Raw genomic sequence first — 922,746 nt, 5'->3', positions numbered from 1 at the left:
CGCGATCAATTCTCGTAGCAGGGGGATAGTTATGTCGCGTTGGTGACGTGCAAGAAGTAGTTCCAAGGCCTTGATGAGGATGGCCGATTTAGCCTGCTCGTTAGCGGAGTCGCCTAGCTTCATCATCTTGCTGAGGGCAGCGGCTGTAAATCGTACTAAGCTCTCTCGGTCAAGAGAATTGTCTGTCGAGTGACCGAAGGGCACGAGAGGTAAAGCTAGATGGCAGCCGTTGATATCACCGGGGGTATAAAGGGTGATTTGCAAGCGTTGCCGCAAATCCTCTCGCATTCTCGCATCACTGCTGTTCTCTAGCGGCTCTTGCCACGCTTGGGGGTCAGCATAGCGACTCAGGTCCCCCTTGCGATCGACCAGAATCGCCGGGATACCGCGAGCCAACAATTGCTCGATCAAATTCAGAGCGGCGGTGGTTTTCCCGCTTCCCGTGCCTCCGAGGAAGGCTGTATGTTGGGTGAGAACCTCGATGGGGAGCGTAACGTCCGATGCAGAAACAGCGGGGATTCGTGTGCCTAAGGTCAGGGTGTTGGAGGAGGGCGGAGGGGGAGGCGGTGGTGGTGGAGGAGGGGGAGGGGGTGGAATCATACCTTCGAGGTTGAGTAATTCCTGGAAAAAAGAGAGTTGGGTTAAGGGACGAAATTGCCGCCGCCAACGCGCGAAGGCTGGGTGTTGGCAAGATTGTGTGGCAAACTGTTCAAAGGCTAACATGTGACGCAGTTCGCTGTCGTGCAAACGTAGGCGGCGGCCATTTTGCCTGAGCAAGGTCGCCATGAGCTTGAGCGATTCACCTGATTTTGGGAACTCTAAGGTTCGCACAATGGCGACGGGTCTTCCATTCGCCCGCTGCTGCACATGTTCTAATTGCCGGAGCAAGCCACCACCTTGCGCTCTTGCGTTACACACAGCGACTAAGAGTTGATCCTTCCGATTGGCGAATTGGACTTCTAGCTCAATACAGTTGTGATCGGCTTTAGGCTGGCTGAAGTGGACGCCATTCGGCATTTCCGCCGAACAAAGGGCTATCATGCGGGCGAGCAACTGCGCGAGTTCTCTTTCGTTATCCGGTATTCCTTGCTCCGGGCTGAAATTTGCTAGGAAGTTGTTCCAATTTTCTTGGGGAACGGCTGTTCCATTTCCATTATCTGGAGGACCATTTTTGTCGATAACTTGCACCAGTGAGACGAATTGTCCGGTCCTGCGGCATTCCTCCTGATGTCTACGCAGAAGATCGAGGATGTCGCGAGTCCTCATCTGAGCCAAGCGTTCCAATTCGTCTGACCTAAGTGGGTACAAACAATCAGGCGGAGTAGACAAATCTCTCTCCTGATAAAGATATTCCAAGCGACGTTCAATGATTTTGCGGATTTCCTCGATACTACGTAAGCTTATTAAACGCATAGGAGGGTATGGGTTCTCTAGGCGATCGATTTTTGATCTTATGAGATGTTGTTTATTAGCATGATAATAGTCTTCTAAGCAAGCTAGAACTATGATTAAGTTAGAGGCTTGGTCAGTGAGAGCTGCAACTGTGTCCACCAATCGGCGAAATTGTTCGACTGGTTGTTCAAGATTTTGCAAATCTTCCAGTTGATCAATCAAGAAAATGAGGGGCACATCTTGGATCGCTCCAATCAATTGAGCCACGGCGCAGAGCATCCGCATAGGGTCAGCTTCATCGGTACGTGGGACAGCCTGACCTATCCAATGACGGTCAAAGTCGGTGAGGTTTTGGCAACGCAACCACATTACGGCACGCTTGTGAATTCGGTGATCCTCTCGGTACAGATGCAGAAAGATACGGATAAGTTCCAAATCGCAAGTGTGGAAGCGGTCTAAAGCTGTGAGACGATCCGCATATTGATTAATCGTTTGGGACAGATCTCCCTCTTCCTCACAAAGTTTGCGGCGATCATCTTCTGTAATACTAGGAATTTGTGCTACCAAGCGTCTGCTGAGATAATCTAAGGATGTGGTAGAATCTTCACCAGTGGGATTGTATGCCCTATCTAGGCTATCAATAAGAGAGTTAAGTAAATATCTGGCGTAGTTGCTAATTTGGGATGCCATTTGCATATAAGCACAATAACCAATTTGCCGGGTATGGACGTAGTTGCGGAAGGCACGCATGAGGTGGGTCTTACCACTGCCAGACTCGCCGAGTAATACGAGAATGCCTCCGCGACTTAGGTTGCTCCGGCGCTGTATTACGCGGTCCACAAGTTGAGCAAATCGTTCTCGTGCCTCTTGGTGGATGGCTTCCACATCGAAGGGATCATATCTCCAGACTTCTACGGGAGTTGTTATAGAACCGAAGATTTCTGGAGCAGACGGGTCACAATATGCCTGCAACCAAGGGTCTGATTTTTGCGGAGGTGTCATAAGTGCCACTGACATAATTTATCTCCTCCGTGTGTGCAACTCCTGCAAAAGCACGAAGTGGAATTGAGCATTGAGGTAATGCGTCTCGGATTGAGACAGCAGTACAGGGTTCATAGCCTGAACCAAGTCAGCTCGACTCAATTGCAAGAAACCTCGGAGATTAGATTCAACCAGATGTTGCTTGAATGTCTCCAAACTCATGCGGGGAAAAGTGGGGTCCGCTTGAGTGGATTCCCAAACACAAGAGATGTAGGCTTTGTTAGGGCCGAAGCGTTTCTCGTGGGGTAAAGAAGCGGCGTGGCGGAGGACGGCCTGAGCAAACTGTTGCATGTCGATGGATGTCATCTTGGCATCGGCCTGTGAACTCGAAGGTGGAGTATGTTGCAGCGCATTGAAAACGAAGGGTCTTGCGGGGCTTGACCAGTTCTTTTGGCTAACGCGATCTTGCTCCCAATGGCGAATGAGGGCTGGCAGGAGGTATTTGCTCATTAGTCGGGTCCAATTGCAGCGCGGAGGTAGGGCTTTGAGACCGAGGAATTTCAGGGCCCGTCGCCGGCCTGTATCCGTCAAACGGTATGCCATACGAGGCGTACGAAGCAGATCGCCGCCTTTGACGAGCTGGTCCCGGATGGGGTTCAATGTATTCTCGCTTACCGTCCAACCCAAAAGGGTGCTGAGCGATTCGCGCACCTCTTTGGGAGTTGGCGGTTTCCCAACTGGCAGGAGCATACGAACGAGAAGCAATTCAGCCACTAGCCACTGCCGGAATTCATCGCATTGTACTTCCATTGTGTTTCAACTCCTGGTTGAAAGTGCTGCCAAGCGTCCAAAATTCTATCACGAACTTGTTCCAATTGACAGAGTACATCCTCTGCCAAAAATCGCAAAACAACATACCCATGTTTCTGGAGCAAATAATCTTTGCTGCGATCGCGGCGATAGGCGTCCGGATCACGGAAGTGATAGTATCCATCGATTTCGATCACGAGACGTCGGGAGCGCGCAAGCAAATCGACTTCCATAGGACGATGACCAAACGAGAAATCCAGGGTGGCGTTAAGCTCCCAGCGTCCAGCCGTTTCAGGTACAAGCTGCAAGAAGTCAAAAAGGAACCGTTCGGCCGCGCTACGTGCTAATTCGGGAGCGGTATTAGTTCGCGTAGCATGAACCAATTGAGCGGCGGCTTCCAGGACGCCTTCATCTGCCCCGTGCTCTGCCAAAACTTGGGCGACAGGGTGAGGCGCGTTACTCCATCCTGCTGCGATGAGTCTTTGGAGAATCTCATGAGATGAAAAATGGGGACATTCAACGGCTCCTTCCCGCAACAGGGCCTTGGACCGGCTCTCTGGGGTATGCATCAGGTAACTTTGCCATACAGGTGGTGGCACGATGACTGCCAAGGCAATTTGTGGTACTTGGAAGGCCCATTGGGTAAGGCCAGGGGCTATATTGACAAGCCAAGCTACATCCACGGCCACATCGGGTTGGAGTAAAAGCACAGGCCCAGATTCAGCCGGGTATAGGGGGCGCAGAATGGAATCTAGATCCGCTAGAGCGGCGAGAGGATCGGCATAGGATTCGAGAAGCCTTACGGCTAAGTCATGAGGGGATAGGGTATCTCCACTGGCAGCGAGGTCGCACAAGGTCCGTAATGCAGGTGTCACCGGTTGCTTATAGACGGATTGCCAGAATTGCTCCCGTTCACCCTGGGTCTTGCGGAACCATTCGCAACGGAATGCGTTTGCATCTTGACCCAATTCATGAGCCAGGCGTGTCACCGCAAGCCGGGTTAAATCCTCCTGGGAGCATAGAGTTGCTAGCCAGCGTTGCTCCGCCCCGCAGAGGGTGGAGACGGACACGACCTGCCGGTTTTTACCTTGCGCCCAGCGGTGCCAGAGCTGCCCGCCCTTGCCGATTGGTGCTATCAGCACGGACACCGTAGGCGTGCCGTAACGCCGGCGTATATCATGCCGATCTAGAGCCTGATCTACAGACACGGCTGTGTCACCCCATCGGCGGGGTATGTCGAAACTTCCATCCGCCAGACAGCATACTTCCATCCATTATTGTGCTCTTGTAGTTCTGGCGTTGTGAAGCTCCATAGGGCGGGGAACGAAGAAGAGTAGGGGAGGGCAACAGGCGGGGTCTGTTTTGCTTTAGTGATCAGGGACCGGAGGAGGTTGTGGGTGTGGGGGCAGAGGTGGAGGTGGATGAGGCGCTGAGTCCGGGGGTGTTGGTGTGTTGGGTCGATGAGGCCATCGGGACATATCGCCAGAGAATGGCCAGAAGAATGAGTCCGCCGCCGAAAAGCATGGGGAGGGTGGGAGTGTCCGTTTCCGGTGTGAGCAGGTAAGCCCAGAGTGGGCTGAAGACGGGTTCCAACAATCCGATGAGGGCGGCCTCCGCAGCAGGAATGGTTCGCAGGCCGCGCGTGAACAGATAGTAAGGTAAAGCCATTTGCAGTAGGCCGAAGGCAATGAGTACGCGCAATTGAGGGGGCGTAGGAGTCGTGACCCAGGTGTAAAATCCGGCAACCCCATCGCGGAGAAGGACAAAGGCAGCTAGCATGCCAGCAGTTCCCAGGAGGTTGAGGGTGACCAACCAGGTGGTGGCATATCCTCGCAGAGCGCGCAGGAACAGGATGACTCCGGCATAAGCGCAGCCACTGCCCAGACCCATCAGGAGAACGCTGGCGGAATGTTGGCTTTGTTCCGGGGGAAGGTCGCTAGGCCAGCCTCCGGCCACGATGATCCCTGCACCCACAGCACTCAAGCAAACCGCCTGCCACCCCCGCCGGCTGGGCCGTTCCCCCAACAGCCAAATGGAACAGACATAAACCCACATCGGAGCGGTATTTTGCAGAAAAATGGCGTTGGCGGCTGCCCCCAGACCCAAGGCGGATAGATACAAGCCGCTCATGATGGTAAACGTGGCCACCATGCCCAGCATAGCCGGATGGAAGCGCATTTGTTCCCGGCGAAGCAAAAGGAGCATGAGCAGACCGCCGAAAAACCCCCGGAAGAAAGCGATTTGCAGAGGGGTGAGTCGCGGCTCTTCTAGGCCGAGTCCGAGCGGAGCGCTGAGCAGCCGCATGAACAGGCTGCTAATACTCCAAAGGAGAGCAGCCGCAATCAGACAGACACGGGCGACCCAAACCGACGGTTCCGTGGACACGAACCGCTTCCTTTCTCGTACCCCTGCGGCGCAATGGGATTCCTTCCACCGCTCCCAAACCGGACGCGGCTGGAGTAACGTTATCGGAAAAAGTATTCTCCTCGGCTATGCAGAACGTCTCTCTCGTCTCACTAAGCTGGGCGTCTCTTGCGGATCATCAGGGATTGCCTTCCGTGCGGCTCCTCCCTTACACTGCCTGAGTGGCTCTACTGCTTAGGCGGCGCCCGATTCAGGAGTGCTGGGACATGTTGACCCCTTCCCAGACGTTGCGGGATTACATGATGATACCTCCCGGCACCGGTGAGCCGGCTGTGGTTCATGTTATTGTGGAAATCCCTAAAGGACGGCGCAACAAGTATGAACTGGACAAACACACCGGCCTGATCAAATTGGACCGCTACCTTTACAGCTCCGCGGTTTACCCCGGCGACTACGGCTTCATTCCGCAAACCCTGGCCGAGGATGGCGATCCACTCGACATTCTCGTGATGGTCAATGAACCCACTTTTTCCGGCTGCTTGATCGAGGCTCGTGTGGTGGGCATTTTTCGTATGCGTGACAAAGGCCAAAATGATTACAAAATCCTCGGCGTTCCCCACAAAGACCCGCTCTTCAGCCACATCCGCAAGCTAGAGCACGTTCCGCCGCATTTCATTCGGGAAGTCGAGTTCTTCTTCACGACTTATAAGCAACTGGAAGGAGTGACGACGGAACCACTAGGCTGGGCTTCCCACGAGGAGGGGACGGCGGAAGTCCGGGCTTCGGTCGAACGGTTCCGCGCTTCCTTGGGGAGCGTCAAAGACTGAGCCATTGGTTCCATTGGTTGTGGGACCTGTCTAAAGAAAAGGCATGTTACGGGATTTCGCCCGCGAGATGTGGCAGCGGGCTGGATCGAGGAGGAGCGTTACTCCCAATCTGCGGAGCTGACGAGTCCCTCCGCTGGAATGGCCAACGTTGAGGCTGTTTACGCGTTATTTCTGATTGCCAGAGACAACACCGAGTGGCATACTGGAAGGATGAAATTACGCACGGGCAGAACCGCCTCGGCCCCGGTGTATGGATTTATCTTCTCCGCGGAGAGCCGGGCAGGCTAGAGGCGGGGGGGAAGGTGATTCTAAAGGGGACAGCACCACCCAGGAGAGAAGACGCCATGATGCAGGACCGAACCCCAACACGGCGTACCGTTCGGCTGGAAGTGGAACAATTGGAGAGTCGGACGGTTTTGACGAGTTTCACAGGGACTTTGGGTTGGAGTATCGCTGCCGCGGATGTGGTGCCGGACAGTTTCGGCGTCGAATACATTACCGGGAATGGTCCGGGCGCTCCGGGTTTGGTCCAGGTGTGGGACAGTACTAAGGGCAACCTTATCTCCGCCTTCTATCCCTTTGGCCGGAACTACCGTGGCGGGGTCTATGTCGCCACTGGCAATATCGATGGAGATCCAGCGCAGATCAAGGAATTGATCGTTTCAACTGCGGGAAACACCGTTGGTCGGGTCAAGGTATATAGTTATGGTAGTGGTGGCTTGCAACAATTGGCGGTGCTGGCACCGTTTGGCCCCACGTACACAGGCGGGGTGCAAATTGCTTCGGCTAACGTTACGGGAGGACCGGAAGCGGAATTGATCGTGGGGCGGGAACGGGGACGCTCCACAGTTCAAGTCTATGCATTTGATCCGATCGTGACTGCCTTTAATCTCGTTCGGCAGTTCAATGCTTACGGTGCGTTGAATACCGGTGTGACACTGGCCGCTGCCAATATCCACACCACGAAGAACTCGCCTACTGATCCTTACGATTACAACTATGCGGAGGTCATTACGGGCCGTTCGGTGGGCTTGCCACAAATCCGCGTTTTCGACGTTCAGACGCCGGCGGTACGCATGTTGGCCAGTTACATGGCTTTTGATCCGAACAATCCCGCGAATCTTCAAGGAATCCATCTCGCGGCTGGGAGTACCGATGCTCAACGGGGTGCGGAAATTTACGTCGCCTTGCGAAACTCCGGCACCATCCGCGTCTTTCGGGGACAAACGGGTACTCTCATCGGCCAGATTCGGTCCGTTTATCCTTACACTGTTTTCCCGCCCGGTTATACCCGCGCTGTCAATTTTGCCATCGCCACGACGGATGACGACTTCAACGACATTTACAACACAGCCGACCTGGTGGTCGTCGCGGCGGATAGCCGGCTCAATCAATTCCCTATCGCTTTCTTTGGTCAGAAAGGCTCACCCGCTGGCTTCAACGGTTCCCGCCGCTTGCCGTAAAGGGGTGTTACTTCACTCCACCATTTGTTCATGTGTTACTCCACACTCCCATGTGCTCAACGGATGGGCTTGGCCCGTTCTGTTTGACTGGGTGGAAACGAATGCCCGTCGGAGTGCTCTCCCGGAGTCGCTCATACGGAGCGCTGTTTGAGCAACGGTCGGCCCAGGACCGGGTCGCGTTCCGTGAAAGGGCCATCAGTACTGTCTGTGGTCAGGCAGCGGATGTACATTTCCAGCTTGGCGTCCAAATCGTCGGCATGATGCAAAATCAGCACTTCGGGAATACAGGGAAGTCGGGTGGATCCCCATTCCGGCAGTCGCAGGTGGGCGAGCACGATATGCAACAACAGCTCGAGCATCTCGGCGGAAAGGTCCGTGACTTCTGCCGCAGCGGAACGAATCATGTCATGGGCCAGTATCAGGTGTCCGAATAATTCGCCGGCGATGCTTACGCGTGGAGGCAAGCCTCCGCTCAGGTCCAGTTCACGGACCCGGCCGATGTCATGAAGCACAGCCGCAGCGGCGATGAGGTCCCGATTGATCGGCGGTTGCAATTCGGGATAAAGCTGGATGTAGCGATCCGCGAGCCAAACGCTATGCCGGGCTACGGTCAGGGTATGTTCGAGCCAGCCGCCCGCGAAGGGATAATATCGGCGGTCCGAGGCCGGCAGCGGCTTCAACTCCGCTTCATATTTGTGCAATAACCGCAAAACCAATACCCGCAGGGGGGCTGTCTGGATTTCCTGTTCCACCCACTGCACGAGTTGCTGGTACATCTGCTCGGGATCGTGCCGGGAAGTCTGAATGAAATCCCGTTCCTGGAAACCGTCCTCCCGGTCCCGTTCCTCCACGGGGCGGATGGCTTCCACTTCGAGTTGTGGCCCGTAACGCTCATGTTCTACGAACGTACCGCGGAGCTTGAAAAACTGCCCCACCTGCCATTGCAACTGACAAGCCTCGAACAGCTCACTGTCTTGCCAGATCATGACGACAACTGTCCGGCGGGCATCACGAAAGCGGAGTTGGTAATACGGCTTGCCGCTTTGGGTCAGACCGCGCCGCTTCTCCACAAGTTGGGCAAAACAGTCGGCAAACTGTCCCGGTTGAATCTCGGCGAGTTTGAGCAAGGGCGGGCGGCGAGACTTGGACATCGTTCGACTCCAGGGCTGGACGATTCGTGGAGGAAACTTATGGGGATGGCTCCTTCACCCTAAAAAAGGTCCATTCGTCGTGCCACTGTGTTGGCCGCTTCGGCTCGACGGGTTTCCTCCCTGTCCCTTGCAGCAGGGGGAGTGGTTCCACGATGCCCGGCAGGCGGGGAAGGTGGCCATCTCATTATCTCTCGTTTTCACATTTCTCCAAGCAGAAAGTGTTCAGGGGGGACGACGGCAGTGGGAAATACCCGGAGCATCCGGTTGGGATACCAGGCGGCGAGTCGGGTTTTCTCGCTACCAACAAGGGTTCAGGTTTTCTCGATGCGGAGCAGGACAGTCGGATTGACAGCCTCGAAGCGCAAGGACTCCAATTGTTCCACACCGCGGGCCAGATTCATCAAGACCACTTCGACCCGTCCGCCGAGGCGCTTGAGGACCTGATAGGTTGCCGAAATCATTTCCAGGGTGCCTACGTTGGTAACGAGTCGGCCTCCGGGTCGTAGGGCGGCATAGCAAGCTTCCAGCAAGCGAGCGACTTCCCCTCCATTACCTCCGACGAAGATGGCATCGGGCGGCGGCAGCTTGGCAAACACCTCAGGAGCTGTGCCGAAAACGGGACGGACATTCGTCACGCCGAACGTCTCTGCATTGGCGACGATCAAGTGGTAATCTGCGGCATCCTGCTCGATGGCGTAACTAGGACCAGGAAAGACTAGCCCGGCGGCCTCGATGGCCACACTGCCGCTGCCTGCCCCCACATCCCAGAACACATCCCCGGAATGCAAGTCGAGTTGAGACAAAGCCACGGCGCGCACTTCCGCTTGAGTGATCAGACCACTCTTGGGAAGAGTTTGGGCAAACACGTCATCCGGATTGCCGAAACGACGGAGGCGGACTCCCTTGCGCGGCTTGTCAGGCCGGCCAGGGTGTCGCTTGAGAATCATGATGTTGAGTGGATGGAAAGAGAGATCGCGAATTTCCGCCAGCTCGCCATGCGTGATCCGTTCATCCTTGCCGCCGAGATTTTCGCAGACCCAAACGGTGAAATAGTCGATACCGCGAGCTAGCAATTCCCGAGCAATGCGGCTGGGAGAAATCTCCTCGCTGGTGAACAGACCCACTGTCTCTGCCGTGCGAATCTTGTCGATGATCTCCTCCAAGGGGCGGGTCGATACGTCGGTCAGATAAGCTTCCTCCCAGGATTGCTTGATGCGGGCGAAAGCCAGTTGCATGGAGGAAACATGCGGGATCACCTCAAAAGTGTCTGGGCCGAGTTTCTCGCAAAAATAGCGAGCGGTGCCATAGAAAAGCGGATCGCCGTGGGCCACGATGGCCATGTTTCGGCGGCCCAAGAAGCTGCGCATCCTCTCGACTACTCCCGGCAGATCGCTGCCAATGACTACCCGTTCCGCCTCCAGCTCTGGCAACAGACGCAATGCCCCCTCGGAACCGAAAACCACCTCCGCTTGTTGCAGCAGTTCTCGGCTCCGGGGGGAAATGCCCGCCAGGCCGTCCGGACCGATGCCGATGATGGGAATGCGTGTGACCATTGGTTTCCCACTCTCAGAAACGGCCACGTTGCCGCCTCCCGGAACCTGACTTGCCATACGTTGGCCCTCCACCCGCGCCGGATGTTAGCGGAACCTTTCGGGGTTGACCTCTGGTTGGCATAGACACGGTGATTCGCTTTGTCCCCCTCTCAAGGGTGAAGGGGAGGAGGTGGGGCAAGATTGATACAAAGGGGCATGGCGGAAAGAAAGCTGCTCGGCTACAATCGCATCAGAGCTATTCCAGGAAACGTCAGCGACATGAGGGGGTCGGTACTTATGTTTGCGCGAAATCCATTCTTCAAAATGTTTTGGACCGTTACGGCGATAGCCGGGGTTTTGATCATGGCTGCACCGGCGCGTGCCAGCCGGATCACGGCGGCGCAGGACAGCGGGGACAAAGCCCTCTTGGCGGAGCTACTCAAGCTCAATCAAGCCACCACCGACGAGCTGCAAAAGGTCAAATTACGTCAACTCCGCCAGGACAAAGCGAAGGCCAAAGCCCTGGTTGAGTTGGCCGTGAAAATCCTCGACTCCGAAAACGGTCGGAAACTGAACTATAACGCCATTGCCATCTTGGGTCGGACAGCCCACTCTCTCAAGAACCATGACGCCGCCGAACGGCTCTACGAACGCCAGCTCGAACTTGCTCAAAAGGTCAAGAAAAGTGCGGAAAGCATCATCGACGCCTATGAAAATCTCATCATCCTCTACTTCGACATGAAACGCTACGATCAGGTCATCGATACCTGCGAACGATTCCTGGATTTGAAAGGACCGGAAGAACTGGAGCGCGTCAAACCGTTCATCATCGAGCGGCTGGTTCAGGCCAAAGCCAAAAAGGGGGATTTCGACGAAGCCATGCGGATCACCCGCGGCCTGTTGGAACTGACCAACAATTCCTGGTATTTCCTCCGCCTCAAGGGTTGGGTGGAACGCGAGGCGGAGAAATACAAGGATGCCATCAAGACCTTCGAGCAGGTCCTCGACAAGCTTGATACGGACGAAGACCTCAAAGCTGAAATCAAGGATCGGGAAAAGGATCGGACCCGCTACATCCTCAGCGCCTTGTATCTCGATGCGGGAGATGTGGACTCGGCGACCAAGCAGTTGCAAATCCTCGTCAAAAAGAACCCCGACAATGCCACCTACAAAAATGATCTCGGCTATATCTGGGCGGATCACGACCGAAATTTAGACGAGGCCGAAAAACTCATCCGCGAAGCTCTGGAACTTGATCGCAAGGAGAAAGAGAAGCTCAAGGCCAAGGGAGAGATCGACGAAGTCCGCGAGAACGCCGCCTACCTCGACAGCATGGGTTGGGTCCTCTTCAAAAAGAAGAAGTACAAGGAAGCTTTGGAATATCTAAAGAAGGCAGTCGAGGACGAAGAGGAAGGGCAGCACCTGGAAATCTGGGATCACCTCGGGGATTGTTACATGGCCCTAGGAATGGTTCAGGAGGCCATCGCAGCGTGGGAAAAAGGGCTGAAAACCGAGGATATCAGCAAGCGAGATGGAGAGCGGCGGCGGAAGGTCAGCGAGAAGTTGAAGAAAGCACGAGAAGGCCAATCCAGTAGCGGCAGGAAAAAAGATTAGCCTGTCCTAAGGGGAATGCGGCGAGGTGGGATGTGGCCTTATGCAATGGCACGAGGTGGTGATCGGAGGCAAGCCCGCACTCTGCGCCGAACCATCTTTCTTCTCTGCATCTCCCGCCATTTTGTTTCTCCACGATGCCCGCGCCACTCCTCCGGATGCGATCTCTGGCTGGACGGAGATGCTGGCCCGGCGTCGCTGGCGTTGCCTGGCTCCCGCCTCAGGATGTTCTTGGTGGCTCCAGCATCCCATCCCGCTCTTCGACCCCACGATCAGCCCGGAAGAGCATCTCCTCAACACTGTCCTTCCCTGGATGCAAGAGAGATGGCAGGTCACTCCCCAACGGCTGGCCGTCGTGGGATTCGGCATGGGGGGGCAGGGAGCGATTCGGTTGGCACTCCGGCATCCCGCTGTCTTCCCCGTGGCGGCTAGCATTGACGGAGCGATGGACTTACAAGATGCCTGGGGATGGGGCACTCCTTTGGATGACATCTACCCCAGCCGGGAGGCAGCCCGCCGGGACTCCGCCTTGATGCACCTAAAAAGCACCGCTTGGCCTGAATTCCTCTTCCTGGCTTGTTCACCCGACAGTTATTGGCACCGCGGTAATGACCGGCTCCAAGAAAAACTGCTCGCTCATGGCGTTCCTCATCAGGCTCTCCTCGACCAGCAGCGATCTCCGGAAAGTTTCCTTCCTGATCTTTTCGCCTTCCTGGACCGCGCGTTCGCTCAACTGTCCCGCCGTTTAATCTGAAGGGGGTATTCCCCGTGAAAGCCATGGTAGTAACCGAAACGCTCGCTGAGGGTTGGTTACGATCTTCGTTTCCTGGCGCAGCAGCCTTGTTTTTGCGGGAAAACAAGAGTTTGGTGTCCGGCCAGGATACGCTCTTATAAAGTCAACTGTGTTAGTGGGTAGTTGGGAAGGTCTTTTCCAGGGGTGAACATATGGCCTTGTACATACCACTCATGCGTATGGGTGCTGGGGTGTTGCTGGTCGCGGGCCTGTTGCACATGGCCGCGGTGTTCTCCGCGCCGGCACTATTGGCTCAGGGGGGAGTGTTGCGTTGGGAAGGGAATTATCGCCTTTTGGAGGGTAAAATCCAAGGCAAACCTCTCGATGAGGCTGCCCGAAAGGCGGAATATCACATCGACGCCAAGTCTATCACTATCAAGGGCAAGGGAGCGGCATTTGTCATCCAATACCAACTCGACACGAGCATGGAGCCGATCGGCATCGACATGATCATCGTTCAAGGGCCGGAAGGGACCAAGGGCAGCAAGGCGGTCGGCATCGTGGCCTTCGACGGCAAACAGGTCAAGCTGGCCTATGCTATGAGCGACAAGCGGCCCGTGGATTTCAGTGGCAAGGAGGGCATGTACTTTCTGCTGGAAAAGCTCAAGTGACCGAGCGACCTGTCGAGGCACTATCGGGCTAGAGGTGTGATCTGATCTAGAAAGTCGAGCGACTCAATTGTGGAGAGGCCGGTAGTTCCGCGAGGTCGTCCCGTGGGGTCGACCAGTGCGCCTCACTGGCGAGGGGAATTGCAAGAGAATCCAAATCAAGCGCTTTTGCGGTTGGTGTGTAAGCATTGAGGCTTTTGCAAGCCGCGAACGACATCGACCGTGATGATGTGCTTGCCTTTGGTTTCCATGTCGGGCAGTTCGAACATCAAGTCCAGCATGATCTCCTCGACGATGGCGCGCAGTCCTCGGGCGCCGGTATCTCGTGCCTTGGCCAAGCGGGCGATCTCACGCAGGGCCGCCGGTTCAAATTCCACTTCCGCTCCTTCCATCTCGAAGAGTTTCTGATACTGGCGAACCAGGGCGTTTTTCGGCTCGGTCAGGATGCGGACCATCGCCTCTTCGTCAAGGGGGTCAAGCGGAGCGATGACCGGCAGCCGCCCGACAAACTCCGGAATCATGCCGTATTCGATCAGGTCATCCGCCGTGACTTGGTTGAGCAGTTCGCCCAAAGTGCGTTCCTGATGCAGATCGCCGACAGCTCCGAAGCCGATGGTCTTGCGACCGAGTCGGCGGCTGATAATCTCCTCGATCCCAACGAATGTACCCCCGCAGATGAAGAGAATGTTGGTGGTATCCACCTGGATGTATTGCTGCTCCGGATGTTTACGTCCGCCTTGAGGCGGGACATTGGAGATGGTGCCTTCCAGCATTTTCAGCAAGGCTTGTTGGACGCCTTCTCCGGAGACGTCGCGAGTGATGGAGACATTGTGGCTGGTTTTGGCGATCTTGTCGATTTCGTCGATGTAAACTATGCCTCGCTGGGCCGCTTCGATATCGAAGTCCGCAGCGTGCAGGAGTTTGAGAAGGAGATTTTCGACATCCTCCCCGACATAGCCGGCTTCGGTCAAGGTGGTGGCATCGCCGATGGCAAAGGGAACATCGAGGATGCGGGCCAAAGTGCGTGCCAAGAGAGTTTTGCCGCTGCCGGTCGGACCGATGAGCAGGATATTGCTCTTTTCAATTTCCACATCCCGGACATCCGTGCCGAGACTAAGCCGCTTGTAATGGTTGTGGACGGCAACCGCCAGGACTTTTTTGGCCCGCTGCTGGCCGATGACGTAGGCATCCAATTTCTCTTTGATGGCGCGCGGCGAGGGAATTTGGTGAATCGGCCCGCGGTTTCCCCCACGGCGCTTACGCTCCTGGTCGAGAATCGATTGGCACAATTCGATGCATTCGCCGCAGATGTACACTTCCCCTGGTCCTTCCACAAGCGGTCCCACGTCGCGGTGGGAGCGGCGGCAGAAGGAACAGAAGGCGTTACGGTTACGCCCCGTGGTACTGGGAGGGCGCCGTCCGCCGGTATCGGAACTGCGATCCGAAGGCATAGAACTCCTATCGTCACTCGGGTTTGGGGTCGATGCTCGGTCCAGCCGTAAGATCTCTAGGGCGCGTCACAGAGACCTCGATCCTCCCTCTGCCACATCTTACCGTTTTCGACCTGTCTTTGGGGAGATTTTCTGGAAAAAAGGTTCCTGCCGTTCCAAAGGCCTTCATTTCATGACGATTGTCCCTTTGGTGCCGTTGAGCAAAGGGACTGTCAGGGAGGGGCGGCGGAATTTGGGTCGTCAGTGGGCCGTTGGGGCGGCGTGGAGGATGGCGCTGCCGTTGGGGAGGAAACACCCGCATTCGGTAAGGATTGAAGCCCGGAATGGATGCGCCGGGACACTTTGGCCCGCAAGCGCTGATATTCCTCTTCGGTAATCTCGCCGTTTTCCAGCATCTGGCGATACTCCGTCAGTTCGTCAAAGGCGGCCTGTTGTTGTCCCAGGCGTTTACGCCAGCGGTCCACGAGCCAGATGATGAAAGCCCCGGCAAAGAGGGCCACGGCCAAAGCCACTGTCCCCCAGATCACCTCCGGTTGACGGAGCGGGTCCTTATCGGGCCGTCCCACTTGGGCCAGAAGCAATCCCCACCAACTCATGACGCACCCAGTTTGCTGAAAAAATGTCCGCCCTGTAACTGTTGGTTCCTTTGCCCCCAATCTAACCTTCTGAGAGGCATCTGGAAAGCCTACCTTATCTCTTTCCTCGGCAGGGTGAGTTGCGCTAGGCCGGAATCTCCAGCAGATTTGGAAGCGATTTGTGCTCCGAATCTTGCAGGTGCGTCGGCTGAGCTAAAAAGCCGGTACTCACGGAGGCGGGGGTAGATGGCGGAGGAAGAATTGTTGCAAACGGCGCCGGCCGTAGGGGCCGCCATCCGAATGCCCCATGCCGGGAATGACTAGCAACTCGAAATCCTTGTTGGCTTTGATCAGGGCGTCTACGACTCGATAGGTGTTCTCCGGGGGAACATTGGTATCCATCTCGCCAACGATCAACAGGAGCTTGCCCTGGAGCCGGTGAGCATTGTCCACATTAGAGCAAGCGGCATAGTGCGGGCCGACGGGATACCCCATCCATTGTTCGTTCCAACTGGCCTTGTCCAGGCGGTTATCATGGCAGCCGCAGGCAGCGACGGCAGCGGTGTAAAAGTCGCCATGAAAGAGCAGAGCGGCGAGGGCATTCTGTCCGCCAGCGGAAGTGCCATAGATGCCGACACCGCGGGAGATGTCGTACCAGGGGTATCGAGCGGCCACGGCCTTGTGCCAGAGGATACGATCGGGGAAGCCGGCATCCTTGAGGTTCTTCCAGCACACATCGTGGAACGCCTTGGAGCGGAAGGCAGTACCCATACCGTCGATCTGAACCACAACATAGCCGAGTTCGGTCAGGAAGCGGTAGCGGGAAACGGGGCTGAAGGCTTTGGGTACGAACGCCCCCTGCGGTCCGGCATAGATGGATTCGATCACCGGATACTTTTTGCGGGGGTCGAAGTTGCGGGGACGAGCGATGACGCCCCAGATGTCGGTCCGCCCGTCGCGTCCCTTGGCAGCAAACGGTTCTAGAGGTTGCCAGCCGTTCGCTTGCAATTCTGAGATGTCCGCCTCCTCCAACCGGCACACCAGGGTGCCATCGCTGCCACGGCGTAGCTCAGTGATGGGGGGGTGATCCACTCGGCTGTAAGTGTCGATCAGATAGCGGCGAGAGGGAGAGAATTGTACCGTGTGCGTACCGTTGCCATCAGTCAGAGGTGTCAAAGCACTGCCATCGAACTTGACGCGGTAGTAGTGGATGAAGTAGGGGTCTTGGTCCTGGCGGCGTCCGCTCGCGCGGAAGTAGATTTCCCGGCGCTCTTCGTCGATGAAGTCGATTCCGCGGACGACGTATTCGCCGTGAGTGATGGCGTTCTTTTCCTGGCCTGTGTCGGCGTCGATGAGATATAGATGCCGCCAGCCGCTTTTTTCGGAGGCGTAAATCAACTCATTGGTTTTGTTCAACCAGGTGATGAGCGGGACCCCCATGCTTTCGGTGTGGGCTGTCCAAAGGAAAGTTTGGCTGCGCTCGTCGATGAGGTGGCGGACAGCGCCTTGACGGACGTCGACTTCGACCAGTCGGAACCGCTGGTGTCCCCGGTCTACCTGTTGGTAAGTGAAGCGCTGGCCGTCACGGCCCCAGCGGAGGCGGGGGAAGCCGAAATCGATGGGGTCGGCGCGGACCGGAATCTCGCGGAGTTGGTCCACATCGAACAGGTGCAGTTCGTAACGCGGGTATTTATCGCCAGGAAGCATGTAGGGGCGGGTGTGCAGCCGGGCCCGTCCTCCTCCAGGAGGCGAGGATTCGATGAGGTAAACTTCCTTGCGGTCGCCCGGTTCGATGCGAAAGGCTACCAGACGGCGGCTGTCGGGCGACCACTGCAAGAGGCCGTAGGAATTGCCTTCCTTGCCGTCACGGGTAAGGACTATTTCCTTCCCCTGCGCATCTCGCAGGATGATGTTGGCATTACGGATGGCGGCTGTCCACTGGCCGTTCGGGGAACGCACGGGCCGCTCGTCGAGTCGCGGAGGTTGCTGGAGTGAGGACAAGACCTCTGGGACCGAACGCACACTGACGGCGAGTGGATCGAAGAACGGATTGTCAGGATCCGCTGGATCCAGCAAGGGATCGTCTGAAGCTGGCTGTTGCAAAATAATAGGACTTTCCGGTAAGGGACTCGCAGGAGTGGGACTTTCCGGGGCAGGGGAGCGGCGTGCTGGACCCAGATCTTGGCAGCGGTAATCTTTCAGATCGCAGGACCAGCGGCGGCCCAAAGCGGTGAAACGGAGCGTGCCCAAGTCCTCGCTGAATTCCAGGGTATCGATGGGCAAGCGATCGGCTGTCACGGTTTGCCGGGCGGCGCGACTCAGAGCTGCCGCCAGGCGCCCGTGGTCGAAGGCTGGCTGTTTCTCCCCCCGCTGGGCATCCACCAGCCAGTATTCCCTTTTACCCTGGGGTAGATCGTTGCGATACCAGAACTTGCTCTCATTGGCAAACCAATGCGGCTCCACGCGTGCCTTATAAACTCGTGGGATGCCTTGCTTCCCTTTTTGCATGCTTGTGACTGACGCAGGGAGGAGGCGATCCTCCTGTCCGCTTGCGAGTAAGCCCCAGAAACACCCCAGGGCTAGCAGCCACCCGCGCCAAGGATACACCATTGACATGAGTATCTCCCTCCCTACGGAATGCTGCCGCTGTTATAAAGACTAGCTAGGACACATCATATCGACCTCCCAGCGGAGAAGAAGTTGAGATTTCCGGGGCAGAGACTGAAGGAGAAAGGCACGAAAACGCTCTTGGTTCTGATTGCGACAGAGGGAGACGAGCAGAGAGGGACTTCATTCCATGCGAATGGCGTATGGTCTTACTCTGCCGGTTCGATGATAGCCCGCATGGAACTTTTGCAGCGAGGAATGCGTGGATCGGGACCGTAGGCGTGAATTTGATCTCGTTTCAATTCCGCTCGTTCTAGAGTGGTTGTACAGACGATGGCTCGCCCCCGGGTGTCCACTTCTTTGGCCAATTGGTACCCCTTTTCCAGGGGGTAGCCGAACAGGTCCTTCAACATGATGATGACGTATTCGTAGGTATGGTCATCGTCATTGAGCAAGATAACATGGTACGGCGGCTGGCGTCGTGTTTGTTGCTGGGTGTCCACATCGGTTTCCGGTAAGGTCACCGTACTCATAAGCTCCACACCTCCTGAAACGGATTTTCCGGGGAATGCTATCCGCTTCGCTGAGTTCAGGCAGTTCAAATATAGCTGGCACTCGGAGGTTCATAGTGGTCCGGCAGGCGCCCGAAGCAAACGATGGCAATGTCATCATTCTGGGGCCGGCCGGCAGAGTGGGTTTGGACGGCATCCACCAGTTGGCGGCCGCGGAATTGGGCGGTGAAGGTTTGCGGGCCATCGTCCACATCCGGGCGGAGAACATAATCAACACGCCCCATTCCGAAAAACTCTCCCTCTCGGTCCAAAGCATCGGTGACTCCGTCCGTGAAGAGGGTGATTGTATCCCCTGCGTCGAGGTGATAGGTCTCAGCGACGTAGAGGAAATCCGGAAGTACTCCGAGGGGTAAACCCTGGTTTTCCGGCTGGCCCAAGTCGCATAAGTCCCGCCGAGAGGCTTGCGACCACTTGGGACTGAGATGACCGGCATTCACCAGCGTCAACTGGTGCGTATTGGGGTCTAGAACGATGACCACCATAGTAATGAACCGATCCTGCAAACCAGCCTGAATGAGGTGATTGTTGAGTTTCGCGACAGCTTGGGCGACGTCGGTATGCGTCAACAGGTGGTAGCGAACTTCCGATGAGAGTTTGGCAACCAGGAGAGCCGCTGGCACACCTTTACCAGCCACATCACCGAGGACAATGGCCCACCGGCCGTCGGACAACGGGATGAAGTCATAGTAATCCCCGCCAATCATCCGGGCCGGGCTGTAGTAGGAGTAGAAGTCATATCCCGGAATGCTCGGCGGCTTATGGGGCAGCAGGCCCAATTGCACTTTTCGCGCCAGCTCAATTTCCCTCTCTTCTCGCTGGCGTTGGAGATTCTGTTCATAGAGATGGGCTTTTTGCACCGCGACACCCGCTAAATTGCCGACGATGGTGAGCAGGTGCAGATCATCCTGGGTGAACTTGCGCCCGCGATCCAACGTGTCTACCTGAATGGCACCGAGGGGTTGGCCATCCATTCCAATCATGGGGACGCACATAGCGGAACGGATGCGGAGTTCCGCGATACTGGCCGCGCTGCCCAGCGAGGTGTCTAAGGAGGCGTCCTCCGTAAGAAAAGATTGTCCCGTTTCGAAGGCCCTGCGGACAACCGTACGGCTGTAACGAGGAGTCTCATCTGTGGGCCGCCGGGATTTGACGACCTTGGGAATCAGGTGATTGTCTTCCTTGAGCAGAATGAAGCAGCGGTCGGCCTGGCGGAAGACCTGGAAGAGAACATCAGCGATCTGTGTCAGCAACGGTTCCAGTTCCAGGGTCAGGGAAAGGGAACGGCTGATGTCGAGCAAGGCGCGCAGGCGTTCGGAGGGGGCCACTTGCAGGAAGTCGCGGACGCTGTCCTGGTTGCCGCTGGCTTCTATCGTGCTGATTTCCTGGACCGCCTCTTCCCCAGCCTCGGTACCTTTGACCTTACGCATGTAGTCCGGCAAAGGACTGGGACGATCTTGTGTGTCCGCTTGGAAGACGAAAAGGTAATCGCAGATGCGGATGCGGTCATCCGGCTGGAGAGGAGTGCGCTCCGTGATCTGCCGACTATTGACGAAAGTGTGATTGCGGCTTTTCAGGTCTTCGATGTAAAAGACGCCGTTCTCTTGGGTAATCCGGGCGTGTTCCCGGCTGACAGAAGCATGGGGAATAACGATTTGGCAACGGTCGGCATCACGGCCGATCGTTTGCGGCTCACCAGTCAATAGGATGTGGCGGTGCGGTGCGGGACCATCCGGTGCTTTGAGCAGGACAAGCTTGGGCATGGTGGCGAATCCCACGGAATCGGTCAATCCGGTCACACGCCCCACAACACCGGCGTGACCTCCCTTTTTGGATGTTATAGCCTCAGCAACGGCTTCGCAAGTTGTTGCTGCGGGCAATGGAGGCAGAAGCAGAACCGGATACCCCGGACCAACTCGCCAAAATCAGTAGAAGCAGGAGTGAGAAAATGTACTATGTAAGCAGAGACCCAAAGAAGTTGGTGCGGCAGGCGAATGCCTCCAGTAGCAGAGCTTTTTCTTCCCCGTGCAGCGAATCATTGGGTGAAACTCCGGGGTGAGAAGCAGGGTATAGTGCAGTAGATGAGGCCGACGTGAGTAACGAAGGCGGCTTGGTTCGTCGCTGTCTCCACGGTGATACGGCGGCTTATCGCGAGCTAATAGAGCGGTACCACACGCTCGTGTACCGTCTCTGTTGCCGCCTGTTGCGTTGTCGGCATGACGCAGAGGATGTGACCCAAGAGGTTTTTGTCCGGGTCTTCCGCAGTCTGCGGAGCTGGGATCAGCAGCGGCCCCTGCAGCCTTGGATCATCGGCATTGCGATCAACCGTTGCCGCACATGGCTCAGGCGCCGCTCGCTTCGGCCCCATCCCGTGGAGTATTTGGCGGACCGGGCTGACCCGCGGAAACAGGATCAGACCGCCGAGTTGCGGGCGGCCATCCTGCAGGCTTTGGAACGACTGCGTCCCGAGCATCGCACAGTGTTCGTCTTGTTTCATGAGCAGCGGTGTTCATACGAGGAGATCGCCGCGGCTTTGGCCCGCCCTGTCGGTACGATCAAAACCTGGCTACATCGCGCCCGCTTGGAAATCCTGGATCAGTTACGGGCTGGGGGCTGGGTGGAGGGGGCGGGTCCGCCTCTTCCGCCGGAGGGTTTGGCATGATCAGCCAATGGGAAGACCGAGAGCCTCTGCCGGAAAGCGGTCCCTGTGAAGCCGTGATCGCTCTATTGCAAGAGTGCCTGGATGGTGAATTCCCTTGGGAAAGAGCCGAAGTGCTCAGCCTGCCGCATCGACAATGCTGCTCCCATTGCCGGGAACGTTGGCTGGCGGGCCGTTTACTTCTGACGGCGCTGCACCATCCTCTGACAGACTTTGTCTCCCAAACCGATTCACCTGCTGCCGCGCAGATTGTTCTCAGGGCACGCGCAGTCCCCCACTACCGCCGCCGATTCCGCCGCTGGCTGGCCGCTACCGCCGCCGCTCTGGCCGCCGCCGTACTCCTGAGCATCGGGATGAGGATGCAGTTGAACAATTCCACACATTCCTCGCCCTCACCTTGGGCTAAGACTTCGGTATCAGCGTCGGAGGAAAATACCCACGTTGAACCTGCCAAGCCGACCTTGCGTGTCCATGAGACTTTGTCCCAGGCGGCTGGCACAGTCCTGGAGAGCATCACGGATTGGGCAGAACCAACCTGGCCCCGCTGGCCTGATCCCCTCCCGGCCACCCCGCCTTCCGAACCGCCGCCGTGGGGAGGCTTGTTGCTAACTTCCGTGCGCACCGGCTTGGAACCGGTCAAGGATACCACCCAAAAAGCCGTCGATTGCTTCCTCCGGGACTTGGCTGCTTGGCAACCACCTTCCCCGAAATCCTGAAGGGGAATGGCTGGGGGAGGGATTCCCGCGCAACCACACTCCTTCCCCACATTTTGCCATGGAACCATAATCCTCAGCGAGGGACCGCACAAGCGGTGCAACCCCGAAATCGCTTCGCCCCGCTGTGGCATGCTGAGATAGATGCCCTCTCCAAGAGAGGGTGGAATGGAGGAGTGCTCCGGTGAAGCGGAAGGGATTGTTTGTCAGAGCCGCGGCGTTGGTGCTCCTGATCGGTTTTTCGCCATCAGCCCTGGCTCTGGAGGAACCGCCAGCTCTGGCAGCTTCGCGCGAGAAGGTCTTGCGCTGCCTTCCGCCTCAGGCAGCGCTGGTTCTCTATGTCCAGGACCTCCACACGCACTGGCAGCAGCTTCGCAGCTCCCCGTTCCTGAAGGTGTTTCCTCAGACCGAATTCGGGCGGGAATTGCAAGCTGCCATACCTTTCCACCAGGTGGAGCAAACCGTGGAACTCGTTCTGCGAGAGCTAAAAACCACACCGGAGGAATTATTGGAAGATGTGTTTGGACGCGTCGTGGCATTTGCTTACACGCCGGCCGGAGAACAGCCAGCCGGCCCTCAGAGCAGCTTGTTGGTCATCGCTCCGCGGCGCCCGGCTCGCTTGCAAGCTCTCGTCCAGCGACTCAACGAGTTGCAAATTCAATCCAGAGAAGTATCCGCAGTCGAACAACGTCAGCAAGGCCCATGGACGTACTTCGTGCGGAAAAAAGGCCCAGGCGAGGCGGAGTATTACGCCTTTTCCCACGGCTTGTTCCTCTTTTCCCCTTGGGAGAGCGAGTTGCAAGCGGCTTTGCGGCGCTTAGATGCTTCTGAAACTGCCACGCCCTGGAGGAAGCGTTGGCAGCGCTGGGGTTGGAACGACATGACAGCCATCGTAGCGGTGGAGCCGCGGAGTTGGGACGCCCAATGGACGCGCCGCATGGAACAAGCCCAAGGCCAAGAGAAAGCCCTCCTGCTGCGTTGGTCTCAGGTATGGTCAGGCATTGAGGCGGTGGCTCTCGGCCTGCATCTCCATCGGGGTGTGGATTTGCACCTCCTGCTGGAAGTGACACCGCAACGTTTGCCTCAACCGTGGCAAAAGTGGTGGTCTGCACCCGTTCAGCCAGCCTCGCTGCATCTCCTGCCACCAGATGCTTGGCTCGCCGTGCAAGGCTATGGCCGGTTGGCCGATTGGCTGGACCGCTTGGATGTGCTCCTGCCCCACGAGGATCAGCGACCACTTTCCCAATGGCTGGAGCAAGCGGTCGGGCCGCTTGTGGGCCGGGATCATTTCCCCGCTGTGCGTGAATGTTTGGGACCCCATTGGGCGGTGTGGCTGGAGCCACCTGCGGTGGAAAATGATTTACCGATTTTGGCGGCGGTGGTTTCTTTGCAAGGCGAGAAGGGGCAACGTCAGCGAGCAGCCCGCGCTCTCTGTCAGGCCCTCACCTTTGCCTTCCACGCTTGGCGCGTCCAGTACAATGCCACCCATGCCGACCAAATCACTTGGATGGAACCAAAGGTTGGCGAAGCGGGACTATCTGGCATGCTAGTCAACGAGCGCGGTTTTCCGCCAGGAGTGGCCCCCTGCTTTGCCGTGATTGAGGATCATCTCATCCTGGCCAGTTCGCCCGTGGCTTTGCAACGTCTGGCTCAACGGTTACAGCAAACTGCAAAAGGCCCAACCGTGGCGAATTCCTCCGCATCGCAAGCTTGGCCCGTCGCTACTTTCGATGTCCGCCGTGTGCAAGCATATCTCCAGCAGCGGTCGGAGCATTTGGCGCGTTCTCTGGCCCCGCTTTTCGGAATGGACCAGAAGGAGTTGAATGAACACTTCCGGCGGTTGGCAGTGCTACTGGAACCCGTCGACTCCGTGCACCTGTTGTATGAACGCAAGGAACAGCGAATGTGCTGGACCCTCCGTTGCCAAATGCGCTGGTCCTTGCAACCGGAAAAGTGACCCCGCTGTCCTGTCTTACCGCCTTTCGGGTCTTCCAAGTCGTGGTCCGAAACGCTCTTCACTTTTTCCAAACCATGAGCCGGGGGGCTGTTATCTTGTGTCTGTCATCTTGTGCCAACGGGGGGACTGCCATTACGGGCCAGCCGTATCGTCACAACTGCTTCAGGGGAAAACGTGTGGAGGATGGCGGAGACTCTGGCGGTTCCACAGTAGCCGAGCAAGAGTGGCAGCGGGAGGCGCAGCCGGCTTTTCCCCGCCAGGAACGCCACAGGCTCCATGCTACATAGAGGGCAGCACCTGCCACGAGTAGATCGACCAGAAGCCATTGGACATCGAGCGTTAGGGGAAGGAGTGCCGGAGGGGTCGCGCCGAGTAGGGGAGGCAGGGACAGGTCCATCGAATCACCCTCTGGGGAGCAGGGTGGACACAGGGGTCAAAAGCGTCACGTCAACCAATCGGTCAAGACAGCTCCCACTTGGAATGTGAGCAGCGCAGCAGCGTAGGCCAACATCGTCATGTATACGAAGGTGAAAGCCGGCCAGAACCAACTGTGAGTCTCTCTCCGGATGACAGCGAGGGTGGATGCACACTGACAGCAGAGAGCGAAGAAGACCATCAGAGAAAGGGCGACGGCGATCGGGTATCGCCCGCGCACAGGATCACTGGCCCATTCCTGCCGGAGGGCATGCAGCAGGCTGGCCGTTTGTTCCGTCTCTTCATTACCTTCCTCCGCGATTGCTCCCGGATCGACATCCCCGACTTCATAGATCAGTCCTAAGGTGCCGACCACCACTTCGCGCGCGGGAAAGCTTGCCAGGACGGCCATTCCGAGTTTCCAATCCCAACCCAAGGGGCGGAAGACCGGTTCCAACGCCAGACCCATGCGGCCCAGCCAGCTCTGGCGTTTCCATTCGGCCATCAGACGCTTGGGTTCCGTGAGAATCTGGTGAGTAACGGCATCCTGCGGCGGGTGGCCGGCGGAGTCGGGACCTGCTGCTTCGTGGGAAGTTTGTTTCTGGAGTTCCTCTACGGCGGCTTCGGCTTCAGCAATCCGTTGCGGATAGGAGCGGCCTTGAGCATCGGCGTCCGGGAAATAAAGCAGTGCCCAGACCAGAATCATTGCGGCCAGGATAATCGTTCCGGCACGGACCACGAAAGCCCGACCGGCGTCGTACATCCGGCGGAAGATCAGGCCGAGGTGAGGACGGCGATATGGCGGCAATTCCAGGACGAAACTCGGTGTGTCGCCACGCAACAGGGTGCGTTTGAGGGTCCAAGCGACCAGCGGTGCTACCGTGAAACCGACCAGGTACATCGCAAAGAGAACCACGCCGGGAAGCCAGGAAGGATAACCTTCCCGCAGGAAGGCTCCGATGAGCAAAACGTAAACGGGCAGGCGGGCCGAGCAGCTCATCAGGGGGGCGATCAGGATGGTGGCCAGACGATCGCGGGTATTCTCGATCACACGGGTGGCGAGAATCCCTGGTACGGCACAAGCTAAGCTGGAAAGCAGGGGGATAAATGACTTACCACTCAAGCCGCATCGGCTCATCAAGCGGTCCATCAGGAAGGCGGCGCGGGCCATGTAGCCGCAATCCTCAAGGACGGCGATGAACCCAAAGAGGATTACAATTTGCGGCAGGAAAATCAGCACAGCCCCGACACCTTTGATTACCCCATCCACGAGCAAACTGCGGAGCGGACCTTCCGGCATCCCATTTTGCAGAGCGGCACTGACGGCCTCACGTCCAGAGTCGATCAGGTCCATCGCCGGTCTAGCCCAGCGGAAGATCGACTGGAACATGAGGAACATAAGAGCTAAGAAAATGAGGGTACCCCAGAGGCGGTGGGTCAGAATCTGATCGATGCGGTCGGTCCAAGTGCGGACTCGCTGAGGAGGTGCAGCGACCACCCCGTGCAATAGGGAGCGGATATAAGCGTAACGTGTGCGTGCTTCGATAGCGGGGATAGGACACTGAGCTGCTGCCAAGCGTTCCCGCGCAGCGTGCAACTGTTGCCGGACGGCCTCCCCGCCCCGGGCGATGAGGTCGCTTTCGACACTTCCCCCAACATCTAGCAAAGCTCTCCGAAGGAGGAACGGGGGTACTGCTTCGCCCACGAGGGGTCGCAATTGAGCCACTTCCTGCTCGAAAGGTTCCGGAAAAGGGACTGGTGGGGGCGGTTGGTTCTTCTCTGCGGCGGCTTCCACGGCCCGTTGCAATTCGTCCAGACCGACCCCTTTGTTCGCTTGGATTGGCACTACGGGGACACCCAAACGCTGGCTCAGTGCGGCGTAGTCAATCTGCAAGCCTTGGGCTGCCGCCATGTCGATCATGTTCACAGCGAGCACAACAGGCCGGCCCAAATCGAACAATTGGGTCGTCAGATACAGGTGTCGCTCCAGATTGGTAGCATCCACCAGCGAGATGATCACGTCCGGGGCGGGTTCGTGGGAATGCCGGCCCAGTAGCAAATCCACGGCCACCATTTCGTCCGGACTGCGCGGTGCCAGGCTGTAGGTCCCTGGAAGATCGATCAATTCCCAAACACGTTCGCCGTGCCGGACCGTCCCTTTTTTGAGTTCGACAGTCACACCGGGATAGTTACCGACACGCTGGCGCAGTCCAGAAAGAGCATTGAATAAGGTCGATTTCCCCGTATTCGGATTGCCGACCAGTGCAACGGTAAGCGTAGGTGCTTTGGTAGTCATGGGAGTGGATCGACGTCGCAAAGGGCGGAGGGAAGAGAGTTTGTTACGACGGATGTAGAGGTTGGGGCTTTCTGTTCCTGGTTTATCTGAGCCTCAAGAGCTTGTGAGGGCCTGCGGGTTGGAACACAGTTCCGCCAATATCCCTGCCGCCTCCGCCTTGCGGATACTGAGGCGGGTCTGACCGACGCGGATTTCCATGGGGTCTCCCAGGGGTGCGAAGCCTAGAATCTCTACGATTTGACCTTCGAGTAAGCCAAATTCATAAAGTCGTTGGACCACGCCAGGCGGGCCGCTGATTTGGCAGATTCGGGCATACTCGCCACGCTGGAAAGCACTCAACGGTTGCATGGAGAAACCACCCGTACGTAAATGTGGGAACAATCGTCTGCCCGTAGGCACAGCTTGCACCCACCGAGGTCCAGAAGACACGGCGTACCCGGTTGGACCATGCGTATCCGGCAACCCGTCCGCAAGCCCATTTCGGCCAAGCGTTGCAGCAAGGGGGATTGGCCCGCGATTTCGGCCACCTCGCCCCATTCCCCGGCTTGTAGCATGTCCAAGGGTAGCACCATCAATTTGGCTCCCGCATTCAAGTTGACTGCCCGGTCGGCCACCCGGAAATCCAGCTTGTTGCGATCCTGTCTCATCTAGTATTCGGCCTTTGAGTCTGTTTCGTCAAGGGGAAAACCGGGACTTGGTGTATTTTTTTCGCTCGGAGATTCCGCCCTAAGCATTCGGCTGATCAGAGTGGGAGCGAGCTTATCGGTTCGCAGTGGCATAACCGATCTCTGTCAAGTAGGCGGCGAGTGCCTCTGACCAAGGGCGTAGGGGGGGCAGACCGAGTTGCTGCATTTTCGCCGTGGACAGGACGCTGTAATGGGGGCGGCGCGCCGCGGCTCCGTAATCCGCGCTACGGATCGCCTCGAGGCGGGGGGAAAGACCCGTGAGCCGGAAGATCGCTTGGGCAAACTCGTACCAAGAGCAGGAGCCGCTGTTGACCACATGGTAAATGCCGCCAGCACGCCGCTCCACCAAGCGGATGAGAGCCTCTGCAACATCCGCAGTATAACTGGGGGTGCAGATTTGATCGTCTACGACCCGGAGGGTTTGCTTTTGCTGAGCCAATCGCAACATCGTCTCAACAAAATGCCGCCCTTTTCCTCCGGAACCTCGGTGGCCGTACAGGCCACAGGTGCGGATGATCAGAACCTGCTCACCCAGCACTTGGCGGGCCAGATATTCCCCCGCTAGTTTGCTCAGTCCGTAGATATTGACGGGTCCAGGAGCAGCCTCCTCGCCGATGGGACTAGTGTAATGGTCCAAGCCGAAGACGTAATCCGTACTGATATGTACCAAACGCATCTGGAGTTTCTGGCAGGCGGCGGCCAGTTTTTGGACGCCCCAGGCATTGACAGCGAAAGCCGCGGATACCTCCCATTCCGCTCGATCCACGAAGTTGTAAGCCGCACAATTGATGCAAATTTCGCCTTGATGGAGTTGGAGGGCTTGCAGGATCTCCGATTCCTCACGCGATAGATCGCACTGGTTTTTACTGAGCGGGATCACCTCGCCAGGCCAATGGCGGCACACTTCCTGTCCTAACTGACCGCCAGCGCCTACCACCACAGCACGCATGTTCCTTCTCCCCCTCGGTCCAATCAAAGGGATGTTCCATGCGTGGTATGAGACATCGGCAGGGCTACGGCAAGGCTTGGCCGTCGGTGAGAGCGGTAGCAGGGATGGCGATGCGTTCCTGTCCAGTGATGGGAGACCATTCGGTGGCAGAGGATCGACGATAACGGAGAATCTGAATGTAGCGGCCATCGCCCCGATGGAGTTGCACGGCCACACGTACTGCTTTGCCGTTTTCCGCCAGGTACATGACCGGTTCATCCTGAATCCTTGCAATCGCCGCCGATGGAACGGACCAATGGGGGGGCAATTCCACAGGGATACGAGCGGAAACGTACATACCGGGCCGCACCTGGCCATCCGCATTGGGCAGATCGAGTTCGACCCGCAGGGTGCGTGACGGTGTTTGCAACGACCAAGCTGTGCGAATCACAGGGGCAGTGCGCAGGGAAGTGCTATCCCCCGGCAGCGTTACTTGGACCATTTGTCCTTCACGGATCCAACCGGCGTCAGCTTCGGGCACTTGCAGCACCACACGGACAGGGTCGATGCGAGACAGGGTAAACAGGGGTTGCTGCTGGTTTGGGGTCACAAAATCGCCGGGGTGCACCGAGCGCCGGGTGATGACCCCGTCGTAGGGAGCCACCAGGCGGCAGTAGCTGCACAGGGCCGCGAGGCGGCGCTCTTCGGCACGGGCTACCTCCCGCCGGGCTTGAACAGCAGCGATATCGGCAGCGGCTTTATCCCGCTCCGCGATGGCACGCGCCACTGCTGCCTCAGCGGACTGGACCTGGGCGTTCGCTTCCTGCCGGGTCGCTTCTGCTGCCTGGAATTGATGCAGCGTCTCATCCCGCGTTTGCGTATCGATCAGTCCGCTGGCGACCAAGCGATTGATCCGTTCCATTTCGGCGTGCCAGCGGTCATAGAGAGCTTGGGCACGGGTGGCGGCAGCGCGCGCTTGGACAACTTGGGCTTTGGCGGCAGCGACGGCAGCCTCAGCCACTGCTAACGCTTTCTGCGCTTGTAAGATTTCCGCTTCCACTTGCCGGACTAATGCCGCTTTCTGCTTCTGTTCCTCCTCCAGTTCGGGGGCAGCCAGCTCGGCGAGAACCTGCCCGGCTTTGACCCGACTTCCGATATCAATACCTCGGTCGTAGGAGGGATGGTTACGTTTGTCCGGGTCTTCCGCAATGGACCGTACATAAGCAGGGATGCGGGCGCAGAGGGCTGTTTCCTCAAATGCTTGGGTGGTTCCAGGCACAACGATGGTCCAGGTGATCGAGCGCTGTTGGGGCGTTATCACCGTGATGTCAGGGGCAACGGTGGTGGGGTTCGGAGGAGGGGCGGGTGTCGAGCGGCTGCAACCCAGCCCAAGCAGGTTCAACAGAGCAACCAGCGGGATGAAGCAGCGGTTAGGCGGCATGGGAACTCTCCTGGGCAGAGGAGTCATAATACCGGCTCTCCGGATGGAAAGGGCTAAGGGAAGGGGAACGGGCCGGAGAGTGACCCATCACAGCGGCGAAGATGGCTGGTAGCACAAGCAGGGTCGTGGCTGTGCCCGCGACCAATCCCCCAATCACCGCCCGTCCCAAGGGTGCAGTTTGGTCACCTCCTTCTCCCAAACCCCACGCCATGGGCAGCATGCCGGCGATCATGGCGGTGCTGGTCATCAGAATGGCACGCATCCGCTCACGCAGGGCAGTCAGGCCGGCTTCAGGAGCGGATTGACCCGCTTGCCGGGCGCGCTCCGCGAATGTCACCAACAGGATCGCATTAGCCGTAACCACTCCGACAGCCATGATGGCCCCCATGAACGACTGCACATTGAGTGTCGTGCCCGTGATGAGCAGAACTCCTGTCACGCCGACCAAACTTGCGGCGATGGGTACGACAGCCGCAACCGCTAGACGCAGCGACTGATAATAGGCCACGAGCATCAAAACAATTACCACCACCGCCACAGCTAAGCCCAAGGTCAGGTTCCGGAACAATTCCTGAAAGGGCGTGATTTGCCCGCGGATGTCTACACTGATGCCACGTGGGGGGTGATCGGGAGGTTCAGCGGATGCTTTCACTTCCTGACTGATCCGATTTTTCCACAGCCGTTGGCCAGGAGGTGCGAAACCGTCCACAGGGGACCAGAGGCTGGCATTGGCCGCAGTGATAGCTTGAGTGAGTTGCCGGCGGACTCTACCCAAGTCGCTTCCCTGGATGTTGGCCATCAAACTGACTACGCGCTTCATGTTGTACCGGTCGATCTGGCCAGGCATGACCCCTTCGCTCACCTGGGCCACATCCCGCAGGTAGACTGTGTTTGTACCACTTGCCGATACGGGGATTAGCTCCAGGTCGCGAGCCTGCTGCACCAGGGCATAGGGGACTTCCACCTGGACTTGGTACCCGATGCCGGAGGAGGGATCTCGCCAGTAGTTTGGCACCGTGAAGCGGCTCGAGGAAGTAAAGGGGACCATAGCTCGTGCAGCTTCCGCCGTCGTTACTCCGCTGAATGCGAGCTTTTCCCGGTCGAACTGAACTTGAATTGTGGGATAATCCAGCGTCTGGACAAATTGCAAATCCTGTAAAGCTGTCAGCGAACGGAGCTGGTTCAGCAAATGTTCCGCATAAAGACGGTTGCTGGGAAGGGAGGCTCCGGCGATTTGAATCTCGACCGGCGTCGGAGCACCGAAACTCATAATCTCGTTGACAATGTCGGCAGGCTCGAACGAGACTTGCACTTCCCGCGCGCGCTGCTCTGCAACGGCATCGGGCAAGACGTAGCGAGGCTGTTTCCAGCGGGCGGCTAGCCAGCTCTGCAAGTGGCCCGGCAGCTTTTCTCGCAAATGCGACTGCAATTCGGAAAGAGAGACTGATCCTGGCCGCAATTGAATGCGTATGGCTGATTCATGCGGCCCACCCATCCACAGATAAATGGCGTTGATCGGATAGCTGGAACCGACCACCCCTACGTATCCCAAGGAAATGGCGACTTCGCCTCCCAATTTGTGCACCTCCTGTTGAATAAAGCGGAGAGCTTCCTGAGTGAGGGCTTCGGTTTCTTCGATCCGGGTTCCGGTAGGAGCGCGCAGGCGCAATTGGAAAGTTCCTGTATCAACCTGCGGGAAAATATCCATGCCCAAGCGGGGTCCAAGGAGGAGCATGGCGCTACTTGTGGCGAGGAGATAGAACGGAAGAACCGCATACCGCCAGCGGACCAGAAAGGCGGCCGGAGCAAGCACCGCCCGGCGCCAGCGGGTAGGGCGATCTGATATGGTCAGGGTGGAAGAGGTGTGTGTGGGGGGGGTCAGAAGCCACACACACAGAATCGGAACGAAGGTGCTGGAAAGAATGTAGCTGGCGACCATGGCGAATCCAACGGCCAAGGTCAAGGGGAGGAATAGCGCACCAGCCGCTCCGGGCATCAGCAAAGAAGGAATAAAAACTGCCAGGATGCAGAGCATGGCCAGAAGTCGCGGCACCGCTGTTTCTGCCACCCCTCGCCAGACGGCCAAGGCCAACGATGGCGTCCGCGCCCGATGGACGTGAACATTCTCCACGGCCACCGTAGCTTCATCGACCAGGATACCAACCGCCAGGGCTAGTCCACCCAGCGTCATCAGGTTGATCGTCTGCCCACTGAGCCATAAGGCCACCAAGGCGGCAATTAGAGCCAGCGGAATGTTCAGGACCACAACGATCACGCTCCGCCAGTCGCGGAGGAAGAGTAACACCATGAGGCCGACCAAGAGAGCCGCCATCAGGCCTTCCAGGGCGACGTTCTGCATCGCGCGGGTGACGAACGGCGATTGATCCAACTCGAAACTGACGTGGATGTCGTCCGGTAATTCGGCCTGCATTTTGGGCAGATTGGCACGGACATTCTTCACGACTTCCAAAGTGCTGGCCTGCGCCCGCTTGGTAACTGGTATGTACACCGCCCGTTTGCCGTTGACCAGAGCGTAGCCTGTGGGAATGTCACTGGCATCGTCGATCATGGGTCGATGGGTCACCGGGTCCTGTTGGACAACATCGCGCAGGAAGATACCCGGCCGCATTTCGATAGCTCCTAGCTCCTCCGGCCGCACTACCATCGCGTTGCTGGGTACCAAAGGCATTCGCATGGCTTCCCGAATCTGACCCGATGGCGCGATGGTGTTTCCGTCGCTGAGCTTTTGCACCACGTCGTCAGCTGACAATCCATGGGCTTTCAACCGCTGGGGATCGAGCCGGACCACAATCGTCCGCTGACTCCCGCCAAATGGTGGGGGAGCGCTCACTCCTTCAATGGCCGCGAACATGGGCCGGACTCGAAAGAGAGCTTTATCCTGAATCTCATCGATCGTGCGTGTCTCACTGGAAAGGACCAGATAGCCTACCGGAACGCTGCCCGTGTCAAAACGCATGATGAATGGATTGACTGTGCCCGGCGGCATGAACGCTCGCGCCCGGTTGACGTATCCCACCGTCTCACTCATGGCCTGGGCCATATCCGTGCCCGGATGGAAAAACAGCTTCATCAACGACATGCCCTGCACATTGCGGGATTCCACATGGTGAATCCCGTTGATGTACAGGAAGTGGTACTCATAGTAGTTGGCAATGAGGCCCTCCATCTGCTGCGGGTCCATTCCGCCATAAGGCTGGCACACATAGATCACCGGCAAATTGAGAGGCGGAAAAATGTCCACCCGCATCCGGCTGTAAGCTAGCCCCCCGGCGAATACAACACCCACTGCTGCGACCAAAACGGTGATCGGCCGGTGCAGTGCCGCAGTTATGGGATTCATCGCTTTCGCCACTCGGATGATAAGAACCGCTGCTGATTATTATTCCAGCATCCTATGACGTGAGCAATCCAAGCGGTAGGATTTTGCTACTGGAAGTGCGAGAGGCATCTCATTGGCCGTCCCCAGACGATTCACTCGGAACACGCTCGAGAGATTGAGGCTTTTGAGGTGCAGTCAGCGGCGGAAACACTGATACGGGCTGGGGCGCTGTGATAGGCAATTGCGGCACCGTGGTCCCCGGCAAAGTCACACCGGAGTGCTCGGGTTGGATTAACGCTTGGGCAGGATAACCGAGGGCACGATATAAACGGAATTGGGCGCGATTGTAGTCGGCTACTGCCTGATAAAGATTGCGATAGGCTTGCTCTATGGCGATCACTGCCGCTACCGCTTCTTGTGGACGAAAGACCAGCACCTGTTGTCCGCCCACTTGGCGGGTCTGGCCCAATCCTTGCAAGATTTTTTCCACAGTGGCCTGCGCCTGGCGCACACCCTCCTGAGCAGCTTGGAGCCGTCGGATGGATCGCTCCATTTGAGCATGGGCTTGGACGACATCGGCCGCCACGATGTCCCGACTCCGTTGCAATTCCAGAAGTGCCTTGCGATACTCGGCTTGCCGTTCGCGAATGCGTGCCCGATTACCCAGCCCCAACCCTTCTAGCTCCCAGATGGCTTGCAGATCCACGCTGAAACGGGCGTTGAAATTCTGGAGGTCGTCATTGATTCCACCGCCGAAGTATCCGCCTGCCAACCCTGCTGTGTAGGAACCGACACCCCGGATGACTACCGTCGGATAGAACGGCCGGCGTTGTTCCTGTTGCAGCCGAACCAGAGCCGCTTGCACCGCTGCCTGATAAGACGCAAGTTCGGGCCGATGAGACAAACTCAGAGCGATCAATTCTTGGAGCGGCGTTTGAGGGACGATCAGGTCTATCGTCAGGGCGGGGTCTTCGATGGGAGTCAGCAAGGTGCCTGGGGGAAGGCGGAGCAGGCGGCTCAGTTCCGCGCTTGCGGTCTGCCAGCGTTCATAGGCACTTTCCACCACTTGCCGCAGTCGAGCGGCTTCCGCCTTGGCCCGATGGACTTCCAGCTCTGGAGCCAAATCGGGAGCCAGTTTTTGTGTGCGTTTGGCCAGTTCTTCTGCTCGCCGCCAAGTATCCAAGGCACCGGCGACCTCTCCGCGCGCTTGCTGCACCTGAAAATAAGCCAATGCCACAGCCAAGGTGGTATCATTGCGCGTCGCCTGAGCGTCGGCTTGTGCCACACGTTCAACTTGTCGAGCAGCCAAAGGAGCATACACGGCGTCGGTCAGGGATACCGTTGCTTGAGGTCCTGCACCTAGTAACAATGAGGAGCGGCTGGTCGTGAAAACGTGGCCGATCACGTCTTGAATCTGACCATCATGTCGGAAATAGTCTACCCCCAGATTGATGCTCGGTAGCCACAATACCTGGGCCCGTGCTAACTGAGCCGACGCTATCCGCACCCGTTCGTCCGCGATCTGAATATCCAGGGCATTCGCTCCCGTGAGACGCAGAGCCGCCCCCAAAGTGATCGGCAGGGGATTATCCACCTCAGCCGGCGGCGAAGGTAAGGACAATGGAGGATCCGGCTTGGTGTTCTGGGCTAAAACCCATTCCTCAAGCGGGGGCATCTCACGCAAGGACTCCGAGGACAACCCTCCTTCGGGGATACTTTGAGAATCAGGGATCTGCTGAATTGTCTTCGTCGTTGCTGAAAGCTCCGTAGGGATGGCAAGGCGGCTCGATTCCAGGCTTGTGCAGGCCGGTAAAAGCCCTAACATCACGGCTGTCAGCCTTCCAATCACACCGCACCTGAGGCTGACATAAACCATCGTGCCTCCTACTTCGCTTAGTTGTTCCTTACATCAAGTTGTTATCGACACCAGCATGCTGTCTCCTCCACTCAATCGTCTGCCTGATCTATATCATCGGAATAACCCATTTTTTCAGCCCATATACCTAATCACAGAGATAGGGTTTTCGGACGGAATTCACATACTCTGCTGTCGTATTATTGTCAGTATAGTCCGATTGTATTTCCTTTCCGTGATGTCGGAACTGTTTGGAAGCAAGTGTGAGCATTGCTCGGAGATGCCAGCGGGGGATGTCCCTCGTTTCTTATTCCTCGTGGAGTCGAGTAGGTTGGTACTGAGGGCGATTTGAGGTTTTGGACAACTTGTTTACAGGGTGGTAGGATAGGAGCAAGTTGTACCAGCCGACGATGCAAGCGGTGTATGCTAAACCACCGGATGATGATGACGTAGTAAAAGGAGGTGTGGCCATGTCAGACTTAACACGACGGCAATTTCATCGCACCAGTGCAGCCGCTGCTGTGGGTTTGTCGGCTCTGAGTGCCCGCCGGGTCTACGGAGCCAATGAACGCGTGCGGGTGGGGTTTATTGGAGTGGGGAATCGCGGAGATCAGGTCCTATCAGCGTTTTTGGCTCATAAGGATTGCGAAGTCGCCGCCGTCTGTGACATCTACCCGCCTTACCGGGAATTTGCCGCGAAAAAAATTGGTACTCAGCCGGCTCTCTATCATGATTATCGCCAAATGCTCGATGACAAAACGCTTGATGCCGTGGTCATTTGCACCCCGGATCACTGGCATGCTTTGCAAACTATACACGCCTGCCAAGCCAATAAAGACGTCTATGTAGAAAAGCCGCTCTCTTTGACGGTCGTGGAAGGACGCAAAATGGTCGAAGCGGCCCGCAAGCACCGCCGGGTGGTCCAAGTCGGTATTCAGCGCCTCTCTTCGGCTTTGGGTCGGGAGGTGGCAGAGTTCATTCGCGGCGGAGGAATTGGGCGGGTGACGGTCGCCCGCGCTTTCCACATTCAGAACGAATGGCCCCAAGGAATCGGCTCGCCGCCGGATAGCGATCCGTCCCCTGGCTTTGACTGGGATGCTTGGCTCGGACCTGCACCCCGCAAACCCTACAACAAAAATCGTACCTTTTACCGCTTCCGCTGGTTTTACGACTACTCCGGCGGACAACTCACCAACTTTGGCGTCCATTATCTGGCGTCCATCCACTGGGCCTTGAACCTGCAAGCACCACGGGCTGTGGTCGCCATGGGGGGCAAATTCGCCAATTATGACAACCGCGAGGTGCCCGACACTCTGGAGGTCCTCTGGCACTATCCCGGTGACATCTTGGTGACATTCTCACAGTACAACGCCAACGGCGCCCCGGCGGCTGCCCGGCCCTGCGAAATCGAGTTCCGCGGCACCTTAGGCACGCTTTATCTGAGCACCAGCGGTTATGAAGTCGTGCCGGAAGTTCTCACACCCAATGAGTTTCCCGCTCGCACACCTTTGGATCGCAGCTTAGAGCGTAACTATCGGATGGGTGCCAAACCTAAGATTGAACCGCGCAAAGTCACCGCTCGCATCCTTGACACGGATCATGCTCGCAATTTCCTCGATTGTGTCAAAACTCGCCAGCAACCCAGTTGTCCGATCGAATTGGGACATGCTGTCACAACGGCAGCTTTGATCGCAAATATCGCCCATCGCACCCGCAGCTACCTTGAATGGGATGCCACAGCCGAACGCTTTACCAATAACACCCAGGCTAACCAATTCTTGCATTACGAATATCGCAAGCCCTATCGCTTGCCGGACTGAACGCATCTGGCTCGTTCGCGCACGATACTCATACTGACGGACTTGCCGCGTGCCGATTCCGCTTGGGGTCGCCAAGACATGCAACCACACGGCGAAGCGCCTTTGATCAAGGAGGGCTGACGAGGAACCGGCCGCCTTTCACTGGCTCCACGACGGGGGATAGGTGAGCGTTGGTCCCCCCTACTCGATCAGACAGGCTGCGATATAATACTAACATCATTCCCCTCATTGTGAGGGAAACCCTTGCTCACGATGGTTGCAGCAAAGGTGTTAGTTGATCGAGGGCGGTTAACTCAGCGGCTAGAGTGCCATCTTCACACGGTGGAAGTCACAGGTTCGAATCCTGTACCGCCCACTTGATACTGCTCAAGGGATCATACCCCACCGGAGCAGACTCATCAGTTCGTCTATCACCGCAATTTTCCCACAATTGAAATTGCAACCCCCTCCGTGTCAGTAGCAACGCTCTGTGGGAATGTTGCTTTTGTTGTTCGTCAGACACACATGCCAAGCAGCCTTGTGTAGGGCCTTGTCTAGGTCCTCCGCTCGACCAAGGTGCGTTGAGTCCATGCAACTTCGGGCGGCTTTAGCCTTTCCTCGGTTTGGAAAGGCCGTCCGAGCGAACCCGGTGGATGGCAAGGTTGAACTTTGATGGGATGTGGGCGGCGATCACTTGAGGGACTTGATCATGATGTCCTTGAAGTGGATTTCTGCGCCTTCGGACTGTAAGGCGATTTTGCCTTTGGTGAGGTTGCCATTCTTGCCTTCATTGACCTTCATGCCGTTGACGACCAGAGTGATGTCGCCGCCTTTGCAGGTGATTTCGTATTCGTTCCACTCGCCGAAGGGTTTTTCGATAGGCTTGTCCGCTTCGATCCGGAAGTAATGGCGTGCCTGTTTGGGGTCCTGGCGTTTAGGATCTACCTCCAGTTTGACTTTGGGGGGATAAATGAGCCAGAAGTCACCGGCGCGTCCGGACTGGAGCTGGGCTTCCACAGAGGTGGGCCAGATTTCATCGTCTTGCACATGGAGGAGAACGCCGCTATTGCCTCCTTTGCTCCCGGCAGGGAAGCGCCATTTCAGTTTGAGGACATAGTCGCTGTATTCCTTTTGTGTAACCATGCAGCCGTTGGGTTTGCCGGTGCAGCGGATGTAACCCTCCACGATGGACCAAGTCAGTTTGGGATCCGGTTTGGACCCATCTTTGTTGGCCCGCAGGGTGAAGTACCAGCCCTCGAAGGACTTGCCGTCAAACAGGGGTGTGAAACCTTCATTTTGGGCCGCAGGTAGTGGCGGCGTCGCAGTTAGGGTAGCTAAGCATCCGGCAATCCAACCGGCTGTGGCAAACATCAGGTAGCGCATGACAACCTCCTGGAATAGGGGGAGCGTGAGGACGTCAACGGAACCAACGAAGGACGGGTTGTCCCGTCGTGATGGGGAAACTTCGTCCCACAGGGTCGGTGTAGTGGGTGTGCGGAGGGATGCCTAGAGCATGGAAGAGTGTGGCTACCAAATCGGCAGGGGAAACGGGGGGTGTGGTGGGGTAGGCGGCATGGCGATCCGAGACACCGTCGGCACCTCCGGCTGCGATGCCCGCGCCGGCCAGGACAACGGAGTAACAAGCGGCCCAGTGTTTGCGTCCGGGTGTGGAGCCGGCAAAACGGCTTTCTTTAGCCACGAGGGGGGCACGTCCAAATTCACCCATGATGACCACCAGAGTGGTGTCCAGTAAACCGCGTTGCTGCAAGTCTTCGAGAAATGTCGAGACGCTTAGATCGAAACGGGGCAGAAGGTGATCCCGCAAGGCTTCAAAAATATCGTTGTGGGTATCCCAACCATATTCATCGGTAACGTTTGGGTGGGCATCTTGCCCGCGGATATTGTGGTTGAAGAACACGGTGATCCACGGGACGCCGATTTCGACGAGCCGGCGGGCGAGGAGGCAAGCTTGCCCTGATCGATACAATCCGTAGCGTTCTCGGAGGGATAGGGGTTCTCGCCGCAAGTCCATCGCTGTGGCGACTTGGGGGCTGCGGAGCAGTTCCAAAGCCTGTTGGGTGAGGGGATGGGCGGCTTGCTGAGGGTCCAAGCGGCGTAGCAATTCGCAGCGTTGGGCCAAGCGCTGAGGCGTGATGTCCGGAGAGAGGCGGAGGACTGGGAGGAAGCGATTCTCTTCCAGAGGATTGCCTAGCTCAGGGGGTTGGTAAGCTTGTCCCAAAAAGCCGGCGAATTGCCCCGGTGCGGGTTCCCGCGGCGCCAACAGTGGGCCGTTGATATGGAGGGCTGTGTAGGGCAGTTGAGGATGGGGCCGCAAACGTGTGAGTACAGCACCGAGGGCAGGGTAATCATCCGGTCGTGGCGGAGGATTCGAAGATTTGCGCGGGTGGAACTGCCCAGTGAGCGCCAGGTAGCAGGCCGAGCCATGATCCAGATCATCATGGGACATAGTCCGCACGATGAGGTAGCGATGGGCTAGGCGAGCCAGGCGAGGCAGATGTTCGCATAGGCGGATTCCCGGCACGGTTGTGGCAATAGTGCGGAAGGCACCGCGGACTTGTTCCGGCGCTTGGGGCTTGGGGTCCCAGGTGTCCAGTTGGCTTTGTCCCCCGCTGGTGAAGATAATGACCACAGATTTGGCGCGGCCTAAACCCGGCAGGGAAGCGGAGGCGGAGGTGAAACGCTCAGGCCGTGCGGTAACTCCCTTGCCAGCGTGAAGCAACAGGGGCGAGAGAGCCGCGGTGCTTAGGCGGAGCCATTCGCGCCGGGAGGGTGGGTAACCAGGGTGGCTTATCAGTCGAGGAATACGGAGCATACGGACTGTTATGCCGTTGGACTTATCCGGTGGGGAAACTGCTACTATCATGCCGCAAACATCGCTCCCTGACAAGTGGGGAGCCGTCACAATTGTGGGAGTGGGGCTGATCGGAGGTTCGGTGGGGAAGGCGTTATGCCAGCGGCAGTTGGCGGAGCGCGTCATCGGTGTGGGACGTCAACAAGAGGAACTGGAACTGGCACAACAACAGGGTGTCATTCACGAGTGGACCTGTTCCCTAGCCCAAGGTGTCAGCCGGGCCGACCTGGTGGTGGTCTGCGTTCCTGTGGATCAGATCGCTCCCTGCATCAGTGAAGCTGCCAAACATATGCCATTAGGGAGCTTGATCACCGATGTCGGCAGCACCAAACGTAACATCATCTCTGCTCTGGAAGGCAAGCTGCCGCGGCATGTGGAGTATGTGCCTGGGCATCCTTTGGCCGGGTCAGAGAAAAGCGGGGCACGCCACGCCCAAGCCGATCTGTTCCACCAGCGTCGGGTCATTCTCACTCCTACGGCGCAAAATACTCCGCGTGGGCTAGCGCGCGCCCGGGCCTTCTGGACCGCATTAGGCGCTGAGGTGCTGGAAATGTCGGCGGAGGAACATGACCGGATGGCTGCCGCCATCAGTCATCTGCCCCATGTTCTGGCGGCCTCCTTGGTGCTGGCCACGCCAGCTCAATGGCTGGTGTTTGCCGCCTCCGGCTTTCGAGACACGACCCGCGTAGCGGCAGGTGATGCCCAGCTCTGGGCCGCGATCCTGCAAGCCAACTGTGACGCCGTCCAGCAATCGCTTCATGAATGGGAACGAGAATTACTTCGGTTCCGCCGCTTGCTGGAGACCGGCGATGGCCGAGGTCTCCGCGAATGGCTGGCTCAAGCCCAACAGGTGCGCCATGCTTTGGGAAGTGGAAATCCGTCCGATCGGACGTGATGCGGAGCGGGAACGCGTCTGCCAAGAGTTCGATCTGCTTGTCCATGCCCGGCGGGCAGAGGAGTTGATCCAATCGACCGCACGGGGTTACTGGCTGGAAGGGAATATCAGTTCGGAGGCCCTCTCCCGCTTGGTCCGGGAAGTGCTCGTGGATCCCATTGTGGAAGAAGGAATCGTTGGACCTGCCGGGACAGATGCTGGCAATGCATTGACAATTACCTACAAGCCCGGCGTGATGGACCCGGTCGCGCAAACCGTGCTGGAAACAGCCCGGAGGCTCGGCTGGGCCATCGAGGCAGTGCGGACCTTCCGCCGATATTATCTCCGGGGTGCACTCAACGCAGAGGATCGCACCCGCCTCATCGGCAAGGTACTAGCCAACGAGGCCATCGAGCAGGTCTTGGAAGGCCCTTTGCCTGTCCGTCATCTGAGCTTGGGCGCCAATTACCGCTTTCACTTAGTCTCAGTGCCATTGCGGGACCTAGACCCGGAAGGCCTGCTTCGCGTCAGCCGGGAAGGGATGCTGGCCCTTTCCTTAGAAGAGATGCAAGCCATCCAGGACCACTTCCGCCAATTGGGTCGTGAACCCACCGATTGCGAACTGGAAACCATTGCCCAAACTTGGTCCGAACACTGTTCCCACAAGACGCTCAAAGGGACCATCACATTGCGGGACGGAACCCTCGGCAGCAGCCGAACGTACCGTCACCTGCTCCGCGAAACGATCTTTGCAGCCACAACCGAGATCCGCCGGAGATTGGGAGCGGAGGATTGGTGCGTGAGCGTCTTCGAGGACAATGCCGGGGTGGTGCAGTGGGAGCCGCGCTACCATCTCTGCTTCAAGGTGGAGACACACAATCATCCGTCCGCCCTGGAGCCTTACGGGGGTGCCAACACCGGCGTGGGCGGGGTGATCCGCGATGTGTTAGGAACAGGATGTGGTGCCAAACCGATCGCCAACACGGATGTCTTTTGCTTTGCCCCCCCTGATTATCCCCCCGAACAGTTGCCGGAAGGTGTGTTGCATCCCCGCCGCGTCTTGCAAGGGGTGGTGGCCGGCGTTCGGGACTACGGCAATCGTATGGGAATTCCCACTGTCAATGGCGCAATCATTTTTGATGAGCGTTATCTAGCGAATCCACTCGTATATTGCGGCACCTTAGGCTTGCTGCCAGTCGATCGAGCCAGCAAATCCGTAGCCGCGGGAGACTGGATTGTAGTGGTCGGCGGTCGGACAGGTCGGGATGGTATCCACGGTGCGACCTTCTCCAGTCTGGAACTGACTCATGAGTCTGAGGCGGTCAGCGGCGGCGCGGTACAGATCGGTAACGCCATTACGGAAAAGAAACTGCTAGATGTCCTGCTGCAAGCGCGAGACCGCAATCTGTTTCGCGCAGTCACGGATTGTGGAGCAGGAGGATTCAGCTCCGCAATTGGTGAGATGGCTGCGGGATTGGGGGCCACGGTTCGGTTGGAGGCGGCCCCGCTTAAATATACGGGGCTGAGTTACACGGAAATCTGGATCAGCGAATCCCAGGAGCGCATGATCTTAGCTGTGCCTCCGGAGAAATGGCCGGAGCTGCAGGCCTTGTGTGCGTCCGAAGATGTGGAAGCCGCGGTGCTGGGACAATTCGAGGCTAGCGGCCGACTGAAACTAACCTATGAAGGCCACGTTGTGGCCGACCTGGATATTCACTTCCTCCATGAAGGCCGGCCTGCCGTCGTGCGCGAAGCCGCATGGCCTCCACCAACACCGCGCTCCGATGGCGCTCTCTACGCTGGGCCTGCTTCCGCCTCCACTCCACCCCTGGAGTTGAGTGAACAGGAAGCGTTGCTGCGATTACTAGGGCATTACACCGTAGCCTCTAAGGAATGGGTGATCCGGCAATATGACCACGAGGTGCAGGGAGGGAGTGTCATCAAGCCGCTGGTCGGGGCCGAGAATGACGGGCCGTCCGATGCGGCCGTGCTGCGACCTTTAGCGGATAGCTGGCTCGGAGTGGCCGTGGGATGTGGTATCAATCCGCTCTACGGTGAATGGGACCCTTACGCGATGGCCGCTCTGGCTATTGATGAAGCGGTGCGCAACGTGGTGGCCGTGGGTGCTGATCCCCGTCGCATCGCCCTACTTGACAATTTCTGCTGGGGAAATGTCCAGGACCCTGTGGTTCTCGGAGCATTGGTGCGGGCGGCGGAAGCCTGCCGGGATGTAGCCATCGCCTACATGACCCCTTTCATCAGCGGCAAGGATAGCCTGCACAACACCTATCGCGGTCCTGACGGCTCTCGCCGGGACATTCCCCACACCCTATTGATTTCTGCCCTGGGACGCATCCCGGATGTACGCCGCTGCGTGACTATGGATTTGAAAGGTCCTGGCCATCATCTCATTCTCGTTGGCGAGAGTCGAGCTGAGATGGGCGGCTCGCTCTATTCCCAAATCACCCGTCGAGTCGGAGGACGCATCCCTCAGGTGGATGCTCAGCAGGCCCCCCGCATCTTCTCTGCCGTACATGAGGCCATCATGCACGGGTGGGTACGGGCTTGCCATGACCTGAGCGAAGGAGGATTGGCCGTAGCCATTGCGGAAATGGCTTTTGCTGGCCAGGTGGGTGCCGATGTGCAGCGGCTCCCCGGAGAGGGTAGCAAGGCGGAGCGGCTCTTCAGCGAATCCCCCTCGCGATTCCTCCTGGAGGTGGCCCCAGAACATCGCGATGCTCTGGCGGCTGTGTTAGGCGACCTTCCCTGGTTCGAAATCGGCATCACGGTTAGCGAACCTCGCCTTCGCATCGCTGATCAGAATGGCCAGTGGTGCATCTGGGCGTCGCTTCGAGAATTGAAGCAGGCCTGGCAGAGGCCCTTATCTCAGAGTCTCCAGATCGCTTAATTCCGGTACAATGGAGACAGAGCAGGGGTGCGGGACAGTTTATGCATCTCGCGCAAATGTTGTGCTGCTCAATCGGGAGACGAGGGGCCGGCACATCACTGCTCGCTGAACATACCACCTGTTTCCCTCACGAAGTCTATGCCAGGGGGAACGGTGAGGATGGAGAGAAACATCATGAGCCGCCGGCTTGGAACCAGCTCACTGCTATGCAGGGGAGGAATGGCAAGTGTGATCGGAGGGATACTGATAGCGGTGAGTTTGCCTCTGCCAGCTCAACCCCCTCGGCCAACACCTCCCAATGCCAAGGCGGCCGGCTCACGCGCTCCCGTCATCAAGGCTGAAGAGGAACTCGTCGATAAGGTGCGTAAAGCGATCGAACTGGGCGTCAAATATCTCAAGAGCCAGCAGCGGGATGGGAATTGGGAAGGGGTGGTACTGAATGTGCTCGCAGATATGGAGGGTGGAGTTACTGCCTTGGCGACTTTGGCGCTGCTAACCAGTGGCGTTCCCCCGGATGATCCCGCGGTCGCCAAAGCCCTGGATTATCTCCGTTCCTTGCCCCCCCGCAAAACCTACGTGGTCGGCTTGCAGACGATGGTCTTCGCCGAAGCCCGCCAGAAACGGGACCTGCCTTTGATCCAACGCAACGCGGACTGGCTTATCCGCCAAGGAGTCGGCTGGCAAATCGACGAGCGAGGGCGAGTGGTCGGCGGGCAGTTGCGCGGATGGAGTTACCCTGCCGGACCTTCTAACATGGCAGATAATTCCAACACCCAGTATGCCTTGCTGGGTCTCTATGCCGCCAAGCAAGCCGGTGCCATGATTGATCCGACCGTCTGGCGTGAGATCCGTGCCTTCTACACCCGCACCCAGCGAGTCGAAGGACCTATGAGTGGCTCGTGGAGTTATGCCACGCTCGCCAACATCGGAGGGATGCAACCCAGCTTGAGCATGACGGTGGCAGGGGTCTGTGGCTTGTACATCGCCAGTATGGGACTCGATGAGAGTGAACAGCAACTCGATCCGCAAACCGGCGTAGCCGCTAACTGCGGCGTCTATAGCGAAAACCAAGCCCTCACCCGCGGCCTGAACTGGGTGGCTTCCCACTTCAATTTTGATTCGCCCAAGTCCAGTTTCTACAACGTTTATGGCATCGAGCGGTTGGGCCGCCTCTCCGGGGAGCGTTTCATCGGTCGGCATGATTGGTATCGGGAAGGCTGCCAGTGGTTGATCACACGCCAGGAACCCAGCGGAGCGATTGTCGGCAAGGGTGGCATCGATGCGGCTCCGATCATTTCTACCTCATTTGCTCTGCTGTTTTTGGCCAAGGGTCGGACACCCGTGCTCATCAGTAAATGGGCTTGGGGGGATTTCCAATTCCGCAATGGTGTGCTCATCGAGTTGTCCCTGGGAGACAGCGGCCAGGTCAACTGGAATCGCAAGCACAATGATGTGCGAAACATCGTGGAGTTTTGTAGCCGGGAGTTGTTTGACGGTGTCCCTCTCAGTTGGCAAGTGTACGACGCGCGCCGCTTGAGCTTTGACAACGACTTGGCACCAGGAGGGCGTTCCAGCAAGGACAAAATCCTGGAGGAAGTCGGGGTGCTACTCCAATCCCCGTTGCTTTACATTAACGGTCATGGGCGGATCGTCGGGGGGCGCGGCAGCCTGAGTGCGGCCCAGAAGGAAATACTCAAAACTTACATCGAGGAGGGGGGATTCGTTCTGGCTGAAGCCTGCTGTGGTGATCCAGAATTCGCTGCCTCTTTCAAGGAGCTAATGCAGGAGCTGTTTCCCGATAACACATTCCGTCGTCTGCCTCCGGAGCACGCCATTTGGTCGATCCTACCGGGGATCACGCCGCTCGATTTTCCCGATCTGGAGGTACTGGAGCGGGGATGCCGCACGGTCTGTGTTTTTTCTCCCAAACCATTGGCTGGTTATTGGGAAGAGGCCAAATACATGCCCAAGGATTCCCGCCGGCCCACCCAGCGCGGCGAAAAGGCCTTTTGCTTAGCCCGCAATATCGTCGCTTATGCCACAGGGCTGGAATTGCCCAAACCTAAACTGACGCGGACTCAGGTGGTGGCCAAGGGGGCAGAGACAGGCGTAACCCGCAGTCATTTCCGAGCGGCGCAACTCGATGTCGGCGATCGACCTGCCCCGGACGCATTGAAAAACCTCATGGCGTTCCTGCGGGATCAGGCGCGCTTGGATGTGGCGCAAACCAGCGTGGTGCTCCCGCCAGGGGACGAACAACTGTTCCTCTTCAAGTTCATGTATCTGCATGGACGCAAGCCTTTGCAACTCTCCGATCTCGAAATCGAAACCCTCCAGGCCAATCTCAATTCCGGGGGACTGCTTTTTGTCGATGCTGCGTGCAATGGAATGGAAGCCTGGAAGGCGTTTGACCGGTCCTTCCGGGACCTCTGTAACCGGCTTTACCCGAACCATAAACTCGTGGTCATCGAGAGCCAATTGCCCGATGGCCGAGAGGAACCATTGTTCCGCATGGCACGCGAGGCAGGAATCGATCTGCGGACCGTGCGCTGCCGCCGGGAAAAGGCCGATGGGAGTGGACCGGAGATAGAAATGCGCACCTATCCTGTGCTGCTGGAGGGAATCCAAGTCGATGGCCGATGGGTGGTCATCTACAGCAAATATGACGTGGGATGTGCGATCGAAGGCCACAAGGCCGCCGATTGCCTCGGTCACGACAAGGAGAGTGCCTTGCGCATCGCTGCTGCCGTCGTGCTTTACTCCCTCAAGCGCTGAGCTTTCCCGGAAAGCTCTCGCTTGCCTTGAACTGCCGGCATTTCATGATACTGCCGGCACCTCACGGAGTTGGATGTTGAAGCAAGAGACCTATCAGAATCCTGCACGGGGTATTACAGTCAGTTCCAAGCGTTGGCCCTTCCTGAGCACCACTGCCACGACCTTCTGCCCCGGCTTGATGGCTTCAGCGGCGGTGTAGGTATCCGCTACGGAGTCGGTCCACCGGCCGTCCAGAATCAGTAGCCGATCGCCGGGCCGTAACCCCGCCTGAGCCGCCGGACTATCAGGCAGGACGCGGATGACTGTTACTCCCTCTTGCGTGTCGTCGTTCGCTTTATCCACTTGGAAACCCCACAAAGCGGCGGGGGCGAGGATGCGCGGTTCCGGCTTTCCTTTGGGGGGGTTCATCAGTTTTTCCATCAATCCCTGCATCACATCTTTCGGTTCGTATCCGTTAGGTACCAAGGTTATCTCACGCTTCTGATAATCCACTGTCGTCTTGTACCTAGCGAAAAAAGGGAAGCCGATGATCCCCTCGATGGGACCGAGCACTTTCGCCATCGCACCGACGGTTGGATGGTCCATGACGATGGCGGGCACATTCTGCAACTTGATTTGGCCGATTTCCAGCGTTTGGATCGTCTTCGGTCCGCCCATGCCGAAGAGGGGCAGCACCGGTCGCTCACCCTTTTTGAGCAACCCTGCTTCTCGTGCCAGCTTATTGCTGACCAGATTCATCGGTGCCCCGGTGTCGAAGACAAGTCGATAGGGACCGGTTCCATTCACTTTGACTTGCACGGCCATGTGCCGGGAGCGGAGCAGTTCAAAAGGAATGACGATCGGCTCGGTTTGGCCCTTCGATTCTGGAGCCGTGGTGGGATCGCCTGCTTGTGCTGGCTTAGGAGTGTCGGCTGGCCGCGGAGGATTCGCTGGGTCCGAAACCGCCCCGGCGGCTGACCCAAGCATCGCAGCCAACACTGCGAACAGCGGCATGCTTCGCCGAAAAACTCTTCCAGCAATTCCCCATCGCATGCTTACAATCCTCGGCCGAGTTCCAGGCGGATTTCTAGGGTTTTCCCCTGTCGTTCGATGGTCAAAACCAGCGGGCTGCCGACCCCAGCACGCCGCAAAGCACGATGAAGGTCAGCGGGAACATCGATACTCTGGTTCCGGACAGAGGCGATGATATCGCCAGGTTGCAAACCAGCTTGAGCTGCGGCAGTACCGGGATAGACGCGTTGAATCACTACCTTGCCATCTCTTTGTGCGACTTCGATTCCGAGGAAGCCGCGAGGCGCTACGGCGAAGTTCGCCTTGATCCCGGTTAGGGCCGCGATCATCTTGATGAACGGTCCCATCATTTGGATGTCATCGGGGCCTTCCGCGCGCAAACGCTCTGGGTCCGGTGGTTCGAAATGCGGCAGGTACTCAAAGCCCAACTTGTCCGCTGTGAAGTCGTATTCGATGCGGAAGCGGGCCAGCACGTTATAACCGATGACACCGTGCAGCTCAACCCCTGCCAGCCCCAAGGTGTTCATCCCGTCGAGTTGCACCAGGTCTTCGATCCGGCCTTTCACCTTGCCTAGGCGGACACCGCCTTCAATCTCGAAACTGTCGAAGACAGCCCAACCTTGCCTGTCCGCCGTCACCCCGACTTTCTTCGCCACACTTTTGGTGAGGAAGACCGCAGGTGCTCCCGTGTCGAGTATGAAGTGGAACGGTCCTTTGCCATTCAGTTTGACGCGGACCAACACATGCTGGCTATCTGTCAAGCGGTAAGGTACCTTGTACCGATGGGTTCCTGGAGGGGTGGGGTTGGCGAACGCAGGCTGTGCGACGTCTGCTGCTATGCTCCCCGCGAGCAGGAAAAGAGCGGCGGCAATGTACCAACACTGCCGGCGATTCCCCGTGTCCAGAATGGTAATGGGAGCCATCGTAATTTTCTGAAAACGGGAGCGCATAACTGACATCCGTTACGGGTTGGAATCTGGCCCAGGATCGTTTGATGCTAGTATGATAGCACATCCCCTCCGCAAGGTTCAGGGATGGCTGTTACCACAGATTCTTCGATAACAACCAGGCCGGACAGGGCAGGGGCTAAGACTTCAGAGCCAGGATAGGCAGCGACCGAGCAAATCGGCAACGGGGGACAGTGCTGTGGATGTGCAGGAACTGGAAGCGAAACTCCAGCGTGTAGAGCCGGCTGTGCGCTTGATCAGCGAGCGGCATTTGCTGCAAGTGCTCTACTACTTGACGGATTGGGGCTATCCCTATCCGCTGCATCCGGCCTTACCTTATTGGGTCTCCCGCACCGACCTGGAGGCGATGGGTACGCTGCCGGAGTCGGTTTTTCGAGGAAAGGAATCGTCACTCCTGTTGGTCACCACCCCGGATGACCGTTTATTGGATCATCTTCCCGCTGCGGCAGTACTGCGGGCGTATTGGCGGGTGCTGTTTCAAGCGGCTATAGCACACCAATGGGAGCAGCGATTTCAACAGGAAGGTATGAAGCCGCAGGACTGCTGGCACCTTCTGGAGCGGTGGGGACCTGCGACCGCACGCGAAATCCTGCACGTTTTAACGGAAGAACATCTTTTGCCGGAAAACGCCTCGGCGTCCATCGTCTACCGTACTTTCTCTGCTGTGTACCTCGACCTAGCTTTTTTCGACCCCGAGCGCGTCTCGGACTTTTTCCCCTCGCTTCCGGCTGTTGAGCAGGTCCGGGCAGAGCTGGCCCGAGAAATTGGAGCAGAAGAGATATTGTTTCGGACACGTCCGGAAGGGGCTGCTGAGGCCTACGAACCTCCTCCCATCGAGGAGCATTGGTGGGAATTGCCCACTGTCTCAGATTCTCGCGCCATGACGGTATTGTCGGGATCGGAGCGTCTCTCCGGTGCCAGTAGGAGGCATTCCGCTGACCTCGAAACTCTGAAACGGCAAACCGCGGAAGCTCTCGCGCAAAGGAATTGGATTCGGGCTGCTATCCTCCAGATGCGCCGAGCGGGGTTGGAAACGGCGGAGGAGGAACAACGGCGTGCCTACACAGAAGCAGAAGATGCTTTGCGGCAAGTGGTCGCCGGTTTGGGGCAGTTGTGGCAATGGGATGAGGCCATGCAAAACGAATGGCAACAAGCCTTGCGCCCCCTCCTGCCCCTGGCGGCTTGTGGAGGTTGGCCTCGTGCCGCCCGTTGCCTTTACGAGTTGCAGAAGTTGCAAAGCACCCTCCAGCGGGATGTTTATACCGTTGATCTGGTCGAGTTTCTCGCCACCTTGGGGCGCCGTCCGATTGTCCGGTCCCTGCCTCATGCGCGCTGGGTGCGCCAACTGATCAGCCTTCAGAAAGCCCGGCGACAGATGCAACGCAGCGGTTTATCCCCCGCGGCGCGGTTGCGACTCGACCAGCTCTTCGCTCATCAGATTCAGCAGTTGGAACATTCCGTGCGAGAGCGGTTGGCGCCGTTGATCCGGGACTGCTTGCAGCAGGCCGGTTTGGTTCCTACCTCGGTGGTCGAGGAGGTGGGCCGAGAAAAACTGATTGCCGAGTTGCTCGACCAGATTTGCACTAGCGGTTATGCACGCTTTGGCCACCTGCGGGATGCCGTGGCACGCAACACCTTGAAATTGCCGGACCTCCAAGGCTTGGGCGAATGGTTTCGGGGAGATGGACTGCTTCGGGCCGATGCCTTGCTTGCGGAAACCTTGGATGGCATCTATCATCGGGGGGAAATCTATCTTCGGGGCTTGCAGCGCTTCAGCGCTCTATTCTTCGGAACAGTGTTCGGTCGTTGGCTGACATTGTACCTGGCACTGCCCTTCGGCGGTGCGTTTTTGATCTTGATGTTTCTCGAAGAGGTACGCCACTTAGGGGAGAAGGCGATCCACTTATTCGTACCAGGCATCACGGCTCCAGCGCTCCCAACTGTACCGCTTCCCGATGCTATCTCCTCTGAAATGGGCGTCGATTCCGAAACGGGACTGGCGGTTGCTCCACCCCCTCGTGCCATCTCTGTGCCACCCGATGACGAATGGACGGAGGAATGGGACGTGGAGGACCCTGCGGGTGAAACTGCGGCTCCCGCCTCATCCTCATCACCTACTTCGCCAGATGGGACCATCTTGTGGTACGGAAGTGAGCCAGGTTCCGCCCTGGTGACTGGAGTGTTAACGTCATCTGCAGCAGTGACGACGCCGGAGAAACACCAGCCGTCATGGCTCGTGGCTCCGCCGACCATCATAGCGGTAGGGATATTTTTGCTTCTCCTTCTTCATGTGGCACCATTCCGCCGCTTCGTGGTACAGTTTCTCTGGCGGGCCGGCGTGCTGCTGCGGTTGGCGCTCTGGGATGGGCCGCGCGCTCTTTGGCGAGCACCCCTATTCCGCTCCCTGCGCCAGAGCCGGCCAATCCGTTTCCTCTTCCATCATTTCTGGACTCCCACCATCCTCACCCTGCTCTGCTATCTGGTCCTCATTCTGCTGGGTGTCAGTCCGGTATTCCTGTTCGACTGGCTCTGGATGGTTATCTGGGCGGGCCTGACGATCGCCTACAACACTCCTTGGGGATGGGTGATCCAAGATCGCATTGCCGAAGCTCTCGCCGATTGGTGGAGGCAAGTGCGGGTCAATCTCCTTCCCGGATTGATCAGCGTCTTTATCGACTGGTTTCACCGGCTGGTGAATTGGGTGGAGCGCGGTCTGTACGCCGTGGATGAATGGCTGCGTTATCGCCGGGGAGATTCTCGCGGTCGCGTGGCGCTCAAGGCTGTGCTCGGATTGCTCTGGTTTCCCGTCGCCTATACCTTCCGCTTTGTCTTCTACTTGTTAGTTGAGCCGCAGGTCAACCCGATCAAACATTTCCCGGTCGTGACAGTTTCGCACAAAGTGATTTGGCCTTTGGTCCCGCAAATCGCGGATTGGACTGGTATTTCCGTTTGGACCGTCAGCATGATCATCAATGGGATTCCGGGCATATTCGGTTTTATTGCCTGGGAGTTGAAGGAGAATTGGCGGCTGTACGCCGCCAACCGCCCGCGGCGCTTGTCTCCCGTGGTTATTGGCAGCCACGGAGAAACGATGCGCGGACTTTTGCGGCCAGGGTTTCATTCGGGAACCTTGCCGCGCTGCTATCGCAAACTGCGCCGCGCCCAAACACGGGATAAACAGCACTTCTGGCGGCAGAGGCTCCATCACGTAGTGGACGAACTCCAGCACTTTGTCGAGCGGGAGTGCCTTGCGCTGCTCCATCGTGTGGCCAAGGACAGCTTGCCGCTGCACCTCGATCACATTCAGACTGGATGCCGGCGCGTAACGGTTAGCTTCCACCATCCCCACCTCGGGCCTGTTCCGCTGCAACTGGCTTTTGAAGAGATGGAAGGCCGTATCCACGCCGAAATTGTCGAGTGGGGCTGGACCCGACGGCTCAGCGATGAACAACGTTCGATCTTGATCCTGGCGTTTCGGGGCTTGCTCGATAAGGCGGCGGTCGAAGTTTATGCGACACGCCAGAGACTGGAATTAGACGTTCCTTTGGCTAAAGATTTCGACGATTTGCGCCGCCATGTTGCTTGGAAGGAATGGCAGGAAGAATGGGACCGAGCGTTGCAAGCGAAACCTTTGGCTGCATCGGCTTGAGAATGGTCCCACGCCGTTGACTCCGGGCGGCATTTTCCCTCAGATGCGAGAAGATTTCTCCGGTTGACGACACGGCTCAACGGGGTACACCACACTCGGAGCTTACCATGCTCTCCGGAGAAAGTTTACGGAGGGGATTGGCCGGAGGTAATTGATCGCGAACTCTGTGAATTAGGAGGTGCTGACATGAGAGGCTCGCGCCGCGATTTCCTCGCTGTTGTGGGCGGAATGCTGACGGTTGGAACGGGGGCTTTAGCTCGATCTTCCAACTCACTGGTGGTACCAGCTCCGGCATCGGCCGGCATCGGGCAAACAAACGCCGGTCGTATTCCGGAAGCGATTGATCCTGTCCCGCGGCCCGGAAACAAACCGCTCCTCAAGTTGAGTTTAGCTGCCTATAGCTACCGGCAATATCTGGATTTGAAAAAGCCGTCTCTCACCTTGTTCGACTTCATCGACATCGCGGCTTGGGGACCCCTGGAGGCAGTGGAACTGACCTCCTACTATTTTGCCGAAACCAGTGATGCTTATCTGAAGAAACTTAAGGATCGGTGCCGCCAGCATGGTTTGGCTATTTCCGGAGTTCCGGTGGGGAACAATTTCTGCCGGCGCGATCCGGAGCGTCTTAAGTCCGAGATCGATACGGTGAAAGCCTGGCTGGAGCGAGCGGCGAAGCTGGAGGCTGAAACGGTTCGCATTTTTGCGGGAAGCCTGGAGCGCGGCGACACCCTCGAAGATGCCCAACGGCGCGTCGTGGCTGCCATCGAAGAGTGTTGCGCTCATGCCGAAAAAGTCGGCGTCAAAGTGGCATTGGAGAATCACGGCGGCATTACGGCGACCCCGGAATTGCTTCTGACACTCGTTAAACAAGTCCGCAGCAAAGCCTTTGGAGTCAATGTGGATACTGGCAATTTCCACACTGCTGACCCCTACGCCGACATCGCCAAAATAGTGCCCTATGGTATTGTGGCCCAAGTGAAAACGGAGATCATCCGGGCGGACAAGAAACGGGAAGAAGCCGACTTACCTCGCATTATCCGCATCCTCAAAGAGGCCAACTTCCAGGGATACGTCGCCCTGGAGTATGAAGCGGCCGAGGAGCCGAAAGTGGCAGTCCCCCGCTATCTCAAACAGCTCCGTCAACTAGTCGGCTAGTCGCTCTTCTCCGTGATTCGGAAGGCAGACCTGTTACGCTGCTCCTGGGACTGCCCAAACCATTCCTATTCCTTTAGGTTGGGGGGATGAGTAGAGTCACAAGTGGAAGTGAATATACGATGTAGCCCAACGCTTGGCTTGGGGCATTGTATTTGCCAGGGTGGCATTGCGGGCAGCATCTACGGTTGCAAGTTGCATAATGAAGGCGGGTCAATCGGCCTCCTGCCGTGGGGGAGGAAGGAAGAAGGAAGCGAGCAACGCGATGGCATAAACCGCCGTGCCAATGACCGCCGCGGCGATGGCCACTCGGTGAGGATTCTCTCCGGAAAAGAGAGGGGCTAGCAGTTCCGTGTTGATGACGGCTGCCATGGTCCCAATCATGCGTCCCCCGATGTTGGTAGCAAAGCTGCTGCCCGTTCCTCGCAGATGCACCGGAAATACCTTGGGTAGGTATTCGCTCACGTAACTGAACTGTGCCACAGTGACTAACCCGCAGAGGAAAAGTGCGGCGCAGAAAAGGGCAAAGTCGCTGTGGTAGAGCACGAGATAGGTCACGGGGAACAGGACCAAGCCGGGTAGGAGAAACATGCGGATGAGGAGTTGACTGGATACATAGACGACCAGTAAGGCAAAGAGAATACGCCCGGTCAGACCTCCGATTTCCTGCCAGCGTTGCATCTGGCCGCGCTTGGCATCGATCAGCCGCGGTACCGCAGCCTGGGCCTGCTGGAGCTGTTCTTGTGCCTGTTGGCGTTCCTCGGCGGAGGGGCTTTTCAACGCCGCTTGCAAAGCGGATACTTTCTCTTTGCTTTCCTGCCTCGCTTGATGGACATCGGGCAGTCCCGCGACCATAACAGATGGCCCTAATTGCAAAGCGCCAAACGCAGCGCCGTAACTGCAAGCCGAGAGGATGGTCGTAACCAGTGTGGTTCGCCGGAGCTGGGGTGAAAACAACTCGGCAATGCGGGGCCGCTGCAAGGTGCCAGCTAGCTTTTTCTCCCGCCAAATACGGCTTTCTGGAACAAACGGCATCAATAGGAGGATCAATACTCCTGGTATCAGACCGGTCAGCAAAGTATAGCGCCACGGTGTCGGGGAGATGCCCACGTGGCTGAGCCAGCTCAGTCCCTGGGGCTGGTGGTGAAGCCAGGCAACAATACCGTTGAAAACCTCGGTCACCAGGATGCCACCAAGGGAAGCAAAGGCAAGGGTCCAACCGATGGCCCGTTCCCGCTGGCGTTTGTCCAGGAACAACTCAGCCAGCCAAGTGACCGCTGCAACTAACTCAACGCATACACCGATGAACGTGGTACACCGAAAGAGCACGAAGTGCCATAACGCCGTGCTCCCCGCTGCTGCCACAGGAGAGAGGGAATACAACAGAATGCTGCCGATCATAACCGTTTTGCGCCCGAATCGATCGACCAGCACGCCTCCGAAAAGCCCGAAAATGCCGCCGGAGAGAGCCGCCATCCACAACATGCGTCCAGCCCACAGTCTCACCTCGGTCGAATTCTGCTCCACTTGGAGTAGTTCCGACAACGCCTGGGCACCAATGACGGGAAACATGAGCAGTTCGTAAGTGTCAAATAGGAAGCCGATGGCTGCGGCAATCAGCACCAGACTGCGAACCAATGGGGAAAGAGGGGCGGCTACGGAAGGGGGGGTTGTGGTCACGCGGTGGCCTCCTGGATACAGCAAAGCTCAGATCAGCTATGGCTCGGCAGGATGATAATGAGCTTAGCAAACCAGCCGCGCTTTGCCAGCGGAGACGGAATGGGGAAAGTTCCCCAACCCGACCTAATGAGCGAAAAAATGCAATACACTATTGCCGCAGGAACGCTCCGTGCGGATGATGGTGAGCGTCTGAAGCGATTGACCCTACGTTCACGGTGTCCTTACACTCGGAAGAGGTAAGGCGAGCCACACCTGATTTCTGCCTCAGAGGAGGAAACCACAATGTTCCGCCGCCTGCTGGTCCTGACCGGCTTAGTTGTGCTAGCCTTTCTGCCCCGGGTTCAGGCCGATGACACCGACGCTTTCCTGGATCCGGCCAATTGGGAAGGGTTACCCCAGTATTGGAAGCTGGACCCCAAGAGCCGAACGATCATTGGCCACGCGGACAAGGATCCCGGTTTCAACACCTTCTTCTGCTCCCGGAAACAGTATGGTGACTTTGAGCTGGCATTTGAGGTAGAGCTAAAAAATGCCAAGGGAAACAGCGGAGTACAAATCCGCAGCCGCTTGCTGGATGGCCCGAAGGAAAAAGGAAAGTTCATCGTCGCTGGTCCGCAAGCCGACATTGGCCAGCAGTACTGGGGGAGCTTATATGGGGAACGTTTCGGCGGTATGATGAAGCAGGCCCCAGCGGATCGGGTCAAAAAGTTCGTCAAGCCGGATGGTTTCAACGAATACCGCATTCGAGCCGTCGGCCAACGGGTAACTATCACCATCAACGGCGAAACTTTTATCGACGAAGTGTTCGAGAAATTGCCACCGGCGGGAATCATTGCCTTCCAGATCCACGCGGGCGGGCCTATGACGGTGACATTCCGCAACATCCGCTTTACACAATTGTCGTCGAAATGAGCCAGCGGATCGCGGAATCCGATCGTGACCGTTGAAGAATCTGATCCGAAAGGAATAATCCCGCCACGGAGGGGTCGCAAAGGCATCCTGGGCATTGCCGGGAGGATTGCGATGATACACCGCCGTCATTTTCTGCAATCCACTGTCCTACTCGCGGGCTGGGGAGGACTTGAGGCAGCCAAACCTCAGCAAGCAAGCGGGACAGAAAGCGACCGTCAAGATTCTCCTTCCGTCAGTCAGGCCCAATCTCAAGTCCAATCTAAGGATGCGAGTTTGACGCCCGCAGGGCCGACTCGCTTCCAAATCGCTTGCATGACCCTGCCGTACGCCCGCTTTCCGTTGGTCCGTGCCCTCAAGGGTATTCAGGCTGCCGGATTCAAATACGTCGCGTGGGGGACCACCCATCGGGAAGACAGCGGACAAAACATCCCAGTGCTTGCCAGGGATGACCCTCCGGCGAAAGCCAAAGAACTGGCGGGCCGGTGTCGCGACTTGGGACTCGAACCCGTGATGATGTTCAGTATGGTTTACCCCGAAGCCCCGGATGGACTGGAAGTCCTCACCCAGCGGATCAAGCAAGCCGGAGCGGCGGGCATCGGACAAGTGTTAACCTTTGGTCATACCAAGGGAGGCAACCGTCAGCTCTGGGTGGAACGTTTCAAAGCGCTGGCTCCCATCGCCAAAGATCACAATGTCATCCTGGTCATCAAGCAGCATGGGGGTGAAACGGGGACGGGTCAAGCGTGTGCTGCGATCACTCAGGAGGTCAACCACCCCCATATCAAAGTCAACTATGACGCAGGGAACGTCCTGGATTATCTGGAAAAAGACCCAATTGCAGACGTACGCACCTGTGTCTCCGAAATCCGCAGCTTTTGCATCAAAGATCATCGCCTCTGGCCTAAGAAGGAAGACTGCGGCCCCGGCTTTGGAGAAATCGATCACTATCGTCTGTTGCAACCCGTGGCATTTACAGGGCTGACCATGCCCTTAGCCTGTGAGAATATCTTCGCCCCCCTGTTGCCACGTCCTGAAAAAGCGGAAGACGTGGACAAGCTGGCCCGGCATGCCCGCGAATTCCTGGAGTGGGTGGTTCAAGGTTTGCAAAGCGCTCCATCAGTCTCCAAGCCGATGGGGAAATGAGTTGCCTTCCTCCGGTCCCGTGAGATGGGGGAAAAGTCGGCTGCATTGAGGTATTCGGCCGGCACGGAATAGTTGCTAAAGTTGCTAAAATTGCTGACCGCTCAGAGTGTCGAAAAGATACACAGTGACTATCGTACCAGCAGGATAGAGAGTTACTTCCTCCGGAACCAAGAAGAAGCCGTCGGCGGCGACCAGGGAAGAAATCGAGGATGCTCCCCGTTGCCGAAGTGGAACCGCCTGATTCTGCTCGATGCAGACGCGAACCCATTCCAGGCGTCCCGGGGGTGAAGACCAGCTCTCGCGCAACGGTGCGGTCCGCTGGCAATGGGGCAAGTCGAGGGAGCGGCCAGCCAAGTGGCGAATGATTCGGCCCGCGAGCAACTCGTAAGCCACGAGACAAGCTACGGGGTTGCCCGGCAAGAGCACGACAGGGAGCAGGGTTCCAGCTCGGTTCAGCCAGCCGAAGCCCGTCGGTGCTGCCGGTCGGATGGCCAGTCCTTGGGCGACCAATTCTCCCATTTCCGCGAGCACGCAGGGACAGAAGTCTTCATCTCCGGTTGACGAGCCGCCGCTCACGAGCACAACGTCGATGTCCTTTGTCAGAGCCTGACGGAAGGCTTGGCGAAGAAGGACTGGGTCGTCAGGGACTCGCAGCACCTCTACTACTTGACCGCCATCACGGGGAATCAATGCTTGCAACAGGGGAGTATTGCTGTCCACAATCTCTCCAACTTTCGGGATAACTCCCGGTGGAACCAGTTCCGAGCCGCTCACGAGTAACATCACCCGCGGCTGCCGCACCACAGGGCATGATGTTAGCCCCAGAGCCACGAGTAAGGCCACATCTTGAGGACGGAGCACGCGGCCTGCGGGGAGCACGACCTGACCGGCGCGAACATCTTCGCCGACAGCGATGACATGCCGGCCGGGTGGGGATGGCCGTCGGAAACTCACAAACTGCCCATCCGCGGATACCTCACTGTCCTCAAGCATCGCCACGGTATCCGCACCTTCTGGGATGGCAGCACCAGTCATGATCCGTACCGCAGTGCCGACTGAAACCGTGCCCGGCCAAGGGCGGGCGGGATACGCCACTCCGCGGACCTGTAACTGGCATGGTTGCTCGGGAGAGGCTGCCTCCAGATCGCTGGAGCGCACAGCAAAACCGTCCATGGCGGCACGGGGGAATGAGGGCAAGGAGACAGGCGCTGTAATGGCTTGTGCTAAGACCCGACCGGCCGCCTGGTCCCATAACACCTCTTGGGATTCCAATGGCCGGAGTCGCTGTTTGATCTGGATCATCACATCGCACAGCAATGCTGGTGCCGTTGTTCTCTTATCTGTCATACTTTTGTGCCAGCAGCCCTTAAGATTTCACCTTCAGGAACAATCGGGATTTCCCCTTGACTTCGCCCTTTCTCCCTAGTCTATCCCTTCGCTATTTCCAGAACTGCATGCGTTCAAAAGTTGGCGATTTTTTTCAAGTGAGTCCCCTCGACTTGAAAGGATGGCTTCTAGGCTAAATTAGGTTGATTCCCAGCGCTGAGCTCAAAGTCGAAAACATGCCGGTGGCCAAACCTTTCACAAAACGGCTTGGGGAGAGATAAGGATGAAGGATAAAACAAAACGATGGCTTCTCGCGGGACTGATTCTTCTGGTGACGAGTACAGGTTGCGGTTGGAGGAGGAATTGTTTGGTTTCCGGCAGTGCTGCTCCACCTTGCGGCAGTTTGCCGCCTCCTCCAACAGTGGGCAGTCTGCCACCCCCGCCGCCGCCACTCCCGCCCACGACCTATGTGCCCCAATGACACTTTACCGCTTTCATGGCGGTAACTCGGAAGACAACCTGGCGCTGGCCTGTCCGACTTGAAATTGTCCTTGCAGGACATGGCCAATCCCGTTTTTCTCTTGCCACGGGAGGAGAACGTCAGGCGGAGCAGCTTGGACCGCTTTTTGTGCGGGAAAAGTTTCAATTGCCAGATCATTCCTTAGGTCCCATTTGTCCGGCATGGGTAGCTATCTTTTCCGCCTCCCACGGGTTCCTGCCGTAGGTAACAAACACAGTTCCGGCACACTTACCGTGGAAGGTAAACCTGTCGCCGTCTGCCTCGGAATCGTCTGCTCTGGCGATGATCCTTCTTTGACTTGAGGCTAGCGTGGCGCATGATCGTAAGGAAGACGGTCATGGAACAGCCGCAGAATGATTAGGCCAAAGCACCGGCGTGCTGAGGAAAGGATTCCGTTGGCCTCCGTAGGATGCGGACGAGGGCTGCTCCTTGCCCTTGATCTCCGAGGAATTTGGAGGAAATGGTCATGAAGCTGCGCTGGGCTTATCTGGTATGGTTAGGAGTGATGGTAGCGAACACGGGATGCTATTGCCATCATCCCTGTTGGGGTTTCCGGTTGCATCCCTGTGCAACACCAGCATGCTACTATCCTCCGCGTAAGCCGTTGTTGCACCACAAGTATTACAAATTTGGTTATCCACTTCCCCCCACTGCCTGTGATGCCTGCCTCGTCCCCCCAGGCATCGCCACACTACCTGCCACCCCCCCTGTGATGACATTCCCCACAGGGGCATATCCTCCCATCGTCGGGCAGCCAACTCCTCTTCCTAACGCGGGTCCGCAGGGAACGCCCTCGGGTTCTGAGTTGCCCCATCCCATGCCTATGAAAAAGGATGCCCACTGAGAGGGGAAGTACTCTGCGGTTGCAATCACCGCCTAATGCGGGGGTGGCGAGACTAGCCACTCCTATTTGTGTGCTGCTCTTCACTAGGAATAGCACGCTTACTAACAGGAGCATCGCTCCCTGGAGGATTATTGGCAGCGTCCCGCTCATACCGGTAACCCCTGTGTAAGTATCTGCGGCTCCCATCACGGATCCTCGCAGCTTTCACTTTGGCCATGGTTTTATCGCTAATGCAGGACTTGGATTCGATATAAAAACATTTTTTCACTTCCGAAGTGACGCTTCCTCGTGACTCCACAGGATTTCCCCACATTTTGGCGCAAGCCTTTGTGCTCGTAAGCGTTCATAATCGAGAGAGTTTCAGGCGCTTGCTTAGTTGGCTAAGAGACGGGAAGCTCAAAGGTTGAGAAACCATATCCGAGTGCCGAAGCCATGGGAGCATTTTTCCCTCCAGACAGGGAGTTCGAGGCATGGGATACACCTTGAGACGTGGCCTGTTGGGAGGTTGCTTCCTGCTGTTGTTTGCGGAAGTTGCCCTAGCAGGGTGGGTTACCATCAAGAACCAAACGGGGCAAACCCTGATCATCCAAGAGACATTTATCGTCGCGGGTCAAGCCCGGCGGGGCAAACCTATCCAGTTAGTCGCTGGAGAAACAGTTCGAGAGTTTCTCCCCCTTCCCACGATCAAGAATGTGGAAATTTACGACCCCAAGAATCCCACCCGTCCCCTCTGGACTGGTAAACTGCCATGCAAAAACGACAATCAGACTTATGTCCTCTCCTCAGCTAACGGTCAAATCACCGTTCAAGCCATCCCCACCGCCAAGTAGCAAGCAATTCTAGAAAAGACCTAAGTCTCGGCTTCTGAAAGCCTCAGCACAGCTTTGCCCTCTCTCTGACCTCGGCCTCGCCATTCCAGGAACAGGCAATAAACTGGCAGGGGTTTCGTGCCTGGGTAGAGGCTTGGTGTGGAATTGATCCACGAGCCACATGGCCAAGAGGAATCAGGCAAGACCGGACAACACGCCGAGATTCTGCGGGAGTGGCAGATATGCACCCATTGGTGATCCTAGTGGTGGGAATTGTCACCATTATCGGTCTGATTGTCGTGTTTCGGGTGCATGCCTTTGTGGCTCTGATCAGTTCGGCGTTTGTGGTGGGTCTGTTGGCTACCACACTTCCTGCATCCGAAACTGGTCCAGCTACGATGAGGTTGGGGAATGCGGTTAGCACGGTGGCTATCGAGTTTGGAAATGCGACGGGAAAATTCGGGATAGTGATTGCTCTCGCCTCGATCATCGGAACCTGCATGATGGAAAGTGGCGCTGCGGATCGTATTGTCCGAGCACTTCTGCGGTGTTTGGGAGAGAGGCGTGCGCCAGCGGCTCTAACAGCGAGTGGGTATATTCTGGCGATTCCGGTCTTCTTCGATACAGTGTTTTACCTTCTCGTCCCTCTTGCGCGTTCGCTCTACCAAAGAACTCAGCGCCGCTATCTGCTGTCTATCATGGCGATCGCAGCAGGGGGAGCGATCACCCACACATTGGTGCCTCCGACACCAGGGCCGTTGGTGATTGCAGCCCAATTGCAAGTCGATTTGGGTGTGATGATCCTCATGGGAATTTTAGTAGCTGTCCCCGCAGCGGCAGTAGGCTTGCTTTTTTCCGCTTGGGTGGACCGCCGCATGCCCGTTCCCATGCGAGAAGTGCCGGGACTGAAGGTCATGGAATCCCTGCCAGAGGAGCGCTTGCCTCCTCTGCTTTTGTCCTTACTACCGATTCTTCTTCCCGTGCTCCTCATCAGTGCCAATACAGCCGTCGAAGCTGGAATGAAACAGTCTACTTCGAACGTGCAGCTCGAGTACATTCAGCCGGTATTTCAGCTCTTGGGAGACCCCAATTTTGCCTTGTTTTTAGCCATGATCATTGCTGTCGCAATCTATCGCAAACAGAAACGAGCTACACGAGAGCAAACCTTAGGAATGGTTGAGACTTCATTGTTGAGCGCAGGAGTGATCATTCTCATCACTGCGGCGGGGGGAGCTTTCGGAGCTATGCTCAAAGCCGCGCAAATTGGGCCTGCTATCGAAGCTCACTTTGCACAACTTGGAGGTGGCGGCTTAGCTTATCTTTTCCTCGGTTTCGGCATCTCCATGGTTTTGAAAATCGCCCAAGGCTCAAGTACAGTGGCCATGATTACCACCGCCTCCATGCTCGGCGCTATGTTGACCTCTCCGACCTCCCTTGGCTGTCATCCCGTCTATTTGGCACTGGCTATTGGTTCCGGATCGCTTGTCGGCTCGTGGATGAATGACTCTGGTTTCTGGATCTTTGCCAAGATGGGGGGCTTGACCGAAGTGGAAACCCTGCGATCTTGGACCCCACTGTTGGCTGTGTTAGGATGTACGGGGATGATTGTGACCTTGATTCTCGCTACTCTGTTCCCGCTTGTGTCTATCCCCTCTTGATCACAATCGCTTCATATGAAAAAACGATGAAAATGACACTTTCCCCCTGAGGAATTCTGAGTTCCGCTCCATTTTCCCTCCGTATTTTTTGAGCTTTTTCATCTCAACATCAGAAATATCAATAATTTACGTCAAACTTGAGACAGGTGAAGAGAACGATGGGGAGGTGTCGAAAATTTTGACAAGCCAAACTCTTTTTCTGCGATAGTCCGGAAGAATTTTTTTGCTTTTTCCCAGATCGGGTGCTACGATTCCATTGTCCCGCAAAGGATGGTTGCTGTGAATGGGCGACGCAGCAACAATCTGGAGCGGGACACTTCTTTTAACCCCTTGTTTTTCCCTGCCACCTATCCACTTCGGTGCTAAGTTTTGGCATTTTTCGTGTGTCTATGGACAGATAGGATGAGCGATAGGCTCGCCGGAGCTAGCGCTTCAGCGCGCGTACAATCCTGATAGTGCGGTCAAGAGATTCTTCGTTCGGTGTGGAATCCTTCGTAGATTCTGGGATTGGAGAGAGGTGATGGCCGTCGGGGCGATCAGGCAGCCGTATGAATGGTGGCCAGCGGATCGATGGCGTGAAGAGCGGCAACGGGATCTATCGCTCCTTCGTCCCTGGGTCGAGGCGCGATTGCAGCGATCCAGCCGGGGCCAGCGCCATCCGGTGTATGATTTTTTGTTTGAGTATTACTCATATCGTCCCAGTCATCTTTTGCGTTGGTCGCCGGGGTGGGGCATCGTGTTGCAAGGCGCCCGCATTGAAGACGTAGGCTGGCGGGAATTTATCGAGATCACAGAGGGAGTGGTATTGCCTGTGGAGGCGTTTCCGGCCCACCGCGTGGATTATTTGCGTTGGGCAGTGGAGTATTTGGAGGCTGTGGAAGCTCGCGAGCCGGCGTGGAGTTGTTTCGGTCTGCACGAATGGGCGATGGTATATCAGGAGTCTTGCATCCGTCATCCCTATGTGCCACTGCGACTTCAGAGCGAGAGAATCGACGCCTTCGTGCGGCAACAGTCGTTGCGATGTACCCATTACGACGCGTACCGGTTTTTCACGCCGTCGGCTCGTCCGCTCAACCGCTGGGAGTTGACACGGTCGGATGCGATCCGCTTCGATCAACCGGCTTGTGTTCACGTCAACATGGACCTGTATCGGTTCGCCTATAAAATCGCGCCGTTTTGTCCGGGATCCCTAGTGGCAGCTACCTTTGATCTCGCCCGGCGCGCCCGCGAGTTGGACATGCGTGCTAGCCCCTACGATCTCCGCGTTTATGGCCTCGAACCGATCTGCATCGAAACCACCGAAGGGCGCGCTGAATACATCGAAGCCCAACGCCAGCTCTTCGTCCAAGCTCAGCCGCTGCGGCGACAACTGCGCGCGCTGTATCAGCGTTTGCTCAACGATCGCTTGTCCGTTCCTGATCCACCTCCGAGGCAAGATGGAGCCGCTCATCCTGAACGGTCGATGTGGCGGTGACTCGATAGGATTAGGCAGCTTAGGCGTGCCGTTTACGCCGGGGTGGATGAGGAACGCCACTCTACGGTTGCGCTCTGCCCCGGTGCTTCCTCCACTTCCACACGCAAGATATCGGGTGTGAACCCCTCGCGCTGTTGCAGGGATTGCCACAAGCGGCCGGCAATATAGTGGGCTAGCAGCTCGGCGGTGGTGTTTTCGATGGGCAATAGGACGCAGTCATCGCGGGGAAAGAGCCATTGCCGTTCCGCATAACGCACAGCCACCACTGAGCCGCGTTCCTCCACCTGGATCACCGGATTGCGCGTGGGCAGGAGCATGTGGTGATCCAATTCATCGGTGATTTCTCGCGTCAGATGCTTCAAAGCGATGAAATCCACCACATAAAAATCCGCTTGCAACGGGCCTTCGACCTCCACCGCAGCACGGTAATTGTGTCCGTGGAGTCGTTCGCACTGGTGTCCGCGGTAGCTGATAAAGTGCCCGCAGCAGAATACGAGATGATCTTTGGTGACGCGCACCTTGTAGCGTTCAGTCGGCATGATATTTTATCAGAGGCTAGGGGAATTCCGGGCAGTTGTTCTCAAAGAGGTCCTCCCCGGCGAGACTTCAGGACCCTTGGGTGCCTTCTTGATCCTCCGATCCATGTTATAGCGATGCCAACTCGACTCCGAGGGATTGTGCCCAAACAAAGGGGGAATCCGGGCGCAATACCTGAGTTCGTAGGGCTACGAATAAACAGGCGGTAATGAGATCGGCGGTGGTGCCAGGATTGAAGCGATTATCTGGCAGCCGCAGACGACGATCCAGTTGGGCGGCAGCGCGCCGCCCCGCGGCACTGCTCAACCCCCCCAAGTTTAGCACCTCTTGGGCTTGCTGTTGTACCCACTGCGCCGCTGCCGGACCATTTTTTCGGGCGATTGCTGAGTCGCCGTATTGGGCAAGCCAATGAAGTTGGCATTCGAGAACAGCCGCTTCGACACAGCCCCAGCGTTCCCAAGCCTCGATCAACACGGGCAGTCCAAACTGCCGCACGTCAGCATAATCTGTGACGTATTGACGGGCGATAAGATCGTAATCTGCTGCCAAGGCCATGACCTGTTGCAAGCGCAACGTAGGTTCTCCCCGCACGTCTTCACGGGGGACTTGACCCAAGCCCGACGGTTGAGCCAAGCGAATCGCGGCATAGACATCCCGCGCATCGGCCAGGTCTGCGGCTTGGAGAACTTTTCCCAACTCGTTTTCCCACCGCGACGAGTAATCCAGTCCTGTCAGGGGGGCTAATAGAAGGATGATGCCGAGGTTAGTATTCACCCTGACAATCCTCCGCGTTGCGGCCACCGCTTGATAGATTCGCTGGCCCAATGGGAGGGTCGACTGACTCAGCGGTCCGGCACAAGCGGCGGCACTCAAGAGAAAATCGGCCAGTGTCGTATCGGCGAAATCCTGGTAACGGTGGACATTACCGAGCTTTCGGGAAAGAACTTCCCAAATGCAAGCCGTCTGCACATGCAGGGCCACGGAGGATGCCTCCGCAGCAGCAATAAGCGGTGTGTGATCCAGCCTCGTAAACAGTTGCATCGCCGGTCTCCTTGACATTTCCTCCTTCTGTCTCCGTGTCTGAGGGCTTCTTGATCCTATCCAGCCACCTACACCTCCCGCTGATTGAGAGACTACGGTGCCTACACCTCTCTCACACTTCGAGCCAATCGGGTAACATAGCGCCAGATTTCCTGGGCAACATCGATTTGGCATGTCGCAGCCAGGGCTTTCCACCCTGGGACAGCATTGACTTCGAGCACCCACCAGCGATCCTGGCGGTCCTGGAGTAGATCGACGCCAGCGATGAGGCAATCTACGGCCTGAGCTGCCCGGCGGGCCAAATCGGCGATCGTACCACACACCGGGCGAGCCACGGCTATCCCTCCTTGGGCGACGTTGGTCCGCCAGTCGCCTGCACGGGCATGCCGCTGCATGGCGGCCAATACCTTGTTCCCCAGCACAAAGGCGCGGACATCATACCCCTGATGAGGGAGGTACTGTTGCAAATAGATCACTTGTCCGCTGGTTTCCAGGACGCGGAAGGTCCGCCAAGCGAGTTCGGGATCAGAGATTCGTTGCAAGCCGCGACCCTCAGCTCCAAACAATGGTTTGACGACGACATCACCTCCGAGGACATCGAAGCCTTGCATGGCTTCCTCGGTTCTCTGGGCAACGAAAGTCAGCGGTGTCGGTAAACCGGCCTGACTCAACCGGACCGAGGTCAGATACTTGTCCACGCAGACTTCCACCGCTTTCGGCGCATTCACAATGGTGAGACCTCGGAGGACTGCCGCATGGAGACAATCCATGCGAAAAATGATTTGTTCCAGCGATCCGGCGGGTATCGTGCGGACCAAAGCAGCCTGATACCCCGCCAGCGGTCCACCCCCTGGATTCCAACCCTGGCCCGTTCCCGCACTCAGATGGCGAAAGTCCAGCACATCGGCTTGCAAGCGTAACCCTTCTGCCGCGCGAAGCAAATCTTGGACATGCCAGCCGCGACCTCCGGATAATATGGCGACACGCATCGGGCTTCCTCGATTCTGGCTTTACCTTAGCTCCGTCCGAACGATCGGATCAGCAAGTCGGGAGAGAGCTGGCCATATCGGTGGCAACGGCCTGTCCGTAAATTTCGGAATTCCACGACTGCGGGTGCAAAGAGCAGGGGATCGATCTGATAGAAGTCTCCATTGTATCGGCGGAACAACTCGGCAAACGGTGAGCCATAATCTCGCGAGGCACAGGCGGGAACCTGGGGGCCGATGCTGGTGAGCAGGTCGTCATCGCAGTGGACCCAGAGGATCACTTCCGCTCCGTACAGGATGGCGTCGTTCGTGCGTCCGATCGCTTCGATGGTATTGCGGGCCACAGGAGGCAAGGGAGCCAAACCCCACCCACTGACCACTTGCCGCACATCGAAATGCAGCTCATGCAGTTTGTGCAAGGCCGTTTCGACCGAGCGTGCCACGACCTGCAACGTGCCGGCGAGACTTGTCGTTGGAGCCACTAGCAAGGTCAGATGTTCCGTATCCTCGGGCAGTTTGGCCACGATGGCAGCAATCACTTCGGGAGTGGGATGCTGGTGGGTTTCGAGCACTCCGACAGCGACCGGTGCTCGCTCCTGGCCGGGAATGTGCTGGAACAGCTCCTCACGCGCCGCCAAGGCCCGCATGGGGCCGGATGCCATCGCAAAATACTCGCCGACCTGAAGGCGCCATCCGGCGTACTGGGAGGCCAGACAGGCTCGCACCGGTTCGTCCGTCACCACTTGCACCGCTAGCCCCCCGACATTGCCGAGGGGATAAGGGACCAGGCTGACTTGCCCCAAATCGGCCAGACACGTCCGAGCCATCAGAATGCCAGCGGCCAAGCTCCCATCCACCGCCCCGCCACAATCAATGACATGAGCACCAGCCACACGCGTAACCGCCACGCGATAACGTCCAGGATCCCGCACCAGTTCTTCCGCCACGCGCTGAGCCATCTCGTTCAGGGTCATGAATTCTCCTCCCAAGAGGTCGTCGAGACAACGGGGAGATTATCGCTCCTCCTTGGTTTCTTCCCTCAAGGATGTATCGTCGCCTAGACTTTGATTGGCCGGCTGGCACATTGTCATGTCTGTGACAAACTGGTCTGTTGGGGGAGACCCTGGCGCAGAAACAGCAGCCTCCGACGCCTCGGCAAAAAGGTGATCAAGCTGGGCCGCCAGTCGTTGCAGGTGCGCGATGCAACTGGTCAGAGTGTGACCTCGTGCCAAGAGAGTCAGTACAGGCCGATTCTTAGGAATAAAAGTGCCGGGCGGGGGAATGTCGGCGTAAGTTGGCCAGCGCCACGGGTCCAAAACAGCTTGCACATCGACAAGCCAAGGACCACCGTCCGGGAAACACAAATCATGGGGAGCGTAATAAATGGCCTTGGCCACGAACCAGCGGGGTGAAATGTCGGGTGATACTTCCCCCAGCAGGACGGCCTTTGCATACGCATGCTCCAGCACCTCCACCGAAGCGGGATAGCGGGGATTAATCTCGACTACACTGATCCCGCCCCGATGGCGAATGAAGTCGAAGCCCCAAATCCCTTGCAAGCCGTAGTTCTGCTGGAACCTCTGGCACCAGTGCTGGCAAAGAGAAAGCACCTCCGAATCGTCGATCCAGGGGCCTACATTCCCGCACCAGCAAAAGCTTCGGGCATGCAACCAGGACTGGCCGAGAAGTTGCTGGGTGACGCCTAAGCAACGATCATCCAAGCAGATGGCTGAGGCAGGCAGGCCGGTTTGGTATTGCTGCAAATAGTGATGATTATCGGGGCATTCTCCGGGGCGAGCGAAGCGTATGCCTATCCCTCCACCGGAACGTAGCGGTTTGCATAGCCATTGTCCCGTGGCGGGGCACGCTTGGTGTCGCGCAATCACTGGTGGAATCACTTCCGGAAAGCATTGGGCCAGTTGCCAGGGATCGCGTACAGCACGCACCGTTTCCGGGCAATTCCCCCACAGCTCATGAATCGCCATCAGATTCGCAATCACTTCCGGGTAATTTTCCAGACCCCCGGTGTAAAGGAAGGGCGAGGCGGGAAATTGGGCAGCCAGTTGGGACAGGGCATGGGGATAAGCCTGAGGCAAGCACCTTTGCACTTTAGCCCAGCGCTGCAAATCCACGTCAGCAAATAGGTCCACAGCCCAAGCAGAACAACCGGCTCTGGCGAGCGATTGCACGGCGGCACGAGCGGATACGCCCACCACCCCCATTGTGAACCAGCCTCTGCGCCTCATGGTTACCCTGCGGAGTGGAGTATCGCCCTTGAGCCTCCTGCCTGGCACATGGAGTCAGCGTGGAATCCGTCAATACGCGGGAGTTTCTAAGGAGATCAGTCCTCATCCCGGTAAGTTGGCAAGCCGAACAATTTCCGCAGGCGCCGCACTTCGTCTAACATCATGACCCGCAACACATCGGCATAATCATCCGTCCAGGCTTCCATGTTTTTCAGAGAATGGAGGGGCCGGAAATCGGTTCCGTACTTCTGTTGTTCCTCTGGCGGTAAGGCGAGGGTACCGAGCGTTTGGCGGTTGCGGGCTAGCACCACCCAGCTCGAAGCTGTCTTGCCGATGTGGCGTTCCGAGGAATCGTTCCAGATACGGGCTTCCAGACCCAAGTCCTGAGCAATGGCTGCGACGACCGGCTCCAGAGCCACATACTTGTTGGAAATATGCAGAGCCAAAATGCCATCCTCCGTGAGGCGGTCCATATACAGTTGCACGGCCTCACGCGTGATCAGGTGAACTGGGATAGCATCGGAACTGAAGGCGTCCACAAAGAGCAGGGCATAGCGAGCATCGACATCTTCTTTGAGTTTGAGGCGGGCGTCGCCCATGCGAATAACAACCTCGGCCCCCCGGTTGCGGGCATCCCGCACATAGGTGAAAAAGCGGTCCGAATCGGCAACAAGAGCCTTGACTGCCGGATCAATTTCGTAAAAAACCAGCTTTTGACCGGGAAGCGCGTAACAGGAAACACTGCCGGTGCCTAAGCCAACCATAGCGACCGGCGCTTTGGCATCCGCTCCTCCTTTCCGCGTGCGCAATTCGCGGAATGCAGCCCCGACCGGACCTGTGCGGTGATAGTATGTCAGCGGTTCCTGGCGCACATCATAATGCCAGTTTGCTCCCGCGATGACTACCACATCCCAGGGAGAATTCGGAATCATAAACTGCAAGTCGTCCCGCCAGTGCCGCACGAATTCCTCGTTGAATTGTGTTCCGTGCAGCGTGGTCCCGTGGATCAAGCGATTGAAGGTACCCCGTTTCTCCACCTTCAAAATACCAAAGAAACTCCGATCCACGTGAATGTAACCCATCACGGAGTCTTGATACTTTATGGGCATCAGGATCGCCGCGACAGACAATGCAAACCGCAAGGGACGATCCACGAAAAAGAAACACACCATGACTGGGACCGCAAATACCAGGATGGCAATGATCGTCTGAGGTGCCAAATTCAAGTTATCTGACAATGAAATGACAATGCGACAAAAAGTATCAGATCCTCCACTTTCACTTCCATTGAGGATTTCTGCCGCATACCAATCGCTACCAGGAAGTTTATGAATAAAGTCGAAGGCGAAGTAAACCAGCACGGGAATGATGAGGTCCCGGGACCATACTAGCCACTTTGACCAAGATCGCCTGGGACGACAATCAGTATTCCCGGATGTATTCCCGGAAGCAGTTCGATCGCTGCTCGAAGTTTTTGCCGCTGTCATTTGAGCCAGCGATGGGACCAATAGACAGGCCATGATCAACACCAATGGGTACTCAAATGCATGCTTGAAAACTAGGGGAGCGACGATGGCGTTGAATATACCTCCGAGCATTCCGCCCACGGACATCAGCAAATAGAACTCCGTCAAGTATTTTGTACTGGGACGATCATAAGCCAACTCATAGTGGCACATCAAAGCCACGGCAAAAAATGTGAGGATATGTAAGAGTATTTCCAAGCCCATATGTCCACTTACGACTTTGGAGATCATGGTGAATACCAAGAGTAGAATCATAACCGGGGCGAGATTGCCGATCACAATCCGGAACCAAGCTGGCAACCGGCCAAAAGCGATGATGAATGTCAGCAAGTACAGGGAAAGGGGAATGACCCACATTAGCGGGATGCTGGCAATATCCGTGCTCATATGGAAGGTCACGCCCAGCATCAGACTGGATGGGACAAATGCCAGGGCGATCCACCGGAGCTTTTGCCACAGAGTAGGGGGTGGCTCTGCCTCCGCCTCGGCAAGCGATGTGGCAGTTTCTCCTGTCCCGGCCGAACGGCTATCGAAGCTGTTTTTGCGTTTTCCGCTGCCATAGGTCGTCAGATTCTTCGGCGGCGGGACACTCACCGGATGGGTAGCGGCGTGACCGCAGAGATACACCAGCGAGGCCAGCAAGGCGAAACCGATGGCAAACAGCCATGCTTGGCCGACGATGCTCAGGTTCGGTTCGATCAGTAAGGGGTAACCGAGGAGCGAAATCATGCTCCCCGCATTACTCGCGGAGTAAAGAAAGTAGGGGTCTCGTGCGGAAGGGTGGCCAGTGTATGCAAACCACCGTTGCAGCAGAGGAGCACTCGTCGAAATTACGAAAAAGGGGATGCCGATTGCCACGGCGAGCAAGGCCAGAACGTGGAGGACGGGGTTGGCATCACCTGTCGGGGCTAAACTTTCCACAATGGCGATCGGTGTGTGGCGGGAGCCGAAAATAATGGCCAACAGAAAACTCAGAAACGGCAGGGCCACTACCACGAGATGGAGAATCCACTGGTTCCACGGCGTCATGCGTTGGGTGATCCGGTGCGCGTAAAGATAGCCCAACAGGAGTAACGCCTGGAAAAACACCATGCAAGCGTTCCACACCGCGGGGCTTCCTCCCAACAGCGGAAGGATCATCTTCGCCACCATCGGTTGAACCATGAACAATAGGGAAGCACTTACGAACAGCGTGATCGCAAAGAGGATTGGCACGGGTGGATCCCTCAGTTCCGACTTCAGGTCAGAATGCCAGCAAGACAGTTCCGGCTTCTACCCTCGAAATTCACAGAGGTTACAGCGAAGTTTAGGAACTCCCTAGCGTGGGGGGGAGTGCTTTCCAAAACCGCCTGGCATGAAAAGACGATGAGAGAACCCAGGGCATCCTAGCATGAGGCTAGCGCGGTTCAATCTTCTAAGCCGGCGCGGAATTCAGCCTCCTCGTCGATTCCGAGGTCTTGCTGAGGAGGTGGAGGACCATACTGCCCTAAGGGAGCGATTGTTCCACCGGAAGGAGCAGGCGCTTTCGCCACCGGAGGGCTTTCGACCGAGCCAGGTGAAGCAGGGGCGTGGGGGGCGGTTAGGTCGGAGGAAGGGCTGGAACGACGGGTGGCAGAGGCAGAGGAACCCCCGTTGCGGGAACCACCGGACCGGCCAGTGGAGACAGGACTGCCACTCCCGCGTTTTTCTCCTCGCGGAGTCGCTTTGCGGGAAGAGCTAGAAGGCGGCGCAGAACTGCTACGGGTGCTATGGGACGGCGTTGCACTCCGGGCGCTGCGCGGCGCTGCGGGCAGGGAAACGCCCCCCTTGCTTGGAGAAGCCTCTGCTTGACCCGAGGATTTCGGGGAGACCGGAGACGAAGGTATGGCTTTCCCCATCGGCGATGACTTGGACCGGGGCGGTGCCAAGGGGGACGGCGTGCTGCCGTAACTGGGCACTTGATCCAAATCATCGTCTTCCCACTCCGCTTCCTCCACTAAAGCACGGCCCAAAGGCCGATCGATGGGCGAGAGCGGCTCGTCCAACTCAGCATGTTTTGGCCGAGGAGAAGGTAAAGAGGTACCACGGGGGGGAGAAGTAGAACGCCCGCTATCTTCTCCGGAAAACGACTCCCGGGGAAGAAGACCAGATCGTTCCTCGACGCCGCCCTTGAGGTCGGCAGCGCGGCCCATTGCGGAGGCGGCATCGCCCATCCCTGGTCCCCTGGAGCTGCTGGCGGCTGCTGGAGCGGAGCGTCCAGGCGACTCCTCTACCGGACCGCTAGACTTGGCCATTTCCAAACCGAAGCGGGTCACGATGTACATGCCGCTTGGTTTATGCTTTTCCAACTCCAGTAAGCCCAGCCGTTGGGCATCCTCCAGGAATTCGCTGAAGGTCCGGTAGCCGTAGTATTCCTCGTTAAATGAAGGCTTCTTCCGCTTCATCGTATCTTTGATCATCGAGGAGTAGATGATTTCCTTGTTTTCCCGCCGCAGGGCCAACAGCGATTCGAGCAGCAAAGCGAAGGCTTTACGCTTGCGTTCCGGTATGTTTTCATTCATGCTGACCGGAATAATGGGTGCCCGGTCCAGATCTTCGTAGTAGATGAACTCATCGCAATTGTCCCGCAACAAGTCCGAAGTGGCATCCGCCAACCCCATCCCGATCACGTGCTTGCCCAATTCCTTGAGCTTGGACACTAAAGGAGAGAAATCACTGTCTCCCGAAACGATCACGAAGGTGTCGATGTGGTCTTTGGAATAGGCTAAGTCGATGGCATCCACGACCAAGCGGATATCCGCCGAGTTCTTGCCACTGACGCCGCGCCGGGGAATTTCGACCAGTTCAATGGCTGCCTCATGGAGGGCCGTGGTATAACTGCTGAAGCGGCTCCAGTCAGCATAGGCCTTCTTAGCGACGATTTTTCCCTTTTCCACCAACCGCTCCAGCACTTTGTGGATGTCGAAACGATCTCGGCGATTCTGGAAGCCCAGCCCCAGGTTTTCAAAGTCGATGAAGACGGCTAAGGCCCGTTCTCCGTCACCGCTGCGTACCGATTTCATGGAGCGTTGTTATCCGTGAGGAGTTGGGGTTACTAGTTCAAACAGCAGCCGACAGCAGCGTCTGCCGGCCAGTATGGTCATAATACCACGGCCTAGACGCCAAACGTATTGTGGCATCACGACACAGACTATGACAATACATTTTGACCCAGCACCGGCGGAGTGACCAGAGTGGATCCAACTGTCTTGTGTGGGGTTTCAAGGTTCGGCATCTTATCCCAATGGTTACATCGAGCTGCCTGAACCGGAAAGTGGAAGGAGCGGAGATGCTGAGGGTGGGCGGTATTCCGCAGCGTTGGCCGTTCATCTGAAGGATTCTTAACCTATTTCTCATGCCACGGATTCGCGTGGCAGAGGTTCCGAAAGTGGACTGGCGGAGCGGAAAGATGAGCCGAGAGTTTTATCGCTTGGATGGACAGGTGGCGGTTGTCACCGGCGGCGGTCAGGGGATCGGGGCAGCGATCTGTCGGCGATTGGCCGCGGCGGGAGCCAAGGTTGGAGTCTTCGACATTCAACGAGATAACGCCCATGCCGTCGCGGAGGCCATTGGCGGCGTGCCGCTGGTCGGCGATTTGACCCGCGAAGCGGATGTCGAGCGAGTCTTCCGAGAGGTGGCGGAGAAAGCCGGTCCAGTATCTATCCTGGTCAATAACGCCGGCGTGGCTAGCCGTAAAGGACGGGATGTCCCCATTTGGGAAAGTGTCCGCGAAGACTGGGAGTATGTTTTCAACATCAACGTGATCGGCCTGGTCTTGTGTTGCAAGGCGGTATTGCCAGGAATGATCGAGCGGCGCTACGGCCGCATTGTCAACATCGCCAGTATTGCGGGCAAGGAAGGGAACCCGAAGATGGCTCCTTACTCGGCAAGCAAGGCCGCGGTGATCGCACTGACGAAATCTTTGGCCAAGGAACTGATCGGCAAGGGCGATATTTGTGTCAATAGCATCGCACCAGCGGTGATTCGCACTCCCATCTTGGAACAATTGGATCAGGCGCAGATCGACATGATGCTATCGAAGATTCCGTTAGGGCGTCCGGGAACGCCCGAAGAGGTTGCTGCCCTGGTGCACTTTGCTGTGAGTCCCGAATGCAGCTTCACCACAGGCTTCTGCTTTGACATCAGCGGCGGCCGAGCGACTTACTGAGGTTCGAGATGCAGAGAACCTTATCGTGTCGTGGTCGGCCCGTATGCCAACGAGAGACGCTGGAGGATCGCCAGAGAGTGAATTTTGAGTGTATTAACCCCAGGTCACCAACCCAGGTTCGTAGCTATGGGGCAGAAAGGGGTTTTTGGGCAAGACGCGAACGCTGAAGCCGAATTGCCCGCTGGCGGAGCAGGGGACGCTCCCCGTAAATAGCACATCTCCATCGGCTGTGGCGCCATTAGGCTGAAGGGGCGCCACTCGCGCATCGACTATTTCCCCGACGGCATCCAAAGCCCCATAGTAAAGCTGGACATCGACATCATCGGGTCGGAAAGGGCCGAGATGAACCCGGACTTTGACGGGAAACTCGGCTCCGACCCGGAGGGTTTCGTGGGTGGGGGCATCGACGTGTACGATGCGGATCTGGTTCCAATCTTTGCGGAGACGGCGGCGCCATTCGGCGAGGGCGCGGGCCTGTTGCACCTGGTCAGCCGTGAGTTGCAACGAACGACGATGGCTAGGGAGATAACACTTTTCCGTGTACTCCTCCACCATGCGATTGGTGTTGAAAAAAGGAACCAATGTTAGGATGCTCCGTTTCATTCGCCGGATCCACTCGCGGGGCAGGCCATCCGCGCCGCGGCGGTAGAAGACGGGTACAATGTCATTTTCGATGATTTCCAAAAGCGCCCGGCTTTCAACTTCATCCTGGTAGGTGAGGTCCGTATATTCTTCACCCGCGCCAATAGCCCAGCCATTGTCGCCATCGTACCCTTCGCACCACCAGCCGTCGAGGATTGACAGATTCAATCCGCCATTGGCGGCCGCTTTCATGCCGCTGGTTCCAGAGGCTTCCAGGGGCCTGCGGGGATTGTTCAACCACACATCCACACCTTGGATGAGATGGCGGGCCACATTCATGTCATAATCTTCGATAAAGACCACGCGGCGGCGAAACTCCGGCCGACGGGAGAAGTGGACCACCCGTTGAATCAACTCCTTGCCGCCCTGATCGCGAGGATGGGCTTTACCAGAAAAAATGAACTGCACCGGCCTGTCCTTGTTATTGACTAATTGAGCCAGGCGTTCGGGATTGCGAAAAACCAGATCGCCCCGCTTGTAGGTGGCAAAACGCCGCGCGAAACCGATCGTCAAAGCGTCAGGGTCCAAGACTTCATCTGCCGCGGCGATTTCGCTCGGAGGAGACCCCCGGCGTTTCAATTGGGCTTTGACTCGTTGGCGGGCAAAGGCGACGAGCCGTTCCCGCGCCCGTTCGTGCGTGCGCCACAGCTCCGCATCAGGAATCTGCTCGACGCGCCGCCAGATGGCAAAATCCGTCGGTTTTTCCACCCATTGGATGCCCAAATAACGATCGTAAAGGGTGGCGATTTCCGGAGAAAGCCAGCTTTGGGTATGAACGCCGTTGGTGATGTGGATGATGGGCACCTCTTGGGGCGGCAATCCCGGCCACAAATCCTTCCACATCTTGCGGGTCACTACACCATGCAGTTTGCTTACCGCGTTGCTTACATTGGCCATCTTTAAGGCCAGCACGGTCATCCCGAATGGTTCCTGCTCATTTTGGGGATGGACCCGTCCCAACTCCGCCCAACGCTGGCGGTCCATGCCCATCGACCGCAGGTAATCCCCCAGGTAGTGCTCAACCATATCTAGGGGAAAGACATCATTACCTGCGGGCACCGGTGTATGGGTCGTGAAGCAACTGCCCGCCTTGACGGCTTCCCAAGCTGTATCCACGTCTACGTGCTGCTCTTCCATAAGAATGCGAATGCGTTCCAAGGCCGTAAAGGCCGCGTGCCCCTCGTTCATATGGCACACGGTCGGCATTTTGCCCATGGCTCGCAAGGCACGAATGCCGCCGATGCCCAACACAATCTCCTGCTGAATGCGCATGTGTTGATCCCCGCCATACAATTGAGCGGTGATTGCCCGATCCTCCGCAGAATTCTCCGGAATGTTGGCATCCAGTAAATAAAGGGGTACTCGTCCCACCTGAACTCGCCAGATGCGCAATTTCACTTGCCGATTCGAGATAGGAACGGTCACCAGAAGAGGTTTTCCCTGTTCATCCTGGACGGGAAGCAGGGGCAAAGTGAAGAAATCGTTTTCCGGATAGCGCTCCTGCTGCCATCCTTCGGCGTTGAGATATTGACGGAAGTACCCTTCTCGATACATCAAGCTCACGCCACAGAGGGGGATACCCAGGTCGCTGGCGCTTTTGAGGTGATCACCCGCCAACACGCCCAAACCGCCGGAATAGACGGGAATACTCTCGTGGATGCCGAATTCTGCTGAGAAGTAGGCCACCCACAGCGTCCGATCCTGAGGAAAATTGGCCGAATACCAGGTCGGAGCATTCAAGTAGTGTTCCAGGGCACTGGCCACACGGTCCATGTGGGCCAGAAAGGCATCATCAGCGGCTAATTCCTCCAGACGTGACTGAGGGGTTGCTCCGAGCAATCGGATAGGGCTGTGGTCCAAGGCCTCAAATAGATCGGGATTGATGCGGCGAAATAACGCCACGGCATCGGCATTCCAGGACCACCACATGTTGTAAGCCAGAGTCTGCAACGGACGGAGGCGTTCAGGTAACTTGGGTAGGACGGTATAGGTACGGATCGGTCCGATCATGCTCTCCCCTTGCGGAATACGAAAATGCCACACCGAAATCTTAGGCAGAGCCTGCTATCCTGGCGATGGAAGCTTGGAAGACACGTGGGAGAGTTTGACATATAGTCTTCCCGCATAATGTATTTTATTCTGCTCCAATACCCAACCGCGGCCTCCTCTCGCGACTGCTCCTTGTATGAGTGCGCGTTACAAGTGCCATGGGGCGTCCTGTTTTCCGTTGTCGTTAGCCCTGGGGACGTTGGTTCCTGGAATTGGGGAAAGGGGGAATGGGGTACGGGGCGAGAATCGGGCAAAAGTGAAAAATGACGATCAGGACGAAATGAGCAGGCATGCTGTAGGGATTATGCCCGATAATGGAAGAAGGTGGGTCAGCAGATGATAACAGTCCTAGGAAACGAGGTCGAAATTACGGTTGGCGCAGTGCTAAGCTAAACTATGATTCCGCTAAGAGCGTCCGGAGAGTAGCGGAACCGCAACAGGCAACAATCTCCTCCAGTGCCGGAAATATGGACGTCCCACCCGTGATTGAAGATAGCCGGTCTTCCTCCCGCCGGATTCTGTTTGTGGCGGATGATCCCCATCTGCACCGCTTTTTGCGACAGTTGATGGAACCATTGGAGGAGGAATGGCGGCCTCATTACAGCCGTGGCGGTCCGGAAGCCCTCCGGCAACTGGAAGATGGCCCTTATGCCATCATCATGGCGGATGTACGCTTAGCAGCCGGATTTTGTCAGGAATTGTTGCTCCAGGCGCGGCAGCAAACCCCTCAAACGGTTCGTATCGTCTTGGCTGGTCCTGGCGATCAGGACCTCTTACTCCGCGTCCTTCCCTTAGTTCAGAGAATTTTATCCAAACCCTGTGATCCTGCGGAATTGTATGCCACCCTCCAGCGGACACAATCCCTGCGAGAGCTTCTACGCAGCCCTTCTGTTATGACGGTCGTAGGGCGGCTCGGTCAGATACCGACGCTGTCCACTTTGTACAGCCGGATCGCGGATGAGTTGATGAAACCGGACTACTCCCTGGCCAAAGTGGGGGAGTTGGTTTCCCAGGACCCAGGAATTGCAGCGAAACTGCTTCAAGTAGCCAACTCCGCCTTGATCGGCTTACGCCGGCCGGCCACTACGCCGGCTCAGGCTGTCCGCGTTCTAGGCGGGGAATTGACACGCACCTTGGTCTTGGCAGCCGATCTGTTCTCGCGCTACAGCCCGGCTCAGCTCAAACCGTTTTGCATCGATCAGCTTTGGGAACACAGCCAATCCGTGGCCACACTTGCGGGCCGGATCGCCCAACATGAGCGCTTGGATGAACGGAATACGCGAGATTCGACGTTGGCAGGTTTGTTCCACGACATTGGCCAGTTGCTGTTAGCCAGTCAGTTGCCGGAAACCTACCGCGAGGTTTTCCACCTCGTGCGCCGCGAGAATATGTCACTGGCTAAGGCGGAACACCAGGTCTTCGGGGCGACTCATGCGGAAGTCGGTGCGTACTTGCTTGGCTTGTGGGGACTCCCGGATCCTCTCGTCGAGGCCGTCGCTTGGCATCACATCCCGGAACAGTGTCCGGGAACGACCGTGTCACCGCTTACAACGGTCCATGCCGCCGAAGCGCTCTTAAGCGAACGGGAAGGAGAACGACCCCATATTGATTATTTGGAGCGCTTGGGTCTGGATGACCATTGGGAGCGCTGGCAGGAGTTGTCTCGTAAAGCCGAAGCTGTCAGTCGGGAAGTGCCCATCAAATAGTCCGGATCCCATGACACAATCTGTTACAGGTCGATGCGGCAGGGCTTCCTGTCTTCTCCCTATTTTCGATCCTGGCACATCAAGAGAATCCTCAAGTCAGTTCGGCAGTTCCTGGTTCGGAGCACGCGGGGTTGCCTCCTATAATGCTTTTGACTCCGAGGTGCATCGGGAAAGGACCGCGGAGACATTGGCTATTGAGAAGGAGAGGAGAGGCTCAATCCAGTCGTATGGCATTTTTCCTGGCTATCGAAACAAGTTGTGATGAGACGGCGGCAGCGGTATTTACGGATCAATATGAAGTGCGCTCCAACGTCGTCGCCTCTCAGACCCGCTGGCATGCGCCCTTCACGGGGGTGGTCCCGGAGATAGCAGCTCGCGCCCACTTGCGTCAGTTGCTACCCGTAGTGGACTCTGCTTTGACAGAAGCCGGCATCACTCTGAAAGACCTTTCCGCTGTGGCTGTCCACCATACACCAGGTTTGGTCGGTTCATTGCTGGTGGGAGTGGCAGCCGCCAAGATGCTTGCGGCAGTTTTGCATATCCCTTTATTGGCGGTGAATCATGTGGTCAGTCATGTTTTCGCCTGTCGCTTGGCAGCAGGGCGGGACATTTTCCCCTGTGTGGGTCTGGTGGTTAGCGGTGGGCATACGGTACTCCTGCACTGCAACAGTGCCCAGGAAATGAAGGTTCTGGGAGGGACACGGGACGACGCTGCTGGTGAGGCCTTCGACAAAGTCGCTGCTCTGTTGGGACTGGGGTTTCCTGGTGGACCTGCCGTCGAGCGTGAAGCGGCTCTAGGTGATCCGACAGCCTACGATTTCCCACGGGCCTTTGCTGACGACGGGCGTTTAGCATTCAGTTTCAGCGGGCTGAAGACTGCTGTCTTGTATGCCTGCTTTGGCCAGAATGCCCGCCGCATGGACCCTCCGCCTCCCGGTCCCAAACGGGCCAATTTGGCGGCTAGCTTCCAGAAAGCGGTGATTGACGTCTTAGTTCTCAAAGCCAAGCAGGCCCTGCGCCAAACGGGTCAACGCCGCTTGGCAGTTGGGGGAGGTGTGGCCGCCAATCAGGCTTTCCGCCAGGCCCTAGAGGCGATGTGTGCGCGGGAAGGAGTGGAGTTGTTTGTCCCACCCCGGCATCTTTGTACCGACAATGCCGCTATGGCCGCTGGAGCCGTGGAACTCTGGAAACAAAAATTGTTTGCCCCGTTAGACTTGGATGCCCAGCCCACCTGGCTATAGCAGTCCCAGAGGAACCTTACGAGCTGCCGTGACCCTTCCAGGCTTTTTTCGGGGCTTTTTCCTGGTTTCACCGGGTTTTCCGTGTCTTGAAGTTAGAAATCGAAGACCAAATCTAGCTCGCCCCGCAGACGGATTGGCATCGTATTCCAGAATCATTTGGCTTCCGGTGTGCGATCCGAGGGTGGTGGGTCGGACTTATGTTCTTGCTGCCATTTCTCCCGGAGTGCCTTGGGGAGATAGGCACCAGGACCTAGTCGTTGCTCGTACCGCTTCCTTCGCTTCAACCGCTGCTTGCGTCGTACACCTGCGGGATTACCCATAGCTGCTCCTTTCTAGCTAGTTGAAATATACGATCACGCGTTTCCGTTACGTTTCACTGGGAGGGGGAATCGACACTCGGCTCCTTCATCGCGTGGTTCAGGGATATGATCATAGGTTAGAAACGGCTAGGCCGCTGACGAGGGGGGATGGGACATACCGGCCCAAAAACTACTCCTATTGTGTTCCCCGGATCACGAGCTAGGACGAAGCCCTTTACCGTACCTTTGGGGAATGACCGAGGACGACAGGTTCTCCCCTTGAGGAGGCATAATGGAAATCGGCTGGTGTATTCATAATGGACCTGAAGACATTTCAGGCGCTGCTGCAAACTGAGGGTCAAGCTGCTCTTGCGGACGCCGAAGCACTGGAACCGACGCGGTTGTCCCTCCTCCGGTGTTTAGCGACACTACAGAAGCGCTATCGGCCGGATTTAGCCAAGGCGGCGTTGGAAACGGCATGCCTCCGGCAACAAGCCCGGCAGAAATTTCCCACCTGGTGGAAACGTCTTTATGCGACACGTGAAGCTCTGGAACAAGCCAGTGGCGAGAAAATCGCTCTTTATCGTGCCAGCCGATACACCGGATATCCGATGGTAGCGGATTTGACCTGTGGCTTGGGAGCTGATGCATTAGCTCTGGCTATGACTGGCCGCTTCGTCGAGGCTATCGATCAAGACCCTCTGCGAGTTGCTCTGACCCAAGCCAACGCAGCCGCTTGGAACATGGATTCCCGCGTCAGGGCTAAGCTCGCCGATTGCTTGTCCTGGTCTCAACGGGCGTCGGAGTCGGTGGCCCTTTGGATCGACCCCGATCGTCGGAGAAACCACCAGCGTCACCTCCATCCTGACGATTATCAACCGCCCTTATCCGTTCTGATGTCCCGCTGGGGAACATCGCGTCCGTGGGGAATCAAGTTGGCTCCTGGTCTTCCGCTTTCTGCGGTCGAAGCATATCGTTCCGAGGCGGAAATCGAATTTATTGCTGCGGGAGGGGAGCTAAAGGAATGTGTCCTGTGGTTTGGACCATTGCGAAGCTGTGAACGTCGTGCTACCCTTGTGCTGCCCGATCCGGAAGTGGCACACACGCCGGTTGCTGATGCCAGGGAAACGGAGGCACCTAAGCCCCCTCGACCTCTTATAGCCTCTTTATCCGCGAGCGGCCCCTTGCCGTCACCGGTCTATGGTCCCCTGGCGAACTATGTTTATCATCCTTCGCCTGCTGTAGTTCGCGCTGGACTTCTCGATTTGCTCCGCGAGCGCTTGGGTGCCGCCCGCCTCCATCCTCGGACCACTCTCCTGACCGCTGACCGTCCAGTGACAACACCGTTTGCTGACACTTATCAGGTTCTCGAACGGTTGCCGGCGGACCTGCGCCACCTGCGCCGCACGCTGAAACAATCTGCCTTCACCTCCGTGACGGTCGTACAGTGTGGTTCCCCTCTCGATGCCGCATTGTGGGACAAGCACTGCCAACAGATTCTGCGGAGCTTCCGACTGTCAGTCGCAACCTCGGAGGGCGTTTTCCTGCTCCTGACCGAGGATACACAAAAGCCATGCCTGCTGATCGCACGGAAGGTGCTGGAGTCGCCTTTTCCTCAGCCAAACTTTTGACCGTCGTCTCTTAATGTCCCCTTTCCTTGGAAGCTTTGCAGCATGCAACTGCAAGCCGAGGGGTAGGGATGGACTGCACTAACTTAGCAGCGGGAGAAGGGCCATTGGTCACTGCGCGCCGAGATGGAAAGAATCCGGTGCAGGAAATGGAAAATTGCCGTGCCAAGGTCCAGGGGGCTTAGATAAAACCAAACCTTAAAAACATCGGTTGGCTGTCAATCCGCCTTCTTCTTTTCCTTGCGGATTACACTGGCTGAGCGGTAAATCCATTGTTCTGCCGGACCAGTCATTTCATCGGGTATGATGTCGCCGGTGCGTTGGCGTTGGTCATCGGTGGGCCTGACAAAGTTGATTTGCAGGGTCTTCCGTTTGATGATCCGCTCCCCCGTTGGCGACTCTTCTACAGCAAGGCCATTCGACAAACCGGAGATATACACACTGAAGCGGTTGGTTCCCGGTGCCCGTCGTTGCATGTTCGTCCAAACGGCAACTCCAGTTACTGTGATCGGAATCGCATCCGGCTTGCTCGGCGGGATCGGACGTTTTGAGATTTCGATGCTCGAATGGACCCTGAGCCGGGGTTCCCGCGTGGGGTTCTCGATCCGATCGATTTGGGCAACCAAATAGGGATGGATTTCATCGAGATGGGAAGTGTTCAAGTCTTTGGTAACCAGCTCAAACTCTGGAAAGAAAACCTGCGGTTCCCCACTCATGTTGTACACTTGGTACCAGAGGTACCAAACAGTCGCTTGGGTCAATCGTCCGCCGGCTTCGAAGATTTCCAGATTCGCAATGCGGATCGGCTTATACCGGAAATGCAATGTCCAAACGCCCGGCTTGTCCAAAGGGAGTTCAATGGGATCGATCCTTCTTTCATTACGATTGATCTTTCTTTCATCCAGGATCTGAGCCGTGCAGGTGGATTTCGTGCTCGCCAGGCCCCACAGGGCCAGACCGCTACACACCGCATCCTGCAAGAACTCCCGCCGGCTTCGAGACTTTCGCTTCATGAGGCTCGCTCCAGATCAAGGGGGGACTCGCCCCTATATTGACCTTAGTCGTGAAGGCAAAATGCTGCAAGCGGAATGCTATAGCAAAACCACTTGGCGATGACAGGCATCCCTGATACCGTCTGCATGATCCGCTGAACCGTCCCTGCTGTTGTTACTGAGCATCTTTCCCGAGCGCCGGCGATTCCTGGACGGGGCAGCCGGGAACGTAACAGCGGAGCCAAGCACCCGATTCGTGCCACTCGCCGACGAGGTGAGCTGTGCCTTCGGCCAAGGTGCGGATCACCGCTTCTTCTTCCGAGCGGTAATGACTTGCAAGGACCCAAAGACGAGCGCTGGTACGCAGTCTCTGCCATTGTTCCCATGCCTGACCACCGATGAAGCGTTCAGAATTAGCCCAGACGACACCGGGTGGAAACGGTGTCTCATGGGTGTAGAAGAGAAAGGCGGGCAACGCCGACCGCAGGACCAAAACCTTGTCCCCGTTGCGCCATTGCTGGCGTACAACTTCCAGCAGGGGACGTATCTCCTCGGAGCGGCTCGGACGGCGGCACTCGCGAAAACTCTGGCTTGCTGCTGAGAGCAGTACTGTTACAAGCAAAAAGGCGGCGATGAGGCTCGCCTGCGGAGTGCACATCCTCCAGATACTCCATCCTCCTGCCGCCATCAGGAGAATGAGGAGCGGGGTCAGAAATAGGACCATTCGCCCTGCTAAAGGATATCGATGGCCAGCGGCTGCCACAAGGGCCGCTCCCACGACTCCCACAACCAGAATCGTCCATTCCCGTCGCGTTCGCCCCAGCACGATGGCACCCCAAATCGCCAAACCCCCACCTACAAGCGCACCGCTGCTTCCCACAGTGACCGCACACCAACCTAGTCCATGATCCCATAACCAGTTGACAGTTCCCAATCCTGTTAGAGGCAAAAAATGTTCCTGCCAGTATCGTTGCAGATAATCGTTGTGGGCGAGATAGCGAAGATGGAGGAAGTACAACACGCTGAAGCTCATCATCCAGCTCAGGCCCATAAGTGCGAGAGATAAAAACCGGCGGACTTGTTTCTGATGCACTGTCTGAATCAAAAATGAAACGCCGATGCCGGCCAATACGAATGCCGCCGGGTGTGAGAACCATAGGGCCGCCATCCCTCCCAAGGCCATACCCAGCATGGCGTGCCAAGACCCGTGGCGTTGGAGTCGCTCCGCCAGTAGCAGTAATCCTACTGTCACGACGGTGTCACATGCATATTGCTTGCATTCTCCTGCATAGCTCACCAGGCCAGGACTAATGGAGTACAAGGCGATCGCTCCCACTGCCGCCCATGGGGGTAACAATCGCCAGGACAACACCGCAAAACCGGCCAGGCTTGCTAACGAACAGAGAAAGGACACGCTCCGCAGCGATCCTTCCGATATCCCTGCCCATTGCGTGATGCCTTTCACGAGAAGCAAGTACCCTAGAGGTGCCCCCTGATTCCACTCCAAGGGTTCTAGTAGGCCGGACCAAGAACGCGTGGCAATGTTCAGTGCGAGCATACACTCATCAATCCATAAACATCGATCCGATAGATACATTAGAGTGCGCAGTATTGCACCTATACATAAAGATACAATAATCCAGAATATAGGTTGTTGCAGTATCATTGCATACCATAGTCGCGGACTCTTGGAGTTCCGCCATGTCAACAAATTTGACTTGCCCTGATCGATATTGTGCATCACCCTTGGCTCCGATCCCAGCAATATAAGTGGATAAAGCATTCTCCTCAGTGGATCAAACAACCTCTCGCGAGCTTGGCACATTACCAGCAACGGTTACTCGGCTGCAAGGGGAAACTGTCAATTCCAGCGGCGAGGGGTGTACCTAGATTCTCTGGGGGTGGGGGCTGAACCCGCGAGGTGTTTCCCCACACTAGCGAAGCTGCCCGGCAGGGAACCCCCAGAGAATTTGGTTGCACCCAGCGGCGAGTTGCTAGTATTTGGAGACCCCGCTGGCCGGAACGTTCCATTGGAGAGCGACCGCCAAGCGACTGGAAACGCCCATAGAGTCTGACATGGCCCTGCCTCCCGCCGCACATTTCAGGCTTCGAGAGGCCTATGATGGTTTGCGAGTCAGATCCATGCTTGCATTTGCCTGACGGGGGTAGGTACAATCACCGTGTGGGTATCCCCGTGCTTAGGCGAAGTCTCACAGCGGAAAATTATTTGTTCTAAGTTGGGTTTTATGACGACAGAGCGAGAAAACGTCTAATTTTGTCAATAACATACGCCGAGTTTGCGGTAATGAACCTGATCCAGTAACCGCAAATAGTACTGTAAGGGGTCAGAGAATTTGATGGTGTAAGAAACGCAATCCCAATGGGAATGTAAGGGCTTTTGTGCTTTTGGAGGACAAACAATGCGTGAGGAGATTTACGAGACAGCATATATTTTGAAATTCGCATTGACTAGTGGATCACAAATAGGGCAAAGGTTATTGGAAGAAAAAATTATTACTTTCCCTCTCAATGTTTTGATTGATTTGGTAGTGCGAACGGAAGATGTAGAGCTTGGGAATCTGCTAGGTAAGTATATAGCCGATGAAATTAGCAAACGCATTCAAGCTCGAAGGGCGGGAAGCTCCATGACCTCTTCATCCGAGGACGATTCGTCAAAATCAACCTCAGATGCGAAATTCGATTCCGAGAAGTCGGCGGAAGCTTCGTCTAATTCCCCCTCATCTTCCCAGCGAAGCCGAAGTCGTCGGGGTCAGAGTAGCAACACGACCCGTCGCCGGAAGAAAAAGAACGAGTAGTCCGCTACCGCTCCGGGGTATCAACTGCGAGAAGTTCGAGGCATCAACAGATTGGTGCTCTTTTGGTGCCATGGCTGTGAATGTGGGAGTGGGACATCGGGCAGTCCAAAGTGCAAAACAGCAGCGTCGATCGCTTAGGAAGGTCTCCGTCGCAGGTTCCTTGCATCTTTTTGAGTAATTTTCCCATTGCGGGGTCCAAGTTGCGCCATAGAATACGTAGTGATTGAGAGTAATTTTTCCCGCCTCACTGATGGATTCCCGCCGAAAATCTCCACCTGGAGGAATCCCACGCTGCCAATTAGGAGAATGGGGAATTCCGGTAGCTTCGTAAGCCACAACTGTCGTTTCGGGTGTGGTATGTAGGGTGTGTGTAAGGTCGTAAAGTTTGGGTGTGCGACTACCCGCGATGTTGAACCCACACAGCGAGGTATTCCAGCGATGAACCGGCGTCTATCCAGGTTGTTGATAGGAGTGGGAGGTATTGCGGGAGCAGGGGTGTTAGGATGCTTCCTGCTAGTCGCAAGTGAAGCTAGCGGACGATCTCCCACTGAGGCATCTGCTGCCTCGGCTGTGGTTCCCTTTGTGGCGAGCACCTGGGTTCAAGCCGGAGCTTCAGCCCGAACCGCCGCGGCGCCATCTCCTGCATCTTTGGGTCCGCCGGCCTCGGGGCCAGCAGTGGCTGCACCCGCGCAGGGACTCAATGCTTTCACACCAGGCCGATTGCAATACAACCGGGATATTCGTCCCATTTTGGCCGAGAATTGCTTTGCTTGTCACGGTCCGGATAGTGCGGCACGCAAGGCGGATTTGCGTCTTGACCGGCGGGAGGATGCCATCGCGGGGGGAGCGATCGTTCCCGGCAAGCCAGATCAAAGTGAGTTGATCCATCGCATCTACGCCTCGGATGGCGAAGGCTTGATGCCACCGGCCAATTCCAAGAAGAAGCTCACGGAAGAACAGAAGGCGCTGTTGAAGCGGTGGATAGCTGAGGGGGCGGAGTATCAACCGCATTGGTCCTTGATTCCGCCGCAACGCCCGCCGCTCCCGGCTGTCCAGGATAAGAGTTGGCCGAAAAATCCGATCGATTACTTCATTTTGGCGGAGCTGGAAAAACGCGGTCTCAAACCCGCGCCGGAAGCCGACCGGCGGACACTCGCACGCCGATTAGCCTTAGACTTGACCGGCCTGCCGCCTGATCCTGCCGAGGTCGAGGCTTTTGTGCAGGACCGCGACCCGAACTACTACGAGAAATACGTAGATAAACTGCTCGCTTCGCCCCATTGGGGCGAACACCGCGCCCGCTATTGGCTGGACTATGCCCGATACGCTGATACCCATGGCATCCACTTCGACAACTACCGGGAAATCTGGGCCTACCGGGATTGGGTTATTGATGCCTTCAACGCCAACATGCCTTTCGACCAGTTTACCATCGAACAACTCGCGGGAGACCTGTTGCCCAATCCGACGCTGGATCAACTGATAGCGACCGGCTTTCAACGCAATAACATTACTACCAACGAAGGGGGAGTGATTCCCGAAGAGTATATCGTGCTTTACGCGCGGGACCGCACCGAAACCTTTGCAACGGTTTGGATGGGAATGACGCTCAACTGCGCCGTTTGTCACGATCACAAGTACGATCCATTCACGATGCGGGATTTTTACTCCCTCTCCGCGTTTTTCAACAACACCACGCAGGGGGCGATGGACGGCAACATTCCGGACACGCCGCCGGTGGTACCTGTCCCCCGGCGTGAGGATCGCCCGCGTTACTTCCAACTTCAGAGGGAAATCGCGGCAGTCAAGCAACAGATGGAGCAGCGCCGGGCTGCGGTGAAGCCGGAATTTGATAAGTGGTGGCAAACAGCGACGCCGGAAGGAGTGCTCAACCGCAATCCTTTGGAAGGGCTGCACTGGCATGCCCCGCTCAATGAAGGAGCGGGAACTAAGGCGGCGTTTGCCGTCAGTGGACAGGTCCGGCATCTAACTTTGGGAGACGGCTACGTGTGGGGCGCTGGTTCCCGCGGAGGCAAAGCGTTGACCTTTCGCGCAAGCGGCAGTGTGGCCAGTATCCCAGATGTTGGCGACTTTGGCCGCACGCAACCGTTCACCGTTTCTCTATGGATCAAGGTGTCCCGCCGAAATGTCACGGGGGCAGTGCTGGCGCGGATGGATCCCTCCCAACAGCATCGAGGTTGGGACGTTTGGCTGGAAGGGGAACGGCCGGGCATCCACATTATTCACAACTGGCCAGATGATGCTATCAAGATCGTGGCTAACAATCCGCTGCCGTACAACAAATGGAATCACCTGACGATTACCTATGACGGCACGGGCCGGGCAGAAGGCGTGACCATCTCCGTCAACGGCGCGGTGGTTCCGGTAAGCGTCGTAACCCCGACAAAAGTCGTGCAAGGCGAGATCCGTACCCCCGTGCCCCTCACACTCAACGGACGGCATGGAGGGCAGAGCCGCTTAGACAATGTCAGTTTGGAAGATGTCCGCATCTACACGCGCCCGCTACATGCGGCGGAGGTGATGCAACTGTCCCGCACTGGAGTCATCGCGGATGTGCTGGGCAAACCGCTACCCCAACGGACCACCCAGGAAATGCAGGAGGCGTTCACTTGGTGGCTCCAGACCTTCGATGCTCCTTCCCGGCAGATGCAGGAGCAATTGGCCCGTTTGCAACAGGAAGAGGCCGCCATCCGCGCACGGGGAACCGTCGCCCACATTATGCAAGAACGTCCGAATAGCGAACCGATGGCCTACATCCTCTTCCGCGGCGAGTACGACAAACGGCGAGACCCGGTGAAGGCCGATGTTCCCCGCGTGCTGCCGCCAATGCCCCCTGATTTACCTCGCAATCGTTTGGGTTTGGCCCGATGGCTTTGCCGACCGGAGCATCCGCTGATGGCCCGCGTCACCGTGAATCGCTTCTGGCAAGAGGTGTTTGGTACAGGTCTGGTGAAAACCACCGGCGACTTCGGAGTCTCCGGCGAGTTGCCCAGCCACCCGGAATTGCTCGATTGGCTGGCCGTTGAGTTTCGAGAAAGCGGCTGGGATGTCAAGAAGCTCTTCCGCCTCATCGTAACGAGCGCTACCTACCGCCAAGCCGCTGTCCTGACTCCGGAGAAAGTGGAGAAAGACCGGGACAATCGCCTGCTTTCCCGTGGTCCGCGCTTCCGGATGGATGCGGAAATGATCCGGGACTATGCCCTGGCCGCCAGCGGACTACTCGTGCGCAAGATCGGCGGACCCAGTGTCAAGCCGTATCAGCCCGATGGCGTTTGGGAAGCCGTGGCCATGATCGGTTCCAACACCCGCAACTACAAGCGCGACAGCGGCGAGAATCTCTACCGTCGGAGTATGTACACCTTCTGGAAGCGAGCTGCTCCTCCTGCTTCTATGGAAATCCTGAACGCTCCGAACCGGGAAACCTGTTGCGTGCGTCGGGAACGCACTAACACCCCGTTGCAGGCCCTGGTCACTCTCAACGATGTCCAGTTTGTCGAAGCCGCCCGTGTCCTAGCGGAAAAAGCGCTCCTGTACAATCCGGCGGACGAGGCACGCCTCGACTTCATCGCTCGGCGTGTCCTCTGCCGTCCGCTCGAAGCCCGCGAAGTGCAGGTGCTCCGGGAGAGCCTCCAGGACTTGCGGTCCTACTACACCCAGAATCCGCAGGAGGCCAAAAAGCTGATCACTTATGGAGAATATAAGTCTGATCCCCGGCTTGAAGCCGCTGAACTAGCTGCCTGGACTTTGATTGCTAACCAATTGCTCAACCTCGATGAAGTGCTTAACAAATGAATGGGGATAATCCAAGGATCAGTCCGTGTAAGAAGATTGCGGGGAAACACCCGGCCTTGAACATGTGAGGGGTATCCATGAGCCACCTGTTTGAACATCCTTATGCCTTGGCGATGACGCGGCGGTATTTCTTCCAATCGGCCAGTTTCACTTTGGGTACCGCCGCCTTGGCGACTTTACTGCAAGAGGAGGGGCGCGCCGCGGGCAATGGCAGCCCGACCGGTTTCGGAGCCGCTCTCAAACAGACCCATCACCCGGCCAAGGCCCGCCATGTCATCTATCTGCATATGGTCGGCGGCCCCTCACAAATGGACCTGTACGACTACAAGCCGAAGATGCTGGACTATTTCGACAAGGACCTGCCCGACAGCGTCCGCATGGGGCAACGACTGACCACCATGACCAGCGGCCAAGCTCGTTTTCCGATCGCCCCGAGCAAGTTCAAGTTCCGGCAGCATGGCCAGTGCGGCATGTGGGTCTGTGAATTGCTGCCCTACACCGCCCGTATGGTGGATGACATGGTGTTCATCCGCTCGATGCACACCGAAGCCATCAATCACGAACCGGCTATCACCTACATTCAGACAGGGAACCAAGTCACCGGCCGGCCCTGTTTGGGGGCTTGGACCAGCTACGGCTTGGGAAGCCTCAACCGGGACTTGCCCACCTTTGTGGTTATGGTGGCCACGCCCAGCAATCAGGAGCAGGTACAAGCCATCTCGGCTCGCTTGTGGCAGTCCGGTTACCTCCCGGGCGAGCATGCCGCTGTCTCCTTCCGCAGTAGTGGCGACCCGATCCTGTTTATCAATGATCCTCCCGGTGTCTCGTCCCAGGTTCGCCGGAAAACCCTCGATGGGATCAAGCGGCTCAACGAGTTCACCTATGAACGGCTGGGCGATCCCGAAACCAACACCCGTATTGCCCAGTACGAGATGGCTTATCGCATGCAAACAAGCGTGCCGGAGTTGACTGATCTATCCAGAGAGCCGCAGAAAGTCCTGGAAATGTATGGGCCGGATGTCCATAAGCCGGGAACCTTTGCCTACACCGCCTTGATGGCGCGTCGCCTCGTCGAGCGGGGCGTCCGCTTCGTCCAGATTTACCACAACAACTGGGATCATCACAGCAATGTGGCCGGACGAATGCCCGACCAGTGCCGCGATGTCGACCAACCCTGTTGGGCGCTGATTCAGGACCTTAAACGTAAGGGATTACTCGATTCCACTCTGGTGATTTGGGGCGGTGAATTCGGCCGAACCATATATAGCCAAGGCGGCTTGTCCAAGACGAACTATGGCCGGGATCATCATCCCCGCTGCTTCACCATGTGGATGGCAGGCGGCGGTGTCAAAGGCGGAACAATCTACGGTGAGACGGACGATTTCAGTTACAACATCGTCAAAGACCCCGTCCATATTCGGGACTTCCATGCCACGGTCCTTTACCTACTCGGTATCGACCACGAGCGACTCACCTACCGTTACCAGGGTTTGGATCAACGCTTGACCGGAGTCGATGCCAAGGCGAATGTCATCAAGGCGATCATCGCCTGAACGCCATGTAGGTCCGACTGTTTTCAGGCCCCTCGTTTGCGGAACCCACGGGGGGTGTTTCCTGATTCCAAGACTTGCAGGCGTGTCTCGCCTCCTGTCTCCCCAAGGCCCAAAAGCTCCGCTTTCCATTCCTCCCCGAAAGACGAGTAGATTTGAGGCAAGTGAAGAGGCAATCCCTATGCTAAACTCCGCGAGCATGGAGCATGGGGAGTGGATTTATGGATTACGAGCGATTGCTAGCGGAGCGCAGCCGGCGCGTCGAGGCTTCGGGAATCCGGTCCATTTTTGAACTAGCGAAATCGCTAGCCGACCCCATCGATCTCAGCATCGGCCAGCCAGATTTCGATGTGCCCGAACCCATCAAAACAGCTGCTCAAGATGCCATCGCCGCAGGCCGCAACGGCTACACTTTGACTCAAGGCATTCCGGAGTTGCGAGACCGATTGCTCGCCCAGGTGCGGCGCCGATTTCCCGGCCAGCAGCGTGAGGTCCTAGTCACGAGCGGAACCAGCGGCGGGTTGTTCCTCGCCATGTTAGCATTGGTGGATCCAGGGGATGAGGTTATCACCACGGATCCCTACTTTGTCGCATATCCCAACCATGTCGCCCTCACAGGGGGGCGGTTGGTTCTCGTGGATACTTATCCCGATTTCCGCTTGGACCCTGAGAAGGTCGCCGCCGCCATCACCGCGCGCACAAAGGCCGTGGTGCTCAGCACTCCGGCCAATCCGACGGGTGTAGCCCTCGATGCCGAAGCAGCCCGTGGACTGGTCGAAGTAACACAGCGACGGGGAGTGATCGTCATTAGTGACGAAATCTATCGCGACTTCTTCTACGAAGGAAAAGCGGTCAGCCCAGCTCAATACGGCGACAATGTCCTCGTGATCGAAGGCTTCGGGAAAACTTACGGGATGACTGGCTGGCGCTTGGGTTGGGCTCACGGCCCCGCGCGATTGATCCAAGAAATGGCGAAACTCCAGCAGTTTACCTATGTGTGTGCCCCTAGCATGGTCCAATGGGCGGGCCTGACAGCCTTGGACACAGATATGTCTGCAATACGCGAGGCCTATCGGCGAAAGCGGGATCTCATGGTCGAAGGTTTGCGCGATTGTTACGAGTTGGTAGTTCCCCACGGAGCGTTTTATCTGTTCCCCAAAGTTCCAGGAGGCGATGCGACGGCGTTTGTCACTGAGGCGATCCGCCAGAAACTCCTCCTGATTCCCGGCAAAGTCTTCAGCCGCCGCGACACCCACTTTCGGCTATCCTACGCCGCACCGGATGAGGTCCTCCTGCGAGGAATTGAGGTGTTACGCCGTTTAGCCGATCGAGGAAGATAAGGAGAAGGGGATTAGGAGAAGCTAAAGGGAGCTATTGCGGGGATCGGGAACGAACCCACGGTGCCAACCTAGCTGCCAGGCCACTTGATAACATAAGTATCTTCCCACCTGCTGATCCGCATTTTCCTACCGTTCTTCCCCAGCGTCGTTCGGTATCCTCCTTGGTGAAACAGAGAGCAATTTCTGCGCTTTCTGCTTGCATGCGTGGATTCATGGGGTAAGGTTAGATAATGGGGTATGAGTTGGCCGGCTACTTCGCCCCGCTTGGAGCGAATGTTTAGCTCGTCCCTCTTTTTTACTTTTGGAGGTAATCTTGCTATGGCCGATTGGAAGAAACTTGCCAAGGAGGCACTCCTGGCCGATGGAAAAATCGACACTCGCGAAGTGGAAATTCTGCGGCGGTCATTGTTCGCGGACGCCCGTATCGACAAATCGGAGTTGGAGTTTCTGGCAGACCTACGCAAATCTGCCAAATCCACGGTCAAGGAGTTCATGAAGCTGTTCATCGAGGCGGTGAAGAACCACATGCTCGCGGACGGTGTAATTACGGACACCGAGGCAGCTTGGCTGCGGAAAACGATATTCGCGGATAAAAAGGTCGATGCGGATGAGATCGAGTTGCTTAAAGAGTTGAAGCGGTCGGCCAAGAAGACCTCGCCAGAATTTGACAAACTTTACAACGAATGCGTTAAATGAGACCTTGCGGCGGCCGAGCATTCAGAAGCCGTAACTATCTATCCGGTGGGGGTGCTGGAGTCCGCCGGGGGACAATTGGGTGAGTCCTGGCGCAGCGGGACCACTGGGCAGATAACATTGCTGATGGCCCCGCATGAGGCGTAAGCGTTAGCCAAGTATTGCATCATCATCCGCTGGGCGTTGTAGTACGAACCGTTGAGGGCGATCGCGGAGCGTTGGACTTCCGCAAAGGCCATCGGCCGTTTGTAGAAAAGCGGAGCGATGACATATTCGAGCTTGTCGTAGAGCGAAGCAGCCTCGCGCGCGGGATCGCTGGGCCGCTGACCGTCCTCGCCGATGGCCCAGCCGGTCACCCCTTCGATACACCCTTCGACCCACCAGCCGTCCAGAACGCTGAGACTCGGCACTCCGTTGAGGGCGGCTTTCATCCCGCTCGTGCCGGAGGCTTCCTGAGGTTTGAGCGGCGTATTCAGCCAAACGTCGCTTCCCGCACACAGAAGGCGGGCTAAGGTCATGTCGTAATCTTCGAGATAAAGGACGGTCACATCCGGCCGAAGGGCTTGGGCGGCGGCAAACACCTTGCGAATGATGGCTTTGCCTCCCTCATCCTGAGGGTGAGCCTTGCCCGCAAACAGCACTTGCAAAGGTCCCACATGCCGGACGATCCGCCGGAGGCGGTCCAAATCGCTGAAGAGCAGATCGGCTCGCTTGTATGCCGTGGCACGCCGGGCGAAGCCGAGGGTCAGGACAGCCGGATCCAGCCTCTGTCCCGTGCGCCGTTCCACTTCTTGAAGGAGTTGCTGTTTGCTGCGGGAGTGGGCCGCCAGGATTTCCGCAGGCGGTAAATTGATGGCATAGCGCAGATACAGGTTATCCCGCCGCCATTCCGGAAAATGGTGGTCGTAGAGTTCCTGGAATGGCTCGCTGGTCCAGGTGACCGCATGGACGCCGTTGGTGATGGAATTGATGGGGTAACCGGGAAACATGTCGCGGGAAACCTCGCCATGCCGCAGAGCGACTCCGTTTACGTATCGCGAGCAGCTCAAAGCCAGTCCGGTCATGTTGAGGATGTTGTCCGGCTGACCATCGAGATGGAGCACCAAGGAAGCCGCCGGTTCTCCCAGCACGCGGCGCACCAGGTCCGCCGCGAACTTGTCGTGACCCGCAGGGACAGGTGTATGGGTGGTGAAGACGCAGCGTTGCCGCACCTGCTCGTGCAATTCGGCGGTCCATTGCGAGGGCAGCTCTCCCTGGCACAACTGGCGCAACAATCCCAGAACCAGGAAGGCAGAGTGCCCTTCGTTCATGTGGTAAGTCACAATCGTATCGTGTCCCAACGCCTGGAGAATCAAGGCTCCCCCCACTCCGAGGATCACTTCTTGACACAAGCGGTAGTACGCATCGCCGCCATAGAGTTGATCCGTCAAGTGCCGATCCCAAGCGTTGTTTTCTTCCAGGTTCGTATCCAGCAAATAGACCGGGATTTTCCAGCCGCTGATCCCCTGGACCCAATACCGCCAGACCCGCACACTTACTTGTCGTTCCTCCAAGGGTACTCGGATGCTGGGGGGCAGGGCTTCCAAGTGTTGTTCCGGGTTCCAGGTAGCCGGTTCTTCGTACTGCTGGCCTTGAGCATCCAGACGTTGCCGGAAGTAACCGAGTCGATGCACCAGGCTGACTCCGACCATAGGAATTCCCAGGTCGGCGGCAGCGCGCAAGGTGTCCCCTGCCAGAATACCCAGCCCTCCGCTGTAAGTGGGAATCGCAGGGTCCAGGCCAATTTCCATCGAAAAGTAGGCGATCGTCGCTGGAAAAGTCTGCATGCCCGCACCCGGTCCTCCGCATCCCAGACTTTCTCGGTCAGAAGGATCGGCTACGCCTTCGTATATGTCTTATTGACTGGGGCATGCGAGTTCACTCTTCACATGTTCCCCCTTGCCGCTCGCCGAAGCGTTCATCATCGATATGGGCCAGGACCTGGAGCAGGTCATCGGCACTTACGATTCCCAGGAGTGAGCCTGAGTCATCCGTAACTAGCAAGCGATGGACGCCCTCTTCGAGCATCTGGCGAGCTAACTGCGGCACAGTCGTGTCCGGTGATACTGACCGCACCAGGGTGGTCATCACGTCCCGCACCAGGAGGGGGCGGCTTTCGGTTTCGACGATTTGCCAGTCTGTCGGGATTCCATGAGGATCGCCGCAGAGCAACACTGGCTGGCCGTCGGGGCGCACATGCAGTCGCTGGAAGGGGCACGAGCCTGAGGGCAAGAGGCATCGGATTTCTTCCTTGCCGCCCGGATGCCGTTCGACTTGTTGGAAGGCACAGGCCTGCGGTTTGCCTCCGGCTTGCTGATTGCGCCAGGCCACCCAACGGGCCAGGTCCGCTACCGAGAGCATGCCGACCACGCGCCGATTCGATTCCACCACCGGCATGCCGCGTAAACCCAGCCGGGACAGCTCATGCGCCGCTTCCTTCAGAGTCATGTCGGCGGATAGGGTCTTGACTTCGCGGTTCATCAAGTCTCCCGCGGTGAGGTGTAACAAGTGGCGGAGGACCTCGGCCATGGTGTCTTCTCCCGAACAGACGGACGCCGGCTGTCATCCCCTAGGCTATTGGACTCGTCCTGGCGGATGACCTCTGCAATTTGGGTACCTTGTCGTGCCCCGCGGCTAACTGCACGTCTCAGGCATCCAATCTTTTGGGAAAAGATTCGGTAGTATCACTCTGGTAGCGTCTCGGTTATCGTGTATGGTAGTCAGCAATCGCTGAGTCTACTCCGCTCGATGAATCGCTAAGCTGTGCGAGATTGTGCCAGAGGTGCTCCAGCGCTGTGCAGCTTTGGCATGGAACAATCAATCCTGTGGTGCGGACCATGGCCCCTCGAATGCATCCCTCGCTGGCGACCTTCACCGACCTTTATGAGTTGACGATGGCTCAGGCGTACTGGCAGGAGGGGATGGCGGAGACAGCGACGTTCAGTTTCTTCTTCCGGAGTCTGCCGCCGCACAGGGGTTACTTGGTTGCTGCGGGGATCGAACCTCTTTTGGCCGAGTTGGATGGTTTCCATTTCACAGAAGAAGACATCGCCGCCCTACGGCAACTGAGGCGCTTCCACGAGGATTTCCTGAGTTATCTAGCCGGTGTGCGTTTTACCGGTTCGGTGCGTGCGGTGGCAGAAGGGACCGTGGTATTTGCGAATGAGCCGCTGCTGGAAGTGACCGCTCCCATACTGCAAGCTCAGCTTGTGGAAACGCTGGTGGTGAATCGCCTGCATGTTTACACGTTGTTGGCGAGCAAAGCGGCACGGGTCCGTTGGGCTGCGGGTCCGCAGCGCCAGGTGGTGGACTTCGGGGCGCGCCGGTGCCACGGTCTGGAAGCGGCGGATATGGCAGCCTATAGCGGCTGGCTGGTGGGCTTCGAGGGAACCAGTAACGTCCACGCCGGCCTGCGGTACGGCATTCCTCTTTACGGCACAATGGCGCACTCTTTCGTGACGGCCTTTCCCCACGAACTCGATGCCTTCCGGGCTTACGCACGGACCTTTCCTGATAGCACAACTCTACTGGTCGATACTTATGACACCGTGGCGGGCATCAAGCATGCCTTGCGGATCGCTGGGGAATTGCAACAGCAGGGCCATCAGCTCCGAGGCATCCGGCTTGATAGCGGTGATCTCGCATCCCTGTCCCGCATCGCGCGCCAATTGGCGGACGCCGCAGGCTTTCCCCATCTCCAAATTTTCGCAAGCGGCGGGATTGATGAATACACCATCGAGCAGTTGGTAGCCCAGCGTGCGCCCATCGATGCGTTTGGTGTCGGAACCAAATATGGGGTCTCGCAAGATGCTCCTTATGGGGACTGCGCATACAAGCTGGTGAGCTATGCCGGACGCGCCACGCTCAAACTGAGCGAGCACAAACAAACTTTACCGGGATCGAAACAGGTGTATCGCTTCTACGATCCCACAGGACAGATGCTTTACGATCAAATTGCTTTGGCTGAAGAACCGCCCCCTTTGGGAGGTCAGCCGCTTTTGCACGAGGTGATCCGCGAAGGGCGGCGGGTACATCCCCCAGTTTCCTTGGATGCCTCCCGGCAGTACTTCCGCCAGCAATGGGCAAGTCTTCCCGAACCTTGCAAGGATTTGCACAATCCCGTGCCCTACGATGTCCAGCTCAGTGTCCGACTACACCAGCTCACGAAACAATTGACGGAGCAACTCCGGGCGGAACTTCATCCTCCGGATCACACGCCGGCTGGCTGAGCGAGAGGCAGGGCAGGCAGCGAATGCAGGGCAGCCGGTGCTTAGGAAAGCGTCCTCAGAACTGGCAGGGGGTTAGGACTGTGGTACGATGGGAGGCGGAACATGAAACAAACGGTACCTTTGAAGAGGTGGGTTATGTCTGCTCGGGCGATGGCGGGGTTGGCGATCATGGCCGGGTTATGTACGGGGGTCTCTTGGGCGGAGCGGCCAGTGATCCGAGCGGGTCAAGCCGGCCGTTCGGTGACACTGGCCCAACAAGGGATGGTGGCCACGAGTCATCCTTTGGCCGCCCAGATCGGTTTGAACGTGCTTCAGCGTGGCGGGAATGCGGTGGATGCGGCGATTGCGACTAGTGCCGCCCTGGGAGTTCTGGAACCGACCAATTGCGGCATTGGGGGCGATCTGTATGCCCTGGTTTGGGATGCGCGGACCCAGAAGTTGTACGGTCTCAATGCTAGCGGCCGGTCGCCTTTGCGAGCGACGCGGGCGTATTTCCTGGAGAGAGGATACAAGCAAATTCCGAGCTCGGGTCCGCTCTCCTGGTCGATTCCGGGATGCGTCGATGGCTGGGATCAGTTGCGCCGGCGTTTTGGAAGCTGGTCCTGGCGGGAACTGCTGGAGCCGAGTATCACCTATGCGGAAAAAGGGGCGCCGGTGCCGGAAGTGATCGCCACCTACTGGCGTTCGGTCGAACGGATGCGTGATCCGGGCATGCGGGCGACCTTCTTGATTGACGATGGTCAGGGCGGGCGGCGGGCACCCCGTGCCGGCGATCTGTTCCGCAATCCCGAGTTGGCTCGATCCTACCGCCTGATTGCGGAGCAAGGCCGAGATGCCTTTTACAAAGGGGACATCGCCCGAAGGCTGGTCGAATTTGCCCAACAAGTGGGTGGCCTGTGGACCGCAGAGGATTTCGAGCGGCATCAGTCGGAGTGGGTCGAACCGGTCGCGACAACTTACCGGGGCTACGAAGTCTGGCAGATTCCCCCTCCCGGACAAGGAATCGCTGTCCTGCAAATGCTCAACCTCCTCGAACACTTCGACCTGGCTCGCCTAGGTCCTACCTCGGCGGATTACTGGCATCTATTTGTCGAGGCTAAGAAACTGGCCTTTGCTGATCGTGCCCGCTACTACGCGGATCCGCAATTCTCCCAGGTCCCGGTGCAGGAGTTGATCTCCCGGAAGTATGCGGCGGAGCGAGTCAAGGGAATTGACATGCAAAAAGCCCGCACGGATGTGCCCCCTGGTGACCCGCGCTTAGGAGGTGCGGAAACCGTCTATCTTTGCGTGGTGGATAAGGATCGCAACTGCGTGTCTTTGATTCAGAGCAATTACAGCGGCTTCGGTTCCGGCTTGGCCGCACCGGGTACGGGATTCGGCATCCAGAATCGCGGCTGCTTGTTTGCCTTGGAGGAAAAACACCCCAACCGGCTGGAACCCGGCAAGCGTCCCTTCCATACAATCATCCCGGCCATGGTCACACAGAAGGGCAAGCCTGTGTTCGTCTTCGGGGTCATGGGCGGGGATATGCAGCCGCAAGGCCAAGTCCAGGTGTTGGTCAACTTGCTGGATTTTGGGATGAATGTCCAGGCAGCCGGCGAAGCGCCCCGGATTGAGCATGTCGGCCATCCGACACCCACAGGCCTGCCTGGGGACCCTCGTGGGGGCATTGTGCGAGCCGAGCCAGGTATACCTGATGAAGTGCTGCGAGAACTGGAACGTCGCGGCCACCGCGTCGAACGTGTGCGCGTCAATGGCGGCGGCTATCAAGGAATCTGGATCCATCCCCAGAGCAATGTGCTCTACGGAGGAAGCGAAGCCCGCAAAGATGGTATGGCAGTGGGATACTGATCCGAGAGCCTCCAAGGCATTTCGGGAAGGCCCCACCTAGATTCCGCGGCATTGGAGTCCGCCCTGCAGAAGATGAAGACATTCTCTTGGGTTTGACCCGGCTATTGATTTGCTCGCAGTGGAGGGAGAGAGCCGGTTTCGGATGCTCTGCTCCTTCGCTGGGAGTGCAACCAAATCCTCTGGGGGTTCTCTGCCGGGCAGCTCTGCTAGTCTGGGGAAACACCTCGCGGGTTCAGCCACCACCCCCAGAGAATCTAGTTGCACCCCTTTACGGGGGGTGATGAGATTGAGCTTGACTTTTGCTGTCGGTTCCATCACCTTGGGTAGGCCGATTTTTCAGGCGAAGCAGCAATGGACCGACAGGAGACGACGGACGTGGCCATTTTTTGGCGAACGGAGGGCAGGGTTGGCAGAGGAGCACCTCAGCGGCGTCCCTGGACTGTTCAGGATTTGGTTCCTATGTCTGAGGGGCTGGTACCCGGCGAGCAACCAGGCCATTGGGAAGCCCGGACCACACCGGTGCGCTTTGTCGTCTCGGAACGTTTGGAGCCGGGGTGGTATCAGGTCCGCTTAGCCATTCGTTCCTTCCAGCGATTCACGGTTCAGAAGCGCTGTGAACTGGTTTTCGGAAAAGCAGAGGGGGGCGAAAGGCTGCCGGTGCGCGAAACGTTCAGTTGGAATCGGAATTTCTCAGAAGAATTCGTGGTGAAACTTTCGCGTCCTGCGGAGGGAATCCGCCTAGAATTCCACAACGTGGAGGGAACTTTTGCCATAGAGTCCTTCACTGTGATGAGCTTGTCTCCGCTGCGTGTCACGGCCCTGGCATTAAGAGAGAAGATGCGGTTGATCCGGGCTTACCGCTGCACGGGTCCGGTGTTATGGCGTGGCGCGAAGATGCTGGTACGAGGTCAATGGCGCGAGTTTGGAGCGAAGGTTCTCAAAGGGCTGATCGATGGACGGCAGATCCGCACGGGGAGCGGCCATGCGGACGAGGTAGATGCCGCTTGGTGGCGCCGGCATACGCTGACACGTGATGAAGCGGAACGCATCGCTCGCGAATGCGACTCCTGGAAGGACATCATTCCTGTGGCGGTGATCGTGCCAGTGCATCCTGGCCGACTCGAGTTGGCCCAATGGGCCGCGCATTCGGTACGCCGGCAGATTTACCCCCACTGGGAGCTGTATTTGGTTACGGCGGGTCCGAGTGGTGTGACACCCCATGTGCAAAACCTGCTGCCGAAAGACCCACGCGTCCACGTCATCCGTGTGTCCCCCTGGATGGGTTTGGGTTTTGCGATGGGCAAAGCCCTCGCCGCGACCGAGTGCCGCTGGGCGGTGGTGCTTCCTCCCGGTGTCGAATTGGCGGAACACGCCCTATATCACTGGGTGAAATGTCTGCGAGAGAATCCCTCCGAAGAGGTGGTTGGCGCCCGGCTCGACACGGGGGTTGCTGAAGGTATCCTGGAGGAGAAGTCTTCCACAGCGTCATCTTCCCTGCGTCTATCGGGTCCAAGAGACCAGAAAGAAAACGCCGGTGCGGTTAGAGAACCCCCACCTCCTGCGGCAAACTTTGCGGACCGGGATTCACCGCTAGCCTTACGTGGAGGCCGTGGAGAGTCAGCGATTTCCCTTGATCTTTCCCACAAGCGGCACGTGGGTGTTGCTTCTCTCGGAGCCGATTCTTCTTTCCGATCATATGGCGAGAGTACAAGTGCCGCTTCCCACGCCGGGGACGGAACTGAGACAGGCTTTCGCTATCCCTCGGCAGTGTGGGCCGTTTCCACACGCCGCCTGGCCCAGCAAACCCCCTGGGGCTTATCTGTGGAGAAGGTGGCGGAATGGTCGGAATCCTGGAAAGCTGCTCCGCATCGGTTTTTGGAAACCATACTGGCTTACCCTGTGGAAGAGCGGCCCTTGATGGATCACGCCCGTGTGGGACGCAAACCAGCCGCCCCGCAGAACCCCTTGTTTTTGTCTACTGATCTCAAGGGAATATCGGGTTACGATCATCTCTCCTATGCGGTGCTGAAAGGACTGCCCAGCACGGGAGTGGCCCTACGCTGGCATCAGGTCAGTGCGGTGACTGCGGAATTGATGCCGCGCGGAGTGCGTCTGCCGGCGGGCGGCTGGAAGCCGGGGGAGAAGCAACTGATCATCTCGCCGCCGTTTTTGTTCCAACGCTTTCAGCCGGATGAGGCCACGGCTTTATACACCATGTGGGAAACCGACTATCTGGAACCCGGTTGGGTGGAACTGATGAATCGCTGCCGGGTGGTGATCGTGCCCAGCCACTGGGGGGCCGAATGTTTTCGCAACTGCGGCGTGCGCGTGCCGATCGAAGTTGTTCCCCTGGGGTATGACCCCGTGGTGTTTCATCCGGATGAAGGCAGTTTTCCCTCCGTGTGCACGTTCGGAACGGCAGGGGCGCTCTCCGCGGGGGGATTGCGCAAGAATGCCCAATTGGTGATCGATCTGTTCCGCCGGGCCTTTCCCCGCCAACAAGATGTGCGCTTGCGGGTCAAGATTACGCCGCAGTCGCCATCATTGGAGACCTATGACGACCCGCGCATTGATGTGATTCGCGCTATACTTCCCGTGACTCAGGTGGCGCGGTGGTACCAGTCTCTGACGGCTTATGTGAATGCTTCCGCTGGGGAAGGTTTCGGCTTGCATCTGCTCGAAGCGATGGCCTGCGGGCGTCCCTTGATCTCCGCTCCTTACAGCGGCTTGACCATGTTCTTCGACGAGACGGTGGGTTATACCGTGCCCTACCGATTGGTCCCTGTTTGCAATGCCATCTATTCCGGCCACTGGGCGGAACCGGATGAGGAGGGGCTGATCGAGCAAATGCGGCGGGTCTATGCCGATCAGAGTCAGGCTCGACAATTGGGGATGCAGGCGGCATGCCGCGCGACACGCTTCACGTGGAGGTCGATGGGACGACTGTTGCGGGCCGTCCTGATGAAACATGGATTCATCCGTTGAAAAAGGGATTGCTCATCGAGCTGATCGGAGAAATCTCCGCCGGCACCGCCGCAAAACGTGTCCAGATCAAACACCATAACACCAAACGAGGGGTGCGCGAGAATGCGTGTTGGGATCGCCTTACCGACCTTGGCCAGTGGCGACGCTGTTGGCAATGATGCGCTAGGAATGGGGCGGCATCTCCGTGAGCGCGGTTGGGATGTCACCTTTTTCGCCTCGACGGTCAGCGGCGTTGCCGAACCTGTCCGGCGGCTGGAAGAGATCGGCCGGGTTCTTTGTTCTCCGGAGGATGTGCTGATCTACCATCACTCGATTGGCTGCGAAACGGCTGTGCGGGCGATGGAGCGCTTGCCCCTCCGGCGGAAGGCAGTCAAGTACCACAATGTTACTCCTCCCCGGTTTTTCTCCCAGGTGAAACGGCAGGTGGCCGACGGTTGCCGGGAAGGGATGGAGCAGGTGCCCCGCTTGGCGCGCTGCGGCGCCCACCTGTGGGCTGATTCCGAATTCAATGCTCAGGACATCCGCCAGTGCAATCCCCAACTCGCGGTGACAGCCTTGCCGCCGTTCCACCAAGTGGAAGAACTTTTTCATCAGGAACCAGACGGGCGCGCCGTGATCGGCTTCGACGATTGGACGAACACCTTCCTCCTGGTCGGGCGCCTGGTGCCCAATAAGAACGTACCCTTGGCTATCGAGACCTTGAAAATCTTCCGGCAGCGGTACGATGATCATGCCCGCTTGATTGTCGCGGGGCCGTGGCCGCTGCCCGACTATGTCCGCCAGGTGTTTCAGTACGTCCACGATCAAGGCCAGGAAGGCCATGTATTTGTCACTGGTAGCCTGACGGTCGCGCAGCTCAAGTCCCTTTACCTGATCTCCGATGCTCTCTTAGTGACCAGCGAACATGAGGGATTTTGTGTTCCCTTGGTCGAGGCGATGGCCTTACGAGTGCCGGCGATCGCGGTCCCGAATGCGGCGGTGCCGTTCACTGGCGGAGACGCGGTCCGATATGCCCCGGCGGACCCGGAGCTTCTGGCAGCGGAACTGGCGCGGGTCGTTTTGCATGACCCTCTGGAACGGGAAGAGCAAATCTGGCGCGGCTGGCAACGGTTCACGACTCACTTCTCGACTGAAGCCATCTCCCGGAAATTCGACGAGCTGTTCGACCGCCTGTTGGCCAGTTGATCTGCCGGGGAACAGGGAACGACGACCACGTCCACTTCCGCCTGAATCTCTGCATCTCTTCCTGTAGAGGGGCATATGCCCTTCTGTCTGTTCCCCCCACTTTTTCCTTCAGGCTTTTCGCTAAATTACCTCTGGATCAGACAAACGTGGAGAATGATCGCAGTCGTCCGCAGCGGGTGGCCATGCCCGGAACATCCCAAGGGAGACGCCAGTTATGATCACGTCACTGTTCGATTTAACCGGCCGTGTGGCTTTGGTGACAGGTGGGAATAAGGGGCTGGGTAAGGCGATGGCTCGCGGCTTGGCTGAAGCCGGTGCCGATGTGATCATTGCCAGCCGGCATGAAGACCAACTCCGGGAGGCGATCCAAGAGATCACGGCAGGGACGGGCCGCCGTGGAGCTTACCACGTGGCCGACGTAGGCAAACGGGAAGATTTGCTCCGTCTGGCGCGCTTCGCCCTCGATACCTTCGGCCATGTGGACATTCTCATCAATAATGCCGGGATGAACATTCCCCAACCAATCGATGCTATCACCGACGACGTCTGGGATCGCATGCTCGCCGTCAATCTCACCTCCGCTATGGTCCTGAGCCGAGAATTGGTTCCTCAGATGAAAGCGAGGCGGTGGGGACGGATTGTGCACATCTCCTCTATCCTCGGCCAGGTGTCCAAGGAGAAACGCAACGCATACTCGGCTACCAAGGCGGCGTTAATGGGGCTGGCACGGGCCAGCGCCATTGATCTGGGGCCATACAACATCACCGTCAACTGCATCGCTCCCGGTCCGTTCCTGACAGATATGCCAATGTCATTGCTCTCGGAAGCGGAGAAGCAGGCATTCGCACAACGGACCGCCTTGGGACGCTGGGCGGAACCCCGCGAACTGGTCGGACCCGTCCTACTTTTGTGCAGCGAAGCCGGCAGCTATATCACCGGCCAGACCCTGTTCGTGGATGGCGGCTGGTTGGCCCGATAGGGTGATCAATGGCGATGGACTAGCGTGTTAGCCTCGATTTTGGAGTGACTTGGCACGTTCAGTCACTTTGTGTGCTACAGTATTTTCAAACGGCACCTGAAGAATTGGGACCGCCAAGTGACACATTCCGCCCAATGTTGGCGGACCGAGGATTCGTATTGCTCGCCGGTGTCCAGTTTCAGTACAATGGACTATCTCCGAGGGATAACGGACAGAAAGGATGTTGCCGTGTTTCCCGCAGTGGGTTGGCCGCCATGAACGCCAGTTCATTAGTTCAGGACAGTGTGTCCCGGACGGGGCAGAAACCTCCACCGGGGGGAACGGCTCCAGGAAACGGAGTTCCTGGTGTCGTTGCCAAAAGCGTCTTCAGCGACAGTATCGAAGAGGCCAATCGCCATAAGTGGATCGAAAGTCAAAAAGCGGGATATGATCTGGGCGAATCCTGCATTCGAGAATGGGTTGCGAAACACTGGCAAGGATATCTCCGCGCACGCTGGGTCGAACACCTCCAAGGAAAATGTTTCTGGGTCGAGTTAGATCGGGGAGACTTTGGACTTCTGCAACGCGAATTTCACGACTGTAAGCCCCTCCTCGATGCTATTCTCGATCAACTCGCCGCCGGTAAGGAAAACCTCCACGTCATCCTCTGGGCTATGGACACCGGCCAACCTATCGAGCAGGTTTTGCGAATCCTCGAAGCCTTGGACATCAATAGCATCCGCCTGCGACATCAATTCGAGACACGTGAGTAAGTATCAAGACGGCTGCATGCTTGAAAGAAGCCGGAGTTGACGGCAAGAGCGTGGATATTCCCTTGCGGAATTGCAAAGACTCATCAACAAGTGTGCCGGCCGTGGTAAGTCGTCTAACAAAGTTGGGGCTGTGGCCAACAACAAGAAGCTAACTGCGTTATGCCCAGTGAGGTCTCCCGTCGGAAGATGAGTTCTCGGATCCAACTGTGCGGAAAGGGACCAAGGTACGACCTCAGCTCCAGGAGAAAAGCACATGAACAGACAATTGGTATTTGGAGGGGTGTTTGTGCTATTGGCCGGTGTGTGGGGCGCCAACCGATTCATGGCAGCACCGGTTCCCGCGGACCCGCCGGCGGCCAGTACACCGATCGAATCCTGGCGGAAAACTCTAGATCAAACATGCGATCTCGTCTTCCAGAACCGCTCTCTCAAGGAAGTTGTGGATGAACTCAAGGAGCGGACGAAAATCCCGATTCACCTGGACCCTAACGTGATGAATTTCGGCATCAACCCCCATGATCCATCGGTCAATATCGAGTTGAAGCAAGTCAAGCTGCAAGATGCCCTGCGGCGCATTCTGGCCCCTTACAACTTGCAATATGCGTTGACTCGCGAAGGGATCGTCATCTCCAGCGAGGATTTGGTGGTGGCTCGGCAATTGCGGCAGCGGGTGAAGGTCGATTGGGAGGGGACCCCCTTTGCGGAGGTTATTCGGCGACTTGCGGCAGAGACCGGGGCGAATCTCGTGGTGGATCCGCGGCTGAAAGACAAGGCCCAAGTTGCAATCACCTTGAAATTGGACGATGTTCCCCTGGAGAGTGCAGTGCGATTATTGGCTGAAGTGGCGGATTTGCGTGCCCTGCGAATGAACAACATCTTGTTCATCACTTCTGCGGAGCGGGCCGAACGACTACGTGCGGATGCGGATGGTCCTGTTCCCAGCGGTCCACCCACGCCGGGAACTATCCCCAACCTGCCCATCGGTGGCCCAGGGATCGGTTTTGGCGGATTTGGAGGAGGAGGGGGTATAGTCGTCCCTGGTTTCCCTGGAATTGAACCCGGCGTCCCTCCAGTCCCAGAAGCGGAGCGAAAAGAAACCCCGGCCCGGCCTGCCCCGGAAAAGGGGCCGGAAAAAGCCCCTGAGAAGAGGAAGAGCGGGGACAAAGAACCCGTGCCTTCGGAGCCGGCCCGCGATAAGTAACAGTCTTGCCGGCTCCAGTCGGCTTTAGACCACGCTTGGGCTTGATCCTCAATCCAGAATGCCTGCTTGGAACTCTTCGATCTCCGCTGCATAATCGATCGCCGGTTCCAAGGTGTTCGGTCCGGAAGGCAATTCGAGCACGGTCGCGGCCGGTTGAGCTTCCCCTTCCACCAGGTCTGCGGCGTGGGCCTTGGTAATGGCCTGCTGGGTGCTGGTGGGATCGACGGCATGGCAAATCCCTGTCAACTGCCGGGCAATGTCGCGCAATTCCCCGCGCCACTCCTCTGCTGCCATTCCGGGGGGAGTCAATTGGGCGAATTCCTCCAGCAGGAGGATCATGCGCAACAGGTGCCGGAAGATCAGCCCCTCCTGCTTGATGAGGTCACGGGTCGTGACGTATTTGTTGAAATCGCCATAGCGGAGGACCTCGCCAGCGACCCAGACGGCTTGGGTTTCCAAATCCGTCACGTCGGGATGCAATTCGTCGAAAAGGCAGCGGGCTTTCTCGGCCAGAACGAGGGGGCGCCCCTCCTCGTTGACAAGCCGTCCCTCTTCCTCACCGGTTTCGCTCTCGTCGTCCTGGGCTGCATGGGCAGGGTCGGAATCAGAGTCATCAGGATCATCCGCCGGGCCTGGCCGCTGCCGTTGAGGAAGCTGGACAGTGAGTAAGCCACGCTGGATCAGTTCCGGGTCCAGGCGGTTCCGCTCTAGCGGTCCGCCGCTCAGATCAAAAGGAACCCGCACCGAGCGGAGCAGAGGCCGGGGAAGGTCGAGCAGACTTTCGAGAAGTTGGATGCGTTCCTCCCGGTTGGCTTCGGCCATCCAATCCAGCAAGTAAACGCCATAGAGCGGATGGCAGCCGCGGAAGGCCAACAGCTTGGGCAACTCTGGGGTGGGTCGGGCGAGCGCCGGCTGGTAGTCGGAGAGCAGTCGGACGATCGCCTGGGGTTGGGTCAGTTCCGGGGGCGGTGGGGGGTCCAGTTCGACGAATCCCTTGCGATGCAGGGTAAGGAGCATCTGTCGGAGCTGTTTGAGTCCGGCTTCCACCCGCGGGCCATCGAGAAGTCTCTTGCGAACGAAGGAGCGAATGGCATCTACGTCGGGCGAGACGCTCAGGAGATAGGCCAGCAGCCGCCAAGGCAACGGGCCTTTGCTGTAGAGACGAGCCGGGGGTGCCCGCCGCAGCTTTTCAAATTCCGCCTCGTTCCAGTATTTCTTCTGAGTGTTGCGTGTGGGCTTCTTCCGCAAGAGTTCCTTCTTTTTTTTGAGCAGGGCAGGGTCCTTGGTGGTGTCGGGAATCTGCTCGTATTGCTGTTTCCAGCGGAGGATGCGCACATCGTCCTCATCCGCCAGTACGAAGACGAAGCCTTCTTTGTCATATTGAGGGCGCCCTGCACGCCCGAAAATCTGATGAGCGGTGCTGGCATCGATCAGCCGTTCCTTTCCGAATGGCCCTTTGACGAGCGAGGTCAGCACCACAGAACGTGCTGGCAGGTTGATCCCCGCAGCCAAAGTCTCGGTACACAACGCGACGGAAAGCAGTTTGCGCTCGAACAAGTCCTCCACCACGCGGCGGTATTTAGGCAGAACGCCGGCGTGATGGACGCCGATGCCGCGCCGCAACATTTGCTTGAGCTTGGGTCCGGCGCCGTGGGACCAATCGAGTTGGTCGCACACGCGGTTGACCGCTGCCTTCTGCCGTGGGGTCATCAAATCCAAACCCTTGAGCTGTTCCGCGACAGTCCAACATTCGTCCCGATTGAATACGAAGACCAGGGCAGGTAACTTACGGCTGTCCTCATCCCCTTGAGCCATCTCCATGAGCAATTCGTTGAGAAATTTGTCCGGTACCCAGCGATAGGTCAGGGGGACCTTCCGCTCGGTGCTCTCGACCAATTCCAGTTGCCGTCCGTGGACATTGGCCAGCCAGTGGAGAAACTCGAAGGAGTTGCCCACGGTAGCCGAAAGTAATAGCAAGCGCACATGCCGGGGCAGCAAATTGAGGGTCAGTTCCCAAACAATTCCTCGTTCCGGGTCCGCGAAACTATGGAATTCATCCATGACCACGGACGACACATTTTCAAAATGGAATCCTTCCGGGTGCAACAGCCGGTTGAGGAGAATCTCAGCGACGACGACCAACACGCGAGCCTGGGGGTTGACCCGGCGGTTTCCCGTCACCAGTCCCACATCGTCCGGAGTGAATCCCCAGCGTACTGCGGCGGCCTGCATCTCGGCGAACTTTTGCTCCGTCAGCGCAATGAGCGGCGTGGTGTAATAGGCCACCTTGCCGGTGTGCAAGGCCTCGTACATCGCGGCTTGGGCGATGAGCGTCTTGCCAGTTCCCGTCGGAGCGCAAACCATGACCCCCTGCTCGGAGGTGAACCAGGCCAAGAGGGCCTCCTCCTGCACCGGATATGGAGGGTAGGGTAACTGCTCGATGTAGCGCATCGCCAGTTCCGAGCGCGAAAGCGATGCGGTAGCCTCGTGTTGAGCGTGTAGATTCATGGTTTTTCCCAAAGCTTTTTCGCCATTGTACCCGAAGAGAGCCTTCCGCAGTAACGCTTGGCTTGCTTTGTTTCCAATGAGAACTGGCAAGGCAGCCTCCGTTGCGGCAAAACCTGGACCAGGGGTCGGGTTGGAATCGACCCACGGCCAGCAAGTCGACTAAGGCCATGAAGAGAAAAGAGAAGGAATCCGAGTTCGTCCTCTTACGCACTCGGTGGACATGAGGGGGTCAGATCCGACAAACGAAGTCGGAAACTCAGAGCGGCAGGATTTTTTTCGTGCATCGGGAGCGGCTATCGTGCAAAATAAAGGTACGTAACCAGCTTTGACGGGAGAAGGGGGGCAATGAAGCCTCCCACTCTCAGGACCAAGGATAAGGTTCAAGGTGTGATGAGGGACACGATAGTGCCGGCTGTGGCTCGCGGAATCCGACTATCTATTGGAGGACATAACGATGGCCAAGACTATGAGTCGGCGTGTGTTTCTGGGCACTGGTTTGGCTGTGGCGGCTCAGGTGACGATTGCGGGGACCAAATCGTCTGGCAAAGTTCTGGGAGCCAATGAACGCATTCGCGTCGCAGTCGCGGGCTTGAATGGCCGGGGCGGCGCTCACGTAGCCGAGTTTGCTCGCATCCCGGATGTCGAGATTGCTTATCTGGTGGACCCGGATCGCCGGACCTATCGCAAGCATCTGTCCACTCTGTCCAGCAAGAACCTGCCCGCTCCCAAAACGGAAACCGATATCCGGCGCGTGCTGGATGACAAAAGTGTGCATGTGGTAGCGATCGCAACGCCGAACCATTGGCACAGCCTGATGACGATATGGGCCTGCCAAGCGGGCAAGGACGTTTATGTGGAAAAGCCGTGCTCGCACAACATCCATGAGGGCCGTATAGCGGTGGAGGCCGCGAAGAAGTACGGTCGAATTGTCCAGCACGGAACGCAGAGCCGCAGTAGCCAGAGCTGGCTGGATCTGCAGGCTTTAGTCCAATCCGGAAAATACGGCAAGCTGCTCGTTTCCCGCGGCTTGTGCTACAAACCTCGCGGAAGTATCGGCTTCAAGGCACCTTCGCCGCCGCCTGCGGAAGTCGATTTCAACTTGTGGTTAGGGCCAGCACCGGAGCAGCCCCATCATGCCAACCTCGTCCATTACAATTGGCATTGGTTCTGGGACTTTGGCAATGGTGACATCGGCAACCAGGGAGTGCATCAGATGGACATCGCCCGTTGGCTGATTCCGGGTGCTACTTGGCCGGATTGGGTCATCAGCTTTGGAGGCCGGTTGGGCTATCGCGATCAAGGAGAGACGCCCAATACGCAAATTGCCATCATGGGTTACGGTTCGGTGTTACTGATGTTCGAGGTCCGGGGTCTCAAGACTCCCCCCTACTACGGCCAAGGCATCGGTAACGTCTTGCATTTTGAAGAAGGCGTGGTTGCCGGTGGCAAGTTCTACCCCAAGGGTCGAGGAGAAGGGGAACCATTAGCCAAGGTGACCAGCCCCACGCGCCGCAAGGGTGGTGGCATCTTCCAGAACTTCATCGAATGCGTGCGCAGTCGAAAAGCCGAGGAGTTGCACGCTCCGATTGAAGAGGGGCACATTTCCAGTGGTCTATGCCATTTGGCCAATATCTCCTACCGCTTGGGCAAGGAGGAGCCGTTCGATGCCAAACGGCAGATCATCGCGGGCAATGAGTTTGCCTCGGAAGCCTTGCAACGTGTGGCCGAGCACCTGAGCCAAAACGGGGTCAAACTCGAAGGGACCACCTGGAGAATCGGCCGCAAACTGGAGTTCGACGGAAAGCTCGAACAATTCCGCAACGATCCGGAGGCCAATGCTCTGCTGACCCGCAAGTACCGCCCGCCGTTCGTCGTTCCCGACAAGATTTGAACCCAGGATCTGAACCGGCCCTGTCCACGCAGGCTTGCCCTTACCACGAAGTCCAAAACGAAAGCTATTCGTAATTCCTTCGCCCTGTCTGCTTCCCAGAGTTTCTCTTGGCGAGCAGGCAGGATTTCTTATGCTGAGAGCGTATCGGATATCTCCTATGGAGTGTGTCAAGAAGTGTGTTGAAAGAGGGAACGACTTTTTTGGAGTTTGCCATGATGACAGAGCGTAGCGGCGGCCAGAAGTGTCATGAGGCAGGCCCAAGTAGTATACACCGTCGTCAATTTCTGACCCAAGCAACGGTTGGGACCGGGTTGGTATTTTGCTCCGGCCCGATCCTGTTGGGAATGAGCCGCCGGGGGATCGACCTGCAACCTGTCATTGGCAGTGGGGAGCACACCTACCGCTGCATTCACAATTGGGGCCAACTACCTGGGGATTACACCTGGCAAACCACGCACAACGTGGCGATCGACGGCGAGGGCTTGGTGTACATCACCCATCAAGGGATTGGTAAACAGATGGACACCGTGCTGGTCTTCGACGGGAGCGGCAAGTTTGTGCGTTCTTTCGGCAGAGCCTGGCATGGAGGCGGACATGGCATCGAAATCCGCAAAGAGGGACGCGAAGAGTTTATCTATCTGTGCAACACCTGGACTCCGGAATTGAAAGTGGTGAAGTGTACCCTAAAGGGGGAGATCGTTTGGACCCTCAAGCGGCCTCCCTGTGCCGAATATGAGGACCCCAAGAAACCGTTCCACCCAACCAACCTCTCTTGGCGGCCAGACGGAGGATTTACGGTAGGAGATGGGTACGGTAGCAACTACCTGCTCGATTTTGATAAGGATGGGCGATTGCTCCGGGTTTATGGGGGAAGCGGGGAGAAGATCGGGCAATTGCGTACGCCTCATGGCCATTGGTTGGACATGCGCCAGCCGCAGCATCCTGTGCTTGTCGTATGCGATCGCGCAAATGCCCGCCTGCAGTGGTTTGACCTTCAGGGCAAGGCTTTGGAGGCCTCCAAGCCGCGGGAGTTAGTGCTCTTCCCAGCCCATGCGAAAACACGGGGAGATGTCCTCCTCATCGCTGATTTGCATGCTCGGCTCACTCTGCTGGATCGGAACAACCGGCCGATCGTCCACTTGGGCGAAGATAAACCCTGGCGCGAGAAAGTGGTCGCGAGCTTGGGCAAAGGAATGAAGCCGATCCGCACTCAGCCCCATGAATGGCCGGCCGGTAAGTTCATCCATCCCCACGATGCCACGTTTGATCACCAAGGCAACATCTTCGTCGTGGAATGGGTGTCCACGGGTCGGATCACCCTTTTGCAGAAAGTGAATTGATCGCTGCTGCGGCGGGCAAACCGAGGCTGTTGCGGCTTTGGCCGAGCCGATTCTGGCCCGGAGAACTTCGCCTTCCATGACGGGCTGGCGCTTCGGCTCCCTTGACGAACGGCAGACCCCCTGGTACAATGTCATTAGCCTGCCGTAAGCGACTTTTCTCCAAGCGTGTGCTGGAAATCTCTTATGTCTTTTCGACCGCAATTCCGCAACCTTCCTAATGAGTTTCCTCTGCAAATCCTGAGGGTGTACCCCCAAGCCGCCGTGGTTCTAGTCACCCTCTTGATGTTCGGGCTGAATAGCTGTGGCCCCACGGATGAAATCCGCACTTACAATGCTCCTAGAGAGAAGGAAAGCGACAAGGTAGCTGCTCCGGGAGGAGGCATCCAGGGGAAAGGGATGCGCTTACTGGGGTTGATAATTCCCAAATCCCCAGGAGAGAGTTGGTTTGTGAAGTTCAGCGGTCCGGTGGAGCAAATCGAGCCTCACGTGGGGGCCTTTGATGCGTTTGTACAATCGATACGAGTGTCACCAGACTCGGCCAGCCTGACTTACACGCCACCGTCTGGTTGGAAAGCAGCTCCTCCGCGAGCGATGCGCCTTGTGACCTTTCTGCCGCCGGGAGAGGGCAAACAACCGGAGTTGTATCTGTCCCAGCCCTTCGGTGGCTCGCTTCTAGACAATGTCAATCGCTGGCGGGGAGAGGTCGGCTTGCCTCCGGTGAAAGAGGCGGATCTCTCAAGCGTAGTGACCGAGGTTAAGTTGGGCGATGTGAAAGCCTACCGGGTCGATTTTTCTGGACCCGGTGGGAAAAACCGCATGCCACCCTTCGCCCAATAACTTTTCGCCTTGATAGTCATGATGGGCTTGGCAATCGCGCGGGTGGCCAGAGCTGTTCAAGCCGATATTGTCAGGAACCGGATTTGAGGTTCAGGAGTCGATCATGAGTGCTCCCGCGGCGGAATATATGGAACCTGAGAGCATTCGGCCTCCCTACACTGTGCCTTTGTGGCGTCGCTGTCTGCGTCCGTTGGCTTCCCTCCAACTGACAGTGGTCCTCTTTGTCTTTTCTCTGGGACTGGTATTTTTCGGCACATTGGCGCAGAAGTCAGCAGGCATCTGGACAGTAGTGGATCAGTATTTCTGGTCCTGGATTGTTATCGTCGATGGACAGCACCTGATCGAGTTCGGCAAGGTGTTTCTGGGTTTGGACCCTAAGGTCCAAGCTCCTTCCTGGTTCCGCTTTCCGTATCCTGCCGGTAAACTTCTGGGTGGCTTGCTCTTCCTCAACTTGCTGGCTGCCCACCTGGTCCGCTTCCGCTGGACTTGGAAGCGCCTGGGGATCCTCATCCTTCACTTTGGCCTGCTCCTGCTTTTTGTCGGGGAGGCGATCACCCGCGAATTCCAGATCGAACAGCAGATGGTGCTGTCCCAACCGGGCGAGACAGCCAATTACGCCTTTGACAGCCGCAACTACGAATTGGCTTTCTTGCGTCCGCTCGACGACGGCACGGATCAAGTCACAGTCGTACCTGCCCGCCTACTCCGCCAAGCGGCTCGCCAGGGAACGAAGATTTCCCATCCCGATCTACCCGTGGACCTGATGGTCTTGCGCTACATGCCGAATAGTGATTTGCTGCCGTGGAAAGGGCCGGAAAGCGGGGTGGCCAATCCGGCGACCATAGGTTTTGGCCAAGATCATGTGGTGGTTCCACGGCCCGAAGTGGCGGGAGTCGATAACTCACAAAGCATCGATTTTCCCGCCGCCTACGTGCGACTACTAAAGAAAGGAAGTGAAGAAGAGCTTGGTGTGTGTTTGGTCACTCTCTGGCAGCGCCAAGCGCAAATCATCCCGATAGATGGGATTCCCTATGGCCTGATCCTCCGCCATGCCCGCTATTACAAGCCCTTCACTCTTACACTCTTGGAGTTCCGCTTTGACCGGTATTTGGGAACCGATATTCCAAAAAATTATTCCAGCCGGCTACTGCTCCATGATCCCGAACACAACCAGCAGCGCGAGGTGGTGATCCGTATGAATGAACCGCTCCGTTACCGGGGCGAAGCATTCTACCAATCCGGTTATACGCCGGACGAGCGAGGTACGATCCTCCAAGTGGTGCGCAATCCCGGTTGGCTGCTGCCATATATCTCCTGCGTTCTCGTGGCCGTGGGCATGATCTTCCACTTTGGCCTTTATCTTTTCCAGTTCTTGAATCGGGCCTTTTCTCGCTCGGATTCCAGAGTCAGTCTGAAGACCTCAAGGCCGGGGTTGGATAGTCCCGTGGCCTCGTCAGAAAGTCCTACGAAGAGGGGGGACTTCCGCTCCCCCAAAGGGCGGTTGCCGAAAGCGGTGGCAGCACCAGCGGTGTATGGGATTCATTCCAGGGCCATCTCCTCGGCGGCAGTCGTGGGAGCCGGGATGGCGCTGCTCTATCTCGCCAGCTCTATCTTTCCCCAGCGTTCAACGTCGGCCTTGGAGTTGCGAGATGCTGGGCGGTTGCCGGTCGTGGATGGCGGGCGACTGAAGCCGTTGGACACTTTTGCCCGCGTGCATCTGCGCCTGATCACCCATGCTGAGGAGTTCACCGACACGGACGGCAAGAAGAAGCCAGCAATTCATTGGTTCTTTGAGGTGGCGGCCCACGAGCCGGGATTGACCTCACCGGCGGCCAATGTCCCCGTGTTCCGCATTGAGAATGACCAAGTGCGAGACCTGTTGCGACTGCCCGCCCGCGAGGGTCTCCGCTACTCCCTGCGCGAGATGCTCGGCAACCGCGAGCAGTTACAACAGTTCATGGAAGCCGTAGCCCGCGCGCGGGAACGTGCCCCCAAAGATCGAGACCTGTTTGAGACTAAGGTGCTCGAACTGGATCACCAAATTCAGAAAGGGTTCCTGGCAATTGCCCACGGCCGGGCACCTCTGCTGATCCCCATCCACGGCGAGGCCGAGTGGGCAACACCTGCGGAGCTAGCCGATCGGATCGCTTTAGAAGAATTGAACGCCAAGCATGGCAGTTCGCTCCCTTTCCGGAGTCTGGAGGAATATCGCCGCTCTGTCCTGCAAATTGTTTCCGCCCAGGATCAGGAGAAGTGGAATCAGTTTCTCGATGAGCTAGCCCTGCAAGCGCGGCGGAAGGCGGCGGAGCGCTACCCGGCTTTAGCTGCATGGGAGGAGGTGTTGCGCGCTTATCGGTTCGGCAAGCCGGAAGAATGGCGGGTTGCAGTGAGCCGATATAACGAACTAGTGCAGTCGCATCTGACCCCAGCTCAGCGGCGCCGCGTGGCTTTCGAGGCTTTCCTCAACGACACGGCACTCTTCTACCACTGCATGATTATGTACCTTTTGGCGGCTATGGCGTGCTTGTCCGCTTGGGTGTTGGTGCCCCTCAATCCCGACAAGGGCGACTTCCTCCGCCGGTGTGTCTGGTGGTGGTTGGTGGTAGTGTTTGCCGTACATAGCTTCACCCTGCTGTCACGCATGTACCTGATGGATCGCCCCCTGGTCTTCGTCACCAATCTTTATTCCTCCGCGGTGTTTATCGGTTGGGCCGTTCTGGGATTGTGCTTGCTTTTGGAACGCATCTATCCGATCAGCGTTGCCAACATGGTCGGGGCTGTGTTGGGATTCCTGACCACTCTGATTGCGCATCAACTGGCTACCAGCGGAGACACCCTGGAGATGATGCAGGCGGTGTTGGATACCAATTTCTGGCTGGCCACCCACGTGACGACCATCACCTTGGGTTATGCTGCCACCTATGTTGCTGGAACAATCGGGCTGGTTTACGTGTTGCTTTCGATCTTACCCCGCGAAAAAGTGCTGGATGTGTCTGTAAGTTGGGGAGAAGGCTCTGCACGCCGGTCGATGGAAGTCGGGCGTATGCTCGGCCAGATGATCTATGCAGTTGTGTGCTTTGCGACGCTCCTGAGCTTCACCGGTACAGTTCTCGGCGGCATCTGGGCGGATCAGTCCTGGGGGCGATTCTGGGGCTGGGATCCCAAAGAGAACGGCGCGGTGATGATTGTCATCTGGAATGCGCTTATTCTCCATGCCCGCTGGGCGGGGCTAGTCAAAGAGCGCGGGATGGCCCTGCTGGCGGTGATCGGAAACATCATCACCACTTGGAGTTGGTTCGGCACCAATCAACTCGGCGTGGGCCTGCATGCTTATGGATTCAACAACAAATTGGCCCTGGGCTGCACGATCACCTGGGCTTTGCACGGCGCCGTGCTCATCGTTGGATTGGTACCTTGGAACCGCTTGTGGTCTCGGGCCAATTGGCAGCAGGCGTTGACAAGCTACCCCCTCCAGCCGTCACGCACCTGAAAACCTCTTCCACCTTTTCTCTGGGGCCATCACTGTGAGGAGGTGCAGGCCAGGGCTAAAGTGTGCTCGCTAAGGCGCTCGCAACCCGTTTCCGTGATGCGATATACATGTTCAAAACGCATTCCACAGTCGTCGCAGTATAGTCCGGGTTCAAGGGTAACGACGTCGCCGACTTGTAGCACCTCCGTGGAGTGAGGAACGAAGAAGGGCGGCTCCGGATGCATAAGTCCTAAGCCATGGCCGGCATGCGTTGTAAAGAATGCCTCTAAACCCCGGCGGCGGAAGGCATCGCGGACGGCATGATACACGTGTTGGCCTGTGGCACCAGGGCGAAGGGCAGATTCGCCGGCACGGATCGCTTCGAGACAAGCCTCGTAAAGCTCTTGCTGTCGTGGTGGTACTGAACCGACACAGAGAGTGTTCGTGCAATCGCTGCGATAACCGCCGAGGACGACGGAGTAATCCAGAATGAAAGTATCTCCCCGTTGCAGGCGGTAGTTAGTCGGCGGGCCGCCCCGTTTCTTCCCCTTGGCAGCCACAAAATCACCGTACACCACAGCCCAATGGCCTAAAAACTGATACACCGCTTGAGTGACGCCGCTGTAAACCTCCAATTCTGTCATACCCGCTTGGAGATGCTGGCGTGCCCAGGCATGCCCTGCTTCCGTGGCGCGCAGGCAACGCCGGATCATTTCCAGTTCGTCTTCGTCCTTCGCGCGGCGGAGCTGGGAGATGGCGGTGTGGATCTCGCGAGCTTGAGGGTCTGTCAGTGCATCATGAATGCGACCTCCATACTGGTTCAAGATCGGCTCGAATATCAACCGCCGGGGACCGCGGCCAGGTGATTGGCCGTCGTACCAAACTAAGGCCTCATGCTGTTCCACCTGTGCGCTGGCACCCGGCAGTCGGCTGTCGTAATAAAGGCGGCCGTCTCCGTTGGGGAAGAGAACCAAGATAGCTCCGAAATCAGCATGCTGGTGGATGGCTTCGACGTGGAAACCGGCCAAATACCGCAAGTGGATGGGATCCGCAAGCACCACGGGAGTTTTCCATCCCAGATGGTTCACCAGTCGCTCGCGGCGGCGGCGGCAGCCCTCCGGTGTCAACATGACGGCACTCCTGACAAAGTCCTGGGCGTATTCCTGCCAATGTTGTTATGGAGTTGCAGCACCGCTGTCGCCAACAGGAGCATTTTTATGAAGGGTTCGTCATCCAACTCAGATGGAATCCGCACCGTGACACAATCCCTTGGGGAAAGATTATCCCCACCACTCAGTGCGGTGACGGTCAGTTTCCTCTGCGGTTCCTGCGGCCAGACGATCTCCATTTCCCAACCGCTGGAGCTGGTTTGGACGATCCAGGGAGCCGGTTGCGAGTGAGGGAAGGTCAGCCAGACACTCGGAGGTCTGCGCAGGCTGATGTGGCCAATGGGGCAGTGCAAGGCATCGCGGACGATCCCTCGGCGCCAGCCCCACCTCAGGCTGAACGTGAAGACCAAGGATTCATCGGGGGTTTCACAAAAATGCCAAGTGGTCGGGCAGCGATGAAGCCTCAACCAACGCCGTAAGCTAGTTGCCACGGGACCCAAATGTTCGGTCACCACGCCGCGCAGACTCTGGTCCTGAGCGTCCCAGATATGCCAGCGTTTAGGTTGAGAGGACGAGCAAGGCAGGGAGGCTGGAGCGGACGAGAGCACGGCTGGTCCGATCCTCCACGCGCGGCATTCCAGCATCATCAATATCCCTAGGAGTTTCTCGACTTGCCCGTGGAGCCTTTGGCCTCATGCAGAAAAAGCATCGTTGGCCTTAGGTGAGTCCGGGTAGCGGTTGCTATTATCACTATAGGACTAGACGGGAGAAATCGTGAACACAACTTCGACTTGGATCGACAAGCGAGAAGAGCGCATCCGCAACATGTTCAGCGAGATTGCGCCCTGGTATGATTTTCTCAATCACTTCCTGAGCCTCAATATCGACCGATCCTGGCGGCGGAGAGTCGTGGCCTTAGTGCCTCCTCCTGCTGCGGCGGAGGGTCCGATTCTTGATGTGTGCACGGGCAGCGGCGATTTGGCTTTGGCCTATGCGCAGGTCGCTCCTTCGAGCACACAGATCGTTGGAGCCGATTTCTGCCATGAGTTGCTCCAGCAAGCTCGACGCAAGGCGCACCTGAAGCCATGCCCAGCTTCCCTCACTTTCGTGGAAGCGGATGCTCAATACCTGCCATTTCCCGACAATAGTTTCGCCCTGGTGTGTGTGGCATTCGGACTGCGGAATATCACAGATATGCACCGTGGTCTTTGGGAGATGATCCGCGTACTGCGTCCCGGCGGCCGCTTGGCGATCCTGGAGTTTTCCCGCCCGCGCCGCAAAATCCTGGGGAGCCTATATACGCTTTACTTCCGCTATCTGCTGCCCCTGATAGGCCAGTTGTTATGTCGCAATCGCTATTCCGCCTACCGCTATTTGCCGGAGAGTGTGTTGCAATTCCCGGACTACGAAAAATTGGCCGCGATCTTACAATCTCATGGATTGAGGGATGTTGCGTTCGTCCCCTTCACGGGAGGGATTGCGACACTGTACACGGGACGCAAGCCAGCAGAGATGCGTTGAAATTTGATCGACAAAATGCACAAGCCGTGAGGCAAGGCAATCATGGGGTCCTCGGAGACTGCGAGCCAGTTGGAACAGCGGGCAATAACTGCAAGTCGCCAGAAGGCACCAGAACATTTGCTCTTGCGGGCAATCCGCGGAGAACAAGTGGAACGGCCGCCTGTCTGGGCCATGCGCCAAGCAGGACGATGGGACCCGGAGTTTCGGCGGATTCGCGCCGACCGGCCATTCTTTGATTTTACCGAGGATGTGGACAGTGCTGTCCAGGCGACTCTCTGCCCTCGCCGCTTTGGCGTGGATGCCATCATCCTTTTCTACGACATTACGACCTTGCCTGTCGCAATGGGTTTGCCTTTCACCTTGCAAAGTGGAGCCGGGCCAGTGCCGGAAAAACCCGTGCGGACTTTGGCCGATGTCGAACGACTGGACCCCGAACCTTCGCCCTCCCACTATGCCCACGTCCTGGAGTTGTTACGCCGCGTGAAAACCGAACTAGCAGGCCAATTACCCGTTATCGCTTTTGCCGGTGCTCCTTTCACTGTGGCGACCTACTGTATTGCGACGGGCAAAGACCTGCCGCAAACCCGGCGATTCGTCGGCGAACAGCCGAGAGCCTGGGAAGAATTACTCCAACGATTGCAGCATGCCACGATTCGCTTTCTGCGCACCCTGATTGAGGCCGGGGCCGATGTCTATCAGGTGTTCGATTCCTGGGCGGGGATGTTGAATCCGTTGGAATACGATATCTGGGCACAACCGCACCACCAGGCTATCTTTGCCGCGGTTCGCCAAGCACCCGGTATCCTCTTTGTCAAAGAATGTTCGTATCTCGATCTGATGTGTGCTAGCGGGGCGAATGTGATCAGTTTAGGGACTCGTCACGATTTGCAAGCCGCTTTGCGTCGCTATCCTCACCTGGTTTTTCAGGGGAATATCGACTTCCGCATCCTTCGGGAGGGCACGCCGGAAGATGTACGCCGGGCAGTGTGGCGCTGCTTGGACGCGAGCGGCGGGCAACGGCATATCGTCAATTTGAATCACGGATTGGACAAGGATACACCGGTTGCCAATTTTGCGGCCTACGTGCAAGCTGTTCAGGAGTGGCGCCGCACTCGTGAGATTCTCTAAATAGGCAGGAAAGTTGCATCCTTCTTCAGGCTGCGGAAGCTCGAGATATGAAAAAATGTGTATTAATCATAGCATTCATCCATCTCGGCCTGGGTGTAAGTTTGGCTCCCGCAGGATTCCTTCAAACGCGGGAAGTGGACCGGCGCGAATTGCTGGAAGCCTTTCAGAGGCAACTGCAAAACGTGGTTAAGACAGCAGGGCCAGGAGTGGTGGCCATTGTTGTTTCGCGCAGTGAGTTTTATCCGCCACGGCCGCCCGATGCACCGGCAGGTCAATTGGGAGCGTTCGATCCGCGGGAGTTCATCAAAGGGGATGCTTCGCCGTCCCGTATCCGCTTGGCGAAACATTTGGACTTGAGCGATCCCCAAGCGATCGCCGAACACGGCTGCGCCGGTGGAGTGGTACTCGATACATCAGGGTTGATCCTAACTTTGTATCACGTCATCGAGGGAGCCAGGAAAATTTACGTTCACACGGCGCAGGGCGGCTCTTACGCCGATATTCATGCGGCAGATGCCCGATCGGATTTGGCTGTTCTCAAGCTCATTCGGCCTCCCGATGGGTTGGTTCCCATCCGCTTCGCCGATGTGCTACTTTACGATCTGCCGCAGCGCAAGGCGACGGTGGCGCCCGGCCGCCTAGTGGTATTGCTAGCTTACTCTGGACGGGGCGAACTGCGATTGGAAAAACCCAGTGCGGCCTTCGGCAGCCTAACCAACGTTCGTCATCGTTTAAGTCTGCTCCGGGGTGATGGGGATGTGCCCCTAGACAAACAGTCCAGTTACTACAAATCCGGGGTGCTTCTGGAACATGATGTGCGTCCCTTTTCCGATATCAGCGGCGCCGCCTTGGTCAATCTCGACGGGGAATTGTTGGGATTGGTGACAGCCGGTGCGGTGGTCTACGACCGCTCGATCGGCCCCGGCTATGCCCTGCCTGCCGATGAGAACTTTCGCCGCATCTTGGAAGTGTTGCGCCGAGGGGAAGAGGTAGAATATGGCTTTCTCGGTGTCACCTTAGCCGAGAGCCGAGGACGGCGCGAACAGGGAGTGGAAATCGGAGCCGTCAATCCAGGGGGACCCGCCGATCAAGCCGGTCTTCGCCCTGGCGACCTCATCATCCGCATCAACGGTTATCCGATTGAATCGTATGACGATCTGCTGATTCACATTGGAGCGGCTCTAGCCGGGTCGAAAGTGGAATTGACGGTGCTGCCCCGCTTGGGACCACCGCGCACCGTAACGGCTACCTTGGCCAAATTCAACAATCCCCAGCCGTTTATCGCTTCGGTACGTCCTTCTCCTGTGTTCGGCCTGCGCGTCGATTATTCCAGCATTCTGACCTTGCGCCTGCGAACTCAACCATTGGCGTTAGCATCGCCGATTTTGCCCGGAGTGTGCATTCGTGAAATTATCCCAGGATCGCCGATGGAGAGGAAACTCAAAACCTTGGGGGAATCAACGGATCGTTGGCTGATCACACACGTCAATCACAAGCCTGTGGCGAGTCCTGCGGCTTTCTACTCTGCCTGTAAAGATCAGAAAACTCTGACACTCACTCTCATCGACATCACGGAAACTCCACCGCGACCTCGGGAGCTTATTGTTCCCTAAAGGGAAAAAACAAAAAGGAGAGACAGGCATGAGGAAATATGCCATTTGCAATGAGACATTCGAGGGTTGGGAACACGCCCGCATATGTGCCCGAATCGCCGAGTTGGGTTACACCGGTTTGGAAGTGGCTCCCTTCACTTTGGCACCCCGCATTACCGAGGTCACAGCCGTTCAGCGTGCGGAATTGCGACGCCAGGCTCAAGCAGCGGGGGTCCAAATCCTGGGACTGCATTGGTTACTGGCTCGCACCGAGGGGTTTCATCTCACCAGTCCCGATCCCGCCGTGCGGCAGCGCACCGGAGAGTACCTGGCGGAATTAGCCCATGCCGCTGCGGATTTGGGCGGGAATATCCTCGTGTTGGGTTCGCCCGCTCAACGAACCTATCCCGCTGAATGGTCACGACAGAAGGCTGAGGATTTTGCCCTGGATACCCTCAGTTATTGCCTGAAAGCGTTGGAACAACGCCAGGTGTATTTATGCCTGGAACCGCTCTCTCCTACAGAAACCAATTTTCTCAACACTGCAACGGAAGCGGTCGCCCTAGCCCAGCGGTTGAATCACCCCTACGTCCGCTTGCATCTCGATGTCAAGGCGATGTCCTCGGAAGCTCTTCCCATCCCGGAAATCATCCGTACACATGCCGCATGGCTCACTCACTTCCATGCCAACGATCCGAATAAACGGGGTCCTGGCTTCGGCTCAACGGACTTCTGCCCCATCTTGCAGGCACTCTGGGATATCCACTACACCGGCTGGATTTCCGTCGAGGTTTTTGACTACAGCCCTGATCCGGAGACTATTGCACGGGAAAGCATCCGTTATTTGAAGGAATGTGCCGAAAAAGTTACGCCCTTTTCCAAGCGTTGAGGACCTGATCGATCTTTCTCTTGGTAGACGCCTGAGATGTTTCTCCTTGCAATTTCCGAGGTGTACCATGAATCGAGTCGGCCTGTGGGCCTTATGCCTCGTGCTGTTTTGGGTCTCTGAAGGGACAGCTCAGGAGCTATCCTTCGGGTATGCCCACAAGGATATTACCCCGGAACTCGGCAAGAAACCAGTTTATCTGGCGGGATTCGGCCACAATCGGCGAGCCACGAAAGTCCATGATTCGATCATGGCCCGTGCCGTGGTGCTCGCATCGAAGAATGAGAAAATTGCTTTGGTCAGTGTGGATGTGATTGGCATTTTTTTGCCAACGGTGGAGCGGATCCGGTCTCGTTGTCCCCACTTTTCTTACATCCTGGTATCCTCAACGCATAATCACGAGGGACCCGATACGCTCGGTCTGTGGGGTCCGAGTCCGATTCAAAGCGGTGTGGACCCTGAGTACATGAAAAAGTTGGAAGACGGTTGCGTGGAAGCCATCCGGACAGCCGAAGCGGCACTCCAGCCGGCCAAGGCGCACATCGGACGGGTCAATGCCCCGGAGTTGCTCCGGGATAGCCGGCAACCCATCGTATTGCACGATGAGTTGGTCGCCCTTCGCTTCACCGAGGCTGCCACCGAACGATCGCTGGGGCTGCTCGTTCAATGGAATAACCACCCCGAAGTGCTGGACTCCAAGAATACGGAGTTGACGGCGGACTTCCCGTACTATGTCATCGAGGCTTTGCGAGCGAAATATCAATGCCCCGTGATCTACTTCACCGGCACCGTTGGGGGTTTGATGACACCCCTGGGGTTAGCGGTCCGAGACGAGAAAGGCCAAGAGCTGACAGATGGCACGTTCGCCAAGGCAGAGCGTTATGGCCGCTTGGTCGCTGATGCGGTCCAGAAAGCCTTGCAAAAGAGCGAACCACTGCGGCTAACACCCTTTACCATTCGCCGTAAATCTATCTTGGTTCCAGTGGACAACAAGTTGTACCGCTTGGGCTGGCAAGTGGGGACCCTGCAACGGCCGTTGTATGTTTGGGACAACAATCCTTCACCCGCCAAGTTTGTTGAAACCCAAGATGTCTCCCGGCGGGTTGCGATCAAGACCGAAGTCGGCTATCTCCAGCTTGGAGATTTGGAAGTTGCCGTCATACCGGGCGAAATCTATCCGGAGTTGGTGCTGGGAAAGGTCCAAGACCCTGTGGACTCCGGGGCGGACTTTCCCGATGCGCCTATTGAACCGGCCATCTATCCCCACATGAAGAAGGGGAGACATCGCATGATCATCGGCCTGGGTAATGATGAGATTGGTTACATCATTCCGAAGCGGCAATGGGATGAAAAGCCGCCTTACTGTTACGGACTTAGGAAGGCTCAATACGGCGAAATCAACAGCGTCGGGCCAGAGGCGGCTCCCCTCATTTGCGAGGCGTTCCGGGAGTTGACACGCCAGCCATGAGGCGCTTGACCAACATCGTGGCGTAGCAACCGCGGGGTAACTCGAACTCCAGCACGAGTTTGACCTGCCCGCATTGCAATTCATCGTCTGCTATATTCCAGCGCAACTGGGTAGGCCGGACGGATACAGCCCGTTCCCCTTTCGGAAAGAAGGGGCGGTCTAAACCGGGTATTTTCAAGCGTTCCAGGGTCAATCCCTCATGGTGTAGCACCTGTTGGAGGAGGGGAAGCCACCATTCGTGGCCGTGAGGTTTCAGCCGGGAACAGGGCAGAGGTAGACGTCCCGCCGTCCAATGCGAGAGCAGAGAATCCGGCACGCGGCGAGGCGCAGGCCAATCGCCATGCTTGGTCCTTAGGGTCACAAGGTCGCTTGCGGCTACACTCTGCTTCAGCCAAACTGCCAGGGTCTGGTTCCAAAGCCAGCTCTGGTAGGCGGCGACATATAATCCCTTCAGTTCCGGGCGCAAGCGGGCCACAGCCCCTTTGTAATCCTGGGGATGATCCGCCAGGTAACAGACCAAACTCCGCGCGTGACTCCGGGGTAACAACTCCCGCAAGCTGGTCCATTGACCCCAGTGGGTCCGCAATAATTGCTTGAGTCGTTTATCGGCCGCACGATCATACTCATAAGGCGCAGCCAGTGCTTGCCAGAGGGCGCCTTCCCAATTGGCTTGGAGCATGTATTTGGCGATGAACGCGGATTCCTCCCCCACCGAACCGAAGCGCTGATCGTCGAAGTAGTTCGGGTAGCCGATGGCCGCCACCTCGCTGTCCGCTACCTGGGCGGCAGCCTCTGCCTCTCGCAAGGACATATCCCGCATGACGACTGTGAACCGATTGGACCGAATGTTCGTGGACGTGTACGGTTCCACAAGCTGGCCGAGATATTTCACCTGGAACCGCAGGTGTTCCAAGTCCTGTGGCGGACCGCGGAAAATGCTGAAGTATTGCGACGTGATGGCGTGGCGGTCTTTCAGCCCGCCGTAGCTAATCCGCCGATGATGAATGTTCCACTTCCGGCGAATGATAGCTAGCGCATCAGGAGTCGTCCAACCTGTTTTGACGAGCTTGTAGAAAGCAAACTCACCCGTGTTGCCGGGTACGACATCGGTTATTTCTTCTACCTGGAAATCTTCAGGCTTTTGGCGGAGCTTCATACGGCATATTCTATGCTGCTCTGTCTCGTCTATTCCGCAGTCATTGGCCGGGGAGCAGCGGCGCAGTCCGGATGCGATCCGTGGAGGTGGACGATGGGGTATCCGATAGCGACTTCCCTAAAGACGACGGCGAGTTCGTGAAGGGCCGGTCGTCGAACAAAAATGACCATTGCGGGAAGCGCTGAGGGTCGCTCGCAGGGCGAGGGGGAGGAGCGAAAGGATAATGCCACGAGGTAGATATCTGACGAGGCCCCTTGGCTACACGTTCGCGAGCCAAGGCGTCGAGGAGTGCAATCAGGTGAGCGTGACCTTGAGGAGTGTCGTCGATCACGAGAAGATCAGAGGAGTTTTCCGGATCGCCAGGCGATGTTTTTTCATCCTCCAGCACCACGACCTGAGCAATAGGCAGTCCCTCGTTTTGACACTCCTGAATCCAACGCTCGGCAGAGGAACGAGCCGAGGGATGCAGCACGACGACAAAAACAGCGTCGGTATCTTCAGACCGAATCTCCCGCATCTGGTGCTTCATCCATCCGAGATGGAAGGGGACTTGGCCAGTGGCAATTTTGGTATAGCCAGCTTCTTGCCATTGGTTTTGCCATCGGGAAACTTGTTGCACATGCAGCGGATTCAGACCGCTTAGGGCAAAGATGTAGACGCGGTTGCGTTGCACTAAGGGGAGGGAGTGGTATAAATCCACCTCTTGAGAGAGCGCTAACCCCCCGTAGTTATGGCTGATGCACCCTGTGGAGCTGAGGAGCAGAAGACCGAGCCAAGTGCAGAGTTTTCGCGCCGTGCTTAAGCAAACTTTATACCCTATGTCTTTCTTCATCTTTTCCAATCCCTGCACTTTGTTCTGATTGCCCTTATTGGAGAAATCGGCAGAATCGGATTCTTCCGCACTGCTGTTCTGATCAGATTGGGGAAGGAGACAGGAAAAATGGGAGAGCCTTTACGGTTTGGAAAACCTGTAGGAGGAAAAAAGGGATAGTTTGACCTGATCGGATTCAGCCATGCTTCGTCTTAGAAGGGAGTTGCTTGAAGTGATTTGTGCCTCCATAAGGTAAGGTGGATTCACTAGATCAGTTCTGCGATCAGCTCTTGAAGGGAATGATTTGTCCCGAGCGAACGGAGTCGCATTCCCGGTGGCAAAGGACGAGAGCATCGCGGGCCAATTGTCCGGAAAGAACATCTGGTTCTTGCCCGCTAAGGACGCTATTCGCAGCCGTTTGCAATTCTTCGGCGAAAGCAGACAAGGGGTCACCCCCGCCGGCAAGTTGGGGATGCTCCGTCCGTCCATCGGCGGTCAGAACCGTGAGGGGTATGCCATTGGAAGAATAAACCAAAGTGGCTTGTTCGAGATAGATTTCGTAGCCGTGAACGAAGGGACGTCCTTTCATGCAAATGGCTCCACTGGAGCAAGTCACTGCGGGTCCCTTGGGACCGTACAGATACGAAGTGGTCAGGTAGGTGACGGCTTCCCCTTCTTGGGTGCCGATAGCGAAGACGGCCTGAGGAACCCCGCAGGTCCAAGCAATGAAGTGGGTGTCGTGAATGTGCAGATCCACAGCCGGGCCACCGGTTTTGCTCGCATCGGCGATCTCTGCGGACCAATCCGGCTTGGAGATCACCCGCTGGAAGTGAGCGGCGAGAATCCGGCCATAACGTCCGGAACGGATTGCTTCCGCAGCGAAGCGGAATTCCGGGAAAAACGGCAATACATGCGCCACCATCAGAAGTTTGCCGGCTTGTCGGGCGGCGGCGACCATCGTGTCGGCTTGTTGGGGGGTCAGGGCGATAGCTTTTTCAACGAGCACATGTTTGCCGGCTTGGAGCGCCGCCAGCGCCATAGGAGCGTGCTGGTCGGTCACGGTACAGATGTCGACAAGGTCGATTTCCGGGTCCGCCAGCATCTCAGGGAATTGGGCGTAAGTTTTGACGCCGCTGAGGTCCACGAAGCCAGGCTCCGGCCCGAAATTTCCGCGTGTAGAGCGCCAATCGCCGGCGCGTTTGGCAGGGTCGCGGCTGCAAATGGCTGCCACTCGCGCTCCATGCAACCGTTGAGCCGCAAGATAATGGATCCGCCCCATGAAACCAATGCCCACAATCCCAATCCGCACCATAGTTCCATCTCCTAGGCGAGGGTGCAAGACATTCGCTGATGACTACAGCCCTGTTACCACTATCGACGGGACTTGAGATCGCCAGTCTTTCCCGCTCCCTAATAATGGGAATTTTCCTGTCATTCCTTCTGTTTGCCGAGGGAGGCTACCACTTTGTTCCCTGCAGGTGTTGCGCATTCCTTATACCGGGCATTTGGCAAATAGCGGTTTGCAGTGTATGATGTTATCGATGCCTCTGCGGTGTTCGTGCTTGAGCGCCCTACTATACGGCGAACCGACACAACCTGCCGAGGGAGCCTTCATTGAAGTCGGATGACGCTTGCAAGCCCGTCCACGTCTCCTGGACGTGATTGTAGCGGGATCCAAAACTCATCCGAGAGGTTCCCACTCTGATTTGGCGGGTTCCCGAAGTACGGCTCACACGGCACAGGTGGAGGCATCTTTTCTTTTTTCATTTTTTTCTTCTCGATTTCTTCTCGATGGGATCATTTTTCCACAACTTCCTGAATTATCAAGAGTTAGGTAGCATTTGTCAGTCTATTTTCTCACGCTAGTGACGGTAGAATGACAGTGGAATGCCAGGACATTGTCAGAAATGCGTCGTTCTAACTTGCTAAAGTCGTAGAATCTCGGAACACTGGGGATTGACAACCTCTCGCCAGCTTTTTCTCTGTTGACATCTTCGCCACAAACGGTATTTTTCTCCCCACATGCTTCATTGTTCCTGATCGAGGAAGTTCCCATGATGCCAGGCCATGCTCTCTTCGTCGGGACCATATCCCCTCTGCATGTGCCCATTGTGTTGCCCGCATGATGGCGGATCGCCCACTGCCGTGATTTTGGCGAGATGTCTGATGTCAGGTTTCGCCGCACGGAAGAAGGGTAAGGAACAGGATGTCTCAGGATAGTCCACCAGCAAGGTTGGTTCAGTCGCAATGGCTCCGGCATGGCGAGGCTATGCGGGAGATGAGCGGCTGAGGAATGGAAACACAAGGCGGACGGTGGAACAGGCCCCGTTATTTCCGCGCAAGGAGGCGACGGAAGGGGCGTCAGGATGACACCAGAGGCGGATAGCGCTTCCTCTGCCTCGCCACGGGTAGCCCCCCACTGTCGCCTGTGTCGGCCTGAGGCAGGATGCCAGAATAAACAGGCCCGGACTGGTCGGCCCGTCCACGGATGAGACGGGCCGACTGGTTTTTCTCCTCTCCTCATCTTTTGCGACTTCCTTTCCGCACGAGCGATGGCAGCTCGTGTTCTCTGTCCTTTGGCTGCAAAGCGGTAGAATGGCTATGAATTGCCCAGCGCCACAGCTTGAGCGCGGTCTCCTAACATAATCGTTGGTCTAGCCGGCGGATTGGTCGGCTCGGCCATCGCGGGGGACCGAGGTGGTGGAGCGTCTTGGGTGTTGAGGTTTGGCATTGTTTCCCCGCTTAGGACCGCACCGAGAAACCTATGAGTCACGATCACGATCAGCATCCTTTATTGCAGTTGGCGCAGCAGCGTGTCGTGATCTTGGACGGGGGGATGGGCACTAGCCTCCATCGTTACAAGCCAAAAGATGAAGATTGGGGCTGGTCGCCCAGCGGCAAGCATTTGATGAACCTGTCAGATGCCCTGGTTTACACCCACCCGGAATGGATTCGGGAAATCCACCGCGGCTTTCTGGCTGTGGGTTGCGACGGGATTGAGACGAATACCTTCAACTCCTCCCGGCTAGTTCTCGAAGAGTTCGGCATGGGCGAGAAACTGGAGGAGATCAATCGCCTCAACATCCGCTTGGCTAAGGAAGTGGCTGCGGAGTTCAGCACCCCGGACCGCCCGCGTTTTGTCATCGGTTCTGTCGGTCCTGGGACGCGGATGCCTTCGCTCATCGATCCGGCGATCCACGTGGACTTCGACACACTGGCCGATTCCTACCGACGGCAGTTGCAGATCATGATTGAGGAACGGGTCGATGCCATTCTCATCGAGACCTGTTTCGACATATTGCAGGCCAAATGCGTGGCAATCACGGCTTTAGAGGAGATGGAGAAAGCCGGGGTGCGCCTACCGCTGATGGTGCAGATCACGATTATTGACGAGCGGCAGAAGATGTTGCCCGGCACAGATGTACCCGCCGCTTTGGTGGCCTTGGAAGCGATTGAGGGAATCGATGTCATCGGCATGAATTGCGGCGTCGGTCCGGACTTGATGCATGACGGGATTCGCCATCTTAGCCGCCACTGCCGCAAGTTACTCAGCGTCTTGCCTAACGCAGGTTTGCCGGAGACCTGCGGGGGAGAAACCCATTTTCCCCTCCGCCCTGAACCGCTCGCCGAGTGGCTGGAACGCTTTGTGCGCGAGTATGGGGTCAACATTGTCGGCGGGTGTTGCGGTACGACCCATGAGCATTTGCGCGTCGTCGTGCAGCGCCTCGCCGGCTTGAAACCTCCGCCGCGACAGCCCGTTCCCATCGCTGCGGTTTCGAGTCTCCAGGGTGCCCAGGAATTGATGGTCGAGCCGCGCCCCCTCTATGTCGGCGAACGCACGAATACCAACGGCTCCCGCAAGTTCCGCGAACTCTTGGAAAAAGAGGACTGGAATGGCCTGGTCGAAATGGCCCGCGAACAGGAACGCGAAGGGGTGCATGTGCTCGATGTCTGTGTCGATTATGTCGGACGCGATGGCGTGCGGGACATGCGTGAAGTTATCCGGCGTTTCAATGCGGTGCTCAGCAAGCCGATCATGCTCGATAGCACGGAGCCGGATGTCATCGAGGCCGGTTTGAAATGCTGTTCGGGCAAGGCCATTATCAACTCCATCAATTTGGAGGATGGTCGTAAGTCGCTCGACCCAAAGGTCCGCCTGGCGAAGAAGTACGGGGCGGCCTTGGTGGCACTGACGATCGATGAGCGGGGCCAAGCGGACACGGCCCAATGGAAGTTGGACGTTGCTTCCCGCATCTATGACATTTGTGTCCGGGAATATGGCATCCCGCCGTCCGATCTGCTTTTCGATCCGCTCGTTTTTCCCGTGTCCACAGGTCAGGAACAGACGCGCAAGAGTGCGATCCACACTTTTGAAGCCATCCGCCTGATCAAGCAGAACCTCCCAGGGGCGCTCACCCACATCGGTTTGTCCAACTGTTCCTTTGGCTTAAGTCCCTACGCGCGGCAGGTACTCAACAGCGTCTATCTGCACTATGCGATCGAGTACGGTCTAGACTCGGCTATTTTGCATGCCGCCAAGATTCTCCCGCTCTCGGCGATCGATGAGCGCGGGCGGGAGTTGTGCCGCCGGCTCCTCTTTGACGAACGTGTCTTTGATGCGGCAGGCAACTGCATCGAAGACCCCTTGCAACTCCTCATCGAGCATTACGCGGGCAAGAAAGGGGAAGGGAAAAAGCAAGTTTCCCTCGGTGAAACGGTAGAAGAACGGTTGCGGCAAGCGATCATCCAAGGCCGGCGAGACACTTTGCAGGCGGACTTGGACGCCGCTATGCAGCGGTATTCGCCTTTGGACATCATCAACAACATTCTGCTAGAGGGCATGAAGGTAGTGGGCGATCTCTTCGGCAGCGGAAAGATGCAGTTGCCTTTTGTGCTGCAATCGGCCGAAGTCATGAAAGCCGCCGTGGCTTACCTGGAACCGTTCATGGAAAAAGTGACCGGGGCAGAGAAAGGGTCCATAGTTCTAGCCACGGTCAAAGGGGATGTCCACGACATTGGCAAGAATCTGGTCGATATCATCCTGAGCAATAACGGTTACAAGGTTTATAACCTGGGGATTAAGCAGCCGATCGATGCGATCATTGCTGCGTACCAGAATCACCGAGCGGATGCGATCGGCTTGAGCGGCTTGTTGGTCAAATCGACACTCGTCATGAAAGAGGACTTGCTCACGCTCAACGAGCGCGGTCTGACTCCGCCGGTGATCCTGGGCGGGGCGGCGCTAACACGCAAGTACGTGGAAGAGGACTTGCGATCTTTGTACAAAGGACCACTCTACTATGGGGAGGACGCCTTTGAAGGCTTGCGCATCATGGATGAGATCGTGGCGCGTAAGAAACTGGCTCGCGTGGGCAGTGTGGTGGTTCGGAGTGTAGCTGAAGCCGCGCAGACAGCCCAGCGGGACACAGCCCACTTTCACGCCGCTACGGGGGAAGAAGACCCATATTACATCTACGATCAACGTCTAGAGGAAGACACGGACCAACGATCCCTGGCCATTCGTCCCGCTCCCGATATCCCAGTGCCGCCGTTTTTGGGATCGCGGATTATCACGGATTTCAACCTGGGGCAGGTCTTTCAATATCTCAATGAGCTGACGTTATTCAGCACCCAATGGCAGTTTCGCAAAGGAGGAGTGCCACCAGCCGAGTACGCACGTATGATCGAGGAAGTCGCCCGTCCCAAACTCCGGCAGTTGCAGGCGTTGTGCATCGAAAAGGGTATCTTGCGACCCGCCGCCGTTTACGGCTATTTCCCAGCAGCGGGGGAAGGGAACCGCCTCATTATCTTCCGGGAGGATCAGACAACACCCTGGGTTCGCTTTACCTTCCCCCGCCAAAGGAAGGGGGACCGGATTTGCCTGAGCGATTATGTGGCGCCTACAGAGAACGGCCGGAGCGTCGATTATGTCGCCTTCATGGCGGTCACGATGGGATCGGAAGTCAGCCGGGTGGCCCAGCAATGGTACCAGCAAGGCCAGTATCAGGATTATCTTTATTTGCACGGACTGAGTGTGGAGGCGACCGAGGCCCTAGCTGAGTATGTCCACCGCAGGATCCGTCAGGAGTGGGGAATCGCTGGGCAGGATGCGAATGAAATCCGAAAGATCTTCAAAAAGCATTACCGGGGTTGCCGTTACTCCTTCGGTTATCCAGCCTGCCCGCGCTTGGACGATCAGGCCCTGTTGTTTGAACTGATTGATCCAACTCGCATCGGCATCACCCTGAGCGAGCAATTTCAACTCCACCCGGAGCAGAGCACAACAGCTCTAATCCTACATCATCCCCAAGCCAAGTATTTCAACGTCTGATCTTCTTCGGAACCGCTTCCATCCTGGAAGAGTGAATTGCTGCTTTCCCCTGTTATGGGAAGCGGGGGAATCACACCGGAGTAGCCCCGCCCCAAGAGCCATGTCATGTTGCGATCCGGGATGTTGGAATTGGGGCTGCGAGCGGGCTATAGATGGTGTACCATAGGACGCCTGCCGTCAAGGTCTTGGAAGAGTGACGGCGGAGAACAGGGCTGTATCCGCAGACATGAGGCCCACCGATGTCGCTTGCCAGAGTGTGCATGCCCCAGGGTTCAGGGTCGGGATCGCGTCAATCCACGGGTACGAGGGTGGTCATCATCGGCGCAGGGCCAGGAGGGTTAGCTGCCGCCCTACTTTTGGCCCGGGCTGGTGTTCAAGTCGATGTAGTAGAGCGGTTGCCGCGGGTAGGGGGGCGTTGCTCCTCAATTGAAATTGCGGGCTTTCGTTTCGATCTTGGCCCCACCTTCTTTCTATATCCCGGCGTGCTAGCCCGCATCTTCCGCCACATCGGAAGGGATTTATACGCCGAGGTTCCGATGGTCCGCTTGGACCCACAATACCGTATCTCCTTCGGAGCTGGCGGATACATCGACGCGACTCCCGACCTCGCCCGCCTGGAAGCGGAGTTGGCTCGTATCAGTTCTCAAGACGTGCCGCAAGTTCGGCGCTTCCTGGAGGACAATCGCCCCAAGTTCGCTGCTTTCCGGCCCTGCTTGGAAATGCCCTTCTTGAGTTGGCGGGATGTTTTCCGCTGGCGTATGGCCCGCCTCTTGCCCCAACTTCAACCCTGGAAGTCGCTCGATAAACTCCTCCAGGATTACTTCGTCGATCCCCGCTTGCGCCTGGCCTTTTCCTTTCAGTCCAAGTATCTGGGAATGTCGCCGTTCCAGTGTCCTAGTTTGTTCTCCATATTATCGTTTCTGGAGTACGAATACGGGGTGTGGCATCCATTGGGCGGCTGCTCGGCGGTAAGCGAGACGATGGCGCGTATTGCCCAAGAGATGGGGGTTCGTTTCCACCTGGGCGAGGCGGTAGAGGAGTTGATCCTGGACGGGCGTCGGGTGCGGGGCGTGCGCACGAAAGTGCGAGACATTGCGGCAGACGCTGTAGTCCTTAACGCTGATTTTGCTCATGCGATTACCCGCTTGGTGCCGGACCGATTGCGTCGGCGCTGGAGCAACCGGCGTATCGAACGCAAGAAATTCTCTTGTTCCACCTTTATGCTCTATCTGGGAGTCCAAGGCTGTTATACCCACTTGCCGCACCATACGATTCACTGCGCAGCAGACTATGGGCGCAATTTGGCTGACATCGAACAGCGACATGCTCTTTCAGACGAACCGTCCTTTTACGTGCAAAATGCGTGTGTCACGGATCCTTCTTTAGCGCCGCCGGGTTATAGTACACTTTACGTCCTGGTTCCTGTCTCCCACCAGCATCCCAACATCGATTGGTCCCGTGAAGCTCTGCCATTCCGCGCGCGAGTGTTGCAGCAGTTGGCCCGCATCGGGTTGGAAGGACTGGAGCGGCGGATTGTCGTCGAAAAAATGGTGACTCCCGCGGACTGGGAGCAGCATTACGCTATCTATCGCGGGGCGACCTTCAATTTGGCTCACACCTGGTCTCAGATGTTGCACCTGCGACCCCGCAATCGCTTTGAAGAGCTGGATGGGTTGTACCTGGTCGGCGGAGGCACTCATCCGGGCAGCGGCTTACCGGTGATTTATGAGTCGGCCCGTATCAGCACGCGCCTGTTGCTGGAGGACTTGGGATTGGAGAGCGGCTGGTTGGGTCTTCCTGGTGCCGATGACGAAACGAATGATCCTCTTTTGCAAACGCCGCCGTTAGGCTTTCGCCCAGGTGGTTTTTGTTCCCCCCAAAGGGATAAAACCGGCGCCATCGAACTCTCCCCCACAGCGGATTCCCCTACCGTAGCGATACCCCAGTGATTACACTTGAACGTTACTCCAGGGATGGCACGTGGGTGTGACCCCAGGGATTGACCGGTACGCCCACCGTTTGAACAACGTCGAGTCCGGTCCAGGGTCTGGGTAGAAAGGAGGCCGAAAGTGAATGCGAATGGGACGGGACAGGTCGGGGTGATCGGCGGCGGTTTGGGAGGCTTGGCGGCGGCCTGCACGCTGGCAGCACGAGGTTATCGTGTGATTCTGTTCGAGAAGAGCACTTGGCTAGGAGGCAAGGCAGCGGTTCTGCAAGCTCAAGGCTTCCGCTTCGATATGGGGCCGACCATACTGACCCTGCCCGGCGTACTGCGGCGGATCTTCCAAGAAGCAGGACGTTCGGTGGAAGATTACTTATCCCTCATTCGGCTGGATCCGCAATGGCGCTGCTTTTTTGCGGACGGTAGTATGCTGGACTTGTGGGAAAACGTCGACGAAATGGCGGGAGCTTTGGAGCGATTCGCTGCCAATCGTCAAGCAGCCAGCGGATATCGCGCGTTTCTTCAATTTGCGGAAAGACTGCATCGTATCTCGGAGCGTTACTACTTCTGGCGGCCTATTGGCGGGATGCGCGACATGCTGGACCTCAAATTCGGAGGTTCTCCAGCGATCCTCTGGGATGTGTTGCGTATGCGGATGGGTTACTCCGTAGCCTCCACGGTGCGCCACTACAATCAGGACCCGCGAGTCGCCCAGATGTTCGACCATTTCACGCAATATGTAGGTTCCAATCCCGAAGCCTCCCCCGCGGTGTTGTGCGGAATTGCGAGCATGCAAGTTCAGGAAGGGGTCTGGTATCCCCGCGGTGGGATTCGGGCGGTGGCGGAAGCATTGATCCGTTTGGCCCAAGAACTGGGCGTGGAGCTGCGCACCTCGACGGGGGTTCGCCGCATCTTGGTGGAGAATCGGAGCCGCCGCGTTCAAGGAATAGAAACGGAAAGTGGGGAACAGGTCGCGTTGTCCGCCGTTGTTTCCAACGCTGACAGTGTGCGGACGCATCGGGAATTGCTGGCCTCGACGGCCCCGGAAGCGGTGCGGCGCTTCGAGCGGCGGCGCCCGTATGAACCAGCATGTTCCGGTGTGGTTCTGTTCTTAGGTTTGCGGCAGGCATACGATCACCTTCAGCACCACAACTTCGTTTTTTCCCGTGATCCTCACGAGGAGTTCGAGGCGATTTACAAGCGCGGCGAACCGGCCCCGGACCCCACATGCTATTTGGCAGCTCCGGCACGGACCGATGCCACAGTGGCTCCTCCCGGCGGAGAAGCATTGTATGTGCTAGTCCACACCCCATACCTACGCCCCCATCACGATTGGAAGCGGATGTTCCCGGACTATCGGCGCGCTATCCTTCAGAAACTCAAGACGACGGGGCAAATGCCGGATATCGAAGAGCGTATCGTCTGGGAATCCCACTTAACCCCCCAAGATATTCACGAACGGTATCATGTACTTCAAGGGGCGATCTACGGCCTGGCTAGCCATGGTCTGTGGGGTGGAGCCTTCAAGCCATCCAATCGCTCGCCGGATATTCGTGGCTTGTATCTGGCGGGTGGGGCCGCTCATCCCGGTCCGGGTATGCCCATGGTCCTGATGTCCGGCTGGATCGCTGCCGATGCCCTCGATCATGATGGGGTGGCACGGAAAGCTATGGTGCGTCCCGCTGCAACATCCCCAACTTTTGCCGCGTCGTAAGCCATGACTGTCGGGTCCGCTGCCATCCGCGATCAAGCTCCATCCCGCCTCCGGGAACCTCCCCGGCGCTGGCAGTGGCTGATCCGAGGCTTCCGCCGTTATGTCCGCCGCTACCTCGCCCGACATTTTCACGCGGTTCGGCTATCCCGCTCCGGCAGCCCTCTTCCCATGGATAGCTCGTTACCCCTGCTTGTGGTGTTGAATCATCCCTCCTGGTGGGACCCTCTGATCGGGGTGTTTTTGAGCGGCTTGCTTCCCCAATACGAACATTTTGCCTTCATCGATGCCAAGGCCTTAGGACGATACCGCTTCCTGAGCCGATTGGGTTTTCTCGGCATTGAGTTAGACACATATCGCGGGGCAGCAGACTTTTTGCGTTATGGAATTAGCCTCCTCTCGCGGCCCGGACATGCGGTGTGGGTGACAGCCCAAGGGCGATTCGCCGATGTTCGGACACGCCCCTTGACGTTGGAGCCTGGTGTAGGCCATTTGGCGGCGCGACTGAATCAGGGGCTGATTCTACCCGTGGCTCTGGAATATCCCTTTTGGACAGAACGCACGCCGGAAGCACTGATCCGCATCGGGACACCTTTAGCCATCGAGTCGGCCCCTTCTGGCCGTTCTGCCCAAGAGTGGACGGAGATCATCACGAAAGCCTTGGAGCAGACGATGGACGCTTTAGCGGCGGAAGCCATCCGCCAGCAAGCGGAGCGCTTTGCGACCCTTCTGAGCGGGCGGACGGGGGTGGGTGGTTGGTACGAATCCTGGCAAAGGGTGCGGGCTTTCTTCAAGGGGGAGACTTATAGACCGGAACATGCCTCAATCATGCATCGAGAAGATTCTGGCTCAGTATCTTGATCGGGTTGGTATCGGGGATGGAAAGGTGTCTTGGTCCACCGTGATTACAGGCACGGCGGTCACAGGAACAGACAGCCCGGTGGACCTCCGAGGTTCTCATTCCTAGGCCACTCCTCTCTTCTGAACTGAAGCGCATGACGATCGTTGCCATTTTCTGTCTCGCTTGTGCTCTCCTACCTACCGTGATGTATTTGCTCAATCGGCCTCAGTTTCACCCCCCACCTGAAGGAGAGGTCGGAGAGAGTAACGCCGCCGCCCCTGCGGTTTCCGTCCTGATCCCTGCACGTAATGAAGAGCATAACATCGTGGAATGTGTCCGCAGCGTCCTAGCGTCCCGCGGTGTGATTCTCGAGGTGGTGGTTCTCGATGATCAGTCAAGTGATGGCACGGCTGACCTCGTGGAGAAACTAGCTCAAGAGGATGAGCGGGTGCGGTTGATCCAGGGTATGCCCTTGCCGGAGGGGTGGTGTGGAAAGCAGCATGCCTGTTATCAATTGGCCCAGCAAGGCCGGTATGAATATCTGGCCTTTCTCGATGCCGATGTCCGCCTTCACCCGGATGCGCTTCTGCGGATGATCCGGTTTCTCGAAACTCGTGGTGCAGCTTTGGTGAGCGGCTTCCCGCGGCAAATCACGGTGACCTGGTTGGAAAAGCTGCTTCTGCCCTTGATCCACTTCATTCTTCTTGGATTTCTCCCCCTGGGGATGATGCGGCGCCGGCGTTGGGTGGGGCTGGGAGCAGGATGCGGCCAATGGTTTGTCACAACGCAAAAGGCTTATCACGTTGTCGGCGGCCATGCAAGCATTCGCCAGTCACGCCATGACGGCCTGACCTTACCCCGTGCCTATCGGCGCCATGGTTTTCTTACGGATATTGCCGACGCAACCGCTCTGGCCTGGTGCCGCATGTATCGCTCTGCTCGGGAAGTCTGGAATGGGCTGGCAAAAAACGCCCGCGAAGGTATGGCTAGCTCCTCTCAGATCGGCTTCTGGACGATAGTGCTCTTTTGTGGCCAGGTCGTGCCATTTCTGGCTTTGCTTGTGTGGCCATTGCTCTACAGCTTCCCGCTCGCTGAGGACACCGCCAGCCAAGAGTCGGCTGCTCTGTCTTTTTTACTCTGGGGAATCGCCGCTGTGGCCGCGCTAGGAGTCCGAGGGGATAGTGCAATCCGATTCCGCCACAGCTGGGAAAGTGTGGTGTTTCATCCTTTGGCCATCACTCTTTTATTGGCCATCCAGTGGTATGCCTTTTTACTGGCTTTGATTGGCCGTCCCATCGGTTGGAAAGGCCGCACCTCCGCATAAAAACCTCCGCCCGCAAAGGAGAGAGAACAAGTATCGCCCCCAACTAGAGCCATTGCTATCTGCTGCTTCTGGACGGGACGCAAGCTGAGGCGGATGTGGGACCGTGGCTTCATTACGAACACCTTAGGTGGCAGTTGAGCTGCATTCTCAGATTGGTCCAAGCGGTAGAATGGGACTGTCCGAAGTCAAATCCTGTGGCGCCGCGAGAGGTCACACACATGGTAGAATTGGATGGTTCGGTTGGCGAAGGGGGTGGTCAAATTGTCCGCTCAGCGTTGACCTTGGCGTTGATGACGGGCCAACCTTTCAAATTGGTCAACATCCGTTCAGGACGAAGTCGGCCGGGGTTGCAACCGCAGCATGTGACTTGTGTCAAGGCCGCCGCCGAAGTGGGGCGCGCGCGTTTCAAAGGGGGTGAGGTTGGTTCAACTACACTTTATTTTGAACCGCATCAGGTCCAAGCGGGTCAATATCGCTGGGATATCCGCACTGCAGGGGCGGTCTCGCTGGTCTTGCAAACGATCTATTTACCTTTGCTGTTGCGAACGACCCAGCCCAGTGAAGTGGTGATCACTGGAGGGACCCACGTTCCCAATGCACCCTGCGTGCATTTTTTGCAGCTCACTTGGTCGGCATATCTCCTACGCATGGGATTGAAGGTGGCTGTGGAATTGGTGCGTCCCGGTTTCTATCCCCGTGGCGGCGGCCAAATACGCGTCCTCTTGGAGCCGGCTCCCGCCGTCCTTCCCCTGCAGTTGCTGGATTGTCCGCATCTCGACACAGCCACCGTTTGGAGTGCTTGTGCTGGACTGCCTCGTTCCGTTGCCGAACGTCAGGCTCAACGGCTCAAAGAGCGGTTGCATGCCGAAAGTCTGAAAACAGTGGTGCAAGTGGAACAGTGGCAAGCATTATCTCCCGGTACAATGGCCGCTGTCGTTTTCCGGCAGACGCCCGTGCCCACCCTCTTCTTTGCCCTCGGCGAGCGAGGGAAACCTGCGGAAGCCGTCGCGGACGAGGCGGCGGAAGAGGCCCTTGCCTTCCTTCATTCCCAAGCCCCAGTGGATCCGCATTCCGCCGATCAATTACTGCTTCCGCTCGCCTTCAGCCAGCAATCCAGCGCCTTTCGCACCTCCACGATCACCCGGCATCTCGTAACCAATGCGCATGTTGTGCGTACTTTCTTGCCCATCTCCATAAATCTCCAGGGTGAGGAAGGGACTTCCGGTATTGTGCACATAGGCAGCGTGCTATAATGCCGTAAATACCGGGTTAGCCATCCTGCTCTCTCGGACAAAAATTTATGGATCCGCCGAAGGAATTACATCAGTTGGAAAGGCCGGAACGCCGGGTCGAGTCCTTATTGACCTCTACGGAGATTGTAGCTCAGATTGCCCAGATTGTACCCTGTACGGAGGCGGAGGGACCGGGGCGGCGGTTTGCCGTTTGGTTTCAGGGATGCCCCCTGCGTTGCCCCGGTTGTTGTAACCCGGATTTTTTGCCGTTCGCTGGTGGAAAACCAATGACCGTGACGGAAATCCTCGAACTGTTGGACAGCAGCCGCCTGCAACACCAGTTGGAAGGAATTACATTATTGGGGGGCGAACCTACGGCCCAACCTCTCGCGGCAGCCGCAATTGCACGAGGAGCTTGGGAACGAGGGCTAACGGTCTTGCTCTTCAGCGGCTTTACCTTGGAACAATTGCGGGAAAAACAAGACCCAGCCATCCACAACTTGCTTGCCCACACCGATATTTTGGTCGATGGTCCCTATGATCGTGATCAGCCGGAGACGCAGCGCCGCTGGATAGGTTCCGCGAACCAACGGGTCCATTTTTTGACCTCGCGCTGCGCATGGGATGAACGCTGGTTCCAGAAGAACACCCTGGAAATTCGCGTACGTGGCCGGGAAATTATCGTCAATGGGTATCCCGCCGCCAGTACGCGGATCATCCGAAGATGGCAAAAGAATCGCAACTAGGTTTTCTAGCCCTTGATACAGTGAGAGACGGTATTGTGTTATGAATATGATGGATGTACCACGAAAAAACCTGCGCGTGGGGGTCACACCCTTCGAGAATGAATTGCTGTGCAATGCCAAAAAGCTTTTCCTAATCAGTAAGGCCTCGTCGCCCCACACACAGAATTGGGATTATCATTCCTCGCCGCAGCAAGAGTTGTCCGCAAACGCCGACCGATTACTCAAGACAATCCTGGCCAAAGGCACTGTCGAGTTTCTGGTGAAAGCGAGCGAAGGTTGGCACGAATCCTTTCTCCAACACGGCCAAGAAAAGTCCGGTCGATTGTGGGAACGCCATCCTCTCGCTGAACGGACCCTTCACTTCTCCCACAATACGCTCCGTCTTCTCATTTGGTGGACTTCGACGGATCCGAAGATTGCGCAAGCCATGAGGGAACCGCCCGTCGATGTCAAGTCCCTAACCCCCGCGGACGAGTTTGTTGTCTGGCGCATTGCCGATTGTGTCCAAACTGCCCACAGCCACCGATCCGAGTCGTTTAAAAAGCTATGCTCCTTCCGGGCCTTTCATTCCAATCCATGGATCTGGCTTTCCATGCCGCATATGTTGAGGACTGAAATCTCTAAGCATTCCCTATCCCAATTGGATGACATGCCTTGGTATGCTAAGGCGAATCTGGTGGACAGCCCATCATTTGCTCGTTGTTTTCAAGGATTACGCTCTGTTTTCCTCGAAGCATTGCAGAACCACCTTTTTCAGCGTCTCGTGAAGGACTTTCCTCTAAACACAGAAGACGTGGAAGAGTTGGTACAACGGAACGTAGCCACCTACTTGATCTATCGCCAATTCCTGCTCGATGCGGAGCAAGCCGGTCGCCCCGATCTCGCCTTGTTTCTGTTGCGAGCCGTGGCGAGGCTGACTCCCGCTTTTACCCAACTTCAGGACAGGCGGCAAAACAACGTAAAGATAGATGAACAAATCGGTAGATTACGTACTGTACAGGAACGTATGAAAGCCCGACAGGCCTTGATAGCTCCACTCACTTTGATCAATATCCTTCACCGCTGGACGCTACACTACCGTAATATTGGATATTGGGATGAAGACTACCGCATAGCACAATGGTGGTTGCGGCAATGGGAAGAACATCGGGGAGATGAACTGGTCGGGCGTGTGCATGTATCCAGAGCCAACCTAACTTGCTCGACCCCGCTAGCCGAATCGGACCGGACTAGCGAGTGCGAGTGAATTGTGGAGGAGACTCTGCGTCCGCGGAGACAAATCTCTAAGTTGCAGGGAGGAGCAAACCATGAGCCTCAGGTACCACATTGAAGTGTCAAAAGTCTAACACCCTTATTCGCGAAGTTACGAGGAATCAAAGCACTTCAATTCAACGGAGCATGGAGAACTAGAGTCCCTCGATCCCCCTAGGGAGAAGAAAAATGAGTTTGGCTTATCGTCTCAGACTGCGGCAATCCGAAACACGGGTCCTTGAAGCCCGAGATGGCATCAGCACGCGCTTGGAACTTTTGGAAGTGCTACCTGCCGTCGAGATGGCCCGACTGCTGCGGCAAGCTCTCCAGCAACGCGGCTTCGTTGAACAGCCTGATGGAACCATGCGACGCCGGCAAGGTCAAGGGGTGATCACAGTCGACCCCTCTGACGGAACAGTCACCGTGACGGTGCAAGAGGAGCAGGAGGTTACACACACTCAAGAGAAGAATGTGCCTGTGTATGCGGATGCATCTCCCCAAAAAGTGCGGAAGGCAGAAATGGAATTGTTGCGAGAGCAGCTTGCGAAACGATTCGCCGAAACCCAAGAGGACCTGCAGAGAAGCGTCGCCGATGAATGTGAACGCATCCTGCAGAAAATCGAAAGCGAATTGGACGCTGTTGTCAATCAAGTGATGCGGGAGGCGATCAAAATCAAAGCCCGTCAAATGGGCGAGATTCGCGAAATCCACGAAGATACGACTACGGGCGAGTTGACGATTAAACTGGAAGTGTGAATTTGCGCTTAGCAGATTGCATCACTTGATTCTCTCTCGCGGGAGGCGGAAAGCGGAACCCTAACGTGAGTGTACTTGAGGAAAACAGAAGAGGATATTCCAGTACGGATTATGAGCACCTTTATCCCGGAAAGCGAATTACCCAAACAACTGACCGTCGAGCAGGCGGTAGAAGCGGCTTACGTCCGCGAGCTAGCTCAAGCCGAGGATCGACTCAAGCGTGGCCTCCCGGTTCTCATTGAATGCGACAAGGAGGTCACGCCCTATCTCTTCATGTGCCTACGCGATCGCCTCCGTCAGGTCCGATTGCCCTGCTTGTATTTGGATGGACGACCGGGAAGAGCCGGCGGTGAACAGAGCGGAGGGATGCAACCCTCGAGCTTGACCGCCCTGATGATCCAACAACTCCGCGAGGCGGTCCGAGGTGCCGTCGAGCGCCGGGTCATTGTTTTGCCTCACCTCGATTTGCTCACCACCACCCAAGGAGGGCTTACCAACGATGCCCGTGAAGTGATCCCTTTGCTCTATGAAAACCCAGAGATCGTCTGGCTCGGATTCAAAGACCCGTCCTTTCCCATTCCGAAAGTGATCGAAAATCTCTTCCCCGTGCACATTACCATATTGGGGGTGCCGCGGGATCGTTTACGGTATTTGGTGACCCAAGCAGAAAGCCGCAAATTCGGCCGCCAGTTTTCCCAATGGCTGCTGTACAAGTACGTATCGGGCGTCAATGCGGTACGATTGCGGAAACTTCTCTCCACCTTGCAGGGCCAAGATTATCCTTCCGATCCCCGACCGGTGTTGGCACAATTGCGGCAGGCCACACTCGGACCGAGCATGGAAATCCCTGACGTCGATTTGGACCGTGATATCGGGGGCTACGAACGAGTCAAACGCCGCCTGAAAGCGGAGATCCTCGATATTCTTGCCCGGAGAGATCAGACGCACGACCCCACGGAAATCGCCCGCCTTGAAGAGCTGATCCCCCGCGGCATGATCTTTTGGGGACCGCCAGGAACGGGCAAAACCTTCTTTGCAAAGGCGATCGCCGCCAGCATCGGTGCTGCCATCATCATCGTCTCTGGACCCGAATTGAAGTCCAAATGGGTCGGGGAAAGTGAGGAAAACCTCCGCCGCATCTTCCGCCAGGCCCGCCAATCTGCCCCGGCGATCATCGTCTTCGATGAGATCGACTCATTCGCCACAGCACGCGGAACCTACACGGGCAGCGGCGTCGAACACTCGATGGTCAATCAACTCCTCACGGAAATGGACGGCTTTCACAAAGACGAACTCGTCTTCGTCGTGGGAACGACCAACTTCGTAGAGTCCTTGGACCCCGCTTTGCTTCGGCCCGGACGTTTCGAGTATCACCTGCACATACCCTATCCCGACGAACAAGATCGGCGAGCGATCCTAGCTATTTATAACTCCAAAATGCAACTCGCGATGACCGAGGAAGCCCTGGATTATGCGGTGCGGAGAACCGGTGAAAATTACATGACGGCTACAGGAACCCCCTTCAGCGGGGACCACCTGAACGCCCTGTGTCGGGCCGTGGCGCGCCTGCGTCTCAGGGAAAACATCACTGGACCTACGACACCCCAACTCATCGAACGCGGATTGACGGAGTTTGAAGATCGCCTGACTCTCCGCGAACAGGATGCCATCGTCGTCGCCACCCATGAAGCCGGCCACTTCCTGGTGGCTATTTTCTGCCCTCACCATCCGCCCCCCGAAAAGGTAACCATCCAAAGCGATGTCCCTTGGGCGCCGTTTTTCACCCAATACAAACAAGACAAGCACAAAATCGGACACATGCGCTCGGAATTGCTCGATATCCTGTGCGTCCTTTACGGCGGCATTGAGGCGGAGCGGCTCCTCCTCGGCGATGTCTCGACCGGTGCTAGCGGCTTCGGCGATCCCCGCTCAGACCTGGCCCGCGCCACCGAACTCGCGACCACCCTGGTCGAAGCCTGCGGAATGAGCGAATTACCCGCACCTCTACGGACCTTCCGGGATCAGCAAGGACGCAGAAACATTCTCTCCGGTACTATGGCCGAAGCCATTGACCGCCAGATCAACAATCTCTTGGCTCAAGCGCAAGCGCGAGCGGCAGCCATTCTCACGCAATACAAAGACGAATTGTTGGCAATCCGGGCCGAATTGCTGGAGAAAAAAACCATCGAAGGAGAACGTGTGCGGCAAATTATCGAAGAACTCCGGAAACGCTATCCGGGAGAAGGGAAAGCCCAACCTCATTTGGCGGCAGAGTCCTGTGAGCCTCTGCCAGAGATGCGGGAGATCTCGGTTTCCTACTCCCCCTAAACTATCCCAGCCTGTTTCCCCGTGGACTGAGGAGTCTGCCCAATGGCTCAGTTGATCATCCAACTCCGCCGCAATCCCCAAACCGGCAAACACGACATCCTCGTCAAATTGCATTCCGATCCGGACGCTTTGCCGCTGGAACACGAACGTTTGCATCGGGAGCAAGTGGCGAAATTGTTAGGGCGCGATCCCACAGACCTTGGAGAGTTGATCATCACCCGCGAGAGTGAACAGGTATCTGCGCCGACATCTGTTCCAGAACCACTCCCACGCCAACCGATAGCTCAGAAGCACTAGCTCATACTCATCATACATAGGCTGGATTGGCCCCTGAGGCGGCGTATCTTCTTATGGTGCAAAGGATCCATTACAACTTAACTATAAATCTGTTCTTCCATGTGCCCATAAGGATGGAGTATCAATTTGAGATTGATTAGTCAATGAAGATCTGCATTTTTGAGGTGTCTCTATGATCTTGGATTTTCCTCATATAAGTGTGCTGCAGCTAGTATTACAAGGCGGTATAGTGCCTCTGGAAATCATGACAAGACCCGCGCGTTTTTCCTACGGGGAAGATGGCCATGTGTTTCTAGAGTGTGACCAAGATTTGCCGAATGAGACGGTCGAGCTGCTCGACACTTTGGGGATATACCGGAGTTCTCGACACCCTACGGGACAGGTATTTTCTGCCCACTGTTGGTATCAGGCTATACCATTGGATAAAAATACAAATCCGGGTGGACAGGGAGCTGAGAGAATCGGCAATGTGATATTTGAGATCAAAGACGAAGAAAACCTGAGAGTGGTAGTTGAGGAAATACTACGTCTCGAAAATGACCGCATGGCATTGCTCTGCTATCGTCAAGTATTTAGCGATGAATTTATTGCTCTACTTCATGTCAATCAGCCGCCATATTACACACTGTTGAAAGCTTTAGAGTCAGACATCATTTCCCAAAGGAAATCCATTTTTGCATACTATGAACAAACTCCTCGTTGTTGGGTGGAATTTGGTTGGAAGTATCCCTTAGCGCAACGCATTTCCGTTCCAGAAAATCGCCGCCTGTTCATCCGCGCACCGCACCATTGGGAATTCTATGACGATGCTCCATTCCAAAATATCTATCAATCTTTGGATATCCTGATTCCCTTAGAACGCTGCCTATGGCAAGCGCAAGATCAAGTGTCCAAAATCCCTATCCCGTTACGGCTTATCCCAAGTGATCCCTCTCGTGTTGAACCTTCCTTATGGTTGATACCGGCGCAGCATCAACACGACTTTGAGAAGTGGCTGCGCGGGGCGAAAGAAGATATCCTCAATCGTTTGAGCTTCGCTGTTGCTGAGACGCCAGGCAAGGAAAAAGTGAAATGGATTATTCTGTATGCGGAGACACATGGAGATACCCAGCCGCCACCAATATTGGACCTCGATATGGCTTACCCCTATGTAACCCATCCTTTGGTCCGGAACATATATTTGCCGCGAGGTTATGCCTTACACCCTCCTCTGCGCAGTGAAACCCTCCAGCGATTGCTTGTGGCAGATGCTGAACAAATTGTTTGGCTCCGCCCCTTAGACAATCATGCATTTCAACCCTGTGTATTGTCGCTCGGTGCATTCCGGCGTCTTAGCGAATGGATCGATTACATCATAACCCAACACCGTGTCGCTCTGGAAGAATGGGTGGATGCCACCGTATTTGATTGGCCCTCGGATATACAGCAGGCAGGGGTCACGCCGGGACCTGATGATGGAGGATCCCCTTCCGCTTCTCCTTCACCCTCTGCTTCCTCAGATGAAGAAGCTCGTCCGTACGATCAACACGTCGGGAATAAACCGACAACCGGGGATAGCCAGAGAAAGACATCATCATCTTCACCGGAAAGTAGCAAAACGCCAACAGCCCCAAAAACCGAGGCGCAACAACCGGCTGATATGGCATTGCCGCACAATACATCGTTCAGGGAGTTAGAACAGCGTTTTTTACAGGTGCCGGGAAGCCGACTGGACGATCCGGAGCGTGTTCGGCTGTGGCCAGAGTTGGCTCGGGCATACATTCAAGCTTCTTGTTTGGACCAATCGACTCTGTGTTGGCTCCATGCTCTCTGGCATTGTGAACCGGCAAATATGTTTCCCCTTGTCGAAGGATGGTTTAAATCCGAATGGCAAGGCCAGCCTATACCTTCTGTGAAAGAATGGAAGAAGGTACTCAACAATCGCTTATTCACCCGCCGTGTTGTTCAGCGTCTCCTCGCCAGCTTCATGTATTGGACTTTACGGTATCCGGAACATTCTACGGCAGATTTCTTACAAGCGTTTCAGCGATTTTTGGAGGAAAATCAGGAGTTGATGCCGTTACGGGGACAGTGGTTGGCTTATCGCCTTTTGAGTCAAAAGCTTAATAATCCTCTCCTGTTATCTCGGTGTGCGGATCATATGCTAAAGAGACTCTATAATGATCCGTCGGTTGCACTCTGCGATTTGCCACAGTTCCTCCTTTGTGGGAGTTTGCAGTATCAACAAGCGCTACAAGGATTCAAAGAGATATTAAATAATTTACTCAATGATGTAATTCAGTGGATCAGTTCATCATCTTCTGGTGGTGAGAGCAGATATCTCCCATATGCTTACTATTTGTTTGCGTATCTTGCGGCTCGACTTGGAATGTCTTCTGAATGTAACACATGGTTAGAAACGGCAGGAAAAGAGTTGAGGCAAGTATTTACAAATAAAGAAGCGATTAGTTATGACATAGGACAATTATATGTTTCTATAATTGATAAATCTTATAAACATCGCATCAATGAGGCAATTAGTAAATTGCCACCTACATCGAAATTACCTCCCGACATACGTCAAATTATTGATGAACTTAGATCAGAATGTGAGCAACTGCCAACAGAATTGGTTGTCTCTCGCATGGCATATTACGTTGTGAATCGCTTGCTGCAAAAATCGGAGTTACTCGAGCCGCTGATACAAGAGGACGCAATCTTAGTTTACTTGAGGGAAACATATGATGACTCAAGTATGATGGGATATTTGTATTCGCTTCGGCAAACTCTCGCCCATATATATTCGGCGGAGTCATCGGATTTATTGTGGTTGTGGTCAGATTTCATCGATAAACTCGGGAAGTTATTTAACGAATTCTCTGTAAGCAAGAACTCTACGGATTATCGGCAAGAAGTCAGTGAACTGGGAAGCATATATACCCGTGCCTTTCACTTTGTCGGATTGTATGGTCAGCAAAGGTGGATTGATGATCTGTTAAACGTATTGTGTAAGCATGTAGATATTCTACGCCACTGTGATGAAGATGGTGTGCCATTGGCTCTCATGTTACTCAGCGAATTAGTACCTGTTGCCCTATACTTGGAGCGTATCTGTCATAATTCGGAAGTCATCATGTATATTCGTCACGAGTTACGACCTTGGAGTTATTGGCATGACGAGAAGCCAGAATCTCCTCGACTCACCGAAGCGCTAATACGAGTGCGCATCAGCGCTTCAGTAGCATGCATGACGGGAGATGTGCAGCGGCGTGAGACAGAGTTGGAAAGATTGCATAAATATATTCTGAATTTAAAACCAGGTATTCAAGGTAATATCGAGAAAAATAGTTATGTGAGAGTGGTGGTAAATTATATTAAGAGCATAAGCTGTCTAGGAGACAATTTGGCAATAAGTTATATACATCGCTACTTCAAGGATTGTACGCGTGGGAACATTCACATTTCAGATAGTTTTAGCTCGGATGAATACATATCTCTGGATTACATACAGATTACAGAGTCTATTAAATATGCTTTAGATGTTATATTAGGTGGTAATTCGATATTGATAAATGATAGAGGTAAATTGATGACTGATTGGCAAATTGAAAATGAATATCTTCTGCGGAGACGAATCATTAATGATATCAAAGAGGTCTGCACCAGTGTGACCCAATAATGCGCAAAACAGCAATCATCTTACAGTAGGCAGCGATTGGCTGACTGTCTCATTATTTGGCGGTTTGCGGTGACAAGGGAGAAGTCTTGTTGGAAGGCGGCCTAGGATGTTCCCTTCAAGAGTCCTATGTTTTCTCTATTTTTCAGATCGATGATCGCCAATTCAGCTGATGCGTGAGATGAACAATTCTATCGGCAGGGGTGGATAATTCGAGCTAGACTGACAGTATGGGAATTCTCTGTTTTCCGCACCTTGGAATCGTGCAGTTCGCCGTAGACCGCGGCCTTGTCCCTCCCGAATGGTCCAAGCGGGCCGTGGAGTGGGCTGTGGATCAGGAAGGCCGGGTGTGGTTGCTGTTCCCTGTACTGCCTTCCCATAAGGTGTTGGAAGACTTAGCCTCTTTTGGGGTGTCATGGCAAAAGGAGATACCACCCCTGCGGTTTTCCCGGAGTCTATGTTGGGCGGCAATTCTCCCTTTGGAACGATGCCACGAAGCATGTGGTACTCAGACGGTCCTTATCTGCATTCCGGCAGCAAGGATGGCGGAGTTGGCCCGAAGCCGCTTTTTCTTGGAAAGCTACTTGCAGATTATCCACGTTGATTCCATTTCGCGGCTCGTGTGGGGGTTGCTTTCTCCGGTATCTCCTCATCTTCTCGAATTGTGGCAATGCAGGACGGGGTTACGCGCCTACCGCGAACAAGCGCCGAAGCGGTGGGTGGAATGGGGATATCGGCATCCCTTGATCGATCACATTCCAGTTCCTCGGCAAGGCCTGTGTGTCATTGACTCCTCCCGAAAAGTTCGCCATCTGGAAATTGTAGCGCCACTCCCTGTTCTAGAGCCAACCATTTCTCAGGAGTTGAAAGGCGAGGTGACGATCCTTCAGGCTGTTTCCCGTGTTCAGAGCTTCCATCATGTCGTTCCCTTACGCTTGCGTTGGTCGGAAACAAAGGACGAGAGGCATGATCCAACGTTGTGGTATATCCCGGCAGATGTGGTGACACAATTCTGGCAGCAGTGTCAGCACATGGATCAGGGAACGTTGAGTCAAATCAAGGTGGCTTGCGTTCAAAGAGGCCATGCTCATGGATGGCTGATTTGGGATAACTCGGGAACAATGGGCGTCGTTACACGGTTGCCGGAAGGTACGGAGGCCTACGTCGCCGATCCAGAAATCCCGTTGCTTTTTTGGCCCGTGGGTTGGCAGTGGCGGCCGGTGCTCGGAGTGGCTGAACGGAGGCGGCGAGCGGGGGTTTGCGACAATGCCATGACTTGGGTGGAAAGGTGCTCTGATGGGACCTCCCGCTGCCACCAAGTGCCAGTTGGGGACTTTCAGCCGATTTCTTCATGGGTGGAGTATGTTGTTCCCCCCTCCATCCATATGAGAGTGATCCATGAGGAAGAGAATGAAGAGACACCTACGTGGACCGTTACTAACTCTGACTCCAAGGTGTCACCTGAGAGGAAGGAAGCAACTTCTCTTCTACCACTGCCTCGCTTGTTACCTTCAACTCACCGATGGGCGCCTTTGCCCGCTCAGTCAGCGCCAGGAGGCTTGACATTCTGGCGGCGAATGTGGGCCCAGATTGGACGATATTTGCGGGAGCTTTTGAAAGCAAGCTGGAAGAAACGGCGACGTCGTGTCCAAGATGCGGGTGATCAATGGGCGTCCTCTGCTAACCCCGGAAGCGAATCTGCCTCTCAGGAGGGAAGGGGAGTTGCTCCTGCCCCGATACCACGTCAGGAGGCGCGAGCGTCCGACGTGGCGAGCTGGCGGGCAGGGGGGACGTTGCGGCGGTTAGAGTTGTGCCAATGGTTGCTGACCGCCGAGGAAGCGGGATCGACGATGCGCCTGGCAGAAGGCTGGGCGGAACTAGCTCGGTGGCAGCAATCCTCCGGCCACCTTCAGGATGCAGCATTGTGCTGGCTGATGGCAGTGTGGGAAGGCCGGACTGGTAACCTCCTGCGGTGGTGCGAGTCATGGTGGCTCGTAGAGCTGCGTATGGCTCGTGCTTCTGTGGAGGCTGTGTTCCATCCGACATTCTGGCAGGTAAGACCGGAGGATACCTCATCAGGCAGGTTAGCGGCGGCTTTTCTGGTACGCTTGGCTGTGGAGGGAAAGACGGGGGAAGATGTGCGCCGTCTGTTGCCCTGTCTGATTCGACTCGTGGAAAGGCATGCGGGAGAGATGCCTATGCGTGCCGTTTGGTTGGCCGCATGTGCAGCTTCTCAGTTATGTGAAGGGGATATCCTCCTTCTAGCGCGGTGGTTGGATCAGTTGATGCAGCGCCTGACTCAACAGGGTCACGCTTTAGACGTCGATGTTCCCTCGTTTTTGCGTTTTGTGGGGAACCATGATCCCGAATACCTGAACACCGCGTGTACATGGCTGATCCGCCAAAGGTACCAGATGCTGGACTGGGTAATGCGGCATCCGGCAGGTCCGCTACGTGTGGAGGGACTGGATGGCGAGACGGCAGCAACCGGCCAGATCGCATACCAGATGTGGGCGTGGGGGCTGGCGGCGGTGGGGGAACGGCGTCGTGCCGAGGTATGGGTTACCAACACACGGGGAAGTTGTGAGGGACTGGACAATGAGATGGTGGCGGCTTTGCAATGCGTGGCTGCTGCTTTCCGTTGGCGTATGCAAGAAGTCTGGGAGGGAGGGCCGCCTCAGCCCCTCTTGCCGGCGGATTGGTGGGCACAGCGGCAAAGCCTTTCCCCCATCGCGCGCTACGCGGTGGATCGACTCTGCGAGCATTCCCGCATCCTGGACCCCTTCCGGCTCTCACGACCGCTGCGCTCTTGGGAGCTGGCTCCCTTGCGTGGTGATGATCCGATAGGGGAACGCTTGGCTGTGCTCCTAGAGCGAACGAACGCCGGGGGAGTGACATCTGAGGCAGAAGAACTGTTGCGCATGTGCGAGCAGTCCAGCGATAGCCTGCGAACTTGCCGCATCCTCATTGCGCTCTGCGAATTGGCAGCACTATTTCCCGCCGCCATTTTAGAACGGATGCTGAGACTGGTGCCAAAGGCCTGGGAAACTTTGCCCGCTGCTTGGCCGGATGCCGGCGAAAGCCGGATCGTTCGCCTGACCTATCTACGCCGGGATGAAGTGCAATGTCGGATGATAGAGAATCTGGCACGAGCTATGGTACGCTGGCCGGAAGGCATGGCGGGGCCTTTCCTAGCGGAACTGTGGCGGCAAGCGCAACCTTATCTGCTGGATGTGGTTCCCGTAATGGGCAGTGTCATTTTTCTGTTGGCCGATGTGTTCCGGCGATTCCGTTTACAAAGGGAACTGGAAGAGTTGGCCGAAAGGTGCGAGCATTTCCAACCGCCGGAGACTTCCTCCACTTGGGAACACCGCTTAGCCACGGCCACGGTGTGGGCAGCATTGGAGGAGACAGACAGGAGCGATCCTCTTCTCGATGCCGCGAGGGACTATCTATTTTTGCCGGCAAATGATGACTCAGAATTGAGGGCGCGGGAGTATATGCAGGCTGCCTATAGCTATGCGACGGCTCTGGCGTTCCTATCCACCCGCCGCCTCGGACGGTATGAGGAACTCTTCCAGCGCTTGCGACCCTTGCCTGTGCACGGTTCCACCAATCGCTTCTGGACTCTGCAACCTCTTCGTCTCGTGGATATCGTGGTGCGAGGTGTTCTTGGCGATGGGTATCGGCTGACTCCCCAGGTCCAGCGATGGCTCGGCGCCCAGGACATGCGCTTCCGTCAGCGAGTGGTTCAGGATTTACAGCACTATCTGCATGCCGAAAAGGAACGCAAGGTCTCCTTGGATCCATGAAGGGGTATTACCGCGACGCTGAGTCGTAACGAGCCGCGGTAGGGAAGCCAACGCGTCGGCGGCGTTGCTGTTGCTTATCGATGTCCATGACAGACGAGGAAACCAGTCGGGGTAGAGTTCACGGAACAAGCCGGGAAACGAGAGCCGGCCGCAGAAGTTAGTGGTGTGGGATTATGGGGCGTGAAGAGGGTAGCGTGGCGGTAGGCTGCCGCGATTTGTAAGATAAAGTTGATTGTCGGGATGAATGACCTGCCTTATGTGAGCGGATCGCAGTCCCACTCCCTGAGAATCCGCGCTCCCACTTGCTGCCTGAATGTTCTTCAACGGCAGTTTTCGGATTGGACGCTGTCGAGCTAAGGTAAGGGATTCCGGTCATGAGCATTGAGCATCCATCGGGTCGGGCTAGTCGAGTCATGGCGGCCTTGGTCCTCCTGGTCGGGGGGTTAGGGTTCCTTGTGGCTGGGAAGGTTCAAGCCGTCATCACGCGCCTGACTCCGCTCGCGGAAGTTCTGGAGACGGAACGCTACATCTTTGTCGCCAAGGTGACTCGTGTGGATGCTGGTAAACCTGCGGTAGTGTTTCAAGTGGTACGGCTCCTGAAGGGCGAGCCGCCCTTCCAACAGTTGGCAGTAAATATGAGCGGGGATGAGGAAGCGAAGAAAGCCAACGATACGCAAACGATCTTGGACCGTTTGGATGCTCGCCGGCAGGTAGTGTTTTTCGCTAGCAAGCGCGGCAAGCGGTATCAGGCCATGGCGTTTGTGGAGGGAAGCTGGTTTTCACTCCAGGGGTTTGAAGACGAATCCGGCAAAACGGTTCGCTGGGCTTTTCTGCACGGGGAGCCTTATCTCCGCCGAACTTTTGCCGGCAGTAGTGCCGAATTGATCCGTATCATCGAGGACGGGTTGGCGCGGCGTGCCGTCCCCCCTAAGCCGGATGAGAAAGCAAAACCTGGCTATGGGCCTCCTGCATCGGAGGATAAGCCGCCTCAGTCACCGGCTGATGGTAATTCGCCGAAACCGAAGATGTCCCGCCACTACAGTCGGGGAAAGACACTATGGGGTGTTATTCCCTCGTTTGTGTTGGTCGGCCCGTTGGCAATCATCGCCGCGGTTTTCCCGGGGGTATTCGCTCGCCTGGCTATTGCTTGGAAGCGCTGGCGTGCCTTTTTGACCGTGGCTAGTCTCAATAGCACCTTGGCTCTAGTCCATTATTTCTTGCAAAACTATCTGCCGCAGGGATGGTGGTGGGGCTTGCAGGCGTTGACAGTGTATTTGTTGGGGATCACCCTACTGGGCTTAATCTGGGCGGGTATTCGCTATCGCCGATTGGCCAATGCCGATCCTTCGGTCACGGCGCCGCCATCGCGCGCTGAAGTGCTAAGTCTTGTTGGTGTGAGCGTTTTCGCGGGAATATGTGTCGCGCTGACGATGGGGTGGGCTGATTTACGCACAGCAGTGACACCCCCGATGCGGGAATTCACCTGCATTGGGCTTGCCGTCGTTGCGGCGTTGCTTTACGCCCTCTACCGGCGAGGAACTGCGTGGTGGGAGGGCAACAGTGGCTTAGGGACAGAGCGGAGGCTCAGCTTATCGGGGGAGTCCGTGGCCATGGGAACTCTGGCGGCCTGCCTGCTCGTGGCGTTGGTCTGGCAATCATCCTCGGTTCCGGGCCAATGGACGGTTGTGACAGAAAGTGGCGGTGGCACAACGGTGGTAGGCCCACGTTTCATTCAGGCCGAGGCCTTAGAAGCCTACGAACAGGACGGTGATCAACGGCTGGCTCTACGCGGGCAAGTGCTAAGCCGAGTGGTGGTCGATCAGGGACGGCTCTACTTCGGGATCATGGAAGCAGGGCTGAGCGGTGGGGGACGTATTGTTTGCATGGATAGTGCAGATGGAAAAGTGCTTTGGAGTTACGACGGAGAGGACAAACCCCTTTTGCCGGTATACTGCACTCCCGTGGTGGCTAACGGTGTGGTGTATTGCGGGGAAGGGCTGCATGAGCATAGCGGCTGCCGCCTCTTTGCTTTGGATGCGCTCACGGGTCAACCCCGGTGGGCGCAACCTTTCCGCACCACCAGTCACACGGAGGGTACGCCGGTGGTAAGCCAGGACATGGTTATTTTCCCAGCGGGCGATGACGGAGTTTACGCCGTCACTGCTGTGGATGGCCGCGTTCGTTGGCACGTCGCGGGCGGATTGGAAAACGGCTTGCATGTTGATGGTGCTCCCGCTGTTTCGGGCGGCCGGCTATACCTGGGGAGCGGATTGTACTCCACGGCGGCGATTTGCCTCGATGTGGCCACAGGAAAACAACTCTGGCGCACCGATCTGAAGCTCCGCTCCTTCGCCGCGCCGTTGGTTTTGGATCAGCGAGTGTACTACGGGGTGGGGACGGGGAATCTGGGAGCCGATACTCACGAGTACCCGGAGGAGAAAGGCCAACGTCGGGAAGAAAAGCCAAGTGGAGCGGTGGTCTGTCTGGATGCTGCCAGTGGTGCTGAGGTTTGGCGCACGGAATTGCCACGAGGGGTTCATACGGCCTTGGCTGGAGACGCTTTCCATGTCTACGCTGCGTGCCGGGATGGCTCGATCTATGCTATCGATCGGCACAGCGGTGAGCAGAAGTGGCGAGTAAGTATTGGAGGGTCTGTGACCAGTCAGCCCGCAGTGGCCAAGCTGGGCGGCCTTCCCCTGGCGGTGTATGCAGTCAGCCGAGAGGGATTGGCCGTCTGCCTTCATCCGCAGACCGGGCAGGTCATCTGGCAAAAACCCTTGCCAGGGTTTCTATGGGATGGCCAGGAAACTTCGGGAGTCCTAGGGGGACCCACCATTGTGCAAGAATTGTTGCCTCAAGGAAGCCGGCGCACAATTTACATCGGTGCCATGACCGTGGACCCAAATAATCCTAATCGGCGTCAGGTGGCGGTATTTCGGCTGATTGATGAAATCTTGGACCCGTGAGGCTTCAAAATGGCCAAGGTCCTGGATGCCCCCCATTGCTGAGGAAGGTGACACATCCGAGCATCAGTAGCAGAACGATAAAAATCACCAAGAGGAAAGTCCCGGTCAGTCGCAGCAAGTCCCAGACAAACTCTCGTTCGCTCCCCTCCGATGGCAGAGTCGTGGGCCGCACTACCGGCGAAGCCGGAGGAGAATTCCATTCTTCCTCTTGAAGCAACTGTTCCTGGATCACATTGCGAAAGCGGCGCCGGATGGCGGGTGGCAAATCATCCCACCAATGTTGCTGGGCGTTGCCCGAATCCCGACCGTTGCGCATAACCATGTGGGGGAACCTCGTGTGGGTCGCTCGGCACCTGATGTTTCTGTAGCGGGTCTGCCGAACATCACTCTATAGGCAGTATATCACTCTGCTGCCGATCCTTCCGCGCTAATTTCCGGGTGAGACGTTCCTAAGGTTATCTCAGGGATTTCGGCATCTCGTACCTCGATCCAGCAAGGCAATTTCCGGTCCCTCTCCTGGCCTTTTCACTTACGATTGGGGATAGGAGGAGGGAAGGGCGGGAATTTGAGGCCGGGAGGAGCACCCGGCCCAGGTAATCTCGCCCCGTAGAGGGTTTCCCAATGCCGCGGAGAGCCTGGCAGCATGATACCTGGCAAACTCACATCGTGAAGTGCTGCCCATTTACGCAATTCCCGGCAGTAATCGGGCCATTTCCCTTCGACAGCAGTCAAGGCCTCCCGTTCCCGAGGCCGCAATTTCGGCCAAAGTTCCTGTTCAATGACGCGCCGGAGCGGTTCACGCAATTCCTCCAGCCGAGCAGGCCCCAGCGGCGGCAGTTTCGGGCGTTCTGTCGGGGGTAGTGAGTTGGAGTAATCGAGGACCGCCAGGGCGAATTCCGGCCACTTTCCGCGGAACGGGGCGGTCACGGCTTGGGCTCGGCCTTTCTCGAAGAAGCGAGCCGCCGGGCCGAGATCGGTGTGGTCCAACACGGGTTGACTCCGAGGCGGAGGAAGCAAAAAGCGCTCATATTTGCGCGAGAGATTGTAAACCTCCCGACCATAACTGAACCACGCTGAACCACCGGCCTGTTCCGCAGTATGGAGGGCAGCCACATAACGCTGCCTTTCGTTGGCGGTCAACCGTTCCTTGCCCGGTTCGTCGAGTTGGAACGCCTGCCGGGCGAACTCCACAACGACTTTGCGGAGTGCCTCATCATGAAAGGGCCACGGGATACGATTGGCGGCAATCTCCTCGGCATGACGGCGGATAAAAGACCAGGACTCACGCCGGTCTGTTTCATGGCGTTTGAGTCGGCGGATCGTCTCGATGCGCTCTTGTGTGGAGAGACTGCGAATGCGTTTCTGCTGCTCCACTGGCAGGGCTTCTAGCCATTGCTGCTCCCGAATCTCGCGGACTCGCTGCAATCGTTGGGCGGTATCGCCCGCTGAAAGAATAAATCGGCGCTGGTCGGGGGCTAAACGGGAGAGCCATAGAGCGTAGGCTTCCAAAATGCGGAGCAGGTATTCTCGTTCTGCAGGATCCTGGGCAAACAACTCGCGGTCCAATTCTCGCAAGGCCGCTTGTCGGTTGGGGGCTAAACGACGGAATTCTTCCACCAGTTGGGCGAATGTAGTGGAGGAAGGTGGCTCGAAGCCCTCCATTTGAGCTGGCGGCCGGCTAATCCCGTGTTCTACCAAGGGATCATCGCCGAAATATTCTGGTTCCGCCAAGCGGAGGAGGAAGGACAGATCATCGACACCAATGTAGTAGGGGAGCATCTCGATGAGCCGGTGATCGGTCAACGATGGCTCGTCGGATGCAGACGGACGAGGAGATGGGGATGGAGCGGATAGCACCCAAGTGAGCAAGCCATAACCGCCCAGCGAACCAAGAGTCAAGCAGAGTGCCGCAATCCAGAGTTGTTTCCACGCAGCAAGCCAACGGGTCGAGGGGAGCAGCAAGGGGCCGGTCGCTGCCATCACGACAGGCTGCGACGTGGAAGGTATGGCTTGACGCACCGCCGCCGCGTCCGATCGAGAAGAAGGGGCAGCAGAACGCAGCGCAGGAACTTTCTCCAGGGTGCGCGTGGTGAAGTCCGGCGAGGCTTCTGGCAGCGGAAGATAGTCCAACAAGTCGTAAGTCTTTTTCAACAGCAAGGCCCGGCGGCGCAATTCGGGATCGGCAGCCAAGCGTTGCTCCATCTGGCGTGCCTCATCCTCGGGCAGCTCGCCATCCAAATAAGCGACCAATTCCTCCTCAAGGGGGTCCTGAGGAGGCTGATCGGAAGGTTGCGGGGGAGGGTGGGGGGATTCCGGCATAACCACCTCAGGGACTCGATGCGGTGTGGGGTGGACCATCCTCGCAAGAGGAGGCCGAGGAACTATCCCCATCTATTTCAATATAACCCTGCAGACACTCCCGTAGCTTCGCTCGTGCCCGGCTCAAAAGGGACTTGACAGCTTTGGTAGTCAGACCCATGACTTGGGCGATGTCGGCATAGTTCATGTCCTCGTATTTGTTGAGGATAATCGCTAGCCTTTGACGTTCGTTGAGAGTGTCCAGTGCCCGGCGGATGACAAGAGCAAGTTCTTCCTGATGCAGGCGGCGTGCGGGAAAGGAAGTCGAGGAGTGGGCATCGGCCAGCGGTTGCTGCGGCTCGTGGCAGAGGGAGCCGGATTCGCTGATCTCCAAGGGCTGGACCGGTCGGCGCTTGCGATCCCGAAGGGCATTGAGAGCCAGATTATTTGCAATCGTGAATAACCAAGTGGAAAACTTGGCCTTTGGAGTATAACGTTTGCGATGGCGATACACGCGGAGGAAGACCTCCTGGGCTAAGTCTTCTGCTTCATCACGGTCTCCCAACAGATGATGCAAAATGGCCACGAGGCGGTGTTGGAAACGTTGGACAAGCTCCGCGAAGGCGGCGGGATCATCATCCCGGACCCGCAGCATGAGGCGAATGTCCGGGTCGCGCAGTGCCATCAGGTTGCTGGTGTGACCTGCAGGCATAGTTACTGTTACCACTTGGCTGTCCGTAGGTCCTCCCGTTCGGAGTATCCTTCACGCCTCGTCGGGTGGGTGGGGGCAGCCTTGAGGGAGTACCACTGTCGGGGGGATGGCAGATACGTCGAGGGATGAAGCGGAAAAGGGAGGGTGATCCCCCGCCGTTGTAGCTACTTGGGGCGCCGGAAAGGTTTGCCGTCGCAACTGCCCGCAGGCGGCGTCGATGTCGGCCCCTCGGCGCTTGCGCACTTTGACACTGATTCCGGCCTGGCGTAAAGTTCGAACCATCTGGCGGATGGCTTCGGGACGGGGCGGACGATAGGGCAAACCTGGAACTTCGTTCCATGGGATGAGGTTGACGTGGGCCTTACGGCCCGCCAAAAGCTGGGTTAGCTCCCGCGCACATCCTGCGGTATCGTTCACCTCTCCTAGCAAAACGTATTCGTAGGTTACTTGCCGGCCCGTCCGCGCGAAGAAGTAGTCGGCTGCCTCCACGATAGCCGCAATCCCCGTTTTCCGATTCGTGGGGACAATCTGATTGCGCAAAGCATCATTGGGCGCATGTAAAGAAACGGCGAGGTGATAGTGCCGTCCGCTATCTGCCAGCCGCCGAATCTTGCTGGGTAATCCTACGGTAGAAATCGTGACATGCCGTTGACTCAAGCCCAGCCCCTGGCGTGGATCACAAGCTATTTCTAATGCTTTCAGCAAATTGTCTAGATTGGCCAGCGGTTCTCCCATTCCCATGACCACAATATGTGTGAGACGCTGACCCGCGCAGGAGTTCAGTCGGAGGAGTTGTTCCAGCATCTCTCCCGTGCTAAGATTGCGTTCCAAGCCGTTAAGCCCGCTAGCACAAAAGACGCAGCCCATACCGCAGCCGACTTGGGTGCTGACGCAAGCAGTGACGCGGTTCTGATCAGGAATCAGTACGCACTCGATCGAACGCTGATCTTTCAATTGCAACAGGAGCTTGTGAGTGCCATCGCTGGAACGGAGATGGAGCAGGGGAATTGCCGTAAACAAGGGGAGATGCTCGTGCAACATCTGGCGTAATCCAGCGGGCAAGTCGGTCATTTCCGCATAGGTTGTCACCCCTCGATGGAACAGATGATGGCGGATCTGCCGGGCACGCCAAGGGGGTTGGCCTCGCTCAACCAACCATTGCTGCAACTCTTCGGGGGACATTTCCACAACAGCCGGACGAGTTTCAGCCGCCGCTTGGCGGGTCGGACGATCATTGTCCAATGATAGACGGTCGCTCTCGAACCATCCCAATGGGGTGGACATAGTCGATTCTCACTCTTTGCCTTGTTCGAGAAAGCTGGATGCCATCCTCGTAAAGGCCAATCGGCAGGTGCAACCCCATCTTCACACTTGGAGAAAATGTGAGTCGTGGGGCGTTGGGTGTGTACCTTGCTCGATTGATGGGCTGGAGATTGCACAACCTACGCTTTCCTGGCTTATTTGACCACTCGCTTCAGGGTAGGACCAGCCCCTCTGCTATCACTATACCGTTTCTTGCTCGATCTGAGCATGTTCAGCAGTCAAGTCCGGTGAGTTCTCCTTTGGGATTCCGGCAGGAAGGCTTGCCCGTTGCGGTGTCTGTGCAATGGTTTTTCCGTGTCCAACAAGTCCCCTCAACTTTCTTCAGAACCAGCCAAAGAGGAGGCGTTGGATGTCGAGGGCGATCACGAAGATCATCAATCCCAAAATGATGGCTAAGCCGATGTACATCGCAATGTGGAAGAGGCGTTCCGGTACAGGACGTCCCAGGATTTTTTCCAAAATGAGGAACACCATGTGTCCTCCGTCGAGGACGGGGATTGGAAGGAAGTTGACCACTGCCAAGTTGACCGAGATCATACCGATGAAGAGGAGGAATTGCCAAAAGTCTTCGCCTGCCACCCGGTAGGAAACATTGGCGATGGTCAGCGGCCCGCTCATCGTTTTCGGGCTGATTCTGCCGGAGGGGGAAATCATACCGTAAAGGCTCATGTACACATACTTGATGAAACGGATGACCCGCCAAGTGCCTAAGCTCAACGCCTCGGCTAGCCCCTCAGCTTTCTGGATGCGATAGTCGCGGGCTAGCAGCAGGCCGCGATCTTCCAGCGGATGTTGCGTATCTGGTCGGGCTTCCAAGCTGACTTCCAGGATGGATTCACCCCGCTGGACGCGCAAGTCGAGGCGGTGGGGCGGCTGGCGCTGGAGGGCGGCATCCACGTAAGCCCACTGATGCGGCTTGAGTTTGTCGAACCACTCCCCAGGACGCAGGTTGCCGTGGTCGTCTAGGGAGTAAAGGCGGGCGGCTAAAATCACATCGTTGGGTTGCAGCACACCACTGGCCGGGGAATCGGGCAGCACCTGGTCCACCATGGTTTCCACCCAATACGCCAGCCCCAGACCTGCCAGAGGGATGGGACTATTGGGCAGACTGATGGTTACCCGGTCGTTGTGATAGGCGGCATCGTAATACAGGGTCAGCTCGACGGGTTTCGCTTCCTGGTGTCCCACGGTGCGCAGGACGGTCAGTCGGACCTGGAGTTTGGCCTCGGCGCCGCGGGCGAGTTGCCGGTCAGCCCATTGCCGCAGCTCATAGGGCAGAAGCAAGGGGTCGAGTTTGCGGACGGTGACGGTGGAATCGGGCGCTTTTTCGTCTCCCGTGGTGAGCCAGGTAGTGGTGCCATCCACTTCAGGCAATTGGATGTGGCGGATGCGGTCGCCGGGTCGTGGGGGCTGATCCTGATGGGCGAGAACTCCCGCTTGGGCTGCGGGTCCTCCTTCGCGCACCGCAGCAATTTCGCCAAAGCGCATGCGCAGTCCTAAATCCGCACGAAAAGCGGGGGGAACGGTAATATCGACCGGCTTCTCTTGGCCATCCGGCTGGGAACGCAAGACGCGGACGACTATGGTTTGTCCTGCCAGAGCCTGCAAGCGGGCGTAGTAGTCTGCAATGTCTGGGCCGCGATCCGGCTCGCGCGTGTCAGGGCGTAAAGGTGTGACTTGGCGGGGGTTTTGGGGATCGCTCATGGCGATGATGCGATCGCCTGGCTCGAAGGGAGGAGTGGCCCGTGCGGCGGCACTGCCCGCGATGACGGGGGGCACGGGGGCTTTACGGAACGACAGCAACTCCGGACGGAAGGGGGGAACGATCCCCAGTTGGGGGAAGCGCGCGCCTTCATCCCGCCGCGGTTCCACCTGATAGGTTTGCTGAGTTCCATCTGGTCGGCGCACAACGAGCTCCACGACTTCGCCAGCCGCGGTGCTCATGACGATGGGCCGCAGATCGTCGAAGAAGGGCCGGTCCCGGCTGGCGATGCGCACGATGTCGTCGTCGGCACGCAAGCCGGCGCGCCAAGCCGCACTACCACTTTCCACCGCTCCTATGGCAGCGGGGATTTCCTTGACTCCATGCAGATAAGCTCCGACAAAACACACCATGCCCAGAAGGACGTTCATGATCACCCCCGCGGAAATGATCAGCATCCGCTGCCCCACACTTTTGTTGCGATAGCTCCGCGGATCGTTGTCTGTTTCTTCGCCGTCCGTAGCCTCCCCTTCACCGACCATTTGCACATACCCTCCCAGAGGAATCATGCCCACTTTGTAAGTGGTCTCTCCCCATTGGAAGGAACAGAAAGGTAGGGCTGGGCCAAAGCCAATGCTGAAGGTGGTGACATGGACATCGCACCATTTGGCCGCCAGGAAATGCCCTAGCTCGTGGATGAATATGACCAACCCCAAGCCGATCACCACTTTGAGCGTGTCGATGGGATCAAGGTAGAGGAAAACGACCGCGATCAGGGCTGCGGTGATCAGGAGCGAGACGGCATGGCGGCGCAACCAAGCAATCGGTCCTTCAGGTGGGGGAGGGGACGCCTCCTGTGGCTGGGGAGAAGAAGCCATAGCCCCCTGGCTTACTTCTTGCAGGGGAGGGCCGGAAGGGTTCAAGGGATCGGGTGCAGGTGAGCGTGTGTCCAACGGCTAACCTCCTGCCGCGCCCAGCGATCGAGGGCCAAGAGCCGATCCAGCGAGGGGCGCGGTTCATACGGGTGGACTTCCAGCACCGCACGGCAGCAGCGCGGGATGTCCAGAAACGCCAGATCACCAGCCAGGAAACGTTCCACAGCGGCTTCATTGGCCGCATTGAGGACGGCTCCGCATGTCCCTCCCCGCTGCGCGGCCTCGTAACCTAACGTCAAGGCGGGGAAAGTTTCCACGTCCGGTGGCTCAAAGTGCAATGGTCCCAACTTCTGCCAGTTGACCCGGCGGGCCGGTCCTGGGGGACGTTCTGGATACAGCAAAGCCGCCTGAATGGGCAAGCGCATATCCGGGGGCGACAGGTGCGCCAGGACCGATCCATCTGCCCATTCTACCAGAGCATGTACCATGGACTCCGGATGAATCAACACCTCAAGACGATCCGCTGGAATGTCGAACAACCAGCGGGCTTCGATAACCTCCAGGGCCTTGTTCATGAGGGTCGCGGAGTCGATGGTGATCTTCGGTCCCATTTGCCACGTGGGATGTTGGAGGGCCTGTTCCGGGGTCACGGCGCGCAACTCCGAGGCCCGCTTGCCGCGAAAGGGGCCGCCGCTGGCCGTCAGAATCAGACGCGCCACATCGCGGCGATCCCGGCCCTCCAGCAGGTGGAATAAGGCGGAATGTTCGCTATCCACTGGCAGCAATCGCGCACCTCGGTTCCGTGCGAGTTCCAAGATCAATGGGCCGGCGACCACGAGGGTTTCCTTGTTTGCCAGAGCCAGCGTTTTCCCGGCTTCCAGAGCGGCCCAGGCGCTGTGCAATCCCGCAGATCCCACAATAGACGCCACAACCATGTCAACGCCAGGGGCACAGGCCAGCTCCACGAGAGCATCAGGGCCGACCCGCAGTTCGGTAGTCGGGGGGAAAGCCTGCCGGTCTACCTGCGGCAACACGGAAGCGTCCGCCAGGACTGCCCAAGTTGGGCGGAATTCCCGGCATTGTTCCGCCAACAACGGCCAGTTACGGTGGGCCGCTAGACCCACCACACGTAACCGGTCGGGAAAATGGCGGACTACCTCCAGCGTGCTGCGGCCTATGGAACCCGTCGAACCCAGCACGACCAGATGGCGGCACCGGGCAGCTTCCGCTGCGGATGTTGGCATACCTTCACCTGAGAGCATAGGCAATCGCAGGAATTGTATGACTCACTCCCGCACTCCAACAAGCCGAAGATGGCAGACGCCCCTGCCACAAACTGCTAAAAAATCGTACAAGTGATCGCGTCCCCTTGATTCACGATGGGTATTGTCCAAATGCAATTCTCCCAGCCACTAGGGACAGGAGTCTCAACCATGAATCCCCAGCAGAGTCATCCTCGAACGTGGCGTTATGGTTTCCTCGTGCGGTCGTATGATCGGCGGTCGTTCTTGCATGCTAGTGTGGCGCTGGGTGGAACTGTGCTACTGGGCAATAGCAGGAGCGGAGCCGAGTCCCAGCCTCCTACACCGGGTTTTGCCTCGCCCCAGCAAGCTATCCAAGCACCGCGGGAGAAAGTCCTCTTTGTGGCCTGTACCTATGCCAATACCGGCATAGACCAGCCGGATTATCTTGCTGTGGTCGATGTCGACCCATCGTCTCGCAATTACGGCCAAGTGGTTCACCGTCTCTCCATGCCTCAACGAGGAGATGAATTGCACCATTATGGCTGGAATATCTGCTCCTCTTGCCACGGTAAACCCGGCGATCGGCGATACCTGATTGTTCCAGGGTTCCGCTCCAGTCGCATCCACGTCATTGATGCCAAGGATCCTTACCAACTCCGGCTGCACAAAGTCATCGAACCGGAGGAGGTTGCAAAGGCGGCCAATCTGTCCGCACCTCACACAGTGCATTGCCTGCCCAGCGGCGAAATCATGATCTCCATGCTGGGGGACGCTCAGGGGAATGGCCCCGGAGGTTTTCTCCTGTTGGATGATCAATTCCGCATCAAAGGCCGTTGGGAGAAAGAAGCAGCGGGGATGCAGTTCAACTACGATTTCTGGTATCAACCGCGGCAGAATGTCATGGTTTCGACTGAATGGGCGGCGCCGAAAACCTTCGCACCGGGACCGCGTTTGGAAGATGTCGCAGCCGGAAAATACGGTCGCCGCATCCACTTCTGGGATTGGAAACAACGCCGCCTGATCCAGTCGGTAGACTTAGGGGAAGGCTCCATACCCCTGGAAGTCCGTTTCGCTCACGAGCCGGACAAGGACTACGGTTATGTGGGGGCGGCTTTGAGCAGCGTGGTCTGGCATTTTGCTCGTGGTGCGAAGGGTACCTGGCAAGCCCGTCCTGTGATCCGCCTTGATCCCGTGAAAAAAGCGGATTTTCCAGGCGGCCAAGTACCAGCCTTGATTAGCGACATCCTCATATCGATGGACGATAAATACCTCTACGTTTCCACTTGGCTGCACGGTCGGGTCCTGCAATATGACATCCGCGAACCGGCCCAGCCGAAACTGGTGGGGACCGTCACACTCGGCGGTTTGATTGAGCCGCCTCGGCGCCTGCGCGGCAAGGAATTGACCGGCGGACCCCAAATGTTACAGCTCAGCCTGGATGGACGGCGGCTCTACGTCACCAACTCGCTCTATAGCACCTGGGACAATGCCTTCTACCCCCAAATGGCGAAGCAAGGGTCCTGGTTGGTCCAAATCGATTGCGATACGGAACGAGGAGGTATGCGATTGAATGAGAACTTTCTCGTTGATTTTGGCAAGGAACCGGCCGGACCGGTCCGCGCCCATGAAATTCGCTATCCGGGGGGCGATTGCAGCAGCGACATTTTCTCGTGACGGCCCCGGCTGCGTGGCGGAGGAAGAAGCGAAAATATGCCTGGATCATAGGCTCCGGAGAGCCAGAAATTACATCGGAGAAAGGACCAGATTCTCCACGATCATAGCCACCGCATTGCCTCCGCCTAGGCACAGCGCGGCCAAACCATAACGTTTGCGATATCGCTGGAGGGCATATAGCAGGGTCGTCAGGATGCGCGCCCCGCTGGCGCCGATCGGGTGGCCCAAAGCAATGGCTCCGCCGTGAACATTCACCCGGCTTTCATCCCAACCGTCGGATTGCAGGTGCTGCCCGCAGGCAAGCATCTGAGCGGCAAAGGCCTCATTGAGTTCAATCAAATCGATGTCCTGTAAGGCTAACCCTGCTTTGGCACAGACACGACGGATAGCTGCCACAGGAGCCAGAAACAATTCGCGCGGCGGTGTGCCGCTCATGGCTTGAGCGACGATCCGGGCCAGCGGTCGGACGGAAGAGTGAACGCGGACATACTCTTCTGAAGCTACCACCACAGCAGCCGCCCCATCGGACAATTGCGAAGCATTCCCCGCGGTGACACTGCCATCGGCGCGGAAAACCGGCCGCAAGCGGGCCAGATTCTCCAACGATGCATCCGGACGGATGCCTTCGTCCTGTCGCACGGGTTCCTGGCGATTCCCACTAATAGGCACCGGCACCACTTCTGCTTCAAAGTAACCCTTGGCCCAAGCCTGGGCCGCACGCTGATGGCTCTGCACGGCGAAGCGGTCCTGTTCAGCACGACTGATCTGGCAGAGTTGAGCGACGTGCTCGGCGGCGGCGCCCATCGGCCAGTTTTCAAACGGGCACCACAGGCCATCATGAAGCAGGGCATCGACAAGTTGCTGATGGCCGTACTTGTATCCCCGTCGAACTTGAGGCAGTAGAAAGGGGGCCTGGCTCATGCTTTCCATGCCGCCAGCGACAATGAGGTGAGCTTCCCCCGCTCGAATGCTTTGGGCCGCCAACATGACCGCCTTCAGTCCCGAACCGCATACCATATTCGTCGTGTGGGCTGGGACAGTCTCGGCAAGGCCAGCACGAAGTGCCGCCTGACGAGCAGGGGCCTGCCCACTGCCGGCCTGCACCACCTGCCCCATAATGACCTCGTCCACATCGGCGGCTGCTACATTGGCTCTGCGCAAGGCCTCGGCAATGACCAATGCGCCAAGCTGGGGAGCGCTATGGTCGGCCAAACTGCCCAGGAACTTGCCAATAGGCGTCCGCACCGCAGAAAGCAGATAGACTTCCATTGCGGAAACCTTTCAGAGCGTCCCATTATGATCGCCGTTGCTGGCTTGCCATCGCCGTGGACAGAGTTCAACGGGCTTTTTCCGCCGCTGCCAACAACTCCCGGCAATGCTCTTCCAAGTCCCGGTTCTGGCTCTGGTGGGCGAGACGCAAGCCCCGGTCCGCAAAGTATCGCGCCTTATCCGCGGATTTCAACCGGAGCATCTCCTCCGCCGCTGTGGTGTAAAGTTTCCCCTCCTGAGGGTATTGGGCAATCAAGCGCTCGAACGCCTCGACGGCATGATCTACGTCTTTCATGCGGACGTACACGTTGGCCCGTTTCAGTGCGTAATCGATGGCCCGCGCCCCCCTGTTGTGCTCGCTGTCGTATTGCTCCCCTCGCTGGATGAGATCGAGTGCCTCGGAATAATTCCCTTGAACCAGGGCACCTGTGATGGCCGCGGCGAAGAGGGGATAGCGGTCCGGCTTGCTAGGATCGAAGGGTTTGTCCACGCCGGCTCGTGCAAAAGCGACCGCCAATTCACGTGCTTCTAATCGCAAGGCAGCACGCATGGCTTGTTCGATCTCATCAACGGACATAACTTGGCGGTCTAGAGCGGCCAATTCGGCGATATTCATGGCGCTGATGTCTCGCGGCGGGACTGAAGCTGGTGTTGCACGGCTTGTGCTATGACCTGCTATTTCTCCTGTCGAAGCTTGTTGGGAGGACACAGCGGCGGGAACTGCCGCCTGCGCCGCCTCTGCTTCAGGCTCTGGAGTGGCGACATTGGTGTACTCCAGACCCAGTTTGTGCCGCAAGCGCTGGAAATCGTAGTAATGTTGCTCCGCTTCTGCCTTCGTCTCCTCCGACGGTTGATCCGGCAAACCCCTGACGGCACGATAGCATTCCTCCATGAAGCGCACAGCGCCAAAGAGCCGTTTCCGTAGTCGAGGACTGCCCATCGCATCCAGAGGTGAGTTCCCCTCCAGGGACTTGAGCGGTTGATGAAGCCAAGTGCCCTCAAAGTAGTCTGCTACGTACTGCAACCGCCGACGTTGCACTTCCGGGTCACTCTCGTAGCCCGGACGGACCAGCGTACCATAGAGAAGCGGCAATTCCCGGGGATCGGGGGTTCGGGTCCACACCCGCGGTGGTTCCAAGGCCATTTGGGATTGCTCGTACAATTCCTGGGCCAAAGATTGAGCCTGATTCTGATCGAGCGAGATGAGATGCAACTCCGGTGGGATAATCATGAAGCGGGCGCGAATGCGATACACGGGGGTATGCTCGCTCATGGCTAAGGTTGGGATTTCCTCCATGAAGAAACCACGGAGCACCCCCTCCTCTTCATGGAATTGCATCTGAGCGATAGCACCCAATCGATACTTTTCTTCGAAGAGTTGGAGCAGCCGTTGGAAATCGCGGATGGTCATGCTGCAAAAGTGGTACAGATAATTGGCTACGGACTCCATGCCTAAAGCGGTAAGCAGAACTTCGACCAAAGTGCCAGTCTGTTCGGCCAAGCGGTCGTCTACTTCGGCATCTAGAGAGCGGTACAAGGCCTCAACAGCACGAAGACTTTCCCCCTGCCAAGCGTAGATGAGGCCGAGATTGAACCAGGCCGCCGGATCGTCAGGGGTCTGTTGCACCAGTTGCTCATATCCCTGGCGGGCGTCGCTGAGTCGGCCAGTGATAAAACTTTCCGGGATGCTTCGACGCGTTCGACGCAGTGCGTGCCGCTGGCGGGCCGTTGGGGGCAGTCGGCTGTTCGGTCCAAACAGATCTTCATGGTAGCGATGCAACTCTGGCAGATCGGGCCGTAGTTGCAAAGCTCGATCCACGGCATAAATGGTCGCTAAGAATTGGCGGCACTGATGACTTAAGTCTGCAATTTTGGCATAGACATTCAGAAGCTGATCCTTGGCTTCGGGGGCTATTAGTTCTGCTGCTTTGTGGTAGAGCATCAGCGCGCCCTGTATCTCCCCTTCTTGCTGGCGTAACTGGCCGCGCATGTAAAATGCCATGCCTAACTTGGGGTCACGTTGCAACGCCTGATCGAGAGCCGCATCTGCCTGTTCCCACTGTCCGCTATGAGTTAGAAATTCGGCGTAGTAGAGCCACAAAGCCGCACGGTTGTCATGCTGCTGGAGCAACTCCTGGAAGAGTTTGTGGGCGGACTCATGTTGTCCTTCCTGAAGCAGCTCAAAAGCACGGTTCACTTGGGTCAGAAACGGGGCGCAGCACCACTTCACTTTCTTACCGCTCCCACAGGGACAGAAAGCATAAGGGTCGATACTCATGGGTTTCCTCGACTCGTTAGACTGCCCGGAATGGGATGTCCACTCGGCATTCCGCCGGGGTGCTTACTCCACATTCCGTGGGGATGAATGCATAGTAGGCTGGAATCTGTATTCCGGGAATAGGGCGTCGGGGAAAACTTCCGCGATCGGTTTGACTTGCGGCCAGACCGTTCTATCTTTCTGTGACCGAACCTTGTGTCAGGGAAGATGGTACACCCTGCACGCCGGATGTGGTATTGGCTGACTTTTTCACGTTCGGTGCAACGATGCAGGCCGGGATCAGAACTCGCAAGAAAATTGTGGATTCAGCTTTAGTTTTCTGCCTGAGAGGTGAGCACATCCATGGTCGGCAATGAACTGGGTGCCTGTGAATGGTTTGTCTGGGACCTCCGCCGCAGCGGCTTGATTGAACGCAGCACGCTCGATCAACTGGTGAGCGATTATCTAAAAGCTCATCCGCGAGCGGAAGCGCCTGCCTTGGCAGAATACCTCATCGGGCAAGGATTGCTGACGCCCTTCCAAGCGGAACGAATCCTCAACGGCAAGTCGCAGGGTTTGGTTCTGGGGCCATATGTGCTGCTCGACGCCATCGGATCGGGGAGTATGGGGCAAGTTTACAAGGCCGCTTCCCGCAATGATGATCGACTCTATGCCGTCAAGGTTCTGCCGCGGCGGAGCATGTGGAATGTGCGGCTTGCCCGCCGACAGGTGCGTGCCTTCCAAGGTTTCCAGCATCCGGCGGTCGTTCCTTTCCTGGATGTCGGCACCGCAGGCGGATTGCATTATCTCGTCTGGCCGCTCGTCGAGGGAACCCCGCTGGATCGGCTAGTTCAGGAGCGTGGCCCCTTGCCCGTCAATCGTACCGCACTCATCGGCGTACAGATTGCTCAGGGACTGAACGTCTGCCATCAAAACAATGTCTTCCACGGTCTCATCAAGCCCTCCAACATTATGATTGGTGCCCACAATCAAGTGCATATCCTGGACTTCGGCATCGGTTCACTCTTGGTCGAGAACGAAGGGGAAAGCCTGGTGGACACAATGTCCACGGCCAACACCCTGACGAGCGGCCTGGATTGCTGCAGCCCGGAAAGTATTTTGGAACCAAGTAATCGGACGCCGGCGGGGGATCAATACAGTCTGGGCTGTGTGCTGTACTTCTGCCTGACGGGTCGCGTGCCCTTCCCAGAAGGAAGTGCAGTGGAAAAGATGATGGCCCACCAAATGAAACAGCCCACGCCCATCCGGCAATTAGCACCCGATGTGCCGCCGGAGATAGAAGCCGTTATCATGCGCCTCATGGCCAAAAAACCGGAGGAGCGCTATGGCACCTGCGAGGAAGTGGCCGATGCCCTGGAACCGTTTGTCGGGGACGTTCGGCAGATACCGGATGGAGCACCCATGTTGACGGCCCCTCCTAAGCTCTCACAATCCAGCGGACGCATGCCAGGTTTGTCAAGCCGTTCCAGCGGTCAAAGGCCTGGCTTGTCAGCCGAGCGTTCCCTCTCCACGACCGCTCCTCTGGCGCGAACGCCGACTCCGCCGTCTCAGCCCGGTCTGCCTTCCTCCGCTGTGGGCACTGCTGGATCGGTTCCGCCGTCTGTACCTCGGACTCCTGCGCCTTCGGCCGAGCGCCGCTTAGGATCGCTTCCTCCGCCATCCTCACCGCCGGCAGCTCCAGCCCCTGCCTCAGCCGCTCCACGTGCCTCGGCCCAGTTTTCCCCTCCCCTGATCCCCCGCTCTCCCTTGCCTCCGCCTCCGGCCCGGTCCGCACCGCTTTTGCCTAGTCGCTCTGCCGTCGGTTTGTCTGTCTCCTCTTCGGCTGTAGCTGATGTTTCACACAACGAGGAAGCTGGCGCGCCCGCCTGGGCTGTCGAGGAGGAAGGGACACCCTCCAATCGTTTTGGTCCGCTCGGTGTCGTCGCCACCGCAGTGCTCTTGACCATCCTCGCCTATCTGGGAACGATCATGCTCCTACGCCAGTGATTGTCCCATGACATCAATACATGCCGGGCCGACTCCATTAAGATGAGTCAGTGGGAGCCAAGTAGCTTCCTGTTGACAGGGTGATGTGGCCTGGCTACATTGCTCGCTCTGAAGAGGATAACGGCACGGGATGGAACACTGGCAGCAGCGTTGGGAAAACGCGTGGAGGGAAATCGTTCTCAGACGCAGGACGGGACTGCAGGCGCGTCTGGGTCGCGCTCTGTTGCGGATCGCCAGTTGGCCGTATGGCGGGACTATCCGGCTGCGGAATTGGCTTTATGATCACCGCTGGCTTTCCATTCACGCGGCTGCAGTGCCTGTCATCAGTGTGGGTAACCTGAGCATGGGCGGTACGGGAAAAACTCCCTGCATCGAATACATTGCCCGCTACTATCGCCAGCGGGACATACGGGTGGCCGTTCTGAGCCGGGGTTATGGCGGCCTGGATTCCCGTAATGATGAAGCTCTACTGTTGGAAGAAAGCCTCCCAGACGTGCCGCATCTCCAGAATCCCGATCGAGTTGCCGCTGCGGAATGTGCTGTCCACGAGCTAGAAAGCCAGCTCCTTCTGCTCGACGACGGTTTTCAACACCGCCGCCTCCATCGCGACTTGGATATCGTGTTGCTCGATGCCACACAACCGCCAGAGAGGGATGCCCTTTTCCCGCGCGGTATGCTGCGCGAGCCGTTCACCGCTTTGGCCCGCGCCGGCCACCTCGTCATCACGCGAACAGATCAGGTTTCTCCCGCAGAACTGGACGCCCTGTACCGAAATATAACTCGGCGTTTCCCCTCCCTTCCCATCGCCCAGGCCATCCATGAACCCGAATCTCTCCGTTGGGGTGACAAAGTATTACCGCCGCAATCCTTGGCCGAACGCTCGGTCGTTGCGTTCTGTGGCTTGGGTCGACCGGATGCTTTCCGCCGCACGCTGGAGCAACTGGGGGCTAGGCTCCTCGACTTTCGCGTCTATCCGGACCACTACCCTTATACCTCGGCGGATGTCGCAGAACTCCACCGTTGGGCTGCTACGACGCCCCCGGACACCTGGATCGTGACCACACGCAAAGATTGGGTCAAACTTCGGCTGGACGAATTGGGCGGGCGGCCCCTGGGAACGCTGACTATCACCTGGCGTCTGACGACGGGTGCCGAAACCTTCCATGCTGCTCTGGATCGTATAAGCACCCTCATTCTCCAAGAGAGTACGCTGGAGGCAGAGCCGGGTAGCGTTTCCGGCAAGGAGTTCCCCGCTTCTCCCTGCGAAACGGCGATCACGGATGGCTCGCTGAATTCCACGAGGCAAGGATGCAACCCTTCGACCTAACCCGATTGCGAACTTACTCGCTCCACGATAGGCCCAGCAAAGTCTCAATCCAGGACTTGGGCACGCCGTGTGATCCTGCGCGGCCCATGACCGATTGGCTGGAAACCTTGCCCCGGCAACTCGCGGCAGTCGAACTGCGTAAAGTCCGGGATTACGTCCTGCAACGTCATCGTGATGGCAAATGTATTGCGGTTGCTCTCGGCGGGCATGTCATCAAAACCGGTTGTGCTCCCTATCTCATCGATCTGATCCGCAGAGGTGTCATCCGCGCCGTCGCCATGAACGGCTCAGCGGCCATCCATGACTTTGAATTGGCATACGCAGGAAAAACCAGCGAAGATGTGGCGGCTCAGCTCCCTCGCGGCGACTTCGGTATGGCCCGCGAGACCGCAGAAATCTTCGCTCAAGCTGTGGATTATGCCGCAACTCACCACTGCGGTTTGGGCTATGCTCTTGGTTGGCTCATCCAGCATCGCTGGAACTGCCCCCATGCAGATATCAGCCTCGTCGCTGCAGCGTGGCGTTACCGCATACCCTGCACCATCCACGTTGCCATCGGTACGGATATCGTTCACATGCATCCGCAACTCGATGGGGCCGCCCTTGGCACTGCTACCTTGCTCGACTTCCGCATCCTCTGCTCGGTGGTGTCCCAACTGCAGCACGGTCTTTGGTTCAATCTTGGTTCCGCAGTGATCATGCCGGAAGTCTTTCTCAAAGCTGTCTCAGTCGCGCGCAATTGCGGCTACGACCTCGAAGGACTTGTAACTGTGAACTTCGACAAAGAAGTGAAATATCGCACCGCCATGAATGTTCTTCGACGACCGGGAACTGAAGGGATCGAGATCATTGGCCATCACGAGCTACTAATTCCCTTGTGGCATGCCGCCATTGTTGCAGGTTTGCAAGAGTACAGACAGAATGTCTATGAAAACGATACGAAAGATATTATAAGAGATAATGAATATCAGCGGAGATCTGTAGCATAAGATTTGGCGTAGAAAAATAATTAATAAGTTGATAAACTATGAATGATATTATTCAATTATTACAGAGTGCAAAACAACCCCAGGTTGTGGTGGTGGGTGATATCATGCTCGACCGCTACATTTGGGGCAATGCGGAGCGGATCAGCCAAGAAGCCCCCGTGATCTTACTGCGTGCCGATCACCGCGAGGAAAGGTTAGGAGGGGCAGGCAGTGTCGCAATGATGCTCCGACATCTGGAGTGCAACGTTGCTGTTGTTGGGGTTGTCGGCCACGATGAAAACGCCGAGCGCGTTTTGACAATGATGCGTCAACTCGGAATCGACACATCCACGGTGGTCCCGGACTCATCACGCCCCACCACCGTGAAAGAACGGTACATCGGCCGAGCACAAACACGCCATCCCCAACAAATGATACGTGTTGATTATGAAGAGCGCCATACTATTAGTCAGAATATCGAATATGTGATTATACAAAGAGCGCTATCTCTAATAGATTCTGCAGATATTATATTAGTTAGCGACTATGATAAAGGTGTATGTACACCCACATTATTACAATTTCTGATATCTACTACTAAAAAGCGGGCCATTCCCTTGCTTGCAGATCCTATCCGCGGGGGAGATTATTCCAAATACCGTGGTTGTACGGCTCTGACCCCCAATCGCTTGGAAGCTGGATTGGCAGTAGGACGTACTCTCCACACGGTCGAAGATGCCCTCGAGGCTGCTGCTGAATTGCAGCATCGATTGGAATTGGAAGCAGGTATCGTCACTTTGGACAAGGATGGCATGGCTTTAGCCCACCGCGATGGGCGACGACAGCATTTTCCCACACGTCCCCGCCATGTCTATGACATCACCGGTGCCGGTGACATGGTGATGGCAGCGCTTGCCTTAGCCTTGGCAGCCAAAGCCGACTACGAAACTGCCGCTCGTCTCGCCAATATCGCCGGTGGCCTGGAAGTGGAACGTATTGGAGTATCTCCGGTCACGCGGGCGGATATCCTCGCTGACATCTTACACACGCCGACAAGTAACACTATTTTCCAATCTACGGACAAGATCGTAACACTACCGCGCCTCCTTCCCTTATTACAAATGCGGCGATCCTTGGGACAACGTATTGCTTTTACCAATGGATGCTTTGACGTTTTACATGCTGGTCATGTTCGTTATTTATCAGAAGCTCGACAGCAAGCTGATTGCTTAATTGTAGGACTAAACAGTGATACGAGTGTACGAAGTTTAAAAGGACCAACTCGACCTGTTAATCCTCACACAGAACGTGCTACAATCCTCGCAGCATTGCAAGATGTCGATTACGTCGTGCTGTTCGATGAACCGACTCCCCTCGCGCTGATCCAAGCGTTGCGTCCTGATGTCCTTGTCAAAGGTGGAGATTATCGCAAGGATCAGATCGTCGGCGCAGATTTTGTCGAAAGTTACGGAGGTAAGGTATATATCGCGCAATTTCATCGCGGATATTCAACAACATCATTGATTGAAAGGATAAAAGCTGCATGATTAAAAAAAATTCGGAAAATAGTCTGCCCTCAAATATCCCACGTACAATAGCTCTAATCCTTCCCAATTGGGTAGGTGATGCTGTGATGGCAACACCCGCCATTCGTGCCATCCGCCAAACCTATCCCGGAAGTGTCATCATCGGCGTCGGCCGTCCTCATATTGTAACCGACTTACTAGAAGGAGTGCCGTGGTTTGATCAAATTATTCCATGGGAGCGCAGACTAAACGGACCTAAAGGATTGTTGGCAACCAGTAAGATATTGAGACAATTCCGCCCGGATTGGGCCATCTTGTTTCCCAATTCATTTCGCGCCGCTGTATTAGCACGACTTGGTCGTTGCCAACAGATTATCGGTTTTGCCCGATATGGACGTTTCTGGTTGCTTCACCGTCCCGTTAACTATCCGCGCCAATTTCGTAAATCTACGCCTCATCCGATTATCGACGATTACAATCATTTGGCCCAAGCCGTCGGTACGCCACACCCTGGATATCGTATGGAGTTGTATGTTACACCTCAACATATAGATAACGCTGATTTATTCTGGAGGTCTTGCAAACTTGACACTTATAGTCAAGTGATAATGTTCCACTGTGGTGCTGCCTATGGATCATCCAAACTTTGGCCGATCGATCATTTCGCCCAACTGGCTCGATGGGTCACTCAGTGTTTACACGCCGCCGTTGTCATCCTCCACGGTCCCCAAGAAGAGTCGCTGGCAGCAGGGATAGTGCGTGCCAGTCGTAGTCCACATGTGTTTCATGTGGGCAGTGTAGCGCCACCCTCCTTGGGACTTACCAAAGCTCTCTTACGGCGTGCTGCGGCATTGGTTACGACCGACAGCGGACCGCGACATATTGCTGCTGCTTTAGGACGCCCCGTGGTCACACTCTTTGGACCTACACACATTGCCTGGACAGAAACATATTACGAATATGCTTTACACTTACAAAAAAAGGTTTCATGCGGTCCATGCCAAAAGCGTCAATGTCCCGAAAAACACCATCTCTGCATGAAAGCACTTAGACCGGAAGAAGTATTTGATGCATTGATACAAATTCTAGGTATTTATAACAGCAAAATTGTATCATGTAATAATTTGAAAAGATTATATGAGACTCGCCATGCAGCATAATACTTTAATATTTGGAAGTCGTAGGAGACATTTACGTGGGTATTATGACTTCCGTTCGAATGCTTCCTCATCGGGTTGGATAGTGGTGCATCCCTTAGTCGCTCAACGGATGCAGGAGTGTGGTCTATGGACAGCCGATGATTATCTTCAACTTCCTGGCGTGATCGTCAGTGGCCATCCTGATCGTCATGTTCGGCGTGTTTATCTCCCAAGAATCGGGCAAGCCTACTTGAAGAGGCAACACTATGTCACCCTTAAAGAGCGGTTTCGGAACTGGCGGCAGGGGCACGGCTGGGTTTCCCGTAGCGTTCGCGAAGGTCGAATGCTGCAACTAATATCTCAATTTACACAGAATGTACCGCAATGGCTTGCTTTTGGAGAAAATAATCGTAATCAAGCATTCTTATTAGTTGCCTCCTTGGATGATGCGGTGGATTTGCATCATTGGATCAAACGAAATGAGGGCCTAAATCCTCGGGATTTAGCCCGGCAGATCGGCGAGGTTATCGCACGATTTCACGATTATGGGTTCACCCTGCCAGACTTGACAGCCAAGCATATATTTGTCAATACAAAATCCCACCGGATCGTTGTTGTGGATTGGGCGTCCAGTAACCGCTGCTTGTTCGTACCCCTGCGAGATCGCATTAATGATCTAGCTCATTTGCATGCTTCAATCTCCCACGAGTCCGTCGGCGTGCGCGAACGTTTGGCTCTTCTCTCATCCGCCTTGGCGACATACCGTCAACAGTCTGCCTGCCGTTGGAACTTGCCAGAACTTGCCCGATGGATCGATCGGCTCAGTCAACATCGCTCTGCTCGGAGTTCCTTGCGAGAGCAACGGCAGAGTCAGGATGAAGCTCCCGAATTCATTTGGCTGGCTCAGGAAGCGGTATGTGTGACGCCTGAGGCAGCGCGTTGGTGGCCTCATCCGCCCATGGCTCCGCCTTTTTACGATGAAAACCATGATGATATGACATGGGTACTCCCCACCGGTGAGACCGGTTACTTAATACGCGGCTGTTCACGACTGACACTGAAGGGTCTGTGGAATAGTTGGCGTGGTTATCCCTTGTCAACGCCTGCCCAATACTGGGCACGGCTCTTGGTCCATCTCCAAAGACGAGGAGTGCCCGCAATACGTTTGCTAGCATTCGGACATCGTCTTCGCTCCTGGCATTCCGTAGAGTGGTTCGTGCTTTGTGCTCCCTACTCATTCCCTTGCAGCTTCGAGGATGACCGCCTGCTAATCGATTTAGGGCGCTTGCTCCGCCGGTTGCATGAGGCTAGTTGTTTATTGGCTCCCACGGCTATACACAATGCTTTTAGCGTTTATAATGATCAATTATATATTTGTCAAATAAAATATATAATTTATAGGAAAAGAATTAGCAAATGTAAAGCCATAAATAACTTATATAGTATATTAAAATATTTACCTTTTCATGTACATAAATTAATAAAATATGGATATGAGAAATAAAAGAATTGAATAAATTATTAAGTTAGTTATTAGTTTTATTATATCAATTAGGAGATGTTATGAGTCTTATCACTAAGATAGATGCCCTATTGAGCTGTTGGAGGTTTCATTGGAAATGCTGGCAGCGCAGAAGGTGCATCATAAGGTATAGTCCGGAATGGCCGGTTTTTGCCGGGCCGCGATGGGAAGAGCGGATTCTGAGCGAACCCGTAACGGATCGATTACACATTAAACAGGGACGTTCAATAGGTCGTCGTATATTTTTTTATGATGATTATGTATTAAGTGTATATTTAAAGCGTCATTATCATTTGCCGTGGTATTTGCGGTTGCTGGCTTTGCTCTGGCCAAGTCGAGCTTGGTCGCCGGGTTTGCAAGAATGGGAGAAGTTACGTTGGGCAGCCCAACAGGGTTGGCCAGTTCCTCGCGCGGTGGCGGCTGGGCAGTGGGTGGGGCCAGGCTGTAAGTTGCAAAGTTTCATTGCCATAGAAGAGTTAGGCGACATGCTCCCCTTACACGAGGCAATCCCAATCGCTGCGAAGTCGCTATCACCGGAGGCCTTCGCCGCTTGGAAACGTGCCTTATTTGCGGAATTGGCACGTTTGGTGGCCACCCTGCATCAGAATTGCATTTTTCATAAAGATTTATATCTATGTCATTTTTATATATATGAAACTCATATACTCGATACTAATAATGATATGAATAATAACGTATATTTCATTGACTTACACCGTCTCCAACGCCATCGATGGAGTGCCATCTGGTGGCAGGTCAAGGATCTTGCTCAGTTTTTCTTTTCTTGTGAGATTGACGAGGTGACTTCCTTTGATCGGCGGTTTTTTTGGCTTAGCTATTGTAAGCATATGAATATCCGAGGTATCAGAGAAAAGTTTTTATATAATTTTATTTTTTTCAAGATTAATTTGTATAAAAGACATGAACGTAGACGGAGGAAGCAATTATGCGGATCGCTCTCTGTTACGAGCGTGTGATTCCAGCTCGTGGTGGTGCGGAAACCTATGTTTGCGATCTAGCTCGAAGATTGGTACGAGATGGTCATACAGTTCATCTATTGGCTTCGGAGTGGGATGAGCAGGCGTTACCTTTAGCCCTGCACTATCATCGAATTCCCCCGGCAAAGGGGCCGCGATTTCTGCGCCCTTGGCGGTTTGGCCATGCATGTATCGCTGCTCTTTCTCAATGTGATTATGATGTCAGCATTGGTTTCGACAAGACATGGGGGCAAGACATTTTGTATCCACAAGGCGGATTACATGTTGCCTGTGCTGAGCATAATCTGTTCAAATATCGCCAGCCGTGGGTTCGTTTTCTGGCTTATTGCCTCAAGCGACTCGACCCGGCTTATTGGTCGTATCGTTTTTTGGAGAAGCGGCAGTATTGCGCGCCACCATTGCCCTGGATTGTCGTCAATAGCAGGATGGTCCAACGTCATTTCGAGATACACTATGGGATTTCCCCAGATAGAATCCAGGTTATTCCCAGTGCCATCGATTCCCAGCGTTTTGCAGCGGAGGATCGTTTCAAACGCCGATATGAGGAACGCCAGCGTTGGGGCGTGTCCGACGATGCCGTCGTTGCTCTTTTTGTTGCCATGAATTATCGTCTCAAGGGATTGGAACCATTGCTGCGTGCCCTGGCGAGTGTCACAAAGCCGTCATTGTATCTCGTGGTGGTGGGAAATCCTCGGTATCGCCGCTATGAGCGGCAAGCGCGCCGTTGGGGGATAGGAGATCGGCTTCGTTTTCTGGGACCGCGGCAGGATCCGCGGGATTGTTTTTTTGCGGCGGATTTTCTGGTGCATCCCACCTTTTACGATCCATGTTCGCTTGTGGTGCTGGAGGCTTTAGCGTGCGGCCTGCCCGTGGTGACGAGCTGCTATAACGGGGCGGCAGAATTGCTTCATCCGCCGTTAGAAGGCCTGGTGGTGGAAGATCCCCACGATACACCAGCCCTAGCTCGTGCCTTAGAGCGAATGTGTGATGCGGCTTATCGCCGGGAAGCCGCTGCCGCGGCCCGTGCTAGTGGACTGGCTTGGCGATTTGAGCACCACTATCAAGCGTTAATGGCTGTGCTGGAAAAGGTGCGGAGGAGCAAGTCCGCAGCTTGACGGCTTGGTGTCACATCTAAGAATGCATTCTGGCCGCTGACGTATTTCACGTCGGTCTCTTAAGATATCCATATGGAAATTGCAGGGGTGATTATAGGATTGTTGCTGGGAAGTTACCTGCTCGGCGCTCTGCCTTTCGGGTACTGGGTGGGGCGGTGGCGGGGTGTTAATCTGTTTACAGTAGGAAGTGGCAACATCGGTGCTACCAATGCAGGACGGGTGTTGGGCTGGCCGTATGGATTGCTCGTGTTTGTCTTGGACTGCGCGAAAGGTGCAATACCACCATTAGTTGTCGTTTCTTTGTATCAGGCAGGGTTGAACCAGGCGGTGGAGCCATTGATGGCTTCCCTGTTGCAAGTCGGGGCGGCAGCCTCGGCATTTCTCGGTCACCTCTATCCGGTCTATTTGAATTTTCGCGGAGGGAAGGGGATTGCAACGGGGGCAGGGACGGTGCTGGTGCTCGCCCCCTTGGCTGCCGCCGGCGCACTTTGCGTCTGGGGAATGACTGTGCTCGTCAGCCGGTATGTCTCGGTGGCCTCCTTGCTCGCGGCAGTTACATTATTGACAATTCACCTTAGTCTGGCACCCGAGCCGTGGTCGTCTTCGCAATGGCCACTCAATCTGTATTTGTTGTTCGGGGTGATTTTGGTGTTTGTCAAACATAGAAAGAACTTGCTGCGGCTGTGGCAAGGGCAAGAGAATCGATTGGGGGACTGGCCTATGCGACACGTATTGTTACGAGTTTTCCATCTCGTTGCCGTCGGGATGTGGTTTGGGGGAGCGTTTTTTTTCAATTTCTTGGCAGCACCAGCGATCTTTCGTTCTTTTGAGGAAGTCGTTCGTAGTGCGCCGTCGGACCGAACTGCCTACATGCCTCTGGTGCCACCAGAAGCTCCGGAGGAGCAGAAGAAGGCGTTGGCTAGTGCGCTGGCGGGAAGTGCGGTCGGGCCAATTTTCCCGCTCTATTTTGCCTTGCAAATGGGTTGTGCAGCTTTGGCTTTGTTGACGGCGCTGAGCTGGTGGAATGGCGGAGGCATCCACCGCTGGCGTGTGATCGTCATCGGGATCGCAGCGGCGGGAGTGTTGATCGGCTGGCCGCTCTCCGAATACGTTAGCGAATTACGTTTGGCGCGTTTCTCGGACGATCCGCTGACAGCACAAGCGGCGCAGTCTGCCTTCGGTGTCTGGCATGGCTACAGTTTGTTCTTGAGTCTGATCACGACGGTACTGGCTGGCGTGTGCCTCATACTGGCTGCTTGGTTGCCCTACGAAACAAGCAAGTCAAAATTTGACGTTTTTGATTCTATGAAAAATCAGTGAGTGAGATCGCAGATATGAACGGATGATAGTGTATTGTATATTCTCGATCATCATGGATTATCAGGAGGAGTCCCATTACGCGTAGCACGAGGTTCTTGTTGGGTCATACAGTGCAGGGTGCCCAGTCCCCAGACCAAATCGACGCAATGAATACCGACGATTTCGCGCTCTGGAAACAGGTCGGCCAGGATTCCAAGGGCATGGCGGTCGGCGGGATCGTTGAAGGTGGGCACCAAGACCAAACCGTTGGCGATGTAGAAGTTGGCATAGCTCGCGGGGAGGCGTACCCCCTCATAGTAGAGGGGTTGCGGCATGGGTAAGGAAACGACTTCGAGTTTCTCTCCTGTAGGCCCGCGCCAGTTCCGGAGGATATCCAGGTTTTCCTGAAGTGTCAGATAGTTGTCATCACCCGGGTTATTCTCTACGACGGTGACGACGGTCTGCGGGGCGACAAAGCGGGCGAGGTCATCTACATGGCCATGAGTATCGTCCCCGACTATGCCGCGCTTCAGCCAGATGACTTGCGAGCAGCCGAGATAGTCAGCGAAGAGTCGCTCGTAGTCCTTGGGGCCGAGGTGGGGATTACGCTGCTGGGTTGTGCTCAGGAGGCATTCCTCGGTGGTGAGCAGCCAGCCTTCTCCGTTGACGTCGATCGCTCCGCCTTCGAGCACCACGCGTTGGCCATGGACAACGGGTTGCCAATAGGGCAATTGTTGCAGATGAGCGATGGCGGAAGGCAGGGCGTCATCCGCATGCCAGTCGGGGTATTTTGCCCAAGCGTTGAAGTGCCAATCGAGAATGGCCTTCTGCCCCTGGGTATTGAGCAGGTACATCGGGCCAGAATCCCGGAGCCAAGAGCGATCGGTCGGGAGCAGCCAAAATTGCACGGCGTTCAGATTTACCCCGGACTTCTGGAGCAGGTTTTTGACCGTGACCTCGGTTGCCGCATCAGGCACGATCAGATGGACGCGTTCGAAGCGTGTCAGGTGGCGGAGGATTTCGGCGTAAACGAAAGGAATGAGGGGGAACTTTCCAGGCCAGTCGGACTCTCGGACCGGCCAAGCGAGCCAAGTAGCATCATGGGGTTCCCACTCCGCTGGCATACGAAAGCCGCGGGCGGCAGGGGGAGGCGTGCCAGGTTGCAGGAGGCGTGGTTCAATCATTGGCGTACTCCTGGGGCCACGGCTTTAGGTCTCTCAATCCTACCGTTACGAGCGGCCATTCGGATGGGACTAGTTGTAAGGAAAGGTTTGTCCTGTTGGCCAGCGAGTCAGCGTAATCCTTAGGACAAACCCACGGTCCAGGTTGCCTTATGATGCGAGGGTTGGTAGTCGATCGGGATGTCCGCAGATTGACGGCATACTGTCTGGTCGGGCTGCCGGATTCTCATGTCAATCGATTGACCGACTGGAAGAGATGTGTTAGGTTTTTTACAAATAAAAATGTTCACAGTCGTCCGAAGTCGGTGGGGTGATGATGGCAGCGCGTGACTTGCCGATAGGACCAAATGAGGATGCGCTGTTGGAAAGCTGCCAGCAGCAGATGGGTTATCGATTCCGCCAGACCGAGTTGCTCCGGGCGGCGTTGACGCACACTTCTTGTGCCAACACGCGGGCGATGTCCAATGAACGGTTGGAATTTTTGGGCGATAGCATTATCGGCTTAGTCGTTTGCGAGCAGTTATACCACAGGTTTCCAGAGTACCAGGAAGGAGATTTGACGAAGATCAAGTCGGTAGTCGTGAGCCGCCAATCGTGTGCTGCGGTAACCCGGCGTTTGCGATTGGATCGCTATTTGTTTTTGGGGAAAGGTTTGTCCCAGCAGCGTGAGATTCCGGAGAATGTCCTGGCGGATGTGTTCGAGGCCCTGGTGGCGGCCGTGTATCTGGATGGGGGATGGGAGGTGGCCCGGCAGTGGGTTCTACAGTGTCTGGAGCCGATCATGGAACAGGCGGTCCAGGAGAAGGTCTGGCATGCCAATGCCAAGTCGGAGTTGCAAACGCTGGCTCAACGGGAACATGGAATCACGCCGAAATATCAGGTCCTCGATGAGCAAGGGCCGGATCACTGTAAGTGCTTCAAGGTTTCGGCCCAGATAGGTAGCCAGATGTTTGCTCCGGCGTGGGGACGGACGAAGAAAGAGGCGGAAATCCGGGCAGCGTGTAACGCCTTGGCGCAATTACGCGGGGAAAAACCCCCCTATGCCCACGACTGACGCCTCCTCACTCGCTTGGGGAGTGAAGCCCGACAGCTAACAGTGGACGCATCGTGACAATGCCGTGGCAAGGATATGTTGTCTACTGCCAGACGCCGGGATGTGGCGCCCGAGCGAAGTACAAAGTTGCGGCGGAATGGAGCGATGGGGTGACCACCGAGTTGAAGACGTATGCTTTATGCTGTTCCGCCTGCTTGCCGGCCTGGTATGCTCAAGCGTGCCGGAAACGTGCGGAGTGCCGGTTGGCGCCGGGAGAGACGTTGGGCATGCCGGGTATTTATGAGCTGCAAGCGGGGAAACGCGATCGGGAACTCCGGCGGCGGACTGACCTGGAAGTAAACGGCGGCAATCCCTGAATTCCTTCCGCGGCGATCCATGCCAATCGATATAACTGGCCGGTAAACTGAAGGAGCGTTGACTCCGCCCGTTGATAGCTTTTCGACCAGTAAACTGTTCCCGGAGGTGACCAGGTTCGCACACCATGTGGGGCTGGCACATCCTGCTGTGCCTTCACGCACAGTGGAAAGGGCACTAGGATTCTCGTCGGCGGGTATAGGGAAGCGGGCGATGCTGCACATTTCACAGGCACAGGGTTTGCAAAGCTTGTAGTCCGCGAGTTGATGGTCGTCGAGCAAGGGTTTCTGATCCTCGTAATCCGGGAGATGTTCTATGGTGTTCCGCCGTGTTGCGCGTTACGCTGCGTTGCCTCTATTGGCCGCTATCCCCTTTCTGCCTGGGTTGTGCCGGACGGTCTTGCAGGCGGATGAGCCGGCTCCTTTGCCCATCGCTTTGCCAAGCGCGGAGGCCCAGCCTCCGCAGCTTCCAAGCGAGGCTCAAGTCATGCGTGTTAAGTTGCAGCGTGCCCAAGTGCTGCTCCAAGCATTGACGATGGAGGACTTCAAAACCTTGCAGGAGAATGCCGAGTCCTTGGTGCGGATCAGTAAGGCCACGGAGTTCCTACGTGCTTATAAAACCGAGGAGTATGAATTCCAGGCCCGTGTCTTCCAGAAAGCGGCCGAGGCGTTAGCCGCCAAGGCCAAGGAAAAGAACATCGACGGAGCCACTTTGGCTTACATGGACATGACGGTAAGCTGCGTCGCTTGCCACAATCATTTCCGCGGTCGCAAACGGGAATGAACAGGGTCGGCTGTCTTTGTGGCCAAGAGAGGCGTTGAGGACCGCTTAATGGAGAGGTTGATTGCTCGTTCCATTTTTTCCCCTGCCACGGGGTTCCTCCGCCGCAGCGGTTATGATTGGACGTGCAATCCTTACGTCGGCTGCACCTTTGCCTGCACGTACTGTTATGCCATGTTTTTGCCTCAGAACCGGCGCCCTAAGGAAGAGTGGGGCCGCTGGCTCATCGCTAAAACCAACGCCGTTGCCCTGGCCCAACGCTTCGCCCCGAAACTGGCTGGCCAAGCCCTTTATCTTGCGAGTGTCACTGATCCGTATCTACCGGCGGAACGTTCCCTTCATCTGACGCGCGGGATCCTGGAAACCCTGGTACCGTATCAACCGCGCCTGACGGTACAGACGCGCAGTCCGCTGGTGACTCGTGACTTAGATCTGTTGCAACAATTCCGCCATGTGGGGGTCAACCTGTCCATCACGACGGATTGCGAGGAGATACGCCGGTGTTTCGAGCCGAAAGCTCCACCGTTGGCGGATCGTTGGCAGGCAGCTATCACACTTCGCAGTGCGGGTATTCCCGTTATTCTTTGCATCACCCCGACCTTGCCATTACGGCAACCTGCGGAATTCGCCCGGCGAGTCGCGGAATTTCGTCCCGACGTGGTCGTGGTTCAAGAGTTTGAAGAGGCTCATGGCTGCTTCGGCGCTGATACGGGACCGCAAGCCCGCCAGCTCTTACAGCGGTTCGATTGGAGCAGCGCGGACTATCTCCGTTTCCGGGACCTGCTTCGCCAATCCCTGCCGGTTTACGAAGGAGAGGCAGGTTTTTTTCCTCCGGGATCACCGCCAGCACAAGTTCCTTCGGTTTCCCCCGTAGCCGCCCGCCGCCATCCTCTCACGCTGCTCTCTTGAGCGTTCTCTCTTGCAGGTGCAGGTTGTCATCATGTGGCGGATGAGAGCAAAGATTTTCGTAAAAGTCCTCGAAGCGTCGGAGCATAGCCGTGCGGCTGTACGTGCTCTCGACCCGTTTACGGGCGGAGGCTCCATAGCCGGCCGCACGCAGGGGAAAGCGTAACAGTTCTTCAATCGCCGAGGCCATCGCCGCAAGGTCGCCGGCAGGAACGATCAGGCCGTCTTTGCGGTGACGGAGTACAGTCGCATTGGCACCGACATCGGTGGCCACGATGGCGCGCCCGGCGGCCATGTATTCCAGCAGGGCGTTGGACATTCCCTCAGAATGCGAGGGCAAGACGGCAATTTCTACCCCTTGGAGAAAACCGGCCACGTCTTCGACCCGCCCGCGGAGCACAAAACGTTCGCCCAATTCCAACTCGGCGTGCAGGCGTTCCAACTCCGCTCTTTGTTCCCCTTCGCCGGCGACCTCGAAGACGAGTTGGGGATAACGGTCCGTCAGTTTCCGCGCCACACGCATGAGGCCGTCGATATTTTTGACTGCCCGCAGATTGGCAACACAGCCGACGCGCACGCGGCGCTTCGTGGTATCGGGCAGCAGAAAACCGCGAAAGCGCTCCGTATCGACGCCGTTTTCCATTACCTGGACCTGCTCTGGCCGGTAACCGTCTTGAATGAGGGCATCCCGCCCCGCTTGGGAGTTCGTGATCACCACATCGACGCCGCGTCGGATAAAGCGATCCCACCACAGGACGCGCCAATCCCGCTGTTCCCGCCGCCAGTATCCCAGATTGTTCTGCACGCGCACGATCCGGCGGATGCCGCTCCACCGTGCCAGCGGAATGCCAAAATGGGCCGCATCCAGGAAATAAAACTGCACGATATCAGGCCGCTGCTCTTGCCAGAATGTCCGTAACAAGCGTGCAGCTCGCAATGCCTGTCGGCTCCACAACCGCGGCAAACCTAATCGCAGAACCGTACAATCCTCTGGCTCCAACGCACGCGAGAGGTCATCAGCACCGTCCAACAGCACCAGCGAAGGCTGCACGCGACGCCGATCCAATCCGCGGATCAAAGCCAGCAATTGCATCTCGGTTCCAGCCCGACTGAGACGATCAATCATGAAGCTGACCCGCACCGGAGCGCGCTGTTCTGTTACCCCGTGGTGCTTTACACTTCTTTCTCCACGATGCTGGAAATATGCCACTTTCTCACCCGTCATCCGTGCCCTCCTTGGCAGAGAATCCTTGGGATTCCTTCCTACTCTTGACGGAACGATCGAGCGGGATGGCACTCCTGACTGTCCGACCGCGCCATCCTTATCTCCTCGCCTGTCCCCGATGGGTCCGCCACCATGCGTTCACATCGCTAGGCTGGTTGCTGCTTCTCGCTCATCCGATTGCTCTGCCGCACAGGACCGCTTTCCGGGAACGGTTCACGCACTTGCTTGCTTGGCTTGGTGGAAATGGTCCGCACAAACGCTCAAGGAGACGCCGATAGGCTTGCGCTTGGGCCGCGAAGCTGAAACACTCCTGCATCCGCTGGCGGGCCAGGCTTCCCATCTGTTCGCGCAGATGAGTATTTTGGAGAAGTTCCAAAACACGCTGGGCGATTGCCGTGGCATCACCTGCGGCTACCAAATAGCCGGTTTCACCGTCGGCAACTACTTCCGGCGTCCCCCCCACTGCCGTGGCTACCACCGGTACTCCCGCCGCGCTGGCTTCGAGCGCCACATTAGGCATCCCTTCCGTAAACGATGGTAATACCACCACGTCCGCTCCGGGTAACAAGCGGTCCAAGTCGGTGCGGAATCCTGCCAATACGACGTAGCCGGTCAGTCCACAACTCCGGATTTGATCTTGCAACGCGGCGCGCAAGCGGCCATCGCCAAAGATGACCACCCCAAAATCCCTCCTGCCGGCTTGCACCAGTTTCTCCGCGGCGGCAATCAGTACGGCAAACCCTTTCTCCGGACTCAAGCGACCCGCGCCGATCACCAGGTATGACGGTGGCCTATCACTTGGGAATAGTTCCTGCAGGCACGCCCGCGCCACGGTTCGGTCCACCCCAGAGAACGATTCCCAACGGGCACTGTTGTAAATGACGCTAATGCGCTCCGGTGGAACCCCGCACCACCGCCGGACGCGCTCCGCCTGCCCTTGGGATACGCAAACGACGTGGTTCATGAAGCGCAGATGGCGCCGGTCCAGCCATTCGTAGAACCGCACGCGCCACGACTCCCAAGTCCAGCCCCGCGACACTGCCACGGCAGGTATTCCCGCACGCCGCGCCGCCCACCGGCCTAGGAGGTTGGCCTTGTAGCCGTGGCAAAGAAGGGCCGAGGCTTTCCAGCTCCGCAAGAGTGACTCTAACTCCGCGATCGCAGCTCTCACCCGCGGAAAATCCTGCTCTAACGCCTGAACCACAAACTGGCGCCGACGGGCTTCCTCCACGAAGGCCGAACACTTTCCATCTTCCGGAAAGCTCAGATAACGGCACTCAAAGGCCGGGCGTAAGCTCTCTCCCAAACCCAACATCTGCCGTTCCGGACCACCGAAAAATGTGCTCGCCGTCAGATGCACTATAAGCATACTAGCTCCGTGGTCGTTTCCGTGATGCCCAAGGTCCTCGCGCGGCTATCCCGGCCTGCCTCTGTTGGCGCTAGCGTTCTTCAAAAGCCTTTCTGTCTGAGCGCTGGAAGCCGCTCCTCCAGAATCCCAGAAGAATCTCAAGCTCCAGAATCCCAGAAGAATCTAGAGGTCCCCCAGTCTAGTGCTCTCTCTTTTCTTTTGTAAAGAGTGATCCGAAAAGCCGGCGTTCCCCTCGGTTCATGTTTCAAAAGCGGAGACTTTTCCTCTCACCGGCTTTCGGTCGTCCGCGGAGGTGCTGCTCAGGCACAGGCCCGGCTGGAAGAGACTGTCATAAGAATAACATCCGGCGGTGAGAGTTTTCCGAAGTCTGATTCCTGAAGTGGTGGGCGTTCGAAGGATCCATGCGACACACCGGCAGTAAAAGCATACCGCTGCGCCGGGAACGGCGGAGTGAAGGAATCACCCGCTTTTCCGGAGCTGAGGCTGATTCAGTTGAACTCGCTCTTGCGTTTGGCCAGTTGAGCTTGAAGGCGGGCGACAATGCTCGAATGCATCTGACTGACGCGCGATTCGCTCAGATTGAGGGTGGCCCCGATTTCTTTCATCGTCATTTCTTCGTAATAGTAAAGAATGATGATGAGCCGTTCGTTGCGGTTCAAGCCGCGGGTCACCAGTTTCATTAGATCGCGGTTTTGCAGCCGTCCCGTGGGGTCCTCGGCTTTTTTATCTTCGAGGATGTCGATTTCCCGGACGTCTTTGTAGCCGTCGGTCTCATACCACTTCTTGTTGAGGGAGACTAGATTCACAGCCGTTGCCTCGCCAAGGTAAGCATCAAGTTCCTCGACGGGAATGCCGAGTTTCTCGGCCAATTCTTCGGGTCGGGGCGGGCGTCCCAAAGTAGCTTCCAGTTCCTTGCGCGCCGCCTGAACCTTGCTCGCTTTGCTGCGGACCAGCCGGGGTACCCAATCCATCGTCCGCAGTTCGTCAAGCATCGCGCCGCGGATACGGGGTACGCAGTATGTCTCGAATTTGACACCGCGGTCCTGATCGAAGGCTTCAATGGCATCCATCAAACCGAAGATACCAGCGCTGATGAGATCATCCAGTTCGACTCCCTCCGGCAATCTCGCCCAGACACGCTCCGCATTGTATTTGACCAGAGGCAAGTAGTGTTCCACCAGTTTATTGCGGATTTCGACGCTGCGATTAACGCGATACTCCTGCCACAGCGCCTGGATGTCGGTGTCCACTTCCGTCACGATCCATCCTCCCTGAATCGTTCGGCTGATCGGGTGCACTTAGGACCAAGAGCTATCCCTGGCTCTTTGCGGGTGCGCCGCGTGGAAGCCTCGTGGCAGATGCGGACCGCCGGATTGGGATGGACCGATTGTGCGGCTTTTCCGCAGCAAAAGGCCCTTACCATCCATCGGCGGCTTCTTCCCACACTTTTGGCCCGCTTCCACAAGACTCGCCATCAGCCGATGTCCCCCGAATGTGCTGGTGCGCGATCCACCAACACTTCTTTGTCTCTATCGGTTACTGTGGGCGCGGGTGATCAACCAAATCAGAGGTCACCCCAGCACCGACCCCCGCAGCATCCCCCCGTTTGGCATGGATGGCACATCCAGCCGTTCCCCTCCGGCAAGGTGTGTGCTGCCATGCCCGTTGGCTGCGGCGTTCGAGCAGCGGATATATGCCGAGACTGGCTTGCGGCGCAAAGAGCAACATTTACAATTCTTCCCGTTTTTCTTCCTATCTGTCGCACAAGAGGTCGGACGCCGGTAAGATGTAGAAAAAGGCAGGAAACCTGCGCAAAGTTCCGCCTGGCACGGAACGAGGTATCCCCTGAGTCTGCCAAGGGTCGCCTGGCGAAGGGGGGTCAAAGGAAACGGTTGCCCCTTTCCGAGCCTAGAAAAAGGGTCATGCCTACCAGCAAGGGTCTCCGAGCCGTCAATCGCCGGAGGTCCGAGGGTGGGGTGAAGAGCGTATCAAAAGGCGAGGGAAATCTTTTGGCACCAAAGGAGGAGTGCCGTGAAGTCAGGGAAAACAATGGCTAGCAGCAGATGGTTTGCTTGGGGGCTGATGTCCCTCATCGTCTCAAACAGTTTAGCTTGCCATGACACTACTGAGGGGCAGCTTCCTCGCCTGGAAGCCACGTTGGCTGGCGACGGGAACGAACCACCCGCTACCAAGAGCGACTTCGCCACAGCACGCGATCCTGTTCCGGAGATTCGCCCTGTGCCATTCGATAAACAACGTGCCAAGAAATACCTTCAGGAGTTATGCGATCTTGGACCGCGCATCAGCGGTACGGAGGGGATGAAGAAACAGCAGAAGATATTGGAGACTCATTTTCGTAACCTGGGGGCCAGCGTGCAACGCCAGGAGTTCCAAGTACGCCAGTGGAGCCGAAAAGAACAGACCCCCATGGTCAATCTGATTGTCTCATGGCATCCACAGCGGCAACGGCGGATCTTGATTGCGAGTCACTACGACACGCGCCCGATTGCCGATCAGGAACCCAACCGCGCCCATTGGACCAAGCCATTTCTGAGTGCCAACGATGGCACCAGCGGGGTGGCATTCCTGATGGAACTGGGGCATCATATGAAGGACCTCAAAACCGAGTTTGGTATTGATTTTGTATTCTTTGATGGTGAAGAATATGTGTTTGAAACATCTCCATTTGGCGGGAGGGATAAGTATTTTTTCGGTTCAGAACATTTTGCTGCGGAATATGTCAAGAGCCGAGCCACGCGCACCTATCGTTATGATGCCGGCGTGTTGCTCGATCTGTTTGCTGGGCAGGATGCGCAGTTGAAAATCGAGTTGTATTCCTGGGATGCGGCTCGGCCGTTAGTCGAGCAAATCTGGGGGGTGGCCAAAACTCTTGGCGCGAAATCCTTCGTCTTCCAAAAGGGTTATGAGGTCCTCGACGACCACATTGCCCTGATCCGCGCCGGGATACCGACTGTGGACATTATCGACTTCGACTATCCCCATTGGCATCGCCTGTCGGATACACCCGATAAAGTGTCTGCGGAACAGATGAGAGAAGTCAGCGATGTGCTCACCGTCTGGCTGCAAAAGATTCGTTAGCGATCCGTGTTTATTATCGAGCTGCAATCTCTTGGATGGTGGCATATATTGGATGGCGTCATATATATTGGAAAGAAAACGATAGTCATACGGTTGGCCGGAATCAGCTTAGTCCCAACGGAAGAGCGAAATATGGGGAAAGTGCGTTTAGATTGTGCGGTGTGTGGTGAAGGTTGGCTGGTCGAGCGATGGAAGTTGGGCCGGTCGCTTTCGTGTCCACACTGCGGCAGCACTTACCAGAGGGCGGAAGTTGTCTCGACATTGGGACCTGCCGGGGTTTCGCCAGCTCATGCTTCCAACGCAGGTTCTGATTCCCTTCCCCCTAATGACCTGGACTTCCCAGAGGCGGAAGTGTCTCCCGCCGGCGGCCTGCCCGCTACGGTGATCATCGGCCTAGCCCTGCTGCCGTATGGGGTGCCGATTTTCTGGTTCCTCGGTCCGATCCTGACGGGAACCGTACCGCCGGTGTCCATCGCCACACCCCTCGCTTTGGCCGTCTCCACTTCCATTCTTTGCCTATCGGTGATTTACACGGTGGATTGGAGTGCCGAGACACGGCTGAAAGGGGTGTTCATCCTGATCCTATTGTCCTACTTCGGCGGTATCACCTTATTCTTCACGGAAAAGGCGACCCTGGAACGCCTCTACCGTTTGGGGAAGAAGACCGAATGGCAGGAGTTCCAGCCGGACAAAGGACCGGTGTATCGGCTCAAAGTTCCCGCTTCTCCTGAAGAAATTGTCGACCAGCCGTTGAAACTGGCCGAGATGCATTGCTATCAGGTGCGCGTGCCTCAGGACTTGCTTGGCTGGCAGATTTACGTCATGGGTGCAGGGACACCGAAGCCTCATCCGGAGGTTCCGGGCACGCCAGGCTGGTTTGAGGCCGCCCAGAAAACGCTGCTGGAAGATGGCCAGAAGATTCTCAAACGGCATTTCCAGGCCAATAACGGTTTCCTGAAAGGATACGAATGGGAAATCGAATTGGTGGACACGGGTCGGATGCGTGTCATCCTGGTGTATGTCGGCCAAGGGAAAGTATATTACCTCGCCGTGGAGGGCGAACGGATCGACGCCCAGCATCCCGATGTGCTGCGGTTCTTTCGTTCATTCTTCATTCCTCAGCAGCCATGACAGTTTGGATCGGTTGCAGTCTGAGCGTCCTTCCATAACTGCCGTGTGAGTGGTTTCTATGGGTCATCCTGTCCGCTCGTTGCCGGTGGTGCAGAATTGGGATTGTGGCGGCGGCTGTACGGAATGCTGCCGCCAGTATGTCGTCTATGTGACCGAGGAAGAGCGCCAGCGGATTCTACAACAGGGCTGGGACCAGGACCCGGAGCTGAAAGGTGTGGAACTGTTCGAGCGGGTGGGAGGGCGCCAGGGAAGCTGGCGCTTGTGCCACCGTCCCGACGGAGCTTGCGTGTTTCTCGAGGCGGACAATCGCTGCCGGATTCATGCCCGCTTCGGCTTGGAAGCCAAACCGTTTGCTTGCCGCCTTTACCCATTTATCCTGGTGCCCTCCGGCGATCACTGGAAGTTGGGCCTGCGTTTCTCCTGCCCGCCGGCGGCGAAAAATCATGGCCGGCCTCTGAGCGACCACCTGTCGGAAGCAAACGCGCTGGCAAACTTGTTGGAGACAACCCGCGGCAGCCTCCCAGACCTTCGACTTCCGCCGGTGGGTGATCAACTTCTCGACTGGCCAGACCTCGATCGCCTCCTCCGAGCGCTGGATCGACTGCTGGCGGAGGAGACCATTCCTTTAGAGCGGCGTTGGAGGCAGGTGCTATTTCTGGCGGACCTCCTGCGCACCGCCCGCTTCGATGGCGGAGGCGATCCTCGCAAAGCTGTAACGGGCAAACGGCTTGCCGAATTGCTGCGGATTCTCTCCGCCGCTGCGGTGGACGAGGTGCCCGCGGCTGCCACTGCCTTGCCTCCGCCGGGCCGACGGGGACGCGTGCTCTTTCGCTCCTTGCTCGCCGCGTATGTGAGGAAAGACACAGGACCGCAGCAAGGAACCGCCCAGCGAACGATTGTTGGCCGTTTGTGGTCCGCCTGGCGCTTCGCCCGCGGACGCGGACAGGTTCCCCGCCTCCATGCCGTGATTCCGGAATCCGCGACGTTTCAGCAGGCGGAGCAGGACTGGCCTGCTTGGACACCGGAAGCGACGGCCATCTTGCAACGCTGGAGCCGCGTAAAAATTTCCTCCGGTCAATTCTGCGGACCATGCAACTTTGATCTCGATGTTTGGGATGGAATCGACTCCCTCGCTGTCGCCTTCGCCGCCATTTTGTGGCTGGGCCGGTTGTTACAAGTCCACGGCATCCCTCTTGTCGAGGCCATCGTTCAGGCCGTGCGGATCGTCGATGACAACTTCGGATTTAATCCCCTGCTCCAGGGGGCGCGCCAGCGCCAGGTTCTACGCCTGCTGCGCCGCACCGGCGATTTGCCCCGATTGATCGCCTGGTACAGTCGTGTTCGAGAAGATGCAACGATCCCCACAACAACCTCATCCTGAATCCTTCGCCAGGGTTGATGCCAGGCTGCCTTTTCCCCATGACGACTCTTCCCACATCACCGCCAACGCGGATCGGAACAGCCGCTTGGGCTTGGAAAATAAACTGACCCGTTGAGGTAGCACCAGTTGCCTTAGCCTCGTACTTCAAAGAAAGCAAAGCTCGCAGTGTAAACGCACTGCACAGAGTTGTTCCAACTGGGAAACCTACAGGTTGGCGGTCCCGTTCCAATCATCCCTCCTGCTGCAATTCCGGGAAAACTTCGGCGGGCAGGCGAGCCGCTATGAGACGATCTTGCAACCGGCTTTTGCTCTGGAAGCGCCAGTTGGCAATGTCTTGTTCGCTGACGTGAAGGAAAGCCGCGACATCCTGGTTGCGCCAACCTTTAACGTAGATCAATTCGATGGCCTTGAGGCGCAAATAATCGCCGCGTTGACGCAATTCACTGACATAAGACTGGAGCGCTTTGGCGAGAACGTCCGCTTCCAATTCTCGCCGTTCGGCACTACGGGCAATGCTCGAGGGCAAGCGTTGCTTCTGATCGAGTAGTTGTTCGCCATAGCTGTCTCCGTCTTCCTCGTTGCAAGGAAGAAAGAGTTTGGGCCGCCGTCCATGGCGACGCAGGTAGTCCGTGACCTTGTAGTTGGCTATGGTGAAAAGCCAGGTTTCCAGATCCCGTTGTTCGTCGAAGTTAGGCAGGCTGGTATGAAAGCCTAGGAAAATTTCCTGGACGATATCTTCTATGGCATCCTGCTGGTTGAGGCGGCGGCGGACAAAGGCTCGGAGGCGGCCGCGATAACGCCGATCCAATTCTGACCACGCCTTCGGGTCGTTCTTCCTGATGCGCTGGATCAGCAGTAGGTCCGATTCCTGTTTCATACAACCTCCACACTGCCGTGAGCAACTTGGATTGCCCTGCGATCATCAACTTATGGTAGCCAGCGGTACAAAGAAAACCAATCGGATTTGATTTTCCATACTTCAGGAAAAGTACCAGAATCCTAACGCCCCTGATACGAGGGCCGTCAAGGCCATAGCCAACCAGCGGGAGAAGTATCCGTGGCTCCATTCATCGAGACGAAGCCAGACCGAGATGCCGAGAAGGATCAGCATCGCTAACAGGAGAATGGGCACGGTAGTTTCCAGGCGTTTACGGCTCCGCAGGTAGCGGATTTGTTCGCTGGTGACTTCGATATCAAACTCGACATCGACCAGATGTTCGATCTCTGTTGAGTTGTAGATTTGCTCAAGGCTAGATTGCTTTTCCTCATAGCGAGCGTCCTTTTGGCGGAGGTGCAGGCGGTAAGGAACGACCTCCCAGCTCTCGCGGCGCATGTATTCTTGCCGGATTTCCTCCCAGGTGGGGTAATAATGGAGGGGCGGGTCCAATCCCGCGAACCGTTCCGCCAACATCTCGGCGGCCACGGTAAGGGCATCTTCCTCGGCCTCAACCACGCTACGTCGCGGGATCTCGCTGACCACGCGTTCGCGGATCACGACGGGAGGTCCGGGTCGGGGTAGGGATTTGGGCCGCGGGCTAGCCTCGCGTGTCGCAGGTTGGAGGATCAGAGGCGGTTCGACAGGAGCCGGGAGCAGTTCGCGAGGAAGTGGAGGAGCTTCCTGTTTGCTAAGACCCAAGTTCTGACGTATGTGCCGCCACCAGCGTTCCAGCCGTCCCCCGGATTCGGTTTGCGGGTGGGAGCGGGCATAGGCTATCGCCGCGCCGTAAACAGCGTTTTCAGCGAGTTGTTCCGCTTGCCGCCGGGCTTTTTCCGCTTTCGGCGAGTTGGATCCTCCAGGGGGCGGCAGGCGCTGACAACCGCCGGCCACTCCCAAAGCACCGGCCAGAAGAAGGAGCCAAACCAAGGGCTGCCGTACTCGGTAGAGCGGCAGTTTTGCACCGGCAGAATGGGAAGCGTCAGGTGTCTTCATGGCATTCGACTGTCCATCCCAAGCCGACATCCAGGCACGTTCCTGTCTAGGACGCATTTTGGGGTAAGCGCAAGCGTATCGGTTGCAAGGGTGCGGGGGAAGGCAACTGAGGTTTCCAAGGAGCGCTCCATTGCAGGGCAATGGCAGCGATGACAATCGGGGCAGCGAAGGTGAGGATGCCAGCCAGTTCTCCGAGCGAGAGCAGCAGAAACGCACAGGCCCAAAGGGTAGCAGTCAGCACGCCCCAAATGCGAAAACGTTTTTTACGCTGGGGATTGGTCAAGCGCCACCAGCGGATCGCTCCCATGGTCAGGCCAAAGTAAAGGGCATAACGCAATCCAACTCCGATGAGTTCCGGGCTGAGGCGGTGGCCAGTCGGCAAGACCAAATCGCGGCTCGTTCCCCCCTGGGATGCCTGAGGAATACTCCAACCCTCCAGCCAAGCGCCGAGGAGTCCGACGGCTAAGCCCAAAAGCACTTGCACGCCCCGTCGGCCCCACTCGCGCTGGGCGGAGGGAGGGGTTCTCCCCACCAGAAGGATGCCCCAACTGAGAAGGGTGGACAGCACGAACATTTCCGCCACCACGGTCCAAGGTAGGACGGTGTGGATGAGAGCGGCCGGCAGACTGCACAACAGGCAGATTCCACCGGCCCAGACCATGCTGGTGGATAATTCCCCCAAGCGTTCCCGGAAAATGCCTCGTTTGGATCCTGCCTGCGGTTTCTCCGGCGAAGGCGGGGGCAGCGATTTTTCCCCTGCGGCGGGCTTGATCTCAGGAACCGGCGGAGGGGACGGGATTACTTGCGCTGTCGGCACGGTGGTCTTAGGCGTGGCGATGACCGTGGCGACGGGGACGCGGAGGGGGGGCAGCGGCGTGTCCGTGGACACTTGTTGGCTCTCGAAGACCTTTTCCACCGCCCGCGCAAAGTCGAGCATTGTCTGGTAACGCTTATTTGGGTCCTTATCTAAGGCCCGTGCGATGAGGGGGCGGAGGGGTTCGGGGATCGGAGACAAGTCTGCCGCTTCCATCTGGTGTTTCATGAGGATGTCCACAGGGCTATCGCCATCGAACGGCGGCCGGCCCGCAAGCATCTCATAAAGAATGATGCCGCAGGCGTAGATATCCACGGATCGGCCATAAGTGCCACGGCGAATTTCCGGAGCCATGTAATGAGGTGTGCCGACACCGCTGGTCATGCGTTCGAGTTCCCCGGTGCTGAAACGGCGAGCCAAGCCGTAGTCCCCGATCTTAGGGTGCCCATCTTCGATGAAGATATTGGCGGGTTTCAGGTCCCGATGAACGACCCCCTTATCATGCAGGTAGGCCACCGCTCGGGCGATCGCTTGGAACCATTCCCGCACGAGGCGCCGGGGCAAACCTTGCGGGTATTTCTCAATGAATTGGGCCAAGGATTCGCCAAAAACATATTCCATGATGATCCAGACTTCGCCGTGATTCGTCTCCCGCACATCGTAGAGATGGACCAGATTGGGGTGCTTGTAATTGAGGCAATCCCGGATGCCGCGCCGCTCGCTTTCGGTGGAATGACGGAGGAGTTTGAGGGCGACTTCCTTGCCGCCATCGCTGATGGCGTAATAGACCTCGCCGAAGCCGCCCCGGCCGATACCCCGCTTGATCGTGTAACCTTCGAGAGGTCGATCACCACTGTTGTAGGTGAAACCTGCTGCCATAGATTGGCCTCATCCTTCTGTTCGCCACCCAACACCCCCATTCTCGCAATCAAGATTAACACTCTCAATGGAAGTTATTCGCGGCATCAGGGAAAATCTTCGAGCAAGTCGTCGCTCGCTCAGGAACCTGGGCCAGGTTCCTGGTAGCAACCGTTAGCCGCTCGATTGGGAGGCTTGCTAGAGTCGAGCACGGTGTTCGCCGTTCCAAGAGCTGAGGGTGCGGCTGTGCGCCTGGTTCCCTTTCTATTCACGCGGTCCCCCCCTCGGGGAACACCGAGCTTATTCTGGCTCTCCAGGGGTTCCGCGGCGCAACTACCCACGGTCATTTGTCCATGATACACGGGCTTAGGGAAATCACAACGCCTCAGGTCTCCAGATCACAACCGCTGGAAATTGGCCAGGAGGAATCGATCTTTGCGTGGGGGATCGGGTCGGATTCCCCGGATCAGGATGGTTTGCTCCATTGTTCCCGAAGCTTGTGCCAGGCCGTGTCGATCAGGCGCCGGACTTGCTGGCCGACCTTGGACCAGCGTTCCGTCTCCACTTCGGAGTATACCTGGCGGAGCAGGGCGGCGGCGTGGGCGGCATCGAGGTGGCGGAGTACCGCGGGCCAGAGCTGCTCCCAGATGCCCCACACTTGGCCCGGACGCAAGCCGACGGGGATCACCGCTGCCTCGTCGATGCCCAACTGCCGGGCGACAAGCTGAAGGCATTCGCGGATGGCAGACTCTTTCCGGGTAGGGGTAGACCCCTCGGCAGAGGGCGGCCATTCGGAGGCGGGCGGCAGGAGGTCCACATGGGTTACCACGACGAGTAGCGGCGGGCGGCGGAGGTGTGGCCGGCAAGCAAAGAATTCCTGGTATTTCTGCAACCACTGCGTCTCCCACTGGCGGCCTGGTACCAACGCGGAGGTGACCAGCAACACCAAGTCCGCTTGGGCGATACGGTCCACGGCTTCCTGTAAATCTACGGCGGTGGGGTCTGCCCCGAATCCCGGGGCCTCCACGAGATGCAGGACCTCGCCGGCACGAAGCGCGATCGCCTTTCGCTGTCGATCGGCCGCCGTGAGTTGGCCCGCAGGAAGGGAATCAGCGGCGTCCGGATTCGCTTCTCCTTTTTGTTCCATCGCCTCGGTCCAGGCTGTGATCAAGCGGCTCTTGCCCGCTCCTTGCGGGCCGGTGATGACCACCGTCAGCGCGGCGGGCGCGGGGCTGGCTGCTTCGGCGGCTGCCTCAGCCGTCAAGGGAGTGGAAACAGCGTCTGATGGCGGAGTCGATTTCCCCTCTCGTGGAGCGGCCGGTACAAACTCTGCACCCGGCGTGGCTCCTAACTGCACGCTCGGCCGATCGTGTTGTGCCCTCAGTTCCCGATAGCGCCTGCTCCCCACCTTCAGACGGCCGCTTTGCAACTCAATCAGATAATACCCCAGGCGGTGAATAAACAGCGTATGGAACCAGAGGATCAGATTTTTGCGGGTTTTCTCGAAGAGGGGACTGAGCAGTCCGCGGGCCACTGTGTAGCGGGCGGCGGTGGAGATGGGATCGAATAGAGCGGCTAGCAACCAGTAGGCGTTTTGCCCACGTTGGTACCAATCCCAGACCCTCCGCGCGCGGCGGATGTCCCCAATTCGGATCAGATGGGATGCTGGCACATACTTTTGAACCCAGTCCTGGAGGTCCGAGGCGGCCAGTTCTAGGCAAGTCAATACCTCCGGCAAGGTCAACGGGTCGAATGGATCATCGATCTGCGGGTGATAAACTTGGGCCACCTCACGGGCTACATCCAGGGCCAAGGCCGTGTAATGTTGCGTCGTGCCGAGGGCTTCCCAACTGACGTTTTCGTATTGCTGAGCCTTCGCGAGAACTTTCGCCCACGCTTGTTGATCTTGTTCCGTCCAATAGGACGGCACGGAGCTTGTCGGAAGGGGGAGCTGGCGAGGGCGGCGCGTCCAGCGCCAAGCGAGGAGGTAACCCAGTCCCAATAAACCGAGGAGCACCCACCAGAGCCAGGTTTGCCCGCTGGCCCAGATATGGTATGCCCCTAGCCCGATCAAGATGATCGCGGGGGCGAGGATGAGCAGAATGATTCCGTAAAGTTGCCAGCGGTTCATACTCGTGTTGTAGGCGGTGGGACTTTTCTGTCGCCGGTATTCGGCATTTTTGCTACAACGCTGCTGTCCACCGGGGAGAGGGCTACACATTCCCCAGGACGAACATGTGCGTTGAGAAACCCAGGCCATCACATTGTATTTTTCTCATGGGTGCATTTGCGGAACGGTTGGCGGAAACGGTGCGACAATATGGCCCTCTGTGCGTCGGTTTGGACCCGCGCTGGGAGTGTTTGCCTGCGGATTTGCGCCGCTTCTCGACTGATGGTCCGCTTTTGTTCCAAGCGAGCCAGCAGGTCCGGCAATTTTGCCTGCGCGTCCTGGAATTGACGCGACCGTACAGCGGCGTCGTGAAGTTTCAGTCTGCGTTTTTTGAGCTGCTCGGTCCGGCAGGGATGCAGGTGATGCAAGAGCTGATCCAAACGGCCCGACAGCAAGGATGGTTGATCATCTGGGATGCCAAGCGCGGCGATGTTGCTAGCACAGCCGAGGCTTACGCTGCCGCTGCCTTGACGGGATGGACCCTGAACGGGCAAACTCTGCCGGTATGGGATGCCGATGCCCTGACAGTCAATCCCTATCTGGGGGCTGACGCTCTGGAGCCATTCCTGGCGGCAGCCCGACGCGTCGGACGCGGGGTGTTTGTCCTCGTACGCACAAGCAATCCTGGCGCTGGCCTGTTCCAGGATTTGATATGTGAAGGGCGGCCGCTGTACTCTCATGTCGCGGAGGCGGTGGCTCGATGGAACGCTCCGACCGTGAGCGCCTCCGGTTTGGGGGATGTCGGTGCCGTGGCGGGGGCGACTCATCCGCGCCAATTGGCCGAATTACGGCAGTCGTACCCGCACCTCTGGCTGTTGGTGCCAGGCTACGGAGCGCAAGGAGGCACCGCTGAGGAAATTCGGCAAGCTGCCTTCCGGGACGACGGATTGGGTGCAATCGTCAACAGTTCCCGTGGCGTCGTCTTTCCCTTTCACCCCCACGATCCTGATTGGGAGAGGGCAATCCGCACCGCGGCGGAACAGGCTCAACGGGAGCTAACCGGCCGCTAAGTCCGGCCCTACCTAATCCTCCGCGTGGTTGCAAAAGTGTGGCTTGCCACCCCCGTGTCGGGAACCGCCGGGGTGGGTAAGAGTAAGTATCGATTGAGAGCCAAGTGAGGAGTTGTCCTGAAGGTGCATTACTCCTCGTAGCAATCGCGGTTTGGATCAGAGCATACATCCGGTCCCAAAGGCCCCATGTCCGGACCAATGCTGCGGGCGGACTTGACGCACCAGTAATCGGTGAGGCCGTCCTGGTAATCTGGATCGTTGGCGAATGCTTCCCCGTGGACGGCCATCGCTTTCGATTGCAAGTGCAGGCATCGGGGAGCTAGTACAGGCAGCTTGGGGGTCTGAGATTGGGATTCCATCATGGCTCTGCCTCCGCCTCACAAGGTTCTGATGGACCGGAAAGGCAGCCTTCCTGGCCAGCGCTTTCGTCTTTCCTCAACCCATTGCGGGATGCTTTCCCTGCACCGCTTTGAGAAGTGACCGTACCTGCTCCAGGCGCGGGAATGGGCCGGGCTGTAGTTTTAGTCTGGAGAGCGCCGGTGGCGAGCTGGCGCTGTTACCAGTAGGGTTTGAAACCTGCGGCGAGCAGGATAGCACGTTTGACCGCGGCTTTGAGCATGGGGATTTTGTAAGCATTCTGGCTCAGAGGCCGGGCGCCAGCTACGGCAGCTTCGGCTGCGGCGGTCGCAGTCTTTTCGTTGACTTCCTTGCCTTCGAGTTCCTGGGCGGCTTCGGGGCTGAGCAACGGCACCGGCGCTACGTGGCCCAGGACAATGCGGACCTTGCTCGCCCGATTCCCTGGACCGAGGTGGACGAAGGCGACCGAGGCTTGGACGAGCGGCCAATCCGAAGTTTCCTTCTGTTTGACTTCGTAGCTGGCGTTGGCCAGGCGCGAGCCGCTCGGCAGGGGGACGCCGCCGAACGTGACACTCAGAAGGATTTCATTCGGGGCGAGGGTATGTTCGCGCTGCTCCGGTTTACTTGGAGCCTGGAACATTTTTTCCAAGGGTAGCTCCCGCGTCCCCTTGGGGCCGGCAATCTGGGCCACTGCACCTAAGGCGATGAGAGGCGGGGCCAATGTGGACGGATGAACCATGACGCAGGGGTGCCCCTGCGTGAAGATGGCGTGGAATTGGTTTTCCCCTTCCTGGGCATAGCATTTGCGGCCGCCTTTGAGGAGACACTGGATGTGTTCATCGCGGAAGTACCAGCAGCGGTTGCGTTGGCAGAGGCTGCCGCCGAGGGTGCCCATGTTGCGGATTTGCGGTCCAGCGATCTGGGCTGCCGCGGTGGTGAGCGCGGGGTAATCCCGCAGGAGTTTGCTTTCGGCGATGTCGGCCAATTTCACCCCCGCTCCGACCGTCACCTGGGGCGGGCCGCCGCTGGGGTTGGGAATTGCGCTGATTTCTCGAAAGGGGCCTTGGATAGCGGTCAGGCTGATGACCTTCTGCGGGCTGGAGACATAATCTTTGAGGCGGTCGAGCAGGTCAGTGCCTCCCGCCAAAAGCTCTGCAACGCCCCAGCGTTCCTCCAGCAACGGTAGGGCTTGCTGCACGTGGGTCGGCTGGTAATAGATGAAGTTGTTCATCGAACCTTCCCTCCTTGCGCGAGTGCTTGCAGGACACGCCAGGGAGTCAGCGGCAGGAAGGGAACACGGACACCCAGAGCGTTGAACACCGCATTACCAACGGCAGCCGCGGTCGAGATGACCGGCGGCTCGCCGATACCAATCACTCCCCGTTCGGGCATATCTTGCAGGTGCACGGTGATTTTCGGCATGTCGCCCAAGCCGCCGAGTTTGTAGAACTCCATGTCGGCGTTGAGCTGCCGTCCCGTGGCTCGATCCCGGATGCATTCTTCAAACAGGGCATAGTTGAGGCCCATGATCACGCCGCCGGCCACTTGTGACTCACAGGTGAGGCGGTTGACCACCAAGCCGCAATCCTGCACGGCCACGATGTGGTGGACACGGACCAAGCCAGTTTCCACATCCACGCTCACTTCGGCGACTTGGACGCCGCCGACTTGGCCGCTGGAGATGGTCTCATTGCCGGGTTCGTTGGCGATCCCCAGGCTCCACTCGCCGCGACCGCGGGCTTCTTCCATGCCCAAGCGGGCGCAGAACTCTTTCCAGGGCCACTCCCGGCCGGTCTTGCGATCGACGACCTTCCCCGGTGCGATGGCCAGGTCTGCAGGATTGGCCTGGACCTTCGGCGCGACCTTTTGGAAGAGGTCATCACGGGCTGCCTGAGCGGCCCGCAGGGCCGCCGGCGCTTGGGACGGGCAGGTGGTGCTGCCGCCGCTGCCGGAGGAAAGGCCGAAGCGGCTCTCGCCGATTTCCGTGATGATACTGGCGGGGTCCTGGCCGAGGATTTCTGCAACCACCACGGCGGTGACAGTACGCTGGCCGGTGCCCAAATCCTGGGTCGAGGTGCGCGCCACGATGCTGCCATCGCGGCCAATGATCACGAAGCATTCGTTCGGCTGGCCTGCGGCGAAGCCGCCCCAGGTGTGCAAAGCCATACCGATGCCGTGGCGGTACGGCCCCGTTTGCTTGCCTTGACCGGGCGGATGCCACTTCTCTTTCCAGCCGGAGAGTTGCACGGCAATGTCGATTTGCTCGTTGTAGATGGTGTTGCGCCGGGCGGCCCAGGAATTGGGCGGAGCTTTGGGATTGTTGGGCGGCAGATTCTTCCGCCGGATGATAAGCGGGTCGATACCCAAGCGGGCGGCGAGATCATCGATAGCGAACTCGGTGAGCACGCAGTTTTGCGGATGGCCCGGCGCCCGCATCGCTCGCGCCGCTCCGGCATTGATGTACACCACCGCGTGGGAACGCTTCCAGTTCGGAATGGCGTCCGTGTACACATAAGGCAGAAGATTGAGATTGACCGTGGCGCCGCCGGTGTAGCCGGGCGTGCCGTAGCAATCCACGGCATAGGCGGTGATGGTGCCATCTTTTTTGCCGCCGATTTTGACGGTGCCGATAGCGCTGGGGCGATTGCCCGCTGTGGTGATCTCGGCTTCGCGGTCGAGCATGATTTTCACGGGTGCACCGGCCCGGCGAGCCAGTTCTGCCGCTGCGAATCCTTGCACATCAGGCCCGAATTTACTGCCGAAGCCCCCGCCCATGTAGTGGGTGATGCAATTGACACGGGCGGCTGGCAGGCCGAAGCGGGCGGCAAGCTGTTGGGCCGTTGCTACGGTCGCCTGGGTGGAAGCCCAGACAGTCAGACCGCCATCCGCTGTCCACTCCGCCACGAGGCCATGAGATTCGAGGCATTGGTGCGAGATCACCGGCACGCCGTAGGTGGCCTCCACCACCGCGTCCGCTTCCCGGAAGCCCGCTTCCACATCTCCCTGCGTCGCGGCCTTCCCCTCGCTGTAGTTGCTCGGAGCTGGAACAGTCCGCTTCTTGCGGTCCTTGAGCACCTCGTCTTCGTGCACGACGTGTTCGAGGACCTCATACTCGACCCGCAGGGCGCGGGCGGCATCGCGTGCATGCTCCTCGGTATCGGCGGCGACGGCGGCAATCTCCTCCCCGGCAAAAAACAACTCCCGCCCCACTGCGTCCTGCTCGGCCTCGATGGTCACCCGGTCCCCGACTTGCACTTCCCGCAGCGGGACTAACTTGTTGTTCTTGATGATGACGACTCGGTCGTCCACGGTGACCGTGAAGCGCTCCTCCTTGACCTTTTTCTTGCCGGCGGGGGTGCAGGTGACCTTGTTCCCGTCCACCGCTACCACGATGCCGTCGCGGCTGACTCCGATGATGGTCAAGGCCCGGAAACCCGGAGACTTGCGAGTAGCGCTGCTGTCAATGGCCTTGATGCGAGCGTGGGCGTAAGGACAGCGGACAATCACCCCATGCAGCATGCCGGGGCGGTTGATGTCATAGGTGTACTTGGCTAGTCCAGTGGCTTTGGCCGGTCCGTCGAGTCGGCTTACCTTGCTTCCCAGGACGCGTCGTTGCTTTGGCCAACCTTCTACCATGGCTCAGCCCCCTTTCCGCACCAATTGGACGATGGCTTGACGCATCTGCTCATAGGTGCCGCAACGGCAGATGTTCCCGGCGACGGCGGCTTCGAGTTCCGCTTCCGTCGCTTGCGGGTTCTTGTCCAAGGCGGCTCGCAGGGCCACCACAAACCCCGGCGTGCAGAAACCGCACTGCTGCGCATCGCAGCGGACGAAGGCTTGGGGCACGGGATCGAGGCGGTTCCCCACGATCAAACTCTCCGCCGTTCGGATATCTTTGCCTCGAGCTTCGAGTGCCAACAGGGTGCAGGAATAAACCGGCCGGCCATCCACCATGACTGTGCAGGCCCCGCAGGTGCCCCGATCGCACACCCGCTTGCAGCCGGTCACATCCAGATAGTTCCGCAGCGCATCCAGGAGAGTGACCCGCGGTTCGACCTGAGCAGTCAGCTTCCGGCCGTTGACCAGCAGTTCGATCCGCACCGGACCCGGACCAAAGGCCACGGCTGCGTCCCGTGCCGCTGGAGCCTGCTCCGCCGCCAAGTCGGCTGTCAATCGGCTGGCCGCTGCTGCTGCCAAACCGCTGCCTGTGAGGAACCCCCGACGGGTGATCCCGCCTCGACCGGAACCTGTTGCTTCGCTCATGATCCACCACCCCATGAATGCCGCAGGATTCCCAAAACCGTTTTCTCCCTCTGCGGCGAAGGCCGATTGTAACCGCTCGGTCCGCCTCGTGCAAGGACCTGTTCCAAATTTTTTCCGGATTCGCGATCATGGTTTTCCCTCCGTTCTCTGATGCAATCCAGGCCGGGATGCCGCCTGCAAGGTTGCGACTGGGTGCTCAGATACCTGGTCTCAAACCTTGGAGCTGGAGAGGTACTCGACGCTGCGGCGGTATCCGGGCGGACCGCCAAGCGTCCTGGGGGAGATCGCTCCCCCGAAGCCCTCCGCTCTCTTGACTGAAAATATGTACCATAAATCTGGAAAAGTCAAATCGAAGTGTTCAATTTTTCATATTTTTCTCATTTGTCAAGGAAGCGAGGACTTCGGGCTTGAGCGGCTGACGGTGGACAAGGCGGAGCTAAACCGCGGCAGAAGGGGTTCGGAGGATAATGACGGGAGGGTCGGGCAACGTGGGCAGGAGCGCCGGACGCAGCCGTGGGACAGGGGGGTGAGGCCGGAGCGGCCAGAGTTGGGACAAAGGGCATCGTGACTTCCTGGCGGTGCTTACTTCCGCGTCTTTTGCCCGGCGAGGAAGTAGGCGGCCAGGGCGCGGTGCAGGGCGAGGTAGGCTGGTTCACTGCCAGTAGGTGCGGCGTCGAAGCGGAGTTGATGCTTGAGCATGTGCTGGGTCAAATCAGCGACATTAGCGCCGAGGGTGTTCCAATTCGGGTTCCAGAGGCGGGAAAGGTTTTCGCTTTTGAGGGTCCGCAAGGCATTATGGAATTGATTGAGGAAGCGACGGGCGGCGGCGGCCTCGTCGAAGGAAAGATTGCGGATGAAGGGAGCGGCTGCCTGTTCCAAACGGAGCAAAGTGTTTTCCAATTGGGCGATGGCGGCGCGATCGGGGGATTTGCCAGCGAGCAGCGGGAGGGCCACAGCGGCGAAGTCACGCTCCAGGGTCTCCTTGAGAGGCCGGAGCGGCTCCTGTTCGAACACCTCCGGGAAGGGGAGCCGCCCAGATAGCCGGGCCAAATTCAGCAGCTCCCCTTTGGGCGTGGCGAAGCGGATCTCTTGCAGCAATTGAGGGGGAAGGAAAGCGTTGGCCGGCTCCGCCGCACGGGTGTCGATGGTGGGTAGAGCTTGCAGGAGGGTGTTGAGGGCTTGTCCCGAAGTGATGAGTTGATCGTCTTCCGGGGTCAGGGCCTGGATCAGGGCTTGAGCAGGCGGGGGTGGCGGAAGGCCGGGACGCGGAGACGGAGCTGCCTTTTCGTAACTGGCCTGAGCGGCGATGATCCGCTGGGCGGCCTCGGGATCGTCCCGCACGCGCAGGGCCTCCGCTTGGGCCGCCTGGAACGCCCGTTGCGTGGCCAAGGCCGCGGCGGAACTTGCGGAACCGCTCATGTAGCCACTCGGGGTTGGCACACCAGGCGCCACGGACCACCAACTGTATGGCACGGGCCGGCCCATGTTCGGCGAAAAAAGTTGCGGCGCGCGGGTGTACGGCACCGTCACCCCCACAAAAGTCCGACCATACACCGTGGGAACGGTGGTGCCCAGATAAAACTGATACCGGTAGGCCGGATGCTGATAAAGCGGGTTCGGCGGGATGAGCGCGGGGGTGGGATACTGAGCCGAGACCGGAGCCAGCAGGATCAAAGCCCCACCCAAAGCGGCCAAAGATAAGCGGGCGGACATGGAACACCCTCCGCAGAGATCAGGACTGAGGGAGTACGGCGCTGTGTCCAGAACTAGTCAGGGCGGTACCCCATAACTAATGGCATTCTACCGCTCTTTTCCTGGTGACGGAAGTGATGGCGGAGGGAGAAGTTGTTTCCACTGGTCACGCACACGGAGGGCGTCCTCCCGGCTGCCAGCGGGTTTGTAGGGGAAGCGCTGGGCTTCCGGCAGCAGGCGCAGCAGATGCCAGGCCGCGAGATTCCGCAGGGTCGCCTTTTCGTGGGTGAGATAGTCGAGGAGGACCTGGTAGGTTTCCGTTTGACGCAGGTCATCTTCCGAAAAGCCGAGCAGCAGTTGGAGGAAGATACGTCCTTCCGCGGGGGCGTATTGCTGCCGGGTGAGCAGGAAGTCGTAGAGGAACTGGTCGTGATTCGGCTGGCGGGCGATCCAGTGCCGCAGGAGAGTGACGCAGAGGTCCCACTCGTCTTTGGTCGCGGGGGCGTTGAGGGTTTGTTCCAAATGCTCTAAGACATCGAGGGCTTGAGCCACATGCAGGGCGACGAGGCGCGGGAGCAGTTCCTTAGCTGTGGCGAAGCGGGTGAGGGCCTGGTCCGGCTCGCGGGCAAAGAGCTGTCGGAAGCGGTCGAAGGTCTCGGCCAGGGCGCGGGCGGGGGGAGTCAGGGGACGCTGAGGGTCCGCCCAGGGGGGTAGTTGTTCCAGCTTACGGGCGACACGGGGCGGATCGTGGAGGCTATCCCAGCGGAGTTCCGCGGGACCCGGAGGCGCGGTGAGGGCCAGTGCGACCCCTCCCACATCCACCGTGGCCTGACCTTTGAGGACGACCAGCAGAGCCGTAGCGACCGGGGTGGCGGAACCGGGTCGGTTCATTTTCCGCGGTTGGAAGCGAGTGCCGGCGGGCCAGCGGCTGCTCAGGTCCAGCAGGAGCCGGGTTTCCGGGGTTTCCAACGCGATGGTCCAGGTCTGGTTCCAGAAACGCAGGCGACAGGTGGCGGCCCCTTCCGCGGCGGTGTTTCCTACAACTAAGCGGCCGGATTCCAGCGTCACGTCCAGGTCCACCTCCTCCGCCGGGTGCAGAACGCAGACCGTGTCGTAGATGGGGGCGGGAGCATCCCCGAATAGATCGCCGGGAAAAGCAAGGGCAATGCGGCCGTTTTTACTGACCAGGCTGGCACCGGGGAAAGCCACAAGGCGGTCGGTGGAGTGAATGTCGGCTTCCGCGGGGAGCGGCCGGTATTCTGTGCCGGTGGCCAAGCGGGAGGCGAAGCTACCCGCTGCGGATAGGACGCGGGCCACCGCCAGGCGACGCGGCTGGGATGAGGGCGGCTGGGCGGCTGCGCTGGCACCGCCCGGCGGGGACGGAGTGAGAACTAGCCCACACCCCATGACCACAAGGGCAGCGGCGATCAATCCTGGTTGCGACATGGCCATCTCCAGAAGGGATGATGGGCAGTGAAACTCCCTCGGTGAAACTTCCGCTCCTGAGTGCTGGTGCTGGCGCAGCTCGCAGGGATTCAGGAATCGATCACGATGACGATTTTACCCGTGAGCGTCCCGCTTTTGCCGAGGGTGTTTTCCTCCTGCAGACGGTGGGCAGCGGCGGTTTCCTGCAGGGGGAAGCGGCGGCCAATGATCGCCCGGAGCTGCCCGTTGGCCAGCCAGCGGTTGATGTCCTCGGCACAGACACGCTGCTCATCCGCTGTCATATTGAACATGGCGAAGCCGAAGAGCGAAAGATTTTTGACGTAGAACGGTCCGTTGGGGAAGACAGGGCGGGCTTGCCGGCCCGCCATGACAATGATGCGCCCGCGCGGAGCGGTCAGCTCCACCGTGCGGTCCAGGTCCGTCGGAGGTTGAGTTTCGTACCAGACATGGACGCCTCGGCCTCCCGTTGCTTCGCGGATGATGTTGGCGACGTCCTCTTGTTTGTAAAGGGCCACCACATCGGCTCCCAGCTCGCGCGCCAAGGCGGCCTTTTCCGGACTGCCTGCCGTGGTGATGACCCGCGCCCCCACCGCTTTGGCCATCTGCACGACCATCGAACCCACTCCGCCCGTACCGCCATTGACGAAGACCCACTCCCCGGCTTGCAAGTGGGCGCGGTGAAACAACCCCAGATGCGCGGTGATGCCCACCAAAGCGGCGGCGGCTGCCTGCTCCTCGCTGACACCCTCCGGGATCGGATAGGCCCAATCCTGATCCACGCAGACGTACTCCGCGCAGGTTCCCTGCCGGCCCAGCAAGCCTTGATTGGACCCCCACACCCGATCCCCCACGCGGAAGCGGGACACATCCGGTCCGACTGCTTCCACCACGCCGGCAAAATCGGTGCCGGTGATCGCCACGGGCTGTGGCAGGGGCATCGGCGCTGTTCCCCGCCGGATGTACGTATCGATCGGATTGATCGCCGCCACACGCACCCGCACCAATATTTGGCCGCTTTGAGGTTGGGGCGTGGGCACTTCGCCCACTTCGATCACTTCCGGTTCGCCGGTCTGGCGGAAATAGGCGGCTCGCATCTCGGAAACCTCCTCCTTGTCTCCCGCTTCGCTTCGGGTGGTCCGCAGGACGTTTCAACTTTCTCGCACTTCCTTCCCGCGGAGGAACCGGTGTCCCTCATCTCCCCAGCTTCTCCCTGGAATCGGGGAAGAGGGTGCAGAGTGCTGCGGTTATGATAGTCTGGCATAGGGACCCTTGCGACGCTTTCTGGAGTCAAGACGGGCAGTCTCCGAGGTCAAAGTGGTCCGGTGGTAGGGCAGCCCCGGTATCGGCAAGCGGAGCGATTAGGCAGGCATTGGTATCGGTGGGCTGGGTACCGATGGATCAAAGTCGGTGGCCCAATCGAAGCACGGGGGAGGGAGGATGGGGCTTAGTGATGTGTGATGCGAAACCGGAATCCACCAGCCGTCGCCTATCCGGGCGGGGGTATTGTTACAATCTGATCCCAAGAGCGGTCGAAAATCGGATAAAATAGTATGAGATCACCCCATCTCTCTTTCGGGAGGTCCTCTCCATGCAAGCAGGCGGAACGCTCATCGAGTACGGTCAGCCGATCGATCCGGAGGTGATGGTCAAGCCGCCGGATATGGCGGAGTTTGCCTTGGACCCCGGCCATCCGGGAGAGCATGACAGCGCCTATGTGGAGCGGCGGCGCGAGTTGTTCTACTTGTGCCGCAAGCACCGGCTGGAGAATCTCGGCCCGCCGTGGATCGAGTACACGGAGGAAGAGACGCGCATCTGGCGCGAGGTGGCGCCGCGGCTCGACGAGTTGCACCGCAAGTACGCCTGCTCCATTTACCTTAAGGCCAAGGATGCTTTGGCGATCACCCAGGATGAGATTCCGCAACTGCGGCCCATCAGCGAGCGGCTCCAACGCGAGACGCGGATGCATTTGGTGCCTGCGGAGGGAGCGCTGCCCTACCGGACCTTCTACGAGTACATCGCCCGCCGGGGCTTTCCGGTCACGCAGTTCATCCGCCACGGCTCGCATCCTGAGTTTACGCCCGAACCGGATATGATCCACGATTGCCTGGGCCACGTCCCGCCGCTGATGAATCAAGATTACGCGGAGCTGCTGGTGCTCATTGGCCGGGCTGCCGCCACCGCGGAGAAGGGGGAACACGTCCTGGCCTTGAAACGCTTCAGTTGGTTCAGCATCGAGTTTGGCCTGATGGAAGAGCAGGGGGAGGTCAAAATCTTTGGCGCCGGCATCCTGTCGAGCTTTGGCGAAATCCCCCATGCGATGTTCTCGCGGGAGGTGACCCGCCGTCCCTTCGTCACCGACATGGTGATCGAGACGGACTACGACCCCACGCAAATGCAGAAAGATTTCTTCATCGCCCCGTCGTTTGCCTTCCTGCGCGAGGAATTGACGCAGTTGATCCGCCGGTTGAACATCCCCGTCCTGCCCGACTGAGTGACTCCGTGGAAGTGCTGGAGGAGGAGGAGGCGGTATGAGGACGGCGGGACTGTGGCGTCCCAAGAGTGCTAACTGGCGGTGTCTCACGGGTGGCTATGGTGGACGAGGCTGAAGTCGCTCGGCGGCAAAAGTTCGAGCTGGGCCAAGGATTGGTCGAAGGAACGAGGCCAAAAGGGGTTGAGCCATAATGGAGAAGGAAGATCAAGGCCGGAAAAATCGATGGGAACGGCCAATTCGGAAAAGAACAGTGCCCATCCGTGGGAGGAGGTCCGATGAGTGACATTGTGCTCCGCCGGATTGACCATGTCCGCTTTTTCGTCGGCAATGCCCGGCAATCGGCCTTTTTCTACCGGAACGCCTTCGGGTTTGATGTGGTTGCTTATGCCGGTCTGGAGACGAAGGTGCGCCATGAAGCCGGGTATGTCCTCCGACAGGGGGAAATTACTTTCGTGCTGACCTCGCCGCTTTCCGCCCAGCATCCGGAGAGCTACCGTCTGGTGCAGCATGGCGACGGGGTCATGGACATCGCCTTCGAGGTGCCGGATGTGCGGCAGGCGTTTGCTGAAGCGGTGCGCCGCGGGGCCAAGCCAGTCCAGGAACCGCAGGCGCTGGAGGATGAATTCGGCGTCTTCGAGATCGCCACGATCGCCACCTATGGAGACACCCGGCACAGCTTCGTCAATCGGGACCGCTATCGCGGGGTGTTCGCTCCCGGTTTCCGCCCGATCGATCCGGAACGCTACCAGCCGTCTACGCGTCGGCCCGTGGGCTTGGTCGCCATCGACCACATTGTCGGCAATGTCGAAGAAGGCAAGATGAACGAATGGGTGGCCTGGTATCGGGACGTGCTGGGATTCACCCAGTTGATCTCCTTCGACGACAAAGACATTTCCACGGAGTATTCCGCGCTTATGTCCAAGGTCATGCAGAACGGCAGTGGGCGGATCAAGTTCCCGATCAACGAGCCGGCGAAGGGAAAGCGGCGGAGCCAGATTGAGGAGTATTTGCAATTCTACGGTGGTCCTGGTGTGCAACATATCGCCCTGTTGACCGGGGACATTATCCAGACAGTACGGGCCATGCGAGCCAATGATGTCTCCTTCCTACGGGTGCCGAAAACCTACTACGAAGCCTTGCCGCAGCGGGTCGGTGCGATTCAGGAAAACATCGCCGAGCTAGCCGAATTGGGCATCCTGGTGGATCGGGACGACGAAGGGTACATGTTGCAGATTTTCACCAAGCCGGTCTGCGACCGCCCAACGTTGTTTTTCGAGGTGATCCAGCGGCGGGGCGCTCGGAGCTTCGGCAAGGGCAACTTCAAGGCCCTCTTCGAGGCCATCGAGCGGGAACAAGCCCTGCGGGGAACCTTGTGAGCGTTTCCGGCGCGGTTTGAGGCGGTGGGGGCCGGATGGTGGTGGCGGATAGTGGGGCACAGGTCCCATCGAGCGGTTGGAACACGAGGGGCGTCTATGCCCGCACCTTTTACCGTAGCATCGATTCGGGATTTCTACGCATTTGAGGAGCACGTGCGGACCTGCCGGGCACACCGGGGTTTGGACATGGTGCCGCAGTGGTACCAGGTGCCGGTGTTTTACTTTTCCAATCCGGCCGCTGTGATCGGAGATGGAGACCCGGTTTGGGCACCGCGGGGAAGCCAGGAGCTGGATTACGAGCTGGAATTGGCCGCAGTGGTGGCCCGGCCCGCCCGGGATCTGCCCGCGGATGACACCGCTTTGGAGTGCCTCGCCGGTTTCACCATCATGAACGACTGGAGTGCCCGCGATCTGCAACGGGTGGAAATGGCTGTGGGCTTGGGGCCAAGCAAAAGCAAGGACTTTGCCACCAGTCTGGGGCCGCGCATCGTGCCGCTCGAAGAGTTGCGGGACCGCTATCGGGAGGGCCGGCTGCATTTGGAGATGGCGGCATGGGTTAACGGGCGGCGCTATTCCCACGGCAATGCCGGAAGTATGTACTGGACCTGGCCGCAACTTCTGGCGCATGCGAGCCGCGATACCGAATTGCGGCCCGGCGATGTCCTCGGCTCCGGCACAGTGGGCAGCGGCTGTATCCTGGAGTTGACCCCCCAAGCCGTCGGCGGTTGGCTCCGGCCGGGCGATGTGGTCGAACTCACCATCGAACGACTCGGTTGCTTGCGCAATGTCGTGGTGGAGCATCCCTGAAGTTGGGATAGTGCGGCTAAGCATCGGTTCCCACGCCGAGGCCGCTTGACTGCTGCAGGAAGCATGCGAAGCCGGGGGCAGAGGAGAATTGCCGCGTCGACTTCGAGGGGGGAAGAGACGATGCCTTACTATCGCAGATTGGGGCAGATTCCCAAGAAGCGGCACATCGCCCATCGCACGCAACCCGGATTCCGCCAGGAGGGGATTTTTTACGAAGAAGTCCTGACGCGTGCCGGTTTCAGTCGGGCCTATACGATCCTTTACCACCGTCGGCCGCCGACACGGGTGCGGGAAGTCGCCGCGGCCGGGCGCTGTGCGGTGGAGCGAGTCGCGGAGGCAGTGCTGCGTCACCACCACCTGCGCACCGGCCATTTACCCCGCCAGGGAGACCCCATTTCCGGGCGCGTCCCCCTGCTGACCAACGACGACGTGACCCTGTGGCGTTGCCGCCCCGCTTTGCCCCAAACGGAATGGTTCCGCAACGCCGCCGCCGATGAGATTCTCTTCGTCCATCAGGGCCAAGGCGTGCTGCAATCTACCCTGGGACTTTTGCCGTTCCGGGACTGCGATTACATTGTCATTCCCCGCGGCCTCCTCTGGCGGCTGGAAGTGGCCCATCCGGCCTCCCTCGATCTGCTCGTCATAGAGTCCCGCGGCTTGGTCGATTTCCCGGTGCGCTATCGCAACGCGGACGGCCAGTTCAAGCTCGGAGCGCCCTTTTGCGAGCGGGATGTGCATGGGCCGGAGGCGCTCTTGGATCACGGCGACGCCGGGGCGGAACAGGCAACAACGGTCCTGATCAAAGACGGAGAGCGGCTCACCCGCTACACCCTCGCCGATGACCCCTGCGATGTCGTCGGCTGGGATGGCTACGTGTATCCCTTCACCTTCAATGCCGAAGATTTTGAACCGATCACAGGCACCGTCCATCAACCGCCGCCGGTCCATCAGACCTTTGAAGGGGAGGGTTTCGTCGTGTGCACTTTCGCGCCACGGCTGCTCGATACCCATCCCGAAGCGATCAAGGTGCCCTATGCCCACAGCAATGTGGAGAGCGATGAGGTGCTTTATTATGTGCGGGGCCGGTTCAGCAGCCGCCGGGGAATCGAGGAAGGCTCGATCACTTTGCATCCTCACGGCATTCCGCATGGCCCGCATCCGGGCACTATCGCGGCCAGCCGGGATCTCCACCGCACCGACGAACTCGCCGTGATGGTCGATACCTTCCGCCCGCTCTTCCTCACCCCCCAGGCCCTCCAGTACGACGATCCCCAGTATCCGTACTCTTGGTTGGACTAAGCCTTGTCCGTACTCTTGGTTGGACTAAGCCTTGTCCGTACTCTTGGTTGGACTAGGCCTTGGAGGAGCTGCCGGCGGGCCGACTGCCGGGGTCTAGTGCTGGGGCGTCCAGGGGGCCATGAGCGGTGGTTGAGGCAGGGTTGGCGCTCGAAGTTGAGCCAGCTCCAGAGGCGGCGAGGGGGGCTGAGGGGGTGGAAGGCACCATCTGTGGGGTCCGCGGAGGTGCTGCGGCTGGGGTTTCGCCCGGCGATTCCGCCTTCTCCGGAGGTGACCAGAAAAAGGCGTGGAAAAAGAGCAAGGTCGCTCCGCAGACCAGGCAGCAGTCCGCGACATTGAACACCGGCCAGTTGATCTTGTAGAAGTAGAGGAAATCCCGCACGCCGCCGAAGACGAGGCGATCGTAAAAATTGCCGAGCGTTCCGGCGAGGATCAAGCCCAGGGCCACGGAAAGCCAACGGTCCGAAGCGACGGAACGTAGGCAGCCCCAGACGAGAATAACCAGAGCCGCCGCCCCGCTGATCGCCAGGAAAATGAGGTTGGCCCGCTCCCGGTGGGACTGTCCCATCCCAAACAGGGCACCATGATTGACCCGCGGCATGACGGGGGCATTCCACCGCTGCAAAGGTTCGCGCCAGTCCGTAGCAAATGGTTCTGTGGGATCAAACTGGGCGATGAATTGGAACCAGCCAGGGACGAGGTCGTAGCTATTCCCCAATCCGTCGGCCCAGACCCCCTCGCCATAAAGCCAGCGGAAGACGGCATATTTGCTGGCCTGATCTGCCGCCAGACCCAGGCACGCCAAGCTCAGGAATAACCAGCGAAAACTGGAAGAACCCATAGGTGGGCCATCTCCGCCGCCAAGGGATAAGGGTTCCAACGCTTCCCATTCGCCCTCCTGGTGGACACCCGCCAGTCGGAATCAGCTCAGAACAAGCGTCGGACACTCCAGGAAAGCACGGGCCGCTGCCTGTCACGTTAGACAGATTTTCCACTTTGGTCAAGCAAGACTGGGCGGCGGGACGGGGTGTGCGGAATGGACCGTTTCCTATGAGCTTGCGGAATCGATCGATCGGTCGGGGTTTGAACAGTTTTCAGGGAAAAAGGTTTAGGGAAAGTTGGAAAGCAGCACCGGCGAGAAGACTTTGGAGGGTTGGAGATGGCTCAGGCTAGCGAGATTAGGCAGAGGGATGGCGGGTTCTGCTGGGGAATCCGGGAATGCTGAAAGCAGAAAGTTTGCGGTGCAAGGCGGGGACTAACCGATGAGGGAAAAGGGAAAGGTCTACCTTCCTTGCGAGAAGGTCTGGAAAAGAGGTTGCAGCCGAGCGGAGCTGGAACATGGCGGAGGTATGGACGAAGCGGCAGCGGGGGAAGCACTGGGGGAAGAGGTGGTTCACCTGGGCGGGGGGTTGGGGGCTGATGGGAGTTGTGATCGCCTCCGTTCAGGGAGCCGAAGAGCCGCTTTGGCGACCGGCCACGGGTCAAAAGGGGAAAGTAGCCCCGGCGGACGCTGCCCCGCCTCCCGCCGCGAACGTGCCGCTGCCTCTGGGACGCGTGCCTGACCTACCGCCTCCCCCGCTGCCTGCGCTTCCCCCAATGGAGCAGATTCCTCGTCTCCCCACGGCACCGGCTGATCCGCCGCCGTTGAGTTCCCTGGCGCCTTCGCCTCCTCCGCCCTCGCTTCCTCCTCCAGCTCTGCTGCCTGGGACGGCCGACGAGCCGACGTGGCGGCCGGCCTCACCGCGGCGTCCGCTGCCAACGGTCCCGGAGGCGGAAAGCGGGCCGGCTCGGACCTTCCCCCCGGAGAAAGCCGCGGATGAGTCAAAAAAGCGCTACCCCCCTCCGCCCTCCGCACCTGGAGCGCCAAGTGCAGCTTCACCCCTGACCCCTTCCCCAATGAATGGTGATCGCCCCCCTGGGGTTGGACCGTCCAAAGCGGGTGATCAGTCCGCTGCGCCGGGTTCGGGTTCCTCCCTCAGCTCGCCGCCAATCCCCCCGCGGATTCCACCTGCGGACAGTCCGCCGGACGGGACAGGTTCCCCGCCGTCCTCTTTGCCCCCGCCGCGCCGCTTACCCGCCGTTTCCCCCGCGACTGGCGAGTGGCCGGTGGCCCCGCCGGAACTGTTGGTGCCAGAACATCAGCCAGTCCCGACGCGGACGTTCGGTTCGCCCCCCCTGCGGCTGTCGCGCGATTATCCGTCTCTGGCGGAATTGTGTGAAAGCGCACTGGCTTGGCCCCAGGGACTGTGGGGCAGGCTCCGCACTCGTGATGAGGTGGATTGGCCCTTCGCCTACGTCCAGGCCGAGTATCTCCTCTGGTGGATGTCGCCGCTCAACATTCCCATCCTGGCCACGACGAATCCCGATCCCAACCGCTTCGGCTACCTCAATGAACCGGGGACAGTGCCAATCGTGGGACCGGGTGCTCTGATTGGTCCCTTCCGGGATGGTATGCGGGTGCGCGCCGGTCTGTGGGATGCCTCGCGGAGTTGTGCCTTGGATGGCAGCTTTTTCTTTCTGGGCCGCCGGACCGCTTCCGTGGTGGTGGATTCCCAGCAGTTTCCGATCATCACGCGTCCGGTATTCAGTCCCAATCCGCGTCCAGGTAGCGGCGGGGTGATTGGCGAAACGGGTGAAGCCGTGGCGGTGCCGAACATCCTCCGGGGACAGTTCCGGGTGGACGCTTCGAGCCTGCTCTGGGGCATGGACGCCAACTTGCGCTGCTGCCTGCGGACGACGGAGGAAGGCCAACTCACCGGGCTAGTCGGCTACCGCTACCTGAACCTGTCCGAAGCCCTGGAGATGAAGGAAAACATCGTGGTGATCGGTCCGGGAGGAAGCCGCCTCAATCTGCCCGATCCGCCGGGGACGGTCGTCTTCGTCCGGGATCGGTTCGCTACGGAAAACCGCTTCCACGGGGGACAGGTGGGATTTACCTGGGAGCGGCGTTGGGGAGCGTGGACGCTCTGGGGCCGGGCCACGGTCGCCTTCGGCATCACCGAACAGGAGCTGGAGATATACGGCATCCAGACGCGCATCCGGCCGAATCAGCCGCCGGTGTCCTATCCGGGAGGGTTGCTGGCGGCGGCCTCGAACCTGGGCACATTCCACCGGGACCGCTTCAGCGTCGTACCGGAAGTGACCGTGCAAGTGGGTTACCGCCTCAGCCCAGCCTGGCAAATCTACCTGGGATATAACTTCCTTTACTGGACGAATGTCCTGAGGCCCGGAGAACAAATCGACCGCGTGGTGGACCTCACCCAAGTGCCCAACGCCCCCTCGGTTCCCTTTTCCGGCCAGTTCCGCCCGCGCCCGCTCTTCCGCCAAAGCGATCTATTGGTAACCGGCCTGCAATTCGGCCTGGAGTGGCGCTGGTAGAAAGCAAAGCGATGGGGAGAGATGTTGATGGGAAGTCGAGGGTCAGGGCCGATTCCGCTTTATGAGGACCGCAAGGATGAGGTAGGATTCCCTGGACCATGAGGTTAGGATAGTTTACGAGCGCAAGGCGGGCGGAGCGCCGCGTTCCTTGTCTGCAAGCCATCCTTTTCCGCAAGCAGCGTCGTTTGGACCCCTTGTGAGGAATCCGTCATGTCTGCCGTTCTCCCCCGTTGGTTGGCGTGGGTCAGTTTGAGCGTGTTGGTGATCTTGCTCGCCAGTGTGCCGCAGGAGGCATGGTCCTCGGCGGCAGTGGCGGAGGCGTTCCAAGAGCCGGTCGAGGAGGAACTGCCCGAAGGGCTTGAGGTGCGAGCCAAGGGACCGGTGCACGAAGCCTATGCCACTCCCGCGGAGGACACTCGGCCTTCTCCGGTGGTGCCCCAGCAGCCGCCGGAACCGATCGAGGAGTTGCCGCCGGATCAGAAGCCGGAGGGGGACAACGTCGTCTGGATTCCCGGCTATTGGCACTGGGATGAAGAGGAGCAGCAGTTTCTCTGGGTGAGCGGCTTTTGGCGGGTGGTGCCTCCGGGACGGGTGTGGGTGCCTGGCTGGTGGCGGGCGGTGGATGGCGGCTGGCAGTGGGTGCCCGGATTCTGGCAGACGACCGCGACGGTGGAAGCAGCGGGCGGGGCGGTGACCGCCGCGGCAGAAGTGGAATATCTCCCGGAGCCGCCCGCGAGCATTGAGGTGGGGCCGAGCATTCCCGCACCCGGTGCTGCTTACTTTTACGTGCCGGGTTACTGGGTTTGGCGAGGACGGTACGTCTGGCGGCCTGGCTTTTGGTGGGAATACCGCCCCGGCTGGGTCTGGGTGCCAGCGCATTACCGCTGGACCCCCTTGGGCTGGGTCTTTGTGCCGGGGTATTGGGATTATCCCTTGGCCGCGCGCGGCGTGCTCTTTGCTCCGGTGCTGATCCGGCCCATTCTGTGGCGCCGCCCCGCCTTCGTGTATACGCCGGTCTATGTTGTCAGTGAACCGGCCTTGTTCGGTGCTCTCTTCGTTCGCCGGGGGTGGGGCTGCTACTTCTTCGGGGATTACTTCGGCCCCCGCTACATGGACGCTGGGTTCTACGCGTGGTGCGGGCGCTTTGGCCCCCGTGGCGGCTTCGCCCTCGGCTTCGGCATCGGGCGCACCTGGGGTTACGACCCTCTCTGGAGTTACTACTCCCTGGCCTATCGGGATCAGCCGGCCTGGCTCAACGGCCTGAGCACACTCTACGTCGGTCGTTTCCGAGGAGATGTGCCGCGCCCGCCCGTCAACCTCGTCCAACAGAATACCATCATCAACAACATCACGAAGACCAACATTCGCAACGTCACGAACAACATCACGGTGGTCAATCGCAGCGTGGTGGTGAACAAGACCGACGTAACGCCGCTAGCGATGGTGGCCCCCCTCAAGACAGCGGCGCTGTTGCAACCGGAGGTCGGCCTACGCCCGCTGACAGCGGAAGTCCGCAAGCGGGAAGCCCAGCAGGTGCGGCAGTTCCGAGAATTGGCGGCGCAACGGGCCAAGCTGGAAGTCAAAACCCCGCTTGGTGGCAAGGGCGGCCAGCAAACCCCGCCCGCTGCTGTCCGTAGCGTCAAGCTGCAACTGCCCCCGGACCTCGCCCGCCCCGCGCTCAAACAGCCCGTCCAAAAGCAACCGCCCCCGCCGCCTCCCGGCTCCGCACGCCCCACGCCCGGCATCGACCCCAAAGTCGATCCCAAGAGCAAGATCGATCCCAAGGGGAAGACGGACCCCAAAGTCGATCCCAAAGGAAAGGTCGAACCCAAGATTGATCCCAAGGGGAAGGGGGAACCGAAGGTTGATCCCAAAGGGAAAATCGAGCCAAAAGTCGATCCGAAGGGCAAGGTCGATCCGAAAGGGAAGATTGATCCCAAGGTCGATCCCAAGGGTAAAGTCGATCCGAAGGGGAAGGTGGATCCGAAGGGAGTACCATTCCCTCCGATTGATCCCAGGGGGAAGATTGATCCGAAGGGTCTGCCGCCTCTCCCAATTGATCCGAAGGGGAAGGTGGATCCCAAGGGAGTGCCGCTTCCGCCGCCAAATCCCAAGGGGAAGATTGATCCGAAGGGTTTACCATTGCCACCGGTAGAACCGAAGGGGAAGGTGGATCCGAAGGGAGTACCATTCCCTCCGATTGATCCCAGGGGGAAGATTGATCCGAAGGGTCTGCCGCCTCTCCCAATTGATCCGAAGGGGAAGGTGGATCCCAAGGGAGTGCCGCTTCCGCCGCCAAATCCCAAGGGGAAGGTGGATCCGAAGATCGAACCGAAGGGTGTGCCTTCGCCCGGCGGGTTAACACCTCCGCCGTTTTCCGGGCGCCCTACACCGGTTCCCGATAGTGTTCGTCGGCTAACGGATCCCCCTCCGGCAGCGCGTGTCCCGTGGCAAACGCCTTCCCCTCTTCCACCGGTGTCGCGGCGGGAGCTTGCCAGGCCGAGCGGTCAGCCGGGGATGCCGCCGAACGTGCAGGGTGCCAAGGGATACGTACCGTTGCCGCCGAGGAACCATTTCCCGCCTCAGACGGTGCTGAAGGGATCCGGCAGTTCGATTCCGCCGCCGTTGAGCAAAGCTCCGGTGACGCGTGTTCCGCTTCCGCCGTCGGGTACTCCCGCCCGGCCCCAAGAGGGCACCGCACCCGCCACACGCCGCCCGCCCCGCCGCCGACAATGACGATTCCCCCGGTCCCACGGCCTGCTTTTTCCTTCTCGTGTCGACTCCTGGCCCGCTCCTGCGGATTCGTGTTGTGGGTCCGCCGTTGGGGAAACCGCTGAGGATGCCCTGACGAGTGTGGTCGCTTTTTGCTGCCAGAGTTCCTTGTTTCCCGATTTCCTTATGGTGGAACCCGGTATCTATTGGCCGCTGAGGGCGTTTGGGGCAAGCCGTCGGATTCCCCTTGCCAAGGGCGTTGCTTTCTGCCGACAATAGTCCACCCGCTGCGTCAAGGCGGTGGGGGAGCCGAGGGAATGGGGATTCCGGCGGGGGGAGGACAGCGATGATTGTCGGCGTGCCCAAGGAAATCAAGGCGGATGAGTATCGCGTGGCGCTGGTGCCGGCGGGGGTGGAAGAGCTGACCCGATCCGGCCACCGCGTGCTGATCCAGAGCGGTGCGGGTTTGGGCAGCGGCATCAGCGACGAGCAGTACGCCCAGCATGGGGCGGAGATTGTGCCGAGTGCGGCGGAGGTGTGGCGGCGGGCTGAGTTGGTGGTCAAGGTCAAGGAACCGCTGCCGCAGGAGTGGCCGCTGTTGCAGGCAGGTCAAACGGTGTTCACCTTTTTCCACTTCGCTGCCGATGCGGAACTGACTCAAGCGGTGCTGCGCTCGGGGATCACAGCGATCGCCTATGAGACGATCCAGGACGAACGCGGGCGGTTGCCGTTGCTCACCCCGATGAGCGAAGTCGCTGGGCGGATGAGCATCCAGGAAGGGGCGAAATATCTGGAGCGGCCGTTCGAGGGTCGGGGCATTCTGCTGGCCGGTGTTCCGGGTGTGCCGCCGGCGACGGTGACTATCCTGGGGGCTGGCGTGGTCGGTTCCAATGCCGCCCGCGTGGCCGCTGGGCTGGGAGCCAATGTCTTCATTCTCGATATCAACCTGGACCGCCTGCGTTACATCGATGACACCATGCCGAATAATGTCACGACGGTCTTCAGCAATCGGCACAACATTTTGGAATGCCTGCGGCTGTCGGACCTGATTATCGGTGCTGTGCTGATTCCCGGGGCGAAGGCTCCGCATTTGGTGCGGCGAGAGGACCTCAAGCTGATGCCGCCTCGTGCCGTGGTCGTGGATGTGGCCATCGATCAAGGAGGCTGCTTCGAAACAAGCCGCCCGACCACTCATGCCCAACCCACTTACATTGTGGACGATATAGTGCACTACTGCGTGACGAACATGCCCGGTGCCGTGGGCCGAACCAGCACCTACGCCCTGACCAACGTGACGCTGCCGTACATTTTGCACCTGGCCAATCGCGGAGTGATGCAGGCCATACGGGAGCATCCAGGTTTACGAGCCGGAGTGAACATCCACGCCGGTCAGATCACCAATGCCGCGGTGGCGGAGAGTTTCGGTTTGAAGCACGTCCCGCTCGCGTGAGGGTGACCGCGATAGAGGGGGATACACTCCCCAGGGCTTCCCCAGGCAATTCGCCAAAAGAGCCAGTGCCAGATCGCCAGGGCAGGGGAGAGGGGTCCGAGAGTTACTCGCAGGGCAGAGTGGGCAAGGAGGCCAGGAGGATGCGCGAGGCGTGGAGGCTACGGATCGGCCCGCTCAGAGCATGGCGGTTCCCCGTTTGCCTACCCCCCTGGGGAGTGAGGACAGGGTTGATTGTCGGGCTGATCGCCTGGGGCGGCTTCTTCACCCTCTACGGCATCGACACTGGACCCTTGTACCGGACCGAAGCTCTCCGGGCTGTCGTGGCTCGCTGCTGCTGGCAGGAGGGCTGCTGGCTGTATCCCGTCCTTTATGGCGAGCCGTTTCTGACCAAGCCGCCGGGGCATTACTTAGCGATTGTCCTCTGTTCGCTACCGTGGGGAGAGGTCACGGAAGTATCCGCCCGCTTGCCCTCCGTTGTAGCGGCTTGGTCCGTCCTGGCGGCGTGTTTCCTCCTTTGGCATCGGGAGGGGTTCACCGCTTGGGGAGTGGGAGGGGTGCTCGCCCTGCCGCTGTCCCTGCTCTGGCTGGACAAGGTTCCCAGTGCGGAAATCGATATGACACTCACCGCCTGGGTGACGCTGGCACTGGCGGCCTGGTATCGCGCCCAGCCCAGGACCTCGGAAAGTCAGGCGGCAGCTCCGAACTCGAAGGAACCCGTAGCCTCCACAATCGGGAAAACCGCCAGTCGACCCGCTTGGCATCGAGGCTATCTGGCACTTTCTGCCTTCTGCCTGGCAGCGGGGACGCTGACGAAATGGACGGCGCCCGCCTTCTTCCTCCTCACCATAACCAGTTTCGCCTGGGGGAGTGGGCAGTGGAGGCTTTGGCGCTGTTGGGCGCCGTGGTTCGCCTTGGTCCTGGCCGCGGGCTTGTGTCTGCTCTGGGCCGGGGCGGTCATGCAAGCCGTGGGGCCGGAAACGTTCCTGCAAACTCTGCGTCAGGAGGCGGCGTACCGTCTGCTCCCCCAGGGCAGCCGTTCGGGGAGGTCCCTCCTGGAAGGGCTGGCCTTTCCCCTGCGGGTGGGGGCAGCCCTGCTGCCGTTGTCGCTCCCCGCTCTCCTGATGCTGTCTCCGCGCTATCACCGCCGCCTTCCGCCGTCCGCCCGGCGTCTGGCTTTGTTCCTCCATTGCTGGGTCTGGCCGAATTTGCTCTTCTGGACGCTTGTGCCCAATCACAATGTTCGCTACGTCCTTCCCATTTTGCCTGCGATGGCGGGGTTGGGCGTGCTGGGCGGATACTTGCTGCTGCGGGACGTAGTACGGCGCCAGGCAGCACAACTACGGCAGTGCGCAAAGGTCAGCGGTATGTCCGGCCGATGTGTGCCGTGGGGATGGCGCGCCAACACCCAGTGGCTCCACCGTGGGTGGCTCGCCCTGCTTTTGGGCGGCGTACTGGCCAAGGTGGTCTTCGTCGAGATCGTCCTACCGCAGCGGGCCGCCCGGCGCAACCCGGTTCCCATCGCCGCCGAGTTGCAAACAATTGTTCCCGAACATGAAACTTTGTATATAGACAAACTGAAGGACGATGGCGTCTTGTTCTACTATGCCCGGCCTGTGCGGCGCTGGCGCGGGAACTTCCCCTTAGCGGAAGGTGCCTATGTGGCTTTGATCGCCGCGGAGTGGGAGCAGTGGCAGCAGCGCGGTCAGGGCCGCCTGCTCGCCCGATTGCACGACCAGCAAGGCGATCCGCTGATCCTCGTGCAGTACCAGCCGCGATTGGAAACGTTGAGGGGAGCGGAAACCAGCCAGCGTGGGGACCATACCCCGTAAGATACGCTAGGGAGTGAGGGAACCGGGACGTTACGCCCCCTTCCAAATGTTGTTGCAGAGAATGCCCATGCCTGACCAAGTCCCAAGGCCGGAATCGTGGCCTGAACTGCTTTCGGTCTCCGAGCTAGTGGGGGAATTGTGCGGCCTGCTGGAAGGGACGTATCCGAAAGTCTGGGTGCAAGGGGAAATCAGTAACTTCACGGAGCACAAGGCTAGTGGGCATTGGTACTTCACACTCAAGGATGACGAGGCGCAGATTCGAGCAGTAATGTTCCGTGGGAGCAATTTGCGCTGTCATTTCACGCCCCAGAATGGGATGGCGGTGGTGGCCTGCGCGCGAGTCAGTGTCTTTGAGCGACGCGGTGAGATGCAATTGCAGGTGCTGCGGCTGGAGAAAGCCGGGCTAGGGACCACGGCGCAGCGGAAGCGAGAGCTGATCGAGCAATTGCGGAAACGGGGTTACTTCGCCGCCGAGCGGAAGCGGCCTCTCCCCCCGTATTCGCGGCGGGTGGCTCTGGTGACGAGCGTATATGGAGCGGCGGTACGGGACATGCTGGAGCTGTTCTCCCAGCGCTGGCCGCTCACAGAATTGATCGTCCGCCACAGTACGGTGCAAGGAGACGGGGCGGCGCAGGAGCTAGCCGAGGCCCTCACCGAGTTGAATCAACTGCATCGTTCTGGCCATTTACCTCTCGATGTCATTATTCTGGCACGCGGGGGCGGCAGCAGCGAGGACCTCTCCGCCTTCGACACTCTGGAAGTGGCCGAGGCCATTTACCAGTCTCAGGTGCCGATCGTGTCTGCCGTCGGGCATGAGATCGATGTAACCATCGCGGACTTGGTCGCCGATGAGCGGGCCGAGACCCCCAGCGCAGCGGTGATGCGCGTGGTTCCCCACCGCTCCGAGAAACTCCGCGAGCTGGAAGACCTGGCCCAGCGCTTGCACCAGGCCATCATCGACCGCATGAAGTCTTGCACCCAGGAATTGAAACGGCTGGCACGCCACCCCGGCTGGCGCCAACCCCGACGTGCCCTCCGCCAGCTTGAGCAGCGGCTCGATGAGTTATCCGACCGCTTGCCCGCCGCCATAAGGCGCCAGTGGCAGCAAGCCCGGCAGCACTGCGACCACCTTGCCGCACGCCTGGAAGCCCTTTCCCCCTGGCGCGTGCTGCAACGCGGCTACAGCCTCACCGTCACTGCCGAAGGGCAAATCCTCCGCCACGCCCGGCAACTCCAGCCCGGACAAACCGTACGCACCTGGCTGGCCCAAGGGGCTTTTACCAGTACCGTCACGGACGTGCGAGCCGACGCCGCCCCCCTTTCGCTGGCTGAGAACGGAGAAACCAGTCCTGTGCAGAAGGGAGAAAGCGATCCTGCGTCCCCCGCTGCCCCAACGTCCGCGAGACCACCTTCGCCGGAATCCAGCGTGACTGTCCCCGCGGTTCAAACCCAGGAGGAACCATGAGTCAACGGCCATCGGAGGCGGACCGTTCCCCGCAAACATCTCCTGCCCCGGAGGCGTCCTGTTCCCCGGAAGTATCCCTCCACTTTGAAGACGCCCTGGCTCAACTGGAGGCGGTGCTCCGCCGCTTGGAACAAGGACAGGACCGCCTCGAAGACGCCCTGCGCGACTATGAACGGGGTCTGGCCCTATTACGCCACTGCCGCCAACTGCTCCAGCAAGCGGAACGGAAAGTCCAGCAATTGGCCGGCGTCGATGAACACGGCGAACCCCGCCTGGAGCCTTTCGACCATACCTCACGCTTAGTCCAAACACGCCAGGAATGGCGAGTGACCGACCCTCAGCAGGACAACCGAACGGAGTCGGAGTAGGTAGGAGTCGGAGTCGGAGTCATGGGGCGGAGGTTGCCAGGGATGGAGGGATTGGGCAATCGACGACAGCCGGAAGGTCGGGCAGATGCGTTGGGCAATCGACGACAGCCGGAAGGCGGGGGGACAGAGGGGAGGCAGTGGGACGGCCGGAAGCGGGGGTGGTAATGCAGTAACTCCTGGTTCCGTTGAGACGTAACGGAGACCAAGGCGGCGGAGAAGAGGGAAAATCGCCGCGTCTGCTATTCCTTGCTCGCCGTCTGGCTATCAATGACTCTGAAAGCGATGGCTCCAGTGCGGACGCACCAAAGCAAAGCCCAAACGGCCGTAAGCGAGTGGAATTGCTAGGGCACGACGCGCCGGCATAAGGCGGACCGAGCCTTGGACGCCAGGAGAATGCCTGAGGCCAGGCCAACACATCCGGGAAACTGGAGTCGGACAGCCTAGAGGGAGCAGAGGGAGAGAGAAGACGCAAGGAACGGGGAGATAGCGTGGTCGATTTCTGGATGCGGATGGAACCGCGGCTGAAGCGGATCGAGTCAGCCCTGCGCGAACACTGGGGACGGGTCAGTGCTGCGGCCCCGCCGATTCTGCGCGAGGCCGGGGCGTACAGTCTTTTGGCTCCGGGGAAACGCCTGCGCCCACTGCTTGCATTGCTGGTGCACGAGGCCGCGGGGGGAAGCGGGGAGAACGTTTGGCCCGCTGCCTGCGCCGTGGAGATGGTGCACACCTACTCCCTCATCCACGATGATCTGCCGGCGATGGATAACGACGATCTGCGGCGGGGCCGGCCGACGTGCCACAAGGTCTTCGGGGAAGCCTTGGCGATCCTGGCAGGGGACGCGCTCTTGACCGGCGCTTTTGAAGTGCTGGCCGCCGGTTATGCGCCGTCGTTGGCTGCGGTTTGCACCTTGGAGTTGGCCCAGGCCGCGGGAGCTGCCGGGATGGTCGGCGGGCAGACCCTTGACCTGCAAGCGGAAGGGCGCCTCTTGAACTGTGAACCGCAGCCGCCCACACAAGCCGCCCTGGAAGAGCTGCACCGGCGTAAGACGGGCGCCCTGATCCGTGCTGCCGTCCGTCTGGGATGGCTTAGCGCTCTGCCGCCAGAGGGACCGTTCCGCGTACCGGATAGTGCGGACACCTTCGCGGATGCCTTGGGCCTGCTCTTCCAGATCACGGATGACCTGCTGGATGTCCAGGGATCGGAAGAAAAAACCGGCAAGCGTCTCGGCAAAGACGCGGTGCGCGGTAAACTGACCTATCCCGGCCTGGTGGGAGTGGAGCTGTCCCGCCGCCGGGTGATAGAATTGGGCCAGATAGCGCAACAGGCTGCGGCTGCATTGGGCAGCCCGGAACTGGAGCAACTGGTCCAGCACGTAATCGTTCGGGAACGTTGAGGCCCCAAGGACGGTTGCGACGGCGTAGGACCGCTGCGGTTCTGCCGTCACCCGCCCACGTTGCCGCGAGGTGCTCCTATGGCCAGGCTTCTGCCGCAGATTCACTCCCCTGCCGACCTGCAACGCCTGAGCGATGAGGAATTGCAGGAATTGGCCTACGAAATCCGCCAGGAACTGATCAAGGTCCTGACCACCCGGCCCGCCCACTTCGCCTCCAACTTGGGCGTGGTCGAGCTGTGCTTGGCACTCCATCTGACCTTTGACTTCTCCAAAGATCGCCTGATTTGGGACACCGGCCACCAGATTTACCCGCACAAGCTCATCACCGGCCGCTACGACCGCTTCCACACCATCCGCACCAAAGGCGGCCTCATGGGCTTCCCTAACCCTGCGGAGTCGCCCTACGACCTGTTCATGACCGGCCATGCGGGGTGCAGCGTCTCGTGCATTTCCGGCCTGAAAGCCGCGGATGATCACTTGGGGCACAAGGATCGCAAGGCGGTGGCTGTCATCGGCGATGGCGCTTTGCCCAGCGGCATTGTGTTTGAAGCCTTCAACAACATCGGTGGCATGGGCCAGGATGTGCTGGTCATCCTCAATGACAACAAGATGTCGATCTGCCCGCGGACAGGGGGGCTAGCCCGCTATTTGGACCAGTGTCGCATGACCGAGTTCTACCAGGGCAGTAAGCGGCGGCTTAACCAATTCCTGCACGCCATCCCGGTGCTCGGCCCGATGGCGCAGAGCGCTCTGGAACAGCTCCGCGACGGCGTCAAAGCCATGCTCAAACATGGCATGCTCTTCGAGGAGCTGGGCTTCCGTTACTTCGGGCCAGTGGATGGGCATGATCTGCCCGGCTTACGCAAAATCCTGCGCGACCTCAAGACCCAGAAAGGGCCGATCCTTCTCCATGTGTTCACGGTGAAAGGTTACGGCGTGGAACAGGCTGCCGCCGATCCGGTGACCTACCATGCCCCGCCGGTGTTCGAGAAACTCGATCCCCAATCCGGTCGCGTGGTGGCCTTCAAGAAGGGAGGCGGCAAGACCTACACGGATGCCGTCAGTGCCGCCATCTACGCGGCGATGCAACGGGACCCGCACGTGGTGGTGCTGACCGCGGCCATGTGCCAGGGGAACAAGCTGGAGAAAATTCGCGAGCAGTTCCCGGACCGGTTTTACGATGTGGGGATTTGCGAATCCCACGCCGTGGCCTTCGCCGCCGGCTTGGCTAAGGGCGGCCTCAAACCGATCGTGGATATCTACAGCACCTTCCTCCAGCGGGCCTTTGACCAGATTTTCCAGGAAGTCTGCTTGCAAAATCTGCCGGTGGTCTTTTGCATGGATCGCGCGGGACTCTCCGGCCCAGATGGTCCGACCCATCACGGAGCCTTCGACATCCCCTATCTGCGCCTCTTCCCCAACATGACGCTCATGGCACCGGGGGATGAGGCCGATGTTCAGCCGATGCTCGACTTTGCCCTCCAGCACAATGGCCCGATCGCCCTACGCTATCCCAAGGCGAATCTGGAGCGTGTCGAGCGGGACGGTCCGCCGCCGCCCATCGAATGGGGCAAGGCCGAGGTGATCCGCTGGGGCAGCGATGGCTGTTTCGTCGCCTACGGCGCTTTACTGAGCCAATGCGTGGCTGCCGCCCGACGCCTGCGAGACTATGGCCTTGACATCGGCGTCATCAACGCCCGCTTCGCCAAGCCCCTGGACAAGGACCTCCTCCTGCGGGTCGTCGAAACTGTGCCGCTGGTCATCACCGTGGAAGAAGGAACCCTGGAGGGCGGCTTCGGCTCGGCCCTTCTGGAAGCAGCGAACGCCGCGGGACTCGATACTCGTAACATCGTCCGCGCTGGCTTGCCCGATCGCTTCATCGAACATGGTGAACGCGGCGAATTGCTGGCCGACTGTGGCTTGAGTGTGGAGCATCTCGTCGCTCTGGTCCGTGCCCGGCACTGCGATCTGGGGCGTGATGACCCCTGCCTGCTCGCACAGCACTGACACAGCGCTTCCTCTGCTTGCTGACACCACGATCTGGGGCGTATCGGCCCTAGCCTGCTCGCGCAGCACTAGTAGGGGCGCAGCATCACCGCTCTCAGCGGCGGCGCGCTTTCCCGCTTTCCGGCCACGCTTTCGTTCCCTGGAGGCCCGGATGGCCAATGTTCTGCCAGCGCCGCCTTCCCGCCTGTGAGCTGGCATCGACGTTCCTGTCTGGAGCCAGATATGATGGCATAGGTGAACCATCCCCTCGGAACCTCGCAGCCGTGGAAGCCGCCCATGCCGTCGCGTATTGCCGTCCTGGGGATTACCTGTGCCTGGCTGGTCGTGACCGGTTATTCCCTCTGGCGGGATTGGGAGCCGTATGTTCGGGGCCAGGGACCGCCGGTGGTGGCCATCGATTTGGCTGACGAAGCCGCTCAGGCCATCCCTGCACGCTGGACGATCTGGCGGGGCGACCAACCCATCGGCCGGCTCAGCACGCACATCAGCTACCAGGAGGCGGACGACACCTTTCTCTTTGAGCATCTCTATCGCCAGGTGCAGCTTTCGACCGTGGGGGTCCAGGTGGAAGTGCCGCAATTGGACCTGCACATGCGCCTGACGCGGAACGGTGATCTGGTGGAACAGAAGATGCGCGGCCAAATGGAGGTACACGTCGTGGGGCTGCGGCTGAAAGTGTCGGTGCAGTTGGCGGGGCAGGTGGTGAACGGCCAGCTTGAGCCGGTGGTGTCCTGGGAGTCGCCGTGGGGATCAGGGACGCGCCGCTTGCCTACCACACCGGTGGCGCGGGGCCAACCGCTCAATCCACTTTTGCCGGTCAATCGCTTAGCCAATCTGCGTCCGGGCCGGCGCTGGCAGGTGCACGAAGACAACCCCCTGCAAACGGCGTTGCACGAGTGGCTGCGTTCCGCGGCAGCCGAGTATGGTTTATCCCTTCCCTCGGCCGTGGCCCCGGCGCCCCTCGTGGGAGAGGTGCTCTCCGAACCACGGACCCTCACGTGGGACCGCCGCGAGATCCTCTGCTGGGTCATTGAGTACCGCCGGGAGGAAACCTTAGCCGCCCGCACCTGGGTCCGCTGCCAGGATGGCAAGGTCCTGCTCCAGGAGGCCTTCGGGCAGGGGGAACATCTCCGACTGGTGCGGGAACCATAGTGCCAATTCCCACTTCAACAAGGCCGGAAGGTTAGCAACAGGGGGCGGAGGATTAGCAATAGGAAACGGAAGGTCAGCAACAGGGGACGGAAAGGCAGAAAGCCCCATTCCAGCGAAAACTCTAGGGCCAACGATGATCGAGTTACTCCGGGTCAGCAAGCGCTATGGGGACAAATGGGCGGTGCAGGATTTGTCGTTAACCGTGCCGCGGGGGGAATTGTTCGCCTTTCTGGGGCCGAACGGAGCCGGGAAAACGACGACGATCAAGATTCTCTGCGGCCTTTTGCTCCCCACCGCTGGCAGTGTACGGATTGGGGGCTACGATCTGGCCACGCAAGGGGAAGAGGCCCGCCGCCTCATCAGTTACGTGCCGGATCAACCCTTCCTTTACGACAAGCTAACCGGCCGAGAGTTTCTGCAATTCATCGCGGACCTTTACGGTCTGCCGGCGGACCATGCCCGCGATCGCATGGCGGAAGTCATCCAACTCTTCCGGCTCGAAGATTTCGTGGATGACCTCGCCGAGCGCTACTCCCACGGCATGCGGCAGCGGACGGTTTTTGCCGCCGCCTTGCTCCATCAGCCGCAGGTCCTCGTCGCCGACGAACCGACGGTGGGATTGGACCCGAAGAGCATCCGCGAACTCAAAACCCTCCTGCGCCGCTTGGCCCGCGAGGGCATGACCATCTTCCTGAGCACGCACACCCTGGACATCGCCGAGGAGCTGGCGGATCGGATCGGGATCATCGATCACGGGCGGCTCCTGGGGCTGGGTAATCTGGACGAGCTGAGGCGGCAGGCGGCTAGCGACGGCGATCTGGAGGATGTTTTCCTCAAGATCACCGCGGAGGCGGCGGAAGAAGCGAGCGGAGTGCAAGGGGCGATCATGGCGGATGGAACGCTCAGCAGCGAGCGGACTCAGAAAGCCGAGCGAGCCGGGGGAGCGTGAGTCAGGAGGCCGGGGCATCTGTCCCCACGCTCCGACGCGTCAGCTTTTCAAGCTCCGACGGAGTGGTCTTTCTCCTGCGAGGCGTCTCTCCGCAAGCTCCGCGGAGTCAGGCCCCAGGCGGCGGTGGCTGGGAACGAACGATCCAGGCGAGTGGGAGGAACGAACGTCGCGATCCCCACGGCACAAGCCATAGGCGGATGAATGATCATGGGCACGCTACAGACGGAAGTCGATCAGGCTGGGGTGTTTCGCCGCTTGCGCTGGCGCCTGTGGCGTAACGGGCTGTGGGTGGCCTGGCGGCAAGGGCGCACGCGCTTAATCACCGTGCTGGTGACCAGCAGTTTCACGGCGGCTTTCACCGCCTCTTTGAGTTATTTCCTCTTCCGCCAACTAACGATCCACAACATCCCGGTGAAAGGGGCGATTGCCGAGGCCTTGTTCGACTTGCTCTTTTTCAGTTTGGGCACGATGTTGCTTTTCTCCACGGGTTTGATCCTCTATGCCAGCCTATTCACCAGTGCCGAGGCACGTTTTCTCCTGACGACGCCCGCGCGGCCGGACCGCATCTTTGCCACCAAGTTTTTCAGCGCAGCGACGTACAGCTCCTGGGGTTTCGTGGTGCTCGGCATTCCGATCTTTCTGGCCTACGGCGCAGTGGCAACGGTTCCGTGGTACTATTTCGCGCTCATCCCCTTGTATCTGATGGGGTACGTGCTCATCCCGGCGTCGCTGGCTTCGCTGGTGTGCCTGGTGGTGATCCGTTTCGGCTTGCACCGCCGGCGCTGGGTGCTCACTGGCTTGGCGCTCCTGGCCGCTGCGGTGTTGCTGTGGTGGCTGTACCGGGTGGGTTTAGGCTTACGCCGCACTCTGACCACAAGCGGGCGGGAGGTGCAGGAACTGCTCGATCAGTTCGCCTGGGTGCGGAGCAATCTGGTACCGAGCCGGTGGATGACGCGCGGGGTGCTGGCGGCAGCACGGGGGGACGTGTGGGGCGCTCTTTGGCCTTTAGCCCAGGTTTGGAGCAATGGGGCGATGCTGTATGTGGCGGCTGCCTGGGCCGCTGCACGCCTGTACCGCCGGGCTTATGATAGCTGGGCGAGCAACCAGCGGGGGCGCAAAATTTACCGTTCCAGCCGCGCCGACCGCCTGATGGCGCTTTTCGTGGGGTATCTGCCCCCTGGGGAACAGGCCCTCGTCGTCAAGGACTTCCGCACCTTCCGCCGGGACCCCTCCCAATGGGGCGTGCTGGTGATCTTTACCCTGCTCATGCTTCTGGGGGCAGGGAATTTCCGCCGCGCTCAATTGGCCGATTTGGGACGGCTCGACCAGTATCTCATCAGCCTGATGAATTTCTTCGGTGTGGCGGTGCTATTGTGCGCGGCCTTGAGCCGCTTCATCTTCCCTCTGATCAGCCTGGAAGGAAAGAAGTTCTGGGTGCTCGGATTGGCGCCCATGCCGCGACAGGCGATCCTGCGGAGCAAGTTTGCGTTTGCTCTCACCGGTTCTTTGCTCTTCGGCGGCTCTCTCATTCTCGTCGCCGATCTGCTCATTGGCTTGCCGCTGCTGGTGGCGGCCGTTCATCTGGCGGCGATGGGATTGATCGCCCTGGGGCTGAGTGCGTTGAACGTGGGTCTGGGTGCTGCCCTGGCCAATTACCAGGAAACCGACCCCTCGAAGATCGTCGTCGGCTTTGGCGGCACAGTGAACATGGTCTTGGGTCTGGGTTATGTGGTGGCGATTATGGGCTTGACGCTGCTGCCGTTGCATCTGGTGCAGATGGGGCGGGGGAACGAATGGCCGCCGCCGCTGTGGGTCTTTGTTGGGTGGCTGCCCGCCCTGTTGTTGGGCGGCTTGGCCGTCCGAACGCCGCTGCGTCGAGGAAGTGCGGTCCTGCAAGCCAGTGAGTTTTGAACTCGCTTCCGGCAATCGAGAAATGGCTTCGCCAACTCCCGCTGCACCCTGGAGTTTGTGGCATTGGCCTGACATCGGCGCGAATGCCAGGCGGCTGAGGCGAGACGAAAAACACATCCCCCCTCTTGCAACGTCGGCGCGAATCTTGTGCCTTCCCAAAAAATCCTAACATCTTGGTGATGGAGGGGGTGAGTAAAACGGAGAGCGAGCACGGGTATAATTCCGAAGAGTCCCACAGCCTCGCCGTGGTACTGCTCCGGGTACGGGCCAGCGTCCTCTTGGGGGAACTCCAGGGGCTTCGATGGCACGTGTGGGGACCGATATATCCAAGGGTACGGGCCGATGTATCCCTGGACGCGGCGATCCGAGACGCAGGTTTATGTGAGAGAGAGGTCTGCCGTGAGACGCGAATCCGAGAGGTCGGCCGTTTGAGGTGAACAGGGGGCGTACTGGGAGCTACGATGGGGACGAGATGGTAGCAGCGTATGAGCAGTGAAGTGTCGGCGGCGCGCTTTGTGGAGCTGATCGGCCGTAGCGGCGTCGTGCCAGCGGAACGGCTGCCGAGGATTTTGGCCGAGTTGGGTTACGAGGCCTCTTCTTCCTCCCATTGGTCGGCGCGGGCGCTGGCAGATCGGCTGATCGAACGGGGACTATTGACGCATTTTCAGGCGGCCAAGTTGCTCCGGGGCCGGTGGATCGGACTGGTCGTCGGAAGCTATCGCGTGCTCGCTCCGCTGGGCCGAGGCGGGATGGGGATGGTGTTTCTGGCCCAGGATCAGCGGACTGCGTCCGACTCAGCCGCCGCGGGGGAAGTTGGCGGAGTTCCTCCTGTTTGGGAAGGGCTGGTCGCTCTGAAGATTCTGCCGCCCCATCTGGCCCGCAAAGAACCCCGGATGCAGGAACGCTTCGAGCGGGAACAGCGGTACTATCAGCGGGTGCAGCACCCTCGTGTGGTGCGGATGCTGGAAGCTGGCGAGGGACAAGGCATCCGTTACATCGCTCTGGAGTTTGTGCCGGGGCGATCGTTGCAAGAGCTAGTGAGCCGCTGGGGCCGCCTGGAGGCGGAGCGGGCCATCCCCCTGTTCGCGGAAGTGGCCGAGGGATTGCAGCACCTGCACGAGCAAAACCTGATCCACCGGGATGTCAAGCCGGCGAACATCATGGTGACCCCTCAAGGGTCGGCGAAACTTCTAGACCTGGGACTGGCCTTAGCGACGGATGAACCCCCGCCGCAGGACATCCGCATCGCCGGGGGCAAAGGGTACATCGTGGGGACGATGGACTACATCGCGCCGGAACAAGCCCGGCATGCCACGGCGATTGATCACCGGGCCGACCTGTACGCCTTGGGTTGCACGCTCTATTTCGCCTTGACGGGCACACCGCCGTTTCCCGGCGGCAGCAAGCGGGACAAAATCCGCTGGCAGCGGCAAGCGGAACCGATCTTCATCCGAGAACTCAACCCGGTTGTGCCGCCCGCTTTGGCCGAGCTGGTCCATCGCTTGCTGGCGAAGGACCCGGCGCAACGTCCTGCTTCGGCTTGGCAGGTGCGGGAGGAATTGCTTGCCCTGACTCAGAGCATGCCTTCCGCTGTAGCCCTCCCCGCGTGGTCTGCCCAGGAAACCGTCGAGCTGTTCGACACGGACACCGTCGGGACCGACTGGTGGGAGGACGCTAGTGAGCCGGTGTCCCCGACTCATCCCGCTTCTACTCCCAACACCGGGGAATGGAACGGTGCTCCCGCCATTCAGCCCCCGCCCTTGCCGCCCCATGCCAGGCAGCCCTCCATGCCGCAGAGCCAATCTCCGCTCGTTTGGACGCTGCTCGTCAGCCTCGGCTTGCTCCTGTTGGCCGCCGTGGTGATCCTTCTCCGCTCCCTGTAAATCCTTCTCCGCTTCCTGGGAATCGCTCTCTGCAAATGGCTCCCTACCCGTCGCTCCTTGGGAATCCTGCAGCTGCGGTTTCCTCGACGTATCGGTGAGGCTCCGTGACTTGGTCCCTTGCGTCCGGGGATTCAGAGGTGCTTGTGCGGGGGCTGTTTGTTGAAGCCGCGGGGCAGGGAAGATGACGCGGGTTCCTGAAGCCGAGGGCGGATGGCGATGTTCCTGGGAGCACCGGGAGGTGATTTTTTTCGGAGCGGCGTTGCCGGGGTGTGGTTTCAGTATCCGTAGCGTTGGATGACAGCGGCGCAGCGCTGTTCGATGATCGCCCGTTGCTCCGGGGTCAGGACGTATTTGTTCGTTTCGTAGCCATCGGTCTGCTGGAGGTAACGTTGGACGTGGGGCAAAGCGTTCGCGAAGCCCGGCAATTCCAGGGCGTCGTAGAGGCGGCGCAACTGGCCGAGCGGATCGCGGACCAAGTCCTCATAGCGGAGTTCGTGAACTTGACCGGGGCGGAGCAAAGGCCGGGCTTCTTCCCAGCGGCGATAGAGCAGCTCGAAGTTGGCCAGCACGCGCTCCCAAAGGTCCTCCGCGGGCGGCCGTTGCAGGCAGTGGCTACGCGTCATCGACTGAACCATGCGGACGGTTGAGGGAATGACGATCCGCGGGTCGCGCACGATGTGGGCAAAGCGGGCCTTGGGGAACAACTCCAGCAGAACAGGCACGCGGGCCGTATGGGGCGGGGATTTGAGCACCAAAGGCCGAGGATCGCGGTAGGTCAGCAGTTGCAGATAACGGACAAAGGTACGCTTCCACTGCCGGAGTTGCTGCGGAGTCAGACCCGATAGGTCGAGCGAGCCGGGCGCCAAGGGTGCAGCACGGGGAAAAGCTAGGTCCGCATACGGACTGGGTAAGCCGAGCAGGCAGAGGGCGAACTCATCCTCCTGGGGTTTGTCCCAGCCGACGGTCATGTTGTCCATCGGACGCTGCTCCGGGGCCAGAATGCGCGCATAGTTGCGGAAAAATCCTTCCGTCAGTAGCAATTGATTCGGATTGAAACAGGCGAAAAAGTCGGGATACGCCAATTGCGGGTCGCACGCAAGCAGATCGTGCAGCAAGGTGGTGCCGGTCCGCCAATGACCCACCACAAACAGCGGCGGCTCTTGCAGCGGTGTCTGGCGGATGCGGTCCCCGTGCCACCCCTCGCGCAGATAGCGCAGCATCAGGTTGAACGTCGAGGAAAGGGTGATAATCCCGGCAATGTACCAGTAGGGGGGATCAATTTGGCCGCGCACGCGGTAGAGATAGCGCAGCCAGGTGAAGATGTCGGTGCCCTCGAAGAAGCGGGGCGACCAGCGTCGGCGCGGGCGGGCAGCGGCTGGCCTAGTTCCCGGTGCGTTGGATTCCCCCTTTGCAAGTCGAGCGGCGGAGTCGGAGCAGGCGGCGGCTGGCTTGCCATCCGAGGGAGCGGGAGCCAAGGGGGAAATGGTATCACCGCTCGCGGGATTGCGATTCACAGACGGCGAAGATAACGGCAGCGTCTGGGCCATACGGGTCCTCACAAGTCGGCGCTCGATGACGCCTTCACTTCAACATCAGCCATCGAGTCCTGATGAACCGATGAGGACATGTTACGACCTCCGCCCTCCCGGCGACATGATCGGCAGGTTCTGATCGCTCAGTGGCATGCTTGATCCCCAGCGGTTTAGTAGCAGATTCGGGCATTTCCGCCCGTGAGCCGAGCGAAGGGCACAGACAGCATGAAGAGTGGATTCGGACGGAGGAATCAACGGGGCAGAGGAGGAGAACGAAGGGGAGATCAGATCGAGGGGAAGCGACGGCGAGGAAGAATCGGCGGAGAAGGGAATCCGTAAGATAAAAGCAGAGGCGCGGGCAGGTTCTGAGTTGTCAGAGCGGGGGGCGAGCCGTTAGCATGGCAGCGGTCGAGTGGCCGAGGGTGCTCTAAGTGTAGGGACGCTGAACATAGGGACACTGAATGATCGACTCGTGTGAGCCGGGGTAGGGGAGTGACGCCTGGTCTCAGGTCGGAGTCAAGAGGGGACGGAGGGATCGTTAGGGTCAGGGATGTTCAGGAATGTTCTGGTGAAGGGACCACGTTATGGGCAGGAAAGCCAGCGGTCGTTCCAGTAAGGGTGAACCCTCTCCTTCCAAGTCTCAGGGGTTACTGGGAGATGCGGCCGGAATGCAGTCCGCATCGTCGGCAGGCGGGGAAGCACCACCGCCGCAGCGGCCAGCCTCCCCGCGCACGGAGGAATCGGCGGCGGTGCCGGTTCCAGCAGAGCCGGCACGGGTGACTTCGACTGCGGACTCCGCGGCGGCGAGAACCGGGCAGGGTGAGCCAGCGGTAACCGCACCGGCCCCCTATCCCGCCCCCTCGGCACCGGGGCATTACACGGTCATGGCCCGCCGCTACCGCCCCCAGCAGTTCGCCGACCTCATCGGTCAGGAACATGTGGCGCAGGCTCTGGTGCAAGCCCTGGAGAGCGGCCGAGTCGCGCATGCCTACCTCTTCACCGGCGCTCGCGGCGTCGGCAAAACCAGCACAGCCCGGATTCTCGCCAAGGCGCTCAATTGCGTCCACGGACCGACCCCCTATCCCTGCGACACCTGTGATATTTGCCAGGCGATTGCCACGGGCGAAGATGTCGATGTCGTGGAGATCGACGGAGCCAGCAATCGCGGCATCGAGGATGCGCGGGACTTGCGGCAAAGTGTCGGCTTCCGCCCGGTTCGCTCCCGCTTCAAAATCTTCATCATCGACGAAGTCCACATGCTCACCCGCGAGGCGTTCAACGCTTTGCTCAAGACGCTGGAAGAACCGCCGCCACACGTCAAGTTCATCTTCGCCACCACCGAGGTCCAGAAAATACCCATCACGATCCTGTCCCGCTGCCAGCGCTTTGACTTTGCCCATGTCCGCCCGGCGCAGATCGCCCAGCATTTGCAGCGGATCGTCCAGAAAGAAGGCCGGGAGGCGGAGCCGGAAGCCTTGCGGCTCGTCGCCCGTAAAGCCGCCGGGTCGATGCGCGATGCCCAGTCCCTACTTGATCAACTGCTGGCGGCGGAAAGTGGCTGCCTGACCGTGCAGCGCGTGCGGCAAGTGCTGGGCCTATCGAGCGAGGAGCAGGTGCTGCAATTGGCCGAGGCAGTTTTTCGCCGGGATGCTGCCGGCGCCCTGCAACTGCTTCAGCAGTGGTACGATCAAGGGTTGCAAGCGGGGGAACTCATCGATCAACTCATCGCCCACTGGCGGAACCTGATGCTGCTCAAGTGTGGCGGGTTCGAGGTGCGCGAGTTGCCCGTGGATACGGGAGCGATCGATGCGCTCCGCCAGCAGGTGGAGCAAGTTTCGCTGGATACCATTCTGGCCGGGCTGGATGTGTGGACGGCGGTCAAGGCCCGCTTGCGGGATGCTTATCAGGCTCAGATTCTTCTGGAAATGGCGGTGGTGCGCTTGGCCCGTATGGAGGAGCTGCTCTCCGTGGGGGCGCTTTGGCAGCAGTTGATGCAGGGCGGGGGTTCACTGGGGGGGCCAGCCGGGGGATCGTCTCCGGCGTCGAATCCGGCGGCTTCACGCAGCAGTAGCGGCCCGCGTACCGGGACGATGCCTCCTGCGGGGACCGCGCCGCCAACACGGAGCGCTCCTTCGGCCAGTTCCGGCAGCAGCATCGGGGCCAAAAGAATGGAGGGGCTAGCGGCATCCGAGCCGTCCGGCCCCATCCCCTTGACCCCGGAGACGGTCGCAGAGGTGTGGTCGGAATGCCTGCGCCGCCTGACGGACAGATTTCCTATCCTCGCTAATCATCTCAAGCAGGCCTTGCCGCCAGCAATTTCCGGGCCAAATACGGTAGTGATCCGCTTCCCGGCGCCATACAATTTGGCATACGAGGCGTGCAGTCAAAACGAGCACTTTGCTCGCCGCCTCGAAGAGACGCTCCTAGCAGTCACGGGGCAGCCGGTGGCCGTCCGTTACGAGCGGGTTCCGACGCTAGGCGGTAGCGGCTCCGCTGGCGAGGCAAGCTCAGGATTGGCCGGTCTTCCGGCTTCGGGAATGGTTCCGCCGGGACCAGGGTCAGCCAGCGGGAGCGATCCCCGCCGCCCTTGGCTCGATTGGCCCTTGTTCCGCAAAGCCATCGAGACGCTCGACGCCCAGATCATCCGTGTCGATGAGGGTTTCCAGCCGCGGCCCCCGGCGACGACCCACGAGCCGCCCCGCCCTAGCGACAACGGGGAGCAACCGCCGGAGACTAACTCCGAACCGGACGACGAGGGATAAGAATGTTCAAAGAATTCGGCCAATTGATGAGCCTGCTCCGCAATTCCGGCAAACTTCAGGAGCAGTTGCAGCAGTTCCAGCAGCAGTTGGGCCAGATTGTGGTGGAAGCCTCCGCCGGCGGCGGCTATGTCACCGCCCGCATGAATGGCCGCCTGGAACTGGTCGATCTCCGGCTGTCGGAAGACCTGCTGGCTCTCCAGGACCGGGAAATGATGGAGGATTTGATCGTGGCGGCGGTGAATCAGGCCTTGCAGCAGGTGCGGCAGCGGATCGCCGAGGAAGGGGCGAAGATCGCCGCTCAATTGGGTTTGCCCGCCGGCCTGGGCGGCTTGCCAGGATTTGGACCTCCGTCTGGTTCGTAACTGCCGGATCGCGGGCGGCCTGTCGCAGGCGGCTTGACGGCGGGAAGTCCACTGGAGGGCCGGAAGTACAGAGGACTGCAGGGGGGAGGAAGCACGGCGTGGGAACAGGTCGGACGTTTGCAGGAGCGGCTCCGGTGACGCAGGCGGAAAAAGGTGTCTTGGGAGAGGTGTTGCAGGAATTGACGAAGCTGCCGGGGATCGGCCCCAAGAGTGCGGAGCGGATCGCCTTTTATCTGCTGGCGGGGGATCGCAGCCGGGCCAAAGCGCTGGTGGAAGTGTTGCAGCGGGCCATTGAACGCCTGCGTCCTTGCCGCGAGTGCTTTTATCTGAGTGATGAGGAATTGTGCCCCATCTGCCAGGACCCCAAGCGGGATGGCAGCGTGCTATGCGTGGTAGAGACGCCGCGCGATGTCGGTGTGATCGAACGCGTGGGGACTTTCCGTGGGCGGTATCATGTGCTGGGAGGCCGTTTGGCCCCGTTGGAGGGAGTGGGACCAGAACGGCTGACCTTTTCCGCCCTAGTGGAACGGGTGCGGCGCGGCGGTGTTCGTGAGGTCATCCTGGCCACCAGCCCCACCGTAGAGGGAGATGGCACCGCCCTGTTCGCCGCGGACCTGCTCGCCCCCACCGGGGTAACAATCACCCGCTTGGCCCGGGGCTTGCCCAGCGGCGGGTCGCTAGAATTGGCCAATCCCCAAATGCTGGCCGACGCCCTAGAAGGACGCCGGGCTTTTACCTGACCTAACCTGGTACAGGCCATGACCTGCCCCCTCTGGTCCGACTCCCCGGAGGGCGCGTAATTCTGGACGGGAGGAAAGAGTACGCATGAGTTCGCTGCGCCTCGGAATGGACATGCAGTTGATCCAAGGTCAGAAGATGATTCTGGCCCCGCGCATGATCCAGTCCATGGAAATCCTCCAGTTGCCCCTGGCGGACTTGCAGGCGCGCATCGAGCGGGAGTTGCAAGAAAACCCCTTCCTGGAGCTACGCGAGCGGCTTGGCGAAGCCGCAAGCTCCCGCGCCAAAGAGGAGTCCTCCGCCGAACCCCTGCACTACGATGAGAGCGGCGCCAGCGAATACGAGCGGCTCGAACAACTCAACCGCGAATGGGAGGGGGTGTTCGATGACGAGCCGCGCTTGAGCCGCTCCGCCGTCGAGGAAGCCGGCGAACGCAAACTGGAAGTCATGGCCAACGTGCCGGACCGGGCGCCTTCCTTGCAAGAGCACCTGGCGGCCCAAATCGCCGAATGGGACCTCGACGACCGCACGCGCCGCTTGGCTTTGCACATCTGCTCCTACATCGACCGCACCGGCTATCTCGGTACACGGGTGAGCATCCGCACGCGCCGGGGCCAGCGCGACGAGCATGAAGAGGAAATTTTCCGCCCGGTGCCACTGTCAGAAATCGCCGCCACTTTCGACGAGCAACCGACCACTGCGGAGGAAGTCGAACAGGTCCTCCTCAACGTCGTGCAGAAACTCGATCCCCCCGGCGTCGGCGCCCGCAACATGGCCGAATGCCTCTTGCTCCAAATCACTGAAGAGACCCCTCACGCCGACATGCTCCGCGTCTTGATTCGCGATCATCTCGAAGACATTGCCCACAACCGCTTGCCTGTTATTCAACGGGCCACCCACTGGGATATTCCCGCCATCCAGGCGGCGATCGAGACGCTGCGGCATCAACTCGATCCCAAACCCGGCCTGCGCTTCGGGGAAAGCGAAGCTCGCTATGTCCTCCCTGATGTCATTGTGGAACGGACCGACGATGGGAATTACACCGTTCGGCTGGTGGAAGACTGGGTCCCACCGATTCGGATCAGTCGGCGCACTGTCGAGCTGCTGCGCCGCACGGACCTGGATGAGCCGACCCGGCAAATGCTGCGCAAGAAGTTGCAAGCCGCCGATTGGCTGGTTAAGGCGGTGGAACAGCGGCGGCAGACCATCCTGAAGGTGACCCAAGCCATTATCGAGCATCAGCGTCCGTTCCTCGACCTGGGACCGGAACACATCCAGCCGCTCAAGATGCAGCAGATTGCTGAGCAGGTCGGTGTCCACGTCACGACGGTCAGCCGGGCCGTGGATGAAAAATGGGTGCAAACCCCCCGCGGCCTCTTTCCCCTCAAGCGCTTCTTTGGCGGCGGTAAAGCTAACGAGCAGACCGGCGAAGATGTCGCTTACGAAGTCATCAAGCAGAAGCTGCTGGAACTTGTCGCCCAGGAGGACAAAGCCAATCCCCTCTCGGATGAGGAATTGGTCGCCCGCCTCAATGCCGCCGGTTATCCGGTGAAACGGCGGACAGTGACCAAATACCGCAAGCTGCTCAACATCCCCTCCAGTCGGCAGCGGAAGGACTGGTCCCGTGTGGAAGCTCGTGCGGATCCCACGGCTCAGGTCGAGGTCTCCTCGGCTTATCCGCCTCCGCATCCCGCAGGTCGTCCGGACGCCCCGGAAGCGGGGCCGGCCTTTCCCTCCCCCTCCCTTGGTCCCGCCGCCGAGCAGCCACCTGCGGACATGGAGGAAGCATCCCGGCCATGATCCCTGACTTTCGAGCCGAGGAGGAGCGCCTGCGTCAAGGCGGTGGTCCGGCCGCCATAGCTCGCCAGCATGAGAAAGGACGCCTGACGGCCCGCGAACGGATCGCCCGCCTTTTGGACGACCCGCCCGCCTGGCTGGAGTTGGGCTTGTGGGCGGCGTGGAATATGTACAGCGAATGGGGCGGGGCGCCGGCAGCGGGAGTTATCACCGGCATTGGCCGCGTCGCTCAGCGCCACGTCATGATCATCGCCAACGACGCCACGGTCAAAGCCGGCGCCTTCTTCCCCATGACGGTCAAAAAGGTCCTTCGCGCCCAAAGGATTGCCCGCGAGCAGCGTCTGCCGCTCCTGTACCTGGTGGATTCCGCTGGCGTCTTCCTGCCGCTGCAAGATGAAGTCTTCCCCGATGAGGACGATTTTGGCCGTATCTTTCGCAACAACGCCGTGCTCTCCGCGGAAGGGATTCCCCAATTGGCGGCGATCATGGGCAACTGCGTGGCCGGAGGAGCCTATCTGCCTGTCCTGTGCGACACTGTGCTCATGACCGAGGGGAGCGGTTTGTATTTGGCCGGCCCGGCCCTGGTCAAGGCGGCCATCGGCCAAGTCGTGGACTCGGAGGCGCTCGGCGGCGCCCGCATGCATGCGGCCATCAGCGGCACAATCGACTTCCGGGAGCCTAACGATCCCGCTTGCCTCGACCGCCTCCGCCGCCTCGTTGCCGCCCTGCCAGCGGACCCCCCGTTTGTCCCCGTCGAGGATCGGCCCTTCGATCCCCTGCCGTTTACCCAAGCCGAATATGACGTCCGGGACTTGCTGCGCCACGTCCTCGACGAAGCTCCTTTTGACGAGTACAAGGCCGAATATGGTCAGACGCTAGTCTGTGGCTTCGGGCGGCTGGCCGGTCAGGCAGTCGGGGTCGTGGCCAATCAGCGTAAGCGGGTCCGGCCGGCGGAAGGACCGCTGCAATTCGGCGGCGTTCTCTACGTCGATTCCGCAGACAAGGCGGCCCGCTTCGTCATGGATTGCAACCAGATGCGCATTCCCATCCTCTTTTTCCAGAATGTCAACGGCTTCATGGTGGGCAAGGAGTCCGAGCAAGCGGGGATCATCCGCGCCGGCGCTAAGTTGGTCAACGTCATTGCCAACAGCGTTGTTCCCAAGATTACCCTGATCACCGGGGGTTCGTTCGGTGCGGGGAATTACGCCCTCTGCGGCAAGGCCTTCGATCCGCGGCTGATTGTGGCCTGGCCCACGGCCCAATACGCCGTCATGGGGGGCGAACAAGCCGCTGACACCCTGCTGGACATTCAGGTGCAAGCTCTGCGGCGCGCGGGCCGGGCGCCGGATGCTGCCGAGCTGGAACAACTCCGCCAGCAGGTCCAGCAAGCATATGCCCAGCAGATGGATATCCGCTACGCTGCCGCCCGGCTTTGGGTGGATGCTATCATCCGCCCGGAACAGACCCGTTCTGTCCTGGGTTGGGCCGTGCAACTAGCCCTGCGGCCTCAGCGCCTGCCGCCCCTGGAGCCGCCCTTCCGCACTGGCGTGCTCCAAGTCTGACGGCCTGAGTACACCGCGAGCTTGGGATTTGGCTGATAACCAGGTCGGCGGCCTTGCCCAGACTTCTCATTCCCCCTGCCGAATCCCGGCGTGTCTGCGGAGGCCTCACCCCTGAGCTTGCCCCAGGCTGATGCCGCCGCATCCCTTGACGTCTCACACTTGAGCGTTAGGATATTTACGCAGTCTTTCGGAGCCGCGGTGGCGGAATTGGCAGACGCGCCAGATTCAGGTTCTGGTGACCGAAAGGTCGTGGAGGTTCAACTCCTCTCCGCGGCATTCAAAATGGTCCCTTCCTCCCAAGCATCTCCCGTCACCGAATCATTCCCTTCGTTCCCTTGTGTCCTGTGATTCCACGTTCAGAGACTGCCGTTTCGCTTTGGGGGGCAAACCTGAGCGCAAAGACTGTTTGGGGGAGGCATGGGCTTTTTTCAGCTCCAGCCGGCACCGCTGCGGAGCTAAGAGAGTGGCTCAAGCCCTGTGGGAAAAGCCAAGAGGAAAGGCGCGGTGAGAGACGCGATAAGAGAAGAAGAGAGCTGGAGCGGGAAGAAAGCCAGGCAAATGTTGGCGGAGCGGACTGACGCTGTCTTAGCGTACCAGCGCTTGCCGTTCCAGATATTGCCAGAGGCGTTCATAGCGATGGGCCACGAGCCGCCGCTCCACGATACGCCAGGCATGAATTACACCGGGAACGTACAGGAGCAAAGTCAGTGCGAGATTCACGAGAGTCGGCCCGCTCCGCTTCTCGCTGCTCCAGACAGCCAACGGGGGACAAGCTAAAGCCAGGAGCGTCAACATCCGTCATCACCTCCTTGGGCGAAGGTTTGGGGTGGGAGTCATTCTCATGAGCAGGTCGGTTTCACTTGGGTGTTCCAGGGGCGGCTTGGGGCCGCGCCTCACTCGTATTATGGCCAGGCACCCGTGAAGCGCTGCTGAGCAAATGCTGAGCGGGGAATGAGAATAACGCGGTCATTGCTGGTGGGTTGACACATCCGGCGGGTTTACACGCTCGTGGCGGGTACCGAGGCACGCATCGGTGTCTTGGCACTCCAGGAACGCGGCGGAGAGGCAGACTTGCGCTCCGGGCAAGCGGCAGTCCGGGTGGTTCCCTCGAGGCTAGCGAGAACACGTTGCTTCCTGAAGGCCAGCGCGGGCAAAGGCCAGGGAGCTGGGCAAGAGAACGGAGGCGTATTCCGGCGGGGCAGGGAGGGGGCGTTAGCCCAAACAAAGGGATCGGGAGATCGGCGCGGGGGCGGCCTTAACGGCGGTGGCGAGGCCAGAAACACGCGGCAGCGACGGTTCCCAAACCGACCAAAGCGGCGAAAGCACTCGATGGCTCCGGCACGACGGACCCCGGCGGTTCCGAGATCGGCGGGGGATTCGGCGGGCCGTCACTGGGCGGGCCATCGGGGGGATTGCCCGGCGGGTTGTCGTGCGGTGGAGGCAAGGTACCCCCAGGCGGTCGGCCCTTCGGCCAAGGTTGCCAGTAAAAGGCTGGTCCGCTTTGAGCCGTGGCCAGCACAAAAGCCACACTGCTGATCCACGCCCCGACCACCGTGAGCCATCTGGTCATCATCGGTCCCTGCTCCGGAGGACTCCAGCGAAGAGTCACTGAGAAAGAAACGCTCCGTGACTGACCCATCCTTCATTCCCTTTTTCACCCGGCATGTCAAGGCGGATTGCCTGAAGCGATCTTTTCCGCTTTTGGAGAAAGGGATGCGGCGGGAGGGGTGGGCAGGAATTGCCCTTCGCAGCGGTGGGGTGACGGAGTAAAGTAGAGGGCAAGCTTGGAAGGAAGCGATGGGATCAGGAGAAGGGCAATGGTGTACGCACTTCTAGCGCTTTTGGCTTCCATGGCGGCGGTAGCGGGAAGTCTGTATTTGAGCCTGGGCATGGACTTGCAAGCCTGTACCCTCTGCTTCTATCAGCGGGCGTTGGCTTTGGCCCTGGTGGGGGTGTTGCTCCCCGGCGTTTTGGCCTTGCGGGATCGCGGCGGGCGCTTGTGCTTGGCAGCCCTGCCTGTGGCCATTGGCGGTTGGGGGGTGGCGTTGTTCCACGTCTGGCTCGGCTGGACCTATTGGCCCCGCAGTCAGGCAGCCTGGTACCTGGCTTGCCCGGAAGGCATTTATGGCCTGGGAACTGCCCCGCAACAGAGCCTGGCCATTTTCACCTTGATCATGATGTTCCTCCTCATCGGCGGCCTGCGAGAGGTGCGCAAGACGCATCAAGAGCATGCTACCTTGCTCTTGGCTGTGATCCTGGGGGCGGGGATCGCCGCGGGGTGCCTGCTCGCCAACCCGAAGATGCCCGATCCTAAACCGCTGCCGCCGGGGAAACTCAGCACTTGCCAGCCCACGCCGCGCTCCGCCTCCTGATCCGCGGGGGGAAGTAGAGAACTCAAACCGTATGACCGGCGAAAACGTATCCGCTCGACGATCTGTTCAAGGAAAGACGATCGCTAAAAAAGTGGAAGAGGAAACATTGCTTGGTTGGGGGAATGAAGTGCATCTTGGTCCTGCGGTCCCTGGCTCGCGGCCGGCTTCGTCGGATTCCGATCCCAATCGATTAGGATTGTAAGCTTAGCCGCTGCCAGGCGGTATGTGCTGATACAAGATGTGCAGATACTGGCGGATTGAGGCAGCGGAAGGGAAGACTTTTCGCCGACCGCTGCGAAAATGCAGTCATCCGAGGAGTGGCAAGTCATGCTGCGGTTGTTGAGCGTACTGGTACTAGCGAGTGGTGCGGTCTGGACGGCGGCTTGGGGTGCTGATTGGCCTCAGTGGATGGGACCGCAGCGCGATGCCGTCTGGCCGGAAGAGGGGGTCGTCCGCCAGTTCCCCAAAGACGGCCCGCGGATTCTCTGGCGCAAGCCGATCCACGGCGGTTACGCCGGCCCGGCGGTGGCGGAGGGACGAGTCTATGTCACTGATCGGGTGCTGACTCCGGGCGCCCGAGTTCCCGATGATCCCTTCTCCACGGCTCGTGTGGCGGGGAAGGAACGCCTGATCTGCCTGGATGCCCGCACCGGCGAGCAACTCTGGCTCCACGAGTACGATTGCCCCTACGAGATCAGTTATCCCGCCGGGCCGCGCTGCACTCCGGCCGTGGCCCAGGACAAAGTCTATTTCCTCGGTGCGATGGGGGACCTGTACTGCCTCGATGCCCGCAGCGGTCGGGTCCACTGGTCGAAAAACCTACCACGGGAATATGGGGCCAAGGTGCCGACCTGGGGTTACTGCGGCCATCCCTTGGTCCATGATGGCCTGCTCTATTGCATCGCCGGGGGGAAAGGCAGCCTGGCCGTCGCCCTGGATAAAGACAGCGGGAAGGAAGTGTGGAAGGCTTTATCGGCCAAAGAGCCGGGGTACAGCCCCCCGACCTTGGTGCGGCTGCACGGGAAGGAGCGGCTCCTCATTTGGCATGCCCAAGCCCTCAACGCCTTGGAACCGAAAACCGGCAAGCTCCTCTGGAGTGTTCCCCTGGCCCCGAAATACGGCATGGCCATCATGGCGCCGCGGGTCGAAGGCGACCTCATTTACGCGGGGGGAATCGGCGGAGCCGCCGTCGTGCTTCAGGCTCTGCCAAATGATCAAGTCAAAGTGCTCTGGAAAGAAGTGGTGGGCGAGACGGAATCCCGCGAACGCGGCTTGTATCCTGTGAACATGACCCCCTTCGTCCATCAAGGCGTCATCTACGGGGTGGATCAGGAAGGGATGCTGCGCGCCGTCGAACTCAAAAGCGGCAAGCGCCTCTGGTTCACGTTTCTGCCCGTCATCGGCAAGGAAGAGGATGAGGACTATAAAGGGGCCGGTTCCGGTACGGCGTTCCTCGTCAAAAACGGCGACCGCTTCATCCTCTTCGCGGAGACCGGCCACCTCATCCTCGCGGAACTGACTCCCCAAGGCTACAAGGAGATCAGCCGGGCCAAGGTGATCGAGCCGAGCAATGCCGCTTTTGGCCGCAAGGTCGTCTGGAGTCATCCCGCCTTTGCCAACAAATGCGCCTACATCCGCAACGATAAGGAGATCATCTGCGTCTCGCTTGCCGAGTGAGGGGTTCTGCCGCGCCTTTCTGCTTGACAATGGGAATCATTTGCCATTCGCGTCCAGAGGGATTGTGGGATTGTAGCGGAGGTGCGGAGCTAGTCTAATCAGCTCCCCTTGGCGTTGCTGGCGTGCTCTGTTCTCCTGACTCCTTCCTCCCCGTCGCGATTGTAGTTCCCGGCGGCGAGGTGGAAAAAACCAAAATCTGGCGTGACGGGGACGGGCGGAGAGGGTATGATACAGGTGCCCGCCTGAAAAAGGCTTGTCTTTGGATCGTCCCTTTCCCTTCCTCAGGAGACTTGGCGATGCGTCCTTCCACACCCGAAGTTGTGAGCTGCCCGGAGTGCGAGTTGGGCTGGGAAAGCGTAGCGAATTGGGACCGGCGGGAGTTTCTCCGCGTCACGGGGGCAACTGCTGCCGCGGCCACGGTGGGTCTGGCACTGACCCCTCTGGAGCGTGCCCGTGCAGCCCGGATGGCACGGCAGGCGGAGGCGGAAGCACTCGTCTTCGAGCTGTATCGCTCCCTGGATAGCGAGCAGAAGAAGTATCTGGTGCAACCCTGGGACTTGAAGCGCCCGAATCAGCCGCTGCCTGCTCGCTTGATGACCGCCAACGCCGCCGTCGGCAAATCGGTCATTGGCCTGGAATACAAGCGGCCTCAAATCGAGCTGCTCCGAAGGATCTTCCGAGCCATCAGTAATGGGGACGAAGGGTACCGGCAACTGAGCCGTAACGGCAAGTTTGACAACAGCGGCGACTTCGAGAACATCGGCGCAGTTCTTTATGGCGAGGCGGTGGAGGGGAAGAAGTTCTCCCTGGTCTTCTCCGGCCACCACCTGACCGTACGCTGCGATGGCAACTCGGAGGAACAGACGGCCTTCGGCGGTCCGCTTTACTACGGCCACAGCCCCAGCGGCTACTCCCGCACCAACGTGTTCTACAATCAGACCCAAGCCGTCACAGCCATCTACGAAGCCCTCACGGCGGAACAACGCCAGCAAGCCGTCTTTCCCGGCAAATGGCGCGATGGCGTGGAAACCGTCCGCCTGCCCCAAAAGCAGGCCAAGCTGCCCGGCATTGCCTATGCCGACATGACCGCCGAGCAGAAAACGCTCGTGCAAAAGGCCATGCAGGAGCTGATCTCCCCTTACCGCAAGGAAGACGGCGAAGAGGTCATGGAGATCATCAAAGCCAACGGAGGTTTGGAGAAAATCCACCTGGCCTTCTATCAGGAAGGGCAGACCAGCGCCAAAGAGCCGTGGACCTACTGGCGGCTGGAAGGACCGGGCTTCGTCTGGAGCTATCGGGCCTTGCCGCACATCCACTGCTTCGTCAACATCAGCGCGCGGATCAGTTGAGCAGGGTCCAGGACTGAGCGGGGCGCGGGATAGCTTGTGGTTCCCCTTCGGGCCTACTCCGCAAAAGGGTTGCCCCCTGGGGATCCCAGCACCCCCCGCCGCTGAGCTGGCCATGCTGGCGGCCCAATGACAAGGACGCGCGCGGAGTCAGGCTGCTGCCGCCTGTCCTTCGGGTCTCCTGGGATTGTCCCCTGATGTCACCCAGGAGACGCTGTTTTTTCTGAAGCGTCGTTTTTTCCTGGAGACGGCTCAGGAACCTTGATTGTTTCCGGGCGGAACCGATGTCCGAGGTCCAATCGCAAGTGGCGCAGGGTGGCGGCCCCACTTTTGCCCGGCGGAGTCCGTGGACGGCGCTGAGCGATGAGCAGCTCCTGGCTCAGTGCTCGGTTGATACCTACCGTGCGAGCGGGCCGGGAGGTCAGAAGCGGAATAAGACAAGTTCGGCGGTCCGCCTGCGTCATCATCCGAGCGGATTGATCGTCATCGCCGAAGAGAGCCGGTCGCAGCATGAGAACAAGGCCAGGGCTTTACAACGTTTGCGGCAGGGCTTTTACCTCCACATCCGGGAAGCTATCCCTGCTGCTGCGGACGGGAAAGTCGTGATCGAGCCGGTCGTGTGGCAGCAGCTTGGACTCCAGCCCGGCGAGTTCCCGCGCTCGGTGAAACATCCGGCGTTCTGGCCCTTGGCTGGCTTGGCCCTGGACGTGCTGGCGGCTTTGCAGGGACGGGTCGCACCCGCTGCTGAGGCGTTGGGTGTCTCCACGGCCCAACTCGTCCACTTCCTGCAACGGCATCCTCAGGTCTGGCAACAGGTCAATCGCCTGCGGCAGCACTTCGGCCACGCCCCACTCCACTGAACGAAACTTTGAACAGGCTCCGCCCCGCTGAGACAAAATCGTGGCCACAGTGCTTTCTCCGACGCCAGGAGAAGCCTCGCTTGCCAGAGGAAGCCTGGCAGTCTCGGAAGGCTTTGCGATGCCAGGATTCGATCACGGGGTTGGAGAGCACCTTGATGGCTCGGTTCTTTGGATGTTTCTGGCATTTCTGGCCGAAGTCCCGCGTGTAGGCTTTGGAAACAAGTGAGCCGGGGATTGAGGTTGCCGCTAGGGTGAGGAGTGAGAAAGATGAATACGGAACCAGACCTGGGGAGAGAAGGTCCGCATTATGCCGCCGCCACGATTCACCTGGATCATACCCGGCCAATTGGCCGCTCTGGCTCAGCCCGAAGCGGTGGAGGACCTTCTGTGGCTGCGGCGTGAAGGAGTCGAGGTGCTCATCAGTTTGACGGAGGTTCCCCCGCCGCGCGCTGGGATTAACGAAGCCGGCCTGATGTTGGTCCATGTCCCGGTCGAGGATATGACCGCGCCGGCGCTGGAACAACTGGAGCAAGTGGTGGAGACCATCCGCCGGGCGAATGCCGCGGGGCTAGGCGTGGCGGTCCACTGCACGGCAGGCCTGGGACGCACGGGGACAGCCCTGGCGGCGTATCTGGTCAGTCAGGGCTACTCGCCGCAGGACGCGATTGCGACGGTGCGCAGCCTGCGGCCAGGGTCGATCGAAACGGCGGAGCAGGAACGCGCTATCGAGGAGTTTGCCCGGCATTGGGCCGCCCGGAAGAAGGACGCGCCGGGCCATCCGTCTTCCTGAAGCGGCGTCAGCCGCCCTGGACTTCTTCATTGCCTCTTCCTGGAAAATTCGGCGACAAGGGTGGGGCTGCGTCGCTAGGACAGCCTTTAGCAGGATGCTGAGGTGTGGGGCGGGATGTTCCAGGAGGAGCGGGGCAGCGGCGTTCGAGGCGGCATGAAGCGGGGCATTCCAGCAAGAGGAGGGGAGCAGATGCGCGCGCACGTAGCTTTGGCGGGTTTACTGGCGATCCTGGCGGGACTGTGGCAGTTGACCCCGACGGCGGGCATCTCGGTCGCCGGGGAGATAAGCCAGACGGTCGGAGGGTCTTCTGGGTCAGCGGTCGCGAATCCGAAAGTGCGCTTAGCGGTGCTGCTGGTTTTCGATCAACTCCGCGGAGATTTCCTGGAGCGCTGGGAACCGCTTTGGGGACCGGATGGTTTCCGCCGCTTGCAACAGGAGGGCGCGTGGTTCATCCACTGCCATTACCCCTACGGCGTGACGACTACTGGTCCCGGCCATGCCTCGATCCTAACTGGTACCTGTCCCGATCGTCACGGCATCGTCAACAATAACTGGTACGAGGACGGCGAGGAGGTGTATTGCGCCACGTCATCGCGCTATCGGCTGGTGCCTGCGGTTCCCAAGGATAGCAAAGGGAACGAGGCGGAAACGCCGTCCCCTGCTGCCAAGCCGCGTGTGCCTCAGGCGGGGACCCCGGACCGGCTCCTGGCGGAAACGGTGGCGGACGTTTTACGCAGTGCCCATCCCGCGGCCAAAATCTTTGGCCTGTCGCTCAAGGATCGCTCGGCGATTCTCCCCGTCGGACGCCGTCCCGATGGCGCCTACTGGTTCACTCAGCGCTTCGTCACCTCGACTTACTACGCTGAACGGCTCCCGGAGTGGGTCGAGGCCTTTGAACGCCACCAGGTGGTGCAGCGGTGGTTTGGCCAGTCCTGGGAACGCTACCGCAAGGACATCGATTACACGCGCTGGAGCGGGCCAGATGATCAGGAGGGCGAAGGCATCGGCGCGCGGGTGACCGCTGCGAAGGACCCAGCGCGGGGCTGGTCCCAGGGGCGGACCTTCCCCCATCCGCTCCATCCGCCGCAACGGCGCGCACCGGGACGGGAATACTACGAAGCTCTGGCCAACTCCCCCTTCGGCAATGAGCTGCTCGCGGAGTTCGCCAAGGCTTGCATCACTGCGGAAAAGCTCGGCAGCGATGACATCCCCGATCTGTTGGTCATCAGCTTTTCGTCCAACGACCTGGTGGGCCACACGTGGGGGCCGGATTCGCAAGAGGTGCTGGACATCACCCTGCGCAGCGATCGGATCGTGGCGGACTTGCTCCAGTTCCTGGATGCCCAGGTGGGGCGGGGGAAGTATCTGCTCGCCTTGACGGCGGATCATGGCATCTGCCCGCTGCCGGAGGTCTCGCGCCAGCGCCAGATTTACGCTCAGAGGGTTGAGGTCCGCCGCCTGTTGGAGCAGACTCAGGAGCATCTCAACCGCGTTTACGCCCTGAAGACGGAGGAAGGCAGCGCCCTGGGCCGGCGGGCAAGTTGGTTCGAGGCGGTCTCGCTGCCGTGGCTGTATTTGAATCCGCGTGTGGTAGCAGCAGTGGGGAAAAGCCGTGAGGAAGTGGCCCAGGAAACGGCTCGCTTTCTGAACGAGCAGGCCGAGGTGTACCGCGCCTGGACTCGTAAGGAGCTGGTTCAAGGCTTCCCGGCCACGGAGACCGTGGGGCGGCGCATGGCGCGCTCTTTCCATCCTCACCGCTGCGGCGATGTCGTGATCGTGCTCAAACCCTATTGCCTGCCCCGCTCGTCCAATCCGGCCACCCCCAGCACGGGCACGACGCACGGCGCGCCTTTCAGTTATGACACCCATGTACCGCTTTTGGTTTACGGTCCGGGCATCGCCGGCGGTGTGCGCCACGAAGCCACGACGCCGCAAGCGATCGCCGCCATCTTCGCTCACTATTTGGGGTTGCGCCCGCCCCAGCAGGCGGAGTTTCCCGTGCCGAAAACCCTGGCGGCCAAACCGGGCGGGTCTGCACCCCGGCATTCACGTTAGGAAGAAGAATGCTGAGCCTACGGAGAAGAATGCCGGGCCTACACCCAATCCTCCACCTTGGGGATGTCGTCAGGCGGCGGTGGAGAAGGGGAAAGCAAGTAGCGGAGGAACCAATCGCGGGCCAGTTCGGCGACTTGCTCCAACGCGCCAGGTTCCTCGAACAGGTGGGTCGCTCCTGGTATGACCACCAACTCTTTGGGGCAGGTCAGCAGGTCGAAGGCCTGGCGGTTCCAGGTGAGGACTGGTTCATCATTTTCGCCGACGATCAGCAGGGTGGGGGCGCGGACGAAGGGGAGGTCCTGACTCGCCAGGTCGGGCCGCCCGCCGCGGGAGACGATGGCCGCCACGAGCGACGGATGGCTTGCAGCCGCCAGCAAAGCCGCCGCACTGCCCGTGCTCGCCCCAAAGAGGCCACACGGCAAGCCGGTGATCCGCGGTTGCTGCACCGCCCATGTCGCTGCTTGCACCAAACGGTCCGCTAAAAGTTCGATGTCAAAAACCTTGCGGCGATCGCTTGCTTCAAGACCGGTCAGCAAGTCAAAGAGCAAAGCCGCAAACCCCGCCTCGACCAGCACCGAGGCCACGTAGCGATTCCGCGGGCTGTGGCGGCTGCTGCCGCTGCCGTGGGCGAAGACCACGATTCCCCGCGGCTTGTGCGGCAGCCACAACGTACCGGGCAGGCTCAAACCGGGACGCAGGGGAATCTCCACTTCGTCTTGGGAGTTTCCGCTCGGCAGACTACCACTGCTGGGCGGCTCCGGCGGAAAGGGCGCCATCGACGAGTCGGATAGCTCCGTCCTGCCCAGCCCACTCTCGAAAAGCGACATAGCGGCATAACTCCTGTTTCTTTGCGGATGCTGCCGGAAAACGTGTTTGGCCTCACCGTATGCGCTCTGAACCCGCTTGGCTGTTCGCCCAACTTGAGCGTTCGTTCAGGGGATTGGTCCAAAAAACGGCGAGGCGAGGGTCGGCGTTTACTGCCGGGGCCTCCTCGCCTCGGGATTTTCTCTGCCCTGTACCTTCCTTGACACTGCGTGTTCTGTGTTATACTCCCGCCTCATGAGTGAGGCATGAGAGTTAGGAGGGGAAAAGGTCACCTCTCACAGAGCCGCCGGAAGGCGTCACGCAGTCGTGCCCACCATCCTGGCGCCGTCATTTTGGGGTGACGACGATTTTCTTGGGCTGCGCTTCTGGTTTCTTGGGGACGGTGATGGTGACCACGCCTTGGGAGCTGGTGGCTGTGACCTTATCCGCATCAACGCCCGGAGGCAGCGGGATCGCGCGATAGAAGGTGCCCATGAAGCGCTCGACGCGGTGATAGTTCTTCTTCTTCTCTTCCCGTTCCTCCTTGCGTTCGCCGCGGATGGTCAGCACCCCGTTTTCAATGGCAATTTCCACATTCTTGGGGTCCACGCCCGGCAGGTCTGCCTTGACGAGGATTTCCTTCTCCGTCTCCTCCACGTCCACACGGGGTGCCCAAGTGGTCAACGCCTCGCCGTTCCCCTCTTCTCCGAAGAAGCGCGCCATCAAATCGTCCATTTCGCGCCGGAAGGATTCCAGCAATCCCCATGTCGTGGGACGCCACCGAGTCAAAGCCGTTGCCATGGTGCTACCCTCCTTTCCAGTACCTCCAACCTCTCCTGGGAAGGCCATCGGGACCGCTTCGATGGCCCATCGGCACCGGTTTAGATTGCAGATGGAGTGCCGAAGTTTCCGGCGGCGATCACACCGAGGCCTAACTATTTCCCACGTGATGAGTTGAGGAGTTGGGCTTCTTATGCCAGGGCCAGGAGCAGGAAGCGCACACTTGCCATAGGGGCGTGCGGCTCTGACATGCGTCTGTCGGCCCAGTGTGCCTGAGAGGCACAAGCGCCGGACCGAAGCGGTGCGAGGCTCCTCGCTGCTATCGAGCCATCGCAGTTAGGCAGCGGTGTTATTTTTCCGCAGGCAGCAGCTCACCCAACCCGAGGTCGATGTATTGCCCCCCGCGGGTTTGGCGGCAATGGACGGCGACGATGTTTTTGCCTGGCCGGAGCGCTTGCCGGGCGGATTCCGGGAGGGGAATTTCCACGTAGTCGGTGGTGTAACCGGTCAGGCGGGCGGCGAGGATGCCGTTGAGGTACACCTCCGCGTCTTCATCGTGATGGATGCGGAGCCACAGCTCCCCGCGGGGCTGTTCCTGGAGTTCCCAGACGCCGCGCAGCCAAATGTCCGCGGTTTTCCACTCCGTGCGCACGACAGCGCCCGGCGTCCCTTTCGTGCCGAAACCGCCGCTGCCTTCGGTCCATGTGCGGTCGTCGAAGTCGGGCTTTTCCCAGCCCTCGGCGGGCGGACGCAGAGTGTAGCGCCAGGGACGGCCCGCCTGCTCGGAGGTGGGAATCCATTCCCGGTAGCGGGGAATAGGTCCGAAGAGGGCGCGGTGCCAGCGGCGGGTCTGTTCCGGGTCGAGTTTGAGCACCGCCCGGTCGTAGGTGAGCAGACCGTTGACTTCGACTTCCACATCGGTGGTTTGAGTATAGACCGCGGCGGCGAGTCCCTTAGCGATGAGCGGGTGCAAACGCCGGATGAGAGCGGCGTAGTGCTGGCGCAACTCCTCGGTGGTGCGATAGGTGCGGTAGCCCCAGTTGTCGGTGTTTTTCCAGAGATGGCCGGGGATGGGCAGTCCCAGGCCGCCGAACTCGCCGAGCACGCTGACGCGATCGGGCAGGGGCGGGAACATCGCCGGTCCCGGATAGCTGTGCAGGTCCTTGAGGTCGCCGAAGCCGCGGTCGGCCCAGCCGCTGGGGCCATCGACCAGCCGGGTCGGATCATAAGTTTTGACGAATCGGAGAATGTCGTTGGTGTCGTGCTGCCCCCAGCCCTCGTTGAAGGGCACCCAGACCACGATGCAGGGGAAGAAGCGCAGGTGATCGATCATGGCCTGCAGTTCGCCGCGGAATTGACGCTTTTCCTCCTCGGTCAGCCGGGCGTCCTGCGGGGCTTGCGGCGGCAGGAAGTGGCCGCGTTCCGGGACGCCCCCGCTGGGCATATCTTGCCAGACGAGCAAGCCGAGCCGATCGCAGTGATAGTAATACCGCGCCGGTTCCACCTTGATGTGCTTGCGGAGCATGTTGAAGCCGAGTTGCTTCAGCACCTCCAGGTCATAGCGCATGGCCTCATCCGAAGGCGGGGTGAGCAGTCCGTCTGGCCACCAGCCTTGATCCAGAGTGCCCAATTGGAACAGCGGCTGGCCGTTGAGCAGAATGCGGAGGAAACCCTGGCGGTCCTTGCCCACCGACACGCTGCGGAAAGCAAAATAGCTCTCAACCTGATCGCTCACCTCCTCTCCCCGGAGCACTTCCAGGGTGACGTCGTAAAGGGCAGGCGTATCGGGGGTCCAGAGGCGCGGTTGCTCCAGGCGAAAAGTGAGGGGGCGAGAATCTGCGGAGGTTTGCTGGAGGAGGGTTTGCGAGCCGAGGCGCACGCTGACACGGTAGCGGTCCTTATCCTGCAAGCCGTGGGGATGGACCGTAACCTCTCCGCGCGTGATGTCTGTGGTGAAGTGCAGACCTTGGATTCCGCCAGGGGGAACCGGTTCCAGCCAGACGGTCTGCCAGATGCCGGTGACGGCGGTGTACCAGATGCCATGCGGTTTGCGGACTTGCTTGCCACGGGGTTGGGCGGCGGTGTCGGTCGGGTCCCAGACGCGCACGATCAGCTCATTGCTGCCGGGCTGGAGGGCCTCGGTGATGTCGAAGCCGAAGGGGTCGGACATGCCGCGGTGAGTGCCGAGCTTGCGGCCATTGAGCCAGACTGTGGCTTCCCAATCGACCGCCTGGAAGCGGAGCCAAATGCGCTGTCCTTTCCACGCGGCGGGCACCTCAAAGTGGCGGCGGTACCACAGATGCTGGTCCGGCGCGACGCTCTTTCCGACTCCCGACAGGGCCGATTCGACTGGGTAGGGGACGAGGATTTTCCCCTGCCACTCGCGCGGGAACATTTCCTGGCGCGGCGTGATGGCATAGTCCCACAAGCCGTTGAGATTGAGCCAATGGCGGCGCACCAGTTGCGGGCGGGGATACTCCGGCCAAGGGTTCTCCGGCGTGACTTGCCGGCCCCAGCGGGTCATCAGCGGAGCGGGGGCGGGTTTCCAGACCGTTTGCCCGGTTGTCTGTCCCGCGGGTGGGTCCGCCTCTGCGGCCAAGCCGGGCTGCGGTGTATTGCACAAGCCCCAGAAGCCGAGCCAGCCCCAAACAGGGGAAGCCGCCAGCACTGCAAGCATGGCGAATCGTATGGCTCGGAGAGATAGGGGCAGCCGATGGCTCGGAAGGTAGTATGGCATCGTTGTAGCTCCAGGAATGACGGGCAGCTAGTTCTTCACACGTTCGGTACACTTCGCAAGGGTCCGCGACGAAAGACAAGGTCGGGATGGCCCCGCTAGGTCAAGGCCCGGCGGGTGAGGTCGGCGTAGGCATCGATGCGGCGGTCGCGCAGGAAGGGCCAATGGCGGCGGACGTCTTCGAGCAGACGGCGGTCGCAGGAGGCCAAAAGGATTTCCTCCCGGTCGTGGCTGGCTTTGGCGAGAATGCGCCCGAAGGGGTCGCAGAGGAACGAGCCGCCCCAGAACTCCAGCCCTTCTCCGGCCAGGACTTCGTGCCCGACGCGATTGACTGCACAGACATAGACGCCGTTGGCGATGGCATGCGCCCGCATGATGGTCTCCCAGGCGTCGTGCTGGGCGGTGCCGAAGGCGGCCTTTTCCCGCGGATGCCAGCCGATGGCCGTGGGATAGCAGAGGATGTCTGCCCCGCGCAGGGCGGCGAGCCGAGCCGCTTCCGGGAACCACTGATCCCAGCAGACCAGCGGACCCACCGCTGCCACAGCGGTGTCAAACACACGGAAGCCGGTATCGCCCGGCGTGAAGTAATACTTCTCGAAGTAAAGCGGGTCTTCGGGTATGTGCATCTTGCGGTAGATGCCCACGAGTTGGCCATTCCTATCGTGAACAGTCGCCGTGTTGTGGTAGATGCCGGGCAGGCGCTTCTCGAAGAGGGAACCGATGAGGACGACGCGGTGCTTCTGGGCAGCGCGGGCCAGGCGGGCTTCGCTGGGGCCGGGGATCGGTTCGGCCAGATCGAAATAAGCCGGGTCCTCCACCTGGCAGAAGTAATAACTGGTGAACAATTCCGGCAGGCAGACGATTTGGGCGCCGCGGCGGGCCGCCTCCGCGATTGCCTCCTCGGCCCTGGCGAGGTTCTCTTCCTTCTCCGCTGCCATGCGCATCTGGATTGCCGCTACCGTCCACTGCTCACCCATAGCTTCCTCCCGCCTGATTCCTCGCCGTGCTTGTTGTAGGGCGAACGCCTGATATGGTAAAGCAAAACAGCGACGCTATCGGATGTTGTGAAAGGAGGACCTGGACTTATGACCTCTCCCGCAGCGACGATCGAAAGCGTGTTGAAAGAGACGCGGCTGTTTCCTCCGCCGGAGGAATTCGTCCGCCAGGCGCGGATCAACCCCCAGGAATACCAGCGCTTGCACGAGTGGGCGGAACGCGACCCGGACGGCTTCTGGGCTGAGCAGGCGAAAATCCTGGACTGGTTCGCCCCCTGGACCCAGGTGCTCGATTGGTCGAATGCCCCGCACGCCCGCTGGTTTGTCGGCGGCAAGCTCAATGCATCCTACAACTGCCTGGACCGGCATTTGGCCAACCGGGGCGACAAGATCGCCCTTCTGTGGGAAGGGGAACCGGGCGACAGCCAGGCGTGGACTTACCGCCAGTTGCATGCGGAAGTCTGCCGCTTGGCCAACGTCCTCAAAAAGCTGGGAATCCGCACGGGCGACCGGGTGACGATCTACATGCCCCTCGTACCGGAAGCGGTGGCGGCCATGCTGGCTTGCGCCCGCATCGGCGCGACGCACTCGGTGGTCTTTGGCGGCTTCTCCGCCGAAGCAGTCGCCGACCGGAACAACGACGCCGGTTCCAAACTCATCATCACGGCTGACGGCGGCTGGCGGCGCGGCAAAATCGTCCCCCTCAAAGACAACGTCGATATTGCCCTGAGTAAATCCCCGACGGTGAAGACCTGCCTGGTGCTGCGCCGCACCGGCCAGCCGGTCCAAATGGTTCCCGGCCGCGATTTCTGGTGGCATGAACTGATGGCGGACGCCTCCCCCGATTGCCCGCCGGAAGTGCTCGATAGCGAACACCCCCTGTTCATCCTCTATACTTCCGGCTCGACGGGCAAACCGAAAGGCGTACTGCACACCACCGGCGGCTATCTCCTGGGTACCGCCTTGACCCACCGCTGGGTCTTCGACATCCGCGATGAGGATGTGTACTGGTGCAGCGCCGATGTCGGTTGGGTCACCGGCCACAGTTACGTGGTCTACGGCCCGCTCGCCAATGGCGCCACCGTGGTCCTCTACGAAGGGGCGCCCAATCATCCCCAGGAGGACCGCTTCTGGCAGATCATCGAAAAGTACAAGGTGACGATCTTTTACACCGCTCCGACCGCGATTCGCTCGTTCATCAAATGGGGAGAGGAGCATCCGCGGAAGCACAATCTTAGCTCCTTGCGCCTGTTGGGTTCCGTGGGCGAACCGATCAATCCGGAAGCGTGGATGTGGTATCACACGGTCATCGGCGGGGGGCGTTGCCCCATCGTGGACACATGGTGGCAGACGGAAACCGGGGCGATCCTCATCGCGCCGATACCGGGGGCGGTGCCGACCAAGCCGGGCAGTGCCACGCGGCCCTTGCCGGGGATTCGCGCTGCCGTCGTGGACAAAGCCGGCCGACCTGTGCCGCCCAACACCGGCGGCTACTTGGTTATTCAGCGGCCCTGGCCGAGCATGCTGCGGACCATCTACGGCGATGATGAACGCTATCGCCAGGCATACTGGGGCCAGATTCCCGGCGTCTATTTCACCGCGGATGGCGCCCGCCAAGATGAAGACGGCTACTTCTGGATCATGGGCCGGGTCGATGATGTCCTCAATGTCTCCGGCCATCGCCTCAGCACGATGGAGATCGAAAGCGCTCTGGTCCATCACCCCAAGGTGGCAGAAGCGGCGGTCGTCGGACGGCCGGATGAAATCAAGGGAGAAGGCATAGTCTGCTTCGTCACGCTCAAGCAGGGCGTCACACCCTCGGCGGAGCTGAAGGAAGAGTTGAAAGCCCATGTGGTCAAGGACATCGGCGCCCTCGCCCGGCCGGATGACATCCGCTTCACCGACGCTCTGCCCAAGACCCGCAGCGGCAAAATCATGCGCCGTTTGCTGCGGGACATCGCCGCCGGCCGCTCCACCACCGGTGACGTGACCACCCTGGAGGACTTCAGCATCCTGGCCCGACTCCGCGAAGAGGAGGAAGGCTAACGTGGGGACAGGAGGAAAATGGACGCGGTGACAGGAGGAAGACTGACGGGAAGACAGGAGAAAAACTGACGCGCAGAAAAGGAATGCTTCTGCGCAGATAGCCAATCATCCTGAACGCTTGGCTCGGAATGCCAAGCCGCGGCATCGTGCCGGTCGAGGGACTTGTGGAGCTCAAAAATCAGTCCGGTTCGGCATTGAGGGCCAAGCCCGCAGCCTTCCTACTGCCGGGACATCAGGTAGGCCATCAGATCGCGGATTTCCTGATCCGTGAGCAGGTCGAGCAGTCCCTCTGGCATGATCGATTGGGGCACGGCCCGCATGGAGACGATGTCGGTGCTGCGGAGCATATAGCGCTGCCCATTTTCGTCGATGAATTCGACCTGGTCGTAGTGGGTGCCCGCGAGCACGCCCAGGCGGGTCCGTTCATCGGCGGTGATGAGTTGCCAGGTCTGGTAGCGCGGAGCGACCACGGCACTGGGCTGGAGGAGCGCTTCCCAAAGCGCGCGCGGTTCCACGCGGCCGATGAGGCTCAAGTCCGGCCCGATGGTGTTGCCGCGGCCTTCGACCCGGTGGCATTTGAAGCAACCGGCCAGTCGGGGCGACTCGAAGACGCGCCGGCCCGCTTGCGGGTCCCCAGGACCGAGCCGCCAGAAGCGCATCCAGCCGTCTATGTCTTGCGGGGCAGGGCGCCGCCGCTCGGATAAATCCTTCTCCCCCAACACCCGCCGGACGAATGGTTCCAATTCCAGCTTTTCCTGGGCCAGTTTTTGGAGCTGCTGGCGTTCCTCGGCACTTAGCCGGGCACCCGTCAGAGCACGCAAAGCCTCTTGAGCAACTTCCGGCCGGCTGTCACCCACGAGGCTGAGGAAGTACTTGGACTGGGTCGTCAGAGCGGATAAAGTCAGGATGGCTTGGCAGCGGACGGAGGGACTCTGTCGCGGGTCGGCGGCCAAGGCGTACACGGCCTTGATGGCTTGTTTGTCGCCGCGTTCCTTGAGCAAGCGGAGCACTTCGATCTGCCAACGCTCATCTGGTTCGGATAGCCATGGGAGCAATTGCTGGGTGGTCAGGGGTTTGTACGAAGCGGGAAGGGCTTGGAGGGCGGCCCGGCGGAGATTCGGGGGTGTGGCGGAGTTTTTGACGCTCTGGAAGAAGGCGTCCGCGAGGGCCTTTTCATCGACCGCTTTGCCATCGAGGCGGGCTAGGGCCGTGTGCAAAGCTGTAAATAGGCGCAGGTTCACCTCCTCGCCCCGGTACGAGCGGCTGTCCATGCTGCTGTACGGGATCAACTCTAGAATGTGCGACCGGTAGGCGATGAGCTTTTCGTCGCTGACCCATTTGACGGCCAGGAATTGCACCTGGGGGTCGCGGTCGCGGAGATACTCCGGCAGGCGCTGGAGGCGGTCCGCTGCCGTCGAGGCCCGGTCCGCCAGTAACAAGGCGACGCGCTCTTCGGGAAGCCGCGGCTTCAACTGGTGCCATTCCTTCCGCAGCCGCTCCTCACGGGCCAAGCGCAGGATGGCGGCGTGGCGCAGGAAGGGGTCCGGACCGCCAACCCAGGACCGCAGCATGTCCAGGGACACGGGAACCTGAGGGTCCGCAATGGCTAGGGCCAGCACGGCGGGGGGCTGCTCTTCGAGCACTTCGGCCCATTTGTCCGCGGGCAGGGGTGGTGACAGTTTCAGCAGGCGGCGCATCGCCAGTTCCCGCAGGTTCTCGCTGGGGTTATGGACGAGCGGCACGAGAAGGTCCGCGCCTTCCCCCGCCTGGCACAGGGCTGTCAGTGCGGTGGCCTGGACGTGCACATCCTCCGCCTGGAGTTGTTGTCGCAGGAGTCGGTGTCCTTCGGGGGTTTGGCGGAGTTGGCGGGCGGCTTGCTCGCGTGTCCGGCGGTCCTTGCTGAGGATGGCGTGTTCGGGGCGGGCCGGCCGAATGGGAGCGGAGGCGCCCTTGCGGCGGATGTGCCAGATCGCCCCTTGCCCGTGCAACTCGTAGCTACGGGAACCCCAGTCGCTCAGGTACACTGAGCCATCCGGTGCGATCGTGAGACCGGCGGGGAAGAAGTTGTTGCCCCCTTGGACCAGCACACGCCGCTCGGCAGAAAAGCTGGCCCCACGCCGCTGAAGCAGATAGCACTCCAGACGGTGCTCGGCCCAAATGGGCACTAGCCAGGTGCCGCGGTATTCCTCCGGCAAGCCGTCGGAATCGTAGAAAAGCACCTCGCACGGCGATTCGCCCGTACCGCTGATGTACGGCAGCGTGCCAGGCAGCTCGCCGTTCCAGGCTTGAAACGGATGCCGGCCGCTCCGGCCGTAGCAAAATTGGTAACCGTAATCCCCCCCTTCGACAAGGTGGAGGAGTCGGCAGGGCGGGGAAGCATCCGGGTCGTTATCCACGACGAGAAGGCGGTCGAAGACATCGCGGCCGATGCCGAAGGGATTCCAGAACCCCGTGGCCACGCGGCGCAGGTTTTTGCCCTCCGCTGTGCAGTGATAGATGTTGCCCCCTTCGCCGCCGCCTTTGAGAGTGAGGCCGTCCGCCCCGCGCAGCGTGTAGGGTTCCCCCAGGTTCTCCCCCAGGCCGAAGTACAGGTCCCCCTGCGCGTCGAAGCACAAGCCGCATAGTCCGTTATGCGGGTAGTTTCCGGGCGTGTCGAGGAACACGAGGCGGACCTTCTCGTCGGCTTGTCCGTCCCCGTCGCGATCCCGTAGGCGGAGGATTTCGTTGCGCGTCGCCACGTAAACCGAACCGTCGGGATGTACGGCCAGGTCCATCGTGGCCGTGGTCCCCTCGAAGAAGGTGGTAATGCGATCGATTTGGCCGTCGCCGTTGGTATCCTGCAAGCGGCGAACCCGATCGAATTGCGGTCCGCGGTAGTTGCTGGGCCGGAAATGCGTATGGCTCTCGATGACCAGCAGGTGTCCCTGGGCGTCGCAGTCGATAGCGATGGGATGCACAATTTCCGGAGCTGCTATCACCCGCCGGATTTCCAAGCGTTCATCGAGCACCCGCGGCCATTCCGCCTTGGGAGCCGAAGCGGCTTTGCTTGAACGGCCTTCGCCTTCCGTTTGGTTTCCGCCGGTGCCTGGATGTGCGTACCCAAGAACTGCGCAGACGGCGCCAATCAGTACGACGATGGGCGGTAGTGCACGCATGGTTCCTTGGCCTCGCTCAGGAGAAAGGGGTAAGCGGGTCGCTCGCCCGGTCCTCCCAGGACATTATGCCCCTGTTGTATCCTTTGACGAGACGGCCAGCGGGTGCTGTTCCCGGAAGCATCTAGAGGGACCGCCGCCGGGAAGGGCCTCGGAGTGCAGCATGAAGCTAGGGTGGGGAACAATTCCGAAACTTCCAGTCAACGGCGCGGCGCGGTCCGCCGGGGTTGCGCTTGCTTAGCCCAAGGCCGCCCGTGTCCGGCGAACGACGGGGGAGTCCGCGGCATCCGCCCCTTTGAGCCAGAACAGACTGGCTGCCAGGAAGCGTTCCCGCACGCCGGGAGACATTAGCTCGGTGTCTTCGAGCACGGCGGAGCTGAACTTGTAATCGTGAGCATCGTTCCCTTTGAGGAAAATCCAGCGGCGGGCCTCATCGCTGAGGTCGCGGATGCCGGTGGGGTTGTTTTGGAGGAAGGCCAATGCCTGCTGGGCGGCGCGGAGCTTGTCCCTGGAAAGGGCAGCAAAGATGGCCTCCGGAGCCGTTGCGGAGGACGCCTCCGCAGGAGCGAGGGTATCGATCCGGGCCTCCCCCAGCGGACCGCGGTTTTTCATCGACTCGCGGAACAGCGGCAGGAAGCTCGCCGCCTGGAGTAAGAGCCAAGCGCGGTTGTTCCACCGATCGTGACTGGTCCGGAAGGCATAGTGGAAGGCGTTGAGCGAGGTGAGCGTATGCAAACTGACGATACCCGGCTGACGCATGAGCAGCTCGGCGGCTCCGAGATGTAACGCCTCCCAGAGCACCGCAGGCGCGACTCGCCGCTGGAACAAAGCGTCCCAGACGAGGGCGAACAGGTCGGCATCGCTGCCCCGCCGCAAGGCTTCGAGCACTTCCTGACGCACCGCCGCCCCCTCCGCTGGGGAAGCCTTCGCTCCCTCTGCCAGGCTCGCCTTCTGCTTCTGGAGCGCTTCCTGGGTCCGCCGTCCAGGCCGGTCCGCGGGCAGATCATGCTGCGCCGGATTCTTTCCTTCGTGGCGGAGCAGGGCAAAGGCCAGGGACCGATAGATCGGTTCGGCGTGCTGATGGCCGATCACTTCCAGCGTGCGGAAAGCATTGGCGACGTAGATGATCTTGTGGCCAATGTCCCGGAAATCGCGGGCCGCAAAGTGGGCGAATAGCTCGAAGGCTTCGTGAACGGGCACGTGGCGGGCCAGAGCTGCTGCCGCTCCATCCGCCGCCTCTTCATCCCAACGGGTCATCGCTTCGCGGAAGGCGGCCTGAGCCTGTTCCGCCGTCGGTACGCGTCCCTCCGCCACCGGCTTCATCCGCCAGCCCCCTTCGCGGATGGCCTGTCCCTGCGCGCGCTTGAAGTAATCCAGGCACCAGAATAGCGGCAGCCAGCGATCCCGATCGGGGCCGGCCAGTGCCGCCTGGTGTGCCGAATGGATGACCAGCACTGCGTGAAACTTGAACCCGACATTCGGCCGCGGCGGAATGTTCCGCACCCCGGCCAGAAACAGCGCCGCCAAAAGCTGACGGTAGGACATCCCTTTTTTGATCCGCCCGGCCACCTCTTCCAGCAGGCGATCCGCGGGCGTCTCCTCAATCAGCCGCACGAGCGGTTCGATGCTCTCCTCGAAGCGGACAAGTTGAGGCTGCAGCCGGGCCTCCTGCGCCGCCACGGCGGGCAGTTGGCCTAAAAACGGCAACGCCGGCACCATCGCCGAGGAGGCCAAAAAATCACGCCGATCCATACCCTCTGCCATGGCTTTTTCCCCCTGATCAGATCGAATTGGGGCGAAGTGTGGGCATCCGTACTTTTACATTACCCGATGAATCTGCCGCTTCCTAGGGAAAAATACCGGCCCCCCAAACGGGGCCGTCCACCTTCCACGCCTCCCATACAACCCCCTGCTTCCCTGGGAAAACCCGCTGCTTCCCTGGGAAAAAATGCCAGTCCACCTTGGGAAGAAACGCCTTCCCTTCTGGGGATCGACATAGCTCGGACTGCAAGACTGAATCGGCAGCGGACTGAACCGGATGGCTGGCGGTGGAGTACGTGGCAATAAGTCCGAGCGGCATTGGACTCGACTCGGAGGGACGGGGGCGCAAAAGAAGGTGGCCGGGGAACCAGCCACCTTTGGGACTGTGGAATGTCAGTGTCAGCGGCCGTGCGGCCAGGGCCACAGGATCAGGCCAACACGCCCGATCAGGCCAGCACGCCCGTCACCACTTCCCCTTTGACCAACTCGCGGGGCTGATTGAGGTGGTTGTAAACGATGGTGTCCGGCTTGATGCCGACGGAGTGATAGATCGTGGCCAACAGCTCGGTGGGATGAACGGGATTTTCGACCGGGGCGCTGGCAGTCTTGTCGCTCTTGCCGTGGACATAGCCGCGCTTGACTCCGGCTCCGGCGATCAGGGCGGTGTAGCAATACGGCCAGTGGTCCCGCCCGTCGTCGGCGTTCTGATTGCCAGAGGTGCTCACGCCACGCTGCGGGCTGCGGCCAAACTCTCCCACGACCACCACCAGGGTTTCGCTCAACAGGCCGCGTTGATCCAGGTCCTCGATCAAGGCGGAGACTCCCGCGTCCAGCATCGGTGCTGACTCGTTCTTCATCCGCTGGGACAAGCCCACATGCACGTCCCAAGAGTGCCGGTCGCTGTTGGCGACTTTGGGCCAAATGACCTCGACGAAGCGAGTGCCGGCTTCCACCAGGCGCCGGGCCAGCAGGCAGCACTGGCCGAAGGTGTTCTTCCCGTACCGCTCCCGCACCGCTGCCGGCTCCGAGGCCAGATCGAACGCCTTCTTGGCACGACCGCTGACAATCAAGCTCAACGCCTTACCGTAATACTCGTCCAAATCATACTTGGAAACCGCCTCCTCTAACTGCGGCATTCCCTTGATGATGGTCTCCCGCAGGGTCGCCCGACGCTGCATCCGCAGCGGCGTCAGCTCTTCCCGCAGCTTCAAATCATCCACCCGGATGCGGTCCATCTTGTTCATGTCCATATCGTCGCCGGGAGGATAGAGCAGATACGGATCATAAGCCTTGCCGAGGAATCCCGCCGTCCCGCCTTTGCCCACCACGTTGGATTCCTGAAGCGGGCGCGGCATCATGACGAACGGCAGCATCGGCACCGTGGGTGGCTTGAACTTGATGATGTTCGACCCCAACGTCGGGAAGTCCTTCGGACTCGGCGGCTCCAATTGCCCCGACGGGCTAACCTTGTCCGTCGTATAACCCGTGTGCATCTGATAAATCGCTGCCGTGTGATTGAACAAGCCCACCGGCGTATAGCTCATCGTCCGAATCAGCGTCGTCTTGTCCAAAATCTTGGCGATCCGCGGCAACAACTCCGTGACATACACGCCGGGCAGCACCGTCTGCTGATGCTTGAAAACGCTCTTGACCTTCTCCGGCACGTTATCCTTCGGGTCCCACAAATCCAAATGGCTGGGTCCGCCTTGCAGATAAATGAAGATCACCGATTGCGCCTTGCCGAATCCCCGCCCTCCGCCGGCCAATGCCGGATTCGTCGCGGTTGCCTTGGCCGCACTCGCCTTCTGCAAAGCGAAAATCTGCGGCAGGGTGATCCCCAACACCCCGGAGCCGCCGATCCGCAGCAAATCCCGGCGGGTGATGCCATCACAATCACTCTTTGCTGCTGCACCCGGAATCACCAACATGGCCGTTTCTCCCCTTTCTCCTCAGACCGGAATGGAATGCGTTAGGTAGGAACAACCTTCGGGAGCGAACACCTCAACGAACAGACTAACCCCCATGGGGTGGCAGGATTCATCCTTACTATAACCATTCCTAATAGAGAGTGCAAATGTTTTTTGCAAAAATTTCCGCAGGAAATGCTAACCACCCGGCAGCTTAATCCCCAGGGGGATAGCCGTGGCCTCACTCAGGGGGTCAGCTTCTCCCTTGCTCGGAAGGACCTCCTCCCTCTGGCTCTAGCCAAAACAGCAAAAGAGACGGAAACTCACAGTCTTTATTAAAGAGACGGAAACTCACAGTCTTTATTACGGTATAGCTAAGACGCTTTATTACGGAATGGCCAGGATGGTCAGGTTGGGAGGGGTGGTCCAACCGCTGGGCAGCAGGTCTACCCCGGCGCCACCGTGGAGCTTCGACCCCGCACCCACTGTCACCCCGCTGCCACCCCAGTTGTTCAACACCTGATCGTTCCCATCCCCCAACAAGGCGATCAGCAAGTTGAAGATCGCATTGCGAATGAACAACGCATCGTCCCCACTGCCCATCTCCAACCGCGTCTGATCCGCAAAGTTCACACTCGGACCGCTGCCCGCACCGGTGCCGAAGCGGACGAGGTCATTCCCCGCTTGCAGACGGATCAGGGCGTTGACCTGGCCATCGGGGCCATCGACGCTCAGGGTGGCCGGGTCGGCGGCGTTGGCCGCGGCGGCCACCAAGAGGCGGTCATTCCCCACCCCCAGGTCGATGTTGAGCTTGTTGAGCACCTCTGTACGACCGCTGAAGCTCAACAGGTCATGCCCACCACCCCCCACCACCGTCAAACCGCCGTCCCAAGTGCTCCCAAACAAGCGTCCAAACTTGTTATTGCCGGTGAAGTTGGCCTGATCATTCCCACTGCCCAAGTCCGCGGAAAATGGGCCTGAGCGGCAGCTATTCACCAGGAGGGTGTCATTCCCCGCACCCAACGAAGTGGAGATAGCAACCCCACAATCATTGAGGTAGACGGTATCATTCCCCTCCCCGGTGGAAACGGTGCCACCCGAAAGGGCGGTTTTGTACACATAGACCAAGTCGTCCCCACTGTCGGAATCCAGGGAGAAGGAATTGACAAAATTGATATTCGGAGCGGTGGACGAAGACCCCAGGAGGAGGAAGGAGTCGTTGCCGCTGCCCAAATTGACCCCAAAGTTGCCGAAGGAATGATTGCCAATGGCGCTGACCCGCACGGCATCATGGCCGCCGCCCATGGTGATCGAAATGTCCCGGATGCCTCCTGAAGCATCAAAGGTGATCTGGGTATAGGTGGGGGTGACACTGACCCCAGGGTTCGAGGACAGGTTGTAGTGGAGCACGGTTGTCCCTTGGGCGATGATTTTGACCTGGCCGGATTCCCGGACGATGTCCACCTGATTGTCCAAGTCATCGCCGGTGATGACGAGGTTGACAGTACCCGCGAAACTGCCCTGTGAGGCGAAGACGCTGACGATGCCGGCGGGAACGTCACGCTCTTCGAGGCGTTCGAGGGTCAGGCGTCGAGAGGCGGCGGCCTGGGCTGGGGTGGAAGTCCCACGGCGGCGTGAGAAGGTCTTGGCCGAGAACATTGCAGCTACTCCAGGTTAGAGTGAGGTGGTGCCGACCGGTCGAGGTGAACCGCCCACCCGCCACCCGGCACAGGGACAGTTTATGGAACCCTAATGCGAAAAACCGGGAAAGTCAAACAATCATATGCTCGAAAAAGACGGGCCAACTGCGAGAACGCTGCTAAAAGTGAGATTTCGAGACTTTCATATTTGGAGAGGGTCAGATGTTGAGGACACACCAGACAACGAGAAGGAAATAGGGAGGTAGTAGGGTCTTTTACGTCTTCTTTTTACGAGACGAAGTTTTGGGAGATGACGGCTTGGGTTTTTGGACAGGCGTAGGTGATGGCGGGGGAGTTGGGGATGGTACAGGGCGCGGCGGAGTCTGTGTCAAGCCGGCGGGTGGCGGGCCGACGATGTAGCCGTGCTGGAGAAGGAGGGGAGCGAGTTTGTCCGCCTCGGCGACGGCAGCGGGAGAATCGATCTGAGCGTGGGCAATGACCGTATACCAGAAGCGGTCGCGATCGCGGATATTCAAGGTGTCGGGGTCCAAGTTCACCTCACGGGCGAGTTGAGGCTCAAAGCGAAGCAGGCGGAGATAGGACGCGGTTTGCCGCCAAGTTAGGCCCGTGGAGACGACCGTGCCATCGGGGCGGGTGATCTTGCGGCCCACAAGGATGTGCAACAGGGCGCGCAGGTTTCCTGGGACGAGATTCGCCTGGCGGACGGTGGTGAGAAAGTCACGTATAGCGTCCATTCTCTCGCTCCGAGCCAAGACCTCTTGCGGAGAATCTGCTGTCGCCTGACGAGCTACGGAGGCCACTATCCCTGCGCGGGGTGCTTGGGCTTGGATTACTTTATGCATTTGTCCCATTTTACCAAGTGCCTGAGTTTACCATAAATCATCTATCCTGCCAATAGTTCAAATCGGCACCGTGAGGATGGCGGTAAAATGGCGAAAGAGGAGATTTTTGTAAAGAGCAAGTGGCGAGGGAGAATTGGAACAATTCCACGCTTTTTACGGAGAGGATGTGTCGATTTGGCAGTGGAAGGATTTAAGGCGCCGGGACGGGGGCGGGCCCACTTGAGTCCACGGAATTGACACCTGGTAGCGCATAGGAGTCGAGGAGGGCGCGGAGTTGGGCGGCGATGGAAGCGGGATCGCTGGCCTGAGACAGGCAAGCCGAGACCGCAATGCGGCGGGCACCCGCGGCCAGCACGTGGAGGAGATTCTCCGGTGTGATCCCTCCTAACGCGAAGGCCGGACGCACCGACACCGCCGTCGCTTGCCGCACAAACTCCAGGCCGGGGAAATGATCGAATGCCTTAGTTTGTGACGGAAATACCGGACCGATGCCGATGTAGTCCGCCCCTTGTTGCCACGCTTGATGGACCTGCTCGATCGTGTGGGTACTGACCCCGATGAGAGCTTCCCTGCCCAACAGATGGCGGGCCTGAGCGATTGGCAGATCGTCCTGCCCCAAATGGACGCCATCGGCTTCCGACCACAAAGCCAGGTCCGGTCGATCGTTGACGAGGAACAATACGCGGGCCTGGTGGCAACGCCGCCGCAGAGCTTGGGCCAGTTGCAGGCAAGCTCGATCAGCCAGGTGTTTTTCCCGTAATTGGACGACCTGCACTCCGCCGCTTAAGGCCTGTTCCAGCCGCCATTCCCAACGTTCTCCTGCCGCCGAAGGGGTGAAGAGCCAGTAGAGGCGGGCTTGAGCCAAGAGTTGCTGCCGCCGGGAAGAATGGAGCAAGCGCCCTTCCAAGTGATAGGTGCGGTAGCGGAATTGCTCGGCGTGTTTCGCCCAGGAGGGATCAAGGAGCTTGCCGTACTCTTCCAGGCTGCGCAGCGCTTCCTGCAAGCGCTTCAGATTGATTTGGCAGACATGTTCTAAGGACGCGCGCTGATATTCGCCAGCAGCGGTGAGAGTCGTTCCGACATCCGCGGGGGTATCGCGGGCGGAAAGGCGAAGCGACAGGGGCAGTCGCTGTTCCCAGCGGGCGAAGTCGTGCCGCAGCGTTTTGACCTCTTCGGTTGAAGAGGGATCGTTACGGACAAAGCGGCAAAAGTCCTCCAGGACCCGCAGGGCTTCGCGTGCCCGGTTGCAGTTGGTATCCAGCACCCGCAGCAAGGGCAAGGGTGGAGCAACGGCGTCGAACACGGCGGGCGCGGCAGAAGCTGGAGAGATCAGGACAGAGGTTGAGGAAACCGAGGACGCATCCGGCGGGGGATACGAAGGCGCATTTTGGATTGGTTCCAGGGTGAGTTGGGGGGCAGGCGGCGGGGCCGATTCTGCTGTCGGGCTGGTCGTCGTAGCACGAGGGGAAGTCTCGGAGGGTGGCGGGGGCAGCGGCGACGGCCAAGCCTGCGAGAGAGGGTATGGGGTGGATTCCGCGGCGGATTCCGGGGCAGGGGAAGCGGGGAGCACAGCGGCCTGGAGACGAGGCAAATCCAGGCCCAAGGGGGCAACGGCAGCGGCGTATTGAGGGTCCATTTGGAGCACCGCCAGCAATAGGGCATCGGTCAGCACTTGGGGGTCTTGTCGGCAAGAGAGGGACCAGTCCCGTGCCAGGGCCAGCAAGGTTTCCGGGGAGGGAACGGGGGGAGCGGGGGGCAGAGCGAGGAGTTGTTCCCGCAGCCGATCGGGGGACAGGCCAAGGCGGTGAAGCAATTGGGCAACCCGCCCTTCCTCTTCGTCGAGCAGGGCTAAGATAAAGTGGGTAAGCTGTACAATTTCCGAACCGAGGCGTGCCGCCCAGCTTTGGGCAGCGGTCATAGCCCGTTCGGCGCCGGGGCTGAGCAAGTACTCCATGGCCGGTGATTCCGGGTTGGGTCACGGGTGCGGACGGTGCAGGCCGCAGGATCGGTACGCCTGTATTCGGATTGTACGGTTTTTGCCTACTTCGCCGTCCAGAAGCCGGTGCGGACCGGCCGATGCTAAGCCTCGACGCACGGGACGGCTGCGCGAGGAGGGAATCTGCGGGAGACGCACATGCCACGGAGTTGTACGCGCCGCTTCCTCGGAATGACTGCTCTGGGAATGATGGCGGGCTGTCTGTTGGCCCCGGTGAGCTGGAGCCAGCCACCGGCTCGTCAAGGGACCGCCGCCCACTCCCTCACGCCATCACGAACTGCCGCCCGACCGGATTGGCCCCATTTGCAACGCTGGCAGCAACTCCTGCCGGTCGCCGCGGAGTCAGCCCCACTGGAAACCCTTCAGCAACCAGTGGTCGAGGAAGCCGAAACTGGCCCCGAACTGTCCCTGGGAGAGTGCATTGCTCTGGTGATCGAGCGACATCCCCACCTCAAGGCCGTCAAGGCCAGCATTGCTGCCAGCGAAGGAGGCTACCGGGCGTTGCTCCGCTTCGGGACCGTGGGAACCCTGCTCAGCCCGGATTTGGAAGTCCGCAAGCAGCAAGCCCAGCGCGGCCTCGAAGGAGCGGCCGGAGAGTATCAGCGAGTGCACAATGAACTCGTGGAAGACACTATCCGCTTGTATTACACGGCCGTTTATGCCCAGCAGCAAAAGGCCATCGCCGACGAAGTCGTGGAACAACTCCAAGATTTGATCGAAATTTTGGAAAACATCATCAAAAAGGCGACTACGCCGGATGAATTGGGCGGCTTGACCACGGAAAAAGTGCTGACGGTCAAGATCGGCCTGCGTGAAGCCAAGCAGTTACAAGCGACGGCGATCGTGGGGCGCAAGCGGGCCAAGGCAGCCCTGCGGCAACTGATGCACGTCGAGCCAGACTTCGCTTTCCGCCTGAAAGATAAGGAATTGCCAGTCATGGCTCAAATGGCGGAGGTCACGCGGGAGAAGGTGGTGCAACTCGCCTTGGCCCGCCGCCCAGAGCTAGCTTTAGCCGCGGCTGGGGTTGATATTTTCCGCCTGGAAGTGTATGCCCAAAGCCGCATCCCGTTCCGGCGGGTTGTGCCCACCTTCGCCTCCGGGGCTGACCTCCACTCCCGCGACGTACCCCAGGCCCAACGCGGCAAGGAATACCGGCCCGGCGGAATTATCCCGGAGATGCCCACCCAATTAGTCGGAAGCAAATACGATCGGGTCGCCCGTGCGCTGGACTTCAGTCAAAAAGCCGAGGCGATGTATGACAATGTCCGCAGCCTCATCACTCTGGAGGCGGAAAACGGCTACCTGGAATTTGAACTGGCGAGTGAAAAAGTCCGGTTGGCCAAAGAAAAGAACGACCTGGCTATCGAGCTGCTCAAACTGGCCCGGAAAAATATTCCCCTGGCCAAAACGGGACGGGAGCAGATTTACCAGGTGGAAGTGCTGGCAGCCAAGGCCCAAGCCGACTATGTGGAAGCGGTCTATCAACACTTGCTGGCACTGGCCGCTTTGGAACGCATCACCGCGGGAGGAATTACGCCGGCCTTCCCCGGACGGGCACTCCCTTCGTCGAGTCCAACAGTCCCGAAGCCGTAGGGCCAAGCCCAGCGGATCCGCTTGGCCTGGTAGCCGCACCCCCTCCCTTCGCCCCCTATGCCTTAGCACCTGCACCCCCGGAAAAACAGAAAAAATGCCCCGGTGCCATACACTTGGCACTTCCTCCTGCGAACAATGGGGTAAGCGGAGACAAAAGGCGGTGGGCGGGACCCTTCAGCAGCCGATGACAACGTCTGTCTCCTCGTCCCTTAGGAACAAAACGGGATAGGCGAAGCGGCGGCGCCCGCAGCGGGGCGGGTGCTAAGCCAAAGGCGGCCAGTCCATCCCAGCAGGGCGCGATAACCGGGAGCAGGTGTACCGTGATCCGTGGCAGAATGTACGTTTGGGCAGGCTCCAGTGGAGCGACACTCCTCTTTCTTTCCTCACTTCTTTCCACGCCGGCGGCGGATACTAACGCCGCACCGGCCCCAGCAGCAACCCCGGCAACGGTATCGAGCACCGTTGCCTCCCCCGCGGCCCGAACACCGGCCCAGCCGGCTCAGTTCATCCGCGTGGGCTTTCCCGCTGGTCTATTCCGGGATGTGCCCGAAGTCCTCATTCAGGCGGCGGCCACCCCCTTCAAAAAGACCCTCCATAAGGAACTCGGCCTGCATGGGGACATGGTGGTCGTCCCCGACTATAAGGCCCTGGCGGAACAACTCCGCGACGGTAAATTGGAAATCGGCGTCTTCCACGGTTTCGAGTATGCGTGGATCAAGGACACGCCCGGCATCGTTCCTCTGGTGGTGACCCATCCCACCTGCGGGCGCGTGCAAGCTTGCCTGGTGGTCCACACTGACTGCCCCGCTCAGGGGCCGCAGCAGCTCAAGGGAGCCTGCATTGCCATTCCCCGCGGTTGCAAGGCCCACTGCCTCCTGTTCCTCGAACGCCTCCGCAACGATCCGGCCATTCCTACGGGCGATTGCTGCCCGATGAAACCAGCCGGTCAGTCCGCCGAGGAAGTTCTCGATGCGGTGGTGGCGGGTACCTGTGTGGCCGCCCTGGTGGACATCGGCACCCTACAAGCCTATCGGGAACTCAAACCCGGCTTGGCCCAGAAACTCAAGGTGCTGGCTCAATCGCCCCCGTTGCCTCCTGCGGTCATCGTCTGGCGGCAAGGCTCCCTGACCCCGGAACAAATTGCCAAAATCCGGGAGGGGCTGCTCTCCTGCCACAAAACCCCCATCGGGCGCACCTTCACCCACTTCTGGCAACTAGAATGCTTCAAGGAGGTCACCCCGGAATACCTGACCTTGGTAGAAGATTGCCTCAAGCACTACCCGCCAGCCAAGTAATGCTTCCTCACGTTGGTACCGGCTCACGGATGTGGGTCCTCCCTCAGCATACCGACGAGGAATGGGACGGGATGAGTCCCAGCCTTGGATGAAGGCGGGATGCCAGCCACTCTTGCACTTCCAGCGGCCAAACATTACTTCCAATAAGACCTCCGCAAGGGATGTTCCTCTGCATTCCGGGACGGAAAATGCGGGAACTGCTGACGGGAGCAGCTATGCCCTCCCGTGCTGATGGGGCTGGTATCTCCTGGGCCATGCGCTGACCCTTTGATAGAGAGGGTGAAGGTGCTTTTCGGGGTCGAGAAGGGGAAGTGTCCCCCTTCGGATTCGGTTTGCGGGGAAAGGGACCCCGAAAGTCGGTATTTGTGCGGAAAGCGCCGGTTTTCCGGCTCGGTTTTTCGGCAGAGAAAAGCCTACGCCCCTTGCCAAGGGCTGTTTTTAGTGTACAAATGATACAATAAAACAGGGGAGGCGGGCGGAAAAAAGCCCCGCATTGAGCCTGCTGTTGGGGCGGCTATCCGCTAGCTTCCCGGTTCGTGACTTTGGAGGAATCTGGTCCGTGGCAGACATTCAGACCGTATCCATCGCGACGGAAGGCCGTTCTCGGTTTCTGCGTTATGCCCTATCCGTGGTGACCGGACGAGCCTTGCCGGATGTGCGCGACGGCCTCAAACCGGTCCAGCGCCGCATCCTGTATGCGATGTATCAGGACATGAACCTGACTTTCGACCGCAAGGCCGTCAAGTCGGCCCAGATCATCGGTAAGGTGATGGGCGATTACCATCCGCACGGGGATCAGGCAATTTACGAGGCGATGGTGCGGCTGGCCCAGGATTGGGTGATGCGCGTGCCCCTCGTCCACGGGGAGGGGAACTTCGGCTCGGTCGATGGCGATCCGCCTGCGGCCTATCGTTACACCGAAGCGAAGCTGACCGCTGCCGCGGAAGCTCTTCTGAGCGAACTGGCCCAGCAGACGGTGCCGATGCGGGACAATTACACCGGTTCCAAGCAGGAGCCGGTCGTGCTGCCGGCCCAATTCCCGAACCTGCTAGTCAACGGGACGCAGGGGATCGCCGTCGGTATGGCCACCAATATCCCGCCGCACAATTTGGCGGAGGTCCTGCGCGCCTGCATCTATCTGATCGACCATCCCGACGCTACCGTGGCCCAACTGTTGGATAAGATCAAGGGGCCGGACTTTCCCCTGGGAGGCAAAATCCTCACCGATCGAGCCACTTTGCGGAAAATCTACGAGACAGGTACGGGAACCATCAAAGTCCAGGCCGAGTGGAAGGAAGAGCCGCTCCCGCGGGGGAAGAAGCAGATTGTGGTCACCTCGATTCCCTACGGTGTGGACAAAGGGGAGTTGGAACGCGCGATCGGCGCGATTATCGAGGAGCGCAAGCTGCCCCAATTGGTCGGCCTGTCCAACGAATCGAACGACAAGGACGGCTTGCGCCTGGTCCTGGAGATCAAGAGCGACGCCGATCCACAATTGGTAATGGCCTATCTCTTCAAACACACGGAGTTGCAGAAAAATTTTTCCTACAACATGACGGCCCTGGTGCCTTCGGAAGACGGGCAAACCCTCGTCCCCCGCGATGGCCTCAGTCTCAAAGATTTGCTCCGCTACTTTTTGGATTTCCGCTTGGCCACTGTGCGGAGGCGCTACGAATTCCAACTGGCGGTCTTGCGCCGGCGGATTCACATCCTCGAAGGGTTCCGCATCATCTTCAATGCCCTGGACAAGGCCATCAAACTGATCCGGGAGTCCCAAGGGAAGGCGGATGCTGCCGAGAAGCTCCAGCGGACCTTTGGACTCGATGACGAGCAGACCGCCGCTATCCTGGATGTGCAACTTTACAAGATCGCCCAGATGGAAATCCGCAAGATTCTGGACGAGCTGAAGGAGAAGCAAGCGGAGGCGGCCCGGATCGAAGCCCTGCTCGCTTCCGAACGTAAACTCTGGGGGGTCATTCAGAAGGAGATGGAAGCCCTCATCGAGAAGTTCGGCCAGCGGCGCAAGACCCGCATGGCTTCCGACGAAGATGTGCTCACCTTCGACGAGGAAGCTTACATCGTTCGGGAGAACACGCAGGTGGTACTGACGCGGGACGGCTGGATCAAACGGGTGGCCCGGCTCAGCTCGGTGGAATCGACCCGCGTGCGGGAGGGGGACCAGGTCCTCGCCGTGGTTCCCGGATCCACCTTGGACTATGTCATCTTTTTCACGGATGAGGGGACGGCTTTCACCCTGCGGATTCACGATGTGCCCGCTAGTTCCGGCTATGGCGAACCGATCACGAAGTATTTCCGCCTGGCGGACGGCGCACGGGTGATCGCCGCTCTGACGACGGACAGCCGCTTTGTTCCGGAGACGGCCCCGGTGGCGAACGGAGAACCCGCTGGCCCCCATCTGTTCATCGCCACCAGCGCCGGACAGGTCCTGCGCTTGCCGTTGGCCCCTTTCCGCACCGCTTCCACCCGTGCGGGCCGCCGCTATGTCAAACTCGATGCTGGGCAGCGCGTCGTCGCCGTCCACTTGGTTCGCCCGGAGGACCGAAGCGTGCTCTTGGCCACACGCTGGGGCTACCTCATCCACTTTCCTCTGGAGGAAGTGCCCGTACTTTCCGGAGTCGGCAAGGGAGTGCGCGGGATCAAGCTGGGGTTGGGGGATGAGTGCTTAGGCGGTGCAGTCTTGCCTCCTGGCCGGAGGGAGCGCCTGGCAGTCCTGACCGAAAGCGGCAAGACCCAGGAGTTCAGCCCGGAGTCCGTCCCACAACAGCATCGCGGCGGCTTGGGGATCAAACCCGGCCTGCGGACCCGCTTCACCGCCCTCGTGCCGCCGGAAATTACCCTGGTCAATTGGGACGAACTGGAAGGGCGCAGCCGGGATAGCCGGGCGAGTAAGGAGGCCAAGGAATCCAAGGAAAGCCAGGAACCCACGGGGGCGAACGGCAAACCGGGCGCGACGCAAGCACGGGACAGGCCTTCCTCCAATGGCCGGACTCATCCCCCCGAAGACTCCCATTGGTTCGGCGAGGTGTGACCCCAACATCCCGCGACATGGGGCATCGGCGGCCTGCAAGTTCGCCACTTTGGATAGCGGCGGCCATAGACATTGCCAGCCAATTCAAGTGCTCGTCGCGGCGCTGGGGTCTCGCAGAGGGTGATTTTCCCGACAACGTTGTATGAGGAAGCAGAGGATCATGACCGCTTTACCTGCGAATCGAAGTGCTGCCTATCGTAGCGAGGATATTCAGGTTCTGGAGGGTTTGGAGCCGGTCCGCAAACGCCCGGCCATGTACATCGGCGGCGTGGATAGCAAAGGCTTGCATCACCTGGCTTGGGAGATTCTGGACAACGCCGTCGATGAATACATCAACGGTTACGCCGACCACATCATTGTCACCTTGCACAAATCCGGGCATGCCTTGACCATCAGCGACAATGGCCGGGGCATTCCGGTGGACATTCACCCGCGCTACAAAAAAAGCGGGTTGGAGTTGGTGCTGACCGTGCTGCATGCGGGGGGGAAGTTCGGCGATACGGACAGCGGCTATTTCCACTCCGGCGGCTTGCACGGGGTGGGGGCTTCGGTGGTCAATGCCTTGTCCCGCAAGCTGGTCGCCACCGTCCGGCGCGATGGTTTTGAGTACCGCCAGAGCTTTGCCCGGGGAGTGCCGACCACTAAGCTGGAAAAGGTCGGCCCAGCCCGCGGCCACGGCACCACCATCTACTTCGAGCCGGATGAAGCTATCTTCAAGACTACGCGCTTTGACGCCGACATCATCAAGGCCCGGCTGGAGGATATGTCTTACATCCACAGCGGCCTGCGCTTGACCTTCATTGACGAACACGCCGGGCAAACTTACGAGTTCAGCAATCCCGGCGGCTTACCGGCCTTCCTGGCGCGCCTGGTGGCCGATGGGCAAAAGCCCGCCGTCACCGATATCGCCTTCACCGCTGCCCGCTCCGGCGAGCAGAAAATGGAAGTCGCCTTGCAATGGACCGAGTCCACCGAGGAGACTTACCGCTCCTACGTCAACGGCATCCGCACGCCCAACGGCGGTACCCACGAAAACGGCCTCAAAAGCGCCATCCGCAAAGCGGTCCAGAATTACATCGAAACCCACGACATCAAAGTCAAAGGGTTGAAAATCACCGCGGAGGACATCCGCGAGGGGATTGTGGCGGTGCTGTCGGTGTTTGTCCGCGAGCCGCAATTCGAGGGCCAAACCAAGCAGCGGTTGAACAACCCGGAGATGGAAAACGCGGTGGACAACTTCGTCCGCCCAGCCCTGGAAGCCTGGTTGAACAGTAACAAGTCGGCGGCGGATGCCATCATCGGCCGGATCATTCTGGCGGCCAAGGCACGAGAAGCGAGCCGGGCGGCAGCGGCGGAAGTGACTCGCCGAACCCCCGGCAGCCGGCGCCTCAGCCTACCGGGCAAACTGGCCGATTGCAAATCCACAGACCGCGACAGCACCGAGCTATTCATCGTGGAAGGCGACTCGGCCGGCGGCTCGGCCAAACAGGGGCGCAACAACCTCACCCAAGCCATCCTGCCCCTGCGCGGCAAAATCCTCAACAGCGAAGACCTGCCCACGGCCAAAGTGCTGGCCAATCAGGAACTGGCCGATCTCGTCCAGGCCATCGGCACCGGGGCGGGAGATAAGTTCCGCTATGAAGGCCTCCGCTATGGAAAAATCATCCTCCTGATGGATGCCGACGCCGACGGCTGCCACATCTGCACCTTGCTGCTCGACTTCTTCCTCCGCCACATGCCGGAGTTGATCCGCAAGGGGCACATTTACATTGCCCAGCCGCCGCTTTATCGCATCGATGTCGGCAAGGAGACCTACTGGGCGAGGGATGACGAGCACAAGGAAGAAATTCTCGCTTCCCTGAAGGGCAATGCCCGCCCGGAGATCACCCGCTTCAAGGGACTGGGGGAAATGAATGCCGAGGTGCTCTGGCGCACCACACTCGACCCGCGGACCCGCACCTTGCTGCGCGTGGAAATCGACAATCCCCGTGAAGCTCATGAAGCCTTCCAGGAACTGCTCGGCAAGGACCCCGCCCCGCGCTACCGCTTCATCATGGAAAAGGCCGATCAGGCCATTGTCGAGGAACTTGATGTATGACAGTCCGCGGGAGCCGTCTATTGTCGAGGAAACAACGCATTACTGTTCTCAGAGGCGGATGCTGAAGGGCGGAATGTGTGGCGGAAAACCTGGGACGCAGCTTGCCTTCGCAGCGCGGGGTTCGGCTGTCGGCACACACCCCATCTTCTCAAATATCCAGGATTCCGCTAGAGCCCCCACGCGACGGGCACTTTTTATTGGGGGGTCTCTTTCGCCTCGAACAATTCCGGGGGAAACTCCTGGGGGAACTCCCAGCGCTCCACCGTCCAATCCATCTTGACTTCCCGAACGGGCGGACTGTCCAAGCGTTCCGCATAGATCATTCGCGTCGGCAGGAGGAGTCCCTCGAAGGGTTGATGCTGGTCGAAGGTCCACTCCCGTGTGATGGGCCGGCCGGTGCCCAGGGGTTGATAGCGATACTCCACTTGTCGCAGCAAGCGGGATTGTGCATCGAAGCTGAGGTAGTAGATGGGCCGATCGGGAATCTTGACCCGGAGGCGATCGCGGGGCGGCTGGCCCTGGGCGGGGCGCAGGTCAAAGGCGACCACTCCCGGTTCCTGAATCACGAACAGCAGCGGGAGCCAATGCTGGGCCAGGGTGTCGGTCGGCGCTTCGTCGATCATCGCCGCTTCCGTCGCGGCCTGGGTGATCTGGTTGCGAGTGAGCCAGAGCCGTCCCTTGACGTAGAGGAAGGTCAGTTGCAAGGACAGCGGCGGTTGAGCTTGGTAATGGAGGCGGATGCGGTCGGGCCACTGGGCAGCCATGTCTCGCTCGGCATTTTGCCGGACAAGCTGGCCGTTGTCATCGGGCAAGAGCATGGTTCCCTTGGCCCGGACGCGGCTGCGGCGTGCCCGCTCCAAAAGCGCCGGCTGGTTTTGCGTCATGGCGGCGAGGGCCTGCTCCAGGTAGCTGCGCACGGCAGCCGGCGTGCTGGCGGGAACCTCCGCCTCCTCCTGGGACGGCGGACGCTGCCGGTCCACCTCCACCTTGGTCGGCAGCACCTTGCGGGCTTCCGGGGGCTGGCAGCCTGCCGTTCCCCACAGGGCCAAAATGACTGCCACGCCGCTTCTCAAAAGCACCCCCGCTGAGACCTGAGCCAATCGCATAGGCAGGAACCCTCCGCCTTCCGTTGTACTGCAAGAACGATGACCAGGGCAAGGGGAATGTGGACTTCAATCTCCTATTCCACCCTCCCGTGATAAACACGCACTGTTCCCCGACCATAAGGGTGCAGGTCGGAAAGGTTCGGTTCTGGCCCTGCAATCTCAGGCCCCCAGGAGTATCGGACCCATTCCAAAGCTCATGCTTTCACCCTCGCCACGCTGCTGAGTAACGAAGCGACACACAGGGCATGGGCGGGAGTGGAACAGGTACGATTGCCGGATAAGGCTCTAGAGGTATAATTGGCCGCACATCCACGACCGCCGTGGGCAGGGAGCGCCCGCCTCGGAGCAAGGCCTGATGACTGAGGCCGGCGACCCGGAGAACCAGCGAGTCCCAACCAAGGAGCAGGCATGGCCGACGGTCGCAATTCCCCGACAGCGCCGCAGTCCACGCCCTTATGGCGTGAAATTTTTCGTGGCTTTCAGATCGCCCTCGACCCCCGCAAACTGCTGCTGGCCGCCGGCGGCATCGTTGCCATGACCGCCGTCTGGTGGCTGCTTTCCCTCATCTTCTTCAATCTCTCTCCCCAGCCCAAACGCGAGGATCCGACTTACAGCAATGCTCGCATACAGGAAGAACTCGGCAGCCAGACCAAGCCGGGAACGAATGAACCCTACCGGGAAGAGGACCTCAGGCAAATCGGCGATGAGCGCTTCCAAGCCGATCTGGCGCGTTGGCGGGTCCTGGACGAGCTGGCCGGACCCGGCGGACGCCTCCGCACCATGCCCTGGTACGAATTCCGGGGGGAAAACCCCTTCACCTTTCTGACCCGGTTGCTCGGTTCTCCCCCGGCCACCTGGGGCGGGCAACTGGCGCAATACATCCAGACGGCTGTGCCCGTGCTTCTGGAACCGCTGGCCAAAATCCTCTTACCGATCGGTTACCTGGCTCGGCCCAACCTCACCCCCCTTACCCGCCTCTATCTGATTTTGGTGCTGGTCAGCAGCATCCTGATCTGGGCTTTCTTCGCCGGGGTGATCACGCGCATTGCCGCCATCCAGTACACACGCAAAGGGCCGATTAGCCTCAAACAGGCCCTCCTCTTCGTTGCCAAGCGCTACGTCGGTTACGCCGGCGGGCCGCTCATTCCGCTGGGTTTGATTGCTTTGTCGGTCCTGGGCCTGATCGTGTATGGCTTGTTGGGCCTGATTCCGCTCTTCGGCGATCTGATCATCTTTGGCATCGGACTGCCGCTGATCCTCATCGCTGGGGCGGTGATGACCTTTTTTGCGATCGGGCTGGTGGCTTATCCCTTGATGTTCGTGACACTGAGCGTGGAGGGGGATCAGAGCGACGCCCTCGATGCTGTCAGCCGGGCCATGAATTACCTTTACTCGACACCGTGGCGCTACATCGGGTACTGGGCATTGGCCCTGCTGTACGGAGCGGCGGTGACCTTTTTCGTCCTGTTCTTCGTGTCTTTGGCGGTGTACTTGGGGAAATGGGCCGTCAGTCAGACCGCAGCGGGCATTTATAGCAGCCGCCAGCCGGATTACCTCTTCATCTACGCGCCGCAGTCCTTCGGGTGGCGCGAATTGCTGACGCTTGGTTCTCCCTACGCCATCCGTCTGCAAGAGCGGCAGGTGGAAGGAAGCCAGCGGGTGGTCTTTGAATACGTCCCGGCCAATCCCACCTCCTACAACGAAGCGATGGCTAGCTTTTACTTCTACAACACCTGGGGAGCGGGCCTGATCGGTTTGTGGCTGCATCTGATCTTTCTGTGCATGGTCGGCTTCAGCTACAGCTTTTTCTGGTCCGCTTCCACGATCATTTACTTCCTCCTCCGCAAGATCAACGACGAAGCGGAACTCGATGAGGTGTATGAGGAGGAATTGGAGGAGCCGATCGGCATGGCGCCGCCATCTTCCCCCAGTCCGCCCACATCGGGGGGCACCATTTCTCTGCCGATGACGACTCCGGGACCAGCGCCGGCATCACCGGCGGGGAGCGCAGCAGGTGGTGAGACTCCGACAAAGCCCGCTTCAGGAAGCGGCACATTTTCCGGCTCTCCTGCTTCGCCGCCTCCTGCTTCGCCGTCGGATTCGGCCACAACGACACCCCCCGCTGGGCCACCGCCGCCCGCTCCTTCCGCGTCGGTCCCCGGTGGTCCGCCGCCATTTCCTGGGCCAGCCGAAGGTGCTGTTGGTGCGGCGGGGTGGGGACTGAGCAGTTCCCAGACCCCCGCCAGCCGCGAGGCTTCTGGGGCAGCACCCGCTGCGCCGGCTCCCCCCCCTCCGCCGCAAGATCATGAGCCGGTGTTGGGTTCGGCTTCCCCGGACAATGCCGCGCCTTCTGCCGAGAGCAGTTCCGCGAGCCGTACGACAGCGGCAGACTCTTCGGGAAATCCGCCGTCCTCCGGTGCAAACAGTCTTGGCGTTCCGGAGTCTCCAGCGTCGGGTCAGTAAACCTGCCGCCCATGGGGAGGGAGAAGCAGCGATCGACGAGCGAGATGGTGGAGACCCGCTGATCGCCAGCAAGGATGCTGCCCATGGCCCGACCCATCGTGTTATTCACCGGTCCTTGGGCCGACCTGCCGCTGGCCACCCTGGTGGTTCAAGCGGCGGGGTGGGGCTACACCGGCCTGGAATTATGCTGCTGGGGAGACCATCTGGAGGTGCAGCGGGGTCTCAGGGACGAAGACTATTGCGCCCGTCTGCTTGACTTGCTGGCCCGGCATGAACTGCACCTGGCAGCGATTGCCAATCACAAGGTCGGCCAAGCCGTCTGTGACGCGATTGAAGAGCGGCATCAAGCCCTGTTGCCAGATCATGTGTGGGGAGATGGCCAACCGCCAGGCGTCCGCCAGCGTGCCGCCGAAGAGATGATGGCCACCTTCCGCCTGGCAGAACGGCTCGGCGTCACCGTCGTCACCGGCTTTACCGGTTCCCCCATCTGGCGGTACGTCGCTGGCTATCCGGCGCTTACCCCGCAGCTTCTGGAGCAAGCCCTCCAGCAATTCGCCCAAAGCTGGCATCCGATCCTCGATGTGGCCCGCGATTGCGGCGTCCGCTTCGCCTGCGAAGTCCATCCCGGACAATTGGCCTTCGACCTCTACTCCGCGGAACTAGTGCTGGAAGCCCTGGATAACCGGGAGGAGTTCGGCTTCACCCTCGATCCGAGCCATTTGCACTGGCAGGGAGTGGACCCGATCGAGTTCGTCCGCCGCTTTGCCGACCGGATTTATCATGTTCACGTCAAGGACGCTGTGCTGACACTCGATGGCCGTGCTGGCATCCTGAGCGGTTACTGGCCGAGCGGGGATCGCCGCGCCGGCTGGCAATTCCGCTCTCCCGGACATGGCGGCATCGACTGGCCGAACCTGCTCCGCGCCCTGAACGAGATCGGCTATGACGGCCCCCTGTCCGTGGATTGGCATGATCCAGGGATGGATCGGGATTATGGAGCCGCGGATGCCGTCCGCTTTCTGCAATCGATCGAAATCGAACCGCCGCCTCGTTCCCCGCGCCTCTTTCGTCCCTAGCGCACTCTTCGAGGGGGAGTTGTACAATAGTCTGAGGATGGAATTGGCAGCCGGGCAACGGCGAGCCGAGCCCAGGAGGGGAACGGCGAGCCAAGGAGGGGGACGGGCCAGAAGGCCGCCTTGGGAAGAAGGCTATAAGGCTGCTACCAAAGTATAGGAAGGCCACGAACAGCAAAAGCCACGAGGTTGCAAGCGGGAAATGAGGGGTGGCTATGGCAAGTCCGGAACGGATCGGCGAATTGCGACGTCACTGGACGGACCGTTTCGTGCGGATTCGAGGCGATTGGCCGCAATACCAGCGCTTCGCTGGCCGGATTGGCCGGGTGGTGACTGTCAACTGGAATGGCAAAGCCCTAGTCGATTTCTGCGATGGCGCCTGGTATGACATTCCCGCCTCGGAAGAATATCTGGAAATTGTGCCGCCGGAACAGGCCCAGGGGAAGTACGATCCGACGGTCAATAGCGCTCAGCGCTTCCCGGCGCGGCAATCCTAACGGCAGGTTTCCCAAAGGCGAAGCAGAGGCCGGACGATGATCCTGCTCATCGATAACTACGACTCGTTCACTTACAACTTGGTCCAGCGGCTGGGAGAGATCGACCCGACCCTCTCGATGCACGTCGTCCGCAACGACCAAATCACGGTGGAGGAAATCGCGCGCCTGGAGCCATCGCACATTATTCTGTCTCCTGGTCCGTGCACCCCTAAGGAAGCGGGGGTATGCAACGACGTCCTGCGTCGTTTCGCGGCAGACATTCCCATCCTGGGAGTGTGTTTGGGGCATCAGTGCATCGGCCACGTGTTCGGTGGAGAAGTCGTCCGCAACTGGCGAATCATGCACGGCAAGACCTCGCTGATCTATCACGATGGGCAGGGGGTCTTCCGCGGCCTGTCCAATCCCTTCGAAGCAACCCGCTATCACTCGCTCGTCATCCGCCGCGAGACTTGGCAGCATCCCGACTTCGTCATCAGTGCCTGGACAGAAGAGGGGGAAATCATGGGCCTGCGACATAAACAGTGGCCCTTGCATGGCGTCCAATTCCATCCGGAAAGCTTCCTGACCGTGGAAGGTCCCCAACTGCTCCGCAACTTCCTTCAGGAAAAGTCCCCGCGCACCCGCCTCCGCAACTCGGCCATAGCCGCCTCCTGACCGACTATCCCGAAAAGGGGGAGGCAAGCGGAGCCACATTCCGCGGTGTCTCTGCGCCAGGGCCGATTGGCACCCCAGGTTGTGGTGGGAGTCGTGAACCCGAAGGCTACCCCATCCGGCGGGACAGCTCAGCGACACGGCTCGCTGCGGCGAGGCTCTGGTGTTGGGGTTTGTTGCCGAGAGGGGATGCTGAGAAGGGAATCACGGTTCGCTGCTGAGGGTCTTTTCAAAGATGATCAGGTTGTCTCCCAACCCAGAGTCCCAGCGGATGCCGACGATGTCGTACTGAAAGTTCAGGGCCAGGTGCATGAGGGAGCGGTGGGCATTCTGGCATTCAAAGCGGACGTATTCATACTCCTGTTGCCGTGCCCAGGCGTGGACTGCTTCCAAAAGCTGTTGGCCGATTCCCAGACGGCGATACTCCGGCAGCACACCATAGTACCAGGCGAAGAAGGTGTCCGGCTTCAATTCGAAGCCGAGGAAAAAGCCGACCGGTTGATCCTGGAGCCGGGCGACCATTTGCAGGATGTTGTGGCGGCCCTGGTAGCGCCGGCGGAAGGCAGAAATATCTTTGATCGGCCGGAAAATGCGGTTGTACAACTCGACGATTACGGGCAATTCGTTCAGCCCGACGATTTCGATGACGGCATCAGCCATGGGAAGCCCCCCCTCCGGCCCGCTGCGAGCCGAATGGCGGGAACCGCGCCAGCCGGTCTGCGTGGGCGCCGCTCAGCGTTCAGGACGGTACAAGCCGGCGACGATCTCATCCCAGGAGGGCACGTTCCAATGCGCGAGGATGTCGCGCAGGACTTCGGCAGCCTGATCGGGGTCGGTTGTATCGCTCCAATCTGGGACGCCAGCCGATGGGGCGGCGCCAGCCGGGGATGCGCCGCCGGGCAGCTCTTCGGCTTCCCCCGTCTCAGGAACTTCCGCAGAGGCGGCCGCCGTGCTGTTACTGGAGGCGGATTCCTGGGCCGACTCACTCCCCCCCTTGCGCCGCCGGCGCCGCCGCCTTCGCCGTTTGCGCCCGCCTCCGTCCTCTTCGTCCTCTTCCGCTTCCGGACTCGCCTCCGGTGCCCTTCCGCCGTGGCCGGCCGATTCATCCGCCGCCTCCTCTTGCTCCAGGACTTGGCGGGAAACCCCAGCCGCCGCGGCGTCCTCGCTCGCCTCCCAATCCGGCAGCTCCTCGGCAAGCGCGGACGCCTCAGTTTCTGCGGGCAGATGGGGCGGCTGTTCCGGTGCGGAAGGAGAACTCGCAGCAGCACCTGCGGATGGCGGCGGCGAATGCTCCCGCGTCTTCGGCGGCAGGGCACCCAGTTCCTCGGCGAGCTTCTGCCATTCGTCCTCTTCCGCCCAGGGGTCCGCTTCGACAGGATCAGGTGGGGGTGTCATGGTGATTCGATCGCCTGATTTCGGTCCATCGCGGGGCGTCGGCGGCACCGCTGTGCCCAAGGGATGCCTGCCCCTCCCGGACCGCCTCTTACCCTCATTGTAGGGCTTGCTGCACGGCCAGAGCAGAGGGGGCGGTCAAGGTCCAGGAGCGCGGCAGACCGTTGTGCAAGGGGACTTCGACGATTTGGTCCCCCGGTTCGGCCCCAAAGGCGGCGATGAGCGCCTCGCTGAGGGGTTCTTCCTCCGGCAGATCATCCCGCGGAACCAGGAAGACATCGGCAGGCCAATGGGCGGCCGTAGCGAGGCGGTCCACGACCAATTCCCAGCCCTCCTCCGGCAAGGGCAGGCCGGGAAGAAAACGGTGCAGCAGTTGAGCCAGGGCCTCTTCCAGACAGGCTCGCGGCGGTAGCAGATAAAAGGTAGCCATGCCCGTCGTCACTTCCCCGATGTGTCTCCAGGTCCCCATCTCGCGGTGCCATCCCATGGAGCATGTCCACGAGCCGGGGGCGATCTCGCCATGATCTATCGGTGATCAGACCCGTGCGGGATGCCCTCCCTTGTTCTGCCCCAGTGAAAAAAATGCTCCCCTCCCTCTCGCAATCGTTACGGCCGTGCAAACCGTTCCGATCCGGCTAACACCGCCGTTCTCTTCTTCCCGAACAGTGTTCCGCGGCCTTCTCCCCCGACATTCGTCTGCGGCAGCCACGGCCAGACGGGAAAAAGTTTTTCCTCTCCTGAACGGAGAAAGCCAACAGAATCCGGAGAGGGCAGGGGCAACAGAAGCTGTGACGGAAGAAGAGCCAAGACGGGAGAAGGGCAACAGAAAGTTCCACCGAGGAGAGAAAAAGCGGGAGGAGAGGACAGACCCGGCTGCCTCAGCGCTTGAGGGTTTGATCTTCGACGACGACTTCCGGCATGCCGCCGCGGAAGGTGACCCGGAAGATCGTCTCCTCGATATCCTCCGGTCGGCGATTGCGGTAGTTCCGCTCCAATCGGGCTAGCTCTTCTTCCAGAGATTTCGGGAAAAAGGCCCAGAAAGTCGCCGGTTTGAAATCGAGTTGCAGAGTGCCGGCGACCTGCCAGACGGCATCGCGCCGTGTGTCGCAGAACTTGATTTGGTTGGCCAATTGCCGCAGATCGTCATCCGTGGCGATGCGGTGGCGGGACAAGTCGTTGAGGTCGGGGAAGAAGAGGGCCTTGTCACTGTTGGGGATCGGCACCAGGAGTTTCGCCTGCATGGCGCGGAGTTGCTCCAGGTAGTCCCGGCCGCTGGAGACGCGGAAGCGCAAGACCCAGCGCAGGTTTCGCCCCAGGGTGGAGTCCGCTCCGCTTCCCCCTGGTCCTTTGCCGGCGGAGCCATCGAAGCCGGACCCTGGCCCATCGCCGGCCCCTTGACGCGCCCCCAACAGTTTTTTGCGGATGCTCTCTTCCAGACTGGCATAGGCCGCCGCGTTGGAATCCGAAATCGGCAGCCGCCCCTGTTCGTCAAAGTAGCGGATCGTCTGGCGAATCTCGTCGCGAATCTCCGGCAGTTGATTCGGGTTCGGCAGCGAGTTGATGATGGCCCGATCCGGCTCGGCATCTGCCTGGACGAAGGGGTCCTCCACCCCACCCGAACCTGACGAACCTAAACCGCCCCCATCGTCCAAGCCCAACACCTGCACCAATTGGACGGGCACCGGCGAGGTGTCCTCCCGATTCATGAGCCGCACCAGGATGAAAATGAGCAACGCGGCAATCCCGATGTGCAACAGGACGGCGGTGACCGTTGCCAGGGGAAACTCTAGCCGCTTGTTGTACTTCTCCCAAAACTCCTCCTCTGGCAATTGGGGAACGGCCAAGTCAGCGAACGGGTCCTTGGCGGAAGCCGAGCGTGGCGAGGTTCCAAGGCCAGCCGGAGCCGGTGGACTGCTGCGCGACGGCAGCGGTGAGGGAACAGGATTCATCCCGGCGCTCCCGTACAGTTTATTGGAGTCGGGGCCTCTGCCATTTGCTTTTTACTTTACCCCAATCTGTGCCGGAGGGAAAGAAAAAACGCCGCCAGCGCTGGGGGTGGCGAGGAGAGGCGGCGGTGCGATAGTCCCACGGGAACAAGTTGCAAGGAAAGCAACGGGGGCAGCCGAACCGAGCCGGTTCGCTGCCCCTAGGAGACGACGGGAGCGGGAACGGAAGGGTTTCCCTACAGCGGCGGAGTGACGATGGCTGCCCTCAAGCGATCCTCAGAGCAGGGCCGCTCAAAGGGGAGCCGCTCAAAGGGAGAGAGGATCACTTCTTCACCTCATATTCAGCATCGACGACATCATCACCGCCGCCTTTCTTGCCCGAAGGCGTTGCACCGCTGGTCCCGCTGCTGGTCTGAGCGCCAGCAGAGGCGTAGAGGTGTTGGGCCATTGCGGTGGACGCCTGCTCCAGCTCGTGGAGGGCGGACTTGAGGGCGGCCAAGTCTTGCCGCTGCTCCGCGTCGCGGACCTTCTGGATGGCGGCATGGACCGCGGCTTTGTCGCTTTCGGAGAGCTTGTCCCCGACTTCCTTGAGCGTCCGCTCCAGATCGTAGATGCGGGTTTCGGCCTGGTTCTTGGTCTCGGCGAACTCCCGCTTGCGCTTGTCCTCCTCGGCATGGAGTTCGGCTTCGCGGCGCATCCGCTCCACTTCTTCCTTGCTTAGGCCGGAGGAACCTTCGATGCGGATGGATTGCTGCTTGCCAGTGGCCAGGTCCTTGGCGGTAACGCTAAGCACGCCGTTGGCGTCCAACTCGAAGGTGACCTCGATCTTGGGGACGCGGGCAGGGGCCGGCGGGATGCCGTCCAGGTGGAAGCTGCCGATCTTTTTGTTGTCATCGGCCATGGGCCGCTCCCCTTGATACACCTCGACCTCGACCGACGTCTGATTGTCCGCCGCGGTGGTGAAAATTTCGCTTTTGCGGTACGGAATCGTGGTGTTGCGGGGAATCATGGGGGTCATGACGCCGCCGAGGGTCTTGATGCCCAGGGTCAACGGCGTCACGTCGAGCAGTTGGATGTCGGCGGCTGCCCCCAAGAGCAGTTGGGCGCCCTGGATGGCCGCTCCGACCGCCACCACCTCGTCCGGGTTGACTCCCTTATGCCCTTCCTTGCCGAAGATTTCCTTGACCAGTTGCTGGATGCGCGGCATGCGGGTCATCCCGCCGACCAGCACCACCTCGTCGATCTGGTCGGGCCGGAGTTTGGCATCAGCCAGAGCTTGCATGACGGGTTTCTTGCAGCGCTCGACCAGGTGCTCCACCAGCCGCTCGAATTGGCTGCGGGTGATGGTCATCATCAGGTGCTTCGGCCCGCTGGCATCCGCCGTGATGAACGGCAGGTTGATGTCCGTCTGCACCTGCTGGCTCAAGTCCTTCTTGGCCCGCTCGCAGGCTTCCTTGAGCCGTTGCATAGCCATCGGGTCTTTCCGCAGGTCGATGCCGTGCTCCTTCTGGAACTCCCCGGCGACGTAATCCATCAGGGCTTGGTCGAAGTCATCGCCGCCCAGGTGGGTGTCGCCGTTGGTGGAGAGCACCTGGAAGACACCGTCCTCTCCCACGTCGAGGATGGAAATGTCGAACGTCCCGCCGCCCAGATCGAAGACGGCGATCTTTTGGTCCTTACGCTTGTCGAAGGCGTAAGCGATGCAGGCTGCGGTCGGTTCGTTGATGATCCGCATGCGCTGCTTGATGATTTTGCCGTCTTTGCCGCGGATTTCGTATTCGGTGTCGAAGCCGGCAATGGCCGCTGCGTCGATGGTCGCCTGCCGCTGGGCGTCATTGAAGTAAGCCGGCACGGTGATGACCGCCTTGCGCACCGTGTGCCCCAGGTAAGCCTCGGCGGCCTCCTTGAGCTTGCGCAGGACCATCGCCGAGATTTCCGGCGGCGTGTACCGTTTGCCGTCCACTTCGACCTTGACCAGATCGTTGGGGCCGTCCGCCACGACCTTGTACGGCACGCGCCGCACCTCGTCCTCCACTTCATACAAGCGCCGGCCCATAAACCGCTTGATGGAATAAATCGTCCGCTTCGGGTTGGTAATAGCCTGGCGCTTGGCCGGGTCGCCTACCAGGCGCTCCCCTTTGTCCGTGAAGGCCACGACGCTCGGCGTCAGGCGGTTCCCTTCCTGATTGGGGATCACCTTGACTTCGCTCCCCTCCATGACCGCCACCACGGAGTTGGTCGTCCCCAGGTCGATTCCGATGATCTTCTCTTCTGCCATGGGATTTAGCTCCCTCGTATTTGTAACGTTTCCCTCGATCCGTTCCTGTTGAGGAGGGCTGGCATTTTGCTCCAGCTCGCCCCCCTTCCACCGCTGGCCCGTCGAACAGCCTCCCGGCCAACGGTCTACGTCAACTCTTTCGATACTGGGGAAGGAGAAAAAGATTCAGCCGCCAATGCCGGGGGGACCGAGAGGGGAGGGTTTCGGTTGGTGGGACCGGAATGGGGCGGATCATGGAGAATTGGGGGTTGATTGGGGTGGAAACATGGATAGCAGGAGGATTTGGGTCCGGCGGCACGACGATGCCCCAAGAGGCTTCCGAGGTGGTGGGAAAAGTTGACGGCTTTTTTCCTGCCCGGTAAATTGTGAACGTATTCACACGCCCTCCCTCATCCATCGGCAAGGGAGTAACCTGAGAAACAACGAGTCCTCTATGGCGCGGAAAGTCGAAACGCACACGACAGGCGAAGAGTCGGAGGCCCACCTCCAGGCATTACGCGCTCAGATCGACAAGCTGGACCTGCAAATCCTGGAGCTACTGAACAAACGAGCGAGCATTGCCACGCAGATCGGCAAGGTCAAGCTGAATCAGGGCGGGGAAGTCTTCTCCGCGGCCCGCGAGGAGGAAGTGTTGGCCAATGTGCTGGCTGCGCACAAAGGCCCCCTACCGGAAGTGACCATTAAGGCGATCTTCCGGGAGCTGATCTCTGGCTCGCGCGCGGTCCAGAAGGTGACTCGCATTGCATTCTTAGGGCCGGAGTACAGTTACAGCCACCTGGCCGCTTTGCAACGCTTCGGGGAGGCGGTGGCTTACAACCGCACGGGCAGCATCGCCGCCGTCTTCGAGGAAGTGGCCCGCAAGCATGCCGACTACGGCGTCGTCCCCCTGGAAAACTCCACGGACGGCCGCATCGCCGACACCCTGGACATGTTCATCCGCATGCCGCAGATCAAAATCTGCGCGGAAATCCGCCTGCGGGTGCACCACCACCTTCTGGCGAATTGCCAACAGACGGAAATCCGCCGCGTCTACAGCAAAGCCCAAGCCCTCAGCCAATGCCGCAATTGGCTCAGCAAGAACCTGCCGCATGCGACGCTCCATGAGGTGTCTAGCACCGCCGATGCCGCACGCCTGGTGCTGAGCGAGCCGAATGTCGCCGCCGTCGCTAGCCGCCAAGCCGCCGTCCGGTATGGCATCAACATTCTTTACCACAACATCGAGGACTCGCCGTTCAACGAGACGCGCTTCGCCGTCATCGGCCTGACGGACAGTGCCCGCACCGGCCACGACAAAACCGCCATGATGTTCCAGATCAGCCACACTCCCGGCGCCCTGGCCGATGTCTTGGTCATCTTCAAGGCCCAAAAGATCAACCTGACCTGGATTGAATCATTCCCCTATCGGGAAGCCAAGGGGGAATACGTCTTCTTTATCGACTTTGACGGCCATCGCGAGGACCCGAAGGTCAAACGTGCCCTAGCGGCGATGGAGGAAGTCTGCGATTCGGTCCACGTGCTCGGCTCCTTCCCCCAAGCCCGGGCGGATGACGAATGATCCACAGTGGAACGATCTGGAAAGGAAGTGGTGGGAAAAGACAGGGCCCCATCTTGAGTCGAAACCTAAATCTGGATTCTGCCGCCTTCGGACGCTGACGCTAGCGATCAGACGCTGACGCAAGTGAACCACGCAAGCGAGTTAAGCGGTTAGCTTTGCTGCTTCAGGTCAGATCGGCGTGCTGTCGAAATAGCCACGTCCATAAGGGGGGTATCCCTGTCGCAATGGGAAGGCGTGGGTCCATGCGGGAGTCCCCCTGTCGCACAGGGGAGGCATTTTGTAACATACCTAGCGGAACCTAAAGGTGCTGGTCCGGCGGGGGGTGCCGCGGTTGGTGCCGTTCCGCCGCGTAATCCCCTTTGCCGTAGGGCTGCTGTACGGAACAGTAGTCCGAGCTTGCCGTCCTCGGTTTTTGGGGTCATGCCCGGAAACATAACGGATACCCACCCAGAAACTCTTCAATCCACGAAGCAGCAATGATCCTGGTGATACGTCCTGATGCCACGCTGGAGCAGCTGGAGCACATCATCGAGCGGGTCCGGGAGCTGGGCTTTACGCCGCACGTCAGCCGCGGGGAATCGCGGACGATCGTGGGAGTGATCGGGGATGAGAACCGCCCCGGTGCCGAGAACCTCTCCGCCATTCCCGGAGTGGAGCAGGTGCTGCGGATCATGAAGCCGTTCAAGCTGGCTAGCCGGGAGTTCCACGCGGCGGATAGCGTGGTCTATGTCGGCAAGGTGCGGATCGGCGGGGGCAGCCTGGCCATGATCGCCGGGCCGTGTGCGGTGGAAAGCTATGAACAGATGGACATCATCGCCCGCTATGTCAAGGCCGGAGGCGCGAACATCCTTCGCGGCGGCGCCTTCAAACCCCGGACCAGCCCCTATGCCTTCCAGGGCTTGGGCGAAGAGGGCCTGAAAATCCTCCGCGATGTCGGCCAGAAGTACGACTTGCCCATCGTCACGGAAGTCATGGACCCGCGGCAGGTGGAGCTGGTCTGCCGCTATGCCGACATGCTCCAGATCGGCGCCCGCAACATGCAGAACTTCGACCTGCTCAAGGAATGCGGTCGGACACGCAAACCCATCTTGCTCAAACGAGGCATGAGTGCCACGGTCAAGGACCTGCTCATGTCTGCCGAGTATATCCTGGCCGAGGGGAACCATGATGTGGTGCTCTGCGAGCGCGGCGTGCGCAGCTTCGAGGACAGTACGCGTAACATGCTGGACATGAGCGCGGTGCCGAACGTCAAGGTGCAGAGCCATCTGCCGATCATTGTCGATCCAAGTCACGCGACGGGCCGACCGGATTTGATTCCGAGCATGTGCCGGGCGGCGGTGGCGGCGGGAGCCGATGGCGTCCATGTCGAAGTCCATCACTGCCCGGAGAAGGCTTTGTCGGACGGGCCACAGGCCCTATTGCCCCACCAATTCCTCGACCTGATGGGAGACCTGCGCCGCTTGGCCGCCGCCTTGGGACGCGAGTTCTGGAGCCGCCCGGAAGCGGAGCTGGTCCCCTGAATCGCCCCAAGGGTAGGCAAGCGTTATCGCCCCAAGGGTAGGCAAGCGTTCCCTGGCTTTCCGCAGTTGGCCGCCACGGTTATTCCGCCGGCACCGATTGCGGAATAGGCCCCAGCGAACGGCCAGAGACAAAACGCGGAACAGTTCGCCCACCGCGCTGAGGATAGAACCGCGGAGCGGAATAAACGCCAGTGAACTGACACGCAGTGGCGAGTGAGTGAGATTTGCCCGCAGGAGGTGTTATGCCCAGGCAGAAGTTCATCGCCGGCAATTGGAAGATGTACACGACTCTGGAGCAAGCGCGGGAGCTAGCCCGGAGCGTGGCAGCGGGGGTCGATGCGGAAACGGCTCGCCGGCTGCGCGTCGCGGTCTGTCCTCCTTTTCCCTGGCTGCTGCCCGTGGGGGAAGTGCTCCGCAACACTCCCGTGGCGCTCGGCGCCCAGGACTGCCATTACGAGCGCGAGGGAGCCTTTACCGGGCAGGTCTCGCCGTACATGCTGCGGGAGGCGGGCTGCCAATACGTCATCATCGGGCATAGCGAACGGCGGCATGGACTCCAGGAAAGCGATGAGTTTCTCAACAAAAAGCTCCACGGAGCGCTGCGGGCAGGGCTGCACGTCATCTTCTGCATCGGCGAGTTGCTGAGCGAACGCGAAGCAGGCCAGACGGAAAGCGTCCTTTTGCGCCAGCTTCAGAACGGCCTGGCCGGCCTGACGGCGGAACAAGCTGCCGCGCTGACCATTGCTTACGAGCCGGTTTGGGCCATCGGCACAGGCCGGGTCGCTACGGAAGAGCAAGCCCAGCAGGCCCACGCCTTCATTCGCGCTCAGATCGCAGAGCGCTTCGGCTCGACAGCGGCGGACTCCATCACCATCCAATACGGCGGCAGCGTCAAGCCGGAGAATGCCGCGGGACTGCTCCGCCAACCGGACGTGGACGGTTGCCTCGTCGGCGGGGCCAGCCTCAAGGCCGATTCCTTCCTGGCGATCGTCCGAGCCGCCCTCTGACCGCAAACCGATCTCGCCTGCGCTTCTGCCATGACTTTCCTCGGCATCGCTCCTCCCTTTGCCGTTCCCTGGACTGTCCCCATTCCCGCGAGGTGCTGCCGTTCTCTCGCTGCTTTCCTGAAGCATCCTTAATTCTCACAACATTCTCGACAAAACCCTGTCGCTTTCCTCGGCCCTGCCCCGCCTCAATTTGCAGCTCGCCGTTCTTTCGCCCCTCTCGCTAGAATCCTCGTCCTCCCTGTTTTCCCTGCGGGACTCAGATTTTCCCTGACTCTCCGTTTTGTTCCCGCACGTGAGGCTGGCAAGATCCGCCGTTTCCTCCGGATCGTTTCGGGAGGCGGTGGGGCGAGCGTGGCCAGCTGCCGCCACGCGGAGGTGGCCTTGACCGTAACCCTGCCGTGCGGAATGATGCCCCTGAAGGATGCTGTCCTAGTCCAGCCGACGGGTTGCGATCACCGCCGGTGAAGGAAGCTGCCCCCTCGAAAGCCAGAGGGGCGCATCCGCCGCCAGAGATGCGGTGGCAAACGGGAGGCCAGCGGACGATGTGGGGTCGTGGCGCCGTCAACGTGCTGCTTTTGCTGCTGTTGGCGGTTAGCGGTTGCAAGACGAGCGAGCGGAGCCGGGAGGGAAGAGAACCTGCCGCCATGCCCGCAGCGCGCGGCAAGCAACCGGCTTGGTTGGACCCGTCCGCCCAACTCCCCGGCGCCAAAACGGGCGTGCCCAAAGGCGGCCCTTGGAGCCGTACAACGGCGGCGGCCTCCGATGCCTTGGGCGGCCGAGTCGTCGATGCTCTAGGCCGTCCCGCCAAAAATGTCTTCATTCGCATCGAACCTTTGCCGTCCTCCCCCGGTGGAGCGATGGGCATCTACAGCGATGATCAAGGCTACTTTTTGACCCGTGGTCTCAAACCGGGCCAGAGCTATCAACTGACGGCTGAAGCCCAGCAACAAGGACGGCGCTGGCGCGGCACGGTTCAAACCAAAGTGCCGAATACGACTTTGACTCTCGTCCTGCGCGAGGACCCCGCCAGCGGAGCAGACGCCGGTAGCGTCGGGACAGGCGATCCGCTATTACCGCCGCCGGAAGGAGTGCCGCGTTCCCGCACTCCACGGGCCAGCTCGGATGGCGCCTTCCAGCCGGATGGCGGGTCTGGCCAGCCGGTGCCGCCGTCGTTGCCGCCCAGCGGTCGCCTACCCAGCGGTGGTGCAGGAGGAACGGGCGGGGGAACGCCGGCAGCGCCAGCTATCCCGCCGCCTCAAAATCTCGCTCCGCCGCTGCGGCCAGAAAACACAGCCGATGGACCGCGCCCGCCCTACACGCCGCCGCCGGTGAGTATTCCCGGCCCTCCCTCCTTACCGCCGCCGCCACCCCCGCCGCCAGTGCCGAAGCTCCCCGTGCCGCCTTCGGGGAACCCTCCCTCATCGCAAAACTCTTCGCCATCCCAGATCGGGAAGCCCTTCACGGTGGTTCTGGTCGATTCCTTGCAGCGCCCCTGGAGCTTCCCTGGAGACAGTTCCGCCCGCCTCGTGGTCCTGGAGTTTGTTACCAGCGACTGCCCCCACTGCCGCCCGGTGGTGCCCATTCTCAAAGACTTGCAAGCCCGCTATGGTGCCGCAGGACTCCAAATCGTGGCCGTGCTCTGCGACGAGTTGCCGCTGGAGCAGCGGTTGCAAGCCGCCCAGCAGTACGCCGCTCGCCACACTGTGAATTACCCCGTCTACGTGGAACCGGGAGCCGGGCCAGGACGTGTCCGCGATCTCTTCGCCGTGGAAGGTTACCCCACCGCGGTGGTACTCGATCGGCATGGCCAACTCCTCTGGAAAGGACACCCCGGCCAAAAGACCGAGTTGGAAGCCGCCCTCCGCCGCCACCTGTCACCGTGAATACCCGCATCGCCCTTGTCCCCCTCGCATTCGCTTGGTTCGGGTGCGCGACGCCTCGATTCCTCCTCGGCTGAGTCGTTTCGTTTGTCACGATTCCTCTGTCTCGGCCTTCCGACAAAATTGCAGATTTCGTGTGGACTCACCCGGCTTGCTTTCCCCCCTCCATCGCGGAGAAGGGAAGATGAGGTAGTAGCGTGGGAGAACGCAACGGGAACCTGAAAGAGTTGAAGCATCGCTTCGCAGGATCGGCCCATGTTAGAGCGTGTGCTCCTCAAAGGGTACAAATCTATCCGGGAAGCCGAGATCACGCTGCGCCCTATCAACGTCCTGATTGGTGCCAATGGAGCCGGCAAGTCGAACTTCATCAGCCTGTTTCAGTTCATGAACCGCTTAGCCGCCCAGGGAATGCAAACTTATGTAGCTCAGGCAGGCGGGGCGGATCAGATTCTTCACTACGGCCGCAAAACCACCGAACGCCTGGACATCGAGCTTTGGTTCACACGGGGAAGCCATTTGGCCAACGGCTACACCTGCACGCTTATCCCGACAGCAGACGACCTGTTCGTGTTTGATTCCGAGATCATCTACTTTCATGACCGCCAACTATATCAGGCACCTTACTCCGAAGTTTTACGTTCCCCCCGTGTGCATCATGAAACGCTCCTGAATGAGTGGGATCAGGCAGGGAATGCAGTGGCCCATTATGTTCTGGCTGCTCTGAACTCGTGGCGGCTTTATCACTTTCACGACACGAGTGCGTCCGCCGGGGTCAAACAAACCGGAGACATTCACGACAACCTCTTTCTCCGCCCGGACGCCTCAAATCTCGCGGCTTACTTGTACCTGCTCCGGGAAAACAGGAAGCCCACTACCGGAACATCGTGGAGACCATTCGGCTGGCAGCCCCCTTTTTCGGCGATTTCGTACTGCGGCCCTCGCCCTTCAATCCGGAGAAGATCCGCCTGGAATGGCGCGAGCACGGCTCGGATACCCTCTTCGGCCCGCACGCCCTCTCGGATGGCACCCTCCGTTTCATCTGCTTGACCACCCTCTTCTTGCAGCCGCCAAAACTATTGCCCAAAACCATCGTACTGGATGAACCTGAACTCGGACTCCACCCCTACGCCATTTCCCTACTGGCCGATATGGTGCGCAGCGCCGCCCGCCATACTCAGGTCATCTTGGCAACACAATCCGTGACCTTGGTCAATCAATTCCAACCGGAGGACATCCTGGTCGTAGATCGTCAGGAAGGCCAGTCGGTATTCCGGCGTTTGAACTCCGAGGAAATGACATCCTGGCTGGAGGATTACGGATTGGGTGATCCGTGGGAGAAAAACCTGCTCGGAGGACGGCCCACACGATGAGACGGAGGTTTATCTCCGTCGAAGGACAAACTGAAGAGACTTTTGTTCGCGATGTGCTCGCCCCCCCCATCTGGAGTCGAGATTAGAGCTGACGCCGGTGCTGGCCAAAACCAAACGCACCAAGGCAGGAGCCACTTTCAAGGGCGGCATCAGCTCTTATTCGCAAGTCAAAAAAGAGATTCGTCAACTTCTACGTGATAGTAATGTGGTATTGGTCACAACGATGATCGACTATTACGGCCTCCCGAATGACTTTCCGGGCCAAGACACCCTTCCGGCGGGCACACCCTATGAGCGTGTGCGACACTTGGAGGACGCATTCCAGAACGACATCGGGGACCCGCGTTTTCTGCCATTTTTGGTTCTGCATGAATTTGAAGCCTTGGTCTTCGCCGGACTGCACCATCTGCCTTCCGTCTTGCCCGGGTGTGAGAAGCAAGTGTCCCACCTGACTCAGGCCATCAGCGGCTTGTCTCCCAAAGAGATCAACGAAGGCCATACCACCCACCCGTCCGCACGGATTTGCCAACATCTCCCTGATTATCAGAAACGTTTGCATGGTCCACGAGTCGTACAAAGGACTGGACTGGATACCCTACGCCAGAAATGCCCCCATTTTGCCGATTGGATGCACCGACTCGAGTCTGTGTGACTGCGATCCGATGGGGCAGTATCAAGGAAGGCCACGGGGCAGTTTCGACGGAAGCAGGAAAATTGATTTGTTGTCAAAAAGCCAGTGTCACGTCTGTCGAAAAATCCCACGCTGTCCCTTTGTGTGCTAAGTTTCAAGCAAGATTCTGAGGAATTGGGGAGCGTGCCCCTGCGCGGTTCCTAGCGAGATAGAATCCGCCATATTGAGATCATCCCATGTCCTTGCGTATCGCTGCACAGGCCGAGCCGCTGCCCGGGTACGTGCTGGTGGAGCGGTTGGGAGCGGGAGGGTTCGGCGAAGTCTGGAAGGCGGTGGCTCCAGGAGGGATCGCCAAAGCCATCAAGATCATTCACGGAGACCTGCGCAGCGGAGTAGATGCCTGCTTCGCCTTGCAGGAACTCAAGGCCCTGGCGCGTGTCAAGCAGGTGCGCCACCCTTATCTTTTAGCCCTGGACCGCTTCGATGTGGTGGAAGGCCGGCTCCTGATTGTCATGGAGCTAGCCGACTGCAATCTGTGGGACCGGTTCGTGCAGTGCCGCGAAGCTGGTCTTCCCGGCATCCCGCGGCACGAGCTGCTCACCTACATGCTGGAGACCGCCGAGGTTCTCGATCTGTTCAACGACCAGTTCCAGTTGCAGCATCTGGACATCAAGCCGCAGAATCTCTTTCTCCTGCACAATCACATCAAGGTGGCGGACTTTGGCCAAGTGAAGGACTTGCAGGGGCTGGTCGCAGCGGTGACCGGGGGAATCACGCCCGTTTATGCGGCGCCAGAGACCTTTGACGGAGTGATCACCCGCTACTGCGATCAATACAGCTTGGCCTGCGTGTATCAGGAATTACTGACCGGGCGGCGTCCCTTTGATGGAACGACCCCCGCCCAGCTCTTGCGGCAACATTTGTTCCAGGCGCCGCATTTGGAGCCGCTTCCGCCGTCGGATCGGCCGATTGTGGCCCGCGCCTTGGCCAAGAAGCCGGAGGAACGCTGGCCCACCGTCACCGCCTTCGTGCAGCATCTGATCGGTTCCACACCGTCCGGCGTGGTGCGCTTTCCCGCATTGCGTCGTCCTGCGGAAGGATCGGGGGTGCAGAGTAGCCCGCTGCTGCCAGCCACGCCCGCGGAGCAGGATCGCGAGACGCCGCGGGGAGCGGAACCAGCGGCGGCAGCGGCATTGTCGCCGGCTCTGGTCATCGGGGTGGGCGGGTCCGCCTTGCCGATCCTGCAACGCTTGCGCTGGGAATGGCTGCAACTGGCGGAAGGCGTACCGGCCGGCGCTCCACCCCCTCCCCCTCTGGAGTTCCTCTTCATTGACACGGATGAAGACACGATTCGCCAGGCTAGTGAGGAATCGGCCTCCGAGGGATGGGCCGCCTTGCCCCAGGAGGATGTCATCCACACGCCGCTACAACGCATGGCCTATTACATGCGTCCCCGGCCCAGCGGCCGACTTATCACCGAGGATTGGTTCGACCCTCCCCTGCTTCATGTGCTTCCCCGTCAGCCCCGGACGGAAGGCGTCCGCATGCTCGGCCGACTCGCCTTTTGTGATCACCACCGCTTGATCCTCCAGCGCCTGGAGTCGGCTTTGCGCTCGCTGACCCTCGCCGGCTGGAACACGCCCCCACCGCCAAATGACGCGGCCGCGGCGGATGTGCCTCTGGGGCTGACTGTCATGATTCTGGCGAGTCTAGGAGGCGGAACAGGCAGCGGGATGTTTCTCGACCTAGCCTATGCTGTGCGCAGCCGCTTGCAACAGTTGGACATGCCCCGCGTGACGGTCCAAGCTTTGTTGCTGTTGCCTCCCGTCGCTGGGGATGCTTCCGCCTTGCAGCCTGCGCTGGCCAACACCTACGCCGCCTTGCGGGAACTGGCTCACTACAGCCGCCCGGATACTCTTTACACCGTCGAATACGAAGAGTTGCACGGACGCATCCAGACCCGGCAGCCGCCCTTCGACCGCTGTTTTGTCGTCCAGCAAGCAGTGCGCGACACGGAAGCCCCACCGCCGCGGCGGGATTCCGCCGTTTTACGCCTGCGAACACGGCGCGAACCGGGACCCGCGGGTTCCCGCATCCTGACGCGTCCCGCGAGCCGGGATGAGCGGCTTACGCCCATGCCGCAACGCACTCTGCGCCTCTCCCTGACCCCTTCGGACCTTCTCGCCGCGGAAATCCTCCGCCTCCACCTGCTGACACCTGTGGGACAGCGCCTGCGCCTGGCCTACGCCCGTTCCCGCGGACCGGGAGTAGCTCAGCTTCCCCTGAGTTGGCCCGCCTTGAGCCACTGGCGCTGGCCGCGGCGCGAATTGCTCCATCGCTTGGCCCTGGCCTGCGCCCAACAGTGCGTGCAACGCTGGACCGACTTGCCCGCCGCCGCCGAACCTTCCCAACAGTTCCTGACACTCGCCCATCACCTCTGGTCGGAATTGAAACTGACGCCGGCTCAGATGCGGGAGGAACTGGAGCAAGCAGCGGCGGCAGCCCTGGGGCGGCCGGCCAGCGACACCTGGGCGGAACTCGTCGCCCCGCACATCCCGCGGAGCTGGTTCGCCCGTTGGCCCCAAGCGGCCCGCCTCGAAGAAACCGTCGAACAACTTATTCTGCTCCTGGGACCGCCGCGCCCCCTGGGATCGCCCGCCGTGGGAGTCATTGAGCAGCACTTCAGCACCACGGTCGAGAATCACCTCCACCGGCTACGCAAGCAGTTGCCTAAAAGCCTGGAGACCTGGTGCCGGGATCGCCGCCTGTACCTGGGCGGTACGGAAATGCTCCTGATGCAGTGGATCGCGGTGGCCGAGCGATTCTGGAATCGCTTCACCCAGGAAGCGGAACAACAGGCCCAAAAGGCCCGCGAGCATTACGAAGTGCTCATGAACGCCGTCCATGCCTCCCGCGGCCTGCGCCGCCCCGGCAGCGGCGAGCTACGCGAAGCCCTCCGCGGCTTCCCCGAACTCCAGTATGCCACGCTCCTCCACCGCGGCTTGCTCCGCTTTTACCACCAACTCCGGGACTTGCTCCTGGAACCGCTCGGCCAAGTACGCCGGGCCCGTGAGCAATTCCGTAACTTGGCCGAGGAAGTTCCCACTCGCAGCGCCCATGAACGCCGCCCGCCCCCCGATTGGCTCTTGCCCCCCGATTGCCCGAATCTGGACGAGTTAGCCCAACGCCTTCTCCGCTCCCTCTCGCCGCAGCAAATCGAGGTGATCGACACGGCCGCCTTAGAAGCTCTCCAGGAATCGTCCGAAGGCCCGCTGCTTTCGCTGCTGCTCGAAGAGCGCGGGCGGCACCACTGCTGGCAGCGCCTGGTGCACACCCTGGCGGGCTTGCTGCCCCCTTGCTTGCAACAGATCGATTTCTTCCACGTCCTGCGGCAGCATTATCCCTCGTCCGCAGACATCCAGGAGGCCCTGCGCAGGATGTTCCACGCCGCCGAGCCGCCGCCCGGACTTTCCGCCTCCGAGGCGATGACGGAGCTGCTCCTGGTCGCTTGCCCCGGCGGATCGACCGGCGCTGCCCTCCGCGACCTCACCCTTCAAACCATACCCCTGGAAGGACTGCTTCTAGCCGATCTGGAGGATGAGTGGGTGCTCTACCGCGAATGGGCTTTTTTCCCCTGGGAATCCTTGCCACAGGCGGGGACGCAAGCCGCGCTGGCCTACCAGCACTGGCTGGAACAGTGCGAAACTTCGCCTCACTGTCGCATCGATGTCAGCGAGTGGAAAGCCTTCTGAATCCCCCGCCGCAGAGCTTGATGCAGACAGGCAAGCAGTCCCCGGCAGGTGAGCCACCAATGGCCCCCCTGCTGCCAGGCCCGCCAGTACCACCGCGCCGCTTCCCGCGCCGAGCTTTGCCGCAAAACGTATCCCAGCGTCCGGCAGGTCGAAGCCGCTGCTTCCTGCAACGACCGCGCTGAAACCTTCTCTCCCAAACCGTATTGCTCCACCGCCCGGCTCAGAATCGCTAATGCTGTTTCCCCTCGTTCCACCACCCGACGCGACAAATTGGCATGGCCCGTCCGATACCACACCAACGCTTCCGGCACCGCATAAAACGCATAATGCATCCCCACCCGCAGCCACAGATCGTAGTCAATCGCTAACTCCAGCCGCTCATCGAACATCCCCACGTGGGACAGAACCTCGCGGCGCACCATCGCCGAAGAGAAGCAGACCCAATTCTGCACCACCAACTCTTCCAGAATCCACCCCGACGGCAACTCGCGTTCCGCAGAAGGCGATGCAATTTCCCGCCCCTGCGCATCCATCAGCCGACGGCGGCTGTAGATCACACCGGCCTGGGGATATTCCGCTGCCAAGGCCAATTGGCGGCGCAGCTTGTCCGCTTCCCAGCGGTCATCGGCATCCAAAAATGCCACCCATTGGCCCCGGCTCAGGCGAATCCCCAGGTTCTTGGCTCGTGCTTGTCCCAACCGTTCCGCATAAACGTAGTGAATGCGAGCATCCTCCCGCCAGCGCTCCGCCACCGCAAACGTCTCATCCGTGGAACCATCATCGATGATCCACAGCTCCCAATGGGGATAGGTCTGTGCCCGCACCGACTCCACCGCTTCCGCCAGATACTGGCCGTAATTCCGCGTGGCCATGACGACGGATACCAGGGGATGGCACTGCGGCATGACCGCCTCGCTTTCTCCCGCCTTGGACCTTCCGATTCATTCCGCCGCCGGCTTCACGCCGCGGGTGCCTCCGCCGCCAACTCCCCCCACACCCGTGAGATGCAGAAACGATACTTCCCGCTGGCTTCCTGGGGAATCTGCTCGACCAGTTCCACCTCATGCTGCACCTGCGGCCCGAATAACTTCTCCACCAAGGCGGCGATCTTCTGTCGGCTCGGCCCTCCGAACTCCGCATCAGGGACCAAACGGATGCGCAGTGCATGCAGACTTTCCTGAATGATCTGGACCTGAGCGGCACCGGGAATGTGCAGGGCGAAGTTCTCTGTAAGCGAAATGCCCGAAATCAATTGTCCCTGGGGTGTCACCACGTAGTCCGCCTCCCGCCCTTCCACTCGTTCGATCAAGGGTAAACCCCGCCCGCAAGGACAGCGGCGGCTGCTAGGAACCACCACATCGCCGATCTGGTACCGGATCAAAGGCATGGCCCGATTGCACAAATCGGTCACGAGGAGCCGGCCCGCGGCTTCTCCATCCTGGCCCGTCGGGCGGAGGTCCACAACTTCCGTGTACACGCTATCCGCATTCAGGTGCAGCCCCCGGTGTTCCTCACACTCGCAAGCAATCAGGCTGACTTCCTCGCAGCCATAGCGGTCGGTCACCGCCACGCCAAAGACTTCCTCGATGACACGCCGTTGCCAGCGGTGCAGAATCATCGCTGTGGCGATGATGCCATTGGGGCGCACGCCGTACCACCCTTCCCGGCGCATCATGTCCGCCAGCAAATACAGGGAATGGGCATGCCCGAAGAGCAATCCCGGCGGCTTGCGATGCAACTGACGGATGAACTCCCGCATCCGTTGCCGGTCCATGCCCAGAGTGTCCAGGTAGTAGGCCCGCTCCAGCAGAGAGTTGCGCAGCCACCCTCGCCACCCTTGCTGCCGGTACTCCGGATTGCCCCACACCTTGGCCACCCGCTCCCCCAGCCGCCACCCGCTCCACTGATCACTCCGCAGCGTGCACGCCGTCTTCCATTGCACCGCTTCCTCATCAATCCAGATCGTCAGCGGCACGCCTGTCGAACCCGAAGTGCGCTTGATCCGCCACCGCTGTCGGTCCCTTCCCTCCGCGCACAATTCCGCCCCGTGACGCCGAATCTCCGCTTTCGTCAGCACCGGCAACTGCTGCAAATCCCCCGGCTGCCGAATGTCCGACGGATGAATCCCCAACTCCCGCCACCTCCGCCGGTAGTAGGGAACGTGCTCATAGGCGAAGTGCAATTGCTTCTGCACCGCGGACCACTGGCGAGCCGCTATCACCTCCGGAGAATCCCACTGCCGCCGCTCCAGTTCTTTCAAATATCGCAAGTGTCGGCTGCCGTTCTTCCAAGCCGCCAACGGTTGCAACACCTGACGGTTCCACCACGCCCACATGCGCTCCCTCGCTTTCCCTCCGCTTGCGACTTTTCCGCTTCATCGATAAGGAGAGGACTCAGTCTACCATGACGCAAAAAACGAGGGCAAGACCGGCTGAATCACCAATTCTCGTTTCCCCCACCGCGCGCAAAAAAGCGAAGCAATCCGGACTTGCAAATGCGAAGCGACCCGGTTTTTCCGGGTCGCTCCGAGGACAGCCGCTGCTGTCAGGATGCTATCCGACACGGCCATCAGCGAGCCGGAGTGTCAGTCGGAGAGGTTGGCCAGGTAGTCCTCGTAACGCTTGCGTGCCGCAAACTCCTTCGCCATCAACTCCTTCTGCTTCGCCGTCAAACCGTCGATCTCCTTCTCCTGATCGTTGAGCTTCTTCAAGTACGTCTTGTACACCTCCGCCTCCGGCGGCGTCTCCCGCAGGTTCTTGCGAATCCGATCCTGGTCCGCATTGAGTCGCTGCAAGTCCGCCACCACCTGCTGCAACTCCCGCCGCACCGCATCCCACTGACCCTTGAGCGTCAACGCCTCGTGCAGCTTCTGCTTCAGGGCCGGACTCGACTGCGACAGACTGATGAAATAGCGGATCTGATCATCGCTCGAATTCGACAACTGCACCGTCGTGCGGACATCCCGCTCTTCCTTGACCGTGAAGGTCTTCGTCTCGCCGCTCTTGAGCGAGGTCTGGAAGCGGTAGAACTCCGGCGTCTCCTCCACCGGTTTGTCCGTCTCCACCAGCCGGAACTGCTGATTGCTCCGGTTCGGATGCTCGATCAATAGCACCCGGTCCTGCTCGCTCCGGTTGATGATCCGGTAGCGCTTCTCCTCCGTGAACTTCGTCGTGGTGGTGATGATCCCCTTGACCGCCCGCACACTGGTGATCTGTTGTGTACCAGGACCCACCTGCGGATCCACCTCCATCCCCAGATCAATCGCATAGGACAAGAGGCGTTCTTCATTCTTGTTGACATCCAGAATCCGTGTGTCACCGGCATAGGTGCTCCCTTCAAAGACCGTGATCGGTCCTTGATTGAGATACGCCTCGCTGGTATTCTTGAATTTCAGACCACGGAGGGGGTGTGTTTTTTGCACATTTTGGTTGTAGATGGAGACGCGTTGTCCCTGGATGTGTTTGGTGACGATGGGGAACATGCCGCTCTTTTGACGGGCGAGTGTCACCGGGTGCTGGATGATGTACTGGTAGTAGTCGCCGAGATTGGCAGCCGTGGCGGCACTGCCGACCGCGCCCGTGGCCAAACGGCGGCCCAGCTCGTCGCCCACTTCGCGAGCAAATCGTTCATCCCGCTTAGCCTCCACCGCGTTCTTCAGAGCACGATCCGCCGCAGGCATCCCCGGAGGTGCAGGAGCTGCCGCACGAGGTGCACCCGCTCCACCGCCGAATCCGCCTCCCTGAAGTCCGAAGTCCATTTCCTTGTCGCGGTTAGCTCCCTGAGCGACTTGACCATCCTGCTGCCGGAATCCCCCGCGGTAGGTCACCGGACGCAGCGAGGTGAACAGCTCCAAACGCTCCGTCGGACGATCGACATACAGAGGATTGTACAAATCCATCTTGAAAGATATCGGACGCCCCGATACCAACACCATACGAACATTCTCCCAATCGTCATCCGTGGGATTCTCCACTAAGGCCCAACCTTGAAGATAAGGAGCCTCCTTATCATCCTTATCCAAAATCAACCGATAACTGGTCTTCCAAATGGGAGCCTCCACCACATAACCCACTTGCACCTTCCGCTTCCCCTGACCGGAAAAATACAACGACACCGCCTTCTTCTGCGTGTCATGCGACAGTGACAACACCTCCAACGCCCGACGGAACTCGCTCTCAATCACGGGATTGAGAAACTTCAACTGCTGAATCTCCGTCAGTTTCACCGAGCGCAGCCCCTCCGCGCACCAGAGATTGAGCACCTCCACGTCAATCGTCGTGTTGCCCGCCGGAGCCTTCTGCTTCTCCACCCCGACAATCACCCCGTTGAGCTTGCCCGGCTGATTGACCGCCGTCGGCGTGAGCGTCACTTCCACCCGCTCGCCCCGCATCTGGGTCAAAATCCCGGAAAAGGTGGGGTTGCCGTTGAGATTGATGGCAAAACTGGCCAGGGTGCGGGCGATCGGCTCGCGGGAGTCGTAGCTGACTGCGTCGATGCGGCCGTTGCCGAAGTCTTCCAGGGTCATGCTTTTGAGCAGGTCGTTGATGTCCTCTTCGCGGAAGGTGAGGTCGACGCGGGCATCATCGGTGACTTCGCCGGAGCGGGCGAAGTAGCCGACGCCGCTGTTGAAGAGGACGACGCGGGTGATGGGGAGATGGACGGCGGGTTTGAGGTCCTGGGCGGCAGCCGGGGCCGCGGCGGTAGTGGCGGTGAGGCGGTCGAGTCCCGCGCCGGAGGCGATCCCCACGGCGGCAATCCCCGCGGCTAAAGCCCACTTCTTCCAGCGTGTCATGAGGCGGTCTCCACAAAAGGTTCCAGGGTCCAGTAGTGAATACGGCGATCCGGTAGACGCTGTATCCGAACACCAGCGATGGCTGGTGCCGTCGCTATTCCGACGAAACAGGCAGGGAGAAAGTTTGCCCCACCGCGCTGGAATTATGCCTGGCTCATTGTGTACAATTGAACAAGATCGCTCGGATGGTGTCAGGCGGAGAGCCGCCATTGTCCCTGGTGGACACCGGCGGGCTGGGATTGCTCGGCGATGAATTGGACCAGCTTGTGCCAGACTTCTTCGGAACAGGGGAAGCGGGAGGCGAGGCGGTGCAGGTCGGCGAGCAGCTCGGCGGCGCTGGCGTAGGGCACGTGAGCCGGAGGCATGTCGGCCATCGGAGGCATGGGGTCGGCTTCCAGGCGACGTAAAACCTGGAGCAACTCTTCGGGGAATGTCCGAGGCCGTTGCCGCTTGCTGGACGGCGACTGGTACCAGAGCGTCCACGTGGCGGCGATCTGTCCCAAGGCCCGCAGATCGGCCGAGGGAGAAGGTTCCACCGAAGGGGTGGGTCCCGGCCAGAGCCAGGGGGGTTCGCCCAAGCCGACGATTTTCACGACTCCATCGGGAGTCAGCAGAAGCGAGTCGGCAGTGAGATGGCCATGAACCAGACCATGCTGATGGGCGGCTGTCAGTCCGCTGGCAGCTTGGGTGAGCAGGCGGAGCCAGCAGCCGGGGTCGCCCGCCGAAGCCGGCCAATCCGGGGAGAACAAGCCCGTGGGCCAATCCAGCAGCGCCGCGGGCCGGCCCTGAATTTCCAGTACTTCCCGGACCGCCGCCACATGGGGATGCTGCAACGCCTGGACAGCCGTGAAGCGCTGGCGGAACTCGTCGGGATGCACCGCATCCTCCATCTCGGCTTCCGACAGATGCCGCAGGAGGAAGACATTCCCGCCCGGTTCCGGCACCTGGGGGTCGCAGACCCGATAGAGAGTTTCCCGCGGTGTGGTCCGCAATCGATCCAGCACGCGGAAGCGTCCCAGGATCAGGCCGTCCAACTGGCCGGCTTCGATCAGAGCAAGCTGATAAAGCGTCAGCACGCCGCTTTGGAGCAAGACTTGCCGCAAGGTCCGCCGCTGCCGGGCCGCCTGATCCCAAAGCATGCGGATCGTTTCCGGGTCCACCAGTTGGTGCTGCAAGAGCAGCTCGCCGAGTTGGCGATCGCCCGGTTCGACCTCCTCGGTGGGAAGCAGCGATGGTGACGGGCTGATGACACTGGAGGAAGAAGGGGATGTTTCCGCCGGGAGAATGCGAAGTCTGTCCGTCTCCGAGAAGGCTGCCGCCGAGTTGGGCCGGGAGTTGGCCGCCAGTTCCCGCAGTTTGTGGCGGTACCATTCCCGCATATCGTTCAGGTGGCGTTCGAGTTCGGCGCGTTTCTGGGCGACCGCCTGGCGTTCCTGCCGCAACTGTTCCTGCTGCTCGGCGAGCTGGCGGGTGGCCGCGTCCAGTTCCTCGGCGGCGCGGCGCACCTGGGCTTCCTGGGCTTCCAGGCGGGAGGCATCGCCGCTCAGCAGCCGCTTCATCTCCGCGATCTGCGCCTGCCAGTCCAGCAGTTGCTGGCGGAAGGCTGTCACTGCCAGGCGGTGTTCGGCGCGGGCCTGCTGCAATTCCTGCTCCTGCCGCTGGAGCCGTTCCGCTTCCAGGCGCAGGGCCGTCCGCAGGGCTTCCAGGTCCTGCCGGTGCTGCGCTGCGAAGCTGTGGAAGCTGCCCAGATGCTGCCGGACAACTTCGCGGGCCTGCTCCAATTGCTCCTGGGCCGAGAGCATCTGCCGGGCGATCTCCGGTGCCTGCTGTTGTAAGCCGGTCCACTCGTGGGAGAGATGCTCCTGAAGCTGGAGGAGCTGCTGCCGCTGCTCTTCGATCTGGGCGAGGGTCTGCTGGCGTTCGGCTTCCCAGGCTGCGCGATTCCGGGCGAAGTTCTTGCGGGCTGCCGCCAAATTGGCTCCCGCTTCCCGCAGGCGGGCGAAGCGCTGCTGCAAGCTCTGCTCCCGTTGTTCCCACTCGCGCTGCTGCTTCTGCCAGAGCTGCTCCCGCTCGCTCCATTCCTGCTCCCGCAGCGCCCAGTGCTGCTGCTGCTCCTGCTGGAGGCGATGCAGTTCCTCCTGCTGCTGGGCCAGTTGCTGGCGTTCCGCTGTCAGTTTCTGGGCCAGCTCGTCGAGTTCCTGGGAGCGGCGGTGGAGTTCCTCGGCCCGGCGGCGGAGTTGTTCCTGAAGGGCGAGGCGGCTTTGTTCGGCGGCGGCCAGGGCGGCTTCCCGTTCCCGCAGGGTCTGACGGTCCATCTCCAGCCGCTCGTGCAGGGCCAGGGCCTGGAGCAGCCGACCCTTCAACGCCCCGGCTTGCTCGGCGATCTCGGCGGAGCGGCTGTCCAGCTCCGCTTGACGCTGACGTAACTGCTCCGCTTGGGCTTGCAGCTCCTGCCGCTGCCGGTCGACTTCCTGCCACGCCGCTGCCAGCAGGGCGTCCTGCTCCGCCATCTGCTGCTTCTGCTGGGTCGTGGACGCCTGGAGCTGAGCCAATTCCTGCCGCTGCCGTTCCAGTTCCTCCCAGCGCTGCTGCCACTGGGCTGACAGTTCCGCTTGCCGAGCTTGCAGGGCGACCAGTTGGGCTGCCTCCCGTTCCAGTTGCCGCCGGGACTCTTCGATCTGCAAGCGTTCCGCCGTCAGGGCCGCCTGTTGGGCTTCCAGTTGCTCCTGGAGTTGGGCCAGCGCGGCCGTCCGCTGTTCCAGTTCCTGGTGCCAGCGTTGGAGGCGTTCCGATTCCTGCTGAAGGCGCTGCTGTTCCTCGGCGGCCAGGCGGACTGTTTCCGCCCATTCCTCGGCTTCCTGCCGCAACTGCTGACGCCAGAGTGTCAGTTCCGTCTGCTGGTGCTGTACTTTCGCTTCGCGCTGTTCGACCGCGGCGGCCCGCCGCTCCAGCAGAAGCAGGTCCTCGTGAAACTGTTGCCGTGTCCGCTCCCAGTCCCGCTGCTGCTGTTCCCAGGCCTGCTGCATCCGGTCCAGGTCGGCGGCGCGCTGCCGCAGGCGTTCCTCCCAGTCCTGCAACCGCTGACGTTCCGCCGTCAGTTCCGCCTGGGCCGCCTCCCGTTCCTGCTCCCACGCCTGCTGTTCCTCGGTATAGCGCCGCCGCAGCCGCTCCCATTCCTCGAAGGCGATCCGCAGCCGCTCCCGCTCCTGCCGCAGGCTTTCCAGCGTGGCGATCCGTTCCGCCCACTCCTGCTGCCAGCGCTGCTCCCGTTCGTCGAGTTCCCGCTGCCGCTGCTGCCAGAGCTGCTCCTGGTACTGCCGCTGCGCCTCCAGCCGCTGACGTTCCTGTGTCAAAATCTCCCGCTGTCGGTTCAGTTCCCGTTCGCGCTGATCCAGGTCCCCCTTGTGCACCCCGAGCAGCCCGATGAGCCGACGCTGCTCCTCCAGTTCCTTCTGGATCTGCTCCCGCCGCTGGTACCACAGCACCCGGTCCGCTTCGAGTTCCTCCGCCTGTCGGTCCAGCTCCCGTGCCCGCCGGATCAATTCCTCCTCGGTCGGAACGCGGACGGGGGAAGCCGCTTCCTCCGGTGACACTCCTGTGCCATTCGCTGTCAACGAGTTGTCCGAAGCGGGTGTCGGGCTGTTCTGCTCCGGCTCGTTCCAGGGGATGAAGCGCGGAGCGACCACGGCGGCGGGGAACACCACGTCGATCGCCACGTCCCCCACCAGCAGGCGGTCCCCCGGTTGCAGCGGGTGCAGCTCCTGAGCGGCCAAAGGGCGGCCATTGAGCCACAGCCGCGCCGACGGATTGAGCCGCCGTAGATATGCCCCGTCCGAACGGCGGAGAATCTGCGCTGCCACCGGCGGCAGGTCCAACGCCGGCACCCGCAGGTCGCACCCCTCCGCCGAACCCAGCAGGAACTCGCTCCCGCCGACCTCGTAGGTCAGCATGCGGCCCGACGGCGAACGGACTACCAGCCGCAACGGCGGTCCGGCGACCGCGTCGTCCTGCGCTTCGACCCTCGGCGGGGGCGCCATCATGGCCGCTATCCCATCGCGTCTCGCTTCCCCAATCCTCCGGCGTGCACAACTCCCGGAGCGCACCATTGGAACCAATTTCCCCGACCGTGGCAAGAGGAACTGCCAAAGCCGCCTCCATCCCTTCCACCGCCGCGAAAATGTCCGACTGTTCCACGCAAAGGCGGAGCAAATCCTTCCCAGCCCACACCTCACCGCCGCCCTCATTCCGTGGGCCGATGTCCAGGATGCCGAAGCGGAAATACTGCGACGGATCGAATTTTTGACCACCTTTGGACGGGCCGCTGTCACTGCGAGAAGAACCGCCGCCACCCCTCGCACCCGGACCGCCCCGACCGCCACGGGGACCGCCCCGACCACCCCGCGGGGAACCGCCTGGACCACCCCCACTCCCCGGACCGCCCGGCCCCTCCTCGTCATCCTCGCCGTAGCCTTCGTCCCAATCGCCGCCCTCGCCGTCCTCCTCGTTCCAGTCGCCATTGTCCAGCTCGTCCTCGTCCCGCTCCTCCGCCGTCTCCCCTTCAGGACCGAACTTGACAGTCCCCGGTTTTTCCTCGGTCTCGGTATTCGGCGAAGCCGTCCCATGCGGCGGAGCACCTGCCGACCCATTCCCGTCATCCGGTGTCAAATCAAGATAAGTATCTTTTGGATAATGACGGACAAACTCCTCCAAGCTCACCTTCGGCGGCGCAGGCGGGGAACCAGCGGCGGAAGAAGCCGAGGCCGTGGAAGGACGGCTCGAAGTGCTCGCACTCGCAGAATTGCCTGGATTTTGGCCGGTTTTTGCTTCCTCATGACCATTCGCTGTCACCGTCTGGCCGCCGTTGGCTCCCCCCGCTGCCCCGGAGGAAGCGGGAGAGACGCCGTTTGTCAAATCCGATCCATTAGCACTCATTCCATCGGCGGAACCGTTGGCCGGACGCGGGCCGCGACCCACACCCTGGCCCCAGTTCGTGTTCAGCAACATTCTGCATTTCTCTCGCAAGTCATAGACGTTTGCAGCATCGGCTCCGCAAATCTCAGCAATCTTATGCCGAATCGTATGATAATCGACCACTCCCTGACGGCGAAGCTGGAGATAGACTTGAAAGACCGGATCGTTTTTGTCCCACCCGATGGCATCGTCCCCGTCGTACCCCTCTTTGAGCCAGTATTCCTCAAACTCGACGCCGGGGATGGGGATGCGGCGCTTGAAGCATTCGCGGCGGAACATGTCCTCCCATTTGGCGGCCATCTGGTCGTAGGTCATGGTGTGGGCCTGGAGGTAGAGGCTGCGGGCGATGCGACCGCGGGCCGTGTTCGGGAAGCACTGGAGGACGGGATCGGCGATGCGTTTTTTGCGTGGGGTCGGGGGTTTGTCCCGGGGGACTGGGGGCGGCGGAGCTTTGCGCGGCGGCGGGGCGGCGGCGGCACGGGAAGCGGAGCGGGACCCCGAAGCGGGAGCCGAGGCGGCACGGCTGGCCCGGCAGCAGGCGGCACAGCGGCAAGGCCGGGGCCGATGACGGTAGCGGTTCATCTCCAGGCGGACGATCAGGTCGGCGGCCTTGGCCATCTGCGTCGGTTTGTTGGTGCGTAAAAGCTGGCGCAAGATCATGCAGGCTTCACGGCAGGCATGACGTATGTTCTCACGTTCGTAATAACGGACTTCCTTACGGAAGAAGTGGTGATACATTTCGATGCGATCGAGAAGGACATCTTCGGACACTTGGAGTTGTTCGGCGATGGCTTTCCAGTCGTGGGCGTGGGCGCGGAGGTAGGCGGCGCGGCGGACCCAGGCACGCTCTTCAGGGGTGAAGTGGCCGTCCCAGAGGGGTCCGCGCGGTGGGCTGGACGGATTGTGTTCCGCGGTGGCGGTCATGTCCAGGTCCTCCGCTGGGTTAGTGTGAACTCTTGTTTACTGGCCTTCTACTGTACTTATGAACCATGAAATGGAAAAAGTCAAATGGGAAGGGAAAAAATTTTTGGGCGAGCGGCGAGCGGCGAGCAGCGAGCGGTGGAAAACAGCGAATAGCGAATGGCGAATGGCGAATGGTGGGAAAACAGCGAATGGCGAATAGCGAATGGCGAATGGTGGGGACGGCGAGCGGCGAGCAGCGAGCGGTGGAAAACAGCGAATAGCGAATGGCGAATGGCGAATGGCGAATGGGGGAAGCGGCGAATGGCGAAGGGCGAATGGGGGGGAAAGCGAATGGGGGAAGCGGTGGGTGGTGGGCGGCGAGCGGTGGGGCGAAGGGGGAGAGGGAGAGGGGCGAGGGGAGCGGGGGGTTAGTAGACGGCGTGGGGGTCGGGGGCGGTGGCGGAGCGGCTGGGGGAGGCGAGGCCGTCGGCGTAGCGGGCGTGCCAGCCTTCGGTGGCGCGGATGGAGTGGAGGTCTTCCAGGGTCAGGCCGTAGCGGCGGAACCAGGGGGTGCCGGTTTGGACGATGGCGTGGATTTCGCGGAGGCGGCGGACGCATTCGGTTTCGACGAATTTTTGGCGTTCGGCGGGGGTGGGGAAGGTGAAGAACTCTTTCCAGAAGGCGCGGCCGCCGAGGACGCCGCTGGCGCCAGCGGCGATGGCCATTTCCACCTGCTTTTTGTACTGGTCGTAGTCGACGCCGGCGGAGAGGAGGACCCAGGGACGCTCGCAGGCGTCATTGAGGCGTTTGAGGTTGTCCCGGAGTTGGGCGTCGGATTCGTAGCCGAGGGTGCCGGGGAACTCGGCTTTGTAGATGTCGCAGTAGCGGCTGAGGTAGCGGGCGGTGTCGATGACGGTGCGGGCTTTGCGGGCGAGGACGGCTTCTTTGGATTCCTCCTGTCCGGCGACTTTGTAGGGGAAGTGGATCGGTTCGAGGAGGAAGAGGATGTCCAGCTCCTGGCACTGGTCGTGGATGTGGCGGACGAGGGCGAAGTTTTTCTCGGCGGAGTCGAATTCACCGGGTTCGAATTGGGCGAGGAGTTTGACGGCATCGGCGCCGCAGCGTTTGATTTTGGCGGCACTCCAGCCGGGTTCGATTTCGCCACAGGGGGCGCCGGCGGCATTTTTCGGGGCGCCGGATTTTTCGACGCGGATGAGGATGCCGGTGGAAGGGGGGATGGCAAAGGCGGCCATGGTGGAGGCGTAGCCGTAGTAGGCATCGACGAGGATGCCGGAGCAGTGGGGTGCCAAGGCGCGGGAGAGCATGACCTTGGCATCGACGATTTCGTCGTAGGTGGGTTCGCGTTTGAGGGCCTCCTTCATCATTTTGATCATGGAGGAGTTTTGGTCGGTGGCGACCATGGTGAGGGTGCCGTTGGGGTTGCTGATGCGTTGGAGGCCACGGAGTTTGCCGGGGGTCAGGCCCAGGCCGTAGAGTCGGGTGATGGAGAGCGCCGCCATTTTCGGTCCTCGCGAAGGTTGCAGGATCAGTGGTTTCAGAGGGGATATCTTAGGGGGCGGGCGGTGTTCGGACAGAGTGGCGGCGGGGTGTCAGCGGCGCGGGGGAAACGGCGGGGGCTTGGCGGCGGGGGGAGGCCTTGAGGGTCAGGGCAGCTCCTTGATGTAGATGTTACGGAACCAGAGGGGCGTGCCGTGGATTTGGAGTTCGATGGGTCCCTTGTCCGGGACGGGTTTGTTTTTGAACCAGTAGTTATAGAGTTTGCCTTTGTCGACGACGGTTTGGCCGTTGAGTTTGACGGTGACCTGGTCGCCGATGACGGTGATGTGGAAGGTGTTCCATTCGCCGACGGGTTTATCGGCTTTGGTGCGGGGCTGTTTGGCGGGGTCGCCGGGGGGATTGTTCCAGAGACCGCCGGAGCCTTTGCCGCGATCGGCCTGGAGGTTGTCCGGGAGGTTGTCTGAGTCCCAGATTTGGACCTGGGGCTGGCCGCGGAGATAGATACCGCTATCGCCTTTGGGGGTGATTTTCCAGTCGATGAGGAGTTCAAAGTTGCCGAAGTCTTTGGTGGTTTGCAGGCTGGCGTTGCCCTGGCCGTCGCAATAGATGACGCCGTCTTTGACGGTCCAATGCTGGAAGGCGGTGTCGGTGCGTTTTTTGATGAGGTCCTGGAGTTGTTTGGGGTCGGTGATTTTTTCGCGTTCAGCCATGGTGACATGGCCTTGCCAGCCGGTGAGGTCTTTGCCGTTGAAGAGGGGGACGAAGCCGGGGGGCGGTTCCGCTTGGGCGGTGCGGGAGAGGGTCGGCAGGGTGCAGGGGAGCGTCAGGGCAGCGCAGAGGAGGAGGCGTGACATCGCGGGCGTCTCCGAGGGTTGGGTGAAGCGGAAACAGGTGGGGCCGCCGCGGAAGGCGGCTTGGAGGAGAAGATAGGCTCTGCGGGGGGAAGCGGGAAGGGCGCGGGATCAGGCGGCGGCGAGGCGGAGCTGCGCGACGGCGGCGTAGAGCTGGGCGAGGGGCTGCCAGGGGTGGTCCGGCCCCCAAAGGGCGGCGGCCTGGCGTAGGAACGGCAGGGCCTCGCGGGGCTGGTCGAAGAAGAGGCGGGCCATGCCGCGGTTGAAGAGGATGTGGGGCCGTTCCGGGATCTGGTCCCAGAGTTCGAGGGCGCGCTGGTGCTGGCCGCGGAGCCAGTGGAGGGCGGCGAGTTCGTTCCCTTCTCCCGGCGGCAGGAGTTGCTCCGCGGCGGTCCAATCGTGGAGGAGGCGGGCGCAGGCGGCGGGCAACGGGGCCGGGGCGGCGTGCTGGGCGATCCAGCGACGCAGGGCGGCGAAGCCGGGCAAGGCGGGCGGCTCCGAGGCGGGAAGCAAGCGCTGGAGCGGAGCGGCGGCCAGCAACGGGGGAAGCTGCTGCAAGCGCTGCGGGAACAGGCCCCAGGCACAGGGGATGGCCCAGAGCGCGACGGGAAGCTGAACCAGGGCGGGCCATTCCGGCGGCGGGGCGAGGTCCGGGGCAGCGGGCAACAGGCAGGTGGCAGCCTGCCAGGCAGCGCGCGGATCGATGCGATACCCCGTGGCCAATTCGTATGGCTCCACCTCCCAGCCGTTCAGCTCGACTGCCGCGCTGGCGGCGTCTGAGCGTTGAGCGAGGAAGCGGACCATCAGGTCCGTCAGGGCAGGCGGGCCATCGTGCGAGGCGGGCCGAGTCATGGCCGAGTTGCTCCGTGGGAAGGTCCGATCCTTGCTATTAGCCATCGGGGTCCGACCAGGGAACGTCCAGGGGCGCCCAACTTGCGCCGAAAAATCCCGCCCGTGGCACAACCGGCTACAATGCCAACGCAAGGGGGGACCCGCCCGGCATGACTCCCGATTACCGCTTGCTACGGCAATGGCTGCAATTGGAACCGGAGGGACCGTGGCCTCCGCCCGCTGGCGAACTGCTCGGCTTGCCCCCCAAAACTTCACCAGCCGCTTCAGTCCCTCTCGAACCCGGCGAGATCGAAGCCCGCGTCCTGCAACGCCTGAATTGGCTGCGCCCCTACCAGTTGAAGTATCCTGAATTGGTCACGGAAGGGATGAACCGGCTGGCTCAGGCGTTCCTGGAACTGACGCAACGATCGAGAAACGTCACGCCGGCGCAACCGGCATCCGTGGAAAAACCGGCATTCCCTTCGGGGAGCGAAGCGGAGTCTGGGCAGCCCGAAGCGGTGGCGGACACCCCCTTGGAGGTCCCAGAGTCCGCGTCTTCCTCGGCGGCGCCCTTCCCCCCGTCGGAAGCCGGGCCGGTCCCCTCCGCTGAGCCAGCGTCCCTGGCTTCGCATCCCGCGCGCGCCGCTGCGGAGTCCTTCCCGTCTCCCCTTCCGGTGGCAGAAGGCCCAGCCGGAACTGCTCCAGCGACACCGGGTCGTCAGGACATGCCGCTGTCCGCGGAGAGCACAGGCGGACTGCCCACCCCGCCGCCGTTGCCGACCCCGCCTCATCCGGTCGCCCCGGTTCCGCCGCCGTTGCCGACTCCGACCTATCCCCTGGCCCCCCTTCCGCCGCCGTCGCCGGCTTTACCGCTGTCCAGGGAAGCTGGGCCATTCGCCGAGCGGCAGCGTCGCCGGGCGCTCTCCCGCCGCCTGGTCCAGCTCCGCCGCCTCCACCGCGCTTGGGAAGAAGTCGGGGAAATCCTGGCCAACGCCCCCTTGCTGGACAATCCCCTGTCACTTTTGCGTTTCCATGCAGTCCATCGCCGCTTGCGGGACAGCCTGCACCATCTGCCAGACCTCTGGCCGCTGGCAGGAACGGCGAACGGCGCTCAAGCGGCCGCTCTTTTGCGCCAGGAACAGGCGGTGCCGATCCTGCGGGAGCTGGAGCCGGAACAGCGTCTCCGTTTTCTGCTGGATTGGCGGCGGGGGGAGCAGTATCTGGCGGGGTTGTATCAGCAGCTCCGGGAGCAGTTGCAGGCGGAGCGCCAGGCGCGGCAGCGCCGCCGACGGTGGACCCGCCTCCTGGGCCGCTTCCTCCGGTGCGTCACCTCGCCCGAAACGGTCCTGCTGCTGCTTCTGCTTTCGGCCCTCCTCATCCTCCGCCTGCGCGGGGAGTGAGTCACCCGGTCCCAGTGAAGGTCGCATCGTGCGGTGTCAGGGGCATCCTCTCCACGGGTGGAGATGCGGAATAAACGGCCGGGAACGTGCCGTGCCGCTCACTGTGGCAGTTGCAGGGTCAGGTTGTTGTCACCGGGCTGGATGGTGACTGGCTTGGGCAGCTCGATCGGTCCAGCGCGGTCTGGGGTGGCCTGGGTTTGGTCCGTAACGGCGGGCATGTAAATGACACGGTACTGTCCCGGTGGTGCGCCGGTCTTTTTCTCTCCACTGCGGTCCGTGGTGCGGATCGTGCTCAAGGTGAAGCTGCCGTCCTCGGCCACGGTACCGGTGATGACGAAGGCGTTGCTCTGCTCACCTGCGTTGTGGGGAAGAAACTGCAATCCACCCCCCTTGACGGGAGTGTTCCCCCGCTGCACCACCCCCTTGACCGTGGCCAGCTCAGGAAACGGCGGTTGGCTTTCCCCGGACCGGCAACCGATCAGGCTGCCTAGCACAAGTAACACCCCTGCCCCCGCCAGCGGCCTGGAGATCCGATGAAGATCTCGCATAGACGTGTACTCCCCTGGACCAGCGGTGTCATCCTTCGCGGTAAGCCATCTCCTCCTGGGGTCCTTCCCCTGCGACAGCGTCGCTTACCAATCATTCCCCAAGGGGACGCGGTCGCGAGGATCGTTGGCCCTGGCCCAAGTCGTGGGAGAGATCGAGCCGGACAGGAAACGGACGCTGCCATCCCCCAAGGCCACCATGATGCCGCTCGTGTGTATGCCTTGGACAGTCCACGGAGTGCAGTTGATCAGGTACTGCGGTTGCACTTGGAACATGGGCGAGGGGGGATAATTGGTGACATCATTACCTGCTTTGTACCGCCCTAGGTTGTAACCGGGCCGCCAGATGCTATTGGCATCGGCCCACAAGCTCCCCCAAACAAGGCCATTGGGAGCCAAGGAACCTCCGGTGCCGCAGGTGGCGTAAATCTCCGCCAAAAAGATGGTGTTGCTCAGCCCATCGGGAACGCTCGCGGCCATCTCCCGCTTGCCCAACGGATAGGTGCGCCCATTGGGTGGATCACCGAAGACGTAGTTGTTCGCCGCATAGTTGCTAGCTGCCCAATTATTCGCCCCGCCGTACTGGGTCATGCACATGCCCCCACTGTTGCTCGAATCCGCGGGACAAATGAAGAGCTTGATCACCCGGTTGTACGGTCCGCCAGCGTAAGCGTTCAGATTCAAACTGTTGTAGATGGCTGTTTGCTCGATGTACGGCAGCAGAAAATGGAAGGCGGTGTAAATGTGCCGACCCATCGAAGAATTGTCCGGTGTAAAGCAGCCAGAAACCCTATAGTCCGCACACGGAGCCGACATCGGCGGCAGTGTACTGTGATTGTCATTGAGATTGTGTACCGCCAGGACCAATTGCTTCATGTTGTTCTGGCAACTGATCCGGGCGGCAGCATCCCGCACCTTCTGCACGGCTGGCAGCAACAAACCAATCAGAATGGCGATAATAGCGATCACCACCAACAACTCAATGAGAGTGAACCCCCGCAGCCGTTGGCTTGTGCGACAGAACATGACGTGATCCTCCCACAAAGATGACAGAATCAAGACAGCCACAACAATAATAACCCGAAATACATCGCTCCATCGAGCGAGCACTTAGGGACCATGCTTGTAACGAGCGTGTGAGACCATATAAGTCTCGGTTTCCTGGTTTTGTTCAGTCTCAATGTCCCCAGCGAGGGGAGGGAGATGCACCGGGAACCCGTTGAACTTACCGAATTATAACTCCTCCACGACCTCTGTCAATTGCTGCGCTGCTGAATTTCGCGTTGCGCAACTCTTTTGCGTCAGCACTTCGCCACACGTCGATATTCTGCAATTACCAGGTCGATGTCGCTCTGGCATTTTGTGGGTGACAGGCTGCGATTAGCAAGGTGTGAGAGGGCAGAACCACTTGTGGACCCAAGTGTGGCACCAGGGATGATCCTCAGCATGACCCGCGGGGGGCGGCTAGCGTGGGAAAGGGCTTTTGATCCACGCCGTGGTCGGCGGACAGACCCGGCGGTTTTTCCCCGTCCGCGGAGTCTGCTCAAAATCGGGCGGCGGTCCGCGTCGGGGCGCTTGACGCCAAAAGCGACAGCGGGGCAAAGGATGCCGCCCGGAAAGGATGCTTTATTTTCTTGACTCCCTTCTCCAGTTCACTTAGACTGAAATTGTGTTGTGAGCGGAATCGGCCCCGATGAAGGGCACCAACCCACGAGGACGACACTCGTGACCAAGAAAGACATTGTGCGGTTGATTTGCGAGCGGGCCAATCGCCAGAGGCTGGTCAAGGACAAACTGAGCCAGCAGGCGGTCAAAGAGATCGTGCAGTGGACCTTGGATTCCATCATCGACGCCTTGGTGCAAGAGGGGCGGATCGAACTGCGCAAGTTTGGCATCTTTGAGGTCAAGCAACGCAAGCCGCGCATCGCCCGCAATCCTCGCACCAACGAAAAGGTCGAGGTGGGTCCCCGCTGCGTCGTGGTGTTCCAGGCGGGCAAGGAGATGGAGGAACGGGTGCGCCGCGAAGGCCGGCCCGCTCCCCGGCGGACGCGCGCCCCGCGTAACGCTGCCGCCGCCCCCTCTAGCGAGACTGCGGAGGATGCCGAAGCGCTCGCCGTCGGCGGCTCCGCCACTTGACCGCCTTCGACTCCCTTCACCGCAGCGTACCCCCTTCGCTTTTCCGCCGAGGATGCAACCTTCCGCCCATCGGCTTGGCTGCCCCGATGCTCGTTATTCCCGGACGAATCCTCACGCTGCCGTCTTTCCTCCGTTCCCCAGCTTGCGTCTTTCCTGCCGTTCCCGCCCGCTTGCATGGGGCCATTCCTCCGTGGCCCTCAGCCCCTGCCCGACTCCTGGTTCGCCGCGGCTCGGCCCCGCGGTTTTTTCCGCAAAATCGGTTTAAGAGTCACCACCGGCCTGCCGATAAAGAAGGACAGAGAACGGGCGCCGGGGGCGGCGGTGGCGGGGGAAACCGCCGTCTCCCGCCCGGCGTGCTAAAAGCGGCCGTGGGCCGGAGCCGACGCACGGAGGGGATATGGTCCGCAAGCTTTTGTTCATCCTCGGCGCTGTCGTGACCTTGACACTGCCCACAGGATGCATCCTCAATCAGTATTCCAGTGATCCCAACACCCGCATGCAGCAACTGTTGCATCAATCGGAGGACCTGCGGCAGATCGAAGGAGAATGGCGCCGCTTCTGGTTCAATGATCAGCCCAGCCACCTGACGCCAGAGCGGGTCCACGGCGGCATCATCTGAATGGCCGCTGAGGAGAAAGGCGGGGCTATAGCCAAATCATCAGGCGGCATTCACCCCCGTGGGCCGCAGACACAAGCCAGGGAAGGGAGCAGAAACCACCCAGGCGGCACGCGGCGTGCGACGGGGGAGCACTCGCGCGGGTCGCCACGGGGTTTTTTTACAACTTGCTCCGCTTTTTTGACGTTGCCGCTGTTGGGAATCACTTGTTCACATCTTCCCATCCCATATCCTCCATTCTGCTCCCTATTCCACACACGCCTCACGGATGGCTTCCGCCTGTACGGCAGATGAAACCCTTCATTTTCCGGCCATTCCATAATTTTGACAGAAGTTGTCAATAGTGTATTAAGTAACACTTAGATGCAGGGTTCGTCCCAATCCCAGCGGCGGTGGCTGAGGAGGGGGCGCATCCCCTCGCAAGGGGTCTATGCCAGGCGTGTCTAGGGAAAAGGCGATTGTGCCGCCCCAAATCCCATTATCCTGGGCTATCGAGGCAAGCGGGGGATGAGAACGACAACTACGTCATTGACTGCCCTGGTGGGGCGTAGTAAAGTTGAGGCCGTTCTCAGGGGAGACAACAAAGGCAGACCATTCTGTCGCATAACCCCAAGGCGCCGGAAGGAAAAGAGCGGAAAACTGCGGGAAAAAATCGTAGAGGCACTGAGGTTAGGTCCATCATGGCACGCTTTTTGGTGGTGATCGATACGCCGGGGATCAAGTCGTTTGTCTTCGGCACCGATGCGCTGGCTGAGGTCCGCGGGGCGAGCGCCCTGCTGGACCGGCTGAACCGGTTTGACACGGCGGAGATTCTGGAGCAAGCCCCGCATCTGCGGATTCAGACCGTCTTCGCCAACGGCGGCACCGGGCAGTTTATCGTGGAAGCGCCGGATCGTGCTCATGTCCAGGAAGCGCTCGATCGCCTCGCGGCTTACTACCGGCAGGAGACGGGGGGCGAGATGTGGCCCTTGGCCGGGGTGGCGGAATGGCCAGAGACCGCGGATTATCGTACCGCCGTGCGGATGGCCTACGAACACCTGCATCTCCTGCGGAATTGGGGTTCGTGCCGGCTATCGATCCCCACGTTTCCCCTGGTGCTGGAGTGTCAATCGACCTCGCACTTGCCGGCGGTGGGTGTGTACCGCTGGAGTGGGGAACAACTGCTCCTGTCCCAGGCCAGTCAATGCAAACGCAATGAAAGCCGGCGAGCGCGCCGCGGCATCCTCTGGTCCGGGTGGATGGCATTCCTCGATGAATCCCTCGGTTCTCAAGGGCAGTTTTACGAGAGTGCCGACGATCTGCGCCCGAGCACGACCGTGGACATCGGGGACTACGCTCAGCGGCGAGGTTATATCGGCCTGATCTATGCCGACGGCAATGCGATGGGCCGGCTCGTGCAGGAGTTGAATAGTCCTGAGGTGTGCCAGGCCTTCAGCGAGTTGGTCGATAGCAGCGTGCGGGATGCCTGCTACGAAGCCTTGAGCGTGGTGTGCGAGCTGGAGATTCGAGAGGTCCGAAACGCACTCCAAACCGGGGACCACCCTCGGCCTTTGCCGGCGGACATCCTCCTTTTGGGTGGGGATGACCTGCTCGTGTTGCTGCCCGCGGAGCGTGCCCTGGACTTTGCTCTGAACGCCACCGCCGCCTTCGAGCGTCTCACGCGCGAACGGCAAGCGCAGTTGCCGGAGGCCGCCCGAAGGTTCTTCGCGGAGCGGGGACTGGCCGACCGCGGCTTGACAATCTCCTGCGGCGTGGCCCTCGGACCGGCGAACTACCCCTTCTACTTGCTTCGGGACCTGGCGGAAGAGCTGCTCCAGAGTGCCAAACGCGGCGGCAGTGTAGACCCGCAGAGAACGGACTACTGGGCGCCGAGTTACATCGACTTCCACCAATTGGCCGGCTCTGTTAGCCAGGATTTGTCGCTCATTCGTCAAGAGGATTACCGGACAGACAGCGATCATCCGCGGACCCTGCGGCCGTATCGGCGGGATCATCTGGAACAACTGCGGCAGGCGGCCTTGCGACTCCAGCAGGCAAGGATTCCCCGAAGCAAGCTGCACGATCTGTTCGAGGCGGCGCTGGAACCCCGCTGGTTTTTGGCCCAAACCCGTTGTCGGGAGCTGTTCGGCCGGCTGCGTGAGGACAACAGCCACCACGAACGCCGCGGCCTGTGGGAGGCGCTCCGCACGGTTCGCCAACCGATCGATTTGTTCTCCTATCCGTGGCTGAAGAATGGGCAGAGGTCGCCGACCGCGCTGGCGGACCTGGTGGAAGCCCATGACCTGTTCAGTGACACAAACCGGTCAAACTGGTGTGCTGGGGAGGACGCATGAATCGGCAGCCCCAACGATTGGACGTGACGTTCACGATCACCTGGGAATCGGACTGGCATGTGGGCAGCGGCCGGGGAACGGTCCAAGTGGATCGGCTGTTGCGGCAGCGGGCATGGGGAGCGCGGGGGGAACGGGTCCCCTTCGTCCCGGGTTCCCAGATCAAGGGGGTATTGCGGCATCAGTGCGAGCGGCTGGCGGCGCTGCTGGGCGGGGAAGTGGTCTCGCCGCACGTCGTGGGTGCGGAAACGGACCCCGCCTTGCTGGAGGCTTTTCGCCCGCTGGCTCAGTCGCGGCTTTTGATCGACCGCCTCTTCGGCAGCCGGTTCCAAGGGGAGTGCCTGTTTGTCGAGGATGCCCTGCCGGCGCCGGGCGACCGCCGGGGAACCACCCGCACCCACAGCCGCACTGCCATCGATCGGCTCACGGGAACCGCCCGCGAACAGACCCTGTTTGTCACCGAGGTAGTTCAAGGCCGAGCGACCCGGTTGCACAGCCGCCTGCAGGCACGCCATCCCGCGGGGAGCTTGACCCAGGACGGCGACAGCTTCCCCTTCGAGTATTCCCTGCTGCTGGCCGGCCTGCTCAGCCTCGATCGTCTGGGCGGCGATAAAAGCGCGGGCTTTGGCCGTTGCCGCATCGAAATCGAGAACAACACAGTCCGCTGGAATGACCAGTCCTCTTTTCCTCTGGGGCAGGCGCTCAAGAGCTTTGAAGACCTGGGCGAGGACTGGTTCGCGTTTCTGAAAGACTTTCGGGGGGAGGGTTAGGCGTGAAGCGTTATCGCGTGGAAGCCGAGTTGGCATCGCCGCTGGTCATCCGCCGCGAGCGGCAGTCTCAGCGTTCCGAAGGGGCGCAGTCGATCACCGGGACGCTGTTGCGGGGTGCTTTCGCCCAGGCGTGGCTGCAACGGCATGGCGCTCCCGATGCGAGCTTTAGGCGGCTGTTCCTCGATGAACACGCCTGCCGCTTTGGACCGCTTGACCCGGCGGTGCGCGTCATTCCGCGGACCGCTTTCTCCTGCAAACGCGTGCCTGGATTCCGGGAGGATGGCAAGCACGGCGTCGTCGATCAGCTTGTGCCACTGTTGCGTTCGCGGTTGGGCCAAACGTCCGCCGAGCCGGAACGCTGCCGAGTATGCGGCCAGGACCTGAAAGCCTTCAGCGGCTTCTGGCAGCTCAAGAGCAACGGGGAACCGACCGAGCCAAAGGGACTCTGGCGGCGGACCGTGGCGGTCCACGTCGGCATCGATCGGCTCACGCACACAGCAGCGGAAAAGGTCCTGTTCAACCTGCCGGTCCTGGAACCGCAAGCTCCTCCGGCGGGTGAAGCATCCCGGCTCCACGGCTGGATCGCAGCGGCGGACGATGTCCTCCCGGCATTGCAGGAGTTGCTCCGAGATCAGGAGCAGATTCTGCGCATCGGCCATGCACGCACGCGGGGCTATGGCCGGGTGCGAGTGACGATCGGCGAGGAGGTGCCTGCCGCAGCCGTGGATTGGTCCGCCTGGAGTCGGGAGATGCTTCGACATTCAGCCCCCCAGCTCGCGGCGGAGGAGCGGTACTTCCTCTTCTCTCTGTCCCTGCCCACGGGTGCGATTCTGGTCGATGCCCTGTTGCGCTACACGCTCGATCCCGCGGGGATGGTGCCCTGGCTGCCGCCGTTGCCGCCGCCGAATCCCACGCTGCGGGTATTCGACCTGCCGGGGAAGGAATTCGCGGGGGGCCGGCTGTGGTGCGTGACCGCTGTGACAAGCCACGATCGGCTGCGCGGCTGGAATGTCGCCCACGGCTTGCCCCGGCAGGATGAATGGCTGGTCACGCGCGGCTCGGTCTACGTGTATCTCTATGAGGGGGACAAAAGCGGCCAGGCCGAACTGCACGCAAAACTCCGCGAGCTGGAAGCCGACGGCCTCGGTGCCCGCCGCAACGAAGGCTTCGGCCAGGTCCTCATCTGCGATGACTTCCACCGCCGCTTCTCGCCACAACTATCAGTAGTGACGCCATGATTCGAGTCCTGCACGGTTAGGAGCTTCGCCATGAACCCACAACTGACACCGGAACTCATCCAAAAAGCAGATAGCTTCCTGGATACAGACCGCCAGCACCAGGCGGCGATCCGACTCGGCGAACGGATGTATGACACGTTCAGGTCCGACAAAGGTGGGCGCGTCAGTTCTCAGATTCGGAACCTCCAGCAGATCGCAGTCTCCGCCACGCGCTTCGCGGATATCGAGGATTTCGTCAAAAACCAGATGGGACGCAATGCCGGAGCTTACAAGGAATGGCGGCAGGTCGGCGATGAGGTTCTCAAGCAGTTGGAGGCCTTGCGCCGGGCGGCCAATGATATGACCCAGGATGAGGGGCAGCGCTTGCTCTTGCGGCTGCATTTGGCCCGCGGCTGGGTCCGGGCAGTTGTCGGAGCCTACCTGTACGTCAAAGCCCAGAGAGAGATGGAGCCAAGCCATGCTTGAGATCGACATCGCTGCGGATACGGAACTGGGCCAGCAGGCAAAGGTAGCAGTCGAGCAGTATCTGCGCCAGCACGGGGAGGAATCGTACAGAAGTTCCGACGACTGGCCCATCGCCCGTTCCCAGATCTCCGGCTTGCGTCAAATTGCGATGAATGAGCCACGCCAAGTGGCTGCGTTCGCCGAACATCAGCGCAAGAAAGCCGAGGCCAAGCTGGAGACCACCACGAAGGAGGAACGGCGGTCCGAGCTGGAAGCGGAAATCGCCTTTTGGGATTTGATCAAAGGGCTGTGTGACGGCAAGCAACCGAGGGTTCCCTGGTCGCTGACTCAGGCGCGGGATCAGGCCCTGCCTGCCGAACTTCAGGAGGAAAAACAACCTCCCGGAGCGAAGCTGACCAAGGAGCAACAGGAAGCGCGGAAGCAGAAGCGCGAAGAACGCGAGCGCTGGCTCCGCCAATGGGAATCAGAGCACTACCCCGTCTTCTTCCAACGATTTTGTGCCCATTACCTCTACGAGATGGCCAGGCGAACCCAGTCCGAAAAGAGTGACAAGGGAGACTGACATGGCAACGTCCACGATGGCTCAACAATTTCGGTTGCGTTCGAGGCTCCAGGTCCGCGGGCACCTCGTCTTCGATACGGGCTGGCGGATCGGGACGGGGCGGGAGGGGCAAACGTCCGACTTAGGCGTGCTCCTCGATGCCGCGGGCCAGCCGATGCTTCCCGGCTCGTCGATCAAAGGGAAGCTCCGCAGCACTTGCGAGGCGTTGGCTCCGGCCTTGAATCTGCGGGCCTGCCTGCTCAACGTCGAAGCCAGCGGCGTGGGGTGTGCCAGTGATGTGCGCTGGTACAGCCGCCAGCGCGAGAGTTATCGGCAAGCCTTGGAAGCGGGGATTGAGGAGCGGCTGGCCTGGATTCGGAAAAACACCTGCGATGTGTGCCAGCTTTTCGGCTCGCCGGTGCAAGCCGCCCGCTTGCGCTGTAGCGATGGGACACTCGTCAATCCAGGGGCCGCGGTCGTGCGCGTGCGGGATGGCGTGGTACTGGACCGGGACAGTCACACCGCCGCCGACGTTTTGAAGTACGACTACGAAACCGTGGCCGCCGGCACTCGCTTTGAGATCGTCTTCGACCTGGACAATCCGACGCCTGCCGACGAGGCCCTCTTGGGCGCCGCCCTCTTCGAGTGGGCTTCCGGCAGCAGCCTCGGCGGCTTCACCAGCCGGGGATTGGGCCGCTTCCACCTGGAAAACATCACCCTCCGCGGCGTGGACCTCGACAACCCCCAGGAGCGGCTGCGCTACCTGACCCGCCCCCGACCGGAGGACAAACTCAACGACCGGGGCGACTGGCAGACGTACTTCCAGAGGAGGATTGAAAACCACCTACAAACCAGCACGAGGGGGAACTGAGCGATGCTACGCAAATGGCTGTGTCAGGCTGATGTCACTCTCCGGCTGACTCCAATCGATCCGATCCTGATCAAGAGCGGTTACGCCACGCTCAGCGGTCCGGACATGGTGCCGGTGGAGACCCTGCGCGACGGCAAGCGCGTTTTTTACTTTCCCGGTTCGTCGTTGAAAGGGGTGCTGCGGAGCCACTTCGAGCGGATCGCCCGGACTCTGCGGCCCGGCAGCGTCTGCCTGCCGTATTACGACCCCGACCCCAAAAAGCGGGAACAATTCAATGTTCCTGTCGCTGAGGAGCAGAGGAGTTTCGGCTGCGGCTTCCGCGAAGCCGGGAATGGGCGGCCCGACACCTCGGCGACGGCCTATTACGAGTCGTGTGCGGCATGCCGCTTGTTCGGCTCGCTGCGCTTCGCGGGCCGGTTCAGCATCGGGGATGCCTATCCGCTGCCGGAGCACCAACCCAAGCCGGGCCAGCGTAACGGCGTCGGCATCGACCGCTTCACCGGCGGCACAGTCAGAGGCGTCCTGTTTGAATTGGTGGTCGTCGAAGGGGGCGTCTTTGAAACCACCATCCGGGTCACCAATTTCGAGCTGTGGCAACTGGCGGCGGTCAACTTCCTCCTGCAAGACCTCCAGGACGAGATGATCACCCTCGGATCGGGGCGAAGCCGGGGACTGGGGCGAGTCCGAGGCGAGGTGACGCGTTACGTCCTCAGCTACATCCGGCCGCAAACGGCAGTCGTCGGCCTAGCCGAGCTGGCTACCGAGGAAGAACGCCGGGACTACCGCCTGTTCTCCTGGTCGCCGTCAGAGCCGATTCCCCTCTCCAACGGCCAGCCCCGCGGACTGCGGCACGAATATGATCTTTCGCCGAACTGGTCCTCCGTGCTCCAACCCCTGGCGGGAAGTCTGGAAGCCTTCCTCCAATGGCATCAGCCCCTGGGAGTGCCCAGCAGGTGACAAACAGGTGACACGCCATGAGCACACTGCGAGCCGGTGATCTGACCCCGACGGACTTGCTGCAACTGCTGCAAGAGCTGGCGTTTCCTTCCGGCGAGAAAGTCTACTGCTGGTTGGAGGCCTTCGACGGCTGGGCCCTGGACCATTGGCCCGGCTTCCAGGGAAATATCCACTGGAATGGCGCCGGGCGCGATCCCCGTGATGAACCGTTGGCGGAGGTGCTTCCTCGCGTGACCGAGGGCCGCCTCTTTTCTCCGTCCGGCGAGCTGAAATGGCGCGTGCTGCCCGCGTTGGGCGAACGGTGCTGCCGGGTCGTCTTCCTCGGCAGTTGGGCGTGTCCGTCCTTAGAGTGGCTGCCGCTGCGCGAGGAACTCGCAAACCTGAGGTCGGAGAAGACGGCATACCCTCTCTGGGGCCAGATGACAAGGCACACACCGGGAGAATGGATCGACCTGCGTATCCCCCACCGCCTCCGCTACCCGGTGCAGGCCCAAACGCCGGCACAAGGCCGAGTGATCGTCCAGATGCAGGTGGAACTCTGGAAAGACCGTCGCGGTGAAGTGCACTTCCTCCGCTTCTGCGACCTCAAGACCCGTTGGGAGAGCCAGCCATGCCCCAAGGCGAAGACTTCTGGAATCCCTACCGCTGGGTGCCTGTATCGAAGGAGAAATTGACTCATGAGAAACCCGCGTATCGCCACCGCTGGCAGGGGCTATCCGGCCGGCTCGATTGCACCCTGGAAGCGCTCACGCCGTTCCTCATCGGCAGCAGCAAAGAGCCGGGCCGATTCATCCGTAGTGGTTTGACCAATCAGCCGTTCATTCCCGGCACGTCGCTCAAGGGACTGATCCGTTCCCTGGCGGAGTTGATCGGCAACGCCGCCATTCCCTTCCCCAATGGCCGGGCGGACCCAGGACACACTCTCAACAACGCGGCCACAGGCAGTGGCACCGAGTGGCGCTTGGACATCGCCGCGAGGATGTTCGGCTATCATAATCGCGGTCAGGTCTTCGCCGGTTTGGTCCGCTTCACGGATGGCGTGCTTCAAGACAATAAGGTCAAGGAAATCGGGCCGTTCACGGTTGTCGTCGGTCAGCCTCGGCCGGATAGCCACAAGCCTTTTTATCCCGACGAGTGGCGGCGAAAGTTTTACCACCACCACGTCGGTGCCCAAAAATTAGTGCCAGCACCCTCCAGGATCACGCAAACACGCACCGTGCGCCCCTTGCCGCCTGGCACGCGTTTCACCTTCCAGGTCCATTTCGAGAACCTTCGGGAGGAGGAACTCGACCTGCTGCTCTACTGCCTGGTGCTGGAGGAAAATGTCACCGTCACGTTGAGCACGGCGGCGTTGGGACCGGACGCGCAAGAGCCGGTTACCCTCACTGGACCTCTGCGGCACAAGTTCGGCGGTTGCAAGCCCCAAGGCGGCGGCAGCGTCCAGATCACGATCGACAGGATGACGCTGTACGCGGACCGAGCCGACCGCTACCGGGGTCAGGCCACCCCACCCCGCATCGTGGAAGGGGAAGAGCTGAAGAGCGAGCTGCAACGGCGGACGCAGGCCATCGCTGCCCGCCAAGACGACACCATGCGGCACCTGCGCGCCATGCTGATTGACAGCCCCGACGATCCCCGCCGCCCCATCGAATATCCAAGCTACGATTGGTTCAATGATGCCACAAAAAGCAGCAAACCCCTCAAACCCACGCTGTGATGAAGCTCAGCGGGGGGAGCGCAATTGCTGACAGAATGCAGTCACCGATCAAGGCGGTGCAACGGAAAGAGGAGGGGAAGTCGCGGGAAAGCGGTCGGGGGAAAAAATCACTCCACCTCGAAGATGCATTCGATTTCGACGGCGATGTTGCCGGGGAGGGCGTTGTGGCCGACGGCGCTGCGGGTGCCCACACCGGCATCTTCTCCGAACACGTCCCGCATCAGCTCGGAAAAGCCGTTGATCACCTGGGGCTGATCCCGGAAGTCCGCCGTGCAGTTCACCATGCCGAAGGTCTTGATCAGGCGCTTGACTTTGTTGAGCGAACCGAGGGCTTCGCGGACGGTGGCCAGGATGGCTAACCCGGTCTGCCGGGCGGCTTCCTTGCCTTGCTCCAACGTCAGGTCTTGACCGACGCGGCCGGTGATCATGGTTTTGTCCGGCTTGAGGGGTCCGTGGCCGGAAACGAACAGCAGGTTCCCCCACCGCAGGGCCGTCTTGTACACCGCCACGGGCTTGGGCGCCGGCGGCAGGATCAGATGCAGCTCTTGCAGGCGTTGTTCCGGTGTGCTGGGCATCGCGTCGATCTCCCTGAGTCAGCGATAGACCGGAGGCCAAGCCGAAGCAGCGGGCCGCCAGTGTCCTCCGAGAAAACACCTTCCTTCCCGAGGCTGCCTCCCGTCCGAGCGTTTGCCGCTGTGGGGAACAGGATACACAGCCGGCGTGCGGAGAGCAAGCGGGGAAGCGCTTCGCCGCGGAGCGGCAGTGCGCGAAGAGCATCCCGCGCCACGGCGGAAGGCGATGGCGGAGCGGAACACGTGCCGCTTGCGATGACAGTGCGGAGTCCCTGCGGGGTCATTCGCCAAGGTAGGCAGCGCGGACACGGGGGTCGTGGAGGAGTTCCTCGCCGGTGCCGGTGAGCGTAACTCGGCCGGTTTCCAGGACGTAGCCGCGGTGGGCATGTTTGAGGGCCATGCGGGCATTCTGTTCGACGAGGAGCACGGAGACGCCCTGGCGGTTCAGCTCGCGGATGACCTGGAAGATTTGGACGACGACCTGCGGGGCCAGTCCCAGGGAGGGTTCATCGAGCAACAGCAGGCGGGGCCGGGCCATCAGGGCGCGGGCGATGGCCAGCATTTGCTGTTCGCCGCCGGAGAGGAGGCCGCCGAGCTGGTGCTGGCGCTGGCGGAGAATCGGGAAAAGGGTGAAGACTTTCTCCAGGTCCTCGGCGACGCCTTGGGGATCGCGGCGGGTGAAGGCGCCGAGGTCAAGGTTCTCGCGGACGGTGAGACGGGGGAAGATTTTGCGGCCTTCCGGGGCGTGAGCTAGTCCGAGACGGACGATGTCATGGGCGGGGATTTTCTCGGCCACGAGGTCGCGCCCCTGGAAGAGGATGCGTCCTGTGCGGGCCTTGACAATGCCGGAGATCGTCATGAGCGTGGTCGTTTTACCAGCGCCGTTGGCACCGATGATGGCCACGATCTCGCCGGGATAGACGGTCAGGTGCAAGCGGTGGAGGACGTTGATGGGGCCATAGCCAGCTTCGAGGTCCTCGACCTGGAGCAAGGGGGCAGTGGCGGCGGAGGAAGCCGCCGGTGCCGACGCAGGGAACGGGGCGGCCGAGTGCCCAGCAGTCATGACACCTCCTCCTTGCCCAAATAGGCTTCGATGACCTTGGGATCGTGCGCGACTTCCGCCGGCGTCCCTTCGGCAATTTTGACGCCATGATCCAGCACAGCGATGCGGTCGGAAATGTTCATAACCAGTTGCATGTGATGCTCGATGAGCAGGACGGTGATGCCGCGATCGCGGATGCGGCGGATGAGTTCCATGAGTTCCGCGGTTTCGTTGGGGTTCATACCGGCGGCGGGTTCATCGAGCAGCAGCAGGCGGGGCTGGGTGGCCAGGGCACGGGCGATTTCCAGGCGGCGTTGATCGCCATAGGGGAGGTTGCGGGCCAGTTCGTTCTGTCGGCCGATCAGTCCGACGAAGGCGAGGAGTTCGGCGGCTTGCTGGAGGGCCTGGCGTTCCTCCTGGCGGTGGCGCTTGAGGCCCAAAGCGGCCAGCAGGGGATGGACCGTCAGCGAGCGGCTCAGGCCGACGAGGACGTTTTCCAGCACGGTCATGCCCTGGAAGAGGCGGATGTTCTGGAAGGTGCGGGCGATGCCGCGATGAGCGATGGCATCCGGGGCGCGTTGGGCCCGCCGCCAGCTCACGAACATGCCAGCCCCGCCCAGAACCAACCCCAAGGCGAAGATCACCCCCACCCGCTCCTGCCGCTCCCGCAGATACTGCCAGGCGTCCGCCGCGGCTTGGCCCCAGGGAAAGGGAGCATCACGCTGCGTGGGCATATTCTCCCGGATCACCACTTGCCAGAGGTTCTCGATGTTGCTGCCCAAAAGAGCGAGCAGAAGGCCAGTGCACACACCGACCAGCAGGGACAGCAAAATCGCCCGGCGGGAAACGGGGGGGTCGAGCGGTTGATCTGCAAAAAAGATGCGTCCTTCGCTCGGTTCGTAAATGCCGGTGATGGCGTTGAAGACAGTTGTCTTGCCCGCCCCGTTGGGACCGATGAGCGAGAAAATCTGCCCCGCGGGGACTTCCAGGTCCAGTTGGGAGACCGCCGTCAAGCCGCCGAAGCGTAAAGTCAGGCGTTCGATTTTGAGCAAAGGCATGAGCGTGGATTCCTCCAAGGCCGCATCCGCTTTCCCGTTGGGGTTGCATCCGCTTTCCCGTTGGGGTTGCATCCGCTTTCCCGTTGGGGCCGCATCCGCTTTCCCGTTGGGGCCGCATCCGCTTTCCCGCTGGGGTCACATCCGCTTTCCCGTTGGGGTCACATCCGCTTTCCCACAGAGGCCGGGGTCCTGCCAGTGACTGCGGACGCCCACCTCCACCCGGACCGCTCAGGAGGCGGGTCCCGGCGGTCGAAGCGGGGCTGGTGACACTGGCACGCTGCTGTCCTTTTGCGCCACTTCCGCTTCCGCCGCCGCCTGGCCCAGCGCCTCCCCGATCTCCGGGTGCAGCTCCACCTGAATCCGCTTGGCAGGGAGCAACCCTTCCGGCCGGAAGCGCATCATCAGGATCAGGACCAGGCCGAAGATGATCAGCCGCCAGCCGCTGAGCTTGAGATACGGCGAGGCGCTGCCCACCAGGGCTTGGATCTGATTATCCAGGATGCCGGTCAAAATGCGGTCAAAACCGATGAGCAGGAAGGTGCCCAACAGCACGCCGTTGCGGTTCCCCATGCCGCCGAGAATGACGCAGCAGATCATGAGCATAGAGAGGGTGAAGTCATAGGTCTGGGGGTTGCCGGTGGTGCGCAGGGCCATGGCGTAAAGGGCGCCGGCCAAGCCGCCCAATCCCGCGCCGACGGCGATCGCCGCCAGTTTCAGCCGGGCCGGATTCAGACCCATGCAGGTGGCCGCCAGCTCATCTTCCCGCAAGGCGACCCACGCCCGCCCCAGCCGCGAATGCTCCAGGTTCCGCACCAGAAGCAGCACGCCGCCCAACAGCAGCAGGCAGAGGTAATAGAAGTACGGGTAGTTGTACCAGTGCAGGCCCCAATCGCTCTTGAGCCGCCAGGAGTGCAAGTTTTTCCCGCTCCAGCCCGGCACCGGTCCCGCGTCGATCGGGCTGATCCCTTTCGTCCCTTCCGTAATCGGGTCGAGATTGCGGATGGCGTAGAGAACGATCAGCCCCAAGCCGAGGGTGACGAGGGCCAAATAGTCCCCCCGTAGGCGCAGGATCGGCGCGGTGGTCAGCACGCCGACCAGGGCCGCCATGAGCACCGCCGCCGCCGCCGCCACCAGAAACGACTGCTGGAAGGGAAAAAACCCCACCGTCAAGATGCCGACGGTGTACGCCCCGATGCCGAAGAAGGCGGCGATGCCCAAATGCAACAAGCCGGTCAGGCCCAGCACCACATTCAGCCCCTGGGCCAGGATCGCATAAATGAACAGGATGGTAAACTGTTCGCCCCGATTGGCGCTCGACACCGGCAGCCAAGGATAGACTGCCAACAGTCCAAAGAGGATCAGCACCCAATGTCGCAGCAGTTTCATACCTTCTCCCGCGTGCGCGCGCCCAGCAAGCCGGTGGGGCGGAACAGCAAGATGACAATGAGGATGCCGAAAATGACCGCCTCGCTCCACTTAGCTCCCAAATAGGCTTTGGACAACTCCCCCACCACGCCGATGAGCAACCCGCCCAAGACCGCCCCCGGAATGTTCCCCACGCCACCCAGCACCGCTGCCGTGAAGGCATACAAGCCGTTCTGGAACCCCATCTGGTAATCGACCGCCTTGATGTAAAGGCCGTAGATCACTGAAGCCACCCCCGCTAGCGCTCCTCCCAGGGCGAAGGTCACCGCGATGACCTGGTTCACATTGATCCCCATCAACTGGGCGGCCACCGGGTTCTGGGCTGTCGCCCGCATCGCCTTGCCCAGCGTCGTGTAGCGCACAAACAGCGTCAGGGCAATCATCGTCGGCACGGTCACCGCCACGACCAGCAGGTCCTCCCAGGTGAAGCGCAGGCCGGTCCCTTCCAGCAGGTTCGTATCCCCGATCAAGTCCGGGAACTTCACCGGCGTCGCCCCCCGCCAGAGCAAACCGATGTTCATGAAAATGAAGCTCACCCCAATAGCCGAGACGATGACCGTCAGCTTCGGCGACTGCCGCAACGGGCGATAGACCACGCGGTCCACCGTGACGTTGAGCAGGGCGCAAAAGACCGGTGTGACCAGGAGCATCAGCGCCACCGTGGCCATGATCGCTCCCGTCGGAGCATCCGCACTGGTGACTCCCATCGGCCAGATCGCCACCCCCAGCGCCACGAAAGAACCCAGCATGAACAGGTCCCCGTGGGCAAAATTGATCAACTCGATGATGCCGTAAACCATCGTGTAGCCCAAGGCGATCAAGGCGTAGAGCGAGCCGATCACCAGCCCCAGCATCAGGAACTGGAGAAAGCCTACCGCCGGTTCGCTCGAGGCGAACAGTTCCGCCATCGTGCCTTGTCCTCCATCTAAGTCGACCAGCGGGGGGAGAGTGCCCGCCGGTTCCGCCGCGAAACTCCGCGTCTTCGTTCCGTCGTCGCCGTCCTGTTTCCGAGGGCCGCCGCCTTCCTACCTGTTATTAAGCTCTATTCCCCCTGCCTTCCTACCTGTTATTAACGCTTTCGGATTTTCACAACGCTTTCAGAAACTAAAGATAGGAACTCCCCCGCCCGCATCCCAGAGTGCAGCGGAGGAAAAGGGCCAGGTCCGCCGCCGCCGACTCGCTGCCTCCAGCATCCCCGGACGCCGGGAGCGCAGCGCCTGCGGCCCTCCCCGGCAACGCATTCCGCTTCCTGGCATGATCCAGGCTGATCTGGCCCGGCCCCTTCAAGGACGGCCCGCAGAGTCCTGTTCCTTTTCCGTTGGAAAGTCGTAAGATGAAGAGAGGAATAACCGTAGGTAGAAGCCAGCCGGGACCGAAGGACTCCGGAGAATGCCGACCCGAACCTGCGAGGGCATCATCGTGAATCGCCGGACCTTTCTGACGTTAGCGGGAGGCGGATTTCTGTGGCTTGCCAGTGGGTGTCGCGGCCAGCGTGTCATCCGCATCGTTTCCAGTCTGCCGCGGACTGGCTCAGCCCAAGGGCAAACGGACACCATCGTCAACGGCATCCGCCTGGCGATCGAGGATTACAACGGCCAGGTCGCCGGTTTGCCCATCGACTACAAGGACCTCGACGACGCCACCGCCGCCCAGGGGCAATGGGACGCCGCCAAGGAAGCGGATAATGCCCGCGAAGCCGCCGGCGATCCCCAAGTTCTCGCCTACATCGGGCCGTACAACTCCGGCGCCTCGATGGTCTCCCAGCCTATCCTCAACGAAGCCGGACTGGTGCAAATCTCCCCCTCCGCCACCTGGCCCGGTCTGACCACGCGCGTCCCCAATAACCAAAAGGACGAACCCAACATCTACCGCCCCAGCGGCAAGCTCAACTTCTGCCGCGTCTGCCCCAACGACTTCGTCCAGGGTCCCTTGAGCGCCCTTTTTGCCCATGAAGTCCTCAAGGTCAAATCGGTCTACATCCTCGACGACAAGGAACTCTACGGCGCCGGCATCGCCACCATCTTCAAGCAAAAATGCCAGGAACTGGGCATCCGCGTCCTGGGGCATGACAGCATCGTCGCTACGCAGAAAAACTTCAAGGCCGTGATCCGGGGCATCGTCGAACTCAAACCGGACATGCTCTACTTCGGCGGCACCAGCCAAAGCGGCGCCCCGCAAATCGCCATCGACATGCTCGGCGAAGGCTTGCGCGTCCCCCTCATGGTCCCCGACGGCTGCTACGAGAAAGCCTTCATCGATGCCGCCGGTGCCGACACCTTCCGCACCATCCCCTGCTACGCCACCATGGGAGGCTACGACCCCGCCTTTGCCCTGGAACAAGGAGGCACCGTCGCCGAGTTCGTCAAGCGCTACCAGGCCCGCTACCACAAAATGCCCGAAGCCTACGCCATCTACGGCTACGAATGCGCCAAAGTCGTCCTGGAGGCGATCCAGAAAGTCGGCCAGCCCGACCGCGAAGCGGTCCGCCAAGCCGTCCTTGCCACCAAAGACTTCGACAAGGGCGCCCTCGGACGCTGGAGCTTCGATGAAAACGGCGACACCACCCTCCGCGTGCTCACCATCAGCCGCATCGAAAACGGCACCTTCAAACCCCAACGGACGATTCAAGAGTAACGCGCCTCCCCCTCCGCTCCCCTGATCTCCGGCAAAACCCATCTCTCCGGCAGAATCTAGCCCCACGGCTTGACCGCACCACTCTCCGCCCCAGCCCCACGCGGACAGGGACCGAGGTCTCATGCCGTCGTTCCTCCCCTTTTGCACCTTCCCGTGCACCTTCCTTGAGAATCCTCAATATCACTCAGATCGATTGTACCGGACCGTTTGATCGCCGAATTACCCCTCTGGAACAGATCCTCATTTGAATTCGACAAATCCTGAGTTATACTTTCATCGTTCCCGTGCCGGGGGGCGGGTGGGTGGTTCACCTGACCGGTCGGCACAACCTTCACTCTAACCCGGAGTTGCTGCAATGTTCTCGGCCAAGACCTTCTCACGCCGCCGTCGGACTTCCGCCCCCGCCAAGGCCGTGGAACGCCGTCTGACCCTCGAACGCCTCGAAGAGCGTGAAGTTCCCGCCGGCATCGTCAGCGTCTTCGCCACACAGAGCAATTTCGCGGGTACTGTCAACCTCGTCATCACCGGCGATGACTTGGACAATCAGGTGGACATCGTCCGCGAATCCGGCCAAGTCAAAATCATTGCCCAAGGCACCACCGTGCTCCATTATGATCTGTCCTCGACCCCGGGGGTCAGTGTTACCCCGACCTACACCCAGATCACCTTCAACGCCTCGGGAGGGATTCGGGACATTTCGATCACCATGGGGGGCGGCCACGACGCCGTGCGGGTCAGCGCCATTGGCGATCATTCCTTCGGCAACTTTGGGGTTAATTTGGGCAGCGGCAACGACTCCTTCCTCCTCTTGGGGTCCTCGTCCACCTCTCCGAATATCAATTTTGTCAATTCCTTCTCCCTGGATTCCGACAGTGGGGACGACTTGGTCTCTGTGTACAAAACCGCCCTTTCGGGTGGCACCCTTTCCACCGGGGATGGGAATGACACCGTGTATCTCAATGACTGTGTGGGCGGTCCTATCTCCACCTCGTTGGGGGCGGGGAATGACACCCTCCTGGTGAATAGCTGCAGATCAGACTCTTTTTCCGCCGATTTGGGCAGTGGGAACGATCGGGCCAGCTTCTCCGGCAATAACAGATTTGGAGGCTTGATTGGGCGCACTTGGTTCGGCGGTTTGACGGTAGTGGGGGGTGCGGGGAATGACCTGCTCACCTTCACCGGCCAAACGCAGGTGCTCAACAAGCTCAACATCGATTTGGGGGTGGGGAATGATCGCCTCTTGGTCGCCGCCGCCGCCAACAGCTCCGACCCGGCCACGCTGAGCGTCGATGGCCCGGATGGCGAGATCAACGCCCTGATCCGCTTGGGGACAGGGAATGACCTCGTCCGCTTTGGCACCGGTTCGGGCAGCGGTCCGAGTGTGAACTTTGCGGATCAGACGCGGTTGGAGATGGGCAGTGGGGACGATGCGTTGTTCATTCGCAATGCGATCTTCAACTTGCTGATCGCCTTGTTGGGGGATGGGACTGATCGGGTGTTGAACGATTGGGGTGGCAGCGGGGTGACAGTGGGAGCGGGGTCGAAGTTGCACGGCGGCGTGGGGGTAGACCTGCTGCCCAGCGGCTGGACCACCCCTCCCAACCTGACCATCCTGGCCATTCCGTAATCGCACGCCTTCAACGCTAGCGACTTCCCACTGACATAATGAGGAGCGGCATAGCCCGGTTCCGTCTCGGTCTGCTGCCCCTGGTGATTTTCGCTGGGGGACGATCTCCTGATCTCAGGCTGTCCAGTGATTGACACCAGGCTGTCCAATCACTGACATCAAGCGGTCCAAGAGTAGGGGTGAGCCGGCGCCGGGCCTGGCAGGGACCGGCTTGCCCAGGTTCATGGAGCAGGCGAACCTTCCCGTTGTGGCGTCGGGATCGCTGAGCATGTGGGAACAGGGAAGACCTGCCGTTCGGCGAAGGGGCGAGGGGAGTGGGGCGTGGGGAGCGGTTCCGGTTCCAGGGCGGGGATCACTTTTGGTAGATGGGCAGGTAGTGAGCGGGGATGCTCAGGATGAGGACGGCGATGGAGGTTTGATAGACGGGGCCGTATTGGGGTTCGCGGCGGGGGTCGTACCATTCGCCGGTGGGGCGTTGGTAGCCGGGGGCGAGGAGGAAGTCGCGCATGCGTTTGTAGTAGCGTTCCCAGACTTCGCCGCCGACCTGGTTGAGGGCGTGGGCGGCATAGTAGTGGCCGTACCAGAAGTGGGCGCGGTCATCGCCGACACGTTCGAGGAAGCGGACGCCTTGCTGGATTTCCTCGGCGTCGTATTTGCCGCAGAGTTGCAGGACGCAGATGCCGGCGGCGGTGCGGGCGAAGCCGGCGCCGGCGGAGTAGGGCATGTAGCGGTAGCCGCCCGTGCGGGCATCGCGGCAGCGGTTGATGTATTTGATGGAGTTTTCCAGGACTTTATCGGGGACGTGCAGGCCGATGTCTTTGGCGCCGCGCAGGGCCATGACCTGCATGATGGTCACGGAGATGTCCGCGCCGGTGGGGGAGGGATCGTAGCGCCAGCCGCCTTCGTAGTTTTGGGTTTTGAGGATCAGGTCGATGGCTTTTTTGGTGACTTTGCGGACGTCTTCATCGCCAGTCATACTGACGACCTGGGTCAAAGCCAGAGCGGCGATGCCGTGGCAGTACATGTTGCCGCCGCGAGCATTGATGAGGTAGCCATCCTCGCGGGTTTGAGTGATGAGGTGGCGGACGCCGGCGGAGACGACTTTGCCATGTTCGCCTTGGTTGGGGAGGTGGCCATTGGCCATGAAGGCGAGGAGGGCAAAGCCGGTCATGGCGGTATTGCCCCAGGAGCCGTCGGAGAGCTGGACGCGGGCGAGGAAGCGTAGGGCTTTGTCGATGGCGGCTTGCACTTCGGGGTCGATGGTGACCCGGTCATCGAAGGGGGCGGGCGGGGGCTTGTCGGCCTCCGGCGGTTCCTGGGCGGGTAATGCCATCAGTCCCGCACCCGCGAGGCAGGCGGGGAAGAGAGCGGCGGCCAGGAAGGAAACCCATCGTTTCATGCGTCGCATCCTCAGCACGTTCCCGTGTCAGTAGGAAGGGAAAATGCTCCCCGGCACTCGCCACAGTGACGATCACTTGCCAGCGCCGGCGGGGGCGGGCTTGGCATTTTTGATGTTCATGTTGAAGAGTTTGATCAGTTCACGGAACTCGGCGGGCAGGCGGGCGTCGGCGCCTTGCTGGACCCGTTCCCGTTCCTTACTGCGCAGTTGGATGAAGGAGCCGTCGCCGGTGGCCAAATTGCCGCTGGAACCGGCCTTGTTGAGCTTGTCGTCACCGTTTTGGTCCCCTTCACTAATCGTTTGATTCATGGGCCGTCCGGGGCCTTGCTGCTGGCTGGGGTTGTTAGCCTGCTGCTGACCGGGTTGCTGGCCGGGCTGTTGGCCCATGTTTCCTTGCTGACCGGGTTGCTGGCCGTTGTTGGCCTGCTGTTGGCCGGGTTGCTGACCGGGTTGCTGGCCGTTGTTGGCCTGCTGTTGTCCCGGTTGCTGGCCAGCGTTGGCCTGGGCCTGCTGCTGGGCCGCTTGCAGAGCTTGCAGGGCCTGCTGGAGTTGCTGGGCGGCCTGCTGCTGATTCTGGCCGGCCTGACCCGGCTGACCCTGCTGGAGTTGCTGGGCGGCCTGCTGGAGCTGTTGCTGGGCCTGCTGCAATTGGTTCTGCACGGACATTGGGGTGTTGGCCTGGGCTTGCTGCAAGGCGGCCTGGGCGGCGTTGTTCGCCTGCTGGGACTGCTGGAGCGCCCGTGCCGCATCGAGCAGTTGTTGCTGCCGCTGGGCGAGCTGAGCCGCTCCGGGCTGTTGGCCGGGTTGTTGGCCCATGTTGCCTTGTTGTTGTCCGGGTTGTTGCTGTTGGCCGTTGTTGGCTTGTTGTTGGCCCATGTTGCCTTGTTGTTGTCCGGGTTGTTGCTGTTGGCCGTTGTTGGCTTGTTGTTGGCCCGGTTGTTGGCCCATGTTGCCTTGTTGTTGTCCGGGTTGTTGCTGTTGGCCGTTGTTGGCTTGTTGCTGGCCCGGTTGTTGGCCCATGTTGCCTTGTTGCTGTCCGGGTTGTTGCTGTTGGCCGTTGTTGGCTTGTTGCTGGCCCGGTTGTTGGCCGTTGTTGGCCTGTTGTTGGGCGGCTTTGTTCAGCTCATCGAGGGCTTTCTGCTGATTCTCGATGGCTTTGGGAAGGTCGCCTTGTTCGAGGGCTTGGGCGGCCTTATCGGCGGCTTGGGCAGCTTCGGGAAGCTGCTGTTGCTGGGCGTCGCGGGCCAACTGCTTTTGGAGTTCGGCGAGGTTGGGTTGGCCCTGCTGAGGTTGACCCTGTTGTTGAGGGTTGTTGTTGGCCTGCTGCGGGTTATTGGGTTGGCCCTGCTGGGGTTGGGCTTGTTGCTGGGCGTTGTTGGCCTGTTGTTGAGCCATGTTGGCCTTCTGGGCCTGTTCGGCGGCGCGTTGGGCTTGTTCGATGGCCTGCTGGAGTTGCTGGGCGGCGTTGTTGGGGTCCACGCGTTGGGGTTGGAGGGCGGCCTGGTCGTTGGCTTCTTCGCCGCGCTTCTGGTTGAGTTGTTCCTGGACCTCGCGGGCGGCTTGCTGGAGTTTGTCGGCGGCCTGCTGGGCTTGCTGGGCGGCCTGCTGGGGCTGGTTCTTCTGCAGGTTGTCGCGGGCCTGCTGTTGGTTTTGCTGGGCTTGCTGGACGGCCTCGGCAGCCTTTTGTAGCGGTTGCGGGGCGAGGGGATCGGCCGGCTGCTGGCGCTGGGCCATCTGCTGGAGTTGCTCCTGAGCCTTGCCGGTGGGCGGCTGGAGCTGTTCCTGTTTTTGGGCTAAGTCGCGGTTCTGTTCGGGCTGTTCGGCCTTTTGGGCTTTGTCGGCGATGTCGCGTTCGTTTTTGGCAAGTTCTTCAAGCTGGTTTTTCAACTCTTCCAGACGGGCGATGTCTTCGCGGCGCTGGTCGATGGCCTGGAGTTGGTGTTCGAGGGCTTGCTTGGCACGTTCCAGGGCCTGGAGGGCGCGCTGCTGATCGGGCTGGGCCTGGCGGGCGTCCTGGGCGTCGAGTTTATTCTGGGCCTGTTGCATGGCCTCGGCGGCCTGCTGGAGGGCCTGCTGGAAGGCGGGATTCGGGGGCAAGGGGGTCTGCTGGAGCTGCTGGGCGTTTTGATTCGTTTCCTTTTGCAAAGCTTGGGCGAGAGGCAGGCGGTCGGGGTTTTTTTCCGCGCGTTGGGTGGCGGCGTGGGCGTCCTTCTGCTGCTGGATGAGTTTGTCGAGGCGTTGGGCCGCCTGTTCCACGGCAGCGCGGGGATCGACCTTAGCCCGTTCGGCGGCGGCGATGCGGCGGTCGATCTCTTCCTTGGCCTGCTGGAGTTTGTCGAGGGCTTGCTGTTGGGGCGGCTGGGCCTCATCGAGCTTGCCCTGGCGCAGGGCGTCCTCCGCCTTCCACTGCTGATTTTCGACCGGTTTGAGCATGTCGGCGACTTCGCGGGCCGCATCTTCGGCAGCTTTGCGGGCATCGCGAGCGGCGAATTCGGCCTTGGCCTGCTGATTGGCCAGCTCCTGTCCACGCAGGAGGTTGGGGTCCAGTCCCTGACGGCGAGCCTGTTCGAGCTGTTCGGGGTTGGCCGGTTCGCGGGTCTGCTCCTGGACTTTCTTCTGGGCGTCGATGGCGCGCTGAAGTTTCTCCTGGGCCTGTTTGAGGGCGGCGACAGGGTCCGCCGGTGGAGTGCGCAGGGCGTGGGCCAGGTCCTTGAGTTCCTTGGCATGGCGGCGCTGACGGTCTGTGGCCAGTTCCCATTGCCCCTCGCGGAGCAGGGTGATGGTGCCTTGCAACTCCTGGAGCAGACGGCGGGAACGGACGGCATACTCGGCCTGTTCCAAGCGGTCTTTTTGCTGCGGAGTCAGGTGCGGAATCAGGTTCTCGATCTGCTGGAAGAGGGCGGCGATTTCGGTGCGGAGGTCCTGCTGTTCGTTGGCCAATTCCAAGCGATCATCTCCGAAGCGGCGGATGCCGCGGCGGGGGAGGCGGGCGGCGGTCAGGGTCTCGGCATTGAGGGCCAATTGTTTTTCCGCGGCGGCGTCCAGGCGAGCGGCGGCTTCATCCAGATTGCGAATAATGTCCAGCTTGATGAGCATGCTGCGCAACTGGGAGATGATCTCGCGCTGTTTGGCGTAAGCTTGCTGCTGGGCTTGGGTTTGGGCTTGGGCATTTCCGGCTTGCTGGGCCGCCACTGCCTCTTCCAGGTGCCGCAGGACTTGCTCGATCTGCTCCTGGCTGAGTTCGCGCAAGCCGCGGGCGACCTCTTCGAGCATTTTCCGCTCCAGGGACGGCGAGAGCCGCTGGTAGGTCATGGCATCGAGGGTGGAGCTGGCGCGCCGGGCCACCTCTGCCACGCGGCCCTGGATCCGCTTCTGTTGCTCCCGCTGCTGCACCGGGTCCGGTTCCTGGGCCAATACTAGCGAGGTCAAGCTGCCGAGCATCAGGACACCGGCCCAAACACGGCGGCGTATCGCGCTCATCGTCAGTCTCCTGGAGGGACTCCCCCGTAAGTGTCAAATCCTTCAATGTATCTTATCCCAGTATCTTCGAGAATCCTCTGTTTTGCAACCCAAATGTGAACGAAAAATTCCTACTTGGATTGCTTATTCGGCTTCCAACTCCGGCGTGCCCATTGGCGAAGGCTCCGCGCTTCCATTCGGTTCGCTCTTTGTTCCTTATTTCCTCCCTGGTTTTCGCGTTGCTGCTCGAATCCGCTTCTTCCTCAGCTCCGTTCCCCCGCGGGATGACGGCGGCGGCTCGTGCGGGCGGGGGAGGGCAGTTCTCCTTACACTTCTCCTTACAGTATTGGACGTAGCACGTAGGGGGCGCGTTTGCTCCGCGGGTTCGGATTTTACCTTAAGAAGCCTCATTATGCATTTTGGGTGATAACACAGCGGGGGTGGGGCATCATCCGGGGGTAGGGGTCTCCATCATGGTGGGTTGAAACCAAGGGGTCAGGCAATCACCTTTTCGGTTGAAACACCCGGGTTTGGTCTTCGGCAATTTGCTGGAGTTTTTCGCGGAGGCGTTGGCGTCCTTCATCCCGCAGGCGGAAGGCGATTTCGGCGTCGGCTTCGGTGACGACGAATTTGCGTTTGGCTTCGCGCGGGTAGCCCGCGGGTCGGGGCGGCAAGCGGGAGAGGTCCAGATCGCCTTGGGCCGTGCGGGGCAAGCTCAGGAGGGTCTCGCGGTCCATAGCAGCCAATTGGGGCAGAGGAAAAATTCCCCGGCGGGTTGCGGACCAGGCCAGGGGCGTGAGGCGGTCGTACACCTCCACATACAATTCAACCGTATCGCCGACTTCCAGTTTCGCCCAGGAGCCATCGGGGAGCCGTTTTTGCAGCCCGGCGATCTCGAAGTTTTTACATCCTCCGGCGACCAATCCCGACGGTTCCTCCCAGGGATCGCTGGCAGGCAGGTGGTACAATTCGACTTCGCCGAACTTGCCGGACTTCTCAAACTTGCCCAAGTCGAGGATGAATTCTCCCAATTGCAGCTCTTGGGGGTTGCCGGTGAAGGGGCGCAGGGGCAAGCGTTGGAAGACCAATCCTTGGGGATCATCGCGGGGGTGCTGGATGCGGCGTATCTCTTCGGGGTAAGCGTCGGCGGGGATACCCCGCGGCACCACGCGGTAGGCGATGTTGGCTCGGCCGATGCCAGCGTCGGAGCGCGCCACGTAGATGACCTGGATTCGGCCGTTGGGGGCCAAGGGCATGTCCCATTCGAAGTCCTTGGGGTTGACACCGGGCGCCCAGTCCGCGGAGGCGCGATTCGGATCGCGGGTCGATTCAGGTTTCCATTCGACCACCGGAGGCCGATCTTCCCAGAGGCGGATATTGCGGCGGATGGGCAGGGGATTGGTGAAGCCGTAGTCATCGGTCAGGTCGAGGCGGTAGGCGATGAGGCGCGGCTGAGCCGGCAGGGTCCAGAAGGCGGAGCGGCGGTCCTCGGCGAGCACCAGAGGGGGAAGCGGGACGAGGGGGTGCTCGCGGAGTCCTTCACCGCGGAGGATGGGGACCAGGTAGGCTTGCGCCACCGGCTTGTTGAAGCGGGCGGTGATTCGCAGGCGGGATTGGGGCAGGGCATCGACGATTTCGCCTCGGCTCCAACCGTCGTTGCGGCGGAGGTAGGGGGAACCATCCGGGCGCCGGCCCAGCCAAGCGGGCAGTTCGATCTCGCCGATCAACGGCGGGGAGGAGGGATCGTCCGGGGCCAATTGCGGCGGCGGCTCGAAACGGACCCGGCCCGGCTCCCGCATCCGACCATCCCCCAGGCGTGCCAGGAAGGAGAAATCCTGGGACATCGGCGGCAGGCGGGTCTCAAACTCGGCGCTGCCGTCGTCCAAAGTTCTGGCCCAATGCAACTCGTAAAACTCTTCGGGCTGGCCATCGGGAACCAGGCGTAGCACGCCGACCAGGTCCTCCCGGAAGCGGCCCGTGACGCGCACACGCACCGTGACATCGGCGCCGACCGGCCAGAGTTCCGGCGTGAGGTTCTCCAGGTGGATGCGGCGGGGAATGTCCACAGGCAGCAGGGCCTGGCGCAGCACCAGCACGGCGGCCAAGCTGGGATTGATCGCGACGAACAGCCCCCAGCCCATCAGCACGGGGAGGAGCCAAGCCAGGGCTTTTTGCCAGCGGCTGGTATCCAGCAGGCTGAGGAAGTCGTAGCGCTGGGCCAAGGCTTCCGCCTCCTCGGTGACCTGGGCGATCAAGGCGCGGGACATACCCTGGGTTTTCGCTCCGCGGCGGTTCAGTTGCACCGCGGTGACCAAGCGGTGCTCGAAGGCGGGGAAGGCCTGCTCGGCTTGGAATGCCAGGTCGTCGATCGGGGGTGTCTGCCGCACGGGGCGATAGACCCAGTGGTAAAGCAGCCAGGCGGCGAGGGCCACTTGGCCGGCGGTCAAGGGCAGGCGGACCAGCCAGAAGGGGGTTTCCCCCGTGTCGAGCGGATCGGCAGGCCAGAGCAGCCAGCTCGAATTGCGCCAATCCCGCCAGGTTTGCGAACCGGAGTAACGATCGATGAACCAGTCGATCAGGCATGCCCCCGCGAGCACCGCCAGGAGCACCGCCAGGGTGCGTCCTAGTCCCCAGGCCAGCCGCAGTAACCGTTCCCGCGAGCGCCAGCGGCGTAGTTGTCGCAGAATCGTGTGCATGGTCCCTATCACGCTGCCTTCTCTCTCTTCATCCAGGTTAGGGTCTTGTCTTGTCACTCCGGGTAAGCCAGCGATCCGGCCTCCATCGTCTCAACCAGGACCCCAACGGGGTCGCCCACCTGGGGCTAACTCAATCCCTGGAAGCGGCGCAGGACCCACTCGGCGGTTAACAGGGCGATGATGGCCAGGAGCATCCAGCGGTTCCAGAGGAGCAGTTCCTGACGACGGGAGAGGGGGGCCAGTTGAGTTTGCACGGCATCGGGCAGGGCGGCCAGGTGCTCTTCGCGGTAGAACCCCTCCTCGGCGCCCTCGCGGGAGGCGTAGGCCAGGCGGCGCAGGGCGGCTTCCGCCATAGGTCCAGGAGCCAGTTCGTGGTTTTCCGGGTAGATCACGGTGTAAGGCAAGCTGGCGGGTTGGCCGTTGAGCGGGTCCAGGCGCAGCTCGAAGCGGCCGATCCGGTCGTAGGGCAGGGTAGCCACATATTCCCCTTCGACACCGGGGACTTTGCGGAAGGTGATGCTGCGGCGGGCCTGCGGATCATTCGGGTCGCCATCGTGGTGGATCAGGGTGGCGCTAACCTCCGCGGCGGTGAACGGCTCGTAGCGGTCCGAGTAGATGCGGGCATAAACTTCGCCGGTTTGGCCGAGCACTGGTTGCGTGGCAGCCGGGGTCAGTTGCGTGCGGCGGGTTCCCGCGATCCGTGGAATGCCGGCGGTGTAGACCGCTTGAGTCCAGAAGCGGCCGAAGTATTTGTCCCGCGTGTTGTAGCGCCAGCGCCAGGTGTCGCAGAAGCCGACGTAGAGGACATACCCCTTGCCGTAGTAGTGGCCGACGAGCAAGGGCATGGGTTTATTGTCCGGGGGGGGAGTGCGGTCCGTGGGGTGAACCAGGAAGACTTCCGCCGCGGGTTTGACCCGGCGCACGGGGTAGTACCAGAACATCGGCTTGAGCTGCTGATCATCCTCGCGGGGAGGCTTGCCCAGTTCGCCCCAAAGGGCAGCGTTGCGTTCGGGGTCATCGACGAGGGTCAGCAGCGGGGCGCGGGCAGCGGCGGGCGCCGGCACCGGGACGAAGGGGCGGGGCGCACCGGGGTCTTCCAGCGGGAAGCGGACCGGCTCCAACTCCACCGGTAAAATCTCCGCCAAGGGGTGCCGGGCCTTGGGGTCCGCCGCGCCAGGTTCGGCCCAACCGGCCGGGGCATGCCAGCGCCCCGCGATGTGGATCAACCCCCCGCCTTCCACCACAAACTGCTTGATCAGCTCCGCCTGCTGCCGGGTGAAAAAGTTCCGAGGCACATCGCCGAGAATGAGCAGGTCGAAGTCAAAGAGCAGCGTGCGGAACTCGTCGGCATCAAGGCTGAGGGTGCCGTTGATCTCGCGGGTCAATTCTGGGAGCCACGGCGGACCGGAACGCATGGCTGCCTTATCGCCGTCGATGAGGTAGAAGCGGGCTTGCACTCGCCGGTCGCGCAGCAGCCAGCGCTGCAAGTACTGGAAGTCGTAGCGGGAGCGGTAATCGATCGCCAGGACCTTGAGCTGGCGGTTGACCACCTGGGCCGGGCGGCGCAGCGTGGTGGTCAGCTTGAGCGGCGCAGCGGCATCCCCGGCGCTGAGCGTAATGGTGAGCGTGTACTCCTGCTTGCTGGCGGCGGCATCCTCCTTGGTCGGCACGAAGCGGAGCAAGTCGGCGAAGGTTTTGCCTTTCTGCTGTTCTTCGGGGGTCAAGCGGATGGCCTGACTTTTGCGGGCGACTTCCCGCTCACCGTAGTGCAGCACCAGGTCCACCTGGCCCTCCGGCACGCCGAAGACGGTGTAACGCACCGGAATGGCGGCGATGTCGTCCACGAACAGAGTGTTGGGCACATCGAGGCCGGCGGCGGCCTGGGCTTCAGGACTGACCGCATCGCCGGGGTGGGCCGGCCCGAAAGCCGCTTGCACTTGGCTGACACTGGACACGCCCACGCCGTAGATGTGCAAGGGCACCCGGCGGCGGACGCACTGCCGCGCCAGCTCCTCGAAGTTGCTCCGGCTGGCGTTATCGCGACCGTCGCTGAGGATCACAATGGCTGCGGGCAGGTCCAGCTCATCCCGCTGGAGCAGCTCTAAAGCGGCGTCGGCCAACGCGGTGCCGGTTTCCTCCGCTTGCAGTTCCTTCAGCCACTCCCACTGCGTGGTGCTGCGGGAGTAGCGCTGCCGGCCGAAGGTGTACACTTCCAGGGGTCCCTTCTGAGCCAAGCGAGCGAGTAAGTTGAGTTGGGGATGGGTGAGCACGGCTTGGACCAGTTGCAGGCGGCTGGGGCGATCCGGCAGGCGTGCGCGCAAGCTGGTATCGGGGAAGCCGCTGGGCGGGAACGGCGCGCGGGGATCGGTCAAACCCCATGCCAGGGCCAGCCGCCACTGGTCGTCGCTGTTGGGGCGGGCATCCCGTTGGGCCATGCTTTGGGACACGTCGATGAGCACGGCAATAGGCCGCTGTCGGCTCCGTTCATCCCGGTGGACCCACGCCGGACGCAGCAGCAAAAAGGCCACCAGCAGCACGAGTATGATGCGGAGCGAAGCGAGGAGCAAGCGGGGGAAGACGCCGAGGCGCTCCGATTCCCGCAGATAGAGCCGAATCACCGCCGCCGCCGCCGCCAAACCCAGCAGAATCGCCAGCCACAGGGGAAACCAGCCCCGGCGTTGCATCTCCGCCCACAACGGCACTATCAGCCATAAAGCGTTCATGGATGCCTTCTCGTTCCACTCGCCTCCGGTATTTTCCGCAGAGGATACCCGTCGTTTTCGTTATTGGCCTGTTATCTGTCCCGTTCGTCTGTCTCCTCGTCTCGTTCGGCAAGCCGGAAGTTCGCAAACCAGGAGTTCGTCAAGCTGGGGTTGGGCGAACCGGGAGGAGACTTCTCACCAGGCCCGCCCGCACAGCCACGCCCAAGCCGACTCCGCCACCAACAGCAGCAACAGTCCCACGAGGAAGTATTCCGTCCATTCGCCGCGGATGCGCAGTTGGGTCACAGCCGCTGCCGTATCTGATCCCGCCGGAATGATGGCCGGGGAAAAGCCCAGCCATTGGCTGATCTCCTCCGCACTGGCCAAGACCAGGGACGTGGCTTCCCGCAGGTCCGGATTGACGGCAAAAGTTGCGGTCATCTCCGTCGTGGTATCCGCGGATAGCCCGCGAGGTACGAAGCGGTACACCCCCGCTTGGAAGGTATCATTCCAACTCAGGAAGCGCTGGCCGTTGGCGTCCTTTTGCAGCGGCACAGTGACGCGTTCCGTCTCATGCTGTCCGGGCCGGGGCGGCAGGAGGAGGTCCCACGCTTCCGTTTGGACAGTCGGAGGCAGGACCCAGGTCAAAGTTTCCCCCGCCGTGAGCACGCCGCCCGGTTGTTTGAGACCGGTCAGGTGTTTGATCGTTAGCATGGCCAAGGGAACGTGGAAGGAACCGGGGTCCGCAGAGAAGTTGCACCAGCGCTCGTCCAGGGAGCTGGTGATGAGGAGGACTTCGCCTGCGCCGAGGCGGCGCTGGAGCAGATAGGGGCGGCCGTCGGTGTCACGGATCAATACCCGGCCTGGTCCCGGTTCCTCGACCGCGAGCATGCGGAAGAGGGCGAGGCGTTCCAGAGCTTCGGCGTAACCCGGCTTGCGGAAGTCCGCCAGGAAGGAATCCGCGGCCACGGACGGAGCGGACAAACGATACGGCTTCTTCTCCGACGTAAGGTGGTATCCCTTGAGCGGCAGAGGGAGCAGGTCCCGGCCTGACGGTCCCAGCACCTCGGTGTACTGCTTCGGGTCGACATGGTCCCCCGCCGCGATGATCAAGCCCCCGCCGCGCTGGACGAAACGGGCCAATTCGTCCAGAAATTCCGGACTCAGGCCGCGCACCGGGTTCTCCGGCGAGCGCAGCGGGGCATTGAGCAGATAGACCGCATCCTTGCCGTCCAGGTGGCGCGGCCCGGCCTCAACCGCCCCCACCGATTCCGTCTCGATGAAGTAATCCGGGTTGCCCGTGGGATTGAGAGCGGTCCGCACGAAGTGGTCCCCCGCTTGCAGGGGATCGTCGGGATTGGGCGTGCCATCCACCAGGAGCACGCGGACCTTGTCCCGCACGAGCAGGGTCGTCAGATGGAGGTTGTCGCCGGGTAGGTCATCGCCTTGGATCCGGGCTTGGATCAGGCGCACCCCGGCTTCTTCCAGCCCGCCGGTCAGCGTCACCGGGTAAGTCTGGCCGGGTTCGATCTGATCGAGTTGCACGGCGTCTTTTTCCACGGACCGGTCGTCGATCTCCAGGGCGACACGCAGGCCGCGCACCGGCACCTGGCCGCTGTTGCGCAGCAGGAGCGTAAAGGGGACGCGGGTACGCGTGTGAGGAATCGTCCCGACCCATTGCACGCTTTCGACGGTAACATTGGCGGGGCGCCGCTGAGGATGGGCACAATGGACCACCACGACGGAGCCGAGCTGCCGGAGTTCTTCCATTTTGCTGCGCAAGGCTTCCGCCTGCCGTTCCCAGCCGAGGCGTTGCAAGTCCGTGAAGATGTAGAACTCCTTGGCTGCCGCCGTGCCGCTTTGAGCCGCCTCCAGAGCCGCTTCCAGGCCGGGGAGAAGATCGGTGCTTAAAGCCGTCGGTTCTAATCCTTGCAAAAGCTGACGGGCTTGATCCCAGTTGTACCGCTGTTGCGGGCCAACCCACCAGGCCCGATCGGCGAACGTCACCACCTGGATGGAGGAAAGCGGCGGCAACGTGTCCAGCACGGCTTGAGCCGCTTCCTTGGCTCGGTCCAAGCGGCGGACTTCGCCATCCATCGCCCCCATGCTGTAGGAGACATCGACGAGGAAGACGGCGTCCACGGCCTGGCCCCGGCTGCTCATCGACGAGCCGCTCCAACCGGGCCGAGCCAGCGCCAGGGCCAGCAGCACAATAGCCAGGCAGCGCAGGAGCAACAGCAGCCATTCCTGGAAGCGCAGGCGGCGGCTGGTCTGCTCGATCGCTTGGCGCAGAAAGTGCATCGGCGCCCAGGGCAGCGGCTTGTAGCGCGCCCGGTAGAACAGGTGCAGCACAATCGGAATGCTGATTGCGGCGGCGCCCGCCAGCATCATCGGAGCAGCAAATTGCATCGCGGCGTCAACTCCCCTTTTCCTGTCTGACTCGATTCTACGCCTGTCCCCTCGCTTCCTGGAAAGACCCGCGCTCCGAGGGAGCAGCCAATCGGCATCTCATCCCCGGATCGAGCAGTTCGGGCGAACATGGGTTTCACTCCCGCAGCAGGGTCAACACGTGGTCGGCCTCCTCCCATCGCAGCGGCAGCGGCTCGGACTGCGGCAGCAGGACGACGCGAACCCGGTTCCGTCCTTCAAAGGCATACAGGCCGTGGAGGCGGGGCGTGGGGCCTTGCAGGCCGCGGGTATCCAGGAGTTCCAAGGACAGCCGCTTCGGTTCCGCCGTGGCGTCCAATTCCAGGCGGTACGCCCGCACTCCCTCTTGCCCCTCGTATTCCCAGCGCTGGCCGGCCACCCGGATGGCATTGGGCGTGGCCCGTTCCTCGATGGCGATCCGCCAGCGTCCTTGCCAGCGGTCGAGGTCATGGCGGGGGAAGTAGTGCCACAGCGCGCCGGTGTAAGTCGCAGCAGCGAGAATACCGGCGAAGACAGCCCCCAGCAGCAGGGCCAGGCGCCCGCCGCGCCACCGCCGCCCTCCCCGATTCGCCCTCGCTTTTGGGGCAGTCGCTTCGCCGGCCCCTGTTCCTCGTGGGGCGGGGGTGGGTTCCGTGGGCATCCCTCCTCTCTCCGCCGCCTCGCTCATCGGCTTGACTCCGTGGGGCGGGCGGCCATCCTCCGGCGGTCTTTCTCCAGGCGGTGCTCCTTCTCCAGGCTGTGGTTTGTTCTCCATGCGCTGGCCCCGTCCGTTCCGCATCTCCTTCCGTCTCCCGACTCCCGCGGCTCGCTTTTCCTCCTGCTGTCACTTTTTCAAGCGCCGGACCAGGTACTCCGCCAAAGCATTGCCCAGGGAACGATGGGTGAACATCTGCACGTAATCGACCCCGCTGCCGTCACATCCTTTGCGAATGTCCTGCAAATACTGCTGCACGATTCGCAGGTAAGCCGGGCGGATCAAATGCGGGCGGGTGAGCAACTCCTCCGTTCCTTCCAGGGCGATGAAGCGGAGGTTGCCGTAGAGGGGAAACTCCACTTCATCGTGGTGCAGAATGTGGAAGAGGATCACCTCATGCCCGCGGAAGCGGAGATGGCGCAAGCCGGAGAGGATCGGTTCGAGCGACTCTTCCAGGCAATCGGAGATGAGGATGACGATGCCGCGGCGGCTGACTTGATCGGCCAGGCGGTCCAACAGCGGCCCGATGCTGGTGCCCTCCCGCGGCTGAATCTCCTCCAACGTTCGCGTGATGCTGTTGAGGTGTCCAAACTGGCTGCTCGGCGGCAGCTCCGCTTCTACCTCCGTGTTGAACACACGCAGACTGACCGAGTCCCGCTGCCGCAGAATCAAGTAGCTTAGGGAGGCGGCCAACAGCTTGGCGTACTCCAACTTGTTGGTCAGTCCGAAACCGTAGCGCATCGAGTTGGAAGCGTCCAACAGCAGATGAGCGATGAAGTTCGTCTCCTGTTCGTACTGCTTGATGGTGTAGCGGTCGCTGCGGGCGTAGCTTTTCCAGTCGATGTGGCGGATGTCGTCGCCGGGGACGTATTCCCGGTGCTGGACGAATTCGACGGAGAAGCCCTTGTACGGGCTTTTGTGGTCGCCGACGCGGAGGCCTTCGACGATCCGCCGCGCTTTCAAGCCCAGGGCTTCCGCACGGGCGAGAATATCCGCTTGCAAATAGCTTTGGCTAATCATGGGCATCCGAGTGGGGAAAAACTCACGAGGGACATCGGGGTGCAGGGAAACTCACGGGTTACTGAAGTCTGAGGTCTGGGGGACGCGGGGCAACGGATGGCGTCGTGCCAGCGAGGCGTCAGGCGGCGGCCATCGTCCGGGCGGCTTGCTTGACCAGATCGCGGATGATCTGCTCCACGGTGATCCCTTCGCTTTGGGCGGCGAAGTTGAGGATCAGGCGATGGCGCAGGATCGGCGGGGCGACGGCCACCACGTCATCGCCGGAGACGTGATTGCTGCCGCGGAGCAGAGCATGGGCTTTGGCTGCCAGAATCAGGTTCATGCTGGCTCGCGGGCCGGCCCCCCAGGTCAGCCACTGATTGGCGAAGTCCGCCGCCTCCGGCGTGCCCGGACGGCTCAAACGCGTGATCCGGCGGGCGAAGGCATACACCTTGTCCGACACCGGCACCCGCCGCACCAAATGCTGCAACTCCAAAATGTCCTCCCCTGTCAGCACCGGCTCGATCTTCACCGTCACATCCGAGGTCTGCATCCGCATGATTTGCTCCTCTTCCTCGTCGCTGGGGTAGTCCACTTTGATGAGGAAGAGGAAGCGGTCGAGCTGAGCTTCCGGCAGGGGGTAGGTTCCCTCCTGTTCGATCGGGTTCTGGGTAGCCAGGACGAAGAAGGGATTTTTCATGGGGTGGTCGACGCCGCCGATGCTCACCTTCCGCTCTTGCATCGCTTCCAACAGGGCGGCCTGCGTCTTGGGCGGCGTCCGGTTGATTTCGTCCGCTAGCACGATGTGGGCGAAGATCGGCCCCGGCATGAACTTGAACATCCGCTCCCGCGTGACCGGATCGTCCTGGATCACTTCGGAACCGGTGATGTCCGAGGGCATGAGGTCCGGCGTGAACTGGATGCGCTTGAAAGTCAGGTCCAGGGCCTGGGCCAGGGTGGACACCATCAGGGTCTTGGCCAATCCGGGCACGCCCATCAGCAGAGCATGGCTGCGGCAGAAGATCGCCATGAGCAATTGATCCAACACCTGATGCTGCCCGATGATGATCTTGCCGATCTCCTGCTTTAGGCGGGCATGGGCCGCGCGCAGCTTCTCGACTCGCTCCAAATCGACTTTGTCCATCGTGCTCATGGTCGCTTCCGCTCCTCCCCGGACCGCCGCCGGTGTTCCAGACCCTGTCTCGCCATTTGGGGGAAGGGGCTAGGGCTATCCGTCCAGCCGCCTTCTGGTTCCGTGACCGACCGGTATCCCCCGTCCTCCCCCGCTCTACGCTTGCATCCTATCATACAAGACGAACCAAGGGGGGAAATCAACACTCATACAACTCCTAGACGGGGGAACCGAAGGGGGGAAATCAACCCTCCCCGCCAAAGACATCAGCAGATGAAGGCATTAACTCTCGCGGCTGGGCAGAGGATCGGGGGGTCGAGAGGGAAGGTTCCCGCCGGTTCAGAGTCAGCAGCGGCGGAGCAAGCTTTCATTCGGAAGATTTTCCGACCTGCCGCCAGTCCCCCTTCACCTTTTTTTCCCTCACCCTCCATTTTTTGACTTGATTCCCATCCGCGGATACGGCATGATCGTACCTGGCCCATTCCCGAAGGTCCCAATTAGCCAATCCTGGAACAGGGAGGTTCAAGTCATGATCCTTTCCAATCCCGCGGTGCTCTTGCCGGAGATACCCGAAGTGGATGCGAACGAGGTGCGGTGGGCCGTGGAGTATCTCACGCTGATGATCGCACGCGTTGGGGCGGATTCGGCGGTGGGTATGATTTTGCGTCAAGCCCGGCGGGAGTTGCAAAGCCTGCTGGCGGAGAACGGAGCGGAGACGGCAGTGATCGGCCCCCTGCGCATCGCGGCGTGAGGGGGAAGGCGCCGCTCCCTGAGACTTGCTCGATGAGACTTTGTTGGACGAAGTGGTAAGAGTCGTTCCACGAAAAGTGGGGGGAAGCGCTCTGGGCAAAGACGCGCTGGGCTTCCCCCGCGGAGTGAGGCATTGCGCTGGGTTCAGAACGTAGCGGCAGCCCGGCTCTACCACTTCACCTGGGGAAAGCGATTCGGGTCGGCGATGAGCGGGTCGAGGGGATCGCCGTTGAGGGCTTTCAGGAACAGGACCAGGTCCGCCTTTTCCTGGGGGGTGAGGCGGAGCTGGAGCGGGATGACAGGCCGACGGGCCGGGCCGAAGGTTTTGACCTGCGGATCAACGGCAGCTCCGGCGGCGCGAGCCTTCAGATAGGCCAACTCGGCGGCGGTGTCCCGCATCTTTTCGCTCAAGAAAGGATTGACGTTGCCGCCACGATCGTAGAAGTCGATGACCTCTTCCAGGGTCTTTTCGGTGCCGGTGTGCATGTAGGGGGCGGTGTGGAGCAGGCCGCGCAGCCCCGGCGTCTTGAATGCCCCATAAAGCTGGGGGTTTTTGTGACCGAGGAGCAAGCGGGCAAAGCGGCCGGCCTCGCTCGGCGGCAGGTTCCCCTGGCTATCCGCGCCGACCCCCAGGTTGTGGAACTCCCCGTCGGAGAAAGTCTCGCCACTGTGGCAGTTCGCGCAGCGGGCCTTGTTGAAGAAAAGATTGCGGCCATGGAGCAGGCGCTGGGCGATCTCGCCGATGCGGCCAGCGTCCTTATCCGGGTCCAGTCCCAGGTCCTTGAGGGCCGGCCCCTTGCGGGCGAACTCCTCTTTGAGCGCGGCGGCGTAATCCGCGGCGGTCAGCTCGAATTTGCCGCTTTCCTCCTCGATAACCCGCTGCCGCATCCGTGCCTCCGCTCGATCATGGAGCGAATTGCCGAGGAGCACGGTCCGCTCATAGGTGGCAATGGCCTTGGCGGCGGCATCCCGCGTCGGCAGGGTACCGAAGACCGCCTTGAACATGCGGACGTACTCCGGGTTGGCGCGCAGCCGGGCGACTGCTTCGTCCCAAGGGTCCGCCTTGCCCGCGAACATTTCCAACGGGTTCCCCACCGGTCCCTGGGCCTGATCTTCCAGCGAGGCGGCTCGCCCGTCCCAGAATTGCAGCTTGTTGTACGCCGCATTGAACACGGTCGGGGCATTGATCGGCCCCAATTGTCCGTTGATTCCGACCGAGGTCTTCCGCGCATCGGCGAACCCTTTGGACGGATCATGGCAACTGGCACAAGACACCGAGTTGTCCGTAGACAGGATCGGGTCATAGTAGAGCTTTTTGCCGAGAATCCATTTCTGCACGGTCATCGGGTTTTCCGCCGGCACTGGGGGGGCCTGGGTCAGACCAAGCGGCACCTTGATCTTGACCACACGCCGTTGCACCTTCTCGCCGCTGAGCGGGTCGACTGCTTCTTCCGTGGCTTCGTTCCAGAATTGCGGCAGGGCTTTCCATTCCGGCTGATTCTGGGTGACGAAGACGATCGGCACCTGATCCCGGAACGGCGTCATGGCCGTCTCATCGGGATGCTGGTAGTAGGTGTCCTTCTCTTGACTCCACACACGAGAGTGGGCCGCGAGGAGGGGGATCAGGCTCAAACAAGCCAGGGTAAGCGTGGGTGTCCTGTGCATCATGGCAGTCTCCAGATGAGGGAGAGGCAGGGAAGCCCCGCGGTACCGTTCTGAGGCCGGAGGGCAGCGCCATGTTCCCGTGGTGCTGTCCTCCAGAGAGTCGCTGGTATCATCATTGCTAGGCGTTTCCTGAGCGAGAGCAAGGCAGTGGCCATTGGTAAAACGCAGATGCCCTATTGGCCAGGCCGATGGATGCCGTGGTCCAGGGGATGGAATGCCGTGGTCGAGGGAAAGAAGCAGACGGGCCGGACCGAGGCAGGTGAAGGGGGAAGTGCCTAGCAGCTTCCCGTGGTTTTGGCTTGGCGAAGGGCGTCGAGGGCAGCGAGCAGAGCCGCCGCGCTGGGCCGGTCCGTCGGGTGGGCAGAACGGTAGGCGTAAAGCAAGGTGCGTTGGCGATCCAGGAGGAAGTCCCCGCCGAGTTGCAGGACATCTTCACCGGGTCGGGGCAGGCGGGGCCGGTAGCCGCGCAAAAGACTCCAGAGATAACCCAGGACCACCGGCGGCCACAGGAAAATCCAGGGGCGGGTGCGTTCCAATCCCAAGGCATGATAGAGTCGGCGTTGCGGGTCCGCCAGAACACGGACCTTCCACCGCTGGGCCGGCTGATAACGGGCCAACTCCGCCGGTTGGGACTGACTGACCACCGCCACGGAACACCCCCGTGCCGCAAAGTCTTCGACATGCCGGTCCACCTCGCCGAGGTGGGCATTGCACGCCGTTCACGTCAAATGCCGCAGAAAAATCAGCAGCAGGTACTCGCGGTCGAGCAAATCCTCCAGGCGGATAACTTCCCCCGCGGGCGTAAACAGTTCCAGATTCTCCACGGTCTGGCCAACCTGGGGTGCGGGCATGGGCGGCTTCCTCCGAGTTTCCCCGTGTTCCCTTGATCGCATTGTTCAGGGATCGGGTCTTGTGAGCCGAAACACGGGTCGAGTTATGGTTGAGTTAATTCATAGGCAGCACGAAGCAGGGTAAGTCGGCTAACCGTAGGGTAGCGAGGCGGCGAGTTTGCTCGGTCTCCGGGGATTTGTGCCCCACACGGCCCGATCAGGTATCCCTGGCTCCGCTGTTCGGGATGGGGGGAATGGGGGAGGGCGGCAGCTCGCCGGCCTGCTTCGCCGGGGACTCCGAAGCATCGGGGGTCGGCAGGCGGGGGTCGGGGTGGTCAAGGACCTGCTGGGTTTGCCGTTGGCGGTAGAGGTGCCATTTTTGGCGGAGTACGGGGTCGTGCCGGGCCAGAATGGCGACCGCGAGCAAGGCAGCGTTGATGGCGCCGGCCTTGCCGATGGCCAGGGTGCCCACGGGAACGCCCGCCGGCATCTGGACGATGGACAAGAGAGAATCCACGCCGCGCAGGATGGAGGATTCGATCGGCACGCCGAGGACGGGGATTGTGGTTTTGGCGGCGCACATACCGGGCAGATGGGCTGCTCCCCCGGCCCCGGCGATGATCACCTCCAGGCCGCGCTCTTCCGCTGTGGCGCTGTATTCCATGAGCAAGTCAGGCGTGCGGTGGGCGGAGACAACCCGGACCTCGACCGGTATGCCGAACTCCTGGAGCACGGCATAAGCGTGCTGCATGGTGGCCCAATCGGAACGGGACCCCATGATAAGCCCCACGCGCGGCGTCGCGGGTTGGGAGGTAGGAAGGACATCCGTCATGCTTGCACCACCAATAACCAGTCCTGCTCATCCGGAGGCACGAGCAAACCGCGGGGGCTGTTGTCCCGCCACGTCCCCTCGCGGGGGTTATACCAGCGGACCTGTTTGGGGTCGCTGACATGGAGGCGCACCTGGGCTTGGGCGCGCGGGGGGAAATAGACGACCGTAACTCGGCCATCCGCGGTCCGGGCGCAAGCCACGAAGGTGCTGGGGTCCTTCTCGGCACTCTGCTGTTGAACGAAGTCCGGGGCAGGGCGCAGCTCCGTCCAGGGGAGCGATTCCAAGAAGCGGCGCAGATAGCCCATCTGCGTAGCGCCGGGGAACTCCAGGGCTTCCTTCCAGGTTTTGGCGATGCCGGTGCCCTGGTGGTCGCGGGGTTCCTGGCCGCTTTCCGTTTGCCAACTCCACAAGCCGTGGGCGCCATAGGTCAGTCCTGCCGGCGGAGCGACCAGGAGGCTCCAATAGGCGGCCCGGCGGACATTCTCCGCGGAATGCGGCTTGCGGCTCTGGTAGCCGTTGTGCCCTTCGTAGGGCGGCTCCAGATTGATGATCGGCCGCTTGATCCCTGCCCAGCGCTGGCCGAATTGAGCCGGCGGGCCGGAATGCAACCACGCCCACGTCCTGCTGTCATCGCCGTGGCCGCTCTGGTAAGCCCAGATGTTGAGCCAGGTTTCCCCTTCCCAGTCTTTCCAGGGAAAATTCATGCCGGTGGGGTGGGTTGTGACTAGCAAGTCCTTGCGGGAGGCGAAAACCGCCCGGCCGATCCGCCGCCAGCGCTCCGCTTCCTTGCCCGTATAGCGGGCATCCCCCGCCAGGATGAACAGACAAGGGTACTTCTCGTAACGCTGGACCTGAAAGCGCGCCAACTCGATGACCTGCTCTTCGCTCAGGTCGAACCCAGCGTCCCCTTTTTTGTGCGCCCAGACCAGCACCGGCACCGCGAGCAGCCCCGCTTGATGGATCGCTTCGATCCGCTCGTCCAACTGCCGGAAGTAGGCCTCATTGGGAATCAGCCGCTTCCCTTCGAGACGGTAGGCCGTCCGCCCTTCGCGATCCGTCGGTGCCGTGCGCCAGGGACAAATCGCGTTGAACTGGATGGCCGTGAAGCCCTTCTTTTTGCGATCATTCAGGTAGGTACGCCAATCCTCCGCGGTGCTCAGGGCCGGTCCGCACCAGACCGTGTCGGCGAGGAAGAAGAAGGGGGTGCCGTCGGCGTGTTCCAAATGGGTGCCGCTGGCCGCAATCCGCAGCTTCCCATGCCGGAGGAAGGGGGACTCCGCGCTTGCCGCCGGCTGGCCCGCCGCCGGTAAAGACAGCCCCAGCACAAGAGCCAATCCCGTGCCGGCCCCAGCTAAGGACATGGACCGCCTGCCGATCATGGCCTGCCCTCCCACGGATGCCGCCGCTGGGAATGTCCCGGAGTCCGCGGGAAGCCCGGTGCTGAGTGCGAAGCCGTTCCCGCGACGGGGACAACCTTTGGGCATTCTAGCCGGCGGATTTTCCCGGTCGATAGGCCAGCGAATGGCGAAAGGGGAAGCCGTCCCCTCGCACAAGGGTCCCGTGCACGAACGTTTGAAGAGGGCGAATACGGTGCGGGGAAAAGGAGGACGATGAGGCGATCACTGGCTCACCACCGCGATGGAGCCGGTCTCGCAGATGTAGAGCAAGTTGCCGCTGCGGTTGTCCCGGAACACTTCGATGTTGTACTGCGTGGCCTTGTCGAAACTCCGTTCTCCTGCCCGGCGGGCACGCAAAGCCATACCGCCCAGCCAGGTAACGCCGCGTTTGCTGTCATCGACCTTCTTCTGGACGGCGGCGGCAAGAGCGCCCGTTTGGCTGATGTATAAGAGGTGCCCAGAGGCGGTGTTCGGGTCGGCATACACTTCGACACTGAAGCGGCGTGTGGTGTCGCTAAAAGTTTTCTCCTGGGCTGTGCGTACGCGCAGGATCAGGCCGTAGAGGGTTTGCGGATTTTTGACTTGATCCGAGGGAGCTGCCGCTGGCATGCTGGGAGAAGGAACGGTGGCGATGCTGCCGCTTTCCCCGACGATGCAGACGAGGCCGTCGGGTGTGTTTTCATCCCGGAAAATTTCAACTCCGAAACGGGGGGCGTTGGCGAAGTCGTTCTGTTCCGGTCGGCGGACAGCCAGGGAGAAGCCGTGCAAAAATTTCGGTCCGCGATCCGTGACCAGTCCTGCGGGGAGTGGGGCCAAAGCTACCGAGCCGGATTCGCAGATGTAAAGCAACTGCCGCAGGGCCAGGTCATGGAACACTTCCACGCCGTACTTGCGGGTCTTGGGGGTAAAGTCTTTCTCGTCGGCCTTACGGGCGTGGAGATCATGGGCGGTGAGCCATTGGCACTGGGGATTGCTTCCGAGGGAGGGGGCGGGAACCGCCGCGATCCAGCCTTTCTCGCTGATGGCCAGCACGACTTGGCGGGCAACATCGTGGTACAACTCCACGCCGATCCGGGGTGTTTTCTCAGTGAAATCCTTCTCGCCGCCAGGCCGGACTTTGAGATCATGGCCATGGAGAAATTTGAGATCCTGGCCTTGGGGAGGAGATTTGGGATCACCGCCAGGGAGAAGCTTTGGCGGGACCTTGGTGTCGCTGCTCGGTGGAATTGGCTGCTGGGCTGTGGACCAGGTTCCCCCCACGAATGCGGCACCGACTAGCATTAGCATGTAGCTATACCAGCGTCTCAGCATGATTTTTCCCCTCGTTTTCCGCGTGGAATGTCTTCGTGAAAGTTCTCCGATACGTCCCCCAGTTGCCGAACCGTTGGGACTCGCCTCCCCGCTCCGCACTCATGTCCAGGCCCGCGGCCAGTAAGCGGAGGCACGGAGGCCAACTCCTCATGTTGGTTCCCAGGGCGATGGGTGCCATCCTCAGCAAGGCGGGCGAACACAAGACGACTACGAACGGGGATCACTAACAGCCTAGCACACAAATGCGTTGACGTCCGGCGGTTTGTTAGCCGGAGGTTCTCCGCAGAATCTCGCCTTTCGGAAATGAGTCCGCAAGCCGGTTCCCACGATTCACCAACCGAGGCGATTCTTCCGTCCTCCCCGGCCATGTCTCGGCATCGTCCTGTGGCTCTGGCTCGCCAAGCGGTGCAGTGATCGGGGGGTGATGGTGACACCGAGAAGGTCAGGTAGGCAAGCGGGGCGGGGCTGCCGTATGATGGCGCTGGCCGGTCCTTGCTCCCACGGGAGAGTTGCAGATGCGTGGGTTCTGCCGTGCTGTCCTGGCGGTGCTCTACTGGGCGGAGGATCAATTCGCCTGGCTGTTCAACTATGCCATCTTCCCTTTGCAGATTCTGGTGATCCTGTTGGCCGCCTGGGGCGTGCTGGGGGCGGAGCTGGGGGTGGAGCGGCTCTTTTGGAGCGAGGACGTACTGGTGCAGTTCGGCAGCGGGGCGGCGGTGGGCATGCTCTTCGGCGTGGTGCTGTTTGTGTGGTATTTGTTGGACCGGCCGCTGCGGGCGCTGCGCTGGGTGGCTCGTCCCGGCTGGCCGACGCTGTTCCCCAGTGCCGATCCGGCTATCCGCGCCGTAGGGGCCTACTTGATCTGGGCGCTGCCGCTGCTTTTGGGGCTGCTCCTCGGCGGCAAACTGGCGGCTTTCACTCTCGGCGGAAGCGAACGCAACGGGCCAACCCTGCGGGACCATCTGGCCTCGCGCCACTATTTGCTCTGGGGGATACTCGGCTATGCTGCTACCCTCGGCCTGGGCTGGCTGCTCTTCGTTTTGGATGAACGGCTGGGCTTGCGCAACACCATTGCGCGCTCGGCGCTCTTCCGTCGCTTGGGCGGCGTGGTCCGGGGCCGCATTCCTCCCCAAGATGTCACCCTGCACGCCACCACCGTGTATCTGGTCCTGGTCGGCTGCCTCTTGCTCATGTTGGCGCTGGCCGCCCTCGTTTTGGTCCATGAATCGCACCCTGGTCAAGTCATCACCAGTCCCGTCCTCCTCGTCTGCTTGGTTTTTATCCTCTTGTCTTTGCTTTATGGCTATTGGTCCTTCCACATCCATCTGGGGACACTGACGTTGGTTGTGATTCTCGTGTTACTCTTTGTGTGGAACTCCGCCACGATCTTCCCGGAAGTGGAATATAAGCTCCAGATTCCCGGCCTGGAGGATTATTATTTACCGGCCCATCGGGTGAAATTGGAAGATTTACAAGACGGCTGGGTGGAGCAGGGGCGGGAGCTTTTGCCGCAGCCGTTGCTGGAGGATGAGGCGATTTTGGCGGAGATGCGGCGGCGGTGGCAGGCGCGCCATGGTACTGGTAGCAAGCCGAAGATCGTGATCATCGCGGCCAGCGGCGGAGGAGTGCGGGCTGCGGTCTGGACGGCGCGGGTCCTGGAGGGACTGCGGGAGGCGATGCCGGGCGGGGACCGGGTCGATTTTCGCGAACATGTGCGGCTCTTCACCGGCGCTAGCGGCGGCATGTTGGCTGCGGCCCTGGTGGCGGCCGATTGGGAAGACGATTGGCCGGACCGCGGACAACCCCAACCCACGGCAGCGGATCGCCGCCTCGGCTTAGGCCTCTATTCTGGCATTCTCGCCGAGCAATCCTTGCTGCCGACGTTCCAGACGGCCGTGTTGCGGGACTTCAGCAGCCATCTTTTCATTCCCCCCTGGCGAAGCGTGGCCTGGGATCGCGGCCGGGCCTTGGAGGAAAAATGGATGCTCAATGCCCGCGCCCGCGGCTTCGGTCCTCCTGGGCAGCGGCGGAGGGAACTGGAACACTTACGGCAGCAAGACCGACGGCTCTCCCCCCTCCAGCGCACCTTTGCCGATCTTTACCCGCTGGAATCCCAAGGCCGCCGCCCTTCGCTTATCTTGGCGCCCATGCTGGTCGAGGACTCCCGCCGCCTGCTCATCAGCAATTTGGACTTGCGGCAACTCGCCGTCGCCGGAGGAAGACTCGGCCCAAACGGCCACAACGGACCTCCGCTCGAAGAGCAGCCGCTGTCCCGTTCCGGCTTGGAATGCTTCAAACTGTTCCCTCTGGCGATGAGCCGCCTGGAGGTGGGCACGGCCGCCCGGCTCAATGCCACCTTTCCGGTCATTTCTCCCGCCGTGAGCCTCCCGACCCTTCCCCCCCGGCATGTTGTCGATGCGGGCTACTTCGACAACTACGGTGTGGACCTGGCGGTGATGTGGCTCGTCGCAAACCGCGAGGCGGTGCTGCGTCACTGCGGCGGCGTGGCCTTGGTGGAAATCCGCGCCTTTCCTCTCCAGCATCGCGGTCTCGACCTTGGACGTGAAGCCCCGGCGCAACCGGAAGCGGCCGGCCTGATTGCCGACACACTCGCTGCTTTGAGCGCTCCCCTCCGTGCTGTGCTCCGCGCCCGCGGCAACGTCGGCTATCACCGCAACAACGAACTCCTCGCTGTCGCCCAGCAACTCTTCCCCCTCGACCCGACCACGCGCTCCCCCTACTGGCGGCGCTTCGTGTTGGAACTGGATACCGAAGCCGCCCTGAGTTGGTACATCAGCGACGAGGAGAAACGCCGCATCAGCGAGGCCTTCCTCAGCGAACCGGTGCAGCAGCAAGTCCAGGCCTTGGTCCGCTGGCTCGGTGATGGGGGTGCCCCGTGAGGTACCCCAACGCGCTTCCGCGAGCTATTCCGAGAGTAATCCCCAGGGGCATACGAAAGCCGCCGCGGTAGACCCACGCGGCAAAGACATATCCGTGTCACTTCTTCTTCTTCGGCGGGAAGTAGAGGGCGCCGTAAGCCTCCTTGGGCAGCTCGTCGGGTTCTTTCAGCTCGCGGCGCAAGCGTTGCAGCTCCGCTTTCAATTCCCGCACCACCTCGGCATAAGCCGGATCGTCGTAGAAGTTCCGGGTTTCCAGCGGGTCCTTTTCGCGATCGAGCAGTTCCCATTCATCGACATCCGGCTTGTAGAAGTGGACCAGCTTGTAGCGTTCGGTGACCACCCCATAGTGAGGCCGAACACGGTGCGGCACGGGATACTCGAAATAGTGGTAATAAAAACTCTTGCGCCAATCGGCGACTGCCTGTCCGCGGAGCAGAGGCACGAGGCTGCGCCCTTGCATTTGGGGGTCCGCCGGCAGCCCCGCCGCTTCCAGGAAGGTCGGGGCCAGGTCTAGCAGGCTGGTCAGGTGCTTGTCCGCATGCCCCGCTTTGGCCACACCGGGCCAGCGGATCAATAGCGGCGTCCGCAGCGATTCTTCCAAAATGAAGCGCTTGTCGAACCAGCCATGCTCCCCCAGGTAGAATCCCTGATCCGAGGAGTAAACGACGATCGTCTTTTGTGCCAGATTATGGTCATCGAGATATTTCAACAAACGTCCCACAGATTCATCCACACCTTTCACACAACCCAAATAATCATGCATGTAACGGTTGTATCGCCAACGGATTAACTCCTTTCCGGTTAGCTTTTTTTCCAGAAAGGCTTTGTTCCGCGGTTCGTAGTAGGCATCCCAGAGACGGCGCTGCTCCGGCGTCAGGTTCGGCGGGGGCTTGAGCTTGGCGTCCAAATCGGTGAAAGTGCGTGCTAAAGTCATGTCCTGGTCTCGGATCGCTTGGCCGTGGCCGGAATAATCGTCAAAGAGCGTCGGCGGTTCGGGATACTGCCGGTCCTGGTCGTGCCCCAAGTGGCGTAAAGCCGGCGACCACTCCCGGTGCGGCGCCTTGTGATGGACCATCAGCAGAAAGGGCCGGGATTTGTCCCGCTTTTCTAGCCATTCGAGGCTCAAGTCGGTGATCACATCTGTGACGTAGCCGCTCTGCTGCACGCGCTGACCGTTGCGGATCATCGGCGGATTGTAATACAACCCCTGGCCGGGCAGAATGTGCCAGTGGTCGAAACCCGTCGGGTCGCTGACCAAGTGCCACTTGCCGATGAGGGCGGTCTGATAGCCGGCCTTTTGCAACAGCTTGGGGAAAGTCACTTGGCTGCCATCGAAGCGGCTGTTGGTGTTGTTGTAAAAGCCATGGAGATGGGAGTATTTGCCCGTCAGCACCGTCGCCCGGCTCGGACCGCAAATGGAATTGGGCACTAAGCAGCGGTCGAAACGGACCCCTTCGCGGGCCAAGCGGTCGATGTTCGGCGTGTCGATGAGCCGTCGAGGATCGCCGTAGCAACTGATCGCCTGATACGCATGGTCATCACTGAAGATGAAGAGGATGTTGGGCCGCTCAACGAGGGAAGCCTGAGGTTGGGAGGAAGCCTGAGGGGTTGGCGGGTCCGCTTCAGCAGCTCGGAGCGAGCCTGTTCCCATCACGGTCAGAAGTAAAAGTCCCGCACCGACAACCTGGCGGTAGTTCATGACTCATTCCCCCGGAGGTGGAAAGCGAAACAACAGCTTAGGGCGCTGGGCGCGCCTCAGTTTACCCGGACTCGGAGGGATGTCAACGGCGCGGATCACGCCGGGCGAGGGCATACTCCCTTGAGCGATGCGTCTTTCAGGCCTCATTCCTAGCTACGACGTCCCCTGAGGAGGATCAAGCCGGCGGGGAATTCAAAACGGTCTGTACCGTGTGGGCAAAGGTGCGTACGTGAGGCAGCAGGTCGCCGCCTTTGCGCCAGATCAGATGGACAGTGGCTGGGCCGAAATAGCGATTCAGGGAACGTTCATGGAGTGTGGGGGATTTCTTCCGTCCCGGCCGACCGACGACGATACCGATGCCAAAGCCCATCTCCACATAGCGGCGTATGACAGGGGTATTGACAGCTTGGATGCGTTGGGGGGCGGCAAAGAGCACTCCCGCTCGTTCCAACGTGGCAGCCATATCTGGCCGGGGAAAGCCGGAAGCCGCGTTCACCAATGGATAGCCGCGCAAGTCCCGCAAGGTAATGCGAGAGCGGCGGGCCAAGGGGTGGTCCAAGGGGGTGACCAGGAGCATATCCAGGGAGTAAGCCGGGGTGAAAACGAGGCGGGAGCGCAATGGCTCGGTAGCACTTTCGGTGCTCAGACCTAAGTCAGCCTCGCCGCGGTCCACGGCCTCGGCCACCTGGCCACTGAGACATTCCACCAAGGACAAGCGGACCTGGGGATAGCGCCGCTCGAAGTCCGCAATGACTTCGGGGAGGTCCTCGACCAGGATGCGCTGCGAGGCGGCCACTGTCAGCCGGGCGACTGTTTGGCCGATTCGTTCCGAGAAGATGCGGGGAAGGGAATCGAGGGAGGTCACCAACGGTAGGGCCAGTTCCGCCAGCAGTCGGCCGGCTTCCGTGAGGCGGCAGCCACGCCCGTGTGGTTCCACCAGGGCCGTGCCCAATTCCCGCTCCAAAGCGTGGACCTGCGCCCAAACCGTGGGTTGGGCCACACCCAACGCTTGAGCCGCCGCGGAAAGACTGCCTAACCGCGCCGTGGCACAAAAACTCCGCAATTGTTGAAAGCGCACCTCCTTGTACACCTGTCGCAATCGCCGACTACCCATCATCGTTATCCTCTAGTCTTTTTCTAGAGGCTACCATGAAAAATCGAATGATATTCTACCGCTCCACGTCCCGGATGACAGAGTAAGATACAGCATCGTCGAGGCGAGTGTCGTAAGCGGGCTTGGCAAGGGGGAGCGTTGGGGACCGGGACAGTCCGACAGTCGGCCCAGCCGCGTGGGAGGAACAAAGGGGGTTCTGAGCTTGCCGAGTGGGTTCAACGGACGATTTTCGGAGAAATGCCCATGAAATCTCAAGGAACCGTCAGCCGCCGTGAGTTCTGCCAATTGGGTGCTTCCGCGGTTGTAGCTATGGGGCTTGGCGAAAGGAGGGTCGTGGCCGCCAAAGCGCCGGGGGTGGGAGACAAATTGGGGATTGCGGTGATCGGTTGCGGCGGACGCGGGTCGGGGAACCCGCTGGTGGCGCTCCAGGAGCGGCTGGTGGCCATGGTGGATGTCGATGAGGGACGTATCGCCGACGCCATGAAAAAAGTGGAGGCCAAGACAGACAAGGGGTTGGCGAAAGTCAAAGTGTATCACGATTACCGGCGGATGTACGACGAATGTCACAAGGAACTCGACGCTGTGCTGATCGCCACGCCCGATCATCATCACGCGCCGGCGGCGATCCGGGCCATTCAGTTGGGGAAGTCGGTGTTTTGCGAGAAGCCGTTGACCTGGTGTCTGTACGAAGCACGGAAGTTGACCGCAGAAGCCCGCCGCTCCAAGGTGGCCACACAGATGGGCAACCAGGGACACAGTGCGGAGGGATACCGGCTTTTGTGCGAGTATATTTGGGCGGGGGCCATCGGAACGGTCGTGGAAACGCACAGCCTGATGAGCCGCAACTTTGGCGGTCAAGGCGGCCGGCCCGCCAGTCAGCCCGTGCCGGCAGGGTTGCATTGGGAGGAATGGCTTGGACCGGCGCGGGCCCGCGATTACCATCCGGGTTTGCATCCCTTCCGCTGGCGTTCGTGGCGGGAGTTCGGCACAGGTACCCTGGGCGACATGGGCTGTCACGTTTTGGACGGCGTCTTCTGGGCCTTGCGTCTGAGCCAGGCCAAAAAGTTCACCATCGAATGTGTCTCCCAGACGCCGGGAAGTGCGGAGATGTTCCCCCAAAATAATCACATTCGCTGGCAATTTCCTCCCCGCGGAGACATGCCCGCGGTAACCGTTAACTCCTATGACTTCGCTTGGCCTGCAGCCGTCAAAGAACTCTTCGAGAAATTGGGAGAGAAAGCGCCCAATGGAGGCACACTCTACGTTGGAACCAAAGGGTACATGGTTACGGGAGTGTATGGCGAAAATCCCCGCATCTTGCCCAAAGAGAAACACGAAGCGACGCCGAAACCCCCGCGGCAACTCCCGCGCTCCAAGCACGGGATGATGGGCGACTTTCTGGCAGCCTGTCGCGGCGGCGAGGCAGCTAGCTCCAACTTCGACTACGCCGGTCCCTTTACCGAATTTATCCTCACGGGGGTGGTCGCTAGCCACGTGGGACCCGGTACTTCCCTGGAGTGGGATGTCGAGCGGCTGGAGTTTGTCAATGCCCCTGCCGCCAACCGTTGGGTCAAGCGGGACTACCGCAAAGGTTGGGAGGTGTGAGGATCGATGCGCCGGCTCAACCCGCCCGGAAAAACAGGAGTCGAAACCATGCCCAGCCCAGCGCTACACCGTCGGCAGTTTTTGCGCGCTGTAGGAGTAGCAGGAGCAAGTGTAGGTCTCGGTGCTTCCCCTCAGACAGCCCGACCTGGAGCCGCTGTGGACCGGGTGAACGTCGGCGTCATCGGTGTCGGCGGGCGAGGAGCGGTGAATCTCGCAGGTGTCGCAGCGGTCGACGGGGTGAATATCGTGGCCCTGTGCGATGTGGACGAGGAGGCATTGGCAAAGGCGGCAGCGAAATTCCCCAAGGCGGCCATCGAACACGACTTTCGCAAGCTGCTCGAACGCAAGGAGGTGGAGGCGGTGGTGATCAGTACGCCGGACCATACCCATGCGCCGGCCGCGGCCTTGGCATTGCGCCAGGGCAAACACGTTTACGTCGAGAAGCCCCTCACGCATTCGGTTTACGAAGCCCGTGTCTTGACGGAACTGGCTGCCCAAAGCCGCTGTGCCACCCAGATGGGCAATCAGCACCACTCCAGCGAAACCTACCGCCGGGCGGTGGAATGGGTACAAGCGGGGGTAATCGGCCCCGTGCGCCAGGTGCATGCTTGGACCAACCGACCGATCTGGCCGCAGGGCATTGACCGCCCCGCCGAAACGCCCCCTGTCCCCCGACATGTTCATTGGGACCTGTGGTTAGGTCCAGCCCCGGAGCGGCCGTACCACCCCGCCTACCACCCCTTCCGCTGGCGCGGCTGGTGGGACTTCGGCACGGGCGCCTTGGGAGATATGGGCTGCCATATCCTGGACCCGATCGTCTGGGCGCTCCATCTCTCCGCCCCTACGGAGGTGGAAGCCGAGTCTTCAGGACTGCACCCCGAAACCGCTCCGAAGTGGTCGGTGATTCGTTGGACATTTCCCGCGCGCCGCCTCCAAGGTCGGCCCTCGCCTCAAGACCAACTTCCCCCTGTCCAACTGACGTGGTACGATGGCGGCAAGCTCCCCCCGAAAGACCTTTTCGAGGGTGTCAAGATTCCAGGAAATGGCTCCCTGCTGATCGGCGATAAAGGCAAACTGCTCCTCCCCCACGGCGGCGGCCCCCTCCAGTTGCTACCCCAAGCTCAATTCGCCGGATTCCAGGCTCCGGCACCGTTTCTGCCGCGTTCACCGGGCCATTACCGAGAGTGGATCGAGGCCTGCAAAGGGGGAAAACCTGCTGGAAGTCACTTCGGTTACGCTGGACCGCTCACCGAGATCGTGTTGTTGGGGAACGTGGCCTTGCGCACCGGCCGCAAAATCCTTTGGGATAGTGCGGCCTTGAAAGCCCTGCATTGCCCCGAAGCAGATCGCTTCCTCCGCCGCGAGTACCGCAAAGGGTGGACCCTCTAAAACCGGGGAAGGCACCGCGTTTCCGCTGCATTTTTCCGCCATTCCTTTTCCCTTTTCCACCTTCTGGGTAGCCGCTAGACCCCTCCAGTTCCCTGACCTTGAAGTTTCGCGTCAAATAGAAGCCCATGTACCGGGCTTTTCGCCGTACTTTGCCACAAAACAGCTCTAGAAAAAAGCTAGAGTCAATCAAGAAAAATATCACATCGACCAAGGGAGCAGGCTGAGGTATATTTCTTGCGGGCACCGATGGCTTCCGGAAGTTGTCGGTGTTCTTCCCTGGAAGCGGGAGTCGTGGGATTTACCAGAATCGAGGGTGTCAGGTATGAGCCGAAGCAAACGATGGGGAGTGATGATTGCGCTGGTGTGGGGCGGGCTAGCAGGTCTAGCGGCGGAACCTGCCCCGGTGACGCCGGACAATTTCGACAAGCTCCGGCAACTGATTCAGCCGCAGCCGGGGGAGAGCCGCTTCTGGCAGATTCCCTGGCTTCTGAGCCTCGATGAGGCGATCCAAAAGGCAGCCGCGGAGGGGAAGCCGATCTTCGTCTGGTCGGGTGCGGGCGGTCCCCCGCACACGGTGTGCTGAGCGGCCGGTTCTGGCGGCCGTGCGCCGTCCCTGTGGACTGAAGAAATCGTCAATCTGCTCAAAGAAAAGTTTGTGTGCGTCTCGGTGGATGCTCGGCGGGAGAGTGCGCGCCAGGATGCTATCGGCGAGATGGTCCGCAAGACCAAATGTGTAACGGGAACCGCAAGTGGTAAGACCAGTGTCATCACAGCTTCGGGCAAAAAGCTCGGTGATGTGCTGTGGGTCAACGATCGGCTTCGTATGGCCAGTTTGAAGAAAATCCTGGCCGCCTGGGAAGCATTGCCGGAGGAGGAACGCAAGCCCGGCTTGAAAGTGGCCTATGGCCCAGCGGACCCGAAACGCCCGCTGCACCGTCCGCCGGAGGGAACACTGATCCTCATGGGTCAGTTCCGCCGATTCATGGCGAATCCGGACGGCTCCCTGCGCTACACGGAGCAGGCGGACTACACGCCCGGCGAGGGCCAATCCGGCTGGGAACGCCTCCGGGAACCCGCTCAGGACATGATGTGGATCCCCCGAGCCGAGTGGCAGGCGCTTTTGCCTTCGTCTCCGGAGAAAGGGAAGAGCTATGCGGCCCCGGCTTCCTTCGTGGCTCGCTTGGCTCGCTATCAGCTCGACCCAGAGCGAGGGTTGGGGGAAAGTGTCAAATTCGCCAGTGTGCAGCCCGCGGCAGCCCAAGTTACCGTCACCGTCGAGGAAGTCTCGGACAAGGAGCTGCGCCTCAAGCTCCAGGGACGCTTCGAGCTTTCCGTCAAGGACCCCGGCCCTAAGGGCAAGGTGATTTCCTACTCACCGGCCATCCTGGGTTACCTGACTTACGACCGGGTGAAGCAAGAGGTGACCCGCTTCGATTTACTGGCGTTCGGCGAGGGGAACAATTCGCCGCGTGGGCTGATTGTGGGGAAATACTATCTCGGCATCTTTTACGAATTGGTGAAGAAGCCGACGGAAGCCCAACTGGTCTGGCCTCGCGGTGCCCGCGATGACCTGAAGCAGTACCTCGAACCCAAACCGCTCGTGCTAACGAGCCGGAAGTAGCTGGGCTGAGTTGCTTCGGTAACCCTGGAGTGGTCCGGCCTAGGAAAGGTCGCCGAAGGCCGCCGGGGTCGGACCGCCGGGCCAATCCAAGCCGCACGGGAGAAAGACGCATGTTCAGACCTTGTAAACGACGCTGGATCAACCCTTCTTTTTGCACCCTGGCTGCGTCAGCAGTGCTGGCGGCGGGGTGGCTAGCGACGGAGACGAGCGGGCAGGACAAACCATCGCCGGGGAGCCAAATATCGGGACCGCCGAAGTACGAGCATTTCGCCTTCTGTTGCATGGATGGTTATCTGGACGGCCCGCGTAAGGAGGCCATGGCACCGGTGACGAAAGCAGTTTCCGTGGACGACGAAGGGAACCTTTACTTCATTCCAGCCCACGGGGATAGCGGGCTGCGGGTGGCCCGGATGGATGGCATGGTGGAGACGATTGCCGGGGCGGATTATTGGCATGGTCGGCTCAATGTCGACGAAGGACCAGCCTCGTTTATCCCGCACCTGCAACGGGTGGGAGGCATCGGCAACCCCATTTCCACGGTGGTGGCAGTGGGGAACCCTTTGCGGGATGGGCCAGACGGTCAACCGGCGGGCTATTTGCTCACCCGAGCGGGTTTGGGCACCGGTCTGGAATACAGCATTTACAAGGTTTGGCGGAACAAGGAAAAGGGCGGCCGGTGGTGGTTCAAGCGAATCATTGGCCTGGGCAAGAGCGCTCCGCCCACGGAAGTGGGAAAGTCGATTGCCGCGAAAGACGTTTTCTTCGACAAGCTGCCGTTCATCACCACCGGTCGCGTGGGTGGTAAGCTGAATGTTTACTTTCACAGCGAGGGGAACCTGTGGCAGTACGACGATGCCCAGGGCACGCTCACGTGCGTTCTTTCGACGGCGGACTATCTCGGCAAGCCAGAAATTGGGACGCGACATGACGGAAAACCATTGCCGCCCGCGGAAAAGATTGTGGTGACTCCCGACGGCAGTTTTTACCTGGGCTGGTATCAGGGCAACTATCCGAAGGGGACCGTGGTCAAGGTAACAGCGGACCGCAAGAAAGCATGGCGTGTGGCGCAGGACGCTGGGGATGTGAACAAGAGATGGGACGGCGATGCGTTGAGGCAGGCGGCGTTTTTCGGCGGGCCGCTATTGGCTGGCGGCACCTGGGCTCCGGACATTGTGTTTTTCGGAGCGGTAGATGATGCGCCGCTGCGGCGTTTCAAGGATGGCCGCGTCTCGACGCTGTGTAAGGACGGGGAGTGGCGGGAGTTTCCCACCAAGCAAGCTTCTGGTGGCGGCGAGCTGACCTGGCAAGCCTGTCCCCCGGATAAAGCTCCCGCCTGGGGTAGAGGCTGGGTCATGGCCGACCCTGGCTACTTTTATCAGTTGTACAGCATGGGCGGGGGAGATGCCTGGGTGTGGCGTGTCGGCCCCATCGACTTCGGGAAAGAGAGCATCCAAAAACTGCCATGAGGGGCAAGAAATGAGGAAGCGTAAGGGGAAATGGGTATGGAGCGGCTTGTTCCTTGCCGCAATGGCCAGTGGAGTGGCCGGATGGATAAGTACCGGAGGAGCGAGTGGTGCTGATGAATACCAAACGCTTATCAGTCCTCCGCAGGAAGTGGCGGCGAAGGCAGCCGGGGCACGTGCGCAGACTCAAGCGGCAGTAGCCTGGGCGGCGGGAGCGAAAAGCTGGCTGGTAGCCTGGCGTGAAGGCTGCCTCAATGAAGGAAGCACGGAAATCTGGTGCGCCCGCGTCGGCGAGGATGGCCAGTCGCTCGACCCAGCAGGGATTCGCCTGGCGTACGGAAAGGGGCTGCGTTCCTACGTCAGTGTTGCCTCGGACGGGCAAAATTGGCTGGTGGTATGGGGGGAACTCTCCAATGGTCGGGACTGGGACGTTCGCGGGATCGTGGTCAGTGCTGAGGGCAAGCCGCAAGGGGAACCCTTCCTGATCGCCGGAGGCGAACACAATCAGTGTGAGCCGGCGGCAGCGTTTGCAGGCGGCCACTATCACGTGGTTTGGTCGGCCTTCGTGGGTTCGGGTTTGCCGAACACTCCCGGCAATGGCTACGCAATTTATGGAGCACGGGTTTCCCCGCAAGGGAAGTTGGTCGATGCGACGCCCACGGAGTTAGTGAGCAACAAGGCGTATCAAGCGGCTCATCCTTCGATCGCCAGTGGCGGGGATGTGCTGGCCGTCACCTTTGTGGAACAAAGGCACAACCGATTTGGCGGCACAGTGATCAATTGGATTCTCCTGGACGCCAAGACAGGAGCGCGCAAACATGGACCTCTCCCTCCTACTTCGGACGCTCGGAAGAGTGGGCGGGGACTAGGTGGAAAGGTGACGGCGCGATGGCTTCCTGTAGCCTGGAATGGATCCTCTTTCGTCACCTCGGTGCGAATGGCGGAAGGTTTCGGGGGCGGTTCACCCTATGTGGCCACGCTCTGGACGCTCTCTCCAGATGGAGCCTTTCAGACAACGAGAACTGCGCTCGATGGCCTGGAGCAAGCGCGGGTGAGTTATCTGACGCCTCACACGGCCGTGGCTTTTGACGGCGAGCATTTCCTCTATGTCATGGAAAACGCCCAGGATGCCAAGGAACCGAAGGGGGTGAAAGGCCAAGGTGTGGCGACTCACATGTGCATCGCGGGATGGTACGTGTCGCCGGACGGAACGAAAATCGTCTGCGGCCGTGCCAAGGGCGGCTTCAAGATAGCGGCCGAGCCGGGCAAGGAGCACATTTTACCGGCGGTGAGTGCAGGGCCGCAGGGGGTGTGTTTGGTGGTCAATAGTGAGCTGCGGGGTGTCGAGGACATAAAGCTGGTGGCCCGGCGGGTGAGTCTGAAGAAGGCCAGCCCGTAACGCTAGCAGAGGGGAGCTTGAAGTCGGACGGCGTAGCAGACGGATGAGCGATCCGAAGGAACAAAGAAGGGAGGCTTAGAGCTTGGCTTTGTTCCCTGGGATGTCCGAGGCTTTGCAGGCGAGGCGGTTGGGGGTGGCAATGAGGGCAGTCGGACGGCCATGCCGCGTGGAGTTGTCGTTGGCCTTCGTTGGTGTCTTGTTGCTGTCAGGAACCGTCAGTTCTCAGCCGCCGGAACTGGCGAAACCCCAGCGTCGGCCGAATATTCTCTGGATTGTCGCGGAGAACATTGGGCCAGACCTGGGCTGTTATGGCATGCACCAAGTTCAAACGCCGAACCTTGATCGCCTGGCTAGCCAAGGGGTCCGCTATACGCGTGTTTTTGCCACGTCGCCGGTCTGCGCTCCGAGTCGATCGGCTATCATGACGGGCATGTATCAAACGACGACGGACACGCACCACATGCGTAGCCACCGCGATGACGATTTCCGCTTGCCGCCGGGCGTTCGGCCCTTAACGCATTGGCTCAAGGATGCGGGTTACTTCACGGCGAACATTCGTACCATTGGCAGTCAATGGGTTGGCACTGGCAAACTCGACCTCAATTTCGTCAATGAAGGCCCCATTTTCGAGTCGGAGGATTGGTCCGCACTGAAAAATCGCCAGCCTTTCTTCGCCATGATCAACCTGCCGGAGGTCGAATACGACATTTACGACCGCAAATGTGCCAAGAAAGAGCGGGTGGAGTGGGTCGGCGAACGCGAGCATCCGCAGATTGCCCACCCGGACAAAGTCACTCCGCCGCCTTACTACCCCGATCACCCCATCACCCGACAAGAGTGGGCGCGCTATTTGAATGCAGTCTCCGGCCTGGATCGCCGCGTCGGCTGGATTCTGGAAGCGTTACGCCGCGATGGCTTGGAGGACGATACGGTGATTGTTTTCTTCGCGGACAATGGCCGCCTGGAAGCGCGCGGGATCCATTGGTGCTACGATAGCGGCTTGCACGTGCCCATGATCATTCGCTGGCCGAAGAATTTTCCCGCTCCTCCATCCTGGAAAGCCGGGTCGGTCAGCGGTCAAGTCATTAGTTTACTCGACCTGACGGCGACGACGCTGGCCATTGCCGGTTTGCCTCGCCCCCCGTTGATGCAGAGCCGAATCTTTCTCGGTCCGCAAGCAGACCCGCCGCGCACCTATGCCTTCAGTGCGCGGGATCGCATCGATGAGACTGTCAACCGCATCCGTACCGTTCGGGATGCTCGTTATCGTTATATCCGCAACTACATGCCGGAGCAGTCGTTCCTCGCTTTGAACCGCTACAAGGAGAAATGCTTTTTGGTCATCCCTCTCATGCGGCAGTTGCACGCCGAAGGCAAACTATCAGGACCACCCTTGGCCCTGATGCGTTCCCGCCTGCCAGAAGAGGAACTCTACGACACCGCAGCCGACCCTTACGAAATTCACAACTTAGCCGAGTCGAAGAAGCCTGAACACCAACAAGCCCTTGTACGACTGCGGACGGCCTTGGACACGTGGATCACGGAAACCGGCGACCGCGGATGGGTTCCAGAACCGCCCGAAGTCGTCGCCCGCTTTGAAAAAGAAATGCACGAATGGTTCGGCACACCCGTCTGGTATCGAAAGAGATAAGGCCGACCGCATAGTCGCTGCTCGTCACTCCAAAATTGGGAACGAAGGTGAGGCTTGACAGCTTGGATTCGGGCCATTGCTTCTGCATTTGAGGCGGTACCCATGCTTCGTCGCTTCGCTATGAGTGTGTGGTTTTTATTGCCTGGGCTGTGCCTTTTGGCTCAACCGGCACCCCCGTTGCGCGAACTGACCTGGGAAAATTTCGATCCATGGCACCAATTTATCAAGCCGCAGCCGGGAGAATGCCGCTTCTGGCAGGTCCACTGGCAAACCGATGTGCACAACGCCCGGTTACAGGCGGCTAAGGAAGGCAAGCCCTTGCTGATTCTGTCAGGGCACCGTGGTTCACCGCTCGGCAATTGCCGCTGGTCCGTCTCCGCAGCGCGCGACCCGGCGGTGTGGAACGAGGAGTTCACTCGATTGGTCAAGGAGCGATGCATTGCTGTCACGGTGCCTGACGCTGGAACCGTGCGCAAGCGGCAAGATGCCGTCGGGACGTTTTTCCGCAATGCTAATGTGGGCAGTACAGCGTTGACCTCGAACTTCTGCATGGACGTGGTGACAGCTTCCGGGAAACACCTCGGACGCATCGCCTTCAACACGCCGGGAGTGGCCTTGGGGATGCTGAAGAAGGCGTTGCAGACGTTCGACAGTCTGCCGGAGGCGGATAAGCGTGGGCCGGCGGATTTGCTCCAAGACAACCAACGCGTTGATGATGGCCTGCCGAAAGCTCCCGCGGGAACGTTGATTCTGCGGGTTTACCTGCGGCAACTCGGACGCAATTCTGATGGTACCATCCGCTACACCCAGCCGAGCGACTACACCGAAAAGACGCCGGAACGCAACCGGAAGCTTTGCCGGGAACCCTTCGACGATACGATGTGGGTGCTCGCGGAGGAAGGGAAGGCCTTGATCGCAAACGCTACTGCACAAGGCCAGCAATTGCCGGTCCCTGAATCGCTGCAATTGCGGTTGTTTCGCTATCACTTGAATCCCCGCGTGGGCTTCACCGAAGGTCCCTGCTTCGCCAAGGCAACTACCAAAGACGGGCGGTTGACCGTCAGCGTGGAATACACGGACAGCGAGGAGATTCGCCTGCGCGTGGAAGGCCAGGCGAAGCTGCAACTTGGCGACGATCTGACCTATGAGCCAGTCATCCTCGGAAAGCTCGTCTATTCCCGGTCCCAGGCCGCTTTCACGCGATTCGATCTGGTCGCGCTGGGTAAAGTGACCGGCCATATTCAGCACGGCGGGGGAGGATACCGCCCCGGTGCTCAACCTTTAGGCATTGCATTCGAGTTGGTCGCCAAGCCACGTCCCACCGACCGCTTGCCACCCGGCGGAGCTGGAGATGCCGCTTACTTGAAACCCAAGTGAAAGTCAACGAGCATTTACACCTCGTATCGGAGAGACACAAATGACACGCTGCCTTTTCTCCCTGTATGTCCCACTTCTGCTGTCGGGAGTGCTGATTGGGCCGTCGGGAAGAGCGTCAGCCCAGGAATCCAAAAACGAGTGGCTGCCCGCGCCGCCGTTTGAAATCAAATTCCTGCCCGGCTGGCGTGCGGAACACATTGCGTTTGCCATGTGCCAGAACGGCCGATCATTCGGCGGTCCAGCTCGCTGGGCAGTGGGGGGAAGTCTGCCCCATATGGTCCGTCCCATTGAGCAAGCTGATCAGCTTTATCTGGGCAAGGATGACGGCGTCCGTTTGTACTTTCACGACAAGCGGCGGCAATTCTGGAAACTGGAGAAGGGGGAAATCTGGCCGATTGCCGGTGGGAATGACCTGGGCGACACCTTGGATGGGCCTGGGGAATTCTCCGGTTTGCTGGGACCGGGGGTCTATGGCGGCGGCTATTTCTCGGTAGCGGCGTCTGGACACACCCTGTTTATCAACGACAACGGTCTGTTGCGAAAACTTTCCCGTCGGAGCGATGGAACATGGTTTCTGGAAACCGTAGCCGGCCGCGGGTCGCGGGGCAGTCTTCCTGGGGTGAATGAAGAAGTACGCTTGGCGGAATTTGGTCGTTTCGGCAAAGGGTTGACAATGGACCCGCAGGGAAATCTTTATTTCACCTTCGCCGGAGGGTTAGCGAAAGCGGATGCTCAGGGCCGGGTGACTACCCTGATTACGCAAGCCAAGGCTTCGCAAGACCTGGCGGCTATCTATGCGCAAAAGTGGCCCAACGCCAAGCCTCGGCAAGTCCAGATCGGCTCGGGCGAAGGCGTAACGCTAGTCTGGCATACGGACGGCTCCATTTACATCGGCGGGCGGTGTTGGCCGGATGCCGCCAAAGTCACACCTGAGGGAAAGTACGTTCCGATAGCCGGCTATGCTCCCCCCGAATTTCTGATCAAGGACCGCCGTTGGGGTCTGGGTGATCCAGCCTGCTATCAAGTGCATTGCAGCTTTGGCTTTTCGGTCGACCCCAATGGCAACGTGCTGGCACGTCATGAGATTCCCTCGGCGCTTTCTCGTTACCTTCCCGACCGGGTTGAAGTGTTGCAGAAAGACGGGACCTGGGGCGTAGGCCAGCAATTCTGGGACCTTGGCAACTTTACGGCCATCATGGGTCGAGATGGTATCTGGTGGGAGGCCGGTCCTCCGGGGCCGTTCAAAAGCAAGACCGTTTTCTTCCGGCTTCGCAAAGCCGACGCAACCGAGGAGAACAAACCATGAAAAAATTCATCGGCTACGCATTGCCTGCCATGCTCCTAATAATGTCGGGCCTGGCGGTCCTGATGAGCTTGGCCTATCAGGATAAGGAGGGCGGTTTGAAGGTGGGTTCGGCGGCAGCGGTGGCTCCGGAGTTTCCGGGAGGCAATCAACGCTGGCCGGATGTGGCCTGGGGCGGCGGTGTCTATCTGGTGGTTTGGCAGGAGGGATCGGGATACGAAGGGACTGCCGACGCCAACATTTGGGCGGCGCGGGTCTCTGCGGAAGGCAAGCCGTTGGATCCCAAAGGTGTTGTGGTTTGTCGTGCCGGTCACCATCAGCTTTATCCTAAGGTAACATTCGACGGTTCGAACTTTGTCGTAGCTTGGCAGGACTATCGCAGCGGTCGAGACTGGGATGTCTTTGCCGCACGCGTTTCCCCTGACGGTAAAGTCCTCGACCCCGATGGCTTTCCTGTTGCTGATGGTCCCGGCAATCAGGTTCATCCCAACTTGGCCTCTGACGGCAAACAGACGTTCCTGGTATGGTCCGACCTGCGGCCCAATCCAAGCGGTCCCGAACGGTATGTCCTGGCAGGCACGTTTCTCCAGGACGGCAAAGTGGCAAAGCCCCATGGCACTGTTCTGAGTGAATTCGGCAAGAACGGTTCGTTACTGGGGGCCATAGTTCGCTGGGAGGGTGAAGGTTATCTCATCGCTGCCCAAAAGCATCCCGATGGCTGGTCCTACGGCGGTTCCTGGTTACTCCGTGTCAAACGAGATGGGCAAGTCGAAATCATTCCTTTCGATTATTTCGGCCACAGTTACACCCTGGCCGCCGACCCTAAATCACGGCGGGCTTATCTTTGGAGCTATCGGCAGGTCGGCCATGGCTCGTACAATTGCGTCTTCCAAAGTGCGGTCTGGCCTAAAGGCGAGCGTTATCTCGTCGTGGGAATGCCGCAACATTATGCACCCACCAATGAGCTGTGGGCCGCTTCCGTTTACGACGGCAAGAACTTTCTGGTCGTCAGCGAACGTGGCACGGATGTCAAAGCGGGTCAAAAAGCGGGGGTGGCAGTCGAGGTGGACCTCGTGGCGACGCGGATTGACCCTGCAAGTGGGCAGCCTCTCGATTTCGGTTCCGTCCGCTTTGAAGAGAAAGACCCTCAAAAGCACGGGAAGCAAATCGAGGAATTGCGGGCCAAATCGCCAGTGGGCGTGGTGGTCGCGGCAGAAAAGGGGGTATTCGAGAGGCAACCGGCTTTAGCTTCGTCCGGGGATGGCCGCAGCCTACTGGTCTACAGCCGCCACGCCGGGCCGGGGAACTTTACCTTACGCTTTGTGGTTCTGGCAGAGTGACAGAGGTAACGCGCAGATGAACCTGGTCTCCTTTTCGATGCGCCTCTGTGCAACGGAGGAGTACACCATGATTTACCGCTGCTTGTTGGCCGTCACCGCCATCGTGTTCGCACCGCAGTTCGCCCTGGCTGGCGATGCTAAGCGGCCGAATATCGTCATCGTGGTGGCCGATGACATGGGTTGGGGCGACACGGGTTACAGTGGAAACAAAATCGTCAAAACGCCGCACCTCGATAGCCTGGTCAAGACCGGCGTCCGTTTCGACAACTTTTACTCTGCGCAGCAGATGTGCTCGCCGGGGCGTTTCGCCATCCTGACCGGCCGCAACCCCTTCCGCACCGGCCTGGCCCGCCTTGGGGCCATGCGCCCGCAAGAGGTTACCATCGCCGAGCTTCTCAACAAGCTCGGTTACGCGACCGCCCATTTCGGCAAGTGGCACCTGGGCGGGAATCCTATCCGTGAGGGCTTCGACGTGTCGTATTTCTCGCCCGACCACTTCAATATCGGCGGCACGTTTGTCGTCTACGACAACAACAAAAAGCCGGAAAGAATCAAAATCGAGGGAGATAGCTCCGTGTTCACGATGAACCTGGCCCTCGAGTTCATCCGCAAACAGGCTGCCCTGAAGAAGCCGTTCTTCGCCTACGTCTGTTTCGGCTCCCCGCACGCTCCCCACGTCGGTGCCGAGGAGTTCCTCAAGCTCTACGCCGACCAGGGCAAATACGCCCACTTCCTGGCCGAGATCAGCGGCATCGATGCCGCTGTCGGCAATCTCCGAGCGGAATTGCGCCGGCTTGGCATCGCAGACAACACCATCATCTGGTTTACAAGCGACAACGGCGGCATCACACCGCTGTCGATGGACCCTTCGGGCAAAGGCAAGCTGCATATCGGCGTTCGCACGGTCGCTTGCCTGGAATGGCCGGGCCGATTCCAGGAGCCGATCCGCTGTACCTTCCCGTGCTTCCACCAGGACATGCTGCCCACCTTACTTGAGGCGGTTGGCAGCAGCGACATGGCCCCGTATCCCCTCGACGGCATCAGTCTGTTCCCGGCCTTGGAGGGCAAAATGAAGAAACGCCCAACGCCCATGGGCTTCCTTGCCCCCAAGCCAACTGTGAAGGACCTTGCGCAAAGCGACTTCATCAAGGACACCTGGGCCGTGTGGATTGACTGGCCGTTCAAGCTGATGGTCAACCCACCAGGCGTCTACACCAAGAAGGGCCAGGGGGAGCTGGTGCTGTATCACCTTGAGGACGACCCAGCCGAAAGGACCAACGTGGCCGACCGCTATCCCGAGCAGGTCGCCAAGATGCGCCGCGACTTGGAGGCTTGGCAACGCTCAGTCCGCGATAGCTTCGACGGCAAGGACTACAAAAAGTAGCCGAAGCCAGCCTTTCGGTTTCACGGAAAAAAATCTGCTCGTGATTAGCGAACATGCCATACACGCTGGAGAGCAAAAGGAGGCGTGGCGGTGGAGTTCGACGTGGCGGCGAGCCTGATGAATCCAGTGACCGGCCAACCCCTAGATTACGGCAGCGTGCCGTTCGACGGGAAGAACCCTGAAGAATTGTCGGCGAAAATCGCCCAGTTGCGGAGCCGAGCGACCACGGGTGTCATCGTGGTGTCAAAACAGGGGGTGTTCGAGCGGCAGCCCGCTCTGGCTTCCACCGGGGATGGCCGCAGCCTACTGGTCTACAGCCGCCACGCCGGGCCGGGGAAATTCACCATCCACTGCCTCGTCTTGGCAGAGTAAAGGATACCTGTTCCCTGAGAGGATTGTCTGCCATCGCCACACTGCTACTCTACGCGATGTTTTTGCTTTCAACGACGAAAAATAGAGCAAGGACTTGGTTGACCCCAAGCCCGGACCGATCCAGGCAATGGCAGCCGTAATGGGAAGATTTATGACGACTGCAATGCGAAGAAGTAATAACCGCAGCGCTCTCCACAAAGGCCTTGGCGGCGTGGGGCTGGTGCTGCTTTGTGCCCTGCTGGGAGCCAGCGGAGAGGGCGACATCGCCAAGCCGCCGAAACTGGTTCCACCCCAGCGGCACATTCGATCTGTCGAGGAACTTCTCCGTCAAGCTCTGGACCTGAAACATTCGGCATTGGATTCAGTCCGCCAAAAGGTAGCGGCAGGCGAGATTCAGCAAGCCGCTCTGGCTTTGCTCGACTACTTCCGGAAGCGTTCTGCACGACAAGACCCGCAGGTCCGGCATTGGCGTGAAAGCACCGACGCCGCATTTGTGGACTACTGGAAGCAGGATGCCGCGGAGTTCCTCCAGCGTTATGGCAAGGACGGTCGCATCAATTGGCGCAATAACAATAATCCCCCGAAAGAGCAGTATGAAAGCTTTGAGATCCGCAATCGCTTGATCAACCTGGCGGGTTGGACAGCCGCAGCGAATCGGTCCGATTCCAGCGAACTGCGGCGGAAGGTCGTGGAGACCTTCATGGACTGGTACCGCGATTGTCCGCCGCCGGAGTTGCCTGTCAGCGGTTGGTGGGATGGGCATAAGACCGGTTTTGCCTGGCAAGAGATCGAAGTGGCTTTACGCGGGCGGATGCTGCTCAGTATCTTTTTCGCCAGCCTCGACTGGAAAGAAGCAACGCCCGAATTCCACCTCGCCTTGCTAATCTCCATTCATCAATCCCTGGATTTCCTGATAAGCCAATATGCCCGGTTCGGCTATAAGCCCCACAATCATCAGAATATCCACGGCATGACCCTCCTGGCCGGCGGCGTTTTGCTGCCGGAAATGAAAGGCTCCAGTCAGTGGAAAGAACTGGGCCTTTACATCCTCCGCAGGCATGCCCAGACCGACTTCCACAAAGATGGCGTGCAAATAGAAAACAGCCCCCATTATCACGCCAAGGTCTTCTTCGTTTTTCTCGATGCCTACGAGGTTCTGAGAGCCAACGGCGCGACAGCGCTAGAGATGCGATGGTTGGAAGAACACTTGCAGCGCAGTGCGGATTTTTTGTTGTACATGTGCGATGGCAGCGGCCGGCATGTACCGATCAACGACGGTTGGCACACTTCCGATGTCGCGCTGCTCCGTCGGGCCGCTGCGGTTTTGCGTCGGCCGGACCTGCTGGCAATTACAGGAGAATCTCCCAGAGAAACGTGGCCTCCCGCGAGCCGGGCATTTCCCCATGCAGGGATCGCCTCGATGCGCGACGGTTGGCATAAGGACGCCCTGCTGGTCATCTTGGACGCTAGCGGTCGACATTCTGGACACTGGCACTGCGGCAAACCGAACCTTGTCATCCATGCAGGCGGCCAGCCACTTGCTTGCGACCCGCAAATGGCCAACTACGACGACCCCTCGCAGTGGAAATACTTCAAACGGGCCGACGCCCACAATACCGTTCTTGTGGATGGCCTAGGCGACTCCGAACCCAGCGGGCCGTGGAGCTATCAACGCCTGTCCCATCCCCGCTTGATGGCTTTCCGCAGCGGTTCTTTCGCCGACCTGGCCTGGGCGGCCACCGATGGCTTTAAGAAGCTCCAACCTCCGGTGAGTTGCGAAAGGTTCGTCGTGTTCATCAAACCCCATACCGTGTGGGTGCATGATGTGCTCCGCTGCGAACAGAAACGCCGTTACGACTGGCTGTTGCATTTGACCCCGCAAAAGCCCCAGGTGCTCGCCGAAAGCCAAGCTTTGCAGACGCGCCTGCCAGGCGCAGTCCAATTCGACTGCCGCCCGGCTCAGATGTCCTCCGCTCTGAGCGGACCCGTTCTGCGCAGCGGTCTGCATCATGACCGGTCCTACGCTCCGCAGTCTGGATTCTGGTTCCCCCTCCAATATGGCGATCTGCCGGCGCCGGTGACGGAAGCACCTTACGCGGTGTGGAGCCAGGAAGCTAGCGGCACCGTGACGTTCGACATGGTGCTGTCACTCATCGGGGAAGAAGGCAAGCCGAAACCGGTTCAACCCCTAAAGATGGAGTTGCCGGCAGGAGTGACCGCGTACCGGGTGGTCTGTTCGGAAGGAGCGGTGACAGTGGTTTTCGATGACCGACAGGGAGGTAAGCCAGAAGAAGTCCAAATGGGCAACGTGGCTCTGCGAGGCCGAGTCCACGTCAGCAATGGCCAGCAATGGCTGAGCATCCCGTGAACACAAGAAGCGGGACGCACGCTTGCCGGTTGGCAGTTATTGGAATCCCCCAGTATGTTGAGCTAGGTGAGCTTATGTTATCCCACGGGAAATGGCCGGAGGAAGGCGGACCTCATCAGCCGCTGACACTGACGCCTGCTCATGAAGCCTCTGAGAAGACAAGCAGAACCTACCACCTCCGGATGGTAGTCGTCAATGAAGCGGGCGTTGTGAGTGACATTTCTCAAGTGCTATCCTCGCTGCAGGTTCGACTGGAGTACCTGTGTTTTCTTCCCGTAGCGGGGAACCCAGCCCACTCGGAAGTCCAGGTGCGAGCCTGTTGTGACAGGCATACCTGGGACTTGGTCCAACGGAAGCTGATGCGTTTGATACGGGTGATCGCGATGGGGGAGGAAGAGAGCAACTTTCTCACAAGGGATAAGTAGACCATTGGGGGAGGAAATCGAAGGGCGGTCGATGCCATAGGCGGGGCTGTATCAATGGTTGGGAGGGGGGAGGGCGACCGAGGCAAGGGTAGCAATTGTGTGGAGAGCCAGCCGTGAGCCGACTGTACCGTCTCGGGGTATTAGGGCTGACGCACGATCATGTTTGGAGCGTACTGCGTGAGGTGCAGGCCAGTGGACGGGTGGTTCTGGTAGCAGCAGCGGACCCGCACGAGGAGTTATTAGCCCGCCTCCGGCAAGAGGTTTCCTGCACGACCTACAAGGATTACGACTCCGTGTTCGAGCGGGAAACCCTGGATGCCGTATACATCTATAGTGATAACTCTACCGGCGCCGAGTTGGCCGTCAAAGCTGCCGAACGAGGGTGGCACATCTTAGTCGAAAAACCGATGGCCGCCGATCTGGCGGGAGCCAATCGCATGCTCGAGGCCGTCCACCGCTCAGGTGTCCGCTTGATGGTCAATTGGCCCTTTGCGTGGTGGCCGCAATTGCAGTATGCTTTGCAACTGATCCAAGATGGAGTGGTGGGCAACGTCTGGCAAGTCAAGTATCGGGCGGCGCACGCCGGGCCGAAAGCAATGGGGTGTTCCTCGTTTTTCTGCGACTGGTTGTTCGACCCCCAGCGGAACGGAGGCGGCGCTTTAATGGACTATGGCTGCTACGGCGCGTTACTAGCCCGGGTGGTATTGGGGATGCCCCACGGAGTCACAGCCGTGGCTGGACGCCTCGGCCAGCCGGACTTGGCGGTCGAGGACAACGCCGTCCTGCTCTTGAGTTATCCCCACGCGCTGGCACTGGCAGAAGCCTCTTGGACACAAGTGGGCCAACTCACTAGTGGTGTGGCGGTAATCTACGGGACCCAAGGCACCCTCTTGATCGAACCTCGGCGGGGCGGGCGACTCCTGCTCGCCAATGCGGCACACCCCCAAGGATACCCCTTGGATGTCCCCCCTCCGCCTGATCCCACCAGCAACGCTACTCTCCACTTTGTACACGCTGTGGAAAGTGGTAGCGACTTTCTCCCCTTGTGTCGCAGTAGCATTGGCCGTGATGTCCAGGAAATTCTAGAAGCCGGCCTGCGTTCCTGGCGTACCGGCCGGCAGATCCTCCTACCGCTTCCCTAGATGGATAAGCTCTCCCTCCACCGTCGCGAAGGACGGACTGATGGACATCATCCGTGTAGCAATCGTCGGTTGTGGCCGTATTCTCAACGCCCATCTGCGCGGGTTTTGGCAACTGAGGCAGCGGGGTTTTCACGGCTTTCGCATCACCGCCTTGGCCGCTCCCCACGAGGAACAGGCCCAGACCTTTGTCAGGCGGACTCCTGGTGTGCTGCCTCGCCCCCCTGTGTTACCCCCTGATAGCGGCGATCCCTTGGCAGCGCCCCCTACCTGTCTGGAGGATTTCCAGGATGATGTTCCTGTGCGGATCTACACCGACTACCGGCACCTGTTCGCCGATCAGGTAGCGGATGCCGTGCTGGATATCACCCCGGTCCATCTCCATCATCTCGTGGGGTTAGCTGCACTGGAGCACGGCTTGCACTTATTGACGCAAAAGCCCCTGGCCATCTCTGTGCGTGCTGCGGCCCGGATGGTCGAAAGTGCCCGACAAAAAGGCTTGGTCCTTGGAGTTTTTGAGAACGCACGTTACCGCCCCTGGGTGCGCGCTGCCCACTGGGCTTTCGCCACAGGATTGTTGGGAACCCCCCAAATGGCCTTTCTCGGTGCCATCGGGGGCTTCTGGTCTCCCGACCGGATCGTCGCCCAAACGCCCTGGAGGCACGACAAATTCCGGGCAGGGGGAGGCGCCAGTTTGGACATCGGCGTTCATCACATGGATATTCTGCGATACGTCATAGGAGAAATCGACACTGTCTATGCGGTGACACGCCAGTGGGAAGCCGAGCGCTTCTGGCGGGACGACGCAGGCCAGATAACCCTGCGCACCACGGCCACGGTGGAGGACACCTATTTTGCGACCCTCACTTTTCGCAACGGTGCCCTTGCTCAACTGCTATGGTCTTGGGGCGGGCATGGCGAACCGTTGCGTCTGTCGAGCTGGCCAGCCTTTTTTGGGAGCCGGGGATGCATTCAGGCAGACCAATTAGTCCTCGACGATGGCCAAAGGGGATCACTGCTCGAAACCTATTTCCGACAGGCTGATCCCCTCCAACGGGATCGTTGCTTTCCCCTCGGCCTCCAAGATTCCTTCGCACTGGCCCAATGGGATTGGTTACAAGCCATCGCCACAGGTTCGCTCGGTCCAGAAACCAGCGGGGAAGAAGGACTATATGATCTGGCTGCGGCCTGTGCCATTTTGGAATCTGCTACTCTCGGACGGCCTGTCACGCTCCTGGAAGTCCTACGCGGCCATGTGGAAGCCTACCAGCGTGAGATCAATCATGTTTTGTCTATCGACTGAACCGACGCTGAGGACACGTGGCTACCTCAGAGTGCCCAACAAAACTCCTCCAACCGAAAGGCCCAAGGCGCTGGAAGGGGTACTCTCCACTGGCGTTGCCGGACGAAGCGAGCGTGATGCTGGGGCCGCTCCTTCTGTCTCTCAGTTCCCCCTTGGGACGCGACCTCCTTCAGGTGGAGCACACGGTTTTTACCCCAAGGCTTTCTTCAGACCTCGAGGCATTACGGGGGCTGAGCTGTAGGCGATCCCTCTGGACCAGGCCGCGGTACCGAAGGGGACAAGGCCCGGATTCAAGGGGTTTGGGATGGCTCGGTGTCGTCCTCCGATTCCACCGATCGCGAGATGGTGATGCCCAAGGCGCGGATCTTGTTGCGCAAGCTGCCGCGGGTGATGCCCAGAATGCGGGCGGCTTGGACTTGGTTTCCTGCGGTATGTTTGAGTACCCGCAGGATGACCTCGCGTTCCATCCGTTCCAGGCACTCGGCGTAGAGATTCTCGGTGCCGGCGGCGAGGCGTTCGCTGACAAATCTGTCCCAAAAAAGTTCGGATTCGCTGCTCGTGGTGCGGAAGTTGTTCCCTCTGCGCAGTTGTTCCGGCAGGCAGGCGGCCAAGAGGACGGAGCCGCTCATGCGCAGGATGGCTTGTTTGAGGACGCTTTGCAATTCGCGGACATTGCCCGGCCAAGAGTAGGCCCGAAGGATTTTCCAGGCTTCCGGTTCCACTTCGCGGACAGGCTTGCCTAGCTCTTGGCCGAAGCGCCGGACGTAATGCTCGACGAGCAGCTCCAAGTCCCCCTCGCGTTCGCGCAAGGGGGGCAGATGAATGGCAAAGACGTTGAGCCGGAAGTACAGGTCCTTGCGGAAACGACCCTCCTCGACCAATTGGGCCAGATTGGCATTGGTGGCGGCGATCAGCCGGACGTCGGTGTGGATCGTTTCACTGCCGCCGACGCGTTCAAAGCTTTGTTCCTGGATCAGGCGCAGGATTTTCGCTTGGGTCAGCGGTGACATCTCCCCGACTTCATCCAGGAAGATAGTGCCGCCGCTGGCTTGCTCGAACTTGCCGATGCGCCGCCGTTCTGCTCCCGTGAACGCCCCCTTTTCGTGGCCAAATAGCTCGCTTTCCAACAGGCTTTCGGGAATGGCCGCACAGTTGATCGCCAGAAAGGTTTTGTGGGCCCGGTTGGAGTGCTGATAGATAGCTCGCGCCACTAGCTCCTTGCCCGTGCCGCTTTCGCCGGTCAGCAGCACGGTGACGTCCTGCTGCGCCACCCGGCCGATGGCTTTGTACACCTCCTGCATCGCGGGGCAGCGGCCCAGGAGAATATCGCCCCCCGGCGGCGGCGTCTCCAACTCAGCAATGGCGGTCGGCACGCTCATCAAGCGGCTCGATTGAGCTGCCCGATCGATAATGGTGCGCAGCTCTCCAAGTTCCAGAGGCTTGAGGAGGTATTCGTAAGCCCCCTCTTTCATCGCTTCGATGGCCAAATCGGCTGTGCCATGACCCGTGATGAGGATGATCGGAATGCGGGCATCCAGGGATCGGAGGCGGCGGAAGGTCTCCAGTCCTGTTGCATCGGGCAAATGCACGTCCAAGACGATCACATCCGGGCGCTCGCGGCCCGCTTGCTCCAAAGCCTCCGCCGCGGTGGCGACCAAGCGGATGGTGAACTCGGTCTCCCGGAACACCCGTTGAAAGGCATGGCGGATGGCCGGTTCATCGTCCACGACTAACAGCACAGGCATCGCACCTTATCCCTCCGGGGACTCGACGACCGGCAGCGTCACGATGAAGCTCGCCCCCCCTCCCGCGCGTTGGGCCGCCTGGATGCTCCCTCCATGATCTTCCGCAATCCGCCGGGAAATCGGCAGCCCCAAGCCCAAGCCGGTCTCTTTGTTGCTCACAAATGGCTCGAAAAGCCGATCCATCAACTCCTCCGGTAAGCCCGCTCCCGTGTCGTGGACCTCCACGATAACGGAACCTTTGTTCTGGTGAACTTGAATGGTCAAGGTTCCGCCGTTGGGCATCGCATCGAGAGCGTTGAGCACCAAGTTGACGAACAACTGCTGGAGCTGGTTTGGGTCGGCGAGAAGCGTGACCGGCTGCGGCGGGGTGTCCAGCCGCACCTGCACCCTCTGCTTGTCGGCACGCCCGCGGGCCAGAGCGGCCACATTCCCCAAGATCGCCCGGAGTTCGACCAGCCGGCGTTCGGGTTTGGGGGGCCGGGCAAACTCCAAAAAAGCCTGGAGGGAACGCTCCATCCGCCGGATTTCCGCTTCGACAATGAGCAGATCATCCGCCGACAGCCCGCCGCCATCGGAGGCTTCCAAGGCGTTCTGCACCAGCATCTTAATGGCGGTCAAGGGGTTGCGAATCTCATGGGCGACCCCCGCGGCCAGTTGGCCGACCGCCGCCAATTGCTCGGCACGCAGCACCTCCCGCTCCCGCTGCTGGAGCTGATGGACGACTTGCTCAATGCGGGACGTCAGCCGGTCCACCTGTTCATTGAGACCCTGGAACCCCGGCTCGTCGACAAAGACGATTTCGGGCAAAGGAATCGGTTCCAGTTTACCAGCCGCATCGGCAATGCGCACTTGCAAGCGGTGGATCGACTGACTCAAGCCGCGAGCCACACCATAACCGAAGACCAAACCGGCAAAGCCGCCCAAGGCGCCAATCCCCGCCATACCCCAGGCCAATTGGCCGAGCACCCGCTCATGCTGTTCCGCCGTCTGAGCCATTTGGCGATCGTTGAAGTTCTCGATGTCCCGGCAGGGGGCCAGCACTTGGGTCTCCAGGTATTGCGTCGCTTCCATCAGTCGGCTGGCGTGGCGCGGATCGGGAGCCGGTGGTAACGATTGCCACATTTCCAGATAGCGGGAGAAGTTCTCTTCCAGTCGGGCCGCTAATGCCTGCTCCTCCGGTTGATTGGCCGTTTGGCGAATTTCCGCGATATACACCACGGCGCGAGCATGCAGGTCCGAGACCGCCTCGACATGGTGCGTCTCAAGAGCGATCAGGGTGTTCAAGCAGCCGCGTAAGTCCGACGCCGCCCGCCGGGTCGTCACATTCTCCCGCAGCGCCACGGTGATGGTGGCTTGCTGGCGGAAAAGCGACACCGCCACCACCACGCACAAACCCACCAGACAAGCCGTCACCAGGACAAAAGGCCAGAAATAGCGAAAATGCACGGTGGTCACGTTGGGGTCCCCCTCGTCTTCATCCTATCACCGCGAACGCCACGACTCGAAGCAAAAAAGATTCCGTGACCGGATAGAGTTGTGTCATGCCCCTACATGTTTGATAACGGGCCGGAGGGGTGTCTGGAAGGGTGTTTTCCTACCAGAGAGACACCGCCACGGGGCATTCCTCCATCCTTTGCCGCCGCCGAGACCGAGAGCAGGAAAATGAGGTCCTGGTCGGCAAGTGAGCATGCATACGTCCGCGGGCTGGAAGCGCAGAAGTGCTGCAAATGAAGGGGTTTTGAGGGAGTCGAGAAAAAATTGTTTTCGTCCGCTTGACACCGGGAGCCTGGACGCCTAAGATTTCCGCACCGGCGGCAAGAAACGTCGAAAAAAAGAGTGGACGCCTTGCAGCCGGTGGCATAAACTAAGCATCCCAAGAATGGGATCCGGTAGCGGTGAAACTATCGGGGTGGATGTTTGACAATCTGGCAGGCAAGAAGAGCATCGAAGCAAGCCGGGAAGGCGAAGGGGATGAGCCGCGTATGCGGCATGCATGCGATGGCTGATTCCTGAAGCCGGAACGGTTTGCGACACGACACGAGCCTGAGAAGCGAGCAAACACCCCTGCCCTTTCTTCCCGAGGTGCAGGGTGGGCCGGTTGCGAGCTTCCCGCGGGGCGTGAGCTGACCGCGAGGGGGTGAGCGATGCGGCCAAGCTAGTAAGGGCGTGTGGGGGATGTCTCGGCGCCAGAAGGCGAAAGGGCGTGGAAGACTGCGATAAGTCCGGGGGAGCTGTCAACGAGCGTTGATCCCGGAATCCCCGAGCTAACCCGGGGAACTGAAACATCTCAGTACCCGGAGGAAAAGAAAGAAACCTCGACTCCGTCAGTAGCGGCGAGCGAAAGCGGACCAGCCCAAACCACAGGGGCAACCCTGTGGGGTTGTAGGACCGCACCAGCGGATCCCAAGTCCTTAGCAGAACGGTCTGGAATGGCCGGCCAAAGAGGGTGAAAGCCCCGTACGCGAAAGGGACGCGGGCCGCGCGGGATCCTGAGTAGGACCCATCACGTGGAAGTGGGTCTGAATCCGGGAGGACCATCTCCCAAGGCTAAGTACTCTCTGGCGACCGATAGCGAACCAGTAGCGTGAGCGAAAGATGGGAAGAACCCCGCAAGGGGAGGATAGTGAACCTGAAACCACATGCCTACAAGCGGTCGGAGGGCTATGCCCCGTAAGGGGAATTGCCTGACGGCGTGCCTTTTGCATAATGATCCGGCGACTTACCGTATCCAGCAAGGTTAAGGGTCTCTGGCCCGTAGCCGCAGCGAAAGCGAGTCTGACAAGGGCGTACAGTTGGGTGCGGTAGACGCGAAACCACGTGACCTACACATGGCCAGGATGAAGTTGGGGTAACACCCAATGGAGGTCCGAACCCACTAGTGTTGAAAAACTAGGGGATGAGCTGTGTGGAGGAGTGAAAGTCTAACCAAACGTGGAGATAGCTCGTTCTCTCCGAAATAACTTTAGGGTTAGCGTCCGGATAGTTGGCCGTGGGGGTAGAGCGACTGATTCCGAACGGGGGCCTACCCGGCTACCCGTCGGAGCCAAACTCCGAATACCACGGTGCAAGTCCGGGCAGCTAGACGGTGGGGGATAAGCTTCATCGTCGAGAGGGGAACAACCCAGATCACCCGCTAAGGCCCCCAAGACGTGCTCAGTGCGAAAGGAAGTTGGATCCCTGAGACAGCCAGGATGTTGGCTTAGAAGCAGCCACCATTTAAACAACGCGTAATAGCGGACTGGTCGAGGGATCCTGCGCCGATAATGAACGGGACTAAGCACGTCGCCGAAGCGGTGGGCAGTCGTACGACTGCGGTAGGAGAGCGTTGCCTGCGCAGCGAAGCGGTACGGACAACGAGCCGTGGAGCGCAGGCAAGTGAATATGCCGGAATGAGTAGACGATAAAACGGGTGAGAATCCCGTTCGCCGAAAGCCTAAGGTTTCCTGGGGAAGGTAAATCCGCCCAGGGTTAGCCGGTGCCTAACCCGAGGCCGAAAGGCGTAGGGGATGGGGAGCAGGTTAATATTCCTGCGCTCCTCACGCAAGATGGGACGCTGGCCAATGACGGTGTAGGTCAAACAGATGACCTCAGGGCGCTTATGATCCCGATATCCGCCAACGGCCAGCCAAGAAAACCGCGTGAGAAACCGTACCACAAACCGACACAGGTAGGCGGGATGAAGATTCTCAGGCGCTCGAGAGAACGCTCGTGAAGGAACTCTGCAAGTTGACCCCGTAACTTCGGGAGAAGGGGTGCCTCACTCCGGTGAGGCCGCAGTGAAAGGGCTCTGGCGACTGTTTACTAAAAACACAGGTCTGTGCCAAGGCGTAAGCCGCTGTATACAGACTGACGCCTGCCCGGTGCTGGTAAGTTAAGGAAGCGGGTTAGCCGCAAGGCGAAGCTCGCAACCGAAGCTCCAGTAAACGGCGGCCGTAACTATGACGGTCCTAAGGTAGCGAAATTCCTTGTCGGGTAAGTTCCGACCTGCATGAATGGCGTAACGACTGGAGCACTGTCTCCACGAGCGACTCGGTGAAATTGTAGTTGTCGTGAAGATGCGACATACCCGCAGCTAGACGGAAAGACCCCGTGAACCTTTACTGCAGCTTGGTATTGGGTTTAGGCCCAGCATGCGTAGCGTAGGTGGGAGGCTACGAACCGCCACTTTCGGGTGGCGGGGAGCCGACCCTGAAACACCACCCTTGCTGTGCTTGAATTCTAACTGGGTGTGTGCAGCACCCAGGACAGTGCTAAGTGGGCAGTTTGATTGGGGCGATCTCCTCCTAAAAGGTAACGGAGGAGTCCAAAGGTACCCTCAGCCCGGTTGGCAATCGGGCAGCGAGCGCAATGGTAGAAGGGTGCTTGACTGCGAGTCCGATGGGACAAGCAGAGACGAAAGTTGGGCATAGTGATCCGGTGGTTCCGTATGGAAGGGCCATCGCTCAACAGATAAAAGGTACTCCGGGGATAACAGGCTTATCTCCTCTGAGCGTCCATAGCGGCGAGGAGGTTTGGCACCTCGATGTCGGCTCATCGCATCCTGGGGGTGGAGAAGCTCCCAAGGGTTCGGCTGTTCGCCGATGAAAGCGGTACGTGAGCTGGGTTTAGACCGTCGTGAGACAGGTCGGTCCCTATCTGCTGTGGGCGGAGGAAACTTGAGGGGCTTTCTCCCTAGTACGAGAGGACTGGGAGGGACACACCTCTGGTGTGCCAGTTGTCGCGCTAGCGGCACCGCTGGGTAGCCACGTGTGGACGGGATAAACGCTGAAAGCATATAAGCGTGAAACCTCCCCCAAGATCAGGTTTCCTGCCGAAAGGCGAAGGCTCCTGGAAGACGACCAGGTTGATAGGCCGGACGTGCAAGTGCAGCAATGCACTCAGCTAACCGGTACTAACAGCCGAGCGCTTGGCCGCATTGCTCACTCTCTCGTGTCCCTCTGCCTGCCAGATATTCCCAAACACACTCCCGCTTGCCCTCTGCAAGCGCTACCGACTATGCCGGTGACCATACCCTAGCGGAAACACCCGTTCCCATTCCGAACACGGCCGTGAAACGCTTAGGGGCCGATGGTAGTCCGTCCAGGGCGAGAGTAGGTCATTGCCGGCACCTTCTTCCTTCCCAGAACCCCGGTTCCATACCGAACCGGGGTTCTTCGATTTTACAACGTTCCTTCCTCCCTCTCCGTCGGCTGTTACTCAAACCTTTTCTTCTACTTCACTTCAACTTCCTTTCCTTGACCGACGAGTTCAGCCATCCGCCGTCATCTCCACACCTCCATCTGTGCTCGCGTGAGAGAAACTGTTTTTTGGGTGAACGAGTCCTCTCATTCCGAGGCAAGTTGGCTGTCGATGAACCAGAAACCGTCGCGTTCGACCGCTGTTCCCAGTGTGATTTGCACGGGATAGCGGAACATCGGCCCGGCCACGCAGAGGGTGTGAAACTCGCCCTGTTCGCCACAGGGGTCCACATCGGAGGGAAGGTCCTGGAGGAATTGCCGCGTGTACCACCGGCCGATCCACCGTTGGGGCGGGTCCAAGCGCCGGGGATCGATGCATACTACCGCGGCTTGCAGTCCTGCCGCCAGCATAGTTTCCGCCAGTGCCGCTGTGTCTTGGGGACGTCCCCACAGGGGGAATAGCGGTCGCAAACCCACTTGGCTTAACTGTTGTTCCCGATAAGCTCGGACATCCTCCAGGAACAGATCCCCGAAGGCGACGGCTGTGATGCCGGCTTGGCGGGCACAAGTGCACCAGCGGAGCATACGCTCCTCGTATTCGGCGTTGCTGCACGGCCAGGGCAAGGGGATTTCCCAGAGAGGCAAACCAGCGGCGCGAGCCTGTGCCCGGAGAACCTCCCGACGCACTCCATGCATGGCCACGCGGCCGAAGGCCTCATTGACGGTTGTCAATAGGCCGACCACTTCGACGTCGTCCCGCTGGCGCAAGACATGGAGCATCCAGGCGGAATCCTTACCACTGCTCCATGAGACCAAAACACGCTCTTTCATGGCTGGGACAAAAAAAGCTCATTCATGGGTAGGATCGGAGTCGTGTATTTCCTGGGACCGGATTCCGTCCGAGATCGGGCTTTTTCCCTCCCCAATTTGGAGAGTTTGGGTTCGCGTGCTATATCGCTTCATCCAACTGGCTGTCCAGCAGGTCCGTCACAAACATGTGGCCCGGCTTGTGGGTGATGGCCAGTGGGGGGCGGGCGTGTAACAACGCGGCTTGCGGGGTGACGCCGCAGGCCCAGAATAGCGGAATTTCATCGGCTTCGACGGGGACCGGATCGCCATAGTCCGGACGGAGAAGGTCAGAGATACCGATCGCCGCGGGCTGGCCTAAATGGACCGGAGCGCCATGTGCGCGTGGATAGCGCCGGGTGATCTGAATCGCCCGGATGACATGTTGAGGCGGGAAAGGCCGCATGGACACCACCAACGGGCCGTGGAAGCGCCCGGCGGCTTGGCACGGAATGTTGGTGCGGAACATGGGCACATTGCGGCCAAGTTCGATGTGCCGCACGCGCAGACCCGCTTGCAGGAGGGCGGCCTCGAAGGTGAAAGAGCAGCCTAGAAGAAAAGCGACCGAGTCTTCGCGCCACCATCTGGCGATCTCCGAGACTTCCGCCACGCATTCTCCGCGTTCCCAGATGCGGTAGGCCGGCAGGTCGGTGCGCAGATCGCTGCCGGGGGCGACCAGCCGGGCTTCCGGATCGCCGGGATCGGTGACCTCCAGGATCGGACAGGCCTGTGGGTTCCGCTGGCAGAAGAGCAAAAAGTCGAAGGCCCAATCGCGCGGCAAGATGACCAAATTGGCCTGAACATATCCCAGCGCTAAGCCGCTCGTCGGTCCGCTAAGTTCGCCGCGGCGGCAGGCCTGCCGAACCTCCGCCCCGGTCGCCCGTTGCCACTTGGAAGGGTTCACCATGCTAGCATCTCCCGCATCCGTATCAGCGGCTCAATGTACGCCTCCCACGCCAACCCATCCACACTCACCTCAGGCCGCCCTGTCACACCGTCCACCAGTAGACCCTCACGGACCATTATTTCCAGAAGATGGCGCTCCGCTTGGGGATCGAACAATCCCGGCGGCGGCTTTTGTCGACGCAAGAGAAACAAACCGGCCGCCAGAGCGTAACTTCCCCAATTGCTCACTCCGGCGACGATCAGGTAATCGGTGGCAATCCGGCAATGAATCTGCCGTCCCAGGGGAATGTTGTCCGCCAGGATTGCCGGGTCGATCTTGCCCATGCCGATTTCATTCCCCCCATCTCCAATGCCAATTGTCACGGGGGAGTTATTGGCGTCTGCTGCCGGATTTGCATTGTCAATCCAGCGGTGGACAGGTCCCATCTGTTCGGTAATGTCCACGCCGCGCATCGTCAGGCATCGACCCTCGGCATTGGGTCCGGCTCGTTCGATAAAGACGTAATGGGTTGGAAAGTATCCCAGCAGATGAGATGAAGGCCTATCCCAGGCGTCCGCAGTAGGAGGGGGCAGTTCACAGAGCCAATCTCCCGGCAGGTCACAGTGGCGCAGTCCCGCGCGCATGGCGGCGATGCCCGGCGGATCCGTGGCAATCCGAGCGGGAATCCCCAGCGCAGCGCAGGTCCTCAGCAGGAATAAGGCACCGAGGGGACCATCGGTTTCGTGACCGGGCGGGTCGGCAGTAGGGATAAAAAAGCCCGTCACGATGGCCAAGCGAGGGGCGGGGTGATGCGTGAGGTTCTGGCACGCCGAGGCCAAATCCGTTGCCGTAGCGGTGAACAGATTGCCGTGTGGATTGCGACTCAAACCCCGCCGACCAGGATCGGTGTGAATGATCCCTGGGAGGACGTTGAGCGGGGGCGGAGAACTCAGACGCATTCCAGCTTGCATGGCTAACTAAGAGTCCACCGGTTGCTCACCGGCTTGGCGTGACGAGTTCAACGGTTCCGGTCAGTTTATGCCGTCGTGGGAGAGTTGGCTGTGCCGCCAAGTCTATGAAAGAGACAAGTCCGAATGGAGAAACAAGGCGGTTTTCACAGGGACACGTTTTGCAGCAGGTAGGCGAAGCGCCCCAGCCAGTAACGGGGCAGGGGGGCGGTGATCGTGATCGGCTCCCGCGTCGTGGGATGGAAGAAAGTCAGGCTTCGGGCATGCAGGGCGATGGCGTGGCCCAAGCGGTAGGGGCTGCCGTATCTGTTGTCCCCGTAGATCGGGTAGCCGCGGGAGGCCAGTTGGACGCGGAGCTGGTGTTTGCGGCCGGTATGAGGACGTAACTCCAAGAGGATTAGCCGCTGGTGCCGAGCCTTGACTTGGAACATCACGCTCACGCGTTGGGAACGCGGTGTGGGCGCCGGAGTCACCGCCACGCGCGGCACGGCTGGCTCTTTTATTAGCCAATCCTCCAGGATGCCGCTCTCCTGCCGCTGCCAAGGAGCCTTCGTGGAAGTGGGACAGAGGGCGGGTTCCTCGACGACGGCCCAGTACACCTTCTCAACCGCGCCGAGGCGGAATTGTTCGCACAGGCGGGCCGCCGCCTTGCTGGTCCGCGCGAAAAGCAAGGCACCAGTAACCGGTTTATCCAACCGATGCACCACTCCGAGGAAAACGTTGCCCGGCTTACGATACTTCTCCTTGAGATAGCTTTTGACCAGTCGATCAACCGTCTCTTCCTTCCCCTGATAGTGGGTGGTGGGCCAGCCGGCGGGCTTATTCAACGCCAGGCAGTGATTGTCCTCGTACAGGATATCCAGATAGTCCGCAAAAAAGGTCATGCCGGGATTCCCATAGGCACGTTATTTTCGGTGCGGGTAGGGCACCTACAGTTACATTACCATACCGAAGAAGGAGGATTGGAATACACGACAAGTTGGTGGTTGATTTCCACATGGCGGGTCTGTACCATGGTACCCCCTTCGGACATGGGAAGAGAAGGACACAGACAACCTACTTCCCTTCTTACACCGGCAAACGGCGGGGCGGACAGGGAACGGTTTGGCTCAGTTGCTGAGCGAGGGACAACAAGGCTTCCTCCTGCCAACGAGGACCGATGAGTTGCACCGCCAGCGGCAACCCGTCGGAAGTCCAGGCGATGGGAAACGTGACCACCGGCAGTCCCAGGTAGCTCCAGGGGGATTGGAAGGCGGGATCGCCTGTGGTGTCCCGCGGTGGAGGGGTGCCAGGGGTTGCTGGCAGTGCAAGCCAGCCGCCGGCGCGCAGCAGCCATGCATCGATTTCCCGCCGAGCTTGGCGGAGGTGTTGCCGGGCCTCGTGATAGCTCCAGGCCGAGTGGTTCAGTCCGTCGCGGATCAATTGTGTGATTTTGGGCGGATAGTCGTCGGGATGCCGCTGCCAGCGCCCGTGGTGAAAGGCGGCTGCTTCCACTGCGAGGATGACGGCGTGATGGCGGCGAATTTCCACGAGGGGAATCGGCAAGGGTGTTTCCAGCCACTGCCAACCGGCCTGTTCGAGCTGTTGTTGCCACTGTTTGAAGGCCCGATGCATGACTGGTTCCAAACGCGGATCCTGCAAGTATTCCGGCAGGGTCAGCAAAAGTCTTCCAGGACTCTCTAGAAGTGGGGGGATTCCCATTGGGGCGGGCCGCAACGCGCTCCAGAGGATTTGCAAGTCCTCCAGATGACCCGCCATCAGGCCGACGTGGTCCAAGGAGGGGGCTAAGGGCAGAATCCCACGCGTGGAAAGCTGGCCGAACGTCGGTTTAAGCGCCCAGATGCCGCAGTAAGCAGCCGGACGGATGACAGAACCGCCGGTTTGGCTTCCCAAGGCGAGAGGAACCATTCCCGCCGCTACAGCCGCCGCTGAGCCGCTGGAGCTGCCGCCGGGAGTCCGTTCCGTCTGCCAGGGGTTGCAAGTCGGAGGCGGATCGAGGTAGGCGTAAGGCGTGGTGACGGTCTTGCCGAGGATGACAGCGCCGGCCTGGCGCAGTTGCCGGACGATGGGAGCATCCTGGCGCGCATAACTATTGGCCCAGCGCTGAGAACCGCAGCCGGTGGGCAGATCGAAAACATCGATGATGTCCTTGATGCCGATCGGAATGCCATGGAGGGGACCGCGCCAGTGCCCCCGCTGCGCTTCCTCATCGAGCCGTTGCGCCTCCTGGAGTGCCCCACTGGCATCGACCGCTGCCCAGGCGTGAATCTGCCCCTCGGCATCCGCGATGCGCTTCAGGAACTGCTCCGCCAGTTGCCGGACCGAGAGCTGGCCTTGCCGGAGCGCCTCCCCCACTCCCGATATCCTTGCGGACGATACCATAATGCCTGTACTCCCCTGGACAGCTTGCAAGGAGCTAATCATGCGGAAAGTGCGTATTGCCATCTTAGGCGGCTCAGGATACACAGCGGGGGAACTTCTCAAAATCTTGCTGCGGCATCCCGGCGTCGAGATTGCCGCGATCACCTCCCGCCAGAAGGAATCAATCGCCGATCTGCACCCCTTTCTCTATGGCCGCTTGGAACGGATGTGCGAACCGTTTGATCCGGACGCCTTGGTTGCTCAAGGTGTGGAAGCGGCTTTCAGTTGCCTGCCGCACGGGGCCAGCATGGAATCCATACCTCCTCTGCTGGAGCGGGGGATTCGGGTGATCGATCTCAGTGCCGACTATCGCCTGCGAGACCCGGCCGTGTACGAACAGTGGTATAAGGAACCGCACCACGATCTGCGGAACCTGGAACATGCAGTTTACGGCCTGCCGGAAATCTATGGCGACCGGATTCCCCAAGCCCGCTTGATTGCCAACCCTGGTTGTTATCCGCAAACGGCAATTCTGGGACTAGCTCCTCTGGTGGCCGAACGCTGGATCGACCTGACCAGCATCATCATTGACAGCAAAAGCGGGGTAAGCGGGGGCGGACGCACGCCCAAGCTGACCTTCCACTTTCCCGAATGCAACGAAAGCGTGTCCGCCTACGGCATCGGCGTCCACCGCCACACACCAGAAATCGAACAGGTGCTCAGCGACTTGGCCGGGCAGAGCGTGACTGTGGTTTTCACGCCGCACTTAATTCCGATGGACCGCGGCATCCTGAGCACGATTTACGCTGTGCCGACGCGGCCTATCACGCTCTCGCAGCTCCAGGAGCTATACCGCAGTTACTACCGGGAGCTGCCTTTCATCCGCCTGCGACAGCAACCGCCCGCAACGAAGGACACGGCCCATAGCAACTTCCTGGACATCTTCCTCCAGCCGGTGCGCGGAGGCCGCCTGGTGATCGTGACGGCGGAGGACAATCTGGTCCGCGGAGCGAGCGGAGTGGCCGTGCAAAACTTCAACCGCATGTTCGGCTTCGCGGAAACGACCGCTCTGCTGCCCTAAGGCCCTCCTGCCGGGGGAGGTGGAAACGGTCCTGCTGCCCTGAAGCTGCCGTGAGAGTCTAATACGATCATGCCAGCACAGGGACAGCGGGACCGAAGAATCTATTTGCTCCCTAGCAATTGCGCCTGTGGTGGGAGGCGGAGAAAGGTAGCGTCGTCGTTCGGATCGGTCTTGAGCGGTTGTGGTAAAGCGCGTTCGGGAATCTGCCAACCGAGATTGCCTTCCCCGCAACCCGGCGCCCGAGCGTTGTCTCGGATTTGTAGCCCCTCCAGCGGGCCGCCCCCGCCCTCGCCCTTGCCGATTTCCCGGACCGAGAAGAAGTAATTTCCGTTGATCTGCCAGCTATATTTCCCTGGCGTTTCCTTAACGCCACTGGCGGCCTTGGGCACCTGCCGATCCCACACCAGTCCCTCGGCACAATTTGCGAGGACATTACGCTGAAATGTTCCCTGACAGGCCCCTTTCAGGGGGACAGGACCCAGCTTCAGCGCACTGCGGATCTGGAAAAACCGCCCGTCGCTGATGAGAACATTCTGGCTGTTGCCCTCCAGGCGGATACCCACGGAGTTGTTATTCCCCTCGAAGCGGCAGTCGGTGATCTGGAGGTGTTGCGTGCTGGCGTTGAGGGCAGCCAAATGGACCCCGATCTGTTCCGGCTTGTGCAGCAAAAAGCGGACTTGGCGGATGTGAACCGGTTGCTCCGCACTTCCCGTGACGTTTTGACAGCGCACAGCCGCCAAGGAACAGCGCTGCAAGGTGATCTGTTCCAGGACGACTCCCGGAACGATACCGCTCAGGAACACTCCATTCGCCGCCAGGTCTGCACCGTCGAGCACGAGCTTTTGCAGTTGGACTCCTTCGACGCCGGAGATTTCCAGCATGGGTTTGCCGCCGCCGGTGGCTTCCCAAACGGGATAGGTATCTCCCGGAAGGCCGCCGCGAATGGTGATATTTTTGTGGCGTTGGCGGTCCAAGCGCAGCGGCGGTTCGCTAATTTTGGCTTCACGGACGAGGATCAGATCGCCCGGTGCTGCTTTGAGCAGGGCCTCGCGCAAAGACGGAACCGTATTCAGCTCGCCTGTTGCCTTGGTGACAATCCACGTGCGTTGGCCGGAAGTGGACCCCGCACCCGGAGTTTGAGGGGAGGTAGTTGGAGAGGAAGAACCTTTGAGGAAGTACCAGGCGATCGCCACCCCTGCTGTGGCCAAGAGCAATCCGGAACCGGCTAGGACGATCAACCGTGAGGAGCGGGAGGCGGCGGTGGCAGAGCGACGACTTACGCGCAGAGGTGTAGCCGTGCTGGTGGATTGGACGGCGGCAGCAGTTGTTTCCACGCTCAATTGCTCCGAGAGGCTTTCCCACACGGCCGCGGGAGCCACCGGAGCCACGAGAGACACCCCCCCTGTTTCCGCAGAGTTAGGGGAAGCTCCGCTGGTCCCCAACGCGGCAGAAGGCGTAAGGGCAGCGCCTGAAGACAGAGGCGGGGAGGGGGGAAGAGCGGCTACGCCAGGGTACAGTTCCGAGGCACTCGGCGGCGGCGTCTGAGGCGGTGGAGGATGGGGAACCCCAGCAGGTCCCAGAGACGGGAGCGTTGACACGGACGAGCTGTTTCCCGAGACGGGAGACGGGGACGGAGTGATCGGTGTAATCGGACCTGCAGCAACTTGCGGTCGCGCCCCTCCTCCAGCCGCACGGGACAAAGCGGGCAATTCCTGTTCGCTTGGCGGGGGAATGGGAACGGTGACCCACGGTGCCAGAGCCTGCATCAATTCTGCGGGGGTTTGATAGCGCTCCTCTGGTTTCTTCTTCATCATCTTGTCGATGATGGCGATAATCTCCGGAGGCACATCGGATCGATAAGCCGAGATCGGCTTGGGATCGCGCGTCTGATGCCAGATCAGCTTCTGCGTCACGGTCCCTTCCGGAAACGGAGGTTGACCGGTGAGCAAGTAATAGAAGGTGGCGCCGAGAGAGTAAATGTCGGTCCGAATGTCCACCGTGTGGCTGTCTACCGCTTGTTCGGGCGAGAGATAATCCGCCGTGCCAAGGATGTTTTCGTCGTACTTTTTGGTTAGCTCATCTGTGTCATGGAAAAAGCGAGCCAATCCCAGGTCCAGAATCTTCACCATTCCATGGCGATCGACCAGGATGTTACTGGGCTTGATGTCGCGATGGATCAAACCGATCTCGTGGACGTGATTGAGGCCGACGGCAGCACCGTAGATGTAATGGCAGGCTCGCAGTACCGGCAGAGGACCGATCTTTTTGACCAGCTCCTGCAAGCTGACGCCGTCCACATACTCCATGACCAGAAAGTGCAGGTTTTCCGCCTGGTCGATGTCATAGGCGCGGACGAGATTGGGATGGTCGACGGCGGCGATAGCACGGGCTTCCCGATAAAAGCGTTCCAACCCAGCCGGGTCTTGCGCCTTCGTGGTCGGAAGGACTTTGATGGCTACCCGACGACGCATCAAGATGTGCTCACACAAAAAAACCTGCCCCATCCCGCCGGAGCCGAGTTTCTCTAACACCTTGTACTTGCCGATGGTGAAGCGCTTGTATTTACCCTGGAGGATCTGTTCCGCCTGGAAGTAGGTCAAAAGCCCCTCGTGTACCATCAAGCCCGCCAAGCGAGCGGGGTCGGAAGGGATGCCGTTGCTACCCTCGGCCAGTTTTTTCAGGAACTCCCGCACGCGGGACTCTTCGACAACCCCGCTTTTGAGCACCAAATCGACAAACTCCGAGGCAGTAGTTGGAGCGGGCATGGTGTGATGATCTCAACGCCAAGTGAAAACATTCCCGCAATAGATTATTGGCCACCCTCTGCGGTTGACTATTGTCCAACGCCTCTCTTGGCCGCTTCTTCTCTCAGTATACCCCATTTTTTTTCAGAGAATGTACCGTTTCGTCATGAGATGTGACCCGTCGTCTTCGAGATTGAAGCTTCCAAAGAACGTCCCATTAAGCCTACTGTCGTAAAACTCAAGAGACAGCGTAATAGCTCAGCCTAGGGCACCGCGACCGAGCAGGTAGGCCAGGTACAATGCCGTGGCGAAAAGCAAAAGGAGTGCTGCCAAGAGGAGCCAGAAGGGCCAGTGGAGCGAACGGTAGCGAACAGAAGCCTGTGGTGCGGCAGAGGATGTATCGACCGGTGTCGCAGGAGCTGGGGTGAACGGCAGGGTCGGGGCCGCCGAGGAGCGAGCGGTCGAAGCAGGGCCGACAGGCACCGTGATTTCTCCGCTGGGATGGGAGGAACTGCTGGGTAAAGGACCGAAGGTGACGGTGCTTTGGGACAGGGTTGCGGAAGCGGAGGTTGGCGGCGGTGTGGTGGTGCCGCGGGCCAAGGCGGTGCGTGGCGTGCTGAACAGCAGGCGGGCCAAGGGGACCGCATTGGGTTGGGGTGTGCTAGGGCCGGCAATCATGCGGACCAGCGGGCAATGTTGCGGCATTTCTCGCGCCGGCGGCGGATCAATCGGCTGGTGCACCCATTCGCTGAGGGCTTCCACCACTTCCACGGGCTGCTGGAAGCGATCCGCGGGATTCTTAGCCATCATGACCCGCAAGACTTTGAGCATATTCGGCGGCACATCCTTGCGGAACGACTCCACGGGCCGGGGCTGCCGCGTCTGATGGGCCACAAGCTTGGCCGTGACCGTCCCTTCGGGAAAGGGGGGTTGGCCGGTGAGCAGGAAGTAAAAGGTAGCTCCCAGGGAGTAGATGTCGGCTCGAATATCCACGATGTTGCTCACCGCCTGCTCGGGAGCCAGATAATCCGCCGTTCCTAGGACGCATTTCTCGTCGTACTTCTCCGTCACGCAATCCTGCTGTTTGTTGAAGAACCGGGCCAGACCCATGTCCAACACTTTGATACAGCCGTGGCGGTCGAGCAGCAGATTGCCGGGTTTGATGTCCCGATGGACCATGCCCAATTCGTGGCCATGTTGCAAACCCAGGGCCGCCTGAGCAATGTAATGGGCGGCGCGGAGCGGATCAAACAGCCGTTTTTCCAGCACGTAGCGGGCCACGATCTCCTGCAAGCTCGTACCATCGACATATTCCATCACCAGGAAGTGTAGTTGCTCAAACTTGTCGATGTCGTAGGCTCGGACGATGTTAGGGTGATCCAGAGCGGCGACGGCACGGGCTTCGCGGTAGAAACGCTCCTCGTGAGAGGGATCGGAGAGCTTTTCGATCGGCAGCACTTTGAGGGCCACCAGGCGGCGCATGAGCATGTGTTCGCACAGATAGACGGCCCCCATTCCTCCGACACCGATCAGCTCCAGCAGCTTATACTTGCCAGCGATGGTAAAACGCTTGTATCGCCCTAACTTCAGTTGTTTCGCCTGGAAGTAGGTGAGCAACCCTTCTCGGATCAGCAGGTTCGCCAGGGGATCGAGTTGCTGGGGTAAAGTGCCGTTTTGGCGATGGCGTTGTAAGACCTCGTCCAGACGGACTTCCGGCACCAGTTGGCTGCGCCGCAAGAGGTCGAGGAACTCGGCGGCTGTACTGGGGGGTGGCATAGGTGTGCCATTTCAGGGTGTACGGGTGAGAAGCCATCCACTCCCACCACGCCATAACATACATCATAAACTAGCAGACGGTGGGGCGGCTGGCGAGATGGCGTTGCGAATTCCTCACCGACGTGATGTGATGGATGCATCGATACATTCCCTCCGCCCCTCCGGACATTCCCCCCGCCCCTTCGCTCTGGGCTGGGTTTGTTGAGGAAGCATGAATGGACGGTACGAAAAACCCACTTCCGCAAGAGCAGAACTCACTTCCAGAGGAATGGGTGCAGATCAAGGGCGTGTGTCCGCATGATTGCCCGGACACTTGCGGCTGGGTGGTGACCGTGGATCGTCGCACGGGGCGCGCTGTGGACCTGCGCGGCGACCCTGACCATCCCTTCACGCGCGGCTTTCTTTGCCAAAAAGTCGCGCGCTATCTGGAGCGGGTCTACCACCGCGATCGGCTGCTCTATCCCTTAGAGCGGGTGGGGCCAAAGGGGGCGGGACAATTCCGTAGAATCAGTTGGCCAGAGGCGATCGCTCAGATCGCAGATCGGTTTCGGACTATCATCGCGCAGGACGGGCCGCAGGCGATCCTGCCGTACAGCTACGCAGGGACGATGGGCAAGCTGATGTACGGCAGCATCGATCGGCGTTTTTTCCACCGCCTGGGCGCCAGCGTCCTGGCACGGACCATCTGCTCTACGGCGGGAGAGGAAGGCTGCAACATCACCTTGGGCACACGCGCGATGATCGACCCGGAGGCGGCAGTGCATTGCCGCTACATCATCAATTGGGGGTCGAATACCGCCGTGACCAATGTGCACTTCTGGCGGATCGAGCATGAGGCCCGCCGCCAGGGCGCCCGGATCGTGACCATCGATCCGTATCGCTCCCCCACGGCGGCCCGATCCGACTGGTGGCTGCCCATCCGCCCCGGGACAGATGCCGCTTTAGCCTTGGGACTGATGCACATCATCTTCCGGGAAAACTGGCAGGACGCCGATTATTTGCAGCGCTATTGCGTAGGAGCGGAGGCTTTGCGTGAGCGCGTCCTGCGGGACTATCCCGTGGAGCGAGTGTCTCACATCACGGGGTTGCCCGTGGCGAACATCGAACAACTGGCCCGCGAGTATGCCTGTGCCCGCTCTGTGTTTGGCGGCCCCGCCTTGATCCGGCTCAACTATGGTGTGCAGCGGCACGGCGGCGGGGCCATGGCTGTGCGCGCCATCACCTGCCTGCCCGCACTGACAGGCGACTGGCGTTATCCCGGCGCCGGGGCGTTTCTGAGCACCAGTAAGGCTTATGGCTTTGACGATACCGCTCTGACCCGTCCGGACCTCATTCCTCCTGGCACGCGAGTCATCAATATGGTGCAGTTGGCGGAAGCCTTGCTTGGCGAATTGGAGGGGCCGCCCATCCGCGCGCTCTTTGTCTATAATGCCAACCCGGCGACAGTCTGCCCCGATCAGAATCGGGTGCGGGCCGGCTTGGCACGCGAAGACTTGTTCACAGTGGTGCACGATCTCTTTCTGACCGACACCGCCGCCTACGCCGACATCGTTCTGCCGGCTACATCCCAACTCGAACACTTCGATCTGCACAGCAGTTACGGCCATTTGTACGTTCAGGCCAACAATCCCGCGATTGCTCCGCTCGGCGAGGCCAAACCGAATACGGAGGTGTTCCGCCTGCTAGCTCAGGCGATGGGTTTGGAAGAGCAGCTCTGGGCGGACGATGACGAAACACTGGCAGCGCTCTGCTTGCATGGGCGCGGGCCGCTGGAAGGAATCACACTCGCGGCGGTACGGTCCGGTCCGGTGCGCTTGAATCTGCCCCGTCCCTGGGCACCGTTTGCGGAGGGGAAATTTCCGACACCCTCCGGAAAGTGCGAGCTATACTCCGAACGGGAAGCCCGTGCGGGCAGAGACCCGCTGCCCCACTATGTTCCCCCGCATGAGGACCCGCAGACGCGCCCCGATCTGGCCGCACGCTACCCTCTGCAATTGCTCTCACCCCCCGCACCGAGTTTCCTCAATTCCACTTTCGTCAACGTCGATTCCCTGCGCCAGCAAGCTGGGGAGCCGACTTTGGAAATCCATCCTCAGGATGCCGAGTCGCGGCAGATTCGTACCGGCGATTGGGTCGTCATTTTCAACGACCGGGGTCGATTTCGCGCCAAAGCCAAAGTCGGACCGACCGTCCGTCCCGGAGTCGTCGTTTCGCTGGGCAATTGGTGGAAGCGTTACGCCCCCGATGGCGCCAACAGTAACGCCACGACGAGCACCGCACTGTCGGACCTCGGCGGCGGGGCCACATTCTTCGACAACTTGGTGGAAGTGCGCCGGGCAGAGGAGGCGGAGCAGCGCGTCGGCCCTGGAGCAAAGCAAGGCGTCAGCCCCGGAGTCGGTTCCCGGTCGCCGGAGAGCTAATCGGCCAGGGCTTGCTCCAAATCGTGGCGGAGGTCTTGCAGGTCTTCGATCCCAATGCTCAGGCGGACGAGGGCTTCATCGATGCCGCGGGCTTCCCGCAGTTCGCGGGGAATGCTGGCGTGGGTCATCGTGGCCGGATGGCAGGCCAGAGATTCGACGCCGCCCAAGCTCTCCGCCAGGCTGATCAGGCGCAGGTGAGAGAGGAACCGTCGGGCTTTCTCGCCGCCGCCTCGCAGGCGCAGGGACAGCATCCCCCCAAAGTGCCGCATTTGTCGGCGGGCGATCTCGTGGCCCGGATGGCTCGATAGGCCCGGATAATACACCTGCTCCACCGCCGGATGGTTAGCCAGCCACTCGGCCAAGGCCTGCGCGTTGGTACTGTGCCGCTCCATCCGCAGGGCTAATGTCTTGAGACCCCGCAGGACCAGAAAGGCATCGAAAGGACTGGGAACAGCACCTGCCGCGTTCTGATAAAACCGGATCGGCTCCAGCAGCTCGCGACGGCCTACGACGCAACCCCCGATGACATCGGAATGCCCGCCCAGATACTTGGTCGTGCTGTGAACGACCAAATCCGCACCTAAACGCAGCGGCTGCTGGAGATAAGGGGAGGCGAAGGTGTTGTCCACGGCCAGGGGAACGTTGGAACGGCGGGCTACGTCTGCGATGGCGGCAATGTCGAGGATGCGGAGCAGGGGATTGGTCGGCGTTTCGATCCACACCAGGCGGGTGCGCGGGGTGATGTGGGCAGCAAAACCCGCGGGGGATGGGTCGTCGATATATCGTGCGGCGAGACCCCACGGCTGAAAGACTTTTTCCAGCAGTCGGAAGGTGCCGCCATAAAGGTCCGCCGCGGCGAGGACTTCATCGCCGGGACGCAGCAGGGAAGCGAACACCGCCGTGGTCGCTGCCAAACCGGAGGCGAACGCCAGGGCCATCTCCCCATCTTCCAGAGCGGCCAAGGCGGTTTCCAAAGCCTTGCGGGTCGGGTTGCCGCTGCGGCTGTATTCGTACCCCTTGTGCACGCCGGGGGCCGCCTGCGTATAGGTGCTCGTGGCATAAATCGGGACGATCGTGGCTCCCGTGGCCGGGTCGGCTTCCTGACCGGCGTGAATCGCACGCGTGGAAAAACCCCACGCTGCATAATTACGGGGATCATCTGGCGGCATGGCTGCTCCTTCTCCTGATCCTGTGCATCTGCTGGAGATTGCAGCAGTAGGATTTCCGGATCTCCGTGGCTTACGCTATCGCGCGGGGCGGATGGCACCCTTAGGATCACGAGGATGGCGCTTCCTCGCTGGGTTCGGTTTTGCTGTGGGTGCGCGTTTCGTCCCAGTATTGAATCAAGTCGATCCGAGTGATGATGTCCAGAACCTGATCGCGATCCGTGGCCAGCACGCCGCTGTAGCCGGCCAGCAGCAAGCGATATACTTCGTCCAGGTCCGTGTGGAGGTCCACAAGGGGCAAAGGCCGCGCCATGACCTCCCGAATGGTGACCTGTGTGGGGTCCCGGCCATCGTGGAGCAGGCGGGCCAAGGTGATCTCCTGGATGCTGCCGATGGCGCGCCCTTGTTCCAGGACAGGCAATTGAGAGACGCCGAGACGTTCCATCAGGTGAATCGCCTCATCGGCGGTAGCATCAGGCTGAATGATGGCCAATTGCCTGGGTCCGCGGCGCTGGAGCAGGTCGGCCACCGAGTGCCGCTGAGTCTGGCGATAGGTGAGTTGGTTTTCTGCCAGCCAGTTGTCATCGAAGAATTTGCTCAGGTAATTGCGGCCGGTGTCGCAGCCAATTGTGACAACCAGATGTTCCGGGCCTAGGCGGCGGGCGTAACGCAAGGCCGCTGCCACGTTCGTGCCGCTGCTGCCGCCCAGGAGCAATCCCTCCCGGCGGGCCAACTGCCGGGCGATATGGAAGGACTCCGCGTCGCTGATCCGCTCCCACTCGTCCACATACTGGCTGGAAAATGTCTTGGGCACAAAGTCCTCGCCGATCCCTTCGACTTTCCAGGGTTTGGGCGTACCCCCCGACAAGACCGAGCCTTCGGGATCGGCACCCACCACGCGGATGTTCGGATTGCGTTCCTTGAGGTAGCGCGCCACGCCGGTGATAGTCCCGCCAGTCCCGACGCCGGCGACAAAGACGGTGACCTTTCCTTTGGTTTGCTCCCAGATTTCCGGCCCCGTAGTCAGGTAGTGGATCTCCGGATTGGAGAGATTGCCAAATTGGTTGGGCCGCCAGGCTCCGGGAATCTCGCGCGCCAGCCGGTCGGCAACGCCGTTGTAACTTTCCGGCGAATCAGGCGGGACGTTAGTCGGCGTTATGACCACCTCCGCTCCGTAAGCTTTGAGCAGCGCGATTTTTTCCTGGGACATTTTGTCCGGCAACACGCAGATGCAGCGGTAGCCGCGCACAGCCGCGACCATTGCCAGGCCGACTCCCGTGTTGCCCGCCGTCGCCTCGATGATCGTGCCGCCGGGAGCGAGCAATCCTTTCCGCTCGGCATCCTGGATCATCGCCCAGGCCACCCGGTCTTTGATACTTCCGCCCGGATTGGCTGACTCGATCTTCACGGCCACGCGTGCCTGCAAGCCTTGCGTCAGCCGCTGCAACAGCACCAGGGGTGTGTGCCCAATGGCGTCCAGAATCGACTCGTGCATCCTCGCCTCGCTGTTCCCCGAAGCCTACCGGTGTCTTACCAACTCCACGTTCCCGAAAGTATAGTTGCCATCTTCTGGGTATGTGTGACTGACTTCCGTCTTGCCATTGTCCGCATTTCTCGCAAGCTGTACAAGACGAGGCGGATGTGGGAACCTCCCAGATGGACCGGAGTGGCTGTTCCAGGCCGCGGAGTGGCCGACTGTGGCCAAGGATGGGGGCAGGACTATCTTCGATCGCTCCTGAGAGCGAGTTTCCAATGGTGATGACCTGAGACGGCAAATCCGCTATTTCCCACCCGCTGAACCAGAGCAAAGACGCGCAGGATGGAAGGTGGACTTGCGACGCGCGGGAGGGGCTATAGCCCTCTGGCAGTCCAGGGTATAGATTGAAGCGATTGGGGAACATTTTCAGTTGGAAATCCGGCACCGGACATGAGCTTGCCTTCCCAGTCCGTCGCATTGTTACAAGCGGCGCGGGAGTTGGTCCAAAACCTGCCCGCTGACGCCGTCCTATTGCTGACGGAGACCAGCCTGCCGTGGGAGGATGTGGCCCGCATTTTGGGAGATTGCAAACTGCTCGTGGCAGCGGTCAACCCCGCCTTGACCCGTTCCCTCCGCGATCGGGAAGGTTGGATTGTTGTCGATGTCGATTCGGAACCCCGCCCGACCCAAGAACGGATGAATGCTGCCTTACTCCGCGCCGTCACCGAAAAGCACTTGCAACCCGGCGCCCACGTGGTGGCCCTGTACAACGGTATCGCTACTCTGGAGGATGGACCTGAACCCATTGACACCCTCAGTGTCATTCACTTGGGCGAACATTTGGAACGGCTCACACCCCAAGATTTGCGCGTGTTGGCGGATGCTGCTCCCCTCGATGTTCTGCGTGCGGTGGTGGAATTGGCCACAGAAATTGGACGGGAAGGACGGGAAGGACAACCCATCGGCACCATCCTGGTCGTGGGCGATACCCGCAAAGTGCTAAGCCTATCGCGCTTCCAAAACTTCAACCCGTTTCGGGGTTATAGCCGGGCGGAAAGAGATGTGCGCAAGCGGGATGTCCGCGAGCAAATCAAGGAGATCGCCAAGCTGGATGGTGCCATCCTGATCAGCCGGGATGGGATCGCCGAAGCTGCCTGCCTCCATCTCAATGCCCGCACCGATGGTGTCAACTTGCGCAAGGGCTTTGGTTCCCGCCATCTGGCCGCCGCAGCGATCAGCAAGCACACAAACGCGGTGGCCTTTGCAGTCAGTCAGTCCTCCGGCTCGGTCCGCGTCTTCAAAAAAGGCGAGGAAGTGCTTCACATTGAGCCATTGGCCCGCCCCCACATCTGGCAGCCTTTCCGGTTGGAAACCCACGAGCCGGAACGCTAGGCGTTGCCAGCATCCCCCAGCATATCCTGCGACTCTCGGAATCCTCCAACCTTACGGCAGAGCTACCCCCCGAAACGTGGCATTCTGCATAGCTCATCTCCTGAAAAAGTCTTCGCTTCTCCCGTCGGGAAAATGCAATGAACCCACCCTAATGGACACAGGATGGGTTCAACGGATGACACCCAGAACTTCAGCCGAAGACCGCGCCGGAACGTTACAGCGGGAGGCCGCTTAGGAGTTGGGATGGTCATCGCTGTTGAGAGGCGGCCACTCCTTCTCCAAGCCTTCCTCTTCAATCAATTCCAACTGCTCCGGTGTAAGCTGATACTTTTCCATAATGCGCTGTTTGGATTCCGGTACGGGAATCCCTTGGTCTTGGGCCTTGACAAGTGCCTGGAAAATGGACTTCCGCTGTTTGAGCGTCAAAGTTTTGATGGTCATAGTACACAAATCCTCCCTCAGGTGCAGAACTGGGCCAACACCCTAACGCGCTGGCGTATCAGGCAACCGGATCTCTCTGCGATGGATGCTGGGCGAAAAAAGAGATGCGGTTATAGAAATATACGCTACCGGAGGTGTCGGATTCGAGTAAAAAATGTCAAATCGGGCAATTTTTTGCCCGCTGGTTCCCCCTACCTTCCTCCGACCGTGAGGTCACCCATGCGGCACATGGCTCTAATTGCTTGTCTGATTGCTAGTTGCGGTTCAGGAATCTGCACCCTGGCCCAGCCGGTAAAGACCGCATCCTCCCAACCGCCGATGCCCAGCCTGGTTCCGAAATCGCTTGACCTTTCTCTGCGAGATACGGCTCAGTCTCCAGGGAAGTCCAAGATTCTCGCCAGACAGAAACAGATTGATGGATTTTTGAATAATTCGCTCCCCGGCCTGGTTCGCTTGTATCAAGAACTGCATGCCCACCCCGAATTGTCCTTGCAGGAGGAAAAAACAGCGGCCCGGCTCGCCCAGGAGATGCGCCAGCTCGGTTGGGACGTCACGGAAAAGGTCGGCGGGCATGGCGTCGTGGCGGTTTTGAAGAATGGCCGCGGCCCTGTCGTTCTCGTGCGCACGGACATGGATGCCCTGCCGATCATCGAACAGACCGGCTTGCCCTATGCCAGCAAGGTCCGCACGCGGGACCGCTGGGGGCAGGAAGTGGGGGTGATGCATGCCTGCGGGCACGACATGCATATGGCCTGTTGGGTGGGAACAGCACAGGTTCTGACCGCACTGAAAGGGGAATGGAGCGGGACGCTGCTGTTTGTGGCCCAACCCGCTGAGGAGATTGTCGCGGGCGCCCGGCGTATGCTGGAAGATGGTTTATACCGACGCTTCCCTAAACCGGACTATGCCTTGGCATTGCACTGCGATGCCCATTTGCCGGTCGGAACGGTAGCCTATCGGGCCGGCTTGAGTCTGGCCGCCTCGGACGCCGTGGACATCGTCGTCAAAGGCCAAGGCGGTCATGGGGCCGCCCCCCATCTGACCGTGGACCCGGTCGTTCTAGCCGCCCGAATCATCTTGGATTTGCAGACCATCGTCAGCCGAGAAGTCAATCCGATCGATCCGGTCGTGATCACTGTCGGATCGATCCACGGCGGGACCAAACACAACATCATACCCAATGAAGTCCGCTTGCAATTGACGGTGCGCACGACCCGGACCGAAACACGGGACCATGTCCTGCGAGCCATTGAGCGGATATGCCGGGCCGTGGCTGTCAGCGCGCGAGCACCAGAGCCGGAAATCCGGGTTCGCCTGGATGAGTACACGCCACCGACGATCAATGACCCCGCCCTCACCGAGCGGTGCGTGCGCGTGTTCCAGTCAATTCTGGGACCGGAAAATGTCCGGGAGCGTCCCCCCGTCATGGGAGCCGAGGACTTTGGGCGGTACGCCGCGGAGAATACACCAATCTTCATCTTCTTTCTGGGGACCGTTGAGCCGGAGCGTTACGCCGCTGCCCAGAAGCCCGGAGGGGCGCCGCTACCTGGCCTCCACACCGACCGTTTTGCCCCAGTTCCCGAACCAACTCTGAAAACCGGAGTGCGCTGCATGTCCTCAGCAGTTCTGGATTTGCTTAGCCGGTAAGAGGAGGCAAAGAATACAGGGGGAAGGGGGCAGCAGCAAAGGAGTAGGAGAAGGGGAGAGCGACGGCTTCCTACGCTGTTCGGTTCAGTTGTCCCGTTCATCCGTGTCCCATGCTGCCTGCCGCGAGACAGGAAGGACAGACGAGACCTGCCACCGTGCGAGAGATGCCGCCAGGTAGTGGAGAGAGAGAGGACGGCGTATGTTACCCTAGGGCCGCGGATGGTTAGCCTTGAGGAGCGGAGGTGGTCCGCAGCCGAGCGCGCTTGCGTCCTAAGCGGAGGATGAGGCCATCCTGCGGTGTCAGCGTAGCTTTGACGTCCGTAATTTTCACTCGATCAGGGCCATAATTGACGGCCCCCTCCTCGATTTTCCGCCGGGCTTCGCTTTTGCTGGCCGCTAAACCGCTGGCGACGAGCAAGTCCACAACGGGGACGTTCGCCGCTGTGGACCACTCCGCCGGCAGGCGGACTTCCGGCATCTGTTCGGGGTCGCCTTTTTCCTCGAATTGCCGCCGCCATTCTTCCAGGCATTGCTGCGCAGCATCTTCCCCATAGAAGAAGCGAACGATGTCGGCGGCTAAGGTTTTTTTGGCTTCGTTGGGCTTGCCGGAGAGGATGGCCTGGATTTCAGCCTCGGTGCGATCCGTCAGCAGCGTGAACCATTCGGGCATCAGTTCGTCCGGGATGCGCATGGTTTTGCCGAACATCTCTTGAGGCGGTTCGCTGACGCCGATGTAATTGCCCACGCTCTTGCCCATTTTTTTCACTCCATCGGTGCCGCGCAGGATGGGCATGGTCAGGCACACTTGGGGTTTCTGCCCTGCGGCCCGTTGCAGATCGCGCCCGACCATGAGGTTGTACAACTGCTCGGTTCCGCCGAGTTCCACATCCGCTCGCACTTCCACCGAATCCCAACCTTGGAGCAAGGGATAGAGACACTCGTGGAGGTAAATGGGACTGTTCGCCTGGAGACGCTTGCTGAAATCGTCGCGTTCCAGCAGACGTTGGACGGTAGTCTGCCCGAGCAGGCGCAGGAAGTCGGGGAAGCGGAACCGGTCGAACCACTCGTGATTGGCACGGACTTCGGCCGCCTGGATGTCGATGATCTTGGCGATTTGCTCCAGGTAGGTCCGCGCATTTCTCTCGATCTGTTCCGGCGTCAGCCCTTGGCGGCTGGCATCGCGTCCGCTGGGGTCTCCCACTGCCGCTGTGGCGGTGCCGATGATCAAAACAGCTCGGTGCCCCAACTGTTGAAATTGCCGGAGCTTGCGCAGGGGAACCGTATGCCCCAAGTGGACATCGAATCCGGTTGGATCAATCCCGTACTTGATGCGCAAGGGCTGCCCCGTTTGGTAACTCCATTCCAACCGGGCACGCAATTCTTCGAGGGTTTCGATTTGGGCCACACCTCGCAATAAGATGCGGAGTTGTTCGTCCACAGGAGGAAACATAAGCTCACCACCTTGTGCTATCGTCACAGATCGGCCGAATGTTCTCCGAACAGTATGTCGCCTCATCGCTTGCTCATCGGCCTGATACCGTTCAGGATGAGACTTTCGCCAGTGAGGTCAAGACACAGCGGCGGATCGAAGGGATCGGAAGAAGGGACCGAGCAAGGCTCGGCTCCTGCGATGGGCTGGGCCGGGTGCAGGCGTTATGGGTAAAAACCGGCTTATTCAGGAAAAGAACTGGAATCTTCCCTGGGCCTCGAAGGCATTGGGAATGTGATGGATGAGGGGATAACGGGCGTGGGGCGGCCAAGCAACGGCGACGATATCGAAGCGAACAGGAACTTGTCCCAAGGCTCGATAACGCTGAAGGAAGGCAAGGGCAGCTCGCGTCAGCTTCTGTTGTTTGCGCTGGTCGACCGAGGCCATGATCTCTTGGATCGCTTCTGGCCGGGAGGATTGGGTGGAGCGGACCTCGACAACTACCAGGGTCTCTCCGTCCAGAGCGAGGAGGTCGATTTCGCCAGGCGAGAGGCGGAGATTGGCGGCGAGGAGGATAAACTTCAAGCGGCGGAGATGGGCGGCAACCGCCCGTTCACAGCGGTGGCCAAACCACCGCCGCCACCAAGGCCAACGGGTGAAGTGGTCGGCGGAAGCATCATCATGGGAAGGGCAGAGTGCCCGACGCCAGCGCTGCCACCAAGGGGTGGAAGAGTCCCGTGCGGAGTCGTGCCGCTCAACTGAGGAGAGGGAGGACGGGTTATTTCTTTTTGCCCTTGGCACCGGTGTTACCACTCGCTTGAGCTTCGCGTTTGGCTTTCTTCTTCTGAGCGGACTTGCTGGTTCCGCCCTCGGCGGCGGCCTTAGCCGCCGCTTCCGCAGCGGCCTTGGCGGCCTCTTCCGCAGCGCGCCGGAGTTCCTCGTCGATCCGGGCTTGCCGTTCCTTATCCTCACGGATGCGGGTGGCTTTCCCGACTCGTTCCCGCAAGTAGTAGAGCTTCGCCCGGCGGACTTTGCCCGCTTTCTTGACCACTATCTTCGCAATGCGTGGAGAATGCAAGGGGAAAATACGCTCCACGCCTTCTCCCTGGACAATACGGCGCACCGTGAACGTTTCCCGGACGCCATCATGCTGCCGGGCGATCACATCCCCCTCAAAAACCTGGATGCGCTCCTTGGGACCGTCCAGGATTCGCTGGTGGACTTCCACCCGATCGCCAATGCGGAAGTCTGGAATGTCCGTACGCAGGTACTGTTGCTCAACATGACGCAGCAGTGTGCCGATCATGATAGACCTCTCCTGGATGAGAAAATGTGGCCCTGATTGGGCCGCTTGGGTGTTGGAAGGAAGTCTCTTACAGTCCTCCTGAGCGATTAGGACGTCGCCTTTTCCGCGGGCCAGGAGGAGTGGGGCGGCGGGGTTTCATGGGGCGCATCGACCAAGGAAGGCCGGAGGCGCCTCTGCTGGCTGCGCAAAGCGGCCTGTTCCTGCCGCCATGCCGCGATGGCCGCGTGGTTCCCACTCAATAGCACCGGCGGAACCTCGTGCCCGCGGTACACTCTGGGCCGAGTATATTGCGGGTATTCCAACTCGCCCGGAGTGTTATGCGATTCTTCCGCGATACTCTGTTCATCGCCTAACACCCCAGGAACCAAGCGAATCACGCAATCGATGATGACCATCGCGGGAACTTCTCCGCCGTTGCAGATGTAATCGCCGATGGAAATCTCCCAAGGGTGCAGAATGTCGCGGATGCGTTCATCGAATCCCTCATAGCGCCCGCACACGAGAAGCAAGCGGGGTTCCTGGGCCAGCCGCCGGACCAAGGGTTGGGTGAGGCGTTCCCCTGCGGGGGTCAGCAGGATGACCCGGCCCGGAGGCTGCGCTTGCGCTTGCACGGCCTCGACACACTCCACGACGGGGGGCGCCATAAGCACCATGCCCGGTCCGCCGCCGAAGGGTCGATCGTCCACTTTGTGGTGCTTGTCGTGCGACCAATCCCGGATATTCCACAGGTGGACTTGCACCAGGCCTTTCGCAATGGCGTCTTCCAGAAGGCTGTGGCGCAGGTAGCTGTCAAAGAGACCGGGAAATAAGGTCAGCACATCAAAGCGGATCACGCCCTCCTCCTCGCCCCCAGAAACGGGGCCGTAGGCCCAAGGGGAGTCTCAGCCCGTGGGAGCTGTGGAGGCAGGAGCCGGTGCATCGGCGGCCGAGGCTTGCCGGGCGGCGGCCTGTTCCGCCTCAATCGCTTCCCATTTCTTCATGTATTTGCGGAACAGCACCTTGCAGTGGTCCGTCGGTTGGGCGCCCACGCTCAGCCAATATTTGATCCGGCTCGGACGCAGCGTCACGGCCGCATCTGGATCAGGCACATGGGGATCGTAAGTTCCCAGCTCTTCCAGGACCTTGCCATCACGGGGCTGCCGGGAATCCATCGCACAAATGCGGTAATACAGCCGGTGGCGCCGCCCCATCTGCTTCAAACGAATGCGCACTCCCACAGCACGTACCCTCGGATATTCTGTTCCGAAAGCTCACACCCACATGAGATAAGAAAGTATAGTGAGGCAGGCCGCGCTTGGCTACATGTCCCCCTGCTTTCGAGTATGGAGTGTGGAATACGCGGGGAGTTGGAGCACCGGAGAAAAGATCAGGAGGGTCCCCCTTCCTCGGCGGCGAGGGGCGAGAGATAGCCGAGGACGCTACCGGGGAACAAAGCTTGATCCACCCCCGCTTGGCGCTCCACGAGCACGCCATCGATCGGCGCGGGGATGTCCACCGTGGCTCCGGGGATGAGGACTTCTGCCACGCGATCCCCGGCATAAACCGTTTCGCCAGGATGTACGTACCAAGCGCTGAGTACCGCCCGGTCCGTTCCCAAATTGGGCAGAATGATCGGTACCATCTCCGGGTACATAAGACTACCTGCCACCTCGTCGTGGAGTGAATCGAGTCCCCCAGATGCTGGACCCCTTGGCATGTCGTTCCGAGTCACGCGGAATGAGCGGGGAGCATTTCCGCGGCGTGATAGCTGGAGCGGACGAACGGTCCGGCCACCACGTGGCGGAAGCCCAGCAAGCGCGCCAATTGGGCGATGGAGTCAAATTCCTCCGGCGGGAGGTAGCGAGCCACGGGCAGGCTGTGGTGTAGTGTCGGGGCCAGATACTGGCCGAGGGTGACAATATCGCAGCCGATGCTCCGTAAATCAGCGAATACCTCCAGGACCTCGTCGAGAGTTTCACCTAATCCCAGCATCAGTCCCGCTTTGGTGAAAATGGCGGGGTCCTTTTCCTTGACACGAGCCAGAAGAGCGAGGCTGCGGCGGTACTCAGCTCGCCCCCGCGCCACCCGATAGAGGCGAGGTACGGTTTCCAAATTGTGATTGAAGACATGGGGCCGGGCGGCGATTACCCGGTCAATGGCGGCGACGTGGCCCTGAAAGTCCGGGGTGAGCACTTCGAGGGTGGCGTGGGGCAGGCGGCGGCGGACCGCTTCCAGGCATCGCACAAAATGTTCTGCGCCTCCATCTGGCAGATCATCTCGCGTCACCGAAGTGATGACCACATGCCGCAAACCCAGCCGCACACAGGCTTCCGCCAGTCGTTCCGGCTCGTCCTCATCCACAGACTGGGGTGTTCCCTTCGGAACCGAACAGAAGCTACAGGGTCGTGTGCAGACATTCCCCAGGATCATGAAGGTGGCGGTGCGCTGGGCCCAGCATTCCGGGCGGTTCGGGCAGCGGGCGTTTTCACAAACCGTTTCCAGGCGCAGGTCCTGGAGCAGGTTGTGGGTGAAGTTGTTGCCGTTACCGCGGGGCAGAGGCCGCTTCAACCACGGTGGAAGCCTCGGGCCACGATGGTTCGCTGGGCGAGCGCTTCGACCACTCCGGCTCGCTGATTCATGCGGAACAGTTGCGGGTGCTGCTTCAACTACGGGTAATGGTAACATGGTGGCGTGGGCGGGGTAGAAGGTCCGGTAATGTATGGAAAATCGACAGGCGGTCGGTCTGCAAATGCTGTTGCAGAATTTCCAGAAGCCGCTGGCGTACGCTGCTAATGCGGAAGCGGCTGCCAATCTCCCGCTGAAGGGAGGTCATCGGTTTGTCATCTCCGTCGCAGCGGACCCGGTGGAAAGGCTGCAAGTCGGGGTCCACGTTCACTAGCAGGCCGAAACAGGTGACGCCATGACGGATGGCTGCTCCCACGTGAGCTATCCGCCTGCCGGAGACAACAGCACCAGGGCAGCGGGGGTCTGCCGAGGCTGACAATCCGTAACTCCGTAATAACTCCAAGGCGATCGCTTGCAGTCGCTGAACATACTCTGCCGGGGTCCAGCCATACTGAGACAGCACCACGATCGGATAGCAGGCGAGTTGGCCGGGTAAATGCAGCATCACGCCGCCGCCACGCGCGTGCCAGCGTACCGGCCACCCCCAACGCGCTAAACAGGCGGGTTCGATACGGATGTGATCCCGGCTGCCTTCCCGGCCAATCGTGATGCTCGGCGGATGCTCGCAAATCAACACGGCGCTGGTCCCCTTAGTGCCGCTCACCTCATAAATCAGGCGCCGCTGCATTTGCAGCAGGCTGTCCCAGTCCACCGTCCCCAGTAAATAGGCTCGGAGAACAGGGGAGGAGTCATCCCGCGGAAACGTTCCGGGATTCGCACCGGGACCATTCGTTCGGCTCACCGCACCTCCGTCTCTTATTCGCATAGTGTCGATTTCATTCATCGTCATTTTAGCGGCCGCCGCGCGATATTCCCAGGCAAGTTGAACTTCAGCACATCTCCTCTGCACCCAGGAATGGCAGAGTGTAACGCCCTCCCTCTTGGCCTCGGTCAAGGAATGACGCTACTTTCTAGGCGGGGAAGTATCACGGACGGATCTTCAGCAACGCTTGAGGGAAGAGCTGTCAGCGCCAGTTGCTGAGAGGACGAGCGGTAACAGGGAGATTCCCCATGCAATTCGGGTTATCTCCCCGCCGCGTGTTTATGCCGGCGTGCAGATTCGGGAGGATCGGTATGGAGCGAAAGAGGTAGATCAGGTTCAAGCAAAGATTTCACGCACCACTCGGCCGTGGACATCGGTCAGCCGGAAATCACGGCCCGCATGGCGGTAGGTGAGTTTTTCGTGGTCCAATCCTAGCAGCCATAGGATGGTGGCGTGGAGATCGTGCATGTGGACTTTGTCTTTGACGGCATAATAGCCGAACTCGTCCGTTTCCCCGTAGGAAAAGCCTCCTTTGACCCCGCCGCCTGCGAGCCACATGGTGAATCCTTGCGGGTTGTGATCGCGTCCATCCTTGCCTTGAGTGACCGGCGTGCGGCCAAACTCTCCCCCCCAAAGGACCAAGGTGTCCTGGAGCAGACCGCGGGCTTTCAGGTCTGTCAGCAGACCGGCAATAGGCTTGTCCACCTCCAGGGCGTTTTTCGCGTGTTGGGGCATGTTGCCGTGCTGATCCCATTTGAAGGAATGGGAAACCTGGATGTAGCGGACGCCGGCCTCGGCGAAACGCCGTGCCATGAGGCACTGGCGGCCAAAGTCATCCGTGGGTTGCCGGCCGATGCCGTACAAATCCAACGTGGCTTTGCTTTCTCCGCGGATGTCAGCAATGCGCGGCACGGCGGCTTGCATACGGAAGGCTAGCTCGTAACTGGCCGCCGCGGCCTCCAGACGATCGTCAAAGCCTGCCCGTTCGGCATACTCCCGGTTGAGGGCTTGCAGATAGTCCAGTTGGTACCGCTGAATCTCTGGCGTCCAATCCGGGTGGTGGAGATGTTTGATCTGAGCATGGGCGGCAGGGATGCCTGCATGCCCGATTGGAGTTCCCTGGTAGACGGCGGGTAGGAAGGCGTTGCCATACAACTGAGCACCGCCGTGTCCACGGGTCGGGCAGATGGTGATAAAGCCCGGCAGGTCCTGGTTTTCCGTGCCCAGGCCGTAGGTGATCCACGCGCCCACACTGGGACGGGTCAAGGCAATCTCGCCGGTGTGCAGCATGAGCACAGCCTGACCGTGACTTTGTCCGTTGGTGTGCATGCCGTTGATGACGCACAGCTCGTCCGCATGCCGGGCCACTTCGGGGAACAGCTCCGAGATGTATAAGCCGCTCTCACCATGCTGGCGGAACTTCCACAGCGGCTTCATCAGTTTGCGCGAGACGGTCGTTCCTTTGGCCGGTTCAAAGGGCAGCTCCTTTCCATCCATTTTTTCCAGGACTGGCTTATAGTCGAAGGTGTCCACATGGCTCGGACCGCCGTGCATGAACAGGAAGATGACCCGCTTGGCTCGTGCGCGATGGTGGCCTTGTTTGGGCGCCAAGGGGTGCAATCCCCCGCTGGCGCCAGCCCGTGCCAGCAGGTCCACAAAGGCGAGATACCCGAAGCCGGCACCCGCCGAAGCGGCTTGCAGCATCTGACGCCGGGACCAAAGTTGGCGGCTCTGGGTACCTTTGGAGTCGTGGCTGAACATCCCATGACCTCCCATTAATCGTTTGCCGATCTTGCGGTGCCTTAGGCGCTGAGACCTGGTAGGATGGACCGCATATAGTTCCCCGTGAGCCATTCACTCGACGTAACGGAACTCATGGCTGGCAAAGACCGACAGGCACACCGCCGCCCAGGCCTCGAGCCGCAAGTCTTTCGGTTGCCGTTCGCTAGGCAAAGTTTGCAGCTTCAGGGTGAACTCCTGCAGGAAGTCCAAGGTCCGTTGGATTTCCTGGGGGGTGGGCTTACGTCCAAAGGCAAGGAGGAATAATCGTTCGAGCCGCTGCCGGTCGTCTTGAGTTTCTGCACAAAGTCGGGCCGCCGCCAAACGGGCCTGGCGATTGGCGAAGGTGCTATTCATCAGGAACAGGGCTTGCGTGCTCACCGTGGTCGCATCGCGCTGGCCGACCGGGACGTCGGGGTCCGCAAAGTCAAACACTTCCAGAATGGGAGGCAGTTCGTTGCGGATGATCGGCAGGTAGACGCTGCGGGTGCGGATAGCGTCCGTGTCCAAATGCTGGCTGCGGGAGTTGTTCTCCACCGCGACCTCTCCGAGATGGGACACGACCGGTCCCCCTCCGCGCCGGTCCAATTGCCCCGATACTGTCAGCATGGCGTCGCGGAGCACTTCGGCTTCTAACCGGCGGCGGTTGGCCCGACCAAAGAGGCGATTCTCCGGGTCCGCTTGGATCAGAGGGGGTGGAGCGTGTACACTCTGGCGATAGGTGTGTGTCAAGACGAGCAAGCGGATCAGTTGCTTGTGGCTGCCCCCATTACGGACAAATTCGGCAGCGAGCGCCTCGAGCAATTCCGGATGGGAAGGCCGTTCTCCTTGGGCGCCAAAGTCATCCACGGTGCGGACGATACCCCGGCCGAACAGATGAGCCCAGATGCGGTTGACTGCGACGCGAGCGGTCAGAGGTTGAGCGGCGATCCATTCGGCCAATTCCCGGCGTCCGCTCTGATGCTGCGGTATTTGCGCCGGTGCAGCATGAGGAAGTACGCGGAGCACCCCGCGAGGGACGACATCCCCCAACTGATGCGGATTGCCGCGGATGTTGATCCGGCAGTCCTCGATCTTATCCTCGTCGCGCACGGCCATGGCGAGAGGCGGGGGGGACGGGGCAGTCTTCTTCAAAGCCGCTTCTTCCGACTCCCATTTACGCACTAACTCGCGGGCCTGCTCCACTGCCTTTTTCACCTCCAGCGGAACCCCCATTTCCTGCTGCGGCAGCCGGGCCAACTCTCCCGACGGCACAAAACGCACCGCATCGACAATCACGTAACCGTCGGTTCCAGCATTCCTGATGGTAACCGTACCGCTCTTGCCGAAGGTGAAAACTCCCAGGGAGTGGAATAAGCCGTCGATGGCGGGACGCCGAGTCTGATCGACTCGAAACGTGGCTTCCCCGTCCTGGTGACGAACCACGATCGGCACATTGGTGGCACGATTGGATCCCGGCGTATAGGCGATGAGGACTTCATAGGGTCCCGCCTGGGGGAAATTGGCCGTAAAAACAACCTCCTTTTCCCCTTTGCCGCTGCGATCGTCATGGATGTATCCCTTCCCGACATACGGCTTGGTGAAGGTGGAATCCTTCCAGGTCCCGGTCCGCCGAGCTTGCGTGTCGTCAAGGGTGATTCCTGCCAGGGCTTGGGGAGAGCGCATCTGGGCTTTCTGTTCAGCCGCGGCGAGCTGATTGCGCGCCTTTTGCAGCTCCTGCTGGACTTGCTTGAGTTTATCCTGATAAGCGCGGTAGGCGGCCCACTGCTTCTCGCCGTCGGGGCCTAAGGGGCGGACAATCCATCCCGACACCGCCGCATTGTTCCGCTTGATGCCCTCGATGGTCCTTGTGCTCCGCAGGATGCCCGCCAGAGCGTAATAGTCGCTTGTGGGAATCGGGTCGAACTTGTGGTCATGACAACGGGCGCAGCCCAGGGCCAATCCAAAAAAGACTTTGCCAATTGTGTCGATTTGTTCATCTACAACATCCATGCGTAATTTGACTTTATCGCGCTCGGCCAGCACTTTGGGACCTATCACCAGAAAACCAGTGGCGATCAGAAGCTCGTCACGTTCTTCCGGAGTACGGGCGGGAAGCAAATCGCCGGCCAGTTGTTCGACGATAAAGCGTCCGTATGGCTTGTCAGTGTTAAAGGAACGGATGACGTAATCCCGATACAACCAGGCCTCGTGATAGGTGAGATTTTCATCTTTGCCGTTAGAGTCGGCGTAGCGTGCGAGGTCGAGCCAGTGGCGGCCCCAGCGTTCACCAAAGTGGGGCGATGCCAGTAAGCGGTCCACAACTTTTTCGTAGGCATCCGGCGCGCTGTCCTGCTCGAAGGCCGCGATTTCCTCTGGTGAGGGGGGCAAACCGATGAGGTCCAGATACAGGCGTCGGAGCAGGGTGGCTCGGTCCGCTTCGGGGGCGCGTGGGAGCTTCCGCTGTTGCAGAGGAGCAGCGATAAAAGCGTCAACATCGGCCGATGTCAGAGGACGCTCGAGTGGTCGCAACGGCTGGAAGCTCCAGAATTGCCGGGCTTGCTGCCAGTCGATTTGGCCGCGAGAACTCGCAGGTGCTGCGGTTGTCCGTGGGTCCGGTGCTCCCAAGCGAATCCACTTCTCAAAGTCCGCAATGACCGTATCCGGTAGCTTCCCTTTCGGGGGCATCAGAGCTACGCCGTCATCTCCTCGCAGAGCCTTCAGCAACAGGCTTTCCATCGGCTTGCCCGGCACCACCGCTGGTCCAGAGTCACCCCCTTGCAGGATCCCCTCGCGAGTGTCCAGGCGCAAATTCGCCTTGGGGCCTTTCTTCGTCTCAGCACTATGGCAACTGTAACACTCGCGGATGAGGACGGGGCGGATTTTGCTCTCGAATAGGGCCACAGCAGCAGCAGACGGACTCTGATCTTTGCCACCGGCTTTGGAGGGCGGTGCCTCTGCGGCACCCGTGCGAGAATTACCGCTGGCCACCAGGGCCATCACTGCAAGGACGATAATCCAGCAACGGTTGGTCGATGGCCAGAGTTGGCAACTAATGGGACCTAACATCGGGGCAGCTCCGATGGTACCGTAACGGCTGGCGTACAAGCTAGATCAGCACATCCTCTTCATCCAACTATTACACACTTTGGGAGGAATCATGTCCAATGTTTTTCAAGATTTTGCGAAGATTCAACCGCCATGAGGGGATGCGAGTACCGCAAGGGGAAAACAGGCAAAGCCGCAGGTGAAGCGCCGCAGGAGGAACGCATCGATTCAGGAGGACGGAGGAGGCTGAGCAAAGGAAAACGGGACGCCTCATTACGGTTTTCTGGATTCCGAGGAACGGCGGAGGGGTTGAGGTAAGGGGGTATGAAGGGCAGGCAAGCGATGATATTCCGCCGAACCAAACCCGATCCACGGATAGAGGATGAAGCCAAAGACGGACATGCCGACGCCGAAGGCTTCTGTTCTCCCAAAGCGTCGGGCGACTTCGACATTCACCACAATCGCCGCCACGAGGTTGACAGGGGGAATCAGCAGCAGCAGGCACCAGAGTGGACTAAGACCGGCGACTCGGACCACGAGCACATAGATGTTGTACCCAGGGATCAAGGCGGCCCAGCGGGATTGGCCCGCTTTTTGGAACACGCCGAGCCACCCCGCCACGACGGCAGGCACCGTGATGACCGCCCAACCCAGCACATAGGGGAGTAGCCATTGGGTCTGTGTGGTGGTCCAGGTATGGCTGGAACCCATGCCCCAGGATGTCCAGAACATTTCCGCGAACATGGTCCTTTCCGCGAGCGCCTCCCGACTCCTCGGAGGAGAAATGCCGGGGTTGCCAATCCACGGGAAACCCGGATGCCGCTTCGCTGGGCGATATTATCGAATGTAACAGATATACCGCCCGCCTGCAACTCAATCCCGTGGCGTGCGGCCTCAGAGTTTTGGATCTTATAACCACGACATTGGGAAACCGAGTCGCTCAACGCTGGAAATGGAGTATCAGACGGCAGCATCCAAAAGGGGCGTCGAGCGCAAAGTCTGGGTTTGCCTGTGCGGCCGGAGATGTTCATTCGACGGTGACGCTCTTGGCGAGATTGCGGGGGCGGTCCACATCGCAGCCCCGCAGCAGGGCCATTTCGTAGGCCAGCAGTTGCAAAGGAATCACGGTGACAATCGGCTGGAGATACTCTGCGACGGCTGGCACGGCGATGACATCGTCGGCAATGGCCGCTACCTCGGCTTCATTCCCACTGGTGATGGCAATAATGGGTCCGCCGCGCGCCTTGATCTCTTGCATATTCGCCAGCACTTTATCGAAGACCGGTCCGCTCGGTACCAGAAAAACGCTCGGTGTCTGTTCATCCACCAATGCGATCGGCCCGTGTTTCATCTCCGCAGCCGGATACCCCTCGGCGTGGATGTAGCTGATCTCCTTGAGCTTCAACGCTCCTTCGAGGGCTACAGGGTAGAGGTATTGCCGGCCCAGGTAGAGCATGTTCGTGGCGTGGGAGTATTTTTCCGCCAGGGTTTTGACGCTGTCATGACATTGCAACGCTTGGCGTACGGCTTCCGGCAGGGCCTGCAACTCGCGGAGGATACGTTGCCCTTGGGAAACGGACAGATGGCGTAATCGGCCTAGATACAACGCGAGCAACGTGAGAACCAGACACTGGGCGGTAAATGCCTTGGTGCTGGCGACGCCGATTTCCGGCCCCGCGTGCAGATAGACTCCGCCATGAGCTTCGCGGGCAATAGAGCTGCCGACCACATTGCAGATTGCCAGGGTGGTCTGGCCGCGGCGGTTGGCTTCCCGCAAGGCGGCCAGGGTATCGGCTGTTTCTCCTGACTGCGTGATAGCTAGCAGAATCGTCTGCGGATCGATGGGAGGGTGGCGGTAGCGTAACTCACTAGCATATTCTACCTCCACCGGCAGACGGGCCAAATCCTCGATCAGATATTCTCCCACCAAACCCGCATAGTAACTGGTGCCGCAACCAGTGATGATGATCCTTTCCACTTGCCGCAATTGGGCCGCGGTCAAATTCAAGCCGCCGAAATGAGCGGTGGCATCCGCTTCGTGCAGACGGCCCCGCATGGCATTGGTCAACGCCTCCGGTTGCTCGTAGATTTCTTTGAGCATGAAGTGGGGATACTCCCCTTTATCTGCCTGACCGTCATTCAAATCGCTAGGCAGCTCCTGCAAAACGAATGGGACCGAAGCGAGCCGCTGATCCAGCACATCCCATTCCTGTTCCGTGAGAACGCAGATTTGCCCGTCCTCCAGGTAATGCACCTTCTCGACCCATCCGCTCAGGGCGTTGGTATCGCTGGCTAAATAGCGTCCCTCGGTGCCTTGGCCCACGACAAGGGGACTGCCCCAACGGGCGGCCACGATCAGCCCCGGCTCCTGGCGGCTCACCACGGCAAGGCCGTATGTTCCCCGAACCAATTGCAACGCTTGCCGGACGGCGCTGACCAAGTCCCCGTGATAATAATGGGCGATCAGATGGGCCAGCACTTCGGTGTCTGTCTCCGAGCGGAATATGACTCCCTGGCTCTGAAGTTGCTGCCGCAGCGCCAAGTAATTCTCGATGACTCCATTGTGGACGACGGCGATCAGCCCAGTCTGATCCGTATGGGGATGAGCGTTGCGATCCGTTGCTCCCCCGTGCGTGGCCCAGCGGGTGTGGCCGATGCCATAGCATCCCGCCGCGGGATATTCGGCAATCAACCGCTGCAATGCCTGAAGTCGGCCCGCTTTTTTCCGGATATGCAATTGCCGGCCCGTGCCCGTGGCGATCCCGCTGCTGTCGTATCCGCGGTATTCCAGGCGGCGCAGGCCTTCCAGCAGGATTGGAGCGGCCTCCCGGCGGCCCGTGAAACCTATGATTCCGCACATCCTAGTGTCCTCCAGCACACTGATCGTGCCTTCTGGCTGGGGCACTCTAACGCATCCATTCAGGAGCGGAAAAGAGGAATCATGCCGCCAGCGTCCCCGCCTGGTCCAGGGAAAAGGTGGGAAGCGGAGGGAACGTTCGCAGCAGTTTTTCCACCACGTCCCAAGCGCGCACGAAGCGATAACGTTGCAGGAGTTTCTGGAATCGGCGAGACGTACGGCGCAGACCCACGTAGGTCCGCCACCGGGCCAGTCCGCGTAGGGGAAGACGGGGTTGATCGGGATCAAACTCCCAGGGATGGAAGTAGAGCACGCCGATGGGGCAGGGCAGCCGGCGGACTTGGTGCAAGCCGGCGTGCAGGAAGGCCAGCGGCCAAAGGCGGAAATGCCCGCCCCCCCCAACCGCCCAATTCCGACCCAACCCCCGCCAGGTCAAGGCTGGCAGCTCCAGAAGACGATGCTGCTCTCCCAGCAACCAGAAGGGTCCGCGGGGAGCTTCTGGGATGCCGTAGCGGTCATGCCGCACCGGGTAAATCGAGGCATCGTAGCGATAGCCACACTCCGCCAGCACATCTGCGACCCACGGCGTCCGCCAACCGATGCTGAAACTAGGTGCGCGGTAGCCGAACACCAGCACGCCAGCGGCATCTTCCAGGGCCGCCTTGCAGCGCCGCACATCCTCCTGAAACTGCTGGCGCGTCATCCGATCCACGCGTTCGTGACACCAGCCATGGGCTGCCACTTCATGTCCGGCGGCGACCAGCTCGCGAATCAAGCTCCGGTGTTTCTGGGCAACTTCTCCGACGATAAAAAATGTGGCCCGTTGGCGGTGAGTTGCCAGCCAAGCCAGGATGTCGCGCGTCCGCGCTTCCATGCGCCGGGCATACTCGTAACGCAGGCCAGCAGGACAATGCAAACGCTGGGCCGCCTCGATTCGATCGTGTTCTTCGACATCGAAACTCAAAATGTACTCGGCTTGATCCCCAAGAGTTAGGGATCTGTTTGTGAATGCTTCCATGCCCTGATCCTTTCCCCGCCTGTCTGATGCCTTCTGCGGAAAATCCCTATCGGTCCAGGCACGGTTTCCCGCCGCAGACACAGGGTGTTATTTCTACCCCGCTACGGCGGACCCTGACAATCCCGATTCCCATCAGCGGGCGGAGAAAGAGGCTGCACCAAATGTTGTCTGACGGATTCCCTGGACCAACTTCCCGGTAAAGCTCACAGACTCATACCGGCAACATCCCGATGCCTCTTGAGTCGAAACCGCCAAGCAGGATAGGATGCCTCCACTTCAGATTCTTCAAGACAGGGCATTCCCAGGGATGGAACAATGAGGAAGCAAGAGATTCGCCGCCTGGCCGTGATTGGAGCCGGACCCGTCGGTATCGAGGCGGCCTTATATGCTCGGCTCTGCGGTTTGCCAGTGATGGTGTACGAACAGGGGGAAGTGGGGGAGTACGTGCAGCGCTGGGGTCACGTGCGGATGTTCACACCCTGGAGTTGGAACGTGTCCCCGTGGGGTCTGCAAGTTCTCCAGGCAGAGTATCCCCAGCGAACGTGGCCGGGGGAGGGAGAGTTGCTCACGGGCCACGAGTATCGTCAGGAGTATCTGCTTCCTTTGGCGGAGTGTTCTCTTCTGCGAGATAGCTTGCAACTAGGGATGCGCGTGGTGCAGGTAGGCCAGAGCCGGAATGGTCAGAGCTGGCGCTTATTGCTGGAGGATAGACAGGGACAGGAACATCTGGCAGAGGCGGATGTGATCCTGGATTGCAGCGGGGTCTATGGGCAGCCCCGTTGGTTGGGAGAAGGCGACCTTCCCGCACGGGGAGAACGGGCAGCACGTCCCCACATTCCCCATGGTGTGGTCGATATTCTTGGCAAAGACCGGGCGGATTATGCGAGTCGCAGCGTCCTCGTGGTGGGTGGGGGCTATTCCGCCGCGAGCAATGTAGTGGCCCTGGCGACTTTAGCCGAAGAGGAACGTGAAACTTGGACTTTCTGGGTCACTCATCTGCCTCGCGGTCAACCCCTGCCCCGCCTCCCCGCCGATCCTCTCAAGGAACGCGACCGCCTAGCAGCTCGTGCCAACATGCTGGCCACTCGCGGCGATGGCCATGTGGAATACTACCCTCAGACCGTCCTCGACGAGGTCTCTTACCTCGGTTCTCAAGCTGGTTTTCACATTGCTGGCAGGAGCCAGGGCAAGTCGGTCTCCTGGTGTGTCGATCGCGTGATTGCCTGCGTGGGGTATCGGCCGGCGCCGTTGGTTGCTTCTGGATTATCTGTTTCAGAGGGGACGTACTATATTCTCGGAGCGAAGGCGCAACCCAGGACGTTTCTGCTAGCCGATGCGTGGAGCCGCATTCAGGAAGTGATAGGCCGCCTGGCCGCTGTGCCAGCGACCCGATTCGCCAAAGCCTCAACCGGGATGAAGGCCGCGTGATCGTTGTCACAGGGGGAAGCGGTTTTGTGGGGAGCCATCTTGTCCGCCTCTTGCTGGCGCGGGGCGAGAAGGTCCGCATTGCGGATCGGCGGGAACCGCCCTGTGACATCGCTCTGTCGGCGGACTTTGTGTCGGTGGACATCTGCGACGATGCCACTTTGCGAACCGTTTTTTGCGATGCCGTGGTGGTGTATCATCTGGCTGCCAATCCGCAACTCTGGGCGCACCGGCGCGGCGAATTCCAGCGAGTCAATTACTGGGGCACGGTGCATGTCCTGCAAGCGGCGTTGCGGCACAGGGTCCGCCGTATTGTGCATGTCAGCACGGAAAGCATTCTGACCCGCCGCGGACTAGAGGATGTCATCACCGAGAACCACGATGTTTCTCGCCGAGAGGTGATCGGTCCTTATTGCCTGTCCAAATGGCGTGCCGAGCGCTACGTCTGGCTGCTAGCTCGTGCCGGAGCGCCAGTCACGATTGTGAATCCCACGCTGCCGATTGGTCCGGGGGACTGGCTGCGCACACCGCCGACACAGATGATCCTTGACATCTGCTTGGGGAAACGGCCAGCCTACGTAGTGGGGGAGTTGAACTTGATCGACGTGCGCGATGTGGCTTTGGGCCTGGCGGCAGCGGCGGAGCGGCCTCCCTCCGAGCACCGTTATATCCTCGGCGGCGAGAATTGGACAATCCGCCAACTCTTCGATACTGTGGCACGACTAGCCGGGGTGCCACCCCCACGCTGGCGCATTCCCTATCCGCTGGCCTTGACGGTGGCCTACGCGGACGAGTTTCTGGCCGACCTCACGGGTCGCCCACCTCAAGCAACGGTGACGGGCGTCAAGCTCACCCGGCGCCGCATGCACTTTGACACCCAGCGAACTCGGGAAGTGCTCTGCCTGCTACCTCGCCCCGTTATCCAATCCCTCCAGGAGATGATCGCCTGGTTCCGCGAGGTCCGTTGGCTGCCGCGAGGGTAAGGAGGTGGGATGGGCCCTATCCGACCCTGTTGCTATTTTGTGGATCGTAATGCTATCAACTCGTAGGACGTCTCAAAAGATGAAGCCGGAGGAGATTCAAGGCGAGTTTGGCTGTGCGGCTCATGATTTCCGTGCGTTCTCCGCTCCAGACGTGCCGCACGACCTCGGTTCCTTGCTGGCTAGCTAAGGCGACGTAGGCGGTGCCGATGGGTTCTTGCGGCGTTCCTCCCGTAGGGCCGGCAAAGCCGGTGGTGGCCACAGCGAGGTCCGCAGCGAAGCGACGCCGGACTGCTTCCGCCATCGCCTGAGCAACCGGCGCACTGACGGCCCCTAACTCGCGGAGCATTTCCCAAGGTATACCCAATTCCTGATGCTTGATCTCCTCCGTATAGGCCACGATGCCGCCACGAAAGTATTGGCTAGCTCCTGGCACCCGGCAAATGCGATGGGCTACCAGCCCGCCCGTGATACTCTCCGCCGCCGCCAAGGTGGCTTTCCGCTCCTGGGCCAATCGCACGACGATGTCTTCCAGCTCTTCGTCCTCGACACCGAACACGATCTCCCCCAGCCGTTGCCGGATCAAGGATTCTGTAGCGCTGACTTGAGCCTGCGCTTCGGCTAAGGTGGGGTAACGGGCGATGATCCGCAAGGAGACCACGGCGTCGCTGACGGTGATTCCCACTTCGGGATTGCGCCCGCGAGCCGTCAGGTCGGCGATTTTTTCCTCCACGGCGGATTCGCCCAGGCCGAAGGTGTTGATCTTGCGATACAGGATAACACCCGCACTACCGACGTGCTTCAGCAATCGAGGGCGGACCTGCTCCTGGAACATGAGTTGCAATTCCCGCGGCACTCCGGGCAGGGCAAAGACTAGGGCCTGGCTGAGATGGAGAAACAAGCCGGGTGCGGTTCCAATCGGATTGGGGAGCAACTCGGCATTTTCTGGGCGCAGGGCTTGCTGGCGGTTGCGCTCCGGCATGGGACGGCCGCGGCTGGAAAAGAAGGTGCGTATATGCTCCAGTGCTGCCGGGTCTTCCACGAGGGAAACCTGTGCGGCCTGTGCCAGGGCTTCACGTGTCAGATCGTCTTGTGTCGGCCCTAATCCTCCGCTGATGAGGATAAGCGAGGCCCGCCCCGCGGCGATATGTAACGCCTCGACAATGTCGGTCAGCTCATCGGGTACGATCGTGTGATAACCGGTTGGTATTCCCACCTCCGCCAGCCGCTGGCTTAACCAGGGACTGTTGGTATCCACCGTCTGGCCGGTCGTTAATTCCGTACCGATGGCGAGGATTTCCGCTCTCATGAATCCGACCTCTGAATCTGGTTGACAGTGGCCGGGGGAGTCGTTATGGCAGCGCAGGACGAGACTGGCTGGCAGGATGGACGGGGGATAGCGCCAGCTCGTACTAGGGGGATCACGCCGATGTCCATTTTGGCAGGCTTCACAGCAGTATGCTTATGGGGAATGGGCGACCTTGGGCAGAGCGGGCGGATGGGGGGTATTCCGGGCGTCCAGGCCACTTCTGCCGACGGTCCGCTCGCCGCTCCTGCTGAGCCTCACGTTCCCCCTGCTTCTGCCGCTCCGGCTTTGCCGGTCGTTCCCGTCGTGCCGCCTCCACCTCCAACGATAGCATCGAACCCTTCGGCTCCCGCCGTCGTGCGTCCGGCTATCGTGGATGTCTCCTTGCCTCCGATCGTGATGCCCCCGGATGTGAGTCCTGCCTCAGCAGATTCTCCGACGCTGCCTTTACCTGTTTCCAGTGCGCCGGCAGCTCCAGGGAGGCCGCTTCCAACCGCTCAGACCTCCGTGCCGGCGTTGCCCCCCTTGCCCTCTGTGCCGCCGCCTCGTGATTCTGAACCCTCCCCTGCGCCAGTGCGGCCACCCTCCGCGCCGGCTCCTTGGCCCAAACTGCCTGTTGTGCCGCCTCCCGGGTCAGACACTTCTCCTCTGCCCAAGCCGCGAAACATTGACAAACCTAACTCCGACCCAGAAAGTATTGGCAAATCTCGCCCCGTTTCGCCACCATCGGTTGCTCCTCAGGCTGTCCCAGCTCCTCCTCAGCCCGCACCGATCGTCGGGTCGCAGTTGCCGCTGCCTCAGCCCCAGAAACCCACGCTTCCGGTTCCTCCACCCTCAGAGCTGCACCAGACGACTCCCAGCGTCCAGCTTCCAACAACTCCGAACGTCCAGGCTCCCACAACGGGTGCTGCACGTTATGTCCTTCTGAAGAACAACAAGCTTATTGTCGGTCCCGTGCGGTTTGAGGGAGATGAAGTGGTCGTCCGGCAAGGGGCCTTAGATCGCCGTTGGCCGAAAACGGAGGTGATCGCCGTAGTTGAGGATGCCCAAGCCGTGTGGCAAACTCTGCGAAAGCAGATTCCGGATACAGATTTGACGGCCCGCCTGGCTTTGGCCCGCTGGTTGATGTTCCAGGGTTTGCGCGAGCAGGCTTTGGCGGAAGCCCGCGCCATCGTGCAGCACGACTCCCAACAGAAACAAGCCCAAGACCTGGTCCGAAGTCTGGAGCTGTCCCTACAACAATTTCCTTCTTCCAGCCAGACCTCACGCTCTGGAGCAGGAGGCCAGATGCTCACGGATTGGTCCCAGGAGCTGCAACTTACAACCCAGGGGATTCTCTCGTTCGCCAATCAGGCTCAACCGGTGCTGGCGAATCAATGCATGGATTGCCACGCACGACCGGACTATTCCGGTCCCTTCCGCTTGACCCGTGTCAGTGGTCTGGAAGTGGGATGGCAGCACACGTGGCAGAACCTGCGCGCGGTGGCGGCTCAACTGGATCGTCAAGAGCCTGCCCAAAGTCCGCTGTTGCGTAAGGCCTTGTCGGCCCATGGGGCGATGAAGCAACCGGCGTTTCTATCGCGGCAAGCGCCAGGCTACAAGGCTCTGGAAGCCTGGGTGTTATCCGCAGTGCCGCCTCCCGCTCCGGCCGTAATTCCGCCGGCGCGCTCTGAGGAGACGCCTCCACCACCCCCGGCGATCCCGCCTGCCCAGACCGAGGACACTCGCGTGTCACCGCCGCGCCATCCGCCGCTTCCTTCCCCGGAGGCGCAGCCGGGCAGCAGTTCAGCCCCCACCGTTCCCTTGCCCCCTGTTCCTTCCCCAGCTCCCCAGCCGAGCGGCAGCACGGCCCCCTCGATCTCCTTGCCCGCCGTCCCGCCGTCGGCTTTACCCCCCGTGCCGCCTCCAGCATCGGCTCCCCAGGGAATGCCATCGATGCCACCTCCGCCCTTGCCCGCCGTCCCGCCCCCGCCTGTTCCTTCGCTCGGTCCCGGCGATATGCTGCCACCTGCGGATGAATTCGACCCAACTCCCTTCCACACGTCGCCCTCCGTTCCCCGACGCTAACGCCGCTCAACAGCGATCTCCCCATTCTCTTCCCGGAATCCGCCTCTGTCGGGGGAAGATATCCGGCTATGCTGCGGGTTCTCGCTGCCGGGGACTTTTTTCGCCGTTTGTGATGTATCACTGACCCCTTGCTGCGCCTGTACGACCCCCCAGTATAGCTACCCACCGTTTAGCTGCTGTGGTAGGGCGGCACCTTGACGAAAGCGGCAGAATCCCCCAAGGTATTCCAGTCCGGTGTCAGCCCGACAATGCTTCAGGAGAGCGGATGGCCGTTCAGAGTATCCTCAACGAACCCGTTTCGCGCCACATGCGGACCGATCCCTGCCGATTGCTGGCAGGCCAGACAGTCGGGGAGGCGTTGGAACACTTGCGCCGGCAAGCTCCTTCCGGCCGGGTTGTGTATTTCTATGTGGTGGATCAGGACAATCGCTTGCTCGGAGTGGTGCCCACCCGGCGCTTGCTCCTGAGCGATCCCCACACACGGGTCGATGACATCATGGTCCGCTCCGTTATCGCCATTCCACACACCGCCACGGTGCTGGAAGCCTGCGAGTTTTTTACTATGCACCGCTTTTTGGCCTTCCCTGTGGTGGATGACCAGAAACGCCTCGTCGGCGTCGTGGACGTAGATTTGTACACCCATGAGCTGACCGATTTGGAACGGCGCGAAGGGAATGAGGACCTCTTCCAGCTCATCGGCGTCCACCTCACGGAATCGAACCAGAAACGTGTCGTGTTGGCATTCCGCTCACGCTTTCCCTGGTTACTGACCAACATCACGGGCGGACTGCTGGCCGCTTGGCTGGCAGATGCCTATGCCGATGTCGCCACTCTGGTCCTCGTGACGCCGTTCATTCCCGTGGTTCTCGCCTTGGCGGAAAGTGTCAGTATTCAATCCGTCAGTTTGGCCTTGGAGACGCTGCACGGAGTGCGTGCGACGTGGCATCTGTACCTGCGGCGGCTCATTCGCGAAGCCCTGGTCGGCCTGATGCTCGGAGCGGCATGCGGCACGGTGGTAGCTTTGGCGGCTTGGCTATGGAAGAAAAACATTTACGCCGGGTTGAGTCTGTTTCTTGGAATCGGAGGGAGCGTGGCCGCGGCGGCGATCGTCGGCATGAGCATACCCTTGATTGTGCGCATCCTGCGTTACAATCCCCAAGTGGCCTCTGGTCCGATTGCCCTGGCCAGTGCTGATATGATCACACTGCTGCTGTATTTCAACCTGGGTCGCTGGTTGTTGGGTCCGACGGCGATGTCGTGAAGACCTCTTGCGGAACTGGGAAGCCCGCCGTTCGAGGATACCAGTCGTTCGGTCAAGGATACCAGTCGCTCCGAAGACGGGCTACCACCACCCGCAAACGAGGATGGCTTCTCCCGATCAGGGCCACACTGCCGCCGTAGTAATTCGGAATCGTTTGGGCAGCGATGGGATCGTCCCAAATGACTTCCGCAACAGTGTCGTAATTTCCCTCAGGCAAGAGGATCGGAATACTCCCGATATGCGGGCGGTGCAATATCCCCGGTTTGGGAGGAACAGGCAAGACTGCGAAATCCTCCGGTCGGATGTGGGACGAACCGGGCACAATGTGTTCCCAGCCTAGCCGCTGAGCGTAGTATTGAAAGCCCCAATGTCCGGCGAACCAGATGCGACTGCAGTTGCGCTCAGGAAGTTCCTGTAAAACTGCCGCCGCTTGTTCGACGCACCACTTTTCCGCTTGAGCATCCAGCAAATCGACGGCAGCAATGGCCCCGCCCGCCACCAGGGACAGGGCCGCCAGAAGCACGGGCAGTCGGTGAGGGCCTTGGACCGCAAGCGCCTGCTTGGCATTTTCCCAAGATAGAAGCAGGTATCGTGGTAATTCCCCGCCCTGGGAATAAAGGCGGGCCGCCGCTAAGTGAGTGACCAGGGTCAGTCCTATAAGCCGCCGGGCTGCCCCGAACGGCGTCAACAGATAATAGCCTGCTAGTTCCACACCCCACCACAACACGAGAAAACGCGAAAGTTTTTGCTCCGCTGGGTCTGCCGCGGGGGAAAAGGCGAGGGCTAGTAGACCTAACACGATGACAATGCCGGAGCAACACCCCGCCACCTGCCAAAACAGCACGGGGAGGGACAACTGGTCTGAAAGGAGGAGAAAATGTTCCGGGACACAACTGGCGAGCAGTGCACCGACCAGCCAAAAACAGGCAGCGCAATACACCGGGCGGCGAGGTAATCCCAAACGGAGGACAACGATCAGCCCGATGGCAGCCCCGAAATATCCCCAATATCCCAGCAGCGGTCCCGTGAGTGCGGCCTTCGCCTGCCACTGCTCCCACAGGCTGCTGTGAGCTTGACTGGAGGCGTGGTACCAGAAGTGTGAGTTGCCATAACGGACGAGGCAGAACCCTTCCCAGGCGAGAAAGATGGCAATAGCCGTGAAACTCGCTGCTAGGGTGAGCGACCAGCGGCGTCGGGGGAGTTGCCCCAGAAGAAGCACCGGCACGAAGGTGAGCAAGGTGTACTTGGTTTGCATGGCCAGACCCAAAAGTGCTCCCGCCATCAGAGCCAGAAACCATGCTCCCCCGCGCCAATCCATATGGCCAGCCCGGCACCAGACTGCCAGCGCCGTGACACCGAGGGCATAGGCCGGTACATCCAGCATCAGGTTGACCGCAGGAAGGATCGCGGGGGACAGCATCAAAACCGCGAGCATCCAGCCTTCTGCTGACCCAGCGAAATATCGGAGTATGGATCGCAAACCATACGCCAGAAGGATGAGCCACGGCCAGGTCCACAGTTTCAGCCAGACGATTTGGTCCCCGAACAACTGCCAGCCCGCAGCCAGCCAGTAGAGATAGACGGGGGGAGCCAAGACCTCGAAAGCAGACTCCGGTTGATCGTACCAGAAAATGGTAAAGCCGTAGGGGTCGAGGGGATGCTGGGCAATGTGCCGGGCGTAGAGGAGATAAGCTGTATCGTCAATGACCACGGGCTTGGCGGCGTTGCATGTGGTCACCACTGTGGCGAGCAGGAGGGGGTAGATGGCCCCTTGGCTTCGCCAAAAGCGGTCCAAAGCGGAGAGTGGAAGTCTAAACCTCTGCTCGGCACTCATAACGTGCGGCTATTCTCGTGTTGGAATCTCACACCGTGAGTGTTATCGTCATGCCGCTCACCGCGGATAGCATCCGGGAATCCGCTTCTCTCGGCGGAGGGCAGATGAGGAGAAGTCGGTAGATTTACGGTATCCGAAGCAGGCAGGAGTCAACAGGTCCGGGAAAATTAGTTGGTGGCAGCACTGGCGGGTTTGACGGTCAGAACCGGACAAGGGGCCTCGCGGAGGATCCGCTCCGCTTGGGAGCCGAGGATGAGATGAGCGAGGCCGGTGCGCCCATGGGTGCCGATGCAAAGCAAGTCGGCCTGAAGGTCTTTGGCGGCGGCTACGATTTCGGCCACAGGAGAGCCGACCCGGATTTCTATCTGCGGATGGAGATGTTCCAGATGTTCCGAACGGATCAAGTTGGCCAGCCCCTGTTTGCCTGCTTCAATCATTTCGGCGAGATCGGGAGCAGGGACGGGCGTCGGCATGACAGCATCTGGCAGGGCCAATGCGATATCTTGGACCACATGCAACAGGATCAATTCGGCATGGAGTTGTTCGGCGAGGAAAGCGGCCAAACGCAGGGCGGGTGCGGAACATTCCCCAAAGTCTGTCGGCACGAGAATGCGGCGGATGGGTTTCATGAGCTATTCCTCGTGGGAAGCCAGACGGGCGGAGGGGTTTTCTGAATTCTACTCTCCATGGACCTGCTGCCGCCACCATCCCTGCAATTGCCGGGTGGTCGCACCTGGTTGTCCATTCCCCACCTCTCTTCCTTGAATCCGAACGATTGGAACGACTCCCGCTGAGGCACCGACTAGCACGGCCTCCTCGGCGTCAAATAACCGCCCATGCTGCACAGGGCAAGAAATCAGCGGATAACCATTCCGTTGGAACCAGTCTATTGCCATGCGGGCATGAGGGTCAGCTATCTGTGTCGCTGGAAAATACCACTCCGCACCTTGACGGAAGAATAAAGCGCCTTCCGTTGTTCCGCAAATCTCGCCCAAGCGATTGCTCAAGACGGCCTCCAGGCAACCCTGTTTCAAGGCGGTGATCTTCGCACGCACCAAATACGGATTGCCCAACAATCGGGGGTCATGAGCCGGTACGGTAGCGATGGCAGCGTGAAGGCCCCCTTGCACCAATTCCGGAGGAAACGGCCAGTATTCCTCAGCCCAGATCAACAGATGGGGGTCCAGTTTGCGCGGGTCCGGGCCAAAACCGCCCATCCCGCGAGTGACAATGATATGACCATACCCGCTGGGGCGCCCATTGGCTGCTATCGTATTGGCGACAGCCTCTCGAATTTCGTCACGAGAATAGGGAAGGGGCAGTTCCTGCTCCGCCGCGGCAGCCAACAGGTCCTCGATATGCTCCGGGAGAAAGACGGCTTGGCCTTGACTAAAGCGCCAGCCGATCCGAACCCCATCGCCGTAAAGAAAGCCGTGATCACAGGGATGGACCGCAGCTTCCCGCTTGTCCACCAATTCCCCATCCACCCACAATAGGGACATAAAACCACTCCTGCGCCTCCATCGGAGAAGTGTGCAACGTATACCCTCGCCATCCTTGTCCCCAACGGCGATCAGTCAGCGAGGCGAGGCATTCAGGATTCCCTCCGCTCTTTGCCGCGCAGCAATTGTACACCACACCACAGCCACAGGAGAAACAGCAATGCCGTATCCCAGGGGTAGCGGATTCCCGTCGCCGTCGTCAGTTGGGGAGCGCGGAGCGCTGTGGTACCGTCGTTCTGTGTCACGATGTCCGCGGAATAACCCAGGGCAAATGTGGCTTGCAGGTTCAGCCCCATCAGGATGTTTTCCACCAAATAGAGCAATCCCAGGATCGTGAGGGGAAAAGAGTTGATGTAAATCCGCCATGCCATATTCGCGCTGGCGGGGATACCAGACGCCAAGGGGGCTGTTGGTACGGTGAGCGACGCTGAAGAGACGGCGGGCATAAGAATATAGTGCTGGCTGGGGAACCAACGGCGACGATCCGCCAGCAACACGACTATGGGGAGAGCTGTCAAGAGAACGTCATAGTACATGAAGCGGTAGCAACCCATCCAGGCGCCTAGGAGCAGGAAGGCTGCTCCTATTCCCACAGTGCGTCGGGGTTGGGCAAATCCGAGGTACACCGTCATCGTCGCAAGTAGAACAGTGCCCCAGAGGGTCCAGGCCAGGACCTGGGCCAGGATTGTGTCCCGCAGATGCGAAGGCGCGGAGAAGTCGTGAAGAATCCGTCGGGGAATGCCATGTAGGTCCCGGCTCAAGTGGATCCAGTTGTCGTTGACACAATACAAGGCGGTGGCGAGCTTGCCGACCTCCAGCCAGTCCCACCAGCATTGCAGCCCCACCACCGGCAACGTGATGAGAATCCAGCCTAAACCGGTGGCGATCATGGACAAAAGGAATATCCAGCGCCTCATTAACAGAGGCACAAGAAGGAAAGCCACCGCCCATACGGGCTTGAATGCCAGGCACCCCCACAAGACACCCGCCGCCACTTCCCGCTTGCGGCAGAAGGCGAGCCAGCCCCACAGGAGAAGGTTCAAGGTGACGGTAGGATTTTGCCCCAAATCCAGGGCGGCCCGCGTGCCGGGATAGAACAACAGTCCGAGCACCGCCATCGGCCAAGGAATCCAGCCGTGGGTCAGTCGGCTCGCCGCTCGCCCCGCCAGGAAGACGAGGAGCAGGGCCAGGACCTGAAACAGGCGATAGGCGATCTGAGGCGGCAGGAGGCCCAAAGGGGCGTAGAGCAGGGCATGGATGGGAGGGTAAAGGGGGCCGCCGATGGCCGGCTTTTCTAGTTCTGCCCGCCGTTGAGGGGTTAGGGTCTCCTGCGCCGCTTGCAGGAGTAGAGGATGCCATAGCGGCACGGGGGATTGTGGGGCGACTGCCAACGTAGCTCCCACCGCTCCGCCGGCATAACTCCAAGCGGCGGCATCCTCCCCCATAAACCAGCTCATCAGTTTTTCCGCATCGTGGCGAACGTCGTCCTCAGGTTCCAGATGACGGCGAGCGTGGGGCGGCAGGAGGACTTGTTCGCGGATGACGGCGGGTTCGTTTTTCGGATCGAAGCCCTCTTGGACCACGAGCCACTGCTGCTGGCGGTGATAAAGCTGGCGGCCCCGCCCCGTGACAATCATGCGACCCATCACCCATTGGCCGCCGAAATCGATTTGGGCATGCCCGCAGTTGCCGTCCGCCCGGCAACGTTCAGGGGGAGATCCGGCCGCATCGTCGAAAGTGTGCCAAGCCAAATGCAATACCGTACCCGCCGCGAGGAAACAAACGCCCCAGAGCGCCGCGAGGCACCCACGGTGTCTCACCACCCGCTCATACCACGTGGGTCCATCCGAAGCGTTGGACGTCGGCACCATGGCCATCTGCGTTCTCTACTTCATCCTCTTGGTTAGGATACCGTAACGGGAGTTTGGGAGATGTTCCAGGATATCCAGCGGGGATGTTTTCGCTGCTCCAGGGGCGAATGCGTCGCGGGATCGAGGCGGTGTTTCGCCCACAGGCGGGCTTGAGCGCAGAGATGATTGAGGGTCTGGCGGAGTCGGGCGGCGTAGAGGGGGAATTGCTCCCGCGGCAAACAGGGCGGGATGGAAAGCGGTGCGCCCACGATACAGCGGACGCGGGTGAAAGGCCGGGGTACGACGAAACAATCCCAACTGGGCATACGCCACACTTTCTGGAAGCCGATACCCAAGGGAACGATGGGCCAGCCGGTGCGGGAGGCCAAGTAAAGAATGCCCGGTTGCACCGTGCGGCGAGGTCCACGCGGTCCATCGGGGGTGAGGGCCAGATGACGCCCCTTCCGCGCTGCTTCCAACAGGCCTAGCGTCGCAGCCACGGCGCCCCGGCGGGTCGAACCCCGCACCACTTCCATGTGGGTCCGGGCGAACAAGTATCCCAGCAGTTCTCCATCCCGATGGCGGCTGACCAGCACTGTGAGCGGAGCATCGGAAAAGCGAACGATCGGGATGAGGAAATGCTCGTGCCAGAGGGCGTAAATGTAGCGTTGGGGTCCCGGCAGGCGAGGGTCTGTTTCCGGAGGTCCCAACAGCGTGTAATCGAAGTGCAGAGTGGCTGACAGGGTACGGACCAATCTCGCCCCACACCAGCCGATTATGCGGAGTACACCGGGATGACGGATCCTCATAGTTTTCCTCGCTCCATTCCATCAACCCGTTTTTATGTTTGTGGGAACTATGCCAGAGGTTCAGGCACCGTCGGTAAGCGCTCGGTCAGTCCGGCCAAACTCCCTCGAAGACTTCGACCGCGGGTCCTGTCATGTACACGCAGTTGTCTGCCTCCGACCAGTGCAGGTCCAGATCGCCGCCAGGGAGATGAGCACGGAGTCGGCGCTGCGTCCGCCCTGTGACTACCCCAGCGACACAGACCGCACAGGCCCCCGTGCCGCAAGCTAAGGTCAGGCCGCTCCCTCGTTCCCATGTGCGCATCGTGACTTCATGCGGGGATTGCACCTGCACGAAGTGTACATTCACTCGCCGCGGGAATTCGGGTGCGACTTCTAGACGGGAACCCCACTCCGCCACAGCATCCCCCGGGCTGTCTGACTTGAGGAACTCAGGTTCCACATAGATCACGGCATGCGGGTTTCCCATGGACACCGCGGTGACAGCAAATGTTCGCCCCGCCACAGTTACGGGGGCCTCGCGCGGCGGTTCCCCCGCTAAGGTCGTCGGAATCTCCTCGGCACGGAGGATCGGCGGACCCATGTTCACCGTCACGCGCTCCACGCGGCCCTCAGCACCGACTTCCAATTCCACCTCCAGAACTCCCCGGCCCGTTTCAACGCGCAGCGATCGTTTCCGCACCAGACCGTGATCGTAAACATATTTGGCGAGGCAGCGAATCCCGTTGCCGCACATCTCAGCTTCAGAACCATCTGCATTGAAAATGCGCATGCGCACGTCCGCACGTTCCGAAGGACAGATCAGGATCAAGCCATCGGAACCGACGCCGAAATGGCGATCGCTGATACGCCGGCTCAATTCCTCCGGTTTGGAAGGCGGCGGACTGTGCGTGCAATCGACATAGATGTAATCGTTTCCCAGGCCGTGCATCTTGACGAATCTCATGGTTTTGCTTGCCCTCCGGGATTGAGCTCATTGAACCTTATCAAGCAGCAGATGTGGGTAAATTACGCAGGACTGCCCGCTGGATACAAGCGAAAGCAGCGGCCTTGCTGTCGGTTGGGAGGCCACCCCAAAGGAAAACGGCCTGGCGGGACTTACCAGGCCGCGGGAAAAGGTAGGATCGTAGCAGCGACTCAACGGTCTAGCTCACGAACCGGCGGGGTCTTTACCGTTGATCCACAGTCCTTCCAGCTTCTGATAGGGCGGTGGCACGAGGATGTTGCCCTTATCCCCGCCTTCCCAACCGATGATGTTGTTGGGCTTGCCGCGCTTTTTGCTGCGTTCCTCCCAGCGAGCGGCCCATGAGGCATCCGCTTCCCGTGCCTGGCGCTTTTCCTTGTCCCAGAAGAAGACTTTGCCGGAACGATAGCTCTGCACGCCTAAGTTGACCGTGGTGAAAGCGGCTGCTCCCAACTCCGGGGTGCTGAGAGTCTGACGGCGCTTGACTTTGTCATTCATGCGGCAGTGGGCCAGGAAGTCCTCCCACAGATCGTAAGTGGCGTTACCGCGGCGCGGATTCTTGAAGACATAGATCGGCTCGCCCAAGTTTTGCATCGGCTTGGCCGGTCCGCCCTGGATGTTCTGGGCGTACACCTCGAAGCCTTGCAGGTAGTCGCCGCCGCCGACGAATTTGATCGTGGCTAGCCGCCCGCGGATCATCTCTCCCAATTGTGTGTCGTTACACATCGTGGCGGAAATGATCAGTTGGCAGCCTTCGTCATAGTCGGCGACCACCGTGGCGGTGTCGGGAACATCGCGGCCGTCGTACTCCAGGTAGATGCCGCCCGCGCCCACCACGCGTGCCGGATAGCGGACACCCATTGCGGCAATGAGGTGGGTGGTCTGGTGCACGAACAGGTCGGTGAACATGCCGCCGCCAAAGGGCCAGTAGCAGCGCCATTGGGCCCACAGGGCACGGTCGAAGGGCATCTCTTCGGGCGTTGGGCCGAGGCGCTCTCCAGCACATTCAAAGTCGCAGCCGAGGAACATCCGCCAATCAATTGTTTGGGGGGTCATCTCCTTTTTGAGCGGATAGTAGCGCCATTGGCCCCCGATGTAGTTCCTGTAGTAGCTGGTTTGCCCCTGGAAAACATGGCCGATGTTTCCCGCTTTGATGTAGTCATAAGCCGCTTGCCATGTGGGGTCCGCCATGGACTGTACGCCGATGGTCACTGTGCGCCCAGTCTTTTGAGCCGTATCCACCACGAGGTGGGCTTCCGCAATGGTGCGGGTCATGGGTTTTTCCAGATAGACATCCTTACCGCGCTCCATCGCATCGATAGCCATGCGGGCATGCCAATGGTCCGGCGTCGCAATGCAGACGACATCTACGTTTTTGTTGTCGAGGATGGTGCGATAATCCTTGGATACACGGTCCTTGCCTGCATCAAGAGGTATGCCGCAACGCTTGGCACTGGGATAAAGACCCCGCCCTTTCTTGTTGCCCAGCTCCGGATCCCCATCCCAGACATCGCACACGGCAAATGGTTCCACCCCTTTGCCCTCTTTCTGCATTTGCAAGATGACGTCGATGTGTTGCTGGCAGCGTCCGCCCACACCGAGGAAGGCAATGCGCAATTTCTCATTAGCGCCCTGGATGCGGGCATAACTGGCTGCTGGCAGCGCCACGGCAGCTCCCGCGGCCGCACTGACCGCTAAAAACTCGCGCCGATGCACAACATCACTCATGGCTGGCCTCTCCTGTAACGAAGAAGAAACTGGGGGGTAAGGTTTGGAAACACCTCCTGTCGGCCGGTCCTGAAGAGTCAGTCACTTTCGTTTTTGTTCCAAAAGCCATTGATACAGTTCTTCGGTGTTGTAGGCGCGATCCCAGCAGTTGTGGCCTACACCCGGATATTCTGTATATTTGGGCGTGCCGCCGGCTTTGCGCAGGGCTTCAATCATATCCCGCGAACCGGACACCGGCACGGCTTTATCCGCATCCCCATGGAAGCACCAGCAGGGCAGATGCTTGATCTTGCCCGCCGCCGAGGGATCGCCCCGTCCGCAGATGGGAACAATAGCCGCCCAACGGTCTGGATGGGCCACCGCCAGACTCCAAGTCCCCATCCCGCCCATCGACAGGCCCGTCAGGTACTGCCGCTGCGGATCGACTTTGTAATCCTTCATCACCTCATCCAGAATCGCCATGGCCCGCTTGCCGTTGGCGGTGTTGGCTCCCCAACCGAACCCTTCCGCCCGCGGAATCACCACGATGAAGGCGAAGGTCTTCTCGCGCTTCTTGATCGCCGGACCAATCCCGACTTCCACCGGCATTTTTCCGGAGGCCTTCTTGCCCGTCGGGTCTTTCGTCTCGCCCGCTCCATGGAGGAACAGGATCACAGGATAAGCCTTGCTGCCATCGTAGTCATGCGGAATGAAAACCACATATGGAGATTCCGTCCCGTTGGCGTTCTTGAAAACCCGCTCGACAAAACCGGTCTTGATCGGCGAGTCGGCAGGTTTCTGCTCCTGCGCTGTCCCCAATAGCCCCAGACTCAACACCAGTGTAACCGTTGCACCATAACGGCCTGCCAAGTTACGGTTCATGATAACCTGACTCCTAGCGGACTTACGGATTCATCCCTAAAGGCTGGACTACGATCGGGAGGAGTTTGTCTTCAACCTAGCAGATCATACCGCCGATTGCCAGCGCCTTTGCTCCAGAAAGGGGGGAAAATGTTCTCAAGTAGTTGCAAGTGAACGGAACAGCGTGCGGAATGAGCCTTGGCAGAGCCAATGCTCCTGGACCAAACCTGCATCTGTTTTTATCCGACGCCAGGGATGGGGAAAAACATCAAGCGGAGGAACAACGTCTCCAAACAAGTCCGTTGTCCTCCGCTCGTGGCGATCGGCGTGGGTTCCGGACCACGCCCTGCCTCTTCTCAACCGGCCCCAGCCGTAGAAGATGGACTCACCTGCGTCTGGGAACTTGAGGGAAAATCTATGCATTTTGCGTGCCATTCGTCATTCTCGTATGATTCGGCCGATTTTACCCTTAGAAAATGGCGGGGAACACCGACCAACGGCGGGGTGCTTGTAGCTTTTACAATTCCTCGGCTCAGTCGGTGTGAAAAAACTACCGATAGGCCACGAGGCGGTTGACCGTGGTTCTGAGTGGACGTTCGCTCGACTTTTTGGGTGCTTCAAATTCGTGACTTTGTACACGACGCGTTCCTGTTTTCGGGCGGCGGCACGGGGCATGCAAGGTTTCGCGTCGGTTTTAGGCTAATTATTGGAGGGCATGCACGAGTAGGACACGCAGGTCCATGACGTTGGTGCCCGTCAGGCCCGTCATGAGCAATCCGCCGGATTGTTTCCAGAAGTGGTAGGAGTTATGCTGTTGCAGGCACTCTTGCCAGCGGAGGCCGAGTTCAGCGGCTTTTTGCCAAATAGTCAGGTCCGCCACCGCTCCGGCGGCATCGGTCGGACCATCCTCGCCATCCGTTCCGCCGCTCAGCAGGGTAACCCGACGCATGTCCTGAGGATCGAGGTAGCCACACAGAGCTAAGACAAATTCCTGGTTTCGTCCACCTAGACCGGACGTAGGACCCAAAGTCACCGTTGTTTCACCGCCTAGCAGGATACAAGCGGGCGGCGATAACGGCTGCCCATCCCGGCAGATGCTGCGAATCAACCCGGCGCAAACTTGAGCCACGGAGCGAGTTTCTCCTTCGATGAAAGCGCCGCAATCCAGGACCGAGTAGCCGAGGGCCAAGGCCTGATGCCTAGCACTGTTCAACGCCAGGCGATTGTTCCCGACAATCCGGCAATCGATGGAAGGCGGGAGAGACTTGGGCGTGTCAGGAATTTCTCCGCGCCGTCCTGCCTCCAGATATTGCCGGACGGAAGCGGGCACTTGCATCCAAAGGCCGTAACGTTCCAAAATCTGGCAGGCATCGGCGAAGGTCGTGGGGTCGGGCACAGTGGGGCCAGAGGCGATCACATCGACAGGATCCCCGACGACATCAGAAATGATGAGGGTGAGGAGGCGCTGCCCGCGGAAGGCTTGGGCGAGTTGCCCGCCTTTGATCCGGGACAAATGTTTGCGGACGCAGTTCATCTCCATGATGCTGGCTCCGCATCGGTGCAGAAGCCGGGTGACAGCCACTTTCTCATCCAACGTGATCCCTGGAGCGGGAGCGGGAAGCAGGGCCGAGCCGCCTCCGGACAGCAGGCAGAGGGCGACATCGTCAGGACCCGCAGTACTGAGAAGCTGAAGCATTTCTTCTGAGCCGGCGACGCCTTCCGGGCGTGGTTCATTTACGCCAGGAGGGCGGGCGGGGTGCAAGCGGATGCGTCGCAAAGGGGCAAAAGTACCCGCCGGAACATTCACAATGCCACTGACCCGATCCAAGCAGTCGGCCAGTGCCCGCTCGACTCCCGCGGCCATCCCCGCTCCGGCCTTGCCCGCACCCACCACCAGGATGCGCCTGGCTCCGTGCCAGTTCCTTTCCTGGGCCAGGGCCTGTTCCACCAAACGTCCGGGATCCACGGCCCGGACACCGGCCCACCAGATGGTTTCGGCGTCAGCACGGCTCATCGTGTTTCCCTCTCCACCTTACGGCACGAAGTCGCACTCTCCCAGGGATGTCCTCTACGGCAGCACTCTTGGGTCGCCGAGGACACATCCGCCTGAAGCTATGTCCAAACCCTTGGATACGCCGAGAATACAATCCGCCTGAAGCCATGTCTAAAGGCCCAGGCCGTTGCGCGGGCTAGGCCGCTGCGAATTGGGCCGCTGATTTCATTGGTACTTCCATCCCGCGGCATCCTCGCCATCGAGGCGTAGGGTCAGACACTTGGCACTTCCTCCGGCTTTGAGGAACTCATCGAGTTCGACTTCAATCGAACGATACCCCGCAGCCGCGAGTTTTTCAGCCAGTTCGGGACAACGACTGTTATGGACGACCGTCCGGCCCACGACCACCGCATTGCAACCGAAGCGATGGGCTTCCGCGTCATTGACTTCGATGAGCTTGGGGATGTGGGTTTGCAACACGCGCCGGCCATAGGTGTCAAACGCGGGGGGATAATAAAGGGCCTCGTCGAAGGACAAGGGACAGAAACAGGTGTCGAGATGATAAAAACGCGGGTTGACCAGTTCTAATGGCAGCACGCGGATGCCAAAGCGCTGGCCCACCCATTGGTGCGCGAGAGCGTCGGAGCGGATGCGGTAACCGGCGAAGAGGGTGTCCCCACAGAACAGGGCATCCCCCGCACCTTCGTGATACATCCCCGCCGGCAGATGCTCCACCTGAAAACCATGCTCAGCAAACCAGGCATCAAAGTAGGGGGACTCCCGCGCACGCACTTCATGCCGGAAACGACTGCTCACAAAAACATCCTTGTAGATCAATCCTGCATTGGCGGTGAACACCAAATCGGGCAGTCCGGGTTGCGGGGTCAAAAGTTCGACCTGCACACCCAAGGAGGCCAGGGTATCCCGTAAGGTTTTCCATTGATGAAAGGCCAGCGCTCGAATCGCTCCCATCGAGCGGTTCATCCACGGGTTGATCTCGTATTCGATCCCATAGTGGTCCGGTGGGCACATCAAGATGCGGGGAGTCGTCATGGAACCATCCTCAAGGGAGTGGGGTTGTGAGGGAACCAGCCTCGCCCAGGCGTCATGAACGCCGCACCGACTGCCGCTGCCATCAGGAGTGAGTCGGACAGGAGGATCGGCCGAAGGCCAAGCGTTCGGCTTGTCCCGCGGCTGCCTCGCGGTCCCCTTTCAACTCGGCAACCAGGAGGCGGAGAAAAGGCTCAGCATCCGAGACGATCCCGACGGTTTGAGTCGTCCCCCGATCCATAAGTTTCGTCACAGTGGCGGGATTGATGTCCACGCAGGCGACCTTAACCCAGGCCGGCAGGAGATTGCCTACCGCCACCGAGTGCAAAGTCGTGGCAATCATGAGGCAGAAGCCGACACCGGGGATGTGTTCGCGCATGGCATCCTGCGCGCGCAGGGTGTCGGTGATGACTTCAGGCAGCGGCCCGTCATCCCGGATGCTTCCTGCAAGGACAAACGGGATGTTCCGAATCACACACTCGTACATGATGCCGCTGCGGAGTTTCCCCAGGGCAACCGCCTGGCGAATGCCCCCGAGGCGGCGGATGGTGTTGATCGTGCGCAGGTGGTGCTCGTGCCCTTCCGCCGTGGGCAAACCTCGGTCCAAGGAAACTCCGAGGCTGGTCCCATAAAAGGCTTGCTCCATGTCATGGGTCGCCAGGGCATTGCCGGCAAAGAGGACGTCGATGTACCCTTCGCGGATCATCCAGGCGACCAGTTCCGCTCCACCCGTGTGAACCACAGCCGGTCCCAGAACAGCCAGGATTTTTTCCTTTCCTTCCTTGGTCCGCTTGATCATCTGGGCGATTTCGCGGATGCTTGCGGATTTGGGCCGTTCGCTGGAGATGGGACTGGCCATGAATTCAAACAGGTCCCGACGCCGAGATTCCGATTCGGGGGGGAAGACTCGCACACCCCGCCGCCCCACGACCACCCAATCCCCTTTCCGCACGCTGGCCATCGGCACGCAGCGGGCCGCTCCGCCTTCCCGGTCCACCACGATGCCGCAGTCCATTTCCTGATCTTCTACGTCGATCCATTCTCCTTGCATACGGACCTGAGTGCGGAAGTTCGTCGTGCAATAAAATCCATCCGGGAAAGCCCCGTCCATGTCAGCGCATTCCAGGCGGCAGTCCTCCTTGTGGATCGGCTCGGCGCCGTGCTGGTGGATCTCCGCCAGGATCGTTTCCAGTTGTTCCGGCTGGTCGGCTCGTATCTCCAGGCGGGCGTAGCTCGGATCATCCTGGCGTTCTCCGAGGCGGAACTCCAAAATCTGGTAGCGGCCGCCGCGGGCCAAAATGGCGTCCAGGACTTTTGGCAACAGAAGCGAATCCACAATATGCCCGGACATCTCTACGTGCTCGACATACTGGGCAGCCATAGCTGATAGCTCCACATTCGGGAGGAAAACTCTCGAAGTTGAACCTGGTTCGAGGCTCGGATCACCCCAGGCTCATGATATGCCGGAGGTTTTCCCAATTCAGCAGTTTCAGCAGTTGCTTTTGTTTCGCCCCTGGGATAAAAAGGTATCAGGAGGGTGCTCCTGGCCTAAGAGCTATCCTGGAGCATCACACCTCCAATTGTGGTGACTGTAGCTCAGCTGGTTAGAGCACCAGACTGTGGATCTGGGTGTCGGGGGTTCGAATCCCCTCAGTCACCCTGAGGAACAGCAAGTGACAGACCTGTGAATGCACGCCCAATTTGTCCATCCTTGCGGAGCGAGCGTTCCTAGCTCGCTTCCATCATTTTAATTTCACGTAAGCGATAAAGACCGAGGACGAGTGTTTCCGGGAGGAAAATACAAGAGCGAGTGGCAATCATGAGCTGGGATGAATCCCACGACAGCCGTTTGACGAGGCCAAGACGCACTTGAACTAGCTGATTCGGGAAAAGGGACTCGAATCGGCTGTTTGGGAGAAGAGGTGAATGATAGGGAATCGCTCGGACAATCTCAGCGAGTATCCGGCGGATCTGGAGATCCAGCCGCTTTCCCAAAAGATTCGCAAAGTGGTGCAGGTACCGCCGAGCAAGAGCATCACCAATCGGGCGCTGGTGTTGGCAGCTTTGGCGAGTCCGCAGGGGGATTGTTGCCTGGAGAATGTCCTTGAGAGCGAAGACACCGAGGTAATGGTCGCTGCCTTGAAACAGTTGGGATTCCATTTGGATGTCGATTGGCCGCAGCGGCGGATTGTTGTGCGCAGCAATCCGAGCAGGAGGCGGATTCCGGCTTGTGAGGCCGATTTGCACGTGGCCAATTCCGGCACGACGATGCGGTTTCTGTCCGCCGTGGCGAGTCTGGGACAGGGACGGTATCGGCTCGATGGCATCCCGCGCATGCGGCAGCGTCCCATTCAGGATTTGCTGGCTGCTTTGAATCAGTTGTCCGGGGTCCGAGCCTGGAGTGAAGCGGGCACGGGATGCCCCCCTGTAGTCATCGAGACGACCGGCGCACGGGCCGAGCAGCCTATAGCGGTCCGAGCGGGCACAAGTTCCCAGTATCTCAGCGGCTTGCTCTTGGCGGCGCCGTATTGGGTCCAAGAAGGGGAACAAGTGGAAATCCACGTCCGCGGCGAGCGTGTGTCGGAGCCGTACATTGCCATGACCGTGGCCATGCTGCGCCAATGGCGTCATTCAGTCGTGGAGGTGGCAGAGGGCTTTCGCATCGGTGGTGCTTCGGATTCAGCCTGGCGGGGTCATTATGTTATCGAACCGGATGCCTCAGCGGCGTCCTACTTCTGGGCAGCCGCAGCCATCACGGGAGGTCAAGTGACCGTGACTGGCCTTACTCCCTCTTCACTCCAAGGCGATGTCCGCTTTGTTGAGCTATTGGAGCAAATGGGCTGCCGAGTTACTGCCTGTACCGAGGGGATCACGGTGCACGGCGGGCCGCTGCGCGGTATCGAGGCGGATATGAATCCCATCAGCGACACCGTGATGACCTTGGCGGCTGTTGCTTGTTTCGCCACGGGTCCGACACGGATTCGCAACGTGGCACACATTCGCTACAAAGAGACTGACCGCATCGCCGCCTTGGCCACGGAACTGCGCAAATTGGGAGCCGGTGTCGAGGAAGCGAACGATGGGCTGACCATTCATCCTCAGCCGCTGCGCGGGGCTGTTCTCGACACCTACAACGATCACCGCATGGCGATGAGTCTGGCTCTCATCGGCCTCCGTGTCCCCGGTGTGATTATTCGCAATCCCGCCTGCGTCGTGAAAACGTACCCTCAGTACTGGTTGGACTTGGCGCAACTCAGCCGCTGAACGGATGCCGTCGCATTATTGGTAGCAAGCAAATCCCGCCGGGAACACGGCCGCTACCGTATGCACCCCAAAGCCGTGACAAGATCACCAGGCCATCTCAAGCCTGAGCGGGGGGTTCTTTCCAGAAGGGACTCAGCCGGCGAATCTTGTAAAGAATTTTTTCTCGTTCCGCTCCTGTCGCGGTTTGCAGTTTAGCTTTCAATTTCTTCATCTTTTTCTTCCGGCGATAACGCCGATTCAGTTCAATGCGACGTTCAACCATTGGAACTGTCCTCCGCCAAAATACTGCTGAGTATGAACATTCGCTGGACTATCAGCCGGCAGTTCACGACTCCAGAATATCATAGTTACATTCTGGCATCGTGCGCGTCCACGCTGACCCTCAGCGGTTGGCCAGGGGCAAGACTGTGTGGGGATTGCGGCTGAAGCTTTGCTAGCCATCTCAGTCCTAGCCAGAAACGGGGGAAATTGCTGACATATGCACCAGATAATGGGTTCCGAGAACGGCTTCAAAGCATGGGATCGGCCATGGGGGATCGTCGCGGACAATGGCGGGCGGTGCTAGCCGTCATCTGGGCACTGCTAAGTGCCTTGGCGGTGATGTTCGTGCTGATGTTTGTCGCCAATGCTCCGTATGCCGATGAGTGGGAATTCGTCCCGGTATTGGTGGGTGCGGAACCGATGGGACCGGCCCTGTGGGCGCAGCATAATGAGCACCGGATGCCGTTATCGCGCACGATTTATTTCGTGACTTTCCGCTGGACGAAAGACTTCCGAACGGGATCGCTGTTGCAAGTGGTGATGCTAGCGATGCTGTGTCTTGGGTTACTCCGTTTAGTCGGGCGTTGGCGGGGACAAAATGACTGGCCCGACCTGTTTTTCCCTTTGACCCTATTGCACGCGGGCCATTGGGAAAATTGGATCATGGGTTATCAGCTTTGCTTCGCCCTATACACGGTGGGCGTGACGCTGTTGATTGTGGTGGCATTGACCGCGGAGCGTTCAAGTGTTGTGAGGACAGCGTGGTTGGCGGGGCTACTCACGCTCCTGGTTGCAACGACCGGGGGTTTCGGCTTGCCGGTCGCTCTGGCCATGAGTCTGTGGTTGGGGTATCTGGCGGTTCTTTTGGGACGCGAACAGCGCCGGAGAGAGGCCCTGCTCCCGCTGGGCGTGCTATTGGCGGTCCTCGCCTATCTGGCGGCCTATTTTTGGGATTATCACCGCCCAGAGCATCACCCGCCTCCCTGCATGGACGGGACGAAGGTGCTGCCGGTTTCGGGGCAGGTCATCGCGATGGCCTGGGGAATATCGGCTGCCCCACTCTGGCCGCTGGCCGCTTTGGGAGTTCTCCTGCCGGTGTGTTATTTGCTCGGACGCATGTGGCGGGATCATCTCTCGATCCCGGCACGTTGGGGAGTATTAGCTGTGATAGTGGGTCAACTCGGCTTAGCCGTGGCTATCGGGATTGCTCGCGGCGGCTTCGGAGCGGATATGGGATTGTGGTCGCGGTACTCTCTCCTGATCTGGCCGCTGGCAGGACTTGGTTACTTGATGGCGGTGCGCTACGGACAACGGCGTGCCACCGTGGCCCTATGTCTGGCGGCGGCCCTGTTCTTTCCTGGAAATATGATTCAAGGGCTATACTATGGTGGAAACGTCATGATACGGCAGCAAGCGTTGGCCAAAGATGCAGCAGCGGGATGGCCTGCCGATCGGCTGGTCGAACGCCACTTTCCAGACTCCTTCAATGCCGGACAGGAGGAGCGTGGGCGTGTCGCCATTCCGTTGTTACGCCAGGCCGGTATTGGTATATTCCGACTGTCACAGCCGTAAGTTGTGGCGCGACAATGTCCGTGCCAGGAAAGAGGTCCGCCAGAGATCCCACCTGTTGCCAAGTTCTGACTAAGGAAACGCGCTTATGAGCCTGGCTGCCTTCCTCTGGGTGTCAGCCATCACCACACTGGCCGTGCTGGTCTATTTTCTCTTCCGCTGGATTCCGCGTCTGATTCTAGCCATCCGGCTGGAGCAAGCTCAGGAATCCCTCCGTTTGCAACAACAGAGATTGGAAGAAATGGTGCTGCGCCAGGGGATGGCTTCTGGCAAGCCTCGGGGTATGAAATGGCGGCGCTGCCAATTCGAGGGGGAACCATTGTGGCTCCATGAAGAGGAGAAGGGTCAAGTCGCCGCGCTGATCCCCGTGACGATTGAGTTTGAACCTCATGGCGAGGCGGAGAGTTGGGAAGGCCACCCTGTAGAGGAACCGCGGCGCGGGGTGGTCTTGTTTTTCTTCCGCCGAGGAGAATGGGAAGCGGCAGGCCGCGTACTGTTCAACTTGACTCCCCAACAGGCCGCCGAGCAGTTAGGGCCGCCCTGGCGCATCGCCACGGTTTTGCCCTCGTCCGCCACGTCGTCGACATCATCGTGACGATGTCGGCCTGCTCCCTGAACGGTTCCCGCAACGGAAAAGCGAGGGATACCGAGCACCTTATCAGCGGCATTTTGACATTCCCGGTGCCGATCGTTTCTATGTTCAAAACTGACGCGCAGGTGTCGAGAGAGGAACGTCCGATGTGGTGCAAGGCGGCGCTGAGGCCGACTGATGCAGGAAGGTTTTGCTACTAATCCGCCTCGGAATCCTTCAGCTTGAGGGATGGGGCGGGTTAGTACCTGCTTTGTTGGCGACGGCAGGCCGTGGGGTCGGCGGGGGAGGTGAAGGATTACCTTGAGCCAGGGCTAAGCGATCAATTCCCTTCGCTTTGATTTTGGTATGGAGAGTATCTCGGCTGATGCCCAAGAGGCGGGCAGCATGCGATACGTTGCCGCCGGTCTGGCGTAACGCCCGGCGGATAGCCCAGGTTTCCACGTCTTCCATGCTCAAGCTGGCCGGTAGGTCCAAGCCCTTGTACGAGCCAGAAGGAGGATCGCTGCTTCCAAAGTTGAAGGCATCCGCATCGATGACTTCAGTTTCGCTCATGACGGCGGCATTTTCGATGGCGGCCCGCAATTGCCGGACATTCCCAGGCCAGGTGTACGATTGCAATTTGAACATCGCCGCCGGGGTCAACCGGAACTTGCGGCGGCATTCCGCCGACACACGTGCCAGGAAGAACTCTGCCAACTCCGGGATGTCTTCAGGATGTTCACGCAAGGGTGGCACGCGAATTTGAATGATCCGCAGACGGAAGAGCAAATCTTCCCGGAATCGGCCGGCCTTCACCTCTTTCTCCAGGTTCCGGTGGGTCGCTGCAACGATGCGCACGTCCACTTTGATGTCACTCGTGCCACCCACGGGGCGGAAAGACTTGCCCTCGATGACGCGGAGCAGCTTCGCCTGGCATTCCAGGGATAGTTCGCCGACTTCGTCGAGGAACAGAGTGCCTTCATCAGCCTGCTGGAAGAGACCGGGATGGTCATGATCGGCCCCGCTAAAGGCTCCTTTTTTGTAGCCGAAGAGTTCCGCCTCGAGCAGCGTCGGAGCGATCGCCGCACAGTTGACGACGACCAAAGGTCCATTGGCCCGCCGGCTGTTCCGGTGCAAAGCCAAGGCGACCAACTCCTTGCCAGAACCGCTTTCCCCTTGCACGAGGACCGTAAATGGCTGGGGTGCTGCCCGGAGGATCTGCTGGCGCAACTGAGTGATTGCATTGCTGGAGCCGATGATCTCGTCCGCAGCAGGCACATGAGTCCGCAAGCGGGAGTTTTCCGCCCACAAGATGCGGCGGCTGCGATGCAATTCCAGGGCATGGGCCAAATAGCCGCTCAACGCTTCGATGAAGCGGACGTCTCGCTCCGTGAAGGCCCGGCCCGTGCGGTACACGTGCAAGGCAGCGAAAGGCTCTCCGGAAGCCCGCAGGGGGATACAGAGCGCGTCGGCAAACGCGGACAACGAATCGGTCGGAGAATGCGTGGCCGACACCTGCGAGAGCAGCCAAACTGTTTTCCCTTCCCGCTGTACCTGGGCGGTCAAGCGTTTGCTCAAGGGAACATCGACCGAGGCGGATTCGGGCAGCACTACGCGCGGCGCTGGATCGTCCGGGTCCAAAGCCAGGTATCCTGCCAAGCGTGCTGTTGTCTGCTGCAGAATGACGCGCAGGGCGGCTGTGATCAGCTCATGGGGCGTTTTCACCTCCACTGCTTGCTGCATGAACTTGCATAAAGCCGTCAGCTCGTCCATGCGGAATTGCCGATCCGTCTCATACGGGTCAGCAACTGCTGTCCGCTCGGCGGGTATGGGATGCACCTTGGTTTGGCCATAAGGATTGATCGGCACGCCTTTGACAGTATCGCTCGCTGAAGAAGCGGTGGGATTGACGTTGGTGAGAGAGGTGGCACTGGACGAACTGGATTTGCTCTGGAGATTCGACTTTGGTTCCACCTGGAAGCGCAGGACGGTATCGCCGATGCGAATCTGCTGTCCATCCTGGAGCCGCAGGGCGCCCTGGACCCGCACGCCATCGACGCGGGTGCCATTGAGGCTAAAGTCCCGGATCAGCCATTGGTCTTCCTCGAAGTAAATCTTAGCGTGCAAGCGGGAAGCCAGTTCATCCCGAACCACGATCGTATTATCCCGGCTTCGTCCGATGGTGATGGGCTGATCCCCGGACCACTCCAGGACAGGCGGCTGACACTGGCCAGATTCGACGAGGATACGTACGCGCATGCTCCCCATACTCCGGATGATTCAGGCGTCAGATAGATTTTTCGGCTGTCGCGCTGGGCGTGGGCGGACGACCTCGGCGTCTCTTTCTCCGACACTTTAGCACGCAATTCGCCTGCTTGCTGTCTCCCTGGCACAATTGTGTGACAAAGTCTGGCTCTGGGCGTAGCATGAAGGGACGCATAATTTGAATGTAATCCTGGAGTGTGCGGGGAGGGAAGTCCAGAGGCGTACACCGCGGGCCAAACGTGAGGGGGAACATGGAATCTCGCATCACCGGTCGCGCTTATGTTCTTGGTGACAATATCGACACCGACCAGATCATCCCGGCCCAGTACTTGACCTATAACCCGGCCATTCCCGAGGAATACCGCATGTTTGGCAAATACGCCCTCAGCGGTGTGCCTGATGACCAAGCCGGCTTGCCCAAGGGGCACATCCCCTTTCACGATCCGGAGGACGAATTTGTCTCCCCCTATCGCATTATCGTGGCTGGCAGAAATTTTGGCTGCGGGTCAAGTCGCGAACATGCACCGATTGCCTTAGCAGCAGCAGGCGTGAAAGCCGTCGTCGCGGAGTTCTACGCCCGTATTTTCTACCGCAATGCCATTAACGGCGGTTATCTCATCCCCCTGGAAAGCCGCCAGCGCCTTATCGATAACGTGTGTACCGGCGATGAACTACTCATCGATCTCGACGCGTCCCGCCTGACCAATCTGACCACGGGGCAAACCTTCGACTTGCAACCCCTCGGTGATGTGCGGCCCATCCTGGAAGCTGGCGGACTGTTCCCCTATGCTCGCAAAGCTGGAATGCTCGCCTAATCTCCTCGGTCCAGTCTTGTGATCTCGAAGTTTCAGAAAACAGCCTAAAATCGCCTCCCCGCTAAAATCGCCTCCCGGTTCTTCCCCCGCCTTTGCCCGAGGAGAAGCCAAATACAGATCACGGCTTGGCCCTGGACTTGGACTCTGATGGCGGAGATGAAATTAGCCCCGAGGAAGTGAGCCAGGGGCGCACGTGCTGCTCCGCGAGCCACTGACTGTAACGGGCTGCGCCGGCGCGGAGCAAGTGATGGCCATCGGCAAACTCTTCCTCCCGCATCTCCAGAGTAGAGAGGAAGACAGGAATGTTCCATTGTTGTGCCAAGGCCAGCATATCTTGCTGCCCGCGCTCCCAGACGCCAGCGGCAAACCAGCTCCGAAATCGCGGCGACGTGGGAGGCTCAAACCACGCCAGGGCAATCCCCCTCTGCCGGCAGATCGCCACCAGCTCCTCCATAGCCTGAATCGAACGTTCGCCGAAGGTGATGCCTCCGAATGCATAAGCGTATTCTCGCCGGGCATGCTCGCAGGTCCGCTGCCGGAACTCTGGAGTCGGTTCTGCATAAAGGAAAGGCATGAAACCGTCGGCCGTCATTCCGGTCCAGAACGGATCGACCCGCTCGTTCCAAGGCAGCCAGCGTGGGCACCAGTGACTTTTCAAAATCACCCGCTGAGTGGACCACGGAGTGAGGCGTAGCTTCCACCAGTGCCAGTACAGCAGATCAAAGTCCGCACAATAGGGGCGGAGATGGTGTAAATCGCTCCAACTGAGCCGTTCCGCCGTTGGCGCGAAAACGACCTCCGCGGGGGCGTCGCTAGCCAACCAAAGAGGAAGGAGCTCCACGAGGATGGCGTCTGGAACGATGCCGCAATCGAGCAAGCGATGCAGGGTCAGCAAGACCTTGAGGGGCGGGGAACCGGTCAGAGCGTAATTGAACACCAGAGGTGAGGAGCTGCCATCGCCTAGCAGCATGGCGGAAGGCTGCAGGCCGTTTTGGGCCCGCGAGGTGCCCAGAATCAAGACCAACGGGCGGGAAGCAGCGGCCTGTTGTTGCAAACGCCGGAGTTGGTGCAAGCGGTGCCCAAACTCCGGATCGCGCCAATGGGGGCAAGCCGTCTCCAGCAGCCCCGCTAACCCCAAATGCAACAGGGCCACTAGCAGCATTCCCCCCAACAAGGACCGCTTCGCCCGACTCTGGCGCGAGGGGGCTTTCCTTCGAGTCTGAGGCGGATTTTGTCCTTCTTTTTTCCCAGAGAGAGGACGGTGCTCACCCGTCACTACGGCGATCAGCCGTAACGCGGGGGGGCGCTGCGTGCTCGGTTTCAAGGAGGTGTCCATCCTTCACCTTTGCGGAGTCAGGAGCCGGCCCGTCAAGGATTGTCCCAAGCGTTGGGTGAATGCCGCTGCCCCTTGCCGGGACAGGTGGAAACCATCGACAAAATCGGTTTCTGCCATCCACGAGCGGGCATCCAGCCACTCGGCACCGAGTTCCGCCTGCAATCGCTGGCGATGCTCTTGAATCGTCGCCTCAACTTCTGGGGGATACCATCGGCGGAACCGCTCGGATTCGGGCAGATAGAGGAGCAAGACTTTGCAGCCCGCGTTTTGCAGCAACTGTACTCCCCTCCGTAGCGATGCCTCCGCCTCAGCAGAGCAGCAGTAGCGTGCGAGAAGAGGCTGATAGATAGCTTGACATTGTTGTGTCATTGTTTCTCGTCCGTTATCGCCAAGTATCTGAGCATCCAGACCCGGATACCATCCCCAGCCGTCCAGTTGCTTCCAGGTCCAATCGATGCGGCGGGGTGGGGGGAGCCATTCGGGCACGAGTTGTAAGAGAATGCGTTCGCGACTGCCCCAGCAGGGCAGCAGGTGTTGCCACCAAATCTTCTGGCGGACCGCAGACGCTTTTTCCAACGGATAACAGGAATCGACCCAAGGCAGGTCACGTGGGGAGAGCCGTTCCAGGCGGACGCGCTGGTACTCGTTCCACTCTTCATCCTGATGCAAAAACGGCGGCCAGTATTCCCACAGCACGACTTGGGGGTGAATGCCATCTTGGAGAAGGCGGCGGGCTGTCAGCTCCTGCAACATCGGCCCGGCACCAACTGAGCCGAAGTTGAACAGCATGGGAACAGAATCCACCGCTTGAGGAGCGAGGCAGGCTTCCCAAGCCGCCGGGCAGATTCCCATCGCCGTCCGCGAGTTCCCCAGGACCGCAATCAAGGGCCGATGGACATACTCCGCCTGTCTCTGGCGGCACTTACGCACGCGCTGGGCATATTCCGGGTCCCGCCATCCCGGAGCGAGTTCATCGAGCGGCCAGGCTACCAGAAGCTGGAATACTCCGAAAGACACGACTCCCAGTATCAAGCTGTACCAGGCCCGACGGCGAGAGGAAGAGGACGGCTTACCCCTTGGAAAGGGGCGGCTCTCCACCTCTCCCAGCCAGCGGAGGCGTACAAGTGCGGTCCCGTTCTCGGTGCTGACGACTGAGGGCATGCATGTCACTCCCGCATCACGCTGGGCAAAACTTCCTCAGCAACGCGCCGGGTCCAGCGCAGGGCGCCCTCTGGTAACAGGTGGTGGCCATCGGAGAAATCCTCTTCCGCCATCCAATCTCGACAGTCCGCCACCCGGACTTCTGCTTCCTCCGCCAGCTTCTCCAGCCAGCGTTCCATCTTCTGCCGCGCCTGGGGGGAATAGTGCCGCTGAAAGCTCGGACCTTCCGGCATCCAGATCAACAGAACAGTGACATGCTGCTGTCGGGCGAGATCGAGTAGGTCCCGTATGGCTTTCTCCGCAGGCGGACTAGTTCGCCAGTGACGTAAGCGGTGTTCATACTCTCGACGTGCTCGTTCCAGGCGCTTGGACCGTTGTTCAGCGGAAGGGTCGAGATCAATGATAGGACTCCAGCCCCAAGGGTCAGGACCTCGGCTCCAGTCGTACCGTTGGTGATAAGGGAGCCAGGAAGGTGCCAATCGCCCCATGAGCCGCCACCGCAAGCTCCACCAGGGAGCGATCCAGAGACCCCGCCGTTCGTGCTGCCAGCATGCCACCGGGAAGTGGTACTGTTCCAAGAGCGGTAGTTCGGAGCTGTCCCAGGGTATTGCATCGGTGAAGTGGGCTTCTACCGGCATACCGCCTGCCTCGGTCACCAAGGCGGGGAATACCTCCAGCAGCAGGACATCGACCCTGTGACCACTGCTAATCAGTCGCCGGAAATGGAGGTATTGTGTCACAGGGCCGGAAGCGGGCAGACCCCAGTTGAAAACCACCGTGGCACGGCCCGTGACCAGGCGTAGGCGGCGTTCTGCCTCGCCGGCGGCAAATCCGTTGGCCACCCGTGACGTACCCAGAAATACAATCCGCGGTGCTGCTGGAGGCGCTTGGGAGACCAGCTTCTGCCACTTGCGCTCCTTATCGGCATACACAGGGTCCCGCAGCCAGCGCGACCACGCAGCAGCACTGGCCAGCCCAAGATGCAACACCAGGTAAACTATCGCTCCCCCGAATAGGGCTTGGAAAGCCTGACGTCGGCGGGAACATTGCTTTAGCGATCGCCCGGCGGACAGCGCGACTCGCTCTCCCTTCTCGTGCCAATGGTCTAACCTGATTATTCCCCGTGGCAATCGCATGGAGTCAAAATTGGAAATAAATGAAGGTGGACCCTTGACCTGGGGCCAATAGCATCGCCAGGCAGGCGCAGACGGCATAGCCCGCTCCCAACAGGGCTGCGGGCAATCGCTCGTAAATCCGGGACCATATTCCGGAAGTGACGAGCAGATGACACATCAACACAAATAGGGCCGTGTACCATAAACTGCGATTATGCAACGGCAGCGCAGCACCACTGTGCCAGGTAAAGAGTTGCTGGTACATAGCCCACGCCCGACTCCATTCCGGTTGGAACAAAACCCAGCAGAGGCTGACAGTTAGGAAAGTCAAACTGACACGCACCAGGGTACCGGCAGGGGATTGGAGTATCGCGTTCCAACCGGCATATCCCTCAATCACCTCCCGGAACCAGCGATGGATGACCAACAGCACACCGTGAACAATTCCCCAGAGTATATATCCCCACGCGGCGCCATGCCACAATCCGCCTAGGGTCATAACAATCATGAGATTGCGATACGTCTGCCATCGGCTCCCACGACTTCCCCCCAGTGGTATGAAGAGATAGTCACGGAGCCAACTACTGAGAGAAATGTGCCATCGGCGCCAAAACTCCGAGATGTTAACGGATAAGTAGGGCATGTTGAAATTCATGGTCAATTTGTAACCGAACAAGTGCCCCAACCCGACGGCCATGTCCGAGTAGCCGGAGAAATCGCAGTAGATGCGGAGGGAATATGCGAGGACGGCGAGCCAGCACGCGGTGGTGCGGAAGTTTTCCGGGTCTTGAAAAACCGGGTCGCAGAACAAGGCCATCCGGTCGGCAATCGCCAATTTTTTGAAAGCCCCCATGAGGAACAATTGGACGCCGACTTGGATCCGAACCCAGTTCCAGCGCTTGGGTCGCCGCGTCTGCCGAAGAAAGTCCCCGGCGCGCACAATCGGTCCGGACACCAAATGAGGGAAAAAGAGGATAAAGAGCAGAAACTTCGGCAAACTTTTTTCCGCTTCGATCTTCCGTGTATAAACATCGACAGCATAACTAATGGCTTCAAATGTATAGAAACTGATACCGAAGGGAATTATGATGTTAGCAATATCCAAACGCCCATATCCCGGATCATATCCCAATTTTGTTAAGAAATCGTAGAGTTCGTTGAGGAAGAATCCTCGATATTTGAAGTAGCAGAGAATACCCAAATTCATGCTGATGCTGAGAAGGAGCCATACTTTTCTCAACGGAGGGCGATGGGTGATGCTCATCAGCCGCCCGAAACAATAGTCGGCGCAGGTCGTCACGGTGACGAGTAATGCAAGTTCCCGACTCCAAGCCGCGTAAAAGTGGAAACTAGCAATCAATAAGACCCAAACGCGCATCTCCGCCCAGCGCCGGGGCAGCGACCAATACACCACGAAGACGAGAGCAAAGAAGGTGAGAAAGGCCTGAGTATGGAAGAACGGCTCCGGCAAGATGGCACTGATGGCGGCAAAGTAGCTTTCCAGCGCGGCCAGACTCGCCTGCCAAACGGCCTGCGTCGCATTGGCCAATTGGGATAAGACCCGGATGGCATCCATAGCAGCAAAGCCCTGAACTCCTGAGCCTATTTCGGCGGGACTATAGCCACTAGCAGAAAAAATGGTCAAGCCCGATACAACAGCACCAATTGGCGAAGCAAGCAGCTCCCTGCTCGGAGATGGAGTGAGTTATGGCAGAAAGCTGGGACTATCGCAAAGCCGGTCTCGACTTGGACAAATACGAGGAAACCTTGGCCAACATCGCACCACTTCTGCAGCGAACGCAGGACCCGTTGCGCGTTCTTCCTCCCCCGTTTCCTCCACGGCGAGGGGGTAAAGGCAGCAGCGGTTTCGCTGCCCTATTCGACCTCGACCCGCACGCCTGGCTTTTCCGCCGCCGGTACAAACACCCTGTGCTCATCGCATGCACCGATGGCGTTGGCTCGAAACTCAAACTCGCCTCGATGTGCCAACGCTTTGACACCGTCGGTATCGATTTGGTCGCCATGTCGGTCAATGACCTGATCTGCACCGGGGGCGAGCCGCTAATGTTCCTGGATTATCTGGCCCTGCCGCGGGATGATCCGCAGTGGACCGCTTCTCTCATCCGGGGAATCAGTGAGGGCTGCCGCGAGGCCGAATGCTCGTTGGTAGGTGGGGAAACAGCCATCTTGCCCGACATCTATCAGCCGGATGATTTCGACATGGCTGGTTTTGCGGTCGGTGTGGTAGAGCGCGATCGGATCATCAATGGCCGCTATATCTGTCCGGGGGATACCGTCATCGGCTTGGCCTCTTCCGGGCCACATTCCAACGGCTACACCCTCATCCGCAAAATTGTGTTTGAGGCAGCTCGTCTGAGTGTGGAAGATGAAGTGCCAGAATGCCAAAGCCGGGTAGGCGAGTTGTTGCTGACCCCTACCCGTATCTATGTCCGCCCCGTTCGCCAGTTGGTGGCACATTACCCGGTGAAGAAACGCGTCTTGCGTGGGTTCGCCCACATCACGGGAGGAGGAATCGTGGACAATTTGGCACGCATCCTACCGCCCAATTGCCGAGCTGTGATCCAGCGGGACAGTTGGCCTATACCGCCTGTCTTCCCTTGGCTTCAGCGGCTCGGTAATGTTTCCGACGCAGAAATGTTCCGCGTCTTTAATATGGGAATCGGCTTCATCGTCGTCTGTGCACCGGCCTTTGCCCAGAGTATCATCACACAATTGAAAAAAATGGATATACAAGCATGGAACATAGGAATGATTCAGGAAGGAAATACCGCTGTCGATATATTGTGAGTCTTTTTATGATAAGATGGAGGTATCCGTCGCAATCTTGTCATTTGACACTTCGGTTTAATTTGTTCTTTTGTACATTAAAATCCGGCACATCCACTTGCTCTTGCGATGCTCCCCCTCCATGGGGGATGATGAGTTGCTTGTGAGGGTTGTAAGGTTAATTAGGGTGAGGGAACTATGGACAAACGCCCCGCTATTTTTCTGGACCGAGATGGAGTCGTTATCGAAGAGCGAGAATATGTGTCCACTCCGGACCAGGTGCGTTTGCTGCCTGGTGCGGCGGAGACGATCGCCGCGCTCAACCGTGCCGGCTGGTGTGTCGTGATCGTGACCAATCAGTCGGGAATCGCCCGGGGCTTCTTCACGCCCTCCGCCTTGGATCGCATTCACGAGCGTTTGCAACACCTCTTGTGGTGTTATGGCGCTCAAATTGATGGCATCTATGTATGTCCCCATCATCCTGAGGCGGATATTGATATTTACCGCCGCCAATGTCATTGCCGCAAACCACAACCGGGTTTGTTATTACAAGCTGCGGAGGAACTGGGTATTGATTTATCTCAATCCTGGATGATAGGGGATCGCGTCATCGACCTGGAAGCGGGTTCAGCGGCGGGATGCCGGACGGTTTTGGTTCGGACCGGTTACGGCGCGCGTGTGGACACAATTGCCCTGGATCGCTCCGCCCTGCGGTTGGAGCTAGTGGCTGCTGACCTCGCGGACGCCGCCTGCAAGCTCGGCCTGGTCTCAGCGCGTCTTGAGCAGCAGATGGGACAACGTCAAACTCAGCGCCTGGTGGCATAATAGCAGCAGGTTGAGCAACCGTGGAACACTGCGATCTTCTGGTTGTTGGCGGCGGCATCGTGGGACTGGCCGCTGCGTGGACCTTGCGGAGACAACTCCATGTTCTGGTCATCGAAGCGGAAAAGGAGATTGCATCCCACCAAACCGGTCACAATAGCGGAGTAATTCACTCCGGTTTATATTACCGTCCCGGTTCCATCAAAGCTCGGCTGTGCGTGCGGGGGAGAGAGTTGCTTTATCGCTTTTGTGCTGAATATGGCGTGCCGCATGAACGCTGTGGCAAGCTGGTGGTGGCAGTGCAGGAGCGCGAATTGCCGCGGCTTGCAGAGCTGGAGCGCCGCGGCCGAGCTAACGGGTTGGAAGGCGTGCAATACGTGGACGCGGCGAAAATGCGGCAGATCGAACCGCACGTTCGTGGTGTGGCTGCCCTCCATATTCCCCACACGGGCATCGTATCTTACCCGGCGGTGGCGGAGAAACTGCGCCAGCAGATTCACGAAGCGGGAGGGCAGGTTCAGACTCAGCGGCAGTTTGTGAATGGCCGCCCTGAAGGCCACACTTTCCACGCGGAAACGACACAAGGGCCGATTTCCGCCCGCCTGCTTCTCAACTGCGCCGGACTTTATAGCGACCGGGTGGCCGCCGCTTGTGGTGTTAGGCCGTCGGTCCAAATCATACCCTTCCGGGGCGAATACTACCGGTTGAAGCCCACGGCAGAGCATCTGTGCCGGAATCTGATCTACCCCGTCCCCGATCCGAAATTGCCGTTTTTGGGAGTCCACTTCACCCGGATGATCCGCGGCGGTGTGGAGTGCGGTCCGAATGCGGTGCTGGCATTCCAGCGGACAGGGTATCGCATCCAGGACGTGAGCGGCCGCGACCTCATCGAGATGCTCTTTTATCCGGGTTTTTGGCGTTTAGCTTGCCGCTTCTGGAGGACCGGCCTCGACGAGATGCGGCGGTCGCTGAGTCCCGCGGCCTTCTGCGCAGCGGCCCGGCGCATGGTTCCCGAATTGCACTGTGCGGACCTCGAGTACGCCGGGGCTGGAGTCCGCGCCCAAGCGGTGGATCGCCAAGGCCGGTTGGTGGATGATTTCGTCATCCAGGAGGAACAGCGTATGATCCATGTGCTGAATGCGCCCTCCCCCGCGGCTACGGCCTCTCTGGCGATTGGCGAATATCTCGCCGAGCGAATCCTGCACCATCTGCGGAGTGGCTAGGCTTTCTCTTGAATCCCTCGCCGAGCAAACCTTCCCCCTTCGGTTCGTCATGCGAGAGGAATGTTGTGGGCATGAGCAATGGTCAGAATGCGTTCACGTGCCAAGCGAGCGGCCGCATCGGGGTTTTCGTGGCAAGTGTAAAGCTCGATGGTGATCCAGCCCTGATACCCAATTTCCTGCAAGGCTTGCAACGTGGCCGCGAAGTCGATCGCCCCTTCGCCTGGGATCAGGTGGTGATGAACGCGGGTAGCGGCGATATCCTCCAAGTGGACGTGCCGGATGCGGGAACCGAGGCGGCGGATGGCTGAAGGCGGATCGTCCCCCACACAGAAGGCATGGCCGATATCGAAGTTCAGCCCCAGATATGGTGAAGAGATCTTCTCCGCGAACTCCAGGTATTGGTCCACGGTTTCCAGGAGCAAGCCGGGTTCTGGCTCAATCAGAAGTAAAACACCTTCCCGCTCGGCGTGTTCCACGACCGGTTGTAGCATGTCTAGGAACAAGCGGAGGCATTCGTTCCAGGTGCGCCCTTCCAGCGGTCCGCCCGGTTCCGTAGTGATGCAAGCTGCACCGAGTTCGCGGGCCAAGGTCAATGCTCGTTTCGTGTGGTCGATGCGGATCTGCCGATAGTGGGGGTCGGGTTCGATCCAAGAGGGGTGCCAGTATTTTTGCCTGGGGTCATTGACGGCATGCATCATAAAGGCGTTGACATTCGAGATGGCCAGGCCATGTTGCTGCAAGGCATCGCGGATGGCTTGTTTCTGCTCCGGGAGCAGATAAGCCGGCCAGGCATGGGGAACATCGGCCATGATTTCCACACCGCGGTAGCCGATATTGGCCAATCGCCGGACAGCTTCGGAGAACGAATAATGCAAGTATGCATTCGTGGAAAATGCCAGTTTCATCGCGGCGGGTTCCTCAAGCAAGGGAATATCCGCTCAGTATACATAGTTCCCAACGTGAGGTGAAGGAATAGCCGCATCAGACGAAAGAACCAAGTACGTGTTTCCACGGTAATTCGAGCGGAAGCGGGGAGTGCACGAAACAAGGACCGGTGCGGATTGCGGTCAGGTCTTGCCGGTCTGTCTGAAGCTGCTAACATTTCAATCTGCGAGAAGTTGAGGGCGAGCACGCTGTTCTGAGGCGGAGAAGAGGCCCAGAGCGAGCTGCCGCTGTCCTTGCAAACAGGTGATTTTATGCCCTGGAAAACAACCTACATGGCCAAACCCGGCAGCGTGAAACAAGAGTGGCTGGTCATCGATGCCACGGATCAAGTTGTGGGCCGGCTGGCCGTGCAAATCGCCAATTTGCTACGCGGTAAACATAAGCCGGAATATACCCCCCATTGTGACACTGGGGACTACGTCATCGTGATCAATGCGGAGAAGGTCCGCTTTACGGGCCGCAAGTGGGACCAGAAGGAATACCAAGATTACTCGCACTATCCCGGCGGTTTGAAAATTACCCCGGCGCGCGAGATGCTGGCCAGTAAGCCGGAGGAGATTTTGCGGCGGGCGGTCAAACGGATGATGCCACGGGGGCCTTTGGCCTACAAACAGTTGTCCAAGCTGAAGATCTATGCTGGTCCACGGCATCCCCACCAAGCCCAACAGCCCAAGGAATACAAGCCCACAACCTAAAGTGGAGGGGCTTTACACGCGGGGTGGTCTTCCATCGTGAAAGGATCCCCCTGATCAGACCGCCGATCAATCCATCCCGTATAGACGATCCTCAAAGATTGCGAATGGCGGTGAAGGCAGTCGCAAAATTGTGACACGGAACATTACGGCTATCGGAGTGTGATTAACGGAAAAAGCAAGCCTTCCAGGGTATCCTAAAGACGAGAACGAATCATGGCTGAGAAAAAGAGCAAAGGGGAACGGACGTATTATTTGGGGACCGGGCGGCGCAAGAAGGCGGTGGCCCGCGTGAGAATCTGCGAAGGTTCAGGCATCATCGAGATCAACGGGCGCACGGTAGAGGATTATTTCCCGGAAGAGAAGGACCGCGCCTTAGTGTATGGCCCGCTGCTAGTGACCGACCAGCGCAATCGGGTTGATGTGTACGTGAACGTGCGCGGGGGCGGCGTATCGGGTCAAGCCGGAGCAGTGTCGCAAGGGATCGCTCGCGCGCTCAAGACCATGTTCAGTCCCCCCGATGAACAGAAGCGTTACCAGTTCCACAACACAGTGCTAGTCCGTTCCTACGTCGATGAGCAGAAGCTGCGGGAGCGAGCTAAGGCCTTGACGGCACGGGTGGCGACAACCGAGAAAGCAGCTCCAAGTGGTGACGGTGTCATGACCGCCGAGGAGCAGGGGCCGAGCGGCATGATCCGCCGGTTGCGGGATTCGGGCTACTTGACCCGTGACGCTCGGATGAAAGAGCGCAAGAAGTACGGCAAGCGTGGAGCACGCCGTGGCCCGCAGTTCTCCAAGCGCTGACGCTGTCTGCTCTGGTTAGCTCCAAGTCATGAGAATGGAAGGCGGGGATGGCCTTGAGGGACTGTCCCGCTTTCTTTTTATTGCCTGTTCAGGGTTTTTGGCTTTTACTGTGCGTTCGAGGTTTTGGGCACAACTTGAGCAAAGTCTTGGCCACGAGGTTATCTCCCCAAGATTAGGGAATCAACCGCGGCCAGCCCCAGATCGTAACAGCCCCCGGTTCGCCGCGCGAGGGGAAGTCCACGATCAAAGTCAAACGCCGAACGTTGTCTAAGGGAATTTGCAACAGTTGGGCAGGACCGCTGGTCAACAGGCCCTCTTGAGGTAGAGCCACTTCTTTGCCGTCACAGAGTATCCGCAGGCGTACGCGGCTTGTTGGCGCCGCTTCCGGGGCTAGCGACACCCACGTTTCGAGTCGGCGATAGGGTTGCTTCAACTCGTAGTGAAGTGCCGTCCACGGGGGAAGGGCAAATCCCCAATCCACCGTAATGGGAGCCGTTCGGCCTACGAGCTGCAATTCCAGACCGTTATGGCGTCGCTGAAAACTGGGGGGTGGGCTGCCTTCGAGGTACGGTTGGCGCTCCATTTTGGCAGGGGCCAGGTCCGTCAGGCGAGGGGCTACGGGTGAGGTCATGCTGCCCAAAACGACTTTTGACCAGGGAATCGCCACGGCTTCGTTCCAGAGGGTGACCCCGTGAAGCTGGTCATCTTCAAGGCGGAAACGAGTCAGATGGACGCGGGAGCCGTCGTGGAGCACCACGAGTAGGATTGGCTCCTTGGGCAGGCGCCGGCGAGCTAACGCGGGGTTGAAGCGGATGGCGGCGATTTGTTCGGGGGCCAGCCGCTGTATTTGCCCTGATGGTATTTGCAACTGCCAGGTATGGTCTCCGCGAGCATCTGTTTCCTCAAGTAATACCCCTGCCAAGATGTCGCCATTGCGGAGACGGAGAGTATCGCGGTTTTTGTAGCCCTCCGCCCAGGAATAGAGTGCCGGATCCACGGGTGTGTCAGCAGGAAGGCCCACGAGCCAGGCGGCCTGGACGGCGGAGAAGGGAAGCCTCCAGGTTTGTGGCGGCTGTTGCACGGCAGACGGCTGGAAGAGAAGTCGGCCCGTTTCCAGGCCCTCAACGCTTCCTGCCAAGCGGTCTCCTGCAGTGGTAATGATTTGCGGGCCGGTGGGAAAAGGAGGCAGACGGAATTGCTCGCGGTGCCAATGATACGCGCCACGGAGAACGCGCTCCAGACCTTCCGGCGTCCAAACACGAACCTCGCCGCCTTCCAGTTGTTTGATCTTGCCGCGCTGCGGTGCTAACTCGCCGGGATGCCAAACGAACCAGTATGAATCCGATGCCGCGGCCAAGCCGTTTTGCCGATCCTGGACCGTATGTGCGGACAATGGCACCATAGATCCCCACAAGGCCAGGACAACTGCGGCCAGCATTCCAACGCAAGCTGGCGGCCTGATCCAACGGAGAGGTCTCGGGGGTAGGAATTGGCAGGACAAGTTTTGGACTGGCATCAGCGATCCCCGTGATGGGCTGCCAGGGTGAATGAAGACAGGCGTCCGCGATCCGGCAAGGTTTCTCGTCAACTCCCTACATCTGCGGACCGGTTCCATTGTATCAAGTATCATAGCTTCAGGGATGTTGGCGGTGGAGAATGTTGATACGCAAGATTGCAGCGAGGGCCATCGAGCAGAGAGTCTCGGTACAGAAATGAGGCGGTCATGAGGGGGGCGATCATTAGAGGTCCTTTGATACCCGCAGTGCTGACACCATTTGCCAGCGATGGCTCTTTAGCTCTCTCGCAAGTGGAGCAACAAGCCGCCCTGTTACACGCTGATGGGGTGAGAGCGGTTTTTGTTGGCGGTACCACGGGGGAGTTCAGCTCGCTGACCCTTGAGGAGCGCATGGCGTTAGCTGAACGCTGGCTGCGTGTGGGCCGAGAGATGGGTTGGACGGTGCTGATCCACGTCGGCGCAAATTGCTTGGCGGATAGCTGCGCCATGGCTAAGCAAGCTCAAAAGCTGGGAGCCGCCGGGATTGCCATGCTCAGCCCCCATTATCTCAAACCCGCATCGGGAGAAGCCCTGATCGCCTGTTGTGCCCAGGTGGCGGCCTCGGCTCCGGAGACGCCGTTTTACTACTACGAGATTCCCGCTTGGACCGGCGTCGATGTACCGATAACCGACTGGATCGAAACCGCCTACGAGCGGATTCCGAACTTCGCGGGAGTCAAATACACCCACACCGATCTGCTCGGCTTCCAATGGCTCTTGCAGGCGTGTGGCGGCCAGTTGCAGGTGTTCTACGGCATAGACGAGCACTTGCTGGCTGCTTGGGCGCTGGGAGGACAGGCAGCCGTGGGAAGCGGTTATAATTTTGCTACTCCCCTCTTTTACCGCCTGTGGCAAGCGGCTGAGAAAGGAGATTTGCAGGCTGCCCGGCGGGAACAGTGGCGGGCGGCTCGCCTCATCCGTCAAATGATGTCTCTGGGCTATTTGGCCTCGGCGAAAGAGTTGGTCCGCCTGCGGGGAGTGGACCTTGGCCCCGTTCGTCTCCCCCTTCAGAACTTGTCGCCGGAACAGGCCGCGGAGTTACGCCGTTTTGTGACGGAAGAAGGGTTAGAGCATTATTGGGGCAGCAACGGCCAGCACCTCGGAACCCGATAAGGAGAGCATGCTTCCAGGGAGAATTATGGGATTTTCCGAGCAGGCCCTTGCAGAGGACACGCAGCTACTTTATCATCGGCATGCTGCCGTTTCGTTACGGATCTAACGGCATAGCTAAACCAGCCTGGTGGAGATCGGCATGGCGAGTTTTCCTCTCCCCTTGCAGCAACCCCGAGGATTCGGCCAGACGCAGCGGCAGGACCGGTGGTGGCTGCAACCCTTGGCCGTGTTCGTTGGCTTGACGCTCTTTGTGGTTTATGCGACATGGGCGGCTTTGCAGGGCGAGCATTACACTCATGGCCCTTACCTCTCGCCGTTCTACTCTCCGGAGTTGTGGGGAAACTCAGAGCACGCCTGGTTTGGTCCGCCGCCCTCTTGGTGGCCGGCTTGGCTTCCCTACTCGCCAGCGATTCTCATTCTCTGGGCGCCCGCCGGCTTCCGCCTTACCTGTTACTACTACCGCGGCGCTTACTACAAGGCGTTCTGGGCTGACCCGCCAAACTGTGCGGTGGGTGAACCGCGGCAGGGATACATCGGTGAAAACGGCTGGCCCTTGCGGATCATGAATATCCACCGCTACTTCCTCTACATCGCGATCCTGTTTATCGGCATCCTGACTTATGATGCCATCATGGCTTACCGTTTCGAGGATGGCTTGGGGATTGGCGTGGGCAGCCTGGTGCTCACCATCAACGTGGTACTGCTAGCGGGGTACACGTTCGGTTGCCATTCCTTGCGGCACCTGGTCGGCGGGCGGCGGGACAGTCTGCACCGCGGGGCGGTTTGCTCCGGTATCTATCGCGGCTGTAGCGCCCTCAATCGCCGCCATATGCTCTGGGCCTGGCTCAGCTTGTTTTCCGTCCTCTTTGCCGATGTTTACGTCCGCCTCTGTTCGATGGGCATTTGGCGGGATTGGCGATTGTTGTAGGCTCCCCACGAGAAGAATGTTGACCCATGCGTTGGGTTGGGAGAGAAACCAGCGCAGACAAAGATGGACGAAAAGGGGTGTGATCGCGGTGGTGGACGCATGAACACACCAGCAGTCTTGCAGTGTGATGGGCGGTTTTCCCACGGTATTCAGGACAAGCCATGAGCATCAACTATCCCATTTATGAGCATGATGTCCTGGTGATCGGGGCGGGCGGTGCCGGTTTGCGGGCCGCCATTGAAGCCAGCGCGGCGGGGGTGTCAGTCGGACTGGTGTGTAAATCGCTTTTGGGCAAAGCCCACACCGTGATGGCCGAGGGGGGCATTGCTGCAGCGCTGGCCAATGTAGATGCACGCGATAACTGGAAGGTCCACTTCGCCGACACGATGCGCGGCGGGCAATATGTCAACAACTGGCGGATGGCCCAACTGCACGCCCAGGAAGCGCCGGCGCGGGTCAAGGAACTGGAAGCCTGGGGAGCTGTCTTCGACCGTACGCCGGATGGGAGGATTCTGCAACGCAACTTCGGCGGCCACAAATATCCACGCCTCGCTCACGTCGGCGATCGGACAGGACTGGAATTGATCCGCACCTTGCAGGATTACGGCATCCACCGCGGAATCAGCGTGTATATGGAGCGCACCGTCTTCCGCTTGTTCAAAGACGGCGAGCGGATCGCCGGGGCGATCGCCTATGATCGCGAACGGGGGCGCTTTGTCGTCTTTCGTGCCAAAGCCATTGTCTTGGCTACAGGCGGCGTCGGGCGGGCCTACAAGATCACCTCCAACTCCTGGGAATACACCGGCGATGGCCATACGCTGGCTTACGACGCCGGCGCTGAATTGATCGACATGGAATTCGTGCAATTCCACCCCACGGGCATGGTCTGGCCTCCGGGAGTTCGCGGGATTTTGGTCACCGAAGGCGTGCGCGGGGAAGGAGGGGTGCTCCGCAATAGCCAGGGCGAGCGGTTCATGTTCCGGGATATTCCCGATAACTACAAAGCCCAAACGGCGGAAAACGAGGAGGAAGGCTTCCTTTACGTCTTGGCGGAGAAATACCAAGGGCGAGATGCCCGACGGCCTCCGGAATTGTTGACCCGTGATCACGTCGCCCGCTGCATCGTCCGAGAAGTGAAAGAGGGACGGGGAAGCCCCCATGGCGGAGTTTTCCTGGAATTGCAAACCTTCTCCCGCTGGTACGCCCAGCGAGTCAAACGCTTCGACCCGGTCGAACATTGGAAGAAAAAACTCCCCAGCATGTACCATCAATTCAAGGAGCTGGCAGGACTGGACATCACCCGTGAACCGATGGAGGTCGGGCCAACCACGCACTACATCATGGGAGGGGTCCGCGTCGATAGCGACACTCAGATGTCCCGCGTGCCTGGCCTGTTCGCCTGCGGGGAATGTGCGGCCGGCATCAACGGAGCCAACCGCTTGGGTGGCAATTCCCTCTCGGACTTGCTCGTCTTGGGTAAACGCGCCGGCGAATATGCCGCCCGGTATGCCCAAGAACGCACCGGCTTGCCCGTGATCGATGCGGGCCAGGTGGAAGAGGCGGCACGCTGGGCCTTGGCACCGTTTGAACGCTCCCAAGGCGAGAATCCCTTCCAGCTCCAGCAGGAGTTGCAGGAATTGATGCAAAATCTGGTGGGCATTGTGCGACGGGAAGATGAAATGCTGCGAGCTTTGGAGAGCATCGAACAGCTTCGCCGGCGGGCGCAAAACGTGGCAGTCAGCGGTAACCGGGAGTATAATCCCGGCTGGCACACCGCCTTGGACCTCCATAGCCTCCTGACCGTCTCGGAAGCCATCACCCGAGCAGCACTCTTACGCAAGGAAAGCCGGGGCGCCCAATTCCGCGATGACTACCCGCGCAAAGACTCGGCCCAGTACGGCAAAGTCAACACCGTCATTGCCAAAGGACCGGATGGCCGCATGCAAATCCGCTGGGAACCGATCCCGCCGATGCCTCAGGAATTGCTTGACATCATTCGCGAGGAAAACGGCGGGGTGCTGCCGGAGGAGCTGAGGTAATGTCCGATCTGGGAGATCGGGCGCTAACACCGGGGATTGCTACGATACGCGAAGGGGGAACGACGCGGGAGAATCATTGTTGAAAGTTGGGGCAGGTCGCCAGCCGCTGGCACGGTCGGCCCTGCAGGTTGCAATTACCGCATCTAGGGAGGAATCGTCTGATGCCGCAAGCGCTGTTTCGCATCTGGCGCGGAGAACGGGGGCAAGGCCAGTTCCGGGATTATACCGTGGAAGTCGGGGAAGGGATGGTCGTTCTGGATGCCATCCACCAGATTCAAGCGACGCAAGCGACGGACCTGGCCTGCCGCTGGAATTGCAAAGCGGGCAAATGCGGGTCCTGCGCCGCCGAGGTCAACGGCATGCCGCGGCTCATGTGCATGACCCGGCTCAGCGACTTTCCCCCCGGCGAACCGATCATCGTCGAACCGATGCAAACCTTCCCCCATGTGAAGGACCTCGTCACGGATGTTTCCTGGAACTACGAGGTGAAAAAGCGGATTACTCCCTTCCGCCCGCGGCCGCCGGATGCCCCCGATGGCACGTGGCGCATGAGCCAAGAAGATGTGGACCGCGTCCAGGAGTTCCGCAAATGCATCGAGTGTTTTCTCTGCCAAGATGTCTGCCATGTCTTGCGCGAACATCACAAACATGAGGAATTCATCGGGCCGAGATTTCTGGTCCACACTGCCGCTCTGGAGATGCACCCCCTCGACACTGCCGATCGCATCGCCGCCCTCAAACGCGAGTTCCACATCGGCTATTGCAACATCACGAAATGCTGTACCAAGGTTTGCCCAGAACAGATTACGATCACGGATAATGCCATCATTCCGCTCAAAGAACGTGTCGTCGACGAGTTTTACGATCCGGTTGTCAAGTTGATCCAACTGGTATTCCGCCCCCGCCGGAGTGGGACAGCGGATTCCCCCTCGCCGGCCGCGCCACCCGCTTCCGCTTCTTCCGTTCCGGCATCTTCGTCCTGATCCTGCGGTTACTCTGGAAGCCCCAGAAGGCCGGCGGTTGGATTTCATCCTCGTGGAGGTTCACTCATGTGGACTCTCAAACGCTTACGGCCCGAAGCCATCCCTGCCGCCCTGGAGAAAGCCGAACGCTATCGTCTCCTCAACCAACCGGAATTAGCGCAAAGTATTTGCGAAGACATTCTGGCGATTGACCCGGATCATCAGGAAGCCCTGATCACCTTGATCTTGGCGATTACCGACCGCTTTCAGGAACCGCGTCCTCCCTCCCCGCGCCAAGCCCGAGAATTGCTCAGTCGACTCCAAGGCCCCTATGAGCGGGCCTATTATGCCGGCTTGATTGCCGAACGAGAAGGCCTGGCGTGGCTGCGCTCAGATAAACCTCATAGCTCTCAACATGCGTATGCTTGTTTTCGGCAGGCTATGGAACATTACGAAACGGCGGAGGCTCTCCGTCCTCAGCAGAATGACGACGCTATCCTTCGGTGGAACACCTGCGTCCGCATGTTGCTGGCCCATCCCGACCTCGCCCCACCTCCCGAAACGGCGGAAGCGACCTATAGCCTCGAAGATTGATTCTCCTCAACGAGCGGTACCACTGGTTTTGGATCCCCTCCCACTTTCATCCCTCCAGCAGCGGCGGAGGGCAAGGAGGAAAATCAATCCCCGCAGGTGCGGTATCGAAAATTTGGGCTGCAACCATTCCACTATCAGCAAGTTCGAGCTGGGATGATATAGTGACTGTGCCATCTATCCCTACTGTGACGGCGATGAGTCGACGATAGGAGTGGCTCTGCCGCGTGGGAATCCGAATAGGGAGGACCTTCGAGGAAGGAGACGAGGTCATGATGAGTTTGGGAAATGATCAGGGGCCCGGTTGGCCTGGAGGACGCCGGCCCGTTTCGACTTCGGGTTTGCCCCCCAGCGCCTGGCTGACGTTTTTGCTGGTGCTGCTTTTCCTCGCCGGGCTGTTCTTTTGGGTAGGGATGCGTCTCTATCGCTGGGCGGTTCCCACGCCGCCGCTGCTCAATCCCCAAGCGCAGCCGCGGCAGGTGACTCCCCGCGAGGGTCTGGATGCTGAAGAACAGGAAGCGGTCGAGCTGTTCAAGAAGGTTTCGCCCTCGGTAGTCAACGTCGATACTGTGGCTAAAGTCAAGCGGGCACCGTGGGATGATCGCATCTTTGAGTTTAAGGCCGGTACCGGTTCAGGGTTCATGTGGGATGACGAGGGCCGGATGGTGACCAACTTCCACGTGGTAGCCGAGGCATACAGCCAACCCCACTTGGCTCTGCGTGTTGTGCTGGCCGACCGCTCCGCCTACGACGCTGTCATCGTTGGAGTGGCCCCAGATTACGACTTGGCGGTGATCCAATTCGCGCCGCACGACTTTCCACCCCGAAGCAAAATCCGCAAGATCGAGCTGACCTCCTCGGAGGATCTGCAAGTGGGTTACAAAGCCTTCGCCATTGGCAACCCCTTTGGGCTAAGCCTAACGATGACCAAAGGGATCATCTCCGCCCTGGGCCGGGTCATCGATTCTCCCGCCGGGACGCCGATTCCCGGTGTGATTCAGCACAGCGCGGCGATCAATCCGGGCAACTCTGGCGGGCCGCTGTTGGATCGTTTCGGGCGGCTCATCGGAGTCAACACTGCTATTACGACGCCGAGTCAGCACGGCGGCAATGTTGGCATCGGTTTCGCCATTCCTTCGGATACCGTCAACGAAGTGGTGACGCAACTGATCCGCACCGGCCGGCTTCTCCGTCCGGACCTGGGTATCAAGCTGTACGATCAGCGTCGCTTGCGTCAAGCGGGATTCGACCGAGGTGTCATGATTGCTCAAGTCATTCCCGATGGACCGGCGGATCGCGCCGGCCTACGGGGTATTCGCCGCAATCCCCGCACCGGCTTGCTCGAACCCGGCGACCTGATTCTGGCCATCAATGGTCAACCCGTAGATAACATCGAAGATTACGAGCGTCTCTTGCGCAGCCTCAAGCCCGGCAGCATAGCCCGCCTCACGGTGGAGCGGGGGGAACGCACTTTCGAGGTCGAAGTGATCGTGGGGGGAACCTGAACGGACGCCCATAGAAAACCCCAAGATGCAACACGAACCTGTACGCCCCTTTTCTCCTTCATCTAGCGCCCGTCCCCTTGCCGATCCCTTTTGTACCGCTAGAGTTACATCGGGTGCTACGGCATAGTCTCCCAGGTCATGAGTCCCGGCAGTGTCGCTAGCGAAGGGTGTAGCCATGATCTCCAGCACCACCTCTCCCCCCGCCTCGTCGGCTGATGTGGATCTGATCGAGGAATTGCGCCTGCGGCGTTGGGCACGGGAAAATTACGTTCCACCTCAGCAGCGGGACCCGAATTGGCATCCCATCATCCTCGAAGAAATGCGCCGCAAAGATGACGAAGTGAATGAACCCATCCTCGTCACCTGAATTATCCCTCTGATAAGTATGTGTTCAGCTTAGGTGGACCCCTGCCGGTCGGTCCAAGTGAGCGGCGCTTGCTTTTGCCCTTCCCGTGGATCGTCTTTTGCCAAACCTGACCCGCCTCTTGAGACGACATAATCCCTAGCCCTCCGCCAGGAAGTACGGCCTCACGGTCAAGAACAGCGCGGGGAGTCCCGACCTTCGTCTGGCCGCGGAGAAAATCGAGGAGGAAAGGGCGCATGGGTTTCTTTTCCGGTCGGGCGGCCTTTATCCGCTTCCGAGTGCTAAATGCACCGCCGCAGATCTTCGGGGAGGAACATTTGCAACGGCTGGCTGCCCATGCGGCTGGCCGTCAACGTGTGGCTTCCGCCGATGGAATCGAAATCGGGTGGACCGCCGGGGAACATGTTTTGGATACGGACTTTCAGCCGGCGAAAAACATCGTCAACGACGCTCTGGTGTTCGATCTGCGTGTGGATACCGACCGCCTTCCTCCCGACTTGTTGCGCGCCTACACCGCCATCGAATTGCTGGCCTTGAGCCGCAATAACCCCAGTGGTTTCCCCAGCTTGCGGCAGAAGCGCGAGGCCAAAGAGGCCGCCCGTGCTCGTCTCGAGGAGGAAGCCAGGGATGGACGCTTCCGCAAGCGCAAGTGCTACCCGCTGCTTTGGGAACGACTGAGCAATGAGATCTGGTTCTCCTCGACAGCCGCCACGGCGATCGACCGCATGGCCGGCTTGCTGGCCCAAACCTTCGACCTGACCCTGGAATGCATGACAGCGGGACGGCGTGCCTACCATTTGGCGGAGGTCCATGCCCGTACTCGGCAAGTGGACGACTCCGCTCCCAGTCCCTTTGTTCCCGGAATCACGCCGGCCTCGCTGGCCTGGATCGTCGATGAACGCAACCGCGACTTCCTGGGAAATGAATTCCTCCTCTGGCTCTGGTTCTACACCGACACCCGCGGCGACACCATCACCTTAGCGGACCGCTCCGAGTTAGCGGTGTTCCCCTCGCAGACATTGACCCTCGAATGCCCGCGGGGACAAACAGGACTGGAAACGATCCGCAGCGATGCGCCGACGCGATTACCCGAAGCCCGCCGGGCCGTACAAGCCGGGAAACTCCCCCGAAAGCTGGGGTTGACCCTTGTCCGCCACCAGGAACAGTACGAACTCACCTTGCATGCCGAAAATCTCGCCCTGTCCGCGATCCGCTTGCCTCCGTTGCCCGACGACATCACCGATCCGCAGCAGATGCGCCAAGAACGCGTGACGCAACTCCGCCACCTGGTGGAGAGCTTGGACTTGCTCTACGATGCCTTCGTCCAACGGCGGCTTACCCGTGAATGGGAGAAAGAGTTGCACGCCATGCAAAGCTGGCTCAAAAAGGAAGAGCGTCGCGCCGCCTGATCCCTCCTCTTCCCGCCCCAATCCTCTTTGAGCGTTTCCCCATCCGAACCGGCTTTTCCTGCGAGATGATTTCGCGCTGTATGCCCTCTGCTGCATTGTGAGAGGCAAAATACGGAGTAAAATGCGTTATGTGCGCTGGCATCCCAACTTAAGGTTTTCGAGTGAAACTCGATGCTTCCCGATAATCTGGCATACTTTGAAACGGTGCAGAACCCGCGGAATTGCTTCAACGACCCCGACTTGCAAGCTGGGGAAGTGGTGACGAATTCCCACGGATTACCGCTAGCGTGCACGGGCAACTTTGCCATCGTCTTTCGTGTCACCACACCATCAGGGGACTGGGCGGTCAAATGCTTCACGCGGGACATTCCCAATTTGCAGCAACGCTATCATGCCGTATCAGAACACTTGCGGCAGCGCCATTGCCGCTTCCTCTTGCCGTTTCATTACCATCAACAGGGCATCCGAGTGCGGGGAACCTGGTATCCAATCGTCAAGATGCAGTGGGTCAACGGTTTGACACTGCGAGATTTCATCGATCGTTTTCTGGAGAGAAAACGTTATATCGAAGCCATCATGTATTCATTGTATGCCGCCAGTGTCGATATGAGGAAAAAGCATATTGCTCATGGCGATCTTCAGCATGGAAATATCATAATTGCAAATTATCAAGATAAAGGAAAAACAGGGTATGTTCTTCGTCTAGTCGATTATGATGGGTTGTGGGTCCCGGCATTGAAGAAAGTGATTCCGTCGGAGTATGGGCACCGGAATTACCAGCATCCGGGCCGTCCCAAATACTATGGTCCTTTGGCCGACCACTTCTCCCTGCTTGCCATTTACACGGGGTTATGTGCCCTCCGCTGGAATCCGCAGTTGTGGCGGGAATACAACAACGGGGAAAACATTCTCTTTACCGAAAAGGATTACCAGCAGCCGGAACTTTCTCCCTTATTCCAACTGCTTTGGCGTGGCTCCGATGATAAACTCCGGCATCTGATTGGCCATCTGGTTTTATCCTTGTACACGTATGTGGATCAGGTCTTACCCTTATCCAGGGTTGTCCGTTATCCCCAACCATTAGCCGAGCCGGAGGTCTTACCTCTGGAACCGCACCAACTTCACTTAATCGAGAGAGTCCTTAACTTCAATAACTTCACCCGCACAGATAAATCTGCTTTGGGATCCTCTCGGGAGGTGCTTTCCTCCTCCGCATCGGTTGTATCTTCCTCGGCATCGCCGTACCACCTATCGTCATCCCCATATCATTTGAACACACCGCTGGCCGCCCTTCGCCCCCTTCAAGATCCGACTGCTTCTGCGTCGGCCTCTTCGCCCTCGGCTTCACCGCCCCTCTTGACTACGACACCTTCTGCCGCTTCCGCCGGTTCCGGGAGTCCTCCCGGATCACCCCCCGTTGTTTCGTCTCCTCAGGCGAATACTCATGCCAGGGTGACAGTCCGGCTGAGGCGGACGCTCTTGGGTCATAAGGGCAAAGTTTACGCGCTGACCTTCAGCCCCGCGAGTTCCGCGCTAGCTTCCGTCGGTGCTGATGGCATCATTCGCCTTTGGGATCCCGGTAGCGGCCGAATGCTCCGCCACGTCGACACCTCCGGTTTCATCGCTACAAGCTTGGCGTTTAGTCACGACAGCCTCTGCCTGGTGGGCAGCGGCTCGAAGGGTACGATCCAGGGCTGGGATACCATCGATTGGCAGTGCAATCTTCTGTTCCAGGCTCATACCGCTTGGGTCAACCACGTCTCGTTCCTGGGACAGACCCGATGGCTGGTCTCCGCGGGGGAAGATGGCTTGATCAAAATCTGGGAAAGCAGCACAGGGCAGCTCGTAGCCGCTTTGACGGGACATAAGGGGGAAATCTGGGGTGTTGCGACCACTGCCGATGGCCGCCATTTGTTATCGGGCGGGAGCGACCAGACAGTGCGGGTTTGGGAAATCGCCAGCCAGCGCCAAGTCCATCGGCTGGAGGGCCATACGGGCCGCGTTTGCTGCGTCGCCCTCAGTCCCAATGAGCGTTGGGTAATCTCCGGCGGCTGGGATGAGACCGTGCGTATTTGGGACATCACCAGCGGCCAGCCAGTCTCCGTGATTGGCCGGGATGTCGGGCGCGTCCACAGTGTGACTCTGAGTCGAGATGGCCAATGGTTGATTTACGGAGGGGACCAAGGCAAGATCGCGGTTTGGGATTTCTCGTCGCTCACCCGCGTGCTGCTACTGGAGAATCTGCCGGCTCCGATTCTGGGAGTCGCCCTCAGTCCGGACCAACGCTGGCTAGCGGCGGCGGGAGCCGATGGCAGCATTCTCCTCTGGGAATGGTCCACCTCTTGATGGCGTCACACGGGCGGTTTGGGATACTCTGCCAGCTACGATTATGCTCTTGTCCTCAGTTGCGTGGAGAGGTTCCAGCCCCTGCCGTCGTCTTCCCGTGCATGCCTGTAAGCGCGTATTCTTTTCCAACGGCTGCGTCTCGTACCTTTTCTGCTACTACCTGGAACGGCCGGCGGAGCGGCCGTGGCATTTCCTATAATGCGTTTGAAGGGAACAAGTCCGGACTCCTCAGCGGGGATCGCTCATGGGACGATTCCAATATTCGCTCCTGGAACAGGCACCACGCCTGCCTGGCAAACCGCGCCACAAGACGCGCGAGGTGCGGATTGGTTCCGTGGTCATCGGCGGGAATCATCCCATCGCCGTTCAATCCATGACGACCACCGACACGCATGATGTTGAAGCGACAGTCCAGCAGATTCAGGCTTTGGAAGCGGCGGGCTGCGAACTCGTGCGTGTCACAGTCCCCAAGCCGGAAGATGCCCACGCCTTGACGCGGATTCGCGAGCGGATCGGCATTCCCCTCATTTGCGACATCCATTTCGACTACAAGATGGCATTGGCCGCGTTGGACCATCCCATCGATAAGATCCGTATCAATCCCGGCAACATCGGCGGACCGGAGCGCTTCCGCCAGGTGGTCCGCAAGGCGAAGTCCCGCGGCATTCCGATGCGCATTGGCGTGAACGCGGGAAGCCTGGAGCGAGACTTATGCGAAAAATATGGCTTTCCTTGCCCGCCAGCGATGGTGGAAAGTGCCCTGCGTTATATCGAAATGGCGGAGGAAGAGGGGTATCATGACATCGTCGTCTCGCTCAAATCCAGCGACGTGCTGGTAGCCGTAGAGGCTTATCGGCTCTATGCCCAGTTAGCGGACTATCCCACCCACATTGGCATCACGGAAGCAGGGAAGCCACCATATGCCGTGACCAAATCGGCGGCTGGCCTGGCTCCGTTGCTCCTCGATGGAATTGGCGATACCATCCGCGTCTCTCTCTTGGGGGACCCAGTACCGGAGATTGCTGCCGCCTTCGATATCCTGCAAGCCACGCAGCGGCGCGTCCGCCGCCCCGAGTTGATTGCTTGCCCGACCTGCGGCCGATTGGCCATCGATCTGGAAAAAATCGTAGCCGAACTGGAAAAGCGCCTGCAAGGCAAACGCCTGCCGGTCAAAATCAGCGTTCTCGGATGTGTCGTCAATGGCCCTGGTGAGGCCCGCGAAGCGGATATTGGCATCGCCGCCGGTAACGGTAAAGGCATGATCTTCCGCAACGGCGAAATCATCCGCCGGGTGGAAGAAGCCGAAATTGTGGACGCCCTGATGGAAGAAATTGCCCGTTGGGAACAGGAAAACCAGCATCGCCTGGCCAAACAGACGGACGTGGAGGGACTGGGTCGGCGCCGCTTGCCTTTGATTTCGACCTGAACTCCGCGTTGCCTTCCCAGTTTGAAGGTAGTCTTCTCTGCGAGGCTGGAGCACGGCAGAACGGCGGCCCATTTCTCTCCACGTCCATCGTCCAGATTCGTTGGATGGGCTAATTTCCCAGGTTTTTAGGCTGAGAACCCTGTGGGGAGGGTCGGATTTCCGCCGAAGCGGGGCGATTTCCCTCGTGAGGCAGGCTATCCAGAGGCTGAGCGGTCCAGTTTCTGGCAGAGTTGCCCCCAGCGTTATGGCTGGCTGCGATTCTCATATTCCCCTCATCGAGGTTGGATTATCGTGTAAAGGGAGAGGACAAGTGGGTGACAAGTCTGGAGAGGGTCCGAGCCGTGCGCATACTGCTTGTGGAAGATAGTCCGCACATTGTCAAAGCGGTCCGCCAAGGGTTGGAGGAGGAAGGATTCGCCGTCGATGTGGCAATGGATGGCGAGGAAGGCGACATCAAATGCCGGACGACCTCGTATGATGTGGTCATTCTGGACATTATGTTGCCTAAGATCGACGGTTTGACTCTGCTCAAGCGTTGGCGTTCTGCGGGGATCGACACCCACGTGCTTCTGCTGACCGCGAAAACGACCACCCACGACAAAGTGGCGGGGCTGGACACCGGGGCGGATGACTATCTGACCAAGCCGTTTGAATTTGCGGAATTGCTCGCGCGGGTCCGTGCTCTGATTCGGCGGCAGCACCAACAGAAAGACCCTGTGCTGCGGTGTTATGATCTAGAGATTGACACGGCCTCCCGCACAGTACGCCGGGCCGGCAAATCGATCCACCTGACGCCACGAGAATATGCCCTGCTGGAGTTCTTAGCCTACCACAAAGGCAAGGTCGTAACGCGCAGCATGATCTGGGAACACCTGTATGATGAATATGACGAAAATACCTCGAATGTGGTCGATGTCTACATCCGCTATCTGCGGAACAAAATCGACAAGGGTTTCGATCCGCCGCTGATACTGACGCGCTGGGGTGAGGGATACATGCTGCGGGGTGAAGAGTCTCAGGAGGATGGGGGCCAGACCACGACGGCATCCAGTCCTGCCACGCGTTGAGGAGGCCGGAGGACTACCCGGTGGCTTGACAGGTTATGCGTTCGATCCGCCGCTCTTTGACGTTGTACCTGTTGCTTTTGGTGGCCCTGATGCTGGCCGGGGTGTGGTTCGTCATCGACCAGGCGGCGATGCAGGCGTTTGCAGCGCGGGAAGAAGCCGGACAGCACCTCATCCTGTCCCGTTACGAGGAGAATGTCCGCCGGGAACAGGCCCAGATTGATCAGATTCTCTTCGACAAGGCGCGCGAGCTGGCCAATGTCATGCAGTTGCATTACGGCCAGAGCTATGAGATCGAAGCGGTCAAATTCCCCACCGTGACAGCGGTCAGTCCCCTGATGTTTCTGACGTCGCAGCCGGGTCTCTGGGCCGTTCCCACATCCGGGAGTGTCCCGGTACTCCCCGTGCCAACCGGCGGAGGTGGTTCGCCCCCTTCTTTGGGGAGCGGCGCAGGAGGGAGCGGTCCGCCGGCTGGGGGGGGAAGTCCGCCGCTCGTCACCTTCCGCCGGCCTCTGCCACATCACTTCGCTTGGGTGCAATTCTACTTCGGCAATCTCCCGTTGCCGGAGGAGTTCATCCAGCACTTCGATGACGATAAAGGCAGCAGCGATTACTTCCAGATCAACACGACGGGTGGTCGAGAATGGCGTTCCCGTTCCTTGGGGAGCCGCAAGTTACCCTTCAACCCCAGCGACCTGGAAAGCCGAAGTTCGAGCGGCGGAGATGCTCAGCGTCTTGTGGAGGCGGAAAATCTGATCGACTGGACATTCGGGACGGTAGAGTTGCAACCGGATGGTGAGAAAGTGCGGCGGGTGGTCTATAAGGTGCCGTATTTTCTACGTTCGCCGCCACGGCGGCGCGATTGGCCGCAGCGATCCTTGCTCGGAGCTTGGGGAGCGTGGGCGGCAGCAGGCGGCATCGGCTTGCCACCGGCCGCCTCCGGGACGGCTGGCTTGCCGCGCATCTACGTCCAATGCGCCCGGCCAGATCGGGAGATTCAACACCGCCTGCAACAACTCGCCGAGGAACGGGACCGCGAACTGGCGGAGCTGACCGCCGACATCGAAGCGGTGCGCCATCAACTCCGCCAACGGATCGCCGGTGTCGGCCTTGTAGCTTTTCTGGCTGTGGCGGCTGGCGGACCCCTACTGGTCGGACGGGGATTGCGACCCCTCGGCAAACTTTCGGATGCTGTCAGCCGGGTGTCCGAAAAAGATTTCAAACTCCCCCATGACGGTTCGGACCTGTCGGCGGAGCTGGCGCCGATTCACGCCCGGTTGACCCAGACCCTCGACCTCTTGCGCCGAGCCTTCGCCCGCGAAAAGCAAGCGGTGGCAGACATCTCCCACGAGTTGCGCACTCCCATCGCCGCCTTGTTGGCTACGCTGGATGTCGCCTTGATGAAGCCGCGCGATCCGGAACAGTATCGCACCTGCCTGCAAGAATGCCGCCTGATCGCCCGGCAGTTGGGTCAACTGGTCGAACGCATCATGACCTTGGCGACACTCGACGCCGGAAACGACCGTTTGGATATCGGCCCCGTGCAGGTTCACGAACTGGCTTCCGCTTGCGTCGCGGTCATTCGGCCGCTCGCCTCCACGAATCAGATCACGATCGATTATGACGTGCCCTCGGACTTGGTGATGGAAACCGATGCCGGAAAGTTGCGCGAAGTGCTCACGAACCTGCTCCATAATGCAGTGGAGTACAATCGGCCAGGGGGATTGGTGGAACTATCTATCTGGACTCAGCAACACGAGGTGATCGTGCAGGTCCGCGATACCGGGATCGGGATGACGCCGGAGGTCATGGAAAAGATTTTCGAGCGCTTCTACCGGGCGGATGCCTCCCGCCATGCCGCAGGAGTCCACGCCGGCTTGGGATTGGCCATTGTCAAAGAATATGTCGAACGTCTAGGCGGCACGATTGAGGTGGAAAGCCAGCCGGAAGTCGGAAGCACATTCCGCCTTCGGCTGCCGCGCCAGTGGACCTCTCGGCAGCAAACAGACGGCTGATTCCCTCAACATCAGCCCCATCCTACTTTTCCTTCGCAGCTGTTCCATCCATGTTCATCCTCTCTCCGATGCGAAATGAGACCGCAGCGGCTGCAAAGCAGTAAGGCGGGGCAAGGGCGACACTTTTGCGCTTCCCCTCCGTGATCCCTTCCGCAGGCGCCATAAGATGTCCCTAGTCCGGTGAGAGTATCGGCGTTTCGAGCCTGTCCAGCGGGATGATGACGAAAATTTTCCCAAGCGGGAGACCAGGCATGCCCAGGGTCGTGTTTGTACAAGGAGGGGGGGTTGGTTACGATCAGGAGCAAGCCCTGCGCCGTTTGCTGGTGGCGGCGGAGGCAGATGTGCATCTGGAGACTCACTATGCCGGTCGTGCCGCCTTGGAGCGTGGCTTGCCGCCCCTGCCGGAGGAGACCATCGAAGCGGTGCGCGCCAACGGCCTGGCACTCAAGACCAAATTGTTGCCTCCTCCTCCCCATGTGACCCCTTCGCCGGAAGAAGCCCTGCCGCTGCGGCACTCGGCCCTCAGTGGGAATTACAACGTAGCCTTCCGCCGCGCGTTAGGGCTGTTTGCCTCGGTGCGGCTGATCCGGAATCTGCCAGGGATTCCGGCTCGCTTTGACCACGTCGATATTCTGCTCGTGCGGGAAATCACTGAAGATCTGTACGCCACAGCCGAGCATGAAATCATTCCGGGAGTCGTCCAAAGTTTCAAGATTGTCACCGCGGCAGCGTGCCGCCGCTTCTTCCGCTTTACGTTCGAGCTAGCCCGGCAACGGGGCCGCCGGACCGTCCATTGCATCCACAAAGCCAACATCCTGAAGCTGGCGGATGGCCTGTTCCTAGATTGTTTTCGCGAGATCGCCCTGGAATATCCCGATCTAGTCAGCCGGGACTTGATTGTCGACAACACATGCATGCAATTGGTCAGCCGCCCCTCCCGCTTTGATGTTCTGGCGGTGGGCAACCTCTACGGGGACTTGCTCTCCGATCTGGGTGCCGGTTTGATCGGCGGGATCAGCGGGACCGCTGCCATCAACTTCGGGCCAGACCTGCGGGTTTATGAGGCCGTTTATGGAGCGGGATACGAAAGCGTTCCTCCTGACACTGCCAATCCGTTGCCCCTGCTAATGCCGGCCCTGGAGATGCTCCAAGACGTGGGTCAAGCAGCAGTCGCCGAACGTCTGCGCCGGGCGATCGTGGGCGTCTTGAAGGAGGGAACTGTTCGCACGCAGGACCTGGGCGGCTCGGCTTCGACCACCCAGTTCACCGATGCTATTCTGGACAAACTCTCCTAATGGGTGACAACACAGGAATAGTACACTGCCTTAGAGAAGAAGAAAGTCGATATGCCAGAGAGACATGGATTATGAATTCCTGTTGTGTAGATATATCAAGTCTATTTATAGATTGAATCCTGATCTCTGGGGGCATCAGCGTCGGGGTTGTTGTTGGACGCGGTAGAGGAAGGCCAACACAGCAGCCACGGCCTGGTACAACTGCGGCGGGATTTCCTGATCCAAGCGCAAGTGACTGAGGACTCGCACAAGCTGCGGATCATGATGGATAGGAACATAATGCTGCCGGGCGGTGCGCACGATCTGTTCGGCCCATCGCCCTTGGCCCTTGGCGACGACCTTGGGGGCGGCATCACGCTCAGGATCGTAACGTAAGGCCACAGCCTGCGGTCGCGGGGCTTGAGCCATGCTCTAAACCTCCCAATCCACCAAGTGTAAGGAAGGCGGGCGGACCTGACGCATGGCTTCGGCATGCTGACGATGACGAGCGGGCAAGTCCGCCGCAGAACGAAACTCGATCCCAATCTGCGTAAAATCCGAGTCTTGTAGCATCTGATGCAATTCTCCTTGCAGCGCTAAAGCCTGTTGTAATGCTACCTCACGCTCAAAATACAGAACCGCATGGAGACGATCCCCATGAAGCGTTATATCGATCCATGCATTCCCTAGAGTATCTAAAGGTGCATGGATCAGAATGTGAAAACGCTGCATAGTGGAGGAGAAGGAGGACTTATTCCGCGGGGCAGGGTCCTCCACAGAGAAGGGATACTCCGGTTGCACCGCCATGTAAAGAGTGCGCCAGGCCGAACCATCGGGGAAGGGGACTTGCAACCAGTAAGAGGTTCCTTGATGGCCCGCGAGGATATTTGCCGCCTGAAGGGAAACGATGCTCTGCAAAGCGGGCAGTACAGCGGCTTGTAGTGTGGGTTCCCCGCCTCCGCTGGGGGACTGGATGAGGCGGAGCAGGCTGCCCTTGAGATCATTCGAAACCAAGGGATGGCGAGCGGCGGCATGCTCCAGGTTGGGGGCTAGGGCTTGAATCGGAGGACCCGGAGCGTCCCCCCCAGCGCCAAGCGAAGCCGAACGGGGATCAGTTGGTGGTGGACTGGCACTCAGCGCACTGCTCAAACGTGCCTCGTACAATAAGCCGCCGTTCTCCACGAGTTGCCGCAACTGTTGGGCCGTCAAAGGCCGCAGTTCCGAAGGCCAAAATGACTCCAATGCCGCCTGAACATCTCGGAGAAGGCGCAATGTGGTATCTGCCGATGGCCCTACATGTTCAGCCGCTGCTCCTTCTAAAACGGTGGGAAATGATGCGACCAGGGTGCGCCCCATGAGAGTCTGATGTAAGTCGGCGAGGGCCGGAGCCAAATCAGCAGGGGGAAGTTGGCTGAGCAAAGCCGCCGCCAGGAGGCGCGGGGATTGAGCGGTCTCAGCAGGTCGGAGCAGCCACAAGCCGTCAGGCCGCAGCTCGAACTGTACCAAATGTTGGTGCTGCGGTAAGAGCGGTTGTTCGCTTCGCGCAAGGATTGTCTGGCCAAACCAGGTGATGCGATAGGTTTGGGGTGATACCTGTTCCTGCACCTCGACGAGCTGAGGCCGGGCGGAATGGGTGGACACCATAGCGGTCAACGCAGGGGGAAGGGGCAAAGTGTTCCCGGAGAGTTGAGGAGCAACTGGCGACGTTTCTGCGCGGTTGGTCGAAGTGATTGGTCGTGCCGCGTGGCCTGGAGGTCCAGGGGAGGAAGAGGGGGCGCTGGATGCCAAATACTCGACCTGCTGGCCTGATTCCCCTAAGGGGCGGCGCAGAAGCCAAACCGTGCCGGGTTGCATTTGCTCTGAAGGACGAATCACGAACTCCCGGCCTTGAACGAGCAAGGTGGCGGCGCCCCCTTCCACCTTCACCACCACAGCCTGGAGCAGTTCCCCGACAGGCAACGCGGCTAGGTCGCCCCGTTCCACACGGGCCGTCAGCGTCGCGGTCGCGAGAGAGGTTGGCAACGATGCCGCCCAATCCGGTGCCGGTACCTGCATATGTCCACTTTAGCATATTCGCCGCTTGAGAGCACTTGGCTTGGGAGTTTCGCACAGGATAACCGGAATAATAGTCAAAGTCATACTGGCCATTACAACCGCTAAAGTTAGCCCAGATACAGACCGATACAGGAAATATGACACCCGCAGCCTTTGGAGTAGATTTGCTGGCCCGCGTGCTGGATGGTGCCGCCTTCCGGCATCAAGTGATTGCCCAAAATGTGGCCAATGTGAACACGCCGGGTTATCGACGGCGAGCCGTTGTCTTCGAGGAGTTCCTGGCTCAGGCCTTGGATCAACCGGGAATGGATCTCCGCCGCGTTCAGCCGCGCATCGTGATCGTTGATGGTCCCATGCGGATGGACGGGAACACGGTGGACATCGAACGTGAAATGAATGATTTGAATCGCAACGCTTTGCTCTATCAGGCTGCGGCCCAAGTTTTAGCAAGCCGGCTTGCCTCGCTGCGATCAGCCGTCACAGGACGGTGAGAGCGGCAGGGCAGTGACAGCGGCCTAGTGACCGATCATCTGGTCTGGTCTGCTGAGACTTCCGTTACGCTGGCTGAGCGTCCGCCGAAGGTCAGGAAGGGGTGCAGAGGAAGGGAGCTATGGCCTTTTATGATATGTTTCAGGCCAGCAGTATCAGTGCCTCCGGCATGGCCGCGGAGCGCTTCCGCATGGAGGTCATCGCCAATAACATCGCCAATGCCCAGACGACGCGCTCGAGTCGAGGCGGACCTTACCGGCGGCTCGATGTGGTGTTCGAGGAGGTGCTGCGCCGCCCCCAACGTGCCGGGGAAGCTCCAGCCTTGGGCGGGGTACGTGCCGCGGAGCTGGTCGAGGACCCCACCGAGCCGATTCGGCTTTACATGCCGGGCCACCCCGATGCTGACGAAAACGGCTATGTCGCTTTCCCGAACGTTCAGTTGCCCATCGAGATGGTCAACCTAATCACCGCCGCGCGGGCCTATGAGGCTAACTTCCGCACGGCCCAAGTGTTTCGCCAGCTCAATGAACTGGCTTTGACGTTACTGCGAGGATAATCATGGCAATCCCCGGACTTACTCCCTTAGGCCGCCTATCGCCGCTGGTACCTGTCGAGGGGGCCGAAGTGAGAGCAGGAGCCGTTCCTGGGGCGGGAAGCGGTTTCGGCCTGCTGCTCCAGGGCGTCCTCGGGCAGCATCAGAAGGCGCATCAAGCAGCAGATGCTGCGGTACGGGACCTCGCCACAGGTCAAGCCCAGGACTTGCATACCGTGGCCTTGGCGGTTGCCCAAGCGGACCTTTCCTTCCGCCTGATTCTGGAGCTGCGTAACCGCCTGAGTGAGGCCTACCAGGAAGTCATGCGCATGCAGGTGTGATGCGGCACAGATCCGCGCACCCCCCCGCTGTTCACCCAAGCATGACGCAGGTGCAGCATGGAAACTCTTCGGCGATTCTGGCAGCAGGTGCGGCAGTACTGGGCGGGGTTGAGCCTGGCCCGGCGTGTCTTGATCATTTCAGCGACTGTAGGAGCCGTTGCAGCCCTGTTGCTGGTAGCCTACCTCTCGCAAACTTCCGCCTATCGACCCTTGTTCACCGATCTGCCGCCGGAGGAAATCGCTGCCATCCGGGCACGCCTCTCTTCCGCCAACATACCTTACCGCTTGGTTCAAGGCGGGACAGGGATCGAGGTACCGGAACACCGCTTTGCAGAAGCCCGCGTCACGTTGGCAGCGGAAGGTCTGCCCCGCAGCGGCGGGAAGGGATACGAGTTATTCGACGAGACCTCGCTGGTGGCGACGCCCTTTGTGCAGAGTGTCAATTACCAGCGGGCGCTGCAAGCCGAGCTGGCGCGAGCTATCATGCAATTGGAACCGGTGCGAGCGGCTCGTGTCCTCATTGCCCGTCCGGAACCGACGCCGTTTGTCCGCGATCAACGCCCCCCTACGGCAAGTGTGGTTATCACTCTCAAACCCGGAGCGAGCCTGAGCCGGTCGATGGCTCAAAGCATCGTCTCGCTCGTGGCCCGTTCGGTAGAGGGACTCAAGCCGGAAAATGTAACCGTTGTGGACTCCACGGGCCGGCTGCTCTCCGACCCTCACATGGGGGAACGCGAGGAGCTGCCGACGCCGCAATTGGAATACCGCCGGGAACTGGAGAACTATTTGGCGACTAAAGCTGAGCAACTCTTGGCCCAGCACTTGGGGCCAGGACGCGCCATTGTGCGGGTGAGTGCAGATATCAACTTCCAGAAGGTAAAGGAACGGCGCGAAACTTACTATCCAGACGAACGAGCGGTTGGAGCCGAACGCTTGACCACTATCCGCTCATCTGCAACGACAGCACGGGGCATAGCGGGTGCTGCCAGCAATGTGGTCCGTGCCGGCGCACCACCTGCACCGCCGGGTACGGGAGGAGGTACCTCCAGTGAAGAAGTGATCCAGACCGACTATCTCGTGTCCCGCTCGATCCGGGACCTGGAAGATGGGCGCGGCGCTATCACCCGCCTGACGGTGGCTGCCCTGGTGGACCTGACTCCCGCCGCAGAGGGCCAAACTGTCATCAGCCTCCAGGATGCCGAGGAGATTATCAAACAAGCCGTGGGGTTCCGCCCAGGCCGGGATGAAGTCAAGCTGACCAACGTCCGCCTCTTGGGCGGGCCAACCGGACCGGAAGTCGATGAGGAACTCTTACAACTCCAGCGCTGGCAGATGTACGTCAGCCTCGCCCGGAACATCAGTTTAGCGGTCGCGATCGTGCTGACCGTAGCTTTGATCCCGCTTCTACTCTGGCGGCGTCGAGCACCTGCCGCTCCTCCGGCGCCGACACCCGAACAGCGGCGCCAGCAAGACATTCAACGATTGACCGAGTTGGCACGGACCAACCCCGAACGCGTGGCAGCGGTTCTCCGCTTGCTCCTCGGTTCCTCCGCGCCTCCCTGAGGCCTGCTGCGGCGGAAACCGACCCGATCCCAGACGACGGCGGTTAACCTCACTCCCTAAAACGAACCATGGATGGTATAATGCGGCACACCTGGCGAAAAGGGATCCCCGGCGCGGACCACAGACATGGCGGAGGCGGTCGGCGAACAGACAGCAGTGCTGTTGCTACGGCTCCTGCCCCAAGAGGCAGTAGACGCCGTGCTGCAACGCCTCTCCCCTCAGGAAGCTGCCCGTTTGCGCGACCGCTTGCAGTCCAGCCTAGCCGAGACCTCACCCCAAGAACTCGACGACGCCCTCGCCCAATTCTTCGACCTGATGCGGATCGCCGAACGCTATCCCGCCTTGTCCCCGTCGCCGGCCCCGTCCAGTTCCGCGGGCCTGTCCGCTTCCTCCTCTTCTTCCGCCGAGACTCCAGCCAGCAACGATCCGGTGCAGCAGTTGCGGGCTTTGCCGCCAGCCCAGTTGGCCCGCGCGATTCAGAACGAATCGGTTGCCGCTATTGCTATCCTCCTTTCCACACTGGAACCGGCCCAAGCTGGACAAGTCCTGGCTCGTTTGCCGGAGGCGCTCCGTCCGGAAGTGGCCGTGCGGTTGACCAAAGTCGGCGTACCCAATCCGGCCATGCTCCGCCGCCTGGCCCGTGTTGTGGTCGACAAATGCCGTCAAATGGCCGATATGCCTGCTCCCCCCAGCACCGAGGAGATGATCGCCCAGTTGGCCGACATGATCCGCGCCCTACCCCGTGCCGAACGCATGCCCGTCGTCCGGAAGATGGAGACTCTCGATCCCGATCTTGCGGCCAAAGTGCTCGAACGCCTCACACGCATCGAGGACCTAATCAAAATCCCAGATCGCCAGCTCCAGACCCTGTTGGCCCGACTGGATATGAAAACGCTAGCCACTGCGCTGAAAAATGCCCCCGAAGCTGTCCAGAACAAGATCGCCGCCAATCTCTCCAGCCGGGCACGCCAGGTCCTGCAAGAGGAAATGGAGTTCCTCGGCGATGTTCCCAGCAGTCGCATCAAAGAAGCGCAAGCCAAAATTCTGGCGGTGGTCGTCAAAGCCGAAGAAGCGGGCGAAATTGTTATGGAAGAGTAAACTTCTTGGACCTGCCCATCTCCAAGGGTAGCCACCTGACCCGGCTTCCTTTTCGCCCACGGCTGAGAGGTTTATGCTCTCACCTGAAAATCGACCTGAATTGGGCAAACTTTCTGGAAAAAGACCGACAAAATCCCTGCACACTCCGAGAAAATAAGCCATCATGCCGATGTACGCTCCCGCCTGAATCGACTCAGCCAGCGTGCTTAGGGAGCGACGGGACGTGACGAGGATACGGAGTCGCCCAGACTTTGGCGGCCCGTCCTGCTAGAGTCGAAATTCGCCCCAGGCGGAGGAATTCCCCGCATGCCCGCGAGGTCGTATGCTTTTCCGGCAGCCCCCCCGATCTCGGCAGAGTTTCATGTGCGCGTGGCCCGCCCGCCCCGCTCGGTCCGGTTGGCTCCGCGGCCAACGAGCGAAAATGTCCCGTCGTCCCAAGACCTCCCTCACGAACCCACTGCTCCCCAAGGAGCAGCTCCGGCCAAATCCCAAGGATCGGTAGTACTCGCCGGTGTGGCCATTCCTAGTCCCGCCACTCCATCCTCTTCGACGGTGGCGCCTGCGTCTGTTACAGCTTCCCCATCGCCTTCCCCTGCGCCGGCGGCTCCAATGTCCGGCTCCACGGCTCCAGCGGCTGTGGCCACGCCACCTCCGCCGACCCCGCCATCTTCCCGCGAAATCCTCCTTCCGGGACGCAAAATCTCCCCAGAGGAAGAGCGGCAGCGTCAGCAGGAGCGGGAACAGTTCGCCCAGCTTATTTCGGCCTTGCGCTCGGCGGTGGCCGAATTGCAGCGTCAGCAGCAGCAGCGCCTCCACGAATGGCAGCGGGCAGCTATCGAACTGGCCCTGACAATGGCCTCGCGCCTCCTCTATGAACGCATCCAATCCGGAGAGTTCCCCATTGATGCCCGCGTGCGGGAGATGGTGGCTCAATTGGAAAATGAGCCGGTCATTGCCATCCGCCTACACCCGCAGGATTTGAAATTGCTCGAACAACGCTTGAAAGAGCAGCCTCTGTGGCCGGAAGGGGAGCAGCCCCGCTTCATCGCTGATGCCACCTTGGCTCGTGGCGAATGCCGGGTTGAGGGACGAGAAACGATTCTGCTTTCCGACGTCGTCAGGCAATTGGAGGAAATACGGGACGAATTGCTCAGGAGTTTGGGACATGCTCGGTCTTGATCTGCCGCGCTTGAACCGCAGTATCGTGCAGACCCCGCTGTATCGCATCTGCGGACGGCTCAAAAGTGTGACGGGACTGATGACCTGCAACATTCCCGCCGCCGTGGGGGATCACTGCACCATCGTGCCGAAAGAAGGCAAACCGGTGCTGGCAGAAGTCATCGGTTTCGAGAATGATCTGGCTTATCTCGTGCCATTCGACCACGCCGAGCATCTCCAGCCGGGCATGCCAGTCATCCGGAATGGACGGGGGATGGTGGTTCCGACCGGGCCGAATCTGCTCGGCCGGGTCGTGGATGGTTTGGGGCGCCCCTTGGATGATCGCGGGCCTCTGATCGATTGTCCTCTGCGTCCTGTGCATCGCCCGGCTCCCCCAGCCCTGGAGCGCCAGCGCATCCGAGAACCTTTCGTGACAAACATCCGGGCGATCGACGCTGTCCTCACCTGTGGGCGCGGCCAACGGGTCGGCATCTTCGCAGGTTCAGGCGTCGGTAAGAGCACGTTACTTGGAGAAATTGCCAAGGGTGCCCAAGCCGATGTCAACGTCATTGCCCTGATCGGGGAACGCGGGCGGGAAGTGGGGCCATTCCTCGAAGACTGCTTAGGACCGGAAGGCATGGCCCGCTCGGTCGTCGTCGTCGCCACCTGCGAACAAACGCCCTTGATGCGTGTTCGGGCCAGCCAAGCGGCCATTGCCATCGCCGATTACTTCCGTGAGCAGGGAGCGGATGTCCTCTTCATGATCGACAGCCTCACCCGCCTGGCGATGGCCCAACGAGAGCTAGGACTGATGCTTGGCGAGCCTCCCAGTTCCCGCGGTTACACCCCCAGCGTCTTCCAGTTGCTAGCCAACACGGTGGAACGCCTCGGCAACGCTGCCGTCGGAAGCATTACCGCTCTCATGACCGTCTTGGTCGAAGGCGGTGATTTGGATGAACCCATCAGCGATGCGGTCCGCTCCTTAGTCGACGGCCACATTGTGTTGGATCGCAAAATTGCAGAGCGCGGCTTCTATCCCGCCATCGACATCAGCCGCAGTGTCAGCCGAGTCGCCCACGAAGTGATCGACCGGGAACATGCCCTGGCGGCCCGGAAACTCCGAGCGATTTTGGCCACTTACCACGAAGTCCAGGACCTGATCCGCATCGGAGCGTATGTGCGCGGTTCCAGCCCCCAAGTGGACAAAGCCCTTGAACTCATGCCGCGGGTGGAACAGTTCCTCCGCCAAGATATCGGCGAACGCTCCACCTTCGCGCAGACCCGCGAAGCGCTCCTGGCGATCGCTGCCCAGTGGCCGTATTGAAAGCGTGCTACAGCCCCTGAAATCCCTAAGAAGTCCATGATCAGAAAACCAACCGCCACAGCCTGGGAAGATCAAAGGCGGAATCCACCGGCAGGACCGAGAAGGCAGCTTACCTTGGCACCCATCAGCTTCCCATTGACACGAACGCGCCAGTGTGACATATCTGGCGTCAGAGGAGTGGCCCGCTGTGCGGCGATTTGAATTCCCACTCGAGCGGCTGTTGCAAGTCAAACGCCAGTTGGAGCGGCAGGCGGAACTGGCCCAGCGCCGCGCCCGGCAAGCTGTCGATGAGGCCCAAGCCGAGGTGCTCCGCCTGCGGGAACAACTCCAGCGCATCGGCCAGCAGATGGCCGCCCAAGTGGGATGCCTGCTCGCGGCTGAACAATGGGGCATCACCGCCGAATTGTCCGAACGCTTGGCTCAAGCAATAGTAGCGGCGGAGACTCGCTTGAAAGAGGCCGAGCAGCGCTACCAGCAAGCCGCACACTTGCGCCAACAACTGGCCACGGAAGTGGAAACCCTCCAAACATTGCGCCAGCAACATTGGGAACTTTGGCGGCAGCAAGTGCAGAAAGCGGACCAGCAGCGCCTCGATGAACTCGGCTTGCGCCGCTGGCGGAATCAACAGATAACGGATTCTCGGCCTCGACAATCATGAAAAACATCATCATTCTCGTCCTGACAGCTCTGTTGCTTTTCGCCATTTCCGCGGCTTTGTCCCTGTGGCTGCAACAATCCAGCGCCACGGCCACGGCTGCCCAAAACGAAAAGGATAAGAGTGCCAAAAAGAACGGAAACAAGTCGGAGGAAGAGACCACACGCCCGCCGGCGAGCAAGTCCGAACCGCCCCCTGCTCCTGCTCCCACCCCCGCCACGGACTTGGCGGCTGCTTTGGCGGCTTTGCGCGAACGGGAGGTCCAAGTGGAACGGCGCGCCCAGCAGGTGCAAATCGTCTTACAAGACCTCCAGGAACAACGTGAACGTTTCGACGAGCTTGTCCGGCAGGTCGCCCAGGAAGTCAAAGCCGTTACCAAAAGTCTGGATCAGCTCGCCGCTCTAGAAAGCCAAGCGAAAAAGAAACAGGACACCGACGAATTCGATCGCAAAAATATCGATCGCTTAGCGGCCATGTTCGACAGCATGGATGGCGAGGCGGCGGCTCCGATCATCAAACAGATGGCTGATTCGGGACGCATGGAACTCGCTGCTCGAATTTTAGCGCAGATGAAGGAACGCAACGCCGCTCGCCTCCTGGCGGAGTTGAGCGATCATGCTTTGGCAGTCCAATTGGTGGAACGGGTCCGCGCTCTAAAGTATCCGAATGGTGCCGCTGGCGGAGGAGTTTCAGCCGGGGGGGCCGGCGCACCACTTCCACGAGAGGCAGGGGGGATCACGCCAGCCGGAGGCACTCCGCCCCAAGCGCCGTAACTCTTCCGTTCCAGAACATTCCCTAGGTGTCGTCATGGCCAGGCCGCAGAACCCTTCCCCCCATCTTTCGTCCTCTGGAGTTTCCAGCACCGTATGGCTTCTCTGGCTCGCCGCCGCCTCGCTCATGATCATCCTGGGATTGACTTTACCCCGCTGGTGGTTGCACCTCACGGGTATCCAGCCTCCGGCGCCGTCCCAGCAGGAGCAAACCACGCCCTCCTCGGAGGTCGCCGCGCCGCTTTCACCGCGTCTCGATCCTGTGATCACCGGCATCATCCTCGTGTGGTTGGCAGCCGCCTGCATCGTCGCCTGGCTCAGGATCCGCAAGCGCGGGCCATCTTCCCAGCCGTCAGCGGAAGACTACAGATTGGCTGAGTTGGCCCTGCCCTGCGGCTGTTGGCTTCAGCTCATCCACCTGGGCGAGCGGCGCTTGTTGGCAGGACATGATCGCCAGGGCGTAAGAGTCTTGCTCGAATTGCCGCCTGTTCCCTCCGAGTCCGAGACCGATGCTGCCGGAATATCGGAGGCGGCCCCTCCCCTTTCCTCTCCGTTGGCCGAAGCGGGAACAACTGATTCCCGAACCGCTGCCATTCTCGCCTTGTTTCAACAGCTCAAAGCCGCTACACAGGCATCCTCCTAAACGACTGGTTTCACCGGCTCGATCGGGTTACACGATGGACGGGTTTACCGGGTCCAGAGGGTGCCGCCGTGAACGATCTCGCTGACCTGTTCGGACCACAGGGTCTCAACTTCGCCGGTTTATCGCCGCCGGTCCAAATTGCCTTGCTTTTGGGTCTAACCGTTCTCCTGCCCGCGCTGGTCGTGACAGCGACCTCCTTCACCCGCTGTGTCATTGTGCTGGCTTTTGTCCGCCAAGCGCTGGCCACCCCCAACGTCCCTCCGAATCTGGTCTTAACGGGCCTATCTCTGTTTCTCACGTTCTATATCATGCAGCCAGTATTTCATGAAATAGATCAGAAAGCATTGCGACCCTATATGCAACAGCAAATGTCAGGTCAGGAAGCATTCCGGCAAGGGGTAGATATTTATAAACGATTTCTCCTTCGCCATACACGCAAAAGTGATTTGTCTCTGTTTTTGCACTTCGCAGGGTTATCAGAAAATCCACAATTGCAAAAGCCGGAGGATACTCCATTCTTTGTAGTCCTGCCCGCATTTGTCATCAGTGAATTGAAAACGGCATTCCTGATGGGATTCTGCATCTATTTGCCGTTCCTGATGGTGGACCTCGTCGTGGCAAGTGTCTTGACCTCAATGGGCATGGTGATGATGCCGCCGGTGACCATCTCCGCACCGTTCAAGGTGTTGCTCTTTGTTCTGGCGGACGGCTGGCATTTGATCAGCTATGCCTTGACAGCCAGTTTCGGCAGCACGTGATTGCCAAAGAGGCGAATTCGAGGATCCGTACGAGGAGGTCAGCAATAGCGATGGAACAAATCATATATATGATGCAGGAGCTTTTCTTGGTTGCATTGATTGTATCTTTTCCAGCTTTGATAGCCAGTCTAATTGTTGGCTTGATTGTCAGCATATTTCAGACAGTGACTAGTATTCAGGATCAAACACTCAGTTATGTACCGCGTATCTTGTTAGTTGGCCTCATTATTGTGATTACTTTCGGATTCACATTACAACAGGCTACTGAATTTGCACGTCGGATGATTCTGACAGCCGTTTCAATGGCGCATTAAAGAGACCGGTTGATTGAATTATCTGGGTATTTCCGAAACCTAGTGTTACAGGAATCTGGCAGTCGTTATGAGCGTAGCGTGGGCGGCCTATGCTGGGTTGCTTTTGGCGCGGATCGCCGCGTGGGCGGCAGTCTTACCGGTGATAGCGGGCCGGACTCCGCCTCTGGTCCGCGTGGGCATGGCGGTTGCGATCGCTGGGTTTTACCTGGCAGGTCAACCGCCTCCTTGGGATGCGCGCTGGGCGGCTCTTGCCGATCGCCTCCACGCAGTCGTTTACCTGCTCGGAGTACTCCGGGAGGTGCTGATTGGCGCTGCGATGGGAGTTCTGTTCGGTTTATGGCTAATGCCGGCGCGGGTCGCAGGGGAATTTCTCAGCTTTCAGATCGGCTTGAATGTGGCGCCGCTGCCGGGTCCGACCGGCGACGAGGCGGCGGGTACCCTGACGGCCTTATTGGAAGTTCTGGCGGCCTTGGTATTTTTGAGCCTGGATGGCCACCACATTCTCTTGGCGGTCTTACATGCCTCCTGGAGCGTGCTCCCGCTCGGCGGGACAGCCTTACCTCAAGCGGCACCTATGGTTCAGGGACTGAAAACGTCCTACGAATTGGGACTACTGCTGGCGGGACCGGTGGCAGCGTGCTTGGTGTTGCTGGCCGTCACTTTGGCCCTGTTGGCCCGCACCGCCCCCCAGCTCAATATCTACTCGGTGGGTTTCACCCTTCAAGTGACCGTTGTGCTGCTAGCTAGCGCTGTCTTGGTGCCGGAGATGGTCCAGGCTATGCAGGCAGTGGTGCACGGCTACGGAGGGCAGTTGCCGCAGATGCTCCGGGGGGACTGAGCGGTGGCGGAAGAAATCCTGGACCCGGAATCGCGTACGGAAGAACCGACGCCTCGACGGCGCGAAGAAGCCCGGCGGCAGGGATTGGTCCCCTTCAGTGCGGAGCTAGCCGGCAGTTTGGTGCTCTTGGGAGGCATCCTCGGCTTGCGTTATCTCGGCCCAGCGATCGGCGACGGCCTGCTAGGAATTGTCCGCCATGACCTGCGTTGGCCGACAGTGACAGAACCCTGGGACGCCTCCGCGGCGCAAGCCTTGCTGCTGCGGACTTTCATTCAGGCGGTGGGATTGCTCTTGCCATTGGCAGGACTGCTGCTCGTAATCGGGGTGGCGGCCAGCGTGGTGCAAGTCGGCTTCCAGATCAACACGGAAAAACTGGCCCCGGATTTCGACAAGCTCAACCCCGCGAAAGGGCTTCAGCGCTTATTTTCTCTTACGGCTCTAGTGCGCGGGTTGCTGACTTTACTGAAAGTGGCTGCTCTGATCGCCATCGCGTATTGGCTGCTCGCCGGGGATTGGGGACGGATCAGCAGCTTGTGGCAAAGGCCGCTGGAGTGGTCGGTGATTGCGGTGTGGCGGATGGTCCAGCAACTGGCGCTCGTTTTGGCAACGGCAGTGGCCCTGATCGCGGTGGTGGATTATCTGTATCAGCGCCGGCGGTTCGAGTTGTCGCTGCGGATGACACGGGAGGAGGTCAAGCGAGAACTTCGTGAGGAAGAGGGCGATCCGCAGATCAAAGCCCGCATGCGGCAGATGCAGCGAGAGCGTGCCCGGCGACGTATGCTGGCTGAAGTGCCCAAGGCCACGGTGGTCATCACGAATCCGCTGCATGTAGCCGTCGCCTTGCGATATGACCCGGAGCGCGACACCGCCCCCGTAGTGCTAGCCCGCGGAAGGGGACGGTGGGCGGAAGTCATCCGGGAGGTGGCCCGGCGGCACAATGTTCCCATCCTCTCCCGGCCGCCTTTGGCTCGCGCCTTATTCCAAGCCGTCCGGGAAGGGCAGATGATCCCCGTGGCCCTCTTCCATGCCGTAGCCGAAGTGCTGGCCTTCCTGTACCGCCTGCGTGGGTTGGGAGGGGGCGCGACCCCCTCCGCCCCCTGAGAGGGACGGTAAACCCCGATTGGAGAACAAACAGCCCCGGCTGAATGCGATTCTGTTCCCACAGGATTTTTGCTACTCTCAGCAGACAGGAAGAGACAGAAATTATGGGAATTGATGAAAAACGGCTGCCCTTGAGGCTTGGCGCGCACTAAATCATGGTGTCGCCGTAATGCGACAGTCGGCACGAATGGAGTCCCATGGCCAACGCAGCACCCCCGACAACGGCTGGTACCCTTCTGCAACGCAGTGAAATGCTGCTGTCCCTCGCCCTGCTGGGACTTCTCGTCATCTTCCTGGTCCCCTTGCCGACGCTCCTTCTCGATATGCTCTTGGCCCTCAACCTGGGAGCGACGATCCTGCTGCTTTTGGTCACCCTAACGGTTCGGCAGCCCTTGGAGTTCTCCACCTTCCCTTCGCTGCTCTTGTTGTTGACCCTGTATCGCTTGGCCCTCAACGTGGCGACCACCCGCTTGATCTTGCTGCATGCCTACGCCGGGGAGATAGTTCTGGCTTTCGGGCAGTTTGTTGTCGGCGGGAGTCTGGTCGTCGGCCTGGTCATTTTCTTGATTTTGATCGTGATCCAGTTCGTGGTGATCACGAAGGGTGCGGCACGCGTGTCGGAAGTGGCGGCGCGCTTCACCTTGGATGCCATGCCGGGCAAACAGATGGCCATTGACGCGGAGTTGAACGCGGGAATCATCGACGAGACGGAGGCCCGGCGGCGGCGGCAGGCCTTGGTGCGCGAAAGCGAGTTTTACGGCACGATGGATGGGGCAAGCCGCTTTGTGCGGGGAGATGCGATTGCCGCCATCATCATCACAGCGGTCAATCTCATTGGCGGCCTGATCATCGGTTTGACGCAAGGAATGCCGCTGGCGGAAGCTGTCCGGACCTATTCGATCCTGACGATTGGTGATGGCTTGATCACGCAGATTCCGGCCCTGATCACAGCTACGGCGGCGGGGATTTTGGTGACCAAAGCTACGAGCGATAGCAGCCTCGGTCAGGAGATCGGCTCGCAGATTCGCGCCTCAGCGGCGCCCTTGCGATTGGGGTCATTCATTCTGCTGGGTCTGTCGCTCATGCCCGGTTTGCCGACGATTCCCTTCATTCTCTTAGGCACAGGTTTATACCTGCTTTCACGGCAATGGGCGGCTTCCACGCCGGCTCCACCCGCCGCTGGTCCGCCCAGTGGTGGAGGTCCCCAAGCGGCTCCGGCCGCACCGCCGCGGTCCCCAACGGAAGCGTTCGTCGAAGAGTTTTTGCAGACGGATAGGCTGGCCTTGGAAATCGGCCCTGGCCTAATACCTCTCGTCATGGCGCGGCGTGGACCGGGCTTGGTGGAACGAATCGGAGCACTCCGGCGCGACTTGGCCCGGCAAAGCGGGCTATGGGTCCCCGCGGTGCGACTGCGGGACAATCTCCAACTGCCGCCGACCACTTATCGCATTTTGCTCAATGGCCGGGAAGTAGCCCATGCGGAACTGCGCCCAGACATGTGGCTGGCGATCGATCCAGGAGGAACACCCAAGCCGCCCCTCCTGGGCGAGGAAGCCCGCGAGCCAGTTTTCGGCCTACCGGCCCGTTGGATCAGCGATACGGAGCGCCCGCGGGCGGAAGCTGCTGGCTATACCGTCGTCGATGCTGCCAGCGTGCTGATCACCCATCTCGGAGAAATCGTCCGCCGGCACGCCGGAGAATTGCTCAGCCGGGAAGACCTCAAAACCATGCTCGACAAGGTCCGTGAAAGCAGTCCTGCTGTCGTGGATGAGTTGATTCCGACCATCCTGACGATGGGCACGGTGCATCGCGTCCTCATGCTGCTGTTGCAGGAGCGGGTTCCGATCTCGAATCTGCCGCGGATTCTGGAAAGTTTGGCAACCCACGCCGTGGCCACGAAAGACCCGGTGGAACTGGCCGAACGGGTCCGCGTCGATATTGGCCGGGCCGTGGTCGATCGCTTCCGGGACAGCAGCGGCCGTATCCGCGTGCTGATTTTGGACCCTCGTGTGGAAGTGGAATTGCGGCGATCTCTCCAAGGCCAGCAATTGCTGCTCGATCCGCAACGCCTGGAGCGCCTGACTTTGAAATTGGCGGCGGAGTGGCGTCAAGCTCTGGCCCGCGGTCTGGAAGTGGCCCTGCTTTGTGATGCAAGTTTACGCCGCCCTCTCCGCCAGGCCCTCGTCCGCTCGCTGCCAGACTTGGCCGTCATCGCCTACCAGGAAATCCCGGCGGATATCCTCATGGAACCGGTAGCGGTGATTCGTCCGGAAGATATTGGGACGGGTGGCGGATGAGAAGCCAGCCCGTACCCCCTGCGATCTGAAGTATTCAGCCAAGGATGGCATCGACCTCTTGCCCATGGATCCTCGATGCCGAGTATGCCAGCCATGACTCACACCCCGGAGATGCCCCTCGTGCCAGCGCCCTGCGAAACTGCAGCTTTTCCCTGCGAAGCCGCCGCCTCTCCCACGGAAGCTGCTACTTCCGCCCATCTCTACCAGCGCCAGATGGATCAGCAGCGGCGTGAGCAACTCATCCTTCAACATTTGCCCCTAGTCAAACATGTGATCGGCCGCATGATCGGAGAGTTGCCAGAGTATGTCGATGTGGAAAACCTGGAGTCGGCCGGGGTGCTGGGATTGGTGGAAGCGGCCAACAAGTTCGACCCCTCGCGCAATGCCCAATTCAAGACGTTTGCCTACATTCGCATCCGCGGGGCCATTGTGGATGAGTTGCGCCGCAACAGCCCGCTGCCTCAACATGTGTTAGCGCGGATTGCTCTGGTCCGGCGGGCCTATCGCAGCCTGCCTGCTCCGGTGACCGTCGCCGCCTTGGCCGCCGCCACGGGTCTGAGCGAGGATGAAGTGGCCGACACGCTCGCCGCGGAACGCTTCAGCCGCATGGTATCCTGGGAACAGACGCGGGAAAGCGGCGGTCCGGATCCGCTGGCTCCTGCTGCTGCACCTTATGAGGATTCCGAACGCGAAGAGGTCCTCCAGCATCTCAGTGAAGCCATCGAATCGCTTCCTCCGAAAGAGCGTCTCGCCGTCACTCTGTACTACCGTGAAGACTTGCGTCTGCGGGAGATCAGCGCCGTCATGGGTCTGTCCCCCTCGCGGATCTCTCGCCTCCTGAGCAAGGCGCTCTTCGAGTTGGGCGAAAAGCTCCGCCACCGTCTCGGTTATGACCCTTCGGAATGTTCTCCTTCGTGGTCTTGCGATCTGGCGGCTCCGAACCTTTGCGACTGAGCTTTTTCCGCCACTCGCGCGAACCCCTCAAGCCCCCGACGGGATGTAAGCTACAGGGAGATTCTAGCCGTTTGGGGGATTTCGGCTTCCAAACAGCGGCGGAGGACTTTGTAATCGGTCTTGCCCGTGCCCAAGACGGGAAGTTTGTCGAGTCGGCGGACTTCATCCAAGCGATACAGGCCTCGAAATCCCTCCTCTTGCAAAATGGCGTTGGCTTCCTGCAGGGTCAAGGGTTCGGTCGTGAACAGGACGATGCGGCGCCCTTCGGGAGTTTCGATGCCCTCGACGGCAGCGCGCGGACCATCAGGTGTGGGAGGGAAGCGCTTGCTGAACGGCTCTTCGAGAGCGGGCAGTGAAATCATTTCCCCACCCACTTTGAGGAAGCGCTTAAGTCGGCCGTGGAAGATGAGAAAGCCGTCATCGGTCTGTTCGGCCAAGTCGCCGGTGTTGTACCAGCGCTTGCCGTCCTGATAGAGAAATGGCGAAGCCGTGTCATCCCCCAAGTAACCGGGGAAGACGATGGGGCCGGCAACTAACAGCAGGCCACGGTGCTGTGGAGGCAGCAGTTCGTGCGTCTCGGGGTCCACAATCCGCACGGAGATACCCGGCAGCGGCTCGCCAATGGTACCCGGACGCACCCGGCCCGGCCGATTGACACTGACCACAGGGGAGCATTCGGTCACGCCATAGCCTTCGAGTAACTGGGCGTTCGGGGCTAGGTGCCGCACCCGGTCAAACAGGTGAAGCGGACATTTTTCTGCTCCCACGATGATAAGCTGGAGGGATTCCAAATCGCCAGGCTTGGCCCGGTCGAGCAGAAAGCTCAGGAAGGTGGGAGTGGTGGCGATGATGGAGGGGCGATACGTGGCGATTTTGCGAACCAAGGCCGTGGCATCGGTGGGGTCCGGGTGGTGCACGATCCGTACTGCCACGAACAGCGGAAGCAACCCCGTGATGGTGAAGCCGAAACTGTGAAACATCGGGAGAAAACCGAGGGCACTGTGCCGGCGGTGGAGTTGAAGCGCTTCCAAGCAGGCTCGCTGGTCGGAGAGGATATTCCGGTGCGTCAGCGGCACGGCTTTCGGGGCTTTTTCACTACCGCTGGTGAAAAGAATGACGGCTGTCTGTTCCGGATCGAGCGATTGGGGAGGCAAGCTCATGTGGAGGCGGCGATGATACCACTGCGGCAGCAGCCGAACTGCCAGCAAGCGCGCCCACAATTCATAGCGGCTGATGCTAGCTCGGATATCTTCCAAATAGAGCCATTCGATGCCCGGAATCTCCACGGAGACGCGTTCGAGAAACAAGCGGGAGGTGACCACCTGACGGAGGCCCGTCAGCCGGACGGCGTGGCCCAAAGCGGCAGGACCCGTGGTCCAGTTGAGCAAAACCGGCACTTTGCCCGCCAGGTACAAGCCCAGAATGGCCAGATCGCATCCCACAGAGGCCGGGAGGAGCAAGCCCACGCGCTGTTCGGGCAAGAGGCGGAAGCGCGCCGATAAGGCGCTCGCCCCCACAAGGAGCCTTTCATAGGTCAACACGCCGGCGCGGTCATCCGCGACGATCACTTCCCGGCGGCGCTGAAACGCCTGATGCAAGAAGGCCTCGGCGATCGTTTCGCCCAGGATGGACAGCCGGGTGTCATCGACAATGGGCGTGAACCACGGCGGCGGGGCGGGCGGAGGCGGCGGCTGCTCCTGTAATCCCTCGGCGATTGCCCACAATTCCCCCAGCGTACCCGGCAGCCCTCCGCTGCTGTGACCGGTGATTCGTTCGACCTTGAGGGTGATCTCCGCGACATCGAGGCTGTCGATTCCCAGTTCCAGGAAAGTGGTTTGGGGCTGGTTTTCCGCCTCCGTCAGAGGGCGTTTGAGTTTTTCCTCCACGACTTGGGCGACGAGGACGCGTGTGGGGGGCCGGATGGCATCCCAGTCGAAGGAGGGCGAGGAAACAGGGGCAGGGAAGGTATGCGTGCGCGGCCCAAAGAGGAAGTGATAGGGGACAAACGTCGGTTCTTCCCGCTCCACATCGGCATTGTACCAAGCTTGCAGCCAAGGGTTGAGGCGTTCGCGCACCGGTTCCGGGCGTTCTTCGGGTAGGAAGGCTTCGAGGGTGACGGTGACCTTGCGCCGCGGTGCCAGCACAAACAGATTGGCTAGCCACAAGAGGAAAGCCTTGAGTATCGCAGCAAACAGCCGGGGCTGGCCATTGGCCCAACTGAACATGCTGCCCCACAGGCCCCGTGTGCGCACCAGAACGACCGTGACCTGCGGCACAGCGGCCAGCACCTCAGCCGCTAGGCGCGCGCCGCCAATCCACTCCCGCCCGTCGCGGGACAGACGCCCGCTCGGCCAGAGGATGACACTCTCCCCCCGTTGCAGGGAAGCGATGATCTCCGCCTTGGCGGCCTCGATCCGCTCTCGATCCGCCGGCGTGGGCCGCTGAAAATCCGGAATCGAAATCCCCCGAAAGATCCAGCGGAAGGGGGCCAGCAGCGGATGGCGGAAAATGGAGTCCAGGAGCACCGGGCGCATGCGGAATGCGGGCCAAAGATGGGCTATCAGATTCGGCGGATCGGCGTAGGCGGGATGGTTGGGCAGGATCAAATACGGCCCCGGCTTGCGCAACACTTCGTCCAACCCCACCAGGCGGACCCGATACCGGCAGGCCAACAGCAGGCGCAGCACGAGCCAGACCGCCCATTGCAGCATGCGTAATAGCCAACGGCCGTACATGGGAAAGACTCCTGGGGAAAATCCGCCGCTTGCAGCATAACGGAAGGCAGCCGCTTCCGCCAGCAATATCAGATGGAAGAGGCCGGCGGGCGCTCCGTCGGGATGCCGACTCCCCTGGGTTCTCGCCTTCCCCTCGGACAATACGGGCGGTTTTCCCCGTGGTTCCGCGAACAATAACTCCGGGGACGAAGGGCCGGATGGCTGGCAACGGTTCGACCTTCAGCATCGCCGCCTCAAGCGACCAGGATGACCGCTAGGGCCACACCGGCGAGCGCCAGGCCGTAACCCAGGAACAAGGCCGGTTCCTGCCGGTAGTGTTCGGGCAGCTCGTTTTCGGGCAGATGGCGGCAGAAGCGAGCGTGTTGCCAGGTCGCCACTCCTGAGGCCGCCGCTCCCAGCAGCGCCAGAGTTACCCCGATCAGGGCATACCAGGAATGCTCGCCGGACGGTGGATGGGCGCGGACGAGTTGCAAGAACAGTCCAAAACGAGCGACGACAAATCCCATACCAATGAGTCCCAAAGCGGTGCGAACCCAGGCCAATAGCGTCCGCTCGGCAGCGAAAAAGACGCGGGGGTCCCGCACAGGGGTGTGATGTTCCCCCTCATCGGAATTGGGAAATGGACCGCTCGGAGGCGGTATTCCTCCCGCTTCGGGATAACCTGAAGACATAGCGCGGCCATCCGCGGAATAGCGTATTACACCGTATAGCTGCCGCTGGTGGTGGTGCCGCCTTGGCCGGTCCAATTGGTATGGAAGAACTGCCCGCGGGGCTTGTCCACTCGCTCGTAGGTGTGGGCACCGAAGTAATCCCGTTGAGCTTGCAGCAGGTTGGCGGGCAGCCAAGCGCTGCGGTAGCCATCGTAGTACGCCAGGGCACTGGCCATCGCGGGGACGGGAATCCCTTCTTGCACCGCCCGGCTGACCACCCGGCGCCAGCCGTGCTGCGCACGTCCCAATTCTCCGGCAAAATATGGGTCCAGCACCAGGTTCACGAGTTTCGGATTGCGGTCGAAGGCTTCCTTAATCCGGCTCAGAAATACACTGCGGATGATGCAGCCGCCGCGCCAGAGCATGGCGATTCCGCCATAATTCAAGTCCCATCCGCTGGCCTGGGCCTGGGCCTTCATCAAGGCGAAGCCCTGAGCGTAGCTGATGATCTTGCTGGCATACAGGGCCATTTCCACGTCTGCGATCCACTCCTCCCGTTCACTCACTCGCCGCGGTGACGGTCCCGCCAGCACCTGACTGGCCTGTACCCGCTGCTCCTTGAGGGCTGACAAACAGCGGGCAAACACCGCTTCCGCGATCAACGTCAGAGGAACGCTGTTATCCGTCGCGGCATCCACCGTCCATTTGCCGGTCCCCTTTTGGCCCGCGGCATCCAAAATGACTTCCACCAGCGGCTTGCCCGTCTCCGCATCCACGTGCTGGAAGATGTTCGCTGTGATCTCGATCAGATAGCTATCCAGCACGCCCTGGTTCCAGCGGGCATAGACTTGATGCAGCTCCGGCGCGGTTAGCCCCAGCATTTCCTTGAGCACATGGTACGACTCGCCGATCAGTTGCATATCGCCGTATTCGATGCCATTGTGTACCATCTTGACGAAGTGGCCGGCTCCGCCCGGACCCACCCAGTCGCAGCAGGGCACTTCCCGTCCGTCCGTGTCGCGCACCTTGGCGGCGATCGCCTGGAAAATCGGCTGAACTTCCGGCCAGGCACTGGCATCTCCGCCGGGCATGATGCTCGGTCCGCGCAAGGCGCCTTCCTCACCGCCGGACACCCCCGTGCCAATGTAGCGAATCCCACGGGCGGCTAATGCTTGCAACCGGCGTTCGGTGTCCCGAAAGTGGGTATTGCCGCCGTCGATGAGAATGTCCCCTGGTTCCAGATACGGCACGATCGCGGCAATGGTGTCATCCACCGCCTGCCCGGCTTTCACCAGCATCATGACCTTGCGGGGCCGCTTCAAAACGGCAGCCAATTCCTGGGGCGAATGCGTGCCGATGATCCGCTTCCCCTTTCCCCGTCCGGCGAGGAACTCATCCACCCGGCTCGTCGTGCGGTTGTACACCGCCACGGTGTAACCCCGTGACTCAATGTTCAGTACCAGATTCTCACCCATCACGGCCAAACCGATCAGACCAATGTCCGCCAATCCTGTGTTTGTCGTTGTCGCCATTGCCGTGCATCCCTTTGGGACTGAAGTCGATCTGCCGCCGCTTGGACCTGTTCTCGCGGCATTGCACCTTGTGCTTAGATTGGCATTCTAGAAAAAGGAGCACACGTGTCCGCGAGCGGGGCCGGTAGCCGCGCCTCCCAACTGGACCAGGCCCTCGTGGCTTTTTCCTAACTCGACATAGCCGGGAGTGTCCTTGTTCCGTGAGGGAAGGGCGTGCTATTTTACTCCATCGGCGGAACCGCTCCCAATCCCGGCCCGGTGAGAATGCCGGTGTTCATCACGCCCTGCCGGATGGTGAAGACGCCGGGGAAGCGTTCTTCCCACGCCCGGTTTGCTGCCGGGACGTACTGACGGCTGTTGGCTTCGATGGCTGCCACGCCGGGAATGTGGGCGGCGAGACCCGCCGATTGGATGAGCGAGGCCCCCGGACAGGTCAAGTCCTGCACACAGCGGAACAGACCGTACTTTTGGGCCGCCGCTGCCAGCAACAGCGTGGACGATTGCCCCTTGCAGGCCTTGAATGCCACCCCCGTGTATCCCATCTCCCGCGCCAAATGTAGGGATTCGATGTCCGTGAGCGATTCATCAATCACCACCGGCTTGAGCCGAGCCGCGGCATGCATCTTGTTCTCCGGATGGGCCTTGAGGTCGCGGGCCGTCGGCTGCTCGATGTACTGAATCCTTGCGTAAGCCGCCGGGGAACGCCCCTGCACCCGATGCAAAAACTCCAACAGATAGTCCACCGTCTGGCATCGTTCATTGAAATCCAGCGAGTAATACCAGCGTTCCACACCCTGCCGCTTTTGCACTTCCTCCGCCACCGCATTCACGGAAAGTACCCGCTCCACATCCCAGCCCAAGTCATCGCCGTTGAGTTTGATCTTCAGATGCGTTAGGCCGTCCCGCTCGATCCACTCTCCCAGATGTTCCGGCAAGCCATCGCCGACCGGCTGGCGGACCTCAGCGGGTGTCAACGGGTCCAGGGCGCCCACAAGGTGATACAACGGCATGACCGCCTTCGGCACCGGCTCGATGTATTGCTCCAGCCACTCACCCGTGAACTCCTCCCCTAGATAGTGACTGAGATCATTGTGGAGAAACTCGCGGGTGTAGGTTTGGTAGCAATTGCGGCCGTGGAGCTTGCCGTAGGCATCATGCAAGGCGGCGTCGAAGGCCGAAGCCACCACCAGGGCGGCCAGCTTGGGCACCGGTTCGCTCAGGCGGGCCAAGCGGGCATAATCTTCCCCCGGCAGGTAGTAGCGCGGCTCCAGTTCCTCAATGATGTCAATCGGATGTCCATACAAACCGGACATGCGGAACGGACCGATCAGCCGCTCCGCGATGTATTTCATACCGGCGAGGGTCTGATCATAGCTCAACTGCCGGCTGGGCCAGGCCCAGATATTTCCCAAAGGCATGGAACCAAAACCGACGGCGCGCCGACCCGTCGCCCCTTCGACCGTCATGGTCACATTCAGGAGGGTTACCTTGTCCAGCGTCATCCCTCCGAATTTGATCGGCGTCCGGTACGTGTAATCCTCGTAGCTGATGGCCACATCGCGGATCGTGATGTCGGTGGACCGCATGGTTAAGCCCTCACCTTCGCCACGGGTAACTGCCACAGGTGTCAGCGTACCGTATGCTTCCAGTATGGCCACACGGGCGGCCAACACCAAGGACCATTTCCTATGACTCTCCCAGATTGGCAACTGCCGCCTGGCGTCGATCGGGGTTTGTGGGATTATCTTCACGCCGAGGATATGGTCCGCAGTTACGACGAGCAAGTCCTGGCTTCGCCGCTGGCTGCTGCCGATCTGGCTTTCTGCGAGCGCCACTTTCCTCAACCGGGTCGATTACTGGACCTCGGCTGTGGGACCGGCCGTTTATGTCGGCACTTTGCCGCCAGGGGATTCGATTGCCTGGGTGTGGATTTATCCCCCGTCATGCTGGAAGCGGCGAGCCAAAGCACTCCCCCGCCGCTCGCGGGCCGGTTGCACTGGCTGCTCGCCAACATCGTCGAACCGCTCCCCCTGGCTGACCATTCCTTCGACTTCATCGCCTGCCTCTATAGCACTCTAGGCATGATCCGGGGGCCAGAACATCGTGTTGCTGTGCTACGGAACATCCGCCGTTTGCTCCGCCCGGAGGGCTGCGCCGTTTTGCATGTCCATCATCGCTATTTTCGCGGTTTGGGATACCGCCAAATCGTGCGGCAATGGTTCTTGACACAGCTTGGACATCCTCAAGCCGGTGACATTACCATGCCACAAGCTTATGCGGGAGCGCCCCTGACCCTCCACCACTTTACTGCCTCGGAAATCCGCGAGCTTGTCCATCAGCAAGGTTTCTCCATCACGGAATGGCTCGCTGTGGACGAGCAAGGCCAACCCGCCCGCGGCCTGCGCATCTACGGCTGGCTAATCGCCCTCCGCCACAATACCCCTGCGGATTGAATCGCACCCCCACGGACAGCAGGAGGTGGTACCTCTCTCGGTCTCGCCTTCTCGCTTGTCCCGCGCCTTTCCTCCGAGCTTGCTTCTGAGCCGACCTGCTGAGTCCTTGCCGACCGGATTGTCCTGAAAGCTGCCCTCCCTGGTCTGGCCTCAGCTCCACTTCGCCCAGCCACAATGACCTTGCTTTCCCGGCCCAAAGCCGCCATCCGGGAGGGGGGCACGAAAATTTTGGAAAAATTTTTTTGACTTCTCGCATTTTATGGTACATATTATCAGTAATCGGTCACTGCACGGGAAACGGCCCAGGCGGAGACCGATGGGAAGTTTCGGAAGGCAAATGGGGAGCTGAGCGATGAAGTGCAGCAAAACGGGTGAACGGCAACAGCGGCAAGACGGACGGGCTTGTGCCTATTTGACGTGGAGATACCAGCAGTGGAGCGATCGTCTGCGGATCGCGCGGATGGTTTTTCGAGAGAATCCATCCCTGTCAAGCTCGCCATCCGTCGGCCAGGTGTCGCCCACCGGACATGTACGCATGGATACATCTTAGAGCCTGCCAATGTGGTCCGAAATTGTGATTTGAACGTACAAACTGAAATAACATAAATTAGCTGTAACGGTCTCAGTTGCAGGTGCGATTTGGAAGAAGTTCACGGAATAGAGCGAGGAGGGGTGAGGCGGCAAGCGGCTGGTCAGGACAGTTCCTGTTCGCTAGAGTAACCGTTCCTAAAGGAAAAGGGGCCGGAAATATCGTGATGGGGAGAACGAGCCATGTATGCGATCGTGGAAGAAGGATCACGGCAACATCGAGCCGAGGCGGGGAGTATCCTGCATTTGGACGAGCGTCCCGTGGAAGTGGGCCAACGCCTGGAATTGACACGGGTGCTGCTCTTGCGAGACGAGAACGGCGCTGTGGTGGGACAGCCACTGGTCCCTGGAGCCAAAGTGGTGGTGGAAGTGCTCGGCGAAGACAAGGTGAAGACAGTGACGCAGAAGTTCCGCCGCCGCAAGGCTTCCAAGCGTCTCAAGGGCCACACCCAGCGGTATGTGCGGGTCAAGGTGGTGGAGATTGTCAAGCCTGGCAACGACACAGCGGCATCGGCATAGTCTTCTCCACTCGGTCCCGCGATGTGACATCCTCTGCTATACCGTCCGACAAGCTAAGCTGTCGGAATGGGGGAAGGGGAGCAGGGGATCGCCTCCGCGGTGAGGAGCGGCCCGGATGTTCCGATATTGGCCGGGGTGGATCGACAACAGATCGGTTGGGGAGAGAAGGGGTGTCCGCTTCGGATGCAGGAAACAACAGTGGTCAAGTTCCCCGCCGGGGTGCTGTGGAACGGCCGGTGGAGAACGCCCCGTACGTGACGATCACTCACGGCGGCCTGACAATTCAGGGTTGGTCGCGGGCGGCGGTGCAAAGCTACTGGCGGGTCTGCGAGCTGAACGTGGGGCTAGACTGTGGTGCGCAGCCGTGGGATTTCATGGGCACCCCCAACTGGTTCCTGACACACACCCACCTCGATCACATGGCGGCGTTGCCCGTGTACATCGCGCGCCGGCGCATGATGAAGATGGAACCCCCGCGCGTGTACGTGCCGCTCGAAATGTACGACGATGTCCGCCGCTTGCTTCTCGTCATGCAACGCCTGGATCGCGGCCGGCAGGCTGTCGAACTGCAAGGTGTGCAGGCCGGTGACGTCATCGAATTGAATCGCAACCATTTGGTGACGGTCCATCAGATGCAGCACACGGTCCCCAGCCGCGGCTACATCATTTGGGAAAGACGGAAAAAACTCAAGGAAGAGTACACGGGGCTGAGCGGCGAACAGATTCGGGATTTGCGTTACAGCGGGGTGGAGGTGACAAAGGAAGTCCGCATTCCCCTGGTGGCTTACACCGGCGATACAGCACCCGACGGCTTGGATGCTAACCCGGAGTTTTACGAGGCGAAAATCCTGATTACGGAATTGAGCTTCCTACGCGCGGGCCACCGGCGGGAAAAAATCCACAAATACGGCCATATGCACCTGGATGACATCGCCGAACGCGCCGAACGATTCCGCAACGAGTTGGTGATCCTCGGCCATTTTAGCACGCGCTATCATCCTCGCGAAGTGCGCCGGGTGTTGGAAGCCAAATTACCGGACGGGTTACGGCAACGCGTTCGCTTGTGTGTATAACCTGCCGCCAGACACCAGGTAGCAACCTCCGGCTTCACAAACTTCCGGCAAGTACACCGAAGGCGGGGAGTCATACACCGAATACAGCAGTTGAGTGAACACGCATTCTGGACCTGCAAATTCCTCAAGGGTGTGGCCTCGTGAGTTACGCCCTGACCACGATTTGGTACGAACGGCAACGCTTCCTACCGGCGATCCTGGCTGTCGCTTTCAGCGCGGTCTTGATTGCCCTGCAATCCGGAATCGTCTTGGGTCTGTTGACAATGATGTCGTTACCGGTGGATCGAGCGGCGGCGGATGTGTGGATCGGCTATCCTGGAGTGCGGAGTGTCGATTTGGGGCGTCCCATTCCCGAACGATGGTGGGTTCAAGTGGCCGGTCAACCCGGTGTGGTCCAAGTGGAACCCGTGATACTGGGTTTCTCATTGTGGACGCGTCCCGGATCCACGCCCGGCAGTACCGTGTCGGAGGTCTGTACTGTGATGGGGACGCGCTTGCATCCGCAGGGGATAGCTGTCGTAGAGGCATTACGGCAGAACACCGCCTTGCTCAGTCTGCTGAGTGAACCCGGCACAGTGGTGGTGGATGAGGCGGAGCTGGGACGCTTGGGAATCCGCGGAGTGGGTGAGTGGGCGGATGTGTACGGCGTACGCATTCGCGTGGTGGGTCTGGTTCGGGGATACAAGAGTCTAGGTGGCCCGTATGTGTTTTGTTCCCTGGAGACTGCCCGGCAACTGATGCGTTATCAGGAAGGGGACGCGACCTATTTGGTGGCCAAAGTCCACCCTCCCTCGGCAGCGCCGGAGGTGGCGCGGCGCTTGCAAAACGGGGGGCGAATGACGGCCTTGACCGCCGACGAGTTCTCCTTGCGTTCCCGTTGGCATTGGCTGGTTACGACGAAAGCCGGAATTGCCGTGGGCTTTACTGCACTTTTGGGTTTGTTGGTGGGAGCCGTCGTCACCAGCCAGACACTCTATGCGGCCACCGCAGCGAGCAAACGGGAATACTCCACCCTACGGGCGATGGGAATTCCCAAATGGCGCTTGCAACTGAGCGTGGTCATCCAATCTTTTTGGGTGGGATGTTTCGGTTTGCTCTTGGCAACGCCCATCACTTGGCTGCTGGCCGAGGGAGCCAATGCCCTAGGAACCTCGGTCCGCTGGCACCCCTGGATCATCGCCACGGCAGCGGGAGTGACTCTGTTCATGGCCTTGGGAGCAGGACTAGCCGCACTGCGATCCTTCCAGGGAGTGGACCCGGCCCACAACATCCGATAATCACGCCGCTGCAAGCGATGATCCACTCCCCTTGAACGGCATGGCGGGAATGCCCGTGCCGAGGTAAGGTGAGGGGTTCATCCACAAAATGGGTTATTCTCCAAGAGTCAGTGAGGCGGAGAACAATGCCGCTCCTACTGCGATATGCAGAAAGTCAAGGAAGAGGAAGGCCGACCAAACTCCAGAGGAGAAACGGAGGGGCGATGAGGAAGAAGGCGCCCGAGAGCCTACGCAGGATAGGTGGCACTAGAGCGAAGAGGAGACGGTGGGATGAACGAGGGAATGCGTCGTTGGCCGGGAGTGGGATGGTTCCTGCTGTTTGTGATGTTGGTGGCACCGCTATTGGCGCTCAGTTGGTGGCTGAGGTACGGTCGCCCTCCTGCAACGCCTTCGGAGTTGCCGGAATTAACCGTGGTTTGCTTGGGGCGTGTCGATGGCTTGCATCCGGTGGCCGCTCTGGATGTTCCCCTGCCGGGACGGGTCGCGGAAGTCTTTGTTTCCGAGGGACAGGAGGTCAAGCGGGGAACGCCTCTGTTGCAATTGGAGGATGAAGCTTACCGTCTGCGCGTTCGGGAAGCGGAAGCGGCCCGGACAGCCGCCGAACTGGAAAAGGAAGCGGCGGAGCAAGATCGCCGAGCCTGGCCTTATCGCCTTGCCGCTCAACAAACTGCCGTAGCAGCCGCTCGCGAACGCTATGAGGCTGCCCGCAAATTGCTGGAGGAAAAGCTCAAAGCGGGAAAACTCCAAATCATTGGAAGTGTGGAGCTGTTGATGGCGGAAAGCGAGGTGCGCCAAAGCCAAAAATTCCTGGAGGCAGAGGAATCCCGCTGGCGTGAAATGCAGGTAATCAATCCGGACTTGAAGGTCCGCCTCGCGGAAACCCGCTACCAGAGTGCCCAGATTGCTGTGCTCCAGGCGGAAAAAGCAGTGCGGGATTGTGTGCTGGTGGCGCCCAGTGATGGCGTAGTCTTGCGTGTTCAGGTGCAAAAAGGGGAAACAGTGGCGCCGGGTGGTCTGCAATCCGCCCTCCTGTTCCGTCCGGAAGGACCGCTGATCATCCGGGCGGAGTTGGAGCAGGAGTTCATCGGGCGCGTCCGGGAAGGCATGCCAGCTTGGATTCAAGACGATGCACGGGTCGATTCCCCGATCTGGAAGGGCCGAGTCTTGCGCGTGGCTCGATGGATTACCCGCAAGCGGACGGCTCCGGTTGAGCCGGGCGAGTGGAATGAGAGCCGAGTTGCCGAGTGTCTTATCAGTATCGAAGGCGACACCACAGGTCTGCTCATCGGTCAGCGCATGCGTGTGCACATCGGGGAAAACAGAGCTTATCTGGCCTCCTCTTCGCCCTCGAATCCCCGATAGCGACTTTATGTACACATAGATTGCAGCGGGCAGCCGCCTCGACTATACAAAAAGTGTGTTAGCACTCCGCAGGCCGGGGTACTGCATGGGAAGTGTATCATTCAGGAATGCATCATGATGAGAGATGGACAGAATGGAGGGAGATTCCTGCTGCAAACTTGCAGCAGATGGGTTAGATATGGAAGTGAAGTCAGAAATAGTCACAGCGGTGGTATTCGATACCCCAGGCAATGGTCTTGCCAGCGAGTGCCGGGCGGCTTGGGGGTTGGCATGACAACAGCGGTACTCGTCACGAGGAGTGTATCCCAATGCGACTGACGAGTTTCCTCGTGCGCGAGGCAATAGTGCCGGAACTATCGGTACGAGCCAACGGGGTGGATCCAAGCAACCCGCAACAAGTTTTAGATGTCAAAACGCGGGTGATCCGGGAGATGGTCGAGGCTCTGCACGCTGCGGGCCATTTCCGCAAGGACGAGCTAGAAGACATTGTCAAGGCTGTCATTCGCCGCGAACAGTTGGGTACCACAGGGATAGGACAGGGGATAGCTATACCCCATTCGCGCCACCCTTCGGTTCACGAATTGGTGGGGACGCTGGGATTGTCCCCCGGTGGTTTGCCCTTTGAGAGTCTGGACAATGAACCGGTGTATGTGGTTTTCCTGCTCGTCTCGCCCCAAGAACGACCTGGCGACCACTTGCGCGCCTTGGAGGCGATAGTCAGAACTATGCGCGACCCGGAGTTTGTCAAGCGGCTGCGGGGCTGCAAGACACGCGAGGAAATCTGGAATCTCCTGGAATCTACAGCGCCTGGATGGTAAATGATGGATGGTTGGTTTCCATACTGGGAGTTGGACGAAACCACGAGTTAGGGAAAGGAGAATCGGAGTCAACGACCAAGTGGATTGTGATGAACAATTGGGCCGAAAGTGCCTCATTCCGTGGGAGGCAGAAAAGCGACCCAGCGAACATAGGAGGATGGAGAGGCTGCCTGCATGCGGGGAAAGCCTCCCGGCGGAGCGGAACATGAACGGTGGAGGCAGCAACAACGGAAATGGAGCACCGAATACCCTTCCGACGAAGGACGGGCCGGTTGTTCCCCCCTCCGCAGCCGATCCTTCCACGGGACCGATCCGCCGAGTGGTGCGTATCACCAACCCTTTGGGTTTGCATCACCGGGCAGCCGACCGCTTCTCCCGTGCGGCCCGGCGCTTTCCTTGCCGTGTTACGGTGCACAATGGAGAATTGGCGGCCGATGGCAAAAATATCTGGGATTTGTTGGGGTTGGTTGTCCTCCCGGATCAGGAAGTCATCCTAGAAACGGAAGGTCCAGATGCACACCGCGCCCTCGAAGAATTGGCCGCGATTTTAGGTGCCCCAAACGGCGAAGATTACACCATCTGAAGAACCTTACCCTCATCTCGGACTTGCCGCGAATGGAACTGCGTTACTACGGTATTCCGGTCTCCCCTGGTGTGGCGATTGGACCGGCCTTGGTGATCGACACGGAAGGGATTCGTATCACCCACCGGACAGTCATTCCCGAACAGGTTCCGCAAGAAATTGCTCGCCTCCGACAGGCGTTGGATCAGGCCGTGGCAGATGCCCGCGACAATCGCCAGAGAATTACAGCCCTCCATGGTCCGGCTCTGGGCAATATCTTTGCCGCCCATGAATCCGCCTTGGCAGACCCAGCGATCCGAACCCAAATCGAGCAGTTGATCCGGGAACATAACTACTCGGCGGAATACGCAGTCAGTCGTTTGATCCGGGATTACGTCAAGAAGCTCGAGGATGCAGCCCAACGAGTCCCGGAACACGCCCGAGCGGAGGTTTTGCGGCGAGCTGCGGAATTCATCGATTTGGAAAAGCAAGTCCTCGTCCACTTGTTGGGCAAGGACTCGGAACCGCTTCAAGAACTCAGCGAGCCGGTGATCGTTCTGGCCACGGACTTGATGCCTTCGGATACCGCGGACTTTACTCCCCGCACAGTGCTGGCTTTCGCCACCGAAAAAGGCGGGAATACCAGCCATACTGCTATCTTGGCCGGCGCCCTGGAAATCCCTGCGATTGTGGGGATCGGCAAGTTTCTGACGCAAGTTTCTGGAGGCGAAACAGTTATCGTGGATGGCGACCAGGGAGTCCTCATCATCAATCCGGACGAATCCACCCTGGCCTATTATGAGGAAAAACGGGCGGCACTGCTCTCACGGGCTGACCGGTACCTTCTGTTACGAGATAAGCCCGCCGTTACTCTTGACGGTGTGCCCATCCGCTTGCTGGGAAACATCGAATTAGCCCATGAAGCTCAGCACTGCTTGGACCGCGGGGCAGAGGGGGTTGGACTGTACCGGACTGAGTTTCTCTACTTGAACAAGACCGCAGATCCCACAGAAGAGGAGCACTATGAGGCGTATCGGGCGGTGATTCTCACCTTGGGGGCGGACAAACCGGTCGTTATCCGAACCTTGGACTTGGGAGCCGACAAGTTTTCGAGCTTATCCTCCTCCGTCGCGGAGGAAAAAAACCCCTTTTTAGGGTTGCGCAGCATCCGGCTGTGCTTGCAGCGGCTTGACCTGTTCAAAACGCAATTGCGAGCCATACTTCGAGCGGCTACCTTAGGCGATGTGCGGATCATGTTTCCCATGATCAGCACGGTGGAGGAGTTGCGTCAATGCCGGACCCTGCTCAATGAAGTCAAGGAGGATCTGCTCGAAGAGCAAGTCCCCTTCAAAGCGGACTTGCCAATTGGTACAATGATTGAGGTTCCATCTGCTGCGATACTGGCTGACCTGTTGGCTCGGGAAGTTCATTTCTTCTCGATTGGTACCAACGACTTGGTGCAGTACACTCTGGCGGCGGATCGGAACAATCAGCAGGTAGCCAACCTCTACAATCCGGCGGACCCGGCGGTTTTGCGCTTGATCCGCCAGGTTGTTGAGGTAGGGAAACGGAAAGAGATAGAGGTGAATGTCTGTGGGGAAATGAGCGGTGAACCGCTCTACGTCCCCTTGCTGGTGGGCTTGGGTTTACGCCAATTGAGTGCCACGCCCCGGAAAATCCCAGAAATCAAACGGGTGATCCGGCAACTTCGAACCGATGAAGCCGAACAGATGGCCCAAGTGGCAATGCAATTGGAAACAGCCCGCCAGATTAACGGGTATTTACGCGAACAATTACGCCGTATCCTCCCCGGCGAGGCGGAATAACCAGAGACGACGGCGCGCCTGCAGAACCCCCGCCTCGTCTCGAATGTCCGGCTCTTTGCGGGTTGAGACGATGAGGCCTCAGCGTTGAATCTGCCAGGATGCTGATTTCTAAGATCGGGCACCCATCGGCACGCCGCCTTCGTTCAACTCGGATCACCTCACCGGAGGAGGAGGCACAGGAGGGGCTAAGCAGTCTGTATTGACCGGTGGAGCCGGCCGTCCCGGAAGCATTATTGCCTCCAAGTACCGTGCTCCAGCAACCGTCAATGCGGAACTGCTGCCGTGCTGCCGATGCCGGCCGACAAAATCCGTTGCCGTTTTGCCAAAACCGGCTTTCTGCGGCTGCTGTCGCACCACGACCTTATGCGCTGCCTGGAGCGCATGCTGCGGCGCGCCGAGCTGCCAATCAAAACCACCGCCGGTTTCCGTCCAGGACCACGTATCGTTTATCCTTTACCACTTCCTTTGGGAATTGTTGGCTGGAATGAGGTCGTCGAGATGGAATTCCTCCGGGAGCTAGAACCGGAGGAGGTCTTGATCGCTCTTAATGCGCAAGCCCCGGATGGACTGCGTTTCCTCTCGGCTCGACCGGTTCCTGCACAGACGACCGCACGGGTCCGGCGCGTGGTGTATCGTCTTCCTGTGCCCAAGGATCGTCTCGGATCGCTGGGCATTCTCTTGGATGAACTACTCCGTCAGCAGCAGATTTGGATGGCGCGGCTACGCCCTACGCCGAAGTATCTCAACATTCGCCCCTATCTCCGGCGTTTGAGTGTCGATCCAGTGTCTCAATTCACACCTGGGGCATCGATTCCGGCAGATGCTCACACAGGTCCTGTGGATGGGAGTCACGCTGTGTTGCACATGGATGTTTGGGTCACTCAAGATGGCACCGTGCGGGCGGAGGAAATCGTGCGCTTATTGCAACTAGCAGATTGGCTTGATCAAGGTGCCATTCTGGAACGCACCCTCGTCGAGCTTCACGATGAAATCCCAACCGCGTCTGCTGACGATCAGCCCCCCGATCAGCCTGCGGAGTGCCGGCCGTTGGAACCGGAGACACTGGCAGCAATGCTCCGAGCGGAACGCTGCAAGTCTCGCTATGGCGTGCCCGAACAGCGAGTAGAAGAATCCGTGGTGGAATAATACACGTATTCCGGATACTGTTGTATTCCTTGACCTCTAACCTCATGAAGTGTGTGCCATGAAGAAGAAAGAGATGCTCATCAATGTGTTGCAACCCGAAGAATGCCGCATCGCCATCGTGGAGGACGGCATTCTGGAGGAATTGTACATCGAACGAGCCAGTCAAGAAAGTTATGTAGGGAACATCTACAAAGGACGCATTGTCAACATTGAACCCAGCATACAGGCGGCCTTTGTGGACTTCGGCATCGGCCGCAACGGGTTTCTGCATGTCTCTGACGTGGATCCCGCATACTACAAACACCTGCTGACAAAAGAGCAGTGGGAGGAATACGAGCGTGCCTTGCTGATGGAGCAAGAGGAACCGAGTGCCAGCTCCCGGCGTGGCAGCCGCCGCGGGCGCGGAGAACGAGAAGGCCGCGAAATGCCTCCGCGCCTCTCTTCTCGGGAAGCTGCGCCAATACGAACCCCATCCTCGATCCCCCCCGCGGAGATTTCTCCTGCCCCTGCCTTGGGCAGCGAAGAAGACTATGAAGAGGAGGAATTCGCCGCCGGCATCATCGAGGACCTGCCCGACAACTCGGAGCAAGTTCCGCCCTCTGCAGCTCCCGCCACGGCAGAGGACGTCAGCCTCCCATCTCCGCCGGAGGATAAAGGCTACACTCCGGACTTGGAGGACGAAGAATTCGCTGCCGGCATCGACGATGTGGTCCCTAGCGAACCTCCTCAATCCGCGATAGGCTTAGCTCTCCAGCATGAAGAGCTTGGCTCGGATGCGAGCGAACCGTCCGACACTCGCGCCGATGTACCTTCTCCGCCCGTGCCTCAAGGTGGGATGATCGCTACGTCGGCCGAGTTGTCCGAAGAGGAAGAGTTCTCGGCAGGGCTTTGGGAGGAGGGGGAAACGGCTCCCTCGGTTTCTCCTGAGAATTCTTCTGTTGAAGCCGCTCCAAGCGATTCCGGTGTGGAGCGCAGGCCGCCAGGTGAGGTGGAGCTGCCGGAGGGCGGAGAGACGTTTATTGTCGAGGAAAAAAAGACGGCCTCTACGGAGGAACAGCTTCCTCCTTCGGCTGCAAATGCTCCTTCTCCAACCGCTTCTGGAGCATCGAATACCCCTAATACGGGCCTCGATATGCCCGCGGTGGAGAGCGGTAAACCAAAGCGTCGAAGGGGCGGCCGCAATGCCACATCTCCGGAAACGGCCACCTCTGCCACGACAGGGGGAACAGAGGAAACGCCATCAGACTCCTCCGCAAAACCACGGGTGCGGCGGACACGGCGCAAGAGCAAAGACGCTTCAGATCCGGCCGCTTCGCAGGATATGCCGGCTCCGCCCTCAGCGAGTGAGGAGGACAAGCCGCGTTACATGGAAGGAGCAGAGCATCGGACGGTTCCAACAGATGACGATGATATCCTACCTTTCTACGAGGGGATTGAAGGGTTCGACCCCCAAGCTCCCAACGATCGCTTTGTTCCTTCGGACAAGTCTGAGAAAGGATTGGAGGAGGTCACGGAGGAAGCCGTAGGTGGTACCGAATGGCTGCCCACCGAACCAGAGCCGGCGGAACAAGCGGAAGAAGAGGCACGGGCACTGGCGCGTGAACAATGGGAGGAAGTTCCCAGCGCCGTCCCAGCAAGCGAGGAGGGGTACCGTCAGCGGAGTGGTCGTGGACCAGGGCGGGGTGGGGAGCGGCGCTCGTCTCGCAGTAACGGAGGGGCAACGCAGCGCAGCGGCCGAGATCGCGGCCTACCCAAGCCGAAAATCGAGCAAATTTTCAAACGTGGACAGGAGGTGATCGTCCAAGTCATCAAGGAGGCCGTTGGAACCAAGGGACCTACTTTGAGCACTTACATCAGCATTGCCGGTCGATACCTCGTGTTGATGCCGAGTCTGAATCGAGTGGGGGTGTCGCGCAAAATCGAGGACCCGGAAGCCCGCCGCCGCCTGCGCAACATGATGCATGCCCTCAATCCACCTAAGGGTGTTGGCTTCATCGTTCGCACCGCTGCTGTTGATCGCGATATCTCGGAGTTGCGCAGCGATCTAATCTACCTGCTGCGACTGTGGCAAGTCGTGGTCCGGCGCATCAAACGAGTCGCTGCACCAGTAGAAATCTACCGCGAATCGGACATGATCACGCGCACCATTCGTGACATTTTCACGAGCGACATTGACACGATCTGGGTGGATGAACCGAACGCCTTCGCTCATGCCAGCGAGTTCCTCCAGATCGTTATGCCCAAGTTTGCAAACCGTATCCGTTACTATGACAGCACGGAGCCACTCTTCCACCGCTACGGCCTCGAAGAAGAAATCGCCAAAATCTACCAAAAACGCATCGATCTGCCGTTGGGAGGCTCGATTGTCATTGAACAGACAGAGGCCCTGGTAGCCATCGATGTTAATAGCGGCAATTTCCGCGCTGAGAACAACAATGCGGAAGAGACCGCCTTCCAGATGAACTTGCAAGCTGCCAAGGAGATCGCGCGCCAACTCCGCTTGCGGGATTTAGGAGGGGTGATTGTCAACGACTTCATTGACATGCGCAATGAAGTCCACCGCCGGAAAGTGGAGGAGGCCCTGCGGGAGGCCTTGAAGCGCGACCGCGCTCGCACAAAAATCCTCCGCATCTCCCAATTCGGCATCATTGAAATGACCCGCCAGCGGATTCGCCCCAGCATCAAACGCAGTCTCTTTGCCGACTGCCCCTACTGTAACGGCAATGGCTATGTGAAAACGACGGAAACTGTAGCCATCGAAGCTATGCGGCTCTTACAACTGGCGGCCCACCGTGCGCCGGCCGTGGCTACTGTGCAACTGACCGTCCAACTTGACGTTGCTCACTATCTGCTCAACAAGCGGCGCAAGGAGATCTCTGCGTTGGAAGACCGTGCTAAGATCGCCATTCAGATCACGGGTCAGCCGCATGTCTCGCCGGACACTCTGGTCATCCGTTGTTTCGATCACAATGGCAATGAGACGCCGTTGCAGACAAAAACGCCAAAGCTCTCTGGCGGACGCATTCCCAATGGCCTCAACCGACCGAAGGAACGACGCCAACTTCCAGCACCGGATTAATGCCTCCCATTACGGTGGCTGTCCGGTACCCGCGGGCGCTAGAAAAACAAGCTGGATTGCAAGCCCGAATGGAAGGCTGGAATGGGCGCCAGCTACGATCGTAAGAACGGGGGCAACCGCCTGCCCACTTGCAAGTGCCCTCTGCTCCTTGATGGACTCGGTAGTGCAAATAGCGGTTGCCCGCCTCGGAACAACGTGGCACCACAGCGGTCATGAATGCCGAGGAAAAGAGTTACTGGCTCTGTTTCCATTCCTGGATTGGCTCCTGTTGGGGAGGGCGACGGAGGACGGGACGCAGGAGGAAAGGGCCGTTACAATCTGCGCCAATCCACCAAGTCCCGATGATGCAGCCCTCGCCATCCGGCTGGCCCCGGTAAACAACATCATGTTTGCCCAAATAGTGTTTGACAATCTTCACTTGCCCGCTGGAAGGGTCCCACTCTCCGCGCATGGTGAACAATCCCACAATGTCGTAACCGCGGCCCACCACTTCCCCATTCGCTTGAAAATGCAACTCGAACTCTTGCATGGGCTGGCGCCCGAATGGCCTCTGTTCCCAAAATCCCTCCCAGCGCCCGGATGGGTACAACATAGCTGCTTTCCCCTCAACGGAAATCACGGCAAAAATCCTCCGTCGTATCATCCATCATATCCGCAACTCATGCACCAAGCCCTCCGATCCCCCTCAAGTCTATTCAGACCGCTCATGTCAGGATGAGTGAGCCACGGAACTTACGCCGGAGTTGCCGACACCGCCGTGCGGAAAGATGCGCTCCTGTGAGCACCAGGGCTGCTAATGAAGCCGGAGGTAGACATTGTCGCCGACACAGCGGAGATACGGTATCCTCTACGTTGTCCCGTAGGTCCAATTCCACCAATTGGGCCCAGAATCGAAATCGCCACAGGGGAACTGCGTCCAGCACTCGAAAACAGTGACGCATTCGGAGAGATTGAAGCTTTTCGAGCAGTGAATGCTGAAGAAAAGCCAAGAAGTCCATCGTCAGGAAAGTGTTCTGGCTGATGTCAAGCAAGGCGAGGGGTCGGCTGACAGGGGAATTGGGAATCTCATCCGACTGCCTGGTTCCTTCCATCGGTGATACTCCGCTGGCAATGCGTTCCAGTTTCAGGACTTGTAATGAGGGAGGCCAATGAGCTAGCAGCACGCTCATCGCCGCGCTGCCGAGAGGATTCCGGCTCAAGTCCAGGGATTCCACTGTCTGCAGGGCAGGCAAACTCAAGAGTTGTCGCAGATGGTGAAATTGCAGGCCCACATTATCCAGCGTCAGTGCTTGAAGAGGGGGAGCTAGAGCTAGGACGTCGAGAAGATAAGGAACATAGGCCGGATCACCAACATGAAAGTGCAGTTCCGTGATCTGGCGTCCTATTGGAGATTGCAGAAACTCTTCGAGGGCCACAGTCAATCCCGCTCCACTGGAGCGCAGGAAGCGGAGCGAGCGGAGTCGGTTGGCCTGAGAAGTGGTGCGAATGGCACGGAGGGGATCGATGGGGTTGCAGTCCAGGATGAGTGAACGCACGCCAGCCAACAAGGGAGAGGCTGCCCAACGGCGCAATTGGTCGTAGGTCCAGGCGGCGCCTAAGCGAAGTTCCTCGATGGGTGCCCGTTGCCAGAGCCGAGCTTCGACTTCTTCCCACATCGCCAAGCTGGGCAAGCTGAGACAGCCGGCCAATCCCCGTCGCCAGGGATTCTTGCCCCAGACAGCGGGAGTCCCGGTCAAGTCTGGCAGGTGACGGCGGAATGGGGAAGTATGTTCCCGCCCGTGAAAATGCCATCGGGTGAGAATGTTCGTGCGGTGCCAAGGGGGAAGTCGGCTCGAAGCAATCTGTTGCCGGATGAAGGCCGCGTAAGCGCTCTCGCCGTTCTCTTCCCAGTGGTCGGCATAAATGAGCCGCGGCACGTCATCGTCCGGATGGGCACAAATTGCAGCCAAGAGTAGTTCCGCCTCGCGTTTCATGGAGGCTGTGCCGCTTGGGTCAGAAACTGAGCGTTGGGTGAAGTTCCCGCTCAGATTATAGCGGTGTTGGTCGGTAGCAGCAGTGGCTAGGAGAACGACTACGGTCAGAATTGCTGCAAGAAGCGCAAATCATTCTGCCAAAAGAGGCGGATGTCATCGATAGCGTGCTGGAGCATGAACATTCTCTGTGGTCCCATACCAAAAGCGAAGCCTGTGACCCGGCGCGGGTCGTATCCACCGGCTTCCAGGACGCGGGGGTGGACCATGCCTGCTCCCATGATTTCCAGCCAGCCGGTCCCTTTTGTCAGCCGATCCCGATTAGGATCGTCGGCAGGCCAGTCGATGTCCACCTCAATACTGGGTTCCGTGAATGGGAAGTAACTCCCGCGGATACGCACCTGGCGCTGAGGGCCGAAAAGTTGGCGGGCAAAGGCGGTGATCGTCCCTTTCAAATCAGCAAAGGTGACGCCTTCGCCTACAACCAACCCCTCCACCTGGAAGAATTGGATCTCGCTTCGCGGACTAATGGCCTCATTACGGTAACACATACCGGGTAGGATGGCGCGGATTGGCCGACCGGCGGCAGCTCGCATCACATGGATTTGGCCGGGGCTAGTATGCGTCCGGAGCAGTACTCCGGGTATAGTGGTGAAAAAAGTGTCCCACATATCACGGGCCGGATGATGGGGAGGCATGTTCAGGTAATCGAAGTTGAAGGCTTCCGTTTCCACCTCCCGGCTGCGGAATATCTGAAAGCCCATTCCGGCGAAAATCGCACAAATCCGGCGGAGTATCTGCGTCGCGGGATGCAGCCGTCCGCGGCGTCTCAATCGTCCAGGAAGAGTAATGTCGAGCGCTTGTTGGGTGAGTTCGCGTTCCAAAGCATGCTCACGAATCTGCGCGGCCGCTTGCTCATAAGCCACTTGCAGCGCCTCTTTGATTCGGTTCGCCTCGGCGCCATAGACTGGCTTCTGATCACGGGGCAAACTACCCAGCCGGCTCAGAGCATTTTTGATCCGTCCTTTATCACCCAGGTATCGAGTGTGCCAAGTCCGTAAAGTTGTCTCTTCTGCACACTCGGCGAGTTCCTGCAATGCTTGGGCTTCCAATTCCCGGAGTTCATCCAAGGGTGCGGTCATGGCAGCAAACCTGATCAGTCGTGCCGGTGATATTCCAGATCACAAGGGAAAAGAAAGACGATGCAGGCAGTGCCATCCTAGGCGGCATCCATCAAGAGGATGGAGTGGCAGCCGTGGTCGATAATTGCATCCGTGCCATTTGGACCAATTGGTCGAAGACGTCAGGGTCACGGACCGCCAGATCGGCGAGAGATTTGCGATCCAAAGCGACATTGGCCAACTGGAGACCGTGCATGAACTCGCTGTAGCGCAAGCCGCGCTGGCGACAGGCGGCGTTGATACGGACAATCCACAAGCGGCGGAACTCTCGCTTGCGGACCTTGCGATCGCGGAAAGCATAGACCCGCGCCCTAATCAGGGTGATATGGGCCTGTTTGTAGAGATTGTGGCGGGCTTGTCGATAACCCTGGGTTAGATGCCGCAGGCGTTTACGCCGCCGGGACTTTGGAGCCTTACTACGTGCGCGTACCATCGGAAACCCCCCGTCGCAATGGATCCAATGTTAGTGATTATCCTCGTGTTGAGCTGGCGGTTCTGACCGCGTAGGGTCCGCAAAAATGGTGTGAACCCTGATGAGACAACCGCCAAATCTACCTTTGGTTTTGTTACAACTCCCCTAGGACCATTTTGTATTTCTTCTGGACGGAAGGCCGACCCGCGATGATTCCCGGACGACGCAGGCGGCGCATCCGCTTGGAGGGGATATGAGCATTGAGGTGCCGCCGATTGGTTTTGGCATACTTGAGCTTGCCGTGAGCCGTGACTTTCAATCGCTTTTTGACGCTCTTATTCGTCTTGTTCTTACTAGGCATGGCTTTTCACTCCACGGGCTGAGGGGCGGTCATAAACCGTCTTAGTTCCCTCCGGACCCACACTACGTGTTCCCCGATCATTCCGTAGCTGCGGTCGCATCGTTGCTACTCGCGGCACAACATCTTTACCCTTAGGGCTCGTAGCGCGGAGTTGGCTGTTTTCGTTCCTTACCCAAGGGTGGACATTTCAACTTCAACTCCGTCCCGCATGTCTTTGCATCGGGGAACTCAGCGGGGAATAACATTGTAAAAAGCCTGGGGGGAAGTGGAAAGCCCCCGCCACGTTTCAAACTTGTGGAGGAATACGGGAGGCTATCAAGGGAATGAGCCACACAGAGCCGAGAGTGTTGTTTTCTAGCTTCAAGAGGCAAGTGTACTTGGGGAGTGTCTCATTTCGGATTTGTGGGATCAAGCCATTCTTGGAGGTGGGGATCGAGTGCAGCCACAAAGCGGCTGCGGGGTAAAACAAGATGGCAGCCCGCCCGGCGAGCAGATTCCAGCCGCTCGCCATCGACATGAGAACCAAAGGCCACGCAATAGGGCGGGGAAGGACAGAGGGATGAAAGTTCCAAGAGCAATTGGGCGAGTGCCAACTGCGAATGATGCAGGTCGAGTAAGACGGCGGTGGGAGGCCGCTGCCGTGCCCAAGTTAGAAGGGTGGCCGGGTCGCGGGCCCAGAGAAGGGAGCAGCCCTGCATGCGGGCTGTTGCCAGGACACGGCTGGCAAAGAGCAAATCATCACAGAGTAAAATCCCGTGACCGCGTACCCATGATTCAGGTTGGGTGTCTGTGGACATCGCCGGAGGCTCACTGCAAAAGTACCCGTTTGATCTTTCAGCAGAAGTTCCAATCAGGTTGCGTGATCCCTCGACCAGATTGAAAGAGCGCGGTCGGTTCACTTTCCGGGTTTGTTGTCTGGGGTTGGGTTATTCGGAGGCGTTTTCGGCGGCGTGTTCGCAGGAGGACTCAGTCCTGTGTCTTTTTGGAGGGCTTGCAAAAACGATATCATGCCGGCATCAAACTCTTTCCTGCGAAAATCGGCGAGCAATTGTTGGGCCAATTTGCTAGCGAGGTTCTCCGGCCAGGGAATTTCATCTCCATGACGCATCACCAACAGATACGTCGGCTGGCGTAAGATCAAGACGTAGAGGCCTCGGAGGTGGAGCTGTTCCAGGCGTTGCTGAGCGAATTGCCGCACTTTTTTGTCTCGCTCCGGTGGCGGAAGTTTTGCGACGGTGTCCGCTTCTGGACCAGGGAAACGTTCGTATGTCTCCACGACCAAATCCAATTTCTTTTGGGAGTAAAGGACCGATGCCACCTGCTGGACCTGCTTCCAGGTTTCCGGTTGGAAGAAGCGGCCTTCATCTTTACTTGGGAGAGGTCCAGAACGAGCAGGTGTCGGAGGGGGACCGACGGCGTGACCCTCCTCCACACGCAGAGCCTGCACGGACCGCCGGGAGAGCAAGCGTCGCACTTCGGAGATATCGACAAAGATGCTAATCAGTTGAGCGTCAATGGCCCCTCCCTGTGTTACTCCGACCAATTCGCCCAGGTCGTTGACCAGCGGCCCGCCGCTGTCCCCCGGATTGGTGGGCGAATCCGTTTCGATCACCTTGGCTTGGAAGGTCAAGATGGTGCGCTCATCGAGTTTGGCTTTCCACTTTTTGGTGTAAACCTGGCGAACTTTGCCGGCGGTATACACCCACAGCGCATCACTTTTGCCAGGGTTGCCGATGGAGTGAACGTTTTGCCCAGGTTCGGGACTTGCCTTCGCCAAGGACAAGGCTGGGGTGCCGCTGGGGACGCGATCCAAGCGGATCAAGGCGAGATCAGCCTGCTGGTCGATTTCGACGACTTCACCCGGAATCGCCAATTGTTTGCGACGCTGGAGGTAGAAGCTCCGCTCCGGCACGGCTTTACCCTGACGGTCGTAAACTGGGAAGAAAACGAGGGCGTGCTTCACGTTTCCGACTACGTGGTAATTGGTCAGGACCAAACGGCGCCCCTTATCGATAAGGGAGCCGCTCCCGGTCGCCAAACGTCCGTTGCCACGGTCGGAATGAATCCACGTGGAGGAGGCGAGCACCTTACGATACACACTCTGACCCGCTTCCCCCGATTGAGCTTGAGAAGTTTCGGCTGTTTGCGCTCGCATCAGTCCCAAGCTCAGGATTGTCGGAAGCAATGCGAGGAGGGGTATGAGTTTGCGTAGCATTGGCAATCCCACGAGAATGCCTGCGTCGGATGTCACACGAAGCGCTGGCGTCAATGATATCTTAGGGTATTGTATTCGGAGCCAGGGTGGGCGTTACCACCGGCAGATCTTGGCTCATGAGCTGAACCGGTACGAGGCGATTCTGCTTGGGGATCACCGTTCCTGTGACTGAGGACAAGAGATTTTCGTATTCCATGAACGATCCGCGTGATCGGGTTCAATCCCTCGATTATCACCTTGACATAGCACTCTGACTGGCAAATCCTACACTGTGTTGAGACTGAGGATGGATTGAATACCGGGAGTGGACCGATGGCAGAGAAATTGCGTTGTGTGCCGGAAGACACCTTGGTGGTCGGGTTTGACTTCAGCACAGGTGGAGTCAAAGGTTTGGTGTTCGATCTGTCCGGCCAAACAGTCGAGAGCATCCGCCTACCCACGGATTTGTGGACCGAAGGAGGAGTGTCTGAGCTGAATCTGATGCAATTGGAAGGGCAGGCCTATGCTGCTATTCGGGGACTGAGTTCCAAGCTGCGGGAGCGTGGTATGCTGGAGCGGTGGCGTATCAGCGGCATATCGGCTACCCATCATACAGCGGGGCGGATCGATGCGGTGGGGAATCAGGTACGTCGGGCCATTTGCTGGAACGATCCGTCTTTGGCGGCGTATCATGCCGTGGGTTTGCAACGTCTGGGGGGTCAAGCACGAGCGCGAGCGTTGACCGGCGGTCCTTGGGCGGTCCGCTACTCGCTCTCCCACCTGGTCAAAGATGAAGCGACACTTAGCGAGACAGATTGGCAGCGGACCCGGTGGATATTGCCTCACGGTCCCTTGGCAGCGGGGTACCTGACGGGCCGCTTTGACGTCATCAGTGTCTCCTCAGCGGCATCCACGGGGATCATGGATTTGCGGACGGAACAATGGCGATGGGAAATGCTGGAGGCCCTCGCGCGACCGGAATATCGAAGGCTAGCGCAACAGTGCCTGCCGCGTATCATGCCAATGCATGAACCGATCGGTCCCCTGAGCGAGGCTGTGGCCCTGAGTGCGGGTCTGCCCCCAGCAGTGCGGCCGATGTTCTTCCCCACCCTGGATGATCAGGCGGCGGGTCTTTTGGGGGGAGGTGCCGTGGCGGCGGGTGAAGCGGCCATCATCTTGGGAAACTCGGCAGTTGTCAATTCCTCCGCTGCTGAGCTTCCGGGGACGGATCGCTTAGACGCCATGAAGTTGAATTGGGGCACCTACCTGTGGATGCGCTGTTACACCAATGGCGCGCTCTTTCTGGACCGGGTGGTCGGTTCCGCTCCGGATTGGGCAGCCTTGGAGCAGGCGGCACGCCAGGAACCGCCTCTGTGTCACGGGGTCAGTGTCCTGCCCTTTGTTTTTGCCGAACCTTCGCTAGGCGTTCCTTCCCCACGTGTCGAGTGGTGGCCGGGGGAACCCAAAGAAACGGGTCGGCGCGTCCGGGCGGCCTTCGAGGCCATTGCCTATCTGATCGCCTTGGGGATCAACGCCCACGAGGAAGCTGGCCAGCGTTTGAACCGCCTAACTGTCTCCGGAGGGATCGCCCGCAGCGATCTCATGCTCGAAATTCTCGCCAGTGTGCTCAACCGTACCTTGGACCGCCTCGTCTCGGATGAGGGTTCGGCCTTGGGAGCCGCGGTCGCAGCCTTAGCCGGTTGGGAGCAGTATCTGCGCCACAAGCAAGGCATCCCGGAACCATACAGTGTTGCGGATGCTGCGGCTCAGATGGTCCGTTTCCGGGACAGAATTGCTCCTCGGCCCGAATGGGTGCCCCTATATCAGCAAGGTTTGCGGGATTTTGAGCGGCGGCTCGAAAGTGGTATCACCTCACGCACGTCGTGATGCGGCGGCAAGGTGGTTTTCCCGCTCGATTCGGGGGCATCCAACATCGCGAAGGCAAGAAATTCTGTGTTGCACTCGTCCACGCAAGAGCGAAATAACTGGAGCAAAAAATTGTCAGTCCCCGGCGCCGAGGATTATTGTTGATTGGTAACCTTGATCGTGACATCAGCCTTTTTCGTCAAATCGCGTATGACGACACGGGCTTTCGTGTTGGGGGGAAGGTCCACAGTGAAATTACCGGTCGAACCACGCTGGCTGCTGAGGGCTTTGCTGGCGGGTGCCTCCAGTATTCCTTCATCTCCCTGAGCATCTTCGGCCCGAAAAACGAGCACGCGTGCTTCTCCCTCCGAAACGGAGAACTCCACGTTGACCTTTTGGGGTTTCGCTTGGGCCTCCAAGTCGATCGCGCGGGCATCACCGACATCCATGGTGTACTTCTTGTCGACGTTCAGCCGTGCGGGTCCACATCCTCCAAACAGGACCACCCCTGTCACAAGCAGCATCGCCAAGGACAGGCGCAGGTGTGCAAAGGCTACCATAGCTGTTCCTCCTGAGAATGGCGCTGCAACATAACAATGCAGGAAAAGAGGTGTTTGGTCTCGACCTTCCCGTCAGCGTGCTTAGGTAACACTAGCATTGGATCGTAACTCTTTCTACAAGCCGCGGCAAGGCGGGGGATTACAAATCGGGCTTCTTCGCACTTCCCCCGTTCAATCGGCATTTTTCAAGAGAGATTCGACAAATTGAGCGAGGATCGCAACGGCCTCCGGAGTGCAGTAAAGTTGTAGAGTAAAGACTTCCTCTTGGCACCGATAGTTCAGGAGGGCAAAGGCTGGGGTATTGGTGTCCATGCGCTTAGGCTTGCGCGGCAGCGGCAACAGGTCCTGTTCCAGTCGGAACAGTTCGAGAAAATCCAGGACCACGGGGGTTATAGCATTCAGATCGAAGATGTTCATACTGCTGCTGTCGGCCAAGCGATCGCGCAAGACAGCGAATTCAGGCCGGCTGACTAAACTCTCCTTTCCATCGAGGTAGCGGTCCAAAAGTTTCCGCGCTTCATCCCAATTACTGGCCCACAATTCCACGAGTTCCTTATGCTGATTCGTCTCGACGAGACCTACCCATGAGTTGATACGTTCCGGAAGGATGCGTTTCAGAACATCCCTTGCAGCATCGCGTTGTGCTTCCGGAAATTCCCCGAGCATCTCATCCCAATCAAAGTGGAGGCGTATCTCGGTGAAGGTGAACCTGCGGTGTTGCTCCGCACCTTCCCGGACACCGGGTGCATTCCTGAGTCGCCCGCCATGGGCGTAACCGCCGGCGCCCAGGACTTTGTGAAGTTTCACGTAAGCACGCAGGGCTTTCTCAGGATCGCGGTATCGAGCCACGGAGATACTATAGCCAGGCCAGTTTACGGCCTCGCGCAGTACTTGGAGATCGGAAGACTGGAGATCGTTGAGGTGCAACTGGACCAACCTTTGGCCCTGAGGATCGTTATCCGCGGCTCGGAAGTCTTGCCTAGTTTGAACGAGGAACTTACCGATTTGGCCTTGGGCTGATTGGGCAAAGTACCATTGCATACCTGCGGGCAAATGGGCCCACTCGGACGGTGTTAAGCCTTTCTCGCGTACCAACACCCGACTGCTGGCTGTGTTCTCACCGAATCGGATGTGCAGATTGCCCTGGATCCCTTTGGCACCCCATTCCAATCCCAACACCACCGCACGGCTATCGTCTATGGCCTGAAACAATGCCGGAATGACTTTTTTCAACATTTCCTTTTGGGCTCGGTCCAAACCGGGTATTTCCTGTTCCGCTTGTTGCAACACAAAATCAAACAGCGCTTTCATCGCCCGCAGTTCGTTGGCGTAACGCTGAACTAGACTTTCCACATTGACGTACACGGCCACGTCCGCTCTGAGATACGTCTCTGTCAACGTGGGACCCAAGGCTCGTGTCGATCCTCGCGTATATTGGCCCCGATAATCACGCGCCTGTTTCAGCTCCGAGCAGATGGCCACGTATTCCCCCAAATCGACCAAGTACACCGTTGTTTCTTCCTCCATCAGGGCTGCTGTACGGATGGCTTCCACTCCGGGGGCCTCTCGGGTTCGTGTGCGCTGCTCAGTTAGTGTCAGGAAGGAGGTGCAAAACTCTTTGTAGCTTTGCACCGGCAACAATAGACTCCACTCGGGATTGCTGAATTCTTCACCGAGGTCGTGGATCACGAGATACAAGCGAGCATCGGGGCGTAGAGCGGAGGTATCCCTGTCCTTGAGGAGGTCTGCGGCCAAGTCTTTCCTGAGCCGGTCGCGCCATTGAGCCGCTTGCTTAGGAAAAGCTGCTGTTGCCAATTCCTGGATATGATCTTCAATGGCCTTGATTCCCTTGAGTGAAACCACAAGCAATGCATCGGCTGGATAGGGAAAATCCTGGCCACCCGCTGCCGCTGCGGGGGGACCCGCCAAAGCGGACCCTGCCATTCCCAGCAGGACAAGGACCGTACCCCATATCCAGCCGCCTGGCCGAGCGGCTGCTCGCGCCCGAGTGGTTTCGTCCATCTTGAGTTCGTTGGAACTCCATTCGGAGGCCAATCTCGTTGCAGCTTGGGACATGTTCCGCACTCCACGGTGTTTTCTCTCACGCGAGGACGTGGATGGATGAGAAAACAATGGGGGTCCATCAGGCCCGTGATGCTCTGCCTAGCTTGTTTCCCTATCAGCTTACCCTTTCTCCGGTGAGATGGGAAGCGCGAAAAGCAGAAGGAATGCGCGAGCGGTACCTACGATCTTCTGCTTTCTTTAGGAGAGAGTACTTATGACCATTGATGCCCCGGACTGCAACCCCTTCCAGTCCCTACTATCATAGTGTGGAGGACCGTGCCTCTACCGATGTCAAGAACTTAGAGGTGCAGGGAGAAGGATATGCGAGTGCTGACCGCGATTCCGGTGTACAATGAGGCCAAGTCCGTACGCGAGGTGCTCGCGGCAGCACGGCGATACGCTCCGGAGATACTCGTCGTCAACGACGGCTCCACCGATGGCACTGCGGCCTTGCTCGATGCGGAAGCGGGGATTTATCGGATTGACCATCCCAAAAATCGGGGTTATGGTGCCGCTTTGATCTCCGCCTTTACCTATGCGTTGACGCAAGGTTACGATGTTCTCGTGACGATGGACTGTGATGGCCAACACGAGCCGTCACGCATTCCCCTCTTACTGGAAGCCTTAGCTGGATACGACATCGTCTCAGGCAGCCGCTATTTGCGGGACTTCCGGCAGAATACCCCTGCCCCCACGGACCGGCGTTACATCAACGCTATCATCACCCAGGAGCTGAATCACCGCTTCGGCTTGCAATTGACCGATGCATTCTGTGGCTTCAAAGCCTATCGGTGCGAGGCTCTGGCGTGCTTGCGGATTACGGAGGTGGGATGGGGTATGCCTCTGCAACTCTGGGTGCAAGCGGCGCGATTGGGATTGCGTATCCGGGAAATTGCTGTTCCGCGCATCTATCTTGACCCCAGCCGGGCCTTTGGTGGAACGCTAAATGACCCGGAACAGCGTTTAGCGTACTATCGTGCCGTGATCGAATCAGCCCTGCATGACCCACTGCCGTGTCTAGAAGGCTTGACGACACCCAGCGCTGTCTGATTGAAGCCGATCATGTTGCCATTGCTGCGTGCCCCTCAAGTTGACGGTGGATACTTTATCTATCCTCCTTTCCAGGACATACCACGCATCCTTCAGCACAATTTATCGATTGTCCAGCAGAAGCAGGTTACGATCGATGGTCTTTCCCTGCTCGATCTCCAACAGCTTCTCAGGAGGGAAATCGCTTCCAAGACGGAACCGCCCTTAGCGGTGTCCCAAATTGCGGACTCCCTCATTGCTGTCAGTGGACATCAACCTGAGCTAGACCACCCCGGTGTATGGCTCAAGCATTTTTTTCTCCAAGGCTTCGCGCGGAAGTTTGGGGCTGTCCCCCTCCATCTGATAGCCGATCACGATCTGCCGAAGAGAAATTACCTGTCCGTCCCTTGGATTCCACGATCCGAGGAGGAGTCGGCTACTCGCGTCCTGATTCCGTATGATCGTGCCGATTTGATGACGCCCTATGAACTCCGGCCGCTTTATGATGTCAGTCTCTTCACCGCAGTGCCTCAGAGGTTGAGGGAGTTGAGCGAAGGGTGGAACTTCGAGCCATTGGCCTTGCGGGTTTGGCCGCAATCCGTCCAAGGCGGGACTCAACTGGTAGGACTTCTCACGCATTTGCGCCGCCATCTGGAGCGGCTATGGGGGTGTCAAAACTATGAATTGCCGGTCAGCAAGCTAGCACAGACGGAAGCATTTCGGCGGTTTGCCCGCCATCTGATAGCCGATCTGTCCCGGTTTCGCAAGGTGTATAATTCTGCACTGCAACGTTTTCGCGACGAGAAAGCTGTCCAGCAGCCGGTCCGTTCGATCCCGGAGTTGGAAGCGGATGAGGTACCATTCTGGGAGGTACGCGGCAAGCAACGTTTGCGTGCAACCCGCCACAGCCCGCTGGAAAAATTACGGCCTCGAGCGCTGACACTGACTCTCTTCTGCCGACTGGTTTTGGGGCACTGTTTCATTCATGGGTTAGGCGGTGCGCTCTATGACCAGATCACAGATGCTTTGATCGCGGACTATTTCGGCTTGGCTCCGCCGCATTACCTGGTCGTGACGGGCACGCTGTATCTTCCCTTATCCCCCGACGTCCAAGCATATTGCTGTGGAAAACAGAGGACCAATGGTGAAAATCCAAATCCGGCCGTCTTCTGGCACCTCTGGCGGGATGTATACTGGAATCCGCAACGCCATCTGCCAGCCGGTGCGCCCGCCGAGGCCAGACAATTAGCAGAGCGTAAGCTGGAATACATTCGGCAGGAGCCGCCTCTGAAGGAGCATGCCGCCCGACGCCGCTGGTTCCAAACCCTGCGAACATTGACCGAAACCCTGCGAGGTTATGTGAGTGAATCCTTGCAGGAGCTACAAGAACAATACCGTATGTCACAACGATGTCACCGGTGCCAGCAAGTCTTCCGGCGGCGCGATTATTCCTGGGTGTTGTTTCCGGAAGAGGTGTTGCGGCCGTTTCTGACGCAGTTTCTGGATGGAAAGCCAATCATTACGTAACAAACCGGCAAATAGGGTCATGAAGATCAGAGGGACGTGTGATGATGCACCCGAAAGAGGCGTTGGAAGTGCTCGCCTGCAACAGGGGAGAGCACGTCGTGATAACCACTATGGGAACGGTGGCCCTGTGGCCGGAATTCTCGGACACCGCGCGCGACTTTCATTATCTTCCATCGAGTATGGGCGAGGCAGTGCCGCTGGCCTTGGGTTTGTGCTTGGCACGTCCTGAGTTGAAAGTGGCTGTCCTGGTAGGGGACGGCGGACTGCTGATGAACTTGGGATGCCTTGTGACGGCGGCTCAGTACTCGGTTCCGCTTCGCATCATTCTGGTCGATAACGGACTGTACGAGGTCACCGGCGGGCAGCCTGTAGCGAACGCCCGGCGGACGGACTTCGCTCGCATTGCTCAGGGAGCAGGCATTCCGCGAGTTTACACCTGTGCCACGCTCGAGCAGTGGCAACAGTCAGCACCGGCAGCGCTTGCGGGTCCTGGCCCGGTTTTTATCTGGTGGCAAGTGCAGGGAGAGCGGGGTCGAACAACCCCAGCGCCGCCGCGGCCTATGCCGGAACAAATCCGCCGCCTGCGCAGCCTGTGGTCTGCCACCGTTTGATGGGTCTCGGATTTCCGGTTGCTTCCATGCACGAAGCAATCTATTCCCTTGGGATATTGAGGGAGGTGCTGCTCATCCCGGAGAGCAACAGAGGTGTCACCCTGGGCTTAGGAAGTGGAAACGATGTAGTTTTGCTCATTCATACTCGCGTTGTCCTTTTCGGCTGGGGAAGTCAGGGATACGGCCAGAGCGGCTTCGACGGCGGCCAGCAATTCTTGCGGTCGGTAAGGCTTCGTGAGCAGTCCGACAGCTCCATCGAGTTCTGTCAGTTCCTCCGAAGAGTAACCCGTCGAGAAGAGCACGCGAACGTCCGGGACTAATGCTGTCATCTGGCGGAAGGCGTCACGTCCTGATAACCGCGGCATCATGACATCCAAAATCACTAAATCGATATGCTCATGTTCCCGCTGGAACACTTCCACGGCTTCGGCGCCGTCTTCCGCGAGCAACACCTCGTAACCGGCGCTGGTCAGGGCCGCCCGTCCGATGTCCCGGATCATGGCTTCATCATCCACCAACAGGATGCATCTCCGCGATGCTTGAGGGGAATGGAAGCCATTGGCCGAACGAGTCGCAGAAACATTTGGAGCCGCTCGCCGTGGTGTCTCGACCAACGTCTTGACAGTGGTAAAGTTGTCGGAGCGCGGTCCAGTTACAGGCCCAGCGGCCAAACTGCCTTCGACCGGGAGGTACAACTCCATACAGGTCCCCTGGCCCCACGTAGAATTGCAGCGGAGCCAGCCTTGATGCTGCTTGACAATACCCAAGACCATCGGCAACCCCAAACCTGTTCCTTTACCAACTTCCTTGGTGGTGAAGAAGGGTTCAAAGATGCGGCCGAGCAGTTCGGGCGGAATACCCGTCCCGGTATCCTGAACACACAAGCAGACATAGTGTCCAGGTTTGGCATCCGCCGGATATGCCAACAGGTCCGCTTCATGAATTGTCACGGGGTGCGCCCGAAGGGTAATAGTTCCACCGTTGGGCATGGCATCCCTGGAATTCAGGCAGAGGTTGACCAAAGCTTGAACCAAAAGATTCGGGTCGGCCCAAATCGGCGGGCAGTTCTCCGTCACCGAGACGGTAAAGGTGATCCGCGGATCGATGGCATGACGCAGCAGTGTCACTACTTCCGTGACGATGTCTGCAGGTTGCACTTGAGCGAGCACCAATTGATTGCGGCGGGCAAACGCCAGAAGTTTGCTGGTCAAATCCGCCGCTCGGAGTGCAGCCTTTTCAACGGCTTGAAGCAACGCCTTGTTGGGATCATCGGCTGGCAAGCGGATGAGACCCAGACTTCCCAGAATGCCCGTCATAATGTTGTTGAAGTCGTGAGCGACCCCGCCCGCCATCTGCCCGATAGCTTCCATCTTCTGGGCCTGCCGCAGTTGTTCTTCCAGTTGCAGGCGTTCGGTCCAATCGTGAATCAAAACCAGTTCAGCATCACGGCCATCCACGACCAGGGGATGGGATATGATTTCGACGTTGAGGATTTTTCCGAATCGGGTCCTATGGCGACGAAAGCGAGAGGACGACGTAGAAGGTGGAATCGGGACGGATAGTTCCCCCACTTCGAGATCGCTCGCCTTCAGGCACGAGAACTCCTCCCGGTTGTATTGATACACGCGGATAGCCGCTTCGTTGACAGCTAGAAAGCGGCCAGTGTGGCTCTCAATGACCCACATCGGTTGGGGATTCCCATCGAAGAGGAGGCGATAGCGTTCCTCACTCTTGCGGAGTGCTTCCGCCGCTTGACGCTGGTCGGTAATATCCCGCTGAATCATGACCCAGTGAGCGATACGGCCCCGGCGATCCGACACTGGCACCAGACTCAGATCCACCCAATATGGTGTGCCATCCTTGCGATAGTTCATCAACTCTGTACGCAGGGGCTGGCCGTTATCCAGTGCTTCACGCAATTGTTCCAATGTCGCGGCATCGGTATCCGGACCGCGAAGAAGATACAGGGAACGTCCAACAACTTCAGACCGGGAGTATCCACTGAGGCGGCAGAAGGCATCATTGACGTATAGGACGGACCGTCCTTGGCCGTTGTGGGGATGAGCCTCTAGAATCACGATGGCATCATGGGCGTGTACTACCGCGGATTCCAGCAAGCGGTAACCCTCCGCATGTTCTGAAAGCGGGGGTGTAGTGGCAGCTTCTCCATCTTGGTGTGCTTCTCGGCGTTGCTGCCTCACCAAAGCGGTCGAAATCAATATCACTCCTCCAGCGCCGGCCCAACCGATCCATTCATGGGGAAACAGGAGGTACAAGGAGACACACAAACCTAGAGCTGCAAACACCAAGATGGTTCCACGCGAAAAATGTTGTGCATTCATGGCGCGGGCGAATGTCGGAGGCTCTGGACAGTTCTGTGTCATCACCGTGGCATGTTCCTCCCAACACCGTACACCTTACCGCAGATTTGTGGCATATCCAAGTTGTGCTCAGCTTACCCAAGACAATTTTTCCTCAGCAACAGCGAAAAATTATGGCGAAAAATGATATTTGGAGCTGTGGCAAAAAAATTCGAGCCAGACGAGTAATGCGTTATTTTTGTTGGGGGTGAACGGTTCCTATTCCATGGGATATGCCGATCTGCGTAGTTGTATTGCTGATTTGGAGATGACGAATCAACTCGTACGAATCGAGGAGGAAGTCGATCCGTATCTGGAAGCCGCTGCTTTGCACCGCCGAGTGCAAAGTCAAGGGGGACCTGCTTTGTGGTTCCGCCGGGTCAAAGGCACCCCCTTTACGATGGTTTCCAATCTTTTCGGCACACCTCAACGTATTCGCTACTTGTTCCGCGATACCCTGGATGTAGTCCGCCAACTGGTGTCCCTGAAGCGGGATCCCCAAGAATTGGTGCGGTACCCTTGGCGCTACTGGAAGTTGCCGCTTTGGCTGAACTGCCTCCGCCCTCGCTGGGTGCGTCGTGGTCCGGTCCTGGCTGCGCGCACGATTCTCTCGCAACTGCCGCAAGTGCAATGCTGGCCGGCAGACGGCGGTCCGTTCATCACCTTGCCTCAAGTGTATACCGAGCACCCGGATTATCCGGGTTGGCGGCATTCCAACTTGGGGATGTATCGGGTACAAATAGGCGGAAATGACTATCTGCCCGATCGCGAATGCGGCTTGCACTACCAGATTCATCGGGGCATCGGCGTGCATCATGCCGCAGCGCTGCGTCGCGGAGAGCGGTTGCCCGTATGTATCAGTGTCGGTGGTCCGCCAGCGCTGGCCGTCGCAGCTGTAATGCCTCTGCCGGAAGGAATGCCAGAGATTGCCTTTGCGGGCATACTGGCAGGCCGGCGCATCCGCCTGTGCCCCATCCCCAAACACGATTCCCCTTTTCCTCTTCCACTTTTCGCCGATGCCGATTTCGTCATCACAGGATATGTCGAACCCGGCCGAACCAAGCCCGAAGGACCATTTGGCGACCATCTCGGCTACTATAGCCTCCGCCATGACTTTCCCGTCATGACGGTGACAGCTATATACCACCGCGTTGATGCCATTTGGCCGTTCACAGTCGTGGGTCGGCCCCCCCAAGAGGACTCCTGCTTTGGGGAATTGATCCACGAGTTGACCGGACCGGTTATTCCCTCCGTGCTCCCCGGTGTGCGTGCCGTTCATGCCGTGGATGCAGCCGGTGTTCATCCCTTGCTTCTGGCCATCGGCTCAGAGCGTTACGTGCCCTACGCTCCCGAACGACAACCTCAGGAATTGCTGACGCAGGCCTCGGCAATCCTCGGTCAAGGCCAACTGTCCCTGGCAAAATATCTCCTCATCGCTGCTCAGGAGGATGACCCTTCACTCGATGTCCATGACGTTCCCGCCTTCTTCCGCCATGTGTTGGAACGAGTTCGACCTGAACGCGACCTCCATTTCCACACGCAAACAACAATTGACACTCTGGATTATTCCGCCGGCTGCGGGCTGAATGTCGGCAGTAAAGTGGTCATCGCCGTGGCGGGGAAGAAACGGCGGGAACTTGCCCACTCTTTGCCGTCTCATTGGCCCGTTCCTTCCGAGTTTGGTCCGATGCGCCTTGTCCTTCCCGGCATCGTTGCTATTCAAGGCCCACCATGCCCACGAATCTCTCAACTTTCCCCAAGCCATCCTACGAAAGACTCAGATATGGACCGTTTGCTGGCCTGCTGGGACGAAGCCTTTCGCACGAATGAAACAATGTGGAAAGGCTGGCCTTTGATCACGGTCGTGGACGACGCTGATTTTGCAGCCCAAAGTTTGCAAAACTGGTTATGGGTCGTCTTCACCCGAAGTGATCCGGCTCGTGATATTTACGGAGTGGGTGCCTTCATCCACAACAAGCATTGGGGTTGTCGTGGCCCGCTGGTCATTGATGCTCGGCTCAAACCTCACATGCCCGATCCCTTGGAGGAGGATCCCGCGATTCAGAAGCGGATCGATCGGTTCTTCACTCGCACGGGCCCACTGGCAGGGTGGGAATAAGCCGGGCGCACCACTTGTGCTTGTTGAGGCGAAGAAGGGATCATGCTGATCCTGCCTTTAGAAAATAGAAAGTCCACCATAGGAAGCGAATTACTAAAAGATGTGGCATTATTTGGCTCCATCCCACACAATTCGGCACTGTGGCAAAGCCTTTTGTAATTCACCGACGCCGTTGGCGCTGACTTTAGTGCCGCGTAGATCGAGCGATTTCAGTTGCGATAGCTTAGTTATTTCTTTCAAGGCATTGTCCTGGATGGCTGTATGTGCCAAGTTGAGCACCCGTAATTCCTTCAAGGCCGTCAATTGGAGAATGGAAGGGGCGTCGCAACGGGTCCGAGCCAAGGACAATTCTTCCAGTTGCGGGAAGGTCGCAGCCAAGTGACCTGCACCCACAGCCCCGATTTCGTTCCCATCCAGCACCAGTTTTTTGAGTTTTGGCAACGGAGGCAAGCGGCTGAGGGTCTGGTCATTAAGCTGGGCATCAACCAACCTTAGCTCTGTCAAGGTCTTGACACCATGGAGAAACCCAAGATCGGGAACCGGCCGACCTGACAGTTCCAGCACTTCAAGGCGATCCCAGGCGGGGTCAGAGAGCTGAGCAAGCATGGCTGGCAGGTTGCCCAACGGTTCTCGGACACCAGCCAGAATAACTCTCCGGACTTGGAAGTAGCCGCGTACCAGCTCTTCGGGGTTTTTGACAAGCTTTGCCTCTTCCTCCTCCCGCGCTGCAATCCAAACTTGCCCTCCAAGCCGGTGTACCACTTGAGCCAGTTCGTGATTGCGCTCGGACCACTCCAAGCGTCTGGCCCAATGCGGATGAGTTCGCTTCAGCGATTCGTAACCTTCGCGCGAAACACGAGTGTGGGCTAGAGAGACTCTCGTCCTTCCGGGTTGTAATCCTATCCACCCCAGACTCCGATCGCTGACGCGGGTATTACTGAGATTCAGATCATCCAGACTCCTCACGGAGTTCAAATGGGCCAGCCCAGCATCCGTGATGGGTGTACCCGCCAGGCTTAGAACAGTCAGGTTTTTCAAACCTTTGAGAGAAATCAGACCGGCATCCGTAATGTTCAGCTCTTCCAAAAACAGTCCAGTGAGTTGATTCATTTCACCGAGATGAATCAGTCCAGCGTCGGTCAACCCTTTGTTTTTCCTGAATTCTAGCCGGGTCAATTTCTTCATTTCTTTCAGATGAATCAAACCCACATCGGTAATCTCGGTAGCACTTAGATTCATCCACATGAGTTGTGGCAACTCCTTGAGGTGTGCCAAACCGGCATCGGTGATTGGATTCCCGTTGATGTCCAGATATCTCAGTGCCTTGAGTTGCTTCAGCCGTGCCACCCCAGCGTCTGTGATCTTGGAACCGCCTATGTGCAGGAAGGTCAGGTTCTCCAGTTCCAGAATCTGATCCAGTCCCTCCTCAGTCACCTTGGTGTAACCGACATTCAGCGATGTAAGGTTTTTGAGTTGCCTGATATGAATCAGCCCCTCATTACTGATGGGAGTGGCATAAACCCACAGTCTGTCAAGATTCGTGAGTTCATGGAGATGGCCGAGTCCTCCATCCGTGATGTGCTTGCAATCGACCAAGTCCAGGTCTTTCAAACTTTTGACGTTCCGGAGATGGAATAGTCCGGCGTCGGTGATCTTGGTTCCGCGCAGGTGCAAAACGACCAGACCTTTGAGTTCGGCAAGGTATGCCAATTCCGAATCGGTAACATGGGGATTGTGGTAGAGATTCACTTCATGGAGTTCAAAAGGTTCCGCGGGAAGGTTGGCGACAGGGATGATCTGATTGTTTTGCCCCGCCAGGCGAATACGGATGCTTCCCCCCACGGAGAGCACCCACAGGGCGGCGCGGCGGTCGGGGTCTTTCTCTGAATTCCCCATCGAGCCAGGTGGTTTGGAAGCGCCTGAGGTGCCACTCCGGGCTTTCATATCCGTTTGCGGCCAGACTTTGACAATTCTTCCCCCTTCCTTGACTTCGACGGTGCTTCCTTCTTCGATTTCCAAGCGAGCAATTTCCTTCCCACTTTTGTCCCGAATGATAATCGTAATAGCTCCCAAAAGAATGAGGATGGCCAGGCCGGCAATTCCCGAAGCCACAAGTAAAGGAAGGTATGGCCGCGATCGGCGGGGTTGCCGTTGGATCCGCAGCGGGGTCGTAGGGGAGGGGGTATCCTCGGAGCTTGCTAGACTTGTCCACGGGTTGTTCTCCGCTTCCGATTCTCGCGCCAGAGAGGAAATCGGCTGAGCTAGTGGCAGAACTAATTGACCCACTGGCATCGCGGTCTGTGGAGAAGGGGGGTGTCCTGTGGACTTATAGGTCTCCTGGATGGTCTTCAATTCCCGGACGACTTCTCGCGCAGAAGCGGGACGCAAGTTCCGCTCCTTCGCTAGAAGACGCATGATGAGATCTGCAAGACTTGGGGGCAACTCGGGTGCCAATTCTACTATAGGGCGAGGTTGCTCTGTAGCTAACGCGACGAGCATGCTGTAGGTGTCAGTTCCGGATATAGGTAATTGACCTGTGGCCATTCGGTAAAGTATCACACCCAGGCTGTACAAATCGGCGCGGGCATCGACTTTTTCCCCCTTGGCCTGCTCCGGAGCCATGAAAGCGGGCGTTCCGAGGATCACACCGGATTTTGTCAGTGTCATGTCATCTTCATTAGAGCGGGCAAGTCCGAAATCCAGGATTTTGATGCGGCCGCCACCGACGGGCTCCACCCAGAGATTGCTCGGCTTGATGTCGCGATGAATCAGTCCCTTTTCGTGTGCAATCGCTAAGCCGGAGGCGATCTGCAATCCCAAATGCAACACATGCCGCAGCGGCAACCTGTGGTGATTGCGCAGTAATTCCTCCAAACTCTTCCCTTTCAAGTAGGGCATAGCGAGAAAGGGAATGCCGTGCGCTTCCCCAACGTAGTAAATGGGAACAACATGATCGTGTTCGATAGTGGCAGCTAAACGGGCTTCTCGAAAGAATCGTTCTCTTGCAGCTTTTTTCTTGGCCAGACCGCGGCGCAGCGTCTTGATGGCGACCTGACGCCCCAAGCGCGTGTCTTCCGCCAGATAAACCGCTCCCATCCCGCCTTTTCCCAGCAACTTGAGGATTCGGAAATGCTCCAGTGATTCCGGGACTTGATCCGGTTCGTCTTCTTCGGAACCGTCTTCTGAAGCAGCCAGCGATGCCGTGCTCATGACCGTGTTGTGGATCAAAGCCTTGATTTGCGCCAGGGCTTGCTGACATGCCGATTCCTGCATGCAGGGATCGTGAGGTGCCGACTCGGACAATTGACGCGCGAGGGTCGCCAATTCAGAGTGCAATTGCCGGACGGTCTCCTGCACTTCGGCTGCTGGGTTTTCGTCCAAGACTGCCAATTGCTCGAACAAATCTACTTGTTCTGACTGGATAATTTTGTCAGCCATTGCCGGCCTCGCAGGAGTTCCCATCAGGTTCATGAGGGTCCATCCTCAAACTTCGTTCCCCTTTCCACTGCGGAGGAAGGGATGGCATCCCGTTCATAGTGATTAATGCTTCGGCGTTACGCGATCCCCTTATGGGCAGTTTTGGACCTGATGGCAAAGTGATGTGTCGATTATGGTTTGCGATGTAAGCTATTGGGTCGTTGGTACCTGCGACGGGTTCAGGAAGGGCTGTCGGTTGATGGCGGGAGGAAGTTGCGGAGTCACGAAGCCGGCCACCCCTCGCTTAGGGACAGGCCCCTGATCATGTCAATGGACAACGGGATGCGCCTGGCAGGCGAAAGCGAGCGGGCATTTGTACTCAGAGCAGTCCTTCCAACTCCTGGCGCAAGCGGTGGAGCACGCGGTAGCGAGCTTGGCGGACGGCATTCGGATTCATTCCCAAGTAGGCCGCCACATCCACGCTAGATTGACCCTGTAACGTGGTGCGCACGAAGCACTCCCAGGTGGTGGAGGTGAATTCGGTTCGGATTAATTCTAAGGCACGTTGAATGACCTGCTGCCGACAGGATGGGTGTTCCCATTCGCTTTCCCATTCGGGTGAGGGAGCGGGGTCTGCCACTTCGACCGCCTGCTGACCCAAGCATGCCAAACGCAGCCGACGCTGCTGCCGGAAATACTGGCGTACCTGATTGGCCGTTATTTTGCCCAACCAAGCATGAAAGACGCCGCCACGAGCCTGGAAATCCTTCAAATGTTGGAAGACGGCACGAAATACCTCCTGGACGACATCAGCCGCATCACAATCTTGCAGTCCTGCACGGCGGCACCAAGCATATACCATCGGACCGTACAGAGTGCACAACCGCTCCCACGCGCGAGGTTCCTCACCACAGGCCCGTTGCAGCAAACTTTGTGATGTCGAGAGCATGAACGGCTCGCTTGACTCTGAACCCCAATACGACACTCTATAACATAGCACACCTGTCTCACCAACTGGTGGGGTGCGGGTCAGTTCCTTCCCGCTCGAAACCGCAATCTCACCATATTTGTGGATGCAATGCTACGCAAGCTCCTCGTCCGGAATTTTTTTCAATTATTGTCTGGCCAAAAGGAGAATGCGAAAGTTTGGATTGTCCTGTCTACGTAAGATTTGTTTCTGATCCATGCGTGGTCCTATTCACTGCAAAGCCTAAGAAGCGGTTTCGTTTCTTGCTAGGGTCATTGAGAGCCATCTAGAGGGGCTGGACTTACCAAACTCAGCGAAAGTGTTATTTGTGGCTCGCAGCCGCGGTTATGGGGGATCGATCCGGGAATCTCGAATGCCCACTCTTCTATGTTCTTTCGTAGGCCAAACTTCGTCAAAGCAACGGTTCATGCGGTATCATCAGGTTTCCCTCTATAATTCCTGTCAAGGGATAGGAAAGATACTGCTGCTGCCGTTTTCCAGGAGCCAGAGACTATGCACATCGATCCCAGCCAGTCGTCGGTGCTGGAAGTGTACCATTACCTCGTCGGCATCGTAACCCCACGACCCATCGCCTGGGTGACCACGCTATCAACGAACGGCATCGTCAATCTGGCTCCGTTCAGTTTTTTCAATCTCTTTGGCGCCAATCCTCCCATCGTCGTTTTTTCCCCGACTTTGCGCCGAGATGGGAGTAAGAAAGACACCTTGCGGAACCTGGAGCAAATTGGCGAATGTGTGATCCATGCTGCTACGGCGTCTTTGGCAGAACAGGTGAATTTGTCCTCGAAAGAACTTCCTCCAGAGGAAAGCGAACTGGCCTTGGTGGGGCTATCCACAGTGCCGAGCATCAAAGTTCGCCCCCCTCGCTTGGTGGAATCACCCGCAGCTCTTGAGTGCATCGTGCGACAGATTCTTCCCTTTGGGAACGGGGCCATCGCGCCCAATCTTGTTATTGCAGAAGTGGTCATGATCCACATTGCGGAGGCCATTCTCGATGGACGGGGCGGTATTGATCCCCGGCGGTTGCAAACCGTGGGACGTATGGGCGGCAACTACTGGTGCCGAACGACGGATTTATTTGAGTTAGCACGGCCATAGGCGTCCACCAGTCATTTGTGCGTTCGCCGGTAAACTCAGTGGTGTCATGAACCGGGGAAATGCAGGCAACTCAGCCGAGGTTGCCGAATATATCCGAGGAGAGTGAGGACGTTCGGCTGTCCTTGTGCCCTTCAACCGGTCTTGCTATTGGAATTAGTGCTGCCATATCATGCCCTGCGTTCTTCATCCCGCGGATACGTTTGTTGTCCCTGCAGAGCCGGAGAACAGTTGCTGGCCCTGGACTTTGACGCCTTAGGGAATCGGAACGAGGAAGTGCCATGAGGATTGCCGTCATCGGGACAGGGTATGTGGGTCTGGTGACAGGGACGTGCTTAGCTGAAAGCGGTAACGATGTCGTCTGTGTGGATAACAACGTCCAGAAGATCGCTATTCTCCAAGAAGGCCGGCTGCCGATCTATGAGCCGGGATTGTTGGAATTGGTCCAGAGAAACCAGCGGGAAGGCAGGTTGCATTTCACCACGGATCTTAGTGCCGCCGTTCAGGAAGCTCAACTGATCTTTGTTGCTGTCGGGACACCGCCGACACCAGAAGGAGCAGCGGACCTTTCGGCAGTTTTCAGCGTTGTTGACGCCGTAGCCCAAGCTCTGCGAGGTGTTTCACCTCCCCCAACAAGCCCCCGAATTCTCGTGATCAAAAGCACGGTGCCCGTGGGGACAAATGCTCGCATCAGCGCACGCTTGCAGGAGCTGGGCTGTGCCCATCTGCTGGAAGTTGCTAGCAACCCGGAGTTTCTGAAAGAAGGAGCAGCGATCGAAGATTTCATGAAACCTGATCGTGTGGTGGTGGGGGTACGCCGGCCCGAAGTGGCGGAGGTACTTCGGGAGTTGTATGCCCCATTCCTGCGCACCGATCGCCCTTTTCTGGTGATGTCTCCGGAATCGGCGGAGATGACCAAGTATGCGGCCAACGCCATGTTAGCAACCAAAATCAGCTTTATCAATGAAATGGCCAATTTGTGCGATCGCTTGGGAGCCGATATTCACGATGTCCGCCGGGGCATTGGACACGATCAGCGGATCGGATTCCAATTTCTCTTCCCAGGCCCTGGCTATGGAGGATCGTGCTTTCCAAAGGATGTGGGCGCGGTGATCGCTATGGGCCGTCAGGTCGGTTGCCCCATGCGTTTGATGGAGGCTGTCGATGCTGTCAATCATGCTCAAAAACAGATATTATTCCGTAAAATCTCGGCCCACTACCGGGGACAATTAGCGGGCTTGACAATTGCTATTTGGGGTCTGTCCTTCAAACCGCGAACAGATGACATCCGTGAAGCTCCCTCACTGGTTCTAATCGAGGCCTTGCTCCGGGAGCAGGTTCATCTGCGCGTCCACGATCCCGAAGCCATGCATAACGTCCGGGCCTTGTATGGCGATCGGTTATATTACGCTCGGAATCCCTATGATGCGGTCCAAGGAGCCGATGCGTTAGTCATTGTCACCGAGTGGGCGGAATTTCGCCATCCCGATTTTGCCCTGATCCGTCAGTTGATGAAAGGACACGTCATTTTCGATGGCCGGAACATATATGAGCCGCGGCAGATGGCCAATTGGGGCTTCACCTACTACGGCATCGGACGGGGTTTACCACTGGATCTGCCGCCATCCGAGAGCGAGGACCCCAAGTGAATCATCTCAAGCGAGATAAACACTTTCCCTCAGCACTACAACGATTCACACCTTGAGTACAGCCTGTCGTTTGGAAAACCAGCGCTTCCACCATGAATCAGCATGTTGATTTTCAACTGGTATAAGTACGGAAACATGTGTAGTTTCAGGAGTCTCTGTCAACTTTGATTTATTACTTTTGGAATCAATTAATAATTGACAAATTATACCAATAACAATCCAAATAATTATTCCAATATGAATAGCCATAGCATTGTTGTCAAACCATTGTACAGAATCGAATGGAGAGACAGATTCGATCAATAGCAAAAGGGCATGGATGGTTATCCAAGTGCCGAGGAGAGTTGTTGCGAGAATCCAGCCGATGCGAAACAGGAGTACAGCAACCAGGCCTCCCAAAGGGAAGGCGAGCCAGATATCCCGGAAGTCAGATAAGAGTTGGTTGGCTAGATACAGCAGAGTGATGCCGCCGAATCCAAACACGACGAGGCGGGCTAGCTCCACGGCGATCATCGCGGTGGCCAAGCCAATAACTATGGCAGATATCACGGGAGGAGTCCGAGTCCAGTGGCTACCCCAGTGCCAGGTGATAGCTGCCGCTACGAACGCCGCTACGCAGGTGATCCAGAAGCGATGCCATCGCCAGCCAAACAACCACAAGGCTAGCCCCAAAGTTACCCAAGTGCCAAGCATGGCCGCGCTCATTCCCCGTGCGGCTTGCAGCACCTCACCATTGACCATACTAGGCATAGTCATGATGTAATCTCACGTTTAAGGCTATGTGAAGAAGATATTACATACAATAACAAGTCTTACTGTCAGATTATTTATTCTCCCAGCAGTTGTATCTTGACCGTACGCTGGCGCGGGCCGTCGAATTCACAGAAGAAAATGCCTTGCCAGGTTCCAAGTAAGATTTCACCATTTTGTACAATCAGAGTCAACGAGGTGCCAACCAACGTGCTTTTGATGTGGGCGTCACTATTACCTTCACTGTGCCGGAAGCCCTCCATATGTTTAGGAACTATGCTATTGAGCCAAAGCAGAATATCATGGGCTACATCCGGGTCAGCATGCTCCTGCACAGTCACTGCCGCCGTTGTGTGAGGGCAGTATACCGTACATAAGCCGTGTTGGAATGAGGATGTCCTGATCACGGAGCGAACCTCTTCGGTGATGTCGATCAACTCTTGGCGCCGGTGAGATTGTACCTTCAGAGATAAAACGCGGCAGAGCATTGTCGTTTTCCTCCGGACGTTCGCTATGGTAACAGCAGATAATGGGGGATTGGGAGTCGAAACAACGTGTTGCTCCCCACACTTGCCATAGGACAGGGTAAGGATTGTTGGCTGAAACAAAGATAGGGGATATATCGGTGATCATTGTAGTGGAACGAGGGGAAACCGGAAAAACCTTGGCAGCCGTGCTCAAAGTTCGCCTCGGCTGGAGTTGGTCCCGTGTCAAACGCTTGATCGAACGGCGTCATGTTCGCGTCGGACAGCAGATTGAAACGAACGTTGCTCGCCGCCTGAAGAAAGGCCAAGAGATCCGCATTGCCGACACCGTGGTCCATGGGATAACAAGCGAAAACCGTCCACGCCCTGACGACTCATCCCCATCTTCTCGGCGACCGAGCCGCTTTTCGCGCCGTTCATCCAATCCGCCGAAGCGTGAACCTTCCTCCTCTCTGCCCGTAAGGAAGACTGCGGAACTTCGGAATGTGCCCCATGACTTTCCGAAGACACTGGAGAAGACTTCCGCTCGCGATCGGATGCTGAATCGTGAGGAGGCTGAGCGGAACCAAGTGCAAATACCCCCAACTCCATCTTCCCTTCCGACGGCAAATGCGGAGGAGAAACAAGCCCGTTATGATCCCAGGCCGCTGATCGACATTGTTTATGCGGATGCTGCCATAGTCGTTGTTCACAAGCCAGCGGGTTTGACGACTATGAGGCATGCCTATGAAGAGGCTGAATTCGGCGAGCGGGGACGACGTTACCTACCCAAAACGTTAGCGGATTATCTTCCAAGCCTGCTCGGTTCTCCCCGGTGCAAGGTTTACGCCGTTCACCGCTTGGATCGAGATACTTCGGGATTGGTGGTCTTTGCCCGAACACCCCAAGCTGCCCAGGCGTTAGCGGAGCAACTTCGGCACCATCGCATCGATCGGCGTTATTGGGCGATCACCCGTGGCGTACCCCCGGAGGGGAAACTTGAATCGTGGCTGGTCCGCGATCGGGGAGACGGGAGAAGGGGGAGCGCTTCTGCGGAGGTGGCCGGTGCGAAACACGCTGTCACGTATGTACGGGTTATTGAGAAACTCGGCACGTTTGCCTTGGTCGAGTGCCGCTTGGAGACCGGGAGGACACACCAAGTGCGCATCCACTTGGGGGAAGCCGGTTCTCCGTTATGCGGGGAGCGGATCTACGATCGTCCGCTTCATGGCAAACCCTATCCCGATGACAGCGGTGCAACACGCCCCATGTTGCATGCACGCACCCTCGGCTTTGTACACCCCCTCACCGGGGAGCATCTCCTATGGGAAGCCCCGCCTCCCGCCGACTTTCTGGAGTTGATGGAACGCTTGCGGCGAAGGGAGATAGGACAGAAGGGGGGAGAGAGTGGTTAGATTTCGTGGAGACACGGACGCATAAATAGAAGTTCGATATCCCAAAGGGGGAAAAGACATCCCAATCCCTAACCCTGTTTCAACCACCTGGCGACATCACGGGCATGATAGGTCAGGATCATATCGGCGCCAGCTCGGCGGATACTTGTGAGGATTTCCAACGTAACGCGGCGTTCATCCAACCAACCTTGGGCCGCTGCGGCTTTGACCATCGCATATTCACCACTCACATTGTAAGCAGCGACCGGTAAACCAAAACGGTCTTTCACCTGCCGGATAATGTCCAGATAAGCTAAAGCCGGTTTGACCATAAGCAGATCGGCTCCCTCGTTCACGTCCAAGGCAGCCTCTTTGAGAGCCTCGTTCCGATTGGCAGGGTCCATTTGATAGGTGCTACGATCGCCAAACTGCGGCGGACTCTCCGCGGCCTCACGGAAGGGTCCATAAAATGCGCTGGCATATTTAACAGCGTAACTCAGGATGGCTACATGGGCAAAACCGGCTTCATCCAATCCCCGTCGGATAGCGGCGACCATTCCATCCATCATACCGCTGGGTGCAACGATATCGGCACCAGCACGTGCGTGGCTGATACATTGTTCGACTAAGATGGCTAACGTGGCGTCATTGTCAACGTCCCAGCTACCGCGGCGTTGGTGGAGGATGCCGCAGTGCCCATGAGAAGTGTATTCACAAAAGCACTCATCGGTCATGAGCAAAATCTCTTGACCGAAGGTGTGGCGCAACTCCCGCAAAGCTTGTTGGATGATGCCATCTTCTCGCAGAGCACTGGAACCAGTCTCGTCCTTGGATTCGGGGATGCCAAAGAGGATGAAATACCGCAACCCCAAAGAGAGAGCAGCGCCCACCTCTTCGATCAGGGTGTCTACGCTAAGCTGGTAGTTTCCTGGCATAGAGGAGATTTCCCGGCGGATGCCTCGGCCAGGACGCACGAACAGCGGCAGGATCAGGTCGGCAACGTTCAGCTCGGTTTCTCGGACCAAATCACGCAGCAAAGGATGAGCACGCAATCGCCGGGGCCGAGATGTTGGAAAGGGGGGGTACATTGCCAGTGGATCGATCATTGACCAGGGACTCTGAGCCTGTTTACGTCATTCCCCAGTCATGTTACGTCATAATTGTTTACGGGGAATACGTGGCGAAAAATCGGCTTCCCGCACCGGGGTAGGGGGAGGGAGTTACTCGGCGAGTCCAAGGACTTTATCCATCTGCCGGGATATTTTGCGGAGCGTGTCCTCGCCGCCGCCTTGAACCTCCGCGGTTGCCCATCCCTCATAGCCAATCTCGGCCAGAGCATTCAGGATCTCAGGCCAGTTCTCATCGCCTTCCCCAATCTCTACCCAAGGATTGAGTTTAGCATTGTAGCGTTGGAGGCTAAAACCTTTGAAGTCGAACTTGAGCATGCGCTTGCCCAACTTGCGGATCCACTCGGCAGAAGAGACACCGTAACGGATCATGTTGGAACAATCGAAGTAGGCGCCCACCCAGGGACTTTTGAAACTGTCCACATATTCAATGAGTTGTTCTGGTTTGGTGATGAAGTTATTCCAGACGACTTCGATGGCGATTTTGACACCGCACTTCTCGGCCAGCGGAATCGCTTTACGGATTTCCGCTTGGGATCGCTCCCAACATTGGGAGTATGTGACTCCCTCCTTGACGACACCGGGGACGAGTAGCACTGTTTCCGCTCCCACGGCCTGAGCATCCCGAATGGCAGTCAGTAGAGCTTCTAAGCCTTTGGCACGGACTTTCTCGTCCGGATCAGAGAGCGGTTGATGCCAATGTACCGAGTCGATGACACCGTGGATGGCGATACCCGTTTCCTTGCTAGCCCGGACGAGTTCGTCGAGTTGAGGTGTGCCGGGGCTATCGATCTCTACCCCCTGAAAGCCGCATTTTCTGGCCAATTCCAATTTGTCGCGATGCGTGGCATTGGGCCAACGAATCATGCTGTATTTGATGGCTTTCTTCAATTTGACTTTGCGTGGCTGAGCCGGAGCGGTGCAGGGATTCCACAGGGCCATGAAACTCGCGGTGATGCCCGCACCCCGGCACAAGAAATCCCGGCGGCCAATGGGTTGAGCCATGATAGCTACCTCCCGGCAAGCACAATCCCTTACCACTTCTCTGGTCCATAAACCCATGCATCTATCGGAAAAGCCCCCCTGGAGTCTCCCAACCGTTTCCACACTACCGGCCCTCGACCCCAGGGTCGGTAAGCAAACGTTGGATGGTCTTGGGAATTGCCCCGTTACGGAGGCGATCATGACAAACGATAGACACCAGGCATGGGAACCGGCGGCACCGGATTAGGTCCCCAAGCGTACACTTTCGGGGCGAGTGAGGTTTGCGAAGCCATGAATTGTTTCCAAGTCAGGCGTTGGCCGGTATAGGCGGCTTCGCGGGCGAAGATGGCTAATGCTGTGCTGTGAGCGGCACTTTCCCCATCGTTAATAGGCTTGCCAGAACGAATGCTGGCGAACAACTCGTCGTGTTCCACTTGATACATGTTCTTCGACTCACCACTGAATTCCCAAACCTTACCATCGTAGCGTTCAATTCGATGCCGCATGAGATGGCATTGTCCTTGCGTTCCGATGATGTGGTCATTGATATCGGAGGGGCAGTTGGGCATTTGGCGGCAGGCGGAGAAGATTTTCACGCCGTTGGGAAACTCCAAAGTCACGGCAAAGTGGTCATAGATATTCCCATATTTCGGGTCCGTCCGGACTTGCCGCCCCCCGACTCCCATCGCCGAAATCGGGATGGCCCCTTGGAGCACCCAATTAGCTTTGTCAAAGTTATGACAGTGTTGTTCGACGATAAAATCCCCTGAAAGCCACGTGAAGTAGTACCAATTTCGCATTTGGTATTCCATCTCGGTCCATTTCGGGTCCTGACCACGCCACCAGAGCGGGCCAGTAAGGTAGGTAATATGCAAGGCCCGAATGTCTCCGATCATACCGTCATGAAGCCGTTTGATGGTCTCGCGCTTGGCTTGTTCATAGCGGAAGCAGAAGCCGGAGCAGAGAGCCAAACCCTTCTTTTTCGCCAACTGAGCGCTCTCGATCACGGAACGGACTCCCGGTACATCCACCGCCAGCGGTTTCTCGCAGAAGACATGTTTGCCAGCATCAATCGCGGCTCGCAGATGGAGAGGACGGAATCCCGGAGGAGTACACAAGAGAACGACATCCACACATTCAAGTAGTTTCTTGTATCCATCGAAGCCGTCAAAGCATCGTTCGGGTGGCACATCGATCTTCGAGGCAATGTCCGGTACCTTGAGCAGGTTATTGAGACTGATTTGCAGGCGGTCCATGAAGGCATCACACATAGCCACAAGCTTGACGTTGGGGTCCGCACGCAGAGCCTCGCGGGCTGCGCCTGTTCCCCGGCCGCCACAGCCAACCAAACCAACCCGGAGCGTATCACTTCCAGCAGCGTAAAGGTGGGGCATGCTGGAAACAGCTAGCCCGCTAGCCACTGCGACATTGAGGAACTCACGGCGATTGGGTGTTTCTGTCATTTCAAGTCCCCTTCTCAACCCTGTCACGGAACACGGAAAACATGAATCGCACGAACTTACATTTGGTGGGCACCTTTCATTGTGGCATATCGCGGCAGGTTTGTCACGCTTTTTTTGAAAATTGGACCATAAAAAGCCTCCCGCGATAAAAGGAATACCCTCCCGAAGCGAAGTAAATGGTAACAGGATTTTGCCCCAAGTATAATGGTAGATAAATAACTCGGAGGTAGCCGCATCCCACGGGGTGGGGCGTACCACAAGGATGACGATGAAATCCCAGGGCGGCGCAAATTCGCGGTACACTCCCATGAAGCCAAGCCGTTTCAGTCGCTTTGGACGCGTGGCATTGGGATTCTCTCTGGCGGCGGTGCTAGCGTGTTGGCCGCTGACGCCGAGTTTGTCAGCTTCCCCTGTGCCATACGCGTCAGAAGCGATCGCCTTGACACGCATCTTGACTGACCTATTGCGTCGGCATTTGCCGGACCCCTTAGCACAAGCTAGTGAGAATTGGGGACAGCAGCGTGAGGTGAGCGGAACCCGCCGGCGAATCCGCGATTGGCGTATCATCAGCGAACCCTACCAGGAGATGCGAAACGATGGTCTCTGGCGACGATTGACTTTGCGGGTCCCGCAAAAAGACCAGTTGCATGTGGGTATCCAGAATATCGACTTTCCTCGCCGAGGATGCTTGCGCGGCGTAGTACTGACCGTGGCGGAACGGGTGGACGTGCAATTAGAACAGCAGCAATGGCACAATGGCCTGCGCCTGTACGCCTGTGACACCCGCGCTCATTGCAAAGTCGGCTTGACTCTTCGAGCGGAGGTCACCAGTCGGCGCGAACAACCGATCGGGGCTTTTTTGCCGATGTATGTTCTCAAAGTCCGTATCCTCGACGCTCGCCTCGATTATGGTGACATCGTGGTCGATCACATCCTCGGACTCGATGGCAAGGCTGCCCGAGTCGTCGGTGATGGCATTCGGGAAGTGGTCCGCCGACTGAAGCCGGACTTTGAAGAGCAACTCCGTCGGAAAGCCGAGGCCGCGGTGATTCACGTTACGGACAATCGAGAATTACGCATCACCCTAGACGAATGGCTTCGACGTGCGGTGACTCCCTGAACACTTCGCCTTGCGGCGCAACATCTGCGGAAAGTATACAAGACTGACTGGGTCCGTGGCTCGCTTCCCTCTGGGACGTTAGGTCTTTTCGACTGGCTCAGAGAAGGGCTGGACCTCGCAAGACAGTATTCCTGCCTATCGGTGAGGAAATCATCACATGCTACGCTCTGCGATTCTAATAACTAGCTTGTTCGGGGGATCCATCACCGTTGGTCTTACGGCGAGAGTATATGCCCAAGTATCGTCCCAACTGCCGCCCATACCTTCCGCAACCTCCCCGCAATCCCCAGGATTGGAGCAGACTTTCGCTGTGCAACGGGCGATGGCAGTGGCTCGGCATTTCCTGGAACAGCAACAACCGGTGGAGGCCGTCAAAGCACTGGAGTCCGTACTCCAACTGGCCGAAGGTCAGCCGGGCTATTTGGAATTGTTGCGCCAAGCGTATCAGGCGGAATTGAAACTATGGGAACAGAAAGGCGGAACCGATCCCCGTATAGACCAGCTCAGGCGTTACATTGATCTGCTACAACAATCTCCCCTGCATTCGCCATCCTTACAACAGCTAGAAAATAGCGTAGCGCCGAAAACGAGTTCTGGCGTAGCACCAAGGGCCGCCCCCTCAGCCGAAGCGGGAAGCAGCGCGGGAAAGTCGGAAGTACCGCCTGTGCCGAATGTACCCTCCTCCTCAGCCACCTCAGAAGCCACGGGACTAAACCTTCCTGGAGGCAGGAGTCAAAAGGAAACCGCCTTGAGCGAAGCGATTCTCCTCTTCCATCAAAAGAAATACGCGGAAGCGGCCCAACGATTCGCGCAAGTGCAAGTGGAGCATCTTTCTCCGGAGCACAAGACAGCCTGGGCTTACTGCCGCATTCACAGGGCGCTGGACCGATTACATCAGAAGGCCGTCAACCCCGTTATGATTCAGGCTGCCGTCGCTGATTTGCAGGCGGCACGCGATCTACTCCCAGAGAATGCCGAATTGAGACGTTATGCTGAACAGGCACTGCGTGTGGCTCAACAAAAGGCCCAACATGTGAATGCGTCGACCAATCAACAGCAAAGTCCTCCTATTTGTGCTGAAGTTCGCCCTGCAGAAACCGCATGTTTTCGTGTCATTGGTCCTCTCCGACCAAGTCAATTGGAAGAGATAGGGCACGATGCCGAACAGTATCGGCAGGAATTGTTCGAGCGTTGGAGCGGTCCGGCAGCAGGACCTTGGCAACCCAAATGTGAGATTTTTGTCTATACCAAAGCAGACCAATTCACGCAGGCGACAGGGTTGTCACCTGAACACCAGAGTCTAGCACAAGTCAAACTGACAGAAGGCCACGTCGTGGAACGGCGCATTCACCTCTATTTGGGCAGCGATGGATGGCGTCGATCGCGGCTGAAACGGGAATTGATGCATGTGATCTTGGCGGATCTGTTTCCGCAGTCGCCGCCGCCTCCTTGGGCGGTTGAGGGAATCGTCGTTTTCTCCTCAGGACCAGAGGAGGTGGAACGGTATCAACGAACGATTCAGAGCAAGATACCGCCCCAAGACTGGATGCCTCTGCTGGAACTACTTGAATTGCGAGAGTATCCCGCTGAGCGGATCACAGTTTTCTGTTGCCAAAGTGCCAGTCTAGTGGATTACCTCATCCGAACAGGGGGAGGGGAGAAGAATTTTCTCATCTTTCTGAGAGATTCCCAACGTTACGGTATCGCCGCAGCTCTAAGGCGGCAGTATAGCTACGTTTCTCCAGCAGCTCTTGAGATCGCTTGGAGGCGGTGGGTGCTCAGGGGGAACTGACTGGAAATAAGTTCAATAGCTCCCGCCGGAAATCGTCGTGGGGTCATTACGGCGTGGATTGCGCATCACCTGACGCAATGAGGAAGGTATGGGAACCAAATGGCGGGACATTCGAATCTGTTCCAAGGTCTACTCAAGGTGCCACTCACGGCGTTGGAGTTCCGCCAAGCGTGTATGATCGGTCAAATCAAATTTCAGAGGTGTGATGGTGATGTATCCTTCAGCCAGAGCCTCCACGTCGGTACCGGGATGGGGGTCGGGGCAAAGGAACTCCGGACTGGCCCAAAAGTACGTCCGGCCTCGCGGGTTGACACGGCGGTCAAATTTCTCCGTGTAGGGGGAAATGTTTTGTGGTAGCACTTTGATCCCTTTGATCGGGCCGCGTTCGAGAACGGGTATATTGACGTTGAACAGCGAGCCTGGAGGGGGGTTGCAGGCCAGGATTTGCTCGATCACTTTCCGTGCGTATCGAGCTGCAGTTGGGAAATCGTATATTTTTTTGTCGTATTCCAGAGACACAGCAATAGCTGTGTGGCCATAGAACGCTCCCTCGATTGCAGCGGCGACCGTGCCGGAATAGAGCACATTGATCCCGGCATTACTTCCCGCATTCAGGCCGCTGATGATCACATCGGGCCGTTCAGGCAGGAGTTCCAGCAAGGCCAATTTGACACAATCTGCGGGCCGGCCTTCGACAGCCCAACCGATGAATGTGTGGCCGTCATCATCGAGAACTTCGCTGATCAAAAGGGGATTCAGGAGAGTGACGGAATGTCCCGCGGCGCTCTGCTCCGTGGCGGGGGCGACGACAGTGACTGTGCCCAATTTGAGCAACTCCTGCCGCAAGACACGCAAGCCGGGGGCGTAAATGCCGTCATCGTTGGTCAGAAGGATTCTCATAGTCGTGGATTTCGCACCTTTCTCTTATTCAACGGAGGGGTGGTGCCTCTGTCCGCCCTTTTTTCCCGCGGGGCAATCATTCATGCCGGGGGACGAAATGCAGGCGGCCAAGTCTCCTCACTTTGTCTGAATCGAAGAATTCCTGCTGTAGAGAAGTGTAGGGTGTCGAACTTTCCCGCAGTTGGAAAAAACGCGGGGGCGCCAAGTTGGACATTGTTGTTGTTGTGCATTAGGTTTGAGTAAGCACATTCAGGATCAGCCATGCAGGAGGCTTATGACTCGCCCAGCGGTTAATCTGACATGAACTGGCTACGCGAACCCGACACCGAACCTCTGCCGGGGTATCGCCTCCTCGAACCCATCGGCAACGGGGGGTTTGGCGAGGTCTGGAAATGCTTGGCGCCTGGGGGAATACTCAAGGCTATTAAGTTCGTGTACGGTAACCTGAACGACTTGGAGGTGGAGGATGGCCGTGCTCGGCAGGAACTCAAGGCCTTGGAGCGGGTCAAACAAGTCCGCCATCCTTTTCTTCTCTCCATCGAGCAGATTCAGGAAATTGATGGCGAATTGATTATCGTCATGGAGTTGGCCGACCAGAACCTGCATGAGTGTTTCTTGGAGTATCAACAGCGCGGTTTGCCTGGTATCCCGCGGGACAAACTGTTGGCCTATCTGGATGATGCCGCAGTAGGGCTGGACTATCTGATTGAAAAGCATGGTTTACAGCATCTCGACGTCAAACCCCGCAATTTGTTCCTCGTGGCCGACCGGGTGAAAGTAGCCGACTTTGGCCTCGTTAAAACCCTCGAACGATCCAGTATCTCCGGGTTACTCGGCGGAGTTACACCCCTTTACGCGGCTCCGGAGACTTTCGCCAACAAGATCAGCAAGCACACGGACCAGTACAGCCTTGCGATCGTGTATGTAGAGTTATTGACCGGGCGTCGGCCGTTTGATGGCAAGAATATCCGCCAGTTAGCGTTGCAACACATGTCCGCTCCTCCCGATTTGTCCATGCTGCCCGAAGCGGAGCGGGACATCGTCGGGCGTGCATTGGCCAAAGACCCGGATCAGCGCTTCCCCAGTTGCACCGCTTTTATCCGGACCTTGGCGACCCTTGGACGAGCGCAGTATTCGACGCCTTCGTCGGATAGCTACAGTTTAGGCAACTTTTCGGTTCCCTCTTTTGCCCAGCTCTCACTTCCGGACAGCAGCACTCCCACCCCTGGAATGCCAATCGGAAGTACTACAGGTCGAAGTGACGCCGCCGTGTCGGTAGTCCCTGCCAGTGCAGCTCGCCATCTGAGTCTCATCCGTAGCGACGAGCGTCTGTTGGAAGCCACCGAGCCACAGGTCGAGGCGGGTGTTCTGCGTCCCAGCCTGATGCTCGGCATAGGCAGTTTTGGCCGACGTGCTTTACAGGAAATCCGCCGCCGACTGACTGATCGCTTAGGGGATGCCTCACAGCTTCCGGCGCTAAGGTTCCTCTATCTCGACTGTGATCCGGAGGCTAGCCAAAAGGCTTTGTCTGCTCCTGCCGAGGCCGCTTTACACTCTGACGAAATCCTGTTAGCTCCCTTACAACCCGTGACCCAATATCGCCGGCGGCAGTTGGAGCAAATTTTGGATTGGTTGCCTCGGGAAAAGCTTTACAGCATTCCACGGAACTTGCAAGCAGGGGGCGTGCGTGCCTTCGGACGGTTAGCTTTTTGCGACCATTACCTCCGATTTGTGGCTCGACTCAAGCGGGAAATCCAAATCGCAACACATCCGGAATCCCTAGCGCAAACGAGTGCACAAACGGGTCTCAATGTCCGGGATACTGTCCCTCAGGTCCTGATTTTTGCGAGCTTGGCCGGGGGAAGCGGCGGAATGCTCCTCGATGTGGGATACTCAGTGCAACGCGTTTTGCAACGTGTTGTGGGAGGATCCCAAGCGCGTGTCGTAGCTTTCGTTTACTTGGCTGCTCCTTCCGACCCCGCTTCCCCAGATCATGAGTTGGCGAATGTGGTCGCTGGGTTGACCGAACTCCATCATTATGCCGATCCTGATGTAGTCTTCAGCGCCCAATACGGTGGGCCTGATGGACCGCGGGTGGAAGGCCGTGGCTTACCCTTCACAGCCACCTATCTGCTGGCGATGGAAGAACGGAGCGGTGCAGCTTTTCGCCGCTGCTTGTCACGTTTAGCTTCCTATGTCAGCAATGAGCTGACCACCTTGCTTGGCCCGGCATTAGACGCTCATCGCAGCCGTCCGGCAGCCCCAGGACGCACCCCATTTCGGACCTTCGGAGTGTATAGTCTCTGGTATCCCCGCGGACTGTTGTTGCGCTCAGCGGCTCAACGGTTGTGCGCTCAGTTGGTGTACCACTGGGTGGAAGAGGCTGAGCCGGAGTGTGAAGAAGCGATTGCCCAAACCGTGGCACGGATCACAAACGATGAGCGGTTAGCCCTGAGCACAAACGAACAACCAGAGAAGGGGGAAGTGCGATCACCCGTGGCAGAAGTAGCCGGTATAGCCGAATCCCTGAAGCGGTGGCTGCAGGAATTGGACCAGCAATGGTCTGCCGCGGCAAAAGCGGGGCAAGGAACTGCTTGGGCACGCCAAGTCTGGGAACAAACACGGGAATGGGTAGGTTGGCATTCTTCGCACCTGCCGGAATCGGCTGTTATACGTAACCGTTGGCATCGCACTCTGGAGGATGCCGCCCGTCGACAAGCCGAAGCCTGGGCCAATGAAGTCTCCGCTGTGGTCGAAGCACTGGCCGAACGTCCAGGGCGGCGCTTGGCCGCCGTCGAAAGCGGGCTTCGCCAGATCGAGTCTTGGTGTGAAAAACAAGCCTTGTTAGCCGAGCAACACCTTGATCAACTGTCGCGGCAATTGCGACAAGCCTTCGTCGATCTTCGAGATGCTTACGAAGCTTGTGAAGAGGGTAACGGGACGTTCAGCTTGCTGGGCGGACGTGGAAGCCGTGCCCTACGGCATTTCGTGGAACAACACCGGCAATATGTCCACTTACGCCTCCGAGAAGGCGCTTGGGAGGCGACGGCTCGTTTCTTCCGCCTGCTTCAGGTTCGTTTGCAAGAGAAGCGTCGGGATATCGATGTCGTCCGCCTGCGTTTACGAGACATTGTGCGTCGATTGCAAGGAGAGGCACGTTCGGAAGCCTCGGCGGATACCCCTGGACGGCTCGCGTCCCGCTGGACCCGTAATGTCCCCTCTGGATCCGACAGTGAAAAAACCCCCTTTAATCCCGAGGCAATCGCCGAGAAAGCTACGGTACGTATTTTGCTCCCCGAAGGTGAGAAGCATTGGGAACAGGCGATTGAGCATTTATTGGCACATTGTAGCGAGTCGGAATTGAATCGCTTGGAACATGCCTTAGGCCAGTTGGTTTTAGCCCCGCGGGGCGGACTGCTCTCGATCAGCCGCGTTCATGCTGATCTGTACCGCCTTCTGGCTGTGCCCCTCATCGATCAGACGATCGCCTTTTTGGCGAACCTTCTGCCCACCCAGGATGTTGCGGAGGTGGTCATTCGTCAGGAATCCTCGCCTGCCATGACACTCTCCCAACGGCTCCAGGACTATCACCGGTTGGCGTCCCCCATCCTCGGTGCTGGCGATGGCGAAGAGCAGACGTACCTCGTGGTTCCTAGCAGTCAGGCTGGTCGCGAATTGGCTGCTCACCTCCAGCAAATTGTACCTGGAAGCCTGTGCCTCGAGGTTCCCTACCCGGCAACGGACATCCTGTTTTGCCGCGAACACGGGGGGCTGCGGTTAGAAGAGCTGGTAGCCTCCCTGTTGAGTTGCATTCCTATCTATCAAAAAGCCTGCCATCATATTCTGACCAATCCCCACTCCCGCTACGATGTTGTCGAATGGCTACCCTTGTGGGAGTGAGGAAGAGGGGAACTATTCTCAGTCTCAGAACCGCTGGCCGTGAATGACAGGTTGCCTTTACGGACACCGCAAAGATCTTCTCACAGCGGGGACGACTGACAGGAACACACCGATAGCCGCAGTTACGACTCTCTTGCCGATCCGCCAGAAGAAAAGCCTACCAGAGAGTGAGAAAGTGAAGGGAGGAGACCGCGTAAACAGCGCGGGTTGCTGTTGATTAGGCGCTTCCAAATGCCAGCCCTGGGGGAGGAGGGGGGACAGGAACGGCCTCCGCGGGGGTGGAGAGCGGTTTGGTTGAGGTTGTCGCTTGAGGTTCGGTCTTATCAGGCCGAATGTCTTGGGCAGAGGCACCGGCCACGAGGCGTTCGACTTCTTGGACATCCAATTCCTCGTGCAAGAGCAGAGCTTCGGCGATGCGCTCCAAGGCGTCCCGATGGGCACGGAGCAAGGCGGAGGCTTGCTCTTCGGCTTCGGTGAGCAATCGTTGGATTTCTTCATCAATGAGTCGGGCGGTGCCCTCACTGAAGGTGCGCGACTCGATGATTTCTTTACCCAGAAAAACGTGTTCTTCTCCGATTTGGTAATAGACGGGGCCGAGGCGAGCACTCATGCCGTATTGCGTGACCATGATCCGCGCTAGGCGTGTGGCCTGTTTGAGGTCCATGACGGCGCCCGCCATAGGTTCGCCGAAAATGAGCTTGTCGGCGGCTCGGCCGCCCAGGGCGACCACCAAGCGGGCCATCAATTCGCTGGCGGAGCGGTCCATCTTTTCTTCGTCGGGTTGCAACAGGGTGACTCCTCCTGCTTGGCCTCGCGGGATGATGGACACGCGGTCGATTTTGTCGGCTTTTGGCTGGAGCAGAGCGCAGAGGGCGTGACCGGCCTCGTGATAGGCGGTGCGGCGGCGTTCCTGCTCGCTGAGGGCTTCGTCCCGAGGAACTCCCAAGCGGACGCGGTCGGCTGCTCGATCAAAATCGATCTGTTCAATCCGTTGGCTGCCGCGGCGGGTCGCATGCAGGGCTGCTTCATTGCAAAGGTTTTGCAATTCCGCTCCGCTCATGCCGACCATGCTCCGCGCGATCCGCTCCAAGTCTACATCATCGGCAAGTGGTTTGTTCCGGGTGTGGACTTTGAGTATTTCCAGCCGCCCCCTCCACGTGGGCCGATCGACCGTGATGTGGCGATCGAAGCGCCCCGGCCGTAGTAAAGCGGGATCGAGGACATCGGGGCGATTGGTAGCTGCTATGACAATGACGGTTTCACTTGGCTGGAACCCGTCCATTTCTGAGAGGATTTGATTGAGAGTTTGTTCCCGTTCATCGGAACCTCCGCCGTAACCCGTGCCGCGCATGCGGCCCACGGCGTCGATCTCATCGATAAAGACAACACAGGGGGCGTTTTCCTTGGCGACCCGGAACATATCCCGGACCCGGCTAGCTCCCACGCCGACAAACATCTGAATGAATTCACTCCCGCTAATGGAAAAGAAGGGCACATTGGCCTCTCCCGCAACGGCCTTAGCAAGCAGGGTCTTCCCAGTACCCGGCGGACCGAAAAGCAGAACCCCCTTAGGCACACGTGCTCCTAAGCGTGCGAATTTGCCTGGGTCCCGCAAATATTCCACGATTTCCCAAAGCTCACGTTTCGCATTTTCCATTCCGGCTACATCGTCGAAGGAGACACGATCCTTCCCCTTTTCATATCGCTTGGCGGGACTGCGCGTGTAACTCGTAAGGAAACCCCCGCTCAGCGGATCACGCAAGCGCGGCACGAAGACGAACAGGAATATGCCGACCACGAGACCGATCAACAGGAGATTCAGCAGGAAGGGTCCGAGCCAAGACAGATCCCCCCGTTTACTGATGACCAAAGGTTCGGGCACGCGTTCTGGGGCGGTCTTCTGGAGCATCTCCCGATATTGGCGGTCCTTTTCTTCCCATTCACGGACAAGGGCCGTTTGGTCGAGAGTCGTCGGGAGGTTGACGCTGAAGTGCCCCGACGAGGGCAGGCGTAGTTGTTTCGCTAGGGCGGAGTGGGGATCCCGGACTTCCCCTTCCAAGTAATCTTGACCAATAAATGTGACTCGTTGAACTTCCCCAGCGGCAATGAGTTTATGAAAATCGCTGTAAGTGATCTCACGTCCTCCACTCGCAGTCAGATAGACAATGCTGATCACCCCCAGCACGACCAGTAGAATCCAACTGCTAGGCAGCAGGGGATGAGCACGCTTGGGCGAGGGTGTTTGGTTATCCTGTGGCGGAGGGGAAGCGGAGGGGGATTGCCGAGGCGAAGAGTTGCCCGCCGGTGGTGTCATATGGGAAGACCTTGAGACAAATACCAGGACATTCAGGTACGTGCAGGTGCAGGACAGTCCTGCTAGCGTTTCTGACCTTCACAAGTATTTTATGCAGATACCTCATATGGGGGGTAATACTGCGGCTAGCGGCTCAGGTCGGGTACGGCGGCGGATGTTCCGCCGGGCTTGATGCGGGCGGACTTGTCGCTTCTCCTGCCGGAGAGCTAGCTGTTACCACATCAGAACTCTTTTCTTCTCCAGCAGACGCGCTTTCCTCCTGTTGTTTGAAGAAGGCTGCAAGCTCAGCAAAAGTGTTCAAGGCAGCCTTACCGGATCGCTTTTCTGGCGGGAGTATCGGGAGGGGTTTGGGTTTAGCGGGGGGTCTGGGGGTACGTCGAGGGGCTGGCGGCGGAGGTGGCGCACTGCTCGGAGTTTGAGAAGCCCGTGCAGGAGTGGATTCTGCCGTGGCAGCAGGAGCAGGAGGAGCGCTTCCGGCAGATTCCCCCGTTCGAGGGGCTTCAGACGAGATCGGTTGCTGGGAAGCAGAGGGCGTGGGGCGTGGGCCGCGTCCTGGGCGAGTGGCCCCTTCCGCGGAGGCAGATCGGCTGCCGGACGGGGCGCCTTGTCCTCGACGGCTACGCTCGGAGCGGGACCCGCGGGGTGTGCCACCGCGAGACGGCGGAGGCAGAACCGGTCCTTCTCGCCGTTCGCGCGCAGAGGACTGCCTTTCCCCGGCCGGGCTGGGTGGGCGCCGCTCTTGCCCCGGCGGGATCATAGTCAACGAAATTTTGCGGACTTCCGGTTTGACATCCAACACCCAAACCGTGACAGCATCGCCCACGGCAACGAGTTCATGAGGACTGTGGATGTAACGGTTCGCCATCTGGCTGATGTGGACCAAGCCACTCTCGCGCAAACCAATGTCGATGAAAGCCCCGAATGGCACCACATTCAAGACAGTACCCCTCAATTCCATGCCGGGGCGTATATCCTCGAACTTGAGCATGCCTCGCTTGAACAGGGGCGGGGGATGATCCAGCCGTGGATCCCGTCCGGGATGGGACAGAGCATGCATGACATCGCGGACAGTACCTTCACTCACGTGGAAGCGAGCGGCAAAGTCCGCCGGGGACAAGCTGGCCAGACGCGAAGCTAACTCCGATACGCGCTGAGGATCGCGTAAATCCAGGGGACTCAACCCGCAAGCTTCGAGAATCGCACGGGCCAGATCGTATTGCTCGGGATGAATCCACAAACTATCCAGAGGTTCCTCGCCATCACAGATTTTGACGAATCCTGCGGCTTGGATGTAATGCTTTTCTGTCAGGCCGGAGATTTCCAGCAGTTGACGGCGATGCCGGAAGGGACCGTGCTGCCGTCGGCGCGTGACGATTTCACGAGCGAAAGTGGGATTAAGACCACAGACATACCGCAGCAGGGGATACTCTGCCCGATTGAGGTCCACTCCCACAGCATTGACGCTGGATACCACGACGGCTTCCAATGCTTCCTTGAGGTATTTCTGTTTTACGTCATGTTGGTAGAGACCGACGCCGATGTGATGCGGGTCGATCTTCACTAGTTCTGCCAGTGGATCGAGCAGGCGCCGGCCCACACTGATCGCAGCACGAATAGAAGGTGACAGCGTGGGAAATTCTTCCTGAGCAATCGGACTATGAGCATAGTCACGAATACCGGCTTCGATCACAATGGCATACGCCAAATCCTTGGGAGCCGGCGGCAGCCCTTCCAGATCGATCGGGGACGCCGGTGCTGAAGCCGTTTCGGAAGTGCTGATGGGCAAAATAGTAGTGGTCGTGGTAACTGTTGCCTCTGCAGGTGCGGGTCCTACAGATTCGATGGCCACTGAAGAGGGCGTTGGGAGGGGAGCCACTTCCAAAGGGAGCTGTACCGCAGCAGACGGCCCCGAAGCTGGGGGTCCTTCTGCACTGCTCGCAGCACCAGCAGTTTCGGAAGGCGTCATGGTGACGGTGGACACAAGACCAGTAACCGTGGTGGTGAACGTCGTTTCCCTCGCAGGGACAGCGACAGTAGGGATGGCAGTCGTAGAAGGAAGCGGAGACGGTGCAGGGACAGCCAACGTCTCAGAAGTGAGGCTCACCTCCGGTGCCGGTAGGGGAGTTCCGGCTTCAGTGATCGAGACAGTTTCCACTGGCGGAGGAACGGCAGCAGGCTGGGTCAGAGCGCTGACCGGAGCAGGGGCAGCGGCTGGGGTGGGGGGGATGGGGCTTTTTCCACCGCCGCGTTCCAAGTCGGCGATGAGTTCAGATACCAGAGCCTCAACGTCTCGGTAATTCCCGCCGTTTCCTATGGCAATCAGGGAGAGTTGGTGTCGCCGGATGAGTTGCTCCAGCCGCCGTTTGGCCTCCAAGAGATTGCGATGCGGCCCGCTGACATGGATCACGGCATCTTCAACATAAGCGCCGTCTTCATTGAGCACGACCACTGTGGTGATATTCCGATTGCTGGGATCGATCGCCAGGACCTTCCTGTCTCGAACTGGGGGCTGCAGAAGCAGGCTGCGCAAGTTTCGAGCAAAGACTTGAACGGCATGCTCTTGGGCTTGTTGCAGGAGGTCCCGACGGACTTCCTTCTCTAATGCAGGGAGCAATATTTCCTCGACCGATGTCCTCGTTAGGGACATAAGTAACTCCCGATGGGGATGATCGCCCCAAGAGAGTTTCTGCAACGCCATTTCGACAACACGATCGCGATCGACCTGAATGCGGACGCGGAGCACATTGAGCCTCTCGCCCCGTGTGATGGCCAAAATGCGATGAGGAGGTATTTCTCGAACCGCTTCTTTGAAATCAAAATAGGGCTGAAACTCTTTGCCTTTGCCTTCGGGGAGTGTCTCCACCCGTTGGGCGACAAGCACGCCGGTCTCCCACAGGAATTTGCGGACTTCGCCCCGCAGATCCGCATGTTCTGCGATCATTTCCTTGAGGATGACCTTGATACCGTTGAGCACATCCTCCGTGGTGAGCAGCCATTTGTCGGGGTCTACCAGACCGGCTAGGACTTCATCGAGTTGTGTGACGGCCGGATCCCGGTTCCAAATAGCCTCAGCGACTGGCCCCAACCCCTTGTCACGCGCTTCCTTGGCAGGGGACTTCTTCTTGTGACGGAAGGGGAGAAAGAGGTCCTCCAGTCGCTTGAGCGTCTCAGCCTGGAGGATGGCCTGCGTGAGTTCATCTGTTAGTCGATGCTGGTAGGCAAGGGTGCGGAGGATCGTTTGTTTTCTGGCAGCGATCTCACGGAGTTGCCGCACGCGTTGTTGAATGCGCCGGATCGTCTCCTCGCTGAGTCCCCCGGTCTGATCCTTGCGGTAACGTGCGATGAAGGGGGGGGCATAGTGGTCGTCGAGCAGATGAAGCACGGCCTCCACCTGAGACTTCCGGATTTGCAAGTCCTGTGCGATGCGGGCCAAGTCTTGGGGTTGGGGAGCGGCGGGAACCGGCGGAATGGGTTGCGGCGGCCGCGGGGGAGCCGAGGGTTTCGCTGCCGCCGGCGGGGTGGTCTCCTGCGGAGAGCTAGCCGTTTCTCCGGCGCTAGGGGTGTCCCCTGTCGATGTGCCGACTACCGCCGATTCCGTTTGGGCATCGCCTGCTGCTGCCTCAATCGGAGCGGATAGTCCCGAAACCGATGAAGCCGTCTGTTCTGACTCTACCCCGGATGATGCTGTCGCAATCTGGTGAGAACCCGAACCCAGCGGACTTTCCCTCTCCGGTTTTTCTGCGTCCTGAGGGGGTGGGGCTGCTCTCGATGATAGTTCGCCTTCGCTGCGCATCATTTCTGAAGAGGCGACCTGCTGTTCAGATGCAAGCGGTGCATCATGCTGAATCCGTGGCAAAGTCCCGGAGGTGGTAGGCTCGGCAGGGGGAGACTCGTCGGGAAGTGGGCCGACCTCAGTCTCTGGGGGTGACTCGGAAGCGGAAGCAGAAGAGGCTGAGGCTACCTCGATCGCGGGAGCGGAGGATTGCACAGGAGTGGATTGAGTTTCAGAGGGGGACAAGCCAGCAATGTTGGTCTCGGATGCAGGGGTCTGACGGGGGTCGGACGGATTCATGGCATATCGTCCTGGAGTTTTACTTCACGAGTTCCGACCATCGGTCGGCCGCGGGACAGTGACTAGGCACCAGCTTTAGGCCAGGCCTCTTGAGGACAAACCACATGGCTTTGGATTGGTTATCTCTACGCATTATGGCCTGACTTGGCAAGGAAGCCACAGGTTCGCAGACCAGCAGCCGAGGCCGATGATGAACGGCCGTATCCATCGTCAGTGGTGGGTCGCGCCTGGATGGCGGCGGGGACGTGCCTTGATGTCGAAGAGGCTGAAGATTTCCTCTTCCGTCAGGCCGAACCGCGAGGGTTTATCCGCTTGAGCCAAAAGATCGAGAAAAATTTTGCGTTTCGATTCCAAGATTTCCGCAATGCGATGCTCGATAGTGCCTTGAGCCAGAAAACGTGTGACCGTGACAGGATGCCGTTGTCCGACACGGTGGGCGCGATTGATGGCTTGGTCCTCAACGGCGGGATTCCACCAGCGGTCAAACAGAAATACATAGTTGGCGCACTGCAAGTTTAATCCCACGCTCCCCGTGCCGTAACTCATAAGCAGCACATGGCAGCGCGGGTCTTGACGGAAACGTTCCAGAATCGCAGAGCGCTCGGCAGGGGGAATCCTCCCGTGGTACTGGAGCGGTCCGAAGGGTTCAAGGTGCCGCGCGAGGATTTGTAAAGGTTCGACCCATTGGGAAAAGATAATCGCTTTATGCCCACTGTCAGCTACTTCCTCCATGTCTGTGCGTAGCTGTTCCAGCTTCGCGCTTTCGCCTGTGAGAGGATCGAAGTTGCAAATCTGCTTCAGCCGCATGACCAGTTGAAAAACGTGCTGGACCGTGATGGTATCTCCCAGAGAGTTCAGATGCACGACACCCTCTTCCTCGGCCCGGCGGTAGGCATCGCGTTGGGCCGGCGTCAGATCGACATGTACATCCCGGAATATTTTCGGCGGCATGTCCGATTGGACCGTTTCCTTGGTGCGCCGCAGGATGCTGTCAGCCGTGTAAAGCGGTAAGCGCTTCGGAGGTGTATCCGGCGGAATCCGGCCCGGATCGAGGAACTCGAAGAGATGGACCAGATCATCGGGATGATTTTCGATCGGCGTGCCGGTCAAGGCCCAACTGCGACCGCGAGGCAGGGCACGCGCCGCCTGAGAAGTCTTGGAGTCCTTGTTCTTGATGCGTTGGGCCTCGTCCAGAATCACAACATCATAAAACACACGGCTGTCGGCGGCCCACTCCACGTCTCGCGTGAGAGTCTCGTAATTGACCAGTTTCAAAGGGCAATTCGAGATCAGCCATGTGCTACGCCGTTGCTCCGGTTCCCCCTCGATCACTTCCAGAGGAACATCCGGTGCCCAAAGTTTCAATTCCCGCACCCAATTATGCACGAGGGATTTGGGACAAACGACTAAAGCTCGCCGCACCACTCCCTGGTAAAAGAGCAGGCGTAAAGCGAGAATTGCCTGACAGGTTTTTCCCAAACCCATTTCGTCTGCCAGGAGGGCAGCCGAACGAGGTACGAGGAAAGCGATTCCTTCCAACTGATAGGGGAAAGGAGCAAAAGGGACCTGAAGCTGCCGTCCTTGGAATAGACCATCGAGGGGCGGTTGCAAAAGGAACAGCAAGCGGTCTTTGACATGGACCGTTTCGGCTGTCGGTTGGAGTCGAATCCGTGTGGCCAAGGGACTGTGCGCATCCGTGTCAGGCAGCGGCGGATCTGCAACCTCCGCTTCTTTCGGAGACGGAGAAGGAGGTGACAGTGCAATCGGCGGAGCCGGGAATTTCCAGCCCTCTGTTCCAATGGCGGGTTCGAGTCGGCCCAAGGAACGCACCCACGGCGCATCGTGCAGGAGCCGGACTTCACGAAGCTTCGGGATCGATAGGATTCCCCAGGCATTCCCATCGATCATCTGAAGCGGCAAGGAAAGGGGCAAATCATAGACCTCGACCCCGCCGTCGGACGGAGCAGCAAGCCCTCCCGCGGATTCATTCCACCCATCTGTCCCTTCAGGCGGCACGGTGATTGGCTCCCAATTTCCGGGCTTCAGCCACAGCCTCCCGGATACGGCTGAACGGTTCGCTCAATTCCACCGCAGGATCAATTTGGTCGAGTAATGCCTTGATACTTTCACCGTCCGAACTGGCCCACACTGGCAACCAAACTCCTTGGCGGGCGCGCGGATGCTCCAGGTACAACAGCTCTGTGGCGGATGAGTTGGTCATAGGATGGGAAGCAACGATGACTAAGGGGATCGGTATCCGCTTCCGTAGCGTCCACAAGGGGACCAGATCGGTGACTATTAGGGACACAGGCGTGCTGCTCTTTTCCACCAATGTTTTACCAATGAGGTCCGCAAAGACATACTCCTGAAGGGTCGGACCATACAGCGCCTTTTGGACCCGGTTGGGTTGGACGGCGGTGGTCAGGCGGAACTCTAGCGGACGTCCCCAGCTATTGGTGACCAGATAGCCGCCAATCCAGCCCGTCACATCCTGTAGAATCGTCAGGAAACCTAAAGTCAGGGGTGGAGCATCTAGGGAACCAGCACCAGAAGCCAAGGGCGCGGCCAGGGCCAAAGGTTGTTCCGACACGATGTTCCCTTCTCCTTCCTAGCGGTTGCCGCATCTTGAGCCTGGCGGATCGTGAACCGCAACCTTGCATCGACTGTACAGCCCCACCGCTTGAGAGTCATTCCCTGCCGCCACCTTGACACATTTTAGACACCCCGCCTCTTGGCTGACGCAAAAGGTAAATCTTACCCCACCCCTAGAATTGGATGTTACGACTGTTCCTCTATACTCCCGCGATAAGAGTTGCTGTTTGGGGCCTCGCCGAGTGAAACCTTGAGCCATTGGAACTCCTGACACAAGTCTCATCCCGAATGCAGTTTCGAGCGCTTGCCTTGGGTAAGACATGTTGGAATGAGCGCTATCGACCATGCAAACATCACTATTTCTCTCATCAAGGTAAAATTCCCCTTCCGCTTTGCGATGTTTGTAGTACAACAACGGCAGCGGCCGAAAAAACCGCAACGGATGAAGCTCGGAACGAAACATACATGAGCGGCGAAACGATGAGGCACATGAACGCTGAAGAGGGTTATGCGGCGGGTGTCGCACAGGGAGAATCAAGACATTCGGAAGCTCCAAAACTATCCCCTGTGGAGCATCAGAAAGCCATCAGCAATTATCTGCGCGGTACTTTAGCCGCTGAACTGGCTGATCCGAATTCAGACCATTTCAACGAATTGAACAAGGGATTACTGAAGTTTCATGGGAGTTATCAGCAAGAGGACCGCGATGCCCGCAAAAATCGCGATAAGACCGGGGTGGGAAAGGTCTACATGTTCATGATCCGCTTGAAACTTCCAGGGGGCAAGTTGACAGCGGAGCAATATCTAGTGATGGATGACATTTGCGGGCGCTATGCCAACGGGACTTTGCGGATCACCACCCGCCAGAGTTTCCAATTGCACGGGGTGCTGAAGGGAAATCTGAAAGCCACAATGCAGGCGATCAATGAAGCCTTGTTGACCACCTTGGGGGCATGTGGGGACATTACGCGCAATGTGATTTGCTGTCCAGCCCCGTTACCGGACGCGGCCCGGACCATGATGCGCGAACACTGCCAATTGGTGGCTCAAGCCCTCACTCCACAGGCGGGACGGCGGGCATATCACGAAATCTGGCTCAACGGCCAACCTTTGCCGCATCCGGAGTTGGATGAGGAACCCCTCTATGGCAAGACCTATTTGCCGCGGAAATTCAAGATCGGCTTTGCCTTGCCCCACGACAATTGCACGGACCTGTTGGCCCAATGCGTGGGCTTTCTGGTGATGACCGATAATGGCCAACCCACAGGACGTCCCATCGGCTATAACCTGTACTGTGGAGGGGGCCAAGGTCAAACGAATAGCCGGCCTGACACGGCACCACTTTTGGCCCAGGCCATTGGTTTTATCGAGCCGGACGAAGTCATCCCTGCAGCCCAAGCCATCGCCCGGTTGTATCGGGATCACGGTAACCGAGCCGACCGTAAGCGGGCACGCCTGAAATATGTAGTCCATGATTGGGGAGTGGACCGCTTCCGCGAGGTTTTTTATCGGGAGTATTTTCCCTTTCCTTACCGGCCTCCAATCGATCAACCCATCACAGGACTGGACCTACACCACGGGTGGCATGGTATGGGCGGCGACCGCTGGTTCCTCGGTCTGTCCGTGGAAAACGGGCGGATCAAAGACGAAGGTTCCTTGCGTTTACGTTCCGGCATCCGTGCCATCGTCTCCCGTTTCCGCTGTGACGTAAGACTGACACCGCAACAGGACATTCTGCTCTGCGGCTTTCACACGGCGGATCGACCCGCGGTGGAGAACTTATTGGCAGAATATGGCATTCCCAAGCCGGATACTTTGTCCCAAGTGCAACGCTGGAGCATGGCCTGCCCGGCCATTCCCACCTGCGGTTTGGCTATTACCGAAAGTGAACGGGCTTTGCCCGCCATCATTGACCAGCTCGAAGTCGTGTTGAAAGAGTTGGGCTTGCAGGAAGAACCAATTAGCGTGCGTATGACCGGTTGCCCCAACGGCTGTGCTCGGCCTTACCAAAGCGACATCGGCTTGGTGGGACGCTCCGGAAACAGATACACCATCTACGTGGGGGGAGACCGCTACGGGCGCCGGCTCAATCGGGAATTGGCCGATCTGGTCCCAGTGGATCAGATAGTACCCAAACTGACTCCCCTCTTGCGCCGGTACCAAATCGAGCGACAAGCCGGGGAATCGTTTGGTGATTTCTGCACCCGTGTGGGGATAGATTCCCTCCGGAGCACTATTCCGGCATCCTAGTCAAGTATCAGCCTAAGATATGTGCGCTTGGACCCAAGCATGTCTTTTGGGCCAGAGGAAGCACGAATGGACTTTCCCCCAGGTAGAGGGGGAAGCGTTCATGCTGTCTATTGTTTGTCAGTGGGGGCGTCCTTAGAGGGAGGGTTTGAGGCCGGTTTACCCTGCGCGGGTTCCGGGGGAATATAGTTGAGCAAATCTTGGCGGAAATTTTGCGGCTGAGGAGCCAACAAATTCAGATAGGCGAGCACTCGGAGCCGAAGGCTCAAGTCTTTCTCCATACTGGCGGCTTGCCGCGTTGGTTCAACTTGCTCAGGAGGTAGTGTAGGACTGAAGCGTTGGGCATGCCGGATAGCAGTATCTGCTGCCTGGAGGCGTAGGGGGAGTGGGCGCTGCGGATTCCGTACGATCCCCATCAAAGTGGGTTGGATCATCGGATCGGGAAGGTGAACTAGGGCTTCCATAGCGTCCGGAGCTAAGCTGTCGTCACTCAAGGCGAGTAGTAGGTTCGATGTGGCTGGGATCACATCGCGGGATGAAGCGGGGCAAGCCGCTAACTGGGCCAGGGCTGCGACTGCTCGAGCGCGGACGGAGCGCTTGTAATTCGCATCGGCCATTCGCACCACAGTACTGTTCCGCCAAAGCACAAACCAGTTATCGCGTATTTCCGCGGCGGAGGCGGGAAGCGGCAATAAAAAGACTTCAGGGAAATATTGAAGCTGTTGGCGCAATCGCGCTTCCAGTTCAAGATCGCGATAGCGAGTGACTGGCAACCCCAAGCTTTCGGCATCGAGCTGGGAATAAAGCTGTTCGAAGCGCGCCCGCGCGGCCGGGACACGATCCACCTCCTGCTCCAGTCGCTGCAAGATCCGCAACAGCTCTTCGACCGCTAAGCGGGTATCCGGGAGAGTGTGTGCGGGAAAAAGGGAGTGGCGTTGGTGAAGGTCGTGGATGTAAGCGGAAATTTGGGGTGATACCGAGGGCGTGATGGGAACTTGGGCGGCTAGCACCGCGCTAGTTATGAGATCGACCCGCAATTCGAGAAGACGGCGCTGTTCGGCATTGAGATGGAGCGGCAAAGCGTCGATGACGTGTAACAACCGAGTTCGTCGCTCCTTCATCGCTTGGGCCAAGGCGGAGTCGCGTGCTTTTTGGTTTTCCAAGATTTGGTTCTGTCGCACTTCGGGGGGATCATTGGGGTGGGGCTGGTAGATGGCGGGAATATCCGGCAGTTGCGGATCGGTGGTGGCCATCATGGCTGCCAAACGGAGCAGGAGTTGTTCGAGTGTTGGGGAGGGGACTTGATCCGGCGACGCTAGCACCAACGTTGGAATACCGGACCATCGCGGGTCGACCCGCAATTGGCTGAGCAGGTCACGCAGCGGTGGGTGGACAGCATGACGGTCGATGATGATGACCTCTGCGGTGCCTTGGCGCAGGCGTTGCAAGAGATCGCGTCCCGTGGCAAATGTCTCCACACGGAATCCCGCGGATAGCAGCACTGGCAGCATCGAGTCCCGGCGGCGAGGATCGGGGTCTAGATACAAGGCTGTGCCAGGCGCGGACGGAGGGGGCACGTGTGCATCCTGCAACTGCCGGCGGAGAATATCCACGACCTTGACCCGCACACCTGCTGACAAGGGGAAGGGACCGCGAAGCAAAGTATCGGCTGCCAGGAATTGCACAAGTGGGTCGGGATAATCCAAGGCCAACTCCAGGAGGGATACAGGGGTTCCGCCAGGCCGTCCACCGATGGCTGCCAATTCTTTATCCGCACTCATTTGAGCCGCTTGCAAGATAGCCACCAGAGTTGCCGTCTGTTTCTGACGCAAAGCCTGCCGGAAAGCCTCTTCCCGGATCGCGACGGGAGCCGTGGCTAGCAATTGCATCACCAACGGCTCATGCTGAGCAATGTCCCCATATTGGCTGCGCCACGCTGCTGCACGGCCAGCGATCGAAAGCATCAGGACTTGGGCGTCCACCGCGTGGGTTCCCTCTCCAGCAGCGACCCAGCGGGCATATCGCAAGCCATAATATTCGTTGGCCCAAGAGACCGGAACTTGCACCGATACGAGTTTCCCTTCAGCGGCACTCCAACGCCACAAACGGACGACCGGCTCGGAAGTGTCAGGCAGTTTACGAGCCAATCGATACGGAGGACTCTCTTCGTAAAATCGCCGGGCGATGCGCAACAACTCCTGTTCGGGAGAGCGCTTCTCCAAAATCGGGTTGCTGCCCCGCAGGTAGCTACGCAGAGTGTCCTGAGCCAGTTGCCGCAGTGGTGGTAGTGTCTCACGATTCGGCAAAATCAGGCTCCATAAATAGGGAATGATGCTTGTCTGAACCTCCTCTTGTAGATTCAAGAACTGCTCATGGCGAACCAGACCCGACAACACTCCATACTGCTGCGTGGGATTGAGGCCATCGAGCGCTGCAATCCAAGCGGCAATGCTCTCAGCATCCATCCGGGGTATCAGTCCATAAATTCCCTCAACGATTGCTTTATCCTTTTCGTTGCGAATTTCCTGAATCATGAATGGTACGGCGGCTACCCCGATGCGAACCAGCTCGGCTTGGGCAAACACCCGTTCCTCTGGACTAGCTCCGAGATTAGCGATGTACTTGGCGATCCGCTGAGGCTGGCGAATATGCTGATCCAGTGCTGCCTCGGCCTGGTTGACAATCGTTTCTACGTATTCGCGGGCTTTTTTCTGTTCCGCCGGATTGTCTGACCAACGCGGAACACGATAGAGCAAGGTAAAGGCTCCTGGACCATATTTGTCGTAGATGGCTATATAGTCCTGCTGTTCTGGTTTGCTATCAAGGAAATCCTTCAACAGCGGAAGCGCGAGGGAATACTGCCCCTCCAAGATGAATGTTCGCAATTGCTTGTAAATCGCTTGAGATTTGGGAAGCTGCCGCGGCGGCACTTGCTGAGCGACGGTGGAATCACGGGCGATCGTCGCAACAGCGATTATACCGCTCAGCAATATCCAGCTCAGGTGTCGGTGTCGCACGGGAAAGCCCTCCCTCGCCCCAATCCCCGTCAGGCGGCGGTTCTTCTCAAGCCGTTATGAAAACGGAAGCAAGGGTGAGACTTCATCCCTCTTGGGTAATAAAGAGAGGAGCCTCACACACCCTTTCCATCCCGGTGCATCCCTCCTCAGAACACCTGTTAGTCATTGTGAACGCCCGGCGGGAAGCAAGCAACACTCTTCGCACGCGATCAGGTCATCATAGGTTTCCCGGCGGCGGATCAGACGATGTGTAGCGTCTGTAACGAGGACCTCGGCGGCCCGTGGGCGGCTGTTATAGTTGGAAGCCATCGACATGCCATACGCCCCGGCGGAGAAAATGGCGAGCAGATCCCCCGGCTCCATTCGCGGCAGGGGACGGTCCTTAGCGAGGAAGTCGCCGGATTCGCAAACGGGACCGACCACATCCTGCCGCAGTGACCCTTCAAAGTCTAAAAACGGATTCCCCTGATCGGGGTTGATGTTCATGTCGAGTGGAGGCCGGTCGGGCACGCCAGGGGGTAATCGGACCGGCCAGAGACGATGGATCGAACCGTAAAGCGTAGGCCGGATCAGATCATTCATCGCCGCATCCTGAATGAGATAGTGCTTCCCCCCGGTGGATTTACGGTACAGGACCGTGCTTACCAGGATGCCGGCATTGCCCACGAGGAAACGGCCAGGCTCTAAGATTAATTGACATCCCGTAGCTCGGATCGCTGGCAGTATCGCTTGCGCGTAAGCGTCGGCAGGGGGAGCCTCATCCCGCCGGTAATGAATGCCAAAACCACCACCCATATTGAGATAACGGATGTTATGACCTTGCTGGCGGAACTGTTCGATCAGGCGGATCGCCTTCTCTGCACCTTGACGGTAGGGTTCCGTCTTAAGAATTGGCGACCCCAAATGCATATGGATGCCCATAAGCTCTAGCCCAGGGTGGCCCAAAGCCGCCCGCGCTACTTCGACCACCGTCTCGATATCCAGCCCGAATTTGACCCCTTTTACAGAGGTGTCCGTCTTGACATGAGTTTTTGGGGGTAGGTCAGGATTGACCCGCAAAGCCACAGGTGCTCGCCGTCCCAACTCTTGGGCGATTCGACCAATTGTCCACAATTCCTCCTCGGACTCCACGTCGAACAGCAACACGCCGGCGTCTAGGGCCATGCGAATTTCTGCTGCCGTTTTCCCAACACCCGCAAAGACAATGGGTGCCCCTTTCGGCCCGGCTTTCAAAGCTCGGTACAGCTCTCCTCCACTCGTAACGTCGAAACCAGCTCCATGTTCCCCCAACAGTCGACAGATCGACAGATTGCCGTTGGCCTTGATAGAATAACAAATGATCGGTTTAGCCTCTTCAAAGGCTTTTTTCAATGATCTCAAATGATGTAACAGTGTCGCTTGACTGTAAACAAATAAAGGAGTTCCATACTGTTTTGCCAATTCTTGTATAGGGACATTTTCACAATACAACTGACCGTTAAGATAGTGGAAATGATCCATGAATATCTCCTTTCATATCTATGGAGACTAGCATGATTTTTTCATGCATAGTATCCGGGTTTACATGTTCAAGCGCTGTTTCCAGGACTGGAGTTGTTGTTGAACCTCGGACGGTGCAGTGGAAGCGTGACTGCGAAAAGCTGCTAAGGCCTGGGTGACGCCTAAGCGGGATCGGAGAAAAGCCAGGGCATCCGGTCGGTGGGGGAGGAGCGAAGCCAAAATCTCATCGGGCAGGTCCGCAAGACGGCAGCGTCGCTGCTCGCAGTCTCGGACCAATTTGCCCACGATTTCGTGTGCCGCACGCAGCGGTATCCCAGCTTCCACCAAACCTTCCATGAGTGTGGTCGCGTCAAGGAAGCCGTCTTCCAACCGGGCCGCAATCCCTTCCCTGCGGAATCGACTGCCTTCAACCAAGGGGGCTGCCACTTGCAAACAAGCCTCCACCGTATCGTGTGCATGGAACAAAGCCACTTTGTCTTCCTGCAAATCGCGATTGTAGGCCAGAGGCAATCCTTTGAGTAGTATGAAGAGCTGTTGCAGGGCAGCTATTACGCGTGCACTTTTTCCTCGAATCAATTCCAAAACGTCGGGATTTTTCTTATGAGGCATAATGCTGGAACCTGTGCAGAAAGCGTCGGGCAACTCTAAGAATGAGAATTCCGTGGTACTCCAGATGATCCACTCCTCCGCCCAGCCACTGAGATGCAAGGCGATAACAGCCAAGGCATAAACATAGTCCAGTACGAAATCTCGATCACTGGAAATGTCCAAGCTGTTACTAGCCAAGGCGTCGAAACCGAGTTGTTGTCGCACCTGCTCGCGATCGATCGGCAGCGACGTGCCTGCCAGAGCAGCGGCACCCAAGGGGAGGATGTTGACCCGACGGCGCGCTTCGGCCAAGCGTTCCCGATCTCGCTGGAATTTCTCTACGTAAGCCAAAGCGTAATGGGCGGCCAACACCGGTTGTGCCCGCTGCAAATGAGTGTAGCCCGGCAAAATCACTCCCTGCTCACGTTCCGCCAACCGCACAAACGACCGTTGCAATTCCGCCACCTGGCCATCTATTCCTTCGATTGCCTCACGCACCCAGAGCTTGACATCCGTGACGACCTGGTCATTGCGGCTCCGGGCGGTGTGTAGCTTCCGGCCAACATCCCCCAATCGTGTGATGAGAGCATGTTCGATGTGCGTATGAATATCCTCCAATTCCGTCCGCCATGTCATTTGGCCGGAGGCGATTTCTCGTTCGATCTCTGCCAGGGCCTGCACAATCTGTTCCGCCTCGTCAGCAGTGATCAGTCCCACGGCAGCCAGCATCCGAGCATGGGCTTGGCTGGCCCGGATGTCGTGACGATATAGCCGTTGATCAATGCTGATCGACTCGGTAAAGGCTTCCACACGTGTATCTGTCGGGCCCGAGAACCGACCTCCCCACGTTTTCTGACCCATATTATCTCCCCACGTCCTCCGTTGAGCGTTGCTGCGTCATTTCGTGCCAATCCCTGGAGTGCAGGGTGTTTCCCAGTCCAGAAAGTTCTGAAAAAGCCCAGAGGTAGTGCTGTCCTTATTGGGTTTGTACAATTCTGGTAATTCTTCGACACCTTCAGGCCTGGCAGGAGGTATTATTGGCAGAGTCATCGGAAGCCCTCTCAAAACTTCGTAGGAGTCCGCCGAGTAAGTATCTTGGGGGAAATCTTGGGGGAAAAGTATGCTCAAGTATTGCAAGCGACATTTCCGGGAAACTGGGGTGTTAGTAGTAGCCCTACTCCTGCCGTCTGGCCTTTGGGGACAAAATCCTCCCGCTGCTCGCACGGAATCGATCCCCACCGTTCAGCTCCGCCTCCGTTCCTTGACAGAGTTGCTCAATAAGGCGGAATACGCCGCGGGTTTGGTGGACCAAGCCGAAACCTTCCGAGCTGTCAAAGCTCTGATCTTTCTGGCTCGACTCCAAGGCAAAGGAGTGGAGGGGATCCATCCCGACAGACCTTTCGGACTTTATGCCCATGTCAAGCCCGATCTCGTGACTAGTTCTTTTGTGATCATGATTCCTTGCGCGGATCGGGATAGTCTCCTGAACTTGCTCAAGGGCCAATTGGGGTGCACTGTGGAGAATCAGCGGGAGAATCGCTACAAGCTGGCGCTGCCGCCGGAGTTCCCTTTGATGGCCGTGGGTATCGACCATTTGTACTTGCGCTTCGAACGAGATTATCTTTACGTCGGCCGTTTTGCAGAAGACCTGGAAGACACCCGCCTTATCCCGGCCAAGACGTATTTTGCCTCCGACGATGATGGAACTGTTCTGTCCCTTCAAGTACGCTTGGACCAGATTTCTGTGGATGTCAAAAAATTCCTCCTGGCCCAACTCGAAATGTTCCTCGAACAGGGAATGCGGGACAATCCACCGGAAGACGATGTCGGCAAGCGGTTGGCCCCCTGGCTCAAAAACCATTTCATGAATCTGGCCCAAACGGTGTCGCTGGACGCCGAGGAAGTGAGCCTCCGCGTTTATATCGACGAGAAAAAGGGTGAGTTGGCCAGTGAATTGCGCCTAACGCCGAAGCGGGGAACTTTGCTCGCGGAAAACCTTCGGGCATTTGCCGAACGCAAGAGTTTGCCGGCAGGGATCGTGCAATCTGCCCCACAGGCCGCGATGCGGGGTGGAGTGCACGTCGGCCTAACCCCCTTGGCACGCCGGGAATTCGCCCACCTCGTTCAGGACATCGCCGCGGAGGCCATCAAAAAGGCGACACCCGATGAACGCGAGTTCGTCCAAGGATTGTTCCAAGCTGTCCTCCCCACCCTCAAAGCAGCAGAACTGGATGCCGCTGCTGTCCTGCTCCCAGCAGATCGGCAAGGGCATCACAAACTGCTCGGCGCCCTCGGCGTCCATCAAGGAAAGGAGATCGAAAAGTTCCTCAAAAGCATAGCCCCGATTTTGACAACGGTCGAATTGGCCGACTTTTCCTTTGATCGGGAAACCCTGGGCGATTTCCGCATTCACAAAGTGATCGTCAACGGATGGCCCGAACGTGCCGATCAGCTTTTCGGAACGACAACCCTTTGGCTAGCGGTGTCGGACCGCTGTCTGGCTTGGAGCATCGAAGAAAATGGGGAACTCCTGCGCTCTGCCCTCAAAAAGGCCCAAGGAGTGTCGGTCCCCCTTGTCGATGTCGAAGTGTCAGCAGCAGCCCTTCTACCTGTGCTCGCACCCCAATTGCACCCCGATGAAATCAAAGCCATCCAACGCGAGGTGTTTGGGGACAAAGACGGCAGGAACCAAGATCGGATTCGCCTCCGCATCACCGCGGGCGATCAATTTACTCTCAAAGTGGAGGCGCAAGGACCAGCGATTCGTTTGCTGCACACCGCAGACGTCCTCCGCCCTTGAGTGACCAGAAGAACTCTGCCACCAATCGCTTCTTTCCGCATTACGGAGAAAGAATCGGAGGCTTCCAGCGAAGTACAAATCAATCGAGCTAAGACTGATGAGTCCGCAGTTAGTGAAAAGGCAGAAGTGGGGTTCTGCGTATCTGTAACTCTAAACGGTGAGGAGAATGCCATGGTTACCCGTTTATGGATTCCCTTGGCGGCTACCCTCCTAATGGGATCGTCCGCCTACGCCCAAGCGCCACGCGCCACCACCGCGCCGGTGGAAGTTCGCCTCCGTTCTATCAACGACCTGCTCAGCAAAGCCGATTACATCGCGGGGCTGATTGGCCAGCAGCAACTGTTCCGCGGCTTCGTCCAACAAATCCCGATCGATCCTCAACAAGGACTGTTCGGTCTGGACACGCGGCGTCCGATCGGCCTCTATGGCGATATTTCGCTCGATGTCGAGCAAGGTGCCGGGGTCTTTTTGGTGCCCGTTGCCAATTTGGAAACCTTGATGGGCTTTTTGCAGGCCCAGGCGGGATTGCAGATCGAGCGGAAGGGCAACGGAATCATGTCCATCCCTTTGCCGCCAGGCGGACCTGTGGAGGCTCTTTACGCCCGTTTTATCGATGGTTACCTTTATGTCGCGAATCATGAGTCCCATCTCGATGCCAAAAAGCTGATCCCCGCGAAAAACTTCTTCGCCCAGGATGACGGGGCGGTCGCTTCGGTGGTCATTCGCCCCGATCGCATTCCCGTGGTAATGCGCCGAGAGTTGCTGGCGAAATTGGATGAAACTTTGCAAGAGCTTCAACGGGAGGCCCTCACGAAAGATAATCCTGCTGAACGAGCTGGTTTCATTCTCGGCGGCAAATCCGTCATCAATTTGTCACGGACCCTCATCGAAGATGTCAAAGAGTTGCACCTGAAACTCTTTGTGGATGAAAAGAGGGATTACATTTCCCTCGATTTAACTGTCGTGCCCCAACCGAATAGTCCGGTGGCCAAAAACTTCGCCTCTTTGGGACAGAGGACCAGTCTGGCCTACGGCTTGACCAACGTCAGAGGTGCGGTGTTACGCGGGAATGTCAATTTCGCCCTGACGGATGATACGCGCAAGATGTGGGATGACTTGATCAATAGCATAATGACCCAGGCCCTCAATGAGGTTCCTCCGCAGAACAAGGCCGCTATCGAGAAAATCCTTCAGGGCATTCTCCCAACTCTCAAAGCAGCCGTTGCTGATGCTGCAATCACCATGACAGCACCGAATGCTAGAGGACATTACACGGTGCTGGGTGCGGTCAGCGTCAAGGAAGGGAAAAAGCTGGAGGACGCAATTCGAGAATTGGTCAAGTTGTACGAGCGTGACACCGGAGATACACAGGCTGCAAAATTGAACTTCGCTAAAGTCGGCAATTTCACTCTCCACCAAATAGACCGCATTTTGCCAGCGGATGCTGAACCCTATCTTGGTACTCGCTCCTTGTGGTTAGCCACTTCGGAAGACTTGCTAGTCTTCAGTGTCGGCCCTGATGCCTCTGTGTTGCGTAATGCGTTGAGCAACGGACCTACCAAGTCGCCAGCTCTTTCCTTGGACGTTTCCCTTGTCGGCTTGGCACGGTTGGCCAATCAGAACGCCACACCGCAACAAGTCAACGCCATAGCAACTCAAATTTTTGGTAGGGTGGGACCGGTAGGCAGAGACATGCTCCGTCTCGAAGTGGCAGGGGGCCAGAACCTGACCCTACGCCTCTCCGTCCAAGGTGGAGGAATTCGCTTCCTAGCGGCGTTGGCTTCTGCTGGTCCTTGATGAATTGATGGAAGTAATCCAAGGCATCATCTCTAACACCGAGCGCACAGGGATGTGCGCTCTTTTATTTTGGACATGACTCATGGTGCTCTAATCGCTTTCCAGTGATGAGTGCAATACTAATACGCTCCATCCTATGTCGACGCTGTAGCATTACGGGATCAGGGAGGGCAGTAACGGTGATGGGGCACACTGAAGGAGCTTATGTGGACTGAAGGGAGCTTTTGTGGATGGTGCAGGATGCAACTTCAACGTGACGGCGTTGGTGGATGGCGTGGGCTACATGCAAAAGCATACCATATAGGACGAGATTCAATATGGGGTGACAAGTTCATATTTTTGATATTTTGAACAAATCAGGATGGATTGTCAATTTTGTAACGTTAGCCTCTTCGGTCAGGCGACGGTGCTGGATGCCAACTGGAACGTTCTGGGACCCAGCGCCTTCGCCTGGGTCTACCTGCATCAGGGTGGACGGTACGATGTCACCAGCGGCCTGTATTACTTCCGTTTACGCGACTACTCGCCGACGCTCGGCCGGTGGACGAGCCTTAATCCCCTCTCCTACGCCGCCGGAGATGGGAACCTCTACCGCCCCATCCGTAATAACACCACCAGCCCATGCGAGCCATCAGGTCTGCAAGAACTTCTGGAACCAAAGCCTGTCGATCGAGGCAGCAAATTCTGCTCGATCTCTGAGTGGCGGACCCCCATCTTAAGGAAGAAGTGAGTTTATCACTTGGAAAGGCGGCATATGATACCCCCAATGATGGCGTGGTAACCGTGTGCGTGGAAAGATGTGTCGGAAGGTTATGAGGCGGTCATCTGTGACACGATAATGCCTGAGCTGAACACCCTTCCCTAAATGATGCTGACTTTGCCCTATGCGACGGGGGCGGGGCAAAAAGCAGTCCAGCGATATGTGTATAGATGGTGTGAGAGGGGAAGATTATCTAAGGAGCATGCTTTAAGGTGCTGAAGCTTCGATATTCAACACTGATATGCACTATGTCCCAGAATTCCAGGTAAAAAAATTACCCGGCCAGGATTCGAACCTGGACCAAGAGAACCAAAATCTCTTGTGCTACCGTTACACTACCGGGTAGAGGGACCGTTGGATCGCGTCATAGTCATTCATAGGAAACAGGTGGGAAAAACTCAAGAGGGAATGTCCAAGTTTTGCTGGCGGCTTCCGGCAGAAGCTGGAACCATTCCCTGCCAATGTCCCCACGGATCGTGGACGCTATATCCTTTGGTCTTGATGACAGTGACGAGAAACGGAATTGCTCTTGAGGAAACAAACACCGACGTGGCGGAGGGTGAAAGGAAGGGGCGGCGTATTCTCAGTTACGAGCGATGAGGATTTATTCGTCCAAGGAAGGGGGAAGGGCATCATCCGCATGCTGTACGAGGAAGGTAAGTTGCTCCAACTGGATGGCCAAATCGACTGTGACGAGTTGCACGTGCGGGGGCAGCCGGAGGACAACAGGAGCGAAGTTGAGAATCCCTCGAATCCCCGCTTTGACTAAGCAATCGGCCACACTTTGGGCTGCTTCTTTAGGGACAGTCAATATGGCCAGCTCCGCCCCCTCCTGCTGAATAGTCGTTTGAAGTTCGCTGAGCGGGCGAATGGGAATTCCCTCCACGCATTCTCCGATTTTATTGGGATGGTTGTCAAACAAGGCGACGATTTCAAATCCCTGGGCGCGAAACCCCTGGTAGCGCAACAAGGCACGTGCCAGGTTTCCCACACCGACCAACACGACACGCCAGGGACGATGGATGCCCAAGGCTTCTCGGATCACAGCCGCCAGCTCACGCGGGTCATAGCCGATGCCGCGTTGTCCGAGATGACCCAAAGCAGCCAAGTCCCGCCGAACCTGAGCATCACTGACTCCCACAGCAGCGGCGATCTGGCTGCTGGAGATTTTTTCGGCTTCGGAGGGCCAGGCGGTCAGACACCGAAGGTACAGACTCAAACGGTGGGCAGCCGCCCGTGACAGACGTGGCCCTTCCGCGGTGGCACCTCGGTCGCTCATGGATGGGTCCTCCTCAGGTAGTTAGGAATGATCATTTGTCTGCTTGACATAGTTCGGCAGTCGTGTCGGCGGGGTTGGGTATCCGCTCCTATTTTACCACATGATAATAGCATAGTTTCCCCAGAGACTTTTCAGTGCAGAAAAGGTAGCAAAAGAACTGTTGCTAAATTGACGCGACCTGACCGTTGGAGGGCATGGTTAACGTTTGGGGTTACTAAAGGCCCAACGGATAGGAATCAATAACGTCTCAGCTCGCGGTTTGGACAATTCTACGCGGACCAGTGCTGTCCCAGAGGTGGAAACTGTGGCCGGAGATACACTGATCCGCACAGCAGTCATTCGACGGGACTCTTGGGGAAACTTCACTTGCACCGCGGGATGATCGCTCACCGCGTTCACAATCCGGACCGGCTCAGCAGTCAGAGAACGAATCTGGACAAGCTGAGAGGAAGGCTGACCCGATTGGAGGTAGAAAATCACCTCATCTGGCGTCCACACCACCTGCTTATTGGGCTGGCGGAGGATGAGCACGGGAATGCGGATTTCTCGATACTCGGCGTCATCGGTCCAAATGCTGACGCTGCCATCATGCTCTCCCTCGGGCAGTTGGTCTTGGACTTGCACCATGATCTCATGCCGTGAATCCGCGTGCTTCAGAATTGTAGCTGTCACAAATGGTGATACTGAGGAAATCCGGCGAATCGTAAAAGTTCTCGGCCTATGATCTGTGATGGTTATTGTATGTTTTGTTGCTCCACGGGTACTGATGACCAATCGTGAAGGTTGTATATCGACTTCCCGGACGATACGGGCTTGGATCGCCAACTCTAGGGTGCGTTCGCGCGCTGCTTTTTCGTCGGATGGGGACTGGTAGTAAAGCCGGATGGGCCAGCGTTGCAGTCCGTCCGGTTGGGTCAAAGTGGCGATTTCGACAGTCAGCGCTGTGATTTCTCCGCCGCGCAGTTCTTGGGCACCCACGGCTAGCTTGATACACCCGCAGGCGCTCTCGACTCGGCGGATCACGAGTAATTCTTGACCGACGTTCTTCAATTCAAACGTGTGGGACAACACCACGCCGGCCTTGCATCGACCTTTATCGACGACTGGCTGGGTACAGATTAGGTGACTCCCGTCCTGTGTGTGACACAGGAAGGGGGAATATATCAGGAGGAGTATAGAGGAGCATGTACATAACAGCGCGTCGTTCATAGCAGCACTGGGCATACCGAAGTTGCTTCTAGTGTCAAGGCGAATATCCTGAGCGTCAGTACTACGAGAACGAGGGTGAAAAGACCCTCCCCCCGTTGACCGTGGGGAAGCTTGAGCCAGAGAGGTTATCGCTCGGCTATGCTGGAAATCATTTGGTACAGACCAGGGGATAAGATGCCACCGCGGCTGCCCTCGGAGCAGGAGGTGTATGTTTTAGAGCTGGATTTGCCCGCAGAATTATCGGAGTTGGACACTTCAGCGTGGGAAGATTTGACAGGTTCCGAGCAACAGCGTGCCTTCCGATATCGTTCGGCCCAAGCCCAAGCTCAGTTCGTGCTCTGCCGGAGTGCCTTGCGGCGATGGTTAGGTGCCTGCTTGGGAGTGTGTCCTGCCCATGTCCCATTGACGACGAATGCCAATGGAAAACCCCACCTTCACCCCGCAGTCAGAGAAGGGGATGGGAGAGAGGCTACCCTCTTACACTTCAACGTCGCCCATACTTTGGGAAAGGGATTGATCGCGTTTGCACGGCATCCTGTTGGTATTGATGTGGAACGGATTCGCCCGGTGGAGAACGCGGAAGGGTTGATGCACCGTTACTTTTCTCCTTCCGAATGTGTCCTCTGGCAGAAGAGCTGTATGGATGACCGTGCTGATGTTTTTTTTCGTTTGTGGACGGGCAAGGAAGCGGTGGTCAAGGCAGTGGGCCGCTCCTTGGCTGCCATCGGGGAGTTCTCCCTCAGTTTACAGGATGATCTTTCCGCTCAGGTGGAGACATGCAGCAGTCCTGAACTTCAGGGATCGTGGTTTATCCAAGCTTGGAAGAGAGAAGCTCAATATTGGCTGACGCTTGCCGTCAAGGTTCTAGGTTGAAGGGTTGAGAAAATAAAAATGGCCCCGCTCCCCCATGTTTGGGATACAGGCAGGGTCAATGTCTAAAATACAGGGCTGAACCTTTTGTAGCCGATCAGTTTCCGGTGGGTGGGGGTCCGGAATCCTCCGTCACGACACCACCCATAAAGGGCATAGCGGCTTGGTTGATTTTGGCGGGGGGCACGTCCATTTGAACGCGGTAACCCAACCGGGGAAAGAAATCGCGATAGCCGACTTCCTGGATGCCGCGACGCTTCGCTTCTTCCACCGCTTTATTGATAATTCCTATCAGCTCCGTCTTGCGGTCGCGTAAGGGGTCGTTGATGTTTTGGACGGGAAGCATTCCCAAGACGACATATCGGGTCTGAGCTGTCAGCTCTCCCACCCATTGGCGTTTCCGCAGGTCGTAATAGGCATCCACAGGAATGCCCATGCTCGCGAGTTCCCGGACCATGGTTTCGATGTCATCGCGCCCATCCGCGTTGATGTCGAAGATACCGACTAGGGCGATATGATCGGCTGCCCCGCGGCGCCAAACGGCATTGTAGAGCAAGTCACCTGGTGCGATGCCGTCGCGGATTGGCTCCGGTTCTTCGGTGATCCGCGCTCGGGACAAACTAGGACTGAGCACCTCGACGACTTCGATACTGCCTCGCGGGACGAATCGGACCTGATCCTGATAAATACCTCGTTCATCGGGCACGCGGATACGGCGCAGGCGGGATTGACGCCCCTTTTGCGGGAAGTCGTCAGGCAGGACTACAAAGGTCAAGCCGGGACGCACCAAATCCCGAAAGCCCAGATTGATCTCGACCAGATTATTCGGCAATCGCCGCAAGATCGTCCCCAACGGCTGGTCGTATTCAAACACGTCACGCTTTTGCGCCATCTTGTCCATCAGCAGCTCGACTTCCTGTTCCAAGCGTTGGGTTTTCTGCTCGATGAGTTTCTTTTCCCGGTCCAATTTGGCGATTTGCTCCGCTTGGCTGTCGATTTCTTTGCGGGCCTTTTCTTCCTCGCTAGCATAGATACGGATGCGATCATCATAGCGCTTGATGACCTCCTGAATCTTAGCATTCAGTTGTTTAGGGAAGTCATCCGCCTGCTTTTTGAAGTCGAGGGAATACTTTTGCAATTCATCGGCGGCAGCCTTGAGCGCAGCGACTGCGCCCCGGAAATCTTGGATCGCATCGCGGCTCGTCTTCTCGGCGGCTTGGAGCTTCTGGCGGGCGTCAGCGTAGGATTGGATCAATCCTCGTGCCGGGGGTTCCGTGGGATTGTCTGGATTCCAAATGATGAGGCCTGGAGGAGGAGGACCAGCCAAATAACCGCCTGCCTTCGCCAATTCCTCGTTGATCCGGCGTAACTCGGCGCTGATCTTATCTTTTCCCTTGGTCTCCGCGCCGATGTCGGTGCGATCCTTTTCGTCAGCAATACCGAGGTAGCAGCGATAGACCTTCGCTTTCATTTCCGCCTCGGCCGCCAGACCCTGTGCCGCAGCCCTTTCGGAGGCCGCTTTCTTAATCGCCTCTTCTTTCGCTTGATGGTCGGAATACTGCATGTACCACAATACGCCAAAGGCGATAGTGGTCAGCACAAAGAAGACCAACGCGATAATGAGCGGCAGGTTCGTCTCGCCGGATTTTTTCTTCGCCATGGTGCTTCACCTTGAATGAACGCGAACCGCAGGTTTATGGAATACACACCGCCGGATCGATTCACATGCTCTATTAGTGAGCATAAAGGGCTTGAAGAACATGTCAACACAAATGTTGCCGCGGAAGAGCCACCCATCGTGGAACGTATCTTTTCTGGTACCCTTGACGATGGCAGCAAATCCACCGGACATACCGAATGGACGGAAGAGGGTGCAAGGGCCGCCGGCTTGGTTCAGGGTTTGGAGTTTTTGGGGTTGGGGTGGCACAGGATGTCTGTGATGACGTTTCCGAACACATCTGTCAGTCGCATGTCGCGGCCGCCGAAACGGAATGTCAGGCGGGTATGGTCCAAGCCAAGAAGGTGCAAGATTGTCGCGTGCAAGTCGTGGACATCGACTTTGTTTTCGACCGCGTGATAGCCGAACTCATCGGTGGCGCCGTAGGTGATGCCGCCGCGAACGCCTCCCCCGGCCAGCCAAATCGAAAAGCCGTAAGGATTGTGATCCCGTCCGTCTTGTCCTTGGGCCATAGGTGTACGGCCAAATTCACCACCCCAAAGCACCAGAGTGCTGTCGAGCAGTCCCCGCTGTTTGAGATCCCTTAACAAACCGGCGATCGGCTTATCCACCGCGGCGGCGTTGTCCTCGTGGCCTTTCTTGAGGTTGCTGTGTTGATCCCAGCGATCGTGCCCGACATTGGGACAAAGGAGTTCAACGAAACGGACGCCCTGCTCAATCAGTCGGCGGGCTAGAAGGCATTGCCGACCGAAGAGCGCCGTGCGCGGTTCGTCCAACCCGTAAAGTCGCTGCGTGAGCACGGTTTCGCGGGACAAATCCAACAATTTCGGCACGGCGGTTTGCATCCGGAAGGCCAATTCGTAATTGGCAATGGCGGCGTCGAGCGGGTCCGGATGTGCCCAACGCTCCGAGGTGCAGCGATCCAGAATCTCGAGCAATTCTCGTTTGCGAGTTTGCTGCTTCTCCGGTCGAGAATGCGGTGCGTGCAAGTCTGCAATCGGCTTGGGACCTGGAGCGAATACAGTACCCTGATAAGCTGCAGGAAGGAAGCCATTGCCAAAATTGTCGATCCCGCCGGGAGGAATCATGCCGCTGCTGAGGACCACAAAACCAGGTAAATCCCGACTCATCGTTCCCAAGCCGTACACCGCCCACGCCCCCATACTAGGCCGACCCAGTTGACCATGCCCCGTGTGGAGGAAGTAGTTGGCATTCGTATGCTCAGAGAACTTCGAGGTCATTGACCGAATGATGCACAAATCATCGACACAACGGCCCACATGGGGGAATAAGTCGCTCACCGCAATGCCGCTGTCGCCGTATCGGCGGAATTTCCACGGGCTGGCCAGTGTCATGCCAACGTTGTTGAATTGGGTGGGCCGCACAGGACCAGGGAAAGGTCGGCCGTGGTACTTTTCCAGCAGCGGTTTGGGATCAAAAGTATCCACCTGGGAGGGACCGCCATCCATGTAGAGGAAGATGACAGCCCGCGCGCTTGCTGGGAAATGCGTGGGCTTCGGGGCAAAGGGCGGAGCCTTCGGTTCCTGAGTGGCTCCTGACGCTGTGGGTGATCCTGCCGATAAACGTCCATCCTCCGCAAGCAGGTGCAGCAGAGCTGTCCAGCCAAAACCGTGGGCCGCATACTGCAACCATTGTCGTCGACTCCAAAGACCCTTCCGTTCGCTACGCTGGTCCATGTTTTACCTTCAACCTCTGATCTCGTTGCCTTCACTATTCACTTCGACGTATTGCGTTCATCATACTGCATTCCCTGGAGATTTCACACCGTGTCTCAACGGCATCGGCCAAGATTTTCCAACTGTTCAATACCCAGTAGCCGACAAGCCGCAAAGAGAGTGCCGTCGGGAACATGCAGCGAACTGCTGAATGAGGCCGGAAACTCGCCTCAACGCTAGTGCGAGAAGGAGTGGGACTTACGCAAGATGAGGCAGGTCCCCAGCCGGGCCATCGTTTATGATGAAGTTATCCTTTATCTGTTACTGGCTGAGAGCAAGGCGGGCCAAGCGCCTGCTAAGGAGTTAACCTAGCTCTGCTATTCCTGGGCGGAACGTTGAAGGAGTACCGAGAATGAGAAGACCGGTCCTACTGCTGGGCATCTGGATGGGAGCCACCGCCGGACTACTAGTGTATGGGCCAGAAGGCCAAAGCCGCCCTGCGGAGGAAAGGGAAGAAAAGGGACCCCCTCAGAAGAAACTCCCACCCCAGATAGACTACTCTCGCTTGCGGCAACTCTTGCAGCGTGGCAATTACAACGAGGCGGAAGAAGGTTACACCCAAGCAGTCCAGCGGGATGGGTCGGTAGCGGCTTACATCGGTTTGGCGCGAGTCCAACGGGAAGTGGGGCGATACAGTGACGCCTGTGCGACACTTGATAAAGCCATAAAGCATCATCGGGGAAACGCCGACCTGCTGGCGGAACGGGGCGAGTTGCTCTACCTTTTGGGCCGCTGGGAGGAGGCACGCCAAGATGTGGAAGCTGCTTTGAAAGTCAATCCGGGCAACCTCCGAGCACGTTGGGTCAAAGCTTGCCTGTTGCGGGATCAAGGGGAGCTAACGGCGGCCGATCAGGAAGTGCGCACCTTGGTGCGCGCCTACACGGAAGCCAGCGGAACCGACCAAGAGATACGCGATGCCCAGAGCTTGTTGATTATCGGGTTAGCGGGAGCAGAAAACGCCCGGAGGCATCGGCGGCACCAGCAATTCGCCTTCATTTTGAATGAAGTCTACAGGGACGCAATTAAGGATGATCCCGATTGCTGGCAGGCTGAGTATCAGGCAGCCCTCCTCCTGCTGGAAAAGCACAACCGCGCGGAAGGGGAAGCAGCCTTAGACAAGGCCATGGCGATCAATCCCCGCTCCGCGGATGTTTTGACGGCGAAAGGGTACGTGGCCTGGAATCAAGGGCGGGCCGACGAAGCGCTCCGGTATGCAGAACGTGCTTTGAAGACCAATCCCAAGCATGCAGAAGCCCTCCGGCTGCTGGCCGACATCCGTTTGCTTACAGGGGACGTAGCGGGGGCCCGCCAATACGTGCTAGCCGCCCAAGCGGTGCAACCGCGCTCCGAGGCGATTCAAGCCCGGCGCTGGGTGCTGGAATACCTCCGTGGTTCCCCGGCAGGTATGCAGGCCGTTGAGACAGAAGTGACCGGATTCTGCCGGACGCCGGGCGTTTGGCACCAGGAAATTGCCGAATTGCTGGTTCAGCTCAAGCAGTACGCCGCTGCGGAACGGCACTACCGTGAGGCCATGCGCCATAGGCCGGACCTGGCCGCCGCCCAAGCGGGCTTGGGCTTGCTCTACTGGCAGTTGGGGCGCGAAGCAGAGGCACAAACTGTCCTGCGGGAAGCCTTTCGTGCTGACCCCTTTCACATCCGCGTTGCCAATGCCTTGAAGGTACTGGAACACCTGGCCAAATACACGACGCGGGAAACAGAACATTTCGTAATCAAGTACAGCGAAACCGACAAAGTACTAGCCGCATGGCTGGCTGATTACCTGGAAAAATGGTTCGCCGAGTATCGGCAGAAATATGGTTATGCTCCCAGTAGCAAGGTCCTGGTCGAGATCATCGCCAGCCGGGAGATGTTCAGCGGGCGTGTGCTGGCTCTTCCCGGCTTGCCAGGCGCAGCGCAAGGAGCAAGTACAGGCCCTCTGCTAGTGATTCCTTCTCCGCGAGCCGATGGCAAAATGCAGGTGTACAACTGGGCGAGTGTGGTCCGGCATGAGCTGACCCACGTCTTCAATCTCCAGCAGAGCGATTACCGCGTTCCCATCTGGTTGACGGAAGGCCTGGCGGTTCGTGCGGAGGAAAACCACCGCTTCGCCGCACATCGAGAGTTGCTTCAAGCACGTTACCTCGCTGGCACTTTGTACGACCTCAACACCATCGCGCGCGGCTATCACAACTTCGCTCAGCCGGAGGAGGTGATCCTGGCTTATTTCCAAGGCTGGCTCTATGTCGAATACTTGGCAAGTCGGTTTGGCGAGGAAACCATCCCTCAATTGCTGGCAGCTTACCGTCAGGGACTGACGACATCGGATGCTTTACGTCGGGTCTGCGGGATGGAACAAGTCGCGGTGGAGCAGGGGTATCGTGATTACCTGCGGGATTATCTCCGGCATCTGCCCCGTCAAGAACCGCAACTCAGCCTGGCAGAATTGGAAGCTGCCGTGCGCCAACAGCCCGACAACGCCGATGTGTGTGCCCGTTTGGCGGGGGAGTATTTGCGGCAGCAGCGCTGGGATCAGGCGCGCTCTTGGGCCGGGAAAGCCTGGCAATTGCAAAGGGGGCATCCCGGCGCTGCTCTAGTCTTAGCTCGCCTCAAACAACGCGAGAAAGATCGGGTAGGAGCCATCGCCATTCTCGAAGATGCCTTGAAGGAGCACCCGCAGGATAGCCGGTTGCTCCGGGCTTTGTCCCGACTATTACTTCAAGAGCAGCGCCAGGAGAAAGCGATCGAGGTCCTGGAGCAACTCCGCAAACTACGCCTGGCGGATGAGGAAGCACTGGAAACCCTAGCAGGGCTGTATGAGCAGCTCAAACGCCCGCACGAGCAGATCGCGGTGCTGACAGAATTGGCTCAAGTTCGTCCTGATGATCTCGCGGTGCACAAGCAACTGGCACGCCTCTGTCACGGTTTGCGCGATTGGAAGCAAACGGTCCAGTGGGCGGAAGCCGCCTTGTGGATCGACGTCGGGGATGGGGAAGCCAAGGAGCTATTACTCGACGCTCTGAAAGCCTTGGGACAGAAGGCGGAAATCCAGCGGCTCACTGCCCGTTACCAGTAGTGAATTCTTTTCCGGAGTTTCGATCCAGCCTCGCCGCTTCGAGAAGAGTTACGATTCGTATAATGGGCATGGCAGAGGTAAGGAGTCGTCCTCACAAGGGCCTCGGAGGAACTCCATGTGAGCACTGTAACTTTGCCGCGGCAGAATATCACACTCGCGCTTGAGGATCGGGGGCAAGGCCGTCCGGTAGTGTGGCTGCATGCTTTCCCCTTGGATCGGGGGATGTGGGAACCGCAGCTCCAACCGCTGCTGGCGGCGGGGTATCGCGTCATCACCGTCGATTTGCCCGGTTTTGGCGAGTCGCCCGTGCAAGCTGGGTGGACCATCGATTCTGCAGCCGACGCATTGGCTGAGTTGCTGGAGGTCCTACAAGTTCCCGCAGCGGTGGTGGGCGGTGAATCGATGGGAGGGTATGTGGCCTTGGCGTTGGCTCGGCGCCATCCGCACTCTCTGTCTGGCTTGATCCTCGCTGATACCCGTGCGGGTTCCGACGATGCTGCCGCTCGTGCGCGGCGACAGGAAACGATCGAAGCGATCCGCCAAAAAGGACCGGCGGCGCTCCTGGAGACCCTGGTGCCGAAATTGATCAGCGATGCGACACGACAGAGTCGGCCCCACGTCTTGGAAACGATTCGCACCCTGACGCTACGGCAGACGACTCAAGGGTTGATCGACGCCCTCATCGCTTTGCGTGACCGGCCTGATGCCGCCCCCTATCTTCCGAACATTCGCGTTCCGACTCTGGTGATTGTCGGAGAATATGACACCATCACTCCTCCGCTGTACGCTGCCCGCCTGGCCGGATTAATCGACTCTGCCGAGCTGGTACACATCCCCCAAGCTGGACACTTGAGCAATCTGGAAAATCCGGAAGCGTTCAACGCCGCTGTGCTGTCCTTCCTCCAACGGCGGATCTCTTGACGGCATCCTCGTGTTGGAGGCGCGGATTCCCCTGGCACCTACTCTTTTGGCAACCGTAGCGTTACAGTCGGATGAAACGGAGGGTCGAGGGAAGCCGAAAGACGATCCCGCCTTACCTGCGGGTCAGCCGCCTTCGGGCCAGCTACCAACACAATAGGGAGGAAAAGTCCACACAGGGTAAAGTACATTTGTCCTCAGGAATTGCTACGTTTGAGCTGTTTGGGGCCATCCCCCACAACTTTTTCGTAGGTCCCTTGATCGGTTTTGACGTATTTGGTGAACCCTTTGGCAGCAAGGTTCTTATCGGAGACCGCAGAGCGGGCATGCAAATCTGTCCACACTCTGGGTGCATTCGGCTCAGCAAAAACCCGACGGACCGGCTCTCCGGTTTCCGGGTGTTGGGTCAACGGCGGATCGCTCATCTTCTGGAAGACCTCGAATTGCTCACCGCCGCTGCCGTCAGGACGGATCACTTCATATACATACAGCGGCATGGCATGGTCCCCCATCGCATTCAACAACGGTGAATCTGAAAACCCAGAATTCCCTCGAAGTCACCGTCATTATACAGCGATCGATGCGCGATCCTCTAGTGCAGGATGGGTTATCCTTGAAGTATAAGGTGTCCAATCTTTCCATACAGGGTGGGCGAGTGGTGGTGCTGGACGCGCAATTCAGCAGCACCCCATGCCCCCCTGGAGGGCCGCGATCTGGGGTAGAAAGAGAATTTGACTCCTGAGTTTACAAGCGGTTTAACCGCGGCTCAGTTCTTCTCGTACCGTTTCCAGGAGCTTTTTCGTCAGGCGAATGCCCTCCGCTTCGCTTCGCTTGCTCCCTTCGTATTCAATGCCAATGTAGCCGTGATATTTGTGCTTGCGCACGACAATATCCAACATCTTGCGGTAATCGGTAAAAATTTCATTGCCTTTGTCGTCGAAGTCATGGCTTTTGGCGGAAACCCCTTTGGCGAACGGCATGAGTTCATCGACTCCCTTGTAGCGGTCGTAAGTGGTTTCGCTGATGCCAGGGATTTTCCCAAGGTTGAAATTGCCGAAGTCGGGGAGAGTGCCGCAGCGGGGATGATCGACGAGTTTCATGACGCCAGCCAGCCAAGCTCCATGGCTGGAGAGACCGCCGTGATTCTCGACGATCGTGTTGATGCCCAGGGTGGCGGTGAACTCGGTGAGGCGGCGTAAGCCATCAGCGGCCAGCTTTTGTGTTTCCGCAAAACCGAGCTTCCAATCGCTGGCAGCATTGACGCGGATGGAGTGGCAACCCAGGAATTTCGCCCATTCCGCCCAGCGCTTGTGGTTATCGACCGCCTGCCGCCGCCGCTTTTCGTCCGGGTCTCCCAGACTCCCCTCGCCGTCGCACATGATTAGAACACTGACCACTTTGTTGTCATCCGCCACCTTCTTGAGGTCCTTGAGATAGTTGTCATCGTTTTTCTTATCCCGGTAGAACTGGTTCACGTATTCGATGGCGTCGATGCCGTAGTCTTTGCTAGCGATTTCCGCAAAGCGTAAAGGGTCCTTCTTCTCCCCGGCTCGGCCAAAGAAGGCGCGGTGGTGGGACCACTGGGCCAGGGAAATCCGGAAGAGCGGCGTTGGTGGCGCTTGGGCAGAGACGGCGGGGAGAAACGCCACCCCCGTGCTGGCCACAGCCGTGTACCCCAGAAACTCACGACGACTCCAGAGCCTCATGGAACGACCTCCGCGGGTTGAGTGAGGAACGGGTAGTCAAGGGAACCGTTTAGTCCATGCAGGGGGGATTGTAGGCATCCGGCAACTGCTTGCTAGGGTCATTCGGATGAAAGGCGGAGACGTAGCCCGCGGTTCTACGGAGCAGTTCAGGATTGGGTCCGAGCCAGCGCATGGGGGGACTGCTACAACAGTCAGTGGAGGGAAGGCCGCTGTGGGGCTTGGAGCTGCGGCTTCATCGAGAGCAAATGTGAACCTGGCCAAAGAGCGTTGCGAGGGCGGACCATGACCCAGAGCATCCCGGTGCAACATCGCCAACTGTTCATCAACGGGGAATGGGTGGACTCCCTATCTGGGCGGCGGGTGGGAGTGGAAAACCCGGCGACCGAGGAGATCATCGCCGAGGTCAGCTACGGAGGCCGTGAGGATTGCCGCCGGGCCATCGAGGCGGCTGCGGAGGCGATGAAAAGCTGGATGAAACTGACCCCCTACGATCGGGCCAAGGTGCTCAAGCGAACCGCGGAGTTGATGCGCAGCCGGGCGGATGACCTGGCACGGACGATGACCCTGGAACAAGGCAAGCCGGTGTCCGAGGCCAAGGCGGAAGTGCTGCACTCCGCCGACACCTTTGAGTGGTTCGCCGAGGAAGGGAAGCGGGCCTACGGACAAGTCATCCCGCCCTCGAATCCGCAGAAGCGGCATCTGACCATCAAACATCCCGTAGGCGTGGTCGGGGCGATCGGACCGTGGAATTTCCCCATCACACTCCAGGCTCGCAAAATTGCACCCGCCCTGGCCGCCGGTTGCACGATTGTCTGCAAACCCGCAACGCAGACGCCGCTGTCCCTGATTGGCGTGTTCGAGTGTCTGGTGGAAGCCGGCCTGCCCAAGGGGGTGGCCAATATGGTCATCGGGCCGGCGGAAGAGATCGCCGACGAGTTCCTCACCCATCCGGCGGTACGCAAGATCAGCTTCACCGGTTCCACCGAAGTCGGCAAGCAACTGATGCGGCGGGCGGCCGATCAACTCAAGAGGCTCAGTCTGGAGTTAGGCGGCCATGCCCCCTTTATCGTTTTTCCCGATGCGGATCCGGAGGTCGTGGCCAAAGCGGCTGTGATCGGCAAGTTCCGTAATAATGGCCAAGTCTGCATCAGCCCCAGCCGCTTTTATGTGCACAAGGACATTGAGAAGAAATTCACGGAAGCGGCGGTGGCCGAGGCCAAGAGTCTCAAGTTGGGCAATGGGCTGGAGGAGGGAGTCCAGGTGGGGCCAATGTTCGAACGAAAAGCCTTGGAAAGCACCGTGGCCCTCATCGAAGACGCCCGGCGTAAAGGTGCAGAAATCCTCACCGGTGGGAAACGCTCGGACAAGTTCCCTCGCGGCTACTTCTTCGAGCCGACAGTCTTGACTCACTTGTCCCCGGATAGCCGCATCCTCAGTGAGGAGCCGTTCGCACCTGTGATGCCCATTCTGGATTTCTCCAAGCTCGACGAGGTGATCGCCGCCGCTAATAACACCCGCTACGGCTTGGCCGCCTATGTCTTCACCAACGATCTTACCGTAATGTGGCGCATGGCAGAAGGACTGGAAGCCGGTATCATCGGCATCAATGATCCTGTGCCGGCGACACCGCAATGTCCATTCGGAGGCATGAAAGAATCCGGCCTAGGACGAGAGTTGGCCCACGAAGGACTGGAAGCCTATCTGGAAACCAAGTATGTCTCGCTGGCTTTGCGGGGTTGACGTGCTCCCGTAGCTCCCTGTCTCCTCCGTTGAAGAAATCGCATACGTCTGGGCGGCCTGAATCTGGACAAGGCACCAGCGACGTGACATGGATTTTCTCGTGTACTTCAGCCAAAGACAGGGCTTTGCTCATCCCGCTGATGCTGGAGAAAGAGGACTATCTGAGATTGTCGAAGCGGGCAATAGCCGCAAGGTGTGCCGCGTGGCCCGGATAACATCCGCCTGACTCCACGGCAGAGTGATGGCCTCGCCACGCTGCCAGAGTGGCAATTGATCGTCATAGTGAGGAGAACAGGGATTGCCGCTCTGCCCGCCGCAAAGGATAAAACGGCTCTCTCCGAGCTGAGCCAAATCGAAGACCGCTCGCAGATTAGCCATGTTGTGCGTATCTGCGAAGGGATTGAGGAGGGAAACTGCCGCTTGGGAAATAGTGTTAGCATCACCGGGGCAGGGGACTGGACCCAAATTGAAACAAGCCGACAGTCCGCGAACCGTACCGAAGACCAGGTGCTTGAGACGGAGCATACGCACGTGACCCCAGGACCAATAGGCATGGCCAGGACCCGCGTGCTGCCGTAATCTGCGGACCGCTTGGCCCAAAGCTTGCTCCATAAATTGAGACCAGGAAGCAACCCATCCAGCCGGTTGGGTTCGGAGCAGGTGGATCAGATGTCCGACGCGCCGGTCAGCAAAGAGATTGGAGTCCCCACTTTGTAATGCCAACTGCCAGGTGTGTGGTGCTCGCAGTTTTGTCAATTCCACGATCATGCCCGTTACGAACACTTCAAACACTGCTGCTGCGGGAGAGTCCGCCGACACTTCTCCGTTCCAGTTTTTCAGAAGCTTCAAAGCCTCGACGGCATCGCGATCCTGCACGGAAAGTGACAATACAATGTCCCGGATATCCTCCCAGGGAACGGAGCGGGTGCTGCATTGTAGCTTTAAGCAGTCCTCTGCCGTCCAGCCTTGGCTGCGGTTGGCCAAAGCCTCTTGGATGGCCCGATAGCGGTAAGGATCGCAATAATCTGATCCCAGGTGAATTGCCAGGTCCGGCAAATCGAGACGCGGGTTCTGGTTAGCCGTCACCCAGTATCCTTGAGGTGGATTTTCCACGTATGGCATCTGCGCAAAGGGAATCAGTTCCGTATCCCAGCCGGCGCCAGGTTGGGCAGCTCCCGTAGGTAACAGTCCCGTGCCGCCTTTGCGCCGCGGTATCTGGCCGGTCATCTGCCAGCCGATGGTGCCCGCACTGTCCGCATAGACGACGTTGAGCGGTAAAAGGGGCCAATGGGCGAAGGCTTGCCGGAATTGAGCGAAGGAACGTGCCCGCGGAGCGCTGAGGAAGCCGTCAATTGGCAAGGGATCAAGCCAAACCGCCCGCAAAGACAAGGCATAGGGCACATCCGCCAAAGCTGGGGTGACGATCGGGCCGCGCGGGGTGATCAGCACCTCTTCCACGTGATCCTCACCCCGACGAACATGGATAACTTCCCGCACTCGCTCGCAGGGTGTCCAACTCCCGTCCGGCTCGCGGACACTTGAACCATCGGAATGCAGGGTTTCCACGAACAGATCGGTGTTGTCGCTCAGGGCGGCTGTGACACCCCATGCGCAGAAGCCATTGTGGCCGACGCCAAAACCTAGCGAACCTGCCAGCATGGCCCCAGCGGCCTCCCACTCCGGCGTGCGGACATGGGCCAGATACCACGGCGGCGGCACGGTGGGTGATAAATGCGGGTCATTCGCCAGCAAAGGCTTGCCACTGGCGGTGCGTTGCCCAGCCATCACCCAGTTATTGGAGCCTCCTCCAAGTCCCAGAAACGCACGCAAAGAGGCGATCTCGCTCTGCAATTGGTTCAAACCCGCCTCGAGACCCGTTGCTCCGGAATGCGAGACTGGCGCGGCAACCGCCGATGGGTCGAGAGCTGCTACGGCGTCGGGACCGTCCTGGAGCAGAATTCGAAAGCGCAGCAGTTCCATGTCCCAATTCGAGGGGAGCAGGAAGGACTGGAGTTTCAAGACGGCAAGCAAGTCGGCCTCGTCCCACCTCGAAGGCTGTCCCCCCAAGATGGCGAATTCATGCGGTTTGCGGGGGAGGCCTGCTGACAGACCTGCATTGACTCCAGCGGTGAAGGCGGCCAGCCACTCCCGCACCCAGCCGAACTGAACCTCCAATTGGGCTAAGGCAGCGCGGCGGAACCCGATGCGGCGGCTCAGGCGATCCAACCCCAAACCTGCAATCCCGACCCACTCAGCGAGCCGCCCTCGGCTCAAACGCCACAGGACTTCCAACTGCCCCGCGCGATCTTGACCCTGACAAAAACCTAGAGCAAACAGGGCATCGGTGTCAGAGGCGGCATCGATGTGCGGAACGCCCCACGAATCCCGGCGGATTGTGATCGGAGCGCACGGACCCGCAAGGCGCAACTCGCCTTCCCACCGAGGCAGGCGGCGTCCCAGAATCAACCGGAGTAAAAGGCGATAGAGATTCATCCCATCCATGATATGAACTGGTCAAGACTCGTCAGCCGATGGCAATTGGTTTCCGTGGGTCTCTGTCCGCTTCTCACCTTCTCTTACGAACACGATGATGTCATCACCTTGAATGCGATCTCTCAGCGCGATGCAGTCTTCACAACTCAACGCCCCCTGTCATGCAAGGAGTATCCCCTGCGATAGCCTTGTCTCCCCTAGTCGGTGGCCTAAGATATTCACCGCAACAAGTTCCTTGAGTTTCGAGTAGAGTCCCCCAAAGTTGGGGGCTGGATTTCGCATCCAGGGTGACCACCGGGAAACGCTCATGGGCGCCCCCGCCATCCAAGTGGAAAATCTGACGAAGAATTACGGTCCTGTGCTCGCCGTGGACCGAGTCAGTTTCACGGTGCAGCCGGGGGAGTTAGTCGGCTTCCTCGGACCAAACGGAGCTGGCAAATCCACTTGCATGCGCATTCTCACAACGTGGCTGCCCGCCTCCAGCGGCTATGCCCGCCTGGCCGGCTTCGATGTCATGTATGAATCCCTGGAAGTCCGGCGGCGTATCGGCTACCTGCCGGAGAGTATTCCCTTGTACCCTGAAATGCGGGTCCGCGAGTATCTGCAATATCGGGCACGTGTCAAAGGCGTGGAGCGCAGCCAGCGGAATATCCGCATCGACTACTGCATGGAACGCTGCCATATCCGGGAAGTGAGGAACCGCCTTTTGGGCACCCTATCCAAAGGGTATCGCCAGCGCGTGGGCCTGGCAGATGCCTTATTGGCTGATCCTCCGATTCTGATCTTGGATGAACCTACCAGCGGCCTAGACCCAGTCCAGATCGCAGAGACCCTCTCCACCATCAAGCAACTCGGCGGGAAACACACGGTCTTACTCTCCACACACATCCTCAGCGAGGTGGAGAAAGTCTGCGAACGCGTCATCATCATCGATAAAGGTCGGATCAAGCTGGATGAATCGCTCCGGCGCATCTCCGAGCGTAAACCCACTTATATCGTCGAGGTGCGGGGACCGCGGGAAGCGGCCAGTGCCGTCTTGCGGGAACGGAATGATTTGATCGTCCTGTCCGAGCGCGGGATCGAATCGGATTTGACGGCCTTTGAGCTACAAAGCCGGGATGGCAAGGACCCGCGGGAAACGCTGGCCCGGCAGATCATCGAACGCGGCTGGAATCTGCGGCGGCTCGACGTCCAACGGGTCAGCTTGGAGGCGTTGTTCGCGGAGGTGGTTTTGCGGGAGAACAACCATTCCGGGAGTCCGGCCCCGGCTGAAGCGTCTTCGCAAACTCACGCCTCATGAGCCAACCAAGCTAACACTGCCGCATCCCCCAGCGAGGCTTCAGAAGGAATCCGATTCCCATGATCGAAACACCTGTGAAGTCTTCGGATAAGACGGAGAATTCCATTGCGGTGGGCGAGACCCCTCCCTCGCCGATCCTGGAAGAAGGGCCAAGCCTGCCACGGTTGATAGGTTTTACAGGTCTGTTCCTCTTCATTTTGGGCACCGTGGCTGTGGTGGCTAACCGTGCCACCGAGACCCCTCGACTCATCTCGGAGAGTATGGGCTTTTTTGCCATCGCGGTTGGCTTGTCCCTGATGTTCTATCACGCCATCACAGACAGTAATATCGAAATCCGCCGGCTCTACGGCGGGTTTGCCCTGCTGATCCTGTTCTACGCCTTGGCCGTGTCCTTGATTCCCGGCCCGGTGTTCGCCTCCGGAGTACCGGACAAACACATTGGGCATAATCTCCTACCCTGGGGAGTGGGCAGTGCCGGCGTGGCTTTGCTCTTCTTCTTCCCCTTTTTGCGGCACGAGACGGAAGAAGCCTATCGGCGAACGGCCCTCTTCGGCGTGTTGGGAATCGGGGCATTGCTGACAGTGGGGAGTATAGCGGCGGGTCTGCTGTTTCCCACGTTCCTGGTCGGTCCCGGTTTAGCTCTGGCATTACTGGGTTTGGGCTTCCTTTGGCTGTTTCTCTCCCAAGTGGATACCACTCAAGGTTTGGGCTATACGGTGGCGGTGGCTATGGGGACCATTGGCGGCCTCCTGCTGGGGTATGGCATCCTCTGGCCGTCCGTCCATGCATTGCTTTACGACGGCCCGACTTCCCTGCGGCTTGCCACGGGAGAACTGTCTTTCAAAGCCGTGCTGTGGCGGCTGTTGACCGCGGTGGTGTTTGCCCTGCCCGCGGGGATCGCTTGGCTCAACCGCTCTGCCCTCTGGTGGAGAGTGCTAGCCTCGCTCTTCAGCGGCATTGGCGTCGTGGCGGTGATCCTCTCACTTTTCTCACGCCCAATTCACTCCCCTCCGACGCCATTCTTGGTCCCCAACGGTTTGATCCTGATGGGGTTAGGGGTCATTCACCTGCTCTTTTCCCTCAGCTATATATCTGACAGTCAATTTGTAGCGTTGGCCCGGCGCGAGCTGTCGGCCTATTTTCTCTCCCCCATCGGCTATCTGGTCTTGGGGGGGATGGTGATGTTGCAATGGATCGGTTATTACCTGTTCATTTTCCAATTGGTGCGTGCGGGCCAGTTTGGTGAAGCCTTGCCTGAGCCAATCGTCAGCGATTATTACAACCTGCTCATGGTTTTTGCCGTGATGGTCCAGGTGCCAGCCCTTACGATGCGATTGCTGGCCGAGGAGCGCCGCACGGGCACCCTAGAGGTGCTACTCACCGCCCCGGTCAACGAATGGCCGGTCGTGCTGAGCAAATTCTTGGCCACTTGGCTCTTTTTCCTGATCAGTTGGCTACCGTCGGGATTGTATCTGATTGCCCTACGGATGGAAGTGGAATCCCCCTTCGACTATCGCCCCTTGTTGAGCTTTTACGCCAGCCTGATGGCGCAGGGGGTGGCCTTCGTCGGAATGGGGCTGTTCTTCTCCTCGCTCACCCGCAATCAGATCATCGCTGCGGTCTTCACCTTCGTGGGCATGATGTTCTTTCTGTTGTGCTATATCATCCGGCTGCAACAAAGCGGCTCGATCTTGCCGCAGATATTGCAAATGGCTTTGGGGCGCTTGTCCTTCTACCACATGTGGGAGGAGTCGTTGGCCGGCCGTCTGCCAATGCGGGATGCCCTGATGTTTGTCTCCTTGGGAGTGTTTTGGCTCTTTCTCACCGTCAAGGTCCTCGAAGCACGCAAGTGGCTCTAAGGTCCCTAGGCCAGACTGAGGGAAAAGTGTATCCAAGGGGGAATTGCTTCCAGCCACCACTGCATGGGAGAACTGCGAGGGATGCATACAAAAACGGCCAAGGTGACATTGCCGTGATCGTTGCCTGATTGGGCAAACCAGCATGGAGCGAACAAAGGACGGGGCCGTGACTGAAATAACACTAACACGCGACATTCGCGGAGATTGACTCAGGATACATGGGCTGAGGGAACATCGCGAACAGTATCCCACGAGCGTATCGGGAAGCGAACTATGGTGGAGACAGCGGATCGGACTCCGGCAGATAATGCCCCTGTGAGCACAAGCGATCGCTTTGTGGACTGGGTTTGCCAGCATCGCCCAGTGGTGGGAGGAGTGCTAGTCGGTTTGGCGGCGGTATGCCTGGTGCTCTTTGCCTATTGGACATATCGCGGCGGCTTGTGGAAACTTTCATCCCCCACCCCTACGGAAAAAAAAGCAGAGTCCGGCAAAGACTCTGAGTCGGGAAGCGCCAAAGACGACGGCGGGACCGAGCTGGCAAACCTACGCCGGGGTGAATACATCGTCGGCGGCGTGACGGTTTTTGCCGCTGCCGTCATTCTGCTGAGCATGTCCTGGTTTTTACTTCTCCGAACCCCGGCGAAAGAAATCGCGCAACAGCGCACGGAAATCCGCTTGTTCCTGCTGATTGGGGGCAGTCTGCTGGGATTGTTGCTAATCGTCGCGGGGATCATTTTCCTGTACGTCTGGAGCGAAAGTTTGACGCGCTGGCTGGATCAGCGGAACTTCCGCGAGGCACGTTGGGTGCTTTTGCCCCTGCTCATGATTCTCTGCGGTGTGCTGGTGGTCTTCCTGTCGGTGATTCCGGCTCGGAGAGAAGAGAGGCACGACGCCCTGATCCGCCGCCTGGTTTACGGCTCGAATTTCGGCCTAACCACTCTGCTGCTGCTCGTGGTCCTGATCGTGGTGAACGTCGTCATTGCTCGTGAGATTCCCAATCAACTCGATACCACAGCGACCGGCTTTTACACCCTGTCCGAACCCACGCGGCAATTGCTGCAAAATCTCGATCCGCCTGTCCGCGCCTACGCGGTGATTCCCAATGTTCCCGATCGGGACATCAACGACATCCGCCAGTTGCTCTTAGCGATGCAAGATGCAAGCGGCGGCCGCTTTGTGGTCCGCTTTTTGAGTCAATCCGCCGACCGCACCGAATTGGCCTCCCTGCGAGAAAAGTACCCGCAATTCGAGATGGTCATGGATCAGCGCACCACGCAGGTTGCCATTTTGCTGACCTCATCCGCCGACGAAAAACGCCACGCCGTGGTGTCCGACACTGACATGTTCGACTTCAGCCGCCGCAATTTTGAAGGGGAAAAGAAACTCTACCAGGAGATCGCCTTCCTTGCGGATAGTCAGAACAAGCCGGTCGTCTATTTCACACAAGGCCACGGTGAAATGGATGCCACCAACAACCCTGAAGCCCCGCCGGAACGATCGGTTAGCCGTCTCCGCCAGTATTTGGAAAAGAATTATCTCGATGTGCGGACGGTGCATCTGAACCAGCCCAATCCGAAGATACCGGATGACGCCACGGTGGTTGTGATTGCCGATCCACAAAACCCCTTCTCTCCTGAAGCTCTGAAAGCTCTCAGGGATTACATGAATCGCAAGGAGAAGAAGGGGAAACTAATTTACTTCTCCGGGGCAACGCCCGGACCCGACGGCCAAGTTTTGCGAACGGGTATTGAAGACTTGCTCGCAGAGTACAACGTCCGCGTGGGTATGGAGTATCTGTACACATTGCCGACCGGTGCCGGTGTGGACTATCGGGCGCCTCTCGTGGTCTTCAGCGCCTCGGCGGTCAAGAATCCAATCCTCCAAACGATAGCCCGGATTACGACCCGCTTGCAATTCCTCTATCCGCGGGAAATATCCCCTCAGAACACCCATCCGTCGTTTCAAGCAAGTGACTTGCTCTTGACCGTAGGGATCACTTGGCTGGAAACCACGCGGCCCGCAGACTTGGTCGCCCGGTTTGAGGAAATCTTGGGCAATGAACGGGTGCAGGAACAGGTACGCCTGAGCCGGTCTCCTCGTTCCGTGGCGGTGACGGTGAGCGAGGGGACTACGCCGCGCTTAGTCGCCTTCGGCAGCAGTCTGGTGTTTAGCGATCGGATAGCTCAACAACAGCGCACCTCCAATCCGGTGACCTTCGATCTGTTGGGGGTGAGCGTGGATTGGCTTCGGGAACGGCAAACCTCTTTGGCCGCTGTGAATATCGAAGCCAAGAAATACACGGAATATCGCATCCCGCCTCCGAACAGCCTCAATTTCAGCCGGCTGCTCTGGCTGCCTTTGGGCTTGGGGTTACTGACCGTCATGGGAATGGGGGCGGGAGTGTGGGTGGTCCGGCGCCGGTGAAAAAACGGTCAGGGCAAGCGCTGAATGGGGACAGAAACAGATTGCCACATGGGAAAAGTAAGAGGTGCCCGTCCCCTTGGCTGCTTGCCTGGTCAGCAGAGCCTGAGCCTCCCTGCGCCACCTTACCCATCCGGAATCATGGACTGAGGAGTGGGTGCGATCATGAACTTCCGACTGACCGCCGCGCTTGGCATCGTGGGATTGGTGCTCGTCGCCACTTTGTTGCTTCTGACCTTCTTCTCTCCAGAAGACTCCCCATCGTCTGAGGGAAGTTTGTTTCCCCAATTGGCCGGGGTAAAACCGGAAGACATCGATACGGTGGAAATCGAACGGGAAAATCAAAGTCCGATCATTTTTCGGCGGACGGGACCTCAACGTTGGATCATGGAATGGGAAGCCAGAGATGCTTCGGGTCAAAAGGTTCCTCTGAAAGCCGCCGCGGATGCCCTGGCGGTCAACGATATTGTCCGCGAGTTGCTCCGAGCTAAACCCATTCAGCACCCGGAACTGACCAGCAATCCCGCCTTGCATGGGTTGCAGCCCGCAGGACTGACCGTCACTTTGCGCAGCGGCGATACCTCAGCCCGCATCGACATTGGAGATGTCACAAGCGGGGGACGTGCCGTTGCTTTCGTGATGATTCCGGACAAGAAGCACCCTTTGGCAATCAATCGGAGCGTAATTGATCCTCTGCTATCCAACACTCAGAAGAGCGGAAAAGCGGCAGACTTGGCGAAAAGCGAGGGGGATTTCCGCAACAAGAACATCTTCCCGGTCGAATCATTCCGCGCCGAAGAGGAAAGCCAGAAACTCGAATTGTCCTTAGTCAATCAACAGAAGTCGTTTGTCCTCGAAAAGACAAGCGGGGGCTGGCAGTTCCAGCTTCCCAAGGACTGGGGAATGGCCGATGTGCAGGGCGATCCGCAGAGCGCACCAGGGACTTTCACCGGCGTCCGCCCGCTGCTCAACGCCTTAACCAGTTTGCGTGCCAGCTCCAAAAGTGATTTCGTCGAGCTGCCCACCGCCGAGCAACTCAAACAGTATGGCCTGCAAAACGATGATCCGGAGCTGATCCAGGTGCGACTCACGACCAAGGACAAGGAAACGGCAACTGTGTTTATCGGCAAGCCCGATACTCCAGAGCCAAAGGGGGATAAGAAAGAGGTCCCCCTGCCTACAGGTGATGAGAAGCGCTGGGTTCGCGTCGAAGGTCAACCCGGCATCATCCGAGTGGGTGGTGCCAACCTGAAGGGTCTGATTCCGTTGATTCAGAACCCTGACCCCTTGCGCGATCGCAATCTGCTTACTGTGGATCGTGCCCGGATCGATGGGTTGGATTTGTCCACAGGCGTGATACTGCGCCGGGTAGGAACGCCGCCGGAATGGAAATTATTCGGGCCGCCGACGCCGATGGAACCCCAAGCGGTCAACACCACCGCGGTGCAACGCATGCTTGATCTGCTGGGCGAGCGGCGCATTATTCGCTCCTTCCCTTCGCCCAATGACGCTCATTTTGCAGGGCCGGCTTTGCAGTTGGAAATCAAAGTTTGGGCCGATGCTTTTACCTCCACCTCGGATGCTAAGGCCGAACCCAAACTCAAAGACAATGCCAAACCGATTATTCTCAAAATCGGCAAAAAGGAAGGGGATGCCGTCTATGTCCGCCGCATCCTACCGGATGGCAGCAGTGCGGATTACCTCCTTCCCGAAAAGGTCAAGCTGGCTGCCGCCGGCGACACACTCGTGGACCTGGTGGCCACCCTCCAGAAAACCCGACTCGACCTGCTCGACCCCAATTTGAAGACCTTCGGGTCAGACGCCGTCGTCAAACTCACTGTCAGCGGCAGCGTGCAATATGAACTGACCCGCTCCGAAAAGCCCGACAGCGGAACCAATAAGTATCGCTGGACATTTGCTGCTCCGGATAATCGCAAGGGGCAATCTGCAGACTCCGAGACAGTCGAAGAGATGCTCCGCTTGCTCGGCACTACCCAATCCGTCTCCCGCTACATCAACGAGACGCCAACGGAAGAGCAACTTAAGGAATATGGCTTGGCACCGAATCCGCAGTTGAAGGTGGTCGTGCATCTTCAGAGCGGCGAGGATAAGGAGCGCACCTACGAATTCGGTAAAGCCACGGCCGATCCCGGTTATGTCTTTGCTCGCCAGGCGGGGAAGGCCATCGTTTTCACCCTCCCCAAACTAGTGATGGATCGCTTCCTGACCTCGGACCTGCGGGACAAATCCCTCTTGCAGTTTGATGCGACTCAGGTGGTGAGCGTCCAACTCAAAGGCTGGGGCAAGGCCGGTTTCCTTACCGAATTGCACTTCACAAAAAACAAAGACGGTGCTTGGGCCGCGCAAACACCGCCCACCCCCGCCGGATACATGCTCGATCCGTCGAAGTTGCAGGCCTTCCTAGATCTGCTTAGCAAAACGAAGGTCAAAGCCTTCCTGGATGGAACCAGCAAGCCGGAATATGGCTTGGAGAATGACAAGGAATATCTCATTATCACCCTCAAGTTCACCGATGGAACAGAACGCGTCCTGAAACTGGGCGCTGCCGCCGATGGGGGTGCCGCGCTCTATGCTTGGACCTCTCTGGGCGGCGGACAGTTCCTGACTCTCGACGCTTCGCCGTTTAAACCTTACAAGGATTCCCCCGGCTCTTTGGCCCGCTGAGACCTCATGTCAAAGCATGACTGACAATTGCTCTTGACAGTTACTGGCTGTCTTGGCATAGCCGCTTCTCGTGGGGAAATGTGTATCTAAGACCTGGACAGTACCCGGTCCAAGAGCCGAACAGCACCCGAAGGCGAGGGAAGCTTTCGCCCTGATTCTCAGAGTGAAAGGAAGAAGCTGACAGCGGAGGAGGGCGGTTCATGTCCGGGCGTTCCGAGGATTTTGAGGGGGATTCCGAATGGTGCGGCGATGGCTTTGGGCAGTGGCGGGCATAATGGGAGCGACTATGAGCGCTTGGGGGCAGACCAGCGGCGTCCCACCCATCCCTTCGGGCACTGGTCCACTGATTTCCCCGGCGACTCCTCTGCCCCCCTCGCCGGGCGTGGGGATACCGACCGCGGGTTTGCCAGGACAAGTGATTGCCACCAGTTATCAGTTTTCACCACCCTTGCCTCAACCCCAAACCTTACCGCGCGTGGGTGCCCCTGTAGGATTGCCAGCCAACTCTCTGATAGTACCCTATGATCCTCGGCGGCCCATCGATCCCCTCGTCTCCGCTGGCTTGGACCCCAAACACCTCGTCACCCCTGTGCAGGGGTACGGCGATCAGACGTTTTTTGACCGATTCCTGGATAAGATCAAGAGGGCTTTCGGACTCTCCACGCCGACCGTGGCACCTCCGCCGAATGTGACTCCAGGTATCTTCCGCCGCAATCGGGAAGCGCAGCGCCAAAGGCTTTGGCCGCGAGATTGAGGCAATAGCACCGGTCTCTTTCGCGGCTGCCTAAGCGGCTCCTATGGGGTCCGCCTCCTATCCAGGGTTTTGATGAGGTTGAAAGCCAGAATGAAGGACCAAATAGGCGCCGATTGGCTCGTCTGAGCCAAGGGCCTAAGGGCCGGGTATCACACCATGACGAACGGGCTGAAAGGGTGTGCTTTATATCGTGGGCGGTGTGCTGTATACCTTGGGCTTGGCAAAAAAATAAGTGCGAGGGCCGGTAACGGCTCGGTTACCGACCCTAGCGGTGATCCAAGGGTATGGCGAGAGATAGAGCGGACGAGGACAAGCGTGCAGGCTTAAGTCTCCATGCCTGGAGTTCCCTAATCAGTCACAGGATTCTTATCCACGATCTTCGTCACCGTTTGTGTTTGCTGTTTCAAGTCCATAGTCAGTTTTTGATCCGCAACGGCAACGGTCAGGCTCCCTTTGAGGCTCATGTTCAGTTGGGCGCTTTCGAGGCGTCCCTTGTTGAGATCGAACGTGGCGGTGCCGTCGAACTTATCGGTCTTGATGTCGGCGTCGGAGATTTTGAAGGGGAGTTTCGGGGCCATACCATCATCGCCGCTCGTCCATTTCATCTCTCCCCCGATGGACAGCCGGGCGAGAGAGCCACGAACATCTTCCAATTTGTAGCGGGTGTTGACCTCCACGTTTCCGAGGGGTCCGAGAGGCATTTTGTCTTTGCGCTGCCAGCTTTCCCCAACTGCCAAAGGCTTGTCCGGGGCAAGTGAGAACGTTTCTCCAAAGGATCGACGAATGACTGATTCAGAGAGGACCGAGCGAAGAAGGGTGGCGATCATGGGGTCTTCTCCGGCAAGCGCCTGGAGGAATTTGTCATAACCCTCGAATTTCACGACGTTCCACTTGTCATCCACGGTGAAGGTGAAGGTGATGTTTTTCAGCTTTTCGCCGACATCCATACCCGGAAATGCCACCGGGCCGTCCATTTCCATCTTTTGCCGCAGGAATGTCATCTCCACCACGGTGGCATCCTTTTTGGCCTCCTTAATCCGGTAACGGATGACCGTTTCAGCTTTGATTTTCATGTCGATGTCTTGACCCATGAAGGACATCGATTGCTGCATCTTGGTTTCCTGAACGGCATAAAAGGTCTCACCTGTGCGGAATTTCCACTTGAGGGAGTAAGTGCCCTCCTTCTGGGGCGGATCTTGTGGGCTGGACGTTTCTAGGTTGAGGCCAAGGCGAACCGGCTTCTCCTGGGTCGAAGCCCAAGCGAGGTTGAAAAACAGCAGACTCGCAAGCAGGGATCGGAACATGATTGTTTCTCCAAGGCAGCAGGGGGTGGTTAATCGTTCTGGGTCCGTGAGAGCATAACAGGGGCCAGGAAAATCCTCGTGGCGGCTCTAACTCTTATCTTAGCAGCCTAACACAGTAAGATTGTGGTCACAAGTCAATTATGGTGTCTTGATCCAAGCGGCCAACAAGTCACGTGAGGTTAGGAAGCGGCTGCCACCACGCCGACTCCTCTATATCATTCATCGATTCCGCCATTTGATGTTGCAACCGATGCTCGGTTTCTGATCCACTGAAGGTTTATGGCCCGCGAGTACAGCATCCAGAGCGGCCCGCAGGTCCCGGCCATCGTTCGGCTTGCCGTTTCCCGGACGGCTATCATCCATCTGGCCGCGATAGACCAGCTTGCGCTCTTTGTCGAAAACAAAAAAGTCCGGTGTACAGGCGGCCCGATAGGCGCGCGCCACCTCTTGGGTTTCGTCGAAGAGGTAAGGGAAGGTATAGCCAAGCCGCTCTTTCTCCTCTTTCATTTTCGCCGGGGAGTCCTCAGGGTAAGCCACAGGATCGTTGCTGTTGATGGCCACGATAGCTACGCCTTTGGCTTGATACTCCTTGGCCAGTTCGGCGAAGGCTTTTTGGATGTGCTTGACGTACGGGCAATGGTTGCAAATGAAAGCCACGAGGAGAGCGGGGGCCTGGGCGAAGTCCGATAACGAGATCATTTTGCCGTCGGTATCCGGGAGTCGGAAATCCGGGGCAGGCATTCCGAGGGGGGCCATGGTCGATTCGGTCAGAGCCATGAGCGATCCTCCAGAGAGGCAGGAAGCTGGGCCGAAAACAGGCGAGGCTATTGTATGGAGCGGAGGTACGAGAGCGAGCCTTGATACGCTCGATACCGGTGCGAGAAAGCGCTTGGGGGTTGAGCGAACAGGAGGAATGCCGAAGGCGTCCGACCATGTTACGCATCCGCTGGTCTGGAGAATGGCTGCTTCCACAAGCCGGCGCGATCACGGGGCATAGCGCAACCGCAGGGCGTTGGCGACCACTGAGACGGAACTCAGGCTCATGGCCAAGGCGGCGAACATCGGATGGAGCGAAATTCCTAGCACGGGAACGAACAGACCCGCCGCTAGAGGAATGCCAAGGATGTTGTAAGCGAAGGCGAAGACCAGATTTTGGCGGATAATCCGGACGGTGGCGCAACTGAGTCGGCGGGCGCGGAGGAGGCCGGGGAGGTCGCCTTTGACGAGCACGACGGGGGCCGCTTCCAGGGCGACATCGGCCCCGTGTCCTAAAGCGATTCCCACATCGGCGGCGCTGAGGGCGGGTGCATCATTGATGCCGTCGCCGGCCATAGCCACCTTATGTCCCTGCTGCTGGTAGCGGCGGATGAGCGCGACCTTATCCTCCGGCAGCACGCCGGCATGGACCTCCACGATCTGGACGGCTTGAGCTACTGCTTGAGCTGTACGTGCTTCATCTCCTGTGGCCATCACCAGGTGCAGTCCCTCCGCACGAAGCTGTTGCACGACTTGGGCCGCATCCGAACGTACAGGATCGCGCGCTGCCAAGAGCGCTACGCATTCCCCTTCCACAGCACAGAACATAACTGTGGCTCCCTGCTGACGGAGGCTCTCCGCTTGTTCCAGCCAAGAGGAGGAAAGGGAAGCATGTTCCTGAACCCACCGCGCCGTGCCCAGAACTACCGTTTTCCCTTCGACTTGCCCGCGCAAGCCGCGCCCTGGAGCAGACATGAACTCCTCGACCAGAGGCCAGGAAAGTCCACGTTCGCGTGCCGCCTCCGTGATGGTCCGCGCCAAGGGGTGCGTGCTGTTGTTTTCCAGGGCTGCCGCCCAGCGGAGGACCTCGGCGGGAGTATGCGGCGGGTTCACCACCACATCGGTTAGGCGGGGGCGCCCTTCCGTAAGGGTCCCTGTTTTGTCGAGTACCAGAATGTCCACCTGAGCCAATTGTTCCAGGGCCTGTGCGGAACGAATCAGGATGCCCAACGTGGCTGCTCGACCCACCCCGACCGTGACTGCTAAGGGAGTAGCGAGTCCCAATGCACAGGGACAGGCAATAATCAGCACGGCAACGGCGTGAAGCAAGGCTGCATTGAAAGCGGGGGGCGGACCAAAAGCCCACCACGCGATGCCTGTCAGCAGGGCGATGAGGAGAACAGCCGGGACGAAATGAGCCGCGACGCGATCGGCCAGTTGCTGGACCGGAGCGCGACTGCGCTGCGCCTGGGCGACCAGTTGAATGATGCGGGCGAGCATGGTGTCAGAGCCGACCCGCGTCGCCTCCATGATGAGTACGCCCTCCGTGTTGAGCGTCCCGCCGATGACCGGATCACCAGGCTTTTTCTCCACAGGCATGGCTTCTCCGGTCAGCAGGGATTCATCGACCGCACTGTGACCTTCGCGCACCAAGCCATCGACGGGAATGCGATCCCCCGGCCGGATGCGCAAGCGATCACCGACCTGAATGAGAGCTACGGGCACTTCGCGTTCCGCTCCATCCACCTCGATGCGGAGAGCGGTTTCCGGGGAGAGCCGGAGTAGACTGCGCAAGGCTTCCCCCGTTTTGTGCCGGCCGCGGGCTTCCAGCCATTGGCCAAGCAGCACCAGAGTAACGATCACCGCCGCCGCTTCAAAGTAGAGGGGCAATTCTCCCTGTTCACTCCGTAAGGTCACGGGGAACATTTGCGGAAAAAGCAATGCGAGGGTGCTGTAAGCCCAGGCGGCCAGGACTCCGATGGCGATGAGGGTGAACATGTTGGTCGTGCGATGCCTGGCTGCTTCCCAAGCGCGGGTAAAAATGAGCCGGCCGCACCCAAATACCACCGCCGTGCTCAAAATCCCTTGCACGATGGCGCTGATTAGATGGAAGCCGTCGGGGCCGTGATAGCCGATGAGCATCGGTCCCATCGCCAAGAGCAGGACAGGCAAGGAGAGCACGCTGGCCCAAAGGGTCAGGAACCGGAGGTGTCGGGTTTCCGCTTCCTCATGCAGGGTATCGGTTGCCGGCAGCGTCGCTTCCAAAGCCATACCGCAGAGAGGGCAGGTGCCGGGGTGGTCCTGCACGATCTCAGGATGCATCGGGCAGGTGTAAGGGGCGCCGGGCAGGACTGTTGAGGGGGCGGCTCCTAGGGCACAGCAGCTTTCCGCCGCGGGTGCTTGGAGATAGCGTTCCGGTTGCGCTTGGAACTTTTGGGCGCAGTGTTTGGAGCAAAAGTAAAAGGTTTGCTGGTGGTATTGCACTTGGGCAGCCGCCTGGTTCGGATTGACGCGCATGCCACAAACCGGGTCGAGGTGCAATGGTACCGACAAGGTGTCATCCGCCAGGTTGAGGGAAAAGCTGGTCGGGCGCGGAGCAGGTTCGGGCTGGGTCATAGGGTGGTCCTCGCTACTTCTTCGGCATGGAGGTTCCCTTCCTCGGCGGCGAGCGGGCGTAGAGTTAGTGTACAATTCCTCGTAGGATAGCGCTGACATGGATTGTAGGACGACTTGTGCCGGGCGGTGGGTATGCAGTTTGCTTATCCGCAAGCGTGGTGGTTGCTTCCCGTCGTAGTCGTGGCGGCGTGGTGGTGGTTCCGTCGGCGTCGTGCCGCGGTGTGTTACAGTGACGTGCGGCTGTTCGGAGGGTTGTCTGGCCGACGCGCCCGGTTCTCCCGGTGGGGGGGGTTATTGGGCCGACTCGTTGTGGGAAGTCTTCTGGTGTTCGCCTGTGCGGGGCCGCGCATTCCTGACGAGCGGACTCGGCTGCCTGCAGAAGGCATTGCCATCATGATGGTGTTGGACATCAGCGGCAGTATGAATGAACCTGTGCGTTGGTGGGGCGATGCGCCGGAGATCAGCCGCCTGGAGGCCGCCCGGCGGGCCTTCCTGCTCTTCGTTTTCGGGGGAACGACGCCGGAGGGAGAGGAGTTTCCCGGCCGTCCTTCGGATGCGATCGGACTGGTAACTTTCGCCGCTGTGCCGCGTACTGTCTGCCCGCTGACATTCAATCACGCCTCTGTCCTGCGGCAGCAAGTGGAACGTCTGGAACCGAAGGCGGGAATCGATGCCGGGACCAACGTCGGGGATGCACTGGCTGAGGGACTGATCCGACTGCAAGCGGCACCCCATCTGAGGAAGGTGCTGATTCTGCTCAGCGACGGCGAGCATACCCACATCACCGAGGACAATTTGCGTCCCCGGCAAGCAGCCCAATTGGCGGCGAACCTCGGCATCCCTGTGTATGCCCTCGACCCCGCAGGAGAGCTGCCCGCGGATAGCCCCCCCGAAATGCAACGCAACCGGCAGATTGGCCGACAAACATTGCAGGACATCGCTGCGATGACCGGCGGGCAATACCTGCCGGCCAGCGACGGGACGGCTCTGCGGGAAGCCTTCCGCCAACTCGACCGCCTCGAGCGAGCGCCGGCCACTACTTACCTGTATCGCCGATATTTCGAGTACTATCCCCACGCTATCGCCACTGCCCTCGTGGGACTATTGCTCCTGCGCTGGCTCGAAACGACCTGGTGGCGGACCCTACCTTGAGAGGGAGTGATCAGGTGTCCAATTCACACAGGTGTCTGTGGCTGTCTAGGGATTCATCCGTCGGAGTATACCGAGGGGAGATGAAATTGAAAAAGTCGTGAGGCGGGAATGATCCCCGAATGGAGCGAAGCGATCGGAGCGGTGCGTTGGGCCAGACCCGAAGTAGTGTGGCTCTTGCTAGGTCTTCCACTCCTTTTCGTCTGGCGGTGGAGAGAACAGAGTCGCAGGCAGCAGCGGCTGGGGCAGGTCACGCTGACGCCTCTGGCAGTCCAGGCCCGGAATCGCTGGCGCAGGTGGCTGGCGGCGGAAGCCGTGCTCTGGGGCTTGCTCCTCCTAGCGCTGGCGGGACCGCGCTGGGGGCGCAGTGAAGAGAGTGCCGTGGCTGTGGGGCGGGACCTCATCCTCGTGCTCGACCTTAGCCGCAGTATGCAAGCGGAAGATATGGCCGACCCGCAGCATCGCACGCGCTGGCAATCGGCTCGCCGAGCAGCCCTTGATCTGCTGGAAACGGTTGAGCACCGGGGCGGTCATCGCCTCGGTATTGTTCTCTTTGCTGCCCGGCCCGTTCTTCTGGCGCCGTTGACCACCGACTACGAGTTCCTGCGCACCTTATTGCTCGAAGTGGATGGGGAGTATCCGCCGGTGGAAGTGCGTCCTGGTCCCAGCGACATGGTTTCCGGCACGCGTATTGGCCGAGCATTAGCCGCCGCCGTGCAAGCTCACGATCGGCGCTATCCAGGCTATCAGGACATCCTATTGCTCTCCGACGGAGATGATCCCGGTGAAGATGAGGAGTGGCGAGAGGGCATTGCCGCCGCCCGCACCGCCGGCGTTCCCGTACACACAGTGGGACTGGGCGATCCCAACTCGCCTGCCACGCTGGTACTCGGTGAAGACTTTGTGCAAACCCGACTGAATGAGTCAGTGTTGCGAACGATCGCCGAGGAGACCGGCGGTTACTACCTGCCGGCCCAGCGACAGATTCCTCAGGTAGGGGATTTCTTTCGCCAGTATTTGGAGCCGCTTCCTTCCCGGCTTGCCGCCGATGAAAACCTGCCGGTTCTGCAAGAGCGCTATCGCGGATTTGTCCTGGCGGCTTTGCTCCTCTGTTGCCTCTTCTGGCTTCGCTCACGCTAAGGAGAGAAAACGGAACCAAGGACAAGGAAGCGGAATGCCTCGAGCGACTCGAACTAGGGGTTCCTGCGTTCTCGCTCCTGGGTGTTCACAGGATAGATGAGGAAAAGGTGGATCACCGGCAGGAAGATGGATTCCTGGAACTGTAACGGTTCGTTTTCGCCATCTGGGGTAAGGCTTAGAATGAAGTAACTGCCCCAGTGGGAGATTCGCCATGCGAGGGATGGCCTCGGTAGAGGTCGCGACAGCCCTGGGAATTGTCCGCCCTCTGGTTTTGCGGATCGGGGCGAGTTTGTTGATGGTGACAGCTTTGGTAGCCCTTGCGGCTCAAGGGGCGATGACTGTCCTCTGGGGAAGGTGGCGGGCGGGTGAGTCCATCGATGACTCGGCACGGCAAGTCCGGGAGTGGGTGGAGAAAGCCTATCAGGCGGAAGAGGCCGGGGACCCCTCTGCTGCGGAGCAGGCTTTGCGAGAGGCCTTCTGGCAGACCGCTGACCCTGGTCAAGTCGCCTTTCACTGGGGATTGGTGGAATATCATCGGAAGCGCTATCGGGAAGCGGAATTGTGGTTTGAGCGCGTGTTAGCGGACCCGGAGTGCCCGCGGGAGCGGTTGGGCCGGGCCTGGTACAATCGGGGCGTATGCCTCTTGCAACGAGGAGGTGATGCCTCAACCTACCGCCTGGCAATTGTCTGTTTTCAGCGGGCGCTGGATAGCGGCGGACTCGATGCAGTTCGGACTGCCGATGCCCGCTATCACCTGGAACTGGCAAAGCAGCTTTGGGATGAAGTGAGGCGACGGGACGACCTTCAACGTCAGAAGCATTTGCCACCGTCCAGCGAGGAGGAACTTCCTGCACCGCATCTCAGCCCGCCGCCGGACAGGAGCGCAGGAGCTTCTGCCTCTGGAGATAGGGCCAGCCAGCCATCCCCGACCGCGCCGGGACTGCCCCCGCTTCCTCGCCTCGGGTCCCCGCCGGCGGAGTCTCCACCTTCCCAAGCTACCATCCCTCTAGCGGGAGCGGGCAATCTGGAACCACTCCGAGATACCAGCACTGTCCAGCCCCTGACACCTGAAGATACTCTGGTTTATCTCCGGCAAACCGCGGAACGCCTGAAACGGGATCGGCAGCAGTTGCTTCGCACCCTTTATGGGCCAGAGCGCCTGGACCTGCGCGATTGGTGAGGCTTCCGCTTGCCTGTACTATACTTGTCCAAGGTCGGAATCTTCCATGATCCCAACGTGCCTTGATGGCTCCTACTCTGCGGGCCGGCTCTCTTGCCTTTCCGCAAGTTTAGCATCCGCCCGGTGCTACGCTTCGCAGTCCAAGGGCTTGCGTCAGATTTCCCCCCTGTTTTCCCTGTTGTTCCTGAGTCTCTGGCCAGTCGTAGGTCACGGGCCAGAGCCGGTAAGGGGAGAAGCTTATGCCCAAGAGGCGTCGAGCAATCCTCTGGGTCAGCCGACCGAGCATTACTACGGCGCTTGGGGGGCGGGAGTGCGGGTCCACTGGGAATTGGAACGCGATAGTGTCAAGGAAGGGGAGGTCCTGCTAGCCACCCTCGTGGTGGAACGCGTCCGGAATCCTCAGCAGGTGCAGCGCCCGGACTTGCGCAAGCTGGAGGTGTTTGCCCGACAGTTTGAGTGGATCGAGCCACAGCCTCCCCCGGAGGTCGATCTTACCAGTGGACAAGTGCGTTTCCCCTACCGCCTGCGGCCACGGCATCGCGGTGTCACTGAAGTCCCTCCCTTGTTGTTCCATTACTTCAATCCCTCCGCTCCGGAAGGACGACAATATCCTCTGACCACGGCTCCGGCGGTGACGCTGCGGGTTCTTCCCGCCCCAAGCTCAGAGGGACCATCAGCCTTGCCGCTTCAGGCAGAGGAGTTCTGGTTCCAACTGGTCGATGGCGATCGATATGTCCCGCCATCCGTAGGAAAAAAGCCGTTTGCGGGCTTGTGGCTCGCGTCCTTGGTGCTAGGGCCGTTAGCTGCTTGGAGCTGGTATCGTCTATGGCGGTGGTGGTTCCCGGATGCCCAACGCTTGGCTCGACTCCAACGTTCCCGCTTGGCCCGCAACGTGGTCCGGCAGCTTGAGCGGATACGGAAATCCTCCCAACCGTGGCAAGCCTTGCATACCGCCGTGGTGTATTACATCCAAAAACGCTGGAATCTCCCGCCGGGATGGGCTACACCCGCCGAGTTAATGGCAGTCCTGCGCGATCAGAATATCCCTGGCTCTCTGCTGAGCCGCCTCGAACACCTCCTCCAAGAATGGGAAAGACGCCGGTTTGCCCCCCAGCCCACGCCGTCTCAGATCGAACCGGAGATTCAGGCGGCTATCGAGCTTCTACTGCGGCTTGAAGAGCTTTGAGTGGAAAACCTCCCCATGCGACTCATAATCACTTCGCACAAAACGAGGCAACATTCCCCCTCCGGCAGGGATTTGGACCGAGAGGCAGAGCTATTCTGGTTGGGTGCAGTGAAACAGCCTTTGTTGAGGCTAGGCTTGCTTGCCTGGATGATTCTCTTCTTAAGTTCAGCGGCGGTTTGGGGGAGAGAAGAGAACAGTACGGATCGCGAATATGCTCACATGGAAGGAATAGAATGGTGGTTGACAGGTGTCTCAGCCTTCCAAGCCGGTGTGGCGGCTCGTGACGATGCAGCGAAAGCCCGCCAGCAGTTTGCTCAAGCTGCCGCTTGCTGGGAAAAATTGTGGTGGGAAGGGGAACAGACACCTGAACTGGCCCGGAATCGAGCGCGGGCGTATTACCTGGCGGGGAACCTCCCTCACGCCCTTGTGGCGATCCACCAGGGATTAGCCCTGGCGCCGTGGGATCGCTATTTGCAGCGGGAGTGGGCTGCCTTGCGGGAGGAAGTGGCTAAGGCGTGCGATCCGAAGCTGCGATCGGCATGCCAGCCGGTTTCCCTGGGGCGGCTCCGTCGATGGTGTTCCCCCTGGGAAATATGGGGTTTAGTGACAGGATTGTGGTGGGGAGGCTGGCTGGCTCTGGCACGGTTCCGGATGATCCGCCGGGGATATTGGGGCGTTGTGGCCGGGGGATTATTGGGCGGTGCGGTTCTGCTGGCAACGGTCTGGGAATGGGAACAGTGGCAGTGGCAGAGTGAGGACTGCCGCCATCCACTTCTGATCCTTGCCCGACCGAGCCTGTTGCGTATGGGGAATGCGATCGAGTATCCGCCCTCTGTGCCGTCAGTGTTGCCTGCCGGAGTCGAGGGGCGCTGGGCCGGTCAGCGCGGAGGCTGGATCCATTTGCAGCTCCCTGATGGGACACGGGGCTGGGTTCCCGCTACGGATGTGCTATGGGTCCATCCGAGGGTGCCGGAGGGAGACGGCGGTCGTCTACCGCCGCTCCCCTAGGATGGGGAGGGAACGCTTCTCTGGGAGGGAACCGCAGGCCGAACGGCCATCGCCATCGCCGGAACCTTTGAGGTAAAACCATGCAAGTGGCTGACTGGTTCGTTACCCTGCGACCCGCTTACCCCTGGTCGATTCCGTTCTACGGCCTGCTAGCGTGGGCGGTTCTGGCTCTCGTGCTCATCGGCATCACTCTCTGGGCGTATGGGAGTCATCCACAGCTCAGCCGGCGCCGGTTGGCCGTGCTGATCATCCTGCGCCTTTTCGCTTTGACGGTGGCTTTGATGACGGCGGTCCGCCCCGCCGTTGGTGTGCAGCAGGAGCCACGCTATCCCTCGGTCCTGTTGGTGGGGATTGATCTTTCGGAAAGTATGACGGTCCAGGACGAGGTGAACAGTCAATCGCGGATCGAAGCGGTACGCCGCATGCTGGAGAAGTGCCAGCCGCTTTTAGAGGAACTCAGCCAAGAGCAGCAGGTACAGGTGGTGTTTTACGCGATAGGTTCACCGGACTTCGATCCCTCCACCAGCCTGTACACACCGTCGGCGGTGGCGGATGGCAAGCGCTCCGACTATGGGACGTACCTGCACCGCAGCTTCGAGCGCTGGCAGGCGGAGCGGTTTCTGCGGGGGCACTGGTTGATTGGGGATGGCGCTGACAATGGCCAGCGTTACTCTGCGGTGGCAGAAGCGGCTCGCTGGGCGCGGCGCGGAGTCCCGTTGACCACCTTTACGGTCGGGGACGAAAACACCCGCTCCGATACTCGTGATCTGGTGGTAACCGCCGTGCAATGCGATCCCGCACCGGCCCCTATCAAGACCGAAGTGACCGTCACCGCCTCCGTTCAGGCTTATGGTTATGTCGGAAGTCGGGTTGTCGCTCGTGTATTTGTCGCAGAGAAGAGCGTCGCCACCGACGAATTCCTATTATCTCAGGAGAAAGACAACCGTATCCGCCTGACCTTCAAGGCTCCCGATCAACCGGGAGAGGTCAAAGTCCGCCTCGTCGTCGGCCAGGAACGGGACGGCCAAATTGTGCCCTTAAGCGGTGAAAGCAGCCCGCACAACAACGCCTCGGAAACCTACCTGACTGTGACCAAGGACGGCATCCGCGTACTGGTGATCGATCGCCTCCGCTGGGAAAATACCTTACTTCTGGACGCCTTGCGTAGCGACAAACGCTTTGACATCAACCTGGTGTTGCGGCAAACCCAGGACCTACCTCCCACGCTTCAGGAACGCCAATTTCTCGACTTCGAGGCTCAGGCCTACGATGTGGTGATCATTGGCAACGTCCGGGGCAGCGAGTTGCTTCAAGTCGATGCGGCCTTTTGGGATAAACTCCGCGAGCGTGTACTTCGGCGCGGCCTGGGAGTCATGTTCCTCGGCGGAGAACACGCTTACTATGACTTGCCCGAAGACCTGCTGCCCGTGACACCCCTGCCTGGGAAGATCGTCGAAGCCGTGGACCCCGCTACGCAACGCCCCCTGGAGCTGTACCAGATAGTGCCGACGGAAGCGGGGCTGGACAAGATGTGCCGCTTAGCAAAAGACCGTGCAGAATCCGCGGCCCTCTGGAATGCCCTCAACAGCCGCCGTTCCCGTGCTAAAATTACGGGATACAATCGCCTGATCCGCAAGCCGACCGGGACAATCTATGCTTGGGCGGCTCCGCAAGTCGATCCTGTGGAAGCGGGGCGGCCCATGCCGGAGAATCGCGATCCCTTGCTCGTCGGGCATCAGATTGGGGATGCTAACCGCGGGCGTGTGCTGGCCTTCGCGGCTTACGACACTTATTTGTGGACCTCCTTTGGGCAGCCCAAAACCCGCCAAGGGTTGGACATTCACCAGAGGTTCTGGAAACAATGCGTCCTCTGGCTGGCCCATCAGGAAGAGGAGGAAGGACAGGCCTACATCCGGCCGGCGCTGCGGCAGCTCAAGGTCGGAACGGAACAGACGTTGCGCGTTGGTGTCAAAAAACCTAATGGCGACGACGATCCGGAAGCGGAAATGACAGTGAAAATTGTGCCGCTGAAGTCGGATCAGAAAGAGCCGGACGCCGAAGAGTTGGAACGGACTCCCCCGGAGATTATCTTTCGAGATGCGGAGGGGGCGAAAGTCCTCCACCGCCCGCGCCAACCGGGCGAGTATTTCGTCCTGCTGAGTAGTCCGAAGAAGAATGAGCAAGGCCAGCCGGTATTGGACCCGCAAGGACGCCCCGTCCTTTTACAAGCCGCCGCGCGCTATATCGTGCAGCCAGATGTCAGCGAGGAAATGTTACGCGTCAATGCTGATCACGATTTCATGAAGCGGCTCTCCCAAGCATATGGCGGCAAGGCGCTGCGCCTGGAAGACCTGCCGCAAGCCCTGCGCGAACTCAAACAACACACCTTCGCTTGGACGCGCCCCAAACCTCGCTACTACCCCGACTGGCGCCGGGACCACTCCCAAGGCTTCCTGCCGTTGTGGCTCTTCCTATTCGCCTTTTTCCTGCTAGGAGAATGGGGATTGCGACGCTTGTGGGGTTTGGTGTGATTCCTCTCCTTCGATCTCGTTTTCGATCCGTTGCGTTTACCAAGCGATCAGGTCTTCTGGCCGATCGGATCTGATCCGATTTGTTAGCCGCTGAGATTTCAATCGATCCATCACGTCTAGGTATCGATGTTATGCGGTCAGAGCGGTCCGAGGGGGCATGAACCGTAGATGAAGGAACCGGTCCGGCTCACCTTGCGTTCTGAGGCGGTTTTGCGTAGCATCCGTGAGTTGTCTGAGGTCAGGACGGAAGCAGGAGGAAGCGTCGCATGCGTCGCCGGACGGGGTTGTTTCTGTCGGCAGGGATGGCCGTGGGGGGAATCCTGGGGTGGAGTGCGGCATATCCGAGCTATCCCCAGCATCCTCAGGGACAAGTTGCTCCGACTCGACCGGCTCCGAAAGAGGCAGCACCTCCTGCTGTTGGCGATGTTCCGACTCGCCCTTCAGCCGCCTCAGGCAGCGCAGGATCGCTTGGCTCAGCTACTTCTGGGAATCGAGTGACTTCCCGTTCTTCTCAGGACATCCCGCTCAAGCGGTTCGAACCGCTGGTCGCCTATCCGTTTACCACCCAAGCGGCAGTGCGAGGGATGCTTTGGGGAGCCGAGTGGCTCCATCGTCGGCATCAGACGCACGGCCGGTTCCTTTATGGCTTCAATCCCGCATTACGCGAGCCGCTCGAGGGGGATGACGATTTGGCGCAAGCGCGCGCCGCGATGGCCTTGGCTTTGGCCGCCCGTTTCTGTGGCGAGGAGAAGTACGCCATCGGAGCAGGCCAGACGATTCTGACCTTACTCGCCGCTGCCCCAGTGGATACCCAGGATACCCAAGTGCGCATTCCCCGCGCCCCGTCTGATGTCTGCAATCGTGTGGGTTTTGCCGCAAGCGTCATCCTGGCGATCCACGCTCTGCCGTCGGTTGAAGGGCGGCTTCTCGACGAGGCGGAACGACTGGCTCTGTTTCTCCGCCGCCAGAGCCGACCGGATGGTTCCATTCATTACATCGACGATCCTGCCGGCGACCCCTTGCGGCAGTACCCCCACGGCGAGTACGAGCATCCCGGTTGGGCGTTGTGGGCTGTGGCTAGTAGCTATCGGTATCGCCCTTCTTCGGAGAAGCAGGAGTTGATCCGCCGAGGTTTGCGTCATTATCGTGCCCGTTTCCGGGCGAATCCGCATCCGCTCCTGGCGGCATCCCTGATCCTGGCAGCCTCGGAATGGTTTATCCAGACTCAGGAGGCGGAAGCGGCGACGGCTGTCTGCGAAGCCGCCGATTGGCTCTGCACCCTGCAAATCCCAGTGACGGATCCCCGCTTGCCCCAGTGGGCTGGTGGCTTCCGGCAATTCCGCGATGGCCGACTTGTGGAGACCCCGTCCGGACCGGAAACTGGTTTGCTCGTTCTGGCATTGTCCGCAGCCTGCCAAGTGACTCGCCAGATTCCCGATCGGGATCGTTTTGGCCGTTATGCTACTGCCGTGGTGGATGCCACTCGTTACTTGGCCGGTTTGCAATATACCGAGGCCAACACGCGGCACTTCGACAACGCCTTCCGGGCACACATGCTCATCGGGGCGTTTCATCTGTCCCCGCGGGATGGGAACATCCGGCTCGATGCGACTGCCCACGCCCTGCTTGGTTTATTACGCTTTCTCGACAGTGGGGCCGAACGATAACGTGGGCAAGCACGCCACAGGCCTGCGTAGGAATTGGGAAAAAGTGACATAGCGGAGGGGGACAATTGACTCCAGATTAGCTAAGCCATCCATTATCATGGCTCACCCGAGCGTTTGGAGTGCAGCTCGGTGGCGGACTGAGTTTTACGGGATAGAGGCATGCGACAATTCCCACTCCTGACCAATATAGAGCGGTCCCCCGCTCCGATGCCGAGTGCGGATCACGCGCCGGAGCGGACCTCGCCGCGACCCCCCTGCCGGACCCTCATGGGGGTCAAAATCGTCGGTGCTGGCAAATACGTTCCCGATCAGGTCATCGACAACCACCACCTGCACGCTCGGCTGGGCTTCGATTCGGATTGGATCGTCAAGCGCACGGGCATCCTGGAACGGCGCCACGCCGCCCCGCATCAAGCTACCTCAGATTTATGCGTGGAAGCGGCCCAAGACCTCTTCGCTAAAACAGGGCTGAGCGCGAAGGACTGCGACCTACTGGTCTTGGGCACATTTACGCCCGATATGTCCTTCCCCTCCACCGCCTGCATTGTGCAGGATCGGCTGGGGCTGGTCGGTCCCGCCATCGAGGTGGAAGCGGCCTGTGCCGGTTTCATGTATGCCCTGATTACGGCGGCGGCGTACGTCAAAGCTGGCCTAAGCGAACGTGCCTTAGTTATCGGTGGGGATACCAACAGCCGCATCCTGAATCCGGATGATATCAAAACCTATCCGCTCTTCGGAGATGGTGCCGGAGCGGTTTTCGTGGAACCAGGTTCCCCGGAACAGGGCTTTTTGGCCTACAGCCTTGGTTCGGATGGTCATGGCGGGCCGCTCCTCATGCGTGAATGCTGTGGGAGCCGCCGGCCCCCCACGCCCCAAGACTTGGCCGAAGGCCGACACTACATGTTCATGGACGGACGGGCGGTGTTCCGCTGGGCGGTTAGCATCTTGTGCGATACCATCCAGGATGTCCTCAAAGCCGCTCAGCTTCAAACCAGCGATATTGACCTGTACATCGCCCATCAGGCCAACATCCGGATCATCAATGCGGCCATCGATGTCTTACACATTCCCCGCAGCAAGGTGTTCAACAATTTGGAAAAATACGGCAACACTTCGGCGGGGAGCATTCCCATCGCACTGGAGGAAGCCCTGGCGGAAGGACGAATCCGGGAGGGTAGTTTGGTTGTCCTCAGCGGCTTCGGCGCGGGGTTGACTTGGGGAACCGCCGTCGTGCGCTGGTAGAGCCGGATCCAAACCGTGCGCTTTCTGCTAGAGGGCCAAAAGGGAGATTTCCAGACCGGCATGTATGAACTTTTCGAGCACACCGCCGACTTGGGACTGCGCATCCGTGCCGCCGATTTGAACACCCTGTTTGCCGAGGCGGCAACGGCCTTATTCGCTACCTTGCTGGAAGATATAACCAGCGTCCGTCCCCAGACCGCTCAAACCTTTAGGATCGAAGGCGAAGATCGGGAATTACTCCTGTTCGATTGGCTTCGCACCCTCCTATTGACCTTCGACGAGCAGCATTGGGTCTTTTCCCGCTTCGACGTTCAAGTGCACTCTCAGGGACTCCAAGCCACGGCTTGGGGTGAACCCTTCGATCCGCAGCGGCATCTTCCGGGGCACGAAGTCAAAGCCATCACCTATCATGGCCTGAAAGTGGAACAACTGCCGGATGGCACCTTTCTGGCTGAAGTTATCGTGGACATCTGACCGCTGGCTGGCCGCTCCTCAGCTCCCGCCCTCATGGCCAGCCTTCCCATAGCTTTAAACTTTCCCATGACCCTGCCGTCTAACCCGTTGGGATGGGGACAGAGCAGGGCTTAGCAGGAATTGAGAAAATACCGGTACTATCTCTATTCGGCTTGCCGCATCAAGTGGCATCGTCTGCCGATGGGCCGTACAGGCCGGGCACCGCGATGTTGTTCAAGCGGAGATAGACGCAGAGATGGGCACGATGGTGGATCAAGTGGTTCATGACGAACAGCCGGATGACCATCCAGCGCGGCATGGAGAAGATCACGGTGCCGCCGCGGAGGAGTGTCCAAGGCTGGTGCAAAGCCTCTTCCTGAGCGGCCGCCAAAGCAGACCGCGCCGCCGCCACGTTCTGATCGAACAGCTCCAGGATAGCCCCAACGGAATCCCGTGGTACTTCCTGATAGGGTTCTCCTCCAGGTGGTGCCAAATCCAGAGACTCTTGCTGCAAAGTCAGTACAAGCCAGCGGGGGATATTGGCCACGTGCGTGCCGACCCAACCGATGCTGTTGGATTTCGGATGGGCTTTCCAGGATAGTTTCCCTTCCGGCAGCCGTTCCAGGACCTTGCGCGTGTTGGCCATCTCGTGATCAAATTCGCTGAGCAACTGCGGGATGCCAAGCATGGGTCTGACTCCGGGAATGGGATGGGGCAGGTTGCCAACCGGCACCGACTCTGGCCCGGACATTGTAGTGCGGTAGGGGCAAACTCCCAGCGCTATTCTGACCCACTGCCCTCCGTCGTCATACAGAGGGGTAACTCCGGGCCGAAACTCGCTCGTCTGGTAGGGGGTACTGGCGTATCCTCCGGACTCGGCCAAGGGCGAGATCACGGACTGCTCAGGGGAAGCTGAGTGCATATAATGGGCTGCCTGGACTGGGAAGGGCTTATTTTGCACGATAGTGACGGGTGGGGGGATGATCACCGGAGCTGGGCGAAGGTGCAAAGCTTTTCGGGGCAGGACGCAGGAGCGAGGCAAGCCATGAAAGCCGCATATGCTGGTCCTTTAGAAAAAGTCGACGAGACTCGCTGGCGCATCCCGCGGGATTACAAGCCGGGGATGCGGGTTGATGGGATCATTTTCGCCAATGAGGCGTTGATCGAGTCGATCCGCGCCGATATGGCCCCGGAGCAGGTGGCAAACGTGGCCTTTTTACCCGGCATTCAGGTGGCTAGTCTGGCCATGCCGGATATTCACTGGGGCTACGGTTTCTGCATCGGGGGAGTTTGCGCCACCGACCCTTCCGAAGGCGGGGTGATTTCTCCCGGCGGCGTAGGATACGACATCAACTGCGGAGTGCGGCTAGTCAAAACCAATTTGACTTATAGCGAGGTGCAGCCGCGCCTGCGAGAGTTGGTTCGCCGTCTGTTTCAGACTATCCCCGCTGGTGTGGGACGGGGCGGGAAGTATCGCTTCAATCCTCAAGAGACGCGCCGCTTGATGGCGGAAGGCCCGCGCTTTGTCGTCGAGCGGGATCTGGGCGTACCGGAAGACTTGCTGCACACGGAAGCCCTGGGCCGCATCGAAGGCGCGGACCCCGACGAGGTGTCGGACCATGCTGTCCGGCGCGGTTCCGAGCAGTGCGGAACGTTGGGCAGCGGCAACCACTTCCTGGAAGTGCAGGTGGTGGACGCCATCTATGATGAAGCCGTCGCCCAGGTGTTTGGCCTGGAAAAGAACCAGGTCTGCGTGATGATCCATTCCGGCAGCCGCGGCCTGGGTTACCAAGTCTGTGATGACTACCTGGCGCTGTTTCGGGGCTGCCCCAGCAAATATGGCTTCACGTTGCCCGACCGGCAATTGGCCTGCGCACCGGCGGAATCTCCGGAAGGCAAGCGGTATATCGCGGCCATGCGGGCGGCGGCCAACTTCGGCTTCTGCAACCGACAATTGCTCATGCATCAGGCGCGGGAGGTGTTTGCAGAGGTGTTTGGCCGTTCCTGGCAGGACCTGGGTATGGAGCTGCTTTACGACGTGGCTCACAACATCGCTAAACTGGAGGAACACATCATTGACGGCAAGCCGAAGCGCGTTTGGGTGCATCGCAAGGGAGCTACCCGGGCCTTTCCGGCGGGCCATCCGGAAGTGCCGGAAGCCTTCCGCAGTGTGGGCCAGCCGGTGATCATTCCGGGGGACATGGGCCGGGCCTCGTGGGTGCTCGTTGGCAGTGCGGGAAGTATGAGCAAGAGTTTCGGCTCCACTTGCCACGGGGCCGGGCGGGCACTGAGCCGGACCGCCGCTAAGGCCGCCGCCAGCGATCGGGTCGTGGAAAAGCAACTCGAAGCCCAAGGAATCATCGCTATGGCCACGAGCCGCGGCGGCCTGGCAGAAGAGCAACCCCAAGCCTACAAAAACGTCGATGCTGTCGTCGAAGTCGTCCACCAAGCCGACTTGTCCCGCAAAGTCGCCCGCATGAGACCGATCGGCGTCATCAAGGGCTGATGCCTATACCTCGAAAAAAATGCAGTGGATCCCAAACTATCCCAATCGGACCGCCGCAGTTCTCCGCGAGCGGTCGAAAGCTGTATTGGAAAGGCGGCACTTCACCGCTCGCGGATCGCGCAGGCCTGCCCCGATGCTTTTCTGTACACCGTCGCCTCATCCCACATGCAATTCCTTCCTACCGGCTCCCACATTGGGTTCTTTCCACCGGGCGGGCAGCAACCTGGCGTGGCCAAATTAACAACCTTTTTCCAAGTGGGAAACTAGCTGTGAAATGATATGATTGAAGATGATGTGCTCATGCCAAAGATTTTAGCCTCCGATTCTCCGGGAGGACTAGCTATGAGGTGGGGCTTGGTGCGCTGGTGGGCCGTGGCGCTGGGATGGGTCATGACTTGTACCCTCTCGGCACGGGAAAACTCCCCGCCACCTCGGAACGATCCCATCCGAGTCGTGGCCACACAAAGCGGGGTGAAACAACAGAACAGGCCACAAACGAAAGAGGAAGATGATCGTGTTGCTATCCTCCTTGCTCTCAGGCTACTCGCCGATCGCCCCAATGGACAAGTTTTACCTCCTGGAGTACGTGTACAGATTGCAAACGGTGAACAGATTGTAGAATTGGCACCGATTCAACGGCGCCCGCCGCTGAATGACCCCGCGGATTCCCCGGCGGCGGAAGTACTCAGTGATGAGCAGCTACTCAGCCGCGTCCAGTTGGACCCTAAGGATGGCAAGGGACTGCTGGAGTATCTTCGCAACCGGACGCTCAAAGAAAACGAGCTGAATCAGTTGGACCATTGGATTCAGCAGTTTGGTGCCGATTCCTTTGAGGAACGCTTGCGAGCGGTCAAAGAGGTGGAACGATACGGCGCTGCTGCGATCGGGCGTTTGAAAGCCACCCTCAAGCACACGGATCCGGAAGTCCGCTATCGAGCGCAGCAGGCCTTGCAACGTTTGGAAACGATCCCGCAGGGTCAAGTTCTGGCCGCGGTGGTGCGGGCCTTGCAGCAGCAAAAACCGCCGGGGACCGTGCCGGCCCTGCTGGAGTTCCTCCCCTCTGCTACGGATGACGACAATGTGCTATCAGTTATCCGTCAGGCTCTCATCAGTCTGGCGGCAACGCCCGATGGTCAAGCCGAGCCGGCTCTAGTGGCAGCGTTGCAAGACCGCCATCCCATTCGCCGCAGCATGGCGATGATCGCCTTGATCGAAGGCGGCCCGGCCAACCGCCGCATCCGCCTCCCGGATGCCTATCCCCAAGTCCGTGACGCCGTGCGCCGAGAAAAGGATATCGAGGTTAAGTACACAGCCCTCTGGACGCTGCTCCTGACCACCCGCGAGTCGGAATACTTGTCCGAACTCCTCGCCCTCATCCCGGACTTGCCCCGCGGCCACCTCTGGCAACTTGAGGACCTTCTCCTGCAACTGAGCGGAGGAAAACATCCGCCCAATGGCCGCTTCGGCAAAGACCCGCAATCCCTCACCAAAACCCGCGATGCCTGGTTGCAATGGTGGAAGGAACAGGGACAACAGCTTTCCCTCGCTGACTTCCGATACCAACCCCGCATCCGCGGCGTAACGGAAATCATCGAGATTGACATCCGGGGCTATTCCCAAGGCCGCGTCGTCTCACTCGGTGCCGATCTCAAGGAAAAGTGGAGCATCACAGGACTGAACTACCCCTGCGACATGAAGCGGCTGTCCAACGGTCAGATTCTCGTGGCGGACACCAACACCAGCCGGGTCCTGGTCTTTGACGCCGATGGCCGGCAAATCCGTGCCCATTTCATCAATCAACAACCCTTCGCCATCTATGTCCTTCCCAATGATGACATTCAGATCATCGCTCGCAATAATGTTTATCTCTTCGACAAACAGTGGAAGCAGAAGGCGATCTATAGCCGGCCGGCTTTTGATATTATCTCCGGCTGCCGCCTCCCCAACGGCGAAACCTTACTCGTGCGGAACGTCGCCCAGGGGTCAACCGGCTTCCGCCTGGATTTGCAGCTCAAGGAACTCCGCGACACCCATAGCTTTGCCCGGATGAATCACATGCAGAGTATCGAACCCATCGACGAGGAACGAGTGCTGGTGTGCGAGTACAATCGGGTCGCCGAGTACAATCTGAAAACGGGGAAATTGGTGTGGAGTTACAACTGCAATAATCCCAACTCCGCCCAGCGCCTGCCCAATGGCAACACCTTGATCACCTTGATGAACGATCCACCGAATGGCCGCATCATCGAGTTGGCGCCTGACGGCGAGATCGTCTGGGAGTATCAGTCCAAGGACCCAGGTCTGCGTCCGGTCCGTGCTTGGCGGCGGTGAGCAAGCCCCATTCCCTGGGGACATCAACTCGTGGCTGGGAGATCGCGTCGCTCCCGAAGGTCAGTACCCTTGGCCCGCAGTGGGGACAGATTATTTTTTGCGGCTCTCTTTCTTTCAGTCTTACTGTTCCTTTGCGATCCCTCGCTGGTCGTAATCACTCTGGTGGCTATCCCTTTCCTGCGGATACCCTACCTCCCACCCGGACTAGCGTTGGACGCCGCCCAGCAGATCGAGGAAGTAGAGCGAAGGGTTTCCGCCTGGTGATTCCTGTCTTCCGTGCAGCCTGTATCTCCTGGGGTTATCGGCGGTTGCGTCGGTGTCAGGGACGCTGAGGGTGCAGTAATGGTCCCTGAGCCAAGCCGATGTACCTAGAATGGCAGAGTAGGAGACCACGACCTGTCCAGCCGAGGAACATATGAGCGAGCGGTACCTGTTTAGCATCAACCATCTCACGAAGCACTACGGCAAAAAGGAAGTGCTCAAGGACATCACCCTGTACTTTTACTATGGTGCGAAGATCGGCGTCATCGGCTCGAACGGGGCCGGAAAGTCCACTCTGCTGCGGATCATGGCTGGTGTGGATAAGGATTTCATGGGAGAAGCCTATCCGGACAAAGGGGCCACGATCGGCTATGTGCCCCAGGAACCGCGCCTGACGCCAGGCACCACCGTGCAAGAGCAACTGGAAGAGGCGGTGGCGCCCATCCGGGCCTTGTTGCGCCGGCAGGAAGAGATCGGCGAAGCGATGGGTCAGCCTGATGCCGACTTCGACAAATTGTCGGAGGAGATGGAACGAGTTCAAGCCCAGATCGACGCCTGCGATGCGTACAACCTAGACCATCGCCTGGAAGTGGCGATGGAGGCCATGCGCTTGCCGCCGCCCACCGCCTTGGTGGACCATCTCTCCGGGGGCGAACGCCGGCGTGTCGCCTTGTGCAAGGCCTTGCTTCATCCCTATGATCTGCTCCTGCTCGATGAACCGACAAACCACCTGGACGCGGAAAGCGTGGAGTGGCTGGAACAACATCTCAAGGAGTATCGCGGCGCGGTGGTGGCCGTGACCCATGATCGGTACTTCCTTGATAATGTCGCGCAGTGGATTCTCGAACTGGATAACGGCCGCGGTTACCCTTACCAAGGAAATTATTCCGGTTGGCTCGAGCAGAAAAAAAAGCGGCTCGAGATGCTGGAGAAGCAAGAGACGGCTCGGCAGAAGGCCTTGCAGCGTGAGTTGGAATGGGCACGCATGGCACCCCGGGCCCGAGTGGCCCGCAATAAGGCCCGCTTGGCGGCCATCGAAAAACTCCAGCAGCAACAGATCGATCTCGAAGAACGGGAACTGACCATTCAAATCCCTCCGGGACCACCCCTCGGAGACCTGGTGGTGCGCGCCGAAAACCTCCGCAAGGTGTACGGCGACACGGTCCTGTTCGAAAACGTCAACTTCAATCTCCCGAAGGGTGGAATCGTGGGGGTCATCGGCCCCAATGGAGCGGGCAAGACCACGCTCTTCCGCCTCATCACCGGCCAAGAGCAGCCGGATGGCGGCCGGTTGATCATCGGGCCGACCGTGCGGATCGCCTACGTGGATCAACATCGGGACCATCTCAATGACGACAACACCATCTTCGAGGAGATCACAGGCGGGGCGGAGTATTTGCAACTGGGGAAGCAACGGATCGCCAGCCGGGCTTATTGCGCGCGCTTCAACTTCCGCGGTCCAGATCAGCAGAAGAAGGTAGGAGATTGTTCTGGCGGCGAACGCAATCGCATTCATCTGGCGAAACTGCTGCGCAGCGGCGGGAATCTGCTTTTGCTCGATGAACCGACCAACGATTTGGATGTGGACACCCTGCGGGCGCTGGAGGAAGCCTTGCTGAACTTTGCCGGCTGTGCCGTGGTCATCTCGCACGATCGCTGGTTCCTGGACCGGATCGCTACGCATATTCTGGCGTTCGAGGGAGACAGCCAGGTGATCTGGTGCGAAGGGAACTACGCAGTGTATGAGGAGCAGAAGCGGGCACGCTTGGGCGAAGAAGGTGCTCGTCCGCGGCGGATCCGCTACCGCAAGCTAGCCGTCTGAAACCTAACGACAAGGCAGGGGGTAAGGTCATCGGAGGGGGCAGGGTGCCCAAGACCCGCGCGGCTTTCGTGGTGTTTGGACATCCGCCGGGACACCGCGTGCAGCGGCGCGTGCCGCCAGAAAGGAAAACCAGAAAGGAAAATCCCCAGTTATGCTGGAATTGATTGAGGTGACGAAAGTGTATGTCCAGGGGCGGCGGACAGTGCCGGCCGTGCAAGGAGTGTCGCTGACTGTCCGTCCGGGCGAGTTCGTCACGATCATGGGGCCATCAGGTTCCGGAAAATCGACCTTGATGCACCTGATGGGGGCGTTGGATACGCCGACCAGGGGGCGGGCGCTGTTTCACGGCCAGGATTTGCAGGCGATGAGCGACCGCCAGCGCTCGCTGCTGCGGCGCGAACGGATCGGTTTCGTCTTCCAGGCGTTCAATCTCTTGCCGACGCTGACAGCCGCGGAGAATGTCGCGCTGCCGCTACTGCTGGCGGGCCGGAACCGACGCCAGGCCCTTCAGCGTGCGGGCGAATGCCTGGAACAGGTGGGCCTGTCACACCGCGCAGACCACTTCCCCGATGAGTTATCCGGCGGTGAAATGCAACGGGTGGCCGTCGCCCGTGCCATCGTGGCGGACCCGGAAGCCGTCTTGTGTGATGAGCCGACGGGCAATCTCGACTCGCAAACCAGCCGTGAAATTTTGACCCTGCTCTCCCGCTTGCCAGAACCGGCACGTCGAGCGGTGGTCATGGTGACCCACGATCCGACAGCGGCAGCCTACGGTACACGCTTGGTTCGCCTCCGAGATGGCCGCATCGAGTCGGATCACCCGGTGCCGAAGAGTTCAGTCCCATGCGATTCGGTGTGACCGGCGACTGAGGGAATGGGCAAGGGGAGTCGGGTCCGGATGGCCGTTACCGTATACAGTCTGCTCAGCCGCCGCTACCTCCAGGTGCACTGGGAGCGTGGTTTGCTGATTGTGGCCAGCATTGCGCTGGGAGTAGCGACCCTCATTTCTGCTCGCATTCTCAATCGCTGCATCGAGATAGCGGCTCAAGATACGACCACTCCGATCGATGCAGCGGCTTTGTACGTCAGCAATGGGGAGGCCGGCGTCCTGCGCCAATTGGTCCGCGAGATCCGCGCCGCTCGCATTCCCGGCCTAAAAGCTGTCGAACCCCTGGTGTACGACCGCGTCACCCTTCCGGACCTCGACAATCGCTCGGCAGTGCTTTTAGGCGCAGAGGTGTCGTCCCAGATTCTCCAGAGCGATAATCCGCTCAAGGTGCAGGTCACGCCGCTAGCCCAGCTTCCCCGCTGGCAATTGCTACCGATCCTCTCGGCCATCCAGGAGGGGGATTTCGCGCGTGCGGCGGAGCTGTGGGATCGCTTGCCGGGGCGCTTGGTGGTGGTGTCGCGTTCGATCTACGACGCTTTAGTCCGTTCGGGCCTCCAGGGAAAGCCCTTGCGCCTCCGCCATGCCCTGCGGGATGTGGACTGCTTGGTAGTTGGCGTGGTGGATTTCGCCCCCGATTCACCCCTGGGCAGCCTGGGAAAGAATCTCATCGGCATGAGCGTGGGTCAGGCGGCGCGGGTCGTGCGTCCGGTGCCCCCCGCTGCTGCATTGGGCGGTCCGCTTCTGGAATATGCTGTGGAGCAGAACTGGACCGAGAAGGTCAATCGGATCGACTTGTATCTCGAACCGCAGGCGGACATCGAAACGGTGGGGCGTCTGGTCAATGCCGTGGTAGCAGGCCGGGCAGCGGTGCGCACCCCCGATGCCCAGCGGCAGAGCACACAGGAAGTCGTCGGCGGTCTGCAACTGGCCTTCTACATCTGCGCGCTGGGGTCCATGATTGTCGGACTATTCCTCGTGTACAACGCTATGGTGGTAACGGTAGCCGAACGGCAGCCCGACATCGGCATCCTCCGCGCCCTGGGAGCCACCCGCTGGCAGATCGTGGGCCTATTCACCATAATGGCGTCGCTCCTCGGCCTGCTCGGCGCTGTGGTCGGCATTCCCCTGGGAATCCTGCTGGCTGAGATGGCGTTGTGGCAATTCCGGGATGAGTTGGCCTCGATGTTCCTCAACCCGGAAATTCAGCCAGAGCGGCTCGATAGCCGTCAAGCGGTATGGGCTGTGGCAACGGGAGTGGTGGTGGCAGTGTTGGCCGCTTTCCTCCCCGCTCTGCAAGCGGCCAACGATGATCCCGCTCGTGCTGCTCGGCGCGGCCTACAACGCCGCACGCGACTCTGGAAACTACTCCATTACGCTACTTGCCTCCTGTTCATCGGCGGCGGCTTAGCGGCGATCGCCCTACGCCATCACTTGCCGAGCACGCGCACTGGTTCGATTGGCGGCATGGCCATTCTGCTTGTGGGCTTACTCCTTGCCGCACCCTTGATCGTCCAATTTCTGGTTCCGGTTCTCCGCCCTGTGGTCCAGGTCTGCTGCCCGTTTGTAGTGCGTCTGGCTTTCGACAATCTGGCCCGCGCTCCAAGTCGCACCGGCGTCGTTCTCGGAGCCTTGGCCGCTGGGGTTGCTCTCATGTTTCAAACCGCCGGGGTCGGCCGCAGCAACGAGGAACCCGTCATCGCCTGGATCGACCAGGTGGTGCAGGCCGACTACTTCGTCTTCAACGGCAACATGATGTCGGCCAACACGTCCAATTCCCCAATGAGCGCGGAAGTTGTCGAGGAGTTGCGGCAGTTGCCAGGGGTGGACCACGTCATGGCCATCCGCTACTCGCGCCCGGAGTACAACGGCACAATTGTGTATCTGCTCGCAGTGGATGCTGTCGATTATGTGCGAGCCACGCGGGAACGCGTCCCGGTCGGTCTGCCGGACCTGGAAAAGTTCCTGGATCTGCCCGGTACCAACGACGTGCTGGTCAGCGAGAACTTTGCCCGGCGCCACCGCGTTCAGGTCGGAGACACAATCACCCTCCCGGGGCCGAATGGACCGCTCCATTTCCGCATGATCGGGACGGTGCGGGATTACTCCTGGAGCCGCGGGACGGTGTTTCTGGATCGCCGTCGCTATGCGGAATTGTTTGGGGATCACCTCGTGGACATGTGCCATGTGTTCCTCCGGCCGGATGCCCAAGGTCAACAACTCGGCCAGTTGCACTTGCAGAATTATGCCCAGAGCCGGGGTTTATTCGTGACGGACCGCCATTCCCTGCGGCATTTTCTCACCGACTTGATCCAGCGTTTGTATTTGTTCGCTTACGCCCAGCAGGTGGTTGTGGGGATCGTGGCGGCCCTGGGAGTAGTGACGGCGTTGCTCATCTCTGTCTTGCAACGGCGCCGGGAATTGGGCTTGCTCTTGGCCGTCGGTGCGACCCCTCTCCAGGTACTCCTGAGCGTGCTGGCGGAAGCGCTGCTTTTGGGCGTGTTCGGCTCCCTCATCGGCTTTCTGGTCGGCTTACCCCTGGAATGGTACATCCTTCACGTGATCATGGTGGAAGAGTCCGGCTTCGTCTTCGATATCGTCGTGCCCTGGAGGCAAGCGGGAGGCATCGCCGCGGTAGCAATCGGCAGCGCCGCCTTGGCGGGATTGTGGCCCGCTTGGCGAGCTGTTCGCACGCGCATCCCGGAAGTGCTGCAATACGAATGATCCCCCGCCGTCAGACACTCCTTTAGCAGTTTCCCCTCACCTTTCGCTCTTCTCGGAGACCGCCGCCACTGCCATTTTCGACCCTGGTTTCCAGCCTGGTTTCCATTTTCCCAATTTCGGCTCTGGCCCACCTCTTTCTGGCAAGACATTTCCTTTTTCCTGCAACGAGAAAGTAGAATACTCCTATCCAATAAGTAAAGGGAGGCGGATTCCCTTGAATGGGGATAATCCGCCTCAACGGCGGCGGATTCGGGGTACTAGAGGCCTTAACGGATGATATTGACCCGAAAGGGAACGCCTCTGTAGCTTGAGGAATCACCCGCCGCTGCCTGGTTGTAGGAGAACGACTGCGATGTCTATGACGCAAACCGCTGCCCTGGAGCCGACCTTCTGGGAGCGTCTAGGGGAGAAGTTTAACACCTTCGCAGAAGGGTGCGTGCAGTTTCTGGCCCGTCTGATGGGCGGCTCGGCCAATGAACGTAAGATCAAATCTTTGGGGTACTACCGGCCCAAGAACAGCGAGACGCACATTGTCATTCCCGGCAGTCCCCTAGCGCGGATCAATGAGCTGGAACCGCGGATGCAAGCTCTCAGCGACGCGGAACTCAAAGAGCTGACGGTGCAATTCAAGAAGCGCCTGGCTGCCGGGGAAACGCTGGATGATCTCCTGCCGGAAGCCTTTGCTGCCTGTCGGGAGGCCGCCCGCCGGACCAAAAACATGCGGCATTACGACGTCCAGCTCATCGGCGGCATGATTCTGCACGGCTACGGCGAAAAACAGGGAGCCATCGCGGAGATGGTCACAGGGGAAGGGAAAACCCTGGTGGCCACCCTCCCTGCTTACCTCAATGCCCTCGAAGGCAAGGGCGTACACATCGTCACCGTCAATGATTATCTGGCACGCCGGGACTGCGAGTGGATGCTGCCCATCTACAACGCTCTGGGAGTGAGTGCTGCCTACATCCAATCGGACATGGACCCGGACAATCGCCGCCGAGCCTATCAGGCGGACATCACCTACGGTACGGCCAGCGAGTTCGGCTTCGACTACCTCCGCGACAATATGAAACTGGCCCGGCATGACGACGAGGAATTCCATCCCTATTACCGCCAAGTCCAGCGCGTGCCGCTCAACTACGCCATCATCGACGAGGTCGATAACATCCTCATCGATGAGGCCCGCACGCCGCTTATCATTAGTGGCCCAGCGTTCTCGGATGCCCGCCGCTTCGCCGATGCCGATCGCATCGCCCGCGCTTTGACCGAGTTGGAACGCAAAGCCCGTAAGGAACTCGCCGCCACCGGCGTCGTGGTCATCACCGGCACCGAAGGAGACAACCTGCCGACACTTTCCCCTCCTGATCCCAAGCGTGTGGACCCGCAGAATCCGCCGCCTCGGGGCGTTTACTTTGAAATCAAGGAGAAGGAACGGACCTGCCACTTGACCGACGCCGGGGTCCGCAAAGCCGAGGAACTGGCCGGGGTCGAGAGCTTCTACACCGCCGGCAATATGGAATGGCCGCACCTCATCGACAACGCCCTCAAGGCCCATCACCTCTACCACCTGGATCGCCACTACATCATTGACCGCGATCCCCGCGAAAACCACGAGCTGAGCATCGTCATCATCGATGAGCACACCGGGCGAGCCATGTACGGGCGGCAGTGGTCCGACGGCCTCCACCAAGCGATTGAAGCCAAGCACCAAAAGGACGGCGTCCGCATCAAACAGGAGACGCAAACCCTCGCCACCATCACCTTGCAAAACTTCTTCAAGCTCTATCGCAAGCGGGCTGGCATGACCGGAACCGCCAAAACGGAGGAAAACGAGTTCTGGAAAATCTACGGCATGGAAGTCTTCGTCGTGCCGACCAACAAACCCCTGCGGCGGATCAACTACCCCGACCTCGTCTTCCGCACGGAGAAGGAAAAGTGGGATGCCATCGTCGAAGAGATCGTAGAGATACACCGCAGTGGCCGCCCTATCCTCATCGGCACACGTGATGTGGATAAAAGCGAGAAGCTCTCGCGCATGCTCAAGATGCGCGGGATACCACACGAGTTGCTCAACGCCAAGCCGGAAAATGTCGCGCGGGAAGCCGAGATCATCGCTCAGGCCGGACGCCTGGGAGCCGTCACCATCGCCACAAACATGGCTGGCCGTGGTACCGACATCATCCTCGGCGGCAACCCGGAAACCCTCGCCTGGGCACGCCTCAAACAGCTCAAAGGCCCCGATGGACGTTCCTTATACCCCACTCGCCTCGACGTCCCCAACGACGTCTGGATCCAAACGGTCGCAGAGATCGAAGCCAAGGAGAAGATGAAGGAGGAAGGACGGAAAGTCGCGGAACTCGGCGGCCTGCACATCATCGGCACGGAACGCCATGATTCCCGCCGGATTGACAATCAGCTCCGCGGCCGCGCCGGCCGCCAGGGAGACCCCGGTTCCAGCCGCTTCTACCTGTCCCTTCAGGACGACCTGATGCGCCTCTTCGCCTCAGAATGGGTGGCCAGCGTCCTGACACGCCTGGGCATGAAGGAAGGCGAGGCCATCGAGTCCCGCATGGTCACACGCCGCATCGAAAAAGCCCAGAAGAAAGTCGAAGAGTGGCATTTCGATCAGCGTAAAAACCTCCTCGAATACGACGAAGTCATGGATTACCAGCGCAAGAGCGTCTATGGCAAACGCCAGGAGATTCTCGACGGCAAGAATCCCCGGGCAGAAATCCTCGCCATGCTCCGCTGGCAAATGGACAAGGCCATCCAGCGCTTCCTCGACCCAGACTACGGCCCGGCCAGCTTCGCCAGCTTTGCCGCCAACCGCCTCGGCATCGAGTTCCAGGCCTCGGAGTTCCGCTCCGGTTTCGAGGACGCCGTCAAATACGCTCAGGATAAAGCCGTTCAAACCATCCCCACCATCATTCAGGAATTGCTCGAGGAAAACCTCAACCCCGATGAAGACCCTGCGGACTGGCGCTGGAGCGAACTCTGCCGTGCTCTGCAAGCCCGCTTCGGCCTGGAATACACCGATCGGGAATTGAAAAAGATTCCCCGCGAGCGCCTCGATGAGTTTCTCATTGCCAAGGCCGAGGAAAAACTCCTAGCCGTCGATCTCCAGGATGGCCAGCGCTATCTGAGCCGGTCCTACGGCGCCGAGTCCCTGGCGGAGTGGATGCGGCAAAAATTCGACATCCGCATCGATCCCGCACCCCTGCTAGAGATGGAAACGGAGCAGCTCCGCCAGTTCCTCTATCGCAAAATTCGGGAGGCGTACCGGAAAAAGGATATCGAGTTCCCCGTGCTCAACGCCCTACGGCTCTATCTGCCGGAAAAGATGAGCAGCGGACATCCCCCCGACCGGGAGAAGCTTTACAACTGGGCGGTGCAACGCTTGGGTACAGCTTTGGTGACCATGCGTAACCCCCAAGCCTTTGCCGACCCCAATGGGTTCTTCCACGCCGCTAACCAGACGCTGGCTGAATTCGGCTTGACGGAAGAGTTCGTCCGCACGGAATCCCGCAGCCGTATCCGGGAAAAGTTGTTGGAGATCTCCGCCCAAGCGATACCCGCCGCAGATTTCGAGGAAATCGAGGCACGTGTAGATGAGGTTCTCTCCGGCACTCACCATGCCGAAGAAGAAGATGCACGGGAACTCGCCGACTGGTGTAAACAAACCCTGCATCTGGACCTGGAAGCGTCCGCTTTCGTCGGGCAGAACCGGGAACAAGTCCTCCACCGCATTCTCAATGCCTATGACAAAAAATATCGTCCGGAGATGCGCTCCGTGGAGCGAGGCTTGATCCTGGAGCAACTCGACAACGCCTGGAAGTCCCACCTGTTGGTCATGGACAGCCTGCGTAGCGGCGTCGGCCTGCGGGGTTACGCCCAGGAAGACCCCAAGATCGTCTACAAACGAGAGGGAATGAAAGAGTTCGAGGCGATGTGGGAAGGGGTGCGGGAACGGATCACGGAGTCGGTGTTCCGCATGGAGGAGATGGGAGATGACACCGCTCTGTCGGCACTTTGGGCGGGGGCGCGGGCGACGCATGAAGCCGCCCTCTCCGCCCTGCAAGCCCGCCAGGCTCAGGAACAGCAGGCCGCCATGCAAACCAACACCGGCAGCGAATCCCGGCGTATCGAACCAATTCGCAACGTCGGCAGGAAGGTCGGCCGCAATGACCCCTGTCCCTGCGGCAGCGGCAAAAAGTATAAGAACTGCCACATGCGGCTCGAATCCGGGAAACGCTGAGAACATCTGGCAGCTAAGGATGCGAGCACAGCCGACACCACGCCGCACCCCTCACACTCCCTGGGCTTTGCGGAACGGATGCCCATGCTCCTGAATCTTTGCTACGTCTTAGCGTTGTCCTGCTTCTTCCCCTGGCTGCTCTGGCGCGCCATTCGTACAGGCCGTTATCGCCGCCATTTGCCCTCCCGGCTCTTTGGTCCTATCCATCTGCGGAAAGGACCGATGGTACCAAAAAGTGCGGCGGAACCGCCCGCCGTCTGGTTTCACGGCGTCAGCGTGGGGGAAATCCATCTCTTGGTTCCGTTAGTGCAGGCTTTTCGGAAGCGGTTTCCTCACTGGCGAGTCGTGGTCTCGGCTTCCACCGACAGCGGACTGGATGAAGCCAGGCGCACATTCTCTGATCTGACGGTGCTCCCCTGGCCTTTCGATTTTACTTGGGCGGTGCAGCAAGCGCTGGATACCCTCCAACCGCGGCTGATAGTCCTGGCCGAGAGTGAACTGTGGCCAAACTTTCTGGATGCAGCTCGCCGGCGGCACATTCCAGTCTGCGTGGTCAACGGGCGGATCAGCCCGCGGACGGCAGCACGCTGGCAACGCTGGCCGGCTCTGGTATGGCGGCTGCTCTTGAAGCCAGTCAGCCATTTTGTCGTGCAGAGTGAAGCGGATGCCCAGCGCTTGCGCCAACTGGGAGTCCCACCGGAAAAAATTACGGTGACCGGTTCCATCAAATTTGATGGCGCCCTGCATTACCAGCCTGGGAAAACCCAGGAACTTGCACGCTGGTTGGGTCTCCCCTGGCCGAGGCCCGCTTCCTTCGCTGCGGATGATCCTTCTGCCCCGTCAGGTCCGCCGATTCTCTGGCTCGCCGGCAGCACACATCCTCCGGAGGAAGAGATTGTCCTGCGAGTATTTGCCGACTTGCGCCGCCGCTATCCCCGCCTGCATCTGCTCCTTGTTCCGCGGCATCCGGACCATTTTGAGGAGGTGGCCCAGCTTGTGGCGAAGACAGGACTGTCTTGGGTGCGCCGCTCTCGGCACCCGCAACCGCTGGCCGCTTTACCCGCGGTCATCTTGTGGGATACCATCGGGGAGTTGCAGGCAGCGTGGGGCTTGGCCGATGTCGGTTTTGTGGGGGGAAGCCTGGATGGGCGTCGCGGCGGGCAAAGCATGATTGAGCCGGCAGGGCAGGGGATTCCTTGCCTCTTCGGTCCGCATGTCTGGAATTTCCGCCAGGCGGCGGAGCAATTGGTCGAACGAGGAGCAGCGATCCAAGTCCCTCAGGCCGCTGATCTGGAACCTCAGTTGGAACGCCTGCTGCAAGACCCGCAAGGCCGCCGACGCATGGGGCAGATCGCCCAGGAATTCGTACGCAGTCAGCAGGGAGCAGTGCACCGCACGCTCCAAGTTTTGGAAAAATTGCTGTCCGCTTATATCTCTGGGCCAGGAGAGCGTCCCGTCGCTACGGAATAAGGCCCTCCCGGAAGAGGCCGAATATCCCTTAGAATACAGGCATGTCCGATTCTCTCGTGTGGTGCAATGGCCGGTTTTTAGCGCAAGCGGAGGCGGCGTTGCCGTGGACCGATGCCGGATTTGTGTATGGTGCCGTACTTGTCGATAATGCCCGGACCTTCCAGCGGCAGTTGTTCCGTTGGCCCCAGCACCTGGAGCGCTTCCGCCGCCACTGTAGACTCTGCGGCCTGGCTTTGCCTTACTCCGACGACCAACTGACCGCCGTCGCAAAGGAACTGATCGCGCACAACGGCCGGCTCCTGGACGAGAAGGCAGAGATGCAAGTGGTGACCTTTGCCACTCCAGGCCCAATCGGTTGGCTTGTGGGAAAGGAGAGCGATGGCTCGCCAACCACCGGCATGATGGTCTATCCGTTGTCCCGCCAGCGGTACCGCCGGTTTTTTTCCGAAGGGGTCGCCCTGGAGATCACCGGCCAGCAGCACTCCCACCCCAGTGACATCCTGCCGCCAGCGATCAAGCATCGCAGCCGCCTGATGTGGTTTCTGGCGGAACGTCGCAAACGCCTGCCCCATGCGGTGCCGGTGCTGGTGAATCAAGAGGGGATTGGAGATACGCCTTTGGGCGCGATTGTTGCGGTTCGTGGGGGCACGATCCTACTGCCGCCGGCCGATGCGGTCCTGGAAAGCATCAGCGTACAATTCCTGCGTGAGCTGTGCCAGGGTTACGGCATTCCCGTGCAGGAGTCGCCGTGGAACCTGCGTGAACTGACTGCTGAGCCAAGCGGGGGAAGGGAACGTCTCCCGGCAGAGCCGATCCAAGAGCTACTGCTTGTGGGAACCGCCTTTTGCATAGCAGGAGTACGGCAGTTGGTTTCTTCCAGCGGCGAGCGGATTTTCCCCTGGCCTGGCGAGATGTATTCCCTTCTGCTCGCCGCTTGGGAGCGGCAGGTGGGCAGTCCGATCGCTCAGTATTTTCTGGATTCCCCAGGCTAATTTTGCAACTGCCGCGGTGCACTTGCTGCAAGTTACGGGCGGAACAGGTCCGCAGGTTTGACGCCGGGTTGCCATTCCTTGGGACTCTTGAAGCGGAAGGGGGAGGGGGTGAAGGTGCCGACCACCGTTACATCCGTCTTGGGTGGAATCTTATCCTCCAGGCCAACGGCCCAGAAACAAGCATTGACGATCAATCGGCGGGTGGCCTCGTTGGCAAAATCTTGCGAAGCACCCATGGTGGTGGTGAAGACGCGCCCGGTGGCACCTTTTTCCCCACGGTAAGTTTTGACCCAAGCGATCGGCATCATCGGGTCGTTCTTTTTGCCGCGGACAGCGGGAGAATCCGGCTGTAAAGTTGCTGTCACCTCTCCGAGCACGAGCGGCAGGCTATCCCCCGGCAACGGCAGGCGGACGGTATAAACATCGGTCGGCCCAAATATCTCGCCATCTCCAATGCCGCGCAGAATCGGATGCTTCTCCTGGCCGGGAGCAATCCGCCCGCGCGTTCCCTCTTTTCCATGGGCGCCATGGTGTGCCACCCACGTTTCCCCTAAGACTTGTTTGCCAAACCCACCTGCATAATCCTCTCCGTTGTAATTCCAGGAATACTTGTGATATTTACGATCCTTGGGAATGTTGAAGGCATGAGTGGCCGTGCGTAATCCCACCACAGGTTTGCCACGGGCAAGATAGGTTACGATATGTTGCATTTGCTCATCCGGCAAGTTGAGGAAGCGCGTGAAGATCACCATGAGGTCCGCATGTTCCAAGGCATTCAATCCTGGTATGTTTCCGATATTGGGATTAATCGTTCCGGTTTGTGGGTCCACTGTGTAGAGCACTGTGCAGGTGAAGCCGTGACGGTGGGCCAAAATCTTCGCCAATTGGGTGATGGTCTCTTCGGAGCGGTATTCCTGATCGCCGCTGATAAGGACGATGTGTTTCCCTTGGCCTGCTCCCGTGGAACCTTTGAGCACGACGATGTCATCCGCTGCCTGAACGCCAGCCATTGCGAGTGTCAGAAGGCCCATCAAAACCAGGCCGTTGCGGAGGCGCCTTGCTCCTCGCGCCTGCTGGACCCCGGAAATCGCGGCCGGCATGGCTGGGCCGGCTTCCGTTCCATGATAAGCCCAGGAATGGTGCGAAAGTAGTTGCCCCGACTGTTCGGGCACGTTGCGAATCACCGGCGAGGTTTCCATAGCTGGCCTGCACCTTTGGGATACACGGTTAGGGTTCACTCCATCCACTCCACGAGGCTGTCCGGGGAGCACCGGCCGCCTGGAGAGTAGAGACAGCTTCTGATGGCCCAATATATAATTTGGCCCGCAAATTGCGAGAAGAAATAGCCGGATTCCCCGCATCGTGGGGAACCAAGAGCCAGCGGAAGACCCTGCGCGATCCGCACAATGCCCCTCTCCGAATCTGGGAGAAATAGCCTCAGCGCTGGCCGATGTTTCCGCTTGCCGATGCGGAGGTTACTCTTTAGCATCGTAGGCATTACGGCTTCACGAAAGTTCCGGTATCCTGGCAGGGAGATGGGCATGAGCACGATGGATCCTCCGGTGCGTCCGGCAGACGGTCTGCTGCGGTTCAAACTGTCCACGATGATGTTTTTGCAGTTTTTCATCTGGGGCGCCTGGTTCGAGTTGGGTTTCGATTACATCCCGAAGCTAGGCTTCCAGGATACCTGGCAACTGCCGCTCATTTTCGGGGCTTTCAACATCGGCGCTTTGGTGGCGCTCTTTTTCAGCACCCAGTTTGCGGACCGGCACTTCGCAGCGGAAAAGTTCCTGGCATTCAGCCATCTGGTCGGCGGAGTGGCGATCTTGGGCCTGTTCTTCATCCGGCCTAATCCGAACGATCCCCAGGAGGTGAATCTGCTCTTCTGGCCTTTCTTCGGCTTAATGCTGGTCCATTCCATCTTTTATGTGCCGACGATTTCCATCACCAATTCAATTGCCTTCGCCAACTTACAGGACCCGCAACGGCAGTTTGGCCCGATACGCGTCTGGGGAACGATTGGCTGGATCGCGGCGAGTTGGCCCTTTATCTTTTTGCTGGTGGATTGGAGCCGCGTGCCTCCCATGACGGAGGTGGGATTTTTCCAATGGCTGGGTACCGCTTTGGGCAGCTCGCTGGTGGGTGAAAACTCCATGGCGATGAAGCGGTGCATCTTCCTGGTTGCGGGGGTGGCTTCCCTCCTGCTAGCAGCTTTCAGCCTGTGCCTACCCCATACGCCTCCCAAACCGGCAGCGACGGCAGCGGACGCTCTGGCTTGGCTCAAAGCCATGCGCCATCTGAAGAAGCCCTTTATCGCCGTCCTCTTTCTGGTCACCTTCATCGATGCGGCCGTCCACCAGAGCTTCTTCTATTGGACCTTCACCTTCCTGGGTCCGAAAGTAGACGGCGGTTGGGTGGACATCCCGGCCAATTGGGTCGGACCCGTGATGAAGATCGGCCAGATCGCCGAAATCCTCACCATGTTCATTCTCGGCTACGCCCTCAAGAGCCTCGGCTGGCGCTGGACCATGATCCTGGGAGTGTTGGGGCATGCCGCCCGATTTGCCGTCTTCACCTATTACCCGGAGCCGTGGGCAGCGATCACTGTGAATGTCCTCCACGGTATCTGCTATGCCTTTTTCTTCGCCACGGTGTACATCTTCGTGGATGAGTTCTTCCCGAAAGATGTGCGAGCCAGTGCTCAGGGATTGTTCAACGTTCTCATCCTGGGAGTCGGACCTTTTGCCGCGAATGTTCTCTGCGGCTATCTGCGCCAGGTTTACGTCATGAGTAATCCGGTAGTCCCGGACAAGACGATGGTCAACTACCCGGCGGTGTTCCAGTATTCGATGGGTGCGGCGCTCGTGGCGGCCCTTCTCCTCGCACTGCTGTTCCATCCGCCGAAGCAAGCCTCGGCAGTGGAGTCAGCTTGAATTAGAGGGCAGCCTTCCTCTCGGCCTTGCTCTGGGGAAATGGACAGCTCGGTGTCTGCCGGTGCCTACTGGGCTGTTCGTCTTCGGACTCCTGGAAAGACGCGATGCAGAGACCGGGAGCACCGCTCCCTGCTGGCTGGTAGACTCTGGCGGTGGCGGGTTCCCCCACGTTTAGGCGATAGCGGACCGACCCACGTTCAGGCGAAAGTGGACTGATCCACGTTCAGGTGAGGGTAGTTTGACCCGTCTTCAGGCGAAAGCGGTTCAACCCGTGTTCAGGTGACACCGGCCACACCCCGTGTTCAGGCGTTAGTGGCCCATCCCGTGCGCCGATCGCCGAGGCGGAGAAAGGGCTGGTCTCCGGGCGATTCAGGAGGAGACCTTCTGGGCGGGCGAAGCTGGGGTATTGTTAGGGGCGGAGGTAGTGCCCGGCGCCGCGGTCCCGGAGGCAGGCGGGGAAGGGGAAGCCGCTGGCGGAGCGGGAGAGGCTTTGCCAGCCGACCCTTTCCCGCTAGCCGGTTTGGGAGCCAGAATAGCCGTGATCCGCTTCCCCTCCAAGCGCGGGGGGACTTCGATGCGGGCATCATTTTGCAAGGCTTCCAGCACTTGCTTCATGACCCGTTCGCCTTCTTCGATGTGCTGCATTTCCCGTCCGCGGAAGAGGACGTTCACCTGGACCTTATCGTGGTGTTCGAGAATCTTGCGGGCCTGATTGATTTTGGTTTCGATGTCGTGTTCGCCGGTTTTTGGACGGACGCGGATTTCTTTGAGTTTGGGCTGGTGGGTCTTTTGCTGGGTCTTTTTGGATTGGGCATATTTGTACTTGCCGTAGTCCATGATTTTGCAGACAGGGGGGCGGGCTTGGGCGTCCACTTCCACCAGGTCCAAGCCGGCGTCGTAGGCCATCTCCAGGGCTTTGCGTGTCTCCACAATGCCGAGTTGTTCGCCGTTGACGCCGATGAGGCGAACAGGGGAAATCCGGATTTGCTCATTGATCCGGGGGCCAGCCGGTGCACGGGGCGGGGTATTACGATCAGGGGGAGGGATTGCCAGGTCTCCTTATGCTAGGTGTTTCGGGTATGAGACAACCGGCCCGAAACCTTCCGGTTTCTGTGGCGGGCTGGAACCCGTGTTCCGGCCTCCTCGACCACAAGTTTGAGTCATTGATATCTTTATACCACAAATAACTGCCGCCATGGCTTTCGTCAACGTTTCCCAGCTCATGCCAAAATGGGTTCGATGACCGAGCCGTACACGTCGGTCAGGCGGAAGTCCCGGCCATTATAGCGGTAAGTAAGTTTCTTGTGATCCAAGCCGAGGAGGTGCAAGATTGTAGCATGGAGGTCATGGACGCTGACGCGATTTTCCACGGCTTTAAAGCCGATGTCATCGGTAGCTCCGTAACTGACCCCGCCGCGGATTCCACCTCCGGCGAGCCAATAGGTCATGGCATGGGGGTTGTGGTCTCGTCCGCCGCTGCCTTTCTGCACGATGGGCAAGCGTCCGAATTCGCCGCCCCAGATCACGAGCGTTTGCGAGAGCAGGCCCCGGCGTTCCAAATCGGTCAGCAAGGCGGCGATGGGCTGATCTGTTTCCGCGGCGAATCCGCTGTGGTTTTTGGCGATGTTGTTGTGGCCATCCCAACTGAGGTCGTTTTCCATACCGCCACTGTAGATTTGCACGAAGCGGACGCCACGCTCCACAAGCCGACGCGCTATCAGACATTGGCGGGCAAAATGCCCCGCCTTGGGATGGTCCAAGCCGTAGAGGCGGCGGGTTTCCTCAGTTTCCCGGCTCAAGTCCAGCGCTTCGGGAGCGGCCATCTGCATGCGGTATGCCAGCTCGAAGGTTTCCATGCGGGCGGAAAACTCCGGGTCGTCCACCTCGCGGGTATGGAGACGGTTCAAACGTCCTAATAAGTCCAATTGCTGCCTTTGCCGTTGTGGGGACAGGTCCGCGGGGCGTTCCAGATTGTCGATCGGTTGTCCCTGCGGCTTGAAGGCAGTCCCCTGATAGATGGAGGGGAGGAAGCCCGCACCCCAATTCAGCGAGTGACCCTTGGGAATACCCCGGCCCAAGGTATCATACATCACACAGAAGGCTGGCAAATCCTGCGACTCGCTCCCCAAACCGTAGGTAACCCAGGAGCCGACACAAGGAAACCCCATCCGACTCATACCGGAATTCATCTTGAACAAGGCCGGTGCATGATTGTTAGAATCCGTCCAGAGTGAATGAATAAACGCCATCTTGTCCACATGGCGGGACAAGTGAGGAAACAACTCGGAGACCCATTTCCCGCACTGCCCGTGCTGCTTCCAGCGGAAAGGGGACTTCATGAGCGGCCCCACCTGCTGATTGAAAAAACCGGTGTTCGGATCGAAGCCGGGAAGTTCCTGGCCATCTCGTTTTTCGAGTTCCGGCTTGTAATCCCAAGTATCGACGTGGGAAGGCCCGCCGTTCATGAAGAGCCATATGACGGCCTTGGCTTTCGCCGGGAAATGGGGCTTTTTCGGTGCCAAGGGATTGACGCTGCGTGCTTGTTCCGCGTGGAGCAAGTCCGCCAACGCTAGCAAACCGAAGCCTCCACCGGCCCGGCGCAGAAACTCTCGCCGGCTGCTATACGCCCCCAAAGGAGATACGAAATAACGCGGCACGGTGAGCATGAAGCCTTCTCCTATTCACCAGTCCAGGGGTCCGCCAAAATGTATTTCTTGTCCCTGCTTCAGCATACGTACTTGTGATATTATTCACCTATCATTGTTTCCATGATAATGTCAACTATTCTCGGTACAGGAATTCATTAAGGCAAAAGAGCATTTGGCAAAAATCGGCGAACGCGGCGAGCCGGTCTCGTTCAGCATCGCTGGCGAGAAAATCAAGGGCGGCTTCCAGTTCCTCCGGGGAAGGTTCCCGGCAGAGGACGTAGCGGTACGCTTGCCGGACGGCTTGATCGTGGGACAGGGCCTTGTCCTGGAGCACACGTTGGGCCAGAGCCCGGCTTGCTGTACGGACCTGGGGGTTGTTGAGCAGATGGAGCGCTTGTGGAGCGATGGTGGTGCTGGGCCGTTCGCCGACGTGCACCGTCCCATCCGGGGCGTCGAAGACAATGAGGGCGGGAATGAGCTTGCTTCGCTTCATGGTGAAGTAAATACTCCGACGGCGGCTATCGAGTTGCAAAGTGCCCGGACCGTACATGGTCCGATCCAATTGGCCGCTGACAGCCAGGATGCTATCGCGGATGACCTCAGCCGAGAGGCGGCGCACCGGTTGATACCATACCAGGCGATTCTCCGGGTCCTTTTGCAGTTTTTCCAGGAAGCGTTGGGAGGAGCGGGCATAGGCCTCCGAGGTGACGATGAGTCTGTGGATCGGCTTGAGTTTCCACTGGTGGCGGATCAATTCACGGGCGAGGAAGTCGAGGAGGTCGGGGTGGGAAGGAGGTTCGCCGCGCAGGCCGAAGTCGCTGACTGTGCGGACCAATCCTTTGCCGAAGTACTGCTGCCAGAGGCGATTGACGATGACGCGGGCTAAGAGAGCACCGGCTCCTTGATCGGCGTCGGTCAGCCAGCGCGCAAGAGCTGCACGCTGGCCGCTGGTCCGGCTGCCCTTGGGCGGCGGCACAAACCACCGCTCCTGCGCTTCAGGATGCGGCATGAGCACTTGCAGGAAGGACAAGCGGGCGACAGCGACCTTCTGATTCGGGTCGCCCCGGCGGAGGAAGTGGGTCACAGGCAGGTAGTCCTCTCCCTGGGTGTGCAAACGCTGGGGCGGCACTCCTTCGCTGCAAATCAAGGCTTTGACCGTCTTCCGCTGCGGAGCGCGGGCGGCGTGCTCCTGTTCGGCTCGCAGCAACTGCTGGTACTGGGCATCCTGGGTGGCGAACCAGCGGAGAAGGGCGTCTCGCTGGGCCGGGGAGCGTTGCATGGGGGGAACCTTGAGGGCCTCCGCTGCCGCTTCCGTGATCCAGGCTCCCCGCAGATCGGTCCCCGCTTGCGCACTGAGCGACAGCCGCGGACGGCCCATGCCATGCCCTGTGTTGTTGCGGAAGGACAGGGTGATCCGCAAGATGCACCCCTGGCTTCCCCCTGTCACCGCTGGCTCCAGGTCAAAGACAGCGGCATGATCCTCCCCCATCCGCGGATCGATCGCCCAAGCGCTCACCGGATCACTGTCAATCGCGGCGGCAACTGGCAAGCCCTGCTGCTCAAACGTGGCCCGCGGACGGACCAGGCGGACCTTGACTTCCTTCCCCCCTGCTGTCCGTGGCAGAACAGTGACACTCAGATCGGAGAGGGCGAAGTTTCCATTGCTCGCCCGACCTGGCCCGCCGTGAACCAGCCGGCTGTCCCGCAGGGCTTCGATGCGCAGACTGCGGATTTCGGACAGATGGGTTTCCACCTCGAAAGTCAGGGTTTCCTTGTCCGGGTTTTTGCCAGTAATGAGTACGCTGCCATCGGTTTGCTCCTGTAGGGTGGCTCCACCGGCAGATTTCATACTGCGGATGCGGGGCACGAACCAAACGAAGCGGCCCGGTGTCGCTCGGCCCTTGTCTGCTTCCCACTCGGCCAAGTGCCGGGGCAATTGCTCGCGCTCGTATCGGTTCAGAGCTTCGCGGTAGGGCCGGTGCTCCGCCTCGAAAGCGGCGTAAGCCTTCCGGTAACCTTCAGGGTCCAGATCAACGTCAAAGTCGCTGCGGACCGTGGTCGTGAAAGCGGCAAGCATGCGGTAATAGTCCCGGCTGGGAATCGGATCGTACTTGTGATCATGGCAGCGGGCGCAACCGATGCTCAGGCCCAGGAAGGTCGTGCCGATGTTGTTGACGATGTCGTCGAGTTCATCGTAGCGGTGCTTTTCCACTTCATTTTTGGTGATTTGCGTGCTGTGGACGCCAGCCGCCAAATACCCCGTGGCGAACCATGCCAGCGGCTCATTCGGCGCCAATTCATCCCCAGCAATCTGCCAGCGAACGAACTGATCGTAAGGCATGTCCTGGTTCAGCGCTTTGATCACGAAATCCCGGTAGTGGTACGCATGGGGGCGGTCGTAATCGTGCTCAAAGCCGTGGCTTTCCGCGAAGCGGACGAGATCGAGCCAGTGCCGCGCCCATTTTTCGCCAAAATGGGGGGAGGCGAGCAATTCATCCACGACTTTTTCCAGCGCTTGAGGGGAGTTGTCCTCGGCGAAGGCTTGCCACTGCTCCGGCGTGGGGGGCAGGCCGATGAGGTCTAGATAGAGACGGCGCAGCAAGGTGCGCTTGTCCGCTGGCGGATTGGGAGTAATCCCCGCGGCCTGGAGCCGGGCGTTGAGAAACGCATCGATGGGATGAACCGCAGTTTGGGAAGCGGTGTTGGGAACTGGGACGTTCTGCGGCAACGGTTGGAACGCCCAGTGCTTTTTCGCTTCCGGGGGAACCAAGGTGTGAATCCAGGCATCGCTTTCGGCAGTGAAAGGCCGATCATATGGCGCGCCGCGATCGATCCATTGGGCTAAGGCTGCGATGTCGTCCTCGGAGAGCTTAGGCCGCTCGTAGGGCATGAACGGCTCTCTTTTGTGGGCGGCCAGTTGCCAGAGCAAACTTTTCTGGTGGTCCCCAGGAACGATGGCGGGACCTTGGCGGCCTCCGCGCAGCAATCCCGCCCGGTTCCCTAAGTCGAGGTCGCCTTCCAGGCGGTTGCCGCTATGGCACTTGATGCACTTGTTCTGCAAAAGGCCCCGAATACGGGTGCGGTACAATTCCAGCCCTTGAGCCATCTGCACGGCATGATCCGCCGCCACGCCGGCGACCGCCGGAGCGGGTGAAGTGCCGGATGCAGCGGACTGGGAAACACTCGGCGGCTTTCCCCCTGCTGATGAAGGACGAGCTGGAGCGGTAGCATCCCCAGCCACGGCGAAACCGAATCCCACTAATAAGAGTGTTGGGATCAGCACAACGCTTCCCCAAAACATCCCGCCATAACTTGAATTGCTGGGATGGCGGGAGCAACGCTCGCTTCCCGTCCTTGTCTTTCCATGACGAACCACTGTCACTGCCCGTAAATGACCAGCCGGGTGCCTCATGAGGGAACTCCACCGAAAAGCGAAATCCAGGCGGGAATTCAAACGGATGCCATCACGGAAGGCAGGCTCACATCACTATTAGCATGTTACCACCCCGTCTTTCCCTGACAACAGAAAATGCCCAACTTGGCCAGCTCGCAGAGAAAAACCACTATCTGGCAGGCACGATTCCGATGGCGGCGGGAGCGTGAGGAATCCGATCGCCCCGCGCTCTCACGGGGACTAAGCAGTCGGCGGCGGCACAAACCATACAACATTCGCTGGGAGGTTTCCCGACTTCATCCGCAAATGAGGGTCAATGCAGCCGGAGTCGAATCGATTTGGCGAAGCGGGGCCGACGAGTCGGGTCCCACTTGAAGGCAAGACGACCTGGGAGGTTCTTCATGGGGAAAGTGCTCGTGCTCTACGACTCGGCCAGTGGTAATACGGCGAAGATGGCAGCTCTGGTGGCGGAAGGAGCTGCAAGTATCGCGGGGATCGAAGTGCGGCTGCGGTCCGTGGATCAGGCTCAAGCCGAGGATGTCCTCTGGTGCGACGGCCTGGCCGTGGGCAGTCCCACCAATATGGGGCTGCTGTCCTGGAAAATGAAGCGATTCTGGGACGAAACCATGGGACCCCACTGGATGAAGGTGGACGGCAAAATTGCCTGTGCCTTTTCTTCCTCCGGCGGCTGGGGAGGCGGTACGGAATTGGCCTGCCAATCCCTGTTGACGGTGCTGATGAACTTCGGCTTTTTGGTGTTCGGGGTGACGGATTACGCCAGCAAGCTTTACACGGCTCATTACGGAGCCATCGGAGCACGGGAACCGCGGGAGGAAGGGGTTCGAGCAGCCTGCCGCCTCCTGGGCAAACGCTTAGCGGAATGGGTAGCGGTCTATTGCGATGGCCGGCGCCAAGAGCATCCGCTGGCCAAGCCGCAGGAGCGCCGACGACCGGACGAGTGATGAGGCGTCCGCCGGCGTCGTAACTTGTAGTGAAGAGCGAATGGCTCGGCCCTTCCTGGCCGTTAGCTTTCCCCATCGGGGGCGGGAGTGCCCTTGACGGAACGGCCCGCCTTTGGCATAGGGTCGGAATGCCCAGAATAGCGGGGGATCACGGGGGACTCAGCGGGGGAGGCGGCCTCATGCCCAGAAGGCGAGAATCCCAGATGCCCAGGCAACCGACCCAGCCGCTCGCCATGCACCAGCGCTGGGGGAGATGGCTTTGGAGCAGTTGGATCCGTTGTGCCGTCCTCTGCGGAAGCAGCGGATGTGCCACCGCCCCACCCCTGGACAATCCCATGCCACTGGCCATGCCTGTGCTCGCTGAACAGATGCCCGTGGAAAATCCGGTTTTGGTCTCGCCGGGGATGCCCACGCCGGAAGCCTACCGGGAAGTGTTTGAACGGGTGGTCGATGTGCTCAGCGATTACTTCGAGCTGTTGCCGCCTAACCCTTACGATGGCCGGATTGTCACACTGCCGCGCATCGCACCGGGATATGAGCAGTTTTGGAAACCGGGCAATCCAGACCCGCGGGGGCGGCTGCTCGCAACTTTCCAGACGGTGCGGCAACGGGCCGTCGCCGAAATCCGGGCGGGCGAACGCGGCGGCTACCTGGTGTTCGTCATGGTGGAACGGGAGCTGGAAGATTTGCCACGACCCACCCAAGCCCGCATCGGCAACGCCATCTTCCAGGAAGCGCCGACTGTGGATCGCCGCCTGGAAGTCGTGACCGCGGACGTCTCCCCGGATTCGGGGTGGTTTGCCATCGGGCGGGATTACGCCTTAGAGCAGCAGATATTGCGCCGCATACGCCACTGCCGCTAAGGCGGACTGCCGAGCACGTCGCGGTCCGCCCTGCGGGGGAAAGGGGGGCCACGACGGAGCCTTCACCATGACGGAACGCATCCTACGCCAACGGGTCGGCCTCTTTGTCGCCGCTGGGCTTGCCATCCTCGGCGGCCTGGTCCTCTTTTTCGGCCACACTCCCGAATGGTTCTCCAGCAAAGTCCCCTATGTGATCACCTACCCCGAAGCACCGGACATCGTGCCGGGCACGCCGATCCGCAAATCGGGAGTCCGCATCGGCGAGGTCCGAACGGTCGAATTGGACCCAGAAACGGGCGAAGTCCAGGTGCACATCCGCGTCGACCGTCGGTATTTGCCGCGGAAAAGCGAGGAGGCTTTCGTTTCGCGCGGCATCCTCAGCGGCGACACTTCGATTGAATTTGTGCCCAAACTCGATGACAACGGCAAGCCAGTTCCTCGCGGGGAAGTCTGGCCGCCAGGTTCGGTCATTCCAGGCACGCCGCCGATCACCGCTCGCAGCTTACTCACTCCCGCGTCGGGCGTCCTGAGCAATGCCCAGCAGTCGCTCGATCGCATTGTCGCGGCCTTCGAGAAGCTGGAACGCTTAGAACGTCTGGGACCCAAGGTGGAAACGGCCCTCGATGAGTTTACCCTTCTGGCCCGCGACGCCCGCGGCTTGATTCCGGAACTGCGGAACACCGCCCGACGCTTGCAGAGCCTCATCGGTGCCGAAGAGCCGCCGCCAATCGCGCCCCGCGCTTCCACCGCCGGACCCCTCTTGCTCACCGCCTGGCTGCAACAACCCCCGCCCCCGCCTGGCGGACAGGCTCAAGAGGACGCCAACCTCAAGGCCCTGATCAAGGACATTCAGGAACTGGTCCGCGCCGTTCGGCCCGCAGCAGAAGAACTCCGCGGCATGATCCGCAAACTCGAACCTGAGGTCACCGCCACGGTCAAATCGGCACGCCAAGCCTTCGATGAAGTCCACGATGTCCTCAATCCCGAAAATCGCAAGCAACTTGCCGAATTGATCAAAAACATCAACACGGTCTCCGGCTACGTCGTGCGGATTTCCACTTCGCTAACCAATCTGCTGGAAACGGCGGAAAAAACCTTGCGGAACATCGACCAGCAGATCACCGCTGCCGGCGCGATCGTCGGAGACATCCGGGCCGTGACCCGCCCTTTAGCGGCGCGCGCGGAAGCCATTGTCGCTTCAGTGTCCGACTCCGCCGAACAGTTGAACCGTACCCTGGCGGAAGTGCGAACCTTGGTCCGCTTGCTGAGCCGAGACGAAGGAACGCTCCAAAAACTGTTAGTGGATCCCTCGGTGTACCAGAATCTGGATGCGGCGGCGCATGCCCTGGCGCGTGTCATGACCCGTGCGGAAAAGATCAGCCGGGACCTGGAAGTGTTCGCAGACAAGGTCGCGCGCCGCCCGGAATTGATCGGTCTCGGCGGTGTATTCCGCCCCAGTGCAGGATTGAAGGAATGGCCGCCGGCTCCGGTGCCTCCCGCCGCCACGCCAGCATCACCCTGGCCGCCGTCGTCGGCTCCGCCTCGCTATCGTCCTGAGGATTCCCCTCTCCCCCTCCCGCCGCAGCCGCCGGCGAGCATTCTCCAACCCCCCGCGCCGCCGCCACCAATTCAAGGCTATCCTCCACGCTAAAAAGGCTATCCTCCACGCTAAAGCGGGAAAGAGTTGGCCTCACATGAGTAGGGCAAGTTTTTCAAGAGAAGCCATCTGCGAATGCGGAATGCGAAATGGAGTAGCAGAGGGCGACTTGCGTCCAAAGGAATTGACCATAGCAAGTGACAACGCTCTATCACCCGCTGGAAAGCGCCCCGGTTCGGCGCCCCAGTTTCTTGCTCCCTCGAGAAGCGATGCCCTTAGCTGCTCGCTCTATGCGGCGGCCCGGCGCTGGGCTGTGGCTTGCACGAGAAACTCAGCGGCCCGCTGACAGGCACCAGGTTGTGCAACACGCGCCCGCAACTGCTCGAGCCGCAAACTGAGCTGATGGGCCGATTCGGGATCGTTGAGCCACGCTAACACCTGCTCGGCAATCCGTGAGGATTCATCCCGGCTGCTAACCACCTCCGGGTACAATCTTTCTCCCGCCATCAGGTTGACCAGCGTGATGCTCGGAAGATGAACGAGCTGGCGGGCCAGCCACAAAGCTGGGGCGCTCATCCGGTACACAATGACCGTGGGCTTGAGACGGTACATCAACTCAAGGCTGACCGAGCCGGACACCGCGATACAGGCTTCCGACAATTCGATGATCTCCGGGGTGCGTCCCACGTGGACTTCCACAGGTATGGCATGGCGGGCGGACAGGTGCCGAAGGTAGGCGGCGTGTTCTGAGCGATACGCCGCGACGAGGAAGCGCACATCCCGACGTTGCTCTTTGATTTTCTGGGCGGCATGGAGCAGCATCAAGCCGTTGGCGGATACCTCCTGTGTCCGCGATCCCGGAAGCAGGCCGACGAGGGTGCCGCCGCGCTGCTCCTGTTCCCGCAGGAAGCTGGCATCCAGGGATTGGCGGGCCAGAGCGTCGAAATACGGATGCCCGACGTGACAGGTGGAAACACCCCGCCGGCGATACCACGCCTCCTCGAAGGGCAGGGCGGTCAGCACGGTATCAATCCAACGGCGGACTTTCCGGACTCGTCCTTGTTGCCACGCCCACAATTGGGGTGGGACGAACCAGTAAACTGGCAAGCCTCGTGCATGCGCCCGTTCGGCCAAGCGAAAATGGAAGCCGGGATAGTCGATCACCACCACGGCCTCGGGAGGCTTGTGCCGCCAGCGCCGCTCGGCTTGGTCCAGCAGCCCCAGAAATGTCGGCAGGTGGCGGAAAACCCGCCGCACTCCCATCACTGCCAGGTCAGTCAGCGGATAGTGCAGTTGCACTCCCGCTTCCGCCATGCGTGGGCCGCCGAAACCTTCGGCCGCTAGCCCCGGCACCTTTTCCGTCAGTGCCCGCACCAGATTTGCTCCGTGCAGGTCCCCGCTGGGTTCTCCGGCACTGATAAAGATCCGCATCGTCCCGCTTCCTGCTGGGCATATTACTCCGAGACTTCCGCGTCCCGGCGCCCCTATTGTGCCTTTGGCTCGGCCGACGGAGCAAGATCGCTTCCCGAAGCCATGCCGCTCCCAGCATAATCGCGCTGATGAATTGGGCGATTAGCCTTTGGGCGGTAGGGCGTCCGAAGGATTGGAAGAAGTCGGATTATTCCGCTCGCGCTTGCCGGTGGGCAGGGGAGTTGGCTCAGCCACGCGGCGATACCCAAGCGAACGCAGCACTTCCAATACCTCGCTCCACGTCGGGAAGGGGCGGCGGTTCTCCCGCTTGTAGCGCTCCATCGCTTTCATAAATTCCAGCTCTTCCTCCGTGTAGTCCCGCTCGCAGGTCGTGGGATCGATCAAGCGCCGTCGCTCGCTGTTTTTGCGCTTCTCCGCCGCGTTTTTCGCACGCCGATCGAGAGCCACCGGGATATTCCGCTTGCGCCGCTCAAACGGCACACCTGGTGCTACTCCTTCCTCCGACAGCGTCTCGCCTGGCGCCTGGGCAGCTTCTTTCGACACCGCGGGCAACTCGCTCATCGTCGCCTACCCTCTCTTGCGATGAAAGGAATTTCCATCCGCTGGATGAATCGTTGCGGCTATCCGCAGGTTAGTTCATCGCGGATCCGCGGCTCGGTCCCGGCATCCTTCGCCGAGAGATTGTTGCCCCAGAGAAAATGAACGGGCTGTGATAAACCTACCTGACGTAAAGAGCCTGTCAACCAGTTTTCGGCCCGACCACACTTTCTTCAGATTTTTTCTCATGCCGATATTGGCGAATGCGGAAAATTGGCAAGATAGGCCTAGTTTGCAGTCTTGCCTCAGTTGAATTTTTCACAGATCCAGTGAAGGGGTGCAACGGCCTTTCGCTTCACCGCCGATTCCCCGGAGCCGGCCGGTCGGCAGCCGATGTGTAAAATACCAGCATCGCCCCGAATTGTGCCAGCTCATGACACCCAACACACCTGCTCCGATCAACCTGATCCGCGTGTTCGACTTCTATCTGGCGCTCATGTTTTTGATCAGTCTGATGCGCCGCTGGAGGGTATATTACGATGCCTTGCGATTGCTCCTGGTGGTGCGGGGGCGCTGGCCGAAATTACTCCAGCGCTTAGCAGAACACCGCAGCGAGCTATTGAACTGGGCTTTCTTCCGTCCGGTGCTGGCTGCCCTCCTGACCATGAGCTTGCAACTGATCGCCTCGCGCTTGATCTGGCCCCAGGCCACACTCACGTGGGAACAACTCCAAGCTGAAGTGTGGCTCATCCCCGTGCTGCTGCTACCCCTGCTGCCGATGCTGGCCGTCGATACCTACTTCCTCATCCGCGTGGGGCGCTTCGACCACGACGAGACGGTCCGCTATCTGAGCCTGGCGGAGAACTGGCTCGGCTGGAGAGGGCGCCTGGTCCGTGCTGCCACCTTGGGATTTGTGGACCCGCGGCGCATGGTGGATGCCGAATTGTGCAAAACCCTCCGCGAAGCCCGCACCACCTTCTCGCTCGCCCTCTGGTGGGTCGCTCTCCAAGCCGCCCTGCGCATCCTCTTCGGACTGACCCTCTGGCTGATTTGGGCCGCCCACGGCTGACACCCGCCGATCAAGGCCCACCCCTTAGACGAACTGTCGCGTCGGTCCGTTCCGTTTCCTCCCAGACAGGGCGTGCGATAACGACCTCGACTCATGGCTTCATCCCATGAGCGATTTTCGGCCAGTAGACGTAAAGATTGAAGTAGGGGTCATTGTCATGGTCATGGCATTTCATGCACATGCTGGCGACGCGTTCCACCGTCCGCCGTTGTGCGGGAGGTAGGGCCTGCTCCGCCTGCCGCTGTTCGACCAAGGATAACGCTGCCAATTTCTTCATCACGTCCACGCTCGGCAGCCGATCCGTCGCTTCCTGCTTCCAGGGAGACATGAGCAACTGCAAGCCGGCATGCTGCGGATTGGTGGCGTGCCCGCTGCCAGGACCATGACAGCTCTCGCATCCCACGTGCTTCAAAGCCGGTGTCTTGGTCGCGCTGACAAAGCCGCTCTGATATTCCAGGCCGACGCTATGGCAAATCACACACTCCGGATCGAACTGCCGCAAGCTCGGCCGCCGGGCCTTCTGCTCGAGCGTGTCCAAGGCATGGCTATGCGCGCTACGCTCCCACAGGCGGTAATCAGCCGCATGGCAATACTGGCAGCGGTGTGAACCGTAGTAACTCAGATTCAAATCAGGATGCTGGATTTGCACGGGATGAGGCCGCTTGGCCACCGCTTCCAACAGATTCCGATCCCGAACGCGCTCCGCGTAGGTCTGCAAGAGGGGCAAAACGGGATTATTCCGCAGGGCATCCGCCTCGCTCCCCGGCGTGATGTAATACTCCGTCAGCGGCACGAGCTGATACTGCAATTGCCAGCTTCCCCCGCGCTGGGGGAACGCGCCCACCACTCCCACATAGCGCCCCTTGTGCCCCACCTGGACGATAAGCGTGGCCCCATTATTCACCCGTGTGGCGAACTGCGGCGGCTCCGACTCCTCGCTCCGGCACACAATCACCTGGAACTGTGGGAAATCGCGGGCCAGCAGTCCCGCTTCCTCTGCACTCCCTTGGTATAGCAACACCAACAATTGCGGACGCAAAGGGTGCTGCTGCACCGCGGGCAAGACCTCGCGCAGCACCGCGCCATTGTCAATCTTCCCTTGCCCGTTTTTGACGAACGTGATACTGGGATCGAGTTTTTGGCTTTCAATCTCTTCTGCCAATGTCCGGCCGATCAAACCGACGATGCCGACGCTCACTTCTCCGACCTTTGCGACCTCGAAGCGTTCGACGAGCGGCCGCTGCAAACCGGCGGGCTGGAACCGCTCCTGACGCGAGATCGCCTTGCCTTCGACTTGGCCGAGCAGGTTCGCCGCCAGCACATACGGCGGGCGATCGTGTTGCAAGGCGTACGCCGTCAGAAGTTTATCCAGCTCCGCCTCGATGTCTGTCTTCCCCACACCGACCGCCAAATAACCCATGGCATGCAGGGCATGCATGATCGTTTCGTAGCGGAGCAAACCCTGCTTACGCACATACATCTGCTGAGGATAAATGTCGCCCAAATCGACTCCCGCCACTGGCCAACCTTTCGCCTTCAGGGACTGCACCAGTTGGGCACGCCGCTCCAAGCCTCCCAACTGCGGGCGGGTGCAGCCGCAAGGTTGCAGAAATCCGTACGTCTGGCCACTCACGACCAATACCGCGGCCGGACGCTGATCCCTCGGCCAATCCGCAAACAGCGGCAGCCCGCCAATGCGCGGCTCTTGAGGTGGTTCGGCCGCCGGAGGCGCCGAAGTCCCGGATGCCACTAACAGGCCCAGCAAAACCCCCGCTGCCGCCACCCGCCATACTTGGGTGCTCACCGTGCCAGCTCTGCTCGGTGTCTCCGCTACGCCCACACTAAGACCGACCCTCAAAATGCCATCACTGACATCGCAATGACCATGCACCGTGTCCATTGCTCCTCGCCCTCCTGACGCCCGACGGGAAAAGCCCCCGTCTCACGCCGCCTTCTGCTCGAAGAAACCCTGCCGTCTCTGTCCCATCTAACTGATTCGTCCGCCATCCCCTGCGTTTTCACCCCTCAGCTCTAGAAAATGAAGCCACTTCAGGACCCATCGTCTCGCTGCCCCTCCTTCGGACCCTAGCAGGGCTGATGCTTGCCGCTGGTTTCATTCTAGCGGCGCAACTCCTGAATACGGTAGGATGCTCACTTGCGAAGCCCGAATTATCGCGCGGCACCCCCTTCGGCATCCCGCCTGCTTTGCAGGCCAAGGGAAGCGTGCGTTTCCTCCCATCGGCACTTCCCCTTGGCCTGTCCATCCCAAACGGAGCAACTCCCGCCTTCCCTCTCTTTGGACGGGAAGGGTTGTGCAGCGTGTGCGGATTCTGCGGTGGCGAGACTTGCGCTCCGAACCTTTCCCGGCGAGGGAAAGCGTAAGGGCAGGCCGGCAACCCGCGCGCCTCAAGTGCAGGACTTAGCCCCACTCTCGACGGAAGGCGGCTGCCTTGCGACAATGGTGAGCAACCCCGGATCAGGATAGCTCGGATCCCTGGATTCCAAAACCAAAGCTGGATCCAGAGCCGAGCTGAGACCGCCGGTGTGGTCCTACTATGATGACATAACGTTAGCATTGAGAAAGGAGGGGGTCATGGCTACCGACAAGAAAGTGCGTGTTGCCATCATCGGCTTGGGCTTCGGCGCGGAGTTCATTCCGATCTATCAGGCTCACCCGAACGCCGAGATGTATGCCATCTGCCGGCGGAATAAAGTCGAGCTGGAACGCTGTCAAAAACAGTTCGGCGTCCCCAAAGCTTATACGGACTACGACGAGTTGCTCAAAGACCCCAACATCGATGCCGTGCACATCAACAGCCCCATACCCGATCACGCCCCGCAGACCATCAAGGCCCTCAAGGCCGGCAAGCATGTTGCCTGCACCGTGCCCATGGCCACCAGTAAGGAGGAAATCCGCCAGATCGTCGAGCTGCAACGCCAAACCGGCAAAGTGTACATGATGATGGAAACTGTCGTGTACAGCCGCGAGTATCTGTTCGTCAAAGAGCTGTACGATCGAGGCGTCCTGGGCCGCATCCAGTTCCTGCGCGGCAGCCACCAGCAAGATATGGACGGCTGGCCCGGCTATTGGCCCGGCTTGCCCCCCATGTGGTACGCCACCCACTGCGTCAGCCCCTGCTTGGCCATTCTCTCCGATCCCGCTAAGGGAAAAATTGCCCTGGCCGAAAGCGTCGTCTGCCACGGTTCTGGACGCATCCGCGAAGAGTACATTCCCAAGTACAACTCCCCCTTCGCCGTGGAAACCGCCACCTTCAAGATCAAAGACCATGACGTCGTCGCGGAGGTCACCCGCTCGCTCTACGATGTCGCCCGACAATACCGCGAAAGCTTCGATGTCATGGCTAGCAATGTGAGCTTTGAATGGCAGCAACTTGACGGGGAAGAACCCGTGTTGCACATGCGCGGCCTGCCTGAACCGCAAATCCCCCGCCGAATCAAGGTGCCCGATTACGCCGGCCGGCTCCCCGAACCGATCCGCAAGTTCACTGGGGCCATCCACGATGCAACCCACCTGAGCTTCGTCCAGGGCGGCGGACACGGCGGCAGCCATCCCCATTTGGCCCATAACTTCCTCATGGCTGTGCTCGGCGAGCAACCCGCCTTCCCGGATGCTCCCACCGCAGCCAACTGGACCCTCGTCGGCATCTGTGCCCACGAAAGCGCCATGAAAGGCGGCGAACGGGTGATCATCCCGCAATACTGATTCCTCCCCCCTTGGCGCCCGGACTCCCGCAGCCTGTAAGAACGCTCCCGGCAGGCTGAGCGGGGGTTTTGCCTCGCCGGAACACCCTCCGCTTCTGTCTCACTTCCTATTGCTGCCAACATGATGTCATCATGAGTCAAGCCTTACTCAGGGCGAGTACCGCTACACGTCCTGAGTGATTCGGGGCCGCCTTCCGCAAGCGGACAAACTCTTGTACTTTGGATTTGACAATCCAGACTATTGTGTCCATAAATCCAGTATAAAAATGGAAAAAAATGGAAAAAGGCTCTTGACGGGTGAACATATCTGTTCATAATATCAGCAAGGTGTCGCGCGATCACCTGGACTCAAGCGGCAACATTCGGCGGCAAGTTGTCCGTAAGAGTCCATCCAGCCCTGTTGGACCCCGGTCATCACCCCGGTGGCAAACATGGCTAGCCACAAAAATGGCACGGACGCATCAACGCTAACATGCCAGGAAGGCCCTGGAATGTGACGGCGATGGGTGCTTCCAAGCCCCATCCCCGCAAGCGCAGGATGCGATCAAGGGCGCAGGACGCACAGCCTGAAATGGTGCCATGGCACGCAAACGATGATCCGCAAGGATGGAAAAAAGGATCCAAGATAATGACGAACAGCAAGGAATGCCAACAAAGGAGCTAAGGAAAGCCCAAACCAGAGCAAAGGAATGCCCGCAATCGTTCGAGCTATGACTCGACGCAAAGAGTTTGCCACCGGATGATGGCTGGGGGGAGCAGGGTATTGACCCTGAGCATTCCTTCATTCAAAACGGATCAGCAAATCGCCACTCTCGACCTGCATGCCGGGACGGACGAGGACTTCCGCGACCCGTCCCGGTCGTTCCGCGTAGAGAGTGGTTTCCATTTTCATGGCTTCAAGCGTGAGGAGTTTCTGCCCGGCGGACACTTCTTCTCCAACTCCAACGGCGACGCGGACCACGGCGCCTGGCATGGGAGCGGCCAGTTGCTTGGGGTCCTGGGGATCGGCCTTGGGACGCCGGGCGGTCTTGCCCTCTTGAAGAGAACGATCCTCGACGAGCACTTCCCGCGGCTGGCCGTTCAACTCGAAGTACACGAAGCGATAGCCATCGGGTTGTGGATCCCCTGTGGTCATGTATTTGACGATGAGCGTCTTGCCGGGTTCGATGTCGATGCTGACCTCCTCGCCCGGTTGCAGTCCGCCAAAAAATACTGGGGTGGGCAGCACGCTCAGATCGGAGTAGCGCTCGGTGGCGCGGGCATAATCCAGGAAGACTTTGGGATAGAGGACGTAAGAGATCACCTCGTATTCGGAAGGCGGTCGGCGGAGTTTTTCCTCCAGCTCTTGGCGCACCTGCGCGAAGTTGACCGGCGGGAGCAGGGCGCCGGGGCGGTCCGTCAGGGGTTTGCGTCCGCGGAGGACCCGCTGCTGCAACTCCTTGGGGAAGCCGCCCGGCGGCTGGCCGAGCTTCCCCTCAAAGAACTCCACGACCGATTCGGGGAACGACAATTCCCGCTTCGGGTCGAGGATATCCTCCGGGGTGAGATTGTTGGCCAACATGAAGAGGGTCATATCCCCGACCACTTTCGAGGTGGGCGTGACTTTGATGATGTCCCCGAAGAGCTGATTAACGGCAGCGTAGAGACGGCCGACTTCGTGCCAGCGGTCTGTCAGTCCCAGGGATTGCGCTTGTTGATAGAGATTGGCGTACTGCCCGCCGGGCATCTCGTGGAGATAAACTTCGGCGGAACTGCCCAACTGTCCGGTCTCAAAGGGGGCGTAGTAACTGCGGACCGCCTCCCAGTAGTTGGCTGTTTCTTGCAGGGAATCGAAGTCGATCCCGGTGTCGCGCTCGGTGTAGCGCAGGGCTTCGACCAGAGCGTTGAGACTCGGCTGGGATGTTCCTCCTGCCAGGGGAGCGAAGGCGCAGTCCACGATGTGGACGCCCTCTTCGGCGGCTTCCAGATAAGCGGCGATCTGCCCTCCGGCGGTGTCATGGGTGTGGAAGTGCAGCGGCACGCCAACTTCTTCCCGCAAGGCCCGGAACAGCTTCTTGGCGGCATAAGGCTTGAGCAGCCCGGCCATGTCCTTGATCGCCAACAGATGGATGCCGAGTCTTTCCAGTTGTTTCGCCAAGTCCACGTAGTATCTCAGGGTGTATTTGTCCCGCTTAGGATTGAGGATGTCCCCGGTGTAGCAGATGGCGGCTTCGCAAAGCGCTTCGGTCTGGTTGAGCACGGCGTCGATGGCCACTTGCAGATTCGGCAGCCAGTTGTTGGCATCGAAAATTCGGAAGACATCGATTCCTGCCTGAGCCGCCAAGCGTACGAACTCCACGACGACGTTGTCTGGATAGTTGGAATATCCCACAGCATTTGCGGCCCGCAGCAGCATCTGGAAGAGGATGTTGGGGATGCGTTCCCGCAAGCGGATGAGGCGGTCCCAGGGCGACTCCTTGAGGAAGCGCATGGCGGTGTCGAAGGTGGCTCCGCCCCACATTTCCAGGGAGAAAAGATCGGCGTGGTGCTGGGCGTAGCGATCGGCCACTGCCAGCATATCGAAGGTCCGCATGCGTGTGGCCAGCAGCGATTGGTGGGCATCCCGCATCGTCGTGTCGGTGACAAAGAGCCGTCGGGATTGCCGCACCCATTGGGCGAAGCGGGCCGGTCCCAATTCCCGCAGTTTGTCGCGGGTGCCGGGCGGAACCTGGCGGGGCTTGCCCGGCAAGGGGTGTGCCCACTGCAAGGCCCGATCCCAGCGGTCGCGGCGGAGAACGGAAGGGTCCGGCACATCGGGATGACCGTTGACGATAACATCGGCAATGTAAGACAGTAGCTTGGTGGCGCGATCCCGTCGCGTCGGCAGGCGGAACAACTCCGGGGTTTCATCCAGGAAGCGGGTGGTCATCTCCGCAGCGAGGAACTGGGGGTGCGTCACCAGGTTAATGAGGAAGGGAATGTTCGTCTTGACTCCGCGTACGCGAAACTCCTGCAAGCAGCGCTCCATCCGGTTGGCGGCTTCCTCATAGCTCAGGCCGCTGGTGATCACCTTGACCAGCAAGGAATCGTAAAACGGCGTGATCACAGCACCGGGATTGGCCGTACCGGCATCGAGTCGCACACCGGGGCCGCCCGTGGAGCGGTAGGCGCTGAGCCGGCCGTAATCCGGGACAAAATTGTTCGCCGGGTCTTCCGTCGTCACTCGGCACTGAATGGCGTAACCCCGCGTGCTGATCCGCGACTGTTCCAATCCCAGGCAGGGATCGCTCAGACGGTAGCCGGCCGCCACGAGGATTTGGGAACGCACGATGTCCAGGCCGGTGATCTGTTCCGTCACCGTGTGTTCCACTTGAATGCGCGGATTGACCTCGATGAAGTAAAATGTCTGGGCATCGACATCGTAGAGGAACTCGACAGTGGCTGCATTGTCGATGCGGCAGGCCCGGCCAATGGCCAAGGCGGCGTCCAGGATGCTTTGCCGCACGGAATGGGGTAGCTTCGGAGCCGGCGCGATCTCCACCACCTTTTGGTGCCGCCGCTGGATAGAACAATCGCGTTCGTAGAGGTGGACCAAGCCGCCATGCCGGTCTCCGAGGAGTTGGACTTCGATGTGGCGCGCTCGCCGGACATATTTTTCCAGGAAAACATCGGGGATGCCAAATGCGCTGCCCGCCTCTCGCTGAGCGGCCGTGAGAGCATCCTCCAGTTGTTCTGGAGACTGCACCACACGCATGCCCCGACCGCCTCCTCCCATGGCGGCCTTGATGATCACGGGGTAACCGAGCTTTTCCGCCAGAGTGCGGGCTTCGTGGAGACTGCCCACCGGCGCATCGCTACCAGAGAGAACCGGGACGCCAGCTTGGCGTGCCATGGCCCGTGCCATGACCTTGTCACCTAACTGCTCTAGCACTTCCGGACGCGGGCCAATGAAGGTAATTCCCGCTTCAGCGCAGGCCTTGGCAAAATTCGCATTCTCCGACAAAAAGCCATAACCGGGATGGATGGCATCCGCCCCCACATGCCGTGCCAACTCCACGATCCCTGCAATGTCCAGGTAGGCACGAATCGGTTCCCCCGCTTTGCCGACTCGATAAGCTTCGTCCGCTTTGAAGCGATGCAACGCAAAGCGATCCTCATGCGAATAAATCGCCACTGTACGGATGCCTAATTCGTGAGCCGAACGAAAAACCCGTATGGCAATCTCGCTCCGATTGGCCACTAGTAACTTTTGAAATGGCGGTGCGACACCTGCTCTCATAACACCTCGACCTCTCGATTTCTCTCTAGCACCTACATCTTATCAACGAAAGGCCCAAGGGACATGGCGCGGTGGTGTCACTGGGGTACCAACGCAGACTTGGACCCAGCACGCCCAAAGTCTCTTGGTGTCCAGAAACAGCAGAAGGTTGAGGGGATAAGCAATCGGCTTACAGAGGGATGGGCAGTGGAAAGATGGCTGCGGGTTTTATCGCAGCCCTGCCAAAACTGAGAGAGGTGGGAGCAGCATGGAGTGATGCCGTTGGTCGGACCAACCTTTGCAAAGGCGGAACCTTAGGGCGCGATGTTGGGAGCGCGGACAATAACGGGAATGATCGGTTGCTTGGGGTTATCGGTGTGAAACTCCAACGTCCGGTGCAGAGGTTGGGGGCCTTGAGGGCGCACCGTGATGGAGATCGCATGGGATTGGCTTTGCCGGTCGGCATCGAGGGTGACCTGCACTTGCTCATCCGCACCGCGGACCCGAAGGATGCGGAAGGGACGATCGGCCTCCAGCGTCAGGCGTTGTTCGGCAGTCTGGCCTACTGATAGGCGCTCGAAGGTCACCGTTTGAGGCCGGGCAACGACCACCGGAGGCGTCACCACCACCGTGACAGGAAGTCGCAGGTGCGGCGTGCCGGGGTGATTCGTCCGCAGGATCAGCTCGCAAATCCAGTTCCCCGGCGGGCAATCCTTGCTCAAGATAGTAGTGAGAGTGTAACTGACGCGGTGGCCTTGGCGCTGCGGGGGAGACAACTCAGCCTGGACATAGCCTCCCGTGCTCGCTACCGACGTGATCTGCCAATTGGCATCGCCTTGGAAGGTGATGGTCGCGGTGCGCCGTCCTCCTTGTCCGCTGGGGAGCGTGCCGAAATCGATGGTGTCTGGTGTGATACTCAGGTCATCCCGTGCGATGGTCTGCACGCGCAGTGTCACCTCTTCGACAGTTGGACTCAGGAAGGGAACGTAGATGGTTACGCTCTTGATGGTATTGGGTGTGGGAATCTTACGGGTATCCATATAGGCAATCACCGCAGCCGTTTCGCCGGGACCAACCCGCTGGTTGCTGAGTGCGACGGAAACACAACCGCAGGAAACCCGCGGAGTGCCCAAAACCAGCGGCTGGCCTGTCGTGTTCGTGAAGCGAAAATAATGCACCAGCAAAACGCCTCGCGGTGAAGCGCCGAAATCTTTGACCCGTTCGCTAAACAGATCGGCAGCTCCACCGGCCCATACAGGCGTGATCACCCCCACCGTCACCACAATCGAACTCAGCAGGCGCAGCATGTCAGGTTCCCCCATGTTGTGGGGCAGAACTCCGCCCCCACGGAGTGCCTGCCCCTGTGCTGTTTCATCGAATGCCACAACCACTATCCCCCGATCAAACTGCCATCCTTGCAGCAAATCGGGCGGTATCGACAGAAACGACCGGTGTTTTCGGCTTCCCTCCTATTTTCTCTCCATTCGGCATGCCACCTCCCGGCCGTACCCTTTCAAGCCCGCGCCAGGATTGCCGCATGGACCTCCTCGGCACCAGCTCGGCGGAGACATTGGGCGATGGCGGAGAGTGTCGCCCCGGTCGTCATGACGTCGTCCACCACCAGAATGCGCTGCCCCTTCAAGTTTGCACCGGCTCGCAGGGAAAAAGCCTGCCGCACATTCTGCCAGCGCGCCGAGGCGGAGGGTTGCACCTCCTGAGCCGCTCCGTACCGGCGGCGCAGAAGATGCGGAACATACGGAAGATGCAGGCTTTGAGACAGGCACCGGGCCAAGCGGTCGGCCTGATTGTGGCCACGCTGCCACCGCCGATACCAGTACATCGGCACACATGTCACCAAATGTAACGATTTCAAACGCAACTCCTCGCCTTTGACCTCGGCCAGAAGATGTCCCATCTGCTCCGCGAGTCCCTCGCCCATCGGCGTCTTCATCATCAGAATGACATCCCGCAAAAGTCCTTCATAAGGCCCCAAGCGCACTGTGCTATCGAGGTGCAAGTCCTTCGCACGGCAGGTGGGACATGCTTGATCCCCCTCGGTGAAGGCACCAATCGTGGCGGCACACCGGCGACACCGATGATGAGGGTCCGAGGCCACCTCTTTCCAGCATGAGAAGCAAAGCCCGTGCCGGATCGGGCCGCCTTCTGCCTCTCCAGCCAAGCAAACCCAGCAGCGGTTGGGAGTGATCAGCTCCGTGACATGGAACAGCCACCGGTGCCCAGGCCAGGCCATCGCTGCCCACCTACGAGAAGAGGGAAACCGATTGCCCATTAACGATAACGAGAATCCAGGAAACGCACCAGGTGTTGGATTTCTGGCACACTTTCCCATCCGAGGGATTTGCGGGAAAAGCGAGTTTGACGGAGGGATCAGGGAATGTACATTCTAAGCCGATTGGCGCAGGAGAGCCGGCGGATCGACACAACGCGGCAGGGAAATGCGGAAGCGACCCGGTGTTTCTGGGAGGGGTTCGTAGCGGAGATTGCCCTCATTTTGCTGCAATAGTCTCCAAGCGAGGGGCAGTCCCAGGCCGCGCCCGCGCCCGGCTTCGCGTCCAGAGTAGAAGGGGTCAAAAGCATGCTCTGCCGCGGCGGGCGAAAGCCCTGGCCCGCTATCCTCCACGAGGATGTGAAGCCAAGCCGGAGTCGCTTCGACGCGGAGCCGCACCCAGCCCCCTGCCGCCGCAGCTTCGACCGCATTACGCAAAACCGCCCCGAGGCCTTGCAGCACCTGCTTAATGTCAATGTTCAACCACAATGCGGGATCATCGGCCTGGATTTCCAGGCGGACCTGCGAGGTCTGGAGCACTTCATGCAGTTCCCGCCGCAAAGCCAAAAGCAGTTCGGTCAAGGGGACGGGGCTACGTTGCGGGCGCGGCGGACGGGCAAAAGTCATGACGTCCTTGAGCAGGTCGGCAATACGCTGGGACTGCTTCAGGATGACCTGGAAGGCTTCGCGGCGCTGAGTGTCTGTCTCCTTGCGGAGCAAGTTCTGGACTTGCGCGGTGATAATCGCCAGGGGGTTGTTGATCTCATGGGCTGCACCTGCGGCGAACTCTGCCAAGGCCGCCAATTTGGCTTGCTGGAGCTGGGAGGCTGCTTGGCGGCCGGCGCGTTCCAATGCCGCGTGGAGTTGATCGACCTCGTTCTCGAACCGGGCGATGACCGTCGCGCCCTGCTGCTGCCGGTGGCCCAACGCTTGCCGCAGCAAGGGCAAGAGAAGGGGTACTTGGTAAGGGTCATCGGCGGTACTGCCAGCGGTCAGACATGCAGGATTCTCGGATTGTGACGATTTACCGTCATCAGGGTCTGAAAGCCGGGGAGCGCCCTCCGCCAGAGCCTTCGGAGCGAAGGGGGGTCCATCCGCAGATGAAGAAGTGACGGTCAGGACCTCCGTATCGGTTTCCGGCGTCAAACCCAGCGCCGCGGCGGCAGGGTCGGCCCGTTCCACTTCCCGCCAGGCCCACTGCACGAGAGGAACCAGCGGCGGCACCTCGCCATTCTCCGCGAATTGGGAGGCGAGGGAAGAGGGCAGGTGGAGTTTCCCCACGATCTCGGAGAGCCAGGGAGGTAGATTCCAGCGGAGGGCCAAACGCCGGGCGATGGCGGCATGATCCAGTCCCCACGTGGCCTGTTGCCGAGTCCGCGGAGCATGCTGGGCTTGCGGGTCATGAAGGACATCGCCGAGAGCCAGCGGGTCAATGGCCGCGACGGCATACCAGCCCAAAGGCGCCAAGAGGGCCGCGAAATAGGCTTGGGAGGGAGACACCCGCCGGGATTGACGTGCCGCCGCCGCAGCCTGTCGGGCCGCTTGACAGGCCCATTGCCACAGGCGTTGCCAAGCATGGCTGGACCAGGGGAGAACGCCACATGCTGGCCGCTGGAGGTAAGCGAGAACCCAAGCCGGCAAGCGCGGGGAAGCGAGTTCAGCCACGGTCCAATTTTGCGGAAACGAGAGGCTGGGAGCAAGGCGCAGTAGAAGCAGGGCGAGGGCCGGGTCCAGCTTAGCTCGCTGGGGAAGCGTCTCCGGCTTGTCCGCCAGAGCGATCAAATTGTCGGTTCGAGGGCACAGCCAAGGGAGATTGGCTGCCGCCATCCCGACCGCCATCCCAGGCACGCGGCACTCCTTCCTTGGAGCCACTGGTTCTCTACAGGTTCCATTGGGCGAGCAGGTTCATTTTCAGGCCTGCTACCGCAGGAGAATCCAGAAGCGGTACATCTCCTGCGGCTTTCCCCACCTTGCAGACAAGGTCACACCAGCATGTTCGACTCCATTCCGAGCTGAGCGCACATCTTCTCAATCAGGACGTCAATATCAAACGGCTTGGCGAGGAAGTCATCCGCACCCGCCAGTTTCAGCTCCTGGACCTTGTCCTCTTCAATCATGCCGGAGATGCAAATGATGCGCACATCTTCCATGTTGGGGTCGGAGCGGACGCGGTGGCAGACTTCCCGTCCGTTGATGTCCGGCAGCATCACGTCCAGGATGATGATGTCGGGGTGATATTCCTTGACCATCATGCCGGCATCGAAGCCGTTGGAGGCGATGCGGACCTCAAAGCGGCCATCCTCTTGCAAAGCCTGGCTGATGGTCGCCACCAGGTCCGGCTCGTCATCCACCAGCAGGACCTTGCGCTTGCCGCTTTCGAGGGCATCGGTCGGGATGCCGTGGTCCTTCATGAACTTGTACAGAGCTTCGCGGGGAATCCGCCGGAACTTGGAACCGGGCACGCGGAAGCCCTTGAGCTGGCCGCTGTCGAAGCAGCGGATGATCGTTTGCTGGGACACTTTGCAGATTTTCGCAGCTTCTCCCGTGGTAAATACAGTCTTCATAGTCAACCCACCTTGCCGGCTTGACCGGCGTTGTGCGGTCCCTGTCCGTGCGTCACTGCCGTTGGGGACCGGAATCCCTTCCCAAAAACTTACCGCATTCCCGAAATGAGGAGCCAGAGGTCAAGACTTTCTCTTGCCACTCTGGCAGGACGGCGTGTGAGGCGAGGCGATCCGAGGTCTGGCCCCACTGACGCGTCGGTCTCTGATGGCATCCTAACGTGAGAGAAAATGTCGGCCAAGCGGGATTGCCCCAAGAGTCAGCCATGCTTCGCTCTCGGACTGCCACGCTCCCCATTTTCCTCTCACTCCCTTCAGGTTTGCCAGAACCTCTAGTACCTTCACCTTACCTCGTTCGTCAAGTTCTATCAGTCTTCTAGCATAGCCTATCCCGCGGAGTCGATCATTGTTGTTATCGGCAGCCTGATCGGTCCTCCTCAATCCAAACTCGCCAGTTTGCCTGTTTGGTGTATTTTGGCTGCACCCAAGGGTATCCGGCTGTGCAGGAGGGACCTCAGGGTTGGTCCTTCCGTCTGGCCCAACCGTTCAGCCCCCTGTCAAGGAGGATAGCCTCCGGGGACCGACTTTTGCGGGATAGCATGGCCCTGACCACTTGGCAAGGTCAGGATGGGGACAGCCATCGCCGCTCTTCCCAAGAATAGGTCCAAGAGGGAGGGGAAGAGGGCCGATGCGCGCCACGGGAGGCGGGGTAGGGTGGGGTATTTGGCGGCTGAGCCGAGAACGAACCCGCGCCCGTTACCCCGGTTTCCCTGTGTGCGGGACCCCTCATAGCAACTCATTCCAAATAAAACAACAGCACTGCGAGGTCGGCGGGGGTGATGCCACTGATCCGGCTTGCCTGGCCCAGACTGGCTGGTCGAATCCGGCTCAATTTCTCACGGGCCTCGTAACGCAACTGGGGCACAGCGAAATAGTCAAAATGCGGGGGGATGGCCTTGTTCTCCAGCTTGCGGAAACGCTCGATCTCCGCCGCCTGCCGTTGAATATACCCGCCGTACTTCGCCTCCAGGCATACCTGCTCCACCACCTCTGGGTATTGTTCCCAGACCCGCAAGGGGGGATGGCGTTCGCACAGGTCGGTCCAGGTGATCTCCGTGCGACGGAGCCAGGCTTCTAGGGTTATCCCGTCGTGGGAATGCTGGCGGAGATACTCTTGCAGCTCGGCGATCCGTTGTTCTTTGCGTTGCAAGCGCTCCCACGTCGTGGCATCGACGGAACCGATGCGATAGCCGATGGGCGTGAGCCGGCGGTCCGCATTATCATGGCGGAGCATGAGGCGGTACTCCGCTCGCGAAGTGAACATGCGGTAGGGTTCATCAACTCCCTTGGTGACCAGGTCATCGATCAGGACGCCAATGTAGGCCTGGCTGCGATCGAGGATGAGCGGGGGCTGGCCCTTGAGTTTGAGGGCGGCGTTCAGCCCGGCCATCAAGCCCTGAGCCGCCGCTTCCTCGTAACCGGTAGTGCCGTTGATTTGTCCGGCGAAGTACAGCCCCGCGACCCGTTTGGTTTCCAGCGTCGGGAACAATTGCGTGGGGGGAGCGTAGTCGTATTCAACGGCATAACCCCAGCGCATGACTTCCGCATTCTGCAAGCCGGGAATTAGCCGGAGCATGGCCGCCTGCACGTCTTTCGGCAGACTGGTGCTAATCCCATTGCAGTAGTATTCCCAGGTGTTGAGACCCTCCGGTTCGAGGAAGATGGTGTGGCTGGTTTTGTCGGCGAAGCGCACGACTTTGTCTTCGATACTGGGGCAGTAGCGCGGGCCTCGGCTGCGGATTTGGCCGCTGTACATCGGGGCGCGATGGAGATTGGCCCGGATCAGCTCATGGACTTCCGGCGTGGTATGGGTGGCGTGGCAGGGAAGTTGGGGCAGGGTCACGCGCTCCGTCCGGAAGCTGAAGGGGCGCGGGGTCTCTCCCGGTTGGATTTGGCACTGGGAAAAGTCGATGGTGCGCCCGTTGAGCCGGCAAGGGGTACCGGTCTTGAAGCGGGACAGTTCAAAGCCGGCGCTCGCGAGGCTTTCGCTCATTTTTTCCGCCGAGACATCGCCGGCCCGACCTCCCGGCGTCTTGGCCTCGCCCGTGTGCATGATCGCCTTGAGAAAGGTCCCCGTGGTGAGGACCACCGCCTCCGCGAAGTAGTGCGTATCTCCCCGACAAACTACGCCGCGAACCCGCAGGCGGGCCGGTGTGGATGAGTCCTGATACGGCTCCAAGATCAGCCCTTCAACCAACTCCTGGCGGAGAGTGAGATTGGATTGTTCTTCCACCAGGCGCTTCATGGTGAACTGGTACAGTTTCTTGTCGCACTGGGCGCGGGGAGAATGCATGGCCGGCCCTTTGGAAGCGTTGAGCATGCGGAAGTGGATGGTACTGGCATCGGTGCACAGCCCCATGACTCCACCCAAAGCGTCGATCTCCCGGACGATTTGGCCTTTGGCCACGCCGCCGATCGCCGGATTGCAACTCATCTGCGCCACCGTGTCCGCGTTGAGGGTGAGCAGACAGGTGCGCAATCCTAGCCGGGCGCAGGCCATCGCCGCTTCGACGCCCGCATGCCCGGCTCCCACGACCACCACATCGTAACGATATTCCAACCGACTCACCGCTATCCTACCTCGCACTCGCTCCTAGCCTGGCTCCGAACCTGTGACCTCAGCTTCCGATGAGGGCGGGCCGGACCGCGCCGATCCCCCCGGTTCCAGACAGAGCACTCGCGTCGTCGGAATCGTGGCCGCCCGGCATGCCCCAACAGTTTCTACTCATATCCTATCAGTAACGGTGTCTTCTATCAGCACTAGCGCCGTGTCGTATCTTAGGATCAGCGGTGTTTGCGACCTTTCTGGGGAGCAAAAACAGGGGCCGAACATGAACGACTGGCTCGAAGCCGCACGAGCGGGTTTCGCTTCGCTAGAGGTGGATGATTCCCTGCGGCAGCAGGCTCTGGGCTACTTGCAACAATGGCTGACACAACCGGAGTTCGCCCCCTACGTGCCGCAGCTTCAGTGGCTGATCGAAAACGGACGCTGGTCCCTATTACTGGATTCCTTCTACCAGGTCCTGCCCTTTGGGACCGGCGGGCGTCGGGGTGCGGTGGGAATCGGCCCGAACCGGATGAATCTGTGGACGCTCGGCGCTTCGGTCCAGGGGCATTGCGACTATTTGCACCAGCGCTTTCCAGATGTTCGCCCATTGCAAGTCGTGCTGGCCTATGACGTGCGGCGCTTCGAGGACCGTCGGGGGGTGTACAACCCGCAGTTGCCGAATCCGGTGCTACATCTGTCCAGCCGGGATTTTTGCCATTACGCCGCGGGTGTATATGCCGCCAACGGGATTCACGTCCACATTCTGCCACCGGATTCACCCCGTTACATGGCGACGCCGGAGCTGTCGTTCACCATCCGCCACCTGCGGGCACACGGCGGGCTGAACATGACCGCCAGCCATAATCCTCCGGATGACAACGGGAGCAAGTTTTACAACGAGGCTGGAGCCCAGCCGGTGCCGCCGGAAGATCAGATCATGAGCGAATGCGTCGAGCAAGTACGGGTGATCCGGCACATGCCGTGGGAAGAGGCGGTGCGCCAGGGGAAAGTGCATTTCCTGGACGACGGCCCGCACCGAGCTTACATCGCCTTGTGCCGCAAGCAGTCGCTGATCCCGCCGCCCCGGTTCGATGAAATCCGCGTGGTATTCACGCCGTTGCATGGCTGCGGCACCTTCTGCGCCGGGGAAGTGCTGGAAGCCCAAGGATTCCGCCCCATCCCTGTGCCAGAGCAAATGACACCGGATGGTCAATTCCCGAACGTAACGAAAACTCCGAACCCGGAGGTGCCGGAGTGCCTGGATCGGGCGGAAGCGGTGGCCCGCGAGCACGCCGCCGACCTGGTCATCGCCACCGACCCGGATGCGGATCGCCTCGGCGGTCTCGCCAGTACTCGGCCTGAAGGCGGACCGCCGTACCACTTCCTCACAGGGCAGGAAATCGCTGCCTTGCTGACCTGGTTCAAACTGGAGCAACTCGCCTCCCGCGAAGCGCTGCCGAACGCCCCCATCGTCATCACCACGCTCGTGACGACGGGCCTGATCACCCGGATCGGCCAGCATTTCGGTGCCCAGGTGATCAACGACTTGCTGGTCGGTTTCAAATACCACGCGGATGTACTGGCACGCTTGGAAAGCACGGGACAATACGGCGACGTGCGCGGCAGCCTGGAAGATTTCGTCATTGCCACGGAAGAAAGCCACGGCGTACTGGTGACCCCGGAAATCCGGGATAAGGACTCGGCAGGAGCGGCCTTATTGCTCGCGGAAGCCGCCTTGGACCAAAAGCGCCGCCAATCCACCTTACCAGCCCTGCTGGCAGAACTGCATCGCCGCTTCGGTTACTTCCGCAACGAGCTACGCAACATCGCCCTTACGGGAGTCGAGGGGAAGCAGCAGATGCAGCGGATGATGGATCAACTGCGCCGTTCGCCGCCGGCCCGCATCGCTGGCTGGAATGTTTCGCGCTTCGAGGACCTGCTCGATGAACAGGGACGTTTAGGCCCCTACCAGGGCGACACGGATCGCGCCGCTCGGAACTTCCTCGTCTTTCTCCTACAAGGTGACAGGGGAATGACAGGGAAGATCTGCCTGCGGCCCAGCGGCACCGAACCCAAGGCCAAGGCCTACTTTGAGGTTAGCACGCCGCCATGCCCGCCGGAGCTGTCCGAGACGGAGTGGGCAGCCTGGCAACGACAAGCCGATGAGGCCAGCGCCACCCTGGCCGATCACTTCCTGCGCTTGGCACTGGGGCATATCGGTCTGACACCATAAGGGACCTGCCTGGGAACACAACAGGAGGAGAACGAGTTATATAGACCCTACTGCCTCGCTCCAGGAAGATAGCTCGATACTAAATGTCGAAAACACGATGATATACCGTGTAGATTCTAGAGATTTCTCATGGGATAATTGTGTTGTGGTCTTATTATTGAAGTTAATATGAAGCATGCAGTGAATAGGTATCTCAGATGCTGGAAGTAGAAATTCGCTACCGCCTGACCGATGCCGATGCCTTGCGCCAACGCTTGGCGGAATGGGGGGCAGAGGAGCCAAGCGAACGGATCGAGACGGACCACTACTTCAACGCGCCGCACAAGGACTTCCGCAAGACAGATGAGGCGTTGCGCTTGCGCTGTGTTGGGGAGACCAATCGCCTGACTTACAAGGGTCCGCGGCGGGATTCGCAGACGAAAACCAGGCCGGAAATCGAGGTGCCTTTGGCCAATGGCCAAGAGACGGCCCGGCAGGCGCGGGACTTTCTCATCGCCCTCGGCTTCCGCTACGTCGCTACGGTGTCCAAACGCCGCCAGGTCTATCGCTTGCAACGGCGGGGGTTTCCCGTCGAGATTTGCTTTGACGATGTATACCAAGTTGGCTCATTTGTCGAAGTGGAAATCCTGACAGAAGATGAGAACTACGAGCAAGCTAAAGCTACACTCTTGCAGATCACCCAGGAATTAGGATTGCACCAGCGGGAATTGCGTTCGTATTTGCAGATGGTTTTGGAAGCGCAAACCCAGAATAACTTAGATCATGCTCAATCGAGTCCTGATGCCAATGACTCTAAGGTGACATCATGAGTGTCGGTATGAATGGTCCCCGCAAGCCGTTGGTAGTGGAGCGGATCGAATCGGTGCGCCAGCAGGTAACTCAAGCCCGGCGAGCAGGGCAGACCATCGGCTTCGTTCCGACCATGGGAGCGCTCCACGCCGGCCATGCGGCTTTGATCCGCGCAGCCCGGCAAGAGTGCGGCTATGTGGTGGTGTCCATCTTTGTCAATCCGACGCAGTTCGGACCCCACGAAGACTACGCCCGTTATCCGCGCACCCTGGAGGCGGACCAGCAGCTCTGTGGGGAGGAAGGGACCGACTTGATTTTCGCCCCCTCGGTCGAAGAGATGTATCCGCCTCCCTATCGAACCTACGTCGAAGTGACGGAGTTAGATCAAGTACTCTGCGGCGCCAGCCGACCGTCCCATTTCCGCGGCGTGTGCACTGTCGTCTTGAAACTGTTCCAGATTGTTCAGCCGGACGTGGCATATTTTGGTGAGAAGGATTACCAACAGGCCCGGATCATTCGCCAGATGATCCATGATCTGAATCTTCCCGTGCAACTGCGAACTTTGCCGACGGTGCGGGAACCCGATGGCCTGGCTTACAGTTCGCGCAACCGGTATCTGACCGCTGCCCAGCGTCAAGTCGCACCGCGGATTTACCAAGCCCTGTTGGAGCTACGCGCACGGGTGCAACAGGGAGAACGGGAAGCGGCCCGCCTGGAGTCAGACTTGCACCAGGCCTTGTCCGCCATCCCGGAGGCGCGGGTCGATTACGCCAAAATCGTGGACGCGGATAGTCTCCAACCCCTGGAACAGATCGACCGCCCGGCCCTCGCGGCCGTGGCGGTTTTCCTGGGCACGACCCGCCTTATCGACAACATCCGTCTGAATTGAGGCGGCGCGATCCAAGCGGGCATTTTGATTCGCAGCGTTTCAACCTGCTTGGCCCGCAACGTTTGCACCCGCAGGGTTTCGCAGTTCCACTGGACCTCGACTGCGTCAACGGAGAGCGATCATGTCCCATCCTCTGTTTAGCCCGGAAGTCAAACACATGTTGCAAGAGCAGAATGCTTTGGGTCTCAAGGCGTTTTGCGAGTCTTTGCACCCAGCGACAGTAGCGGAAGCTCTGGAAGGGGAGTTCACCCCGGAGCAGATTTGGGAGATTCTCAGTCATGCGGACCTGCGCAAGCAAGCGGCTATCTTCGAGTATCTGCCTCCCCATTTGCAAGTGGAGATGGCTCGGAAGGTCCGCCCGCAACTGGCGGAGCTGATCGCCCGCATGTCCCACGACGACCGGGTGGACTTGCTGCAACGACTGACGCCGGAAGTCCGCGAAGCCCTCCTGCGGCTGATCGACGAAGCGGAGCGGCGGGATATTGCCTCCCTCTTTCCCTATGCCGACAACACGGTGGGCGCCTTGATGACCACTGACTATGCTTGGGTGCCCGCACATGTGACGGCTGCCGAAGCAATCGATCTGTTGCGCGCGCAAGCGCCGGATAAGGAGACCATCTACTACATCTATGTATTGGATGAACCGGTCCGTCGCGCGGACGGCAGCCTTTCCCCGCGCCGCCTTTTGGGCGTTCTGTCACTGCGGGACCTGATCCTTGCGCCCCGTCAGGAACTGGTCCGCGATCTGATGGAAACCGAGGTGGTCACCCTCCGCCACGACACCGACGTGGAAAGCGCCGCTGAGACCTTCGCCCGCTACGACTTCCTGGCCATGCCGGTTGTGGATGACAAATTCGGCATGCTCGGCATCGTCACCCATGACGACATCCTCGACGTGGTCACCCGTGAAGCGACAGAAGACTTGCAAAAACAAGCCGGTGTCGTGCCAATCGAAGAAGGATATCTGGAAGCCCGCTTCACGCATGTGTGGAAGAACCGGGCCAAGTGGCTGGCCGTGCTCTTCATCCTCCAAATGTTCACCATTGAGGCGATGGCCCACTTTGAAACGCTGCTGGAAACGGTAGCCTTCGTGATGGTCTTCGTCCCGCTGTGCTTGTCGGTCGGAGGGAACGCCGGTTCTCAGGCGGCCACGCTGGTCATCCGTGCGTTGGCCTTGCGGCAAGTGCGGACGCGGGATTGGCTACGCGTCCTGCGGCGGGAGATCGTCATGGCAGCGGCCCTGGCGGCCTTCCTCGGCCTTCTGGCTATCGCGCGCACCTATTTCGCCACGCCTAACGCGATCCTGGAAAAAGTCCCGGCGGAAAATTTCTGGCACCTGGTCGGCGTGGTGACAGGAGCCGTGATGGGCATCTGCATGACTGGCGCGCTCGTCGGTGCCATGCTGCCGGTGCTGATCAAATCCGTGGGAATGGACCCGGCCCTGATGTCCGCCCCTCTGATCGCCACCCTCTCGGACGTCCTCGGTATCGTGATCTTCTTCCAATTCGTCCGCCTTTTCTTCTTCTGAGTGCGGGACATTTCGCTGAGGAAGAGTGATATTCCCCTGTCCTGTCATCTTGCGGACACAAGACTGCCCGCTACGGCGAGTATTAGGAGCACCGATGCTTATGAGATTTCCTTTCTGAGTTTAGACCGAGCTGAGGTGCGTATACTTTTCCCCTCTTTCGCACTCTTAGCAAACTCTTATGGCTCCGTTTTGGATTCGAGTGAAAAATTCGGTTCAGGACAACAGGAAGAGAGCGTCGGCGGTGCCAGGTCCTCGGATTTACAGCGGTTTTTTCTCGAAGCCAAGTTTTGCGCACTATGCTCGACATGGAGCAGTTATTGTTGATAGTTGCTATCTGTCCTCAACATTTGTGAGAAGTGAGTGTCGCCATGCCTGTGTCTCCCACATCTGTGTCGGAGTTCTGGGACTTATTACGTAAAAGCGGCATCCTGACCGAAGAGCAGTTAGGACACTTGAAGCTGAGAGACTTCCCGGAGGAACCGCAAGCGGTCGCGGATGCCCTGGTGCAGCGCGGCATTTTGACGCCCTTCCAAGCCCGGCAACTCTTGGCGGGGCGCTACAAGGGATTCCGCATCAACCAATATATGGTGCAGGACATCATCGGCCGGGGTGGCATGGGCGCGGTGTACCTAGCCGAGCATGTGGAACTGCACCGCAAGGTGGCGATCAAGGTGCTGGTGCCGGCGCAAGGGGAGGATCAGCGTTTAGCCTTGGAGCGGTTCATCCGGGAAGCGCGGGCGGCTGCCGCTTTGGACCATCCCAACATCGTCCGCATTTTCGACGTGGCCCGGCATAACAACGTGCCTTATCTGATCATGGAGTATGTGGACGGAGAGACGCTCCAACAAGTATTGGAACGGGATGGGGCGTTACCCTACGAGGTGGCGGTGGAGTACATCGCTCAGGCGGCTGCTGGCTTGCAACACGCCCATGAGCGCGGCTTCATCCACCGGGACATCAAGCCCGGCAATCTTATGCGGGACAAACAAGGAGTGGTGAAAATCCTGGATATGGGGCTAGCCCGTTCTCACAACACTGCCGACAATTTGACCGAACGCTTAGACAAAGGCGCGGTGGTCGGAACCGCGGACTTCATAGCGCCGGAGCAGGCCCTCAATCAGCCGAACATCGACGGGCGAGCCGACATCTACTCCCTGGGCGCGACTTTGTTCGCCCTAATCATTGGCAAGCCGCCATTCGAGGGGAACACCACCCAAAAGTTGCTGCAACATCAACTCCGCAGTGCGCCGCGGCTCAGCAGTTTGGACAGCCGAATTCCGAAGGAATTATGCGACGTGGTGGCACGGATGCTGGCCAAGCGGCCGGAAGATCGCTATCAGACGGCCGCTGAGGTGATCGCAGCATTAGCACCGTGGACAGCGGGAAGCACACGCGTGCTCGCGGGCATCTCCCATACGAAGATCGGCCAGGAACCGGAGGTCGCGGTCAATCTCACCGGCGGAAACCTCAGTGGCAGCTCGGTGCGCTTAGGGGAGTTGAGCCAGACTCGCTTGGCAGGAGTTGAGACGCCGCGTACGGGCAACTCAGCGTTACAGCAGACCCTGCCCCTGTCCGGACGCCGATCGGGAGCATCGTCTCTGGTTTCCGCCTTAGCGAGTCAGGCCGGTTTGAATCGAGGGACGTCCGCCGAGGGAGGGAGTTCCGTCCAGCAGCGGAACACGTGGCAGCGGCTCTGGCCCAGGCAACGGCGTGGGATACTTCTCGGCGCGGCGGGATTAGCGCTGCTCCTGGCCGTGGGAGCCATTGCCGCTTGGCACCTGGGTGGCCGCCGCGAGCCAGTGGCGGGTACGCCCGTGACCCCACCGCTCAGAACAGAACCGCCGGGCCAGCATACACCACCGCCGGCCCGCGAGAATCCGCCATCTCCACCGCCCCTGAGTAGCGGGCGTGTCATCTACGAATGGAAAGCAGCCGATACAGCTCCCTTCCGGGTGCGGCTACGTGGGGGGCAAGTCCTCGAAGGGCAACGCCCGCGTTGGCCCGCCGGTGTTGCCATCTACGCTCTCAAACCGGAGACCGAGGCGGAATTCACGCGGACCGCGATCGATGGCAAAGACTGCCTGACCATCGTTCGCCATAGCACGGCCACAGGGGCGCAGATCGCTTTCGAGCTGGAACGGGACGCGGGGCAGGGAGGACTCGGCTTGCAACTCGCTCCGTCCGGCAAATACGCCTTGCGGATCGACTACCGCACCACGGGACAGATTCAAGCCTCGGTGCATACGATCAAGGACTATCGCAGTGCCGGCTTTCGGATCTTTCCTGCCACGGGCACGCAATGGATGACCGCCGAGCTGCCTTTCACGCGTCAAGCAGAACCTTTGCGTTGTGCCATCGAAGCAGCGGGGAACGCGCTTGTTCCTGTAGCCATCGCCGCGGTGCGGATTGTGGAGCTGGAACCTCCTCCACAGCCGCGGGAAGAACGCACCCTCTTCCTCATGGATTTGCGGCAGCAGCGCCCCTTCCGAATTATCTGCGGCCTGCGACAAGACCCCAACACGAATCAGCGGCACTATCGGGAAATCTCCCGGGAAGGAGAAGCTCCGTCTGGCTGGCGCGCCCGGCCTTGGCGTGTGGAAACCGAGATGGAGTTCACACTGGCCGAAGATCAAGGACGGCCCGCGCTCAGCATCCGCAACCTCAAGGGACGCGGTTCAGCCATGCTCTTCACGCCCGAATTTGAGTGCCCCACCGGTGTGTGCCGCCTGGAGCTGGAATACCGCTGCACTACTCAGCCCCAGCAATTCAACATTCGCTTCAAGTCCAACGATAGCCGGCCTGCTTGGGATGTTTACCGCCCCCAACCGACGCAGGGAAGCTGGAGGCGGGAGAGCATCATCGCGGACCTCCGAGGTGCCACCGGCGGCTTCTTTGAATTCCACAACAACGACGACAACCCTCAAGCCTACGTCCAAATTCGGGACCTCAAGGTGACGGAGTTGCCCTCCGCCACGGTCACAGAACCGATCCTCTTCCAGCTCCGGGCGGCTGACCTGCCGGAATTCAAAAACGTCAAGCAGGGGCGATCGATCACCAGCGGCGACGAAGACCCAGCCATTGCGGGGGTGTACTTCGGCGGCTGGAAGCCCGAAACCGTTAGTGAATGGACTTGTACCACCGTGGCGGGAAGCAAGGCGATCGGGATCGTCAATGTCAACGAAGTGCTCTCCGCACAAATCGGCATCGAGCTAGAAAAGGCGGTCGGGGTGAAATTGACCCCTGGCCAAAGGGTCCGACTGCGCGTGGAATACCGCACGGCTGGTTCTGCCAAAGGGCACATCTACTTCCAAAACTACGAGGATTGGAAGGTCCCCTTCCGCACCGATCTGCCCAACTCGAATGACCGCTGGAATACCGTGGATCTGGTGGCCACCCGCGGCGAGTTGCCGTTGCGCTGTCTGGTCGATGCCAGTACGCCCGGTCGCGGCAATATCCTTTTCGTCCGTTCGGTCACGATCACGGATGCGGGACGAGGAACCGCGCCCACAGGGTTCCGTAATCCTCCACCGTCCACCTCAGCAGCTAGCTCTCAAGATGATCCCAGCCGCTGGCCCGAAGGACCGCGTGTGTACCGCCTCGACGTGGCCGCTATCCCCCCCTTCCGCGTCGTCAAAGAAAAATTCCAGCGGATCAACGGCGAGACCGAGCAGTTGCCGGATGGCATCGGCTGCCAGTGCTGGAAAGACGGCTCCATTGGCGAGTTCCGACGCGCTCTGGTCGATGATGTCCCCGCCTTGGGACTGACGGGACTGAATGATACCATCTCCGCTCAGTTCTACTTCGACTTAGAAAGCCGCATGAAACTCCCTCTCGAACCCGGCAAATACTACAAGGTGAAGGTCGCCTACCTGACCCACAATGACGGTCGAGGGCAAGCCATTGTCCACTTGGTTCCTGGCTACAAAGGGATTGCCTCTGTCCGCTTGGATGACAGCCAAAATCGATGGCGGACAGCCACCCTCATCTTCCAGCGGCCACCGGCCAGCGATAACGTTCACGTCCGGATGGTGATCGACAACACCACCGTTGGGGAAGGGAACACTCTCTGGATTCGCGAGGTCGAAATCGTGGAATTGGTCCCGCCCAAGAAATCGTCGTGACCGCAGGTTCCGCAACAGCGTAGATCGCGGCGCAAAAAACCGGGGCAGGGGTGTTATGCCGCCCCTGTTTTTTATGCCGATGCCGCTCGCTGCCTTCTGCGGCCTCAATTCACCGCGCCGAGGCCATTTGCCGACCTTGACCGCTGCCATTCACCGGCTGCCGGAATAGCTGGATTGCCCGCGTCATCTAGGATTCTGTTGCTAGATTCCTGGAGGGAATGCGGCGGGAAAAGGGAACGACGTCGTAAAAGGACGCTGTTTTTCCTCGCTTCCATATACTTTTCCATATGCACGTGGTTCTTTTCGACATTGATGGCACGTTGGTACGCACGGGAGGAGCGGGCAAAGCCGCGATGGAGGAAGCCCTGCGTTCGGTCTTCGGACTCCGCGAGGTGAAAGACGGCGTTCCCTACGCGGGGCGGACGGATCGGGCCATCGCGCGGGACTTGCTAGCGCTGCATGGGATTTATCCGCAGGAAGAGAACATCCGCCGGCTCCAGGAGGCTTACCTTCACCTTTTGCCGGAGATGTTACGGCAACGAGGCGGCACGGTCTGCCCTGCTGTTCCGGAGGTCCTCCAACAATTATCTGCAACACCGGGAGTGCTTCTGGGCTTGCTCACGGGCAACATCCGTCAGGGAGCGCAGCGGAAACTCCAGCATTTCGGACTGTGGGACTATTTCGCTGGCGGCGGTTTTGGCGACGATCACGAAGATCGCGATGACGTGGCCCGCGCCGCTTTGCAAAATCTGGGAGTGACGGCGGGCGCAGCTCATGGCTCGACGCGAAACATCTGGGTAGTGGGAGATACCCCCTTGGATATTCGCAGTGCCCGGGCCATCGGTGCTCAAGCGGTGGCTGTGGCCACCGGCTGGCATAGCCTGGAAGCCCTCGCGTACCACAACCCCGACTGGCTTTTCCCGGACCTGAACCACGCCAGACCTCTTTTGACCATCTGGTGTCAGGAGTCATATGCCATAGAGTCGGACCGGGACAATTTCAACCACCTGCGGAGGGCCGGACCATGCCTCGAACACCATTCTGGAAACTGAGCGCGGTGGGAGTGTTCCTACTCGGAGGGTTTGTGCTGATGGAAGCGTGGGGACAACGGCAACCAGCCCTTCAATATCCCGAAACCCGAAAAGTAGAGGTGGTCGAGGATTATCATGGCGTGTCGGTGGCCGACCCATATCGCTGGCTAGAGGATGATGTCCGTCAGTCGAAGGACGTGGCCGCTTGGGTAGAAGCGCAGAATAAGGTCACCTTTGCCTATTTGGAAAGCATTCCCCAACGGGAAGCGATCCGCCGCCGCCTCACCGACTTGTGGAATTACGAGAAAATGTCCGCCCCCGTCAAGGTGGGGGGACGCTACTTCTTCACCCGCAACGACGGCTTGCAAAACCAAAGCGTGCTCTACGTCCGCGAGCAGTTAGATGGGCCAGCCCGCCTGTTGCTCGACCCCAACACCTGGAGTAAAGACGGCACCGTGGCGATTTCCGGCACCGCTTTGAGCGACGATGGCCGTTACCTCGCCTATGGAGTCGCTGAAGCGGGCAGCGATTGGACAACCTGGAAAGTGCTCGATGTCGATAGCGGGAAGATGTTCCCCGATGAGCTGAAGTGGATCAAGTTCAGCGGGGCAAGCTGGACCGCGGACGGTAAAGGCTTCTTCTATAGCCGTTTTCCGGAACCTCCGCCGGGCGCCGCCTTCCAGGGCCTGAACCTGAACATGAAGCTCTACTATCACCGTTTGGGAACTCCGCAAAGCGAGGATGTTCTCGTTTACCACCGGCCGGACCAACCCCGCTGGGGGATCAATGCCACCGTGACCGAGGATGGCCGCTACCTGATCATTTCCGTCAACGATGGCACCACCAGCCGCAAAGTGCGCATCGTCTACAAGGATTTGCAGGAACCTTACGGTTTGCCTATCGAATTGATCGACAACCATGACAATAAATACTTCTTCATTGGTAACGATGGCCCAGTTTTCTATTTCTTGACGGATTACAATGCACAAAAATACCAAGTGATTGCCATTGATACTCGCAAGCCGGAAAAGAAGGACTGGAAGACACTCATTCCCGAAACAGCCGACACATTGACGGATGTCAATCTCGTCGGCAATGTCTTCATATGTATCTACCTGAAGGATGCACGCACTCAGGTCAAGATTCATGACTTGGAGGGCCGCTTCATTCGTGAGGTGGATTTACCGGGGATCGGCACGGCGAGCGGCTTTTCCGGCAAGCGAAGTGATACGATCACCTTCTATACCTTTTCCAGTTTTGCCACACCGCCGAGTATATACTCCTATAACATCTTGACGGGTGAAAGCCGATTGTATTGGCGTGCTAAGGTTAAGTTCAATCCAGATGATTATGAGGTCAAGCAAGTTTTCTACACCAGCAAAGATGGTACGCGTGTGCCTATGTTTATATCCCATAAGAAGGGGATCAAACTCGATGGCAATAACCCAACCTTGCTGTATGGTTATGGCGGATTCAACATACCGCTGACACCAGCATTTTCTGTAAGTCGTTTGCAATGGATGGAAATGGGCGGAGTGTTCGCTGTCGCCAACATCCGCGGCGGAGGGGAATACGGCGAGGCCTGGCATCGCGCGGGCACTCGGTTGCAGAAGCAGAATGTCTTTGATGACTTCATTGCAGCGGCGGAATACTTGATCCGGGAGAAGTACACCCGCCCGGAGAAGCTCGCCATTCAGGGGGGAAGCAACGGCGGACTGCTGGTCGGAGCGTGCATGACGCAGCGGCCGGACCTCTTCGGCGCCTGTTTGCCTGCGGTCGGCGTCATGGACATGCTCCGCTTTCACAAGTTCACCGCGGGGCGCTATTGGGTAGATGACTACGGCTCCTCGGAAAATCCTCAAGAGTTCCGTGAGCTGTACCGCTACAGTCCCTATCACGCCTTGCTGCGGAATGGCCCGCGCCGCTATCCGGCGACGTTGGTGACCACGGCAGATACAGATGATCGCGTGGTGCCCGGCCACAGCTTCAAATTCGCGGCAGCTCTGCAAGCGATGCAAACCGGCCCTGCCCCTGTCCTCATTCGCATCGAGACGAAAGCAGGCCACGGGGCAGGTAAACCCACAAGCAAAATCATCGAAGAAATCGCCGACCAGTGGGCCTTTCTCGTCAAAAACCTAGCTTTTCAGCCTACCATTCCGGATTGACCCGTTTCGGTACGCAGAGCAACGCCCGTCTCCGGCCAGGGGGAGAGGGACAGTACCCCCTCCTTCGCCGCTATGCGGCATGGATTGGTGGTACCCCTTGGCCGGTGAGATGGCAGGAATAGAGCAGCCTCGATCAACAAGGGGGCCGACTCAAGCAGGGGTTGCGCTGGTTTACCTGGCGGAAAACACCCGCTCGATGCGACTGATATTCCCCTGTTTATCTTTGACCGCGACGATGATCCGCCCTCGCGGTACGGTCACGGGCGGATTGAGCGTCAGTTCATAGACACCATCACCGCGGGCGCGGAACAGGGGGGCGAGATTCTGGCCAGGTGGCTGCCCTTGGAGCGGGAAGTCAGCGATGACGGAGAAGCTGTCCAGGTCCAAGCCGCTGCCGTAGTCGTGCATACCGACGAGGATGCGTGCCAGCGGCGGGTTGTCCCCGGCTTTGGGGATGCTCAGGGTGAGCGTGGGACGCTGATCGTCAAGCATCCAGCCATAACCGGGGTCTTGGGGACGTTGAGGATCGTAATCGAGATCGATGGGGCATCCCAAGTCAATCCAGCGGACAAGGGTCAGTTTATCCTCGTCGGACAAGGGCGCCGCTTTGCCGCTGCGGACAGCCTCCGGTGGCGGCATGATGCTACCGGTGAAATCGAGATCAGCACGAGCACGGTTGGCTGCAGTATTGGGGACAGGCTGGCCTTTGAGTTGGAGGGTGCTAGGGTCGCCGGGCTTGGTTTCTGTGGGAAAATCATCGTTGCTCCAGCCGTCGAGGCGTTCGCCGTAGATTTTCCAAATGAGCAGGCTGCGGCGTGATTGGAACATGCGGATGTAACGGGAAGCATTCGGAGCGCGCCAAGCTCCGGCGAGGGGTTTGTACCCGAAGCGACCGGCGTGATCCATCGCCAAGCGGTAATAGGTGCCGGGAACATCGTCAGCATCAGGCAGGCGGACGGTGCGGAAGTCTCCCAAGTCGAGTTCCGCCGCTGGTTTCGGCCCGCTGTGGCAGGGGACGCAACTGCGTTCGAGGATCGGCTTGACATCCCGCCAGAACTCGACGTTGTGCACGCGGGGGACGTAACGCAAGCCGGTGGTATCTGTGGCATCCCAGCGCTGCCCGCTTTGATCGTGGGCCTTGCTGGTCAACAGCGGCGTTTGGCGGGTCAAATCAAAGACCTGGTAATCCGGCCGAGCGGCGTAGGTGCGGGCAAAGTCCGTCGGTTTCTGGCTGTGGGCATGGCAGCCGCCGCAGTCATGGCGGACTTCTCCCGGACGCACCTGATGCCACGTCTGGGCCATGTTGAGGACCATACCGCGGCGATCCAGGGTTTGAAAGGTGAAAGCCACATCGGCGGGAATCCGGGCCAGGAAACTTGTGTCCGGGTGACCATCGGGATCCAGAGGCTCCTGGCCGTTCGGTCCGCGGCCGATCTTACGCACCGGGATTTCGCCGAGGATGCGGAGCCGTTCGTTGGCATGACTGCGGAACGTCCGCCCACTCTTGGGACCCTTCGCGCGGTCTGTGGTCGGTTCCATGACCAGGATACGAATGGCGTGAATATCTTCGTTGCGATACCGTCCGGCATCCGCTCCTTGATTGAACCAGTTCCAGGACAGCGGCTCATCGCTCAGGAGATTGAACGGGTCGAGGTCCTGATAACCCGTGGGGTCGGAACCACCGGCGAAACTGGCCGTCACCTGACCGGGAGGCACGCGGCCATTCGGGTAACTTTCCCGCTTGTACAAACTGGAGGTGCCGACGAGACCGAAGGGCGTGCCGGCAGGTAGATGCGGTGACCGGGAGCCGTCATTGGCCAAAGGGGGGAGGCGTTTCGGCTCATCTACACCGTAGATGCGTCTGTACGGCACGACCGCTCTCGGCCACTGCTCATTGTAATTCGGATCATTCTTAATCAGCAGCAGTTGACCGGGAGAGTCTACCGGCTGGGATTTCTTAATGAGATAGATGCCGCCATCCGGGGCGGGGACGTGCACGGTGTAACCGCCGTTGACCGGACCAGGCGACCAAACGCACAGGAGGTGATTGTCCGGAGCCGCCGCGGGGTGAGTCACTTTGCCCAAGCGCGGTCCTGTCCGTCGGCCCGGCATGGCAAAATCGGCTGGCCCTTCATCCGCCCGAGCAAAGCGAGTCAGCGACTCGATCCCGAAGGGACTGAACGGCAAGCGGCGAATGCGTGGTTGGCCATTGTCCTTGTGCCCGTGAACCAAGGGTGGATTGCGGGGGTCTTCAGTCCAAGCGGGACCGAACGCCGGCGTGCCGGGAGGCAATTCCACCGGGAATTTGACAAAACTCCCAAACCCGCTGCTTGTTTGGTTGTAATACTCCTCGGCGACAATGGAACCGTCGGAAATCTGAGTTTGAAAATGCCACGCCGTGGGACTTGCACCCGGAAGGAAAGCACTGGCCAGCGGCCCCCAATTGGTGCCATCGGGATGGATGACCCACAAACCCCACAAGGTTGAGGCCCGTAAACCCTGGGATTCCAGGGTCGAGAACATAATCCGGCCATCGCGCAGCACGACCGGATGCAAGGCACAGCCCAAATTGAGATGCCCAATGCATTCCACATTGGAGCCATCATCATCCATGATGAAAAGCTGCAAGGTGTGCGGCAGCCGTTTGGGAGGCCGGAAAGCGTGGCGATTGCTCGTAAATACCACTTTGCCGCCGGGAAGGGGGCAGGGGCCGAGATTCAACACCCCGTAGGGAAGCCAGTTCTTGCCTTCCTGGGGAGTGCGAAAGTCGTCCGACCAGTTCGCCGCCCCGGTGTTCGGAGCAAATTCCTGACGTGTCAGGCGCACGATCTGGCGCGTCTTGAGGTGAATCTTGTAAATATCCGCGCCGCTAGCACTGGCACAGGAGGGGCTGGCATCTCGCAGATCATGAAAGAGACTGTAATAAACCCATTCTCCATCGAAGGAAACCATGGGGTCCGTCACGGAACCGTTCCCGCCGCGGACCAGCACCTCTTCCGTGCCGTCCGGATGAAGCAGGACCAAATCCCCGCCGGGATCCATAAAGTGCGGGTTGGAAATCTCCGCCCAATTCGTGCCGACACGATCCCCCTTACGCGGTGTGCGGACGTAAACAATGTCGTAATCGATCTTGACCTCCGGGTCCTCTCGGATGGGCCGCGGTTGAACTGACGAGGAAGCCGTTTGCGAGGCCGGCGAAGCTTCAGGTCCCTGCAACAAGCCCCAACCTAAAAGACCTCCGAGGAACAACCAACGACCTAGGCCGCGCATCATGGTGTGCCTCCCGGCATCTCCTCCGCTCTGCTTCTGTCCTCACCCACACTGGGGATATTATGCGTGCTGCTGCCCATCCCGTCCGCGTGCCTGGACCTGTCCCGTGCTCATTTTCCCGAATCTGTTTTCAGACCGCCGTCCTGGACCTGGAGGCATTCCGAACACGCGATTTGCCGATCAGCTGAGCGAATGGATTCCGTGTTGCGATATTGTCCAAAAAGACACCGAAGAGACTTGCTCCTGGGACGAGAGCATGTCTCCCCGGTGTGAGAAAAGCATCGCAAAGTTGGTCGGTGCGAAACGCGAAGGGAAGGGCCGGTTATTTGAGGGCTTCCTCCGCTGCCACAGCAATGTCCTTGGCCTTTTCCGCAGCGCTCTTCGTGTCCTTGAAAGCGAAGTTTTTAACGATGGTGCCGCCCTGTTTGTACACGAGCACCGTTACCGCCGCTTCGGGGTTGAGCTTGTAGCGGCTCGGTCCCTCTTTCTCCTCAGCGATAGTCAGAGCGGTGGTGAGCTTGTGTGTCGCCTGCAGCTTCTCGAAGTCGGAGGCTTCCACGCCCCGGATGCCCACCACAACGGTGCCGAGCTTGCTGTTATTCTTCTGCACGGCGTCGACCGCCTTAACCAGCTCCGCCAGGTGGTCATCCGCTTTCTGAGTGAAGATCAGCACCACCGCCGGCCGGGCTTCCCCATTGAACTTGCAAACATAGCACAAGGATTCCCCTTTCTTCTCCCCCGTAATCGCCTTGACGAAAAATGCTCCGCCAATTTTGTCGGTCGGCCCCGATTTGATCTCCTCGGCTCGGACACCGGAGACGCCCACCACCAGTAGGGCTGCCGTCAGGGTGTAAAACAGACGCATCGCCACTCTCCTAGAGAAAACCCCAAGATCCCGAAGTGGAACCTCTCCACTTCTACCCTTTGGACGGCGAACCTCCCCGGATTATTCAACACTCCCACGGCAGGACTGCACGCAGAGACAGTGCGGAAGCCTGAAGGAAGAGTCGCTTTCATCATCCCTGAGTGAAAAGAAAGCATACCCTACCCAAGATAACCGGAGTTGATCAGCGGCGGCGGGAAGCGTAAAAGCGGTTAGCCAAGATGGCTTCCGTGGCATAGACGGCAAACAGGACTAGGAGTAGCCAGGGAAATAGCTCGATCGGTCCGCCAAAGGTGCGCTCAATCATCTCCCGTAGAGTGCGGTTTTTGTCCAAAGTGACGACGCTGTTGGGTCCTGTGAGAGGCTCGTAAAGCTGGGGTGAGAGGCGCTCCAGGAGCGATTCCTGGGGAGGAAGGTTAAGACTGAACGCTTCGCGCCAGCCCAGACTTTCCAAACTGACCGTGTAATGTCCCGGCTGAGAGACGCGCGGCGGTCCCAAGCGCAATTCCGTTTGCTGTTCGCCCAGCTCCAGGAGTTGGTCGCTTCCCACCACACCCGGCCCTTGCAGGATGGCCTTGCTGCCGCGGGGGATGGCGGTTTTCGGCAGCGGCAGAATGACGACATCTCCGCAGGTGTAGTTGAAGTTGGCATCGGCGATGTCTCCGGCCAAATACCGGGCCAGCCAGTAAGGGAAGACGACGTACCACTTGGAACCTTCGGTCTCCCAGTAATCGTTCCAGGGGGGATGCTCGCTGCTGGGCACGTCCAGGCGGGTGGTGAGCAACAGGACGCGCCCCTTGATTTTGCCTTCCTCTTTGGGATCGGCGATGCCTCGTTCCAAGACGGCAGGCCGCTGCTGATTCGGATCTGCATGGTCGTTGTAACGGACGATGACGGCAGCCTCCGGCGCCGGAGTCACGGAATAATACTTCCAGGTACGCCGGGGATTGACCACTTCCGTGACGTTACCCTTTTGCCGCCAGAGTTGCAGGTCTTTCAACAACGGGTGCTGTAAGGTACGGTCATCGAGGCGCCATGTGACTCCGCTAGTGCCGTCGCGGGGTTCCGGCCAGCCGGGTGCCGCTTGGGGGGGCGGTGACGGGTCTAATTGGCGGGTATCGATCACCTTCCCAATCTGCGCCGGCATTAGATCCACGGCACTGTTGTATTCCTCTGCCTCCAGCTCCGGTCCAGGGATGATCAATAGTTTCCCCCCCGCTTGCACGTAAGGGCGCAGCTTGTCCCATAAGGTTCCGCCTCTACTGGATAGACCTGGATGGCGGACGTTGAGCAGTGTGATCAAATCAAAACGGCTCAACTCTTCCTGCACTTGAGCCTTGGGATTGCCGGGATCGGGATATTCGACCAGGACTCGTCCGTCGGCGTTCCGGCGGACTTGCTCCGGCGTGACGACCAGGCAGTCGAACTCTCCCTTGGCAGCATGAGCCGCTTGCCAGAACAAGGCATCTTCTGGCCGGTCGCTGATCGTGAGGATATTCCGGTCGGCTCCTACCTGGAACGTCAGATAGCGGCTGTTGTCCGCTATAAGGCGGTCGGTGTTTTCGATTCGGAAGGTAGCGTTGTGCAGGCCGGGAGCGAGATTTTGGAACTCGATGCGCAGGGGGCGGGATTGACCATACGGCACGCGCAGGGTTTTCTTTTGGACCTGTTGTCCTTGATCGAGTTCGGCGCTGACGACGATCTCCGGAGCCTCTTCCCCGGCAGGACCGGCAGCTGTGACGGTTAAAGTGATGATGGCCGGTTGATTGGCGGCAATAATCTGAGGCTTCATCTGGGCCGAGGTGAGGGCAAAATTGATCGGCTGAGGGACGCCGACATCGATGACGGTGTGGACCGGTTTGGGGTCCGGCAGCGAATCGCGCAAGCGAGCCAAGTCCTCGGTGCGCTCCGGGTCCCAGGAACCCGTTGTACAGTCCGTGTAAAGCACAATCAATCGGCTCCAGGCATTGGGATCGTCCCCCTCTGGCGGTTCGACTTTAGCCAGCAGTTGGTAAGCACTGGCTAGGGCGGCACTGACTGAACCGCTGGAAGCAACCGGCTGATCCAGCCCTTGCACCAGAGAACGGGCTTCGCTGATGTCGGTCCAACGGCCGTGAGGATCATCGGTGGTCAGAATGGCTACGGCGGAGCGCGCCGGTAGCTCGTCGAGGAACTCTAGAGCGCGGCGGCGGGCTTCCTCCAGGCGCGTCTTGTCTTCGTGGAGCAAGCCCATGCTCGGACTGGTATCGAGAATCAACACCGCGGCGACCGGCTGCTCGCCGAAGAAGTGGATGCGCTCGCTGTACAACACCGGTTGGTACAGGGCCAGGCAGAAGAGAGCGATCAGCCCCATTCGCAAAAGCAGCAGCAGCAGGTGCCGCAGGCGCAGCTTCCGCTGATTGGTCCGCAGTTTCTGGGTGAGGAAGTGGTAGGCGGGGAAGCGCAGACGTTTCGGCTCCTGCCGCAGGAGTAGATGGACGAGGATGGGCAGCCCCACCAAGGCCGCCCCGGTGAGCAGGATCGCGTTCATATCCCCATTCTATCCGCCGGTGGGGTGGGAAGGGGGGCACGCGGAGTCACCTGTGTCTCCAACCGGCTGCCTTGACGGCGGGGGAAGAGGCTAGCCAGGGTCCACCCACCCCAGGAGCAGAAGCCAGCCAGGGTCCACCCCGGCGGTTGGTCAAGGCGCCCCGGTCTTTCCAAAGCAAAACAGATGCGTCTCGCCGCGGATATAGAGCCGGGCATCGGCGGCAGCAGGAGTCGCAATCACCTTTTGACCCAGATGGCCTTTCGCCAGCTCCTCGTATTCCCGCTGGGCCTTGAAGACGACGAACTCCCCAGTGTCGGCAATGGCCAGAATGCGATCCCCCATCAGGATCGGCGAGGCGGACGATTCCTTAATCATGATCTGCTCGCTGAAGAGGATTTTGCCCGTTCGCGGGTCGGCACAGGTGGCGTGGGAGCCGCGGTGATCGCCGATCCAAAAGAGCAGGCCGTCCCGCGTGAGCATGCAGGGAACATAGGGAAGGGTGCCCCGTTGCAGTTCCCAGGCTTTACGCGGAGTTTGGCCGCTTAGGTCCAAGGCGATCATGTAGCGCGCGCCGCTGCCATCACCGCATGCCATGATCAAGCGATCCTCGACATAAATCGGATGGCCGATGACGCGCAAGGGCATCTGCCCTTTGGGCCAAGTCAGGGTGTAGTCCCACTTCACCTGACCACTGGCGGGGTCGTAAGCGGTGATCTGATGGGTCGTGCCGACCACGAGTTCTTCATCATGGCCGGGGCGGCGCAGAATGAAGGGTGTGGAATAACAGGCTCGTTCCTTTTTCCGGGGTGCTATCCATTTCCGCTCTCCCGTCGCCGCATCCAGGGCGATCAGCTCGGCATGCTCGTCGTCATCCACATTGGCATAGACCATCCCCCGATGCACGATGGGGGAAAATCCCGGACCATGCTGGCTCACATAACCGCCCAAGGAAGTATGCCACAACTCCCGGCCTTCCAGATCGTAGGCATGGATGGCGACACCGGAACCATCCCACCAGACACAATAGATATGCTTGCCATCACTCGCTGGGGTGCTGGAAGCCAGCGAATTCTTGACATGGGTCTTGGCAGCGCTCCCGCGATGAGTCTTGGTCCATAACACCTTGCCATTGGCAGCATCCAAGCAGATCAAAAAGCGATTCTTTCCATCGGCAGAGGCACTTTGCAGATACACCTTGCCCGACACCACAATCGGCGAACCGTTTCCTTTTCCGGGTATGGCTGTCTTCCACAAAGGTTTGGCAGGGTCAATCGGAGGCAAAGGTCCGTCGGCGATGCCGGAACCGTTCGGACCACGGAAACGGTCCCAATCCGCCGCGGACGACAAGCTGGCCAAACTAACCACAACGATTCCCAGACCCAACAAAAACCATACGCTTCTCATGGCAGCCGTTCACTCCGAAAAGACAGGGGACATTAAGCAGGGAGGACACTCAAGCGGCAACCGTGGGGTTGCCAGCGAACCGGCGGGTTCAGCCATCATCATACCAGTCTAGCGTCGCGAAGCCAAACGGTACGGAGCTTTGATTTTCGGTCGGACCGCGGGCATCTGGTGCACACCCTCTTTCCCGAGGGTTACTCACGGACTTCCAAAAGCCGAAGCCGATAATATCAGCGGAATGACATCGATCCAGACAGAAGGAACTCAAGCATGCAGCCTGTGATAGCCGTCACGATGGGCGATCCCGCCGGAGTGGGTCCAGAATTGTGCTTGCGCCTGCTGCAACTCCCCCACGTCCACGAAATCTGTCAGCCGATCATCTACGGGGATCGCTCTCTCCTAAGCCGGGTTGCTCGGCAGCTCGGTTGGCCTGAACCGGCGGCGGAGTGGGTCCGTGATATTCCAGGCTTGGACGCCGTGGCGCCGGGCCGTATCGCAGCCCCCTGCGGCGAAGCCTCGTATCGCTACGTCTGTCAAGCGATCGAGGATGCCCTCGCAGGTCGCGTAGCAGCGATCTGCACCGGCCCCATCCACAAAGAGGCGTGGCATCAGGCCGGCGTCCCTTATCCCGGCCACACGGAATTGCTCGCCGATAAGACCCGCAGCCCCTTCACGTGCATGATGCTGACCAGTGAGGCGATCACCTGCTCCTTAGTCACAGGTCACGTCGGCTACGGAGAAGTCCCGCGCTTGTTGAGTGTTGAATCCATCCTCCAAACGATCCGCCTGACGGCCCGCGCAATGCGACGCCTCCGCCAACGGGAAGTTCGCCTCGTGGTATGCGGTCTCAATCCCCATGCCGGGGAGCACGGCTTGTTTGGAGACCAGGAAGAGGAGCGCTTCATTGCTCCGGCGGTATCACAGGCCGCTCACGAAGGGTATCGCGTCGAAGGTCCCCTCTCCCCAGACACCGCTTTCATTCGCTCTCTCCGCCAACGCACAGATGCCTACATCTGCATGTATCACGACCAAGGGCTTATCCCCCTCAAGGCTCTGGCTTTTGAGGAAGCGGTGAATGTTACCCTGGGACTGCCGATTGTGCGGACTTCAGTCGATCACGGCACGGCCTTCGACATCGCCTGGAAGGGCGTGGCGGAGGTCAGCAGCCTGGTGCGCGCAGTGGAATTGGCAGCGCGCCTGGCCGAAGGGCGGTTGCGGGACCCATTTCCTAGCTCCGGAGTATAAGGGGGGAAAAATCCAAACACCGCGGTCAGTTTCGTCATCCCGTCATCACCCGCCGCTGGGGGGAGTCGTCTGCTAACCCGATGAGCAACTCGGCCTGGGGGTTCTGTCAGGTTGGCTCCGTGGCGGCTAGCCATTCTTGGACGGCGGCATCGCTGGGCATCCGCCAATCCCCGCGAGGGGAGAGGCTGACTGTTCCGACCTTCGGTCCGTCCGGCAAGCAACTTCGCTTGTATTGCTGGGCGAAAAAGCGTTTCAGGAAGGTCCGCAACCAGTGCTTCAGTTCCTCCGGCGAATAGGGGCGCGAGAAACGAGCCTGACGGGCCAGATAGAGGATTTTCTCCGGTGAGGAACCGAAACGCAGAAAATGGTACAGAAAGAAGTCAATCAGTTCGTAAGGCCCGACCACCTCCTCGGTCAATTGCACGATGTTCCCAGAAGCATCGGGAGGCAACAACTCCGGCGTGATGACAGTATCGGCGATATCCAGTAGTATTTTCCGGGTATTCCCCTGAAATTCGTGCTCGGCAGCCCAGCGGACCAGGAAGCGAACCAGCGTTTTCGGCACACTGACGTTGACGTTGTACATGCTCATGTGGTCGGCGTTGTAGGTGCACCACCCGACGGCCAGTTCGGACATGTCCCCCGTGCCGATGACAAAACCGGTATTCATCAACAGAGAGGTTCGCACACGGGCCTGTACGTTCTCAAAAACGAGGTCGTACCGCCGGCTGGCCGGCAAACGCCGCAGCTTGTCGCTGAACGACTCCACGGTTTCTCCGGTCAGGGGGATGCCGAAGGGCGCATGGCCCAGAGCACGCATTTGTTCCAGGCATATTTCCCGAATGTCGATTTCCTGGGCCGAGACGCCCAACGCCTCCATCAAGCTGCGGGCATTGGAGAGCGTCCGCTCGGTCGTGCCGAATCCTGGAAGGGTGAGGGCGTGAATGTGGCGGCGGGGCAGTTTCAACAGATCCGCTGTCTTGCAGGCCACCAGCAAGGCCAGGGTCGAGTCGAGGCCGCCGGACACGCCAATGGCGACTGGCGGCGTGCCGGTCTGCTCCAGCCGCCGAGCCAGGGCGGAAACCTGGATGTGGAAGATTTCCCGGCAGCGTTCATCTCGGCTTGCCGGGTCCGCGGGCACAAAGGGCTGCGGATCGATCGCGCGCAATAACTCCGGCGAACGGGGTGACAGTTCCAAGGAAAAGGGGATGCGCCGCCACTCTTGCGCATGGGCCAAGCGATTGTCATGGAAACTGGTCATCTGGCAGCGGTCGTGCCAGAGATGTTGCAGATCGACATCAGCGGCAGTCAAACCTCCCGTGTACGAGAAGCGGTCGCTCTCCGCGAGGAGCGTTCCATTTTCCGCAATCAGAGCATGCCCGCCGAAGAGCAAGTCCGTGCTGGATTCCCCAACACCGGACGAGGTGTAAACGTAGGCAGCCAAACACCGCCCCGATTGACTCACCACCAGTTGGCGGCGATAAGACGCCTTCCCCACCAGATCATTACTCGCCGACAGATTCAACAGGATCATGGCGCCCGCCAGAGCCGCAGAAGAGGAAGGCGGAATGGGAACCCACAGGTCCTCGCAGATTTCCACGGCGAAAATTAGCTCCGGCCACGAGCGACAGCAGAACAATAGATCGGCTCCGAAGGGGACTTCCTGCCCCTCCCATGAGATCGTCCGCCGGAGAGCGTGCCCCGCGGCGCTGAAGTAACGCCGATCATAAAACTCTTTATAAGTGGGCAGGTAACTCTTCGGAATAATCCCCAGAATCTCGCTTCCCTGAACCACCACTGCGACGTTGAAGACCTGGCCATCGACTGCCCACGGCGTGCCATAAACTGCGACTCCCCGGTAGCGTCGGCTGCCCTCCCGGATCAGGTGCTGCAAATGGGTCAAAACCCTCCGCTGCAACGTCTCGTGGTGGAAGAGGTCATGGCAGGTGTAACCTGTGAGGTGGCACTCCGGGAAGACGAGGAGATTGACCCCCAGCGCCTCGGCCTGTTCGAGGAGCAGTAACGTTTCCGCGACGTTCGAGGCGACATCGGCCAAATGCAAGCGTGGCGTCGCGGCGGCTACCCGCACGTAACCATAGGGATGCATAAAGCCATTGTATGCGATCGCTGCTTGGCTCCACTTGGCCCCCTGATCCTACTCGGCACCCGCAGCCTGCCGGCTTCGCGGAATTTGGCGATCAAGCCGGTTATATCGTCATGTTCGGATCGAAGGCCATAACAGCCAGGCCAGAAGTAATAACAGGGCGGCACCCGCCAAGCTGAATGCTATCAGGCAGCCGAGCGAGGGGTCCGGCTGAGCGGCGGCGTCCGCCTCCTCCTGCTGGGCTTGGCTCTCGCGGCGCTGGTGATACCACACGAACAGAAGCAACACAAAGCAAAAGAACAGATCACCGGCGAGCAGGAGCAGGAGAATGACAAGGGCTGTGATCACTCGTCGTCATCCACTGTCAAGGAAGCGAGTATGGCGTCGAGGACGGGTTCGTTTTTTTGGCGGTCGTACTCGCTGACCTGACGCAAGATCAACAGCGGCCCCGCCGGTGTATCCACGCAGCGCGTCCGACAGATGCTGAGTGTGTCGATGGTCACAAAGTCAATATCATGCCCGACCGCCATCTGCCCCGCCACGGTTTCGACACAATCTTCTGCGTCCAATTCCTGATATTCGGAACGGATCGCCGCCAGGGTTTCATCGGCGAGTTGCACGATACTGTGAGCATCCGGCCGCAGGGCAAAAAGGGCAAAGGCAGTCTGCGGACTGGTGAGAGTCACCGTCCAGCCTCCGCTGCCGGCGTCCTCGTCCAGCTCCAGTTTCCAGTTTGCTGGATAGCGGAAGTGGATGCCATCCCGGTCGAATTGCCGCAGGTCTTGCATGATGAAGCCCTCAGAGTCGAAGGGCGTTTTCTCTATTGTATCGGGCGGTGGCTCCTCCTCCCAGGCTATTGTCCAGCGTGGCCAAGGGGGTAGGGATAATTCGGAGTCGGAATAAATCCAAGTCAGCCGCCGGATTTGGGCAGGTGCAGCAGAATGAGGCTTGGGCGTGTACGGGCCAGGCCGGGAAATACGGGCCAAGCCGGGAAACGCCGCCTTCCTCGTGAGTGGCGTCCTATCGAGAACGGGAAGGAACGACCAGGACCAGGGTAGTTATCTGGGCCGTGATGGGAGCTGGCCCAATTCCGCGCAGTGTGTGTACTCCTCATGCGGCGGCGTATTTTTCCCGCATTTGATCCAGGAACTTCTTACTTTGTTCCGTCACGTTCCAAGCGTCAGGCCAGAAACACAAATCGACGCACCACCAGTCGTGAGGCACCCCTGCTTGTCGCAAGGCGGGCAGCAGTTTGTCGAAATTGAGCCGGCCGGTACCGAAGGGATTATGCGTGCTGGTGTTGTGCTCGTTGAGGGTACCGTCGGAATCGATGAGGTGGACGTGGGTGATCTTCCCCTTGAGCTTTTCGAGAAGTTCCAGTTCGCCTCCAGGCAAGGTTTCGCGCGGTCCCACTTGGTTGGCTCCCACGGCTGCGCACATGTGCGCATGACAGGTGTCGAACAGGACGCCGAAGTTGTTGTTCCCCCGGCTGCGGACCATGTCCACCAGTTGCAGGATTTCAGAGGGCTTATTGAAAGCGAAGCCTGGCTCGAACTCCCAGCACACGTTCAAGCCGAAGTCTGCCGCCATTTTGCTCGCTTTGTCCCACACCGCCGCGATGCGCTCCAGGCCCTTTTGGCGGCCGATTTTTTGGCCTTCGGGGTCCTTCTCGAAGTAATCCGGAGCCACCACGGTATCGACGCGGATGGTCTGTGCTCCCACATCCGCCGCAAAATTGCACCAGCCGAGAAAGGCCGTCAGGTACGCGGAGGGCGGGTCATCCAGGATCGACGTTCCGGGATTCTTGAAGGCCCAGAGGTCAATGGCGATGCCGGAGAGAGCTAAACCATGATCGGCGATCTCCTGCTTCAGGCGCGCTCGTTGGGCTTTGGTCGGATGAGATGCCGGAGACGGATGCGGCCCGAAACTCCCCAACTCCACGCCGTCATAGCCGAGGCTTTGCAAGCGATGCAGGATCACATGGAAGTCATTCGTCGGCTCTTTCTGGTTGAACAGATAGGCCCACGTCCCGATCGAAATGCGCGCTTTGCCCATGAGCTTGCCTCCTGGAATATTCATTCATCGCGTTATCATACACCAAATATCGTGCTCTGGCTCAATAATTTGCACTTTCGAAGATGACTGCGCTGAGGGTAGACATCGTGCCCTAATCGGTGGGTAGCAAGGTTCTGGGCCGCGACTAAGGGAACCTAACGACTTCGCCATTGACTTGGCTATGCAAAACGAATTCGCGTGACCCTGGTGTTCCATCCATAATGCGTTTGTAGAGCAGGTCGAAGAGATCATCGACGACTTCCGCCTGCACCTGTTAGCTAGCTTCACGAACACAAGTTACTGTGGTTTCTTCCCCCCCCTCTGGATCGTGGAATATTGAGCACGCAGAGCTTTGGATTTCTTTACTTCGTCAGGCTTCTCCAAAGCCGTGTAGGGTGCAATCAGTCGATCGAGGGCTTCAGGAATGCAGTAGACCTCTCGTGGTGAGATCGTCCTCTCGTGGGCTTTCATTCCGTCGTAGCCCTTCAGAGAGTATTTTGAAAGTTCCTGGATGGCCGGGTAGGCCAGAAGAACGCCCAAAGTCCAACCCACCTACCCGACCCACCTCAAGTCTACCACATGGCCAACCCTGCAACCCATCCCTCCCACATCCAAACATCGACGCCCACGCACATGGTCACCACGCCACATCGTCAACGCCATCTTCTCCGTCATCCGCACCGGCTGCCCTTGGCGAATTTTGCCCACAGCCTTCCCGCCTGGGCAGACCGTCTCTGGCTACTTCCGTCGCTGGACGGACAGCGGACTGAAGGAGCCGATCAACGCTGTGCTGGTAGGGCAGGTCTGCCAAAAGGCTGGTCGTCTCCCCAGCCCTAGCGCCGGGATCATCGACCGCCAAAGTGTCCAGACATCCCCCGACCCCGCAAGCGGGGTATTGAGGTGGGCACCCTGGGATTGTGGCTGGTGGTCGTGGTGTACAGCGTAGGCATCCCGGACGTCACCGGCGGCAAGTTTGCCCTGGCATGGGGGCCGAGGGTGGAGACGAGGGCATCGTGGGTGACGTGCGGGTGCAGTGGGGTTGGTGGCTTGACCTTGTGCGTCGACCGCAGGGGGGTGCAAAGCGGGGTCAGCCTGCCTCATGGTGGGGTGGTGGAGTGTCTGTTTGCTTGGCTGGGTTGCTAACGCCGTTTGGGGTGCGATGAGGAGGAGGCGGTGGCTTTCAGCGAAGCTGTGGTCGACTGTGCTAGCATCCGCTGCCTGCTGAAACTGTTGAACCGCTTGACTTTTGAAACACTCTCTCACAGTCTTAGCGAATCATTGAAGGTGCTATTATATTCCTATGCAACCTATTCTAGTCTTTTATGACATTGTGTATCAGTACAATTTGGCGACAATTGGGTTTGTCCAACCAACATCCAGTTGCGATAAGTTGTGCAGAGGTTTGCTTAGCTTATGCCAAACCAAGCCCTTTTTCCTGAGACTTTCTCTAACCGTTTTGGTCGCACGGTAGGCCGCTGGTGGCGTCGCGCTAAGTATCAGTGGCTGAAGAGAAGCTTGTTGACCGATTTAGCTACTGCCATCGTGTTGTTTCTTGCTGCCTTGCTCTTGACATTCGCTTTGCCAAACACGTCAACAAAGCTTGATTCGAGAGGAGAGGTCGTCCTCGCCTGCTTTTTATCGTTTCTACCCCTCCTGATGGCTATCTGTTTTTGTTATGTCTGGAGCTACCTCAAGGCCGAGGCGGCTTATGAAGATCTGCGTTCCGGGAAACGACCGGTTCCTGTTTCTTACTTCAAGTTCTTCCTTCAATTCCCCTTCACGTCGGTGGTTCTGTTCGCCCTGCTAACAGGGGTTACTCTGGCGGCGTGGGGGCTCGGAGATTGGGAATCTGCCGTTCGGACCAGTTTGATTCAAATTACCACTCCCTTGCCGCCACTTACAACCCTCCTCCGTTCAGTCGTTGGGGAAGAAGAATCGCCTTGGCCAGGGTGGGTGAGTATTATACTGTCTCTGATTTACTCCGGAGTCGTGTTCGCCCTCATCGCGGCCTGGTTTGAGCGAGGCAGCCAGCGGCTCAATTATGTGGCCAGCCTGTTCACCGAGGAAGACAGGCCCCCCTCGCCGTATGGGTTTCGTTGCGGAACCTCACCGGATAACCCGCAACCCGAACCCCACGAACAGGTGCTGTTGATGCAGGCAGATCGGATTGGAGCTGCCTGTCTTCCTTACCTGCGAGTGGAACTGTCTAGTACGGAATGGAACCTAGGACCAGTCATGCCCAATCGTTGCCGAGGGGCGGTAGCGGTTCTCGAACGTGTGTTTGGAGAGAACGATCGAGGCTTACAGGCTTGGCAGACAGAGCCGTTAGCCTGCGACTTTATCGCTGATTGGCTTCTGAAGCACCTGAACCGACTGGTTGAGCTAGATCGCTCCTCACCTGACCCGAAATACGACTATTGCCTCGCAGAGACCATCGGTGCAGTCGCTGCTGTGCTGGCCAGCGATCCGTCATTGCGAAAACAGCCTACATTGACATCGCGTGGAGCGTACCATGACCTCGATCGCGTCAATCAGTTCCGCCACCATCTCCAATACGTCTTTTCGATTGCCGCGAAGCGTCCAGCCTTGTTGATTGCTGCTTGTGACGCTGCTGAGCGGTTGGGAACTCCCGAAGACTTGCGCATGCTAGATCAACAAACCCGTCGTCTCGATGTCCAAGCCGGGTTTACCACCGTCCAAACTGATCGAATCCTGCAAGCCCGCGACCGCGTACTGGCGCGTTTGTGGTCGGAGCTTATGGAGAAGCGGTCGGAGCTTATGGAGAAGCTGCTAAGCCGCATTGAAGACCTTGGGATGCAACGCCTTCCAGTACCCAAGGGCAAGCCAATGCAATTTCGCCGTAAGTCGGACGGCGCGATCATGGTCTTGATCGTCGCTGGTTCATTTTGCCGTGGGGCTGATCATGCCAAAGAAACCTCTCCAAAACGGCGAGTACATTTGGGAAGCTACCTCATCGATGTTGAACCGGTCTCCCAAAAGTCCTTTGAGCGATGGGTTAAAAACCAGGGAGGTATCCTGCGGGTCGAACGTGGATTCTTCCCGGTCCAGGGTTTGCCCGACGATGTACCGCAGGACCACCCGTATGCCATTCATGTGACGTGGTTTGCAGCACAGGCATATGCCCAGTGGGCAGTCAAGGGAGGGCATCTGCCAACCGAAGCCCAATGGGAAAAGGCAGCGAGGGGAAGCGTGGACGAAAGGCGTTACCCTTCAGGCAAAGATTGGAAGGAAGAATGCATCTCTCCCTACGGAGTCCACATCTGCCACATCCTGGAGTGGACTCAGGACGCATTCAACAGCTCGGCCTACGACAATAATTTGGTCGTGTTCGATCCAGTTATGGAGCCATCGTCGCAGTTTTGGGAGGAGACCTTGCGTGTCGTTCGCGGACGAAATCCCGAATTCAATCCGAGGGATTACCATTTGGCTCACCGTGTGGGGATGGAACCGATCACCGGCGCCTTCACCGCACCTATAGGATTCCGGGTTGCGGTTGACCTTGGGGTGGAGCCATTGACATGACCGACACGCCTACGACTGGGCTTCGCGATCTGCCCCTGTACCAATACCTCTTACGTGGCAAAAGGTCGGACATTGTCGCCCAGTACGAGGAATTGCAGCGCTTGCGGAAAGAACGGGTAGCGGCCTTGACACTGTTGTCCGTCGGCCCGTTCCGGCTCTTCATATTCAAGAATCAGGAGGAGATGCTACGTAAGATTGGGAAAGATCGCCGTAGTGTGGTGGCTAGCCTCAACCAAGGGCTGGAAGTTGTCGGGGTAGAGCCAGCCGACAGAGGCATCGGTGGCAAAGTAGTCGGCCTGATTGACCAGGGGCGACTTCGTATCGTCCTGAGCCATGAGCCAGAACCACCAGGACCCAGAGACTGGCGACTCCTCAAAGTCGACGCAAGCCCTCCGAAGGGGCATCCGCTGGCTGTGTTGCGCGCCATTTGGCACGTCGATCGAGGACTGAGGAAAGATGACCTCACTAGTGATGCCACGAGGTTGTTAGACCAAATCAAAGAGATCAACAAACAGTACGAAGATTGCGTCAAGAATTGGCAGCCACCTGTGATCGATGCGGGGACACAGGTGCTGCATGTGTCTAAAAAACTGCGGCAGGATGACGCCTTTTCCGACGAGGTGCTCGACGACCTGTTTGCAAGTAACACAGAGGTTTTCGTCGTCAAGCTGTTGACCCATCGGAAAACAGGCAAGACCGGCCTCCAGTTATTTTTACCATCGCATGATATTCTTCTTAACATCTACCAAGCATCCTTTGAGAACACCGATGTCGGACATTGGCTATTAACCTCACTTGAGAGAAAGACTTATAGTGTAGATTTGCTGTGTCGGCTCTCCGCGGTCTGGTTACCCGCCTCCCAAGCTGATGATACAGAGGTTCGAAGTGAGAATTGGCTGGTCCAAATCTCCAACGCCGAACGGGCCTACCACTCTTGGAGGATCACTTGGTCACCACGGGAATTGCATGCCGGTTTCATCCGGTTGTGTGTCTCCGAGCGAAGCAAGGAGGAGTTGCAACAACACAAACTCACACCTGAACAGCTTTGTCAAGCGATGACCCGTGGCCTCCATCTCTACGAGGTCACGGGCCAGGAATCCGATGTCCTCGTCGCGGTGCCGGAAGGGCTGCAGTGCCAAATTCGATTGACACCCCAGAAACCTCTGATAGGCATTTCAGATTGGATGCTTATTGGCACCCGCAAAGCCGATTTAGCGTTATCGCCCTTTGCTCGGATCGTGGCCCGGTGGGAGGAAGGCGTGCCTGGCCGAACCCCGCTAGCTGGGAATGCACCGGAGCTGATCCGCGAGTTGCTGGTGCTGCAAGGCCAACAGCAGGAAATCGCAACGCGGATCAAAACCGTCGAGGAGTGGCTCATCGGCAAAACTCCCGAGCTGTCCAAACGGATCGCGAGTTGGAGGAAAGTGTGCGAGTTGGAACGTGATACACTGGAAGTTGGTGTGACTTGTTTAAAACGTGAGGGCCCAGACTATTTGCTGATTCCCGAGAAGCAAGAAACTGTCAAAGAGTGGATCGACGGCCTGGTGAGCCTAAATCCGGAGGGCATCCATTGGGATCGATATCCCCTGGAGTTGCGAGTGGGTGAGGATTACGCCCGGCTCATCATTCGTTCCGTCCAAGGCACCGAGGATGGGGTAGGAGAGATTGTTTTGAATGTCGGTTGTGACTCCCCTCGCGGGCTGGCGTTGATCGAGCGGGTCTGTGATAGTGCAGCAGCGGAGGATAAGGAACGGGAGAACATTCGGTTATTCCTGCCGGATACCCAATTGCGACTCATCGACAACGCCCTAGATCTCCTCGACCTGGACCAGCAGAATCAGGCGGAGAAGCGAGGCATCGTTGGCGAAGAATTGACTCTAGACGACATGACGCTGAACACCCTCCGGACCATCCTGAGCAGCCCCGAGCAGCTCGACCCGATCACATCACCGTGGCCGCCCTTGCCGATTCCCCCTTTGACGCCATTGTCCGCAAAACAGGAGGAGGCGGTACGGGCCGCCATTTTTGGTCCGGACATGACGCTGATTCAGGGACCGCCGGGCACCGGCAAGACCACGGTGATTCTCGAAATCCTCCGCCAACTCTTTCGCATGCACAGAAAGAATCCCGGCTTCAAGGTGCTGCTCGTCGCTCCAACTCACGTCGCGGTGGACAACGTGCTGGAGCGCTTGGTCACGCCAAGAGGAGGAACAAACCTGGTAATGGAGCTAGGTATCGCCCCCTATCGCGTCGGTTCCACACACCGGATTCCTGAGCACCTCCGAGGCTTCACTCTCGACTGCTTCAACACTGAGTACCGAGAAAAATTAGAACAACAAGTAGGCAAGAAGCTCGAGAAATTCAGGCAGGCTTTGCGACGGGATCGCCAGGTTTGGGACATCCTAGAAGATGGTGCAGCTTGCGATGCGGTATCCTGGTCGTTTGCGCTGCAAAATGGAGAATTGCTGAATCTCGGTCCATGGGAATGTCATCCGGCGCTGGAGCGGGAATTACCCATAGATTTCAACTGTCAGGAAGGACGTGTCCGTGCCTGGCGGCAATTACGGGCGCAAGGGACTCGTCCTGAGGAATGCGTCCGCTTGCTACGCCGTTGGCTGGAATTTCTGCAGAAAAACCCCCGATTCTTCTCCGAACTGCTGATCGCCAACGCCAATCTGGTGTGTGCAACCACTATCGGGTGTGCCACCCACCGCGAGCTTCGTTCCGTGGTGTACGATTACGTTATTGTGGACGAAGCCGGCAAGGAGGAGGCGCGCCGCTTGCTCGTGCCGTTGATCCGCGGCGAGAAGTGGGTGCTGGTCGGTGACCACCAGCAGCTACCACCCTATAGCGACGATGAATTGCAGAAACGCTTGAGACGTGAGGGACTTGACCCCAAGGTAATCACTCGCTCGCTTTTCGAGGAGTTGCAAGAGCCGTTTGAGAAAAGCGGTCGCTACGTTTTCCTCGACCACCAGGGTCGGATGCATCCTGATATATCTGCTTTCGTCTCCCAACAGTTCTACGGTGGCCGCCTGCACGACTTCCCGCATGTAGCCAACCATACGATGCCAAGACCGGCTTTTCTTCCCGACCGTCCGAATCTCCTCGTTCTCGACACACAACAGCTTCCCGACCGTCAGGAGAAGAGACTAGGGACGGGTTATGTCAACTCGCTTGAGCAGGAGCTTGCTGTGTTCATTCTTCGTGCTTTTGCCAAGCTACCAGAGTTCCAAGTTGACAAAGCGGACGACAAAGAGTCTAGCGTCCCCACCCTTGGGGTGATCGCACCATACCGCCGGCAAGTCGAGAAGATCAGAGACCTGCTCCGGAAAGATCAAAAGCTAAACAAGCTGCTAAGTGCGGGCATTCTTCATGTCGGGACTGTGGACAGCTTCCAAGGGCAGGAGCGGGATCTGATTATCTTCACTTGCACACGGAGCAACTCGCAGGGGCGATTAGGCTTCGTTGATAACCGTCAAAGGCTTAATGTGGCGTTCTCGCGAGCGCGTTGCCTGCTCCTTGTTATTGCCGATGGAAGCACTGTGGAACTAGCCCGCAAGCGCAGCGACGTTACTGGCGACGAGGCTGAGACGCGCGATCATCTCCACGCTCTGTTTGTATTCGCACACGGACGTGGTGGTCTTTTGAAGGTCCCGCAGAAATGGCAAACTCGCTGGAGCGGGTAAGAAATGCAACCACAACGGTGGAAAATCGTCGAGCGTCTGATTAGACAGATCGAAGGAACCCTTCAGGGGACGAAGGGGCGACTTGTGCTTGCCATTGCCCCTGAGCCTCTTGAGGTAGTGCTCTATGAAACCCCGGTTCTCGTCAAGGGTCAGCCTCCGCAAAATCCCCTGCGTGGGTTCATTCAGGAAGCAGTGTCGGTCCTCAAACAACCTACCGCCGCCGAGATTGCTTGCCTACTCTGCCTCCCCACCGGAGTTGTCGAAATTGTCCTAAGTGATCTCCAGCAAATGGGCGCTGTCGTCAGCGACATGGCAGGGAGATGGAGGGTCCCAGAGGGTGCTCCGCGGTTTGAAACGGGTAACAATGACCCGCCGATTTGGCGCCGGACACGCCGACTAGTATGCTATTGGCCCGAACGTCAAATCCTCCTTCCCATCTTACCACGTATGCGATTGCGCGATCTTGTAGAGCTAGATATCCACAAGTTGCAGGGCGAACTTGCCGAACGGTATCAAGAGATCGCATCATGGTCTGAGGTCGAAGGCCTAAAACGCGGATGCCCCGCCACGGTGCGGATTTTGCCGTTACGTGACGAACAGCCACCGCCTGCAAACAACACTACCAAGTCGTCCACTTCGCCAGACGCTCCAGTGGCAAAAGAGGAAGTGCTGGTCACCCGCTGTCGCCTGGACGTGATTGCCCTAGTTTGGGCGTCGCTACGTTCTGGTGTCTGGGAAATTACCTCTCGCCTTTGGTCCCGTCCAGTTCCTCCCGAAAATTCCGACGGAGTCCCTTTTGCCCCTGGCGAGCCATTCCCGGGTCTCGCGTTGCTAGAGCAGCTGCTCGTGGGTGGATCGAAAAAACCATCCGTTAGTGAATTAAAACTGGACGATCTTGCGAAACTGTTTAGTCCTAATCCGGAAGCCTGGCGTGCGCTGCTGGATGAGCAAGACTTGGCTTCACAGTTGCGTCGTGATCTGGATGGCGAGTCACCGGCGTTGCTTGTTGCGGAGCAGTCCCAGGCGGCGGAAAGCCGGCGCTGGATCGGGCTACCTACCCGTCTCTCTCAACAAGCCCGCTTGATAGGCTGGATAGAGAACTTGGCTACGACGGTGGAATAACACAGAATCCCAACGGACACACATCAACAACGTTGAGCCCCATCAGAGCTGGAACCGGATTTCAATGGTTTCGGTTCAGCGCAAGGGTAGGGTGCTTTTCTTTCGTGTCCTGCCCCTCGCTCGAACAATAAGCTCGCACCAAGGCATAGAAAAGCGCGTTATGCAAACCGTGACCCAATTTGAGGTGCACCAGTTCGTGTACCAACACCTCCCGGCGAAAGGCGGCCGGCTGCCTCAATAGATCGCTGCTCAGGGTGAGCCTGCCACGGGTGGAGATGCTGGCCCATTTGCGACGCATCGGCCGCACGTGGACTTCCTGCAGGCGATCGGCTACGCCAATGCGCCGCGCCCACGTGTATGCTTCAGCAATCAGCAGGTCGCGGGTGATGGCTTCAGCCAGCGGCGATGGTTGCATCATGAGGCAATCCTCCGCAGCAGGGTGAGCATCTCGTCGGCCCAGGCCACCATCTCCTGAACGCCGGCCTCGATCAGGGGCTTGTAGAGCGCCTGGCGCAGTTCCCGTTCCTGGTGGCTGCTGGCTGCCCAGTGGGGAAATTGCTGGAAGATCTGCTCCACGGCAGCGGCTAAGCACTCGGCTTTTTCTGCACTCATGCTCTTTTGCACCCGCGCCCACCAGGCTACGGCAAAGGCTTGCGCGGAAAGATTGCTCTCCTTGCGCTGGGACTCAGCTTCCCACAGGCCCTGAACCAGGTTCTCCAGTTCGGCCAGCGCTTGCTGACTGTTGAGTTGGCGCGCCTCAAACGCTTGGCGGATGGCTTCTGCTCGCTCACCGATAGGGATGAGATAGGGCTGTTGGCGGCCTTGTTCTTCCATCAAGCGATGGAGTTCGCGCAGCAAATTGAAGACCTTGACCGTCTCTGGCTTCTCCTCGCGAATCAAAGCGAGCAGGGCTGCAGCACCGATTTCGTAAGTAGCGCTCGGTTCACGCAAGGTCCGGGTAGCAGTGTGCTGCTGGACGATCTCCGCGGTCTTGCGCAGAAACGACTTGTCCACTGGCACGCCTGGCTCGTAGGCGCTGCGCAGCAGGCGGTACAACTCCACCAGACGCTGGTAGTCCTCCAGATAGGGCCGCAGGAAAGGATCGGGAGAGAGAATTTCGTAGGTCTCTTCCAATTCGCGAAAGAAGCGGTAGAAAGCCTCGCGTACTTCTTTGTCGCGGAAGTGCAGCAGAGCGGACTCGGCGGCTTTGTCGGCGGTGGGTCCTTGAGCAATGGGCAAGAACTCGGCGCGCGCTCGGGTCATCAGGCGGTCAAAGTGTTCCTGCAGCACCTCCAGCCCTTCGATCACCCCCTCCACGTCCTGGGAATCGAAGGCCAGGGCGCGTTCCAGGTTGTCGAAGATGCCCACGAAGTCCAGGATCAGGCCGTTGGTCTTGCGGCGGCCCGAATCATCCTCATACGGGCGGTTGACGCGGGCGATGGCCTGGAGCAGCACGTGGTCGCGCATGGGTTTGTCCAGGTACATGGCATAGAGGATGGGCGCGTCGTAGCCGGTGAGCAGTTTCTCGGTGACGATGAGGAGGTAGGGCGGCTCGTCGGCCTTGCGGAAGGCCTTGCGCACGGCGGCCTCTTCCTCGTCGCTTAGGTGATAGCGTTTGAGCGCAGGCGGGTCGTTGTGTCCGCGGCTGATGACCACACGGCTCCATTCAGGCGGCAGGTGTCGGTCGAGCGCCTCTTTGTACAGGCCGCAGGCCTCGCGATCCACGGCCACCAGGAAGGCCTTGTAGCCCATGGGCTGAACCACGCGGCGGAAGTGGTCGGCCACGAAGGCGGCGATGCGCGCCACGCGCTCCGGGTTCTTGAGCATGTTGCGAAGCGTGACGGCGCGGTCGAGCACGCGGTTGAGTTCCTCGACATCGGCCACGCCCTCGAGTTCGGCTGCGGCCCAGAACTCGCGCTCCATCGTCTCGCGGTCGACGATCAGGTCGTTGGGAGCCATCTGGTAGTGCAGCGGCACAGTGGTGCCGTCTTCGATGGACTCGCGGATGGAGTATTTGTCCAGATAGCCGCCGGGGTCGCCGCCGCCGAAGACCTTGAACGTGCCCTTGCCGTGGCTCGTCTTGTCAATCGGGGTGCCGGTGAAGCCGATGAAGGTGGCGTTGGGCAGCGCGCCCATGAGGTAATTGCCCAAATCGCCGCCGGTGGAGCGGTGGGCTTCGTCGATGAGCACGAAAATGTTGGCGCGGGTGTTCAGATTGGCATCGGCATCGTCGAATTTATGGATCATCGAGACAATCAGCCCGCGCGTATCTTGCCGAAGCAGCTGCTGCAGGTGCTCTTTTTTTTCGGCTACCCGCGCATGCCCCAAACCGGTGGCCTGCAGGTTTTGGAAGAGTTGCTGCTGCAGTTCGTTGCGATCGACGATCATGAGCACCGTGGGGTTTTGAAAGCGCGAGTCTTCCAGAAGCGCCTTGGCCACGGTGATCATGGTGTAGGTCTTGCCGGAGCCTTGGGTGTGCCAGATCAGGCCACGGCGTTTTTGGGGATCCTGCAAGCGGGCCAGGACCTTCTCAGTAGCGCGCATCTGGTGCGGACGCAGCACAGCTTTGCTCAATTCGCCATCTTTGCGCACAAAAAGGATGTAATCGCTGAGTACTCGCAGCACGCGCCGCGGCGCGAGGAAAGTCTTAACCAGGGTTTCGAAATCGCCGGCCTGTTCGTCCTTCCAGTTAAAGAGCGCTTTGCGTGAGGGATTCCAGGTGGGACCGTAGAAGAACTGAATCAGATGAGTGAGCGTGAAGAGTTGCGCCTGCGCCATCAGTTCGGGGGCTTCGGCGTGGTAGCGGCGAACCTGATCGAGCGCCTCGGCGATGCCTTCCAGGCGGCTGGCAGCCTTGGTCTCCACGACGATGACCGGTATGCCGTTCACCAGCAGCACCACATCGGCGCGGATGCGGAAGCGGCCGTTGCTAAAGATGAATTCATCGGTGACGTGGAAAGCGTTGTTTTCCCGGTGCGCCAAATCCAGCAGGCGCAAGTTCTTTTCGCGACGTTCAGCTTCCACGAAGACGGTTTTCAATCCTTTGAGGTATTCCCAAGCCTCTAAATTGCCCTCGATATCCGGCCGCACGCGCAGCAGGCGGGCAATGACCTCCTCGGCTTTGGCAACTGAATCCACCACGCCGGGGTTGAGGCGCTGCAACTGTGCCACCAGCACGGCACGCAGGACGGCGCTCTCTTCGCCGCCGCGCAGGCGCAGGGCCTCTTCGGGCGGCAGGTAGGTCCAGCCGGCCTCCTGGGCGTAGCGGATAAAGGGGTTCTGGACGGTGCGGCGTTCACTGGGGAGGGTCATGGTGCGTCCTCCTGATCGTTCAGCATGCGCCAGATTTCGCGGGCCAGGGGGTCGGAACCGGCGGCATCAGGATTGTACCGGTCCAGGTACCAGCGCAGGGGGTTGTCGCGAATGTATCGGCGGATGGCCTGTAGGGGCGACCGGCTGGTCACCCCTACATTGTCCCGGATGATGTGTTCGTAATAATTGCGTTGCCAGACGGGCGTGCCGGGCGTGCCGCGCATTTGGTTGATGCGGGTGGTGACGGCAGATTTGAACCCGGCGATGAATGACGATAATGAACGTTTTGCCGGGCCGCGTGGGGGATATTCGTGTAGGGGCGATCGGCCGGTCGCCCCTACATTTGGACCGGTTGCCACCGCATTGTCCACAATCCACACAATGCCGTGGACGTGGTTGGGCATAACGACGAATTCATCGGGGTGCAATTCGATTTCCGCCCGGATGTCTGCCGAACGGAACCATTCTTCGCGCACGATTTCCCCGAAGTCGTTCAATACCATTTTTCCATCCACCACCCGGCCGAATAGATGCGCCCGTTCGTGCGTGCACAGGGTGACGAAATACGCCCCCGGTTGGGTGTAATCGTAGCCCTTCAGGCGGATGGATCGGCGGTGGTGGCGTTGGGGATCATACGGCGGCATCATCTCCCCCGGCAAATTGCTGCACAAAAGCCCGCGGCAGGCGGACTTGAGCCGTCATCAGATGATGCAACAGCGACCGGAACAACCCCTCCAGCGCCACCTTGCGCGCCTCTTCGGCACGGATTTTCTCGTCCACCGCCTGCAGGATGCGGGCGATCTCCTGCTGTTCGGCGAGGGGCGGGAGGGGGATGCTTTGGTTATTAAGAAAATCCGTAAGCTTGAAATTACGGATACCAGTGGTACGTTTCTCATAAATACGTGTCTGACCTTTCTCATAAAGTAATTGCCAATACAGGGAGAAATACTCTGGATAGCAAGCTTTGTTCAACTGCATCCGTTTGACAAAATTACTGAAAGCAATAGGTAAATTACAGTTTTTGATAAGCGCAGCCGTCACCAGCAGCAACCTGCCGGTGGGCTGATCTTTACTTCCGCCAGAAAGCTCTACAAGCACATCACCGACAAACAACTTCCGTCTATCAAGGCTCGTTGGTCTTAAATAGCGGATAGGCACATCGACAAGATCCCCTCTTGCTACACGTGAGAAGTCCGTTCCTCGTAACACATAGGCTGGTAATAAACCACTATCTGATGAATCACTACCCCAATCACCTGTGTCTACTCTGCTTACCACCTCCCCCAACCGCACCACCCGCCAATGCGCCGGGATGGGGCCGATTTGGGTATCTTGTAGGGGCGCACGGCCGTGCGCCCCTACGGACGTTGCCCCAACCGCCTCCCCCACCGGCATCGCCCCAACGGGGACTGGGCCGTAGGTGAACAGATGTCGCATCAGGCTCTTTTTCAATTCCCGCGCTGCGGCGATGACGCGCTCCGTGGCCTGCTTGGCCTCCTGCACCGTCCGCAGCACGTGGGCAATGGCGCGCTGTTCGGCCAGGGGCGGGAGGGGGATGCTTTGGTTATTAAGAAAATCCGTAAGCTTGAAATTACGGATACCAGTGGTACGTTTCTCATAAATACGTGTCTGACCTTTCTCATAAAGTAATTGCCAATACAGGGAGAAATACTCTGGATAGCAAGCTTTGTTCAACTGCATCCGTTTGACAAAATTACTGAAAGCAATAGGTAAATTACAGTTTTTGATAAGCGCAGCCGTCACCAGCAGCAACCTGCCGGTGGGCTGATCTTTACTTCCGCCAGAAAGCTCTACAAGCACATCACCGACAAACAACTTCCGTCTATCAAGGCTCGTTGGTCTTAAATAGCGGATAGGCACATCGACAAGATCCCCTCTTGCTACACGTGAGAAGTCCGTTCCTCGTAACACATAGGCTGGTAATAAACCACTATCTGATGAATCACTACCCCAATCACCTGTGTCTACTCTGCTTACCACCTCCCCCAACCTCACCACCCGCCAATGCGCCGGGATGGGGCCGAGTTCGGTCAAGCGGTAACCGGGGGGCAGGTCCTCGGCTGGCGTGGGCCGCATCTCGTTCATCCTTGCACCTCCGTGCCGTTTAGTCCTAGCGCAGCGAGCACCGCTTTGAGGTTTGCGTCGGCCCGGGCGCGCTCCTCTTCGGCTTCCTGGAGCAGCACCACCGCTTCCTCCAGCGGCAGCGCCTCTTCCTTATCGTTTAGCACCACGTAGCGGCTGGGCGAGAGGTTGTAGTCGTTGCGGGCGGCTTCTTCGGTGGTGATGATGGCGTGTAGGGGCGTACTGCCGTACGCCCCTACGGGATCGCCCCAGGTGTGGTAAATCTCGGCGATGGTTTCGATGTGTTCCTCGGTCAGGTAATTCTTGGGCCGCCCTTTGGCAAAGAGCTGAGAGGCGTTGATAAGTAGAATCTCCCCAGGGTGGCGCTTGCGGCGGTTGATCACTAAGATGATGCCCGGCGCGGTGGTGTTGTAGAACAGGTTTTCCGGCAGCAGCACCACCGCCTCGATCAGGTCAGCTTCCACAAAAGCCCGGCGGATGTCGCGCTCGCGGTTGGAGCCTTGATTGCCGCTGCCGCGACTGACCGCGCCGGTATCCAGCACCACCGCCATGCGTCCGGTGTCGCTCAGCGAGGCGAGCATGTGCTGCAACCAGCCCCAGTCCGCGCTGGACGAAGGCGGCACACCATAACGGAAGCGCTCGAAGGGGTCGTTTTCGTACAAGTCCGTGGGGAACTTTTGATTCCACATGGGATTGGCGGTCACCAGATCGAAGGTCGTCAGACGGCCGGCCGTGTCTTTGAAGGCCGGGTTGCGCATGGTGTCGCCCAGGTGAATCTCGGCCTCCATGTCGTGGATGACGGCGTTCATGCGCGCCATGGCAAAGGTGGAGGGGTTGATCTCCTGACCGTAGAGGCGCAGCGGGGCATATCGGGGAGGCAGTTTGCGCCGGCCGTTCTCCTGGACGCCGTGGGTTTCCAGCAGGCGCAGATGGCACTTGATGAGCAGCCCGCCGGAGCCGCAGGTTGGGTCGTAAACCGTCATGTCAGGCTGCGGGTCGAGCAGCCGCGCCATCAGCACGGCCACCTCGCGCGGGGTGTAGAACTCGCCGGCGCTTTGGCCCTGCCCCTCGGCGAACTTGCGCAGCAGGTACTCGTAGGCCCGCCCCAGGACGTCCGGCTCGGCGTCGTCCAGCCCCAGCCGGTAGCGTGAAAGGATCTCCACCAGCGCGGCGAGATAGTCATCGGAGATGATGCGTTGCCCGGCAGTGGTGGCATTGAAATCCACCCCGTCGATCACCCCGGCCAGGCGCGGATTTTCCCGCGCTACGGCGCGCACGGCGTCAGTGAGGAACTGGCCCAGGCCTGCCCAGCCGCGTTTGCGGATCGTCTCCCAGCGGGCGTTGGCAGGGATGTAGAAACGCACCGAGCCACGTCCATCGGCAATGATCCCGCGCTCTCGCTCATCCTCTATGATTCTCTTAACGATTTGATGATCGCCGTAGTCGGATGCTAGGCGGTTGATCTCATCCGCGAAGACGTCTGAAAGCCGCTTGAGGAAGACCAGCGGCAGGATGTAGTCCTTAAACTTGGGCGCATCCACCGGCCCACGAATGACGCAGGCCGCTTCCCACAGCCAGGTTTCGAGCGTTGATAAGTCGAGCGTCATGTTCAAATCCCTTCCAGCAGACTGATCACCAACGGCTTTTCCTGTTCGATGACCAGCACAGCATCGTCCACGATCTTGCCGATCATCAGCTCTTTCGCCCGATTGCAGGGGTTCGAGAGCGATTATCCGCGGTACCCATATAAAACATCGAGAGCCTGGTACTCAACCGGGTCTTCCGGGTCGGCCCCCTGCGAGCGTTTGGCCTGGAGCCTGGGCTGGGGTACTGCTCCTCGAAAGGCATCGGAGATGTACTTGAGGAAAATCAGGCCGAGGACGACGTGCTTGTACTCGGCCGCGTCCATGTTGGCGCGGAGGGCATCGGCGGTCTCGTACTGGTTTCCCCGTGGTCTCGTTCCCGGCCCCTCGACGTTGCTCCGGCGGATTCTTATCTTCTCCTGTCCCGATGCGTCCCGCAGGGGGAGAGGGCGGGTCCCAACCCCCTTTCCTCCTCCTTCTCGAACATCGGTGTAGGTTTCGCAATGGCCGGTGACAAGGAGCAACAAAATCTGTCCTGGGTAAAGAGGAATAAGCACCAAGAGCCGTTCGGCTGGATCGGATGTGGATGCTGCCGGCCGTTCGGCTTGGATGACCGTACTCCTTGGGCCTAACTCACGAGATGCCAAAAGTTAGGTCTAAGGCCTCAGAGTCAGAATCCACGGAGGGCGAAAGGTTCCTGCCGGAGCAACGAAATACCCTCTGAGGGAAGTTTCCGTGCCGGGAACCAACCCGAAAGGAGATGAAGCGGTGTGTGCCACACGCGAAGGCCGGAAAATCGAGTCCTACACCACGGGATGGATTGTGGAACCGCAGAAGCAGCGGCTCGTTATTGTCGGCTCCATGCCGTGGAGTGGGGAACTGGCAGCGTTGTGCCGCCAAGCTGGTTGGGAGGTGTTCCGCTTGACCGGTTCCAGCGAACTGGCTTGCGCGATTCTTTCCCGCCGGCCGCAGGTCGTGATCCTGCCTTTGCACACGCGGGACGAGAGCGGCTTCTTGATCGCGGCGAAAGTGAAACAAGCCCGGCCCAAAATCCGTATCCTGCTGGTCGGAACGGGGGTTGATCCCGCGGCGGCGCGATTTGCTCGGTTTGTCGGGGCGACTTACGTGAATGGCCATCAAGGGCTGGCCGCTCTTTTGCGGGAAATCTGCCAGTGACAGAGATAAAGCGGGACGGTTGCCGAAGCACACTGGAGCGAAGCTGTCCAGGAAGGCAGGGGACCTCCCTGCTTTATTTTTACAGTTGGAACCGATCGGAAACCCATCGGAATGAGAGGAATCCACCCGATTCCCTTGTCCCGCTCCTAATCAACCGGTGGGAATCCGAGGGATTAGCGACCGGAAGGATTCGGGTTAGCCGGCAGATCGAGAGGACGGGAGGCCACGCGGAGGTTTTCCCCCTGCACCTGCAAGGTGAGGCGCGGCGGCTGTTGATCCCGCCGTACCTCCAGGATCAACCCATTCCAACCGGCTTTGAGGGGGAGCGGCTGCTGGAGCGGCTGGCCCGCCACTTCCCGCCCCATGATCTTTTGCTCCAGCCAGAGGCGGGTCAAACCAGTCCCTTGGGCAATGAGTTGCACGGTTTGATCCTTGGGACTGTGGACATACACGCGCAGGTAGGCCACACTCCGGGGTTCTGGGAGCAGGGAATCTAAGGCCAGATCCCCGTTGGCTTCCGCAGCAATCAGGCGCCAGGAGGAATCAGCGATGGCAGGAGGTCCATTATTCGGAGACGGCCGCATCGCCGGACTGGCTTGTACTTCCACGACCATCCCTCGCAAGGCCTCCTGCTCCTGGCGGTTCTTGAGGAAAGCGAGCAGGTCGATAAATTGATCCAGGCTCAGCAAGGCAACGGCGTTGTCCGGCATGAGGGAGACTTTCAAGGGCGTCAGGGATTCGATCTGTTCGCGGGAAATGCGGATGTCGCGCCCGGTGGACTCCCGGAGCACCACTTCCCGGCCGTTTTCCAGGACTTTCAAGCCCGTGAAGACCTGCTCTTCCGTGGTGGTCAGGCGGTAAGTTTGGAAGCCTTCCTTAATCTCGCGGCTCGGATCGAGGATGGACTCCAAGATTTTGTCCAAAGACATCGTGTCCCAAATGCGGGTTAAGTCTGGTCCGACTGCGCCGCCGACTCCCTCCAAGCGATGGCAACTGACGCAAGCGACCAAACGGGCGTTCAGGTAAATCTCCCGCCCCCGTTTGGGATTGCCTTTTTCCTCCACGAGGCGGCGGATCTTTTCGATTTGGCCGGGTTCCAAGGACAAGAGCAGCCCGCCGCGCAGGACCTCAGCGCGCAACTTCGCTAAGGCAGGGTCATCAGCGAATTTCTGGAGCGCTTCGGTGATTTGCGGATAGTAGTCTTGCGGAATCTTCCGGGCGAGGTAGCGCTCCGCCACAAGCCGGGCACCCGCTTTAGTGGGGGTCAGAATGGCGATTGCTTCGGCGAGCAGTTGGGGGTCGGCTTCATCGAGCAAGCGTTGGGCGATCGCCTGGGCTTCCGCGGGCCTCATCAGTCTCAGGGCCTGGAGGGCTTCGACTTTGACGACCGCGGGATACCCGCCCTGAACGATGTCCCGCAGCACTGGGGCGGCACGGGGGTCGTTGATCATCCGCAGGGCACGGACCGCAGCGAGGCGATCCGCTTCCGAGTGGCGGTCATGAGTCACCAATTCGATCAACAGGGGCACGACGGGGCGCAAGCGCAAGTCTTCTGCCGCGGTGATACCGACACGACGGGCTTCGGCCCGTGGGTCTCGCAGGAGCCGCTCCACCAGTTGCACCGCTTGCTGGGAGTTTTCCTCACCACTGGCAGCGAACACTTCGATAGCCGCTCGCACGACGTCGAGATGTTCCCCCGGCCGACGCTGGAGATACTCGGTGAGGGGGCGTAAAGACAACGGCGGATCGAAGAGGTAATTCCCGAAGGAGCGAACTAAGGCCGCCCGTTGGGCCACCGACAGATCGGGGCGTTCGAGCAATTGGGGGAGCAGTTCCGCCGCCTCTCGGCTGCGCAGAGCCTGGTACATCTCCACGGCGATGTTCCGCTCTCGGTCCCCGCTGGCAGCCAGGGCGAGTATGGCTTCGATTCCCGGCTTACCTAGCCGCTCTAAGGCGCGGAGGTAGCCATCCTTAAGGAAGGGGTCCCCCTTGAGGTCCGCTAGGTAATTGTTGACCAAGGCTTGAGCGACGGGAGGTCCGCCGATGCGCCCCAGGGCCAGGGCCACGGCACGCCGCACGGCCGGCTCCGGATCGCCGAGTTTCTTGAGCAATTCTTCGAGCAAGCGCGGGTCGGAGCGATCAGCGTAAAGAGCCAAACCCTCGACGACACACCGGCGAACATCCGGCGATGGGTCCTGGAGGCAGTGGAGAAAATAGTTCTGCACAGCGGCATTCCATCCCGCCATGAGCACCCCCAAGGCCGGCAATCGGGCTTCATCCTGATCCCGGAAGCCACCCCGTTGCAGGTACACCAGCACCTGATCCCGCGCCTCGGCACCCCGGCGGACCAATTCCTTGCGGGCTTCCACGCGGTCGGTCAGGTCGGGCCGACCCAGAGCTTCGATCAGTTGAGGCAGAGGCAATTGCCGAATCTTCCACCAGGAGTCCATGCCGCGGCGGGGAAGTGCCGCTTGCTCGGCTGTGCCCTGCCAAGTGATGCGGTAGATACGGCCGTGTTGCCCATCGCCGGAGAGCTTCCCGGCCCCTCCCGAATCCGTGCGCCAATCGCACACGTAGATGGCCCCATCCGGGCCAATGATCATCTGACAGGGACGGAAGAGTGGGTCATCACTTTTGAAAAATTCCATCTCATGAGTGATTTTGAATGTCGCTCCCTCCGGAGCCACCTTGTAAGCTCGCACCAATTTCCGGAAAACATCCGGATAGTAGAGCAAGCCGCGATATTGGGGCGGGATTCGGGTATCATGGTAGATCATCAAACCGGCGGGAGAACCGCGACCGGTCTTGAGCATCGGTGGGACTTTTCCCGGCAACTCCCCGGCAATGGCCCCGCGGGTATGATCCGGGCGGCAGCATCGCGCTCCCAGGAGCAGCCGCCAGCCGAAATCGGTTCCTTCTGCGACATGCAGAATGCGGCAGCCCATGAACTTGCTGCCGTCTTCATTGTCGTTATCCACGTGGAACCAATTGAATTTGTCATCATGGGCCAGATCGCGATAAGGATTGCGGTAGCCGATGGAATACACTTCCATTTGGGAACCGTCCAGGCGGCAACGAAAGACCGCTCCCGTCCGGAGCACTGTCGCCCGGCTTCCATCCGACCCTTCCACATAGTTGTCATCATCGCCACTGGTGATGTAGAGTAGCCCATCATTTCCGATGGTCAGCCCAGAGACCTGATGATGGTGGAAGCCGCAAAAACCCTGAGCGATAATTTCCCGCACGCTCCAGGGATCGTTAGGGTTGACGGGACGTTCCGTACCGGGGCCGCCGATCCCGACCTGGACTCCCTGCCGCCAACGCCGGACTGTACCTCGCCCGGTCACGTACAGCCAGCCATCATGGTACAGGATCGACGACGGCAGCTCTTCGGCGATGATCACCTTGGGAGGATGGAACTTCCCCGTGGCTGGATTGTAGGTGAACTGCTTGACCAGGTCGAAGGTGAACTTCTTCATGGTGGCGACCTGGCGCGTGCTACCGTCACGATAGCGGAACGTTTCCTTCACTTCATACCAGCGGTCCCCCGTGACGGGATCGGGCCGCCATTCGAGGACAAACAGCGTGCCATCAGGAGCGAAGGTCATGCCCACGGGATTGATCACCTCCGGCTCGCTGATGACGATTTCCAGTTGGAATCCTTCCGGCAGGTAGTAGCCTTTCAAGCGCGGATCCCATTGTCCCTGGTCTACCAGGCGGACGGGGAAAGGGGCGGGCCGCGGCGGAGATTGCGGCTGGGCAAAGTCTTCTGGCAGGGGTGAAGCGCTTGAAGGCACTTGCGCCAAGGTCGGCATGCTCCATCCCCACCACGCCAACAGGAACACGATGGCAATCCCAGGAAGTGCAAGTCGCATCGGAAAACTTCTCCTCGAAGGCGGGAAAGCAGTCCAGGTCGAAGACGACAGCGAACTCTATGGTCTATTCCGTCTCCAGCCCAGAATTTATAGCCGAGTCTCTGTCTCGTCGCAGAACACCACCCAGTATGACTGTTTCGTTAGTATTCTGTTCACTCAATCTTGTTTTTTTGGGATTCATCCCGTGCAGCGGATTCGTTTCGTGGATGAATCTGATATTCCGCGGCTGGAGGGTCAATGGTATCGTACCCTAAAACTCAAGGAAGCTACCGGGTACCATGTATCGGCAGCTCGCGTGATTGTTTTCACTCCGGGGTTACTCATACGATATAATTTAGCATGTACGAGTAGGAAGGGTGGCAGAGCGGTTGATTGCACCGGTCTTGAAACCCCCTCCGGGGGTCCGTGGAGGGATGGCCGAGTGGTTTAAGGCAGTGCTCTTGAAAAGCACCGTCGGGGCGACCCGACCGTGGGTTCGAATCCCACTCCCTCCGCTTGCTGGAATGGCCGAACGCCCTGGGAAGCCCGTCGCGAGCGGTATTCCCAGGGGTTCGGCCTTTTGGTTTTCAGAAGATCTGGCCCCTCCCCGCTCGTCCCCTCCAGTCGCCCGATTGAGCATGTTCGCGTAGTCGTCCCTGGTCGCCTTTGCCAGGCGTTGGCGGTCGGGGACGGCGTATCCGGCGGCGTATCCGAGGGGTGGCCCGATTTGTCTGACCAGCACCCCCGGATTCGTCTGACCAGCACCCCCGGACTGCTCTTCCGTGGCCCGTGTACTTTTTATGTGCCCCGGCTAGAATGGTGGTAGCCGGAAGCACCGGACGGGTCTGTCGTCGTCTCGCCGGTGTTCGCGAAGGACTTGACCACGAGCTTCGGGGTCGCCTTTCCTCGCGATGAGTTCCGCACTGACGGTCCGGCTGTCGGTGCGTACTCGATGCGAGGAAAGAGCATGTCTCCACGCACCTCCCAACCAGGGGATCGACCCCCTGCCCACGTTGACCGACTTGACCAAGTTGGCCGAGTTCGTCAACTCGGCCAATCCACTAAGCCGGGTTTCAAGAAGGCTTCCGAGATCAAGACCGCCGCAGTCGAATGGCTGTGGTCCGACCACATCCCAGTCGGGTCGCTCACTGTGCTGGAGGGCGACCCCGGCCACGGAAAGAGCACCGTTACCTACGATATCGCCGCCTGCGTTTCGGCAGGGCTGTCGATCCCCTTCCGGGATTCCGCCGTCGAGCCGGCGGGAGTAGTCATTGTCCAGGGCGAGGACGACACGGAGAGCAAAGTCGTCCCTAGCCTCCAGGCCGTCGGGGCGGATCTCGACCGAATCGCCTTCATCGAATCCCTGATCCTGCCGGACGACCTGCGGGAAGTGGAGTCGGCGGTCAAGAGAATGTCCGCTCGGCTGCTGGTCATCGACCCCATCACCGCCTTCTTCGGCACGAGCCTGAACAACGACCAGTCCGCCCGCAAGGTTCTCGGGCCGCTCCAGGAGATGGCGAAGAAGTGGCGGCTGGCCGTCGTCCTTGTCCGCCATCAGCGGAAGGCCGGCGGGCGTTCCGAGTACCAGGGGGCCGGCAGCATCGGCATCATCGGGGCAGCCCGGTCAGGTCTGCGTGTCGAGGATGACCCGCAGAAGAGGCCCTTCACGCACCGGCTGGTCAACTTCAAAGGCAACCTCTCCCGTGGTTCCCCGGTCTGCTACCGCACCGTGAGGGACGACGCGGGCATCATCACGGTCGAGTGGTCGGTGTACAAGCCGCCGGTCGGCTTCAGTCTGGGGTCGGCCAAGAAGTCCAAGATGCAGGAAGCGGAGGACTTCATTTACCGGCTCCTGGGCAACGGGCCGATGATGTCCAACGAGGTCTTCCGGCTCGCCCAGGAGAACTCCCTCGCCCGGAAGACCGTCGAGCGGGCCAAGCGGAGGATAGGTGTCGTTGACTGGAAGGAGGGCGACGGGAAAACCACCCGGACCTTCTGGGCACTCCCCCGTCCCCGCCTTGGCTTCTGCACGGCGACGGCCCTGGCCGTGGGTGAGTTAATGCGGGCAGCGGTCGTCGGCAGCACCGGCCAGCACCCCCGCGTCGTTGTGGACAACAACCAGGTGCGGGTGGTGCGGATTCATCTGGATGACCGCCCGATTCTGCAACTCGATGTGAACACCGACGAGCGGCGGGGCTGGATCGAGGCAGCGGACGGCCAGGAGGCCGTGACCTTCGAGCTTGACGACCCGGCCCTCTGGGAGAGGTTCCGGTCGATGATGAAGGAGTTCGGGCTGACATGGGCCGATGACGAGTACGCCCGGCTGACCTGCAAGCCCGATTGATCGACCGCAATAGTGCCCAGGTCCATGCCGATCATCTTCTGGGACGTGGCAAGCACTCGCTGAGAGCGAGTGCAGGTCTGCCCGACGTGGGTCTGGCCGAGCAGTTTCGCTGCTCGGCCAGGCCCGGTGCGACCAGACCTGTAGTCACTCGTTGACGGCCTGTTTGCCTCGCGACGACCAGACTGCCCCGCCTCGACCCCGCTCTTGCCCGCCTGCTACAACCGCCGACCGTCCTGGACTTTCCTTAGCCCTCCTCGGCCACGCGAGCCGCCGCGAAGGCCAGCGGGCCGTCTTGCCGCTTCCAGGCCAAAGGAAGCGAACGGAAAGCCCCGGCGGTAGTGACATCCGCCGGCCTTAGGGCACCTTCGACCACTGGCTGTTGACGAGCCGCAACCAGCAGCCGTCGCTGCCACACCGCTCCAGTCGCTCCTTCACCCGGTCGAGGGACATCCAGAAGAGGCGGTTGCCCGCATCGGCGAGCGGCTGACCCGTCCCGTCGAAGAGCCGGACCTGGCTCATTTCCTGCTGGGGGAACGTCGAGTCGGTGGTGATCGCCAGCAGGTAGAACTCCCGCACCGCACCCAGCGACTGCCGCAGTCCAGCCAAGTCTTCGGCCAGGCTGACCCGCCGCCACTGCTCCCGCTTGCCGGGGTCGGGCTGGAAGTGGTGCCGCCAGTAGAACACGTCGTTGGCGAGAACCTCCGGTCGCAACGTGACGTGCCGTTCGTTGATCTCGCCCTGGCCGGCGGAGGCTCGTAGGGCATTGACGAACCGCCAGCGAAGTTCAAGCTGGCCGTTGAGTTTCGAGTTGTAGTCGCGGACCAGGCGGCGGACCAGTCTCCTGCCGTCTGCCTCGGCGAGCTTCGCCTGGATGCTGTCCGACGGCTCTGGCTTTCGGAACGACTTCCAGAACTTGACCGGCTTGCCCTCGACGAACACGAACGAGGTGTTCGGCTGGCCAAGGGCCGTCAGGATCGCTCCGTCCGGGTTGCCGAAGCCTGTGTTACCGAGGCTGAACTCGGTCAGGACGCGGTGCAAACCGACTGGTCCGACGACCTCGCGGAGCTTCCTGCCGGTCCCGTCCATTGCGTTGTCGAGAACGAGCGACAGGTCACCCTCAAGGACCGCGTGGAACAGGTACGCCAGGAGGCCCCGCTCGGAGTAGAACCAGATGCGGTCGTTGCCGGGAGGTCGGAAGAACTGGCCCACCTTCTGGTCCCTTTCGCAAGCGTTGCTCTGGCGGTTCGTTCCCGATTCTCCCTTCCCCGGCACCGGATTGTGACCGGCTCACATCCCACCCCGTTCACGGAATGCGTCGGGCTGCCAAATCCTTCCGGACATTTTCCTCAGCAAAGGGAGGCCGGCAATGGCCGGGAATCACAAGGTCGCCATTTATGCTCGTGTGAGCACCGACGAGCAAACCGTCGATCCGCAACTCCGCGACCTGCGGGAGTACGCGGCCAACCGGGGCTGGCGGGACGTGCAGGAGTTCGTGGACGTGGGCGTGTCCGGGGCCAAGGACAGCCGCCCGGCGTGGAACCGGCTGTGGGACGCGATCCAGAAGGGCCGGGTCAAGGTGCTGTTCGTGCATGCCCTCGACCGGCTCGGTCGCTCCCTGCCCCATTTGGTAAAGATCCTCTCCACGCTGGTCGAGCGGGACGTAGTGCTGGTGTCATTCCGGGAGAACATCGACCTGTCCACCAGCACGGGCCGGATGGTCGCGGGCCTGTTCAGCGTCCTGGCTGACTACGAGTTGTCGATCATCCGTGAGCGGACGAAGGCCGGGATGCGGGCGGCTCGGGCACGCGGTAGCCAGATCGGCCCCAAGAAGCGGCCCTTCGACGCCGACAAGGCCACCCGGCTGCGGGACCAGGGCTGGGGCCAGATTCGGATTGCCCGCGAGTTGGGCGTCGGTGTCGGGCGGGTCAACAGGTGGGTGAAGGAAGAATACGTTCCGCCGGATCGGAGAACGAGCCGGTAGGAAGCCGTAAGTGGGGGCGAGGCGGGTGACAGCCCGCCTCAGTTGTTCTCGGGGTCGCTGGCAGAAGCGACAAGTTGGCTGACGACCGCCTCGATGCTCATGCCGAACGGCCTGGCGTTCCAGCAGACCTTGAACGGGCCGACCCGCCGGATGCGGTCCAAGTTCAACGCGGCTGGCGAAGACGGGTCGAAGTCGTTCGGCTCCATGAAGCCGACCATCGACAAGTTGCCGATCAGCTTCTTGACCTTCTTGAAGGTGTGGCGGACCCCGGACACGAAGGCGATAGGCCGGAACAGCAGTTCGTAACTCGCCGCCCTCGACGGCTCGCCGTACCTTGCGAAATGGGCGGCCTCGAACCGCTCCACCGAACCGACCAGGTTCGGGAATAGGACGGCGACGTAGCGGCCCCGCCGCTCGGCGAAGCCGAGGGCGAACCAGTCGCCGGGCCGGTTCTCGGACCAGACCAGCAGGTGGTCGGCGATGGCGTGGGCCTGCGGCAACACGAAGACCGGGAAGACGCCGCCGTTGTCGGCCATCCACAGGCAGGCATCGGCCAGGCCGCTGGGGAGACGGTCGGCCTCGGCCAACAGCCGGTTGAACTCCTCGTCCCCGACCGACAGCACGCGGCCCGGCTCGCCCGTGAGCAGCGGGACGTAGCTAACCACCACCACGCTCTTCGGGCCATCGCCGTCTCTTCCGGGCAGTTCCACACGCCGCATGGGTCACTCCTCCACAGGACGGCACCCGCCCGTTTGCGGAGCCGATGCGGCCCAACGAGGGGGTGATCCTGGCGTGTGACAAAGCGTCTGCGGCTGGGTAATTGTCGGGCCGAGTGCGGCAGGCCGGCGAAGCCCCCATGCGGGGAGGAATATGTCGTGCCGGAGCCGGGGGACCCGACCAGGGGCCTAGGGGACCCGTACAGCCTCCCCGCCAATACTTAGGGTTCGAGCAGACCGATTGGCGGCTCGGCTATTCCGCAAGGGGTGGCAGCCCGCCGCTATTCTCAGGGGTTTGCCGGGAGAGGGTGCGGAGGCCGCCGCCGGATCGGTATTCCGGCGGCCCAAACGCGGGGATTCCCAGACGGTCCTTTGGGAATGCTCCTCAACCCGAGACAGGTTTTCGATCTGCGGACATTGCAAAACGAGCCGGAGGCGGCTTTATTAACACAAATGTTTGAATCGTCTGCCGGGCAGGAACGAGGAGATGCAGCCCACGGAGCCGTCTGTGTCCGCGATAACGCCGACCACTTTTGAAGCCTTCTTTCTCACGGCCACCGGGGTGAGTCCGTACAAGTACCAATCCCGCCTTGCGGCTGCTGATCCGCTTCCCGAAGTCCTCGACGTGCCCACTGGCCTTGGGAAGACCGCCGCCGTGATCCTCGCTTGGCTGTGGCGGCGGACAAGCGGTCATCCCTCCTCGCCGGTTCCTCGGCGGCTCGTCTACTGTCTGCCGATGCGGACTCTTGTGACTCAGACCGCCGAGGCGGCAAGCCGGTGGACCCACAACCTGTCTGAGGCGAACCTGTTGGCTGAACCCTGCCGGGTCCACGTGCTGATGGGCGGCGAGCAGGCGGATGATTGGGACCTGCACCCCGAGAAAAACGCGGTCATTGTCGGCACCCAGGACATGCTGCTCTCCCGCCTCCTGAACCGGGGCTACGGGATGAGCCGCTACCGCTGGCCCATGCACTTCGGTCTGCTCGGGAACGACTGCCTGTGGGTCATGGATGAAGTCCAGTTGATGGGTTCCGGCTTGGCGACCACGGTTCAGGTCGATGCCTTCCAGAAGAGGTTCTGGCGACCCCTGCTGCCGTGCCACTTCCTCTGGATGTCGGCCACGCTCGGCGAGTCGCTGCTAAGGACGAAGGACCGCGAGGACCTTGATCTGGCCAAGATCGATCCGAAACGCTTGTTCTCGCTCGAAGAACCTGAGAAACAGGAGCCGGCGGTTCGGCAGAGGCTCGCAGCCGAGAAGACCATTGAAGTGCGGAAAGACCCCCCACCGCTCCGCAAGAGAGACGGGTCAGGTGTCCTTGACCGGCACCAACCAGGCCGGATTTCCCTTCTTATCCTCAATACGGTCCCCGTTGCACAAGACTGGTTTCGGCAGGTCCAGGCGGCCATTGCAACCGGAGCGAACGGCGACGGGGATGCTCGGCCAGCGGCGATCCTGCTTCACAGCCGGTTCCGACCACCGGATCGGCAGCGTCACATGGCGAGTTTGCAGCGGTTCGTGGAGCGGCAGGGCAAGGAGACGGGAGCGGTCAACGATCACCCCGGTCTGATCCTCGTCTCGACCCAGGTCATCGAGGCTGGCATCGATATTTCCGGCGTCCGACTCTGGAGCGAGATCGCACCCTGGCCGTCGGACGTGCAACGCCTGGGCCGGCTGAACAGGGAGGGGAGACAGGACGGTGCTGCGGCGACGTTCTGGATGCCCGGCAGCACCGACGAGAACGACAAGGGAGCACCCAACGAGAGCAAGAAGAAACGCGAACGGATCGGCCCGTACTTCAGGCGAGACCTGGAGGCGGCCCGGAAACTGTTGGAGTCGGTACGACAACTGATGGAGCAAGACGGCGAACGCCGTCCCTACCGCGAAGCCCTTGACGCTGTACTCAAGACGGAGGAAAGCCGCCAGGGCCTCGAAGTGGAGTACGAAGCGGTCATTCGGCCTCACGACTTCCTCGACCTGTTCGCGACCGAGCCGGATTTGGCCGGTGGCTTCACTGACGTTTCTCGTTTCGTCCGCGACCAGGACCGGAACGTGGACGCCTACGTTTTCTGGCGGGACGCACGGACGCCGGAACGCAGCGAGCCGGCACCAATGGCGGACGAACTCTGCCCCGTGCCCTTCTACTCGCTCCAGCAGTTCTTGGGGGCGAAAGGGACCGCCCGCGAGTGGGATGCCGAATCGGGCCAGTGGATCACCCGATGGGCCTCTGAAGTCCGACCGGGGATGACGCTCCGGCTCTGGCAGAAGCAAGGCGGCTACGACCCGGACCTCGGCTGGACCGGAAACCCGGCGGACGTTCCGACCGTGCATCAACCGGCAACGGTCTCCGTTCCCGACAAGCTGACGGCGGACGGAACCAGCGAGAGCCATGGCTGGCTGTCCCTCGCCGATCACACCGCCGACGTGATGGCGGAGACGAATGAACTGGTTGAGGCGTTCGAGTTGAGTGACAGGCCCGAGGGAATGGCGTTGTCCAAGGCCGCTCCCTGGCATGACGTGGGAAAAGCCTCTGTCCGCTGGAAGAACGCTATCGACCAGTTCCTGGCGAGCCTCCGACCGAAGGTCGCAGAATGCCGGCAAAAGGAAAGCGACCCGCAGGTACAGGGATTACTTGACCAATTCGCCGCACTGCTGGCCGTGCCGGGTGACGACTGCTGGGCGAAGTTTCCTGACATCAAGTGGCTGTTGGGACAACCAGACCTGCCCGCCGAGCGGAAAAAGGGACTCCGCAAGAGCCTCTACACTCCCTTCCAGCCGCGATTTCGTCATGAGGCAGCGAGTGCCCTCGTTGCCTGGAAAGCCTGGCGGGAAGGAACGGCCCCGTCGTTGAGTGGCCTCGCCGTCTACCTGGTCGCCTGTCACCACGGCAAGGTCCGAACTGTACTCCGCTCGATCCGGGGAACCGACGCGGTGTTCGGCATCCGCGAAGGAGAGGAACTTTCTCCAGTCGATGGACTCATCCCGGCTAGCACACCGATCCCGACGGAACCGAGGCGGTTCGGTGCGAGCGGGCAGTGGGACGACGAGGGCGGCAGGTTCAGGCTCGCGAGTACGTCCTGGGTATCGCTTGTGGAGGACCTACTCGGGACCTTACCCAAGGAGCACGAGGCGGCTGGCGACGGGGCCGACCAGGAACAGCCGGACGCCCTTGGCCCATTCAAACTGGCTTTTCTGGAGATGCTATTTCGTGTGGCGGACGCCCGAGCAAGTGCTCGTCCGGGGAAGGGGAGGAACCGATGACAGCCGATCTTCGCGTCCTCCGGTTCGATGGCCTACACCCGGACACTCTGGGCCACTACTTCGCTGCAGTCGGCTTGCTCGCTGCTGTCGGTCAGCACTGGCCGGATGTGCGGGGGTGCTGGCGTAACCGACGGTTCCTGCTCTTGCACGCATCGCTGACTGAAGAGCAGATAAAGGGCTACCTGCTTGATACATGGCAGCCGACCCGCTACGAGCGATGGTGGGGAGACGCCCAGAAGGCCGACACCAAGGCCAAGTCTTCATCGGAGGTCTGGCGGCTACGCAACAGCCGCTCCGTCCAGGAAGTGCAGGTGCTGGAGTGCCATCTTGTCGGACTGAGCCGCAACCAGTTCAACCCCGTGTTTGGTAAAGGCGGAACCCTGGGACAGCGTGACTTCGCAGACGTGTGGAGCGAGTGCTTGAAGAAAGCTCGCCCGACTACCAAGCCAGCAAAGGGAACGACTGGTACTTGCGGGGCACGAACCGCTTCCTCGGCGAAAAAGAGTAAGGCCCGCTTGAACACGGAGGCGTGGCTGGACGCCGCACTTACGGGGGACGACACTGCTGAACTGCCCAGCGTGTCTGCCGCCGGCACCTGGTTTGTGTTCGCCAACAAGTCTTTCAACACGGGACAGGACTGGTTCCGAGAGGGTAGGCTGTCCCCCTGGCTGTTCCTGCTCGCTGCCGAGGGGGCACTTCTTCTCGTAGGGGATGTCAACCGCCGGCTCAGCATCCGGGCAAGGCCATACGCGGTCTTCCCGTTCGTGTGTGACCCGGCCCAGCCGACGACTCCCGGCGAAGTCGGGATGTCGAAAGAGGGGGAGTTCTGGGCACCACTCTGGGATTGTCCGGCGACAATCACGGAGGTCCGTCATCTTTTGAAGCGTGGCCTGGCTCGGCTCGGGAATCGGTCGGCCCACGCTCCCCACGAGTTCGCGATCGCGGCCTTGGCTGCTGGGACCGATGCCGGTGTCGCTGAGTTCGTCCGGTTCGACCTGCGGCAGACGACCAGTGCCAAGGTCTACGAGGCGGTCCCGCTGGAACACATCACCGTTTCGCGGCCCGATAAAGCAGACTACGTGGATCGGCTCTCGGCCTCCACGCTCCTCTCCTCGCTCATTCCCTGGCTGAACCGCCTTCCGTATGAACCGCGAGACTCCAAGCAACGGGGACGCTTTCGCGGTCTTCGCGGGCCGGTTGAGGCGGCCATCATTCGGGTCAGCGAACGTCCGGACGAAGCGGAGCGGTGGCAACACCTGTTGCTGCTCCTGAGCCGGCAGCAAGCCCGGATCGACCGGAACAAATCGTTCCGCGAAAAGGTCCCCCCGTTGCCGTGGCTTCACCCGGACTGGTTCACCCGAGCCTGGCCCGAGCATCTTCCCTGCCCCGAGGAGGTCTTGCTGGCTCGGGCAATCGCGTCCATCGGGGCGGGCACGGCCTACCCGCTCCTATCGAATCTCTTCGGCGTTGAACTGGACCGCCGGGGAAACCCAACCTTCGTAGCAGGGGATCGGCCACCGCGAGTGGTGTGGAACGATGCGGAACCGCTCCGCGTGTTCGGTCAGGTTCTGTCCCGCCGTCTGCTCGACACGGAACCGGGTAAACCCCTGGCCCTGGGCGGAACATGCCTAGCACCTTTGGAGACGGTCGCACGGCTGCTGAGCGGCGACGACCTGAACCTCGACCAGGCAGCCGAGTGGGTCCTTGCCTTCAGCCTGATTGACTGGAAGGCCGCGAGGCCCAAGGTCCGTCGCGACCGTCTCCCCTTCGCAGGCGAGTTGCTCCTTCTGGGCTTGTTGCGGCCCATCTTCCATGAAAACCCGTCCTGTCTCTTCGACTGGCTCCCGAAAGAGCCGAAGGCGGCCCTGGCCCGACGCATTCTCAACTTGATCCAGTTTGGGTATCTGGACGAGGCGATCCAGGCCGCCAAGGACTACTACCAAGCTGCGGGCCGTTCCGTTGTGAATGTATCGATCGGTCGTTCGTTCGATGACGATCTTCCAGCGAGACTGGCGGCCACCCTCCTTGTCCCCCTCAGAAACCACGACATTCGACGGGGCCTGAGCCGCTGGCTCGTACCCGAAAAAGTGAACCTGAAATAAGGAGCATTCCGCCTATGCCGACAGCCGTGAAAATCTCCGAGCTTTCGACGAAGCACAAGCTGCTGGACCCCAAAGGCCCGGTATGCCTGATTATCCAGGCCCAGATGGGTGTTGCTGCTGGCCTCGACCGCTTCCAACCGGCTGGCTTTCCCGAGGTCGGCCACGTCATCTACGACGCCCCGCGTTCCGACGGGCAGTCCGAGAAGGTCTGCATCGTGGACAGTCCGGCGAGCATGGCCAACCACCTGGAACAGGTGTGCTTGGCCGGCGAGAACGACCCCGACCTGAACCCGGACCTGGCGGGGCTTCCCTACGTCAAGTGTGTGACGGATCGAGACCCGACCATCAACGGCGGGAGTGTGACGCTGAAGCCCGACGACCCGCGTGATCGCGTCGTCACGACCAGTTTGACTGAGGGGCACCGAATCGCTTCCGACTACTTCCTCGACGCGAGGCGGTTGGGGGCGGGAAGCCGGCCCGAGGAGTCCAGTTTCCGAGACGTGCTCCGCAGGGAGTTCCAGATCATCGAGGTGAAAAAGGACAAGACGTACTTCATTCCCCCGGAAGCGTGGTGGTCGATCTACCAGACCCTGTTCAAGTACGATCCGAACTCCCTGGTTCACGGTGTCCTGTTCGCGAAGGAGCAGATCAAGATCAGCCGGATACTGACCGCTCATCTCGAAGCGATCGGGGCCGCTCGGGTCGGTCGCTCCGGCGTGAAGTTTGACCGGCTCGGCAAGACAACCTCCGGCCAGCCGATCTTCGCCGTGGACGAGGAAACGGCACGAGAGATCCGGGCCACGTTCATCATCGACTTGGCCCTGCTCCGCTCCTATGGCCGGGATGTCAACCAAGGAGAAGAGAAGAAGACGCTTGGGCTTACTCGCCCACAGAAGGAGTTCCTGCTCGCTTTCGCCCTCTGGAAGATTCAACAACTTCTCGGCAGGACTTTCTCCTACCGTTCGGGTTGCAAGCTGCAGATGCAGAACGTCTCGATCACGACCGACGAGCAGAAGGAGGGCGACGAGCCACTTCCCGCGGAGTTGCCGCTGATCGACATTCGATCCGCGATTACTGCCGCCACGTTCCCCGCCGAGCCGATCACCCGCGTCTACTACCCCTTCGGGGACCTCTTCAAGCCGAGTAAAGAAGATGCGACGACCGGGACCGACGAGGGCGAGCCTGAAGAGGAAAGCGAGGAGCCAGATGGCCCTAGTGCTTGAACAGTCCTTCCCACTCGGGCGGTTTCATGCGACTCGCTGGAACCAGAACCCGTTTGAAGACCCCTACGGCGAGTGGCCGCCTTCACCCTGGCGGCTGCTCCGTGCTCTCGCCGCTCGCTGGTTTCAGTATAGTCGCGAGACGGGTGACTCGGACGATGCCTTGCGAAATCGAGTCCTATCCAAGCTGGCTCGGCAAGCCCCTTGCTTCCGGCTGCCCGAGAACACTTGGCGGGGGCGTGCGATTCACCAGTACCACCCGGTCGGTCTGGAGGAGCAGTACAAGTACAAGAAGGTTCCCGGCAGTGCGAAGCAGGTACTCGATTACAGCTTCAAGCAAGTCGGGACCACGCTGGTGCAAGACCACTACCGAGTCATCACTCGTCTCGATCCCGTCTACTGGATCTGGGAAGCTACCGAATTGGACTCCCAAGAGGAGCGGCTGTTATCTCAGGTGCTCCAGCGGCTGCTCTACTTCGGGCGTGCCGAAAGCTATTGCCGCTTTCAGATAGTGGACGACGGGCGGACGATCACTCCAAACTGTCGCCTGGAGCGAATTGCCGGTACTGGCAACCCCGTCCTTGTCGCAATTCCGGACCGAGAACTCAACCTGGAATCACTGCTTGCCGTCACTGACAGCGATCAGCTTAAGCAGCGTCGGATTCCGCCAGGTACGGCGTGGTACTACGCGACGATTCCCACCAAGAAGCCTGTTAGGCCAGTTCCTATGACACGGCGGCGGTATCCGCCTGATGTTCGGGTTCTCCAATTCGCTGTTGGAGGCAGGGTCTACCCGCCGGAAGCTCATTGGGTCAAGTTGACCGAGCGGTTCCGCGAGGAGGTAATTCGGCAGCGGTGCTTTCAGGTCAGTGATAGGCGGACCACACGATATGGGGAGTTGACCGACGAGGAACGCGATGCCCTTTCGTTGATCCGGGGCCTTGACGGTGCGGGGAATCGAGTGGATGGGCAGACTACGGCGTTCTTCGCCCTCATCCCTGACGCCGAGGGGCTGGCGACCCGCTTGATCTGCTGGAGAAACTCCCCCTTCACGGATGATGAGATCGACGCCTTTCTGGCGGCTACCGAACTACCTCTGGCGTGGGAACGGGGGAGTATGGACTGGCAGATCCGCTTGGTCGTTCTCCCATTCTCGGTCCCCCCGCCAGCAGACTACTGGTCGCCGGCCCAGGTCTGGCAGTCGGTTACTCCGTTCGTCCTGCCGGCGGGCCGCCAGCGATTTCGGCGGAACGGACGCCGCCGTCCAGGCGAGACACCCGAAGCCTGCCTCCGCAAACTGCTCGTGCGATTCGGGCTACCAGAACCCTTGGTGGAAGGGGTTGAAGGCGGCTCGACGTGGACGACGATCCATGAGACGCCTCCGGAAAGGCAGCGGCGTTCCGAGGAACGGGGGACAAGGATGCGACCCGGCTACCGCTTCCGACTTCAGTTCGGACAGCCAGTTCCTGGTCCCCTTTGCGTCGGTCATTCCTGTCACTTCGGATTAGGGTTGTTTCGACGAGCAACTTGATGCTTCGACCTAGCGGCATGTGGCTTCGAGCCGAGAACTGCTGAGCAGGGAATGAAGGCATCGCGAAATAACCTGCTCCGGTTCGGTTGCACTTTCTCGGCTCGACCGCTGTGCCTCGATGGCGTTCCGGGCCAGCATGACCGTCGCTCGCAGGGACGCGGACGGGTCGTCCTTCGTCCGCTCCAGAAACTCGGCGAAAACCCGGTCGGCCTCCTCCAGGTCGCCCCGCTCCAGTGAGCGAAAGGCTGACGTGAACAGGTCGTTGCGGGTGAGCCAGGTCATGGTCGGCTGGTCGAGCGGCAGGACCGACCGTGCCGGCTCATCGCGATCATCTGGCGGAGACAATCCCGCCGGCTCGTCGCCCTGGTCGGCGTTATAAATGTGGATGATCCTGCCGGGGAAGAGGTCGAAGAACTGGTCGGCCTTCTCGGTGGGCGTCAGGTCGGGGTCGAGCAGGTCCCGGCCCAGCTTGGCACCGTCTACCAGGCCCGGCGGTGCCTCTCCTTCGTAGCGGCTCAGGCGGTCGAAGATCCGAAACGCCGCCTCATCGTCCCCCGTCCTCATCACTCGAAGGCCCTTCCGGAAGAGGGCGTCCGCCTCTTGGGCGTTGCGGGGGGTTGAGGCCGCTGACCGTTCCGACCGCTCGTCGCGTGCCTTCTCTTCCCGGATCGTTGCCAGCCGCATCGCGTGCCCCTTTCTGGTGATTCCTCTCGCTTGCCTTGCCCTGTCGGTACTCCTCGGCGTGGTCGAGCACTTGACCCATGAAGTGGGTTGCCGCCACGAGGTTCAGGTAACCGATGTACTCCCGTCTGCGGGCATGTCGCCTTCCCGTCACCGAGGCCGGAGGCTCAGGCTCTGGGCCGTCGCTGTCCGCGACCAGGCCGGCAATGGCGGCCTTGATGACGAAGAAGGCGATCTTCCTGAGCAGGCCCAGAAAGCCGCTGACAAGCCCCTCCGTCAGGTCGAACTCTCTCTTCACACGCCCGCGAACCAACTCCATGACGTGCCGGAGGGTCTGCTCGTAGAAACCTTCCAGGGCCTGCGGGTCGAACGGCCTCAGCAGGCCGAACAACTCGTCCCACCAGTCATGGTCCTCCATCAGGAACTGGTTGACGTTAGAGATGCCCCGGATCAGGTGGTCGTAGACGGCGGCGGGGTCGGTCACGAGGTCGCCGATCAGCCCCGACAGTAGCTTCTTGGCCTGCCGGTGGACCCGGCTGGTTCGGTCATCCTCGGTGATCGTCTGGAGTCTCATGTCTTATCTTTGTGGCAGGGGAGGGGACGAATTTGGAACCCAGAAGGGAAGGTGAAGGAGAGTTACTCCTCTGCCGTCTCTTCCTGAACCTCGCGGATGAGTTGGTCTAGTTCAGAATCATCCGGGTTAAGCCTCTTCAACTCCAGGAGCGTCTCTAGCCGGTGGTTTCTCCGGATTGGGTTGGCCTCCAGAGACGGACCGGACAGGTGGTTGTCGCCGGACTCCACGGTATCACTCCAGAGGCCGCAGGGCCTGGAGGGATTGTCGCCGGACAGGGCCGCGTCCCTCTTCATTTCCTCGATTCTCCGGTGATGGGCGTCGGCGGAGTTCTGGCCCAGGGGAGAAGTACAGTAGTCTTTGTCCCTCATCCGGCGGACGATCTGATACTTGAATTCCTCCCTGGCTGATCTCCCTGTCTTCAACACCTTGCGGGAAACGAGGAGGCCCCAGGAGAGTTGCTTCAATCCCCTGAACACCTGGTCGTTGGTGGCGTCCGCGATCTCCCAGGGGTCGGGGTGGCGGCCCCTCTCTGTCTCGATCTCCTTCATGAGGGTCACGTGACCAGCAGCAACAGAGTTGGGGTCCCTGGTGGACCGGACCATCGGGTTGTCATTCTCAGAGAGCCGGATGAGTTCAACCTTGGCGTAGACTTCCTCGCTCGGCAGGTATTTGATGAAGTCAGAGAGTTGGGCGTTGTTATCCCATCCAGAGTCGGGCGAGCCAGAATCAGGGGCGGCCCTCGTTCTTGAGCCAGAGAAGGCGTTCCCCTCCCGAGCAGGATTGGGGGAGCTAGAGTAGCCGGGTGAGTCACCCCCTCCCCCCTCCCCTGATCGAAGATCATCCCGGCCCCCGTCTTCGGTTTTCGTTGGGGTTTTAACTGAACGGGTTAGGGGTTTTCCGGCGGTCTTCTGTGTCCGCCGGAGTGGGCGGACTTCTGTGTCCGCCTGGGCGGTCTTCCGTGTCCGGTCGAAAGGGTCTTCCGTGTCCGCCGGAGGGAGCGTCCTCTGCTGGAGACGGATCAAGGCCGGCTCATTGATCGAGTAGTGGTTGCAGTGATTCGCACCGTTGGGCGACGTGATCGAGACGATGCCCAGCCGGAACAGGTCCGTTAGTAGTCGTCGCACCTGCCGCGTGTCGCTATAGGAACAGTCGCGGGCGAGGGTCTCCTGTCGCACCCAGCAGGTGTCATTGGCCCCCTGGTAACGGTTCAGGACCTCAAGGAGCCACTTCTGCTGAATCGGGAGGATGCTGTCGCGGATGAGTTTGTAGCGAGTTGCTGCCGGTGGAATGGTCTTGGACATGCTGCGACTCCCAGGAAAGCGAACTGGCGGGCGAGGGTCCAAGAGCCACCCCTCGCCCGCCAGCTTGTAGCCAGGTCGTAGTCGCCTTCTGGGAGTGCTCTCGGTCGGCTGGCACCATTTCGCTTCGCTACAAGCTCAGTGCCGACCTATCTTTGTCGGAGGCTTATCGCCGCCCGTATCTACGCACCCGGCCACCCAACATCACGCTCGGCTATCGTGAGCGGCCAGTCGAATTGTCTGTTAGGGAGAAGGGGAAGTTGGAGTCGAGGAGGGCCGGCCCCGGTCGTGTCCGGCTGGACGTTGCGGGACCAGTTTACCCATCCCGCCGGTGTATGACCGCGTAATACGCCTCCCCTGTCCGAGCTTGCTGGTGGAGCATCAGTAACGCCGGCAGACTTACCAGACCGTGCGACACGGCTGCGAGGCTCGCGTCCGGGAAACGACATCGGCCCCCGCAGCCCGCCTCGCAGGAGTCAGGCTGCGGGGGCCGATGCTGTTGCGGGCAAGTCAGCCCCCGACCTTCTGAAGCTCCAGGGCCGTCTCGCCATCGAGCTTGCGGTCCAGGAAGAACGCCTGGAAGTCGTCGAAGCTGTCGCAGGAGTTCTCCAGGTCGTACTCGCCGCTGACGAGCGAGCCGAGCCACGCCTGGGATGACCGCGACCCGTACTCGTCGGCGTGGTGCGTGGCGACTTCGCTGGCAAAGTTCAGCAGGTCATAGACCTTGCACCGGACCGGCAGCGTCCGCTGCCGCTTGGCCGACAGGGCGTCGAGGTTCGCCAGGCCATAGAGCCGGCTGGTGTCGCCCGTCATGCGGTGGAAGGCGGCCAGGAGCGGGCTGCCGATCTCGTCCAGGCCGGTGCCGGGCTGCGGGGCCTGACCTGCCATGGCCTCGGTCGCGTGGAGCAGGCGGGCGATGCTCGCCGACCCGACCAACGCCGCCCCGTCCCAGCCCACGTGCCGGTGGGCCAGCAGCTTGACCAGGTGCTTGTAGAGACTCTGGGCCTCGTAAACGCTGGCCCAGGACTTCGCCGCCGCGTCGAACCGCTGACGCAGGGCCGCGAACCCCTCCTCGTTGTTGAACCCATCCAGGGCACGGACGATGGAGTAGTTCACATCGTCATTGCCCCTGCCGATGGCGAGGGAGGAACGGAAAGCCTTGGCGTAGCCGACCGCACCGTTGGTGCAGACATGCCGCAGGAGTGACAGGTAGACGTTCGGCAGGCCGTACCCGTCGATGGGGGTGGCCAGCACGAAACGGTTGCTGAAGTCATCACCGGCGATCTGGAAGCTGCCGGACCCGGCTCGCGGAGCGTGGGTGGACTCCACGATCCCATCCGCGTAGCGGACCCCTTGCCCGCCGTAACGGGTGAGCGTGTCCATCAGGTCGTCGTGGCGGACGATGGGCTTGGTCGGGCTGCTGACGGCCAGGAGCCGGTTCTTGCCGCCGGCCTCGTCCCGCTCGACGCACAGCCGCAGGCGGTCGGACTCGGCCTGGGCGATCCGCTCGAAGACCTCATCATGCCGGAAATACTTGAAGACCGAGCCGTTGAACCCGTAGCGGGCGTAGAGGCTCGTCCAGAACCGCTCGGTTGGCTCCAGTGGCTCGCCGTTCACCAGCACGGCGGCCACGACCGGCTGGCCCGACCGCTCGTCCTGCTTGGTCTGCACCACTAGGTCGTTGACGGCGGAGAAGGTGTAGTCGAAACGCTTGCCCGAAGCGACCATCTTTAGACCTCCAATCGAGAAGGAATCCCCGAAACCTTGGTTCGCTGTGACAAGCTGGGGAGGGGAGTAAAATCCAGGGATTCCCCACGTCAGAACCGCAGCCGGCGGGGGCGGCGAGGCTGCTTCTGCTGGAGGAAGGCGGGCAGTTCCACGACCGTCTGGGCGATGACGCGGCATGCGTTCTCGGCACAGGTTTGAATCTTGGGGTTGATGGTCAGCGACTTCCAGCCGTCTGGCTCCCATAGGAATTGCTGACGGGGCCGGGCCGTTTTGAGGAACGGATGTCGGGTCTGCTTGCATTGGACGACCTGCTTGGCCTCCAGGCCGGGGCACTTCCGCAGGGCACGGCCTGCCATCTGGATCGTCGGGCCGCGACCGGAGGGGCGGACCCAGGCGGTCTGCAAGCTCGGGTCGTCAAATCCCTCGGTCAGCACCATGCAATTTGCCAGCACCTGCAAGTCGCCCTGCCGGAAGGCTTCGAGTTGTGATTCCCGGTCGCTCGTCCCAGTCACCACGTCGCTGCGGACGCCCCGCTCCCTGAGTAGGCGGTCCAGGGCGTGGCAGTCGGCTACTGAGTGGAAGAAGAACACGGACTTGCCCCACCGTTGCTGGTCGGAGCAGTACAGGTCGGCGAGTTGGCCCACGTCCCACTTGGGCACGGTGTAGTGGTCGTACTGGCTCAGGAAGCCGTCCTGGATGAGCCGATGGATGCCGGCGTCCTTCACCGTCTTGTCGAAGCAGAGTTGCACCCGGTCGGTTCGGAACGGCGTGGCGGTCAGGCCGAGAATCCAGCGGGGCCGGATGACGTTGTGCAAATGGGCCATCGAGCCGGCGGCGTCGTGGTGCCCCTCGTCCAGCACCAGCAGGTCGATGTCGGTAGGCGGGTCCTTCTCGAACATCGAGATGAAGCGGATGGGATCGACGCCGATGCCCTTGGCCCGGTTCTCGGCCTCGGCCTGCTGGAGCAGGTTCCGCCGCATGGCGACCCAGCCGACGCGGACTCCGGCCAGGTCCTGCAACGCCCGGGCGACCAAGAGCCCCATGACCGTCTTGCCGCTGCCGGTCGGCGACTCGATCATCACCGACCGGGCCGCTGGCTCGACCTCGCCGGCCCCGTTGCGGTGGCTTCCGAGAAACATCCCGAGCGTCTTGGCGACGATCCGGGCCTGGTAGGGCCGAGGCTCAATGCGGGTCTGCCCCAGGATCGTTTCGACGGCTGCCAGGTCTGACACGATTCTCCTCCTGCAATCGGCGATTCGTGATTCGGTGCCGATGTGTCAGGGGGAGGGGTGCAGTTAATCAGGACCATTCCGACGGGCAATCAACTCCCGGTCGGCTCGACCGGCTCACCGGTGTCCTGTCGCTCCGGGGGCTGTTTTTCGCTGAAGTGCTCGCAAGTGTAGTTGCGGTAGGGAATCTTGAAGAGCTTGCCGTCCTTCTTGTTGGCCGGGTGCCCGCAGCGGACGCCCACGCCGAGGGCGACCCCCCAAAGCATGTGCTCACAGTTCATGCAAACACGCTTCTTGGGGTCTGGTGTTTTTGGCGATGACATCAGACTACTCCAACGGCCATTCCGGGGGCCGAGGGTCGAGGCCCACGTCTCGCAGCCTCTCGGTAAACGCGGCCAGCAAGTCGGGGTCAGCGTAATCCAGTAACCAGCTTTCATAGCCCGACCAGTCCGGCCCGTACTCCCAGCCGATTTGGCACATCGTCCGGGCATTCCAATCGTGGGCCAGGTCGATCAGGATACCCCCGCCATCCGGACTGGTCAGCGAGTAGTAGCCGAACAGCTTGTCGTCAATGGACGCCTCCGGCCAGTCCGAGCACCGCGACCGGGCCAGAGAGGTGAGGGCCGCGTTCAGGGCCTCCATGCTGGACTCACTGCCCGTCACTTCGATCAGCCGCTCCCAGGCGGCGAGGCTTTCCCCCGGCCAGTACATGGCCTCTCGAACGAATGCGATGCCCTCCGTTTCGTGCTCCCGTACCGGTAAGTCCAGGGCCTTCAGCCGCCGCAGGTGTTCCCGCAGTTTGTCCGCGTCCCACACCCGGAAGCCCGCGTCATCGCTCCCCTGCAGGAGGAACCAACTCAACTCGGCCAGGCAGCGAGTCTCCCAGCGACTGCGGTCGTCTTTGTCGCCGAGTTCCAGGTGCTTTGTGAGCAGCAGCCACAGATCGTGGAAGCTCGCCGGCTGCTCGGACTCAGTCAGATCACGTACCTGCCTGTCGATGGCGGCAAAGTCCTCCCAGGCCGGGCGGATTTCGAGGTCGCGATCCCGGAACTCGTCGGTCGCGACATCCCCCAGAGCGGCCCACTCATCGGCAAGGTCTTTCCAGTCGTGGTAGCTAGGCATGATCCCTCCTCGGCCAATCTACTTGCACTTTGGCCTTCGCGTCCACGACGCAGAATCGGCCACGCTGCTGTGTCAGCCGTGATCGATTCTGCGTCGGGAGCGGAGGACAGTCGCGGCAGAAAGGCGACCGCAACAGGAGGAGATGTGCCGAGCGGCTCAGGTGCGGTCTGGGGCCGGTAATCCTGCTACTGCCGGTCCACGGACAGGGGCCGGATTGTGTCCTGGTAGTTGAATTCGCCCTTACCGCACTCGATGCGGGCGGTGGCGTCCTTGCACTGATAGTACAGGTACGTCGAGTCGCCCACGTCCGTGATCTTCAGCGGCTCGCCGAACTGGTCGTAGAACTTCTGCCGGGGCGTCCAGGACTTCGGATCGAAGTTATCGCCGTACAGGCTCTTCTTGAACTCCTCGAACGTCATGTTGACGTGGCCCTTCTGTCCGCCTTTCGTGCCCCCGCCGTCCTTCCCGTTCCCCGACTGACTGCTGCAGCCGGTGGCTACCAGCAGGACGCAGATGAGGAGACAGTAGCCGACCAATGACGACCGAACATCGCGAGTTGCAGAGAAGCCAAATCGCATCATATGAACCCCTCTCTTGTGTTTGAACCCTACCCCTTGCGACTGAGCTTGACGATGATCCCACCGCCCTTGCCGTGGAGGCGGGGTCCAGTTGCCCCAGCCGCTTCGCTGATTCGTGTCGGACGTTCCGAAACGCCCATGAGGATGATGAGTCGATCATTCCCGTCGAAACGGTACTGGCTCTGGACCACGTGCCCGCCGCTTTCGGAGGTCATGTCGATCTTGTCGCCGTCGATGATCTTGTACGTCCCTTTCGATTCCTTGCCGTCCTTGAGCATCTTCTGCACCGACGTTCCGTCCGCGTTGAAGACCCACTCGGCGGTGTCGCCCACCTGCCAGGTGCCGACGATAGCTCGCTTCGGGTCTACGGAGGAACCGCAGCCGGCCAGGAGGGTGAAGCTGATGAGTGCGACGACTTGAAGGCCGAGCTTGACCGCAAACTTCGGCGGCAAGTGAGCCATGCGAACCCCTCCCTTCCAAATGGCGTTAGTCTCTCGGCTGCCGTACCATAAATGGTGGGAGGGGACCGTCCGCTGGTCCTGCGTCGTGTGGAAAGCACTGGCAAGGCCCAGGCAGGACGGCCCCTCCCGTCTTCCCGGACCGCAAGGCCCGGAGACGCAAAAAGGCCGTACACCCGCCCCCAGCCGCAAAAGCCGGAGCCGTGTGAACGGCCTTGCCAGATCGCCCCCGCGAGCGGGGACAGTGCTTTCCAGGGTTGATTTTCGGGGAGCGGCTGCCCGCCGTCAAGTATTCGGGGGAGCGATACCCGGCAAGGCCACCGGCTTGTGGCCGCGAACCGGGCGGCGTTAAGTGGTCAGTCGCTCAGTTCCTCCCAGAGCGTGCAGGCGGTGAGCCGCTCCAGGTCGCCGCCGTAGGCGGTCACGATCAGGGCGGGGTGCGGGTAGCCCGTCCAGTTCTCCTCTCGCTTGCCGTAAGGAACGCCACTGTTCTGCGGCATCCCGGCGTAGACCGCGATGATGCGGTCGGCGGCGGCGTGGAGGGCCATTCGCGGATCGTCGGCCTCGATGAGGACGACCGACCGATTCTGCCCTTCGGCTTCCTCGACGTAGATCGCGTGCTTCATGGGTGACGCTCAACTGCAGGAAAGCGATGGGGCCGGGGTAAGCTGTCCCCCGGCCCCGGCTCGTTAGATCACCCGCTGGCCGTCAGTAGGCGTAGGCCCCGTTGGGGCGGGTGAACGTCCGGGCGACCATCGCCGCCTCCGCCGACCGCCCGGCCTGCATCAGGCGGCGGTAGGTCGCCTTGACCAGCCGGTACGTCCCCCGGCGGCCCCGGTAGGGCGTGCCGTAGGATGTGCGGTGCCCGGCGGCGTTGAGGATGCCGGCCAGGACCCGGACCGGCAGGGGATGCCCTCGCCGGTCGCACCACTCAGCCACTTCCAGGACCGTCTGCATCGCACTCGTCATCGTCTGCATCTCCTTTCAAGGCGAAGGAACCAAGCCAGATCGCCCCCGCGAGCGGGGACAGTGCTTTCCAGGGTTGATTTTCGGGGAGCGGCTGCCCGCCGTCAAGTATTCGGGGGAGCGATACCCGGCAAGGCCACCGGCTTGTGGCCGCGAACCGGGCGGCGTTAAGTGGTCAGTCGCTCAGTTCCTCCCAGAGCGTGCAGGCGGTGAGCCGCTCCAGGTCGCCGCCGTAGGCGGTCACGATCAGGGCGGGGTGCGGGTAGCCCGTCCAGTTCTCCTCTCGCTTGCCGTAAGGAACGCCACTGTTCTGCGGCATCCCGGCGTAGACCGCGATGATGCGGTCGGCGGCGGCGTGGAGGGCCATTCGCGGATCGTCGGCCTCGATGAGGACGACCGACCGATTCTGCCCTTCGGCTTCCTCGACGTAGATCGCGTGCTTCATGGGTGACGCTCAACTGCAGGAAAGCGATGGGGCCGGGGTAAGCTGTCCCCCGGCCCCGGCTCGTTAGATCACCCGCTGGCCGTCAGTAGGCGTAGGCCCCGTTGGGGCGGGTGAACGTCCGGGCGACCATCGCCGCCTCCGCCGACCGCCCGGCCTGCATCAGGCGGCGGTAGGTCGCCTTGACCAGCCGGTACGTCCCCCGGCGGCCCCGGTAGGGCGTGCCGTAGGATGTGCGGTGCCCGGCGGCGTTGAGGATGCCGGCCAGGACCCGGACCGGCAGGGGATGCCCTCGCCGGTCGCACCACTCAGCCACTTCCAGGACCGTCTGCATCGCACTCGTCATCGTCTGCATCTCCTTTCAAGGCGAAGGAACCAATGGGCGGCCCTGTCTTAAGCGGCAGACGGCGACGAGAATGCCCGGAAAATGGCGAAAACTTGCCCGATTTCAGTCTGGCGACTCCGACTTGCCAAGCGACCGGGCCGCCTCGACGAAGCTCTGCTCGCCCAGGTTCCGGTCCCACTGCCCCATGAATCGCAGCAGGTCGGCCACCAGCCGCGACCGCTCGACCAGCTTTTCCCCCTCGACGCTGACCGCCTCTTGGTAGATCCCGAGCGAATCCTGCTGGTACGACACCGGCAGCCACCGATCCTCGGCCTGGATGACCTCTACCACTAGGTCGGGGTCCCGCATGAGGTCGCCGTGCTGCGTGTAGTGATGCATGATGGACAAGAGCAGGCCGCCTCGCGGCCCCGTACCGATGTACTCGATGTTCAGGGGCATGAACCCTTCGACCGTGAGCCGAATTGGCTCGTGCATCAGCCGCTCGAAGCCGCCCAGAAGCTCAATGATCTGTTTGACATTGTTCATCCGCTCCTCCTGTTTGCCGTACTGGCACCGATGAGAGGCAGGGGGCCAGACACTCCTCACGTCTCCGAGTCGGGTGTGGCGGCGAGCGGTTTCGGCGTGAAGGTCCTGGCCGACGATGGGCGAATCGGCTGCGGACTGGCCGCTCGGAAGGGAGCGATTCGTCTGCCTGTCATTCGTCATCAGGGCGAACAGCCTTCCGCCGGCCCCGCCGCTTCGGCTTCGCGGGCTGATCGGTCGTCGCCGCTGCCAGGCAGAGAAGCAGGAGTTGAATTGCCGGAATTTGTACCTTGTCACTGGCCTCCCGCAAGGCTTGGAGCGTCCCCGCCTCCTCCGAGAACGGTAGCCGGGCGGGTCGTCGTTTCCCCCGAAGCCTGCCATACCCGAGGGCCTCCAGCCCCTCGACCAGGCGGGCAAGGTGGTCGGCTACCGCCCCGGCTACGAACGCCGCGTTCGTCTCGCCCTTGGCATCGCGGGCCTTCTGCATCGCCTCGCGGAGTGGTTCGGGCAGCGGAACGACCCGGTGTACGGTGCCTGTTTTCGCCATGTGAAGCCCTCCCGTGTCAGAGTTGTGCAGTGGCATGCTCTTGCGTGCCACTGCCTCGCTGGGAGCGAGTCTTTTTCACGGGAGTTTGGCAAGACTCGGTATCGCGGTTAGCGGCGTCAGCCGGATGCTGACGCGGCGGGTTGCCGCCCGGACCCGACCGAATGTCGGGTCCGGGCGGCAACCCGCCTAGAGTATGGGAACGCACGCGGGCGTGCGGGCGTGCCCGCGTGGGGTTAGGGCAATTCCTTCATTTCGCCGAAGCGGCGGCCCCACTCAACCTCGACTTTGAAGTCGATGTCGGCCCACGGCGGCTGGCGGCAGGCGACTTGCCGGGCAGACTTCACGAACGGTTGCAGCTTCTCTTCGGGAACCTCGTAGACCAGCGAATCGTGGACGGTCAGCACGAGCTTGCAGTCCCGGAATCGGGGCTTGAGGGAAACCTCCCGGTCCACGTTGTTCATGATCCAGCGAAGGTGGTCGGCCCCGGTCGCCTGGCAGAGCGAGTTGAACGCCATCCGCCAGGCGTGGGCCTGCCGGGGGAATAGCCGCCGCAGACCATCGCCGTCCTCGACCCAGCGGATGAGCGAGAAGCTGATGTTGCGGAACGGCGGGTTGTTGAAGTGCGGGGCACGCACGAACGGGTCGGACCGGGCGGCGTAGGCCAGTGTGCCGTCCGGGTTGCCGGCCAAGACGACCTCGCCGCGAACTCCCTCCTCCAACTCGATGTAGCACTGCTCCACGAATGCTTGCACGCCACCGCCCGCCAGGCTGCCGCTCTGGCTCAGGGCGGGTGAGGTCGATCCCAGGGGGATGATGCGGGCGACGTAGGACCGGGGAGTAGGTCGCCGGAGCCGGAAGCGGACCGTGACCGGCTCGGGCCGGGCCAGTTGGTAGTAGCCGTTGATCCGGCGGGGGCGTCCCCACAGGTTTTCGACCTGACCCAGGTGGATCATCTCCAGGAGGGTCAGTTGCCGCAGCGGGATGAGCGTAGGGTAGGAGGTTTCAATGTTGCGGATGGCCTGCTCCGTTTGGGCCAGGCTCCAGCCGAGTTGGGGGGCCAGGTTTGCGGCGGACGCCCCGTAGGCAAAGGCCAGGAATGCCGTCTTGCCTCGATTCCGGTTGTCCTTGAGCCACTTCTTTTCGGACCCTTGAGCGATGGCCTGCTGGTGGCCGGCAGGGTCCATCGCGATCAGCAGGGCGTTGTAGGGGTCGTCGGTGGGCACGCCGTGCTTGAAGACCCGCCAGAGTGGGTCGTCGGTGATGTTCGGCCACTGGACCTCGAAGGGCTGCGTCGGCCTCTTGTCCTGCAACCGCCGCATGGCGGCCATCAGGTCCGGGTAACGTTCCTGCCGCTCCCGACGGGCACGCCGACGCTTATCCAGATAGTCCTCGCTCCTGCTTCGCAAGGCCCGCTGGAACAAGAGGGCCATGTACCTCGGCTCGGCGGCCTTGAGGTCGATGGACACCAGTACGCAGCCAGGCCGGGCGACGAACAGGTTCCGGGTTCGGCTGTACTCCTTGCACGGGTTGGGAAGTTCCCTCTGCCAAGCCTCCTCCTTGTCGGCCTTACCCGGAAGGTTCTGGAGGTTCGGCGAGGACGAGAACCGTGTCGTCACCAGCGTGCTGTCGAAGCGGTCCGGGTAGAGCCGGTCGCCGCTGTAGCGGGCCTTGGCCGGCAGGGTGTCGAGGAACGCCGACAGCCGCTGCTTCATGAGTGACATGGACAGCAGCAGGGCCATGATCCGCCGCTTGAACGGGTCGTTGACGCTCTCGTAAACGTCGAGCAAGACTTCACTGGCGACCGATACCCGCCAGTCCACGCTCGGGTCCGGGTAGGCGGCGAAGGGGTCGTAACTCAGGTCGTCCTTGACGCCCAAGCTCCGCATCACCCGCAGCACGTTCGCCGGAGTTTCGAGCGGCCAGCGGACATTGAGGCTTCGCCATATTTCGTCGCGGCACGCCTGGATGGACCGCTGATAGCGGTCCCTTTGACGGACGGCCTCGGCGGCGTCGATGCCGACGCCTTCCCACATCATGCGAGCCAGCACCAAGTTGTTCGGGTCGTCGATCTCAGCGGCCAGCCGGTACACCGGGTCAAGGTGCCGCCGCAGCAGGTCGCGAGGCGACGGGTTCAGAGGGTCACCTACGCCGAGAACCGCATGGAAGCGGCTGAAGAGGTTATAGGTGTTTACCACGTCGATTCGGCAGTAGTCGGCGACGAGCCGGGGCGGGGCGTTCAAGGTGTTCCGCTCGCCGATCACGTCATGGAGTGTCGGTGGCTTACAGCGGAAGAATACCTGGGTCAGTTCCTTCAACCCGTAAGTCACGGCGGGCAGGTGGTAGTGCGTGGTTTGCCCGCTGCCGAAGGACCGTAGGTTCTCATCGAGTCGGTGGGTAAGGACCATCGTGCAGGAGACGCGGCACCGCACGTCGATCCCCAGGCGGTAAAGCATGCGGACATCGAACGTGGCGTTGTGGGCGACGGCGTGCTTGGTCCGGTCGCGGAAGAAGGGGCGGATCGCGGCGGCGACCTTCTTTTCGGGATAGCGGGGGATGTCCGGGTCGTGCAGGCCGTGGTTGCAGTTGATGTAGAAGACTCGCCGCGATGCCGGGAAGTAGAAGCCGATCCCCGCAACCACCGCGAAGCGGGGCCTGACCCCCGAAGTCTCGAAGTCGAACACCACTAGCTCCGAGCCGGCCAACTCCTGACGAAGCTCGGCCAGGTCCACGTCGAGGGCCTCGGGGACCTCATGCACCGTTTCACTCTGGCAAATTGCAAGACTGCCAGGCAGGGTTGCAAAACCGCTCTCCACCCTAATCCCTCCTTCCCCGTCGCAGTGGATGCCGCCGCCTGTACTCGCGGGCAGCCCGCAAGAGGAGGGAGATGTAGGTCGATCCCGTCCGCTCTGCCTCGGCCTTGATCGCCTCGTCCAGTTCGGTCGGGATGCCCAGCCGGATCGACCGCCGCTCCGGTTCCGGCTGCTCCTCGGGGTACTCCTGCCGCTGCACGATTCCGACCAGTTCGAGCAGGGCCGCGTGACGGTCCGGGATGTCGGCCCGACCTCTCCCGAGGTTCTGGAGCAACTCTCGATCGTCCGGCAAAAGCCGGAACGTCACGAATTTTCTGTCTCGCGGCAAGTCCCGATCTGCCATCGCCTTAGCCCTCCCGTGTGCGGCAGGTTTCACTTTATGCGATGGGGCATCTATTGTCAAGCAGTCCCCCTCTAGGTATGCTGTAATGCGTTGTTAGCGATGCCCCATCGCTCAAGTGGCGTTGCAGGAGAAAACCATGCACAGCGACCGCCCTGAACCCGCGGACGCAGCCAGCCACGCGACGCGGCAAGATCGACCGCCCAAGCCCAGCCCCGCCGACGAGGATGAGCAGCGGGCGTTGAGGCGAAAGCAGTGGGAGGGAGAGAAACGCCGGAGGATGGAAGCCGTTGACAGCCTGCTCGCCCAAATGACGGACCGAGAACTCAAGGACTACATCCAGGACCACCTCGAAGGGTGGGCCGGAGATGAGCACGACTGAGCGATCACCAGGAAGCCATTGGGCCGGCGACGGTCGCCGGCCCACAACCCCTTCCAGCCGATAGGAGGACCGAGATGACCAAGACCGACAACGCCAAGCCCGCCCTGCCCACCCAGCCCATCGTGGAGTTGCTGTGGAAGAACCCGCAGGGCATCCGCTACATTGCCGAGATCAGCGGCGACCGGCACATCCTCGACGTGCCCATCGACCTGATCCAAAGGCACCCCGCCCTGGTGACGATTCGCGGCAAGGACCCGTCGGACCTGTCGCTGCTGCGGGACTCGATGAAGAAGACCGAGGGGCCGGTCTACATGCCCTGCGTCTACATCGAGAAGCTCGCCACGAACAGCCTGGCAGTCTATATCGCAGACGGCCACCAACGACTCCAGTCCGCCAAGGAAAACGGCGACGAACGGATCACCGTGCAGTACATGGCCCGCTGGGACAGTGTGAAGGCCGCCCTGGAGGGTGCGGTCAGCGTCCAGTTTGCCCGCTACGAAACGACCGAGCAGGACGTGGTGTCGCTCATCCGCTCCGGGGAACTCCTACAGGCCCAGATCGCCCGGCTGACCGGCTACGACGAGAGCCGCGTGTCTCGCCTGGCGAAGGTCGCCAGCCCCGAGGTCGAGTACCTCTACAAGGCCGTGCAGAAGGGCGTCATCGGCCTGGGGATGGCGGGCAAGCTGGTGGACGCCTGCAAGGAGAACCGCGACAAGATGATCGCCCTGCGGAACACCTTCGCCCGCAAGTACCAGGAGGCGGAAGGCAAGGCCAAGTTCTGGGAGAACAAGATCAAGTCCAGCAAGAAGAGGTGGGACAAGAAGACCAAGGACAAGGCCCGCATCGCCACCTACTTTCGGGACACCGACTGGTCGGCCTGGGTCGATGCTCTGGAGGACGACGAGGGCATCGAGAACAGGGACGGGCAACTCGTCCTACGCATCGACGGGGCGGCCAGTAGAGTCGGCAAGTCCGGCGTCCGCATCGGCGACGTGAGCGAGTGGTCGAAGGAATACGCCCTGTACGGCCTGTTCGGCAAGAAGATCGAGGAAGTGGACCCGAAGGATCTCGACGACGTGCTGGGTGACTGGGACTACTTGCGGAGCGTCCTCGAAGCGATCCGCGATGGCAGGCCCGTCCCAGCCAAGAACCCCGTGGTCGAGACTCAGCCGCCTGAACCGCCGGCCCCGCAGCAGCCGCCGATGACTGTGAAGCGGTCGAAAGCGAAGGCCCGCTGATCCATCAAGTTCATAGCAGCAGGGGCGGGGAGGTTTCTTCCCCGCCCCGCCTCTTCCAACCAATCCCATTCACCAACAGGAGAAGCACATGCTGACCAAGGTTCGACTCATCAACTTGGACACCGGCGAGCGGCGGCTCTTGACGAACTGGTTCTACCGCTACCGCAACCGCCTCTATCCGCTCGGCACCCCCAACCGCTGGGAGGCTGAGAAACGGGCCTTCCATTTCGGCTGCCTGCTCCGGGCCATCTTCGAGCAGGAGGACGATTCCTTTACCGACGAGGCCCCACTGCCACACCAAACCGTCTCTGGGGAGGCCGCCACATGCTGACCTTCGCAGTACGACGACGTGACCCCGAGGCCATGCCCGACTGGTTGGCCGACGTGGACGTGGCGGTCCGCTTGGGCATCGACCGGGCGACCGTCTGGAAGTGGCTCGACGCCGGGTTGCTACCCGAGCCGAAAAGGGTCGGGGTCATCCGCCTCGCCAACGGCCAGAAGCGGTCGCGTACCACCCGCTGGTTGCGGGCGGACATCGATCTGTTCGTCGTCTGCGGCGACATGACCACGTTCCGCCGCGTCAAGGCTCAACGCGACCGCGACTCGAAGTAATCTCGACAGTCACAAGGCCGGTGCCCCACGGAGCAGCACCGGCCTTGTTCCTTTTGAGGCTGACCACCATGCCAAGTCTTTTCCGACCGAAAGCCAAGCCGAAGGGCAAGCCGACCCGCACATCGAGCGTGTGGTTCATTCGGTACTGGTGCCCTATCCGCCGACGCTCCCACGCCATCTCGACCCGCTGCCGCAACCGGAAGAACGCCGAACGATGCCTGCGGGAGTTCTGCAACCTGCTGGAGCGGGGAGAGGTCGGGCTGGAGAACCCGTTCCTGGTGCGGTTGCGGCAGGAGAGGGAGAAACAGTCGTCTGACCGGCGAGAGATCGAAGCCTGCCTGACTGCCTTCGAGGTTGATCTGCGAGCCGGGAGAATCCGCAAGCGGGGCCGGCGACAGGCGGTTGGCGAGGGCTATGCGGACACCACGATGGCCCGCATCCGCCGCATCACCACCGGCTGCGGCGTCAAGACCATCGACCAGCTAACTGTTGAGATGGTCAACGCTTTCCTCGACCGCTGCCAGGCGAACGGGACGATCCGAACGAACCAGACCAGAAAGCACCACGAGCGAGCGATCAAGGCATTCACACGATGGGGCCAGACCACGGAACGGCTCGACCGGGACTCCCTGAGCCGGCTGGACGTGACCTACGTGGACGAGGAGCGAGACGTGGTACACACCCGTAGCGAGTTCACGCTGGAGGAGATGACCCGGATTATTCAGGCCGCGACCGGGGCAGCCCCGCTGGCCGGACTGACGGGCCGGCAGCGGGCGTTGCTCTACGCCTTCGCAGCCAGCACCGGGTTTCGGGCACGCGAGTGTGCCGCCATCCGCCGGCAGGACTTCACCGAGGACTTCGCCTTCGTCACCCTGTCGGGCCTGTTCACGAAAAATCGTAAGCGGGCCACGCTGCCCATCCCGCCGGGGCTGCGGGAAGTCCTGGCCGAGTACGCGGCGAAGCTCGCCCCGGATGAGTTCCTCTGGCCGTGCGGGTGGAAGCAGAACGAGAAGCGGGAGTGGGTGCCTGACGGCTGGATCAAGGATGGCAGGGCGGGCGACTTCCTGCGGGCGGACGCCGCCCTGGTCGGCATCGTCATCGGGCGGAAGGGCAAGGAGGCGAACGGCGGGCGGGTGCTCGACTTCCACTCGTTCCGGCACACCTACATCAGCAACCTGGAGCGGGCGGACGTGACGGACGGGCTGCGTGGCCAACTGTCGCGGGCGACGGCCCAGGTCGTCGAGCGGTACACGCACCGGGAGCTTGGCCGCCTGGCGGAAGTGGCCCAGCGGCTGCCCACGCCGGACCTGTCCGCCCTCAAGAATAAGCCCGCATAGGCGTATCCCAAGGCGTATCCGAGGTTGCCGGAAGGCTCCGAAAGTGCGAAAAAGACGGTGAAGAACGGCTCCGGAGGGGGTGCTTGCACTGGTCTTGAAAACCGGCGTGGGGTTATGCCCCACCGCGGGTTCGAATCCCGCCCCTTCCGTTGACCCATCACCTTGCCGGTTCCAAAGCTGAGGATTCAGACTGACGAGCGCCCCGTCCTGTTTCCCGAAGTGAGGCCCGGGCCCGCCGAAGGTCTTTCCCCCAGGTTGGTTTGGTATTCCTCCGAAGAAATCGCGGCTTTCCTTCAGCAGGGTGGGGAGGTCCAACGGTTTAATCCCTTATTGTTCTGGCGAGGCTTGTGGTGGAGCCACGACCCGTAAGGGCTGGCGGACAACGACCCCGCGTGCGTGTAGCGCCACCTCGTACTCCCCCGGCGGCAGTTGGCCCAAAGGCCGGAAATACAGGCCGGGACCAGGGATGGTCATCTCCACACTTCCGGAGTGTTGCGGGGATTGATAGGTGAATTTGACTCGTTCGGGTCCCTCACCAGTCAAGTAAAAGGCAGCCACGGGGCCCAGCGGCGGATTGGGAGCCACGAAAGCATCGCGCGGTATGGGAGCCGCTTTACCAGACGGAGGCGGACGATCACGGCGCTCCATCACCGGTACAGGGGCCGGGAAGGGGAACAGAACCGCATCCGCCGTTAGGTGAGCATCTTTCAGCTCTTCCAACGGGGCGATGGGAATGATCCAAATACCTCGCCCGTGAGTTGCTACCACCAGTTCGCGCTCGCGGGGATGAATCACCAGATCGTCCACACGCACAGCCGCCGGCATTCCGACACAGCGCAGAGGATACCAGAATTTCCCATCATTGAAGGTGACAAAGAGGCCGCGTTCGGTGCCAGCGAATAGCAGGTCCTTATTGCGAGAGGACTGGCGGACCACTCCGACCACAGCGTGCAGCGGAAGATTGGAAGCCAGAGCGGTCCAGGTCTGGCCGTAATCTGTGGTCTTGAAAATGTAGGGGCGAAAGTCGTCGTTCCGATGGCGATCCACGGCTACATAGGCCGTCCCGGCGTCAAAATACGAACATTCAATTTTGGGAATGGCGCGCTGCCGGGGAATATCCGGAAGTTTGTCGGTCAGATCGATCCAGGTCCGGCCATCGTCGCGGGTGAGCCACAGCTTGCCATCATCGGTGCCGACCCAGATGACACCCGCTTGTCGCGGTGAGGCTGCCAGACTGAGGATGGTATGCCCTCCGGGAGCCGGAACGCTTCCATCACGTGGATATGCTGTCAAGTCCGGACTGATCTTTTGCCAACTATCACCTCGATTTGTTGATTTGAAGAGATATTGTGCACCGTAGTATATAGTCTTCGCATCATGGGGAGAGATGAGAATCGGTGAGTTCCAGTTGAAGCGATAGGGACTCGGTTCTTTGCGGGTCTTATCTTGCTTGACACCGGGAGGCCGGATACTTTTGTTGGCTCCCTTTCCCGTAGGTCCCGGTGGTGCATCCAGCTTGACACGAACGAGATTGCCATATTGGCTTTCCACATAAACGATGTTGTTGTCTTCGGGGTCCACCGCAGCCTGGAAGCCATCCCCCCCTAAAAGCCGACGCCAATCGGCCAAGGTGATTCCATCTTTGTAGACGGTGGCGCTGGGACCCGCCCAGGAACCGTTGTCCTGCAAGCCGCCATACACATGATAAGGCACACGGGAATCCACAGCCACACCATAGAATTGACTGATGACCAATCCACGTTTGGCCTCGAAATTTTTGCCATCCTTGGTTATATACAAGCCACCATCGTTACCCACAATCATATGTTGAGAATCTTTCGGATTAATCCATAAAGCATGATGATCGGGATGCATGGAGTGACGGAATGGCGGAAATGTACGTCCTCCATCCCTGGAAACATGAAAGGCGACGCCGAGGACATAGATCACCTTATCATCATTGGGATCCACGCGGATTTGTCCGTAGTAGAAGGGGCGCGGGACAAGGTCGTTGACTTTGCGCCAAGTTTCGCCGTAGTCCTCGGAGCGGAAGATACCACCTCGGTTGATCGGTCCAGGCGAACCGGGTTTGCCATCCTTGCCGACAGGGGTAGCGGACTGGCCTACATTGCTATTCTGGCCCGCGGTTTCACTGGTGTGAACGACGGCATAAACGATGCGCGGGTCTTTCCGATAGATGCTGATGCCACAACGTCCGTAGCCCACATTTTCCGGCAATCCACGGGTGAGCTTTTTCCAGGTTTTACCGCCATCGGTGGTTTTGAAGAGGCCGCCAGTCGGCCCCGTTTGACGGATCGGACTGCCTCCGGAGAAGGCGTCGCGCCGCATCGGCCAGAAAGCAGCATAGAGGATGTCCGGATTGAGAGGGTCCATCTGCACGTCGATGCAACCGGTGTTTTCGTCAATGAAGAGACTGTGTTGCCAGGTGACCCCCCCGTCAGTGGTTTTGTACAAGCCCCGGGCGCGATTGGGACCCCATACGTGACCCAACGCCGCGACATAAGCGATGTTGGGATCCGTGGGGTGAACGACGATCCGCCCGATGTGATGCGTGTCTTCCAAACCGCAATGGAACCACGTGCGCCCGCCGTCTCCCGAACGAAAAACACCACACCCCCAGCTCACGGAATTGCGCGGGTTGGCCTCGCCTGTCCCCACATAAACCACGTGGGGTTGGTCCCGGCACACGGCGACTGCCCCGATGCATTGGGTCGGCTGATCGTCAAAGATTGGCGTAAACGATTGCCCGCCGTCGTGAGTTTTCCACACTCCGCCCCCTGCACTGGCCACATAGAAGACATCCGGGTTCGACTCCACTACGGCGAGATCGCAGATGCGCCCTCCCATGTTCGCGGGTCCAATGCAGCGAGCTGGCAATCCCTGAAGGAAAACCTGACGCAGGTCCACGGGGCGCGCCGGCGTCTGGGCCTTCTGAACAGGCGATTGGCCGCGAACTGCAGGAGCTTGCGGGGAACCCACGTAAACGATCAAGCTCAGGAAAGTCACCAGGACAATAGCGGCAGGAAAGCGGAGCATGGCAGCGTCTCCGGGCTAATGAAAGGGTGGACAAGACCTGACACTCGCAGCGAAACACCTTCAGGATAGCTATTCTCACCGTGAGGGTAAAGTTTTTTCCAGATCAAGCGGGAGAGTGTATCCTGGAAAACTGCTCTGGCCAACCAGACTGCATGGGCAGGGGTGCAATTGACCCGTCGCGTGTGGGAAGGGTACAGTGGGAGCATCTCCAAACGAAACCAAAGGAGGAAGAAGGATGCCGGAGTATGGCAGCAGCTCGAAGCGTATCGTGGCGGTCACCGGAATCGAGAGCCTCTGGGGGCCATCCCTGCTGCGAGAGTTGCTCCGGGCGGGAGACACCTTAGTTGCTTTGCTGGGTCAGAGGTTTCTTGCGGCAGCCTTTGCGACGGAAATTCAGCAGGGACGCCTGCAACTGGTCTGGGGGCGCGGAGAAGACTCGGCACGACTTTACTCGCTGTTGGCGATCCATGAAGTGACACTGCTATTTCACCTCGGCACCCTGACGGACGCGATGGGATCGTCTCTGGTCCAAGCCGTACGGCGCTATCACCCTGAGCTTCCTGTCGTCACCCTCCAGCAGCCTTCCCATGTCATGTATGCCCGGCAATTCCTGGAAGCTGCTTCGCTCCTTTACGGAATCGCCGAGGTCGAGGAGCTATTCGGACCAGAACTGCCGTTGACCACGACAGACCTCCAGGAGAAGCGAAACGAGTCAGCCTTGGATTGGCCGGAAACGAGCGGTTCAAAGGAAGAACAGGGACCAGAAGTTAAGCGGGACTATGTGTATGTGAGCGATGCGGCGCTAGCTCTCCGCCTCCTCGCCCAGGAGGTGACAGCACGTCGGCAGTCCATTTGTCTGCCCTTCCGAAGCGGTTGGCAATTCACGACGAGGGAATGGCACACATTGCAGGACAAGGTAGAAGCAGGGGAACCCTACAGGCTTGCCCCGGAGACCCCCATGCATCCTCTTGGCTGGCACCCCCAGCAAACCCTCCGGGAAGCCCTTCAGGCCAGTTTTGGCTCCGATTCCGCCTCTGCTGCCCGTGCACGATCCTCTTTGCCTCGATCCTCCCGACGCCGCGCCGCCTGAAGAGGTACACTTCCAGCGTGGGAAGCCTACAACATGGTCAGCACCGAGTGTGCGTTGGAATGGGCAACACCGGGTGTGCGATCTTCTTCCAAACCTGCTGCGGAAGGAATCCACCAATGGCGGAACCAAGTTCTGCAACAACCACGTTAGCTCAGCGACTCGCGCGGTATGCCGCCACGCTCCGCTTTGAGGACCTCCCGCCGGAGGTCGTTCATGAGGCCAAGCGGCGCCTCATCGATTCACTGGCCACGGCAGTCGGGGCCTTACCCGCTCCGGCCTACGCCAAGGTGAAGCGGTGCGCCTGCCGCGTGAGCAGCCAACCGCCAGCCAGTCTGATCGGCGGAGGGCAGAGCAGCGTGGAGTGGGCCACTTTTGTCAACGGCCTGCTGATCCGTTATCTGGACTACAATGATACCTATCTGAGTTTGGAACCTGCTCATCCCAGCGACAATTGGTCGGCAGTGCTGGCCGTGGGAGAAGCCGCGGGAGCGAAAGGGCCGGAACTGATCACTGCTGCCGTGCTGGCGTATGAGGTCCAATGCCGCCTCTGCGATGCCGCCAGTTTACGCCGACACGGTATCGATCACGTCACCTACGGTGCAATTTCATCCACCTTGGCCGCGGGACGCCTCTTACGCCTGGACAGCGAACGCTTGAGCCATGCCGTCGGCATCGCGGGTGTGTGCAACATCGCCTTGCGGCAGACCCGCTCCGGCGAACTGAGCGAATGGAAGGGATGCGCTTTTGCCAACGCCGCCCGCAATGGTGTTTTTGCAGCGCTAGTGGCTGCGGAAGGACTCACTGGTCCGGCGCCCATCTTCGAGGGAGATTTAGGCTTTTTCCGCCTTGTGACCCGCCAGCCCTTTACCCTGCCTCCCATGGGTGGAGAAGCCGAGAATCGCGATGGTTTCATGATTGGCAAAACTTACATCAAATACTGGCCAGCAGAATACCACTCCCAAAGCGCTATCGATGCGGCCCTGCAATTGCGCCGCCAGCTTCAGGGTAATATCCAGCGGATTCAATCCATTCGGGTGGACACCTTCGAGGCCAGCTACAACATCATCGGGAAATACCCCCAGGCTTGGGCGCCGCAGACGCGGGAAACAGCCGATCACAGCTTGCCCTACTGCACGGCCGCTGCCCTTTACGACGGCGATGTCACTCTGGAAACCTTCGAGGAACGTCGCTTCACTGACCCGGACCTTATCCGCTTCACTCAACGGGTCCAAGTGGTGCATGACCCGGCTCTCGATGCCCGATACCCGCGCGGGATTCCCAACCGCATCACGTTGACTCTCGACGATGGTACCACCCTGGTCCGGGAAGTGGAGTTTCCTAGAGGACACGCCGCCAATCCCATGACGGATCAGGAAGTCGAGGCCAAGTTCCGCCGTCTGGTGGAACCGCATTACGGTCCGGAAAAGGCCCAGGCTATACTCTCATGTTGCTGGAACCTTGAACAGTTGAACTCCGTCACAGAACTGATGCGGTTGCTGGACAAGTCTTGATTGCTGGACCAGTCTTGACCAGAAAGACCGACAATTCGGGACAGGGGGCGACCGACAATTCAAGCCAGGGAACGTGCCGCTTGTCGTGATTCGCACTTCCAGGAGCGTTCAGGGGGCAGTCCTTTATCTCCCGGTGGGGACGCCAGGCATAGGCTCTCAGCGGGGTCCCCCTGCCAGGATGCGCTGGACGAGCCGGGCATCATCGACGCGATAGACGACGACTCTGGGTTGATCCGCGTCGGCTTGCGGCGGCCATTGGTACACCGCTTGGCCGTGCCGGGCCAATTCCTGCGCCTGTTCCCACTGGGGCAAGCGCGAATGGGGCGAAACCTTCCCTTCCTCGACCACCACCCAGGTCCTCTGAGGTCGGCCACGATATTCAGTGGTGCGATAGAGCGTGCGGCCAGCATACCATTCGGCCCAGCAGAACGGATCGACCAGCCAGTCCTGATCGTGCAATTGCCCGGCCAGCCACAAACCGGCGTGTTTATGCCCCTCGCGATGAGCATGGAGGGGTTGAAGAGTTTGGGGCAGAGCTGTCACCACGAGCATACTAGCCAAACCCGTAGGCATAAGATGCGGCCAGATGACTAGATGGCGTATGGCAGGTGCTATACTCAACCATCGGCCCAAGGCAGGAAGGCTGGTGGCGGCAAACAAGCAGCCCAAGCCTGTCACGAGTAAAGTATGCCGTTCCGAGACGTAGCCAATCCGCATGGCCAGATACACCAACAGGCCAAGATAGAGAGATGCCACAGCCAATAGGAGCAGGGTTCCCGGTTCGCCCCATTGAAGCCGCCGATACTGGCAGGCCACTCCCAGAAGCGCCAGAAGGGCCACGGCATAATGCAGACTCTTGAGCATTTCCTTACCGACGGCCTGCATGGCCCACAGGCTGCGCCGGCTCTGATCATTCTGTTGCGGATTCCACCACTCCGCCCAAAGGCAAACGCCATGATGCCTCCCCAAGCCCTGCGAAAGAGGTTGCCCGCGCCAAATCGGGGGCAATTGATCGTCAAAAGGATTGGTCAAGTGTTTCCCCGTCGGCTTATTGGTCAACTTGCCGATCAGAAGCATATACGGCAGACCAAAGGCGGCGACCCCCACCGTCAGAGCTGCCACCCAACCCAGGCGGTAGGCCAGCGGCCGACCCCGCCAAGTTCCCAGAATGATCAGGCTGAGTGGGAGAACCAGCAGCACTCCTTCGGGGCGAACCAGATACGCCGCTCCGATGGCTCCACCACTGATCAAGAAGCGGCCCACCGTAGGACGCCGTACCCCCCAGACCCCCGCGGCCAAAGCGATGCTCATGAACAGTAGATACAACCCTTCCGAAACGCCATCGCTGGTCACATGGGCGGGGACGGGCAATACCTGGAACAACAACGTTCCCACCGCTGCCACCCAGAAGCCGAAAAGCATTCGCCCCAACAAATACAGGGGAATAACGCACAAAACGGCTGCCACCCCGTTAGCGTATTGGGCCGCCTGAAGAGCACGTTCAGCCAGCGACCCCCCGGACACCCCGCGGAGGGTTTTCTCCACACACCAAATGACCAGGGGATAACCCGGCGGTTGCTCGGCTGTGCGGATCACCTCGATCCGGCTGCGCCGTTCCGCCCCCTGCCAACCCGCCTGTGGGTCCGACAGGTTCAAAGCGATCCGTGCGTAGCCCAGGCTGTCCCGTGCCGGTACTGCTGTGTGATGGATCAGCCAGAGGTGAACGGCTATAGCGATCAACAACAATACCGCCAGTGCCGCGTAATCCTTCCCCTTCAGTAGAGGGCGAACCGCGGTCATTTCTAGCCGTCCTCCCACCTCCGCCACCGCACCGGATGATAGACTCACTGGCTGCATGTTGTAGCGAATCATGGCCCATCCTTGCCCTAAACGCCATTCATCCGCGGACCTAGGACATTACGGCAGGCTCCCCCATCGCGTCAACAGCAGCCTGCATCTCCTGCGGACTGGCTCTCGTGGGCCGGTTCTGATTCAGCGGCTCCCATATTGCTTCCAGGGGGAGTCGTGACTGCAACAACTTGCCGAGGCCACACGGATAACTGCCAGGACCAAATGAGCTAATGGTATAGGGCAAAAGAAATCGGGTCAAAGAGCACGTCCTACAACTTCCCAGGAACGACAACCTCATCGGCGATCAGCCGCCGCCTGGAGGTCAGCGAATGATCAGAAATCGGTCGGGAATCGACTGGAAGAGAGGAAGTGGGAAAGGTTAGCCGTCCGTCGGAGAAGATAGGGAACGGTGTACCACCGCGGACTCTTCAGTGCTCTGAACCTTATTGGTCCTTCAACTCCATATCCAAAGTCGAGGCAATGGAACGCAGGAGGGGAGCGACTGGCTTTTGTGGTTGTTGATACCCGACCATTGTCTCCACGGCCTGGTAGCCCATGAGGACGCCCAGGAACATGAAGGGCAGGGCCAGCAGAAGGAGGATAGCCGGCAGCGGTCCCCACGGCACCGGTTGGTACGGAGCGGCGGCGACGGCGGCTAGCTCTTCCTCCGGCAAAGTTGTGGGTACGCCACGCAGTGCTTGCGACGCGGACGGTCCCTCTTCCAGCTCTGCCTCGGCTAGATCCACCTCTGCCTCCGCAAGCTGCTCCTCCGACGTTTCCTCCACGACAACTTCGGACAATTCCCCTTCGGCGATGTCGGTGTCGGTTTCCAGCGCGACGGCTTCCGAGGCTGACCCGCTCTCTTCCAGCGGCGGCACCTCGAAGTCCGTTTCAAAAATGTCCCCCTTAGACTCCTTCTCTTCTTCGCTAGCCTCAACGATCTCGCCGAGTTCTTCGAGCACGGCGTGTTCCATACTCGCTCCGCTGCCGGACGAGTCGTCCAGAGTCAACTCGAATTCGCTATCGGAGTCCGGCGCCGTGCTGGGCTTGGAGGTCAGGCCGCTCAGTTTGATTCCGGAAGCCGCTGTGTTGGAATCCAAGGTCAGCTCGAAATCCAGCTCTTCGTCGCTGGGTTTCTCCTGGGCTGGTTTGGGTGAGGCGGCGGAATCTTTCTCTAAGGAAATGCCACTGTCCGCCGGCTGGCGCAAATTGATGCCACTTGCTCCACGGGCCGGGCTAGCGGGGGCCTCTTGACCGAGCTTCACCTCATCACTCGCATCCGCGTTCAGATTGAGTTGGAAATCATCGCTGTCGGAATCCAGGCTCAGCTCGAACTCGCTGCTATCACTATCGGAGGGCAAGCTCGCAGCCGCTTCTGTGGCCAAGATTTTGCCAGAGGAAGGAGCAGGAGGAACCAACTTGGAAGAGCTTGCCCCCCGGATAATGGCACTCTGGGAACTGATCACATCCACATCGATCTCTTCGGTGGGCACGGACGCGTTTTTGTCCTGCGCGCTAGACGTCCTCCGGTCCGAAGCCTCCAAGCGGACATCGCTATCGGGTTTGCCCTTCGATTTGTCCAACGGGACTTCTTCCTTGGACAGAGAGAAAATGTCAGCGTCATCGCTGGGAGAGGAGGACGGGGATGTCGAGCTGGAATGGAGGAGAGTGGGAACACGGAAATCGTCCGAGTCCAATTCTTCCCTACCCGTCATCGGCGCGAGCATCAGTCCCGGATCACTCGCAGCGCCGAGTTGCCGCGCTAGCTCGTCTACCGCGCTGGCCTTGAATCGGAGCGTCGCTCCATCACGAATCGGCGTAAGAATCTTGAATGCGGGGTCCGTCTTGAGTCGCCGCTTCAACTCGTCCGGTGTGATCCCCAACCGTTCCGCGGCTTCTTCCAAAGTCAAGTGCACAGCGGCCATAGGCTGGCCCTCATAGATTGCAAGTGTCTTGGCGGCGACCACCTCCCTGCTTGAACCTCTCACCGCCCGTTGTTTGCGTTTTCCCAACTCCGTTACTACCCCATTATAAACACTTCCGGCACGGGCACAAGCCGCGGTACACCGTCCAACCCTCCCTGTTGCTTGCGATGCGGTGAAATTGCCGATCCTAAGGGAGAGAGGGAAGAAAACAATGGTACCAATCCGACGCGATGGACTAGCCGGAATATACCACTTCCGCTTTCTATCCCATGCTGACCAAGAAAAAACGGACCTATGCCCGTGAGGGGCTTTAACGGGAGCTTTGGGGGAAGGTGTTAAGACCGTTGTTCCCGCGGCCAATACCACCAGACAATTAGCCAAGCCAAGGCCGGAGCCAAGCCGATCACGGCGAGCACACTTTCGTAGGAATCCGTCCAGGCGATGATCCACCCTTCTAAGGGGTAGATCAAAGCCAAGGATACATGGGCGGAGGCTCCGAGGAAGCCGGAAACCTTGCCCTGATGTTGCAGTGACAAGTCTTGCGATAGGGCGAAGTAGGTCGGGAAAGCACCCATGGCACCGAAGGCGACGAGGAGCAAACCCACAAGCAGAGGCGTCCCCTCCGGCAGCCAGGGGATCAGGAGAGTCGCAAGGGTGGCGATGGACGCCAATCCCAAAGCGACGATCCGGGCCTGACTGACCGGCATCCCCCAGCGGCACAGCACGAGGGTCAATCCGCCTAGGGTCCACGCCCCAATGTCGGCCACGAGGTAGTAAGCTGTGGTAAGTTGGCTCATCCCAACTTCGCTGTAATTCCTTTGCTCTTGCAGGTACAGGGGCAGCCACGCGCGGTAGCCATGCCAGGCCACGTTGATAGCCACCACCAAAACGAGTAGAACCCAAAAGCGGCGATCCGCCAGGATGAGCCGGAAGGGAGGGGGAGGCGGGGCAGTCGGGAGCTGCGTTCGCTGAGGGGTATGCAACCAACGCCGCGGCACGGTGACAAACCAGAGGACGATCCAGACCACACCGAGAGAACCGATGACGCGGAAAGGATACTTCCAGGCGTCCGCCGGAGCTTGGCTGACAGCGGCATAGGTCCCGCCGGTCACCGCGATGACAGCGTGGCGAAAGCCCTCCTGCGGGTCCGCCGAACGCAACAAGGCCAGTACGGTCAAAGGGGTGATCACCGCCCCCAAGGCCGTACCGCTTTGGAAAATCGAGTTCCCCAGCGAGCGTTCTTCCGGCGGCAGTACAGCCCGTGTAGTCCGGATCCCGCAAGGCCAGTTGCCCGCCTCGAATAATCCCAGGGCAAAACGGCAGGCCAACAGCATCCAAAAGTGCACCGCAAAACCGGTCAGCACGCCGGCCAGCGACCAGCCCAACACCATGATGGGATAAACCCAGCGGACACTGATACGGTCCACCAGAATCCCTGTCATCACCGCGCCCAGAGCAAACGCCAGCGAGAAGGCACTTTCCAAAAAGCTGTATTGCTGATGGGACAAATCGAAGTAAATCTTGATGCGCAAGGCCAGTTGATTCAGGGCGAGCCGGTCCATGTAGTTGATAATCGTGGCCAGCATGAGTAGCAGGCACACCCACCAACGCCAGGGAGAACGAAGCGAGGATTCAGGGGCAGTCATGTCCGTCTCGCTAGGAGTCAAAAGCGATTGCTTCCAACGGCAACTGGGCAGGACTTTCGAGGTTGAAAGAGGTTGCGCACAGGAGTCCGGCCCCGGTGATGTTTTGAGGGAGGATACCACCTGCCGAAGGAGTCGTCGCGACCCCTGCGCCGCCCGCCACTCTTTCCGTAGTATAACTGCGCAATCTCTCTGGATACATGAACCAGTGCATAAACCTAAGCAAACAATTTCCGCAGACAATCGCAGGATACTCCCCGATGAGCACGAGTATGCAGAGTAAACCGGGAATTAGCCCAGTGCATCCCTTGGCCCGCTGGGCGTTCACCCTATCGCTGATGGCACTCATCCTCGGCTGGTATGGCTCTCTCCATGCGGAAAAGCACATTGCAGGCAGCCCGTTGCGCCAGGCTCGCGGGAGTGCCGGTCTGCCGGCGCAACCGAACAACTGGTACGAGCGAGTCGTGGACCGGCTGGAAGTGGCCCTGTTCGGCACGCAAGTGGACCGAATCGTACTAGCGTGGACGGAACGCTCTCGCGTGGCTCGCTACTCCCTCCAAGCTGTGGCCTTCTACCTCCCAGGCATTTTGGGGTTGTCGGCTGTCTGGATGGGAAGCCAGGCTATGGCAGTCATTGAACGCCAGCGGGGGCGTTACTCCGGGAACTTCCACAGTGTGTTTGCGATCATGATCGGCGGTTTCGCAGCGATCATCTCCGCCTGTATGATCTTCAGTGTGCATCTCTGGCCGTGGATGCCACAGCTTTACACCTGAGAAAAACAGAACGAACAGGAGTCGTCGGAACAGTCCAAACCTCGGTGTTTGCGTCACTCCGGTGTCACGAGGGAGCGGCGTAAGAGGCGAATTTGTCGGGGAGCGAGCAACCGCTTTTGTTCCTGAGGATACCGTCGAAACCAGGCGGCCACGAGCAAGACGCTGTCCACAGTCTCCAAGCGTTTCCCCTCAAAGACGGAGGCATGTGCCGCACGGAAAGCCGCCCGGCAAAGCCGCAACGCGTCAGTCCAGTCCTCAGCGCTCGAGGGGGCAAAGCAGACAGAGCGGACTTGGCCGTGCTGAATGAGATACCAGCGTTGGCGGCCATCCCATCCTTGCAAAGGATAAATCCAGGCGGGACCGGAGCGAGCCTGGCGCAGCAGGCGCAAGCGAGCATCCAGCCACTCCAAGGCCAGCAAGCGATCCCGCAGAGCGAGGGCTTTCTCAAAGTGCAATTGTTCGGCGGCCTCCTCCATGCGGCGGCGGATTTGTTTCAGGAGGCCCGGATCACGCCCGTCGAGAAATGCCCGCAATCGTTCGACAGCGGCATGGTATTCCTGGCGGGTGCAGGCCGCGACACACGGGCCGAGACAGTGCCGCAGCTCCCAACGCAGGCAACCGGGCGAGAGCGCTTCGGCGAATAATTCTGCTTGGTCGCGAAAATGCAAAGGGATGCGGCTGGAGCAATCCCGCAGTCCGAACCAGTCATTGAGTCGGCGAACTGCCTCCTCAGAGCGGCGGCGTAAGGAGAGGGGACCGTAAATGGCCAAGGCACGGGCGGGCGGCTTCGGAGTCACCACCAGGAACGGAGCGGGGGGCGACGTAAGACAGATGTAGTGATAGCGTTGCCGCCCAGGCCGACCGGAGACGTTGTACCGCGGCAAAAGGGTTTGAATCAGCTCCAGCTCCCGCAACAGGGCAGCCAATTCATCACCGCTACTCTCCCAGACCAACCGCCGTGTCTGGTCGATGATTTTCTCAGCTTTCGCAGGGCGACTCTGAGGCCGGAAATAGCTCAAAAGACGCTGCCGTAGATTCTTGGCTTTCCCCACATAAAGCAATCGTCCTTGCGCGTCGTACATACCATAGACGCCGGGATAGCGAGGAGCTTTCGCGCGGACCTCACGTTCCAAACGCCGGCCCCGACCGGAACACAGGCCCACAAGCGGTTTTTCATCGGGAGGACGAAAGCGGCTCGGTCCAAATCCCGGCTCTCGATCGGATGCGATGGAAAACAGAAAGTTCCCTTCCATGGGTTTAACCCGATCTCAGTCGCCTGCCGGGGTACCGCCATCCCGCGCTGATAACGCGGATGACCCTTCCTCATTGTTACCATTTCCCGGCGGAATTTCCACTAAGTCTATCATTCCCGACGGCACCCTCGGATTCCGGTGCCTTCGAGCGGCCCTCTCTGCGGCGAACGGAATAGTGGAAGGCGTGGGAGTTCTCGTGGGCCATCCTCTCCCACGCGGTAAAGAATCGCTGAGGTTGTACGGCTGACAGTAGGTAGGGCGGTCGGGAGGTTTTAGCAGGCGATAGGCATGTTTCACCGCGAAATCAGCAGGACAGATGCTGTTGAGACCAGCGGCGGCGGCGTTCCTTGGCGCCGGTGAGAATCCAATTGCGGATAATCGCCAACTCTTGGGGTGTCGGACGCTTTCCTTCCGGAGGCATGGACATGTCTTCAATCGTGGTGTAGATCGCGCTCTTTTCAGGCTGGCCGACCACGAGAATGGGAGCACCGCCGCCCTTCATGATGGCCGCCACGGTACGCAGGTCCACACCCCCTTTGGGTTTGCCGCTGCCGGCGCCGTGACAGTTGAGGCAGTAGGTGCGGAAGATGGGCAGCACGTCCTTTTGGAAGGAGACCGGCGTCAGGTTTGCTGGCGGTGGCGGTGACGCCTCTTTCTTGGGCGGAGGATCGGAGTTTTTCGGCGGCGGTGGATTTTTTGGGGGTTGAGGCGGAGGGGGAGGCGGAACGTTGCTGGCCACTTCATTTTTGGGAGGTGGAATATCCCCCGTTGTGCCGGAGGAACCAGACGAAGTGCCCTTCTCGTTGCCGTTAGGCGGAGTCGGCGGCAGTGTGGGCGTAGAACCAGTCTTGGGGGTCGGCTCCTTGTTCTCCGTCTTGTCCGTGCTGCCGGGTGTCGCAGGTGCCTTTTCCCCGGAGTTGGCCTTCGATTCCGCGCTTGCCTGGACGATGATGGGAGCACGTTGATATCCGGCCACGATGCCGAAGAAAAAACCGCCCGCGATCATTCCGCCGAAGATAAGCCAGGCGTAAAGCTGTCCGTTTTCCGAGAGCGGCTGGTAACCTCCGGAGCGGGGGGAAGGAGGGGCACCTATGGAGAAATCCAAGGAATCCGACTCCGCGTGATTAGCTGCGGGCGGAGGTTGCACCTTCGCGGTTGCTTTGCGGGGCATGGGCTAACCCTCTTAACCTGCTCCAGGGTCCGAGCATCGCTTACGGGCCGGAACGTGATGGGATCGCATTACAGCACCAAGGCCCACTCTCACGTCAAGCCCACATTAGGTTGGACACTTTGCACCCACCTCAGGTTCCGTTAGGGATCTCTTGAGCTTTCAGTAGGACCTCCTTACGAAAAACGCTAGTGCAAGACGATGGATTGGTCAAATCGGTGGATCAGAGTCGTCAGCGACCTCCTCATAGGAGGGAGGGAGAAGGGAGTGGGATGAACCTAGAGGGGAAGGAGGGGAGAAGCCCTGGGGAGGGCAACCGGCATCGAGGAAGCTTTGCAGAATCATCTGAGCGGCGACGCGATCTCGGCGTTGGCGGCGCTGCTTGTGGGTGAGGCGGGCCTGGATCAGGACGGCTTCTGCCGCTCCGGTGGTAAAGCGTTCATCCCAAAAGACGACAGGCAAAGCTGTGACGTGGGCCAGCCAGCCGGCGAAGTCGCGGGTCTCTTGGGACGAACGACTCTCCCGGCCATCAGCATGGAGCGGTAAACCGACGACGATCCCCACCGCTCGCACCTCGGCGGCCAAGTGCGCGAAATGCCCGGCGTCTGCCAGAGGATCACGCCGGACGTATGTTTGCAAAGGTGAGGCAATCCGCCGTTCGGGATCACACATGGCGACCCCGATCCGGACCGCACCGTAGTCGATGCCGAGCAGCACGCCATGCGGAGGAAGAGCAGGGGAGGGGTTGCGTTCCTGCGGCACAGATTCCACGGTGATAACCTCAACGTCTCACGAAAGCACCGAACATCCGGCTTCAGGGAATTCGGCTATAGATACCGGCTATAAATACTTGTCCAGTCCGCGCTTTTTCAGGGCTTCGACCAATTTTTTGACATCGGCTTCACTTTGGCGTGTGGTGACCAGAGTGGCCGCACCACATTGTACGATGACCAGATCGCGCACCCCCAACGTTGCGATCAAGTGCCCGGCATCGCTAACGATAACACACCGGGAGGTATCGACGCCGCAGTGGAGTCCCTGCACGGTGTTGCCGTCTCCATCTTGGGGGTTGTGGCGCTCCAGAGCCAGCCAGGAGCCGACATCATCCCATTGGAAGGGCGCATGGACCACGAGAACCCGCCCGGCTTGTCCGGCATCTTGCATCACGGCGTAATCGATGCTGATACGTTCCAAATTGCTATAAAGCGACTGGAACACGGCGTCACGCTGTGGGGTATTCCAAGCGGCAGCAATCTCGCGCACTGCCGCATGCAAAGCTGGTCGGCGCTGCGCCAACTCATCCAGAATAGTCTCAACCCGCCAGAGGAAAATGCCGCTGTTCCAGAAATACTCCCCGCAGGCCAGGAATTGTTCCGCCGTGGCAAAATTCGGTTTTTCCCGGAATTCACGCACTTGCGAGGCGTACACTTCCTGCCGCGTGCCCAAAAGTTCCCCCCGGCGGATGTAACCGTACCCCGTGGCGGGATAGGTCGGCCGGATTCCGAACGTGATCAACCGGTCCGGATAATCCCGCAGGAATTGCACCGCGGCATGGACGGCCCGGCGGAATTCCTGGACCGGCTCGATGATATGGTCGGCGGGAACAACGAGCAGTGCAGCCTGAGGATTCCGGCGGCTGACCAACGCGGCTCCCAACCCCACACAAGCCGCCGTATCACGGCCTGACGGTTCGCCAATCACTTGCTCGGCGCCCAGCCATTCCGCTAACTGTTCCACGGCTTGAGCACGATGAGCGGCGGAAGTGATCACCCAAGTCCGCTCCGGTGGGATTTGGGCGGCTAACCGCTCCACAGTCTCCTGAAGCAAGGTCCGTTCGCCGCGAAAGCGCAGGAACTGCTTGGGATGAGACTGCCGGCTGCGGGGCCAGAACCGCGTCCCTCCTCCCCCCGCCATCACCAACGCATGCAATTCCACAGCTTCCATGATCGACTCTGTCGGTCCTCAACTTCGGGTGAAACGATGTTACTTCGTATCCTCACGCAAGTAAGTCGGACCTGTCAAGCGGAAGCCCGGAGGGATCCGTTGCATCACTTCCTCAGCACTCAGGGCAAACAGAGGCGATATTTCCACCGGCCAATCCTGCACTGGGACGCCGGCTTGGAGCAACCAGCGGCGGTGAAGTGCCACCATTGCTTGCTGGACCGTCAGGGGCGAATCCGGCCCTTCGGCGTTCTTCAGGGGGGCGAATTCGTCCGAGCGGGGGGTTTCCATCAGCAGCCACTGGCGTGCGTGGGGCAGGACATCGAAGATGAATTGCTCGAACTTGAAAGCGTTGGGGGTCGGGGGTGTCACCCATTGGCCCGTATCCGGGTCGAAGTGGGCTGCCACCTTATGCGCCACATGCAGCGGCAATTCCCCCAAGCTCAGGACACGTTGCAGAAAGTCCCGGCGGAAAATATGAATGGCGGGGTTCCCTGCGGCATAACGCAGTCGCCCGTTAGCTTCCCGCTCCTGAGCGAGTTCCGCCGGCAGATCGCTGTACTCAATCAACACGCATCGGCCCTGGTGGCGGGCAAAAATACCGACCTTTTCCTGCGGTTGGTCTTTGAGCACGACTTTGGAGGAGACCTCAGCACGGGACAGTACATGCCGTCCCACAAACCCGGGATCGCAGACCCGCACCAGAGGATTGTCCACTTGGAAGTAAAAAATGTGCTCAATACCCCGGCTTTCTAATTCGTCCAGCAAACCATGTTCTGCCAGAGCGCTCAGGGTGCCGCCGTGGCCGTTGGGACTGAGGAGAAGCTGGCCAGGAGCCTCCAGGAGTAGCCGGCGCGTTCGGGCACAGACGACGGGCATCGTCCCTTGAAGGAAGAAGCGGACTTGGTCACGGGCCAAACCGAAATAGCTGTGCCGCTCGAAGAACTCGCGCGTTGCGGCATCCGTCGCGGGACTGGTCATGATCAGCCAGGGAAGCGGCTGGCCGTATTGCCGCGATAGCGCCGCGATTTTCTCGGCATGAATTTGGAAGAGGGACGCACGGGAGAGCGGACCGATGGGGAAAGTCCCTTTGGGTTGATCGGTGCCCAAGCGAGTGCCTTGTCCACCGGCTACCACGAGGGCCGCGATCAGGCCTTGGCGTAAGGCCGCTTCCCCGGCGGCGCGTTCCTCCGCAGTCGCCACTGCAGGTGTCCAGGGTGCCGGTTGCAACTCTTGCCAGGAGAGGGAAGGGGCAAGCTTTGCTCCGGAAGCGGCCAAGCCTAGGACTTTCTCCCAAGGTACCTCGGTTAACTGTCGGATCAAACCGGCTCGCTGCACGCCGCTGAGCTTCTCCCAGCCGTAAAGCACATGGAGTTGGTTCTGCCGTTCCAATCGCTCTCGCAGGTCTGCCGGTGCTTCCCGCATGTGCCTAACTCCTCCCTCGGAGAAAATTTTACCGGCTTATCGGAGAACTCTTAGAGTGCTGCCCGCTGCCTGTCAGTTACTTTTCCTTGAAAGTCCAGTTACTCTCAGCTAAAAGTCAAAGCTCAGCCCGTCGTAAGCCGGGGCAATATGCGGGGGGAGTTGGCGGATCAGAACGTCGTAGTCCATCGCGTGGCTCATATGGGTCAGGTAGGCTTGCCGTGGCCGAACCCGCTCGATCACACCTAGGGCTTCCTCTAAGGAAAAGTGCGACGGGTGCGGTTTCCCCGGACGCAAGGCATCCAGGATCAAAACATCCAGTCCCTCTAGGAGGGGCCAACTCCGGTCCGGTATTCCGCTGACATCGGTGCAGTAGGCCATATTGCCGATGCGGAATCCTAACACGTTGAAGCGGCCGTGGTGCAGGGGAATCGGCGTGACCCACTCCTCCAAGACCCGGAACGGTTCCGTGGCGATGCGGTGAAAGATTAGCTTGGGTAACACCCCCGCGGGCAACTCTTCCCCCGCCGGATGGAAGGCATAGGCAAAGGCCTGGCGGATAACTTCTTCCACTTCGTCGGTGCAGTAGATCGGTAACGGGCCTTTCAAGTGGAGGGGAAACAGGCGCACATCGTCGAGGCCGAAAAGATGATCAGCATGATAGTGGGTGTACAAAACCGCGTGGACCAAATCGACCTGCTCCCGCAGCAATTGCAAGCGCAGCTCCGGTGTGGTATCGATCAGGATATTTCCCTGAGGCGTGCGAATGAGAGCGGAAGCCCGGTAACGTTGATTGCGGGGATTGGATGAACGGCAGACAGGACAGGAGCAACCAATGACGGGAACACCCACCGAGGTGCCGGTGCCGAGAAAAATGAACCGCCGTTGTCCCCGTCCGAATGCATCCACACGGTCATTTCATCAGGGGCAGGTATCTCCGACAAGACGGGCAGCTACCTTCATCAGGGTTTGACCATGCCTGTGGGAGTCCCCCCCGCTGGTGTTCCCGTCCCTTGGGTCTTGAGGCGGTTCAGGGCGGTAGACGCCGCTTGGGCCTGAGGCGAACCGGGAGCCAGGCGGACCACGCGCTCGTAACAAGCGATGGCTTCGGCCGTTTGCCCTTGAGCTAGCCAGGCCTCGGCCAAGTCGAGGGACAACTGCACGGTTCGCTGCTGCAATTGTTCGCAGGCACGGGAGAGATATTGGGGATGTTTTTTGATCTCCGCCGCCAGTCGCCCCGCTTCTTGGGCCTCCGGCTGGCCGGGGAATCCGCTTTGCAATTGTTCGCATTTGAGCAGGCAATCGTAGTACTGCTGCCGTCGGAAATCCTCCCGTGCCGCGGCGAGAAGTTCCTGAGCACTGCGCTGGCGTAACTGCTGCTGGACCTCCGTTCGAGCCGTCAGGCGTTGCATCTGCTCGGCCGCACTCTCCGCAGCGGTCGTCCCGGCGTAGCGCCGGACGACTTCGCTCAAAAGTTCTAGCGCTTCGCGGGTCTGGCCTTGAGTTAGAAACTCCTGCGCTTGTTGCTGTTTCTGAGCGGCCTGCTTTTCAATCTGTTCGAGCAACTGCCGGGCTTTGTGAGCGACCGGTTGATCTCTGGCTTCCCGGCTCACCTGGCGCAACAAAGCGATGGCCCGCGGATAATCCCCGCTGGAGAGCGCTTGAGAGGCTTGCTCAAAATCCCGCGCGGGACCTTGAGGCGTATGGACGGCCAACAGCGTCCGCTTGCAATGTTCCTCCAACCGCTGGCTGTCCTGGTATCCCTCGATGAAGGCATGAATTTTGCCATCAGGTCCGGCGAGTACGATCGTCGGGTAAACTTGCACGCGCAGGGCACGGGCTAGTTCCACCTCCCGCTGCGCGTCGATTTTCAAGGGAACGAAATGCCGCTGGAGGTGAGCAACGATTGACGCTTCCCGCAAGGGGCCATGTTCCAGTTTGCGGCAATAAAAACAATGTTCCGTCCCGATGATCACAAAGAGCGGCAAGCCCTTCTCCGCCGCTTTCTGACGTGCCGCATTGTAGTCCGTTTCCCACCGGACAACCTCAGTGGTGTTGCGAAACCATTGCGGCCAAGCGGAGGAGGGAAGAGCGATGAGGAACCCCAGTGTCACGGTAGGCCAGAGGGGCCGGTGCAGGATTTTCATACAACATTCCTCGGTGTCAAACTGTCGGGGTGTGTCATTCCTTGAGCCGGTCCGTCCTCCGTGTAGGCATGCTAAGCTCGCGGATGCGCTTGGCGGTAGCTGTCTCGCAGGCGGCGGGTCGATACGTGGGTGTAGATTTGCGTCGTTGTCAATTGCTTGTGGCCGAGTAGTTCCTGAACACCTCGGATGTCGGCACCCGCATCCAACAAATGAGTAGCGAAGGTGTGCCGTAGTGTGTGCGGGCTGGTTCGAGTCTCGATGCCGGCTCGTCGCAAATAGGTTTGCAAAAGCCGTCCGACGCTGCGGCTGCTCAGCCGGGTCCCGAAGCGGTTCACGAAAACGGCGGGTGTCTGACGAGTTCTCCGCTGTTGCAAAAACGCCTCACGAGCCGTCAGCCACTCCGTCAGGGCCTGCTGGGCTGCCGGTCCTAAGAGCGCCAGCCGTTCCCGCTTTCCTTTCCCCCGAACATGCAGAAAACCTTCCCGAAGCTCGACATCGTCCAAATCCAGTCCCACGAGTTCGCTGACGCGCAGTCCTGCCGAATAAAGCACCTCCAAGATGGCGCGATCCCGCACACCCTGCCACGTTCCGGGGAAGGGGGCCTGCAAAAGTCGGCGGATCTGTTCTTGGGTGAGGAACTGGGGCAGTTTCCGCTCTTGGCGCGGCCCCCGCAGGCTTTGAGCTGGATTGATCTGAAGTGCTCCCTGGCGGCAGAGAAACCGGCCAAAGGCGCGCGCCGCAGCCAGCCGCCGGGCAATCGTACTGCGCGAATACCCCTGCTCATGCAGCCAGACGAGCCAGCCACGCAAGGCTCGCATCGACCAGTCTGCCACCTCCAAGGCAGTTTTCCGGCGCTGCTCCCGGAGATAGGACACCAATTGCATCAAGTCCTCGCGGTAGGACTTGATCGTCATCGCAGAGGCGTTCCGCTCTATGCTCAGATGCAGGAAAAAGTCCGCCAGATGCTGTTCAAGAGTCAAGGAATTCCATCCCGGTTGCGGTACTTCAATGACACTCTCACCCAGGTTTCCTAGCCGTCAGCACCTCCTGAAACCACCCTTTCATCGCCGAAGTTGCTCTATTCCCCCTTATGGGCTTTCCGGAGAATCGAAGCGGTAGGATTCGTCGGAGTGTGACGAGATAAAGGGGTGGTGGGGATGCAAGCCTTCGGAGTCCTGGCGAATGCGCTGCGTGAGTAATGTGGCATCCTGCCAATTGATCGGCGAGTCCGGGTCCGCTGCCCGGTAGCGGATCTCGTCGATGAGCATCTCCCGGCTCATCGCGTCGTAAACGAATATAAACCGTTCGTGTCCCTTGATCAGGGCCACGACGTTCCAGGTTTGTAGCGGATCGCCATTGTCTGGCCATGTCCGTCTCATATCTCTGCCATCGGAGTTTGTGGCAGAGCAACTTCCCTGGGATTGAATAAGTCAGCTGGTGTACCCATTTTGGCCAAGTTAAAATCGCTACGCCTGGCAGAATCGCTACAATTTCCGCAATTGGCTCTGCGAGGCGGCGATTTTTTCCCAAGGGTGGCGTATTTCCCTAGCTTCCCTCTTGACACATGGGTAAACTTTCGCACGCTTTTCCCTGAAGTCATCGGCGTACCAGGCTTTGGGTCGACGAGCCAGTAAGTGGCGTCGCCCGCAAACCGGAGAGAATCCGTGAGCACGACAGCTCCTGCTGCGTCCAACGGCCCCACCCTGAATGACAAAATCTTGTTTTGGGCCAGTTTTTTCACCCTGATTGCTGCGGGGATCGGGTTTTCGGTCCGCGGGGTGGAAATCCTCAAAGATTGGGGCAATCAATTTGGGTTCACCCAAACCGAATTGGGAACCATCACCGGGGGAGGACTCGTCGGCTTCGGCCTCGCCATCATTTTCTTCAGCTTTTTGGCCGACCGTTTCGGCTACGGCAAGCTCATGGTGGTGGCGTTTCTGCTCCATACACTCTCCGCCGTGGTCACCTTTGCCGCCACGCCTGTTTTCAATCAGTACGGCAAGGAAGGGGCCTTCTACTGTCTCAACTTGGGCATGTGGCTCTTTGCCCTGGGCAACGGAACCTGCGAAGCGGTGATCAACCCCCTGACCGCCACCCTCTTTCCCAAGAACAAGACACACTGGCTCAACATTCTGCACGCCGGCTGGCCGGGAGGGCTGATTCTCGGTGCTGTCATCATGCTCGGTTTCAAACAGTTTGCGCCGGACATCCGCTGGGAATATAAACTCGGAGTTTTTCTGATCCCGGTTTTCATCTACGGAATCATGATGGTCGGCCGGCGCTTCCCCAGTTCTGAAGCCAAGAGTGCTGGTGTGTCCGTCTCGGACATGATGAAGACCATCGGCTTGTTCGGCTTTACCTTCGCCGCTGTCATGATTGCTATGGCGTTGGCCAGTTTTCTACCCAGTGTGGTCGGTCCAGCCATAAGCACTGATGATCCGGAAAAACGGGATATGATTCTGAGTTATCTCGGCGGCGGGATTGCCTTGGTCATTTGGTTGGTCTTCGCTTGGTACACCAACTTCAGCATTGGCAGTTGGGTACTGGCCTTACTCTACATCATGCATGCCTTGGTCGGCTACGTGGAGTTGGGGACCGATAGCTGGATCACCAACATCACCGATCAAGTGGTTCAGAATCAGACGCAAGCCACTTTGGCCTTCATCTGGACTAACATCCTGATGTTTACCCTCCGTTTCTTCGCAGGTCCCATCGTGCACAAGATCAACCCTGTGGGCTTGCTCTTCTTCAGCGCGGTGTTGGGGGTCGTCGGTTTGTATCTGCTCGGCAATCCCGCGATCAATTCCATCTGGCCCTGGCTTTTGGCCGTCACCATCTACGGCATCGGCAAGACGTTCTACTGGCCAACACTGCTGGGGGTAATCTCCGAGCGGTTTCCCAAGGGAGGCGCCTTGGCATTAGGCTTGAGTGGGGGGATTGGCATGATCAGTGCCGGTATCCTCGGAGGACCAGGAATCGGCTATAAGCAAGACTACTTTGCCGTGTCCTACTTGCAGGAGACACCCGAACGGCAGCAGACTTACGAGCGCTATAAGGCCCGCACGGAGTCCGGACAACCCGACCTCAAAGGTTTCCCCATTCTCTCCTCTCTCTTCCCACAGGTGGCGCCGAAGGTGGCAGGCATCGACAACGCTCGGCTGAAAGTCTTTCAAGACTACGCGGCCATTCTGGATGAGAATGGTAAACCCCGACCCCAACAGAAGACGACATTGGAAAGCGATCTGGAAACCATCGAGACCCTCAAGCGCCAAGGCCGGCCCGTCGAACCCAAACTCGAAGAAAATCTCCGCAAGCTGTATCAATGGTGGGTGCAGGAAGGGTTGCCCCACTTCTCAGAGGACCAACACATTCTGCCCCAAGCTCGGCTCTACGGCGCCAAGATGGCCTTGCTTTATACAGCCGTCGTGCCCGCCACCTTGGCCGCCGGTTTCCTGGTCCTGATCCTTTACTTCTGGCTGCTGGGAGGGTATAAACAGGTCCATCTACAACATGGCGGAGCGGAGCACGAAACCCGCGATTACTGATTCCGCTCGAATTAGGCGATCCGCTATTACCAATCCTACTGCTACTCATCGGAAGGTCGTGCCGGTACAGCTCGTGCCGGTAGGCTTTCGCCTTGGCCCCTGCTATCACTGAGAGTGTCGGGCACTATCCCGCGGTTGTGCTTACTCACGGGGCATATTGTGCCACAAGGGGGCTGCCATGCCATCCGACTACGATGTCATCATCATTGGCGGTGGTCATAACGGTCTAGTCTGCGCTGCCTACTTGGCGAGGGCAGGGCGCCGCGTGCTGGTGCTGGAACGCCGCTCGATTCTCGGCGGCTGTTGCATTACCGAGGAGTTATGGCCCGGGTTCAAAGTCTCAACCGCCGCCTATGTCAACAGTCTCTTGCGCCCGGAAATCATTCGGGACTTAGACCTCAAACGCCACGGTTTCGAGATGATTCCGAGGAACCCGTCCTCCTTCACACCATTGCTCGATGGCCGTTATCTCATGATGGGTCCGGATCGGAACCTAACCTTGAAAGAGATTGCCAAATTCTCTCCGAAAGACGCTGAGAATTACCCACGCTACGAAGAAATGCTTAGCCGCCTTGCCCATTTTCTGGAACCGTGGTTGATGCAAACACCGCCGGATCCGTTCTCAATCCGACCGGGGAATCTCTGGAGAATCGCGGAATTGGGCTGGAAGTTCCGCAAGTTGGGGATACCGCTAGCGAATGAAGCTGTCGAGATTCTGACTGGCGCAGCTCGCCCTATACTGGAACGCTGGTTCGAATCCGAGCCGCTCAAAGCCACCTTGGCCACCGATGCGGTGATTGGTGCCTTTGCTTCCCCTTCGCAGCCGGGAACCGCCTACGTGCTGTTCCATCATGTCATGGGGGAATGCAATGGCGTGCGGGGGGTGTGGGGGTATGTTCGCGGTGGGATGGGGATGATCGCCCAGAGCTTGGCGGCGGCTGCCAGAAGTTTTGGGGCGGAGATCCGCACAGACGCGGAAGTGATCCGTATTCTGATACGAGACGGCCAAGCTTATGGGGTGGCGTTGCGTGATGGAACCGAGCTGCGGGCGCGGCAAATCGCCTCCAATGCCGACCCTCACGTCACCTTTCTACGCCTCGTTGAGGAAAAGGAACTGCCCCCGGATTTCGTAGCGGCCATCCGCCGCATCGACTTCAGTTCCGCTACGGTGAAAATCAACGTAGCTTTGGACCGGCCTCCGAACTTTCGCTGCTTGCCGGGTGAGGGGGTTGGCCCGCAGCACCACGGCACGATGCACATCTGCCCGGACCTGGACTACATCGAGCGGGCGTATGATGATGCCAAATACGGCCGTTGGGCGGAAAATCCGATGCTGGAATGCACCATGGCCACGGCCTTGGACGACTCCCTCGCTCCGCCGGGAAAACACATTTTGAGCATGTTTGTCCAATACGCACCGTATCACCTCAAAGGCACGACGTGGGATCAGGAAAAAGATCGCTTCGCAGACCGCTGCTTTGACGTGATGGAGGAGTATGCTCCGGGATTCAAGGCCAGCGTGTTGCACCGGATGGTCATACCTCCTCCGGATATGGAAAAGGTTTGGGGAATCACAGGTGGAAACATCATGCACGGGGCCATGAGCTTGCATAAGATGTTCAGCTTCCGTCCTGTGGGGGGATATGCGAATTATCGGACACCTATACGTGGCCTGTATTTGTGCGGGGCGGGGACGCATCCCGGAGGGGGCGTGATGGGGGCCTGCGGATACAACGCCGCCCGGGAAATGCTCCGCGACAGATAGACAGCAGACTTGCCAGCTCGGTAAGCAACAAGTGCTATATGGCCAGCGGAAATCATCCCGATCGGGAGGGGGAGACAATGGCCTGAATAATCTATTATTGTGGCCGGGTGCAAGGGGTCGGATTCCGCGTTACAGCAGCGGGACTTGCGAGGAGATACGGCGTACAGGGATGGGTGCGGAATTTGGCCGACGGGAGAGTGCAATTGTGGGTCCAAGGGGATGATGAGGGCGTGGAGCAATTTTTATCACATCTACGGCAGGCAATGCGGGGATACATCGAAGGGGAGGAAAGCTACGCAGTTGCGGATGAAGCGATGGAAGGTTTTCAGATTGTGACGTAGGAAGCGGTTCGGGCGGTGGGTGGGGATCGAGTGTGGGGAGGTTTAACGTCCGATAATGATCATTATGTTTGATTAAATCACCAGCCTCCCACCCTTCGCTTTATGAATTCTGCCGTGTCCTTGCGCCTTGCCTCGCCTCGTCCCTTCTGGGATACCTCCATCTCCGCCTTCCTCCCTGCTTTCCCGGATAACCTCACCTTCACCTTCTAGTTTATTCTGATAAAATGTCCATCGACTCGGTTTCGCTCGGAACATTCCGTAAACTATACTTGGGCCATCAGATGTGTCTAATTTCTGAAAGCTGGGGTCAACTTTGAGCCGAGATTGGATTCAGCACGATAGCCGCTGCTCGAAACGCCGCACGTTTCGACCCGACTATCTTTCTTTCGCCCCTACCTATCAGTGCAATCTGGCTTGCCCTCACTGCTGCGTACCGATCGAATGGACGGACCAATTGGATGTTACCGCTGCCCTCCGCTTTCTAGAACAATGTCCCAGCGAAGGTATCCGACGTTTGGGCTTCACTGGAGGCGAACCCTTTCTCTGCCCAGACTTTCTCATCACGATCACCCGTCGTGCTGCCAAACTCGGATTCCGCTTCGATAAGCTCATGACTAACGGCGTGTGGTTCGAGGAGGAGCAGCATTTGCGCCGGGTGCTGACCCAATTACGCGACGCTGGCTACCACGGCAAAATCGGGCTTTCCGTCGATAAATTCCATGGCGTTCACACCGAAAAGCTGGCACAATTCTGTCGCATTGTGCGGGACGTATTTGCCTCCGATACAATACTTTCTCTCAGTTATGCCAGTAGGAGTCCCGATACCGGTTTGGAACCTATTCAGCGTTTAGCCCGTGCACTCAACGCCGTGGTGGAATATTCCCCTGTGCTCGGCCGTTATTTGCTGGTGAGTGACACCCTGACGATGACGCTGTGCTGGAACCATTTGGCGCCCGTGGAACGAGCCGAAAACTTGCCGGGCCAGCCGTGGGATGGCAAATGGTTCATCGAAGATTATTGCGAGGGTCCAGGTCAAGCCCTGATCGTCAATCCTCGCGGAGACGTCAAGCCGTGCTGTGGCTTTGCCTCGGACCTGGATCAACTCACCATCGGCAATATCTACCGTGATGATGTCCGGACTATCATACGGCGTGCTCGGCGGCACCCGGTGGTGGGTACCATCTTCCGCCACGGGTTGTCAGCATTGCGGGATCAGATATTGGCAGAGAATCCCGCGGCGTTGCCCGGTGCGACTAGCAATCACTGTTTTTTCTGCTGGTACATTTTGACTCGTGGACTCGTGAAGGGAGTTCCTGGCGGCGGCGGCCAAGTCGGTCGATGGACCAAGCCACCTGTTCCAGAAGCCGCCCACCTCGTTCCTCTCGGTACGGAGCGGGTACCAAGAGCGGTTCGTGCACCCAATGCTTCCGGTAAGCGCTATCCCGGATAATGGTAACTCCAGGTAAGTGCGACGACTTCCGGGAGATTTTACGTGCACGCCGGTCATTCTCGCTAGTAAACGCTGAAGGGGTGGACTGTAAGGGGCCATTTTCGCCGAAAATTCATAAGAGGTGTTGCAACAGGGCAGATTGAGCGGAAAAATGGATAACGGAGGAAATGGCGCCGGATAATTATTCCGCCGTTGGCACGATAAAAGCCGTGCGCGAGTTTGGGAGATTGTAAGGAGTTGAAATGATCCCACATATGAAGTGGCGCATGATCCAAGCCCTTGCGGTGCTGGGGCTGGGTATTGCCTTGCTGCCAACCCGATCGGGGGCTTTTGTGGCTGAAGACACCACTTGGCCAACAGATCGCACTGATTTTCCGACCGATGTCTCACAACTGCGTGCTTTGCAGAATCGGGTTCAACAGGTCATCGAAAAGTGCACCCCCTCGACGGTGGGCATACTCATCGGCATCGGAGCCGGCAGCGGTGTGATTGTCAGCGAGGATGGCTTGGTTCTGACGGCCGCCCATGTGATTGCGGGTGATAGTCCCTTCACCAAGGGTGCGGACTACAAAGCTGGGCGTGCCTGCAAGATCGTGTTATCGGACGGACGGAAAGTGAATGGCAAGACGTTGGGGATCAATCCGAAAACCGATGCGGGGATGGTCCAAATCACGGATCCTGGTCCGATTGGGGGCAAATGGCCAGCCGTCCCGTTGGGCAAATCCGAGGAGTTGAAGCGAGGTCAATGGGTGGTCGCATTGGGACATCCCGGCGGTCCGAAAACGGATCGGCCGCCCGTAGCTCGTTTGGGGCGCGTGGAAAATGTCATTTCCGAGCTGGTCAGAACCAACTGTGCCCTCGTAGGCGGAGATTCGGGAGGTCCGCTTTTTGACTTGGATGGCCGAGTCGTGGGTATCCATAGCCGCATTGGTTTGACCTTAAATCAGAACATCCATGTTCCCATCGAGAAATTCCAAATGGAGTGGAAGGCTTTGGTGGCTGGCGAAGTTGTGGGTCGGCCTTCGCGACCCGGTCAACCTGCACAGAGTCCACCATTCCTGGGGGTGGTGTTCCCGGACGACGAGGAAGACGATGCCTGGATTACGGAAGAAGTGGAGCCGAACACCCCGGCGGGTCAAGCGGGCCTGAAAGCGGGAGACACTATCACCAAGTTCAATGGCCAGCCAATTAAATCCGTGAAACAATTTCGAGAAATGATGGCGAAATATAAACCCGGGGATGAAATCAAGCTGACGATCCGCCGGGGCACGACCATCATGACGCTGTCCGTGAAACTCGGTCGGCGTCCCGGTGGCAGTTAAGCATCACAGGTTCGGTTCCTGTTCCCTTAGAAAAGGTGGCATCGTGTGTGAGGTTCCCATGATGATGTATCGCTTCCTGTTTGCTCTCGCCATTGCTGGGTTGTGGTCCGCACCGGGGTGGGCGCAACTGTCCAATAACTCCCGCTTGCTAGCCCCATTCCGCAGCGTGATTGAGCCTGTACGGGACTCTACAGTACGCGTGCGGGTCAATGATCAGGACGTGGCGATCGGAGCAATTGTTGCCGCAGACGGTTACATCTTAACCAAGGCCAGCGAATTACGATCCGGGGAGAATATCACGGTCCGGTTCGTGGATGGCACCGAGTTTCCAGCTCGGATTGTGGGATCGCATCGGCCGACGGATTTGGCGATGCTCCATGTCGATGTGCGTAACCTCAAACCGCTGCGTTTCGGAGACAGTCGGAAGGTCAAGCCTGGAGCTTGGGTCGCAGCTATTGACATCAAAAGCGAGCCGGTCGCGGTGGGGATTGTCAGTGCGGTCACCCGTAAACCTACAGGTCCTGACGCCATGATCGACAATCTCAATCGCGGCTATTTGGGTGTGTTCATGACGGCGGAAGACCCGACGGATGACACGGGGAAGGTGATTGGGGCGAAGGTCACCCGCGTCGAGCGGAATAGCGCGGCGGCCAAAGCTGGCCTGAAAGAAGGGGATATCATCGTCGCCGTCAACGGAGTGAAAACACCGGGACGGCAAGCCCTACGCGATGCTTTGGAAAATTCTCGCCCTAACGATAAGGTTCGGGTGACATACTTGCGTGACGGAAAGGAACACACTGTCGAAGTCACACTCGGCGAACAAACCATGCCTGATCGTAGCGATATTCAGAATCGCTTAGGCGGAACACTCTCCGGTCGGCGGACCGGCTTTCCACTGATTCTACAAACCGATATGTTCCTCAAGCCCAGCGACTGCGGCGGACCTGTAGTGGACCTCGATGGCAATGTCCTCGGCTTGTGTATTGCTCGCGCCGGGCGGGTCGAGACCCATGTTCTGCCGGCGGAGATTATTGTTCCGCTGATAGCCGAGTTCAAAGCGGGCAAATTCGCGCCGTCCTCCTCTGGAACTTCCACCTCCACTCCACCTCGTAAAGACGAAAAAAACGGACAAGATAAGTGACGCGATTGCCGCGCCAGCAGGTCAAGTCTAATTCGGAACCTATTACCGGTTCCCAGCCTCTTCCACCTGCGTTTCCAGTCTTGATTTCATCCTCGCGGACGGCGTAGGATACCGCGTTGTAGGGGAGCAAGGACGACGAGGCTGTGCACAATCCAGCCGCCTGACACCGCAGATTCTCGCAAGGATGCAGCATCTATGCCGACAATCAACAAGCGCTTCCTGATCCGTTTGACCCTCATCTTGCTCCTGTTCACGGGGGCACTGTGGGGTTTGCATCAGTTGCAGGCCGAACGGATTCCCGAAGCCCTCTTGACACAAGCCCAGCGGGCCGAGGACGAACATCGGCTCGATGCTGCCATCCATTATTACCGCCAGTATCTGGAGTTTCGCAGGGACGATGTCGAGGCCCGAATCCGCTTGGCCCAACTGCTACGGCAGCGCCACTCCCAAGGGCGCACACTCGCGGAAGTGCTTTTCCTGTACGATCAGATTCTGCACGCCGACCCCCAACGTCACGATATCCGCCGGGAAGCACTGGCAACAGCTCTGCGGATTGGCCGCTATTCCGATGCCTTGGTCCATGCGGAAACCCTGCTGAAGACCTACCCCGAAGACCCACTACTTTGGCAGCAATTGGGAGCCGCCCAAGCTGGCTTGAACCGGCTGCTTGAAGCTCGCCGCTGTTATGAAAAAGCCGTGCAACTAGCTCCTCAGGAATTGCTCGCCTACCAGCGGTTGGCTCAATTGTTGTGGCGAAATCTGAATGACCCCTCGGCAGCACGGGAAGTCCTGGAACAGATGGTCAAGGCTATACCATCCGACCCAGAAGCCCATCTAACACGGGCGCGGTTTGAAACGTACTTGGCGGAGGACAGCACCGCGGGGGGCGGGGATAGCGGCGTCGCCCTAAAGCATTTGCAGCGAGTCTGCGAGTTGGACCCAGAAAATCTCGAAGCGACTCTGCTATTGGCCGAGATTTATCAGCGACGCTTCCGCTGGGATGTGGCTCAGTATCTGCTACGAGAAGCTCGCCATCTGTATCCGCGCGAGATACGTGTTGTGCGAGCCGCTTCTTGGCTTGAAGTCAGTCGTGGCAACATCCCCGCAGCCATCGCCATCCTGGAAGAGGGCTTGCGGCAACTTCCCGAAGCCCAGGACTTGCTCATTCCTTTGGCAGACCTGCTGATCCAACAAGGGGACAAGGCACGAACTGCGGAGATCCTCCGCCGCTTGCCGAGTTCTTCCACAGCCGCGATTCCCCGGCGCTATTTGCAAATCCGATTGGCGATGCGTGATCAGAACTGGTCGGAAGCCATGCGACTGATCGACCAGTTACAGCCAGAGGTGCAACGCCTAACGGCCTTGGGGATACAGTTGCACCTCCTACGCGCGGTATGTGCGGAACAAATCGGAGAACGGGAAGAAGCGGAGAAATCCTTCCAAAGCGTCCTACTTGTCGAACCCCACAATGTGCAAGCTTTGCATGGATTGGGACAACTCTATCTCGACTCCGGGCGATTCGCTGATGCGGAACGGGTGTGGGAACAAGCAGCCCACTCCCCCTATTCGTCGGGTCCCATTGTCGCGCATTGGGTACGCTTTCAAGCTCACTTGTTGCGTTGCAACCAGGGAAAAGCGGACGAATGGCGGCGTCTGGAACAAGTGGCTGAGGAGGTGGCGAACCGCTTTCCACCGTCCAGTAGCGAACCGGCGGTTTTGCAGTCCGAGGTGCTGCGTGCTCAGGGCCGATATGCCGAGGCGGTCCAGCGGTTGCGCCGCGAATTGGGACGGCGGCCTAACGACATTCCCCTCTGGCTGGCCTTGATCCACACCACAGCCGAGTGGCAAGGCAGTACGGCGGCGTTAGGAGTGGCTGAAGAAGCTCAAGCCGCGTGTGGAGATCAACTCGATATTCGGCTTGGTCGCGGATCGATCATGGTTTCCGAACCGGGGCGTATGCGGCCCTTGCTAACGCTCTGCCAGCATGTCGAAAGCTGGACAGACGGGGATCAGATTCGCTTGCTCCACGGTTTGCTCGATGTCTTCGAGGTGGCCGAGGAGACATCCCAGGTCATCGCCCTGTTGGAACAACTGGCCGCACGCCGTCCGCAAGACCCTACGCTATGGCTGCGCTTATACCAGAAGGGAGTCCAAACCGGTCAGAAATCCATCGCTCAAAAAGCGTATCAGGTACTATTGGAGCGACTAGGGCCGGATGGTGAACATGTACTTCTCTGTCAAGCCTATGATGCCGATCGCTCCGCAGCGGCGGAGTTGCTGTCGCGTCTAACCACCCGCTTCGGTCCCCTGCCCCGCCAGCCCGATGCAGCTCTCGCTCTGGCTCGCTTGCACCAGCAGATGGAGCAGCACGAGCAGGCCGCGCGTTTACTCGCCAGTACCTTCCAGCGGCATCCCACTCATTTCGCTGTGGCATACGAGTGGCTCCGCCAATTACTTATGCGTCAGGATACGACCCGCGTGGAAGCGGTCATCCAACGCCTGCGCTGCGATCCCCGTTGGGGAGTTTTGGCAATCCGGCGCATGATTCAGGCACTGGTGGCTTCCCTGCCCGCGGAACAGCGGGCTTGGGCAATCGACCAATTACGCCCCTTGGTCGAGCGGCAAGCCGGCGGCCTCAGTTGGCTGGGCGAAATTGCAGCACGCTGGCAACTTCCCCAAGCGACTGCCCTGCTCCGCGAAGCTGTTCAAAGCCGTCGGGCGAATGCCGACGATTGGCTGCGCGCCGCCCTGATACTTGGACCGGAGCAAATGCAGGCAGCACGGACCAAACTGTCCGGCTCGACCTACGCCGCCTCACTGGCTGTACTGCGGGAGGCGCTCTCGGCTTCTGCTCCCGATGGGACCGATATCAATGCCTTGGAGAGTACGGAGGAACGGCGGGTTTACCTTCAAACGAGGCTGAGTCTGAAACTGGCTCGACAACGCCATTCGGAGGCGATCACACTGCTGGAGGATTATCTCCGGCATCCGGCACGGGAGCGCAGCGAGCGAGTCTGGGCTCAGAGGCAACTAGCACTGCTCTATGTCCTGCAAGGCACTGAGGCGGGCCGCAAGCAAGCAGCCCATCTTTTGGAGCAAACGCGTGAGGATGAGGGGGCCAGTGCGGCGGAATTGCGAGCCACCGCCCAGGTCTTCGCTACCTTGAGCCGCTTTCTCGACGGCGAGGCCCGGCAACACTTGCTGCAACGGACCGCATCAACCTTGGAGGCAGCCTGGCGCAAAAGTCAAGCCCCTAAAGACCTTTACGATCTGGCTCAGCTCTACCGCCTGATGGGACGCCGGTCGGAAAGCCGCCGCTGCTTGCAAACCCTGCTCAACAACGATCCCGACAATCTGCATTACCTGGTCGCAGCCCTGGAAGAGCTGATCCAATCCGAGGAGTACGAGACGGCGGAAACTTTTGCCAAACGCTTAGAACTCCGCCACGGCGCAGATTGGCGCGCCATCACGGTCCTGGCCCGGTACTGGTGCCGATCCGGCCAAGTAGACAAAGCCCAGCAGTGGGTCGAACGTTATGCCTATGCCGCCGAGGGCAACAGCGGGGACTATTGGACTCGCATGGGACAAGTCGCCTCATTGTTCGATGAATTGGTCCGCTTGCCCCAAGTGCGAAATAGCCCCGCCGGTCAGGCGATGATTGAGGCCGCTGTGGAACGCTATGCCGCGCTCGTCCCACAACATCCGGAAGCTGCCATCGGCCTAGTGGGTCTGCTGGCTTATGCCGGTCGCGTGGATCAAGCCCTCGAACAGTTACAACGTCTGGAACCCTTCCTATCTGGGCAGGTGCGAGCAGGAGCCGGCTTGGCCTTGGTGCGCAATGCCCAAGTCAGCGAAGCGGTGGCATCGCGTGTTCTTCTGTGGATCGATCAGACCCTGCAACAGGAACCCCGGAATGTGACAGTGCGGCTCTATCGTGCGGAATATCATGCTCTGCGTCATGAGTTGGAACAAGCAATCCGTGAGTATGAACTCCTGCTACAGGAATTCCCGGATCAGGTTATCGTGCTCAATAACTTGGCGTGGTTGCTGGCCGCCGATCCCCAACAGGCGCAAAAGGCTCTTCAACTCGTCAATCGCGCGATCCAGAAGGTCGGCCTGACAGGTGATCTGCTCGACACCCGCGCCCGGGCACGCATCAGTTTGAAGCAGTGGGCCGAAGCGGAGCAAGACTTGCAGGAAGCCTTGCGCTTGGAGGCCACCGCCCTACGTTACTTCCACAAGGCCATTCTGCATCTCGAGCAGTCGCCGCCTCAGACCTCACAAGCTCAAGAGGCTTTCGCCCTGGCCCTCAAGCATGGCCTGGAACCCCGCCAAATCCATGCTGCCGATCGGCCGCTCTTCGATAGGCTCAACATGGCCCGTTCAGGACCATCCCGCTAGAGCGTCCAGGTGCAGTCCCCAGGGAACTCAAGGACTTATTCGGGTTGAGGTTTGATACCAAAATGAGCCAGGACGTTGCGTAGCAGCCCTTGCAAACGCGGATCAGCAAGCATGGCCCAGGCATACCCGATACAACCGGCGTTGAAGACGCGTCCCCCTTCCGGACGCTCCCAATAGATCATCTCGCCGCCTTGGTCCGTGGCAGGTTTCACCGGACGCATGAAATAGTCGAAGGCGGCGCCTCCTTCCTTCCAGGGTACAATGCCATTGGCCAGCAAGCGGATGCCCGGCGGATCTTCAGGAACCTTTCCTCCGGGAGGATTGGGCTGCTGTTGTAACTTGGCCAGTGTCGATACGCGAACATCAAATTCATGCCCATTTACAGCAGGGGTCTTACCCACGCCAGCTTCGCCAATGCGATCCCCTTTGCGGAGTTTGAGATTTTCCGGCGCCCGGAACAAAGCATGGTCGGGGTCTTCAATGACGAAAGGGCCGAAGTTTTTCGGGTTGCTCGGATTATTCCAACCCAGGCTTTCCAAGCCGATGAGCTGCCAGCCGGGATAGCCGCATTCCCGCATCAAACCCCCTCGTCGTCCATCCTGGCTATGCCAGGCTTCGCCACGCCGCTGGGGAGGAATCTGATTTCCCGGAGCATCGACCTTCCGGCATTCGATGATGGTGCCCTCCGGATTGAAGCTGACCCGCCAGAAGATAGTGTTCCCGGACAGATTGATCACTTGCCCGCCCCCCTGCAAGTATTGGCGGAGTCCTTCATACATCGGGATGGACCAATACTCATTATGGCCGACAATGACGACCGCACGATAGGATCGTAATAGATCGGGTTGTTTATGGAGATCGTAATCGCTAATGATGTCGTAGAGGTACCCATTCTGTTCCAGCCAAACATGCAGGGGGCGCTCGGCCCGCGCGAGGTGGCTGTATTCTGTAGGGCCGCCATAAAGCACATACGGGCTAGCTACTGGCCACGGCATCCGCAACCCCAACTGCAAGGTGCCCTGCCCTGCGGCATGAGCGCGATAAAAGCTATAAGCCGGTGGATTGGTCGGACCATTTGTAATCCCTCCCGTTCCCCAAACTTGTTTGCGTGACGCGGGCGGTATCGCAAACGGCGTGCTGCTGTAGGCCCGCCAGGTGTTCGTGGCGGCTAACACCAACAGAGGTGCCGCAGGCCGATTCTTGCTCCGCTTGACAATGAAGGTTACATACTGATATCTCTCCGTTTTGCCATACTCAAACCGGAAGCGGGCTACATACAAACCCGGCCTGGCATCCTCTGGAATTTTCCATGTATGTCGAACGGGCCAACGGCAATCATAAAGGTCGTCGGATGCCAACCGTAATCCGTGACCACGTTTTGTATCTTGTGCCGGATCGTAAGTTCCAAATCGCGCCACATTGGCATCAAACGAGGGACCACCGATCATCCATATACCTTGATTGATAATTCTTCCGTGACGTTGATGCGCACTGACATCAGCGACATGTTCGCCTTTTTCCTCTTGCAGCGGCCAACAGCCCAACAGGCTGGCATCCTTGGGCACTGTCAATCCATTGTCAGCAAATCGCTGGCGAATTTCCTCCTCACTCAAAGCCCGAGAATAGATGGCCGGCATCGCCACATCGGCATCCAGGAAGTGTGAGGCTTTACCGGCCTCTCCTGCCGCCCCCCAACGCAAGGGTACGGCAGACCAGTTTACCTTTCCCTCCCACCGCCACTCGGCGATCTTTCGGCCATCGACATAAATGCGCTTGACCCGGCCATCCCAGACTGCTACTAGATGTTGCCAACGTATATTCAATGGACCTTTCGGTTGAGGAACATGCAGAGATTTCGCTGGGGATATATGTTCTCCATCCGCATGATATTTCCCTCCATCTCCCAGGTAGAAAACGATCTGGCCCTTCGCATTGACCATCAATGCTAATGAGCATTGGTCAGGGTGATCATATTGGCTAAGAATAGCTTGCGTTTCCGATATATACCAAGGACGAATCCACAATTCCACACTCAAAGAATGAACCGCTTCCGATAATGATTTATGGACATAGATGTACGAACCGGGATGGATGGGGTGAGGTGCGGGGGATTGTGCAAGGAACTCCGCGAGCACCTCCTCCCCGGCGGGGTCGTCGAAGCGCGGTCCCAAACGGCAAATGGCCAAATCGTAAGGGACACTGGCGCTCACGTGGAGCTGGAGCGTCTCGCCGGCGTGGAGGGAGTGTTCGGCAGGGTAAGCATGGACTCCGGGGACCTCCAGGGGACGATGAGGAGGCAATCCGCCAACCGCATCAGTTGCGGCTTGTGTCCCCTCCCAACTTCCTCCTAAAGTAGCTACAGCGAGGCCAACTCCTGTTTGCTGGAGGAACTCCCGACGTGTCGAAGTTTCCATCGCACACCTCCCTTAGCCACATCTCCTTGACAGAGAATCAATGATCCGCACAATCCTTATACATCAGTTCCATCTGTCTCTATTGGTGAAAAAATTTCATTTTCCTTACCTCTATGTTTGTAAGATTGGTATTTTCAACGAGGCTGTCCGGTATAAGCTGTCACTACGAGCGTCAAATCGTCCTGGAGCGGCTGTTGCCCACAGAAGCGGCGCTGGTCCTCCAGGATCGCCCGGCAGAGAAAATCCGGAGACTCATATCCATGGCGTTGCAAACAATCCTTCAACCGTTCCATGCCGTATGTTTCTCCGATCTCATTGCGAGCTTCGATCAGTCCGTCCGTATAGAAGACTAAGCGGTCGCCTGCTCCAAGCTGAACGCATTTTTCCCGAAATTGCTCTCCTGGCATAATGCCCAACATGAAACCCGTGGCACGCAGAAGCTTGACTTCACCAATCGCTGCCACAAAGTGCAAAGGTGACGGATGGCCCGCATTGGCGAAGGTCAACTGACCCGTTGAGCGGTCGAGCACTCCATAGAAAGCCGTGACGAACCGGTCATCGGCCAGATTTTGCAAGCGCTCGTTCATGGCGGCTAGCACCTGGCCCGGAGAAATCGTTGTCGGAGCGACCTCGCTGAAGGCGATCCGGGAGATGATAGCCACCATCATGGCAGCAATGCTGTGGCCACTGGCATCGGCGATGAGGAAGCCTAAGTGGTTAGGGTCCGGTCGGGCGACATCGTAATAATCGCCGCCCAGGTGATCGAGGGGAGCATAGTGAATTCCCCAACTCAACTCTGGCCAAGTCGGCGGTTCCGAAGGGAGCAAGAGGCGGGTCTGAAAGCGTGCTGCTGCTTTTAGATTGTGTCGTAATTCGGCATCCCGTGCCAGTAACTCGTCGTTCAACTGCTTGAGAGCGCGGGTACGGGCTTCAACCTGCCGGTGGAGATAATCCGTCCTGCGTGCCATGAGCAATCGCGTCGAGATAATACCAACTACCACTCCGTTTTCTACGACCGGCAAATGGCGCACGCGCAGCCGTTCCATGCGCACGATGGCTTCTTCCCAATCCAAGTCCGGACCAATCGTGTGGGGGTGCGGGGTCATCCATTCGGAGACGGGATGGCAGAGCCAGTCGCTGGGCGCTGCCACGATCCGCCGCAAGAGGTCCCTTTCCGTGAAAATACCGAGAAGGCGTCGTTCACTATCTGTAACCAATACGGAGCCGATGCGGCGCTCATTCATCAGAAGGAGCACCTCGCGCAAGGGGCAGTCGGGCGAAACTGTCACTGGCTGAGATTCCATAACGTCACGGACCTTGAGCAACGGCGCTTGCATCAATTCTTCGTCCCCATCTAATCCTTAAGACCCTCCCCTACCTCCGTTTTGGAACCACTCTGAGCGCGGCAAGACGTTATTGGACCCTACTAGGATCGAATCCAGGGAATGTTCAAGCGAGGATACTTTTGGTCCCAGGTCTTGGTGGCCTTCAAGTTCCTGCAACCAGAGGGACTATATAGCGATCCACGTCATCCTCGCTGTGGATGTCTGGTACGGGGGAGAAAAGCTCCCAGCTTTCGATCAACGTCGCTGACTCACCGACTTGCAACGTGGTCAACTCACCGACTGTTTCCATTTCCAGCATATCTTGATTGCTGAAGGTTTGGTATCGGGTTCCCAGATCAGGATAGACAGCCCCTTCCCGATAGTCGAAGCGCTTGACGAAAAGTGTGCCGGAATTGAGATAACCGACCCATCCCATCCGGTGGGCCAAGCCGATTTTGGTGGGCCCCCGATTGACATCCTGTCGGAGGAAAATGTAGCGGCTGCCGAAGGTCCAGCGGTTGTCCGCAAAGTCGAAATAGGGCCAGAGGATGAGTTCCTGATTGGGAGCAAAGTCCGCCGGGGAGCGAGCATTGCGGGGATGGCCGGGATGGGGCCGCTTCGGCGGCAGAGGGATGATCTCGACACCTCCCGGAGCCAAAACAGTCGGTCCCCAAGGGGCGAGTTCCGTCGGTGCCGTCCCGATATTGGTGACCTGCAATTTGACATCCAAGCGTGACGAGCGCTGATCCAATTGGATTTCCATGATCTTTTGCAAGCCGTACTCCACCTCTGGCGGCGGTATAAAACGAGCAGCCAAGTCTCCCAACGGTTCCCATCGCACGGGGCGATTGTCAGGGTAATAGGTTCGTGTGAGGTCCTCCGGGGCGATCCAAAAGCGATGCCCGCCTCGGATCTGCCATTCCGGTTCACCCGTTCCGCCCATTTGGGAGTCGTAATTTTTCAGCACATTGACTCCGTTGAGCAGGCGGTAGGAAATGATCCGCGGTCCCACATCCAGGGTCACGATCACTTCCGCGACATCATTGCTCAGACAGAGATTGTTGTTCCAGCCACGATAAGGGACAATTTTCACGGTAGCCTCCACTGTACTCTCGAAACTAACTGTTGCGGTCGGCAACGAACGCCTATCCAACCGCGTGACGGCCCGGCTTGTAGGATACGAACAGCATCTTATCGCGCCGCCTAGAGAAGAGGAAATCCGGTACAAGCGTATTCTGGCATACAATGTCAGCATCGGGGGAGCAACAAGATCTTTTCCACCCCTCGGACGAGATTGAGCAATGACAACGGTCAATGCTGGTACACGAACACCGCTGCCCATGTGGGATGATCTGCCGCGGAACACCGCCGGACGAGCTGCCGTTTCGGGTCGGCCATCGCAAGATCATCCCCTTGCCCCCATGAGCGCCGCGGAGATGAAGCAACGGGGATGGGATTGGGTGGATGTCGTCTTCGTGACCGGGGATGCTTACGTTGATCATCCGAGCTTTGCGATGGCGATCCTGCACCGTGTGCTTGAGGCGGCGGGATTTCGTGTAGCCATGCTCAGCCAACCGGATTGGCGCAGTGCCGAACCCTGGCGGCAATTCGGGCGCCCGCGGCTCTTCTTCGCCATCAGCGCCGGCAACATGGATTCGATGATCAATCACTACACGGCCAACAAGAAGGTGCGTAACGACGATGCATACTCACCCGGCGGCCGGATCGGTTTGCGACCGGATCGTGCCACCATCGTTTATTGCCAACGCGCACGGGAGGCCTTCCCCGGCGTGCCGATCATCGCGGGCGGCGTCGAAGCTTCTCTGCGGAGGCTGGCTCATTACGACTACTGGTCAGATACCGTGAAGCGCTCGATCCTGTTGGACAGCAAGGCCGATCTGCTCGTTTATGGGATGGGGGAACGGAATATCGTCACGATCGCCCGGAGACTGGCCGCCGGACAAACTTTACGTGACCTGAGAGACCTCCGTGGGATCGTGTATCCTTTAGGGGCGCGAGAAGCGTCGCAATTTTGTCCCGACCGCAGCCCCTATCCGTGGACCTACGAACAACTGCCCAGCTATGAGGAAGTCCGGGAGGATAAGGTGGCTTTTGCGCGGGCGACCCGCCTCATCCATCTCCATACCAATCCCTACAATGCTGCCGGCTTGGTTCAGTTTCATGAACGGCAGGCCGTGGTGCAAAACCCACCGGACCTGCCCCTGACCCAAGCGGAGATGGATGCCATCTATGACTTGCCCTTTACTCGCCGGCCGCATCCCAGTTATCGGGAACCCATCCCGGCTTTTGAGATGATCAAGGATTCGATCACCATCATGCGCGGATGCTTCGGCGGCTGCACGTTCTGTTCCATCACGGCGCATCAGGGACGGATCATCCAAAGCCGTTCGGTGGAATCGGTCGAGCGAGAGGTCCAACGCCTCACTCAAGACCCTCAGTTTAAGGGAATCATTTCGGATGTGGGCGGACCGACAGCTAACATGTACCGCATGGGGTGCAGCCGGCCGGAAGTGGCGGCAAAATGCAAGCGACTCTCCTGCGTCCATCCCACGATTTGCAAGCTGCTGGATACCAACCACGGCCCGTTGATTGAGTTGCTGCGCCGCGTTCGGCAAGTCCCCGGAGTCCGCAAGGTGTTCGTAGCTTCAGGAATTCGGATGGACTTAGCTGAGAAATCGCCGGAGTATGTGCAGGAGCTAGCCTCCCATCACGTCGGCGGCCGCCTCAAAGTGGCCCCGGAACATGTGGCTCCTCGCGTTCTCCAACTCATGAAAAAGCCGCCCGTGATTCACTTCGACCGCTTTACGAAGCAGTTCCGTGCGGCGTCGCGGGCCGCCGGAAAGCCCCAGCAACAAATCGTGCCCTACTTCATCGCTTCGCATCCCGGAAGCGACTTGCAGGCTATGATCGAATTAGCATTGTATCTCAAGCGGAGCGGCTACCGCCCGGACCAGGTGCAGGACTTCATCCCCGCTCCTATGGACATCGCTACCTGCATGTATTACACCGGCATAGACCCGATGACGATGCAGCCAGTCTATGTGGCTCGGAAGCTCCGCGAGAGGAAATGGCAGCGTGCCTTGATGCAATTCTTCAAGCCAGAGAATTACTTCTTGGTCCGCGAAGCCCTGATCCAAGCCGGTCGAGCCGATTTGATCGGGGGATGCGACGGGCTGATCCCTGCCAAGCCGCCCCCCCAAGCTCTGGCCCGCCGTCGGTTTTCTCCGCTAAAGACAGTCGAGGATGATCACTACCACGCTGTTGTCCAGCATCAGGTCTCGCAGCCTCATGCCAGGGAAGAACAAAGGACGAATTCCCCCTGCCGTAGTGGACCTGGCTCCGCCTCCAGCATCGGGTATCGTCCAGGACGCAAGGGACATCGCCGCCGGGAAAGAACCTCCCCTGCCCCGAATCCTCCCCCTTCCCACTCGTGACCTGCGCCGGGTCTGAGACGAGGCCTTTGTTATGGCAACAGAGTTTGAGCTGGCTCCTTTTGTCGTGGCTCCACAGGAAGCTGGCCACACTTTGGCCAAAGTCCTGCGTTCCCGTTTAGGTGGGCCGACGTGGACCCAGGTGCGGCGGCTCATCGCGGCGCGACGCGTCCAGATCAACGGCAGTGTCTGTACCGATGATGCACGGCGGCTCCAGGAAGGCGAAACGGTGACACTGCTTCGCCACCCTCAGCCGCTTCCCGCAACAGCGCACCCGCAGCGTCTCGTCCTCCGCCACTTGGATGACCAAATTGTCGTGGTGGAAAAGCCCGCGGGGATCAACACCGTCCGGCATCCCCGGGAACGCACCTGGCCCTCACGCCGCCGTCGGCAAAGCCCAACGTTGGAAGACCTGACCCAATGGGCCATAGCGGCCCGTTACCAATATTCCCCCCATGTGCTGCCACGTTTGCGAGTGGTGCAGCGCCTGGATCGGGAAACCAGCGGCTTGCTCGTCTTCGCTCGCACGGCGGAAGCGGAACGCATCTTGGGCCAGCAGTTCCAAGCTCACACTGTCTTTCGCCGCTATATCGCCATTGTGGTGGGAACAATGAAAGGACAAACATTCCGTTCACGGCTGGTGCGCGACCGAGGCGATGGACGCCGGGGTAGCACTCGCAACCCCCATCGAGGGAAAGAGGCCATCACTCACGTGGACGTCATCGAACACTTGCCCGGTTATACCGTCGTATCTTGCCGATTGGAGACGGGACGTACCCATCAGATTCGGATTCATCTTGCAGAAGCCGGACATCCCGTTTGCGGGGAGAAGGTTTACATCCACACTCTCGATGGCCAGATTCTGGACGATCCGAGCGGTGCCCCGCGACTGGCCCTGCACGCCGCCGAGCTGGGTTTCCTTCACCCGACAACGGGTCAACCTCTCCACTGGAGTATGCCTTTGCCGGACGACTTGTCTCGTTTTCTGCAGCAGCTCAAAAAATCTGGTGGGAATCGCCACAGCCTCAAGCACTCCCGTGATGGATAGGAAGTAGAAACAATCGAGAGAGGGAACAGGAACAATCCAGGAACAAACCGGCGGTTATCCGGCCAGGAGGAACAGATTGCCTTCAAGTCAGGGCCGATGGGAAAGCAATTAGAGGCCTCCTTCACGCGTGAGGCCGTAAGCTTTAATCTTGCGATCGAGTGTGGACCTTTCGATACCGAGAATAGCCGCCGCCTGGGATTTGTTCCAGTCGGTGTGCTGGAGCGTAGCCCAGATGTGCCGTTTTTCTAGCTCATCGAGAGACAGAGGTTGATAACTCCCCGGCAAATCTGGGCGGGCAGGTGCCGATCCTGACGGCCCCGTTCCTGTTCTTGAGGGTAGATCGAGTTGCGATAGCCAAATGTCCGTAGCATCGATGACGTGGCCCGTAGCCAACGCGACAGCTCGCTCGATGACGTTTTTCAATTCCCGGACATTACCGGGCCAGTGGTAATGCTGGAGCTTGTCTAAAGCGGCAGCGGTAAATCCTTTGAACTTCCGCCCCGTCTCGCGGCTGAAGCGTTTGAGAAAATGTTCGGCCAGCAGGGGGACATCTTCCATCCGCTCCCGCAAAGGTGGAACATCCAACTGGATGACCTGCAAGCGGAAGAAGAGATCATGCCGGAATGTTCCTGCCCGTACGGCCTCTTCCAAGGGCCGATTCGTCGCTGCCACCACGCGAACATCGACGTGAATTGGCACATTCCCTCCGACCCGCTCGAAGGGATGCCCCTCCAGCACCCGCAGGAACTTAGCCTGAGTGGATAGGGACATTTCTCCGATTTCATCCAGGAAAATGGTTCCTTCATCGGCGGATTCGAATTTTCCGATGAGGCGTTCCGTCGCTCCGGTAAAAGCCCCTTTCTCGTGGCCGAACAGTTCGCTCTCCAGCAGGGTTTCCGTCAGAGCCGCACAATTGAGGGTCACGAACGGTCCATGACGCCGCGGACTGGCCTGATGGATGGCCCGTGCCACCAGCTCTTTGCCCACGCCGCTTTCACCGCGGATGAGGACAGTAGCCTTGGTCAAGGCAGCACGCATGGCCTGTTCCAAGACGCGCTGCCAAGCCGGACTTTCCCCAATCAGCTCAGACTCCAGCCGCAGTTGGCTCCGCAAACTCTGGTTTTCCGTGGTCAGAGTGGCCTCGCGCCGCAGCCGCTGCCAAACCACTCCGAATTGCCGGGCGACGGCCAGAGTAAACTCCAGATCATCAGCATTCAAAGGTACCGTCGGCGAGGTGCGGTACAGATGGAGCAAACCCAGAAGTTGATTCTCGAAAAACACTGGGGCGCAAATCAGACTGGCCACGCGCAACTCGGCGATGCTCTCGCGGGTTTTGAGAGTTTGATCCGTGGCCACGTTCTCGGCCAGGATCGCCTGCCGGGCAGACATCACCTCGCGGCTGACAAAACTCGAGACCTTATGGTAGGTTTGCGGAGCGTTGGGATTGCGGCAACGGTACACCACGGGAACCAGTTCGTTCCCTTCTTTCAGTGCCAGAACAGCAGCCGTTTCCGCGGGTGTTGCCCGGAACAAAGCATCGACGACCAATTCGCACAATTCCACCGGAGTCGTACAATTGGCCATGTCCAGCGCCAAGCGGTACAGCACGGCCAGCGCTTGGGCAGGAGCAATGCGCGGTCCGGTTTGGGTCGAATCGGAGGTGCTGCCTGCCGGAGGGAGATAGCGGGTCTGTCCCAGCCGTTTGCGGATAGCAAATCCATCTCCCTCCGCTTCACGAGGCTGATTCTCCGGCGTCCATTCCGGCAACTGCCCGAGTTCTTCGACGAACACCAGCCGAGTCCGGCCTACGCGGATTTCATCCAATGGGCGAAGGACGCGTTCCTTGCGGAGCAGCTCCCCATTGACCAGCGTGCCATTGAGGCTGCCGAGGTCCCGAATGGCCCAGTCTGCCCCTTCCGGGTATATCTCGGCGTGTTCCCGGCTGCAAAGATCGTCCTTGATGACTATTTTGTTGGAAGGAGCGCGTCCTAAGCGATGCCGTGTACCCTCCTGTAGGGGAAACACTTCTCCGTAGCCATCATCACGGCGAACAACCAGGTATGCGCGCGCCAAGGTGGACATGATTATTGGAGCAACTGTTTACGCGTCTCAGAGCTACTCATTGTTACCATAAACCCTCCTCTAGTCCGTGCAAGTAGGGATTCTGCTATCATCAGAACCTCAACCCCGGCGGTTGTTGAGAATGTTGCGGACACCGTTCCCCTTAGCCGCGTCCAAAATAGCAGTCACGATACCCCATGGTACGGCTTTGTCCACATCCAGGACCATCTCGCGCCGCCCCGTGCTGTCAATGATACGCTTCATTTCTTTAGCAATCTGATGGATCGGAACTTCTTGCTTCTCAATACGGACCACCGGTCGATTCCCATCCATCCGAGCGGTGACAACAAACACCTGGTCTTTGATGTCTTTGTAGTTGACTTGAGCCGGTCCCTTCTTATCCGGGTTAAGCGGGGGGACATCAATCGCCCGTTCGAGGGAAGCATAGGTGATGGTCAGGATGAAAAAAATGAGCAAGACCAGGCAGACGTCGATGAGGGGATTCATATCGAGGTGGGTCTCATCCTCTTGCAGCCGCGGAGGGGTGAGCCACTCGGCCACGCTGTCGGCCAATTGGGGATGGGTGTCGATGCTCCGCCACTGATTCTCGCCGGGCCCTTGGACCTCATCGCTGGGCAGCCAGTGCCCCTCCCGGATTCCGGCCAGCACTTCTTCCGGACTCGCTAACCGAATAGCTTGGGGTGATCCTTCCGGTCGCACCAGCCAACTGCTCATAGGAGACACCTTTGCTTCAGCCGTGCCGAGAGTTTATTGGGCGTCAGACCTCCCGCCTTCTGATCCACCATGTTATTCTCGCGGGGCTTCCACAACAGTAGCCACAAACGAGTTGATCATGTTCTTCTTGTGTCGGGCCTCCAATTCCGGCTGCAATTCCACAATCCGCTCGTAAGGCAGGTCTTTGTGGCAAGCAACACGCACCTCCGGCGGCCGAGACACTGTGGCCAAGATTTCGTCCAAGGCGCGTAACGCCGCTTCGGGAGTGTGTAGCAGATCATGACTAGGTTTGGGAGCAGCCTTACCGTGGCGCACGGCGTAGTACACTTGCTCCTCGTTGTATTTGTCGATGACGATTGTTATGGCTTCGGGATCAGTCGCCAGGGAGCCAGCGTAGCGCATTTCCGGCACATCCACAGGTGCCAGCGCTCCCGCCGCTCGGATCATGATGAAGAATACTAGCAAGACCATGCTGATGTCGATAAGGGGGACCATATCCACTTCTTCATCGTCATCACTGCGGTGAAAGAGCGGTGCCGGGGCATGCTCGAACAACTCATCCACATCCCGTGGAGTCATTCCCTCTCCAGGGAGGCGATCGGAAGAGAGAGGGAGCCCGGAGGAAGAGGCTGCCTGGTGTCCCTGAGTGGCTGCCTGTTGCTCCTGAGCGGAAGAAGAGGAGGATTCCACACTGCTGACCGCTACAGTCGGCAGCGTCAAAACCTTGGGGAGATAATCCGCGAGTAAGGGATAATCCCGAACTGCAACCCACAGCTCAGTCCCGCTGGGTCGTACGTGATCGGTCGCGGCCAAGCGGCCTTGCTGGACCCAGTCCGCCGCCACTTGATACGGCACGCCTTTGTACACGGTATTCGCCGTGACGAACCAGACATCGAAACTCTTCGGTGCTCCGCCCACGAGGTCGTTCCTCTCGAAAACGCAAATATCGGGTATACGAATTGCACGATCAGCGCTTCCATCCCAAGTCCGCACCTAGATTCGGACTTGGATTAGGCTTGAGCTTGACCCTGGGCGACCGCCGCAGCATATCATCGTTCACGCGGTTCCTGCGGGACAGGTTTGACGGGTATCGCTGTCGCCGGCGCTGCCACGGGAGCTGCCGCGGCCACTGCCACAGGAGGTTTTCCCGCCCCCACAGGGGTAGGCGTCGTGACTCTGGCCCTATCTGTCACGCCAGGAATGGGTCCATCCAGGAGCTTCGGGTCTTTCTTGTAGTTGGTGACCAAGGTGATCAGTTTCTGCGTTGCCACTTTGATTTTCACCTCGAACTTCGTGATCCAAGCTTTGAAGAGGACATGACTGAACACGAGAGGGATGGCGGTAAATAGGCCGATGGCTGTCGCAAACAAAGCCAGGCCAATTTTGGAGGAATGACCTCCGATTTCCTTGACTTTGCCGGCCGCTGATTCGCGGCCAATCGCGTCGAACGTGTTGATCATCGAGATCACGGTGAAGAAGAGGCCGACCATCGTGGCAATTTTGGCGATGGCGAGAATCGTCGGTAAAAGGAAGTGCAAGCGGGGGAGTACTTCCAGCTCGACCTCGTTGGCGATACTGCGGCGCATGGCCGCCGCTCCCTGGTCCGCCGCTTCTAAACCCGCCACAAAGACCCGACTGGGGATTAACCCTTTTTCTTGTTTGCACAACTCAACCGCCCCTCGAATCCCATGCTTCCGGAGCACCTCCTGAAACACAGGCAGAAAATCATCCATCGAGGTGTTGGCCGACATATTGAGCAGAATCCGCCAGATGACTAGCGCCGCCCCAACGAGCGACATCGTCACCAGTGGCAAGGCAAAATACCATTCACCGATGAAAAAATCTTTGACGGCTTGCATAGGCTCTCTCAGAGTTTGGAGGCTGACTCCCCATCCCAAACGGGTATTGCCGAATTTCCTGAGTCCATACCCATGATACTGGCTCAGGCGGCAGCTCGCAAAGAGGCAACCGGCTTGCGAGCCGTCCTTGCAACCCTAGCGATTGGGGTGAGGTCTGTTTTACTCTTCCTCTTCCTCTTTGAGTTGGGCCTTGCTGACAATTTGCTGCTGAATGTTGGGGGGAACAATTTCGTAGTGGCTGAATTCCATCGAATAGGAGCCGCTCCCTTGGGTCAGGCCGCCGAGCTGGGCGGCGTAGCGGCTCATCTCGGCGAGCGGAGCTTTCGCATAGATGACAGTCAGTTCTCCTGGCAGACTTTCCTGGTTTTCGACTTGAGCGCGTTTGGTGGGCAGATCACTCAGAACTGCACCGGTGTATTTACTGGGCACCGTGATTTCCACGCGCACAATCGGTTCCAGTAAGACAGGTCGGGCGGAGAGGAACGCCTTTTTGAAGGCCTGCCGCGTGGCGATTTTGAAGGCCGCTTCCGAGGAGTCCACTTCGTGATGCTTCCCGAAGTACACCTCCACCGCCACATCTTGGATGCGATAGCCCGCCAGTACCCCCCGTTCTAGCATTTCCTTGCACCCTTTTTCCACGGCAGGGATAAAGTTGTTCGGAATGACGCCGCCGACAATGTGGTCAATGAAGGCGAAGTTGAAATTCGGATCGTAGTGGCAGGCCCGCATCTTCTCGAAGCGGCTTTTGTTGGCAAACACCGCTTCACATTGAGCCTGGTCTTTGATGTCCCGGGGGAGGGGGTAAATCCGCAAATGCACCTCGGCAAACTGACCGCGACCGCCGGTCTGCTTTTTATGGCGATAGTCCCCCTGCCCTTCTGCTGTCACGGTCTCCCGGTAGGGTATTTTCGGTTCTTTGGTGTTGATTTCCAAGCCAAAGCGAGCCTTGAGGCGCTCCCGGATGACATCCAGATGCAATTGGCTGATACCACTGACAACTAGTTCATTCGTTTGTGGATCATGGGTCACCTTGATGGTCGGGTCTTCCGCAGCGACCTTTTGCAGACTGGTGGAGATTTTCTGCTCGTCCCCGCGGTTTTTCGGCTCAACCGCTACGCCAAACATCGGTGTCGGAAACACGGGCACCGGCAGCTTGGGCGCTTGGGGGGAATAGGACAGCGTATCTCCGATTTCCAGGCCATCGACTTTGGCAACAGCGATGATATCTCCAGGAACGGCTTCGTTGATGGGAGAGGTTTTGGTTCCCTGAACCTCGTAAATGTGTGAGATGCGCAACGACTGGCCGCTGCGGAGATTGATCACCGGATGGTTGGGCTGGAGCTTGCCGGTCAGAACGCGGATGTAGCTCAGATTTCCCACGAACTTGTCATTGACCACCTTGAAAACTTGACCGAGGAATTCCTCACTTTCACTTGGCTCCAGCGAACGTTTCTGACCGTTGTTGCCGCTTTGGAGGTCGGCCAGCCGTTTTTTGGCATACACGGGTGAGAGGGCATATTGGCAAAGGGCCTCCAGCAACTCGCGGACGCCGAGGTTTTTCTTGGCAGCGGTGCAAAAGATCGGAATCAAAGTGCCGGCATCAATCGCTTTCGGGACTGCCGCTTCAAGTTCCTCTTCAGATACTGTCCCCTCGGAGAGGTACTTTTCCATCAGGGATTCGTCACATTCGACCACGGCGTCGATGAGTTGGGTACGCGCCGCCTGGACATCGACTGGACAGGACGGCGGTATCTGAGCAGGCAAGCGGAGAAGGTTGATGACTTCGCGAAAATCGGGGCCGACAGCATTGGGAACATTGAAGAGAACGCAATTCTTGCCAAAAGCGGTTTGGATGCTTTTGACCACGCCAGGAAAATCGATCTTCTCGGCATCCAGCTTGTTGATCACAATCATTCGGGCCAGGCCCCGTTTGGTGGCTTCCTGGAACATGCGGCGGGTGTTCATCTCCACGCCATTGAGGGCTGAAACGACCACCAATACCGTCTCGACCGCGGCGAGGGATTCGAGAGCTGCCCCGATGAAATCGGGATAGCCGGGAGCATCGAGGATGTTCACGTGTTTGCCGTCATAACTCAGGTGAAGCACATGCGTATCGATGGAAAAATGATGCTTGCGTTCTTCCTCATCGACATCAACCGCAGAGGTACCGTCATCGACACTGCCCATCCGGTCCACAACACGGGCTTGATACAACAGGGCATCGGCTAAGGTGGTTTTTCCCGCGGCGCGATGCCCAACCAAGGCAATGTCCCGGATATTTTCCATCGAATGTTTGACCACCATGCCTTCGTCTCCCCTTGGGGAAAAGGACAAATCCACGGTCACGAATCGGAAAAAATCCTTTCCATCTCCCTGGGCTGGAGGTTCGACCCTCCGCCCAGCTATTATTCCGGTGCGGCTCTTACCACGGCTAAGGCTTCAGACAAGCGAATGCTTCCTTCGTAGAGAGCACGGCCAATGATGCAGCCCCATACTCCCACTCGGTGCAAGCGACGAAGGTCATCCAGGGTCGAAATTCCCCCCGAAGCGATGACTGGCCAGCTCGACATATCGCGGATTTCTGCGAGGGCCGTCTCGTTGGGACCGCTCAGCATGCCATCCCGCTGTATATCGGTGTAAACGACGGCAGCCAACGGGGCACCCCGGAGAACTTCGAGGAGATCAACAGCTCGGCACCGCGAAACATTCAACCACCCTTCCGTTGCCACATAACCGTCCCGGGCATCCAATCCCAGCACAATTCTCTGAGGCCAACGCTCCGCCACTTTGCGGAACCAGCCCGGTTCCTGCAACGCCCGGGTGCCCAGAACCACCCAGCGTACACCCCAATCCAAGGCCGAAGCTATGTCCTGCTCGCTGCGTAATCCTCCCCCCAGTTGCACAGGGATGCCGCAGCGAACGATCTGCCGCACGATCTCCTCATGAACCGGATGGCCACTGCGGGCGCCGTCCAAGTCCACCACATGCAAGCGGTCCGCTCCTTCCGATTGCCACCTTTGGGCCACCGCCACGGGATCATCCGCAAACACCGTCTCTTGGGAATAATCCCCCTGACGGAGCCGCACGCAACGACCGCCGCGCAAATCAATGGCTGGATAGAGAAACATCGGCGTTCCTTACTTGTCTTACGGCATTGTGAACGACACATGAACGAATGGCAAGACCGGGAGGAAGCCACAAACCATTCTCGCTGCCACACCATCCATCCCTCACTACTCCTAACCGCAGAGTGGCCCAATGCTAGGGGGCAACCCCGGCCCGCCTGCGTACAGTCCTGCCACATTCCCTTCTTATGGAGCATCACGTAGTATGTTGCTTTCTTCCCTCGAACGGAGAAAACAACCCACCCTCCTCTGGACTCGTGACTCCTGAGAAAAAACAAAAAACATCAGTTGACAGTTGATGATGCCGCCTTCATAATATAGCTCCGGGTACTACCCAGTGCGCTGTCATTCCGCCGAGGCAGTTACACTTTTTCTAACTCTCCCCTACAGCCCTGCGGAACGAGTGACAGAACGTTTAGGTAGGTACTGAATGATTCTCTCTCCTCCACCACTCGTCAGTGGGGTCGTTTGTTACCCTTGGTACCGCCGTGAGGAGCAACGGCAGAGTTCATGCCGGTCAAAAAGTGCAGGAAGTACATTTTGACGGCGAGTTTGGAGGTCTTCATCATGTTTCGTGGTTCATTGTTGGGACGACGAGCGTTCACGCTCATTGAGCTGCTCGTGGTGATTGCGATCATTGCCATCCTGATTGGACTGCTTCTGCCTGCGGTGCAGAAGGTCCGTGAAGCCGCCGCCCGTTCGACGTGCCAGAACAATCTCAAGCAAATCGCCCTTGCAGCCCACAACTACGAAAGCCAACACGGCAAACTACCGCCTGGCGGTGTGGGGCCGCCCATTGGTTCCGGCTTCAACTGGAACGCGCCACACAACGGAGTTCTTACCTTCTTGTTACCGCAGTTGGAACAGGGCAACATCTACCAGCAAATATCCACGAATGTCAATCCACAAGGACAAACCGTAGGGTTGGTGTACTTTGAGAACAACCCCCCTGCAGCGGCCAACACTGGGTGGTGGAACAATGCGATCAACTTCCAAGTTGCCCAATATCGCATTAAGACATTCCTCTGCCCCTCGGATGAACCGGATTCCAACACCACGGGTGTTTTCATCACAGCCTACATGGAAAATTTGACGTTCACCGGCGGTTACTACCCGAACCCCACGGGCAACCTCTTCGGCAAGACGAACTATGTTGGCTCGGCGGGGGCTATCGGCAATGCCCAAAGCAGTGCGTTTTACAACACCTATCGCGGTCCCTTCTACAATCGCTCTGCAGAACGGCTGGCTTCGATTCGGGACGGCAACTCCAACACCGCGATGTTCGGTGAAACACTCATGGGTAGGGAAACCGGTGCTCGCGATTTCGCAGCTTCTTGGTTTGGCGTGGGCTATGGGGCGCATGCTTGGGGACTCCTCATTCCCGCCCAATGGTACACATTCGGCAGCCGGCATACGTCGGTGGTGAACTTTGCACGGGCTGATGGCTCAGTGACACCCGTGCGCAAGGGCGTTGCCGCCCAGGGAACCACTACGCAGTGGTTCAGCAATGAGTGGTACCAATATCAAAGGTTCGGCGGTACCAACGATGGTCAACTGATCCAATTCTCCGTGCTAGAGTAAACTACCCTCCAAACACCTATCACGGAGTATGCTCAAACTACTGATCATTACTTGACCTTCTACTAAAGGGAGTAGCAATGAACCAAATGCGACGACGAAGGATTTTGTGGCCCTCCTGGAGTCTGGCTATCATCTTGGGATTGAGCCTCATCACTTCGTGGGGTTGTGGGGATTCAACCAAGAAGCCTACGGCAGAGATGCCCAAGGGGAAACCCAACTTGGGTCAACCTGAGCCACCACCACCCCTCCCACCGCCACCGAAATGAGCTTGTTGACCTGGTCTCCCACGACACCAGGCCTCCTTGACACCTTCGTTCGCTGTGCCGTGTCGGTGACCTGACACGGCCTTTTTATTTTGCGATATGTGCGGCGCCAAAACTTAGCCAACAATCATGCTTTCGTGGTGAACAATCTTGCTGTGTTTGGTGGCTTGAGTCTCTCCAGTTGGTTGCTATTGTAGATTGGCGGTCTCAAAAAGATATCGCCCCGAGATCGTAAAAGAGCGCTTCCCACTATCTTCCAGTACCCAGACGCTCAACGGATTACCTCGTGAGAAAAAAATTAGGATTCCACTTGACATTTTATGAGTGAGCCTTCACAATCTGACTTGTCGGCACAAGCTTGGGTGGAGTCGATGCAGGATGACTCGCTTACGAACTGCCTTTCCTGCATGACTCTACCAGGGTGCATTTTATATAGCCGTGTTCTTCTCCTTGAGGGGACAGTAGGGAACATTCGATCCCTATAACCTATGTTTCGTTCCATTTAGGCAATGGAATGAGCCCCCCAAGTGAATGGACCAACAGGGTGGGCCTCATCCATATGAGGAGGTTTCATCCATGACTCGCGCACGTGCCCGTCTGTCACTGTTCCGAGGGTTCACGCTCATTGAGCTGCTCGTGGTGATTGCAATCATTGCCATCCTGGTTGGACTGCTTCTGCCTGCGGTGCAGAAGGTCCGCGAAGCCGCCGCCCGCACGACATGCCGGAATAATCTCAAGCAACTGGGTTTGGCTGCACACAACTACCAAAGCAATTACGGCAATTTGCCTCCGGGTTACAATGGCCCCGAACCGAATGTGCACGACCCAGGCAACATATTCACGGGAGGAACAGTACATTTCACGGGTGTGCTGTGGTATCTCCTACCCTACGTGGAACAGAACGCGGTTTGGGATCAGATGCCCAACATGAAAAGCTCCACATTCGTAGGACAGTGGTGGAGTGTGAACCCAGACTGGACGATGGCCCACACAAACATCAAGGTATATGTCTGTCCCGCTGATACAGATGATCGCCAACATTCGGCCGCATGCTTGCACACCTACGCCCCGAATGGCATTACGACGGGACCCAATGCAGCCGGAGCCGTCCTCTATTACTTCCCAAATTATAGTGCCTTGGGAAAGACGAATTACCTGGGCGTTGCTGGAGCATTAGGACGAGATGCCATCACTTCCTCCCCGTTTGACGGTCCAGGCGAGAATCTCGCCCTGTATGAAGGAGTCTTCTTCAACAATAGCAAGGTCAAGGTGGAACAAATCCGGGATGGGAGCAGTAGTACTCTGATGTTTCTGGAAACCTTGGGTGGCGGTGCCCCGTGGACCAAGCCTTGGCCGCAACTCCCCGGAGGCAACCCTAGCAACCTGAACGTCAAGCACACTTGGGCGGGTAGCGGTGCCTTTGGTACCAAGTTCGGCTTAGTGCCACCCCAAGGTCCGGGTGGTCCCGGTTGGCAATTCTTCAGCAGCTATCACGTTGGGGTCGTCAACGCTTACTTCGCTGATGGTTCAGTCCGCCCCCTGCAGTTCTCTGATACGAGTCAGCGTAATCCGGCGGGCACCTCTTGGCGTGTGTTACAGTCCCTGTCGGGCCGGAACGATCAGATTGTGATGAACGCCTCCATGCTGTTGGATTGATCCTCAGCAGCGGAGAAATTACCCCAAAGGAGGAGTTATAACATGCCACGCTGGTATCGCTGGATGACGATCTGCATCTGGATCGCTGCTGTGACCATTGTGTCGGCTGTGGCGATTCAAAAACCAGAATTCCTACGAAAGAAATCCCTCTCCACCCCAGTGGACCCCAAGCGGCGGGTGCAGGTGGCGATGGGGGCGCTAAAGGAGGGAACCAGCAGAAGAACGTACCACCCGGCACAGGGACGGTTCAGTAAGAACAATCCTCCGGTGTTCACTGGAGCCGGTTTCAGCATGCGCCGCCGTTGATGCGGAGGATTTGGCCGGTGACGTAAGCCGCCTCGCTGCTGGCTAGCCACACCGCAGCAGCAGCGACATCCTCAGGCAATCCCCAGCGCCTCAGCGGGGTGCTCTGCCGTACCCGCTCCTGCCAGGTTCGGGAGGCGCTCTCGCCCCAGGCGGTGCGAATCCAGCCTGGGGCCAGGCAGTTGACGCGCACCTCCGGCGCCAGAGTCTTCGCTAAACTGCGAGTAAAGGCCATCACCGCGCCCTTCACCGCTGCGAAGAGTTGGCCACTGTCTCCTTCCATTCCATAGTCGGCTTGGTCCCAACCCAAGGTCAAAATGCAGCCGTGTCCCCGGCTTTGCATTCGTTCTCCGATGAGACGGCAGAGCTGGATGGTTGCGCGAACATCCACTGCCCACAACGCCTCCAGTTTCTGCTCGAAGCTCCACTGAGCCGCTGGACCGGTCAAGACATCGACCCCCGCATTGCACACCAGAACATCTAGTCCCTCTGTCCCCCAAGCCTGAAGAGCCAAGCGTTCGACGGCTTGAGGGTCAGCTAAGTCCGCCACCAAGACGCCAGCTTGCTGGACCGGAACCTGTCGGCCATGGCGGATCACCCAAGCTCCTTCCCGTTCAAAGGCCGCGGCGATCGCCGCACCAATGCCTCTCGTGGATCCCGTGACCAAGGCCCGTTGATGAAGCAATCGCCTTTTTCCCGGTTGATCATCGGCCGTCCACAACTGGACTTGAGCGCGAGCCTCTGCGGGTAAGTTCTGGAGCAACTCCTGGACGGAACGATGAAGAAGCGGATGTTTCCAATCCGGCGCAATGTCAGCCAGCGGCACCAGCACAAAGGCACGCTCCGCCAAGCGGGGATGCGGAATTGTCAGCTCCGCCGTTTGTACCACCAATTGATCGTAAAACAGCAAATCCAGGTCGATGGTGCGTGGGGCGTTCCGTTCTCCGCGGCAACGCCCCAATTGTCTTTCGATCGTCACAAGTCGGCCGAACAATTCCTCCGGCGTCAAGTCTGTCTCGACGAGCACCGCCGCATTGAGGAACGGAGGGGAACCGGGAGGACATTCGACCGGGGCTGTTTCATAAATGGGAGAGACAGCGATAAGCCGTACAGCAGGCTCGGCACGAAGGCGTTGAATGGCTGTGCGAATGGAGTCTTCCCGCTTCCCCAAATTGCTACCGAGGGCAATCACGGCGCGAGATGTCATGGCCTGGGCCATACCGTGAGCCAGAGTCCATAGAGGGGGCTTCCCTTTCCTGATGGGAGGAACAAGTACTTTACCCCCGGCTCATCAATTGTTGCCTTTACTCCCTGGCCCGTCCAATCGTTATTTCTTAGTGGCTGATGTTGCAGACTTGGCCGATGATGCCGCAGTGGCCCCCGCCGGAGCAGCGGCGGTCGACGTCGCTGAGGCTTCCTCTTTCTTCGAGCGCTTCTTCAGTACCACCTTCTGAACCCGAGTCTTCGGAAGGCCATACGGGCTGCGACCTTCCGTCCAGGTCCCGTCTGCCATCATTTTCAAGACACGCTCGGCACGCGTCAGAACACAACGCACTTGAGCTTTCCCACCTCTACGCTTCAGGCTTTTGTCAATCGACATAACTCACCTGCCCATATATCCTGTTGGGGTTGTCCCGGATCGCCTTGGCTTATGGAATGTGATACTATAACGACATCGGTTCACTGACAAGGGGGGTACCCGCTCGTTTGCGAAGGAGTGGCCGAACTCGTTTTCAGTGTCAATCACGGCTCGACCATGAGAGTGAAACTGGACTACGGCAAGACTGGTCTGGAGGTCACAGTTCCGGATGACCGTTTGATCGCACCTCCGCTATCACTACGAGAAGTCCCACCCTTAGCGAATGCCGAGCAGGCCATCGAAGAAAGTCTCCGCAACCCCATCGGCACGCCTCCGCTTTCGGAGATGGCTCGCGGAAAGCGTACTGCCTGTGTGGTCATCTGTGATATTACCCGTCCCGTTCCCAACAAGCAGATTCTGCCCCCCCTCCTGCGCACCCTCGAAGAAGCCGGGGTACCCCGCGAAGGGATCACCATTCTGATTGCCACGGGGTTGCACCGTCCGAACGTGGGAGAGGAATTGATCGAACTGGTGGGCGAGGAAATTGCTAACCAGTATCGCTGTGAAAACCACTACGGCAAGAGATTGGAAGAGCATGACTATTTGGGTACCACTCCCAACGGCGTCCCGGTCTGGATCGATAAGCGATACACGCGGGCCGAGCTGAAAATCACCACAGGTTTGATCGAACCGCACTTGATGGCCGGCTTTTCTGGAGGCCGAAAGGTCATTTGTCCCGGACTTGCTGCGCTAGAGACAGTCAAAGTCTGGCATGGCCCCCGGTTTCTGGAACATCCGAACGCCGATTGCGGCATCTTGGAAGGTAACCCTGTCCACGAGGAGAACACGCGGATTGCCCGGATGGCGGGGTGCGATTTCATCGTGAATGTGTGCATCGATGGCCAGCGGAGGATTACCGGTGTCTGGGCCGGGGATATGATTCAAGCCTGGCAACAGGGAGTGCAATTCTGCCGTCAGGTGGTCGCTGCCCCGGTTCCCCGACCCGTCGAGGTGGTGGTAACCAGTTGTGCTGGCTACCCACTTGACACCACCTGGTATCAAGCCGTCAAAGGTTTGACCGGTGCTCTGCCCATCGTCAAAACGGGAGGTACCATCATACTGGCCGCCAGTCTGACAGAAGGATTAGGCAGCCCGGAGTTCCAGCAACTGATTCGGGAAAATCCCGATTTGCAAGCTTTTAAAAAACGGATTCTGGAGACCGATTACTTTGTGATGGATCAATGGCAACTGGAAGAGCTGGCCAAGGTCTTGGCCAAATGTAAGGTCAAGGTGGTCACCCAGGGGTTGCCGCCGGAGACCTTGCGCGCCTGTCAGGTGGAGCCTGCCCCCTCGGTCGAGCAAGCCGTGGCTGAGTCCCTCGCTGAGTATGGCCCGGAGGCCCGCCTCGCGGTGATTCCCAAAGGCCCCTACGTCTTGCCTTACGTCAGCGCTTAATCCAAGACATCATCCCAGCTGAGACGCCGACGTCTCTATTCCAACTCTTGGCGAAGTTGAGACCAGCGGAGGCGCAATTCCTCCAGTGTCGCACGATATTCAGCACGTCCGGCCAGATTTCTCTCTTGCCGCGGGTCGGCCTGGATGTCGTAAAGTTCTTCGATCACCGGTTCCTGAGCCAGCCAGCGAATGTAGGACCAGCGTTCTGTCCGCACTCCTTCCGAAGGGGGAATGAGTTTGGGCAATGTGTGATGCTCGTAGAAGAAATCGCGCCGCCATGAGGAAACATTCTGCCCTTCGACCCAAGGACGCAAGCTCTTTCCCTGCATCGATTGCGGCACGGGTACACCGGCCCAATCAAGGATGGTGGGAGCAATATCAATGTTGAGAGCCATAGCGTCGACCTTGCGCCCTCGAAGTTGAGACGGCAAGCGGGGATCCATAATAATGAGGGGGACGCGGATGGATTCTTCGTACATGAGCCACTTATCCGACATGCCGCGTTCACCTAGGAAAAACCCGTTGTCGGAGGTGAAGAGCCAGAGGGTTTGGCGTTCCCAGCCTCGGCGGGCGACAGCGTCTACGATTCGTCCGATTTCGCGGTCCATCCCTGTGATCAGACGATAATAGTCCTTCACCGTTTGCTGAAACATGGCGTCGGTCGCAAAGCGCCGTTCCCAACGCCGGCGACCCTCGGATTTCTGCACAAAGGATGGAAGCAGCCGGAAGAATCGCTCCTCAGCCGTCGCAGGTCGAGGAATGACCGCATCGGCATAGAGCTTCTCGTCTCGCGGGTCCGGTGGAAACTCGCGGACCGCCCCATCCTGAGCATGAGGAGCCTTGAAGCTGATTGACAGACAGAACGGTTGTTCAGGCTTGCAACCTGCGAGAAATTCCAAGGCCTGGTCTCCCATGCGTGCCGTCAGATGCTGGGGAGTACCCACCTTCTCTTTCGCAAAGTAAAAACCTTGCCCTGGAAACCCCCGCCAGTAGTCGAACTCCTGGGCAGGGAGATTGCGGCCAACTCCGTATTTGCCGATAAAACCGATGCGGTAGCCTGCCTTCTTCAGGAGCAAGGGATAGGTTTGAGCCAGCGCTTGCGCTGTAAAGTCGGTGTTGAAATCATGGATGCCGTGCCGCCGGGCGTATTGGCCACACAAGATGCTGGCCCGACTCACTGCACAAATCGATGTCGTCACGAACGCATTGCGGAAGAGCGTCCCCTTTTGGGCTAGAGCGTCGATGCTGGGCGTTTGGATGATGGGATTGCCCATGCATCCTAACGCGTCGGCACGCAAATCATCGGCGAGCAAAATGATGATATTCGGGCGTCCCCCAGGTTGCCCTTCGGCTGCGGCCAAAGGATAGCAAGCATATCCGCAGAGAATCACTGCCGCATACAAGCTCCATCCCCATGACTTATCCCGTCTCATGTTTTTTCCTCACCCCCTCGTTACTCTCGGATTCTACATTATTGCTACTGATCCCTCAAACAACATCTCGAATCATCCGGGATTCCGGGATTCTGGGCTTTCCTCAAAAAGCAACTCGTGCCCTATCACCAACAGGTCATCTGATAGCTCATTAGATACCTTGACCGTCTCCATCATGGGTACCCTGCTGGCCATGATATGTCGTGGTAACTCAGGGGTTCAAAACTGCTGCTGCACTCAGATGTCTGACAGTGAACACATGGAACGCGCTCCAACAGTGCGTCGATCAATCCGTCTTGACTGGAAATTCGGACAGTTCGATAATAGCTCATGGGGAGTGACCCATGCGATGAAATCCGGGCGGATGACACTTTTGCTACTTTCTGCGATCGGTACCGTTATTACAAGTGTACCGCATCTCCAGTGTGTTTGCCCTGCCCTTCCGCACCATAGTGATACTCATCGCCAAGTAGCGGCACTCAACGCGTGCTGTTCCCATGGATGTTGTGGCCCGGCCCGTGCGAAGAGTCAGGATTCGCCGCGCCCGTGTTGCCGCAAGAAAACTTCATACGCCTACACCATACACGATCACTCTAAGGCGTTCTCACATGCCTCAGTTTCCTGCACAAATGATGGTTTCGCAACACCTGCTCGGTGCTCTCAAGTCGTTCATACCCCTGCACCCGCTAGCGTCGAGGAGATAACCTCGCAGATCTGGCAATCTTGGACGAAATCTCTCCAACACGCGGGGTTCAGCTACTGTCCGCGGGTTGACATTGTCCGCTATCCCTTCAATTCGCGTCTGACTCCTCATCGCCAGACCGATGATACAGCGGCATTGTCCACGGACCTCGTCTCCTTGCATCAGCGCTTGTCCATTTAGGCCTCTCAACAGCCCCTGAAGTCCGTTAGCGATTAGGACCGATCCGCCGCAGCCGGCGAGGCGGGGTACCAAAGCTGATAGGTTTTATTCGACGCAGCTTTCGATTCAGAGACAACCCAAACCCGTGGCAGGCAATTGCGAGGATTGCCATTGGCTCCTGTGCTGAGTGACGTGATGGAGTCATGAATTCAATTTCTAAACGGAGGGCACAGTGATGTCGCAGTATCAGACCGAGGGGGATCGACCCCCCCTCAGAGGCGACGATGCTTCCCCTCAGCCATCCCCTGGTAACGATCCGGCAGCACTGGCGCAAGCGACGGCGGCACGTAAATCCGGCCCTGGATGGCATCGATCGCTCTGGTGGCTGCGGGTTCCCTTGGCTCGCCTTCGCTTCGTGGCCATTCTGACGATTCTCGGTCTAGTGATGGTCTATTGGGACACTCTGGCCGCCTATTACGCCAAATGGACTCGTCCGCCCGTAACAGAAGCGGACGCTGCTTCTGGCGATTACGAATGGTATTGCCCGATGCATCCGAATGTTGTGCGTGACAATCCGAGGGAAAAATGCCCGATTTGTTTCATGCCGTTGTCCCGACGCTTCAAGGGAAGCGACAGTGCTGTAGCTTTGCCGCCGGGGGTTGTCCATCGGGTGCAAATCTCCCCGTATCGTCTTGTGCTGGCAGGGGTGCGAACGAGTACGGCCGCCTACGTCCCCCTCACCAAGACCATCCGCACGATCGGCTTCGTGGAATTCAACGAACGGGATGTCAAACAAGTGACGGCCCGCGTCAAGGGCCGGGTCGATCGTCTCTTCGTGAGCGAGACCGGAAGAATGGTCCATGCGGGTGAGGACCTCGCTCTGGTTTACAGTCCTGAATTACTCGTCACCGTCCACAATCTGCTGGATGCCCGGCGCCTCGGCAATTCTCTTCTGGAGCAGAACGCCCGCGAACGGCTGTCCCTCTGGGGAATCGATCGCGAGCAGATGGATGCTCTCCTCCGCAAAGGGCAGGCAGAAACTCATCTGCGTATCCGTTCGCCGCTGACCGGCCATGTCATACGCAAATATGTGCGCGAAGGGCAATATATCGAGGAGGGTACACCCCTCTATGATGTCGCCGACTTATCCACGGTATGGATTGAAGCTCAGGTGTATGAGGATGACATCCCCTTCCTGCCTCCCCAGGAAGCGTTCCACACACCGATTCCCTCTGCCGATGCAACTCTCCCCGTCCGGGTGCAAACGACTGCCACGGGGGTCGAGCAATTCATCGGAACCCTGGCCTTCATCCACCCGCATTTGAATGCGGATACACGAACCCTGACTGTTCGGGCTGAGTTGCCCAATCCGCAGCATCGATTGCGGCCGGGAACGACAGCCACGGTTGAATTGCGTATACCTCCCCTACGCGTTCCAATTTTGCGGCGCAGGTTCGAGCATTCGTGGGCTTATGCTACAGGTGTGTCACTTTCCGCAGCCGGAGTTTTTTCTGCCGCGGCAGCCTCTTGGGGAGCGTTGATGGAAGCGGCCGGCCAACGGTTACTGTTGACTCAGGGATACGTCTTGGCTGTACCGGAGTCCGCCGTGATCGACACCGGCCAGCAAAAACTGGTCTATCGCCAAGTGGAAAGCACAGTTTTTGAAGCGGTCGTTGTCACCTTGGGACCGCGTATGGAAGACCCCAGTGGCGCGCCGCGCTATCCCGTTCTGGGTGGCTTGCAATCCGGCGACATCGTGGCCAGTAACGGGGCGTTTCTCATCGATGCGGAGACACGACTCAACCCCGCCACAGCTTCCACGTATTTCGGGGGAAGCGGGTTGAATCGTGCTGGCACGGGCCAGCCGCCGGTAAGACCTTCCACACCTCGTGACGAGGACGCCGAGATCGCAGCTAATTTGCAGAGTCTCCCGCCCGCCGACCGCCAGGCCGCCCAGCAGCAAGGGTATTGTCCCATCCAGCGAATCTCACGCTTGGGTTCGATGGGACCGCCCCTCAAGATTCAATTGCAAGGTGAAACACTCTTCCTTTGCTGTGAAGGGTGCGAGCGGGAGGCGCGAGCGCATCCTGAGGAGACCCTGCACATTGTGGAACAGTTACGCCGTGGCCTCCGCCCCCCTCTACCGGCCAAGTGAGATGTGAACATGACACTGTGCTGTCACTTTTGATGGGAAAAAACATGGGGGCCGGGAGGAAACCCAGTTGCTGGCTCGGGTAGCGCGTTACCAGTCGCTGGATTCACTCACCGGCCTCCACCAGACCATCGATCACAAGGGGTGAAACATGCCGAAATGGATTCGCTGGAACCAACAAGCCCAGTGGCCAGGGACCTTGGCTCTAATCCTGCTACTTACGGCTGGAAATGGATGTTCGCCTTCATCCGCACCCACCTCAGCGGCCAAACTCTATGAGTTCCGCGGCAAGGTCCTGGACGTATCGATCGAAAAACGGACGGCGACGATCCAGCATGAGGACATTCCGGGATTGATGCCTGCCATGACGATGACTTTCCAGGCGGGAGAGGCCGTGGATTTAGAGGGCTTTCAAGTCGGGGACGTTGTGCACGGGCAGTTGGCAGTCCGAGGAAGAGACTACGTGATTGTCCACTTACAGCGATTGGATGGGGATACTCGCAAACCGTGATCGCGGGATGACGCCATGATCGAACGTATCATCGAATATTCGATTCGCAACCGCTGGGTCGTTCTGGCAATAGCGGCAGTATTGACTGTGCTGGCAATCTATGCCGTCCTGGACACTCCCATGGACGCCATTCCGGATCTGAGTGAGAACCAACTCATCGTTTTTACCGACTGGCCAGGACGTAGCCCGCAAGAGATCGAGGATCAGATCACCTATCCGTTGTCCTTGAAGCTGCAAGGGTTAGCTGGCATTCGCACGGTCCGCTCCACCTCCGAATTCAATTTTTCCATGATCACGCTGATCTTCGAGGACGGCATCGATTACTACTTTGCTCGAACCCGCGTCCTGGAAAAACTTGCCGAAGTAAGCGGAAGCAATCTACTTCCACCGGGAGTCACCCCCCGCTTGGCACCCGACGCCACAGCGGTGGGGCAGATCTACTGGTACACCGTGGAGGTTGATCCTGCCCAGCCACTGGAAGCGGGAAGGCTCTGGGCTTTGAACCGTTTTTACATTGTACCGCAATTGAATTCGGTCTCTGGGGTGGCGGAAGTCGCTCCTGTCGGGGGTGCTCCGCTGGAATATCAGCTCCATGTGCATCCAGAAGCGTTGCGTGCCTACGGCATCACCCTTGATACTGTGGTCCAAGCAGTGGCGCGGAGCAATCAGGCCACCGGAGGCGGCGTCATCCAGAAAAATGCGGCGGAGTATGTTGTCCGCGGCGTGGGCTGGATCCGGGACCAACGCGATTTGGAGAACACAGTCGTCCAGACCATCAACGGTGTTCCTATCTATGTCCGTCAGATCGCCACCGTATCTCTGGGAATCCAATACCGCCGCAGTGTCTTTGAAAAAGACGGGAACGAGGTCGTGGGAGGCGTCGTCCTCATGCGCCATGGGGAAAATCCCCTCGCGGTGACACGCCGGATCCAAGCCAAGATTCGCGAGTTGCAGCCCGGTTTGCCCCCAGGAATTCGGATTGTTCCAGCTTACGAGCGGACACGCTTGATCCACGGAGCCATCGAAACCTTGACGCGAGTTCTCTGGCATGAAATGCTCATCGCCGCTCTGGCCATCCTACTCATCCTCATGCATGTGCGCAGTGCATTTGTCATTTGCGTGACTCTGCCCTTGTCCGTTCTCTTCTCCTTCCTCATGCTGTGGCTGCTGCGTCACTTGAAGATACTCGATGTTCAAGCCAACATTATGTCCCTGGCGGGCATTACCATTTCGATAGGCGTGCTGGTGGACCAAGCGATTGTCATGACGGAGAACGCCACCCAACGCCTGACGGAACACTTCGGGCACAAACCAGTCCGCGGCGACATCATCCCTTATGTCCTGCCTGCCTGCCGTCTGGTCGGCCGTCCGATCTTCTTCGCGGTCCTGATCATGTTACTGTCGTTTTTGCCAGTCTTCCTGCTCGGAGGCCGCGAGGGGAAGTACTTCTATCCCTTGGCTGTCACGAAGAGTTTGGCCATGGTAGGTGTTGCGATACTCTCCGTGACCGTCGTCCCCGCTCTTATTCCCATATTCCTGAAGGGACGCCTCCGCCGCGAACAAGATAGCCCCATTGTTCGCAGCTTCATCGCCATTTACAAACCATTCCTCCGCTGGGCTTTGCCCCGCCGAAATCTCGTGATGTGGCTTTTTGCTGCTTTGCTTCTGCTCGCCGCCGGATTGTTTCCAATCCAAGCTCTCCTAGGATACGGCGCGTCGGAGTCGGCCTGGCGCGCGTGCTTCCTTGGGATTTTCGCCGTTGTCACGGGATTGACAGTCCTATTCATTCATGGCTGGTTCTGGCAACTGCTGGCTCTGGTCAGTCTCACCGGGCTGGCTCTCGCATCTTACAGCATCCCTCCCAAGCACCGCATCGGCGTCGAATTTATGCCGCCTCTCGATGAAGGCTCCCTCATGGATATGCCCGTCACAGTGCCACGTGTTGGCATCACCCAAGCGATCGATGATCTGAAACACCGGAATGCCCTCATCCGCAGCTTTCCCGAAGTCGAATCCGTGATCGGTAAGGTGGGACGAGCCGAGACACCAACGGACCCGGCGCCCCTGGACATGGTGGAAACTTTCATCAACTTTCGTCCCCGGCAGTGGTGGCCGCGGCGCGTCCTCGCTTTTGACGATGCGGCGCGCCAAACCGCGTCGACCCTCCAGGTTTTGGAAAATCAGGGCTTTTTGGTTCGACCTTCTCATGAGGAGGACCGCAACGAGTTGATCAACGTAGCGACCCAAAAAGCCCTGGAGCGCTTCGACGAAATCCAACGGGAAAGAGCCAGCCAGCTTTATCAGGATTGGGAACGGCAATTGGCCCCTCAACTCACGCACTGGCTGGTCAGCGAAGCCATCCGCCGCTGGGACCACGCGGGACGGCTCCAATGGCCAGAAGGGTCTTCCCCCCAAAAATTTATCGACACCTGGACTGCACAATTGGCTCCCCGTTATGGACGATGGCTGGCCAAACATCCCTTGTATGAAGATGTTGATCGCCTGACACATGAACTGGCTAGCACGGTGCATCAACAGGGCATCGGGATGGAGCCGGCTGTATTGCTTGCCCCAATCAACCCTTTCCAGCAACTGCCCCACACTGCGCTCTGGATAGCCGGAACGGCAGGGGCAGTGCTCATCGTGATGCTTTTGCTCTGTCCCTGGCGATGGTGGTGGATTCTCGGCTGCCTCACGTTATCAGGTGTAGGTATAGCGGCTGTAAGCACGGGGACACTCACACGAGAGCACCAGCAATATCTGGTACAGCAAGGCTTGCGTCTGCTGGGTTATCCCCCGCCCTCATGGACTGAGCAACTCTGGTACGACTTGCAGGCTGAACGCCACCGCCTCTGGGACGAAGCTGTCGAACGCTTTAACTGGGAACTCTTCGATTTGGGAACCGCTGCTTACACTTGGCTGGCTCTTGAGGAACTGGTGTATAAAGGCGCGGAAATCGGCTTGATCGGGTCCGCTCCCCGACGTGCGGAGACCGAGCGATTCCGTCAGGCTGCTCGGGATGCTCAGCTCAGCAAACCGGTGGACCCCAGCGATACCCACCCCTTTGTCGCAATCCGCGATGAGTTAGTGACATCGTTCCGGCAATGGGTTTTCTTCCACCCTCGCCGCGGAGGTAAAGACGGCGATCTGATTGCCGACGAAATGTACCGTGTCCTGCAAGTACCAGGCTGGAGCAACATTTTTACGATGCCCATTATCAACCGCATCGACATGCTCTCGACGGGTATCCGCACCCAAGTGGGAGTCAAGGTCTTCGGCCCCGACTTAGAGACAGTGTCGCGGATCAGTCAACAGGTGGAAGCCGCTCTCCAGCCGATCCGGGGAGCCAGCGATGTCATCGCTAGTCCCATCATGGGCAAAGGATATGTGGAAATCACCCTCGATCGCAGCCGGGCCGCGCGATACGGCATTACCGTGGACGACGTCCTTTCGGCAATTGAAACCGCCGTCGGTGGGCGGATTGTCACTTCCACGGTGGAACAACGCGACCGTTTCCCCGTGCGTATTCGTTTCGCCCGCGCTGCCAGAGAAGATGAAACGCGTATCCGTCAGGTGCTGGTCAGTCCAGGAACCATGCCGAGAGGGTCCAACCCTGATCCGTCTATCCCCTCGGCCGCTCTGCCGAATCCTTCATTATCCCCTCCTGTTTCGCCCGCCGGGGGTCCCGATGTCCATGCCATCAAGCCGCCTCATGCTGTGAGGCGTGATCTTCTCATTCCCTTGGGGGCTGTAGCGAACATTCGCATCGTCGATGGACCCGCGGTCATCAGGAGCGAAAATGGGCGGCTTGTCAACACCGTGACCCTCAACGTGCGTCAACGCGACTTATTAGGCTTTGTCGAGGAAGCCCAGCGCATCATTGCTCAGAAGGTTCCTCTTCCCGAGGGGGTGACCCTGGTGTGGAGCGGCGAATTTGAACATCAGCTTCGTGCTGCCCAAACGCTTCGCCTCGTCCTCCCTCTTGTCCTGCTTCTGATCGTTTTCATTCTCTACCTGACTTACAGGGATGTGGCTGATGCGGCTTTGATGCTGCTCACTGTTCCGGAGGCCCTAGCCGGCGGTGTCTTTTTCCTCTGGCTCTTTCCCAAAATCCTGCATGGCTGGGAAACTCCTCCCCTCGACTTTACTATTGCCGTGTGGGTGGGCTTCATCGCTTGTTTCGGAATGGCTGCGGAAACCGGGATTATCATGCTCGTCTATCTGCGAGAGGCGATACGCCAACGAGGGGGACTAGAAAAGATTTCCTCACTGGAAGAACTCCAACAGGCAGTGATCGAAGGGGCTGCTCATCGTCTCCGCCCCAAACTTTTGACCGAGGGTGTCGCCATCGTCGCCATCTTCCCTATGGTCTTTGCCACGGGCGTCGGTGCCGAATTGCTCACTCCTATGGCTTTACCTGTGCTGGGAGGACTGCTGATTGCCGACGAAGTGGTGGACATTTTCCTGCCTGTCCGTTTCTATTGGATCCGGCGGAATCGCTGGCTGCGCCTTCAGGCCGAACGGGCTGCCCTATCCACACCTGGACCAGAAGCCCACACGACCCTAGCCGAGTCTCTTCCCCTCTCCCCTGCCCTACCTCCGACTGAGGATAACCGGTATTCCCTGGTTGCACCCCCCTCCCCCTGACGGGTCCCGTTCTTCCCATGCGTGCCCCCGACCATAACAAGCCACAGTCTGGCACCATCCTGTTTTTCGGGATGGCTCGATAGGATCACGAGGCGATTTCGGATCAGCACGCCGGGAACGGGGATGCTCGCAAACCAGCGATTGCAGGACTCGATGGCTTCTCAGCTCACGCGAAGACGAGAGTTAATTCCATCACGGCGGGGTCGGCGATGACGGCGGGATAGCATCAGCGGGCTGATGAGAGGAAGGATCGAATGGTCCTCCTGCAACCCGTTCCAATCGTGCTTTCCGCCGCCCTACTTCCGCAACAATCTCATAGTATTTTTCCCGCCACTGAATCCATTGGCGCTCGGCTTCTACATATGTAACAAACGGAATTCTCCCCGCGATGTAGGCGGCACGCGCTTCGCGCACATTCGCTTCGGCTGCGGGCAGAATGGTCCGTGCCAGCAATCGTTGTGTCTGTTCGCTTTCTCGGAGCAGCTCGTAGGCTTCCTGGACCTCGAAACGGATCTGGTCGATCAGCCGTTCGATTTGCGCCCGTCGCTGAGCCGTTCGGGCTTGGGCTTCTCGGACGGCAGCGTGACGTCGATCCCTACGGACCGGCAAATTCCATCCCACACCGACCATGGGCCTGACCGGCCGTTCGGGCATGAAGGAATTGTATCCCGCCATCACTTCCACATCGGGGTAGAAGTCGCGTTCTGCCAAGGCGAGGGCGGCCTGATCTGCTGCCAAACGTTGATAGAGCGCTTGCAAGTCGGGCCGCCGCTGTATGGCGAGCTGTTGCCACTGCTCGGCGGATGGTAATGCCTGATCAGGGGGCGGGGGTTCAGCCGGGGGTGGTAAATCCGCCTCCGGAGATCGATGGAGCAAGGCATTGAGCCGGGCTTTGGCCACTTGTTGCATCCGCCGCAACTGCAATTCTCGCTCCTGGAGCCGCCCGATCTCGACCTCGGCTTGCAAAACATCCTGTTGAGGTGCCTGACCGCTCTTGTATCGCACCTCGGCATTCTGCCGGGCTTCCTGCCAGCGTTGGAGATTCTCTCGATTCAACGCCAGAGCACGTTCCGACCAGTAATAATCGTAAAAAGCCCACTGTGTAGCCTCGACCAGTTGCAACTTCGCCTCGATCAAGTCCTGCCCAGCCGCTGCCGCTTCCGCCAAGGCCTGCTGTCCACGCAACGCGCGTTTTCCCCCCCAGGGATACCGCTGGGATACCTGTACAGAGAAGGCAAAATCCACCTGAGCCGTGCCGATGGTGCCTGGACCAACCGCTCCCGTGAACATCGGATCGTCTAGAGCGACCGCTTGGGGATACCGAGCCATGGCCGCTTGCCAAGCCGCTGTCATCTCCACGAGAGTGGGATTCCGGGCCAGCACCTCCCATTCCAAATCGGACAGCTCTAGCTTTGCTGCTTGAGACAAATCCAGCTTCGCTACTTGAGGCAGAGATGTCGCCGCAGACGGGGATGCCCCATCGATCCCCTTCGGATTTAGCCTCGATTCACTGACTCGCTCCGCAGGCGAGCTTGGCTCTCTATCTCCATGAAAGGAGGCACTACGAATTACCGCCTCCTGCGCATTTGGCTCCGGGGCTGAGTGGGACTCCTTTTCCAGGGCCTTAGCTCGGTCGAGAAGCTGCGAAGATACCGAGGGGGTTTGAGCCACTCGAGCAGAGGTAGTATCCAAGGACACGGAATGACGAACGCAACCGCAAAAAACCAGCAAGATGAGCCATCCCAACCGACATGAGTAAGGCCAACTACCCCTCCGCTGCCAGGTCATTCTTGGATCACTCCAGTAAAATGAGGTCGCGATCAGCCATTGATCATGCCCGAAGGGAAACACCCCACAACGACGGCACCGGTGAGCGGATCTGTGCTGTTCCGAATGCGGTTTCAGATAGCTATCGCTAATATCGGCATTCTGGGCACGATCCTTCCATACTTTTCATCCTCCTAGGAGCGAGCTGGCAGCTCCCAAATCAGGGAAAAAAATGGGAGAAAAGATCACACCGGAAAATATCTGCACTGCGAGAGAGGATATCAAACAGACAGCAATGGAATAGCGACAAAGCTCTCGCGGGGTTCCTCGGCTGAAATGAGCTGGAGAAGTTCTCCTCCCCTTGATTCACAGGCAAAGATTGCGATAATTTCTATGCCAACCCAAGCGAACCGGCCCGGGTGGCGGAACTGGCAGACGCACCAGCTTGAGGGGCTGGCGAGGGCAACCTCGTGCAGGTTCAAATCCTGTCCCGGGCACATCGACGATACCTCGAAAACCACTTCCGGCGGCTAGGACCTTTCATAAGATAAACTCTATCCGTGCCACTTGGCGAACAATCGACTTCCCCGGAAGATACTAAGGAAACTGTTGTGCGCGTTGCCCACTTTGATTGCTTCAGCGGGATCAGCGGAAATATGGTTCTGGGCGCACTTTTAGATGCCGGTGTGCCTTTAGAACCCATTCAGTCTGCTATAGACTCCCTCCACTTGCCGATTCATTTGGAAGTGCGCGAAGTCCAGCGTTGCGGTTTTCGAGCTGTCCACGTGGAAATCCGCGCAGACGAGCAACCTCCTCAGCATCGTTACGTGGAGGATATTGAGCAACTCATTTTCCAAGCCGCCATCACGCCTTCCCAAAGGGAATTAGCGCTGCGTATTCTGCGGCGATTAGCCCTCGCCGAAAGCCATGTCCACGGCACGCCTGTCTCTCGTGTGCATCTCCATGAAGTCGGGGCTTTGGACAGCATCGCGGACATTCTCGGTGCTGCTGTGGGTTTAGACCTGCTCGGTGTTCAAAAGTTTACAAGTCGTCCGGTTCCAACCGGGCGTGGGACCGTCCAAACCGCACATGGATGGATGCCAGTACCCACACCCGGCACACTCGCCTTATTGCAAGGGGTGCCTTTAGCACCTAGTGATGTGGAATTTGAATTGACAACTCCAACAGGTGCTGCCATTTTGACAACTGTTGTACACGAATATACATATACGCCGGCCATGCGCATCGACCGTGTCGCCCACGGCGCTGGCAGTAAAAATTTCTTAGACCGCCCGAACATTCTACGACTCTGGATTGGAGAAACTATCACCAGTCAAACAGGAGATAGTTACGAAGGCGACTTCATTGCCGTGTTGGAAACACACGTTGATGACATCACACCAGAAGTGCTAGCCTATTGTCAGGAACGATTGATGGAGTGTGGAGCACTCGATGTATTTATCACACAGGGAATCATGAAAAAGGGACGAGCAGGATTTCGCATCACTGTGCTTGCAAATTCTATATCTGTCCAAACTCTCGAAGAAATCATTTTCCGCGAAACAGGCACACTCGGCATTCGCAAATACTGGTGTGAGCGAACGAAACTCATACGAAAATATATTCAACATGAGATATCTCATTCGGCCTTGCGGTTTTCACAAGCATACCTGCCAGACGGTTCCCTAGTGAGTAAACCGGAGTACGAAGAATGTGCACGGCTGGCACGCGCCTGGAATGTTCCGTTGCGACAAGTCTTGCTTCATTGCTATTCGAGGATAGCAGAGGCATCTCCACCACTATCTCCAGCATCTCAGACAGTTGTATCTGATCTAAGAATAGGTCAGAATAAGGAAACGTAATGTTGACTATGATGATGAAAGTCTAGGGCAGAGCCTAGATATTATGTATAATATAGTATATAATTTAACTTATTGATAGGTGAGTTTATGCTTACATCAAGAGATATCCGTCAACAATTCATTGATTTCTTTTGCAAAAGGCACGATCATGTTTATGTGCCATCATCACCGGTAGTTCCATACAATGATCCCACGTTGCTCTTTACAAACGCGGGAATGAATCAGTTCAAGCCGTACTTTCTGGGTACGGAAAAGCCACCTTACAAACGCGTGGCCAACACGCAAAAATGCATTCGTGCTGGCGGCAAACATAACGATTTAGATGATGTAGGTAAGGATACATATCACCATACTTTTTTTGAGATGTTGGGTAATTGGAGTTTTGGTGACTATTTCAAGAAAGAAGCGATCACCTGGGCGTGGGAACTGCTAACCGAGGTTTGGCAGATCGATCCAGCCAGGCTTCATGTCACCGTTTTCGAAGGCGACCCCGAGAACAACATCCCGCGTGACGAAGAAGCCGCTCGCTATTGGCGCGACGTTGGCGTACCTGCTCATCACATCCATTACGGGGGGAAAAAAGATAATTTCTGGGAAATGGGAGACACAGGTCCTTGTGGGCCTTGTACGGAAATACATTTTGACCGTACTGCTGATAAAAGTGGTGGAAAATTGGTTAATGCTGGGACTGATTTAGTGATAGAGATTTGGAACCTAGTTTTTATTCAATTCAATAGAAATGAAGATCAAAGTTTAGCTCCTTTACCTGAAAATCATGTCGATACTGGTATGGGATTTGAACGCATATGTGCAGTTCTTCAAAATAAGACTAGTAATTATGATACAGATGTTTTTGCACCTTTATTCACAGCAATTCAGCAGATAACTGGTGCTCCTCCGTATACAGGGGGTCTGGATAATCATAAAGATATCGCCTATCGAGTGATAGCCGATCATATCCGGGCATTGACGTTTGCCCTCACAGATGGAGCTGCAATCGGAAATATCGGACGAGACTATGTACTACGACGAATTCTTCGACGTGCAGAACGGTATGGAGTACAATACTTAGATACACGAGAACCATTTTTGTATAGATTAGTTCCCATTCTAGTAGAACAAATGGGGGATGTATTTCCCGAGTTGCGTAGAAATCCCCAGCAAGTCCAGGCGCAAATTCATGAGGAAGAAAAAGCATTCCTACGCACTCTACACCGGGGAATTAAACTATTTAAACAAATTGCTGAAGAAACGCGTCAGTCAGGACGTGACACCATTAGTGGTGAGGATGCCTTCAAATTACACGATACCTATGGACTATTTATTGATATTACACAGCAAATGGCAGCGGAAGAGGGCTTGCGTGTTGATGTCCAAGGTTTTGAAAATGCTATGCAACAGGCGCGTATTAAAGCTCGTGAAGCAAGCAAGAAGTACCATATGACAACCATTTCTGGCGAATTGCCGCCAACTGATGATCACTACAAATATCTCCCAGGCTCCATCACCGCTCAGATAGTAGGTTGGCTTCAGGACAATCAAGTGAATACTCAAGGTGTTGTTCCACAAGGAATAAATCTAGCTTTGTTATTAGATCGTACCAATTTCTATGCGGAGCAGGGAGGACAAGTTGGTGATACTGGATACATTCGTAGTTTACAAGGAGAAGCTACCTTCATTGTCGAAGATACTCAGCGTTTGGGTGATGCCGTCCTTCACATAGGTTATCTCCAAAATGGAGAATTACATGTCGGACAAGAAGTTGAACTGACTTATGACCTGCCACGCCGCCAGGCCATCATGCGCAATCACACTGCCACGCATCTCCTCAATCATGCCCTGCGGAAAGTGTTGGGATCTCATGTCGAACAAAAGGGTTCCCTTGTCGATGACACAAAGACCCGCTTTGACTTTAGTCATGACAAGCCATTGACACTGGAACAGATACGCCAGATCGAGCAGCATGTCAATGAGATCATCCAGGCTGATCAACCGGTCATTGCTGTTGTCAAGCCTCTGGCGGTGGCACGGGAAATTCCAGGAGTCCGTGCCGTGTTCGGAGAAAAATACCCCGATCCGGTCCGAGTCGTCCTTATAGGCACGCACTCGCCAGAACATGTGACCTTGGAGAACCCCGCGGAGTTCTGCGGTGGTACTCATGTGGCGCATACTGGTCAGATCGGCTGTTTCAAGATTCTCTCCCAAGAAGCCGTTGCCAAAGGAGTGCGCCGCATCACAGCAATCACTGGGCCGGCAGCTTTTGATCTAATCCAGAGCCGAGCTTTCCTGTTGGAAGACCTCGCTCTCCAGCTTCAGTGCCGGCCTGAGGAAGTGAGAGAGCGCATCACGAGCCTGCAAGATCAGCTCAAAAAGCTTCAGGAACAATTGAAAAAAAGCAGTACAGTGGATCTCACGGCGCTGGTGGACAAGTTATGGGCCGATGCACCACTGATTGGCTCTACCCGCCTTATTATCGCCCAATTGCCCAACGATGTGCCTCTGGAAGCTGTCCGAGCCCAAGTGGACCGCCTCAGGCAAAAGTGCCCCTCTGCCTTGGTGGTTTTCGGTTGGATCGATAGCAGCGGCAAAGTACCTCTCCTTGCGGCAGTAACACCTGACCTTGTGGGCAAAGGCATTCATGCGCAGGCTCTGGTCAAACAACTGGCCGCTATTGTTGGCGGGGGGGGAGGAGGCAAAGCGGATTTTGCCCAGGCAGGCGGGAAGTTGCCGGAGAAATTACCCGAGGCTCTGCAACTGGCTGAACAGTTGGGGCGAAACTGGTTGAACCCTTCCTAGCGACCCTCGTGTCATGCCGCTTTTGAGCGTGTCATGCGGCTTTAGAACGAGATGCAAAATCGCTGGATTGCTCGCGGAGGGAGGGCGCCTCAAAATCGATCATCTGGAGGCGTTTCTCAATCTGATCCGCATAAGCCTCGGAAAGCTCGCATCCCCAATAACGACGGCCCAGTCGTTTGGCCACTGCCAATGTAGTGCCACTCCCTGCAAACGGGTCAATGACCAAGTCACCGGGATGGGTAGCGACGCGGATAATGCGTTCCAAGATGGCTTCCGGCATTTGGCAAGGATGACCGACGCGTTCGCGAAAAGTCCCGCAAACGCGAGGGATGTACCACACATCCTGGTCCGGGCGGAAATGTTGCGCGGTTTCTTGAGGACGCAAAATCCAGGTATCATCGGGAACCTTTCCTTTGGGATTAGCTCGACGATCCGCATATGTGGTTAGCCTGGCACTGGGGACGCGCACGGCATCGGCATTGAAGGTACATTGTCTCGGATCACATACATAGTAAAGAATATGAGCATGTGAACGAGAGAATTTTCTACTACATGCGACTCCAAAAGTATAATGCCAAATGATCCAATTCCTCATTATTAATCCTATAGAATCTAGACGAATCTTATATTCCGCCACATATTCATCCCCAATAGCAAGCCAGAACGAACCTGTGGGTTTCAGCAGGCGAATTGCGGCTTTCATCCATTGTTCTGCCCACTCCAGATACTCGTTCCGTGAACGTCGGTCATTATAAATATCATAATTGTAACCAATGTTAAATGGTGGGTCTGCAAAAATGAGATCCGCACAGGCAGGAGGCATGCTTTTCATGATCTCGATACAATCACCAACCAGAACCTGGTTCACTCTCATATTAACCCATCTCCTGTGGACAACTGCCGTGATCGCCGAGCCAATTGGACAAAGTCGTCGCGATTGTTGCAAGGTCACTTTTCTGAAAGAAGGCATACCGCCATGGGCTCTTTGCATGGCCACAGGTATGCGAAACCGAGTGGATGAAGAGATCGGCTCTGGTCGAAAAGCAGCAGGGAAGTCGTGAAGTGGGCCGCTAATAGAGCCGAATCTATCCCAGCAGTTGACTGACCTTGTTGATGGTAAAGTCAGAAACCCCTATTGCTTCGGCCAGCCCAACAGGGGTATAAGACATGCCGAAAAAACTGCGGGTGTTGTGAGTTCCAAGCGGTGACCAGGACGTCCCGGATCGCCGAACAAAGGCGGCTCCAGCAGTGGCAACGAGGCAGAGATGCGCCATTTTCTCCGCGTTGTGCGTTGCGCATGGCCCTACCGATACGCTTTCGCCGCTTCCGTGATGTGTGCACTGCTCGTTGCGGTGTTATGGAGCGCGAGTCTATCCGCTATTTATCCCGTTTTGAAAATCCTGAGCAGTGACAAGAACCTGCAACAATGGGTGAATGAAGAAATCGACCGCCTGCAGAATGAGCTGGAAAAACCTGAACGGCGGTTACTGTTGGAGCGCTTGCGAGATGATATCCGAAGGTTAGAGGAGATCAATCCGCCTAATCGCGAGACTTTGGAACGTAAAGCGACCCAACAGATCGCTAAGCTGGAGGGAGAGCTGAACTACTACGCCATTTGGATCTACCGCTATCAACTGTTGAAGGCGAAAGTCATCCGTCATTTGCCTGAAGACCGCTTTGCGACCTTCGTATGGATCATGACGGCGGTGATCATCGGTGTAGCACTGAAAGGCATTTTCGAATTTCTCCATGAATCGCTCGTGGGTTATGTGACCAATCGGGTTCTCTTTGATCTGCGTAATGGCATGTTCCGCCAAGCCTTGCGGCAAGATGTGCGGCAACTGGCCTCGCAGGGGACGAGCGATCTCATGGCTCGCTTCACCAACGATACCGAACAAGTGGGGTCGGGTCTCAAGGTCCTGTTAGGCAAACTGATCGGCGAACCGCTCAAGGCTCTGGGATGCCTGATAGTCGCTGCTATGATTAGCTGGCAGTTGACACTCGTCTTTGTTATAGTCGTCCCAGCGACAATAGTCGTGTTGCTGCGTGTCAGCCGGTTGATTCGGCGTGCCGCTCGGAAGGTCCTGGAACGCATGTCTGCCATGTATCAGCGGGTCCGGGAAACGTTTGATGCTATCCGAGTCGTCAAGGCCTTCACACGGGAAGCCCATGAGCGCCGCCGATTCCACAGCGTCAATCGCGCTTTCTTGCAGAAGTCCATGCGTCTCCTGGCCATTGATGCCGCAGCAGGGCCTTTTGTCGAAGTCCTAACTGTTTTTGCCATTGGTTTGGCGCTGGCCTCTGGAACCTATCTTGTGGTTACCGGGAAGACCCACATTTGGGGCATGCGCATGACCAGTGAGCCGCTCGGCTTCCCAGCCTTGCTCCAGCTTTACGCTTTGCTTGTGGCGACTGCGGACCCGATTCGCAGGCTCTCCAGCGTTTATGCGAAACTCCAGGCCGGTGAGGCAGCGGCGGCTCGCATCTTCGAACTCTACGATCGTGCTCCGAAAGTCACCCCTAATCCGGGAGGGATACGCCTGACCGCTCTCAGGAAAGGCATCGAGTTCCGTAATGTCTGCTTCAGCTACACAACACCAGAGAATCCCGCCTTATGTAATGTGAATCTGACGGTCCGTGCCGGAGAAGTCATCGCCGTTGTGGGAGCCAACGGAAGTGGCAAAACGACTCTGCTCGGCTTACTGCCGCGCTTTTATGATCCCGATAGCGGAGCGGTTTTAATCGATGGCATCTGTTTGCGTACAGTTCATCTGCGGTCACTGCGCCGATTGATCGGGCTGGTAACCCAGGACACCTTGCTCTTCGACGACACTGTTTATGCCAACATCGCTTATGGTCGCCGGGGAGCGACACGCGATGAGGTGATCGCTGCCGCGCAGAAAGCTCGTGCCCACGAGTTCATCATGAAAAAACCCCAAGGTTATGAAACCCGCATGGGAGACGCGGGGGCCAATTTTTCCGGAGGAGAAAAGCAGAAAATCGCCTTGGCCCGCGCTATCCTCCGTGATCCGGCTATCCTCATCTTGGACGAGTTCAGTAGTGCTATCGACCCGAACAGCGAAGCAGACATCCATGCGGCCTTGCGCGAATTCGTCGTGGGACGAACAGTCTTCCTGATCACCCACAAATTGCACACCCTTGAAATTGCTGACCGTATCGTTGTGATGGATGCAGGATGCATTGTCGACGTGGGTACACACGCCGAACTTATCGCTCGCTGCCCGTTGTATCAGCGATTGTGTGATCCGGGATCATCAAGGATAGCCGCATGAAGCTGACACCCCTTACCCCACTCGGAAAAGTCCATACTTACTTCGCAACAATCCAACTCAGGCGTTTACCCATCTGCGGGGCGATAACTCTCCTGATCGCCGCTTTTTTGCTCACGCTCGACAGGACGGATTTGGTTCATAGTCATGAAGCGCGTGCCGCTCAAAACGCCCAATATATATTGGAAACCGGTGAGTGGGGGTTGCCACGATTGTTCGATGGGCGTTTGGAACTGCAAAAACCCCCCGCCTATTACTGGTGTGTTGCCGGGATCAGTCGTTGGCTCAATTCCGGGCGGGTCACAGCTTGGACCACCCGATTGCCGTCTGCTCTTATGGGCATAGCCTGTATTGTCGGAGTGTATGCATTCCTGCGCCAATTAGGTCGTCCATATACCGCTCGTGTCGCTGCTGTGGTGCTAGCTACCGCAATCCACTTCACGGCCCTGTCGAGAATCGCTCGCATCGACGTCCCCCTAACTGCTGCGGTCTCCTTCTCGATTTTCAGCTTTTTCCTGGGGTGCATCAGTCATAGCCAAGGAAAGCGGTTTCATTCGCTTGCGTGGCATTTTCTAGCGGGGCTGAGCGTCGGCATCGCGATGTTATTGAAGGGACCTATCGGAATCGCCCTCTTCGGGTGTGCTACTGGCATGTGGTGGCTCACAGAACATCGACGGGTAAATTGGCCAGGGGTTGTCACCCTGATAGCGACAGCCGCTTGCGTGGGATTGCCTTGGTTCCTGTGGGCCAACCGAGCTACCGAAGGAGAACTTTTCCGAGTCTTTATCCTCCATCACAATATCGCCAGGTTCAGCGGCACATCCTCGCAATTGGCTACTCACCCCTGGTGGTTCTACATTCCCCGCTTCACCTTTGACTTCCTACCGTGGTCGCCATTTTTTTTCTTCGGTATATACTACGTCCTCAAAAAAAATATGTGGAAAACAGATCATATATTGCGTTTTAGTCTTATCTCATTCTTATCTATATTATCATTGTTGTCATTATCGCATTTCAAACGCTCAGATTATCTCCTTCCTGCTTATCCGTTTGCCGCTATTTATATCAGTTGCGTCATTCAGAATTGGTGGGAAAATCAAGGCTTTTCAACAAGGAAACGTTCTTTATTATTTTTTCATAGTCTATGGATAACTGTTATTGTAGGGTGGATAGTCATAGTTTCGGCAGTGGAGCCACACCTCCGCACACAGGACAAGAGATCACAGTTCGCAGCGAGCATACGTCACGTTGCGCCAGCACCTCAGCCTATCATACAATTTCGTATGGAAGACCATCTTTTATCCTTTCATTTGGGAAGACCACTCGAAACGATTGTCGAATGGCACGACCTACATCAAATAATTTATCATTATAAATACAGTTATATAATCATGCCAAAGGAATATGTTTATCCTGCAACGAATATATTATCAGATATCAAATGGAAAAAATTATTAGAATCTAATTTAACCAATAATAGAATTTATATATTTTTATCTGCGTGCCAATAGCTCTGCAGCAACAACGGAAATAATGGTGACCGGCCAAGACCCACTCCTCGGCGATGTCTGTCCTTGCTCCACCCCCTACCCATCCAGTGGTGTATCCATAAACTCCTACATTAGGGACTGGGACGGGTCCATCCAGGCTTCAACCGCCATTACCAATCTGCGAAATAACCCGCAAATACGGTGAAACGCAACGATGTCTCACACAAGTGAGGGGATAAGTCTAGTGCTAACCGTGACAGAGGTCACGCCGCATTTGTCCTTGCTAAGCCAGTGGCAAGAGACACTAAACCGTATGAGTCTACCTCACGAAATCATTATTGTCAGCAGCAGCTCGAATATTACGGCGTTGGAGAATCGTTTACCACCTCTCCAAGGAATAATCTGGACTCAAGTCGATGAAACAAAGGGAGTAGGGACTTACTTGCAAAGAGCATTGTTACGGGTCAACTATCCATACCTCTTGCACCTCACCTTGGATTATCCATATTCCGCAAAGGATTTCAAACATATGTGGGAACGGATTCATCAGGTTGACGATCTGCTTCACAAACCACCAGACATCGTAAATGGCTGTCGCACAGGGTTGCCGACACCACCCCTATGGAAGATCCTGGGTGGCGGTTGGCGATTATTTTGGCGCGTCTTCTCAGGGCTTCCTTATCATTCATCTTATCCTTGGCACGGGAGTTTCGCTATCGTATGGAGATACCTATTTCGTTGGATATACGGCATACCCTTGTTGGATCCATTGAGTGGATGTAAGCTCTATCGTACAGCATTCCTAAAACGTATCCCTATCCAGTCAAAAGATATATTTGTACATATAGAATTATCTGCGAAGGCCACATTTCTCACATCAATAATTGATGAAGTTTATCTATCTCCTCAAAAGGTTCCAGTATTAACACCAAAGTTATCAGAATTATATAATGATTGCTGGTTATGTTTTAAAGATCCACAGTTTACATAGAGTCTTTATATTCGATATCATGATTAAGCAGAGAAAACGCTGGCTGTTTGTTACTGGAAAACTAGCGGAACCCGCCTTGCGTCGGATAGTCGCAGAATTATCGCAGAAAATCGATTTCGATTACCAAATCATCACATTAAATATCTCTGTAGCAGCATTAATGACAACGGAATGGGTTGCACGCCATTTTCCCAAAAATGTAATTGGTGATATTATACTACTTCCTGGGTTATGCCGCGGCTCACCGGAGATTGTAACTCAGGCGACGGGAATTCCAGCAAAGCATGGGCCACGCGATTTACTTGACCTTCCAGAATACTTCAACTTGAAAAGTAACAAGCTCTTGGACGATTATGGTAAATTCGACATTGAAATAATTGCAGAAATCAACAATGTACCCAGCAAACCATGGGATACAGTTCTCGCAGAGGCTCAAAAGTATCGTTCGGATGGAGCGGATATTATCGATATAGGATGTGAACCAGGTAATATTTATCATCAGGTAAAAGATGTAATACAACGACTATGCGACTTGGGGTTTCGCATATCAATAGATTCATTAAAACCTGAGGAAATAGAGCTTGCACTCGAAGGTGGAGCTAATGTGGTATTAAGTATCAATTCCACTAATATCAAATATGTACCGCATTGGCTTGAGCGTTTTCCGAATGTAGAATTCGTAGTTATACCAGACACGGTAAATGATCTAACAACTTTGTATAAAAATGCTGAACAGCTTTTGCGATGGAACGCGAAAATCCGGGTCGATCCAATCCTTGAGCCTATAGGACACTGTTTTTTTAATTCACTGCTAAGGTATGCTAAAGTACGTTATGAGTATCCAGATATTCCCATGCTCATGGGTGTCGGTAACATCACGGAACTGACAGAAGTCGATTCTGCCGGCATCAATGTAATACTTGCAGCGATCTGCCAAGAGTTGAAAGTCCAAAGTGTGTTGACCACTAGTGTCGCGAATTGGTCACGTTCGTCGATCAAAGAGTGGGATCTTGCCAGGCGTCTTGTTTTTTATGCAGTACAACACCAAACAATACCCAAAAGAATTGAACCAAATTTAGTAGTATTACGAGATTCAAAATTAAGAGAAATAGGAGAAAATACAATACTTGAATTAGCTCATAATGTTAAAGACCCTAATTATAGAATTATCGCCGAACTGGGAAATATATATATATTTAACAATACAATTTATCTACAAGGAACAGATCCATTCAAGTTATTTCAACAGTTATTACAAATTGATCACAATATATCCCCATCACATGCGTTCTACTTAGGTTATGAAATGGCGAAAGCAGAAATAGCATTGATACTGCATAAAAACTACACACAAGACCAGCCATTAAATTGGGGATTTCTTACACCGAAGGAAGATGAGATACATTAAGAAAGTATTATGAATAAAATAGTCAAATAACTTCAATAAATGAGAATAGAATACAGATTTTTGTTATTATGAAATCAAATATAGGATTATTCCTATGCTTATTAAAAATAATATTATACGTATACCCCAATGTATGGTTTCAGATATGATTTTATCCCATCTATCGTGTCTCGTAGCTGCATAGATTATACTAATAATGGCCAATAATAAAGGCAAATCTATATATATGCTGATGCTCATAGTATTAACTCCTATACATATATATATACAGTTAATCACCTAATTTTTCAGTTCTAAATTATTTTGATACCTGATCATTCCGTTTTACTTCAGCATCACCTACTAAAGCCGCATTTGAATCATCACAGTCTGCGGAAACTGTCGCGTCACTAGGATTTGATATCGGAGAATACGGTCTCATTACAACCTCACGAATCATAGGCCCGGATAAGGCATCATAAATAACTAGAAGATTGAGAATGCCAGCTATGACGGTCAATACCCATCCTAAATCCCATCTTTTCGATGATTTCCTTTGAATTTGATTGAGCTCTTGTTCGTTGGGGGCACGCTGATACTTTCCGAGATATGGACCATGATCATTATTTGGATCATAATTGATGTATTGTATTACCGCCGGCCAAGCTGCTATACCAATCCAAAATTGTGCTATAAACTGTGGACGATATGCCAGTGCCTTAGGAATACCCTCCATCTTGTGACCGAATATCACTACATCTGGAAGATCACGAACGTAAGGTATCCATACATTTTTCCACTGTCCCATCCACATTCCGTAAAAGAATAAAGTATAAAGCCCTAGGAAAAATAATAACCCCTTTGCTATACGACCTTGATAGATCTGCCCAAGCCCAGGTATCAGGTAACTCAAAAGAGCTGCAAATGGATCAAAAAAACTAGTTGCCGACTGCGGATATGATAATAATCTTACTTCTGTCTTTTGTTGTATATCATGATTCATATGATCAGCCTCGATTCAGTAAGCGATTTCCCGTTGTTCTCGGTCATTGGGGCGCGACAACGGATATTATACTGCACCAATCCTGGAGCGTCCAAGGGATCGAAAATGTCCAAGGTAGGAACTGTTGAGACTGGGCGTACCATAGCATGGTGTAACAAATAAGCATGATCCCAAGGATCCCGAAAAGATATCGTGCTATTCGGGACGAAAGGACGCTTCCCACACGTCCTAAATATTGGCATATATAATTATAAATATAATTTATATATATCAATGGATACAGTATTATGGTATTATCGTAATATTCACATTTTTGCAACTCATTGTCTTTTAATTCTTCTGCAAGTGGCAATTCATTTGTGAAACTGGCGGTAGTAGTTTTTGACGATGTCATCTTATGATCTTCAATTTTCGATAGACCTCCTACATCATAAGAGAGTGATGTGTGCTTTATATCCATACTTTCATGTGGAATTATTAGTGTGTTATTAGCTACTGGGGAAGTGTTCATCGATTCTCTTGAATTCGATAGTGGAGCGATATCATTGGTAGAAACATTCTCTGCAGATGCCTTCTGAGTCATAGCGAGCATACGCTGTAATAGCGCATCCAGCTCTTCCAATTGCTGGCGTGTCAAGTGGGTTGAATCGACAGGTGTGTTGGTCATAACTCTCTCCATTTCAGCTTGTCCCTGCAACTATACCGGTGGGCAGAAAGCCCCCCAAAGAGCACAGATCGCTTTTCCTTGGGTACTGTCCAGTATAACCTAACTCCAAGCGAGTGGGAAAGGGCAATCCCACTTTTGGGGTTCCGCCGTACTTCTTGACAAATTATCAGTACCATATATACTGCTATAAACTAATATATTTATGATTTTATAATAATTTTATTTATAATAAACTAATATTAGTCTTATATAAATTAAATATAACGAGGTACCGAGTATGGCATGGTATCAACTAGTAATTCATGGATTACTCTATCACTGGAGATCCTATATATCGTTAGCTTTGGTCATTGCAGTAGCATGTGGCGTGCTGACAGGTGCACTCATAATCGGTGATTCACTTCGTCAGGGATTAGAAGAATTGGGACAGCGTCGATCAGCAGGAGTAGCCTCTGTGGCCACACTGAATCGCCCTTTACCAATAGCTATAATTGATCAACTGAAAGATGTAGTCGTTCCTGTATTACATACCAGCGGCAGTATTACAGCTAACAATAATTTTTCTGCTGGTATCCATATTTGGGGACTTGATAACCATGGTGAATCTTTATTTGGATTATCAGAATGGACTACGCTATGGGGTGGACGGGATCATTATATCATTATTTCGAAAAGATTAGCGGACCGTTTAGAGGTATCTCAGGGACAGCGAATATCAGTAAGTGTCGAGCGTATGTCAGTTATGCCTCGCAATATATTGTTGGCGCGTCGGTCTTTCGATGATAGTGTCATAACATCTACGTTTACAATTGCCGGAATCGTCCCAGACGAGTCTCCCGCCTCCGAGTTCGCTATTTCGCCTCAGCTTGATCCGCCATTGAATGCTTACGTTCCATTACGAGCGCTCGTTGAACTGCTCGAAGATGGGGAAATCGTTGAGCCTGTCGCCAATGTATTACTCTCAAAGGATCCCAACACCCATGCACTGACCGAATCCATACGTCGCCATCTCCGACTTGAACACTACGGATTACGATTACGCAGTACATATCGCGCTCAGAGTTGGTTATGGTGGAATTTTCAGGGATATATAAACATCGAGAGTGATAGAATGATATTCGAAGATGATATAATTCATAAAATTATAAATATAGTTAATTCCAGTGGATACATTTCAGAGCCCACATTTATCTATCTGGTTGAGTCTATAAAATATGATAATTATGAAATACCATATGCGATTATCGCTGGGGTCAATCCGGATGCCAAGCCACCATTAGGTCCCTTTCATACTATAGATGGAAGGACAATTCAGAATGATGAAATTGCTCTGTTAGATTGGAATAATTCACCTCTTAAAGACTTATTGCCTGATAAAAATATTGAATTAACAGTAACGTACTACCATCCCGAAGTGGAAGGTGAAGGTAAACTCGAAACAAAAAAGTTACATTTCTGTGGTTATATTCCTATGTCTGGAAGTGGCGGAGATCGTTATTTGACGCCCCTAGTTCGAGGAATAACAGATCAGGGAACTCACCCGCGAGATTGGGATCGTCCCCCTCAATTGACCAACGCAAAAGTGCGGGAAAAGATCCGTGCAGGCGATGTTCATGATCGCTTTTGGCAGCAATACGGCCCCACCCCGAAGGCGTTTGTGAACATCGCAACCGCACGGAAACTCTTCTCGAGTCGCTATGGTTCCACAACATCACTACGAGTAGCAACTTCAGATGTCCAGCGAATCGAGCATCTGCTTCTTGATCAACTTGATCCTCAAATGATGGGTATGGGATTTAAATCTCTAAGGCAAATTATTTCTAACGCAAGTAAAGGTGTGGAATTATTTGGTGTACTATTTTTATTATTTAGCTTATTTATTATTATATCTTCACTACTGTTAATCATTTTAGTTTATCGTTTATCGGTTGAACGTAGATCATCAGAGATTGGCATACTACTATCATTAGGATTTAACAAATATGATACTATGTGTTTATTGCTGACAGAAAGTTTTTCGATAAGTCTACTTGGCTCGTTATGCGGATTAGGCTTAGGTATTATCTACTGTTTTATTGTATTGGAGGTATGGTCTTTATTTTGGCCTAATGATGATATAAAACAAATTATAAAATTCCACATAGAATTTAAAAGTTTCATATTGGGAATATTGATAACATTATCATTAGGTTTTCTATCACAATTGTGGGCATTGCGAGGTTTGATATCTATACAAATACCGCAACTGTTAAATGGTGAACAGGAGCAGAGAGATGTTGTAGTTACGCCGCGGTGGCGACCTGCGGCAATACTCGCCCTGGTATGCTTAGTTGGTGCTGGAATATTCGCTTTCTGGAGTGCACGGGCTTCTACTCCGCAAGATAAGACCATCGGCTTTTTCGGAGCAGGTTTTCTGTTGTTAGTTGCAGGTGTAGCAGCACTCTATGGCTTCTGGCTCCGAGGGCAAAGAAGTGCTGTACAAGGTTCGGGATGGATATCTTTGGCGCGATTGGGATGGAGAAACCTTGCACGTTGGCCAAGACGAAGTTTACTCACTGTCGGTTTACTGTCAGCGGCGGTATTTTTGTTGGTAGCTGTAGAAAGCTTCCGACGTGTACCCGATCCAGACATATGGAATATATCTAGTGGTAGTGGCGGTTTCAATCTGATATGTGAGTGTGATGTTCCCCTATACAATCCCCTCCAGCAAGGTCCTGGTCGATTGGATTTGGAAACACAATTACAATCTGCATATGGAGGTTCTAGCGAAGATGAACGATTCAAGGATGCAATCAAACTATTAAATCGAATAGAAATTGAGATGTTGCGGCTACGGGATGGCGATGATGCCAGTTGTGGAAACCTCTATCAAACTCAGCGACCGCGGGTGCTAGGTGTTTCCCAACAATTCATCTATCGGGGTGGCTTTCGCTTCAGCCGGACTTTAGCTGAGACAGAAGCTGAGCAAAACAATCCATGGCTATTGTTGCTACGGACATTAGACAATGGAGAAGTACCGATTTTTTGCGAACAGGATACAGCACAATGGAAGTTTTTTACCGATGTAGGTGGTAAAATTATTCTTGATGGTGATAATGGAACACAAATCGTATGTCGATTGATGGGAACATTTGTCAATAGTCCATTTCCTGGTGAATTGGTGATGGCAGATGAATATTTTCGCCATCTATTCCCCCGGACGGAGGGATATCGATTTTTATTGATTCGTACCGCGCCGGAGGATGAGCCATTCGCCCGCCAGGTGATAGAGAATGGCTTACGGCACCACGGAGCACGTGTGGTACGTACTTCTGAGCGTTTGAGTCGGGCCGCGGGAATCATCGGCGCCTACTTGACCACGTTTCAAGTGTTGGGAACCTTGGGGTTGTTGTTGGGTATTGGCGGACAGGGAATCGTCATCTTACGAAACCTTTGGGAACGAATTGGAGAATTTGCGTTATTGCGGGCTATGGGATATCGATGGACTCATCTACGGTGGTTGATATTCCTGGAGCATGCATTCCTCTTAGCAAGTGGAGTTCTATTGGGTACTGTTGCGGCAAGTTTGGCGGTGATGCCCCAGCTTTGGGCAAGCGGAACGATTCCCTGGACGAATCTTGCGATTCTACTATTTGGAATCGTGACTTGTGGGTTTGCGGTGGCATATTGGGGTAGTCGCAGTGTCTTACGCTTACCACTGTTGACGGCGCTGAGGAACAAGTGAGGATTAAGGTAACGGCTGTAGCAAGGTCCATCGGGTGCAGTTGATAAGGGAGGGGGATAAGATGATACGACTGGGAATATTAGACTTTGATACGTCCCACGTGGTGGAATTTACCCGACGATTGAATCACATCGAGGGTACCCCGGAGGAACAGTGGGTGGAGGGTGCACGGGTCGTGATAGGCTGTCCAGGTGAATCCCAATTAATGCCGGAGAGAATAGCCGGATTTACGGAACAGATGAGGAAATTTGGCGTGAAGCTCGTCGAAAAACCGGAAGAGATGATTGGAAAAGTTGATGGCATGTTGATTGAGTCGGTGGATGGTACGGTGCATTACGAGCGTGCCCGGCCATTCCTCGAAGCAGGTTTGCCGTGCTTTATTGATAAGCCCTTCACATGTTCGGTCCCAGACGCGCGGAAGATCATCGAGTTGAGCACGAAGTGTAAGGCGGCGGTGTTCTCCTCCTCGTCTTTACGTTATGCTCCTGAAGTGACAGCATACCAACAACAGCGGGAGAAACAGGGAGCGGTTTTCGGAGTCGTGACGTGGGGTCCTGCTACAGCTTCTCCACGGCCTCAGCGGAACGCCGGTTTATTTCACTATGGTATTCACGCCGTGGAGATGTTGTACACATTCATGGGCCCAGGTTGCCAGCAGGTTGTCAATGTATATGAACAGGGTGCAGAAGTTGTAACGGGACGTTGGAAGGATGGCCGAATTGGAACAGTCCGAGGTTTGCGGCAGGGCGCTACTCCCTTTGGTTTCACCGCGTTTGCGGAAAAAGGAGTGCTCACCCGCGCGGTGGAAACCCGGTACATCTACCGCGAGTTGTTGAAAAAGGTGGTGGAGTTCTTCCAGACCGGCCGCTCCCCCGTACCCCCCGAAGAAACTCTAGAGATCATCGCCTTCATCGAAGCAGCCAATGCGAGCGGTAGTCATCATGGCCAACCTGTTCGAGTTCAGGTGTGAGGTGTTCCCATGGAGATAAATCGTCGTGAGGTGTTAGGGGGATTGTTCGGCATGGGCATTGCCGGAAGGGGCTGGTGTGAGGACTGGCCAGGATGGCGCGGCCCGCGAGGAGATGGCACGTGGCAAGGACCGCCACTGCCGGAGCGATGGCCTGCTGCCGGACTCCGTATCGCATGGCAACAGGAGGTAGGAGGAGGTTATGCGGGGGTGAGCGTTCGCGGCCAAAGGCTCGTAACAATGGACCTGGAGCCGGCGCCTCCGAAACTTCCGCCCTCTCCGCTCCCGAAGACAGACGGAGTTCAAGGGTTTGAACGGGTGCTTTGCTATTCGACCGCGGATGGGCAATTGCTCTGGCAACACAAATATCCGGTGGTTTATGGACGGTTAGGCGGCTATGCTAACGGACCGCGGTCCACGCCTGTTCTGAGTGCAGATAACAAGGTGTACACTTTGGGAGCCGTTGGCCATTTGCACTGCTATGATCTGGTAAGCGGCAAAGTACTCTGGAGCGTGGATACGGTCCGCCAATTGGGAGCACGTGTGCCGGAGTGGGGATTTGCGGGATCCCCTTTGTTGGACGGGGACCGACTCATCGTGCACCTCGGAGCTTCTAACGGGGGTTGCGTGATCGCCTTCGATCGGCATAGCGGTAAGGAAGTCTGGAAGGCTCTCGATGACCCCGCCGGTTACTGCAACCCTGTGATCTTTTCCACCCCCACAGGGCGATTGCTTGTTCTTTGGACTCCCCAGCATATTCACGGACTAGAGGCCGCCACGGGCCGCCCTCTGTGGAAGGTTCCTTATCCCGTCACCTATGGCGTTTCCATCGCGACGCCCCTCCTGCGGGAGAATATCCTGGTTGTGAGCGGTTACTGGGAAGGGACCAAGGCCATACGTATCGGTCCGCGGTTGCAAGATCACGAGCTAATCTGGACTGATCATCGCCAACTGCGCGCTCTCATGGCCCAGCCGTTGTATCGAGATGGTTACGGGTATCTGCTGGACAAGGATTACGGATTGACCTGTTTCGAGTGGAAAACGGGTAAGAAAATCTGGGATGACGATAATCAACTCACTCCCCGGGGCCGCAACCCGCATGCCAGTATTGTCTGGACCGGCCAAGAGAATCGGGCACTCGCTCTCAATGCCGTCGGAGAACTGGTATTACTCCGATTGCATCCCCGTGGCTATGAGGAAAGCTCCCGCGTCAAGGTTTTGTCCGAGCGCGTGTGGGGCCACCCGGCGTTTGCCGGCCGTTTCCTTTTTGCCAAGACCGATGGCGCGGAGTCCTGGCGGCAAGCCAAAAAATGCAAGTTGATCTGTGTGGAACTGGTTTCGGCCTGAAAGGTTCGGAATGATCGTCCCGTCCCTTATTGCCTGGGACACATACACTGTTGTGAGCTAATCGGGGGATCGCCTTTCTGAAGATGCGAAAAATTCACCGAGGTGCGTAATATTCCTGATTTCCAGAATGTGAGGAACCGACTTGACTTTACCCTCGGTTACTTATAAGACAAGAAGATCAGCGGGGATGAGGTGGAGCGGCCAGGAGGCGACACCAGAGAGTGGGGATTCCCCGTGACGCAGTCCATTTTTCTGGATTTTCAACTTCCGAACGCCCCGACGTGGTTTTATTTCTCCCTGTTTTTGGCATTCGCGATATTCTTCCGTTTTCAGCGGCCGTGGACATTGCGGAACTGGGACATTCTGGCACTGTTCCTATTGACGCCTGGATTGCTGCTGTTACAGGAGGCAAAAGCGCTCGGAAATACCACGGACAGTTCATCGGCGATGTTCGTTGCGTATCTTTGGCTACTTGGAGGGAGCGCTTATTGGTTGATCCGAGTGCTGGCCGATTTGGTGCTCGAACGCCGTCCTCTGATGCATGTCAATCTGACAGCGGCAGGTCTTGTTTGCCTTGGTTTGGGTTTAGCGGTTGGCCTAAGTGCTGTGGCGTTGCGCCGTACTGCCAATGAGCAAGCGGAACTTGGACGTCATCCTCCGCCGCTGCAACAAGTCCACGAACAGGCCACGGCTGTGGTCGCTCGAACGACGGCTGAAGTCACAAGCACGCGGGAGGTTCACTACCTCTGCGAACGTCTGTTGGCCTTATGTTGCCATGCAGCTATCCTTGTCGGTCTCTTCTACGTGGGTTGGCGACACTACCAGGAAACACTGACGGGGGTGGCCATGGCCACTCTCTACCTGTTGCTGCCCTACACAGCCTATCATATCGATCAACTTCACCATGTTTGGCCGAGCGCATTTGTGGTCTGGGCGTTGGCCTGGTATCGGCGGCCCGTGTGGGCAGGGTTTCTCGTGGGAGTGGCGTCGGGGACTTCGCTGTTCCCGCTGTTCCTGCTTCCCGCCTGGTGGGGGTTTTATGCGGGACGAGGAGCGGGCCGCTTCCTCATCGCCGCAGGCGGTGCCTTGCTGTTCACAATCACTCTGACGGCTTCAATCTACTGGTTGGATGGCCTGTATGTCACGCGACTTATCGCCGCCATGCATCTGTGGGAATGGCAACTCTGGCATCTGCCAGCCCGCGAAGGAATCTGGACTGCCGTCCATTGGGCTTACCGTTTACCGGTATTTGTTCTCTTCATCGCTTTCGTGATCGCAAGTGCATTCTGGCCACGTCCCCGAAATTTGGCTCACCTGATCGCGTTCAATGCCGCTATCGTTCTCGGCGTGCAATTCTGGTACGCTGATTGCGGCGGAATCTATGTCCTGTGGTACCTGCCGCTGCTGATTCTCCTGGTGTGCCGGCCGAACCTGACCTTGGCCGAACCACCAGCATCCATGGGAAATCTAATGACTCGACTGACGCTTTGGGGCAATCGGCGCCCCGCGGCGGTTCAAGGAACGGCCAAAGAGCTGGCTGTTTAGCAGGTGTTGCTTGGACCGAGGTCCCTCCTGCTTCCCACTACAATCTCTGAGAACAACTTACCAGCCGCCAACTACAGCCACGGTTCGGCGGCTCTTCTTGCTTCTGGGGGAAAAGGGGGATAAGATTCCGTCAAATAGAGTTTATCACGCAAACGGAAGAGACTATGCCGCGCAAACCAACGAAAACGCAGAAGAAGCAAATCGTGGCATTCAAGGTGGAAGATGAGTTGGCCCGCTTCCTGGATGCTTTGCCGAATAAAAGCGAGTTCATCCGCCGGGCGATCTTGGCCCAATTCAACATGACCTGTCCCCTTTGCAGCGGGACAGGCGTAGTGGAAAAGGGGATTCACGATCACTTCCAGGGAGTGATCGAGTCGAATTTATCCCGACCGTGTGAGAAATGCAAAACCACCGTGACATTCCCTTTGCATTTGGAAGCGGTACCCGCGGCGGATCGGGATCGTATTCGTCAATTTCTCCACGGCGGGCCGCTCTATTGCAGCAAGTGCTACCCCAGTGTTCCCCCCTGCGATGATTGTGGTTGGCACGTCATGATGGAAAAAATCGCGGAGCATTTCCGCAAAATGCACGCGCGGAGCTAATGACAGCACCAGTGTGGTCATCGCTTCCCGTACCCTTGGCACAGGGTTCTCTAATTTATCCATATTGATTGGATAGAAAAACAGGATGCCGGAAGTTGTGAAGAAAGCCAGTCATTCGCAGGATACCCTTGTCGGTGAGTCAGAAAGGTCGTAGGATAAAAACAACTCGGTGAGGATCGTCATTGCCACGGTTGAACCTGTGAACAGGAGATATAAAGCCGCATACGGGTTGTGTTGAGAATCGGCCTTACCAACGAGTTGAGTCGCTCACGCTAGCAAGTCAGTAGGATAACATGAGTATTTCCGATTCCGCGGTAGCTCAATGGTAGAGCAGCCGGCTGTTAACCGGCGGGTTGAAGGTTCGAGTCCTTCCCGCGGAGCTTTCCACTTTTTCTACGAGCCGAACCGCCAGACGGGTTGACGCCAGACGCCGAGAGCCGATGCTCTCGGCGTTTCGCGTTTCCGGCCTTTTCTCCGGGGTTTCCGCGGTCCTGTTCCCGCCGCCCGCGCTCTTCGGTTCGGGCGAGATCAGCCGGGGTCCGAGTGCGACCCGGCGGGTTACGCTCGGGCCGCCGAAATCTCGCGGCCAAACTCTCAGACTCTCTGGTTGACGACCCCCGCCGAGTTACCAACTCTGTCCCGCTCGCGGTTACGGAATGCTCTGTTCCGTATCCCGCTTCTTCCGTGGCCTGTTGCGTCAGTCCGAACCCGCGCCGGGTAGGTATCAGGTAGAGGCTTCGCTTTCCCGGTCCCCGCCAGACAGCAGGCCGTTCGCCGGCGAAGGTCGCTGCGGGTGCTTCCCTCGGAGGTCCCCATGCGACTGTGCGACGATCCCTTGTCCCTCACCCCCCAAGAACGCCTCCGCGAGGTCGCCCGCCTCCTCGCCGCGGGCGTGCTGCGCCTCCGCGCCCACCCCGCGCGGGTCGCCGGCCTGGCCGAGCATCCCGGCCCGGAAAATCCGGCGAAAACCGAGCGAGATTGCCTTGAGGTTCACGGCGAAACCGTGCTCAGTGTCCAGAACGGTTGACGCCCGCCGAGAACCCCGAGACGGAGGACATCGATGAGCCTGAACGTGATGAAAGAACTCGCCGCCCTCGGACGGATGACCGTCAAGGAGCTGCGGGACAAGTACGCCGAAGTCTTCGGCGAGGAGACGCCGGCCCACAACCAGACGTGGCTGGTCCGCCGGATCGCCTGGCGGCTGCAGGCGCTGGCCGAGGGCGACCTGTCCGAACGCGCCCGCCAGCGCGCCGCCGAGCTGGCCAATGACGCTGACCTGCGGATGAACCCGCCCAAGGCACTCCCGGTCGCTGCGGCCGAGCCGGCGGCGACCAAGGTCCTGCCCTTCAAGCCCGACGACCGCCTGCCGCCGCCGGGCACGCTGATTACCCGCGAGTACCGGGGCGAGACGGTGCAGGTAAAGGTCCTGCCCAACGGCTTCGAGTACGAAGGCCAGGTCTATCGCTCCCTGAGCGCCGTCGCCAAGGCGATCACCGGGTCGCACTGCAACGGCTACTTCTTCTTCCGCCTGGGCGGGAAAGGAGACGACCGATGAAGAAGGCACAACCCCGGGCGACCCTGCCCGTCGTCCGCTGCGCGGTCTACACCCGCAAGTCCACCGACGAGGGGCTGGAGCAGGAGTTCAACTCGCTGGACGCCCAGCGCGAGGCCGGCGATGCGTTCGTCAGGAGCCAGGCCGGTGAGGGCTGGACGCTACTGCCGGACCGCTACGACGACGGCGGCTTCACCGGCGGCAACATGGAGCGGCCCGCGCTCCAGCGCCTGCTGGCCGACATCGAGGCCGGCCGGATCGACTGCGTGGTGGTCTACAAGGTGGACCGCCTCAGCCGCAGCCTGCTCGACTTCGCCAGGATGATGGAGACGTTCGAGAAGTACCACGTCTCCTTCGTGTCGGTCACCCAGCAGTTCAACACCGCGACCTCGATGGGGCGGCTGGTGCTGAACGTGCTGTTGTCCTTCGCCCAGTTCGAGCGCGAGATCATCTCCGAGCGCACCCGCGACAAGATCGCCGCCACGCGCCGCAAGGGGAAGTGGGCCGGAGGGCACCCGCTCCTCGGCTACGACGTGGACCCGCGCGGCTTCCGGCTGGTCGTCAACGAGGCCGAGGCCGAGCGCGTGCGGGCCATCTTCGCCCTCTACCTGGAGCACGAGTCGCTGCTGCCCGTGGTGCAAGAGCTGGAGCGGCGGGGCTGGCGGAACAAGCGCTGGCAGACCCGCAAGGGCCGTGAGCGCGGCGGCAAGCCGTTCACCCGCACGAACCTGCACCGCCTGCTGACCAACGTCGCCTACGTCGGCAAGATCAGGTACAAGCACGAGGTCCACAACGGCGAGCACCCTGCCATCGTGGACCCGGCCGTCTTCGCCCGCGTCCAGGCACTGCTGCACCGCAACGGCCGGACCCGCGGCGCGCCGGTGCGGAACAAGTTCGGGGCGCTGCTCAAGGGCCTCTTGCGCTGCGTCCCCTGCGGCTGTGCCATGACGCCGACCCACACGACCAAGGACGGCAACAAGCGTTACCGCTACTACGTCTGCTCCTCGGCCCAGAAGCGTGGCTGGAACACCTGCCCGTCCAAGTCCATTCCCGCTGCCCAGATCGAGCAGCTCGTCGTCGAGCAGATCCGCTGCATCGGCAAGGACCCCGACCTGCTGCAGGCGACCATCACCCAGGCCCGCGCTCAGGACGAGGCCCGCCTGGCGGAGCTGGAGGCCGAGCGGCGCGGGCTGGACCGCGAACTGGCCCGCTGGCACGCCGAGCTGCAGAAGATCCCGCCGAACCCCGTGGACGACCCGACCATCGCCCGCCTGGCGGACCTGCAGGAGCGCATCCGCCTGGCCGAGGACCGGACCGGGCGGGTGCGGGAGGAGGCGGCCGCCATCCGCCGGCGGCGGATCGACGATGACGAGGTCGCCCTGGCGCTGTCGGTCTTCGACCCGGTGTGGGAGTCGCTCACGCCCGCCGAGCAGGCCCGCGTGGTGCAGCTGCTCGTCGAGCGGGTGGACTACGACGGGGCCAGGGGGAAGGTGTCGATCACGTTCCAGCCGGCGGGCATCAAGACCCTGGCCGATGAGCTGGCGGACCAGGGCGGGAGGGAGAAGATCGCATGACCGAGACGCTGACCGTCGAGTGTGACGTCCACTTCTACCGGCGTGGCCGAGGCAGCCGCAAGGAGCTGCGGCCGGGCGGGGAGCCGCCGCGCCCGGCCACGCCGGGCCGGGTGCCGCGGATCGCCCGGCTGATGGCGCTGGCCATCCGGTTCGACAGCCTCCTCCGCGCCGGGGAGATCGCCCACTACACCGAGCTGGCCCGCCTCGGGCACGTCACCCGGGCGCGGGTGAGCCAGATCATGAACCTGGTCTACCTGGCCCCCGACATCCAAGAGGCGATCTTGTTCCTGCCCCGGACCGTCCGGGGCCGTGACCCGATTCACCTGCGCCAGCTGCAACCGATTGCAGCTGCGCTGGATTGGGGAAAACAGCGGCGGATGTGGCAAGAATTAATGGCGCAGGCCGCACAGCCCGTACAGGCCGCAACCCACTAGTAAATCTGACCTTGCTGAGGTTCCGATCCTCTTGTAAGCCGACTCTGAAGTTGTCTCGGCACCGCCCAACATGTTACTATACCGCCGTTCATAGGAACGGAAAGTCTCGTCCGAACGAAGGTGCTTCGCCACGAACCCGGCCGACGGCGGCACCGATGTGTCGTCCGGCGGTGACGGAAAGGGGGCGAAGCGGCATGTCGCGTGCGTTTTCGATTCCGACTGTGTTGAGGATGGTTCCCAACTGCCTGCTGAAGGAATTCTTCCAGCGGCTCGGGCACGGCGACCTCGGCATCGCGTGGGAGGGGCTGGGCGAGCGCGAGATCGAGCCGATCGTGCAGGCGCTGAACGCGCTGACGCCGGCTCAGTTCGACAACGTCGAGGGGGCGCTGCACAACGTCTTCGATCTGGCCTGCGAGACGGGGATCGGCGCCATCATCGAGGCCGGCGTCTTGGCCGGCGACCCCGACCTGCCGGCCGCCATGCCGCAAGATGGCGGCCCCTACCACAAGGCGATGTGGGCGTGGTTGAACCGCACTGAGATCGTCAACCGGGCGATCCTGATCCACCAGGTCGAGCACCTGGCCTGGTGGCGCAAGCGCAAGGACCTGCCACAGGTCGAGCCGGACAAGTCGCCGGCGACCCTCAAGCAGCTCGAAAAGGGCCTGTCCGACCTGCTGCTGTGTGAGCAGGGGCGGGGCAAGGTCTGCACGGTGGAAACCCTCACCCGCCGCGGGACGGACTACTTCTTCGCCCACCCCGACGACTTCGTCCAGAACGTCACCGCCCACGACCAGGACGGCAAGCTCGCGCCGCGGACCTTCCGCCAGACGTTCGCCATCGTCTTCGCCTACAACCGCGCCGAGGGCACGCTGGAGCTGTTCGCCAAGGTGCCGCCCAAGATCAAGCCGCGGCTGGAAGAGCTGTTCGCCCAGATCGTCCTGGGCGTCGAGCTGGAGGACTGGAACCCCGACGCGGCCTACGACCTGAACGGGCTCAAGCACCGGACCTTCTCCCTGGCCACGGACCCCGAGGACTGCGTGCGGGCGCGCGTCCGCCGGCTGCGGCTGTCGTTCAAGAACAGCCACCGGCGCATGGTCCTGGAGGCCGACCCCGACGCCGGCCCGGACGACGTCTACGACATGCTGGACGAGGTCCTCAACAAGGAGCGCGTGCCGCTGTCGTCGGTCAACGTCACGATGGTCACCTTCTGCTTCGAGTTCCTGCCGCTCGACGGCCGCAAGCCGGGCACACTGACGTTCGACGTGGCGTACCCGAGCAGCTGCAGCCTGCGGAACCAGCGGCCCGAGCGGATCGAGCTGGCCCAGAAGTACCTCAAACGGTGGAACATCGATGGTGTCCGATCCGTTGCCCCTGATGTTGCAGCGGCTGGATGACGAGCCGCCGGTGTTCTTCGCGGAGGAGGCCCACAAGCACCTCGGCCCCGCACTGGAACGGCTGGTCGGCCTCGGGCTGTTGCGCGAGACGACGCCGGCCACGTCCGCGCCGTGCTGGGACTGCGGGCGCGGTTACGTCGGCCGCGTCGAGTTCGTCACCAGCAGCCGGACGGGGCGGCGGCACGCCTACATCCCCTGCCCGGAGTGCGGGGCCGTCGAGGTCCCGCTCGACCGCCTGAAGCGGTGGGCCGTGGACGTACCGGCACTCCTCGCCGCCGTGTCCGACGCCGCGGGCGTCCGCGGGCCGCCCGCCGAGGCCGTGACCGGGCACCTCTGGCGCGTGGGCAAGGCGACCTGGGGGCAGCGCCCGCGCGAGGTCTACTTCGCCCGGCACGTCTACGAGGATAGCCGCCCCGCCCTCACCGCCGAGATGTCCCGCCGGCCCAAGGCCCTGCTCTTCTTGCCCACGGAAGCGAGCGTCCGGCGCTGGGGCAGCGCGACCACGAACCTGGCCATCGCCCTGGAGTCCGTGGTCACCTTCGGGCCGGCCGCGCTTTCCTTCGACATGGCCTACGTCGAAAGCCGGCTGACCGACTCGGGGCTGACCGACGGGGTCAAGGCGAAGCGGCCGCCCCGCAAGCGGGCCGAGCGGGCCGGCAAGATCGAGGCGCTGGTCCGTGAGATGGCGGAACACCTCTTGGCGGCCAGGGACTACGCTTACGCGACCAAGGAACGGACGGGCACCCCGGAGCTGCTCCCCCGGCCGAGCCAGAAGGACCTGGCGAAGCGCACCGGGCTGACGAAGGCCGACGTCAGCCGCTGCCTGGCCGACGAGTCGGCGCGCGAGCTGCGCCTGTACTGGGAGACGGCCCTGGACCTGGACCAGATCATGCGCTGGAAGGGGAGGCCGCGCGGGCAGAAGACGGGGTAGCGGGTTGCAGTTGCACCGGTTTCGTGCAACTGCAACTCGGGAATTCGTGACCTGATCGAACGGCGGCGCAACGACTTCAGTTGCGCCGCCGTTTTTTCGCGCGCCGGTCATGCAACCCGGCCGGCGGGTGGTCGCTGTGCAACGGGCACGGCGGGATCAACCACCCGTTCGGGCAAAGGGTCATGAAACCAGACACGAGGCAATCTCCAACTCCCCAACCCCATCCTCACAGTTCGGCGAGTCCGAAACAGCTCGATGCCTTCGCGGCGCGCCTGATCCGCCGCAAGGCCCGGCAGCTCGTGGGCCGGGCCGGCTTCACCCGGAGTGACCGGGACGACATCGAGCAGGAACTCGCCCTCAAGCTGCTCAAGCAGCTGTCGGCCTTCGACCCCGGCGAGGCCCACTGGCACGTCTTCGTCACCACCGTGGTCGAGCGGTACGCCGCCAGCCTCCTCCGCGACAAGCGGGCGGAAAAGCGCGACCACCGGCGGGCCACGTCGCTGCACGTCCTGATCGAGACCGGCGACAACGGCCCGGTCGAGCTGGCCGAAACGGTCGGCCGGCGCGAGCAGGACGCCCGGCTCGGCCGCGACCCCCGCAGCGACGAGGAGCGGGCGCAGCTCGCCGGCGACGTGGCCGACGTGCTGGCCGACCTGCCGGCGGACCTCCGGGACGTGGCCGAGCGGCTCAAGCACGACTCCGTCTCCCAGGTAGCCCGCGACCTGGGCCTGCCGCGCACGACGCTGCTGCGGCGAATGGAACACGTCCGCCGCGCCTTCGAGGGCGCGGGGCTACGGGATTATCTCTGAGCCCTGCGTCAACCCGCCTGCGGACCGGGTAGGTCTACGGGTAGAGGCCCGTCATTCGGAAGAGGCGCGACATGACCAAGGAACTCTACCGCTACTCCTTCCCGCCGCACGTCCCGCTCGAGGAGGTCGAGGCCACGCTGCTGTTGGCCATCTGGGGCACGGAGAGCCTGCACGGCGAAGCCCAGGTCCGCCTCGACGCGGCCCATCTCTTGGACCGCGACCGGCGTGCCTGCGTCATCGACGCGGGCACGCCGGTCGGCCGGGACTGCAACCGGCTGTTCGTCGGCTTCATCCGCCGCGAGTTCGGCGCGGACGGTTTCCGCGTCGAGCGCGTCACCGACAAGACCAACCACCAACCCGAGGAGGTCCACGCATGAGCCTCTTGGCCCGCGTCCAGCGGGGCCGCACCCCGAAGCCGCCGCGACTGCTCGTCTACGGCACCGAGGGGATCGGCAAGTCCACCTTCGCGGCCGGCGCGCCCAGGCCGGTCTTCGTCCAGACCGAGGACGGCCTGGACGAGATCGACTGCGACAAGTTCCCCCTGGCGACCACCTACGACGAGGTCCTAGCCGCGCTGGCCGGGCTGCGGGCCGAGCCGCACGAGTACGAGACGGTCGTCATCGACAGCCTCGACTGGCTGGAGCGGATGATCTGGGACAAGGTCTGCCAGGAGTCCGGGGCCAAGAGCATCGAGAAGGCCGACGGCGGCTACGCCAAGGGCTACACGCACGCCCTGACCTACTGGCGCGAGGTCGTCGAGCACCTCAACGCGCTCCGCAACACGCGCGGCATGGTCGTCGTGCTGATCGCGCACGCCAAGGTCGAGAAGTTCGAGGACCCGGAGTCGTCGCCCTACGACCGCTACTCGCCGCGCCTGCACAAGCACGCCAGCGCGCTGGTCAGCGAGTGGTGCGACGCGGTGCTGTTCGCCACGCGGAAGGTCCGCACGCAGACGGAGGACGCCGGATTCGGCCGCAAGCGCACCATCGCCCACGCGCTGGGCAAGGACGGCGGCGAGCGCGTGCTGCGGACCGTCGGCGGCCCCTCGTGCATCGCCAAGAACCGTTACGGGCTGACCGAGGACCTGCCCCTGTCGTGGGCTGCCTTCGTCGCGGCCCTTTCCAACCACCAACCCACCCAAGGAGCGAACGAACATGGCTGACCTCCGTGGCTTCGACGCCAACCATGTCGAACCGACCAGCGACTTCGACCCGATCCCCGCCGGCAAGTACCTGGCCGTCATCACCGAGTCGGAGATGAAGCCGAACAAGGCCAACACGGGCCACTTCCTCCAGCTCACCTTCCAGATCGTCGAGGGGCCGTACAAGAACCGCTACCTGTGGGCGCGGCTCAACCTCGACAACCCGAACGCGACGGCGGTGCAGATCGCCCGCGCCGAGTTGTCCGCCATCTGCCGGGCCGTGGGCGTGCTGGCCCCCAACGACTCGGTCGAGCTGCACAACCTGCCCCTGGTCATCTCCGTGAAGTGCAAGAAGCGCGACGACACCGGCGAGATCACCAACGAAATCAAGGGCTACACGAAGAAGGAAGCCCTGCAGCCCGGGACGGCAGGCACGCAGCCGTCCGCCAACAGCACGCCGCCGTGGAGGCGCAACTGATGTTCGAGGCCGAGCTGCCCTACCCGCCGTCGATCAACCACTACTGGCGGCGGGTGGGGTTCCGCACCCTGATCAGCCGCGAGGGCCGCCGCTTCCGCCAGCGCGTGCTGGCGATCCTCGCGGCCCGGCGCGTCAACCCGCTGAGCGGACCGCTGGCGGTGGAGGTCGATGTCTACCCGCCCGACCGCCGGCGGCGCGACATCGATAACGTGCAGAAGGCCCTCCTCGACGCCCTCCAGCACGGGGGCGTCTACGGTGACGATAGCCAAGTCGTCCGGCTCGCCATCGTCAAGTGCGACCCCGTCGAGGGCGGGAAAACCGTGGTCCGCGTCCGGTGCGTCTGATGCTGCTCTTGCGACCCTACCAGGAGGCGGCCAAGGCCGCGCTGTACGACCACCTGCGCGTGCGGGACGACAACCCGTGCGTGGTGATCCCCACCGCTGGCGGCAAGACGCCCGTCATTGCGTCGGTCTGCAAGGACGCCGTGGGCCTGTGGCAGGGCCGCGTGCTGATCCTGGCCCACGTCAAGGAGCTGCTGGAGCAGGCGGCCGACAAGCTCAACGCGGTCTGCCCCGAGGTCCGCTTCGGCGTCTACTCGGCGGGCCTCAAGCGCCGCGACACCGCGCACCCGGTGATCATTGCCGGCATCCAGTCGGTCTACAAGCGGGCCTGCGAACTGGAGGCGTTCGACCTCGTCGTCATCGACGAGGCGCACATGATCCCGCCCGAAGGTGACGGCATGTACCGCCAATTCCTGGCCGACGCCCGCACCATCAACCCCAACCTGCGGATCATCGGCTTCACGGCGACGCCGTTCCGCCTCAAGACCGGGTCGATCTGCACGCCGGACGGCTTCCTCAACCACGTCTGCTACGAGGTCGGCGTCCGCGAGCTGATCGTGGGCGGATACCTCTGCCCGCTGGTCACCAAGGCGGGCAAGGCGAAGGCCGACACCAGCGGGCTGCACGTCCGGGGCGGCGAGTACATCGCCGGCGAGGTCGAGGACCTGATGGACAACGACGCGCTGGTCGAGGCCGCCTGCGACGAGATCGTCGAGCAGACCCGCAGCCGCAATGCGGTGCTGATCTTCGCCAGCGGGGTCAAGCACGGCGAGCACATCGTCTCGGTGCTGAAGGCGAAGTACGGCATTGACTGCGGCTTCGTCACCGGCGACACGGCGCTCGACGAGCGGGACGCGACCCTGGCCCGGTTTAAGGCCGGCGTGCTCAAGTACCTGTGCAACGTCAACGTGCTGACCACCGGCTTCGATGCGCCGAATATCGACTGCGTGGCGCTGCTGCGCCCGACGCTGTCGGCCGGGCTGTACTACCAGATGGTCGGCCGCGGCTTCCGCCTGCACCCAAGCAAGGCCAACTGCCTGGTGCTCGACTTCGGCGGCAACGTGCTGCGGCACGGCCCCGTGGACCAGATCAAGGTCAGGGAGCGCGACGCCGGCGGCGGGCCGGCCCCGGCCAAGGAGTGCCCCGAGTGCAATTCGGTCATCGCCGCCGGCTACGCCCGCTGCCCCGACTGCGGCTACGAGTTCCCGCCGCCGGAGCGACAGAAGCACGACGCCAAGGCGAGCGAGGCCGGCATCCTCTCCGGGCAGGTGACGACCAAGAAGTACCCCGTGCGGGACGTGTTCTACAGCGTCCACCGCAAGCGCGGCGCGGGCGACGACGCCCCGAAGTCGATGCGCGTGGACTACAAGGTCGGCTTCCACGACTTCAAGTCCGAGTGGGTCTGCTTCGAGCACACCGGCTATGCCCGGCACAAGGCAGTCGCCTGGTGGAAGCGGCGCTCGCCCGATCCAGTCCCGGATACTGCCGAGGAAGCGGTTGCCCTGGCGCAGGCGGGACGCCTGGCCCCCACGCGGGAGATCACCGTCCGCAGTGTCACCGGCGAGGACTACGACCGAGTCATCGGCTATGAACTCGGCGACATCCCTCCGCCGCTGGAGGGCGAGCATCTGGCCGATGATGCCCTCGGCGATCTGCCTGAGAACGCGCTCGACTTCCCGTTCGGGTACAACGCGGTCACCGCGGAGGAGGAGATTCCGTGGTGACGCCGAACGAGCTGCTGACCGCCGCTCTCCGCTATGCCGAGCTGGGCTACCGGGTGTTCCCCTGCGCGCCCGGCACGAAGGTCCCGCTCACCGAGCACGGCTTCCACGACGCGACCATCGACCCCGACCAGATCGAGCGCTGGTGGACGCAGCACCCCAGCGCCAACGTCGCCGTCGCCACGGAGGGGCTGGTCATCATCGACATCGACGGCGACGCCAACTCCTGGCCCGGCGGCAACCCCGAGCGGATGTTCGACCTGGCGGCGGGGCCGATGGCCATCACGCCGCGCGGCGGTAGCCACCGCGTGTTCCGCCAGCCGGCGGGCAAGGGCTGGCGCTGCACCGAAGGGCGGCTCGCCCCGAAGGTCGATACCCGCGCCGACGGCGGCTACATCGTGGCCCCGCCGTCCGTGATCGAGGGAGGGAAGGCCTACCGCTGGGCACCGGGTCTGGAGCTGGACGACCCGCCCGACCGCCTCCCCGAACCGCCGCCGTGGTTGGCCCAGGAACTCGACGGGTTGGCCAACGGAACGCCCACGTCGGCCCACGTCGCGGCCGGTCCGCCCGAGGCGAACCAAATCCCCAAGGGGCAACGGAACGCGACCCTGGCGCGCCTGGCGGGGGCGATGCGGCGGGTGGGGATGTCCCAGGCCGAGATGGCGGCGGCGCTCCTCCGCGTCAACGCCGACCGCTGTGCCCCGCCGCTGCCGCCGCGCGAGGTCGAGCGGATCGCGTCGAGCGTCGCCCGCTACGAGCCGGACCAGGTCGCGGTCGCGCTGGCCGAGAACCACTGGGACCAGATGTACGCTGAGGGGCCGGGCGACGAGGCCCCCGACAACCCGGACCCCGGCCCGATCCCCGACGAGCTGCTTTGCGTCCCCGGCTTCATCGGCGAGGTGATGACGTACACGCTCCAGACCGCGCCCTACCCGGAGCGGGCGCTCGCCTTCTGCGGGGCGCTGTCGCTGCAGGCGCTGCTCGCCGGCCGCAAGGTCCGCGACGCCGCCGATAACCGCACCAACCTCTACGTCCTCGGCCTGGCCAACTCCGGGGCGGGCAAGGACTACCCGCGCAAGGTCAACCAGAAGGTGCTGCTGGAGGCCGGACTGACCGAAAGCCTGGGCGACACCTTCGCCAGCGGCGAGGGGATCGAGGACCGGCTGTTCCTGCACCCGTCCGTGCTGTTCCAGACTGACGAGATCGACGGCCTGATGACCAAGATCAACCTCGGCAAGGACGCGCGGCACGAGGGGATCATGAACGTGCTGCTCAAGATGTACACCAGCGCCAGCGCGCTCTACCCGATGCGGGTCAAGGCGGGCAAGGAGCCGGGCGTCATCGACCAGCCGTGCCTGTGCATCTTCGGCACCGCCATCCCCAAGCACTACTACGAGGCGCTGTCGCTGAAGATGCTCACTAACGGCTTCTTCGCCCGCATGCTCATCCTCGAGACGGGCAAGCGCGGCCGGGGCCAGGACGCGGTCGTCCGCGACCTGCCGGCGCCGGTCCTGGCGACGGCGCGATGGTGGGCGGACTTCTGTCCGGGGGAGAAGCGTGGCAACCTGGCGGACTGGCACCCCATCCCCAAGGTCGTCGAGGCCACGCCCGAGGCCGCCGACGTCTTGCGGGCATTTCGCCAACGGGCCGACGACCAGTACTCGCTGGCCGAGGACAAGGGCGACCCGGTGGGCATGGCGATTTGGGCGCGGGCCAACGAGAAGGCCCGCCGGCTGGCGCTGGTCTACGCCTGCAGCGCCAACCACCTCGACCCGCGGATCGACGCGGACGCGGCCCGCTGGGCGTGCGCCTTCGTCGAGCACCAGACCCGCCGCATGCTCTTCATGGCCGGCGAGTACGTCAGCGAGAACGAGTTCGACGCCCGCTGCAAGAAGCTGGTGGTGACGCTGCGCAAGTGGCAGGAGAAGCACGGCGACGCCTGGATGCCCTTCTGGCAGATCAACCGCAAGCACCCCTGGAGCGAGCGCGAGCACGAGGAGGTCCGCACCACGCTCTTGAACCAGCGGCTGATCGAGTACACGGAGGTCCGCACGGCGGGACGCCCCAGCAAGCTCTACCGGCTGCTGGGGGCCTCTTGACCGGGGCGGCTCGCAAGAGGGCTTCTTGCGCGTGCAAGAAGGGTGGGGCGGGGAGCAAGAAGTCAAAAGGTCGGCAAGAAGGTGGAGGTCGAAACATGCGAAGAGACAAGGACATTCAGCCGCTCCCCTCCCTTCTTGACTTCTTGCACCCCCTATCCCTCGCGGGCGAATCCGGCCCGCCCGCGCGCATACGCGAGGGAGGGGGAGCAAAAGGTCAAGAAGTCGTCGGGTAGGTACTTCCCGCCCGTTCTGCGGCCCGGCCCCGCGGCGGGAACAGCCGCCAAGCACCGTACAGTTTGTTTTGCTTGTCCGAATGCGTGAAGGGAGACGCTGGTCGTGAAGATCGAACTCCGCAAGCTGACTGACATCCGGCCCTACGAGAACAACCCGCGCCACAACAACGATGCCGTCGACGCCGTGGCGGCCTCGATCCGCGAGTTCGGCTTCCGTCAGCCGATCGTGGTCGATCCCGAGGGCGTCATCGTCGTGGGCCACACCCGCTACAAGGCCGCGCTCCAGCTCGGTCTGGAGAAAGTGCCGGTCCATGTCGCCACGGACCTGACGCCGGAGCAGATCAAAGCCTACCGCATCGCCGACAACAAGACCAACGAACTGTCGGACTGGAACTATGACCTGTTGCCGATCGAGCTGAGCGAATTGCAAGCCTGCAATTACGACCTCGGCCTGCTCGGCTTCGACCCGGACGAACTGGCCAGGCTGCTCGACCCCGGCGTCAAGGACGGCCTGTGCGATCCCGACGAAGTGCCAGCCCCGCCTGACGAGGCGACCACGCGGCCAGGCGATCTCTGGCTGCTGGGCGACCACCGCCTGCTCTGCGGCGACAGCGGCAAGCCCGAGGATGTGGACCGGCTGCTTAAGGGCGCGCCGATCCACCTGGTGAACACCGACCCGCCCTACAACGTGAAGGTCGAGCCGCGTTCCAACAACGCCATCGCCGCTGGGTTGTCGTCTTTCCCCGCCAGCAAGGCGGAGGTCATTGACGTTGTCGATGCCCGCGGCCTGCACCACCAGGGCTTCGACCTGGCTCGCGACGCCAGCAAAGCGAGGCCAACGCATAAAAAGCTCCGGCCCAAGGACCGGCCGTTGGCCAACGACTTCGTCTCGGATGAGGCGTTCGACCAGATGCTGCACGCCTGGTTCGGCAACCTGGCTCGCGTGTTGCTGCCTGGTCGCAGTTTCTACATCTGGGGCGGCTATGCGAACCTCGGCAACTACCCGCCGGTACTCAAGGCGCACGGGCTTTACTTTTCCCAAGGCATCGTTTGGGACAAGCAGCATCCGGTGTTGACGCGCAAGGACTTCATGGGCTGCTTTGAGCTCGCGTTCTACGGCTGGAAAGAAGGCGCTGCCCACCAGTTCTTCGGGCCGAACAACGCGACCGACCTGTGGCACGTCAAGAAGGTCAATCCGCAAAACATGGTCCATCTCTGCCTGCACCCCGACGCGCTCGTCTTGACCGAAGCGGGGTTCCGGGCGATCCGCTCCCTTCAGATTGGCGACCGCGTCTTCGCAGGCGATGGCGCCTTTCACCGGGTCGAGCACGTCTCGGTGCATTCCTACACCTCGGAGCACCTCTACCGCATCGTCGCCAAGGGAGGCAATGCCGACACCCTGGCGTCCGATAATCATCCATTTCTGGTCTGGCGGCCTGCGAAACGTGGCCAGCGAATCATCGGCGGCGACGTCGGCTGGGTGCGTGCCGACGAGATCCGTGTCGGCGATTACACCATGACACCCCTCCTGGCGGAGTCCGACGCCGACCCGTTCCCGGAGCTGGACGAGGAGGATTGGTTCCTCTTCGGGCTCTACCTGGCCCAGGGCCACTTACAGCGTGCCGGCCACGGGGACCGCCGCTACCCGGCCTTTTCGCTCCACAAACGCCGCCAGGACCTGATGGAGCGCATCTGGGCAAAGTGGCCCCAGGCCCGCGAGTACGACCACAACGACTACCGCCTGGAGCCGACCAGCGGCACGGTGGTGATGGCGTTCGACGGCGAGGCCGGCGAACGATTCGAAGCCCTGGGTGGCCGTCTCGCGCAGGGCAAGCGGTTGGCCCCCGCATGTTTCGCCCTGCCCCGGTCGAAGCGCGTTGCGATCCTACAGGGCTGGCTTTCTGGCGACGGCTGCATGGTGCAGGACCGCACCTACTGGCAGGGAAGCACCGTCTCCGCGGACTTGGCCGCGCACCTCTGCCTGCTCGCGGAGTCGGTTGGCTACCGGGCGAACGTCTACAGCTACGATCCGCCCGAGGAACTGGGCGGCATCGGCCAGCGCAGGTTCCGGAGTCGGCGGCGCGTCTACTACCTGTACTTCTACGAGCTGGGCCGCCTTGCCCGGCGCGGCTGCCCCTTGCGGCTGGAGCACGACGGGCGTGAGTACTCGCTGCGCCGGGTCAAGCGCGTCGAGCAGGTGAAGTACCGTGGCGACGTGTGGAACCTGAGCGTGGAGGGGCATCCGTCCTTTGTGACGGCCGTTGGGCTTTCGCACAACACCGAGAAGCCGGTCGAGCTGGCGGTGCGGGCCATGCAGTACTCATCCCGGCCCGGCGAGAACGTGCTGGACCTGTTCGGCGGCAGCGGCTCGACGCTGATCGCCGCTGAGCAGACGGGACGGCGCGCGTTCGTGATGGAGCTGGACCCGCTCTATTGCGACGTCATCGTCCAAAGGTTCGAGCAATTCAGCGGCAAAAAGGCCGAGCGGATTCCCGCGCCGGAGGAGGCCACCGCATGATCTACTTGGCGTCGCCCTATTCGCATCCCGACCCGGCCGTCCGCGAGGAACGCTATCGCGCCGCGTGCCAGGCGGCCGCAGCGCTCTTGCTGGCGGGCCAGCCGGTCTGTTCGCCGATCGTCCACAGCCATCCGCTGGTGGCGTATGGTCTGCCGACCGGCTGGGTTTTCTGGTCCCGGTTCGACCGAGCCCTGCTGGCCCGGTGCGACGAGGTGCTGGTCCTGATGCTGCCTGGCTGGCAGGAGAGCGTCGGCGTGCAGGCGGAGATCCGCATCGCGCGGGAGTTGGGCAAGCCGGTGCGGTATCTGGCCCCGGAGTTGGCCACAGGAACGCCCACGTTGGCCCGTGTGGCGGCCGGTTGGCCGGAGGCGGACCCGAGCCCAACCGTGGCCAACGCAACGGCCGTGTTGGCCAACGGCGCTTCGGAGGTGCCCGGATGAACGCGACCAACGAGAAGAGACCCGGCCAGCGGGTCTCACAGGCGAGGGGGTTGTCGGAACGGGCTAGTCGCCGAGCGAATCGCTCTCCCGCCAGTTGGGGTTGTAGGTCGTGCCGCAATGGTCGCAGCAGACCCGGTCGTCGTCGATCCAAACGAGAAGATCGATGTCGTCTTCGCCGCAGCGCGGGCAGCTCCATTCGGGGCGGACCCGTTCGTAGTCGTCGGCCGCACCGTGGTTGTTGTTGGTCGTCATGGCGTTGGCTCCTTTCACTGGGCCAGCGCGAACTTGCCGCGGTCGGTCTTGCTGAATCGAGACCCCTTGGCCTTGGTCGTGATCTCGCGGAGGATGGCGGCGTAGAGCGTGGCGTGCGGCGTTTTGCCGGCCGGGCTGGTCCAGTAGCCCTTGGCGGCCATCGCCTCGATCATCTCCTGGCAGGTCATCGCCTGCCCGTTTTCGGCCAGGACCTGGGCGGCGGCGTCCAGGGCGCTGAGCTTTTTCGGCTTGGCGCCACCGTCGGAGGACGTGGTCTTGGCTGCTTTTGTTGCCTTGGCCTTCGGGGCTTCGGTCTGTGTGGTCTTCTTCTTCGTGGACATGATGGGTCTCCTCGTTGGAGGTTGTGATGGTGTGGCTGCCATCCTCAGGCGGCGGGAACCACCCGCCGCGACCCGCCGCAGCGGGTTTCGGCTTTCATTCCTCGTCCGCGACCGGGAGGACCACCTCGTCGGCGTGCCAGATCTCGCGGCCCGCGGCGGTTTCGACGACGTAGCTGTAGGCATCCAGCCCGTTGCGGCGGAAGGTGCAGACCTGGATGATCCGCCCTGGTTCGCCATCGGCGACCGAGATCACCAGGGTGCCGGGGGCGAGGCGTCGGGTGTGGGTTGTGGCGTTGGTCATGGTCGGGCCTCCTGGAACTGATGTTCGCATGTTCATCATCGCGTGAGTCAGTTACCTCGACGTCGGGACGAAGGCAAGCGCGGTTCCAGCGGAATTCGCGAGATTTTTCGGGGCGAGGGATGATGGTGGACGCGCGCAACACGACGCCCGGCGGCGGCCTGAACCCGGCGGCGCTTTCCGTGGCCGAGGCGGCCCGGCTCCTGGCCCGCGCGTCCGGCTGGCCGATCACCGAGGCGATGCTCCAGGCGGACCTCGCCGCCGGTGCCCCGGCCAACGCCGACGGGACGATCCACCTGGTCCACTACGCCGCCTGGCTGGTGCGGGAGATGGGGCGTGGCGCTTGACCCACGACGACTGCGACCCAGCGAGCTGTGCCGGCTGCTCAACTCGACCCCGCTGGGCGCGGTCCTCAACGAGCGGCAGTTGCACCGCCACCGGGTGCGGGCGGGGCTGCGGATCGGCGACGCTCGGCACGTGGACCTCGTGCGCTACGTCGCCTGGCTCGTGCAACTGCGGCATACGCCGAGGCCCGAGCCGGAGGGCGATCCCTACGAGACGCTCAAGGCCCGCGCCCGGGCCCGCAACATCGCGCTGTCCCTGGCCGGCCGGGACATCGGCGATTTGCCGGAAGTCGTGAACCCGGAGCGAAAGGAGAGGGCGGCGGCAGATTTCCGTTTCTTCTGCGAGCAGTATTTCCCGCTGACGTTCCACCTGCCGTGGTCGCCGGACCACCTCCGGGTCATCGCCAAGATCGAGCAGGCCGTGTTGCGCGGCGGCCTGTTTGCGATGGCCATGCCACGCGGCAGCGGCAAGACCACCCTCTGCGAGTGCGCCGGCATCTGGGCGGTGCTCTACGGCCACCGCGAGTTCGTTTGCCTCATCGGCTCGGACGAAGGCCATGCAATGGATATGCTCGATTCCATCAAGATGGAACTCGACGGCAATGACCTGTTGTTGGAAGATTTCCCCGAGGTCGTCTACCCGATCCAGTGCCTCGACGGCATCGCCAACCGCTGTGCCGGGCAGCTGTACCAGGGCCAGCGCACGCACATCGGCTGGACCGCCCGCGAGATCGTCCTGCCGACCATTCCCGGCAGCAAGGCCAGCGGGGCGATCATCAAGGTGGCGGGGATCACCGGGCGCATTCGCGGCATGAAGTACAAGCGGGCCGACGGTCAGACGGTGCGGCCGACGCTGGTGGTCATCGACGATCCGCAAACCGACGAGAGTGCCCGCAGCCTGTCCCAGTGCGCCACCCGCGAGAGCATCCTGGCCGGGGCGGTACTGGGCCTGGCCGGTCCCGGCAAGAAGATCAGCGGCATCATGCCCTGCACGGTGATTCGCCCCGGCGACATGGCCGACAACATCTTGAGTCGCGACAAGCACCCGGAATGGAACGGCGAGCGGACCAAGATGATCTACGCTTTCCCCACCCACGAGAAGCTGTGGCAACGCTATGCGGAAATCCGGGCCGAGAGTTTCCGCCGTGGCGGGCATGGCGAGGAGGCGACCGAGTTCTATCGGCAGCATCGGGCTGAGATGGATGCCGGCGCCGTCGTCGCCTGGCCGGAGCGCTTTAACCCCGACGAACTGTCGGCCATCCAGCATGCGATGAACTTGAAGCTCCAGGACGAGGCGGCGTTCTTTGCTGAGTACCAGAATGAGCCGTTACCTGAGGAGACCGTCGAGCCGGACGAACTGACCGCCGACCAGATCGCGAGCAAACTCAACCGCATGCAGCGCGGCGAAGTGCCCATCGGTTGCAACCACGTCACCATGTTCATCGACGTGCAGGCCCATCTGCTGTTCTTCGTCGTCTGTGCCTGGGAGGAGGACTTCACCGGCTACGTCCTCGACTATGGCACCTACCCCGACCAGAAGCGGCCGTACTTCACGCTGCGCGACGCCCGGCCCACGCTGGCGGCGGTGACCAAGGCCGGCGGCCTGGAGGGAGCGATCTACGCGGGGCTGGAAGCGCTGACCCAGGACTACCTGGGCCGCGAGTGGCGACGGGATGATGGGGCGCTGTTGCGAATCGAGCGCTGCCTGATCGACGCCAATTGGGGGTCGTCGACGGATGTCGTCTACCAATTCTGCCGGCAATCAGCGTATGCCGGGATTGTGCTGCCCAGCCACGGGCGATTTGTCGGTGCTTCCAGCCAGCCGTTCAGCGAGTACAAGCGGCGGCCGGGGGATCGCGTCGGCTTGAACTGGCGGATGCCCAACGTGCAGGGCAAGCGAGCGGTGCGGCACGTGGTGTACGACACCAACTACTGGAAGTCGTTCATCTACGCCAGGCTTGCCGTGGCGTTGGGCGACCGGGGGTGTCTGTCGCTGTTTGGCGATCGGCCGGAGCAGCACCGCCTGTTTGCCGAGCATCTGACCGCCGAGTACCGCGTCAAGACCGAGGGCCGGGGCCGCACGGTCGATGAGTGGAAGCCGCGTCCCGAGCGGGGGGACAACCACTGGTTCGATGGTCTCGTCGGCTGCGCCGTGGCCGCCTCGCTCCAGGGCGTGGTCCTGCCGGGCACGGACGGCCAGGCCCTTACCAAGCGCGAGCGCGTCAGCTTCGCCGCATGGCAGCGGAGGAAACGGCGATGACCTCGACCCGGCGGAACGAGCGGGGCTTGGTGTGTCCGCGGTGCGGCTGCCGGCATTTCAAAACGACGCACACCGAACCCTTGCGCGACGGCCGCATCCGCCGACGGAAGACCTGTCGCCACTGCGGCCGGAAGATCGTCACCTTCGAGGCCACGCCGGCTCCCGCCCGGCCGGATCGCTAGCGGTAGCAGAATTTCCTCTCCGGTGAGTGTCTGGGCGGACATCTCCTTCGCGAGCGGCATACGTCACCAATAAGCAGCCAGGTCCACGCTGCCGACACCGCGTGACTATCGCTTCGACCGAGACCCGACATGCCCGACGACCTCGAAGCTGAAATCCGCAAGAACGCCGAAGGGCCGGCCAAGGCCTCCGGCGACGCGGGGAGCGTGGAGCAGCACCCGCTGCCCGACCAGATCGAAGCCGACCAGGTGGCGACGCCGGAACTGGCCACGCTCAATGCGAACGCCGTCGACGGGATCGTTTTCGACGCCGCTGGCAATCCGGTCGAATACCACGTGCTGAAGGACCGCCCCGGAGCAAATTGCAACTTCATTCCTTGCGGCGGACGGTGAGGGTAAAGTCGCCCTGGCCCTGGTTGTACGAGGTGGCATGGAGGCGGTAGACGCCGTCCGCCGGCGCCCGGAACACCAGCCGCGCGTTCTGGTTGCCGCCGGAATCGGCATCCTCGGCTAGCTGCTTGTTCTTGTCATCGCTGACAAGCAGGTACGGGTCGAGCGCCTTCGGATCAGGGCTGGTCAGGCCGATGACGTACTCCACGTCTTTCTCCAGGCGTACTTGATAGATGAGCGTGCCGGTGTTGCGATTCAGTTGCCCGCTGAGCTTGAGACCCGCGCCCACGTCGTGGACCATGTCCAGCAGCCGGGCGGCCGGTTGCGGCAGCTCCGCCAGTAGTTTCTGGAAATCCTCACGCTCGCGCAGCGGGTCCAGGTCGGTGTCCTTCTTCATGTGCTCCACGTTCTTGAATCCCTTCTCGACCGCCTCGCGGAGCAGCTTCATCGCCTGGTCGCCGTAGAACTGCACCGCCGCCTTGCGCTTGTCCGCGTCGAGCTGCTCGTCCTTTGCCACGATGGGAATGCACAAAGCCAGCCCGCAGGCCGCGTCGTAGGCGTTTTTCGGCGGGTCCCAGCCGAGGTCGCGCACGCGCTGGGCTGCCTTCAGGGCGTCGGCTTGCTCGCCCAGTCCCGCGTGGGCCTCCGTCAAGGCCCACAGGTGATTGCGATAAAACTGCCGGTAGGTGGGGTTACGCGAATTGGCCTCAAGGGCCGCCTGATGGTGCGGCTCTCCTTCGGCGAGGTGCTGCTTCGCCGCCTTGAACTCGCGGCGCTGGTTGCACAGAAGCGCCAGGTTGACGCAGGTGCCGGCAAGCTCGTTCCGCAGATCGAGGTTCGTGGGGAACTCGGCCGCCAGTTGCTTGCGGATGTCCAAGGCGGCGGTGTAGGCCGCCTCCGCCTCCTTCAGCCGGCCCGTGGCGTCCAGCAGCACGCCCAGGTTGTTGTGGCTTTGGGCCAGCTCCTGGCGGAAGTCGGGTCGGGTGGGGAACTCGGCCGCCAGTTGCTTCTGGATGTCCCGTGCGGCGGTGTAGGCCGCCTCCGCCTCCTTCAGCCGGCCCGTCTCACGCAGCAGATTGCCCAGGTTGTTGTGGCTTATGGCCAGCTCCTGGCGGAAGTCGGGTCGGGTGGGGAACTCGTCCACCAGTTGCTTGCGGAGGTCAAGGGCGTCGCGGTAAGCCGCCTCCGCCTCCTTCAGCCGGCCCGTGGCGCGCAGCAGCACGCCCAGGTTGTTGTGGCTTATGGCCAGCTCCTGGCGGAATTCGGGTCGGGTGGGGAACTCGGCCGCCAGTTGCTTGCGGATGTCCAAGGCGGCGGTGTAGGCCGCCTCCGCCTCCTTCAGCCGGCCCGTGGCGTCCAGCAGCACGCCCAGGTTGTTGTGGCTTTGGGCCAGCTCCTGGCGGAAGTCGGGTCGGGTGGGGAACTCGGCCGCCAGTTGCTTGCGGAGGTCAAGGGCGTCGCGGTAAGCCGCCTCCGCCTCCTTCAGCCGGCCCGTGGCACGCAGCAGCACGCCCAGGTTGTTGTGGCTTTGGGCCAGCTCCTGGCGGAAGTCGGGTCGGGTGGGGAACTCGTCCGCCAGTTGCTTCTGGATGTCCCGTGCGGCGGTGTAGGCCGCCTCCGCCTCCTTCAGCCGGCCCGTGTCGGCCAGCAGTACGCCCAGGTTGTTGTGGCTTCGGGCCAGCGCCTGGCGGAATTCGGGTCGGGTGGGGAACTCGTCCGCCAGTTGCTTGTGGATGTCCAGGGCGGCGGTGTAGGCCGCCTCCGCTTCCTTCAAGTCGCCCAGCCGATACCGCATTAAGCCGACCCGAGCGTGACCCTCGGCGCGGATGGCCCGGCTCTCGGCGTCATTGGCCGTGATCGCCGCGAAACCCTCGAAGTGCTCGATGATCTTCTTCAAGAACGCCTTGTTTTCTTCGGTCAGGGTTTCCGCTCGGGCCATTTGGTTCTCGACGATGTCGTCGGTCAACGTCCGCAGGGCCGTCATCGCCCTTTGCCGGGCAATGGTCTCTGCCTCGAGCGCCTTCGCTTTGGCGTCGCGCTCCTCCCTAGCGGCCGCTTCCGCGGTGATGGCCCGGTTCATCTGCCATAGGCTGATGCCCAGGCCCAAGAGCAGCACCGCGGCAATCAGCCCGCCGGCCCACTGCACCAGCCGCCGACGCTTCGCCTGCTCCGCCGCCGCCACCTCGGCCCTGGTCCGCTCCAGCTCCGCTCGCCTAGCCCGCTCTTCGGCCGCCTGCCGGATCGCCGCCACCTCCGCCGCCACCGCGTTGCCGTCCCTCGGCCGGTCCTCCTGCCGGAACGCCAGACAGCGCTTGCACAGGGCGACCAGCTCCGGCTCCGCGCCACAGGCCTCCAACCGCGCGAACGCCTCCCCCAGCTCGCCACGCACCGCCTTGACGCGCCGTTCATTGTCGTCCGTGCCCTCATAAGGGGGATGGCCGGTGAGAATCTGGCACAGAATCGCCCCCAGCCCGAACACGTCCGAGCGGGCGTCGAGCCGGCGAATCTGCCCCGCCGCCTGCTCCGGTGCCATGTACGCCGGTGTCCCCAGCACACTACCGGTCCGCGTCGCCGAACCGCCACGCTCCGGCGTGTCAATCGCCGTGACGAAGGCGGCAGTGGCCTCCGGATCGTCCTCTTCCTCCGCCGGCCGCTCAGTCTTCCGGTTTGGATCAATCACCTTGGCCAGGCCCCAGTCCATCACCTGCACCTCGCCAAAGGCCCCGACCATGACGTTCGACGGCTTCAGGTCGCGGTGGATGACGTGGTGGGCATGGACATAGCCGACGGCGTGACAGATTTGCTCGAAGATGGCGATAAAGCGGCCGCGCTCCGCACCCTCACCCCCAGCCCCTCTCCCCGAGGGAGAGGGGAGATCGTCGCGCTCCTTCAGCAGCTCCTGCAAGGTTCGGCCCTTGACCAACTTCATCGCCAAGAACGGCCGGTTGTCGGGCAGCGTGCCTAGTTCGTGTACGGCTGGAATCCCGGGATGCTGCAACTGCCCGGTCAACTGCGCCTCGGCCTGGAAGCGCGTGGCGACGGCGGAATCGGCGGCATACTTGGGGTTGAGTGATTTAATGGCCACCTCGCGGTTGAGCCGCAGATCCCGGGCGCGATAGACCACGCCCATGCCGCCGCGGCCGATTTCGTCAACGAGTTGGTAGCCGGGGACAGCGGGGAGGAGAGGTTCGGCGACGGACGTGAGCGACGCCATGGCGAGCCTCCCGGGCCAAGAGTCACGGACCATGTGAACCGAAGTGTACCACGACTGCTCATGCGCCGCAACCGTGCAACTCATTTTTGCACAATGGGGAGGTGAGCGAAGATCCCAGCCGCGGCGAGGCCGACGTGACCACGCGCGGCAACGCCGGCTGGCGGGCCACGGTCGCTACGCTCAAGGACGGCTCCATCGAGTTCGAGATGGTCTGGGACACGGCTGACGACGACTTCGCCGCCATCCGCGATGCGTTCCTCAACCGCGGCGCTATCGAGTTCGCGGTCATGGACGGCGACATCACCACGTCCGGCTCACAAGGCCTGCGGGCGACCTGCATGGTCACCAGTTTCAGCCGTAACGAGGCCCTGGAAGAAGCGATCACGGTCAGCGTCACCGTCAAGCCCACCTACTCCGTCAACCCGCCCAGTTGGATCGTCGTCCCCTGAACCATCCCCGAGGAGTGGATATGCGTTTCCTGTTCGCCGTGGTTCTGTTCGCCCTGGTGCCGCTGGCCGCGAACGCCGAGCCGCTCCGCATCGTCGGCGAGACGAAGTACAAGCCGCACTCCCTGGTCCGGCTGCGTGCCGAGAACGTCGATCCCAAGGCCGCGCTCTTGTGGCGCGTCTACCCCTCGCAGGGCGTGCAGCGGGCTTCCTCGCCACGCGGCCTATTGGAGTTTGCCGCCCACCCCGGCACCTACGAGGTGGAATTGCTCGTCATCAGCAACACCGACGGCAACCTCTCGGTCGAGGAAGCCCGTGTTAGCGTGACTATCGAGTCCTGCACGCCAGCGCCACCCAAGCCGCCAGGCGATGGCAAGCTCGACCCGGTGAATGCCCTGGGCCGCATCCGCTTCGGCAACGCCGGCTGCACGGCCACCATCATCGGTCCCCGTCGCCCCGACGGTCGTTGGGACGTGCTGACCGCCGCGCACTGCGTGACCGGCGTCGGCCAGCGGGGCAGCCTTATGCTCAAGGACGGCCGGACGCTGGGGATTCGAGTCGTGGCCCACCACAAGACGCCCGACGTGGCGTGGTGCGTGACCGAGGAGCAAGTCGCGGACCTGCCCTACGCCGTGATCGCGCGCGAGAATCCCAAGCCGGGCACGGCGATCTGGCACAGGGGCTACGGCGTGGATCAGCCGGGCAATCGCGAAGAGGGCGAGGTCGAGTCGGGTGAAGACGCCAACGGTCAACTGCGCATGAGGTTGAGCGTGTCGTCGGGCGACTCCGGCGGCGGCATCTTCCGGGCCGACACCAACGAACTGGTGTCGGTCGTTTGCTGCACCAGCGACATGGCCCGCAAGGCATGGATGTGGGGCGCTGCCACGGAAGTGATCCGCCGCACCCGTCCTCGAGCGGATGCCGACATAGGGTGGGAGCCCGTGCCGATCCCGCTGCGGTCGTGGCCCATCGACTTCGCCGAAGATTGGCAACCGCTGCCCATCCCGATCCGCGTGGCCCGTTAAGGAGCGACCACCCATGCACACCTTCACCGACAACGCCGGGCGTGTCTGGACCATCGCTATCCACGTGGCGGCGATCAAACGCGTCCGGGGCCTGCTCAACGTCGATCTGTACAAGCTGGTGGACGATGGCTTCAAGAGCCTGGGCGAGTTGCTCGGTGATCCGGTCCGACTGGTCGATGTCCTCTACGTCCTCTGCCAGGACGAAGCGAACGCTCGGCACGTCAGCGACGAGGACTTCGGGCGGACCATGTTCGGCGATGCGCTGCACCAGGCGATGGACGCCTTCGTGGAGGAATTGATCGATTTTTTCCCCGATCCGAAGGTGCGGCAGAGCCTGCGGACGATCATTGCAGAGGCCACGAAGGTCCGCAAGCGGATGCTGGACCGGGCGGAACAGGTGCTGGAGACGTTCGACGCCGACCGCGAAGCGAACAGGCTCTTGCGCTCCTTTGGCATTGCGCCGGCCTCCTCGGCATTGACCCCGGACCTTTCACCCTCCGGGAACTCGTCTTGATGGCCGAGGCCCGTTGCCGGGAACGCTGGTCCCACACGTCGGCGGTGCTGGCACTCCTGGCGAATTGCCATCGCGACCCGCGCAAGAAGCCGACGCCCTACAAGCCGGCGGACTTCAACCCGTACCTGCGCCAGCGCGAGCTGCCGGTGCGGAAGGCATCCATTGACGTGCTCAAGCGGGTGTTCGTGGACCGGAGGTGACGATGGCCACCGCTTCAGGGATTCGCGCCGGCGCCGCCTATGTTGAGCTGTTCGTCAAGGACAGCCGGCTCGTCAAGGGCCTCAATGTCACAGTGGCCAAGCTGAAGGCGTTTGGCGCGGCTGTCACGGCGCTGGGAGCAAAACTGACCGGCTTGGGGGTGACGCTGGCGGCCCCGCTATTCGGAGCGGTGAAGCTGTTCAGCGACCTGGGCGGCGACATGAAAGACCTGTCGGACCGCACGGGCGTGGCGGTGGAAGCCCTCTCCCAGCTCCGCTATGCCGCCGAGCAATCGGGCGCTAGTACGGACGACCTGGAAAAAGCCCTCCGCACGATGAGCCGCAACATCATCGAGGCTGCCCGCGGGTCCGCTCAGGCGCAGCGGAGCCTGGGCCGACTGGGCCTGACCATTGCCGATTTGACCGGCCTCTCGCCCGACCAGCAATTCGAGCTGATTGCCGATCGCCTGTCGCGGATTCAGAACCCGGCCCACCGGGCCACGCTGGCGATGGAGATCTTCGGCCGGACGGGGGCCAACCTGTTACCGTTGCTCTCCTCGGGAGCCGAAGGTATCCGCGAGCTACGCGACGAGGCGGATCGTTTAGGCCTGACCATGAGGACCGAAGATGCCGCAGCGGCGGAGGCCTTCGGCGATGCCTTGGATGCTCTGTGGAAGGCGCTCAAACAGGCCGCGTTCTCCGTCGGAGCAGCCCTGGCCCCAGCCATCCAGCAAGTGGCTCAGTGGATCACCCGGGTGGTAACCCTCATCGGCGGGTGGCTCCAGGAAAACCGCGCGCTGATCCGCATCATCGGCGCGGTCGTGGCTGGCATCGTCGGTGTCGGTGCAACCCTCCTGGTCCTCGGCCCGCTCCTTTCGGCCATCGGCTCGGCGATTGGCCTGGTCACGTTCGCTCTTTCCGCGGCCACGACCGCCGTCAGCCTATTGGGCGGAGCCATCGCCTTCTTGCTGTCCCCCATCGGCCTGGTCGTCGCCGCCGTGGGCGGCATCGCGGCCGCCGTCCTGTTCGCCACCGACGAAGGAAAGATGGCCTTGGACGCGCTGGGCCAGGGGTTCCATCAACTGCTCGGCGTGGCCAGCACCACCTGGCAGAGCATCCAGGATGCCATTGCCGCCGGCGACCTGGCTGGGGCGATGGAAGTCGCCTGGCTCGGCATCCACGTCGTCTGGGAGACCGGCATCGCTGCGATCACCAGAGCTTGGCGGAACTTCAAATCGTTCTTCGTCGAGCTGTTTTGGAGCGCCGTCTACGCCGTGGCCCGCGCCTTCAACACCGCCTGGACCAGCATCGAGGTCGCCTTCTGGACCGTGGTCAACGCTTTGGCCGACGGCTGGGACTGGTTCGTCTACGGACTGACCGTCGCCTTCAACGAGTTCGTGGCCTTCTTCCGCCGCGCCTGGGCCCGTGTCCGGAACCTCTTCAATCGTGAAGCCGCCCAGCGCGAGGTCGAGGCGATCAACCGCGAGGTGGAAGAGCAGAACCGCGAGGCCCGCGCGCGGCTTGACCGAAGAGTGCGGGAACGGGCACCGCGTGTCGAGCAGGCGCGGGAGGCCGGCCGGCAGCGCGAGGAAGCGCTGAACCAGATGCAGGAAGAAGAGCGCCGTCAGCGGCAGCGGGAGCTGGAGGCGGCCAACGCCGCCGACCAGGAGCGTGTCGCCGCTGCCCAGCGGGCGCTGGAACAGCGCGCCGCCGAGCTGGCCGCTCAGCGGGAACAGATGGAGCTGGAACGCCAGATGGCGGCGATGGAGCGTGAGGAGCCTCTGCGGCGTCGCCCCGAATTTGACCTCGAAGGGTTGGACGAGGCCGAGGCCAAGACCGACGTCAAGGGCACCTTCAGTGCCTTCGCCGTCGCGGGCCTCGGCTCCGACAGCCTGGCCGAGCGCACCGCCCGGGCCAGCGAACAGATCGCCAAGAACACCGACAAGCTGGTCCGCGAAGCCCAGAACGGCGGCCTGGTCTTCGCGTGAGGAACCGAACATGCCGGTCATCATCGAGCGCTACGACAGCCGCGAGAGTACCGTGGGGGTCGACAACCCCTCCGTCGACCTGATCTATGTGGTCGATGGGACGGAAAGCGATGCCGTGGTCCGGGCTCTGGTCGAGTCCACCATCCCCGCGCTGTATGCCGGCCTGGTCTTCCAGAGTTACCACATCGCCCACCAGGGCGGCGGGCTATGGGAAGTCACCGTCCGCTACGGCAAGAAGGAACCGAAGGAGCCGGGCGAGTCATCGTTCTCCTTCGACACCGGCGGCGGGACCACCCACATCACGCAGAGTCTCCAGACCGTCGCCAGATACCCCTCGGACGCGCCCGACTTCAAAGGGGCCATCGGCGTCAACAATGACTCGGTCGAGGGGACCGACATCACCATCCCGGTCTACCACTTCAAGGAAACGCACTACCTCCCGCTCGCCTTGGTCACGCCCGCCTACAAAGCGACCCTGTCCTCCCTCACCGGCAAGGTCAATGCCGGGCCGTTCAAGGGCTTTGCCCTGGGCGAGGTCCTCTTCCTGGGGGCCTCGGGCTCGCAGCGTGGCACCGAAGACTGGGAGATCACCTTCAGTTTCGCCGCCAGCCCCAACGTCACAGGGCTCGTCGTCGGCGACATCGCCGGCATTGCCAAGAAGGGCTGGGAATACCTCTGGGTCCGCTACCAGGATGCCGAAGACGCCGACGTGCTGGTCAAACAACCGGCGGCGGTCTACGTGGAGCAGGTTTACCCGGATGGGGATTTCGCGCTGTTGGGGATTGGCACCTGATGGCCGGGGACGCCTTCAAAAAGGTCCAGCCGGGCCAGCGGCTGGAGATCACCGCCGAGGCTTACAATGCCTTTCTCGACGCCGCCCGCGCCGTACGCAAACACAAGCAGTTCGGCACCGAGGCATCACCGTTCTTCCGCCAAAGCGGCATCGTCAAGGTCAAGAACGCCTCCGGTTCCGACCAGGCACGCTTCGCCGTCCTAGGTCTGACGACTCCCATCATCCTGCCTGCCGACAACCTCGACGAGTTCAAACGGCAGGTGACGTTCCAGGGAGTGGTCCCCGTGCCGAACCAGCATGCGGGGCGGTTCGCCGTCCTGCTGGAGCCGGTGGCGGCAGGCCAGATCGGCCTGGCGGTCATCGCCGGCGTCGCCCCCGTGCGGCTGGCGGTCGATCCGGCGCAGCTCTACGACGGCGCGGAGATCATCCCCGGCGATACCGAGAAGTTGCGCAACGTGCCGCATGGTTCGGCACGGGTGCTGTGGATTCAACCCTACGATCCGAACGATCCGTCGTCGCTGTATCGGCGGTGGGCCATTGTGCGGCTGGATCACGGCGACGCCCAGGCCCACGTGCTGATCACCAGCAACGTGCCGGATGAGAACGGCTACTACCCCGGCGAGGTGCAGCGCTACGACGTGGCGACCAAGACCTGGCAGACGCTCTTTCCGTGCAAGGTGATGGACATCAACCAATGATCCGGGAGCAACGCTACCTGGCCCGCTGCGTGGGCTCAAAAGACGACGTGCCGTTCTACGCCGTCGGCTGCCCGGGCTCCGGCTCCGGGCCGGCGGCATTCCAGGCGTCCGTGCCGCGGGTGCTGGCCCGATTCCTGGGTCTGGTCGCGGGCGTACCCCTGTACGGTTATGCGACCTGCGAGTTCCCGCGCATCGGCCGCTACCTGATGCGCTTCGTGGGCCTGGCGGCGGACGGTGTGCCGGTCTATGCGCTGGGCTGCTGCCCAGAGGGTTCGAGTGGTTCGTCGGGTTCAAGCGGCTCTTCGGGCGAGAGCGGCTCATCTGGTGCAAGCGGCTCGTCGGGTGAAAGCTCCGGCATCAGCGGTTCGTCAGGTGCGAGTTCCGGCCTGAGTGGCTCGTCGGGGTCCGGCACGTCGGGCACCAGCGGCTCCAGCGGCAGTGGCGAAAGTGGTTCGGGGAGCGTCAGCGGCTCGATCGGTTCAAGCGGTTTCGGTGGCTCGTCGGGTAGCAGCGGTTCGGGGAGCGAGAGCGGAACGGCCAGCGGGAGTGCTTCCGGCTCGGGATCGGTCCCCGGTTCCGGATCGCAATCGGGATCGGGCAGCGGCTCCGGCAGCGGCTCGGCCTCCGGCAGTGGTTCGGCATCGGGCTCGGGTGCCTCGGGATCGCTCTCCGGCAGTGGCAGCGGCTCCCAGTCGGCCGGGACGAGCGGCCCGGCATCGGGTTCCACTCCTGGCTCGGCCTCTGGGTCGGCTGCGGGCTCTGCATCGGCCGGCGGATCGGCTTCCGGTTCGGGCAGCGGTTCTGGGGCCGCAAGTGGGAGCGGCTCGGATGCCGGCAGTGGTTCCGACGCCGGAAGTGGTTCGGGATCGGGCGGAAGCAGTCCCGCCGGTTCTGGCAGCGCTTCGGGTCCAGCGTCTGGCTCCGGCAGCAGTTCGCCCTCGGGAGCGCCGCCATCAGGGCCGGCGACCGGCGTCGCTTCCCTTCCTCATGACGACGTGGTGTAGAGGCCCCAGCGCGTCGGTGTTCGGAAAACGGAGAGAGGTCTATGGCGCAACTCAGCCCAAGTTCAGCACGTCAAGACATGAGCGTTGAAGACATGATCCACCTGATCGAGCATGCCCCGCCGGGTCCCTGGCCGCCCGGCTGGGCGGCGTGGCCGAACGTCAACGAGGCCCACCGCGTCATGGCCCGGCGCTTCGCCGACAACCTGCGCCCGGGCCGGCACGCCTACCCCGAAGAACGCGGCATCGTCATCGCCGGCGGCGGGCTCAAGTACTTCCCCAGTGTCTGGGTCAACGTCCACCTCGTGCGGCACTTCGGCTGCGAGCTACCGATCCAGCTCTGGTACCTGGGCGATGGCGAATGCGACCCGTATCTGAAGCGGTTGCTCAAACCCCTCGGCGTCCAGTGCGTCGATGCCCGCAAGATGGAACAGGAGCATCCCTGTCGCATCCTGTGCGGCTGGGAATTGAAGCCCTACGCGACGCTCTATTCGCCCTTCGCCCAGGTCCTGTTCCTCGACGCCGACAACGGCCCGGTGCGCGACGTGACCTATCTCTTCGACACGCCCCAGTTCCGGGAGCACGGCGCGGTCTTCTGGCCCGACTACGCTTGCTGGACGCTCAAGCCGGACGTCTGGCAGATCTTCGGCATGGACTGGATGGTCGAACGAGCTGGACAGGAGGTCGCCTTCGAGTCGGGTCAGTACCTGATCGACAAGACCCGCCGCTGGCGTGAACTCCGCATGGCCCTCTGGTACGCCGAGCACTCCGACTTTGTCTTCCGCGTCGTCTACGGCGACAAGGAGTGCTTCCATCTCGCCTGGCGCTTCCTGGGAACTGAATACGCCATGCCACCCAAGGGGCCTGGCTGGAACCAACACACCATCGTGCAATACGACTTCGACGGCCGGATCGTCTTCCAGCACCGCTGTCAAGACAAGTGGAAGCTCGGTGGCAGCAACCGCCGCAACAACTCGCTGGCCAACGAGGAACTGTGTTTCAACCTCGTGGCCGAGCTGCGCCAGCGCTGGGACGGCGTCCTCTGGCACAACCCGGACCCCACGGCCGAAGAGCAGCAGGTCATCGACGAGTTGACCGGCAGGCGCTTCCTGTATCGCCGCGTCGGCTATGACGAGCGACCTATGTGCTTGGAAGCAGGCCACAAGGTCGGCGAAGGCGCGGCCGAGTGCGAACGCCGCTGGGACGTCAACATCGACGACGGGCGGGCCATCCTGACCCTCAGCCGGCTCGACCGGCCCACGTGTCACTTGGAGCGTAACGGCGACGGCCTCTGGACCGGCCGCTGGCTCGAGTTTGAGCGGATGCCCGTCGAGTTGATTCCGCTGGAGGGTTGAGCATGCCGCTGCCGCCGCATGTCTTGTCCAGCCGGGCCGACCTGGAAGAGGTCAGCCGCCGTCGGGCCACGGGAGTCTACTACAGCGAGCATCGGATGCTCTGCCGGCTTTTGGGCGAGTACCTGGCGTTCGTGGACACGCGCGATTTAATGCTCGGCCCGCGCCTGGTGCTGGACGGCTTTTGGGAGTCGTGGGTCACCCTGGCCATTGCCCGCCATTTGCGGCCCGGCATGTGGTGCGTCGATGTCGGCGCGAACTACGGCTACTACACGCTGCTCATGGCCGCCGGGTGCGGCCCCGAAGGTCGGGTTGTGGCCTGCGAGCCGAATCCGATCCTGACCGAGACCTACTTGCCCTGCAACCTGGCGCTGAACGGCTTCCAGGATCGCGTGGAAATCTGCCCGAAGGCCGTCGGCAATCTTCACGACTGCACGGTCGATTTCGTCCTGCACGACGGCGACTTCGCCACGTCGTCCCTGGAACGCTGGTCATACTCGCACGCTTCCAGCAAGGTCCAGGTGCCCGCGATTACGCTCGACCGCCTCTGCGCCGACTGGCCGCGCCTCGACCTGGTGAAGATCGACGCGGAGGGCGCGCGGAGGCCCTCGTCTGGGAAGGCATGCAGCAGACGCTGCGCCGCTTCCCGCACGCGGCCATCGTCCTGGAACTGCACCTTCAACGCGACCTGCCACAGACGGTCGGCTTCCTGCATCAACTTGAGATAAACGGCTACGCCCTGCGGTATGTGAACTACGACGGCGACGTCGAGCCCGTCGATGCTGAAACGATCCTCGCTCACCCGCAAGAGCACTGGATTCTGTGGCTCGTTCGATGATCGAGTGCGACTCCGAGGCGAGACGATCGGTCGATTCAAAAAAATTGGAAAAATTTACTTGACAGGGGGGGGGGGGGGTAGGGTGTATTTTTGGGTCGTGGCACGTTCGGCCGCGATCTCGTCTTGGTCGGATCACATCTTCGATCGTCGCGCGTGCCCGCTGGTGGAGACGATGCCATGCGCCAGCACCCCATGCGAAAGCCCCTCTCGTCCTGGGTTCGGAAATGGTTCACGCCACGGCGGTCACAGCCGATTCGCCGCAAACCCCATCTGGAACTCGAACCACTGGAGCCGCGCGAGATGCCGGCGGCCAATCCCGTTCTGGCGCTGGGAGCCGAGACCGGGCGGCTGCCGCTGGTGCGTGTGCTCGACCAGCAAGGGACACTGATCCGCTCGTTCGCCGCCTATGACGCCTCGGTCACGGGCGGTGTCCGCACGGCGGTCGCTGACCTGAACCGCGACGGAGTCAATGACATTGTGACTGCTCCTGGTCCGGGTGCGGCTCCGTTGGTCAAAGTTTGGGACGGAGCCAGCGGTTCGTTGCTGAACCAGTTTTGGGCGTATGACCCTGCCTTCCGGGGTGGTGTGCAGGTGGCCGCGGGCGACATCGGACGCGGCGAGGTTGGCGTCGTCACCGGTCCCGATCAAGGCAGTTCGCAGGTGCGGGTGTTTAACAGCCAGGGGGTGCTCCGCACCGGTTGGGACGTGTTTGGCCCGTCGTCCACGAGTGGGGTACGCGTGGCCCTCGGCTATGCGGCCAACGGTAACGCGGCGGTGTTCGCGGCCGCGGGGCCTGGGAGTACCCCACAAGTCCAGAGCATCGAGATCCGCACGGGCCAGACCCTGGCCAGCTTCACGGCGTATGCCCCGACGATGACGGGCGGAGTCTGGATCGCGGCCGCCGACCTCACCGGCGACGGCGTGAGCGAGATCGTCACCGGGGCCGGGCCGGGGTACGCGCCGCAGGTCAAGGTATTCAGCAGCACCGGCCGGCCGCTGACCGAGTTCCTGGCGACGTCCGCATCGGACCGCAACGGCGTGATGGTGGGTGTCGTCACGGGCCGGGAGGGCCAGCCGCAGATTGCCACCCTGGTCGGCAGCAGCCGCAGCAAACAGGTACGGCTGTTCGATCCGCGTTCCAGCGGCACGCCGACTGCGCTGGCGTCATACCGGGCAACCGGAGCCGGGTCATTGGCGACGCCAAGTGATCGTTCCGAGGTCAAGCGGTTCGATGCGAGCAACCCAACACCACGGACGCTGCGGCAGTCCTATCGTCATCGCGCGATTGAGGTGACGGCCGCCGGCTACTCGGCCTTCCCGGTCCGCTACGGCGACGGGGTGGTGCATTTCCAGGAGAGCGACCTGGCCGCCGACGGCTTCGGCACCTCCTGGGGCGTCACCCGCAGTTGGACCAACGAGGGGGCGTATAGCCAGGGGCAGAACGTCGGCCGCGGCTGGATCATCGCGGAAACCCCCTCGCTGATCCGGGAAGTCGATCCGTTCTGGGGGGCCGTGGTGCTGACCGTGGTGACCGGCGGCACGGCCCAACAGGTCTTTGATGAGCAGCCCGGCGGCTCGTATGTCGGCCGCGGCGGCATCCTCGACACCTTGGTGTATGAGTCGGCGTCGGGCCAGTACCGCTTGACTGCTGCGGATGGTACGACGCTTTGGTTCTGGGACTTCGACGCGGCCAAGCCGGCCCAGCAGCAGGGCCAGTTCGCGAAACTCGAAGACCCGAAGGGGAACGTCACCGAGGTGACGGCGCTTTTGGCCGACGGCCGGATTGGCGAGGTGCAGCGCTCGGCCCCGGCCAGCGGCTCGACCGTCACCGAGTCGTACCTGTTCAGCTACGTGACCGGTGGGGTCAACGCCGGGTTGATCGCCTCGATCACGCAACGTCGCCGGGTGGGGACGGGGCCGTGGAGCACCGTCCGCAAGGCCGAGTACGTCTACTACGACGGCGTCGAGCCGCACGGCAGCGCCGGCGACCTGAAGAAGGTCGTGGTCAAGGACGCCGCGGACGCGATCCTAAAGACCAGCTATTACCGCTACTACGTGGCCGGGGAGGCGAGCGGCTACGAGGGCGGGCTGAAATTCGTCTTCCGGCCGCAGGCCTACGCCCGGCTGGCAGCCAACGTCGCGAACCCCGAGACGGCGACCGATGGCCAGATCGCCCCGTATGCCGATCACTACTTCGAGTACGACGACCAGTTCCGCGTGACCCAGGAGATCGCCGCTCGGGCGGGGGATGACGCCAACGGCGGCCGCGGCACCTTCAGCTTCAGCTACACGACCAACGAACTCGCCTTGGGCGGCGACCCAAACGCCTGGCTGATCAAGACGGTGGAAACACTGCCCGACGGCAACCAGAACATCGTGTACACCAACGCCAATCGTCAGGTGATGCTGAAGGTGTTCCAGGACACGGCCACCAGCCAGCAGTGGCGGTCGTTCTATCAATACGATGCGGGCGGGAGGCTGATCCTGGCGGCTAACCCGTCGGCGGTGACTGGCTACGACGAGACCTCGCCCGACCTGCTGGTCAACCAGTGGGGCAACTATCAGTACTTGTCTGACACGACGGGTCTGATAACGGTCTGGACCTATGGGACGCTCACAACGGCCACGGAGACGACACCGGGCGATGCTACCGGCCGGCTCAAGCAGGTGGCGGTGCAGCGGGGTGAGTTCGGCACGGCGGTCCCGCAGCAGGACGTGACCTACATCCAGCGGACGGCGGGTGGGTCGGGGCTGTTCTTCGTAGCTAACGTCACTGCCTACCGCAACGACGACGGCACTGGGCCGGTCACGACCGGTTACGCCTACACCTGGCAGGGAACGACGGCCCAGCCGGAATCAATCACTGTCACACTGCCGGCGGTCTCCGTGGCTCAGAACGGGTCGGGAGTCGCCACGACGCTGACCACAGTCTTCGACAACTACGGTCGGCCGATGTGGCAGAAGGACGGCGACGGCTTCCTCACCTACCTCGAATACGACCCGGCCACCGGGGCGGTGGTGAAGGAAATCCGCGACGTGGACACCACACAGACGGCGACCTTCAGCAATCTCCCCAGCGGTTGGAGCACCCCGGCCGGCGGCGGCCTGCACCTGACCACGACTTACGAGGTGGACGCCTTGGGCCGGCCGACCAAGGTGGTGCATCCCAACGGCCGGGTCGATTACTTCACCTACAACGACCTGACACGCGAGGTGCGGGTCTATGGCGGCTGGGATGCGAGCACGAACACGCCGACACTGCCGACGCAGGTGGTGCGGGCCGACTGGGCCAACGGCTACGTCGAAACGCTGACCATGTCGGCCACACCAGTAGTGGTGGATGGTCGTCCGACGGGTACCGAAGCGATCAGCGACCTGCACTCGCTGTCTCGCAGTTACACCAACGCCGGCGGCCAGGTTACGCATGCCGACGCCTACTTCAACCTCAGCGGGCTGAGCTATTCGACCTCGACGAACCTGGGCACGGCTAACACGCACTTCTACCGCACCGAGTACGGCTACGACGATGCCGGCCGATTGGATCGCACGCTCTCGCCCACCGGCACCATCTACCGCACGGTCTGGGACGGTCTGGGCCGTGTCGCCAGCCAGTGGGTTGGTCTGGATGACGTTCCGACCTCCGGTGAGTGGAGTCCGAGCAACACGGCCGGCACTGACCTGGTGAAGGTCAGCGAGAACGAGTACGACAACGGCGGCGTCGGCGACGGCAACCTCACGAAGGTGACGCAGTTCGCGGGCGGCGGTGCGGCCCCGCGGGTCACCCAGACCTGGTACGACTGGCGGAACCGGCCCGTGGCGGTCAAGGCCGGTGTCGAGGCCAGTGAATCCGACACGGTCAATCGTCCCCTCTCGTATGTGGAGTACGACAACCTCGGCCAGGTCACGGTCAGCGAGGTCTACGACGGCGACGGCGTCAGCGTGGTCGATGCCGGCGGCGACGGTGTGCCGGACCGGCCAGCGGCGTCGCTGTTGCGGGCCAAGAGCGTTACCAGCTACGACGACCTGGGCCGGGTCTACCGCACGCACGTCTACAGCGTCGATCCGACCACCGGGAGCGTTTCGACCAACGCCCTCACCAGCAATATCTGGTACGACGCCCGTGGGCAAGTGGTGAAGGTCGCCTCACCCGGTGGCCTGGTCGAGAAGTACCAGTACGATGGCGTCGGCCGGGTGATCAAGAGCTTCACCAGCGACGGCGGCGGGGATGCAACTTATGCCGACGCCTTTGATGTCATTGGTGACTTCGTGCTGTCCCAAATCGAATATGCCTACGACGCCAACGACAATCTCATCCAAACTACCGTTCGCCAGCGCTTCCACGACGCAGCCGGCACCGGTGAGCTGGGCACGCCAAGTGCCGGCATCGGCGCCCGCGTTAGCTATCAGGGCTACTACTACGACCTGGCCGATCGGCTCATCGCCACCGTCGATGTTGGCACCAACGGCGGCACCGCCTGGACGCGGCCCGGCACGGTACCGACTCGCTCCGATACGGTGCTGGTGACCAGCCAGACTTACAACACCGCCGGCTGGGTCGAAGCGATCACCGACCCCAAGGGCATCGTCAGCAAGACCTTCTACGACAACCTCGGCCGCACCACCAAGACCATCGCTAACTACGTCGATGGCATCGTCGGCGACGACAACGACATCACCACCGAGTACACCTACAACGCGGTGGGCATGACCAGCCTGACCAGCCGCCGGCCCGATGGCAGCGGCCAGACCACCGAGTGGGTCTACGGCGTCTCCACTGCCACGGGTAGCGGGCTGAACTCCAACGACCTCGTCGGCCAGACCCGCTGGCCCGACCCGGCCACGGGCAACGCCAGCAGCTCCGAGCAGGAGACAGTGACGGTCAACGCTCTGGGCCAGACGCTGACGATGACCGACCGCAACGGCAACGTCCACACGCTGAGCTACGACGTGCTGGGCCGGCTGATCGCCGATGCGGTGACGACCCTGGGCGTGGGCGTGAACGGCTCGGTGCGGCGGATCGAGTATGGCTACGATTCGCTGGGAAACGTGACTCTGATCACTAGCTACGATGCTCCCACCGGCGGCACTGTGGTGAATCAGATCAAGCGGGAATTCAACGGCCTGGGGCAGCTCACGAGCGAATGGCAGGAGCACACCGGAGCGGTGACCAGCAGCTCGCTGCGGGTGCAGTACACCTACAGCGAAATGGCCGACGGGGCCAATCACAGTCGGCTGACCAGCATCATCTATCCCAACGGCAAGGTGCTCAACTACAACTATGCAGCCGGGCTGGATGATGCCATCAGCCGATTGTCATCGCTGTCGGACAGCACGGGGGTGCTGGAAAGCTATGACTATCTGGGCGAGTCGGTGGTAGTGGCGCGCAAGCATCCGCAGCCGGGTGTGGACCTGAGCTACATCAAGCGAGCGGGCGAGGCCGACGGCGATGCGGGCGATCCATACATCGGCCTGGACCGCTTCGGCCGCGTGGTCGATCAACGCTGGCTGCGAAGTAGTGATGGTTCGGCGGTGGACCGCTTGCAATACGGCTACGACCGCAACGGCAACCGGCTGAGTCGGACCAACCTGATCGACGCCGCCTTCAGTGAAAGCTACAGCTACGACAACCTGAACCAGCTGATCGGCTTCACACGCGGTTCGCACAATCGCAGTTGGGACTATGACGCCCAGGGGAACTGGCAGAGCGTTACCACCGACGGCAACACCCAGACGCGGACGCACAACGCCCAGAACGAGATCACCGGTATCAGCGGCGCAGTCACGCCAACCTATGATGCCAACGGCAACCTGACACGCGACGAAACCGGGCGGCAATTCGTCTACGACGCCTGGAACCGGCTGGTCGAGGTCAAGGATTCTGGCGGCAACACGCTGAAGAGCTACGCCTACGACGGCTTGCATCGGCGAATTAGCGAAACGGCCAGCGGCGCGACGACCGACCTGTACTACTCGGACGCCTGGCAGGTGCTGGAGGAGCGGGTGGCGAGCGGGGGCACGTCAGTCCCCCGAGCGCAATACGTCTGGTCGCCGGTCTACGTCGATGCCCCAGTCCTCCGCGACCGCGACACGAACGGCGACGGCACGCTGGACGAACGCCTGTACGTCGTCCAGGACGCCAACTATAATGTCACCGCGATCTTTGACAACTCGGGCAACATCGTCGAACGCTACATCTACGACCCGTTCGGCGAGGTAACCATCCTCGATGCCGGTTGGAACGTCCTCACAGCCAGCGCCGTCGCTTGGGTTTACCTGCACCAGGGCGGTCGGTACGATTCTGTGAGTGGCTTGTACCACTTCCGTCATCGCGACTACTCCCCCACCCTCGGCCGCTGGACCAGTTTGGATCCGCTCCGCTATGAAGCGGGGGATGTGAATCTGTATCGGGCATTGGGCAATGGACCGGTGAACTGGTTGGATCCCAGTGGTCTCGACCGTATTGACCGCACCCAGGCTGGCAACCTCACACTTCTGTGGTATGTGGATGAAAAATTCATTGGATCGGACAAGAAATTCTTTGTTGGTGTCCTTGTCACCATCAACGGAGAAGAATTTGTTCGCCGTTATGTTGGTGGTCAGGCACTGTACGTCCCGCTGGCCAAGGTGAACAGCACGACCAGTTTCTGGCAAAGAACTCCTGGGAACTGGGATCAATGGTTCCGAGACAACAATGTCGCTGTGCACGAACCCAGCTACAAGAACCTGTCGATGCAAGCCGGATTGCTTCCGACCGGGTACAATGGCTTGGTCGAAGGCCAGCAGCAGATCGAATCGCTGGCTAAGACAGCCATCTACTGGAACGCGGGGGCTGGATTCAACGTAACTCCGTCAGCCGCGGCCAGTCGAGCCGTGGCTGCAACACGAACTCCAGCTCCAGTAAGTGCGGCCCCGCCAGTGACTCTAATTGGCAAAGGGGATCGCTTGGCACAAGCGGCCAAGTGGATCAAGCCCCAGCAGGGGGTCATTGACGTCGTTGTGCATGGTAGTCCCGATGCGTTTCATGTGTTACACAACGGCAAATGGATTCAGGTTAACCACCGCACGTTGGCGACTTTGATCAAGAAGAGCGGCCAGAGTGGCTCATGCATTCGGTTGATCTCTTGTAGCGCAGGCGCGACCCCAACTGGAGTTGCCCAGAACCTTGCTAACAAGCTCGGCATGAAAGTCATAGCCCCAACGGATACGGTGTGGATACATTCAACTGGCAAACTAACCATTGGCAAAACACCCACTGCCAACACAGGGCAGTGGGTGGTCTTTAACCCTGGAGGTTCAAGATGAAACTTAAGCGAGTCGGGTTCTTTCAGGAATTGGATCATGGTGATCCGAATGGACCAAAACTTGCCGAGCATGTAAGTGATCGCCCTCAACCTGATGAAGCCAAGGTGATCGAATATCTGCGTGGCGGCCTACTGCTGATTGGCTGCCCTGGAGTAGTAAATGATGTTTTGGATAACAAAATTTGCCCGGTCGGATCACCAGACATTTTGACCGACGGCGTATGGGCTTGGCCTGGCGATCTCCCCTACTATGTCGCGAAATACCATCTTAGACTCCCGAAAGAGTTTATTGACCATTTGCGAGGAAGGTCATTCAGGCCACCTGCCGAGGGAGAAGTTGATATACGGCACTTGGAGTTGTAATTCATTCGTGGATTTCGTCAAAGCTCTGCAAATTCCTCAAAGGTGCTGGCGGTTCCCGCCGCCCGGACTCCCAACAAAGCACCCAAACCGCAGCAACTACCATTCCGGTCGGCTCATCGCCACCGTCGATGTTGGCACCAACGGCGGCACCGCCTGGACACGGCCTGGCACCGTACCGACTCGCTCCGATACGGTGCTGGTGACCAGCCAGACATACAACGCCGCCGGCTGGGTCGAAGCGACCACCGACCCCAAGGGCATCGTCAGCAAGACCTACTACGACAACCTCGGCCGCACCACCAAGACCATCGCCAACTACGTCGATGGCATCGTCGGCGACGACAACGACATCACCACCGAGTTCACCTACAACGCAGTTGGTTTGACCAGTCTGACCAGCCGTCGTCCCGATGGCAGCGGGCAGACCACCCAGTGGGTCTACGGCGTCACCGTGGCTACCGGCAGCGGGCTGAACTCCAACGATCTGGTCGGCCAGACCCGCTGGCCCGACCCGGTCACGGGCACCGCCAGCAGCTCCGAGCAGGAGACGGTGACGGTCAACGCCCTGGGCCAGACCCTGACAACCACCGACCGCAACGGCACCGTCCACACGCTGAGCTACGACGTGCTCGGCCGTGTGATCTCGGACGCGGTGACGACGCTGGGGGCGAACGTGGAAGGCTCGGTGCGGCGGATCGAGTACGCCTACGATTCGCAGGGCAATGCCGCGCTTATCACCAGCTTCGACGCGGCCACGGGCGGCAGCATCGTCAATCAAGTCAAGCGCGAATTCAACGGCCTGGGGCAGCTGACCAGCGAGTGGCAGGAGCACGCCGGAGCGGTGACCGGCAGCTCGCCGCGGGTGCAGTACGCCTACAGCGAAATGGCGGACGGGGCCAACCACTCCCGCTTGACCAGCATCACCTACCCCAACGGCAAGGTGCTGAGCTACAACTACGCCGCCGGGCTGGACGATGCCATCAGCCGGTTGTCCTCCTTGTCGGACAGCACCGGTGTGCTGGAGAGCTACGACTACCTCGGCGAAGCGGTCGTTGTGGCCCGCAAGCATCCACAGCCCGGCATCGACCTGAGCTACGTCAAGCGGTCGGGCGAGGCCAACGGCGATGCCGGCGACCCGTACACCGGCCTGGACCGCTTCGGTCGCATCGTCGATCAACGCTGGCTCCGGAGCGGCGACGGCTCAACCCTCGACCGCCTGCAATACGCCTACGACCGCAACGGCAACCGCCTGACTCGGGCTAACCTCATCAACTCGGCCTTCAACGAAAGCTACAGCTACGACCACCTGAACCAGCTGACCGGCTTCACACGCGGCGGGCACAGCCGTTCGTGGGACTACGACGCCCAGGGGAACTGGCAGAGCGTCACCACCGACGGCAGCACGCAGACGCGGACGCACAACGCCCAGAACGAGATCACCGGCCTCAGCGGGGCAGTGACGCCGACTTACGACGCCAACGGCAACCTAACCCGGGATGAGACCGGGCGGCAGTTCGTCTACGATGCCTGGAATCGCCTGGTCGAGGTCCAGGACGCCAGCGGCAACACGCTCAAAACCTACGCCTACGACGGCCTGCACCGGCGGGTGCAGGAGACGGCCAGAGGCACCACGACGGACCTGTACTACTCGGACGCCTGGCAGGTGCTGGAAGAACGTGTCGGCGGGCAGACGCAGGTGCAGTACGTGTGGAGCCCGGTCTACGTCGATGCGTTGATCTTGCGTGACCGCGACACCAACGGCGACGGTTCGCTGGACGAACGCCTGTATGTGGTGCAGGATGCTAACTATAATGTTACTGGGCTTTTTGACAATTCGGGCAACGTGGTCGAGCGCTACGTCTACGACCCGTTCGGCCAGGTAACCATTCTCGACGCCGGCTGGAACGTGCTGGCCGCCAGCGCCTTCGCCTGGCAGTATCTGCACCAGGGCGGACGGTTTGACGCCACGAGCGGCCTGTACCACTTCCGCCACCGCGACTACTCCCCCACCCTCGGCCGCTGGACCAGCCTCGACCCAATTCGTTACTCCGCCGGGGATGTGAATCTTTATCGCGGCCTGGTCAATAACCCGGCTAAATATCTGGACAGCATGGGACTAGATGTCGGTGAACCCGGGTTCTGGGAAAGTTTAATTCCGATCTGGGGTTCTGGGCGAGAAGCGATCCATTCCTTCCAAAATGGCCAGTACTTGCGTGGTGCGTTCCACACGGTTTTGGCAGCGACCGATGTATTTCTACTCAAATCAATCGTTACCGCAGGCGGTAAGCTGTTGGTTAAAGGCGGAGCAAAGCTGGCTTCGAAAGAAGCAATTGAGGAAGCTACTGTGCGAACTGCATTAGAAGCAACTGAGAATTTAGCATGGAAGGAATTACCTGAAGGGACACGCATTGTGTTCGTTGAGGAAGCGAGAGTTTGGGTAAAAGAAGTCAATCCAAACGCCTCAAAATTCTGGAAGTTGTGGGGCAAAAAGAGTCTTGATGTCCAAGCTGATGGACTGGGGAAGCTTGATAATTTGGCACCTCGCTTTCTCTATCAAGACGGTAGACTTATAGTTGAAGATGTAGGCACCTTAGCGAAGGGCAATATGGACTTCCGCACGTTCCTTGGTTATTACATTCGTGGATCATGGCGACTGGGTACTCCCTTCAATGACATTCGCCCACGGAATATGGGCATGAACGGGAAAATCTTTGATCCTGTATATCATCCTTTTCACGAAATGTTAGTACCAACCGCTATAGAAAGTGGAATTACGTTCATCAGGATTGGTGATCGCTTTTATGTAATTCACCAGAAGAATGAGCAGATGCGACAGCCGATACGTTTGATTCCGATGCCTAAAAAGTGACCAATGTCGCCTACCATTGTGCGAAGGATAGTTGGCGTCGGATCATGGCATATATCACAGCACCAATTTGAGATAATAACAATGAAAGAAGATACTTTTTACATTTATGTAATGCAACATCCAATTGTCTTTTATTTCTTAGGATTTTGTGTGTTTTTTATTAGCTGGTTGTGGCTGCGGTTATTCCATAGCCTTGCTCATCGTTATGCCAGTGGTTGGTTATATTTTACAGGTCTTATTGGATTTCTTTTAATTCCTTTTACGTATACTGGTTATGTAGCCTACAAGGTAAAAGTTTATGTAGAAAAACGTGAGTTGGATGTCAAGTTACAGCGAAATGGAGCACAAATACCCAAGTTCGATAGACTTTAGAACTCCGCCGATTTAACACGCCCTGAACGAGCGGGTGCTAACGGCAACCTGACGCGGGACGAGACCGGCCGGCAGTTCGTCTACGATGCATGGAACCGGCTGGTGGCGGTCAAAGACAGCGGCGGCACCACGCTGAAGACGTATGGGTATGACGGCCTGCATCGGCGGATCAGCGAGACGGCGAGCGACACGACGACCGACTTTTACTACTCCGACGCCTGGCAGGTATTGGAGGAGCGAGTGACGAGCCACGGACGCCAGTCCGTGAGTGCCCAGTACGTCTGGAGTCCGGTCTACGTCGATGCGTTGGTGCTGCGCGACCGCGACACGAACGGCGACGGCACGCTGGACGAACGCTTGTGGGTCGTGCAGGACGCCAACTATAATGTCACCGCGCTCTTTGACAATTCAGGCAACGTCGTTGAACGCTACATCTACGACCCGTTCGGCCAGGTGACGATCCTCGATGCGAACTGGAACGTCCTGACGGCCAGTGCCTTCGGCTGGGCACACCTGCACCAAGGTGGCCGGTTCGATGCCACCAGCGGCCTGTACCACTTCCGCCACCGCGACTACTCCTCCACCCTCGGCCGCTGGACCAGCCTCGACCCGCTGCGCTACACGGTCGGGGATGTCAACCTCTACCGGGCGCTAGGAAACAGCCTGGTCAACACGCTAGACCCATCGGGTCTAGAGGATTATCGCTCAAAATTCTGGAATGGATTTAGTGATAGTGCCAAGAAAGCTGAACAGTTCACGGCGCTGCGAGCTACGTCAGACGTTCACCATACGAAGCCTCAAATTCTGAGAGAGCTTTATGAGCATTGGGGAATTAACATTGATGATCCTGAATACCTGCGTGGCGTCCAACGTGGAAAAGTGCATCAGGCATTTACTGACCAACAACGAGCATGGATCCAGTCAGAGATGGATATGCACGGAAAAGGTTGGCAATATGGCAATAAGGATCACATGAGGCAATTCATCAATAAAGTCAAAAATGACAAGGATTTTTTCGCGAGGCTCAATAAATTTACCGATATGCAAACGCAGCTCGGCGAAGAAGCCGGTATTCTGTTCAAGAATAATCTGACAGCACGACAGGTTAACAGTCAGTTTAAGCGACTAGATGGCGCAGCCAGGCAGGCGAGAGCGGTGCTCAGCGTTAAGAGTTTTAGTCCTAAATTGTTGCCAAGAGCTGGAACTGCAATGGCGGTTTTTTCTGTGCTGGTTGTACCCGAAGTCGCGTTCGCAGGACATAGCCCTGAGCAGGAAATGGCATTTCAAAGACTAATGAATCGTTATGATTCAGTTTATGCGACTGCGGCCAAAGGCGGTAGAGTCGATCAGCTGCAACTCCAATTGCTCCAGGGTGACTTTATTACGTATTTGAGAACATTGGGTCTCGGCGATGCTGAAATTGCAATCATAGAACGGCAAATTGCTATTTATTTATCAAACAAATAATAATGATTGATTTGCATAATTATCTTAGCTGCGGAGTCTGATATGTCTCTAGATTATCTAGACATTGTTTCGCTAATGCATCCTCATTCATTATCTAATGAGGAATTGCAACAACTTATTCATGAGATTCTTGAGAATGAATTAAATCGATATTCAGCTTGTGCAGCGCTGATAAGCCATGGCGACCGAGTTCGTCATGAAATTTGTAAGCTACTTCAATCCGATAATGATAATATAGTATTAGCCATGCTAGAAGCATTTGATTCACCTGATATTGAACGTGCCGATCGTTATCGATGGGATATTAGTGTAGTCAAACAGGTTGAGTCTTGCTTAAAATCGGCTAATAATAATGTGCGTAGTCGAGCAATGGTATTGCTCGCCAATATAACTCATAATCCCGAGCAATATGCACATTATTTGTGTGATCTAGCCTCTGTAGAACCAAAGATGAAATATGTGTGTATGGCGGCTCTATCATATATTACTCCTGTACCTTCATCTTGCAAAAATAAATTGGATAAACTGTTAATACAATATGCAGATGATAATGATTTTCGCGAAACCGTTATGAATCGCCTTTCAGAGATTGCATGAATATAATTTTATTATTATCAACATTGATCGATTAGTTTGCCATCGCATCTTAGAAAGCGCGGCGTGTGAATTAGTGCAACTCCTTAGTCTTTGACTGAGTAATACCACTGAGTTAATTTTTCAGTTTAGGCCAATAACAGGACAACACGGGTCCGGAGTTTTTTTGATGACCTTCTAGGCGGTCACTGTGCCGGGCCAAATTGTGGTCGCATTTGTTGCCGAATTCTGGCCGCACGGATTTGGCGGCTTGAGCAGTCGGTTTCCCGATTGTTGTGAATTCTGGAGGTGGCCCGCGCCGGGAAGGGGACCCGCTGTTGCGGATCCGCTCACGTGCACGACGCGGGCGGTTTACTTCGCCTCTGTTGTCCGGCTCTCCGACCGCTCCGACCGGTACTGCTCCAACCAGCCTTCAAGCTGTGCGACGGCACTGCGGAAGTCGTAGTCGCACGCCAAGAGAACGCCCTGGGTGAAACGGTCACGCTGACCGACCGCAACGGCAACGTCCACACCCTGAGCTACGACGTGCTCGGTCGGCTCGTGGCCGACGCCGTCACGACGCTGGGGGCGGGCGTGGATGGTTCCGTGCGGCGGATCGAGTACGGCTATGACGTGCTGGGGAACCTGGCCCTGATCACCAGCTACGACGCGGCCACCGGCGGCAACGTCGTCAACCAGGTGAAACGCGACTTCAACGGCCTGGGCCAACTGGTCAGCGAATGGCAGGAGCACACCGCAGTTGTGACTGGCAGCTCGCCGCGGGTGCAGTACGCCTACAGCGAGATGGCCGGCGGGGCCAACCACTCCCGACTCACCAGCATCATCTACCCCAACGGCAGGGTGCTCAACTACAACTACGCGGCCGGGCTGGATGACACCATCAGCCGCTTGTCGTCGCTGTCGGACAGCACGGGGGTGCTGGAGAGCTACGACTACCTGGGCGAGGCGGTGGTGGTGGCCCGCAAGCACCCGCAGCCGGGCATCGATCTGAGCTACATCAAGCGATCCGGCGAAGCCAACGGCGACGCGGGTGACCAGTACACCGGTCTAGACCGCTTCGGCCGCATCGTCGATCAGCGCTGGCTCAAGAGCAGCGATGGCTCGGCGATGGACCGCCTGCAATACAGCTACGACCGCAACGGCAACCGCCTGAGCCGGACCAATCTGGTCAATGCCGCCTTCAGTGAGAGCTACAGTTACGACGACCTGAACCAGTTGACCGGCTTCAGTCGGGGTTCGCACACTCGCAGTTGGGACTACGATTCGCAGGGGAACTGGCAGAGTGTGACGACCGACGGCAGTACGCAGACGCGGAGTCACAACGCCCAGAACGAGATCACGGGCATCAGCGGGGCGGTCACGCCGACCTTCGACGCCAACGGCAACCTCACACGAGACGAGACCGGCCGGCAGTTGGTCTACGATGCGTGGAACCGGCTGGTGGCGGTCAAGGACGCCTCGGGCACCACACTGAAGACGTATGAGTACGACGGCCTGCATCGCCGCATCCAGGAGACTGCCAGCGACACGACAACCGACTTTTACTACTCCGACGCCTGGCAGGTATTGGAGGAACGCGTGACGAGCCACGGACGCCAGTCCGTAGGTGCCCAGTACGTCTGGTCGCCGGTCTACGTCGATGCATTGGTCCTGCGTGACCGCGACACGAACGGCGACGGCACACTGGATGAACGCTTGTACGTCGCCCAGGATGCCAACTATAATGTCACCGCGCTGTTTGACAACTCGGGCAACGTCGTCGAGCGGTACATCTATGACCCGTTCGGTAGTGTGACGGTCCTTGATACGGACTGGACGGAACGCTCCGGCGGCTCAGAGTATGCTTGGCACTACCTGCACCAGGGCGGCCGGTTTGATGATGTCAGTGGCCTGTATCACTTCCGTTACCGCGACTACTCCCCGACCCTCGGCCGCTGGACCAGCCTGGATCCGATTCGGTATGAAGCCGGCGACGTCAACTTGTATCGATTTGTGAACAACGGCCCAACAAACAAAATCGACCCCTCCGGTCTAGTAGACCGGCCGATGAACGATCACCCAACAAACAAAATCGACCCCTCCGCTCCAGAAGATCGGCCGATGCCAAAACGGGTAGACCCCGGAGGCACTTTCTGCTTGATCCCGCAGTCGGAAAACATTATCCGCTGGGTGATCGGGCCGAGTGATAAGCCAAAATTGTTGAAGGATGTCCCATTCTGGACGAAGGGAAACCCAATCCCAGCGCTTGATAAGACCAAGTTCACGCCAACCGTTATCACTGCTGACCGCGGTTGGTCCGGGGTTATCCCCAAAGGAGCGTATATCGGTCCCGACGGATGTGGTCCCTGTGTCGGCATCGCATTGATCCCGCCGCAAAAAGGTCAGCCGGTTTACATCATGCACTTTTCGGCACAAGCGAACGTGTCGAAAGGCTTCGAAGAAGTAGGGTTTATCAGGTGGAAGTATTATAAGATTTGGACCGCTGATGGATTGGTAGTGACCCGGACCCGGGTAGCGCCTGGCGGTTATGAAGCGGTTATCTGCGGCGCGCTGATGCCGGAGCCAAAAGAACCCGACTTCAAGAGAGTCAACAACCAACGGCTGTACACTCTCGAAGATGTAGTGAAAACCTGCCACCGAAACGGTATCAAGATTCGATGCTTCATTCCCACTTCTGGGTTTGCACTCGATGAGAACAATCAGATTTGGTGGACGAGGGACCCTGCTCCCTCAGAAGTGGAACGATACAAAAGATGAGATCCGAGGGGTAACAATGATGAAGCACCGTTGGTTAGCTGTAGGCTGTGTAGCCTTGGTGGTGGCCTTGACGGTAACAGGACTGCATTTAGTTTCTGAAATCTCACACAACCGTCATGCAGTTCAGTCATGCACTTGCCACGGACACCTCAAATCGATTGCCACTGCCATGCTCCACTATCATGAACGATACGGTCACTTCCCCCCCGCATATCTGGTCGACAAGCACGGGAAACCCGCTCATAGTTGGCGAGTCCTTCTCCTGGAGTACCTCGACCCCGGCACGTATGGTGCGTATCGGTTTGATGAGCCATGGGATGGACCGAATAACCGGAAACTGGAAGACAAAATGCTCTCATGCTATGCCTGTCCCGCGGATACTAAACGAGGAAGGTGGGAAACAAACTACTTTGTGATCGTGGGTCCGAATACAGTGTTTCCTGGTTCCAACACGGTGAAAGTCGATGATATCACAAGACCGCATGCGGAAACGATTTTGGTGGTTGAGGCAGTGGATCAAGGAATACATTGGATGGAGCCGAGAGACTTGGAGTTGGATAGGATGAGTTTCGCAGTGAATGATGCGAAGAAGCCGAGCATTTCGTGTAGGCACAATCGGCCACCCGGGGTGGCTGCAGTGGATGGAACCGTCTTCTCGTTGACCAACATCAGAGGGGAGCAGTTACGCCAGATGGTACTGATTGTGGAGGCAGCCAAGTAAGCTCGTGAGCCATACCACGCGATCCCGGTTTACATTGTCAATCTATGACAACGCGGGCACCGTGGTCGAACGCTATGTTTACGACCCGTTCGGCCAGCGTGACGGTCCTCGACGCCAACTGGACCGAACGTCCCAACGGTTCCCAGTTCGTATGGCACTACCTGCACCAGGGCGGCCGCTTTGACACCACGAGCGGCCTGTACCACTTCCGGCACCGTGACTACTCCCCGACCCTGGGCCGCTGGACTTCACTCGACCCGCTCGGCTACGCCGCCGGCGATGTCAATCTCTACCGCACCGTCTTCAACGCCCCGACGGTTTATACTGACCCAAGTGGCTTAGAAGGTCCGGGATATCATCATTTCTATCCATTGTTTCTGGGAGGTTCTGACAATCAACCGCTATTTCCGCTGACTGCAGAGGAACACACAGCGGCACACAAGGTGCTTAGGAAATATAATGTGGCTCGAACGTCTGGTATATCTTATGACCAAGCGCGAGCTAACTGGAAAATGTTGACTCCACAACAACAGCGTGCGATAATCCTCGAGTGCTTCGACGCAGCTAACATTCCCAGGACATTAGCCGAAAAGTATATTGATCAAGTTTGTGCCGGAGCAACCCCTGGGATCAATAATTCTCCTTTACGCAACAAAACACCGAGAAGGGCACAACTTGTTAGTAGGTTTGAAATTAAACAAGCTCGTAAGGCAGCAGGATTCGCTCAAAAATTAGGAACGACCGTTATTGTAGGAGGTCTGACTTTCTTTTATGGTCAAGCAGTTCAGGCTGGTGAAGAATCGGGAATTAAACTTGCTGAAAAAATTGGGCTGGGAAGGATATTGCAAATATATGGTGATGAGGGATTATTACCATCTACTCATTTCAAAATGGAATTCCGTGGGAGAGTAATAAATGTAGAACTAATTCGAGATCCGTCGGATAGTCAAGCTGGTCACTATATAACAGCTTATTACCTTGAAGAAATAAATCAAGGATATTGGGGATGGTTTAAGAGAATTGTAACTCTAGGATCATGTGGTAGCGACATTATGGAGAGACATGATATTATCAAATTATCTGATAATTATAAAACTTATGGTTTTGTATATAAAATTCCGTAGTAGAATCATGCTAGTAATTTTCGCTGCTGATTATAATTAAACTTTTGGAGGGGTCCATGCTTCCGTATCCATCATCATTTTGGAAGCCTGCTGAGAATCCGACGAGGCCTGAAAATGTTGATTGGTCGCAATTACCCGACAGATTTCGTCACTTGATTAACTTCTTTGAATCTTACGGATATTTCCAATTCGAAAGCGTGATTATGGATAAATTAAAATCAATGAATAAAGACGAATTATCGTATATTAGTAGTATGTATGATATCATTAATCCAATATCAGATGATCTACATATATGGATTGATTCTGTAGGGCTTACAGAATCAAAAGCCGCAGCATTAGTGTATTTTTCTATTCTTTTTCTAGATATGGCATCATATTATGGATTTATTAAATCCAAGATATAGTTTTCTATATTTACAATAGTATCGACATATTTGCTCCCAATGAGCAGAAAGCAAATAACCGAAGCAGTACCCCTGGCTGCCCAGCAGCTACTGGAAGTGCGTCGGAAAGTAGACCCCCGTACAATACGTCAGGTCGCCGGTGTATGTCGCTGCATTGGTCCACCGTGACCGCGACAGCAATGGTGACCAGTCTATAACGATGCCTTGGTGCTGCGGGACAGGGACAGCAACGGCGACGGCACGCTGGACGAACGCTTGTGGGTGGTGCAGGACGCCAACTATAATGTCACTGCGCTCTTTGACAATGCGGGCAACGTGGTCGAACGCTACGTCTACGACCCGTTCGGCCAGGCGACGATCCTCGACGCCAACTGGACGGAGCGAGCGGCCAGCGCCTTCGCCTGGGTCTACCTGCACCAGGGCGGCCGGTTCGACGTCACGAGTGGCCTGTATCACTTCCGCTACCGCGACTACTCCTCCACCCTCGGCCGCTGGACCAGCCTCGACCCGATCCGCTACGACGCCGGGGACGTCAACCTCTATCGGGTATTAGGCAACGGTCTGCCGAACCGGCTCGATCCGTTGGGGCTGTTCGACCTCTGGGACTGGCTCGCCAACGATGTGATCGGAACGGACAACGTGCGCAGCTGGGATTCCGTTCTGGGTCACCACCGCACCGGCTGGTTCGCTCAACTCAGCAACGGCGCGGCAGGCATGGGCGATACGGTCAGCATGGGGCTGACCGGTCGGGTGCGGCAGGGCCTCGGCTATGACGATGTCGTTGACTACCACTCGGGAGCCTACGCTGTCGGTGAGGTTGCCGGCACGGGGGTCAACCTCGGGCTAGCCTTCGTCAACCCCTGTGCCGTCGGCGGCAGCATCGGGACTGGCGTGCGGGTGATCAACGGCATCCAGGCGTTTGGCGGTTCACTGAATGCTGGCGACAATCTGGCGGCAGGGAATTATGGGGCGGCGGCTCTGGACCTGATCGGGGTCGCGGGCAACAGCTTCCAGATGCTGCGGCCGTGCTTCCCGGGGGAGGTGCAAGTCCTGACGCGGCGGGGTTGGGTCCGCTGGGATGCATTGACGACGAGTGACGAAGTGTTGTCGCTGCCGGAGGATCAGCCGGAGGGAGAGTTGGCGTATCGGCCGGTGGAGGAGGTGTTCCGGCGATGGGGTGTGATCTGGGAGGTGACGGTTGCGGGGCGGGTGCTGCGGACGACGGCGGAGCATCCGTTCTGGGTGCGGGGCAAAGGCTGGACGGCGGCGAAGGACTTACGGGCTGGGGATGAGTTGCGGTCGCACGACCGCCAGTGGCTGGCGGTCGAGGGCGTTCGGGACACGGGCCGCGAGGAGGCGGTGTACAACTGCCGCGTCGCGGAGTACCATACGTACTTCGTCGGTGACGCCGCCTGGGGCTGGAGCGTCTGGGCGCATAATAGTTGCTACAGTTCGCCCGAACTCGCCCGGGCTGGGCGGGCCTTGCGAGAAGGCAGGACGAATGAGGTCATTGTCAGAGACGCGAACGAGGCACGCGAGCTCTTCTTCCGAGAGTTCCGCTCTGGGCATGGGGTGCCATCTTACCGCGATACAACGGGGTGGAGCAAAGCCCAAGTTGATGTCCACGGCAAGGCGGGTACATACCACTGGGATACCGTCTTCGACAGGACCAGCGCCCTCAAGAGTATGAAGGGCCGTCAGGTGCTGCAGGGGCACTACGATGATGGCAAGCTACACAACTATACGCCCCATCTGCAGATTCACACTTTCGACGGCCGAGTCGTGCGAATCTTGTTTGGCGGGTAATCCAGAAGGCGTCCTATGATTGTTCAGGATATTGCAGTGAACGTCTCGCGGCTGGAAGCCGTGTCGAAGGAAGTCCCGTCGGACCGCCCCGGTTGCCGGGCATGGGCAGTGCTGTACCCGTTCGTGGCCCCTGGTGCGAGCGACGATGAGCGCAGCATCCTGATCCGTGTTCGAGTGGTCGATATCCCGTTGCAAGAGCTGCAGGCGAAGGGTGGCGATCTAGACGGCGACGAGCCTTTCATCTACGACCGTATCAACCAAGTGGTGCAGAGCGTCGAGGAGGTCGTCCAAATGCTGTCTCAGGCGGGGATCAGTTGTGAAGGGTTCAGCTCGTCCTACCAATCCGGGTTGCCGTTCTGAAACCCAAAGAGATCCAATCATGTCAACGGCCGTTTCGTTCCTGTGGGCATCCACGGTCGCGTCATCCGTATGACGGCGGATCACTGCTTGCTCGTTTAAGGCCGGGAGTGAACGCCGCTCGGCTATCGAGCGATTGAGATCATCTGGGCCGGTGACCTGCTCCTCAACTGGGACAATTGGACGCGAACGGAGCAGTGAAGGCCAAGCTGGTCGAAGAGGTGTTCTAGCGGTTCGTCTTGGTGTTGTGGCTCCGGATCAAGTAGAACGTTCCAAACGATCGAGACGACGGGGGAGCATCCGTTCTGGGTGCGGGGCAGAGGTTGGACGGCGGCGAAGGACTTACGGGCTGGGGATGAGTTGCGGTCGCACGACGGCCAGTGGCTGACGGTCGAAGATGTTCGGGACACGGGCCGCGAGGAGGCGGTGTACAACTGCCGGGTGGCGGAGTACCATACGTACTTCGTCGGCGACGAAGGGTGGGGCTGGAGCGTCTGGGCACATAATGCTTGCGTTAGCCGTATCCACGACGATCCAGGCCTTGTTAGGCACGCAGAGGCTGCCGGACGAACGCACCAAGCCTCTATCGACAGATTGACAGCACAATTGGGGAGAGGCAACTTCAATCCTGGTATCGGAACAAGAGGGGTGTTTGGCAACGTCCTCGAAGCACGAGCAAGGGACGGCGCCAGGGTGTATTTCCGAATCTTGGCGAACGGGGATGCTGAGATTCTTGCGAAATCATCGAAGGCAAACCAAGAGGCCGTAATCAAAATCCTGCAGCGGTTGTATGGAGGATAAAATGGTAAAGGGCCAGCACTACAAGATTACGGTACATGCCGGGTTAGAAGGGCTAGACCCAATCACGGACAACGTGGATGTTGAAGTTGTCTTCGATGATGGCTCACACTACATGGCGACCTTTTTCACATTGGAGAACATCCAGAAAATCATGGAAAATTACCAGCAATCCGGGGAGTGCATGAAAGGATCCTATTTCTGGGCGACTGACATGATCTTAGTCCGCAGATTAAGCCGGGAGAACATCGCAAAAGTCGTTGGCGACCTCATTGGTAAAGGTGAGTTTGAGAAAGCATTTTCCCTAGCCTCATCCACTCCAAAAGAATGACCATGTTCCCGACCCGCAATTGCGTCGTGTTGCTGTACCTGAGCGGCAACGGCAGCCGCACCACGGAATATCATCACTTCTACGTTCACGGCCAGGGCTGGACTGCCGCCGCCAACCTGCACGCTGGCGACAAGCTCTGCAGTAGCGACGGCTAGACCGTGCAGCTGGACGAGCGCTTGTACGTTGTGCAGGATGCCAACTATAATGTCACCGCGCTCTTTGACAACGCGGGCAATGTCGTCGAGCGTTACGTCTACGACCGTCCTGTACAAAAACGATGGCGCACGCAAGTGGCGGCGCTGAAAGGGACAGCGGCGGCCGAGTTGAAGGTTGGTTGTCGCGAGCAAGGAGAGAGCAGAGCCGGCAGCGCGGCGGAGCAGGCAACGAGAACCCGCGGGGAACGACAGGGGGAGGTCGTTCCAGGTCAAGCGCCCCGAGGCAGTCGCAGCCTCGAACCCGGACCGGGAGCTACCCGTGGGGAATCGGTGGAAGGGGAACCGCCGACAGAATCAAGCCGCGCGGGAATAATGCTTGAGCAAGCCGCCCAGCCTCTCTTCGCAACGCACCTCGCTCAGGATCAACGGCTTGTCCTCCGGGACTGCGGGAAGCCCACCCAGGGGCATGTTCCCCAGGCCCTGATGTGGCCGGCATTCGTGATAATGGATCAGGAACTGCTTTAAGAGATAGCGCAGATGGGCTTCTCCGAAGACGATGAAGTGGTCGAGGCACTCTCCCTTCACCGTCTGCACGAACCTCTCCGCCACCGCGTTCATGTTCGGCGCCTGCACGCTTGTCGGCACCACTTCCATTCCCTCCGCCTCCAAGACCGCATCGAACTCCGGGACGAACTTGCTGTCGTGGTCCCGCAGCAGATACCGGGGCTTGGCGGGCTCTTCCCCAAAGTGCATCGCCGCATTCCGCGCTTGCTGGATCACCCAAGGGGCGTTGGGGTTGGGCGTCATCCCGGCCACGTAGACCTTTCGAGTCCCGACGTGGATGAAGAAGAGGACGAAGTACTCCACCACGCCCGACATCGTCCACACCTTCGTCGAGAAGAAATCGCAGGCGATGAGGCTTTCCTTGTGCCGCTTGATGAAGTCAAACCAGGTGCCCTCCCCGCGCTTGGGCCCGGGGTCGAGGCCGTTCTCCTTCAGGATGTTGACCACGGTGGCCCGGCTGATCTTCTTGATCCCCAGCTTTTTCAACTCCCCGAGGATGCGCGTGTAACCCCAGTCATTTTCGCGGGCCAACCGCAACACGAGTTCGCGGACCTCCTCCGGCGTGCGTTTCCTCCCGCGCTTGCTCGCGGCTTCCTTGGGTCTGGTTTCACCGTGGAGCCAGCGCAGGAAGGTCCGAGGGGAGACGATGGTGATGAGGTGGCGGATGGCGGAGCCGAGGGGCTTGCCGAACTTGAGCAGGCGCTGGCGCTCGGTTGGAGTGACCTGGATCCGCTTGGGGAGCCGGTCGCGGAGGATGCGGTTCTCCTCCTTGAGGAACTGGATTTGGCGCAGTCTGTCCTTGTCCGTGCCGCTGGCCAACAGCAGCAGCAGGGATTGGAGAAGTTTGGTCATCCGGGTACAATCGCAACCGTCAGGGAAAACACCGACAAAACGAATGAGGACAACATATTTGCACACCGGCGGGATCGAGGGCAATCCCAGAGGAAGCACTCTCCCAGCCGTGGTGTCCAGTCGGGGTCGGGTTGCGCGGGCCTTGCGGGGGCGATCGAGTCGGGGGGAGATCGGGAATGGACAGACAACCGTTGTCGCGCTCGCGCGGGCTGGTAACCGGAGTGTGGAAGTTTTTGTTGAGGGACGAAACCGACAGACGGGTTAACAGGCGGCGCGACGTTTTGGGTTCGAGGAGTGTGCCAGTCGGACACCGAGACGGATTCGGAACTTCGGCGCCCCTTCGCGGACCTCTCTCATCTCCCACGTCGTAAGAACCAGCAAATCAAGAGCTTGCAGCTATCCTCTCGCGACTCTCGCGCCGGTTCTGCGCGCGATCGAGTTCGAGGAGTGTTGCAGACAGGGAGCTTCAAAATTCGGAAAGCCAGCGCGATCTACCTTCGGCACTACGCCGGACGACATAGCTCTCACTTCATTCGCCTTAGCAGTCCGGGTGCGAAGAAACTTCCGAGAAACAGCGCGACGCTTGCAAACACACTTTCCCAGAACAATTCGTAATATAATAAACATAATATGTACAAATGCCACTCCAGACGGGGCTGCGCTTCCTTGATCGCCAGCGCCAGCGTGGGCAGGAGCATCAGTAAAATACTGCTGCTCAAGACGCTGCCCGCCACGATCCAACGCCAGCGCAGGCGCCACGGCGCACGGATTACTCGCCACTGATAGTACTTCCCCTCCAAGCCAACAGACATGGCCACCGCGATCAGCAACCACAGCGGCCCAGTGCAGAAAATAGCGACGACGGCCAAAGGCACAGTCAAGTATCCGACCACTAGACTTATGAAATTGGCCTGTAAGGAGTACCAGAACGCGTGCTTTCGGACGCCCGCACAAAAAACGAAGGGCCATTCCAAGACAGCCGCGAATATCGACGCCGGCAAAGCCAAATACAATATGAGCGGCAAAAGTTCAAAAAATGAGTCATGCCACGAGTGGGCAGTCGGTGCGGCGGAGTTTGCATACGCGGGGGACGCCAAGGCGAGCAGCAATATCACTACTAATAGAATTTTGCTTGGATGCCACATGCGAGCTTCCCCAGAAGAGTGACGAGCAACCCGCTCAGCAACCGGCAGGACTTCAGCGAGAAACGAACTCCTTACATAAATATAACACCTGCCGGCGCCCAGTGTACGACCGGCTTCAATTTCGAGGCGCCAACGACGATCAGACCCCCGGTGGCCGACCTGGGCCCTATCTACATCCATCAGGATTATACCCGCTTGCTCCCCGCAGGCGTACCGGAGGACGTCATTCGTCGTGACTACCACGGCATTCCCTACTAAGCCCGGCTCGACTAGTTCAACTCTGCCAAAGGTCTCGTCGATCTCAAAACGTGTGACCACCCCAAGTCACAAGCCAATATGGAGTGGGACGTGAAGGTCAGGAGTCGGTTCCTCACCTTGGCGATGCCGTTGCCAACGTAGCCGCAGCGTTAAGAGCAAAATGGGAATTCCAAATCCTAACAAGATCCACGGACCAGAGCTGCGTTCCGCGAACAGGGTCGCCTGCGATGGATCATACGGAGCATACAGGACCATGACGGGAGCACCCGGTGGGAACTGCTTGCGGAAAGCGGCAGCTTCCTGAACCCAATAGAACGTTTTGGGTTCCCCGGTCGTAATCCGTGTCGCCTCATACGGCTGACCGGCAACCCAGTAGCGGTAGCGGATGTGCACGGTAAGGGGAGCACCGGGGATTCCCCCTTTCTGCTCGATCCATTCGGTGCGAGATTCGATGACGATCCCCTGAGTCTTCTTCCAGCACAAGATGCTCAGCTCTTGTTTGGCCAATTCCCAGAGACCAAAGCCGACGAGGAAACCAGAGAGCAGCCAGCCCTTGAACTCGCCACTTATGAGCCAAAGGAGGAGTCGCGATGCGAAAGCAAGCCAGGTTGTCCACCAAGCTGGCGCTGGCTGAACTTCTCTCTCGTGTAAATCGTAAGACATAAGTTGATCTCCCTCGCTCTGTCGGCAGCGTTTGTCCCTCAGACAAGCAGCATCCAACATTTTACCTGCGATTTCAGTCAGGCGAAAGTCGTAGCTTTTTCCGTCCAACGACACCCCCAAGAAGTCGTTACAATTTCGAAGCCAACCAAGTGGAACTGGCCGCTGAGTTTCCCAATCAGCCGGACCTGCGGAACGACCTGGCTGCTACTCTCGGCAACCTGGCCAACCTGTGCAACCTGCGGCGCAACTTCGCCACGGCCAAGGAGTGCCTGGAAAAGGCCCGGCCGCACCACCTGGCCGCCCTCAAGGCCAACCCTCGGCATCCCACCTACCGGCAGTTCTACCGCAACAACCTGCTTGCGTTAGTGCAGGCCCACGCCGGGCTGCTCGACCCGGCCGCCGCGGTGCAAACCGCCCAGACCGCCCGCGACCTGGGCTGGGACGGAGCTGCCGACGCCTACGACGCCGCCTGCGCCCTGGCCCTGTGCATCCCCATCGTCGAGAAGCACGAGCAGCTCGATGCCGACAAACGCAAAGCCGTCGTCCAGTTCTACGGCGACGCGGCGATGAAGCTGCTGCGGGAGGCCGTGGCCAAGGGGTTCAAGGACGCCGCCCACATGAAGCAAGACTCCGACCTCGCCCCGCTGCGCCAACGCCCAGACTTCCAAAAGCTGCTGAAGGAACTGGAAAGCCAACACTGACTGTCAACCACAACTCCTCATGCCCGTGCCAACGCTTAGGTTTTCTCCACCTCCGCCCTGTCATGCCCAACCGCACCCAGACCGCGGCGACAATGACTCGCCCGCCGCCCTAGCCCTTGCGCCAAGACCAAGGGACGCCCCGGACGACACGAGGCGACCTCCTGCCACATCGTTCTTACTAGTATCTGATAATTGCAAATCAATCTAAATGAGTGATTTTAGACTGGCTGCAATACAGTTTCCGGAGACAATGAGTTATTGGACATTAAACTATCGAGTGAAACCAAGGGGAGGAGCGTCACAGGAAGCAAGCCGCAGGGATCGGCGCGTAACCCCATCTCCCGGGGAGGAGAAGGGACTATGGATATGGCACGACTTCTGACCGTCCCTGGGAGCTGATAAAATCCAGAGGAACACCTGCTAGTCGAATACCTCAAGCACGCAAAATCATGACCGCTGCTTTAGCGGAAGGATGCAACCGCCTGGCGGAACGGTTCGAGAGGAAGCCGAGCTGGCAACAGCGGTGATAGCGAGGCCGAGCATGAAGACCATTTTCGAGACCTGTCAACCACGCGACGAAGTCCTGCGGGGGACACTTCGGGAGCAGCAATTCGCTGCCTCTCTGACCAAGGTGCTCCGGGGCAGTGCTGACCACGTTTACGGCGACCCCCGCACTTTCTTTGCGAACACCTACCCGACCAGCGGCTTGAAATCTCTCCTAGCCGAAGGTCTCGGCAGGCTCAGCGGCGTCAGCCCCACCAGTGCTGCCGTGATCCGCTTAGAGACAAGCTTCGGGGGCGGCAAAACCCACAACCTGATCGGGCTGTACCACTTGGCTCGGGGCGGTGTTGATCCGAAATGGGTGGACAATTTCGTCGCCGAAAGGCTCCTGCCTAGACCAGGGACCGTGAAGATCGCCGGCGTCGTCGGGCCGGATTTAGACGTAGCCGATGGCGTCGATCACGGGGATGTCCGCACCTTTACGCTTTGGGGCGAGCTAGCTTACCAGCTTGGCGGCAAGCCGGGGTACGAGCTGGTCCGCAAAAGCGATGAACAACGTGTTGCCCCCGGCACCCAGGTGTGGGAGAAGCTCATCGGCGATCAGCCCGCCTTGCTCATGATCGACGAGATCGCCTACTACCTGCGTGTGGCCCGCGGTGCGAAATACCAAGCGGGAGAGTCCCATTTGGCCGAGCAAACGGTGGCTTTTCTGATGTCCCTGATCAAGTTCGCCTCGGAAAGCCAGCGCACCGTCTTCGTCTACACGCTGGCCGACTCAGCCGATGCCTTCGGAAAAGAGTCCGACGACCTGCGAGCGGAACTGGCCGAGGCCCGCAGCGTCTCAGCACGCCAGGAGCACGTCCTCACCCCCTCGGCGGAGAACGAAATCAGCGCCATCGTCACGCACCGACTCTTTGCACGGGTGGACCGCCGCGCTGCCGAGGACGCAGCCAAACAATATGCCGACTTCTACGTCCGACAGATCGACAAAGGGGTGAACTTGCCCCAGCGGGCAGTCCGCGCCGAGTACCAAGCCGAAATGGTCCAGGACTACCCCTTCCACCCCGAACTGTTGACCACCCTCAATCGCAAGACCTCCACGATTCCCAACTTCCAGCGTACACGCGGGGTGCTGCGTCTCCTGGCGCAAACGGTCCGCAAATTGTGGGAGCAAAAACCCGCCGACTGCTACCTGATCTGTCCTCACCATCTGGATTTGGCGGATGATCAGGTGGCCAACGATTTGACCAGCCGCCTCGACCGCCCGCAATACAAACAGGTCATCGAGGCCGACATCGCCAGCCCTCGACAGGGGACGCTGGCCCATGCCCAGGAGATCGACCGCGAGTGGATCGAAGCCGGAAAGCCACCTTACGCCCGCCGCCTGGCCGCCACCGTCTTCCTGCATAGCCTCGTGCAAACGGGACAAAGCGGCGTCGACCCCGCCGATCTGAACCTGGCCGTGCTCCAACCCGGCGATGACCCTGGCCTGATCGAAAAAGCCATCCAGCGCCTGGCCGACCGCTGCTGGTTCTTCGACTACGATGGCCATCGCTATCGCTTCAAAACGGAACCGGCTCTCCGCAAAATCGTGGACGATGAAATGGGATTGGTCGGCAAAATCACGGCCAAGTCCATGCTGGATGAACGGATCCGAAAGATCTGGAAAAAGGGCATCTTCACGCCGGTGTTCTTCCCCCCTGAAGCTGCCGACGTCGATGACGACGCCCAGGCTCCCAAACTCGTGGTGATCCACTACGACGCCGCCCAGGTGTCCTCCCCCCACGCTGCCACCCCCCCGCCACTCGTGCTCAAAATCTTCGAACGCAAAGGAAGCCAGGAGGAGTACCGCACCTACAAAAACAATCTCGTCTTCCTCGTAGCCGATGCGGACCAGGTCGAGCGCATGGTCGAAGTGGCCCAGCGCTACCTCGCCCTTCAGAGAATCCTCCACGACTTCGACCGGATGCGCGACTTCACCAAAGAGCAAAAGGACAAACTCAAGAAAATGGCCGAAGCGGCCGAATTGGACCTGCGCGTGGCCATCACCAAAGCCTACCGCCACCTCTACTACCCCTCGGCGGACGCCCCCAAGCGCGCGGGAAACCTCGCCCACTACCTCCTGCAAGCCGAGGAACAAGGGGAAGTCGAACGGGACCAAAGCGAAGTCGTCTTGCGAGCGCTCAAAATGCTGGAAAAGGTGCTGACTGCCGATGACCAGCCGCTCAACGCCGCATACGTCCAGGCCAAAGCCTGGCCCCCCAATGCGGCCTCCCTCTCGACGGAAGAGCTGCGCCGCGCCTTCGCCCAACGCCTGGGACTGAAAATGCTCCTCGACATCAACCAGCTCAAACGTACCATCCGCGACGGCATCCGCCAAGGGGTGTGGGTGTACTACCCCCCGGATGAAGGCGTCGGCTATGGCCCCCCCTCCCCCGCTCCCTTAATCGAGATCAGCGACTCTGCCATCCTCTACAAACCGGAAGAAGCCCAGCGGGTCGGCATCAAGATCAAGGGAGATGAACCCATCACAGAACCCTGCCCGCTCTGCGGCCAGTCCACCTGTATCTGCGATCAGCAAGACCATGGCCGCACAGAGCAGGTCTTCCGCGCCGAAGGAACCCCGGCCCAGGCCTTCCAAAAACTCGCGGACCTGTGCGAGGATCAGAAGGTCCGCTCCTTGCGCCGCCTGGCCATCTGCATCGAAGGCCTGGGCAAAGACCCCGCCCGCGATGCCCGCGCCCTCGGCCTGGCCATCCCCCAAATGGGTAAAGCTAACTTCCACCTCGATCAGCGCCTCGTGCTGGAGTTCGGCAGCGACGGCGAAAAGTTCTTCCTCGAATTTGCCGGCTCCTGGGCACGTTACCAACGCATCAAAACCCTCACGGATGCCCTCAGCCAGGAAGCCACCAAAGCCAACGTTCGATTGCTGGTGAAAGCCGACTTCGACGGCGGCCTGGACGTTGCCAGCGACCAGTTCCATACCATCCGTGAGGTTCTCACCAACCTCGGTATCGGACGCATCCTGGTGGAAGCCGAACCCCTGCAAGCGGAGTCGAACCATGGCCGACCCACCGTTTGAATTGCGCGTGGTCACCGGCGACAACCGCGATTACGGCTTGGCCCTGTTCCAACGCCCCCCCTCGGGCCGCCGCTGTCCCTCCGAAAACGGAACCTGGCGCCTCGTGGCCCAGATTTCCGGCACCCCCCTGCAATCGGTCATGGACCAAGTGCTGGCCACAATCAAACAAGCGGGCTACCGCCCCGCCGACCTCTGCCACAGCCGACGCGCCCCCTTCGCCCTCAACGAAAAACTCGGCGTTCGCCTGGGACTGCTCTTCCTCGCCGTCAAACCCCTCCGCAAAGTCACACGCATGCTCGAAATCTCCGAACACGTCCAGGCCATGACCGAAGAGGAAGCCTACTACTGGTTCAGCAAGATCGCCGCCTCCCAGGCCGCTCGCCGCGCCCAAAAAGCCCTCCGCATCCTCCTGGCACGGGAATGAACCAGCACGCTCCGAAACCATCCCCCTCGCCGTACCCTGCATCCCTCCACCATGCCGCCGCTGCACAGGACTCGTGGAACTCCACAACGGACTCTGAGAAAGGCAGGTGACACCATGACGCCCCCGCGTGTCCTCATCGAACAATGGCTGCCTATCGCCGAGATCGGCGCCGAGTGCCTGCGCGAGCGCGGGGCGTCCTCAGCCTTGCCGCCCTTGTACTTCCTCCACGTCTGGTGGGCGCGGCGGCCCTTGACCGTCTGCCGAGCGGCCATCCTCGCCAGCCTCCTGCCCGCCTATCCCCTCTCCCTGTCTTCTCCGGTCCCCGCTTCTGCCTCGTCTGGAGTGAGAGACACGGAGACAGGGAGACACGCAGACACAAAGACAGACTGGCCGGAACGCTTCCGCCAACTCTTCCCTACCTTCGACGCTTACAAAGCCTGGTTCCTGAAGCTCATCGGCATCCACGGCGACCCGGTCGCCAGCCGCAGACTCCTGGAATGGGCGGCGCGCACCGGGAATAGAATCCCTAACCCCTACACCTATCCGCGGGCCTTTACCATCAATCCCACCGAGGACCAATTGCAAACGCTTTATGAGCTTCTGGAGTGGACCTGGGGCACACGGGAGATAACGTTCTGCGATCCGATGGCCGGCGGCGGCTCCATCCCCTTCGAGGCCCTGCGTTTCGGCCTGACCGTTCATGCCAATGAACTCAATCCCGTGGCCAGTGTCATCCTCAAGGCAACGCTCGATTACCCGGCCCGCTTCGGACCATCGCTGGTGGCAGACCTTCGCAAATATGGGACGCTTTGGGTCCAAGGGGTTCAGAAAAAACTTCGCCCCTTCTACAGTGACATACCTGGCAATGCGATCGGCGCCTGTTACCTCTGGGCGCGAACGGTACCCTGCCCCGTGACGGGCAAGCCGGTGCCGCTGTCCCCCAACTGGTGGCTGCGCAAGGGGAGCGACCCCGTAGCCGTCAAGCTGATCGCCGATCCACGTGAAGCCCGCTGCCGCTTCGAGATCGTCCGGGGGCGTGCCGCCTGTGAGCAAGCCAAGCCGGATCAGGGAACCATCCGGCGGGGCACCGCGATCAGTCCCTGGACCGGCGAGGCCATCGACGGCGACTATATCAAGGCCGAAGCTCAAGCCGGACGCATGGGCCAGCAGCTTTACGCCGTGGGAATCAAAACCCCTGGCGATTTCAGCTTCCGCCTGCCGACGCCGGAGGATGAAGCGGCCTACGAACGGGCCGTCCAGGAACTCGAACAGCGCCGCCCCCACTGGGAAGCCGCCGGCTTGGTCCCCACGGAACCGTATCCCAATCCCGCCACGGACATGCGGCCCATCCATTACGGCATGCCCACCTGGGCCGACTTCTTTTCCCCGCGGCAACTGCTCGCCCACCTGGTCATCCTCGAAGAGCTGCAAACGGTCGCGCAACAGGTCCAGCGCGAGCTAACCAGGGAGCGGGCAGCGGCAGTGCTGACACTGCTGGGCCTGGCAGCCGACAAGTGTGCGGGCTACAACTCGCGCTTAGTCAGGTGGGACGGTACAAGGGATAAGATTGCGAACACTTTCGAACGTCACGACTTCTCCTTCAAATGGAGTCACGGTGAGTTCGACGCTTCGCGCAACCTTTTACCTTGGGCATTGGATCAGGTGATCGATGCGTATGAGGGGATTGCGAAGCTGGTTTATCCAGTGCAAGAGAGTCTGCTGGGTAAGGTGGAGCCGCCGGTCCACCGCCTGCGCTGCACGCGGGGCAATGCCCAGTCGCTCGCCGATCTTCCCGATGGCTCGGTGCACCTCATCTGCGTCGATCCGCCCTATTACGCCAACGTGCAGTATGCCGAGCTGAGCGACTTTTTCTATGTGTGGATGAAGCGCTCGCTGGGCCAAGTGCATCCGGAGCTGTTGGGCGATTTCGAGGTGGTGCCCAAGGACGAGGAGGCGGTGGCCAACCCGGCCCGCTTCGCTTTTTCCAAGAAAAAAGAGGAACTGGCCCGGCAGGACTACGAGAACAAGATGATGGCCTGTTTCCGGGAGATGCACCGGGTGCTGGCCGACGATGGCGTGCTAACCGTGATGTTCACGCACAAGGAGGTGGCGGCCTGGGACACGCTGGGCACGGCGTTGATCCAGGCGGGCTTTCGGATCGATGCTTCCTGGCCGGTGCACACCGAAAGCGAGCACAGCCTGCACCAGGCCAAGAAGAACGCGGCGGCCAGCACGATCCTCTTGGTGTGCCGCAAGCGGGCCAAGAGGAGCGAGCCGGCTTGGTGGGACGACCTCAAGGGTGCGGTGCGGCAACGGGCACGGGAAAAGGCCGAGGAGTTCGAGAAAGCCGGCATCCGCGGGGTGGATTTGTACATCAGCACGTTCGGCCCGGTGCTGGCGATCATCTCCGAGAATTGGCCGGTGCTGACCAGCCAGACCGATCCCAAGACTGGCCAACCGCTGCCGCTCAAACCGGGCGAGGCGCTGGACCTGGCCCGGCAGGAGGTCGTGAATCTCCGCAAGCAGGGACTGCTCTTGGGGCGTTCGGTGCAGTTCGACCCGGTAACCGATTGGTACTTGATGGCGTGGGATGCCTTCCGGGCGCAGGAGTTTCCGGCCGACGAGGCCCGCAAGCTGGCGTTGGCGTTGGGCCTGGACCTGGAGCGCGACATCGTGCGGGACAAGCGCCTGGTGGCCAAGAAGGGGGCCAACGTCGTGATGAACCTGCCTGGCCAGCGGCGGAAACGGGGGATGGTGGACCCGGACGCCGAGACTTTTTCCCATCTCATCGACGTGGTGCACACCGTGATGCTGGTGTACGACGAGGACGGTTCGCTGGCCTGCCAGCGGTTTGTCGAGCAGCGGGGATTGCGGAGCGACAGCCGGGTCAAGGCGCTGGTGCAGGCGTTGCTGGGGGCCATTCCGGCCACGCGGGACAAGCAGGGGAAGTTTCTCCGCCCGGAAATGGCCACGCTCGACGCCCTGCGTCTGCTCTTCTGGGACGACCTGCCGGCCCCCAAGGAGGAGGAACCGCCGCCGGTCGTTCAGCAAGGGGAACTGTTTCCTGCCGACGAGGAGGAGCAACTGGAAGAGAACGAGGATGAGGAGGGTGAATAGGCAAGGAGACAGGGAGACAAGGAGACAAGGAGATAAGGGGAGGGGGAAGGGGTGGCAAAAAAGATCCTGTCGCCCCGCCCATTGGCGGTTTATCAGAAAGCGGCCGATCTGGGGATGCAGATCTTCAAATTGTCCAAGAACTTCCCGAAGGAGGAGACGTACTCGCTCCCGGACCAGATTCGGCGTTCGTCGAGGTCTGTCTGTGCGAACCTGGCCGAGGCGGGGCGCAAGCGACGATATGAAGGCGCTTTCGGGAGCAAATGGTCGGACGCCGAGGCCGAAGCGGCAGAAACTCAGGGCTGGCTGGAATTCGCAGTCAGTGTGCCCATGGGACGCGCGACCAGGCGGCCCCTCTTTACGACGGTGACGATGAAGTATTGCCTATGCTCGTGGCCATGATCAACACAGCGGACCATTGGATCCTCGGCTGAAATTGCCCCCCTCTCCCCCTGTCTCCTTGTCTCCCCCTCTCCCTCACAAGCCAGCCCAAGCGACCACGTCCTAGGACCGAGGGCCGGAGAAGGTATAATGCCGGGAGAAGGGAGGAAGTACCATGATGACCCTGGAGCAGTTGGTACAAAAAATTCAAAAGTTATCGCCAGAAGCCCGGCAAAAAGTGGAGGCCCTGGTGGAGGAATTGGCCCAACAGGAGGCCAAGAAGCCGCCACGCCAGGATTTTTACGGTTCACTGCGGGATTTGAATTTGCCCGATTTGTCCCTCGAAGATTTCCTACAAGCCCGGCGTGAGATGTGGGCCAATTTCCCCAAGGAGTTTCCAGAAGGGAACGAGTAGCTATGCCCTCGCTTCTGTTGGATACGCATGCCGTCGTGTGGTATGCCCAGCCGTCGCCACGGTTGTCTGCCAAGGCACGGCATGCGATTCAGCAGGCAATCCAGAGCGGTGATCCGGTTCAGATTTCTGCCGTATCCCTGGTGGAGATTACCTATCTCGCGGAAAAGCGACGTTTGAGCGCGGATACCTTCGACCGCGTGGTGGCCATCGTCCAGCAACCTTACAGCGGGTTAGAAGTTGTCGCATTTGATTTAGCTATGGCGGATTGCCTCAGGCAGATTTCTGTCCGTAGGGTCCCGGACATGCCGGATCGCATGATTGCAGCAACCGCTTTGTATTGGAACATTCCGCTGGTGACAGCCGATCGGCAACTCCACAGCTTACCCAACCTCAGCTGCATTTGGTGAAGATTCCTGCTGCGGACCTGGCCATGCCCACGCTGCGCGAACTCAGCCTGAAGATCGCCTATGGGCCGCACGACGACCCGCTGCGGAACTTTTTCATTCCGGCGCTGGCAGCGAGCATTCGCTACGACCGTGCCGCGGGGTTTTTCTCCAGCACCATGCTAGCCGTGGCGGCGGCGGGAGTGTCCCAGTTGATTCGCAATGGCGGCAAGATGCGGCTGTTGTGCGGGGCGGACCTATCGGAAGAAGATGTCGAGGCCATCCGCGCCGGTCATGCGACGCTGGAAAAGCGGCTGGAACAGCGGCTGATGGACCGCTGGAGCCTGCCGGAAAGCGAGTATGTCCACAACCGCTTGCAAGCGCTGGCCTGGCTTGTCGGCACGGGACAACTGGAGATCAAGGTGGTACTGCCGACCGACAAGCACGGCCGGCCGCTGCCAGCGAGCCGAGCCGAGGGCTACTACCATCCGAAGGAAGGGCTGTTTACGGATGCCGCCGGGAATCAGGTGGGGTTTTCCGGGAGCATCAACGAGACGGCGACGGCCCTGGAGGAAAACTACGAGTCGTTCGTGGTCTTCAATTCGTGGGAGACAGCCGCCTATGTCAACAATATCCGGGTCAAGTTCGAGAAGCTTTGGCAGGGGAAAGAGCAAGGCTGGGTAGCGCTGCCGGTTCCCGAAGCGGTGCGGCAGCACTTGTTGAAGCTGCGGCCCTCCTCCGCCCCAACCCATGAGTTCGGGGTGGAGCCGCAAGAGACATCACCGAAGAAGCCGGCCGGTCCGTCCAGGGACGCCGAGCAGCGAGAGCGAATCATCTTCCAGTTCCTGCGCGACGTGCCGCATTTGCCGAATGCCACCCGCCTGGGGAGGGCGACGTGTACCGTGCGGGTCTGGCCTCACCAGCGCCGCGTGGCTGACACTATTGTCCAGCGGTTCCCGGAGCGCTTCCTGCTGTGCGACGAGGTGGGATTGGGCAAGACCATCGAGGCGGGACTGGCGCTCCGTCAGTTGATCATCTCAGGCAAGGCCCGGCGCGTCTTGATCCTGGTGCCCAAGAGCGTGCTGTTCCAATGGCAACAGGAGCTGTACGAGAAGTTTTGCCTCCGAGTGCCGCGGTACGATGGCCGCACGTTTTTCGATGCCAGCGGTCGAGAGTGGCCCCGGAGCGGCGTCGACAATCCCTGGAATGCTCATCCGGTGATCCTCGCTTCCAGCCATCTGGCCAAGCGGCGCGACCGCCAGCAGGAGCTTCTGGACGCGGAGGATTGGGACCTGGTCGTCATCGATGAGGCGCACCATGCCCGGCGGAAGGATTTTCAGAATCGGGAGCAATTCCGTCCCAACCGGCTGTTGGAGCTGCTGCGAGGACCGGAGGATCGACCGGGGTTAGGGGACAAGACGCGTGGTCTGCTCTTGCTGACCGCCACGCCGATGCAGATCCACCCGCTGGAAGTGTTCGATCTGCTGAAGCTCCTGGGGATGGGGGGACGTTGGGGAGTGGAGGACAACTTCCTCCGTTATTTCGAGGAACTCAGGCGGCCCTGGGACGAGATCGACTGGCCGTTTGTGCTGTCCATGCTCGCCGATTATTTCGGCACCGGGGGCGAGTGGGACCCACAATTTTGCCGGGCGGCGGAAGAGCAGCTTGGACCGGTGACGTGGGACCAACTGCGCCGGCTCCCCCAATCACCGAACGCGGCGGCGATCATTCGGCAACTGGACGCGAAAGCCCAGGGCGCGCTTCGCGAGCTTGCCGCGCGCCACACGCCGCTGCGGCGGTATGTCTTCCGCAATACCCGGCCCCTGCTGCGGGAATACCACCGCCGCGGCTGGCTCCAGGACAGAATCCCCTTCCGCGAGCCGAAGTCGGAATGGATCGAAATGCGGCCGGACGAGTGGGCACTTTACCAACGGATCGAGGAATACATCCGGGATCACTACAAGAAGTACGAAGCCGAGCGAAAGGGTTTGGGCTTCCTCATGACGGTATACCGGCGCCGCCTCACGAGCAGCTTCTACGCCATCCAGCGCAGCTTGGAGCGCCGCCTGGCCTTCCTCAAAGGCGAAACCCCGGCGGCCTGGCTGACGGAGGAAGACCTCGACCAAGAGGACCTGGAAGAGGACGTGTCGGAACTTTTGCCAGCCGAGGAGGAACACAAAGCCGCCAGCGAAATCCGAGCGCTGTTCCAGGGCGAGATCGAATACATCGAGAGTTTCCTAGCGCACCTCCAGGCTTTGGGCACGGACAGCAAGTTTGAACAACTTGCCAAAGACCTCCGCCACATCCTCCAGCATCGCGATTCAGTGATCATCTTCACACAATACACGGACACAATGGACTATCTCCGCGAAAAACTCCGGCAAGTTTATGGGGGCCAAGTGGCTTGCTACAGTGGTCGCGGCGGCGAACGCTGGAACGGCACCGCGTGGGTCGAAACGACCAAGGAGCACATCAAGAACGCCTTTCGCGAAAAACGTGAGATCAAGATCCTGCTATGTACGGAGTCGGCCTCGGAGGGTTTGAATCTGCAAACCTGCGGCGTGCTCATCAACTACGAGATGCCGTGGAACCCGATGCGGGTCGAGCAACGGATTGGCCGCATCGACCGCATCGGCCAGGTGTACGACCGCGTCTGGATTCGCAACTACTTCTATGACCGAACCGTCGAAGCGATGGTTTATCAGCGCCTCGATGACCGGATCGCTTCTTTCGAAAGTGTCGTGGGAGAACTCCAGCCAATTCTGAGCCAGGTTGCTCAGGTCATCGAAGCCGCAGCCATGGCCAGTTCCGAAGAGCGCAGCGAGTTGATTGCCCGTAAGGTGGAAGAAATCAACTGCCGAGTCCGTTCGCAGGAACCTTCCGCGTTCGATCTGGATAAGTACGTGGTGGAACAAATGGACCTCGAAGCGGAAGAACCGCCCCCCGTCACACTCCCCGAACTGGAGCGCACGCTCGTCGAATCCACGGCTTTTGGCCGCCGCTTCCGACCCCATCCGACGATTGACGGAGCATACCAATTCGACTGGCACGGCTCCTGGCAGGATATTACCTTCCATCCCGACCTTTTCGACACCTACCCCAACACGCTCAGGCTGATGACTTACGGCAGCGGCCTCCTGGAGGACGTCCTCGCAGCCGTCGATCCACCCGACGGCAGTATGCTTTGTGGCGAGATCGTCCGATATTCTCTGGAATCACCTAGACAGATTGTATGTTACTACTCTCTACAAGACGGCCAGATCATCCCGTCTCTTACGAAATTGATGTCAATCATTGGTAATAGCGTTTTGACCGAACTAACAGACGAGCGAAAGGAGCGGCTTGCTGACACATTCCGCAGCCTTGTCCAGTCCCTTTGCGCTCAGGAGGAACAAACGGAACAGACGCGACACAAAACCCGCTTAGCATCACTGACCGAGGAAATTCGCCAGTTACTCCGGGAAGCTGTCTACGTCGAGCTGGTCTTGGCCGTCTATCACGGCATCATGAATGAGGGCTTCGTTCCGAATTTCTCCGAAAAAGCCTATCAGCAGCTCAAACGTCGGGGCATTCCTTTTCCAGGTGCCCTAAGCGTAGTCGGGACAGATTTGCCACGCCCCCGTCCTGACGATCCCTTGTACTTGCGCCTGCAAGAATTCTCCAAGGAGGCCCTCCATCGGAGATTTAAAGGCATCTCCTCGAGAATAACACGCCGTCTCCACCAACTCAGAAGCTTGCAGGGTCAATTGGCTGCGATGACCAAGACAAACGCGACGGCCGCATCACCGCTGGCCTTCGTCTGCCTCGCCACTCAAACTTCCATTCAAACCTCAACATCGAAGGGCCAATAATGGAGAGGGTGGCATTTTGTCAATGCTGTATCATGCCTGTCTGAAGAAGTTCACCGCCCCAACTTGCGTTGCTGCTGACAATTTGAGCAGACATTTCGAACCACTGCTAGTCCGACTATTGAAAACGGCTTGCATTCAGACGATAGGCGGTAAAATCGAGTAGACTCATAGCTTTATCCGACTCCAGAGTTGCAAAGATTTCAGTTGTAAAATTAAAGATTCATTGACATTTTATGGTTTTGCTCGTGCTTGAGGGAGAATCATCTATGCCAATCACTCACGCCAAACGACGTGCCTTGCTGGCAGAATTTGATCAACTCGCTAAGAAGTGGGATGGAAATGACCGTGACCTGATCGCCGCCACCACCCAGTGGGTCGCAGGGCTACGGCTCGAGTTCGGCTTTGAATGCAATCTCGCTCGTGACATCTTCTTCCTCGGCGACAAGCTCCGAAAGGCCGGTCCGACCAACGAGGTTGCGGAGCTTGCACGGGGTGGGCTCGCTTTCGTCTATCAGAACAACTGCGGAAAGCCTAATTGTACAAACTCTCTTGGTCTCCTTGAGGATGCCTTCTTCGTTGCCGGTTATGCCGCCCACCTCGTTCGAGAAAAACTTAGGGAACCGGCCCGTTACTCTCCCCCTCAACTCAGCGGCGAAGAGAAGGCCAAGGCAGAGGAGCTGTTTGTCGAACTCCTCGACCGATCGGCCGACGAGGACGACTGCCTGCCAGCAAAGGCCCAGGCGGCCCTGGGGCAGTTGGGCCAGTTGCTGGAGTCGGGACTGTTTCGTCGTCTCCGGGTGAACGTGCAATTCCTCGCCGAAGTATTGCGTGACTCCGGCCGCCCGGATGACCACCGCCAGATTGCCCGGGCCGCCCTTCACTACGTCAGCCTGGACAACGACGTGATCCCGGATCAACTGGGGCTGATTGGGTTCCTCGATGATTACTTCGTCGCCGATCTGGCGGTCAGTCTCATCGAGAAAAACTGTCCCCCTTGGCTCGACCTGATCGATGCTACCGTGGCTGCCTGGCCGTTTCTCAACATGGTGGTTTTCGAGGACGGCCGAGGCGGGGCTCCGCTTTCCGAATTCCTGCTGGTGAACACGGCTCTCACATGTCCCGCCGTGCGCGGGGATAGCCAGCAGACAATTACCTACCTTATCTTGCCACGGACTGGGCCATTACCGTTGCTACTCGGCTTTCTTGCATCCCTCAGTGGGCTGTGGAAGGCCAGGACGGAGAGTGGCTGCCATCTTCCCTTTCAACCTGGGCAGAGGGTGCGGGTTGATGGCACGGCAATTCGCACGTTCGTCGGCTGCAGATCTGACAACGGGAGAACCCTGTTTGGTCTTGAGAGGGTACGCAGGGAAAAAGATCAACAACTTCGCTCCATCGAGTGGCTACCCATCGATCAAATCCATCGACTCGTCCCTGAGAATAGTCAACGAGATACTCGAGGTCGCATTTCACCACAAAGCGATTATGGGAATCAACCGTTGCAAGCTCTTGACTATCTTTTCCTCTCCGCCGAGCCGGTGACCATCCCGACAGACGTGCCACAAATCGTCGTCTCCTCCCCGCTCAAGACGTGCAAGGAGACGGCCGAGGCTGTTTCCCTGTTCGGCCAGAGGTTGATCGACGCGGTGCCGATGGGATATCTCACGCCGGGCGGTGAGATCTGCCCGTGGTCCTCACGCTTCGGCATTAGTCGGCCCACCGTGCTGGTCATCCCGGACCTGGATCGGGCCTGCGAGTACGTCGAAGGGGAGGGCGAACAGGTCGCCCTCACTATTGTTGATGCAACGGGGCAGAATGCTCGACGAGCTGCGTCTCTTGTTCGACTTGGTAGCATCGGGGCTCGCGTGTTGGTATTGACGTCCCAAGCCGATGCGGACGAGTCCCTCATCGAGGAAACCGATTCCACGATTTGGGAGTGGACGAAGGAAGACATCGACTCCTTGTGCATCGAGACGGCCCGCTCCGGCACGAGTGATCAGGCCGGCCCGGTCCGACGCTACGAAACGGAAGTGGTCCGGGCGTTGTCCGCGGCCGTTGATGTCGAGCAGGTCGACGCCGGCAGCGACACTGAGGCGTTTGAGGCGGTGTGCGGACTTGAAAAGCTTGTCAAGGTCCGGGGCGAAGAAGTTCCTCCCGAACTCGAAAACGCCTTGGACCTGTCGTTCAACGTTCTGACCCGGCTCCTCCGGTGCCCGTTCCGGCTCGCCGACCACCCGCGTCTATTCGCCGATCTCGCAGGCAAGCTCGACTCGATCGCCGGGACAATGGCCGCGAAGGCCTCCCTGACGGCCCAGGAGGTTCAGGCTGTTGACCTAGCCGAGGGTCGGCTGAGAGCGTTGTGGCAACTGCTCCAGCGGAACAACCCGAAAGCCGACGCTCTGAGCCGGATGAGGCCTACATCGGGGTCGCTCCTGGTCCTTTGTGGCGACGCGGATCTGCTCGAACGGGTTGACGACGTGACGGTCTGCCCGGTCACAACGACCCTGGACCTGATTCCGTGCGACCCGAATACCACCTACGTGATCTCGGGCTGGTTCGGCCGGGGGACCATGACCCGCCTGCTCCGCCCGCCTTTCGCGAGCCTGCTCCGGCTGATCCTGTACGAGATCGAGGTCGGATGGTACCGGGCCTTCATCCGGAGGGTCCAGCGGAACGCGGCAGCCCGGCGAACACGGGCCTGCCGGTCGCGTCTGTTCCCGGGAATCACTGGTTGGGCGGAGGCGAGGGGCGAGCCGGCCGATGGCGAGTCGCCGGGTCCGGAGCCGGCTGGCGGTGATCCGTTCGACAAGGTTGAGATCCGTTTAGTGGACCGCCGCCGAGGACGGCTCACCGCCCTCGCCCGGCCCTCGTCGGAGGAGGCGGCGGTTGAAGCACGACTTGTTCTTTTCAACAGTGGACATGCATTCCTGACTAAGGATTATCAGGCCAAGGTTGCTACGCATTTGCTTGATCCCTCCGCCGACCCGGAAGAGGCTGAACTCCAGCTTGTGCCGGGGTGGGAACTGCGACCTGGAGATGCCCTCCTCTTCTATTATAGTTCCGACCGCGATGTGATTCGCGTTGAAGCCGACAAATCGCTTCCTCCTTCTGAGCGGGAGCATGCACGGTTATGGCGTTTGGCACTCCTGCGATATCAGCAACGATGTAAATTGTCCTTCAAGGCTCTCTGCGATCAACTCCGCGAACATGGCTGTCGAGTGAGCGAACAAACTATTCGGAACTGGTTGCAAGAAGAAGTCATTGCACCTATGCATTGCGAGCAAAGCATTCAAGCGATACAATACATGACAAATGACCCAGAATTGACTAAGCACTATGATCGGTGTCTCGATGCCATCCATGCTGTGCGTAGCGCTCACATTAGGGCAGGCCGGAGTTTAGCACGCCGCGTCCTCAACTTATCCGTTGAGGAACTCAGATCTTCCAGAGGAGGATTGGTGGATTTGGGAGACGGAATCGTAATGGTCCGAGTCACCAGCATTGACGAGTCTACAGTCCGTATTAGGGCCACAGCCGCAAATCGGCTCATTAAAGAATAAATCTGTTTTTGGATTAATTCTTTTATTGTTATATAGTGATGGTTGAGGAAAGATATATGGGTCAAAATCTCCGAGATCAACGAACCAAGTTCCGCGACGAGTTGATCCAACTCATCCGGAGGGAACTGATTGGGCCTGAGATTCCGTACGATGAGCTGTTCGAAGGGAAGCCTCCGCCCACGGAAGTCCTCCTCATTTCTCCCCTCCAGCGTTACGTTGCAGGTGTTCTTTTTCCCCTTAGTCAATCGATTCATGAGGTCGAAGACTTCGATAACATCAAAGAAGAAAATATAACTCTAGCCACCGAGTTGACCTCTCTCCCAACGGAACGGACTGAGATTCGCGACGTTACCCCAGACGAGGAATTGCTAAGTGAAGCTTATGACGAAACCGTCCGCTTGGCCAACGAATCCTTCCCTTCGGCTATTGGCCTAACCTTCATCGCCGCAGTCCCAGAGAAGGGATTGGTCATTCGCCCCCGTGCAGCCGTGTATGAGTCTAGGTCCTCACCAGAGCCAAGCTTATCTTCGGCAGAACCCAACTCATCCAGCGAATCGAAGTCGAAGCGTCGTGAGTGGTGGCATCGCATCCAACTCGACCTCAAGCCAGTTCCCTTACGCGTTGACCCAGAACGGGAAAGTGGCATGGCCGAGGTCGAAGTTCAAGAACACCTAAAGGTCCGCTACCTTTACCACCGGCAGGCAGACGGCACGTGGTTGATCACGGTGACCCTGTTCAACACGAGGCAGTCTTCTCCCCATTCCCAACGATTGTCTTCCCAGTGTTTTTTTCAGGTGGGCTTTGAGGTACGAAGTCCAGACGACAATTTTGTGTTCCGTGAGTATCGCTCAGGCTTGCGTGCGATCCGTGATCCTCGAAGTGAAGAGGCCCGATTAGAGCTGCTATATCGGAATCGCAAAGCCTTCGCTGTAGGACACGGCTGTGCGACCGACTGGGGGGAAGAGCGAGATGGCCGGACAAATTGGGTCGCCACATCGATCATCCCCGCCTTTAAGGTGGCTCCGATCGAACCTCGGATCGAGGGTGGCGATGAGCTATGTATGTATTTCCTCTCAGGTAAGGATGGTAGTGTCACGCCAGAAGAAATCCTCACAGCCCTAGAACGCCTTCCTACCGAATATGAGAGATGGATATTAGAACGCGAGGCCGAAGTACCCGGTCTTCCCGAACACCTTCGTGAGGCAGCTCGGGTCAACATCCAGGATTGCCGGACATGTCTAGAACGAATCCGCGCTGGGATTGCATTGCTTCGCACGGATTCGATGCTCCTAGAAGCCTTCATGCTAGCGAACCGGGCGATGCTCATGCAGCAGTACCACTCGCGTCGGCCCTGCCGTGGAGTGAACCAGCCGTGGGAGGACTTACCCAAGAGCTACGAACCGACCGAGCCAAATACAGGTCGATGGCGGGCATTCCAGATAGCGTTCATTCTGCTCAATCTCCGCTCGCTTGTTCCCGGCTCGGATGGCAAAGATCATCCTGACCGTCAAGTGGTAGACCTCATCTGGTTCCCGACGGGGGGCGGAAAGACGGAAGCCTACCTTGGTCTATCGGCATGCGACATCTTCTATCGTCGCCTTCGCAACCCAGACGATGCCGGCTGCACCGTGCTTATGCGGTACACCCTGCGTCTGCTGACGGCCCAGCAGTTCCAGCGGGCAGCGACCCTCATTTGTGCCTGCGAATTGATCCGTCGGGAAAGCCCAAGCCAACTCGGCGAGAAGCCAATTTCCATCGGCCTCTGGGTCGGGGAGTCGCTCACACCGATCTACCGGCGGGACGCCGTTCGGGTCTTGAATCGCTTGGCCTCCGATGACCAGCACATCGAGAATCCTTTCTTACTGTTGAGGTGCCCCTGGTGCGGGACGGAGTTGGATAACAGGAGGCGGCTCGGATATGTGGCTCACGGTAATCCTAGGACGGTCATCTTCGTTTGCCCGGCGCAGCCGTGCCCATTCTCAAGCCGGGACAAACGCCTGCCAGTCCTCGTGATCGATGAGGACATTTACGACCAGCCCCCAACTCTGCTGATCGGCACCGTCGACAAGTTTGCGATGCTCGCTTGGCGGGAAGGGGCACGTAGCATCTTCGGCCTTGGAAAGGAAAACTACAATCCGCCCGATCTGATCATCCAGGACGAACTGCACCTCATCTCTGGCCCCCTTGGTTCTGTCGTCGGGCTCTATGAAGGAGTGATCGATCTGCTCTGCTCGTGGAGAGGCCGCCCTCCCAAGATCATTGCCTCAACGGCCACAATCCGCCGCGCTAGCCAGCAGTGTCTCGCATTGTACAACCGGCCCATCTTCCAATTCCCTCCTCAGGGAACGGATATTTCCGACTGCTTCTTCGCTCAGGAGAATCATTCGGTTCCAGGTCGCATTTATGTGGGAGTATTTGCGAATGCAGCCACATCGTTCCTGGAAGCCATGGTCCGCGCACTCAGTGCCCTCTTTCAGGGATGTCGGACAATCAACCTACCTGAGGGTGCCAGTGAGGACGTGCGAGACCCCTATTGGACTATAGTCCAGTACTTCAATAACCTCCGAGAGTTAGGGCAAGCAGCTACACTCGTCGAGACTGACATACCAGACTACATCAATGCCATTGCCAATCGCGATAAGATTCCTAAGGAGTTGCGCCGTCTCCTAGGTCCCCCCGTCGAACTGACCAGCCGCCTATCGGCAAACGAGATCCCTCAGATTTTGGAACAATTGAATGTTACCTACCCTCCGGGATCTGCAGGCCACAGCGTTCCTCCGCCCGATACGGTTCCGCTCGATGCGGTTCTGGCTACGAACATAATCTCGGTCGGCGTGGACGTCAATCGCTTGGGACTCATCGTCATCGTGGGGCAACCGATGACCACGTCCGAGTATATCCAGGTTAGCAGCCGGATTGGGCGGTCCGATAAGGTCCCCGGCCTTGTGGTCACCATGTACAATCCAGGTAGACCACGGGATCGATCGCACTACGAGCACTTCCGAAGTTATCACGCCGCATTTTACAAATACGTTGAACCCACGAGCGTTACACCCTATTCACTTCCGGTTCAGGAGCGAGTCTTGCACGCCTTGCTCGTCATCGTCGCTCGTCATCTCGGCGGTTTGCAAAACCCTAATCAGATCGACCCAAGGGCACAAATGTTCGTTGATTTGATCTCTCGATTGCAAGAGCGGTGCAACCAAGCAGACCCAGACCATGCAGAGGTGTTGCAACAGAACCTGCAACGCTTGTTAGACCACTGGTACGCCATCCGCCCGTCGCAATGGGGGAGGTTAGGGCAACCGCCGGAAGAACGGCCGCTAATGTATCCGACGGGAATTGAACCGCGACCTGAGTGGAGGGAGAGTGCTTGGGCGACTATGACTTCCATGAGGAACGTCGATATCGAGTGCCAACTTCAAGTGGTGTGTTGTTATCCAGATCCAGATTCATGTGGTGATTCCCATGACTCGTAAAATAATTCGTCAATCTCAAGCGATCGCTCCTTTTGGCATCGGTGCTTTGGTCGAATTCCCAGGTGAAACCCTCATGCCAGCGGGGCTAGACTTTTGGTGCGATAAGCCACGCTGTGAAATCCGGGACGAACGGATGGCAAGGTGGCTTGGTGTTCAATATTTTCGGTCGCCACCACCGCCTCCTAGTGAGGGTCGGCAAGGAGCCTTCCTCCGTGTGGTACGTTTTCCGCTCTGGCACTACTGCCCTCGGTGCCGGACGATGAAAAAAGCCGAGTGGAATGACCCACACCCACCACGGTGTGATAGCCCCTGGACCCCTCACGAGGACACTGCGGCAAAGAGGGAAACGAGCAAGAAATGGACTCCCTGCCGTGATTTACCTGAAAGGAAACGACGGCGAATGATCCCGGTCCGGTTCGTCGTCGCGTGCGAACGAGGCCACCTCGACGACTTTCCTTGGGTCGAGTGGGCGCATAGTCGTCCGGGACAACGCTTGAGTGAAGTGAAGCCTTGCAGCCAACCCTTGCTTCGCTTTCTGTCGATAGGAGGGGCGGGCTTCGTGGGATTAGTCGTTCGATGTGAAAGCGAAGAGTGTATAGCCAAATATCAAGCATGTGAAGAAGACAAAGAAAGTAATGAACATGAAGAACATAAAACCCAAGAAGAAAATAAAAACGGGAATGAAGAAAGTAAAACCCAGAAAAAACTACCGGCTCGTTCGCTTCTTGGTCTGTCCAAACCAAAAGCCCTTGAAGATATACTTCAATGCACTGGAAATCGCCCTTGGCTAGGACCAAAGGGACGAGAAAAAGGGGCTTGTCCCTATCCACCACGATTTCTTGAGCGGTTGGCCAGTAATCTTTACTTCCCAAAAATCGCAAGTTCCATCCTAATTCCCCCCTTCTCGGATCCCATTCGTAGGATCATTGACGACTCCCACAACTGGTGTTTTCTAACTTCCGGTCTAACTGAGGGCGGTGAACCGGACGACATTCGGCTTCGCCACTTCGCGGAACTAAATCGGCTGGACTTAAATCGACTTCGGAAAGTGGTCCGCCAGAAGCTCAGGGGGGAAGGTCTGTCCACCACCCACGAGCCGGTCGAAAGGTACCGGCACTCAGAGTACCGGGCCTTGCTTGAGGCCCAAACTCGGCCCGACGAGGAATTCGTAACGCGCCACCCGAATATGACCGACTACGAGGCGGACACCCGATCGTTCTTCGATAAAATTGTCCTTGTCGAGAAGCTAGCTGAGACAAGGGTATTGATCGGATTCTCCCGCATCAATTCACCCCTTTCACCAGATTTTGAACGGGATAATCTTTGTCCACTCAGCCGCAAGCCGCAACAATGGCTCCCCGGCGTGAGAGTATACGGCGAAGGTATCTTTCTGAAGTTGAATGAAAGGGCTGTCCAAGAGTGGTTCCAAAACATTGACCAACGCTACAATAGTATCCGCCAAAACTTGAAGCACACTTACGACAAACTGAACCGCACCCCGCGACCGCTTTCACCCCGATTCTTCTTGCTCCACACGCTCGCCCACGTCTTGATCCGTCGTCTGACTTATGAATGCGGCTATGGCACTGCCTCCCTCCGAGAGCGGTTATACTGCTCCGAAGACTCTAAACATCCAATGTCTGGTCTTCTGATATACACCGCAGCGGGTGATTCTAAAGGTACGATGGGTGGTCTGGTCGAGCAGGGAAAGCCCGGCCGCTTGGAACCGCTTTTGATGAGAGCTTTGGAAGATAGTCTGTGGTGTTCTGCAGATCCGCTTTGCGTAGAAAGCCATGGACAAGGAATTGACTCTCTCAACCTAGCAGCATGCCATGCCTGTTGCCTCCTACCAGAAACCTGTTGTGAGGAGGGCAACCGCCTGTTGGATCGTGTCGCCTTAGTAGGGAGACCTGAGAATCGACGGCTTGGTTACTTTTCCCGAATCATCAACCAAATACTTTGATGCATTTCGCGATGCCATGCACTATTGAAAAAACCAGCGGTCAAATAGCGGCGGCGACGGCAAACGACCAAGGGACATAGACTGCCAAAGCGAGCATCGCCGGCGGGCCGAGCAAATGGAGAGTGGGGAAAAGGGGAAAACAACGCCAATAACGCCAAGGGTGGAGCGGCAATAGAGCCGGATCGCTCGCGAGCACTCGCATCCACCATCGAGTCAGGGCGCTGATCGATCTTCGCCGTCCTTCGCCATCGGCAGGAGAGTCGTCGGGATCGGACATCATGTCGGCCCTGCGCAAGTCATTCCATAGTATGGCCTCTCCCCTTGGATTATGATCATTTCTCGTAGACGGGACAAGCTGCTCGCGAGCTGGGATCGTTCACGTGATCGAGCAGGTCCAAGTTCAAACCTCAACCGCTGCTCAGCGACGATCGGCTGTCCAACATGGCCTGACACACTGACAACAACGCGACAACGACCCGGAGTCAAGCACGCAATGACTTAGGACCGGGCAGGATCGACCCTTGCGGAAACACACCCAGGATGCGGCACTCGCCCTGGGGATTGCCCCGCGCTGGCAGCAACCCAACCCCAGCTCAAACATTCGCCTTTGCATTTGACCGTAACAGAACGGCTTGACGATTTTCCCTTGATTCTGACATGCTAGCTGAAAAAATGGAAGTAACATGGGATGGCAGCAAATCCCTACCAGGGGTTTGTCCCTCCATCGCACCGGAAGGCGGAGAACACCCTTTGCTGGAGAGACTGCGATGGCCTTCTACCTTGTTTACTCCCTGCTGGAAGAGGCAAATGGCGAAGTGAAAAACCTCCGAGACAGGTTGGAGTCGATCTCGGTAATTCCTGGCCGGATTCCGGGCTTCGAGTCCCTCGGCAGGGGATACTTCCGCAAGCGCTTAGGAAGCTATCGTTTATTGGCCCGCCTGCTGACAATCCCCATTCAAAATGGCTCCTACCCCGTCGTTGTCTTTGTGGACTATCTGCACCGCGGGGACCGGCTCTATGCAGATGCCCCGGCGGAAGAGATGCGGGCACGTTACGAGCCGCGGATCGAGCAAGAGTTGCCGGACATCCAAAAGTATGTGGCAAAGTATGTGGACAGCCAACGGTCAACATCTCCCCTCCGTCCACTCCTTCCCCCTCCTTCCTCTCTGGTGTTTCTCTTGGACCGGATCGATCCGCCGGAGTTAGACACGACCATCTACGAGTCCGAATGTTGGGTGTCCAGCCAGCGGAAGTTGGAGACATACACAGAGCGTGCCGAGATTTATCAACTGCTCAAGAAGATTGCTGGAGAGAAAGCTGAACCGGGATATGATCACCAATCACAGAATGTCTGCCAAGTCCACTACTACCGCCTGAATGATCCTGAGCATCCGCTGCAGCACATTTTTTTACTCGGAATCCTATCTGACAGGTGGCCCCAGGACGACCTTAACGAGATGCAGCGCCAGATCGAAGTCTCCCGAAGAATGTTCGAGCAACAGGTGATTGCGTCCCTTCACGAGAGACGCGGAAACCGCAAGCAGTTTGTGGATAGTGTCAGCCGCTTGTCCAGTCGCGCTTACCCCAGCTATCTGCTCGCCGATGAGGAACTCTGGCAGAGCGTCCGTGACCAGCCGGAGACCTTTCTAGCGCTTTCGACGGAAGAAATCAACGTCTTAAGTGATATGAGGGAAGGACGCTGCCTCCCCTGTGTCATCGAAGGGCGAGCGGGCAGCGGCAAATCCACTCTGCTCATTTACCACACGGCGGATCGCCTCAGCCGCAGCAGGAGTGACTCATCCGGCACTCGCTACCGCCTGTTGTTCGTCACGCAAAGCAAATCGCTGGTGGAAAAGTCCCAGGAACTCATCGAAAAACTGAAGGAACGTTTTGACAATGAATACGGCCAGCAGCAACCGCTACTCCAGGCCGAGTTCAAGACCTTCCATGCTTTTGCCCTGGAACAACTGCCCGAAGAGCGCAAGGGACGCTTTCAAGATCGAAGTCTCCAGGGGGGGTGGATCAACTTCAATCGCTTTTGCGACCTTTTGCGGGGCCAGGGAGAGCATGGTTTCCGGGATGACTATCGGAATCGCGCCAATGCGGAAGCCGTCTGGTTTACCCTCCGCAGCTACATTAAGGGGTTCAACATTCATGCTCTCGACGATGACCGCTGGATGAGTCTCGATGAATATAGGGAAGACGTCCCGCGCAAAGATCGCCAAGTCTCGGAGGAGTTATATGAGAACGTCTGGAAGAGAGTTTGGCCGTGGTATAAGCGACTGACGATTCCATGTCCAGAAAATGACGGCCTGCCTCCTTACTGGGATGACCTGGACCTAGCCTGGGAAGTCCTCCGCCATCGTAAGTCGGATGCGCCGGATTATGCCGTTATCGTTTGCGACGAAGTGCAGGACCTCACCCGTGTCGAACTAGCCGCCTTGTTGCAGGCTTTGACCTGGGGTCGCTACGATCTATCCGCTCTTCGTCCCTTCCGCTTGCCGATTGTCATGGCTGGCGATGCGCATCAAACCGTCAACCCCGCTTGTTTCCGCTGGGCGCGGGTGCGGACCGACATCGCCAAGGCCCTGGCCCAACAAGTTCAGGCTTCTCAGGATGAGGCTGCACCCCTTCTCGACGTGCAGCCATTAGAATTGAAATATAATTATCGTAATGCCCATGCGATTGCCCTGCTCTGCAATGCTATTCAGCAACTGCGCCAAACCACCTTGGGGCATCGCACCGTCTTACAGAAACCCTGGAGGGAAGCAGATACCGAGCCGAACCAGCGCATCCGTCGCTTGCTGCTACAAAGAAAGGAAGACGCCAAATGGTTCGAAGATCTCAAGTCGGTTTGGCTCGTCGCTCCGGAACCCACTGATCCAGAGATCAAGTCCGCTCGAGAGTTTTGGGACGCTTTGGGAGTACATCTCACCAGAAAGTTGGAAAACTGTGACACCCCGATGACCATCAAAGGATTGGAGCAGCCGTTCGTAGCCTTGATCGGCTTCGGCACTCGGTTCGCCCAACTGCTTCCCAGGCCGGAACTCTTCTGGTCCTGGCAAGGCGCTGCGGACGATCCGAACGTCGCCGAAAACGATCGGTTTGCGATCGAGTATTTCCTGAATCGCCTCTACGTCGCGGCGAGCCGCGCCCAAGAACAACTGTGGATCATCGAAACCGAGGAGGGATGGAAAGCATTCTGGGAACCTTTCGAACAATGGCTCAAACAACAATATCAAAATGAAGATGCTGACAAACATTCTATCTTTGGGTTCCATTACAGTAACGGCGACTTGAATGAACTGCTTCAGGTTGATAAGAAGAGTTGGCCGGAGTTGGCCAAGCAATCGGAACAATTGGCCCACCAACAGCGCGATGCCAACCATGCTGAACGGGCTGCCTTTTACTATGGGCGCATGGGCGAGAACCGGAAATCCGCCGAGATGCGAGCCTATCAGGAGTACTACCAGGGGAATATCCGCGAGGCAGCCCGGCGGATGGCGGAGGTGGGTAAGGGCGAAGAAGCCGGCAAGTGGTATTGGGAAGCCGCCGCTTGGGATGAATTGGTCCGAGCTGGTGTTCAGCGTTGGCAGCGTTCAATCGCTCAACGCATGCACCGGGCTCCCGAAACACGGGGAAGAGAGTGGGTTGATTCTCTATTGAGAATCCTCGAAAACCCACCGGCGTCTGAAGAACTGATTAACGCCCGCCGAGTCGGAGGGCAAAACTGGAGTACCTGGCAACGGATCCTGTTGGAGTTGTTGAGCGAGGCCGTTCGACTGCCCCAAACGGAAAAAGACTTGAAAATTCAAGTGGAAGAATGCCTGTCGACACATGACCGCCGATTCTATGGGGCGCAGCATTTCCGCGACTGGCAGCGACAACGGGCCCAATTGGCATTCCAATTAGAAATGTGGAAGGAAGCCGTCGAACGCTGGGAAGCCATTAACGATACTAAAAGCAAGGAGTACTATCTGGCGAAAGCACGGAGCACCGATTACCCCGAATCGCTGCAATGGTGGGAAAGCGCCAACGAATGGACAAAGATTCTCCAACTGTGGAATGCTGATGCCCAAAAAGATCGTTTGGACCGCAAAGACCTCCAGCGAGTGCTTCGAGCCTATCGAGAAACCCGTCAGTGGAATGACGCTTTCAAAATCGCTGTTGTCATGGACAAAGATGTCGATGACAAAGACATAGCAGTAGAAACCTGGAGGGCGATCTGCTCTCACGGTCAGTGCTCTGAAGATGACCTTATCCGTATTATCGACGCAGCTTTTGATGCTCTTACTCAACGGCATGATAAGAAGGACCTTCCCCGCTGCTGGACAGCGACACTTTACACCCTGCTGCGCGCGACAGTCGGGAAGGACTCGAACTCTCAAAAGAACGATGAGGAGCCTGTTAGAATGCAGGCACGGGCCTTGGTCTATGGTGTCCGCCATGCCATCGATCACCGAGGGATTACCAGCCGCTTGGAAAGTGCCTGGAACAAAGGACCGAAGGAACCTGCTTGGACATCTGAGAGCAAGTTGCTCAAGCAGATAGTCCAACATTGCCGCTCTCTTGTGGAAAGAGAATGGCAACAGAGACGATTCGAGGAGGCGGCCCGTTTGGCCTACTTGGTCCTGCACCTGCTCTGGAATTTCATCCCACGCTCACAAGATCGCTCGCCAGGTGACGATGTACCCCGTGATCAGACTGAGTGGCGGCCGTATCTGCAAACCTCGGAGAAAGTCGCCTCGGTCAATTACCTCGCTGAAATCGAGGAGGGATTCCACGAGCTAGTCTATCAGGCTCTGGAATGCGTAGGAGCTGGTCCCCCCGATTGGATTCGGCAAGCGGACCCCCGTGGAGATGCCATCTCCTCGCGCGATCATTCCGCCGCTGCGAAAGCGGAAGAGGACCGCGACTTAGATACTCCCGGCACAATTCTGAACCGTCTGCTGAAGATCGTGGATTCGCTGTCATACGACCTCCTGAAAAACCTGCAGGACACACGCAAGGTGGCTCAGCGTCCAGACGACATTGCTCCGATGCGTTGGTGGCTAACTGTGGGGCGATTCATTGAACAGGCCCCCTTCCGCCGCCGTGCTCTCGATTTCTACCGCGAACTGCAGGATTTGGCCCAAGAGTATCACTGGGACCGGAAAGACCAACAGAAGATTACCGAGAGGCTTCAGGACTACGAGAGGCGCTACGAAGCCTGGCGGCGTCATCGGAGCGAGCCGAGTTCTCGGCCTACCGTGGTGGAGCCTGGTCAGTCCAAGGATTCGGATATCTTGATCGTCTATTGCCGATCCGATCGTAATGGTGCTGTCATCCAGCTCAAGCCGGATTTGGACCAAATCCGATTTTCGCCGCCCAACACAGGGGATCAAGAGCCGGAGATCCGCTTCCCCGATGGCCTGGGGAACATCCGCAGGTCCTCGGACTCCAAACAGGAGATCATCTGGAGTTTCCCCTGGCATGGTAGGACCGTGGCTCTTCAGTGGAACGGCCAAAGCCGGGAGTTGCTGATTCTGGCCGATCGCAGCTTTGTGGTTTCCTTCCGCCGGTGACAAGTCAAGGACACGAACCCTAGGAATTTTTCCCGCAGGATTGACACCGGCTGGAGCAGCTTGCGGCTTGACTCGCGGCGACCCTCGCCAATTGCCTTCGAGTGACATACCGTTGGTATACATGGGACACTCTCCTCGCTTGTTCACGTTTTGATGTTTCAAGACCCCAGAGTTATGACGATTGTCAGGGTGTCTCCTGGACCTGACTATTCTGCGCGGCGGAGGGCGTGCCCGCGGAGTTTCCCCGGCTCCATCCCTCCACAAAAGCCGACTCTCCTTTATCAATCGACCACTTATTGGAACGACATGAACCGCTGCATCTCTAATTTTATGACAACTGTGTGTCATCCAGAACCAGCCGCTGGAAGGCGGGACGGTCAATCGGCGGCAGTGATGGCGGCTCTCGAAGCGGGAATGCCGCTCCGGCTTCTCCCGTCGAGGCCACGATTTCTGGGGAT

Annotated in this window: 647 protein-coding genes, 8 tRNA genes, 2 rRNA genes, 1 other RNA gene and 9 pseudogenes (1 of these 667 only partly in view); 374 read left to right on the top strand and 293 right to left on the bottom strand. The window is 59.3% G+C overall.

Annotation, left to right across the window (positions count from 1 at the left end; genetic code table 11):
- The 4 genes from H0921_RS03325 to H0921_RS03310 form a co-directional block, all read right to left on the bottom strand.
- Nucleotides 1-2,409, bottom strand: the 5' portion of a protein-coding gene (locus tag H0921_RS03325) for a helicase HerA-like domain-containing protein (RefSeq protein ID WP_194536573.1). Its footprint begins 717 nt before the window's first position; the window shows 2,409 of its 3,126 coding nt (coding positions 1-2,409); the start codon lies at nt 2,407-2,409; its stop codon lies off the left edge, out of view.
- A gap of 3 nt (nt 2,410-2,412) precedes the next feature.
- Nucleotides 2,413-3,183 (bottom strand): hypothetical protein, encoded by a 771-nt coding sequence (locus H0921_RS03320; protein WP_194536572.1) that lies wholly within the window; start codon nt 3,181-3,183, stop codon nt 2,413-2,415.
- The gene (locus H0921_RS18295) at nt 3,147-4,391 is read right to left on the bottom strand and encodes an endonuclease domain-containing protein (protein WP_194536571.1); all 1,245 of its coding nucleotides are present in this window, start codon (nt 4,389-4,391) and stop codon (nt 3,147-3,149) included. Before H0921_RS18295 ends, H0921_RS03320 begins: the two co-directional genes overlap by 37 nt.
- Nucleotides 4,392-4,557: 166 nt before the next feature.
- Nucleotides 4,558-5,568, bottom strand: a complete 1,011-nt coding sequence (locus H0921_RS03310; RefSeq protein WP_194536570.1) for a DMT family transporter — start codon at nt 5,566-5,568, stop codon at nt 4,558-4,560.
- 245 nt (nt 5,569-5,813) lie between these two features.
- Between H0921_RS03310 and H0921_RS03305 the strand changes: the two genes are divergently transcribed.
- Both H0921_RS03305 and H0921_RS03300 read left to right on the top strand, forming a co-directional pair.
- On the top strand, nt 5,814-6,374 hold the full coding sequence (locus tag H0921_RS03305; RefSeq protein ID WP_194536569.1) for an inorganic diphosphatase: 561 nt from the start codon (nt 5,814-5,816) through the stop codon (nt 6,372-6,374).
- A 344-nt stretch (nt 6,375-6,718) separates the two neighbouring features.
- Complete coding sequence (locus tag H0921_RS03300; protein WP_194536568.1) at nt 6,719-7,837, top strand: hypothetical protein; 1,119 nt, start codon at nt 6,719-6,721, stop codon at nt 7,835-7,837.
- Nucleotides 7,838-7,968: 131 nt separating this feature from the next.
- Here the strand turns inward: H0921_RS03300 and H0921_RS03295 are convergent, their stop codons facing one another.
- Entirely contained in the window at nt 7,969-8,988 is a 1,020-nt protein-coding gene (locus H0921_RS03295) for a 3'-5' exoribonuclease YhaM family protein (protein ID WP_194536567.1), read from the bottom strand.
- 311 nt (nt 8,989-9,299) lie between these two features.
- Entirely contained in the window at nt 9,300-10,598 is a 1,299-nt protein-coding gene (gene cbiE / locus H0921_RS03290; protein ID WP_228498913.1) for a precorrin-6y C5,15-methyltransferase (decarboxylating) subunit CbiE, read from the bottom strand.
- Between the two features lie 285 nt (nt 10,599-10,883).
- On the opposite strand from cbiE, the gene H0921_RS03285 reads away from it, so the two are divergent.
- From H0921_RS03285 to H0921_RS03275, 3 genes are all read left to right on the top strand, one after another.
- The gene (locus H0921_RS03285; RefSeq protein WP_194536566.1) at nt 10,884-12,134 is read left to right on the top strand and encodes a tetratricopeptide repeat protein; all 1,251 of its coding nucleotides are present in this window, start codon (nt 10,884-10,886) and stop codon (nt 12,132-12,134) included.
- Between the two features lie 40 nt (nt 12,135-12,174).
- Complete coding sequence (locus H0921_RS03280) at nt 12,175-12,885, top strand: alpha/beta hydrolase-fold protein (RefSeq protein WP_194536565.1); 711 nt, start codon at nt 12,175-12,177, stop codon at nt 12,883-12,885.
- A gap of 191 nt (nt 12,886-13,076) precedes the next feature.
- Nucleotides 13,077-13,535: a TIGR03067 domain-containing protein gene (locus H0921_RS03275; RefSeq protein ID WP_194536564.1), complete on the top strand. Its 459-nt coding sequence runs from the start codon at nt 13,077-13,079 to the stop codon at nt 13,533-13,535.
- Nucleotides 13,536-13,690: 155 nt separating this feature from the next.
- On the opposite strand, the gene clpX is transcribed toward H0921_RS03275, so the two are convergent.
- The 5 genes from clpX to H0921_RS03250 form a co-directional block, all read right to left on the bottom strand.
- On the bottom strand, nt 13,691-14,983 hold the full coding sequence (clpX, locus tag H0921_RS03270) for an ATP-dependent Clp protease ATP-binding subunit ClpX (RefSeq protein WP_194536563.1): 1,293 nt from the start codon (nt 14,981-14,983) through the stop codon (nt 13,691-13,693).
- 212 nt (nt 14,984-15,195) lie between these two features.
- Nucleotides 15,196-15,579, bottom strand: coding sequence for an SHOCT domain-containing protein (locus tag H0921_RS03265; protein WP_194536562.1), 384 nt, complete (start codon nt 15,577-15,579; stop codon nt 15,196-15,198).
- Nucleotides 15,580-15,786: 207 nt separating this feature from the next.
- Nucleotides 15,787-18,174, bottom strand: a complete 2,388-nt coding sequence (locus H0921_RS03260) for a S9 family peptidase (RefSeq protein ID WP_194536561.1) — start codon at nt 18,172-18,174, stop codon at nt 15,787-15,789.
- Between the two features lie 200 nt (nt 18,175-18,374).
- Nucleotides 18,375-18,698 carry an ATP-dependent Clp protease adaptor ClpS gene (locus tag H0921_RS03255; protein ID WP_194536560.1) on the bottom strand — a complete coding sequence of 108 codons (324 nt, stop codon included), beginning with the start codon at nt 18,696-18,698 and terminating at the stop codon, nt 18,375-18,377.
- A 65-nt stretch (nt 18,699-18,763) separates the two neighbouring features.
- Nucleotides 18,764-20,497 carry a SpoIIE family protein phosphatase gene (locus tag H0921_RS03250; protein ID WP_194536559.1) on the bottom strand — a complete coding sequence of 578 codons (1,734 nt, stop codon included), beginning with the start codon at nt 20,495-20,497 and terminating at the stop codon, nt 18,764-18,766.
- Between the two features lie 329 nt (nt 20,498-20,826).
- Here H0921_RS03250 and H0921_RS03245 point away from each other — a divergent pair, with 329 nt between their 5' ends.
- The 3 genes from H0921_RS03245 (at nt 20,827) to H0921_RS03235 (ending at nt 24,063) form a co-directional block, all read left to right on the top strand.
- A complete protein-coding gene (locus H0921_RS03245) occupies nt 20,827-21,396 on the top strand; it encodes an RNA polymerase sigma factor (protein ID WP_194536558.1) in 570 nt (189 codons plus the stop codon).
- A complete protein-coding gene (locus H0921_RS03240; protein WP_194536557.1) occupies nt 21,393-22,109 on the top strand; it encodes a hypothetical protein in 717 nt (238 codons plus the stop codon). Before H0921_RS03245 ends, H0921_RS03240 begins: the two co-directional genes overlap by 4 nt.
- A 181-nt stretch (nt 22,110-22,290) precedes the next feature.
- Entirely contained in the window at nt 22,291-24,063 is a 1,773-nt protein-coding gene (locus H0921_RS03235; RefSeq protein ID WP_194536556.1) for a hypothetical protein, read from the top strand.
- Nucleotides 24,064-24,214: 151 nt separating this feature from the next.
- Here H0921_RS03235 and H0921_RS03230 read toward each other — a convergent pair whose 3' ends face one another.
- The 8 genes from H0921_RS03230 to H0921_RS03195 all read right to left on the bottom strand — a co-directional run bounded on the left by H0921_RS03230 (nt 24,215) and on the right by H0921_RS03195 (nt 34,843).
- The gene (locus H0921_RS03230; RefSeq protein ID WP_194536555.1) at nt 24,215-24,460 is read right to left on the bottom strand and encodes a FeoB-associated Cys-rich membrane protein; all 246 of its coding nucleotides are present in this window, start codon (nt 24,458-24,460) and stop codon (nt 24,215-24,217) included.
- 45 nt (nt 24,461-24,505) lie between these two features.
- Nucleotides 24,506-26,773, bottom strand: coding sequence for a ferrous iron transport protein B (gene feoB / locus H0921_RS03225; RefSeq protein ID WP_194536554.1), 2,268 nt, complete (start codon nt 26,771-26,773; stop codon nt 24,506-24,508).
- Nucleotides 26,774-26,866: 93 nt separating this feature from the next.
- The gene (locus H0921_RS03220) at nt 26,867-27,121 is read right to left on the bottom strand and encodes a FeoA family protein (RefSeq protein WP_194536553.1); all 255 of its coding nucleotides are present in this window, start codon (nt 27,119-27,121) and stop codon (nt 26,867-26,869) included.
- Nucleotides 27,109-27,420 (bottom strand): FeoA family protein, encoded by a 312-nt coding sequence (locus tag H0921_RS03215; protein ID WP_228498912.1) that lies wholly within the window; start codon nt 27,418-27,420, stop codon nt 27,109-27,111. The genes H0921_RS03220 and H0921_RS03215 overlap by 13 nt, the downstream gene beginning before the upstream one ends.
- Before the next feature lie 112 nt (nt 27,421-27,532).
- The gene (gene rfbD / locus H0921_RS03210; protein ID WP_194536552.1) at nt 27,533-28,408 is read right to left on the bottom strand and encodes a dTDP-4-dehydrorhamnose reductase; all 876 of its coding nucleotides are present in this window, start codon (nt 28,406-28,408) and stop codon (nt 27,533-27,535) included.
- Nucleotides 28,409-28,472: 64 nt separating this feature from the next.
- The gene (locus tag H0921_RS03205; protein WP_194536551.1) at nt 28,473-29,828 is read right to left on the bottom strand and encodes an efflux RND transporter periplasmic adaptor subunit; all 1,356 of its coding nucleotides are present in this window, start codon (nt 29,826-29,828) and stop codon (nt 28,473-28,475) included.
- Nucleotides 29,818-33,189: an efflux RND transporter permease subunit gene (locus tag H0921_RS03200; RefSeq protein ID WP_194536550.1), complete on the bottom strand. Its 3,372-nt coding sequence runs from the start codon at nt 33,187-33,189 to the stop codon at nt 29,818-29,820. Before H0921_RS03200 ends, H0921_RS03205 begins: the two co-directional genes overlap by 11 nt.
- A 109-nt stretch (nt 33,190-33,298) precedes the next feature.
- Nucleotides 33,299-34,843 (bottom strand): TolC family protein, encoded by a 1,545-nt coding sequence (locus H0921_RS03195; RefSeq protein WP_194536549.1) that lies wholly within the window; start codon nt 34,841-34,843, stop codon nt 33,299-33,301.
- Nucleotides 34,844-35,493: 650 nt separating this feature from the next.
- On the opposite strand from H0921_RS03195, the gene H0921_RS03190 reads away from it, so the two are divergent.
- Nucleotides 35,494-36,843, top strand: a complete 1,350-nt coding sequence (locus tag H0921_RS03190; RefSeq protein WP_194536548.1) for a Gfo/Idh/MocA family protein — start codon at nt 35,494-35,496, stop codon at nt 36,841-36,843.
- 282 nt (nt 36,844-37,125) lie between these two features.
- Nucleotides 37,126-37,198: transfer RNA gene (locus H0921_RS03185), tRNA-Val, on the top strand.
- A gap of 314 nt (nt 37,199-37,512) precedes the next feature.
- Here the strand turns inward: H0921_RS03185 and H0921_RS03180 are convergent.
- Nucleotides 37,513-38,205 carry a 3-keto-disaccharide hydrolase gene (locus tag H0921_RS03180; protein ID WP_228498911.1) on the bottom strand — a complete coding sequence of 231 codons (693 nt, stop codon included), beginning with the start codon at nt 38,203-38,205 and terminating at the stop codon, nt 37,513-37,515.
- A gap of 34 nt (nt 38,206-38,239) precedes the next feature.
- The gene (locus H0921_RS03175; RefSeq protein ID WP_228498910.1) at nt 38,240-39,706 is read right to left on the bottom strand and encodes a DUF1501 domain-containing protein; all 1,467 of its coding nucleotides are present in this window, start codon (nt 39,704-39,706) and stop codon (nt 38,240-38,242) included.
- Here H0921_RS03175 and H0921_RS03170 point away from each other — a divergent pair.
- The 3 genes from H0921_RS03170 to H0921_RS03160 all read left to right on the top strand — a co-directional run bounded on the left by H0921_RS03170 (nt 39,705) and on the right by H0921_RS03160 (nt 46,251).
- Entirely contained in the window at nt 39,705-40,589 is an 885-nt protein-coding gene (locus H0921_RS03170; RefSeq protein WP_194536547.1) for a prephenate dehydrogenase, read from the top strand. The two genes, H0921_RS03175 and H0921_RS03170, sit on opposite strands and share 2 nt — an antisense overlap.
- Nucleotides 40,504-43,476, top strand: coding sequence for a phosphoribosylformylglycinamidine synthase subunit PurL (gene purL, locus H0921_RS03165; RefSeq protein ID WP_228498909.1), 2,973 nt, complete (start codon nt 40,504-40,506; stop codon nt 43,474-43,476). The genes H0921_RS03170 and purL overlap by 86 nt, the downstream gene beginning before the upstream one ends.
- A gap of 228 nt (nt 43,477-43,704) precedes the next feature.
- Nucleotides 43,705-46,251, top strand: coding sequence for a DUF4159 domain-containing protein (locus H0921_RS03160; RefSeq protein WP_194536546.1), 2,547 nt, complete (start codon nt 43,705-43,707; stop codon nt 46,249-46,251).
- 93 nt (nt 46,252-46,344) lie between these two features.
- Here H0921_RS03160 and H0921_RS03155 read toward each other — a convergent pair whose 3' ends face one another.
- Both H0921_RS03155 and H0921_RS03150 read right to left on the bottom strand, forming a co-directional pair.
- Nucleotides 46,345-47,244, bottom strand: a complete 900-nt coding sequence (locus tag H0921_RS03155; RefSeq protein WP_194536545.1) for an aspartyl protease family protein — start codon at nt 47,242-47,244, stop codon at nt 46,345-46,347.
- 41 nt (nt 47,245-47,285) lie between these two features.
- Nucleotides 47,286-48,212, bottom strand: a complete 927-nt coding sequence (locus H0921_RS03150; RefSeq protein ID WP_194536544.1) for a PDZ domain-containing protein — start codon at nt 48,210-48,212, stop codon at nt 47,286-47,288.
- 196 nt (nt 48,213-48,408) lie between these two features.
- On the opposite strand from H0921_RS03150, the gene H0921_RS03145 reads away from it, so the two are divergent.
- Both H0921_RS03145 and H0921_RS03140 read left to right on the top strand, forming a co-directional pair.
- A complete protein-coding gene (locus tag H0921_RS03145; RefSeq protein WP_194536543.1) occupies nt 48,409-51,879 on the top strand; it encodes a hypothetical protein in 3,471 nt (1,156 codons plus the stop codon).
- Nucleotides 51,880-52,065: 186 nt separating this feature from the next.
- A complete protein-coding gene (locus H0921_RS03140) occupies nt 52,066-53,034 on the top strand; it encodes a sugar phosphate isomerase/epimerase family protein (protein ID WP_228498908.1) in 969 nt (322 codons plus the stop codon).
- Between the two features lie 210 nt (nt 53,035-53,244).
- Here H0921_RS03140 and H0921_RS03135 read toward each other — a convergent pair whose 3' ends face one another.
- Nucleotides 53,245-54,711: an MFS transporter gene (locus tag H0921_RS03135; RefSeq protein ID WP_315851834.1), complete on the bottom strand. Its 1,467-nt coding sequence runs from the start codon at nt 54,709-54,711 to the stop codon at nt 53,245-53,247.
- Between the two features lie 282 nt (nt 54,712-54,993).
- Here H0921_RS03135 and H0921_RS03130 point away from each other — a divergent pair, with 282 nt between their 5' ends.
- Nucleotides 54,994-55,623, top strand: a complete 630-nt coding sequence (locus H0921_RS03130) for a 3-keto-disaccharide hydrolase (RefSeq protein ID WP_194536542.1) — start codon at nt 54,994-54,996, stop codon at nt 55,621-55,623.
- Between the two features lie 111 nt (nt 55,624-55,734).
- A complete protein-coding gene (locus H0921_RS03125; RefSeq protein WP_194536541.1) occupies nt 55,735-56,766 on the top strand; it encodes a sugar phosphate isomerase/epimerase family protein in 1,032 nt (343 codons plus the stop codon).
- Nucleotides 56,767-56,850: 84 nt separating this feature from the next.
- Here H0921_RS03125 and H0921_RS03120 read toward each other — a convergent pair whose 3' ends face one another.
- The gene (locus H0921_RS03120) at nt 56,851-58,113 is read right to left on the bottom strand and encodes a molybdopterin molybdotransferase MoeA (RefSeq protein WP_194536540.1); all 1,263 of its coding nucleotides are present in this window, start codon (nt 58,111-58,113) and stop codon (nt 56,851-56,853) included.
- Between the two features lie 282 nt (nt 58,114-58,395).
- Between H0921_RS03120 and H0921_RS03115 the strand changes: the two genes are divergently transcribed.
- The 4 genes from H0921_RS03115 to H0921_RS03100 all read left to right on the top strand — a co-directional run bounded on the left by H0921_RS03115 (nt 58,396) and on the right by H0921_RS03100 (nt 63,397).
- On the top strand, nt 58,396-58,635 hold the full coding sequence (locus H0921_RS03115) for a hypothetical protein (protein WP_194536539.1): 240 nt from the start codon (nt 58,396-58,398) through the stop codon (nt 58,633-58,635).
- Between the two features lie 1,291 nt (nt 58,636-59,926).
- Nucleotides 59,927-60,286 carry a hypothetical protein gene (locus H0921_RS03110; protein WP_194536538.1) on the top strand — a complete coding sequence of 120 codons (360 nt, stop codon included), beginning with the start codon at nt 59,927-59,929 and terminating at the stop codon, nt 60,284-60,286.
- A 221-nt stretch (nt 60,287-60,507) separates the two neighbouring features.
- A complete protein-coding gene (locus H0921_RS03105; RefSeq protein WP_194536537.1) occupies nt 60,508-61,923 on the top strand; it encodes a GntP family permease in 1,416 nt (471 codons plus the stop codon).
- Nucleotides 61,924-62,443: 520 nt separating this feature from the next.
- Nucleotides 62,444-63,397, top strand: a complete 954-nt coding sequence (locus tag H0921_RS03100; RefSeq protein ID WP_228498907.1) for a 3-methyladenine DNA glycosylase — start codon at nt 62,444-62,446, stop codon at nt 63,395-63,397.
- 32 nt (nt 63,398-63,429) lie between these two features.
- Here H0921_RS03100 and H0921_RS03095 read toward each other — a convergent pair whose 3' ends face one another.
- The 7 genes from H0921_RS03095 to H0921_RS03065 all read right to left on the bottom strand — a co-directional run bounded on the left by H0921_RS03095 (nt 63,430) and on the right by H0921_RS03065 (nt 72,774).
- Nucleotides 63,430-63,936, bottom strand: coding sequence for a 6-pyruvoyl trahydropterin synthase family protein (locus H0921_RS03095; RefSeq protein ID WP_194536536.1), 507 nt, complete (start codon nt 63,934-63,936; stop codon nt 63,430-63,432).
- Between the two features lie 106 nt (nt 63,937-64,042).
- Complete coding sequence (locus tag H0921_RS03090; RefSeq protein ID WP_194536535.1) at nt 64,043-64,975, bottom strand: triphosphoribosyl-dephospho-CoA synthase; 933 nt, start codon at nt 64,973-64,975, stop codon at nt 64,043-64,045.
- Nucleotides 64,976-65,076: 101 nt separating this feature from the next.
- Nucleotides 65,077-65,964, bottom strand: a complete 888-nt coding sequence (locus tag H0921_RS03085; RefSeq protein WP_194536534.1) for an ATP-grasp domain-containing protein — start codon at nt 65,962-65,964, stop codon at nt 65,077-65,079.
- Nucleotides 65,965-65,990: 26 nt separating this feature from the next.
- Nucleotides 65,991-66,935, bottom strand: coding sequence for a methenyltetrahydromethanopterin cyclohydrolase (mch, locus tag H0921_RS03080; protein WP_194536533.1), 945 nt, complete (start codon nt 66,933-66,935; stop codon nt 65,991-65,993).
- A gap of 39 nt (nt 66,936-66,974) precedes the next feature.
- Complete coding sequence (locus tag H0921_RS03075; RefSeq protein WP_194536532.1) at nt 66,975-68,207, bottom strand: ATP-grasp domain-containing protein; 1,233 nt, start codon at nt 68,205-68,207, stop codon at nt 66,975-66,977.
- 95 nt (nt 68,208-68,302) lie between these two features.
- Nucleotides 68,303-70,948, bottom strand: coding sequence for a spermidine synthase (locus H0921_RS18290; protein ID WP_194536531.1), 2,646 nt, complete (start codon nt 70,946-70,948; stop codon nt 68,303-68,305).
- Between the two features lie 191 nt (nt 70,949-71,139).
- Nucleotides 71,140-72,774, bottom strand: a complete 1,635-nt coding sequence (locus H0921_RS03065) for an NYN domain-containing protein (protein ID WP_194536530.1) — start codon at nt 72,772-72,774, stop codon at nt 71,140-71,142.
- A 386-nt stretch (nt 72,775-73,160) separates the two neighbouring features.
- On the opposite strand from H0921_RS03065, the gene H0921_RS03060 reads away from it, so the two are divergent.
- Nucleotides 73,161-73,919: an SDR family NAD(P)-dependent oxidoreductase gene (locus tag H0921_RS03060; RefSeq protein ID WP_194536529.1), complete on the top strand. Its 759-nt coding sequence runs from the start codon at nt 73,161-73,163 to the stop codon at nt 73,917-73,919.
- A 93-nt stretch (nt 73,920-74,012) separates the two neighbouring features.
- Here the strand turns inward: H0921_RS03060 and glgP (H0921_RS03055) are convergent, their stop codons facing one another.
- Nucleotides 74,013-76,571: an alpha-glucan family phosphorylase gene (gene glgP, locus H0921_RS03055; protein WP_194536528.1), complete on the bottom strand. Its 2,559-nt coding sequence runs from the start codon at nt 76,569-76,571 to the stop codon at nt 74,013-74,015.
- A gap of 506 nt (nt 76,572-77,077) precedes the next feature.
- On the opposite strand from glgP (H0921_RS03055), the gene H0921_RS03050 reads away from it, so the two are divergent.
- The 3 genes from H0921_RS03050 to H0921_RS03040 all read left to right on the top strand — a co-directional run bounded on the left by H0921_RS03050 (nt 77,078) and on the right by H0921_RS03040 (nt 81,487).
- Entirely contained in the window at nt 77,078-78,316 is a 1,239-nt protein-coding gene (locus tag H0921_RS03050) for a response regulator (protein ID WP_194536527.1), read from the top strand.
- 227 nt (nt 78,317-78,543) lie between these two features.
- Entirely contained in the window at nt 78,544-79,557 is a 1,014-nt protein-coding gene (tsaD, locus tag H0921_RS03045; RefSeq protein ID WP_194536526.1) for a tRNA (adenosine(37)-N6)-threonylcarbamoyltransferase complex transferase subunit TsaD, read from the top strand.
- A gap of 616 nt (nt 79,558-80,173) precedes the next feature.
- Nucleotides 80,174-81,487, top strand: coding sequence for a class I SAM-dependent methyltransferase (locus H0921_RS03040; protein WP_194536525.1), 1,314 nt, complete (start codon nt 80,174-80,176; stop codon nt 81,485-81,487).
- A gap of 215 nt (nt 81,488-81,702) precedes the next feature.
- On the opposite strand, the gene H0921_RS03035 is transcribed toward H0921_RS03040, so the two are convergent.
- Together H0921_RS03035 and H0921_RS03030 are read right to left on the bottom strand one after the other, a co-directional pair.
- The gene (locus H0921_RS03035; protein WP_194536524.1) at nt 81,703-82,497 is read right to left on the bottom strand and encodes a hypothetical protein; all 795 of its coding nucleotides are present in this window, start codon (nt 82,495-82,497) and stop codon (nt 81,703-81,705) included.
- A 154-nt stretch (nt 82,498-82,651) separates the two neighbouring features.
- A complete protein-coding gene (locus tag H0921_RS03030; protein WP_194536523.1) occupies nt 82,652-84,034 on the bottom strand; it encodes a glycosyltransferase family protein in 1,383 nt (460 codons plus the stop codon).
- Nucleotides 84,035-84,896: 862 nt separating this feature from the next.
- Between H0921_RS03030 and H0921_RS03025 the strand changes: the two genes are divergently transcribed.
- From H0921_RS03025 to H0921_RS03005, 5 genes are all read left to right on the top strand, one after another.
- Nucleotides 84,897-85,292, top strand: coding sequence for a hypothetical protein (locus tag H0921_RS03025; protein WP_194536522.1), 396 nt, complete (start codon nt 84,897-84,899; stop codon nt 85,290-85,292).
- 675 nt (nt 85,293-85,967) lie between these two features.
- The gene (locus H0921_RS03020; RefSeq protein ID WP_315851833.1) at nt 85,968-89,105 is read left to right on the top strand and encodes a DUF1553 domain-containing protein; all 3,138 of its coding nucleotides are present in this window, start codon (nt 85,968-85,970) and stop codon (nt 89,103-89,105) included.
- A 77-nt stretch (nt 89,106-89,182) separates the two neighbouring features.
- On the top strand, nt 89,183-90,658 hold the full coding sequence (locus tag H0921_RS03015) for a DUF1501 domain-containing protein (protein ID WP_194536520.1): 1,476 nt from the start codon (nt 89,183-89,185) through the stop codon (nt 90,656-90,658).
- A gap of 218 nt (nt 90,659-90,876) precedes the next feature.
- A complete protein-coding gene (locus tag H0921_RS03010; protein ID WP_194536519.1) occupies nt 90,877-91,995 on the top strand; it encodes a pyridoxal phosphate-dependent aminotransferase in 1,119 nt (372 codons plus the stop codon).
- 318 nt (nt 91,996-92,313) lie between these two features.
- Nucleotides 92,314-92,691, top strand: coding sequence for a TerB family tellurite resistance protein (locus H0921_RS03005; RefSeq protein ID WP_194536518.1), 378 nt, complete (start codon nt 92,314-92,316; stop codon nt 92,689-92,691).
- 38 nt (nt 92,692-92,729) lie between these two features.
- Here H0921_RS03005 and glgP (H0921_RS03000) read toward each other — a convergent pair whose 3' ends face one another.
- Both glgP (H0921_RS03000) and H0921_RS02995 read right to left on the bottom strand, forming a co-directional pair.
- Complete coding sequence (gene glgP / locus H0921_RS03000) at nt 92,730-94,514, bottom strand: alpha-glucan family phosphorylase (RefSeq protein ID WP_194536517.1); 1,785 nt, start codon at nt 94,512-94,514, stop codon at nt 92,730-92,732.
- A gap of 91 nt (nt 94,515-94,605) precedes the next feature.
- Nucleotides 94,606-95,256, bottom strand: a complete 651-nt coding sequence (locus H0921_RS02995) for a CBS domain-containing protein (protein ID WP_194536516.1) — start codon at nt 95,254-95,256, stop codon at nt 94,606-94,608.
- Between the two features lie 308 nt (nt 95,257-95,564).
- Here H0921_RS02995 and H0921_RS02990 point away from each other — a divergent pair, with 308 nt between their 5' ends.
- The 7 genes from H0921_RS02990 to H0921_RS02960 all read left to right on the top strand — a co-directional run bounded on the left by H0921_RS02990 (nt 95,565) and on the right by H0921_RS02960 (nt 105,909).
- Nucleotides 95,565-96,956 (top strand): nicotinate phosphoribosyltransferase, encoded by a 1,392-nt coding sequence (locus H0921_RS02990; protein WP_228498906.1) that lies wholly within the window; start codon nt 95,565-95,567, stop codon nt 96,954-96,956.
- A 135-nt stretch (nt 96,957-97,091) separates the two neighbouring features.
- On the top strand, nt 97,092-98,807 hold the full coding sequence (ggt, locus tag H0921_RS02985; RefSeq protein ID WP_194536515.1) for a gamma-glutamyltransferase: 1,716 nt from the start codon (nt 97,092-97,094) through the stop codon (nt 98,805-98,807).
- A gap of 459 nt (nt 98,808-99,266) precedes the next feature.
- Complete coding sequence (locus H0921_RS02980) at nt 99,267-101,792, top strand: glycosyltransferase (protein WP_194536514.1); 2,526 nt, start codon at nt 99,267-99,269, stop codon at nt 101,790-101,792.
- Between the two features lie 102 nt (nt 101,793-101,894).
- A complete protein-coding gene (locus tag H0921_RS02975) occupies nt 101,895-102,977 on the top strand; it encodes a glycosyltransferase (protein WP_194536513.1) in 1,083 nt (360 codons plus the stop codon).
- A 214-nt stretch (nt 102,978-103,191) separates the two neighbouring features.
- Nucleotides 103,192-103,956: an SDR family NAD(P)-dependent oxidoreductase gene (locus H0921_RS02970; RefSeq protein WP_194536512.1), complete on the top strand. Its 765-nt coding sequence runs from the start codon at nt 103,192-103,194 to the stop codon at nt 103,954-103,956.
- Nucleotides 103,957-104,210: 254 nt separating this feature from the next.
- Nucleotides 104,211-104,708, top strand: coding sequence for a hypothetical protein (locus H0921_RS02965; protein ID WP_228498905.1), 498 nt, complete (start codon nt 104,211-104,213; stop codon nt 104,706-104,708).
- A gap of 253 nt (nt 104,709-104,961) precedes the next feature.
- Nucleotides 104,962-105,909: an STN domain-containing protein gene (locus tag H0921_RS02960; protein WP_194536511.1), complete on the top strand. Its 948-nt coding sequence runs from the start codon at nt 104,962-104,964 to the stop codon at nt 105,907-105,909.
- 48 nt (nt 105,910-105,957) lie between these two features.
- On the opposite strand, the gene H0921_RS02955 is transcribed toward H0921_RS02960, so the two are convergent.
- Complete coding sequence (locus H0921_RS02955) at nt 105,958-108,417, bottom strand: DEAD/DEAH box helicase (protein WP_194536510.1); 2,460 nt, start codon at nt 108,415-108,417, stop codon at nt 105,958-105,960.
- Between the two features lie 454 nt (nt 108,418-108,871).
- Here H0921_RS02955 and H0921_RS02950 point away from each other — a divergent pair, with 454 nt between their 5' ends.
- The 4 genes from H0921_RS02950 (at nt 108,872) to ccsA (ending at nt 115,975) form a co-directional block, all read left to right on the top strand.
- The gene (locus H0921_RS02950; protein WP_228498904.1) at nt 108,872-110,308 is read left to right on the top strand and encodes a Gfo/Idh/MocA family protein; all 1,437 of its coding nucleotides are present in this window, start codon (nt 108,872-108,874) and stop codon (nt 110,306-110,308) included.
- Between the two features lie 212 nt (nt 110,309-110,520).
- Nucleotides 110,521-111,648, top strand: a complete 1,128-nt coding sequence (locus H0921_RS02945) for an NHL repeat-containing protein (RefSeq protein WP_194536509.1) — start codon at nt 110,521-110,523, stop codon at nt 111,646-111,648.
- A 183-nt stretch (nt 111,649-111,831) separates the two neighbouring features.
- On the top strand, nt 111,832-112,485 hold the full coding sequence (locus H0921_RS02940) for a hypothetical protein (RefSeq protein WP_194536508.1): 654 nt from the start codon (nt 111,832-111,834) through the stop codon (nt 112,483-112,485).
- Nucleotides 112,486-112,588: 103 nt separating this feature from the next.
- Entirely contained in the window at nt 112,589-115,975 is a 3,387-nt protein-coding gene (gene ccsA / locus H0921_RS02935; RefSeq protein WP_194536507.1) for a cytochrome c biogenesis protein, read from the top strand.
- A 29-nt stretch (nt 115,976-116,004) separates the two neighbouring features.
- On the opposite strand, the gene H0921_RS02930 is transcribed toward ccsA, so the two are convergent.
- Nucleotides 116,005-117,084: a M24 family metallopeptidase gene (locus H0921_RS02930; RefSeq protein ID WP_194536506.1), complete on the bottom strand. Its 1,080-nt coding sequence runs from the start codon at nt 117,082-117,084 to the stop codon at nt 116,005-116,007.
- Nucleotides 117,078-117,671 carry a hypothetical protein gene (locus H0921_RS02925; protein WP_194536505.1) on the bottom strand — a complete coding sequence of 198 codons (594 nt, stop codon included), beginning with the start codon at nt 117,669-117,671 and terminating at the stop codon, nt 117,078-117,080. The genes H0921_RS02930 and H0921_RS02925 overlap by 7 nt, the downstream gene beginning before the upstream one ends.
- 166 nt (nt 117,672-117,837) lie before the next feature.
- On the opposite strand from H0921_RS02925, the gene ubiE reads away from it, so the two are divergent.
- The 5 genes from ubiE to H0921_RS02900 all read left to right on the top strand — a co-directional run bounded on the left by ubiE (nt 117,838) and on the right by H0921_RS02900 (nt 123,658).
- Nucleotides 117,838-118,584: a bifunctional demethylmenaquinone methyltransferase/2-methoxy-6-polyprenyl-1,4-benzoquinol methylase UbiE gene (gene ubiE / locus H0921_RS02920; protein ID WP_315851832.1), complete on the top strand. Its 747-nt coding sequence runs from the start codon at nt 117,838-117,840 to the stop codon at nt 118,582-118,584.
- 42 nt (nt 118,585-118,626) lie between these two features.
- The gene (locus H0921_RS02915) at nt 118,627-119,712 is read left to right on the top strand and encodes a uroporphyrinogen decarboxylase family protein (protein ID WP_194536504.1); all 1,086 of its coding nucleotides are present in this window, start codon (nt 118,627-118,629) and stop codon (nt 119,710-119,712) included.
- 47 nt (nt 119,713-119,759) lie between these two features.
- Entirely contained in the window at nt 119,760-121,325 is a 1,566-nt protein-coding gene (locus tag H0921_RS02910; RefSeq protein WP_194536503.1) for a trypsin-like peptidase domain-containing protein, read from the top strand.
- A gap of 28 nt (nt 121,326-121,353) precedes the next feature.
- On the top strand, nt 121,354-122,193 hold the full coding sequence (locus H0921_RS02905) for a sugar phosphate isomerase/epimerase family protein (protein ID WP_194536502.1): 840 nt from the start codon (nt 121,354-121,356) through the stop codon (nt 122,191-122,193).
- A gap of 67 nt (nt 122,194-122,260) precedes the next feature.
- On the top strand, nt 122,261-123,658 hold the full coding sequence (locus H0921_RS02900; protein WP_228498903.1) for a hypothetical protein: 1,398 nt from the start codon (nt 122,261-122,263) through the stop codon (nt 123,656-123,658).
- Here the strand turns inward: H0921_RS02900 and truD are convergent.
- From truD to H0921_RS02885, 3 genes are all read right to left on the bottom strand, one after another.
- Nucleotides 123,618-124,814 (bottom strand): tRNA pseudouridine(13) synthase TruD, encoded by a 1,197-nt coding sequence (gene truD, locus H0921_RS02895; protein WP_194536500.1) that lies wholly within the window; start codon nt 124,812-124,814, stop codon nt 123,618-123,620. The genes H0921_RS02900 and truD overlap by 41 nt on opposite strands.
- A gap of 40 nt (nt 124,815-124,854) precedes the next feature.
- On the bottom strand, nt 124,855-125,646 hold the full coding sequence (locus tag H0921_RS02890) for a hypothetical protein (RefSeq protein WP_194536499.1): 792 nt from the start codon (nt 125,644-125,646) through the stop codon (nt 124,855-124,857).
- A gap of 262 nt (nt 125,647-125,908) precedes the next feature.
- On the bottom strand, nt 125,909-126,937 hold the full coding sequence (locus H0921_RS02885; RefSeq protein ID WP_194536498.1) for a Gfo/Idh/MocA family protein: 1,029 nt from the start codon (nt 126,935-126,937) through the stop codon (nt 125,909-125,911).
- 1,452 nt (nt 126,938-128,389) lie between these two features.
- Here H0921_RS02885 and metH point away from each other — a divergent pair.
- The 15 genes and pseudogenes from metH (at nt 128,390) to H0921_RS02815 (ending at nt 154,817) form a co-directional block, all read left to right on the top strand.
- Nucleotides 128,390-131,956: a methionine synthase gene (gene metH / locus H0921_RS02880; protein ID WP_194536497.1), complete on the top strand. Its 3,567-nt coding sequence runs from the start codon at nt 128,390-128,392 to the stop codon at nt 131,954-131,956.
- 260 nt (nt 131,957-132,216) lie between these two features.
- On the top strand, nt 132,217-133,905 hold the full coding sequence (gene crtI / locus H0921_RS02875) for a phytoene desaturase family protein (RefSeq protein ID WP_194536672.1): 1,689 nt from the start codon (nt 132,217-132,219) through the stop codon (nt 133,903-133,905).
- Between the two features lie 120 nt (nt 133,906-134,025).
- The gene (locus H0921_RS02870; protein WP_194536496.1) at nt 134,026-135,612 is read left to right on the top strand and encodes a phytoene desaturase family protein; all 1,587 of its coding nucleotides are present in this window, start codon (nt 134,026-134,028) and stop codon (nt 135,610-135,612) included.
- A 3-nt stretch (nt 135,613-135,615) separates the two neighbouring features.
- The gene (locus H0921_RS02865; protein ID WP_194536495.1) at nt 135,616-136,470 is read left to right on the top strand and encodes a lysophospholipid acyltransferase family protein; all 855 of its coding nucleotides are present in this window, start codon (nt 135,616-135,618) and stop codon (nt 136,468-136,470) included.
- 134 nt (nt 136,471-136,604) lie between these two features.
- A complete protein-coding gene (locus H0921_RS02860) occupies nt 136,605-137,774 on the top strand; it encodes a glycosyltransferase family 2 protein (RefSeq protein WP_194536494.1) in 1,170 nt (389 codons plus the stop codon).
- A gap of 218 nt (nt 137,775-137,992) precedes the next feature.
- Nucleotides 137,993-139,027, top strand: a complete 1,035-nt coding sequence (gene rtcA, locus H0921_RS02855) for an RNA 3'-terminal phosphate cyclase (RefSeq protein ID WP_194536493.1) — start codon at nt 137,993-137,995, stop codon at nt 139,025-139,027.
- 47 nt (nt 139,028-139,074) lie between these two features.
- Nucleotides 139,075-139,752 (top strand): 4Fe-4S single cluster domain-containing protein, encoded by a 678-nt coding sequence (locus tag H0921_RS02850; RefSeq protein WP_194536492.1) that lies wholly within the window; start codon nt 139,075-139,077, stop codon nt 139,750-139,752.
- Between the two features lie 40 nt (nt 139,753-139,792).
- Nucleotides 139,793-140,998, top strand: coding sequence for a hypothetical protein (locus H0921_RS02845; RefSeq protein ID WP_194536491.1), 1,206 nt, complete (start codon nt 139,793-139,795; stop codon nt 140,996-140,998).
- A gap of 194 nt (nt 140,999-141,192) precedes the next feature.
- Nucleotides 141,193-141,759, top strand: a complete 567-nt coding sequence (locus tag H0921_RS02840; RefSeq protein ID WP_194536490.1) for a hypothetical protein — start codon at nt 141,193-141,195, stop codon at nt 141,757-141,759.
- 111 nt (nt 141,760-141,870) lie between these two features.
- Nucleotides 141,871-144,087 (top strand): AAA family ATPase, encoded by a 2,217-nt coding sequence (locus H0921_RS02835; protein WP_194536489.1) that lies wholly within the window; start codon nt 141,871-141,873, stop codon nt 144,085-144,087.
- Nucleotides 144,088-144,129: 42 nt separating this feature from the next.
- Nucleotides 144,130-144,384: a hypothetical protein gene (locus H0921_RS02830; protein ID WP_194536488.1), complete on the top strand. Its 255-nt coding sequence runs from the start codon at nt 144,130-144,132 to the stop codon at nt 144,382-144,384.
- A gap of 172 nt (nt 144,385-144,556) precedes the next feature.
- Nucleotides 144,557-148,042, top strand: coding sequence for a hypothetical protein (locus H0921_RS02825; RefSeq protein WP_194536487.1), 3,486 nt, complete (start codon nt 144,557-144,559; stop codon nt 148,040-148,042).
- 227 nt (nt 148,043-148,269) lie between these two features.
- A pseudogene (locus H0921_RS18460) lies at nt 148,270-149,397 on the top strand (hypothetical protein); the annotation flags it as partial.
- Between the two features lie 408 nt (nt 149,398-149,805).
- Nucleotides 149,806-151,851, top strand: a complete 2,046-nt coding sequence (locus tag H0921_RS02820; protein ID WP_194536486.1) for a hypothetical protein — start codon at nt 149,806-149,808, stop codon at nt 151,849-151,851.
- A 374-nt stretch (nt 151,852-152,225) separates the two neighbouring features.
- A complete protein-coding gene (locus H0921_RS02815; RefSeq protein ID WP_194536485.1) occupies nt 152,226-154,817 on the top strand; it encodes a PQQ-like beta-propeller repeat protein in 2,592 nt (863 codons plus the stop codon).
- 4 nt (nt 154,818-154,821) lie between these two features.
- Here the strand turns inward: H0921_RS02815 and H0921_RS02810 are convergent, their stop codons facing one another.
- From H0921_RS02810 to H0921_RS02785, 6 genes are all read right to left on the bottom strand, one after another.
- The gene (locus H0921_RS02810; protein WP_194536484.1) at nt 154,822-155,139 is read right to left on the bottom strand and encodes a hypothetical protein; all 318 of its coding nucleotides are present in this window, start codon (nt 155,137-155,139) and stop codon (nt 154,822-154,824) included.
- A 203-nt stretch (nt 155,140-155,342) separates the two neighbouring features.
- Nucleotides 155,343-157,136: an anti-sigma factor family protein gene (locus H0921_RS02805; RefSeq protein ID WP_194536483.1), complete on the bottom strand. Its 1,794-nt coding sequence runs from the start codon at nt 157,134-157,136 to the stop codon at nt 155,343-155,345.
- A 7-nt stretch (nt 157,137-157,143) separates the two neighbouring features.
- Nucleotides 157,144-157,827 (bottom strand): RNA polymerase sigma factor, encoded by a 684-nt coding sequence (locus tag H0921_RS02800; protein WP_194536482.1) that lies wholly within the window; start codon nt 157,825-157,827, stop codon nt 157,144-157,146.
- 51 nt (nt 157,828-157,878) lie between these two features.
- Nucleotides 157,879-159,111: a 23S rRNA (adenine(2503)-C(2))-methyltransferase RlmN gene (gene rlmN, locus H0921_RS02795; RefSeq protein WP_194536481.1), complete on the bottom strand. Its 1,233-nt coding sequence runs from the start codon at nt 159,109-159,111 to the stop codon at nt 157,879-157,881.
- Nucleotides 159,112-159,471: 360 nt separating this feature from the next.
- Nucleotides 159,472-161,805, bottom strand: a complete 2,334-nt coding sequence (locus tag H0921_RS02790) for a site-2 protease family protein (RefSeq protein WP_194536480.1) — start codon at nt 161,803-161,805, stop codon at nt 159,472-159,474.
- Nucleotides 161,772-162,971 carry a 1-deoxy-D-xylulose-5-phosphate reductoisomerase gene (locus tag H0921_RS02785; RefSeq protein WP_194536479.1) on the bottom strand — a complete coding sequence of 400 codons (1,200 nt, stop codon included), beginning with the start codon at nt 162,969-162,971 and terminating at the stop codon, nt 161,772-161,774. The genes H0921_RS02790 and H0921_RS02785 overlap by 34 nt, the downstream gene beginning before the upstream one ends.
- A gap of 189 nt (nt 162,972-163,160) precedes the next feature.
- Here H0921_RS02785 and H0921_RS02780 point away from each other — a divergent pair, with 189 nt between their 5' ends.
- A complete protein-coding gene (locus tag H0921_RS02780) occupies nt 163,161-164,645 on the top strand; it encodes a selenium-binding family protein (protein ID WP_194536478.1) in 1,485 nt (494 codons plus the stop codon).
- A gap of 69 nt (nt 164,646-164,714) precedes the next feature.
- Here H0921_RS02780 and H0921_RS02775 read toward each other — a convergent pair whose 3' ends face one another.
- Both H0921_RS02775 and H0921_RS02770 read right to left on the bottom strand, forming a co-directional pair.
- On the bottom strand, nt 164,715-165,914 hold the full coding sequence (locus tag H0921_RS02775; RefSeq protein ID WP_194536477.1) for an acetyl-CoA C-acetyltransferase: 1,200 nt from the start codon (nt 165,912-165,914) through the stop codon (nt 164,715-164,717).
- 67 nt (nt 165,915-165,981) lie between these two features.
- Nucleotides 165,982-168,192 carry a tetratricopeptide repeat protein gene (locus H0921_RS02770; RefSeq protein ID WP_194536476.1) on the bottom strand — a complete coding sequence of 737 codons (2,211 nt, stop codon included), beginning with the start codon at nt 168,190-168,192 and terminating at the stop codon, nt 165,982-165,984.
- Between the two features lie 342 nt (nt 168,193-168,534).
- On the opposite strand from H0921_RS02770, the gene H0921_RS02765 reads away from it, so the two are divergent.
- From H0921_RS02765 to plsY, 9 genes are all read left to right on the top strand, one after another.
- Nucleotides 168,535-170,178 (top strand): serine/threonine protein kinase, encoded by a 1,644-nt coding sequence (locus tag H0921_RS02765; RefSeq protein ID WP_194536475.1) that lies wholly within the window; start codon nt 168,535-168,537, stop codon nt 170,176-170,178.
- Nucleotides 170,179-170,308: 130 nt separating this feature from the next.
- Nucleotides 170,309-171,505: a tetraacyldisaccharide 4'-kinase gene (lpxK, locus tag H0921_RS02760; protein ID WP_194536474.1), complete on the top strand. Its 1,197-nt coding sequence runs from the start codon at nt 170,309-170,311 to the stop codon at nt 171,503-171,505.
- 86 nt (nt 171,506-171,591) lie between these two features.
- Nucleotides 171,592-172,494, top strand: coding sequence for a hypothetical protein (locus tag H0921_RS02755; protein ID WP_194536473.1), 903 nt, complete (start codon nt 171,592-171,594; stop codon nt 172,492-172,494).
- Nucleotides 172,495-172,532: 38 nt separating this feature from the next.
- A complete protein-coding gene (rfaE2, locus tag H0921_RS02750) occupies nt 172,533-174,020 on the top strand; it encodes a D-glycero-beta-D-manno-heptose 1-phosphate adenylyltransferase (protein WP_194536472.1) in 1,488 nt (495 codons plus the stop codon).
- On the top strand, nt 174,017-175,159 hold the full coding sequence (waaF, locus tag H0921_RS02745) for a lipopolysaccharide heptosyltransferase II (protein ID WP_194536471.1): 1,143 nt from the start codon (nt 174,017-174,019) through the stop codon (nt 175,157-175,159). Before rfaE2 ends, waaF begins: the two co-directional genes overlap by 4 nt.
- The gene (locus tag H0921_RS18455) at nt 175,137-176,642 is read left to right on the top strand and encodes a lipopolysaccharide kinase InaA family protein (RefSeq protein ID WP_194536470.1); all 1,506 of its coding nucleotides are present in this window, start codon (nt 175,137-175,139) and stop codon (nt 176,640-176,642) included. Before waaF ends, H0921_RS18455 begins: the two co-directional genes overlap by 23 nt.
- Before the next feature lie 59 nt (nt 176,643-176,701).
- Complete coding sequence (locus H0921_RS02735; protein ID WP_194536469.1) at nt 176,702-177,637, top strand: lipopolysaccharide kinase InaA family protein; 936 nt, start codon at nt 176,702-176,704, stop codon at nt 177,635-177,637.
- Nucleotides 177,607-178,773, top strand: coding sequence for a glycosyltransferase family 4 protein (locus H0921_RS02730; RefSeq protein ID WP_194536468.1), 1,167 nt, complete (start codon nt 177,607-177,609; stop codon nt 178,771-178,773). Before H0921_RS02735 ends, H0921_RS02730 begins: the two co-directional genes overlap by 31 nt.
- A gap of 72 nt (nt 178,774-178,845) precedes the next feature.
- Nucleotides 178,846-180,093, top strand: coding sequence for a glycerol-3-phosphate 1-O-acyltransferase PlsY (gene plsY / locus H0921_RS02725; RefSeq protein WP_194536467.1), 1,248 nt, complete (start codon nt 178,846-178,848; stop codon nt 180,091-180,093).
- Between the two features lie 50 nt (nt 180,094-180,143).
- On the opposite strand, the gene H0921_RS02720 is transcribed toward plsY, so the two are convergent.
- Nucleotides 180,144-181,256, bottom strand: coding sequence for an agmatine deiminase family protein (locus H0921_RS02720; protein ID WP_194536466.1), 1,113 nt, complete (start codon nt 181,254-181,256; stop codon nt 180,144-180,146).
- A gap of 310 nt (nt 181,257-181,566) precedes the next feature.
- On the opposite strand from H0921_RS02720, the gene rnc reads away from it, so the two are divergent.
- The 4 genes from rnc (at nt 181,567) to H0921_RS02700 (ending at nt 184,350) form a co-directional block, all read left to right on the top strand.
- Nucleotides 181,567-182,307, top strand: coding sequence for a ribonuclease III (gene rnc / locus H0921_RS02715; protein WP_228498901.1), 741 nt, complete (start codon nt 181,567-181,569; stop codon nt 182,305-182,307).
- 59 nt (nt 182,308-182,366) lie between these two features.
- Nucleotides 182,367-182,663: a hypothetical protein gene (locus H0921_RS02710; RefSeq protein ID WP_194536670.1), complete on the top strand. Its 297-nt coding sequence runs from the start codon at nt 182,367-182,369 to the stop codon at nt 182,661-182,663.
- Between the two features lie 313 nt (nt 182,664-182,976).
- Nucleotides 182,977-183,444, top strand: coding sequence for a cytochrome c (locus tag H0921_RS02705; RefSeq protein ID WP_194536465.1), 468 nt, complete (start codon nt 182,977-182,979; stop codon nt 183,442-183,444).
- A 48-nt stretch (nt 183,445-183,492) separates the two neighbouring features.
- Complete coding sequence (locus tag H0921_RS02700; RefSeq protein ID WP_194536464.1) at nt 183,493-184,350, top strand: SPL family radical SAM protein; 858 nt, start codon at nt 183,493-183,495, stop codon at nt 184,348-184,350.
- Here H0921_RS02700 and H0921_RS02695 read toward each other — a convergent pair.
- The 3 genes from H0921_RS02695 to H0921_RS02685 form a co-directional block, all read right to left on the bottom strand.
- Nucleotides 184,334-185,572 carry a glycosyltransferase gene (locus tag H0921_RS02695; protein WP_194536463.1) on the bottom strand — a complete coding sequence of 413 codons (1,239 nt, stop codon included), beginning with the start codon at nt 185,570-185,572 and terminating at the stop codon, nt 184,334-184,336. The genes H0921_RS02700 and H0921_RS02695 overlap by 17 nt on opposite strands.
- Before the next feature lie 169 nt (nt 185,573-185,741).
- Entirely contained in the window at nt 185,742-186,941 is a 1,200-nt protein-coding gene (locus H0921_RS02690) for a glycosyltransferase family 4 protein (protein ID WP_194536462.1), read from the bottom strand.
- A 488-nt stretch (nt 186,942-187,429) separates the two neighbouring features.
- Nucleotides 187,430-188,203: a FliA/WhiG family RNA polymerase sigma factor gene (locus H0921_RS02685; RefSeq protein WP_194536669.1), complete on the bottom strand. Its 774-nt coding sequence runs from the start codon at nt 188,201-188,203 to the stop codon at nt 187,430-187,432.
- A gap of 769 nt (nt 188,204-188,972) precedes the next feature.
- Between H0921_RS02685 and H0921_RS02680 the strand changes: the two genes are divergently transcribed.
- The 3 genes from H0921_RS02680 to H0921_RS02670 all read left to right on the top strand — a co-directional run bounded on the left by H0921_RS02680 (nt 188,973) and on the right by H0921_RS02670 (nt 192,552).
- Nucleotides 188,973-190,040, top strand: coding sequence for a M28 family peptidase (locus H0921_RS02680; RefSeq protein ID WP_315851830.1), 1,068 nt, complete (start codon nt 188,973-188,975; stop codon nt 190,038-190,040).
- 132 nt (nt 190,041-190,172) lie between these two features.
- Nucleotides 190,173-191,171, top strand: coding sequence for a hypothetical protein (locus tag H0921_RS02675; protein WP_194536461.1), 999 nt, complete (start codon nt 190,173-190,175; stop codon nt 191,169-191,171).
- Nucleotides 191,172-191,229: 58 nt separating this feature from the next.
- A complete protein-coding gene (locus H0921_RS02670; protein ID WP_194536460.1) occupies nt 191,230-192,552 on the top strand; it encodes a YkgJ family cysteine cluster protein in 1,323 nt (440 codons plus the stop codon).
- Nucleotides 192,553-192,781: 229 nt separating this feature from the next.
- On the opposite strand, the gene H0921_RS02665 is transcribed toward H0921_RS02670, so the two are convergent.
- The 4 genes from H0921_RS02665 to H0921_RS02650 all read right to left on the bottom strand — a co-directional run bounded on the left by H0921_RS02665 (nt 192,782) and on the right by H0921_RS02650 (nt 198,285).
- Complete coding sequence (locus H0921_RS02665) at nt 192,782-193,429, bottom strand: RNA polymerase sigma factor (protein ID WP_194536459.1); 648 nt, start codon at nt 193,427-193,429, stop codon at nt 192,782-192,784.
- Nucleotides 193,430-193,531: 102 nt separating this feature from the next.
- On the bottom strand, nt 193,532-194,482 hold the full coding sequence (locus tag H0921_RS02660; protein ID WP_194536458.1) for a hypothetical protein: 951 nt from the start codon (nt 194,480-194,482) through the stop codon (nt 193,532-193,534).
- A 46-nt stretch (nt 194,483-194,528) separates the two neighbouring features.
- Nucleotides 194,529-196,175, bottom strand: coding sequence for a serine/threonine-protein kinase (locus tag H0921_RS02655; protein WP_194536457.1), 1,647 nt, complete (start codon nt 196,173-196,175; stop codon nt 194,529-194,531).
- A gap of 445 nt (nt 196,176-196,620) precedes the next feature.
- Nucleotides 196,621-198,285 (bottom strand): GTPase, encoded by a 1,665-nt coding sequence (locus H0921_RS02650; protein ID WP_194536456.1) that lies wholly within the window; start codon nt 198,283-198,285, stop codon nt 196,621-196,623.
- A gap of 146 nt (nt 198,286-198,431) precedes the next feature.
- Here H0921_RS02650 and pyrF point away from each other — a divergent pair, with 146 nt between their 5' ends.
- On the top strand, nt 198,432-199,334 hold the full coding sequence (gene pyrF / locus H0921_RS02645) for an orotidine-5'-phosphate decarboxylase (protein ID WP_194536455.1): 903 nt from the start codon (nt 198,432-198,434) through the stop codon (nt 199,332-199,334).
- Nucleotides 199,335-199,462: 128 nt separating this feature from the next.
- Here pyrF and H0921_RS02640 read toward each other — a convergent pair whose 3' ends face one another.
- From H0921_RS02640 to H0921_RS02610, 7 genes are all read right to left on the bottom strand, one after another.
- On the bottom strand, nt 199,463-199,696 hold the full coding sequence (locus H0921_RS02640) for a hypothetical protein (RefSeq protein WP_194536454.1): 234 nt from the start codon (nt 199,694-199,696) through the stop codon (nt 199,463-199,465).
- Nucleotides 199,697-199,890: 194 nt separating this feature from the next.
- Nucleotides 199,891-200,922, bottom strand: a complete 1,032-nt coding sequence (locus H0921_RS02635; RefSeq protein ID WP_194536453.1) for an FAD binding domain-containing protein — start codon at nt 200,920-200,922, stop codon at nt 199,891-199,893.
- On the bottom strand, nt 200,919-203,327 hold the full coding sequence (locus H0921_RS02630) for a xanthine dehydrogenase family protein molybdopterin-binding subunit (protein ID WP_194536452.1): 2,409 nt from the start codon (nt 203,325-203,327) through the stop codon (nt 200,919-200,921). The genes H0921_RS02635 and H0921_RS02630 overlap by 4 nt, the downstream gene beginning before the upstream one ends.
- Nucleotides 203,328-203,330: 3 nt before the next feature.
- Nucleotides 203,331-203,954, bottom strand: a complete 624-nt coding sequence (locus tag H0921_RS02625) for a (2Fe-2S)-binding protein (RefSeq protein WP_194536451.1) — start codon at nt 203,952-203,954, stop codon at nt 203,331-203,333.
- Between the two features lie 582 nt (nt 203,955-204,536).
- Nucleotides 204,537-205,667 carry a hypothetical protein gene (locus tag H0921_RS02620; protein WP_194536450.1) on the bottom strand — a complete coding sequence of 377 codons (1,131 nt, stop codon included), beginning with the start codon at nt 205,665-205,667 and terminating at the stop codon, nt 204,537-204,539.
- 87 nt (nt 205,668-205,754) lie between these two features.
- Entirely contained in the window at nt 205,755-207,092 is a 1,338-nt protein-coding gene (locus tag H0921_RS02615) for a hypothetical protein (RefSeq protein ID WP_194536449.1), read from the bottom strand.
- 89 nt (nt 207,093-207,181) lie between these two features.
- Nucleotides 207,182-208,186, bottom strand: coding sequence for an NADPH:quinone reductase (locus tag H0921_RS02610; RefSeq protein ID WP_194536448.1), 1,005 nt, complete (start codon nt 208,184-208,186; stop codon nt 207,182-207,184).
- 494 nt (nt 208,187-208,680) lie between these two features.
- Here H0921_RS02610 and H0921_RS02605 point away from each other — a divergent pair, with 494 nt between their 5' ends.
- The 4 genes from H0921_RS02605 (at nt 208,681) to H0921_RS02590 (ending at nt 213,065) form a co-directional block, all read left to right on the top strand.
- Nucleotides 208,681-209,583, top strand: coding sequence for a phenylalanine 4-monooxygenase (locus H0921_RS02605; RefSeq protein ID WP_194536447.1), 903 nt, complete (start codon nt 208,681-208,683; stop codon nt 209,581-209,583).
- A gap of 275 nt (nt 209,584-209,858) precedes the next feature.
- The gene (gene hppD / locus H0921_RS02600; protein ID WP_194536446.1) at nt 209,859-210,959 is read left to right on the top strand and encodes a 4-hydroxyphenylpyruvate dioxygenase; all 1,101 of its coding nucleotides are present in this window, start codon (nt 209,859-209,861) and stop codon (nt 210,957-210,959) included.
- A gap of 96 nt (nt 210,960-211,055) precedes the next feature.
- Entirely contained in the window at nt 211,056-211,766 is a 711-nt protein-coding gene (locus tag H0921_RS02595; RefSeq protein ID WP_194536445.1) for a fumarylacetoacetate hydrolase family protein, read from the top strand.
- Nucleotides 211,767-211,886: 120 nt separating this feature from the next.
- On the top strand, nt 211,887-213,065 hold the full coding sequence (locus H0921_RS02590; protein ID WP_194536444.1) for a homogentisate 1,2-dioxygenase: 1,179 nt from the start codon (nt 211,887-211,889) through the stop codon (nt 213,063-213,065).
- A 52-nt stretch (nt 213,066-213,117) separates the two neighbouring features.
- On the opposite strand, the gene lspA is transcribed toward H0921_RS02590, so the two are convergent.
- Complete coding sequence (gene lspA, locus H0921_RS02585) at nt 213,118-213,903, bottom strand: signal peptidase II (RefSeq protein ID WP_194536443.1); 786 nt, start codon at nt 213,901-213,903, stop codon at nt 213,118-213,120.
- Nucleotides 213,904-214,400: 497 nt separating this feature from the next.
- Between lspA and H0921_RS02580 the strand changes: the two genes are divergently transcribed.
- The 12 genes from H0921_RS02580 to H0921_RS02525 all read left to right on the top strand — a co-directional run bounded on the left by H0921_RS02580 (nt 214,401) and on the right by H0921_RS02525 (nt 233,560).
- Nucleotides 214,401-216,440, top strand: a complete 2,040-nt coding sequence (locus H0921_RS02580; RefSeq protein ID WP_194536442.1) for a BBP7 family outer membrane beta-barrel protein — start codon at nt 214,401-214,403, stop codon at nt 216,438-216,440.
- A 210-nt stretch (nt 216,441-216,650) separates the two neighbouring features.
- Nucleotides 216,651-219,176 carry a YXWGXW repeat-containing protein gene (locus H0921_RS02575; RefSeq protein WP_194536441.1) on the top strand — a complete coding sequence of 842 codons (2,526 nt, stop codon included), beginning with the start codon at nt 216,651-216,653 and terminating at the stop codon, nt 219,174-219,176.
- Between the two features lie 322 nt (nt 219,177-219,498).
- Nucleotides 219,499-220,602, top strand: coding sequence for an alanine dehydrogenase (gene ald, locus H0921_RS02570; protein ID WP_194536440.1), 1,104 nt, complete (start codon nt 219,499-219,501; stop codon nt 220,600-220,602).
- Nucleotides 220,603-220,742: 140 nt separating this feature from the next.
- Complete coding sequence (locus H0921_RS02565; protein ID WP_194536439.1) at nt 220,743-222,431, top strand: ArnT family glycosyltransferase; 1,689 nt, start codon at nt 220,743-220,745, stop codon at nt 222,429-222,431.
- Nucleotides 222,432-222,498: 67 nt separating this feature from the next.
- The gene (xseA, locus tag H0921_RS02560; RefSeq protein WP_194536438.1) at nt 222,499-223,896 is read left to right on the top strand and encodes an exodeoxyribonuclease VII large subunit; all 1,398 of its coding nucleotides are present in this window, start codon (nt 222,499-222,501) and stop codon (nt 223,894-223,896) included.
- Nucleotides 223,893-224,264, top strand: coding sequence for an exodeoxyribonuclease VII small subunit (gene xseB / locus H0921_RS18450; RefSeq protein WP_194536437.1), 372 nt, complete (start codon nt 223,893-223,895; stop codon nt 224,262-224,264). Before xseA ends, xseB begins: the two co-directional genes overlap by 4 nt.
- A gap of 488 nt (nt 224,265-224,752) precedes the next feature.
- Nucleotides 224,753-225,658, top strand: coding sequence for a polyprenyl synthetase family protein (locus H0921_RS02550; RefSeq protein ID WP_315851829.1), 906 nt, complete (start codon nt 224,753-224,755; stop codon nt 225,656-225,658).
- 78 nt (nt 225,659-225,736) lie between these two features.
- A complete protein-coding gene (gene dxs, locus H0921_RS02545) occupies nt 225,737-227,665 on the top strand; it encodes a 1-deoxy-D-xylulose-5-phosphate synthase (RefSeq protein ID WP_194536436.1) in 1,929 nt (642 codons plus the stop codon).
- Nucleotides 227,666-227,941: 276 nt separating this feature from the next.
- The gene (locus H0921_RS02540) at nt 227,942-228,817 is read left to right on the top strand and encodes a hypothetical protein (protein ID WP_194536435.1); all 876 of its coding nucleotides are present in this window, start codon (nt 227,942-227,944) and stop codon (nt 228,815-228,817) included.
- A gap of 133 nt (nt 228,818-228,950) precedes the next feature.
- Nucleotides 228,951-229,766, top strand: coding sequence for an ABC transporter ATP-binding protein (locus H0921_RS02535; RefSeq protein WP_194536434.1), 816 nt, complete (start codon nt 228,951-228,953; stop codon nt 229,764-229,766).
- 207 nt (nt 229,767-229,973) lie between these two features.
- Entirely contained in the window at nt 229,974-231,677 is a 1,704-nt protein-coding gene (locus H0921_RS02530; RefSeq protein ID WP_194536433.1) for a putative ABC transporter permease subunit, read from the top strand.
- A 485-nt stretch (nt 231,678-232,162) separates the two neighbouring features.
- Nucleotides 232,163-233,560: a serine/threonine-protein kinase gene (locus H0921_RS02525; protein ID WP_194536432.1), complete on the top strand. Its 1,398-nt coding sequence runs from the start codon at nt 232,163-232,165 to the stop codon at nt 233,558-233,560.
- Between the two features lie 275 nt (nt 233,561-233,835).
- Here the strand turns inward: H0921_RS02525 and H0921_RS02520 are convergent, their stop codons facing one another.
- Nucleotides 233,836-235,107, bottom strand: a complete 1,272-nt coding sequence (locus H0921_RS02520) for a sulfotransferase family protein (protein ID WP_194536431.1) — start codon at nt 235,105-235,107, stop codon at nt 233,836-233,838.
- Nucleotides 235,108-235,760: 653 nt separating this feature from the next.
- Here H0921_RS02520 and dnaX point away from each other — a divergent pair.
- The 6 genes from dnaX to H0921_RS02490 all read left to right on the top strand — a co-directional run bounded on the left by dnaX (nt 235,761) and on the right by H0921_RS02490 (nt 242,589).
- Nucleotides 235,761-237,854 carry a DNA polymerase III subunit gamma/tau gene (gene dnaX, locus H0921_RS02515; RefSeq protein WP_194536430.1) on the top strand — a complete coding sequence of 698 codons (2,094 nt, stop codon included), beginning with the start codon at nt 235,761-235,763 and terminating at the stop codon, nt 237,852-237,854.
- Nucleotides 237,855-237,856: 2 nt separating this feature from the next.
- A complete protein-coding gene (locus tag H0921_RS02510) occupies nt 237,857-238,216 on the top strand; it encodes a YbaB/EbfC family nucleoid-associated protein (protein WP_194536429.1) in 360 nt (119 codons plus the stop codon).
- Nucleotides 238,217-238,314: 98 nt separating this feature from the next.
- A complete protein-coding gene (gene recR / locus H0921_RS02505; RefSeq protein ID WP_315851828.1) occupies nt 238,315-238,956 on the top strand; it encodes a recombination mediator RecR in 642 nt (213 codons plus the stop codon).
- Between the two features lie 85 nt (nt 238,957-239,041).
- Nucleotides 239,042-240,754, top strand: coding sequence for an RNA polymerase factor sigma-54 (gene rpoN / locus H0921_RS02500; RefSeq protein WP_228498900.1), 1,713 nt, complete (start codon nt 239,042-239,044; stop codon nt 240,752-240,754).
- Nucleotides 240,751-242,313 (top strand): acyl-CoA carboxylase subunit beta, encoded by a 1,563-nt coding sequence (locus H0921_RS02495; RefSeq protein ID WP_194536428.1) that lies wholly within the window; start codon nt 240,751-240,753, stop codon nt 242,311-242,313. Before rpoN ends, H0921_RS02495 begins: the two co-directional genes overlap by 4 nt.
- A 192-nt stretch (nt 242,314-242,505) precedes the next feature.
- Nucleotides 242,506-242,589: transfer RNA gene (locus H0921_RS02490), tRNA-Leu, on the top strand.
- Nucleotides 242,590-242,898: 309 nt separating this feature from the next.
- On the opposite strand, the gene H0921_RS02485 is transcribed toward H0921_RS02490, so the two are convergent.
- Both H0921_RS02485 and H0921_RS02480 read right to left on the bottom strand, forming a co-directional pair.
- Nucleotides 242,899-243,108: a YqaE/Pmp3 family membrane protein gene (locus H0921_RS02485; RefSeq protein ID WP_194536427.1), complete on the bottom strand. Its 210-nt coding sequence runs from the start codon at nt 243,106-243,108 to the stop codon at nt 242,899-242,901.
- Between the two features lie 460 nt (nt 243,109-243,568).
- Entirely contained in the window at nt 243,569-243,886 is a 318-nt protein-coding gene (locus H0921_RS02480; protein ID WP_194536426.1) for a PEP-CTERM sorting domain-containing protein, read from the bottom strand.
- 244 nt (nt 243,887-244,130) lie between these two features.
- Here H0921_RS02480 and H0921_RS02475 point away from each other — a divergent pair, with 244 nt between their 5' ends.
- The 6 genes from H0921_RS02475 to H0921_RS02450 all read left to right on the top strand — a co-directional run bounded on the left by H0921_RS02475 (nt 244,131) and on the right by H0921_RS02450 (nt 251,413).
- Nucleotides 244,131-244,685 (top strand): disulfide bond formation protein B, encoded by a 555-nt coding sequence (locus tag H0921_RS02475; RefSeq protein ID WP_194536425.1) that lies wholly within the window; start codon nt 244,131-244,133, stop codon nt 244,683-244,685.
- Nucleotides 244,686-245,012: 327 nt separating this feature from the next.
- On the top strand, nt 245,013-246,362 hold the full coding sequence (locus tag H0921_RS02470; protein ID WP_228498899.1) for a PQQ-binding-like beta-propeller repeat protein: 1,350 nt from the start codon (nt 245,013-245,015) through the stop codon (nt 246,360-246,362).
- A gap of 296 nt (nt 246,363-246,658) precedes the next feature.
- Nucleotides 246,659-247,711 (top strand): DUF3500 domain-containing protein, encoded by a 1,053-nt coding sequence (locus H0921_RS02465; protein ID WP_194536424.1) that lies wholly within the window; start codon nt 246,659-246,661, stop codon nt 247,709-247,711.
- A 281-nt stretch (nt 247,712-247,992) separates the two neighbouring features.
- A complete protein-coding gene (locus H0921_RS02460) occupies nt 247,993-248,568 on the top strand; it encodes a peptide chain release factor family protein (protein WP_194536423.1) in 576 nt (191 codons plus the stop codon).
- Nucleotides 248,569-248,875: 307 nt separating this feature from the next.
- Complete coding sequence (locus tag H0921_RS02455; protein WP_194536422.1) at nt 248,876-249,358, top strand: dual specificity protein phosphatase 23; 483 nt, start codon at nt 248,876-248,878, stop codon at nt 249,356-249,358.
- 189 nt (nt 249,359-249,547) lie between these two features.
- Nucleotides 249,548-251,413: an alkaline phosphatase family protein gene (locus tag H0921_RS02450; RefSeq protein ID WP_194536421.1), complete on the top strand. Its 1,866-nt coding sequence runs from the start codon at nt 249,548-249,550 to the stop codon at nt 251,411-251,413.
- A gap of 38 nt (nt 251,414-251,451) precedes the next feature.
- Here the strand turns inward: H0921_RS02450 and H0921_RS02445 are convergent.
- The 4 genes and pseudogenes from H0921_RS02445 to H0921_RS02430 form a co-directional block, all read right to left on the bottom strand.
- Nucleotides 251,452-252,177, bottom strand: a pseudogene (locus tag H0921_RS02445) (dienelactone hydrolase family protein); the annotation flags it as partial.
- A gap of 388 nt (nt 252,178-252,565) precedes the next feature.
- Nucleotides 252,566-253,018 carry an Hsp20/alpha crystallin family protein gene (locus H0921_RS02440; RefSeq protein ID WP_194536419.1) on the bottom strand — a complete coding sequence of 151 codons (453 nt, stop codon included), beginning with the start codon at nt 253,016-253,018 and terminating at the stop codon, nt 252,566-252,568.
- A gap of 328 nt (nt 253,019-253,346) precedes the next feature.
- On the bottom strand, nt 253,347-255,734 hold the full coding sequence (locus H0921_RS02435; RefSeq protein ID WP_228498898.1) for a glycoside hydrolase family 2 protein: 2,388 nt from the start codon (nt 255,732-255,734) through the stop codon (nt 253,347-253,349).
- A gap of 95 nt (nt 255,735-255,829) precedes the next feature.
- On the bottom strand, nt 255,830-256,708 hold the full coding sequence (locus tag H0921_RS02430; protein ID WP_194536418.1) for a carbon-nitrogen hydrolase: 879 nt from the start codon (nt 256,706-256,708) through the stop codon (nt 255,830-255,832).
- Nucleotides 256,709-256,816: 108 nt separating this feature from the next.
- Between H0921_RS02430 and acs the strand changes: the two genes are divergently transcribed.
- On the top strand, nt 256,817-258,772 hold the full coding sequence (gene acs / locus H0921_RS02425) for an acetate--CoA ligase (protein ID WP_194536417.1): 1,956 nt from the start codon (nt 256,817-256,819) through the stop codon (nt 258,770-258,772).
- A 218-nt stretch (nt 258,773-258,990) separates the two neighbouring features.
- Here the strand turns inward: acs and H0921_RS02420 are convergent, their stop codons facing one another.
- The 6 genes from H0921_RS02420 to H0921_RS02395 all read right to left on the bottom strand — a co-directional run bounded on the left by H0921_RS02420 (nt 258,991) and on the right by H0921_RS02395 (nt 270,049).
- On the bottom strand, nt 258,991-261,927 hold the full coding sequence (locus H0921_RS02420) for a PVC-type heme-binding CxxCH protein (RefSeq protein ID WP_194536416.1): 2,937 nt from the start codon (nt 261,925-261,927) through the stop codon (nt 258,991-258,993).
- 234 nt (nt 261,928-262,161) lie between these two features.
- Nucleotides 262,162-263,688: a hypothetical protein gene (locus H0921_RS02415; protein WP_228498897.1), complete on the bottom strand. Its 1,527-nt coding sequence runs from the start codon at nt 263,686-263,688 to the stop codon at nt 262,162-262,164.
- 443 nt (nt 263,689-264,131) lie between these two features.
- Nucleotides 264,132-265,613, bottom strand: a complete 1,482-nt coding sequence (locus H0921_RS02410) for a DUF1501 domain-containing protein (protein WP_194536415.1) — start codon at nt 265,611-265,613, stop codon at nt 264,132-264,134.
- A 366-nt stretch (nt 265,614-265,979) separates the two neighbouring features.
- Nucleotides 265,980-267,251 (bottom strand): hypothetical protein, encoded by a 1,272-nt coding sequence (locus tag H0921_RS02405; protein WP_194536414.1) that lies wholly within the window; start codon nt 267,249-267,251, stop codon nt 265,980-265,982.
- Nucleotides 267,252-267,507: 256 nt separating this feature from the next.
- Nucleotides 267,508-267,987 (bottom strand): hypothetical protein, encoded by a 480-nt coding sequence (locus tag H0921_RS02400; RefSeq protein WP_194536413.1) that lies wholly within the window; start codon nt 267,985-267,987, stop codon nt 267,508-267,510.
- 298 nt (nt 267,988-268,285) lie between these two features.
- Nucleotides 268,286-270,049, bottom strand: a complete 1,764-nt coding sequence (locus H0921_RS02395) for a thiamine phosphate synthase (RefSeq protein ID WP_194536412.1) — start codon at nt 270,047-270,049, stop codon at nt 268,286-268,288.
- 180 nt (nt 270,050-270,229) lie between these two features.
- On the opposite strand from H0921_RS02395, the gene H0921_RS02390 reads away from it, so the two are divergent.
- The 4 genes from H0921_RS02390 to H0921_RS02375 all read left to right on the top strand — a co-directional run bounded on the left by H0921_RS02390 (nt 270,230) and on the right by H0921_RS02375 (nt 278,126).
- On the top strand, nt 270,230-271,684 hold the full coding sequence (locus H0921_RS02390) for a TolC family protein (RefSeq protein ID WP_194536411.1): 1,455 nt from the start codon (nt 270,230-270,232) through the stop codon (nt 271,682-271,684).
- A gap of 320 nt (nt 271,685-272,004) precedes the next feature.
- Nucleotides 272,005-272,979: a phosphate/phosphite/phosphonate ABC transporter substrate-binding protein gene (locus H0921_RS02385; RefSeq protein ID WP_194536410.1), complete on the top strand. Its 975-nt coding sequence runs from the start codon at nt 272,005-272,007 to the stop codon at nt 272,977-272,979.
- A gap of 559 nt (nt 272,980-273,538) precedes the next feature.
- The gene (locus H0921_RS02380; protein WP_315851827.1) at nt 273,539-276,028 is read left to right on the top strand and encodes a DNA gyrase/topoisomerase IV subunit A; all 2,490 of its coding nucleotides are present in this window, start codon (nt 273,539-273,541) and stop codon (nt 276,026-276,028) included.
- 160 nt (nt 276,029-276,188) lie between these two features.
- The gene (locus H0921_RS02375) at nt 276,189-278,126 is read left to right on the top strand and encodes a DNA gyrase/topoisomerase IV subunit B (protein ID WP_194536409.1); all 1,938 of its coding nucleotides are present in this window, start codon (nt 276,189-276,191) and stop codon (nt 278,124-278,126) included.
- Between the two features lie 194 nt (nt 278,127-278,320).
- Here H0921_RS02375 and H0921_RS02370 read toward each other — a convergent pair whose 3' ends face one another.
- The gene (locus tag H0921_RS02370) at nt 278,321-279,232 is read right to left on the bottom strand and encodes a hypothetical protein (protein WP_194536408.1); all 912 of its coding nucleotides are present in this window, start codon (nt 279,230-279,232) and stop codon (nt 278,321-278,323) included.
- Nucleotides 279,233-279,640: 408 nt separating this feature from the next.
- On the opposite strand from H0921_RS02370, the gene H0921_RS02365 reads away from it, so the two are divergent.
- The 4 genes from H0921_RS02365 to H0921_RS02350 all read left to right on the top strand — a co-directional run bounded on the left by H0921_RS02365 (nt 279,641) and on the right by H0921_RS02350 (nt 283,919).
- On the top strand, nt 279,641-281,695 hold the full coding sequence (locus tag H0921_RS02365; protein ID WP_194536407.1) for a hypothetical protein: 2,055 nt from the start codon (nt 279,641-279,643) through the stop codon (nt 281,693-281,695).
- An 83-nt stretch (nt 281,696-281,778) separates the two neighbouring features.
- On the top strand, nt 281,779-282,771 hold the full coding sequence (locus H0921_RS02360; protein ID WP_194536406.1) for a sugar phosphate isomerase/epimerase family protein: 993 nt from the start codon (nt 281,779-281,781) through the stop codon (nt 282,769-282,771).
- A 212-nt stretch (nt 282,772-282,983) separates the two neighbouring features.
- Nucleotides 282,984-283,265, top strand: a complete 282-nt coding sequence (locus tag H0921_RS02355) for a hypothetical protein (RefSeq protein WP_194536405.1) — start codon at nt 282,984-282,986, stop codon at nt 283,263-283,265.
- A gap of 36 nt (nt 283,266-283,301) precedes the next feature.
- Nucleotides 283,302-283,919, top strand: a complete 618-nt coding sequence (locus H0921_RS02350; RefSeq protein ID WP_194536404.1) for an anthranilate synthase component II — start codon at nt 283,302-283,304, stop codon at nt 283,917-283,919.
- A gap of 201 nt (nt 283,920-284,120) precedes the next feature.
- Here H0921_RS02350 and H0921_RS02345 read toward each other — a convergent pair whose 3' ends face one another.
- From H0921_RS02345 to dnaK, 5 genes are all read right to left on the bottom strand, one after another.
- A complete protein-coding gene (locus tag H0921_RS02345; RefSeq protein WP_194536403.1) occupies nt 284,121-284,576 on the bottom strand; it encodes a GNAT family N-acetyltransferase in 456 nt (151 codons plus the stop codon).
- A 72-nt stretch (nt 284,577-284,648) separates the two neighbouring features.
- Nucleotides 284,649-285,371 carry a hypothetical protein gene (locus H0921_RS02340; protein WP_194536402.1) on the bottom strand — a complete coding sequence of 241 codons (723 nt, stop codon included), beginning with the start codon at nt 285,369-285,371 and terminating at the stop codon, nt 284,649-284,651.
- 34 nt (nt 285,372-285,405) lie between these two features.
- Nucleotides 285,406-285,777 (bottom strand): hypothetical protein, encoded by a 372-nt coding sequence (locus tag H0921_RS02335; protein WP_194536401.1) that lies wholly within the window; start codon nt 285,775-285,777, stop codon nt 285,406-285,408.
- Between the two features lie 409 nt (nt 285,778-286,186).
- A complete protein-coding gene (locus tag H0921_RS02330) occupies nt 286,187-287,257 on the bottom strand; it encodes a hypothetical protein (RefSeq protein WP_194536400.1) in 1,071 nt (356 codons plus the stop codon).
- 319 nt (nt 287,258-287,576) lie between these two features.
- Nucleotides 287,577-289,532 carry a molecular chaperone DnaK gene (gene dnaK / locus H0921_RS02325; RefSeq protein WP_194536399.1) on the bottom strand — a complete coding sequence of 652 codons (1,956 nt, stop codon included), beginning with the start codon at nt 289,530-289,532 and terminating at the stop codon, nt 287,577-287,579.
- 433 nt (nt 289,533-289,965) lie between these two features.
- Between dnaK and pheA the strand changes: the two genes are divergently transcribed.
- The 7 genes and pseudogenes from pheA (at nt 289,966) to H0921_RS02290 (ending at nt 301,247) form a co-directional block, all read left to right on the top strand.
- The gene (gene pheA / locus H0921_RS02320) at nt 289,966-291,087 is read left to right on the top strand and encodes a prephenate dehydratase (protein WP_194536398.1); all 1,122 of its coding nucleotides are present in this window, start codon (nt 289,966-289,968) and stop codon (nt 291,085-291,087) included.
- Between the two features lie 476 nt (nt 291,088-291,563).
- A complete protein-coding gene (aroF, locus tag H0921_RS02315; RefSeq protein ID WP_194536397.1) occupies nt 291,564-292,607 on the top strand; it encodes a 3-deoxy-7-phosphoheptulonate synthase in 1,044 nt (347 codons plus the stop codon).
- A 242-nt stretch (nt 292,608-292,849) separates the two neighbouring features.
- The gene (tpiA, locus tag H0921_RS02310; protein WP_194536396.1) at nt 292,850-293,614 is read left to right on the top strand and encodes a triose-phosphate isomerase; all 765 of its coding nucleotides are present in this window, start codon (nt 292,850-292,852) and stop codon (nt 293,612-293,614) included.
- Nucleotides 293,615-294,156: 542 nt separating this feature from the next.
- Nucleotides 294,157-295,497, top strand: coding sequence for a redoxin family protein (locus H0921_RS18110; RefSeq protein WP_194536395.1), 1,341 nt, complete (start codon nt 294,157-294,159; stop codon nt 295,495-295,497).
- A 252-nt stretch (nt 295,498-295,749) separates the two neighbouring features.
- Nucleotides 295,750-296,864 (top strand): annotated as a pseudogene (locus tag H0921_RS18445) (AAA family ATPase).
- A 97-nt stretch (nt 296,865-296,961) separates the two neighbouring features.
- Nucleotides 296,962-297,516: a DUF4276 family protein gene (locus H0921_RS02295; protein ID WP_315851825.1), complete on the top strand. Its 555-nt coding sequence runs from the start codon at nt 296,962-296,964 to the stop codon at nt 297,514-297,516.
- 215 nt (nt 297,517-297,731) lie between these two features.
- A complete protein-coding gene (locus tag H0921_RS02290; protein ID WP_194536394.1) occupies nt 297,732-301,247 on the top strand; it encodes a tubulin-like doman-containing protein in 3,516 nt (1,171 codons plus the stop codon).
- Here H0921_RS02290 and H0921_RS02285 read toward each other — a convergent pair.
- The 4 genes from H0921_RS02285 to H0921_RS02270 form a co-directional block, all read right to left on the bottom strand.
- Nucleotides 301,208-302,152: a glycosyltransferase gene (locus H0921_RS02285; RefSeq protein WP_194536393.1), complete on the bottom strand. Its 945-nt coding sequence runs from the start codon at nt 302,150-302,152 to the stop codon at nt 301,208-301,210. The genes H0921_RS02290 and H0921_RS02285 overlap by 40 nt on opposite strands.
- Before the next feature lie 53 nt (nt 302,153-302,205).
- The gene (locus H0921_RS02280) at nt 302,206-303,582 is read right to left on the bottom strand and encodes a phenylacetate--CoA ligase family protein (protein WP_194536392.1); all 1,377 of its coding nucleotides are present in this window, start codon (nt 303,580-303,582) and stop codon (nt 302,206-302,208) included.
- A 249-nt stretch (nt 303,583-303,831) separates the two neighbouring features.
- Complete coding sequence (locus tag H0921_RS02275; RefSeq protein ID WP_194536391.1) at nt 303,832-306,039, bottom strand: DUF4139 domain-containing protein; 2,208 nt, start codon at nt 306,037-306,039, stop codon at nt 303,832-303,834.
- A 191-nt stretch (nt 306,040-306,230) separates the two neighbouring features.
- Nucleotides 306,231-310,079, bottom strand: a complete 3,849-nt coding sequence (locus H0921_RS02270) for a hypothetical protein (RefSeq protein ID WP_194536390.1) — start codon at nt 310,077-310,079, stop codon at nt 306,231-306,233.
- Nucleotides 310,080-311,106: 1,027 nt separating this feature from the next.
- Here H0921_RS02270 and H0921_RS02265 point away from each other — a divergent pair.
- Nucleotides 311,107-311,652 carry a hypothetical protein gene (locus H0921_RS02265; RefSeq protein WP_194536389.1) on the top strand — a complete coding sequence of 182 codons (546 nt, stop codon included), beginning with the start codon at nt 311,107-311,109 and terminating at the stop codon, nt 311,650-311,652.
- Between the two features lie 36 nt (nt 311,653-311,688).
- Nucleotides 311,689-312,003: a hypothetical protein gene (locus H0921_RS02260; protein WP_194536388.1), complete on the top strand. Its 315-nt coding sequence runs from the start codon at nt 311,689-311,691 to the stop codon at nt 312,001-312,003.
- 338 nt (nt 312,004-312,341) lie between these two features.
- Here the strand turns inward: H0921_RS02260 and H0921_RS02255 are convergent, their stop codons facing one another.
- From H0921_RS02255 to H0921_RS02245, 3 genes are all read right to left on the bottom strand, one after another.
- Entirely contained in the window at nt 312,342-313,433 is a 1,092-nt protein-coding gene (locus tag H0921_RS02255) for a tagatose 1,6-diphosphate aldolase (protein WP_194536387.1), read from the bottom strand.
- A gap of 144 nt (nt 313,434-313,577) precedes the next feature.
- Nucleotides 313,578-314,285, bottom strand: a complete 708-nt coding sequence (locus H0921_RS02250; protein WP_194536386.1) for a 3-keto-disaccharide hydrolase — start codon at nt 314,283-314,285, stop codon at nt 313,578-313,580.
- A 108-nt stretch (nt 314,286-314,393) separates the two neighbouring features.
- The gene (locus H0921_RS02245) at nt 314,394-315,134 is read right to left on the bottom strand and encodes a hypothetical protein (protein WP_194536385.1); all 741 of its coding nucleotides are present in this window, start codon (nt 315,132-315,134) and stop codon (nt 314,394-314,396) included.
- Nucleotides 315,135-315,283: 149 nt separating this feature from the next.
- On the opposite strand from H0921_RS02245, the gene H0921_RS02240 reads away from it, so the two are divergent.
- Nucleotides 315,284-316,513 carry a hypothetical protein gene (locus H0921_RS02240; protein WP_194536384.1) on the top strand — a complete coding sequence of 410 codons (1,230 nt, stop codon included), beginning with the start codon at nt 315,284-315,286 and terminating at the stop codon, nt 316,511-316,513.
- A gap of 98 nt (nt 316,514-316,611) precedes the next feature.
- Here the strand turns inward: H0921_RS02240 and H0921_RS02235 are convergent, their stop codons facing one another.
- Entirely contained in the window at nt 316,612-317,061 is a 450-nt protein-coding gene (locus H0921_RS02235; protein ID WP_194536383.1) for a hypothetical protein, read from the bottom strand.
- Between the two features lie 84 nt (nt 317,062-317,145).
- Nucleotides 317,146-318,084, bottom strand: a complete 939-nt coding sequence (locus H0921_RS02230) for a DUF1559 family PulG-like putative transporter (RefSeq protein WP_194536382.1) — start codon at nt 318,082-318,084, stop codon at nt 317,146-317,148.
- A gap of 699 nt (nt 318,085-318,783) precedes the next feature.
- Here H0921_RS02230 and H0921_RS02225 point away from each other — a divergent pair.
- Nucleotides 318,784-319,194, top strand: coding sequence for an HU family DNA-binding protein (locus H0921_RS02225; RefSeq protein ID WP_194536381.1), 411 nt, complete (start codon nt 318,784-318,786; stop codon nt 319,192-319,194).
- 397 nt (nt 319,195-319,591) lie between these two features.
- Nucleotides 319,592-319,813, top strand: a complete 222-nt coding sequence (locus tag H0921_RS02220; protein WP_194536380.1) for a hypothetical protein — start codon at nt 319,592-319,594, stop codon at nt 319,811-319,813.
- Between the two features lie 50 nt (nt 319,814-319,863).
- Here H0921_RS02220 and H0921_RS02215 read toward each other — a convergent pair whose 3' ends face one another.
- Nucleotides 319,864-320,034 carry a hypothetical protein gene (locus H0921_RS02215; RefSeq protein WP_194536379.1) on the bottom strand — a complete coding sequence of 57 codons (171 nt, stop codon included), beginning with the start codon at nt 320,032-320,034 and terminating at the stop codon, nt 319,864-319,866.
- A 456-nt stretch (nt 320,035-320,490) separates the two neighbouring features.
- Here H0921_RS02215 and H0921_RS02210 point away from each other — a divergent pair, with 456 nt between their 5' ends.
- The 9 genes from H0921_RS02210 to H0921_RS02170 are packed head-to-tail and all read left to right on the top strand — an operon-like array spanning nt 320,491 to nt 328,699.
- Entirely contained in the window at nt 320,491-322,143 is a 1,653-nt protein-coding gene (locus H0921_RS02210; RefSeq protein ID WP_194536378.1) for a Cas10/Cmr2 second palm domain-containing protein, read from the top strand.
- A complete protein-coding gene (locus tag H0921_RS02205; protein WP_194536377.1) occupies nt 322,140-322,910 on the top strand; it encodes an RAMP superfamily CRISPR-associated protein in 771 nt (256 codons plus the stop codon). The genes H0921_RS02210 and H0921_RS02205 overlap by 4 nt, the downstream gene beginning before the upstream one ends.
- A 2-nt stretch (nt 322,911-322,912) precedes the next feature.
- Nucleotides 322,913-324,148: an RAMP superfamily CRISPR-associated protein gene (locus H0921_RS02200; protein WP_194536376.1), complete on the top strand. Its 1,236-nt coding sequence runs from the start codon at nt 322,913-322,915 to the stop codon at nt 324,146-324,148.
- Between the two features lie 30 nt (nt 324,149-324,178).
- Complete coding sequence (locus tag H0921_RS02195; protein WP_194536375.1) at nt 324,179-324,613, top strand: hypothetical protein; 435 nt, start codon at nt 324,179-324,181, stop codon at nt 324,611-324,613.
- The gene (locus tag H0921_RS02190) at nt 324,606-325,175 is read left to right on the top strand and encodes a hypothetical protein (RefSeq protein WP_194536374.1); all 570 of its coding nucleotides are present in this window, start codon (nt 324,606-324,608) and stop codon (nt 325,173-325,175) included. Before H0921_RS02195 ends, H0921_RS02190 begins: the two co-directional genes overlap by 8 nt.
- Nucleotide 325,176: 1 nt before the next feature.
- The gene (locus tag H0921_RS02185; protein ID WP_194536373.1) at nt 325,177-326,025 is read left to right on the top strand and encodes an RAMP superfamily CRISPR-associated protein; all 849 of its coding nucleotides are present in this window, start codon (nt 325,177-325,179) and stop codon (nt 326,023-326,025) included.
- Between the two features lie 3 nt (nt 326,026-326,028).
- The gene (locus tag H0921_RS02180; RefSeq protein WP_194536372.1) at nt 326,029-326,982 is read left to right on the top strand and encodes an RAMP superfamily CRISPR-associated protein; all 954 of its coding nucleotides are present in this window, start codon (nt 326,029-326,031) and stop codon (nt 326,980-326,982) included.
- Between the two features lie 17 nt (nt 326,983-326,999).
- A complete protein-coding gene (gene csx19 / locus H0921_RS02175; protein WP_194536371.1) occupies nt 327,000-327,656 on the top strand; it encodes a type III-D CRISPR-associated protein Csx19 in 657 nt (218 codons plus the stop codon).
- Nucleotides 327,593-328,699: an RAMP superfamily CRISPR-associated protein gene (locus H0921_RS02170; protein ID WP_194536370.1), complete on the top strand. Its 1,107-nt coding sequence runs from the start codon at nt 327,593-327,595 to the stop codon at nt 328,697-328,699. Before csx19 ends, H0921_RS02170 begins: the two co-directional genes overlap by 64 nt.
- 107 nt (nt 328,700-328,806) lie before the next feature.
- Here the strand turns inward: H0921_RS02170 and H0921_RS02165 are convergent, their stop codons facing one another.
- The 6 genes and pseudogenes from H0921_RS02165 to H0921_RS02140 form a co-directional block, all read right to left on the bottom strand.
- A complete protein-coding gene (locus H0921_RS02165; RefSeq protein WP_194536369.1) occupies nt 328,807-329,274 on the bottom strand; it encodes a RidA family protein in 468 nt (155 codons plus the stop codon).
- 277 nt (nt 329,275-329,551) lie between these two features.
- Nucleotides 329,552-330,334 (bottom strand): ABC transporter ATP-binding protein, encoded by a 783-nt coding sequence (locus H0921_RS02160; RefSeq protein WP_194536368.1) that lies wholly within the window; start codon nt 330,332-330,334, stop codon nt 329,552-329,554.
- Nucleotides 330,331-330,888 (bottom strand): annotated as a pseudogene (locus H0921_RS18440) (ABC transporter ATP-binding protein); the annotation flags it as partial. The pseudogene H0921_RS18440 and the gene H0921_RS02160, both read right to left, overlap by 4 nt.
- Nucleotides 330,889-331,176: 288 nt before the next feature.
- Nucleotides 331,177-331,371, bottom strand: a pseudogene (locus H0921_RS18435) (ATP-binding cassette domain-containing protein); the annotation flags it as partial.
- Nucleotides 331,372-331,599: 228 nt separating this feature from the next.
- The gene (locus tag H0921_RS02145) at nt 331,600-332,757 is read right to left on the bottom strand and encodes a branched-chain amino acid ABC transporter permease (RefSeq protein ID WP_194536367.1); all 1,158 of its coding nucleotides are present in this window, start codon (nt 332,755-332,757) and stop codon (nt 331,600-331,602) included.
- Nucleotides 332,754-333,704 (bottom strand): branched-chain amino acid ABC transporter permease, encoded by a 951-nt coding sequence (locus H0921_RS02140; RefSeq protein WP_194536366.1) that lies wholly within the window; start codon nt 333,702-333,704, stop codon nt 332,754-332,756. Before H0921_RS02140 ends, H0921_RS02145 begins: the two co-directional genes overlap by 4 nt.
- Nucleotides 333,705-334,185: 481 nt before the next feature.
- Here H0921_RS02140 and H0921_RS02135 point away from each other — a divergent pair, with 481 nt between their 5' ends.
- The gene (locus tag H0921_RS02135) at nt 334,186-335,430 is read left to right on the top strand and encodes a branched-chain amino acid ABC transporter substrate-binding protein (protein ID WP_194536365.1); all 1,245 of its coding nucleotides are present in this window, start codon (nt 334,186-334,188) and stop codon (nt 335,428-335,430) included.
- Between the two features lie 355 nt (nt 335,431-335,785).
- The gene (locus H0921_RS02130; protein WP_194536364.1) at nt 335,786-337,057 is read left to right on the top strand and encodes a hypothetical protein; all 1,272 of its coding nucleotides are present in this window, start codon (nt 335,786-335,788) and stop codon (nt 337,055-337,057) included.
- A gap of 352 nt (nt 337,058-337,409) precedes the next feature.
- Here the strand turns inward: H0921_RS02130 and H0921_RS02125 are convergent, their stop codons facing one another.
- From H0921_RS02125 to H0921_RS02090, 8 genes are all read right to left on the bottom strand, one after another.
- The gene (locus H0921_RS02125; RefSeq protein WP_194536363.1) at nt 337,410-338,456 is read right to left on the bottom strand and encodes a prenyltransferase/squalene oxidase repeat-containing protein; all 1,047 of its coding nucleotides are present in this window, start codon (nt 338,454-338,456) and stop codon (nt 337,410-337,412) included.
- A gap of 72 nt (nt 338,457-338,528) precedes the next feature.
- The gene (locus H0921_RS02120; protein ID WP_194536362.1) at nt 338,529-341,936 is read right to left on the bottom strand and encodes a coiled-coil domain-containing protein; all 3,408 of its coding nucleotides are present in this window, start codon (nt 341,934-341,936) and stop codon (nt 338,529-338,531) included.
- Between the two features lie 482 nt (nt 341,937-342,418).
- Nucleotides 342,419-344,611: a hypothetical protein gene (locus H0921_RS02115; RefSeq protein ID WP_194536361.1), complete on the bottom strand. Its 2,193-nt coding sequence runs from the start codon at nt 344,609-344,611 to the stop codon at nt 342,419-342,421.
- 125 nt (nt 344,612-344,736) lie between these two features.
- On the bottom strand, nt 344,737-347,334 hold the full coding sequence (locus tag H0921_RS02110) for a hypothetical protein (protein ID WP_194536360.1): 2,598 nt from the start codon (nt 347,332-347,334) through the stop codon (nt 344,737-344,739).
- Between the two features lie 174 nt (nt 347,335-347,508).
- Nucleotides 347,509-349,722 (bottom strand): BatA domain-containing protein, encoded by a 2,214-nt coding sequence (locus H0921_RS02105; protein WP_194536359.1) that lies wholly within the window; start codon nt 349,720-349,722, stop codon nt 347,509-347,511.
- 136 nt (nt 349,723-349,858) lie between these two features.
- Nucleotides 349,859-350,518 carry a hypothetical protein gene (locus tag H0921_RS02100; protein ID WP_194536358.1) on the bottom strand — a complete coding sequence of 220 codons (660 nt, stop codon included), beginning with the start codon at nt 350,516-350,518 and terminating at the stop codon, nt 349,859-349,861.
- A 45-nt stretch (nt 350,519-350,563) separates the two neighbouring features.
- Entirely contained in the window at nt 350,564-351,460 is an 897-nt protein-coding gene (locus H0921_RS02095; RefSeq protein WP_228498895.1) for a DUF58 domain-containing protein, read from the bottom strand.
- Nucleotides 351,461-351,572: 112 nt separating this feature from the next.
- The gene (locus H0921_RS02090) at nt 351,573-352,586 is read right to left on the bottom strand and encodes an AAA family ATPase (protein ID WP_194536356.1); all 1,014 of its coding nucleotides are present in this window, start codon (nt 352,584-352,586) and stop codon (nt 351,573-351,575) included.
- Between the two features lie 508 nt (nt 352,587-353,094).
- Between H0921_RS02090 and H0921_RS02085 the strand changes: the two genes are divergently transcribed.
- Nucleotides 353,095-353,316 (top strand): hypothetical protein, encoded by a 222-nt coding sequence (locus tag H0921_RS02085; RefSeq protein WP_194536355.1) that lies wholly within the window; start codon nt 353,095-353,097, stop codon nt 353,314-353,316.
- 167 nt (nt 353,317-353,483) lie between these two features.
- On the opposite strand, the gene H0921_RS02080 is transcribed toward H0921_RS02085, so the two are convergent.
- The 6 genes and pseudogenes from H0921_RS02080 to H0921_RS02060 all read right to left on the bottom strand — a co-directional run bounded on the left by H0921_RS02080 (nt 353,484) and on the right by H0921_RS02060 (nt 359,350).
- Nucleotides 353,484-354,983 (bottom strand): cytochrome-c peroxidase, encoded by a 1,500-nt coding sequence (locus H0921_RS02080; protein WP_194536354.1) that lies wholly within the window; start codon nt 354,981-354,983, stop codon nt 353,484-353,486.
- Nucleotides 354,984-355,255: 272 nt separating this feature from the next.
- Nucleotides 355,256-355,684, bottom strand: a pseudogene (locus H0921_RS02075) (AhpC/TSA family protein); the annotation flags it as partial.
- A 15-nt stretch (nt 355,685-355,699) separates the two neighbouring features.
- Nucleotides 355,700-355,831 (bottom strand): hypothetical protein, encoded by a 132-nt coding sequence (locus H0921_RS18105; protein WP_261345438.1) that lies wholly within the window; start codon nt 355,829-355,831, stop codon nt 355,700-355,702.
- A 298-nt stretch (nt 355,832-356,129) separates the two neighbouring features.
- Nucleotides 356,130-356,642, bottom strand: a pseudogene (gene purE / locus H0921_RS02070) (5-(carboxyamino)imidazole ribonucleotide mutase); the annotation flags it as partial.
- Complete coding sequence (locus H0921_RS02065) at nt 356,639-358,021, bottom strand: apiosidase-like domain-containing protein (RefSeq protein WP_194536351.1); 1,383 nt, start codon at nt 358,019-358,021, stop codon at nt 356,639-356,641. The pseudogene purE and the gene H0921_RS02065, both read right to left, overlap by 4 nt.
- A 240-nt stretch (nt 358,022-358,261) precedes the next feature.
- On the bottom strand, nt 358,262-359,350 hold the full coding sequence (locus H0921_RS02060; RefSeq protein ID WP_194536350.1) for a hypothetical protein: 1,089 nt from the start codon (nt 359,348-359,350) through the stop codon (nt 358,262-358,264).
- 515 nt (nt 359,351-359,865) lie between these two features.
- Between H0921_RS02060 and H0921_RS02055 the strand changes: the two genes are divergently transcribed.
- Nucleotides 359,866-362,250 carry a patatin-like phospholipase domain-containing protein gene (locus tag H0921_RS02055; RefSeq protein ID WP_194536349.1) on the top strand — a complete coding sequence of 795 codons (2,385 nt, stop codon included), beginning with the start codon at nt 359,866-359,868 and terminating at the stop codon, nt 362,248-362,250.
- A gap of 97 nt (nt 362,251-362,347) precedes the next feature.
- Here the strand turns inward: H0921_RS02055 and H0921_RS02050 are convergent, their stop codons facing one another.
- Nucleotides 362,348-363,949 carry a sulfatase family protein gene (locus tag H0921_RS02050; protein WP_194536348.1) on the bottom strand — a complete coding sequence of 534 codons (1,602 nt, stop codon included), beginning with the start codon at nt 363,947-363,949 and terminating at the stop codon, nt 362,348-362,350.
- Nucleotides 363,950-364,124: 175 nt separating this feature from the next.
- Nucleotides 364,125-365,066, bottom strand: coding sequence for a LysR substrate-binding domain-containing protein (locus tag H0921_RS02045; protein ID WP_194536347.1), 942 nt, complete (start codon nt 365,064-365,066; stop codon nt 364,125-364,127).
- A gap of 240 nt (nt 365,067-365,306) precedes the next feature.
- Between H0921_RS02045 and H0921_RS02040 the strand changes: the two genes are divergently transcribed.
- From H0921_RS02040 to H0921_RS01970, 15 genes are all read left to right on the top strand, one after another.
- The gene (locus H0921_RS02040) at nt 365,307-366,668 is read left to right on the top strand and encodes a Gfo/Idh/MocA family protein (RefSeq protein ID WP_194536346.1); all 1,362 of its coding nucleotides are present in this window, start codon (nt 365,307-365,309) and stop codon (nt 366,666-366,668) included.
- 48 nt (nt 366,669-366,716) lie between these two features.
- Nucleotides 366,717-368,057 carry a Gfo/Idh/MocA family protein gene (locus H0921_RS02035; RefSeq protein ID WP_194536345.1) on the top strand — a complete coding sequence of 447 codons (1,341 nt, stop codon included), beginning with the start codon at nt 366,717-366,719 and terminating at the stop codon, nt 368,055-368,057.
- Between the two features lie 322 nt (nt 368,058-368,379).
- Nucleotides 368,380-368,640 (top strand): hypothetical protein, encoded by a 261-nt coding sequence (locus H0921_RS02030; RefSeq protein ID WP_194536344.1) that lies wholly within the window; start codon nt 368,380-368,382, stop codon nt 368,638-368,640.
- Nucleotides 368,641-368,769: 129 nt separating this feature from the next.
- Nucleotides 368,770-369,678: a hypothetical protein gene (locus H0921_RS02025; RefSeq protein ID WP_194536343.1), complete on the top strand. Its 909-nt coding sequence runs from the start codon at nt 368,770-368,772 to the stop codon at nt 369,676-369,678.
- Between the two features lie 110 nt (nt 369,679-369,788).
- On the top strand, nt 369,789-371,144 hold the full coding sequence (locus H0921_RS02020) for a hypothetical protein (protein WP_194536342.1): 1,356 nt from the start codon (nt 369,789-369,791) through the stop codon (nt 371,142-371,144).
- A 10-nt stretch (nt 371,145-371,154) separates the two neighbouring features.
- Nucleotides 371,155-372,540, top strand: coding sequence for a hypothetical protein (locus H0921_RS02015; RefSeq protein WP_194536341.1), 1,386 nt, complete (start codon nt 371,155-371,157; stop codon nt 372,538-372,540).
- Between the two features lie 139 nt (nt 372,541-372,679).
- Nucleotides 372,680-374,191, top strand: a complete 1,512-nt coding sequence (locus tag H0921_RS02010) for a sulfatase family protein (RefSeq protein WP_228498954.1) — start codon at nt 372,680-372,682, stop codon at nt 374,189-374,191.
- A gap of 102 nt (nt 374,192-374,293) precedes the next feature.
- Nucleotides 374,294-375,568, top strand: coding sequence for a hypothetical protein (locus H0921_RS02005; protein WP_194536339.1), 1,275 nt, complete (start codon nt 374,294-374,296; stop codon nt 375,566-375,568).
- 40 nt (nt 375,569-375,608) lie between these two features.
- Nucleotides 375,609-376,874, top strand: coding sequence for an NHL repeat-containing protein (locus tag H0921_RS02000; protein ID WP_194536338.1), 1,266 nt, complete (start codon nt 375,609-375,611; stop codon nt 376,872-376,874).
- The gene (locus tag H0921_RS01995; protein ID WP_194536337.1) at nt 376,871-378,211 is read left to right on the top strand and encodes a hypothetical protein; all 1,341 of its coding nucleotides are present in this window, start codon (nt 376,871-376,873) and stop codon (nt 378,209-378,211) included. Before H0921_RS02000 ends, H0921_RS01995 begins: the two co-directional genes overlap by 4 nt.
- A gap of 67 nt (nt 378,212-378,278) precedes the next feature.
- Nucleotides 378,279-379,595, top strand: a complete 1,317-nt coding sequence (locus H0921_RS01990; RefSeq protein WP_194536336.1) for a sulfatase family protein — start codon at nt 378,279-378,281, stop codon at nt 379,593-379,595.
- Nucleotides 379,596-379,685: 90 nt separating this feature from the next.
- On the top strand, nt 379,686-379,967 hold the full coding sequence (locus tag H0921_RS01985) for a hypothetical protein (protein WP_194536335.1): 282 nt from the start codon (nt 379,686-379,688) through the stop codon (nt 379,965-379,967).
- A gap of 151 nt (nt 379,968-380,118) precedes the next feature.
- Complete coding sequence (locus tag H0921_RS01980; RefSeq protein ID WP_194536334.1) at nt 380,119-382,335, top strand: alginate lyase family protein; 2,217 nt, start codon at nt 380,119-380,121, stop codon at nt 382,333-382,335.
- A 538-nt stretch (nt 382,336-382,873) separates the two neighbouring features.
- Complete coding sequence (locus H0921_RS01975) at nt 382,874-383,902, top strand: Gfo/Idh/MocA family protein (RefSeq protein ID WP_194536333.1); 1,029 nt, start codon at nt 382,874-382,876, stop codon at nt 383,900-383,902.
- 40 nt (nt 383,903-383,942) lie between these two features.
- On the top strand, nt 383,943-385,202 hold the full coding sequence (locus tag H0921_RS01970; protein WP_228498894.1) for a Gfo/Idh/MocA family protein: 1,260 nt from the start codon (nt 383,943-383,945) through the stop codon (nt 385,200-385,202).
- Nucleotides 385,203-385,492: 290 nt separating this feature from the next.
- Here H0921_RS01970 and H0921_RS01965 read toward each other — a convergent pair whose 3' ends face one another.
- Nucleotides 385,493-386,947: a sigma-54-dependent transcriptional regulator gene (locus H0921_RS01965; RefSeq protein WP_194536332.1), complete on the bottom strand. Its 1,455-nt coding sequence runs from the start codon at nt 386,945-386,947 to the stop codon at nt 385,493-385,495.
- A 6-nt stretch (nt 386,948-386,953) separates the two neighbouring features.
- On the bottom strand, nt 386,954-388,402 hold the full coding sequence (locus H0921_RS18285; RefSeq protein WP_194536331.1) for a sensor histidine kinase: 1,449 nt from the start codon (nt 388,400-388,402) through the stop codon (nt 386,954-386,956).
- A 693-nt stretch (nt 388,403-389,095) separates the two neighbouring features.
- Between H0921_RS18285 and H0921_RS01955 the strand changes: the two genes are divergently transcribed.
- Together H0921_RS01955 and rrf are read left to right on the top strand one after the other, a co-directional pair.
- A 23S ribosomal RNA gene (locus H0921_RS01955) occupies nt 389,096-391,861 on the top strand.
- Between the two features lie 83 nt (nt 391,862-391,944).
- A 5S ribosomal RNA gene (gene rrf / locus H0921_RS01950) occupies nt 391,945-392,054 on the top strand.
- Nucleotides 392,055-392,271: 217 nt separating this feature from the next.
- Here the strand turns inward: rrf and H0921_RS01945 are convergent.
- From H0921_RS01945 to H0921_RS01925, 5 genes are all read right to left on the bottom strand, one after another.
- On the bottom strand, nt 392,272-392,955 hold the full coding sequence (locus tag H0921_RS01945) for an adenine nucleotide alpha hydrolase (protein WP_194536330.1): 684 nt from the start codon (nt 392,953-392,955) through the stop codon (nt 392,272-392,274).
- A 118-nt stretch (nt 392,956-393,073) separates the two neighbouring features.
- Nucleotides 393,074-393,877, bottom strand: a complete 804-nt coding sequence (locus tag H0921_RS01940; protein WP_194536329.1) for a putative hydro-lyase — start codon at nt 393,875-393,877, stop codon at nt 393,074-393,076.
- Entirely contained in the window at nt 393,871-394,815 is a 945-nt protein-coding gene (locus tag H0921_RS01935; RefSeq protein ID WP_194536328.1) for a glutamate cyclase domain-containing protein, read from the bottom strand. Before H0921_RS01935 ends, H0921_RS01940 begins: the two co-directional genes overlap by 7 nt.
- Before the next feature lie 155 nt (nt 394,816-394,970).
- The gene (locus H0921_RS01930) at nt 394,971-395,708 is read right to left on the bottom strand and encodes an RluA family pseudouridine synthase (RefSeq protein WP_194536327.1); all 738 of its coding nucleotides are present in this window, start codon (nt 395,706-395,708) and stop codon (nt 394,971-394,973) included.
- Between the two features lie 184 nt (nt 395,709-395,892).
- On the bottom strand, nt 395,893-397,179 hold the full coding sequence (locus tag H0921_RS01925) for an amidase (RefSeq protein WP_194536326.1): 1,287 nt from the start codon (nt 397,177-397,179) through the stop codon (nt 395,893-395,895).
- A 67-nt stretch (nt 397,180-397,246) separates the two neighbouring features.
- Between H0921_RS01925 and argC the strand changes: the two genes are divergently transcribed.
- Entirely contained in the window at nt 397,247-398,266 is a 1,020-nt protein-coding gene (gene argC / locus H0921_RS01920; RefSeq protein WP_194536325.1) for an N-acetyl-gamma-glutamyl-phosphate reductase, read from the top strand.
- A gap of 101 nt (nt 398,267-398,367) precedes the next feature.
- Here the strand turns inward: argC and H0921_RS01915 are convergent, their stop codons facing one another.
- A complete protein-coding gene (locus tag H0921_RS01915; RefSeq protein ID WP_194536324.1) occupies nt 398,368-401,031 on the bottom strand; it encodes a serine/threonine protein kinase in 2,664 nt (887 codons plus the stop codon).
- 237 nt (nt 401,032-401,268) lie between these two features.
- The gene (locus H0921_RS01910; protein ID WP_194536323.1) at nt 401,269-402,786 is read right to left on the bottom strand and encodes a serine/threonine protein kinase; all 1,518 of its coding nucleotides are present in this window, start codon (nt 402,784-402,786) and stop codon (nt 401,269-401,271) included.
- Between the two features lie 215 nt (nt 402,787-403,001).
- On the opposite strand from H0921_RS01910, the gene H0921_RS01905 reads away from it, so the two are divergent.
- Nucleotides 403,002-405,206, top strand: a complete 2,205-nt coding sequence (locus H0921_RS01905) for a molybdopterin-containing oxidoreductase family protein (protein WP_194536322.1) — start codon at nt 403,002-403,004, stop codon at nt 405,204-405,206.
- Here H0921_RS01905 and H0921_RS01900 read toward each other — a convergent pair.
- Together H0921_RS01900 and H0921_RS01895 are read right to left on the bottom strand one after the other, a co-directional pair.
- Nucleotides 405,203-406,375: a cystathionine gamma-synthase gene (locus H0921_RS01900; protein ID WP_194536321.1), complete on the bottom strand. Its 1,173-nt coding sequence runs from the start codon at nt 406,373-406,375 to the stop codon at nt 405,203-405,205. The two genes, H0921_RS01905 and H0921_RS01900, sit on opposite strands and share 4 nt — an antisense overlap.
- 106 nt (nt 406,376-406,481) lie before the next feature.
- On the bottom strand, nt 406,482-407,867 hold the full coding sequence (locus tag H0921_RS01895) for a cysteine synthase (protein WP_194536320.1): 1,386 nt from the start codon (nt 407,865-407,867) through the stop codon (nt 406,482-406,484).
- 432 nt (nt 407,868-408,299) lie between these two features.
- Between H0921_RS01895 and H0921_RS01890 the strand changes: the two genes are divergently transcribed.
- The gene (locus H0921_RS01890) at nt 408,300-409,241 is read left to right on the top strand and encodes a DNA integrity scanning protein DisA nucleotide-binding domain protein (protein WP_194536319.1); all 942 of its coding nucleotides are present in this window, start codon (nt 408,300-408,302) and stop codon (nt 409,239-409,241) included.
- Nucleotides 409,242-409,472: 231 nt separating this feature from the next.
- On the opposite strand, the gene H0921_RS01885 is transcribed toward H0921_RS01890, so the two are convergent.
- Nucleotides 409,473-409,682 carry a hypothetical protein gene (locus tag H0921_RS01885; protein WP_194536318.1) on the bottom strand — a complete coding sequence of 70 codons (210 nt, stop codon included), beginning with the start codon at nt 409,680-409,682 and terminating at the stop codon, nt 409,473-409,475.
- A gap of 423 nt (nt 409,683-410,105) precedes the next feature.
- Here H0921_RS01885 and H0921_RS01880 point away from each other — a divergent pair, with 423 nt between their 5' ends.
- A complete protein-coding gene (locus H0921_RS01880) occupies nt 410,106-411,329 on the top strand; it encodes an amidohydrolase (RefSeq protein ID WP_228498893.1) in 1,224 nt (407 codons plus the stop codon).
- A gap of 223 nt (nt 411,330-411,552) precedes the next feature.
- On the opposite strand, the gene tyrS is transcribed toward H0921_RS01880, so the two are convergent.
- The 13 genes from tyrS to H0921_RS01815 all read right to left on the bottom strand — a co-directional run bounded on the left by tyrS (nt 411,553) and on the right by H0921_RS01815 (nt 426,172).
- Nucleotides 411,553-412,779: a tyrosine--tRNA ligase gene (gene tyrS, locus H0921_RS01875; protein WP_194536316.1), complete on the bottom strand. Its 1,227-nt coding sequence runs from the start codon at nt 412,777-412,779 to the stop codon at nt 411,553-411,555.
- Between the two features lie 225 nt (nt 412,780-413,004).
- Nucleotides 413,005-413,559 (bottom strand): YraN family protein, encoded by a 555-nt coding sequence (locus H0921_RS01870; RefSeq protein WP_194536315.1) that lies wholly within the window; start codon nt 413,557-413,559, stop codon nt 413,005-413,007.
- The gene (rplS, locus tag H0921_RS18430; RefSeq protein ID WP_390622528.1) at nt 413,537-414,064 is read right to left on the bottom strand and encodes a 50S ribosomal protein L19; all 528 of its coding nucleotides are present in this window, start codon (nt 414,062-414,064) and stop codon (nt 413,537-413,539) included. The genes H0921_RS01870 and rplS overlap by 23 nt, the downstream gene beginning before the upstream one ends.
- Before the next feature lie 86 nt (nt 414,065-414,150).
- Complete coding sequence (gene trmD / locus H0921_RS01860; protein WP_194536657.1) at nt 414,151-414,894, bottom strand: tRNA (guanosine(37)-N1)-methyltransferase TrmD; 744 nt, start codon at nt 414,892-414,894, stop codon at nt 414,151-414,153.
- Between the two features lie 51 nt (nt 414,895-414,945).
- Nucleotides 414,946-415,281 (bottom strand): 30S ribosomal protein S16, encoded by a 336-nt coding sequence (gene rpsP, locus H0921_RS01855; protein ID WP_194536314.1) that lies wholly within the window; start codon nt 415,279-415,281, stop codon nt 414,946-414,948.
- A 149-nt stretch (nt 415,282-415,430) separates the two neighbouring features.
- Entirely contained in the window at nt 415,431-415,697 is a 267-nt protein-coding gene (locus H0921_RS01850; protein WP_194536313.1) for a biotin/lipoyl-containing protein, read from the bottom strand.
- Between the two features lie 74 nt (nt 415,698-415,771).
- Complete coding sequence (gene lipA, locus H0921_RS01845) at nt 415,772-416,728, bottom strand: lipoyl synthase (protein ID WP_194536312.1); 957 nt, start codon at nt 416,726-416,728, stop codon at nt 415,772-415,774.
- Nucleotides 416,706-417,470, bottom strand: coding sequence for a lipoyl(octanoyl) transferase LipB (locus H0921_RS01840; protein ID WP_194536311.1), 765 nt, complete (start codon nt 417,468-417,470; stop codon nt 416,706-416,708). Before H0921_RS01840 ends, lipA begins: the two co-directional genes overlap by 23 nt.
- 357 nt (nt 417,471-417,827) lie before the next feature.
- Entirely contained in the window at nt 417,828-419,252 is a 1,425-nt protein-coding gene (locus tag H0921_RS01835) for a DUF1501 domain-containing protein (RefSeq protein WP_194536310.1), read from the bottom strand.
- Nucleotides 419,253-419,345: 93 nt separating this feature from the next.
- Entirely contained in the window at nt 419,346-422,318 is a 2,973-nt protein-coding gene (locus tag H0921_RS01830) for a DUF1553 domain-containing protein (RefSeq protein WP_194536309.1), read from the bottom strand.
- A 252-nt stretch (nt 422,319-422,570) separates the two neighbouring features.
- Nucleotides 422,571-423,041: a DUF5684 domain-containing protein gene (locus H0921_RS01825; RefSeq protein WP_194536308.1), complete on the bottom strand. Its 471-nt coding sequence runs from the start codon at nt 423,039-423,041 to the stop codon at nt 422,571-422,573.
- Between the two features lie 283 nt (nt 423,042-423,324).
- The gene (glmS, locus tag H0921_RS01820) at nt 423,325-425,157 is read right to left on the bottom strand and encodes a glutamine--fructose-6-phosphate transaminase (isomerizing) (protein ID WP_194536307.1); all 1,833 of its coding nucleotides are present in this window, start codon (nt 425,155-425,157) and stop codon (nt 423,325-423,327) included.
- A 79-nt stretch (nt 425,158-425,236) separates the two neighbouring features.
- Nucleotides 425,237-426,172: an XrtA system polysaccharide deacetylase gene (locus H0921_RS01815; protein ID WP_194536306.1), complete on the bottom strand. Its 936-nt coding sequence runs from the start codon at nt 426,170-426,172 to the stop codon at nt 425,237-425,239.
- Nucleotides 426,173-426,487: 315 nt separating this feature from the next.
- Here H0921_RS01815 and H0921_RS01810 point away from each other — a divergent pair, with 315 nt between their 5' ends.
- Together H0921_RS01810 and H0921_RS01805 are read left to right on the top strand one after the other, a co-directional pair.
- A complete protein-coding gene (locus H0921_RS01810) occupies nt 426,488-427,600 on the top strand; it encodes an NAD(P)-binding domain-containing protein (protein WP_194536305.1) in 1,113 nt (370 codons plus the stop codon).
- A complete protein-coding gene (locus H0921_RS01805) occupies nt 427,597-428,580 on the top strand; it encodes an NAD-dependent epimerase/dehydratase family protein (RefSeq protein WP_194536304.1) in 984 nt (327 codons plus the stop codon). Before H0921_RS01810 ends, H0921_RS01805 begins: the two co-directional genes overlap by 4 nt.
- A gap of 55 nt (nt 428,581-428,635) precedes the next feature.
- On the opposite strand, the gene H0921_RS01800 is transcribed toward H0921_RS01805, so the two are convergent.
- The gene (locus H0921_RS01800; RefSeq protein ID WP_194536303.1) at nt 428,636-429,886 is read right to left on the bottom strand and encodes a competence/damage-inducible protein A; all 1,251 of its coding nucleotides are present in this window, start codon (nt 429,884-429,886) and stop codon (nt 428,636-428,638) included.
- A 120-nt stretch (nt 429,887-430,006) separates the two neighbouring features.
- Between H0921_RS01800 and H0921_RS01795 the strand changes: the two genes are divergently transcribed.
- Both H0921_RS01795 and H0921_RS01790 read left to right on the top strand, forming a co-directional pair.
- On the top strand, nt 430,007-431,950 hold the full coding sequence (locus H0921_RS01795; RefSeq protein WP_194536302.1) for a hypothetical protein: 1,944 nt from the start codon (nt 430,007-430,009) through the stop codon (nt 431,948-431,950).
- Nucleotides 431,951-432,215: 265 nt separating this feature from the next.
- The gene (locus H0921_RS01790) at nt 432,216-433,211 is read left to right on the top strand and encodes a magnesium transporter (RefSeq protein WP_194536301.1); all 996 of its coding nucleotides are present in this window, start codon (nt 432,216-432,218) and stop codon (nt 433,209-433,211) included.
- Nucleotides 433,212-433,263: 52 nt separating this feature from the next.
- On the opposite strand, the gene H0921_RS01785 is transcribed toward H0921_RS01790, so the two are convergent.
- From H0921_RS01785 to H0921_RS01735, 11 genes are all read right to left on the bottom strand, one after another.
- Nucleotides 433,264-435,045 carry an ArnT family glycosyltransferase gene (locus H0921_RS01785; RefSeq protein WP_194536300.1) on the bottom strand — a complete coding sequence of 594 codons (1,782 nt, stop codon included), beginning with the start codon at nt 435,043-435,045 and terminating at the stop codon, nt 433,264-433,266.
- Nucleotides 435,046-435,212: 167 nt separating this feature from the next.
- Complete coding sequence (locus H0921_RS01780) at nt 435,213-435,674, bottom strand: universal stress protein (RefSeq protein ID WP_194536299.1); 462 nt, start codon at nt 435,672-435,674, stop codon at nt 435,213-435,215.
- Nucleotides 435,675-435,722: 48 nt separating this feature from the next.
- Nucleotides 435,723-436,547: an aminotransferase class IV gene (locus H0921_RS01775; RefSeq protein ID WP_194536298.1), complete on the bottom strand. Its 825-nt coding sequence runs from the start codon at nt 436,545-436,547 to the stop codon at nt 435,723-435,725.
- A gap of 92 nt (nt 436,548-436,639) precedes the next feature.
- Nucleotides 436,640-438,424 (bottom strand): glycosyltransferase family 87 protein, encoded by a 1,785-nt coding sequence (locus tag H0921_RS01770; protein WP_194536297.1) that lies wholly within the window; start codon nt 438,422-438,424, stop codon nt 436,640-436,642.
- Between the two features lie 26 nt (nt 438,425-438,450).
- On the bottom strand, nt 438,451-439,206 hold the full coding sequence (locus tag H0921_RS01765; RefSeq protein WP_194536296.1) for a lysophospholipid acyltransferase family protein: 756 nt from the start codon (nt 439,204-439,206) through the stop codon (nt 438,451-438,453).
- 85 nt (nt 439,207-439,291) lie between these two features.
- Nucleotides 439,292-440,149, bottom strand: coding sequence for a diaminopimelate epimerase (dapF, locus tag H0921_RS01760; RefSeq protein ID WP_194536295.1), 858 nt, complete (start codon nt 440,147-440,149; stop codon nt 439,292-439,294).
- 204 nt (nt 440,150-440,353) lie between these two features.
- Nucleotides 440,354-441,895 (bottom strand): Gfo/Idh/MocA family protein, encoded by a 1,542-nt coding sequence (locus tag H0921_RS01755; protein WP_194536294.1) that lies wholly within the window; start codon nt 441,893-441,895, stop codon nt 440,354-440,356.
- Nucleotides 441,896-441,976: 81 nt separating this feature from the next.
- Nucleotides 441,977-442,756, bottom strand: coding sequence for a carboxylesterase family protein (locus tag H0921_RS01750; protein WP_194536293.1), 780 nt, complete (start codon nt 442,754-442,756; stop codon nt 441,977-441,979).
- A gap of 682 nt (nt 442,757-443,438) precedes the next feature.
- Nucleotides 443,439-444,749 carry a glycerate kinase type-2 family protein gene (locus tag H0921_RS01745; RefSeq protein WP_194536292.1) on the bottom strand — a complete coding sequence of 437 codons (1,311 nt, stop codon included), beginning with the start codon at nt 444,747-444,749 and terminating at the stop codon, nt 443,439-443,441.
- 204 nt (nt 444,750-444,953) lie between these two features.
- Nucleotides 444,954-445,781: a dimethylarginine dimethylaminohydrolase family protein gene (locus H0921_RS01740; protein ID WP_194536291.1), complete on the bottom strand. Its 828-nt coding sequence runs from the start codon at nt 445,779-445,781 to the stop codon at nt 444,954-444,956.
- A gap of 82 nt (nt 445,782-445,863) precedes the next feature.
- Nucleotides 445,864-447,159 (bottom strand): ornithine cyclodeaminase, nickel-pincer nucleotide-dependent, encoded by a 1,296-nt coding sequence (locus H0921_RS01735; protein WP_194536290.1) that lies wholly within the window; start codon nt 447,157-447,159, stop codon nt 445,864-445,866.
- Nucleotides 447,160-447,363: 204 nt separating this feature from the next.
- Here H0921_RS01735 and H0921_RS01730 point away from each other — a divergent pair.
- Together H0921_RS01730 and aroA are read left to right on the top strand one after the other, a co-directional pair.
- Nucleotides 447,364-447,437, top strand: a tRNA-His gene (locus tag H0921_RS01730).
- Nucleotides 447,438-447,704: 267 nt separating this feature from the next.
- Entirely contained in the window at nt 447,705-449,042 is a 1,338-nt protein-coding gene (gene aroA, locus H0921_RS01725) for a 3-phosphoshikimate 1-carboxyvinyltransferase (protein ID WP_194536289.1), read from the top strand.
- Nucleotides 449,043-449,139: 97 nt separating this feature from the next.
- Here the strand turns inward: aroA and H0921_RS01720 are convergent, their stop codons facing one another.
- Nucleotides 449,140-449,304: a DUF6800 family protein gene (locus H0921_RS01720; protein ID WP_194536288.1), complete on the bottom strand. Its 165-nt coding sequence runs from the start codon at nt 449,302-449,304 to the stop codon at nt 449,140-449,142.
- A gap of 266 nt (nt 449,305-449,570) precedes the next feature.
- Between H0921_RS01720 and H0921_RS01715 the strand changes: the two genes are divergently transcribed.
- Both H0921_RS01715 and H0921_RS01710 read left to right on the top strand, forming a co-directional pair.
- Nucleotides 449,571-450,875 carry a hypothetical protein gene (locus tag H0921_RS01715; RefSeq protein WP_194536287.1) on the top strand — a complete coding sequence of 435 codons (1,305 nt, stop codon included), beginning with the start codon at nt 449,571-449,573 and terminating at the stop codon, nt 450,873-450,875.
- Nucleotides 450,876-450,960: 85 nt separating this feature from the next.
- A complete protein-coding gene (locus H0921_RS01710; RefSeq protein ID WP_194536286.1) occupies nt 450,961-451,467 on the top strand; it encodes a hypothetical protein in 507 nt (168 codons plus the stop codon).
- A gap of 213 nt (nt 451,468-451,680) precedes the next feature.
- Here H0921_RS01710 and H0921_RS01705 read toward each other — a convergent pair whose 3' ends face one another.
- Nucleotides 451,681-453,702 (bottom strand): sigma 54-interacting transcriptional regulator, encoded by a 2,022-nt coding sequence (locus H0921_RS01705; protein ID WP_194536285.1) that lies wholly within the window; start codon nt 453,700-453,702, stop codon nt 451,681-451,683.
- A 257-nt stretch (nt 453,703-453,959) separates the two neighbouring features.
- Between H0921_RS01705 and H0921_RS01700 the strand changes: the two genes are divergently transcribed.
- A complete protein-coding gene (locus H0921_RS01700) occupies nt 453,960-454,523 on the top strand; it encodes a LeuD/DmdB family oxidoreductase small subunit (protein WP_194536284.1) in 564 nt (187 codons plus the stop codon).
- Between the two features lie 118 nt (nt 454,524-454,641).
- On the opposite strand, the gene H0921_RS01695 is transcribed toward H0921_RS01700, so the two are convergent.
- The 4 genes from H0921_RS01695 to H0921_RS01680 all read right to left on the bottom strand — a co-directional run bounded on the left by H0921_RS01695 (nt 454,642) and on the right by H0921_RS01680 (nt 459,711).
- Nucleotides 454,642-455,847, bottom strand: coding sequence for a hypothetical protein (locus H0921_RS01695; RefSeq protein WP_194536283.1), 1,206 nt, complete (start codon nt 455,845-455,847; stop codon nt 454,642-454,644).
- A 15-nt stretch (nt 455,848-455,862) separates the two neighbouring features.
- Nucleotides 455,863-457,020: an SGNH/GDSL hydrolase family protein gene (locus H0921_RS01690; RefSeq protein WP_194536282.1), complete on the bottom strand. Its 1,158-nt coding sequence runs from the start codon at nt 457,018-457,020 to the stop codon at nt 455,863-455,865.
- 5 nt (nt 457,021-457,025) lie between these two features.
- A complete protein-coding gene (locus H0921_RS01685) occupies nt 457,026-458,009 on the bottom strand; it encodes a hypothetical protein (RefSeq protein ID WP_194536281.1) in 984 nt (327 codons plus the stop codon).
- Between the two features lie 151 nt (nt 458,010-458,160).
- Nucleotides 458,161-459,711 carry an MBOAT family O-acyltransferase gene (locus H0921_RS01680; RefSeq protein WP_194536280.1) on the bottom strand — a complete coding sequence of 517 codons (1,551 nt, stop codon included), beginning with the start codon at nt 459,709-459,711 and terminating at the stop codon, nt 458,161-458,163.
- A 131-nt stretch (nt 459,712-459,842) separates the two neighbouring features.
- Here H0921_RS01680 and purM point away from each other — a divergent pair, with 131 nt between their 5' ends.
- The 3 genes from purM to lhgO all read left to right on the top strand — a co-directional run bounded on the left by purM (nt 459,843) and on the right by lhgO (nt 462,967).
- On the top strand, nt 459,843-460,943 hold the full coding sequence (purM, locus tag H0921_RS01675; RefSeq protein WP_194536279.1) for a phosphoribosylformylglycinamidine cyclo-ligase: 1,101 nt from the start codon (nt 459,843-459,845) through the stop codon (nt 460,941-460,943).
- Between the two features lie 177 nt (nt 460,944-461,120).
- Nucleotides 461,121-461,747 (top strand): D-glycero-beta-D-manno-heptose 1,7-bisphosphate 7-phosphatase, encoded by a 627-nt coding sequence (gene gmhB, locus H0921_RS01670; RefSeq protein WP_194536278.1) that lies wholly within the window; start codon nt 461,121-461,123, stop codon nt 461,745-461,747.
- Between the two features lie 20 nt (nt 461,748-461,767).
- Nucleotides 461,768-462,967, top strand: a complete 1,200-nt coding sequence (gene lhgO / locus H0921_RS01665; protein WP_194536277.1) for an L-2-hydroxyglutarate oxidase — start codon at nt 461,768-461,770, stop codon at nt 462,965-462,967.
- 47 nt (nt 462,968-463,014) lie between these two features.
- Here lhgO and H0921_RS01660 read toward each other — a convergent pair whose 3' ends face one another.
- Nucleotides 463,015-463,872, bottom strand: coding sequence for a sugar phosphate isomerase/epimerase family protein (locus tag H0921_RS01660; RefSeq protein ID WP_194536276.1), 858 nt, complete (start codon nt 463,870-463,872; stop codon nt 463,015-463,017).
- Between the two features lie 291 nt (nt 463,873-464,163).
- Here H0921_RS01660 and rplM point away from each other — a divergent pair, with 291 nt between their 5' ends.
- Both rplM and rpsI read left to right on the top strand, forming a co-directional pair.
- The gene (rplM, locus tag H0921_RS01655) at nt 464,164-464,607 is read left to right on the top strand and encodes a 50S ribosomal protein L13 (RefSeq protein WP_194536275.1); all 444 of its coding nucleotides are present in this window, start codon (nt 464,164-464,166) and stop codon (nt 464,605-464,607) included.
- 213 nt (nt 464,608-464,820) lie between these two features.
- The gene (rpsI, locus tag H0921_RS18590; RefSeq protein WP_194536274.1) at nt 464,821-465,408 is read left to right on the top strand and encodes a 30S ribosomal protein S9; all 588 of its coding nucleotides are present in this window, start codon (nt 464,821-464,823) and stop codon (nt 465,406-465,408) included.
- Nucleotides 465,409-465,580: 172 nt separating this feature from the next.
- Here rpsI and H0921_RS01645 read toward each other — a convergent pair whose 3' ends face one another.
- On the bottom strand, nt 465,581-466,810 hold the full coding sequence (locus H0921_RS01645) for an NPCBM/NEW2 domain-containing protein (protein WP_194536273.1): 1,230 nt from the start codon (nt 466,808-466,810) through the stop codon (nt 465,581-465,583).
- 321 nt (nt 466,811-467,131) lie between these two features.
- On the opposite strand from H0921_RS01645, the gene H0921_RS01640 reads away from it, so the two are divergent.
- The 13 genes from H0921_RS01640 (at nt 467,132) to H0921_RS01580 (ending at nt 484,020) form a co-directional block, all read left to right on the top strand.
- Nucleotides 467,132-468,076, top strand: a complete 945-nt coding sequence (locus H0921_RS01640; RefSeq protein WP_194536272.1) for a dihydrodipicolinate synthase family protein — start codon at nt 467,132-467,134, stop codon at nt 468,074-468,076.
- Nucleotides 468,077-468,215: 139 nt separating this feature from the next.
- Complete coding sequence (locus H0921_RS01635; protein WP_194536271.1) at nt 468,216-469,004, top strand: succinate dehydrogenase; 789 nt, start codon at nt 468,216-468,218, stop codon at nt 469,002-469,004.
- 161 nt (nt 469,005-469,165) lie between these two features.
- Complete coding sequence (locus H0921_RS01630) at nt 469,166-471,043, top strand: fumarate reductase/succinate dehydrogenase flavoprotein subunit (RefSeq protein WP_194536270.1); 1,878 nt, start codon at nt 469,166-469,168, stop codon at nt 471,041-471,043.
- Between the two features lie 161 nt (nt 471,044-471,204).
- Entirely contained in the window at nt 471,205-472,026 is an 822-nt protein-coding gene (locus H0921_RS01625) for a succinate dehydrogenase/fumarate reductase iron-sulfur subunit (RefSeq protein ID WP_194536269.1), read from the top strand.
- A 66-nt stretch (nt 472,027-472,092) separates the two neighbouring features.
- Nucleotides 472,093-472,599 carry a hypothetical protein gene (locus H0921_RS01620; protein ID WP_194536268.1) on the top strand — a complete coding sequence of 169 codons (507 nt, stop codon included), beginning with the start codon at nt 472,093-472,095 and terminating at the stop codon, nt 472,597-472,599.
- A 269-nt stretch (nt 472,600-472,868) separates the two neighbouring features.
- Nucleotides 472,869-474,101: a S1C family serine protease gene (locus H0921_RS01615; protein ID WP_194536267.1), complete on the top strand. Its 1,233-nt coding sequence runs from the start codon at nt 472,869-472,871 to the stop codon at nt 474,099-474,101.
- A 151-nt stretch (nt 474,102-474,252) separates the two neighbouring features.
- Nucleotides 474,253-474,468, top strand: a complete 216-nt coding sequence (locus tag H0921_RS01610; RefSeq protein ID WP_315851823.1) for a hypothetical protein — start codon at nt 474,253-474,255, stop codon at nt 474,466-474,468.
- Between the two features lie 233 nt (nt 474,469-474,701).
- On the top strand, nt 474,702-475,874 hold the full coding sequence (locus H0921_RS01605; protein WP_194536266.1) for a hypothetical protein: 1,173 nt from the start codon (nt 474,702-474,704) through the stop codon (nt 475,872-475,874).
- 171 nt (nt 475,875-476,045) lie between these two features.
- Nucleotides 476,046-478,220 carry a WD40 repeat domain-containing protein gene (locus tag H0921_RS01600; protein WP_194536265.1) on the top strand — a complete coding sequence of 725 codons (2,175 nt, stop codon included), beginning with the start codon at nt 476,046-476,048 and terminating at the stop codon, nt 478,218-478,220.
- 244 nt (nt 478,221-478,464) lie between these two features.
- Nucleotides 478,465-479,646, top strand: a complete 1,182-nt coding sequence (gene ispG / locus H0921_RS01595) for a flavodoxin-dependent (E)-4-hydroxy-3-methylbut-2-enyl-diphosphate synthase (protein WP_194536264.1) — start codon at nt 478,465-478,467, stop codon at nt 479,644-479,646.
- Between the two features lie 341 nt (nt 479,647-479,987).
- On the top strand, nt 479,988-480,713 hold the full coding sequence (locus H0921_RS01590) for a response regulator transcription factor (RefSeq protein WP_194536263.1): 726 nt from the start codon (nt 479,988-479,990) through the stop codon (nt 480,711-480,713).
- A gap of 35 nt (nt 480,714-480,748) precedes the next feature.
- Entirely contained in the window at nt 480,749-482,725 is a 1,977-nt protein-coding gene (locus H0921_RS01585; protein ID WP_194536262.1) for a sensor histidine kinase, read from the top strand.
- 251 nt (nt 482,726-482,976) lie between these two features.
- Entirely contained in the window at nt 482,977-484,020 is a 1,044-nt protein-coding gene (locus H0921_RS01580) for an isocitrate/isopropylmalate family dehydrogenase (protein ID WP_194536261.1), read from the top strand.
- Between the two features lie 135 nt (nt 484,021-484,155).
- Here H0921_RS01580 and H0921_RS01575 read toward each other — a convergent pair whose 3' ends face one another.
- Both H0921_RS01575 and H0921_RS01570 read right to left on the bottom strand, forming a co-directional pair.
- Complete coding sequence (locus H0921_RS01575; RefSeq protein ID WP_194536260.1) at nt 484,156-484,428, bottom strand: EscU/YscU/HrcU family type III secretion system export apparatus switch protein; 273 nt, start codon at nt 484,426-484,428, stop codon at nt 484,156-484,158.
- A gap of 3 nt (nt 484,429-484,431) precedes the next feature.
- Complete coding sequence (locus H0921_RS01570; RefSeq protein ID WP_194536259.1) at nt 484,432-486,021, bottom strand: flagellar hook-length control protein FliK; 1,590 nt, start codon at nt 486,019-486,021, stop codon at nt 484,432-484,434.
- 170 nt (nt 486,022-486,191) lie between these two features.
- Between H0921_RS01570 and H0921_RS01565 the strand changes: the two genes are divergently transcribed.
- The 16 genes from H0921_RS01565 (at nt 486,192) to H0921_RS01490 (ending at nt 500,889) form a co-directional block, all read left to right on the top strand.
- A complete protein-coding gene (locus H0921_RS01565; protein ID WP_194536258.1) occupies nt 486,192-486,545 on the top strand; it encodes a flagellar basal body rod protein FlgB in 354 nt (117 codons plus the stop codon).
- Between the two features lie 119 nt (nt 486,546-486,664).
- Nucleotides 486,665-487,099, top strand: a complete 435-nt coding sequence (flgC, locus tag H0921_RS01560) for a flagellar basal body rod protein FlgC (RefSeq protein WP_228498892.1) — start codon at nt 486,665-486,667, stop codon at nt 487,097-487,099.
- A gap of 2 nt (nt 487,100-487,101) precedes the next feature.
- Nucleotides 487,102-487,416 carry a flagellar hook-basal body complex protein FliE gene (fliE, locus tag H0921_RS01555; RefSeq protein ID WP_194536257.1) on the top strand — a complete coding sequence of 105 codons (315 nt, stop codon included), beginning with the start codon at nt 487,102-487,104 and terminating at the stop codon, nt 487,414-487,416.
- 57 nt (nt 487,417-487,473) lie between these two features.
- The gene (fliF, locus tag H0921_RS01550; RefSeq protein WP_194536256.1) at nt 487,474-488,979 is read left to right on the top strand and encodes a flagellar basal-body MS-ring/collar protein FliF; all 1,506 of its coding nucleotides are present in this window, start codon (nt 487,474-487,476) and stop codon (nt 488,977-488,979) included.
- 126 nt (nt 488,980-489,105) lie between these two features.
- Nucleotides 489,106-490,077, top strand: a complete 972-nt coding sequence (locus H0921_RS01545) for a FliG C-terminal domain-containing protein (RefSeq protein ID WP_194536255.1) — start codon at nt 489,106-489,108, stop codon at nt 490,075-490,077.
- Between the two features lie 306 nt (nt 490,078-490,383).
- A complete protein-coding gene (locus H0921_RS01540) occupies nt 490,384-491,256 on the top strand; it encodes a FliH/SctL family protein (RefSeq protein WP_194536254.1) in 873 nt (290 codons plus the stop codon).
- Nucleotides 491,243-492,559 carry a FliI/YscN family ATPase gene (locus tag H0921_RS01535; RefSeq protein ID WP_194536253.1) on the top strand — a complete coding sequence of 439 codons (1,317 nt, stop codon included), beginning with the start codon at nt 491,243-491,245 and terminating at the stop codon, nt 492,557-492,559. The genes H0921_RS01540 and H0921_RS01535 overlap by 14 nt, the downstream gene beginning before the upstream one ends.
- Nucleotides 492,560-492,746: 187 nt before the next feature.
- Nucleotides 492,747-493,217, top strand: coding sequence for a flagellar FliJ family protein (locus H0921_RS01530; protein WP_194536252.1), 471 nt, complete (start codon nt 492,747-492,749; stop codon nt 493,215-493,217).
- The gene (locus tag H0921_RS01525; RefSeq protein WP_194536251.1) at nt 493,214-493,987 is read left to right on the top strand and encodes a MotE family protein; all 774 of its coding nucleotides are present in this window, start codon (nt 493,214-493,216) and stop codon (nt 493,985-493,987) included. Before H0921_RS01530 ends, H0921_RS01525 begins: the two co-directional genes overlap by 4 nt.
- Nucleotides 493,988-494,021: 34 nt before the next feature.
- Nucleotides 494,022-494,627 (top strand): hypothetical protein, encoded by a 606-nt coding sequence (locus H0921_RS01520; protein WP_194536250.1) that lies wholly within the window; start codon nt 494,022-494,024, stop codon nt 494,625-494,627.
- A gap of 68 nt (nt 494,628-494,695) precedes the next feature.
- Nucleotides 494,696-495,385, top strand: a complete 690-nt coding sequence (gene fliP, locus H0921_RS01515; RefSeq protein WP_194536249.1) for a flagellar type III secretion system pore protein FliP — start codon at nt 494,696-494,698, stop codon at nt 495,383-495,385.
- Nucleotides 495,386-495,435: 50 nt separating this feature from the next.
- A complete protein-coding gene (locus H0921_RS01510; protein WP_228498891.1) occupies nt 495,436-495,699 on the top strand; it encodes a flagellar biosynthetic protein FliQ in 264 nt (87 codons plus the stop codon).
- A gap of 67 nt (nt 495,700-495,766) precedes the next feature.
- Entirely contained in the window at nt 495,767-496,537 is a 771-nt protein-coding gene (locus tag H0921_RS01505) for a flagellar biosynthetic protein FliR (RefSeq protein ID WP_194536248.1), read from the top strand.
- 3 nt (nt 496,538-496,540) lie between these two features.
- The gene (gene flhB, locus H0921_RS01500; RefSeq protein WP_194536247.1) at nt 496,541-497,638 is read left to right on the top strand and encodes a flagellar biosynthesis protein FlhB; all 1,098 of its coding nucleotides are present in this window, start codon (nt 496,541-496,543) and stop codon (nt 497,636-497,638) included.
- Nucleotides 497,639-497,835: 197 nt separating this feature from the next.
- Nucleotides 497,836-499,935, top strand: a complete 2,100-nt coding sequence (locus H0921_RS01495; protein WP_194536246.1) for a flagellar biosynthesis protein FlhA — start codon at nt 497,836-497,838, stop codon at nt 499,933-499,935.
- Between the two features lie 75 nt (nt 499,936-500,010).
- The gene (locus H0921_RS01490) at nt 500,011-500,889 is read left to right on the top strand and encodes a sigma-70 family RNA polymerase sigma factor (protein WP_228498890.1); all 879 of its coding nucleotides are present in this window, start codon (nt 500,011-500,013) and stop codon (nt 500,887-500,889) included.
- A gap of 50 nt (nt 500,890-500,939) precedes the next feature.
- On the opposite strand, the gene H0921_RS01485 is transcribed toward H0921_RS01490, so the two are convergent.
- From H0921_RS01485 to H0921_RS01470, 4 genes are all read right to left on the bottom strand, one after another.
- Nucleotides 500,940-503,624, bottom strand: a complete 2,685-nt coding sequence (locus tag H0921_RS01485; RefSeq protein ID WP_194536245.1) for an AMP-binding protein — start codon at nt 503,622-503,624, stop codon at nt 500,940-500,942.
- Between the two features lie 233 nt (nt 503,625-503,857).
- Nucleotides 503,858-504,295 carry a YidH family protein gene (locus H0921_RS01480; RefSeq protein WP_194536244.1) on the bottom strand — a complete coding sequence of 146 codons (438 nt, stop codon included), beginning with the start codon at nt 504,293-504,295 and terminating at the stop codon, nt 503,858-503,860.
- Nucleotides 504,296-504,321: 26 nt separating this feature from the next.
- Nucleotides 504,322-505,806 (bottom strand): decarboxylating NADP(+)-dependent phosphogluconate dehydrogenase, encoded by a 1,485-nt coding sequence (gene gnd / locus H0921_RS01475; protein WP_194536243.1) that lies wholly within the window; start codon nt 505,804-505,806, stop codon nt 504,322-504,324.
- A 221-nt stretch (nt 505,807-506,027) separates the two neighbouring features.
- Nucleotides 506,028-507,392: a mandelate racemase/muconate lactonizing enzyme family protein gene (locus H0921_RS01470; RefSeq protein ID WP_194536242.1), complete on the bottom strand. Its 1,365-nt coding sequence runs from the start codon at nt 507,390-507,392 to the stop codon at nt 506,028-506,030.
- A gap of 102 nt (nt 507,393-507,494) precedes the next feature.
- On the opposite strand from H0921_RS01470, the gene H0921_RS01465 reads away from it, so the two are divergent.
- The 10 genes from H0921_RS01465 to H0921_RS17720 all read left to right on the top strand — a co-directional run bounded on the left by H0921_RS01465 (nt 507,495) and on the right by H0921_RS17720 (nt 520,509).
- Entirely contained in the window at nt 507,495-508,259 is a 765-nt protein-coding gene (locus tag H0921_RS01465; RefSeq protein WP_194536241.1) for a class I SAM-dependent methyltransferase, read from the top strand.
- 771 nt (nt 508,260-509,030) lie between these two features.
- Nucleotides 509,031-509,366 carry a 50S ribosomal protein L21 gene (gene rplU / locus H0921_RS01460; protein ID WP_194536240.1) on the top strand — a complete coding sequence of 112 codons (336 nt, stop codon included), beginning with the start codon at nt 509,031-509,033 and terminating at the stop codon, nt 509,364-509,366.
- Between the two features lie 170 nt (nt 509,367-509,536).
- Nucleotides 509,537-510,439, top strand: coding sequence for an MBL fold metallo-hydrolase (locus H0921_RS01455; protein ID WP_315851821.1), 903 nt, complete (start codon nt 509,537-509,539; stop codon nt 510,437-510,439).
- Between the two features lie 140 nt (nt 510,440-510,579).
- Nucleotides 510,580-511,716: an ABC transporter permease gene (locus H0921_RS01450; protein WP_194536239.1), complete on the top strand. Its 1,137-nt coding sequence runs from the start codon at nt 510,580-510,582 to the stop codon at nt 511,714-511,716.
- Between the two features lie 270 nt (nt 511,717-511,986).
- The gene (locus H0921_RS01445; protein WP_194536238.1) at nt 511,987-513,078 is read left to right on the top strand and encodes an HlyD family secretion protein; all 1,092 of its coding nucleotides are present in this window, start codon (nt 511,987-511,989) and stop codon (nt 513,076-513,078) included.
- Nucleotides 513,079-513,386: 308 nt separating this feature from the next.
- Nucleotides 513,387-513,896 (top strand): PTS sugar transporter subunit IIA, encoded by a 510-nt coding sequence (locus H0921_RS01440; protein WP_194536237.1) that lies wholly within the window; start codon nt 513,387-513,389, stop codon nt 513,894-513,896.
- A gap of 205 nt (nt 513,897-514,101) precedes the next feature.
- Nucleotides 514,102-514,479: an HPr family phosphocarrier protein gene (locus H0921_RS01435; RefSeq protein ID WP_194536236.1), complete on the top strand. Its 378-nt coding sequence runs from the start codon at nt 514,102-514,104 to the stop codon at nt 514,477-514,479.
- A gap of 32 nt (nt 514,480-514,511) precedes the next feature.
- Nucleotides 514,512-516,284 (top strand): phosphoenolpyruvate--protein phosphotransferase, encoded by a 1,773-nt coding sequence (gene ptsP, locus H0921_RS01430; protein WP_194536235.1) that lies wholly within the window; start codon nt 514,512-514,514, stop codon nt 516,282-516,284.
- 291 nt (nt 516,285-516,575) lie between these two features.
- Nucleotides 516,576-517,430 carry a TIGR03936 family radical SAM-associated protein gene (locus H0921_RS01425; protein WP_228498939.1) on the top strand — a complete coding sequence of 285 codons (855 nt, stop codon included), beginning with the start codon at nt 516,576-516,578 and terminating at the stop codon, nt 517,428-517,430.
- A 58-nt stretch (nt 517,431-517,488) separates the two neighbouring features.
- Nucleotides 517,489-520,509: an Rne/Rng family ribonuclease gene (locus H0921_RS17720; RefSeq protein ID WP_228498889.1), complete on the top strand. Its 3,021-nt coding sequence runs from the start codon at nt 517,489-517,491 to the stop codon at nt 520,507-520,509.
- A 232-nt stretch (nt 520,510-520,741) separates the two neighbouring features.
- Here the strand turns inward: H0921_RS17720 and H0921_RS01410 are convergent, their stop codons facing one another.
- The 7 genes from H0921_RS01410 to H0921_RS01380 all read right to left on the bottom strand — a co-directional run bounded on the left by H0921_RS01410 (nt 520,742) and on the right by H0921_RS01380 (nt 526,648).
- Nucleotides 520,742-521,101 carry a hypothetical protein gene (locus H0921_RS01410; protein ID WP_194536233.1) on the bottom strand — a complete coding sequence of 120 codons (360 nt, stop codon included), beginning with the start codon at nt 521,099-521,101 and terminating at the stop codon, nt 520,742-520,744.
- Nucleotides 521,102-521,213: 112 nt separating this feature from the next.
- Nucleotides 521,214-522,482 carry a TIGR02996 domain-containing protein gene (locus tag H0921_RS01405; RefSeq protein ID WP_194536232.1) on the bottom strand — a complete coding sequence of 423 codons (1,269 nt, stop codon included), beginning with the start codon at nt 522,480-522,482 and terminating at the stop codon, nt 521,214-521,216.
- A gap of 104 nt (nt 522,483-522,586) precedes the next feature.
- Nucleotides 522,587-523,621, bottom strand: a complete 1,035-nt coding sequence (pheS, locus tag H0921_RS01400; RefSeq protein WP_194536231.1) for a phenylalanine--tRNA ligase subunit alpha — start codon at nt 523,619-523,621, stop codon at nt 522,587-522,589.
- Between the two features lie 91 nt (nt 523,622-523,712).
- On the bottom strand, nt 523,713-524,093 hold the full coding sequence (rplT, locus tag H0921_RS01395; protein ID WP_194536230.1) for a 50S ribosomal protein L20: 381 nt from the start codon (nt 524,091-524,093) through the stop codon (nt 523,713-523,715).
- A gap of 133 nt (nt 524,094-524,226) precedes the next feature.
- Nucleotides 524,227-524,433, bottom strand: coding sequence for a large ribosomal subunit protein bL35 (locus H0921_RS01390; RefSeq protein ID WP_194536229.1), 207 nt, complete (start codon nt 524,431-524,433; stop codon nt 524,227-524,229).
- Between the two features lie 389 nt (nt 524,434-524,822).
- The gene (locus tag H0921_RS01385) at nt 524,823-525,230 is read right to left on the bottom strand and encodes a response regulator (protein ID WP_194536228.1); all 408 of its coding nucleotides are present in this window, start codon (nt 525,228-525,230) and stop codon (nt 524,823-524,825) included.
- A 98-nt stretch (nt 525,231-525,328) separates the two neighbouring features.
- Nucleotides 525,329-526,648 carry a S1 family peptidase gene (locus H0921_RS01380; protein WP_194536227.1) on the bottom strand — a complete coding sequence of 440 codons (1,320 nt, stop codon included), beginning with the start codon at nt 526,646-526,648 and terminating at the stop codon, nt 525,329-525,331.
- A gap of 312 nt (nt 526,649-526,960) precedes the next feature.
- Here H0921_RS01380 and H0921_RS01375 point away from each other — a divergent pair, with 312 nt between their 5' ends.
- Nucleotides 526,961-528,514 (top strand): xylulokinase, encoded by a 1,554-nt coding sequence (locus tag H0921_RS01375; protein WP_194536226.1) that lies wholly within the window; start codon nt 526,961-526,963, stop codon nt 528,512-528,514.
- Between the two features lie 134 nt (nt 528,515-528,648).
- On the opposite strand, the gene H0921_RS01370 is transcribed toward H0921_RS01375, so the two are convergent.
- Nucleotides 528,649-529,053, bottom strand: coding sequence for a hypothetical protein (locus H0921_RS01370; protein ID WP_194536225.1), 405 nt, complete (start codon nt 529,051-529,053; stop codon nt 528,649-528,651).
- Between the two features lie 171 nt (nt 529,054-529,224).
- On the bottom strand, nt 529,225-531,075 hold the full coding sequence (locus H0921_RS01365) for a hypothetical protein (RefSeq protein ID WP_194536224.1): 1,851 nt from the start codon (nt 531,073-531,075) through the stop codon (nt 529,225-529,227).
- 363 nt (nt 531,076-531,438) lie between these two features.
- Between H0921_RS01365 and H0921_RS01360 the strand changes: the two genes are divergently transcribed.
- The 3 genes from H0921_RS01360 to H0921_RS01350 are packed head-to-tail and all read left to right on the top strand — an operon-like array spanning nt 531,439 to nt 534,284.
- Nucleotides 531,439-532,167, top strand: a complete 729-nt coding sequence (locus H0921_RS01360) for a glycosyltransferase family 2 protein (protein ID WP_194536223.1) — start codon at nt 531,439-531,441, stop codon at nt 532,165-532,167.
- A gap of 12 nt (nt 532,168-532,179) precedes the next feature.
- Nucleotides 532,180-533,673: a hypothetical protein gene (locus H0921_RS01355; RefSeq protein ID WP_194536222.1), complete on the top strand. Its 1,494-nt coding sequence runs from the start codon at nt 532,180-532,182 to the stop codon at nt 533,671-533,673.
- 41 nt (nt 533,674-533,714) lie between these two features.
- Nucleotides 533,715-534,284, top strand: coding sequence for a thiamine pyrophosphate-dependent enzyme (locus H0921_RS01350; protein WP_194536221.1), 570 nt, complete (start codon nt 533,715-533,717; stop codon nt 534,282-534,284).
- 107 nt (nt 534,285-534,391) lie between these two features.
- Here H0921_RS01350 and H0921_RS01345 read toward each other — a convergent pair whose 3' ends face one another.
- Complete coding sequence (locus tag H0921_RS01345; protein ID WP_194536220.1) at nt 534,392-536,401, bottom strand: PAS domain S-box protein; 2,010 nt, start codon at nt 536,399-536,401, stop codon at nt 534,392-534,394.
- A 469-nt stretch (nt 536,402-536,870) separates the two neighbouring features.
- Here H0921_RS01345 and H0921_RS01340 point away from each other — a divergent pair, with 469 nt between their 5' ends.
- Nucleotides 536,871-538,763, top strand: coding sequence for a UbiD family decarboxylase (locus tag H0921_RS01340; RefSeq protein WP_194536219.1), 1,893 nt, complete (start codon nt 536,871-536,873; stop codon nt 538,761-538,763).
- Nucleotides 538,764-538,871: 108 nt separating this feature from the next.
- Here H0921_RS01340 and H0921_RS01335 read toward each other — a convergent pair whose 3' ends face one another.
- Both H0921_RS01335 and H0921_RS01330 read right to left on the bottom strand, forming a co-directional pair.
- Nucleotides 538,872-542,201, bottom strand: coding sequence for a protein kinase domain-containing protein (locus H0921_RS01335; protein WP_194536218.1), 3,330 nt, complete (start codon nt 542,199-542,201; stop codon nt 538,872-538,874).
- Between the two features lie 358 nt (nt 542,202-542,559).
- On the bottom strand, nt 542,560-543,129 hold the full coding sequence (locus tag H0921_RS01330; protein ID WP_194536217.1) for an RNA polymerase sigma factor: 570 nt from the start codon (nt 543,127-543,129) through the stop codon (nt 542,560-542,562).
- Nucleotides 543,130-543,660: 531 nt separating this feature from the next.
- Between H0921_RS01330 and H0921_RS01325 the strand changes: the two genes are divergently transcribed.
- Together H0921_RS01325 and H0921_RS01320 are read left to right on the top strand one after the other, a co-directional pair.
- A complete protein-coding gene (locus H0921_RS01325; RefSeq protein ID WP_194536216.1) occupies nt 543,661-544,266 on the top strand; it encodes a flavin reductase family protein in 606 nt (201 codons plus the stop codon).
- Nucleotides 544,267-544,544: 278 nt separating this feature from the next.
- Nucleotides 544,545-545,912, top strand: coding sequence for a UDP-glucose dehydrogenase family protein (locus tag H0921_RS01320; protein ID WP_194536215.1), 1,368 nt, complete (start codon nt 544,545-544,547; stop codon nt 545,910-545,912).
- 45 nt (nt 545,913-545,957) lie between these two features.
- On the opposite strand, the gene H0921_RS01315 is transcribed toward H0921_RS01320, so the two are convergent.
- Complete coding sequence (locus tag H0921_RS01315) at nt 545,958-546,668, bottom strand: hypothetical protein (protein ID WP_194536214.1); 711 nt, start codon at nt 546,666-546,668, stop codon at nt 545,958-545,960.
- 71 nt (nt 546,669-546,739) lie between these two features.
- Nucleotides 546,740-547,150 carry a secondary thiamine-phosphate synthase enzyme YjbQ gene (locus tag H0921_RS01310; protein WP_194536213.1) on the bottom strand — a complete coding sequence of 137 codons (411 nt, stop codon included), beginning with the start codon at nt 547,148-547,150 and terminating at the stop codon, nt 546,740-546,742.
- 137 nt (nt 547,151-547,287) lie between these two features.
- Between H0921_RS01310 and H0921_RS01305 the strand changes: the two genes are divergently transcribed.
- Nucleotides 547,288-548,541, top strand: coding sequence for an RluA family pseudouridine synthase (locus tag H0921_RS01305; protein WP_315851820.1), 1,254 nt, complete (start codon nt 547,288-547,290; stop codon nt 548,539-548,541).
- A gap of 68 nt (nt 548,542-548,609) precedes the next feature.
- Here H0921_RS01305 and hemB read toward each other — a convergent pair whose 3' ends face one another.
- The 3 genes from hemB to H0921_RS01290 all read right to left on the bottom strand — a co-directional run bounded on the left by hemB (nt 548,610) and on the right by H0921_RS01290 (nt 552,094).
- Nucleotides 548,610-549,626: a porphobilinogen synthase gene (gene hemB, locus H0921_RS01300; RefSeq protein ID WP_228498888.1), complete on the bottom strand. Its 1,017-nt coding sequence runs from the start codon at nt 549,624-549,626 to the stop codon at nt 548,610-548,612.
- Between the two features lie 114 nt (nt 549,627-549,740).
- Nucleotides 549,741-550,652, bottom strand: a complete 912-nt coding sequence (locus H0921_RS01295; RefSeq protein ID WP_194536212.1) for a sugar phosphate isomerase/epimerase family protein — start codon at nt 550,650-550,652, stop codon at nt 549,741-549,743.
- Nucleotides 550,653-550,828: 176 nt separating this feature from the next.
- A complete protein-coding gene (locus H0921_RS01290; RefSeq protein WP_194536211.1) occupies nt 550,829-552,094 on the bottom strand; it encodes a Gfo/Idh/MocA family protein in 1,266 nt (421 codons plus the stop codon).
- 307 nt (nt 552,095-552,401) lie between these two features.
- Between H0921_RS01290 and H0921_RS01285 the strand changes: the two genes are divergently transcribed.
- Together H0921_RS01285 and H0921_RS01280 are read left to right on the top strand one after the other, a co-directional pair.
- Nucleotides 552,402-553,214: a hypothetical protein gene (locus H0921_RS01285; protein ID WP_194536210.1), complete on the top strand. Its 813-nt coding sequence runs from the start codon at nt 552,402-552,404 to the stop codon at nt 553,212-553,214.
- 157 nt (nt 553,215-553,371) lie between these two features.
- Entirely contained in the window at nt 553,372-555,006 is a 1,635-nt protein-coding gene (locus H0921_RS01280; RefSeq protein WP_194536209.1) for a hypothetical protein, read from the top strand.
- A 129-nt stretch (nt 555,007-555,135) separates the two neighbouring features.
- On the opposite strand, the gene surE is transcribed toward H0921_RS01280, so the two are convergent.
- Entirely contained in the window at nt 555,136-555,906 is a 771-nt protein-coding gene (gene surE, locus H0921_RS01275; protein ID WP_194536208.1) for a 5'/3'-nucleotidase SurE, read from the bottom strand.
- Between the two features lie 300 nt (nt 555,907-556,206).
- Between surE and H0921_RS01270 the strand changes: the two genes are divergently transcribed.
- Nucleotides 556,207-559,806, top strand: coding sequence for a tubulin-like doman-containing protein (locus tag H0921_RS01270; protein ID WP_194536207.1), 3,600 nt, complete (start codon nt 556,207-556,209; stop codon nt 559,804-559,806).
- Between the two features lie 217 nt (nt 559,807-560,023).
- Here the strand turns inward: H0921_RS01270 and ftsH are convergent, their stop codons facing one another.
- The 4 genes from ftsH to H0921_RS01250 form a co-directional block, all read right to left on the bottom strand.
- Complete coding sequence (ftsH, locus tag H0921_RS01265) at nt 560,024-562,120, bottom strand: ATP-dependent zinc metalloprotease FtsH (protein ID WP_194536206.1); 2,097 nt, start codon at nt 562,118-562,120, stop codon at nt 560,024-560,026.
- 133 nt (nt 562,121-562,253) lie between these two features.
- On the bottom strand, nt 562,254-565,916 hold the full coding sequence (locus tag H0921_RS01260) for a Tex-like N-terminal domain-containing protein (RefSeq protein ID WP_194536205.1): 3,663 nt from the start codon (nt 565,914-565,916) through the stop codon (nt 562,254-562,256).
- A 486-nt stretch (nt 565,917-566,402) separates the two neighbouring features.
- Complete coding sequence (locus tag H0921_RS01255) at nt 566,403-568,208, bottom strand: DEAD/DEAH box helicase (protein ID WP_315851819.1); 1,806 nt, start codon at nt 568,206-568,208, stop codon at nt 566,403-566,405.
- Complete coding sequence (locus tag H0921_RS01250) at nt 568,198-568,782, bottom strand: hypothetical protein (protein ID WP_315851818.1); 585 nt, start codon at nt 568,780-568,782, stop codon at nt 568,198-568,200. The genes H0921_RS01255 and H0921_RS01250 overlap by 11 nt, the downstream gene beginning before the upstream one ends.
- A gap of 491 nt (nt 568,783-569,273) precedes the next feature.
- On the opposite strand from H0921_RS01250, the gene H0921_RS01245 reads away from it, so the two are divergent.
- Nucleotides 569,274-571,034: an NADPH-dependent assimilatory sulfite reductase hemoprotein subunit gene (locus H0921_RS01245; protein ID WP_194536204.1), complete on the top strand. Its 1,761-nt coding sequence runs from the start codon at nt 569,274-569,276 to the stop codon at nt 571,032-571,034.
- A 107-nt stretch (nt 571,035-571,141) separates the two neighbouring features.
- Here H0921_RS01245 and H0921_RS01240 read toward each other — a convergent pair whose 3' ends face one another.
- The 3 genes from H0921_RS01240 to argH form a co-directional block, all read right to left on the bottom strand.
- Nucleotides 571,142-574,048, bottom strand: coding sequence for a hypothetical protein (locus H0921_RS01240; protein ID WP_194536203.1), 2,907 nt, complete (start codon nt 574,046-574,048; stop codon nt 571,142-571,144).
- 162 nt (nt 574,049-574,210) lie between these two features.
- Nucleotides 574,211-575,548, bottom strand: a complete 1,338-nt coding sequence (gene lysA, locus H0921_RS01235; RefSeq protein ID WP_194536202.1) for a diaminopimelate decarboxylase — start codon at nt 575,546-575,548, stop codon at nt 574,211-574,213.
- 60 nt (nt 575,549-575,608) lie between these two features.
- Complete coding sequence (gene argH / locus H0921_RS01230; protein ID WP_194536201.1) at nt 575,609-576,997, bottom strand: argininosuccinate lyase; 1,389 nt, start codon at nt 576,995-576,997, stop codon at nt 575,609-575,611.
- A gap of 298 nt (nt 576,998-577,295) precedes the next feature.
- Here argH and H0921_RS01225 point away from each other — a divergent pair, with 298 nt between their 5' ends.
- The 3 genes from H0921_RS01225 to H0921_RS01215 all read left to right on the top strand — a co-directional run bounded on the left by H0921_RS01225 (nt 577,296) and on the right by H0921_RS01215 (nt 581,463).
- Nucleotides 577,296-578,936 (top strand): hypothetical protein, encoded by a 1,641-nt coding sequence (locus H0921_RS01225; RefSeq protein WP_194536200.1) that lies wholly within the window; start codon nt 577,296-577,298, stop codon nt 578,934-578,936.
- Nucleotides 578,937-579,107: 171 nt separating this feature from the next.
- Nucleotides 579,108-580,733, top strand: a complete 1,626-nt coding sequence (locus H0921_RS01220) for a hypothetical protein (protein WP_194536199.1) — start codon at nt 579,108-579,110, stop codon at nt 580,731-580,733.
- Nucleotides 580,734-581,094: 361 nt separating this feature from the next.
- The gene (locus H0921_RS01215; protein ID WP_194536198.1) at nt 581,095-581,463 is read left to right on the top strand and encodes an RHS repeat-associated core domain-containing protein; all 369 of its coding nucleotides are present in this window, start codon (nt 581,095-581,097) and stop codon (nt 581,461-581,463) included.
- A gap of 304 nt (nt 581,464-581,767) precedes the next feature.
- Here H0921_RS01215 and H0921_RS01210 read toward each other — a convergent pair.
- The 3 genes from H0921_RS01210 to H0921_RS01200 all read right to left on the bottom strand — a co-directional run bounded on the left by H0921_RS01210 (nt 581,768) and on the right by H0921_RS01200 (nt 583,981).
- Nucleotides 581,768-581,838 (bottom strand) — tRNA-Gln (locus H0921_RS01210).
- Between the two features lie 259 nt (nt 581,839-582,097).
- Entirely contained in the window at nt 582,098-582,772 is a 675-nt protein-coding gene (locus H0921_RS01205) for a redox-sensing transcriptional repressor Rex (RefSeq protein ID WP_194536197.1), read from the bottom strand.
- A 198-nt stretch (nt 582,773-582,970) separates the two neighbouring features.
- A complete protein-coding gene (locus H0921_RS01200; protein WP_228498937.1) occupies nt 582,971-583,981 on the bottom strand; it encodes a DUF1573 domain-containing protein in 1,011 nt (336 codons plus the stop codon).
- Between the two features lie 174 nt (nt 583,982-584,155).
- Between H0921_RS01200 and H0921_RS01195 the strand changes: the two genes are divergently transcribed.
- Entirely contained in the window at nt 584,156-584,854 is a 699-nt protein-coding gene (locus H0921_RS01195; RefSeq protein WP_194536195.1) for a 4'-phosphopantetheinyl transferase family protein, read from the top strand.
- Nucleotides 584,855-584,948: 94 nt separating this feature from the next.
- Here the strand turns inward: H0921_RS01195 and H0921_RS01190 are convergent, their stop codons facing one another.
- Nucleotides 584,949-586,511: a hypothetical protein gene (locus tag H0921_RS01190; RefSeq protein ID WP_194536194.1), complete on the bottom strand. Its 1,563-nt coding sequence runs from the start codon at nt 586,509-586,511 to the stop codon at nt 584,949-584,951.
- Between the two features lie 233 nt (nt 586,512-586,744).
- Complete coding sequence (locus tag H0921_RS01185) at nt 586,745-588,226, bottom strand: DUF1501 domain-containing protein (protein ID WP_194536193.1); 1,482 nt, start codon at nt 588,224-588,226, stop codon at nt 586,745-586,747.
- A gap of 391 nt (nt 588,227-588,617) precedes the next feature.
- Between H0921_RS01185 and H0921_RS01180 the strand changes: the two genes are divergently transcribed.
- Both H0921_RS01180 and H0921_RS01175 read left to right on the top strand, forming a co-directional pair.
- Nucleotides 588,618-591,338: a tetratricopeptide repeat protein gene (locus H0921_RS01180; protein WP_194536192.1), complete on the top strand. Its 2,721-nt coding sequence runs from the start codon at nt 588,618-588,620 to the stop codon at nt 591,336-591,338.
- A gap of 117 nt (nt 591,339-591,455) precedes the next feature.
- Entirely contained in the window at nt 591,456-592,259 is an 804-nt protein-coding gene (locus tag H0921_RS01175) for an alpha/beta fold hydrolase (protein ID WP_194536191.1), read from the top strand.
- A gap of 194 nt (nt 592,260-592,453) precedes the next feature.
- Here H0921_RS01175 and H0921_RS01170 read toward each other — a convergent pair whose 3' ends face one another.
- The 3 genes from H0921_RS01170 to H0921_RS18100 all read right to left on the bottom strand — a co-directional run bounded on the left by H0921_RS01170 (nt 592,454) and on the right by H0921_RS18100 (nt 594,134).
- A complete protein-coding gene (locus H0921_RS01170) occupies nt 592,454-592,753 on the bottom strand; it encodes an FmdB family zinc ribbon protein (protein WP_194536190.1) in 300 nt (99 codons plus the stop codon).
- Nucleotides 592,754-593,011: 258 nt separating this feature from the next.
- A complete protein-coding gene (locus H0921_RS01165) occupies nt 593,012-593,962 on the bottom strand; it encodes a sugar phosphate isomerase/epimerase family protein (protein WP_194536189.1) in 951 nt (316 codons plus the stop codon).
- Between the two features lie 49 nt (nt 593,963-594,011).
- Nucleotides 594,012-594,134, bottom strand: a complete 123-nt coding sequence (locus H0921_RS18100) for a hypothetical protein (protein ID WP_261345437.1) — start codon at nt 594,132-594,134, stop codon at nt 594,012-594,014.
- 110 nt (nt 594,135-594,244) lie between these two features.
- Here H0921_RS18100 and H0921_RS01160 point away from each other — a divergent pair, with 110 nt between their 5' ends.
- On the top strand, nt 594,245-595,702 hold the full coding sequence (locus H0921_RS01160) for an NAD-dependent succinate-semialdehyde dehydrogenase (RefSeq protein WP_194536188.1): 1,458 nt from the start codon (nt 594,245-594,247) through the stop codon (nt 595,700-595,702).
- Between the two features lie 129 nt (nt 595,703-595,831).
- Here the strand turns inward: H0921_RS01160 and H0921_RS01155 are convergent, their stop codons facing one another.
- Nucleotides 595,832-598,204, bottom strand: coding sequence for a penicillin acylase family protein (locus H0921_RS01155; RefSeq protein ID WP_194536187.1), 2,373 nt, complete (start codon nt 598,202-598,204; stop codon nt 595,832-595,834).
- Nucleotides 598,205-598,502: 298 nt separating this feature from the next.
- Here H0921_RS01155 and H0921_RS01150 point away from each other — a divergent pair, with 298 nt between their 5' ends.
- The 5 genes from H0921_RS01150 (at nt 598,503) to H0921_RS01130 (ending at nt 607,214) form a co-directional block, all read left to right on the top strand.
- Nucleotides 598,503-599,495, top strand: a complete 993-nt coding sequence (locus tag H0921_RS01150) for an ABC transporter ATP-binding protein (protein ID WP_194536186.1) — start codon at nt 598,503-598,505, stop codon at nt 599,493-599,495.
- 59 nt (nt 599,496-599,554) lie between these two features.
- Complete coding sequence (locus H0921_RS01145) at nt 599,555-601,354, top strand: ABC transporter permease (protein WP_194536185.1); 1,800 nt, start codon at nt 599,555-599,557, stop codon at nt 601,352-601,354.
- Between the two features lie 273 nt (nt 601,355-601,627).
- A complete protein-coding gene (locus H0921_RS01140; RefSeq protein WP_194536184.1) occupies nt 601,628-603,778 on the top strand; it encodes a GldG family protein in 2,151 nt (716 codons plus the stop codon).
- A gap of 162 nt (nt 603,779-603,940) precedes the next feature.
- The gene (locus H0921_RS01135; RefSeq protein WP_194536183.1) at nt 603,941-606,460 is read left to right on the top strand and encodes a DUF4340 domain-containing protein; all 2,520 of its coding nucleotides are present in this window, start codon (nt 603,941-603,943) and stop codon (nt 606,458-606,460) included.
- A 238-nt stretch (nt 606,461-606,698) separates the two neighbouring features.
- Nucleotides 606,699-607,214: a hypothetical protein gene (locus H0921_RS01130; protein WP_194536182.1), complete on the top strand. Its 516-nt coding sequence runs from the start codon at nt 606,699-606,701 to the stop codon at nt 607,212-607,214.
- Between the two features lie 347 nt (nt 607,215-607,561).
- Here the strand turns inward: H0921_RS01130 and H0921_RS01125 are convergent, their stop codons facing one another.
- From H0921_RS01125 to H0921_RS01115, 3 genes are all read right to left on the bottom strand, one after another.
- On the bottom strand, nt 607,562-608,326 hold the full coding sequence (locus tag H0921_RS01125; RefSeq protein WP_194536181.1) for a DUF6263 family protein: 765 nt from the start codon (nt 608,324-608,326) through the stop codon (nt 607,562-607,564).
- Nucleotides 608,327-608,737: 411 nt separating this feature from the next.
- Nucleotides 608,738-609,295 (bottom strand): thioredoxin family protein, encoded by a 558-nt coding sequence (locus tag H0921_RS01120; RefSeq protein ID WP_194536180.1) that lies wholly within the window; start codon nt 609,293-609,295, stop codon nt 608,738-608,740.
- A gap of 207 nt (nt 609,296-609,502) precedes the next feature.
- The gene (locus tag H0921_RS01115; protein WP_194536179.1) at nt 609,503-611,890 is read right to left on the bottom strand and encodes a heavy metal translocating P-type ATPase; all 2,388 of its coding nucleotides are present in this window, start codon (nt 611,888-611,890) and stop codon (nt 609,503-609,505) included.
- A 132-nt stretch (nt 611,891-612,022) separates the two neighbouring features.
- Here H0921_RS01115 and H0921_RS01110 point away from each other — a divergent pair, with 132 nt between their 5' ends.
- The 9 genes from H0921_RS01110 (at nt 612,023) to H0921_RS01070 (ending at nt 623,467) form a co-directional block, all read left to right on the top strand.
- Nucleotides 612,023-613,042: a vWA domain-containing protein gene (locus tag H0921_RS01110; RefSeq protein WP_194536178.1), complete on the top strand. Its 1,020-nt coding sequence runs from the start codon at nt 612,023-612,025 to the stop codon at nt 613,040-613,042.
- Nucleotides 613,043-613,150: 108 nt separating this feature from the next.
- Nucleotides 613,151-614,179 carry a vWA domain-containing protein gene (locus tag H0921_RS01105; RefSeq protein WP_194536177.1) on the top strand — a complete coding sequence of 343 codons (1,029 nt, stop codon included), beginning with the start codon at nt 613,151-613,153 and terminating at the stop codon, nt 614,177-614,179.
- A 211-nt stretch (nt 614,180-614,390) separates the two neighbouring features.
- Nucleotides 614,391-615,359, top strand: coding sequence for a tetratricopeptide repeat protein (locus H0921_RS01100; protein ID WP_194536176.1), 969 nt, complete (start codon nt 614,391-614,393; stop codon nt 615,357-615,359).
- A gap of 148 nt (nt 615,360-615,507) precedes the next feature.
- A complete protein-coding gene (locus tag H0921_RS01095; protein WP_194536175.1) occupies nt 615,508-616,545 on the top strand; it encodes a BatD family protein in 1,038 nt (345 codons plus the stop codon).
- Between the two features lie 219 nt (nt 616,546-616,764).
- Nucleotides 616,765-617,553: a hypothetical protein gene (locus H0921_RS01090; protein WP_194536174.1), complete on the top strand. Its 789-nt coding sequence runs from the start codon at nt 616,765-616,767 to the stop codon at nt 617,551-617,553.
- 80 nt (nt 617,554-617,633) lie between these two features.
- Entirely contained in the window at nt 617,634-620,084 is a 2,451-nt protein-coding gene (locus H0921_RS01085; protein WP_194536173.1) for a vWA domain-containing protein, read from the top strand.
- A gap of 266 nt (nt 620,085-620,350) precedes the next feature.
- Nucleotides 620,351-621,751 carry a hypothetical protein gene (locus tag H0921_RS01080; protein WP_194536172.1) on the top strand — a complete coding sequence of 467 codons (1,401 nt, stop codon included), beginning with the start codon at nt 620,351-620,353 and terminating at the stop codon, nt 621,749-621,751.
- A 159-nt stretch (nt 621,752-621,910) separates the two neighbouring features.
- Nucleotides 621,911-622,993, top strand: coding sequence for a beta-ketoacyl-ACP synthase III (locus H0921_RS01075; RefSeq protein WP_228498887.1), 1,083 nt, complete (start codon nt 621,911-621,913; stop codon nt 622,991-622,993).
- A 60-nt stretch (nt 622,994-623,053) separates the two neighbouring features.
- Nucleotides 623,054-623,467, top strand: coding sequence for an archease (locus H0921_RS01070; protein WP_194536171.1), 414 nt, complete (start codon nt 623,054-623,056; stop codon nt 623,465-623,467).
- 160 nt (nt 623,468-623,627) lie between these two features.
- On the opposite strand, the gene H0921_RS01065 is transcribed toward H0921_RS01070, so the two are convergent.
- On the bottom strand, nt 623,628-624,134 hold the full coding sequence (locus tag H0921_RS01065; protein WP_194536170.1) for a DinB family protein: 507 nt from the start codon (nt 624,132-624,134) through the stop codon (nt 623,628-623,630).
- Between the two features lie 357 nt (nt 624,135-624,491).
- Between H0921_RS01065 and H0921_RS01060 the strand changes: the two genes are divergently transcribed.
- The 8 genes from H0921_RS01060 to H0921_RS01025 all read left to right on the top strand — a co-directional run bounded on the left by H0921_RS01060 (nt 624,492) and on the right by H0921_RS01025 (nt 640,690).
- The gene (locus H0921_RS01060; RefSeq protein WP_194536169.1) at nt 624,492-625,952 is read left to right on the top strand and encodes an RtcB family protein; all 1,461 of its coding nucleotides are present in this window, start codon (nt 624,492-624,494) and stop codon (nt 625,950-625,952) included.
- Between the two features lie 342 nt (nt 625,953-626,294).
- A complete protein-coding gene (locus H0921_RS01055; RefSeq protein ID WP_194536168.1) occupies nt 626,295-628,283 on the top strand; it encodes a PQQ-binding-like beta-propeller repeat protein in 1,989 nt (662 codons plus the stop codon).
- A gap of 415 nt (nt 628,284-628,698) precedes the next feature.
- Nucleotides 628,699-630,366 carry an energy-dependent translational throttle protein EttA gene (gene ettA / locus H0921_RS01050; RefSeq protein WP_194536167.1) on the top strand — a complete coding sequence of 556 codons (1,668 nt, stop codon included), beginning with the start codon at nt 628,699-628,701 and terminating at the stop codon, nt 630,364-630,366.
- Nucleotides 630,367-630,517: 151 nt separating this feature from the next.
- On the top strand, nt 630,518-631,225 hold the full coding sequence (locus H0921_RS01045; protein ID WP_194536166.1) for an ABC transporter ATP-binding protein: 708 nt from the start codon (nt 630,518-630,520) through the stop codon (nt 631,223-631,225).
- Between the two features lie 39 nt (nt 631,226-631,264).
- Entirely contained in the window at nt 631,265-633,976 is a 2,712-nt protein-coding gene (locus tag H0921_RS01040) for an FtsX-like permease family protein (protein ID WP_194536165.1), read from the top strand.
- Nucleotides 633,977-634,328: 352 nt separating this feature from the next.
- A complete protein-coding gene (gene secA, locus H0921_RS01035) occupies nt 634,329-638,228 on the top strand; it encodes a preprotein translocase subunit SecA (protein ID WP_194536164.1) in 3,900 nt (1,299 codons plus the stop codon).
- An 84-nt stretch (nt 638,229-638,312) separates the two neighbouring features.
- Nucleotides 638,313-639,698 carry a 3-deoxy-D-manno-octulosonic acid transferase gene (locus H0921_RS01030; protein WP_194536163.1) on the top strand — a complete coding sequence of 462 codons (1,386 nt, stop codon included), beginning with the start codon at nt 638,313-638,315 and terminating at the stop codon, nt 639,696-639,698.
- Between the two features lie 41 nt (nt 639,699-639,739).
- Complete coding sequence (locus H0921_RS01025) at nt 639,740-640,690, top strand: aminotransferase class IV (RefSeq protein WP_194536162.1); 951 nt, start codon at nt 639,740-639,742, stop codon at nt 640,688-640,690.
- A gap of 32 nt (nt 640,691-640,722) precedes the next feature.
- Here the strand turns inward: H0921_RS01025 and H0921_RS01020 are convergent, their stop codons facing one another.
- Nucleotides 640,723-641,790, bottom strand: coding sequence for a ThuA domain-containing protein (locus H0921_RS01020; RefSeq protein WP_228498886.1), 1,068 nt, complete (start codon nt 641,788-641,790; stop codon nt 640,723-640,725).
- A 441-nt stretch (nt 641,791-642,231) separates the two neighbouring features.
- On the opposite strand from H0921_RS01020, the gene H0921_RS01015 reads away from it, so the two are divergent.
- A complete protein-coding gene (locus H0921_RS01015) occupies nt 642,232-643,623 on the top strand; it encodes an MFS transporter (RefSeq protein ID WP_228498885.1) in 1,392 nt (463 codons plus the stop codon).
- Nucleotides 643,624-643,992: 369 nt separating this feature from the next.
- Here H0921_RS01015 and infC read toward each other — a convergent pair whose 3' ends face one another.
- The 3 genes from infC to H0921_RS01000 all read right to left on the bottom strand — a co-directional run bounded on the left by infC (nt 643,993) and on the right by H0921_RS01000 (nt 649,554).
- Entirely contained in the window at nt 643,993-644,619 is a 627-nt protein-coding gene (infC, locus tag H0921_RS01010) for a translation initiation factor IF-3 (RefSeq protein WP_315851839.1), read from the bottom strand.
- Between the two features lie 224 nt (nt 644,620-644,843).
- A complete protein-coding gene (locus tag H0921_RS01005; protein ID WP_194536161.1) occupies nt 644,844-646,289 on the bottom strand; it encodes a DUF1501 domain-containing protein in 1,446 nt (481 codons plus the stop codon).
- A gap of 115 nt (nt 646,290-646,404) precedes the next feature.
- On the bottom strand, nt 646,405-649,554 hold the full coding sequence (locus tag H0921_RS01000) for a PSD1 and planctomycete cytochrome C domain-containing protein (RefSeq protein WP_315851817.1): 3,150 nt from the start codon (nt 649,552-649,554) through the stop codon (nt 646,405-646,407).
- Nucleotides 649,555-650,066: 512 nt separating this feature from the next.
- On the opposite strand from H0921_RS01000, the gene H0921_RS00995 reads away from it, so the two are divergent.
- From H0921_RS00995 to H0921_RS00985, 3 genes are all read left to right on the top strand, one after another.
- Nucleotides 650,067-650,627, top strand: coding sequence for a flavodoxin family protein (locus H0921_RS00995; RefSeq protein ID WP_194536160.1), 561 nt, complete (start codon nt 650,067-650,069; stop codon nt 650,625-650,627).
- A 179-nt stretch (nt 650,628-650,806) separates the two neighbouring features.
- Nucleotides 650,807-651,490, top strand: coding sequence for a hypothetical protein (locus tag H0921_RS00990; RefSeq protein WP_194536159.1), 684 nt, complete (start codon nt 650,807-650,809; stop codon nt 651,488-651,490).
- A gap of 67 nt (nt 651,491-651,557) precedes the next feature.
- Nucleotides 651,558-653,141 (top strand): MlaD family protein, encoded by a 1,584-nt coding sequence (locus tag H0921_RS00985; RefSeq protein WP_194536158.1) that lies wholly within the window; start codon nt 651,558-651,560, stop codon nt 653,139-653,141.
- A gap of 234 nt (nt 653,142-653,375) precedes the next feature.
- On the opposite strand, the gene lpxB is transcribed toward H0921_RS00985, so the two are convergent.
- The gene (gene lpxB, locus H0921_RS00980) at nt 653,376-654,518 is read right to left on the bottom strand and encodes a lipid-A-disaccharide synthase (RefSeq protein WP_194536157.1); all 1,143 of its coding nucleotides are present in this window, start codon (nt 654,516-654,518) and stop codon (nt 653,376-653,378) included.
- A gap of 141 nt (nt 654,519-654,659) precedes the next feature.
- Nucleotides 654,660-655,079 carry a hypothetical protein gene (locus H0921_RS00975; protein ID WP_228498884.1) on the bottom strand — a complete coding sequence of 140 codons (420 nt, stop codon included), beginning with the start codon at nt 655,077-655,079 and terminating at the stop codon, nt 654,660-654,662.
- A 313-nt stretch (nt 655,080-655,392) separates the two neighbouring features.
- Between H0921_RS00975 and H0921_RS00970 the strand changes: the two genes are divergently transcribed.
- On the top strand, nt 655,393-656,124 hold the full coding sequence (locus tag H0921_RS00970; protein ID WP_194536156.1) for a hypothetical protein: 732 nt from the start codon (nt 655,393-655,395) through the stop codon (nt 656,122-656,124).
- 91 nt (nt 656,125-656,215) lie between these two features.
- Here the strand turns inward: H0921_RS00970 and H0921_RS00965 are convergent, their stop codons facing one another.
- Entirely contained in the window at nt 656,216-658,024 is a 1,809-nt protein-coding gene (locus tag H0921_RS00965) for a multiheme c-type cytochrome (protein WP_194536155.1), read from the bottom strand.
- A gap of 693 nt (nt 658,025-658,717) precedes the next feature.
- On the opposite strand from H0921_RS00965, the gene H0921_RS00960 reads away from it, so the two are divergent.
- A complete protein-coding gene (locus H0921_RS00960; protein ID WP_194536154.1) occupies nt 658,718-659,848 on the top strand; it encodes a Gfo/Idh/MocA family protein in 1,131 nt (376 codons plus the stop codon).
- Between the two features lie 780 nt (nt 659,849-660,628).
- Here the strand turns inward: H0921_RS00960 and H0921_RS00955 are convergent.
- The 6 genes from H0921_RS00955 to mnmG form a co-directional block, all read right to left on the bottom strand.
- Nucleotides 660,629-664,105 (bottom strand): pyruvate carboxylase, encoded by a 3,477-nt coding sequence (locus H0921_RS00955; protein ID WP_194536153.1) that lies wholly within the window; start codon nt 664,103-664,105, stop codon nt 660,629-660,631.
- A 293-nt stretch (nt 664,106-664,398) separates the two neighbouring features.
- A complete protein-coding gene (locus H0921_RS00950; RefSeq protein WP_194536152.1) occupies nt 664,399-665,391 on the bottom strand; it encodes a DUF1573 domain-containing protein in 993 nt (330 codons plus the stop codon).
- Nucleotides 665,392-665,597: 206 nt separating this feature from the next.
- Nucleotides 665,598-666,335 carry a ComF family protein gene (locus tag H0921_RS00945; protein WP_194536151.1) on the bottom strand — a complete coding sequence of 246 codons (738 nt, stop codon included), beginning with the start codon at nt 666,333-666,335 and terminating at the stop codon, nt 665,598-665,600.
- Between the two features lie 153 nt (nt 666,336-666,488).
- Entirely contained in the window at nt 666,489-668,210 is a 1,722-nt protein-coding gene (locus H0921_RS00940) for a sensor histidine kinase (RefSeq protein ID WP_228498933.1), read from the bottom strand.
- A gap of 143 nt (nt 668,211-668,353) precedes the next feature.
- Nucleotides 668,354-668,935 carry a response regulator gene (locus H0921_RS00935; RefSeq protein WP_194536149.1) on the bottom strand — a complete coding sequence of 194 codons (582 nt, stop codon included), beginning with the start codon at nt 668,933-668,935 and terminating at the stop codon, nt 668,354-668,356.
- A 793-nt stretch (nt 668,936-669,728) separates the two neighbouring features.
- Entirely contained in the window at nt 669,729-671,561 is a 1,833-nt protein-coding gene (gene mnmG / locus H0921_RS00930) for a tRNA uridine-5-carboxymethylaminomethyl(34) synthesis enzyme MnmG (protein ID WP_194536148.1), read from the bottom strand.
- Nucleotides 671,562-671,823: 262 nt separating this feature from the next.
- Between mnmG and H0921_RS00925 the strand changes: the two genes are divergently transcribed.
- The 7 genes from H0921_RS00925 to H0921_RS00895 all read left to right on the top strand — a co-directional run bounded on the left by H0921_RS00925 (nt 671,824) and on the right by H0921_RS00895 (nt 684,296).
- Nucleotides 671,824-673,773: a phospho-sugar mutase gene (locus H0921_RS00925; protein WP_194536147.1), complete on the top strand. Its 1,950-nt coding sequence runs from the start codon at nt 671,824-671,826 to the stop codon at nt 673,771-673,773.
- Between the two features lie 197 nt (nt 673,774-673,970).
- Nucleotides 673,971-674,582, top strand: coding sequence for a class IV adenylate cyclase (gene cyaB, locus H0921_RS00920; protein WP_194536146.1), 612 nt, complete (start codon nt 673,971-673,973; stop codon nt 674,580-674,582).
- Complete coding sequence (gene panC / locus H0921_RS00915; RefSeq protein WP_228498883.1) at nt 674,579-675,451, top strand: pantoate--beta-alanine ligase; 873 nt, start codon at nt 674,579-674,581, stop codon at nt 675,449-675,451. The genes cyaB and panC overlap by 4 nt, the downstream gene beginning before the upstream one ends.
- Before the next feature lie 121 nt (nt 675,452-675,572).
- The gene (gene mgtE / locus H0921_RS00910; RefSeq protein WP_194536145.1) at nt 675,573-676,979 is read left to right on the top strand and encodes a magnesium transporter; all 1,407 of its coding nucleotides are present in this window, start codon (nt 675,573-675,575) and stop codon (nt 676,977-676,979) included.
- A gap of 368 nt (nt 676,980-677,347) precedes the next feature.
- Nucleotides 677,348-681,100: a serine/threonine-protein kinase gene (locus tag H0921_RS00905; RefSeq protein WP_194536144.1), complete on the top strand. Its 3,753-nt coding sequence runs from the start codon at nt 677,348-677,350 to the stop codon at nt 681,098-681,100.
- A gap of 287 nt (nt 681,101-681,387) precedes the next feature.
- Nucleotides 681,388-682,152: an HAD family hydrolase gene (locus H0921_RS00900; protein WP_194536143.1), complete on the top strand. Its 765-nt coding sequence runs from the start codon at nt 681,388-681,390 to the stop codon at nt 682,150-682,152.
- Between the two features lie 38 nt (nt 682,153-682,190).
- Nucleotides 682,191-684,296, top strand: coding sequence for a prolyl oligopeptidase family serine peptidase (locus H0921_RS00895; RefSeq protein ID WP_194536640.1), 2,106 nt, complete (start codon nt 682,191-682,193; stop codon nt 684,294-684,296).
- Nucleotides 684,297-684,467: 171 nt separating this feature from the next.
- Here H0921_RS00895 and H0921_RS00890 read toward each other — a convergent pair whose 3' ends face one another.
- From H0921_RS00890 to H0921_RS00875, 4 genes are all read right to left on the bottom strand, one after another.
- On the bottom strand, nt 684,468-687,569 hold the full coding sequence (locus H0921_RS00890) for an HzsA-related protein (protein ID WP_194536142.1): 3,102 nt from the start codon (nt 687,567-687,569) through the stop codon (nt 684,468-684,470).
- Between the two features lie 319 nt (nt 687,570-687,888).
- On the bottom strand, nt 687,889-688,431 hold the full coding sequence (locus tag H0921_RS00885; RefSeq protein WP_194536141.1) for a hypothetical protein: 543 nt from the start codon (nt 688,429-688,431) through the stop codon (nt 687,889-687,891).
- Nucleotides 688,432-688,633: 202 nt separating this feature from the next.
- Complete coding sequence (locus H0921_RS00880) at nt 688,634-690,979, bottom strand: BatA domain-containing protein (protein WP_194536140.1); 2,346 nt, start codon at nt 690,977-690,979, stop codon at nt 688,634-688,636.
- A 150-nt stretch (nt 690,980-691,129) separates the two neighbouring features.
- Nucleotides 691,130-692,383, bottom strand: a complete 1,254-nt coding sequence (locus H0921_RS00875) for a PQQ-binding-like beta-propeller repeat protein (RefSeq protein ID WP_194536139.1) — start codon at nt 692,381-692,383, stop codon at nt 691,130-691,132.
- A gap of 267 nt (nt 692,384-692,650) precedes the next feature.
- On the opposite strand from H0921_RS00875, the gene pdxA reads away from it, so the two are divergent.
- Complete coding sequence (pdxA, locus tag H0921_RS00870; RefSeq protein WP_228498881.1) at nt 692,651-693,625, top strand: 4-hydroxythreonine-4-phosphate dehydrogenase PdxA; 975 nt, start codon at nt 692,651-692,653, stop codon at nt 693,623-693,625.
- 106 nt (nt 693,626-693,731) lie between these two features.
- On the opposite strand, the gene H0921_RS00865 is transcribed toward pdxA, so the two are convergent.
- The 4 genes from H0921_RS00865 to H0921_RS00850 all read right to left on the bottom strand — a co-directional run bounded on the left by H0921_RS00865 (nt 693,732) and on the right by H0921_RS00850 (nt 697,784).
- Nucleotides 693,732-695,732, bottom strand: coding sequence for an NAD(+) synthase (locus tag H0921_RS00865; protein ID WP_194536138.1), 2,001 nt, complete (start codon nt 695,730-695,732; stop codon nt 693,732-693,734).
- Nucleotides 695,733-695,840: 108 nt separating this feature from the next.
- A complete protein-coding gene (locus H0921_RS00860; protein WP_194536137.1) occupies nt 695,841-696,077 on the bottom strand; it encodes a hypothetical protein in 237 nt (78 codons plus the stop codon).
- Entirely contained in the window at nt 696,074-696,517 is a 444-nt protein-coding gene (locus H0921_RS00855) for a hypothetical protein (RefSeq protein WP_194536136.1), read from the bottom strand. Before H0921_RS00855 ends, H0921_RS00860 begins: the two co-directional genes overlap by 4 nt.
- Nucleotides 696,518-696,839: 322 nt before the next feature.
- Nucleotides 696,840-697,784, bottom strand: coding sequence for a sugar phosphate isomerase/epimerase family protein (locus H0921_RS00850; protein WP_194536135.1), 945 nt, complete (start codon nt 697,782-697,784; stop codon nt 696,840-696,842).
- Nucleotides 697,785-698,370: 586 nt separating this feature from the next.
- On the opposite strand from H0921_RS00850, the pseudogene H0921_RS18410 reads away from it, so the two are divergent.
- The 4 genes and pseudogenes from H0921_RS18410 to H0921_RS17715 all read left to right on the top strand — a co-directional run.
- Nucleotides 698,371-698,730: pseudogene (locus H0921_RS18410) on the top strand (transposase); the annotation flags it as partial.
- 467 nt (nt 698,731-699,197) lie between these two features.
- Nucleotides 699,198-701,327 (top strand): formylglycine-generating enzyme family protein, encoded by a 2,130-nt coding sequence (locus H0921_RS00840; protein ID WP_194536134.1) that lies wholly within the window; start codon nt 699,198-699,200, stop codon nt 701,325-701,327.
- A gap of 101 nt (nt 701,328-701,428) precedes the next feature.
- Nucleotides 701,429-705,016 carry a DEAD/DEAH box helicase gene (locus H0921_RS00835; protein ID WP_228498880.1) on the top strand — a complete coding sequence of 1,196 codons (3,588 nt, stop codon included), beginning with the start codon at nt 701,429-701,431 and terminating at the stop codon, nt 705,014-705,016.
- Nucleotides 705,017-705,463: 447 nt separating this feature from the next.
- Nucleotides 705,464-706,138 carry a hypothetical protein gene (locus H0921_RS17715; protein WP_228498879.1) on the top strand — a complete coding sequence of 225 codons (675 nt, stop codon included), beginning with the start codon at nt 705,464-705,466 and terminating at the stop codon, nt 706,136-706,138.
- Nucleotides 706,139-706,199: 61 nt separating this feature from the next.
- Here the strand turns inward: H0921_RS17715 and H0921_RS00825 are convergent, their stop codons facing one another.
- The 6 genes from H0921_RS00825 to H0921_RS00800 form a co-directional block, all read right to left on the bottom strand.
- Nucleotides 706,200-706,556 (bottom strand): M48 metallopeptidase family protein, encoded by a 357-nt coding sequence (locus tag H0921_RS00825; RefSeq protein WP_194536131.1) that lies wholly within the window; start codon nt 706,554-706,556, stop codon nt 706,200-706,202.
- Nucleotides 706,553-709,450 carry a type I restriction endonuclease subunit R gene (locus H0921_RS00820; protein ID WP_194536130.1) on the bottom strand — a complete coding sequence of 966 codons (2,898 nt, stop codon included), beginning with the start codon at nt 709,448-709,450 and terminating at the stop codon, nt 706,553-706,555. The genes H0921_RS00825 and H0921_RS00820 overlap by 4 nt, the downstream gene beginning before the upstream one ends.
- Nucleotides 709,447-710,094: a transposase gene (locus H0921_RS00815; RefSeq protein ID WP_194536637.1), complete on the bottom strand. Its 648-nt coding sequence runs from the start codon at nt 710,092-710,094 to the stop codon at nt 709,447-709,449. Before H0921_RS00815 ends, H0921_RS00820 begins: the two co-directional genes overlap by 4 nt.
- Nucleotides 710,081-711,556, bottom strand: coding sequence for a restriction endonuclease subunit S (locus H0921_RS00810; RefSeq protein WP_194536129.1), 1,476 nt, complete (start codon nt 711,554-711,556; stop codon nt 710,081-710,083). The genes H0921_RS00815 and H0921_RS00810 overlap by 14 nt, the downstream gene beginning before the upstream one ends.
- Nucleotides 711,553-713,160, bottom strand: coding sequence for a type I restriction-modification system subunit M (locus H0921_RS00805; RefSeq protein WP_194536128.1), 1,608 nt, complete (start codon nt 713,158-713,160; stop codon nt 711,553-711,555). The genes H0921_RS00810 and H0921_RS00805 overlap by 4 nt, the downstream gene beginning before the upstream one ends.
- Before the next feature lie 122 nt (nt 713,161-713,282).
- Nucleotides 713,283-713,660: a type I restriction-modification system subunit M N-terminal domain-containing protein gene (locus H0921_RS00800; RefSeq protein ID WP_194536127.1), complete on the bottom strand. Its 378-nt coding sequence runs from the start codon at nt 713,658-713,660 to the stop codon at nt 713,283-713,285.
- Between the two features lie 211 nt (nt 713,661-713,871).
- Here H0921_RS00800 and H0921_RS00795 point away from each other — a divergent pair, with 211 nt between their 5' ends.
- Nucleotides 713,872-714,312: a hypothetical protein gene (locus H0921_RS00795; RefSeq protein ID WP_194536126.1), complete on the top strand. Its 441-nt coding sequence runs from the start codon at nt 713,872-713,874 to the stop codon at nt 714,310-714,312.
- Nucleotides 714,313-714,485: 173 nt separating this feature from the next.
- On the opposite strand, the gene H0921_RS00790 is transcribed toward H0921_RS00795, so the two are convergent.
- The gene (locus H0921_RS00790) at nt 714,486-718,187 is read right to left on the bottom strand and encodes a PVC-type heme-binding CxxCH protein (protein WP_194536125.1); all 3,702 of its coding nucleotides are present in this window, start codon (nt 718,185-718,187) and stop codon (nt 714,486-714,488) included.
- Nucleotides 718,188-718,594: 407 nt separating this feature from the next.
- On the opposite strand from H0921_RS00790, the gene H0921_RS00785 reads away from it, so the two are divergent.
- Together H0921_RS00785 and H0921_RS00780 are read left to right on the top strand one after the other, a co-directional pair.
- Nucleotides 718,595-718,681 (top strand) — tRNA-Ser (locus H0921_RS00785).
- A gap of 437 nt (nt 718,682-719,118) precedes the next feature.
- Nucleotides 719,119-720,510, top strand: a complete 1,392-nt coding sequence (locus H0921_RS00780) for an AAA family ATPase (protein WP_315851838.1) — start codon at nt 719,119-719,121, stop codon at nt 720,508-720,510.
- Between the two features lie 354 nt (nt 720,511-720,864).
- Here H0921_RS00780 and H0921_RS00775 read toward each other — a convergent pair whose 3' ends face one another.
- A complete protein-coding gene (locus H0921_RS00775) occupies nt 720,865-721,719 on the bottom strand; it encodes a hypothetical protein (protein ID WP_194536123.1) in 855 nt (284 codons plus the stop codon).
- Between the two features lie 157 nt (nt 721,720-721,876).
- Here H0921_RS00775 and H0921_RS00770 point away from each other — a divergent pair, with 157 nt between their 5' ends.
- The gene (locus H0921_RS00770) at nt 721,877-722,491 is read left to right on the top strand and encodes a recombinase family protein (protein ID WP_194536122.1); all 615 of its coding nucleotides are present in this window, start codon (nt 721,877-721,879) and stop codon (nt 722,489-722,491) included.
- Between the two features lie 38 nt (nt 722,492-722,529).
- Here the strand turns inward: H0921_RS00770 and H0921_RS00765 are convergent, their stop codons facing one another.
- Complete coding sequence (locus H0921_RS00765; RefSeq protein ID WP_194536121.1) at nt 722,530-723,210, bottom strand: hypothetical protein; 681 nt, start codon at nt 723,208-723,210, stop codon at nt 722,530-722,532.
- 505 nt (nt 723,211-723,715) lie between these two features.
- On the opposite strand from H0921_RS00765, the gene cas3g reads away from it, so the two are divergent.
- From cas3g to csb2, 4 genes are read left to right on the top strand one after another with little or no spacing between them, the layout of a single operon-like run.
- Nucleotides 723,716-726,466 (top strand): type I-G CRISPR-associated helicase/endonuclease Cas3g, encoded by a 2,751-nt coding sequence (gene cas3g, locus H0921_RS00760; RefSeq protein WP_194536120.1) that lies wholly within the window; start codon nt 723,716-723,718, stop codon nt 726,464-726,466.
- On the top strand, nt 726,463-728,568 hold the full coding sequence (gene cas8g1, locus H0921_RS00755) for a type I-G CRISPR-associated protein Cas8g1/Csx17 (RefSeq protein ID WP_194536119.1): 2,106 nt from the start codon (nt 726,463-726,465) through the stop codon (nt 728,566-728,568). The genes cas3g and cas8g1 overlap by 4 nt, the downstream gene beginning before the upstream one ends.
- A 14-nt stretch (nt 728,569-728,582) precedes the next feature.
- The gene (locus H0921_RS00750) at nt 728,583-729,791 is read left to right on the top strand and encodes a type I-G CRISPR-associated protein Cas7 (RefSeq protein WP_194536118.1); all 1,209 of its coding nucleotides are present in this window, start codon (nt 728,583-728,585) and stop codon (nt 729,789-729,791) included.
- A complete protein-coding gene (csb2, locus tag H0921_RS00745; protein ID WP_194536117.1) occupies nt 729,775-731,319 on the top strand; it encodes a type I-G CRISPR-associated protein Csb2 in 1,545 nt (514 codons plus the stop codon). The genes H0921_RS00750 and csb2 overlap by 17 nt, the downstream gene beginning before the upstream one ends.
- Nucleotides 731,320-731,328: 9 nt before the next feature.
- Here csb2 and H0921_RS00740 read toward each other — a convergent pair whose 3' ends face one another.
- From H0921_RS00740 to H0921_RS00660, 17 genes are all read right to left on the bottom strand, one after another.
- The gene (locus H0921_RS00740) at nt 731,329-731,883 is read right to left on the bottom strand and encodes a hypothetical protein (protein ID WP_194536116.1); all 555 of its coding nucleotides are present in this window, start codon (nt 731,881-731,883) and stop codon (nt 731,329-731,331) included.
- On the bottom strand, nt 731,864-732,574 hold the full coding sequence (locus H0921_RS00735; protein WP_194536115.1) for a hypothetical protein: 711 nt from the start codon (nt 732,572-732,574) through the stop codon (nt 731,864-731,866). The genes H0921_RS00740 and H0921_RS00735 overlap by 20 nt, the downstream gene beginning before the upstream one ends.
- Before the next feature lie 62 nt (nt 732,575-732,636).
- A complete protein-coding gene (locus H0921_RS00730; protein ID WP_194536114.1) occupies nt 732,637-733,875 on the bottom strand; it encodes a helix-turn-helix domain-containing protein in 1,239 nt (412 codons plus the stop codon).
- A 507-nt stretch (nt 733,876-734,382) separates the two neighbouring features.
- Entirely contained in the window at nt 734,383-735,600 is a 1,218-nt protein-coding gene (locus tag H0921_RS00725; RefSeq protein ID WP_194536113.1) for a DUF932 domain-containing protein, read from the bottom strand.
- 89 nt (nt 735,601-735,689) lie between these two features.
- Nucleotides 735,690-736,832 carry a DEAD/DEAH box helicase gene (locus tag H0921_RS00720; protein WP_194536112.1) on the bottom strand — a complete coding sequence of 381 codons (1,143 nt, stop codon included), beginning with the start codon at nt 736,830-736,832 and terminating at the stop codon, nt 735,690-735,692.
- An 89-nt stretch (nt 736,833-736,921) separates the two neighbouring features.
- Nucleotides 736,922-737,110 (bottom strand): hypothetical protein, encoded by a 189-nt coding sequence (locus H0921_RS00715; protein WP_194536111.1) that lies wholly within the window; start codon nt 737,108-737,110, stop codon nt 736,922-736,924.
- A 46-nt stretch (nt 737,111-737,156) separates the two neighbouring features.
- Nucleotides 737,157-737,951, bottom strand: coding sequence for a hypothetical protein (locus tag H0921_RS00710; RefSeq protein WP_194536110.1), 795 nt, complete (start codon nt 737,949-737,951; stop codon nt 737,157-737,159).
- Between the two features lie 185 nt (nt 737,952-738,136).
- On the bottom strand, nt 738,137-738,532 hold the full coding sequence (locus H0921_RS00705; RefSeq protein ID WP_194536109.1) for a hypothetical protein: 396 nt from the start codon (nt 738,530-738,532) through the stop codon (nt 738,137-738,139).
- Nucleotides 738,533-738,558: 26 nt separating this feature from the next.
- Nucleotides 738,559-738,990: a DUF5640 domain-containing protein gene (locus H0921_RS00700; protein WP_194536108.1), complete on the bottom strand. Its 432-nt coding sequence runs from the start codon at nt 738,988-738,990 to the stop codon at nt 738,559-738,561.
- Nucleotides 738,991-739,343: 353 nt separating this feature from the next.
- Complete coding sequence (locus tag H0921_RS00695) at nt 739,344-739,613, bottom strand: hypothetical protein (RefSeq protein ID WP_194536107.1); 270 nt, start codon at nt 739,611-739,613, stop codon at nt 739,344-739,346.
- An 82-nt stretch (nt 739,614-739,695) separates the two neighbouring features.
- The gene (locus tag H0921_RS00690; RefSeq protein WP_194536106.1) at nt 739,696-739,956 is read right to left on the bottom strand and encodes a hypothetical protein; all 261 of its coding nucleotides are present in this window, start codon (nt 739,954-739,956) and stop codon (nt 739,696-739,698) included.
- 172 nt (nt 739,957-740,128) lie between these two features.
- Nucleotides 740,129-740,398 carry a hypothetical protein gene (locus H0921_RS00685; protein ID WP_194536107.1) on the bottom strand — a complete coding sequence of 90 codons (270 nt, stop codon included), beginning with the start codon at nt 740,396-740,398 and terminating at the stop codon, nt 740,129-740,131.
- Between the two features lie 82 nt (nt 740,399-740,480).
- Complete coding sequence (locus tag H0921_RS00680) at nt 740,481-740,741, bottom strand: hypothetical protein (RefSeq protein ID WP_194536106.1); 261 nt, start codon at nt 740,739-740,741, stop codon at nt 740,481-740,483.
- A gap of 102 nt (nt 740,742-740,843) precedes the next feature.
- Nucleotides 740,844-741,266, bottom strand: coding sequence for a DUF6908 domain-containing protein (locus H0921_RS00675; protein ID WP_194536105.1), 423 nt, complete (start codon nt 741,264-741,266; stop codon nt 740,844-740,846).
- A 169-nt stretch (nt 741,267-741,435) separates the two neighbouring features.
- Complete coding sequence (locus tag H0921_RS00670) at nt 741,436-741,810, bottom strand: hypothetical protein (protein ID WP_194536104.1); 375 nt, start codon at nt 741,808-741,810, stop codon at nt 741,436-741,438.
- Nucleotides 741,811-742,043: 233 nt separating this feature from the next.
- The gene (locus H0921_RS00665) at nt 742,044-744,623 is read right to left on the bottom strand and encodes a DNA polymerase (protein WP_194536103.1); all 2,580 of its coding nucleotides are present in this window, start codon (nt 744,621-744,623) and stop codon (nt 742,044-742,046) included.
- Nucleotide 744,624: 1 nt separating this feature from the next.
- Complete coding sequence (locus tag H0921_RS00660; protein ID WP_194536102.1) at nt 744,625-744,963, bottom strand: hypothetical protein; 339 nt, start codon at nt 744,961-744,963, stop codon at nt 744,625-744,627.
- A gap of 136 nt (nt 744,964-745,099) precedes the next feature.
- Here H0921_RS00660 and H0921_RS00655 point away from each other — a divergent pair, with 136 nt between their 5' ends.
- From H0921_RS00655 to H0921_RS00630, 6 genes are all read left to right on the top strand, one after another.
- Complete coding sequence (locus H0921_RS00655; RefSeq protein ID WP_194536101.1) at nt 745,100-745,342, top strand: hypothetical protein; 243 nt, start codon at nt 745,100-745,102, stop codon at nt 745,340-745,342.
- A gap of 74 nt (nt 745,343-745,416) precedes the next feature.
- A complete protein-coding gene (locus tag H0921_RS00650) occupies nt 745,417-746,580 on the top strand; it encodes a hypothetical protein (RefSeq protein ID WP_194536100.1) in 1,164 nt (387 codons plus the stop codon).
- Between the two features lie 88 nt (nt 746,581-746,668).
- Nucleotides 746,669-746,911, top strand: a complete 243-nt coding sequence (locus H0921_RS00645; protein ID WP_194536099.1) for a hypothetical protein — start codon at nt 746,669-746,671, stop codon at nt 746,909-746,911.
- Nucleotides 746,905-747,192 carry a helix-turn-helix transcriptional regulator gene (locus tag H0921_RS00640; protein ID WP_194536098.1) on the top strand — a complete coding sequence of 96 codons (288 nt, stop codon included), beginning with the start codon at nt 746,905-746,907 and terminating at the stop codon, nt 747,190-747,192. The genes H0921_RS00645 and H0921_RS00640 overlap by 7 nt, the downstream gene beginning before the upstream one ends.
- Before the next feature lie 68 nt (nt 747,193-747,260).
- A complete protein-coding gene (locus tag H0921_RS00635; protein WP_194536097.1) occupies nt 747,261-748,529 on the top strand; it encodes a tyrosine-type recombinase/integrase in 1,269 nt (422 codons plus the stop codon).
- 72 nt (nt 748,530-748,601) lie between these two features.
- Nucleotides 748,602-748,678, top strand: a tRNA-Ser gene (locus H0921_RS00630).
- A gap of 178 nt (nt 748,679-748,856) precedes the next feature.
- Here H0921_RS00630 and H0921_RS00625 read toward each other — a convergent pair.
- Nucleotides 748,857-751,586 (bottom strand): WD40/YVTN/BNR-like repeat-containing protein, encoded by a 2,730-nt coding sequence (locus tag H0921_RS00625; RefSeq protein WP_194536096.1) that lies wholly within the window; start codon nt 751,584-751,586, stop codon nt 748,857-748,859.
- Nucleotides 751,587-751,821: 235 nt separating this feature from the next.
- Here H0921_RS00625 and H0921_RS00620 point away from each other — a divergent pair, with 235 nt between their 5' ends.
- Both H0921_RS00620 and H0921_RS00615 read left to right on the top strand, forming a co-directional pair.
- Nucleotides 751,822-752,676 carry a hypothetical protein gene (locus tag H0921_RS00620; protein ID WP_194536095.1) on the top strand — a complete coding sequence of 285 codons (855 nt, stop codon included), beginning with the start codon at nt 751,822-751,824 and terminating at the stop codon, nt 752,674-752,676.
- A gap of 116 nt (nt 752,677-752,792) precedes the next feature.
- The gene (locus tag H0921_RS00615; protein WP_194536094.1) at nt 752,793-754,187 is read left to right on the top strand and encodes an MmgE/PrpD family protein; all 1,395 of its coding nucleotides are present in this window, start codon (nt 752,793-752,795) and stop codon (nt 754,185-754,187) included.
- 156 nt (nt 754,188-754,343) lie between these two features.
- On the opposite strand, the gene H0921_RS00610 is transcribed toward H0921_RS00615, so the two are convergent.
- The 3 genes from H0921_RS00610 to H0921_RS00600 form a co-directional block, all read right to left on the bottom strand.
- Nucleotides 754,344-756,059, bottom strand: a complete 1,716-nt coding sequence (locus tag H0921_RS00610) for a glycosyltransferase family 39 protein (RefSeq protein ID WP_194536093.1) — start codon at nt 756,057-756,059, stop codon at nt 754,344-754,346.
- 422 nt (nt 756,060-756,481) lie between these two features.
- Nucleotides 756,482-757,963, bottom strand: coding sequence for a helix-turn-helix domain-containing protein (locus tag H0921_RS00605; protein ID WP_194536092.1), 1,482 nt, complete (start codon nt 757,961-757,963; stop codon nt 756,482-756,484).
- A gap of 335 nt (nt 757,964-758,298) precedes the next feature.
- Nucleotides 758,299-759,609, bottom strand: a complete 1,311-nt coding sequence (locus H0921_RS00600) for an MFS transporter (RefSeq protein ID WP_194536091.1) — start codon at nt 759,607-759,609, stop codon at nt 758,299-758,301.
- A gap of 257 nt (nt 759,610-759,866) precedes the next feature.
- On the opposite strand from H0921_RS00600, the gene H0921_RS00595 reads away from it, so the two are divergent.
- Entirely contained in the window at nt 759,867-760,379 is a 513-nt protein-coding gene (locus H0921_RS00595; protein WP_194536090.1) for a hypothetical protein, read from the top strand.
- A gap of 53 nt (nt 760,380-760,432) precedes the next feature.
- On the opposite strand, the gene H0921_RS00590 is transcribed toward H0921_RS00595, so the two are convergent.
- The 9 genes from H0921_RS00590 to H0921_RS00550 all read right to left on the bottom strand — a co-directional run bounded on the left by H0921_RS00590 (nt 760,433) and on the right by H0921_RS00550 (nt 769,689).
- On the bottom strand, nt 760,433-761,542 hold the full coding sequence (locus tag H0921_RS00590; RefSeq protein WP_194536089.1) for a GIY-YIG nuclease family protein: 1,110 nt from the start codon (nt 761,540-761,542) through the stop codon (nt 760,433-760,435).
- Nucleotides 761,543-761,936: 394 nt separating this feature from the next.
- A complete protein-coding gene (locus tag H0921_RS00585) occupies nt 761,937-762,803 on the bottom strand; it encodes a c-type cytochrome domain-containing protein (protein ID WP_194536088.1) in 867 nt (288 codons plus the stop codon).
- Between the two features lie 207 nt (nt 762,804-763,010).
- Nucleotides 763,011-763,571: a Holliday junction resolvase RuvX gene (gene ruvX, locus H0921_RS00580; RefSeq protein WP_315851815.1), complete on the bottom strand. Its 561-nt coding sequence runs from the start codon at nt 763,569-763,571 to the stop codon at nt 763,011-763,013.
- 69 nt (nt 763,572-763,640) lie between these two features.
- On the bottom strand, nt 763,641-764,744 hold the full coding sequence (locus H0921_RS00575) for a mannose-1-phosphate guanylyltransferase (RefSeq protein ID WP_194536087.1): 1,104 nt from the start codon (nt 764,742-764,744) through the stop codon (nt 763,641-763,643).
- A 39-nt stretch (nt 764,745-764,783) separates the two neighbouring features.
- The gene (locus H0921_RS00570; RefSeq protein WP_194536086.1) at nt 764,784-766,166 is read right to left on the bottom strand and encodes a UTP--glucose-1-phosphate uridylyltransferase; all 1,383 of its coding nucleotides are present in this window, start codon (nt 766,164-766,166) and stop codon (nt 764,784-764,786) included.
- Nucleotides 766,167-766,274: 108 nt separating this feature from the next.
- The gene (locus H0921_RS00565) at nt 766,275-767,072 is read right to left on the bottom strand and encodes an MBL fold metallo-hydrolase (protein WP_194536085.1); all 798 of its coding nucleotides are present in this window, start codon (nt 767,070-767,072) and stop codon (nt 766,275-766,277) included.
- A gap of 53 nt (nt 767,073-767,125) precedes the next feature.
- On the bottom strand, nt 767,126-768,310 hold the full coding sequence (locus H0921_RS00560) for a thioredoxin family protein (RefSeq protein ID WP_194536084.1): 1,185 nt from the start codon (nt 768,308-768,310) through the stop codon (nt 767,126-767,128).
- Between the two features lie 71 nt (nt 768,311-768,381).
- Nucleotides 768,382-769,290 (bottom strand): tyrosine recombinase XerC, encoded by a 909-nt coding sequence (xerC, locus tag H0921_RS00555; RefSeq protein WP_194536083.1) that lies wholly within the window; start codon nt 769,288-769,290, stop codon nt 768,382-768,384.
- Between the two features lie 108 nt (nt 769,291-769,398).
- Entirely contained in the window at nt 769,399-769,689 is a 291-nt protein-coding gene (locus H0921_RS00550; RefSeq protein ID WP_194536082.1) for a hypothetical protein, read from the bottom strand.
- A 285-nt stretch (nt 769,690-769,974) separates the two neighbouring features.
- Here H0921_RS00550 and H0921_RS00545 point away from each other — a divergent pair, with 285 nt between their 5' ends.
- The 7 genes from H0921_RS00545 to H0921_RS00515 all read left to right on the top strand — a co-directional run bounded on the left by H0921_RS00545 (nt 769,975) and on the right by H0921_RS00515 (nt 782,275).
- Nucleotides 769,975-771,855 (top strand): MFS transporter, encoded by a 1,881-nt coding sequence (locus tag H0921_RS00545; RefSeq protein ID WP_194536081.1) that lies wholly within the window; start codon nt 769,975-769,977, stop codon nt 771,853-771,855.
- A 178-nt stretch (nt 771,856-772,033) separates the two neighbouring features.
- Nucleotides 772,034-773,620, top strand: a complete 1,587-nt coding sequence (locus H0921_RS00540; RefSeq protein ID WP_194536080.1) for a phytoene desaturase family protein — start codon at nt 772,034-772,036, stop codon at nt 773,618-773,620.
- A gap of 86 nt (nt 773,621-773,706) precedes the next feature.
- The gene (locus tag H0921_RS18405; protein WP_194536635.1) at nt 773,707-773,961 is read left to right on the top strand and encodes an acylphosphatase; all 255 of its coding nucleotides are present in this window, start codon (nt 773,707-773,709) and stop codon (nt 773,959-773,961) included.
- Between the two features lie 313 nt (nt 773,962-774,274).
- A complete protein-coding gene (locus H0921_RS00530; RefSeq protein WP_228498876.1) occupies nt 774,275-775,411 on the top strand; it encodes a radical SAM/SPASM domain-containing protein in 1,137 nt (378 codons plus the stop codon).
- A 242-nt stretch (nt 775,412-775,653) separates the two neighbouring features.
- Nucleotides 775,654-776,733 carry a S1C family serine protease gene (locus H0921_RS00525; protein ID WP_194536079.1) on the top strand — a complete coding sequence of 360 codons (1,080 nt, stop codon included), beginning with the start codon at nt 775,654-775,656 and terminating at the stop codon, nt 776,731-776,733.
- A gap of 58 nt (nt 776,734-776,791) precedes the next feature.
- Complete coding sequence (locus H0921_RS00520; protein ID WP_194536078.1) at nt 776,792-777,874, top strand: S1C family serine protease; 1,083 nt, start codon at nt 776,792-776,794, stop codon at nt 777,872-777,874.
- A gap of 195 nt (nt 777,875-778,069) precedes the next feature.
- Nucleotides 778,070-782,275, top strand: coding sequence for a tetratricopeptide repeat protein (locus H0921_RS00515; protein WP_194536077.1), 4,206 nt, complete (start codon nt 778,070-778,072; stop codon nt 782,273-782,275).
- Between the two features lie 35 nt (nt 782,276-782,310).
- Here H0921_RS00515 and H0921_RS00510 read toward each other — a convergent pair whose 3' ends face one another.
- The 3 genes from H0921_RS00510 to H0921_RS00500 all read right to left on the bottom strand — a co-directional run bounded on the left by H0921_RS00510 (nt 782,311) and on the right by H0921_RS00500 (nt 787,107).
- Nucleotides 782,311-784,689 (bottom strand): LamG domain-containing protein, encoded by a 2,379-nt coding sequence (locus H0921_RS00510; protein ID WP_194536076.1) that lies wholly within the window; start codon nt 784,687-784,689, stop codon nt 782,311-782,313.
- A 134-nt stretch (nt 784,690-784,823) separates the two neighbouring features.
- On the bottom strand, nt 784,824-786,026 hold the full coding sequence (locus tag H0921_RS00505; RefSeq protein WP_228498875.1) for a PP2C family protein-serine/threonine phosphatase: 1,203 nt from the start codon (nt 786,024-786,026) through the stop codon (nt 784,824-784,826).
- A 151-nt stretch (nt 786,027-786,177) separates the two neighbouring features.
- Nucleotides 786,178-787,107, bottom strand: a complete 930-nt coding sequence (locus H0921_RS00500; RefSeq protein WP_194536075.1) for a hypothetical protein — start codon at nt 787,105-787,107, stop codon at nt 786,178-786,180.
- Nucleotides 787,108-787,315: 208 nt separating this feature from the next.
- Between H0921_RS00500 and H0921_RS00495 the strand changes: the two genes are divergently transcribed.
- Both H0921_RS00495 and H0921_RS00490 read left to right on the top strand, forming a co-directional pair.
- Complete coding sequence (locus H0921_RS00495; RefSeq protein ID WP_228498874.1) at nt 787,316-789,469, top strand: YgiQ family radical SAM protein; 2,154 nt, start codon at nt 787,316-787,318, stop codon at nt 789,467-789,469.
- Between the two features lie 31 nt (nt 789,470-789,500).
- Nucleotides 789,501-790,514: an RluA family pseudouridine synthase gene (locus tag H0921_RS00490; RefSeq protein WP_194536074.1), complete on the top strand. Its 1,014-nt coding sequence runs from the start codon at nt 789,501-789,503 to the stop codon at nt 790,512-790,514.
- Nucleotides 790,515-790,622: 108 nt separating this feature from the next.
- Here H0921_RS00490 and H0921_RS00485 read toward each other — a convergent pair whose 3' ends face one another.
- The 6 genes from H0921_RS00485 to hisA all read right to left on the bottom strand — a co-directional run bounded on the left by H0921_RS00485 (nt 790,623) and on the right by hisA (nt 798,297).
- On the bottom strand, nt 790,623-792,596 hold the full coding sequence (locus H0921_RS00485) for a sigma 54-interacting transcriptional regulator (RefSeq protein WP_194536073.1): 1,974 nt from the start codon (nt 792,594-792,596) through the stop codon (nt 790,623-790,625).
- Between the two features lie 99 nt (nt 792,597-792,695).
- The gene (locus H0921_RS00480) at nt 792,696-793,310 is read right to left on the bottom strand and encodes an ExbD/TolR family protein (RefSeq protein ID WP_194536072.1); all 615 of its coding nucleotides are present in this window, start codon (nt 793,308-793,310) and stop codon (nt 792,696-792,698) included.
- Between the two features lie 72 nt (nt 793,311-793,382).
- A complete protein-coding gene (locus H0921_RS18280; protein ID WP_194536071.1) occupies nt 793,383-794,228 on the bottom strand; it encodes an ExbD/TolR family protein in 846 nt (281 codons plus the stop codon).
- A gap of 131 nt (nt 794,229-794,359) precedes the next feature.
- The gene (locus H0921_RS00470) at nt 794,360-795,169 is read right to left on the bottom strand and encodes a MotA/TolQ/ExbB proton channel family protein (protein WP_194536070.1); all 810 of its coding nucleotides are present in this window, start codon (nt 795,167-795,169) and stop codon (nt 794,360-794,362) included.
- A gap of 159 nt (nt 795,170-795,328) precedes the next feature.
- Nucleotides 795,329-797,473, bottom strand: a complete 2,145-nt coding sequence (locus H0921_RS00465; RefSeq protein ID WP_194536069.1) for an elongation factor G — start codon at nt 797,471-797,473, stop codon at nt 795,329-795,331.
- A 101-nt stretch (nt 797,474-797,574) separates the two neighbouring features.
- Nucleotides 797,575-798,297: a 1-(5-phosphoribosyl)-5-[(5-phosphoribosylamino)methylideneamino]imidazole-4-carboxamide isomerase gene (hisA, locus tag H0921_RS00460; RefSeq protein ID WP_194536068.1), complete on the bottom strand. Its 723-nt coding sequence runs from the start codon at nt 798,295-798,297 to the stop codon at nt 797,575-797,577.
- 564 nt (nt 798,298-798,861) lie between these two features.
- On the opposite strand from hisA, the gene H0921_RS00455 reads away from it, so the two are divergent.
- The 3 genes from H0921_RS00455 (at nt 798,862) to H0921_RS00445 (ending at nt 802,100) form a co-directional block, all read left to right on the top strand.
- The gene (locus H0921_RS00455) at nt 798,862-799,875 is read left to right on the top strand and encodes a DUF1559 family PulG-like putative transporter (RefSeq protein WP_194536067.1); all 1,014 of its coding nucleotides are present in this window, start codon (nt 798,862-798,864) and stop codon (nt 799,873-799,875) included.
- An 839-nt stretch (nt 799,876-800,714) separates the two neighbouring features.
- Nucleotides 800,715-801,794, top strand: coding sequence for a DUF1559 domain-containing protein (locus tag H0921_RS00450; protein ID WP_194536066.1), 1,080 nt, complete (start codon nt 800,715-800,717; stop codon nt 801,792-801,794).
- A 42-nt stretch (nt 801,795-801,836) separates the two neighbouring features.
- The gene (locus H0921_RS00445) at nt 801,837-802,100 is read left to right on the top strand and encodes a hypothetical protein (protein ID WP_194536065.1); all 264 of its coding nucleotides are present in this window, start codon (nt 801,837-801,839) and stop codon (nt 802,098-802,100) included.
- Here the strand turns inward: H0921_RS00445 and folK are convergent.
- Entirely contained in the window at nt 802,081-803,304 is a 1,224-nt protein-coding gene (gene folK / locus H0921_RS00440; protein WP_194536064.1) for a 2-amino-4-hydroxy-6-hydroxymethyldihydropteridine diphosphokinase, read from the bottom strand. The two genes, H0921_RS00445 and folK, sit on opposite strands and share 20 nt — an antisense overlap.
- Nucleotides 803,305-803,356: 52 nt before the next feature.
- On the opposite strand from folK, the gene H0921_RS17705 reads away from it, so the two are divergent.
- Nucleotides 803,357-803,551: a hypothetical protein gene (locus H0921_RS17705; RefSeq protein WP_228498976.1), complete on the top strand. Its 195-nt coding sequence runs from the start codon at nt 803,357-803,359 to the stop codon at nt 803,549-803,551.
- 56 nt (nt 803,552-803,607) lie between these two features.
- Here H0921_RS17705 and H0921_RS17700 read toward each other — a convergent pair.
- A pseudogene (locus H0921_RS17700) lies at nt 803,608-803,697 on the bottom strand (small basic protein); the annotation flags it as partial.
- Between the two features lie 156 nt (nt 803,698-803,853).
- Here H0921_RS17700 and H0921_RS00430 point away from each other — a divergent pair.
- Nucleotides 803,854-805,131, top strand: a complete 1,278-nt coding sequence (locus H0921_RS00430) for a nickel-dependent lactate racemase family protein (RefSeq protein ID WP_194536062.1) — start codon at nt 803,854-803,856, stop codon at nt 805,129-805,131.
- 35 nt (nt 805,132-805,166) lie between these two features.
- Here the strand turns inward: H0921_RS00430 and H0921_RS00425 are convergent, their stop codons facing one another.
- Entirely contained in the window at nt 805,167-806,564 is a 1,398-nt protein-coding gene (locus H0921_RS00425) for a sulfatase family protein (protein WP_194536061.1), read from the bottom strand.
- Between the two features lie 1,097 nt (nt 806,565-807,661).
- Here H0921_RS00425 and H0921_RS00420 point away from each other — a divergent pair.
- The 3 genes from H0921_RS00420 (at nt 807,662) to H0921_RS00410 (ending at nt 814,736) form a co-directional block, all read left to right on the top strand.
- Complete coding sequence (locus H0921_RS00420) at nt 807,662-809,581, top strand: efflux RND transporter periplasmic adaptor subunit (RefSeq protein ID WP_194536060.1); 1,920 nt, start codon at nt 807,662-807,664, stop codon at nt 809,579-809,581.
- A gap of 148 nt (nt 809,582-809,729) precedes the next feature.
- On the top strand, nt 809,730-810,089 hold the full coding sequence (locus H0921_RS00415) for a copper-binding protein (RefSeq protein ID WP_194536059.1): 360 nt from the start codon (nt 809,730-809,732) through the stop codon (nt 810,087-810,089).
- 15 nt (nt 810,090-810,104) lie between these two features.
- The gene (locus H0921_RS00410; protein ID WP_194536058.1) at nt 810,105-814,736 is read left to right on the top strand and encodes an efflux RND transporter permease subunit; all 4,632 of its coding nucleotides are present in this window, start codon (nt 810,105-810,107) and stop codon (nt 814,734-814,736) included.
- 192 nt (nt 814,737-814,928) lie between these two features.
- On the opposite strand, the gene H0921_RS00405 is transcribed toward H0921_RS00410, so the two are convergent.
- A complete protein-coding gene (locus H0921_RS00405; protein ID WP_194536057.1) occupies nt 814,929-816,164 on the bottom strand; it encodes a TolC family protein in 1,236 nt (411 codons plus the stop codon).
- A 752-nt stretch (nt 816,165-816,916) separates the two neighbouring features.
- Here H0921_RS00405 and H0921_RS00400 point away from each other — a divergent pair.
- The 3 genes from H0921_RS00400 to alaS all read left to right on the top strand — a co-directional run bounded on the left by H0921_RS00400 (nt 816,917) and on the right by alaS (nt 821,161).
- A tRNA-Leu gene (locus H0921_RS00400) sits at nt 816,917-817,000 on the top strand.
- A 114-nt stretch (nt 817,001-817,114) separates the two neighbouring features.
- Nucleotides 817,115-818,365: a nickel pincer cofactor biosynthesis protein LarC gene (gene larC / locus H0921_RS00395; RefSeq protein WP_315851813.1), complete on the top strand. Its 1,251-nt coding sequence runs from the start codon at nt 817,115-817,117 to the stop codon at nt 818,363-818,365.
- Nucleotides 818,366-818,452: 87 nt separating this feature from the next.
- Nucleotides 818,453-821,161 (top strand): alanine--tRNA ligase, encoded by a 2,709-nt coding sequence (alaS, locus tag H0921_RS00390; RefSeq protein ID WP_194536056.1) that lies wholly within the window; start codon nt 818,453-818,455, stop codon nt 821,159-821,161.
- A gap of 31 nt (nt 821,162-821,192) precedes the next feature.
- On the opposite strand, the gene H0921_RS00385 is transcribed toward alaS, so the two are convergent.
- A complete protein-coding gene (locus H0921_RS00385; RefSeq protein WP_194536055.1) occupies nt 821,193-822,035 on the bottom strand; it encodes a DNA-methyltransferase in 843 nt (280 codons plus the stop codon).
- 391 nt (nt 822,036-822,426) lie between these two features.
- On the opposite strand from H0921_RS00385, the gene H0921_RS00380 reads away from it, so the two are divergent.
- The 3 genes from H0921_RS00380 to H0921_RS00370 all read left to right on the top strand — a co-directional run bounded on the left by H0921_RS00380 (nt 822,427) and on the right by H0921_RS00370 (nt 828,340).
- Complete coding sequence (locus tag H0921_RS00380) at nt 822,427-824,454, top strand: ABC transporter ATP-binding protein (protein WP_194536054.1); 2,028 nt, start codon at nt 822,427-822,429, stop codon at nt 824,452-824,454.
- Nucleotides 824,451-825,962, top strand: coding sequence for an ArnT family glycosyltransferase (locus H0921_RS00375; protein WP_194536053.1), 1,512 nt, complete (start codon nt 824,451-824,453; stop codon nt 825,960-825,962). The genes H0921_RS00380 and H0921_RS00375 overlap by 4 nt, the downstream gene beginning before the upstream one ends.
- Before the next feature lie 929 nt (nt 825,963-826,891).
- The gene (locus H0921_RS00370; RefSeq protein WP_228498873.1) at nt 826,892-828,340 is read left to right on the top strand and encodes a DUF6513 domain-containing protein; all 1,449 of its coding nucleotides are present in this window, start codon (nt 826,892-826,894) and stop codon (nt 828,338-828,340) included.
- A gap of 298 nt (nt 828,341-828,638) precedes the next feature.
- Here H0921_RS00370 and H0921_RS00365 read toward each other — a convergent pair whose 3' ends face one another.
- Nucleotides 828,639-829,322, bottom strand: coding sequence for a DUF6677 family protein (locus H0921_RS00365; protein WP_194536052.1), 684 nt, complete (start codon nt 829,320-829,322; stop codon nt 828,639-828,641).
- A gap of 43 nt (nt 829,323-829,365) precedes the next feature.
- Nucleotides 829,366-829,989: a hypothetical protein gene (locus H0921_RS00360; protein ID WP_194536051.1), complete on the bottom strand. Its 624-nt coding sequence runs from the start codon at nt 829,987-829,989 to the stop codon at nt 829,366-829,368.
- Nucleotides 829,990-830,266: 277 nt separating this feature from the next.
- On the opposite strand from H0921_RS00360, the gene H0921_RS00355 reads away from it, so the two are divergent.
- From H0921_RS00355 to H0921_RS00250, 21 genes are all read left to right on the top strand, one after another.
- On the top strand, nt 830,267-833,713 hold the full coding sequence (locus H0921_RS00355) for an ABC transporter permease (RefSeq protein WP_194536050.1): 3,447 nt from the start codon (nt 830,267-830,269) through the stop codon (nt 833,711-833,713).
- Nucleotides 833,714-833,774: 61 nt separating this feature from the next.
- Entirely contained in the window at nt 833,775-834,683 is a 909-nt protein-coding gene (locus H0921_RS00350) for a Gfo/Idh/MocA family protein (protein ID WP_194536049.1), read from the top strand.
- Nucleotides 834,684-834,692: 9 nt separating this feature from the next.
- On the top strand, nt 834,693-836,027 hold the full coding sequence (locus H0921_RS00345) for an outer membrane protein assembly factor BamB family protein (protein ID WP_194536048.1): 1,335 nt from the start codon (nt 834,693-834,695) through the stop codon (nt 836,025-836,027).
- A 492-nt stretch (nt 836,028-836,519) separates the two neighbouring features.
- The gene (locus H0921_RS00340; RefSeq protein ID WP_194536047.1) at nt 836,520-837,572 is read left to right on the top strand and encodes a hypothetical protein; all 1,053 of its coding nucleotides are present in this window, start codon (nt 836,520-836,522) and stop codon (nt 837,570-837,572) included.
- A gap of 164 nt (nt 837,573-837,736) precedes the next feature.
- The gene (locus tag H0921_RS00335; protein ID WP_194536046.1) at nt 837,737-838,174 is read left to right on the top strand and encodes a hypothetical protein; all 438 of its coding nucleotides are present in this window, start codon (nt 837,737-837,739) and stop codon (nt 838,172-838,174) included.
- A 308-nt stretch (nt 838,175-838,482) separates the two neighbouring features.
- A tRNA-Asn gene (locus H0921_RS00330) sits at nt 838,483-838,554 on the top strand.
- 434 nt (nt 838,555-838,988) lie between these two features.
- The gene (locus H0921_RS00325; protein WP_194536045.1) at nt 838,989-839,201 is read left to right on the top strand and encodes a hypothetical protein; all 213 of its coding nucleotides are present in this window, start codon (nt 838,989-838,991) and stop codon (nt 839,199-839,201) included.
- Nucleotides 839,202-839,234: 33 nt separating this feature from the next.
- Nucleotides 839,235-839,729 (top strand): DUF2924 domain-containing protein, encoded by a 495-nt coding sequence (locus H0921_RS00320; RefSeq protein WP_194536044.1) that lies wholly within the window; start codon nt 839,235-839,237, stop codon nt 839,727-839,729.
- Entirely contained in the window at nt 839,726-841,300 is a 1,575-nt protein-coding gene (locus H0921_RS00315) for a recombinase family protein (protein WP_194536043.1), read from the top strand. Before H0921_RS00320 ends, H0921_RS00315 begins: the two co-directional genes overlap by 4 nt.
- On the top strand, nt 841,297-841,734 hold the full coding sequence (locus H0921_RS00310; RefSeq protein WP_194536042.1) for a hypothetical protein: 438 nt from the start codon (nt 841,297-841,299) through the stop codon (nt 841,732-841,734). The genes H0921_RS00315 and H0921_RS00310 overlap by 4 nt, the downstream gene beginning before the upstream one ends.
- Before the next feature lie 194 nt (nt 841,735-841,928).
- A complete protein-coding gene (locus H0921_RS00305; protein WP_194536041.1) occupies nt 841,929-843,128 on the top strand; it encodes a hypothetical protein in 1,200 nt (399 codons plus the stop codon).
- Entirely contained in the window at nt 843,085-844,059 is a 975-nt protein-coding gene (locus H0921_RS00300) for a hypothetical protein (protein ID WP_194536040.1), read from the top strand. Before H0921_RS00305 ends, H0921_RS00300 begins: the two co-directional genes overlap by 44 nt.
- Before the next feature lie 182 nt (nt 844,060-844,241).
- On the top strand, nt 844,242-844,868 hold the full coding sequence (locus tag H0921_RS00295) for a sigma-70 family RNA polymerase sigma factor (RefSeq protein WP_194536039.1): 627 nt from the start codon (nt 844,242-844,244) through the stop codon (nt 844,866-844,868).
- A gap of 71 nt (nt 844,869-844,939) precedes the next feature.
- Entirely contained in the window at nt 844,940-845,245 is a 306-nt protein-coding gene (locus H0921_RS00290; protein ID WP_194536038.1) for a hypothetical protein, read from the top strand.
- On the top strand, nt 845,242-846,030 hold the full coding sequence (locus tag H0921_RS00285; protein ID WP_194536037.1) for an ATP-binding protein: 789 nt from the start codon (nt 845,242-845,244) through the stop codon (nt 846,028-846,030). Before H0921_RS00290 ends, H0921_RS00285 begins: the two co-directional genes overlap by 4 nt.
- A complete protein-coding gene (locus H0921_RS00280) occupies nt 846,023-846,487 on the top strand; it encodes a DUF669 domain-containing protein (RefSeq protein WP_194536036.1) in 465 nt (154 codons plus the stop codon). Before H0921_RS00285 ends, H0921_RS00280 begins: the two co-directional genes overlap by 8 nt.
- Complete coding sequence (locus H0921_RS00275) at nt 846,487-846,831, top strand: RusA family crossover junction endodeoxyribonuclease (protein ID WP_194536035.1); 345 nt, start codon at nt 846,487-846,489, stop codon at nt 846,829-846,831. Before H0921_RS00280 ends, H0921_RS00275 begins: the two co-directional genes overlap by 1 nt.
- Nucleotides 846,831-848,552 (top strand): DEAD/DEAH box helicase, encoded by a 1,722-nt coding sequence (locus H0921_RS00270; protein ID WP_228498923.1) that lies wholly within the window; start codon nt 846,831-846,833, stop codon nt 848,550-848,552. Before H0921_RS00275 ends, H0921_RS00270 begins: the two co-directional genes overlap by 1 nt.
- Nucleotides 848,546-850,648 (top strand): bifunctional DNA primase/polymerase, encoded by a 2,103-nt coding sequence (locus tag H0921_RS00265; RefSeq protein WP_194536033.1) that lies wholly within the window; start codon nt 848,546-848,548, stop codon nt 850,646-850,648. Before H0921_RS00270 ends, H0921_RS00265 begins: the two co-directional genes overlap by 7 nt.
- A gap of 336 nt (nt 850,649-850,984) precedes the next feature.
- On the top strand, nt 850,985-853,399 hold the full coding sequence (locus H0921_RS17695; protein WP_315851812.1) for a DNA methyltransferase: 2,415 nt from the start codon (nt 850,985-850,987) through the stop codon (nt 853,397-853,399).
- Nucleotides 853,396-853,839, top strand: a complete 444-nt coding sequence (locus tag H0921_RS00250) for a DUF1937 family protein (protein ID WP_194536032.1) — start codon at nt 853,396-853,398, stop codon at nt 853,837-853,839. Before H0921_RS17695 ends, H0921_RS00250 begins: the two co-directional genes overlap by 4 nt.
- A gap of 63 nt (nt 853,840-853,902) precedes the next feature.
- On the opposite strand, the gene H0921_RS00245 is transcribed toward H0921_RS00250, so the two are convergent.
- From H0921_RS00245 to H0921_RS00230, 4 genes are all read right to left on the bottom strand, one after another.
- A complete protein-coding gene (locus H0921_RS00245) occupies nt 853,903-854,091 on the bottom strand; it encodes a hypothetical protein (RefSeq protein ID WP_194536031.1) in 189 nt (62 codons plus the stop codon).
- A gap of 14 nt (nt 854,092-854,105) precedes the next feature.
- A complete protein-coding gene (locus tag H0921_RS00240) occupies nt 854,106-854,432 on the bottom strand; it encodes a winged helix-turn-helix domain-containing protein (RefSeq protein WP_194536030.1) in 327 nt (108 codons plus the stop codon).
- Nucleotides 854,433-854,461: 29 nt separating this feature from the next.
- An RNA gene (locus H0921_RS00235) (hammerhead ribozyme type II) lies at nt 854,462-854,525 on the bottom strand.
- Between the two features lies 1 nt (nt 854,526).
- Nucleotides 854,527-854,733 (bottom strand): hypothetical protein, encoded by a 207-nt coding sequence (locus H0921_RS00230; protein ID WP_194536029.1) that lies wholly within the window; start codon nt 854,731-854,733, stop codon nt 854,527-854,529.
- A 119-nt stretch (nt 854,734-854,852) separates the two neighbouring features.
- Here H0921_RS00230 and H0921_RS00225 point away from each other — a divergent pair, with 119 nt between their 5' ends.
- The 4 genes from H0921_RS00225 to H0921_RS00210 all read left to right on the top strand — a co-directional run bounded on the left by H0921_RS00225 (nt 854,853) and on the right by H0921_RS00210 (nt 857,906).
- Entirely contained in the window at nt 854,853-855,077 is a 225-nt protein-coding gene (locus tag H0921_RS00225; protein ID WP_194536028.1) for a hypothetical protein, read from the top strand.
- Nucleotides 855,067-857,334 carry a terminase gpA endonuclease subunit gene (locus H0921_RS18275; RefSeq protein WP_194536027.1) on the top strand — a complete coding sequence of 756 codons (2,268 nt, stop codon included), beginning with the start codon at nt 855,067-855,069 and terminating at the stop codon, nt 857,332-857,334. Before H0921_RS00225 ends, H0921_RS18275 begins: the two co-directional genes overlap by 11 nt.
- Nucleotides 857,331-857,516, top strand: a complete 186-nt coding sequence (locus H0921_RS00215; RefSeq protein WP_194536026.1) for an NrdR family transcriptional regulator — start codon at nt 857,331-857,333, stop codon at nt 857,514-857,516. Before H0921_RS18275 ends, H0921_RS00215 begins: the two co-directional genes overlap by 4 nt.
- A gap of 129 nt (nt 857,517-857,645) precedes the next feature.
- Nucleotides 857,646-857,906, top strand: a complete 261-nt coding sequence (locus H0921_RS00210) for a hypothetical protein (protein ID WP_194536690.1) — start codon at nt 857,646-857,648, stop codon at nt 857,904-857,906.
- Here H0921_RS00210 and H0921_RS00205 read toward each other — a convergent pair.
- A complete protein-coding gene (locus tag H0921_RS00205) occupies nt 857,884-861,117 on the bottom strand; it encodes a serine/threonine-protein kinase (protein ID WP_194536025.1) in 3,234 nt (1,077 codons plus the stop codon). The genes H0921_RS00210 and H0921_RS00205 overlap by 23 nt on opposite strands.
- Nucleotides 861,118-861,251: 134 nt before the next feature.
- Here H0921_RS00205 and H0921_RS00200 point away from each other — a divergent pair, with 134 nt between their 5' ends.
- The 7 genes from H0921_RS00200 to H0921_RS00170 are packed head-to-tail and all read left to right on the top strand — an operon-like array spanning nt 861,252 to nt 866,778.
- Complete coding sequence (locus tag H0921_RS00200) at nt 861,252-861,566, top strand: phage tail tube protein (protein ID WP_194536024.1); 315 nt, start codon at nt 861,252-861,254, stop codon at nt 861,564-861,566.
- 20 nt (nt 861,567-861,586) lie between these two features.
- Nucleotides 861,587-862,588 (top strand): trypsin-like peptidase domain-containing protein, encoded by a 1,002-nt coding sequence (locus H0921_RS00195; protein WP_194536023.1) that lies wholly within the window; start codon nt 861,587-861,589, stop codon nt 862,586-862,588.
- Between the two features lie 13 nt (nt 862,589-862,601).
- The gene (locus H0921_RS00190) at nt 862,602-863,102 is read left to right on the top strand and encodes a hypothetical protein (protein ID WP_194536022.1); all 501 of its coding nucleotides are present in this window, start codon (nt 862,602-862,604) and stop codon (nt 863,100-863,102) included.
- Nucleotides 863,102-863,302, top strand: coding sequence for a hypothetical protein (locus H0921_RS00185; RefSeq protein WP_194536021.1), 201 nt, complete (start codon nt 863,102-863,104; stop codon nt 863,300-863,302). The genes H0921_RS00190 and H0921_RS00185 overlap by 1 nt, the downstream gene beginning before the upstream one ends.
- Before the next feature lie 2 nt (nt 863,303-863,304).
- Entirely contained in the window at nt 863,305-865,287 is a 1,983-nt protein-coding gene (locus H0921_RS00180) for a phage tail tape measure protein (RefSeq protein WP_194536020.1), read from the top strand.
- A 10-nt stretch (nt 865,288-865,297) separates the two neighbouring features.
- Nucleotides 865,298-866,080, top strand: a complete 783-nt coding sequence (locus tag H0921_RS00175) for a hypothetical protein (protein ID WP_194536019.1) — start codon at nt 865,298-865,300, stop codon at nt 866,078-866,080.
- The gene (locus H0921_RS00170; RefSeq protein ID WP_194536018.1) at nt 866,080-866,778 is read left to right on the top strand and encodes a hypothetical protein; all 699 of its coding nucleotides are present in this window, start codon (nt 866,080-866,082) and stop codon (nt 866,776-866,778) included. Before H0921_RS00175 ends, H0921_RS00170 begins: the two co-directional genes overlap by 1 nt.
- A 244-nt stretch (nt 866,779-867,022) precedes the next feature.
- Here H0921_RS00170 and H0921_RS00165 read toward each other — a convergent pair whose 3' ends face one another.
- Nucleotides 867,023-867,505, bottom strand: coding sequence for a hypothetical protein (locus H0921_RS00165; RefSeq protein ID WP_194536017.1), 483 nt, complete (start codon nt 867,503-867,505; stop codon nt 867,023-867,025).
- 318 nt (nt 867,506-867,823) lie between these two features.
- On the opposite strand from H0921_RS00165, the gene H0921_RS00160 reads away from it, so the two are divergent.
- From H0921_RS00160 to H0921_RS00085, 16 genes are all read left to right on the top strand, one after another.
- Nucleotides 867,824-869,134 (top strand): alpha-mannosyltransferase, encoded by a 1,311-nt coding sequence (locus tag H0921_RS00160; protein ID WP_194536016.1) that lies wholly within the window; start codon nt 867,824-867,826, stop codon nt 869,132-869,134.
- 2 nt (nt 869,135-869,136) lie between these two features.
- Entirely contained in the window at nt 869,137-869,859 is a 723-nt protein-coding gene (locus tag H0921_RS00155) for an FkbM family methyltransferase (RefSeq protein ID WP_194536015.1), read from the top strand.
- A 287-nt stretch (nt 869,860-870,146) separates the two neighbouring features.
- Nucleotides 870,147-877,271 (top strand): RHS repeat domain-containing protein, encoded by a 7,125-nt coding sequence (locus tag H0921_RS00150; RefSeq protein ID WP_194536014.1) that lies wholly within the window; start codon nt 870,147-870,149, stop codon nt 877,269-877,271.
- The gene (locus H0921_RS00145) at nt 877,268-877,633 is read left to right on the top strand and encodes a hypothetical protein (RefSeq protein ID WP_194536013.1); all 366 of its coding nucleotides are present in this window, start codon (nt 877,268-877,270) and stop codon (nt 877,631-877,633) included. The genes H0921_RS00150 and H0921_RS00145 overlap by 4 nt, the downstream gene beginning before the upstream one ends.
- Nucleotides 877,634-877,832: 199 nt before the next feature.
- Nucleotides 877,833-880,502, top strand: a complete 2,670-nt coding sequence (locus H0921_RS00140; RefSeq protein WP_194536012.1) for an RHS repeat domain-containing protein — start codon at nt 877,833-877,835, stop codon at nt 880,500-880,502.
- Nucleotides 880,503-880,976: 474 nt separating this feature from the next.
- Nucleotides 880,977-882,341 (top strand): RHS repeat domain-containing protein, encoded by a 1,365-nt coding sequence (locus tag H0921_RS00135; RefSeq protein ID WP_408033859.1) that lies wholly within the window; start codon nt 880,977-880,979, stop codon nt 882,339-882,341.
- Between the two features lie 42 nt (nt 882,342-882,383).
- Nucleotides 882,384-882,938, top strand: a complete 555-nt coding sequence (locus tag H0921_RS00130; RefSeq protein WP_194536011.1) for a hypothetical protein — start codon at nt 882,384-882,386, stop codon at nt 882,936-882,938.
- Between the two features lie 330 nt (nt 882,939-883,268).
- The gene (locus H0921_RS00125) at nt 883,269-885,692 is read left to right on the top strand and encodes an RHS repeat domain-containing protein (protein WP_315851810.1); all 2,424 of its coding nucleotides are present in this window, start codon (nt 883,269-883,271) and stop codon (nt 885,690-885,692) included.
- Nucleotides 885,625-886,413, top strand: a complete 789-nt coding sequence (locus tag H0921_RS18400; protein WP_390622523.1) for a DUF1559 family PulG-like putative transporter — start codon at nt 885,625-885,627, stop codon at nt 886,411-886,413. The genes H0921_RS00125 and H0921_RS18400 overlap by 68 nt, the downstream gene beginning before the upstream one ends.
- 74 nt (nt 886,414-886,487) lie before the next feature.
- A complete protein-coding gene (locus H0921_RS00115; RefSeq protein WP_194536009.1) occupies nt 886,488-887,537 on the top strand; it encodes an RHS repeat-associated core domain-containing protein in 1,050 nt (349 codons plus the stop codon).
- Nucleotides 887,538-887,593: 56 nt separating this feature from the next.
- Complete coding sequence (locus H0921_RS00110; protein ID WP_194536008.1) at nt 887,594-887,944, top strand: hypothetical protein; 351 nt, start codon at nt 887,594-887,596, stop codon at nt 887,942-887,944.
- Nucleotides 887,945-888,151: 207 nt separating this feature from the next.
- Entirely contained in the window at nt 888,152-889,750 is a 1,599-nt protein-coding gene (locus H0921_RS00105) for a polymorphic toxin-type HINT domain-containing protein (protein ID WP_194536007.1), read from the top strand.
- A 15-nt stretch (nt 889,751-889,765) separates the two neighbouring features.
- On the top strand, nt 889,766-890,110 hold the full coding sequence (locus tag H0921_RS00100) for a hypothetical protein (protein ID WP_194536006.1): 345 nt from the start codon (nt 889,766-889,768) through the stop codon (nt 890,108-890,110).
- A gap of 276 nt (nt 890,111-890,386) precedes the next feature.
- Nucleotides 890,387-890,908 carry a polymorphic toxin-type HINT domain-containing protein gene (locus H0921_RS18395; RefSeq protein WP_390622531.1) on the top strand — a complete coding sequence of 174 codons (522 nt, stop codon included), beginning with the start codon at nt 890,387-890,389 and terminating at the stop codon, nt 890,906-890,908.
- 1 nt (nt 890,909) lies between these two features.
- Nucleotides 890,910-891,236 carry a hypothetical protein gene (locus H0921_RS00090; RefSeq protein ID WP_194536005.1) on the top strand — a complete coding sequence of 109 codons (327 nt, stop codon included), beginning with the start codon at nt 890,910-890,912 and terminating at the stop codon, nt 891,234-891,236.
- A complete protein-coding gene (locus H0921_RS00085; RefSeq protein WP_194536004.1) occupies nt 891,233-891,391 on the top strand; it encodes a hypothetical protein in 159 nt (52 codons plus the stop codon). The genes H0921_RS00090 and H0921_RS00085 overlap by 4 nt, the downstream gene beginning before the upstream one ends.
- Before the next feature lie 354 nt (nt 891,392-891,745).
- On the opposite strand, the gene H0921_RS00080 is transcribed toward H0921_RS00085, so the two are convergent.
- The 3 genes from H0921_RS00080 to H0921_RS00070 form a co-directional block, all read right to left on the bottom strand.
- Nucleotides 891,746-892,807 (bottom strand): integrase core domain-containing protein, encoded by a 1,062-nt coding sequence (locus tag H0921_RS00080; RefSeq protein ID WP_194536003.1) that lies wholly within the window; start codon nt 892,805-892,807, stop codon nt 891,746-891,748.
- Between the two features lie 524 nt (nt 892,808-893,331).
- Nucleotides 893,332-893,682, bottom strand: a complete 351-nt coding sequence (locus H0921_RS00075) for a hypothetical protein (RefSeq protein ID WP_194536002.1) — start codon at nt 893,680-893,682, stop codon at nt 893,332-893,334.
- Nucleotides 893,683-894,276: 594 nt separating this feature from the next.
- Complete coding sequence (locus H0921_RS00070; RefSeq protein WP_194536001.1) at nt 894,277-894,873, bottom strand: DUF3592 domain-containing protein; 597 nt, start codon at nt 894,871-894,873, stop codon at nt 894,277-894,279.
- Nucleotides 894,874-895,022: 149 nt separating this feature from the next.
- On the opposite strand from H0921_RS00070, the gene H0921_RS00065 reads away from it, so the two are divergent.
- The 11 genes from H0921_RS00065 (at nt 895,023) to drmB (ending at nt 916,724) form a co-directional block, all read left to right on the top strand.
- Nucleotides 895,023-895,574, top strand: coding sequence for a TPR end-of-group domain-containing protein (locus tag H0921_RS00065; protein ID WP_194536000.1), 552 nt, complete (start codon nt 895,023-895,025; stop codon nt 895,572-895,574).
- Nucleotides 895,575-896,115: 541 nt separating this feature from the next.
- Entirely contained in the window at nt 896,116-899,157 is a 3,042-nt protein-coding gene (locus H0921_RS00060) for an ATP-binding protein (protein WP_194535999.1), read from the top strand.
- On the top strand, nt 899,138-899,581 hold the full coding sequence (locus H0921_RS00055; protein ID WP_194535998.1) for a DUF7680 family protein: 444 nt from the start codon (nt 899,138-899,140) through the stop codon (nt 899,579-899,581). The genes H0921_RS00060 and H0921_RS00055 overlap by 20 nt, the downstream gene beginning before the upstream one ends.
- 114 nt (nt 899,582-899,695) lie before the next feature.
- A complete protein-coding gene (locus tag H0921_RS00050) occupies nt 899,696-902,698 on the top strand; it encodes a DUF1156 domain-containing protein (protein ID WP_194535997.1) in 3,003 nt (1,000 codons plus the stop codon).
- Between the two features lie 51 nt (nt 902,699-902,749).
- The gene (locus tag H0921_RS00045) at nt 902,750-903,097 is read left to right on the top strand and encodes a four helix bundle protein (RefSeq protein ID WP_315851808.1); all 348 of its coding nucleotides are present in this window, start codon (nt 902,750-902,752) and stop codon (nt 903,095-903,097) included.
- A 154-nt stretch (nt 903,098-903,251) separates the two neighbouring features.
- A complete protein-coding gene (locus H0921_RS00040; protein ID WP_194535996.1) occupies nt 903,252-903,491 on the top strand; it encodes a hypothetical protein in 240 nt (79 codons plus the stop codon).
- Between the two features lie 2 nt (nt 903,492-903,493).
- Nucleotides 903,494-903,898: a type II toxin-antitoxin system VapC family toxin gene (locus H0921_RS00035; RefSeq protein WP_194535995.1), complete on the top strand. Its 405-nt coding sequence runs from the start codon at nt 903,494-903,496 to the stop codon at nt 903,896-903,898.
- 23 nt (nt 903,899-903,921) lie between these two features.
- Nucleotides 903,922-907,725, top strand: coding sequence for a DEAD/DEAH box helicase (locus tag H0921_RS00030; protein ID WP_194535994.1), 3,804 nt, complete (start codon nt 903,922-903,924; stop codon nt 907,723-907,725).
- A gap of 266 nt (nt 907,726-907,991) precedes the next feature.
- Nucleotides 907,992-911,282 (top strand): DrmE family protein, encoded by a 3,291-nt coding sequence (locus H0921_RS00025; protein ID WP_194535993.1) that lies wholly within the window; start codon nt 907,992-907,994, stop codon nt 911,280-911,282.
- Between the two features lie 56 nt (nt 911,283-911,338).
- Nucleotides 911,339-914,761, top strand: a complete 3,423-nt coding sequence (locus H0921_RS00020; protein ID WP_194535992.1) for a helicase-related protein — start codon at nt 911,339-911,341, stop codon at nt 914,759-914,761.
- A gap of 559 nt (nt 914,762-915,320) precedes the next feature.
- Nucleotides 915,321-916,724: a DUF1998 domain-containing protein gene (gene drmB, locus H0921_RS00015; protein WP_194535991.1), complete on the top strand. Its 1,404-nt coding sequence runs from the start codon at nt 915,321-915,323 to the stop codon at nt 916,722-916,724.
- A gap of 40 nt (nt 916,725-916,764) precedes the next feature.
- Here drmB and H0921_RS00010 read toward each other — a convergent pair whose 3' ends face one another.
- Nucleotides 916,765-917,004: a hypothetical protein gene (locus H0921_RS00010; protein ID WP_194535990.1), complete on the bottom strand. Its 240-nt coding sequence runs from the start codon at nt 917,002-917,004 to the stop codon at nt 916,765-916,767.
- Between the two features lie 487 nt (nt 917,005-917,491).
- Here H0921_RS00010 and H0921_RS00005 point away from each other — a divergent pair, with 487 nt between their 5' ends.
- On the top strand, nt 917,492-922,288 hold the full coding sequence (locus tag H0921_RS00005; RefSeq protein ID WP_194535989.1) for a UvrD-helicase domain-containing protein: 4,797 nt from the start codon (nt 917,492-917,494) through the stop codon (nt 922,286-922,288).
- Nucleotides 922,289-922,746 lie beyond the last annotated feature (458 nt).

The sequence above is a fragment of the Thermogemmata fonticola genome (genome assembly GCF_013694095.1).
GTDB lineage: Bacteria > Planctomycetota > Planctomycetia > Gemmatales > Gemmataceae > Thermogemmata > Thermogemmata fonticola.
The sequence above is the reverse complement of the archived record's forward strand: the minus strand, read 5'-3'. Positions and strand labels throughout refer to the sequence as shown.

Coding starts and splice junctions, on each gene's coding strand:
- H0921_RS03320 (WP_194536572.1), bottom strand. CDS start 3,183: ATGGAAGTACAATGCGATGAATTCCGGCAGTGGCTAGTGGCTGAATTG.
- H0921_RS03305 (WP_194536569.1), top strand. CDS start 5,814: ATGTTGACCCCTTCCCAGACGTTGCGGGATTACATGATGATACCTCCC.
- H0921_RS03300 (WP_194536568.1), top strand. CDS start 6,719: ATGATGCAGGACCGAACCCCAACACGGCGTACCGTTCGGCTGGAAGTG.
- H0921_RS03295 (WP_194536567.1), bottom strand. CDS start 8,988: ATGTCCAAGTCTCGCCGCCCGCCCTTGCTCAAACTCGCCGAGATTCAA.
- cbiE (WP_228498913.1), bottom strand. CDS start 10,598: ATGGCAAGTCAGGTTCCGGGAGGCGGCAACGTGGCCGTTTCTGAGAGT.
- H0921_RS03285 (WP_194536566.1), top strand. CDS start 10,884: ATGGCTGCACCGGCGCGTGCCAGCCGGATCACGGCGGCGCAGGACAGC.
- H0921_RS03280 (WP_194536565.1), top strand. CDS start 12,175: ATGCAATGGCACGAGGTGGTGATCGGAGGCAAGCCCGCACTCTGCGCC.
- H0921_RS03275 (WP_194536564.1), top strand. CDS start 13,077: ATGGCCTTGTACATACCACTCATGCGTATGGGTGCTGGGGTGTTGCTG.
- clpX (WP_194536563.1), bottom strand. CDS start 14,983: ATGCCTTCGGATCGCAGTTCCGATACCGGCGGACGGCGCCCTCCCAGT.
- H0921_RS03265 (WP_194536562.1), bottom strand. CDS start 15,579: ATGAGTTGGTGGGGATTGCTTCTGGCCCAAGTGGGACGGCCCGATAAG.
- H0921_RS03260 (WP_194536561.1), bottom strand. CDS start 18,174: ATGTCAATGGTGTATCCTTGGCGCGGGTGGCTGCTAGCCCTGGGGTGT.
- H0921_RS03255 (WP_194536560.1), bottom strand. CDS start 18,698: ATGAGTACGGTGACCTTACCGGAAACCGATGTGGACACCCAGCAACAA.
- H0921_RS03250 (WP_194536559.1), bottom strand. CDS start 20,497: ATGCCCAAGCTTGTCCTGCTCAAAGCACCGGATGGTCCCGCACCGCAC.
- H0921_RS03240 (WP_194536557.1), top strand. CDS start 21,393: ATGATCAGCCAATGGGAAGACCGAGAGCCTCTGCCGGAAAGCGGTCCC.
- H0921_RS03230 (WP_194536555.1), bottom strand. CDS start 24,460: ATGGACCTGTCCCTGCCTCCCCTACTCGGCGCGACCCCTCCGGCACTC.
- feoB (WP_194536554.1), bottom strand. CDS start 26,773: ATGACTACCAAAGCACCTACGCTTACCGTTGCACTGGTCGGCAATCCG.
- H0921_RS03220 (WP_194536553.1), bottom strand. CDS start 27,121: ATGCAACCGTTGAGTGCTTTCCAGCGTGGCGAGTATGCCCGAATCTGC.
- H0921_RS03215 (WP_228498912.1), bottom strand. CDS start 27,420: ATGAGACAGGATCGCAACAAGCTGGATTTCCGGGTGGCCGACCGGGCA.
- rfbD (WP_194536552.1), bottom strand. CDS start 28,408: ATGCGTGCTGTGGTGGTAGGCGCTGGCGGTCAGTTAGGACAGGAAGTG.
- H0921_RS03205 (WP_194536551.1), bottom strand. CDS start 29,828: ATGCCGCCTAACCGCTGCTTCATCCCGCTGGTTGCTCTGTTGAACCTG.
- H0921_RS03200 (WP_194536550.1), bottom strand. CDS start 33,189: ATGAATCCCATAACTGCGGCACTGCACCGGCCGATCACCGTTTTGGTC.
- H0921_RS03195 (WP_194536549.1), bottom strand. CDS start 34,843: ATGCCCCCGCTTGAGGAATGGGTTTTAGCCCAGAACACCAAGCCGGAT.
- H0921_RS03190 (WP_194536548.1), top strand. CDS start 35,494: ATGTCAGACTTAACACGACGGCAATTTCATCGCACCAGTGCAGCCGCT.
- H0921_RS03180 (WP_228498911.1), bottom strand. CDS start 38,205: ATGCGCTACCTGATGTTTGCCACAGCCGGTTGGATTGCCGGATGCTTA.
- H0921_RS03170 (WP_194536547.1), top strand. CDS start 39,705: ATGCCGCAAACATCGCTCCCTGACAAGTGGGGAGCCGTCACAATTGTG.
- H0921_RS03175 (WP_228498910.1), bottom strand. CDS start 39,706: ATGATAGTAGCAGTTTCCCCACCGGATAAGTCCAACGGCATAACAGTC.
- purL (WP_228498909.1), top strand. CDS start 40,504: ATGGCCGAGGTCTCCGCGAATGGCTGGCTCAAGCCCAACAGGTGCGCC.
- H0921_RS03155 (WP_194536545.1), bottom strand. CDS start 47,244: ATGCCGCTGTTCGCAGTGTTGGCTGCGATGCTTGGGTCAGCCGCCGGG.
- H0921_RS03150 (WP_194536544.1), bottom strand. CDS start 48,212: ATGCGCTCCCGTTTTCAGAAAATTACGATGGCTCCCATTACCATTCTG.
- H0921_RS03140 (WP_228498908.1), top strand. CDS start 52,066: ATGAGAGGCTCGCGCCGCGATTTCCTCGCTGTTGTGGGCGGAATGCTG.
- H0921_RS03130 (WP_194536542.1), top strand. CDS start 54,994: ATGTTCCGCCGCCTGCTGGTCCTGACCGGCTTAGTTGTGCTAGCCTTT.
- H0921_RS03125 (WP_194536541.1), top strand. CDS start 55,735: ATGATACACCGCCGTCATTTTCTGCAATCCACTGTCCTACTCGCGGGC.
- H0921_RS03120 (WP_194536540.1), bottom strand. CDS start 58,113: ATGACAGATAAGAGAACAACGGCACCAGCATTGCTGTGCGATGTGATG.
- H0921_RS03115 (WP_194536539.1), top strand. CDS start 58,396: ATGGCTTCTCGCGGGACTGATTCTTCTGGTGACGAGTACAGGTTGCGG.
- H0921_RS03110 (WP_194536538.1), top strand. CDS start 59,927: ATGGGATACACCTTGAGACGTGGCCTGTTGGGAGGTTGCTTCCTGCTG.
- H0921_RS03105 (WP_194536537.1), top strand. CDS start 60,508: ATGCACCCATTGGTGATCCTAGTGGTGGGAATTGTCACCATTATCGGT.
- H0921_RS03100 (WP_228498907.1), top strand. CDS start 62,444: ATGGCCGTCGGGGCGATCAGGCAGCCGTATGAATGGTGGCCAGCGGAT.
- H0921_RS03095 (WP_194536536.1), bottom strand. CDS start 63,936: ATGCCGACTGAACGCTACAAGGTGCGCGTCACCAAAGATCATCTCGTA.
- H0921_RS03090 (WP_194536535.1), bottom strand. CDS start 64,975: ATGCAACTGTTTACGAGGCTGGATCACACACCGCTTATTGCTGCTGCG.
- H0921_RS03085 (WP_194536534.1), bottom strand. CDS start 65,964: ATGCGTGTCGCCATATTATCCGGAGGTCGCGGCTGGCATGTCCAAGAT.
- mch (WP_194536533.1), bottom strand. CDS start 66,935: ATGACCCTGAACGAGATGGCTCAGCGCGTGGCGGAAGAACTGGTGCGG.
- H0921_RS03075 (WP_194536532.1), bottom strand. CDS start 68,207: ATGAGGCGCAGAGGCTGGTTCACAATGGGGGTGGTGGGCGTATCCGCT.
- H0921_RS03065 (WP_194536530.1), bottom strand. CDS start 72,774: ATGAAATCGGTACGCAGCGGTGACGGAGAACGGGCCTTAGCCGTCTTC.
- H0921_RS03060 (WP_194536529.1), top strand. CDS start 73,161: ATGAGCCGAGAGTTTTATCGCTTGGATGGACAGGTGGCGGTTGTCACC.
- glgP (WP_194536528.1), bottom strand. CDS start 76,571: ATGATCGGACCGATCCGTACCTATACCGTCCTACCCAAGTTACCTGAA.
- H0921_RS03050 (WP_194536527.1), top strand. CDS start 77,078: ATGGACGTCCCACCCGTGATTGAAGATAGCCGGTCTTCCTCCCGCCGG.
- tsaD (WP_194536526.1), top strand. CDS start 78,544: ATGGCATTTTTCCTGGCTATCGAAACAAGTTGTGATGAGACGGCGGCA.
- H0921_RS03040 (WP_194536525.1), top strand. CDS start 80,174: ATGGACCTGAAGACATTTCAGGCGCTGCTGCAAACTGAGGGTCAAGCT.
- H0921_RS03035 (WP_194536524.1), bottom strand. CDS start 82,497: ATGAAGCGAAAGTCTCGAAGCCGGCGGGAGTTCTTGCAGGATGCGGTG.
- H0921_RS03030 (WP_194536523.1), bottom strand. CDS start 84,034: ATGCTCGCACTGAACATTGCCACGCGTTCTTGGTCCGGCCTACTAGAA.
- H0921_RS03025 (WP_194536522.1), top strand. CDS start 84,897: ATGCGTGAGGAGATTTACGAGACAGCATATATTTTGAAATTCGCATTG.
- H0921_RS03015 (WP_194536520.1), top strand. CDS start 89,183: ATGAGCCACCTGTTTGAACATCCTTATGCCTTGGCGATGACGCGGCGG.
- H0921_RS03010 (WP_194536519.1), top strand. CDS start 90,877: ATGGATTACGAGCGATTGCTAGCGGAGCGCAGCCGGCGCGTCGAGGCT.
- H0921_RS03005 (WP_194536518.1), top strand. CDS start 92,314: ATGGCCGATTGGAAGAAACTTGCCAAGGAGGCACTCCTGGCCGATGGA.
- glgP (WP_194536517.1), bottom strand. CDS start 94,514: ATGCAGACTTTTCCAGCGACGATCGCCTACTTTTCGATGGAAATTGGC.
- H0921_RS02995 (WP_194536516.1), bottom strand. CDS start 95,256: ATGGCCGAGGTCCTCCGCCACTTGTTACACCTCACCGCGGGAGACTTG.
- H0921_RS02990 (WP_228498906.1), top strand. CDS start 95,565: ATGGCCCCTCGAATGCATCCCTCGCTGGCGACCTTCACCGACCTTTAT.
- ggt (WP_194536515.1), top strand. CDS start 97,092: ATGTCTGCTCGGGCGATGGCGGGGTTGGCGATCATGGCCGGGTTATGT.
- H0921_RS02980 (WP_194536514.1), top strand. CDS start 99,267: ATGTCTGAGGGGCTGGTACCCGGCGAGCAACCAGGCCATTGGGAAGCC.
- H0921_RS02975 (WP_194536513.1), top strand. CDS start 101,895: ATGCGTGTTGGGATCGCCTTACCGACCTTGGCCAGTGGCGACGCTGTT.
- H0921_RS02970 (WP_194536512.1), top strand. CDS start 103,192: ATGATCACGTCACTGTTCGATTTAACCGGCCGTGTGGCTTTGGTGACA.
- H0921_RS02965 (WP_228498905.1), top strand. CDS start 104,211: ATGAACGCCAGTTCATTAGTTCAGGACAGTGTGTCCCGGACGGGGCAG.
- H0921_RS02960 (WP_194536511.1), top strand. CDS start 104,962: ATGAACAGACAATTGGTATTTGGAGGGGTGTTTGTGCTATTGGCCGGT.
- H0921_RS02955 (WP_194536510.1), bottom strand. CDS start 108,417: ATGAATCTACACGCTCAACACGAGGCTACCGCATCGCTTTCGCGCTCG.
- H0921_RS02950 (WP_228498904.1), top strand. CDS start 108,872: ATGGCCAAGACTATGAGTCGGCGTGTGTTTCTGGGCACTGGTTTGGCT.
- H0921_RS02945 (WP_194536509.1), top strand. CDS start 110,521: ATGATGACAGAGCGTAGCGGCGGCCAGAAGTGTCATGAGGCAGGCCCA.
- H0921_RS02940 (WP_194536508.1), top strand. CDS start 111,832: ATGTCTTTTCGACCGCAATTCCGCAACCTTCCTAATGAGTTTCCTCTG.
- ccsA (WP_194536507.1), top strand. CDS start 112,589: ATGAGTGCTCCCGCGGCGGAATATATGGAACCTGAGAGCATTCGGCCT.
- H0921_RS02930 (WP_194536506.1), bottom strand. CDS start 117,084: ATGTTGACACCGGAGGGCTGCCGCCGCCGCCGCGAGCGACTGGTGAAC.
- H0921_RS02915 (WP_194536504.1), top strand. CDS start 118,627: ATGGGGTCCTCGGAGACTGCGAGCCAGTTGGAACAGCGGGCAATAACT.
- H0921_RS02910 (WP_194536503.1), top strand. CDS start 119,760: ATGAAAAAATGTGTATTAATCATAGCATTCATCCATCTCGGCCTGGGT.
- H0921_RS02905 (WP_194536502.1), top strand. CDS start 121,354: ATGAGGAAATATGCCATTTGCAATGAGACATTCGAGGGTTGGGAACAC.
- H0921_RS02900 (WP_228498903.1), top strand. CDS start 122,261: ATGAATCGAGTCGGCCTGTGGGCCTTATGCCTCGTGCTGTTTTGGGTC.
- truD (WP_194536500.1), bottom strand. CDS start 124,814: ATGAAGCTCCGCCAAAAGCCTGAAGATTTCCAGGTAGAAGAAATAACC.
- H0921_RS02890 (WP_194536499.1), bottom strand. CDS start 125,646: ATGAAGAAAGACATAGGGTATAAAGTTTGCTTAAGCACGGCGCGAAAA.
- H0921_RS02885 (WP_194536498.1), bottom strand. CDS start 126,937: ATGGTGCGGATTGGGATTGTGGGCATTGGTTTCATGGGGCGGATCCAT.
- metH (WP_194536497.1), top strand. CDS start 128,390: ATGAGTCACGATCACGATCAGCATCCTTTATTGCAGTTGGCGCAGCAG.
- crtI (WP_194536672.1), top strand. CDS start 132,217: ATGCCCCAGGGTTCAGGGTCGGGATCGCGTCAATCCACGGGTACGAGG.
- H0921_RS02865 (WP_194536495.1), top strand. CDS start 135,616: ATGACTGTCGGGTCCGCTGCCATCCGCGATCAAGCTCCATCCCGCCTC.
- H0921_RS02860 (WP_194536494.1), top strand. CDS start 136,605: ATGACGATCGTTGCCATTTTCTGTCTCGCTTGTGCTCTCCTACCTACC.
- rtcA (WP_194536493.1), top strand. CDS start 137,993: ATGGTAGAATTGGATGGTTCGGTTGGCGAAGGGGGTGGTCAAATTGTC.
- H0921_RS02850 (WP_194536492.1), top strand. CDS start 139,075: ATGGATCCGCCGAAGGAATTACATCAGTTGGAAAGGCCGGAACGCCGG.
- H0921_RS02845 (WP_194536491.1), top strand. CDS start 139,793: ATGAATATGATGGATGTACCACGAAAAAACCTGCGCGTGGGGGTCACA.
- H0921_RS02840 (WP_194536490.1), top strand. CDS start 141,193: ATGAGTTTGGCTTATCGTCTCAGACTGCGGCAATCCGAAACACGGGTC.
- H0921_RS02835 (WP_194536489.1), top strand. CDS start 141,871: ATGAGCACCTTTATCCCGGAAAGCGAATTACCCAAACAACTGACCGTC.
- H0921_RS02830 (WP_194536488.1), top strand. CDS start 144,130: ATGGCTCAGTTGATCATCCAACTCCGCCGCAATCCCCAAACCGGCAAA.
- H0921_RS02825 (WP_194536487.1), top strand. CDS start 144,557: ATGATCTTGGATTTTCCTCATATAAGTGTGCTGCAGCTAGTATTACAA.
- H0921_RS02815 (WP_194536485.1), top strand. CDS start 152,226: ATGAGCATTGAGCATCCATCGGGTCGGGCTAGTCGAGTCATGGCGGCC.
- H0921_RS02810 (WP_194536484.1), bottom strand. CDS start 155,139: ATGGTTATGCGCAACGGTCGGGATTCGGGCAACGCCCAGCAACATTGG.
- H0921_RS02805 (WP_194536483.1), bottom strand. CDS start 157,136: ATGCCGGAATCCCCCCACCCTCCCCCGCAACCTTCCGATCAGCCTCCT.
- H0921_RS02800 (WP_194536482.1), bottom strand. CDS start 157,827: ATGCCTGCAGGTCACACCAGCAACCTGATGGCACTGCGCGACCCGGAC.
- rlmN (WP_194536481.1), bottom strand. CDS start 159,111: ATGTCCACCCCATTGGGATGGTTCGAGAGCGACCGTCTATCATTGGAC.
- H0921_RS02785 (WP_194536479.1), bottom strand. CDS start 162,971: ATGCCAACATCCGCAGCGGAAGCTGCCCGGTGCCGCCATCTGGTCGTG.
- H0921_RS02780 (WP_194536478.1), top strand. CDS start 163,161: ATGAATCCCCAGCAGAGTCATCCTCGAACGTGGCGTTATGGTTTCCTC.
- H0921_RS02775 (WP_194536477.1), bottom strand. CDS start 165,914: ATGGAAGTCTATCTGCTTTCTGCGGTGCGGACGCCTATTGGCAAGTTC.
- H0921_RS02770 (WP_194536476.1), bottom strand. CDS start 168,192: ATGAGTATCGACCCTTATGCTTTCTGTCCCTGTGGGAGCGGTAAGAAA.
- H0921_RS02765 (WP_194536475.1), top strand. CDS start 168,535: ATGGTCGGCAATGAACTGGGTGCCTGTGAATGGTTTGTCTGGGACCTC.
- lpxK (WP_194536474.1), top strand. CDS start 170,309: ATGGAACACTGGCAGCAGCGTTGGGAAAACGCGTGGAGGGAAATCGTT.
- H0921_RS02755 (WP_194536473.1), top strand. CDS start 171,592: ATGACCGATTGGCTGGAAACCTTGCCCCGGCAACTCGCGGCAGTCGAA.
- rfaE2 (WP_194536472.1), top strand. CDS start 172,533: ATGAATGATATTATTCAATTATTACAGAGTGCAAAACAACCCCAGGTT.
- waaF (WP_194536471.1), top strand. CDS start 174,017: ATGATTAAAAAAAATTCGGAAAATAGTCTGCCCTCAAATATCCCACGT.
- H0921_RS18455 (WP_194536470.1), top strand. CDS start 175,137: ATGAGACTCGCCATGCAGCATAATACTTTAATATTTGGAAGTCGTAGG.
- H0921_RS02735 (WP_194536469.1), top strand. CDS start 176,702: ATGAGTCTTATCACTAAGATAGATGCCCTATTGAGCTGTTGGAGGTTT.
- H0921_RS02730 (WP_194536468.1), top strand. CDS start 177,607: ATGCGGATCGCTCTCTGTTACGAGCGTGTGATTCCAGCTCGTGGTGGT.
- plsY (WP_194536467.1), top strand. CDS start 178,846: ATGGAAATTGCAGGGGTGATTATAGGATTGTTGCTGGGAAGTTACCTG.
- H0921_RS02720 (WP_194536466.1), bottom strand. CDS start 181,256: ATGATTGAACCACGCCTCCTGCAACCTGGCACGCCTCCCCCTGCCGCC.
- rnc (WP_228498901.1), top strand. CDS start 181,567: ATGATGGCAGCGCGTGACTTGCCGATAGGACCAAATGAGGATGCGCTG.
- H0921_RS02710 (WP_194536670.1), top strand. CDS start 182,367: ATGCCGTGGCAAGGATATGTTGTCTACTGCCAGACGCCGGGATGTGGC.
- H0921_RS02705 (WP_194536465.1), top strand. CDS start 182,977: ATGGTGTTCCGCCGTGTTGCGCGTTACGCTGCGTTGCCTCTATTGGCC.
- H0921_RS02700 (WP_194536464.1), top strand. CDS start 183,493: ATGGAGAGGTTGATTGCTCGTTCCATTTTTTCCCCTGCCACGGGGTTC.
- H0921_RS02695 (WP_194536463.1), bottom strand. CDS start 185,572: ATGACGGGTGAGAAAGTGGCATATTTCCAGCATCGTGGAGAAAGAAGT.
- H0921_RS02690 (WP_194536462.1), bottom strand. CDS start 186,941: ATGCTTATAGTGCATCTGACGGCGAGCACATTTTTCGGTGGTCCGGAA.
- H0921_RS02675 (WP_194536461.1), top strand. CDS start 190,173: ATGGGGAAAGTGCGTTTAGATTGTGCGGTGTGTGGTGAAGGTTGGCTG.
- H0921_RS02670 (WP_194536460.1), top strand. CDS start 191,230: ATGGGTCATCCTGTCCGCTCGTTGCCGGTGGTGCAGAATTGGGATTGT.
- H0921_RS02665 (WP_194536459.1), bottom strand. CDS start 193,429: ATGAAACAGGAATCGGACCTACTGCTGATCCAGCGCATCAGGAAGAAC.
- H0921_RS02660 (WP_194536458.1), bottom strand. CDS start 194,482: ATGAAGACACCTGACGCTTCCCATTCTGCCGGTGCAAAACTGCCGCTC.
- H0921_RS02655 (WP_194536457.1), bottom strand. CDS start 196,175: ATGGCAGCAGGTTTCACCTACAACAGTGGTGATCGACCTCTCGAAGGT.
- H0921_RS02650 (WP_194536456.1), bottom strand. CDS start 198,285: ATGAACCGCTGGCAACTTTACGGAATCATTCTGCTCATCCTCGCCCCC.
- pyrF (WP_194536455.1), top strand. CDS start 198,432: ATGGGTGCATTTGCGGAACGGTTGGCGGAAACGGTGCGACAATATGGC.
- H0921_RS02640 (WP_194536454.1), bottom strand. CDS start 199,696: ATGATGGAATCCCAATCTCAGACCCCCAAGCTGCCTGTACTAGCTCCC.
- H0921_RS02635 (WP_194536453.1), bottom strand. CDS start 200,922: ATGAACAACTTCATCTATTACCAGCCGACCCACGTGCAGCAAGCCCTA.
- H0921_RS02630 (WP_194536452.1), bottom strand. CDS start 203,327: ATGGTAGAAGGTTGGCCAAAGCAACGACGCGTCCTGGGAAGCAAGGTA.
- H0921_RS02625 (WP_194536451.1), bottom strand. CDS start 203,954: ATGAGCGAAGCAACAGGTTCCGGTCGAGGCGGGATCACCCGTCGGGGG.
- H0921_RS02620 (WP_194536450.1), bottom strand. CDS start 205,667: ATGTCCGCCCGCTTATCTTTGGCCGCTTTGGGTGGGGCTTTGATCCTG.
- H0921_RS02615 (WP_194536449.1), bottom strand. CDS start 207,092: ATGTCGCAACCAGGATTGATCGCCGCTGCCCTTGTGGTCATGGGGTGT.
- H0921_RS02610 (WP_194536448.1), bottom strand. CDS start 208,186: ATGCGAGCCGCCTATTTCCGCCAGACCGGCGAACCGGAAGTGATCGAA.
- H0921_RS02605 (WP_194536447.1), top strand. CDS start 208,681: ATGCAAGCAGGCGGAACGCTCATCGAGTACGGTCAGCCGATCGATCCG.
- hppD (WP_194536446.1), top strand. CDS start 209,859: ATGAGTGACATTGTGCTCCGCCGGATTGACCATGTCCGCTTTTTCGTC.
- H0921_RS02595 (WP_194536445.1), top strand. CDS start 211,056: ATGCCCGCACCTTTTACCGTAGCATCGATTCGGGATTTCTACGCATTT.
- H0921_RS02590 (WP_194536444.1), top strand. CDS start 211,887: ATGCCTTACTATCGCAGATTGGGGCAGATTCCCAAGAAGCGGCACATC.
- lspA (WP_194536443.1), bottom strand. CDS start 213,903: ATGGGTTCTTCCAGTTTTCGCTGGTTATTCCTGAGCTTGGCGTGCCTG.
- H0921_RS02580 (WP_194536442.1), top strand. CDS start 214,401: ATGGCGGAGGTATGGACGAAGCGGCAGCGGGGGAAGCACTGGGGGAAG.
- H0921_RS02575 (WP_194536441.1), top strand. CDS start 216,651: ATGTCTGCCGTTCTCCCCCGTTGGTTGGCGTGGGTCAGTTTGAGCGTG.
- ald (WP_194536440.1), top strand. CDS start 219,499: ATGATTGTCGGCGTGCCCAAGGAAATCAAGGCGGATGAGTATCGCGTG.
- H0921_RS02565 (WP_194536439.1), top strand. CDS start 220,743: ATGCGCGAGGCGTGGAGGCTACGGATCGGCCCGCTCAGAGCATGGCGG.
- xseA (WP_194536438.1), top strand. CDS start 222,499: ATGCCTGACCAAGTCCCAAGGCCGGAATCGTGGCCTGAACTGCTTTCG.
- xseB (WP_194536437.1), top strand. CDS start 223,893: ATGAGTCAACGGCCATCGGAGGCGGACCGTTCCCCGCAAACATCTCCT.
- dxs (WP_194536436.1), top strand. CDS start 225,737: ATGGCCAGGCTTCTGCCGCAGATTCACTCCCCTGCCGACCTGCAACGC.
- H0921_RS02540 (WP_194536435.1), top strand. CDS start 227,942: ATGCCGTCGCGTATTGCCGTCCTGGGGATTACCTGTGCCTGGCTGGTC.
- H0921_RS02535 (WP_194536434.1), top strand. CDS start 228,951: ATGATCGAGTTACTCCGGGTCAGCAAGCGCTATGGGGACAAATGGGCG.
- H0921_RS02530 (WP_194536433.1), top strand. CDS start 229,974: ATGGGCACGCTACAGACGGAAGTCGATCAGGCTGGGGTGTTTCGCCGC.
- H0921_RS02525 (WP_194536432.1), top strand. CDS start 232,163: ATGAGCAGTGAAGTGTCGGCGGCGCGCTTTGTGGAGCTGATCGGCCGT.
- H0921_RS02520 (WP_194536431.1), bottom strand. CDS start 235,107: ATGGCCCAGACGCTGCCGTTATCTTCGCCGTCTGTGAATCGCAATCCC.
- dnaX (WP_194536430.1), top strand. CDS start 235,761: ATGCAGTCCGCATCGTCGGCAGGCGGGGAAGCACCACCGCCGCAGCGG.
- H0921_RS02510 (WP_194536429.1), top strand. CDS start 237,857: ATGTTCAAAGAATTCGGCCAATTGATGAGCCTGCTCCGCAATTCCGGC.
- rpoN (WP_228498900.1), top strand. CDS start 239,042: ATGAGTTCGCTGCGCCTCGGAATGGACATGCAGTTGATCCAAGGTCAG.
- H0921_RS02495 (WP_194536428.1), top strand. CDS start 240,751: ATGATCCCTGACTTTCGAGCCGAGGAGGAGCGCCTGCGTCAAGGCGGT.
- H0921_RS02485 (WP_194536427.1), bottom strand. CDS start 243,108: ATGTTGACGCTCCTGGCTTTAGCTTGTCCCCCGTTGGCTGTCTGGAGC.
- H0921_RS02480 (WP_194536426.1), bottom strand. CDS start 243,886: ATGATGACCAGATGGCTCACGGTGGTCGGGGCGTGGATCAGCAGTGTG.
- H0921_RS02475 (WP_194536425.1), top strand. CDS start 244,131: ATGGTGTACGCACTTCTAGCGCTTTTGGCTTCCATGGCGGCGGTAGCG.
- H0921_RS02470 (WP_228498899.1), top strand. CDS start 245,013: ATGCTGCGGTTGTTGAGCGTACTGGTACTAGCGAGTGGTGCGGTCTGG.
- H0921_RS02465 (WP_194536424.1), top strand. CDS start 246,659: ATGCGTCCTTCCACACCCGAAGTTGTGAGCTGCCCGGAGTGCGAGTTG.
- H0921_RS02460 (WP_194536423.1), top strand. CDS start 247,993: ATGTCCGAGGTCCAATCGCAAGTGGCGCAGGGTGGCGGCCCCACTTTT.
- H0921_RS02455 (WP_194536422.1), top strand. CDS start 248,876: ATGCCGCCGCCACGATTCACCTGGATCATACCCGGCCAATTGGCCGCT.
- H0921_RS02450 (WP_194536421.1), top strand. CDS start 249,548: ATGCGCGCGCACGTAGCTTTGGCGGGTTTACTGGCGATCCTGGCGGGA.
- H0921_RS02440 (WP_194536419.1), bottom strand. CDS start 253,018: ATGGCAACGGCTTTGACTCGGTGGCGTCCCACGACATGGGGATTGCTG.
- H0921_RS02435 (WP_228498898.1), bottom strand. CDS start 255,734: ATGCCATACTACCTTCCGAGCCATCGGCTGCCCCTATCTCTCCGAGCC.
- H0921_RS02430 (WP_194536418.1), bottom strand. CDS start 256,708: ATGGGTGAGCAGTGGACGGTAGCGGCAATCCAGATGCGCATGGCAGCG.
- acs (WP_194536417.1), top strand. CDS start 256,817: ATGACCTCTCCCGCAGCGACGATCGAAAGCGTGTTGAAAGAGACGCGG.
- H0921_RS02420 (WP_194536416.1), bottom strand. CDS start 261,927: ATGCGTGCACTACCGCCCATCGTCGTACTGATTGGCGCCGTCTGCGCA.
- H0921_RS02415 (WP_228498897.1), bottom strand. CDS start 263,688: ATGGCAGAGGGTATGGATCGGCGTGATTTTTTGGCCTCCTCGGCGATG.
- H0921_RS02410 (WP_194536415.1), bottom strand. CDS start 265,613: ATGTTGGTGATTCCGGGTGCAGCAGCAAAGAGTGATTGTGATGGCATC.
- H0921_RS02405 (WP_194536414.1), bottom strand. CDS start 267,251: ATGTTCTCGGCCAAGACCTTCTCACGCCGCCGTGGGACTTCCACCCCA.
- H0921_RS02400 (WP_194536413.1), bottom strand. CDS start 267,987: ATGGACGCTATACGTGACTTTCTCACCACCGTCCGCCAGGCGAATCTC.
- H0921_RS02395 (WP_194536412.1), bottom strand. CDS start 270,049: ATGGAGTACTTGCTCAGCCCCGGCGCCGAACGGGCTATGACCGCTGCC.
- H0921_RS02390 (WP_194536411.1), top strand. CDS start 270,230: ATGCCACGGAGTTGTACGCGCCGCTTCCTCGGAATGACTGCTCTGGGA.
- H0921_RS02375 (WP_194536409.1), top strand. CDS start 276,189: ATGACCGCTTTACCTGCGAATCGAAGTGCTGCCTATCGTAGCGAGGAT.
- H0921_RS02370 (WP_194536408.1), bottom strand. CDS start 279,232: ATGCGATTGGCTCAGGTCTCAGCGGGGGTGCTTTTGAGAAGCGGCGTG.
- H0921_RS02365 (WP_194536407.1), top strand. CDS start 279,641: ATGGCCGACGGTCGCAATTCCCCGACAGCGCCGCAGTCCACGCCCTTA.
- H0921_RS02360 (WP_194536406.1), top strand. CDS start 281,779: ATGGCCCGACCCATCGTGTTATTCACCGGTCCTTGGGCCGACCTGCCG.
- H0921_RS02355 (WP_194536405.1), top strand. CDS start 282,984: ATGGCAAGTCCGGAACGGATCGGCGAATTGCGACGTCACTGGACGGAC.
- H0921_RS02350 (WP_194536404.1), top strand. CDS start 283,302: ATGATCCTGCTCATCGATAACTACGACTCGTTCACTTACAACTTGGTC.
- H0921_RS02345 (WP_194536403.1), bottom strand. CDS start 284,576: ATGGCTGATGCCGTCATCGAAATCGTCGGGCTGAACGAATTGCCCGTA.
- H0921_RS02335 (WP_194536401.1), bottom strand. CDS start 285,777: ATGGGGACCTGGAGACACATCGGGGAAGTGACGACGGGCATGGCTACC.
- H0921_RS02330 (WP_194536400.1), bottom strand. CDS start 287,257: ATGAATCCTGTTCCCTCACCGCTGCCGTCGCGCAGCAGTCCACCGGCT.
- dnaK (WP_194536399.1), bottom strand. CDS start 289,532: ATGGCAGAAGAGAAGATCATCGGAATCGACCTGGGGACGACCAACTCC.
- pheA (WP_194536398.1), top strand. CDS start 289,966: ATGGCGCGGAAAGTCGAAACGCACACGACAGGCGAAGAGTCGGAGGCC.
- aroF (WP_194536397.1), top strand. CDS start 291,564: ATGATCCTGGTGATACGTCCTGATGCCACGCTGGAGCAGCTGGAGCAC.
- tpiA (WP_194536396.1), top strand. CDS start 292,850: ATGCCCAGGCAGAAGTTCATCGCCGGCAATTGGAAGATGTACACGACT.
- H0921_RS18110 (WP_194536395.1), top strand. CDS start 294,157: ATGTGGGGTCGTGGCGCCGTCAACGTGCTGCTTTTGCTGCTGTTGGCG.
- H0921_RS02290 (WP_194536394.1), top strand. CDS start 297,732: ATGTCCTTGCGTATCGCTGCACAGGCCGAGCCGCTGCCCGGGTACGTG.
- H0921_RS02285 (WP_194536393.1), bottom strand. CDS start 302,152: ATGCCGCAGTGCCATCCCCTGGTATCCGTCGTCATGGCCACGCGGAAT.
- H0921_RS02280 (WP_194536392.1), bottom strand. CDS start 303,582: ATGTGGGCGTGGTGGAACCGTCAGGTGTTGCAACCGTTGGCGGCTTGG.
- H0921_RS02275 (WP_194536391.1), bottom strand. CDS start 306,039: ATGACACGCTGGAAGAAGTGGGCTTTAGCCGCGGGGATTGCCGCCGTG.
- H0921_RS02270 (WP_194536390.1), bottom strand. CDS start 310,079: ATGATGGCGCCCCCGCCGAGGGTCGAAGCGCAGGACGACGCGGTCGCC.
- H0921_RS02265 (WP_194536389.1), top strand. CDS start 311,107: ATGCCGAATCGTATGATAATCGACCACTCCCTGACGGCGAAGCTGGAG.
- H0921_RS02260 (WP_194536388.1), top strand. CDS start 311,689: ATGACGTATGTTCTCACGTTCGTAATAACGGACTTCCTTACGGAAGAA.
- H0921_RS02255 (WP_194536387.1), bottom strand. CDS start 313,433: ATGGCGGCGCTCTCCATCACCCGACTCTACGGCCTGGGCCTGACCCCC.
- H0921_RS02250 (WP_194536386.1), bottom strand. CDS start 314,285: ATGTCACGCCTCCTCCTCTGCGCTGCCCTGACGCTCCCCTGCACCCTG.
- H0921_RS02245 (WP_194536385.1), bottom strand. CDS start 315,134: ATGACTCGGCCCGCCTCGCACGATGGCCCGCCTGCCCTGACGGACCTG.
- H0921_RS02240 (WP_194536384.1), top strand. CDS start 315,284: ATGACTCCCGATTACCGCTTGCTACGGCAATGGCTGCAATTGGAACCG.
- H0921_RS02235 (WP_194536383.1), bottom strand. CDS start 317,061: ATGCGAGATCTTCATCGGATCTCCAGGCCGCTGGCGGGGGCAGGGGTG.
- H0921_RS02230 (WP_194536382.1), bottom strand. CDS start 318,084: ATGTTCTGTCGCACAAGCCAACGGCTGCGGGGGTTCACTCTCATTGAG.
- H0921_RS02220 (WP_194536380.1), top strand. CDS start 319,592: ATGGTCCGCAAGCTTTTGTTCATCCTCGGCGCTGTCGTGACCTTGACA.
- H0921_RS02215 (WP_194536379.1), bottom strand. CDS start 320,034: ATGGGAAGATGTGAACAAGTGATTCCCAACAGCGGCAACGTCAAAAAA.
- H0921_RS02210 (WP_194536378.1), top strand. CDS start 320,491: ATGGCACGCTTTTTGGTGGTGATCGATACGCCGGGGATCAAGTCGTTT.
- H0921_RS02205 (WP_194536377.1), top strand. CDS start 322,140: ATGAATCGGCAGCCCCAACGATTGGACGTGACGTTCACGATCACCTGG.
- H0921_RS02195 (WP_194536375.1), top strand. CDS start 324,179: ATGAACCCACAACTGACACCGGAACTCATCCAAAAAGCAGATAGCTTC.
- H0921_RS02190 (WP_194536374.1), top strand. CDS start 324,606: ATGCTTGAGATCGACATCGCTGCGGATACGGAACTGGGCCAGCAGGCA.
- H0921_RS02185 (WP_194536373.1), top strand. CDS start 325,177: ATGGCAACGTCCACGATGGCTCAACAATTTCGGTTGCGTTCGAGGCTC.
- H0921_RS02180 (WP_194536372.1), top strand. CDS start 326,029: ATGCTACGCAAATGGCTGTGTCAGGCTGATGTCACTCTCCGGCTGACT.
- csx19 (WP_194536371.1), top strand. CDS start 327,000: ATGAGCACACTGCGAGCCGGTGATCTGACCCCGACGGACTTGCTGCAA.
- H0921_RS02170 (WP_194536370.1), top strand. CDS start 327,593: ATGCCCCAAGGCGAAGACTTCTGGAATCCCTACCGCTGGGTGCCTGTA.
- H0921_RS02165 (WP_194536369.1), bottom strand. CDS start 329,274: ATGCCCAGCACACCGGAACAACGCCTGCAAGAGCTGCATCTGATCCTG.
- H0921_RS02160 (WP_194536368.1), bottom strand. CDS start 330,334: ATGACTGCTGGGCACTCGGCCGCCCCGTTCCCTGCGTCGGCACCGGCG.
- H0921_RS02145 (WP_194536367.1), bottom strand. CDS start 332,757: ATGAAACTGCTGCGACATTGGGTGCTGATCCTCTTTGGACTGTTGGCA.
- H0921_RS02140 (WP_194536366.1), bottom strand. CDS start 333,704: ATGGCGGAACTGTTCGCCTCGAGCGAACCGGCGGTAGGCTTTCTCCAG.
- H0921_RS02135 (WP_194536365.1), top strand. CDS start 334,186: ATGCCGACCCGAACCTGCGAGGGCATCATCGTGAATCGCCGGACCTTT.
- H0921_RS02130 (WP_194536364.1), top strand. CDS start 335,786: ATGTTCTCGGCCAAGACCTTCTCACGCCGCCGTCGGACTTCCGCCCCC.
- H0921_RS02125 (WP_194536363.1), bottom strand. CDS start 338,456: ATGAAACGATGGGTTTCCTTCCTGGCCGCCGCTCTCTTCCCCGCCTGC.
- H0921_RS02120 (WP_194536362.1), bottom strand. CDS start 341,936: ATGAGCGCGATACGCCGCCGTGTTTGGGCCGGTGTCCTGATGCTCGGC.
- H0921_RS02115 (WP_194536361.1), bottom strand. CDS start 344,611: ATGCACACGATTCTGCGACAACTACGCCGCTGGCGCTCGCGGGAACGG.
- H0921_RS02110 (WP_194536360.1), bottom strand. CDS start 347,334: ATGAACGCTTTATGGCTGATAGTGCCGTTGTGGGCGGAGATGCAACGC.
- H0921_RS02105 (WP_194536359.1), bottom strand. CDS start 349,722: ATGCAATTTGCTGCTCCGATGATGCTGGCGGGCGCCGCCGCAATCAGC.
- H0921_RS02100 (WP_194536358.1), bottom strand. CDS start 350,518: ATGCGGAACGGACGGGGCCAGCGCATGGAGAACAAACCACAGCCTGGA.
- H0921_RS02095 (WP_228498895.1), bottom strand. CDS start 351,460: ATGCCCATGATTAGCCAAAGCTATTTGCAAGCGGATATTCTCGCCCGT.
- H0921_RS02090 (WP_194536356.1), bottom strand. CDS start 352,586: ATGAGCACGATGGACAAAGTCGATTTGGAGCGAGTCGAGAAGCTGCGC.
- H0921_RS02085 (WP_194536355.1), top strand. CDS start 353,095: ATGATCCTTTCCAATCCCGCGGTGCTCTTGCCGGAGATACCCGAAGTG.
- H0921_RS02080 (WP_194536354.1), bottom strand. CDS start 354,983: ATGATGCACAGGACACCCACGCTTACCCTGGCTTGTTTGAGCCTGATC.
- H0921_RS18105 (WP_261345438.1), bottom strand. CDS start 355,831: ATGCCCGCACCCCAGGTTGGCCAGACCGTGGAGAATCTGGAACTGTTT.
- H0921_RS02065 (WP_194536351.1), bottom strand. CDS start 358,021: ATGATCGGCAGGCGGTCCATGTCCTTAGCTGGGGCCGGCACGGGATTG.
- H0921_RS02060 (WP_194536350.1), bottom strand. CDS start 359,350: ATGCTGAGACGCTGGTATAGCTACATGCTAATGCTAGTCGGTGCCGCA.
- H0921_RS02055 (WP_194536349.1), top strand. CDS start 359,866: ATGCGTGGGTTCTGCCGTGCTGTCCTGGCGGTGCTCTACTGGGCGGAG.
- H0921_RS02050 (WP_194536348.1), bottom strand. CDS start 363,949: ATGAACTACCGCCAGGTTGTCGGTGCGGGACTTTTACTTCTGACCGTG.
- H0921_RS02045 (WP_194536347.1), bottom strand. CDS start 365,066: ATGATGGGTAGTCGGCGATTGCGACAGGTGTACAAGGAGGTGCGCTTT.
- H0921_RS02040 (WP_194536346.1), top strand. CDS start 365,307: ATGAAATCTCAAGGAACCGTCAGCCGCCGTGAGTTCTGCCAATTGGGT.
- H0921_RS02035 (WP_194536345.1), top strand. CDS start 366,717: ATGCCCAGCCCAGCGCTACACCGTCGGCAGTTTTTGCGCGCTGTAGGA.
- H0921_RS02030 (WP_194536344.1), top strand. CDS start 368,380: ATGAGCCGAAGCAAACGATGGGGAGTGATGATTGCGCTGGTGTGGGGC.
- H0921_RS02025 (WP_194536343.1), top strand. CDS start 368,770: ATGGTCCGCAAGACCAAATGTGTAACGGGAACCGCAAGTGGTAAGACC.
- H0921_RS02020 (WP_194536342.1), top strand. CDS start 369,789: ATGTTCAGACCTTGTAAACGACGCTGGATCAACCCTTCTTTTTGCACC.
- H0921_RS02015 (WP_194536341.1), top strand. CDS start 371,155: ATGAGGAAGCGTAAGGGGAAATGGGTATGGAGCGGCTTGTTCCTTGCC.
- H0921_RS02010 (WP_228498954.1), top strand. CDS start 372,680: ATGAGGGCAGTCGGACGGCCATGCCGCGTGGAGTTGTCGTTGGCCTTC.
- H0921_RS02005 (WP_194536339.1), top strand. CDS start 374,294: ATGCTTCGTCGCTTCGCTATGAGTGTGTGGTTTTTATTGCCTGGGCTG.
- H0921_RS02000 (WP_194536338.1), top strand. CDS start 375,609: ATGACACGCTGCCTTTTCTCCCTGTATGTCCCACTTCTGCTGTCGGGA.
- H0921_RS01995 (WP_194536337.1), top strand. CDS start 376,871: ATGAAAAAATTCATCGGCTACGCATTGCCTGCCATGCTCCTAATAATG.
- H0921_RS01990 (WP_194536336.1), top strand. CDS start 378,279: ATGATTTACCGCTGCTTGTTGGCCGTCACCGCCATCGTGTTCGCACCG.
- H0921_RS01980 (WP_194536334.1), top strand. CDS start 380,119: ATGACGACTGCAATGCGAAGAAGTAATAACCGCAGCGCTCTCCACAAA.
- H0921_RS01970 (WP_228498894.1), top strand. CDS start 383,943: ATGGACATCATCCGTGTAGCAATCGTCGGTTGTGGCCGTATTCTCAAC.
- H0921_RS01965 (WP_194536332.1), bottom strand. CDS start 386,947: ATGCCTGTGCTGTTAGTCGTGGACGATGAACCGGCCATCCGCCATGCC.
- H0921_RS01945 (WP_194536330.1), bottom strand. CDS start 392,955: ATGAAAGAGCGTGTTTTGGTCTCATGGAGCAGTGGTAAGGATTCCGCC.
- H0921_RS01940 (WP_194536329.1), bottom strand. CDS start 393,877: ATGGTGAACCCTTCCAAGTGGCAACGGGCGACCGGGGCGGAGGTTCGG.
- H0921_RS01935 (WP_194536328.1), bottom strand. CDS start 394,815: ATGCGTCTGAGTTCTCCGCCCCCGCTCAACGTCCTCCCAGGGATCATT.
- H0921_RS01930 (WP_194536327.1), bottom strand. CDS start 395,708: ATGACCTTTTTTGCGGACTATCTGGATATCCTGTACGAGGACAATCAC.
- argC (WP_194536325.1), top strand. CDS start 397,247: ATGCGGAAAGTGCGTATTGCCATCTTAGGCGGCTCAGGATACACAGCG.
- H0921_RS01915 (WP_194536324.1), bottom strand. CDS start 401,031: ATGCCCGCTCCAACTACTGCCTCGGAGTTTGTCGATTTGGTGCTCAAA.
- H0921_RS01910 (WP_194536323.1), bottom strand. CDS start 402,786: ATGCCACCCCCCAGTACAGCCGCCGAGTTCCTCGACCTCTTGCGGCGC.
- H0921_RS01905 (WP_194536322.1), top strand. CDS start 403,002: ATGGACGGTACGAAAAACCCACTTCCGCAAGAGCAGAACTCACTTCCA.
- H0921_RS01900 (WP_194536321.1), bottom strand. CDS start 406,375: ATGCCGCCAGATGATCCCCGTAATTATGCAGCGTGGGGTTTTTCCACG.
- H0921_RS01895 (WP_194536320.1), bottom strand. CDS start 407,867: ATGCACGAGTCGATTCTGGACGCCATTGGGCACACACCCCTGGTGCTG.
- H0921_RS01890 (WP_194536319.1), top strand. CDS start 408,300: ATGAGCTTGCCTTCCCAGTCCGTCGCATTGTTACAAGCGGCGCGGGAG.
- H0921_RS01885 (WP_194536318.1), bottom strand. CDS start 409,682: ATGACCATCAAAACTTTGACGCTCAAACAGCGGAAGTCCATTTTCCAG.
- tyrS (WP_194536316.1), bottom strand. CDS start 412,779: ATGTTTCCTCCTGTGGACGAACAACTCCGCATCTTATTGCGAGGTGTG.
- rplS (WP_390622528.1), bottom strand. CDS start 414,064: ATGATCGGCACACTGCTGCGTCATGTTGAGCAACAGTACCTGCGTACG.
- H0921_RS01850 (WP_194536313.1), bottom strand. CDS start 415,697: ATGTACCCGGAGATGGTACCGATCATTCTGCCCAATTTGGGAACGGAC.
- lipA (WP_194536312.1), bottom strand. CDS start 416,728: ATGTTACCATTACCCGTAGTTGAAGCAGCACCCGCAACTGTTCCGCAT.
- H0921_RS01835 (WP_194536310.1), bottom strand. CDS start 419,252: ATGTTCAGCCACGACTCCAAAGGTACCCAGAGCCGCCAACTTTGGTCC.
- H0921_RS01830 (WP_194536309.1), bottom strand. CDS start 422,318: ATGTTAGGTCCCATTAGTTGCCAACTCTGGCCATCGACCAACCGTTGC.
- H0921_RS01825 (WP_194536308.1), bottom strand. CDS start 423,041: ATGTTCGCGGAAATGTTCTGGACATCCTGGGGCATGGGTTCCAGCCAT.
- glmS (WP_194536307.1), bottom strand. CDS start 425,157: ATGTGCGGAATCATAGGTTTCACGGGCCGCCGGGAGGCCGCTCCAATC.
- H0921_RS01815 (WP_194536306.1), bottom strand. CDS start 426,172: ATGGAAGCATTCACAAACAGATCCCTAACTCTTGGGGATCAAGCCGAG.
- H0921_RS01810 (WP_194536305.1), top strand. CDS start 426,488: ATGAGGAAGCAAGAGATTCGCCGCCTGGCCGTGATTGGAGCCGGACCC.
- H0921_RS01800 (WP_194536303.1), bottom strand. CDS start 429,886: ATGAGAGCGGAAATCCTCGCCATCGGTACGGAATTAACGACCGGCCAG.
- H0921_RS01795 (WP_194536302.1), top strand. CDS start 430,007: ATGTCCATTTTGGCAGGCTTCACAGCAGTATGCTTATGGGGAATGGGC.
- H0921_RS01790 (WP_194536301.1), top strand. CDS start 432,216: ATGGCCGTTCAGAGTATCCTCAACGAACCCGTTTCGCGCCACATGCGG.
- H0921_RS01785 (WP_194536300.1), bottom strand. CDS start 435,045: ATGAGTGCCGAGCAGAGGTTTAGACTTCCACTCTCCGCTTTGGACCGC.
- H0921_RS01780 (WP_194536299.1), bottom strand. CDS start 435,674: ATGAAACCCATCCGCCGCATTCTCGTGCCGACAGACTTTGGGGAATGT.
- H0921_RS01775 (WP_194536298.1), bottom strand. CDS start 436,547: ATGTCCCTATTGTGGGTGGATGGGGAATTGGTGGACAAGCGGGAAGCT.
- H0921_RS01770 (WP_194536297.1), bottom strand. CDS start 438,424: ATGGCCATGGTGCCGACGTCCAACGCTTCGGATGGACCCACGTGGTAT.
- H0921_RS01765 (WP_194536296.1), bottom strand. CDS start 439,206: ATGAGGATCCGTCATCCCGGTGTACTCCGCATAATCGGCTGGTGTGGG.
- dapF (WP_194536295.1), bottom strand. CDS start 440,149: ATGAGATTCGTCAAGATGCACGGCCTGGGAAACGATTACATCTATGTC.
- H0921_RS01755 (WP_194536294.1), bottom strand. CDS start 441,895: ATGAGTGATGTTGTGCATCGGCGCGAGTTTTTAGCGGTCAGTGCGGCC.
- H0921_RS01750 (WP_194536293.1), bottom strand. CDS start 442,756: ATGAACCGTAACTTGGCAGGCCGTTATGGTGCAACGGTTACACTGGTG.
- H0921_RS01745 (WP_194536292.1), bottom strand. CDS start 444,749: ATGAGCCGTGCTGACGCCGAAACCATCTGGTGGGCCGGTGTCCGGGCC.
- H0921_RS01740 (WP_194536291.1), bottom strand. CDS start 445,781: ATGACGACTCCCCGCATCTTGATGTGCCCACCGGACCACTATGGGATC.
- H0921_RS01735 (WP_194536290.1), bottom strand. CDS start 447,159: ATGGCTGCCCAGTATGTCGAGCACGTAGAGATGTCCGGGCATATTGTG.
- aroA (WP_194536289.1), top strand. CDS start 447,705: ATGATAGGGAATCGCTCGGACAATCTCAGCGAGTATCCGGCGGATCTG.
- H0921_RS01720 (WP_194536288.1), bottom strand. CDS start 449,304: ATGGTTGAACGTCGCATTGAACTGAATCGGCGTTATCGCCGGAAGAAA.
- H0921_RS01715 (WP_194536287.1), top strand. CDS start 449,571: ATGGGGGATCGTCGCGGACAATGGCGGGCGGTGCTAGCCGTCATCTGG.
- H0921_RS01710 (WP_194536286.1), top strand. CDS start 450,961: ATGAGCCTGGCTGCCTTCCTCTGGGTGTCAGCCATCACCACACTGGCC.
- H0921_RS01705 (WP_194536285.1), bottom strand. CDS start 453,702: ATGCGCGTACGTATCCTCGTCGAATCTGGCCAGTGTCAGCCGCCTGTC.
- H0921_RS01700 (WP_194536284.1), top strand. CDS start 453,960: ATGGAATCTCGCATCACCGGTCGCGCTTATGTTCTTGGTGACAATATC.
- H0921_RS01690 (WP_194536282.1), bottom strand. CDS start 457,020: ATGCCCTCAGTCGTCAGCACCGAGAACGGGACCGCACTTGTACGCCTC.
- H0921_RS01680 (WP_194536280.1), bottom strand. CDS start 459,711: ATGGATGCCATCCGGGTCTTATCCCAATTGGCCAATGCGACGCAGGCC.
- purM (WP_194536279.1), top strand. CDS start 459,843: ATGGCAGAAAGCTGGGACTATCGCAAAGCCGGTCTCGACTTGGACAAA.
- gmhB (WP_194536278.1), top strand. CDS start 461,121: ATGGACAAACGCCCCGCTATTTTTCTGGACCGAGATGGAGTCGTTATC.
- H0921_RS01660 (WP_194536276.1), bottom strand. CDS start 463,872: ATGAAACTGGCATTTTCCACGAATGCATACTTGCATTATTCGTTCTCC.
- rplM (WP_194536275.1), top strand. CDS start 464,164: ATGCCCTGGAAAACAACCTACATGGCCAAACCCGGCAGCGTGAAACAA.
- rpsI (WP_194536274.1), top strand. CDS start 464,821: ATGGCTGAGAAAAAGAGCAAAGGGGAACGGACGTATTATTTGGGGACC.
- H0921_RS01645 (WP_194536273.1), bottom strand. CDS start 466,810: ATGGTGCCATTGTCCGCACATACGGTCCAGGATCGGCAAAACGGCTTG.
- H0921_RS01640 (WP_194536272.1), top strand. CDS start 467,132: ATGAGGGGGGCGATCATTAGAGGTCCTTTGATACCCGCAGTGCTGACA.
- H0921_RS01635 (WP_194536271.1), top strand. CDS start 468,216: ATGGCGAGTTTTCCTCTCCCCTTGCAGCAACCCCGAGGATTCGGCCAG.
- H0921_RS01630 (WP_194536270.1), top strand. CDS start 469,166: ATGAGCATCAACTATCCCATTTATGAGCATGATGTCCTGGTGATCGGG.
- H0921_RS01625 (WP_194536269.1), top strand. CDS start 471,205: ATGCCGCAAGCGCTGTTTCGCATCTGGCGCGGAGAACGGGGGCAAGGC.
- H0921_RS01620 (WP_194536268.1), top strand. CDS start 472,093: ATGTGGACTCTCAAACGCTTACGGCCCGAAGCCATCCCTGCCGCCCTG.
- H0921_RS01615 (WP_194536267.1), top strand. CDS start 472,869: ATGATGAGTTTGGGAAATGATCAGGGGCCCGGTTGGCCTGGAGGACGC.
- H0921_RS01605 (WP_194536266.1), top strand. CDS start 474,702: ATGGGTTTCTTTTCCGGTCGGGCGGCCTTTATCCGCTTCCGAGTGCTA.
- H0921_RS01600 (WP_194536265.1), top strand. CDS start 476,046: ATGCTTCCCGATAATCTGGCATACTTTGAAACGGTGCAGAACCCGCGG.
- ispG (WP_194536264.1), top strand. CDS start 478,465: ATGGGACGATTCCAATATTCGCTCCTGGAACAGGCACCACGCCTGCCT.
- H0921_RS01585 (WP_194536262.1), top strand. CDS start 480,749: ATGCGTTCGATCCGCCGCTCTTTGACGTTGTACCTGTTGCTTTTGGTG.
- H0921_RS01580 (WP_194536261.1), top strand. CDS start 482,977: ATGCCCAGGGTCGTGTTTGTACAAGGAGGGGGGGTTGGTTACGATCAG.
- H0921_RS01575 (WP_194536260.1), bottom strand. CDS start 484,428: ATGGCTCAAGCCCCGCGACCGCAGGCTGTGGCCTTACGTTACGATCCT.
- H0921_RS01565 (WP_194536258.1), top strand. CDS start 486,192: ATGACACCCGCAGCCTTTGGAGTAGATTTGCTGGCCCGCGTGCTGGAT.
- flgC (WP_228498892.1), top strand. CDS start 486,665: ATGGCCTTTTATGATATGTTTCAGGCCAGCAGTATCAGTGCCTCCGGC.
- fliE (WP_194536257.1), top strand. CDS start 487,102: ATGGCAATCCCCGGACTTACTCCCTTAGGCCGCCTATCGCCGCTGGTA.
- fliF (WP_194536256.1), top strand. CDS start 487,474: ATGGAAACTCTTCGGCGATTCTGGCAGCAGGTGCGGCAGTACTGGGCG.
- H0921_RS01545 (WP_194536255.1), top strand. CDS start 489,106: ATGGCGGAGGCGGTCGGCGAACAGACAGCAGTGCTGTTGCTACGGCTC.
- H0921_RS01540 (WP_194536254.1), top strand. CDS start 490,384: ATGCCCGCGAGGTCGTATGCTTTTCCGGCAGCCCCCCCGATCTCGGCA.
- H0921_RS01535 (WP_194536253.1), top strand. CDS start 491,243: ATGCTCGGTCTTGATCTGCCGCGCTTGAACCGCAGTATCGTGCAGACC.
- H0921_RS01525 (WP_194536251.1), top strand. CDS start 493,214: ATGAAAAACATCATCATTCTCGTCCTGACAGCTCTGTTGCTTTTCGCC.
- H0921_RS01520 (WP_194536250.1), top strand. CDS start 494,022: ATGGCCAGGCCGCAGAACCCTTCCCCCCATCTTTCGTCCTCTGGAGTT.
- H0921_RS01510 (WP_228498891.1), top strand. CDS start 495,436: ATGGAACAAATCATATATATGATGCAGGAGCTTTTCTTGGTTGCATTG.
- H0921_RS01505 (WP_194536248.1), top strand. CDS start 495,767: ATGAGCGTAGCGTGGGCGGCCTATGCTGGGTTGCTTTTGGCGCGGATC.
- H0921_RS01495 (WP_194536246.1), top strand. CDS start 497,836: ATGGCCAACGCAGCACCCCCGACAACGGCTGGTACCCTTCTGCAACGC.
- H0921_RS01490 (WP_228498890.1), top strand. CDS start 500,011: ATGCCGAGTATGCCAGCCATGACTCACACCCCGGAGATGCCCCTCGTG.
- H0921_RS01485 (WP_194536245.1), bottom strand. CDS start 503,624: ATGTACGGCCGTTGGCTATTACGCATGCTGCAATGGGCGGTCTGGCTC.
- H0921_RS01480 (WP_194536244.1), bottom strand. CDS start 504,295: ATGTCTTCAGGTTATCCCGAAGCGGGAGGAATACCGCCTCCGAGCGGT.
- gnd (WP_194536243.1), bottom strand. CDS start 505,806: ATGGCGACAACGACAAACACAGGATTGGCGGACATTGGTCTGATCGGT.
- H0921_RS01470 (WP_194536242.1), bottom strand. CDS start 507,392: ATGCGGTCCACCGACATCACGATCCGCGATGTGGCCATCAGCTACGAG.
- H0921_RS01465 (WP_194536241.1), top strand. CDS start 507,495: ATGACTCTCCCAGATTGGCAACTGCCGCCTGGCGTCGATCGGGGTTTG.
- rplU (WP_194536240.1), top strand. CDS start 509,031: ATGTATGCGATCGTGGAAGAAGGATCACGGCAACATCGAGCCGAGGCG.
- H0921_RS01445 (WP_194536238.1), top strand. CDS start 511,987: ATGAACGAGGGAATGCGTCGTTGGCCGGGAGTGGGATGGTTCCTGCTG.
- H0921_RS01440 (WP_194536237.1), top strand. CDS start 513,387: ATGCGACTGACGAGTTTCCTCGTGCGCGAGGCAATAGTGCCGGAACTA.
- H0921_RS01435 (WP_194536236.1), top strand. CDS start 514,102: ATGAACGGTGGAGGCAGCAACAACGGAAATGGAGCACCGAATACCCTT.
- ptsP (WP_194536235.1), top strand. CDS start 514,512: ATGGAACTGCGTTACTACGGTATTCCGGTCTCCCCTGGTGTGGCGATT.
- H0921_RS01425 (WP_228498939.1), top strand. CDS start 516,576: ATGCCGGCCGACAAAATCCGTTGCCGTTTTGCCAAAACCGGCTTTCTG.
- H0921_RS17720 (WP_228498889.1), top strand. CDS start 517,489: ATGAAGAAGAAAGAGATGCTCATCAATGTGTTGCAACCCGAAGAATGC.
- H0921_RS01410 (WP_194536233.1), bottom strand. CDS start 521,101: ATGTTGTACCCATCCGGGCGCTGGGAGGGATTTTGGGAACAGAGGCCA.
- H0921_RS01405 (WP_194536232.1), bottom strand. CDS start 522,482: ATGAAACGCGAGGCGGAACTACTCTTGGCTGCAATTTGTGCCCATCCG.
- pheS (WP_194536231.1), bottom strand. CDS start 523,621: ATGACCGCACCCTTGGATGAACTCCGGGAATTGGAAGCCCAAGCATTG.
- rplT (WP_194536230.1), bottom strand. CDS start 524,093: ATGGTACGCGCACGTAGTAAGGCTCCAAAGTCCCGGCGGCGTAAACGC.
- H0921_RS01390 (WP_194536229.1), bottom strand. CDS start 524,433: ATGCCTAGTAAGAACAAGACGAATAAGAGCGTCAAAAAGCGATTGAAA.
- H0921_RS01385 (WP_194536228.1), bottom strand. CDS start 525,230: ATGTCCACAGACACCCAACCTGAATCATGGGTACGCGGTCACGGGATT.
- H0921_RS01380 (WP_194536227.1), bottom strand. CDS start 526,648: ATGCTACGCAAACTCATACCCCTCCTCGCATTGCTTCCGACAATCCTG.
- H0921_RS01375 (WP_194536226.1), top strand. CDS start 526,961: ATGGCAGAGAAATTGCGTTGTGTGCCGGAAGACACCTTGGTGGTCGGG.
- H0921_RS01370 (WP_194536225.1), bottom strand. CDS start 529,053: ATGGTAGCCTTTGCACACCTGCGCCTGTCCTTGGCGATGCTGCTTGTG.
- H0921_RS01365 (WP_194536224.1), bottom strand. CDS start 531,075: ATGGACGAAACCACTCGGGCGCGAGCAGCCGCTCGGCCAGGCGGCTGG.
- H0921_RS01360 (WP_194536223.1), top strand. CDS start 531,439: ATGCGAGTGCTGACCGCGATTCCGGTGTACAATGAGGCCAAGTCCGTA.
- H0921_RS01355 (WP_194536222.1), top strand. CDS start 532,180: ATGTTGCCATTGCTGCGTGCCCCTCAAGTTGACGGTGGATACTTTATC.
- H0921_RS01350 (WP_194536221.1), top strand. CDS start 533,715: ATGATGCACCCGAAAGAGGCGTTGGAAGTGCTCGCCTGCAACAGGGGA.
- H0921_RS01340 (WP_194536219.1), top strand. CDS start 536,871: ATGGGATATGCCGATCTGCGTAGTTGTATTGCTGATTTGGAGATGACG.
- H0921_RS01335 (WP_194536218.1), bottom strand. CDS start 542,201: ATGGCTGACAAAATTATCCAGTCAGAACAAGTAGATTTGTTCGAGCAA.
- H0921_RS01330 (WP_194536217.1), bottom strand. CDS start 543,129: ATGCTCTCGACATCACAAAGTTTGCTGCAACGGGCCTGTGGTGAGGAA.
- H0921_RS01325 (WP_194536216.1), top strand. CDS start 543,661: ATGCACATCGATCCCAGCCAGTCGTCGGTGCTGGAAGTGTACCATTAC.
- H0921_RS01320 (WP_194536215.1), top strand. CDS start 544,545: ATGAGGATTGCCGTCATCGGGACAGGGTATGTGGGTCTGGTGACAGGG.
- H0921_RS01315 (WP_194536214.1), bottom strand. CDS start 546,668: ATGACTATGCCTAGTATGGTCAATGGTGAGGTGCTGCAAGCCGCACGG.
- H0921_RS01310 (WP_194536213.1), bottom strand. CDS start 547,150: ATGCTCTGCCGCGTTTTATCTCTGAAGGTACAATCTCACCGGCGCCAA.
- hemB (WP_228498888.1), bottom strand. CDS start 549,626: ATGATCGATCCACTGGCAATGTACCCCCCCTTTCCAACATCTCGGCCC.
- H0921_RS01295 (WP_194536212.1), bottom strand. CDS start 550,652: ATGGCTCAACCCATTGGCCGCCGGGATTTCTTGTGCCGGGGTGCGGGC.
- H0921_RS01290 (WP_194536211.1), bottom strand. CDS start 552,094: ATGACAGAAACACCCAATCGCCGTGAGTTCCTCAATGTCGCAGTGGCT.
- H0921_RS01285 (WP_194536210.1), top strand. CDS start 552,402: ATGAAGCCAAGCCGTTTCAGTCGCTTTGGACGCGTGGCATTGGGATTC.
- H0921_RS01280 (WP_194536209.1), top strand. CDS start 553,372: ATGCTACGCTCTGCGATTCTAATAACTAGCTTGTTCGGGGGATCCATC.
- surE (WP_194536208.1), bottom strand. CDS start 555,906: ATGAGAATCCTTCTGACCAACGATGACGGCATTTACGCCCCCGGCTTG.
- H0921_RS01270 (WP_194536207.1), top strand. CDS start 556,207: ATGAACTGGCTACGCGAACCCGACACCGAACCTCTGCCGGGGTATCGC.
- ftsH (WP_194536206.1), bottom strand. CDS start 562,120: ATGACACCACCGGCGGGCAACTCTTCGCCTCGGCAATCCCCCTCCGCT.
- H0921_RS01260 (WP_194536205.1), bottom strand. CDS start 565,916: ATGATGCGCAGCGAAGGCGAACTATCATCGAGAGCAGCCCCACCCCCT.
- H0921_RS01245 (WP_194536204.1), top strand. CDS start 569,274: ATGAACGCTGAAGAGGGTTATGCGGCGGGTGTCGCACAGGGAGAATCA.
- lysA (WP_194536202.1), bottom strand. CDS start 575,548: ATGGATCATTTCCACTATCTTAACGGTCAGTTGTATTGTGAAAATGTC.
- argH (WP_194536201.1), bottom strand. CDS start 576,997: ATGGGTCAGAAAACGTGGGGAGGTCGGTTCTCGGGCCCGACAGATACA.
- H0921_RS01220 (WP_194536199.1), top strand. CDS start 579,108: ATGGTTACCCGTTTATGGATTCCCTTGGCGGCTACCCTCCTAATGGGA.
- H0921_RS01215 (WP_194536198.1), top strand. CDS start 581,095: ATGGATTGTCAATTTTGTAACGTTAGCCTCTTCGGTCAGGCGACGGTG.
- H0921_RS01205 (WP_194536197.1), bottom strand. CDS start 582,772: ATGAGCGACCGAGGTGCCACCGCGGAAGGGCCACGTCTGTCACGGGCG.
- H0921_RS01200 (WP_228498937.1), bottom strand. CDS start 583,981: ATGAACGACGCGCTGTTATGTACATGCTCCTCTATACTCCTCCTGATA.
- H0921_RS01195 (WP_194536195.1), top strand. CDS start 584,156: ATGCCACCGCGGCTGCCCTCGGAGCAGGAGGTGTATGTTTTAGAGCTG.
- H0921_RS01190 (WP_194536194.1), bottom strand. CDS start 586,511: ATGGCGAAGAAAAAATCCGGCGAGACGAACCTGCCGCTCATTATCGCG.
- H0921_RS01185 (WP_194536193.1), bottom strand. CDS start 588,226: ATGGACCAGCGTAGCGAACGGAAGGGTCTTTGGAGTCGACGACAATGG.
- H0921_RS01180 (WP_194536192.1), top strand. CDS start 588,618: ATGAGAAGACCGGTCCTACTGCTGGGCATCTGGATGGGAGCCACCGCC.
- H0921_RS01170 (WP_194536190.1), bottom strand. CDS start 592,753: ATGCCGCTGTATGTATATGAAGTGATCCGTCCTGACGGCAGCGGCGGT.
- H0921_RS01165 (WP_194536189.1), bottom strand. CDS start 593,962: ATGAGGCTCTGGAGTCGTCGTGAGTTTCTGGGGTACACGGCTGTGGCC.
- H0921_RS18100 (WP_261345437.1), bottom strand. CDS start 594,134: ATGCGCTGGCTCGGACCCAATCCTGAACTGCTCCGTAGAACCGCGGGC.
- H0921_RS01160 (WP_194536188.1), top strand. CDS start 594,245: ATGACCCAGAGCATCCCGGTGCAACATCGCCAACTGTTCATCAACGGG.
- H0921_RS01155 (WP_194536187.1), bottom strand. CDS start 598,204: ATGGATGGGATGAATCTCTATCGCCTTTTACTCCGGTTGATTCTGGGA.
- H0921_RS01150 (WP_194536186.1), top strand. CDS start 598,503: ATGGGCGCCCCCGCCATCCAAGTGGAAAATCTGACGAAGAATTACGGT.
- H0921_RS01145 (WP_194536185.1), top strand. CDS start 599,555: ATGATCGAAACACCTGTGAAGTCTTCGGATAAGACGGAGAATTCCATT.
- H0921_RS01140 (WP_194536184.1), top strand. CDS start 601,628: ATGGTGGAGACAGCGGATCGGACTCCGGCAGATAATGCCCCTGTGAGC.
- H0921_RS01135 (WP_194536183.1), top strand. CDS start 603,941: ATGAACTTCCGACTGACCGCCGCGCTTGGCATCGTGGGATTGGTGCTC.
- H0921_RS01130 (WP_194536182.1), top strand. CDS start 606,699: ATGGTGCGGCGATGGCTTTGGGCAGTGGCGGGCATAATGGGAGCGACT.
- H0921_RS01125 (WP_194536181.1), bottom strand. CDS start 608,326: ATGCAGCAATCGATGTCCTTCATGGGTCAAGACATCGACATGAAAATC.
- H0921_RS01120 (WP_194536180.1), bottom strand. CDS start 609,295: ATGGCTCTGACCGAATCGACCATGGCCCCCCTCGGAATGCCTGCCCCG.
- H0921_RS01115 (WP_194536179.1), bottom strand. CDS start 611,890: ATGACCCAGCCCGAACCTGCTCCGCGCCCGACCAGCTTTTCCCTCAAC.
- H0921_RS01110 (WP_194536178.1), top strand. CDS start 612,023: ATGCAGTTTGCTTATCCGCAAGCGTGGTGGTTGCTTCCCGTCGTAGTC.
- H0921_RS01105 (WP_194536177.1), top strand. CDS start 613,151: ATGATCCCCGAATGGAGCGAAGCGATCGGAGCGGTGCGTTGGGCCAGA.
- H0921_RS01100 (WP_194536176.1), top strand. CDS start 614,391: ATGCGAGGGATGGCCTCGGTAGAGGTCGCGACAGCCCTGGGAATTGTC.
- H0921_RS01090 (WP_194536174.1), top strand. CDS start 616,765: ATGGAAGGAATAGAATGGTGGTTGACAGGTGTCTCAGCCTTCCAAGCC.
- H0921_RS01085 (WP_194536173.1), top strand. CDS start 617,634: ATGCAAGTGGCTGACTGGTTCGTTACCCTGCGACCCGCTTACCCCTGG.
- H0921_RS01080 (WP_194536172.1), top strand. CDS start 620,351: ATGCGTCGCCGGACGGGGTTGTTTCTGTCGGCAGGGATGGCCGTGGGG.
- H0921_RS01075 (WP_228498887.1), top strand. CDS start 621,911: ATGCGACAATTCCCACTCCTGACCAATATAGAGCGGTCCCCCGCTCCG.
- H0921_RS01070 (WP_194536171.1), top strand. CDS start 623,054: ATGTATGAACTTTTCGAGCACACCGCCGACTTGGGACTGCGCATCCGT.
- H0921_RS01065 (WP_194536170.1), bottom strand. CDS start 624,134: ATGCTTGGCATCCCGCAGTTGCTCAGCGAATTTGATCACGAGATGGCC.
- H0921_RS01060 (WP_194536169.1), top strand. CDS start 624,492: ATGAAAGCCGCATATGCTGGTCCTTTAGAAAAAGTCGACGAGACTCGC.
- H0921_RS01055 (WP_194536168.1), top strand. CDS start 626,295: ATGAGGTGGGGCTTGGTGCGCTGGTGGGCCGTGGCGCTGGGATGGGTC.
- ettA (WP_194536167.1), top strand. CDS start 628,699: ATGAGCGAGCGGTACCTGTTTAGCATCAACCATCTCACGAAGCACTAC.
- H0921_RS01045 (WP_194536166.1), top strand. CDS start 630,518: ATGCTGGAATTGATTGAGGTGACGAAAGTGTATGTCCAGGGGCGGCGG.
- H0921_RS01040 (WP_194536165.1), top strand. CDS start 631,265: ATGGCCGTTACCGTATACAGTCTGCTCAGCCGCCGCTACCTCCAGGTG.
- secA (WP_194536164.1), top strand. CDS start 634,329: ATGTCTATGACGCAAACCGCTGCCCTGGAGCCGACCTTCTGGGAGCGT.
- H0921_RS01030 (WP_194536163.1), top strand. CDS start 638,313: ATGCTCCTGAATCTTTGCTACGTCTTAGCGTTGTCCTGCTTCTTCCCC.
- H0921_RS01025 (WP_194536162.1), top strand. CDS start 639,740: ATGTCCGATTCTCTCGTGTGGTGCAATGGCCGGTTTTTAGCGCAAGCG.
- H0921_RS01020 (WP_228498886.1), bottom strand. CDS start 641,790: ATGCCGGCCGCGATTTCCGGGGTCCAGCAGGCGCGAGGAGCAAGGCGC.
- H0921_RS01015 (WP_228498885.1), top strand. CDS start 642,232: ATGAGCACGATGGATCCTCCGGTGCGTCCGGCAGACGGTCTGCTGCGG.
- H0921_RS01005 (WP_194536161.1), bottom strand. CDS start 646,289: ATGCTCACCGTGCCGCGTTATTTCGTATCTCCTTTGGGGGCGTATAGC.
- H0921_RS00995 (WP_194536160.1), top strand. CDS start 650,067: ATGGGGAAAGTGCTCGTGCTCTACGACTCGGCCAGTGGTAATACGGCG.
- H0921_RS00990 (WP_194536159.1), top strand. CDS start 650,807: ATGCCCAGAAGGCGAGAATCCCAGATGCCCAGGCAACCGACCCAGCCG.
- H0921_RS00985 (WP_194536158.1), top strand. CDS start 651,558: ATGACGGAACGCATCCTACGCCAACGGGTCGGCCTCTTTGTCGCCGCT.
- lpxB (WP_194536157.1), bottom strand. CDS start 654,518: ATGCGGATCTTTATCAGTGCCGGAGAACCCAGCGGGGACCTGCACGGA.
- H0921_RS00975 (WP_228498884.1), bottom strand. CDS start 655,079: ATGAGCGAGTTGCCCGCGGTGTCGAAAGAAGCTGCCCAGGCGCCAGGC.
- H0921_RS00965 (WP_194536155.1), bottom strand. CDS start 658,024: ATGGACACGGTGCATGGTCATTGCGATGTCAGTGATGGCATTTTGAGG.
- H0921_RS00960 (WP_194536154.1), top strand. CDS start 658,718: ATGGCTACCGACAAGAAAGTGCGTGTTGCCATCATCGGCTTGGGCTTC.
- H0921_RS00955 (WP_194536153.1), bottom strand. CDS start 664,105: ATGAGAGCAGGTGTCGCACCGCCATTTCAAAAGTTACTAGTGGCCAAT.
- H0921_RS00950 (WP_194536152.1), bottom strand. CDS start 665,391: ATGCTGCGCCTGCTGAGTTCGATTGTGGTGACGGTGGGGGTGATCACG.
- H0921_RS00945 (WP_194536151.1), bottom strand. CDS start 666,335: ATGGCCTGGCCTGGGCACCGGTGGCTGTTCCATGTCACGGAGCTGATC.
- H0921_RS00940 (WP_228498933.1), bottom strand. CDS start 668,210: ATGGCGGTCGGGATGGCGGCAGCCAATCTCCCTTGGCTGTGCCCTCGA.
- H0921_RS00935 (WP_194536149.1), bottom strand. CDS start 668,935: ATGAAGACTGTATTTACCACGGGAGAAGCTGCGAAAATCTGCAAAGTG.
- H0921_RS00925 (WP_194536147.1), top strand. CDS start 671,824: ATGAACGACTGGCTCGAAGCCGCACGAGCGGGTTTCGCTTCGCTAGAG.
- cyaB (WP_194536146.1), top strand. CDS start 673,971: ATGCTGGAAGTAGAAATTCGCTACCGCCTGACCGATGCCGATGCCTTG.
- panC (WP_228498883.1), top strand. CDS start 674,579: ATGAGTGTCGGTATGAATGGTCCCCGCAAGCCGTTGGTAGTGGAGCGG.
- mgtE (WP_194536145.1), top strand. CDS start 675,573: ATGTCCCATCCTCTGTTTAGCCCGGAAGTCAAACACATGTTGCAAGAG.
- H0921_RS00905 (WP_194536144.1), top strand. CDS start 677,348: ATGCCTGTGTCTCCCACATCTGTGTCGGAGTTCTGGGACTTATTACGT.
- H0921_RS00900 (WP_194536143.1), top strand. CDS start 681,388: ATGCACGTGGTTCTTTTCGACATTGATGGCACGTTGGTACGCACGGGA.
- H0921_RS00895 (WP_194536640.1), top strand. CDS start 682,191: ATGGAAGCGTGGGGACAACGGCAACCAGCCCTTCAATATCCCGAAACC.
- H0921_RS00890 (WP_194536142.1), bottom strand. CDS start 687,569: ATGATGCGCGGCCTAGGTCGTTGGTTGTTCCTCGGAGGTCTTTTAGGT.
- H0921_RS00885 (WP_194536141.1), bottom strand. CDS start 688,431: ATGCGTCTGTTTTACACCCTGACGGCAGCCCTACTGGTGGTGGGCGTC.
- H0921_RS00880 (WP_194536140.1), bottom strand. CDS start 690,979: ATGAACGCGATCCTGCTCACCGGGGCGGCCTTGGTGGGGCTGCCCATC.
- H0921_RS00875 (WP_194536139.1), bottom strand. CDS start 692,383: ATGAGAAGCGTATGGTTTTTGTTGGGTCTGGGAATCGTTGTGGTTAGT.
- pdxA (WP_228498881.1), top strand. CDS start 692,651: ATGCAGCCTGTGATAGCCGTCACGATGGGCGATCCCGCCGGAGTGGGT.
- H0921_RS00865 (WP_194536138.1), bottom strand. CDS start 695,732: ATGCATCCCTATGGTTACGTGCGGGTAGCCGCCGCGACGCCACGCTTG.
- H0921_RS00855 (WP_194536136.1), bottom strand. CDS start 696,517: ATGCAAGACCTGCGGCAATTCGACCGGGATGGCATCCACTTCCGCTAT.
- H0921_RS00850 (WP_194536135.1), bottom strand. CDS start 697,784: ATGGGCAAAGCGCGCATTTCGATCGGGACGTGGGCCTATCTGTTCAAC.
- H0921_RS00840 (WP_194536134.1), top strand. CDS start 699,198: ATGCCAAACCAAGCCCTTTTTCCTGAGACTTTCTCTAACCGTTTTGGT.
- H0921_RS17715 (WP_228498879.1), top strand. CDS start 705,464: ATGCGATTGCGCGATCTTGTAGAGCTAGATATCCACAAGTTGCAGGGC.
- H0921_RS00825 (WP_194536131.1), bottom strand. CDS start 706,556: ATGATGCAACCATCGCCGCTGGCTGAAGCCATCACCCGCGACCTGCTG.
- H0921_RS00820 (WP_194536130.1), bottom strand. CDS start 709,450: ATGACCCTCCCCAGTGAACGCCGCACCGTCCAGAACCCCTTTATCCGC.
- H0921_RS00815 (WP_194536637.1), bottom strand. CDS start 710,094: ATGCCGCCGTATGATCCCCAACGCCACCACCGCCGATCCATCCGCCTG.
- H0921_RS00810 (WP_194536129.1), bottom strand. CDS start 711,556: ATGAACGAGATGCGGCCCACGCCAGCCGAGGACCTGCCCCCCGGTTAC.
- H0921_RS00805 (WP_194536128.1), bottom strand. CDS start 713,160: ATGACGCTCGACTTATCAACGCTCGAAACCTGGCTGTGGGAAGCGGCC.
- H0921_RS00790 (WP_194536125.1), bottom strand. CDS start 718,187: ATGCGACTTGCACTTCCTGGGATTGCCATCGTGTTCCTGTTGGCGTGG.
- H0921_RS00780 (WP_315851838.1), top strand. CDS start 719,119: ATGCGAGGAAAGAGCATGTCTCCACGCACCTCCCAACCAGGGGATCGA.
- H0921_RS00770 (WP_194536122.1), top strand. CDS start 721,877: ATGGCCGGGAATCACAAGGTCGCCATTTATGCTCGTGTGAGCACCGAC.
- H0921_RS00765 (WP_194536121.1), bottom strand. CDS start 723,210: ATGCGGCGTGTGGAACTGCCCGGAAGAGACGGCGATGGCCCGAAGAGC.
- cas8g1 (WP_194536119.1), top strand. CDS start 726,463: ATGACAGCCGATCTTCGCGTCCTCCGGTTCGATGGCCTACACCCGGAC.
- H0921_RS00750 (WP_194536118.1), top strand. CDS start 728,583: ATGCCGACAGCCGTGAAAATCTCCGAGCTTTCGACGAAGCACAAGCTG.
- csb2 (WP_194536117.1), top strand. CDS start 729,775: ATGGCCCTAGTGCTTGAACAGTCCTTCCCACTCGGGCGGTTTCATGCG.
- H0921_RS00740 (WP_194536116.1), bottom strand. CDS start 731,883: ATGAGGACGGGGGACGATGAGGCGGCGTTTCGGATCTTCGACCGCCTG.
- H0921_RS00735 (WP_194536115.1), bottom strand. CDS start 732,574: ATGAGACTCCAGACGATCACCGAGGATGACCGAACCAGCCGGGTCCAC.
- H0921_RS00730 (WP_194536114.1), bottom strand. CDS start 733,875: ATGTCCAAGACCATTCCACCGGCAGCAACTCGCTACAAACTCATCCGC.
- H0921_RS00725 (WP_194536113.1), bottom strand. CDS start 735,600: ATGGTCGCTTCGGGCAAGCGTTTCGACTACACCTTCTCCGCCGTCAAC.
- H0921_RS00715 (WP_194536111.1), bottom strand. CDS start 737,110: ATGAACTGTGAGCACATGCTTTGGGGGGTCGCCCTCGGCGTGGGCGTC.
- H0921_RS00710 (WP_194536110.1), bottom strand. CDS start 737,951: ATGCCTAGCTACCACGACTGGAAAGACCTTGCCGATGAGTGGGCCGCT.
- H0921_RS00705 (WP_194536109.1), bottom strand. CDS start 738,532: ATGATGCGATTTGGCTTCTCTGCAACTCGCGATGTTCGGTCGTCATTG.
- H0921_RS00700 (WP_194536108.1), bottom strand. CDS start 738,990: ATGGCTCACTTGCCGCCGAAGTTTGCGGTCAAGCTCGGCCTTCAAGTC.
- H0921_RS00695 (WP_194536107.1), bottom strand. CDS start 739,613: ATGAAGCACGCGATCTACGTCGAGGAAGCCGAAGGGCAGAATCGGTCG.
- H0921_RS00690 (WP_194536106.1), bottom strand. CDS start 739,956: ATGACGAGTGCGATGCAGACGGTCCTGGAAGTGGCTGAGTGGTGCGAC.
- H0921_RS00685 (WP_194536107.1), bottom strand. CDS start 740,398: ATGAAGCACGCGATCTACGTCGAGGAAGCCGAAGGGCAGAATCGGTCG.
- H0921_RS00680 (WP_194536106.1), bottom strand. CDS start 740,741: ATGACGAGTGCGATGCAGACGGTCCTGGAAGTGGCTGAGTGGTGCGAC.
- H0921_RS00675 (WP_194536105.1), bottom strand. CDS start 741,266: ATGAACAATGTCAAACAGATCATTGAGCTTCTGGGCGGCTTCGAGCGG.
- H0921_RS00670 (WP_194536104.1), bottom strand. CDS start 741,810: ATGGCGAAAACAGGCACCGTACACCGGGTCGTTCCGCTGCCCGAACCA.
- H0921_RS00660 (WP_194536102.1), bottom strand. CDS start 744,963: ATGGCAGATCGGGACTTGCCGCGAGACAGAAAATTCGTGACGTTCCGG.
- H0921_RS00655 (WP_194536101.1), top strand. CDS start 745,100: ATGCACAGCGACCGCCCTGAACCCGCGGACGCAGCCAGCCACGCGACG.
- H0921_RS00650 (WP_194536100.1), top strand. CDS start 745,417: ATGACCAAGACCGACAACGCCAAGCCCGCCCTGCCCACCCAGCCCATC.
- H0921_RS00645 (WP_194536099.1), top strand. CDS start 746,669: ATGCTGACCAAGGTTCGACTCATCAACTTGGACACCGGCGAGCGGCGG.
- H0921_RS00640 (WP_194536098.1), top strand. CDS start 746,905: ATGCTGACCTTCGCAGTACGACGACGTGACCCCGAGGCCATGCCCGAC.
- H0921_RS00635 (WP_194536097.1), top strand. CDS start 747,261: ATGCCAAGTCTTTTCCGACCGAAAGCCAAGCCGAAGGGCAAGCCGACC.
- H0921_RS00625 (WP_194536096.1), bottom strand. CDS start 751,586: ATGCTCCGCTTTCCTGCCGCTATTGTCCTGGTGACTTTCCTGAGCTTG.
- H0921_RS00620 (WP_194536095.1), top strand. CDS start 751,822: ATGCCGGAGTATGGCAGCAGCTCGAAGCGTATCGTGGCGGTCACCGGA.
- H0921_RS00615 (WP_194536094.1), top strand. CDS start 752,793: ATGGCGGAACCAAGTTCTGCAACAACCACGTTAGCTCAGCGACTCGCG.
- H0921_RS00610 (WP_194536093.1), bottom strand. CDS start 756,059: ATGATTCGCTACAACATGCAGCCAGTGAGTCTATCATCCGGTGCGGTG.
- H0921_RS00605 (WP_194536092.1), bottom strand. CDS start 757,963: ATGGCCGCTGTGCACTTGACTTTGGAAGAAGCCGCGGAACGGTTGGGG.
- H0921_RS00600 (WP_194536091.1), bottom strand. CDS start 759,609: ATGACTGCCCCTGAATCCTCGCTTCGTTCTCCCTGGCGTTGGTGGGTG.
- H0921_RS00595 (WP_194536090.1), top strand. CDS start 759,867: ATGAGCACGAGTATGCAGAGTAAACCGGGAATTAGCCCAGTGCATCCC.
- H0921_RS00585 (WP_194536088.1), bottom strand. CDS start 762,803: ATGCCCCGCAAAGCAACCGCGAAGGTGCAACCTCCGCCCGCAGCTAAT.
- H0921_RS00575 (WP_194536087.1), bottom strand. CDS start 764,744: ATGGAAGCTGTGGAATTGCATGCGTTGGTGATGGCGGGGGGAGGAGGG.
- H0921_RS00570 (WP_194536086.1), bottom strand. CDS start 766,166: ATGCGGGAAGCACCGGCAGACCTGCGAGAGCGATTGGAACGGCAGAAC.
- H0921_RS00560 (WP_194536084.1), bottom strand. CDS start 768,310: ATGAAAATCCTGCACCGGCCCCTCTGGCCTACCGTGACACTGGGGTTC.
- H0921_RS00550 (WP_194536082.1), bottom strand. CDS start 769,689: ATGAGACGGACATGGCCAGACAATGGCGATCCGCTACAAACCTGGAAC.
- H0921_RS00540 (WP_194536080.1), top strand. CDS start 772,034: ATGCCATCCGACTACGATGTCATCATCATTGGCGGTGGTCATAACGGT.
- H0921_RS00525 (WP_194536079.1), top strand. CDS start 775,654: ATGATCCCACATATGAAGTGGCGCATGATCCAAGCCCTTGCGGTGCTG.
- H0921_RS00520 (WP_194536078.1), top strand. CDS start 776,792: ATGATGATGTATCGCTTCCTGTTTGCTCTCGCCATTGCTGGGTTGTGG.
- H0921_RS00515 (WP_194536077.1), top strand. CDS start 778,070: ATGCCGACAATCAACAAGCGCTTCCTGATCCGTTTGACCCTCATCTTG.
- H0921_RS00510 (WP_194536076.1), bottom strand. CDS start 784,689: ATGGAAACTTCGACACGTCGGGAGTTCCTCCAGCAAACAGGAGTTGGC.
- H0921_RS00505 (WP_228498875.1), bottom strand. CDS start 786,026: ATGCAAGCGCCGTTGCTCAAGGTCCGTGACGTTATGGAATCTCAGCCA.
- H0921_RS00495 (WP_228498874.1), top strand. CDS start 787,316: ATGACAACGGTCAATGCTGGTACACGAACACCGCTGCCCATGTGGGAT.
- H0921_RS00490 (WP_194536074.1), top strand. CDS start 789,501: ATGGCAACAGAGTTTGAGCTGGCTCCTTTTGTCGTGGCTCCACAGGAA.
- H0921_RS00485 (WP_194536073.1), bottom strand. CDS start 792,596: ATGTCCACCTTGGCGCGCGCATACCTGGTTGTTCGCCGTGATGATGGC.
- H0921_RS00480 (WP_194536072.1), bottom strand. CDS start 793,310: ATGAGCAGTTGGCTGGTGCGACCGGAAGGATCACCCCAAGCTATTCGG.
- H0921_RS00470 (WP_194536070.1), bottom strand. CDS start 795,169: ATGCAAGCCGTCAAAGATTTTTTCATCGGTGAATGGTATTTTGCCTTG.
- H0921_RS00465 (WP_194536069.1), bottom strand. CDS start 797,473: ATGGTGGTCAAACATTCGATGGAAAATATCCGGGACATTGCCTTGGTT.
- hisA (WP_194536068.1), bottom strand. CDS start 798,297: ATGTTTCTCTATCCAGCCATTGATTTGCGCGGCGGTCGTTGCGTGCGG.
- H0921_RS00455 (WP_194536067.1), top strand. CDS start 798,862: ATGTTTCGTGGTTCATTGTTGGGACGACGAGCGTTCACGCTCATTGAG.
- H0921_RS00450 (WP_194536066.1), top strand. CDS start 800,715: ATGACTCGCGCACGTGCCCGTCTGTCACTGTTCCGAGGGTTCACGCTC.
- H0921_RS00445 (WP_194536065.1), top strand. CDS start 801,837: ATGCCACGCTGGTATCGCTGGATGACGATCTGCATCTGGATCGCTGCT.
- folK (WP_194536064.1), bottom strand. CDS start 803,304: ATGACATCTCGCGCCGTGATTGCCCTCGGTAGCAATTTGGGGAAGCGG.
- H0921_RS17705 (WP_228498976.1), top strand. CDS start 803,357: ATGGGAGGAACAAGTACTTTACCCCCGGCTCATCAATTGTTGCCTTTA.
- H0921_RS00430 (WP_194536062.1), top strand. CDS start 803,854: ATGAGAGTGAAACTGGACTACGGCAAGACTGGTCTGGAGGTCACAGTT.
- H0921_RS00425 (WP_194536061.1), bottom strand. CDS start 806,564: ATGAGACGGGATAAGTCATGGGGATGGAGCTTGTATGCGGCAGTGATT.
- H0921_RS00420 (WP_194536060.1), top strand. CDS start 807,662: ATGTCGCAGTATCAGACCGAGGGGGATCGACCCCCCCTCAGAGGCGAC.
- H0921_RS00415 (WP_194536059.1), top strand. CDS start 809,730: ATGCCGAAATGGATTCGCTGGAACCAACAAGCCCAGTGGCCAGGGACC.
- H0921_RS00410 (WP_194536058.1), top strand. CDS start 810,105: ATGATCGAACGTATCATCGAATATTCGATTCGCAACCGCTGGGTCGTT.
- alaS (WP_194536056.1), top strand. CDS start 818,453: ATGCTTACATCAAGAGATATCCGTCAACAATTCATTGATTTCTTTTGC.
- H0921_RS00385 (WP_194536055.1), bottom strand. CDS start 822,035: ATGAGAGTGAACCAGGTTCTGGTTGGTGATTGTATCGAGATCATGAAA.
- H0921_RS00380 (WP_194536054.1), top strand. CDS start 822,427: ATGCGCCATTTTCTCCGCGTTGTGCGTTGCGCATGGCCCTACCGATAC.
- H0921_RS00375 (WP_194536053.1), top strand. CDS start 824,451: ATGAAGCTGACACCCCTTACCCCACTCGGAAAAGTCCATACTTACTTC.
- H0921_RS00370 (WP_228498873.1), top strand. CDS start 826,892: ATGATTGCTGGTTATGTTTTAAAGATCCACAGTTTACATAGAGTCTTT.
- H0921_RS00365 (WP_194536052.1), bottom strand. CDS start 829,322: ATGAATCATGATATACAACAAAAGACAGAAGTAAGATTATTATCATAT.
- H0921_RS00360 (WP_194536051.1), bottom strand. CDS start 829,989: ATGACCAACACACCTGTCGATTCAACCCACTTGACACGCCAGCAATTG.
- H0921_RS00355 (WP_194536050.1), top strand. CDS start 830,267: ATGGCATGGTATCAACTAGTAATTCATGGATTACTCTATCACTGGAGA.
- H0921_RS00350 (WP_194536049.1), top strand. CDS start 833,775: ATGATACGACTGGGAATATTAGACTTTGATACGTCCCACGTGGTGGAA.
- H0921_RS00345 (WP_194536048.1), top strand. CDS start 834,693: ATGGAGATAAATCGTCGTGAGGTGTTAGGGGGATTGTTCGGCATGGGC.
- H0921_RS00335 (WP_194536046.1), top strand. CDS start 837,737: ATGCCGCGCAAACCAACGAAAACGCAGAAGAAGCAAATCGTGGCATTC.
- H0921_RS00325 (WP_194536045.1), top strand. CDS start 838,989: ATGCGACTGTGCGACGATCCCTTGTCCCTCACCCCCCAAGAACGCCTC.
- H0921_RS00320 (WP_194536044.1), top strand. CDS start 839,235: ATGAGCCTGAACGTGATGAAAGAACTCGCCGCCCTCGGACGGATGACC.
- H0921_RS00315 (WP_194536043.1), top strand. CDS start 839,726: ATGAAGAAGGCACAACCCCGGGCGACCCTGCCCGTCGTCCGCTGCGCG.
- H0921_RS00310 (WP_194536042.1), top strand. CDS start 841,297: ATGACCGAGACGCTGACCGTCGAGTGTGACGTCCACTTCTACCGGCGT.
- H0921_RS00305 (WP_194536041.1), top strand. CDS start 841,929: ATGTCGCGTGCGTTTTCGATTCCGACTGTGTTGAGGATGGTTCCCAAC.
- H0921_RS00300 (WP_194536040.1), top strand. CDS start 843,085: ATGGTGTCCGATCCGTTGCCCCTGATGTTGCAGCGGCTGGATGACGAG.
- H0921_RS00295 (WP_194536039.1), top strand. CDS start 844,242: ATGAAACCAGACACGAGGCAATCTCCAACTCCCCAACCCCATCCTCAC.
- H0921_RS00290 (WP_194536038.1), top strand. CDS start 844,940: ATGACCAAGGAACTCTACCGCTACTCCTTCCCGCCGCACGTCCCGCTC.
- H0921_RS00285 (WP_194536037.1), top strand. CDS start 845,242: ATGAGCCTCTTGGCCCGCGTCCAGCGGGGCCGCACCCCGAAGCCGCCG.
- H0921_RS00280 (WP_194536036.1), top strand. CDS start 846,023: ATGGCTGACCTCCGTGGCTTCGACGCCAACCATGTCGAACCGACCAGC.
- H0921_RS00275 (WP_194536035.1), top strand. CDS start 846,487: ATGTTCGAGGCCGAGCTGCCCTACCCGCCGTCGATCAACCACTACTGG.
- H0921_RS00270 (WP_228498923.1), top strand. CDS start 846,831: ATGCTGCTCTTGCGACCCTACCAGGAGGCGGCCAAGGCCGCGCTGTAC.
- H0921_RS00250 (WP_194536032.1), top strand. CDS start 853,396: ATGATCTACTTGGCGTCGCCCTATTCGCATCCCGACCCGGCCGTCCGC.
- H0921_RS00245 (WP_194536031.1), bottom strand. CDS start 854,091: ATGACGACCAACAACAACCACGGTGCGGCCGACGACTACGAACGGGTC.
- H0921_RS00240 (WP_194536030.1), bottom strand. CDS start 854,432: ATGTCCACGAAGAAGAAGACCACACAGACCGAAGCCCCGAAGGCCAAG.
- H0921_RS00230 (WP_194536029.1), bottom strand. CDS start 854,733: ATGACCAACGCCACAACCCACACCCGACGCCTCGCCCCCGGCACCCTG.
- H0921_RS00225 (WP_194536028.1), top strand. CDS start 854,853: ATGATGGTGGACGCGCGCAACACGACGCCCGGCGGCGGCCTGAACCCG.
- H0921_RS00215 (WP_194536026.1), top strand. CDS start 857,331: ATGACCTCGACCCGGCGGAACGAGCGGGGCTTGGTGTGTCCGCGGTGC.
- H0921_RS00210 (WP_194536690.1), top strand. CDS start 857,646: ATGCCCGACGACCTCGAAGCTGAAATCCGCAAGAACGCCGAAGGGCCG.
- H0921_RS00205 (WP_194536025.1), bottom strand. CDS start 861,117: ATGGCGTCGCTCACGTCCGTCGCCGAACCTCTCCTCCCCGCTGTCCCC.
- H0921_RS00195 (WP_194536023.1), top strand. CDS start 861,587: ATGCGTTTCCTGTTCGCCGTGGTTCTGTTCGCCCTGGTGCCGCTGGCC.
- H0921_RS00190 (WP_194536022.1), top strand. CDS start 862,602: ATGCACACCTTCACCGACAACGCCGGGCGTGTCTGGACCATCGCTATC.
- H0921_RS00185 (WP_194536021.1), top strand. CDS start 863,102: ATGGCCGAGGCCCGTTGCCGGGAACGCTGGTCCCACACGTCGGCGGTG.
- H0921_RS00180 (WP_194536020.1), top strand. CDS start 863,305: ATGGCCACCGCTTCAGGGATTCGCGCCGGCGCCGCCTATGTTGAGCTG.
- H0921_RS00175 (WP_194536019.1), top strand. CDS start 865,298: ATGCCGGTCATCATCGAGCGCTACGACAGCCGCGAGAGTACCGTGGGG.
- H0921_RS00170 (WP_194536018.1), top strand. CDS start 866,080: ATGGCCGGGGACGCCTTCAAAAAGGTCCAGCCGGGCCAGCGGCTGGAG.
- H0921_RS00160 (WP_194536016.1), top strand. CDS start 867,824: ATGGCGCAACTCAGCCCAAGTTCAGCACGTCAAGACATGAGCGTTGAA.
- H0921_RS00155 (WP_194536015.1), top strand. CDS start 869,137: ATGCCGCTGCCGCCGCATGTCTTGTCCAGCCGGGCCGACCTGGAAGAG.
- H0921_RS00150 (WP_194536014.1), top strand. CDS start 870,147: ATGCGCCAGCACCCCATGCGAAAGCCCCTCTCGTCCTGGGTTCGGAAA.
- H0921_RS00145 (WP_194536013.1), top strand. CDS start 877,268: ATGAAACTTAAGCGAGTCGGGTTCTTTCAGGAATTGGATCATGGTGAT.
- H0921_RS00130 (WP_194536011.1), top strand. CDS start 882,384: ATGTCTCTAGATTATCTAGACATTGTTTCGCTAATGCATCCTCATTCA.
- H0921_RS18400 (WP_390622523.1), top strand. CDS start 885,625: ATGAGAACAATCAGATTTGGTGGACGAGGGACCCTGCTCCCTCAGAAG.
- H0921_RS00115 (WP_194536009.1), top strand. CDS start 886,488: ATGTTTACGACCCGTTCGGCCAGCGTGACGGTCCTCGACGCCAACTGG.
- H0921_RS00110 (WP_194536008.1), top strand. CDS start 887,594: ATGCTTCCGTATCCATCATCATTTTGGAAGCCTGCTGAGAATCCGACG.
- H0921_RS00100 (WP_194536006.1), top strand. CDS start 889,766: ATGATTGTTCAGGATATTGCAGTGAACGTCTCGCGGCTGGAAGCCGTG.
- H0921_RS00090 (WP_194536005.1), top strand. CDS start 890,910: ATGGTAAAGGGCCAGCACTACAAGATTACGGTACATGCCGGGTTAGAA.
- H0921_RS00085 (WP_194536004.1), top strand. CDS start 891,233: ATGACCATGTTCCCGACCCGCAATTGCGTCGTGTTGCTGTACCTGAGC.
- H0921_RS00080 (WP_194536003.1), bottom strand. CDS start 892,807: ATGACCAAACTTCTCCAATCCCTGCTGCTGCTGTTGGCCAGCGGCACG.
- H0921_RS00070 (WP_194536001.1), bottom strand. CDS start 894,873: ATGTCTTACGATTTACACGAGAGAGAAGTTCAGCCAGCGCCAGCTTGG.
- H0921_RS00060 (WP_194535999.1), top strand. CDS start 896,116: ATGAAGACCATTTTCGAGACCTGTCAACCACGCGACGAAGTCCTGCGG.
- H0921_RS00055 (WP_194535998.1), top strand. CDS start 899,138: ATGGCCGACCCACCGTTTGAATTGCGCGTGGTCACCGGCGACAACCGC.
- H0921_RS00050 (WP_194535997.1), top strand. CDS start 899,696: ATGACGCCCCCGCGTGTCCTCATCGAACAATGGCTGCCTATCGCCGAG.
- H0921_RS00040 (WP_194535996.1), top strand. CDS start 903,252: ATGATGACCCTGGAGCAGTTGGTACAAAAAATTCAAAAGTTATCGCCA.
- H0921_RS00035 (WP_194535995.1), top strand. CDS start 903,494: ATGCCCTCGCTTCTGTTGGATACGCATGCCGTCGTGTGGTATGCCCAG.
- H0921_RS00030 (WP_194535994.1), top strand. CDS start 903,922: ATGCCCACGCTGCGCGAACTCAGCCTGAAGATCGCCTATGGGCCGCAC.
- H0921_RS00025 (WP_194535993.1), top strand. CDS start 907,992: ATGCCAATCACTCACGCCAAACGACGTGCCTTGCTGGCAGAATTTGAT.
- H0921_RS00020 (WP_194535992.1), top strand. CDS start 911,339: ATGGGTCAAAATCTCCGAGATCAACGAACCAAGTTCCGCGACGAGTTG.
- H0921_RS00010 (WP_194535990.1), bottom strand. CDS start 917,004: ATGATGTCCGATCCCGACGACTCTCCTGCCGATGGCGAAGGACGGCGA.
- H0921_RS00005 (WP_194535989.1), top strand. CDS start 917,492: ATGGCCTTCTACCTTGTTTACTCCCTGCTGGAAGAGGCAAATGGCGAA.